We start from the raw sequence: 922,746 nt of genomic DNA on the forward strand, positions 1-922,746 counted from the left end.
TTAGCTCTGGCTTGTCTGGTGATTGCCCTGGTTAATCCTAAGGTAGGTACAAAACTTGAAACCGTAAAACGAGAAGGAGTAGATGTCGTTTTTGCAATAGACGTATCTAAAAGTATGCTAGCAGAAGATATTGCACCCAATAGATTAGAAAAATCAAAGCAATTGGTTACCCAGATTATCAATAATCTGGCAAGCGATCGTATTGGGATCATTGCATATGCAGGTAGTGCTTTTCCTCAATTACCAATTACTACAGATTACGCATCGGGAAAGATGTTTCTACAATCTATGAATACAGAAATGCTATCTTCTCAAGGAACTGCAATTTATGAAGCTATAGAATTAGCAAAAACATACTATAATGATGAAGAGCAAACCAATAGAGTTTTATTTATTGTAAGTGATGGTGAAGATCATGAAGGTAATGTAAAAGCCATTGCAGAAGAAGCCGCCAAAGAAGGAATTAAGATTTTTACAATAGGCGTAGGATTAGAAAAAGGAGCACCCATACCTATAAAGCGAAATGGAATTGTACAAACGTATAAGAAAAATAGTCAGGGAAGTACGGTAATTACCAAATTAAACCCGACAACTTTACAGGAAATTGCGAATGAAGCAAATGGCACATACATTGATGGTAGAAATACAAGTAAAGTTGTAGAAGAAGTGACTACTATACTGCAAAATATGGATAAAAAAGAATTTGAAGCCAAGCAGTTTGCAGATTTTAAAGATCAATTTCAGTGGTTTCTGTTTGCCGGATTGTTATTATTATTTTTAGATATTTTCTTATTAGAAAGAAAAACATCTTGGGTAAAAAAATTAAACCTGTTTAACGAACAATAGTGAGGTATGAAAAAGATTTTATGTGTTATATTATGTTTTCAGATAGGGATCATATGTTCTCAGGAAGAGAATCGTGATCAAATTATTAATGAAGCAAATCAGTTTATAGCTACAGGTAATAAGGTTCTGGTTAAAGATGGTAATTTTCCTAAGGCAGAAGGAGAATACAGAAAAGCAATTGCCAAAAATCCTGTAAATCCTACAGCAAAGTATAATTTGGCTAATGCATACTATAATTCTGAAAAATATGATGAAGCTACCCATCGTTATACAGAAGCAGCTAAGGTAGCTTCGGCTAAGTCAGAAAAACATAAGGCATTTCATAATCAGGGAAATACCTATATGGAGCAAAAAAAATATAAAGAAGCTGTTGAAGCTTATAAAAATGCGCTTAGAAATAATCCCAAAGATGATGAAACGCGTTATAATCTTGCATTGGCAAAGAAAATGCTAGAGCAACAACAACAGCAAAACGATCAGAATAAGGATAAAGATAAAGACAAAGATCAGAAGGAAGATAATAAGGATAAGAAAGAGGGTGACGATAAAGAAGATAAAAAGGGAGATGATGGAGATAAGGAAAAAGAAAAGGGAGAAGATCAAAAGGATAAAGAAGGAGATAAAGGAGAGGATAAAAAAGATGAGGGAGATAAAGAAAAGGATGACAAGGGTGAGCCTAAAGATGAGAAAAAGGATAAAGGAAAAGACCAAAAAGAACAGGAAGGTGAACCTAAAGATCAGCAACAACAGCAGCAACAAGTTCAGGGTAAATTATCACCAGAACAAGTTAAAAGCTTACTCGAAGCTATGAATAATCAAGAAAAGAAAGTTCAGGATAAGATTAACGCCAAAAAAGCTCAGGGATCAAAAGTTAAAACAGATAAAGACTGGTAATTTGATAAATAGACATGTTAGGTTTTAAGAATCTAATGGTCTAAATAGCATAAAAAATGAAACTAAAACTAATTTTTCTAACACTATTTCTGGCCACAACGCAGTTTGCATTGGCGCAGGTGAGGTTCGAGGCTAAAGTAAGCAAGAAAAAGTTAGGTGTAAATGAAAGATTACGAGTGGATTTTGAAATGAATAAGGATGGAGACAATTTTACACCTCCTTCCTTTTCGGGGTTTACCGTTGTAGGTGGACCTAATCAATCTATTAGTAATTCTTGGGTTAATGGAAAACGATCATACGCCAAAACATTTAGTTATTTTCTTGAGCCTACTCGTAGAGGACAATTTACTATAAAACAAGCAACTATAGAGATTGATGGGCAAACATATAAAACATTACCCATTAGAATTGAAGTTACAGGTGCAGTAGATAAACCAAAGGATGGTAATAATACAGATTTTGTTGCAAGTGAAAATCTTCATCTTATAGCAGAGGTTTCTAAATCAAACCCTTATTTGAATGAAGCAATTACAGTAGTCTATAAACTGTATGTTAGTCCGAGAATTAGTGTAAGTAACTGGCGAGAGCTAGACAGTCCAAAATATAGCGACTTTTGGAGTCAGGCGATCGATATGAAACAGCTCAAAATTGAAAATGGAGAATATAAAGGAGAACCATATCGTTATGTAGTACTTCGTAAAACAGTACTATACCCACAAAAGACAGGTAAATTAAATATAGAACCTCTTACCCTAACCGTTTCTGTAGATGTTCCCACAAAAAGAAGAGATATTTTTGGTGGTAGACTGTATACTACAGTTAATAAGACTGTAGCTGCAGGTAATAGAGTAATAGAAGCAAAGCCTTTACCAATACAAGGAAAACCAGATGATTTTTCGGGTGCAGTAGGAGATTTTGATTTTAAAGTAACCACTAATAAAACAGAGCTGGATGCCACAGAATCCCTCGATGCTAAGGTTTTGGTTACAGGTAATGGTAATTTAAAACTGTTTGATTTACCAAAGCTTAATGTGCCAAATGGTTTAGAACAATACGAACCTCAGCATAATGAAAGAGTGCGAACAAATCTAACAGGTATGGGTGGAAGCATATCTGATACCTATACCTTAGTACCACAATATAAAGGTAAATATCCTATACCATCAATTTCGTTTTCTTATTTTGATTTGAAAACAAAAACGTATAAAAGAATTACATCGGATGAGATTGTAATTAATGTAAAAAATGGACCTGATGGAGGGGATACTGTAGTGACATCAGAATCGGGAGGAACAAATAAAAAACTGGTGACTCAAGCAGGAAATCAATTTAGATTCTTAAAACTAAATGCGGGACTTCAGACTATTCAAAAAGAACACTTTTTTAAGTCTACTGCATATTGGTTATCATTAACGGCACCGTTATTAGCAATTCCTCTATTCCTTTTCTTTGGTAAAAAAAGGCAAGAACGATTAAGTGATATTAGTGGTAACCGAGTTCGTAAAGCAGATAAACTAGCTCGTAAATACCTTTCTGAAGCTAAAAAAAATCTAGGAAACCAAAAGGAATTCTATATTGCTATGGAACGAGCATTGCACAATTATTTAAAAGCTAAGCTACATATCCAGACAAGCGATATGAGTAAAGAACGTATCCAAAGATTATTAAAAGAGCGTGATGTTGAAGATGCGATATCTATAGAATTTATTGCATTGCTAGAGAGTTGTGAGTTTGCAAGATATACTCCATCTTCTACTTCAGCAATGCAGCAGGATTATGATAAAGCCTCTAGAGTAATTGCCTCAATAGATAAACAACTATAATGTATGAAAAGAATAGTTGAAACACTTATTTTTTTAAGTATAGCACTGGGTTTTTCTCAGAATCAAGAAGCATTTCAGAGAGGAAACTCATTATATAATCAAGAAAAGTATCAGGAAGCTATAGATGCATATAAATCGATTTTGGATACAGGTCAGGAATCAGCTTCGCTATACTATAATCTAGGCAATGCAAACTATAAATTAACTAACATAGGTCCTAGTATTTTTTATTATGAAAAAGCGTTAGCATTATCGCCTAATGATGAAGATATCAAAAACAACCTGGCTTTTGCCCAGAAAGCAACAATAGATGCAATAGATGTAATCCCAGAAGGTTTTATTTCAAGAACATTTAAGAAATTTACTAATATGATGGATTTTGATAGCTGGGCATGGTTTTCGGTGATCTGTATTATTGCATTTGTTATCCTGTTTATTTTGTATTATACAGCACATAACTCTACAAAAAAGAGAATATTCTTTGTAGGATCATGGGCGATATTAATTTTGGGATTATTTGGAGTATTCTTTGCTTTTTCACAATACAATTATATTAAAAACAACCAGTTTGCAATCATTTTTGCCCAGGAGACAACCATAAAAAGTGAACCAAACCTTAGAAGCGAAGAAGTTTTCGAACTTCATGAAGGAACCAAAGTACAGGTGACAGAAACCGTAAATGATTGGAAAAAAATTAAACTTGCCGATGGCAAAATTGGTTGGATTCCTAAAACAGATTTAAGAGAGTTATAATTGATCAATAAAATTTGCAATACATTAACAACATTTGAAAGCAATACTGTTATTTTTGCTTTCTAAAATTGCCCTATAGTGATTATCAAACTTCAAATAGCAAAATTTCTAATCCTTTTTGGCTTCATTATAAGTATGGCCAATTATGGTATAGAGTTATTTGACCTGTATAATAAAGAAAATACTTCCATGATTTTGGGTATAGATGACTCTGAAGAAAAATCTGAATCCAAAGAAAATGATAACTCAGAAAAAGAGGATAAAAAAGAAAAAGATAAAATTTATCAGGAAAACATGGTAAACCAAGCAGGGTTGGCTGAGTTATATATTAGTTTGTACTCTTATTTTTATGCGCATAATACTTCGGTTTATCTAGAACAGAAAACCCCTCCTCCAGAAATTTCATAAGGTATATATCGACACCAATTTTGAATATTGATGCTTTACATGAGTAAAGGGTCTTTTCATTCTTTTGGTAATTTTTTTATTACACTAACACTTATGTTAAATACAAATTGAATTATTATTGCTATGAGTTTTTTTAAAACATTAAAAAATGATTTACCGGCAAGTATTGTCGTATTTTTTGTGGCATTACCGTTATGTTTAGGTATTGCCTTAGCCAGTGGAGCTCCCTTGTTCTCTGGATTGATTGCAGGAATCATTGGAGGTATTGTGGTAGGAGCCTTAAGTGGTTCTCAAATTGGAGTGAGTGGACCAGCTGCTGGATTAGCTGCTATTGTATTGACCTCGATCGGATCGTTAGGAGGTTTCGAAAACTTTCTGGTTGCCGTTGTTCTGGGAGGAGTTATTCAAATAGTATTGGGATTATTAAAAGCAGGAATAATAGGATATTATTTTCCTTCTTCTGTAATTAAAGGAATGCTTACAGGTATAGGAATTATTATTATCCTGAAACAAATCCCATATTTCTTTGGATATATTCCAGGAAAGGGAGAAGGTGCTTTTGAGCAGATTTTTAATTCTTTATTAGATTTAAGCATAGGGAGCACCCTTATTGCCTTGATAGGTTTGGGAATACTAATTCTTTGGAGTAATGTACTTACTAAAAAGGCAAAAATATTCCAATTAATACAAGGACCTTTAGTTGCTGTTGTTGTAGGAATTGTATTTTACAAAATACTTGGTTCATCAGGAACTTTTGGGATTAACCCCAAAAGCTTGGTAAATGTGCCAATCCCATCAGATATATCTAGTTTCTTAGGGCAATTTAGTTTTCCTAATTTCGAAGTAATTACGCAAGGAGATGTGTGGTTAATCGCTTTTACTATTGCTCTGGTAGCAAGCTTAGAAACGTTACTTTGTGTAGAAGCTACAGATAAAATTGATCCCGAAAAAAGAGTTACTCCAACAAATAGAGAGTTATTGGCCCAAGGAACAGGAAATATCATTTCGGGACTTATAGGTGGGTTACCTATTACACAGGTAATTGTTCGTAGTTCTGCAAATATCCAATCTGGAGGTAAGTCAAAGTTTTCTGCAATTGTTCACGGGTTCTTTCTGTTAATTTCGGTAATTGCTATTCCAAAGCTACTTAACTTTATTCCTCTTTCTGTATTAGCAGCTATATTATTAATTGTAGGATATAAGCTGGCTAAACCTGCTACTTTTGCCACTATGTGGAAATCTGGTTGGAAACAATTCGTACCTTTTATTGTTACTGTTTTAGGTATAGTTTTTATCGATTTGTTATGGGGAATCGGACTAGGATTGATGGTAGGAGTTGTAGTAATTTTGTTTAAGAGCTATCAAAACTCACATTTCTTACATATAGAAGATGAAAGTAATGGAAAACATAAGATAAAAATGACTCTTGCCGAAGAGGTGACATTTTTCAATAAAGGAGCCATTTTAAAAGAACTTGATAGTTTGCCAGAAGATACTTATCTTACCTTGGATGTTAGAAAAACACGTTTTCTGGATTATGATATCGTAGAAATTCTGGAAGATTTTTCTGAAAAAGCAAGAAACAAAAATATTGATATCAATCTGATTTCAGAAAGAGGAATCGTAGAAAACCCAGAGAGTTACATAAAGTTTTTTAAGCTTAGATCTAAAACTGCATAATTTTTTAAACAAAGAAATGAGCCATCTATAAACAGGTTTAAGTTAACTAAAATATGAGATGGTAAATTTTATCACACAATAGTAAATAATAAAAATATAATACATGAAAGCACATACTAAAGAAACACAGGCCGCAATTACTCCGCAAACTGCATTACAGATGCTTAAAGAAGGAAATCAAAGGTTTCAGCATAAGCATATGGCAGATAGAAATCTTTTAGATCAGGTAAGTGATACTAAAGGGGGACAATATCCTTTTGCTACGATCCTTAGTTGTATAGATTCAAGAGTTTCTTCAGAATTAATTTTTGATCAGGGAATAGGAGATATTTTCAGCGCTCGTGTGGCTGGTAATTTTGTTAATGAAGATATTCTGGGTAGTATGGAGTTTGCCTGTAAGCTTGCAGGAACAAAACTAGTTGTAGTATTAGGACATACCGCATGTGGAGCCGTAAAGGGAGCATGTGATGATGCCAAACTAGGAAATCTTACTGCTTTATTAAGTAAAATTAAGCCTGCAGTTGCCGCGGTTTCAGAACCAGCTGCTCCTGCTGAAAGAACTTCTAAAAATATTGATTTTGTTAATGAAGTAGCTGTAAAAAATGTAGAGATGACCATCGATAATATAAGAAGCCAAAGTGAAGTACTTCGTGAGATGGAAGCGAATAATGAAATTAAGATTATTGGCGGTATGTACAATATTAGTGACGGAAGTGTCAAGTTTTTTGAAGGATAGTACTCCTAAAATTTTATTAAAATAATACCGATGCTACTAAGTGTCGGTATTTTTTTAGTATTTTTTAGAAAGTTTTAACAAAAACCAGAATATATCGATGAAAGGATTTTTCAGTAACTTGAAAGGAGATGCCTTTGGCGGATTAACCGCAGGTATTGTTGCATTACCTTTGGCTTTGGCCTTTGGAGTGTCATCAGGATTAGGGCCAACAGCTGGATTGTATGGTGCTATTTTTATTAGTTTTTTTGCAGCTTTTTTTGGTGGTACAAACACACAAATTTCAGGTCCGACTGCTCCAATGACTGCGGTAAGTATGGTAGTTATCGCTGGAATTATTGCTGCCAATGATGGTAGTGTTGAAAAAGCCCTTCCGGCAATCTTAACAGTTTTTTTGTTGAGTGGATTGATGCAAATAGGATTAGGAGCTATTGGTTTAGGAAAATATATTAGATATATTCCATATCCTGTAGTCTCTGGATTTATGACAGCAATTGGTGTCATCATTCTGCTTACTCAGATATTACCATCATTTGGATATTATCCTAAAGAAGATGCAGAATTTGTAACTCAATTCAAACCAGAGGCAGAAGAAGTAATCCTCGAAAATATTCTTAAAGAAGAAGCTGCAGAAGATATTTTGGTACTCGAAGACTTTAAAGAAACCATCTCAAGAGCAGAAAAAATTACGCAGAATGATATTCTACAAGAATCTCAAACCCTGGCAGCAAAAGAAGCTTCAGGTGCTTTAGGAGCTATTAAAGTTCTTCCAAGAGTTATGAGAAACATCAATTGGTTAGAGCTATTGCTGGCTATTGGTACTATTATTATTATCTACGGTTTTAAACGTATTACCAAAGCAGTACCAAGCACTCTGGTTTCACTGGTAGTGATGTCTGGTATTGCTTATGGTTTTGGATTAGACTATAGACCGATAGAAGAAATTCCAAGCGGATTACCTATTCCTAAATGGGAAATATTTACCGGATTTAGTCTTGCTAGTATTACTCCCTATATTTTTACAGCACTTACATTGGCGCTATTAGGAGCGATAGATTCGTTATTGACTAGTGTAGTGGCAGATAATATGACCAAAACCAAACATAAACCTAATAAAGAATTAATAGGACAAGGAATAGGAAACAGTATTGCAGCATTGTTTGGAGGTATTCCTGGTGCTGGTGCCACTATTAGAACAGTGGTAAATATTAATTCTGGAGGTAAAACTAAATTGTCAGGAATGATTGCCGGGTTAGTATTGTTTATTGTGATGATGGGACTTGCCCCGGTAGCTTCAAAAATACCCGCAGCAGTACTTGCAGGAATATTGATTACTGTAGGGATTGGTGTAATGGATTATAAAGGATTAAAAGCAATACCAAGTTTACCAAGAGATATCAAAGTAGGACCGATTAAACTAAGTTCTGAAGTATTGGTTATGTTAATCGTGTTGGTACTATCTACCTTCTGGAATCTGGTTTATGCAGTTGGAATCGGATTGGTGATAGCATCGCTTATGTTTATGAAAAAAATTGGAGATCTTACCGCAGAGCGTTCTGATGTAAAACCACTTAAAGAAGAAGAAGCGTGGAAAGATGAAAAAGGCTTCCCTGTTAAATTAAAAGAGGAAGTTTTTATCAAACACCTTAAGGGACCATTATTCTTTGGTTCTACGAGTGATTTTCAGCAATTGGCCGCTCAGATCCCTGACACCTCTTCTGTTGTAATTATGCGTTTAGATCGTATGCAATATATGGATCAATCTGGTCTATATGCAATGGAAGAAATGATTATGGATTTACAGCAAAAGGACATCAAAGTTCTTTTTGTAGGATTACTGAGTCAACCAAGATATATGATGGAACGAATTGATATCATTCCAGATTTGGTTCCTTCAACCTGCATATTTGAAGATTTTGATTCCTGTATCGCCTATTTAGGAAATATCGTAGAAGATACAGTATCGAGCATTTCATTTGATGAAGATTAAAAACATTAAGACATAGTACAGGAAGATCCAGCTTTTTTTGGATCTTCTTGTACTATTAAACCTCTTGTTCTTTCTTGTCAGCATTTTTCAGGATATTAGGTAATATCATTGGCGCCAATTTGCGAACAGGAGTGTATAATACAGAAGAATTAAGCGTTTCTTCTTCGATGATTGTAATATTTCTATTTAAGGCATCGACAAAAATAATAATAACACTAGCTATAAATGCCATTTTAAGCACTCCAAAAGCACCGCCTAAGAGCTTATTTAAAATACCTAATGCAGCATAATCTGCTATTTTGGTAAGAATCTTACCAGCCAAAGAAACAAGAATAACTACTACAATAAAAGTTATAGCAAAAGCTACTAATTTCATAGCTCCTTCTTGCCAATTTACATATTGTTGAAAATATCCTCCAACAATATGGGAGAAGTGAACAGCAATATAGATACCCACTATAAGAGCAACAAGAGATGCTAATGAGGAAAACAATCCTTTACTAAATCCTTTTATTAAACCCCATAACAAAAGAATTCCTAAAATAATATCGATGTAATTCATTAATAAATGATTATTGAATCTCAAATATAATTCTTTCTGTGTATAAGTGCACATTCAATTTTGCTTTGTAAGATCTACTCCTACCAGAATTTGTTTTGATAAATGATATTCTTAAAAAGATGATATTTAAATTTTTTATATATTTAGCATATTATATATATAATATATACAATGAGAAAAATAATTGATATTGATGAGCAAATAATCCCTAAACTTAAGATTATAGCAGCAATAGAGGGATCTAGCGTAAAAAAAATTATGGAAAAGGCCATCATCCATTATATAGAACAAAAACAAAAGGAACAAATGGATTCACTGTCTCTGGATCAAAAGGAAGACTTGGGATTATTGCTTTTAATGCAAAAGGCAAATGCAGAATCTACAGTAAGTGAAGAAGAATTATTTAATTCCTAGCAGATATGGTACTAAAAACCTCTTCACAATTTGCAAAAGATTTTAAAAGCGTTAAAGATGTTTCGTTACGACATAAGGTGAAACATGTTCTGGAATCATTAAAAACTGCCAAAAGGGTAAATGATGTACCTCATTTCAAAAAAATAAATGGTAATGATAAGGCATACAAGATGGGTATAGGGTTTTACTATTTGGTAGGAATTATAACATCAGAACAGGAAATAATATTGATGCGATTATTACATCGGGATGAGGTTCTGCAAGTCATTAAAAACACTTAAAAATAGATTCTTAAAACTACATTAGGAGTAATTCCTAAGGATTCTTGCTGCAATCTATCTAATTCTATTTCTCCGGTAGTTGCATTATCATCTACCCTATAACTTATAGAGATAGGCACTTGTCTATTATATACATTTTGTATTGAAACTCCTATTTGCCCTCTCCAGTTACTAGTTTTGTTGAAATCAAATCGATAAATGGCAGAGATGTCTAACCTATGATATTCTGGTAAACGCTTTGCATTGGCAGCTCCATATTCAATCTCATCGTTTACAAGATCAGCATTGGTAAAAGGAGTTCCAGATCGCCATAACCAACCCAAAGAAAATTCCCAATCATTGATTTCATATGTATTAGAAATTCTAAAATTATGAGTGATGTCGTTATTCCCAGAAAAAGAGATTTCCTGTATTTCAGGAAAAGTATATTTGATATCGTTAAAAGTATATCCTATCCAGGTTCGAAAATTTTCGAACTTCTTTTTTAGTAATACATCGATTCCATAAATTATACTTTCTCCTGTAGATAAATCACTATTAATAGTATTAAATCCGTTGGTGACCGATGTTAGACCATCAATATTTTTATAATAACCATCAACCTCAAAATTCCAACCTTTTTTAGAAAATAATAGCCCTGTAGAAAACTGAGTACTTTTTAATACAGGAACTTCTTGATTGGCATGTATCCATAAATTATTTTCCAGGCGAAGCTGGGTGTCTTCAAACTCGATTAATTGACTTATTGGTTGATATCTAAGTTCTCCCGTTGCTTTTATTCTTAAAAGATTAGTAATAGGATACTCAATATTTACTCTGGGCTCAATATAGAATTGATCGATTATTGAATAATGGGATGTTCTTATTCCAAGATTGATAAAACTCTTGTTTTTTGGTAAAAACTTATAGCTTGCATATATAGTATTTGCATTGTTTTTTACTCTGTCTGACTCGTTTATCGGTGTTTCAAATTCAGCTTCTCTTGTGATTGCATAAGACACTTCACTATTAGAAAATTGGTATCCCAGCATGAGTGAGTTTTTGGTGTTAAGATCATATGTGATATTAAAATCTAATCCAACATCTTCTACGGTATTCTTTCTAACCGATTGTCTTTCTATTTGTAATTCTTGCCTTTCGGTAAACAAGTAATCAGAATCATACTTAGAATAATATGCTTTTAAACTATGATGAAAATGCACTAGTTTAGTACCTTCCCAGGAAAGACTAGCTCCTTTATTTTGAATTTCAAGATCATCGGTAATCAAATCTTCTTCATCGTTAATTTCGAAAGCAAGATCATTGTTGGTATAAATGGTACTCGCTAGAATTTTGTCATTTTCTGAAGCGTCAATAATTAGTTTGGCACTGGCATCATAAAAGAAAAAATTATTTTCGGCAATTGCTTCTTCCCGTTCTTCTTCATCGTCATCCTCTTCTTCACCTGTAACAGGTGTTTGATTGGGGTTCTCAACTATTTTTGTATTCTGAAATACTTTTTCAGAAAGCGCATTATAGGTTGGAGTTTCAAAAATATCGGTATAAGATCGTCTAGCAGAAAGTACCAAACCTACAGGTTTTGCCACAGGAACTTTCATAAAAACATCTGCATGAGTACCATTGACTCCTGCACCACCATTAAATTTTTTCGGCACTTTTTTATCACTAGAAATATCAATAACGCCCGATACTCTATCACCATATTTTGGATCTGCACCTCCTTTAAAGATTTTGGCACTTTTAACTACATTAGGATTAAAAGCAGAAAACATTCCGAAGAAATGACCAGTGTTATACATTTTTATATCATCCCAAAGTACCAGATTCTGATCTGGTGACCCTCCTCGAATTTGTATTCCTGTTGCGGTTTCGTCGGGACTGTTTATTCCGGGAATAAGTTGGATACTTTGAAAAATATCAGGTTCGCTTTGACCAGGAAGAATGCCAATTTCTTCATTCGAAATTCTAAATGAGCCGTCAATGTTTTTGTCAATTCCGGTAGTAATGTATTCTACAATAAGCACTTCTGCCAAAGAGGTACTTTGGATAAAAAGTGGAATTCTGGGACAACTTGAAGCTTTAAAAGAAGAAGCTTTCATCACTTTGTCTTTATAACCAACATACTGTATGGTGATCGATGCGTTCTGGTCGATAGTTCCTAACTGAAAAAAACCATCATCATTAGCAATTGTACCTGTTTTTGTACTTTCAATACTTATAGAGGCATAGGAGAGAGGTTCGTTGGTAGTTTCGTCGAAGAGATATCCACAAACTTCAACTTTATTGCCGGGAGAACTAACAACCACCTGCCTATCTGATATTTTTTTAAAATTAAGATGAGTTAGTGTTTTTAAAGTAGTCAAAACCTCGTCCAGCGGAGTATTGTTAATAGCCAATGTAATGATCTTGTTTTTTACGGTTTCATTACTGAATGAAAAAATGAGATCATACGATTCTGATAACTCGTTAAGTACCTGTTGTAAAGGTGCCTCATTGTAGTTTTTGGTGATTTGTGCTTGTAAAGAACAGGTGCATAAAAGTAAGAGTAGCAGAGTTTTTTTCATTGTATAGTTGGGTTTTAGAGAATTCTAAAACGTTAAGATTCTTAAATAATTAATGTGCGAATTGATTAATTTCTGAAACTAGGGTGCCGATAGTAAAACAGTAGTTCCGTTAACTACATATTCTATCCCCATAGGAACTAGTACTGATTCTAGGGCAATACTTAGATCATTATAATTAAACCCACCTGTAAACAACTGATTCTGATTAATTTTATCACGGCTAAAAGTTATATCATATTGTCTCTCTAATTCATCCAATACATGTATTAATGGAACACTATTAAAAATGCTCTCTCCTTTTTTCCACAAGGGTTCCTGATTTGTTACGGTTTCATCTATAAGTTTTTTGTTTTTTAACGAAACACCATTTCCTTTTTGTAATACCTTTTGTTGGTTATCTTGTGTCGACACTCGAACTTTTCCTTCATAGCAAGCTACACTAAATTCGGTAGTTCTACTCTTTACATTAAACTGAGTTCCTAAAACTTCGATTTTCCCTAATTTGGTGGCCACTGTAAAATTAGTACCAGAAGCTACTTTAAAATACGCTTCTCCGTCTAATGTGATTTTTCGATTTTGAGACCAGAAAAAGCGTCGATGAGTAAGCGTTGATGCAGCATTAAGATCAACAGAGCTTCCATCGGGTAAAACAACAGCCAATTGTTGTGCGGGATCTGCTGTATAACTCACCGTATTAAAGAAAAGCCCAATAATTAATACTATAGAGGCTGCTGCTGTAAAAGTATATACGATTGGCTTTAGGTTAATCACCTTTGCCTTTTTGGGCCGATAAATTTTGCCTAAAGTTTTTGCTAATGAGGGTTGTAGATCAAAAGAAGGGGCTTTAAAATAGGTTAGCCCTTCTACGATTTTTTTATAATCGTCATATTCGGGAAGCTTTTTTAACTCTTCCAATTCTTCGGGGCTAAGATCGTTATTTAACCACTTTGCCAGATATGTATTTTCCTTTTCGTCGAGCATAATTTCTACCTTGTATCAGGAGAATAACAGCTAAGGTGTAAAATACCCTACCGTCTTTTATATATTTTTAACCAATTTTCTTAATTGTTTTAATGCATTATGCATTCTTTTTTCTACTGCTTTTACCGAAATGTCTAGCATTTCGGCAATTTCATTATATGTTTTTTTATCAATTCTATTCAGTAGAAAAACCTCTCTTTGGCCATCAGAAAGTTCGGAAATGGCATTCTGAAGCTTATCCATGAATTCCTTTTCTTCCATTACATAATCCGGAGACTCGATATTTTTGGTGCTACGAGGTATTTTCGCATATTCTAGTCTTACCTTCTTATGAGCAACTTGATTTAAAAATAAGTTATTAGCAACGGTACACAAAAAGCCTTTAGTTCTCTCAAAGATTACCTTTTTACAGTTATCCCAGAGTTTTATAAATGCCTCTTGCATTACATCTTCTGCTTGTTCCTTATCCCCACATTTGTAGTAAATAAAATTTCTTATATCCTCAGCATGTGTCTCGAATAGCTTGGTGAATACAAGTTGTTCACAAACAGATTTTGAGGATTGGGTCATAAAAAAAGAATTTTTTTCGATTCGAGGTAGGGTGAAACGGTTCCTACCTGTTATTAATCCAAAAATAGCTGATTATGAATTCGAAAACAAATCTTAAAATCGCATTAACTATAATTTCAATAATTGCCATAATCGCAATAGGGTTTAAAATAAAACCAATTCTCAATAATTATGACAATTTTAATCCTGAAAAAGTGTATAAAGTAAACTACAGCTTCTTTTTTAAATCAGCAGATAAAAACATTTCATTAAAAACATATATCCCCAGTAGCAACTCGAGACAAAGAATTTCTAATGAAAATATCAAAAATGACAGTACTCTGTCTTTTGTTAAGAAAGAAGAAATTGGCGAAAATATAAGAGCAATTTGGAACACCAGTGAGAGAAATACATATCATTCTGTAGATTATGAATTTGTTTTCGAAGGAAAAGATAGAAATTTTAGAATCCCAAAAGCCTTTAATGTTGCATCGGGCAAGTATAGAAAATATCTTAAACCTACAGAAAATATCCAATCTGATAATGAAGTTATTAATGAATTAGCAACTCAACTAAGACAAAACACTAAAAATGACAGAGAAGTAATCAAAAATATTTTTGAGTATGTATATGCTATTCCTTCGGCGCCAATCATTACACTCACAGATGCTGTAACTACAATCGAACAGAATAGAGCCTCTTGCAATGGAAAAAGTAGATTATTTGTAGCACTAAGTAGAAACTTGGGATATCCTGCAAGAATAAAAGGAGGGATTATTGTAGAAAATACAGATAAAAGAACGTCGCATGCCTGGGTAGAAGTATTGATTAATGAAACATGGGTTCCTTTTGATGCATTAAATAATCATTTTGGGTTTTTACCTGCCAATTACTTAGAGCTTTATCGAGGAGATAAATCTTTAATTACGCATACTGCGGGCATTCAGTTTGATTATACCTATAAGATGGAACAGGTACATCATATTTCTTTTTTAAAAATGAATTCTGAAGAAATTCATAATCTACCAGGTTTTTCTCTTTGGCATTTGATCGATAAAAATATAATACCAACAGGAGCTTTACATCTTTTATTATTACTGCCTATTGGGGGATTTTTGGTTGCTTTTTTAAGAAATATTGTTGGATTAAAAACTTTTGGAGTATTCCTACCTGTATTGATAGCCTTTTCTTTATTGCATACAGGTTTTATCTCTGGGATTGCAATTTTTGTGGGACTTATTATGTTTATTGGATTAATATCATATCCTTTTGATAAACTAGGATTGTTATACACTCCAAAAGTGGTGATCTCACTTACTACAATGGTATCTGTGATCCTTTTGGCAACACATTTTGGGGTTAAGAATAACATAGAGTGGCTTACCAAATTAACATTCTTCCCTATCATTATCCTTACCATTTCGGCAGAACGCTTCTCACGCTCTACTCTTGAAGATGGATATCTAAAAGCTATCGATAAATTGTTCCAAACATTAATAGCTACATCAATTTCTTATCTCATACTCTCCTGGTCATGGTTACCATCTGTTTTGGTTTTATTTCCAGAAATAGCTCTTTTAATAATAGCATTGTCCACATTATTAGGGAGATATATTGGGATACGATGGGTAGAATTATTTAGGTTCAAGCCTCTTTTGAAAGCAGAAAAATAAAAAACCATCTTTTTTTGGTAGGGTATATAAACATTCACCTGTTTCTATAGCAAACAAAAAAGATAATACTAAAAAATATAAATATGTTCTCAATAATTTTCAATAAGAAATCGACCGCAGCATCTGGCGTAATTGGTTTGAATGAAAGAAACATAAAGCTTATTTATCCCAATAACCCGAAGAGGCATTATCCCTTAGCCGATGATAAAGTACTTACCAAAGAAATATTACATCAATACAATATCCCTTGTGCAGAAACCTATGCAGTAATCGAATATAATAGTGATATTAAAGAAGCATGGAAATCCTGCAAACATTATCCTTCTGTAGCAATAAAACCAGCAAATGGTTGTGGCGGTGGCGGTATTAAAATTCTTAAAAAGAATAAGAAAGATAATTGGATATGCAACGGTGAAATGATTACCGATCGAGAAGTATTTCAACATATGGCATCTATAATTATGGGATTCTTTTCGTTAGGTTCTCACGACAGGGTACTTATCGAAGAATGTATAGAGCCACATCCTTTTTTTCATGAGATATATCCACAGGGAGTACCCGACTTCAGAATCATAACACTTAATAAAACACCATTAATGGGAATGTTAAGAATGCCCACAGATAGGTCTGATGGTAAAGCGAATCTTCATCAAAATGGAGTAGGTATAGGTATCGACATGAAAGGAGGAAGATTATTAGAAGTATATGATGGCAAACAATATAGCAATCATCACCCGGATAGTACATTTTTGGTTAATGGTACCCCCATACCATACTGGAAAGAAATTTTGGAAATATCTATAGCAACGGCTAAGGCATTTCCACTAAACTATCTGGGGATTGATATTGTGATCGATAAAAATAAGGGTCCGCAAATTATGGAAATCAATGTTCGACCTGGCCTTGGGATTCAACTAGTAAATAAAACCGGATTAAAAGAAGTGATAAAACAGGCTATTTAAATAACGCATTAAACAAAAGAAGAAAAATTGTAATGGAAAACAGAAATATAATACTTGCTGTACTCATCGTATTTATATACGCTATAGGCTTTTCGCAAAGTAAAAACACTTTTGATATCGAAACGCAGGGAGGGTATGAATACAACTATTTTAAAAGCCCTAAAGAAGTAAGAGTGAATGATAGTGTACTTTCAAAAGAGGATTTGATATCAAGTGGCATTTATCAAGATATCTCAATCAATTATAAGTACCGTTATAAATGGAAAAAAAACAGAATAAGGTTGTCTTTAAATCCTTTTTCAAGACTATTCTATGAGAATTTTGATGATAGTTATTGGAGCTTGGATACAAGAGCAAAATATGATCACAGATTTACTAAAAAAACTACTTTTTTGGCCGAAGTTAGATTTAGGCGAATGAATAGAGAAGGTTTGGGCGGAGATCAGGATGTATTGATTAACCCATTGGGATATACAAACTATGGAGCTACCACAGGAATAAAGCTTATGCCTTTTAATGCTAATGAAATGACATTAGAAGGGTTTTATAACTTTAAAAATTTTGATGCTTTTGGAGTAAGGGATCTACAATTTGATGAGTTCGGAATTCAATTCTCCAGTGTTCAATCCTTTACCGTAAATCGATTAGAGCACAAGATAAAGGTAAATACATATTTCAAAAAAAGAAAGTATGATACTTTTAATGCTAGCGAAATAGATACAGATGGTGAAAGAGATTGGGACTATATAAAAGGAGGTTTGTTTTATGAATTACCGTTTAGCGAAAAGTTTAAAATAAAGCCCAATTTTGTGTACTACGCAAGGATCGATAACTCTACTGGGCGTTCTGGATTTAATCAGTTTGGACCGGGAATCAATATGAGGTATAAAAACAAAATAACCAAAGTACGAGCCTCTCTATCATTTATTACCAGAAAATACAAAGAAATTGAAGCCAGAAATACCGAGATAGCAATAGGAGAAAATTTGAAATATCAATATGCAAATTTTCATCTTAATGCTTCACATCAAATAGGAAACGGGTTTTCATTAACCGCAACACTATATTCTAGAGTAAGGAGTACAAATTATACAGATATAGACGCCCGTTCTTTCAGAAATTATAGAAATCAATATGCAGGAATAGGCGTTCTATGGGAATTATAACATTATTCCCTTTTATTTATTGTTAGTTTTTTTCGGTTAAGCGTTACTTTTGTAGCGCTTAACTTTTTAATAAGATCAAGCTAGTAAAATTAGGATAGGCAGTATTCGAACTATTAATCTAACTTATCCAGTTTAAAAGTGAACTCTTATTAAAAATATCTAAAAGTAGATTTGACAACTATAATTGAGTAAGGACAATGGCAAGAGACGAAAAACTAAAAGAACGCTGGGAGACCCTGGTAAAAAAACTGTCGGATCAGTTTGCAGACGGAGAAGATTTAGATCTCGACGGGATTATATATCTAATAGGAGTACAAGAATTGGGTCAATTACACCGGAAGTTTAAAAAAGACGAAAAATTAGATTTAATGCATATTGCAATATGTCGACTTTTAGAGCCCTATGGTTATTATGAATTTGATTATTATGATGATGATGGTTGGCCGCATTATAAGATTAAAGAGCAATTACCTAGTCTTAAAGCAGGTGAACAATCTGTTTTGATGAAAGAAGCTATTGTAAGTTATTTTTTGGTAAGTAGGTATATCGTATAAGTACAGCATCGAGAACAAAACAAAATATCAACATCGCGTTTTGGGAAAATAAATTTCTCTCAAAGTAATATGCCAACAATTTACAATGGTAAAACAACAGGTATTGCTTTAAAATATGTGATAGAAGGAAAAGAACATTATAAAACGAATATAAATCGATTAAATGTGCATAAGGGTCAATTTATTATCCTGAGAGAAAATATTGACTACGAAGTGTATTCTAAAAATATAAATACCCAAGGTTTCTGTCTAGATATTAATCCAGAATTATTAGATGTAGAGATATCAGATTTTTTGAAAAATGATTTATTATTTAATCAACCATTTTCAGGAATTTTATCTACCTCATTAGGTAAATCTTTATACAATTTTACTAACACTACTACAACGGCTAAATTTGCTCAAAAACCTATAGAGGTTATTACTAAGTTTAAAGACGATTTACTCTGCTTTCAAAATGATCTGACCATGCTCGGAAATGCTTTGCAAAACATAACCAAAAGAGTTAATACACAAAAACTTCTGGTTTCAAAACTTTTTGAAGCAAGAGAATATATTCATTTATATTATGCACATAAAATTTCGTTAAGTACTCTTGCAGGTATATCAGGCATCTCTAAGTATCATTTTGCCAGAGTTTTTAAAATTTGTTTTAAAATGACTCCGTTACAAATGCAGGAACAGTTGCGAATGGAAAAAGCCAGAGAACTATTACATAGTGGTAAGATTTCTTTAACCTCGATAGCGTATCAATTAGGGTATACAGATTTAGCTTCGTTTTCTAAAAGGTTTAAAAAATATTACAAAATATCGCCTTCACAATATGAAGTGATTTAAACTTTTTTGATTCTGGCGAAAAAGAACATTTTTGTAGCGAATAGAGAAAAGTTTAAATCACTTCTCTATAAAATAGCAAGATTGCACAAACTATAGTGAGATTTCCATAGTATCATTGTATTAAAACAGATTTTAAAAATCAAATTAATATGGTAAGTAGAGATATTAGAATTATAGTACAGATATTTATGTTCGTTCTATTTAGTTGCCAAAACAAAACCGAAAGCCAATCTATTGAATGGGAAACTATAACCAAAGAATTTATAAAGGACTATAAAAAACTAGATCTTCAGGGATTAGAGCTTTCTTTTGTAGAAAACCTCAAGAACATTAGAGACAAGAAATCTGTTCAAAACCAGGAAGAAGTATTTATCTCTTTAGAAAATGCATTACAAAAAATAAACAAAAATCAATTGTCTGATCGTGATAAATTGGATTATGAAATATTGCTTTATGAATGTGAACTTAATCGAGAGAGAATAATAATCGAAAAAAAATGGTTAAATACAATTAGAGATAGTATCCCAACCACTAAAATATTTGATGTACCCAATGGAAAAGATTGGTATGCGTATTTCTTAAAAAAGTGGGTAGATAAAGACGCAACACCAGACCAGATATATGATTTGGGAGTAAAAGAAATAGAAAAGGTAACTTCTAAAATCAAAGAAATACAGACCAAATCCGGGATGGATAGTTTGGATTTTAATAGACATATTAAGGATTCGGTGTTTTTTTATTCCAATGTTGAAATGGTTCAAAAGCGTTTTTTACAAATCAGAGAAACTGTAGCCAACAAATTACCAGAAATATTTCCGTTTACAGATAGAATCCCAGAGGTAAGAATTAAACGAGGAATCAATAAAAATTTGTCTCAAGTTCCTGGATTTTATACAAATGGCATCTTTTATTATAATTATTTCAATACATCTTTTAATAAGCGACAAGTAGGTTGGTTATACATTCATGAAGGAATGCCAGGACATCATTATCAGGCAATGGTTGAAACGTTATTGCATCGTTCTGATATTCAAAAGATGTTTAGATATAGAGGAGTTGCAGAAGGATGGGCTGCATATGTAGAAGAAATAGGAAAGGAAATAGGAGCATACCAAAACATATATGATGAATTAGGAAAATGGGAATGGGATATTATTCGTTCTGTACGGGTAGCATTAGATGTAGGTCTTAATTATTATGGCTGGAGTGACCAAAAAGCTTTAAAATTTTGGCAACAATACATCAAAGGGCAAGATGATATTGCTTTTCGCGAAATAGCCAGAATGAAAAGGTGGCCGGTACAAGTTATCACGTATAAATATGGATCAAATAAAATACTTCAATGGAAATCGCAACTCGAAAAAAATCAAAACTTTAACCTTAAAGAATTTCACAATAACATTTTAAAAAACGGATTGTTACCTTATTCAATTTTAGAATCACAACTAGGGCTGTAATTACTTTATATTTATGAAAGCATTATCATATGATAATTACGAAGTTCATTATATTTAGATCGCTTATTTAATAACGATATAATACAGACAGACTTATAGTATGATGGTTAGAACTTTAGAAAAAGTTGCATTTAAATCGATAATAGATTGCTTTCTAATTTCATTTAAAAACTACTTTGTAGAAATGCCAACAGATTTAGAGTATTACAAAGAAAGATGGGATAACGCAAAAGTTCGATTTGATCTATCCTATGGGATGTTTGATGATGAAAAACTTGTAGGGTTTATTATAAATGGAATTGACAAACGAAACGGAGATCTAATCGCATTTAACACAGGAACAGGTGTGATTCCCGAATATCGGGGAAAGAAGATAGTACAATCTATCTATGAGTATGCTCTTAAAGATTTAAAACAAAATGGTATTACTCTATGTTCTTTAGAAGTAATTAAAGAGAATACGATTGCTATTAAATCCTATGAAAATGTTGGCTTTGAGAAATGTAAAAATTATAAGTGCTTTAAAGGTAAAATACAGATTGAGAATGAGAAGGTTGTTGAGTTAAATGAAATTGATTTTAACCAATTTGATATGATAAACTTACCTAATCAGGAATACTATTCTTGGGACAATCACAAAAACTCAATCAAAGATGGAAATTACAGATATTTTCAAGTTTTAAGAGATCAAACTCCAGAATCTTATTTTGTTATCAATCCGGTAAATGGATATTTAGCGCAATTTGATCTTTTGAATAAAGATGAATTAGGATGGGATCGTCTGTTTTTAGGAATTAAAAGTATTTGTGAAACCGTAAAAATTAATAATATTGATACGAGACTTATCAAGAAAATAAACTATTTGAATTCGATACATGTCGAAAACATAATTGATCAGTACGAAATGGAATTAAGAATATAAATGTACTATTCTATTAACCTAAATTGCGTAAATTTGCCGTTCTATTAAGAAAATAGTGATGATTGATAAGATTAAAGAGTATATAGAAGAAGTTGATAGTTTTAAAGCTAAAACTAAAGAAGATGTTGAGGCATTTCGAATTAAGTTTTCGGGTAAAAAAGGATTGATTAATGAATTCTTTGCAGAGTTCAGAAATGTAGCTAATGACCAGAAAAAAGAATTTGGACAAGCTATTAATGCTCTTAAAGTAGCGGCAGAAGGAAAGGTAAAATCTTTAAAAGACGAATTAGAATCCAAAGACGAAGATAAAGGACTTTATGGTGACCTTACAAGACCGGCAGAACCTATTGGTTTAGGATCCAGGCATCCTATTTCTTTGGTAAAAAATCAAATCATTGATATTTTTTCTCGTATAGGATTTAATGTAAGCGAAGGTCCTGAGATAGAAGATGACTGGCATAACTTTACAGCACTTAATTTACCAGAATATCACCCGGCACGAGATATGCAGGATACGTTTTTTATTCAAACAGACCCAGATATTCTGTTACGTACGCATACCTCGTCGGTTCAAGTACGATATATGGAAAATAATAAACCGCCAATTCGTACAATTTCTCCAGGAAGAGTATATCGTAATGAAGCTATTTCTGCACGATCACATTGCTTTTTTCACCAGGTAGAAGGATTGTATATTGACAAAGATGTGTCGTTTGCCGATTTAAAACAGACACTTCAATACTTTACTACAGAGATGTTTGGTAAATCAAGAATTAGATTACGCCCATCGTATTTTCCGTTTACCGAGCCTAGTGCAGAAGTAGATGTATACTGGGGATTAGAAACAGAGACCGATTATAAAATGACCAAAGGAACAGGTTGGTTAGAAATTATGGGCTGCGGAATGGTGGATCCTAATGTGCTTAAAAATTGTAATATAGACCCTCAGGAATATAGTGGTTTTGCATTTGGGATGGGAATCGATCGTATTGCTCTTTTATTATATGGCGTGTCTGATATTCGAATGCTTAGCGAAAATGATGTACGTTTCCTAGAGCAATTTAAATCTTCACTATAGGGTAGAACATGAAGAAAGATATTGAAATACCTATTGTAGAAGGTGTTTATATTGCAGTGATCAAAGAATGGGACGAAGAATTTCTTGCGCAGCATTGGAACTCCTATATTATTAATGATCGTGATACCGCAATAGAAATGGTTCTGGTGGTGACCAAAGGATATGATGGGGATAGAAAAACCTCATTGCTACGTCATGGTATAGGAACGATGGAAGCAAAATCTTCTGCCAAAATCGAAATGCTTCAGGAAGAATTACTGGGAATGAATAATGAATTTGTTGTCACTTTCTTTGCAGAAAGTAAAATGTATGATAAAAAGTATGTGTTTAGAAAACATACTATAAATGAAAACGCTTTTCAGAATTTACCAGTAATGGATCAATTAGGAGTATTGGTAAAATAAATTACTAATTATAACCACCTTCAATATATCAGAAATGTAAATTAGGATGATTTCCTACTGCAGAATAATCTTCTCTTTTTGCAAAGTAATAGTGTCTTAATACCCTAAGGTTTTCCAAGTATCTTAAAATTTATTAGTTACCGTAATTACATTGAACATTGATGCTATTGTCAAGTTCTTCCCAAGAGAGATCTGTATTGTACCAGATCTATACTGCCCAATTTTTAGCGATCGTTCTTTTTTAATATGGTTTCTTATAAATATCGATTTAATTTAAACTTCAGTTGTAAGTTATGATTAGTTAAAGAGACTAATAGACATCGATAAAATGCTATTATAATCGATAAAATACACATTTTAACGTTAATTATTTGTTAATAAGAAGTATTTTTCTGATTTTTGTAGCTGTAATTGGAAATACAACATATGAAGAGACTTTTACCGGCTTATGCTACGTTTTTGGTCTTGACACTTTTTGGAATATATTCTTGCGGAAAAGGTGATTCTAATGCTTCTAATATTATGATAGTTGGCATATGGCAATTGAAGCAAGAGTTTAGTAATGAAGAAGAGAATGCGCCATTAGAAGAATTCCCGCTTTCCTCTTGTGAAAAAATGACAACTCTGGAAGTGTTAAAGAATGGTAGATTTATTGAGAAAAATTATTATGATAATTTTGGAACAGGAGGAGAATGTATAAAGGATACTGAAGATACCCATGGGAGTTGGGAAAAAGAATCAGACGGTATTTTTTATTTTATGTATGATAAGAGCGAAATCTTACTATTTAATAAATCTTATGTGACTGTCAAAAATGGAGATCTGGTAGTTACCATTGAATATGATGACCCTGATTTAGGATATGAAACTACCCTTAAATTTATTTATTCAAAAAAATACCAGGAAACTAGTTACTTACCAAAGTAAAAGAGCCCGTGTATTAAATACGGGCTCTTTGTAGGCTAAAATTTCTGATGAGATTCTCGGGCGGCATTGGTTTTTTGTAAAGTTTCTAATGCCCATAAATAATGTTGTTGTGTTTCCTGAGTGACACCATGCTTACTTTTGTGAAGCATAAGGCGTTCATAAAGTTTTTTCTCTGTCATACATATTGATTTTGGTTAAAAACTATATTGATATTAGTATCTTTTATAGATCCATAGAAATGCACAGGCTTACGAACTTGAAAGCTCTGATGATGTTGTATCGGTGTTGTCAGGCTTAAGTGCTTCTAGCATAGCAATAAAATAGCTTTGTTCTTTTTTACAAAACTGATGCTCCTCTTGATAGGCTAACATATATTGATATAACTCTTCTTGGGTCATACATAATCATCTGATGTAACAAATGTAATAAAAAATTACCGAACGGTAATTGAATTTGTGTTTTATTAAGCTGAATTTTCCACTGTGGAAGAATATGACAAAAAAGAGCTACTTAATCTATTAGCTAAACGTGTAAAAGAATTGAGGTCAAGAAAAGATGTGACCCAAGAAGACGCGCTTAATGATACCGGAATTCACTTTGGAAGAATTGAACAAGGTAAGCGAGATATTTCTTTTTCAACACTTTTTAAAATCTGTCAGTATTTTGAAATATCTCCAAAAGATTTCTTCACAAAAGACTTTGACTAAGTTTTTATGATTTAAATTTTCTTAAGTTTTATAAACAAAACTCGTATTTATTTTTTAAAGTACTAGTATATATCCTTGTATCACTACTTTATATGATTTTAAAAATAAGTAGTTCGCATTCTTGCAAGAATTTTGCTCTTATAGAAAGCCTAAAACCAATTTAGCCTACCTTATTTTCTTTAATTAATTGTGAAGTGTGAAATTTTTATTAAACGATATCGTCTAATAAAAATTTTGTTATATATTTGTTTTTCTAAACGAAACCGTCTAATAATGCCAAAGGTAATAGCACAAAAGAATGATTGGATAAAATTGGGATACAAACTCTTTTCTGAACAGGGAATTTCTGGTATTGTCATAGAAAAGATTGCCAAAAAGTTAGAATGTAACAAATCAAGCTTTTATTGGCATTTTAAATCCAAGAAGAAATTTATCGGTGAGCTTATAAATTTTTGGATCACTTCAGAAACAGACCAAATTATACAGCAGATCGAAAAAGCAAAATCTTCGGAAGAAAAAATTGAACAGTTTTTGAAAATCACTTTTAAGAATGACCCTTATTTAGAATTCATTTTTTTCTTAAAACGCTATGCCATAAAGAATAAAGAAGTTCAAGCTATCATAGATGAAATTGATACTAGAAGATTAGAATTTACAACTCAGTTGTTCCAGGAAATCGGATATTCTAAGAAAGATGCTGCTATAAAAGCGAGTATTTTTTATAAATACTTAATTGGATATCATGAAATGATAAAAAACAAAAAACAATCCAAAAATTACCTTATAGAAGTAAAAAAGGAATTAAAACACTTTATAGCAATATGAAAATAATACACGGGAAAATATTAATATTCTTTGGGATTATTCACTCACTATTAGGAGTTTCACCATGGGCGTTTTGGAAACAGTTTGCAGGATTTACAGGCAAATTCTTTTTCAAAATAAGTGAGGGGCTTTTTGAATTTCCTTTACTTGATGGACAAATGAATTATGAAAATTTCGCAGCGTTTTGGTTTTTCTATTTTGGGCTTTCACTTATCCCTATTGGGATTCTAGTAAACCATGTAGAGAAAACGAATGGGAAAATTCCTAAAAACTTCATGTGGATATATCTAATAATCGTGGGTATTGGGGTGTACATGATTCCTTTTTCTGGCATGACTTTCTTAATGTTACCACATGCAATTTATATGCTCTACGATAGTAATAAAATACATAATACATCAAATATACAACCAAATGAAGAAAAATAAATACTGGATAATTGCAGGAGTAATTAACATTTTTACTGCAATCCTGCATTTAATTGGAGGTCAATTAGATTTAATTAATCCTTTGATGGAAAGTAGCATTGCTCTTCAAATAAAAACTGAATTATTAGGGGTTTGGCATATGGTTACTATCATGTTATTTGTTTCTTCAATATTTTATTTCAAATATGGCTTTAACACAAGAAAAAAAGCAGACATAGCATTAGTTTCTTTCATAAGCTATTTATACATCGCTTTCTCATTCGCTTTTATCTTTTCAAGTGTATATAAATCAATACTAGCGCCTCAATGGATTTTACTTCTTCCTATTGGGATATTAGGAATCATTGGCGTTAAAAAATCGAAGACTAATGCTTAAAATCGGTGGATACATAAATATATTAATTGGCATAGGCCATTTAATCGGACTCATTTGGCCAGAACAAATGTTTGAAAAAACTGGTGTGCTAGAAGAAATGAAAACACTGGCACAAATCCATTTTACTCTTCCATACCTGTTAACTGTTTTTGTTGCGTTAATCTTTTTAATTTTTGGATTTTATGGACTTTCGGCAAGCGAAAAAATTAAAAAGCTTCCTTTCTTAAAATTTGGGATCTATACAATTGCTTTTATATATCTTTTTCGTGGGATTGCAGAACAATTGTATACTATAAATCAACAGACCACTACAACATCAGAAACTATTCAATCTGTAGTAGCAGTAATTATTGGTTTACTATTCCTAATAGGTGGTTTAAGAAAATGGAAATTTAAAATAAAATAGAGAACGACTTATCATACACAGCGTTCGTATTTATTGCTTAGCATCTTTAGGTTTTAATGATTTTGCATAGGTATAACTATCATTAAGATAGGAGGAAAGTGACTCAAAATCTTCCATCAGTTTTTTGGGAACTAATACATATCCTTTCATCACTGCGCCATAGGATTTGAAAACCGTGGTTTGATGTTCTTGCATAAATAGTGTTCCCTGTTCTTTAGGAAGCCGAAGACCTATTTCACCTGCTTTATTTAATTGCGAAAACATGTGGCCATTAACAGATGTATAAGGCATTGTTTTTCCTTTTCTATCGAAATTTGGATTGGAAGCTATAAGCTTGTCATAAAATGCTAATCGTTCTTCCCACATATCACTTCATTTTAAGAATTGCAAAATGTTACCCTATGTAAAAATACTAAAGAAAATTCTATTTAATTGATAAGTTCAAAATCGTATTTTTCAAACTCATTTCCATTAATAATAATAGATAATTGATGTAATCCGGTATGAAATTTTCTAGTGGTAATTATTTTAAAAGACTGCTTTCTGTTAATAATCGTTATGGATTTCTCGGGATATATTTTTTCACTTATTTTAAACACTTTTTTAGACAAGCTTCCGTTGGCTTTCTGATAATAAAGCCCGTATTCTAAACGTAATTTAGAGGCAGAATTACTGGTGTTATTAAGTTGAAAAGCGAATTCTAATACATCTCCAATCTTAACTTTTGGTGTAAGTATCTGTAGCGTATCAATTTTGATATGTTGAATATTACCAAAACCAAACAACTTCATGATTTCTGTATTTCCCTGTTTTAAAAGGGTTCTACACCCATGTTTTACTAACCAATCGGTTTCTTTTGTTTTTTTGTACCATTCTTTTGCGAGGCCAATAACAATATCGGGATTGTCCTTTGCAATATCGTTTAGATTATTGGCGACACTTCGTCGTACAGATTCTGAGGTGTCATTTTTTAAATGTTCGAGAATAGGAAGAATCGATGTTGGGTCGGTTTTTAAGAAAGGAAGCGCCATAGCCCAGGGTAAACGAGGTCTGCAACCTTCAGATGATAATCTTCTTACCATGGGGTGTTTATGTTTTGACCATTTCTTCATTTGTAACACTCCTTTTTTTGGGTTTTTTATGAGAAAAGGGCGAATAGCAAATTCACAACTTGTGAATTGAGTAATTTTTTCGATTGCGAGCATAGAAGTATCATAATGATCCATCCCATAACACTCTACAAAATCCGGCAGAAACATATACTCTAAACTGTTCTCTTTAATTCCTTCTTTTTGAAGCTGTTTGATAACTTGTAATAGAACATCTATGTTTTTGGTATAATCATGTGATAAATGATGTTGCAATGTGATGGTAATATGACGCATTCGCTGCTTCAATTCTCTATTAGACCATTCGTCATCAAAAATTTGCTTAAAAAAAGATGAGGTATCAAAATCAGGGACAATTTTTTGAAAAGCCCCTGTGAATTTTTCAAAAAACTCCTGTGTATAAATATGTTTCAATAATTCTGCCATTGTAAATAGTGGATTAATTTGAAACAAAATTAAAACAGGGTAGTGACAACTGTATGTCAGCTATGTTGAGTTATTGGTGTTAGTAATATAGGTAGAGTATATTATCAATACCGGAAAACAGGGTAGTGCATAGTGTAAAAATGCAAAATCTTTGCATCATATTTTTTTGAATGATATGTTATTTTATAAAAAAGATGAAAAATTTAAAACTACTTGTTGTACTACTTATGGGGATTATTGTTATTTCATGCTCTAGTGATGATGACACTACAGAAACTACCATTGTTATAAAAGATTTTAAAGTCTCTATAGACGAGAATCCTGTTGCAGGGCTAGAATTGGGAGTTATAGAAGCTACAACCAACCAGGGGACTTTAATGTATACAATCAAAACAGAAGAACCATCAGGTGCTTTTGTTATAGATGCTAAATCCGGAAAACTTACCGTAAAAGACGCTACATTATTTGATTTTGAAACCAGGACAAGCCTTACCGCAATAGTACAGGTAAAAAACGGGGGTCTAAGTAAAGAAGCTAAGGTAACCATAGCGTTGAATGATGTGAATGATGCTGCTATTACAATAAAAGGTTTTGAAGCTACTATAGATGAAAACCCTACTGCCAATCAGGATCTTGGCACTATAGAAGCCACTACCGATCAGGGAGAATTAACATATAGTCTTATAGCCGAAGAACCATCCGGAGCTTTTACTATAGATACTACAGGCAAACTTACGGTAAAAGATGCCACATTATTTGATTATGAAACCAGAACAACACTTACTGCAAGAGTACAGATCAAAAATGGAGAGCAGAGTAAAGAAGCTAAGGTAACAGTAATGTTAAACGATGTTATAGAAAGTGAGAATATTATATTTCCTGATATTAACTTTAAGAATGCATTACTAGCACATATCGATCCTATAATAGACACCAATACAGATGGAGAAATATCTATAGAAGAAGCTCTAGTTGTTGAAAAAATAGATGTTAGTAAGAAAAAAATATCAAACCTTTCAGGGATTGAATATTTTGGTGTATTGACTTATCTGGATTGTAGTATAAATCAACTTACTAGTTTAGATATAAGTAAAAATACAGAGTTGACCTATCTGGATTGTAGTGGTGATGGCCTAACTAGCTTAGACATGAGTAAAACTCCTAAGTTGACCCATCTGGATTGTGCTGGAAATCAACTTACTAGTTTAGATGTGAGTAAAAATACTAAGTTGATCAATCTACTAAGTGCTTTTAATCAACTTACTAGCTTAGACGTAAGTAAAAATCCTGCATTGACCAGGTTAGACTGTTATGGAAATAAACTTACTAGCTTAGATGTAAGTAAGAGTCCTGCATTGACCAGATTAAGCTGTTATGAAAATAAACTTACTAGTTTAAATGTAAGTAAAAATCCTGCATTGACCAGATTAAGTTGTTTTAGAAATCAGCTTACTAGCTTAGATGTAAGTAAGAGTCCTGCATTGACCAAATTAAGCTGTTTTGAAAATCAACTTACTAGCTTAGATATAAGTAAAAATATTGCGTTAGTCAATTTGAAGTGTTATTATAATCAACTCACTAGCTTAGACGTAAGTAAAAATCCTGCATTGACCATATTAAATTGTTATAAAAATCAACTTACTAGTTTAGATATAAGTAAAAACCCTGCATTAACCGAATTTTATTGTTATTATAATCAACTCACTTTTCTAAATATGAAGAATGGAAAGAATGATATTCTTACACAGGTAATTACACACGATAATCCTTTTCTTACTTGTATACAAGTAGACGATCCCGATGCAGAATATCTATGGAAGTGGAATATAGATGATACAGCTAGTTATGCTAGTGATTGTACACGCTAGAATTACATTTGGAATTAAATAATGTACTTGATTTTTTATAAAAATCAAGTACTATTAAATTCTCTTTTTGATGAGGTATTTAACATCTTTCGTGAAAATGATTTATGAAAGATGTTAAACTCCTTCTTCTGGGTTATTACCATTAACTGTAAGTTGCCTTTGCTTAAGTAATTCTACAGCCCACTTATAATGTTGTAACATTTCCTGGGTTACACCATATTTTTTTTTGTAACGCATTAACCGCTCGTATAATTTTTTCTCTGTCATGACTATTGATTTTTAATTTATATTTTCATATTTCTTCTTCTTTTGAATTGCTATCTGGTTTTAAGGTTTTTAATATTTTAATAAAATTGCTTTGGTCTTTTTCGCTAAACAAATGTTCTTTTTGATATGCTAACATATAGTGATATAATTCTTCTTTTAGATTGCTATCTGGTTTTAAAGTTTTTAATAATGCAATAAAATTGCTTTGGTCTTTTTCACTAAATAGATGTTCTTTTTGGTACGCCAACATATAGTGATATAACTCTTCTTTGGTCATAACTTGAGGTATCTTTTTATTTTATAATATGCAATATAATGCATATTTATAACAGATAATCAAGTGTTTGTAAAAATAGGGATGCCTGCTGTATTTTTGCTAACAGGAAATTAGTCATTTTTGAGGATGGCTAAAGATGATAAATTCAAAGAAGCATTAGGCAATCGACTGCGAAGTTTACGGCTAGACGCTGGGTTAACATTGGTAGAATTAGCCGAAAAATCCGGAGTAAGTTACCGAACTATTATTGATATCGAAAAAGCAGACACCAGACCTTCTGTCGAAGTAATCAGGTTGCTCTGCAATGCATTAGAGTATCCTCTCTCTGACTTTTTTAAATTCAAATACTAACAATAGGATATACGAATAACTATATCTGTGTTTGTAGTACTAAAAATTGTTAAAAACCTAACCTATAGGTATATACTTTATTATAGGTTTAGGTATTGATCCCGCTTAAGAAACTGTTTAAAAGTGTATTTTCTGAAAACTACCAATTTTTGATATACATGATTTCTAAACATGTTCTTAAGATTTTTCCCTGATCTTAAATTACGACGAAAATTCTTACACACCTTACGGGAACCCGTATGAGATGTATTAATTTTTTTTATATGAGCTATGCATTTTAACTATTATTTATCCAAAATAATGGCTAAAACTAATTGTAACCCCTTCGAAAATAGGGGGTAAATGCCCCTTTATTTCGATGTTACATATTTTTTAGGATTCGTTACATCTATGATACTATCCCGATATAATGCTTTATACCTTTATTGTATTCAATCAATTGATCATAAAACGTTTGGCCAAAACAAAGTAATAACTCTTAAAAACCGTATTAATCATGAAAAAAGTAGTATTAAATATTGTGGCTGTATTGCTTATCACTCTATGTGCTTGTGAACAAGAAAATAGTATAGAAGAACAAACCACAGAAGATGTAAAAGAAATTGATAGTAACATTTCTAAAAAAGCCGGAGCCTCCCAAAGAGCACTTTGTATATATAGTTTAACACTTGATAAACAAATTTGCGATGATAGAGATATGACATGTAGATGTGATCCAAGAGGGTCTGTAATTGGGGTATGTGCGCAGATACAATGTTTACCAAATGTCTTTAATCCGATTACGCCAGAACCTGTTTATTCTAATCTTTGTAAAATAATTAGATGTGACTGGGTGTACAATGATCCGTGGAGGATATATGATAAGGTAGATCCGAGAGTATTTAATTCTATTAAAGATGTATTGAAATTGACGATCAAATCAGATACAAAAGCAATACCATTTGCTATGAACAAAAATATTTTAGGGCTACAGTTTTATAAGCCTAATAACATGATGTATAGAGATTCTAAAACTCTAGAAGCAGGGCCTAGTATGTTTCATCTTAAAAACACAGTGATTTTAGACAAAGTATATTTAAAAAGATTAGGGCTTAAGGGCAATGTCATCAAACCAGGAAAATACCCTGTTATTTTTAATAAAAGAAACAAGACATATAATGTAATCCTAAAGGTAAAATGATGAACTTATTTTAACCCATTACAAAATCCCTATTATACGATTGTCAAGCCAGGTTTGTCGAAGTTAGTACTCCCAACGCTTCTTCGATAGGCCTGGATTGATTTTTTATCATATGAAATGATAAGATAAAAGTGATTATCTTTTTTTGAAATATGCATTTCTAATGAGTAAACCGTAGATTAACGTTGGAATAAATAAACAAATTACAACAGAAGAAATCTTGTAATTGCTGCCGATAGTATTGAAAAGATTTAGAAAATCAACAGAACTATTAAACGCCCAATTGGCAAAATTCTCAAAATCTGGAATCGCTATTAGTATAATGAGAACAACTAAAACAAATACAATTTTAAAATAACTTTTTTTTACGATCTTATCTAATAAAAACATCCAGGTAAAAGGAATTAAGAAAAACCAAATAATGATATTGATCTCCTGGTAAGAAAAACCAGTAAGCTTTTCAAGAAATTTTAAAAAGTCATACGTAATTTCGAATAGAAATTCCATAAAAACCACTTATCTCTAATACCCAACCTTTTCTCTAACTCTTGCTAATACAGTATCGGCAATAGCAGTAGCTTTTTGTGCTCCGATAGCCAGGGCTTCGTCTATTTCATTAAGGTTATCCATATAATAGGCATAGCGTTCGCGTTCAGAAGTAAATTTTTCAATCAATACTTCATAAAAAGCTTGTTTTGCATGTCCATATCCGTAGTTTCCTCCCTGATAATTCTTACGCATCTCTTCTTGTTGTTCTACAGTAGCGATAAGCTTATATAGCGTAAATAAGTTACAGGTATCCGGATCTTTTGGTTCTTCTAGCGGAGTGCTATCGGTCTCGATAGACATAATCTGTTTACGTAGTTTCTTATCTGGTAAAAACAGGTTAATGATATTTCCTTTTGATTTACTCATCTTGCCACCGTCTGTTCCTGGTACATACATAGTTTCTTTTTGCACCTGGGCTTCGGGTATTACAAACATTTCACCCATTTGGTTGTGCATTCGCGAAGCTACGTCACGAGTCATTTCGAGATGTTGCAGTTGATCTTTTCCTACAGGTATAATTTCTGCATCGTAGAGCAGGATATCGGCAGCCATTAGCATAGGGTATGTAAATAATCCAGCATTTACATCCTCTAGACGATCTGCTTTATCCTTAAACGAATGTGCAAGCGTTAGTCGCTGATAAGGAAAAAAACAGCTTAGGTACCAGGATAATTCTGTTACCTGTGGGATATCACTCTGTCGATAAAAAACAGTTTTTTCTATATCCAGCCCACAAGCCAACCAGGCAGCTGCAGTAGAGTAGGTGTTCTCTCGTAATGTATTGGCATCCTTGATTTGTGTAAGCGAGTGCATATTGGCAATAAATAAAAACGAATCGTTTTCTGGCTCATTGGCCATTTGGATTGCCGGTATGATAGCTCCTAATAGGTTTCCTAAATGCGGAGTGCCTGTACTCTGTATTCCTGTTAGAATTCTGGACATGGTGATGTATTATCTTTTATTACGGTTTTAAGTTTTAAACCCTGGTTAAGTATTTTTTTAATTTCTAAAATTTAGTAAAGTATTTAGTTCGCAGATTTTGGTATCATAAACGACCTTCTGCCTACTTATACTTCGAGTATATAACTATACTAATTTCAGCAAAGGTAATTTTTTTGTTCACATAGCTCAAACCAATTGTGTATTTTTGGGGAGATGCATATACTAAGAAACATACTTATCCTACTATGGCGTATCTGGTTTTATATCGTTATGGGTATTCCTATACTTATTATGTTTCCTGTGTTATTAGTGCTTTCGTCGAGAGAAGAATGGTATCCGCAGTTTTTTGTAGTCGCCAGATTATGGGCAAAAATTGTACTGTATGGATCAGGATTTTTACCCAAGATAACCAAAGAAGCAGAACCAGATCGTAAAAAAAGTTACATGTTTGTTGCTAATCATACCTCGATGACAGACATTATGCTAATGTTGTATTCGGTAAAAAACCCTTTTGTATTTGTAGGAAAAAAAGAATTGGCAAAAATCCCGATTTTTGGATTTTTCTATAAACGTACTTGTATATTGGTAGATCGTAATAGCCAACGAAGTAGGAAAGAAGTATTTGATCGTGCACAAGCAAGGTTACATGACGGTACAAGTATTTGTATTTTTCCAGAAGGAGGGGTTCCCGATGATGAATCTGTGATTTTAGATGAATTTAAAGATGGAGCCTTCAGATTAGCTATAGATCACCAAATTCCTATAGTACCATTAGCGTTTCTAGATAATAAAAAGCGATTTTCGTATACTTTTTTTAGCGGAAGCCCAGGAATTATGAGGGGTCGCGTTCTTAAAGAAATCCCTACAGAAGGATTAACACAAGATCATAAAAAAGAGTTGAAAGAAAACACAAGAGATCTTATTTTAAAGACATTAGAAGCCGATCTACATTATAAAAAATAAGAAAGCCGCTTCTCCCCAGAAACGGCTTTGTTCATCATTGCTTTTTAAAGCAATAATTACCTAACCAACTAAAAAATCTTTATAGTTCTTAAAATTTGATGCTTACTCCAGTGTATACCCCAAAATAGTAGGGTTTAAAATTATTGGCATTGTCATTAAATGCATTAAACTGATATTTAAAAATAGGCTCAAGATTGATTTCGAATTGATCGGATATTTTATAATCGACACCCAGCCCTATATTACCACTAAAACTTACATCATTGAGATTGCTGGCTTCACCTATCGGAGTTTCAAAATCACCAGCTTCTATAGAGATTTTGTTATCCTGTAAGAATAATGTACTTATACCTCCAATCATATTTACTCCAATTTTTTTATCAACCAAAGCATATTTCATTTCAACCGGGACTTCTAAGTAGGCAATACTTTGATTAAGTAATCCAACATTTTGCTTTTGTTCTATCGCATTTCTGTCAAGGTCCGAAAATTCAGACCCGATATCAGTGCTTCTTACGTTTCCGATATCAGAAATCAAAATTGCTCCGGCATTAGAGTTATAGTTCACATTTTCTAGATTTTGACCAACTGCCGATGGAGAAAAACCAACACCTTCTGTATTATAACTAAGATCTACCTTGTTTACTCCAGAACGCACACTAAATCTTTTATTTATAGCATAAGAAACATGCACACCATAACTCATATTTACTTGTCCGTTTTTATTATTGTCTGCAAATTGAGTATCGATTGAAGATCCGCTTCCGATAGAACTATAATATACAGGGGCGACATTAGGCGAAACATTCCATTTTTTGGTTGATGTGGATTCTTCTGCTATTTCTTCTTCCTCGTCTTTATGTATAACATCAAAGATAGATTTCTTACCATTGTCATTTGTGTTCTCAACATCTTCTTCAGGAGTTTTGTTCTTTATATCATTATCAACACTCTTTTCTGTTAAACCTTGAGTATTTGTGTTACTTTTCTCGTTAGGTGTTGCAAAAAGAGGATGTTCTCTTTCCGAAATAGGCTTTTTATTCTGTTGATTAGCAATGGTAGTTTTCTCGATTGTGTTCTCTTGCGTAACAATAGGATCTTCTTTTTGCTTAGAGGAAATTTGTGCTGTGTTATTATTATTTGTTACGGTATGATCTACGATTCGATTTTTAGTTTCAGGATGGGAGACAGGATCTAATTTATTAGTGCTTTTGGGTTGCGAAGGTACTTGCTCCAGAGTTTTAGCAACTGCATTTTCTTTTGTGACAGATGGCTCAAAATAATTATGTTGACCAGCATCATTATCTTGATCAAGATTAGTATTTTTTGTTTTTTGATTAGTGGGGTTGGTTTCTTTTTCTTCTGAAGTGACTATAACATCTTCTATAGGAGGGTTAACCTGTTCGTTAGGTGTCGTTTTTGTATGTTCAATTATATTTTTAGTATCAGAATCGGTGATGGTATCATTTTCTTGTAGATCATTAGTATTAAACGGTAAAGAGCTTATGCCAAATATAAGCGCAATTAATGCTGCAACACCTGCAGCTCTGTACCAAAATGGTATCAGAAAAATTCTTTTTTTGTTTTTATTTTGACGTGCCTTAATTTTTTCCCATACTATTTCATCGGGAATGACTTCAAAATCCTTGAATTTTTCCTGAAATAAACGATCTATATTTTTTTTATCACTCATCTTCGTTCTTCAATTGGTCGAACATAAAGCTCTTGGTTGGTTTGTAATTTTTCTTTTAAAATATTTCTTGCTCTCGCCAGATTAGATTTAGAAGTTCCTACAGATATCTCCAACACCTCTGCAACTTCTTTATGAGAATAACCGTCTAACACATAAAGATTAAATACTAATCGATATCGATCGGGTAGTTGCTGTATAATCTCTAAAAGATAATCCAGCGAAATCTCTTCTTCATCTACTTCAACTTCAACTTCTTCAATCTGTTCCTCATTAATGATATCAAAAACTTTTTGTTTTCGATATTTTTGTAATGCTGTATTAATAGTTACTCGTTTTATCCACCCTTCAAAAGAACCTTGGTTTTTATATTGACCGATTTTATCAAAAATGGTTATAAAAGCATCTTGCAAGGTATCTTCTGCACTCGAAACATCACTAGAATATTTTAAGCAAATCGAAAACAACTTACTACTGTATAATCTATACAATTGTTCTTGCGCCTGAGCATTTTTTTTCTTACACCTTTTTATGAGTTGGTCTAAACCCACTAACAACTATTTTTAGTTTACCCATTTCTAATGCATAAAAACGGGTTTAATTTATAATACAGGTACTTCTACGGTTAAAAATTGATTATCTCCATTTTCGTCTCTTCCTTGCCAGAATCTAAAGATGTAAGAATCTTCATTTCCTACTAAAAAATCAAAAGAAACTTCGACTAAATCTGTCGTTTCTAAATCTTTACAATTACCTTCATTAACTACCAAATTAACCACAGATACCGTTCGTTCATTTCCTAGCCTATCATAATCAAATCCTGCAAAAGAATGGCAATTAGTTGGTCTGTAGTAAGATACAGTAATTGTATATATTTCTTTTCGATTAAACTGGTCGGGCAGTGAAGCTTCCTGTACAGTAGCTAATTCATAAAAGAAACTTGTTCCATTGTCGTCATCAGAACATCCAGTTAAGATAACTACAATAAAAAATGTTAAAACTATTTTTATCCTTCTCATTTTCTTGGGGTTTTGAGAGATCGTATAACCTATCCATTAGGTAGATGCTCTAATGTAGATAAGGTTGCTTTTAAGGTATAAAAAAATCCCGAAGCTTCGGGATTTTAGTGTTTTTATTAAGAAAGTTTTATTCTTTTGCAATTTTTATGGCTTCCTTGATTTTTTGTTCAAGTTCTTCCATAAGTTCTGGATTATCATTAAGTAAAGATTTCACTGCATCTCGTCCTTGTCCTAATTTGGTGTCTTGATAGCTAAACCAGGAACCACTTTTCTTGACAATTTCGTAGTCTACACCAATATCTATAATTTCTCCATTTTTAGAAATACCCTCTCCATACATGATATCAAATTCTGCAGTTCTAAAAGGCGGAGCTACTTTGTTTTTTACTACTTTAACTCGTGTTTTGTTTCCTTGTACTTCACTATTACTATTTTTGATCTGTGTAGAACGACGAATATCTAAACGTACCGAAGCATAAAATTTTAAGGCGTTACCACCAGTAGTCGTTTCAGGATTTCCAAACATTACCCCGATTTTTTCACGAAGCTGATTAATAAAAATTACAGTACAATTGGTTTTGCTAATTGAACTGGTTAATTTTCGAAGCGCCTGAGACATTAATCGTGCATGAAGTCCCATTTTAGAATCCCCCATTTCACCTTCAATTTCACTTTTAGGAGTAAGTGCTGCCACAGAATCAATAACGATAATATCGATAGCTCCAGACCTGATCAGGTTATCAGTAATTTCTAAAGCCTGTTCCCCATGATCTGGTTGAGAAATAATTAAATTATCTATATCTACACCTAATTTTTCTGCATAAAAACGATCAAAAGCATGCTCCGCATCAATAAATGCTGCAATACCCCCGGCTTTTTGTGCCTGTGCAATAGCATGCAAAGTAAGTGTTGTTTTACCAGAAGATTCTGGTCCGTAGATTTCAACGACTCTTCCTCTAGGATACCCACCAACACCTAATGCAAGGTCTAAACCAAGAGAACCTGTAGGAATTACATCTACTTCTTGTACAGAACTGTCACTCATCTTCATTACAGTTCCTTTTCCGTAGGCTTTATCTAATTTATCAAGGGTAAGTTTTAATGCTTTTAATTTTGCGTCTTTCTCTGTACTCATTTGTTGTTCAAATATATCGGGATTTGACATTGATAATAAACTTTTTGCTAAAGTACTATTTCTTTTTGTAGTTGGGATATGGATTCTAAAATCGTTATTAACAACAAATACCTGTATTTTATCTTAAGGTTTGGAGTTTTTAAACCTGTATTAGACATCGATTACATTTTTTTCAAGAATATAGCGCAACCCTTTTGTTTTTATAGCATCTATATAAAAAGCAAACATGAACAAAAGCAGAAGGAAAGAGAGATGAAATTTCTTAAAAAGGTCGTAAGACATAATCTTGATGGCTGCACAATTACTAAAATTAGTAATTGTATAGTAGAAGGTGGCTAGCTTCGTTATTATATTTTTTAATCGTTAAATTATTTAATAACGAATTAGCCCAAAAAAATGCCTTGGAATAAGTTTCAAGGCATTTTTTAAATTCAGAAATTAGAATTTATTGATTTGCATTATCCGAATTATCTGTGTCTCTAGGTTTGCATAATGGAATTGCAGAATAATCGTCACAATTACCGCTTCCGGTAATATACCCACCATTAATGATCTGTTGTTGTCTTTTGTTAAGCACTTTTGCGCCTATTAGGTTTTTAAAACTTTTCATTATAATTTCTTTTAAAGAATTTATATTCCCTGAACATTTAATGACACTCAAGGTTTGTGTCAATCTTTCGCGAAAAGATGAATTACTTCAGATAAAAGTATAGGTTGCGAGTTCCATTTTTCAGGACTGAGATTTTTTTAACAAAAAAATAATATTTTGATAGTAGTGAATATGGAAAAATCCTTTTTTTGTTAAAAACACAAATAAGAGTTTTTGAATATTACTTTATGATTTGTATTTTTGCCGAAATTTATTTCTTTTAACTTAAAACGTAAGTATAGCATGCAACTGTACAACAAATTAAGCGCAAAAGAAAGAGCAGCTCTTATCGATGAAGCCGGTACAGACCGACTTACGCTATCTTTCTACGCATATGCACATATTGGTAATTCACAAATTTTTAGAAATCACCTTTTTATTCATTGGAACGAACTCGAGGTTTTGGGTCGTATTTATGTAGCCAAAGAAGGTATAAATGGGCAATTATCTGTCCCGGCACCTAATTTTGAAGCCTTTAAAAAACACCTGGATAGTATTTCTTTTCTAGAAAACGTGCGCCTCAATATCGCAAGAGAGCAAGACGCAAAATCCTTTTTGAAGCTAAAAGTAAAAATTCGTAAAAAGATTGTAGCCGATGGATTAGATGATAATACATTTGATGTCACCAACAAAGGAGTACATGTTGATGCTTCTGCATTTAATGAACTTATCGAAGATCCTGATACGGTACTGGTCGATATGCGTAATCATTATGAAAGTGAAATAGGCCATTTTAAAGGAGCCGTTACACCCGATGTAGATACGTTTAGAGACTCTTTGGATATTATCGAAGAAGATCTTAAAGATCATAAAGAAGATAAAAAACTTGTAATGTATTGCACCGGGGGTATACGCTGTGAGAAAGCCAGTGCATATTATAAGCATAAAGGATTTAAAAATGTATTTCAATTAGAAGGAGGTATTATAGAATATGCAAGACAAGTCGAAGCTCAGGGTTTAGAAAATAAATTTCTGGGTAAAAACTTTGTATTTGATCATAGAAGAGCAGAGCGTATTTCTGGTGATATAATAGCTAATTGTCATCAATGTGGTACCCCGTGTGATACCCATGTGAATTGCGAAAATGAAGCATGCCACCTATTGTTTATACAATGTGAAAATTGTGCAGCAGAGCTAGAAAGCTGTTGCTCGACAGAATGTATGGAAGTTAATAGATTATCGTTTGAAGAACAAAAAGCACTGCGAAAAGGGAAAGGAAATAGTAATAAGATCTTTAAAAAAGGTCGTTCTGAAGCATTAAAATATAAAAAGTAACACCTAAAAAGGTGAAGATACTATAGCAGATAGTTTTTTTTATCCTCATTTCATAGTATCTTTAACGATTGATACGTTAGAAATGGTAGATTTCTAACTTTAGTAAGAACCATATTTGTTGCGATTATGATCGCAGACAAATTTCAATATAGATAAAAAATATGGGGTGTAACAGTTGTTCCTCCGCAAAAGACGGGCAACCCAAGGGTTGTAAGAATAATGGTACCTGTGGTACAGATGGTTGCAATAAATTAACGGTTTTCGATTGGTTATCCAATATGTCACTTCCTGGTGGATCATTGCCTTTTTCTTATGTTGAAATACGATTTAAGAATGGTAGAAAAAACTTCTTTAAAAATACAGAAAATCTTTCTTTAAGCATTGGAGATGTTGTTGCAACAGAGTCTTCTCCTGGTCATGATGTAGGAATTGTTACTCTTACTGGAGAGTTAGTTCGTATCCAGATGAAAAAAAAGAAAGTAGAACTTGATAATGAAGACATAAAAAAAATATATCGAAAAGCATCTCAAAAAGATATTGATATATGGCAGAAAGCTCGTGACAGAGAAGAAACTATGAAGGTGCGTGCTCGTGAAATCGCAATTAGATTAGAGCTGCAAATGAAAATTTCTGATATCGAATTTCAGGGAGATGGATCTAAAGCTACTTTTTATTACACAGCAGAAGAGCGGGTGGATTTTAGGCAGTTAATAAAAGAGTTTGCACACGAGTTTAATACTCGTATAGAAATGAGACAAGTAGGTTTTAGGCAGGAAGCCGCACGATTAGGGGGTATTGGGTCCTGTGGGCGGGAACTATGTTGTTCTACCTGGCTTACCGATTTTAGATCTGTAAATACTAGTGCAGCTAGGTATCAACAATTATCTTTAAATCCACAAAAACTAGCCGGTCAATGCGGAAAACTAAAATGCTGTCTTAATTATGAATTAGATGCATATATTGATGCACTTAATAATTTTCCTAAAACAGATATAAAGCTTCGAACAGATAAAGGGACTGCTGTATGTCAAAAAATAGATATTTTTAAAGGGTTGTTGTGGTATGCCTATGAAGGCGAATGGATGAATTGGCACAGAATATCTACCGAAGATGTTAATGAAATTATTGCGGCAAACAAGAACAATGAACAAGTAGCAAGCTTAGAAGATTTTGCTTCAGAATTAATAGAAGATACTAAAACAGATTTTGAGAACGTTGTAGGACAAGATAGCTTAACGCGATTTGATCAGCCTAAACGTAGTAAAAGAAGAAATCGTAACAAAAGAAAAAATAAAAACAAGAGATCTTCAGATAAACAAGCGGCAGTTTCAAACAAATCAAAAGAAGGGAATTCTGACAAAACAAATAAATCAAATAATCGAGGTAATAAAAAACGTAGGTCTCGTAATAGGAATAATGATAAAACTTAGGTTTTTTTTAACAGTATGTATTGTAATTGGTATGATTTCCTGCGATGATAAACAGGTTTTCGATACTTATCATACAGTAGCTAATGCATGGGAAATGGATGAGAAAGCGAGTTTTACACTTCCAGAACTCGACACAACACAATCCTATAATTTATTTATAAATATTCGTAACAATAATGAATACAAATACAGCAATTTGTTTTTAATTAGTGAAATGAAATTTCCAAATGGCAAAATACTTACTGATACATTAGAGTATCGTCTTGCAGCTCCTGATGGGAACTGGTTAGGGACTGGTTTTTCTGATCTTAAAGAAAATAAATTGTGGTATAAAGAAAATGTAAGTTTTAAAGAAAAAGGAAATTATACGATAACTATAGAGCATGCCATGAGAAAGAATGGTGAGGTAAATGGGATATCGTCATTAGAAGGAATTACAGATATAGGATTTAGGATAGAAAATGTTCAAAATCCTTAATTAATTATAAAAGATAGAATCTATCTTCCATCATAGATAGACAAAAATATATCATTAAAATACTTTTAGAGAAAGACCAGATAAGGAGGACATCGACAAAAAGGGAAAAAAACCTCTTCTGATCTTTTAAAAAATAGATTTAAATAGCTGAGATATGGCAAAGGCAAAACCCAAATCAACAAAAAAAAGAGCAAAAACTCCTGTGAGTAATACCATAAAATACATAAAAGCATTTTGGATACTATTTGGATCAGGATTGTTTTTAATAGCCTTACTCTTTCTCCTGGCTAGTTGGGGAGTTTATGGAGAAATGCCTAAATTCGAAGAATTAGAAAACCCACAAAATGACTTGGCAACCCAGATTATCTCTTCAGATGGGGTGCAAATAGGAACCTTTTTTAAAGAGAACCGGACTCCTGTAAATTATGAAGATCTACCACAACATTTGGTTGATGCCTTGGTAGCAACAGAAGATGCAAGATATTATGATCACTCTGGGATAGATGCCAGAGGAACATTAAGAGCATTTGTTTTTTTAGGAACCAGAGGTGGGGCAAGTACAATATCACAACAGCTGGCAAAGCAATTATTTACTGGAGGATCAAAGAATAAGATCGAGCGATATTTGCAAAAAATACAAGAATGGGTAATTGCAACTCGTTTAGAAAGACAATATACCAAGAAAGAAATTGTAACGATGTATCTTAATAAATATGATTTTCTTAATCAGGCAATTGGTATAAGTTCTGCATCGAGAATTTATTTCGGAAAGAATCCTAAAGACCTTAATGTAGAAGAAGCAGCTGTATTGGTAGGGATGTTAAAAAATTCATCACTATATAATCCACTTCGTAGACCAGAAATGGTAAAAACAAGAAGAGATGTGGTTCTTAATCAGATGGAGAAATATGAGTACATTACAGAAAAACAAAGAGATAGTTTAAAACAATTACCACTTAAACTGGATTACTCTCCAGAAGGTCATAATGATGGGACTGCGACTTATTTTAGAGAATATGTAAGAAGTTGGATGTCAAAATGGGTAAAAGAAAATCCTAAAGGGGAAAATGCAGAGGGTGATCCCGAATATTTTGATATCTATAGAGATGGGTTACGAATTAATGTAACTATAGATTCTCGTATGCAAAAATATGCCGAGGAAGCGGTGCAAGAACATATGGCTAATCTTCAGAAAGAATTTGATAAACAAGAAAAAGATAATAAAACTACCCCTTTTAGAGATTTAACAGAAACTGAAGTAGAAAGAATACTGAATCGAAGTATTAAATCGTCTGCCAGATGGGACAAGATGCTTAGCCAGGGCAAAAGTGAAAAAGAAATAAGAAAATCTTTTGATGAAAAGGCAGAGATGAGCATATTTAGTTGGAAAGGAGCAATAGATACAATAATGACTCCTAAAGATTCTATCTTATATTATAAAAAGTTTTTACGCTCGGGATTAATGTCTATGGAACCACAAACCGGGCATGTCAAAGCTTGGGTGGGAGGAGTTAATTATAAGCATTTTCAATATGATCATGTATATCAGGGAGCACGACAAGTAGGATCTACGTTTAAACCTTTTGTGTATGCAACTGCAATCGACCAACTTAAACTCTCACCTTGTGATACCATACCAAAATCGCAAATAACAATTCCTCCAGGTTCTCATGGTGTCATTGATAAAGGATGGACACCAAAAAATAGTGATGCAGACTATACAGGGTATATGAGTCTTAAAGAAGCGTTAGCCAAATCTGTGAATACAATTTCTGCACGTTTAATGGATAGAATTGGGCCAGAGCCTATTGTTCGTCTTGCAAAGAAAATGGGAGTAGAATCAGATATTCTTGAAGTAGCTTCTATAGCATTAGGATCTGTAGATTTGAAATTGTCAGAAATGGTAGGAGCATATAGTACATTTGCTAACCAGGGGATATATACCAAACCGGTAACCATTACTAGTATTGAAGATAAAAATGGAACTGTTTTATACCAATTTGTTCCCGAAACACGTGATGTGATTAGTAAAGAAGCCGCTTATGTTACTATTAATCTAATGGAAGGTGTTACCCAATCTGGTTCTGGAGTGCGTTTACGTACAGGACCTTCATCTAGATATGATATAAAAAATGTAGTCACTGGTCACCCATATAAATTTACAAACCCTATAGCGGGTAAAACAGGAACAACACAAAATCAAAGTGATGGTTGGTTTATGGGTATCGTTCCTAACCTTTGTACAGGAGTTTGGGTTGGAGGAGATGATAGAGCTACACATTTTAGAACAACTACCTTTGGGCAGGGAGCTACAATGGCATTGCCAGTTTGGGCATTATTTATGAAAAAATGCTATGGAGATAAAACATTAAAAATTTCTACAAAAGCTTTTCCTAAGCCAGAAAACTTAACGATTGAAGTAGATTGTAAAGCTTTTAAGAGAAATAGTGTGCAGGGCGAGAACATAGAAGAATTTAGCCTTTAAAAGAGCTTTGTCTGTTAATTAGAAAAATCTTAAAACTATCTAATTTCAAAAGATGAGATACTGTTTTTTTTAGTACTTTTAGTCTGCTAAAATTAGAACACTATGATTCGTAAAACGGTACCCAATGTTACCGAAGCTTTGGTTGGTATCAAAGATGATATGACCTTTATGCTTGGAGGGTTTGGCCTATGTGGCATTCCCGAAAATACTATTACAGAGCTTGTAAAATCAAATATCAAAGGTCTTACCTGTATATCCAATAACGCAGGAGTTGATGATTTTGGATTAGGGCTTCTACTTCAAAAGAAACAAATCAAAAAAATGATCTCTTCTTATGTGGGAGAAAATGATGAATTCGAGCGTCAAATGCTTAGTGGCGAATTGGATGTAGAACTTATCCCACAAGGAACGTTGGCAGAAAGATGTCGTGCGGCACAGGGAGGTTTTCCTGCAATTTATACTCCGGCAGGTTACGGTACCGAAGTAGCCGAAGGAAAAGAAACTCGAGAATTTAATGGCAAAATGTATGTGTTAGAACACGCATTTAAAGCCGATTTTGCATTTGTAAAAGCCTGGAAAGGGGATGAAGCTGGGAATTTGATCTTTAAAGGAACGGCAAGAAACTTTAACCCTTGTATGTGTGGTGCTGCAAAAATAACAGTGGCCGAGGTAGAAGAATTAGTTCCCGCAGGAACCCTAAACCCTGATCATATACATATTCCGGGTATATTTGTTCAACGAATTTTTCAAGGACAAGATTATGAAAAAAGAATCGAACAACGCACTGTTCGTAAAAAAGAAGAAGTTTAATGTTTTTTGATAGACGTAATTTTTTTATAGTCTATTGAAAAAAGAGTATACCACTTCAAATAATAGTATTTGTTTTTAAAACCTTAAACACACACAAATCATGGCTGCATTAAGATTAGGAGATGAAGCACCAAACTTCATTGCACAAACTACAGAAGGAGAAATAGATTTTCATAATTGGTTGGGAGAAGACTGGGGAATTTTATTTTCACATCCGGCAGATTATACCCCTGTTTGTACTACAGAATTAGGTACAGTATCAAAATACACAAATGAATTTAATAAACGCAATGTAAAAGTTGCTGCATTGAGTGTAGATGGCTTAGAATCTCATCACGGGTGGATTAAAGATATTAATGAAACACAAGACACAACAGTTAATTTTCCTATCATCGCCGATGAGGATAGAAAGGTATCAGAATTATATGATATGATTCATCCCAATGCAGATAGTCAACTAACAGTACGTTCTGTTTTTGTAATAGCACCAGATAAAAAGATCAAACTTACAATAACATATCCAGCTTCTACAGGAAGAAATTTTGATGAGTTATTACGCGTTATTGATTCGCTTCAGTTAACGGCATACCATAAAGTAGCTACACCAGCAAATTGGAACCCTGGAGAAGATTGCGTTATTGTACCCTCTGTAGCTAATGAAGAAATAGCCGAATTATTCCCAAAAGGGTATAAAGAGATAAAACCATATTTAAGGATGACACCTCAGCCTAATTTAAATTAGTAAGTATGAAATTAGAGTTTACATGCTCTCAATGTAAGATTCAAAATAAATTTAAACCAGTAACAGCAACCAGAGGCGAATTACAAATGAAAATTGGTGATGAAGTACAGGTTACATGCAAGTATTGTAATAAAGAAGATAAAAAACATATCAATAGAATAGATGCGGTTGTTGATAATAGAAAAATACTCTTTGCACTTATGATAAGTGGAGTAGTTGCTATTGTTCTTTTAAGTTTTTATGGTCTTATAGCTTTGGCTGTGATCTCTATACCATTATTAATATGGATTCAGGAAAGTAAGTCAACCAATCATTTTAATTCATATAAGATTAGAAGAAAATAATTATGTTAGATAAAAACGGAATTGCAAAGCGTATTGCTAAAGAACTACAGGACGGGTATTTTGTAAACTTGGGAATAGGTATACCTACATTGGTTGCCAATTATATCCCGCAAGGTATAGAAGTAGAGTTTCAAAGCGAAAACGGAGTCCTAGGAATGGGACCTTTTCCTTTTGAAGGAGAAGAAGATGCAGATATTATAAATGCAGGAAAACAAACTATTACCACAATGCCGGGAGCATCGTTTTTTGATTCTGCAATGAGTTTTGGGATGATTCGAGGACAACACGTTGATTTAACAATTTTAGGAGCAATGGAAGTTTCTGAAGAAGGAGATATAGCAAACTGGAAGATCCCAGGTAAAATGGTAAAAGGAATGGGAGGAGCAATGGATCTGGTAGCAAGTGCAGAGAATATTATTGTGGCCATGATGCATACCAATAAAGCAGGAGCGTCTAAATTGCTGAAAAAATGTTCACTTCCGCTTACAGGAGTTAGTTGTGTAAAAAAAATAGTTACAAATCTGGCTTTTCTGGAAATCACCGATAAAGGTTTTAAACTTTTAGAAAGGGCACCTGGAGTATCTGTAGAAGAAATTAAGAATGCCACAGAAGGAAACCTCATAATTGAAGGTGATATTCCTGAAATGATATTAGATTGATCTAAATCTAATTCTAGGAATATGGTAACGAATAATAATTAGGTCTCTACGAATAATAAATCAATAAAAGAGTCGTTTAGGTATAACAGGATCCAATTATCTTGTTTTTGAAAGAAAAATACTACACTTTCAAGTGGATTCCTATACCCTTAAACCTTTGCTTTACCCTTTAAAAACCAATAATATGCATTTAAATGTTAAAATTTTGCGTATTTAGTCGATTTTTTTGTGTATTTAAACGTTATTGTTGAAAATATTTTGCATATTAGTGTCCCGATAAAAAATAGTGTCCCCTATATATATTATTTTTTATAAGGATTAAAAAAATTATTAACCCACACAAGTTTCCCCTATTATGAAAAAACGTATAAATCGTCTACAGAAATCGATCAAACCTACAATAGAATTGATTTCAAACTGTGTTTATGTAGCGAAAAAAGTATTTTTGTTGATGTGATTTTTTGTTGTTAATTAATCGCAACCTCCCCAAGTCGCGATGAATGAAACCTGTTAGCCTGTATAAGTTTAACAGGTTTTTTTTATGTCCTTTTCAGACCTCACAGGTCTCCAAGACCTGTGAGGTCTATTTTTTTAATTAGGGTTAGGGTCGATGTTTAATGCAACTTTTAGAGTAGCTTTCTTTTTGAAACCTATTTTCCCTGCGGAATCGCATGTATTAGTTTTTTGGTATAATCTCTTTTTGGGTTTTCATAAATCAAATCTGCATCCCCTTGCTCTTCTATTTTACCTTTATTCATAACCAATAGCTGATCAGACATATATTTTACGACAGCCAGATCATGTGATATGAAGATGTAGGTAAAACCAAAATTGCTTTTTAACTCATTTAATAAATTAAGCACTTGTGCTTGTACAGAAATATCTAATGCACTTACAGATTCATCACAGATAATAAGTTTTGGTTGTAATGCTATAGTACGCGCAATCCCGATACGTTGTCGTTGTCCACCACTAAACTCGTGCGGGTAACGGTTAAAATGTTCCTCAGTTAGGCTTACTCGCTCTAGTAATTCTATGACCTTTTGCTTTCGTTCTTTGTCATTGTTATATAAATTATGCGCCTGCATAGGTTCCATAATTGCTTTCCCTACAGTTAATCTTGGATTGAGTGATGCAAAAGGATCCTGAAATATCAACTGAATTTCTTTTCGAAGACTTCGTATCTCAGAAGAAGATAATTGTGTGATATCTTGTCCTTTATATATAACCTTACCTCTATTGGCTTTATCTAATTGTAAAATGGTATTTCCTAAAGTAGATTTACCACAACCCGATTCTCCTACGAGCCCCAAAGTCTCACCTTCATAGAGCTTAAAACTCACATCATCTACAGCTTTAAATTCTGCTTTTCCAAATAAACCAACCTTAGAAAAATAACTTTTTTCTACGTTTATAACTTCTAGTAGGGGTGATTGACTATACAAATTTTGATGATGCTGTTGTCGCTGTTCTTTGGTAATGATTTCCTTTTTTTGATCCGTATCCTCGAAAAAATCCGCAATAGTTGGTAGTTTTTGATATCTAACATTCATTGGGGGTCTTGCATTAATTAATGCTTTGGTGTATTCTTTTTGAGGATTGTGAAAAATGGTATCTGTTGTTCCGTATTCTATCATCTTTCCTTGATACATAACCAAAACATGATCTGCAACTTCTGAAACCAGTGAGAGGTCATGAGAAATAAATAAAATACTCATTTTATATTCTTCCTGCAGGCTTTTTAGCAAACCAATAATTTCTTTTTGTACTGTTACATCAAGTGCCGTCGTAGGTTCATCTGCAATAAGAAGCTTTGGTTTACAAGCAATAGCCATAGCAATCACGATACGTTGTTTTTGGCCTCCGCTTAATTGATGAGGATATGATTTGTATGCCCGATCAGGTTCAGGAAGTTTTACTTTTTCGAATAAAGAAAGTACTTCTACTTTTATTTCTGCTTTAGACAGTGATGTGTGCTGAAATAAGATTTCTTCAACTTGTTTCCCACATTTCATAGAAGGATTTAAAGAACTCATAGGTTCCTGAAAAATCATAGCGATCTCATTACCACGAATCGCCCTATATTCTTTTTCATTACAACTTAATAAAGAAATACCATCATAGATAATATTTCCTTTAGTGATTTTAGAAATTTTATTAGGCAGTAGTCCCAGGATAGCTAATGAAGCTACAGATTTACCACTCCCTGATTCTCCTACAACTCCTAATATTTCATTTTTATGAATGTCGAAAGAGATGTCGTAGAGTACTTGATTTTCTTTTTCTTCTGATAAAAAAGAGACACAAAGATTTTGTACAGAAAGCAGTGTAGTAGTATTCATAACTTAAGCGTTAGGTAAATTTAGGGAATTCAACGCGTTCACAGATTTTTTTTTACAACTATTTTGGTGTGATATTTGTTATCTTTATCCGTCAAAGTATATTATGAGGCTACTAAAACTTTCTCTTCGTACACGAATTTTTATCTCTATGACTATATTGGTATTGTTGGCCTCTATTTTGATTGCAGCCGTTACGATCTATCAATATAAGGAGGAAGCAGAAGAATATCATCAAGGCCGATTAGAACGAAAAGAAGAACGAATTCAAATCACAATTAATAATGTATTAAAAAGGACAACTTATCCTGTAAGTAAGGAAAATATAGCATTAATTTTTAGAGAAAAAGATCGCATTTATCAAATTTCTGAAGAACATTCTATGCCTATTAATATTTATGGGCTTACGGGAAAATTATTAGTTAAATCAGAAGGTGGATTTGCAAAAGATACTACCGATATCCAAATTAATCCTATTATTTTAGATACATTGGCTTCGCTTTATAATAAGAAGTATTTGGTAAAATCTGAAAAAAATGGAGAACGATTTTTAACATCCTATACCTATATTACAGATGTTAAATCAAAACCTTTAGGGATTCTACATTTACCATATCTTGAAGATGATGATTTAATCACAAGAGAATTATTAGAGTTTTTGAAACGTCTGGGGCAGGTGTATTTACTAATGCTTTTAGTGGCAATTGTTTTGGCTTACTTTTTGTCAAAGTATATTACCAGATCCTTAAAGACAATTTCTGAAACGATAGACCAGACCCGATTAGATAAGCGAAATAAACGAATAGATATTGGTGATGCCAGTGAAGAAATTTATTCATTGGTAAATGCCTATAATAGTATGATCGATGAACTTGAACAAAGTGCTGCAATGCTTGCCAAAAGCGAGCGAGAGGCAGCATGGAGGGAAATGGCAAAACAGGTAGCGCACGAAATTAAAAACCCATTAACACCAATGCGATTAACAGTGCAGAGTTTTCAACGTAAATTTGATCCCAATGACCCTAAAATTCATCAAAAAGTTCAGGAATATAGCGATACTTTGATCCAGCAAATCGATACGATGAGTTCTATCGCTTCGGCATTTTCAAACTTTGCACAGATGCCTGCACAAAAAAGTGAGACCCTGGATGTGGTAAAGATCATAGGGCTGGCATTGGATATTTTTAACGAGGACTATATTATTTTTCCTTCAGAAAAAGAAAAAATCATTGCTAAGTTTGATAGAACACAATTGATACGAGTAGTCACCAATTTAGTGAAAAACGGTATACAGGCAATTCCCGAAGATCGTATCCCTAAAATTATTGTAGATGTATTCTCAGAGAATGGAGAAGTTCTTATTACAGTTGCTGATAATGGAATTGGGATAACCGAAGAAAATACTAAGAAGGTTTTCGAACCTAAATTCACAACCAAAACCAGTGGTATGGGACTTGGATTAGGAATGGTAAAAAATATTGTGGAAACCTATAATGGAAGTATTACCTTTACATCAAAAGAAGGAAAAGGCACTGTTTTTAAAGTTAAATTCCCAAAAGAATAGTAAACCTTACTTCGATGATTATTCAATATTATATATCGCTATGAAAGAGTATAAATTAGAGTCTTTGATCTATTATTCGAAATTGACTTTAGACAAAGAACATATTTTAAAATCTTCTTCCCAAGATATACAGATGAAGTTAGATGAGTATGGAAAGAACGGATGGAGATTAGTATCTACCGATGTAGAGGATTTTGGAATGGGAATGTATTTTTATCTGTATTTTGAAAGAGATTTAAAACAATAAAGAAGACATAAACAAACAACATAAATTACAATGTATAATAATATTCTAACATCTCAGGATAACGGGGTTACTACGATTACGATCAATCGTCCATCAAAATTAAATGCTCTTAATAAAGAAACTATTCAGGAATTACATGCGGCTTTTAGAGTTGCTAATCTCGATACAGATACTAAAGTTATTATCATTACCGGAAGTGGCGAAAAAGCATTTGTTGCAGGTGCAGATATTAGTGAATTTGCAGATTTTTCGGTATCAGAAGGAGGGAACCTGGCTACAAAAGGACAAGAGCTGCTTTTTGATTTTGTTGCTAATCTTTCTACACCAGTAATTGCTGCCGTAAATGGATTTGCTTTGGGTGGTGGTTTAGAATTAGCTATGGCGGCGCATTTTAGAATTGCTAGTGATAATGCAAAAATGGGATTACCAGAAGTTTCTTTAGGAGTAATACCTGGTTATGGTGGTACACAGCGTTTACCACAGTTAGTTGGTAAAGGCAGAGCTATGGAAATGATAATGACCGCAGGAATGATCGATGCTAATCATGCATTGCAATACGGGCTGGTAAATTATGTAACCGCTCAGGACGAATTAATACCATTAGCAGAAAAGTTAGCGGGAAAAATTATGAGAAACTCATCTGTAGCGATTGGTGCAGCCATCAAAGCTATAAATTCTGGGTATGAAGATGGTGTAAATGGATATAAAACAGAGATTCAACAATTCGGAAACTGTTTTGGTACCGAAGATTTTAAAGAAGGAACTACAGCATTTTTAGAGAAACGTAGAGCTGATTTCCCGGGAAAGTAAATTAGATATTAATAAAAAGGATAAAGACTTCATGGGTATATCCCATGAAGTCTTTTTTTTACCTAATATAATACATTTTTCTACCTGTAGAAATTCATCTCATCAATATATTCCCATACAGTATGTGGAAGTAAAGGTCTTACATTTTTATTTGTCGCAATAGCTTTTCGAATAAACGTCGAGGAGATTTCCATAATAGGAGCATCAATTCGATGTATTTTGGGATGATCTTTAAATTGAGATGCTACAATTCCTTCAGCAATTCTTGGATACACATAGATGTTATGGTTTTCGAGAATAACCTCATGGTTTTTCCATTTATGAAAATTCTTCAAATTATCCTCTCCCATAATAAGATGAAATTGATCCTTCGGGTATTTTTCCTGTACGTATGCAAGTGTATGCACAGTATAATTGGGTTGTGGTAGTTTAAATTCTACATCACTAGGTTTTAATTTAGGATACGATTGTGTAGCGCGATATACCATCTCATAGCGATGATGGTTATCTAGTAGCGAACTTTTCTTCTTATGAGGATTATGAGGAGTTACTACCATCCATAACTCATCAAGATCAGAGAACTCAGCCATATGATTGGCGATTGCTAAATGACCGATGTGAATGGGATTAAACGTCCCAAAATACAATCCGATTTTTTTCATGGAAAATTTATTTTTCCATTTCCACGAAGGTGGAAATCTTATTTTAATTCTTTTAAAAGAAACTTTTTAACCAATTGATATACTTCGTTTTTAGCTTTTTCTAGATCATCATTCGTTATGATAGCGTCAAACTGAGGAGCAGTAGCCATTTCGGTAGAGGCTTTGGCAACTCTCATATTGATTTTATCTTCGGATTCGGTTTTACGTTTCTTCAAACGAATTTTGAGTTCTTCAATACTAGGTGGTTTTACAAAAATTGCCAATGTACGATCTGGATATATGCTTTTAATATCCAAGCCACCCACAACATCGATATCAAAAATCACATGTTTACCGTTATCCCAAAGTCGTTGTATTTCGGTTTTTAATGTTCCATAAAAATTATCCCGATATACCTCTTCCCATTCTAGAAATTCTTCGGCTTTAATCTTGTCTTTAAACTCTCTTAATGATAAAAAATAATAATCTTTTCCATGAACTTCTCCTCCTCGAGGCTGTCGAGAAGCTGCAGAAATAGAAAATCCGAGATTTAATTCTTCTTGATTAAGCAAGTATTTAACTAAAGTAGTTTTTCCACTTCCAGAAGGTGCCGAAAGTACAATAAGTTTACCTTGGTTCATTTACAACACGTTTAGTAATTGTTCTTTAATTTTTTCGAGCTCATCTTTCATCTGAACTACTAGTTGTTGCATAGGGGCATAATTAGATTTACTGCCAATGGTATTAATTTCACGACCTATTTCCTGAGTAATAAAACCAAGTTTCTTTCCATTAGAATCCGAAGAATTTAATGTAGTAGTAAAATACTCTAAATGATTTGCCAATCGAACTTTTTCTTCTGTAATATCAAATTTCTCAAGATAATAAATCAACTCCTGTTCAAAACGATTTTGATCGACCTCTTCTTTTAAATCAGATACAGCTTTATGTAGTCGTTCTCTAACCGCTTCCATACGTTCAGGATCCATTTGTATAACTTTATCAAGGAGTTCGCTTATATTTTTAACACGAATATTGAAGTCTTTTTCTAATGCTTTTCCTTCATCGATTCTATAATTTTCTATCGCTGTTAACGCTTTGGTAAGTTCATCTTTTATAGCATTAAATTCTTGCTCATCGATTTGTTCACGTTCTGTTTTTAAAGCATCAGGCATACGAACGGCCATTTTTAATAACTCTATAGTATCACCTTCGTGCACATTTGATAATTGTCTGATGTATTCTTTTACAATAGCTTCATTAACCTTGTTTGAAGTTTCTTCTCCTGTTGCTTCAACATATAATCCAAAATCAACCTTACCTCTTGCTAGTTTTTTTGCAATAGTATTTCGCATTTGAAGCTCCTTTTCACGGTATTGTGAAGGGATCCTTGCATTAAGGTCTAAGTTTTTACTATTAAGTGATTTAACCTCAATCGTTATTTTTTTTGTAGGTAGCTGCAGGATAGACTTCCCGAAGCCTGTCATAGATTTGATCATAGAATTATGCTAAAAGTTGCACGAAGATAATGAAAACTGTCGAAGTAACGTATGGAACTGTGATTTACAAGGTATAAACTATCTTTTTAAATTAGTCAACTTTAGTAGTCATGGTAATTTTATCTATATATTTTTCCTTTTCTAGAAAAAAATTCTCAATACTTCCGGATTCCTTGAATCCCATTTTTCTATATAAAGCAATACCGGGAAGATTTGTGGCATAAACTTCTAGCCATAGTACTTTTAATATTTCATTTTCTTTTGACCATTCTAATACATTTTGAATCAAAAGAGTACCGATGCTTTGGTTTTGCCATTGGGTATGAATTCCCATTCCTATCATGGCAGTGTGTTGCATCTTTTTACGCCAACTACCAGTAAGATCTATGTTTCCAATAATATTACCGTCACTTTCGGCTACCAATAATAAACTATTGGATTGTTGATGAAGATTTTGAATAAGCTCACTTTCTTCTTTTATTGTATTAGAATATTCGTAATCAAACAAAGGAATAGTACTGGTGTCTTTAAGATACTCTAGTTTTAATGCTAATAATTGCTTAGCATCTGCCGGTGTAGCTTCTCTAATTAAAAGAGGTTTTCCTAATTTGGTATGATATGTTTTCGAGATAAAGTTCAATCGATATTATGCGTTAGGGTTCTTATCCCGAATTCTTTTATAAAGTTTAATTCCCATCATAAGTATAATTGCGAGTGATAGTATCCCTACAACTCCATATATCCAGTTTACTGCATCTCGAACGATAACAAGAAAAATGACCGAAAAGAGAATGATTGTTGAACCTTCATTCCACATTCGCATATGTCCAGATGACCATTTTATAATATCAAGCTGCAGTTGTTTATAGATATGATGGCACTTAAGGTGATACATAATAAGTAACACTACAAACCCAAGTTTAACATGCATCCAAGGTTGTTGTAGCCAAGCTGGCATTAAAATGAGTAACCAAATTGCAAATAAAGTTGCTAATATAGCAGAAGGCCAGGTGATAATAAACCAAAGACGTTTAGCCATTAATTTAAGTTGTTTACCTAATATGTCTCTATCGGGTAGAGGCTTTTGAGAAGCTTCTATTTGATAGATAAACAACCTGGGAATATAAAATAGCCCGGCAAACCATGTGATCACAAAGATCAGGTGCAAAGATTTTATGTAATTATAATATTCGAGCATTTATTTCTAGTATGATAGCATTCTTTTTATCAACTCAGGATATGATAGTAGTCTAAATCTAATTTCAAAAGTATTAAATAATTATGTACTGTCAACTTGGTTCTAGTCGAGAAATATGTAATTTTTTAAATGACTATGATTTTTACGTTCTGACAAAATATTAACGGGACATGATTTAAACTTCTTTCGAATTACTCACATTTTGTAGAGAAAATGGTATTTGATTAGTTTTGATATCAAAAAACTAGCAAATCAGCTTATATTTACCCTAAAACAAAAACGTGATTTATGGATAAATTTACGTTAATAACAATTTTGAACATAATTAATTTCAACAAAGATTGAATACTATACTATTAGGTTTTGCAATTATTGTCAGTGGAAGTATAGGATATTTTATAAGTATCGCATTAGTCACTACTTCTTTTTATAAGAATAGGGCAAATAACTATCTCTCCCTATCATTATTTTTGCTAACAAGTTTGACTTTATTTGGGTGGTTTGATATAGAAGATACGGTTTTAGAATTTTTAAACAACCCTGTATTAGAGTACCTATTTGGAGTTACTCTATTTACCTATTTTCTAATTCAAATTCAACATAAGTACCTTAAAGAAAGTTGGTATAAATGGCTTTATCTTCCTTTCATTTGCTCTTTGATTATAGAAACTATTCTTTATTTAGATACTATTTTTAACTTCTATAATTCGGATTTTGTTGATCTGCAATTTCATATTATGGATAATGCATCATTTGTCTATAATGTGTTTTTAATCTTTTGGGGAAGGAAATTAATAAAAGGTTCTCATACTATTTCAGAAGATAAAAAGAGTTGGCTATTAAGATTAAACCTTTTTATAATATGCATTATAATATGCTGGCTTTTATCTACAATAGAGTTCTATGTATTCAATTCAGAATATGCTACAAGTTTTCTATGGATACTGCTTTCCTTTTTATTGTGGTGGGTATTATATTACGGAGTGTTCAAACTACAGATAATAGTTCAAAAAGACGAAATACACCAATATTTAGTTTCAAAAAACACACATAATACTCAGGCAAAAAAGAAAATAAGAAAGACTACTGTTTCTAAAATTATTACCTCACTTTATATATTAATGGAGGAGGAAGAGTTATATAAAAACCCTCTTTTAAGCAGGTTAGATCTGGCAAATCGGTTAGAAACTAGCGAAGGGTATTTATCTCAAATCATAAATCAGGAAATCAATAAAAGCGTTATTCAGTTTGTAAACGAATATCGAATTGAAGCGGCTAAAAACTTATTGCATGATCCGGTATTTAATAAATATTCTATCGAAGCTATAGGCATGGAAGCTGGTTTTAAATCTAAGAGTGCTTTCTATAACGCTTTTAATACCAGTTTAGGGATGTCTCCGGGAGCCTATAGAAAACTTCAAAAAAAGTCCTGATTTGTATTGATCTACCGTTTCAGTACTTCTTCAATCCCAAAATTACTTTTTTATTTTTTTGATACAGATACTTTTACTTCAGTTAATCAAAAAATATAAAAATGACTAAAATATTTTTTACTTCCCTTTTAGTAATGAGTTCTTATTTTGGGTTTTCTCAAAATGAAAAAGACATATCAGTAGAAAAATCAGTTTTTGGGATTCAAACTGGCTTATTAGGTATATGGGCTCACAATGAATTAAAATTATCAAATCAAGTTGCTTTACGAAGTGAAGTTGGTTTAGGAGGTCTTAATACAGCAAACATTAGACCTGTGTTAGCATTAGAACCTCGTTGGTACTACAATCTAAAAAGGCGTGCTGATAAGAATAAAAGAATAGATGGTAATAGTGGTAATTACATATCTCTCAGAGCCCGTTATCATTTTCATAGTACCGAAGATGCTAAAAAATCTAATCTATATCATCTATTGACTGTTGTTACTTGGGGTATTAGAAGAAACATTGGCAAGCATTTTAATTACGAAGCTGGAGTTGGTACAGGGCTTGGTTTTGAGAAAGGGAATGACAGAGAGGTTAATTTCTTGGTGCCTTATGCTACCTTCACTATTGGATATCGTTTTTAGCAATTTTCGTAATCTTTAAATAGTACAGAATACCGTTTTCTTTTGATCAAGTGTTTTTTTGAATAGATCATCAAACTTTACAATTTTCAACTATAATAATTTCAAAAATAAAACTATGATGAATTCATATATTAAGATAAAAACAGAAATAATAAAGTATGTTAAAGCGTGTTTGCTAATACTCGTTTTATTAATTTTTACCACCTGTCAATCTGATGATGATACACCTTCTCCTATAGTAGATCCAATTAATGGTTTTTGGGTATCAGCCGAAAAAGGGTGGATTTTTGAATTTACTGACGGTAAAGATATATTTTATAATATAAATACTGCGGGATGTTCAATTCAGGATGATGATTTTGTTCCTGAAGAATTTTTTGGATTAAAATTAGATCTGGTGAGCGAAAATGAGCTAATAGCATCTACCGACTTATCCGATTCAGATGTGAAATTTACCCGGTTACCAAATCAAAATCCAAACTGTTTGCCAGATCAGATTTCTGCTACAGAAGATCCACAGGTTAATTTTGATCATTTCTGGAATATTTTTAATGACCACTATGCTTTTTTCGAAACTAGAAATGTAGACTGGTCTCAATATGAGAATTTAAGAGATCAGGTTACAGCTGAGAACCTATATGATATTGTAGAAGAGCTAGTCCTTTTGTTAGAGGATGAACATGTAGGTGTCACAGATGAAGATAAAGATATTCAAATTGAACCAGGAGAGCCAAAATTATTAGAAAGACTAAATGCTAACCTAAGTGGAGATCTCATTATAGAGAATATAGACGATTATGATGCTCTTGCAAGTCAAAAAGTGACAACAATAGTAACAAAATATTTAGGGGGGAATTATGAAATAGATGACAATGGGAATATTCTATGGGGATTGATCAATGATGATATTGGATACATTAATATTGTAAAGATGGAAGGATACGGAACAAATTTTAGTGATGAGTTGACCGCATTAAATGCTGTATTAGATATGATGATGAACGATCTTAAAGCATCAGGAGTTTCTAAACTAATTATTGACATACGTTTTAATGATGGAGGTCATGATACTGCAGCCTTAAATATGGTATCCCGTTTTATGGATCAGGAGCGAATTTCATATTTTAAAAAAGCTAGATTAGGTAACGGTTTTACCGAAAATAAATCCTTTTCTGTAGTACCTCGTGGAGATTTTCAATTTACAGGAGATATCATATTGCTCACAAGTCCCTATAGTATAAGTGCAGCAGATCTTTTTGCTTTATGTATGAAAGATTTACCGTATGTGACCATTGTAGGAGAAAATACTGCTGGTGCTTTTTCTACTATTCTTACGCATGTATTGCCTAATGGAGCAGAAGTGGGATTATCTAATGAAATATATACTGATGCGCAAGGAGAAGTTTTTGAAGTTATTGGTATTGGTCCTGAAAATGAAGAAAATCGAGTACCGTTTTTGTCAACTATAGATTTTCAAGAAGAAAAAGATAGTGGTATAGAACGTGCTTTGGAATTACTTAGTAATTAGACAGTTTATTCAGCGCGCTTCAAGAAGAGAATCCAATTTAAAATAAATTACGCTTGTCGTTAAGTTTAGGTATAACAAAAGTGTTATAGAATATAAACCCGTTGCGCATTTTGATATATCAAAATGCGCAACGGATAATATAAATGCAATAGTATTATCTCATAGCTATTGGTGTTTCCAATGTTCTAGTAATAGCAAAAGAATTTTTTGAATTTATTTTTCTACAAAAAGATAATTAAGCTGCAAGGTGTTGAATTCAGTATTAAAACGTTTAATTTCTTCGGTAATTAATTTGTCAAAATTAGCTAATTGATCATCGATCTTTTTAGTGAGTTCATTTTTTACAGCAATATCTTGTTCTGTAGGACCAAAATCCCCCATACCTACCAGAGAATTTAGGTGCCCTAGTTTGTTGGTAAGTTTAATAGGAAAGTTTAAAGGATCCTGATTACTTTTGTTTTTGGTTTGGTATAATGCTTTTTCGATTTCGCCAAATTGTTTTTGTAAGTCTGAAGCCTTTTTTACCAGATCTTTAGTTGCCGAATTGTCTTTATACTGTGTCGAAAATGCTTTAAGCTGGGCGTTAATTTTTCTGATTTTCTTTATAGATTTATGCGCCTTGTCTACTGTTTTATTTATACTGGTAATAAAATCAAATTGCGATTGCATTTGTTGTGACGATGCTTCTGTTCTGGGATCGGCCACTATGGTAAAAGGTTGTTTAGATACTTCTTTCCCATTTACTGCAAGACTTACATTATAATTACCAGGTATAGCTTTTGGACCATTAAGATTTGCCCACCAAAGAATCATACCATCTAATTTTTCTGCTCCCTCTCCTCTCATATTCCAGGCAAATAGTTGTGCTCCTTTTTTCTCTATTTTTAATTGATCTTTTTTATCTTTTGCTTTTGTACTAAATGATTTTAGTGTATCATTTTTAGTATTAAAATAGGTTAAAGAAACTGTATCTTTTGCTGCGTCATAATTTTTGAGATAGAAATACGTCATAACACCAGCGGGATGATTAGTTCCTGCTGTTTTAGAATCTTTAACACTTCCTCCACCCATGCGATAAGAATTCTTGGGTTTATATAAAATATGATTTTGAGTTTTCATCGCATTACTTAACTGATGTAAGACCGTTAAATCATCAATTATCCAAAGACTTCTCCCTTGCGTAGCAACAATCAAATTATTATCCTTAATTGTTAGATCTGTAATGGGCACAATAGGTAAATTCAATTGAAAAGACTCCCAGTTTACTCCATCATTAAAAGAGATATACATACCTGTTTCTGTACCCGCATATAATACTCCTTTTTGGTTGGGATCCTCACGAAGAACACGTGTAAAATGTTCGTTTTTGATTCCATTTGTAATTTTTGTCCATGATTTACCATAATCGGTAGTCTTATATAGATAAGGAGCAAAGTCTCCTGATTTATATTTAGTACCGGCAATATAGCAAGTACCCTCCGCAAAAACACTGGGCTCGATACTATTGATCATCATCCACTCTGGCATTCCTTTCGGTGTTACATTGTTCCAGGATTTTCCTCCATCCTGACTTACATGTACAAGACCATCATCACTTCCTACCCAAAGTAACCCTTCTTTAACCGGGCTTTCTGCAGCAGCAAAAATGGTACAATAATATTCTACAGATGTGTTGTCTTGTGTGATAGGGCCTCCAGAAGATTTTTGTTTATCAGGGTCGTTTCTGGTTAAATCGGGACTAATCACTTTCCAGCTTTGTCCTTCATTTTCGGTAACATGAACATGATTAGAAAATGTATATAGTCTGTTTGGATTATGTTTAGAGAATAGTATTGGGAAATTCCATTGAAAACGATATTTCATGTCTTCTGCACCATGCCCCATAGGATTATCTGGCCATACACTAATAGAGCGTACTGTTTCTGTTTTATGATTTACCCGGGTAAGAAAGCCATCATAACTGCCTCCGTAAACAACATCATTATCTTTAGGATCGACAGCAATATGGGCCGATTCCCCTCCGGCTGTACTTTCCCAATCATCTTCAGAAATACTCCATCCTGTACTTCTATGATTGATACGTATAGTAGAATTATCCTGTTGAGCAGCATAGATTCTATATGGAAAACTATTATCGGTAGTCACTCGGTAAAACTGCGAAGTGGGTTGATTGTGATATGTACTCCAGGTCTCACCCCCATCATAGGTGACTTGTGCACCACCATCATCACCAATTACCATACGTTTTGGGTTTTCTGGAGCAATCCATAGATCATGGTGATCTCCATGCGGAGCGCGATAACTGCTAAAATTTTTACCTCCGTCTTTACTTTTATGATACGATACATTAACGACATAGACAACATCTATATCTTGTGGATCAGCATAAATACGACTATAATACCATGCACGTTGACGTAGGCTTCTGCTACTGTTTAATTGGCTCCAGGTGTCACCGCCATCATCACTGCGATATACCCCGCCTTTTTCTTTATTTTCTACAATAGCCCACACTCGTTCACTATTTACGGGAGAAACAGTTACTCCCATAATTCCTAAAGTATCTTTGGCAAATCCTTTGTGTTGCGAAATTTCATTCCATGTTTGTCCACTATCTGTACTTTTCCAAAGGGCAGAACCTTTTCCTCCAGAGCTAAGGCTATAAGGTGTTCTTCTTGCATTCCACGTTGAAGCATACAAAATTCGAGGATTATTTGGATCTAAAGTTAGATCTACCGCTCCGGCATCTTGATTTGCAAACAGTACTTTATTCCATGTTGTTCCTCCATCAATACTTTTATATACCCCACGATTTTGAGTAGGTTTATATATATTGCCTAATACTGCAGCATATACAATATCAGGATTAGTAGGATGAATAGTTATTCTTGGGATATGCCTGCTTTTAGGAAGACCAGCTTGCACCCACGTTTTACCAGCATCAACACTTTTCCAGATACCATAACCCGAAGATACATTTCCTCGTAATGTTTTTTCTCCACCACCTACATAGATTACATTAGGATCACTTTTAGATATGGCAATTGCACCAATTGACCCTCCAAAGAAACCATCAGAGATATTTTTCCAGGTACGTCCACCGTCTGTAGTTTTCCAAACTCCACCACCAGTGGCTCCAAAATAAAATAGATTAGGCTTTCCTGGTACTCCAGTTACAGCTGCACTTCGCCCACCACGAAATGGTCCAATAAGTCTATATTCTAGAGCGTCATAAAGTTCCTGATTATACGTTTGAGAGTTGGATGTAAAAATACTTGAGAAAGTAAAAAAGAGTAAAAGAATTAGGTTACCGAATTGTGAATGCATAGTTAGTTGATATTTAATTTAAAAGCTTTGCATTTTCAGATAAATTATAGATAAAATAGATTTGATGGGATACTAAAGTCTGGAATTAAAAATTATTCCAAAAGATTTTCACGTAATTTTAACCTTAGCTATTGAGATCATTTCTAATTTTGAAGCATGGTTATAGAAGGTTTTATACTTGTCTTAAGTTGTTTGGGCGTTATTCAGGCTCTTTTCTTATGTTTTTATCTTTTTACGCTTAAAAAAGGAAATAGAAAAGCGAATATATTTTTGGCTTTAGTATTGTTAGGATTAACAATACGAATAGGGAAATCTGTTTTTCATAATTATATAGAAGTTGATCCCAGATTAAGGAATTTGGCTATTTCGACAATATTGGCAGTAGGTCCTTTTCTTTGGTTTTATGGAAAAACTCTTTTTGAGAAACAGCAAACCTTTTCAAACCGATACTATATTCATTTAGCCCCTTTTGGATTATTTGTTTTGTGTAGCCCTTTTATTCCTAATAATGGAGATGTGCTCTCGTATGTTGCATATTCTTTGGTTCTCCTTCATTTTGGTATCTATTTATCCATTTGCTGGAAAACTATTTTAAAAATCACAAACGATGCAAATCCTCAACTTTTAAAATGGTATAGAAATATTGTAGTTGGAGTTAGCGTGATTTGGGCACTGTATCTTGGTATTTTTCTAAGGTTGATTCCATTTTATATTTTGGGTGCTATTTCTTTTTCATTTTTAATATATATGTTTTCTTACCTGCTTTTAAAAAGACATGTTTTTGCTTTAGAAAAATATAGCAACTCTAAAATTGATCGAGAAACCTCTAAAGAATTACTTCATCGTGTAAAAGAACTATTTGAAAATGAGAAAATTTATTTAGATAGTAGCATTTCATTAAAGACTATAGCAGAAAAATTATCAGTTCCCTCTAGAGAGCTATCTCAGGTGATTAATGAGAATGAGCAAAAGAATTTCTCTGAGTTTGTAAATCATTTTCGAATAACAAAAGCCAAAAAATTGCTGGTAAATTCTGAGTATGCATTAGAAAAAATTGCAACCATAGCTTATGATTGCGGTTTTGGTAATGTTACATCTTTTAATCTTGCTTTTAAGGCTGAAACTAAGCTTACACCTTCACAATATAGGACTCAATATAGTGCTGCTTGATTGATTTTTCGTTTTAAAGATCGTGTTTTTTAAAGGGTTTTGATCTAGTCTTTTGGATTTTGCACTCAGAAAAATTCAAAATGATGTCAATGAATAAATCAATATTCGCACTGTTTTTGATTGTGACAGCTTGCACTAAAATTGAAAAGCCTTCAGAAGTTTTACAAACAAAAACACGTCCAACAAAAGAAATCATAATAGATAGTCTTAAGCATCCCTGGAGCATGGTTTTTTTTATCAGAAGATGAAGTTCTGATATCTGAAAAGGATGGAGATCTGGTTAAAGTAAACCTTATTTCAAAAGAAAAAAGAGTTATTAAAGGGTTTCCACGTGATCTTACTGATAGTATTAGAGTCGTTACAGGAGGCGATAATTCTGGTATTTTTGAAGTATTGTTGGATCCTGATTTCAGCAACAATAAATACGTATATCTTTCGTATGCTGCAAAAAGGAAAGGAGAAGGAAGTGCCACAAAAGTAGTGCGTGCAGTACTAAAAAATGATTCCTTAGTTACTACAAAAACATTGCTCGAAGCCGGGCCTTTTACAAGAGAATATTTTCATTACGGAGGAGGGATGACTTTTGGGCTTGATGGTAAATTATACATTACCATGGGGGAACGATTGTTTAAAGAAATTGATGAACCCGAAATACCGATTGCTCAGGATATAACCGATAAACGAGGGAAAATCTATCGAATAAACCCCGATGGAAGTATACCTGATGATAATCCTGATTTTGGTACAACAGCGGTTCCTGGAGTTTATGCAATCGGAATTAGAGCTGCACAGGGGATAACAACACATCCAGAAACAGGTGAGATATGGTTTAGCGAGCACGGCACCCGACAAGGAGATGAGGTTAATATGCTAAAATCTGGAGCTAATTATGGCTGGCCCATTATAACTACAGGAGGTTATCGAAGTAAAGAGTATTATCCTCCTAAAATTGAAGGAGCTGTATTTACGGATCCCATTTGGTATTGGCAGCACACTGTTGCACCTACCGGACTCATATTTTATACAGGTGATGAATTTCCCGAATGGAAAAATGATTTACTGGTTCCTGGTTTGAGTAGAGGAAGTCTGTGGAGATTTAGAATTGAAAATAAAACCATAAAAAGTACCGAGGAATTATTTACTGACGATAGAATACGATCCAGAAAAATAACGCAAAGCCCAGAAGGAAAACTCTATTTACTAACCGATGAACCTAATGGGAAAATTTTAAGAATAAAAAATAATCAATAACCTTAATATGAAGTGATTTAAACCACTTCTTTAATAAAACAAAACACATGAAAACCTATTTTTGGATAACCCTATTTTTAGTTAGCTGTAACATCACCATTGCACAATCAGAAGATGATAATATACGCTCTTCGATTAATAAATATCTGAAGGGAACCTCATACAGCCAACCAGAAGTGATTAAAGAAGCTTTTTATGATGAAGCGAATTTGTTTCTTACTCATAAAGAGAAAAAACTATGGATTGTACCCATCAAAGAATATGCTTCATGGTTTGAAAAAAGGGAGCAAGGAAAATTTAATGGTAGAACAGGTAAAATATTATCTGTAGACAGAGAAAATGATATTGCTATGGCAAAAGCCGAAATCTTGATAGAAGGTAAAAATGTACGATATATCGATATTTTTCTTCTGAAAAAGATTGATGGAGAGTGGAAAATTATTAGCAAAGCAGCTACAACCAAAAAGTAAAAACAACTAGTTACTTTTTGTAATAAGCTTAGTTCTCACTTCCCGGTTCAGAAAATACCCGGTAACCAGAGTTGCCAGAATATCTGCTATCGGGAAAGAAATCCAAACCCCTAATTCACCATAAAACTTAGGAAGAATTAAAATAAGTGGAATAAAAAAGAAACCTTGTCTTGATAATGTAAGTAATAAAGCGGGAATGGCTTTCCCTACGGCCTGAAAATAGGCAGCTCCTATAAGCTGAAGTGCAATAATAGGTGTCGCAGCAAACACCCATCGCATAGGTTCTGCAGTATGAGATAACACATATTGATTTAGAGCTAATTCTTTAGGAGCTAGATTAGGGTTGTTACTCAGAAATAAAGTTGTTATTTCTGCCGGAAAAATCATTAGCCCAATAAAAACTAATGATGCCAAGATCGCAGCATATTTGATTGCGGTATTAATAGATTCTCTAACACGAGGGTAATGTTGCGCGCCGTAATTATATCCAGCAATGGGTAAAAACCCTTGTGTAACACCAAATACAGGAAACAGAGCAAACATTAACATTCGACCAATAATAGCATATACTGCTACCAGGCCTTCTTGTCCTAGATCGAATAAAATATTGTTCATTAATAAATAGGTAATGCTTACTACAGCTTGCCTGGCCAGGGTTACTCCACCAAGTGAAGCAATTTCTGAAACGATCTCTTTTTGTAAGCCAAGATGACGAAAACTAATCTTTAATTCAGAGTTTTTAGAACTGAAAAACCAAAATATATATAAAAAACAAGCAAGATACGAGCCTGTTGTCGCCCATGCAGCACCGTGCATTCCCATATCCATTACGTTAATAAAAAGATAATCCATAAACAGATTACCAACTGTGGGGATAATCATAGCCGTCATAGCAAATTTGGGCTTTCCTTCTGCTCTGATCACCGTATTACCCATCATAGCAAAACCGAGGATGGGTACACCATATAAAATAATAGTGTAGTAGATTTTGGCTGGTTCAAAAATATCTCCTTTTCCACCAAATTTTGGAATAATATCATCAACAAAAACCAAACCTAAAACAACCAAAGAAACCATAAAAATCAAAGAAAGAGTAATCTGATTTCCAAAAGTCTTGAGTGCTTTTTCCTTATTATTAGCACCTAATGCTCTAGAAATTATGCTAGAACCTCCTACGCCAATAGACATTCCTAATGCAGCAATAAAAAAGGATACGGGAAGTACTACATTAATAGCTGCAATGGCAATAGAACCGATCCAGTTACCAACAAAGATCGAATCTATTAGAATATTAAGTGACATCACCAATATCCCTATAGAGGCCGGAACTGCTTGCTTTATTAGCAATTTCCCAATAGGCTCTGTCCCCAGAGCTTCAGAAGTTATTTTTGCCATTATACCGCTTGGGTTTTGACAATAACCCATTCATTCACCCAGTTAGCAAGTAGATCTGCCCAATCATCACGATCATTAAGACAAGGAATGGTTGTGAATTCTTTACCACCAACTTCGTGAAAGATTTCTTTCCCTTCCATGGCTATTTCTTCTAAAGTTTCTAAACAATCTGATACAAATGCCGGAGTTACAATAGCCATTTTTTTGATTCCACCTTTCCCCATTCGTTCTATAGTACGATCGGTATAGGGTTGTAACCATGGATCAAAACCTAGGCGGGATTGAAAAGAAGTAGAGTAAGTACTATTTTTAAGGCCTAATTTTTTTGCTACTTGTACGGTTGTCATTTCACATTGATGACGATAGCAGTACTTATGTTGCTCTGATCCTTTTTTAAAGCAACACTTACCGTCCATTTTACAGTTTCCATTACTAATATCACTTTTCCGAATATGTCTTTCTGGTACTCCGTGATATGAAAATAAAAGATGTTCATATTCAATACCTTCTAGTTTTTCTGCAATACTTTTGGATAAGATTTCAATATACTCAGGTTTGTTGTAAAAAGCAGGAACATCAATAAGTTTCATATTGGGGAAATACTCTTTTTGCAATTTTTCGGCAAGAACTAAAATAGTTTCGGTAGTTGCCATAGCAAATTGAGGATAAAGAGGAACAATCATGACTTCATTTACACCTTTGTCCTGTAATTCCTGCAATCCCTTTTTGATATTCATCGAACCATAGCGCATTGCCAAACCAACAGGGATTGAAGTACGATCTGCTACTTTTTTCTGTAATCTTTCTGATAGTACAATTAGGGGAGAACCTTCATCCCACCAGATTTTTTTATAAGCTGCTGCTGATTTTTTTGGTCGGGTATTTAAGATAATCCCTTTTACCAGTAAAGTTCGCGCCCATAACGGAACATCGATTACTCTGGGATCCATCAAAAATTCACCAAGATATTTTTTTACATCCTTTGGATCAGTACTATCTGGTGATCCAAGATTAACAAGGAGAACTCCTTTACTCATAATTTTCTTTTTGCACACACAAAAATACAAACTATAAAGAGTAATGATACTAAAAGTGATAAGACTTTTTGATAGTGGTATTGTAGAATTAGTGCATAATCCTATTAAAACCAAAACAGAACTTAAAATACGTTAAATTCTGGCAAACCGAAAGTTGGGTAGTTTTATTTTAGTATTTTTAGGTGATTAAAAAAAGCAAAGATGAAACGTATAATTGTAGATGTCGAAAAAGATAAACTACCCTTTATTCTGGAGTTGTTAGAACAGTTTGATTTTGTATCTGTTTTGGCAGATGCTTCTGATGAGGATCAAGGAATGTATGATTCGATAGTATCCTTACAAAAAGGAGTAGGTATTCCCAGAGGGGAATCATTCGACTAAATGAGTTTTAGTTTAAGCTCATCACATATTTTTTTGGAGTAGTGCCAAATTTCTTTTTAAATGCAGCTATAAAATGGCTAGCAGTGCTATATCCAACTTTTAAGCCTACTTCATTTACATTATGACTTCCCGAGGCTAATAATTGTCGGGCTACCTCCATTTTGTAATCAAACAAGAATGTATATACCGGTTCACCATAAATTTGTTTAAATCCGTCTTTAAGTTTTTTAAGAGGCAATCCAATCTCATTAGATAATTCCTGAAGTGTAGGAGGTTCTGCCATACGAGCAATAATAATTTCTTTAGCTTTCCGAATTTTTAGTACATTTTCTTCATCTACCAAAAATGGACATTGCTCTACATCTGCATCCCCTGGTCTATTAAAATAGAGACTTAATAATTCATATGCTTTCCCTTTAAAGTATAACAGTTTAATCGATTGATGTAAGTTATAATTCATAATTTGATTTAATACCACAGCCATTGAAGGAGAAATTTTGGCATCAGTATAGTATTTTTTATCACGGTTTCCTTCCCCAAGAAAAGGAATATAATCTGCTTCTTTAGAAAATAAAGAGTGAAACTTTTTTATTGAAATAAGGATAGTGATCAACCAGGAATCCTTTTCCATTTCGAGATTCATAGGAAGATCGCGTTGTGGGTTATAGAGAAGAAGCGAATTTTCTTCAGAAAGGTTTATGGCGTAGCTTCCGTTATTAAAGTTAAATTTAATCCCCCCCTTAATACAGAAATGAAATTGGATAAAACTACTATCGATGTCCCTTACAACTCGTTGATTTTCATTGGTTTCATTTTGAAATTTTAGAATATGAAAACCATCTTCTATTTGGGTTTCTTCTAGAATCCCTGGAGCGTTATTTTTTAGTTCAATTTCCATAATTGTAAAATTTTATTTATTTAGAATGAGTCTAAACTATCGACACAAGAATCTCTGGTAACTATACAAAAATAAGGGTTTTTAGTCATTTTTTTACAAAAAATATCTTAAACAACGTTTTCCGACACTTAAAATTCTTCTGGCGTTATTTTTTCTGATATATCTAAAATACTTTTGTTATGGAATATTATAGAATTGACTGCATGGAGTCTCACTCAAGAGCGAAAGGAACAAATTTTTACACTATTGGACTTAGTTATAAAAAAGCTGATGCAGAGATCAGAGGTCATTTTAGTGTAAACGAAGAAGCCAAAGAAGGAATACTACAACAAGCAAAAAAAGAAGGCATTGAAGCCTTGCTTGTTACCTCTACCTGTAATCGAACCGAATTACATGGTTTTGCTCAACATCCATTTCAATTAATCAAATTACTTTGCGAACATACTCATGGAACCGTAGAAGAGTTCGAAAAAGTAGCATACGTACATAAAAATAGTAAAGCAGTATCACATTTATTTAAAGTAGGTACAGGTCTGGATAGCCAGATATTAGGTGATTTTGAAATCATAAGTCAGCTAAAAAAAAGTTTTAAAGCTTCTAAAAAAGTAGAAGTTACTAATCCTTTTCTTGAAAGACTTGTCAATGCTGTAATTCAGGCAAGCAAACGCATCAAGAATGAGACTGAGATTTCATCAGGAGCAACCTCAGTTTCTTTTGCCTCAGTTCAATATATTCTTAAGAATGTAGAAAACATTTCAGACAAAAAAATAGTGCTTTTCGGGACTGGTAAAATAGGTAGAAATACCTGTGAAAATTTGGTAAAACATACCAAGAATGACCATATCACATTAATTAACCGAACAAAGGATAAAGCAGAAAAAATAGCAGGAAAATTTAATCTTGTCGTAAAGGATTACGCTAATATTCAGTCAGAAATAACAAATACAGATGTTCTTATTGTGGCTACGGGAGCGCAGAATCCTACCATTTCTAAACAGCTAATTCATTCGCAAAAGCCATTATTGATTTTAGATCTGTCTATTCCAAAAAATGTATCAGATGATGTGGTTGAGTTACCCAATGTAACTTTGGTACACTTGGATCATTTGTCAAAAATGACAGATGACACATTACAAAAAAGAAGACAATATATCCCACAAGCTGAGGGTATTATAGAAGAAGTAAAAACAGAATTTGATAGTTGGTTAGAAACCAGAAAATTTGCCCCGACTATTAAGGCACTTAAAAATAAATTATCGACATTAAAAGATGCAGAAATTAATCTACAACGAAAAAAATATGCAGATTTTGATGAAGAACAGGCAGATATTATTAGTAGCCGAATCATTCAGAAAATCACGAATCATTTTGCCAATCATCTTAAAGATGATAATACTTCGGCAGATGAAAGCATAGAATTGATTCAAAAAGTATTTCAATTACAAAACAAATAACTTTGGCAAAAACGATTCGCATAGGTACTAGAGATAGTGAATTAGCACTTTGGCAAGCAAATACCGTACAAAAAAATTTAGAAGAACTTGGGTATAAAACTCACTTGATCCCTGTTAAATCAACCGGGGATATTATATTGGATAAACCATTATATGAACTTGGGATTACTGGGATTTTTACCAAAACATTGGATATAGCCATGTTACAAGGCGATATTGATATTGCAGTGCATTCTATGAAGGATGTTCCGACGATTCTACCAAAAGGAATTATAGAAGCAGCCGTTTTAAAACGCGCTAATGTAAATGATATTCTGGTCCATAAAGGGGTGGATTTTTTAGAAAATGAAGGCACAATTGCTACCGGAAGTCTTCGAAGAAAAGCACAATGGTTACATAAATACCCAACACATACAGTAGTTGATCTGCGTGGAAATGTAAATACGCGAATGCAAAAACTAACCGATAATGATTGGAATGGTGCCATATTTGCCGCTGCTGGATTAGAACGTATTGATCTAAAGCCAGATAATTATATTGATCTGGATTGGATGATTCCTGCACCAGCACAAGGAGCAATGTTAGTTGTAGCAAAAGAAGAAGATGAGTATTGTAGAGAGGCATTATCAAATTTAAATGATAACCCATCTGAAATATGTGTACGTATTGAACGCGAATTTTTACGAGAATTAGAAGGAGGCTGTACAGCACCAATAGGAGCACTAGCAGAAATTAAAGGGAATATTATCTACTTTAAAGGAGCTTTGTTTAGTCTAGACGGAAATGATAAGATCGAAGTGAATAAAGAAGTAAAAATAAGTGATGTAGATAATCTGGGAAAGATATGCGCCCAGGAGATATTGAATAACGGAGGACATGAATTGATGAAAGAGATAAAAGCAGAAATAGGATAGATTGGATACTTCACCAACAATACTCTCGACCAAAAAACTTTCTGCAACGCAGAAAGAGTTATTGCTAAATACGGGTCTTGGATTTGTCGAATATGAAGCCATTACTATTGAGATTTTAGAAATTACAATTAAGCATACAATCCAGAATGCAATTTTTACAAGCAAGAACGCCGTAAAAGCAATTAAAAACTCTGGAATGATCATTTCAAACTGTTTTTGTGTTGGAGATAACACTAAAAAGCTTTTAGAAGAAAATGGCTTAAATGTGGTAGAAATGGCTCAAAATGCATCTGATTTGGCTAAAATTATTATAAAAAAATACAAAAACGACTCTTTTTTGTTTTTCTGCGGAAACTTGAGAAGGGATGAATTGCCAGATCTTTTGAAACAAAATAATGTTGAGATAAAAGAGCGGATTGTATATAAAACACATTTAAAATCGAATAAATTCATCCGTTCGTTTGATGGAATATTGTTTTTTAGTCCTTCCGGAATTCAAAGCTATACTTCAGAAAATAAAATAGGAGAAAGTATTTCGTTTTGTATAGGAAACACAACTGCTTCTGAAGCTAAAAAGCATACAGATAATATTATTGTTGCAAATAAACCTACGGTAGAAAACGTCATTGTTCAAGCCGTAAAACATTTTACTAAAAAATAAATAATAAAGCAATTTTTGCAAAGTCGAAAATTCACGATAGCTATGACACAACTTAAAAACGACTTATTTCTTAGAGCACTAAAAGGAGAAACTGTAGAACGCCCACCAGTATGGATGATGCGTCAGGCAGGGCGATATTTACCAGAATTTCGTGCACTAAAAGCAAAATATGATTTTTTTACACGTTGTAGAACACCAGAATTGGCAGCAGAGATAACCGTACAACCTATAGATATCATTGGTCCAGATGCGGCAATCTTGTTTAGTGATATTTTGGTGATCCCACAAGCTATGAATATCGAGGTCGAAATGAAAGATGGAATTGGTCCCTGGCTTCCTAATCCAATTCGATCTTTGGCAGATGTAGAACAGGTAATTGTTCCCGATGTCTACGAAGAATTAGGATATGTAATGGATGCGATAAAACTAACCAAAGAACGTTTGGATAGTCGTGTTCCTTTAATTGGTTTTGCCGGTTCACCATGGACAATTCTATGTTATGCCGTACAGGGACAAGGGTCTAAAAACTTTGATAAAGCCAAAGAATTGTGTTTTGCACAACCAGAAGCAGCACATCAATTGTTGCAAAAAATTACAGATACTACTATTGCATATCTTAAAGCAAAAGTAGCAACAGGAGTTAATGCAGTTCAGGTATTTGATAGCTGGGGAGGGATGTTATCACCAGTAGATTACCAGGAATTCTCATGGAAATATATCCAGCAAATTGTAGATGCATTAAAAGCAGAAACCGAAGTAATCGTTTTCGGAAAAGGATGTTGGTTTGCATTACAAGAAATGGCGCAATCAGGAGCTGCTGCTCTTGGAGTAGACTGGACATGTTCTGCACGTAATGCTCGTTATCTTACAGGAGGAAATATAACACTACAAGGTAATTTTGATCCTTCTAGATTATTATCTCCGCCTGCAGAAATCAAAAAAATGGTTAAACAAATGATAGATGCTTTTGGTAAAGATCGTTATATCGCTAATTTAGGACATGGGATTTTACCTAATATTCCTGTAGAGAATGCTCAAGCCTTTGTAGATGCAGTAAAAGAATACCAAGCATAAGAATGAGTATAAGGAGTCTGTTAAAACGATTAAGTTTTAGGCAAATCCTTAGGTTAACAGGGATAATGTTTCAGAATCCTTTACTGGTCTATCCAACATTAAAAGCTACAAGGAGAACCATGATTATTTGTGATTTGCATTATGGAAAAGCACATCATAAAAACGGAAAAGCTAATGCTTTTCGACATGCGTTATGGAATATATTGATTTGTCATACTACTTTTAGAATAACCAAAAACAAAGAAAAATCTGTAAACTGGGCACAAAAAATAACTGATTTACATGAAAAACTAGCTCCAAATAAGCCAATAGAAACTGCAATGGATTTGCATAACAACGAAGTGGGTAGAAAATATTTTTTGGACCTAACTACTTATTTTGAAGAAGAAATAATCACTTTTTTAAAGGAAAACACTCAAAAAGCTAAGAAAGTAACAGATATTAAAGAAATACTGAATCATAAAGATAAATTGGTTTATCTTTTGGAGATCGATACTAGATCATGAAATATTTCCAAAATTGAAACAAAAATGATAAAAAGACTACTTATAGAAGGAGTTAATCAATCAAAAAAACAGTGACCAATGCTTAAAAATATCATTAACGGGATCAAAGCTTATTTCGGAACGTTTAAACTTATTTCAAAACTAGGATTATGGAAATTTTTTGCTGTACCTATTTTGATAAGTGTAATCACAGGATTATCTTTTATGGCATTAGTGTATTTCTTTTCAGATAATTTGGGCGCTTTAATTGCTCGGATTTGGGTTTGGGAATGGGGATCAGAAACATTTGCTACCATTAGCACATATATTGGAGGTTTATTGATCCTGGTGATAGGATTAATATTATATAAGCATATTGTAATGGCATTATCCGCACCATTTATGAGTCCGGTTTCAGAAAAAGTAGAAACGCATCTTCTGGGAGAAACAAATCATTCTCACCGTAATACATCTTTTAGTCAACAATTATCCAGAGGTATCCGTATTAACGTACGAAATCTATTTAGAGAATTATTATTTATGATTCCGTTAATTATTTTAAGTTTTATTCCGGTTATTGGTATTGTAGCAACAATATTAATTTTTCTGATACAAGCATATTATGTAGGTTTTGGTAATATGGACTATACTATGGAACGTCATTTTAATTATAAAGAAAGTGTCCAGTTTGTAAGAAAAAATAGAGGAACTGCCATTGGTAACGGAATTGTGTTTGTACTCATGTTATTTATCCCAATTATAGGATTTATTATCACCTTACCTATATCTGTGGTTGCAGCTTCTACCGAAACTGTAAAAATTTTGAAAGAAAAAGGATTAATCGAACTAAAGAACGCTTCTGAGGAGATTTCCAAAATTGAAGCATAATATCATAGCTAAATTCAATTGGCTTTTTAAGATCTGATAAAAAAATTATATAATTATAATGAAAGATAAGTTTTATCAATACATACAAGACTTACAAGATACTATAACCTCAAAATTAGAAGAAATAGATGGTAAAGCTAAATTTCAGGAAGATCTATGGGAGCGTTCTGAAGGAGGCGGAGGAAGAACCCGTGTGATCGAAAATGGAAATGTATTTGAAAAAGGAGGTGTGAATATTTCTGGAGTTCATGGGGCACTTCCCAAAGCCATGCAAAGCTATTTTAAAGTAGGTGAGGTTGACTTTTTTGCCTGTGGTTTATCATTAGTACTACATCCCAAAAATCCAATGGTACCGACAGTACATGCCAATTGGCGTTATTTTGAAATGTATGATAAAAACGGAACAATTGTAGATAGCTGGTTTGGAGGAGGACAGGATTTAACACCATACTATTTGTTTGATGAGGATGCAAGGCATTTTCACCAGGTATGTAAAAATTCTTGTGATAAACACGACCCAGATTTTTATACTGTATATAAAAAGAAATGTGATGAGTATTTCTATAATACACATCGCGGAGAAGGCCGTGGAGTAGGAGGTTTATTTTTTGATTATTGTAAGGCCAATGATGAGATGTCGATGCAAAACTGGTATGATTTTGTAACCGAAGTAGGAAATAGTTTTTTAGAAGCGTATACTCCAATTGTAGAAAAAAGAAAAGAGCTGCCATATACAGAAACGCAAAGAGATTGGCAGGAAATTCGACGTGGACGTTATGTAGAATTTAATCTGGTACATGATAAAGGAACTCTATTTGGGCTAAAAACTAATGGAAGAATAGAAAGTATTTTAATGAGTCTTCCTCCTCATGTACAATGGCGATATGATTACCACCCAGAAATGGGTAGCGAAGAAGCGCGATTAGTAGAAGTACTAACAAACCCTGTAGATTGGGTATAATACCTTTACAACTTGAATTTACTGTAGTAAAAAACATTTTTTCTTGATCAATTAGAGAAAGAGGATGTTAATTTTAACGTAAAAAAGTTTATTTCCAATTTAGACCATAGAGTATGATAATTGGCCGTTTTATCACATGGTGTAATGCCATATAATACTTACTTAAAACTTAAAATAGAAAGAAAAAATCAGTTAAAGTGCTTAAAAATTCGGCTGAATGACAATTATGTGGTTTTTTTTTATTAACTTGCAAGACAATCATTTAGGGCTTATCTATATAATGTTATAATAATTAACACAAATGCCTTATGAAAAAAATTCTACTATTGCTAATCGTAATCCTTATTGTAGGATGCGAATTTTTACCCAAAGAATCTAAGTTTTCTAAGTTTTCGAAAAACACAATCGAATTTAGAAATAATACTATTGTGCTTACCAGTGCCTATTCTAAAACATCTCCCGAAGAATTTAAAAGCAGATTAGATTCATTAGAAAATAAACCAAAGTTTAAAAAGGTTGCTTTACATGAATTGAAAAAAATAGAAGATAAAAAAGTAGATTTCGAACTATTTGTTGATGAAAATAATGTAGAAAACTACGTATTTATCTATACTTGTGATTTCTATCAGTTTGATGAACATAGAGCCGCTAGAGTCGTTGCTGCACTTAATGATCAATTGCAAGATGAATCTAATATTCAGGAAGTAAAATACAAAAGAATTCATGGTCGTTTTTTCTTTACTCCAACATCAAAAGTAGTTAAGCTTAAATATTTAAAAGCTTATAAAAAAGATAGAAAATTCCAGACAGAATATATTGTTGCTTCAAAATCCGGAGGAATCGGATTGTTGATTAGTAACCTAGAGGATATTGATTTTGAAAGTTCTATAAAGCGATTTGCTTCAAAATAAGATAAGGAGATAGTAATTTATCTTTTATCTTGCTTCTTTTCTAAAGATGATGCATAGAATAAAGATAGTTTTTGTTATTATTTTCATTGTGAGTTGTGCTCGTAGTGTAGAGCCAACGGTAGAAAATATTAATAAAATATTTACGTCTAAAGATTTTACTTTTGAGTTTAACAGCCATACCGGGGATAAAAAATCTCTTAGTTTTAGGAATGATTATCTAGTTTATAAAAGTGATAAACCTACATATCGCAGAGAAATAAGTTACGACGAGGTACTTTTGATTAATGACTTTATTCAAAAGATCGTTAATCGTCATTCTAAAATATTAGACCTCGAGACCTCCTCACATTATATTATAAAAAATACAGCGTATAAAGTAGTAATCATACCAGATCAGGAAGATTACTACTTTGATGCTTTACTTAAAACATTAAAACTTGATACGGTAAAATAAATAGTATTACTCAAAAAGTAATGAAAAAGAAGTCTCCTTATTAGGTATAGAATGAACCGTTAGACTACCTCCATGCATATGCATAATTTGTTTAGAAAGACTTAAGCCTATACCTGTACCATCGTTTTTTGTGGTATAAAAAGGTATAAATATCTGGCTCATGATATCAGGATGTATGCCCGGACCATTGTCTTTAACTGTTATATATTTTTTTCCTTCAGTAGTAATTCCAACAATAAACATAAGAGTTGCTTTTTCGGTATCTTTTAAAGCTTGAATTGCATTTTTACAAAGATTTAGCAATATCTGAGTAATTAGCTTTTCGTCTGCATAAATTTCGAGATCTTCTGTAGTAGTAAGCATGTCAAAAGAAATGATATTAAAATCAATCTCCTGGCTCATCAAAACTTTTACCTTCTCTAATAATTCATCTACTTTAATTATTTTCTTATCGGGTACAGGTACATTTAAGAAACTACGATATGACTGTACAAAACTCATTAAATCATTTCCCTGATTTTTGATTACTTCTAATCCTTTTGCAGTATTGTGGATTTTATTTTCATCAATTGCTGTAACTGGTATGATCCCACTTTTATCCTTATAATAACCCAAAATAGATTCTGATATTGAGGTGATGGGAGTAACAGAATTCATAATTTCATGAGTCAAAACTCTAATGAGTTTTATCCACGAATCTGTTTCTTTTTCGTCTAATTCGTTATGGATATCTTGTATGGTTATTAATCTTAAAACTTCGTTATTTAATACTATTTCTGAAGATTTAATAGCCAGTTGTATTGTCTCTCGCTCGTTGGTGAGTTGAAAAAGTTTTCGTTCGAATGGTTTAATATTATTAAATAAGTTATACAATTTTTTATCAACCTGTATTAGTTGTTTTATATGATTTAGAGGAGTATAATTTAGTAATTTTTCGACCTTAGGGTTGTTAAAAAGAATATGCCCTTTATGATTAAAAGTCAAAATACCAATTTCTGCTTGTTTTAGTATTTCCTGGTAATACTGTTCCTGTGTCTGGTTTTTTAAGTGTACTTTTCGAATTACATCATTAAGACTATTAAGACTCTGATTTAATTCGTTAAACGATTTTGGGCCTCCTTTTTCTGGAAATCGAAGTGTGAAATCTTCATTTTTAATTGAATTAAAAAAGTAGGCAATCTTTCTATTAGTATGGTTTAGATATTGGATTAAAAAAATCGTTTGTAATGAAAGTAATAATAGAACAAAAAAAGACAAAATATACAATTCTTTAAAAAACGCAAAGGCTAATATTAGTGCAGTTAAGGAAAGCATTACTACTCTTAGGATTAGTTTTGTATAGAGATTTTGGCTTACCATTAGTTTTCTGATTTTTTTATTTTGTTATATAAAGTCTGTCTAGAAATACCAAGTTGATTTGCAGCAGCACTATAGTTTCCATTATGTTTGTCAAGTGCTTTGGCAATCATGAGTCGTTCCATTTCATCAAGAGTCTCAGGACCTTTATCCAAAGAAACCCCGGGGCTATTACTCAATAAAAAATCTGTTGGTTTCAATACATTTCCTTCACATAAAATTACTGCTCTTTCTATTGTGTGTTGTAACTCTCTTACATTCCCTGGCCAGCGATATCCCATTAATTTTTCTTCGGCAGCAGTATTTATTCGAAGCGACGGTTTGCCATATTTTGTTGCGAATTTTTTTAAATAAAAATCTGCAAGTATCAGGATATCATTATCTCGTTCCCGCAATGGAGGTACTTCAATATGAATCGTATTTATCCTATATAATAAATCTTCGCGAAAAATACCTTCATCTACCATTTGATTAAGGTTGCAATTAGTGGCACAAACCAGGCGTATGTTTACGGAGATAGGTTTATTAGAACCAACCCTTACAACTGTTCTGTTTTGTATTGCAGATAATAGTTTGGCTTGTGTTTGTAGTGATAAGTTTCCGATTTCGTCAAGAAACAAAGAACCGTTGTTTGCTGCTTCAAACTTTCCTGCACGATCTTCTTTGGCGTCTGTAAAAGCTCCTTTGGTATGACCAAAAAGTTCACTTTCAAATAATGTTTCTGATATTGAGCCCATATCTACTCCAATAAAAATCTCGTTTTTTCGGGGAGACATCCTATGTAATTCTCTGGCTATTAGTTCTTTTCCTGTTCCATTTTCACCTGTGATTAAAACGTTAACATCTGTTTTTGCCACTTTTCTAACTAGGTTTAAGACAGCAGTTAGTGCTTTAGAATTACCAATAATATAGTTGCTGTCTTGATTGATAACCTGTTTTAGGTGGTTTTCTTTCTGTTTTAGTTCTTGTACTTCTTTTCTGGATTTACGAAGTAAAAAAGCAGACTTTATTGTAGCCAGTAGTTTTTCATTATTCCAGGGTTTTAATATAAAATCGGTAGCTCCTTCTTTTAACGCTTTTACAGCAAGATCGACAGCACCATAAGCCGTCATCATAATTACCGAAGTATGAGGAGCTTTTTTCTTTATTTCCCTAAGCCAGAATAAACCTTCATTTCCTGTATTGACACCAGCAGAAAAATTCATATCCAATGCCACAATATCATAATCACTTAGGTTGTGCAACGAAGAAATTTGATTGGGATTAGAAATTGTTTTAATGTGTTTGTACTCAAACTGCAATAAAATTTCTAATGCGCTTAAAACACTCTTATTATCATCAATGATTAAAATTTTTCCATCCTGCATCATTTATTATTTAAGTTACCATAGTAAAACTACAAATTTGAGACAGTACTCCTATAGAGGTGTAAAATTATTTGACACTATTTGTATAATAATTTTACATTTTAAAAATTCAATATAAATGCTTTTTAGGTTAACGTATTGATATGTAATGTTTTGTGTTTTTGGCACGGCATTAGGTTATGGTTTGGCATCAAAACGTTATTTAAGTGTTTATAAATGATAAAATCTAAAAACAAAATCTTATATTTTCTCTTGATCTTGATATCAAATACGATGTATTCTCAAGAATCATGGTCATTAGATGACTGTGTAGCCTATGCTGTAGATCATAATTTACAACTCAAGGATTTTAAATACAATCAGGATGCTAACAAAGAAACATATCGGCAATCGGTAAGAAATTTATTGCCAAGTATCAATGCATTTTCAGATTATAATATTCGATATGGAAGATCGGTAGATCCCAATAATAACAATATTGTAAACACTGATTTTTTCTCTAATAATTATAGGTTGAATGCAGAAATTGATTTGTTTAGAGGTTTTCAAAAAATAAACACAATCAAAGCTTCAAAATTTTTGAATAAAGCAGCGAATGAAGAAGCACTACATCAAAAATATCTATTGGCATTTAGAGTAATGTCTGCTTTTTATGATATTCAGTTTATGGAAGGGCTTTTAACCATTTCTAAAGAACAGGAAGAAGTATCCACTACTAATTATACACTTGTAAAAAGACAAGTAGAACTTGGTCAAAAAGCAAAAGCAGATTTGTACGAAGCAGAATCAGCTTTATTAGCCGATCAATTATTGGTTACTCAAAATGAGAATAATGTAGCAGCAGCAAAACTTAAACTTATACAAGAAATGAACTTAGAAGATGTTACTACTATTTCTATTCAATCTTCTCTTATAGAAGCCGATGATAATGTAGATATTTTTAAAGCAAATAGAGATTCTATTTACAGTAAAGCTGCAACTTTTGTTCCTATCATAAAAGCACAAGAGTTAAAAGCAAAAGCAGCCAAAAAGCAATTAGCCATAGCCAGAGGAGGCTTGTACCCCTCTCTGTCTTTTTTTGCAGGATATCAAACAGGATATTTTGAAACTAATGTTAATGACAATACAGGAAGAGTTATCTCTTTTAAAAATCAGATTAAAGATAATGTCTCAAAATATGTTGGAGTTTCGCTTAACATTCCTATCAGTAATGGGTGGTCAAATCGGTCACGTGTAAAACAGCAAAAGGTAGAAATGATGAGAGCAGACAATAATTTTGATATTCAAAAACAAGAACTGTTTAAGCTAATACAACAACTTGTTCAGGAAGGAGATGCACTACGTTCAGAATATCGACAGAGTTCGCAAAAAATGAACGCACAGGTATTAACTTTTAAGATAGCACAAAAGAGATATGAAAAAGGATTGATAAGTGCTATAGAACTTAACCAATCTAAAAACTTATTAGCCAACTCACAAAACGAAAACCTACAGGTACAATTACGTTTAAAAGTAAACGAAAGCACATTGGATTTTTATAATGGATTACCTGTTTTTAATATAAATAGAGCACAATAAAATGGATATAAAAATTGAAAAGAAAAAAGGGTTAAGACCTAAACATTATGGATACATTGCTATAGGTATAGTATTGTTTTTTGTAGGTTGGAAAATGGTATTCGGAAACTCGGCAGCTACATTTAGAACAGAAAAAGAAAAATTGTCGATAGCAGAAGTTTCTTTTGGGAAATTTGATGATTATATTACCATTAATGGTGCAGTAGCCCCAATAAGTACAATTTATATGGATGCTTATGAAGGAGGTAGAGTAACAGAAAAGCTTATCGAAGAAGGAGCGATGGTAAAAAAAGGAGATATTATATTAAGGTTAGAAAATAGTGCTCTTTATGAACAGATTTTGGCTAGTGAAAGTAATTTAGCATTGAAACAGAATGACCTTCGTTCTACAAAGTTGACTTTTGATTCTAGACAAGTAGAAGGCCAAAAAGATCTGGTAAGCTCAGAATATGAATTACAAAAACTAAAGCGAAATTATGAACAGAGTAAGGCTTTGTTCGATGATGAATTGATTTCTCGGGAAGAATATCTAATTTCAAAAGAAAACTATGAGTTATCCAAAAAACGACATGAAATAATTAAGCTTCAAACAGAACAAGATAAATCTCTTCGAGCTACTTCTTTATCAGGATTAGATACCGATCTTGAGCGTATGCAAAAAACACTTTCTATGGTGTATGAACGTTTGGATCATCTAAATGTAAGAGCTCCTGCCGATGGTCAATTAGGATTTTTAGATGCAGAAATAGGTCAAAACATAAGACAGGGACAACGCATAGGGCAGATAAATGTATTAACAGATTATAAAATAGAGGCAACGATAGACGAGCATTATATAGATAGAGTAAAAAGAGATTTAACCGGGGTGTTAGATCGTAATGGTAAAGAATATCAACTTCGTCTTCGTAAAGTATATCCCGAGGTACGCAACGGGAAATTTAAAGTAGACCTGGTTTTTGCAGATCAAAAACCCGAAACTATACGAACAGGGCAGAGCTATAATATAAAACTGCAACTAGGAGCATCAAATGATGCACTTTTACTACCTCGAGGAAGTTTTTTCCAGAGTACCGGAGGGCAATGGATTTTTGTTGTAGATGCTTCGGGCGAAGTAGCATGGAAAAGAGCCATACGTATAGGAAAACAAAACTCGAGATATTATGAATTACTCGAAGGACTGGAAGCAGGAGAAAAAGTAATTACTTCAAACTATGATAGTTTTGGAGACGCCGAAAAAATAATTTTAAAATAAATAGCATTTAGAAAATAAAATCAATCAAAAAATGATACAGATAGAGAACATAAAAAAGAGTTTTAGAACCGAGGAAGTCGAAACTCTGGCATTGAATAATGTAAATCTAAAAGTTGAAGCAGGAGAATTTGTAGCCATAATGGGACCATCGGGTTGTGGGAAATCTACTTTACTCAATATCATTGGTATGTTGGATAACCCTAATGAAGGGTATTATCACTTTAATGGTGAGGAAGTAGGTGGATTGAAAGAAAATCAACGTACCAAAATTAGAAAAGGAAACCTTGGATTTGTATTTCAGAGCTTTAATTTGATTGATGAACTTACCGTTTTTGAAAACGTAGAGCTCCCTTTGATTTATCTTAATATGAAAAAGAGCGAGCGAGAGCAAAAAGTAAAACAGGTATTAGAACGAATGAAAATTGCTCATCGCGAAAAACATTTCCCACAGCAACTATCAGGAGGGCAGCAGCAGCGAGTTGCTATTGCCAGAGCCGTAGTAACTAATGCCAAGCTTATCCTGGCCGATGAACCTACGGGAAATCTTGATTCTAAAAATGGTATCGAGGTTATGAACTTGCTTACCGAACTTAATCAGGAAGGAACTACCATTGTTATGGTAACACACTCAGACAGAGATTCGCATTATGCGCATAGAGTTATTAATCTGTTTGACGGACAAATTGTAACCGAAAGCCAAAACAAACCTTTTAAGGTTAATGGATAATACTCATTAAATAAACCATTAAAACCAAAGTCATGATAAAATATTTATACCACATAGCAATCGCAATATTACTTTTTTGTATCAATCTATGCCAGGCTCAATCAGAAACAATAGCTGTACAACATTTTGATAAAGTAATTATAAGTCCACATATCCAGGTGATTTTTATTGAAGGTGAAAAAGAAAGTGTTATGATCGAAAACACACGTGTACCACAGGAAAAAATTAATATCGAGGTAGCAGGAAATACACTTCGTATGTATTTGGATGGAGCCAAAACAACAACCAAAACAGTAAAAGCAAACGAAAATGGGTGGGAGAGAAAGAAACCTATCTATAAAGGAACCATGGTAACTGCTGTTATAACATATACTCAACTCAGAGAACTTTCAATACGAGGAGAAGAAATAATTGAATGTAAAAGTCCAATAAAAAGAGATGACTTCAGATTAAAAATCTATGGAGAATCTAAAATAACGATGAATTCATTAAAAGTAAACTCATTACGTGTTTCTATTTATGGAGAAAGTTACCTGGAAATTAAAGAAGGTAGTGTAAATGATCAAAAATATACAGTGTATGGTGAAGGAAAAGTGAACACTTTAGGGATGATTAACGAAAATACTAAGATCACAGCATATGGCGAAAGTAATTTTAGAGTAAAAGTCTCAGATCATTTAAAAGTTACGGCTTACGGAGAGGCAACTGTGGCTTATAATGGGAACCCTTCGATAAATAAAGGAATAATTTTAGGCGAAGCAACTATTCATAAAATAAATTAAACATCAGACCAATCAAAACCTAACATCAAAAAACGACAGTTATGTTAAAAAATCATTTGAAAATTGCTTGGAGAACTCTTCGTAAACGAAAAGTATTTGCTGCTATCAATATTTTGGGGTTAACCCTTGGTTTTGGATGTGCAATCTTAATTTTTCTATTTGTAAGCCACCATCTTCAATATGATAATTTTCATAACAATTCTGATCGTATTTATAGAGTTGTAACCGAGGAACATCGGGATGATGTCGATTATGAAGCAAGTGTACCGCCAGGTTTTGCTCAGAGCTTTAAAACAGATTATGATTATGCAGAAAAAGTTGCCAAAATATCAGTAAGACAGCATTGGCAGGTTAATGGTACAGATTATAGGTCTAATAGGCGTTTTCATGAAGATATAGTTTTTGCTGAACCTGATTTCTTCGAGATATTAAATTTTCCATTAATTGAAAAACTAGGAGATCATAGCCTGGAAGAACCAAACACAGCTTATATTACTGAAAGCTTTTCTAAAAAAATGTTTGGAGAAGAAAGTGCTTTAGGAAAAACATTCGTTTTAGAAAATGAAGAAACCATTCAAGTAATAGGAGTATTAAAAGAATTGCCAAAAACAACAGTAATTCAGGGAACAGTCTTTCCTTCGTATAAGACTTTAAAGAGTTATGATCAATTTTTATCCAGTAATTCATGGGGAGGGATTAGTAATGCATTGCAATGTTTTGTGTTACTTCGCCCTAATCAGGATATTGCCAAAATTGAAAACACATTAATATCACTGGTATCAAAAAACCGCCCTAAAAATAAAAATGTACACCGTTATAAACTACAACGATTAGATAATATTCATTTCAATAATAAGTATGGAGGAATCAATGTAAACCTACTTTGGGTTTTTGGGTTAATAGGCCTTTTTATCATTATAGTTGCTTGTATTAATTTTATTAATATTTCTACCGCACAAGCTTATACTCGTTCTAAAGAAATAGGAATTAGAAAAGTATTAGGAAGCTTCAGACAACATCTTTTTTGGCAATTTATTTCAGAAACATTTATCATTAGTCTTTTTGCAATAATATTAGGTTTGGTATTTGCCATATTGGTATTGCCGGCTTTTAACGAACTTTTTGATTTAGATCTCTCTATAACCTCTTTGCTTAATGTTAAAGTAGTAGGGTTTGTATTGATGTTGTTGATAGGTGTTTCACTTTTTGCAGGTAGTTATCCAGGAATTATACTGGCACGTATTCTCCCAACCTTGGCATTAAAAGGAAAACTTACGCAGAAAGATACAGGCGGAAAATTAACTCGAAAAGTATTGGTCACCTCTCAGTTTGCAATTTCTATCATATTTATTGTCGCAACTATTATTATCAGAAAACAAATTAGCTATGCCGTAAATGCAGATCTAGGATTCGATACAGAATCTATTGTGATTGTAGAAATTCCTGAAGATATAGAAACCGTAAAGTTAGAAGGTTTACAAGAACGAATCAATACTCTTTCTGGGGTGAAGAATAATACGGCTTGTTTAGCGAGCCCTGGAGCCTCAAGTAATAATTGGGGTACAGGGGTACGATATAATAATAGACCTGAAGTTGAAGAATTTTCAATTTCAGCAAAATTAGCGGATAAAGATTACCTTAATACATTTAATCTTAAACTGGTTGCTGGGCGTAATTTTTATCGTACAGACTCGATCTCAGAAGTCGTTGTGAACGAAAAACTTGCTCAGAAATTAGGCCTTGTAAATTCCCAAGAATTAATAGGCAAACAAGTAGAGTTCAACGGTGCTACAATTAAAGCATCCATTGTAGGAGTAGTTGCCGATTTTCATGATAGGAATTTTCATGAAACAAAGAGTCCTGTATTTATTGCTCCTCAATCTAATGCATATAACGAATTAGCTATTAAAGTTTATAGCCAAAATGCTAAAGCCACTTTAGAAGGAATAGAAAGACTTTGGAAAGAGACTTTTCCAAAATATATCTATGAATTTGATTTTCTGGATGAGCGTGTAGCCCAACAGTATCAGGAAGAACAAAGATTTTTACTGATGTCAAAGTTGTTTTCGGGATTAGCTATTTTTATTAGTTGTCTGGGGCTTTATGGATTGATTTCTTTTTTCGTAGCTCAAAGAAGGAAAGAAATTGGAATTAGAAAAGTCCTGGGAGGTAAAGTTGGAGACATTTTATTATTGTTCACACAGGACTTCTTAAAACTAATTTTTGTTGCAGGCATAGTAGCATCACCGCTAGCTTGGTATGTTATGAATAATTGGCTTGAAAATTATAAATATAGAATAACAATTGATTGGTGGGTTTTTGCACTGGCCATAGGAGCAACTGCTATAATTACTATGGTTACTATTAGCTATCAAGCTATAAAAGCGGCTACTGTTAACCCTATAAAAAGTTTACGAATAGAATAAACAATTAATAACCTGTTTGGTTTTTTGTACCTGACAGTTTTTGAAAATAGATGATATATTATGTTTAAGAATTATTTAAAAATTGCTTGGAGAAACCTATTAAAAAACAAGGGATATTCTGTTATAAATATAGGAGGTCTCGCTATAGGAATGACTTGCTTTTTGCTTATAACGTTGTTTATAAGGAACGAACTTTCTTATGATAGTTATCATGAAAATGCTGATAATATATATAGAGTAGTTCACCATAGTAATAAAGATGATATAGAAGGTGGTTGGATATGGGGGAATGCACCAGTAGGGCCAGCTTTAAAAAATGATTTTTCAGAAGTTGTTGAAAAAGTTCAATTTTCAGGAAGATCCGATGTTTTATTAAATTATAACGAACGTTCTTTTCAAGAAGCTAACTGTTTTTATGTAGATCCAACGGTATTTGATGTATTTAGTTGGCCTTTAGTTTCAGGAAACCCAAATACAGCTTTAAAAGCACCATATTCTATAGTATTAACCGAAAGTATAGCAAAAAAATATTTTGGTAATGAAGATCCTATGGGTAAAAGCATCAATGGCTTTGGAGGTAGAGCTAGTGATGGCCTCTACACAGTTACTGGTATAATGAAAGATGTGCCTTCTAATTCACATTTTTCTTTTGATATACTCATGTCTATGAGCTCTTTTCATCAAACTAGACCCGATATTTTTGATGCTTGGGGATATGTAGATTTTTATACCTATTTTTTGGTAGCAGATAATTTTGACCAAGCAGCGTTTCAAGCCAAGATACCTGGATTTTTGAAAAAAAACAGACCTTCTGAAGAAGGTGAATATTATTATAACATTTCATTCGAACCGTTAAAAGATACATATTTAAGTTCCAGCGCTGCTCGACAACCAGGGATAACAGGTAATTTATCTAATATTTACATTTTTGTGATTATTGGATTTTTCATACTTATAATTGCTTGTATTAATTTTATGAACCTTGCTACTGCCCGTTCGCTAGAAAGAGCAAAAGAAGTTGGAGTAAGAAAAGTAATTGGAGCAGATAAAAAAAGCTTGATTTATCAGTTTTTAGGAGAGTCATTGCTTATGGTTTTTTTATCCGCAATAATAGGTTTGGTATTGGTTATTATATGTCTTCCTTGGATGAACACTATAACAGGAAAGCAATTTTTAGTCAATGAGATTTTTAATGGCATTACACTTTCATTGTATTTCGGAACGGCATTAGTTACAGGAATATTAGCAGGAAGTTACCCCGCTTTTATATTGTCTAATTTTAAACCATCAAGTGTACTTAAAGGAGTTTTTAGAACTTCAAAAAAAGGAGTTAACCTAAGAAAAGGGCTTGTTGTATTTCAATTTAGTCTTTCTATCGCTTTAATAGCAAGTACTGTAATAGTATATTCTCAATTGGATTATATGCTAAATAAGAATCTGGGTTTTGATAGAGAGCAACAGTTGGTTATTGATTTCAATTGGGATGGTCAAGTACGTGATAACATAGAAACCATTAAAAGTGAATTTTTAAATCATCCAGATATTAGTTCAGTTTCAGCTTCAAGAACAGTCCCTGGAGGCCATTTCCCGGCAGCAGGAACCAATATAGAAACCAAAGAGGGTCCAATGAAATCTTTTAGTCCTTTTTTATATGAAGTTGATGTTGATTTTATACCTCATTATGATATTGAAGTAGTTGCTGGTAGAGCTTACTCAAGGGACTTTGCAACAGATACTATTTCTTCTATGGTTATTAATGAAGCAGCAGCTAAAAGTTTTGGATATGCAGATCCATTAGAAATTATAGGAAAACGTTTTGAACAATGGGGCAAAGAAGGTACAATTATAGGGGTAGTAAAAGATTTTAATTATTTATCCTTACACCAAGAAGTAGCCCCCTTAACATTACGATTAGAACCTGAGAGTAGTAGGTATTTTTCTTTACAAATAAAATCTCAAAATCTTCAGGCGACTATTAAAGATATAGAAGATAAATGGTCTGCTTTAGTTCCTCATCGTCCGTTTTTATATAGTTTTTTAGATGACTCTTTTAATACACAGTATGAAGCTGATTTTAAGTTTAAGAAACTATTTACCATATTTTCATTTCTAGCTATTCTAATAGCTTGTTTAGGTTTATTAGGCTTAGCCATTTATAGTGCTATGCAAAGAACTAAAGAAATAGGCGTTCGAAAAGTATTAGGTGCCGAGGTTACAAGTATAGTAACGCTTTTATCTAAAGACTTTATCAAGTTAGTAGGCATTGCAATTCTTATTGCTACACCGTTTTCTTGGTATGCGATGAATAAATGGCTTAATGTGTATGCGTATAGAGTGGAAGTAAATTGGTGGGTTTTTGCCTTAGCAGGATTCTTGGCCTTAACAATAGCATTAATGACAGTTAGTTTTCATGCCATTAAAGCGGCTAGAACAAACCCAATCAAAAGCTTGCGAACAGAATAAATCATCAAAAAACGATAGTTATGTTTAAAAATCACTTAAAAATAGCCTGGAGAAATCTAAAAAAACAACCCTTTTTTACTTTTCTAAATACGTTTGGTCTTGCAATTGGTATGGTAGGTGGACTACTGATTTCATTATACATCTACGATGAATTGAGTTTTGATAAGATGTTTGCAGATGCTGATCGGATCTATAGGATAAATGTAGATGTAAAATTTGGAGGAAACGCCGAAGAATATGCAGAAGTATCTGCTCCTATGGCCGAAGCTATGAAAAGAGATTACCCACAGATAGAAATGGCCACACGATTTAGGAATTTGAGGAGTGTGTTTATCAGAAAAAGTGATACCGAGTTAAATATAAAAGAAACAAGAGCTGCTTATGTAGATACCACTTTTTTCGAAATGTTTGGTTTTGATTTGTTGGTAGGAAACCCCAAGACAGCTCTAAAAGAACCTAATACTTTGATCCTAACCAAAACTGCAGCAGAAAAACACTTTGGGATAAACGAAGCTTTAGGACAAAATGTGATATTAGACAATAGGGATACATATACAGTAGTAGGTGTTATAGATGATATGCCAAAGAATTCTTTCATTAGAAACCACAATATTTTTATTGCGATGGCCGGATATGAAGATGCTACCTCTACCGAATGGGGGAACCATAATTATCCAACTTTTATTAAGTTAAAACCGGGTGCAGATATCAAAGATTTTGATACTTTTTTAGAATCTGCATTAAGAGATTATGTAATTCCTGGAGTACAAAAATATTCCCCAGGGATAACAGAAGAGCAATTTTTGGCTTCAGGAAATTATCTTAATTTTAGCACCATAGCCTTAACAGATATTCATCTACATTCTAGTAGGTATCCAGAATTAAGTGCAAATGGTGATATTCAAAACGTTTATATTCTTTCTTTTATCGCATTATTTTTGATTATTCTGGCAAGTGTTAATTTCATGAACCTATCTACTGCGCATTCTCTTAAGAGGGCAAAAGAAGTAGGAGTTCGTAAGACATTAGGTTCTAATAAATCAGAGCTCATCAGACAGTTTTTGATAGAATCTGGGTTGATTTCTTTTATGTCATTAGTACTAGCCATTATAGTAGCTTCAATTTCGGTTCCTTTTTTTAATGAACTTGCAGGGAAAGAAATTTCCATACCGTTTACCAATCCTTTTTTCTGGTTGATTTTGCTGGTTTCAGTAATAGTATTAAGTCTTTTTTCGGGGAGTTATCCTGCATTTTTTATGTCAAAATTTAAGCCTATACAGGCATTAAAGGGTATAACCGAAAATGGTATAGGAGGAGGAAAAATAAGAAATTCCTTGGTTGTTTTTCAGTTTGCTATTTCTGTGTTTTTGATTATAAGTACTCTGGTTGTTTTTCAACAATTAAAATTTATTCAAAACAAGGATTTGGGATTTACAAAAGATCAGGTTTTAATTATAAATGATGTGTATGCTACCGAAAACAAAATAGCATCGTTTAAAGAAGAAGTACAGCAATTAGCTCAGGTAAAAAATACATCGGTAAGTGGCTTTTTACCAACACCTTCATTTCGAGGTAATAGTACATTTTATAGAGAAGGGTTAAAAAATGATCATGAAAAAGCAATCAATATGAGTGATTGGAATGTTGATTTTGATTATGTGTCAACTCTAAATTTAGAAATCATTGCAGGACGTGATTTTAATCGACAATTTAGTACAGATTCTACGGCCATGATTCTTAATGAATCGGCTGTAGCTGTTTTAGGAGTAACACCAAAAGAAGCACTTGGGATACGATTATCATCGGATTATGATGGAGGTGAAGTTATATTTAGAACTGTAGTAGGAGTTGTTAAGGATTTTCATTACGAATCTTTAAGAAGAGATATTGATGCGTTGAGCCTTTCGCTGAACAATAGTCTTGGATCAATGGCAGTAAAACTTAATGCCGGAGATTTCTCTAATACTATAGCGCAAATTGAAACTATCTGGAACAGAATATCTCCAGATCAGCCTTTCGATTATTATTTCATGGATGAATCTTTCAATACGACTTATCAAGCAGAACAACGATTGGGTCGAATTTTTATCATATTTACCATTCTATCTATTCTAATTGCTTGTCTTGGACTATTTGGTCTGGCTGCATTTAATGCAGAAAAACGAACCAAAGAAATAGGAGTAAGAAAAGTACTAGGTGCTAGTGTAAGTCAAATAACATATAGACTTACCATTGATTTTCTTAAACTCGTTGGGATAGCAATATTGATATCTCTACCATTAGGATGGTTTGCAATGAGTAAGTGGCTAGAAGATTTTTCATACCGAATAGAAATTAGTTGGTGGGTATTGATTATCGCAGCTTTTCTTGCCGTCGGGATTTCGATATTGACTGTGAGCTATCAAAGTATTAAAGCAGCAATTGTCAATCCAGTAAAAAGCTTGCGAACAGAATAAATTATCATCAAAAAACGACAGTTATGCTAAAAAATCACTTAAAAATAGCTTGGAGAAATCTTACAAAAAATAAACTTCAGACATGTATAAACTTACTAGGTCTTACTGTAGGTACCGTTTGTTGTCTAAGTATCATAGTATTTGTATTTGCTCAATTGGGTTATGATACACATCATGAAGATGCAGAATCTCTTTATAGAATAAGAACTGTAATTACTGGTAATGGTAATGGTGGTGCTGATTTTAATGCAGCTACAAGTTCTCCTCCTATAGCTTTTGCTTTAAAAGAAGATTTTCCAGAAGTAATAGAAGCATGTCGAATTGTATACTTTGGTGAAGGTAATGATGCACTGTTGCGAGTTCAGGATAGTAAAGAAAGCTATTTCGAATCTCGCGGTTATTTGGCAGATCCAACGTTTTTTAAACTATTTAGCTATTCTTTTAAAGAAGGTAGCGCTACTGGTGCACTAGTAAACCCTAATACTGTTGTTCTTTCTGCTACATTAGCCAAAAAATTATTCGGATCAGAACAAGCTTTACACAAAAATCTAGTTCTAGGCAGTGGTGAGGATGAATTAATTTTGACCATTACAGGAGTTTTTGACGATAATGATGCAAAATCTCATCTTAATCCAAATTATATTTTAAGTATGAATTCTCCTGGGTTGGGAGAGTTTGTCAGAAATGAACAAAACTTTGCAACTCAGAATTTTGTACATAGCTATGTAAAATTACTTCCTGGGTCTAATGAGAAGCAACTGCAAGAAAAACTACCTGCATTTTTGCAAAATCGCGGAGCACAAAATTTGGCAGCGGTGGGCTTTGATAAAGCGTTATTGTTGCAAAAAGTTAAAGATATTCACCTTTACTCTAAAGGAATCTCTAATCAGATTGATACCGTCTCGAATATTCAATATTTATATCTACTACTTATTCTTGCTCTATTTATTCAGGTAGTGGCATGTATTAACTTCATTAATCTAAGTACGGCACGGGCAAATAAACGCGCCAAAGAAATTGGAGTAAGAAAAGCGGTAGGCGCAAATAGAGGATCCTTAATACGTCAATTTTTAGGAGAATCAATAGTACTATCTCTATTTGCTTTAGTGATAAGTATTCCTATAACAGCTTTAGTGTTACCTTTTGTGAATATACTTACTAAGGGAAATATACACTACACCGCTTTGTTTGATTTGAAAATTTTAATGCCTTTACTGGCATTAAGTATATTTAGTGGGTTATTTGCCGGAGCGTATCCAGCTTTGATCTTATCGGCTATCAAACCAGTTAAGGTACTTAAAGGCACCATTAATGTATCAACAGGTAGTGGAAACTTCCGCAAGGCATTGGTTGTCTTTCAGTTTATCGTATCAATCACCTTGATAGCTACGGTAATAATAGTGAATAAGCAAGTAGAATATTCACAAACCAAAGATATGGGGTTTGATAAAGAAAACCTTATTGCAATTCGCTTAGGAACCGATGAAGCGATAGGGAAGTTTGATGCATTACGATCTCAAGTATCAACAGTATCTGGAGTTACCGATGTTGCAGGTAGTAATCACTATCCATCAGAATATATAATGAATGATTTAGGACTATATCTCCCAGGAGAAAATCCTGCAAATCAGACATTGGTTAAATATAATGGTGTTAGTGATAATTATTTTAAAACCGTAGGAACACCGCTGCTTGTTGGTCGTGATTTACGTGCTAATGATAGTACTCAGGTTATCGTTAATAAAGCTACTATTGATGCTTTTAATATTGATATAGATAATGCATTAAGTTCTAAATTGATACAGACGTATGAAGGAGAAACTTCGGTATATGAGATCGTAGGGGTTGTAACCGATTACCATTTTGCCTCTCTAAAAGAATCAATAGCTCCTATCTTACTTTTTAATGATAATGAACCAGGATGGCTTATCGTTAAAACAGAAACTACAGATTTTAAAACCTTGTTAGCTAATCTTGATCGTAGCTGGACATCAATAAACCCTAGTACACCCTTTGTATACACTTTTGTTGATAAAGAAGTCGGAAAATTATTTGTTGAAGAAAAACGGCTAAGTCAAATATCAATTGTATTTACTTGCTTGGCTATTTTAATTAGCTGTTTAGGTTTATTTGGGCTGATTTCTTTTATGGCAGAGCAGAAGAAAAAAGAAATAGGAATTCGAAAAGTATTAGGAGCCAGTGTAGGAACTGTGATCAATATGCTTACCAAAGATTTTATAAAACTGGTGCTCATAGCACTAATCATAGCTACTCCTCTAGCGTATTACTATATGGAGGACTGGTTGCAAGGTTTTGCATATAGAATTTCAATTAGTTGGTGGATTTTTGCCTTAGCAGGCGCTATTACTATGGGTATTACAATATTAACTGTATGTGTACAGGCATTTAAAGCCGCAACCGCTAATCCGGTAAAAAGCTTGCGTACAGAATAAATCATCTAGTGCTAAAGGTGCTATCAATATCAAAAAAACAACAGTTATGTTTAAAAACTATATCAAAATCGCTTGGCGAAACCTAAAAAGAAACAAAGGGTATTCGGTGGTAAATATTGGTGGACTTACCATAGGCTTATCGGCGGTGATTTTTATGCTTTTTTATATAAATCATGAGAATAGTTACGATGTATTTCATACTGATTATGATAGACTTTTTAGAATAGAAAGAACATATGTAAGTAGTATCCAAAGTGATATTTGGGATAGTACACCTTATATATTATCAGATGAATTAAAAAGCTCTATTCCCGAAATTACTAATGCTACCAGTATAAGAACTACCGCAAACTACCTGGGCGTTAATGATGCAATGTATCATGAAAAGAATGGATTGTTTGCAGATAATGAATTTTTAAAACTATTTACTTTAAAGTTTGTAGAAGGTGATCAGAACAGCTCTTTAGAAAACCCAATGAGCATAGTACTTTCAGAATCATTAGCCAAAAAACTTTCTCCAGAAAGTAATATTATAGGAAAAACAATACATATCGATAAAAAATATGACTGTGTAGTTACTGGCGTATTTGCTGATTATCCCGATAATTCTCATTTAAAGATTGATTACCTACTTTCTTTTAGCTCATATAAAACTATTACAAGAAATACACTCGATGCGGGGTGGGGTGCAAATAATGCATCTACTTATGTTCAGCTAAGGAATAACGCAGAAATCGGCAAGGTATCAGAAAAAATAAAAGGGTTTTTAACAAATCATCTTAAGCTGGAAGATGGAATTCAGGAACTACTTAGCCTTAGACCCATTAGGGATATTTATATGAAAACGTCTAAGGTAAGAGGAGGAGGAGGAAACAGGAGCGAGATTACTACACTGTATCTTTTTCTTGCAGTTGTAATTTTTACTGCTTTAATCAGCTTGTTAAATTATATAAATTCATCCACTGCCCAGGTTATGAAGAGAGAATTAGAAATAGGAATCAAAAAGGTTATGGGTAGTACAAAGAGCCATTTAAGATACCAGTTTATTACCGAGTCATTGGTTATGGTATCCATCTCTTTTATCATTGCTATAGGTTTGGTACTATTGTTTCTTCCACTGTTTAATAAGATTGTCGGAAAGAATTTATCTATTGTTTTTAGTCAGGATTGGCCATTTTTTATATATGCTATGCTTGGTTCACTTCTGGCAGGTATTTTGGCAGGTTTATATCCTGTTTTCTTTCTTACATCCTTAAAAATTTCTTCTTTTCTTCAAGGTAATTCGTCTATTAAACGCCGTGCTGGTCTAAGAAAAGCTCTGGTTGTTTTTCAATTAGTATTAGTGATACCGTTGGTATTTACTTCAATACTTATTATAGAGCAGTTTAAATATATAGAGCAACGAGATATTGGATTTGTAAAAGAAGATTTATTAGTGTCATTTATAGATGTTACCAATAAAGAAGACAGAGAGGTACTTAAAACAATAGGAGAACGATTATTACAAAACCCTAATATTCTTAATTATTCTATATCAGATTCGGGTCCATTTGGTGGAGGAAGGCAACAAAGTATGGATTGGGAAGGTAATACAACTAATGAAAAAGCTGTGATTAGGTCACACAGGATAGATTACGATTTTTTGAAAACCTACCAAATGAAGCTAATAGAAGGAAGAGATTTTTCTGAAGATTATGCTACAGATATCCAAAGCGCATGCATCATAAACCAAACTGCTTTAGAATTGTTTGGCTGGGATAATGCCTTGGGTAAGAAAATCAATAATGGTCGTTTAAAAGTGATTGGTGTAGTAAAAGATTTTAATGATTATACGGCATTCAAGAAAATACCACCTATGATTCTTTTTATGGATCAAGGTTCGGGTAGCTCGTATGTAACCATAAAAGTAGCTTCAAATAAAAGAGCAGAAGCCCAAACATTGGTCAATACACTTTTTAACAATGATTTTCCAGAAAACCCCATTGAATTCAGCTTTTTGGATGACAATCTAGACAGCAGTTATTTGAACTCATTGAAAGGCACAATCAATATTTTCATTTTTTTCTCGGTATTAGCTATACTATTGGCAGTACTTGGATTATATAGTCTGGTATCCTTTTCGTTAAAAACACAACAAAAAATGATAGCAATACGAAAAGTACTGGGAGCCAATGCAAAAAGTATTTTTCTAATACTACTTAGAGAGTACATGATATTATTCTGTATTGCCGCAACATTAGGGCTTATTACGGTTTATTTCATAGCAAATAAAATAATACATGTTTTTGCATATCATGAAGGTGTCAAATTCATCTATCTAATTATGGCAGGATTACTAGCCTTATTTGTAGTGCTTTTTTCGGTGAGTAGCAAAATAGTTTCTGCGGTATTACAGAATCCCATAAAAAGCTTACGAAAAGAATAAATCATCATTTAAAAACAACAGTTATGCTAAAAAATCATTTAAAAATAGCCTGGAGAAGTATCTTAAAAGATAAGATGTTTACTTTCATCAAAATAGGAGGTTTTGCTGTTGGGATAATGGCGTGTGTATTGATCGCACTTTTTATTAAAGACGAATTAAGCTATGACAAGCATTATGTTTCTGAAAAACAAATTTTTAGGGTATATACAGAAGTAATACATAAGGGTGAACTTATTAAATGGACTCATTATCCTGCACCTTTTGCTAAAGCGCTAAAAAAGGACTTTCCCGAAATAGAAAAGTCAGGGAGGTTTCTTACAAGCGAACTTTTTGGTACCGGAAACAAAGAGCTTCGAATAGAAGGAGAAACAGAAAACATTTTTGAAAATGGATTCATTTTTGCCGATCAGGAGTTATTAGAAATCTTAGAAATACCACTTGCACAAGGAAGTACTAAGAGTGCTTTATCCCAACCAGGAACTATAGTAATCTCTCAAGCAAAAGCTGATAAATATTTCCCTAACGGAGATGCTATTGGCAAAACACTCATTTTAGATAATAATACAGAGAAACCTTATAAAATCACTGGTGTAATGAAAGATTCACCAGAAAACACCCATTTTAAGTATAACTTTCTGATGACAATGGTGGGCAGAGATTTTTATCCTTATGAAAAACATAATTGGGGTGCGCAGAATTATCACACTTATGTTTTGGTGAATAATAATACCAACATACGAGAATTAGAACAAAAAATGTTCTCTATTGTTGAGGACTATATGATCCCTACGGCTAGAGAATCTAATAGGCTTGATAAAGTGGATTTTTTAAAAAGCTATAAATTCAAACTACAGCCTGTAAGCGATATTCATTTAAAATCAACAGATATTAGCGATGGGTTAAAACATGGTGATATTCGTTTTGTATGGTTGTTTGGTGCCATCGCAATATTTATTCTGCTATTGGCATGTATTAACTTTATCAACCTATCTACAGCCAAATCAGCAAATCGTGCCAAAGAAGTAGGGTTGCGAAAAACCGTGGGAGCTTTTAGGAGAAATTTAATTTCTCAGTTCATCACAGAATCAGTCTTGTTTAGTATCATTTCATTTGTTTTGGGAGTAATACTGGCATGGGCATTACTGCCGTATTTTAATACGATTGCCTCAAAAACTTTGATTGTACCATGGAGCCAATGGTGGTTTTTATCCGTATTACTGTTTTCTGCATTATGTATTGGGATTTTTGCTGGATTATATCCTGCTTTTTACCTCTCTGCTTTTAGACCAGTAAATGTATTGAAAGGAAGTTTGAGTACAGGTAGTAAAAGTGGTAAACTAAGAAGCAGCCTGGTTATTTTTCAATTTACTACATCAATTGTTCTTATCATCGGTACATTAATCATATATCAACAGATGAACTATATTTTGAACAAAAAACTGGGCTATGATAAAGAGCAAGTTCTGGTTATTCAAGGTACAAAAAGTTTGGAAAATAAGACACAAAACTTTAAGGATCAACTCTTAAAATTACCGGAAGTAAAACAGGTTTCTGTTAGTGATTATTTACCTATCGAAGGAACCAAAAGAAACGGAAATACTTTTAAAGAAAAAGGGAAAGAAAATGAAGGGGTAGCTGTTCCTGCACAAAGATGGGAAGTAGATCATGACTACATTAATACCTTGGGTATACGTATAAAAAAAGGACGAGATTTTTCAAGAGAATTAGCTTCAGATTCTACCGACGCTATGGTCATTAATGAGGTCATGGCTAAGAGTTTTGGTTTTGAGAATCCTTTAGGAAAAAAAATAACTAATGGAAGACACTCCTGGACCATCATTGGTGTAGTAGAAGATTTTCATTTCGAAACCTTAAAAAATGATATTCAGCCATTGGCAATGGCCGTAAATAATAGTCCAGGGATGATTTCTGTACGTTTAAGAACAGATCATATAAATGAAGTATTAAAATCAATCGCAACGATTTGGAGTACAAGTGTTCCTAACCAATCCTTTAGGTATAGTTTTCTAAACCAGGATTTTTCTAAAATGCACGAAGATGTACAACGTATGGGTAAGATCTTTGTCAGTTTTGCTTTGTTTGCAATCCTTGTAGCATGCCTTGGTTTATTTGCTCTTTCTGCCTTCATGGTAGAGCAGCGTAAAAAGGAGATTAGCATCCGTTTAGTTTTGGGAGCCCCTTTTAAGAGTATATATAAGTTATTGACATTAGATTTTTTAAAACTGATTATCATTTCAATAGGTATTGCCATTCCTATTGGTTGGTATATGATGAGTAGATGGCTAGAAGATTTTGCATATCGTATTAACATTGGTTGGGGGATATTTTTAATAGCAGGAATCCTGGCAATAGCAGTAGCGATTTTAACCATAAGCTACCAATCTATCGGAGCAGTATTTATTAAACCTTTAAAAAGTTTACGAACAGAATAATAAAACATTGCAGAAATACCGAATCAACTTTGGTACCATAAGTCTAAAAATAATATATCATGCACACCTTATATTTTAAAATAGCAATTAGATATCTTTTAAAGAATAAGCTCTATTCTTTTATTAATATTTTAGGATTAGCCATAGGAGTTGCTTCTTTTATTTTGATCATGGTTTATGTGAATTACGAACGTAGCTATGATACTTTTGAAGGATCAGAAAATGTATACCGTGTATATATGGATGCTCTTGAAGGTGATGTTTTTGAAGCATCAGATGCACAAACCGCCAATCTTATCGGTCCTACATTAAAACAAGAATTTCCTGAAGTGATAGAGCATGTGCGTCTTCATCGTTTTGATAAAGTAACTTTTAAGTATGACGAAAAAATCATTGAAGAATCCAAAGGATCTCTGGCAGATGCAACCTATTTTGAAATATTTAAGTATCCACTTTTAAAAGGAGATAAACAAAATGCGCTAAAAGAGCCTAATACTATTGTACTCACAGAATCTTTTGCTAAAAAAATATTTGGAGCGCAAAACCCTATAAAAAAGACTTTGTCAGGGTTTTATTCAGGAGAAGAAGTGTTATTAACGGTAACCGGAATTTTAAAAGATATTCCCGAAAACACTCACATGAAAACCAATTTCCTGATTTCTTTTGATACCTACGGAAACTGGTTTGCATCAGAAGAACAAAAAAAATTAAACTGGGGACATTGTAATTTTTTCACCTACTTAAAAATTGATAAAAATGCTGATAAAGCCCTTCTGAAAAGTAAAGTAATTGCTAGTGATTTTGAAGATGATGAAGATGAAAGATATAATATAGAACCTCTAGAAGATATTCATCTGTATTCTAATAAACCCTATGAAGCCGAGACTAATGGTAGTATCAGTAGAATAAAGTTTCTAACAGCCATCGCTTTTATAGTACTGTTATTATCGTGGCTTAACTATATCAACTTATCTACAACCAAATCTCTAGAGCGTGCCAAAGAAGTAGGTGTTCGTAAGGTTGCAGGCGCACAACGTATGCAGCTTATTTTACAATCATTAACAGAATCGGTTGTTCTAAATGGTATTGCAATTCTTATAGCAATTATACTTACCATAAGTATGCTTTCGATGTATAACAATGTTACTGGAAAAGAATTGGTAATACAGACTTCTACTATTATACAGTTATTACCTATTATTGGTTTTATTGTAGTTGGTGTGATTCTGGCAGGATTATATCCTGCTATTTTATTAAGTGGATATTCACCATCAAAAGCATTAAAAGGAAAGATAAGAACTTCTGCCAGTGGATTAAACATTAGAAAAGGATTGATTGTTATGCAATTTCTAGCCACTATCGTTTTGCTTATTAGCACAATGGTCATTACCAAACAAATAGATTTTATGCAAAAGCAACCTATGGGTGCAGAATTAAATCAAACTATTTCTTTTCATGGCGAATTTTTAAGCAACATGTCGGATTCTCTAGCTAGAAATAAATGTAAAATCCTCGAAACAGAACTACAGAAACTTCCTTTTGTACAGGGTACAGCAAGAACTCAGACGTACCCTGGTGACGGTTATGATAATTTGTCATCATTCATAGGACTGAAATATCCCAACGGAACACAAGATAACAAAAAGCCATTTTACAATTATACAGCAGACAGTAATTATCTTGATATACTAGACATTCAATTTCTTGCTGGAAACAATTTTATAAATAATCCCAAAGGAAATAGCAATACAGTTATAATTAATGAGGCCTGCATGCGTGAAATTGAAATTTTTAACCCAAACGAAGCTATCAATAAAACCATAAAATTCTTTGGAAAAGACTGGACAATTTCTGGTGTTATTGAAAATTACCATCATTTTGGATTAAAAAAAAGGATACATCCTATGATTATTCTACATGGCAATAGCAGTAATAATTTATTAGTAAAATTTGATGAGACTGTTGCTTCTACTGTGGGATATAACAAAGCGATTACCCAGGTAGAAAAAAAATGGAAGCAAATACTACCACAACGTACTTTTGGGTATACATTTTTGGATAAAAAGTTTGAAGCCCAATATAATGATGATAAAGAATTTAGTGCTGCCTTTAGGATATTTACACTTCTGGCAATATGTATCGCAGCATTAGGTTTGTTTGGATTAACATCTTATACCTGTATACAACGTAAAAAAGAAATAGGAATTAGAAAAGTAAACGGAGCAAGTATTTTTAAAATCCTGAAATTATTAAACATTGATTTTATCAAATGGGTTGGGATTGCATTTATAATTGCGATTCCTATAGCCTGGTATGTTATGAATTCGTGGTTAGAAAATTTTGCATTAAAAACAAATCTTAGCTGGTGGATATTTGTACTTGCTGGTATAATGGCACTGGGTATTACATTGCTTACGGTAAGCTGGCAGAGTTTTATGGCAGCTAACGGAAACCCTGTTGATGTACTCAGAGACGAGTAACAGGAGGTTGTTAATCAATCAAGAAACAAACAATTATGTTAAAAAATCATATCAAAGTAGCCTGGAGAACCCTTTTAAAATACAAAGGCTTGTTTACCATTAATATTCTAGGCCTTGCCATTGGGATTGCTACTGCTATTATTATATTTCTTTTTGTGGTAGACGAATTAAGTTATGATCGCCACCATAAAAAAGCAGATCAGATTGTTAGAGTAGTGCTAAAAGGAAAGATGAATGATGAGCTAATAAAAGAAGCTGTTACGCCAGGCCCTGTTGCATATACATTACAAGGAGAGTTTCCAGAGGTTTTACAGGCAACTCGTATTAAATCAAACGGAACACCACAAATTACCTATAAAAACAACACATTTAGAGATCAAAAATTTGCATATGTTGACCCTAATTTTTTTCAGGTATTTACATTGCCACTCATTAAAGGAGATCCTGTCACAGCATTACAAGAACCTAATACTGTTGTTATTACTCAAAAATTAGCATCAAAGTATTTTGGGAATGAAAACCCTCTGGGAAAAGTTTTGGAGTTTAAAGAATGGAATCAACGCTATACGGTTACAGGAGTAATTAACGATGTGCCTGCAAATTCTCACTTTCATTTTGATGCTTTTGGATCTATGCAGGGATTTGCAGCTGCAAAAGAACACAAATGGATAGAATCTGGTTACCATAGTTATCTTGTTCTTGATGAGCGTGTAGATTATAAAAATGTAGAAGAAAAACTACCAAAAATTGTGCGTAAGTATATGGGGCCGCAGATAAAAAAATCTATGGGGATGACTTTTGAAGAGTTTAATGGAAAAGGAAATGACATTGGATTATTCCTACAACCTTTGACCGATATTCATCTTCACTCAGACTTTGCAGATGCTACCAATCTAGAGCCTGGTGGTGATATAAAAACTGTATACATTTTTGGAGCAATAGCCATATTTATCTTAATTATTGCCTGTATCAATTTTATGAACCTTTCTACAGCAGCAGCATCAAAAAGGGCTAAAGAAGTAGGAGTAAAAAAGGTATTGGGATCACCAAAAAGCCAATTAATTAAGCAGTTTTTGATAGAATCTTTTATTGCAACTATGGTAGCTATGGTTTTGGCTTTAATTCTGGTTATGATTTCATTACCATTGTTTAATGACCTGTCTGCAAAAGCATTAGATATAACGTATATTCTTCGCCCTCAGGTACTAATGTATTTATTAATATTAGGAATCATTATTAGTTTTTTGGCCGGAGGTTACCCTGCTTTTTTTCTTTCATCATTTGCCCCCATCACTGCACTTAAAAACAAATTTACCAACACAGGTAATAGTAAAGGATTAAGAAGTGGATTGGTAATTTTTCAATTTGCGATATCGGTAGGTCTTATTCTGGCAACTATAGTAGTAGATCAACAGATGTCTTTCATTCAAAATAAAGATATAGGTTATGAAAAAGATCAAATACTGGTATTAAGGGATTCATGGATGTTAAAGAACAATGAAGAAGTTTTTAAGGAACAGTTATTTAAAGACCCAAGAGTATCCAATATTACAATGTCTGGCCATATTCCCGCAGGGCCATCTTATAATCATATGTCAAGTATTTATCCAGGTCAGGATTCTGATGCTATTAGAAGAACTGTTGTATACAATATTGATGAACACTATATCCCAACGATGGGAATGGAATTGATTGCAGGAAGAAATTTTGCCATAGATGAAGGATCAGAGACCAGAAATTTAATTATTAACGAAACGTCTGCCAGGATTCTAGGATTTACCGATAATGCAATTGGTCAGGCAGTAACAATGTCTATAAATAATGAAGGAGGGACAAGACAATATTCTGTAATCGGAGTGGTAAAAGATTTTCATTTCAAATCATTACATCAAACTATAGATCCTCTAATAATGATTAATGAACCAAGTTCGGGGCTTATTGTAAGAGCAAAAACTTCTGACATGAAAGGATTAATTGCCACAGCAGAAAATATATGGAACGACTTTAAAGTAAATGAACCCTTTAACTATGCCTTGCTCGATGAATTATACAATCAAACCTATCTGAAAGAGCAAAAAATGGGAACCATCCTTAGAATATTTGCTTTGCTCACCATTTTTGTAGCATGCCTGGGATTATTTGGCCTGGTGACTTTTACAGCAGAACAACGATTTAAGGAAATAGGAATTCGTAAAGTGTTAGGATCTACCATACCTCAAATTATCAGGATGCTCTCATTTGATTTTATGAAACTGGTATGTATTTCTTTTTTGATAGCATTTCCTCTTGGGTTTTATCTCATGAATACATGGCTTCAAGATTTTGCTTACCGTATACAAATACAGTGGTGGGTATTTGTTCTGACTGGCTGTATAACTCTATTAATTGCATTTATGACTATAGGTTGGAAAAGCTTCAGAGCAGCATCGATGAATCCTATAAAAAGTTTAAGAACAGAATGATTTAAATCCTTATGGGTCTTTAAAAACTGGTAAGGATAATATAAAAAGTAAAATCATGATTAGAAACTATTTCAAAATTACGTGGAGAAACCTAAAAAGAAGCAGATGGTTTTCTTTCATAAATATTGGCGGACTAGCTTTGGGAATGACAGTCGTTATTATAATTGGTTTATGGGTATTGGATGATTTTACTTTTAATCAGTATCATAAAAATTATGATCGGATAGGACAGATTTACCATAACACGACGAATTTTGAAACTAATGAAATTAATACTGATCCTTCTGTGTTATATACCTTTGGGAGTGTCTTAAAAGAAAAATATCCAGAATATTTTAAACACATTTTAAGGTCAGATTGGGTCAAAGATCATACCCTTTCTAATGATGGGAAAATTTCTACGAAAACAGGAACATTTATTGAAAGTGGTGCGATAGAAATGTTTTCATTGCAAATGATAAAGGGAACGAATGCTAGCTTGGATGAATTGAATGCCATTGTTTTGTCAGAATCTGCTGCATTAGCCATTTTTGGTCAAGAAAACCCTATAGGAAAAAGTATAAAGATTAATAATGAGATGGATGCCGTTGTTAAAGGTGTCTTTGAAGATTTACCAAAAAATACAAGATTTCGTCATGTACAATTTTTTGCAAATTGGAATTTGTTTGAAGCAAATGATAAATTATTTGAATGGGTAAAAGATGTATGGGATGGTTGGTATTTTAATATGTATATAGAATTAAAGCCAGGTGTTGATATTGAGGAAGTAAATAAAAGCTTACAGAATTTTTATATCCAATATGGGCCACATGATCTAGTAGATAATTATAAAGAATCTAACCTTTATCCATTTGTATACCCTATGAATAAATGGCATTTGTATTCAGAGTTTGAGCAGGGCATACCTGCAAAAGGGCGTATTACTTTTGTCTGGCTTTTTATTTATATCGCAATATTTGTCTTATTACTTGCCTGTATTAACTTTATAAGTCTTAGTACAGCTCGTTCTGATAAGAGAGCTAAAGAAGTAGGCGTACGAAAAACAATGGGATCCAAGAAAAATCAGCTTGTCTATCAATTTTTGATTGAGTCCCTTATAGTATCTTTTATTGCACTATTATTTGCATTAATATTGATATCGGTTTCGTTACCATGGTTCAATGAGCTTTCTCAAAAAGACATGAGTATACCTTGGGGTAATGTGCTGTTTTGGAGTGTCGTATTGTTTTTTACAGTGCTTACAGGTCTTTTTTCTGGAATCTACCCAGCTTTTATCCTTTCTTCTTTTAATCCTATAAAAGTAATGAAGGGAACCTTTAGAATGGGTAAGTATGCAGAAACTCCAAGAAAAATCTTAGTAATATTCCAGTTCAGTATATCGATTATGCTTGCTGTAGGTACTTTTATTGTATTTGAACAGATCCAGTATACCAAAGACAGGCCTATTGGGTATGATGAGAATGATCTTATATACTTAAATATGAACAATCCTGATTATTTTGGAAAATATAATATACTTCGTGATGAATTAAAAAATGCTGGAGTGGTTGAGGAAATCGCTCAATCTTTTTCTCCTCAGGTTGCTATATATAATAGAGGCGGAGGATTTAATTGGCCGGGGAAAGATCCAGAAATGGAAGACGAGTTTGGTCTTATGGCCATAACCCATGATTATGGAAAAACTGTAGGATGGAAGTTAATAGAAGGAAGGGATTTCTCTAGAGAAATGCCTACAGATTCGTCAGCCCTTATTGTTAATGAAGCAGCTGTAAAATATATGAAATTGAAGAAACCTGTAGGAACCTATATTACCTATGGAAAAAGTGAACCTCTAAAAATCATAGCAGTTGCCGAAAATATGGTTATGGAATCACCTTATAAACCCACTAGTCCTGCTATTTATTACATTAGTTATAGCAATGTCAATTTTATGCATATAAAATTAAAATCTGATATTGATACAAATACTGCTATTACTGAGATTAAAAGAGTGTTTGCAAAAGTAGTCCCTTCTGCAAATTTTGATTACCGTTTTGTGAATCAAGATTATAAACTCAAATTTAGATCAGAACAACGCTTAGGAAACCTGGCTAGTGTTTTTACACTATTGGCTATTTTAATAAGTTGTCTTGGTTTATTTGGTTTAACTTCTTTTGCTGTAGAAAGACGTACTAAGCAAATAGGTATTCGTAGAGTATTAGGTGCTTCTAAATTTAATATTTGGAAAACCCTATCTAGCGGATCTATAGTACTTGTTTTACTTTCCTGTTTGATAGGAATCCCTATTATCCATCATTTTATGGAACAATGGTTACAAAATTATAACTATCGAATGGAAATTTCATGGTGGATTTATGGTGTTGCTATTATTGGAACATTATTATTAACATTATTAACAGTAAGTTTTCAAATTATTAAAGCAGCATCGATGAACCCAATAAAAAGTTTAAGAACAGAATAAATCAAAAGCTATTATGTTAAGACAGAACCTTATACTTTTTTTTAGAAATATCAAAAAACATAAAAGCACTTTTTTGATTAACATCATAGGGTTATCTTCAGGATTGGCCTGTGTATTTTTGATTGCACTTTGGGTATTAGATGAGATTCAAGTAGATAGATTTCATGAAAATGATGAATATCTGTATCAGGTTTGGAATAAGTTTGAAAGCCGAGAAGGCCCTAGAGTCCTTAATTGGACTCCAAACATTTTGGCAGAAACAATGACCAATAAATTACCCGAGGTAAAATATGCAGTATCTCAAACAGTGCCTGCACAATTTGCTAAGGTACCACTTCATGTAAATAACAAAGTTATAAAGACGGGTGGTGTATTTGCAGGCAAAGACTATTTTAACATGTTTTCTTATCCTTTGATACAAGGAGATAAAGATCAGGTACTTGAAGGAACTAATTCGATTGTGATTTCAGAATCTCTGGCGAATCAACTTTTTGGTTCTCTAGATAGAGTTATAGGAAAAGTAATCGAATGGGATGCAATGGGGATGTTAGAAAAACATCAAGTGAGTGGTGTTTTTAAAGATATTCCTTCTAATTCAACAACTCAATTCGATTTTATATTACCCTTAGCTACCTATAAAAAAGGAATTATACATAATGGCGAAAAAAATGATTGGGTCAATAATAACCCGATAACCTATATTTTACTAAATGAAGGAACAAATGTAGAAGAATTTGCTGCTAAAATTGAAAACTTCTCAAAGCTACAGAATAAGGATGTCACAGCAGACCTTATAATGACCAAATATTCATCTAATTATCTATACGGTAATTTTGAAAATGGAAAACAGGTCTCTGGGCGTATGAATTATATATACCTCTTTTCCTGTATTGCATTATTTATTTTGATCATAGCTTGTATTAATTTTATGAATCTTTCTACAGCAAATGCATCAAGGCGTTTAAAAGAAATAGGAGTTAAGAAAGCATTAGGATCCAAAAGAACTACACTTATCACACAGTATTTTGGAGAATCAGTGATGACTGCGTTTATTTCTTTATTGTTGGCACTTTTAGTAGTATTTCTTTTTATCCCACAGTTTAATATAATTACTGGTAAAGCACTATCCTTAAGTTTTGACCCTTTGATTTTTGGTTTACTCTTATTGATTGCTCTTTTTACAGGAATATTGGCAGGAAGTTATCCCGCATTACACCTTTCACGCTTTAAACCAGTAACCATTTTAAGAGGTCAATTAAAAAATTCATGGGGAGAAGTATGGGTTAGAAAAGGGTTAGTGATATTTCAATTTTCATTATCAATTATTTTGATTATAGCGGTCTTATTAGTTTCTCAACAAGTGGCTTATGTACAATCCAAAAACTTGGGAATGGATAAAGACAATGTTGTTTATTTTAGGCAAGAGGGCCACCTAAGACAAAATGCAGAGGCTTTTTTAGAAGAATTAAAAGGAGTCCCAAACGTGGTCAATGCTGCCATGACTAGTCAAAATATCATAGGTACAAACATTAATACCACCGGAGGATTAGTTTGGACAGGTAATGAAGAAGAACGTCAATCTCGTTTTAAAGAACTTCGTATCGGTCATGATTTTATAGAGACGATGGATATGAAACTTAAAGAAGGAAGATCATTTTCTAGACAGTTTCCTGCAGACAGTGCTGCAATAGTATTTAACGAAACTGCCATAAAGATGATGGGCATAGAAAATCCAATAGGAAAAACGATACGCTACGGATCAACACAGTATAGTATTATTGGAGTCTTAAATGATTTTCACTTTCAATCTTTTCGAGAAGTTGTACACCCTATGTTTTTTAGATTAAATAATAATAGATCCAATTTAGAATTTGTAGTTCGAATTGCTGGTGGAACAGAAAAAGAAACCTTAGCTAAACTTAAAGCTTCTTATGCTAAGTTTAATCCTGGATATGTATTTGAACATAGATTTTTGGATGCAGATTTTCAGGCACAATATGCATCAGAACAACAGGTGGTTTCACTATCTAAATATTTTGCTGGTTTAGCCATTTTAATCTCCTGTTTAGGTCTGTTTGGTTTGGCTAGGCACACGGCAGAGCGAAGACGAAAAGAGATTAGTATTAGAAAAGTATTAGGACAAAGCGCTTCTCAGATTACTATGATGTTATCTGGGGAGTTTACCAAGTTAGTTTTGATAGCAATAGGTATTGCAGTCCCAGTAGCATATGTACTGGGGAGTAATTGGCTTTCAGGTTTTGCATATAGAATCCCTTTAAAAGGATGGTACTTCATAGGTGCCGGTTGTATAGCCTTATTTGTTGCCTTGCTTACAGTCGGATCACAAGCAATAGGTGCGGCAAATAAAAACCCTGTAGATGGATTAAAAGAAGAATAAGGAGAGTCATAATATCAAAAAACAAAAGTTATGTTTAAAAACTATATCAAAATAGCCTGGAGAAATGCTATTAGGCAAAAACAATTTACTATTCTCAATATACTTGGACTTAGTATTGGGATAGGCACATGTTTTATTATTGGATTATATATTCATAGTGAAATGACCTATGATACTTTTCATGACAAAGCAGATCGCATTTATAGAGTTAATCAGCCCAATATTTGGGATGATTGGAATGAGATATCTTCGGCTACAGGCCCCAATGTAGCTATCGCATTAAGAGAAGATGCTCCAGAATTTGAAGAAGTAACCAGACTTTTAAGGACCGGTGCACAGATTGTAAGATCTAATCACAATGAAGAGGCAAATTTATATAGCGAAGAGCAATATTTTGCTGTCGAAGAAAACTTTTTTGATGTGTTTTCTTTTAAATTTTTACAAGGTGATTCTAATACAGCACTTAGTGAACCTATGAGTATGGTGATGACAAAAAAAACGGCAGAACGTTATTTTGGTACAGAAAATCCAATCGGAAAAACAGTAGAAGTAAAAGATTATGATAACTCATGGAAAACCTATACCGTAAAAGGAGTACTTGATAATGTTCCTTATAAATCACATATTCAATTTGATATGTTGGTTTCTTTAAAAAGTTATTCTGAAATGATGCAAAGAAACGGTTGGAAATGGATTTGGACAGCATTTTCGACCTATGGATTGGTAAAAGAAGGAACGGATATAGCAGCATTTACCAAAAAAATTCAGGCCATTCCACCAAAATGGGCGCCACCTACAACAGAACGTATTTTTAATCAAACGTTTAAAGAATTTACAGCAGGACATGACTGGACATTATACCTGCAACCTCTTAGAGAAATATACCTATCCGAAGCTCCTGCTACTCATTCCTTTGGACCAACTGGAAATCCAATGTTTGTTCAAATATTCGGAGCAATAGGTGTACTGGTACTTATATTATCCAGTATCAATTTCATGAACCTCTCGACAGCAAGATCATCAAAGAGAGCAAAAGAAATAGGAGTGAGGAAAGTTTTAGGTTCTAAACGAAAAGCATTAATCAAACAGTTCGTTATAGAATCTACACTCTTTGTGTTGATAGGTACTGTTTTTGCTTTGATATTCGTACAACTTTCTTTGGGTATATTTAGTACAATTGCAGATGTACAGCTCGAACTAATCCCATATTTAGGCAACCCAATATTTCTGGCAATTGTGTTATTATTTGTACTAGGGTTAGGTTTAATTTCTGGAAGCTACCCTGCGTTTTACCTTTCGATGTTTCAACCTATAGAAACCCTTAAAGGAAAAATAAGCACAAAATTTAAAGGGAAAGGAATTAGAAATGGATTAGTTGTCTTTCAGTTTACTATTTCTATTGCTCTGGTCATTTGTACCTTATTTGTACAAAAGCAATTGGTGTATACTTCCTCTTTAGACTTAGGGTTTGAGAAAGATAATATTCTACAAATTCATAATATCGAGCAAATCGGTTTTGATACTGAAGCACTTAAAACAAAACTTCTGTCAAATCCTGCTTTCTCAAAAGTTGGAAAATCATTTGGATTACCGCCAAATATATGGTCTGGGGATCGATACAAAACACTGGGAGCTAATGATCAGGTGGTTCAACTTAGAAATGTAAGAACAGAAGAAGATTATCTCGATGTATTAGGAGTAGAATTTGTTACCGGAAGAAATTTTGATTCGTCAAGACCCAATGATAAATATAAAGTGATATTAAATGAAAAAGCAGTTAAAGCCTTGGGGTGGGGTAATCAAGAATCTTATAATGCAGATTCTCCTATAGGAAAAATACTGGCTTTAGCCTCTGGAAGCGAAGATGAATTTGAAGTGATGGGCGTAGTTAAAGATTTTAATATTAATAGTGTACAACAAGAAATAGCACCATTGGTCATCATTCATCATCAAAATGATAAGGTTTGGGATTATGGTGCAGGCTTATCTTATTATTCGATGAAACTTAATCCTGCAGTGGTTAAAAATCCTGGTGAACTTCAAACATTGATTGATGGAGTTAAAAATGATATTGCACAAATAGACCCTTCGGTTCCATTTGAATATAGTTTTATGGATCAGGATTTTGAAAACACTTTTGTGTCAGAACAAAGAATGGGAGTAATACTTAGTATATTTACTGTTATGGCATTGCTTATAGCATGTCTTGGGTTGTTTGGTCTGGCTGCTTTTACGGCAGAGCAACGTATCAAAGAATTAAGTATTAGAAAAGTACTGGGTGCCAAGGTATCAGAATTAGCTTTTTTGTTCTCTTCAGAATTTACAAAACTGGTTCTTATTTCTATTATTCTTGCTTCACCTATTGCATACTTTTTGGTGGATGAGTGGCTCAAAGATTTTGCGTATAGGACTCCAATAGATAGTTGGGTGTTTATTGTGGCAGCGATAAGTGCACTTGTAATTACGTTGGTAACAGTAAGTTTTCAAACCATTAAAGCAGCATCAACAAATCCTGTGAAAAATTTAAGGACAGAATAGAATTATTTATGACCTCACAGGTCTCAAAGACCTGTGAGGTCTATTTTAAAAATTAAAAAATAAATCTAATTAAAACCTGGGTATCTAAAAAGAACAATAAAATGTCATGATAGACAGCGCAAAGTATTTCTAACGCCTGATTCTTAAAAAACATAGATTACTTTGTACTTTGTAGAAACGAAAAGCAAGACTTTTTAGATACCCTATTTTAAATCCAGATTAAAATATCATAAACAACTAAAAAAATAAAACATGTTATTACAACTAAAAAATATATCAAAGTGGGTACACTCAGGAGGACAGAAAGTGTTCTTACTAAAAGACATTAATTTTTGGGTGAACGAAGGAGATTTTATCTCAATTATGGGGCCCTCTGGTTCAGGAAAATCTACTTTGCTTAATATCATTGGGATGCTTGATGATTTTAATGAAGGCGAATATACATTTCTGGAAGAAAAAGTACATTCACTTAAAGAAAAACACCGTGCGAACCTATATAAGCAATATATAGGATTTGTATTTCAGGCATATCACCTGATTGATGAATTAACGGTAAAAGAAAACCTTGAGATGCCATTATTATATAAAAAACACAATGCATCAGAAAGGAAATCTTTGGTAGCAGATATGTTGGATCGCTTTAATATTGTGGGTAAAAAAGATCTTTTTCCTTCTCAGTTAAGTGGGGGACAACAACAATTAGTAGGTGTTGCCAGAGCACTTATTGCTAGTCCAAAACTGATCCTTGCAGATGAACCTACCGGGAATCTTAATTCTAAGCAAGGAGAAGAAATCATGGAAATTTTTACGCAATTAAATAAAGAAGGAGTAACCATTATACAAGTAACTCACTCAGAAAAAAATATGGAATATGGTTCTCGGGTCATCAATTTATTAGATGGTAAAATTGAGTAAGTATTTTGTTTTAATCAAACTTCGATGGTTTTTAAAACCAGCGAAGTCTGATTGATTCTTTAAGATTTCACTGGAAGTAGGGTATTTTCAAGAATACCTTCAGTCTATATTTGTTTTCAAATAAACCTGAATAATCAAAAACTATGACTGAACAAAAAGAAATGACATTATCATCGAACTGGACAACTCTTAGTATTTACATACAGCTTCTGGCGTGTTTAATAGGTGTCCCTTACATGTTTTTTTTATTTATGCAAAAAGAATTTGATATTGGAATGGTAATTTTTGGGGCATTTGTTTTAGGGATTACAGCACTAATTATTTGTCAATTTATATATGCATGTGATGCTCGGGTCATAAACGACAAACTGGTATTAAAAAAACAATTTAAACCCTCAAAAACGTATTCTTTTGAAAAAATTAGAAATCCACGCTCATTCAGAATAAAAAGGACAAGTTATGTAACAGTAAAAATGGAAAATGAGGATAAGGTCTTAGAAAAGTATTTGATCATCAATAATCATCACTTGTTATCATTTGAAAATAAAAATGCCAAGCAAGTGCTGATTTCTTTGAAAAACATGCATAAACAAATAAATAAGACTATGAACAATACTGATTCAAGTAAAGAGTACTCATCAGAAATGAATAAACAACTTTAAAAACTATTATTCAGAATCTACTTCGGGAGCAACTGTAAATTGTTTTATAGCAGAATTTGGTTCTATGATGTTGTATCCTTTCCAGAATTCTGGATTGTATCTGGATAAGTATTCTGGTTTAATATTCTTATTTTCGGTGCTGGCCTTGTAATCAGATTCAGATAATGGGCTAGAGTCAAAAACAACAATCTCGAACTTATTTACATTTGCCATAATCACATCGAGTGCCAGAGACAGCTCATTTTGCTTACGTCTTCCTTTTACATGTTTATTTTTCTCGATCACTTTTAGAGGACGGTCAAAACCAAATCGATTTCCTCTACGCATTTCAAGATATTTCAGGTCGTATTTGTTGTTTTGTCCTTTAGAAAAAATCACTTTATTACGATATAAATTATCCTGAAACATAACTCCCAGGAGTTTAAAGCTTCTAAGGTTTTTTACATTTTCATAATCGGCTCTAACAATAGCAAAATCCTCAGTATTAACATATAGTGTGCCTTTAAAATCTGCTCTCCATTTTGGCGAAAAATTAATGATATATACACTGTTATCATCCATATAGGTGTAATCGATAAGTTCGAAATTATATCTGCCTGATTTGTTCAAAAAATTAGACATCACATCTTCGTTAAAGAAAAGGCTCGACATCAAACTTTCTAATCCAGATTTTCGATGTTTTAAAAATTCACTCTTGTCGTCTTTTTTCTTTTGATTATCGATTTCATCTTTAACAACAGAAGCTTCTTCGGTATTTTCTAGCAGGGAATCGACCTGTACCTTGGTACCAAACAGGCCAGATTTTATTTTAAGGTAAGAATTGGGTTTTACATTTTTCTTAAATATAGTTTCCATACGTTCGGCTACAGCTTCCATAGATACCCTATTATTTTTGTCATAGAGTTCTGCGGCCTTTATAATATGAAGTTTCCTCTTATCGAAATTACCATACAGATCACATAAAATTTCGGTATAATATTCTGCTCTTTTGGGAAGAATAGAGGTTACACTATCGATCAGTTTTTTATTAAGCTCTTTGATCGTAGATTTTTTAAACTTAACATCAAATTTTTTTACGGTATTAAACTCAGATTCTCTAAAAAACAATCGTCTTTTGGATAACCCAAAATTATAATTTTGATCTACTCGTTCTTTAACATTATCAATAATTTCGTCTACGGTTAGATTTTTATTTGAAATAAAAACACCTTTTAACTCTATTGCTTTGGGTTGGATATAAATGATACTATCGGTTACATTCTTTACCGATACACCTACTTTTTCATACCCCATAGAGGAAATATAGATAGAGTCAATTTTGGCAAGATCACCATTTAGATTTAGGCTAAATCTTCCTTCTTCGTTAGTGATTACTCCTTGATTTTCTGATAATTGTATGGTAGCATAGGGAATAGGCTCGTTAGTTTTTTTATCCACTACCTTAGAAGTAATGGTTTGAGCAGTTACCATAGTACCTATGGATAAGAATAAAAATAAAGCCGATACTACCTGATTATAGTTCATAATTTGATATTTAGATCAATAAAGTTCCTATATATAAGACGCTATGTTGGAGTATAAAGTTGCCTGATACATCCAACAAAAGGAAGACTGAAACAAGAACCATTTGTTACAAAGGAATTTACAAATTAAAAAAATCACAATCAAGATACTAGTATCTTGATTGTGATTTTTTTAAGTATTGAAATATACTCTTAAGTGGAGATATTTGTTGCAATGCCTTAAAAGCCTGTATAGTATGGGTTATATCAATCATCTTTATATCCTGAATACTATAATTCTTAAAAAAATGACAAGCTTAATTTGCATAATTTACGGTTTTACCGTAAATTTATGGTGTCAAAATTGTAAAGTCAAAGGGAGGACTTGGAGTAAACACAAAAATGATGCAGTATATACTGCATCATTTTTTTATGTAAATATAAAGCAATAGGTGATCTCAAATAAAAAAATCACGATCAAGACAGCGCTTCCAGATCGTGATTTTAAATGGCATATAGATTAAGATTACTCTTCTTCTATAGGCCTTAAGTTATCTCCAGAATTTCTGTCGATTAATTTATTATAAGGATCAATACCTGCTTTTATCGGTTTTTTATCGGTAACAATAGTAAACGTGTTTTCACCGGGTTGTAACCATTTTCGTTCTAAATAATACGGAGTTTTAAGGGGTACTTCTTGTTCGTCAATACTATCTTCGCCAAATAATCCGACCTCGATGTAATTGGTAGTGTCATCCGTACGTTCTTCTTTGCCAGTATTATCATAGTAGATTTTTTTTGAATCTACTGTAAAAGTGGTTTCATATGTACCGTTATCCAGTGCTTTGGTCTTAGCACTAGTAACACGATTTTCATAAAGTACTATTTTTGTAAACCCATCTTCTACAGCGTATTTTAAAGAATCTGGAGCTATTTTATAAATGGCTTCATATAGATTTTCTGAAGTAGGATACACTCCTTTTTCATACTCTCTATACTCATTAAGAAAACCTTTAAGAGCTTTATTCACGTTGTCTTCACCCAGAAGATCCTGAAGTTCGTACATCACCATAGATCCTTTTTCATACCAGATATGTGGTCCTGTTTCTACATTTATTAAAGATCGTTCTGGCTTAAAACTAAACGCTCTGCTTTGTAAATACCGATCTAAAGAATATTTAAGAAAGTTTTTGATTCCGTTTTCACCATATTCATGCTTCATGGTCATAAGTGAGGAATATTCTGCCAAAGTCTCAGATATAATATTGGCACCAGATGTTTTACTAGGAGTAACTAGATGACCCCACCATTGGTGTGCTACCTCGTGAGTGGTCACTCTAAATGCATAATTAAAATCTTCGGATTTATCAAAATTAGCGGCAAACCCAAAATCTTCAGAATAGGGGATAGTCGTTACAAAAGACTGAGCAAATGTCGAATGCGCAGGAAATTCAACGATCCTGATTACCGAGTTGGGATACTCATAAAAATTGGTTGAGCAGTAGTCTAACGCTACTTTAACCCCTTTGATAAAATGCTCCAGGTTGCGCTTGTGTTTTGGAGAGTGGTAAATCTCGATATCCACTTTTTTTCCACTTGGTGCAGTCCAACTGGATTTTTCTACATCATATCTCGCCGATACTACATTAAAAAACAGATCGGTCTTTGATTCTAAGGCATAATGATAATAAGCTCTGTTATTTTCTTGCCATTGTTTTACCAATTTACCAGGAGCCAGAGCAGTTTGATCTACAGACGTACTAAGTATAGCTTCAAAATTAATGTAATTGGCATCTTCATTAAACAGATTTTTCTTTAGCGCCAGGCTGTCCGTTCGAGGTGGGTATAGATAATCGAGTTTTTCTAGCCCGTGTTTTACACGCACTCCATTTTCGACCAGGCTTCGCTCATAATGAAATCTCGGGAATATAGTATTATTAAGAAAGGATCCATTATGCAATATTTCGGTCTCCATACGATTGGTGAAACCTTTGGTTTCTGAAAATACTTCTATGGTAAGATTAGCTTTCTCATTAGGCTGCATTGCTTTAGGAAGCTTATAAAAATACATCCTGTATACAGAATCTGTAACCACAGGCGAGAGGGTAGTACCATTATAAATCACTTTTTTCAGGCTGGTATGAGAACCCGGGTATTGAACCTCTAGCAATAAGGTGTCTATAGGAGAATCATAATTGTTTATGATTTTGAAATCTCCTTTGGCCTTTATATTACGGTCTTCAGGAAAAATATCGATATATGCTTTTAGATCGGTTACTTGCGGATGAGCCTGGCCAATATACTTTTCATATTTTTTTTCGGCATCTGCATTGATTTTTTCCAAGTGGTTGCCGGCAACCATTGTGTTAAGTACATTAAGGTTATAGTAACTATACCCGGCAACTGCGATAAAAGCCATTACGGTAACTACAAATACTCCAATGGTTTTGGGGGTGAACCTTTGTTTGGCCAACGATAACCGCTCTTTGGCCGTAGCAAAAAAACCTCGAGTCCAGAATACTTTTCCTATGATCATCAAGATCGTAGTACATAGAATCCAATACATATTTAACCAGGTGATTCCTGTAAGATAATGGCCAAAACCATTAAGATCACTTAGAAAAATTGGTGTAGTACCAGTAAACATATACATAGGATTGGTACTTTTAAAAGCAAGCGCTACCAAAAGAGGTAATCCAAAATAGATGATAATAACTATAAAATGACCTAAAAACTTATTATTTACCAGTACATGTACAAAGAAAGAAAGTAAGATGGTCATTAAAAAACCAGGAAATACCAAAGCAAAATTATAGATAAAATACATCCCCAGATCATACTGAAAATACCCGTTAAAAGTTTGAAAGAAAATACCAATGATGATATTTACAATCGTAAGAACAAAAGCGATACCAATAAGCGATATTATTTTTGAAAAATATAAACTAGAATCACTAATAGGTAAGGCATCATAAAAAACAAAGGTCTTATTTTTTCTTGTTCTGTGAACAGCTTCTCCCGAATAGATAACCAGTATTATAATAGAAAAAAAAGAAATAACACCATTGATATACATTACAACATATCGGGTTAATGGTAAATTCGGAGTTCCGTAAGTTTCATTAAGATTGTAAATACTGAACACAGAAAAGATGACTCCTATAATCATTAGAATAATAAAAACAGGACTTTTAAAAATAGATAAAAATTCAATTTTACTAAGAGAAAAAAGATTGTTCCACTCTGTTTTTTTGGTAAAAACTTGGGTTATAGACGTGATTAGTGAAGGTGTATACTCACCGTTTTCTATTTTATTTCCTTTTTTACCAGAAAGTAAAAATTTCTTATAGTCGAATCTGAAAAGAGTAATGAGAAAGAATAGTAAGCCTATGGCTAACCAGAACATTCTATTTAATAAAAAGCTACCATATATTGGTAGTTGGTTTGTATTCAACTCATTAATTGACCAGTATTTCTTAACAAAAGTAAAAGCTCTGTTTCCAAAAGGATCTAGATAAGGTGTTAACCATTGGTTGTCGAGACTGGATACAAAATCTCCCGAAATACTATATAATAAAAACAAGCAAATTCCGCCTAGATAGATAATAGGCATTTTCTTAAAAAAGGCCATTAAGCAAAAAAACAAAGAGCCAATTACTAATGCATTAATTTGTAGTAAGAATATAAAAGGTAAAAGGTATGACGACAGGTTAAAATCGGTATAATTTCCGTAATCGGCACGTGCCAGATACTCACCAAAGCCAAACCCTATCATGGTACCTAATACAACAGATAGATTGAGTAAAGTAACCATAGCATAGCTACCCAAAAACCGACCTAAAACATAAGATTTTTGAGTAATCGGAAACGTAAAATACGTTTGTGCTGTTTTATGATCTTTATCTCTAAAAATGGGAACTCCCATAATCGCAGCATAAAAGAAAATACAGATAACCGATATAGGCCCCATGGTCTCTGCTATCGTATTGGGGCTATTGACAAATTGAGCAGTTACCGATTTTTCAAAAACAGACATTAAAATGGCTATCGTAAACCCTAGAGCAACATATATCCAGGTAGCAGGTCGTTTTAAACGGTACTTTAGTTCGAATAAGAATATTTCTATCATATTGTTGCCTCCTGTTCTTTTCTGTTAATACAGTAGAAATAGAAATCTTCTAAGTCATTATTTACCGCTTCAAATTCTTCTCCTGGATTAGCATCACTATATACATTTACATAAAATTGCCCGCCTCTTAGGTAATTCGATAGCACAGTAAATTCATTTTCAAAAGCCTCTAATTCAGATTTGTCGATATGTTTTCTGTATACTTTTCCATTTAGAGTATCAGACAATGTTTGCGGATTACCTTGTACCAATATTTTACCTTCATTAAATACAGCCATATTTTGACATAGGTTGGTTACATCGTCTACAATATGTGTGCTCAAAATAACAACAGCATTCTCACCTAACTCACTTAATAGATTATGAAAACGGTTACGCTCCAGGGGATCCAATCCCGCCGTAGGCTCATCAACAATAATTAGTTTAGGGTTCCCTAAAAGAGCTTGAGCAATACCAAAACGCTGTCTCATTCCTCCCGAAAAATCACCCAGATTGCGATTTCTAAACTTATATAGATTTACTTTATTTAGTAAATCTGCAACATAACCTTTACGTTCCTGGCTATTGGTAATACCTTTTACCTTTGCAATATGATTAAGCATCATTTCTGCAGAAACCTTTGGGTAAACGCCAAAATCCTGAGGCAGATATCCTAATACTTTTCTTAATTCCCCCGGTTGTTTAAACACATCAATTCCATCAAAATCAATAGTTCCCAAATCTGCTAGTTGTAATGTAGCGATAGTTCTCATTAATGTTGATTTCCCTGCACCATTGGGGCCTAACAGGCCAAACATTCCTTTCTCCAAAGTGAGATTAACATCATTTAATGCTTGTGTCCCATTGGGATACGTTTTATTAAGATTCTTTATGGTAAGCATATTTACAAGTTTGCCAGTTAAATTATTAAACTCTTTCTGTCCTGTTCTATTTATTGCAAATTTATCACTTTGCTACTTAATTATTTTATAACCTCTTTATTAGGAGATTATGGTTATTCTACTTAATAACAAAGAATAAAAGTCAGGACGAATTCATTTCAATATTAGTAATCTTTGTTAAGATTTTGTTACATGATTTGATATATTTTTAAGTAAAATTACCTTTAGGTACCAAATTATTAATGATCGGTTAGTAATAGATATATGAGTATCTTTACAGGATTAAATTTTTACAGTTAAGAATGCAACAAATACGTAGAAACAGAAGACTAAGGACAAATGATGCTATTCGTTCTTTGGTAAGAGAAAACATAATAACTCCCCATGATTTTTTGGTTCCCCTTTTTATTGTGGAAGGAAAAGGTGTAAAAGAAGAAATATCTTCTATGCCTGATTATTATAGATATAGCTTAGATTTGCTTGGTAACGAAGTTAAAGAGCTATGGTCATTGGGGTTAAAATCCGTACTACTTTTTGTAAAAGTCCCCGATCATCTTAAGGATAATAAGGGTACAGAGGCATTAAATTCTAATGGATTGATGCAACGCGCAATAAAAGTTGTTAAAGAAGCTGCTCCCGAAATGTTAGTGATGACCGATGTAGCGCTAGATCCATATTCTTCATATGGCCATGATGGTATTGTAGAAGGTGGGGAGATCATTAATGATGAAACCTGTAAAGTTTTGGCAGAAATGTCATTATCACATGCGCAGGCAGGGGCTGATTTTGTAGCACCAAGTGATATGATGGATGGGCGAATCTTAAGTATGCGGGAACTGCTCGAAAAAGAAAACTATAAAAACACTGGTATCATGAGCTATAGTGCCAAGTATGCTTCTGCTTTTTATGGACCCTTTAGAGATGCTTTGGATTCTGCTCCGGGATTTGGAGATAAAAAAACATACCAGATGGACTTTGCTAATCGTGACGAAGCAATCAAAGAAACGCTCATGGATATCGAAGAGGGAGCAGATATAGTAATGGTAAAACCTGGATTGTGTTATCTTGATATGGTAAGAGACATTAGAGATGCGGTAGATGTACCTGTTGCTGTATACCAGGTAAGTGGTGAGTATGCGATGTTAAAAGCAGCTGCAGAAAAAGGATGGCTAGATCATGATGCTGTAATGTTAGAACAAATAATGGCTTTCAAAAGAGCAGGAGCACAAATTATTGCCAGTTATTTTGCTAAAGATGTGGTTAAGCTTTTGAGTTAATTTTGTAACCCGGCTAAGATCTGCGATGATAAAAAGACAATAATTAAATCGATATAAATATCTTTTAGTTAAGAAAGTTTATGTATTAGTGTGATGCTAAAAATCTTAGTTTAACAATAGAATTTAATAAAATCATAAGTTTATGGTCAGCAGAGATAGGATATATCAGACGTTTGGAGAGTTACTCTATGTAATTGCAATGAGTGATGGGGTGATACAAAAAAAAGAAGTCGAAACGCTCGAAGATATTTTAAAAGGGCATCCAAAAGGAAAAGATATTAAGTGGTCTTTTGATTACGAAAATGAGAATCAAAATGATGTCGAAACGTTGTATAAAAAGATAATCGAAGTGTTTTCTGATAATGGTCCTGATGAAGAGTATGAATTTATGATGTATGCATTAGCCAAAATTGCAGATGCCAGTGAAGGGATGGATCCAAAAGAAGAAAAAGTGATTACCAATTTCTCGAGAGATTTGTTGGAACGTTTTAAAAAAGATATTGAGAAAATCAAAGAAAAATATAAGTAGTCTTTTCTAACCAGAGACTAGTAACACTATCCATTATTTATATGCAAAAAATAACCTTATTCCTCATGGTAGCAGTTTTGTTATGTGCAAGCTGCCAATCTGAAAAAAAGGAAAACTCTAACATTAATATAGGAACCAAGAAAGAAAAACTCTCTCCATATGATTTAGGGAAAAAGATATTTAACGGTAAAGGAAAATGTTATACTTGCCATAAGATTGACAAAAAGTCTATCGGCCCTGGAGTCATTGAGATTATGAAGATTTACAAAGATCAAAATAAAGACCTGATTTCATTTTTAAAACAAGAAGCAGATCCTATTGTAGATCCAGAGACCTTTACAGTAATGAAAACCAATTTTGCGATTATCAAAACATTTACAGAAGAAGAGCTTAAAGCTGTAGAAGTGTATATGACCGAAGTAAAGACCAATAAAGCAGAATGATATACAGACTATTAGTACTTGTTTTTTTGATTTCGGGTACAATTATGGCTCAGCAAGACACTCCAAAAAATGCTTTTCTCGAAAAGTGGAAAAACTCTAAAGATTATCTTTTAAAAATTGCAGAGCAGATGCCAGAAGATGATTTTGGATTTAAACCAACAGAACGAGAAATGAGTTTTAAAGAACAATTATTTCACATTCGTGGAAATATGCTCTGGTTAGGAACCACATATTTTTCTTCAGAAGAATTTGACAGAGAGAAATTAAAAGAAAACCTACCAGAAACCAAGACAGAAATCATTGCTTTACTCACTAAAGCATTTGATAAAGTATATACTCGCATCCAGGAAACCGATGAAGATGATCTGAAATTTGAGGTTGATTTTTTTGCAGGGCGAAAATCAAAACTTCAAATTCTTAACCTATTACAAGATCATGTTACTCATCATCGTGGGCAGCTCATTGTTTATCTTAATCTAAATGATATTGAACCACCACGTTATGTGGGGTGGTAGGCATTTGTCATTTTTGTGTAGGCCAGAATCTATATTGCATAAGTATATTTTTTAGATTACTGTTAATATTTTGGTGTATAAGCAATATTTATGTAGTAGTTTTAACCCGTTGTGCATTTAAGGTTTTTTAATTCGAAATTCGTCAATTCGAGTGCTTTGACCAAAGGAAGAAGTGTATCGAGAATAGAATTTTGAATCAAAAAAGCTATTCTCAATAGTCCTGCTGAGCTTGCCGAAGTACAATTTTTTTTATATCATCTCGAGCCCTTCGACTTATCTCAGGATAGGTTAAAGTCGAGAGGCTACTCTGAAAAACCACTCGAATTGACGTTTTTTTTATGCTATTAATTTCTAAATGCACAACAGATTAGTTTTAATTTAAAAATACATTTCAAATTCCGTACTTTAGTACCATACTTAAACCACAATGACTCTATTAATTATTTACGCCGTACTTTCTATTTTCTTTTCGTTTTTATGTTCGATACTAGAAGCGGTTTTGCTTAGTGTAACCCCAACCTTTATTAATGTCAAGAAAAAGGAAGGGAAAGTATATGCCAGTAGCCTTGAAACATTAAAAAAAGATGTTGATAAGCCACTAATCGCAATTCTTACAATCAATACCATTGCACATACCGTTGGAGCTATTTTGGTCGGAGTAGAGGCAAAAAAAGCTTTTGGAGATGAAGGTAATGGTGTTTTTATTGTTTCGAGTATAATGACGTTATTAATTTTGGTAGCTTCTGAGATTATTCCAAAAACAATAGGAGCAACCTATTGGAAACAACTGGCAAATTTTACATCCAAAATTCTTAAAATTTTGATATGGCCATTGAAATGGACAGGTATACTTTGGATATTACAATTAACGACCAAACTTATTGGTGGTAAAGGGCATCATGGATCTGTATTAAGCAGAGAAGATTTTACGGCTATGGCAGATATTGCCCATGAAGAAGGTGTTTTCGAAGAGTCAGAGTCTAAGGTAATTAAAAACCTATTATCTTTTAAAGAGGTTTTTACTAAAGATGTGATGACCCCCAGAACAGTAATGAAAATTGCTTCAGAAGATACAACACTTGAAGAGTTTTTTAATGAAAATCAAAATCTTCGTTTTTCTAGAATACCTGTCTATAAAGAAAATGCAGACAATATAACCGGTCAGGTATTAAAGGATGATATTTTTAAAGAAATGGCAAATCAGAATGGGCATAAAAAGATTGGAGAAATAAAAAGACCTATACTTTTTACGACAAGAAATTTGCCAATACCTGATTTGTTTAATGAACTGATTCAGTCCAAAAATCATTTAGCTTTGGTAGTTGATGAGTATGGTTCTGTAAATGGACTGGTAACCATGGAAGACGTTATAGAGACATTATTAGGTTTGGAGATAGTAGATGAAAGCGATACCGAAACTGATATGCAAATCCTAGCTCGAAAAAATTGGGAAAACCGCGCAAAACGACTAGGGATTTTGGATGACAAAAAAGAAGAATAATGGATGAGGTATATGTAGAAACCCCTTTAGGGATCGCCACTATATCAGGGGATGAAGATGGTATTGCAAGCGTTTCTGTTACCAAAGAGGCTACTAATACTCCTTCAAAAGTTATTCCTTCACATTTACAAAAGGCAGTCTTACAGCTCAAAGAATATTTTGATGGTCAACGTACCGATTTTGAGCTTACTTTGAATCCGTCAGGAACTGATTTTCAGAAAAAAGTTTGGGCCGAATTACTCAAAATTCCTTTTGGAAAAACCCTATCCTACCTTGATATTGCCAAGAAGCTTGGAGATCCAAAAACAATACGAGCTGCAGCAAGTGCCAATGGTAAAAATCCATTATGGATTATTGTACCTTGCCATCGGGTTATTGGTAGCGATGGGTCACTTACCGGATATGCAGGTGGGTTATGGCGAAAAAAATGGTTGCTCGATCATGAAAACCCCGTAAAACAACAATCGTTATTTTAATTTCATAAAAATTGCTTAGTTATTTATTTTAATATTTTCAGTTTCAAAAAATGAAACTGAGATATCGTATTATTGTTTTTTTGTCATTATAGTGATGATTAATATAGGAGTCATCAAATTTTGAAACCCTTTATTTATCTGCAATTAATTTTCATACATTAGCTAAACAAGTTATTTGTTTGTAATACTATCATATTAACTCAAAACTTACATAGAAATGGTAAAACGGATACTCAAATTTTTCTTTAAAAGCTTACTTACTATTATTTTACTCTGTGTAGCACTACTGTACATTTTTGATTATGATTATATTCTAAAAGGAGTTAGGGTGGTTTATATGACAGGCCATACCACTGCATATATCGATGATTATTCGTATTTTGATAATCGTACTATAGAAAAAGGAAATGCTACTCTCGCCTGGGCTACTCATCCAGAATATAATAAAACGCAAAGCACAGATAGACTTAATGCTATTAATAAAGAACTAGGCACTGTTGCCTTTATGATTATTAAGAATGATAGTATTTGGTATGAAAACTATGCCGAAGGATTTGGGATTGATTCTAAAACCAATTCTTTTTCTATGGCAAAAAGTGTGGTAACTGGTATGCTGGGAAAAGCAATTATGGATGGGTATATTAAAAACCTGGATCAGCCAGTTGGAGATTTTCTTCCCGAATTTTCGCAAGGTCTTGCGGCAAAAACTACTGTAGGAGATCTTTCTTCTATGTCTTCTGGCTTAAACTGGACCGAACATTATACCAGTCCGTTTTCTATTACAGCCAGAGCCTATTATGATCCCAATATCAGAGATGTAATGTTAGGACTGGATGTTGTCGAGGAGCCAGGACAAAGGTTTGAATACCTAAGCGGAAATACTCAATTATTAGGTATGGTTATTGAAAAAGCTACCGGTAAAAAGCTTGCAACCTATTTAAGTGAGAGTTTTTGGAAGCCTTTAGGGATGGAACATGAAGCCATATGGCAATTAGATAGTGAAGATAGTGGTATGGAAAAAGCATATTGCTGTATTGCAAGTAATGCCAGAGATTTTGCTCGTTTTGGAATGTTGTTTAAAAACAAAGGAATGTTTGCAGGCGAACAAATACTACCAGCAGAATTTACAGAATTGGCAACAAAACCAAGATTTGAAGATGGACAAATGTATGGATATGGTTTTTGGTTGTCTGATCATCTGGATAAGGAAATTTTTGCCATGCGAGGTATTTTAGGACAATATGTAATTTGTGTCCCAGAGGATAATATTATGATTGTACGATTAGGGCATAATCGCGGTCAGTTTGTACCCGGAGAATCATTTACAGAAGATTTCTTTGTCTTTATTGAAGAAGCTTATAAAATGCTTAATAATGCTTCATAAACTTAATCTAGAACATATCTTGTTTCTGGATATAGAAACTGTTCCCGAACACGAACATTTTGAAAACCTTAGTGAAGAAACAAAATACTTGTGGGCCGATAAAACCAAATATCAACGTAAAGAAGAATTCTCTCCAGAGGAGTTCTATGAAAGAGCAGGGATATGGGCCGAATTTGGTAAAATAGTATGTATATCTGTTGGGTATTTTGCATTCAAAGGTGAAACGAGATCTTTTAGGACCACATCCTTTTATGGAGAAGAAGAACAGCTACTGGTAGATTTTAAAAACTTAATCGAAACCCATTTTGGAAGACCACATCATTTGCTTTGTGCCCATAATGGAAAAGAGTTTGATTTTCCTTATATCGCTCGTAGAATGATTATTCATAATATAGGATTACCTTATAAATTGAATTTATTTGGTAAAAAACCCTGGGAAGTACCTCATTTAGATACTTTGGATTTATGGAAATTTGGAGACTATAAACACTATACGTCTCTAAAATTACTTACCAATATTTTAGGTATTCCATCACCAAAAGATGATATTGATGGAAGCCAGGTACGACAAGTTTTTTATGAAGAACAGGATATTGATCGTATCATCATTTATTGCGAGAAAGATACAATTGCCGTTGCTCAGATTTTACTTCGGTTGCGACAAGAAGAATTATTAGATGAAGGCGAGGTTATATCTGTATGATTTTGACAAAAACTTAACCTTTTAATCAATTTGTTTTCTGATATGGAAAAGAAAGGAAACGAGTCCTTTCTTATTCCATAATACTACTAATTTTGACGAAACGTTTACAAAGTCGAGCCGAAAACAGGAGTAACAACTCATTTATTTTAATCAGGGTTTGAATTTTTTAACCTTTCTGGGGCCTACAGAATTATTTTAAACATAAAAAAGTAACATATCTTTTATGTTATTGTTCTCTCTAATTATGACGTGGTGAAAAGAGTGTTTACGAAGTATATATCTAAGATACAGATTCTATTAATATGTGCAAACCTTTTTTGAGATAAAATTTTTCTTATGTTATTCTTAAGACATATAATTATGATATAGATGGTACTCCTAAATAGCAAACAAAAAACCACCTTGTAAAAGGTGGTTTTGTACAGTATATTTGATTTTATCTATTTTAAAATAAGCTTTTTGGTTATGGTTTTAGTATCTGATTTAACCGATACAAAATACATTCCAGATGGTAAATTGTTTAATTCTATTTTGTTTGCAGACATTTTACCGCGCCTTACTGTTTGACCTGCTTTATTAACGATTTTGTATGTAGACCCATTAAAATTATTCATTTTGATTATAATGAAATCTTTTGCAGGAATTGGGTGAATAACAATGTCAGAGTTTTCTAAATCTGTTTTCACATCTCTATTAAAGTTATGCATTGCAGCATTACCTACACAGAAGTTTTTAGTATCTTCAGAAGTAAATGATCCGCCAGAAGCTAGTACTGCACCAGACGCACTGTTGGTTAGTTCGTAAGAACCGTTACCAAAGCTACAGCAAATCCCATCACCATACGAATCTTTAAATACTAACGTATAACACCCTGCATCCAGTGTTTTGGTTATATTAAGAGTAGAACCATCAGGTTGAGACGGATATGTTCCTCCAGAATGTACTATCTGGTTGTTACTATCTTTAATCTCCCAGCTTGTTTCTTCGGGATAGTTATCAAAAGTAATACGCAGTTTTACATCATAAGTAGAAGATGCTCCTGCTGTGGTTACATTTAAAGTATTACTTGCTGCAGATTCGTTTCCTGCTGCATCTTTAGCTTTTACCGTAAATTGGTATGCTGTGTTAGCGGTTAATCCAGTGATATTTCTTGTAGTTGCAGTTACCGATCCAAGGTTAGTAGCCCCCTGATATACATCATATCCTGTTACACCTACATTATCAGTAGCAGCATTCCAGGATAGGGTAAGAGTTGTTTGAGCAACATTAGAAGCTGCTAATCCTGCTGGAGCAGAAGGAGCTTGAGTATCACCTGTTGATCCACCACCTATAGCCACGGTGTAATCTTCTACTTCACCATAAGAGAAAGATTCACAAGAAGTTGGTATTGCATTGTATTTCATAGATACTCTCATTCTGGTGTTTCCATCTTTTGCTGTTGCAGGTACAGTAAAGTTACCACTTACCGGAGTTGTTTGTGAAGCTGCATTGGTCCATACTTGTTCTCCTGTATCGGCAAAATCTCCATCTTGATTATAATCAATCCATACAGAGTATCCTTCATTATATTTAGTTCCGGTCCAGGTAGGAGTAATGGTAATGGTGTTAGCATTTCCTTTAGAAAGGTTAGTAGATTCAGCAGTAAAATCACTGTATCCACCACTTGCTCCTGTTGATGTTTTATCGATGGTTCCTAATTTTACATTACTTATATATTCATCAGAAGTACTTTGACCATTAGAGGCACAATAGTTTGTTGGATTACCACCATCAGTAGTTGTAAAGCTTACAGAAGCACTATAATTAGAAGTAGTTCCATCGGCACATTTACTTCTTACCTGTACTTCATAAGTAGTAGATGGGTTTAATCCAGAAATTACTTTAGAAGTTCCGTTTTCGGCAGAAGTTGTCCAGTTGGTTGTTCCTGTTTGTCTGTAGCGAAGGTCATAGGTTGCACTGGCTACAGCAGTCCATCCTATAGTAGCAGTATCTGATCCCACGGCCGAAGAAGATACTCCCGTAGGTACTGTTGCTGTACAAGAAGTAGAATCACCATTATACGTTATGGTAACATCTGTAGTGTACTCCCAGGTACCATTATTTATAGTAAGCGTAATAGGAATTTGAGTCCCTGTTGGAGTAGTTGATTTTAACTGAAAATCAATAGCACCATTATCGGTTCCTAAAAGTTCGATACTACCATATTGTTTTGGTTGTCCTAAAGAACTTATATGCGAAGAATTTGAAGATAAACTAACTGTCCAATTGGCTTGATTAAGGCTAAAACGTTTGATAGAATATGCTACTGTTCCCGATGTACTTGTAATTGTTTGATTTACATTATTAGGTGTTACTTTTGCATATTTGGTTGCCATTCTTAATATCTTGATATTAAAAGGGTACACCTCATTACATAAAGGAATAATTCTACTGGAAGCTGGCCAGAACCCATCGTTTGAAGATCCTACTTCGGGGGTCATAGCAAAAACCTTGGGTTTAGAACTTTGTTCTCCATACATCCAATCATCAGAACTTCCTCCCGCTGTGTATCCTACTGTTTGATTAGGAGTACCATATGTATATGAATTTTCTTCTGTCATGTATGTACATATTTTTACAAACGTACTTTGGTCAGGAGTAAATGTATTTGCCTTATATCCCCATGGATGAATCAACAGATTACTATAAGAGTGATAATTAAGCGCAGCTACAAAATTATGCTGATTTGTAAAATCTCTCATTGCCTGGGTTTCAGGTTCCGAAAATTTTGAAGGACCATGATACTGATCACTACTTGGATTTGAAGAAGACCCTCCTGGTGCAGCCCATTGATAACCATAGTTACGATTTAAATCTATACCATATGACCCTCCGTTGTTACGTCTGTTTTTTCTCCAATATCCTCCTCCGTTTGGATTGGTTTGCTGATTGTGTATGTATCCATCAGGATTAATAATAGGTATAAAATATAATTCGGTATTGTCTACCAATATTTTGATTTCAGGATCAGAATTATAATTCTCTAACAGGTACCACATATAAAAAAGATTTTGTGAAAGCCCTATTGGTTCTCTGGCATGGTGTATAGAAGTATATAACATTTCATCTTCGTTTTCATCGGTATCTGCATTGTCACTTATTTTGACCATATAAATTGACCTACCTTGTACTGTTGTACCTATAGATGATTTGGCCGTGATGAGTTGAGGGTAAAGTTGTCTCATTTTATCCAATGCAGCTATTGCTTCGTCATTAGTATGATACCCACCCATACTACCTAAAGAAAAATTACTGGGAGAGGGTACTTGTTGCTGAATACTATTTTTTGCCTTACGTGCATTTTTTCTATCTATTCGCTTATTTATTCTGGGAATCCTTTTCGAGAGATTACGAATTTTGATTTTATATTTAACGTTATTTTTTCGTAATAATTTAAGGTCGCTTTGAGAAATTTCAGCAATAACTTTTCCATTTTCATAATGAAAGTGATCGACCTCTAATCCTTTTACTTGTAGAGATTCTAATTGTTCTTTATCTGTATCAAAAATTACACGATAATATTTTTCTTGCGCTTGTAATATAAGCATATTACATAGAAAGAAAATAGTGCATATCCATGAGATATGGGATTTTAAAGAATTAGTGTTTGTTTTCATTGTTTGTGTGTTTAAGAGTTAGTTTTTAATATTTTCTATAAAAAATATAGAATGAATAATGAAGCATTCTTCATATGCATTTGTTAAGAGTGTAGAAAAAAGTGTAATTAATTCTTAGGAGCAGGTAGAAAAATTTTTGATACCCGAATATGTGTTACCTACATGTATAGCAAGATAGTCTTTAGAAATTCCCTTGATAATTTTTGATGATTAGAGAACTGTTAGATCTAAGAATTAGTTGTTTTCTTGATAGTTTCCCCTTTTTCTTTTTTCCTTGTAGTAATAGATGAAAAAAAGCAAAACGAAATGCCAGTTGAGGGAAAGCATTTTTGTTATAATCTTTCATTATGACAGAGTTTGAGTTTGTGTATGGTTAATATACTATAAATATAATTTTAATAAATCAGATATACCCAATAATTACTATATATTTTATGTTGTAAGTGTTTGTTTTTGAGAAGTTAAAAGTGATAAAGATGTGATTTTTGTGTTAGATTTATAATTTGGAAAACTACTTAAAAAGGGGTCGAAAATCAATCTTTATATGTCCAGAAATATGTTTAAGATGGCTCAAAACATGTTTCTGGATTTTTTTATAATTGATAATGAGGTAGTTATTTTTTGTTGAAAGGAAAACGGGAATTGTTTAGCGTTGTGTATTAAAGGATGAAATAAGTCTTGGGAGGTATTTTTAATAAAAAAACCCTCTCCGTAAAAGGAGAGGGAGTTCAGTAATTATACTTCTATTGTGTCCCCCAACACATTCGAATTATATCGGTACAAGACGGATCAATCCGACGATTTCCCTTAATATAATTACTAGTGAACAGATAAAAAAATCTCTGCTAAATTATATTTTAGAGTATAGCCTAAATATTAAAAATGATGTGTAAAAATGAGTGTGAAGTTATTTTGAGGGGCGAATATATAGATTAATCTTAATAAAACATGTTTTTTTATACTAAACTACTGTGTATGCATAGTATTAAGGTGTTTTTTTGTAAAAGAAAAGTGTATAATTAAGTATTCTTTATTTTGAATTCGTAATCTTAAAAGCTACTATGATATGATCAATTTTATGATTGCTACAAATAGAAGACCCCCGAAACATTATGTTTCGGGGGTCTTTAAAAAAATTAAATCTATATATTATTGCTTGATGATAAACTTCTTGGTTAGTGTTTCATCATTTGATATCACCGAAAAGAAATACATACCATCTGGTAAACCACTTAATTCTACCTTGTTTTCAGATACTTTACCATTTCTTACCATCTGACCAATGTGATTAATGATTCTATAGTTTGAATCCTTAGCATTGTTCATTCGAATCATAATAAAGTCTTTTGCAGGAACAGGAGAAATTACAAATTCAGAGTTTTTCAAATCTGTTGTTGCAATATCATTACTGTTGATATTATTTAATTGTGTATTACCTACACAGAAGTTTTTAGTATCTTCAGAAGTAAATGACCCACCAGAAGCTAGCACAGCACCAGAAGCACTGTTGGTTAGCTCGTAAGAACCATTACCAAAGCTACAGCAAATACCATCACCATAGGAATCTTTAAATACTAAGGTATAACATCCTGCATCCAGGGTTTTGGTTATATTAAGAGTAGAGCCATCAGGCTGAGAAGGATATGTTCCTCCAGAATGTACTACCTGGTTGTTACTATCTTTAATCTCCCAGCTTGTTTCTTCAGGGTAGTTATCAAAAGTAATACGCAGTTTTACATCATACGTAGCAGATGCTCCTGCAGTGGTTACATTTAAAGTATTACTTGCTGCAGATTCGTTTCCAGCAGCATCTTTAGCTTTTACCGTAAATTGGTATGCTGTATTAGCGGTTAATCCAGTAATATTTCTTGTAGTTGCAGTTACCGATCCAAGATTAGTAGATCCTTGATACACATCATATCCAGTTACACCAACATTATCGGTAGCAGCATTCCATGATAGGGTAAGCGTTGTTTGTGCCACATTAGAAGCTGCTAATCCAGTTGGAGCAGAAGGGGCTTGAGTATCGCCACCAGTAGATCCTCCGATCACTACTGTGTAATCTTCTACTTCACCATAAGAGAAAGATTCACAAGAAGTTGGTATTGCATTGTATTTCATAGATACTCTCATTCTTGTACTTCCGTCTTTTGCACTTGAAGGTACAGTAAAGTTACCACTTACTGGTGTTGTTTGTGACGCAGCATTGGTCCATACTTGTTCTCCTGTATCTGCAAAATCTCCATCTTGATTGTAATCAATCCATACACTATATCCTTCATTATATTTGGTTCCGGTCCATGTAGGAGTAATGGTAATGGTGTTAGAGTTTCCTTTAGAAAGGTTAGTAGATTCAGCAGTAAAATCACTATATCCACCACTTGCTCCAGTTGATGTTTTATCGATGGTTCCTAATTTTACATTACTAATATATTCGTCTGTTACACTTTGACCATTAGAGTCACAGTAGTTAAGTTGTACATCTGTAGTTGTAAAGTTTACAGAAGCACTATAATTAGAAGTAGTTCCATCGGCACATTTACTTCTTACCTGTACTTCATAAGTAGTAGATGGGGTTAATCCAGAAATTACTTTAGAAGTTCCGTTTTCAGCAGAAGTTGTCCAGTTTGTTGTTCCAGTTTGTCTGTATCTTACATCATAAGTTGCACTAGCTACAGCGGTCCACCCTATAGTAGCAGTATCTGATCCTACAGCCGAAGAAGATACTCCGGTAGGTACTGAAGCAGTACAAGGTGTAGTAGTTCCTGTTAACCCAGTAACAATAAGAGAGAAATTTTGGCTCCCTCCTGTTAATGTTCCTTTATGGGTAACTGTAATAGTATATGTTCCAGAAGCATTAGCTATATCTACTCTTTCAAATGGATCCACATTATTGTCTCCTGTGCTATTTGTAGTAATACTGGTAAGTTTGTATGGGCTAGATGTAGTAGAACCTTTTGTAACTCTAATATCTAAATCATTTACTAATACAGGTGTATTAGAATTTGTTGCAGTTACAGCTGTTCCTGCTCTATCTGTCCAGGAAATAGAAGCCATTAATGGGCTACTACCATCTGAGTCAACAGTTATAGTATACGTTTGGCCACTTGTAAGTGTTAGTTCTTCTATTTTTGAAGCAGTTCCTTTATTAGTAATAGCTTCGGCAGCAACTTTGGCATTCAATAATCCCCATCCATGTACCGCATCAGGACCAGATGGGCCTATGTCATCAGCAGTATGAAGTGCTAACCCTTTTAAGGTTGCAGCTTTCATAAAGTTTCCATTATTGCTATTGTAATGCTGTTGTAGTAGTAAAAGCGTACCGGTTACATTAGGTGCTGCCATTGAAGTACCAGAGATACTATTGTATGCAGTATCACTATTATCATAAGTAGAATAGACACCAGTACCGTTACCAGTAATGTCTGGTTTAATTCTATAATCATCGGTTGGACCTTCACTACTACCACTATTTATAGTAACACTATTTAATGTACCATCATTACTAACATTGGCATCCTGAGCATTAGCAACCACAAGATTGTTTTTTGAAGTAGAGTGTCCTGTTAATTTATCATAAGAAGAATTTCCATCTAATGGTTGCGCATTAGAACTACTATCGTTTCCGTCATTTCCTGCGGCAACTACCATAAGGTAGAATGGAGCATTAAACATGATCTCATCCCATGTTCTGGATTCATCTATATAGGCCCCAAAATATTGATCAGGAACTGCACTGGCTCTAAAGCCATAAGAATGATTAGATAATAACATTCCATTTGCAGCCGCTGTTGTTGCTTCTGCAGCGTCATTATTCCAATCATGTGTTTTAGCTTTTGCTTGAGAAGCCATTCCTTTTGCATTGGCCTGTACCCCAGAGGCAACTATTGTTCCGGTAACATGCTGGGCATGAAAACTATTGCCATTAAGTGTTGTAACACCATCATTAATAGCAACCCTGTTATTTCCTCCTGCACCATCAAATTCCTGGTGAGTCGGTCTTGTTGCTCCACCATCCCAGACATAAGCAGTCATATTTTGCCCGTCTAGATTTAGGCCTAAAGAACCTCCTGAGTTTAAATGATTTGCTCGCGTAGACTTTGCAGCATCTACATTAAATGTAGTGTAATAAATAGGAGTACCATCTTTTGCCAATCTTTGTAGTTCAGAAAAGCTTCCGTCGGCATTTGTCATTTTAACTTGCCATCCATTTCTTTTGGCAGCCGCTATAGCTTCTTTCTTTTGTAATGCAGCTTTACTTGCTGATTCGGTCTGTAATTGATTTAATTTTACCAGATTACTTTGTTGAACGATCTTAGCCTTTTGCGAAGGATTCTGAGCGAAAAGCCCACCAGATAAAAATAGCATTGCAGAAACAATACCTATATTTAATTTTGGTGAAACTTGCCCATTAAAGCCCCTCAACGAAATAAGGCTTTTGTAGCTTTTTTTCATTGTTATTGAGTTTGAGTTAGTTTTGTTTTTGTTTTTTTGAAGAATTCAAAGAAAACATTCGAATTTCTTAAATTATTCGCAATAAAAAAAAGTTTTTCGATGAAGAGAAAGAAAATTGCTATATAAAACATTAGGGCTATTGCAATGCAACATAGTTGCAAGAAAAATCTTTCTTTTATTATCTAGTTAACTTATCGTTTCAAAATGAAAAGCACAACGGGTTTATAAAACATATTTTTATATTAAATTGATATATGTGCATAGTAGTATCATGATGTTTTTTTTACAAAAGAAAAGTATAGGATTAAGCATTTTTAATTTGTCGCATTAAGACTACGATTGCTGTAAATAGAAGACCCCGAAACAAACTGTTTTGGGGTCTTTTAAAAAATATTGAATTTATATTATTGCTTGATAATAAACTTCTTAGTTAGTGTTTTATCATTTGATATTACCGAAAAGAAATACATCCCATCTGGTAAACCGCTTAATTCTACCTTGCTTTCAGACACTTTACCATTTCTTACCATCTGACCAATGTGATTAATGATTCTATAGTCTAAATCCTTAGCATTGTTCATTTGAATCGTAATAAAGCCTTTTGCAGGAACAGGAGAGATCACAAATTCAGAATTTTTCAAATCTGTTGTTGTAATGTCGTTACTGTTGATATTATTTAATTGCGTATTAAAAGGTGGAGTGGCAAAGAATGCACCACATGCTCCAAGATTATTCCATCCAGAGTTAGTAAGCTCATATAGATATCCTTGATACGTTACACGATCACCCACCTGATAATTTACTGAACTATCATATGCAGCCACACCTGTACAAGGGTCAGAACTTCCTCCTGTTGTAGTCACATTAACTGTATTGCTAGAACCAGAAACATTCCCGGCAGCATCTTTAGCTTTTACCGTAAACTGGTATGCTGTATTAGCAGTTAATCCAGTAATATTTCTTGTAGTTGCAGTTACTGATCCAAGATTAGTAGAACCTTGATATACATCATATCCTGTCACCCCTACATTATCGGTAGCAGCATTCCAGGATAGGGTAAGAGTTGTTTGTGCCACATTAGAAGCTGCTAAACCAGTTGGAGCAGAAGGAGCTTGAGTATCCCCACCTGTTGATCCACCACCTATAGCCACGGTGTAATCTTCTACTTCACCATAAGAGAAAGATTCACAAGAAGTTGGTATTGCATTGTATTTCATAGATACTCTCATTCTAGTGTTTCCATCTTTTGCTGTTGCAGGTACAGTAAAGTTACCACTTACCGGAGTTGTTTGTGAAGCTGCATTGGTCCATACTTGTTCTCCTGTATCTGCAAAATCTCCATCTTGATTATAATCAATCCATACAGAGTATCCTTCACTATATTTAGTTCCGGTCCATGTAGGAGTAATGGTAATGGTATTGGCATTACCTTTAGATAGGTTAGTAGATTCAGCAGTAAAATCACTATATCCACCACTTCCTGCGGCAGACGTTTTATTGATAGTTCCTAATTTTACATTACTTATATATTCATCAGAAGTACTTTGACCATTAGATGCACAATAGTTTGTTGGATTACCACCATCAGTAGTGGTAGCTGTTATGGTATTACTAAAATCGGATTGGTTTCCAGCAGCATCTTTAGCTTTTATTTTAAAAGAATATGCTGTATTTGCAGTTAACCCTGTAGCTTGATATGTAGTAGTGGTTACTGTACCAATAACAGTATTGCCTTGATATATATCATACCCGGAAACTCCAACATTATCCGTAGAAGCAACCCAAGAAAGATCAATTGTATTTTGTGTTACATTGGATGCTGTTAAATTTGAAGGAGTAGAAGGGGATTGTGTGTCTGCAGTTGATGATCCTACAAGAGGGACTTTCCAAACACCTCTTCCGTAAGTACCTGCTAATAATACTTTATCTGTATAATTAACTTCCAAATCTCGTACAGAAACATTAGGTAAATTTTCAGAATAATTTTCCCAATTGTTATTTCCTTGCTTATAATACACTCCTAAATAAGTACCTACATAAATAGTTTCGGTTCCTTTTTGGTGTCGGACAACATTTTTGGCCTCACTTGGCAAATTACCTGATATGTTAGAAAAATTTGATCCCTGATCAGTAGATTTAAAAACTCCGTTAGAGGCTCCTGATGAAGAATACCCACTGGTAGATATATAAATGATATTAGTGTTATCATTATGTACTTCTATAGAAGTAATATCTGTAGCAGAAGTATGGATTTTTGTCCAGTTTACTCCTTTATCCGTACTTTTATATAAATTATTTTTACGGGAAACATAAATATTATTTGTATTAGACGGGTCTACTTCGATATGATCCAGTTTACCACCAAAATTGAAGGTAGTAAGTTTTTGAAAAGAATTATTATTTAGTTTATAAAAGCTAGAATATCCTGCATAAATATTTCCATCTTTATCAGAAACCAAAGGGGTAACCCAATTTCCTGTTTCAGGTCCTCGGGTTACATGAGTTTGTGTTGTTCCCCTATTGGTAGTTTTATAAAGAGATCCTCCACCTTGTATAAATCCATAATATGTATTGGGGTTTGTACCACTTACTGCACAATCCATCCCATCGGCACCAAAATAATTGTTCCAAGTGTTTCCGTTACGTGCATATCCTCCATTATCCTGAAGTCCTCCTACAACATTATTAGAGCTACTATTTGCTGCTACCGATATTCTGTAAAACTGACCTATCTGTAGTCCTTTGGTTAAATCTGTAAAGCTCCCTCCATCATTTTCTGATAAGTATACTCCTCCATCACTACCACACATTAATTTTCCGTTATAATAACGTAAAAAGTGAATATCTGCATGAGTGTATGTGGCTTGTTGTGGGTTTGCCCAACCATTGATTGCCGAGAAGTTATTTCCCCCATCGGTAGATTTCCATACATTAAGACATCCTACAAAAATAGTATTGGCATTTGTATCCGAAACGGTTAGTGCTAAATCATACCAAGCTTGACCTGATTCTAGGATATTAGTAGTTTCTTGAGTTTTTGTAAAGCTATTTCCACTATCGGTTGAGCGATATAAACCTTGAAAAGCATAATTAGCATTTCTGGTTTTGGCACTTAAAACATAGACATAACTAGGATTGGCAGGGGTAACTTCGATAACAAATCTTCCCGAACTTGATGGTAGTCCACTTTGTATTTTTGTAAAGCTGGTTCCTCCATTTGTTGATTTATAAAAAGAATCTTTTGTAGCTGCATAAATTACATTAGAATCGCCTGGTTTGAGTTTAATATCCTTTACGTCTTCATTCAATGTTTTAGTCCACGCAGCTCCTGCGTTAGTAGTTTTGTAAACTCCCTGACTAGTTGCCACCCATAATGTATTCGAGTTATTTGGATCGATATAAATATCATTACTAGTAGTTTGTGAATTTGAAAATTCCAGGCCTGTTTTTGCCCAGGTATTTCCTCCGTCAGTAGATTTAAGAACTCCAATGCTATATGAATCATTGGCATCATCATCACCAGTAGAAATATAAACAATATTCGAATTATTAGGATCTATAGCTATACCAGAAACCCCAATTTGAGGGAGATTATCTGATAAAGAGGTCCAATTTGCACCTTTGTCTGTAGATTTCCATATTCCTCCTGCCGGAGCTCCAATATAAAATGTATTAGGATTATTAGGATCTATAATAGCAACATTTACACGCCCTTGTCCTGGAGACCATGAGCCAGTTACTTCATGATTAAATGGCCCCATAGGAATCCAGCTTGCAGCAGCATTTGTAGAAGAAGTCATACTGTTCTTTTCTTCCCAAGCTCTCCATAAGTGCTCAGGAGTTGGTACGGTACCATCTGGTAATAAAGAATTCTTCCAATACTCCTGCCATCTCTTAAAAGGCTTATATCCACTACCTTTTTTCTTATGATTTTTGTCTGTCCAATAGGTGTTAAATGCAGTAGTAATCTTTTGAAATTTTACGGGGGTGTTGACCCCTGAAGAACTCTTGCTTTGATTTAAATCCTGCATCCAGGGGGCACTTGAATTATATTGGGAATGCCCAATATAGCAAATTAGTGCGGCTAAAATGATAAGTGGTTTTTTCATTTTTTGTGTTGAGTTTATGTTAAAAAATTGATTTATTAAACTTGATGAACTAGAAGTTCATAGATTCATAAGGGTAATTATTCATTACCGCTCTATAAATATTATTATAGAATAATAGAAAGTTTTTTATAGGGTTAATTCGTTTCTCGGCATTCTTTGAAGTAGAGAAAAACTAGTAGTATACTAAGATTATAAATTTTAAAATCTTATTTGCTAATACTGGGAGGAGGTAGGTTTTTGATTTGGTTTCATGTTGAGTTGAGTTTAAGTTAGTTAAATTTCCTTCTAAAATCGAAGAATCATGATCAAAGCTCATCAAATCTTTTTGATAAAAAAAAGTTTTTCGATGAAGAGAATAAAATTACTGTACAAAACATTAAGAACTTCACAATGCAACTATGTTGCAAGAAAAATCTTTCTTTTATTCTATGTTAATTTAGTTGATCAAAAAAACTTAACGTTCGCAATTCATTATAATATACTTTATTAGGAAGATAAAAACCTACATGACCGCCATATTCTGGGGTTTCAAGAAATAAATTAGGGTTTTCTTCAGCTTCATCAAAAGGATAGCAAAGATCTCCCAGGAAAGAATCATTTTTGGCATTAAGAATTAATGTAGGTATTTGTATATTTTTCAGAAATTGTTTAGAACTACATTTAGAATAATAATCCATTGCATTTTCATACCCATGAGCTCTACTGGTATATAGTTCATCAATATCCATAAGAGATGTACAGGCTTTAATATCGGATATACTTAGGATATCAGAAAATTGTACTTGTCGATCATATAGTTTGGCTTTGAGGTGATTAATAAACCGTTGTTGATAGATGTAATTTTTTGGTTTATTTATTTCTGACAACGAATCATGAAGATCACAAGGAACCGAAATAGCTGCTGCGGTTTTTATTTCTGAAGCTAAAGAGCGACCTTCTCCCAGGTATTTTAGCATAATATTGCCTCCTAAACTAAATCCGCATATCGATATATTTGTATAAGTATGTGACATAAGAATATGCCTAATAATACGATCCAAATCTTCACTGGATCCGGCATTATAGGATCTATAAAGACGATTTACTTCTCCACTACAATTTCTAAGATTTATTGCTACAGAATCCCAGCCATTATGATTTAGGTGTCTTGCTAACCCCAGTATATATTGGCGTTGTCCATTACCCTCTAATCCATGAATAATGACTGTGAGTTTTTTTGAGTTTGGTATTGTACTGTAACTCCAGTCAAGATCGATAAAATCTCCATCATCAAGCTCTACACGTTCTCTTTTTTGTGATACTCCTTTTACTTTGCGTAGTAAATTAGGATATATAGTAGAGATATAATCATTTCTGAATAAAAAAGGAGGGGTATACTTAGATTCAAGTAACGGCATTAGTATAATATGTTATCCTTTGGTTGTTCTTTTTCTGGAAGATTTTTTTCATCAAGCATATCACGCAGGTCGATTTCAATAGTTTTACATAATGCAGTCATTGGCACATCATTAATTCTTCCTTCAAAAGGATCTTCACTATTACTTCCAATTTTTTCCATAGTAAAGAAAACCCAACTTATTAAAATAGAAAGCGGTATCATTAAAAAGACAAACCATTGCTCTATACCATTTGTCATTTCATTTAGTTTGTTTTCAAAAACATTAAGTAACCCAAAAGGTAGTAATAGAATAAATATCCAGGTAAACAACGTACTAAAATAGGCATATTGTCTCGGGAAGGGAGTATTTTTTATACGTTCACATTTACCTTGAAGATTGTATAGTTCTTCTAGGATATTATGCAAAAGCTGCTTGTCAAACTCTGTAATTTTACCTTGATCCAGGAGTTGTTTAATATGAAGTCCTTGATTTTTAACTAAATGAGTAGAGGGATTCTTCCTTTTTAGTAAATCCTGATATTCCTGATCAGATACAAAAATTTTTGAAGCGTCACATGCAGGCTTTTGTTCTCCGTGTTTTTTAAAAAGGCTTTCGACCGCTATGTTCTCTTTTAAACTAAAAGAAGTTGGTTGTCTGAGTTGAATTCTTAAAGCATTGATCCAGGCTATATGTCTGTAAATCAAAATTTCCTTAGTTTTTTGATCATCATCTACCAGGCATAATACCTGATTGGCCCAGGTTCGGGAATAGTTTACGATACCACCCCAAATCTTACGAGCCTCCCAAAACCGATCATAACTTTGGCTGTTTTTAAAACCGATATAGAATGCTACCGCTATACCAATTACAGTGAGAGGTTGAAAAGGAATATCAATAAATTTCCAATCTAAAAAATGATACAGTGAAAAAATAACTGTAGTGTATATAGTGAAGAAAATGATGTTTTTCCAAGCATAACGAAGGATAAGCCCCCAACCAATATTTCGTTTAATATACATGATGAGTTTTTTTTAAAGTAAAAAGGCCATATAGGTTTTCAAAACCTGTTTCATTAAAATCCTGAAAATAGTATACGGTCTGGATATTTTTTGTTTTATGTGTGTTATCAAATATACATATTTAATAACACTCTGTTATGCGTGCATAATAAGTTATTTTGTATTTTTGCAACTCAAAAAGAGCGATATGTATTTAAAAGATTTTGAAATTAGATGGAATGATATTGATGCAAATCGTCACTTGGCGAATAAAGCATATATAGAATTTGCAGCGCACACCCGAATGTCTTTTTTAACAGAGAAGGGTTTTGATCAACGTCTTTTAGGTAAGTTTAATATTGGCCCTGTCGTATTTTATGAGCATATTTATTACTTTAAAGAAGTATTTTATGGTAGACCAGTAAAAGTTTCTTTAGAAGTTTCAGGATTAAGTGAAGACGGAAAGTTTTTTGAATTTAGACATAAATATTATGATTATAAAGGGCGAAATTTTGCACAATGCGAAATGATGGGTGCCTGGATGGATTTAAATACTCGAAAGTTAATTGCACTTCCAGAAGAAATACATCAACTAATGGATACTGTAGAACGACCAAAAGATTTTAAAGTACTTACTAAAGAGGATACAAGAAAATTCGCTAAAACTCCGGTAGATTTAGAACAGGCTTAGGAGGTTACTTTTTTAGGAGGTTTGGTAACCAGATAGACGCCCAAAAAAACCAATAGTGCAGATATTATTTTAACTGTATTTAGCGTATCTGCACCCATTAGCATGGCAAAACTAATTGCTAATAGGGGTTGTAAATAAATGAATGCCGCAATTGTAGAAGCTCTTAAATGTCTTAGGGCAAATATATTTAACAAATAGGTGAGAAATGTAGTTGCTACGACAACGAAAATCATTTTCCAGATTACCTCATAAGGTAATGAACTCCATGTTACTTCACTAAATTCTGAAATAGTAAGCGGAAAATTAATAATAACGCCTAATAAGAAAAACCATTTCATTAAAGTAATAGAATGATACTTGGCTGTTAAAGGTTTTACCAGTATTAAATAAACCGCATATGAAGCTGCATTGATAATGAATAAAGCATTTCCTAATGGGATGTTTGGGGCATCCTGACGTATTTCGGAACCAAAAAGAATAAGACCCAGCGCTCCCGAAAAACCTAGAAGAATACCAATAGTTCTTAAAAGAGTAATTTTTTCTTTTATAAAAAAAGCAGATAAAATAAACACCAAAATAGGAGAAATGGTGATCATTACAGAACTGTTGATAGGTGTTGATAATTGCAATCCTTTAAAGAACATAAGCATGTTGATTGCCATTCCAAATACGGTACAAGCAACTACCCTTGGCCAGTCATTGCGTTCTATTTTTTGTTTTGGCGCCCATATAGATGCAAGCCAAAATAATAGTGCAGCACCAACTACACGTAATAAAATAAAGCCAAATGGTTTGATATAGGTAGGCATAACACCTTTGGCCAGAGTATGATTTATACCATATATCAAACTGGCACCAAATGCAGCCAATAATGCGGCAGTTCTTTTATCCATTAATGGCAATACTGGCCTGTTCTACCACTTTTTTGCTGTTTCCGACAAAGATGTTATCATCAATAATGATTACCGGTCGTTTTAAAAAAGTATAATGTTCTAAAATCAATTTTTTATAATCCTCTTCAGATAAATTCTGATTCTTAAGATCCCGTTCTTTGTATAATCGTGCTCTTTTACTAAATAAAGCCTCATAGTTTCCAGCTAAGTCATACATTTCTTCAATTTGCTCTGTGGTAATGGCTTCGTTTTTAATGTCTTGTAAAATGAAATCTGAAGATGGATTTAATTCATTTAAAATACGTTTACAAGTATCGCAAGTAGACAAATGATATATTTTTTTCACAGTTGATTATTTTAAGTGTCAAAATCATCACAAAGGAAATTCATTTCACAATTAAAACTCATATTTTTGGCTAAAAATTATGAAATGAATCATAATGATCATGTTGTTCCTAAACGATATGATCATTGGCAAATTCTATACTCGTGCTGAGCACAGTCGAGGTATGACCTTTTGAACAACAAAAAATAAAATAGATAAATACCATGCAAGATCCAATAACAATTACTCGTGTCAATCGAAAAATGTTAGAAAAAATGTTAGATAGTTATTCTTTAGACCAATTAAATGAAATACCCGAAGGATTTAAAAACAACTTGATCTGGAACATTGCACACGTAGTGGTAACCCAACAACTATTAGTGTATAAATTGAGTGGATTACCAATGATGATTGACGACGAAATGGTAGATTTGTATAGAAAAGGAACAAAGACAGAACGGCCAGCTACCGTAGAAGAAGTATCAGAAATAAAGAAGCTTTTATTTACAACATTAGATAAAACAGAAAAGGATCTAAATGATGATATCTTTAAAAATTACAATGATTACGAAACTAGTACCGGATTTGTATTAAAATCTGTTGAGGATGCTATGAATTTTAACAACTATCACGAAGGGATTCATTTAGGATATATCCTGGCACTTAGAAAAGCTATACAATCGTCTTAGACTTAAAAAAAAAGAGACTTTCAAAACAGTATTCTCACTTAAAAACAGAATTGCACATCTTATAAAATTTCTACGGCAAAAAACGAAGCAACTTCTTCCTTATTTAATTTTAATTCTATAGGTCCCTCTGCATAAGAGTTGATTTCATATTGATTGTAATAGAGTACCACCTCTTTATCTGTAAACCCTATAGTCGAAGGTAAGCTGTAAGTATCATTTTCAAAAAAGAACCCTGTGCTATTAATCGATTCATCTTCTGGGATTTTATATTGTGTTCTAAAGATTTTTTCTGCATAATCTTCAAACTCATCATAATTCTTAAATAATGCGCTATTCGAAAATTGCTTTCCTGTTTTTGTGTCAATGTTCAGATAAGAAACTGTACTATTTCCATGAGCACCACCCGTAAATATATAAGAATCCATTAGGACAGAGAGTAAACTTTGACATCTAAAACTAAGCTCACAATCAATAGTAGCTTCATAAGGGATAATTTCTTCAGGGAATTCTTCACTAATATTTTGATACGAACTATTAAATTGAGAGATCGCTTCTTTCAGAGTTGGTTCTGATGCGTCTTCACCAATATTCAAAATAGAACAAGCAGCATTTTCTATTTCTTTATTAATGGTGACGGCAATGGGATTGTCATCAACGATTTTTAGTAAGTTGATCTCTAAAGAAACGCAATCGACATTTTTGCAATCGAGAAGAGTATCTACAGTAAAATTTTGTTTTTCAAAAGTGAAAGATTCTGTATTGTCACAGCTATATAATCCCAAAAAAATTATGAGCAAAAGAATGAATTTTGACTTCGTGTTAGTTTTTGTGTTAATCATCTACTAAAGGTATTCGACGAAATATGATTAGAACGAATTAAATCATACATTTGTCCCGTTTTTCAACATAAAACGACCAAGTTAATTTATTCTTGTTAAAAACTAATAAATAGATGAAATTTAACACTAAAACAATTCACGGAGGACAGAAACACGATCCAGCTTATGGTGCCGTTATGCCTCCGATATATCAGACATCTACATACGCTCAAACCACTCCGGGAGGACATAAAGGTTTTGAATATAGCAGAACGCATAATCCAACAAGAAAAGCATTAGAAGATTCTTTTGCCAGTATCGAAAATGGAAAATTTGGACTTGCTTTTGGATCGGGGCTTGCTGCCATAGATGCAGTAATCAAATTATTGAAACCTGGTGATGAGGTTATTTCTACTAATGATTTATACGGAGGAACCTATCGTTTGTTTACTAAAATCTTTGAAGATTTTGGAATCAAGTTTCACTTTATAGGGATGGAAAATGCAGATAAAGTAGAAGATTATGTAAATGAAAATACCAAATTAATATGGGTTGAAACACCTACTAACCCTATGATGAATATTATTGATATTAAAGCCATAGCTGCAATATCAAAAAAACATAATCTTTTATTGGCTGTAGATAACACTTTTGCTACTCCATACTTGCAAAGGCCTTTGGATCTTGGAGCCGATATTGTAATGCATAGTGCTACCAAATATTTAGGAGGGCATAGTGATGTGGTTATGGGAGCATTAATCGTAAAAGACGAAAAACTGGCAGAGCGACTTTACTTTATTCAGAACGCAAGCGGTGCTGTTTGTGGCCCACAAGATAGTTTTTTGGTGTTAAGAGGAATCAAGACCCTACATATACGTATGCAACGACACTGTGAAAATGGTGAAGCCATTGCAAAATATTTGAAGAACCACCCTAAAATAGAAAAAGTATACTGGCCAGGTTTTGAAGATCACCCTAATCACGAGGTTGCCAAAACACAGATGGATGGTTTTGGAGGTATGATTTCTTTTGTTACCAAAGGAAGTGATTATGATAGTGCAATTAAGATCGTAGAGAATCTAAAATTTTTCACTTTAGCCGAATCTCTTGGTGGTGTAGAAAGCCTAGCAGGACATCCTGCAAGTATGACACATGCTTCGATACCAAAAGAAGAACGAGAGAAAACAGGGGTGGTCGATTCTTTGATTAGATTAAGTGTCGGAATAGAAGATGTTAATGATCTCATTGCGGATCTCGAACAAGCTATTGGATAGCCTAATTATTAAATTAAAAAAATAAACTTGTTTTTTTAGGAATATCATATATTTGGCGTGATATTTCAACCTATAGATAAGAATCTATTAATTCAATTAACATATGCAAGCAAAGATAGATGCATTCATGGAAGAGGTAAGGGCTCGTAACGCACACGAACCTGAGTTTTTACAAGCGGTACAAGAAGTTGCCGAAACTGTAATCCCTTACATCGCTACAAAAGAAATTTATAATGGGAAAAACATCCTGTTAAGAATGGTTGAGCCAGAGAGAGCGATCATGTTTCGTGTACCCTGGGTAGATGATAAAGGAGAAATTCATGTGAATAGAGGGTATCGCATTCAAATGAATTCTGCAATAGGACCATATAAAGGAGGATTACGTTTTCACCCTTCTGTAAATATAAGTATTCTGAAATTCTTGGCTTTTGAACAAGTTTTCAAAAATAGCTTAACTACACTTCCTATGGGAGGTGGTAAAGGAGGATCTGATTTTGATCCTAAAGGAAAATCTGATGATGAAATTATGCGTTTTTGCCATAGTTTTATGAGTGAGCTTTTTAGACATATTGGCCCTGATACAGATGTTCCTGCGGGAGATATAGGAGTAGGAGGTCGTGAAATAGGATTCCTATTCGGGATGTATCGTAAAATGCGTAATGAATTTACGGGTGTTCTTACCGGAAAAGGACTTACATGGGGAGGATCTCTAATTCGTCCTGAAGCTACTGGATATGGAACGGTTTATTTTGCAAAAAATATGCTTGAAACCCAAGGAGGTTCTTTTGAAGGAAAAATAGTAACAGTTTCTGGTTCTGGAAATGTTGCGCAATACGCTGCAGAAAAAGCAACGCAACTGGGAGCAAAAGTAGTGACGCTATCAGATTCTTCTGGATACATTTATGATAAAGACGGAATTGATGAAGAAAAACTAGCTTTTGTAATGGAGCTTAAGAATGTAAAAAGAGGACGTATCAACGAGTATGCCGATAAGTATCCTTCTGCAGAGTTCCATAAAGGACAAACCCCGTGGGGAGTAAAATGTGATATAGCTTTACCATGTGCTACCCAAAATGAATTAAATGGAGATGATGCACAAACGTTAATTGCTAATGGCTGTGTTTGTGTTAGTGAAGGTGCTAATATGCCAAGTACACCAGAGGCAATTACAGCTTTTCATAAAGCTAAAATTTTCTTTGCCCCAGGAAAAGCTTCTAACGCAGGAGGTGTAGCAACATCAGGATTAGAAATGACACAAAACTCATTGCGTTATAACTGGACTCGCGAAGAAGTAGATAATAAACTAAAACAAATTATGGAAGATATCCATTCTGCTTGTCTAGAATACGGTAATGATGGTAATGGATATGTAGATTATGTAAAAGGAGCTAATATTGCCGGTTTTGTAAAAGTAGCCGATGCTATGATAGCGCAAGGGGTTATATAAATAAGATTTATTTTATAAGCAAAAGCCGTTTAGAGAAACCTCTAAACGGCTTTGTTGTTGATTAAAAGAATATTTAATCCCGATTATGCATTTCGTTTCCCAAAATTATGTTATCCATGAATCAAGTGTAAGGATGATATCATTTTGTTATGTATTTTTATAGTTAAATTGGTTCTTATGAAGCATGCAGGTCTTTTCTTTTTTTTAGTGCTATTAATCTCATGTGGAGTCACACATACGATTTATGATTATGATGAACAACAGGATTTTTCAATATATAAGACCTATGCTTTTTATCCTGAGATGAATTCTGAGCTTAATGATTTGGATCAAAAACGATTATTGATGGTAACAGAAACCATTATGCAAAGTAAAGGGTTTACCAAATCTGAAACTCCGGATATTTATATGAATTTTAAAACAATTATGAATAAAACGCCTTCACGTAATAGTATTGGTGTAGGGGTTGGTAGTGGTAGCGGTGGTGTTAGTATCGGTGTAGGAGGATCTATTCCTATTGGCGGACCAGAAACTTTTCTTGAACTTACTATTGATTTTGTCGATGTAAAAAAAGATGAATTGGTATGGCAAGCGATTGCCGAGAGAAGGTTTTACCCTAATGCCTCTCCAGACGCACGTACCAATTTCTTTCAAAAAATTATTGAAAAATCCCTGGTTAAATACCCACCTAAGCATAAAGAATAAGATTACTTTTTTATTTATTTTCGATTTATAATGATAATCAACTCACCAGCAATAGTAATACATTCCTTACGATATAGTGAAGCAGACTTGATTGTTTCATTGTTTACAAAAACTAGTGGGTTACGCTCTTATTTACTAAAAGGAGTTTTAAAATCTAAACGAGGAAAAATCAAAGCATCTTTATTTCAACCACTCACCTTGTTAGAAATACAAGCTTTTCATAGAGATAAAGGCTCTTTAGAGAGAATTAAAGAGGCCAAAATAAAAACAATTTATAAATCGTTACATACAGATTTTGTAAAAGGGACATTAGTGTTTTTTATTTCTGAAGTACTTAAGAACTCTATACAAGAAGAAGAAACGAATACAGATCTATTCGAATATATTGAAACCGCTTTAATGTGGCTAGATACACATGATACTATTGGTAATTTTCATATTACATTTTTAACCAAGCTTACCCAATATCTTGGCTTTTATCCAGATACCCCTCATGCAGAATCAGACTATTTTAATATGCAGGAAGGCGTTTTTCAATCTATCAGTAGTAATATATATTGTGTAAGCGGGGATCAGGTAAAATTATTTAAACAATTTTTAGGCACAACATTTGAGGCAAGTATGGATATTAAACTATCGAAGAACACACGAAGTGATATTCTGGCTATGCTATTAGTATATTTTGAACTACATTTGCACGGTTTTAAGAAGCCGAAATCACTTTCAGTTTTAAACGAAATTTTTAATTAAGATAATGCGGTTATTTATATTTCTTTTATTGACTATGTTTTTTGCATTGCCTGGTAATGCTCAAAAAATTACAATATTTAGTACGGCAAATAACCAGCCTATTCCTAATGTAGCTATTTACAATAAGATTAAATCTAAGAGTGCGATAACTGATTTTGATGGAGTGGCTGATATTTCTGCATTTTCTGATACCGAAATCCTATATTTTACTCATATCTCGCATTTAGGGATAAGTATAATTAAATCTAAAATACCAAAATCACGTTCTGTATATTTAAAACCAGATGAAAACCAACTTTCTGAAGTCGTTATTTCGGTATCAAAATGGGAGCAGGAACAAAAAGAAGTTACACAAAAAATTGTAAGTATTTCTTCTAATGATATTGAATTGTCTATGCCACAAACATCTGCAGATCTTTTACAAAGTAGTGGTCAGGTCTTTATTCAAAAAAGCCAGTTAGGAGGAGGAAGCCCCATTATTAGAGGTTTTTCTACCAATCGATTACTGCTCACGGTAGATGGAGTGAGAATGAATACCGCAATCTTTAGAGGAGGAAATGTGCAAAATGTAATATCGGTTGACCCTTTTACTGTTGATAGAACAGAGGTGATATTAGGACCAGGTTCTGTTGTGTATGGAAGTGATGCAGTAGGAGGAGTAATGAATTTTTATACAGCACAACCTAAGTTTGCTGTAAACAGTAAGAATAAACTAAGTGGTAATGCACTTATTCGATATGCCAGCGCCAGTAATGAAAAAACGGGACATGTTGATTTTAATATCGGATTAGAGAAGTGGGCATTTTTAACCAGTGCAAGCTACACAGATTTTGATGATTTAAAAATGGGAAGTCATGGTCCCGATGATTATTTGAGAAATGAATATGTAGAAACCATAAACGGAGAAGATGTTGTTATACAAAATGCTGATCCTGAAAAACAAGTGTTTACTGGGTATGATCAGATTAATTTGTTGCAGAAAATTCGTTTTATGCCTAACGAAAAATGGGATTTTAATGCCAATCTTCTCTATACAGAGACATCTGATTATCCGCGTTATGATCGCTTGATTAGAAAGAGAGATGGAAATTTAAGATCTGCCGAGTGGTTTTATGGACCACAACTCTGGTTTATGGGTAACCTACAAGTATCACATAAATCAAAAAGCAAGCTGTATGATAAAATGAAAATCACTGCAGCATATCAATATTTTGAAGAAAGTAGAAACGATCGCAATTTTGGTAGTGATATTTTAGAAAGTACCCAAGAACAGGTAGATGCTTACTCATTAAACTGGGATTTTGAAAGAAAATTTAACGATAAGACTACTCTGTATTATGGGTTAGAGTATGTATTAAATCAAGTGTATTCTGATGGGTCTGAACGTAATATTACTACTAATGTTATAGAAGACGCACCCTCTAGATACCCCGATGGATCTACCTGGCAATCGATAGCAGCATATCTAAGTATAAAGCATAAGTTAAGCGAAAAACTGAGGTTTCAAGGTGGATTACGATATAATAGAATCATCCTATATTCTGAATTTGATGACAAATTTTTTGATTTTCCATTTACAGAAGCAAATATCGATACCGAAGCCTTGACAGGTACTGCGGGATTAAGTTGGTTTCCTAATAATATGATACAATGGAAATTGAATTTCTCTACAGCCTTTAGAGCACCTAATATTGATGATGTTGGTAAGATTTTTGATTCAGAACCAGGTTCTGTTGTAGTGCCGAATCCAGACATAAAATCTGAATATGCATATAATGGTGAAATAGGAGTAAAATTAAATTTTGATAAAAATTTATCAATAGATCTGTCGACGTATTATACATATCTTGAAGATGCATTAATACGAAGAGACTATAATTTAAATGGGCAAACAGAAATCGATTTTGGTGGAGAACTAAGTAACGTACAAGCTATTCAGAATGCAGCAAACGCCAGAGTATACGGCTTTGAAGCTGGATTAGAATATAGGTTTTTTGAAAATTTTAAACTAATATCTAAGTATACTTTTGTTGGAGGAGAAGAAGAATCTGATGATGGTACTACTGCATCTTCAAGACACGTTTCTCCTCAGTTTGGAACTACTCAAGTAAGTTATATGTTGCCTAAATTTAAAATTGACGCTTTTGCAGTGTATAATGGAGAATTTAGTTATGAAGACCTGGCTCCTTCTCAGCAAAACAATGATTTCTTATATGCCAAAGATCAAGATGGTAATCCATATTCTCCATCTTGGTATACATTTAATCTTAGAACACAATACCAAGTAACAAAAAATATAAAAGGGATATTATCGATAGAAAATATTACCGATCAACGATACCGTCCTTACTCTTCTGGTATAGCTGGTGCAGGAAGAAATTTTATTCTATCGGTAAAATATACGCTTTAACATCATAGAATAGAAATCTGAAGAATACGTTATTCATATTTGATATCGATGGAACACTTACAGATAGTGTGCCTATGTATTTGATTTCGGTTACTAACTCGTTATTGGCATTAGGGATTTCTAATATAGATACCGATTATGACAGGTATAAACATCATACCGATAGTTATGCATTGAGATATAACTACGAGCGCAATTTTAAGAAAGCCTTTCCCAAAGAACTATTAGATGATTTTGAAATCGATTTGGTTGATCAAATGGGAATGTTTGATCCCGTAAAAGAAATTGATGGTGCCAAATCATTAATTCGGTTTTTTAAAGATAGTAACATTCCTTTTTGTTTTGCAACAGGCGCATTACCAAAACCTGCAATGATCAAATTAGATCAATGTGATATCTGGTATGATGAAAAACTATTGGCAACTTCAAAAACGCACGAGTCGAGAGAAGGTTTTGTTTTAGAAGCTATAGAAAGATCAAAGATGTATTATGGTAAAGAAAATTTTGACCGTATCGTATCAATAGGGGATGGTGTTTGGGATTTAAAAACAGCCCAAAACTTATCTCTTGATTTTGTGGGTATAGGAGATAAAAACAGGGCAAAACTTCTGGAAAACGGAGCTAAACATTGCTTTTCTACCCTGTCAGCATTCAAAAAATCACTGATCTAATTTTTAGAAGCTCTTAGTTTTTGCATTAATGCAGTATCAAATCCTTCTTTAAGCTTAGTGATTTCGGCTACATTTTCGTTAGGGATAGCAATAGATAATACATAATGCTTTATTTTCCAGCCATTAGCTGTTTTTTGAATGACACCGCTACCACGACAAATCCCCATTTGAGTATCTAATAGCTCATCAAACCAGGCAATATCGCTTTCCTTTTGCACAAAAATATTTCTTTCAAGAGTAGAAAAACTCCAGGCTTTTCCTTTATCAAAATAGGGTTTAGCAAAGGCTTTAAATTCGCTGCTATTCCAATTTTCTGTAGCGTCGGTTCCTATAAAAATAGCATCTTCGGTCATAAGGCCAAAATAAGCTTCAAAATTGGCATCGGCTGCAGCTTTGTGCCATTGCTCAAGAGCAGTATTAATTTCAGTGTTTTGTTGTGCAAAACAAAAACTATAGACGAATAGTAGTAAAAATAGGATTGACTTTTGCATACGTTTAATGTTTAATTAGTTCTCTTAAAAGCTCTTTTTCAATATTTTCTGGAATAGCTAATGACAATTCATTTAATTGTATGATCAAACTATTATAAGCTTTAATTAACCTTGTATTAGCTTCCATAACCATATCCGAATCTTTATTTTTCTTTTCAGAAAGTAATTTTAGTAAACCTGTTTCAGTAGATAGAACACTAATTCGAGAGTTAATAGTGTTTATCTTTAAGTCTTCAGAAAGGTTTTCTTTAAATGTACTTACTAGAAAATCTATACTATCAACATGTTTGTTTACGTAGAAAGCATTCTCATTGCGTAGTACAGTTATAAAACTTCTGAGGTTTTGAAAATCTTCAAAAATTTCAAGACTTCTTTCAGCTTCCGGAGAAAGTTTCAGAAGGTTTAATTTAATTTTTTCTTTAGAAAGACTATCAAGTTTAGCAACGGGGGCTTTTCCTTGTATATTGGTAGTTTTTTCACTTTGACATCCAAAACAAAGTAATGTAATCCCTAAAAAGAAAAATAGCCGCATTATATATTTTTTAATAAGAACTCAAAAATAGGGTATTTATGTCAAAATGATAGTAAAGTGATCACCAAATAGAATAGATATTAAAATTTGTACACTTGTTTATACCTCTTATGTATTTTATTTCTTGAGTATCTTAAAACGTACTGGATTAGTGTTTTTTTAATCCTTTTTTCACATCAGAATATCCATATATAAAAGGAATATTAAAATTTTTATTATCAATTATTTTCAATAGTCTAACGAATTCTAATTAGATCCTTATGAATTCTAAATAGAGCTACATTTTAGAAGGTACATAAGTTACTTTTGCGATGATTTTTTTTATTTAAACTAACACAAACACAAATCACTTATCTAAACCTCATGATCATGAAAAATTTAAACTTTAATGAGAGGATGTTTTCTGGCATATTTAAAAAGACATATATAATAGTCTTTTTATTGATTCTTTCTTTTTCTTCTTTTGCACAAAATAAGAAAGAAGTTGTTATAGGAACTGTAAACAGCTTCTCAGAATCAGTATTTTCGAATAAGTCAAGAAATACCAATTTTATTATTAAACTATCCGATAAAGAATCATACAATCTTAAGATTAATGTTAAAAAAAATATTGTAGATGGGTATTTTGTAACCGGTAATGTTTTGATTAACAATACTAAATCTACTGCTACAACAGAGCCTGTTTTTAGTTTTACTAAAAACGATGGAAAAATATCTGGAGAGATTATCTTTTATGATCAGAAAAAAGCATTTAAGATTTCTACCAATGATCATGGAGAAGTACTAGCGAGTAATCAAAATATTCATAGTATACTATGCGTAGATTTCGAACAAGAAAAAGCTGCTGTTAATGATGATTCTGGTGTAATTATCCCACAGAAAGCACAAATACAATTAGAGAGTCTTCCCGGAGCATCTCATGTTATCTATCTTGATTTTGATGGAGAAGTAGTGTCTGGAACTCGTTGGGCTGGGGGTAGAACTATTAATGCTCAACCAGCAGGATTTAGTGATGAAAAAATTCTTGCAGTATGGAGGATTATGGTAGATGATTTTAATCCTTTTAACATAAACGTGACGACCAGAAGAGATGTATTTGATGCTACTCCAAAAAACCAAAGAATGATGGCGATATTTACGCCTACAAATGATGCAGCTCCCGGGTCTGGAGGAGTAGCGTATCTAAATTCTTTTAGTTGGAATTCTGACGATCCATGTTGGGTGTTTAACCTGGGAACAAGAACAGCCGGAGAAACAGGGTCTCACGAGGTAGGACATACTTTGGGATTAGGACACGATGGAACAAGATCTGGAACCACATATTATTCAGGACATGGGCAGTGGAGCCCAATTATGGGTTGGAGTGCTAATAAAACATTAGGGCATTGGAGTAAAGGAGAATATAATAATGCCAATAATACTGAGAATGATTTAGCAATTATTTCAAATTCTAGAAATGGTTTCGGGTATAAAAAAGATGATCATGGAAATACTATAAATAATGCTACAGAATTAGTATCCGATACTAATGGAAATGTATCTAAAGCAGATAACGAAGGAATCATTGAAAAAACATCGGATAAAGATGTATTCTCTTTTCAAACTTCTGGAGGAGAGGTGAATTTTTCTTTTGACCCAAATCCATACCATCCAAATTTAAATATTAAAGCAAGGTTATTAAATAGTAATGGAGAAGAAGTTACATTCTCTGATCCGCAAGGTTTAAAAGCATCAATAAGTACTACTTTGCAAAGTGGTAAATATTATATCGAAATAGATGGAGTAGGAGAAGGAAACCTATCTACAGGTTATTCTGATTATTCTTCTTTAGGATTGTTTTCAATTTCAGGGAAGTACCCTAAAGGAAATAGTACAGATACTGAAGCTCCAAGTGTTCCAACAAATTTATCGGCTTCAAATGTTGAGCAGACATCACTGTCTTTATCATGGAGAGCCTCTACGGATAATGTTGGAGTAACAGGGTATGATGTATATCAGGGAGATGTAAAAATTACCAGTGTTAGTGGTACCTCTTATAATGTTACCGGGTTGACCGCAAATACTACATATGAGTTTAGAGTAAAGGCCAAAGATGCTGCGGGAAATACTTCTGGGTTTAGCAATACAGTATCGGTTACTACCAAAGAAGCTACAGATACTGAAGCTCCAAGTGTTCCAACAAATTTATCGGCTTCAAATGTTGAGCAGACATCACTGTCTTTATCATGGAGAGCCTCTACAGATAATGTTGGAGTAACAGGGTATGATGTATATCAGGGAGATGTGAAAATTACCAGTGTTAGTGGTACCTCTTATAATGTTACCGGGTTGACCGCAAATACTACATATGAGTTTAGAGTAAAGGCCAAAGATGCTGCGGGAAATACTTCTGGGTTTAGCAATACAGTATCGGTTACTACCAAAGAAGCTACAGATACTGAAGCTCCAAGTGTTCCAACAAATTTATCGGCTTCAAATGTTGAGCAGACATCACTGTCTTTATCATGGAGAGCCTCTACAGATAATGTTGGAGTAACAGGGTATGATGTATATCAGGGAGATGTGAAAATTACCAGTGTTAGTGGTACCTCTTATAATGTTACCGGGTTGACCGCAAATACTACATATGAGTTTAGAGTAAAGGCCAAAGATGCTGCGGGAAATACTTCTGGGTTTAGCAATACAGTATCGGTTACTACCAAAGAAGCTACAGATACTGAAGCTCCAAGTGTTCCAACAAATTTATCGGCTTCAAATGTTGAGCAGACATCACTGTCTTTATCATGGGGAGCTTCTACAGATAATGTTGGAGTAACAGTATATGATGTTTACCAGGGAAATGTTAAGATTACCAGTGTTAGTAGTACCTCTTACAATGTTACCGGGTTGACCGCAAATACTACATATGAGTTTAAAGTAAAGGCTAGAGATGCTGCAGGAAATACTTCTGGATTTAGTAACACGGTATCGGTTACTACAAAAGAAGGAAGTACAACAGATATCTGCGAAGGAGTACAGACATGGGTATCTGGAGTAAGTTATGCTATTGGAGATCGAGTAATTTACAGGGGTTATGTTTATGAAAGAACTGCTAACGGATGGATAAAACTAGGGAAATGTAATGCTAGTCTTTGTGAAGGAGTAGATACTTGGATATCGGGAGTACGTTATAATATAGGAGATCAAGTGGTATATAGAGGTAATCTATGGGAACGTGGTGCAAGAAGATGGATACTTGTTTCATCTTGTAGTGAACAAGCGAATAAATTTGATTCAGTTGCTCCGCCACAAAAGATGAGTGTGTATCCTAATCCAATAAGTGGAAGTGTACTAAATATTGTTTTTAATCCTTCTCAAGAAGCAACCTATAGTATTTATAATCTATTAGGAAAAATAGTGTCTAGTGGTTATTTTAAGTCTTCTGTACAGATAGATCATTTGCAAGCAGGAACATATATCTTGAAAGTTACTTCTGATAAAACACAGCATGTTACTCGATTTGTAAAAGAATAGAGAAAGATGAAAAACTAAAAAATAGACTTTTATACTTAGATTAGTCTACAGAATTTAAAAACAGCTATAGTTAAATGGTCGCTATAGCTGTTTTTTTTGAATTCATTTTTTAACCTTTGTATTGTGTAATATATTATATAAGATTATGATTAATTTATTTTCTGTAATAAAGGGTTAAATGCTTTTGAAGCAACAATTACTTTGTCTCCCACAGTTATTGTTTTTATATCGTCTTCTTCAGCAACTATTTTTACAAAATTTGACCCTATCAAAATGGTAACAATATAAATTATATCTTCTTTTTCAATTTGAATTATTTCTCCCGAAAATTGAAATTTCCCACTTATTTGTTTTGTCGTAAATACTTCAATAGGTTTTCCTTGTCTAATTATTTTTCCATTTTTAATACTAAATACGGTATCAGACATTTTTATGACCTCGCCTATCTCATGGCTTATAAGTATAGTAGTTAAATTAAATTGTTTATGTACTTTAAGGATATAGTCTTGTAGTTTTGTGCGCATTTTTATATCCAATGCAGAAAGAGGCTCATCCAACATCAAAATTTCTGGTTTTCTTACCAATGCCCTTGCTAAGGCTACTCTTTGTTTTTGTCCCCCTGAAAGATTTAAGGGTTTACGATCTTGTAAATCGCCCAATTCAATAATATCTATGAGTTCATTAACAATTTCTTTGTTTTGTCTTTTTTCTACTGCAAAAAGAAGGTTTTCTTTTACAGTCATATTAGGAAACAAGGCATAATCCTGAAACACAAATCCAATTTTTCGTTGTTGGGGTTTTAGGCAGATCCCATTTTTGGTATCAAGCCATATGTTTTGGTTTACTATAATTCGTCCTTCATTTGCTTGTAATAATCCTGCAATCATTCTAAGGATAGAAGTTTTACCGGCTCCAGAATCTCCATATAACGTAACTAATTGGCCTTGCTCTATACTGATGCTAACATCAAGTTGCATTGCTCCATTTGCTGCCGTTAATTCTTTTTGCAAAGCTATATGTATCATTTCCAGAATCGTTTTAAATATCCACCATTAACCAGATATACCAGTAATAAGATGCTAAATGTAATTGCAAATAAAATGAGCGAATACCAATTTGCTACATCATAATTAAGAGCCTCTACCTCATCATAGATAGCAATAGAGGCCACTTTTGTTTTTCCTGGCATATTGCCACCGATCATTAATACTACACCAAATTCACCAATGGTATGAGCAAAAGCCAATACAATTCCCGTGAGTAATGATGGTTTTATATTGGGAAGTAATACTTTGAAAAGAGTGGTGATTTTAGATTTTCCTAATACATAGGATGCTTCTGTTATTGATGAGGGTAAATTCGAAAATCCAGCTTGGATGGGATGCACCATGAACGGTAAACTATAAATAATTGATGCAAGAACAAGTCCATGGAACGAAAAAATAAGTTGTATACCCAGATACTCGTTTAGCCAACTTCCAAAAGCGTTTGCAGGACTAAAAGCAACTAACATATAAAATCCTAAGACGGTTGGAGGTAAAACCAAGGGCATACTTACCAGAGTTTCTAAGAATGGTTTTACTTTAGATTTTGTATGAGCAAGCCAATAGGATAGAGGGACAGAAATAACCAATAACAAAAGCGTGGTAACTAATGCCAGTTTAAACGTTAATACTAAAGGTTGCCAATCCATCATTCTGATAACATTATTTCGGTGGTTTTAATCATGGCTGTGATTTTTTCGCCAATTTCTAATTGCAATTGATCAGCAGCATCAGAAGTAATGATCGCTGTTAGATGACCAACAGTAGAATCAATAGTCAACGTATTTAATAATGTTCCTTTTTTTATATTAATAATCTCTCCGATTGCTTTGTTTTGTATACTTATAGAATGTTCTGTTCCTTTTCCAACAATTACTTCTGTTTCTTTGAAAATCATTTTAATATGATTTCCTTGTTTTAAATAGGGAGCTGTATCGGGTGTTTCTATTATAATAGTATTAAAAAAAACAGCTCCAACATCAACAGTAACCAATGATAAACTACCATTAGTTTTTATAGATGTTATTTCTCCCTTTAGAACATTCATAGATCAATTTTCTTTTGTTGAATAACCAAAATTTTCGAGAATTTTTCTCGCGTCTGCAGAAGATAAAAAATTATAAAACTTTTCTGCATCCTCTTGATTCTTTTGATTAAGAGTAACAACTCCTTGAGCGATTGCAGAGTAATCTGTATCTTTTAGATCAATCCAATTGCCTTTATTGCTCATTTCTGGAGATAAAACTACGGATTTTGAAGTAAAACCAATTTCTGCAGATTTTGAAATAATAAACTGATTAGTTTGTAAAACACTTTCTCCGTATACCAATTTATCTTTTATGTCTTCATAAAGGTTATGTCTTTTTAAAATTTCTATTGTAGCTAGGCCATAGGGAGCCATTTTAGGGTTTGCAATTGCAATATGATGTATCTTCGAACTTTTAAGGGTTTCTAGAGACGGGTCAATAGTATCAATCATAGACCACATAACTAATTTTCCGTAGCCATATATTTTAGGTGTTTTGATAGTAAAACCTGTATCAAATAATTCTTTTGGATATTTCATATCTGCAGAAACAAATACATCAAAAGGAGCACCTTCTTTAATTTGCGCAGTTAATTTTCCCGATGAGCTTATAATAAGATCACAAGCAATACCGGTTTGGTCTGTAAAAGTCCTGGATAACTCTTTCATTGCAAATTGCATATTTGCAGCTACAGCAATAGTTAATTTTCTCTCTGATTTTTGCTGGCATGCTGTTATCAAAAATATAAGAAGTATGAATATTGTTTTTTTCATTTTTTGTAACTGTTCTCCTGTATTACTTTTCTGTAAAGATAACAACTCAAAGAGCAACCACATGTAGAGATCGAATACTATCTAAGTAACTTTTTTATCTAAAGCAATTTTTATAGTATTAACCGTTGCTGTTTATTTTGTATACACATTAGGATCAAATTTCTCCATATAAATTTCTGGTTTTGGAAGTTTTGTAAATCCATACTTTTCATATAGCCATTCGGCAGTACTTGTTAACAAAATCCAACGTCTTAAATTTTGTAAATTAGGATGCCCCATGATGGTTTCCATGAGCCATTTACTTAATCCTAATTTTCTATACTCTTTGAGGATAAAAATATCTCCTAAATAAGCAATTGTTGAATAATCCGAAATCACTCTTGCATACCCAATCTGTTTGTCCTCAGAATAAAGCCCAAAATTAAGAGAATTCTCTATTGATACTTTTACTGCATCATATGAAATACCATCACTCCATCCTGATTCATTTGTTAGAAAATTATATATCAATAAAACATCCAACTTGTTCTTATCTGTTGAGATGCTATAGTTTTCCTTAGATACTTCCATATTTTTAGTTGATCGAATCCATTACTTTTGAGGATACAAAGTACCAAAATTAAACAGAAAATAGCGATTTAAGTGTTAGTTTAAACCGCTATTGTTAGTGTATTATTATCAAAATGAATTTACCATTTCATTTCACCTTTTACCACTTTGGCACCCAATTGAAGTGCAATATCTAAGCCTGCATTGGGATACAGTTTTTGCATGGCAGCAATAAGCTCTTCAGAGTTTTTTGATTTTACTTCTTCTTTCTGATAAGCAATCAAATAATTTTTAGAATAGGTAATCGCACTACGATTTAGATTACTGTTGTCTAAGGCATGAGCAGAAACAACAATTTCTGGGTTAAGGCGTTCCATTTCTTCTAAAACCGATAACCAGGCAACACGTTTTTCTGTAGTACTTGCATCTGCTATCCATAGATGTAAATTGTCATATACATTTACACCTCCTACAATTGCTTTTAGAGATGGAATCCAGACAAATGCCCTTTCTGGAGTAGAGCCATTAAGACCTTTTACTTCAATAGAATGCCCTTCGAGATCTATCGTATTCCCTTTTAATATTTCTGGAAAAACAACTTTTTTTGTCCCATTATTCCCTAGTTTTGGGCCCCAAATCTGTAACTTTTTCTCATACGTTTTTTTGATGTGTGATAGCGTATGTTTGCTGGTATAAATGGTTACATCTGGGAAAGAATTTTTAAATACTTCTAACCCAAAATAATAATCAGGATCTCCATGACTTATATAAATGGTTGTAAGGTTTTTACCACTTTTTAGGATTTCTGCAACTACATTATGTGCATCAGAAAGTGTGAATTGGGCATCAATAAGAATTGCGTCTTTTTCTCCATAAATTAAAACAGAAGCGATGTGAAAACTGTTTTCGTCTGCCCGATACACTTTGTATTCTAGGTTTTGTGCTGTACTACTCATTGTTATTGAAATTAATAGTATTGTTATTAAAAAATTGATTTTATTCATTTTAATGTTCTTTTAAATGATGGTACAAAGTTGCATACATCAGTTTTCAAAAACATTGAACTAGTTCAATAACTGTGAGTATCTTGATTATTTTTTTGAAGCGATCTTTTTTCGAATTTTACTTACAAATTCATGTGAGATTCCTAAGTAAGCTGCAATCTGTAAATTGGTGAGTTTTTGTGCTATTTTTGGATAGGTCTTCATGAAATGCAGATAACGTTCATCTGCTGTATAACAATGATTTCGTATCAACCTTCTTTGTAAAGAAACCAAAGTTTTTTGTGACATAATACGAAATAGCTTTTCTACTTTAGGCATTTGCTGATACAGTAGTTCTTTGTCTTTTTTATTGATCAATAAAACTTCACTGTCTTCAAGGGCTTGAATTGATAATAGAGCAGGGGCTTGATTTGTAAAACTATCTATGTCGGTCACCCACCAATCTTCGACAGCAAAATATAAAACATTTTCATTTCCATCATTATCTATCGTGTACACACGAAAACAACCTTTGGTTACAAAACCTTCAAATCGACATACATCACCCTGTCTAAGTAAAAAATCTTTTTTAGAAATAGTCTTTGGATAAAAGAAATGACTATAGGTCTCAAATTCTGAGTCAGAAAATTGAATGTGTTTATCTATATTTTCCTTAAGAAGAGTATATGGCATTTTCTATTTCTGGTTTACAGGTAATATCTTAAACAAATTATTTTTTAAACCCTGTGGTAAACAGATTTCTGGCTCCTTTTATACCACATTTTTGATACGCATGATATGTTTGAGCCGCTCTTTCTTCAATTTGTTTCCCAGTTTCATTTTTAATCCAACCATCGATTGCAGACTTCAATGTATATGCTTCAGGAGCCATTAAATGTGTAGTCCACAAAATTGGATTTGCTTTTGCGCGTTTTATTTCTTTTGAAAAATAATTTTGACTATAACATGCCAAAACTATTACATCCCTTTTTTTAATAACCTCTTTCTTGTATGTAATATCTACATTAAATTCCATTAAGCCATCGTGACCGATATATGAAAGTAAATCAGAATCACCACCAAATTTTAATGTTTCTGAGTTTACTTCAATCGAAATAGGGTTTTGAGAATTAGAGGCCAGTAGAAAATCTTCAATGCAGGTTTGGATTTTTGCACCATCATAGGCATCAGCTAATAGATAGATTTTTTTGGTACTATGTTTAAATAAAACTCTATCTAGTAATACGGGATCATCTATTTCAAAATTTTTTACTAACTTCCAGTCTTTTGCTTTAAACTTAAAGAAAGATTTTACCCCATAACCAGCACCCCAATATAAATTATGCTTTGGATCTTTTCCGTTCCCTAATTTTGCCGGAACAGGAACAATTCCTTGATTTTCATTATCACATAAAGCCACATATACATGAATGGTTTTTGCCTGGCTATATACTTTAGAGCATAGAAACAAGATCAATATCAAGAAGAATACTTTTTTCATGATTGTTAACACTTTTTTTATTTACTGAATTTACAAACAAATTTTTTGTGAGTATTTATGAAATCTTGATTTTCGTAAAAGCTATGGGCATTTTCTCTTTTAATGTTTGAGGTAACTTCAAGTTGAATTATTTCCTTTTCTTTGGCTATACTTTTGAGGTGATCTATTAGTTTTTGTCCGATTCCTAAACCACGACAACTTTCTGTTACAAACATTTCCTGAATTTCGCCAATCAACCCATTATGATGAAGTAAATTTTGAACGTGACAACTTAAAAATCCAGCAATTTCATTTTCAACCTCAGCAATAAGATATATGTTATTTTGGTTATTTAAATTTTCGATAAAAATATTTTCTTGCTTTTCTTTTTTGAAGGTTTGATTTTCTAATATTTCAATAAAACGATGAATAGACAAGAAATCAAAATCTTTGGCTCTTCTTATTTGTATTTTGCTTTTATGCATATGTTGTATAATGATCAATGGTTTTTTTATCCATGCTCTGTTTTTGTTATTAAGGTATTTTATTTTAAATGTAAAATATAAATTCTACTTTTTAAAACGTGCGATTATTTTCAATTCATTATAAGTTTATTACTATGATTGATATTTATTTAGAGTTTTTAATGAGGACATTATTAATCATAAAATCATTAAATTTTTTTGGTTCTTCAAAAGGAGGGAAATGTGCAGATTTATAAAAAGTAATGAATATTTTTTTTGGAGCTTTTAAAACATCAAAATACTCTTTTGCTATATCATAATTGGTAAGATAATCATGCTTGCCTTGTAAAAAATAAACAGGAACCTTTAATTCTTCTATAGTTTTTGTTAGATCGGTTTTGAAAACTGTTTCAAATAAATTAAAAACGGGAGATTGTATGATTGCTTCAATATCGGTTCCGTTAGTTATAGCATTATATTTATCACTTATGGTATATTCTTTATTATACAATATAGGTGTAACGAATACATCTAAAATGCTATTTTCTTTATAGAGACTACCGTATTTTGATACATACATTCGGCTTTTTAATAGATCTTTATCAATAGGTCTGTTGGTAAACCCACCAATTTTTTTTAAACGATTAATAGCAATTGTATCTTGGTCTTCTGTTACTTTTTTTAGAGCGAATCGATATGCTACTTGTTCGTTTTTATCTACATTCCCGATTTGACCCGTTCCTATGTATGCATGGTAATCGTTAGGATATTTATAAACTGTACTTATACCTAATAATGATCCCCAGGAATGCCCCAATAAGAATATCTTATCTTTTTTAAATCGTTTTTTTAAATATTTTGTAACCTCATTAGTATCTTCAATAAATCTGTCGAGAGTAAAAGTACTTGTAGGGATATTAGAGATTGTGGATTTGCCCGAGCCTCTTTGATCCCAATATACAACGGTGTAATGTTCCTCTAGGTCGCTATTATGTTTTCTAAACATTGGTGTTTCTGTAGCACCAGGTCCCCCATGAAGAACTAATAATATTGGATTGGCTATGTTTTTGCCTCTAATTAATACAAATTGTTCTATACCACCAATGGGAATATGTTTCATTTCGGCAATACTGCTTTTAATACTATCACCTTGTTCATCTTTAAATATGGGAGTTGATCCAGGACTTATTATTAATAAGAATATAAATAATCCTATTAGTAATACTACTAATATAATGCCCGTTACTTTTAGTGTTTTTTTAAATAGGTTCATATTCGGTTTAAATTTCTAATAATATTTGTTCTATGTTTTGTTCTGGAAATACGGATTGCCAAAATAGCAAACCTTCATACTTTGAAATTAGAATTATGGCATCGTTTTCGGGATTTTTTGATTTATTTTTTTTAAACCCTGTTTCCAGCACTTTTCTAAGTTCGGCGTAAAAGTTTCGTACATATTCTTTAAATGTTGGATGAATTTCGAAAGCTTCAAAAAACAGAATAAAATGTCGAGAGACTCCTTTTGGAGTTATTTTAATAGTTTTGGGAATAAATGAACTAAAGAAATCTTTTAAAATAATATTCATCTCTGTTAAATTCATGTCTTTCATAGCATCCAGATCTACTTGTTTAAAATAAAACAGGAAATATTTGTCAATTACCTCTATGTATAATTTTTCTTTATTTTCAAAATGATGATAAACAGCGCCTTTAGAAAGTTTAGAAGACTCTACTAAGTTTGCCATTGATGTACTGCTATATCCTTTATCTAAGAATAATTTAAAAGCAGTTTCTATAAGATGAGATCTAGTATCCATGAAATTAATTTTACACACAGACCAACCGGTCGGTTTGTAAATATATAAAAAATAATACTACATAACAATTTTCATAAATCAATTTAGCTTTGTTCGCTACAATACGTATTGTTTGATGTATCTTTTTATTAGCTATACATCATTCTTATGGATGTCAAGGTTTTTTGAAAAAGGGAGAGATCTGATGTGGCTTTGGATACAATTAAGCTCCCTTGTATTAAAATTAAGGTTTGCTCTGCTTTATTTTTTGCGTCACTTTCTGATAAACCAAATGCAATTCCTAAAGTACTAAAACCTGTAATCCATTGAGTCATAATTTGATTTAATTGTTTTCCAAATAATTCGAGATTCGAATCCATGGTTAATGCTCTTAAAATACATGTCTTTTCGCCTCTACCATAAAGAAGGTCTATGTTTATGAGTGCTTTTTCAAGTCTCTCAACTGGTTTTATCTTGGTGTCAGACAGAAGAGAAAGAATGTTGTCAGCGGCCCATTTTTCTACATAATCCAGAACAACAGAAGTAATTTCCTTTTTCCCATTAGGGAAACGATGATATAAACTTGCTTTCTGTAGTCCCGATGAGCCAGCCAGATCATTAAGACTCGAACCGTCATAGCCTTTAGAACGAATAACAGACATTAATCCTTCTAATAAATCCTGATCGTTTACTTTTTGTGGTCTCATAGAGCAAATGTACAAATAAATAATATTTTACCAAACGTTCGGTAACGCTTCATGGATTACAATATAAAACTATATGATTTTACTTTATGACCTTCTACCACATATTTATGGGTTTTAATGATTGATTCATTTTTTAGTTTCTAATTTATTTTTTGCATGTTGTAAATTTTCTTTAAATAGTTTTACGCTATGGTGATTTGTTTTTTCCCCTAATTCAATTGCTTTTGAATAACAAGTAATTGCTTCTTTATAACTTTCACACACTAAAAAACCTTCGCCTAAGCTATCCCATACATTTGATGAATTAGGATATCGTTTTGTGTTTTCTTTAAAAAATTTAATTGCTAATTCACAATTATCATCAAGGAATTTATAGCCTAATCTATTTATAGAATTCTCGGTAGGGTTATAATTTTTTAAAAAAGACTGTTTTAAACTATCTGCAATTCTCTGGTTCCCATTTTGATAATAGAGATACATAATATGTCCAACAGAAGTTTCTGATGGTAACACTTTATAGCCACATAACTCTGATAGTTTTTCAAAATAGCTATTCAATGCTTTAATACCCCCATGTTTTTTAAATTCGTCTAAAGAACTTCTGTCTGGATACCCTTTCATTTTATAAATATCTTCAAGGCCATGTGCTGATAAGTATAATTGATGTATTATTTCTCTGTCTTTAATTGGATTTACATTAGAGAGAAATATAATTGTTGTGTCATCATCATACATATTTATTGATGAGCGATGGCCATGAAGGGCGCCACCATGAGTATACATTTTTATCTTGGTGTTTCTTTCGATCAGATCGTCCCAATTGCGAATCCAACCATAACAATAACCATGCTTATTTGGGGTTAGCATTTTTTTGGTATAAGTGGCTGATAATAATTTGTTTGTTTTAATGGCTTCACTCCAAATAAATAGATCATCAACTGTAGAGTGTATCCCTCCGGTAGCATATATATTAGACTGATCTCTAAACGGTACATTATTAAAATTTCCTCCATATTTCATAAAAATCATACGAAAGGTTTCATCTTCAATAAAAGAATAGCCTTTTGCAGTTTCATTTTTTATAAATTCATTAGTTTCATATCCGGTGTTTTTTAGCCCTAAAGGTTTTGTTATTTTTGTTTCAAGTAATTCTGAAAAGGGTTTTTTTGAAACTTCTTCCAAAATAGCTCCTAAGAGCATATACCCTAAGCTACTATAATAAAATGTTGTCCCTGGTGTATAGGCTAGTTTTACTTTCCCTACTAGTATTGCCAATTCTCTGGGAGTATAAGCAGTAGATATAAAAGCGTCTTGAGTTATTCCAGTTTTTAAAATACCTTCATAATGTGGTAATCCAGAAGTATGTGATAACAATTGATGAATTGTTATTTTATTACCTAATTCTTTTGGGAAATAAGGCAAATGTGTTGATACAGAATCTTCTAATTTTAAAACACCTTCTTCAACCAGTTGCATTATTAACATTGCTGTAAACTGTTTGGTTACAGATCCGATTGGAAATTTGGTATCTACAATGTTTGGTATATTTTGTTCTCGGTCTTTTAGTCCATAAGCTTTTTTAAAAGTTATTTTTCCTTTTTTCGCAACCAGAATAACTCCATTAAAAGGACTACTGATTTTTTTTCTTCCATTTTCAGAATACTCTTGCATTAGTGCATCTAGTGATTTTGGAGAATCACTGCATGAATTAAAAAAGAGGGTTATAATTACTATAAATAATAGTATTCGAATTGTTTTTTGTGATGATAGATGAATCATATTTGTTTCATTTTGATTATTTGAAACAAATGTATGTGAGTGCTAAGAGATGTATTATGTCAGAGCTATGACATTCTTATGTCATTCATTGAAATTTTTGTGCTTAACTACAAGAAATTAGGTATAAATGACATGGTAAGAATATTTTTATTATTTAACTGAATGGTATTTTTAGAGATGATAAAAATGTTAATTGCTAAACAGAATAAGTAAACGATTAGAGCGATATAGAGTCCATCTCCAGCATTTCCTGTGATAAGATTATTAAGGAAAACGACCAGAAAGAAGGAGAATATGGTAGCTACTGTCCAAATGATTTGAAAACTAATTATTTTACCTCCTAAGTGTTTTAAATCTTTTAATGTTCCGTTTAGTTTCCAAATCATAAGCGGAATAATGATATTACCTAAAGGGATAATTAATGTCGCTAGAATAGATAAATTCATTTTTTTAAGAATAGATATTTCATTTGCTAAATTCTGTATGTTGGGTTTTTTAACGGTCAAATTAGAAATATCTATATCTAGTTTTTTTGCTAGCGTTTGTAGCGTAAAAAGACGTGGTGTAACCGTACCTTTTTCAATTCGCTGTATGGTTCTAAGAGAAATATTTGACATTTCGGCTAATGCTTCTTGAGATAAACCTTTGGCCAAACGAGCTTCTTTAACTTTTTCTTTTACCGTTATTGTATCCATGGTGTTGTTTTAAGTCTCCTTATGTTCTTATGTCAAAAACATAGGTTTTGAAGTGACTTTTTTTAATTCTAAGCAGTTTAATTTAAGGTTTATCTGGTGTTCGTTCAAATATTTTTTGTTCTTTTTTCTCGATATAATTCTGATTTAAATAAAACTGATGAGCAGATTCTCTTTTCACATTACATCTTACCCTAACGGTTTTATAATCATTAGCGTGACTTTCTAGATACTCGATCAAAGTACTGGCAACTCCATTCCTTCTATACTCTTTTCTAACGATAAGTCCTCCGATTTCCAAAAAAGGAGAAGATGTTAATCTAATCGAAATAAACCCATGTATATATCCAATAACTATTGTATTTAAAACAGCTACAAATGCAAAATGATCTTTATTAGAATTTATTAAAGTGATCTGTTTTGTAATTAAAGATTCATCAATTTGATAGCCAAGTTGTACAGAAAGTTCAGCTATTGAAAATGCATCAGATTTTCGTAATTCTCTTATTTTAATTTCTTCAGGCATATTGTTTATAAAAACGATTATTTTTTTTCAAGAAACTCTCCAAGTCTATCAAAAACAGATCCCCAACCATTCATGATACCCATTTTTGTTTGTTGCTCGCAATATTCTTCTGTTGGATGTATGACATTAAAAGTAAAATTAGTTTTGTCTCCGTTTTTTTCAAATAGAGCTTGTATTTCTACACCTTCTGTCATGGGTTTGAAGTTTGCAGATGAGCATATTTTTTCGAGCTCAACAATTTCCAAATACACACCATCAGAAATGAATTCGTTCCCATCTGGCATTTGCATGGTATATTTCCACTTGCCACCAACTCTAAAATCATGTTCAATTACTTTTGTGTTCATTCCTTTTGGCCCCCACCATTGAGCGATATGTTCAGGATGAGTCCAGGCTTCCCAAACTAATTTTATAGGTGCATTAAAAGTTCTTTTTAGAGTTACAGTTCGATTGTTTGCTTCACTTTGATTACTCATTTTCTTTATTTTTTGTTTGTAATTTGGTTAAATAATTTTCGAAAGAATCCAGTCTGTCCTCCCATAGATTTCGATATTGTTCTATCCATAAGAAAGCGGGGATAAGGTTTCTGGGTTGGATTTGGCATAACCGTTCTCTCCCTTGTTTATTAATAGTTATTATTCCACACTCTTTTAATATTTTTAAGTGTTTTGAAATTGCAGGACGGCTAACATCAAATTTTTGGGCTACCGTATTTATGGTTAATGTTTCGTCTGCCAGTAACTCTATAATTTCTCTTCTAACCGGGTCGGCTATTGCTTGAAAGACATCTCTTCTCATAATTTTAGGTAACTGATTGGTTACAAATATAAATGTAATCATTCGGTTACGCAATTTTTTTATAAGAAATTGTAGTTAACGAATAGAATTAGTTATGAGAGAGTAGTAGTTAAAGCAGAGAGCGGGTATTATTTTTTCTTTGCGATTAACAAAAGAGAATCATTATCCTCAAACTCATTATAATCACTGATAGATAGAATGTCAAAATACTTTAGATAGGCTTTTCTAAGTGTTGATCCGTTATGATAATTTACAAAAAGACCTTTAAAAACTTCAGAACCTTCTCCTTTCCAAAAAGAATGGCATAGTATTCCATTGGAATTTAAAATTTCATATTGCCTTTTAACAGTGTCGATCAATTCATTATCATTTAAGTGATGTAATACCTTATTTGAATAAATCCCATCAAATTTTTTATCTGTTTTTAAAGTAATAGCGTCCAACTCAAGGAATTTTCCATTAGGATTTTTGGAGATCAGATGATTCAGAAATTCGGTTGAGTTATCAGAACCAGTAATATCATATGATTTGTTTAGGATTTTCCAATCTGTACCAGGGCCCGAACCAATCTCGAGTACCGTTGAATTGGAAGGCAAAACTTGTTTAAGTTTTTCAATTAAGAATTCTCCATTAACATCTTTTGCTAACCTGATATACTCTTCGACAGATTCTTTTGTTTTATAATACTTTCCTGTCATGATTAATTGTAAGTTCTAATATACTACAGATGTTATTGGTACTAGTTTTTATTTTTTATAGACTCCACTCTGAAGGATGATTTTTTCTTCTTTAAGCCCTCTTAATAAATTAGTGATTTTATCTTTTGTAGATGCTCCCATTAAGACATTCAGTCCTAATTTTGGTGGTCCAAATTGCATTATCTTTTTTAATAAATTCTCAAAGAATATAATTCCGTTAGCAGTTTGGTCAGAAGATCGTTCTTTTTGTAATCCTAATGTATGAAGAATAGATTCCATTTTAGAAATTTGTTCAAGAAAACTTATTTTTGATTCATTTGCCCAGGGCATTGGGTAGTCTACTTCGTTATCTCCTTTTTTAAAAATATCATAATAAATAAAGGTTCCTTTGTTAGTTAATACTCTATCTATTTCAGAGTAGAACTTTAATTTGTCGTTAATGTTCATTTGTACGTGTTGTGTCCAAACTACATCAAACGATTTGTTTTCAAAAGGTAAATTAGTTGCATCTCCCTGAATAAACTCTGTACTATTATTTAGACCAACAAGTTTAGATAAATTAGTTGCGGTTTTTATAAACTCTTCAGATAAATCAAGACCAATTGTTTTGCAGTTAAATTCATCAGCCAACATCCTGCACGGTCCCCCAATACCACATCCAACATCTAATAGTTTAGCGTTATTTACACTAACTGTTTTTGCTAATTCGCGAGAGACTTCTGCTCCTCTTACATGAAACTCATCGACACTGGCTATATCTTTTCGGGTAACATTTTCTATGTCGACTCCCATTTCTTTGAGGCGATTTAAAATATCATCATATAAATCAGGTCGATAATAATGGTTTTCAATTTGTGAAGTTAAAGCCCCCATATTTCTTGTTTCAAATTAGCGCAAGTGGTTTATCCACTGTTTTGCTGTGTGAGAACTAAGATAGTAAAAAGGAGTGATGTAATAGAAAACCATAAAATTGTAAATGCATTACTTTTTGATTTTTCTCGAGAAGTTAACAATTTCTGTTCATCCATTCTTTAAAATCAACATACCCTAGTATATGATCAGGAATTGGATGTTCCTCGAGCTGTTCTTTAAGTATTGCAAAAGCTTTTCTTTTCTCTATAACATCATATTCAACAGTTTTTGATAAAAACTTTAGCACGATTTTTTCATAGAAAACTATGTTTTTCTGTTTTTTAAGATGCTTTTTCATAGAGTTTATCAAATATCTTAGCGTAAACCCATTGCCAAGCTCATAGTGAACCAATAGGTTTAACCAATAAGTATAAGTGATTAGGTCTTTTCGATCTTTTTTAGTTTGATGATTAAGGATGTCGTTGATCCATTGTAATGCTTTTTTATTATCCTTTTTTAAGAAGTAAATATTTGCAAACTGAAAACGAAAAGATAGCCAATAATTATTGGGGACAAGAGTTTTATTTAGCTCAATAAAATTTTGAATTTCATCAATAATTTCGTGAGTAGTGTGTAGTTCTTTTAGGTTCCTGTGAATTTCAAGTTCTATGTTATAGAGTCTTAGTTTTTCTTTAATCAAAGCTGCAGAGATAGTCCCAATAGCAAGTGCTTTTTGTTTTAACAGTAAGATTCTTACAAAAGCCTCTTTATATTGTTTTTTAAACACAAGAAAACCAAGAAGGTTATTGTTTACAGAAAAATACATGGCAAAGTATTCTTTTAGCAATTCAGGGTTTTGTTCCCATTCTTTAATGAGGTCTTCTAGAGTTTGTTTTGCTTTGTCTGTATGCTTGGCAAGGAGTTGTTTTCTGTATTTATGCAGTGTTTTAAGGGTTTTGTTTTGTAACGAAACACTTTTTTTATGTGATAATGAGAATTGTGTAGGGTCTATATTGGCTAGTAGAAGGCTGATATATTCATTGGTGGATTCGAGTGTTTCTTTTTGTTTTTGAATAATAGTTTTAAATGTCTCAAAATCCTGAGGATATAATGCTTGGTGTACTTTTCTTTTCCAGTCTTGGATATGAAAAAGTAAAACATCCTGCTGAAAGTTTTTTGCTTTTTTTTCGGCCCGCCTTAATTCACTTAAACAGATGGTATACTGACCTTTGTGAAATAGGATTTCGACATTGCGAATAATGTCCATAAGCTCTGCGTTTTTTGAAATTCTAGAGTGATAATTCCTTAACGATTGAAGAATACGTTGTTTTAGATAGTTTTTTATTGTCGTTAATTGTGTTACAAATGCTTTGTCTTTAAAAAGAGCTTTAATTTGAGCTTCATCATATTCTTTTTGAACTTCTATTGCATCAAAAAGATTTAAGTATTCTGAAGATTCATTTCCTTGTGTGCTTAATTTAAAATATCGCTTTTCACTTTTAGACAACGATTGGATAAGGTAAAATAATTCTTCGTTTTTCTTCATTTTAGAAACCTATGTTTTTGTAAAAGTATAATTTTTTTGAGACATAGGATCACTTACCTTTGAGATATTAGAAACCAATAAATTATAATATCATGTCAAATGCGATTAGCTGGTTTGAGATACCAAGCACTAATTTTGAAAGAGCAATACAATTTTATAATGCACTTTTAGAAGCCGAACTGCAACCTATGGAGATGGATTTTAAAATGGCTTTTTTTCCATATAAAGATGGAGGCGTGGGAGGTTGTATTACTCATGGTAATGGCAATAAACCCTCACAAGAAGGTACGTTTGCTTATCTTAATGGTGGTGATGATCTATCTATTCCTTTGGCTAGGGTAGAAAAAGCAGGAGGCAAGATTTTAATGCCGAAAACTTCACTGGGAGAAAATGGATATATGGCGATTTTCCTGGATTCCGAAGGGAATAGAGTGGCTTTCCATTCTATGAAGTAGTATTTTGTATGTTTTGTCACATTGAACAAAGTCAAAAGGTTCAATGTGGCAAGAGATACTTATTTGTTCTTTTTACTAATTTTAATTACCGTATTGATGCACTATTTTACAGAAGATTTTGTAGCTTTTTTTAAAGAGCTGGCAAAGAATAATCACAGGGAATGGTTTCATGAAAATAAAAAAAGATATGAAACCAGTATAAAAAAACCTTTTGAGATATTTGTTGGTTCAATGATTAGAGAGATACAACAACTGGAGCCGAATTTGCAAGTTGAACCTAAGGATTGTGTACTTAGAATCAATAGAGACATTCGTTTTTCTAAAGATAAGTCTCCTTATAATTTATATTACACGGCTTTTATTTCTAGCAAAGGGCGTAAAGACAAAAGTATCCCTGGTATATTTTTACGTTTTTCGCCAGAAATGGTGGGTATCATGGGTGGGTGTTTTAGCCCGTCAAAAGAACAATTACATAATATAAGAGCAACAATTAATAAATCGCCTAAGACATTTAGGAATTTATTAGAGGATAAGGATTTTGTGCAGAAATTTGGAGAAATTAGAGGAGAAACAATGAAACGAATCCCCAAAGAATGGCAAGATGCGTGTAAAAAAGAACCTTTAATTGCTAATAAACAGTTCTATTTTGTTGGAGAAGAAGCCCCTGGCCTGATTAGTAGTGCTACTTTGATCGAAGAAATGATGATGTATTGGCAAACGATGCGCCCTATTAATGAATATTTATCAAAAGCAATTCAGTAACTATGGCATACAATGAATTTATAGCAGATCGTATTCGGCAGATTTTTAGAGAACAAAAGGCAGATTTCTATGAAAAGAAAATGATGGGAGGACTATGCTTTATGGTTGATAATAAAATGTGTTGCGGAATCCATTTTAGTAAGAAAAAGGGAATGGATTTACTAATGGCACGAATAGGAATAGATGCAACCGAAGAAGCTATGAAAAAAGAAGGGTGTCAACCCATGGATTTTACCGGTAGACCTATGAAAGGTTTTGTTTTTGTTACACCCGATGGTTTTGATCTGGATAAAGATCTCGAGTATTGGGTGCAATTGTGTTTGGATTTTAACCCTTTTGCAAAAAGTAGCAAAAAGAAATAAAACCAACCCGAATCATTTAAAATAATTGTATTCTAGCTATTTTTACCAGGGTATAATATCTTAAAATCGGCTTAAAAAAGTAATTATTACATTTGGATAGTTGTACCATATCCAGAATAATGATTTTTTTTAAAAGACTTTTATCAATACCCTTATTTTTTTCTATTGGATTATCTATTTTTTTGACAACGGCAATGTTTGCTCAGAAAAATAATGTACCAGTATTTGATAGCCTTGTTGGTAAATCCTCTAAAGAATTAGGGGAATTTATAAAGAAATCTACACCAGAAGATGCGAAAATTTACGAAATAGCACTTTCTAATCTCAAAAATCAGGATAGCGCCAAGACCAATGAATATTATTATGTAGCACTTTCTTTTTACAAAACGGGAAACTACGAAAGAAGTGCATATTACTTTAGTCATGCAGCAAAGGCAGCAAAACAAGCAAACTACGAGCTGTTTTTATGTGCTATTTACTTAAAACTGGGGAATTCATATCTCAAGGATTGGAAAAATCAAAAAGCGCTAGACTCCTATTACAAGGCTTTGGAAATTGCACAAAAGAATAGAAATATTAAATATGAGATTGTTGCAAATTCAGGGATTACCATGATTCGTAGAAGAATGAAGCAATTAGATAAGGCTTTAGAAGTCTGTAAACATTCCTTAAAACTTGCAGAGAACTCTTCTTTTAAAAATGGTAAAAACCATGTTAATCTTATCACTATTATTAGCGAAATATACATGGATCAAAAGAAATATGATTCTGTACTTTATTACGCAGAAATGGGAATTAAACTTAGTGAACCTATAAGTTATCATATTGGAACTATTGATTTATACACTAAAAAAGGAGCAGTGTTTTTTTATAGAAACGATTTACCTAAGGCATTCGAGTATTTACATCTGGTAGAAGATATTGCACATACTCATAAGATTAAGCAAAAAAAACCTATACTGAATCTTCATTATTTTCTTGCCCGTTGTTATTATAAACAAGAAGCATACAGAAAGGCAATTGGATCTTTGGATCGTATATTAAACTTGTTAGAAAAAAAAGATTCAAGAAATGATAGAGTTTTGGAAACGTATCGACTATTGGCTGACTGTAATGAGGCTATAGGAAATGAGAGAAAATCTAAATACTGGCTTAATAAATATACGATACTTCAGGCTCAATTTCAGGACGAAAAGGATAAAACTGTTAATAAAATATACAATAAGGATACTCAAGAGCTAGGAGAAACTATAAAGGAGCTCGAGAATAGACAACAAAAAGAAGTAAGGTATGGTATAATAGTAGTATTGATATTATTAATATCGTTGATAGCAGTTGGAGGATTGTTTTACAGGAAACAAAAAATGAATAAAACTATTTTTAACGATTTGATAAATAAAATATCCAATCTGGAGTCTGAACGCAGAACAGAAACAATGGAGTCAAAAGATAGTGCTAAGGAGATTATAATCGATGATGAGAAAATCAATAATGTGCTAAAAAGGTTAAACAAATTGGAGGATCAAGAATATTTTTTGAAATCTGATTGTAGCCTAAGTACAATGGCTAAAAAAGTAAAAACAAATACCACATATCTTTCAAAAATTATCAAAATACACAAAGAAAAAAGCTTTAATGACTATATCAATGATTTAAGAATAGAATACGCATTAAAAAGGTTGAAAAATGACAAGAAGTTTAGATCTTTTTCGATTAAATCAATTGCTTCCGAAATAGGGTATAAAAGCGATAATTCTTTTACAAAACATTTTAAATCCAAAACAGGTTTAAACCCTTCTTATTATATTAAAAAAATCGAAAACTTAGGATAGTATTTTCATAGATAAGTAACTTCTGAATCGTACCGCAATTTATTTAAAATGCGGTTAACAAATTATGATTCACGTTATATAGAAAGTATATTATTTTATAAATATTAAACTAATATAATTATGAAAAAACATCAAAACAAAAGGATCAGCCTTAAAAAAATTACCATTACCAGAATTAATCTTAGCACAATGAGAATGGTAAAAGGTGGAGAGTGTTATGTTACAGATGAAGATACAGGAACTCATGAGAGTCTTTGCAATTGTCAAAGCGGGCGTGACGTATTTTAGATTTACTTTTTTAACTAGTCCAAATTTTTTAGGTTTTATAGGTTGTTGCGAGTGTTTTATTGCTCCTCATTTTATCTAATATACGGGAGTTATGTTTTTTTCTCTCTTTGTTAGAGTATACCTTAGAGTAAAAGTCAAAGTATTGTTAATAATAAGATTTTGACAAAGGGGATACCGAAAACCTTTTGATAGAGTAGGTAAGTTTTATAATTCAATTTAAATCTAATAAATTATGTTATCAAAAATTCTAAATTTAAAAGATGTTCAGCAATTAAACAAAAAACAACAAGAAACTATTAATGGAGGGATACAACATCCTGTTGGATGTAGAACCAGAAGGGATTGCTTCCAAGCAATTGGGGAATGGGATTGGTATTGCTCTATATCTCCATATGGTGGTTATGGGACTTGTATGCCGTACTAAAGATTATGTTGTACTAAGTATGATTCTTTGAAATTTATAAGACTGTCTTTTCGGGCAGTCTTTTTTGTTGAATGTTTTTTAGAGTGTTTGCAAATCTGTTAAGAGTTCTTTTGGGGATTGGGTAGGTAAAATAGTAGTTCTGTAAAGAAGAAAATAGGTGAGATAATATTAACTTTGTGAATGAAAATAGAACTTTCTTCTTTTCTTGTTAATGCACCAAAAATGACACCTTTTGAAGAACGTATAATGTAGAAAACTATGATTACTAATCTGGCTGAGTATACCAGGAATTATATTGATATTTCTGATGAAGAAATGGAACTATTTTATCATTATCTTAAAATGAAGAAATTCAAAAAGAAAGAGTATGTGTTAGAAGAAGGGAAAGTCTGTAAAGCAAGATATTTTATTGTAAAAGGATGTGTACGATCATATTATATTGATGAAAAAGGAGTCGAGCGAATTCTTGATTTTGGTATTGATGAATGGTGGTTTACAAATTATAATAGTTTAATTAATCAAAGGCCTTCAGAAAATTTTATTCAAACTATTGAAGATTCAGTAATATTAGAGCTACATCAAGATTGTTTTGAAGAACTATCTGCTAAACTTCCTAAAATTGATAGATTGTTTAGGATAATCACCGAAAAAACCCATATTGCCCATATCAATAAAACCAAGTATACTCGTAGTCTTTCTGGAGAGCATCTATATAAACAATTTGTGTTAAGCAATCCGAAGTTTTCACAAAGAGTTCCCCAGTATATGATCGCTTCTTATTTAGGTTTATCACCAGAGTTTGTGAGTAAGGTAAAAGCAAAATATCGTTAAAAAGATTCACTTAAACCCTATTTATGGTCATTATGTATCTATAAGAATCATCTCTTTTTATCTCGTAACATTTGTCTAATACTACGTATAGCATTATCTGCGTCTGATGTACTAAATTCTCCTCCTACCTCTTCGATCATAACATTTTCAGAAAGCCTGACCTCTATCCTAGAACTACCCGAGGTTGTTAATATGAATTTTTCAGAAACATTATATTGATGAATTGTACCATTATTGATTAGTTTTCCTATAAGTGGGATTTCATTTACAACTTTCTCACCAAAAGTAAATTTTTCGTGAGTTATTGATTCTGATTTGGTTTCTATAGAAACCACATCTGTATAAAAATAAGATGAGGTAGATTCATTTAAGGGATTTTCTGTTATAGGATCAAATACACATTGATAAAATACGATTTCGTGTTGTGTAAAGTTGATGATTGTCACTCCTATAGGGATATATCTGATAAAATTGTCTTTACCTTTTTTTAATTTAAATTCGGCTCCGCCAATATCATACATTTTTGGTCCTGTAATGCGACGCGGAGTTCTTAAACAATCATTTTTATCTAAAAGTGTTTTGGTCAACGCTCTGTCGAATAATTTACTGATTGATTGGTTGAGAAGAGTATCAAACTCATTATCCGAGATCTTAGAGGTTAAAATAGATTTTGAGAAATATTGTTTAATTTTTTTTCCGTTTGAAGTCATGTGAAGATTATTTATGTTGGTTTTTTAATTTTTAAAATAATTGTCTTTTGATAGCCCTCCTAGTGTAGAAAATAAGCGCTCCAGCTCATAAGGTTCTTCTTTTGTTATCATTGGTAAATTATTAGAAGAATTGTCTGGATCATCAAGTCCGCTTCGTCTAAAATAATCTTGAGTAATAAGGTGTTTTAGACAATGATATTTTTCTTTCTTATTATTTATGCGTATTGCCGTTTTTAGAGAAGTTTGTATTTCTTTGATTTCATTCATTTTTAGTCTAAAAGGCCTCTTGCCTTTAAACATTGCCAAGGCCAAATTATAATGATATTCGTCATCGATTGGATTGATCTTAATAGACTCTTTTATATACATTATAGATTCTTCATATTGATTTTGGGAAAGTAACAGAACTCCTAACCAGAAAAGAGTTTTGTCATTAGAAGATTCTGATTTTGTTTGTGCTAAAAAGGATTGGGTATACTTGACAATTTCTTTTGGTGTTAAATTAGATAGTTTTTTATATGATAGCTTTTTATAATGTCTCTTTTCATCTGTACTGGATTGGTGTTTCTTTTTGTTTCCTTTACTAAGTATAAGCTCTTCTGCTCGATATTTCTCAAGGCCCCAGAATGCTTTATTTTCTTTAATGAAGTTTTCGTAAGAAGAATAATCAATATACTGTGCCAAAATATCTAGATAAGATTTTAAGTAGGTGAATTTTTCTCCTTCTTTTTTATTATATCGATCTCTATAATTAACTATAGTAGTTCGGCCAATTTTTTCTTTTGTTTTTTCTTGCAGTCGCTCTATAAGTCTATTAATATCACGTTCTATATAATCTTTAAAAGACTTATTTGGAGTATGTTTTTTTGCAATAGTATCAAAAAAATATACAAATACATCAAACTGTGATTCTGATAAGGATTTAGCCATTTTAATGAGTTAAAAATATTTCTTAAAGAATACTCTGTATAAAGTGAAGTGAAAGTATTAAAAGTTAGGAAATCGCTTTTGCGGAAAACCGCAATGATCAAAAATAAGTGGCTGTTAGAATGATACAATAGACATGATGTGTGATTTTCTCCATCTGATGATGTAAATCAATATTTTTTATAGAAAAGTTAAAAATTAAAAGAGTTTACTGTAGCCTAATAACAGGTCAATTAAGAATATTTTTCAATAATTTTTTAAATAGTCGTCGGCCGATAATCGACCAATGTTATCGACCGATTATGTTTTTCACCTTTGTATCGTAGTTGATTCTAGAAAACTACTTGTGAAGTTTAATAGGTTGAAAATAACTTAAGAGAAGAAGATATTTCCACCCTTATCAAAACTTCATTCTTCTCAAAAACTATCAAAGCGCTTTGATTTTATCAGACTGCCCGAATCCTCATAAAGATTCGGTAAGGAGAACCATAATGTTTAATCAAAAAAATTAATAAAATGAAAAATATAAAGAATATAATAAAATGTATAACGATTTGCTTGTTTTTAGGGTTAATCTTTATTTCTTGTGAAGAAAAAAATGACTTTACAGATGATATTTGTGATTATGAAACAGCTACCACTGAAGAAGGAATTGTAGAAGAGCAACCTGATGACGATGAATAAGTCGTCCTAAAAGATTGACAGATTTTAAATACTAAAATCACACCTGTGAAGCTAGCTTCACAGGTTTTTTGTTGTATATAGAGTTAGGTGTTTTCTTAACTAATGTTTAGAATTTGTTGTTTTAGTGTAATTGTTTCTAGGCTTGATCAAAACAGACTCCGAACGTAAATAGTCAAATAGGTTGTATCGCCTTTTCTACCTGATCTATAACTGCTAATTTAAAGCCCAAATTATAATCCCGTTGAGTACATTTCTTCTTCAAGGTTTCTGGATGTTTCATAAATAAGTCGATTTTGTGTCAACTTATTTTAGGACGGGACAAAATGATAAATCAAAAAGGAACAGGAAAGTGTGGCTTTTTTTTTAATTTTAATTCTTAAACTATTGAAAATATGCATACTAAAACTTTAGTAGTTGTGTTAATCATTCTATTTTGTGCTTGTAATAAAGAACATCTTATTACTTTTTCTGAAAAAGAGAAACCTTTGGATAGTATAGCATATTATTATGACCTTTCGAAAGACAAAACCAAAGACCTAAACATTAGATATCAGGCTATAAACAGCGCATATAAGCGCTTTGGTATAGATGATGAAGATGCTGTTTATCACAAGGTTTTATATCAAAAAAGTGTTATTCATTATTCCCTAAAACAGATAGATAGTTTAAAGCATTACAATGCCTTATTATTAGATAAGACTAATGCAACTAAAGATATTTATTACGAAGGTAAAGGGTATTATTTAAAAGCATATTATTTTGATAAAATTAAATTTTATTCTGATAGCGCGTACTATTATTATAACAAATCAAAAAATAATTTTCTGGCAATAAAAGATAGTAGCCAGATAGGTAGGCGTTTATTGAATATGGCTTATGTACAACAAAGCAATAGTGATTTTTTTGGAAGTAAAGAAACAATTACAGATGCATTGCGGTATTTGTTACCAGATAAAGATGCAAAATATATTGCTTCGGCATATAATGTTTTGGCCATAAGTAATAAGAACCTGTTGAATAATGAAGATGCAATAAAATATTATGAAAAAGCTATTGCAAATACAAAATCTAATATGGATAGATTAGTATATAAAAACAATCTTTCAATAGTATATATTAAGAATAAAAAGTATAAAAAAGCAATTGAATTATTTAAAAATATTTTGAGTGATTCTTTATTGCATATTTCACCAAAACAAAAAGCCAGGTTGATAGATAATTATGCTTATGCCAGATGGCTTAAGGATACCTTAGATATCGAAAAAGAATTTTTAAGCGCATTACGTATAAGAACTCAAGAAAATGATAAACGAGGATTAATTGCAAGTTATAAGCATTTGGGAGAATATTTTTCTCAAAAAGACAGAGAAAAATCTTTAAAATGGTTCGATAAAATGATGAAAATTTCTAAAAGCATTAAAAACCCAAAAGGAGAATTAGAAGCTTTAAATTTTTTAATGAAAATGCAATCTGAGAACCTCAATATTAAAACAAGATATATCCAACTTACTGATAGTCTTCAGAAACAAGAATTACAGGTCAAGACTCAATTTGCTAAGATCAGGTACGATGATCAGCTAAAGGTAGAAGAGATTCATAGATTAAAAGATCTTACTGCTAAACAGGAATTAGAAGTTTCTTTTCATAGGACTCAAAAGATAATTTATCTTTTAATAGGAGTTGTACTTGTATTGATTATTGTTTTTGTGTTGTATTATTTGATGCAGAAACACAGAAAAGATACAGAAACAAAAGTTTATAATACTGAAAGAAGGATTTCAAAAAAGGTTCATGATGAATTGGCAAATGATATATCTAGTATTACCAATTTTATAGAAAATACTCAAGATATTTCTACTTTTTCAATACGAAAAAGTATAGGAGATAGATTGCAAAATATCTATCTAAGAGCAAGAGATATATCAACAGAGATGACAAGTATTGATGTTGTTAATTTTCAAAAAGAATTAAAAAATTTAATACAGCAATACAATAACCAAAATATGATTGTTATTACTAATGTGTCAGAGACAGATTGGTCCACTGTTCCTGATTATAAAAAAATAGCAGTGTTTAGAGTGATTCAGGAACTTTTTATTAATACAATAAAACATAGCAAAGCTAACAAAACAACATTAATGGTAAAAGATACAGGAAAGCATAGAATTGTTACCTACAAAGACAATGGTATAGGAGCCATTAAAAAGAGCCTAAATGTTAATGGATTAGCTAATGCGGAAAATCGCATTGAAAATATAAAAGGGGAGTTTATCTTTGAGACTAGCCCAGACGAGGGGTTTATAGCGACCATTATGTTTCAAAGATAATTTTTATTGTATGTTTAAAAAAGTCCTTATCTCCGAAGATCAACAAAGTATTAGTATAGGATTGCAAAACACATTAAAAGAGTTTTATATTCAGGAAATAGAAATTGTTAATTATTGTGATAATGCTTTGCTTAAACTAAGGTCTTCCAGACAGAAAAACATTCCATTTGATCTCTTAATTACCGATCTCTCTTTTAAAGAAGATCATAAATTGAGAAAAATTAGCTCTGGAGATGAACTTATTAAACAGGTTAAAAAAATTCAACCAGATCTTAAGGTTGTCGTTTTTTCTGTAGAAAATCGTATTGGGAAAATAAGAGAACTTGTCGATAATCAAAAAATTAATGCTTACGTTTCAAAGGGTAGGCAGGGTACAGAAGATATGGTTAAGGCTATCAAGGCCATTCTCCAGGGTAAAAATTATTATTCTGATGATATTATGAAATTACTTCGAAGATCTGACAACATTTCAGAAATAAAAAAAACAGATACTTTAATCTTGAAATTAATAGCCAAAGGTTTGACACAACAACAAATATCGGATTATTTTAATAAACATAATTTGTCTTCTGGTAGTAAAAGAAATATTGAGTTTCGTTTACAAAAACTGAAAGAACTTTTTGATGCAAAAACACTTCCTCAACTTATAGGAATTGCCAAAGATGTTGGCTTGATTTAATTGTAGTTTCTTAAAACTTCTTTCTGAAACTCTAACGTGATGAAAACGCAATTTGAGTTTTAAACTAAAACAGCAACTTCTAATTTACAAACCCTAATGGGTATCTATCTGAATTAAATGTACCATAAAAATGATGGATTGCGGTTTGTCGCAAGCTATTGATTTTTAATCACTTTACTTTTGAGTTATAGATAATAATTCATACGGGAAGCATTCATCGAATTCAAAAGTGGACATCATGAAATACATTAAAATTCTGTTTTTAGCACTTTTATTACCATTAACACTTCAAGGTCAGGAAGTCTTTGAGGTCAAGTTTACTGCTGGTTTAACTCAATATCGATGTGCTCTGGTGATTTTTGATAATGGAACAGGTAAAATGCGTGTTAGGTATTATGATAAAAGAACTACAATGATTGAGCAAACTATGGCAATAGAAAACACACAGTATGGTATAAGGTTAAAGGGGTATAATCCGGTATATGCAGGGACAAAAATTAAACATCCAAGCTACAATGCAGATAACTTCTATATTTCAATGGATGAGTACGGAAAATATACAATCATTAATGTAGATGATGCTGGTACACGAGCAAAATCGTATATCAAGAAAATAAAAGGGAAGTATACTATAAATAATTTTCTAAGGGATTTTAATTGGAAATTATAATCATGTACTTATAAAATATGTAAAAACATACAGATAAGTTTTTAAATAATTATTGGAATTATCCCCAAATCAAAATCGAATATACACAGGTTATTTATTAATTTTTTAAATTATTTTAAAGATGAATACAGAAAATTCAGGCGGGGAGTCTTTAGTTCAAATTTTTGCGGTTGTAGGAGGTATTTTAGGATTTGGAATCGGAATTAGTGGTGAGGAATCAAGTTTTATTATGGCTATAATTCTAGCGATAATTGGGATAGCAATAGGGAGGTTTGTTGGAAATGTAGTATGGAGAATGTTAATCTTTTTAATTGGATTATTAATTTTTCTTGTTAGAACGGGGCTACTTCGTGAGATTATGAGAGGATTATTTGATTGATGAAAAAGTAGATTGACTATTTTTTTAAGGATAGTAATAATGAGTGTATACAGTTAAAGTATATAGCACTAATAATTTGATTCCTTTTGGAGAATTAGGAATTAATTTTAATCTATTTATTGGAAAACATAAAAGAAAAAGTAGAATAAGGGAGTATGTAATTCATGAAAGTAGTTCGTTCTAAGATAAATAAACCCTACCTTAAAAAAGTTAAAAACCTTTCGGTCAACGAAAGGTTTTTAATAAAATGTGTTTTGAGGATACTTTTTCTAACAATTTATTATCGACGTACAATCTTTTTTATAGTTCTTCCTTTGCTCGTTTCAACTTCCATAAAATATACTCCAGGTTGAAGAGATGATATATCGAAGCTAGAATCTGATGTTTCGAACACTTTTCTTCCATAGTAATTATATACAGAAACTTTTTTTACGGTAATGGTGAGATTTACAACTCCATCTGTTGGATTAGGGTATAATTTAAAGGTGGATATTGTTTCTTCTTGTTGAATAGTGTCTAATACAATACAAGAGGATCTGGTTGTACAGCCATTAAGTGTAATATCAACAGCATATGAGCCATTTTCAGATGCAGTAAATGATTGATTTATTTCTCCAGAGATAGGTTGGTTTATTTCACAATTAATCCACTGATATGTTGCATCTGTTTGAATGGCTGTATAGGTTAGTGAATTATTTGTTATTGTTACATCTGGTAATACGTTTATGGTTATGTCTACCATGTTAGAGGTAGCACATGTGCCTAATGTGGTATAGGTTACGGTATGGGTTCCAGGGATAGATTTCTGGATATCAATTTCTCCGGAAATTTCATTAATACTTAATCCCGATGTTGAACTAAATGTTCCTCCTGTTACCCCTGTTATTGTTGGTGTGGGATTATTTGCATCAGGACAATAGGTCAAATCATCAAAACTGAAACCAGAATCATCTAATTGAGTAATATCTACGACTATATCACTAGAATTGGGACAGGTTCCCGTAGTTGTATACGTTATGGTGTATGATCCTGTTGTGCTGGTAGCAATGTCGATTGTCCCGGTGTTAGGATCAATGCTTAATCCTGCTGTACTGGAAAATACTCCTCCAGCCAATCCTGAAATCGAGGGGGTAGGGTTGGCGTCTTCTTTGCAATAATTACTTGAGCTATAGTTAAAACTTGGGTCGTCCAATTCGATAATACCTACAACAACATCATTAGAATTGGGACAGACTCCCGTAGTTGTATAGGTTATAGTGTGAGATCCTGTTGTGCTGGCGGCAATATTGATTGTCCCGGTATTGGGATCAATGCTTAATCCTGATGTGCTAGAGAATACTCCACCCACTAATCCTGTAATTGTTGGTGTTGGATTAACGTCATCTTTACAATAGTTGGTCATGTCATAGTTAAAACTTGGGTCATCTATTGCGTTAACCGTAATTGTAATAGTCATACCGGTTGCGGTTGTTTCATCAATACAAGATATGTCTCCATCTTCTCCTCGTATATAATAGGTAGTGCTTGGTGCAGTAGGTGTAACTTCAAAGGTCGATGTATTAGTTTTTGTTGTGCCTACTAAGGTGCCTCCATAAGAATCAGTATATATCGACCATGTCGAAGCAATATTTAGATTGCCAGTAATAGTTATGGTAGAGGTTTCTCCTTCACAAAGCACAGGTGTGGCTGTTACGGTTGATATGGTGGGAGCAATACAAACAGGAACTTGTCTAAACCAGGCAAATCTAGGAGCATTAAAATTTGCTAAAATAGCATCTTTTAAACCATCTCCATTTACATCGCCAAAATCGACAGTAGGAAAATCCCCTATATCGGCATTAGTTAATTCTCCATCCATGTCAAGTTGAGGAGCTGCAAAATGAGGGCTTGTTACTGTTCCAATATTTTCGATCCATCTCACAAAACCAGTGTCAATCATAAAATACATATCATAATCCCCATCTTTGTCAAAATCTTCAAATACAGGTATGGGTACATCCATATTGGTATATGCACTTTCATCATCCCAAGGACTATCCGCTTCAGATTGTAATTCAAAATTAGGATTTTCTTTGGTGCCTATATTTTTATAGTATGTTAGCTTATCACCTCCCAATGCTACTAAGTCGAGATCTGTGTCATTATCAAGATCTACAAACCCTAAACCTGGAAATTCTGCGATATCTTGATCCAGAAGCCCAGGTAAACAATCTGGAGCATATTCAAATACCGGTACTTCTGGAGTGCCAATATTCCTATAAAATCGAATATCATCATTTGTTAAGCCTTCATAATTATATTGAGATCCAATAAATAGATCCAGATCTCCATCATCATCAATATCTGCCAATTGCGGTCTATTTTGATTTCTCGCAGAGCTACTGGCATGTATTTTTATAGTATCTAAGGTAGGTATTGATGCCAGAACCCAATAGGGAGCTGTAGCTGTACCCGTATTTTCGAAGTAATGAATAGATCCTCTTTGACTTCCAGAAATAAAATCAAGATCATTGTCATTGTCAAGATCTACCAGTATAGCCGAAGGAAGACGCCCATCTGAAGTAGGTATTTCTGTAGCTCCTCCCGGGCCATATAATCCAGCAGGTTCGGGTCCAGGACGTGTAGAACCACTACCATCAGGATTAGAGAGAATTCTTCCTCCTCTAAACTCCCAGCTTATATAATCAGCTTGCGCAAGCATTAATTGATTCCCCAAATGAAAAAGTAAACAAATAAGTAATAGTTTTTTCATAACTATAGTTTTAAAATAGTTGATCTCTAAATCTTATAATACACATCATTATGATATATACTTTTTGTATATATCATAGTCAATTAATAATTTTAAATGGCAGCACATCACTGCAAACCAATTATGGAGATAATAGGGGCAATTTAATTTAGAGACATTTTATGTTCTCTCGGTCTGTGGTTTTAAGAAGTACTGTATTACCATTACCAAGAGGGGGGAAAGTAAGTAATTTTATATGTATAATACAATTGAGTGCAAAATTAGTAATTTAGTTTTTCTTTAACAAGATAATATTTTGTTAATACTCTGTTTTATGTTTTTACGCTCATCAAAATAGTAGGAATTAATTGTTTCTAAGGGCTTCGAAAGGGATTTTTGAAATGATAAATTGAATCCTGCAAAGATCACTTTTTTTAATAGTACTCTAGCTTATATTCATGAGTACTTTTTAATCAAACGCCCATACCTGATTCGTCTGATCATTAACAACTCTGGATCTAGCACCTCCTACAATATATAGTTTATCCAGATGACTTATTGCTTGAGTATTAAGTATATGTTTAAAAGGAGTATTATTTGTTGCATTTTTCCAAAATACTCCATCTCTTGAGAACCACATATCATACAACCTTTCAGTATTTGTAGACTCACCACCAATAATCCACATTTTGTAATCATAAATAACGGTTGCATGTTTCCATCGAGGTTTATAACCAGGATTTTTGGTAACTAATTCCCACTTGATACCATCAGTACTGTTCCATACTTCATTATCATTTGTTAAGCCTTTCCACCCTCCTATTAACCAAATTTTATCTTTATACACCAGGAAATTGGAATCATTAAAATCCGTACTAAAATCAGGAGAATCTTGTTTTAAAATCCAATTTTTTGCATCCGAACTATTCCAAATTTTTACTTTTTGATATCCATTATGAATAACCCATAATTTATCTTGAAATACAAGAGGGGTAATATCATCTCCATAAAGACCAATATTCGGAGTAATTAACTTCCAGTTAACCCCATCTTTAGTCGACCAAAATTGAATTACGTTTCTCATACCATTAACTTCAAATTCTCCTATTACAATCAACTTATTTCGAAAAACTATAGCTTGTATGCTTATAGAATTATTAAAAGGAATATGAGTCGTTACCTTATTCCAGTATTCACCATCTGTCGAAGTCCATATATCACAAGGTTGTTCAAGAAATTTTTCTTCACGATGAATTATGTCTCCACCGATGATCCATAGTTTATTATCAAATTTAATTAGCTTATGCCTATGTCTTGCAGGAAATTCACTTGGAGAATTAATGTAATTAATGTTGGTTTTAAGGTTTCGAGTTGTAAAAAAATAAATATTGCTATCGGTTATTCCTCCTTTTTTATCTTTTGCTGTAACTTTCCAAAATACTTTTGTGTATATAGGTAGTAAAGGTAGTTTTACTTCATTTTTTGTTAATTCGAAAGCAATTGGTATTGTTGGGAAATTATTAGAATCTTCACTAAGGTATACATCATAATATATTTTATCTCCATCGGGATCAATCGCTTGTTCCCAAACTAGTACAGGAGTTCTTTCTACGTTCAATGATTTGTTTTTTACACTAACTAATTTAAAAGGATTTGGGGCTTTGTTATTAGGATCATTATTTTGATTATTTTTTATGCAGGAACTACTACTAAATAAAATACTAAGAATTGCTATTTTAATATAATAGAACTTTGATTTTAATATAATGGCTTTCATTGTTACGTGTAATTTGAAATATACTCTGTAAAAATTAACTGAAAACAATTTTGAGAACTCAATTAACCAGAAAATAAAATAAGACTTGTGAGGTATTGTAAAATTGAGGAATAAATTTTCTTAAATCAAGAGGGGTTTGCCCCTTTTTAGGAAATACTATATTTTACTTTAAACTATACAAAAATAATTAGGACAAACTCGTTTTACGCTTTGTAAGACAGGGAAAAGTAAGCATAGCGTATTTGTAATTATATAAACGCAAAAAAGTCCAACATTTCTGCTGGACTTTTGCTCCCCCTCTTGGACTCGAACCAAGGACCCTCTGATTAACAGTCAGATGCTCTAACCAACTGAGCTAAGGAGGAATTTATTTTTGCAAATATAGAGCGTTTTTCTCTTTTTGCGAGTGCAAATATATACTATTTTTTATATCTCAAAAAGATTTTTTTGATTTTTTCAGGTTATTTATTCAGTATTTGGTAAATATTATTTCGTTTATTAATGCTTGTTTTACTAAAAACCTCAACTATATGTTTGTAGTTGAGGTTTTTAGCGCAATTTTTGTTAAATAAGAAGCTTACTTCTTATTTTTTAACCCAGATAAGAATCGTTTAAAATAAAATAGGCTCTCCTTCTGGAAATGGTTTAGGAAATTGAGGGAAAAATGGAGGAATACATCCACCCCCAGTTCCATCATCATATACATTTGTAGAATGTGGCTCAGTACCACCATTAATACGTTTAGCTTCTAAACTTGTTAATTCGATTAGGTTTTTCATTTTTTAATTGATTTAATGATACATTATTTTTAAGCTATCTCTTTTGATTGATAACTGATGTAAAACTAATAAGCATTGGTCTCAAATTGTGAGACGTTATCTAAAAAATGAAAGAAACTGTTTACTTAGGGGGTAAAAAAATTAAGTCAATAAACCAGATCCAAATGGTTTATTGACTTAATTTTATCTCTTAATAGAAGGGTTTAAAACCTCTATTTATCTTAAGGTTTCGCTATTTATCAAAAATTGCCCGGTAAATATCATTACCGTTGGCAAATAACAATAGAGCGATAAGAAGAATAAAGCCTGCAAGTTGTGCATACTCCATAAACTTATCGTTGGGTTTTCTACCTGCAATAATTTCGTATAATAAAAACATTACATGACCACCATCTAATGCCGGGATAGGAAGGATATTCATAAATGCCAAAATAATTGAAATAAAGGCTGTGGTTCCCCAAAAAGCTCTCCAGTTCCAGGCATCGGGAAAAAGATTTCCGATCGCACCAAATCCACCTACCTGACTAGCTCCTTTTTTGGTAAATACATATTTAAACTGTGCTATATAATCATGTAAAGTCCAATATCCAAAATCAAAACCTTTGGTAATACTTTCTCCAAAAGAATATTTTTTTTCTTGAACCTTATAGCCATTTTTAACTACAACACCAATTAGCCCATCTTCGTTTGGAGTTATAGAAGTAGAATTGGTCTCATTGTTTCTCACATAATTTATAGCAATAGCAGTGCCTTTACTTTCTTGAATTGTTTTTCTAAACTCATGCCAATATCGTATAGGTTTTCCGTTTACTTCAGTTATTTTATCTCCTTTTTTAAGTCCGGCTTTCTCAGCTATTTCAAGATATGTACTATCTATAATTGGTTTGTTTATAGGAGAAAAAGGTCGTAAAACCCCAGATTCAAACATGGTTGTTCCTATGTTTTCAGGAACTTGGATTGTTTCCTTATTTCCACTTTGATGTAAAACGCTAATGTTTTTAACATCACGCATAAACAAATAGTGATTGATTTGGGTTACATCTTCTAACGTCTTACCATTTATTTCAAGAATTCGATCTCCGTCTTCAAATCCTAACTTTTTAAAAGAATCTTCTACCGCAAAACCGTTTGGCATATCATCAAAACCAACATAATTGGTTCCCCAGGTAAATATAATTGCCATATAGATTAAGAATCCAAGGATAATGTTTACCGTAACACCACCTAGCATGATGATCAATCTTTGCCAGGCTGGTTTAGATCGAAACTCCCATGGTTGTGGCGGGCCAGCCATTTGCTCTTTATCCATACTCTCATCTATCATACCAGCGATTTTAACATATCCTCCTAGAGGTAGCCAACCAATACCATAAACGGTTTCACCTATTTTTTTCTTAAATAGCGAGAATTTTATGTCAAAAAACAAATAGAATTTCTCTACTCTTGTTTTAAATAATTTGGCAGGAATAAAGTGTCCTAATTCGTGTAATACGATCAGAATAGATAAACTTAATAGTAACTGTATTGCTTTTATAAAAAATGGACTCATAGTCATTGTTCAAAATTAAATCACGCAAAAGTAACCTTTTAGAAGAGTATATGAAAAAAAACTACCATACAGTTCGGTAGATTTAGGATTTTTTTAATGAAAACGACCTTTTTATAAGTGATAATCCTCGTAATTTTGTAAGCACAATAAATCAATATGCTTCAGTTTTTTTCTAAATACAAATTTTTCGCAATCGTACTTTTTGTATTATCTGCTATTATTATTTCTATAATATATTCAATTCTTAAACCCAATCGAGTTTTACCTGTGTATGAACCCGATATGGTGAATACAGAATTGGTAGATAGTACAGTGCAGTATATTCGCAAATATCATAAAATTCCAGATTTTAAATTAACCAATCAAAATGGAGAAGAAGTAACCCAGCAAAATTATAAGGATAAGATTTATGTCGCAGATTTTTTCTTTACTACTTGCCAAACAATTTGTCCTATCATGACAGGACATATGAAGGAGGTGCAGGAGCAGTTAATAGATGATGGTGATGTGCTTTTGCTATCACATTCTGTGACTCCAAAAATAGATAGTGTTGCCAGGTTAAAAAAATATGCGCTTGAAAAAGGGGTAGATGATACTAAATGGAATTTGGTTACGGGAGATAAAAAGCAGATCTACGACCTGGCTCGTAAATCATATTTGGCAGCAAAATCTGACGGAGATGGTGGAGCATATGATATGGTACATACAGAGAATTTTGTGTTAGTAGACAAAAAGAAACGAATAAGGGGCTTTTATGATGGAACCAATCCTGAAGAAATTGATCGCTTACTTGATGATATTAAAATCCTGAAAAAAGAAAATAAGAAGTAGCATAACTGATAATCATAAAAAAAACAGCCGATAAATTATTCGGCTGTTTTTAATTAGAAGAGATATATCAACTATTTTTTGATAAATCGTTTGTGTTCCAGGATAGATGTACCGTTTATAAGCTGTATAATATATGTACCTGGTGGCAGATGTTCTACCTTAATCAGATGTTTTGTTTTTTCAGCGTTGTTATCGATCACTTTTTGCCCGTAAATGTTATACACCCTTATGGCCGTTGGGGGTAATTCTAAAGTAGTGATAGTAAGTACATCATTTACCGGGTTTTGGAGTATGGATATGTTTTGTTTTGAAGTTTGACGAGATACAACGTTTTTTGAGGACAATCTACCGATGGTAAGCCCATCGTGGTCAGGACACTCTTTATTCTGGTTTGTTAATCGAACTTCAAACTCTGTGTTTTCGGTTACCTCAAACCCGATACCCAGATTAACTTTCTTCCCTACATAATTCATTTCATCCACAAATACAGGAATGATAGAGCTTTTGGTAAAACGCTCCCCAAAGAAATTATTAGCTACTCCGTTAAAGAAAGAGCTGGAAGCTGGAACAAAAGGATCTTCAGGGACAAAACCGGGATCAAAAACTGAGGCAGTTATAGACATATTATCTATTTGATCAAGAATATCTAATGCTACTGATTCATATGTTCCGGTGGTGTTACTTAAAATTACAATACCATCTTTGTGCTCAAAGGTATTACTGCCTTTAGTGTATTTAGGAACAAAATACATGGTACCTCCCCCTCCTGAGATGCTACCTCTATGACCATATACCGAGCTGAAATCATAATTCGGAAAATTAACTCTTAATCTTTCCACTCCATATCCATATCTTCTGTTTCCTTTATTGGTAAGACTAGAGTGAAAATCAGACATAAGGTCAAAAGTTCCGTTTTGATCAAATACATGGTCTTTCATTATGGCCTGTGCTAGTAAGGCAAGATCAATAACAGATGCCTTAAATGCTCCACTGGGCAAATGATGTAGGTATTGGCCATTGGGTGTTGTTAATCCTTGTAAAAAACCATTCACAGAACGGTATTTGTGTGTGTAAAAAGGCTCATCCCATTTAAGTTCAGGGCCTAAAAATGGTAAATGTAAAGGAGCTGATATTTTTTCATATACCAATTGAGAAAAAGGAGCTTCGCCCGCTCGTTCCAATACAGCACCTAATAGATTATATCCGTAATTGCTATAAAAACCATCAAACTCATTGTCAGACGGGTAAGATCCGGGATCAATCAGGGCTTGGTTTTTGAATAGATTTATGGCTGCTATGGGGTTAAAAAAATCATTGTTGTTAAAGTAAGTGCTGTTAGTCGAAGAATTGTCAGGAATACCACTTAGATGAGCCAATAAATGTTTGATTTTTATCTGTTTTTCGGGATATTCAGGAACATACTTGGTGATTTTGTCTTCGATATTTAGTTTTCCTTCTTCAACAAGCTTAAAAGCCACGGTAGCGGTTATAAACTTTGAAATGGAACCAATCCTATAGTTGGTACAGGCTGTGGCTAGTACAGATCTCCCGTTGATAAGGTCATGACCATATCCTTTGAGGTACACAATTTTACCCTTTTTTATAATGGCTACGGATGCGGTTTTGATCTTGTTTTGATGCAAAAGCTGAGTGAAACGTCCATCCACCCATGTTTCATCAGCATCAGAAAGTATGCTGAATTTTGTCTGTTGTGCCTGTAAGCCATATAAACAAAGTGACAGGACAATAATAACTATTATTTTTGAACTACTCATAAGTTTCTTTTTTTTAAAATTATAATAACATTATATAGAGAAAAAGAAGGGATTCTATATGAATCATAAGATGATTGCCTCTCCTTTTCTGATAGGTATATTTGGCTATTATGATTTTTGTAAAGCTGCTTGTTTCAAGGCATTAATTTCTTTTTGCTGTTGAATAACATATAAAGTAAGTTCTTCTATTTTTTGTAATAGTTTTTGGTTCATTTGTTGTAACTCAATTCCATCTTTCAATACTTCTTTTTCTGAAGGTATATCAGGAAGATGTCCGTTTTTTGTAATGAACTTTTCTACCTCTTCAAGTGATCTAAGTTGGTAGTTTTCGTCAAAAACAAAATCTGCCCATCCTGAAACACTACATAGAACTCCTTTGGATTTTATACGTCCGTTTACGGCTAGTAAGAATCCACTAGGAGGATTAGTTGTTCCAATACCAACACGATTTCCAGATCTGGAAATAGTCATTGCTGGTGTATCTTGATTACTGAATTTGGTTCCAATAAATAATTTATTAGAACTACCATTCCAAAGAAAATAAGCTCCTCCATTGAAAGTCCCGGAAGCATTTTCTAATAGTTCTAACTTGGCTGCCTGAGATGAGTTGTTTCCTGACCCGTCTCGGATTTGTATAATTGGATTATTAAGATTATTGCTGGGAAATATTCTGGAACCACTTTTGATCCATTGTGCCTGCAGACTGCTAAAGGTGGAAAGAAAAGAAATAGTGATTAGGCATAAGATTTTTGTTGAAATAAGCTTTGATTTCATAAGATGTAATATTTTGAAGGTTAAATGTTATGCCACAAAGGTATTTCTGAGGATGGCATTATATAAGGACAATTGATTGATGATGCTTATGAATTAATCATGGTAGGTTTTGAATTGATAATAGAAGTTTTTGATCTATATAAAAAGTATAATAATAATTTATCCGTTAGATGAGTAGAGGTCAGCACCGATGATGATTTATTTTGTGCTAGAGAGGTTTAAGGATATTTTAAGGGTAATACAGTTTTTTGTTTGGTGTTTTTCTATTACTTTTGTTTAGTTTAAAATTAATCTAAATAAACTTTGAAGACTACAATTGCTACACTTAAGAGAGGTCAGCGTGCTTTGATTAAGGAGATTACTTCAGATATTATTCCTCTAAAATTATTAGAAATGGGATGTTTACCAGGAAATGAGGTCGAATTACTTCAGACAGCTCCTTTTCAATGTCCAATGTATCTTAATATAAATGGTAGCCATCTTGCCATCCGTAAAGAAATTGCAGCCCAAATTGAAGTTCAAATTATTTAAATAGCAATTCTTTTTATGGCTAAGCAAATTAAAGTTTCACTTATAGGAAACCCAAATACCGGAAAAACATCAGTTTTTAATTTGCTTACTGGCCTTAATCAACAGGTTGGTAATTATCCAGGTATTACTGTCGAGAAAAAAGAAGGAGTATGTAAATTATCTCGTGGAGTTAAGGCTCACATTATGGATTTACCTGGCACTTATAGCCTTAATGCTTCTTCATTAGATGAAAATGTAGTGATCGAATTACTACTTAATAAAAAAGGGAAAGATTATCCCGATGTAGCAGTCGTAGTAAGCGATGTAGAAAACCTTAAACGGAACTTACTTCTTTTTACACAAATTAAAGATCTGGATATTCCTACTATTTTGGTCATTAACATGGCAGATCGTATGCGTAGAAAGGGGATTTCATTAGATATTCCTCTATTAGAAAAAGAGCTAAATACCAAGATAGCTTTGATTAGCGCTCGTAAAGGAGAAGGGATTGATGAACTTAAAAAAATAATAGAATCATATACGTCATTATCAAAAACACCCTGTTTTGATGCCTTGTCTTTTGCACCAGATTATTTTGGCAGATTACAAAAAGCATTTCCTGATCAATCTTTATATAAACTTTGGCTGGTAATAACCCAAGATGTTAATTTTAGGAAATTTGATAAGCAGGACATATCTATTTCCCCTGATTTTAAAATTAAATCGGAGAGTGAACTAAAAAGGTTACAACAAAAAGAGACTATTAAGCGATATCAATTTATTAATAATGTGCTTAAGAAAGGTCTTACTGTAGATGAAAAAGCAGCTACAGGAATGCGAGCAAAGCTGGATAGAGTACTTACTCATAAATTTTGGGGATATGTTATTTTTTTAGCAATACTCTTATTGATATTTCAGGCAATTTATGATTGGTCATCTTACCCAATGGATTTAATTGATGAAGCTTTTGCCTGGTTAAGTGAAGTAACAAAAGCATCACTACCATCCGGACCTTTTGTCGACTTGATTACAGAAGGTATTATTCCTGGGTTAGGAGGGATTGTTATTTTTATTCCTCAAATCGCATTTTTATTTCTCTTTATTTCCATATTAGAAGAAAGTGGCTATATGAGTCGCGTAGTTTTTCTTATGGATAGAGTGATGCGTAGGTTTGGATTAAGTGGTAAAAGTGTAGTTCCTTTAGTTTCTGGTACGGCCTGTGCTATTCCGGCAGTAATGGCTACAAGAAATATCGAAAACTGGAAAGAAAGATTAATCACGATTCTTGTTGTTCCTTTTACTACATGTGCAGCAAGACTACCAGTATATCTTATTATTATCTCATTGGTTATTCCAGATAAAAAAATAGGCTGGATATTTGGTTACCAGAGCCTTACCTTAATGTTGTTGTACTTTCTGGGCTTTGGCACTGCAGTAGGATCGGCATGGTTACTTAACAAGATATTAAAAATCAAAAGTAAATCTTATTTTGTAATCGAAATGCCGGGATATAAAATCCCGCTCTTTAAAAATGTAGCAATAAATGTAATCGAAAAAACAAAAGCCTTTGTTTTTGGAGCTGGAAAAATCATTTTAGCAATCTCTATTATCTTATGGGTTTTAGCAAGTTTTGGGCCTAATGAAAATTTTAGCAATGCCGAAGAAATTATAACAGAACTTCATCCTAATCTTTTGCAAGAAGAATTAGATAATAAAATAGCATCTTATAAACTAGAATATTCTTTTATCGGATATGCAGGTAAAGCAATAGAACCTGTAGTGGCTCCTTTGGGTTATGACTGGAAAATAGGAATAGGAATTATTAGTTCTTTTGCTGCCAGAGAAGTTTTTGTAGGAACGTTAGCAACGATATATAGTGTGGGGAGCGATGAAGAAGAAACGATAAAAAATAGAATGGCTGCAGAGGTTAACCAGGTAACAGGAGGCCCATTGTTTAATTTAGCTAGTGGTATCTCATTACTATTGTTTTATGCCTTTGCCATGCAATGTATGAGTACCTTGGCTATAGTAAAACGAGAAACTAATAGCTGGAAATGGCCGATGGTTCAGCTTGTTTTTATGAGTATCTTTGCTTACAGTGTAGCCTTAATTGTATATCAAATTTTAAAATAAAAACATTAGTTTTAGTATCTTTATACGACTTTATATACTATGAGTATCCTTATCCAAAATATAATCGTGCTTTTAATTTTTGCTGGAGCAATAGGATTTTTGATTAAAAAATTCTTTTGGAAACCTTCGGTATCTTCTGCAAAGAAAAAATCATCAAAATCTTGCGGTAGTACAGGTTGCGGATGTCATTAGGAATTTGATTTTTTAAACCACTTTAGTGGGGCACTACTAATAAGATACACTCCACAAAAAATCAAAATACAACATAATAATTTTGGTGTAGTGATATCGCCCTTGTATTGACTATTTATAACAAAATATGAGATAACACCCACAAGAATCATCGCAACTGCAGGTTGTACATAAATATAACTACTAGAAACGGTAGGTTTTACAAATTGTAAAGCAAACATATTAAGCAAGTAAGCCAAAAAAGTTGGACCTACCACAACATAAAATAAAGAAACCCAATTTGAAGCAACAAACGCGCTAAAATCGGTATGAATTAGTTTTTCGATGCAAAACGGAAACATAAATATAAAACCAAATAAAAATGTCCAAACAATTACAGTAACAGGTTTATACTTAGACATTAGTGGTTTTACAATTACCAAATAGAATGCAAATGCCAAAGCATTAATACACACAAAAATATTTCCTTGTAAGGAGCCAGTTCCTAACCCAGAATTTCCTAAATAAATTAATAAAACGGCACCAGCACCTCCTATCGATATCCCAAGAATACGCTGTAATGTTAGCGGCTCTTTAAGTAAGAAATAACTAATAATTACTGTAAAAATAGGCATTGCGGTAATAATGATTGCAGCGTCAACTGGAGAAGTAAGACTTAATCCATTCATAGAGAAGAACTGATTGGTAGCGACTCCCAAAAAACCACATAATGCTAAGCGAGGAATATCTTTTCTTTCTACTTGTTCTTTAATAAAGAGTTTAAGAATTAAGAATAATAGACCCGCACCACTGATTCGAAGAAATACCAATGCAGAAGCTTCAATTTTATCAGGCATCAACCCTTTTGCGACAAGATAATTTGCTCCATATACAATATTAACGCTCAATAGAGCCAAATGAGCTTTTACCTTGTTAGAAATCATTTGGCAAAGAAAAGGAAAGTTAACCAAACTCTATTTTAAAAAGTTTAAAAAACTGTTATCAAAGGAGTATTTCTATACATTTAATGTCTTCTCTACTATTTAAGTATTTGGCACCAGTTCGTACTGCAGCAGCTTTACCAGAATTCTTTTTAACATCAATAACACTAGTTTGAAGAGGATTATAGGATTGAATATCTTTTAATATATCTATAGTATTGTCATCACTTCCATCATTTATAAAGCATAAATGGATATTGTTCTTTTTCTGTATAAAATTAAGAAAAGCAGTTACATCTAATCTCTTTTCTTCATTGTGGCAAGGAATAATAATTCCGGTTTTCATAATAGGTGTTTTTTGGGTTTATACCCTAAAAGTAATTATGATTTGTGTTATAGAAGGCACTATGTTGATGAGAAGAAAATTACTATCGATCAATGGTTTTTATCTATCGATATGTAGTTACTCTAAGGGAGTATCCAGAAACGATCACTATAACTCAATTATTTTTGCAGAGGAATAAAGGGAGTCACAAATAGAATGGTTTTTTTCATGATTAAAGATGATTGATAAGAAAGGTATAAAAGAAATAAATCTAAATACTTTATGATATAGGCATATTGCTGAATTTTCATTTTATATTTGACTATCAAATATATGCAAAAGTACGATTACATAATTTCTGGTTTAGGAGCCTCGGGTTTGATGCTGGCTTATCATATGGTTTTAGACCCTTTTTTTGATGAAAAGCAAATTTTGCTAATTGATAAAGAGCTAAAAAATCAGAATGATCGTACCTGGTGCTTTTGGGAAAAAGGTATAGGTATTTGGGATGAAGTTGTAAGTAAAAAATGGGATACTATCTATTTTGGAAGTACTCATTTTTCAAAACAAATAAAGATCTTGCCTTATCAGTATAAGCTTGTGAGAAGTAAAGATTTTTATGATTTCATTTTTGGAATTTTAAAAGAAAAATCTAACATCACCATCTTGCAAGAGAAAATCATTTCTTTAACCGATGAAGGAAGCATAGTTAGAGTTGAAACCAACACCCGAATGCATCTTGCAGATAAAGTTTTTAATAGTGTCGTGTTATCCAGAGCGTATAAAAATCAAAGTCTATACCCCGTTTTAAATCAGCATTTTGTAGGATGGTTTGTGAAAACCCAAAAGCCTTTATTTGATAAGAAAACAGCTACTTTTATGGATTTTACGGTAGCTCAGAAAAACAATACCCGATTTATGTATGTGTTGCCTATTTCTGAAACCGAAGCATTGTTTGAATACACATTATTTTCTAAGGATCTTTTAGAAGAGAAAGAATATGAAGATGAAATAGCAAGATACCTAAGAGAAAAAGGAGTTAAAGAATATAAGATTATCGAAAAAGAAAAAGGATGTATCCCAATGACATGCTATGAATTTAGAAAGCATAATTCTAAAAACATATTGCATATTGGTACAGCCGGAGGGTGGACAAAACCTAGTACAGGATATACATTTAATATGTCTTTAAAAAAAATAAACACACTTACCTTTTACCTTAAAAGTAATACAGATCTTTCAAAATTTAGTAAAAGAACGAAGTTCTGGTACTATGATTTACTATTTCTGGATGTATTATATACGGAAAACAGAATAGGTTCTAGTTTGTTTTCCAGATTATTTCAAAAAAATAAGAGTACAAAGATTCTAAAATTTTTAGACGAAGAAACTACACTATTAGAAGACATTAAAATTACTACAAGTCTACCAGCTGTAAATTTTCTAAAAGCGCTGTGCAGGCGAGTTTTTACGCTAAATTAATATCATTTGGTTTTTTGAAAACAAGTACATAGATAAAATCATATTTTAGGTTTGTAAACCCCTGAAAACAGTGAAGTATATTTTTACTGTAAAAACTATTTTTGGAAGGTTAATTAATTATAAGTATTGATATGGTAAATGAATTACCATAATTTATATGATACTTTATGCAAATAAAGATGAGGATGTACTATTGTTTATGTAACCCGGGAGCGATGACCACTTATGTCGAATCCATAAATGAAACACAGGATAGTTTGATTAGGGGTCGTAAGATTGATGAAGATTATGAAGATTTACCGTATGTGTATACATATGATGAGCCAGATGATCACCCTCTTCTTAATATTATGGGAAATGATACTATAGAAAAAATAGGGTTGAGTGGTTTATTAGAAGAATGTGGAGAGGATCATCTTTGGGAATTTTTTGAAACAGAGTGTATCATGAGCAAGAAAATGTATACTGTTCTTCGGGATTGTGGTGTAGATAATATTCAGGTATTACCACTTCAATTTATCAATAAAAACACAAATGAGGTACGAAAAGACTATATTGTTTTTAATATTCTAGGATTAGTTTCTTGTACAAGAAAAAGTGAATCAGATACATTACCATCAGGAGAAGATTTTTATGAATTTGCGGGCTCATTAATTGATCCCAAAAAGACAAATGGAGCCTTGATTTTTCGTAAAGAGATCTCGCAAGGAGGAGGAATTTTTATTCATGAAAAAGTAGCCGATGCATTAAAAGAACATAATATAAAAGGGATTAATGTAATCCCAACAAGAAAATGGCAAAGAGAACCTTAAACAAAAAGAATTATCTATCTAAAATCTAAGAGGGTTTATGTGCTAGATAATAAGATAGTATTCGGTAAAGATAAAGCATGGCATATTATAGAATTATTTCGCCCGATGGTGGCATGAATATTATGATGAAACGTGATTCACATCGAGAAATATATCATACCAGTGGTGTTTCTATTCATGAAAAGAAAATAGAACTCCCTTTTAAAATTAAAATGTTTGCAGGAGAAGAATCGGGTTATGATCAATATGACCCTGATTTTGAAGGAGAATATATACAACCTTCTATAGAAGAAAGACTAGTAGATTATTATAGTGAATCTTCCTTAATGACTTCGGCATTAATTAATGCGTTGAGAGATGCAGGAGTTGATAATTTACAAATCTTTCCTATAGAAATAGAAGATGCATTTACAGGAGAAGTGCTAAACTTTAAATATGCTCTTGTAAATATAATAGGACTTGTTTCTTGTGCCGATCTAGAATCATCAGAACATTTACCTTTTGGTAGTGGGTATTACTTTCATAAAATAAAAATTGATGAAGAAAAGGTAAAAGGGTTATCTATGTTCAGACTTGCCGAATCACATCTTGAAATCATAGTTAATGAGAAAGTAGCCAAAGTAATTAATAGTGGAAAATTTACCGGTATTACAGCAGAACCCTGTAATTAGATAACTATTTGTAATCGGTAAAATAATACGCAATCATTAAAAAATAATTCAGCAATCATGACAACACTCAATATAACAAAACATATAGCTACAGAGCTCAAAACAATAATTGATAACGCTATTGAACAAGAGCAGATTAATGCTAAGGAAATTAGAATGATCATTATTCATCCTAACTCATCTTTTGATGCGTTAGAAATTTATCATTCAAAAGAGTGGGAAACCTTTTTCTCATTAACGACCAATGATAGTCCTATTGGGTCAATTGATATCAGCATGTGGTTGGATTTGGCAGATGAGGGACTTGGTAAGAATCTAGACAAATATAGTGCACCGGCAAGTAAGTATATCCAAAAATACAGTGATGTAAAACAGAAACTTACGTTTGATCACATTTCAGATCCTGCGTATAAAAGTTATTTGATTTGCTTACGACAAGCACTATTCTCTCAAACAATTAAAGCTGCCAGGACTGTAGCTACTCAATACTTTGCAGATAAGTTTAAACATGTAGTAGGAATTGTACTCAACAATATGATGCATGATTATGAAGAGTATAATTATGTTGCTGCTTTTACACATGCAAACGGCGCAGGGCCTTTTCATAATGTCAAGTTAAGCCTTCCAGATATAAAGTTAACCTATCCATATTTAAAATTCAATGAAAATGGGTGTACACTTTTTTATCCCAAGGGGAATAAAATAGATGATAGTCTGAAAAAAGAGAGCAATGTGTACACCATTGACATGGAGCATGTTAAATACATTTATTCGACACCTAAGGATAATCCAGATGAAATTGTCTTTCGAATGGATGATGAGTTTGAAGATTGGGAATTGAGTGCAGGGCATACCAAGGAAGATAGGGGAGATTTACCTTACGAGTTATTGTTTAGTGAATTTAAAAAACTTATTGAGCAATTTCCCGAGAAAATAATAGACAAAGACTTCGTTCCTAATCCACTCGAAAAAAAACCTGAAGTCGAAAATTGGATTAAGGTATTCATAGAAAATAATCAGAAGCTGTCTTCTAAGCAAAAACGACACTTATTTGCTTATGGTACAGAGGCTGTAGAGTTTTTGCTAAAACAGCTCCCTCCCGATCATAACGAGTACAGCAAACTTAAATTAGGATTGGCGTCGACCTATTTTGAAAAAGCGGATTTCAAGAAAGTAATTACGATTTTATCACAGGTCAAAAACCTCTCAAAATATCATATGCACTATATTCTTGAATCGTGCTATTTCCTTGATGATAAAAGAGAATTTGATTTTTACTATAATACTATCGAAGATGATTCAGGTCGAAAAGAAGTAGAATTATCCAACTGGTTGTATGATATTAAAACACATGATGGAAATCCAGGTAAATTAGAGGTTATCGAAAAAGATTGTTTGAATCTGTTCGAAGAAAGGAAAAATAAAACCTCTAAGTACAATCCGGCGTTTGCTTTAACAAAACTGTATTTACAAAAAGGACATGAAGATAAGGCGATTCATTTTTTCAGAGAAATCAATCTGGACTATGGTAATTTATTAACGCTTGTAAATTTTGAATTTGAAGGCAGTACCAGTATTAAAAATGAAGTAGCTCGTTGGGATAAAAAGGAGGAAGAAAAAAAGCAATTTAAAACCGAATTGAAAACTAAGGAATTTCGTAGTCCGGATAGTGAAATTCGTACCGCTCAACTAAATGAATTTGATGAACACTACATTAAAACGAATGAAATAAGTATTGATGAAATCTACTGGATTCAACCCCTATCCGAATCTGTTTTTATCGTATACACCGATCTGGAAATTTTTATTGCAGAGTTAACCAAAACCTATGAGTGGAATAAATTAGATTCATATACTTTTGATGAATCTGCAGAGATTAAGGACGTGTTTGTAGAAAACAATACACTTTATGTTCCTATTGAAGAAGAAGGTATTTTATGTTTTGATATTAGTGATCATAAATTTGAATTGACTCAAACTATTAAAAATCAAAATAGTAATTCTCGCTATTCTTGTGCGGCTGTTGATCAAGGCATGCTTTATGCCGTAAATCAGCAACATCTCGAAATTTATGACCTGAAACAAACACCGGCTAAGTTGCTGTTGTCAGAATATTATGTTGGTAGTCAGGCTGGAGCAACGGCAAAGGATGGTTTGTTGTTTTTAGACTGGGGTTCACTTCTGATATTGGATGTTAGCAAGCCGAGCCAACCAAAAATTGCTTCCGAAATAGTGAGTTTTAAGACAGGTGAAAACCACTACTTCAAGATCATTGATCAACATTTGGTAGGTGGAGATGTTATCAATATAAAAGACCCCAAAGACCCTGTTTTTGTTCATGTAAATCAAGATGATTCTTCTAGTAAAGATGCGATTGCTCCGGTTTATGATTTTACAGATAAGATTCCGGATAATGTAATTGTTGGAGATGGAAATGTTCTACTGAAACAGTTGGTAAATGTTGATGGTAAATTGGTTTCTGCAAAATGGATGGATTGCTTATCAGAAACAAAAGAATATCCAGAAATGGTTTATTCTAATATATGTAATGTTTTTATAGGTAATACATTAATGTCATTTAGCCAAAATGAGATCTATGTATTTGAAAAACAAAAGAAAATAGTACAGAAAAAAGAAACCTATTCTATTCAAGACGAATTGGCAGAAATGATGCTTAATACTGTAGCATATTACTGTGAGAAAAAAGCAGAAATAAATATAGGAAAATTAATTGTGGGCTGGAATCCATATTCCTATGCTGTCCAATTTGAAATTCATCCTTGTAGCAGTTTTGCAGTAAACGAAAACCCTTATGGGGTCGATACGGTTACAACTACCTCATTTTCGGTATCCGGTTTTTTGTCTGAGACTCAAAACATTACTTATGATCCAAAATTACATGACATCACTTACGATCTGCAAGCCATCATTAATTCTATTGTAGAAAAAGAGAATTTTAAAAAGAAAGCCTCCAAAACAGTGATGATTTCTATTGACAATGCAACTTCATTTTTATCATTTCCTAATAATCCCTGGACACCAGTTAGATCTGTTGTAAAAGACAAGCAAAAGAAAAAGGAATCAAAGAAAAATCAAGAGACAGAAACAAATGTCGCCGAGATTCTTTCGGTTTATAATATTGACTTATTTAGGAAGCTAGCAGCAAAAATTGCAGAACCGGCCATTCAAGAGCAGTTTATTGAAATTTTTAATGATGATATTACACAAGGGAAAGATGTAGAAAAAAGAAAGCAAATTAAAGATTATGCACTTTGGATATTTAGCGCAAAGGCAGACAAAGGTTTGGTGAAAAAAGTTCTTTTGAATGGTGTTAAATATGGCAAGCCGACTCTTGAAGATTTAGAAGGTTCGGTTATTATAAATGATCTCGAATATTTAAGCATTTTTGCTGATAATGATTATAAGATTTTTGAAGATTTTGAGAATGATAAAGAAGTAAGATCTGTCCTTGAAACTGCCTTATTAAATGATATTGAATCCAAATTAGCAACAAAAATTGCAATTCGATTAAAAAAATATGATCATCCAAGTATTCATGCTCATATTGATTATTTGTTAACAACCGAATTAAATTTTAATCATTACATGTATCTTGGTGGAACCAACAGTGATGATATAAATTTATCTGCATTGCCCCCTTCTTGCTTTCTCCCTTTCAAAGAAAAACTTACTAAAGCCTATGCCACTTATAATGAAAGTGATGAGGTAGAATATCAATTAAGGGAAAGTATCATTAGCATTGTTGCCATATTGGCAAAACTAGGACAGGATGAGTTTTCTGAAAAAATTTATGATGAGGCAGAGCGCTATAAGTACACTTATGAACAAAACGGAGATTTCAAAAAAGAGGATAAAGAGGACTCTCACTTGTTGAGAGAGGAGTTCTTAGCTACACTTCTTCGTAGGTTAACTATACAGAAGATCTTGAAAAATCTGGATAATAAAAAAGGAACCGTATGGCCCGAAAATGAAAAACCTGAATTATATAGAAATTCTTGGTATCATTTTTTTGTAATACTATTCCAGGAAGATAAAAATCTGTTTGTTGATAAGTTGATCTCACGTTTACGTGAGACCGTTATACAAGCTAACGAATCGTATGATGCAGATCGAAAAATGGCCGTTTATCTCATTCATTATGCTATGTTTCAACTTATGGAAGATCACCCTGAAATCGCTTCTGCCATTTTACCATTGATTGATGTTATTGAAAAACATCCGGATCTTTTTGATGATAAGGATATTTCCTTTCTGAAGAGAAATGGCAAACAAGCTATATTACAAGAAGCTTGGAATGCATTACAGAATAAGGATTTTGAAGCTGCGAAAACCAAAGGAGATCTTGTGTTGTCTATTGATCCTAATTATGGTCAGGCACATTATTTTAAAGCTCGCTTATTATGGTTAACAGAAGGGATCGATATCTATTTAGAACAGCGCAAAGATTTTGAAGAAAAAGCAGTGCATGATAAGGTAGCAATTGCAAGTTTATACAATTTGAGCGGCTGTGCGCTCGATGAAAAAAATAAACTTGAAGAGTCCCTGACTTATTTTAAAAAAGCAGCACTTGCTAATCCTTCTGATGCCATGTACTATGCAAATATTGGTGAAATGTATTATAAAATGAAGCAGCCAGAAGAAGCACTAAACTATGTACAAAAAGCTAAAGAAAAAGGTAATTCGGCAGCAATATTAGATGAAATACTAAAAAATAAAGGAGTTATGCCAGCATGACTAATAAAACCTTAGGAACGTATATAAGATCCGAAGAAAAATGTACTATAGTCGATACATTTATAGAACAGATGATGACCCAAAAAAGTATCGCACTACATTAACTATTAACAATAAAAACATCAACAAATGTCAAAACCTTTAAGTGAAGTGTTTAATACCTCTACATTATTTTCAGAAGAAGAAAAGATCTACTATTTAAAACAAAGGTCATTAATTCAGGAACTTTATGAGAGTGTTGATATAGAAGAAATTAAAATTGAATTTGAGTCTTATATTTTTGATAATCTAAATAATATTATGCGATTATTTTGCAATGAGGAAAGTATTCACAATACATTTAGTACCCTTTTAAATACGCTTAATCTTAATGCAGAATTCAAAGAAGTAACTATAAATGTGTTTGATTTCAGAATAAGTGAACCCCATGGGATGATTACATTATTTGCTTATCAAAATGAAAATGGAGAACCCTCGAACTATGACCCAGCTGAAGAGGTAATGACAATAGATGAGTTTGAGGAAATATTTAATTTTACAGGAGAAGGAGGCATGAGTTTTGAAGATGAAGGCATAATTGAAAACTATGACTATGATTCGAACTATCATCAATTACTCGAAACAACATACTATTTCATATCTCGTCTTACAGAAGATTTTATGAAAAGAGCTGTACAGAAATATTTTACGAAAGAAAATTTAGCAGAACTAAATATTAATTATCCTGTTTCGTTCTATTACAATGAAGATTATGACGGAAAAGAGGTTACAGGAGGTACTTTATTATTAGCATTAGAAGCTTAAATTAGATCTGCCAACTTAGATAGAAATAATACAGCATGCTTAAAAATTAGCTAGACAATCCCTCGTTCTTTTTTAATCTGATCATATGCCTTTTGTACCTCTCTAAATTTGGCTTCGGCACCTTTGATATGAATCTCATCCATATGCTGTACTTTATCGGGATGATATTTTTTTGCCATAGTTCTAAATGCTTTTTTTACTTCGGCATCAGTAGCAGTTTTATCAATTTCTAAGATTTTATAAGCATGATCTCCAGTTTTGAAAAACATAGCTTTAATACTCTCGAAATCTTTAAAATTTATTCGTAAAAACCCTGCTATTTTCTGAATCTCTTCAGCTTCAGAGATACTTACTCTTCCATCAGCATTTGCAATTCCAAATAAAAAGTGTAGAATCTGTAATCTCGATGGGTATCGGGTATGTTGATTGATATACAAACAAACACGTTGTGCAGAAACATGTCTGTTTTTGATAATTTCATTAAATGTTCTAAATGTAGCATTAGCTCGCTCTTTGCCATAAGCACTTACAAAATAACGTCTTACATAATCAAGTTCTGTTTGGTTTATTCTTCCATCTGCTTTAATAACAATAGAAGACAACGAGAGTAAATTGAGCTCAAAATCGGCAGGAGTTACTTTTGGTTCTTGAGAAAATACTGTTTTAAACCCACCACTGGTTTTGATTTTTGTCGCATCGAGTAGACTACCTAATATAAAACCTAGAACTGCTCCCGGTAATCTAAAAAACATATAGCCTAGTATAGCAGCAAACCATTTAATCATTCAAAACATTTTTTGGGTTGTAAAGATAAACTAATTATTAAAAGATAATTTTTTAGTTCTCTATTATATTAGTAAGTGATATTCTTTATTTGTTACGAAATAGATTATGATATTAGATCTTATTGATTAATTCTCTATATGGGTTAAGAGGAGCTTCAGGCTTCTAAAGAATATATAAACAGATAAAATAATACCATCAACAATTTGATTGTATTCATAAATCATAACTGTATTTTCCGACTACTTGTCAGTTGTTCTTATGTGGTACATAATTTGTAACTTTGCATAAAATTGAAACACGAAAATAAAAGATAAAAATATGTATCCAGCAGATTTAGTAAAACCAATGAGAGAAGATCTTACAAGTATTGGTTTTGAAGAATTACAGACAGAAGAGGCAGTAGAAACGGCAATAGCTAAAGAAGGAACTACATTGGTAGTTGTAAATTCGGTGTGCGGTTGTGCTGCTGCAAATGCTCGTCCGGGAGCAAGAGCGTCATTAGAGAATGATAAAAAGCCCGATAATTTGGTTACCGTTTTTGCAGGAGTAGATAGAGAAGCGACTGATAAAGCACGTAGTTATATGATCCCGTTTCCTCCATCATCACCTTCTATGGCATTGTTTAGAAATGGGGAATTAGTTCATATGCTAGAGCGTCATCATATCGAAGGGCGCCCTGCAGAAATGATAGCAGAAAACCTTAAAGATGCTTATAACGAACATTGCTAAAATGATTTTAAAAAGAAAGTATAAAAATTCGGTTATACAAACCGGATTTTTATACTTTAATTCTAAATTTTAGCATTCATGGCATTGACCACCCTCACCATTTCCAGATTCATTACCTCCTGGAGTCTGATGGCTTCCACCACCACATTGACAACCATTACCTCCATTAACTTGTTTTAATACTTTTTGATTAAGTACTTGTACTCCTTCTACTTTTAAAATGTTTGCTAACATAATTTAAGTTATTTAATGATTTGCATGTTTCCTGAGCATTTATAGACATTCAGGAGTTATGTCTATAGTTTATGTCTCCTCGATGGTAAATGTTACCAAATAATCACAGGCTATTTTTTAAATTTTATAATTTGATATACAAAAATATTGGTCAACTAAAAATAATATAAGACCTTGCGATACCTTTTACACAAATTAAATTTTATTAAATTATACAGAGAAAATGGAGGCAATAAAAAAGATATTAAGTTATCCGCTTTCTATAGTTTTCTATTTGTTTTTTGGTTTTACCTTGGTGATTTTTCATGGGCTACAATGGTTAGGCATAAAATTAGGAGGATCCAGAGGACATAGAGGAGTTGTAAACATTATGAATCTATGTTTATTACGATGTTTACACGTTTTAGGAGTAACATTTAGTTTTAAAAACCAATATTCATTACCTCAGAATCAACCTTTAATAGTGGTGTCTAATCATCAAAGCATGTTTGATATACCTTTGATATCTTGGTATTTACGAAAACACAAACCAAAATTTATTTCTAAGATTGAGCTAGGCAAGGGCATACCAAGTATATCTTTTAATTTGCGGCATGGAGGTAATGTTTTAATTGATAGGAAAAACCCAAAACAATCAATTCCGGCATTATCAAAATTTGGAAAATTTGTTGCAAAAAATAATTTTTCGGCGGTTATTTTCCCCGAAGGGACGCGTAGCAGAGATGGAAAACCTAAATCGTTTGCTCCAACAGGGCTAAAAATCTTATTTAAGAATGCTCCAGAAGCTTTGATAGTACCAGTAACTATAAATAATAGCTGGAAGCTGGTTCGATTTGGTAACTTTCCTATGGGAGTAGGAATACATATGACATTAGAAGTACAAGAACCAATAACAATTAACAAAGAACCCGAAATATTATTAGATAAAATAGAAGAAAGGGTTATTTTAGCAATCAGAACGTAACACCAACCATAATGGCTTTAGATAATATTAGATTAGAGGTAATGCAACTACTAGAAAAGAAAGTAGATGGTTTTATAGATAAATTCTTGATTCCGGTAGATAAGATATGGCAACCAACTGATTTTTTACCAGATTCACAAAATGAAGATACTTTTTTTGAAGAAGTAAAAGAATTGAGAGAATTGGCTAAAGAACTCCCTTATGATTTTTGGGTAGTATTGGTTGGAGATACTATTACTGAAGAAGCTTTACCTACTTACGAATCCTGGTTAATGGATGTAGAGGGAATCAATCAACATGAAAATGGGAAAGATAATGGTTGGGCCAAATGGGTACGTTATTGGACAGGTGAAGAGAATAGACATGGAGATGTATTGAATAAATATCTCTATTTGTCTGGTCGAGTGAATATGATTGAAGTAGAAAGAACTACGCAACACTTAATTAACGATGGTTTTGATATAGGTACAGATAGAGATCCTTATAAAAACTTTGTATATACTAGTTTTCAAGAATTGGCAACCTATATTTCTCATAACAGAGTTGCAAAATTAGCTAGGCAATACTCTAATAAATCATTATCTAAAATGTGCAAAATTATTGCAGGAGATGAGATGCGTCATCATAATGCATATAGTGAATTTGTAAGAAGTATTTTTGAGGTAGATCCAAGTCAGATGATGATTGCATTTAGCGATATGATGAAGAAAAAAATTGTTATGCCAGCACATTTACTTAGAGAATCTGGCCAATCTATAGGAACTGCTTTCGAAGATTTTTCGTGGTCTGCACAACGTATCGGAGTATATACCTCACAAGATTATATCGATATCATGCAACGTCTTATCGAACGATGGGAAATTGATAAAATCATTGATCTTACCGATGAAGCAGAAAGAGCACGTGACTTTTTAATGAAATTGCCTGCCAGAATGCAACGTATTAGTGAACGATTGGTTATCCCAGAAGAAATTTTTGAATTTAAGTGGGTACAACCAGCAATGGCAAAATAAATAATATTGGGTATGATTGAAGATAAGATTATATCTAAAACTATTGATTTTGTAAAGGATACACTTAGTGGAGCAGAGGGAGGACATGACTGGTTTCATATCCAAAGGGTTTTTAGGAATGCTCAATTAATTTCTAAAGAAGAAGAAGTTGATTTTTTTGTAGTCTCTCTGGGTGCATTACTTCATGATATTGCAGATTCAAAATTTTATGATGGTGATGAAACTATAGGCCCCAAAATAGCTGCGGATTTTTTAGAAAACCTTCAAGTAGAACCAACAGTTATCAATCATGTCGTTAAGATCATCAAAAATATTTCTTTCAAAGGAGGAAATATAGATCAAAAATTTAGATCTCCCGAACTAGACGTTATACAAGATGCAGACCGTTTAGATGCTATTGGAGCTATAGGAGTAGCAAGATGTTTTAACTATGGAGGGTTTAAAAACAGAATACTTTATGATCCAGAAATTGCTCCAAACCTAAAGATGAATAAAGAAGAATATAAATCTTCAGTATCACCTACCATTAATCATTTCTACGAAAAATTATTACTGCTTAAAGATAGAATGAATACTAAAACAGGAAGAAAATTGGCAGTAGAACGACATCAATTTATGGAACAGTTTCTAGAACAGTTCTATCAAGAATGGGAAGGGAAGTCTTGATTAGAAAAGTCGTAACTGCTCATCTTTATAAAATTGATGTAGATCGCAGTTTAAATGTATACTTTGCTCCTCAGAGAAGTATTTTTGTCTGGCTATAGTAAATAACTGATGAATTTGATCCGCCATATTACCCGAACCTCTCATTCTTCTCCCAAAGGAACTATCATTTAAATTGCCTTCATGACACTGCATGATCTGATGTAGGATTTTATCTTTACGATCTGGTAATGTGTTTTCTAACCATTTAATGAATATTTTCCCGATTGCTCCATTTAATCTTACGATTGTATACCCTATGCTTTTTGCACCATGCTTTGAAATTTCTTTGGCTAACGGTAATATTTCGTGACTATTAATTGAAGGAATTATCGGTGCCATCATTACATTCGTAGGAATTCCTGAAGTATTCAGTTTTTCTAGAGTTTCTAATCGTTTTTTTATGCTTGCAGTTCTAGGTTCAAGAATTCTTCGTGTATCTTCTCTTAATGTAGTTATAGAGAGGTATACTGCAACAAGATTATGCCTGGATAATTCAGAGAGAAGATCCAAATCTCTAAGGATTAAAGCATTCTTGGTGATGATACCAACAGGGTGTCTGTATTTTAGAAAAATTTCAAGAAGTTTACGAGTGATTTCAAGTTTTTTTTCAATAGGTTGGTAGCAATCAGTATTTCCAGAAAGTGAAATAGGATATGCTTTCCATTTTTTGTTTCGCAACTTCTTCTCTAGTAATTCAGGAGCATTCTTTTTGACCAAAATTTTAGTTTCAAAATCTAATCCAGCACCATAGCCCCAATATTCATGAGAATTTCTGGCATAACAATATACACAACCGTGCTCACAACCCTGATACGGATTGAGAGAATATAACATACCAACATCAGGACTGGTTACTTTGTTTACAATCGTTTTTGGAAACGTTTCTATATACCTAGTTTGATGTTTATCGATTGACTCTCCCTGGTCAAGGCAATAATTAAGAAAATCATCTCTTGTTTCATGATGTAGTTCAAAAAATCTATTATGAACCTTTTCTTGAGCCCCCCTGCCTTTTATATGCTTTTGTGTTTTCATTACAATTGATGATTTGAGGTATAAAGGTAAAATTTATATATGGAATAATTCCTTTTTTACTTGGAATAATTCCATGCTCAGCATTGCTTTATTCGTTCGAAGCGTTACGAGTAAACGTTTTTCTGTAGATGATCTATTTAACCTTAAGAAAATTAATAAAAATAATGAAATTTAAAATGTTGTAATACAGGTTTTTACCCCTTTACATCAAAGTTGTTTAACTATAAAAAAAACAGTGTAATGACTCTGCGATTTTTTTAAAATGTGATTTATATTTATAGTATTCCTAATCAAAATATAATTTCAATTTCTAAATTGATTTAGGTGTTTTACCCCCTAATAAAAAGCATACCCCAATAGATTAACAATGAAATAACGTATAGCTTCTATCTCTTTGATAAAGCTATAGAGGAATGATACATTATTAATAAGAATGATATGATTTTTGAAGTATTGCAAATAATTACTGAAGAGGTTAATAATTTCTTTGATATAGAATTGGAAGAAAAGCCAGTCTCATTAGATAATATAGCCTTTATAGAATCTGAAGATGACGAACCTTCAGATAGCAATAATATAGTGCTTTCACTACTACATACAGAAGAAGAAACCACCATGAAGAATATGCTCAATCATGAGATAGAAGGAACAAAGGTGGTCTATAAAAACAACAAAGTTCATTTGAACCTTTATATCATGTTTTCTGCGAATAGAAATGATTATAAAGAGTCATTAAAAAGTGTCTCCAAAGTAGTAGAGTTTTTTCAATCCAAGAGAATTTTTACACAGTCTAATACAAATTTTGATAGAGATCTGGATGGAATGGATCAGATAGGGAACTTTAAGTTTACCGTAGATCTATTTACTCCTTCATTTGAAGAAATGAACTTTATCTGGGGTACGCTGGGAGGCAAACAATATCCTTCAATCATCTATAAAATAAGTTTACTCGAGGTAGAAAGAGATGTAACACAATCTGAAGGTAGTTTGATAACTGAGATTAATGGAAATTTAAAACGTAATTAATTGGCTTTTAGAATCTTATACAAAACGATGTTTCAGGTGCAATTGCATCATTCATATTTCCTGGATAATGGATCCACTTCATTTATTTCAATGAGTACCGATGAAAAGATAGTACAACTAAAAGAATATCTTTTTAAGGATTTTATAAACGTGGTTCCAACGACTGCAACTCAAAAGATATTTAGAGATCATAAAATTGTTATGAAAGAAGGTACTGACGGCTTTACAGTGCTTAACAAGGTGGTAGAAGAAAATGATAATTATAAATCAACCATTTTTCTTGATGATGGCATAGGACTTACATTCTTATTATATAGCAACGATTACTTGTTTGATAACTATACGGTCTTACCTAAAGAAAAAAATAGGCTGTATTATTTTTCAAATACAAAACCGAGTACAGAAGCTGATCCATATACGTATATACCATTAAGTTCTTCTAATGATCTAATAGATCAAGATTATTTATTATCAGAGGAAGGCTCACAATCAATTTGGTATAGCATACTCCAAGAGAATGGTAATGCAGATACAAATCCTTATTTAGAGCTATTGGCAGAAGTAGAGGAAAGTGATTTAACAACCGATGAAGGGAAGCATCTATTAAACCAAGCTATACAAGCAGAAAAGAGTAAAGGATTGCTTGGCATCATTCGACTTCATACGATAGGGGATAATAATATGGATCTCATAGAGATAGATAATTCGAACCCTAATGACGTGAAAAATTATTTATTAGATCCTACTCCTTATTATAAACTTCATTTTGATAATAGGAAGACAGTTTGGAAATATATTAAGAAATCTGATGATGAAGAGTTAGAAACTTCTTCTGTTCAACCTTTAACCAAAAATGGATTTATTGAGATTGATCCTGATGCTGATATTGTACCTCCGCTTCCGTTAGATATCGAAAAATATACTTTTCCAAATCCAACAGCAGATTTGATAAAGCAAACAACAGATGTAAACACAAATATTACAACAACATATTCTGAAATTTTTATTTAAAAACAATTAAAATTATGGCAACGTACAAAACACCAGGGGTTTATATAGAGGAGATTGTTAAATTTCCTCCATCCGTAGCCCAAGTAGAAACAGCAATTCCAGCTTTTATAGGATACACTGAGAAGGCAACAAAAAAGGTAGCAGATGATTTGTTACTAAAGCCAACCAGAATTACTTCTATGTTAGAATATGAAACATATTTTGGATTTGCATTACCAGAGGTAAATATTGAAGTTACAATATTTGATGCCTTAGTAAATGGAGATATAGAAAGAAATATTACAATTGATAAGGATCAGGTTGAGGCTAATAGACAACCCTATTTAATGTATTATGCTTTGCAGATGTATTTTGCAAATGGAGGAGGACCTTGTTACATTGTATCTGTAGCTGATTATACAGGAGGAAATGTATTATTTAGTGATTTGAATGATGGTCTTGACCTTCTTAAAAAAGAAGATGAGCCAACATTGTTATTGTTTCCTGATGCTACTGCAATTGCAGATCCAAACGAGTTTTTTGCACTATATAATAATGCCTTGACTCAATGTAATGAACTTCAAGATCGATTTGCAATCATAGATACATATAGTTATGATGATACTAGTGATGCACCAATTGATGCATTACGATCAGGAGTAAATTTGGAAAAGGATTACCTTAAATACGGAGCTGCTTACTATCCATATTTAGAAACCATTTTGGATTATAGTTATGATGAAGCTAATGTTGCTATTAGTCATACCAGTGAAGATGAAACTCCAGAGAGTATCACAGCAATGGCAACAGCTACGCAGACTACTTCAGACATACAAGCCGTTTTGAATGGGATTCCAGCCTTAGTTACTGCTCTAACCGATGCAGATACAACTTTGCAAGCAGGAACCAATGGTGAAGCTAATACAAATAGAGCTACCATTACCGATACAATCCAACCTATTGTTGATGCTCTTAATAGTGTGGTTACCTCTGGAGCAACTGCCGTGACCGATGGTAATGCTGTTGGAGAGGCTGGAGTGACTGCAGCCGCGGGAGCATTAAATACAGCGATAACAGGAGTGGGAGCTATTCCGACATTAATTACAGCTTTAGATGCACATATTACAGATATCAATGGAGCGGCCAATAGCGCACCTGGTGGTGGAGTAGTAAAAACAGAATCTGCGGCGGCAGTTGTAGCCGTTGCTACTATAGAAGCAGATATTCAGGCAGTTATTGCGTTGATAACACCTGCATTAACTGATGCAATTACTGCAGCACAAGCAGCTGATGGCGTTATAACTGGTTCTCTTGATGGTCAAAACCTGGAAGCTATTGAGAATATAGATAGTGCAACTTATAACTTAATTAAAGTAGAATTAGGAATCCTTCCTCTGGAGCTTCCACCAAGTAGTGCTATGGCAGGAGTATATGCACGAGTAGATAGTGATAGAGGAGTTTGGAAAGCACCAGCAAATGTTGGAGTAAATTATGTAATCAAACCCTCTATAAAAATCACCAATGAGCAGCAGGATCGTTTAAATGTAGATACTATAGCAGGAAAATCTGTAAATGCAATACGAACTTTTACCGGAAAAGGAACTTTGGTTTGGGGCTCTAGAACCTTAGCAGGTAATGACAAAGAGTGGAGATATGTGCCAGTAAGAAGATTCTTTAATATGGCCGAAGAATCTATCAAGAAAGCTACAGAACAGTTTGTTTTTGAGCCTAATGATATGAACACTTGGGTTAGAGTAAAAGCAATGATCAATAATTTCTTAACACTACAATGGAGAGCTGGAGCATTGGCAGGTCCAACACCTGATAAAGCATTCTATGTAAAAGTTGGATTGGGAGAAACTATGACGGCCGATGATATCCTTGATGGTAATATGATTATCGAAATCGGAATGGCGGTTGTTCGACCAGCAGAATTTATCATTCTTAAGTTCTCTCATAAAATGCAAGAAGCTTAATCATTTATAATAATTTAAATCAACAACATAAAACATAGAAATCATGGCAGAATATCCACTACCAAAGTTCCATTTTAAGGTAACAATTGGAGGCGACACCGAATTAAATTGTACAGAGGTATCAGGTTTAGACTTTGAAACTGAAGTAATAGAATATAGAGGAGGAGCCGATAATGACTACTTCAAGAAAAAGCAACCTGGAATGACCAAGTTTGCAAATATTGCAATCAAAAGAGGAACTTTTGTTTCTACAAAAGGACAATTCTATGATATGTGGAAGAAAAATGTATTCTTTCAAGAAGGTGAAGAGAAGTTTAGAAGTGACCTTACCATTAGCTTGTTAGATGAAAAGCATGAGCCTGTTGTAACCTGGGAAGCACAGGATGCTTGGTTGCTTAAGATACAATCTACAGATCTTAAAGCAGATGGAAATGAGATCGCTATTGAATCTGCAGAATTTGCAATTAACAGTCTTAAAATAGCATCTTAATGGCGACCTATTATCCACCCGTTGGTTTTCATTTTAGTGTTGAATTTACTGGTTTGTCAACCAGTGAGGTAGACCATCAGTTTCAATCCATAGCTGGATTGTCAGTAGATGTAGAAACAGAAGATGTCACCGAAGGTGGAGAAAATAGATTTAAGCATAAAATTCCGGTAAGGACAAAATATCCAAACCTGGTTCTAAAAAGAGGATTGTTGGTAGATTCTAAGGTAATCGATTGGTGTAAAGATGCTGTCGAAAACTTCGAATTCGAACCTATAGATCTTATTGTTAAGCTTTTAAATGAAAAGCATGAACCGCTAGTATCCTGGAATATAGTGCATGCCTATCCAATTAAATGGTCCATATCTGACTTTAATGCTCAAGAAAGTAAAGTGGTCATTGAGACCATAGAGCTGGTGTATAACTACTATAATACAATTTGATAATCATGGGAGCGATCGAAATTAAAGAATTACACATCAAAATAAATGTAGATAATGATCAGAAAAATACTGATTCCCCCAAAGGAAAAAAATCAGGAATGAATAAAGAAGTGATTATCGCAGAATGTGTAGAACAAATCATGGAGATCATTTCAAAACAGTCTGAACGATAAGCAATGAGTACCGGAGAATTAAAAAAATTAAAGGTTGTAGCCTATAGTGACCCACAGTTTAATGATAAAGTGGGAGACGGAGAATTTACCACCTTGGTGAATCCGGAAAAATACACCTTTAATTATAAAATCGAGCAAAACGAGGATCAGGCTTCAGGTACCAGTGATGTATCTCCTAAGTTTAATAAAAAACTTCCTGAGGATCTTGAATTAGAATTTTTATTTGATAGATCAGGTGTCATTGTACACTATGGCAGTGATCCAGGTAGTAGTTCGGGCAATAAAGTTTTTAAAGACGAGGGTGATGGTATCATTGATGATATCGAAAAGTTTAAAAAAGTAATCCTCGATTACAACGGGGACGAACATAAGCCAAACTATCTAATGATTTCGTGGGGAACTCTTCTTTTCAAAGGGAGTCTTACCGAAATGAGCATAGAATTTAAACTTTTTAAATCAGACGGTACGCCGATCCGTGCGGTTGCGAAGGCAAAGTTTCAAGGTTTTGTAGAAGATGATCTTAGAGTAGCAAAAGAGAATAATCAATCTCCTGATTTAACACATGTACGTGTGGTAAAAGAAGGAGATACGTTGCCTTTAATGTCGCATCGTATTTATGGGGATTCTAAGTATTATTTAGAAGTAGCGAGGGTGAATGAGATTACTTCATTTAGAAAATTAGAAGTAGGAAAAGAAATTTTCTTTCCTCCAATAGAAAAAACATCATAAAAATGGCTGAAGGCAGTGTAATACAAACATCAAAAAACGCAGATCTTGTTACAAACAAAGTACTGGTCAACGGAGAAGAGTTGTCTAAGGCCTATCAGGTTAAAACAATTTCTATCGAAAAGGAGGTCAATAGAATCTCTACTGCCAAGTTGATTATAACAGATGGAGAGCCCTCTAAGCAAGATTTTGAATTAAGTAATCAAGAACTAGTTGTACCAGGAGCAGAAATCGAAATTACTGCTGGATACCATTCTGATGAAGAAACGATTTTTAAAGGAATTGTCATTAAACATAATATAAAAATAAGAACTAATGGTTCTTATCTTATTGTGGAGTGCAAGGACGAAACTGTTAAGCTTACAATAGGCAGAAAAAGCAAATATTTCTATGATAAAAAAGACAGTGATATTATCGAAGAAATTGTCGGCGATTATGGTATTGATAACGATGTAGAAGCTACTAAATATGAACATAAGGAATTGGTGCAATACAACGTGTCAGATTGGGATTATATAGTTTCACGAGCTCAGGCTAATGGTAAACTTTGCTTTGTAGATAATGGAGAATTAACTGTAGCCAAACCTGATTTTAGCACAGACCCTGTAGAAACAGTAACCTTTGGATCAACTATTTTAGATTTGGATGCAGAGATAGATGCAAGACATCAGATCGATAAAGTTACTTCTTATGGATGGAACTATTCTGATCAGGAAATTGTAGAGGTAGAAGCTAATGACCCATCAGTTTCGTTAAATGGTAACTTATCTGCTTCGGATCTCTCCTCTGTAATCGCTTTAGAAAACTTAGAATTACGTCACGGAGGATCGCTTACTACAGAAGAATTACAGGATTGGAGTGACGCTAAATGGATGTTTCAACAATTATCAAAAGTCAGAGGCCGAGTTAAATTTCAAGGAGTGCCAGCGGTAAAACCAGGAACGTTATTAGAGCTACAAGGAGTGGGAGATAGATTTAATGGCAAAATCTATATCACAGGAGTAAGTCATCATATTGCAGAAGGAAATTGGACCGTAGATGCACAATTTGGGATCAACCCCCAATGGTTTTCTGAAACATATGATATCAGTGCATTACCAGCTTCAGGATTACTATCAGGAATTTGTGGACTACAAGTAGGAATCGTAAGTCAGCTTGAAGAAGACCCTGATGGAGAAGAAAGAATTTTAGTGCAAATACCAATCATCAATAACGAAGAGCAAGGTATATGGTGTAGAGTAGCTTCATTAGATGCAGGTGAAAATCGAGGAGCATTCTTTAGACCTGAAATAGAAGATGAGGTTATCGTTGGTTTTATAAATGATGATCCAAACGATGCAATAGTATTAGGAATGTTACATAGCAGTGCCAAACCTTCTCCTATTACCGCAAGTGATGATAATCATGAAAAAGGATTTGTTACCAGAAGCGAAATGAAAGTACTTTTTGATGATGATAAAAAGTCTATAACAATTGAAACACCTGCAGGAAAAAAAATAGTATTAGATGAAGATGCAGGTTCTATTATTGTCGAGGATGATAATTCGAATGTAATTACTATTGATAGTTCGGGCATAGCAGTAGAAAGTGCTGGAGATATTAGTTTAACAGCATCTGGAGATGTTAACATCGAAGGAACCAATGTAAATATAAAAGCAAGTGCAGAATGCAAAGCAGAAGGAGGAGCTGGTATAGAAGTTTCTTCCAGCGCAATTGCAACCCTTAAAGGGTCACTAGTACAGATTAATTGATAAAATTTAAAAAGAACCAAAAACTATAAACAAATAAACAATGCCACCAGCAGCAAGAATTACAGATATGCATACCTGTCCATTAGTAACAGGAGTAGTACCTCACGTAGGAGGGCCCATATTACCAGCAGGAGAGCCAACCGTACTTATTGGTGGATTGCCAGCAGCACGAGTTGGGGATATGGCAGTATGTGTAGGACCGCCAGATACAATAATTATGGGATCTGGAACAGTAATGATAGGAGGAATGCCAGCGGCAAGAATGGGTGATAGTACCGCTCACGGAGGAGTAATTGTACTAGGAAGCCCTACAGTAATAATAGGAGGTTAGTTATGGAAAATAAAGATTCTTTTTTAGGTACAGGGTGGGGATTTCCACCAGAGTTTAATAAAACGGCAAAACATGTATTGATGACCTCTAATGAGGAAGATATCAAGAAGAGTTTAGAGATTTTATTGACAACCAGGTTAGGAGAAAGAATTATGGTGCCTAATTACGGATGTAACCTGGATGAGCTTCTTTTTAAACCTTTGGATAGAACCTTAAAAACTTTTGTAATCGAACTGATTAAAACAGCAATACTCTATCATGAACCCAGAATAGATGTAATTAAAATAGACATCTCTGAAACAGATGAGTTAGAAGGGAAATTGCTAGTGAAAATTGATTATTTAATTAGAAGTACCAACTCAAGAAGAAATGTAGTTTTTCCTTTCTATAAAGAAGAAGGAACCAACATATAATGCGCTAATAAAACTATGTGTAACGACGGTAAACATACAGACAATATAATTTTCCAAAGAAATGGAACCGATCAGGAGGAACGCTTTAACAGTGTCTTGGATCCAGCTAATTTAGAACTTCATGATTTTGATCTTGAAGATTGGTTGTTGTTTGCGTATAATTTTGCCAAACACATAAATTTCTTTGAAACAAATGATAATCAGATCCCGTCAGGTGATTGGCAAGAACTTTTTAATCATTTCGATTTTACTAATCAAGATATTCCTAAAAGAACAGATAGCGATTATCAATTGCTGAAAAATAAGATTTCCAAAACGATTGAAGATCTTGAAGCTAAAAGTAGTATCACTCCTCATATGACATTGTTTATATGCTTTTTAAGGTTATTAGAATTTTCTAAGCAACGATTTAATAGCATTACCAAAAGACATCTGGATTTTTTCTATAAGGAAATATTACAGATAGAAAAACTACCAGCGACAGAGGATAAAGCCCATATAATTTTCGAACTAGCTAAAAAAAGTGTAGAAGAGAGAGTTGTAAAAGAAACTGCATTAGACGGTGGTAAAGATATAAATGGCAATAAACTCATTTATAAAACCACTGAAGAACTTATTGCCAATAAGGCCAAGGTTGCACAACTAAAGAGTTTATATAATGATATCAATCTGGGTGAGATCAAATATAGTTCGATAGCTAATTCGTTAGATGGACTAGAAGAGGCTTTACCAGATGATGCAAATTATTGGCTTCCGTTCGGGTATACATCAGGAGAGAAAAGATATACAGAGTTGCCAGACGCCAGATTAGGCTTTGCAATAGCATCTCCGATGTTTCAATTGTCAGAAGGAACAAGAACTATAAGAATTGAAGTTAACTTCAAGGAAGATTTTGTGCTGACTAGGTTTAGAAAATTTACTGAAGAACAATTAGCAGAAAAAGAAGAAGAAGAAAATTTAGCTCCTGATAAGGTTAAGGAGTACTTATTAAATACGATTAGTGTACTCTATAGCTCAGAAGAGCAGTGGATAGATCTTTCATCATTTTTGCAAGAAACAGATGAAAACATTTTAAAACCAGAGTCTACAATAGACGGAAATACACTTACATTAGTTTTTGAGATTCCTAAAGAAGCACCTGCCATTGTTCCTTATAACCAGGAAGTTTTGGGTGAAAAATTCACTTCTGATTTTCCGATAATTCGTTTTTTAATTGATACAAAAGTTCAGGATACAGATCCCGTAAATGATCAACCGTTACCATCAGAAGAAGTGTTTAATCAAGGCCATATTCTTTTTAGAAATTTAGTAAAGAAAAAAATTCAAAATATAACTACCAAAGTAGATGTTACGGGTGTGAAATCTTTGATTTTAGAAAATGATACGGGTACACTCAATGCAAAGAAGCCTTTTTACCCATTTACAACCCAACCTATTACAGGATCCTCTTTTACAATTGATTATCCAGAAATATTTTTAAAGAAGTGGGGTGATCTAAGTATAAATATTAAGTGGAAAAATACACCTCCCAATTGTTTCAAACAACATTATCTGGCCTATAAAGAAGATTACCTTAACGGAATAAGTAAAGAGATCTTTATAGATGGTATGTTCACTAATCCTAATGTGGGTGACATTTCTGCAAATCAACCTGAAGATTTTGTTGATGCACCATCAGATATCACATCAGATAATGGAGCATTAGTATTGAATACCAATGATGAAGATCTGATCGTTAAAAACGACGGGTATTTTACAGCTACTTCCGCGGTTTTACTCAATGAAGTTTGGAAAGATAGCGAAAACTCTGTGCCGTTATTTAAAAATAAAAACAACAATTATGATTGTGATAACCAACAAGATAATGAAGAGGGCGAAATGCCTACTTATGAAACTAATTTTTCAATTGATTTAGATAGTGATCGATTGACAAAAAGTGGACCTATTCGCTTGACATTAGATCAATCCTTTTTACACTCATTATTTCCTAGGATTTATACTTTGGCATTATCCAGTGATAATGATGAAACTCTGATACCTAATGACCCATATACACCTTTTGCAGATACCATAAGCCTTAGTTATAGCGCAGAAGAAGATACAGATTTTGCAGTAGATAGTGAAAACGAATATATCAACAATAGAATACAACTATTTCATGAAGATCCATTTGGACAATATGAAGAACATTCTTATTTAAAAATACAAGCGCAGAAGAAAAGCATCCTAACTAAAAATGCAGATACTGATAGTTGGATTGTACCTGATTATTGTCACGGAGGTGAATTATATATCGGATTAGAAGAAGCAGAAGTTTCGCAGCAGATTTCATTATTGTTTCAAATTTTAGAAGGTAGTGAAAACCCAGATGTAGATTCATTTGTTGGAAAACAAAAAGTAGAGTGGGCAGTACTCTGCAATAATCAATGGATGGACCTTGAAGAAAGCTTGCTGAACAATGGTATTGATAATTTCTTAAAATCGGGCATTGTTAAATTTAGTATTCCAAAACAAGCCACCAAAATCAACACTCGACTTCCAAAAGATTTTATTTGGATAAGAGCCAAAATGCACAAGGATTATGATGCGGTTTGTAAAGTGATTGACATTATGGCGCAGGCAGTATTGGCTCAATTTGAAAACAACAATAATGAGCTAACGCATCTCTATAATGGACTTCCTGCAGAATCTATCTCAAAACTAATTAGTAGGGTGCCGCAGATAAAAGGTGCTTCACAACCCTACAACTCTTTTGATGGAAAACCACTAGAGTCTGATGCCGAATATTACAGAAGAATCAGCGAAAGGTTAAGACATAAAAATAGAGCCATTACACTTTGGGATTACGAACATTTAATTATGCAAGAGTTTCCAGAAGTGTTTAGAGTAAAATGCTTGAATCATACCTCGAATGACTCTTTTTTATCACCAGGAGATGTAACGTTGGTTGCTATTCCAGATATCGTAGACAAAAATGTTTTTGACATATTCGAACCCAGACTGAGTACAGCCACTCTTAATAAAATTCAAAACTTCATTAATCAATTAAACACCATGCATGTAGAAGCCTTGGTGATGAATCCTCAATATGAGCAAGTACTAATTAAATTGAATGTAAAGTTTTATCAGCAATACGATGAGAACTTTTACCAAAAACAATTAAACGAAGATCTTGTCAAGTTCCTATCTCCATGGGCATTTGATACTTCACAAGAAATTGTTTTTGGAATAGAATTAAATCGTAGCACGCTTATTGACTATGTTGAGAAGCTATTCTATGTCGATTACTTATCCGAATTAGAAATGGCTAAACATCCTGATGGGGTAGAAGTCCCAGAAAATCCAAAGGATGAAGACTATCTAGAACAATTAGAATTTGTTCAGGTACTTTCTCCAACCAGTCCAAAACATATTTTGGTATCAGCAAAAAATCATCTGATATCAACCGATATTAAAATTTGTGATCCTATTATAATTGAAGAAGCAGAAACATGTCAGTATTAAACGAACATATTAGCATACCCAAAAAAGTCGCTACACAAGACGATTTAGACTTTTTCTATTTAAAAGAAAAAGGCATAGAATATATAGAGCAATTAGGCGGCAAGTTATGGACAGACTTTAACTCGCATGATCCGGGGATTACGATGCTAGAAATGCTTTGTTATGCTATTTCTGATTTAGGAATGAGAATTGAGCTCCCTATAGAAAATGTACTAGCTTCTAATGATATTACCAAAAATGTAAAAACACAGTTTTTCAAAGCTTCAGAAGTGTTGCCTACCAGCCCGGTAACTGCATTGGATTATCGCAAACTTTTTATAGATATAGAAGGGGTTAAGAATTGCTGGTTAGCAAAGCATAAAAAGAAAGTATATGCTAACTGTAAAGATGATCTGTTGTCCTATAATCCAGAAGATTTTAGTTTGATTCCGAGTGGGCAAAAAAAAGAATTTGTACTCAAAGGCTTATATGATTTATATGTTGATTTTGAAGAGCTAGACCAATCGGGTATAGATCAGGTAACCGAAAAAATTAGAGAACGCTATCATGCATATCGAAATCTTTGCGAAGATTTAGTTACGATAGAAAAAATACAGGAATTCCCGGTAAAAATTTGTGCAGATATAGAGGTAAGTACAGATGCAGATGAAGAAAAAGTACATGCGTTGATGCTAAGAGCAATCGATGCATATTTCTCAACCACCGTAAATTTTTATTCATTGACTCAAATGCTTGATAATGGATATTCAACTTTAGAGATTTTCGATGGTCCAGTTTTACAAAATGGTTTTATAGATACGAATGAACTTATCGAAGCAGATTTACGCAGCGAAGTAAGGTTGTCGGATATCATGAAAATCATTATGGGTATTCCCGGAGTCGCTAATATAAAAGATATCTCGCTGGGCTATTGTGGGGATCAAACTACTGATACCAATGAATGGGTGATATGTCTGGAAGAATATGAAAAACCAATTGTGTGTGATGAAAGCGTTTTTAACTACAACAAAGGATTATTACCACTCAATATTAATAAAAAACAGGTCGATATTTATCTCGAAGAATTAGAGAAAGAAGAACAAGACGCTATTGCTGAAGCAGGAGCAGATAAAGAACTCGAAATTCCAAAAGGGAAATATCTTAAAACTGATAGTTATACAACCGTTCAAAATGATTTCCCTGACACCTATGGGATTAATGAGGTAGGATTACCTGCTAGATCAACTACTGCAAGAAAGTCGCAAGCCAAGCAACTTAAAGGATATCTATTATTTTTTGATCAGATTTTGGCTAGTTATTTTAAGCATTTAGGTCAAGTTAAAGAATTACTCTCTGTAAGCGGAAACTTAACGCAAACTTTCTTTACTCAGGCCATACAGGATGTACAGAATCTAGACGAATTGGTTTCAAATTATCCTATGGATAACGATGAATATCTAACCAATGTGCTATATGAGGATCTGGATAACAATATTGAAAGGAGAAACGAGATTTTAGATCATTTGTTAGCGCGATTTGCAGAACGATTTACTGAGTATTCTTTTATTATGAAGTCTATTTATGCTAACACTACAGATGAAGTAGTACTAAGAAATAAAGAAGATTTTTTAAAAGATTATAAGGTTGTTAGCAAAGATCGAGGTAATGCGTTTAACTATTATAATCAGCCTACAGAAAATCTTTGGAATACTTCTAATGTTTCAGGTGTACAAAAAAGGATCGCTCGTCTTTTAGGGATTAAAGATTATAATAGAAGACACCTCACAGATTCTTTTGTAGAAATATATGATCTGATCAATAGTGATAATCAAAAAGTGTATAGATGGAGAATTAAAGATCTGAATAATTCCATCGTATTATCTGGTACAGAAGAATATTTTGATGCCGCTGCCGCAAATAGGGAGTTGTTTTTTGCTGTTCTTCAAATTATTCAAACCAGAGAATTTAAAGTTGAAGAAGTTTTTAAAGAAGGATTCTCTGATCATGCAGAGATTGATAATATACAGATTCATCAAGCTGATTCTGGTAAATATTCTTATGACATTATTAATCCTGCCATAGAGGATGAAAATGACCCAGATAGAATCATAGCAAAGCGATTCACCTATTATCAAACAAAAGGAGAAATAAAACAATCCATTCTGGATCTTATAAAATTTATGAAGGAAGATTTTACAGAAGAAGGGTTATTTATTGTGGAGCATATGATGCTTCGTCCGGATATTAATCAAACAGATGTAAATGAAAGTGTTTTTATGCCAATTTGTACAGATGAATGTACCAATTGTGAGCCGATAGATCCCTATTCTTATCGTGTGAGTATCGTACTGCCTGGATATACACTTAGGTTTTCTAATACAGATTTTAGAAACTACATGGAACGAATTATCAAAGAAGAATTACCCGCCCATGTCCTAGCCAAAATATGTTGGGTTGGGTATAGAGAAAATGAAGTAGAAGACCCCAACGATAACGAATTATTGCAGTTTGAAAATGCATACAAAGCATATCTTCTGGCTAACACATCACTTGACCAAGAACAGCCAGAACCAGAACTAATTGAACTTATTGAAGCATTATCTAGTCTTAACAATGTATATCCAACAGGAAGACTATTTGATTGCGACAATGAGAATGAAGAATTATACGGAAGAATAATTTTAGGAAAAACGAATTTAGGATCATTATAAAAATCATTAAAATGTCAACCAAGCTTTCAACTATAACAACACAGTATCGAAGATTTACAAAAAATCAGGTGCTTACAGAAGGACACCTTAATGAGATCGTAGACTTTTTTGATGATCAAGATCGCTTGAGCAGAATTTGCCTTAGCGGTGTTGGAATTGTCTGTGGATTTAAGGTGTCGTGCGATGAGGTAAACAGCACAATTTCTATTTCTCAAGGAGCAGGAGTTACTACCGATGGAGATCTTTTTCATCTGTATCAAATTGATCAGGTAGAAGGGACAAAAATCATGAACATAGAGGTTAAAGAATATACTCATTATAAAGTCTATAATAATGAAAAGGCAAATTACACACCTTTTTTCTATGATGGAGATAATCAGCTAGAGATTTTTGAATTGCTTACCACAGAACAAGCCGAGATAGAAAACGATGATCATTTTGTACTTAGTGCGCTTCAAGGTAATACTGGCTTGGCAGTAAAAGAGGGAGTGGTATTACTATATCTTGAACAATACGAAAAAGAACTTGATCTATGTGTTAGTCTGTCCTGTGATAATCAAGGACAAGAAATGATAGGTAACTATAAAGCACTATTAGTGAGCAAAACCGTTGCAGAACAGATCAATGATGATGACCCTATTATAAGTAAAACGAATTTCTCGAATTTGTTTCATCAGTTGCCAGATGTAAGAGCTAATCGGGTAGTATGTCAACCAGAGGATTTTATACATTACAGAGAGCTTCAAAGAAGCTTTACTAACAGATTGTATCGAAATAATGTAGTTGGTGATCTTAGATTTGGTTTTCAGACCTTATTAACTGCAATGCAAATGCCAATATTATTAGGAGCTATAGAAGATAATCTAGAGGCCTTATATTCATTTCCTGAAAATGATGTTCCACCTGATTTTCAATATAGGCATGACTTGTTTAAAGATGTTGTGGATACCTACAATGAAATTAAGGAACTTCTATTTAATATGGATTGCACTTCTTGCTGTCCGGATATTATGTCGTTCCCTAAACATCTTATGCTTGGTGAGGTTGAGAAAACAGGACCGTGTTATGAATATAGACATGGTTTTTACAAATCGCCATTGCTAACTGATCAAAATGTAAGTACTTGTTCAGATTGTCTTACGGCAGATGGACTAGTACAACCAGGAAATGATACTACATTAGAAGAATTTATTATCGATCTTGAAGGTAATGAGATTGACATGTGTTATGGTGAAAACTCAGATGAGCAACGATTACATAGTCTTATAAAAAGAGCAGTTCAATTGCTAGCAAATTACAATGCCAATTATACATTTATAAAGATTACACCTTCTTTTGATCTTGGTAAACTTAGTAAGAAAGCGATACCTTTTTACAACAATGTTGGTGAACACCTTATTCAATTATGGGATTATGATAAAACTGTTCTAGGTAAACATAGAAATAATCTAGGTTATCACAGAGATTTATTAAATACAAAACGCCCATTAGAAATCTGCATAGATCATGATTTTTATAGAATCGAAGGACATCAAGGACGAAACTATATAGATGCATTACAGGTAATACAGGATATCAGACGTGAACATGGTTTGGGGTTTAATGTTGTAGTATTAAAAATTAATGAATCCGACGCCCAGGAGTTTGTAGAGAATTATACTACGTTTTATTTGAATAAGAATCACGGATTCGAACATAAAGGAGGTGTTGCACCTGGAGGTACATTTATAATGGTCTATATAGAAGGTGAATTTACATCTTATCCGTATCCTTATGGATATGGCTATCCGTATCCATATCCTGGGCCATCGTTAGCAGGTGATTTTGAAGGTGACGGAGAGGGAGAAGGAATTGAGGTTCTTAATCCTGTAATAGCTGATTTTACATTGCCGTATATGTGTTGCGATGAAAACTTTATCACACTCAGCTTACCCACTCAAGAACTTTGTTTTGACGAAACTACAGTACCATTACCTTTCCATATAACACCAACAGGAGGATATGTAGAAGCGCAAGTTCCGATTGGGCTTAATGGAGGAGTTACTATAAATCAGTTTGGTGAGTTTGTTTTTGACCCTAATTTGGTTAGCGAAGAGTTGATTGGAGAGACAATCACATTTACCGTAAACAATTTTGCCACAGAATGCGAGATTGTTATTACCAGAAGACCAGAGTTTGGAATTGCCGTAGCTAATATCTCGGAACCAACCGAAGACAATCAGGTAACAGTAACCTTCAATATTACGGGAGACAATCTTGAAGAAAATTTAGAATACACTTGGGATTTTGGAGATGGATCGAATCAGGCTCAATCAACTGAAACAACTGTGGAACATACCTATCAATTCGCAATTTCAGGGGTGTTTACATTTACAGTTGTTGTGCAAGGAGGATTAAATGATTGTGCGAACCGCGAAGAGTTAGAAGTCATTATCGAAGTTCCAGAAGAAATCTTAGTAACCATTGAGTCTAGTACAATTTGTAGGGGAGATGATGTATTTTATCCTTTTACGGTTCAACCAGAGGAAGCACAAGTAGCAATTACAGGGCAAGGAGTATCTTTTAGAAATGATCGTTTCGTATTTAGAGCTACTGATGTACCAGCTTCAGTGAGCTCTGTTCCTATTCTGGTTAATGGAGAATCTTCTGGAATAATAATTACTATACAAGAACAACCATCAGCTCAGTTCACTCATTTGATTGAAGAGAATACCCTAGTATTAACTAATAACTCTCAAAATGCAGCTCGATATCTCTGGAGTGTTGCAGGAGAAGAAATCGAACGTACAAGCCGATCACAAGTAAGACGATCACTTGATCTTTACGAAGGAACTTCAATTCAGGTATCTCTTAACGCCATAAGTGAATTTTGTGGAGAACGAGAGGATGGACCAAGAACGATTAACATAAGAGAAGAGGAACAAGCTGAATTTTCTATTGCAGAAGAGGTTTGTTTTGATGGCCAGGAAGCAATAGAGGTTCCTTATGAGGTAATACCAAGAGGAGCTAGTGTTGAGTTACAAGAATCATTTAGAGGAATAGAGATAATTGAGAATGCTATAAGAATGCTACCGGAGTTTAATTCTTTTGATCAACCTATTACGTTTTTAGTAGAAGGTAATGAAGTAAGGACACAAACTGTTATTAGAAAAGCTCCTTTAGTTGAAATAGTAATTCCGCCTAGACGAGAGTTGGTTATTCCATTTGGAGAGAATAGAATTGAGGTTCAATTTCGTTTAAATAATCTTAACGAATTTAATGAAGATACATACAGGTATCAATGGAGTTTTGGTGATCAAACAACTTCTAATGACAAAGAGCCTGTCCATACATATGTAATTGAGGAGTTACTGACAAATCCAGTCATCTTTGGTGTCAGACTAAATATAGAAAATACTGTCTGTAGCACAACTAGTTTTACAATTGAAGTCCCTATCGAAGTAATAATATTAGGTTAATATAAATCATTTATGATTGATAACTATAAACATATCATCAATAAAGTTTTTATTGAAGTAAATACTGATTCTAAGGAAAAAGCATATTACTTTAAAGACAATATTGATATGTTTATTAAAGAACATGTATTACCTCGTTTAATGACATCTTTTGATGATTTGGGGGATGAAAACCCAGCTCATTTTATGCAGTTAGAACGATTAGATATTGAACTTGCTATACAACCAAAACAAGACCTCAAAGGTTTAGAGGAAGATATTTCTAATCAGATTAGAAAAAAAATACAAAAAATTAAAGAAGAAAAACCATATAAAACTAATAAAGAAGATGCCTTAAAATTGGTTAAAAGTGATGAAAGACAATTTGAAAAATTCATTCATTTTTTAGAAAATGGCGTAAATAGTTGGTTTGATGGTTCGGAGAAGCTATTAAACTTTAATGAAAACATATCCATACTTCAGGATAAAAAAATGATTCAAAAACTCATAGCTGTTCTTCAAAATCCTCTTTCACGAAGAAGGCTCATTTTACAGTTTACTGACGAAGAAATTCAAAAGATTTTTAATCATCTTATAACAGATAATCAATCTGAAAAAGAAACATCACTGAGGCCAGAGATGATGGTCAAAGAAGTGATTTTAAAAGGAAATATTGATGGCAAAAAGTTCACGCTAAAAGAAAGGTTTCTTATTTGGGATATTGTATTTGATGTACTCATAGAAGTGGTAGATATGTCAAAAATTCCCAATAAATTCACCCAGTTAGTATTAGAAACTACAAGATGGGAAATAAGTAAAAATAGAAGATATATAAAAACCTATTTTCTTGAATTACTTAAGGTAACACCAGCGCTAACAATAATCCAGAATTTACCAAAAGAAATTAAGAAAATATCCCAAGTATTAGATTCTTATCAAGATAATATAGCTCAATCTAGTGAGAAACATATGGATCAGGAAACTTCAGTAGCTTTCAAAAACACACAAAAAGGAAACGAGGACAAACTAGATGCTACTCATTTTAATCTTATGAAATCAGAAGAAATGGACTACAATACGGATAACAGTCTTGATATACCCGAAGATTTTGAAGATGTATATGTAAATCATGCTGGTCTTGTCCTTGCACATCCGTTTCTGAGCCAGCTTTTTAAGCATTGTGGAGTAATTAATGAACAAAATGAGTTTTTAGATAAAGAAAAAGCAGTGCATATACTGCACTATCTTGCTACAGGAAAGGAACAACAGCTTGAAAATAATATGGTGTTCGAAAAATTTCTATGTAACCTTCCTTCAAAATATCCAATCAATCGTTTTGTACCACTCGAGAATAAAGTGAAAAATCACGCAGATCAAATGCTAACAGCACTGATAGGGCATTGGGAAGTAATAAAAAACTCTTCTAATGATTTGTTAAGAAACGAATTCCTGCAACGTTCCGGAAAGTTGATGCATACAGAAAGTCGTCCCAGAATTATTTTAGAAAGAAAAACTCAAGATATACTGTTAGACAAAATCCCGTGGAATATATCTATGATAAAACTCCCATGGAAAAATAAAATCATTTTTGTGGATTGGTAAAATAAAAACCTATGCAATTAGAGGTAGAAGACATAACATACGAAGAAAAAGATAGAGCCAATATTTTTTTAGAACAACAAGAAGTGTTCAAACAGATTTTTGAATTACTAGATTGTTCTAAGATAGCTTTTGTTGGTGGTGTAGCGGATTATATAAACCTGCGGTCTTATTATGATATGCCAGTCCATGATTTGGATATTATATATCAGGATGAAGAAGACCTAGTTTCTGTTATAGAGAAATATAACTTAATAAGACATGGAATTAATTTTTATAACATAAATGAATCTAAGGAGGTACTGGTTTCTGAGATATTTATAAATAATAAGAGAGTCCATATTGATTATTTTAAACGAAACTTTGCCATGATAGAATTAAAGGAGTCGTATCTCCTGGGGCGTAAGGTTCTACATTGTTCTTTTAGTGAAATGATGAAATTTCATAATGATCATATCCCTCTTTTGACTTCTCAAGCGATGGGATCAAATTATGAATGGAGAAGACTCTACAAGCACAGCAAAAAAGCATCACTATATAATAATGTTTGCTACCTAAAGGAAAAAGAACTTCAGCTGTTAAGAAAGTAAATTATGAATCAAGAACCTAGAATAATATTTAGTTTAAATACAGCTCCTATCGCAAATAATCGATGGAATATGGGAAATAGATTTATAGAAACCATTTATATGACTGCTTTGAGCATATTGTATTGTCATTTATGGTATGAAGATATAGAATTATATGTAGATGATATGGCATATAAGTTTTTGTATATGTTGCCTTGTAGAGTAACAAAAATGCCTTTTACACATGATAAAGAATTATGGTCTGCATCAAAAATAAAAGCGATTCAACTGCAGACCAAACCTTTTGTTCATCTGGATACGGATGTTTTTATTAAAAATAAAATAGACTTTAATTTTGATAAAGTATTATTAGAAAGGAAAGAAGGAGGGTATATGATTCATTATAAAAAGCAAATAGAGTTTTTTAATCAATTTACCGATAACCTACCTTTTTGGAATAAAGATTTAGGACACTCTTTTAGTTGTGGAGTATTGGGTTTTAAAGATCTTTCTCTACGCAATAGATTTATCCAAGCATATTTTGAGTTAGAAGATATTTATATCAAGGTTAAACATCAATTTAGTCCTTTGAAAAAGAAAGGATACGAACCAGTTATTTTGATAGAACAATATACACTTGCCTGTATGCTGGACTATGAGAACATTAAACCATCATTGTTGCTTAGTGGAAGAGGTATTAAAGAACATTCTAAGCAAGCTGAAGAAATCGGTTATAGTCATCTTTTTGGAGTAACAAAGTATAAGAAAAACATTATACAAGAAATAGAGTACAGATTGTTTAAAATCTTTCCATACTGGTATGATCAGGTTAAAACAGCCTTAGAAAAACAAAAAATAGTTCAAAAAAAATACCTCAATAATCAAGTAGTTTAAAGACTATTTGATAATGTCTGAACTTAAAATAATAGAATCATGAGATTACAAAGGAGAAGAAAATCGAGCCCCAAACTACAGCAGGAAAAACCCTTTATTCAACCAAAACTTAAGGTTGGGAAACCAGGAGATAAGCATGAGGTAGAAGCCGATCAAATGGCCGATCAAGTGGTTAACAATGCTAATGATTCTGGAAGTGCCGTTCAGAAAAAAGGAGCCTTGGAAGAGGACAAGGTACAAGCCAGTATGTTTAAAGATAGAGGAGAAGGGAAAGTAAGAAAAAAAGAAGAAGAGGAACCAGTACAGGCTATGGAAGAGGAAGAACCTGTTCAGAAACAGGAAGAAGAGGAACCAGTACAAGCTATGGAAGAGGAAGAACCTGTTCAGAAACAAGAAGAAGAGGAACCAGTACAAGCTATGGAAGAGGAAGAACCTGTTCAGAAACAAGAAGAAGAGGAACCAGTACAAGCTATGGAAGAGGAAGAACCTGTTCAGAAACAGGAAGAAGAGGAACCAGTACAAGCTATGGAAGAGGAAGAACCTGTTCAGAAACAGGAAGAAGAGGAACCAGTACAGGCTATGGAAGAGGAAGAACCTGTTCAGAAACAAGAAGAAGAGGAACCAGTACAAGCTATGGAAGAGGAAGAACCTGTTCAGAAACAAGAAGAAGAGGAACCAGTACAAGCTATGGAAGAGGAAGAACCTGTTCAGGCCAAAGAAGAGGAAAAGGTGCAAAAAAAAGCAAATAACCAAAATGGCAACATAGAGTCAAAGTTAAAGAGTAGAAAAGGTAAAGGAACAAAGCTTTCTGGAGACATAAAAAATGAAATGGAGACAGGTTTCGGAGCTAGTTTTAACGCTGTAAATATCCATACTGATACTGAGGCGGTACAAATGAGTGAAGCTATGGGAGCGCAAGCATTTACGAATGGAAATGATATATACTTTAATAAAGGGAAATATAATCCAAATTCTAAAAGTGGCAAGCACTTACTGGCTCACGAGCTTACACATACTATTCAGCAAAAAGGAAAGGTAAAAAAGAACATACAAAAACAACAAGGGCACCAGCCAGCACAGCAACAAACAGCACCCATTAATGTGACATTAAATATGGCATTACCCAATAATCCTACTCCAAATTATTCAAGAACTGCTGATCAACTGGGTGCTTGGGAAAAGGCGGATTTTCATTTTCATCCTCAGATTACTCATCGTTGTGCTGGAGGAAATCAACAAAGCTATGTGCAAGAGGCTGGTATTACTTTGGCAAATCCTACTTTATTATTGTTTGTGGCCAGACATATACATGAAAATGCTTCCGGATATGCATTACCAAGAGCCCAACGTATACCTTGGATTCAGATTAAGAGAAGAATATTAGCACATGCAACACATCACTTTACCATATACAGGGATGTGGTTGCACAAATGAGAGCATTAATACTAGCAGATTTATCGGCATTACCATCTTCTGCTAACCCTGCTAATGTTTCGCAATCTCAATTAGATACTTTTTTAGTTTCTAGATTACAATATTGGATGGCAAAATTGAGACATAAACTTTGGGAAGAAACTTGTAATTGGGAACATACAGATTATCCAAGATTGTTTAGAGACATACCTTCGGTTAGTGGTTCGGTCATACCTGATTGTGGAAGTGAACCACCAGTACCTCCATATCCTATAGTGCCTACACGAGTGAATGGGACAACTCCTTAATCATAATAAAAAAATGGAATTATGAGAGATTTGATAAATGATTTGCATCTGTATGAATTAGTATTGTTAGGCTTGGGAATACTACTGTTTTTTATACTTAGTGTTGGACTTGTGTATTATATAATTAAGAAAGAAGAAATCAAAAAATTATTATTCTTTTTTCCAATTTCAATTATAATGATTGGATATCCAAGTATCCAGGAATTTACCATTTCTAAGGATAAAATAGCCTTTACTAAACATCAGGATGAGGTGATGAAAAACCCTAAAGATTCGGTAGCAAGACAAAAGTTTTCAGAGGTTACAGAAAAACTAGAAAAACGTGCAAAAACTGCAGAAGATATAGTTCGAATAAGTGAAGCTAAACTATTATTAGGAAACTCAGAAGAAGCAATTAAATATGCAGATAAAGCTATTCAAGAAGAAGAAATAACAAGTTCAGAGGTTCTTGATCGTACGCAAATAAGTACAACTACAAAAGCAATTCAATTGAAGAATTTAGCAAAAATTCAGAACATAAATGTAAAAGAAGTAGATAAAAATGCTCTTCAAAATCAAATAAGAAATATAGAAGTTTCCAAGGATCTGGAGGCTGTAAAGAAAGTAGTCGCAAAAAAAACATTACAAAAATATCATAGGAATAATAATTAAAATTTAGACAAAACATTTTTATAATATATGTTTCGATCTGCATCGGTAAATACAACAAATGCTAAGTCAGGTAATTCTTCCTTATTTCAAAAAGATAAGAGTGAAGAAGGGTTTGTGCAACCTAAACTTACCGTTGGTAAACCCAATGATAAGTATGAAGTTGAGGCAGATAGAGTTGCAGATCAAGTGGTGGCAAAAACGTCAGAATCGACTACTCCTTTCTTTAGTCCGGCTCCTTTTGTACAACGCCAAACAGATGAAAAAGAAGGTGATGTTCAACAAAAACCGATTGCAGAAAGCATTACCCCAGTAGTTTTAAGACAACCTGAAGAAGAAACAGCACAAAAGAGCACAGAAGTCCAAAATAAGGCAGAAGTAAGTGATGGAGTATCTATGAAACCATCAGATCATTCGTCAACTAATTTTGATACCCAGAAACAGGAAGAAGAGGTTCAGGAAAAAGAAGAAGAAGAGGTTTCAGAAGTACAACAAAAAAGTAAAACACTCCAAAGAAAAGAAATAGGTGTACCTACTGTAACGAATACAATTGAATCGAGGATTCAAAGAGCTTCAGACAATGGTAAACCCATGAGCAAATCGGTTAAAGGTTCTATGGAATCTGGTTTTGGAACAGATTTTTCTGGAGTAAAAGTTCATACAGATAGTGAATCTTCTAGCCTTAATAAGCAGATGAGTTCCAAAGCTTTCACCTATAAAAACAATGTCTTCTTTGGCGAGAATCAATATCAACCTGAGACTAAAGAAGGTAAACATTTGATCGCTCATGAGCTTACTCATGTGGTACAACAAGGACATGCTCAGAAAGGGGAAAATGCAGTTGCTACAGAAACGGTTCAACCTAAGGTACAACGATTAGGGATTAGTGATGCGCTTGATTATTTTGCAGATGCAGCACATAATATCCCTGGTTTTAGAATGTTCACTATTATTTTAGGGATCAACCCTATTAATATGAGTAGTGTTGATCGAAGTGCCGCTAATATTATGCGAGCTATTGTCGAGTTCTTACCTGGAGGAAACCTGATCACCAGAGTATTGGATAAATACAATGTGTTTACCGATGCTGCAGAATTAATGAATCAAAAAATAGAAGCGTTAAATCTATCTGGAGCATCTATAAAGAAGGACATTGACGATTTTCTGGATGGCCTTGGTTGGAGCGATATTTTTAATCTTGGCGGTGTCTGGCGTGACGCCATGGGGATCATCTCCAGACCTATAAATGCAGTAATTGAAATTGGTAAAAGTGCACTGTCATTTATATGGGATATTGTTAGAAAAGCTATCCTAACTCCATTAGCTGTCCTAGCACAAAATACTGACGGATATGACCTATTAAAAGCTTTGATAGGTGAAGATCCGATTACTAAAGAAGCTTATCCACCAACTGCCGAAAATCTAATAGGCGGATTTATGAAATTTATTGGTCAGGAAGAAATCTGGACCAATATACAACAAGGAAATGCTGTTGGTCGAGCATGGGTTTGGTTTCAGCAAACAATGTCAGGAATCAAAGCAATTATGTCTGCAATTCCTGGTACCATTATTACTACAATTAAGTCTCTTACCTGGGAAGACATCATTATACTTCCGAATGCCTTTATCAAAGTAGGAAAGGCCTTTGCCAGTATCGCCGGTAGTTTTTTAAGTTTTGGGCTTTCAACGGTTATAGAACTTCTAAAAATACTATTTAGTGTAGTAGCACCAGGAGTATTAGTATATATAGAAAAAGCACAAGGAGCGTTTAATCAAATACTAGAAAATCCAATTGGGTTTGTAGGTAATCTGATCAACGCAGCTAAACTTGGATTTAACAAATTTGCACGAAACATTGGTAAACATCTTAAGAATAGTCTATTGGATTGGTTGTTGGGATCTTTGGCTGGAGCCGGTATTTATATTCCTCAAGCCCTCAGCTTTCAGGAGATTATCAAGTTTGTATTATCTGTATTAGGACTTACTTGGGAGAATCTGAGAGCCAAATTAGTGGAGCAATTAGGTGAACCTGCTGTGGTAGCTTTAGAAACCGGATTCGAATTAGTGAAAATTCTCGTTACAGAAGGACCTGCTGCTGCTTGGGAGAAGATCATGGAGCATCTTAGCAATTTACAAGAGATGATTATTTCGGAGATCAGTCAGTTTGTAATTGTAAAAGTTGTGCAAAAAGCAGTAACCAAGCTTGTCACTATGCTAAACCCAGCAGGAGCAGTCATTCAAGCAATTATAGCTATTTATGATACGGTTACATTCCTGATCGAAAAACTGCAAAAGATCGCTCGTGTAGCAGCAGCTATTATAGACTCACTAGCAGCGATTGCCAATGGAGTTATTACTCAGGCAGCTGCCAAAGTAGAAAGTACATTGGCTGGAATGCTAACATTAGCGATCAACTTCTTAGCTAAGTTCACAGGATTAGATAAGGTCTCTGAAAAGATTATAGAAATCGTAGAAAAAATCAGAGAACCGATCGATACTGCCATGACCAATGTCGTTACTTGGGTTGTGACTACAGCTAAAAACTTCCTTAAGAAAATATTAGGTGGAGGAGATGAAGGAGAAAACCCTGAGGATAATGACGGGGTTGTTGGTGATGGAGAAATAGGAGAGCAAGTAACATTTAGCGATGGTGAAGAAGGGCATAAATTATGGGTAGAGGATTCTGGATCTCCTGTTTTAAAGGTTGCTAGCGCGAATCCTAAAGCGGTTGGTGATAAGCTTACTGAATGGCAGAATAACATTGATAAAATTTCTGAAGGCAAGAGAGGAGAAGTAAGCCAATCGATTAGCAGTGCTCAAGGTCTGGTTACGGCAATTAATCAGTTAATTACTACATACCAGCAACAAGAGGCAACGGCTACACCTGAGAATGATGCTCCAGTAGAAACAACCGATACTTCCATCGAAAATAAACAGAAAGAGCTAAAAGTATTGCTTCAGAAGTTATTTAGTGATTTTAAGGAAAAAAATACCTTAACAGTAGAAGTTGCGGAGAATGATAAAATTAAAGCTCCTTATAAAGGAGATAAAAAGTTTAGAGCGGTTGTTAAAAAAGTTGATGATAGTAATGAAGATCCAGAAAAAAATAAGGTAGAACATCAATTTAATTGGGAACGTTTAAAACAAAGAAATCAAGAGAATACTTTTACTGCCTTTAATGAAAAATGGGGCTCTGAAATTGAAACTGATTCTGGAGGTAGTAGCGAACATAGTGATTATAAACCTCAAAATATTGAGCGATCAGTAGAAGGCGATTCCTTTGTGCTGAAGTATGATTATGGACCTGAAGGTTTAGGCAAAGATGAATTGGAGACCATAGAAGTCAAAATGAAAATCGATGATATTTCAGGAAGAAAAGTAAACCATGCGGTAACTGGTATGAACTTAGGAATTAAAGCTTCAGGATCCAGAGGTAGAACAGATAGTGCAGGTAAATTAATGAGAGAAGGTGTAGATACAACCGATTTACCGCAAATGAATTCTGCACATATTATTGCAGACTGGTTTCAAGGAAGTGGTTATAAACAAGGGTTAAATTTAATTTTAACTAGTGATACCTATAATCAGACCACAATGGCAGGAGCAGAAGGGAAACTTGTCGGGAAAATTCAAAAACTTCAGTCACAACATGAGCCATTATTAATTACTTTTGATCTACAAGTAACAGCAATTTATGAAGTGACAAATGATGATAAAGTTGTGGAAACACTTAAGAATTTAAAATCTGATATAACACCGGAAGGATTGGCTAAGGTGCATCAAAAATTAGCAGGAGATCAAGATCCAAGAAGATGTGAAAAAGTTACCTATGATGTATTGGCCGTTAAAGCGGGAGGTGTTGGAGTAGAGCATTCTATTAGACAAATAGAAATAGGACCAGACGTAAATCTAAAAATATAACAATAAGAAATAATTTATGGAAGAGGTGATTAATTTTTTAAATGATTTTTTTCAATCAGAGGTTAATGCTATTAAAGCTAGTGATCAAGCTGATCTAGATAATTTTAATGACAAACTTGAAATAATGAATCAATTTCTTGTGGATGATTTAAAAAATAATCTAGGAATGATTCCTTTAAAGGAATTAAAAGATCCTAATTATTATGAAAGGGTAAAAAATTATCCACCACCAGATCCTAGGTTTCTTTTTAGGATTGATACTTACAAGAGTAATGATAAAGATTATTATAGATATCATTGTTTTGTTTCTGATAGTAATCCTGATGATTGGAGGAGTTATCTGAATTCTTTTGTTGTAGATAAGGAGGGTGGGGAATTTAAAATTTTTTCCATGTTTTTCTTTTCTGATAAAGGTATGGGTGGAGATAAAAAATGGCATTTCAATGCAGGAGAAGATAGATTTATGAATAAAGAGAATGGACAATATTTGTTGAATATAGAATCATTAGGTGATCGAATCGAAATCAATAGAATTACAGAACCTTCTGATGACGCAGATAGCATGAAAGAATATAATAAAGATTAAGTATTCATCCAGAAAACACCCCATAAAAGAACCGTTGTATACCCCCGAAAAAAGTCGGGATATAGCATTAGATTTATATACAAATCCATAGTAAGATGAAAAAAACGGCATATAAAAAGGAGCTAGTAATTAGAAATACACAGCAAAGAAATGGCTCTTCAAACAGTAGAAAAGAGGTAAGGAAGATTCAATCCTGGCTAACCTTATTTAGTATTCAGCATCCTAGTAGTGGTACAGCAACCAGTATTGATGGCGATTTTGGTCCCGCAACCGAAAGAGCCGTTAAGAATTTTCAACGTATAAAAGGATTGTCAGAAAATGGCATAGTAGATCAAGGTTTGTTTAGTGAATTGTCTGCTAACTTAAAAGATGCTTTTGAAAGACCATTACAGAGTACTGATGTTAGAAGTTTGATTGCTGAAGTGGCAGAGAATCACCTACAAAATCATCCTTTTGAATTGGTTATTAATAGACAATCTAATAGTGGTCCTTGGGTGCGAAGTTATATGGATGGAGGTGATGGAGAAGATTTTTTTTGGTGTATGGGATTTGCACAAACTATTCTTGATCAGGCTGTAAGTCATGTGGGTAAAAGATTTACTTCGTTAATGCCTTCCACATTTAGTTGTGACTCGGTAGGTAATGCCGGAATTGCAAGAGGATTACTTTCTAAAAATAAAAAAATTAGAAGGAATTCTGACTTAGTAAAACCTGGAGACTTGTTTTTGATTGAAAGTAGCCCGCTGGATTGGACACATACAGGAATTATAACATCGATCCAAGGTGATGTAATTGAAACCATTGAAGGGAATACTAATTTTCAGGGCTCTAGAAATGGTGTTACTGTGCGTAAACGAATGCGTAATTATATGAGATCCAGGATAGATGTATTCTCAATCGAACCTTTAACTTAAAATACCTGTCGATGGAACCTGTTTTTACAAAAAATACTACTCATTTTAATGGCAAATTTTCCTTCTTACAAGAGGTGATAGAATATCGTTTGCGATACGAGTACACCAGTGAAGAAGCTGTTTTTCCTGTTTTTGATACAATGGTGGCAGATGATTCATCGTTTTCTCAATTTGTCAACAAACTTGATTTGTCTCAAGAAGAGATCATTATTTTATTAACAGCATTAATTCCACATGTTTCGCCCTATTTTTTTATAGATATTATTACTGATTTTTTTCCAAATGGAGGTGAACTTCCAGAATTTGGTGGTGTAAAAGGAAAAAATCATAGGGGTATTATCCCTACCGGAGAAACTATTCAATTTATGTTAGCTGGCAAGGATCTGCAAAAACGGATAGAGGTTACATCTTATTTTGAACCTACCCATCCATTCGTAAAAAAAGGCGTTCTAAGATTAGATGCTGTACCTACAGGAGAGCCTATTATGAGTGGGCGATTGATTCTGGATCAGGAATATGTAGAGCTGTTTACTACAGGGAGAATGGTAAAACCTACTCTTAGTAAAGATTTCCCTGCCGAAAGGATTGAAACGTTACTTTCCTGGGATGATCTTGTGCTTAATACAAAAACCCTTAACCAGATAAAAGAAATTGAAACCTGGCTTCAGTATAATCATGTGGTTTTGGATGATTGGAAGATGGGAACCAGAATTAAACCTGGATATCGTGTCTTGTTTTCTGGCCCTCCGGGAACCGGAAAAACCTTAACTGCTACATTATTAGGTAAATATACCGGTGAAGATGTATATCGTATTGATCTTTCTATGGTCGTTTCAAAATATATAGGAGAAACAGAAAAAAACCTTTCTAGACTTTTTGATAAAGCTAAAAATAAATCCTGGATACTGTTTTTTGATGAAGCAGATGCCATTTTTGGTAAAAGAACGAATGTAAGAGATGCACATGATAAGTATGCTAATCAAGAAGTATCGTACTTACTACAACGTATAGAATCCCATCCTGGATTAGTGATTCTGGCTTCAAATTTTAAAAACAACATAGATGTAGCCTTTACTCGTCGATTTCAAACAATTATAGAGTTTGAAAATCCATCTTATCAAGAACGACAGTTATTATGGCAAAAAAAACCTTCCTGCCGCTATAGCTTTAGGAGAAACGGTTTCGTTAGAAGAGATTTCCAAAAAATATGCGCTTACTGGGGCGAATATCATCAATGTGATACAATACACCTGTCTTAAGACCATAGCTCAAAATCATAAAGTTATCCAATTAGAAACTATTCTCGAAGGGATTAAAAAAGAATATTTGAAAGAAGGAAAAATGATTACGATCTAATATCAAATGAATTTTAAAATGAGCTATTAATAATTTAAATTATATGGGTTGTTTTAAAATTCATTTGGCATAAGGTGCTGGTTTAAATTAAAACGAATACCTATCTCTTCATAAAGTATCATCATATTTCAAAACACTATAGCTACAGCTTTTTATCCTTTATTATCAGTGACTTCATAGTTTTAAACACACCTCTTTTTACGGTTTAAAAGTAAAATTTTTGTTGGAATGTTTCCTATTAAAATTGGAAATATTCCAAATAAACAAAGTAATTTTGTAGTAGCGGTTTTTTAGTAAGAATTAGTCAGTTTTAGGTTAAAAAGAAAAAGAAGTCAGTGATGAAAAACAAGAATTATGAATATGATGTTGCGCTTTCTTTTGCTGGAGAGAATAGAGCATATGTAGAAGAGGTTGCGAACAGCCTTAGGGTAAGAGGGATCAAGGTGTTTTATGACCTGTTTGAAGAAACAAACTTATGGGGTAAAAACTTATATGAGTATTTATCCGAGATTTATCAAAACAGGGCAAGATATACAGTACTATTTATATCAGGGTTTTATAATCAAAAATTATGGACAAACCATGAGAGGGCCTCTATGCAAGCAAGAGCATTTCAGGAAAGTAGAGAATATATTTTGCCTGCTAGATTTGACGATACAGAGATTCCCGGGATATTGAAAACTGTAGGATATATTAACTTGAAAGATAGAAGTCCAGACGAGTTTGCAGGGCTGATCGAAAAAAAATTAAAAAAAGATCAAACTTTTTTGAAAAGTAGATGGTCAAAAATTTCTACCCTGATCAATCCAAAGCCGTTCATTTTTACTATTAAAGTGGTAAATGAAAAAGAAGAATCAATTAAAAATGCCAAAGTAGTTTTGGTCGCTAATAATTCTACATACCTTGAAGGGTTTTCTGATGAAAAAGGATTAGCACATTTTATTATTCGAACGCGTAAATTATATACTGTGCTTATTGCGCACCCAGAATATCCGGCCGTATTATTTAAAGATATTAACCCAAAGGAGGATATAGAAGTAACTGTAGAAAAATTAAAAGGATCAGGTTCTGTGATCCTTAATAAATCTGGAGAAACACCAGGGATTATGGGGAGGATAAAACCTGTGTTGAAATCAAACAATAGGATATCATTATATGCTGATAATATAGCGATTGAAGGGGGACAACATCAACCTTATGATATTGAGTTAAATAAATCAATAATTTTAGAAGATAATGGAGGAAATAGTATACATTTAACCTTCAGATTCTTTCAAGGGAGAATCGCTTTAATCGATTATTGTAAACACAAATTATCTTAATTATGAAAAGAGTAATCATCTTTTTTAGTTTTATTTTGTTTTTGGCTTGTAAAGAACAGCCAAAGGAAACGGCAGAAACACCTATTATCGAAACTGCCAAGGAGGAAATTAAAAAGCCAGAGGATAGTTTTGGAATTGTAATTCATGGTGGAGCAGGAACTATCTTGAAAAAGAATATGACTCCAGAAAAAGAAGCGGCGTACAAAGCTAAACTTGAAGAAGCAATAAAAGTAGGACATACCATTCTTAAAAATGGAGGTACTAGCCTTGAAGCTGTCGAAAAAACGATAAATGTTCTTGAGAATTCTCCATTATTTAATGCAGGTAAAGGAGCAGTATTTACTAATGAAGGAACTAATGAATTAGATGCTTCTATTATGGATGGTAGTAACCTTAATGCCGGGGCAGTAGCAGGAGTTAAAACCGTTAAAAACCCGATCAATCTGGCTAGAGAAGTAATGCTTAATTCTCCTCACGTGTTATTATCAGGTAGTGGTGCCGAATTATTTGCTAAAGAAAGAGACCTTGAGATTGTTGATCCGGCTTATTTCTTTACAGAAGATCGTATGAAATCGCTAGAGAGAGTAAAAGAAAAACTAAAAAACAAGGAAGCAAATAAAACAACTGCTTTTTATGATCCGTTTATAAAAGACTCTAAGTTTGGAACGGTTGGCTGTGCAGCATTAGATAAAAATGGAAATTTGGCCGCAGGAACCTCTACAGGAGGGATGACCAATAAAAAATGGAATCGTATAGGAGATTCACCAATTATTGGAGCAGGAACATATGCCAATAATGCAACTTGTGCAGTATCAAGTACAGGATGGGGTGAGTATTTTATACGAGCGATGGTGGCACATGATATTTCGGCATTAATGGAGTATAAAGGGCTTTCTCTTCAAGAAGCTGCCAAAGAAGTAATACAGAAAAAACTTACCGACCTCGGCGGTACAGGAGGAATTGTAGCGATAGATAATAAGGGTAATGTAACGATGGAATTTAATACAGCGGGAATGTATCGTGCAACAATGAATGCTACTGGAGAACTTACTATAGGAATTTATAAAGAGTAATATTCTTCTTAAAATTTTAATACAACCCTCCTACTAAGGAGGGTTTTTTATTTTGAAGATATTGTAGGGCAAAAATTCACTATTTTCTGGGGGAAATAGAACCAGAAATCTCATTACTTTTACCCAATAATTACAATAATATAAATGGTAGACTGATGAAAAGAATATTGATTTTTGTAATAATCTGTATGATGAATAAAAGTATGGCTCAGAATAAGGAAAATATAGTTGGTTTATACGCATTAGGCTCTCATTCTCCAGAAGGGGGAAGTCATCTATTCGTTTTAGAAAATGGCAAATTTGTGATTACTTACTTTGGAGGAGTACAGGTAGGTAGTTGGCGTATAGATAGAGATCATACTTTTTTGTTTACTCCAAATACAAAAAAAAATGAATTCGAACTTTATGGGAGATATAATAAAAAGATAAAAGACAGTTTAAAAATCTCTTTTATGGGATTTGAAGAATCACGAAGTTTTGTGAGTTTAAAAAAATCAAAAGATGATCACTATATTATGAAACAGGTATTTAATGATGACGCTAACTGTTTTGGTTATCCTTATGTAGAAACTTTTAAAAAGAATTCAGATGTGATTTCTTTTATGGCCATAAATGAAGGAATGAATACAGCAGTAATTGATTTTAATATAAAAGGATCTAATGATTTTATAGCTTGTTTTTTTACTAGAGAAAATGAGGCATATCCTTTTTATGTTATGTTAAAAGACAACAAACTATATATAGATGAAAACGAATATTCAGAAAAACGCCCTTTGCCAACAGAAGGAGAAGATATAGAATTTATTAGAGCAATAGCCAATAAGAATACTTCTGAAACTGTACTCCTTTATAACCCTTCATATAACCACTTTAAAGAGGATATTAATGCAAACCATATTTTTGATAAAGAAAAACAAGCATATATTGATCTAGAATTTTATAAAGAAGGAAATGAAAATAGAATAGATGATGAAGCATTTTTTGATATGTCCATCATCTATAAATATGAATTGTGTACAGGTACCTTTGCCAGATCAGTTGATTATAAAATTGAAGATAAACCTATTTTTCAGGTTAATTGTAAATAAATGAATGTAGAAACGTTGGATGAGGATCAAAAAAATAGACTAAAAAACAGATTAAATAATAGAATTGAAATTTACAATACTAAGCAGGTTAAGATAGTGTAGAATACAGTTAAATAATTACTACCTTTAATCCGCTAAACATCGACTACTATGAAATTATCGCGAATTCTCTATCTGTTACTTTTTGTAACACTTGTATTTTCTTGTAAGAAAAAAGATGATCAATCTATAGCTGAGGCAAATGCTTCAGAATTAAATAAGTATCAAGAATATATCTCAGATGTATCTTCAGGGGTAATTTCGGTTTTGGATAATGTATATGTTGTATTACAAACACCAGTAGAAGGTTGGGATGATAATCAAGAACTACCAAAAGATATACTTACTGTATCACCAAAAGTAAAAGGTAAAATTATTGCCGTAAATAATCGAACTATTTCTTTTCAACCAGAAGAAGGGTTTGATGAGGACACAGCTTACACTTTTACGCTAGATTTAGAAGAATTAGTTAAAGATTTTAAAGACGATCTTGATGAAGAATTTGTCTTTACAGTGAAAACGTTAAAACAACAGTTTTCTATTATTACAGATAACCTTCAGTCCTATAGTAAAGATTGGCAATATATAGATGGAACGATAACATCTAGTGATCAAATGAAATTTGATGTTGCCAAGCAACTTATTACTGCTTCGCAAAAAGGAAAGAAAGTAGCTGTAAAATTTAGTGAGTCAATCGATAAAAGCCGTCAGTTTAGTTTTAGAATAGATAGTATTCAACGGTTTGAAGAAGATTCAGAAGTTACTATTAAATGGTCTGGTAAATCTTTCGATATAGACACAGAAGGAGAAGACGTATTATCCATTCCCGGGAAGAATAATTTTTCTATAATTAGTGTTTCGGTTGCCAATGTGGATAACCAATATGTCGAAATCAATTTCTCTGATCCACTTAGGAAAAATCAAAACTTTAATGGTCTGGTTACTATTTCTGGAGCCAAAAATTTAAAATATACTGTACAGGGCAATGTCCTTAAGGTATATCCAAAACAAGAACTTAAAGGAACATTAGAGGTAACCGTTTTTGAAGGGATTAAAAGTACAGATAACTATAAATTAAAGAATACATATACCGAAAAAGTATCTTTTCAACAACCAAATCCAGAGATTCGCTTACTGCAAAGCGGAGTGATTTTACCCACTTCAGATAATCTGAAATTTAATTTTGAAGCGATCAACCTTCGTGCTGTCGAAGTACAGGTAGTTAAAGTCTTTGAAAATAACGTCCTTCAGTTTTTACAAAACAATAACCTTAACGGCTCTGGTGATTTAAGAAGTGTAGCAAGACCAATTGCCAAAAAACTAATTAACCTTCAGGAAAATCCATCTTTAAATCTTAGTAAATGGAATGCTTTTGCAATTGATTTAAAAAAGCTGATTACACCTGATCCTGGAGCAATCTATAGAGTAGAACTAAATTATCGAAAAACCTATTCGCTGTACAAATGTGATGGTGTGGCTGCAGATGATACTCCGATTAATGAATTAACAGATAATTATGACGAAGAAGAGGAATCTAGTTTTTGGGATAGCTCTCAATATTACTATGATGATTATTACGATTACAATTGGGAAGAAAGAGAGAACCCATGTAGCACTTCTTACTTTAGAGATAAAAAGATCAGTGCAAATGTATTAGCTTCTAATCTGGGAGTAGTCGTTAAAAAAGGGCTTAACAATGCATATATGGTTACGGTTAATGATATTATTACCACCAGCCCTGTATCAAATGCAAAAGTAACTTTTTACAATTATCAGCAGCAAGAGATGGGAGTGGCGACTACCGATGCAGAGGGAATAACTGGTTTTGATGCAGATCGCCCGGCATATTTTGCCATTGCCCAATCCGGAAAACAACAAACCTATGTGAAATTAAATGATGGGAACGCATTATCGGTAAGCAAATTTGATGTTTCTGGAGTGAGATTACAAAAAGGAATCAAAGGATATATTTACGGAGAACGCGGTGTTTGGCGTCCTGGAGACACCTTATTTTTATCTTTTATACTTAATGATAATGCAAATAAATTACCCAAAGGACACCCGGTAAAATTTGAATTACGTGACCCATATGGTAAAGTGACTTACCAGGAAACAAAGACTAACGGTACCAACAATTTCTACAAATTTGTTGTACATACTTCTGATGAAGCGCCTACCGGTAATTGGCAAGCCAAAGTTAATGTTGGGGGAGCTAATTTTAGCAAAACACTTAAAATTGAAACCATAAAACCTAATCGTCTTAAAATCAAAACGACTTTTGACGATGAAGTTTTGGGAGTTAATAAGAATATACAAGGTAATCTAGAAGTATTATGGTTACATGGTGCAATAGCAAAAAACCTGAAAACAGATATCAATGTTCGATTCAATCCAAAAACAACCCGTTTTAAAACCTTCCCGGGATATGTTTTTGATGATCCAACCCGTAGGTTTGGAACCGAGGAACAAGAAGTATTTCAAGGGCAAATTTCTAACGAAGGAAAAGCGAGTTTTAACCTTAGACCAAAACTAGAAAATAAAGCTGCCGGAATGCTAAAAGCTTCTTTTATTACGAAGGTATATGAAAATGGAGGAGATTTTAGCACCGATGTGATTAGTAAAGAATTTTCTCCATATAGTACCTATATTGGAGTAAATGTTCCTAAAGGTGATAAAGCACGAGGAATGTTGTTAACCGATACAAAACATAATTTTGAAGTTGTCTCTGTAGATGACAAAGGAAATCCTAAATCGGTCAAAGACCTTGAAGTCTTTATCTATAAAGTCGATTGGAGATGGTGGTGGGATACATCAGAAGATAATCTGTCTTCTTATAATAGAGGATCATATCATAACGAAGTATTTAAGACCAAAGTAACAACGGGTAGTAATGGTAAAGCAAACTTCAATTTTGAATTAAAATACCCAGAGTGGGGAAGATACCTGGTAAGAGTAGTAGATCCAAATGGAGGGCATGCTACCGGAAAAATAATGTATATCGATTGGCCAGGTTGGGCTGGGAAATCACGTAAAAATGATCCTTCGGCGGCAACAATGTTGTTATTCTCTACAGATAAAAACACCTATACTGTTGGAGAAAAAGCTATTGTAACCTTTCCGTCTAGTGAAGGAGGAAGAGCATTAGTAACAGTAGAAAACGGTACCGAAGTACTATCTTCACAATGGATAACTCCGCAAAAAGGAGAAACGAAGTTCGAATTACCCATCGAAGAATTATACACTCCCAATGTGTATATTCATATTACATTATTACAACCACATGCAGATACAGCAAACGATTTACCGATACGTTTGTACGGGATCGTTCCAATTTCTGTTGAAGACCCAAATACTAAGGTGCAACCTAAGTTAACAATGCCAGATGTATTGCGACCAGAAGAAACAATCACACTGAAAGTTGGGGAAAATAATGGTAAACCTATGACCTATTCTATTGCTATTGTAGATGAAGGATTGTTAGATTTAACACGATTTAAAACACCAAATCCCTGGAATAGTTTTTACGCACGTGAAGCACTTGGAGTAAAGACCTGGGATGTATACGATGATGTAATTGGAGCCTATGGCGGAAGCATTAATCAGGTATTTAGTATTGGTGGTGATGCAGAAGCAGGGGGTAGTAAATCAAAAAAAGCGAACCGATTTAAACCTATGGTTGTCTTTGAAGGACCATTTGAACTTAAAAAAGGGGAGACACGTGCACATAAAATTAAAATTCCGAAATATGTAGGATCTGTACGTACAATGATTGTGGCATCAGATGCAGAAAAGGCAGCCTATGGTAGTGCAGATAAGACAACGCCAGTACGTAAACCTTTAATGGTTCTTACTTCAATTCCTCGTAAAATTACTCCGGGAGAAAAGGTAACCATACCAGTTACCGTTTTTGCGATGGAAAATAAAGTGAAAAACGTAACTGTTACTTTAAAACCTAACAAAGGATTTACAGTAATTGGTGAGGCACAACAAAAGCTATCGTTTCCTCAACCTGATGAGAAAATGGCCTATTTTGATATCGAAGTGTTAGAAGGAGCTTCTCTTACAGATATCGAAGTAGTGGCCAGTGGTGGTGGAGAAAAAGCATCATACAAGGTTCCTATTAATATAGTGAACCCAAATCCAATGACAACAGAAGTTACTTCGATTGTTCTAGAACCCAATAGTGAACAGGAAGTAGACTTTGCAGCATTTGGAATTGATGGAAGTAATAGCGCAACGATTGAGTTTTCATCATTACCACCGATGAATTTTGAAAGTAGATTGAGCTACCTGATTCGTTATCCACATGGTTGTGTTGAACAAACAACTTCGGCCGCATTCCCACAATTGTATCTTGGCGAAGTCTTCAATTTATCATCTGATAAAAAGCAGAAAATACAGAAAAATATAGAAGCTGCAATGTATAGACTAAAACGTTTTATACAACCTAATGGAGGAATGTCATATTGGCCAGGATACAGTAACCCAAATGATTGGGGGACTACCTATGCGGGTCATTTCTTGCTTGAAGCAAACAAACAAGGGTATGTATTACCCATAGGTTTTAAAAGTAGCTGGATTAATTATCAACAACAACAGGCTAAACGATGGAGAAGTGGCAATAATGACCTGGCGCAAGCCTATCGATTATATACATTAGCACTTGCAGGTAGTCCTGATCTATCCTCGATGAACAGATTAAGAGAGACTTCGGGATTATCTAATGATGCCAAATTGAGATTAGCAGCAGCATATGGGTTAATTACTCAGACAAAAGCAGCAAACCAATTGCTTAATTCGGCAAATATTGATTTTCAACCAAGAAATAATAATCATTATACCTATGGATCTACTAGTCGAAATCGGGCAATGGCACTAGAAACACTTGTAGCTTTAGACCAAAAAGCGAAAGCACAGAAAGTAGCAGTAGATCTGGCAAAAGAATTATCTTCCAAAAATTGGATGAGTACGCAAACTACATCCTACGCATTAATGGCAATGGCAAAATACGCAGCCTATGTAGGTGGGAAAGGAGTAAACATAAACTATATTCTTAACGGAAAATCAACAAATGCCAATACAGATAAAACATTGGCAACTTCTGGTGATGTATCTATTTTAAAAGACAATAAACTGGTGCTTAAAAACAATAAGGATAACACCATTTTTGTACAAATTGCAACAAGTGGAATTCTACCTGTTGGTCAGGAAAAAGTAATTCAAAACAAGTTTAAGGCAATTGTAGATTATAAGACCAAGGATGGTAATATAATTAACCCGATTCTATTAACCCAAGGAACAGATTTTGTGGCAGAAGTAACGATTACTAATGCTACAGGTTCTAAAGTAAAAGATGTTGCATTGACCGAAATTTTCCCTTCAGGGTGGGAAGTAGTCAATACACGATTTACAGATTTTGGATCGTTTAAAGCTAATGCTGTTACTCATACTGATATTCGTGATGATAGAGTGAATTTCTATTTTGACCTAAAACCAAATGAAAGTAAAACGATGACCATTTTATTAAATGCATCCTATCTAGGTAAATACTATCTGCCAGGTATCCAATGCGAAGCCATGTATGATAATGATTATTTAGTAAGAAGTAAAGGAAAATGGGTCGAAGTAGTGAAGTAGATTAATTGATTTGGTTACAGAATGATCTCTTTAATCCGAATTAAAATAGTACAAATATTATGAAAAAACACCTGCTTAAATACATAGCTCTCTTTGTCATAGGATTATATTCTTCTCAAGTCATTGCATGTGATTGCGATTGTGAAGGAGATTGCTCATTTTCCTCAGTTTCGACAGGAGGGTTTGTTGCTCTGGTAAAAGTAATTGAGTATTCTGAATTTTTGGAGTTTGAAGATGATGGAAAATTGAAGAAAATGCCTTTGGCGATGAAAGTAGAAGTTATTAAAAAATATAAAGGTGAAGATACCCGTAAAATCATACAAATTTGGGGAGATAACGGAATGCTATGTCGGCCATATACCGATTATTTTAAAATTGGAAACCATTATTTAATTGCCCCAAACAAAATCTGGAAGGATTCTGAAAATGGAAAAGTAGATGATTATGATTTCTTTGCATGTGAGACTGGTTTTTTGGATGTTGATCTTAAAAAAAAGATGGTCTATGGAGCATATTCCAAAAGCATAAATAAAATTTCATTAGATAAAATAGAAACCACTTTAAGTAAGTAAAAATTGTTCCCGCAATAGTTGATAAAATAATGATTTTAGAGCAAGCAATTTTATATATAAAACCTGGAGAATCAGAAGCTTTTGAGAAAGCTTTTAAAGAAGCTCAAAAAATCATTTCTACTATGAAAGGATATATTAGGCATGATGTATTGAAATGCATAGAAGAAGATGATAAATATATATTGTTGGTAGAGTGGAAAACGATTGAGGATCATGAAACAGGTTTCAGAACATCTGAAGAGTACCAACAATGGAAAAAATTATTACATCATTTTTATGACCCTTTTCCTGTAGTGCAACATTATGAATCTATATTGTCCTGATATAGCAAAGCGGTTATTTTAACTTAACCATAAAACAACATATTGTTTTTTTTATTACCATTGTCGAAAAGTCGAAAATATATGAATACTAAGTTTTATAAGCTCTTATTAGGCCTTTTTGGTTTGATAAGTATTTATTCCTGTAAGCAACAATCGGTTTCTGTAAATAAGATCTCAGCAATTCAACAAAAAATTGATTCCACAATTGTCACAGATAAAGCTATAGATTCATTTATTGCACCTTTCCGAGATCATTTAAATAAAACTTTGGATGCTACACTGTGTATTGCTGCAGTAGATTTTACTAAACACGATAAAAAATTAGAAAGCAAATTAGGTAACCTTATAGCAGATATTTCTTTACATCAGGTAGAACCGATTTTTAAAAAGAGATATAATAAAGAAATTGATTTTGTATTATTAAATCATGGGGGTCTGCGGGCACCAATTCTTAAAGGGCCAGTAACTGCCAGAACAGCCTTTGAAGTGATGCCTTTTGAAAATGAATTGGTAGTAACAGAATTATCCTATAAAAAAGTACAGGAACTAGTTTCTTATTTGACCGAAAAACAACGAGCACACCCTGTTTCTAATTTACAACTCAGTATTGTAAAACAATCAAGAGAAGTACAAAAATTAGTTATTAATGGAGAACCATTACAAAAAGGTAAAACCTATTTAGTACTTACTACAGATTATTTGCAACAAGGAGGAGATAGTATGAATTTCTTTAAAGACCCTATACAATTATATAAAACAGATTATAAATTCAGAAATGCACTAATCGATTATTTTAAATCAATAGACACCTTAAAAGTACAACTCGATAAAAGAATGAGATATGCAGAATAGGAGAAGATTTATACAGCAAATAGCATCGGCAACAGCTTTAGCGAGTTTAGGAGGAGGAAGCTTAGTGTCCTGTGTTAAACCAAAATCAAAAAAGATAACAGTGCTACATACCAACGATGTACATAGCCAGATTGACCCTCTACCAAATAATCATTATAAATACCCGGGATTAGGAGGATTTGCCAGAAGAGCATCGATTATAGAAAAAGTACGAAAAGAAAATCCGAATACTATTTTGTTAGATGCAGGGGATATCTTTCAGGGTACTCCATATTTTAATTATTATGGTGGGGAAATTGAATTTAAACTAATGTCAAAACTAAACTATGACCTTGCTACTATTGGAAATCATGATTTTGATAACGGAATAAATGGATTATTGAACCAATTGCCTAATGCAACTTTTGATTTTGTATCTGCCAACTATGATTTTAAAAATACGGTGCTAGATGGTTTAGTAAAACCATATAAAATATTAATTAGAGATGGGATTAAAATTGGAGTCTTTGGTTTAGGAGTGGAACTGGAAGGTTTAGTGAATAAAAGTTTATATAAAGAAACGCAATATCTCGACCCTATTGAGATTGCTCAAGATATCACCAGAATATTAAAAGAAGAGAAACAATGTGATCTTGTTATTTGTCTTTCTCATATTGGGTATGAGTATAAAAATGCTCAAGATAAAGTTTCTGATCTTCACCTAGCCAAAAAAACAAAAGATATCGACCTGGTTATAGGTGGTCATACACATACATTATTACCGAAACCAGTAATTGTAGATAATGTAATAGGAGAAAAAGTACTCATTAACCAATGTGGTAAAAGTGGGGTATATATGGGGCAAATTGATTTTTATTTTGACACCAACGGGAATAAAACAGCAGAAGGAAGATCAATAGAGGTTTAAAATACTTTTTTGAATAATATATATTCATCCATCATACACATTGAACTCATCTTGACTTTTTGTTTTTAACCGAAAATGAAGTGAAATTTGACCAGATGAGATGCTTTTTGAAAGTCATAGCAGGGCCTACGGCTAAAAAAAATAACGAAATATGGGTGAAATTCAACCATTTTTTAGGAAATAGAAAAAGTCAAGATGAGTTCATTGCTTAAAAACATAAAAAACTATATAAACACCCATCCAAAACGCTTCTTAATTCTTGGAGTAGCGTTGATTGTATATTATTTTTTATTACCAAGACCATTATTTGATGATCCCACTGCAACAGTAATTGAGACCAGAAGCGGTGAATTATTAGGTGCTAAAATTGCATCTGATGGACAATGGCGTTTTCCTGAGACCGATAGTGTACCCAAAAAATTTGAACGATGTATCATTGCATTTGAAGATCAGCAATTTTATAGACATTTTGGATTTAACCCTGTTGCGATGGGAGAAGCAATTATCGAAAATAGTAATGCAGGTAAAGTGGTTAGAGGAGGAAGTACAATCACTCAACAGGTTATTCGTTTGGCGCGAAAAGGTAAAAAACGCACCTATTTTGAAAAACTAAAAGAATTAATACTGGCCACACGACTGGAGTTTGGAGCTTCTAAAAAAAAGATTTTGAAACTATACGCATCTCATGCTCCTTTTGGTGGTAACGTAGTAGGGATCGATATGGCAGCCTGGCGTTATTTTGGATTACCAGCGCATCAATTATCCTGGGCAGAGACTGCAACACTTGCAGTACTACCTAATGCACCTTCTTTAATCTACCCCGGAAAAAATCAAATTAAATTATTAAAGAAAAGAAACCGATTGCTTCTTACGCTTTTAGAAGAAGAAACCATTGATTCATTGACATACGAACTATCAATAAGCGAAACACTACCTAAGAAGCCTTATTTTTTACCGCAAACAACTCCGCATTTATTAGAAAGATTAGCAAAAAAACACGAAGGTAAGAGAGTGCAAACTACAATCGATCCAATACTACAAAAACAGGTTAACCGAGTGGTTAAAAAGCATTATGAGGTATTAAAACAAAATGAAGTACACAATATGGCAGTTTTGGTTTTAGATGTTGATACCAGAGAAGTACTAAGTTATGTGGGGAATTCACCAACAGATAAAGCGCATCAAAAGGATGTAGATATTATCGAGGCAGGCCGCAGTACAGGAAGTACATTAAAACCATTATTATATGCCGCAATGATGGATAAAGGCGAATTGTTACCAGAACAATTGGTTTCAGATATTCCTACAGTAATTTCGGGGTATAATCCCAAGAATTTTGATGAAAGCTATAGTGGTGCTGTTGCAGCAAATCGAGCTTTGGCACGTTCTTTAAATATACCAGCAGTTCGATTATTGCAAAAATATGGTTTACAGAGATTTAGAGATGAAATGAATGCATTTCAAATTAGAGATTTGAGATATGGTGCTGACCATTATGGATTGTCATTGATTGTTGGAGGAGCAGAAGGAAACCTTTGGGATCTTAGTAAAACGTATGCAGGTTTTGCGAGTACGTTAAATCACTATCAAAGTACCTCTAGTGAATATTTTACCAAAGAATTTACCGAACCAATCGTTTTGGCTGAAAGGGAAGTAGATTTTGGTAAAAGAACACAACAAAAACCAATATATGGCGCTGGGAGCATTTGGTTAACCTTTGAGGCTATGAAAAAAGTAAACCGACCAGAAGGTGATGAAGCCTGGGAATTCTATGATTCTTCTAGAGAGATTGCCTGGAAAACAGGAACCAGCTTTGGTAATAGGGATGCCTGGGCAATTGGCGCTAGCCAAAAGTATGTGGTAGGAATTTGGATTGGCAATGCCGATGGAGAAGGACGACCAGAACTCACAGGATTAAATTCGGCTGCACCTGTTTTATTTGATGTATATAACCTATTGCCAAAATCTAAGTGGTTCACTGCTCCATATGATGATCTAATTACTGTTACGGTCTGTACTAAAAGTGGTTTTTTAGCAGGTAGTAATTGCCCAACCAAACTAATGGATGTTCCCGTTTCGGAAACCAGAACCAAACCTTGTCCATACCATCAATTAGTACACTTGGATAGGACAAGGCAATACAGAGTAAATTCTTCTTGTGAACCTGTTGGTAATATGATTCATGAATCTTGGTTTGTTCTACCACCGTTACAAGAGTATTTTTTTAAAACAGGTAATTCTGATTATCGTTCCTTACCACCATATCGACCCAATTGTATAAAAGAATCTCAGGAACGAATGGATTTTATTTTTCCAAAACCTAATAGTAGTGTATATTTACCCAAAGGATTTGATGGTAAAACTAATGAGGTAATTCTTAAAATTGCACATACAAATCCCGAAACTCGTGTATTTTGGTATATAGATCATCAATTTGTTGGCACAACTAAGCAGTTTCATGAAATGCCTGTTGCCCCTAAACCAGGGATGCATATTATTACCGTTTTAGACGAAAAAGGAAATGAATTAAAACGGAAAATAGAAATCAAAGATTGATTTTGATTTAATCCCGTAATTACTCTGTTTTTTCCACGTAAGCAATCTAAAACAAGTTGTTAACAAAATTGTAAAACATTGCAATTTTGTGTTAAAACAACTTATTTGTTAAATTTTGAACAATTCTCTTGTTATCTTAGAATCAACATTTTACAAACTAGCTAGCGTTAATTATTAACGTATAACTCAAACTTAACTCTTAAAACCAATGAAAAATGCAATTTTATTGCTTGTCATATTGTTATGTTCAAGCATTACCGCCTATTCCCAAATAGGCCAAGGAGGAGAACCTTTGTTCTCGAATGAACGTGTTTCAAAATCAAGCCAAATTCCTAATGTCACATTACCTAAACTGGATGTAGCTAAACTACTAAAAGAAGATGCATTAGAATCAAGTAAAGACGTACCAATGCGTTTTGCGTATGCTCATAAAACGAATCTTAATCCAAAAAATTCCGGAAAATGGTATACCAATTCGAAAGGTGACCGGTATTGGCTGATTGAGATTGAATCGAAAGGAGCATTGTCACTTAACCTTACTTTTTCGAATTTCAAAATTCCTGAAGGAGGTAAATTATTTGTCTATAACAGAGACAAATCTGATGTTCGTGGCGCATTTACTTCTGCTAATAATAAAAACTCAAAACGATTGGGTTTAGCTCCTGTAAAAGGAGACAAAATCATAGTAGAATATTTTCAACCGGCTCAGGTAAAACAACAACCAGGTTTAAATATTTCTGCAGTTGCCCATGATTACAGAGGTATAATGACAATGGCAAAAAACTTTGGAGATTCTGGATCTTGTAATAACAATGTAGTTTGTGCAGAAGGAGATCCATGGAGAGATCAAATTAGATCAGTAGCATTAGCAATTTTAGGAAATGGAACCAGATGGTGCTCTGGATCTTTAATGAATAATACTGCAAATAATGGAACACCATATTTTTTAACAGCAAATCACTGTACATCTGGTCGTGACGTGACCAACTGGGTATTTGTTTTTAACTATGAATCTCCTGGGTGTAGCAATAACTCTGACGGGTCAACTAGTCAGTCTATTTCTGGTTCTCAAATGATGGATAGCGGCTCAGGGTCAGATTATGCATTATTAAAGCTTTCTTCTACACCACCTTCTGCATATAATGTGTATTATTCTGGATGGGATGCCACGGGAAGTATTCCTACCAAAACTACAGGTATTCATCACCCTGCTGGTGATGTGAAAAAGATATCATTTGATAGTGATCCATCTTCAATCACATCGTATTATGGAGGATCAGGATCAGGAACTACCCACTGGAGAGTAAGTGATTGGGATGATGGAACAACAGAAGGAGGGTCTTCTGGATCTCCTCTCTATGATCAAAATAAAAGGGTTGTAGGTCAATTGCATGGTGGAGATGCTGCTTGTGGTAATAACTCACCAGATTGGTATGGTCGCCTCTCGGTGACATATCCAAATATTTGCCAATGGCTGGCTCCTGGCTGTACTACCAAAATAGTGGACGGATATAACCCTGGGAGTGGCGGAGATACACAGGCACCTTCTGCTCCTGCTGGATTAAGTGCCTCTAATGTTGCAGCAACTTCGGTATCACTTTCATGGAATGCCGCTACCGATAATGTTGGTGTGACTGGATATGATGTGTATCAAGGGAATTCAATTGCTACATCAGTAACAGGTACTTCAGCAAATATTACCGGACTAACCGCTAATACAGCATACCAATTTAGAGTAAAAGCCAAAGATGCAGCTGGAAACATTTCTGGATTCAGTAATACAGTTAATGCAACTACTACAGGAGGAGGAGCTACCTATTGTTCTGCAAATGGAAATAATGCTTCTGAAGAATATATTAGCCGGGTTCAACTAGGGTCTATCGATAAAACTTCTACTGCAGGAAGCGGAGGATATAGTGATTTTACGTCAGAATCTACAAATTTATCCAAAGGAAGTTCAAATACGATTACGGTAACACCTACCTGGGCTGGCACAACATATAGTGAAGCATATAGAGTCTGGATAGATTATAATCAAGATGGTGATTTTACAGATGCCGGAGAACAAGTCTGGACACAATCTGCAACTCAAAACGCAACCGTAAGCGGAAGCTTTACAGTACCTTCGTCTGCTACCAATGGAACGACTAGAATGCGAGTTACTATGAGATATAATACATCTCCTTCTCCTTGTGGATCATTTAATTATGGAGAGGTCGAAGATTATACTGTTGTGATTGGTGGATCAGTAGTTGCTAAACAAAATAATAATGTAACACTTTATCCCAATCCGGCTAGAGATATACTAAATATATCTTTCAAGACGCAATCAAAAGAAATCTCATATTCGGTAATAGATATTTTAGGAAAAACAATTATCTCGGTATCAGGTAAAAATCAATCTACCATAGATGTTGGACATCTGAAACAGGGAATTTACTTTCTGAAATTTACCGATGGGAAAAATCAATATACTAAACGTTTTGTGAAGCGATAAAGTCAAACTAGCTAGCTTAGTATGTAAAATATGAAAAAGAGAGTGGGATTCTTGAGTTTTATCAGGAACTCACTCTTTTTTATTTACTACCTCAATGGAAACCCTTTTGCTGCCCACCACGGATGTATTTCGATAATTAGACGGCCGGATTTTACCATGGGATCCATATTAGCCAAGCTATCTGCTATTTTTTGTGTAGGTGTATTATAAATTGTGATTCCGCGAATATCACCATCATCCCCAAAAGGTCCCGAAATATCAGCGTATCCTTCTTTATACATTCTACCAAGATGTCCAAGATGTAATTTTTGTAAACTATCTGCTTCTTCCTTATTTTGAGAACGATTGGGTCCTTTTTTTAAGAAAGCAATAAAATACTGTTGCATAATCACGGTATCTCCGGTTTCTTCATCTATATAATCAAAGATCTTAAAGCCATTTTTTTGCAACTTTTCCTTGATTGATTTTACCGAAGGTTTTATTTCTTCAGTAACCTCTTTTGTAGTCTCCGATTGTGGGATGCTTTCTTCTTTAGGTTGTTGTTTACAAGAGAAAAGGAATAGTAATGCAAAAAATATGAGTAGTTTTTTCATCTTAATGAAGCTTTTAGTCATTTCTGGTGTTAAAATAATGAATTTTACTCGAATAGGATAGTGTCTCAATTTTGTAATCAAAATATAATCAGATAGTGATTTTAAATGTAGTCCCCTTACCAAGAGTACTTTCTACATGAACCTTAGCATTGTTCATGTCTAAAAAATCTTTAGTAATCAATAAACCTATACCTGTACTACTTTCTCCTCCTGTACCTTCTTTTTTATGAGTCTTATTGTATTCAAAAAGCCTATTTAATTCATCAGGGTTCATACCGATTCCTGTATCTTCGATTTCAATGAGGTGTTTGGTTTTGGATTGATGTAGTCGTACTTGAATTTCTCCCTCTTTTTGAGTATATTTTATAGCATTAGAGATGATATTTCTTAAGCTGGCCAAAATCATATTCTTATCTGCATGAATATAGGTGTCATTGGTAAAATAATGTGTAGAAAACTTTAGGTTTTTTAGATTTATAATAGGCTGAAAATATTCAGTAATATTTTCAAATAACTCGATAATACTGAATAGAGATTTTTCTGGTTTTAACGATAACAAATCATTTTTAGACCAACTAATAAGGTTTTCTAAGGTAAAATGAATAGAGGTGGTATTTTGCTCAATAGATTTTATAATTTCTTTTAATTGAGTTTTGTCATAGCTTTCAAAATCTTCTAATACTAGTTTCAGAAGTACATCCATAGTTCCTATTCCTCCTCTTACATCATGGGATATTAGAGACAGAAATTTTGACTTCATGATATTAAGTTGTGTTAGTTGAGTGTTTCTTTTAGAGAAAGAATAAAAAAGTAATACAAGTAAAGAGGTGAATACTACTCCAGCTATTAGAATGATTAAAGGATAAGATGTTCTTTCGTTTTTTATATATGTAATTGTAGGATCGGCGACTAACACCCATTTTTTCCCCCATAAGATTGGTAAATCAAATTGATAAGTGAAATTTATCTGGGTATCGACTTGTTTAGATTGATAGGTAAATAAGGTATCTTTAGAAATTCCGTTTTTTTGATTTAGTAACGACATCTGAATTTCTTTAGATATATTGGTGTTATTAGCAGCTTCAAAGATTTTCGAAAATTTGAAGACCCCAAGTACAAATCCTTTAAGGTTTTTTGGATCGTAGTTTTTTTGAGATTCATTTTCAATAAAAATAGGTAGAAAAGCTAAGCATCCTTCTGGATTTGTTTTTTCTTGTACTAATTTCACATTTCCGCTAATAAGGGGTTTACCCGATAATTGTGAGGATTTAAGAGTGTTATACCGCTGTTTTTCTGAAGCTAAGTCATATCCAAAAGCATTTTTGTTTTTTGTAAAAGGATCAACATAATAGACAGGAAAATATTCTTTTCTGATTTTTGCATTTACCAATTGATTAAAACTGTCTTTTTCTGAAAAGCTAAAATCAGAAAATTCTTGTTGATGCTTTTTCTCATAGAAGGACCTCATTTCATGTTTTACCCGGGGAACCCATTCTAAAGCTAAAAAACTACTATTTCTTTTACGTATAGATTGAGATTCTGTAATGAACATCTGATAACTAGGGATCTCGTTTGATTTGAATAATGTGGCTAGCGTATGTAAAGACTCTAGGTTTAACTCAAATTCTCTGTGCAGAGATGCTGCAAATTGATCAACTTCATTCTTGAATTTGATTTCAATTTTTTTTTGCTCGAGGATATAATAGGATCTTGCCAGAAGTATTGAGAGTGATAACCCTATAGCCCAAATAACAGGAATACAATATTTAGAATCAATAAGGGATTTTAAATAATACCGTTTTCTTTTCATAATTTTTTAGAAGCTCAATAGATCTTTTATATTAATGGGGTTGTAGTAGTAAAAAGAAGAACTCTTCAGATATTTTGAAAAGGGATATAAGCTTCAGAATTCTTAATAGGGGTAACTTTCTTAATAGGGATAATTTAAAGATAGTAATTATTATGTTGATTATGATGAATAGAAGATGTAAATTTTATTTTTTTTATTATTGATTTACAGTTGTTTATGTTGTGTTATTGTAGTAACTTTAATACAAACATTATATCCCTATTATTCTGATGTTTTACCTTACCCTGAGACCGGTTTTTTAATATCAAAGTATTAAAAACAAATAACTACAATGATAGTTGTATTAGGCTACCTCATTAATAAATTTCAATGTCAAAATTTCATATAATGCTGTAATGACAATACGATGAAAACAAGTTCTGTATATATAAAAAAAAATGTACTTAATAATGATCTTATCACAATAGTAAATGATAATGGATATTTTGTTGAGTCAAACCCTCAATGGTCTGTTTTATTGGGATATAGTAAAAAGGAATTGTTAAGTATTCCTTATTTAACTTTGGTACACTATGAAGATAGGAGTAAGGTCAAACAAGCAATCGAGAACCAACTACAAACTCCTAACTCTAAACCATTCATAGTTAGACTTATCAGTAAAATGGGAGATATCATATGGTTAGAATCTATTATAACCAAGATAGGATATGAAGAAGGCTTTTTACTAATTGCAAAAGATATAACTCAAAAAAAAACAGAAAAATCTTCAATAGAAGCAGATTTAATTGCTCTAAAACTTAAAAATAGACAATTAGAAGATCTATTCAATTTAAGCCAGGATTTAATAACCATTTCAAATCCTGAAGGGTATTTTACCAAATTAAACCCGCAATGGAGTAAAACTATGGGATATACCGAAACAGAATTAATGGATAAACCTTACTTAACATTTGTGCATCCAGAGGATCAACAAAATACTGTTGCAGAAGCAGCAAAACAATTTGATGGGACTACCATATTTAACTTTAGGAATAGATACCTTACTAAAGCAGGAGAAATTGTTTGGTTAGATTGGAACGCCACTGCATTAGATCATACCGGAGAAGTATTTGGAATTGCCAGAAATATTACAAAAGCAATTAGACAAGAACAAAAAATAGAAGCAACATTACAAGAATTGATAGCAAAAAATAAGCAATTAGAGGACTATGCCTATATTACCTCTCATAACTTAAGATCACCTGTAGCTAATATCTTTATGCTTACCAAATTTTTGGAAGAAAGTACGCTTACCGAAGAGCAAATGAATTATACAGATATGATCAAAAATTCTGCAGAGGTGCTTAATAAAACAATGAAAGATTTGATAAACGTGGTGCAGATTAACGAATCTACAGATATGTCTATTCAAAATATTTCTCTTCAAGAAACGTGCATAGAAGTAAAAAGGCAATTAAGTGCAAAAATCATGGAGACTCAGGCAAAAATCATTACTGATTTTAAAGTTGAAGAAATTTCCTATTCGATTGCTTATTTAAGAAGCATATTTCTTAACCTTATTTCAAACTCGCTAAAATATTGCTCTTCCAAAAGAAAGCCTATCATTCATATTTCTTCTGAAAAAGTAAATAATAGAATTCAACTAATATTTAAAGATAATGGATTGGGAATTGACTTAGATAAATATGGAGATAAAGTATTCGGGTTTAGAAAAACGTTTCATAAAAATGCTGGTGCCAAAGGATTAGGGCTTTTCATAATTAAATCTCAAATTGAAGCCTTAAAAGGTACAATAGCTATTGATAGCGAACTTAATAAAGGAACTAAATTTACTATAAATATTGTGTTATGATTAAGGAGAACCATATTTTATGTCTTATAGATGATGATAATATTCACCAGTTTATCATAAAAAAAATCGTACATAAGCTTAGCCCTAATCAAAAGCTACTTGTATTCTCTAATGGAGAAGAGGGTATTAATTTCATAAGATCAACAATTGGGAAAATAGAGAAGTTACCAGATTTAATTTTACTAGACATAAATATGCCTGTTATGGATGGCTGGGGATTTCTGGAAGAATTTGTTACAATCACTCCAGAAATTAAAAAAGATATTATTATTTACATTTTATCATCGTCAGACAATCCAACAGATACAGAAAAAGCTAAAGAATTTGAATTGGTTTCTGGATATCTTATTAAACCTATTAATGAAGATCAATTAGAGTCACTATTAGAAAGTGTCTGACTTATACATTAAGTCTCTATTGTCATCAAACTCATATCTATGTTAGATAACCCCACCAAGTATATTTGTATTTGATGGGAGTTATTCTTTATCATGTATACTATCTAGAGGTATATACCAATCCAAATGAAAAAACAGATTCTTTATTATAATTTCTACCATCTAGAGTAGTACCGTAGCCAGCAGAAATACCTAAAGCGTTTTTGTAAACGGGAACATAAAAATCGAAAGAAAGATTAGTGAAATCTACTTCGGTTTCTGGTAAGATAGCAGGCCCTCCTGCATTACCAAATTCTGGGGTGCCAATATCATATCCCGACATAGAGTTTTGTATGTCGAGTTTAGCATGTACATAAAGAAATTTATTATAGTACCCTATTTTGGCACTGTACAACATAGCATTAGGAATATCAAAATCATTACTGTTACGTATACTATATCCTAATTGTAGTTCACTAAATATTTTAAACGGAGTGGTATATTGAAATATAGCAGAGCCATTAACAGTGGTAGCTTCATTACCTAGAGAAAGTACGCCTCCTCCTTTATAATTCCCTACAGGAAATGTTACTCCAGAAGCACCTCCTAAGGTTATCTGGGAAGAGTTGTCAAATTTTTTCTCCAAAACTCTGGCTTTTAGAAAAATCCCTAAATCCTGAATACCATCTATCTGTGCTACATTTTGAACGGGATCAAGTGCTCCATCTTCACTTTCGACACTAATATATGGTAGAGTAACGGTTGTAGATAACCAATTTGTGATTGCATATTGGCTATAAAAGGAAATAATAGATGAAGAAATTTCTCCTAAACCAGCAGGGTTTCCTTCAGATAATGTAGACCCTCTATAGAACTGATCGTAACTCTTGTATCCATAACTGGGTGCCAATGTAAAAGAATTCTTTTTAGGGTAAAATCCGTTTACAGGAACTTGTCCTATCACATTTAAAAATGGGAAAATACATAATGTGATCCCTATTAGGGATCTTTTAGATTTGTGCAACATAACTGTAATTTTGGTTAATAAATTAGTTGGCTTAGCCGTGCTTATTCAGTTCACCTTACCAATATTACATGTTACTCTTTTGTTAAGATTTATTAAAGCAATGTTAATAGAAGTCAAAAACTTATTGATCTTACTTTTTTACCATAATAAGTGTAGTTTTTACTTGATTGAGAAAGAATATTAAGATGTATACTTGTTTAACAAAATGAGAATCAATTTATAATACTTTTATTTTTATATATTGATAACAATGTTCTTTGAATCCTTCATTTTCGGCATGTTGTAATGACATTATTTTCATGCAAAACTCATCTTTGTTGATCCAAAAAATACTATTCTCTTCTTGTGAATGGAACCATCCTTGAAAATTAACCATCAATCTCAATATATAATTGTTTTTTTCTATATCAAATAACTGTAGATCTATCGGTTCTATAGTTTGCCCATCTATAGAAGCGGTGATCATTTTTTTCCAATTTGGTGAAATAATTGGTTTTTCGGCAAGAGTATCTTTTCTGGTGGTAGCCTTATTAATTAATAAATGTTCACTATATCCTATATAATCTCCACGAATCACATAGGTATTTAAACTATCAATAGCTCCTAAATAATCATACGATACGTCACCCATATCTTTTTCTCTTATATCTAGCAGTGTAATAATTCCCTGATCCGTAGGTAAATCTATTTTCCCATTATCTTTTTTAATCTCTAAGGTATCTTCTCTTATTGTTATGAAGTTGTTTTGTCTTTGTTTTAACTCTTTATACGTTTTTTTTGAGATTAACTCTAAAATAAGGTATTTATCTATATCACTATCCTTATTGTATGAACGAGTAGAGTTTAAATCAGTATTGGATAATCGATATGGCATTGGGTTTTTTGTGGTTAAGAACCCATCAAAAACATAGCCTTTTATCCTAGTAGTTTCTTTTGAATCTATTAGTACCCATTTACCATCAATTGTTTTTGTGCCTTCTTTAACCTGAAAAGCTTGACGAGTCTCTTCGATAATTTGAACAGGAGTCCCGTAATCCAAAGTACTTATCTTTTCGGCATTAATATCAGGCTGTTTCCGTACACTAAGTCCGTTAATAGCTGTTACATAATGAAATATAGTATTGTCAATTTTTTCTGAAGTTGCTTCTATATTATTTTGACGATCATTTTTATGCTCATCCTGTTTATTTTTTATACTACTATCTTTACAATTCAAGAAAAACATAACAATAAGTAGTAACATGATCAGATTTAAAAGCGTCCTCATTCTATTAGTTTTTAAAATATTTTAAAGTAAAAAAGATTTACCAGGTTTTGTATGGCTTTTTACTTAATTGAGAATTATAATATCTTCTATCTCCTGTAACTTCTTTTCCTAACCAATCTGGCTTTAGGAAGGTTTCATTTTCGTCATCTAACTCAATTTCGGCTATGATGAGATCTTTGTTCTCTCCATAGAATTCATCGACTTCGTAGATATGATTTCCCAAAGGGATTTCATATCGTATTTTTTCTATAATTCCTTTTTCGCATAAAGGCATCAATTGTTCTGCTTCTGATACATCAATTTCTTTTTCCCATTCAAATCGTGAAGTCCCCGAAGTGTTACCAATTCCTTTTACAGTGATAAAGGCATATTCTCCTCTGATTCGTATACGAACTGTTCGTGCTGGGTCAGTATTTAGAAATCCCTGTATGATGCGAGTATTTTTTTGCGCCTCATTTTTAAACGTTTGAGAGGTTACCAGGAATTTACGTTCTATTTCAATCATGATTAATTATTGGGTTATTTCAGACGATGTAGAAATGTTTTATAATCAGAGATAAAGATATTATAATTTGGATCATCAATATCTATTATTTTTGTAAAGTGGAAGAGTTGGATACATATAGAAAAATCATACATGTAGATATGGATGCATTCTATGCTTCGGTAGAACAATTGGATAATCCCGAACTTAGAGGAAAGCCGTTAGCCGTTGGCGGCGGTGGAAAACGAGGAGTGGTTAGTGCAGCCAGTTATGAGGCCCGTGTATTTGGTGTGCGATCTGCTATGCCTGGTTTTAAAGCAAGAAAACTTTGTCCTGAGCTGATTTTTGTTCGACCTCGATTTGATCGGTATCAAGAAATTTCTTCTAAAATCAGAAAAATATTTTTTGAGTATACAGATCTGGTAGAACCTTTATCCTTGGATGAGGCTTATCTGGATGTTACCGAGAATAAAAAAGGCAACCCCAGTGCAACGCTTATTGCTCAGGAAATTAGAAAACAGATTTTTGATGAGCTTGGATTAACCGCTTCTGCGGGAATATCGATCAATAAATTTATTGCCAAAGTAGCAAGTGACTATAATAAACCTAATGGGCAAAAAACAGTAAACCCTGAAGAAGTAATCGAATTTCTGGAAGGTCTGGATGTTAAAAAATTCTATGGAGTTGGTAAAGTTACCCAGGCTAAAATGTATCAAATGGGGATTTATACAGGAAAAGATTTAAAATTAAAATCAGAAGAGTTTCTTACTCAGCATTTTGGTAAATCAGGAGGGCATTACTATCGCATTGTAAGAGGAATTCATTTAAGCGAGGTAAAACCCAACCGTGAGCGCAAATCCCTGGCAGCAGAACGAACTTTTAGCGAAAATATAGCTTCAGAAATCTATATGCTAGAGCGATTAGAAAGTATCGCAGAAGAACTTCAAAAACGTCTTAAACGAAGCAAAGTTTCGGGTAGAACAGTGACTTTAAAAATAAGGTATAGCGATTTTACACTACAGACCCGAAGTAAAACATTACCTTATTTTGTAAGTGATACCGATATCTTATTAGAAACCGCAAAAGAGTTATTGTACCAAGACAAAATGAAAAACTCTGTGAGATTATTAGGGATTTCACTCTCTAATCTCAATACGGGGAAGGAGAAGAAAAAAGAAAAGGAAAAAGAAGAAGTAGAGATTATTCAGTTACGATTTGATTTTTAGAACTATATTGAGAATAACTTTTTTAGCATAAAAATCACTATTCTCGTTAGTCCTACTGAGGTTGCGGAAGTACAATTCTTCTTTCAGTCGAATCATTCGAATGGATGTGATTTTAGATCAAATCTCACACAAAATCTCTGCGGCTCGTTTTAACGTTTCTTCGGTTTTAGCAAAGCAAAAACGTAGTACTTTATCGTCTTTCTGATTTAAGTTAAAAACGGATACCGGGATGGATGCAATTTTATATTCTTTGGTTAACCTTTCAGCGAAAGCTACATCATTTTCATCAGTAATAGCAGAATAATCTAATACCTGAAAATAAGTTCCGGATGCAGGAATAAACTTAAAACGAGAATCGGTAATCATAGATAGGAAAAAATCCCGTTTTTGCTGATAAAAATCCGGAAGGGAAAGATAATGCTCCGGAACTTTTAAATATTCGGCCAAGGCATATTGCATAGGATGACTACTAGAAAAGACATTAAATTGATGTACTTTTCTAAATTCTGTCATTAATTCTTTTGGAGCCAGGCAATACCCCATTTTCCAACCGGTAGTATGAAATGTTTTCCCGAAAGAAGCAGTAATAAAAGCACGTTCGGCTAGTCCGGGAAATAATGCAGCACTTTGATGTTTCTGATCATCAAAAATGATGTGCTCATAAACTTCATCACTCAATAAAATGATATCTGTGTTCTTAATTAGTTTTTCTAACTGAAGCATATCTTCTTTAGATAAAACACTACCACTTGGATTATGAGGTGTGTTTATAATAACCATTTTGGTTTTAGAAGTGATTTTAGATGCCACTTCTTGCCAATCAACGCTAAAATTAGGAGCTGTTAATTGAACTGGAACGATTGTTCCTCCATATAATTTGATTGATGGTTCATATGAATCATAGGCAGGTTTAAATATAATTACCTCATCCCCAGGATGTATAAAAGCCGAAATAATAGTAAAAATTGCCTGTGTAGCACCAGAGGTTATAGTAATATCGGTTTCGGGATGATAATGACTGCCGTATAGCGTGTTGGTTTTTTTAGTGATAACTTCTCTTAAAGAAAGCGATCCAGGCATTGGTGCATATTGATTATACCCATTTTGCATGGCCCGAGTTACCAAATTAATTAGTTCTGGGCTTGCTTCAAAATTAGGAAAACCCTGAGACAGGTTTAACGCTTCATGTTTATGAGCTAATTGACTCATTACGGTAAATATGGTAGTTGAAACCTCTGGAAGTTTGGAATTGATATTTTGCATAGGGTAAAATTAGCATAATTGTAAAAAAAAGCGTTGTTTTTTGTTTAAAGTTAATGCTGTATTTCAAACGTTTTAGTGCTTAGCGATAAACAAAGCCTCTTTCTTTTTTATATTCATTATAAATAGCGAAATAAACCCAAGGTAAAGCTTGGCTAAAAAAGCATTGAACCCTATTTTTGCTTCACAACTAATTAAACATTTTAAATAATGGGTGGATTGATAAAATCTTCAATAGCTAGAAAAGTAGCCATGGCACTTTCGGGACTTTTCTTAGTTTTCTTCTTATTACAACACTTTACCATCAATTTTACTTCAATTTTCAGCGCAGATACATTTAATGAGTTATCTCATTTTATGGGTACAAATCCGCTAGTTCAATTCGCATTGCAGCCTGTACTTATTTTTGGAGTGGTTTTTCATTTTGTGATGGGTTTTGTATTAGAAATCAAAAACAAGAATGCCAGAGCGGTTAAATATGCGAAATATAGTGGAGGAGCTAACGCTTCTTGGATGTCTAGAAATATGATTTATTCTGGATTAGTGATTCTTGCATTTTTAGGGTTGCATTTCTATGACTTTTGGGTTCCAGAAATAGTGCATAAATATGTAGAATTTGCACCAGAAGATCCAACACGATATTATACAGAATTACTACATAAATTTGAGAGCCCGATTCGCACTGGGTTATATGCACTTTCATTTGTGTTTTTAGCATTGCATTTGTGGCATGGGTTTGCATCTTCGTTTCAATCTGTAGGATTTAATAATAAATATTCTATAGCAGCAACCAAGTTTGCTAAAGCTTTTGCAATAGTAATTCCTGTAGGGTTTATTGTTATCGCCTTAGTGCTTCATTTTACTCATTAAAAACACCACTAGTATGTCAATTTTAGATTCTAAAATACCTGAAGGTCCACTGGCAGATAAGTGGACAAATTATAAAAATAAAATTAACCTGGTTAATCCGGCGAATAAACGAAACATAGATGTTATCGTTGTTGGTACAGGATTAGCAGGAGGAAGTGCGGCTGCTACATTGGCCGAGCTTGGATATAATGTGAAAACATTCTGCTATCAAGATTCTCCTCGTCGTGCCCATTCGATTGCAGCACAAGGTGGAATTAATGCAGCAAAAAACTATCAGGGCGACGGTGATTCTGATTACCGACTGTTTTATGATACTGTAAAAGGAGGAGATTATCGTTCTCGTGAAGCTAATGTATATCGATTGGCAGAAGTTTCAGGAAATATTATCGATCAGTGCGTAGCACAAGGAGTTCCTTTTGCACGTGAATATGGTGGGTTATTAGATAATCGTTCCTTTGGAGGAGTATTAGTATCCAGAACATTTTATGCCAAAGGACAAACAGGGCAGCAATTGCTTCTTGGTGCATATTCTGCAATGAATCGTCAAATCAATAGAGGAAAAATACAAGCTTTTAACCGTCACGAAATGTTAGATTTAGTGAAGATTGATGGAAAAGCTCGTGGAATTATAGCTCGTGACTTGGTTACCGGAGAAATAGAACGCCATTCGGCTCATGCCGTAGTATTGGCGAGTGGAGGGTACGGAAATGTATTCTTCTTAAGTACCAATGCAATGGGAAGTAATGTTATGGCAGCATGGAGAGCACACCGTAGAGGAGCTTTCTTTGCAAACCCTTGTTATACTCAGATTCATCCAACTTGTATACCTGTATCGGGAGATCATCAATCTAAATTAACGTTGATGTCTGAGTCACTACGTAATGATGGACGTATATGGGTACCAAAAAGAAAGGAAGATGTAGAAGCAATACGTGAAGGTAAATTAAAACCAACACAGTTATCAGAAGAAGAAAGAGATTACTATCTCGAACGTCGTTATCCAGCTTTTGGTAACCTGGTGCCACGTGATGTAGCTTCGAGAGCAGCAAAAGAACGTTGTGATGCCGGTTTTGGAGTAAATAAAACAGGAGAAGCTGTATATCTGGATTTCGCATCAGCGATCCAACGATACGGAAAAGAAAAAGCAATGACTTCGGGTATGCATAACCCTTCTAAGGAAGAAATTACGAAGATGGGAGAAGAGGTTATCGAAAGCAAATATGGGAATCTATTTCAGATGTATGAAAAGATTGTAGATGAGAACCCTTATAAGTCTCCAATGATGATCTATCCAGCTGTACATTATACAATGGGAGGTCTTTGGGTAGATTATAACTTGCAAACTACTATACCAGGATGTTACGCCGCAGGAGAAGCAAATTTCTCTGATCACGGTGCGAACCGTCTTGGAGCATCAGCATTGATGCAAGGACTGGCAGACGGGTATTTTGTATTGCCATATACAATAGGAGATTATTTATCTAGCGATATTCGAACAGGAAAAATCCCAACAGATACGCCAGAGTTTGATCAAGCCGAAAAAGAAGTGAAAGATCGTATCGAGAAGTTAATGGGTGGATCAGGAGAACATTCTGTAGATTATTACCATAAGAAATTAGGTAAAATCATGTGGAACAAATGTGGAATGTCTCGTAATGAGAAAGAGCTAAAAGAAGCTATCGAAGAAATCGCAGTACTACGTGAGGATTTTTGGAAAAATGTAAAAGTTCCGGGAACGGTTAATAGTATGAACCCAGAATTAGAAAAAGCAGGAAGAGTAGCTGATTTCTTAGAATTGGGAGAGTTATTTGCCAAAGATGCATTAAATCGCAATGAATCTTGTGGAGGACATTTTAGAGAAGAATCTGTAGAACAGTCTGGGGAACAAAAAGGAGAAGCACTTAGAGATGATAAAAACTTTAAGTATGTAGCAGCGTGGGAGTACAAAGGAGAGCCTAAAGATGCCGAACTGCATAAAGAAGATCTGGTCTTCGAAAACATTGAATTAAAAACACGTTCTTATAAATAAAAAGCTATGAATCTTACATTAAAAATATGGCGTCAAAGTGATGCTGATTCCAAAGGAAAGTTAGTAGACTATAAAATTTCTGGAATAGAAGGAGACATGTCTTTTTTAGAAATGTTAGACGTGTTAAATGAAGACTTGATCAATAAAGGAGAAGAACCTGTAGTTTTTGATCACGATTGTAGAGAAGGGATCTGCGGAGCCTGTTCGTTACAAATCAATGGAGAACCTCATGGGCCAGATCGTTTAGTAACTACCTGTCAATTGCATATGCGTAAGTTTAACGATGGAGATACTATTTATATAGAGCCGTTTAGAGCAAAAGCATTTCCTGTAGTAAAGGATTTAATGGTAGACCGCTCTTCTTTTGAGCGTATACAGCATGCAGGAGGGTATATTTCTGTTAATACTTCGGGAAACACACAAGACGCAAATGCTATCCCTATTCGTAAAGAAGATGCAGACGAGGCTATGGATGCAGCAACTTGTATTGGTTGTGGTGCTTGTGTGGCAGCTTGTAAAAATGCGTCGGCTATGTTATTTACTTCGGCTAAAGTTTCGCAATTTGCGTTGCTACCACAAGGTCAGGTAGAAGCTACAGAACGTGTACTGGCAATGGTAAACCAAATGGATGAAGAAGGATTTGGGAACTGTACCAATACTGGTGCTTGTGAAATCGAATGTCCTAAAGGGATATCATTAGAAAATATAGCACGTATGAACCGTGAATATTTAAAAGCAAGCATGAAAGGATAGTTATTTTCTTTACGATTATAAAATAGAAACCGAAGTATATACTACTTCGGTTTTTTTATTGCATAATTTTTTTAAAATATTGATAATAAGCTGTTTCGTAGTGATTATTGATTTCAATTGGCTGTTTTTAAGCATTTAAAGTTAGATTTAAGCTAGTTTCTTCATGAAACAGGGGAGTAATCTTTTAAATCGTCAAAAAATAGACATATGCTCACAAGAATCATATTTTTGAGAATTGTGTTTATTCATTTATTTCTTGGGTTTGGATTGGTGTATTATCGAATGCGAGTGTTGTATCAATTTTCTTCTCCTGATACTCTTCTATTGCAAACCCTTTTTTAATAACTACAGCATCATTTATTACAAATGGTTTAGGCATCATATTTTTATTTCTCGACGGGATTGAGAAATGTTCATTGGTAAGCAAATCATATGAAGATTCATATAAAACAAATTTTGGTAGTGAATCCTTATGAAACTGCATTTGTAATTCTAGAGGTTGGTTTTTACTTACATGATAAGTAAGCAGGTTTTGACTCCACCTTTTTGTAAACGCATTGTAGGTTTTGCCATTAGAGTAATCAAAATCTATTGCGGTTTCACCATTAACTCGTAAAGCGTTAAAATTAAACAAGGTTTCGGTATATAAATCAACCCTTTGGATATCTCGCTGAGGTGCAATACATAACTCCAGATGCCTCAGGTTTCCGATTATAGTATCTTTACTAATGTCTAATTTTGGTTGTCTTATATTTTTAATAGGAGCTTGATTGGCATAAGCAAAAGATCTTCTGTATTTGCTTTGTAGTGTATTTGCATTATAAGTCTCGGCAATGTTTTCTTCTGGGTTGATGTAATTTTGCGTCCAGGCATCAAGAATATTATCATAAGAAGCCCAAACGGCCTTATTTTGATCGGTATCCAAGATATAGACAAGACTATTAGGTTTTTGTCGTTTTTCGGTAAAATCTGATTTTATATGTGCAGCAATAAAGAAAACTAAACTTAGGAGAAGACATAAATTGCCAAATAGTTTTTTTCTTTTGTAGAATCCAAATACTGGGATTAATACACCAAACAACAGTACTGATAATACGGCAGAGACAAAAAGAATCTTTAAGCCTAAAGCCACGGGAAAAGATGCAATAAAAGGAGATACGATAAAGATAGCTGGTAGTGCCAAAACAACCATTAATATTGGATTAGGTCTTTTTTGCCGAATAAGAACAACTAATGATATCAATCCAAATAATACAATGATTATAAAATAACTTGCACCTTTAAGATATAAAGCTGCCAGGGTACAAATAATTAACCAAATAAACAATGGACCTATGAGTAAACTAGCTTGATTTTTACTTTTACTAAATCGGGCATATACCTTAAAACAAATGGCTATAGATAATAAAACAAAGACGGCAATGTACTGATACCCGTTATACGTAAATCCATGTTGAATTTCATTATAATGAGGATAGATAATCTTAATCAACTGCCACCCTCCAAAAGTTAAACCTCCTGCAATTATCAGGCATAAAAGGAAACCTCCTAATCCTACTAAAACTTCTCTGAAATCTATTCGATATGCAAATTTTCCATAAAAAATTAATCCTATAAATAAGATAATCGCAATGATTAATAAAATATATATCCAACTAAAAGGATATTTAACAAGGTTAAAAATTGGAGCATTAAAATAAATATAATCCCGATCAGATTTAAGGATGTCTAGATCGACTTCAGAAAAGTAGGAGAGTAGAGGCATGAGGTAACTCCCTTGATGCTGTAATGTGTTTAGATCTAGGTTTTGCCATATGTCATTGGCTGTATGATAATCAAAATGATCATCGATAAAAGCAAAGTTGAATCCTTCGATATTTCCTTGTTCTCTTAAAACTGTAAGATCGGTATCATTAGGTAGCATTTTGTAAATGCTATAAGCAAGAGAATTAGTAACAGGATATTTTACACCAGCTTTAGAGAATTCATCGATCATTTTTCCATTCTTACCATTGGTCTCTATAAGCATATAAGAATTACCGCCACTTCCTCTAGCTTCAAAATTAAGAGCAAGCCCAACATTTTTGGCCGACGGATATTTTTTTATAAAAAGATCTGCCCCATTAAGTCCAAGTTCCTCTCCGTCAGTAATACAAATGATAATATCATTTTTAGGAACCTTATTTGTAGCCAAATATGCTCTGATTCCCTCAAGGATAGTTGCAACACCACTACCTGCATCACTAGCACCATATGAAGAATGTGGAGAACTGTCATAATGAGACATGAGTACCAGAGACTTTGTAGAATTGCTCCCCTTAATCTTTGCAATGATATTTTCGGGTTTGCTTATTGTCCCTCCATCAGAAATAGAAATACCTTCTTGAATTTCGGGCTGCAGCCCCAGTTTTTTTAATTCATCCAGGATATATGTTTTCGTTTCTTCATGTGCAGAGCTACCCAGGTAATGGCATTCTTTAGAGATGTTTTTTACATGTTCTAAAGCACGAAGTGTAGAAAATTCCTGTTTAGAGGTCTTGAGATCTGTTATTTTTTGTGGTTTACTGCTGTAAAATGTGTAAGCTAATGAAATAAAAATGAGGAGTAACGTAAGTAAAGAGGGAAACTTTCGCATGTGTGAGTATTGATTTAGGCTAAAGGTAAGAAATAAGCTACAATTATTAAAAATATACCTTCCGAAATGATAATTGATGATTTCATTCAATAGTTAAAAAATGTTACTGATAAAGGTATAAAAATTAGATTTTAATTACATTAAAATTAAAGTCTAACTTGAATAAGTTGTTGTAAATCACTATATTTAAGATTCACTAAATCATTAGATATTATGGGAATAATCAGTTTTCAAGGAGCTCGCTCTAAGACGAAGAAGCAGGATGAGACACTTATAAAAGTCTCGGATTATATGACAAGAGATTTGATTACATTTAGTCCTGATCAACCAGTTATGGAAGTTATCGAGGCATTAGTAAAGCATAAAATATCAGGAGGACCTGTGGTTGACGATAATAATCAATTATTAGGTGTCATTTCTGAAGGTGATTGTATTAAACAATTAAATGAAAGCCGTTATTATAATATGCCTATTGAAGATGCTAGAGTAGAAAAGTTTATGGCTAAAAATGTAGAAACAATAGATGGTAATCTCAATATTTTTGATGCAGCAAATAAATTTTTACAAACCAAAAGAAGACGCTTTCCTATTCTGGAAGATGGTAAACTAGTTGGGCAAATTAGTCAAAAAGATGTAATGAAAGCAGCATTAAAAATGAATAGCCAAAATTGGAGAAACCGGTAACCAAACAACAATAGAAGCTAAGAATAGCGGATTTAATAATTCTTATTTTTTATCAGAACCCGTTATTCTAGTTTCGAAACCATCAATACTAAGAGCATTCTTTTCTTTTCGATAATTTTCTAATCGCTCTTCTCCTTGTTTTTCAGACCAGGATTTTAATTGTGTTCTTTCTTCTTTAAAATCCATAAACGGAACAGCATATCCGCAAGAGGTTTGTACCATATCTACATGCATTTCAATGATTTGACGGGAACCAATAATCTCGGGAAATAAATGAATATAATTATGATATGTTTCATCTTGTTTATGAAATATGCTGGCAGTTCCGTATAGTCTCAAGATTAAAGGTTTTCCTTCAAAAGCACAGAATAGAATAGTCATTCTATTATTTTTTATGACATGAGCAGCAGTTTCATTTCCACTCCCTGTAAGATTAAGCCATACAATTTTGTTTGGTCCAATAACCCGAAATGTATCCATTCCTTTAGGAGAAATATTAACCCGCCCTTCATTGGCTGCGGTTCCTACAAAGAAAACTTTTTGTTTTGCTATAAAATCTTTTAATTCTGAACTTATCTCGGTTAGTATTTTTGCCATTTTCTTAAGGTTATAATCTATTTATCATGAGTAGGCGATTCCCAGAAATAGGATTATTTTAATTTCTTTTTACAATTGCATAGAAATCATTCTCTAACGGGAGATATCCCTGATCATATACAAAATAATAGGTGTTTCCGGTTTTGGTAATATAAATACTGGTAAAATGCTGAAAATCAAATCCCTTGGTTATCAGTTTTGTCTTAGTAGTTTTAGTTTTATCCTTTGGATTTAATTCTTCAAGAATTCGGTAGTTTTTGCGTAATAAGTTATTGATATTGCGTATCAAGTTTTTGCTATCCTTGTTGAGCTGATTGTTATATGCATTACGACAGTAATCACTGCAGAATTTTTTATCTGCCCTACCAATAATTTTGTCGCCACATACCGGACATTCTTTTTGCATTTAAAAAAGTATTTGATGTTGAAGATACAATAAATATCCGTTTACAAATGATTAATATAAGGTATTAAAAGAAAATATCTTGTGCTAATCTGTAGGTATTGGCGTGTGCTTCTATAATGGTCTTGATATCTGGAGAATAGCCACCTCCCATAGAACACATTACTGGGATGTCAAGATCTTTGCATGTCTGAAGTACAAATCTGTCACGTTCTGCACAACCAGACAGAGTACATCCTAATTTCCCTAATTTATCGGTAGATAAGATGTCTACACCACTTAAATAATACATGAAATCAGGTTTCTGGTCATTGATAAGTTGAGGAAGAGTTTCTTTTAGGATTCTTAAGTATTCGTGATCTTCGGTTTGATTGGGAAGTTCGATATCCAGATCAGATTTTTCTTTTTTAAATGGATAATTGTTTGCTCCATGCATCGAGAACGTGAATACAGTATCATCACTTTCGAATATTTCTACGGTTCCGTTACCTTGGTGTACATCAAGATCTACGATTAGTATTTTTTTTGCTAAACCATGTTGCAAAAGGTATCGTGCTCCAATAGCTTGATCATTTAGTAGACAAAATGCTTCACCACGATCTGTATACGCATGATGAGTACCACCAGCAATATTCATGGCGACACCATATTGTATGGCATATTCAGAAGCCTGAATCGTGCCATCGGCGATAATCATTTCACGATCAATGAGTTCTTTTGATAGCGGAAAACCAATTTTTCTGGCTGCTTTTGGGTTTAATGATAATTCGATAAGACTTGTATAATAGTCTTTTGTATGAACCGCCAGAATAAGTTGTGGATCCGGAATTTTGGGTTCAAAGAAATTCTCTTCTTTGCAGGTTCCTTCATAAAGCAATTGTTTAGGCAATAGCTCATATTTAACCATCGGGAATCGATGCTTTTCTGGCAAAGGATGTGTATAGATCGGGTGATATGCTATTTTGAGCATATAACTTAACTAATAACCGCCCCGGGATTTACTCCATCCTCGTCAGGATTTAAGAATACAAGTTTTCCTTCAGGTGTTTCGGTCATTAAGATCATTCCTTCACTTTCTACCCCACGTAATTTTCTTGGAGCAAGATTAACCAATACAGTTACTTTTTTGCCTACGATTTCTTCTGGAGAAAAGTGTTCGGCAATACCTGAAACGATCGTTCTGGTATTAATTCCTGTGTCTACTTTAAGTACTAAAAGCTTTTTGGCTTTAGGCATCTTCTCGGCTTCGATGATAGTCCCAACACGGATATCCAATTTGGTGAAATCATCAAAAGTCGCTGTATCTTTTTGTGGTTCTACCACTTTATTTTCAGCTTCGTTAGCTTTTTTAGTTGCTTCCAATTTGTCTAGTTGTTTTTGGATTTCGGCATCTTCGATTTTAGAGAATAACAATTCTCCTTTCTCGATTTGATGTCCTGCCGGAAGAAGTACCTCTTTTGTTGCAACTTCATTCCATGTAGATTCTTGATCAAGTCTCGAAGAGCCAAGAATTGTTTTTAATTTTCTTGAAGTGAATGGTAGAAATGGCTCTGATAGTGTAGCTAATGCAGATGCAATTTGCAAGGCAACATACATAATAGTTTTGGTACGCTCTTCGTCTGTTTTAATCAATTTCCAAGGTTCTTCGTCTGCCAGATATTTGTTCCCTAATCGAGCAACATTTAGTAATTCCTGACTGGCTTCTCTAAATCGATATCGTTCTATAGAACTCGAGATAACCGCAGGATAGGCTTTAAGTTCTGCTAAGGTTTGCTCATCAACTTCAGAAAAAGCGCCCGGTAATGGTATTACACCATCATAATATTTATTAGTCAATACAACTACTCGATTGATAAAGTTTCCGAATATGGCAACCAATTCGTTGTTATTTCGAGCCTGAAAATCTTTCCAGGTAAAGTCATTGTCTTTAGTTTCAGGAGCATTGGCAGTTAATGCATATCGTAATACATCCTGTTGATCAGGAAACTCTTCTAGATATTCATGTAGCCATACCGCCCAGTTCTTTGAAGTAGACAGTTTATTACCTTCGAGATTTAAAAACTCATTAGCAGGTACGTTTTCGGGGAGTATATAACTTCCTTCCGCTTTGAGCATACTCGGAAAAATAATACAGTGAAAAACTATATTATCTTTTCCTATAAAATGAACTAATTTTGTGCTTTTATCTTTCCAATAAGGTTCCCAGTCTTTTCCTTCTCGTGCTGCCCATTCTTTGGTAGAAGAGATATATCCTATAGGAGCATCAAACCATACATATAATACTTTTCCCTCTGCACCAGCTACCGGAACCGGAATTCCCCAATCCAAATCACGTGTTACTGCACGAGGGCGTAATCCATCATCTACCCAGGATTTGATTTGGCCATATACATTGGTTTTCCAATCTTTTTTATGCCCGTCTAGAACCCATTCTCTTAGAAAATTCTCATACTGATCTAATGGTAAAAACCAGTGTTTGGTTTGTTTTAGGATAGGCTCTGCACCAGAAATTGTTGATTTTGGATTGATAAGATCTGTTGCATTAAGAGAGCTACCACAATTTTCGCATTGATCACCATATGCTTCTTCATGACCACACTTAGGGCAAGTACCTACTACAAATCGATCTGCCAGAAATTGATCGGCCTCTGGATCGTATAGTTGTTCTGATGTTTCTTCTATAAATTTACCATCATCGTATAGTTTCTTAAAAAATTCTGAAGCGGTTTCGTGATGAATAGGAGCAGAGGTTCTTGAGTAATTATCAAATGAAATTCCAAAATCATTAAAAGACTTTTTAATGATTGTATGGTACTTATCTATAATTACTTGTGGTGAAACTCCTTCTTTTCTTGCTCGCATAGGAATAGCAGCGCCATGCTCATCACTACCACAAATAAAAGCAACATCATTGCCGGTCATTCTAAGGAAACGTGAGTAAATATCTGCTGGGATATAAACCCCTGCCAGATGGCCTATGTGAATAGGGCCATTGGTATATGGTAAAGCTGCTGTAATTGTATATCTTCCCGTCGTGCTCATAATGCTAAAAAATAAGGCACAAAGGTAATAAAAACACTTGCAAAATATAACCCCTGCATCATCCAATTATTTTGAATGAATGCAAGGGGTACAGTAATCTATTTTATGAAATCAAAATTGATTTACTATAATTACCATTATTGGTCTGAATCTGATATACATAAGGACCAGTACTTAGCCTTGTATTTGCAGATAGTTTTACATCGATAACATGTTCTCCTTCTGTTAATACCTCATTTCTTAAGGTAGCTACTTTTTGTCCTATCACGTTATAAAGTGCAATATCTACATGAGTGGTTTCGGGATTTGCAATATTTATATAGGTTTGACTGTCACTATAGGTAACGATGTGAGTAATTCCTTCTCCATCGATAGGGATATTAGGATTAATACCAGAGCAATTGAATCCTAAATCTAAGGATTCAAAAGAACTACCTAAAAGGACTCTTCCTACAGTATTTTCATCAATACATAACCAATCTTTCATTACCGTGGCATACACTTGTCTAAAATCGGTAGTATTAAATACATTACCTCCACGAGTTAAGTTCGATAAATCAGGATGTTCTCCTGCAAAACCATTTCCGTTAAGGGCAGAACCAAAAAACATGGTTGGTGCTGCAGTACCATGATCTGTTCCCAGAGATCCATTTTCTCTAAATCGTCTACCAAACTCAGACATAGTCATGGTAAGTACTTTGTCGTCCCATCCTGCTGCGGTAAGATCTTTATAGAAGTTACTTACGGCTTCAGAAAATGAATTAAGAAGCTCCTGGTGTCTTTGTATTTGATTGTTATGAGTGTCGAACCCGCCTAAAGTCACTAAGTATACTTTGGTTCCCAGATTTCCTTTGATTAACCTGGAAATAATACTTAATTGTCTACCCAGGCTATCATCAAGGTATCCTCCAAAATCGGTAGATCGTTCGTATGCTGAACTAATTACATCGGCATAGGTAAATGTAGTGTTTGTAACTTCTCTAAGATGCCTTACTCTGTCATCATAAGTACATTCTCCAAGACCATCTGTACTATACGAAGTCCCGTTCTCTGCAATCTGTAGTAATCTTCTGGGATCAGAAACGGCAAAAGAGAAATCATTCTCTGGTCCTTTAAAAATTAAGTTCCCAATACTTCCTATTTGTATAGAAGGAGGGCTGGCTGGTGGGTTAAAAATATAATCGGGATAAATTTCCTGAAAATATCTTCCCATAAAACCGGTTCTGTCTTCTTCTTCTAAGTTAGTATTGGCATAGATATCAGAACCTCTAAAATGAGATAAAGATGAATCTTCGTATCCTACACCATGAACGACTCTCATTTGACCATCACCCCAAACACTTTCTAATTTGTTCATTGGTTTTGGCATGGCATAATCATCATCAAGCGTAATAAATTCACTTGGAGGGATTTTTATAAGAGGCCTGGCATTGGCATAAATATCATAATCATAAACAGGTATAATGGTATTAAATCCATCATTACCTCCTTGTAATCTAACAAGAATTAAAATATTGTCATTTGGTGCCTGGCTAAGGGCTATTGATAAAGGGGAAGGTCGAGAAACCGAAAGAGGTGTATTACCCAACATCATTGATCCACCACCAACAAGGCCTAATGCCTGAAGGAAAGATCTTCTGTTCCATTTTATATGGTCTTCTGTATTACAAGACCCGTCTTTTTTTATATTTTGGGAGTGATTAGTTTCGCACATAAGATTTTATTTAAGTTGGAATTCTGGGATTTCTGCAATGTAATCTAGTAAAGCAGCAAATTGCTGGGGTACTTGAGGAAAACCTAAAGTCCACGTGCCATCTTCATAGTAATTGTCTGGGATACCATCAATTTTGAAAGCTCCTAAGGCTTCAGCAAAAGTAATGAGATCATTAATCCCTCTTGGAAAGAAATAATTTAGAATAGTTCTTACCACAAGATCTACATCTGCGGTAGATACTAGCAGATTTCCATCGCTTTGTTCACCGATTGGCATTCCTACTAAAAAATCTCTAAATTGTTCCTGATTTTGGCTCCATGTGCGACTTACAATATATCGAATACTTTCCCAGCGACCGATCAATAAATCGGGGCTAATCCAGTCGTCATCGCCTTGCCAGCCTTCAACATCTATTGGGTTTAATACGTCTTGTCCCAATGTGCGTACTGTATTTCGGTAAAAATCGATATGATCTACATCTGCAGGTAGCGCAAATCCTAATTCATTAAAAAAACTTATGTTTAAATCACAAGGGCTTTTGATAATTGCCCCTATAGCTTCTATATTAAAAAAATGTTCACTTTTAAATAATTGGCGAAGTACTGCTGCTATTTGATAACCGCTTGTAATAAAAGTTTGCACCATTTGGGCAACAATAGCATCATTACAAGTAGGGCTTACAAAATAGGTGTACAGTTTTGCGCAAATAAAGGTTGCAACTTGATTACTTCTTTGTTGAAATAAAATATTAACAACATCGTCATAGGTCCAGTTTCCGGTTTGACCGAAAATAGTTTTGGAGTCATTGCTAAACTGTGCTGGATCAAAAAGAACATCTCCCCATGGGATATCATTTGTATTGACATACCCGGTTAGTGCTTTTGCTGTTTCCTGAATATCATCTTCTGTATATGCATTGTCTACACCAAGGGTAAAAAGCTCATATAGCTCTCGGGCATAATTTTCATTAGGCCTATCCCTTATATTTTCATCACCATTAAGATATACCAACATGGCATTCGATATACCTATATCGTATACAAAATCTCTAAAATTCCCCAAAGCGTGTATTTGAAGAAGATTGTAATACTGAGATTGATATGCGGGGCTACGATAGGTATCATCTTCGGTGACAAAATGATTACTCCAAAATAAGGTAAGACGCTCTCTTACTTTGTTTTGAATCAAATCATTTATCATTTGATTTTTTCCTTGGGTTCGATAAAAACCTATATCATTATTGGGGTTAGCTGTCTCTGCAGCTTCAAATTGATCTCTATTCCATAAGCCCCATGCTGGAGGGGGAGTGGCATTTAGAGCAATAGCATCATCAATAAGCTGATCAACCAATGCAGAAGGATTGTTTTGAGCCAAAGCAGCAAGAACCTCTGCTTTTGATGCTCCAAAAGCAATTCTACGATACAAATGATTTATTTTGCTTACGTTCCAGGGGTTTCCTGGAGAAGGCACATATTCTGCTAGGGAAGCAAGATTACATGAAGTATCCGACATCATAGGCAATAGGGTTTAAAAGTAGAGTAACGGGGACAAAATTCCTTACAATATAATAGATTATAACGAAAGTATTTGTTAATTAGTATCTCAAAATTGAAAAAAAACAAGAAATGAACCTTATAAGAAGTCGTTGCTGTCTATAAGATGAATGTTTTTTTATCATAATAAATCTATTGCACTACTATTAAAAAAATAAACTCAAGAGTGAAAATACTAGAACCAGATTTTGTTAAAAAAGGAGATAAAATTGCTATTGTTTCTACAGCAAGGAAGATTAATTTAAAGGAAATAAGAGAAGCAGTAGCACTATTAGAAAAATGGGGATTAGTCCCTGTGATTGGTTCAACGATTGGAAAGGAACAAAATCAATTTGCGGGATCAGATCAGGAACGAGCATCTGATTTTCAAAAGATGTTAGATGATAAGGAAATCAAAGGGATTTGGTGCGCAAGAGGAGGGTATGGAACTGTAAGAATCATCGATAAAATTGATTTTTCAAATATGTTGAAATACCCAAAATGGATTATAGGGTATTCTGATGTTACTGTACTTCACTCTCATCTACATAAACTAGGTATATGCTCGTTACATGCGCCTATGCCAATAGATATCCATAAAGGAACAGAAGCGTCGATAGCCTCGTTAAAAGATACTGTTTTTGGTAAAAAAGTTAAGTATAACATTCTTTCTTCTAAAAAAAATATTGTAGGAAGCTGTAGAGGTCGGTTAGTGGGAGGTAACTTATCTATTTTATATTCTCTATGTGGTTCTGCTTCTTCTTTGGACACTTCGGGTAAAATTTTATGTATAGAGGATCTTGATGAGTATCTTTATCATATCGATCGTATGTTGCAAAACCTTAAACGTAATGGGTATTTCGACAATTTATCTGGATTGATTGTCGGAGGAATGACCAAAATGCATGATAATAATGTTTCCTTTGGTAAAAAAGCTAAAAGGATTATTCTCGATATTGTGCAGGAGTATGATTTTACAGTAGTGTTTAATTTTCCAATGGGGCATGTTGAGGATAATAGAACTTTGATTATGGGAGCAGAAGCTTTTTTACGAGTCGATAAGGATCAAGTAACATTAGAATATATATAAGTATGGCAGAACATAATACTCTTGGTAAAAAAGGAGAAAAGATGGCAACTGATTTTCTTATCGAGAAAGGATATGAAATTCTAGAACGAAATTATAGGTATCTGAAACATGAGGTTGATATCATTGCCAGAAAAGAAAATATTGTCGTAGCAGTAGAGGTAAAAACCCGAAGTACTCCCGAATTTGGGAATCCTCAGGATTTTGTAAAACCTAAACAAATACAATCTCTGGTCAAGGTCATTGATCATTATGTTACTGACCAAGATTTGGATGTAGAAGTACGTTTTGATATCATCGCTATTATAAAAAATAAATTGGGCACCAGAATAGAGCATCTGGAGGATGCATTTTATCATTTTTGAGAATGTTATGTCTTTATAAAATTTGTAATCCTTGAATATGAAATAAAGAGGAAAAACTCAGTAATTTAAAAAAATAAGGGGCTTATAAAGTGGCCCCTTAAATTATTTTATAATTTTGGATTGGGGTTTGTCTATTTAACAACAAACTTTTTTATTAAACTTCTTCCTGACTTAATAATATATATGCCTTTTGCTAAATTGGAAATGTTAATTTCAGAAATACTTTGTGTAGAGATTTCTTTATGAATAACTCTTGTTCCCTGAATGGTATACACATCTATATCGGTTTTTTCTTGTATGGGATCATTTATCCGAATATTTAAAATACCTAACTCATGATTTGTATACAGAGATAAATTTGTCCGAATATCGTTTTTATTTTTTACTGTTGAAATAGAAGTAAATTTAAGCCTTTGGTTATTACCACCATGATACTCATAAATGCCAACATTTGCGTTATTGTTTACTCCAAAGGCATCTATGGACTTCTGACTTCTAGAATCTATAACCTTATAAATATTTGAGCCAAGCGAATTTATTTTCCATTTTTGATTTGGCCCTCCGTGATATGTATATAACCCTATATTGTCACCATTGTTTTGTCCAAAAACATCCAAAGATTTCCCGCTATTTACATTTATAATTTTGTATGTATTATTACCTAAATTGGTTATTTTCCATTTTTGTAAACCGCCTCCATTATAGTTGTTGATTTGAACATTAGAACCATTAGAATCTCCTTGAGCAGTCAAAGCTTCTCCATTGTGCTCAAAAGTGATTTTGTAAGTGCCACTTGTAAGAGTACTATTATCGACAGTTATAGAGTGTTTACTTATTCTTCCTAGGATGTCTTCTAGTATAATTTCTACAACACTTCCTGAAGAAGCCGATATCGACGAAGATCTAGTTTCTGGGGCAATTACGGATTTTACGATGCTACCATCTACTTTGATTGTATACTTAAATTGAGGAGTTGAAGATACAGGTACATTCCATGAAATATTTGTGGAAGATGCGGATTGTATTGAAAATGAAATAGCAGGATTTGAAGGTGTAGAATTTGTGTCGGTATTAAAGGTAATAGGAGGATTACCAGAAAAACTTGGAGATGTATTTCCTCCACTTTGCATAAAATAGATTCCATCATCGACTCCTGCATCTACGGCGTTGGTGTAATTGGATGATCTAGGTTCTACATTTCGATTATAAGTACCTTGGTTCATAGGCACCCAGGTTCCATCTGTTTTTCTTTTAAAACCATCTTTCATTTCAAATCGTCTTTTATGCATTCCGGTACTAAGCCAGTCTTCCAAAAAGGCATTTGTAGTGCCATTAAATGTCACATCGCTAACTGGATAATTCATTGTGATCATATGATACCATTTGTTTTGAGAATCTCTACGAATCCAAAAACCAAAATATGTGTGAGAACCTACATTCCAACGACGAGTTACTACGGTATTCCATTCATTAAGATTCCATCCAATAGTAGGATTCATAGATTTTAATCCCGTTCCTTCACCTCCAAAATTTTCAACAATTGTACCGGGGCCAACATAGTCGGCAGTAATAGTCTGTCCATTACTAGGATCCCAAATCGAATAAATAAAGACATGTCCTTTATCTGGGGAATCCTGAAAACCACAGTATGCCCCTCCTTCACTACCGGCATTCCATTGCATTGTACAATAATAAGTAGCGTTGGTAGTGATGGTAGACCTTACGGTTTTCATAAGGATATCACCTGAGCCATTATCGTTGGCTCTAAAATGAGAAGACGGAGCAGAGTTTTGCGCAGAAGAAAAATTAATTATCGAAATTAAAACTAAAAAGAATATTGTGTTTTTCATAATATAAAGATTGTTAAGTGTTAGTTGGTTTTATGAAGACATTTTTCATGTTCTGATGTTGTTCAAATATCCTTATAATGATTTAGTAACATGTGGATATTTTGGTCATATACCTCTAGATTTTCGGAATTTTGTGATTAGAATCTTAATACTATGGTTTGAAAAAAGACATATACTAGCTTAAGTAGATTGTATTAAGCGCTTGTCTTGATTGAATATATCATTGTAGAGTAGAAGGAGATAGGTTTCTATGAGTTAGAATAGAGTACAGCAAAAATCTTTACTAAATTAGTGTCCTAATATATTTATAAAATGATTTTTTGAGGTGCGAATATGTACATTCGGTCGAAAAACATTTGATAATACGATAGTTTTGTGTGAAACTAAATTACTTCTGTATGCAGTCTTTTGAATTAATCGACCTAATTGTATTTTTAGGTATTAGTCAGGGAATATTTTTGGCGATAGTGATTCAGGTGATACAGAATAAGAATAGATACGCTAATAGAACATTATCTCTGATTTTAATCATAGCTTCGATAATGTTAACAGGTCGATTTTTCTTTACTATAGAGACCAATATCGAAATCTTTTTTAGACTGGCACTTTTCGTAGATATACTAGTGTTTGTATTTGGTCCCTTGTTATATCTTTATCATCGAAGATTAATATTTAATGAAAAATCAAAATACATATTACACTATACATATTTTATTCCTGCAGCAGGAATGTTAGTATATCATTTGTGGACATATCAATTTTCTTATGATGAATTTGTTTTACTGTTTCAGAATGGTAGTCTTACATTATCTTTTTTAATTATAGAAGCTGTTGGAATTCTCTTCAATCTATATTTTGGAGGTCGATGTTTTCAATTATTAAGAATATACCAAAAAGAAGAAAAAAACAATTTATCGTATTCTCAACATCTGGTAAGATATCTTAATGTGATTCTGATTACAGGGAGCTTGTTTTTATTGTCATGGATAATAAGCTTTATACTGGGTTATGGCTTTAACATATATTCCTCGTTTTTAAGCTACAACTCTATATGGATAGTGGTTTCTATTTTTGTATATATCATAGGTTTTTATAGTTTAAAACAACCTGATATTTTTAGAATGCCTTTATCTATAAAAAAGCATTTTAAAAACAAAGAACGACTTGATGATGAAATGATTAAAAAATTAGAGGCTAGACTAGAAAAACTTATGATAAATGAGAAAATTTATTTGAATCATAAACTTACTCTGGTTGATCTGGCAAAAGGATTAAATACATCAACTAATAATGTCTCCTGGTTACTCAATAACATTCATAAATGTACTTTTTATGATTATATCAATACATATAGAGTGAAAGCATTTGTAGAAAAGATTGAGAATGGTGAACATCATCATCATACACTCCTCGCATTATCAATGGACTCTGGATTTAACTCTAAGTCAACTTTCAATAAAGCATTTAAAACAGCTATAAAGGATACACCAAGTAATTATATCAAGAAACTAAATACAATCTAATGTTACTAGATTGGGTAGGTTGTGCCCAAAAGATCGATCAACATTAATCTATATCAAAGAACTAGTAAATCTCTTATATTTATCCTAAAACAAAAACGAGGGTTGTAGATAAGCTAACGTTAACAGCAATTTAAGTATAATTAATCTCTATAAAGATTGAATAAAACAATATTAGATTTTGCAATTGTTGCCAGTGGTATTATAGGATATTTTATAAGTATCTCATTAATCACTACTTCTTTTTATAAGAGTCGTGCAAATAACTATCTCTCCCTCTCTTTATTCTTGCTAACAAGTTTGACCTTATTAGGTAGATATGGTGCAGGAAATGCCGTTTTGGCATTCTTAAACTATATCATGTTGGATTTTCTAGTTGCTGTTACTTTATTTACCTATTTTCTAATTCAAATTGAACATAGGTACCTTAAAAAGAAATGGTATAAATGGCTATACTTTCCTTTCTTTAGCTCTTTGATTATTGAAATTATTCTTCATTTGGATTCTATTTTCAATCTTTATAATTCAGATTTTGCTGTTCTTGTATTTTATATTAAGGATAATACATCGTTTGCCTACAATCTATTTTTAATATTTTGGGGGAGAAATTTAATAAAGAATTCCAATACTATTTCAGAAGAGAAAAGACGGTGGTTGTTAAGATTAAACTTTTTGATTGTATGCATTATTGCAAGTTGGCTTTTGTTTATACTATTCAATTCAGAATATGTTGCAAATTTTCTATGGATAATCATTTCTTTTTTCTCGTGGTGGATATTGTATTATGGAGTGTTCAAACTCCAGATAGTAGCACAAAAAGACGAAATACATGAATACTTAGCTTCAAAAAGGACAAATGGCACTCAAACAAAAAAGAAAATAAACAAAACGACTGTTTCTAAAATTATTACCCAGTTACATATATTAATGGATGAGGAAGAGTTATACAAAAATCCACTTTTAAGTAGATTAGATCTAGCCACTCGATTAGGAACAAACGAAGGGTATTTGTCACAGATTATAAATCAGGAACTCAATAAAAGTGTCATTCAGTTTGTAAATGAATATCGAATTGAAGCTGCTAAAAATCTATTGCAGGATCCTGTATTTAATAAATACTCTGTTGAAGCTATTGGTATGGAAGCTGGTTTCAAATCTAACAGTGCTTTCTATAATACTTTCAAAACCAGTCTGGCGATGTCTCCGGGAGCCTTTAGAAAGCTTCAAAAAACCTCCTAATTCGTGTAATTCCATTGTTTTAGGAATTCTTCAATCCCAAAATTACTTTTTTATTTTTTTGAAAAACATACTTTCACATCAGAAAATCAAAAACATAATTTTAATGAAAAACACAATCAACATATCATTTATTATTCTTTTTATTTTATCTGCGACGATAACAATTCATAGCCAAACTAATAATGGCTGGACGATCATGTATTATGGTGCTGGATCCAATTCTTCGGAACTAGATCTTTTTAATGATATCAAAGGGATGATTAAAGGAAAGCAATCCAGAGGTTATGAAGTAATTACGTTAATCGATAGAATTGAAGGGTTTTCTGAAGATGCAAAGACATTAGGCGAAAATTTTACAGATACTAAACTTTACAAATTTGATGCTAATAACTACCATGAGTTATCAGGAAAAGAAATACTTCCAGAATTAAAAAAAGAAACATCCTATGAAGCTAATATGGGGGATGCTGATCTATTAAAGCGGTTTATTAAATATTGTAAGAAATATTACCCTGCCAAACATTATATGCTGGTTCTGCGGTCACATGGAAATGGCTGGCGTATGTGTCCAGACAAAGAAGCAGGAGTTGATGATGCTCTACATTCTACTGAACTCGGTGAAGTCTTGTCTAATGATGAATCGGTAGATGTATTAGGATTAGATGTATGCTCGATGGCAGGATTGGAAAATTTTTATGAATGGAGGCCCAACGAGACTTCATTTTCTGCAGATTACATCCTAGCATCAGCCACTGTATCACAAGCTTTGGATTACAATAGTATATTTAATCGCTTAAGCACAGATACTAAAAACAGTTTTAGTAGGCAGAATAATTATTTTGAATCGGGAAAAGAAAAAATCCTTAATCCTTTTACAATGACCCCTAAAGAATTCTCAAAACTCCTTATAGAAGAGGCTTATGATAGCCAAAAATGGTCCTCTTGGGGGTTGTTTGATAATTCTGAGATTGCTAATGTTAAATTAAAAATAGACGAATTAGCAAAACTACTTTCTGTAGAAAAGAAGGCTATTATATACTCCATTATAGAACAAGCCTCTGGATATTACCATGAAAAAGGGATTGAAAAAATAAAACAAGAAATAATCTTTCCATATGTAGATATTTATGATTTTGCACAGAAGATTAGTAATACTCAAGAGTTACATCAAAATATCAGAACAAAAGCAAAAGAAGTTTGTAACATCGTAGATCGATTGATCATGTATTCATATTTTGGAGGTAAAGACCCTTTGCCAAAAAAAGATAATTTTGAAGAAGGGAGAAATGGAGTTTACATAATTGTTCCCCTGGGTAAGAAGACAGATTCCTTAATCGAAGGGACTTTTTGGGAATATGCAAAACAGTGGTATAGCCCATATGATCAAAAACATATAAAAGAATTGAATACTGCTTACGGTTTATATGACTGGTGTAGTGATGGTATGAAACCAGAAAATGAAAAAGTAGATAACTTTTATGAGTATTTAGATTTTCTTTTTACAAAATAAGGATGACTTTATTTTTATGGATAGTAAGTTTAAGCTATACTTTCCTTTTTAAAAGTACGATATGATCCATTCGGTCGAAAAGTATAAGATAATATGATAGTTTTGTAGTAACCAGTAATCATTTGTTAATGCAATCTTTCGAATTCATTGATCTTATACTTTTTTTTGGAATAAGCCAGGGTGTTTTTTTAGCAGTTACTCTTCAGATTATTAAAAACAAAAACAAAGCAGCAAACAGAGTTCTTTCGATTATGTTAATGCTTTCTGTTTTTATGCTTTTGGGCAGAATGATTTTTTTTAAATTTTTGACTGCAAGATTATTTCAATGGGCAATTCTTATTGATTCGGTGATTTTCTTATTTGGACCACTATGTTATATATACAGTAGACGATTAATATTTTCTAAAAATGAAACATATAGACTTTCCTGGTCTCATTATATACCTGTAAGTTTTCATCTTTTATTTTCGTTTTATATTTTTTCCTTTAATGGAGATGAGTTTTTGGATCATTTATCGGCTGGATTCTTCAAAATACCTTTTTTAATTATTGAGGGAGCAGGAATTGTTTCTAATATATACTATTGGATTCTTAATGTGAAAATTTTAAAGACATATATTCAGAATGAGAAAAATCATGTTTCTTATACTCAAAGTTTGGTGTCGTTTTTGAAATTTTTTCAAATCTCAATCTTTATTGTCATAACGGTTTGGATGATCAGTTTTATCTCGATGAACTTTTTTAATTATTCTATAAAATTTATTAGTTATAACTCGGTTTGGGGCACAATCTCAATATTTATATTTGTAATCGGATACTATAGTCTTAAAGAACCAGAGTTGTTTAGGATATCGTTTCAAAAAGAAAAAACAAAATCACAGCAACGTTTACCGCAAGATCAGATTATTTCTATAGGAAAAGAACTAAATGCCCTAATCGAGAAAGAAAAGATTTTTCTAAAATCTGATTTAACGCTTCGCGACCTCTCTCTAAGATTACATACGTCTACTCATAATGTTTCATGGTATCTTAATCATGTGTCAAAAAGTAATTTTTATGATTACATTAATCATTTTAGGATACAGGAATTTTTATCAAAGATAGATAATAACGAACATCTTCATCATACCATACTTGCCATTGCTATGGAAGTTGGTTTTAATTCGAAATCTACTTTTAATAAGGCCTTTAAATTAGAGGTTAAGGATACACCAAGAAATTACATTAAAGGATTAAAGGCAGCTTAAATAAGTGTGAATTGATCCAAACCGTCGATTTTTGTGAAGTGCCTAAATACTTTAGAGCAAACTTAAAAATCATTCAACATGAAAACATGTATTAAACACGTTAGTATAAAAGCATTAATGCTTTTTGTTTTATCCTCGATATCAATCACACTAATTTCTTGTTATGGAGATGGGATCGATCCAGACCTCGAGGTAGAAACTGTAGTTTCTCCTTTTTTTGGTAATGATGCTGTTAGTGTAGATAAATACGGCAATATTTATGTTTCTGAGTTTGGTCAGTTTGCAGGAGCAAATGGCAATGGAACGAGAGTTTTTAAAATATCCAAAAGTGGTGATGTTACAGAATTTGCATCGAACTTAACAGGTCCATTAGGGAATGCAATTGACCTACAAGGTAATCTGTATGTTGTTAACAGTAGTGGTGGTGGATCAGGAGATATTCTTAAAATTACACCAGAGGGAACACAAACAGTATTGGCGGCCATTAGTGGTTTCCCATCTGGGCTAACTTTGGATCATGATAATAATCTATATGTGTCAAATTTTGGAACCCCGACGGTTCATAAAATCACTACAGAAGGAGAAGTAACCGTGTATGCATCAGACCCTAAATTAACAGGTGGTGTAGGGATTGATTTTGATCGTAAAGGAAATTTAATTGTTGGCAATTTTGGTACGGCAGATATTTTATCTATAGATCCAGAAGGAAATGTATCTCTTATTACGACTATTACCGATGCCGTGGTTAATGGTTTTGGAATTGGGTATATAACTGTTATTAGAAATACGATTTTTGCTACTGGTATTGGAGTTAATAAAATATTTAAAATTTCTATGGATGGTACAGTAGAGGAGTTTGCGGGTACCGGAGATGCTGCTCAAACCGATGGATTGCTTAAAGAAGCATCGTTTAATGGTCCTAACGGGATTACTTCTGACCCATTGGGTACGGCAATTTATATATCAGAATTTGGAGGAACAGGAGGAGTGAGGAAAATTAAATTTTATTAAAATTATTACAAAATAGATGTCAATAGGTTTGATTGTATACAAAAGGTCGATTCATAATATAGATAGATCTTAAATTTGGGATAAACCAAAAATACTACTTAAAAATAGGTTATGTAGTTCATATTAGGTTGATCTATATCATTAATTATTCATCTTAAAACTATATCATTATGTTACAATCAATTTTAAATCAAGAAGGTGTACACGCACTAAACAAGTATCAGCAAAAATCAGTTAACGGAAAAGGAGGAAGAAATTCTCCCTGTCATTCTGGTAATGATTGTGATTTTGGTTTGGAGTGTGCGGGGTGCTATTGCAGGCCAATTGGTGGTACAATTTGATAGAAAAAAGCAGTGAGATTAATTCAATTTTAAGTAATAGTGAGTATTTAAAATTAGTAAGGCGGGAATCAATGGATTCTCGCCTTTTTCACTTTATTATACATTGTAATTAGTGCTTACATCATTGCTTTTATGATGCTTAAGATGAGTAATAAAGCTAATAAGATTAGACTTTTCATGATATTAAGGTTTATGGATAAAAAGATGTATTAAATCGTATGCGTATTTAAAAAGGTTAGATGGTGATTCGGTTTTGTTTATTAATAGAGAGATTGATGCATTATATTCTGGAAATAATACAAAGATTGATGTTGCTCCTGTTGCCATACCGGCATGATGAAAAACCTGAACGGGATAATTGTTCTTAAAAACTGATTTTGATATATGACTTCGCCAACCAATAGCATAACTCTGCTCATTTATTTGCCCATTGGTTAAGGTTACAGGTTGTGTAAGAGATTGTACAGTTCTTTTGTTTAGGAGTTTATGATTTAGAAATGCATTTCCTAAGGTTACAAGATCTGTTGGAGTTGCAATAAAACCACCACCAGCCCATTTATTACTATTGTTTACCTTGTATACTTCTTTGTATTGATTGTTTTCGACTTCATAAAATTTAGATAAGTTCTCTATTACAGCGGTTTGTTGTTCAGTAGGGATATCTATGTCTAGAGGTTCGAATATTGAAGTTTTCATAAAATGAGGAAAATCCATTTCTGAAGCCCCTTCAATCATTGCACTAAGTAGCGTATAGTTGTAAGTGCTATAGCTAAAATCTGTACCCGGAGAAAATAATAAGTCATCATCGTTAAATACAGAAACACCTTTCTTTGGTAGTAGCATACTCATCATTGTTGTAATATTCCCAAATAGGAAAACAAAAACAGATTCCGTAATTACGTATTCCCGAGGTATGAGAAGCAAGTTGTTTTAATGTTATTTCTGAAAGCGTTTTACTGGCATACGGGACAAATTCTTTGACTTTAGAATCAAGACTAAGTTTCTTGTTTTGAAGAAGAACTCCTAATCCAATTGAAGTCACCGCTTTTGATGTGCTTCCAATCCTGAATTTTGTTTTTAAGCTCACTTTTTTGTTTTTTTCTATATCCTCATAGCCAATGGCATTAGCCCAAACTATTTTGCCGTTTTTACCAACTGCAACAGAAATTGCAGGTGTTTTTATTCGAGAAAATATATCTCTTAGAAGACTGTCTGCTTTTTTTGAAATCGAATCTTGATGCTGTACAACTGGTTGTGATTTGGTGATTTTAGGAAAGACAGACCACCCAGAAGTTTGAACAAAAATAGGCTCTAATAGATAAAATAATAATGGGATAACGATTACCAAAATAGATATAACGCAGATTTTTTTCATGATGATATTTATTTAAAATAAGATATAAGAGATACTATCAAAGAATAACAATTCAATGATTTTATAAAATGTTTAGAACATATTTTTAATGGTTAACCAAGAGCAATTTCCTTTTGCTTTGCTTTTAGGATTTGAGAAACTTTATATAGTAGGATGATTTCCAGAATTATTGTAGGGGTAAGTAAAACCAATCCAATAAGAGATAAAATGATGGTCACCATAAAACCATAAGTAATGATTTCAAAAATGCCCGTTACAGTGGCAAGTGTTCCTAGGCCATTTTTCAGACGTAATACCGATATTCCAAATAGTATTCCAACAACGCCATAGGTTACTGCTTCGGCTCCAAGAACGAACTGATAATCAAAATCAACAATGTATAGTGATAGAATATCATAGATATAAAATAATACTCCAATAAAAATAAAAATGAATGCAGTAATCCGTAATAGGTAATTTTTAAAAATTTTCCCGGTGAGGATGAATCCTCTTGTAAATAGAATAACCGAAGCCAGCATGCCTATTTTTAATATGATATAGGCAATGTTATTTGTAACCATTAGATCTTCAGTGTATCTGTAATAGTCTACAATAATTTCTGCAAATCCAAGAATAAAATATACAATCCCACTGATCCACGAGATAGAAAGTTGTTTGATTAGAAAACCAACTTCTTTACTATCATCTATATCGAGAAGAAATAATTTTTTAAACTCTTTAGCTACTCGAGATTCTTCTGTTTGTATTCTTTCGAGGTCATAATCCAGTGCTGATAAAATAGTTTTTATAGTATAACTTCTTGGAGTTACTTCTCCTGCTTCAATACGCTGGATCGTACGAACACTAATATTACATTGTTCTACCAGCTCTTCTTGGGTAAATCCTTTAGATTTTCTGAGTTCAGAAATTTTTTGACCTAATTCTGGCTGTTTCATGATTTGATTAATTTTCATTTTGTTCAGCAATATTAGTTCTCAGAAATAGGTTCTCAAATTTTTTAGCTTGTATTTCACCCGACATTCACCCGACAATCCAGGTATAGTAATACTTCTCAAGGATTTGTAAAAGAATCTCTAGAATCCGAAATATAGGAATTATTCTATTGAATGTGTTATGATTTTTTTTAGAAATTACTTTTTATGAATAACATACTTGTATTTTTAGGCACTTTTGAGGTTGGAGATAGTGGCTAGGTATTGATAGTAATTCCTGTATGTTTTGGGAAAGTGAATTTAGATGTATTGATTATTGGTGATGTAAGGCATTGGCGGTTATGCAAATTATGGATTGATTTTGAATACAGATTAAGAACATTTAAGAAGTACTATGCTGTTCTAATTTTTAGTGCCCTTAGATAACTTTTAACTTCAATGTACATTGCTTCTTTACTGTATACATCATCAATATTATTATAGCAATGATATCCAAAAGAATAATTCATAGAAAATTCTTCTATATCGATTAATTCTGGATTGTTTTTATAGTTTTCTATTTCTTCTGTAAATCTCTTCTTTAGGTTTGAATAATTTATTGCATATAGTTTATTAGCATTAAGACCATCTATCAATTGACTAACTCGATTATTTATCTTTTGTAATTGTTTCCAGGAATCTTTTAAAAAACTAAATTCTTCTCTTGTGTTCATAACCAATGTTGGATTATTATTATAACTATGATAAAATTAAAAAATATATACCTCGTTTAAAGGTGTTTGTCGGTAAAACACATTAAAACTATCGTTAAAGTGTTATTTTTTATCGACGGATGGTTTTTGTGATATGACTTTTGAGAATTACTCCCTCGGCTTCAATATACTGTATGGTACAAACACTAATATTACATTGTTCTACCAGTTCTTCTTGGGTAAGTCCTTTGATTTTATGACCTAGGTTTTAACTGTTTCATGATTTGATCTATTTCCTTTATCCCCAGTTCCCTAAGATTCATATCATATAAAAAGTATTGAGTGAATTTGGATAGTAGAATCTTTTAACAATAGCAAATACAAGGAGTTTGGTAGTTCACTAATACAATATAATGATTACAGAAATCCTATTTTTCAATAAAAACTTAATATAAGTTTTTTTAAAACAGGTTTTCTTTATTTTTACACTTTAAAGTGGTTTATGCTTTTTTGGTTCTAGCAAAAAAGTATAAACCACTCCTTTTAATAATTGTGTTTTCAGGACTTTAATTTTTTAAAATTAAAATAGTATCATAAAATGAACTACAAATCAAAAACCTTAATTATTGTCATAATTATTTTTACCTCAGCACTTGGGGTTTCTCAGGTAAGAGTTGGGAATTTTTCACATTCTAAAAATAAATTTAAGAAATTAAACAATAAGGAGCTAAAAAGGTTTACGAATACCCAAACAACATTTGTTTTTCCTAATGTTTTTCCTAAATCATCTTATGAAAATATCCTTAATCAGGTTTGGGATATAACTCCTTATAAAGTAGTCTATGAAGATGATTTTACAGGGGATGACTTAGAAATTGACAATGCTTTGGCTAGATTTGAAACTATGGAGCTTGAAGTGACTACGCAATCAGGGATGATGAAATCATATAGTTTTACCTGTATAGATTTTGGTGTTATTGACAAAATAAAAAAGAAAAAAAACAACAATGCTTGGAGCATATCACGAGTAGGTGCAATTTATTTTACACCAGATATCAAAATAAGGCAGCAAATAGCAGCACCATTTAGCGCAGAAGAAGTTGTTGGTGATTTTATCAATTTTAGATTAGGATATTTAAAAAATTATCTACAATTAGTAAATAAAAATTTAAAAAATGAAAGGCCTGTTGATATTTATGATGACTATGTCCTCCCCGAGTTAAAAGATCTTAAAAATCATACTTTGTATATAGATTCTAATCTATTATACGGGTATGATGGCTTTTTTGGATTAGAAAAAAAGAACCCAGAAATAGAAAAGTTAATGCAAGATTATCCTTTTAAATATGAAGTAGTTAAATACGGTACACTAGAAGAAAAAATCTTTAACGAAAAGAAAGATTTCTATTACTTAATGTATAATCAGATAAATTATAATAAAATAATAAACATTGTAAATGGAAAAACCGGAAATGCAATTTATCAAGAACACACTAAAATGTCTTTTAATATAAAACCTAAAGATTTTAAAAAAATTAGTTCTAAAATAAGTAAACTGAACTAATCCTTATAACATGAGTTCGATGTAATTTTCTATCGAACTCATGTTATTTATTATCATTACGCTTCAATATCAACCTTAGGTTGTAACGGTTGCAATACTTGCAGTGCCTTATCAACAGAATTAACATTTTCAAAAGTTAATAATAAGCGTAACCCGTTCCTGGTGTTCTTTTCTTTCATCTTACAAACTCCAGGATTCTGTTGTACAAATTGCAATACATGTGTAAATGCCGGACTTTGATAAAAACCAGATTGTTGATCACTAATGAAATAGCCAATCAATTTACCTTGTTTCATAATAATTTTTTCTAACCCAATAGATGTGGCTATCCATTTTATTCTAACCGAATTTAATAAATCTATCGCCTGATCCGGTAATTCACCAAAACGGTCAATCAATCGTTTTTCGTACTCCTGCAAGTCAGATTCTTCTTTGATAGCATTAAGCTCGGTATACAAGCTAAGACGTTCGGTAATATTATTGATGTAATCATCTGGGAATAACAATTCGAAATCGGTATCGATCTGTGTGTCTTTTAAATATACCTTATCTGTTGCCTCTTCTTTATATAATTCTGCAAACTCATTTTCTTTGAGTTCTTCGATGGCTTCATTTAGGATTTTTTGGTACGTTTCGAAACCAATTTCATTAATAAATCCACTCTGCTCTCCTCCTAATAGGTCTCCTGCTCCTCGAATTTCGAGATCTTTCATCGCAATATTAAAACCACTTCCCAGTTCAGAGAATTGTTCTAGTGCTGTGATACGTTTACGGGCATCTTCGGTCATAGCAGAATAGGGGGGAGTGATAAAGTAACAAAATGCTTTTTTATTACTTCGACCTACACGACCTCGCATCTGATGTAGATCAGAAAGGCCAAAATTATTGGCATTATTGATAAAAATGGTATTTGCATTCGGGACATCTAACCCGCTTTCTACAATAGTGGTAGAAATCAATACATCAAACTCTCCATTCATAAAAGAAAGCATGAGGCTTTCTAGTTTTTTTCCTTCCATTTGCCCATGACCAACACCTACTTTGGCATCGGGAACTAAGCGTTGTACCATCCCCGCAACTTCTTTAATGTTTTCGATTCTGTTATGAATAAAAAACACCTGACCACCACGTTGGATTTCATAACTTACAGCATCTCGTATTGTTTCTTCGCTAAATCGTATTACATTGGTCTCAATGGGATAACGATTGGGAGGCGGAGTAGTAATGGTAGATAAATCCCGTGCTGCCATAAGGCTAAACTGTAATGTTCTTGGGATTGGTGTAGCGGTTAAAGTTAGCGTATCTACATTTTCTTTTATGGTCTTGAGTTTATCTTTTACCGATACTCCAAATTTTTGTTCTTCGTCAATAACCAATAATCCGAGATCTTTAAACTTCACATTTTTGTTAACTAGTTGGTGAGTCCCGATAATGATATCTACTTTACCTACGGCTAGATCTTCGAGAGTCTCTCTTTTTTGTTTTGCTGTGCGAAAACGATTTATATATTCTACGGTTACCGGAAAATCTTTAAGACGTTCTCTAAACGTTTTTGCATGCTGAAAGGCAAGAATTGTAGTGGGTACCAAAATAGCTACTTGTTTCCCATTATCAACAGCTTTAAATGCTGCCCGAATAGCGACTTCGGTTTTACCAAAACCAACATCTCCACAAATAAGCCGATCCATTGGGCGCTCACTTTCCATATCAGCTTTTACTGCTTCTGTAGCAGTACTTTGATCGGGGGTATCTTCATATATAAAAGAAGCTTCCAGCTCATGTTGTAAATAACTATCTGGATTATACTGAAATCCTTTTTGCAGTTTCCGTTTTGCATATAACTGAATCAAATTGAAAGCTATATGTTTTACCCGAGCTTTGGTCTTTTGTTTAAGTGTTTTCCAGGCTTTAGAACCTAATTTGTATAGCTGCGGAGGTTTACCATCTTTACCATTAAACTTTGAAATTTTATGAAGCGAATGTATACTTAAGTATAGTACATCTCTTTCTCCATAAATTAGTTTGATAGCTTCTTGTTTTTTGCCTTCTACATCTATCTTTTGTAATCCACCAAATTTACCAATCCCATGATCAATATGAGTTACATAATCACCTACATCCAGATTGGTGAGTTCTTTTAGTGTGATTGCCTGTTTTTTGGCATATCCATTTTTGAGATTAAACTTGTGGTAGCGTTCGAATATCTGGTGATCTGTATAGCAGGCAATTTTACGATTGTGATCAATAAATCCCTGAAAGGCAGAAAAAACAATGGTTTCATATTGTTTTACATCAAGATCTGCATCGTCAAAAATATCATGAAAGCGTTTTGCCTGTTGTTCACTTACACAGAAGATATAGTTCTTATAACCCGTTTCATGATTTTCATTCAGATTTTTGATCAGTAAATCGAATTGTTTATTGAAAGAAGGTTGAGGTTTGGTGTCAAATTTTATTGCATAATCTGCTTTGGTAATAGGGCGGTTACCGATTTCGATTAATGTAAAATCTAATAATTGCTTTTTGATTAGTTCTGATGTAGCAAAAAGCTCTGTTGGGGTACCATGTTTGATATCCTTTGAAAGCGTTTTGAAGGCCTCTTCGGCTTTTTCGAAATTTTTATCAATTCTGGCAGAAAGAAGGTCAATGTCTTTTGTGACAATTACTGTTTTTGAGGCAATATATTTTAAGAAACTTTCTCTGGTTTCTTGTAATGCTTTGTTCTCAACATTGGGGATGATAGAGATTTTTTTAATTTGATCTGTAGATAGTTGAGTTTCTACATCAAAAGTTCTAATACTATCAACTTCATCGCCAAAAAATTCGATTCTATAAGGTTCGTCATTACTAAAAGAAAACACATCTACAATTCCTCCACGAACCGAAAATTCTCCAGGCTCGGTAACAAAATCTACTCTTTGAAACTGATATTCGAATAATACTTCATTTACAAAATCGAGTGAAAGCGTATCATTGATATTAATTTTTAAGGTATTTTTTTCGAGTTCTTTTCGAGTTACTACTTTTTCGAACAATGCATCGGGATAGGTGATAATTAATGCTGGTTTTTTCCTAGAATTGATGCGATTAAGCACTTCGGCTCTTAGGAGTACATTTGCATTGTCGGTTTCTTCAATTTGGTAGGGTCTACGATAACTCCCGGGGTAAAAAAGTACATTTTTATCCCCAAGTAGTTGTTCGAGATCATTGAGATAATACGCCGCCTCTTCTTTGTCATTAAAAATGCAGAGAAATGGTTTTTCGGCTTGGATAAAGCTGTTTTGAATAATAAATGATAATGATGATCCAATGCTTCCTTGCAGATGTATTTTTGTTTCGGGCTGGGCAATAGCTTCTCCCAGTTTCTGCATTTGCCGAGACTGTGCAACAATTTGCGAGATTAAATTTACACTCACTTAATAATGTTTTGTAGCAAATATAAGAGCTATATAAATTTCTGGCAAAGGGATTTTAAATTTCTATGTTAGAATGTATTGCGCGAGGGATAGTAGCGGCATCCTTTTGTTTGCTATATTTTGCAATTCAAGCTGTTGTATTCTAATGCATAATTCGGGTTTAAAACTGTTCGGGGATTTTTTATAAACAAAAGATATAGCAGATAGCCCGACCCGAAGGGCACGCCAAAAAAAGTATATTTAATCTGTTTTAACTTATATTAATCAAATTGTGCCAGTAATCGATTAAAATCTGTTTCAGAATTATATACATTAGAAGAAACTCGAATGGCATTACCACGAAAAGAAATAAAGATATTTTCTTCTTTTAGTTTCCTTTTTAATTTTTCCAAATCAATATGATCTGGTAAATAAATACCAAAAAGATGATGTGCTCTATGATGGTCTTCTTCGATAAAACAGCCTAAATCTCTAAGCTGTTGTATGGCAGTTGTAGAGATCGTTTTACAGTATTCCTGGATGGCTTCTGGTGACCATTCGATCAATTGTTCTATAGCGCGAATCAACATCGGGGTTAATACAAAATTACTAGACTCTCCAACCGAATATCTGGCGGCTTTTTCCTTGTAACGATCTTCATATTGGGTTAACCTGGTAAAATCCTCACTGTTATAACGGTTCATCCAGTTGTGTTCTATAGGTGTTCCTTCATTAAAAGCATCACTATAATATGCTACTCCGGTAGAATAAGGGCCAAGTAACCATTTATACCCTGCACAAATTAAAGCATCGGGTTTAATTTCTGAAACAGAGAAAGGGAGTGCTCCTACACTTTGAGTCCCATCAATGATTAAAAAAGCATGTACAGCTTTAGTCTTTGCTCGTATTGCTTTTAGGTCAAATAATGTGCCATCTGCCCAGTGCACATGAGACATTGCTACAACAGCAGTTTTTTTGGTAATAGCATTCAGGATATTCTCATTCCATAGTGCACCTCGATCTTTAAAATCTTTTGGAGGCTTGATTACTGTTATAGAAGCACCATGTCTATTTGCTACCTCTTGCCAGACATATACATTACTGGGAAACTGCTCATCAACTACTATAATTTCGTCTCCAGGATTGATAGGGATGTTATTAGCAGCGTTAGCAATACCGTAGGATACCGAGGGAATAATAGCAATGTTTCTATAATCAGGTGCGTTGACCAAAGTGGCAAAACGTTGTTTTAAAATCTCTCTTTGAGTAAAAAAATCTTGGGGTGTGATTTCATTAGGTCTGGCTTTTTGGATAACAGAGGCAAGACCAACTTCTGTTACAGATTTTAATTGAGGAGCCATATAAGCCCCATTTAGATAAGTGATATTGTCTGATAGATCAAAGAGGTGTTTTTGATGTTGCATATGTATCTTTTGTTGAATGTAAAAAGCGCAATGACTATTACCTTCTGTAAAAATATGCATTAGGAATATGAGACGATATTGATCAAAGTTAAAACTATCCTAATTATACGAGAATTTAGTTTTGTTAATCAGAAAATAGCATAAAAATATAAAATTGAATCTTTTCGGATGATCAATAAAATAAGGATATAGAGGCCTTTTTTTAAACAAGAAGAAAAAATATCAAAAAAAAGCAACTTTTTTCTGCCAGTCCCGAAAAACGAAACTGGCATGCTTTATTATTGCACTATAAAACAATTGCAATAATGACAAATCCAATTTTAAATCCTGATCAGGGTAGGACTAAGTCGGGATGAAATTTTGGACTATGTAGGGTAGGGTTACCCCTTTTATTATTCAGCTATTAGCTGATTTTTTGCAATTCTTAAAATTCTCCTGTGCCTTGGCATGGGAGGGTTTTATTAGAAGTGATTTGAACTTTTTGTCTGGGAGCGAAAAAATAGGCTTTTGTGACATAATAATATCTTTTTTAAGTAGCATAGCCTTAGCTACGGTGCGAAAGAAAGATGAAATTAGGGTGCAAAATGTATTTTTGCAGCCCAGAATTAAAAGCTCAAATGACTTCTTGTTGTAATGTACAAAGAAAATAGAATATTGATAAGAAATAGTAACAATTTTATAAAAACAATGAATATGAAAAACTTTTTATTTAGTGCCATTTTGGTGCTTATATCAACGCTTGGGATTGCACAGACTGTAAACGATGCTCTAATAGGATATTGGCCTTTTAACGGTAATGCGAATGATGTAAAGGGAAACAATAATGGTGTTGTTTTTGGAAATATTACATCTGCTATAGGAAAAGATGGACAAGAAAATACGGCGTATTATTTTGATGGTGTAGATGATTATATTCAAATTCTTACTCCACAACTTTCGCAAATGACCATTGCATTTTGGGTAAAACCAGATGGGATTGTCGATGATACGAGATTTTTAACTGATCTAACTGGTGATTCACCTGATGTTATGGGAGTAGGATATTATAATCAAACCATACGAATGTGGGCACGGCCTGATTGGAAAACTGTTATAGGAGGATATGATCAAACAAATCAAGCGAAATGGTCTTTGGTTTGTTTCACAATTGATGCCAATAAAAATATTACAGGTTATTTGAATGGTGTTCGAGGGGCGACCCAAAGTTTTAATCAAATGATCACTAATTTGGGCATAGGAAAAAAATATTCTCTTAATGGAAATTCTTATGGTAGCGATTTCAAAGGAAGTATGGATGAGTTTATGATATTTAATAGAGTATTAACTGAATCAGAAATTCAATCATTGGCAGGAGGTGATTCAAATACAATTTCGAATGGTTGGAAAACCGATAATTCAAAAGTATATGTCACTACAGAATCGGTAGGTATTGGTACTGCTAATCCAGACTCCAGACTCACTGTAAAAGGAAAAATTCATGCAGAGGAAGTAAAAATAGATCTTAGCGTTCCTGCTCCGGATTATGTGTTTACCAAAGAGTATGATTTGTTAACTATAGAAGAAATACAACAGCACATTAAAGAAAAAGGACATTTACCTAATATTCCTTCTGCAATCGAAATGGAGAAAAATGGTGTAGAACTTGGGATTATGAATATGAAGCTTCTTGAAAAAATAGAAGAACTCACATTGTATACCATTGCACAGGAAAAACAATTAAAAGAACAGCAAAAAATAAATGAAGTTCTGGAGGCGCGATTGAAAAAAATAGAAGGTTTATTATTAAAGTAAATTTCTTGCGCTAAAATTTTGGATACTAGAAAAATGTAAACAAAAACAAAAAGCGAGATCAAAATTACCTCGCTTTTTTACATTTTATGTACCAGTCCCGATAAGAGTGGTACGATCCTATATCTTCTCATGGCTTATCGGTGTATAGCATAACTAGAAGAAGCAGGTAGTTGTTTTATAAAATTAATGAATGGCTTAAAGTTTAATCCGAATTTAATGTATAAAGTTTTCATGTTTTATGATTTTTAAATTAGTAATACATCTTTGGATATAGTATAAACAATTGCCGTGCCAAAAAAATAAAAATACTGTAAAGTGAAGAATAACAAGAGATTGCAGATGTTGCTGTTTTAAGAATGAATCAATAATACGATTGAAGCACTGATTTTTTTCTAAAGAATTAAGAATAATCCCAATACAACTAAATTTAAAATCGCTGTCAGAATGTTTAGGTTCTGTTATATGTTCTTTTAATGTTTAGGATAGGTTGTGAAATAGGGTAGAGTAGTGATTATTTTTTTGTCAAATTCACTATAGTTTCAGGGTGTAATAGATTTTCTATTGCATAATGAGGGTTTAAACTAAAAAATGGCAATTATTAATTTTAAAAGGTATATAGTTTAGTTATATTTGCGGCAAATTAAACAAAAGTATACAATGTCAATATCTGATTTATTTGATAGCGGATTTCAGAAAAGAAACCAGGACCATTTTGCAGCAATTGTAAAAATAGCAATGAGTGATGGAGTGATTACTGACGAGGAGAAGGCTTTTTTAGATAGATTAGCCACCAGACTGGGTATTTCTGAGAATGATTACAAAGAAATTTTAAAAGATTATAGTACACATCCTATTAATCCTCCTACGAGTTATGAGAGGAGACTTGAGCGATTGTATGATTTATCTAGAATGGTTTATGCAGATCATGTAAAGGGTGAAGGCCAGGTAGTTTTATTAGAGAAACTGAGTATTGGGTTAGGGTTTAATCCAGAAAATGCAAAATACATTGTCGATAAAGCCTTAAACCTGGTTGATCAGGGAGTAGATAGTGATACTTTTGAAGAAGAGGTTAAAAATATGAATAGATAATAAGAATCTATTTTTAAACCATAAAAAAAGGCAGCTTAATCGGCTGCCTTTTTTGCTATTTGTTTTGTGATTTTATAAATCAATTCTTCTTGCTCGAAGGGTTTGGCTATAAAGTCATCCATTCCGGATCGTATACATTTATCTCTGGCTACATCATTAGCTTTACCAGAAAAACCAATAATAGGTACTTCAGAAATAAATTTATCTCCATAATTGTTTCGGATCATATGCGTGGCCTGATATCCATCGATTTTAGAAACGGTAAGATCCATTAAAATCAAATCATATTTGCGTCGTTCGATATAGTTAATAGCTTCTTCGCCATTAATAGCAATATCGACAAAAAAGTTACCTTGTGAGATCAATACCTTCATAATTAGATATTGTGTTATTTCTTCATCTTCTACGACCAGGATTCTATATTTGGTTGCACTTTTTGGCAATTTATATTTTTTCTTTTTTCGTGCTGGAGTCGTTTTTATGATCTCAAATTTAAATGGGAGTTTTATATTAAATGTGGTTCCTTTTTCTGGCTCACTGGTTACTTTTATTTCTCCATTTAAAAGATCTACCAGGTTTTTTACTATTGCTAGCCCAAGACCAGTCCCAGAAATTCGTTTGTCGAGATCAAAACGAGTAAATCGTTCAAAAAGATAGGGGATGTTTTCTTCCATAATCCCAATCCCGGTATCTTCAATTTTAAAATTAAGACTTAGCTTATTGGTACGTTGATAATTTTTGGTTACCGAAAGGATAACCTTTCCTTCTTCGGTAAATTTAAAAGCATTGGTTAGGATATTATTTAAAATCTGATATATCCTGGTTCTGTCTCCGATGAGATATTCCTGAATGCTGGGATCTATATTAGTCTCAAAAGTAATTTGTTTTTCTTCGGCGACCTTAGCATAAGATTCACGAAACCCATCTATTAAAGTATGAAAAGCAAAACGTTCTTCTACAATTTTTAGTTTTCCTGATTCTATTTTAGACAGATCAATCATATCGTCTATAAGAGCGTTAAGATGAAGACTTTCTCTTTTTATAATTCTGGCAAGTTCCTCTTGTTCGAAAGTTAGTTTGGTTTTTTCCAGGACTTCTACAAACCCTAATATACTTGTGAGAGGTGTTCTTATCTCATGATTGATATTAGCAATAAAACTATTCTTAAATTCTTCTTTTTCCAGAAGATATTTGTTCTTAAGTTCGAGTTCTTTGGCTAATAAAATGGATTCATTTTTTTGCTGTGCTATTTGATTAAGGTCTTTATATTTCCCTGTATAATCAAAAAGAATAATTATGATTTCTTCTTTTTCAAGAGTAAATGTGATGTCGCAAATCTTTTCTATTTCACCATCTTCTAAGTGAATACAGGGAAAGTTTAATGCTTTTTTACCAGAAGAGGTGTTTTTTTCAAATTCTCGCAGGATTTCAAAAAATGGATGAGCATCAAAAATTAATGTACCTTCTTTCCAATTAAAAAAAGTATGATCACTTTCTGTAATGATATTATCATAAGTAACATGAATGATTTGTACTTGTGGATTAAATTGCGAATGGTCGTTTTGATGTTTCGTCATGCTCACTTGGTTATTTCTTCTGCCAAATCTAAAAAGAAACTCTCGACATTTTTATTTGTTTTAGCACTGGTTAGACCATCAAAAGGAATATTTTTTTCGGTAAGTTGACGTCTGATTTCTTTTTCATTAACCAGGTCGAGCTTATTACCTAATACTCTGGCGGGTACTTTGATGTAGTTTTCTTTAAGGTATTCTAGATCTTTGGTAAGTGTTGCATATGTTTCTTCTCTGGTAAGATCAAAGACATAAATAAAGGCATGCGAACCAAGGAGATATGATTTTCGGGTATCTTCTATGCTAATAGAATGCCCTTCTGTATCCCAGATGATCATAGATAATTCTCTACCATCGGGTAGTTGTATCAATTTCTTTTTTATTTGGACTCCAAGGGTTACCTTGTATTCTTTAGAAAATTCGTTGTCCATAAAACGTCTGAATAGAGACGTTTTTCCGACACCAAAGTGTCCTAAAAGGACTACTTTTTTAGACAATTTCATCTGCAAAATGTTTTTTTAATTTTTTAGTAAAAAGGGTACTGTTTTCTAAGTCTTTGCTAGAAATATTATTTTTGGCAAAATCTATAATCTGATCTTCGAGAACTTCTTTAAACATCATAGTATATGCTCCAGAAATTACTGCAGCTACATAATAAGAATAAAAATTTTGTATATGTATAGTATACAATTCATATTCTATGAGTTCTAAATTTTGATTTCCTCCTTCAAAAGCATCTTCAACAAAACTTTTTATTGCCGTAAGCATTCCGGCAACCATTTCTTTATCTATGGTACCTTCTGATAACGGACTATAATCTGCAATTAATATACCAGAGTTTTTTTCGATAACAAACAATTGGATTAGCCTTGGTTTTGCGTAATCCGTTATAGCAAGATCTCCTTCGCTAACTCCCTGAACCTTGGCTTTAGTTCTACGAAACCAGTTTCTAAAGGAAAATGCTTTTTTCGTTTTTCTGCTGATGTTTTCGCTCAATAATTTCATTTCATGAGCGATATATTTCTTGATCATTTTACCGATAATAGGAAATAAAGCTTCTACCACGGCATCTTGAGAGTTTTTAATTTCTTCTCGTAACGTTTCTGTAATAGTTGGCCCCAGAGTTTTAGGGATTTCCTGTACGAATTCTTCTAGTTTATCATCAATAATAGGATCAACTTTATAGGAGAGTTCTTTTTTTTGGTGAACAATTTTGGTTAAATCATCAACTTTTTGAGCAATGGAGTCAGCAAATTCGTGTTCTTCTGCAAAAAGAAGTTCTTTAAGAATTTTAAGTTTATCCTGCTCTTCCATAATTTTGGATAGATTGGATTATTTTTGGTTGATTTTTTCACCAAGATTGATAAGAAGGTCTCCCAACGTTTTTTTATCAACTTTTTTGGTATCCAGCATATCAGTTTTATCAGCTAGATTATCTTCTAATTCGGTGATTCTGATATTTATATCTGTACTTAGGTTGTCAATTGCTTGATTTAGCTCTTTACGCGTATCATCGATAAAGTCTTCAAGTTCTTTCTTTTTTGAAGTAATTTCTTTTTTTACTTTCTCAAACTCTGAATTATAAGCAGCAATATTTTCCCCAAAGATCAAATTCTTTATTGCTTCTATTTTTGAAGAAGGGTCATCAGCAACTTTTTCTTCAACAGCTTTATTTTCTTTAGCCATTTTAATCGGTTTATTAGATTCTTAATTTTGAACTTACGTAAAATTAACATAAAAACGTTAAAAAAGTCGCTATAATGGCGATAATGTTAATCTCATCAATTCAAAATCCTATTCTTTTAAAAAGATTGTGTTGTACGTTTTACTTTTAAATTTGGGGTGAGGGTATACGAAGTTTTATAAAAATACAAATATTCGATATACAAGGATAGTAAAAAATAAGGTTATTTTGATCTATTTAGACTTATTTCATAAATGACTCTACTTTTTTGACCATATTTTTACTACCACAAATAAAAGGAGTACGCTCGTGTAGTTGAGTTGGTTTGATGTCCATAATTCGTCTGTATCCATCACTAGCTTTACCGCCTGCTTGCTCGGTTATAAAAGCCATAGGATTACATTCATATAATAAACGAAGTTTTCCATTAGGAGATTTTGAAGTATTTGGATACATATAGATACCTCCTTTTATCATATTACGGTGAATATCACTCACCAGAGAACCAATATATCGAGAAGTGTATGGGCGATCCTCTTTTTCTTCCTGACAATATTTAATATAATCTTTAATCCCTTGTGGAAAATGAATATAGTTTCCTTCATTTACCGAATATATACTTCCGTTATCCGGAAATTTCATATTTGGATGTGATAAGTAATATGTTCCTAACGCAGGGTTTAATGTAAAACCATTCACACCATGACCTGTAGTATACACAAGCATAGTAGAGGTTCCATAAATGATATATCCTGCTGCCACTTGTAAATTACCGGGTTGTAAAAAATCATCCAGAGTTACGGGAGTTCCCGTAGGGGTTATCCTGCGATAAATCGAGAAAATGGTTCCTACAGAAACATTAACGTCTATATTAGAACTTCCATCCAAAGGGTCCATAAGAACCACATAATTATTGCGATGGTCGTTTTTTTGCCCTTTTATAGTAATGAATTCATCATTTTCTTCAGAAGCAATTCCACATACAATTTCTCTATTTGTAAGCGTATTAATAAAGGTTTCATTAGCCAAAACATCCAGTTTTTGCTGGTCTTCACCTTGTATATTGGTTTCTCCGGCAGCTCCTGTAATATCTACTAACCCTGCTTTATTTACCTCATGATTCACCATTTTTGCAGCTAATCGAATAGAGTTGATCAAACGAGAAAGTTCTCCACTAGCATATGGGAAATCTTTTTGGTTTTCTATTATAAATTCTCCTAGGGTTTGATTTCTTCTTGTCATTTATGGTGAATTTTAGTTGCTGCAAAAGTATTATTTTTTAGGTAACTATAACGTTTTCGGAGGTTTTAATTATTAAACTTCATTAAGAATTGTAAAAACATATTATGTGACTACATAACATTAGAAAATTGTCTGATTTCTGGTTCATATTTTATAGTTTTGATAAACTTTTTTTATGAATTATGTGATTAGAGATGCCAGAGAGGAAGATATGACCCAAGTACTGGGTTTGATTCAGGAATTGGCAATTTTTGAAAAAGAACCTGATGCAGTAGAAATAACTGTTGAAGAGCTTATACGTGAAGGTTTTGGAGACCATCCACTTTTTCATTGTTTTGTGGCCGAGGTAAAGGATGAAATAGTAGGAATAGCTCTGGTGTATTATCGATTTTCTACCTGGCAAGGGCGCTCTGTTCATTTAGAAGACCTTATTGTTAAAGAATCTATGAGAGGAACTGGTTTGGGTAGTGCATTATACAAAGAAGTATTAAAATACGCTAAATCAAAAGGAGTGCGAAGAGTAGAATGGGTTGTTTTGGATTGGAATACTCCTGCTATTGATTTTTATGAAAAAAGTGGAGCAAAGCTTTTAAAAGATTGGTACTTGGTTCAAATGGATCAGGATGGAGTTAATAAATTCGTATCAAAATCATAATGCTTTCAATTTAACATTACCTAATTTAATAGTAAAGAAACACTTGGTTAATGAGAGTTTTTAAATTCGGAGGGGCATCTGTAAAAGATGCTAATGGAGTGAAAAATGTACTTAATGTACTTGAGAAAACAGGGTTTTCTAATCTTGTTATTGTTATTTCTGCAATGGGTAAGACCACTAATGCTTTAGAACATATTGTCGAATTGTATACTAACAATAGCAAGGAGCTTAAAATATCACTTCGGGATCTAGAGATATATCATAACGAAATTCTGGAAGCACTTTTTGAAAACAAACAACACCCAGTTTTTAAAAAAATTGAAGGCCTTTTATTAGATATGCAAACTACACTAGATAGAAATAAATCAACTCAATATGATTATATCTATGATCAAATAGTACCTTATGGAGAGTTAATTTCTACTACTATTGTAAGCGAATATCTAAATCATAAAGGATATCAAAATACGTGGTTAGATGCACGAGATTTTATTAAAACAGATACTGCCTATAGAGACGCTGAAGTAGATTGGCAAACTACTCAACACCTGATACTCGAGAAGGTCAATAAAAATAGCCTTAGTGTTACCCAGGGATTTATCGGATCTGATGAGAATAATTTTACTACGACTTTGGGCAGAGAGGGGAGTGATTATACTGCCGGGATTTTGGCGTATTGTTTAAATGCAGATAGCGTAAGTATCTGGAAAGATGTGCCTGGTGTTCTTAATGCAGATCCCAGGGTGTTTGATACAACTCAATTACTTTCTCATATCTCTTATGAAGAGGCTATAGAACTAGCGTTTTATGGAGCATCTGTAATTCATCCAAAAACGATTCAACCTCTACAGCGTAAAGAAATACCGCTATATGTTAAGTCATTTCTTAATCCTGTCGATCAAGGGACTTCTGTAAAGAAAGGTCAACCATTAGACCCTCATTTACCTTGTTATATTGTAAAGAAAAATCAGGTTTTAGTCTCGCTTTCTTCTTTAGATTTTTCATTTATTGTCGAAAATAATATTAGTGAGATCTTTAGTCTTTTTCATCAATATCATATAAAAGTAGATCTGATTCAGAATTCTGCAATTAGTTTTTCGGTATGCCTTGACGATAAGTTTGATCATTTTGAAAAACTTTTAGGTAAACTTAAAGCAAAATTTAGAGTTACTTATAATACAAATGTGTCTTTATTTACGATTAGACACTTTACAAATGAAGCTATTACCTCTTTAGAAAAAAATAAAGATATTTTGCTAAAACAAATAACCAGAGAGACTTATCAAATGGTATCCCGAGATTAGTGATATCAATTCAAGGATTTTGCTATATTTGCAGTTAGCGCAAATTGTATTTAATGCCCATAGTCACAGCAAGAGAAGTAGCCGCGGGGCTCAAAATGGATAAATTTGGTTTTATAGGCACCTTTATTGGTTGGGTGATTCTTAAGGCTACCCGAATATCAAAAATAAATCGACAGTATGATAAACTTAGCCATTTAAAAGGGTTGGAATATATAAATACAACACTTGATTTATATGGTGTTACTTTTGAAATTCCCGAAGAAGATTTAAAACGATTACCAAAAGAAGGACCGTTTATTACATTGTCAAATCATCCACTTGGCGGAATTGATGGAGGAGTATTACTTAAATTAATGCTTGAACATCGTTCTGATTATAAGATTATCGCAAATTTTTTATTACATAGTTTTAAGCCTTTAGAGCCTTATGTTATGCCTGTCAATCCTTTTGAGGATAGAAAAGAAGCAAAGTCTAGTCATAAAGGAATTAAGGAAGCTATTTTACATCTTCGAGAAGGGAAGCCGTTAGGTATTTTTCCGGCGGGAGAGGTATCTACTTTTAAAGAAGGAAAGAATTATGTAGATAGACCATGGGAACCTAGTGCGATGAGACTAGTTCAAAAAGCAAAAGTTCCTGTAATTCCTATATATTTTCATGCTCGTAATAGCAGGCTTTTTTATCGCCTGGCCTCGATAAGTGATATTTTACGAACAGCCAAATTGCCGAGTGAACTTTTTTCTCAGGAAAATAAAGTTATCAAAGTGCGAATTGGTAATCCGGTTTCGGTAAAAGATCAGGAAGAGCATACTAATCTTGAGGATTTTACGAATTTCTTACGTAAGAAAACGTATATGCTAGCCAATCCTTTTGAGAAAAAGACATTAAGAGAATCAATTCCTCAAAATTTGAAATTACCAAAATCACCTAAAGAAATAGCTGTCGAAGGTAATATCAATGCCATAGAATCAGAGTTGCAATACTGTAGAGATCATGATAAACGATTATTGATCAGTAAGAATTATGAAGTTTTTCTGGCAAAGAAAAAGCATATTCCAAATGTAGTTCGTGAAATAGGGAGACTTAGAGAAATTACGTTTAGAGCAATTGGCGAAGGAACTAATAATTCGTTGGATCTGGATCCTTTTGATGAATATTATCACCATATGTTTCTATGGGATAATGAGGCCAAAAGAATGGTTGGAGCATATCGTATGGGAATGGGTTCACAGATTTATGCTAACCGTGGTATTGATGGATTTTACCTTCAGGATTTATTTAGGTTTGAACCAGAGTTACATAAAATGATGAATGAATCTATCGAAATGGGTAGGGCTTTTATTATTAAAGAGTATCAACAACGTCCTATGCCATTATTTTTACTTTGGAAAGGTATAGTACATTGTACACTTCGTTTCCCAGAGCATAAATATCTTATAGGAGGAGTTAGTATTAGCAATAAGTTTAGTAATTTTTCTAAATCTCTGATGATAGAGTTTATGAAATCTCATTATTATGATCCTTATGTAGCACAATATGTTAGGCCTAAAAAAGAGTTTAAGGTAAAGCTAAAAGATGCAGATAAAGACTTTGTCTTTGATGAAAGTAAAAGTGATCTCAATAAATTTGATAAAATTATCGATGAAGTAGAACCAGGAAGTCTTCGTATCCCGGTTTTAATTAAAAAATATATTAAGCAAAATGCTAAAGTAGTAGCATTTAATGTTGATCCATTATTTAATAATGCGGTTGATGGTTTGATGTATATTCGTATCGCCGATCTCCCCGATAGTACTGTAAAACCTGTTATGGAAGAATTTCAGGCAGAATTAGAGCAGAAGTATTTTAAAAACGGTGATAAATAAGATTCTCGACATACATTGTTTTTAAGATTAGATTTTTTTGATAATTTTTTCTCGTTTAGTCTTTAAAAAAGCAAAAATTAAAGTAACTTCAGTAGTGTTTCGAATTGACTTAATTAACTAGGTTATGGTTATTGAATACATATATTTTGCTATTGCCCTTGTTGGGGTTTTATTCTTCTTCTATGTAATGCGTAGGATTTTTAGATGGTTGCAAAAAAAGGCTAGTGCATTAGAGACTAATATTTTTTTTAGTAGTAATAAGGCTGTTCAATTTTTTAAGTTTATTACTCCAAGAAGAGAACGCCATATTCTCAAGATTGTAATTAGATTATTTAGAATAACCATAAGTGTTACCTTTTTGATTTTATATCTTCCTTTTATGTTTAGTTTGGTTCCGCAAACCAAGGTATATGCAGATACTGTTTTGGGATATATAAAAAAGCCATTGTTATTTCTGTATGACGGTATTATCGGGTTTATTCCTAATTTATTTTTTATAGTTGTTATTTTCTTTATTACTAAATACTTACTTAGGTTTTTAAAATATGTTACGAATGAGCTAGAACAAGAAGCCGTTCGATTAGAAGGGTTTCACGCAGATTGGGCACGCCCGACATTTAATTTGCTAAGAGTTATTATTATTGCATTTGCGGTAATTATAATTTTCCCATATATACCAGGTTCAGATTCTCCGGCATTTAAAGGAGTATCTATCTTCTTTGGGGTATTATTTTCTTTGGGATCTACTTCTGCTATTTCTAATATCGTAGCAGGTATTGTAATTACGTATATGCGCCCCTTTAAAGTAGGAGATCGCGTACAAATAGGAGAGACTATAGGAGATATTACAGATCGAAGTCTATTAGTGACACGAGTAAAAACTATTAAAAATTTAGATATTACTATTCCCAATTCTTCTATTCTGGGAAATCACATTGTTAATTTTAGTAAAAATGCTATTGATGATGTTGGAATTATATTACATACTTCGGTTACTATAGGATACGATGTTCCTAGTAATAATGTATTGAAAGCTTTAATAGATGGAGCAAAAAAAACAGATTTGATTTTACCAGATCCTTCACCATTTGTATTGATTAAAAGCCTTGATGATTTTTATGTAAACTATGAAATCAATGCGTATACCAAAACCCCTGAAAAAGCAGCATTGATTTATTCGATGCTACATGAGAATTTAAAGAATGCACTTCATGATGCCGAAATCGAAATATTGTCTCCTCATTATCAAGCAATAAGAGATGGAAATGTATTAACTGTACCACCAGAGAATATTCCCGAAAATTATGCAAAACCTGGGTTTAGAGTAGAAAAATAATCGATTTTATTTTTTCAAAATGTATATAGAGTATTAAAAAACAACTCTTTATGTGTAATTGATATTAGTTAAGAAAGTTTTAAAAAAGGGCAGCATAAAAGTTAACTTTTGTGCTGCCCTTCTTTATTTATCCAGAGGAATATAACCTACAAGGTTTTATAGATGTAACGACTTAGAAACGCTATCAGAGAGTTCAAATCAGTACTGTTACGATACCGTTTTCAATATATTTTTCTCTACAAAATCTTTGCAATATTCTTTAATCTGATTTCTGGTTTTTGTAAATGCGATATGAATTTCTTCTTCTGTACCTTCTACCTTTGATGGATCAAAGAAATTATAATGCAATCGTTCTGCCTTACCGGGGAAGAAAGGGCATCTTTCTTTGGCATTATCACACACGGTAATAATAAAATCAAATTGTATATCCAGATATTCATCTAGATTATTAGAAGTATGAGTAGAGATATCAATACCATCTTCTTTCATAATAGCTATTGCTCTGGGATTTACTCCATGGGTTTCTACTCCCGCACTATAAATAGTTGCATTGTCTTTGGCAAAATGCTTTAAATATCCTTCTGCCATTTGACTCCTACAAGAATTACCTGTGCATAATACTAAAATATTCATAAGTGTTTTTGTTTTTAGTTACTCTCTTTTTATAAGAGAATTTGTGGTGTTTATTGTGGTTATATAATTATTTTACTTCTCCGTTCCAAGAGGATATTATCGTGCCAGATATCATCTAATTTTGCCACTTTTTCTCGATATCCTATTTCTCTAAATCCTAAAGATTTATGTAAATCAACACTCGCTTTGTTATTTCTAAATATCCCTGCTTGTAGAGTCCAGAATCCAGCTTTTTCGCTTTCTTCAATTAATTTGGATAAAAGTAGTTTACCTATACCCAAACCTCTATATTTTTGTGTTATATAAATACTAACTTCTGCTACTCCTTTATACACTTCTCTTTTCGAGGTTGGGGACAGCGCTGCCCAGCCTGCAATAGTATTTTTACGAATAGCCTTGATTCTACAAGGTTTTGAATGCGAAACATCCCATGCTTTCCAAGTAGGTAACTGGGTTTCAAAGGTGGCAACTCCTGTATCAATTCCTTCTTTATAGATCGCAGAGATCGCGGGCCAATCCTCTTCGGTAAAATATGCTATTTTTATTGTAGAATCCATCTAACAACAACCGCTACCTGGGGCGCAAGAAGCTGCTTCTTCAGCATTAGTTTCTGTAATTCCACATACTTCTTTTGCTTTGCAGTCTGTAGGGTTTACAGTAAGTTTCAGTATTAATTGATCTTTTTTAATTTCAAAATCTGCAATGTGCAATTGTGCAGTATGAAACATAGTATTTCCATATTCTATTTTTACTACAGCATCCATTTCATAAGATTTCATCTTTCCTACCTTTCTTAATATTGCCAGAGCTTTATAGGTACTCATATAGTCTGATTTACCTAATTCACCTGGGCTTTCCCATAGTTGAATAATAGTTTCTTTCCAGAAATCGGTACCAGCGCCGCAATCTACGGCATCTACGGTAATATGTTTTACTTCGGTAATATGGTAATTAGTCCCTACCAACATTCCCGGAGCATATTCGAATAGTAATGATTTATCTTGATGTTCTGCTAATAGCGTTATAAAGTCTGATGTATTCATGATTTTTAATGATTAATAAAGTTTAACAACAATTTTTTTTGGTGGTATTAAAAAATGAGTTTAGATTTTTTTGCAAAGCAGTCCATCGATCGATATCGATACAGTAACACATGCTTTTGCCTTCGATTTCTCCTTTGAGTAATCCTATGCTTTTTAATTCTTTAAGGTGCTGAGATATCGTAGCCTGCGCCAATCCTATTTCTTCAACCAAATCATTACATATGCATGTATTTTGTTTACTAATATATTGAAGAATAGCAATACGTGCAGGGTGGCCTAATATTTTGAAAAACTGTGCTAATTCATTTTGTTGTTGATCGAATATTTGCGTCTTGGTAATTCCCATAATTAATATTATAATATCGCAATATTACGATAACAAAATGAAATAAAAAAGCTAGAAGTTAAAATTTCCAGCTTTTTATTATTAGAACCAAGGCTTTCTACCAACCTGATAGGTTTGATAAAATTCTTCGTCAGATTTTGTTAAATACATAATACCTTCTACAAGACCAATAATCGATGGAACGTATATAGTTAATATTCCTATACCTAAACACATTAGAGGAAATGAGATTAAAGTTATTCCCAGTAGAATAAAACCTTCTTTTTGGTACCCCAAAATGAATTTATGAACTCCAAGCCATCCTAAAAAAATTGCTAAAATACCGGCAAGAACTTTTTTGTTATCCGCAGAATTAACAAGTTCTTTAGCCTCTTCAGCAAAATCACTGGCTGCTTCTTTGGCATCACTAGCAAACTCTTTTGCTGCTTCTGCCGCTTCTTCTGCTCCTTTTTTTATATCGTCCCCTAGGTTGTTGTTTTCTTCACTCATGTTGTTAAAAAGATTTATTAGTTTGGAGAAAATTACAAAAAAATATCAATTAAAAATCAGAAGATTAGTAAGAATATTTATAAGTATAAATTATTAGTATATAGGATAACTATAGTAGGGTAAATTTTGATAAGTCATATTTATTGTTATATTTGGTATAACAACTTTGAATAAAAAAACAAACACTAACCTTTTAAATTTGAAAACTATGATATGGGGAATCTCATTAATCGTTTTAAGTATTCTTGCAGTACCATCATTACTATTATCTAAAAAACCAAATGCAAAAGAGCTTTTAGAGAAAATTGAACCTTACCAGGGTTGGATTGGATTTATATTTTGTATTTGGGGTATTTGGGGTATTATTTCTGCAATTTTAAACCTGGGGTGGCTTACAACATATCCTATTTGGTGGATAACCTTGTTAGCAGGAAATATTGTTTCTGCAGCATTAGGATTTATGCTTGGATTTGGTCTCATCAGTAAATATTTTTTATCCAAAAGTGAAGAGGCAAAAGAAAAAGCAAATCGCCTTAGAGAAAAACTAGCTCCTAAACAAGGTAAGCTAGGTATCGTAGGAATAATCGTTGGCTGCTGGATGATAGTAGCATCTCTTTTATTCTTTATGTAATATTCTAAATGAAATTATATATAAAAAAGGTTGGCTACATAGCCAACCTTTTTTTGTTAGGGTTTTATAAGAATGCTTTATCGACTGGTTCCCAAAGCTCAATTTTATTACCTTCTGGATCTATAATCCACCCAAATTTACCATATTCATATTCTTCTACTTTATCAATAACAGTTACTCCTTCGTTTTTAAGAACTTCGAGAAGTTTGGTTAGGTTTTCTACTCTGAAATTCATCATAAATTCTTTCTTACTTGGGGCAAAATAAGTGGTGTCGTCTTTAAAAGGACTCCATTGTGTAGAACAATCGTTACCTTCTTTGTCTTTCCACCAGAATGTACAACCATAGTCATCTGTATTAAAACCCAGATGATCCCTGTACCAATCTTTTGTTTTTTTTGGATCAACTGTTTTAAAAAATATACCCCCTATTCCTGTTACTCGTTTCATAGTTATATTGTTATTTGTTTTTTACTTTAGATTCATACATTGCAATCCATTCTTGCGGAGTCATTTTGCTAGATAATTCTGCGATCAATTTCATCGGAATCTGATCTATTTTTTTGAAACGGATACAACTTTTACCCATATCTAATTTTGTTTTTACATACTTAGGATATTCACCAACAAACCAGTTCATTAATTCGGGATTTGCATAAATACCACTATGATAGACTGCTATAAAATTCTTCTGCGAAGCAATATTCATAAAGGGTAAAGGTAATTTGGGATCACAGTGGTACCCATCTGGATATAAGCTGTGCGGTACAACATATCCTATCATACCATAGCTAATCTCTTCAGAAAATCCTTTGGGAAGATTGTCTTTTATTACTTTTCTAAGCATACTCATGACTTCCTTTCTTTCTTCAGGAATAGCCTCTATATACTCATCAGGTGTTTTGGCTTTGTATTGCATACTATTTTTTATTGTTAATTACCTGGTATTGGTTTACGTTGTAGTATTAGTGCTGAAATTAATGAAATTATAAATCCAATCATAAATACCGTTGCAAACATTAAAAAGAAGCTCATAAACCTGTTAGAAAATAACTCTTTTTGGGCTTCTAACTCGGCCAATTTAATTTTAAGTTCGGCTTCTGGGAGAGAATTTTTCATTTGTTCAACGTAATGCGAATAGTATTCTGTCATAAAATCCGGATTTATATATTTGATATAAATTACATCTAATATCCCAAACGCCAAAGCGGCAATAAGAGTGATAAGTATACCGATCAATAATGCTTTTCCAAAGGAAACAATACCATTATTTTCTTTATCCCGATAATGTTTAATGCCAAGGAACACAAAAAGTAACGATACTATTATACCGGCATATCCAATTACCTCCTGAATAGAATAATCCAGGTTTTTCCCTAAAAACCATCCTGCAAGTGCTAATAGACATATAGAAATGGCACTTCGTAACCCATAACGTATAATTGTATTTTTCATTGATTTATATGTATTTATTGTTAGACCCAAATGTAAATTTAGGCTAGTAAATAGCATTCATACTAAAGTATGAAATTTAGAATATATGAGGTCGAAATACTTTAAAGAGGTATAATTTGTAGCTCTTTTGCAATTTGTATAGCTTGAGTACGTCGTTTTGCATCAAGTTTTACCAGCATATTAGAAACATGAGTTTTTATAGTACTTTCTGAAACAAAGAGTTTTTCGGCTATCTCCTTATTTGATAATCCCATAGCAATCTGGCATAATACTTCATATTCTCGTTTACTTAACCCCAGTTCTTCAATCTTTTGATAATCTATTTCCTGTGCAGGATTTTTCTTTTTGTGTAAGACTCTTTTATTTATAACTATGCCAATTACAAAAAAAATAACAGCAATTATGGCAATTACAGTTTCTATTGATGTATCACCTGCAATAACAGTATATTTACTTAACTGAAAAAGAGCTAGTATTGCTAAGACTAAAGCGGCAAAAGTAAAAATTGTTTTCCTCACTCTATAAATGTAGTAAAACTGAAATTTAATTTGAAAGCAAATCAATTTCTTGTTGAAGGTTTTGTTTTGCATTAGCTTCAAACCTTTTATAGAAGTGTTCAGATTTAAAGATAGCTGGCATATTTATAAAATGATTTAAAACTTTGATTCTTCCTTTGTTATACATAAAATCAGGATAGTATTTATATTCTTTCCTTACGTTTTTGTAATAAGTCTCATAGTTTTTCGAATCACTTCCTAATATAGAGAGATCTGCATCAGTAAAATAGTTGATATCACTACTTTCAGAATTGTTGTGCCCTTTGGTGGCCAATATCATATCATAGCAAAGAGTGATACGATTTTTGTTTATCGATAATGAATTTAGCACTTCTATTGCTTTCTTTGCACTTTGTTCTTCATTATCCTGTTTTAGTATGTTGTAAATATAATCATGATAAAACAAAGCAAATAAAACCATATCCCAATCTTTGATTTCGTTTTTGACTTCAACCAAATTATGATAAAGATGGTCTAGATGTGACAGATTATGGTAGTATCTGGTCTTTTTACTATGTTGTTTAACAATATGACCCCACAAGGACTCAATATATTTTGAATCCTGAGTGTAGTTTGATAATAATTTAGTAAATACTTGTTTTAACAAAACTCTGCTTTAATTTTATCAACGATTGTCTGGGCTAATTTTTCTTTAGACTCTACAGTCCAACCAGCAACATGCGGACTTAAGATCACATTATTCATTTTAAGGAGTTTCTTAAATTCTTTTGGCATGTCATTTTCTGAAGTAAATAAATTTTCAAAAGATGATTTTTCATATTCTAAAACGTCCAAACCTGCTCCTACTATTTTTCCTTCTTCTATACCTTTAACCAAATCTTCGGTAACTACACTTTTTCCGCGAGCTGTGTTGATCAACCAAAACGGTTTTTTAAATCTATTAATAAATGTTGTATCGATCATGCCAATAGTTTTAGAGGTTTCAGGAGTGTGCAGGCTTAAAACGTCGGTTTTTTCAAAAAGCTCATCAAGTTCTACTTGTGTTGCATCGCTGTTTTCTACATCATCTTTAATGTCATAGCAAATAACTTCGACTGCAAAACCACGTAGTTTTTTTGCAAAGGCTCTACCCATATTTCCATACCCGATAATACCCACCGTTTTTCCATCTAGTTCTACACCACGATGCTCTTCGCGAAGCCATTGTCCGTTTCGTACACTATGATCTCCATTATTTAATTTATTAAATAACGATAATATCATTCCTAATGTATGTTCGCCCACAGCATTGCGATTCCCCTCTGGTGCGTTAAATAGTTTGATCCCTAGTTTCTCGGCATGTTGGATATCAATATTTTCTAATCCGGCACCTATTCGACCTATAAATTTTAGGTTTTTTGCCTTGTCTAAAAATATTTTGTCAATTTTAAATCTACTACGAATGATAATCCCACTATAATTATGAATTTTGGATTCGATTTCTTCTTTTGTAGAAGTATAATCTTCATCATTTTGAAAACCAACTACTACAAGTTGACTTAAAAGTAGAGGGTGATTTGTATCGAGGTGAAGTATTTTCATATATTTTGTATAGGTTTTCAAAATTAAGTATTAAACCCGTATTATATACTAAAATTATCTCAAATTGAGAGGTTATAATTACGTAGAGATACGAATATTATTATAAAAATGGGATTCATAAATTTGTCCGCATATCTTTCAGTTGATAGTGAAGAAGATATTTGTCTTTTACTTTTTAGATATACGACAAATTTCCCTTACATAATAAACCTCAGAATATGAAAAAACTATTACCCTTCGCAGTCGTAGCATTTTTAGGATTTTTCAATACCATAATTGCACAGGTTGGAAACCAATCTACAGGATCTGCTATTACTCCAACACAATCAATATCTAATCGTACACCTCTTCCTTATGACGGTACGGTAACGTATACTACTGGCGGTACTATTACCAATGGTGATTGGAATCTTTCTATAGGGCCTGGTGCTGGTGCTTCTTTAACCTCTGCCTACAGTAATGTGTTAATAGGGGGGATGGCCGGGGCATTATTTGAAGATACTGGTGTTAATGATAACATTGTTATTGGAAATTTTGCAGCGGATCAAACGTCAGGTACTTTTGATAATGTATTTATCGGTAATTATGTAGCTAGAAATGCTACAGGTAGTGATAATGTTGTAATTGGTTCTGAGGCAGGTAAAGCAATGACAACCGCAGGAGATAATGTGATTATTGGAGAACAAGCCGGAGAGTTTTTAACAGAAGGAGATGATAATATAATGATAGGTAATTTTGCAGGTAACGAAACCACAACTTCAAGTGATAATATTTTTATAGGAAGTAATGTTGGGATGCGTAATACAACGGGGTATAGCAATACTTTTGTTGGAGGAGACACCGGAGAATCCTTTCTTAATGCCTCTGGAGAAGATAACACTACAGGGTATTTCAATGCTTTTTTTGGCTCTGGTGCTGGCCATGATAATGGTGCGGGTGCCGAAAATACATTTATAGGTACAAAAGCAGGTGCGCGTAATGAACATGCTAATGGAAATACTTTTATAGGATATGAATCGGGTGTAAGAAATAATGTAAGTAATGGTACAGGTAATGCAAACCATAATACATTTGTAGGATGGAAATCGGGAGCTTCAAATGAAGAAGGAGCAAATAATGTAGTAATGGGCTATGATGCAGGTTTTGATAGTGATGGTAGTAATGATAATGTAGTAATAGGGTATTTAGCCAAAATTGATGGTACTACAGATAGGTCTAACAATGTGTTACTTGGTGCAAATGCTTTTACCAACAATAATAATTCGATGGCGATTGGTGCTAATGCCAGAGCAACAGGAGATTATGCTATGGCGATAGGAACTGGAGCTTCTGTAACCCGTGCAAATAGTATGGTTTTTGGTGGGGTTACTATTGCTGATAGGGTAAGTGTTGGGATCGCAACCGCCACACCCAATCAAAATGCATCCCTTGAACTAGCCGATATTGATAAAGGTTTTTTGGTTAATCGAGTGACAACAGCGCAAAGAACAGCTATGGAAACTACCGCGGCAAGTGGAAATCCTTTGGCAGCTACCGAAGCCGGAATGATGGTGTACGATACTGATTTATCTGCATTATTTGTTTGGGATGGGACACAATGGGTAAATTCTACGGTAGACACAGATACCGATACTGACAATCAAACCATTGATGTGTTTCAATTAACAGATAATGATCTAGAGCTATCCTTATTAGACGATGCCGAAGTTACCAAAACAGTAGATTTATCAAAATATTTAGATAATACCGATAGTCAGGAACTTTCAATAGCAACAAATACGCTTAGTCTTTCTGGTGGAACCAATACAATTGATCTTTCTAATTACCTGGATAATACAGATCAACAGGACCTGGATTTATCCGGGAATACTTTGAGTCTAACTAATGATGGAAGTACAGTAGATTTATCAGTATATTTAGATAATACTGATGCACAAACATTAAGTTTTAGTGCAGGAAGCCTAAGTATTACTGGTGGGAATAGTATCGATCTTTCAATATTGCAGGATGGAACTGGAACTGATAGTCAAAGCCTTACTTCAGCTACACTCACAAATAATGAGTTAACGATTGCCATCCAAAACGGAAGTTCGGTTACCGTAGACCTTTCGGCTATATTAACGCCACTTCAGGATGAAAATCAAACACAACAAACCGAAATTGAAAATCAACAATCTCAGATCACCGCACAGCAAACGCAAATAGATGATTTGATCAATCGTATAGAAGCTTTAGAGAATAATACTGTTGGTAGTCTTAATAAAGGAAATCTTCCTATACTGTATCAAAATATTCCAAATCCATTTAACGAGACGTCATCTATCAAATATTATCTGCCAGATGGAATCAACAATGCTTCTGTTATATTTAGTAATTCGATTGGACAGTTGGTCTCTACAGTTGCTATTAAACAAAGCGGAGATGGAGAGTTAAATATCAACAGCGATGGATTAGCTTCTGGTACGTATTTTTATACTTTATATGTTGGAAGTCGAAAAATCGATACTAAAAAAATGGTGATAGAATAAATCTTTTTGTTTCAATATGCTTTCAAAACGCGTTTGTTAATTAAGTAGATTTTTACTTTTTGACTAAAAATGATAATGAATTTATTGTCGTATTTTTGAGAACAACCTGTCTACAAATGAAGTTAAGATCTCTTGTTTTTCAATTGTTCTCTAAAAGCAAAGTTATATTATGTATTGTATTAATACAGAGTATACTGTGTTATACCAAAACCTTTTCTCAGTCAAATAAAGTACAAGAAGATAGTCTTCAGGTCGAAAAATTACATATCAAAGCATTAGAAATAATTAATACTGACCCCATATCGGCAAGGAAATATTTAGAAGATGCATTAGATATATTAGACTCACGGCTTTTACAAAAGGACAAAGAAAATAAAAGCTTTTTATTGAAAAAGTCACTTATTTTGGAGCGTTTAGCCTATTTTTTAAGAAGAGAAAATAAGTATGGTGCAGCATTAGAATATCTTCAAGAGAGCCTGAAATTAAAAGAAATAGCGGGAGAAACCTTTACATTATCATATACGTATTCCCAAATCGCCTGGCTTTGGATATATCAATCAGAATTTGAAAAAACTAAGGTTAATTTGGATTCGGCATATGCATTAAGTAAAAGATATAATAACATAAAAGAAAAAATAAGAACCTTAAGTCGATATGGTACCTTGTTTCTCAATCTAAAAGAGTATGCAAAAGCAGAAGATCATCATCTTAGGGCTGTAGAACTTGCTGATTCTGTTAGTGATAGTGGGGCAATAGCAACGACCAATGCGAACTATGCAGATTTTTTAAGACGTCGAAAAAGGTATAAAGAAAGTATACCTTATCTTGAGAAATCCATGATAATGCACGAAAAAAATGATAATCAAATAGGATTAGAATCGGGGTATTATGCTTTAGGGCTCACCTATAGAAACTTGAAAAAACCATATGAGGCTATAAAAGCATACAAGCGGTCTATTGAAATGTCTGAAAAGCAAAAAAATGAAGCAATTATACATATGCGCTACTTGGGACTTAGTAAAAGCTATGAAGATGTTCGGGATTATAAAAATGCATTTTTATCCTATAAACAGTTTAATGTTTTTCAAGAAAAAGGTAAAAATGAGATAAACTATCGAAAGATGGCTGATCTGGAATCCAGGTATAAGTATCAGCAACAACTCGCTTTAGATAGTCTTAAATTTGCACAAGAAAAACGAGAAGTAACTTTATTAGCTGAAACCGAAGCTTCAAAGAAATGGTTGTATATGGTGTTGTTTCTTATAACTGCCATAGGTGCTATAATAATAGGGGTATTGGTTCGTAGAAATTATCAAAATCGAGCTAGAATATTAAATGAAAAGCTTGAAAAAGAAAAGGCTCAAAAGGCATTGCTAGATGCCAAAGTGAAAGCCAGTGAGGAAGAGACCAAGCGATTAATTGCAGATAATAGTATGCGCCTGGAATTCAAACAAGAATTACTGGATCGATTAAAAAATGAAATAGCCCCAGAAGCTTCTGAAAAAAATCAAAAAGCTATTAACATCATGACTTCAGAGTTACAAGTTCAGATCACAACAGAAAGTAAATTATCGGGATTGCAATCTAAAATTGATGAGGTAAACCAGAGATTTGATACCAAACTCATAAAATTATATCCATCTCTAACCAAAACTGAGCGTGATATGTGTGCATTACTTCGATTAAATTTGTCTATCAAAGAAATTATGACTGTTCGTAATGCTTCAATAGATTCAGTAAAATCTACAAGGTATCGTATTCGTAAAAAAATGGGGCTTTCTTCGGGAGAAGAATTAGAGAAATTTATTCAGAATATTGTCTAGATAATTTTCTACGTACCCCTACGTATATTTGCTTAAAAACCAGAGATTGCCACTTTTTGCCACCGTTAAAATTATCTTAAAACCAGCGAATTATAGTATCATTGCACAAGAATAATGAATGCTCATAGTCTGAACAATCTATGGCAACTTTTTAAAGCCCCTTGTATGATTAAAAAACTACTCCTTGTTTTTTTAGTATGCCTTAATGGTTTCCTGTATGGTCAAGAAACCAACGTGCCTGATGATAATTTTGAGAGCTATCTAGAGACTCACGATGCAAATGGTAATACCGTTTTTGTTGGAGATGCTTCAAGTATGGGTAATGGAATTGCTGGTGATAATCAAGTAACGACTTCAAGAATTGTTACGGTTACTTCTTTAGATATCTCTTCTAAAATGATTTCAGATATTACAGGGATTGAGGACTTTACGGCTTTAGAAATACTAAACTTTTCTACTAATGGTGTTGGTAATTTCGACCTTTCCAACAATATCAATTTAAAAGAACTGTATTGTGCATCTAATGGAATGAGTGGTATAAATGTTACTGCCAATATAAATTTAGAAGTGCTGGATGCTTCAGGCAATTTTTATACTGCAGTAGATGTAAGTAGTAATATCAAGTTGAAAACCTTAAACCTAGCGAGTTCTGGAGCAACTTCTTTAAACCTTGGAAACATCAGTACTTTAGAGGAAATAGATGTGTCGAATAATAATTTAACGAACTTAGATATAAGTAATTTGTCTAGTTTAACAGATTTAAATTGTGATACTAATTACAATTTGAGAATTACAGATTTTAGTGCATCAACCGATTTAGTACACCTAAATTGTAATAACACCGATTTAAGAAGTTTAGATGTATCCAGTAATACATTATTAGAAACTCTAAAGATTGATTTTGTATCTGGTTTTGACATAGATCTTTCTAATAATATAGTACTAACTAGTTTATCAGCTCAAAGTAGCGATTTAACCAGCCTAAATATAAAAAATGGAAACAATTCCAATATTACTTCATTTGATGTGAGATTCAATCAATTTAGTTGTATTCAGGTAGATGATCCTACGGCTAGTTATTTAAGCACTTGGCAAAAGGATAGTACAACGACTTTTAATCTAGATTGTAGTGTAACTAGCGTACCGGATATTAATTTTGAGTACTATTTAGAAAATCATGATGCCAATGGAAATGTAGTGGCAGTGGGTAACCCTTCTAGTTTAGGAAATGGTAAAGTAGATGATGGCTATGTGCTTACTTCAAGAATTGCAACAGTTACATCGTTAAATATTTCTTTTTTCTCTGTTGGGGATTTAACTGGGATTGAAGATTTTACAGCGTTAGAAATATTTAATTGTTCTAATAACGATTTCAATGACTTAGATCTTTCTAATCAACCAAACCTAAAAGAGTTGTATTGTCATAACGTATTTGTTTCAATTATAGACGTTTCGGCTAATCTTAACTTAGAAAAGTTAATTGTAAATGATGCAAATTGTATAACCTTAACGATAGGAGAAAACACTGTAATTACAGAACTTAATGCAAGTAATAATAAACTAACGGTACTTGATATTACAGATTTTACTACGCTAGAAATATTAGATTTTTCTAAGAATTATAATTTAGACATTACAGATTTTAGTGCTTTAACCAATTTAGAGATTTTAAATTGTAGTGATACAGGTTTAAGAAGTATCGATTTATCAGCTAATACATTGCTAGAAGTATTAACAATGAATAATATGTCTGGTTTTGATGTAGATCTTTCTAGTAATGCAGCTTTAACAAGTTTTTCAGCTAGGGAGAGTGATTTAAGCAGCATAAATATCCAAAATGGAAATAATGCTAACATCACTAACTTTGATGCTAGATTAAATGATATAACCCTAAACTGTATTCAAGTTGATGACCCAATTGCTAGTTATTTAAGTAGTTGGGATAAAGATGCTACTACAGTTTTTAGTCTCGATTGTAGCGAAACCAATGTGCCCGATGATAATTTTGAAAATTACCTCGAAACCCATGATGCCACCGGAAATACAGTTCTCCTAGGCGATGCTAATAGCATGGGGAACGGAATTGCTAACGATAATACGATATATACTTCAAGAATTGCTAACATTACCTCTTTGAATATTACTGATCTGGGTATTGCCGACTTAACTGGTATTGAAGATTTTGTGGCTTTACAAGATTTAAATTGTTACAATAATGGGCTCTCAAGTATCGATGTTTCAGAAAATCTCGCATTACTAACATTAAATATAAGTAGAAATAGCCTTACAGATCTTGATGTATCTAAAAACACGCTTTTAACAGAATTGCATGTAGCGCGAAATAGTCTTACAAGCCTAGATGTTTCTCAGAATATTGTTTTAATAACATTAGGTTGTAGTCAAAATCAGCTTAATGGATTGGATGTTACTAAAAACACGGTATTAAAAAACTTATATTGTTATACGAACCCTTTAGGCAGTTTAGATGTCACACAAAATACTGTTTTAGAAAGCTTAGATTGTGTAGAAAGCCAACTCACAAGCCTGGATGTTTCTCAAAATCCAGAACTACAATATTTACAAGTTTATGACAATCTACTAACAAGTTTAGATGTAAGCAACAATGTAAAATTAATCGAACTCTATGTAGAATATAATCAAATTGCAAGTTTAGATGTATCAAAAAACACGGTCTTAGAAGACCTATCTTGTTTTTCAAATCAGTTAACCTATCTAAATATTAGAAATGGAAATAATACAAATTTAGACCATCGAGATTTTGATATCACCAATAATCCAGGACTTACCTGTGTTGCTGTAGATGACCCAGCCTATGCTACTACCACTTTTACGAAAAAAGATGTACAAACTAGTTTCAGTACTTTTTGTAATACGACCTATGTGCCCGATGATAATTTTGAAACTTACCTGGAAACACATAATTCAATAGGAGGAGTAGTAACACTTGGAGACCCAACCAGTATGGGTAATGGGATTGCGAATGATGATTATGTAGGTACAGAGAAAATTCTAAACATAAAGAACCTAAATATCTCTAATCAAGGGATTACAGATCTTACAGGATTAGAAGCATTTATTGGTTTAGAAGAACTAAGAGCTTTCGGAAATACAGTTTCCAACCTAGATTTAACCGCTAATATAAATTTAATTGTAGCTGCTTGTTCAAATATGGGACTTACCAGTATTAATGTTTCAGGATTAACCGCTCTTAATACACTGGAACTAAATACGAATCAACTTTCAAGTATAGATGTTAGTTCTAATGTATCATTAGAAAACTTACGTATAATCAATAACCAACTTTCTTCTATTGATGTAAGTGCAAACAAGGGCTTACGAGATTTACGTATTCAAGGTAATAATTTGATATCACTAGATATCAGTGCTAATACTGTACTAAGATATTTAAGTTGTGTAGATAATGACTTAACTAATCTAGATGTTCAAAATAATGTGTTATTAGAAAACCTTAGTTGTGGAAAAAATCAATTTACCACTATCGATGTTGGTATGCTTACCAATCTAATTGATTTGTTTATTGAAGATACCCCCACACTTACTTCTTTAGACGTATCTAGCAATGTAAATCTTGAGGATATTGGAGTGGATAATAACACCTCATTAACTTCTTTAAACCTAAGTAATAACACAAAACTTATCGAGGTTTATATTAATAATACTTCGATAACTGCATTAGATTTTAGCAACAGCCCAGATCTGTATTATGTAGAATGTCAGAACAACGCATTAACTTCTTTAAATTTTAAGAACGGAAATACAGTTGATATTGATGATGTGTATAGTACAGGAAATCCAAACTTAAGCTGTATAACGGTAGATGATCCTACTGCTAGCTATTTAGCTAGTTGGAATAAAGACGCCACTGCAAACTTTGCAGAGTATTGTCGCCTTACCTATGTTCCTAATGATAATTTTGAAGCGCTATTAGAGGCCAGAGGATTTGGTAACGGTATTGCGAATGATGATTATGTCTATACAGCATTAATTGAAAATGAAACCACATTAATCATTCAAGATAATGATATTACAGACCTTACCGGGATTGAAGATTTCGAATCGTTAGAAATATTTCTTTGTCGTAGATCAAATGTCGAAACTGTTGATATAAGTAATAACACGAAGTTAACACATGTAAACTTAGTAGATAATTCATTAACAGCACTTGATGTAAGTACTAATGTATTGTTACAAGAAGTGTATATCAATGGTAATTCTGCGTTAGGAACTGTAGATATTTCTACACTGGTAGAATTAACCACCTTCAATGTTTCAGATACAGGGATTAATACCATTGATGTATCTAACAACCCTTTAATAAGAGTACTTGTACTAAATGATAATGAGTTTACTACATTAGATGTATCATCGTATCCAAATTTAGTTCAGGTATTAATTGCAAATAACAAATTAACTTCTTTAAATGTTGCTAATGGAAATAATACCAATTTTACCTGGTTTGATGCTTCTGGAAATCCAGATTTAACCTGTATTCAAGTAGATGATGTAAACGGAAATTTTAATCTCTGGACTAAAGATGCTACAGCCAATTATGCACATTATTGTGAGTTAACCAATGTACCCGATGATAATTTCGAAAACTATCTAGAAACCCATGATGCCAACGGTAATGCAGTTACTATTGGAGACGCTTTAAGTATGGGTAATGGAATAGCTAATGACAACCAGGTAGCAACCTCAAAAATAGAAACAGTCACTACATTAAATATTGAACATCAAGATATCGCTGACCTTACAGGAATAGAAGCTTTTGTGTCTTTAGAATCTTTTAATTGTGATTATAATGATTTAACTACATTAAATTTAAGTAGTAATGTTAATTTGAAAGTTCTTAATGCAGCAGAAAATGATTTTACATTATTAGATTTTACAGGCTATCTAGCTTTAGAAGAAATAAACTTACGCTCTAATTTTATAACTAATTTATTACTTGATAATAATCCAAATTTAAAAAAGCTTAATGCTGGTAAAAATGCGTTAACAACATTAGATGTAACATCATGTATACAACTCGAAGAGCTTGCTGTTCACCAGAATTTATTAGAATCTTTAGATGTTAGAAATGGAAATAATAACTTAATCACTAATTTCTTTGTTCTATACAATCCTAACTTAACCTGTATTGAAGTTGATAATCCTACCGCTACGTATTTAAGCAGTTGGAAAAAAGATGATATTGCTAGTTTTAGTGAAGATTGTGTTCCACCCGTAATTACCTTACTAGGAGACAATCCTCAAGTAATAGAATTAGGATCAGGGTACACCGAGTTAGGAGCTACAGTTGATGATGGAGTAACTAATTTGGTAATTGATATTTCTGATTTTGTAGATGCAGTTGGCATATACACCATTCGATACAATGCCACAGATAATGCCGGTAATATAGCAGAAGAAGTAATCAGAACTGTCGAAGTGGTTGATAATTGCCCATTAAACAATGTATCAGCCAATAATTTTACGATTACAACTACCAGTGAAACATGTGCTGATAAAAATAATGGTACCATTGCTATTAGCGTAGAAACAGTACTGGATTATAGAACTACAATTAATGGAGTAGAGTATAGTTTTACTTCTACATTAGCAGTAGATAACCTGCCACCAGGTATTTATCCTGTATGTATTGCCATAGAAGGATTTGCTAGTTGTGAGCAATGTTTTGAAATGGTTATTGAAGAAGCAGAGAGCTTAACAGGAAAAACAGAGCTACTTGTAGAAGCAGGAACTGCAAAAGTAAATGTTGAAGTAACCACAGGCACTGCACCCTATATTGCAAAAGTCAATAACAAAATAGTAGGAGAGTATACAACGAAGAATTTCACTCTAGACGTACAACATGGAGATGAGTTAGAAGTGTCTTCAAACGTAGATTGTGAAGGCAAACTATCTACCAAAGTTAGCTTGTTTGATCAGGTAAGTATTGCACCCAACCCAACGAAGGGAGATATTACGCTTACTCTTCCCGACACCCAATTACAAACCATAAATGTGTCGATGTATAATGCATTAGGGGCTCAGGTTTCTTCTGGAGTGTATAGCATTACTTCGAGACAAGTAACATTACCTATGGAGCAATTACCACAAGGTATTTACTTTGTATCAATTGATCATGGAGCTACGTTTAAAATTGTGAAACAATAAAGAGAAAACCTTCATTTTTATCATTTCAATTTAACTGATTCTAAACTTATTCACAAGGCTCAATGTGCCCCTAAAGAATAAAGAAATAAGAAGTGAAAAGTATGATGATATGTATGGCCATAGTAAGATACTGCTTAAAGAATATTTGGTAGTAAAATAAAGCTTCAGATTTTTTTAAAGGATTCAAATGTGACTTTTTAAAAAAACGGTGTCCTAATTATAAAGACACTTAAACACATAATAAATGGACCTTAGAATAAAAAAATCAATACTTATAGTTGCTTTGTTATCCCTTAGTATATCCATTTTTGCACAAAAAAAGCCAAAGATTAAAGGAAACAGGATTATAAAAGAACTTACCAAAGATATTCCTGAAACATTTAATACTATCGAAATTGATGACGAATTAGAAATAATTTTAAATCAAAACGATCAAAATGGATATTACCTAAAAACTGATGAAAACCTAATTGATATCGTTCAGTTTAAAGTAACAGATAGTGTATTAAAAATATATACGACCAATAGAATTGTGAGAAGTAGAAAACTAGAAATTAGTTTAAATGTAAAAGAGATAGAGCATATTATACTTAAAAATGATGCTAAAATAAAAAGTGATAAAAAATTATTTTCTGAAAAATTATTTATCACTGGCTATGATTCTAGTTATTTGGATTTGGATGTAAAAGCAGATGATGTTAGAGTTACGTTATATGACAAAGTGAAGGGGAAAATTAAAATCAAATCAAAAAATGTAGCAATTACTATGAATGGCAAAACAGATTTTAAAGCATATGTCATTACAGATAAAATAAAAGTTGCCATGACCAAAGCTGCCGAATTAAATATGGATGGAGATACAGATTATGCTTCTTTTGATGTTAAAGATTCATCGAAACTTAAGGCAAAAAAAATGAAAACTTCTTCTACAGACCTAAATACTTATAATTCTGCAGATGTATATGTATATGCTAAAAGAAATTTAGAGCTTTATGCACAAGGAAAAAGTATAGTGTATGTATATGGTAATCCCGAATTAGATGTTAAAACCCTTACTGATCGGACTAAAATCATAAAAAAGTAATTAACACTACATTAAATTATTTTTTATTACCAACTATAACTTGACTTGGCGTGGGAGGGTGTTTGATTTATCAGACATCCTCTTTTGCTTATAACCTGAGCTCGATGTAAGTGCAATTTTCTATCGAAAATCACTCTGACTGATGTAAATTTTGTTACATCGAACTCACGCCCTATTTCTGCTGTATTATTGTTGTTTTTCTTTTCAAGAAGCAATACACAATGTATCTCTTTATTATTTAAAGAAACAGAGAAGTGATTTCATCTGGGATCCTTGCCGGCCTTAGTGTTTCTTTGTGTAAAAAACACCAACTTGTCTTAGCAGAAACTAATACCTTTTGAGTGATTGTATTTATAATTTTAGTATGACGCTCACTCCTAACACCTCTGTAATTATCGATCCAGGTTTGTAGCGTGACTTCATCATTTTCAAAAGCAGGGCTATGATATTCTATATAATGATTAAGAACTACCCAAACATAAGTATTCCTAATATCTTCATTGGTTCTGGATTCCCAATGCTTTTTAGCAACATCTTGTACCCATTGTAGATATACTACATTATTTACATGATCCATCTCATCTATTGCTGATTTTGGAACCGTAAAATGCAATTCAAAAATTTCGGATTTCATGAACAGGAGAGTTGAGTAGATTAAAAATACAACTATTTTAAAATTTGAAAGAAGATTTGTGATCTAAAATCCTAAAATAAGTTTTGCTATATAAAAGAATAAGAAGATCCCAAAAATATCATTACTTGTTGTGATAAAGGGACCTGTAGCAATTGCAGGATCAATACCTCTTTTATCCAGAATAATAGGAACAAAAGTACCGATAAGCGCTGCTACGATAATAACACTCATAAGTGCTGCTGCTATTGTTAAACTAAACGAGAGTTCATACTTCATAATAAAACCAAAAACAATAATAAGTAGTGCTAATGCAGAACCATTAATTAAACTAAGGCTCACTTCTTTTAATAATCGACTTAATAAACTTCCTTTTACTACATTATTTGCCAACCCTTGTACTATAATTGCAGAGGATTGAACACCAACATTTCCTGCCATGGCAGCAATTAGTGGTGTATAAAAAAATAAATCTCTAATTCTTGGATTGGTCATTACACCTTCAAAGCCCTGCATGATGAATACACTTCCTAATCCTCCAAAAAGGCCTAAAATCAACCAGGGTAATCGTGCTCTGGTAAGTTCCCATACATTATCATCTGCTTCTACATCTTGAGAAATACCCGCAGCTAATTGATAATCTTTCTCAGCCTCATCCTTAATAAAATCTACAATATCATCTATAGTCACTCGACCAACCAATACATTTTCTTTGTCTACTACAGGGATTGCTTCAAGATCATATTTTTGCATAATACGAGCTACTTCTTCTCCTTCGGTATCTACATCTACAGAATCTACTTTAGGGATATATACTTCGCTAATATGAGTTTTTGCAGAGGCAGTAAGTAAATCCTTAAGAGATAGTCTGCCTTTTAACTTTTCATCTTTATCTACAACGTAAATAGAATGTACCCGAGTAACATTTTCTGCCTGTCGCCGCATTTCTCTTACACAACCAGCTACGGTCCAGGTCTCTTTTACCATTACAAGCTCTTTTGCCATTAGTCCACCTGCAGTATCTTCATCATAGGTGAGAAGCTCTTTAATATCTTCTGCACGTTTTTCATCCTCTATCTCTGCAATTACTTTTTCTGCACGATCATCAGGAAGCTCGGCAACAATATCAGCAGCATCATCAGTATCCATTTCTTCTAACTCTTCTGCAATTTCTTTTGCAGAAAGATTCTCCAGAATACGTTCACGAAAATCTTCTTCGAGCTCCATAAGAGCTTCAGATGTTTTTTCGCTATCTAATAATTTAATAAGGTAGGTAGCTTCAGATAAGCCAAGTTCACTAATGATTTCTGCAACATCTGCAAAATGAATTTCACTAAGCATTTCGCGCAGACGAGTATCACCTTCTTCACGGATAAGGCGTCGTACCTGTTCGATTAACTCATTAGAAACTTCAAATTGCATATACTCAGTATTTAGTGATCCCCTTCACAAACGCCCACAAAGATAACCAAAGAATTTAATTGGGCTTTATGAGTGTGTTAAATCACTTAACCTGTTGTTTTTCAATTAATAACGTTAATTCTATAAATTGTTCAACAGACAATTGTTCGGGACGTTTAGTCAGGATTTCTAATGTTTTGATCTCATCATTCAATTCAAAAGTTTTAAGACTATTTCTTAGGGTTTTACGACGTTGTCCAAAAGCAGTTTTGACCACTCTGAAAAATAATTTTTCATCACAAGGTAGAGAATATTCATTTTTTCTAATCAATCGCAATACCCCACTATCTACCTTAGGAGGAGGATTAAAAACATCGGGAGGAACAGTAAATAGATATTCGGCATCATAAAAAGCTTGTGTAAGCACCGAAAGAATACCGTAGGCTTTACTACCCGCTTTTTCGCAAATACGTTGGGCAACTTCTTTTTGAAACATCCCCGTAAATTCAGGAATTCGATCTTTGTTTTCTAATGTTTTAAAAACAATTTGTGTAGAAATATTGTATGGAAAATTACCCGTTATTGCAAATTGCTCTTTGGTAAATAACAGATTTAGGTCATATTTCAGAAAATCTGCCTCTATTACCCGAAATGTAGTATTTCCTCTTAATGCTTCTGTATGCTCGAGATGAAAATTAGTGTTAAGATATTCGATAGACTCCCTGTCTAGATCCATAGCGATAACATCGATATCTTTTTGAAGAATATATTTGGTAAGAACTCCCATTCCCGGGCCAATTTCAACAACATTTTTATAGCCTTGCAAAGTAAGAGTGTCACCAATCTTTTTGGCAATATTCTCATCCTTTAGAAAATGTTGCCCTAGGTGTTTTTTTGCCTTTACTGCAGTTTTTTCGAAAGAAGATTTAGGATTAGAATTATATTTTTTATTTTTTTTTGGTTTACCCATTCCGTTCACTTACAATTTCTAACTCTGTTCTAAACGCTACAAATTTACCAGTAAAACGATTAGATTTTGACCTAAGACGATCCGCATCCTCATCATAGTATTTTTGTAAAGTTTCTTTATTACTTGTCGTATATTGTACAGAATAGGTGATACCTCCCATTTCTTCTTCTACCAATACTTTGGTCATTAATGCTTTACTAAATTTTCCTGTAGAAAGCATATCAGGTATATGCTCTTCTCTCATCCACTCTAACCATTCATCATGGATAGTTTCTTCTATATTTATGGTAACGTTATATATGTACATGTTTATTATTAATGTTTTTGGAAGTCGTATTTAGTATAATGACCAAGGCGCAAAGTTACAAAGAAGTAAAGAGCTACAGGTGATTTAATTTATAGCATCTCCTCTTAGGGTTCTGTATTTTTTTCGTGCTTCTACAAAATAAATACTATCAGCATGATTAAAAATTATCTTTTCGTATAATTCTTTAGCTTTTTCAGGCTCTCCCAACTCATTTACATAGAGTTCGGCTAGCCAATAATAAGCATCATCAACAAGAATATCATCGTTATAAAATTCGATAATTTTTAGATAGTTGATTTTAGCTTTTTCGAATTGCTTTTCTTTTTCAAATAGCTTTGCCTGGCGTAAAAAAGCTTCATCCTCAATTTTTTCACCTTTATGTTGAGTTAAAATAATTTCATACATCGTAATTGCATCCTGATTTTTATTCTGAAAAGCTAATAGATCGGCTTTTGCAAAAATCTTTAAAGCAGTTTGAGTAGAGTCTTCAAGAGAATTATCACTGATAATTAGACTTAACTCCATGGCATCATTTGCAATCAATTGAGAGGTAGAAGATTTTAGTACATCGAGCTGTGTTTGTGCCCATGCAAAATCCCCTTTGTAATAGCTGGTTTTTGCGACTTTAAACCTGGCATCTTGTGCTAGGAAATTATTTTTTAAAGCATTTTGCACCTGGGTATAGTAAATTAACGCCTGATTAAATTTTTGATCCAATACCAGGATGTCTGCAATTTTCATTTTTATTCTGGAAGACTGAAACCTTGATAAGGGTTCTCTATCCAGTATATCTTTTAAAAACAGAATAGCTTCCTGCTTTTTATCCTGATTAAATGCTAGAAAATGTGAATAATCAATTTGTAACCCTATAGTTTCTCTGCCTTTTCCATATTCCTCAAATACAGTATTATACTGTGTTATAATAGTTTTATGTTCTTTTTTGGAAGCATTATCTACTTTTGCTTTCAGGATAATTTTATGAGCAGTAAGCTTCATATCTTTTGAAGCAGGCGTTTCTAGAATATAATTTAGAATTTCTACCGCAGATTTAATGTCTTTTTCCGAAATAGCAATTCTGGCCAGATCTATAATTCCTTCTGGGCTTTCCTGTTTACGTTTGTATATTGCTTTTTCCTGTATAAATGCTTTTTTAAATTCCTTTTGTTGTACAAAAAGCCAGCTTAGCATTTCGTTGTATAAGATATCAGGATTCTGCTGAAGTTTTTTAATCAATAATTTTCTAAATATAACATTTGCCTCACTTGTTGGGGTATCTGTTATGTAGTCACTAAAATTTCGTTGTACAATATTTATATAATTAGGTTGTAATCGCAATAGTGCCAAGTAACTATCGAACATTTTTTCGAGTTTTCCCTGTTCTCCATAAATTTTGGCTAATTGTACATTAAAGTTTGCCCTGGGATTATTTTTCATCCCTTTTTCATAAATTAAAGCTGCTTCATCTAACAGGCTATATTTTTCAAAAGTTTGAGCAAGAGAATAGGCATGATTCGCATTATTGTTATCATAAGTTTCTATGGCCTTATTGTAGTATGTGCGAGCTAGCTCTGTTTTACCTTGTAGATCATAATGATGTCCTAATTCGACTAGAATTTGGGCATTATTTGGAACTTTCTCAATTCTCTTTTTTAGAATACCCTCAGCTTTATCAAAATGTTCTAATTGTTGGTGAGATTCTACTAACCCTAATAAATAATTAATTCGGTTTGGGTTTTTGGTATATAATTTTTGATAGATAGAAAGTGCTTTTTCGTATTGTCCCTGTTGGATATAGTTTTTTGCCAACTGTTCCGACTGCGCAATTGTCGAAAAAGTAAAGAACAGGGCAATATAGAAAAAGATAAAGCGCATTTTGCAAGTTTTTTTGTAAAGATAACAAAATGCGCTTTAGTAATATGTTATGGATCCTTTAATCTATATATTCAAATCCGCAGTAAGGAACCAGTACTTCGGGGATTTTGATACCATTTGGAGTTTGGTAATTTTCTAATATACCTGCAAGTACCCTCGGTAATGCCAATGAACTTCCGTTAAGTGTATGTACCAATTGATTTTTTCCATTTGCATCTTTATATCTTAATTTTAAGCGATTAGCTTGATAAGATTCAAAATTAGATACAGAACTAATCTCTAACCAACGATCCTGTGCTGTCGAGAAAACTTCAAAATCATATGTTAGTGCAGAAGTAAATCCAATATCTCCACCGCAAAGACGTAGTATACGATACGGTAATTGTAAATCGTTAAGAATCCCTTTTATATGATCTACCATTCCATCAAGTGCCTTGTATGAATTTTCAGGGGTCTCGATACGTACAATTTCTACTTTGTCAAATTGATGCAATCGATTTAATCCACGTACATGTGCACCATAAGAACCTGCCTCACGTCTAAAACACGGGGTATATCCTGTACAGCAAATAGGAAGATCACTTTCCTGTAATAGCTCATCTCTAAACATATTGGTTACAGGAACCTCTGCAGTAGGAATAAGATATAAATCATCACCGGTTACATGATACATTTGTCCTTCTTTATCCGGTAATTGTCCCGTACCATATCCCGATGCTTCATTAACAAGATGAGGTACCTGAAACTCTTTATATCCAGCATCAGTATTTTTATCCAAAAAATAACTAATCAAAGCACGTTGTAATCGAGCACCTTTTCCTTTATACACAGGAAAACCAGCCCCCGTTATTTTTACACCCAATTCAAAATCAATAATGTCATATTTTTTGGCAAGCTCCCAATGTGGTAATGCACCTTCTTCTAAGACAGGAATATCACCTTCACGAAAAACCTCTTCATTATCTTCATCACTTTGACCATTAGGAACAGTATCATGAGGAACATTTGGGATTGTATATAATAATTGTATTAATTTCTCCTGGATATCGGTGAGCTCTGTTGATAGTTGCTTAGAACTTTCTTTAAGTTGTGCAGTTTTCTCTTTTAGCAAGTTTGCTTTTTGCTGTTCACCGTTTTTAAACAGTAGCCCTATTTCTTTAGAGAATTTATTAGAATCTGCTAGAGTATTGTCTAATTTGGTCTGTGTGGCACGTCGACTTTCATCCAAGCCAATAATTTCTTCTAAAACAACAGCCGCGTCAAAATTCCTTTTTGTCAAAGCTTTTATATACGCTTCTTTGTTTGCTATGATGTTTTGTACTACTAACATGATATCTTTTTTGGGCGATTTCCGGGCTATTCGTTATATCTTTTTCTTGGCCACCCTAAGCTTATCTAAGGGTATTAATGATCAAGAAAAAGGATGCCACTACTATCCCTATCGCAATGAAGGAGCAAATTTAAAGAAAAGTGAGGTTTTAGATTGTAGTTCTATAGTGAATTTTAAGAAATTTATTCAAACCTATTTAAGAATATAAAAATTTATGCAATTGGGACTTCTATATTAATGACCGTACCTCTTTGAATTACAGAGTCTATGAACATATCTCCGGATAAAGTACTCAAACGAGTTTTTATGTTTTTAAACCCAATTCCATCAACTGCTTTTCCACTCTCAAAACCTACACCATCATCTTCAAAAAGCAGTTGTATCGAATCATCATGGTGATTGAGATAGATATCGATATTTTTGGCTTTAGCATGTTTAAGACAATTAGTTAATAGTTCTTGTATGATCTTAAATAATTCTTCTGTAAGAGTCGGACTAATTTGGTTAATCTGATTTTTGGGATATGGGTGAAATGATATTTGTTGCCCGCTACCATTGATCACATTGTTTATATATTCCTTTATTAAGGAAGTAATCGGATTTTTTTGAAACTTTTTGGGAATGAGGTTGTGAGAAAAATCTCTTACTTGATTATAGGTCTCATCAACTTGTTTAATAATACTAGCTTCTTGATCATCGGTTTTATCCGAGTTAGAAAGTTGCAATTTTATACTCGCCAGATTGCCACCAACACTATCATGTAACTCTCGTGCCAGACGTTGCCTTTCTTTATCTTGCCCTTCCATTGTAGCTTTGATCAGATTTAATTCCTGATCCTTCATCAACCCATATACTTTTTGAGTATTTACCTCTTCTTGCGATTTGTTGAGTGCTATTTGAGTCTTTAGTTTCTGGAAATACATAAACAGTAGGCCAACTACTGGCAGGAGTACAGCGAGAAAACCGATTAAAAATGCTTTTTTGATAGTTCGTTGTCTTTCAAGCTCACTTTCTTTTAATAGTCGCTCTTCTTTAAGCGATAAGATCTCTTTTTCCTTTTGTAGCGTTTGATATTTAACCTCTAGTTCTTTTACAATTTTTTTATTTTGTTTTGTTGTAATTCGATTAGAAACATCTACATATTGAGTCATTAATGCATATGCATTTTTATAATTTCCACGAGTAGCATAAAGACTTTTTAACATCTCGATTACTCTTTTTTGTAACTCTAGCCTATTCCATTGTACAGCATTTACATATGCAGAGTTTAATATCATCTCTGCCGAATCATAATCTTCTAATTTATAATATACTCGACCTATTTGATATACTGCTTCTATATATAAGTCATAGAAATGGTTTTCTTGAGCTTGCTCTTTTGCAGGCATAAAGTACTCCATTGCTTTGATGGTTCGATCACTAAAAAGCTCGATTCTCCCAAGTTTTAATCGAACTTCTATTGATGTTTTATTTGGAGTATCTGGAAGATCTTCTAGTACAGAAAAATAATATGACTTTGCCTTTTCACTATTGTTTTTATAATAATAAATATCTCCTAAAAACTTTCCAGCCAGTATTATGGTTTCTTTATTCCTGGATTCTGCAATGCAAGATTCGAAAATGGGGAGTGCTAGTTCATATTTTTTTTGCTTTAGATATACAATACCCAATCCAAGTTGATGTTTGTAATGCATAGTTTGCATTTCGGGAATAGGAGAATTAGTAATACCTTCAATAAAGTGTTTCATCGCACCATCATAGAGCCCGTTTTTAAGTTTTCCGTGTCCGATAATATGGTTTGCTATAGAAAGATATAATGGTTTGTTGGTGATATTTTCTTTTAGCACTGTTGTTTTTAAAAGATCACCATAATACGTTATAGAATCGGTATTGCCCGCCTGTAGGTGTATTTGAGCTATTTTTTCGATAAGCTGTAGACGCGTGGTAATATCAGGGCTGTTTTTAAGCTGACTATATAACTGTGTATCTACGGTATTAGGTATAATACCAAAAAAAGTATAACCAGTATCTTTCTTGTTTTTTTGACTATTCGCAGAAAAGAAAAACAACAGAAGGATGCTACAAATTCCCTTTATTAGATATGAATGCATTGTAATGATTTTTGTGAGTCCGAAATGAGCTACACAAATTAGAGTGTATAATTTCGGGTTAAAACCGTATTTCCTTGATTTTAAACTATGCAAAACTACATAAGGTTTTGCAATGAAGTGCTATTGGGGTCAAAAAATAACTTAATTTTAGCTTGTTTTATTTAAAAAAAGAGCATTTTAGTTCTTTTTTCTGCTGTAAATGATAAGACTATTTTATTCTTTTTTTTCATATTTGAGAATCCACGGATTTGTAGTAAAATAATTCCACGAAGCACTGGCTAAATCAACTTTTGGATCGATAAGTGTTTGGTATTTTTTACCATTAATAGATACTTTACTACGTACATAGATCGCAATATCTTTTTCTTTTGTGGCATATTCTGCCTTGAGTCTTTGTGCAAACTGCCACATAGCATCTGGTTTTGATGATACTAATCGCAATTGTTTTTTGGAGAGATAATCATTTTTACTAATTAGTTTCTGTAGTGCCTTAGGGTCATTTTTGTCTACAACATAGAAATTAGTAGTGCCATAGCGACCTCTTAACATCATACGCCAACTCATTCTATGACCTTCTTCTGTCCATAATACATCTCCCGGGATAATCCAGTGACGAATAGGGAGCAGGATTTGTATAACAAACCAGACTGTTAATACAGGAAGCAAAAATTTACGGTATGAAGGGATAATTACTTCTCCGACATTATAAAATTCCTTCTTTCTCATAAACAAATGATGTACCCTTTCTTTAGAAAAGAAAAAGACGGTAAATGCCAATGATAAATACGGAAATATCCCTATTTGAAAAACAATAGAATTAAAAAGATGAAAAAAGACACTAAAACAAAAAGCAGCAAGTCGAGTTCTCTTCCATAATAGTAAAGGGATAATTAATAAATCGAATAAAATACCATAATAGGCAATAAAAACATGTGTCCAATGTTTTTGAAGAATATTTCCTACAATAGGATAATTTGCTTTGCCAGCCATCAGATTTTTGGCAACAGTAAAGTCTAACCAATCTGGATATAGTTTAGCAACAGATGCATAGGTATATACAATCCATAGTTGAGCAATAATTACTAATATACACCATCTGGGCATGGCAATTTTTTTAAGTAATGGGTTCTGTTTTACATCTACCGAGAAATAATTTCCTGCGGGTAAAGTGCACATTATTATACAAAGAAGTAATAGGAGATAGTAGTGATTGTTATAGGATGCTTTTTGCATAAAATAGACCCCTGCCCATAATATGGTATACCCAATCATACTCCATCGATATCTAAAACCAATCATTACTAAAAGGCCAAAAATCCCCATTATGGCAAAATAATAATACATGCCATTACCAGGTAAGGGTTGTAAAAAATCTAAACCAATAAAATTAAAGGTAAATCTGGGTTCGACTAAGGTACGGGTAACCCAGCCCGTAAAAATAGCGCCAATAGCCTCTGAAGCAATCAGGAATCCAAAAAAAACTCGAAATATAATAAGAGAACTATTATCTACTTGAGTGAATAGCCAACGATTGATCATACTAAAGAATTTATAAAATCACGAGAGAAATCTTCATCTTCCTGCATAGCATCTTGTAATTGCTCTAGAGAATCAAATTTTTTCTCATCCCGAATACGTTTTATCATTTCGATCTGAATCTTTTTGTCATATAAATTAAAAGAAGTGTCAAAGAAATGCGTTTCTATCGTTTGTTTGGTGCCATTTACCGTAGGGTTTGTACCGATATTCATCATCCCAAAATAGGTTTTGCTATCAATAAATGATTTTACAATATAAACTCCGTTTTTTGGGATTAATTTGTAATCTTCTTCGATATGTAAATTAGCGGTCGGATAGTTAAGTTTACGCCCTAATCTTTTTCCTTTTACTACCTTACCAGTTAGCATAAAGCAATATCCCAGATATGCATTTGCTTTGGTAATATTCCCATCGAATAATGCTTTTCTGATTTTGGTAGAACTTACGGCAACATCATCAAGATCTTGCTTAGAAATTTCTTCTACAGTAAAATCATTTTGTACACCATAAGAAGCAAGATCTGTAATATTAGAATTACGATTGCGTCCAAATCGATGATCATATCCTATAATAACATGTTTTGCTTTAAGGCAGTCGATAAGCATCTGTTGTACATATTCTCCTGCGCTTAGACGAGAGAATTCTTTGGTAAATGGATGAATAACCAGATTGTCTAGTCCGGTCTTTTCTAAAATCTGTATACGCTCATCAATAGTATTGATAAGCTTGATATCAGAATCTTGTTGTAACACCATTCTGGGGTGAGGAAAAAATGTAAGAATAACCGACTCCAAATTATTTTTTCTGGCACTTTCTATCAGGCGTTCTATTATTTTTTTGTGGCCAATATGTACACCATCAAAAGTACCTATAGTAACTACAGATTGAATCTGGCTATCGTATGTTTTTGCATTTATATAACGTTTCATCTGTTCATTTTTGATTTGATTTCAACCATCAGATAGAATTCGTTAATGAATAATATAACCTGTCTATTGCTAGGTAGATAAGCATTGATATGATTGTTATAGCTCATTTCGAGAAGTAAGATTTTAAGCAATTGTAAAAATAAAAAATAGTTCTGAGACATTTCTTTATTTTCCGTTAAAGGTATTCATTGTATTTGATGTTCCCGCAGTGGCAAAAGATTTGATCAAAGCGATTCCTTTTTCTAATCGTTCTGGTATAGAAGATTCTTCTTCAGGGCTCCACTCTCCCAGCACATAATCTACTTGCCTGCCTTTTCCAAATTCATTGCCAACTCCAAATCTAAATCTACAATATTTAGAAGTTTGTAATTGTGCTTCGATATCTTTAAGTCCATTATGACCACCGGCACTACCTTTGGATTTGAGTCGGATAGTACCAAAAGAGAGATTGATGTCATCGGTTACAACCAAAAGATTTTCTAAAGGTATTTTTTCTTTCTCTAGCCAATATCGAACTGCTTTTCCGCTAAGGTTCATATAGGTATTAGGTTTAAGAAGTATAATGGTTCTCCCTTTGTGTTTGTATGTAGTAAGGTCACCTAGTTTTTTGGTTTCAAAAACGAGATTTTCTTCTTTGACCAAAGCATCCAGAATTTTAAAACCGATATTATGACGAGTATTGTGGTATTTTGGACCAATATTACCGAGACCCGCAACAAGAAATTTTTTCATGAGATCTTCTTGAGTTTCATGGGGTTGTTTAGAAAATAATTTTTTAATTATCGAAAACATGTTGTTTTTGTTTGCGTAAGGGATAGGAGCGGCATCCTTTTTTTATTCTCCAGAGACTAGTCGAAGGATTGCAAAAAAAGATACAGCATATAGCCCGGCCTCCACGCCGAAGTGGGGGTATGCCCCAAAAATTTCCATAAAAATAAAAAAAGCATTCTGAATTCAATTCAGAATGCTTTTATATTATATAATACTATAAAGATTATGCTTCTGCTGCAGGAGCTTCTGCGCCTTCGGTTGCACCTTCAGCTGCACCTTCAGTTTCTTCTTCTTCTTCTTCGTCTTCAACTGCTGTACGAGATGTTCTAACCATACAAACAACAGTATTGTCGGGATGTAGGATAGTAAAGTTATCATTTGCTATATCGGTAACAGTTAATTTATTTCCGATTTTTAGATTAGTGATGTCTCCTTCTATAACATCTGGAAGATTAGATGAAAGACCTTTTACTTTAATACGTCTTAAGTTAAAACGTAGCACACCTCCATTACGAACACCACGAGAATTTCCTGTTGTTCTGAAAGGAATCTGCATCGTAATTGGTCTATCGTCAAAAATTTCAATAAAATCGATGTGTAAAATTTTATCGGTTACAGGATGAAATTGGATATCCTGTAGGATAGCATTTATTTTTGTACCATTATCCAACGCTATTACCACGGTATGAACGTCTGGAGTATACACTAAGTTTTTGAAAGCAATTTCTGGCGCTGCAAAGTGTACAATAGTGTCTCCACCATAAATAACACAAGGTACCTGTCCAGCATTACGTAAGGCTTTTGTTGCTTTCTTGCCTACGCTTTCTCTTTGAGATGCATTGATTGTTAATGATTTCATTTTAAAAAAATTTATTAATTATTATTTACATTATAAAGTTAGAACTGATCGACTGATTGTTATGAACTCGGTTCATCACATCTGCAAATAGATTTGCACAGCTTACAACTCTGATTTTACTACTTTTTTGTTTTAGAGGAATAGAATCGGTTACAATTAATTCTTCTAGTTTCGAGTTTTCTAATCGCTCATAAGCATTACCCGAAAGGATAGGGTGAGTACAGATTGCTCTAACACTTTTTGCACCTCTCTCTATCATTAGATCTGCCGCTTTGGTTAATGTTCCGGCAGTATCTACCATGTCATCTACTAATACTACATTTTTTCCGGTAACATCTCCTATGAGTTCCATATGTGAAATTACATTGGCTTTAGCTCTTTGCTTATAGCATATTACTACATCACTCATTAATGCTTTAGAATAAGCATAAGCTCTTTTTGATCCTCCCATATCTGGTGAAGCAATCGTAAGATCATCCAGCTTTAATGACTGTAAGTAAGGTAAGAAGATAGTAGATGCAAAAAGGTGATCTACTGGCTTTTCAAAGAATCCCTGAATTTGATCTGCATGTAGATCCATTGTGATGATTCTTGTAGCTCCTGCTGTTTCCAGCATTTTTGCAATTAACTTTGCAGCGATAGGAACTCTTGGTTTGTCTTTTCTGTCCTGGCGAGCCCATCCATAATATGGCATTACTGCTGTAATATGTCTTGCAGAGGCTCTTTTGGCAGCATCAAGCATTAATAACATTTCCATAAGATGATCAGAATTTGGATGTGTTGATCCAATAATAAAAACTCTGGACCCTCTTACAGATTCTTCAAAAGAAGGTTGAAACTCACCATCACTATAGGTAGATGTAATAACATTACCTAATTTAGCACCATAGGCAGTTACTATTTTTTCTGCAAGTTCGGTACTTTGACTACATGTAAAAAATTTTGCTTCTGTAACTGCGGTTGGCATAGGGTAAAATGTTGTATTGTAATGAGTTAAAACTTTTTTCTAAAAACAAGGTGCAAATTTAAAAATTTATTTTCACTCTAACCTTTATTTTGTTACTTATTTAATGGCTGGAAAAAAATATTTTGCTAATTTTGCCATCCGAATATGCTCGAGTGGCGGAACTGGTAGACGCGCTGGATTCAAAATCCAGTTCTTTCGGGAGTGTGGGTTCGATTCCCACCTCGAGTACTAGAAACCCTAATAAACAAAAGTTTATTAGGGTTTTGTTGTTTTTATGAATAACCTAAGGCAACTTTTAAAATAAAATAGGGTACTGCTAAAAATGTTTTTTCGAGCATATCATACAATATATGAAGTAGTTTATACTATTGATACTTTTAAATAACTTTCAAACGCTCAAAGAATTTGACAACTATATTCATTGTCGATAAAATACCTATAGAAACCTGTGATTATATATAATAATGAGACGATCTTGTATTTGCAAAAAACGTCATTTTGGTTATCCAAATTGAGTATTGCGCTTGTCAACAAAATAGCATTAGGAATATAAATTCTTGTTAAATAAGTCTTTTTTCCGCTTTTTGTTGAGTATCCATTAAAAATACACAAGATGTAATTATTTGAGTCATAATGTGTTGTGATTGTTTAAATCTACTAGAAAAATGTAATGTGTTCAAATTGTTATTTATACTAGCATCCACAATAAAATTAACATAAAATTAAGAAGATATGTGGGAAAGTCATTATAATTTTACTGGTGAAATAATCTTTGTTAAAGAAACAAGGTGAAATTTCATTATCATTTCTTGTTCTTTTATTAGAAATAAGAAATGCTTAAAAGGAGAGCACAGGTCAAGCAAGTTTTGCTAATTGACCAACCCCCGGTGTGATTTTCGAATCTTATCGAATTTTAATAATACCAATACCCCACTAATTACTTTTTAAAACAAATAAAAATCAGTTGATTGGAAAATACTAATTGACCAGCTTAAAGTATGCCCAATCGTAAAAATAAATGTTCACAACCACACGTCTAATTAAGGTTATTTCTTAATGAGATTAAAGATTATTATCAACTCTTAAAACAAACCAACTTAAATAATGACTACACCTAAACCACACCAGATTTTTTAAAACAAATAAAAATCAGTTGATTGGAAAATGCTAATTGACCAGCTTAAAGTATGCCCAATCGTAAAAATAAATGTTCACAACCACACGTCTAATTAAGGTTATTTCTTAATGAGATTAAAGATTATTATCAACTCTTAAAACAAACCAACTTAAATAATGACTACACCTAAACCACACCAGATTTTTTAAAACAAATAAAATCAGTTGATTGGAAAATGCTAATTGACCAGCTTATAGTATGTCCAATTGTAAAATTTATATCCACAACCACACGTCTAATTAAGGTTATTTCTTAATGAGATTAAAGATTATTATCAACTCTTAAAACAAACCAACTTAAATAATGACTACACCTAAACCACACCAGATTTTTTAAACGAATAAGAATCAGTTGATTGGAAAATGCTAATTGACCAGCTTGAAGTATGCCCAATTGTAAAATATACCCACAACCACACACCTAAACAAGGCTATAGCTTTTTTAGTAGATCTTAAATAAAATTAAAGATCATTTCAACTCTTAATAAACCGACTTAAATAATGAATACAGCTAAACCTAATCAGACCATATACCCTAGAGTGGTATTGGAAAGAAGAAGAAAAAGAAATGAAAAAAACTGGTATATTTTTTATACCTCTCCACGCGCCGAAAAAATAGTATACAGTGATCTTTTGGCAAGAGAATATGATGCGTTTCTTCCATTAACAAGAACATTGAAAGTATGGAAAAATAGACAGAAGAAACTTATAGAATCTCCACTTTTTCCAGGTTATATTTTTGTAAACACTAAAATGAGTGAGATTTATGATATCTCAAGACTTCCCAAAATAGCTACATATATTAAATGTGGACAAAATCCTTCAGTCATTTCACCAAATGATATAAATACTATCAAAAAAATGCTATTACTTGAAGAAGATGTTTCTGTTGAAACTACTTTTTATGAAGGAGAACAAGTAAAAATTATTCATGGACCATTAACTGGTCACGAAGGCATTTTGGTAGAACAAAAAGGTAAAACAAGATTTGGGATTCGTCTCAAAGAAATAAACCATACCGTGTTTATTAATGTTTGTACCAATATTTTACAAAAAATAAATAGTTCCAATCCGGTTAAAGAAAGGTAACCAAACCCTCTTCCTGTATTTTCAAAATATCCTTTTGGTGTTAATCTGGATTATTATCACTATCCATATCCCACGTCTTTAAAATTAAGTTTATAAAACACGAAAAAGCAATTTTGTGCTTAGGAAAGGGAACGAGCAGATCTTAATAAATTTTTATAAGAAGTATCAGAGATATTTATCGATTTTATGTAGTTACTACACTACAAAAACTCAGAAAAATATTAACTATTCAGATACCTTTTCATAGTTACTATACAAGAAAATGATAGATAAAGAAATACTATTAGAATCAACAGAGTGTTATCTAAAATCTCTTATATCCGAATTTACTCAAATATCAATCGGAGATAATTGTATATCTACTCCATTTCAGGAGTTAGGAATCGATTCGTTTCGTATTCTACAGATTATCAAGAAATTAGAAGAAGAGTTCGGAACTTTACCAAAGACCTTACTTTTCGAAAATTTCAATATTGGTGATTTAAGCTATTATTTCGTTGATAAATATGAAGAAGTACTAAGAGAGAAATTTAAGAAAGAAAAGAAAGATAGTGATCGAGCTGTACACTCTAATGAAGAATCATTAAATTCTATCGAAAAAACTGCAAAAACAATTGATAATCAGTCTGATATATCTACGAGAAAAACTTCTATTCTTATATTAGAAAAAGAAACTAATAAACATCCAGAATTACTAAAGCTGGTAGAAAAACTATTTAACCAATATAAGAATGAAGGCTCTGCATCAAGAGGCACAAGAAATATAGCTCCTAATCTTTTTATTGGGGCAGAAAAAAAAGGATATTTTAATTATAGTCGTTATAAGGATATCATACTAGTCTATAGTTATACAGGAGCCAAAGATTACCTATCTGTTATTACAGAAGAAATATATCAATACTGTATTAACAATAATTTCGAACTCAATCTTTTCACGGTCGATCAAGTAGAATCGATAGGAGGAGTTTTATTTACAACCACACCTTTTGGCGTTTTGTCAAGGGTAAATATAAAAGATTTCACGCTTCAAGGAAGCAAGATGCGTCGTTTACGATATCAGGTATCAAAGTTTGAAAGAGCAGGAAAATGTAGAACTGAGGAATATCAAAATGGTTCTGACAAAAAGGTAGACAAAAATATTACCAGGATTATAGACGAATGGTGTGCGCCAAGAACAATGGTTAACCCACTCATTCATATAGTTAAAGAAGAAATTCTATCTGGTAACTTAAGTGCAGAACACAGGCTTTTTCTAACCTATCTCGACGATGCCCTGCAGAATGTAATTCTTATCTCAAAATTGTCATCAGAAGAGAATGGATATTTAATGGATTTAGAATTCTACCCAAAGGGGATGCCTCTGGGAGGATTAGAATTTGCAATTGTAGAGATTATCAAAATTTTAAAAACCGAAGAGCATTCTACTTTAAGTTTAGGAGGTACATATGGTTGTAAACTAAACTCTTCATCAAATGCAGATCCAGAATTAGATAAAACACTGGATTATCTACGTGGGCAGAATATTTTTAATGATGAAGGAAATTTGCAATTCAAAAATAAATTCAGACCAGAACATAATACTGTATTTCTCTCCAGACCCGTAGGAAGCAATCCTGATAATGTAACCGATATTATTATGATGATTGCAGATCCGATGAAAATGCAAACTTCAGACGAAGAAAATCATACATTCACCAAATTATATAAGCAAACCGCTACGATAGAACCAAAAACAGGAAAACAGGATACATCAAATGCAAATGGAGAGTTTAATCAGGTAAAAGAAAACCAACAAGAGGAGAAACATACAGTGGTGATTGAAGGAGAAGAGAGATCTGTTATGCTATCAGATTATGGTTATAACCCTTTAAATATTCCAGATGATCAGGTTACATTTGATCTAAAAACCGATTCGTGGGCCCAATTAGAGTTACCAGCTATTCAAAATCAGTTAGGCTTTTTATACACACAGTTGCAACAACCAGTTGATCTGGTCGAGAGTTTAAGAAGTATATTTCCTTTTTCTTATTTTACGTTAACCACTGCGGGCCGTACTGCAGAACGTGCTTTTTGTAAATCATGGCCTAAAAAAGGGAAAGTACTTCAGAACCTGCTTTTTCCTACCATGATTTTTAATCAGATTGAAAATGGATTCAAACCAATAGAGTTACCACATCCAGAGGTATACAAGCTAGATTCTGAAGATCAATATAAAGGAAACCTAAATTGGGAAGCTCTTAAAAAACAAGTAAAAGAAGACACAGAGTCGATAGCTTTTGTTTTTATCGAAATGAATGATAATGCTGCCGGTGGAGCTCCAGTATCCTTACAACATCTCAAACAAGTCAAAGCCTTCCTTTCAGAATACGCTATTCCTCTTGTTTTTGATACTACAAGAATTGTAGAAAATGCGTTATTTATCTTAGAACATGAAAACGAATTTACTGGGAAGAATGTCTGGGATGTAGTACGGGAAATGATCTCTTATGCAGATGCAATAATTGCAAGTCTGGCTAAGAATTTTTGCGTAGATAAAGGAGGATTGATAGGTACCAATGATGTTGAACTTTACAATAAAATTCAAAACTTTATTCAGGAAGAAAGCATTGGGCTAGATGTAATCGATAAAAAAGTTATTGCGTTATCATTTCATAACAGAAATAAGATTGAGACTAAGGTTCGTAATAGATTACAATCTGTACGCACAATCTGGAGGATTTTAAAACAACAAGAAATTCCTGTTGTACAACCCGCATTGGGGCACTGTATATTGATTGATGTTAAACAAATTCCTGAATTTAAATTATTTGAGTACCCAGTGGCATCATTTGTATCCTGGTTATATTTAAATACAGGGATTCGTGCGGGAGCTCATAATGTAGGAATGCAAAAAGATACAGAAATTAATAATCTGGTACGCTTAGCAATACCTGTAGGCTTAAAACAGGAAAAAATAGAGGAAATCGGTAATAGGTTGATTAAAGCCTTTAAGAAAAAAATTAATATTTCTGAGATCTTACCAAAGGATAATCAATCAGAAATATTTGGTAATATACATACCAATTTCAAACTCAAAAAGTATCATAATACTTCTGGAGAAGTAGTTTCAAAAACACTCAATTCTGAAACCTCTTCAATAAATAACGATACTAATACTTCTGTTGCAGAAAGTAAAAGAAAATCTACCCAGATTGATTCAGATATTAAGGCAAAAGAAACAGGGGCGAATCAGAATATACATAGTGATAAGCCATACCAAACCGGTGATATAGCTATCGTTGGGATAGCCGGCCGTTATCCTAAGGCCAAAAACATGAACGAATTCTGGAATAACCTAACTCAAGGAAAAGATTGTGTCGAGGATATACCTGATGTTCGTTTTGGGCAACGCCTTCATAATAAGTTTTCAGAAAAATATCGAGGAGGTTTTATCGATGATATTGATAAATTTGATTCACTTTTTTTTAATATCTCTCCCAGAGAAGCTGAATATCTGGATCCTCAAGAAAGACTTTTTCTTGAAGTGGCCTGGGAAGCAATCGAAGACGCTGGTTATTACCCAGAAACATTAGTAGATGACAATGCTTCCCGAAATATAGGGGTTTATGTAGGAGCTGTGTGGACACTTTATCAGGTAATCGGTACAGAAGAAAAGCTGCAAGGGAATTTTGTTAGCCCCAGTTCACATTTATGGGGTATTGCTAATCGGGTATCGTACGCTTTTAACCTTTCTGGCCCGAGTTTACCTATAGACACAGCTTGTTCCTCAAGTTTAAGTGCATTATATCTAGCTTGTGAAGCAATCTATAAAGGAGAATGCTCTGGTGCCATTGTAGGAGGAGTTAATCTTGACGTGCATCAAAGTAAAATAGACATTAATAAAAGTGGGGGAGCACTTTCGGCAGATGGCGTATGTCGTACCTTTGGTAAAGGTGCTAATGGCTATGTAGCTGGCGAGGGCGTAGGTGCAGTTTATATTAAACCTCTTGATAAAGCAGTAAAAGACGGAGATCATGTGTATGGAGTGATTAAAGGTATTGCCGTTAATCACGGAGGAAAAACAAGTGGATTTATGGTACCTAGCCCTAAATCACAGGCAAAAGTAGTTACTACCGCATTAGAAAATGCTAAGATCGACGCACGAAGCATTGGTTATATCGAAGCACACGGAACAGGAACCGAACTTGGTGATCCTATCGAGATTTCTGGTTTAACTACAGCTTTTCAGGAATATAATGTAGATAAACAAGAATGCTCTATAGGTTCGGTAAAAACCAATATCGGACACCTTGAAGCCGCAGCTGGTATTGTAGGATTACACAAGGTACTCTTGCAAATGAAATATAGAAAACTAGTACCTTCTTTGCATTCTTCTGAGTTAAACCCTTTTATCGATTTTGAAAATTCTCCATTTTATGTCGAGCAAAAGATTAAAGAATGGAAACCTAAGACAATTGAAGGTGTTCAGTACCCGCTTCGAGCTGGTATTAGTTCTTTTGGAGCTGGTGGAGCGAATGCACATGTTATCATTGAAGAATATGTAACTCCGATTGAAGAAGAAAAAACACCATCTTCAAAGTATAAGGAATATATCTTTCCGCTTTCGGCTAGAAATGAAGATCAACTTCAGAAAACAGCAACTCGTTTGTGTGCATTCCTTCAGGATGATTTGTCTGCAGAAAAACTACTTGCTTGTAAAGATATTGCGCATACTTTACAAATAGGAAGAAAATCTTTTGATCATCGCCTGGTTATAATTGCAAAAACGAAGAAAGAACTGGTTCAAAAACTTACTTTATTTATTGATGGTAAGCAAGATAATGCGATGCTTGTCGGAGAGGTAAAAAGTAGCCAAAATATTACACGTTTATTAAACCGTAAAGAAAAAGAAGAATTTATTAAATTCCTGTCACAGAGTGGAGATCTAAGTAAGCTAGCACAACTCTGGAGTGTTGGATTTCTTGCAGATTGGCAAGGAGTACAAAACCTAGAAGCAGGAGCGAAGATTTCTTTACCAACGTATCCTTTTGCAGATAAAAGACACTGGATTTCTGATATTTCAAAATCATCCAACCTTAGCTTGCATTCAACTACTGCTCTTCATCCATTAATCGATTCTAATGAATCAACATTCGAAAGACAGGTTTTCAAAAAAACCTTTCACGATAAGGATTTCTTTATATACGATCACTTGGTATCTGAAATTCCTACTCTACCCGGTGTTGCTTATCTGGATTTTGCACGTAAAGCAGGAGAGTTGGCAACCGGAAGAAAGGTTCAAATAATTAAAAATATTCTCTGGTTAAGTCCACTCACTGTAGTTGATTCGGCCCCCAGAGAGGTGTGTATAGAATTAAAACCTAACGGAGGGTTAGTACATTTTGAAGTATTTAGTGAAGAAGAGAATAATACAAAACAAATATATTCGCAAGGAAAACTTATATATGCAACTCATCAGGAATTAACTGCAGAACCCGAATATATTGATTTAGAAGAGATTCGTACAAGATGTGCAAAAGTTACCCATGGAAAGGAAGCGTATCCACTTTTTAAATCATTAGGACTAGATTTAGGACCTAGTTTTCAAGTGCTTCAGGATATTTTCAAAAACGATGATGAAATATTGGGTGAGCTTCTTATTCCGGAAATCCGAAACAATGATTTTAATGATTACTTGCTCCATCCTTCGCTTGTAGATGGTTCTTTTCAGGCAGGTATGGCAGCACAACTAGGAGCGCAAACAGGTGAAATGTTCGTACCCTATTCAATCGGTGAAGTCGAAGTTTTACAACCGCTGAAACCAAAATGTTTTAGTTATGTCAAAAAAGTAGATGATCCAGGATCAAAGGTTTCCAAAGTGAATGTTTTTATTGTGGATGAGGACGGAATGATACTTGTAAAAATCAGAGAATCTATAGGAGTTCCACTGGTTAGTGTTCACGAAAAACCAGATCAAATTAAAGAAGAAGAGGAATATTCAAAATTATATTACTCTCATGAATGGGAGAAATCTCCTTTAGAACAAGAAAAAGTATTAGCTAATGAATCAGGGTCTATTTTACTTTTTAGCCCAGATGAAAAACTCCAAAAAGTTTATAAGGATCGTTATAAAAAGGATGCAGATATTATACTGATCGAACCTGGAGATAGGTATAAGAAATTTGGAAACCATAGATATAAGGTCAATCCGAAAAATCCAGCAGATTTTAAGAAGCTTTTTGAAGCTTTGAATACAAATATCATCAAAAAAATATGCTTTGCCTGGCCGATAGGTGATGAGTTAAAAGACGATGACGAATATAACGAAGGTTTTATCGAGAAATCTTTTGATAATGGAATTTATTCATTCCTTATTCTCTGCCAATCTTTGATAGAGCAAAAACTAGACAATGTTCAATTATTATATCTGTATTTGGGGCAAATAGATGCTACCCAACCACATCATGAAGCGATAAATGGCTTTGCTAAAACCCTTCAGATGGAGCATCCAAAATTGTATTGCAGGATTCTAGAAATCCAGCAATCAAAGAATTCTTATGATAAAATTCTGGATATAGCTTTAACCGAATTACATTCTGATAATTCTAACGAAATGACTATTCGTTATCGGGAAGAAGAACGTTATATCAGAAAAGTAAAAGAGTTTTCTTTACTTCAGGATAAAGATTCTGACACGATTGATAGTTTTGGGCTAAAAGAAAACGGAGTATATATTATTACTGGTGGTGCAGGAGGATTGGGACTTATATTTGCAGAATATTTAGCAGCTCAATGTAAAGCACGGTTAGTACTTACCGGAAGATCGAAACTCTCAGGTGAACGTAAAACCAAACTAGATAAATTAAGTGAAGCTGGTGCAGAAGTAATGTATATACCAGCAGATGTTTCGATATCTAAAGATGTAGAGAACCTGATTAAGGAGACCAAATCGAAGTTCGGAGAAATTAACGGAATTATTCATAGCGCTGGTGTTATAAGAGATTCATACATAAGGAATAAAACACGTGAAGAAATGGAAGCGGTTTTTGCTCCCAAAGTGTACGGAACGTTTTATTTGGATAGCGTAACCAAAGATGAAGATCTGGACTTTTTTGTAACGTTTTCATCTCTTGCAGCTGTCGGAGGAAATGCAGGGCAGTGTGATTATTCGTTCGCAAATCACTTTATGGATTCCTTTGCAGAGAAACGTAAATTCTTACAGGAAAAAGGAGAAAGATCAGGAGTGTCATTAAGCCTTAATTGGTCTTTATGGGCAGATGGTGGAATGAAGTTGGATGAACAAACTGAAATTTTCTTTAAAAAGAATCTGGGGATAAAACCTTTAAGTATCGAAACTGGCCTGGAAGCATTTGAAAAAGGCCTTCATACCAAAAAAGCACAATTTGTTGTATTAGAAGGAGTACAGGAAAAAATAGAACGAGCCTGGGGTATTAAGGAGAAGGAAGCTCCAGAAGCTGGAACAACAGACACCGAAACTTCAACAGACTCCGAAGTACAGGTAGATCAACAAGCAGATAAAGAATTATTTACAATGGTTCGTAATGCATTATCCGAAATTGTTATGGAGATGTTGAAACTGGATCCGGAAGATATTTCGTATGATAAGATATTATTGGATTTAGGGTTTGATTCTATAGGTTTGACAACTTATGCAAACAGGATCAACGAACTTTATGAATTGGATATCACTCCGGTACTCTTTTTTGAATATCCATCAATTAAAGAAATAGCAACATTCCTCTCCAGAGAACATAAGAATGAAGTACAGAAAACTCATAAAGTTTCAGGAGGTGCTTCTTCCTCTGATACCAGGAAAGAAGTTAGTCAATCGACAAAAGGAAAAGAGCAACAACCAGATACGGAAAAAGGCATATATAGTATCAATAAAGGGTGGAATGCAAGTGCATTGGATCCACAATCTCAATCTTCAGGAGTAGAACTATCTACAGAAAGCCGTTTTATAGATCAACCGATTGCTATAGTGGGTATGAGTGGAGTTATGCCAGGGTCGGAAAACCTGGAAGAATTCTGGGAAAACCTAGAGAATGAAAAAAACTTAATCACTGTGATTCCTGAAGATCGATGGAATTGGGAGGATTACGATGGAGACCCCTTTAGAGAGAAAAATAAAACCAATTCTAAATGGGGAGGTTTTATGAGTGACGTAGATAAATTCGATCCTTCATTTTTCGGTATTTCTCTTAGAGAAGCCGAAATGATGGATCCGCAACAGCGAATATTTTTAGAAACAGTATGGAAAGCTATTGAGGATTCGGGACATAAAGTTTCTGATCTATCGGGTACCAAAACTGGACTATTTGTTGGAGTAGCAACAAGAGATTATGCCGATTCACTAGTAGATAATCAAATTCCGCTTGACGGATATACTGCCTCAGGAAACTCGCATTCTGTATTGGTTAACCGGGTTTCCTTCCTGTTAAATCTTCGAGGACCAAGTGCTCCGCTGGATACAGCGTGTTCCAGTTCTTTGATTGCAGTTCATAGAGCAATAGAATCAATACATACTGGGAGTTCTGATATGGCTATAGTTGGGGGAGTACAGTTAATGCTTACACCCGCAGCTTATATATCATTTGGAATGGCAGGTATGTTAAGCGGCGATGGTAAGTGCAAAACCTTTGACAAGAGTGCAAATGGATATGTAAGAGGAGAAGGCTCAGGAGCTATATTTCTTAAGCCTCTGGATAAGGCAGAAGCCGATAGAGATCATATTTATGCCGTTATTAAAGCAACTACCGAAAATCACGGAGGGAAGGTTACCATGCTTACAGCACCTAATCCTGTAGCCCAAACTGATTTGCTTGTCGAAGCTTATGAAAAGGCTCATATTGACCCCTCGACAGTTGGATATATCGAATGCCACGGTACAGGTACCAGTTTGGGAGACCCTATTGAAATTCAGGCGTTGAATAAAACATTTTCAGAATTATATAAAAAACATGATAAAGTTCCTGCAAAAACTCCCCACTGTGGTTTGTCTTCGGTAAAAACTAATATCGGCCACCTGGAGACGGCAGCCGGAATAGCAGGAGTACTGAAAGTACTACTATCTCTTAAACATAAAAAAATACCAGCAACGCTTCACTTTGAAGAACTTAATCCATATATCAATCTTAAAGATAGCCCACTCTACATTGTAGATAAAACACAAAATTGGGAGGTTATAAAGGATGATCAGAATAACACTCTACCAAGAAGAGCGGGAGTAAGCTCGTTTGGTTTTGGAGGCGCAAATTCACATATCGTTTTAGAAGAATATATTCAGGAAGAAGACCATTCACAAGTTCAATCTGATGAACCACATATCATTGTACTTTCAGCAAAAACTGAAGATCGACTTAAAACATATGCTCAATTATTATATAACCACGTAAAAAAACATAATATTAATCTTACTGATCTTGCTTTTACACTTCAGGTAGGAAGAGATGAGATGGATGAACGATTGGCACTGGTAGTACTTTCGATTGAAGAACTGAAAGAAAAACTTTCAGACTACCTAAGTCAAAAAGAAAATCTAGAAGATATTTTCTATGATAGAATTAAACAAAATAGTGCAGCTGTAATAGACTCCACAGAAAATAATGACTTCTCAGAGAACCAGATAAATAAGTATATTAATGATAAGAATTATTCTAAGCTAGCCAAAGCTTGGGTAATGGGTATTGAGATAGACTGGGTACAATTTTATGAACAAGTAAAGCCAAGACGTATTAGTTTGCCAACATATCCTTTTGCTCGTGAAAGATACTGGTTTAATTTGGCCGATAGTGAAAAATTGAAATCTGAAGGAGAATTTGAAAAACTTCATCCGTTGTTACATTATAACTCCTCTACACTAAGTCAGCAATGTTATACTTCTATTTTTAGTGGTAAAGAATTTTTTGCAAAAGATTATAAGATACAACAGCAAGATGTAATGCCTTTTACTGCTTGTTTAGAAATGGCATATGTAGCAGTAAAAAATGCAATGCCAGATCTTAATGAATCTACATCTCTGGAATTACGAAATACTTCTTGGGTAGACCTGCTTGTACTTAAAGAAAGTAAAGAAGTCAATATATCTCTTTTTGAAAATGATTATAAAGGAGTTGACTATGAAATTTATAGTACAGAAGGAGAAAAAGAAATAATTCATTGCCAGGGAGAAGTTGCCATGGGAGCAAATCAAACTTCAACAAAGATTGACATAGTACAACTTAAAACTCATTTTGCAACAGAACCATTGGATGCAGAAAAACTTTATCACATTTTAAAGCAAATGGATATGAGTTATGGTCCTTCTTTTAAAGGAATAAAAAACTTTTATAAAGGAGAAGATCAGATCCTTGCTCTATTAAGGTTACCAGAAACTATAGTAGACGATTATGAAAACTATACTCTTCATCCGAGTATGCTAGAGAGTTCGTTGCAATTGGCAATCGGTTTATTAACCGATCTGGATCCGAAATTAAAGCAACCCATATTACCTGTTGAAATAGGATCTATGAAGTTATTTTCTCCTTGCCAAAAAGAATTATATGCCTGGGTGCGATACTCAAAAGGAAGTAAACCAGAAGATGATATAGTGAATATAGATATTGACCTCACGGATGTATCAGGAGAGATATGTATTAAAATAAAGTCTTTGTCATTCGATAACTCCTTACATAAGCAGTCTAGTAAAAATTCACATAAGGATTTTGAAATATTAATAAATGCCATACAGAATTATGATTTAAACCAAACAGAATATACTGATACAGAAGATCACACTGTAAGTTTTGATAAATTATTAAAGGATGTATACTAAAGGAAAGATAAGGTCATGATAGCAATCGACGATATATTGGAAAAAATTGTTTCAAAGGAAATAGAGAAGAAAGAAGCTTTAAGATTCTTTGAAGAATTACCCGAAAAAGAGAAAAGTTATTTGGTTTCTAAACTAAAAACGCATTTATCAAATAATGCTAACTCGGTTGAGAATAACTTTTCTGAAAAAAAAGATAATACACTTAAAGCAGTGACCGAGCTTCAGTTAAATGAAGAACATAAGGGATTCATTGATCAAATGGCTCAGAAACTGGAAAAAGTTGCATCAAAATCCAAAGAAAATGCATCTAAGTGCCAGGAGTATTTTGTAGATCAAAGAAGAACCGGAGGATTAAAAAAAGCGTTAAAACGCTTACAATTTCATCTAACGTATAGCAAAGGTGATGGGGCATATCTTTATGATATTGATGGTAATAAATATATTGATATCGCTAGTGATAATGGAGTTAACTTATTTGGTCATCAACCAGACTTTATAAAAGAAGCTATCTCAAAGCGGTTGGATAAAGGGTATCCTTTGGTAGGGTATACAGAAGAGCTTTCTCAGGCAACCAAACTTTTTAGTGAACTCACGGGCCATGAAAGAGTGCTCTTTACACAATCTGGTACAGAGGCAGTTATGTGGGCAGTAAGAATTGCTCGCGCAGCTACTCAAAAGAAAAAAATAGTAATTTTTGAAGGAGCGTATCATGGATTATCTGATACAGTACTTGCAGCCAAAGATCAGTTTGGTAATAGCATAGCAATGGGACTGGGAATGATCCAGGAATTTGCCGATGAGCTTATTGTACTGGATTATGGAAATATGGATGACCTGAGTATCATTGAAGATAGAGCAGATGAGATTGCTGGGATTTTGGTAGAACCAGTACAATCTAGAAACCCGAATAATCAACCTGTTGAATTCTTGAAAGAAGTGCGTAAGCTAACACTCGAAAAGAATATCCTGTTGATTATGGATGAAATGATCACCGGATTTAGGGCTTCTAGTAGTGGAGTACAGGGGCTTTGGAAGATTAAAGGAGACCTTGCTACCTATGGAAAAATCCCTGCAGGAGGAATGCCTTCGGGAATGATTGCCGGGCTTACCAAATACATGAATTATGTAGACGGAGGAACATTTGACTATGATGATGAATCGATGCCCAGTGTTAAAAAAGCACTTATGGCTGGAACACATACTCGAAACCCAATTAAACTCGCTGCAACACTAGCAATACTTACCGAAATTAAAAAAAGGTGTTCAACTTCAGAAAACAAGACCGATGAGTCAAATTCTTGCTTCTTACAGGAATTAAATGAAAAGACCAGACTCATGTGCGAAGAACTGAATTCTTTTTTTAAGACTAAAAATGTACCATTGATAATCGAGTATTTCAGTTCATTATTCAGATTTAAATTTCTGGATGATCCCAATGGAGTGGTAAAAGAGTTAGTTTTTGTTTTGATGAGAATAAATGGAGTTGAAACCAGCCCTTCAGGCAACTGCTTTTTAACATTGGCACACTCTGATAAGGATATTAAATCTATTATAAGAGTTGTAAAGAAAAGCATTGATACGCTATTGAAGCAAAACTTCTTTTATATATCTGATAGTATTGAAGAAGATGAAATTAAAGAAGATATCCGGTCGACAAGATCTACCATTCCTGATATGAGAAACGATCCCGAGGAAGGGACCAAAAAGAATGATCAAATGGAAAAATTAAGAAAATTAATTATATCCGATTTGAATAATTTTCAAGAAAAAGGAGTAACAATATGACAGTAGCAACAACTCAAAATGTTTTACAAGAGATCATAACGATCTTTGAAACCACATTACGACTCCCTGCAGGGAAATTGGATCCTAATGCTAATTTCGAGGATTTTGGTATTGACTCCATTATTTCTATGGAATTGATCAATAAAATATCCCGTAAGCTTAACATTACACTATCCCCTTCAAAATTTGTAAATGTAAATACAACTAAAGAACTTGCTGATTTACTTGAAGAGGAAATAATCAGTGTCAAAACAGATAATATAGACAATGTACCTGAGACAAATAATTCATCAGAAATACAGATAAAATCAGCAGCCAAAAATCCGGCAATCGAAAAAAATATCAACTCAAATTCTACAAGAGATCGAACATCTCGAGGTAGAAGATCTGTTAAAGAATCTTATCATAAATTATTACATTTTATAGATCAAAAATATAAGATAGATCTGTCACACCGTTCGTTTAGATCGATTGATGAAATAGTTGATGTTTTGTTATCTCATCATAGTGATGATTTGATGCAGTATTACAACAATTTTGATCAAAGTAATGAGAACGATTTCAATGGAAAGGAAAAACAGATGCCTATTGCAAATGTGACAGCTAAACCATCATCCCAAAACTGCGATATAGCTATTGTTGGTCTTAGTTGTAATTTTCCCGATGCACCTAATATTCAGACATTTTGGGAAAACCTGGTTGATGGTAAAAATAGCATCAACGAAATTTCGAAATCAAGATGGAATTGGGAAGATTATTATCAAGAATCAGTCTCCTCAGGAAAGACTATCTCTAAATGGGGGGCAATGATCAATGACATTGATTGTTTTGATCCTAAATTTTTTGACCTTGACCCAGAAGAAGCAATACTGATGGATCCTCAGGAGAGGTTACTGATACAAGAAGTCTATAAAGCATTTCAAGATGCAGGAGTAGCACCTAAAAAATTAGCCGGGTCCGATACAGCTATATATGTTGCTTATGAGTATTCAGAATATGAAAATTATCTAAGAAAAAACATAGATAAAATACCAGTAGGTAAATACGGACCTGTTTTCAGCTCTTCAAGCCCTACATATTATCTAGCAAACAGACTTTCGTTTTTATTTGATTTTTATGGACCTAGTGAGTCTATAAATGTTAACTGTGCAGGATCTGCAGTAGCAATTAATAGAGCCTATTACTCATTACTAAATAATGAATGTAGTACTGCAGTTGTAGGAGGTGTATCTTTAAATTTATTTGAAGATGATTACATCTCATTATCACAATATGGTATGTTATCACCTACAGGAACATGTGGAGTCTTTGATGATGAAGCTAATGGTTTTACCAGAGGAGAAGGAGTAGCAGCCGTTGTTCTAAAAAGATTGGATGACGCCAAAAAAGATAATAACAGAATTTATGGTGTTATCAAAACCAGTCATCAGAATAATAGAGGTAATGCCAGGTTTTTGTCGGAAGTAAAACATGAAGCGATTACCAATGTTATAACTAATTGCTATCAAAAGGCTTCAATAACTCCAGAATCAATAAACTACATCGAAGTTGATGGGTATGCGACAAAATGGGGAGATTCTTTTGAATATGAGGGAATTAAAAATGTATTTAGAGAACATAAGTCAAAAGAAAAAGAATGCGCTTTAGGTAGTGTAAAAGGAAATATAGGAAATCTGGAGGCTGTTAGTGGATTGGCTAGTTTTATTAAACTGGCACTTTCACTATATCACAAAAAGTTTCCGATGACCATATCAGGAAAAAAGATAAACACCTTTCTAGATATTGATAACCCCTCTCATCCTTTATACATAGCTAATAAAGAGCTACCTTTTGATATATTACGTGAGCATAATGATACTCCAATTAGGGCAGGGCTTAATTCTTTTGCAGATAGTGGAGTTAATTTGCATATTGTTTTAGAGGAATATCCTATTAAAGCGCCGGTATCCAAAATAGAAACTACAACGGCATCTCAGTTATTTGTTCTTTCTGCAAAAGATGATGAACGTTTGGATGAGTACGTTGATAACTATATTGATTATTTATCTAATAGTAAGATTGATTCATCTTTCGAAGATTTGATTTATACGCTACAGGTAGGTCGTGATGCCATGAATGAAAGATTGTCTATAGTTGTCTCCTCTCACACAGATTTACTCGAAAAATTGATCATGATCAAAAATTCTGGTAAGGAAGCATTATTGGAAAAGAAAGGAATCTTTTACGGAAATATTAATCGCAATAAAGAAAACGGGATTATCAAAATCTTAACAAAAGATATGATAAGTACTATGGTTGAGCAAAGTCTAGAGGCTGCAAAGTGGGAGCAGCTTGCACAACTTTGGACCAGCGGTCTTCATATCGATTGGACCATGGTTTGGAAAAACAAAAAAGTACACCCAGTATCTTTACCAGATTATCCTTTTGCAAAAGAAAGGTATTGGGTTGACATAGATGATATAGAAAAATCAGGTTCTAAAGAAAAACAGCCAGTATCAAAAAGTATAAAAAACAATGAGATTCAGGTAATTAACGAAAATCCTGTACAGGCAGAGTGGTTCTTTTTCAGGTCTGATAACGGTGTGGAAAGTAATCTTATGAAACCCACCGAAAAAATAGAGCTTTTCCTGAAACATGAAATAGCCTTGCAAATAAAAAAACCAATAGAAAAAATATCTGAAGATAAGAACTTCCTAGACTTAGGAATGAACTCTATTGGGCTAATAACCATGATTGCACAAATCAATGATTTATTAGAAATTAATATATCACCCGCTATTCTATTTAATAATTCAGAAATCAAAACCCTTACTCAGTATGTAGTAGAGAACCACTTGGAAAAAGTTGAAAAGATACAAGCCACAAATGATAGGGAGTATAGAGATAAAAGTATAAATGAAAAAGAATCAAAATCTAACGGGGTAGCACCTAGTCTTATACGTAAAACATTGGTACCTATGCAAGTAAAAGGTAAGAAACGACCTGTTTTTGCAGTTCCGGGTGCGGATGGAAATATAATAACCTTACAACACCTTATTTCAGCATTAGGAATAAAACAACCATTTTATGGCTTAGAACCGATAGGGATTACAAAAGAAAATACTACTCTTGATAGTATAGAAGCTATAGCTAAAGCCAATATAGAAGCAATTAAAGAAGTACAGCCTACTGGTCCATACCGTTTACTGGGCTTTTCTAATGGTGGTACAATTGCCTACGAAATGGCTAGGGTTTTACTGGATCAAAAAGAAACGGTAGAAGCTTTAATACTTGTAGATTGTATGTCTCCTACAATAGAAAGTGGTCATATGATTGATGATTTAGTAGAAGGGATTAAATCTATTTTCATTAACGCATCTGGCCAGAATGTGATCTTGGATGCAGAGCAATTAAAGCAGATTCCTGAAAACGAAATTGTTGATTATATATATGACAACGTTAAGAATCTAGGGTTTAATTTTCCGAAAGAACAATTGGCGACAAGTATCTACACCACAATCGCGAATGATAAATATTGTCGTGCTTATACGCCTTTAAAATTACCAGAAGAAATAGAAATATTGCTTTTTAAAGCCACAGAAAGTTATATGGATGCATATCAAAATGCTCCCGAAGATTACGGTTGGAATGCATTAGTACATAAGCCAATCCTTATCAACCCTATTGAAGCTAATCACTTTTCAATTATCGATAAGAATAATAGCAAAAAGATTGCTAGAAAAATAAATGCTTTTTTCAATAAGACTACATCAAAAAAATCTACCGTAAAACAGAAAGTACTTCAAAAACACTAATAAATCAAAAACAGATAGTGTACGATTAACAGCCTATACCAGTAGAAATTAAGCTCTATTGGATTACTGTTTAAACATGTAATAAACCTTATTATGAGCAAGAACCCAAAATCCAAAACAAATTTTTTCGAAAATGTTACGCAAATGGTTCGGAAAAAAAGACTGATTATCTGGTTAGCTTTTGTAGCTATTACAATATTTACATTTTTGGGAATACCAAAGACCAAATTTGACATGACTATTGAAGGGTGGTTTCCAGAAAATGATGAGGTTTTGGTAGCCATGGATAAGTTTAAAGCAGAATTTGGAAGCAATGAAGGAGTATACATAGCGTATAAGCCTTTAGATGGAGATGTTTTTTCTACTAAATCTTTAGAGGTAGTAAAGAAAATTCGTGAGGATATTCTCAATACAAAATATAATGACGATTCAACAGCACTAAAACATATTGTTAAAGTCAATACACTCGTTAATGCTTCTCTTTTAACGGCAGAAGGAGATGTATTGGTTTCTAGAAAATTGGTAGGGGATAATGTTCCGACCAAACAGGAAGATATCGAAGAGATTCGTAAGCTAGCGCAATCTCAAAAGTCTTTTCCATTACTTTTCTTTTCAAAAGATATGAAATATGGAGGAATACTTATCGAAACCGATTTTGGGACTGAGTTACTAGAAGAGGAATTACCTATTGTTACAGATGAAGAACTTGTTGAAGACGCCCTGGAAATGGATGAAATGGTCGTTGCCGATATGAGTGAAATTAAAAAAAGTGAAGAAAGAATCCGTTTCAAACGTGCAGACTTAAGTGAACTGGTTCCCTTAATGGAGGAAATCAATACTATTTTAGATAAACCGGAGTATAAAAGTCATCTGGAATATTATGCAGTGGGAAACGCTCCTCTGGCCTATGAGCAGCAAGCTATAGCTATTAAAGAAGCAGGCCCGATTTATTTAGGACTTTTATTGATAATATCTATCCTGTTATGGTTTTTTATCCGTTCATTTAGTGCGGTGGCCTGGTCGCTTTTAATAGTTATAATAAGTGCTGTCTGGACTGTTGGTTTGGCAGGTTGGTTAGGGGTAGAAGTAACAGTTTTTCTAATGCTAACGATCATGTTGATCCTAACCGTTGGAGTATGTGATGCTGCACATATATTTTCGGGCTACGTATATTTCCGAAATCAGGGAAATGATCGAAAAACAGCAATACAAAAAGTATTTGCATCAACTAATAAAGCAATTGTATTGACTGCATTTACTAATATAATAGGTATGTTGGCCTGTTTTCTGATTCCAATTCCCCGTATTCAGGTTTTTGGTATTATGTCTGCGGCAGGTGTAGCTTTTGCCTGTATCCTTACCATCTTCTTTTTGCCCCTATTATTAGATGTATGGGCTCCTGGAAGGGAAAATACGCAACGAAAAAAGAAATTTAGACTATCGACAGGTAAGTATCTACCTAATTTTTCCAGGTTTTTACAAAAAAGATTAAATAGTGTACCATCGATAGTGCAAAAGAATCCCATTAGTATTATTGTGTTATTTCTACTAGTGTTAGGAATAAATATTTATGGTGTAACTGTACTTAAAATAGATACTAATATTGCTAATCAATTTGTCGAAGGTAGTCCTTATAGGGAATCTGCAGATATTATCGACGAGAAAATGATGGGAAGTCTAAATATGGAAATTTATCTGGACTTATCTAAAGCAAACGCATTTGAAAATCCATTTGTCCTGAATACAATTGATAAACTGCAACGCAAGTTAGAAACCAAATACAATGATGTAGTTGTTAGGACATCATCTTTGGTAGAAGTTGTAAAAAAGGCTAATAAAACATTGAATGAAGAAAAAGAAGAGATGTATACCATTCCTGACAATCAAAACGCTTTATCCCAAACCCTTTTTCTTTTTAACCTGGCAAACCCAGAAGATCGTAGAAAACAAGTTTCTGATAATTATAGTAAATCTCATATTTCTGTGCAATTATACAACGTTGGTTCTCTTAAATATTTAAAAGTATACGAGGGCATGCAAAAGGATATTGATGAAGCAGTAACCATGCTCAAACAACAATATCCCGATACAAAAGTATCTATAACAGGCGCACTTCCTATGAATATGAGATTTGTACAGGTTATTGCCAGCAATGGATTGCAGGACATTATTATGGTTTTGATTGCGGTAACCATAGTTTTGATTTTTGTTTTTGGATCTATACAGGGAGGCTTGATAGCAATTATTCCAAACCTTATCCCATCAATGTTAACTTTAGGATTGCTGGGATTAACAGGACGTTCTGTAGATATAGATATCCTGTTGTTACTTCCTGTAGTAGTTGGTATTTCTGTAGATGACACCGTTCATTTTATCAGTCATTATCGTGATAAGCTAATGATAGAAGGAGATGTTAAAAAAGCTTTGTATCATACTATAAAAGAAGTTGGTCAAGCAGTTACTTTTACAAGTTTAATTTTAGGATTAGGCTTTGGGATACTATCTTTTTCGGCGATGGAGGGAACTGCAAATGTTGGAAAATTTGGTTCAATCGCGATTTTTTCAGCTTTGATGTGCGATCTTTTCCTATTACCTGCTTTGATCTTGGTTTTCAAACCAAAATTTCAAAAGAAAGGAAAGCCAAAATTTCAGAGAAAAATGGTAGTACAAAAATAATTCTAAGCAAAGTTATAAAAGGTAAAACATCCTCCTCTAATACTTTCGGCAACTATATCGATTTTCCTTTTTCTTATGGTTTTTGCTTAAAGAGGCAAGTGATCAACCACGTCTCACTCGTATAGTTGTGGTTTAATTATCAGGAACAAAGGTTGTTTGACCATATAAATTAGTATTAAATTTTTTTCAACTTAAATAAATAAATAATGAAAAAAAAACAGATTGTTTTATTGGTTGTTATGGCCGTTTTGATATCGTCATTTTCAAAAAAGATACTGCCAACTCAGTCAGCAAAAGATATCATGACAAAGGTGCAAAAGGTAGCTAAAGAATCCTTTAATACATCAGTTCAGAGAATAAAATTGGCTACCTGTAAATACACTGTATCTAATAAAAGGATTGTGTGCACTGAAGAAGCAAGAAATAAATTGCTGGAAAGTGTTGCAAAAAATTATGGAGAAAACCATCGGGATAGCCGATCAGTTTCTATTATAATTGAACCTAAAAAAGAACAAGGAGTAGGTATGTTAACCTATGAGTATGGTGAGCTTGGTAAGGATAATGATAGCTGGATTTACTTGCCAGAATTGAGTAAAGTTAAACGTCTGGCATCAAGCAGTGATAGTAATGATAGTAGCGGAAGTTTTTTCGGATCAGAATTCTCACTTGAAGATATGGAAGACCTGAAAATTGATGAATATAACTACAAGATTTTGAAGGAAGAAAACTATAAAGGGCGCGAAGTCTGGGTTATTGAGTATACTCCCACAACAGAAAGGGCAAAAAAATCAAAGTATAGTAAAACAATATCATGGATAGATAAAGAAAGATATATTAGTTTAAAAAAGAACCTATACGTTCGGGGAGATCATTACAAACAGTTGACGATGTCAAAGATTGAAAAAATAGATGACGTATGGATCGCAAGGCGATTAACGATGAATAATCTTGCCACTCGTACAATAAGTATTATGAACATGATTTCGGTAGCCTTTGATCAAGAAATTTCGGATGATTTTTTAACTACAAGGACTTTGGAGGATTTTACTTTTAGAGAACGGAATTTAATCAGACTTCGTAATAATTTGAAATAGGATACAATTATTTAATACACAAAAAAGCTTCACAAAAGAAACGATCGTAAACTTTAGAATGTAGGATGAGATCGCCAAACCATTTGGTGTAAAAGTTTGATAATCATAAGTGAAATGGGTATCAATAATAGATAATTATCATTGTGCAGAATCATGATTTATCAACATTTTATAGTTATCAATTCACTACAAACTCATAGAAAATTTATAAGGAATAGTACATATGAAATATTCAAACAATGAGGAGCATTTTGATGCTATTGTCGTAGGTTCAGGAACTTGCGGTGCTACAATTGCAAAAGAGTTAAGCAAACAAAATAAAAAAGTCTTAATCTTGGAACGAGGAGGTAATGCACCTCTTAAAGAATCCATTATGGGATATGCCAAAATTTCTAACGAAGTACGTGTTGCAGATAAACTGAAAGATTTAAGAGCTTTTACTACCGGTGGTACAACAGCTATGTATCTTGCTGTAGCAGACCTGCCACCCATAGAAACTTTCAAGAATTTAGGAATTGATCTTACAGAAGATCTCGAACAAGTACGTAAAGAATTACCAGTTGCCGAAATTTCTGATGGATTTATTGGTAGCCAGGCAAAAAGATTGGGCGAGAGTGCTATAGAATTAGGTTACGACTGGAAAAAGAAATTGATGTTGGTAGATCAGTCAAAATTCAATCATAAAAACTATTATGAAGTAAAATGGAAAGCCAGAACCTATGTAGAAGATGCGATTAGAAATGGTGCAGTTTTGGTTAATCAGGCTACTGTTTCTAAGGCAATTCTTGATCATAAAAAGGCTATTGGTGTTGAGTACCAAATTGGCCGAAAAAAGAAGGTGTTTAAAGCATATGGAGACAAAATAATTCTCGCTGCGGGTTCACTGGCTTCTCCTATCATTCTTAAAAATAGTGGAGTTAAAAATGTAGTGAATCAAGGTTTTTACATCAATCCAAGTATTGGTCTTATAGGAAAGGTTCCAGATCTTTCGTCAGCAGAAAACTTCTGTGGTTGTATGGGAGCAAAGTTAGATGATGATATTGAATTGATAGATGCTAATTTTCATCGCTTCCTGTTCAATGTAGGGATGCTCGTCTCTGGCAAACCATTACGTATAGCATCATACCCAAAACATATTGGGATCACCGTTAAGGTTAAAGAACCTGTTGGAGGTAAACTTACTGAAAATGGAAAGTATCATAAAGAGTTGACAAGTAATGATCACCAGAAATTAGAGAAAGGAATGGAAGCGGCTAATGAAATATTAAAAAATGCTGGAGCCAGAAAAATCTTTAAAACCGACCTTATATCTGGAGGAGCTCTGGGAACCATAAAAATTAAAGAGCATGTCGATGAGAAACTTCAGACAGAGTATAGCAATTTGTACGTCTGTGATGGCTCTGTGCTACCCGAAAACGAAAGGATAACGCCAACTCTTACGCTTGTTTGTCTGGCGAAACATCTAGCCAGAAATTTGATAGCTTCTTAAAAATAAGTATCCAACTAAACAATCTCAAAACTAGCAAAAGCTAACGGTTTTGAATTATAACACAAAAACAATAAATAATATGGAACATTCTGAGAAAAATAAGACCAATGGTTTTTTATTGATCTTAACACTTTTAAGTATCGCGGTAGGAGCTGCTGCTCCTTTTGTATGGAATAGATTTATAGATGGACAATTAGGAATTATAACCTTAGTTCTGGTTGAAGTGCTATTGCTAATATTTACTTTGACCTTAGTACATTCCTTATGGAAAAAATCAGGCTCTGGCCAATGGAAAATGAAATCAGATAAGAAAGGAATGGTAGTGTATACCTTAAAAGTTCCGGGAGAAACTTGGTTGAAAATTAAAATAGTAGGAAGGCTTAGAGCCAGATTAGCTAGCATTTTAACGCTTATGCGAAACCCTGATGCTGCAAAAGATGTTGGTATGTTTGATTCATACTATATAAACGGATCAGACCCAAACTTGGTTGGATCTGATCCAAAACTAGTGTATTATACCTTTAAACAGAAGCTTTTTCCTCCTTTCAAACATAGAGAATTTGTGGTTAAATCAGAGTTTTCACAAGACCCTGTTAGTAAAGAAATGAAGTTTAATTTTGTAGCTGCTCCAGATAAACTACCTGTTAATAAGCGCTGTCATCGGGTGACAAAAATGCATAATAGATGGCGATACACTCCTTTAAAGAATGGAGAAGTAGAATATGAATTTGTATACGATGCAGTTGATCCAGGAGGATACTTTCCCTATGCACTGGCAAACTGGTTAATCCCTAGTATGCTGCCTTATGCATTTGCAAAAATGCCCAAAATATTAGATAAAGAAAAATATCGTAATGCTGAAGTAGATTATGTTCGGGAAGTTGACCAACCCGAAGAAATGATGATATAAAAATCGGATATAACCTCTTTGCTTAATTTCTTGCTACATAAGATCATACGCTAGAGAAAATTTTTAAAAGAGAGGTGCATTATATCTACACTCACCCATTTAGATTTCAAATTATATTCAATTAACCAAAGCTGTAAAAAATTTGGCATAGGAGTTTATTTCCCAATTTTTAATGATTATAAATGCAATGAATAAAGTGTCTGAAAATCGAACATATAGTTTAAACATACCACAAATGTTATGGGATGGACTGTCTGAAAACTGGTTAATGAAAGAACTAGGTGATATACATTGGAAAATGATATCAGAAGGACTGGAAACAGAATCAGACAAGTTGATTGATAGTAATGGAAATAGGCTGTATGCTAGCTTTGTTCGAATAAAATGGGAATCTAATAATTGCCTGGGTGAATTTAGTGAAAACGAAGAAATAAAGATTAAAAGCCATCTATCGAAGTATGGTAAAAAGATGTTTTTTAGTAATGGTCAGGTAAGCGGACATAATAAAGACATAAAAACAGAATTGATGTCCGTTTTTTCTTCTCGAAATTCGGGAAATAACCAGAAACTCGTAAAAGGAACACCTTTAAACGTAGAGCACAAAAATATTCCGGTTCACAATAAACTTCCTGAAGTCGCAAAAAACTTTTTTAAAGCGAAATCTTGTTTTTTTCAATCCGAAAAAAATGAAGAAGATAACGATATAAAAGAAATAATTCTTAATGATAGCTCTTTTAATATCTCTACCGATATAGAACCTTTGTTTCAAAAAAAATATCAAATTGATTCTTATGATGATATCAATGGTGTTGGGCTTTTATATTTTGCTTCGTATCCCAAAATAAGTGATAAATGCGAATTGAGTTTTTTTCAGAAAAAATACATTGGAGGGATTGATAATTATAATTGGGCCAAAAATAGCTCTACCATTGCAAGAGATATACACTATTATGGAAATGCTAATGCAAATGAAGAATTAGTATATAATCTGGAACATTTTTCTTTCTTAGATGAAAAGACAATCAAACTAAGTTCTTCTTTGGTAAGGGAAAAGGATGGGATGTTGATAGCAAAGATATTTACGATCAAAAAATTATCAGAACCATTAAACATTGCAAGCATTTGGATTAAAGGAGAAAAGGAAGATGAGAAAGAGTCTTTTTCAATACCAAATACATCTAATCTGGAAACTGCTAAATTTTCAGATAATCCCTCAATATTTAATCAAAATATTAAAAAGAATAGTGATCTAAGTGAAGAACAATTATGTGAAACTATGGTCAGCTTTTTTTCAGAAATTTTAGAAAATAAAGAGATTACTATCCATACAGACTTAAGAAGGTTTGGTGTTGAGTCTATTGTATATACCGAACTTTCAGAACACCTCAATATAGAGTATGGCTTGCAAAGTAATCCAAGTACATTTTATGGATTATTTACAGTGAAAGAAATTGCATCTTTTCTGCTTTCAGACCATAGTATTATATCTGATTTAAAAGAAGATAACGAAGTTGTAAATACTAAGAAAAATCATATAAATTCTGATGACATTGCCATTGTAGGGCTTTCGCTAAAGGTGCCTGGAGCAAATAATAAGGAAGAATTTTGGGAAAATTTGGTGAATGGAAATTCTTGTATCACTAATACACCAAAAGAGAGATGGGATTGGCCAGAAAATATAGATATAGATGGTATTCATAAAGGTATCAACTATGGAGGATATATAAAAGATGTGGATAAATTTGATGCATCTTTTTTCGAAATATCACCAAGAGAAGCAAAATTAATAGACCCGCAACAAAGAATTCTTCTCGAATTAACCTGGGAACTAATTGAAAATTCTGGGTACAAACCTTCATTACTAAAAAATAGTAAAACTGGTGTATTTATAGGAGCTAGTGGGAGTGATTATGAGACTTTATTACATAAAAACCCTGAAATTAAAGAGTTTTCGGCTACGGGAACGGCGATGGCAATGCTCTCAAACAGGATTTCATATTTTTATGACTTTGATGGCCCAAGCTTAACCATTGATACGGCTTGTTCCTCGTCTTTGGTTGCCATAAATAATGCGGTTGCAGCAATCCAACAGAACCAATGTGAACAAGCCATAGTTGGAGGCATACACCTCATGTGTGAGCCAACAAAGAGTATTGCTTACAAAGAATCCAATATGTTAAGTGTTGATGGTAAATGCTACACTTTTGATGACAGGGCTAATGGATATGTACGTGGTGAAGGAGCAGTACTACTTCTTTTAAAACCAATGTCAAAAGCGATAGCCGATAATGATAATGTGCTAGCTTTAATTAAAAGTACAGCGGTAAATCATGGAGGCTATTCTGGAGGAGTAACTGTACCTAATCCAAACAAACAAAAACAGCTCATTGAAGAAGCATATACAAAGGCTAATATTGATATACAAAATGTATCATATATAGAAACACATGGCACTGGAACCAGCTTAGGGGACCCTATAGAAATTTTAGGTTTGACTAAAGCTTTTCAATCATTGCAAGGTCAAAAAAATAAAAAACACGCACCTTGGTGTGGAATAGGATCAGTAAAAACCAATATAGGTCATTTGGAAGCAGCATCTGGAATTGCCGGACTGCTCAAAGTAATTATGGCTATGAAGCATAATTATTTACCTCCTACTCAAAATTTCAAAAACATAAACAACAAAATTGAAATAGAAAATAAACCTTTTCATATTCTGGAAAATGGAACTGAATGGTTAACAGGTAAGGATCAAAAGAGAGTTATTGCAGGAGTAAGTAGTTTTGGAATTGGTGGAGCAAATGCCCATGTAGTTATTGAATCCTATGAAAACGATGAGGTAGAGAATTCTAAAGCAATCGAGGGACCACATTTATTTATATTATCAGCAAGACGAGAAGAAATACTGAAGAGTTATGCAAAAAGCATGCTGAATTATGTGAGTCAAAACACATCTATAACTCCCTATCAATTGTCATATACCTTGCAAAGTACCAAAGAGGAGATGCAGCATAGGTTAGCTTTTGCATATAATACTATTGAGGATCTCAAAACATATTTGGCAAACTTTCTGGAAGGAACTTTTCAATCTAACATTTATGTAGGTAGTATAAAAAAATCAAAACTAAACCAACTAGATAACAATGAGGTTATTATAGATAGCTTGGATTTGGAGTACGTAGCCGAACAATGGTGCCTGGGGAAGAATATAAACTGGAGAAAATTATATCCGATTGGCACTAAAACCCTGGAAGTTCCAACATATCCTTTTGATCACAAAAGAGGATTTTGGGCTTCTTATAAAAAACAACAGGATATTGTTGAAAAACATCCTGAATTAACTCCGTTAAAACTACAAGAAAAGGATAATACTTTTGGAACTTTAGAAGAACTTCCGATTCCTATACGAGTTTTACACACTACAGATGATACTATTATTTCTTCGGGTGAAGGTTTTGATAAAGTATCAGTTTCCAAACCTGCAAATATCTCACTCAAGGCACTTAATGCTAATGAGTCTGAAGATATACACCCGGGAATAACCCCCAAAGCACAGTTTACCCTTGATCATACAGCAGGGCTTGCATTAGAAAGATCTAATTCTTCAAAGACGATTTCTTCTATAAAATTGTATGATAGGAGTCAGGGTGTTTACAGTTTGGAGATCAATACAAAAACAGGCAATACACTTTCTAAAGAATTAATAGGAGATTTAGTACATAGTCTTGATTATGTAAAAACTCTTCCGCTGTTAAAAGTATTGATAGTAAGAGGCACGAGTGAAACCTTTCTTCAAGGTGATCGGGAGGCTTATAATGAATCTATAACTCAAGGGCTTTACCAATCTATAGCATCTTTTCCTTATCCAATAATAGCAGAGATGCAGGGAGATGCCATGGGATCATGTTTCTTACTGGGAGCTTTATGTGATTTTATGGTTTGTAGTGAGGAATCCCGATATAGTTATACAGATGTAACAGGTGGATTGTTTCCTGCTAGGAAAGAGGAATCTTTGTTTGGTGAGCGTTTTGGAGATGTGCTTTCCAGAGATTTTTTATATCGTTTTGGAGTATCGACAGGGGCTGCTTTAAAGAAAAGAGGTTGGAGTGTTCCGATTGTTGCTTCTAATGAAGTGCACCAATATGTAGAAGATCTAGCCTTATCATTAAGTGAAAAACCTGTAACTTCTCTTGGATTATTAAAGCAGCATCTTGGTCGTGATTTAGAGAAGCAAGTAGCAGGATTATTAAAGGTAAATACCTTAAAGATAGAAGATGAATTTACAGGATCTGATAATGTGGTAACCACCCGATCCAAGTACATAAAACTGGAGTCTCCTATAGAGGGAGTGCTCACAATCAGGATAGCTACAGGAGATAAAAACTATAAACTAAAAACGCTTATTTCAGGATTAGAAGATATTCTAAAACAAGTAGGTGAGCTGGATTCTCATAAGGTTCTTGTACTTAGCAGCACAGCTAAAGACTTTTTAAGTGTATCTAAATTGTCAAGCTCAGTAGAGGAAATCAAACAATTTCAAAATCTATTGATTAATGCTCCTGTTCCAGTGATAGCTGCTTTTGAAGGAAATGCTAGGGATATAGGTTGGCTGCTAGGTCAATGTTGTGATATGTGTATCTACCATATAGAAGGTATATATTCAGCTTCGGGACTAGTTGGAGTTCCAGAATTAGGTAGTTTATCACTTCCGTTTTTTGTTCGTGGGTTAGGAGATTATCTGGCTCAGGAGGTATTGCTTACCAGTAGGGAGTATAGTGGTTTAGAGCTACAACAGCAGATCGGTTCTGTACTGATTTCTGCAGACCCGATTACAGAGGCCTTAGATCAGGCTGGATATTGGTCATCGCTACCTATTGAAGTTATAAGAGATTGGAAAAAAGATCAGGGGGCAGCGACAAGATTGGTATTAGATAAGCTACCAACCTGGTTAGATAAAGAGAACAAAGATGCTGCAAAAAAGCTACCAGAGGTAGCAACAGCAATAGGGTTAACATCAGAAGTTATAAAGACTACTGTTCATCCAGAAGGAATAGTAGAGATAAAGATGGAAGACCGAGAGGCCAGGAATATGTTTTCAGATGCCTTTATGGAAGGAATGATAGAAATCTTTGATCATATAGCAGCGTCTTCATTATACAAGGTGGTGATCTTAACGGGATATGACAGCTATTTCATCTCAGGAGGAACTAAAGAAATGTTACTCGATATACAGGAAGGTAAAATTAAATTTACGGATACTACAATATATCACTTAGCCATGGATTGCAATATTCCTGTAATTGCATCAATGCAGGGCCATGGTATTGGAGCAGGATGGTCTATGGGTATGTTTAGTGATTTCCCAATATTGAGTACAGAGAGTCATTATGTGAGTCCTTATATGAATTACGGATTTACTCCCGGGGCAGGCTCGACGTTGATTTTTCCTGAGCGTATAGGTTATGATCTTGCTCGTGGTACGTTGCTAACGGGAATAGAATATCCGGGTCAGGCATTAAAGAAAAAAGGAGTATCCTTACCGGTTGTTTCTCGTAAGGAGATTGGAGAGTTTGCATTTGCATTGGCCAGAGAATTAACACGTAATACACGCAGTAGTTTAATTGCTTTCAAAGATCAGATGACCCGCGATATCAAGGATCGTTTAGAAGATACATATACTCGGGAGTTGTCTATGCACGAAGAGACTTTTGTAGGACGTTCGGATACCCTGGAGCGTATAGAAGGTAATTTCAATACTACCTCAGAAGATACCCTTGAACAAGTACCTCTTACAGAGAAAGCTATTTTATCGAAGCCTGAAAAAATACCACAGTATGCAGGTGCATTACCGATGATTAAAACTAATCTCAAAACCTTACTGGCTCAGGAACTACACATGGAAGAAGACGAAATTGATGAGGATAGTCAGTTTGTAGATCTAGGTTTGGATTCAATCATAGGAGTAACCTGGATAAGAAAGATCAATGAAAAATATAAGATTTCAATTAACGCAACCAAAATTTACAGTTATCCAAACCTTATAGAATTTAGTCGTTATGTTAAAGAGGAAATGCAGAAACTCGGAGTGTTGCCTATTCAGAAAGAAGCAATACCTGTAGAGATTAATACACCAATAATATCTCAGAGTACAGATACTTTGTTATCAAATCAAAGAGAATCTACCTCAAAACCTAAAGAATCAATAACAACATCGGATCTAAGATTAAAAGATAATCCCCAATCCATAGCCATCATTGGTATGGCAGGTCAGTTTCCTATGGCAAATAATGTGGAAACTTTCTGGGACAATATTGTAGACGGGAAGAACTGTATAAGTGAAATTTCTCAAAAACGATGGGATATAGGTAAATACTATCAAGATGGAGAAGCTACTCCGGGAAAAACGTATAGTAAATGGATGGGAGCACTTGAAGAATATGATCTTTTTGATCCTTTATTTTTTAATATATCACCATCTGAAGCAGAATGTATGGATCCACAGCAAAGGTTGTTTCTGCAAACCTGTTGGCATGCCATAGAAAATGCAGGCTATAATGCTCAATTACTAGAGAAAAGTAAATGCGGTGTATTTGTAGGTTGTGGTCAGGGAGATTATCATTTGTTATCTGATAATATGCGAACAAGTGCTTACGGTTTTACAGGAGGAGATAACTCAATACTGGCTGCACGGATATCTTATTTTCTGAACTTACAAGGCCCTTGTTTGACTATCGATACAGCTTGTTCTTCCTCATTAGTAGCGATTGCTAATGCTTGTGATTCATTGATTCTGGGTCAGAGTGATCTTATGCTGGCTGGAGGAGTATATGTTGGAGCAGGGGCAGATATGCATATCAAGACTTCACAAATGGGAATGTTATCATCAGATGGCAAATGTCATACCTTCGACCAAAATGCTAATGGTTTTGTGCCAGGTGAAGGGGTTGGAGTAGTGATGCTAAAAAGGCTTGAAGATGCAGAAAATGATGGAGATAATATCTTGGGAGTGATCCGGGGTTGGGGCATTAATCAGGATGGTAAGACCAACGGGATTACAGCCCCGAATACCGAAGCTCAATCTAAGCTACAACAAGAAGTTTATGATAATTACGGAATAGATCCATCTTCTATTCAGTTGGTTGAAGCACACGGAACAGGAACTAAACTTGGAGATCCGATTGAGGTTGAGGCTTTGGTAGAATCCTTTACAAGGTATACTTCAGAAAAAGCATATTGCGCACTGGGTTCTGTTAAAAGTAATATTGGCCATTGTTTAATGGCTGCAGGAGTCGCAGGGGTGATTAAACTCTTGATGTCATTGAAATATAAAAAACTGCCCCCAACTATTAATTTCGAAAACCTGAATGAACATATCGGTATAGAAAACAGTCCATTTTATGTTAATACTCAACTCAAAGATTGGCAAGTAGAGGAAGATCAACAGCGACAGGCAGCAATCAGCTCTTTTGGGTTTAGTGGTACTAATGCTCATATGGTTCTAACCGAATATCCTGATAAGGAAACCAATACACCAGAATCAAAAAATAATCAAAATACGGGTTGGGTTTTCCCTTTATCGGCAAAAACAGAAGAACAATTAAAGCGAAAAGCTGTTGATATACTGGAGTATTTGAGTAAACAGAAGCAACACTGTGATCTGGATCAGATAGCATATACTATGCAGATTGGAAGAATGGAAATGGAATATCGTTTGGGGGTGGTAGCAAGTACTCAAGATCAATTGGTAGAAAAACTAAATGGATATATTGATGGAAAAAAACAGGTTCAAGATACATTTGTAGGAAAAGCAAAAAATAATGAAACTACAATTTCATTATTTTCAAATGATACAGATTTACAAGAAACGATAGATAAATGGATACAGCAGAAAAAGCTTTCCAATCTAATCAAATTATGGGTTCAGGGGTATGATCTGGATTGGAATGAACTGTATGGAAAAGTTAAACCCCAACGTATTCAATTACCACTTTATCCTTTCGCCAAAGAACGATATTGGATTGAAGAAAATAAAGATAGAAGCAGTGTCGGATCAGTTTCTGAACAAGAAGTAACCCAAACACTCTTTTTTAGAGAATATTGGAAAAAAGAACAACATACAATTACTCCGGTAAAGAACGAAAATCACTCAATTATTGTTTTTGCAGACAAGGAGTTCAGTGAAATGTTGACAAAAGAAACACCAGATAGCTTGTCTCAGGCTATAGTTGTGGAGCAATCAGACAATTATCAAAGAGTTACATCTCAGTTGTATAAGTGTAGTCCGAATAATACAGATGATATAGAAAAAATACTTGCTATTGTGCACAATCGAGAGCGTAAACCTATACATCTTCTTTACCTGTGGGCAAAAGGTCAGGGTGAAGAAGGGGTCTACAGGTTGTTTGATGTGTTTAAAACAATCAGATTATCAGCTTTACCAGTAGAGCATATAGCACTTGTTGGGCATTATAATACAGCAGAGGTGAGTACTTGTTGGGACTATTCCTGGATAGGTTTTGAACGATCTTTAAAACTACTGTTACCTAACACAGAATTATCATTGTTTTATATTGATTCACCCATATATTCATTGCAATTAATAACAGAAGCATTGAAGTGCAATGGAGTATTGTGGTATAAAAATGATCAACGATATAGATTGTCTTTACAGTCTTCGATACTTAATAAAGTAACCAACGAATCTGTTCTTAAACAAAAAGGAAACTATTTAATTACCGGGGGATGTGGAAAATTAGGCTTACAATTTGCCCGTTTTTTGGCTGAGAATTATCAGGCAAATTTATTGCTGATAGGCAGAACACCAATATCTCCGGTGATTGAAGAGCAATTAGCAATAGTAAAAAATGCTGGAGCAGGACAAGTACATTATCGATCTGTCGATGTTAGTGATAAAGAAGCGATGTTGGCATTACGATCACAACTACCTTTTGAGATTTCAGGGATTATTCATGCAGCAGGGATAGCATCTTCACAACCTTTTTACCAGCGCTCAACAGATGATATCAAAACTATACTTTACCCCAAAACCTTTGGAACCATTGTGCTCGATGAGGTGTTAAATCAACCTTCGTTAGATTTTATCTGCTATTTTTCATCTGTCTCGGCTTTCTTAGGAGATTTTGGATCCTGTGATTATGCCATAGCAAGCCGTTTTCAAATGGCGTACAGTTTTTATAGAGAACAAAAACCTGAGTTGAAAAGCAAAACTATGGTCATCAACTGGCCATTATGGGAAGAAGGAGGTATGGGAACCAGTGATGCCGAGCAAGCTTCTTTTTATTTAAAAAGTAGTGGGCAGGAACCATTAAAAACATCTCAAGGAATAGGATTATGGCATGACCTTATAAAAACAGATAAACTGCAAACCTTGGTTATGTTAGGGGAACCATCAAGGATAGAACAAGTTTTAAATCGTTTGTATGTTACAGAGCAGTCAAAAAGTATAGAAAATGTATTAGTCAATACAAACAATATTAAAAAAATAGAAAGGAAACTTCGGGGTCAAGAGATTTCGGTAAAAGATTGTGTAACTCATGATCTAAAACAACAGATAGCAAGCCTGACCAAAATCAATCAGAGTCAACTAAAAACAGATAAAAATCTTACCGAGTATGGTTTTGACTCTATTAGCTTAGGTAAACTTGCCTCTAAACTAACAGCTTATTTTGAAGTAGAAATAACCCCGGCAATATTCTTTAGCGCAACCACAATTCAAAAATTGGTAGATTATATGCTGGAGGAGTATCCGGATCAGATAGATAAATTTTATATCACTGAAGCAACCAATGAAAAAGGAAATAATGAAAAAATAACAATAGCTAAGCTAAAAAGTATTAATCCAATACTTGATAATTCATTTTCCTCACACCTTTATCCAAAACAGATAGGTTTATCAAATATTGAACCTATTGCAGTAGTGGGGATGTCGGGACGTTTTCCACAGGCGCAGACAGTAGATCAACTATGGTCGTTACTTTCAGAAGGCAAAGATGCTATTACCCAAATACCAACAAATAGATGGGATTGGAGTGATTATTACATAGCTCCAGGGAATACTAATAATAAGATAACCACAAATAAAGGAGGTTTTATTCATGGAGTCGATGAGTTTGATCCTTTGTTTTTTGGAATTTCACCGCGTGAAGCCGAGTTTATGGATCCGGCAGAACGCTTATTACTGATAGAAACCTATAAAGCTATTGAAGATGCCAGGATATCTCCAAAGGAGATCAAAGGCGAAAATGTAGGTGTTTTTGTAGGAATGGAAGAAGGACAATACGATCAGATTACCGGAAAACCAGGAATTACTACTACCGGAAATGCAATGATAAGCTCCAGACTATCTTACTTTTTGGATCTTCAAGGGCCGGCTATTGCAACAAATACTGCTTGCTCTTCAGGATTGGTAGCACTTCATCAGGCAGTTTCCAGTCTACGTCAGGGAGAATGTAAAGCAGCTATTGTAGCAGGAGTTTCATTGTTGCTTTCACCAGAAAGTTACATAATGATGAGTGAGGCAGGCATGCTTTCAGAGGATGGACATTGTCATACATTTTCAAAAAATGCCAAAGGTATTGGAGTAGGAGAGTCTGTCGTAGTTCTAATGCTAAAACCATTATCGACAGCTATAGCAGATGATGATATTATCTACGGTACAATTAAAGCTAGCGGAATTAACTTTGATGGAAAGACTAATGGAGTTACTGCTCCAAATGGAGATAGGCAGGCTACATTAATTGAAAAAGTCTATAGGGATCACCAAATCAATACAAATGATCTATCTTATATCGTAACACATGGAACGGGTACCAAATTAGGAGATCCCGTTGAAATAAATGCATTGGCTAAGGCCTTTAAAAAATTGAAAGGAGATCAAAATTCTTTAGCAAAACAGGAATACTGTGCCTTGACTAGTTGTAAGAGTAATATAGGACATACGCTGGCAGCATCAGGTCTGGTGAGTGTTGTTAACTTATTGAAAGCGATGCAACATCGTCAAATACCCGCAAGTCTCAACTGTGTTGAAGAAAACGATTATATAACTTGGAAAGATAGCCCCTTCTATATCAACAAAAAGACAAGAGAATGGAACAAGGATCAAGGTAAACCTTATCTGGGAGCTGTGAGTTCTTTTGGAAGAAGCGGTACCAATGCACATGTTGTAATAGAAGAATTTGAAGTTCCTGTAAAAAGTAAACAGCTCGCTCCAGCCGAGATTCGGGAAGAAAAAGTGATGATTTTACTCTCAGCAAGAACTGAAGAGCAGTTGTATCAAAAAGCACGTGATGTATTCGATTTGATCTCAGAACCTAAAGAAACTTTTAATGTACAGGATTTGGCATATAGCCTTCAGGTATGTAAAGAAGAGTTTGAGGTACGCCTTGGGTTCTTAGTAAATACCATCGATCAATTGATTGAAAAACTGGAAGCATACCTGGAAGGTTCAGAAACAATAGAGGGAACCTTTTTCGGTAAAATAAAACATGGTCAGGAAGATATGAATATCATCAATGGAGATGATGATATGAAAGAGGCAATTGAAAAGTGGATTGCAAGAAGGAAACTATACAAACTAATGGAATTATGGGTTAAAGGATTGAGTATAGATTGGAAAAAATTCTATGGAGAAAACCTGCCCAAGCGTATTGCATTACCAGCTTATCCTTTTGCACAAGATTGTTATTGGATAGACTCTACTCAAAAATATTCGAAAACTATAGGAAGTACCTTACATCCATTAGTACATTATAATACCTCAAATCTCATTGAGCAAAGCTATAGCTCAACTTTTAATGCAGAACAACCTCTTATAGCGGGATATCGATATCAGGATAATACAATAATAGCTACAGGAATATACATAGAAATGGCAAGAGCTGCAGTTCAAATGGCTATACCTTCCATAGAAAACTCCACAGGTATTGAATTAAATCATTTGAAGTGGGGAGTGCCCTGTATAGTCGACAAAGATAAAAACATCAGGATTTCATTATCGGTAACGAACGATAATAAAGTTCTATATGAAATAAAGAATCAAGAGGAAGAAAATCAAGAGACTTATTTTTTCGGAAATGCAATACTCAGAACAAAACCCGAAATCACAAAATTGGATATTTCGGAACTTAAAAAACAAATTAAAACCGAAAAGATAGAAATATCTGGCTTGTATGATACTTTACAAAATGAAGGAGTAAGTTATGACAAACCTTTTCAGGTTCTTGATGAAATATACGTTGGAAACGAGCAAGTATTAACAAAACTAGCAATACCGGTAACGGAACATAAAAAATATGTATTGCATCCAGCGATAATAGAGGGCGTTCTGCAAGCGAGTACGATATTATCTACAGAGACAAAAGCATTGACCCCGGTATCCATAGAAACTTTAACGGTAATTTCTGCTTATACCGAAGAAATGTTTGCCTGGATAAGAATAGCACCAGAAGAGCAATCCCAAAGCAATTCTATAAAACTTGATATTGATCTATGTGATAAGAACGGTAATAGTATAATCATCATTCGAGGTTTAGAACTGGTAAAAGCTTGTGAATTTTTACCCCTTTATAAGGAGACATCCATTATAGAAAGTGACCTTAATTGGGATAAAGTTAGCTACCAGCCCCAATGGGAAGAACAATCCAGTAAACCATCAAAAATTGAGGTGGTTCATAAGAATGTATTGATTGTATGTAGCAGAAATACTTCTGGGTTTGAAGAAGAGATACAAAAATATCACAATCAGAATAAGGGAGGCAAAACTTTTGTTATTAAGATTTCGGATAAAACAATACAGGTGTCAGATAATGAATGGCAATGCGGAATAAACGATCCTAAAGGTTTTCAAGTTTGCTTACAAAGTATGGATACAATAGATATCTTATACTTCCTTTCTATGGAAAAGAAATTTTCCCAACCAGTTGATCAAACAGAATTAAGACAGAATTACGAAACGCAAGAGATTCAGTTTTTACGTCTGGTTAAATCCCTTAAACAAGAAAATAGCATTAAAGAAAAAATTGAAACCTATGTGTTGACATTAGATACGCATACGATTCATAAAGGATCCAATCAATTTGTCGGGGCAGGAATTACAGGTTTAGCCTATTCTCTTGCACAGGGAAGTTATCAATTCCGTATTAGAAACCTGGATATATCTGAAAAAGATATAGAGACGTCAAAGGAGCGTGCTCAACTACTGGAAATGATCCTACAAGAACCTCCTTCAGATAGAGGAGAAGTATTTAAGATCAGATCAGGAAAACGATACCACCAGAAGCTGTACAAACTAAACTGGAGTAAGCAGAACATGACTGCAATTCGTCAGAATGGTGTATACGTAATTGTTGGCGGAAGCGGTACTGTAGGAAAGATTATTACTCATCAATTGATAGAAAAATATGAAGCAACAGTAGTGTGGATTGGAAGAAGTGAAGTAACTTCAGAAAAGGTGAAAATAGCTATGCAATCGTTTGATGGATGTAAGGGCAATTTAGAATATATGCAAGCAGATGTAACCGATCTGGAAGCCATTCAGAAAACTATAACGTTCATAAAACAGAATTACACTACTATAAATGGAGCAGTTTTTTCTGGAATGGTCTTCAACTTTGAAAATTCACTAGATCAAACTACAGAAGAAGAGTTTAGATCTATTTTTGATTTGAAAGCTCAAGGGAGTTGGGTTTTCTATACAGCTCTGAAAAATGAATCCCTTGACTTTATGTGTTATTTTTCATCAGGACAAGCCTATTCTTTTTCAGGCGCATCTAAGCTTTCTGCTTATGCCAGTGGTATTACATATGCTGATAGTTTGGTACACTCGATAAGGAAAGAATCAAAATTTCCGATTGGGATTATCAACTGGGGATTCTGGAAATCTTCATTAGATACCATTGAAGGTGGTAATGAAGAAATTTTGACAGATAATTTTGAAGCTCTTGAAAATGATGAAGGCTACCAGTGCTTCGAACAATTTGTTGGGGAGCTTTGTAATGAAAGAATTCATCAAGTCCTATGTATGAAAGCATCACAACCTATTAAGACATTAATGAATTGTGATCAGGAAGAGCTTATTTCCTATATGGAAAAACCAGTATTATCTTCAATAGAACTATCTGTTGAAAACATTGAAATTCCGCGAGAAAAAATCAATAAATTAAAAGAGCAAGAAGAAAAAAGTGAACTTGAAGATTGGCTTCTTCAATTGTTATATTGCCAAATAGAACAATTGATAAAGGCAAATTATCAGGAAAAAACACTGAAAATTTCTGACTTACAAAAACAATGTGGAGTTCTAGATAAATATACTTCCTGGTGGGATAATTGCCTTCAAAGGTTTAATCAAAATGGATATGTTCAGTTTAAAAATGGAACTGTCAGTTCTCTGAAAAAGACAAATGTCAAAGAAGTATGGAACAAATGGAAAGTTGAAAAAGAAAAGCATTTACAAAACCCTGATCGAAGAGCTTGGGTAACCCTTGTGGATAATTGCCTGGAAAAATTACCAGAAATTTTAACCGGCAAAGTTTTAGCGACAGATATTATATTCCCTAATGCTTCGATGGAAAAAGTCGAAGGAGTATATAAAAATAACTTACGATCAGATACCTTCAATGAAATAATAGCCAATGCTGTTGCTACTTACGTACAACAAAAACTGCAATCTAATCCGGAAGCAAAATTGAGAATCCTGGAGATTGGTGCGGGGACAGGAGGAACATCGGCTATTGTTTTTTCAAAATTACAACCCTTTAAAGCGTCTATAGATCAATATTGCTATACAGATCTTTCAAAAGTGTTCTTTTTTCATGCAGAAGAAAAATATTTGCAAGACAATCCATACATACATTGTCAGCGATTGGATATAGAACAACCAATAGAAGATCAGGGCATTGAAGCAGGTTCATATGATTTGGTAATTGCAACCAATGTGTTACATGCAACAAGTGATATACGGCAAACCTTACGTAATGCTAAAGCTATACTGAATCCAAATGGATATTTGTTTATTAATGAATTAAGTACTCCAGCACTTTTTAACCATCTTACTTTTGGATTACTGGATGGATGGTGGCTTTTTAAAGATGCTGATCTTAGGATGCCCGGAAGCCCTGGTGTAACACCTGCGGGATGGCAGAAGGTTTTAGAAGAAGAAGGTTTCCCTATGGTATTGTTTCCTGCTGAGGAAACACATCATCTTGGACAGCAGATTGTTTTGGCTCAAACTGATGGCGTAATAAGACGTAAAATATCGGCAAAAAAGAAACAGAAAGGACCTTCTACTCCTCCTATTCTTGAAAAAAGCAAACCAGAACAACCTAAAAAGAAGATATCAGCCTCATTACAAAAACCAGGTTTCACCTCAAAACCATCACAAGATGTTCCAGAATATACTCGAACAGTAATTTTAGATAGTTTATCAAAAACTTTGAAAATTCCTCTTGCGAGTATTGATCCGAATATAGCTTTTTCAGATTATGGAATAGATTCAATTCTAGGGGTAAGCTTTATCAATCAAATTAATGAAGCTCTTTCTATTTCATTAAATACAGCAATCATATTTGAGCATTCTTCGGTAAATCGTTTAGAGAAACATATTGTAAATACGTATCAGGAACAAATAAAATTCTCTATACCCGAGCAACAAGATATTGCACTTCTAGAAAATAAAGAGGAAGTGTCAAAGATCCATGAAAATAAAACTATTGTACCTGTTAACTTAACAGGAAATAGGTTCAATATCAGTGAAAAAGATTTTTTGGGACTATCTTCAGAACAAAGAGAACCAATACTATCTGAGATTGCAGTGGTAGGAATATCCGGAATGTTCCCTAAAGCGGATAATATTGAAGAATTTTGGCACAATTTGGAGAATGGAATTGATGGTGTGAGCGAGCTTCCTGATTCTTATCTGGATCAAAGAAATTACTATAGTACCACAAAACAATCTGGTAAAACCCGATGTAAATGGGGTGGAATATTAGAAGAAAGAGATTGTTTTGATCCTTTGTTCTTTAATATTTCTCCAAAAGAAGCAGAATCTATGAATCCGCATCAGAGATTGGTTCTTCAGGAAAGCTGGAAAGCAATTGAAAATGCTGGATACAACCCTAAGGATTTTTCTGAAACTCAGACAGGGATTTACATTGGTGCCGAACCTACAGGATATACAGGAGAAACTTTCACAGGATACTCTGATGCTATTATAGCTTCCCGATTATCCTATATTTTAAATTTGAATGGCCCTTCCTTTGTGGTTAATACTGGTTGTTCTTCTTCTGCAGTAGCCTTGCATTTAGCTTGTGAAAGTTTAAGAAATAAGGAAACGGATTTAGCACTTGCGGGAGGAGTAAACGCTTGCTTGGATCAAAATGTGTTAATCCGACTCGATAAAATTGAGATGTTATCACCAAAAGGTCGTTGTTTTACCTTTGATCAGACTGCCGATGGCACTATAATGTCAGAAGGAATAGGTATGGTAGTATTGAAACGCCTGGAAGATGCAGTAAAATCAGGAGATAAGATTTATGGGGTTATTTCAGGGTCCGGAATTAATCAAGACGGTGCGAGTAATGGTATAACAGCACCCAATGGGGCTGCACAGGAAAAACTTATAGTAGATATTTATAATAAGTTTAATATCGATCCAGAAAAGATCAATTATGTCGAAGCACATGGTACCGGAACAAAACTCGGTGACCCTGTAGAAACAAATGCTTTGGTAAGAGCTTTCCAAAACTTTACAGAGAAAAAAGAATTTTGCGTAGTTGGTAGCGCTAAGTCTTATGTAGGGCATGCTGCAGCTGCAGCAGGTGTTATTGGACTAATAAAGGTGTTATTGTCTTTGCAAGAGAATAAAATACCTAAGTTGTTAAACTTTAAAACCATCAATCCTCTTATTGAATTTACCGGCTCTCCTTTTTATATCAATACAGAAATTATAGATTGGAGTCCATCAGAAGGAATACCTCGAATGGCAGCAATAAACTCTTTTGGACATAGTGGAACCAATGCACATATAGTTGTAAAAGAATATTTGTACCCTGAAGAACAAAATACAACCAGGAAAAATAATCTAGCTATTATCCCGCTTTCTGCCAGAACACCTGAACAGTTATCACAAAAAGCTATTGACTTGTTGAGATTTATTAGTTATCAAAAAGAAAAAGGACAGATAACCAAAAGGGTAAACCTAACAGAGCTAGCATATACCCTTCAGGTGGGTAGAGAAGCTATGGAAGAACGTTTAGGGTTCGTGGTAAGTTCTATAGAAGAACTAGTCAAAAAACTTCAGGCTTACATTAAAGGAGAACGTTCTATTAAAAATACCTGGATAGGACAGGTTAAGCAAAATAATGAAATTCATGACTTGTTTAGCGTTGATACAGATCTACAGCAAATTATTGATAAATGGATTACCGAAAATAAGTTGTCCAGCTTAACAGATCTATGGGTAAAAGGGCTTAAGTTAAATTGGTATAAATTGTATGAAGGAGAAATAGTCAATCGAATTCCTTTACCTTCATACCCTTTTGCTAAAGAAAGGTATTGGCTAAATACGTCAAAAAATGAAGAAAGTATAAAGAAATCAGAAACTTTGGTTTCAATTATACATCCTTTATTACATCAAAATACTTCTGACCTAAGCCAACAATGCTATACAACTGCTTTTAACGGTAAGGAGTTCTTCTTAAGAGATCATAAAGTAAATGGACATAAAGTACTACCGGCAGTAGCCTATCTCGAAATGGCTCAGGCAGCAGTTAATCATGCATCAACCATTTATCAAGAAGGATATATAGTAGAATTACAAAATGTAGTTTGGCTAAAACCGCTATATGTTGATGCAAACAGACAAACTTCTATACGTCTATTTGACAGTGAGAATAAAAGTAGTACTGAAGAAAAAATTGATTTTGAAATTTATAGCAACGATACAAAAGCACAGTATAAGCAAGAGGAGATACATTGTCAGGGACAAGCAATTTTTATAAAGGGCGAAACCTCTATCAAAAAGGATATTGATCAGCTTAAAGCACAAATGCGTGAAGGTATTATTGAATCCCATACGGTTTATAGTTCCTTTAAACAGATAGGAATGGATTATGGCATTTCTCATCAAGGAGTATCGGTTATTTATATGGGAGCAGAACAACTTTTGGCAAAAATTAGTTTGCCTATAGAAGCAGAAACTGATCATAATCAATTCATCTTGCATCCTAGTGTAATGGATAGCGCACTTCAGGCATGTATAGGTTTAATGGTGGATATAGATAACCTGCCATCCAGACCATTATTACCTTTTGCACTGGAATCTGTTCGTATAATTTCCAAATGCACTTCCCTGATGTATGTATGGGTACGTTATTCTCAGGGTTGTAAACCCGGAGATAGAGTGATTAAACTAGATCTGGATCTGTGTGATCAAGAAGGAAATGTTTGTGTACAGATACTTGGATTTTCATCTCGAGTTTTGGAAGAAAAAATAGATAACACTTCTCAGGCTATTTTACATAATCAAAATTTCGATGATAGTTTTTATAGCGACGTAATTGAGAAAGTTTTGAATAATGAAATCTCAGTAGAGGAGGCAGCAAAGCTAAATTGATCTTAGAGATAATAAACAAACATTGAGGGATTTTTTAAGATTACTTCACCCCTAAAAGAATAGTTAACAACATGTAATGCGAGAACGAAGCGGTAGTAATGGTTTCTGTTTTGTAATGTTCTTATTTCTAATTAATTAATAAAATTTAAACGAGTGAAATTTGAATTGTTAAAAATATATCAGGATGTTTCCAGCGGGAAGCTTACGCAAAAAGAAGCGTTAGAAAAAATCAAAGTTGTAAAGCAGCAAAATGCAGAAGAAACCAGAAGTGTGCTGTTGGCAAAATCTGATTGGACACCAGTTGTATTGGATGTCTCTTCTAACGATGAAATAGAATATGAACAATATCATTTGATTTTATGTGAAATATCACATTTAAAAGAGAAGCATATTAATAGTTCACTTTCGCCAAGTAAGGTTTGGAATTTCCGGATAGACCAAGAACAACACATTTCCAAGAGATTTAGTGAGTATGCTCTTTCCTGTTTTGAATTGATTCAAAATATACTAATCAACAAACCAGAAGGAAAAGTACTGATCCAATTGGTTGTGCCTAATGAAGGAGAGCAAATAATTTTAGCGGGGCTTTCCGGGTTGTTGAAAACTGCTGCTTTGGAAAACCCATTAATAATTCCTCAACTTCTTCTTATTGATCCGAAAATTCAAGCAAATGACCTTGCATTACAACTGAAGGATAACCAATCCAATCCAGATGATCAATTGATAAAATATGAGCAAGGTATCCGATATGTTTTAAAGAGAGAGGAAATATATGCCACAGAAGTACATTCCAAAATAGCCTTTAAAGATCAGGGAGTTTATCTGATCACTGGTGGTATGGGAGGTTTAGGTCTTTTATTTACCAAAGAGATTCTTAAACAAACCACGCGATCCAGGATTATACTAACAGGACGCTCTGTATTGACTGCCGAAAAGAAAGTACTTTTAGAAGCACTTCCTTCTCGTGACAATAAAGTAGAATACTATCAACTAGAACTAGATAATGCAAAAGAAGTTAATAAAGTTATCTCCGGTATTGTTAAAGAAAAAGGAGGATTAAATGGTATTCTGCATTGTGCAGGTATGACTTCTGACAATTTTATAATAAAAAAGACTAGTGAAGAATTTATCAGGGTATTATCTCCCAAAGTAAGTGGGGCGTACAATTTAGATCAGTCCAGCAAGGATATAGATCTGGATTTTATCGTATTGTTTTCTTCGGTAGCTTCTCAATTGGGAAATGTTGGTCAGTCTGACTATGCAGCTGCGAATGGTTTTATGGATGAGTTTGCGATATATCGTAATCAAGAAGTTGCAAGGGGACATCGTATGGGGCATACCCTATCCATCAATTGGCCATTGTGGGAAGAAGGAGGAATGCAAATAAATAGAGAGAATCAAGAAGCATTACGTAAAAAATATGGAATGTATCCCATGCCTGCAACTACAGGAATAGATGCATTTTATAAAACTTTGGAGTTAGGTTATGGACAGGCTTTGGTAGTAGAAGGTAACTCAACCCAAATACGAAGAGCATTTCTTGAAAATCGTGAAGAGAAAGCAAAACCTGTGTTAGCATCATCACATAATGAACAACAAGCAGTTTCTACAGTAAATACTGAAAATCTTCAAGGAAAAACTGAAAAATATTTATGTGATCAATTTGCTATTTTATTAAAACTGGCTTCACATAAAATAGACTCTAACGCACCCCTGGAAAAATATGGTATTGACTCTATATTGGCAATGAGTTTGACAGATCAACTGGAAAAGACTTTTGGCTCTTTACCTAAGACGCTATTTTTTGAATATCAAACCATTCAGGAGTTAGCAGAATATTTTAGTAAATCACATACTTCACAGTTATCTAAACTTTTTATATCTGGAAAGAAAGTTCAGAAAAAAGAAATAGAAGAAACTTCTAAGAAAGAGACAGGAAGTATTAGTAAAATACAATTAAACCGTAGACGTAGAATTGTAACTCCAAAGGGAACAGATAAATTGATTCAATCTGATCCAATAGTGATTGTAGGTTTAAGTGGCCGTTATCCCGAGTCAGTAAATATCGCTTCATACTGGGAGAATTTACGAGAAGGTCGTGATTGTATTACAGAGGTTCCTAAAGATCGATGGGATTGGCGTGATTATTACAGTGATAACCGAACTAAGACGGGTCGTCATTACAGTAAATGGGGAGGTTTTATATCAGGAGTTGATGAATTTGATCCAAGGTTTTTTAATATATCGCCACGTGAAGCGACTTCGATAGATCCCCAGGAGCGTTTGTTTTTAGAACATGTTTGGATGGCAATAGAGGATGCCGGGTATACTCGTTCGAGTTTACAGATCCCGCATAAAGACGGACTACCCGGTCAGGTAGGGGTATATGTTGGGATGATGTACAGTGAGTATCAGTTGTTTGGAGCTGAAGCAAGTATGCAAGGCAATCCCACAGCAATATCAGGCAGTTATGCCAGTATTGCCAATCGGGTATCGTATTTTCTAAACTTACATGGTCCCAGTATGACCTTGGACACGATGTGTTCTTCTTCATTGACAGCGATCCATTTGGCGTGCCAGGATCTAAAGGAAGGACGTACAGATTTGGGTATTGCAGGAGGGGTTAATGTTAGCGTTCATCCTAATAAATACCTGATGCTAAGTACAGGTCAGTTTATTTCCAGTGACGGTCACTGCCAGAGTTTTGGAGAAGGTGGAGATGGCTACATTCCTGGAGAAGGAGTAGGGACTGTTATCTTAAAGCGACTTTCGGAAGCCAAAAGAGATGGCAACCATATTTATGGAGTAATCAAAGGTAGTTCCCTTAACCACGGAGGGAAAACCAATGGTTATAGTGTTCCCAATCCTAAGGCCCAGGCAAGTGCTATTCATCAGGCATTGGCAGCATCGGGTACAGATCCTCGACATATTAGTTATATCGAGGCTCATGGTACAGGTACTAAACTAGGGGATCCTATTGAGATATCGGCCCTTACCAAAGCATTTGAGGGAGATAATGATAGTATTAAGACGGGATATTGCCAGATTGGTTCTGCCAAGTCCAATATAGGACACTGCGAATCTGCCGCAGGTATTGCCGGTCTGACCAAGGTATTGCTACAGATGCGTTACCGCCAGATTGTTCCGTCGCTACATTCAAATCGTTTAAACCCTCATATAGATTTTGATAAAACTCCTTTTATAGTAAATCAAAAACTCCGCGACTGGGATGCTCCTGTACTAGATGGTAAGGAATTACCTCGAATAGCAGGTATTTCGTCGTTTGGAGCAGGAGGATCAAATGCTCATTTGATTATAGAAGAATATACAGATTCAGATGTATTTTCCTTCAATGGATCAGAATCAGATTTTATGATCCCTTTATCGGCCAAAAAGCCATTGCAATTAGAACAGAAGGTAAGAGATTTGCTGGATTTTATCCATTTTTCGATTGCATCAGGAGATTCTCTTGACCTGGGAGCTATGGCGTATACTTTTCAGGTAGGTCGGGAATCGATGGATGAACGTGTTGGTTTTATGGTTAGCTCTGTCGATGAGTTGACTCAAAAACTAGAATCTTACCTAAAAGATACAGATAATATAACAGGTATTTATCGCGGTCAGGTAAAACGTGACCGGGACTTGCTTTCGGGTTATACAACGGGAGGATTGGACATCGAACAAATGGTTCAACAATGGATAAAGGATAGAAATTATTCATTTGTGATAGAGGTATGGAGCAAAGGTCAGGATATTGACTGGCAGGAATTGTATCTAAATACTCATCCCAAACTGATTAGTCTACCTACCTATCCTTTTGCCAGAGAGCGATATTGGATAGATATAGTAGATACAAAAGCATCTGTACAAGGAAAAGTTACCTCAGTGCTTCACCCATTGCTGCATCGTAATATTTCTGATCTATCATATCAGATTTATAGTTCAACCTTTAGAGGGGACGAGTTTTATATCTCTGGTTCTCAGGACCGGGAACTTCCAGTATCGGTATATTTAGAAATGGCTCGGGCTGCGATAGCGGATTCCTTACCGAATAAGGAAAAATCTACTACCATTGAGTTTAGAGATATTGTTTGGATAGGCCCGTTATCCATCCAAGAGGATTTACGAGTAGATATCGCTTTGTTACCTCAAACCAAAGACATTATAAATTTTGAGATCTATGGCCAGGAAGGAGAAGAAGAATTGATCTATTGCCAGGGAAGTAGTATCGTATCTACTGAGTCATCTAAGGCTATTTTGGATATAGCTATGCTTAAGAAGCAAATAGGTAATGAAGGAATAAGAAGTGCTTATGGTCTTCCTTTATCAGAGGTTGTGAGTGTATATCACAATAGTACACAATTATTGATACAGTTAACTCTTCCAGAATCATTACCATCAAGTGAAGAAGCATATAGATTACACCCAATGATGCTAGAGAATGCACTTCAGTTGGGAAGTAGATTATTTTTTGGGGATGGCCAGTCTTTGACTCCTATGGGAATAGCTTCCTTAGAGGTAATTGATAGTTGTACCCGTGAGATGTTTGTTTGGCTTCGTCCTTCGAATCAAGCAGGTACCTTAGATATCGACTTGTGTAACAAACAAGGAGAAGTATGTGTTCAAGTTCGTGGAGTAGGCTATGAAGGAGAAGTTGAAATCCTGGAAGAAGCACCAGTTAGTGAGCACAAAGTATCCGAGGTATCATTACCTACTGAAGAAGTAATGATGCTACCAAAAGAACTCCCGATTCCTATACGAGTTTTACACACTACAGATGATACTATTATTTCTTCGGGTGAAGGTTTTGATAAAGTATCAGTTTCTAAACCTGCTAATATCTCACTCAAGTCACTTAATGCTATTAAGTCTGAAGATATACCTCCGAGAGTAACACCCAAAGCAAAGTTTACCCTTGACCATACTGCTGGGCATGCATTAGAAGCATCTAATGCTTCAAAGGCGATCTCTTCTATAAAATTATATGATAGGAGTCAGGGAGTTTACAGTCTTGATATTGATACAAAAACAGGCAATACACTTTCTAAAGAATTAATAGAAGAACTGGTGCATAGTCTTGATTATGTAAAAACCCTTCCGTTGTTAAAAGTATTGATAGTAAGAGGCACGGGTGAAACGTTCCTTCAAGGTGATCGGGAGGCTTATAATGAATCTATAACTCAAGGGCTTTACCAATCTATAGCATCTTTTCCTTATCCAATAATAGCAGAGATGCAGGGAGATGCCATGGGATCAGGTTTCTTACTGGGAGCTTTATGTGATTTTATGGTTTGTAGTGAGGAATCCCGATATAGTTATACAGATGTAACAGGTGGATTGTTTCCTGCTAGGAAAGAGGAATCTTTGTTTGGCGAACGTTTTGGAGATGTGCTTTCCAGAGATTTTTTATATCGTTTTGGAGTATCGACAGGGGCTACTTTAAAGAAAAGGGGTTGGAGTGTTCCGATTGTTGCTTCTAATAAAGTGAACCAATATACAGAGGATCTAGTCCGATCATTGAGTGAAAAGCCTGTAACTTCTCTTGGATTATTAAAGCAGCATCTTGGTCGTGATTTAGAGAAGCAAGTAGCAGGATTATTAAAGGTAAATACCTTTAAGATAGAAGATGAATTTACAGGATCTGATAATAGGATAACCACTCAATCCAAATATTTACAATTAGATGCTCCGGTATCTGGAGTGTTAAGTATTCGAATAGATACAGGAGATAAAAACTATAAACTAAAAACGCTTATTTCAGGATTAGAAGATATTCTAAAACAAGTAGGTGAGCTGGATTCTCATAAGATTCTTGTACTTAGCAGCACAGCTAAAGACTTTTTAAGTGTATCTAAATTGTCAAGCTCAGTAGAGGAAATCAAACAATTTCAAAATCTATTGATTAATGCTCCTGTTCCAGTGATAGCTGCTTTTGAAGGAAATGCTAGGGATATAGGTTGGCTGCTAGGTCAGTGTTGTGATGTTTGTATCTATCATACAGATGGGGTGTATTCAGCTTCGGGACTAGTTGGAGTTCCAGAATTAGGGAATTTATCACTTCCGTTTTTTGTTCGTGGGTTAGGAGATTATCTGGCTCAGGAGGTATTGCTTACCAGTAGGGAGTATAGTGGTTTAGAGCTACAACAGCAGATCGGTTCTGTACTGATTTCTGCAGACCCGATTACAGAGGCCTTAGATCAGGCTGGATATTGGTCATCGCTACCTATTGAAGTTATAAGAGATTGGAAAAAAGATCAGGGGGCAGCGACAAGATTAGTATTAGATAAGCTACCAACCTGGTTAGATAAAGAGAACAAAGATGCTGCAAAAAAGTTACCAGAGGTAGTAACAGCAATAGGGTTAACATCAGAAGTTATAAAGACTACTGTTCATCCAGAAGGAATAGTAGAGATAAAGATGCAAGACCGAGAGGCCAGGAATATGTTTTCAGATGCTTTTATAGAAGGAATGATAGAAGTCTTTGATCATATAGCAGCGTCTTCATTATACAAGGTGGTGATCTTAACGGGATATGATAGTTACTTTGCATCTGGTGGTACCAAAGAAAGTTTACTGGCAATCCAGAAAGGTAAGGCTAAATTTACAGATACGAAGATCTTTCAACTAGCTCTGGATTGCAATATTCCTGTAATTGCATCAATGCAGGGCCATGGTATTGGAGCAGGATGGTCTATGGGTATGTTTAGTGATTTCCCAATATTGAGTACAGAGAGTCATTATGTGAGTCCTTATATGAATTACGGATTTACTCCCGGGGCAGGCTCGACGTTGATTTTTCCTGAGCGTATAGGTTATGATCTTGCTCGTGGTACGTTGCTAACGGGAATAGAATATCCGGGTCAGGCATTAAAGAAAAAAGGAGTATCCTTACCGGTTGTTTCCCGTAAGGAGATTGGAGCGTTTGCATTTGCATTGGCCAGAGAATTAACACGTAATACACGCGGTAGTTTAATTGCTTTCAAACATCAGATGACCCGCGATATCAAAGATCATATAGAAGATATATGTGCACGAGAACTAACAATGCATGATGAGACTTTTGTAGGCCATTTAGATACTCTAGGCCTAATAGAAGATAACTTTAATACAACATCAAGTACAAAAAATCAACAACTCATTAAAGAGAAACCAGTTTTATCTTCAGTTGAAAACACACCACAAGGTAAGTACACTCTACCTATGGTTATTAATAAACTCAAGTTATTGTTGGCCGGGGAGTTACACCTGGAAGAAGACGAAATTGATGAGGATAGTCAGTTTGTAGATCTGGGATTAGATTCTATTGTAGGGGTTACTTTTATCCGTAAGATCAATGAGCTATATCATATTTCATTACAAGCTACTATCGTTTATAGTTATTCTACACTTTCAGCTTTGAGTACTTATGTATTGAAAGAAACTAGGCAACAGGAAAAAGAAGTTATTGTATCAATTGAGTCATCAGTTTCTACTATTACTTCAACCAAAACAGTACTTAGTAATGAAAAGCAACCAAACATACTATCAGATTTAAGACAATTATTAGCCAAGGAGTTACACCTGGAAGAAGAAGAGATTGATGAAGATAGCCAGTTTGTAGACCTGGGACTGGACTCCATTGTAGGCGTTACTTTTATCCGTAAGATTAATGAAATGTTCGGTATTTCATTACAGGCAACTATTGTTTATAGCTATGCTACATTATCCACATTAAGCGAGCATATACAACAAGAATTAGGAATTCAAATAGAGGAAGTGAGTAGTCCAACTGTTGATTTTCTACAGAAAGAAAAAAGAAGACAGGTAAAACAGGTCGTAAGAAAAGAACTTCGCTCGTGGCGAAAAGATACTTCATTGCATAATACTTTATTAAGAACAGATAAAGGTGTTTCAGGAGCTATAGCTATTATCGGTATGTCTGGTCAGTTTCCCAAGGCAGAAAATGTTGATGTATTCTGGCAGAATATAGCTGGAGGCAAGGATTGCATCAGTGAGATACCTGAGGGACGCTGGGATATTGATAAATACTATGAAGATGGGGATGCTGTCCCGGGAAAGACCTATAGCAAATGGATGGGAGCACTGGACGGGTATGATCTATTTGACCCTATGTTTTTTAATATCTCACCAGTAGAAGCCGAGAGTATGGATCCGCAACAGCGGTTGTTTTTACAATCTTGTTGGCATACTATAGAGCATTCAGGTTACAATCCACATGCATTTTCAGGTAGTAAATGCGGGGTATATGTCGGATGTGCTTATGGTGATTATCAAATGTTATCAAGAGAAGATCAATTAAGTGCTCAAGGTTTTACGGGAGGTTCTACTTCAATTCTGGCAGCTCGTATTTCTTACTTTTTAAATTTACAAGGTCCTTGTATATCAATGGATACAGCTTGTTCTTCTTCATTAGTAGCTATTGCCAATGCATGTGATGCTTTGGTGTCGGGTAGTATTGATGCTGCTTTGGCTGGAGGAGTTTATGTAATGGCTGGTCCGGATATGCATATTAAAGCAGCGCAATCCGGTATGCTTTCTCCAGATGGTAAATGCCATACTTTTGATCAGCAGGCCAATGGTTTTGTACCTGGCGAAGGAGTTGGAGCGGTTATGCTCAAAAGAGTAGAGGATGCCGAAAAAGATGGAGATAATATCCTCGGAGTGATCAGGGGTTGGGGTGTTAATCAGGATGGAAAGACCAATGGTATTACAGCTCCTAACACAGAATCACAGACCTTATTAGAGCAACAGGTATATGATCAGTTTCAAATAGACCCAAATAATATCCAGTTGATAGAGACTCATGGTACTGGTACCAAGTTAGGAGACCCTATCGAGATAGAAGGACTGCATAAGGCCTTTAAAAAATATACCCAGGAAAAAGAATATTGTGCCTTGGGTTCAATAAAGAGTAATATAGGACACTGTTTAACCGCAGCCGGAGTAGCAGGGGTTATTAAGGTACTACAATCCTTAAAACATCAGCAGTTACCACCCACTATAAATTTTGAACAGCTAAACGAACATATCAATCTGGATGATAGTCCGTTTTATGTAAACACTAAACTTAGAGACTGGAAGGTTGAAGAAGGTCAACAACGGCAAGCGGCGATCAGTTCTTTTGGATTTAGTGGCACTAATGCACATTTGGTATTAGAAGAATATGTTCCTGAGCCTAGGATAGCAGATCAAAAACCGGTTCAGGTTGTTAGACAAGATGAAGCACTTATGATCCCGTTATCAGCCCGATCAGAAGAACAGCTACAACAAAAGGCATCTGATCTGTTAAGTTTTGTTAAAGAAAAGAAAGGATCTCTGAGTTTGTTAGAAATGTCATTTACCCTTCAGGTAGGCAGGGAAGCTATGGAAGAACGTCTTGGATTTATGATAAGTGAGGTGAATCAACTGATAGAAAAACTTCAGGATTACATCCAGGGTAAGGAGAATATCAATGGTGTATATCGAGGGCAGGTAAAACGAAATAGAGAAGGTCTACGTATCATCAGCAATGATGACGATATGAAAGAAACCATTGTAGATAACTACATAGATCAAAGGAAATTATCGAAATTACTGGATTTATGGGTTAAAGGTCTGGATTTGGATTGGAACAAGCTTTACGGTGATCATAAACCTAATCGTATCAACTTACCATTGTATCCATTTGCCAGAGAACGATACTGGGTTGATAGTGTTGAAGAAAAGAATATTTATGCAAATGGAATCACAGTATCATCCATTTTACATCCATTATTACACACAAACACTTCAGATTTTAGTAAGCAGAGTTATAGCGCTACATTTAGTGGAGAAGAATTTTTTCTAAAAGACCACCGGGTTTTTAACCAGAAAGTCCTTCCAGGAGTGGCATATCTCGAAATGGCCCGCACTGCTATTGAAAAATCTATGCCTTCACCTATAAAATCTGCCATTTTGGAGTTGAACAATATCATTTGGATTCAACCTTTTGCTATAATAGATCAGAAGAAACAAATAAATATAGCCCTGTTTTTAGATGATTCGAATTCTGAACAGTACCCACAAATAGATTACGAAATCTATAGTCATAATAAGGAAGAAGACATCATACATCTTCAAGGGAAAGCGATCTTTAGTGATCAAACAATTCCAGAAAAAATTGATATTGATCAACTTAGAGATCAAATGACAGTTGGAAAGCTAGCGCAAAACAATATTTATAACGCTTTTGCCCAAATGGGACTTCATTACGGACTCGCACATCAAGGGATACAAGTAATCTACCAAGGAGAAAGGCAAGTGCTGGCCAACTTAAACTTGCCAGAAACAGTTAAAAATGAACAAAATAATTATCTATTACATCCTAGTTTAATGGATAGTGCTCTGCAGGCCACTATTGGCTTATTCCAGAATCTGAACCAAATTCCAGAAGAACCATTGCTCCCTTTTGCACTAGGGTCTTTATGTATAATCTCTGCTTGTACCCCAGAAATGGTAGTCTGGGCACGGTATGCTAAGGGTAGTAAATCTGGGGATAAACTTATTAAAGTAGATCTTGATCTATGTGATCAGGAAGGAAATATATGTGTACAAATTAGAGAGATGGCTTTTCGTGTTATGAAAAACGAGAAAGAGCCAATGAATACAACAACTGGTGATTTATTGAGCAGAACTGTTAATGGGACATCAACTTTTAATGATGCCTATTATCAAAGCCTTATCCAAAGTGTATTAAAAAAAGAGCTTTCTGATGAAGAGGCTGTGGAATTAGTTTAACACTGAATTTTCGAGAAAAATTTGAAAGAAAAGATGAAGGAAAACCTAAAAAAAATATTCCAAGATATTTCCAAAGGAAAACTTACACAAACTGAAGCATTAGAAAAAATTAAAACTATAAAGTTACAAGAACAAGGTAAAGTTATAGGAACAATGCTCTATACTCCGGTTTGGAGAAAAAATATGCCAGTATCTGAAAGTGAAATACAATATACTGAACATCATATCATTTTATGCGAAGTACCTAAGTTAAAGGAGAATGAAATAAAAAGGCTACTCCCAGGTTGCCATTTTATAAGTTTATCCTCAGGAGAAGATCAAAGTATTGCCGATCGATATGAGAGTCATGCTATGTCCTGTTTTGACTATCTCCAACAGATACTTTCAAATAAACCTTATGGCAACATACTGATTCAAATAGTCGTAGGTAATGATATAGAACAGGTTGTTTTTATGGGGCTTTCGGGCTTGTTACAAACAGCTACTCTTGAGAATCCAGTACTGAAAGGGCAAATCATACGTACTCATTTTGATATAGGGGCAAAAGAACTTTCTTTACAGCTTCAGGAAAATGTATCGAGTTTTGAGGATCATCAGATTAAATATGATCAGAATATCCGTTATGTTTTGAAAAGAGAAGAAATACAAGCGAGTGATGTAAATCCTAAAATAGCATTCAAAGACCGTGGCGTATATCTTATTACCGGAGGGATGGGAGGTTTAGGGATTTTATTCACCAAAGAAATCCTAAAACAAACCACTCATTCCAGAGTTATTGTAACTGGTCGTTCTGCATTAACAACAGAGAGAAAAGTAATCCTTGAAGCATTACCAGTACGTAACAATACAGTTGAATATCGACAATTGGATTTAAGTAATTTAGAACAGGTAAACCAACTTATAATTACTATATCCAAAGAGTATAAACAATTAAATGGTATTCTCCATTGTGCTGGTATGACCTCTGATAATTTCATTGTTAAAAAGACAAGAGATGAATTTGGTGGCGTACTCATTCCAAAAGTAACAGGTACTTTCAACCTGGATCAGGCTAGTAAGGATATTGACTTAGACTTTTTGGTATTGTTTTCTTCTGTAGCATCACAAATAGGTAATGTAGGTCAGGCAGATTATGCAGCAGCTAATGGATTCATGGATCAATTTGCTGTGTATCGAAATCAGTTGGTTCAAAAAGACCAACGACAGGGACAGACCTTATCTATCAACTGGCCACTATGGCAAGACGGCGGTATGCAAATAGATCAGGCAAGTCAAGAGATATTAAAACAAACCATGCAAATACAACCGATGGAAACCATCGTAGGAATGCATGCATTTTATTGTAGTCTGGAGTTAAACCAAGATCAGGCCCTGGTAATAAAGGGTGATTTATTTCAATTACATGACAATAAAAAAATAGATCAAGAGATTATAAATTCTCCAATGATTACCAACAAGGGGCATAGTGATCTTTTTGAAAAAACTGAAGATTATTTGTGTAAAGAATTCTCTTTACTGTTAAAGTTGACTTCTCGTAAGATTGACCCTCAGGAGCCATTAGAAAAATATGGTATCGACTCCATACTGGCAATGAAATTTACAAGTCTGTTAGAGGAAACCTTTGGTGCTTTACCAAAAACATTATTTTTTGAATACCAGACTATTAGAGAGCTTACAGAATACTTTTTGAAATCTTATCAGCATCAACTAACGGCACTTTTTAATACGACATCAGGTAATAATATTAGTATTGAAGAATCCGCCGATATTAAATCTGGAACCGATGAACGAAAAGAACATAAACTGATTTCTGGTAAACGTTTTAATCGTCCTCGTCCTTTTATTGATTTAACCAATTCTATACATTCAGCTTCTGTAGACCCTATAGCCATTGTGGGGTTAAGTGGCCGTTATCCTAATTCGGTTGATATAGCTGGATATTGGGATAATCTTAAAGAAGGTAGGGATTGTATTACAGAAATTCCTAAAAACCGCTGGGACTGGCGAGCGTATTATAGTGAGGACCGTAGCAAAAGCGGTTATCATTATAGTAAATGGGGTGGTTTTATAGAAGGAGTAGATGAATTTGACCCAAGATTTTTCAATATTTCTCCCAGAGAGGCCGCATCAATAGATCCCCAGGAGCGTTTATTTTTACAACATAGTTGGAAGGCAATTGAAGATGCAGGATATACTCGTTCTAGTCTACAGATACCTCGTAAAGAAGGACTGGCAGGTCAGGTGGGAGTTTATGCAGGTGTGATGTACGGAGAATATAATCTATCCGGAAGCTTGGCCAGTATTGCTAACCGTGTTTCTTATTTTTTAAACCTTCATGGTCCTAGTATGACGTTGGATACGATGTGTTCTTCTTCACTAACTTCAATTCATTTGGCCTGTCAGGATTTAAAAGAAGGCCGTACAGATTTAGGGATAGCAGGTGGAGTTAATGTAAGCATTCACCCGAATAAATATCAGATGCTTAGTTCTGGTCAGTTTATCTCGAGTGCAGGTCATTGCCAGAGTTTTGGAGAAGGCGGGGATGGTTATATTCCTGGTGAAGGAGTTGGAGTTGTAGTTTTAAAAAGATTATCAGAGGCCAAAAGAGATGGGAATCATATCTATGGAGTAATCAAGGGGAGTTCACTTAACCACGGGGGTAAGACCAATGGCTATAGTGTTCCTAATCCTAAAGCTCAGGCGAGTGCTATTACAGAGGCACTTAAAATATCAGATACTGATCCTCGTCATATTAGTTATATAGAAGCTCATGGTACGGGTACAAAGCTTGGGGACCCTATTGAGATAGCCGCATTATCTAAGGCATTTGAAGGAAATCAAACTGAAAAAGATAAAGGCTATTGTTTATTAGGATCAGCCAAGTCAAATATTGGGCATTGTGAATCAGCAGCAGGTATTGCAGGTTTGACCAAAATAGTATTACAAATGGCGCATGGTAAAATAGTTCCATCGTTACATTCTAAGCGTTTAAATCCTCATATTGATTTTGATAATACTCCTTTTATAGTCAATCAGGAGTTAAGGGATTGGGATCCTCCTGTAGTAAATGGTAAAGAATTACCTCGTATCGCAGGTATTTCCTCATTTGGAGCAGGAGGTTCTAATGCTCATATTATTCTAGAGGAATACATTAATGTAGATCGTCCTGTTTTAAATACTGATCAAGTTATTGATGTAGGAATTGTTTTATCGGCACGTACCTCTGATCAATTGAGACAAAAGACAGTTGACCTCTTGGGTTACCTTGGTATGCCTGATCAGGAGTGTACAGATATTGACTTAACTTCGATGTCTTATACCTTACAAGTAGGTCGGGAGGCAATGGATAAGCGTCTTGGCCTGGTGGTGAGTTCGATAGTTGAGTTGAAAGAAAAACTAGAATCCTATCTTGATGATACGAAAGAAATAGAAGAAATATATCAGGGTGAGGTCAAACGAGATGGAGATTTTTCTGGGTTAGCTACTGATACAGTGATTCAAGAGTGGATATCAGATAAAAAGATAGCTAAACTATTAGATGTTTGGGTAAAAGGTTATGCTGTGGATTGGCACCAATTGTATGGTGATGTACTTCCTGGATTGATGAGTCTTCCGACATATCCTTTTGCCAGAGAACGTTATTGGACAGCTGTTAGTGATACTGCATCACAGGTAGAAAATAATACAGCAGTCTCGGTATTGCATCCTTTAGTGCATAGTAACATTTCAGATCTTAAGAATCATAAATATAGCTCAACTTTTAGTGGTGATGCATTTTTTATTTCGAGTTTATCTAATGGTCATAAGGAAATTTCGGTAACTGTTTATTTAGAAATGGCTCGTGCAGCAATTGCAGAAGCATTACCCAAAGAAAAGGCTCCATATTTCTTGGAGTTTAGCAACACAGTTTGGTCAGGCCCTTTAATTTTTAGAGATGATATAGAAGTGCATATCGCCTTATTTAAGCAAACAGAAGAAGGCGTTTGTTTTGAGGTGTATAGTGGTATTGAAGAGAAAGAAGTAATTTATTGTCAGGGAGAGGCTATAGTACATGATGAGCTTCCTTTAACAACATTGGATATCAAGGCTCTTAGAGCCAAAATGGAGAGAAGTGTATTGTCTTCTTCGCATCAGAACATAACCTCCATTTTTCAGGGAGATAAGCAATTACTGGCAGAGTTAAATTTACCAGAAGAGTTACTTTCAGAAGAAGAAGTTTATGTTTTACACCCTGCTATTCTTAAGGAAGTATTACAATCTGGTTTATTGTTATTTTCTGGTACAGCTTTAGAACCTACAGGTATAGATTCTTTACAAATCAAGAGTAGTTGTACAGCTAATATGTGGGTATGGGTTCGTTATAGTTCAGGTAGAGCAGATGCTTTAGATATCGATTTATGTGATCAAGAAGGTAAGGTATGTGTACAACTATATGGGGTTGGTTACCAGGAAGTAGTTCACGATTTTATAGAAGAGACTTTTAATCAACAGGAAGTAGTAAAACCATCGTTAAATTTAGAGGAAATTCAGAGATCGCCACAGCAACTATCAATACCGATTTCTTCAAAGATAGTATTAGAAAATTCAGAAGTAGAAAAGTTTATAGAGAATACATTAGAAAAACCAACTCAAATTTTATTAGTTACTCCAGGTACTTCTGGTATAGAAGAAGTGGAAGATTCTGTGTTGGATAAAACAACTACTACTCTTTCTGATATAACACCTTATGATAGTCAAAGGGGAGAGCTTTCCAATGCTTCATTAATCAAGTTATTTGATCACGATAAAGGGTTGTATTCACTAGTTATATCTGCACCTGATAAAAATACGCTTTCTTCAGGTTTAATTTCAGAATTGGTAGAAGCATTAGCATATGTAAAGGAGATCTCTTCTTTAAAAGTGTTGTTATTGCGTGGTGGTAATGTGTTCTTACAAGGAGACAGAACATCTTATAATGAATCAGTAAGATCGGGATTATATCAAGCTATAGCATCTTTTCCTTTTCCGATAATTGCCGAGATGAAAGGATCTGCTATTGGAGCTGGATTTCTGATAGGTGGGTTGTGTGATTTTATGATGTGTAGTGAAGAGAGTAAGTATTCTTTTACAAATTATAAAGAAGGATTTTTTCCTGGTGTAGAAGAAGAGTTATGGTTTAAAGAACGATTTGGAAATGCTTTTGCTTATAACTTTCTATACCAATCCGAAGGATTAACAGGAAAGGGGTTACAAAAACAAGGATGTAGTTGTCCCATTCTTGCATTGGATCAAGTAAGTTCCTTTACAGAGAGTTTTGCATTAGATCTTTGTGAGAAATCAAGGGATGCTCTGCAACTATTAAAGCAACATTTGGGGCGTAAGCTGTTTACATTGACAGAGCAACTGGTTGTAGTACCTACAATACAGGTAGAGAGCACAGTAACTATAAAACCACGACTTACCTTTGATTCAAAGTATTTGAAGTTAGAAGCCGATACAGATCATGTATTAACAATTACATTACATACAGGAGGGAAGAACTGCTCACTAGAAAATATCATTTCAGGGTTAAAAACTATTTTTACTCAACTAGATAAAGACAATTACTATAAAGTGATTGTTCTAACCAGTGATATTGCTGATTTTGTTTCAGTGTCTGATTTGGCGGGTTCGCAGGAAGTCGTTTTAGAATTTCAGGATTTGATTCTGGAATCCCCCCTTCCCATAGTTGTTGTAATAAATTCTAATGCTAAAGATATCGGCTGGTTGATCAGTTCGTCTTGTGATGTTTGTATTTACCATGCACAAGGCGAGTATTCTGTATCAGGTCTTATAGAAGTTCCTGAGCTGGCAATGCGATCAGCTATGTTATTTAGTCATCGATTAGGATGTACTATGAGTAAAGAATTACTGTTGGCAGGTAAGACCTATACCGGTACTGAGTTACAAGATCAGGCAGGTTCATTGATTGTAACAGATGATGTTTTTTCAGAAGCATTAAATCAGGCATCAAGGTGGGTGAAGTTACCTTTGGAAACTGTACGGACATGGAAAAAGGCACAAACTTCATTACTGAAGAAAACGATAGAGGAGTTACCGGTTTGGTTAGAAGAACAAACAAAAACTTCAGAGTTATTACCGAAAACTATAACGGACATTACTCTTAGCACAAAAGTTATAAAAGCAAAGAGTTATCCAAAAGGTATTATTGAGGTTACGATGGAAGATCGGGAGGCAAAGAATATGTTTTCAGACGCTTTTATAGCAGGAATGATAGAGGTGTTTATGCATATTGAAGAACACCCTTCTTATAAGGTGGTGGTATTAACGGGTTATGACAATTATTTTGCATCAGGAGGTACCAAGGATAGTTTATTGGCGATCCAGGAAGGGAAAGCTAAGTTTACAGATACCAAGATTTTTGAATTGGCTCTAGACTGTAAGATTCCGGTGATCTCGGCGATGCAGGGTCATGGCATTGGAGCAGGTTGGTCTATGGGTATGTTTTCAGATTTTGTTTTGTTTAGTGAAGAGAGTCGTTACGTAAGCCCATATATGAAATATGGATTTACTCCTGGAGCAGGAGCTACTTTGATCTTTCCAGATAAAATAGGATATGACCTTTCTCGGGAGACCTTATTGAGAGGAGTTGAATATTCTGGAAAAGCATTACAAGATAAAAGAATGTCTTTTCCCGTTTTTCCTAGAAAGAAGACCCATTCAGCAGCACTTGTACTAGCTCGACAAATAACAAGGTATTCTCGCAAAAGTTTAGTTGGGATCAAAGATCAATTGACAGCGCATCTTAAAAAACGGTTAGAAACAACGTATAGTCATGAACTAGCGATGCATGAAACAACATTTGTAGGGAGACAAGATACTTTACAACAGATTGAGAGTCATTTCTATCAAGATAGTACAATTTCGAAAGAAGCCATCAATGCTACAGAGAAATCACCTGCTGTAAATATTGAAGATACCGTTTTACGTATAGATGAATTACCAGATATTATATCAGATCTCAAAAAACTGCTGGCAAAGGAATTACATTTATCAGAGGATGAGATTGATGAGAATAGCCAGTTTGTAGATTTGGGGCTGGATTCTATCGTAGGGGTAACCTTTATACGTACCATTAACGAAAAATATGATCTTTCTTTACAAGCTACTATTGTGTATAGTTATGCTACGCTGGCAGCATTGGGAACCCATATTAAGGAAGTGTCAGAAAAACAGGGTATATCTGTAAGTAGATCGGTGACATCAACAATCACAGATATACCCAAAAAAGAACCAGAGGCAAATACTCAAAGTATATTTCCTAATATTCTTTTAGACTTAAAGAAACTACTGGCCAAGGAGCTACATTTATCAGAAGATGAGATTGATGATAACAGTCAGTTTGTAGATTTAGGATTGGATTCGATTGTAGGAGTAACTTTTATACATACTATTAATGAAAAATACGGGCTTTCACTACAAGCTACCATTGTCTATAGTTATTCAACTCTGAGTGCTCTTAGTGATCATATTCAGGATAAAATAAAACAGAAGGGAGTACTTATAACAGACGCTACTGTTTCTGCTGATATCCCAGAAAAGGTTTTTCAAAGTACTATTCCAAAAGCAGTTAAAGGTAGGCGTCTTACATCTTTACGCAAAGGTTTACAAGAAAATGCTAATCAATTCACAAAATCATCCTCTCGATCACAATCTATTGCAGTTATAGGTATGGCGGGTCAGTTTCCAGAGGCAGGTGATGTAGAATCATTTTGGCAGAATATTGCTCAGGGAAAAAATTGTATTCGTGAGATTCCTAAGAAGCGTTGGGATATTGAAAAGTATTATCAAGCAGGAGAAACTGTTGAAGGCAAGACGTATAGCAAATGGATGGGAGCTTTAGAAGACTATGACCTTTTTGATCCAATGTTTTTTAATATCTCTCCTATTGAGGCAGAAAGTATGGATCCGCAACAGCGATTATTTTTAGAGACCTGTTGGCATACGATAGAACATGCAGGATACAATCCACATGTATTTTCGGGTAGTAAATGTGGGGTATATGTAGGATGCGCAGCCGGAGATTATCTTCAGCAATCAAAAAAACATCAATTAAGCGCTCAGGGATTTACTGGTGCTGCCGGTTCTATTTTGGCATCTCGAATTTCCTACTTTCTAAATTTACAAGGGCCTTGTGTCTCTATAGATACTGCTTGTTCCTCTTCATTAGTAGCTATTGCTAATGCGTGTGATGCTTTAGTATCTGGTAGTATTGATTCTGCTCTTGCAGGAGGCGTCTATATAATGGCGACACCTTCTATGCATATTATGAGTTCACAATCAGGGATGCTTTCTCCAGATGGTAGATGCCATACTTTTGATCAGCGAGCCAATGGTTTTGTCCCAGGCGAAGGAGTTGGAGTGGTGATGCTAAAAAGGTTAGAAGATGCAGAAAAAGACAACGACACTATTTTGGGAGTGGTACAGGGATGGGGTATTAATCAGGATGGAAAGACTAATGGGATTACAGCTCCTAATACAGAATCCCAAATACAATTAGAACAACAGGTGTATGATCAATTTGATGTAGACCCGAATAACATTCAGTTGATCGAGACGCATGGTACAGCTACCAAACTGGGAGACCCTATTGAGGTAGAAGGATTGCGTAGGTCTTTTCAAAAATATACCGAAGAAAGAGCATATTGCGCACTAGGATCAGTAAAAAGCAATATTGGTCACTGTTTAACAGCTGCCGGAGTAGCTGGTTTTATTAAAGTGCTACAAGCTATGAAGCACAAACAATTGCCACCTACTATAAATTTTGAACAACTAAACGAACATATTAATCTTGAGGGTAGTCCTTTTTATGTAAATACAGAATTAAGAGATTGGGAGGTTAGAGAATCACAACAACGTCAGGCCGCGATCAGTTCTTTTGGATTTAGTGGCACCAATGCGCATTTGGTGATGGGCGAATACGTTTCTCAGAACCAGGAAGTGGTTAAACGACCTGTTCAGGTGATTACACAAAACTCGGATTTTATAGTTCCTTTATCAGCCAAATCTGAAGAACAGTTAAAACAAAAGGCTTCAGATTTACTGAAGTTTATTAAAGAGGAGAAGGGAGAGTTAGATTTGGTCGATATGGCGTATACTTTACAGGTAGGTAGAGAAGCGATGGAGGAACGCCTTGGTTTTATGGTGAGGGATATCGATCAACTTACAGAAAAACTTCGAGCTTATAGTGAGGGAGAGGATTCTATTCGTGGTGTCTATTTGGGACAGGTGAAGCGCAATAAAGAAGGTTTACAAATTATCAGTAATGATGATGAGATGAAAGAAACCATTGTAGATAACTATATAAGTCAAAAGAAACTATCGAAATTACTGGATTTATGGGTTAAAGGTCTGGAGTTGGATTGGAACAAACTCTACGGAGATCATAAACCTAAGCGTATCAACTTGCCATTGTATCCATTTGCGAGAGAGCGGTATTGGATTGAAAAAACGGTTGATAGTTATAAAAAAGAGAATAAAAAAGCTCTAGAAGTACTTCATCCATTAGTACATAAGAATACTTCAGACCTTCGTCAGCAAAGCTATAACACCATATTTGATGGTGAAGAATTTTTTATCAAAGAAAATAAGATTCAAGGCAATAAAGCCTTACCAGGATTAGCTTGTTTAGAAATGGCTCGAGCTGCTATGATATTGGCAAATGCTGCCCAGGATGAATCTGCAGTAATTGAATTACACCATGTTTTCTTTACAAAACCAATTGTGGTTGAAGAAACAAAGGAAGTTAGAATAGCATTATTTGCAGGCGAGGAAGAAGGTCATGTGGGCGAGCAAATAAGTGTTGAAATTTATAGTACTGAAGAAGAACAAGAAATATATTTTCAGGGACAAGTTACGTATAGTCATCTAAAAGAACCTGCAACACTTGATATTTTGCAACTCAAAGATGAAATGAAAAAGATTGCTCTGAAACCTAAAGACATATACACAGATCTATCGAAAAGAGGACATGTGTACGGATCTACTCTTCGGGGAATCTCATGTATTTATCAAGGAGATAATCAATTATTAGCAGAAGTAAGCATACCACTTCTAGAAGAAAATGATCAAAAAGAATTTGTACTCTATCCTTCGATCATGGAAGGAGTGATGCAGGCATGTATCGGTTTAGTTACTGATATCGAATCCCTAAGTCAACCATTATTCCCAACCTCGTTAAACGCTATACGTATACTATCTTCCTGTACGAAGGAAATGAATATCTGGGTACGTATTAAAGATATAAAGACGACTAATCACATACTAGATATTGACCTTATCGACCAGCAAGGTAATATTTGTATAGAAATGAGAGGGCTATCCTTGCAGAGTCTTGGTGAAAAAACCAATGCTTCCGAAAATGTAGAAAAAGCGATTGAAGTATATCAAGACAAGTTTGATGATACTGTCTTACAGCGAGAAGAAGTATCTCAAGAATTATTTTTTAAGGAATATTGGCAAGATCAACCTCTTACTTTCGATACTTCATTACCTGATAGCAAACAGCTTATAATTTTTGCAGATAAAGAGTTTAAAGAGAGTATTATAAATAGCGATAATACTGGTCAGTTTACAAAAGCAATTTTTGTATTTCAAGAACAGAAATACGAAAAAGTATCTGAAAACTTTTATCACTGCCGCTCCAATAATGTATCAGATATTCAAAAAGTACTTAAAGGTGTAAATGATAAAAGTAATAAGTCTATTGGACTAATATATACTTGGGCAAAAAATAATAAAGAAAAAGGTATTCATGCATTGTTTAATGTATTTAACGCTATTAAAAGATTTGACAATCCTGTTGATATTACGCTAGTAGGTAATTATAACCCTTCATCTGTAGAAACATGTTGGGATTATTCCTGGATAGGCTTTGAGCGTTCCTTAAAATTAGTATTACCTAATTCAAAGATATCATTACTTTATACAGATTCATCTGGATGTACGCCTCAGCAATTATTAGATGCCGTACAACATCCCGGAGTAATTTGGTATAAAGACCAGCAAAGGTTTGAATTGTCGTATAGACCATTTGATCTTAGTGATACTACAAAAACACCAGTACTTAGAAAAAATGGCAGTTATTTAATTACCGGAGGTATTGGGAAATTAGGGTTTGAGTTGGCGCGTTATTTAGCTAAGGAGTATCAGGCAAAACTGTTACTACTTGGTAGAAGGCCATTAGTCTCTGAAATTCAGGAAAAGATTGATCAATTAAAACAGGAAGGAGCTAAAGAAGTTTACTATTATTCTGTTGATATTAGTAATAGAAAAGCAATAACGTCCTGGGCAAAAAATCTTCCTTTTAATCTATCAGGGATTATTCATACAGCGGGAGTTGAAGGTTCTGAGGTTTTCTATGAAAAAACAACAAAAAGCATCAATGAGGTACTTCAACCTAAATCTAAGGGAATAATGGTATTAGATGAAATACTAAATGAACAACCTTTGGATTTTGTGTGTTATTTTTCATCATCAGCAGCTATGTTGGGTGATTTTGGATCTTGTGATTATGCAATAGCAAATCGTTTTCTAATGGCTTATGCTTATTATCGTGAGCAGAAAAACCAAAATAATGGAAAATCCGTCGTTATTAATTGGCCTTTTTGGAAAGATGGTGGTATGGGCAAAGGCGATTTTGAGCAAGCTGCATTTTATCTTAAAAGCAGTGGCCAAGATGTACTCGAAACATCAGAAGGAATAACAATATGGAATGACATTATCCAATCTAATCAAACGCAAACACTAGTACTTAAAGGTAAACCTAACCGTGTTGAACAATTCTTAGATCGTACCTACGCAGCTGAGCCACTTGATCAATTACCATCAAATATTCAAAACCAACATGCTCACATGGGTAAAGGGTGGAAGGTGCAATATCAAGACCTTTTACTACAAGAATGCGTTTATGCTGATCTTATCAAGCTTGTCTCTACAAATTTGAAAATACCTTCAGAAAAACTGGACGGAGTGACTAATCTAGCAGATTATGGTTTTGATTCTATTAGTTTAACAACATTTGCCAAAGAACTAAGAACACATTTTTTTATTACAATAACTCCTGCAGTATTTTATAATTATTCGACTATTAAGAAGTTAAGCGATTACTTCGTTCAGGATTATCGTAATCACTTAGAAGAATTTTATAACAAACCGCAGAGTAAAATAATTGAAAGACAACAGGTAGACGCGAAAAAACCAGTATTAAAGAAAACTGCAATCCAAAAACGCTTCTTACAAACTAAGCCCAAAAATACTTCATACTTTTCGAACTTAGCCCAGGAACCTATTGCCATTATAGGTATGTCGGGACGCTTCCCAGGAGCCGATACAGCAGATCAATTATGGGAAATGTTAGAAAAGGGAGAGAGTGGTATTAGCGAGATTCCTTTGTCACGTTGGGATTGGCGTGATTATTTCTCAAGGTCTGGAGGTTCAGATAATAAAATCAGCACTAATAAAGGAGGTTTTATTAACAATGTAGATGAATTTGATCCTTTGTTTTTTGAAATAACACCCAGAGAAGCAGAAGCCATGGATCCCGGTCAAAGGATGCTTTTAATTGAAGCATACAAAGCGATTGAAGATGCTCAAATTGATCCTTCATCACTACGAGGAACCCCGGTTGGTGTTTTTGCAGGAATGGAAGAAAGTCAATATAACTCACTTATTTCTGATGAACAAGGAGTTGGTAATAGTGGCAATGCCATGATATCTTCCAGACTGTCATACTACCTCGACTTACAAGGGCCTACAATTGCGACCAATACAGCCTGTTCTTCAGGATTGGTAGCCATGCATCAGGCAATCATGAGTTTACGAAACAGAGAATGTGAATCAGCCTTAGTTGCCGGTATCTCTTCTTTGATTTTATCGCCAGAATTCTACGTTAAGATGAGTCAGGCAGGAATGCTTTCACAAGATGGTCAATGCTATAGCTTTGCTAAAAAAGCCAATGGTATTGGTGCTAGTGAAGCAATCGTAGTGCTTATGCTAAAACCACTATCAGCAGCCATTGAAGCAGGTAACCCTATTTACGGAACCATTAAAGCCAGCGGTATCAACTTTGACGGGAAAACTAATGGAGTTACCGCGCCTAGTGGTAAAAGCCAGGAAGCACTAATCAAAAATGTTTATACCAATTATAGTATCAACCCTCAGGACATTTCGCATATTATTGCACATGGTACCGGAACAAAATTGGGTGACCCTATTGAACTAAATGCTTTAAATGATGCCTTTAAAAAACTTATTGAGAAGCAACCAGATTCAAAACAAACGACTAATTGTGCTATAACCAGTTGTAAAAGTAACCTGGGGCATACAATGGCCGCTTCAGGATTGGTAAGTGTGGTTAGTCTGTTAAAAGGACTACAGCATAACAAAATACCTGCTACTATTAACTGTGAGGAAGAAAATGATTATATAAGCTGGGAGAACAGCCCGTTTTATATTAATAAGATCACCACGGAATGGAAAAAAGAACAAGATAAACCTCGCATGGGAGGTATAAGTTCCTTCGGACGCAGTGGTACTAATGCTCATGTAGTCATTGAAGAATATACAAGACCAATAACTCCTCAATTTTCTTCTGTTGTGCACCCCAGAGAAGATGCACAAATCATGATTGTTCTATCAGCTAAAACAGAGGAACAATTACTACAAAAAGTTAGTGATCTGCTAACTTTAATAAAAAATCCGGATCAAACTATTGACCTGCTTTCCATAGCTTATTCCTTACAGGTAACCCGGGAAGTTATGGAGATACGTTTAGGATGTATTGTAAACTCTGTTGAGGAGTTGGTAGATAAACTACAGGCATATCTTAATTCAGAAAAAAATATTGAAAGCTTTTACAGAGGAGAAGCAAAACACTATGATACCTCGATATCCATATTTAATTCAGATACCGATTTACAGGAAACTATTGATAAATGGATAGCGAATAAAAAACTTTTGAAAGTACTAGAATTATGGGTTAAAGGTCTTGAGTTGGATTGGAACAAACTCTATGGAGAAGTTAAGCCTAAATGCATCGGCCTACCCAAATACCCATTTGCCAAAGAGCGATATTGGATCAAAAAAACGACATCAAAGCATGTAATAGAAAATACACCTGTAGCGATTAATAAGAACTATGAAATTATAGAAAATCTTGTTGATCAGATTGAAAATGAATCCATTACAACAGATCAAGCTATTGGCTTACTAAAGAAATATAGCACATATTAATAAATACTTAAGATAAATTGATTATGCAAAGTATAAATGAAACCATCATACCCTTATTAAAAGAAGAATCATCTACCATAATAAAAGGTGAAAATGGAATAACCACAATAACTTTTTATAAAGGTGACCAAGCACACACATCTATTACTCTACGCGACCGATTAAAAGAAATTATCAATGGCAATCCTTGGTTGGCAGGACGATTGGTGAAAAACAAGAAACATAAAAATTTACAACTTGCATATCCTTCAGGGGTTATACCAGATGATGTAATAGAGCGAATTTTCTTTGATAATCCTTCTGATATTAAAATCGGATCTGAAATAAAATATGACGAATTATTTAACATATCTAAACCAGCAATAGTAAACAAAGGAGTAAAATTAATTAACAAATCAGATCCTGTAACCAAATTAACCATTGTTCCTGATCAACATTCTCAGGGGAAAGGATTTGCCCTTATTTTTTCAATTTCTCATGTGGTAGCTGATGGGTATACATATTATAAAATCTTTAATCAACTGTTTACCGATAAACCAGTAGAACAATTTGAAGCAAAACGAAATCAAGAAGCTGCTGATAGGGTAACCGAAGTTGTCGGTAAGAAATCATTTAAGTTTTTTCATTCTGCACCGTTTATTTTAAATTTAGTAAAAGGAGCCATATTTGGTAAAAAGACAAAATGTTATGGGTTTTATGTAGAGCCTGAAAAAATCAATATAGCCAAAAATCAAGCTAAGGAAAATTCATCATCAGTAGATTATGTTTCAACCAATGATATCCTTACTTCAAGCTTTGCAAAAGTGATTAATTCACGAATTTGTATTATGGCAGTTAATTTGAGAAGCTGGATTAAAGATATTGATATTGATGATACCGGAAACTATGCAGGAGGACTTCTGTTCGATGATGATACAAGTTACCATCCAGCTAATATTCGTAAGGCTTTTCAAGCAGGATTACCAGTTCCTACTAATGCAAAACCTCTTCCCAAATTTTGGGAAGCGTTACGATGCAAACTTGGTTTGATCAGTAGCTGGGCCGATTTTCAAGAAAGCCATGATTTAGAAAAATGTGAACAATTATTTCATATTCCTTTATATGAAGCTAAGAAGGCTTTTCCATTAGACTCTGCAGTAGTGTTTAAAGCCAAACCAGAACAATTGGCAGTTATATACTTTTCGAAAACAGTAGAGCGAAATAAATTTTTGTCGAATTGTGAAATTGATGATACCATCTCATCCAAAATTTTCGATTAAAAAACGCTTACGGGCCTTTTTTCAATAGCATCTTAAAACCTTTTAACCCACTTTATGTATAAAGAGGGTTTAATCAATAGCCAGTACTATAATGATTGATTTCATAGAATATATAGTTTTAGAATTGAAGAGCAAGAGACTTTCAAAAGCCAATGCTCTGGATCTTATTAAACAATTTAGTCACCATACAGTAAGTCATGCCAACAAAGATGTCATACATCCTTTGTTACATAAGAATACATCCGATTTAAGCCAGCAAAGCTTTAGTACAATATTTAACGGGAAAGAGCTTTTTCTGAAAGATCATGTGGTTAAAGATCAAAAGGTTTTACCTGGAGTTGCCTATTTAGAAATGGCTCGAATGGCCCTTAGAAAAGCTTTACCTTTTCAAGAAGAATCAATTGTTGAATTGCGCAATATTATATGGGCTCAACCAATTATAGTTCAAGACCCTAAAGAAGTCACTATTGCTTTATTTGCTGATGAAACCGAAATAGGTAATGGACAGATAAATTATGAAGTTTATAGTACAGAACCTGAAACAGGAGAAGGTGTCAAAGAAACGATTCATTGTCAAGGGCAGGCTGTCTATATCAATACTTCAAAACCTGTACGACTGGATATTAATAAGCTCAAGATGAGAATGCAACAAGGAGAGCTAAAATCAGCACCTATTTATGCTGTGTATTCAAAATTGGGATTGAATTACGGGCCGACTTATCGAGGTATAAAAACGATATTTCAAGACAATGGACAATTACTGGCACAACTAGAGTTAAATGAGATTGCCGAATCAAGTTTTAATGAGTATGTCTTGCATCCAGGTTTGATGGATAGCGCGTTGCAGTCTGCTATTGGCTTATTTGAAGGTTTAGATCAAATCCCTGATAAACCATCATTACCATTTGCTCTGGAGTCGCTAAAGGTTTTTTCTAGTTGTACCGAAGAAATGTTTGCATGGGTTCGATATGCAAAAGGAAATAAACCTACAGATAAAATTACCAAGCTCGATATAGACCTATGTAATCAAGAGGGGGAGGTTGCTATACAAATGAGAGGATTTTCTTCACGTATGCTTAATGAAGATTCGGTGACCAAAGAGGCCACGGTAACAGAAAAAGGAGTCTTATATGGAGCTCCTGTTTGGCAAGTGACAAAAGATATGAAGCCTTTCAGCCAAAATGGAACAGATGTAGTGAAGCACCGATATGTTTTTCTATGCGAAATTCCCCAGGTAGATACAAAACAACTGGAATCTCTTCTTACTTCCAGTAAAGTGATACATCTGCAAAATACTCAGCAAAAAAATATAGCAGAACGATTCAGCGAATATGCACGAATTTGTTTTGAACAGCTTCGTATTCTACTAAGTGATAAACTTCAGGAAAAAGTGTTCATTCAGATTGTAACCACTAATAAAAGTGAGCAATCTATATTTACTGGTCTTTCTGCCTTAATTAAGACTGCTACCCTTGAAAACCCTAAGTTAACGGGTCAGGTTATCGTTACTAATCCAAAAATAGCGGCAGAAGAACTGATACTACAATTAGAGGAAAACCAAAACAAGACGCAGGATACAATTATAAAATATGAACAAAAAATCCGACAGGTTCTGCGTTGGAAAGAAATACCGGTAGCGCATAATAAACCTAAGATCGTTTTTAAAGATAATGGTATATATCTCATTACAGGAGGGCTAGGAAATCTGGGAAAAATAATTGTTAGAGAAATTTTAAAACAAACTCAGAATGCCAAAATCATCGTAACAGGAAGGTCAGAATTTACAAAAGAAAAACAAACCTTGATAGATAAAATAGGAGGTAAGACTGGTCAACTGTCCTATAAACAATTAGATGTTGTAGATCTCAATAAGGTAAAACAAATCATTACTTCAATACAAAAAGAGTATAAAGGGATTCATGGTATCATTCATAGTGCAGGGATGATTTCGGATAACTTTATTCTAAAAAAGACATCAGAAGAGTTTAGCAAAGTTCTTGCACCTAAAGTTTTAGGGACCTATAATTTGGACGAAGCCAGTAAAAATATTGATCTTGATTTCTTAGTTTTATTTTCATCAATCTCTTCTATTACAGGTAATGGTGGTCAGGCAGATTATGCCACAGCCAATGATTTCATGAATCAGTTTACTATTTATCGTAACCAACTGGTTGAAGCCAAACAACGATCAGGGAAAACTATGACTATCAATTGGCCCTTATGGGAAGAAGGGGGAATGAAAATTGATCAGTCAAAACAAGAAATGTTAGAACAGAGTACCGGGATAGTGCCTATGTGTACTGAGACCGGAGTGCATGCATTTTATAGAAGTTTAGAGCTAAGACAAGATCAGTTCCTAGTTGTAGAAGGCAATATAGAAAAATTGCACCAGACATTATTTGATGATAATGCTTCTGAAACCTCTTTGTCTGGTAGTATTACTTCTGCGAAAAAAGAATCAGTTGTCAAAATAGATGAGGAAAATCTGGAAGAGAAAACCCAGAATTATATTAAAAAACAACTTTCCGAATTGTTCAAGCTTCCATCTCATAAGATTGACTCACTTGCCCCTTTAGAAAAATATGGTATTGACTCTATCTTGGCAATGAACCTCACCAATCAGTTAGAAAAAACTTTTGGTTCTCTGCCAAAAACACTCTTTTTCGAATATCAAACGATTCATGAGCTTACAGATTACTTTATAAATTCACATTCAGCAAAACTGTTAGCACTCTTTACTTCTGGGTCTAAAAAGAATAGTCTGGAAAAAAATAAGGACGTATCTATCGCTTCACCTATAGGGATACAATCAGAACAGGGAAAGTCAAGAGGCATTAAACGTTCACGAAAGATTGAAGTTTCTGTTGATAAAAAAAATAGTGTTGATACAGATCCCATTGCAATTATAGGTTTAAGTGGTCGCTATCCAAAGGCTACTAATATTGAAGCATATTGGAATAACTTACGCGATGGTAAAGATTGTATTACTGAGGTACCAAAGAATAGATGGGACTGGCAAGAGTATTACAGTTCGGATCGTAGTAAAAGTGGATATCATTATAGCAAATGGGGAGGATTTATTGATGGTGTTGACGAATTTGATCCTTTATTTTTTAATATTTCACCACTCGAAGCAGAGATACTGGATCCTCAGGAACGATTATTTTTGCAACATACCTGGATGGCCATAGAAGATGCGGGTTATACCAAAGCCGGTTTGCAAATACCGCACAAGTTTGGGCAGCCAGGACAAGTTGGTGTGTATGCCGGAGTTATGTATAGTGAATATCAACTCTATGGGATCGAAGCCAGTAAAAGAGGACATCGAATAGGAGTTCCCGGGAGCTATGCCAGTATTGCCAATAGAGTATCGTATGTGTTAAATCTTCATGGACCTAGTATGACAGTCGATTCTATGTGCTCCTCATCATTAACAGCAATTCATTTAGCATGTCAGGATCTAAAACAGGGGCGAACCAGTTTGGGAATTGCAGGAGGAGTCAATGTTAGTATCCACCCCAATAAATATACGGTGATTAGTGCGGGGCAATATATTTCAAGTGAAGGACATTGTCAAAGTTTTGGAGAAGGAGGTGAAGGCTACATCCCAGGTGAAGGTGTGGGTGTGGTAGTATTGAAAAGATTATCTGAAGCCGAAAAGGATGGAGATCATATCTACGGTATTATCAATGGTAGTACCCTTAATCATGGAGGTAAGACCAATGGGTATAGTGTACCTAATCCAAAGGCACAGTCTAATCTCATAAGTAATGTATTAAAAGAAACAGACACAGACCCTAGGCATATAAGCTATATAGAAGCACACGGAACAGGAACCAAACTAGGCGATCCTATTGAAATATCAGCCCTAAGTAAAGCATTTAAACAAAGTACATCTGATGTAGGATTTTGTTTACTTGGCTCTGCCAAATCCAATATAGGTCATTGTGAGTCAGCAGCTGGTATTGCCGGACTAACCAAAGTATTACTGCAATTAAAACACCAACAAATAGTTCCATCACTACATTCAAAAAGTTTAAACCCTAATATAGATTTTGAAAAGACACCATTTATTGTCAACCAAACATTAAAAGCGTGGGAACAACCCATAATTAATGGTACCCCACAACCTCGGATAGCTGGTGTTTCATCTTTTGGTGCCGGAGGAGCAAATGCACATATTATTGTTCAGGAATATGTAGCTCCCGCACAAGTAAGTCAACCTAAGATTTCTATTGATTTAGATTCAAAAGCAATCATTCCTTTATCAGCCAGAACGCCAGATCAACTTAAACAAAAAGCTATTGACCTTTACGATTTTCTTCAGAAATCAAAAATAAAAAAACAAGAAAAAACTATTACATTGATTGACCTTACCGAAATGGCATATACGCTACAAGTAGGAAGAGAAACTATGGATATGCGACTTGGTTTTATGGTAAACTCAGTTGAAGAGTTGATCCAAAAGCTTAAAGCATATATTGATGGTGAAAAGAATATTGAAGACACATACCAGGGGCATACAGACGAAGATAAAGACACTTTATTAGTATTTAATGCAGACGTAGATTTTGAGCAAACTGTGGATAAATGGATAGCTCGAAGAAAACTATCTAAACTTCTGGATTTATGGGTTAAAGGCTTAAATCTTGATTGGAATAAATTCTATGAAGACAATATACCCAAACGTATAAGCTTGCCAGTGTACCCTTTTTCTAAGGATAAGTATTGGATCGATGTAAAAATGAATAATCAAAGTACAGTTGATAGAAAAATCACATCGATACTGCATCCTTTACTACATAGTAATACCTCGGACCTTAGCAAGCAGAGTTATAGCTCTATCTTTAGTGGCGAAGAGTTTTTTCTTGCTGATCATCAGGTAAAAATAGAAGGTAAGGTAAGCAAGGTATTACCAGCAGTAGCTTACCTCGAAATGGCACGGGTGGCAATAGAGAAAGCCACTCCTGTTAAAACAAGATCAGGTATTCTGGAACTTCATAACACCGCATGGGCTCAACCACTCGTGGTAGAGAAAGATAAGCAGGTAGAAATAGCTTTATTTATCAAAGAGGAAAACCAGATAGATTATGAAGTTTATAGTATGGATAATGAGCAGGACATTATTCACTGCCAGGGAGTAGCTAAGTATAGCACTTATCTTTCACCCGAAAAACTGAGTATAGAACAACTCAAAGGGCAAATGAATAGAGGTAGTATAGAATCAGCTACCCTATATTCAATGTTTAAGTCTATGGGGCTGGTTTATGGTCCTGCATATCAGGGAATCACTAAGATTTATCAAGGAGAAAAACAACTCTTGGTACAGTTGAATTTACCGTCGGTTGTTAAAACAAATCAGAATGACTACTTGTTGCATCCGAGTATAATGGATAGTAGTTTACAAGCTGCTTTTGGTTTGATAGATGATTTGACTACGATTCCTTCACAACCTTCGGTACCTTTTGCCTTAGAGACTATTCGAATAATATCTGCTGTTACCGAACACATGTTTGCCTGGGTTCGTTACTCAGAAGAGAGTCTGGCTAACAATACAATTACCAAACTAGATATTGATATATGTGATAAAGAAGGAAATATATGTGTACAAATGGAAGGACTTTCTTCCAGACAATTAAGCGAAAATATTGATTTAAAAAATGAAGATATAGGAATTTTAATGGCTACACCTTTATGGAAGAGCTATAAAATACCTCATATATCAGAAACTACCGAAGCTAAATTTGATGAGAAACATGTTATTTTGTGTGAAATACCTGGTGCAGAAGCAAGTCAGCTTGAAACATTAATTCACAATAGCCATTGTATACAACTTGAAGCCTCACAAAAAAATATAGCAGAACGTTATAACAATTATGCCTTAACTTGTTTTGAGTATGTTCAAACAATAATAAAGAATAAACCCAAAGAAAAGGTCCTTGTTCAAATCGTAATTACCGATAACAAGGAACAAGCACTTTTTTCAGGGTTATCAGGGTTACTAAAAACTGCAGCTCAGGAAAACCCTATGCTAACAGGTCAAATGATCCTCACAAAATCAACTATACAGACAAAGGAGCTGGTAGAACAACTTCATAAAGCAGCAACAATACCAGAAGAATCTATTATAAAATATGAAAACGAAACATTATATATTTTACAATGGGATGAAGTAAAAGCAAATCAAGAGAACAGTAAACCTGTATTCAAAAATCAAGGTGTTTACTTGATTACCGGTGGCCTTGGTGCTTTAGGAGTATTGTTTGCCAAGGAAATTTTACAACAAACCAGAGAGACAAAAATCATAGTAACCGGGCGCTCTGAACTTACAGAGGAAAAGCAGATAATTTTAAATGAACTGCACTTAGGTACTGGTCAGGTTGAATATCAACAGCTAGACCTTAGTAGCCTGGAGCAAGTGGAAAAGCTCATAGCGACTATTGAAAAGGAAAACGGGAAACTTAATGGTATCATTCACAGTGCAGGGATGATATCGGATAACTTTATTCTGAAGAAAACTAGGACTGAATTTAGTAAAGTATTAGCTCCCAAAGTTACCGGGACTTATAATTTGGATCAAGCCAGTAAAAATATAAATCTTGACTTCTTAGTATTGTTTTCATCATTATCGGGTGCGATGGGTAATCTGGGGCAATCGGATTATGCAACAGCTAACGCTTTTATGGACCAGTTTGCCAGATATCGTAACCAATTGGTAGATCAAAAATTAAGACAAGGGCATACCCTTTCTATCAATTGGCCATTATGGGAAAGTGGAAATTTGAGTATTGCTCAGAAAAATATTGAAATGCTCTGGCAAGAAACAGGAATATCTCCTATGCAAACTTTATCAGGTATCCAGGCCTTATATAGTAGTATGACCTTACAAGGTAATCAGGTTTTGGTGATGGAAGGAAATGTTAAGAAAATGCGCTCCATCTTGCTTTCTAAGCAAATTCACAAGGTAGAACAGATATCAGACGTTACGGGCGATCAAAATGACGAATCTTCGAAGACCACTACGATAGATTCAAATACACTTTTGGATAAAACCATAAACTATCTTCGAAAACTGTTTGCAGAAGTTTTAAAAATTAAGACTCAGGAACTCGATCCAAAAGCCCCATTAGAGAATTATGGTATTGATTCTATACTCGCTATGAGATTAACCAACATACTTGAAAAAACTTTTGGCTCTCTTTCTAAAACGTTGTTTTTTGAGTATCAGACCATAAAAAGCTTAGCAGAATTCTTTGCCAAGACATATCCCCAAATTATTCAGGAACGTACAGGGATTCAACAAACCGTATCTTCATCAATACAGGATGCAATCAAGAAAGAATCACCGGTTTCTCCAACGTATTCAAGTAATCGTTTCTTTAATACCACAACCAACATTCAGAAAGAAGTTGCTATTGTAGGATTAGGAGGTAAATATCCACTGGCAGAGAATGTGGAAGAATTTTGGGAAAACCTCAAAAATGGTAGAGATTGTATTACAGAAATTCCAAAGGGACGTTGGGATACAGATCGTTTTTTCGATCCTAAACGCAATCAAGTAGGAAAAAGTTATAGTAAATGGGGAGGGTTTATTTCTGATGTTGATAAATTCGATCCGTTGTTTTTTAATATATCACCAAAAGAGGCTGAATTAATTGATCCTCAGGAACGACTTTTTATCCAAACTGCATGGCAGACTATTGAGGATGCCGGGTATAGTAAAGAAAGTATCTCTACACTAGGACGAGTCGGTGTATATGTTGGTGTTATGTATGGGCAATACCAACTCTACGGTGCAGAAGCTATGTTGACAGGTAATGCTGTGGTTCCGGGTTCGTCTTATGCATCAATTGCAAATAGAGTTTCTTACTTCTTAGATCTACATGGACCCAGTATTGCTTTAGATACTATGTGTTCGTCATCTTTAACAGCTATTCATCAGGCTTGTGAAGAAATACGGAAAGGAGAAATAGAAGCAGCCATTGCCGGAGGCGTTAATGTTTCTATACATCCCCATAAATATCTTATGCTAAGCCAAGGTAATTTTGCTGCCAGCGATGGCAGATGCAGAAGTTTTGGAGAAGGTGGAGATGGATATGTTGCAGGTGAAGGCGTTGGAGCTGTTTTACTCAAATCTTTGGATAAAGCTATTGAAGATGGTGATCATATATATGGTGTAGTGAAATCCAGTGTAATTAACCATGGAGGAAAAACCAACGGTTATTCTGTTCCAAACCCTAACGCACAGGGTGATTTGATTCGGGAATCACTTAAAAAAGCTAAAATTGATCCTTCGACATTGGGTTATATTGAAACTCACGGTACAGGTACAGCATTAGGAGATCCTATAGAAATTACCGGATTAAATAAAGCTTTTGGAGAATCAACACTACAAAAACAAGTTTGCCCGATAGGCTCTGTTAAATCAAACATTGGGCATCTGGAGTCTGCAGCAGGAATAGCTGCAGTTACTAAAGTATTACTTCAGTTAAAACATAAAAAACTAGTTCCTTCTTTACATGCAACTACGTTAAATCCAAATATTGATTTTAAAGAATCACCTTTTTATGTACAACAGGAATTAGCACCCTGGAAAGATTATGAAGGACATCCCAGACGTGCCAGTATAAGTTCTTTTGGTGCGGGAGGTTCGAATGCACACCTTATTATTGAAGAATATAATAACAGTAACGACAAGAAAACCGAGTCTTACTACAATAGACCACAATCGTTTGTTCTCTCTTCGAGAGATAAAAATACACTTTTGAAGTATAGTAAGAAGATGACAGACTTCCTTAGAAGAAACAAAAATATTGAACTAGAGGAGTTGATATACACTTCACAGATAGGAAGAACACCAATGAATGAACGTCTTGTGATCGTAACTACCAGTATAAATGAGCTTATCGAAAAACTGGATCAATGGTTATCCATACAGGAAACAGAAGATGATACATTATTAAAAAGAAATGCAGATGAGTTGGAAGGTGTATTTTATGGAAACATTAAGAATGCTTCTTCCGATACGATTACCTTATTGGAAGGAGAGGAAGGGAAAGCTTATCTGAAAGTGATTATGGAGGCCCGTAATCAGGAAAAATTAGCTAAATTATGGATATCAGGTGCAGATATTGATTGGTCTCTGCTCTATCAGAATGTTCGGCCAAAGCGTATTTCTCTTCCAACGTATCCTTTTGCTAAAGAGCGATATTGGATTACTAAACCTGTATTTTCTATGTCTGTCAATTCACTAGAAATACAAGAAAGCAATGTAGAGAACATATCTGAAGAAGAGAAAAAGAAATTACATTACTGTACCAAATGGATTGAACAGAATCTTGACGTGTCTGAAGAGAAACCTCCCGAAAATGGTGTTATACTAATCCTGGATACCTTAGATGAACTGTTCCTTGCTCTAAAAAAACAATCACATAAATATCCGGAAGGAAATTCATATATTTTGTTAAAACCCGGATCTGCTTTTGAGGAAATAGAGCCATCTGTTTTTACTATTGATCTTCAGAAGGGAGAACATTTTAAACAACTGGTAGAATACCTTAGTATAAAAGGACAGCTTCCTTATCGAATTATTCACAATGGATTAGAAACAGGAAGTTTAGATAAAAAAGAAAACATAACTCATCAACTCAACTATAGTATTTACACTCTATTTAACCTATGTAAGGCTTTAATAGAACAAAAACATCAGATTCCGCTTCAGATTTTATCAATCTTCCTGGGTGATACAAACTTAACTGTTCCATGCAATGCTGCGCTAGGGAGCTTTTTCAAAACCTTAACTCTTGAGAATCCTCACTATAAAGGAAAGATTGTTGAGGTTAAGGATAGTAAGAAAATCTCTATAGTAGAGAAGATTCATATGATTAAGAATGAATTCGGTGATGAAAACTGGAGTAAGAATGAAATTCGCTATGATCTCCAAAAAAATGAACAAACCTATGTTCGTTATGTCAAGGAACTAACTCAATTTTCTAATATTGAGAATACTATAGATCGTTTACCATTAAAGCAAAATGGTGTTTATATTGTATCTGGAGGCTTAGGTGGATTAGGTCTTATTTTTAGCGAGTATTTGGTTAAAAATTATCAGAGTAATTTAGTCCTTTTTGGTAGATCCCCCTTAAAAGCAGCACAAAAGAAAAAACTCGATAGACTTAAAGCTTATGGCTCTAAAATCCTATATCTGCAAGCTGATGCATCAAAATTAGAAGATGTAGAAACCATTGTGAAAACAGCAAAGACCAATTTTTCACAAATCAACGGAGTGATTCATAGTGCAGGAACTAACCAGGATTCATTTATTCTCAAAAAATCTAAAGAAGAAATAGATAGAGTATTAGCTCCCAAAATTTATGGGACAATTAATTTAGACATCGCTACGAGAGACGAAAACTTAGATGTCTTTATCATGTTTTCTTCAATTGCAGGTGTATTAGGTAATATAGGACAATCTGATTATGCTTATGGAAACCATTATCTCAACTCATTTGCAGAAAACAGGGAAGTCTTCGTAAGAGAACAAAAACGCTACGGAAAAACATTAGCTATTAACTGGCCATATTGGGAAGAAGGAGGGATGCATATTTCTAATGAAGAAGTAACTTTGATCCAAAAGAAAACGGGTCTTTGCCCTATACCTGCAACAGAAGGTATACAATTTCTTGAAGAGTTTCTGTTATCCGATATATCTCGGTGTATTCCATTATATGGTTTTCCTTCCAAAATCAAGACTTATATTAATCAGACCACTAAAAAAGCTGAGAAAAATAAGCAAACCCAAGCGAATACAATAGATACTGATACTCTTTTCGAAAATACAGTAGAGTATCTTAAAACACTGATCGGAAAAGAGATTAAACTTGATCCAAACCGAATTGATCCCGAAGAACATTTTGAGTCTTTTGGTATCGACTCTATAAGCATTAACCAGATAAATTTGAGCCTTGAAAGAGATTTGGGTGATTTGCCAAAAACGTTGTTTTATGAATATTCTACAATAGAAGAATTGGCTACATATTTAATCCGGGAAGAGCAGGAGATGTTAATCCAATTTCTGAATATCGAAGATTCGATAAACATATCAAGTAATCATGTTAAACCACTATATGAAGCGAAAATCCAGAGAGAACCCATAAAAGAAAGCAAACAGAGAAAGAAAAATGTAATTGATACACCAATTGCATATGAGGATTCAGAACCGATTGCCATTATTGGAGTGCATGGAAACTATCCTCAATCTGAAAATTTGGATTCATATTGGGAAAGCCTGAAACAAGGGAAAGATTTAACAGATCTAGTGCCTAAAAGTCGATGGGATTTTGAAGAATTTTATCATGAAGATCCAGAGAAAGCATCTGAAGGGAAAATTTATGGTAAGTGGGGAGGTTTTATAAGTGATGTCGATAAATTTGATCCTCATTTTTTCAATATCACTCCAGAAGAAGCAAGGATAATGGATCCACAAGAACGACTTTTTTTACAGTCTGTTTGGGCTACAATAGAAGATGCAGGGTACACAAAAGATAGCCTGAAAAAACGATATCCTAAAGCCAAAAGTGCTAATGTAGGAGTTTTTGTAGGCGTTACAACAAATACCTATAACCTGCTAGCATCTGAAGAATGGAGTAAAGGAAACGCAATTCCTAGTGCACACCCTTGGTCGATTGCTAATCGCATATCCTACTTATTCGATTTTAACGGACCTAGTATGCCTGTTGATACAGCTTGTTCATCTTCTTCAGTGGCGATACATCTTGCATGTGAAAGCTTGAAGAAAAAGGAGTGCCAGGTTGCTGTTGCTGGTGGTGTAAATTTATATTTACACCCTTCCAAATACCATTCATTATGCAAGAATCGAATGGTATCTCTAGGAGGAAAATGCCATAGTTATGGTAAAGGTGATGATGGTTTTGTTCCTGGTGAAGGAGTAGGATCAGTTTTATTAAAACCACTTAGCAAAGCCATCGAGGATGGAGATCACATATATGGTGTACTTGCAGGAAGTGCATTTGATCACAGTGGCAAGTCGAATGGATATTCTGCTCCAAATCCTAATGCCCAGGCAAACTTAATAGAACATACTCTTCAAAAGGCTCAAATCCATCCAGAAACTATTAGTTATATAGAAGGACATGGTACAGGCACACAACTGGGAGATAGTCTCGAAATTGTGGCTTTAACCAATGCATTTCAAAAACAGACCGTTCAAAAACAAGTTACTGCTATTGGATCGGTTAAATCTAATATTGGGCACCCCGAGTCTGCAGCAGGAATTGCAGGTGTAGCAAAAGTACTACTGCAAATGAAACATCAACAGTTGGTACCCACAATTAATTCTGATGAAGTAAATCCAAATATTAATTTCAAAGAATCACCATTCTATCTTCAACATGAGCTAACTCCATGGGAATCTCCCTCGGGTTATCCTCGTAGAGCACTTATAAATTCGTTCGGAGCAGGAGGAGTGAATGCGTGTTTAATACTAGAAGAATATAGAAAAGTAAAAGAGGTATATCCCAAACAAGGACCACACCTTGTCATATTTTCTGCAAAAAATGAAGAACGTCTTCAGGAATATGCCAATCGAGTACTTAATTATATAGAAAAAGAAGAGCAAGTAAATCTTGCAGATTTATCTTTTACTCTACAGATAGGCCGGGAAACGATGTCAGAGAGGTTGGCAATTGTTGCTTCAAATAGAGAAGAGCTTATAATTCGATTGAAAGATTGGAAGCAACAAAATGAGCCGAACTATATTTTTTGGGGTAAACTGAATCCTAACCAAAGAAGAAAGAAAACTCTTAATAGAGAAGAGGAGTTTCGTTCCCTATTTGAGAGGAGTGACCTGGATAAACTTGCACAATTATGGGTAGACGGCGTTGAAATAGATTGGGAAAGGTTATATACTCATGATAAACCCAATAGGATATCACTGCCTACTTATCCTTTTGCCAAAGAAAGGTATTGGGTATCAGATCGAGTAATTGAAGAAAAGAGAACGATAACCGAGCCTATAAGCGCTCAACTACATCCTTTAATTTCATATAATTCATCTACATTAAGAGAAGTTCGTTTTAGTTCCTGGTTATCCGATAAGGAGTTTTATGCATCAGATCATCAAGTTAATAAAGAGAAAATCTTTCCAGGTTCAGGGTTTATAGAAATTGCCAATATTTCAGGAAACCTAGCAGGAGAACAAAAGGTTAGTAAGATTAAAGATATTGTGTGGGCTCACCCATTAAGTTTTAAGAAAGGTTCGCAGTTTATTAATACATTATTAAAACCTAATGGTATTAGTACCGAATTTAAAATTACGTCACTTGATGATGAAAACGAACAAATAGTTCATTCCGAAGGGAAGTTATTTTTTCAAAACGGTAATAAACATTCAGTAGATATTGAAAATATTTCAATACAAAAACTTAAGGAACAATGTCCAGAACCTCAGGATGGTTCTTACTACTATACCATTTTTAACCAGATAGGTTTTAATTATGGCTTAGCATTTAAAACTATTCAGGAATTTTATATCAACGAATCCTTTGCTTTATCTAGGTTGAAATTAGCAGAACATTTATTAATCGATTCTGATCGATTTATTCTCCATCCTTGTATTGTAGACGGTGCTTTACAAACTGTTGCAGGATTGATTGGGCAGATGGAATCAGCAACTCCACATGTACCATTTGCTATCGATGAAGTAGAAATTTTTCGCTCATTACCTCATACCTGTTATGCTTATGTGGAACACGTAGAGGAAGAAGTTCGGTCTCCAGCAAGTATCAAAAAATTCAATATAAAAATTATCAATGAAGCAGGAGATGTTTTAGTTAGGATTAAAAACTTTTATGTAAGAGCATTTGGCAATCCTGATATTGATCAGGTTAAGGAGTCCAATAGTATGGCTTTTGCCGTAAGCTCATAATATGGATGGGTTGTGAATTCAACAAAATCATATTTCAAAATCATAAAACTGTTGTAATAAGAAACACACAAAAGGTACCCTAGTCACACAAAGGGTTTCTTTTAATAAACATAATTCAATCTTTCTAACAAGAGAAATGGATTATGAACTATATATAATTAAAAACTCACTAAAATTTCCATTATGAAGGCTATTAAAGAAGGTTTAAAAGTATTATCCAGAGGAACTTGTGGTACAGCATTTTGTTCTCTGTTAAATAGCGAGTATGGTGTTCCGAATGAAATAGCAGAGATTGCGGCATCTCCTTTTGCAGGAGGACTATTGAATAGAGGATACCAATGCGGAATGATCGGAGGAGCCGTTTTGGCTGCCGGAGCAGAATCATACCGAAGAAATGAAGACACAGGAGAAGCAATAGCAATGGCTATAACAGCTACACAACATCTGATGGAATCCTTTAAAAAAAGAACAAATACGATAAGTTGCCGTGATATTACAGATATGGATCTTACGGGTAAATTAGCACCTCTAAAAGTATTGTTTACGGGAAAAGCATTTGGTTGTATGAAGCTGGCAGGAAGATGGGCTCCCGAAGCAATTAAATCAGCAGATGAAGGCTTATCGGATGAATCTGTAAGTTTCTGTCCGGGGTCGGTAAGTTGTGCATCTGAGGTGGTCAGAAAAATGGGAGCTACAGAAGAAGAAATGCTTATGGTAGCTGGATACGCCGGAGGTCTTGGTTTAAGCGGAAAAGAATGTGGAGCGCTAAGTGCTGCGATTTGGTATAAAATGGTGGATTGGATAAAAAAGAATCCTGGTAAATCACCATCGTCATTTGATGATCTGGAGACCAAAAAGATGCTGAGAGCGTTTTATGTGCAAACAGACTCTGAAGTATTATGCAGTAAAATTACAAACAAAGAATTTAAGGATATAGATGATCACTCCGAATATATTAAGAATGGAGGTTGTAAGAAGATCATCGACGCACTTGCCGCACTATAATTTAAAATATGATTGCCATGCTAAAACAAATATTGAACAAGCGAAATATTTATTTCGATCATAACGCAACGACCCATATAGCACCATCCGTAAGAAGTGTAATGAACCGGGTACTGAAATCTTATTGGGGAAATCCCTCATCTGGATATTCAAAAGGAAAAATGTCTGCACAAATTATTGAAAAAGCTCGTGAACAAGTTGCTGCCGCGATCGGAGCTCATTCACATGAATTGTATTTTTCTAGTTGTGCAACCGAATCCAATAATGCGTTATTGAAAACAATAAGTACTCATTTCTATCCCGATAAAAACAAAATAATATCTACACCAATTGAGCATCCATCGGTGATTGAAACACTAGAGTATTTGAAGACCAAAAATATAGATGTTCAATATTGCCCAGTAGATAGCTCTGGCCGTGTATTGCTTAAAGAACTCGAAACTATGATAGATCATAAGACTTCTATGGTTTGTTGTATGTTGGCTAATAATGAAATAGGGACGATTCAGGATATTAAAAAAATATCTGAAATGGCCAAGGCTAAAGGCGCTTTGGTTTTTTCTGATTGTGTGCAGGCATTAGGCAAAATCCCTATAAACGTGAAGGAACTAGGAGTCGATTATGCTACATTTTCTGCTCATAAGCTCTATGGTCCTAAAGGGATAGGTGCCTGGTATGCCAAAATTAGTTGCCCCTTAGAACCTTATATTCATGGAGGACATCAAGAAGAAGGAATGCGAGCGGGTACAGAATCCATTCATAATATCGCAGGTTTTGGAGAAGCATGCAGGCATGTAGATAAACTTGTATCCCTTTCAATAAAAAATGAGCCTCTTAAAAAAATATTCATTAATGAATTGAAAGCAATAAAAAGCGATGTAATTATTAATTCTCCAATAGATAACTGTTTAACAAATACTATTAATTTAACTTTCCCAGGTATTGGCAGTGGCGACTTAATGAAATCACTGGATTATAAAGGAATTGCAGTTTCTTCTGGCTCTGCATGTAGTACATCATCTAACAAACCCTCTCATGTTTTAAAAGCAATTGGCTTAACAGATGATGCAGCACAGGAATCGATCAGGATAAGCTTTGGATCGAAGACAAAACACCAACATATCAGATACGCTTTGAAGGTGATAAAAGAATATATTGAAGAAATAAAAAGCGAAAAATTAAACTCATCTGTGAAGATCAATAGACCAGACCTGAATTATAATAGGTAAAGATATTCACTCGGATAAAAAATAAAATAATGCATTAAAAATTTTGAACGATTATTTAATGTAAAGAAATGATTAAATTTTTAATGTAATAAAGAAGTGTTTACACTTAGTCCCAATTTTATAACTAATTTGTAACTAAGTGATTATTAAAATTTAAATGTGTAAAAATGTATAAGTCTGAAAAATTTTGGGATAAAAGTGCTACTGGGTATGATAAGGAAGAAATGAAAGACAAGGAGGTGCGAATTAAAATTCTTCGAAAAATCAAAGGGTATCTCAAAAAAGAGGATAATGTTTTGGATTATGGATGTGCCACCGGAATATTAGCCAATGAAATTGCTAGTAATGTTGATAAGGTTTATGGCATTGATATATCATCTGAAATGATCCGAATTGCCCAAAACAAAGCCAATGAACTACATATTCAAAATGTGGATTATTTGCATACTACAATATTCGATAAAAACTATAAGTCAGGAGACTTTGATATGATATTGGCAGTGTATGTGCTTCATTTATTAGAAGATTTACCCAAGGTTTTGGAAAGGATCTATGAATTGTTAAAACCGGGAGGGATGTTTATTTCTGTAACACCTTGTTTGGGGAAAAGATCTCTTGCTGGTATTGGGCTATCACTTGTTAGTAAAACCGGATTAATCCCAAAACTGAAAACATATACTGTTTCAGAATTAGAAAATTCAATAAAGGATACAGGTTTTGAAATTTTTGAAACCGAATGTTTACACCGCAGAGGACGGCAACATTTTATTGCAGTAAGAAAGAATTAAAAAGTTTAGTGTTAAGAAAATTATTTAAAAATAAGAACAGATTAAAAATCAAATAAAACGAGGTTCAAATGGAAACAACTATGTACAACGAGTATGGATCATCAAACGTTAGCCAGCTCAAACAAGAAGAAAATGGTATGCAAAAGGGTAATGAATCAGAAACAGCATTTGCTGAGCTGGAACGCGGAGTGCATGCAGCACTAGAAACTTATTCCAACGTACATCGTGGGAGTGGACACAATTCAATGGTATCTTCTCACCTATATGAGCATGCCAGGGACATTGTTTTAGAATATATGGGGCTTAACAAAGAAAAATATATTGTCATTTTTTGCTCCTCCAAAAGAACAAATGACCTAACATCTCAACTTAAGTCAGGAAGCTATCAATTTTTGACAAGTAAAGAGGTAGGTTTACCGTTGGGTATAACCGCAGTTGTTGTCGGGAAAAAAGCGTTACCTAAAGGCAGACCATCAGAATGTGGTGGAGGAACAGCCAGACTTGTTGCTGCAGACTGGATAATCTGGAATAACGGCCCAGACAAATTTGAGGCAGGTACTCCAGCCATTGTTAATGTCATTGCATTTAGCAAGGCACTTCTCTTAATGAAGCAATATGGAAAAGATATCTTTAAGAGGTTATCTCAAAAAGATCTTAGTGTAAATGAATTGATATATAAGGATGAGTTGGAGAAATACTCTGGACTAGAACTTATGAAGGAACTTAAAAAAACTTTAATAGGACGAGGTATGATTGTACCGACTATGGAAGGGGAGAGACGATTCGTAAATCTGGATAATAGTGCCAGTACACCTACGTTTACCCCAATTTGGAATACGTTTCGTGAGGCATTACGTCTACCAGAGAAAAAAAGACAAGAAGTAGTGCAAGAAGTAAAAACTATTTGTAGCGAAATTCTGGGGGCGCCTCTCGAAAACTATGATATTATTTTTACCAAAAACACTACCGAATCTATAAACCTGGTATCTGAAAATCTGATCAATAATCCCGAAAATAATATTGATCCAGTAGTACTGATTTCCTTGCTAGAACATTCTTCTAATGATTTACCATGGCGTATGATTTCTCAAAACTCACTGATTAGGTTAGGAGTGAATGAAGAAGGTTTTATAGATTTAGTAGAGCTGGAAAAAAATCTACGAGAATATAATTTGGAGTATAAGTATGCAAAAAAGCGCATTAAAATTGTTGCTCTGAGTGGTGCTTCTAACGTTTTAGGGTCATGTCATAATATCAATGAAGTAAGCTCAATTGTCCACAAATATGGTGCAAAACTTCTGGTAGACGGTGCCCAGGTAGTCGCTCACCTTAAGGTTGATGTAGAAAAAGAAGGGATCGATTATATGGCTTTTTCTGCTCATAAAGTATATGCCCCATTTGGTACCGGAGTATTGGTAGTTAAAAAAGGATTACTTAATTATAACCTGAATGAGAAGAAACGTATCCAATTGTCTGGAGAAGAAAATATAGGAGGGATTGCTTCTTTAGGTAAAGCACTTGTGCTTTTACAACGTATTGGTATGGATGTAGTTCATAAAGAAGAACAAGTATTGACTAAACGAATATTAGATGGGATGTCAAAAATACCTGGACTTACCGTTTTTGGGGTAAATGACCCTAAATCCCCTCAGTTTAATGATAGGATAGGGGTTATTGTTTTTGAGACAAAAGGAATTTTGCATAACAAGCTGGCAGAAGAGATGTTCAGGAAAGGAGGTATCGGTGTACGATATGGTTGTCATTGTGCCCATTTACTGGTTAAGAAAATAACAGGTATTAGTCCTGTACTCGAGCAAGTACAACGTGTCGTTTTAACTGTAGCTCCAAAGACCCAATTACCGGGAGTTGTTAGGGTTAGTCTTGGAATAGAAAATACAGAAGAAGATGTAGATATCTTAATTGAGGTGTTACATAAACTAATTCAACAAATCAAAGAGAAACCTAGTGGGGCGCAAAAAAAGGCAAACTCCAAAGCAGAAGCCGATTTCCAGAAACAGTTGGATAATTTCTCTCAGGCAGCTGCTCAAAGAGTTTATGCTTAGTTGTTAAGATGAACATTAATATTCATGAATAGGAAATAATAACCTTATCCCAAAACATAATCTGGTTTTGGAGAATTCCTAGGATTCAAATTTTATTTACAAAAATTTCATTAGATATGTAGAGGCAGGATTTTGTTTACAGATCCCGATAGCCTTATTCATGTCAGATCATCGTGTTAGTAATTCAATGTTCAGGATAGATATCAAGAAAAATAAATGATCTTGAGTGACTATCTGGGAATTGATATTGATAATCAAGACTCAATGTTCTATTGATCAAATGATGGTCGATGACCTATCGTAAATCAAATATCATCAACATACATTATAATTAAAACTAAGATACAGGTAATGTAGCTTAATATGGTATACTCAAAAGATTCGTATGCCAATCACACAAAAACTTAATTTTTAACCATTTAATAATAGAAAAATATATGCGTATAGCAGGAATTGAAGCAATGAATGTCTTCGGAGGTACAACATTTTTGGACGTAGAAAAACTTGCAGAATATCGTAAATTAGATACATCTCGTTTTAAAAACCTTCTTATGAAGGAGAAAACGGTGGCATTACCCTATGAGGACCCAGTCACTTTTGGGGTAAATGCTGCTAAGCCTCTTATAGATGCGCTTAGCCCGGAAGAAAAAGATCGAATCGAACTGGTAATCTCATGTACAGAATCGTCCTTTGATTTTGGGAAATCAATGAGTACTTATTTTCATGAAATTTTGGGCTTGAACCGTAATTGTCGTTTGTTTGAATTAAAAAATGCATGCTATTCTGGGGTAGCTGGTTTTCAAATGGCAATCAATTTTATCTTGTCTCAAACTTCACCTGGGGCAAAAGCTCTGGTAATTGCTACAGATGTATCTCGTTTTATGATAGAAGAAGGTGGAGATGCACTCACTATGGAATGGTCATTTGCAGAACCTAGTGGAGGTGCTGGAGCAGTCGCTATGCTAGTTAGCGAGAAACCTCATGTGTTTCAAGTAGATATTGGTGCTAATGGCTATTATGGTTATCAGGTTATGGATACTTGTAGACCTACTTCAGATGGTGAAGCCGGAGATTCTGACCTGTCATTACTTTCTTATTTGGACTGTTGTGAGAATTCTTTTTATGAATACCAAAAACGTGTTCCCGAGGCAGATTATGCCAAGACTTTTAGCTACCTAGCCTTTCATACTCCTTTTGGAGGAATGGTCAAAGGAGCACATCGTAATTTAATGCGTAAAGCAGTGAAAGCAAAGCCTAAGGAAATAGAAATGGATTTTGAGAATCGAGTAGTTCCCGGGTTGATCTACTGTCAGCGTATTGGTAATATTATGGGAGCGACAGCGATGATGTCACTCGCTAGTACGATTGAGAATGGCAGTTTTGATGCACCACAAAGAGTAGGATGTTTTTCTTATGGGTCAGGCTGTTGTTCTGAGTTTTTTAGCGGTATTGTAGGCGAAAAAAGCAAGGAAAGTATACAGAAATTTAAGATCAAAGAGCAATTTGATAAAAGGTATGAACTGAAAATGGATGAATACGAAAATTTACTAGTAGGGAGCAATGCAGTAAAATTTGGTACGCGTAATGTAAAATTGGATACTGATTTTATTTCTCAAGCCAGAAAAACACTTGATAGAGAGACACTTTTTTTAAAAGAGATTAAAGAATTTAAAAGAGAATACGAATGGATATCATAAGTAATGCTGCATCATACGAGACTATAAAAACCAGATTTGAAGGAGATATTTGTTTTATTCAAATCGATCGTCCAGAAGTTAAAAATGCAATTAATAATAGACTGATCGAAGAGTTTACAAATGCACTTGATCATTGTGAAGAGTTGGCAAAAATAGTGGTTGTCGAAGGTTCTCCTGAAGTGTTTTGTTTTGGAGCAGATTTCAAAGGGATTCAACAAAGTCTTGAAAACGGAACTCTGCACCAGGAACAAAACCCAGAACTAATGTATAATCTATGGCTAAAACTATCCTCAGGCCCATATATTACTATTGCACATGTTAGAGGGAAAGCTAATGCCGGTGGAATGGGTTTTGTGTCTGCCTGCGATATAGTTCTCTGTGAAGAGAAAGCAGTATTCAGTTTGTCAGAACTTCTTTTTGGACTGATGCCTGCGTGTGTTTTGCCTTTTCTGATCCGTCGAATAGGATTCTCAAAAGCACATTACATGACATTAATGACTCAACCTATATCAGCAAAAGAAGCATATGACTGGGGATTGGTAGATGCATATGACGAGAATAGTAAAAATCTGTTGAGAAAACATTTATTACGACTACGTCTGCTTTCTAAGCAGGGAATAGCCAGTTATAAGAGTTACCTGAATAAATTGAATGATTTTCCAAATACTTCTAAATCACATGCTCTTGCAGCAAATATTGAAGTGTTTTCTGATGAAAGCAACTTGAATAAAATTGCAAGATTTGTAAAAACGGGGCAATTTCCCTGGGAAGAAAGGTAAATGTACATGGGGATATAATATCCGGTAAGGTTAGCTATAGAATCGGATTTACTCAAACTATTTAAACCTTTTAAAAACCAAACTCAATTAGCTTTCTGGGTGTGATTTTAAATGATTTTGATACATCGTTAACGCTATGAAGAAACCAAATTATTATTAATTTATTTTTTTAGAGAGAAGTATGAAGAATTGCTCCAACTTCACCAATAATATTGTAATTAGTATTATCATCTCATTTATAAGTATTACATATGTTTATGGCCAGATTCCCATAGAAAATGATAGCATAGTAGACAGTGAGGATTTTGATATCATTGATATGGAATCTACTATGATTGAAGAAAAAAAGGGCTCTCCCTCATGGGTTTCGGATATGTTTAGTGCAATGCGTTTGGGGATACAATATGGATTCACTTATAAAATTGAAAAACCGGATAAAATCATGAATAACCGGCTTTCATTTCGACTAGAATATTCTAAATCTTTCATGGATTACCTTTCACTTCATGTAGATACAAAAATGTTTGCCTTTCTTAAAAATGATCATAGAATTCGGGATGAAAAGGATATAGTATTTGAAGGAAGAACCAGAGAAGCTTATTTGCAAACTAGTTTTAATGAAACAAGTATCAAAGCAGGAATTCAGATAGTTGTATGGGGAGAATCAGATTATGCAATTGTTACTAATGAAATAGGCCGTTTGGATTACCGGGAACCATTAAGCCTTAATATGGATGACCTTAGGATTGGGCAACCCATGTTAACGGTAGATCAATATTCATCATTTGGATATTGGAGTGCATTTTTTGTGCCTTATCCCGAATTTAACGAACAACCTAGAAAAGGAACAGGGTATTATTATGATCCTTTTGACGGGAAAGTTGAGTATCTTAAGGAAAAACAAAAGGGGAATTTTTTTGAGTATGGTTTACGATGGAGAAAAACCTACGGGAAAAGTGATATTAGTATTATGGCAGCTAGTTTGATAGATAATCAATATGCCTTACGAATGGTAACTCCTGATCTTATTGCCAAAAGTAAGCATCGGTTTTTTATGACTGGTGTTACCCTAAATCGAGCAATCAATAATTTACTCGTTAAGGGCGAAGTAGCTTTAAAATCCCGAAAAGCATATAACGATGCATCGTTTCAGGTTATAAAGAAAAATGCTCTGGATGCCTCACTTGGTGTTGATTACTCCCCCAACAGTACTTTTACGTTAAGTATAGAAGCCGTGAATTACCATATCATGGATTGGTCTGATCAAATCCAGGGAATGCCTAGAAACAACTACATAATCCTGATGGCCTTGAGCAAACAACTAATGAAAAATGATTTGTCTTTTAGTTGGGCTTCTATGTATAACGGGCCTTATACTAATTTTTTTAATGTGTTATCAGCTTCTTACAATTGGAATGACCATATCACTCTAAATTTTGATGCACTCATTCCTATAGTAGACGATAATAGAAGTGGTTTTTACCCATATCGTGATCAAAAACAAGTTGCTTTTAGGATTTTATATCAGCTTTGATGGCTTATGATAAATATTACATGGTGCTTTCTTGGCTATAAATAAAAAGAAAAACTGAGGCACTGTAGAAATAAAATACCTAACCAGGTAATCAGAAGATTTTTCAGGTTTTCTATTAATACAAGCTGTACAGAAAATGCAATGGGTTAGGAAACCCTGTCATTAAAATAAAAAAATCAAATGAATAAACAGATTATATGTATGTTCTCTGGCCAGGGTTCTCAATACTACAAAATGGGTAAAGAACTCTATGAGCATAATGAACAATTTAGATATTGGATGAATCATTGTAATGAAATAGTTTTTCCATTAATAAGAACCTCTTTAATTGATGTTTTATATGGGGGAAAGAGAAAAAGTGAACCCTTTGACAACATTCTTTATACGAACCCTGCTATATTGACTATCCAGTATAGTATGTTCAAATTACTGAAAGAGATGGGTATCCAGCCAGATTTTCTTTTGGGGTATAGTATGGGGGAGCTTCATGCGGCTGTTGTTTCGGGTGCCATTTCTTTAGAGGACGGGATTAGAGTATCGGTTGACATCGCTAAGCTTACTCATGAAAGAACCCAACCTGCAGGTATGTTGGCCATTATGGAACCCAAATCAATAATGACCCGCTACCCAGATCTTTTTCATAACTGTTGGCTTACGGCAGGAAATTTTCAAGAGAACTTTGTTGTGAGCGGTTTACCTCATGCCATACAAAACCTTCATCAAAACTTAAATAAAGAAAATATTATATCACAAATATTACCGGTTAAATATGGGTTTCATACTAAGCTTATAGATCCAATTGAAGAAGCTTATACACACATTTTCAGTAATATTAAGGTAGTACCTCCAAAAATTCCGGTGATATCGTCCTTACAAGCAGGAACAGTTCGGGAACTGAATGGGGATTACGTATGGAAAGCAATCCGTTATCCTGTTAATTTTGAGCAAACCATAGAAAGAATACTAGAAACCGGAGATTATACTTTTATAGATATGGGACCTAGTGGAACTTTATCAACCTTTGTTAAATATATACTTCCTTCAGATTCAGATTCTATTTCACTACAAATGATAAATCAATTTGGAAGTGATCTCAATGTCATTCAAAAATTAAGAACCTGTTTATGTTAGTAATCTACTGTAATACACATTTTTCAGAAATATTGATAGAAAGTATTTTGTAAGGAACAATAAGAAAAGGTGCTGTACCCAAGCGGTCTAAGGGGAAGGTCTGCAAAACCTTTATTTCAGTGGTTCGAATCCACTCAGCACCTCTTAAGAATATTTTTATCTGTATGTTTTGAAGTTAAAAACTATGACTTACATAAATGGCGCTGTACCCAAGTGGTCTAAGGGGAAGGTTCGCAAAACCTTTATTTCAGTGGTTCGAATCCACTCGGCGCCTCTATATATACAAAGCAAAGCACAATAATTTACACATCAATGAAATTTGAAAATCTGATAATGAATGTTGGATATACGGATACTGGTTATAGCGGTATAGTACAGGTTGTCATATTGAGAATGACTCATATGTCTATGGTGAACTATAGTTATTTGGTAGTTGACCATATTAATAACCAGGCTGTTATTGTGGATCCGGCCTGGGATATGAGAAAGGTAGAGCAGGCTCTGGAGAATACCAAAACTGTCTTAAGTGGGATTTTACTAACCCATTCTCATCTTGATCATATTCATTTAGCCAAACCACTTGCAGAAAAATACGGTTGTCCCATATGGATGTCAAACGAAGAAATTGCTTATTCTGGTTATTATGCTCCACAATTAGAGGGCATTAATATAACACCATGGTCAGTTGGCCAAATACAGATCGAACCTTTATTTACTCCGGGTCATACACCTGGTGGTATGTGCTATCTAATAGGAAACAGTCTATTTTCTGGAGATACATTATTTGCCGAAGGTTGTGGTTTATGTTTTGATATGCAAGGAGCACATAATATGTTTGATAGTATCGAACATCTAAAAAAAAGGATAGCGCCAGATACGCTCATTTTTCCTGGTCATAGTTATGGAAGACCACCTGGTCAGGTATTTTCAGAAGTATTGAAGGAGAATATATATCTGCAATTTAAAAACAAAAATGATTTTACTGCATATCGTTTAAGAAAGGGACAGAATAAATTGAACTTTTTTGATTTTCAGTAAGATAAAATCTTAAGCTAAAAAGAAGTGTATAATATTTAAATAAATAATAGAAGTTATGTCAAAAGAACATGTTTTTGAAGTAGTAAAAAATGTTATTATAGAAGTGCTTCCGGATATAAAACCGGAGGAGGTTCATATCGAAAAAAATCTACGAGAATTAGGTGCTAACTCAATCGATAGGATGGAGGTAGTTACCATGTCTATGGAAGAATTAGATCTGAAAATACCTTTAATGAGCTTCGCTCAAGTAAGTAATATTCAAGGTATGGTAGACGTATTGGTAGAGAATTATGCAACATCTGTAGAAAGTAATTAAAATCGTTAATGGTATTGCTAATAAGAATATTTGTGACTAAAAAAATAGACAATGTTGACAACAAATAAAGTTGGAATTACTGGTATGGGAACAGTTTCTTCGATAGGTAATGATGTTTCTACATTTTGTAACTCCTTAAGGAGTGGAAAATCAGGTGTTAAAAAAACACCTATTATAGAAGAACCAAAAGTATCTGTTGATGTTGCTGCTAAGATAGAAGGCTTTTCCTTCTCTGATTTTGTAAATCGTTTTCAAAATGTATCAGAAGAGAAATGCCAACATGCCAAGCGGTTAGGTAGAAGAGCCCCTTTTGGTATCCAAACGTCTATTGTTTCTGCCTTAGAAGCGTGGTTTAGTGCCAGACTACATGATAATAAGCCTTTACCAGAACGAGTAGGGCTGATTGTTGCAGGACAAAACAGTACTCAGAATTATCAATATGACCTAATTTCAAAATTTAGAAAAAATCCAGAATATCTTTCTCCTCGATATGCTCTAGAATTTTTAGAGACCAATCAAGTTGGGATCTTGAGTGAGTTATTTGATATTAAAGGAGAAGGATTTACTGTGGGAGGAGCATCTGCTACCGGAAATGTAGGTATTATAAAAGGATATCAACTTGTTCATGCAGGTTTGGTTGATGCGTGTTTAGTGACCGGTGTTGTTGCCGACCTTTCGCCTATGGATATTCAAGGTTTTATTAACATTGGAGCTATGGGAGGTAAGAAATATCTGGATCAACCAGAAAAAGCTTGCCGTCCTTTTGATTCGAAACATGAAGGTTTTATTTACGGACAAGCCAGTGCCTGTGTAATTCTAGAATCTGAAATAAGTGCTGAAAAAAGAGGTGTCCCATTTCTGGCCGAAATCAAAGGTTATGGATTAAACCTTGATAGCAATAGTGCTGCCAATCCAAATGTAGATGGTGAAGCAAAGGCGATGCTTTCGGCATTAAATCAAGCCGGGTTATCAGTTTCAGATGTTGATTATATAAATACTCATGGAAGCTCTTCTCCCCTGGGAGATAAAACCGAAGCAGAAGCTATTAGCAAAGTTTTTAAAGATCATACTTCTGGTTTGTGGTTAAATTCTACTAAAGGGTTAACAGGGCACTGTTTGTATTCGGCAGGTATGGTAGAGACCATTGCAACAGTAGAACAAATGCGACAAGGGTTTTTGCATCCGAATAAAAATCTGGAAACCCCAGTTTGTAACAATTTACAGTTTTGTGGTGTCGAAGCTATGGATTATCAGCCCAATGTGGCAATGAGTAATTCTTTTGGCTTTGGCGGAATAAATACTTCGATCGTATTAAAAAGAGGAAAAAATTAAGATTTATAAACCTAATATAAAAAAACAAGATAAAAATGAAGAAAACATATATATTTCCCGGTCAAGGTTCGCAGAGAAAAGGAATGGGAGAGCAACTTTTTGATGAGTTTCCTGCGTTGATAAAGAAAGCAGATAAAATATTGGGATATTCTATTAAAGAACTTTGTTTAGAAGATGCTAATGATCAGTTAAATCAAACACAATATACTCAGCCGGCATTATATGTTGTAAACGCTTTGTCTTATCAGAAGAAAATTAAGGATGGAGAAAAACAACCAGATTTTTTAGCAGGCCATAGTCTTGGTGAGTATAATGCATTGCAAGCAGCAGGTGTGTTTAGTTTTGAAAGCGGCCTTAAACTGGTTAAAAAGAGAGGCGAACTCATGAGCCAGGCCAAAAATGGAGGAATGGCTGCTATTTTAAATTCTTCAGAAGAAAAAATTCAGGAAATACTAAAGGATGCAAATCTAACTACTATTGATATTGCAAACTTAAATGCTTCTTCTCAAATTGTCATTTCTGGTCTAAAAGAAGATATTGAAAAGGCGCATCCATTTTTTGAAAAAGCAGATATCATGTTCATACCTTTAAATACTAGCGGAGCATTTCACTCCCGCTATATGAAAGAAGCAGCTGCCGAATTCGAAAAATTTATAAAGAAAACAAGATTCTATAAGCCAAAAATTGAAGTAATTGCTAATGTTACCGGAAAACCTTATGCACATGGTAATGTAGGTAAACACTTAATAGATCAGTTATCCAACAGTGTAAGATGGTCCGAAAGCATGACATATTTGTTGCATCAGGGAGAGATGGAGTTTGAAGAACTGGGAGTAGGCGATGTACTGACCAAATTGATTGGATATATCAAAAGAGATTTTGCAAAAACTGCTAAGGAACAAATCAGTAAAAAGACAGAAGTTGGTCAAAAAAAGCACTCTAAAACAATATCCAGCGGTTCAAAGAAAACGACCAAACCAGTTAAAAAAAACAAATCGGTAACAAAAGTAGCAAAACAAAAGAAAATATCAGATCCTACTAAGCTTGTAGAGCAATGGAACGAAGTTTATCCGGTAGGAACACCAGTACTCTCAGGCTTTTATGAAAATGAACTGGAAACCAGGTCAGAAGCAGTAATATTGTTTGGTCACCGAGCGGCGGTATACATCAAAGGATATAATGGATATTTTGATCTAAGAGAGGTAAAACCTGTTCAAAGCAGTTAAATGAAAAATAAATTAATATTTATTTTTTTAGATGGAGTTGGCTTAGGGAAAAATGTAAAATCCAATCCATTTACCAAAGCTTTTATGCCTACACTGTTTAACTTGGTTGGAGAGAAATTAACCAATACCACAAATGTTGTTAAACAAAATTTCCTGATGAGAGGAATTGATGCTTGCCTGGGAATTGAAGGAATACCTCAAAGCGCGACGGGACAAACATCTTTATTTACCGGGTATAACGCTCAGGCATTTTTAGGACATCATTTGATGGCATATCCAAATGATCAATTGATTGCAATGATCAATAAAAGATCAATTTTTAAATACGCCAAAGAGAATTATATCAAAAGCATTTTTGCTAATTCCTATACCGATGGATTTTTCAAATCTTTTGATAAGGATTCTTCAAATTATAGTGTAACTACACGTTGCGTATTAGCTGCCAAAAATAATTTTAATACTATGAATGACCTTGTTGAAGGCAGAGCTGTACATTGGGATATTACCAACCTTACTTTACAAGATATGCCCAACAATAAGATCCCTTTGATAACTCCATTTATAGCCGGAGAAAATTTAAAGAACTTAACAAATGACTATGATTTGATTTTATATGAATGTTTTTTACCGGATTTAATAGGACATAGAAAGGATATGAATAAATCCATCATGTTTTTGGAGATGTTTGATGAATTTCTTCGTGGAGTAATTCATGGTAAACCAGAAAATATTCATGTTTTAATTACCAGTGATCATGGAAATATTGAAGATCTTTCCTTTGGCGGGCATAGTAAAAATGAGGTTCCTTTTATTTTTATGGGAAAAGAAACACATCATTTTTTAAAAGTGAAAGCTATTGATGAACTATTTGACACCATATTTTCAAAATTATTTGATACGGCCTCGATTACTAAGTTTGAAAAGATTTGAGAATGCATTCTATAGATATTTTTTTTACATCTTTTAAAGAACCACTGGAGCATAGTCTTTTTTCGGATTATCTATCCTTGCTACCACCAGATTTAAGGAAAAAAAACTCACAATACCTTCGTTGGCAAGATAGACACGCACATTTGTTTGGTCGATTGCTATTGATTAAAGCATTAAAGAATTGTGATATAGAAAACAACATTTGGGACCTTATTGCTTATAGTGCACACAAACGACCATATTTAACCATGAATGAATATGATTTTAATATATCCCATTCTGGAGATTATGTGATTTGTGCAATAGGAAAAAATATCAGGCTTGGTATTGATATTGAAGAACACCGAAAGAGAAACCTAAAAGATTTTAGGAATTTAATGACTGCAGATCAATGGGATGAGATTAACAATGCAAGTTGCCCGTTAAATGCGTTTTATAAATATTGGACCATTAAAGAAAGTGTGATTAAGGCAGATGGTCGAGGGTTTTATATCCCTCTTAATGAACTTGAAGTAAAGAACAACACTGTTCATTTTGACGATAAATTGTGGTTTGTTAACGATTTTGTATTTACTAAAGGATATAGTGTAGCATTAGCAACGAATCAATCATCAACATTTAATATGCATGATGTGAATTTTTATAAATCACATCTGGTTTAGCCCAATTAACAAATTAATTAAAAACTAATTCAAATTAAATTATAGATTATGGATAAGAACGAAAACGACATTTTTGATTTGATAGCTACTCATGTAGCTGATATCTCATTGGACATAGCGCATGGTCCTATCATACGCTCTTCAATGTTATCTCCTCTCGGAATGGATTCTATTGGTAGAGCTGAGCTAATTGCAAGGATGCTCGAAGAACTATCGTTAACAGCTTCAGCAAGAGAATTTTATAAAGCCAATAATCTTGGTGAACTTGCAGCGTTATTTGCAAATAAGCTGAAGGAGCAGTGAATCCTGGTAGTTGATCAAGGTTAATAATTGAATACTTTTCATCAGAAACCAGAATTGATATTTTTAACTAAAGGCTTTCAAAAGCTTTTAGATATATCTATATGTTTTTTGTTTTCGCTTTGTATTTTTGTACAAAATTAGAAAGACCAGTTAGTCGTGTTTTTTATTACTTATTGAATATTTTTACTTATTAAAAAAAGTTTTATAGCAAAAAAATAGCTCATGTATTTGATAAAAAGTAAAGTAAGATTGGCAGGTTTGTTATTTATAGCAGGTATGGTTGCAGGGGTTTTTAGTGTAGCACCATCCATTGATTCTACAAAATATTTAACAGAAGCCGCTGCAAATTCTAATAATGTAATCATAGATGCTTTCTTTCAGTTTATGATGTCGCTTGCATATTTAGGAATTGCAATTTTATTATACCCGGTAATCAGAAGGTTTGATGGGAGTTTAGCAATCGGCTTTTTTAGTTTTAGGATAATTTCGGCAACACTCGTAATTTTTGGAACCATATTATTATTGTCCATATTAGCATTAAGTCAGGAGTTTGTATATAATTCACCTCAAAGCTCTCCGGATTTAAAAGCATTAGGAAATGTATTCAAAATTATGCGGGATTATATAAACCATGTATTTATGGTTCTGGTTTTATGTATAGGAAATTTTATGTTGTATGTTTTATTAGTGAAATCGCGACTAGTGCCTCGTTGGCTTTCGGTTTGGGGGGTATTAGGTACATTATTGTCTGCAATAGCAAGTATTTTGATTTTATTTCAGGTTATTGAAATTATCACAGCCGAATACTTAATTTTAAATGTTCCGACGGCAATATTAGAATTGATTCTAGGGATATGGTTAATAGTAAATGGATTTGACAAAAGAGCATGTGCAGAAACGCACTAGTAAAGAAAATATTAGAAAGCATAAAAGACGTATAATTTTATAATATATCGCAAGTATATCTTTTTGAATTAGAGTTTTAGCTTTGTGTAAAAAGAATTCTATTTCCTTCGTACTACTAATCCGAAAGTTTTCTTAGAAATTTAAGGTATTGTTTTCTATACGGTATGTACTAAGTGGTAAGAGTCTCTGTTTGTGGAATTAGCTTTTTTTTATCTATCATTGCTACTGTAACCGTTCCTTTTGCAAAAAGTATATCACCATTATATGCCTTTATTTTTAGACAAGAAGCGGATCCCATCGTCCAGTCTAATTCTCCATGTAAATATACTAATGTGCCAGGGACAACAGGGGTAAAGAATTTAACCTTATATTCTCCAAAAACGCCAATTTTAGCAGAGTTTATCTTATAGTTAATAGGTTGTTGTTCTTCCCAATCCTGATTACTTAATTGCACCAATAAACCACAGGTTTGGCCCATAGCTTCGGTTAATAATACACCTGGAAAAATTGGTAACTCTGGAAAATGCCCTTGAAAAGCGGGTTCTCCAATACCCACAGCTTTTATGGCGATAATAGATTTCCCTTTTTCATACTCTATTACCTGATCGACTAACTGAAAAGGGTATCTATGGGGTAATAATTTTTGTATTTGATAATTCTGTAATACTGCCTTTTTCATTAGTTGTATTTTTTAATAAGTGTTACTACTGTGTACCCTGTTTTATCTATAGTCGCAACAATTGCATTTATAGGAGTTATTTCAATACCTTCTGTTTGAATGGTTCTTTTTGTAAAGTATCCTTTCGCTTCTTTTAGTTGCTTATTGAACAATCCTATAGCGTATAAAATACTCGTTAACCCACCAGCATTATCACCGTTTCCATATACCATTTCCGGGAAAAATAATTTAGGGATCTCTCCTAATGTTGTACTAATTTCTGAAGAGAATGTAACTCCATCTATATTGTGAGCTCCAGAGCCCACCATGATCATGTCTATATCCGAAATAGTAAGTCCGTTATTGGTGATTAATTCTTGAATTAAGAAAGCTAATAAGTTTTCGTGTGATTGTTCTTTGTAACTTTGCCCTGAAATAACTCCGACTATAATCCCAAAAATTGATTGTTCATTCTCTAAAGCAGTCTCTACTCTTTCTAAAGCTATAGAAACCCCATATTCGTTAGCAATAGGCAATTTGGTTTCTCTGTTTTCTCCTTCTCTAATTGCCTTATGATATTTAGATATTGTTTCTGTCGAACCCACTATGGCGCAATCAACGATACCTTCTTTTAAATGCATAGAAGCAATATCAATAGCTTGAATTGCACTACATGTACCTCCGTTAATAGAAAAATTTGGTCCGGTAATTTTAGTTTGAATTGCCATTTGCGAAGCTGCGGCATTAGCAATTGTATTTGGTGTGCTCATCGGACTTACTAATTCTGGTCCATCATGCTTAGCGACTAGATCAAAAACAAACCCATCTTCAATGTTGGATAATTCGGACCCATCATATAAGCCTACTCGATCTTTATTCAATTCAACGACATCATTTACTTTATTCTGATAGATACATTGAAATGCCAAGTTGCAATACATTTTAGTTGCTTTACTAAAATAACGAAACCCTCTTTTTCCTAAGAATCCATCTGGATCATAGGTGTCCATTTTGGTTGTCGGCAAATTTTGATCAATTTTATTGTAGAATGTTTCTATCCCACTTCCTAAAGAAGAAACATATCCTAGCCCTACTATTGCAATATCTTTATTACTCATTATTTATTCTAGTTTGTTTAATTGTATTGACTAAAGATTAAGCTACAGATGTTTCCTCCAAAAGCAAATGAGTTACTCATGATATTGGTAATTTTTGTTTGCTTTATATCTTTAGTATTTAAGTCTATTGAAATAGGGAAAGACTCATCTGTTTTTTCTGTATTCTTTGTACTTGGAATGATCTGTTCTTGTAATGACAATACTGCCGATATTCCTTCAAAAGCGCTTGCAGCTCCCATACAGTGGCCAATTACTGATTTTAAACAATGAATAGGTATGTCTGTCAATTTTTCTCCGAAGACTTTATACATAGCATTAACTTCATGAGAATCGTTGGCTTTTGTTCCTGTTCCGTGAGCACTGATATAGCTAATATCATCTATAGTTAATCCACTATATTCAAGAGCCTTCTTCATGGCTAAAGCTGCTCCATTTCCATCAGGGTCTGGAGCGGTTGGGTGATAAGCATCACAACTTAATCCGTATCCAGAGATCTCTCCATATATTTTTGCTCCTCTTTCTAATGCATGTTTTAATTCTTCTAAAACCATGATTCCAGCTCCTTCTCCAACTACCATTCCTGTTCTGTCTTCTGCAAAAGGTTTGATGTTTTCTTTGGTCATTGCTCCTAATCTGTAAAATATTGTGTAGCAGGATCTTGTAAACGGATCCGAACCTCCGGCCAGCATAACTTTAGAACGTCCTTCTTTAATCATTGAGAAAGCTGTTCCAAAAGCATAATTTCCTGCTGTACATGCTGTTGGAATTACCATATTTGTTCCTCCAAGATTACAAAGTTTAGCGACCATAGAACTCATTTCTATTGGCCTGAAATAAGATAACATTTTCTTTGCATCTGTCGATAATTCTTCTTTTTCATTTTGAATACCAAAAGTATCTATAGTACGCTCTACAATGTCTTCTGTTCCGTTAGTAGTTCCTAAGATTATTCCATACCTGTTTGGATAATCTATTTTTTCTGAAAGACCAGCATCTATTAGTGCCATTTTAGAAGCTTTATATGCATACTCTACAGATGTACTATATGAAGATATATCTTTTTTACATGTTAATACATCCTCACCAATAACCTCTGCAGATAATGAATTACCTTTAAATCTTGTACTATCCAATTTGGTTAAATGACGTATCCCTGTATTCTTCTCTTTTACATTTTTCCAGAATTCCTGAATGTTAGATCCGATTGGGCTCACAACACCTAAACCGGTAATTACTACTCTTTTCATAATGCTTTGTTTGAAATTGTAATGTTTTTATTAAGTTGTTATGCGGTCAATCCTCCGTCTATAACAAGAGTATGGCCTGTAATGTAATCGCTAGAAGGAGATGCTAAAAATTTAACAGCATCAGCAACTTCTTTTGATTCTCCCATACGTTTCATAGGAACTATGGTATTTATTTTCTTTTTAGCTAATTCTGGCATGGCATCAACCATTTCTGTTGCAATAAATCCAGGTGCTACAGCATTTATTTGTACGCCAAAAGAGGCAAACTCTCTGGCTAATGTTTTTGTTAATGAGATAATTGCAGCCTTAGAACTAGCATAATTAGCTTGTCCCTGACTTCCTTTTAACCCAGAAACCGATGAAATATTGATGATTTTTCCTCTCCCTCTTCTAATTGCTTTATTTCCAAAAGCTTTAGTCATATTAAAAACGCCATTTAAGTTAGTATTGATAACATCATTCCAATCTTGTGGTTGCATTCTTAAAAATGCTCTATCTTTTGTAATCCCCGCATTATTTACTAACCCATAAATCTCTCCCATATCTTCTTCAATCTCAGGAATTAATTGTTCTATGTCATCATAATTCCTAACATCTAGTTTATAGCATTTAATTCTTGAATCATTGTTTCCTAAAGTGTTTACTATTTTCTCTGCAGAAGTTTGATTATTATTATAAGTAAAGGCCACTTTTGCGCCCGATTTGTAGAACTTTTCAACTATTGCTTTACCAATTCCTTTACTGCCACCTGTTATTAGAAATAATTTGTCTGTTAAGTCGTTTTTCATGCTTTAATTTGAGTTTTAATAATGTTTGGTTAATTGGCGAAACAATAGGTTGATCCTAGGTCATTTCTTTATAAATTTATCTGCGCTTTCTAATTATACAAGTTCTTTTAACTTAGCTTGGCATGCATAAAACCTTGACACATTGCAGATTCATATCCAGCTCCTGAAGCCCATGTTCCAACGAACTTTAATCCTCTTACTGGGGATTTGGATAAGAACCGCATGTTGTCGTTTGGCGAAATTTTATACCCGAAAGCCGAACCTTCTGGAGAATTTGTATATTTTTTGTTCGTTTTTGGCGTAGAACTTTCCTTATAAAGAATATGTCCTTCTAATTTTGGGAAGTATTGGTAAGCACGTCGAATAATACGCTCCTGAATACGCTCTTTTTTTGACAAATATGCTTGTTCTTCTAGTTCGAACCAGTCACTCTTATAATCTAGGACAATGAGTTGGATGGTTCTTCCACACTCAGGATCCATCTTATGGTAATTGGTAACACTTAAACTTAATTTATCGTAACGTTCGTCTGATTCTTTTTCTTCTGGAGTTAATATGTCGCCTTTATCACTTACAAGAATGTACTCTTCCTTAGTAAAACCTAATTCTTCTGGGTCTAGATCTGTAATGATGTAAACGCAAAAATGCCCCCATCCAAATTTTAGATTCTGAAGCTTACTTTCGAAAGCTTCTTTTTCAGAAAATTCAGGTAACATTTTCATTACGTTATGTGGAGAACATGTTGCCGTAACGGTTTTGGTAACAAAATGATGTTTTCTGCTATTTACCTGAGTTATTTCACCTTCTTCATTAAGTTCAATTTGATGTACAGTATCTTTAAGAGATACATATCCACCTCTTTCTTTAAACTCTTTTAATAAAAAGTTTGAAAGTGATTGTGCTGTACCTAATACATATCCAGGTTTTGTACAAAAAGCAGCATATAAATAGTGTAAAAAGTAAACAGCGTTGGCCTCATTAGCATGTGTCCCTAAATACATTGATATAGCACTTAAAACTTCTATTAAATGTTCATTCTGAAAGTATGATTGGAAATATTGTTTAACTGTAAGATTTTGAAGCTGTCTGGTTTCTGGAAGTAAATTCCTGTTTAATTGATATTCACCTAGAAGCATTCTTACAAACATATAGTTTTGATAACCAATAGTATTGATGTCATGAAAAAAATGATCAAGACTCTCTTTTTCTTCAGGAAATTGTTCATTGAGATATATCTTAATGCCTTTGATGTTTCCAGGAATATGGTAATATTGCCCTTTTACATGAATAGAAAACAGCTCATCAAAATACTTGAAATCTAATTTATCCCAAAGATCTATTCTTTCAAATACATCTCTTAGATTAGCATTTTTACCAAGACCTGTTATTTTGTGTTGGCTACAATCGAATCTATATTTTCGCTTGTTACGCACAAAACTGGTAGCATATCCACCGGGATAAATATGCCCTTCTACAATAGCGACATTTTTCTTTTTTTCTAATAAGGTAATACCATATATCAACCCAGTTAAACCAGCACCAATAATAAGTTCGTTGACTTCTTTTGTTTTTACGACTAATTCTTTACTGATCATTCTAATTTCTAATTTATTGGTCTTAGTTTACAGACTATAATTGTTCTGTAATCATATTAGCAATCCTTTTTGGAGTAGTCATCTCTTGTAACCTCTCTTCAGATAATTTTACCTTGAACTTTCTCTCGATCATTACCATGATTTCTAATCCTCTTAATGAATCAACTCCTAATGTATTTGGTAAGTTAACATCCGGAGTAACGTCTGCTATGTCACATTCGGCAATAGGTGCAATAATTTCGGCGATTTCGTCTAATAAATTTTCCATGATTTCAATTTTATATTTAATTTTCATATCCTATCTTCTGATAATGAAGAAACACTTAAGTTTTGTTTCTTATACCTTAATAGGTAACTGATTAATAATTAGATGACATTATCAGAATCACAAGATGATAGAAGTAATAATGCTAAGAGTTTTTACTAAAAATCTCGTGATATATGTAGTATATGATTTGATTTAAGTTGTAAACTTATTTCTTTTTCAAAATACTTCTTCCCCCTGTTTACAGTGAAATGACGTTTGATGCATATTGATTAAAAGATTAATAATTGATTTCATCGGTGATTAATAGTAAATGGATTTGACAAAAGAGCATGTGCAGAAATGCACTAGTAAAGAAAATATTAGAAAGCACAAAAGATATAAGTAAGAGTTTTGTAATATATATTCTACGTTTTGAATTTGATTTAAGCTTAGAATTTATGCGAAAAAGTATAGAAAATGAACATTTAATAACACTATAGAATGTTGAAGTTGAGTATGATCTTCGGATAAAAAGCTCGATACTAGTCACGACTTTAATACTATTTTGTCTATAAACCTCTATACATACAATATGTATAGAGGTTTTCTTTGTTAGAGATTATAGTACCAGCTTTTTATACAAATTGAGTATAGTTTATTGATTTTCAGAATAATAAAATGCTATATGTAGATTCTGCTCTACTAGTTCTTCTAATTTGACAGTATATTTTTTACTTGATACCAGTAAAATTTTTAAAAAAACAGGATAGAATATTTTTATTTATAATCATTCTTAATAGATTTGCGGCGCATATATTATGTTTATTTAGAATAAATAAACATAATTTTCTAAATCTATCAATTATAATAAATGAAAAATAAATTACTTATCATTTTAGCATTGCTATTATCAACCTCTTTTTCTTTTTCACAAAATGGAAGTATAAAAGGTACAACTGTAGATAACACTCAAGCTGTGGTATCAGGAGTTAATATTATCATTAAAAACTCAACTCAAGGAGTACAATCTGATGAAAATGGAGCTTTTGAAATCACAAACGTTGCAGACGGGGATCATATTCTTGTTGTATCCTATTTAGGATTTAAGACAAAAGAAATTCCTTTTACTATATCTAATAATGAAACCAAACAATTTGATGCCATTATCCTATACGAAGGAAATGAAATTTTAGCCGAAGTTATAATAGAAGGAGAGCGAAGAAATAAATTTTCAAGAAAAAAAACAGCCTATGTAGCTAAACTACCTTTAAAAGACTTAGAAAATACTCAAGTTTATAGCACAGTCACCACAGATTTGTTGAAATCACAGGTGGTAACAAACTTTGAAGATGCATTAAAAAATGCAGTTGGTGTTGAAAAATTATGGTCTTCTACAGGACGAGGCGGAGACGGAGCCGGATATTATTCTTTACGAGGGTTTTCGGTACAACCTCAATTGGTTAATGGAATACCAGGTCTTACAAACGGAACTATTAATGCAGCGAACATTGAAAGAATTGAAGTGGTAAAAGGCCCTTCTGCGACACTATTTGGTAGTGCCGTAACTTCATACGGAGGACTTATAAATGTTGTTACAAAAAAACCATATATAGGTTTTGGAGGCGAACTTTCTTTTACATCTGGAACCTATGGTTTTAATCAAGTAAGTGGAGATATTAATACCCCATTGGATAAAAACAATAACATTTATTTTAGATTGAACACATCTTATGCTACAGAACAGAGTTTTCAAGATGCGGGTTTTAGAAAATCTTTTTTTGTAGCTCCATCACTATCGTATCGTGTTAATAATAAATTATCCTTTTCGTTTTATGGAGAAATTTCACAGGCAGAACAGACTAATCCTATGTTTTTGTTTTTGAATAGAAGTGCACCTACTCAAGCGAATAACTTAGATGAATTAGGATACAATTATAAATTGTCATTTACTAGTAATGAATTGACCTTAGAAAACCCTACGCAAAATTATCGTGTAGAAATGGATTATAAGCTTTCTGATACTTGGCAATCACAAACCGTATTGTCAAAAAGTTCAACATCTACAAAAGGATATTATTCTTATTTGTTTGATTTTGGAGTTTTGGGGAATGACACTTTTTCTCGTTTTATTAGTAAACAAAACTCTAATACTCAGACCACAGATATTCAACAAAACTTTATAGGAGATTTTAAATTGGGATCAATTAGAAATAGAGTTGTTTTGGGTATCGATTATTTTAACTCAACACAAACCAATAATAGTAGCGGCTTTGCTTTTTATGGAAATATAACTCCTGAGGGAGGTTCTAATGGAGATAATCCTTTTACACCAGATGTAGAGACTGATATATTTACACTATCAACGGCTAGTGTAGATGCTGCTCTAGAATCCCAAGGTATATCTAATGTAAAATCTAAATCACATATTTACAGTGCTTATATTTCTGATGTTGTTAATATTCTTCCATCTTTATCGGCAATGGTAGGTTTACGATTAGACGTATTCGATAATGAAGGCGATCTTGCAAACTTTGAAGATGATTATGACCAAACAGCTTTTTCTCCAAAATTTGGTGTTTTATATCAACCTATAATGGATAAATTATCTGTATTTGCTAATTATCAAAACGGATTCACTAATGTAGAACCTGCTTTAGTAGGAGATCCGAATGCTGGCCCACAGACGTTACGAACTTTTGATCCAGAGCAGGCTAATCAATTAGAATTTGGTGTTAAGACTAATTTATTTAATAATAGATTAAATGCTACAGTAAGTTATTATGATATTAAGGTAAAAGATCGTGTTATTACAGATCCAGCTTCACCTTTCAATAAAATACAAGGAGGAGAAGTAGAAAGCAGTGGTTTTGAAATTGAAGTAAACGCTAGCCCTATTGACGGTCTTAATATTAGAGCAGGCTTTAGCAATAATGATAGTGAAACCACAAAATCTGATAATGCAGAAATATTAAATCGTAGGCCATTAGAAGCTGGCCCTGAAACACTTTATAACTTTTGGACGAGTTATGAATTTCAAAATGGTAAACTAGATGGTTTTGGATTGGGATTAGGCTTCAATGGTGCGAGTGAACGTTTTGCAATCAACTATGTATCTACCGGAGAGTTTATTCTTCCGAGTTATACTGTTGCTAATGCTTCTATTTTTTATCAAGCTAAAAAATATAGAATTAGCCTAAAATTGAATAATGCATTTAATAAAGAATATTACAAAGGTTGGTCAACTATAACGCCCCAAACCCCAAGAGCTATATATGCGAATTTAATATATAAGTTTTAAAATAATCTAATAGAAAACCACTCTAAATAAAATATTTAGAGTGGTTTGGTTTATAAAAATAGAATGATAACAGTTAGTATATTATTAATTTTTTTTGGAAGTTTTTTATTATACCATACCTCAGAAAAGGTATTAATAAGCTATGATTTACCTGCTGAAAAATGGGTCCAATTAAACAGAGTCATTTCAAAGGTGATAGCGGTTGTATTTTTATTGGCTTCATTGATTATTATCGTTGTTTCTTTTGGAAGAACATCAGGGATTTTATTTTGGCTTTTTTTGATGATGATAATTTTAGGATTAATTATCATTATAGCTCCATTAAAAAAAGTAACGTACAAACAGATTTCAGTTTTATTTTTAGTGCTATTAATACTTGAATTAATATTATAAATTATGCCAGCAAACCCCAAATATTTAGATAAATCTCCCTGGCAACAATTTGCTAAAATTTCTGCAGGAATTTTAGGAGGTTATATCATTTCTGCATTATTACATATGTGTTTACCGCTTTGGTTGCCTAATCCACAAGAAATTTTAATTACCTCAATATTTACTTTGTTTATCGTATGGTGTGCGCTTTTAATTGTTCCTTTTTTATTTAAAAATGGATGGAAAGCCTGGTTGCTATATATATTAATAGCCATAGTATTGTTTGGGATATATTATTTAGGAAATCAAAATAACCCTTTTGTATAATGAGTAAGAGAAATCATAATATATTCTTTAATACACATACTGTAAGTGGTATAATAATTAGTGTCGCTTTATACATCATATTTTTTGCAGGAGCATTTGCTTTATTTAAAGAAGAAATTGCAATATGGGAAGAAGGAAAATCCATAGGTCATGTTGAAAGAAGTGATATTGATTATGATAGAATATTAAAAACGCTGGATGATCAATATGAATTAATCGGTAGAGATTTACAACTTAACTTAGGAGAAGATCGTGACCATATTTATGTTTTTATGGGAGCGAGTAAAGACTCATTGGCATCAGAAAAAGGAAAACAGTCTAATTATTTCTATGTTGATATTAATTCTATCGATACCAAAACGTATCCGGAGCAATACAGCTTAGGAGAGTTTTTATACCGATTACATTTTTTTGCACAACTACCCTCAATCGGTATATATCTAGCTGGTTTTGTAGCATTATTTTTCTTATTTGCTATCGTTACCGGGGTTATTGTTCATTGGAAAAAAATCATTCCTAATTTTTATACGTTCAATCCAAAATCAGTTTTAAAACGTGTTTGGGTAGACGCTCACACTGCTCTTGGAGTAATAGGATTACCCTTTCAATTCATTTTTGCTGTTACCGGTGCCTATTTTTGCTTAAGTATTTTGGTATTACTTCCCGCTAATACCTTATATAATAATCAGACCAAACTGATGGAGGATTTACGTCCCGAACGAAAAACGTACGAGTGGACTGCTAGAGCAGAAAAAGAAATCCCCAGTTTTAATGCCTTTTCGAAAAAAACGAGAAATGATCAGACCGATTTTCACCTAACAAGAGGTATTATAAAAAACTATGGTGGCACCAATATGAAATATGTTTTAATTGGTGAATATGAAGATAATAAACGTTTTATTGGTACGGGTCGCACTGTTCTTGATGTCTTCTCAGGAAAAATAGAAGAACAGAAAGACCCCGATAAAACAGTTTACTCTGAAGATGTTCAACGTACTATAAGTCGATTACATTTTGGAGATTATGGCGGAATCCCAATGAAAATTATTTATTTCATTTTAGCAATGATAACGTGTTTTGTTATCATTACGGGAGTTTTAATTTGGATCGAAGCTCGTAATAAAAAGAGCATGACAATTAGCCAAAGATTATATACTGCTAGAGTAGGTCATATTTACTTAGCTATTTGTTTGTCAATGCTTCCTGTGACTGCACTGGCATTTTTATTTGTCAAATTTTCGAATGGCTATTTCGAAGATAAACAAACCGCGATCTATTACTTTTATTTTATTCTATGGTTGATCACTATTTTCTTTTTTCGATTTAAGAGAGATAATTATGCAACCAATAAATATAGTTTATTACTTGGAGCTATTTTTGGGTTTCTAATCCCGATTAGTAACGGAATTATATCAGGAAATTGGATATGGAATACGTTTAATCAACATCAATTTGAAATTGTATTGGTTGATGTTCTGTGGATTATAATTGCTTCAATTTCACTTGTTTTTTACTTTAAGATACAACCACAAGTAAAGGCACAAAGTTCCTTTGATAAAAACCAGATAGATTATAAAAATGTTTCAGCTTTAAAAGCCGAAGAAATTAGAAAAGCTAAAGCAAAACAAAATAATAAGATAGAAGCTAGTAAATTAGAAATAAAAGACGAAAATCATAATTCGATAACCATGAGAACAAAAATTATCATATTGTGGATATTTATTATCCTTGGATTTATATTTCATCACATTTATGGATTAGCTAATGTGTTTTTTAAAGAATCAGTTTTTATTGAAGGTTCAACCGGAGAAACACCTTTTTGGGCACATCAGTGGCGTATTTTAATGGAAGGATTGGCCTTCTTATTTGCAGTAATGACTGTGCAAGTATCTAAAAAATGGTTTCGATGGATTTCATTTATTTGGGCAATTATTGTAGCCTTATTTAATGTATATCATGTTATTGAAGCGATCATGCATGAAGCAGCTAATTATTCTGAAATTTTTATATTACTCTTAATGGCAGTTGCGAGTATCTTTCTGGTTATAAATTTGAATAAGTGGAAAAATATTCAAATACCATAAAATGGTTTCTCAATTTGCAGAAATAGCAAATGTAGGTGATCAACAATAAAAAAACCTGGGATTTTTCCAGGTTTTTTTATTGCCGAATTCCTGAATGTAATATCGCCCAAACAGGAGTATACTCAGAGCTTGAAGAATTTGTAATTTGTTTTAAGTCATTCCCGCCAATTTTGATAGTAAATAAATCGAAATTATCGTTTGTTATATTAGTGAAAACTATAGTTGAACTGTCGGGAGACCAGGATGATTTAAATCTCCAATACATATTACGATCCTTATAATAGTTATAACTATTGTATTTACTTTGTAGTGTATTGGTTAGATTAATTTGATTTGCACCAGTAGTATCCATTCTGTAAAGGTCTAAATACCCATTTCTATCCGAAAAAAAAGCAATATACTTCCCGTCGGGAGATACCGAAGGCGCAAAATCATTTCCAGAAGTATTGTTAGTCAAATTTGTAACTTTTTTACTTTTTAAAGTAATACTGTAGATATCGTTCGATCCATTTTTATCACTATAGAAAATTATACACTCACCATTTACCGACCACACAGGAATTCTATTTTCTTTTCCCATATTGTTGGTAAGTATTGTTTCGTTTTTTCCGTTTTTATCGGCTATAAAAATATGAGTGTCTCTTCCTACGTTTTTTTCATAAACAATCATATCTCCTTTTGGAGAAAATACACCATTGGTGTAGTAGTTTGCCGAATGACTGATTTTTTTTGTAGAGGTAATAGTGAGATCATGGATGGCCAATTTCCAACCACCATAACGATAGGTGTTAAAAAGAATTGTTTTTCCATCTGGTGAAATATCGGGGTTATATTCTCCCATCCCAGATGAATAAGGAATAACTACTTTTTCACTAGAATCGTTTGGATCTATACTTAATATAGACCACCCTCTATCATTGTTTAGTTTTCTGGCAAAAAGAATTTTGGATTGCGAATATCCTCCAATCGCTATTAAACAGAAAAGAACGGTTGTTTTAAGTAAATTCATTGATTTTAATTCTCTATTCTTTAGTTAACAAGTTATCTAACTCTTCAATATAGGTATCAATTATTTTATACTGTACATCTATATTCAAACTCTTTAATTTCTTAACTATATTTTGTTTTATCTGCAGTGCATTTTTATCTTTTTTAGTGTAAAACAATCGTATCGGGATTTTTAGTTTAGTCAATAGATCGTACTCTTTGTTATTATAATGCTTCCAATAATTACTAGATAATAGAGTAAGAGAGGCTGGGGGAGATTCTAAGGCAGTGATATATGTTTGCGCAGGAATACAACCATCTTTATATCCAATAAAATGAATCTTTTGATGTTTTACTTTATAGTTTTTCTTTACGAATTTTAAAAAGTCGTTGAAACCATGATGAATTGGATGACTTATCCAATCTGGTTGGCCAATAGGAACTTTTGGTACAATAAGTATAAAATCATAATTTTTGTGATTTACCCATAGGTTATTCACCGACCAAATCGCTTGATCTTTTTTAGCATCAACAGCGGCAAATGCTACCGCTGTATTATATGCTTTGTTACTATCATAACCTTTGGGAAGTAACACTGTATATTCGAATGTAATACTGTTAAATGCTTTATATCTTTTAAATCCCTTGGTCTGTGCAGATAAAAAACTTGTATTTACAAAAAGTGCTACTATGAATATTAAAAATGCTTTCATTTTATGTTTTTAAGGGTGTCTAAATCTTACATCACAACAAAATTATAGAAGATGTACTTTTAAAAAAACCAATTTGTGACAGACGGTTGATGATGTGACGGTTGGTTAATTTAGATCATTTTTTTATGCTGTATAATGCAAGTTGTCACAAAGTTAACGGTCTGTCACAATCTTCTTTCTAAGGGTATACTTCTGTAATAATTTTACATCCATAAATAAATTATAAAATCATATTTAAAATGTTAAACGGTAAATCTATCAACATGAAAACATTAAAAATTAATCTATGGTTTGTCACTGTTTTACTATTGACAACTCATAGTTACGCGCAGGCTGTGGTAACTACTCCTAAGCGAAGTCCAAGAGCCGAGTTTAGTCAAACTTTTGGTATAACAAAAGTTACTATTGAGTATGGAGCACCAAAAGTAAAAGTAGCAAGAGGAGACAGAACGGGTAAAGTTTGGGGTCAACTAGTACCTTTTGGATTGCAAAAAATAAATTTTGCTGGTAAAGGAGAAATCCCATGGAGAGCGGGAGCTGATGAGAACACTACTATTACTTTTAGCACGGATGTTAAAGTAGAAGGTAAAGATTTAAAAACAGGAACGTATGGTTTGCATATGATCATTAAGGATGAGAAAAATGCTACAGTGATCTTTTCTAAAAACACGAGTTCATGGGGGAGTTTTTGGTATACTCCGAATGAAGATGTTTTACGAGTAGATGTAGTAATAAGGGACAATGCATTTCATGATGTACTAAATTATAGTGCAACCAAATTAGATACCAAACAAGCCGAATTTTCTCTAAGTTGGGAACATAAACAAATCCCCTTTAATGTTAGTGCGGATACACCAGTATTGGTAACCGACAATCTAAAAGATGAATTGAGAGGACAATTTGGTTTTGGGTGGAAAGGTAAGTTTCAGGGAGCTCAATACCTTACAAGAGTAAATCATGAGCCAGAATTGGCATTACAATGGATAAATGAATCTATTGGAGTGCAGAAAATGTTTCAAAACTTAAGCTTAAAAGCTAATATCCTATTTCAACAAGGAAAAATAAATGAAGCAATGCCTCTTTTGGATGAAGCTGCAGACATAGCAAATAATAATCAATTAAATGGACTAGGGTATTTACTTATGACCAATAAGCAGTTGGATAAAGCCATATCTTATTTTGAATTAAATGTAAAACGAAACCCTAAAGATGCAAATGTATATAACAGTTTAGGTGAGGCATATAAAACTAAAGGCCAAAATAAAGAAGCACTTAAAATGTTTAAAAAATCAAACACATTAAATCCTCCAAAATTTGTAAAAGATAGTAATGATCAATTTATTAAAGAATTACAAGGAAAATAATTAAATACTAAAGAACCTGATTCGTTAGAGGTTGATTGATAACAGGGCTATTTAGAGTAGCCGGCAGAAATAATGTCTTTTTTGATATCATATTCTTTATTAGCATAGCATAATTTAGAATATCCAATCGAGATCTTATCTGCTGGCTTTATAGTATAAGCCCTTACCATTTCATTTGTGGGATTACCAGGGAAATTAAATGTCGCTTTTACAGCTAAATCAATAGTTTGGTCAGCAGTATTTAATAGATATATAGCATCTCCACATTTATTTGCTTCCTTTTCAATTTTTAAAAAAGAAATTGCTTCTTGACCATACAAATCACCATGAGCATCAAAACCACCATTATTATTGTCGTATAATAAATGGTAAATTTCTATATAGGTTAATTCACTAATATTTTTTGAATTAGAATTTACTGAAGCATTTTTTTCATTCTTGCAGCTATGAAATAGTATTAAGAAAGAACATAAAAAAAAGAAAACTTTTAATTTCATAAAGCGGTAATTTCTATTAAACAAATTTTTATAATAATATATAACTACTTTTAAAAGGAATTTCTAATAACAAATGTATAATTTTTAATTTTGACGTTTCGTTTTTTAAATCATAAAAACCTTCCTATATCTATAAAAAAAATAGTTTTAGCCGCATTGGCCGTAAGCCTGTTTTTTATTTTAAAAGCGTATACAAATCATTTGATTAATCAATTCAATTATCCGTTTAGTTGGATATTAATTTCTTTAAAAATAAGTATCACTTACTTGCTTTGGGTAGTTTTGATTCCGCTTGTATATTCTCTGGTAAACATACTACAAGATACTAGTACAACTATTCTATATAAGATTTTAATGTTTACAACGGGTTGTATTGTATTAGCTGTTTTTCATCAAATTTTGAGTTCACGAATAGATGATTTTATAAATTACCTTAATAATGGTTATATGAAATCTTTTTTTGGCCGTAATAGTATAACAGTACTTGTTGTAGGAAGTTTCTCAAGTTTTATAGAATTACTTGTGATTATTGCTTCTTTTTTAGCTTTGGATTATCAAAAAAAATATATACGAAATCAAAAAGAATTAATTGCAGCACAGTTAAATGCATTACGAATGCAATTGCAACCACATTTTTTGTTTAATACCTTACATTCTATAGCTGCGATGATAGATATTGATACTAAAAATGCACAGAAAATGTTAAGTAAACTAGGTGGTTTATTACGTAATGTATTAGAGTATGATGCAGAACAAATGGTAACGGTTGCCGATGAATTAAACTTTATTAAAAATTATTTAGATTTAGAACAAGTTCGTTATCAAGACAGAGTAACCATAGATTATGATATCCCCGATGATGTTCTGGATATAAAAATTCCGAATATGATTTTTCAACCTTTAGTAGAAAATGCTGTAAAATATGGGATAATACCAACTATTGATGATGGAGAAATAATCATTACAATTAAACAAGAACGTTGTAAAACGTTACAAGAAAATGCTTTGGTTTTGCAAATTACAAATACATATAATTCTAAAAGTACTATAGAGAAGCCAATAGGCACGGGAGTAGGATTAGTGAATATTAGAAAAAGATTGCAGCAATTTTATCAAAATCGTTTTGTGTTTACGTCATATTTTCAAACTAAAGAATTATATGTGGCAAGGATCACAGTACCAATTATTACATAGTTATGAGACTACGATACATGATTATAGATGATGAATATCTAGCCAGGCAGCGTTTAATTAAGTTGCTAGAAAATTTTAAAGATATTTTACTGGTTGGAGAGTGTAGAAATGGAAATGAAGCGATAGAAAAAATTACATTAAAAGAACCCGATTTAATCTTTTTAGATATACAAATGCCAGATATGAATGGGTTCAATGTTATTTCTCGATTGCAACATAAGCCTTATGTGATATTTACTACAGCATATGATACTTATGCATTAAAGGCTTTCGAGATAAATGCCGTTGATTACCTTTTAAAACCGTTTGATGAAGAACGACTGCATATTACTTTAGACCGAGTTTTTGAGCTTAAAAAAAGAAAAAAAGCATCAAACTTAGAAGATAAGATTAAAAAACTAATCAGTAATTATGAGTCTAAACCTTCTGATTTTTTAAATGAGATTATAATCAATGAAAAAGGCAGAGATGTAGGTATTAGTATAGATGATATCATCTATTTTAAAAGTGATGGTAATTATGTGCAAATTATTACACAAGATAAAACGTATCTGTACAGAATAACGATGAATGCTTTGTTTGATAACCTGGATACATTTCAGTTTTTAAGAATTCATCGCTCTTTAATAGTAAATAAAGTATATATAAAGTCTTGTAGATATACTAGTAATAATGAATATCAATTAAGACTAAAAAACAATAAAGAACTTATTTCTTCAAGATCATACAAGTCTTCAATTTCTGATTACTTATCGACTTTAGAAACATAATTTTTTCTCTGTTAATAACATTTTTAATAACTCATTTTTATTAATTTAAAAGGAGGAGTTTCTATTCTTATTTTTATAAAAGATAAAAAGGTCTTTTAATAGTGTAATAATGAATTTTTATGATTTTCATATAGTCCTTCAGGAAGTACCAGGGGAAATAAGTATATGTTTTAGTATTTCTGGATGTCCGTTAAGATGTAAAGGATGTCATTCGCCTTTTTTATGGAAAAAGGGGAGTGGAGAAAAATTAACCAAAAAAAAATATGAAGGTATACTCGACCGGTATTCTGGATTTGCCACCTGTGTTGTTTTTATGGGAGGAGAATGGCACAAAAAGGAATTGATAAATTATCTGAAATATGCTAAAACCAAAGGATATGAAACCTGTCTTTATACAGGATTAGAAGAAGTAGATGATAAGATTTTAACTCAATTAACCTGGATTAAAACAGGAAGATGGAATCAATCTCTAGGAGGACTAAATAGCGAAACCACCAATCAAGAATTTATAGAAGTAAAAACCAATAAGCGACTTAATTACTTATTTATTAAAAATTAAAAACTCATGATACGACTTTCAGATGATCAAATAGCAAATAAAATTGATTTTATAACCCATTATTTAGATTCTACAAATGCGGCAGACGGTTCCAAAGTAGATGCTAATGCCAATGTGACTTCAAAAAACATTGCAACGATGGAGGCAGAGTTAAATAAAGACATTAATATACAAGTAAACAGAGCATTGGTAAAACAAAAAATAGCTGCTCTGTTTGGCAATGATCTGGCCGAAGAATACACCAGGCAGATAGAATCACATGAAATATATGTACACGATGAGACTTCATTAAAACCATATTGTGTCTCTATAAGTATGTACCCATTTTTATTAGACGGACTCACAAAATTAGGGGGCGAAAGTAAGGCTCCAAAACATCTTGAGAGTTATTGTGGTGAGTTTGTTAATCTTGTCTTTGCAGTAAGTTCGCAGTTTGCCGGAGCATTAGCTACCGTAGAGTTCTTGATGTATTTTGATTATTTTGCCGTTAAAGATCTTGGAGAAGATTATTTACAGACCCATGAAAAACGTATTGCAAATCATTTACAACATGTAGTTTATGCGGTTAATCAACCCGCTGCCGCAAGGGGTTATCAATCCGTATTCTGGAATATTTCTCTATACGATGAAGCCTATTTTAATAGTATGTTTGGAGATTTTGTATTTCCCGATATGACCAAACCAAAATGGGAAAGCGTAAAAAAATTACAAGAATTCTTCATGAAATGGTTTAATAAGGAACGAAAAAGAGCTGTACTTACTTTTCCTGTAGTTACTGCCGCAATGCTAGTAAAAAATGATGCTCCCGTCGATAGAGAATTTACCGAAATGTGTGCACAAGAATTAAGTGAAGGAAATTCTTTTTTTATTTACCAATCCGAAAATGCAGATAGCTTAGCATCTTGTTGTCGTTTACGAAATGAAATTAGTGATAATACGTTTAGTTATTCTTTAGGTGCTGGAGGAGTAGCGACAGGGTCTATAAATGTAATCACTCTTAATATGAATCGGTTGATTCAAAAAAAGGCTGATATTGTAGAAGAAGTACAAAAGATTCATAAATATCAGGTTGCCTACAGAAAACTTATAGACGAATATAATGAAGCAGGATTATTACCTGTTTATCAAGCAGGCTTTATAGCATTAGACAAACAATTTTTAACAGTAGGGATTAATGGTATGGTAGAAGCTGCCGAGAGCCAGGGAATCGAAGCAAGCAATAACACTACATATAAGAATTTTGTGAACACCTATTTAAAAGCAATTTATCAAGAAAATAGAGCAGCAAAAGAAAAATATGGATTCATGTTTAACACAGAATTTGTTCCTGCAGAAAATCTGGGGATAAAAAATGCAAAATGGGATAAGGAAGATGGATTATTTGTGCCCAGAGATTGCTATAACTCATATTTCTATGCAGTCGAAGATAATAAAGTAAATTCTCTGGATAAAATAATGTTACACGGTAAAGAGATTATACAATATTTGGATGGTGGTTCTGCACTTCATCTTAACCTCGAAGAGACTCCTAACAAAGACGGATTTATAAAACTAATTCATGCAACAGCAGCTGCAGGATGTAACTATTTCTGTTTTAATATAAGAATTACAATATGCAATGAATGCTCACATATAGATAAGCGCACTTTATTTGTATGCAATGACTGTGGTTCTCACAATGTAGATCATGCCACTCGGGTAATAGGATATTTAAAACGAGTATCTAATTTTAGTTCTGATCGACAGAGTGAACATCAATTAAGACATTATCATACGCAACATGCGAAACCTAATTTAGTAAATAAAAGAATTGAAGTTTTGACAGAAAAACAACCAGAATATGAAATTGATCGACATGCTTAAAACATAGAAGTTATTAAAACATGATAATTGTCATATTTAGTTCTGATTCCATTCGTGATTTTTGACAGATATATGTATTAGGTTTAATACTATTATTGGTAGCATGATGCTATAGTTCCAATACATATGAATTAACCAATACAAAACTTAATTCGTTATAATGAAACTACATTCATTTCACATTCCTGTAATGGGAATAGGCTTTACCATTGATACTCCATTAAAAGTTTCTCACCTGGGAATAGATTCTGTGATTTCATTGGTAGATGATATTCTTCTAGAAAAACTAAGAAAGATGTATTGTGATACGTTCGAAATGCCATATAATGAAATCACAGAAAGTATAGAAGATTTTAGAGCTAAGAGAATTACTTCTTATCTTAATTTGATGAATGATCTTGCAGAAAGAAAGTTTAATCAACTTAAAAATATTACAACAGAGTGTAGTAATGAATTGAAGCAATATTTCAATATTTTACCAGATACTTCAATACTAAAACAACGATTTAAAGGGCTAGCATCTAATGATTTCAATTTTAAAGGAATCAAGGATTTAATAGAAGCCAATTTATCGATGGGCAGTATTGATGTAAATATCATGACCAAAGTAGATAAAGAAAATTATCAAAAAAAAGAGAAACTATCTTCTAAATATAATGATGCTCATGCAGCACTTAGAGGATATGCTAATAGCGAATTATCTTCATCCGTAATACTTTCTGCTGGGATGAACCCCAGGCTATATAGTTATATGGAAGAGTTTGAGGATTTTTACCCAAACCAGAACGGAGAAATTAAAAAGAAGATAGTTTTAAAAGTAAGTGATTATAGATCCGCTCTGATACAAGGAAAATTTTTAGCCAAAAAAGGATTATGGGTTTCAGAATATAGAATTGAATCCGGACTTAATTGCGGAGGTCATGCATTTGCAACAGATGGATATCTTATGGGGCCAATATTAGCTCAGTTTAGAGATCAGAAAGAAGAATTGATCTCTGAAATACATAAAATTATAGCAGAAGTATTATCTCGTAAAAACCGACATGTTCCGCAATCTCCTCTACCTGTTAAAATCACTGCCCAGGGTGGGGTGGGTACAGCAGAAGAACATCAGTTTTTATTAGAACATTACAAGGTAGATTCAGTAGGTTGGGGAACCCCGTTTCTTTTAGTGCCAGAAGCAACAACAGTCGATAATAGTACATTAGATAAATTAGTAAAAGCCAAAGAAGATGATTTATATCTAAGTGATATCTCTCCTTTGGGAATACCATTTAATAGCCTAAAAGGAAATACAAAAGATCAGGAAAAGCTAACTTTAGTAGAAAAAAACAGGCCTGGTAGCTCATGTCCTAAAAAATTTGTTGCTCTAAATAAAGAATTTACAGAAAAAGGGATATGTACAGCATCACGACAATATCAGCATATAAAAATCAAAGAGCTGGATAAAAAAGGTCTTTCTCAGGAAGATTATCAAAGAGAATTTGATCAAATCACAGAAAAATCATGTACTTGTGTTGGCTTGGGAACTTCTGCATTACTGAAATATAATTTAGATACCAAAGTTGAGGGAGAAGGAGTTTCGATATGTCCTGGGCCAAATATGGCTTATTTCTCTAAGGTTATGAGTTTAAAAGAAATAACAAGTCATATTTATGGAGAATCTGATGAGGTTGTGCGAGCAGATCGACCTAACATGTTCATAAAAGAACTTAATATTTATATTGATTTTTTAAAGGATAAGCTTGAAGAAACGAAGCATTCTATAAATGATAAACAGAAAAAATATTTGTCGGTATTTGTCAAAAATCTAAAAGAAGGAGTTTCTTATTATGAAAATATTTTCGGAAATATAAAAATAGCTTTTGAAAATTCTAAATCTCAAATTTTAAATGATTTGGATAATAGCAAAACGACTTTAAACCAAATAAACTCAGAAATTGATGATTTGTAAATAAAATTCAAATAAAACTGTTATTTCAGGTCAAATCCTTTTAAAGAAATTACGGTTCCTTCTACTTCAATTTCTTCAACAAGTTTAGAAATCGTTTTATCTCTAAATTCATTTAATATTTTTTTCTTAAATGGAGATACAGTAGAATGTACAGGACATGGATTTTTATCGCTGCATTTTGATAGCCCTAAAAAACATTTATCAAATTTATGAGTACCATCGATGCAACAGATAACATCCCAAACTGATTTCTCTTTATTTTTTTTATCCAGAAAAAAACCACCCCCAGGACCTTTAGTAGAGGAAACCAGCTTATTAGAGGTTAATTGCCTTAATAATTTGGCTAAAAAAGGTTGAGGTGTCTCTAATTCTTCAGCAATTTTTTTTACTCCTATTTTATGAGTTTCATCAGAATGTATGGCTAGATAAAGTATTGCCCTTATAGCATATTTACAAGCGTTAGATAGCATAATAGCTTTTTTTTAGATCAAATATAATAAAAAAGATCGTTTTGTCTTTTTTGTGACTTTTATCATATTTTTCTTACTGTAATAGGGACTATATTTGCCACATGAAAAGTACGGTAATTCTATTCGTTGCTCTCCTGATGCTTATCAAGCCTCTTTGGCCTGTAGGAGAGTATATCATGAATTATGATTACATCGTAAAAAACCTCTGTATAAATAAAGACAGACCTAGATTAAAGTGTGATGGTAAATGCTATTTAAAAAAACAATTAGCCAAAGAATCCGACTCAGAGAATAATCCATTCAAAGACAAAAAATCTAAGAATGAGATTCAACATATTGTTTTTTTTCAACTATTACTTGATTTTGATTTAAAAAATGAACCAGAAAACACAGTTGAGAACAATTATAAAACTACACAAGAAATAATTTCCAAATTACTTATTACAGATATTTCTCCACCTCCAGAGTTTGGATAATTCAATATGAACTTATTTGAACTTTTTGTTTTTAAGCGAAAATTTAAGATTTTTTGCCATAATGAATCCTTTTTAGAGAAGCATAGACATAGCTACGTTACGAAAAAAAGTCAAAATTAGGGTAAATAAGAAAAATTTGCAGCAAAAAATAAAAGCTTAAATGAGTTCTATCAGTGTATTTGTTTTGAAGGTATGATATACCTCAAATACATGTGCATAAACTTATTTATATGTTGAATTATTTATAAAATATATTCTAATGAAAACTAGTATTGGTGTGACCTCTTTGTATAGGGTTTTGAGGGCACCGTTTAAAAGGGTAAATATGCTATGGTATATCCTGCTTTTTCAAATTACCCCCTGTTGGGTTAATGCCCAGGAAGAAATCCTAAACAAAGAGCCAGATACTATTATGCCGATCAATCTGGAAGAAGTGATTTTGATATCTGCCAGAAAAGAATTGGATTATCAAAAACAACCCAAACCATTATCGTCGTTAGATGAATACCTGGAGCTTTCACAAAAAGTGGGTATGATAAAACGAGGAGCCTATGCTTGGGAACCTGCGCTAAATAATATGACATCAGAAAGACTTTCTGTTACTATTGATGGGATGCGAATCTTTGGTGCGTGTACAGATAAAATGGACCCTATTACCTCTTATGTAGATGTCTCCAACCTTGCTAAAGCCCATGTTGCATCGGGACAACAAGGGTCAGAATACGGAAACTGTATAGGAGGCGCAATAGATCTGGAATTAGATAAAAGCAATTTTAGAGAAACAGGATTCAAAGCAAGTTTAGAAGATGGATTCGAAACCAATAACCAATTAGTGGTTCTGGGGGCAGAAGCCAATTATTCAAATTCTGATTTTTATGTAGATGGAGATATCATTTATCGCAAAGCGGAAAACTATACCGCAGGAAATGGAGAAGAAATCAATTTTTCTCAATATACAAAGTATAATGTTTCTGTAAACGGAGGATATAAGATTGATAAAAACAAGGCACTTACAGCAACTGCTATTTATGATGAAGCACGAGATGTAGGTTATCCTGCATTACCCATGGATGTTTCTTTGGCACGTGCAATTATTGCATCTATAGGTTTCGAACAAAATACTATAGGTGTATTTAGCGATTGGAAGTCGAAAGTGTACTTTAATAAAGTTACTCATGTGATGGATGATTCTCAAAGACCAGATGTACCTATTCGAATGGATATGCCGGGATGGAGTGATACATATGGGTTTTTCTCTGAAGTGAATTTGAAAACCAAAAAACAGCACTTTTTGATGAAATGGGACGGATTTTACAATAAATCTCTTGCAGAAATGACAATGTACCCCAATAATCCCAATGAGAACCCTATGTTTATGCTTACTTGGCCTGATGTACGAACTTGGAATACAGGTTTATATGCTGAAGATAAGATCAGTTTTAAAAAAAGTTCTTTGAAGCTATCTGCGAGATTAGCTGTGCAAAACAATAATGTAGCTGATGATTTTGGACTTAACAGTCTCAGAATCTTTTATCCAGAGATGGAAGAATCCAAAACACGTTTTCTTAAAAGTGCTTCGCTGCAATATCATAAACATTTAGAGCCTATTCATATCAATGCTGGACTGTCTTATGGAGAACGAGCACCATCAGTATCAGAAGGATATGGATTTTATCTTTTTAACAGTTTTGATAATCACGATTATATTGGTGACCCTAACTTAAAAAATGAACAATCTATAGAGGCTAATGCTAAAATTTCGTTAGAAAAATCCAAATTAAAAATTGCTCTGGAAGGAAATATTTTTCGAATGCCTAATTACATTATTGGTGAGGTAAATGAATCGCTTAGTACTATGACAATTGGTGCTGATGGAGTAAAAATATATGAAAATCTAGAGTATGCTGATTTGATTAATGTGTCTTTGAGTACAGAATACAAAATCATCCCAGAACTTACCTGGTCTGCTTCGGTATCCTACCATCAGGGGAAAGATGATACCAATCGTAATTTACCTTTTATAAGTCCTATATCGTATCGATCCGGGATTCAGTATAATAAAAGGAGTTTTTCAGGAGAAGTGACCATGAAAGGTGCTGGAGATCAAACAAATTTTAATCCTGAATTTGGCGAAGATAAAACATCGGCCTATATCATTTTTTCTCTAACTCTGGGAAAAACCTTTTACCTAAATAACGATGTGGTATATGCCAAGGCAGGTGTAGAAAATATTTTTGATGAATACTATTCAACGTATACAGATTGGAAAAATGTTCCTCGAATGGGGCGTAATTTCTTCATCACATTTTCATACAAAATCAATTAAAAAAACATAATTAAAAATAAACAAATGAAAACCATAAAATTAATTTTTACAGTAATCATACTTTCAACCATTTTTGTCTCATGTAGTTCTGATGATGACGAAATGATAGTAAATCCTATGGAAGGATTTAACCTGGTAACTTCTTTTGATGCTAACAATCATTCTATAGAATTGTATTCTAAGAAGAACGATTTTAGTATTGGATATAATGAGGTGTATATACGTATTAAAGATATGGCAACAAAAAACTATGTCTCTCAATCCGAAATTTCTTGGATGCCTATGATGCATATGACACAAATGGAGCACTCTTGCCCAAAATCTACCTTGACTGTTACCGAAGACAAGACGGTTTCTAAAGGGTTCTTGGTTTTTCAAATGCCAGGCAATGCAGATGAATACTGGGATCTTACCATTACCTATAAAATTAATGGAGAAGAATTCACGACAAAGAAAACCATAGATGTAATATCACCGGCAGATGGTAAACAAAAAGTAAATACATTCATGGGTAGTGATGGTACCCGCTATATTTTGACTATGACCGGGCCGGTAGATCCAAAAGTTGCAGTAAATGATTTTAGTGCGATGCTTTTTAAAATGGAAAATATGATGACTTTTCCTGTAGTAGAAAACTATAAAATTACGGTAGATCCTCGAATGCCTAGTATGGGTAATCATAGCTCGCCAAATAATGAAGATTTGAGCTATGATGGCACATCAAAAATGTACAATGGAAAATTATCACTAACCATGACAGGGTATTGGAAAATTAACTTGAAATTATTAAACGAATCTCAAGAAGTACTAAAAGGAGAAGACGTTACTACGGATAACCTTGAAAGCAGTTTATTTTTTGAAATTGAGTTTTAAACCTCTCTTTTTTTGATGAAAGGCCACTCGAAAGAGAGGCCTTTTTTATGATGTATAAATGAGCTGTAAGATGAAATAACACAAAAAAGACTTTTTTGTCTTTAATTATGACTTTTGTCATAGTATTCATATTCAAAGACCTCTATTTTTCGCGATGTAATGAATACTATAGTAAAAGTGGAGTTAAAAGAAAAAATAAGAAAAGTAAAGAAAGATAAAAATGCTGTAATCCTTGCGCATTATTACCAACGACCAGAAATACAGGAAGTTGCTGATTATGTTGGAGATAGTTTGGGATTATCTCAAAAAGCAGCAGAAATTGATGCAGATATTATTGTTTTTGCAGGTGTGCACTTTATGGCAGAAACTGCAAAAATTCTTAATCCAACAAAAAAAGTGGTTTTACCAGATTTAACTGCCGGGTGCTCTTTGGCTGATTCATGCCCCCCAGATGCATTTGGTTCTTTTGTAGCATCACACCCTGATCATATTGTGATTACCTATATCAATTGTTCGGCAGAAATTAAAGCAATGAGCGATTTGGTTTGTACCTCTTCTAATGCACTTAAAATTGTAGAATCGATACCAAAGGATACCCCTATTATTTTTGCCCCAGATAAGAATCTGGGTAAATACATCATAAAACAAACCAGTAGAGATATGTTGCTTTGGGACGGTAGTTGTATAGTACACGAAGCATTCTGTATTGATAAATTATTGGATTTGTATCAAGACAATCCGGGGTCGGTAATTATAGCTCATCCAGAATCTGAAGAGCATATTTTGAAAACCGCAAAGTATATAGGTTCTACTGCCGGAATGATAAACTATGTAAAAGAACATCCAAAAGAGAAATTTATAGTAGCTACAGAGGCAGGTATTTTACATGAAATGAAAAAGGAAGTACCAGATACAATCTTGATTCCTGCTCCTGCCGAAGAAGATAATACGTGTGCTTGTAGTGAGTGTAGTTATATGAAGGTAAACACACTTCAGAAATTATATGATTGCCTACTTAATGAAACCCCCGAAATAAATGTAGCCGAAAATGTAAGGCAAAAAGCATTAACTCCAATTGTTCGAATGTTAGAACTTTCCAAATAAAAGGATGATGATATCGGTAGATTATTTAGTAATTGGATCAGGTGCAGCTGGATTAACTTTTGCAGTTAAAATAGCAGAAAAATTTAAGAATAAAAAAGTTTGTATAGTCACAAAGGCAGATGATGACGAATCTAATACAAAATATGCTCAGGGAGGTGTAGCTGTTGTATTAGATACCGAAGAAGACTCTTTTCAAAAACATATACAAGATACTTTGGTTGCAGGTGACGGTTTGTGCGATCCGGAAATTGTTAAAATGGTCGTTAAAGAAGGTCCCAAAAGACTTAATGATTTAATTAAATGGGGAGCTAATTTTGATTTAGATTATAACGGGAACTTAGATCTAGGTAAAGAAGGAGGGCATTCAGAATACCGGATTGTTCATCATAAAGATATTACAGGTCGCGAAATAGAAACAGCATTACTAACTCGTATTCATCAATTGCCTAACGTTAGTATATTAAGTCATCATTTTGCGATCGATCTGATCACAGAACATCAATTACAAATACAAGGGCACGAAAATATTTCTTGCTATGGAGCCTATGTTCTGAATCAAAAAACAGGAGAAATAAAAACGATAAAAGCTACAGTAACATTATTAGCAACAGGAGGCATTGGCAAAATATATGGGCATACTACTAATCCGGTTATAGCAACAGGCGATGGTATTGCAATGGCATACAGAGCAAAGGCGAGAATTAAAGATATGGAATTTGTTCAGTTTCATCCAACGGCATTATACGAGGAGAAAGATGGGCAATCTTTCCTAATTTCTGAAGCAGTAAGAGGTTTTGGCGCATATCTACGAAATAAGAATGGACATAGATTTATGTTAGATTATGATGAAAGAGGAGAACTTGCTTCCCGGGATATTGTCTCAAAAAGCATAGATAGTGAACTTAAAAAATCCGGAGATTCCTGTGTGTATTTAGACTGTACTCATCTTGAGGTAGAGGGTTTTAAAAAACATTTCCCTACAATTTATAAAAAATGCATAGCCAATCATATTAACATAGAAAAAGATTGGATTCCAGTGGTTCCTGCATCTCATTATTTATGTGGTGGTATTGAAGTTGATAAAAATGGAATGACATCTATTCAAAATTTATTTGCCTGCGGAGAATGTTCGAGAACAGGTTTACATGGTGCAAATAGACTGGCTTCAAACTCTTTGTTAGAAGCTTTAGTGTATGCGCATAACAGCTATCAATACCTTTGTTTTAATCCTATGCAATCTGATTCACTAGCTATTCCTGATTGGAATGATCAGGGAACCCATGTTAATAAAGAACATATTATTATAAAACATAATACCAGGCAACTACAAGCTTTAATGAGAGATTATGTAGGTATTGTACGTAGTAACTACCGTTTGATGAAAGCTAAAGAACATTTAGATTTAGTGTATAGAGAAGTAGAAGAGCTTTATAGAGATTCGAAGGTAAATACAGCATTATGTGAATTACGAAACATGATTAATATTGCGCACTTGATTATAGGGCAATCTTTAGAAAGAAAAGAAAATAAGGGAGGGTATTTTAATATAGATAATAGTGCTTTTCCAGAAATTACAGAAATACAGAACCCCTCTAAAATAGTATGATATGACGAATGAATTAATTAAAGGAAGTATAGCCAAAGGGATTTCCTATACTGCATATGTTGAACTAATGAATCGTCTTGTTGCAGAAGAAAATACAACAGGAGCAGAACAAACCCAACAACGTATAGATTTTACCAAATTAAACGCAAGTAGAATGCGAAGACTTGATAAGACTCTTGTCATACCAGAGCAATCCAAACAAGTTTTTCGAGATATGAAGGAAAAACAAATCTGGTTTATTCTTATAGAAAGTTGGTGTGCAGATGGAGCACAAACCATTCCTGTTTTAAATAAAATAGCAGAAGCTTCACCCGCAATTGATTTGAAAATTTTATTACGGGATGATAATCCTGAGTTTATGGATCTTTTTTTAACAAATGGAACGCGCTCTATACCTAAACTAGTGATAGTAGATAATAATGGTAACGTCTTAAATACATGGGGTCCAAGATCACAAGTAGCTACTAATATGGTTCTGGCTTACAAAAAGGAAAACGGAAAAATAGATGACACTTTTAAAAAATCTCTACAAGTTTGGTATAATAAAAATAAAGGAGAAGCTATTATTAATGATCTTGTGAATATAGTCGAAGACTCACTTACGTTAGAAAAAGATTTTGATTAAATAGATCTTGCTTATTTATAAAAAACTTCCGGAAAATCGTTTTTCCGGAAGTTTTTTAAATGGTATTAATCTTCAACAGAAGACTTTGGTCCTTCTACAATCCTCTTTTCCATTTCTATTGCTTTTGGAAATAAAATATTATTCTCTAGATGGATATGTAAATGTAAATCCTTTTCAAATTCTTCTAACATTGAAAAAGTAACATTATAGGTATTACAAGCATCTTCGGGAGGAGTATAATTATTTGATAACCCTGAAATTTTACGAAACCGTACTCCTTCGTTATCGTGTTCCTGCATCATCATCGAAATAGGATTTTCTACAGTTCCAAAATGAGGAGGTTGCACGTTATGATTTTGTTCCAGATTTTTTACCATTTTTCTAACAAAAGGAAATAGTATAATTTCTTCTTTTTTCATATGTTGTGCAAGTTCACCAGAGGCTTCACTAAATAGAGTATGAATTTCTAACAACTCTGGATGACGCCCTCCATGTACTTTGCAGAGTTTTTCTAAATACTGACGTAGTATAGGGATCTTTTCCTCTACATAGCGGTGATGTTTCTTTTCTATATAATCTGCTAATAGATCAAGTGGCCAGGATTGATAATCAATAGCAATATCATCTTTTTGAGTTAAAACGTCGTTCAAATTCTCTAGAAGGGTTTCAACTTCAATTCCGTTTTTGTTGCAAACCTCTTCCAATGTTCTATCTCCTCTACAGCAAAAATCAATTCCATATTTTGAAAAAACGGTAGCAGTTCGATAATCTTTAGCAACGAATTGCCCTACCTTAGTTTTTATTAGTGTATCCATAATTTATTTATTTAAGATTTTTTTATTTTTTAATGTTAAATCAAATACAAACCAACAAATGGCGACCATACCAATTGCAAAAATGATATCCCCTATAGATCGTAACCATTTTAGGATGATCATTCCTGGATGTTGCATAAATTCGGCAGAACGAGCATACCACATTCCATGCTCTATACTTTCAAGTGCTTGCCATACACCCATAGGTAATAAGCTTAATAGTGCCATAGCTAATAACCCTATATTTAAAGACCAAAAAGAGATTTTTAGTAATTTTTCGTTCCAGGGTACATCTCTATAAAGGCTTCTTAGCACAAATAACATTAATCCGATTCCTAAGGTCCCGTATACTCCATATAAAGCAGTATGACTATGAAGAGGTGTAGTATTTAATCCCTGTACATAATATAATGCAATCGGCGGGTTGATGATAAAACCAAAAATACCTGCCCCAAGAAAATTCCAAAAGGCTACAGCAACCATAAAATATATGGGCCACTTATAATCTTTAAGCCAACGTGTTGCTTTAGACAATTTATAATTGTGATATGCTTCGTAACCAATAAGTGTAAGAGGTACAATTTCTAGTGCACTAAATGTAGCTCCCAAAGCCATTACAGCAGTAGGAGTTCCTGAAAAATAAATATGATGAAAAGTTCCTAAAATTCCACCAGATAAAAATATTATAGTGGCAAACAATACATTGTGTATTGCAGTTTTTGTTTTTAGAAGTCCTAATCGTACAAATAAAAAGGCGATAACCACAGTAGCAAAAACCTCAAAAAAGCCTTCTACCCATAGATGTACAACCCACCATCTCCAATATTCGGCTATTGCCAAATTGGTTTGCCTACCCCACATAAGTCCTGCTCCGTAGAACATAGCTATGGCAATACAGGATATCAAAAACATGATAATGAGATTTTTTTCTTCGGTTTTTTTCTTCAATACAGGCAATAGTGGTCTGGCCATTAAGGCTAACCATAAAAATAACCCTATAAGTAGAAAAATTTGCCAAAACCGACCCAGATCAACATATTCATACCCTTGATGACCAAACCAAAAGTTTTCTACGAGATTTAGTTTTTGCATTACCCCAAGCCATTGTCCAAACATCGAACCTGCTACAATAATTAAAAGAGCAATAAATAGAAAATTAACACCAAATACCTGAAATTTTGGATCTTTACCAGATATTGAGGGAGCAATATACAATCCTGTTGCTAACCATGCAGTAGCTATCCAAAAGATAGCTAATTGAGTATGCCAGCTACGAGTAACCGAGTAGGGGAGAATCTGATCCAAAGGAATACCATAAAAACCATCTCCTTCTACACCATAATGTGCAGTAACAATACCTAACAACATTTGTACAACCATAAGAAGGCTTACTACCCAAAAATATTTTTTTACCAGGTGCATAGAAGGAGTTATTCCTTGTCTTAATAAAGGATCTTCCACAGGAGCAGGAATATGTTCATCTTCTCCCGATTTCACATGATAGAATACCATTATTCCGATAGACATGATCAAAAGAACAATACTCACTCCCGACCAGGTAAATAAACTCTTGGTAGGCACATTACCCACTAATTCTTCTGCAGGCCAGTTATGAGTATAAGAAATATTCTCGTCTGGTCTTTGTGTAACTGTTGCCCAGGTCGCCCAAAAGAAAAATGCATTCATTTTTTGCATGCGTTCTTCATTTTTAATAGTATTTTTTGGAATAGCATAGTCTGATCGTAATTGATCAAATTTGGGATCATCGGTAAACAAACCTTTATAGTAATTGCTTAAATACTGTATTGCCCGAATCCTTTCTTCTGAAATGGTGATCGATTTATTTGTTTCATTATACGTATTAGCTCGTAGGTCTTTTTGTAATCGCACCTTTAAAGCAGCTTGTTGCTCTGCATTTATGAGCTTATAGCTTGTATTAAAATCTCTTTGTGCGTAAATATCTAAGATAAATAGTGCCTCTCGATGAAGCCAGTCTGCTGTCCAATCTGGAGCGACATAAGCACCATGTCCCCAAACTGATCCTATTTCCTGCCCGCCAATACTTTGCCAAATGTTTTGCCCATCTTTAATCTGAGAATTAGTAAAAATAATATTGCCACTGGGCGAAATAATTTTGTCGGGTATAGGTGGTGCTTTTTGATAAATCTCGTAACCATAATACCCTAATACACTAAAGGAGAGTATTAATACTGCTGCAAGTCCCAGCCATAATTTTTTTTCTTTTTTCATGAGATAGTAGTTAAAAATTTAATTCGGACAATTTTATCCTATTTAATAGTAAATTTTTTTAGGTTCTTAAATATGAAGCTCCAGATTTGATCCCAAGAGCTAATTCTTCGAGGTTGGTGGATTCCAACATTTTCTTTAATTCTTCTCTTACAGCAGCGAATTTATGATGAACAGGGCATGGATGATCTTCTGAGCATTTATTAAGACCCAAACCACAGCCAATATAAATACTATCCCCATCTATGGCATCAACAATTTCTGCAAGTTGTATAGATGCTATTTTATGTTTTTCTATTTCGAAACCGCCAGCGGCACCTTTTACAGAATTAACTATATTGTTTTTAGCTAGTTTTTGAAGAATCTTTGCAGTAAATGCTTCTGGCGAATTAATTTTGGCAGCGATATCTTTGAGACTTACCCGCTCTCCTTGATAAGATTTTAAGGCAATAAAAATGGCAGCTTTAATTCCGTATTCGCAGGCTTTCGAAAACATTCTATTCAAAAATTAGTTACACTGCAAAATTAGCAATTATTTAATTAGGATAAAAATATCCGAATTAAATAATTGTAAAACTTTTTTACTTAGATTTTAATAAAAGATTAATTAGTCCGAAAATATGATATTTATCATATTTCATGTGCTGTAGTAATTCTTATTTTTACAAAATAAAAGACAAAAAAGTCTTTTATTAAAAGTTAAATAGTAAGAATATGAAATCAAAAAAATCATTTGTATTGTTATCTAGTACAGGATTGTTTTTAGGCGTCCTATTAATGATCCTATCTGCCTGCTCACAAAATAAGGAAGCAGAGGTAAAGAATTACCTGGGGCCAGAAGGTATTCCTGTAAGTCAGGAAATGATTGCCGAATTAACTTCACCTCCTAATGTTCCTGGACCTACAGGAAGAAGAAAAGCGAAGAAACTTATCGTGAATATGGAGGTTCTAGAAGAAGAAGGAGAGATGACAGATGGAGTAAAATATGTGTATTGGACATTTGGAGGTTCGGTACCAGGAAGTTTTATAAGAACAAAAGTTGGGGATGAAGTAGAGTTTCACTTAAAAAATCACCCAGATAACAAACTACCCCATAATATAGATTTACACGCCGTAACCGGCCCAGGGGGTGGTGCAACTTCTTCTTTTGTAGCTCCCGGACACGAAGCTCAGTTTTCTTTTAAAGTGTTAAACCCGGGCTTATACGTATACCACTGTGCAACAGCTCCGGTAGGAATGCACATCGCTAATGGGATGTATGGATTAATACTTGTTGAGCCAGAAGAAGGTCTTCCTCCGGTAGATAAAGAATATTATGTAATGCAAGGAGATTTTTATACCAAAGGAGAAAACGGAGATAGAGGATTACAGCCTTTTGATATGAAAAAAGCTGTAGATGAAGATGCAGATTATGTGGTTTTTAATGGAAAAGTTGGTTCGTTAACAGGTGATAATGCTATTACAGCAAATGTTGGAGAAACCGTTAGATTATATGTTGGTAATGGAGGACCAAATCTTGTATCATCTTTTCATGTTATTGGTGAAATTTTTGATGTCGTTAGGGTAGAAGGCGGTGATCTTATTAATACCAATGTACAAACTACTCTTGTCCCCGCAGGAGGTGCAGCTATTGTAGAATTTAAAGTTGATGTTCCGGGAACCTTCATTTTAGTAGATCACTCTATTTTTAGAGCCTTTAATAAAGGTGCTTTAGGAATGCTCAAAGTGCAAGGCGAAGAGAACAAGAAAATCTATTCGGGTAAAGAGGAAGAAGGAGTGTACCAACCCGAAGGAAGTGGAATCCAGGAAATGCCGGCTGATAAGGATGTTGTACAAATCGAAGAAACGGCAAAATCACTTCAAGAAAAAATGGAGTTTGGTAAAGCCACCTATATGAGAACTTGTTTTGCATGTCATCAAGCCGAAGGGCAAGGAATTCCTAATGCTTTTCCGCCTCTGGCTAAATCAGATTATTTAAATGCTGATCTAAACCGTGCGATTGATATTATTTTACATGGAAAAACAGGTGAAATAACTGTAAATGGTGTAAAATATAATAGTGTGATGACTAAACAGGATTTAACCGATGAAGAAGTGGCCAATGTGCTTACTTATATATATAACAGTTGGGGAAATTCTAAAAAAGAAGTTACACCTTCAATAGTTGCTAGTAGAAGAAACGCACATTAAAAATTGAAATAAATGACAACCTCTCCTTTAAAAATAGTTTTCTTTTTTGCTATGTGTATAGTATGTACATTAAATAGTGTTATAGCACAAACAGAAAATATGGTTACTGTTAAAGGAGGGGTTTATATTCCTTTATATGGAGTTGATTCTACCGCTGTAAAAGTCAATGATTTTTTGATGGATGTTTACCCTGTATCAAATAGTGAGTTTTTAGCATTTGTTAAGAAATATCCACAATGGAAACGTAGTCACGTAAAGCGTTTGTTTGCAGATAAAAATTACCTGGTACTTTGGAAAGATGATAATACGCTAAGTGATCAATTGAAACCTAATTCTCCTATAACGGGAGTTTCTTGGTTTGCTGCCAAAAAATATTGTGAGTGTTTGGGAAAAAGACTACCAACTATTGATGAGTGGGAATATGCTGCAATGGCAGATGATAAGACCATAGATGCAAGAAAAAAAGAAACCTATAATCAATATATTTTAGAATGGTATGAAACCCCTAAATCTTTTAACAATAGTATAGGCTCTACTTTTAAAAATTACTGGGGTATATATGATTTACATGGATTGGTGTGGGAATGGACATTGGATTTTAATTCTGTACTAATATCGGGAGAATCTAGAAAAGATGTAGATAAAGATAGTAATCTGTTTTGCGGCAGTGCAGCAGTTGGAGCTTCAGATTTAATGAATTATGCAGCATTTATGCGTTATGCTTTTAGAGGTAGTATGAAAGCAAATTATGCAGTAAAGAATTTGGGATTTCGTTGCGTAAAAGATATTGATATAACTCCTTAGATTCATAAGATAAAACTCAAACATAATGTATGTTAAATCATCAAATATGATTAAAATGAATATCATAAAAATTTTACTATTAGGAGCAATTATTGTGTTGGGCTCTTGTAATAAAGAAAAAAAACAAGAAGAAGTAGCTGTGTCAGAACCCACATCCAAAGAACACAATACTTCTATTTCTGAACTTTCGATCTACAATTTACCCGCTATCTGGACCACCCAGGATAATAAAAAAATAGAACTCAAGGAACTAAAAGGAGATGTTCTTGTAATGGTAATGATTTATACCTCCTGTAAAGCAGCTTGCCCGAGATTGGTTGCCGATATGAGAGATATAGAGACTCAAATTCCAGAATCTAAAAAAGAGAATGTTAAACTCTTATTGGTAAGTATTGACCCAGAGACGGATACCCCCGAGAGGCTTAAAAAATTCTCGATTGAGAACGAAATGGAATCTGATCAATGGCTGTTTCTTAGAGGTACTAAATCAGATACCAGAGAATTTGCAGCAGTTCTGGCTGTTAATTACAAAAAAATATCACCAATGGATTTTTCACACTCTAATATCATAAGCGTTTTTGATCAGGGAGGAGAGCTAGTACATCAACAAGAAGGGTTGGGAGTAAACAATAAGGAAACTGTAGATAAAATTATTGAGCTGGCGCATTAATTAAAAAAGAATATGGTCTTTTACCCCCCCCTTACTATTTAAGAATTTTCTGAAAACAAAAAAATAAAAGACTAATTTGTCCGAAAATATGACTTTTATCATATTTATGTCCCCGTCCCATACCTAATTTTGTCTTATATAATCAAAATAATATTTCTCTTAAGAAATGAATTTTTGAACAATAATCTTAAATCTATTAAAATGATTAGACTAGACAAATTGATACTCTTATTTGCTGTTACTTTATTGATAAGTTGCGGAGGAAAAGAAGAAAAAAAGGAAGAACAAATTAAAATAGGAAAGAGTACAACAACTCAAAAAAAAGAAACCAAACCTGTTTCTACCGGCGTTCCTGCATCAAAAAAAGTTGATCTTACAAATAAGGGAGTAGGGCCAATCAAGAGTTTGGTGTTAGATGCCACCATCGATGAGAAAATGGCTGCTCAGGGAGCCGAGCTCTTTAAAACAAAATGTACTGCTTGTCATAAAACTCATAAGAAGTTTATAGGACCAGCTCCTGTTGACATTTTAAAAAGAAGAACTCCAGAATGGGTGATGAATATGATTCTAGATCCTGAAAAAATGATTAAAGAAGACCCATTGGCTCAAGAACTATTAAAAGAACATAATGGTTCTCCTATGGCTAATCAAAGCTTAAAAGAGGAAGAAGCCAGAGCTATTTTAGAGTACTTCAGGACACTGAAATAAAAATAATAAACCAAGTATAGATGATAGCTATACGATAAGAAAATGTCGTAGAGATATTTTAAAAGAAACTATTATTTAATAGGTAAAAATAACGAAACGAACTACTTGTCCCGATGAAAATCAGGAGCTATGTAACCCCATTGATCTATATCAGTACTCGTCTGACCATTTAACATAATCAATATAAACGCATGAAAACAATTAAAGTAACTTTTTTGATTTTACTATGCTTTACTTTCCTGCTAAGTTGTAAAACTGAAACAAAGAAAGAACAAGTAGATTCAGCTACTAAAAGCGCAGTTACAGAAGGAACCGAAGAGAAACAAGGACAAGCATTTATTCAGGATGATGAAGCGACGCCTAATGTACTTAATATTGCTATTGGTTCTAAAGATCATACTACATTGGTAGCAGCTGTTCAGGCTGCTGGTTTAGAAAATGCCTTAGTAAATGCAGGACCCTTAATGGTATTCGCTCCTACTAATGAAGCGTTTGATGCATTACCAGCCGGAACAGTAGAAAATCTTTTGAAACCAGAAAATAAAGATGCATTAGCGAATATTCTAAAATACCATGTAACTCCTGGTAATTATTCAAAAGATTTTTTGAAAAAATTTAAGAAACTAGGTCAATCCAATGGTGTCGATGTAAAAGTAACTAAAGACGATAGTGATGTTTTTATCGGAGAAGCCAAAATTATAGCAAGTATTCCTGCTGGTAACGGAATAGTACATGTTATTGATAAAGTATTACTTCCTCCATCTAATTAATAAATGAATAAAAACTGATCTGGATCAGCACAGATTTGACCTCTACAACAATAAATATAAACCAGATGAAACAAATATCTAAAATACTCTTTTTAACAGCAGTACTTAGTTTAATAATAAGTAGTTGTGCCAATGTTAATAAAGATAAAAAAATAACGGATGGAGCTTTGGGCTCTAATGCCGCAGAAAAAGTCTACGTCGCTCCCGGAGAGCATGATGAGTTTTATGCATTCGTCTCAGGAGGATTTAGCGGACAATTATCAGTATATGGACTTCCGTCAGGAAGACTATTTAAAGTAATTCCGGTTTTTTCACAAGATGCAGAAAAAGCCTGGGGATATAATGAAGAAACAAAACCAATGCTCAATACCTCTTATGGTTTTGTTCCTTGGGACGATGCTCACCACCCTGATATATCACAAACCAATGGAGAAGTCGATGGACGGTGGGTTTTTATTAACGGAAACAATACTCCAAGAATTGCAAAAATTGATCTAAGTACTTTTGAGACTACAGAAATAATTGAAGTACCTAATAGTGCCGGTAATCATAGTTCTTCTTTTGTAACAGAAAATACAGAGTATGTAGTAGCAGGAACTCGTTTTTCTGTGCCAGTACCACAGGAAGATATCGCTATCAAAGAATACAAAGGAAAATTTAAAGGAGCTGTATCTTTTATTAGTGTAGATCCTGATCATGGAAATATGGAAATGGCTTTTCAGATTTTACTGCCAGGTTTTAATTATGATCTAGCGCATCCAGGTAGAGGAGCTTCACATGGTTGGTTCTTTTTTACTACATATAATACAGAAGAAGCAAATTCTTTATTAGAAGTAAATGCATCTCAAAATGATAAAGACTTCATCGCTGCAATCAATTGGAAAAAAGCAGAAGAATATATTAAACAGGGAAAATTTAAGACGATGCCGGCTAATTATGCGCATAATGTATATGATGAGAAAACACATACGGCTACTTCTACAATGAAAAAAGAGGTAAAAGTATTAGATCCTGCAGAATGCCCAGGGTTGGTATACTTTTTACCAACACCAAAATCACCACATGGTTGTGATGTAGACCCGTCGGGAGAATATATCGTGGGTAATGGTAAACTTTCGGCCGACCTTACAGTGCACTCGTTTAGTAAGATGATTAAGGCTATCGAAAATAAACAGTTTGATGGTGATGCATACGGAATTCCGATTATTAAATTTGAAGATGCACTGGCAGGTGTTGTTTCTCAAGCTGGTCTAGGACCATTACATACCGAGTTTGATGGTAAAGGAAATGGATATACCACTTTCTTTATTTCTTCCGAAGTAGTAAAATGGAAACTAGGAAGTTGGGAAGTAGTAGATAGAAAACCTACGTACTATTCTGTAGGTCACTTGATGATTCCCGGAGGAAACTCTAGAAAACCATTTGGGAAATATGCACTGGCGATGAACAAGATAACCAAAGACCGTTATTTACCAACCGGACCAGAGGTTACGCAATCAGCACAGTTATATGATATCACAGGCGAAAAAATGGAATTACTATTAGATTTCCCAACTATTGGAGAGCCACATTATGCTGCCGGCATCACAGCAGATCTAATAAAACCTCGCTCTAAAAAGATCTATAAGTTAGAAGAAAACGAACATAAGTATGCTGTTAAAAATAATGAAAATGTAAGAGTAGAACGTGACGGAAAAGAAGTACACGTATATATGACTATGATTCGAAGCCATTTTACTCCAGATAATATAGAAGGGATTAAAGTAGGAGACAAGGTCTATTTTCATGTCACAAATTTAGAACAAGATTATGATGTGCCACATGGAGTGAGTATGATCGGAGCCAATACTTCTGAGCTGTTAATAATGCCTGGACAAACAGAAACTTTTGTTTGGGAACCTAAACAAGTAGGAGTATGGCCATTCTATTGTACCGATTTTTGTTCGGCATTACATCAAGAGATGCAAGGATATGTAAGGGTATCACCAGCATCATCTAATATAGAACTTTCTTGGTCTCTAGGAGAAGATTAATTTCTGATGCTACCAGGAAGGAGATAGATTAGTTATATTTCCAAAAAAGCGAGAGGACAAAACCCCTCTCGCTTTTAAATCAACTTAAAAAGATTGTTATCATGAAGAAGAAATCAAGATTATTAATGCTTGTAGGAGTATTGCTGCCTTTATTTCTGTTTGTATTTCCTCTTTGGAATATTACATTAGAAGCTCCTCAATATCCAACCCCATTAGGAATGGATATCTATATAAATGATTTCGCCGACATGCATCCTCATGATATTAAGAATATCAATTTGATGAATCATTATGTTGGGATGAAATATATTCCCGAATCGATTCCAGAATTCAGGATTTTTCCTGTCGTGATTATAGTAATGGCTGTTTTAGGCACTGTATTAGCTTTTAAAACAAACTATAAATGGTTTTTGGGCTGGTTTATTGTAATGGCTCTTTTAGCTTTGGCAGGAATCTATGATTTTTACCTTTGGGAACACGATTATGGCCATAATTTGGATCCAAAAGCAATAATGAAATTTACTAATCCTGACGGGACTGTTATGGGGTTTCAACCTCCTTTATTCGGAACTAAAGATATTTTAAATTTTAGAGCGCATTCATACCCTCAACTGGGAGCCTATTTTTTAGCTGTTGGAATGGCCTTGACCTTTATTTCTTATTTCGTAGGAAAACGTGAAAAAACTTTAAAAGCCCAATAAAAATGAAAAAACATAACGTTAACAATATCGTCTTTTTTATTTTGATGATCGTGTTTTTTGGCTCATGTAATGTTCAACCAGAAACAATACACTATGGAGAGGATAATTGTCATTATTGTCGAATGACCATTGTCGATAAAATTCATGGAGCAGAGATTGTAACAAAAAAAGGCAAGGTGTTCAAGTTTGATGCTGTAGAATGTATGGTAAATTATGCTGCTGAGATAGATAAAGAAGAGGTGTCACTTTACCTTTCTAATCACTACGATGCTCCAGAAGAATTAATTGATGCGACACAAGCTACTTTTTTGATAAGTAAAAATATATCAAGTCCCATGGGAGCATTTTTAACTTCATTTGAGAATGAGTCGAGTGCAAAAAAAGTGAAATCTGAAAAAGGGGGAGATGTATTTACCTGGGAAGAACTTTTAAAACACCTAAAACATTAAAAACAGGAATATATTTATTAGGTGACTACCAGATAAAAATACCTTATCCCGATGAAGATCGGAAACTGTTCTAATTCTATGTTGGTTAGTTTGTGCAGAAATCTAACCTACAGGGAAAACAAAAAAATAAATAGATGTTTCAAATCAGAAAAATACTATTTCTGGCAATCTTTCTTCTACCCGTATTACTTCTGGGCAAGACTATAAAGGTCTGTAATTCCTGTGAAATAAAAACAATTAAAGAAGGTATAGCTATAGCCACAGCACTTGATACAGTAGTGGTAAAAAAAGGAAAGTATAATGAATTTGATATTGTGATTGATAAACCTTTGACATTACTGGGTGAAAACTATCCCATAATTGATGGAGAGTTAAAAGGAGGAATTATAAAAGTGGTTTCTGATAATGTTACTGTAGATGGGTTATTCATTATTAATGTGGGTACTAGTTATACAGAAGATTATGCGGCTGTTCGAGTGGTGAAAAGCAAAAACTTTTTAATACAAAATTTAGTGTTAGAAAAGCTATTTTTTGGAATTTATATAGAAAAATCAAGAGACGGCAGAATTTTTCATAATAAGATTATAGGTGATGCAGTAGAAGAGTACAATTCGGGTAATGGTATACAACTATGGTATTCTCAAAATATAGATATAGAAAATAACATCATTACACATGTAAGAGACGGGATTTATCTTGAGTTTGCTAATGATTGTAGAATAAAAAATAATATAAGTTCTAATAACTTACGGTATGGGTTGCATTTTATGTTTTCTAATAATGATCTGTATGAAAACAATACGTTTGAGAATAATGGGGCAGGTGTTGCTGTAATGTTCTCTAAGAAGATAAAAATGTTGACTAATACGTTTAAAGAAAACTGGGGAACAGCATCCTATGGTCTTTTGTTGAAAGAGATCAATGATGCAGAAATAACAGGGAATATTTTTAAAGAAAATACAATAGGAATTAATATCGAAGGCTCTAATCGAATTAGGTATACCAAAAACAGTTTTATAAAAAACGGTTGGGCCATCAAAGTACGTGGCGCATGTTATACAAATATATTTAGCAACAATAATTTTATGTATAATTCATTTGATGTTTCTTATAACAGTAAACTTAATGATAACAAATTTGATAAGAATTATTGGAGTGGGTATACAGGATATGATTTGGATAAAGATGGTATTGGAGATGTACCCTACAGACCAGTAAAACTATTCTCATATATTGTAAACCGAACCCCAGAAACGATTATCTTAATGAGGAGTTTGTTTATTGATATGATTGATTTTTCTGAAAAAGTCTCCCCTGTATTTACGCCTGATAATTTACTTGATAATTATCCGCTAATGAAAAGCAAGAATGATTAAAATTGATAATTTACATAAGAGTTTTGGAAAGAATCAGGTCCTTAAAGGAGTCGATCTAGGTATTACTGAAGGCGGGATATTTGCAATACTAGGACCCAATGGTTCTGGTAAAACGACATTAATTAAATCTATTCTTGGGATGGTTATCCCAAATAAGGGTGATATTTTTATTGATGACACCCCAATTAAGAAAAGCTGGAAATATCGTCAGCAAATAGATTATTTACCACAGATAGCTAATTTTCCTGCAAACTTAACTGTGAAAGAGTTGATTAGGATGATCAAAGATTTGCGAAATAAACCGGGTGATGATGCTGCATTGATAACCTCTTTTCAATTAACCCCTTTTCTGGATAAGAAATTAAGTAACTTGTCTGGAGGGACAAAACAAAAAGTAAATTTAGTATTAACATTAATGTTTGATAGCCCATTAATCATTCTAGATGAACCTACCACAGGACTTGATCCTATTGCTTTGTTAGAGTTAAAAAAAATAATACAAAAAGAAAAAATAAAAGGAAAAACAGTTTTGATTACTTCTCACATCATGAGTTTTGTTGAAGAGGTTGCTGATGAAATTGTTTTTCTTCTTGAAGGTAAAGTGTATTTCAAAGGAAATATTAACACTTTAAAAGAAAAGACGAAGGAAACCGATTTCGAACATGCGATTGCTAATCTGCTAAAAGAAAACAATGCTTAAGATTTTAAAATATAGTTTTTACGACCTTATCCGTAGCCGATGGAGTTATGTATACTTGCTTTTTTATTTAGCATTGGGATTTGTATTATTATTCCTAAATAATGATTTGTCTAAAGCCGTAATCACTTTGATGAATGTGATTATCATTCTTGTTCCTCTTATCGGAACTATTTTTGGAGTAATGTATTATTATAATTCTAAAGAATTTACAGAATTGCTTTTGGCACAACCCATTAAAAGATCATCTATATTTCTTGGACAATACCTGGGAGTAGCACTTTCTCTTTCTATGAGTTTGATAATAGGATTAGGATTACCATTTGCTATGTATGGTCTCTTTCAATCGAATACGATTTGGGAATTTTTATTACTTCTCATTACAGGTACATTTTTGACATTAATTTTTACTGCACTGGCATTTAACATTGCACTGTATAATGAAAATAAGATAAAAGGGTTTAGTTATGCTATTTTACTTTGGTTATTTATGGCAGTAATCTACGACGGTCTTTTTTTAATGTCATTAATCATGTTTGAATCATATCCATTAGATAAATTTTCAATAGGAGTAACCTTATTTAACCCTATTGATTTATCCAGGATTTTGATCTTATTGAAACTTGATATTTCTGCTTTACTAGGATATACTGGTGCTGTTTTTCAGAAATTCTTTGGAACTAATTTAGGAGTGATTTTATCTTGTATTGCACTTTCTATTTGGGTATTTTTACCTACATTCAACATCTATAGAAAATCTAAGAAAAAAGATTTTTAACGCTAGATTTATTGTACTGAAGAGACTGTTGCATGATAAATTCAAAACGAGACACCATGATATCACTCGCCTTTTTTTTATTGGCAGCTGCACTTGGTGTTTTTTTAAGATTTTTGTATGTTTTTGATATATCTGTCGACTATAGATATATTGTACATACTCACTCTCATATTGCATTATTAGGATGGGTGTATATTGGTTTAACAACGTTGCTTTACAAATTGTATTTAAGGAAGAGCAATGTTGGTAAGGGATATAGAAATATTTTCTGGTTTACCCAATTTACTTTATTAGGAATGTTGTTTAGCTTTCCTTTTCAAGGATATGCATTATTCTCGATAACTTTTTCTACACTTTTTCTTTTCGCTTCGTATTGGTTTACCTGGTTTTTTATTAAAAATATACCCGAGAAGTTTAAGAATACAAAATCCTATAAATGTATAAAAATTTCTTTGTGGTATATGGTTATTTCTAGTATTGGCCCCTGGGCATTAGGGGCGATAATGAGTACATTAGGAGCAGATTCTATCTGGTATAGACTAGCTATTTATTTTTATTTGCATTTTCAGTATAACGGATGGATGATACTAGCTTTATTTGGGTTACTGATTTTTATTCTTGAAGATCAAAAAGTAAGTATCTCTAATAATGATTTTAATGGCTTCTTCTGGGCAATTAATCTTGGGATTATTTTAAGTTTTTTCCTTTCGGTATTATGGACTAAACCGGCAAGTATTTATTATATTTTAGGAGGAGTAGGTAGTCTACTTCAGTGTATAGCATTTTTGATATTTATTAAACTACTAATGAAATCAAGAATGGTATTGAGTACTGTGTTTTCTGGTTTTCAAAAAAAACTATTGAGAACAGTAGGTATTCTATTACTAATTAAGTTTTTGCTACAGATAGCTTCTGCTTTTCCATATGTTGCAAACCTGGCTACTACTATTGTGGATTTTACCATTGCTTATTTACACTGGACTTTTCTGGGAGTAGTAAGTATTGGTTTATTTGTATTCTTAGACTATTTTAAACTTATTAAGATTCCTAAAAAAGGATATTACATCTATCTTTTTGGGTTTGCTCTCACAGAAGTATTGATTTTTTATAAAGGGTTAGTTATTTGGCTTGATTTTATTTTTTTCGAACACTATTTCGTTGCACTTTCAATAGCGAGTATTGTGATTTTGATTGGTATTAGTTCTCTTTTTATCGCCAATTTAAGATTGGCGATAAAACATGATTTCAAAAATAGAGATATACTTTCTTAATATAAAAATTACAGTTTGCAGCTTACATTATTTTTATAAATCAGGAATCTGATTTGGTTCTAGTTCAATGATGTATGCATTACTGTCTTCATCTCTTCCGGCAAACCATGTGCTTGTAAATATTATTTTGGTAAAGTCTCTGTTTACAGATCCTTTTGTTTCTGCCCAGTAATTTTTACCTGGGAATTTTGTATGATCTCCGTAAGTGTTCGAGATATTTAATATTCTTCCACCTTGTTTTAATTCTATGGCTATGAGTTTATTTTGTGCCCAACCATTTAGTGGGTTCGCACTTGAATAGGTAGATAATAGTGCCCACCCTGGTTTATTGAAAGCTTTTAAAGAGTAATGATTGGCAGCACTAATTGGTTTGTCACCACCAGAATTATATTGGTACAAATGGTTAAACTCTGTTTTTTGATTCGCTTGTATGTCGTACATAAAGATTTGACCTTCATTGTCCTGGTAATCTGCAGCGATGTATACATCATGCCCATTAGGGAGAATTCCTAAATCAGAATGCTCAGAGGTTCTATGCAATTGCACATAAGAAGAAAAATCTCTTGTATAGGCACGTGTTCCTACACCATTTTGTGTGCTAGAAGGAACTATATAATCACCAGAGGGAGACATACTCACATGGTCTGGTTTATCTCCATAATCTGCTTTGTCCAAGTAGCCTACAATAGCATTCTCTTGTTGATCATAAACGATTAACCCCAAAAAATAAAGGTCATTACCGACTACTTTTTCTATCATCAAACCTCGATACCTTCCATCTTTAGAACTGGTTCCTTCGGCTTTTGTCCAGGCAGCATCAGCATCAGGCCATATCTGTTTTACCGAGGTTAAACTAGTATTACCATTAATAGAAGCAACATTTGTAAGATCTATTATTGTTTTAACTTCATCGGTTACTATATTATGTTCATAAAATTTAAGACCAATTCCGTTCAAATCTGTGTAAATAACTTTATTAGGGTCCGTAAGGTGCCAGTCTATTTCACAATCTGAAGCAGGACCTTGTAGTTTTTTGTAATGACTCCCATCTATATTATATACATGATAAAACCCATCTTCAGCATAAATTAAAATTTTTGTGTCATCAATATTAAAAGACTGCTTTCTAGAATATTCATTAACCATAAAGCTTGCGCCAGCCCCATCTTGTGATGGATTAGATAATCGTCTTACCGTTGTTTTATAGTGAGGGCTTGTATATGATTCACCGGGTAATAAAACAGTAGGAAAGTTAGGATCAGATTTCGGATCATAAAAATCATAGCCTTCGATTAGATCAAAACTAGTGCTTTCTGCTTCTTTTACAGTAATATTTATTTTGGCAGTTATAGGAGTATTTATACCATCTGTAGCAGTTACATTAAGAGTTTCGACACCTACTTGATCAGATGTATATTCAATACTATTTTTTTCTGATGTAAAAGTAATTTTAGAATCTGGAGTTACTGTATATGTTAGTGTGTTGCCAGATGAATTTTTAATATTTCCCAGAGTAATTTTTTTAGACTCATTTTGAATCGCTGTTATGGCTTGATCTTTAAGTCTGTATGAATCGGTATTTCCGTTAATAGGAGTATCATCATCTTTAGAACTACAGGATAAAAATAAAAGAACTAATAAGGAATACAATATAGTTTTCATGTATATGGGGGTTTATTTGAATGAATACGTAAATTATTGTTATAGTTATATGATTGATACCCTGTTTTCAGTGAAATTGATAAACTTCAATTTAATATAGTTAGTGAAGTCTGAAAAATGTAAGAGGTTTAATACAAATGGATGTTCTAGACTCACCTACAAAATAACTCTTAATGCTTTGCTAAAGTTTAGTTAAGTGAGAAAAAGTACATTAAGAAGAGCAAAAAAGTGCAATACTAATTCTTCTTTAGGGCCATACTTTTGCCCGGTAATTAATTACGATTTAATTAAATTTTTTAACCCTTAAAACCTTTCTAAAATGAAAAAATTAATGTATTGCTCAATCTTTGTTTTATCTCTATTTTCTTTTATTGCCTGCGACAAAGACGAAACCGAATCTGTAGAACCAGCAGCAAGTGTAATTGAAACCGAAAAGAGTATTCTAAACCAATTAGAAACAAACCATACTAAATCAGAGCGGTCGATTACTCGAGCTTCTTCAATTGATGGACGATATGAGATCAATGAGTGTGATGGCGGTTTTGGTTATGGTTTTTTTACTGTAAGTACAGCGAATGGAAGAGTACGAGCTCAAGGTCAATTTGATTACATTAGTTTTACTATCTACGGAAGATTAAATTCTGAAGGTAACTATGTATTTAACTGGCAGAATTCTAATGCTTTTAATGATCCAAGAACTGGTGTTAAAACGACTCAGGTAGGTATGTATATTAGTGCAGACAGATCAATAACTCGCGGATGGGTGAGAAATATTAGAACTAATGGAGAAATAGAGATCACAAGACGTTATTGTGAGTAACACTCGTAAATAATAGTTTATTTAATACCCGCAAAGGCACTCGTTAAAAAGGTGCCTTTGTACATTTTATGTTTTTTCTTTAAAAGAAATTTAATAATTAGATCTACACAATACTAGAGTAGTATCGCTATCAAAAACATTTTTGTGTTAGTTCCGAAAAATGAAACTGAGACCTAATAGATATATGAAAACTAAATATTGAAAATACTCTTCGAAAGAAAAAATTTGATAAATAAAAGAAAAACCCAGAAGTATGTTCCTGTTTTTTTTGATTGGGGTAGTTGGTTGTGTTTTAGAATTTCTTAAACTTTTGATAAGAATTTTTCATGTATTTCTTCGTTCTTGTATTTAGTTGTACATTAGTCCCACACCTCAAAACCTAAAATTATGTCAGAGTTTTGGCTTTATATAAAGCTGGGTTTTGGTCACGTGCTAGATTGGCATGCTTATGACCATATTTTATTTTTAATTGCGCTAACAGTAGGGTATACTTTTGATAACTGGAAACGTATTTTATTACTGGTTACCATATTTACAGTAGGACATACATTGTCTTTATTCCTGGCAGCATATGATGTAGTATCAGTAAATTCGAAATTGGTAGAATTCTTGATTCCTGTAACCATTTTGATTACAGGATTGTTTAATGTATTTACTGTAAAGAATACTTCAAAAAATAGTAAAATAGGAATCTTATACGGAGTAACTCTTTTTTTTGGATTAATTCACGGATTAGGGTTTTCGATATTCTTTAAATACTCTAGCGGTGGCACAAGAATTTTACCCTTAATTGAGTTTGCATTAGGGGTTGAAGCTGCACAGATTGTTATTGTTTTATTAGTTCTTATAGTTAGCTTTATATTTCAGACCTTTTTTCGATTTTCAAAACGAGATTGGATACTTGTTGTTTCTTCTATTGTAATAGGGATGGTAATCCCCATGCTTATTGCAAATAAAATTTGGTGAATAAGTAGTGATTAAGGTTGTATTTGCCACATCGTAATAATATATTCGTACTTTGATTGTTATCAATACACTAGTCATTCTATTTTATGTCAAAAAAAAAACAACTGAAGTACGATAAAGCCTATCTAAGGATTGCAAGAGAATGGGGGAAATTATCTCATTGTGAAAGAAAAAAAGTTGGTGCGGTTATTGTAAAGGATAGAATGATTATTTCAGATGGATTTAATGGAACCCCAACAGGTTTTGAGAATCCATGTGAAGACGAAGAAGGATATACAAAGTGGTATGTATTGCATGCAGAAGCAAATGCGATTTCTAAAGTAGCTTCTTCTACTCAATCATGTAGAGGAGCAACATTATATATTACATTATCACCATGTAAGGAGTGTAGTAAATTGATTCACCAGGCAGGAATAAAACGCATAGTGTATCAAATAGGTTATAAAGATGACTCTGGTTTGCAGTTTCTTGCTAAAGCTGGAGTAGAAATAGAACAGATTACGGATTTAGAAGAATAATGGGATATTCAAAAAAATACTTGCCTTTGTTTTTGGGTTTGGCTGTAGGGGCCGGAGTATTTTTGGGGAGTAAACTTGATTTTAGCAACCCTTCGGCAAAGCTATTTTCTTATAACCCCAAAAAAGAAAAACTAAATAGGCTTATTGATTATATAGATTATGAGTATGTAGATGAAATCAATACCGATAGTATTGTAGAAGTTACGGTAAACAGAATATTAGAAAATCTGGATCCTCATTCGATATATATCCCATCAGAAGAACTTGAGGGGATTACAGAAAATATGCAAGGAGATTTTATTGGTATAGGGGTGAGTTATTATCCCTATAGAGATACAATATCTGTAATTAATACTATAAAAGGAGGACCGAGTGAAAAATCGGGAATTAAGGCAGGAGATAGAATATTAATGGCAGATAGTGATACTTTGTATGGAGAACGTTTAATAAGAGATGGATTAGCAAATAGATTAAAAGGAGAGCTAAATAGCCAGGTACAACTTAGAGTATATAGAAAAGGCAAAGGAATATTTGATGTAGTTGTAAAAAGAGGGCGTGTGCCTATACAAAGTGTAGACGCAGTCTATATGTTGGATGATAAATTGGGATATGTAAAAGTAAATCGTTTTGCAGAAACAACGTACAAAGAATTTAAAACAGCATTAGATAAACTAATAGATGAAGGAGCCGAAAATATGGTGATTGATCTTCGTGATAACGGAGGAGGGTTTATCGCACCGGCGCTAAAAATGGCAGACGAATTTTTGAAGGATGATGTGCTGATTATGTTTACCAAAAATAAAAAAGGAGCTATCGAAAATAACTTTGCTACCAATAAAGGAAGTTTCGAACAAGGAAAAGTTTATGTGTTAATCAACGAAAACTCTGCCTCTGCCAGTGAAATTTTTGCAGGAGCAATTCAAGATAATGATAGAGGAGCTATCGTTGGTAGACGTTCTTACGGAAAAGGTCTCGTGCAAAGAGAAATGGCATTAGGAGATGGTAGTGCAATACGATTAACAATTTCAAGATATTATACACCTACCGGGCGGTCGATACAAAAACCATATACCAACGGAAATAAAGAATATTTTAATGAGTATATGGAGCGATATAAAAATGGAGAATTGCAGAATGCAGATAGTATTCAGGTTGCAGATTCTTTAAAATTTAAAACTCCTGGAGGCAAAATTGTTTATGGAGGTGGAGGTATTATACCAGATATATTTGTTAGTAAAGATACAACACGTGTTGGTGAAACATTAGATTATATGTTACGTTCTGGCCGTATGGGAGGATATGTATTTGAAGAACTAGATAAAAACAGGTTGTATTATAATGATTTATCTGAAAATGAGTTCGATGAAAAAATTAATATAGATGATACTTTTGCTGAAGATTTTTTAAAGTATTCTAGGCAAAGAGGGATAGAAATTGAGTTGAAGAATTATGAAGATCAATTAAAAAAATATTTGAAAGCAATAATGGCGCAACAATTATTTGGAACTGGGGCTTTTGAAAGAATTATAAATAAAGATGATGCAATGATTAATAAAGTATTATCACTTTCTAAAGAAGAATAACTTATATCTAATATATATATGTCAGAATTTGAAGAATATCTAGTAGCTATTGCAATATGCTCTCCACTTTTTTTCTTTATTATAGCAGTTGCTTTTAGGTTGTTAGATAATAGTGCTTCTATTTTTTTAAAGCACGATATATTAGTTGATACCTCTTATGTTTCTGGTGATATAATAAGAGAACATATCCATAGTTCTGAAGATTTAAAACTTAAGAAATCTTTAAAGAAAGCATTGTTGTTTAGAAAACTACATAACTTTTTTATGATCCTAATGGTAATTTCAATTCCACCAGTGATTATCGCCTGCTTCTTTGTATTTTAAATGTGAGTAGTGTTTTATTGCTATTAGAAACAAAGCTTAGCTCCCTCTTTTTTTCTTTTGAATATTTCTAGAAACCAATAAGATTGCCATTAACAAAACTACACAAGCAGAAGAAAAAACACCAATAAGAGCCGTTTTACTATCACCAATCAATAAATCATCAAAATCTAGATAGGTTATATTATAAATGATTAAACCTGTAGCAATAGTAATTAGTAGGTATATAAAATATTTCATTTGTTTTAAAACTAAATAGTGGTTAATAGCTCTTTAATATTTGCCGTAAATAATTTAACTGCAATAGCCAGCAAAATTACTCCAAATATTTTCCGTATCACATTAATTCCTTGCTTACCAAGTACTTTTTCTATTTTTCCAGAGGATTTTAGAACAATATATACAAAGATAATATTAATTAGTATCGCTATTATTATATTAACTGTATGATACTCTGCTCGTAAAGATAAAATCGATGTCATAGTACCTGCTCCTGCAATAAGAGGGAAAGCAAGTGGAACTACAGCAGCAGTTTCGGGAGCATCATCTTTATATAATTGAATACCTAATATCATTTCTATAGCTAAAAAGAAAATAATGAAAGAACCTGCAACAGCAAAAGAGTTAACATCTATACCAATTAGGCTCAGAATTTCTTTTCCTACAAATAAGAACAGAACCATTAAAATTGCTGCTACAATAGAAGCCTTTTCACTTTGTACATGGCCTACTTTTTTACGAAGATCTAAAATAATCGGAATACTTCCTATGATATCTATTACAGCAAATAGAACCATACTCGCAGTCAATATTTCTTTAAGGTCAAAGTTCATAGTAAAATAGTTTCAAAAATTTGAGCAAATATAAATAGACTTTATTAAATAAAGGTATTATAAAAAGGTGAATAAATTGTAAAAAATCTCTTGTATAAGAATTATCTTAGCGCCATGTTTCAATTAGGAAAAACCATAGTTTCTGAGGATATTATTGAAAAAGACTTTGTATGTAATCTCTCTGCATGCAAAGGAGTCTGCTGCATTGATGGTGAGGCAGGAGCACCTTTAGAAGAGTCAGAAACTCATAAACTTAAAGAGATATACCCTATCATTAAACCTTATTTGAGAAAAGAAGGTGTCGAGGCTATCGAGCATTACGGAACCCATGTTAAAACGGCTAATGGAGAATTAGAAACACCTCTAATTGATGGAGCGGATTGCGCATATGTGATTTTTGATGGAAAAGGGACAGCTATGTGTGCTATCGAAGAAGCCTATAACCAAGGTGAAGTTGATTGGAAAAAACCAGTATCTTGTCATTTATACCCAGTTAGAGTGCAAGAGTACACCGAGTTTTCTGCCGTAAATTATCACAAATGGGAAATCTGTGATGATGCCTGTACATTGGGTAAAGAATTTCAAGTACCAATCTATAAATTTGTTAAAGAAGCCTTAATTAGAAAATTTGGAGAAGACTGGTATATAGAACTCGAAAACGTGGCAGCAAAATTGAAAAAATAAACCCCTTCTTTATATTTTTAGATGTAAATAACACTCCTTTTTTGTTCTTTTTTTTGTTAAAAAAAGAGTTTTTTTGGCTTACGGGTTTACCGTAAACAGGTACGTTTTCTCTTCTTTGTTTTTCTGTTGAAAAACCTCGGTTAGCAAGTGAAAAATAAGAGATTTTTGAAGATGATGTTCACATTGCCCGTATTTTTTGAAAAACACTTAATATTTTGATTAACAAAGTGTTAAGTGTGTTTTTGTGAAAGATCATTTTTGTTGCAAATTCACTTCGTGTTGAAAACTTTGTTGAAAACGTTTGTTAACTTTCCGTAGAACTTTTAACCTATTTTTTGATCTTTGTAATACCCTTAGGAAATAAGAAATTCTCTAAAAAAAACAGCTAAAAAAAAAAGAATGAGCGCCGTAGAACCTATTTTGCAAGAAAACAAAGATCGATTCGTAATTTTTCCTATCCAACACCACGATATTTGGGAATGGTATAAGAAATCCGAGGCTAGTTTTTGGACAGCAGAAGAGATCGATTTGCATCAGGATATTACGGATTGGGCAACCAAACTTACTGAGGACGAACAATATTTTATCAAACATATTTTAGCATTTTTTGCTGCATCTGATGGTATTGTTAATGAAAATCTTGCAGAAAATTTTATAAACGAAGTACAGTATAGTGAGGCAAAATTTTTCTATGGTTTCCAGATCATGATGGAAAACATTCATTCAGAAACATACTCTTTATTGATCGATACTTATGTAAAGGATGAGAAAGAAAAGGATGTACTGTTTAATGCATTAGAGAATTTTCCTGCAATTAAGAAAAAAGCAGACTGGGCATTACAATGGATAGAATCTGATTCTTTTGCAGAACGTTTAATTGCCTTTGCTGCGGTAGAAGGGATCTTCTTTTCAGGAGCGTTCTGCTCTATATTCTGGTTAAAAAAGCGTGGATTAATGCCAGGACTTACATTTTCTAATGAACTAATTTCAAGAGATGAAGGAGTACATTGCGATTTTGCAGTTCATCTTCATAACAAACATTTGATAAATAAAGTGCCAAAAGATAGAATTAGAAAAATCCTGATAGACGCATTAGATATAGAGAGAGAATTTATAACAGAATCTCTTCCGGTAAGTTTGATAGGTATGAACTCTAAGTTAATGACTCAATATCTAGAATTTGTTACCGATAGATTATTGGTAGAATTAGGATGTGAAAAAGAATACGAAACAGCAAATCCATTTGATTTTATGGATATGATTTCTTTACAAGGAAAAACTAATTTCTTTGAGAAAAGAGTTTCAGAATATCAAAAAGCTGGAGTGCTTAATAAAGATACCGAAGACAATAAAATAAGTTTTGATGCAGATTTTTAATCGAAAAGAATATTAAATTTCTTACGATTATTATTCCAACAAGAGTTGGATCCAAAATGCTTAACAATAAAGATATATTCATTCTGAGCTAGTCAAAAACATTTCTTCTGTTTAATTCAGATTAGCTCAGTTTGATAAAGCTTTATCAAAAGCCACACAAAAAAACAAAAGGGACGAAAGTCATATTATTATTTTTTATCTATAGAATTACTCTGATTTTTGGATGTAGAGATTTCTTTTTAGTATCCAATTTCAAGGAGATGAAATATAATTTTTTGACCTTCAAAGTATAAAATTAGTAACACGAATTATCATCAACTTCTTCATTAAGAAGAAAATTTAAAAACCAAAAAAAAGTATGTATGTAGTAAAAAGAGATGGGCGTAAAGAACCAATTATGTTTGACAAGATTACCGCGAGGGTAAGAAAGTTATGTTATGGACTTAATCCACTAGTTGATCCTGTAAAGGTAGCAATGAGAGTGATAGAAGGGTTGTATGATGGAGTAACAACTAGTGAGTTGGATAATTTGGCTGCAGAAATAGCAGCAACAATGACTATAACACACCCTGATTATGCGAAGCTTGCCGCTCGTATCTCTGTTTCTAATCTACATAAAAATACAAAGAAAACTTTTTCTGAAGTAATTACAGATCTTTATGAGTATGTAAATCCAAGAACAGGAAAAGAAGCACCGCTGATAGCAGATGATGTATATGATGTAATTGTAGCTAATAAAGAGAAGTTAGATTCTACAATTATTTATAATCGTGATTTTGGTTATGATTATTTTGGTTTTAAAACACTAGAGCGTTCTTACTTATTAAAAATTAATGGTAAGATTGCAGAGCGACCACAACATATGCTTATGAGAGTTTCTATAGGAATCCACCTTAATGATTTAGATGCAGCCATAGAGACTTATGAATTAATGTCTAAAAAGTATTTTACACACGCTACACCTACATTATTTAATTCGGGAACTCCAAAACCACAGATGTCATCTTGTTTTTTGTTAACAATGAAAGATGATAGTATTGATGGGATTTATGATACACTAAAACAAACGGCTAAGATTTCACAGTCGGCTGGAGGAATAGGATTATCTATTCATAATGTACGTGCTACAGGATCTTATATTGCAGGAACCAATGGTACTTCTAATGGTATCGTACCCATGCTTAGAGTATATAACGATACTGCCCGCTATGTTGACCAAGGAGGAGGAAAACGAAAAGGATCGTTTGCAATATATGTAGAGCCATGGCATGCTGATATTTTTGATTTCCTGGATCTTAAAAAGAATCACGGTAAAGAAGAAATGCGTGCACGAGATTTGTTCTACGCTATGTGGGTGCCAGATTTGTTTATGAAACGAGTACAGGATGATGCAGAATGGACATTAATGTGCCCTAACGAATGCCCAGGTTTATTTGATATACATAGTGATGAGTTTGAAAAAGAATATTTAAAATTTGAAGCAGCAGGTAAAGGACGTAGAACGATTAAAGCACGTGAGCTTTGGGAAAAAATATTAGAATCTCAAATCGAAACCGGTACACCTTATATGTTGTATAAAGATGCTGCAAATCGCAAATCTAATCAGCAAAATCTGGGAACCATACGATCATCTAATTTGTGTACAGAGATATTAGAATATACTAGCCCAGACGAGGTAGCGGTATGTAACCTGGCATCTATTGCATTACCAATGTTTGTGAAAAACGGAGAGTTTGATCATAAAGAACTCTTTAAGATTACAAAACGGGTGACTAAGAATCTGAACAGAGTAATTGATCGTAATTACTACCCGGTAAAAGAAGCAGAAAATTCTAATATACGTCATCGTCCTATTGGACTAGGAGTACAAGGGTTAGCAGATGCATTTATCCAATTGCGCTTACCATTCACTAGTGATGAAGCTAAGAAATTAAATCAGGAGATTTTTGAAACACTGTATTTTGCCGCAGTAACAGCATCGATGGAAGAAGCAAAAGCAGATGGGCCATATCAAACTTATGAAGGTTCTCCAATATCTAAAGGAGATTTTCAATACAACCTATGGGGAATAAAAGATGAAGAATTAAGTGGTCGTTGGGACTGGGCAAAACTTCGTAAGCAAGTACTTAAAAACGGAGTACGTAACTCATTATTGGTTGCACCAATGCCTACAGCATCTACTTCTCAGATTTTAGGAAACAATGAAGCATTCGAACCCTACACAAGTAACATCTATACCAGACGTGTATTATCTGGAGAATTTATTGTCGTAAATAAACACTTATTAGAAGATCTGGTAAGATTAGGGTTATGGAATGACGAGCTTAAGGATGCTATCATGCGTGCAAATGGATCAATACAAAATATAGATATCATTCCGCAAGATCTAAAAGAGCTGTATAAAACTGTTTGGGAAATGAGTATGAAAGATATTATAGATATGTCTCGTCATAGAGGATATTTTATCGATCAGTCTCAATCTTTAAACTTGTTCTTAGAAGGAGCTACTATGGCCAAATTAACTTCAATGCATTTTTATGCATGGAAAAGCGGATTAAAAACAGGTATGTATTACCTAAGAACAAAATCTGCGGTAGATGCAATTAAGTTTACGCTTAAAAAGGAAACTAAAGAAGAGCCTAAACCAGAGCAAGTAGCCGTAGCTGCAGCACAAGTAATGGAAGCGCAAGCAACCAAAACAGAACCAAAACAAGAAGCTGTTGCACCAGAAGGAACAGCTCTTACTCCAGAAGAACTTCGTGCAATCATTGCACAATCTAAAGAAGGCGAAGGAGACGATTGTTTAATGTGTGGGTCATAGACCTAGATTTATATAGGGCAAAAGGGAAGTTTTCTTAGGATGCTTCCCTTTTTTGTATATTCGAATTTTCTTAGAAATATGATGAATTGGGAACAACTCCTGTCCTTAAAACGACAAGGAGATAGAAATAAAAGATTACGTAAAGAGCAAGACGAAACCCGATTAGGTTTTGAAGTCGATTATGATCGTATTATCTTCTCATCGGCCTTTAGAAGTTTACAGGATAAAACACAGGTTATTCCGTTATCCAAAACCAGCTTTGTGCATACACGATTAACACATAGTCTAGAAGTATCTGTAGTGGGACGTTCTTTAGGTAGAGTAGTAGGTAAGAAAATCTTAGAGAAACATCCGCATCTTGCTGCTGTTCATGGATATCAGTTTAATGATTTTGGTGCTATCGTTGCTGCTGCTGCATTAGCACATGATATTGGTAATCCACCCTTTGGGCATTCTGGAGAGAAGGCTATAGGAGAATACTTCAAAACAGGAAGCGGTAACCGATATAAAGATCAACTTACTCCCAAACAGTATCAGGATCTGATTGATTTTGAGGGGAATGCTAATGGGTTTAAAATTCTTACAGAATCCCGTGAAGGGATAGAAGGAGGTCTTAGATTATCCTATGCAACACTGGGAGCGTTTATGAAATACCCTAAAGAGTCGCTACCTAAAAAACCAACGACACATATTGCTCATAAAAAATTCGGATATTTTCAGAACGATACTTCTTTTTTTAAAGAGGTAGCAGAAGAAGTGGGGTTATTGCAATATAAGATAGGTGATGAGGTTACTTATAGTCGTCACCCATTAACTTTTTTGGTAGAGGCAGCAGATGATATTTGTTATACTATTATCGATTTTGAAGATGGTATTAACCTGGGATTGATAGAAGAAGAATATGCTTTAGAATACTTGATCAAATTGGTAAAAGATACTATCAATACTTCAAAATATAATAAACTCACTACTACAGCAGATCGATTAAGTTATCTTAGAGCACTAGCTATTAATACTTTGATAGGAGAAGCAGCAAGTGTTTTTATCGAACATGAAGAGGCTATATTATCAGGGACTTTTGATATGGCATTAATAGACAAAAGTAAATACGAAGCTCAAATCGATGACATTATAAAAATAAGCATTGCCAAGATTTATCAAAGTCAGGAAGTAACAGAAAAGGAGATTGCAGGATATGAGATTCTTGCTACGCTTTTAGATCGCTATTGTGTGGCGACAGATAACTTTAATAAAGGAGAGAGTTCTAATTATGATAAGTTAATCTTGAGAGCCGAAGGGATTCATTTTGACTATACAAATGCAGATCTCTATACTCGTCTTATTGGGATAAGTAACTATGTGGCGAGTCTCACCGATGGTAATGCGTTGTTGAAATTTCAGAAAATAAAAGGATTACAGATATAAAAAACCTATCTGTTTTTAATGTAGATAGGTTTTTTAAAGAGTATCAATAAAAAAATAACCTTTTATTTCTTTTTATAAATATAGGTCAGCAAAATTCCTTCGTCATTATAAATTAATGTAAGTTCGTTATTAGCGATACCAAATTTTGAAATATCTGTTATACTTTCTCCTTCATCAGTATATTGTAATGTCAATTGGTCACCAGATTCTGACCAGGATCCATTATATTCACCATCACTAACACAATTGCCGTTTGCTATAGCAAAAGTTTTTTCAATATATGTTTTGTTAGACTTAAACTCTATTGTTGATGTTTTTTCGCAGTCACTTAGTGTGTTTTCAGGTAAATTACTTTGCTGTTCATGAATTAATTCCCAAGTACCAATTAAATCAGACGTTTCTTCATTAGAAGTGTCATCATCTTTTGAGCAGGAAATAAAAGTTGTTACTATAAGTAGGATAAATAAAATTAGTTTTTTCATGATAATAATGGTGTTAAGGATAAAATTTCAAGAAAACATTTATATAAATACTATTTCATTCGAGTGAAAGTCCAGACTTCTTTAAAAGGATCAACCGTGCCATCATCAAGAATATCTTCGTCTTCAAATTCATATTTTAAAGTGGTTTCTGTAAGTTCTAAAATGGTATGATTAAAAGTAAGACGGATTGCATTACCTAGTTCGTCTAATGTTAGCGTTAGAATGTTTTCTGATAGTTCCCAGGTTCCCTTATCTAAATCGTCTGGCATACAACTTCCAACAAAACCTCCATAGATTTGTTCTTCATAGGTTCCATCTTCTTTTATGTGAATAGTACTGTTTAATTCGCAATCATCTGCGTCAAGAGTTATGCCGTCAACTATAATGCTGGTTACATCCCATTTTCCAACAATTAATTCTTTGTTTGAAGACGTTTCTTCATTAGATGCATCATCATCTTTATTGCAGGCTATAAAAATAGTGGCAAAGACAAGGATAAGCAGATTTAGTTTTTTCATTTCTATAATTTATAATTTTGGGCGCAAAAAAACTTAGAATTATAGAAATGATAAAATGAAAACGGGCTTTTGTGATGAATGCCCTAAAAATAGTGATGAATTCTAATTACTTAATTTACTATCATATGTAGTATAATCAAAAAATCAAATTAAAAATAAGTGATACTGATTAGATATATTCTTTTATCACGTTAAGAATCCCCAAGGTAGAAATACCACAAATTTCTTGTAATTCGTCTACAGTACCATGATGAATAAATTGATCAGGAATACCTAAAGTAATAATGTTGTTCTTAAAATGATGCTGATTGACAAAGTCGAGTATAGAACTCCCAAAACCACCCTTGATAACTCCGTCTTCAACAGTAATAATGGTGTTATAGTGCTGTACTATTTGTTTTAGTAGATCAATATCTAAAGGTTTTATAAAACCAAAATGGTAATGGCCAATTTTTTCCTCTATAGTCTTAATGGCTTCGGTAACATTATGCGTAATAGTACCTGTAGAAATCACTGCGATTTTAGAACCTTTTTTTAGGCTGGTTGCTTTACCAATTTCTAGTTTTTGCATAGGAACTTCCCAATCGATAATATGCCCTCTGCCTCTGGGGTAGCGTATCGCTATAGGATGATCCAATCCTAAAGAAGCGGTATAGAGCACATGTCTTAGCTCAATAGCATTCGCAGGAGCTGCAATGATCATATTTGGAATACAATTAAGATAAGCAATATCAAAAACACCATGGTGTGTTGCGCCATCTGCACCAACAATACCGGCACGATCAATACAAAAAATCACAGGTAAGTTTTGTAAGGCTACATCGTGGATTACCTGATCATAAGCACGCTGTAAAAAAGTAGAATATATGGTGCAAAAAGGTACTAATCCTTGTGTTGCCATTCCGGCAGCAAGGGTAACCGCATGTTGCTCTGCAATACCGACATCAAAAGCCCGATCTGGCATTTCTTCCATCATGTATTTTAAAGAACTCCCCGTGGGCATTGCAGGTGTTATACCTATAATCTTCTTATTTTTTCTAGCTAGTTCAAGAATAGTAAATCCAAAAACATCCTGATATTTAGGTGGTAATCCTGTATTATCCTTTGAAATTAAATCTCCGGTCGAAGCGTCAAATTTACCCGGAGCATGGTATTTTACCTGGTCTTCTTCAGCTTGTTTTAAACCTTTTCCTTTGGTGGTAATAATATGTAAAAGTTTTGGGCCTTTAGTAGTTTTTAGTTTTTCTAAAGTTTTGAGAAGCATAGGTAAGTCATGTCCGTCAATAGGGCCAAAGTAATTAAAATTCAATGCTTCGATAATATTATTTTTTCTGGGTCTAACTCCGATCTTGGCTTTAGTAAGGTATTCTTTCAAAGCACCTACACTGGGGTCAATTCCGATAGCATTATCATTAAGGATAACAAGCATATTGGTATCGGTTACTCCGGCATGATTAAGCCCTTCAAAGGCCATTCCGCTAGCAATAGAAGCATCACCAATGACTGCAACATGTTGCTTTGTGATATCTCCTTTTAATTTAGATGCAATTGCCATACCTAATACAGCCGAAATAGAAGTAGAAGAATGCCCAACTCCAAAAGTATCATAATCACTTTCACTACGTTTAGGAAACCCACTTATACCATCCAACTGCCGATTGGTATGAAATATATCTTTTCTTCCTGTAAGGATTTTATGAGGATAAGCCTGATGTCCCACATCCCAAACAAGGAGATCATTAGGGGTGTCAAAAATATAATGCAGAGCAATAGTAAGCTCTATCACTCCTAAACTTGCTCCGAGATGACCTTCTTTGGCAGCAACAATATTGATCACAAAATCCCGAAGTTCTCTGGCTAGCTTTGGTAACTGATCATGAGATAGTTTTCTTAGATCGGATGGATATTTGATATTAGATAAAAGTGATTGTTGCATAGCACAAAAGTACTATTTTGTAATGGTTCTTTATATACTTTTTATTAGCGATAGCATGTTTTAAAGCCCTATTTTCTATAAATAAATATTTTAAGAACCATGACCTTCCTTCGAATAATTCCAATATTTCGATATTGTTATGATTTTCTGTTCATATTTTTTAAACATGTCCAAAGATACAGGCAATAATTACACAAGGTTTTTAACATTATATTTATTTTTTTTAACAAAAAAAAGATTGGTTAATTAGTGCTTTTAAGGTTCTTTGTTCTAAATATATACTGAAGTGATTTATTTTTTTGCAATTCGCTATAAAAATTACTGTTCTTCATTAGGATTGAAAATTTTTAAACCACTTCAGTATTAATTTCTTAAAACCATAACCAAATTATGAAACCTATACTAAGATTATTATTCCTTTTTTGTATTGCCTTATTTATAAATTTAAAGGTGCATGCGCAGCACACCTTTTCGATCGTTGCTGTTGACCCTGTCACTGGAGAAATAGGAAGTGCTGGGGCAACTTGTATAAAAGCAGAAGATGGGGCTAGAGATGTAAGTGTCATTGTTTTGGGTGTTGGAGCTATCAACACACAAGCGTTTTGGCTTCCTGTGAATCAGAAACGTGCTACTGCGCGTATGGAAGCTGGCGATTCTCCAAAACAAATAACCAAATGGCTTTCTGAAAATGGAGATTACCCTGACTATACTCAATATGCCATCGTAGATTTAAACAATGGACAGTCTAGAAGTGCTGCTTTTTCAGGAAAAAAAATAGATGAAAAATGGATGCACATTACAGGGACTAATTATGCAATAGCAGGAAATACTCTAATCTCTCAAGATGTTATTAAAGACATGGAAAAAGCCTTTTTAAGAACTAGAGGTAGCCTAGCAGATAAACTAATGGCTGCTTTGCAAGGAGCAAAAAGACCGGGGGCTGATTCTCGTTGCTTAAGTGATGGAATCAGCTCTGGGTCTGCCTACCTGAGAGTTGCTGATCCTGCCGATACAGATAATTCTTATGGGAAACTATCCTTAGATCTTAATGTTTGGATCACAACTGATATTTTTGAGCCTATAGATGCATTACAAGAAGCTTATGATAATGGCAAAAATTGTAAAGAAGTGCAATTAGCCATAAAAACTGACCAATATCCAGAAGAAACTCGTTGGCAAATTAAGGATCAGGACAATAAGATTGTAGCTTCTGGAGGGCCCTATAATGGATCTGTAGAGATTACAGAATGTCTTAAAGAAGGAAGGTATACATTTACTATTAAAGATAGCCATGGTGATGGGATTTGTTGTCAGTATGGTAGAGGCCATTACAAACTAAGTTCTGGAGGTAAGATTTTAGCCTCTGGAGGTAGCTTTAATCATATAGAAGCTACTACCTTTATCTTAGAGAGCACCACAAAAAACAACAATTTATCCTTGCAAATGTCTGAGTTAAAACCCCAAGTCCCTATTGTTGAAATCTATCCTAATCCTGCAATAGATGTTGTAACGATTAAAACTCATAATACCACCATTACGTCTTATGAAATACAAGATATTTTTGGAAAAAGAATTACTAAAAGAGGGTCGTCATCTTTTTCTCCAAATAATATCATCTATCTAGATGTTATTGATTATGTATCTGGCGTCTATTTTATTACAACGTATAATGGTACGCAAAAGTTGGGCACACAAAGGTTGATTGTCAACTAACACTATTTGTTTTAGGTGAAATAGATTAAAAGAGGCTAAGTGTATTCAAAACTAATGTTTTTACAGATATTTCTTATTTGATAACCTTTAAGTTTTTAAATAGGAAATAAACTTTTTCAGTTAAATGCTTCGAGGATTATTTACTAGGAATCGGATTTCTTACCAATTTGTTTAAATTTGTGTATAATCTTAAATTATAGTAATGTTAGACCCATTAGATGATTCTTACTTTATGAAGAAAGCACTTCAGGAAGCAGAATTGGCGTATGAGAAGAATGAAGTTCCGGTAGGAGCGGTTATTGTAATTGAAGATCGAATTATAGCCAGAGCTCATAACCTTACAGAATTATTAAATGATGTTACGGCTCACGCCGAAATGCAGGCAATAACAGCAGCAGCAAATTTTTTAGGAGGCAAATATCTTAAAGAATGTACATTATATGTAACCCTAGAGCCTTGCCAGATGTGTGCTGGAGCTTTATATTGGAGTCAGATTAAAAAAATAGTTTATGGTGCAGTTGATGAACGAAGAGGGTGTGCTGCAATGGGAACAAAACTTCACCCAAAGACTGAAATTATAGGCGGTATTTTAGAAGAAGAATGTAGAGAATTGATGACTCGGTTTTTTATTGAAAAACGAAACCTTAACTAAATTAAATTTTTACATTAAGGATCAATTAAGAAATAAAAAAAACACTACGATCAGTAGTGCTTTTGAAACTTAGGAGTGTGCGTTCTATCCGTGAATGATACGCACATTAGCTGCAGTAAGCCCTTTTCTTCCTTCTTCTTCATTATACTCTACTTTGTCACCTTCATTTAATGCTTCGCCATCAATTCCTGAAGCATGAACAAAAATGTCTTTTCCTGTTTCGTCGTTGGTAATAAATCCGTAACCTTTTGATTCGTTAAAAAATTTTACTGTTCCTTCCATTGTAATAAGATAATAAGTATTTAAATAATAAAGGTAGTTTTAAATTTTTTATGAATTGTTATCAAAGTATGAATATTTTGAAAATTTATCGGTTGTTATTTTCTGTATTTGCCTCATACTCCCTCATTTTCTTTAGGTTTTCCTCGGTAAGCATGTAGTCTTTAACTTTTTTATTTTTCCATCTGTGATAGATAAAAATAGGCATTAAAATGAAAGAAGAAGCTAATATACCAATCCCAACTAATTTATCACCGGTACTATGATCTCCCGAGTTTTTGAAGTAATATCCAACACATATCAGGATGATAATAGCTATAAAAAGTATTCTAATAATATATTTCATGAGTATAAATGTTTTTATGGTATTGCAAAAATAAATTCATTAAAAATTAAGACCCTCTTGCAATAGTAACGTTAGTTTTTAATAGTGTTATGATGTATAGAAGACGGATTGAGGGTTTATCGTGTAAAATTAATCAACTTTCTACGATATGCAGTAAGAAGTTTTGATTTTGAAATAAAGCCAAAATACTTACCATTTTTAATCACAGGTAAATTCCAGGCTCCGGTATCCTGAAATTTTTTCATTACTGTTTTTGCATTGTCATGCTCATAAATTATTGCAACCGAGGTTTGAATCATCAAGGTATCAACTGTTATTTTGTGATATAAGGTAATATCAAACATAATATCTCTAATATCATCTAATGAAACCATTCCTATGAGATGATCAGATTCGTTAGTAACAGGAAATAGATTTCTGTTTGATTTTGCTACAGCTTCACTTAGAAGTTGTTTTAGGGTGTAATTTGGTTTTACGGGAATAAAATTAGTTTCTATACAGTCTTCGAGATTCATTAGAGTCAAAACGGTTTGATCCTTATCATGGGTCAATAAATGACCTTGTTTTGCAAGTTCTCGGGTGTAAATATTATGTTCTATTTTATTTTTTGAAATTATAAATGATATTGAAGTAGTAATCATTAAAGGAACAAATAACTCATAACTAGAGGTGATTTCTGCAATAAGAAATATAGAGGTAAGAGGAGCATGTAATACCCCGGCAATAAGCCCAGCCATTCCTAGTAATGTAAAATTGGCTTCAGAAACATGAAACCCCATTCCTAGATTATTAATTACTTTAGATACTACATTGCCCAATGCACTACCCATCACCATTGTTGGGATGAATATTCCTCCAGAACCTCCTGCAGCAAAAGTAGCGGTCATGGCAACCGCCTTAAAAATGGTAATACCTGTTAATAAAGCTATGACAATCCATATGTTACTAGTCATAGCGTCAAAAGGAGTTTTGCCAATAGCAGTTAGATGATCACCGTGTAATAAACCATTTATAAAGCCAAGACCTTCACCATAGAGTGGGGGGATAAAATATAACATGATTCCGATAGCAAGCCCACCAATTAATAACCTATGAATCTTTTTAGAAAACCGATCAAAAAAATGTAATATTCCAAAATACATCTTAGTAAAGTATATAGAAGCAAATGCGGTTCCGATTCCTAAAATAATGTAAAAGGGAGTGTCGTAGATATCAAATTTTTCTAAAACATTAAATCTAAATAAGACTTCGTCGCCTAAAAAAAAATAGGAGGTAATTATTGATGATACCGAAGCAAAAAGTAATGGTAGTAGAGACGTTAATGTGAGATCTAAACTAAATACTTCTACTGCAAAAACTAACCCTGCCAGAGGAGATTTAAATACAGCAGAAATAGCACCAGCAGATGCACAACCGATAAGTAATACTCTGGTTTTTCGATTAACATGAAATAAAGTACTAAAACTAGAACTTAATGCTGATCCAGAACTAATTGCCGGGCCCAAAAGTCCTACCGAACCACCAAAACCCACTGTGATTGGTGCTAAAATGAGAGGTAAATACCCATGAATAGGTCGTATAACCCCATTTTTTTTGGAAAGCGAATGTAAAATAAGTGGGATAGCTGATTTTACGTCTCTTTTAAATATATATTTTGTGAATATATAAACAATTAGTAGACCTATTATTGGGATAATAAAATAAAAAGAAGCTTGCCACGAAATGATATCACTTTCTAAAACAACCTGAATTAGATGGGTAATATTTTTTAGTAATAAAGAAACAAGACCTGCTGTAAACCCGACAAGAATGCTAAGAATAAGAATAAAGGTCTTATCAGAAATATGGCGATATCTCCATTTCAGTACCTTATAAAGTAGCGTCTTTTTCTTTTGGGGAGACATATGTACTTGACTTAACTAGTTTAAAGGTAATAAAAATCCCGCTCGTGGCGGGATTTTATATTATAAATCAAGTTTTATATTTAATTCCTTGAGCTGTTCGCTATCAATATTAGATGGTGCATCAATCATAATATCTCGCCCACTATTATTTTTCGGAAAAGCAATAAAATCTCGAATTGTTTCCTGACCTCCAAGAATAGCGACTAATCTATCAAACCCAAAAGCAATGCCACCATGAGGAGGAGCTCCATATTGGAAAGCATCCATTAAAAATCCGAACTGAGCCTTTGCTTCTTCTGGAGTGAATCCTAAATGATCAAACATTAATGCTTGCGTTGCTGCATCATGAATACGAATAGAACCACCTCCAATTTCATTTCCATTTAAAACAAGATCATATGCATTAGCACGAACATCTCCTGGTCTGGTATCCAATAAAGCAATATCTTCTGGTTTTGGAGAGGTAAAAGGGTGGTGCATAGCATGATAACGTTCTGTTTCCTCATCCCATTCTAATAATGGAAAATCAACTACCCATAAAGGAGCAAATTCTTCTGGGTTTCTTAATCCTAGTCGTTCGGCAAGTTCCATTCTAAGAGCGCTTAGTTGTGCTCTTACTTTGTTTGTAGGACCAGAAAGTACACAGATTAAATCTCCTGCTTTAGCTCCGGTTGCCTCTGCCCATTTAGCCAGATCATCCTGATCGTAAAACTTATCTACAGAGGATTTATATGTCCCATCTTCATTACATTTTACATATACCATTCCTAGTGCACCAACTTGAGGGCGTTTTACCCAATCGATAAGCTTATCAATCTCTTTTCTGGTATATGATGCTCCGCCAGGAACGGCAATACCAACAACCAATTCTGCGGTATTAAATACATTAAAATCTTTGTGTTGAGCAATATCATTAAGCTCACCAAACTTCATTTCAAACCTTATATCTGGTTTATCATTACCATAAGTTCGCATGGCCTCATCATAGGTCATTCTTGGGAAATCACCAATATTTACTCCTTTTATTTCTAATAGTAAATATCGGGTAAGTCCTTCGAATATGTTTAAAATATCTTCTTGCTCAATAAATGCCATTTCACAATCTATTTGTGTGAATTCGGGTTGTCTGTCTGCTCTTAAGTCTTCATCTCTAAAACATTTTACAATCTGAAAATATTTATCCATTCCACCAACCATAAGTAGTTGCTTAAAAGTTTGTGGTGATTGTGGTAATGCGTAGAATTGTCCTTCATTCATTCTGGATGGAACAACAAAGTCACGAGCTCCTTCGGGGGTGGATTTAATTAAATACGGAGTTTCAACTTCGATAAACCCTTCATTCGAAAGATAATTCCTTACTTGCATCCCTACTTGATGTCTAAACATCAAGCTATTTTTCACAGGATTACGACGTATATCAAGATACCTATATTTCATTCTAATATCTTCTCCTCCATCCGTTTGATCTTCTATAGTAAAGGGAGGGACGATAGATTCATTAAGAATGGTTAATTCATTTACCAGGATTTCAATTTCTCCTGTAGGGATTTTTTGATTTTTTGATTCACGCTCAATTACTGTTCCTTTTACTTGGATAACGAACTCTCGTCCTAAGGTCTTAGCTTTTTTGACCACCGGTGCTGGGGTACGTTCTTCATCAAATATTAATTGAGTGATTCCGTAACGATCTCTAAGATCAACCCATATCATAAATCCTTTATCACGAGTCTTTTGCACCCATCCAGATAAGGTGACTTCTTTTTTGATATCTGAGGCGCGTAGTTCACCACACGAATGACTTCTATACATATGTTATATATTAAGGCTGCAAAAATAAGAAGTTTAACTGTGAACAGGTAATAGATTTTGATTGTTTTGAGAATCTTTAGGTATATTATGAAAATTGTTAATTATAAAACAATTTTGTTAAGAGTTTGAAATATTTAAAATTGCCATGTATTTTATAATATTTTAATTGGTATAGGTGCTATTTTGGTCATTTTTATGCGAACAATTGTTAGTTTTAACATTGTTTTATCAATATCTTTTAATAGATTTAACCAAACATTTAAACAGATCATTATGAAAAAACACAATCATTTTTGCAAAATGAAGATTTTGCTATTACTAATTTTTGTTCCGACTTTGTTGTTGGCTCAGGAGACCATTACGGGAAAAGTGGTCGTTGAGGGCACTGGCGAAGGAGCTCCTTTTATGAATATTATTGAAGAAGGAACAGATAATGGTACCTCTAGTGACATTGATGGTAACTTTAGTATTACCGTAAGTAGTTTGCCAGTAAATTTAAAAGTATTTGCATTAGGATTTGCAGAAAAAACGGTGCCTGTAGCAACTGCAGGAAATATTACGATTCAAGTAGCCGAGTCTACAGAATCATTAGAAGAAGTGGTAGTAACAGGACTAGGTTCATCTATAAAAAGAGCGAACTTAGCTAATGCCGTTTCAACGGTTTCTTCAGAAGAATTAGTTGGAAATACAGGGCAAACTACTGTAGATGGAGCTTTATATGGTAAAGTTACAGGTGTAAATATTACTTCATCTTCAGGTGCACCTGGAGGAGGATTCGCATTGAGATTAAGAGGAGTTTCTTCTATAAACGGTAACAATCAGCCTTTGGTTATTGTAGATGGAGTATATATAAATAATGTAGAAATTCCATCTGGATTACGATTTGCCTCAGGAGGAAACAGAGGGAATGAAGAAAATTCTGGAAATAGACTAGCGGATTTGGATCCTAATGATATTGAAAACATTGAGGTTTTAAAAGGATCTTCTGCAGCTGCTATTTATGGACAACGTGGTAATGCCGGTGTTGTTATTATTACTACCAAAAGAGGAAAAGGTGGTAAAACAAAAATAAGCTTTAGCCAGGATACAGGAGTTAATGTTATTCAAAATAAATTGGGATTAAGACCCTGGACTGCAGCATCTGTAGAATCTACTTTTAATGCAGCAGAAAGAGATAAATATAATGCTACTATAGCTTCTAATGGAGGGCTTTATGATTATGAAGATGAAATTTATGGTAATACAGGTTTTATAACCGATACCAGAATAAATGCTACAGGAGGTAATGAGAAGACCAAGTTTTATGTAGGAGGATCCTATAGAGATGAAGAAGGGATTATCAAAAACACAGGATTTGATAGATTATCGTTAAGAACTAACATAGATCATCGTATTTCTGATGTATTTGATTTTACTTCTACTACAAACTATGTAAGAAGTAATTCTAGTAGAAGTTTTACAGGAAATGAAAACGAAGGAGGATTAAGTTATGGATATACATTAGCATTTACTCGTCCATGGAATAGTTTATATCCTGATGCTGATGGTAACTATCCAAATAACCCTAATTATCCTGGGAATCCAATTTTTGTAAGAGATCAGGCAAAAAATGAAGATTCAAATAACAGAATCATACAAGGATTCAAATTGAATACTAAACTGTTTACCAGAGAGAATAATAGAATTCGACTTATTCTTAATGGAGGGGTTGATTATTTGGCAAATGAAACCTATGTGTATGTGCCAGAAACACACCAAGCTCAAGTTGGAAATCAAGAAGGGTTTGTTGCACAAGGAAAAAACAATTTCACACAGTTCAATGCTCAGGCGATAGCCGTTTGGAACAATACCTCACTTAATGGTGATTTGGATTTGACTACACAATTTGGTATTACTTATTTAAATCAGAAATCTAATTTGGTAAATAGTCGGGGTTCTGATTTAACAGGAGGACAAACCAATGTAGATCAATCGGTAAACCAGGTAATAGACCAGTTCTTTTCAAGTGAAAAAGATTTTGGATATTTTGCTCAGGTAGAAGGAAATTATAAAGATCAATTTATAGCGACTTTAGGATATAGATTAGATAAATCTTCAAGAAATGGAGATCCTAATAAGTTATATGGATTTCCAAAAGCTTCTTTGGCAGTAAACATTGCAAATTTAGATTTTTGGACTGTAGAAGCGATTAATCAATTTAAAGTTAGAGCTGCGTATGGAGAAACTGGAAACCCAGCTGCTTTTGGAGCTACATTTACAAGTTTAGGATCTTCAAATACTGGAGGTAATGGAGGAACATCTGTTGCTGGTTTAAAAGGGGATCCAGATGTAGAGCCAGAAACTGCTTCAGAATTCGAGGTTGGTTTTGATCTTGGATTGCTGAATAGCAGAGTTTCTTTAGAGGCAACATATTATCATAAAAACGTGAAAGATCTGATTCTTTCTAGATCACTACCTGCTTCCTCTGGTTTTACTACAGAAACTACAAATTTGGCAGATCTTAAGAATGAAGGTGTAGAATTAGCTGTGAGAGGAGATGTATTTGATGGAGATAATTTCCGTTGGAATACAGGAGTGCAATTTTATCTAAACAGATCAGAGATTACCCGATTAGATGTTCCTGCATTTGCACAACCAGGAGCTGGTTTTGGTACAGGTTTAGGTACTTTTTATATTGAAGAAGGAAAACCAGTAACACAGTTAGTAGGAAATGTTAATGGGACGTTAACCCAAGTAGGGAATGTAGAGCCTGATTTTCAGATGGCTTTTAATAATCAATTAACGATACTTAAGCAATGGGATGTTTCATTTCTTTTGCAGTGGAAAAAGGGAGGTAATAACTTAAACTTATCGAGATTTTTAACAGATTTAGGAGGAACGTCTCCAGATTTAGAAACTGCAGAAGGACAGGCACGTTTGGCTTCAACTGCTGATGCTTTACGATTTGTTGAACCAGCTGGTTATTTAAGATTAAGAGAAGCTGCAATATACTATAGACTTCCTTCAAAAACAGTTAGTAATTGGTTAGGAGAGTCTGTTGAAGGTATAAAATTAGGAGTATCTGCTAGAAATCTGTTTACCATTACAGATTATAGTAGTTATGATCCAGAAGTTTCAGTAAATGGAGGAGCAGGATTATCAAGTGGAATTGAGGTAACTCCATTCCCTAGTTCACAGCAATTTTACTTTCATTTAAATGTTAATTTTTAATACAAGCACATGATGAAAAATATATTTAAAATTAAGATGAAGTATACTATTATCGGAGCACTTTTTGCTTTATTAATAACTTCATGTACTATAGACGAAGTTGTAGACCCAAATGGCCCAAGTGTTGTAGGAGTTACTAATGGTGCATCAAAAAAACAATTAAATGAACTTGCAACAGGAGTAGAATCTACTTCAAGAAATGGATTAGGTGTAGAAGTTACAGCGAGTGGTACTATGGCACGCGAACTTTATTTATTTGATGCTGATCCTAGAAATACAGGAAATTTATTAGGAAAAGATGGAGTGGCCTTAGATAATAATTCTTTTTATAGTACAACACAATGGAATGGAAGCTACAGATGTGTCAAAAATGCTAGTCTTTTGATAGAGGCTGTAGCCAATACTAATGCAGTTTCAGAAGAAGAAAAGTCTGGATATTTGGGATATGCAAAAACAGTGAAGGCTTATGAATTAATTCAGATCTTGAAATCTTATGGAACCGCTAGAGTAGATATTTCTGATCCAGATAATTTAGGTCCGGTTTTAGGATTTGATGCAGCATTAGCTGCAGTGAGAAGTTTATTAGATGAAGCGAATACAGATTTAAGTAACGCAGGAAGCACTTTTGCATTTACTTTAAGTAGTGGATTTGCTGATTTTGATACACCAAGTACATTTGCTTCATTTAATAGAGCGGTAGCAGCAATAGCAGCTGTTTATGCCGGAGATGGAGGCAGTTCTTTAACATTATTATCGAGTTCATTTTTTAGCCTTACCGCTGGTTTGACTACTGGACCAAAGTACGTCTTTGGATTAGGAGGAGGAAATGACCGTGCCAACCCTGTATTTAGAGTAGCGTCGGTATCTGCAACAGAACCAAACAATGGAGATCAAATTATAGTGCATGATAGTTGGATTAATGATGCAGAAGCAGGAGATACAAGAGTTACTACAAAAACTGCTGTTAGACCTGATCCTAGTGTTCAAGATGGTCTTACAGGGACTCATGAGACTAGGTTATATGCTACTAATGTTACGCCAATAGATATTATTAGAAATGAAGAGTTAATTTTGGTTTATGCAGAAGCAAGTATATTAGCTAATAATCTTGCAGATGCAGTAACTGCATTAGATGTTATTAGGAATGCAGCAGGTTTACCAAATTACTCGGGAGCAGTAACTGCAGATGCTTTAACTACTGAGATGTTAAATCAGAGAAGATATTCTTTATGGGCAGAAAACCATAGAATGTTTGATTTAAGAAGATATAGTTTATCTAATACATTACCTGTTGATAGAGCTGGAGATCAAGTATTTAATATACTTCCTATTCCATTATCAGAAAATGAATAACTAATCTTTTAAGATAGTAAACGCCGCAATTTTTGCGGCGTTTTTTTTGATAAGACTACACTTCTCACTAATTTGGAAAATAATCATTCAGTTATTGTTTGATATTTTCACTTTATTCTATTACTACTTTTCTAACATGAGTTTTTCCTGGAATTTCTAGTAATAGAAAATAGATTCCTGATGATAAATTACCTTCTAAATTGAAAGGGATATTGTATTCTGACGCACCATCATTTTGATATCTATACAGGACACTATTATTAGTTACATTAAACAGCTTTATGTCAATAGGAGTTCGTTCTTTAAAGGTTAGTTCGGCAATAAAGTTTCCACGAGTAGGATTAGGGAAAATTTTATATGTTTTTAGTTTTTCTTTTCCTTCTGTTTCCTCTTTAAAAGCACGTTCTCTTATTGTTATATTTTTGGTATATGATTCTTGACATCCAATTGCATTGGTAGTTAGTAGTGTGATATCAAAGCTTCCTTTTTCTGTGAATTTGATTTCTGCATATTCTCTGGTAGACTCTATTATCTCTGCATTATTAGGAATGATCCATTCTACTGTAATAGGAGAAGGGTTACTTACGTCGACAATTACAAAAGATTCATCTACAAAAATATCTGAGGGTACAACAAATTCTGGTGTAATAGGGGTTTGTGTAGTTGTAATTTGTATGCTGCTATTGATTTGGCACCCTAATCCTGTGGTTGCAGTAATGGTGTATAATCCTGTTTCTGATAAGGTGACCTTTGGTGTGGTTGCGCTAAATCCATTATCGGCTTCCCAGAGGTATGTTGCTAAGGGATCTGCTATGGTTGCATCTACAGTATGAGATTGTCCTTTGCATAACATTGTATTTGAACCCAGATAGATATTCCATAGTACTGATGGATCAGATATGGTTATAATTCTTTCTAATATTGGATTTATGATATCACATCCGTTTTGATCTTGTACAGTAAGGGTGTAGACTCCCTGACTAAGATCATTGATCACAAAATCCGTACTGTTATTTGGGATAGCATTGATTACTTTGTTGAATCCTGGATCTCCATCTTTTGCCATGTTAATCGTGTAAGCTCCTGTTCCTCCAATGATATCTAGAGAAATACTCCCAGAAGCTTGTCCTATACATAATGCTTCGGTAGTATCTATGTTTTGAATAAAAAAAGGATCAGGCTGTATAATCTCGATATCACCTGAGATTAATAATGGATTAGTGTTGCTAGCATCCTGCAGGTTATCTTTGACTTGCACACGATATATACCACCAGATAATCCAGAAGCTACGAATTCCTGAGCAGTCCCTAGTATTACAGGACTCCCAAAAGGTTCAAAAGTACCGGTATTATTTCTAAGCAATACCTGATATTGATAATCGGGTAGCCCACCCTGTACAGTAGCTTTGATTATACCATCATTATTAGTTTGATCATTATCTCCACAGCTAACATCATTTTTTTCGGTTGTTATAAATTCTAATATAGGAGGTTCATTAATTACAAAATCACTGGTTGTCGAGCATCCTTTATCATCGGTAATAGTTAAGGTATAGGTATCTGCTGATAGATTTGGAAGATTGATTTCATATCGATCAGGCCCTGATTGTGCCACTCCGGATCCACCCGTCACATTTGCTCCTGATGAATTTTCCCAGCTAAAAGTATAAGACCCATTACTAAGAGGAGTTCCTCCTGTTATGGTTGCATTGGCATACCCATTATTAGCTCCATTATAAGTAGTAGATGCCTCATCTGTTTTGGTAATAACAATAGCAGAAGCAGCAGGATCAATGATTTCGGTTATAACACTATTTCCTCCCGATGTGCCAGGACATTGATTTACATCCCGTACTTTGATATCATAATTTCCTGAGCTTTTGGGAATACTCACACTGGTTCCTGTAAAGGAAATCCAATTGCCATCACCATTGATTTCATAAAAGTAAGGAGGTGTTCCATTAGAAACATTGTTAATAATAATACTCCCATCATTAGTAGGTCCTTGACCTACGGTACAGGAAGGATTGGTGTGATCAGTATTGAAAGTAACCGCTGTTGATGCATTAATTGTAATAGGAATAGTTCCTCCGGTACCCCTTGGATCACCGTTTGCATTTCTATATTGATATTTTATCGTATAATCTCCAGGGGGTACAATGTTTCCAGGTTTCCAATCATAAAAGAATACTGAACCAGAGGCATTAAAAGAATACTGAAATTTCTGTGCTACAAAAACACCATTAGGATCTAAGGTGACATTAAATAATTGAAGATCCATATATCCACCTCCGGCAGGTACTTGTTCATTAAACCATAGTTTAAACCAACCATCGGTACTATCTGGGCAAGATGTGTTTTGTGGATCTACACTAGTTAGAACAGGGGTGCATGGAGAATATTTTGCAATATATGTTCCTGAAAAGGGAACATTAGTATTACGACCTAATCTAAAGTGAATATCTGTAGCAACACTCGGTGGTGGAGTAGGAGCCATTATTTGTTGTATAGTTGTCGTTAATTGGCGATTTTGTACCCCCGTATCTTTCCAAGTAATGCCATCTAGAGAATATTGCCAATTATAAGCTTCCTTAGGAAATCCTGGTGGAAACGCAAGCATATTAATGTTTTCTCCCATACACAACTCATCTCCAGAACCTTGTCTTTGTATGCTTGTGATGTTGGGGAGTATACCATTGACTCTTACAGATCCTCCACAACCACCAGCACTCAATATCTGACCCAATAATAGTTCGGAAGCTGTTTTGCTTTTAGAACCATTTCTGGAACAGTCAGGATCGGTTGGTCTGAGAGGCTCACAACCTGAGTCATAAGATACATAGAAACTATTATAGTTAGGAATAGTAGTATATGTTCTGGAACTATTACCACTAGTTATTCCACCAGAATCTATAGTTGTACTATCTCCTCCAAAACTCCAATCTAGTGATCCTGCATGGCATTGAGCTTTAGAATAATTTACTGTTGCAGTATATGTTTGCGATAATCCTGTAATGGATATTAATACTAGCAACAAAAAAAATATTTTCTTTTTCATAATCTTAGTACTTTACTTTGGTTGTACTATACTTAGAATAGGTGCCATCATTAAATATGGCTCTAATAATATAGGTATAATTAGAATTAATCGTAAGCCCAGTATCCACAAATCGTTTTATTCCCGCGGGCAATACTCTATAAAGTGACGAAGGATTTTCGTTATAAGCTCTGTATAATTCAAACTCGGCAATTTCTGCTCCTTTATAGTTCCAGGTTAATACGATGGTTTTGTCAATTTCATTTATGGTTGCATAAAACCCTTTTACAACAGACTTTAATGTTGTTTTTGGAACAATAACAGATACCGGCGGAGCAGGAGTAGACTCTAGACCACTTTGGTCTCTGGCAAGTATCGTATAACTATAGTATTTTCCTTGTTCTACTTTGATATCATTATAGGTTGTATTTTTAAATTTTGGACTTTGAAATATCAGACTCCAATCTAGATCCCCTTTTCCTTTTCTATAGATATAATGAGCTTCTACATCTTCACTAGAACTATTGGCCCACTCCAGAGTTACTACTCCATCTTTGATGTTATACGATTTAAAAACAGGTGAAGTAGGAGGGATCACATCTGGTTTTACCAATTCCAATGTTTCTGAAGGTTCAGACATGTTATACCGTTGATCTACAGCTATAATTTTATAATATACTTTAGTATTTAAACTTTTTACTTTTACAGTATCTATAAATGTGTAATTTTCATGAGGAGATTCTGTTAATTGAGAATATTCTTCGTGTTGTAGATTTCCCCGGTATACCCTATACCCCATAAGATCCTCTTCGGTATTAGGCTTCCATTGTAGTTGTACAACACCTGTACTATCTACTTTTCCTTCTAAGCCTATAGGTTTTTCTGGCGGGATAGAATCTATGGGTTGCACCAGCATAGAAAAGGAATCTCGTTGATTATTATTTTTACCATTTGCGGTTATTTTAAAATAATTGGTAGCTCTTAATTTAGTATACCTCACTTTTCTCGCAGTTGGAGGAATATTGGACACTACCGGTTTATATGCTCCACGATCTGTATCAGACCGTTTTAATGTAAATCCTGTAATGTCATGATTTCCCTCTTCTGGGAAAGTCCAAGTGAGTTCTACGTCACTTTCAGATGTGATATGTTTTGTTTTTAGGTGCGGAACAAATTTCAATACTTTTTTCCCTTCTCCAGAAACTACATTAGAAGCAGGGCCTATTTCACCAAAAGAAGAGACTCCTTTAATTCTATATGTATAATTCTTATTATTTGAAATAGAATCAATATAGAGAGTGCGATCATTTTCTGATTTTTCTTTATTGATTGCAGCATAAGGAATATCTCCTAACCTCTTAAAAGTACTTCCGTTTTCAGAGCGTTCGATGATATAACTATTATATGTGTTTTTCAACAATTTAGAATCCCAGCTTAATAAGGTATTTCCATTCTGAAAAACTCCAACAAAGTCTACAGGTTCTGGTAGAGGTTCATAATCAATAATTCCAATATATACTCCTCCTTCTTTGGTTTTTAATTCAAATTCGGGAATATTAGAAATTACTTTGTACAGGTATTTTTCATTAGGTTTTACATTGGTATCAATATATCCCAATCCTGCTTTTTTAGCGATTTCAAAGTCTTGGTCTGCGGCATATAATCCAAAAGCAAAACGTTGCTGTTGTTCTTCTGCACGGTTTATAATAGAAGCAAGGCCTGCTCCTCCCTCGACCACAAAACTTTCTCCCCATAATGCCTGTGCCATAATAGCACCATTATCACTGCTTTCTGCAATACCTTCCCATTCCATCATAGAGACAGGCATGAACTTTTGACCGATGATCAATTTTTCAGGAGTGGGTAATGTTTTTCGATCTCGAGAAATGGTATACCGCTCTAGTGTGTACCCATAGCGATTTCCTTTACGCCATGCTATAGGGGTGTTTAGGGTCCAGCGCAACAAGATTCTATCTTCTTGTGTTCTTGCTATAACTTTTACTTCAGGTAATTGTTCTTTGGATTGAGCAAAAGAGAACTTTTGTACGAAGAGAAGTATGATTATTACTATTCCTATTTTTTTGTTCATTTTTATGTTTTTCAACTTTCGGTTTTGATACGGGTTTCGAGATGCTCAAGCCTGATACTGTTTCTATTTTTATTCTATTTCAAAACTAATCTGGATTAATGTAATTAACATTACTACTTGTGCCTGTAATACCCCCAGGTAATACATATTGATATCTTGCAGGGTATTTCCCTTTTTTGATATGCGGAAATTTAGCATTTATAATATAATCGTATTTTGGATTTGGATTGGTCAAATTTGCATTAACGATATTATATACAATATCAATAAAATCTTCATGATAATAATACGGTAGATTATAACTATATGGCATTCGCTCTTTTAAGAAATGACTATCCGGAGCCGCTTCTAAATATGTTTGATACCAAGTCAATTCATCCATTCCTTTTGTTGGGGGCACTCCTAATATCGATTCATCCCTATCAACTGTAAATTCTGGTTTAAGAGGGTACCCTTTATAAATCAAAGGATAGATTTCATTTTTATAATAATTATCATCTAATACCGCTTCTGCCCGAATTAATGGTTTCTGCTCAGTATATTGATTTCCTGTAAGATCAATTTCATCAAAAGGTTCCGAATTTTTTACCACCATTCTCAGTTTATGAATCCTCATGGTAAGTGTTTCTCTAAAGGTATTCCTATATTTTTTCCCTTTGATTTTTTCACTAAAACTATTGAATTTACTAGTGTTAAACTCATAGGACAACATCTCTATAGTTTCAGGATTTGTGGTGAGCCCATCAATACTTACATTTTTTATTTCGACTGTATTTTCGCCATCCCCGGCAGTTGTATACTTTTCTTTTACCGTACTCGAAGTTGCACTAGGGGGTAGTGTAAGTAGTTTCAACGAATATTCTTTAGTATTTTCGATGTCTGGTAAAGGAATCATCACTTTTTTATCTCCTGCATTATAAGATACAGAACTCTCAATAGCCATATCATATTCATCTGTAAAATAGGAACGCTGAGACCATCCAGCATCCAAGTTAAATAAATAGGCTTGTCCTCTTTTTAGCTTTACATATCCTTTATTATATTCTTTTGGAAAGAAATATTTTTGTCCAATTACAGGATATGAATATGCAATATTAGTTTTTGGAATATAATCCGGGGCTGTTCCTGTCGTAAATGTGGTGTTTTCCTCTTCTTTTAGTATTTCACCATTATAAACAACGGGTATCCATTTTCCATTAACTTTCTCTTCGAAGGTTACTGATACATATAAACTCATAGTAGTTTTTGGAGGTAGAATTTCACTAGATGTAAAACTTAAAAGATCATTACTACTATTCAATGTTTGTTCACCCACCAGGATTGAACCTTTATCGTCTTTTATCCAAAAATCATCTAGCTTAAAACGATAATAGTGTACTTTATATTCTTCATCTTCAACTTTTATAGAACTACCTATTTTCATATTAAATGCGACCTGAGGTACTGCAAATACATCTACTTCTTTGATTTTATCACGAGGAGATATATCAGCAATGATTTTGATATCCCCGAGAGGAGATCCTCCACTAATAAGTTCACATTCTTTACCAAACTGCATCTCAAACCTGAAACTTCCTTTTACCAGTCCTCCCAATAGATTATAATACCCTCCAAGATATCCTCTAAACCAAACTGGATTAGGTAGTTTTGCTTGCATTAATGTAGCTGCTCCTGCTTCTATAATCGGAATTCTTCTTCGTTTACCGAAAAGCTTAAAACTAATTCCCATAGAACCTTGTAGATACACATAACTTTGCCCGTTGGCATACCAACCATTTACACCTATTTGACCACTACCTTTACACATAGCATCTCCATAATCTTTGACCATAATATCAAAACCGAAACCTGCATTAAATCGGGCATAAAACATTAAGAAGTTCATATCTCCAGTGTCAAACTCCAGACTTGCGCCAAAGGCTACTCCACGACCACCCGCTAGTGCATTTTCATCCCTCATATAATCGAGAGTACTTGCGTCTAATCCAAGTATCTTTGCTACCTGTGGAGGAGGAGGAGGGGATGGAGGCATATAATCCCCCATCATAAAATAACTTTTAGATGTTAATGCGACACTTCCTATTCCGATTTTAACTCCGATTGGATCCGTCGGAGTACCAATATGAATGTACCATTCTCCTGGTCCAAAATGTATTACCGCCCAGGCAGCACGTCCTCCTGGTCCTACTCCTTTAAATACACCACCGATTATATCAATGTATAGTTCAAAAGTGCCATGAAATGTTTTTGCTGTAAAATCAAATTCTATGGCCATATAGGCATTGAGGCCTTTTTGACCCGCCATTACTGCAGGATAAATAGCTTTGGATGCTCCGATAAGATCGGTTTCTTTGAGTTGATTCTCTACAGCATCTGGCATTCCTGATTCATTTTCTACGATCCCACCAAAATTTTCTGATATTTCATCTCCTGCATCATCAAAACCAGGGATTTGTAGTAAGTGAGCTTCTCCATAAAGGCTAACCCTATTGATTCCTCCATGCCTATTGAAAGCCATTTCGAAACCAAACCCACCGTTGACCAAACTTTCTCCTTTGGTTATAGAGAATAGCATCATGGCTTTTACTGTCAATCCAGAGTCTCTATCTGGTACATAATTGAGCCCAGAAGACCCTATCCCTATATTAGAACTAAATCCATCTTTTTTCATTCGATAGGAGGCACCACCGCCAAATCCGGTAATTGCAAATACTGGAGGAATAGGAATAGTTAATCCTTCGACCAATCCATCTATATACCAATATCTATAATCTGTTTTTCCAAAGGTAGCACTAATGGTCACAGCAATTCCTCCTGTAAAAGTGGCTTTGACCATTCCAGCAAATCCATCACCATATACAGGATCATCGTCTCTAAATTCTACAAAACCTTCTATTTTGAAGCCCATATCGGCTGCAATCTCCACGCGCCGAAGTTTTACTCGTTTAAATTTCCATTTTTCAAACCCATCACCTTGTTTTAGATCTCCCTCAATAGATAAGCTTGCATTACCACTAAAGCCGGCATTATCCATCAGGTTAATTGCAATAGTAAAATCTAATGCTGCAATATTATCTTTTGCTCTAATCCCAATTTCTGATATGGTTACAGGAAAATTGGCTACCTTAACTTCACCTGTATAGCCTGCATGACCAATTTTGATAATTGGGCTTATCGTCTGTAATTGGAAATCTTGAAAAGTAATCCCTTCAAAATCTGCAGTTGCTGTAGCAGAGGTAGAGCCATCATTAGATCCTTTAATCGCCATATTACCATGTAAAAGAGCTTTGGGTCTAAATTTTCCTTCACTAAGCCGGAGTTCTATATAACTGTTTTCGGTGAGCGTGGCTTTGGCTTTAAAAATATCAAATGCAATATTGTTTGCCGGACTGGCATTAAGCACATACTCTTCGTTAACAGGATCAATTAGCGCATTATATACTAATACGGTAGTACTGTTAGATTCGTAGTCGAGAGCTATTAATTCACTTTTTTCTTTTCCGTTTTCGTCTTTAGTTATTTTTGTATGTGTACCAGAAACAGTTTCTGTAGTAACGGGCAATACCATTGCACCACCAAAACCGGCTCCCGATAAATCTCCTGCGACGAAGCTTAACTGAATCCTATCTACCGAGAATTGCCATCCATCTGCATTTCCTGTATTAAGAGGAAGTATATTTTCGCCCTTAAAAGTTCCTGAAACTCCATTGTTGTCAATCAACATTTTTTCTGCCCCAAAGGAAATGCGTTTGTCACTTCCTTTTCTTTGAAATTGTGGAGGAAGGACTATTGTAACAGATTCTACATATACACCTCGCCATAAATCTTCTTCACCAGAAATCAAATAGGTTTGTTGATAATCATCAGTAGGCCATTGCATATTTGGTGAATTTCGAGTGTCACTAAAATCAAAGATGGCAGTATTTAACTCAAAAATGGTGTTTTTTAGTTTGGGCACCTGAAACCTAGGGAGCGTAACTTCTACCAAAATATCATTCCAATCAGTAGCAACAACTTCAAAACTAGTCGTTACCTTTTTCTTAATATTTGTTTTACCAATGGTAGAATTGTCAATTGTATTATCAGCTTTTACAGGGAGTATTTTTTTTCTGGAAAACTCTACATCTACAGCTAGTCCTAGTTCTTTAAATCCATCACAATCGATAGTGACATAGGTTTTTTTATCTAGACCCCCCGTTTTGAGATCAAAACCTCCTTTAAGAACCATTAATATATTCTTTCCTTGAAACGGAATGCCTACATCGCCGAGCAATACCAAATCTGCATCACCAAACAAACCACCTTTATGTGATAGTTTTACTCTACTGGCTCCAAAAAATAATTCCCGTTGTTTACCGGTTTTATCTATTTGTGGAAGTTTGATACGAACAAATATTTCCAACTCAGAATACTCTTTACCTATTTTAATCTGGCTAACTCCCATAATAAATTCTGAGCTACCTATCTCTTTCTTTATTCCTATGGGTAAGGTTACAGGAGTTTCACCAGTGATATAATCGGTAAGGCTTTCTAAAAATTTATTTCCTGCAACTAGCGTGTCAATTACACTTTTGGCTTTTGTTCTAAGGTTATTTGCTACTGTATCACTTTCAAAACGGGTATATAACTCATCTGGAGCAAATTCTTTTACAGTAGTTTTTTTGACTAACCGCTTTATATCTTTCTCGATTTTGGCGTCCAGATTCGCAAACGAACGGCGCATCATTACGGGAGGTAATGGTGCGGTAGTTGTTTCTTCTGAAACCGGTTTTTTGGTGTCTTTATCTCCTGTGTTCGCAACTATATGGAACGATAGGAGTAAGGTGAGTATAAGTAGGTAGTATGGTTTCATATTTGTTAAAATTACTGTGTCACTCTGAGCTTGTCGAAGAGTAAATTATAATCCCAGTTTTTAAAAGGACTTTGGCAAGCGCAGCCTGACATTTTTTTATATTTATGTTGTATTTATATGGTTTGTTACGGGTTTTTATTATTTTTCAATCTACTTCTTTTACTCTTGCTATCTTTTCTTTCTTACTCTTACCTTCACGAGCGGGACGCTTGCACTAGTGGAGGGCTTAAAAATTTCTTTTACTTGATCAACCTTATTACGAGGTTTTGTTGCTGGTCGATAGATTATTAAATAAATAGATAAAATTACTAGAGCAATCCCCATTAGTCCTAGTATGATGATTCCTGATACTCTATTTTTAATTGGATTAGCAATCTCTCCTTCATTACTTGTGTTATTTTTTTTATACGAAATATACTTTCGAAAAGTATAAAAACTAGCTATTAAAAAAAGGATTCCAAAAATGCCAGGAACGATAGCATCAGATACTTTTACATAGTCTTCGACTATCACAAATGTGAAGCTTGTAATTGCAAATTTTATATTATTTAGCCAATCCATGTAAATGTCTATTATTGTTCTTTTTTAATTTTGGTTGCTGCGCAAAGTCTCCCGACTTTGAGCGCGGTGTTTTACTTTATGTTTTTTTGTTAGTCACTTATTCGTCTTTTTTATTTCTATTTTGACTTTTTGTTTTTGTTTGTTCCGCGAAGTCAGGAGACTTTGCGGAGCGGGGAAAATTAAGATGGTGGAGTAAGCTTGCCTATCCTTTTTAAATACTCTTCTTTACTCCAATCTGCACCAGTACCCCAATATTTAGAAAATACTTCATCCATAATCTTATCAAAATCAGGCTCAAATTTCTTTGTAGATTGATACCACTCTGGAGTATAAATAGAATAAGGGTCTAAACCACTCTCTCCCTGCCAACGCATTTGTTGATGTAATCGACCAGACCAATAAATTACTCTATCAATAAACACTTTATTAATATAAGATTGCTTATTCAAATCAGGTCTTTTCTTTAAGTATTCTTCTAATCCTTTTTTTCTTATTAATTCTAGTTCTTCAACTACTACCCTAAATAAATCCTTTCTAGAGTCAAATTGTATTACAGATGATAATAAATCATTGAGTGAATTAATATAATTTTCTTCGTTGTTAAGATTTATATGCTTTAGCTGATTTAATAATTCTTTAAAGTCTTCAATTTTTATGTTTTTATCAATCATAATAACTAGTTATTGTATTTGAATTAACTCAATAACCCATTTTTTATCTTCATTTAAGTATGGAGGCTTAGTAACTTCAAATTGACTTCCTGATTTGATTAAAACTTCAGATCGAGGGTTTCCTCTAAATTTAATTCCATCCGCAAAATCCGATATATCTTTAGCATCTAAATGTTTTATATCAAATAAAACATTGATTTCTGGTCTATCTGCAAATGAAGCAGTCTTACTACTACCTGCTGAAGTAAAATCATTCCAAACTGGCTTGGACCCTTTTTTATATGAAATCAAAAAATCCGATAAGCCTTTAGAATCAATTTCTATTCCTCTATATACATTTGTTCCTTTAAATGTTGATAATTTAGATAACGTATTATTAAACAGGTTTTTGATTTCAGTTGTTTTAGAAACATTTTCTCCCCATCTAAGCCAACCATTCATCCTTCTATAGAATAAATTAGTAGTGTACCCCCAAAGTAAATTGACATCAGTTTTGTTAAGTTTGGGGTACTGTTTCATTAAATCTCCTATCTCATTAAAAAATCTAAGATCATGATCATTGTGATATTTCGCAAAATACTCCAATATTTCATCTTCTGTAAAATCCATTTTCTTTAATGCATTTACAAAATCAGTTGGAAGTTCTTGTTTTGCAATGGCTTTGGTCACTTGTTTAAAAACACCTCCAGCGTTATTGCTTCTAAATCCAACTTCATCCCCATTTTTCAGGATATCATCTCCATCATAGTTACCAACGACTTCTCCTTCATCCAGAGTTTTTTTCTTCTGTAGGATTCCGTCGACATATCGTGCTACTTCGTCACCACGACCAGATTTATCGACTACTTTAACACCTTCTTTAACAGTCACTCCTCCTTTTTTGATAGCGCTAAATTTTACAGGGATGTTAGCAGTGTTATCAAATATCTGATCTACTTCTTTAAGGCCATTGATCAATTTTTGTTTACTTTGTACCTGACTTCCTTCATTAAATAATTTACGAAGCCCATTAAAGGCATCTTCTCCTTGATAGGTAAATCGATTTGCAACTTTTGCTAAAATTTTAGAATTTTCTGGGATTTTGGCAATTTGAGAAGAACGGAATCTTAAAATATTCCAGGATTCTAATAGATCATCTAGTTTTTTAGGATCTAAGATTTCGGTAGCAATTTTATCAAAATCGTTGATAATTTTTGTAGCGTCCTTTGTGTCAAGTTGATCTAGTTTATTAAGTATGGATCGATCAAAATCAATATCTGGATTTAGTTGACTTATAGATTTTTTAAGATGAGAACCATCAGGTAATATGCTTAACAATTTATTTTTTAGTAGTGTTGAGAAATTACCAGTTATTTTTATTGTTTCATCTATTCGTTTTACAATTTCATCAGTAGCATTATCAAGATTGCTACTTGCTTGAGATGATTTTCTAATATCTTTTTCTGCCTCTTCAAACCCTTTGATTACTTTTTCTGCTAATTTTGGATCTTCGGCTATTAATTTTTTAGCTTTTGTTTTTCCTATTTTTTTCACTAATGCTTTGTATGTAGCAATAGCTTCTATGTGTTTGTTTGGGCTAGGGATTGATGATGCTGTGTTAATAGTTAAAGGAATAGAGCTAATAGTCCATGTTGTTTGCAACATTTTGGCCAATTTTTCGGCATTTTTCTCATCAGTGTCAAAGGTATTTGTTATGACACTTGTAGCATGCGCAATAAATAATTTGTCGTCAGAAAAATAAGGATTAACTATAGTGACAAATAAATCTGCGTAAGCAGTAAATGTTGCTGCACTAAAAGCCCCTCTTGCAGCAATAATGGATCCTCCAGAAAAATAGAAAGAAGCAACGGTTAGTGTATTAAATATACCATTTTGAATTCTTGTGTTATTTTTAGTTCTGTCTAAATAGTCTAGAAACATAGCGGGAACCAATGCAACTTTACCACAAATAAGAGCACCACTATTGTTGCAAGCACCAGATTGTTTCGTAAATGTGATATCTTCTATAATTTCTATAGCGACAAGTTCAAACGGATCGAACTCTTCGTTAGTATCCCATTTGATGCAAATTTGCTCTGAATAATGACTTCCATAATATTGAGTTGATGTTTCCTTACAATCTTGTCGTAGGTTGATTTTTCTCTGTTCTTGTGTAAAACGGAATTCTAGTTTTGATTGATCATTAACTACATTAAAAAGCCATAAGAAACGTTCGTTTTTAACATTCCAATAATAATTAGCCTTGCATTGTGCTCGATTTAATAATGATTGATATTCGTCACCATTTGTGATGGTTGTAGAGCTGTTTATATCTATATTTTTAGCAGCAAAAACAAGATCTTTAAGTTTAACAATCAGGTTTAATCTGTTTGTATCGTCTCCGATAAAACTATCATTAAGTTTATCTACTAATTGTTTGTATAATAAATCACCATTAACTCTGTATTGTTCTTCTACAAGACCTTTTAAAAATTGTTCTGCAGCTTTAGATTCTACAGAATTAAGAATATCAAATACTAGATCTTCGGTGCTATGTGTTGCTGACCAATTGTCTAAAACGGGTCCATTAAGAATAATTTTTAACATTTCTAGTCTTTCGTCAACTGTAAAAAGACCAAACTGTTCTATAGTTAATTCATAACCGATGTATAGTAATCTATCTCTGTCTCTAGAATCAGTGCCAATCTCTTTAACAAATTCTGGTAGATTTTCATTAGAAATACTTCCTAAAAGCTTTCGAATCAAGGACCTGTCGCTTTTATCTGTTCCAAAAAATGTACTTTCACTTATCCACCAAGCGTTATTGTCAAAAACCAGTTTAAGTAAATCTTTCTTTTCTTGTAGGGTTAGGGTTTTAAGAAACCCTTCGTTTAAATAGAATAAACCAGCATATAGTTCTTCTTTACTAATATTTTTATTACCAAGTTTTTCATGATGTTTGGATATTTCTTTAGAAACTAATTGTATTCCTTTTAAATAATTTTCAAATGCACTAGTATTCTTCGGGTTCCAATAAAACTCTAGTGCTCTATGATACGTTGCTTTTTGTGATAACCAAAATAGTTTATTAGTATAGTCAGCGTTATTCTTATAGATCTGCGAAACTAGAAGGTCATAGTCGATTTTGTCATCTCCTTCAGAACAAATTAGATTAGCTATGTATTGAATTGCTTCTTTTTCAGATTGACTGGATGCTCTACTAATATAATCTTCTATAAATTGTTTTCCGTTAGGACACTGAGCACATCTTATTCTTCCAGAATCTTTAATATTAGTGTTAGTATTATTGTAAACTATTGACTCTTTGTTTTGAATAGCATAAGTATAAGAAGCTTCGTATGCTTTATTACAACTTTCTTCTCCTCTAACAAATAAGTAAACTTTGTCTTTTATACCTTTTTCATTAATAGGAGTTATTTCATATTTTTTTCCAGTTGCTTTTCCATCTTCATAGTATCCTGAGAAACTTCCTGAAGTATCAAATAACGCTTTATATCTTCTGCCATCACTTTTGAAACCAGGTAATGTTCCTTTAACTTTTGCAGACTGAGAAGAAGATATAATTATTGAACTTTTTTTAATGCTAATAGGTTTCCATTTAGGAGTGAACCATATTTCTCCACCCAACTCCCCATCCTCATCTCCTTGAAACCAGTAGATCTGAATCCCGGGAGCATACATTTTTTCCCAATCCATATGGTTTAACTCGGTACCGGTACCGTAATCCATTAACAGATCTGTGCTGCCGGATTGAGTATCATATTCGGTAAAAGGGTGTTCTAATCCAAATACACCGTGTCCTAACTCGTGCGCAGCGACTCTACCTTTGTCATTTTGTGCAAATACAAACCCGAATTGGCTTTTTAGAGGCATAAAGCCATCGGTACTACTATCGGAAGGAGGTATATCTGTTACAAACAAGTAATATGTGTCTTTTTGGTAAGTACCTGTAGCTTTAAATGTACTGATCCAAGCTTTTTCTGCTTCGGTATAGTAGGTTAATAATTCACTGTCTCCAACATCTATAGTAGTATCTGCTATAGATATTGGTGTTGCAGAGCTCACGTTAAAACGAACTCCTGCCGGGTTATAGATTTCATTAATTCGATTTGCAATGCCAGTAGTACTGGCTCCATTTACCGAGATAAGTTTTATATTAATATTGGTTACTTCCTGGCTGGCTAAGTGCATTAAACTAAATGTTCCTGCAATAGTGTATTGTCCTCCCGAATCTTTAGGTTTTACTGTTGCCAGAATTTCTTCTTTCGTAAAATCAAACTTTTTCTTAAGAGAAAGTGTAGCTATAGTTCCATTGCTATTCCAGCTAGCATCTATTTTACCTCCTTGTGCGGTTTTAAAGACAATATCATCTTTGGTAATCTTGCTGTCAGAGAATGAGGCTTTTGCTGTTATAACATCAGATTGATGAGAACTTAAATCAAATATCGCTTTATATGGCACGGGGTATGTTCCACCGTTTGCTATAGGTAGTTCTTCGTATTTTCGTTTTAATTTATCTGTGGCTCCATTGGGTAAGAGATCAAAAGAATAATATCCGCTTCCTTTTTCAAAAATAATATTAACTCCTGTGGCAGTTATATTAGAAACTCCGTTACTGCTCATTCCTGCAGTGTTATCAGCAGTAGGCTCTCCTCCTTCTGCACCAGGAGTTTCGGTAACATCCCCATTACTACTCACTGTCCAGCTATTTTCGTTGCTGTCTATAAAGGTTACGTTTTCTCCTCCTTCTCTAATAACTTCTTGCCCGTCGGTTCCAATAATTGTAAAGGTGTCATCATCATTTACTATTATATTTTCGATTTCAAAATCTACATGAAATACATCCAGATCATCATTGTCACCAGTTACAACCTCAATAATTTCATCGGCATCAATAATACTACCCCAGTTTGGATCGTAAGTGGTAATAACAAAACCATCTACTAATTTCATATCAGTATTGATTTTGATGTTTTCAAATCTTACCGGGATACGTACTGTAGCTAACCAAGGGGTACTAATATATCCTTCACCGGTAAAACTACCAGAACCTGAAACTTTTTTTACATACACTGGGAAATCACCGGCGGTAAACACGGCATTTTCTAAAAGCTCGGTAAGCAACTCCTGATTAGAAAGATCTACAGGATCTGCTTCTATACCGCAAGCGGTATATTCTGCTAATTCATCACTTAGCGTTCTAAAGGTTTTGGTATTAGATTCTGCAAAATTATCAGTTGTACAGTTTCCTAGTATTTTATATTCATAAACGGTATCTGGTTTAAACTCATCTACAGTAACATACTCTCGAGGTGTTGTTTTTTTATACCATTTATTGCTTCCCGATTCCCGATACATAACGGTAAAATCCAAATGATCAGGATGCCCAATCCAGCTTATAGTTGCATTGGTTCTACTTACATCCTGAACCTCTATATTTGTAGGAACAGTACAGGGACTTAGATAGTCAAACCAAAAGATCTCGCTATTACCATTATTGGTAAATACAGAAACTTCTTCGCCGTTATTGGCAGCAATTGCCCGTATTCTCCATGCGTATCGTTTACCTGGTAACAATAAGGGATGAATTGGGCCATATAGTAAAGAAGTCGCTGTAGTGATTTCCTGGTATAGAGGTGGAGAAGATAAAAACACGGCTTGTGGATCAATATACCGATCCCACACTTCTACAATACTAAATTCGTAAGATACATTGGGAACATTAATATGTCTTGGTGTCCATTGAAAAATAACATTGGTGGGGTTATGTTCTGTTATTTTAGATTTGTTATCAGGTTTATTAAGAAAAGGCGGATAATTATTGACCAAAAATATATTGGCGCAACTTTTTGCAGATAATCGGTTTCCATTAAAGGCATCAAAGACTTCAAAACAAAATTGATACCTCCCATCTGGTAATGTACCATTGTATTGTACAGGTGATATACCTCGTAGATTTTGCTGCTCAAAATATGGGGCTAATTCAGCAATGGATAGTTGTAAAGGAATACCCGGATCCAGAATTAGAGTAGGTGCTCCAACTACTACAGATGTACTTGTGGCATTAAGGTCATCACCTTCTATAGAAATACCTAATCGGACCTCTCTACTTGTGGCGGTAATATCTGTAAATACAATTTGAACTCTTAATGGGCTATTGGCCAGTGTAGCATTAGTATATCCAGATAGGTTTGTTGGATATGGCGGAATAGCCTGAGCAGTAATACGTACAGGAAAGTTTTGTGCTGATACAAAAGCAAACTGCAGTATTAATAGAAATATTAGTGGTAGTTTTTTCATACGTCACTTTGGGGGTTACCAGAAATGATTACTCTGAGCTTTGATATAGCTTATCATAATATCTGATAATTTGCTCCTCTAAATATATGTTAATTTTTTCTAAATCTTTGTCTTTCAAGTACGCACTGAACGCTCCTTCTTTTGTCATGGCCTTAAACTGGTTCAGTTTTTTATCGTTTTTGACTACTGCATTATCTTTTAGTATCTTACCTATTTCAAACCTAAGATTAAGATAAGATTCCAGACGGTTTCCATCTACTCTATAAATGGTTTTAAGTTTCATATAATCAAATTGATCTTGTTCATCTGCTTGTTCCTTTTCAGCATCATTTAATGTATGTAAAGGATGCGATTCCATATCACTTTTTGCTGTAGCATACTTTACTTTCATTTCTTGGTATTTAGCTAAAAGCTCTTTTTGAAGATGAACTAAAACATACTGAAGCCTTTCTTGATATGTGGGGATAAAATCTTTACGTAGATATATACTATCCAGATAATTTAAAGCCGAATTTTTGAAATCCGTATCGGTTTTTGCTTTTTCTTTAAGTGTTGATAATTGATTTTGAATTTTATCTTTAGAAAAAGCTTCCTTTTCTTTAAAGTATTTTTGTTGAGAAATAGCTTCTATTTTATTGGAGACAGTAGAAGCATTACCTTCATAAATTTCGGTACGATATCTAAAACGATAGTAATTCTGTTTGCTTGCTTTTTCTTCCTGAAGTTTATTTTCTAATTTCTGTAGAGTATCTGTAGCTTTTTCTTGATTTTTTTCGTCATCAGTACCTTTAGAAGTTCTTTTTGCAAACCTAAGGTCTGGTTTCTTAACATCAAAAGAATAACTATATCCTAATGTAACCGTAAAATCATGGGCGCTAGTGTTGGTTGTATTTCTAAAAAGCGTTAAGGCATTAAGATTAATATTATGTTTCTCTTTATATATGTATCCTGCATTTGCTCTAAAATTCATCACATTACCTTGTGAATTGCCATCGACAAGACTTTCATTATACGATGCTGATATACCAGTTCGTAATTTCTTTTCAAAAAATTGTTTGCTTGCAGATAGAGTAGGACCATAGGTTAATGCATCTGCCAATTCAACGACATTGTATGCTGCATTAATTGCTGCATTAATAGTTAATGTACGTTCTGGGTATGTAATCGTATAGTTTGCTCCTGCATTATAAAAATTAGTTTCATTGTTAGTAGCATCGGCAGTACCTTGTTCATCTTTTGTAGTTTGAAAAGTAAGATTAAGGCCAAGGTTCTGTTGTTTTTGCGGGCTTTGAGATACTAGATAACCAAGATTTAGTGCAGCATTTTGGGAAACCTGTTTAAAATCCAAAGTATCTAAATTTTCAAATTGATTTACCTGATTAATCTCGTCAAAAGCTGTTCTTATATTGGTATATGACTGAAAATTGGAATACGAAGCACCAATATTCAATCGATCTGAAGCTTGTATAGATGCATTAATAGCAGAAACGATTCTATTCGATTGTGCTTCTTTTTCATTTTTTAAATCATCACGTTGTAAACCTGCATTGAGGGCCAAAGAAACCCTACCATTAAATAATTCTTGTGCAGCATTTAATGTAATATTTTCGAGATCATTATTAAAGAAATAGGCCCCAAATGTTCGGTATTGAGGATCAATACGTTCGTAACCCATACCTACACTTCCTTTACCAAAGGAATAAGTAAAATCAGTGTTTAAAGCAGTATAATAGTCAGTAGAAGCTTTTTCGTTTATTAAAAAACCAAGTGCATTAGAGCCCTTGTTGATTTCCTTATCTTCTATATTTTCTGTTACAGCACTTTGGGCGATTTCTATATTGAAACGCAATCCTTTTACAATTTCTACAGAAGATTCTAAACTAACGACTAAATTTTCTTTGGGGTCAATATGTAGCTCCTCTGGGATTATAATGTCTAGCGAAGAGGCTTCGTCTTTAGCCTTAAAAAAAATGAACCCAACAGAAAATTTGTTAAAATCATAGGATGTTTTTAATCCATATCCCATTCGCTTATATGCAGGAATAGCGTCAGGTACTTCTTCATTATATTCTGTGGCTTTTAATAATCGACCATAGAAAGCACTAATTTTATAAGGTTTGTTAGGTGTTAAATCCGTACCAAAACCTGTAAATTGATGACCACTCACAGTATATGGAGAAAAAGTCATAGCGACATCACCAATATGAGTTGCAACCCATTTATAAGAGGGATGAATACTTAAACGATTTATTTTGAAAGGAGTACTGTATCCAAAATCCTGATTGGTATACGAAAATGATAAAGGAATATTGTAAATACCGCTAATATTGAAATTGAGATTACCATTAATAAAGTATGTAAATGGATCTCTATTTGCTGATCCATCATAGTATACAGAGTTTGCAGAAACACCACCATTAACTTTCACTAATGGAGCTTTACCAATTTGTTCAAGATTTTGACTTGTGGTAATTAATGTACAGCCGAGAAAAATGATTAGTAGTTTTAGTTTCAAGATGTAATAGCAATTTGGGACAGCGAAATTAAGATAATTTTAACAGTTAGACAATATAAGATTTTAGTAATCAATATTTTAAAATTTGGTAGACAAAGGATTATGATATAATTTATGTCTATGGTGTTTTTATGCAAAAATACGGTAGTTTAGTTTCATTTTTCGGGACTGAAGTTTTTTTTTGAAAGAAAACATATTTTAGTCACTAGAATTATTGGGTGAATTAAATTATATACTGTGTAGATTTTGTAATGAATTTATGACGATTAATGTTAGAATACAAAGCAAATAATAAGGATGAAGCTTCGTTGTTGATTATAATCTATTCTTAAGTAAAATAAGGTCAGGACTTTTAGGAACTTGCTATAATAGAATTACTGTCAAAAAGTGACATAATTACTGTGAAAAAGTGAAACTAATTATGGGAGAAGAATCCCTAATTTCGTTGCATAATACAAACTCACTTATATTAAGGATAGTCAGCAAGTGAGAAACAAAATTATATTTCCCCAGACGGCTTTTATACAACAGTATAGAAGCCGTTTTTGTTTAATTTTTAAAGTTATAGATGCTGTTTCGTGATAATAGAAGTTTTCCTACCTTTTTTTAGATCCATTCACCACGAAAACGATACCATTTACCATATTGATTTTGTTGCTATCGATGTGTCAAATAAGTTTGTATATCTAAAACAACAAAAACGATGAATAGTATATTTAAAACAAGTGCGTTTTTATTGTCTGTAATCTGTTCTGCCAATCTTATAAAATATTAATACTTTTTTAATACTGACAGGTTGGTATTTAAATAGCTTTGTAGCCTACAGCAAAGAGAGTTATTTTTATGATAAAGAACAAAAAAGTACTAATCGTCGAAGATGAGTTTTCAATTGCATTAGATATTAAAATTAGCTTAGAGAAATTAGATTATGTTATAGTGGGTATTGCAAGTACTTATAAAGAAGCAATAAAATATAGCGAAGAAACTATGCCAGATATTGTTATCATGGATATTAATATTTCGGGAGATAAAAATGGTATCGAAGCAGCAGAAGATATTTATGCGAAATATAAAATTCCAATTGTTTTTCTTACTGCTAATGGAGATGATACTACATTTAAAGAAGCTTTACAATCCAAACCTTTTGGGTTTTTATTAAAACCCTTTAATATAAAAGAGTTGTCTTTTACGCTACAAATAGCCTTGCAAAAACAATTTGAGAATAAAAGTTCTGGAGGTATGCTTCCTAATAATAAAGTATCAGATACTCTATTTGTTAAGGATAAATCTCAGCTTATACGTGTTAAAATAGACGAAATTTTATGGGTAGAGGCTATGGATAATTATACTCAAATTATTACCAGAAATAAAAGAGTTGTGGTAAATATGTTTTTGAAAGAATTCTATGAAAAAGTACCACAGGATAAATTTTTGAGAATTCATAGGTCATATATGGTAGCATTAGATAAAATTGATAAAATAGAAAATAGATTTGTTTTTATTGGAGATAAAAATATTCCGGTAAGCAAGGCATATAAAAGTCAATTATTAGAACGATTAGATATTCTATAAATATGAAGGAAATAGTATGTTTTTTAGAGAGATATAGTTATCTCTTTTTTTTATTTTTTTATGCTTCGGTAAATGCACAAACTGATAGTTTGGAACAAAAACTGGTGACAGCATCTAAACAGGAAAAAATAGAAATCTATAAACAATTAGTTAATACATATAGCAAGATAGATATAGAAAAAGCCCTTGATTATGGAAGGCAAGGATTAGAATTAGTGAAGGATGAATATACTAAGGATACAGGTTTTTTTTATTTAAGAATGGGAAATTTCTATAATGCTAAATCAGAACATGAAAAGGCATTGTTTTATAATAAAAAAATGCTAAAGGTTGCAAAAAGATTACAATATGAATTGGGAGTTGCAAAGAGTTATCAAAATATTGGAGTAACCTATGTCAAAATGGGGAATTATAACCAGGCTCTGGATAATTATTTAAAAGCACTTAAAATCTATGAAGCTCTGGAGGAAGAGAATTTTATTGTTGGAATAACAGGTAACATAGGTTCTTTATATTCTTGTAGGCTGAAAGATGATGAGAATGGATTAATATACTACAATAGGGCATTAACATTATCTAAAAAAATTGGAAACGAAGAATTTAGAGCTCATATTTTGGGTGCTATTGGTGAAATGTATATACGTCAAAAAGAGTCTAAAAAGGCCAAAAAGATGTTAGAAGAATCTATTAGCATTGCTGAAAAAACAAATTATACTGAAGTTATTATATCGGGATATAATAATCTATCTCAAATAAATGTAGAAGAAAAAAGGTTTAATAAAGCTATAGGATATACTAAAAAAGCATTACAGATTGTATTAGAAAGAGGGTCTTCAGAAGATATTACATTATCATATTTAACATTGGGAGATATCTATGATAAACTCGAAAATATTAAAACAGCAACATTTTATTATGATAAAGCGTTGTTGACAGCTACAGAAACAAAAGCTTTACCGCAACTATCAAGAGTATACCAGGCACTTCATAAGTATTCTAACAAGAAAAAAGAATATAAAAAAAGTTATGAATATCTATTAAAATACAATACAGTTAAAGATTCATTATTTTCAGAGGAAAAACATAAACAGCTTCGAGAGATACAAGCAAAGTTTGATTTAGAAAACAAAGAAAAAGAAGTCGAAATACTAACCAAAGAAAATAAGATAAAGGTTTTAGAAAATGAAAGTCAGAGAACTACGCAAATTGTATTGATAACAGGATTAGTAGCACTAATACTAGTATTGGTAACACTATTGTATGCATACAAAGACAAGCAAAAAACCAATAGAATTCTCGCAGAAAAAAACAGTAAGATATCTCAAGCCCTTAAAGATCGAGAAATACTATTAAAAGAAGTGCACCATCGAGTGAAAAATAACTTGCAAATTGTGTCTAGTTTACTAAATCTACAGGATAAATTTAGTGAGCATAAAAGTGCTGCAGAGATTTTACAAGAGATTCAGAACAAAATACAGGCGATGGCAATTATTCATGAAAAACTGTACAAGTCTAGTGATTTATCCTTGATTAATTTACAGACGTATTTAGATGGTTTGCTAACTCATTTCAAGACCAGCTATCAGCTTTCTGAACGAAACATAACAATAAATAGAACGATAGAAGATATTAATTTAGATATGGATTATCTGGTTCCTTGTGGTTTAATTGTTAATGAGATTATTGCAAATAGTATTAAGCACGCTTTTCGAGATAATCAAGGAGGGCAAATTAGTATAGAAGCTTCTAGAAATAAAGACCAATATATCCTTACGGTAAAAGATACAGGAGTTGGTTTTCCAGAAGATTTTAAGATAGAAAATAGTCGATCTCTTGGGATGCAACTCATACAAGGGTTAACTCAACAAATTAACGGATCAATACATATTATTTCTAATCCAGGAGCTTACTATACCATTACATTTAATATTACCACGTAATCTAGAAAAACGAATCAGCTTTACCCTGTATTTTAATACATTCACCAAATAAAGAGTGTGATGTACCATATTAATTTAGAAACCATATAAAGGGAATATAGATTTGCTTGATAAATTTAAAAAACAAGCAATGAGACATATTATAAAATTATCAAATATTGGAAGTGTTATTTTCTCTGTATTTTTTATGATTAGCTGTAATTCTAGCGATGATGATTCTACAATTCTAACACCTGGGATTACGATAGAAGAAGGAAAACTTAAGGACTTTCCATTATTTGGAATACAATACAAAGAAATAAATATTGTTGATCCAGAGATTGTAGAAAATAAAGAAGTGAAATACGGAGATATTAAAATTACTGTATCTAGTACAACTTCTTTAGATAATATAAGTGCATCTATAACATCGGCAGAGCTCAACCTGAGTAAGTTTAGTATTTCTCCTGGTAATGAGATCGGATTATCTTATGAAGATCAAAAGATAAATGTATATACAATTAGAGCTGCCATTGGCGACAAAGAAGAGTTACTTCATTATAATGTTAGTATTGTAAAAGAAGTAGAGCCAGTACCAGAAACTCTAAAAATAACAAACTTCACTTTTGAAAAAAGTAAAAACCCAGGTTTGCCAAATGATATCACGATTTCAAGAACTATTGAAGATACAGGAAGAGATAAGATATATCTTTTTGTACCTCTGGGGACAGATTTTACAAAGCTAATACCTACTATTACCTATGATGGAACAAAGCTTTTTTATACCCAGGATTCTTCTGTAGCGCCTGTAGACATGGATGCAGAATATCCTGATGGAAACGCAAGTATTGATTTTAAATATCCTAAGAATTTTATATTAGCAGTTAAGGACAAGAATAATGATAAACTTAGAACTACTACAGTAATTGTTGATGTAATAAACCCTCTTGAAATAGAAACAGTATCTATTACAACCCCAGATGCAACAGAAGGAAATTCAGAAACATTTACAGTTACAAAATGGATTAATCAAGGAAATCATATACTCGAATATGAAAAAGCTACTACCTATGAAAATCAAGAGCCCATAACTCCTACCAGAGTGATTACAGCTCGTAGAACTTTACCTTCAGGAGGGTTAATACCAGGTGAAAGCAGAGATGTATCAGTAACAGTAAATTCTAGAGATTACCCACAGGGGACGTATAAAACGACAGCAGTATTTTACCCCAGCATAAAATATAATAAAGGAATTGATGATGTATTAGAATCCGTAAAACTAAGCATTACTTCAAAAATCGTTAAATAATTAGAATAATTTTTTAGGAGTATAAGAACTAAACAAAAAAAGTCACGGCTTATACCGTGACTTTTTTTGTGCTTATTTTATAAAATGTTATGCTGTTGTAGTTACTGCTGGTATTACTGCAACTTTCTTTTTACTAAACCTAATTTTAATACGGTGTACAATAAAGAATAGCACCGGAACAATAATTAAGGTCAGGAATGTGGCTATGATTAGTCCATAGATAACGGTCCAGGCTAGTGGCCCCCAGAAAATTACATTATCACCACCCATATATATTTTTGGATTAAACTCAGAAAATAAAGAGAAAAAATCTATGTTTAACCCTATTGCCAGAGGTATTAATCCTAATACTGTAGTAATTGCAGTTAATAATACTGGTCGTAAACGAGCCCTACCTCCTTTAATGATTACTTTCATTACTTCTTCATTGGGTAACAGATCTTTTTCAGGAACATTAAGTTCTACTTTTTTACGATCTATCAAAAGTTGAGTATAGTCTAGTAGAACTACTCCATTATTTACCACAATTCCGGCTAATGAAATAATCCCCATCATTGTCATCATGATTACAAATGAAGCTCCGGTAATTAATATTCCTCCAAAAACACCTATAAAACTTAGGAAAATGGCAATCATGATTATAGTAGGTTTCGAGATTGAGCTAAACTGAAAAATAAGAATTAACATAATAAGTCCAAGCCCAGAAAAGAAAGCACCCATTAAAAATTTCATTTGTTTGTCTTGTTCTTCTATCTGACCTGTGTAATCAATTTCAACATCTTTTGGAGGTTTCGAAAAACTAGCCATTTCGGTTTTGATCTGGGATACAATTGCTCCGGCATCTGTATAACCAGGTTGAAGACCGGAGTATACTGTAACTACTCTTTTGGCTTTTTTATGCTTAATAGCACTAAAAGAGGAAGTATTTTTTTGCGAAGCTACTGTAGAAACAGGTATCTCTTTTAGTTTTCCTGTAGCTTGATCTCTAAATGTAATATTTTGGTTAAACAGCGCGCTTGTATTATATCGATTAACTTCATTAAATCGCACATAGATATCATAATCTTCTCCTTCTTTTTTATAAACTCCGGCTTTTTCTCCAAAGATTGAACGACGTAATTGATTACCAACCTGGCCGGCAGCCACACCTAATTCACCTGCTTTTTCACGATCTACAACCACTTGCATAGCAGGTTTCCCTTTATTAACATCAATTTTTAATTCCTCAATACCAGGGATGTTTTTTTCATTAATAAAGTTACGCATTTGTTCTGCAATATTGATCAGTTCGTCATAATCGGGCCCCTCGATTTCAATATTAATAGGGTATCCTGCAGGAGGACCTACTGCATCTTTTTCTACAGAAATAGCAACCCCAGGATAAATTCCTTTTAAGGCATCCTGTACTTTTTGGCGAAGTACTTCAGAATCTTTTCCTTTTCTGAATTTGTATTCCCTCATCACCGCTATGATTTTAGCACGATGTGGCATTTCTGCACTGCTTCCTCCATCGGTTTGTGGATTAAATGCACCTTCTCCTACTTGAGAAACCGCAGTTTCTACCAAGAAATTATGATCTTTTCCTTCTATATATTCCTTACTGTTTAAGACAGCATATACCCTCTTTTCGATATCAATAGTAATTTCATTGGTTTTTTTGATATCAGTACCCTGCGGATATTCAATATAAACGATAATTTGGTTGGGTTTGTTATCAGGAAAGAATTCAATTTTAGTACGTTGATTCCCAACAGAAGCTCCAAACATTGCAAATACAATAAATAGGAGTAAAAATGTTCCAAAGGTAAATCCATAGACACGCCATCCTTTTAAAGCAAAGGCTAGAAATTTTTGATATTTATTTTCTAACCAGGCCAGAATTCTTTTTTGAAAGAAATTTGCCCCTTTTTTAAGCACATATTTGTATACCCAGAACATGATTGCAGTAAAGATCATAAGGCTTCCTAAGCCTCTTACAGCTCCTCCAAAGATGAGTATAAAAATACCAATACCTCCTAAAATAGCACTTAAGCGTATCAATTGTTTTACAGAGAGTTCTTTTTCTCCAATTTCCATAAATTGGGAAACCAACATAGAGTTAATAAATATCGCTACAAATAGAGAGGATCCAAGTACTACCGATAAAGTAATAGGGAAATATATCATAAACTGTCCCATTACACCAGGCCACATTCCTAAAGGAACGAATGCTGCTACTGTAGTCAAAGTCGAGATGATTATTGGAAATGCAATTTCACCAATACCTTTTTTTGCGGCTTGTATTCTCGACATGCCTTCTTCTTCCATCAAACGGTATACATTTTCTACTACTACAATACCATTATCTACCAACATTCCTAATCCCATGATTAATGCAAATAGGATCATAGTATTCATAGTATATCCCAAAGCAGATAGAATCATAAAGGACATAAACATAGACATAGGAATAGCAAACCCAACAAATAATGCGTTTCTAAATCCTAAGAAGAACATCAATACTCCAACCACCAATATGATCCCGAAAATAATATTGTTGACCAGATCATTTACCTGGTTAATAGTTTTCGAAGATTCATCGTTAGCAATATTTATATTTAAATCCTTAGGGAATACATTTTCTTCGGCATCTACTATGATTTTCCTTATTTTTTCGGCAGCTTCGACCATGTTTTTACCAGAGCGTTTTTTAACTTCGAGCATGACTACATTGTTCCCAAAATCTCTGGCATAAGTAGTTTTGTCTTCATCTCTAAAAGTTACTTTGGCAATATCACGCAAATACACTGCACCATCCTGAGATTTAACAACAAAATCATCTAATTGTAAAGGATTATTGATTTCACCTAATATTCTAATAGTACGTCTTTGTCCATTAGTAATCATATTTCCGGCAGACATAGTAATATTTCCATTACGGATTGCATTAATGATATCATCAAAACTTACTTTGGCAGCCATCATTTTATAGATATCCACAGCAACTTCTACTTCTTTTTCCTGAGCACCTCTGATGTCTACTTTTTTGATTTCGGATAGATCTTCAATTTTATCTTCAAGGTATTCTCCGAATTTTTTTAATTGATCAACTGGGTAATCTCCAGTGATGTTGATGGCCATAATCGGAGTTTCTTCAGAAATACTTAAATCAAAAACATTAGGTTCTACCTTAGCACCATTAAAAGTAGGCCAGTCTTCATTTGCTTTTTCAGAATCGACTTCATCTTTTACCTTTTGCTTAGCTGCCGGTACAGAAAGTTCTTCATCAAACTCTACGGTTATAATGGCATAATCTTCTTGAGAAGTTGAAACAACCTCTACTACATTACTTACATTTTTTAATTTATCCTCTAGTGGATCAACGATTAGGCGTTCTATATCTTCTGCGGTATTTCCTGGATAAGGAACACTAATGTATATTTTGGTTTCATTGATCTCAGGAAAATTTTCTCGTGGCATAGAAAAATATGCCGAAAGCCCTAAAATCAGAAATATCCCAATCATTACATAGATGGTAGTAGGGTTATCTATAGCCCAAGATGATAATTTAAATTCCTTATCTACCTTTTTCTTATTAACTTCTTCCATAGGAGTGTTAGTTTAAAATTTTAACTTTCTGACCATCTTTTACACTTCTTGCACCTTCACTAATTATAGCATCACCACTATTAAGACCTTTGGTAATCTCTATGAGGTCTCCTTGTGTTTTCCCTGTTTTAATAATTACTCTTTTGGCTTCCGCAATATTTTCAGAATTCTTATCCAGAGTAACATAAGTATATTGATCTCCTTCTGCATTTTCAGAAATGATACTTTGTGGGATTAGTATCGCTTTTTCATTAGTGTAATCATTAATTTTTACTTTGGCAGTAAGATTTGGTTTTATGGTTCCTCCATTCGAAGGAATACCAACTTCTACCATAAAAGAACGATTGTTTGGATTGATATAATTTCCTACTTGGCGAATCTTTGTGTTAATTGTCTTTCCAAGAATTGGGAAATATACTTCTACATCTTTTCCTTTAGTGATATTTGGGATATAACGCTCCGGGACTTCTGTTTCGATATACATATCATTTAAATTAACAATGCGTATTAATGCAGACTGTCCGGGAGAGACAACACTTCCCTGTTCTGTAATAACATCATCAATAATACCAGAAAATGGTGCGTTTACAGTTGTTTTTGCTAATTGGCGTTTGATCTGGTTTACCACATTTTGTTGAGCTTCAAAATTTGTTTTAGCTTCCAGGTATTGAATTTCTGAACCAATTTTTTGATCCCATAGTCTTTTTTGACGATCAAATGTTGTTTTTGCTAATTGTGCCTGTACTTCTACCTGAGACAATTGTTGGCTTAATCCACCATCATCAATTCTGGCTAATAATTGTCCTTTAGATACTTTTTGTCCTTCTTTAACATAAACTCGGGTTAAGATACCGCCCATTTCGGGATACAGAACTATATTCTTTTTGGTTTCAACATTTCCTTGTAACTCCAGAAAATGATTAAACAAAGTATCTTTGGCCATAATCGTAGTTACCAAAGGAAGTTTTTTTACAGAATCTAAAGAAGCGATTGCCTCGTCTAATTGTTTTAATTGATCAGCAACAGCTTGTTGCTCGGCTACTATCTCGGTTCTTTTTGCACGTAATGCTTGTAGATTACCGTCTTCTATAATTTTATCAATAGACTTTGTATTATTTTGTCCACATGAAATGATAAGAAGTGATATAGATAATATGGTAAGTATCTTTTTCATAATATGGTTAATTATTATTTGGTGTATTTAAAATCGTTTCTAGTTCAGCCTTTTTGTTGATAATATTAAGCATAGCATTCAATACTTCATTCTGAGAAGAGTATAGCTGTAATTGCGCTTGTCTTAATTCAAAACTAGAGGCAAGGCCTTCTGTGTATTTAATCTGATTTTTTTTCTCTATTCGCTCTGCTAGTGTGAGATTTTGCTTTGAAGTATCATAACTTTCTATCGAAAATTTATAATCACTTATTGCAGTATCATACTTAAGTTGTATTTCCCGTTGAATTCTCAAAAAATCGGTTCTCGATTGTTCGTCAGCTATTCTGGCCTGTTGTGTTCTGGCACTTCTTTTTAAAGAACTGAAAATCGGAATCTTCAGGCTCGCTCCCAAAATAGAAGATTGAAACCAGCGTTGATCACTATCCAAAAAAGTAAAAGAATTACTATTGGCTTGTGTACCATAATTAACAAAAGCAGACAAAGAAGGGAGTGCCCTACTTTTTTCTAGTTTTAACTCTAACCGCGTTTGTTCGGTAAGAAGGTGTGCTAATCTGTAATCTATATTATTTTCTATGTTAAATGGTTTGGCAGTAACAGATTGATCCATGTTTTTTAAAGCAAGACCATCTAAATTATCGGAAAACACAATATTCGAATCAACAGGAACTCCAAGAGTTAAATTAAACATTTGCATAGCGATTTTTTCTAACCGTTCTGCGTTATTAAACTGATTCTTAATCTGTAATAAAGTAATTTGTAGTTGTTCTACATCTTCTTCTTCGGCCAGACCATTCTCAAAAATCTTCTTTGTTTCCAGATAATTTTTCTCTAGAGTAGCGACATTATTTTTAAGAATCTTTACGCTTTCCTGAGCCACAAGTACACTTCCATATGCGTTAATGACACCTTTACGGACTTCGAGTTGGGTTTTTTCTTCAACATCATTGTTATATTGTAAAAAACTCTTTGCGGCTTGTAAACCAACTAAATAAGAACCATCAAAAATAAGCTGACTTAGAGTTGCTGTTGCCGATGCTTGTTGTTTTGTTCCAAAAACAACAGGAACAAAAGTCCCAGGCTCTCCGCCGGTAACTTCTCCTGGTAATAGCGAAACAGGTTGTTTTAATTGATTTTGATAATCGACCAATGCGCTAATTTGAGGAAGACCATCTGCTGTGGTTTCCCATTTTCTTTTAAGTGCTTTTGCTACATCACGTCTTGCATTAATAGATTGATAACTGTTTTCTAATGCGAATTCTATCGCTTCATCTAGTGTAAAGGAATATGAAGAATTTGCTGGTGGCTGTTGGGCTAATATTGTGGTTGTAAATAACCAACCCAGACAGATTAACCAAAGGTTGTTTCTCATAGATATTACTCTTTTATTAGTAGATTGTTTAAAATTTTTAATCCTTTTTCTGTTGCAATGCCCCTAACATGATATTCCAGATAATCTGCCATAAGCTGAGTTATAGGAAATTTTTGCATCGGAAACATTTCCTGATCCTTTATTCCGATCATTCCATTAAAATATATTCTTGAAATAAATTGGATGTCTATATTTTTTCTAAAAACCTCCTTTTTTATTCCTCTATCCAGGTTTTCAATAACACACTCTTGCATAACCTCAAATTGTTTTGCTTTAAGAGTTTTGTATATCTTCGGATAGTATTTTTGAAGTTGATATTGTGGTGCGGTCTTTTCATTTTTCAGATGATGCATCACAAAAGCTTTAATTGCATACAATTCTTCGATAGGCCCATTTTTTTGATCTACAATAGTGTCTATTCCATTAGAAATAGTACAAAAAAGATGATCTGTAGTTGCCTTTACCAGTGCTGTTTTATTTTGAAAATGTGTGTAAATTGTCTTTTTAGAAATTCCCATCTCTGTAGCAAGATCATCCATTGTGACACTCTTAAAACCCAGGTTCAAAAACATATCATTAGCTTTTTCTATTATTTTGTCTTTCATTAAAAGGGTTCTTTTTTTTGCCAAATGTACATCTGGAAACTTTAAAAACAATAAAAGTTTCCTGAGTTTCACAAATCTTTAACATTATGCCCAGATTTTGATCAATACAATGTTTTAAATACGAGATTATGATTAGCATTAGTTTTTTAAAAAGTTTCAATTACTTTAGCATAAAAAAATACTGTGCACACAATTTCTGATTATCAGAGGTATTTTTTAGAATATCTATCTAAAAAAACGATAACTAAAGAACCCAAGAATCTTTATGAACCAATATCTTATATTCTTAATCTTGGTGGTAAACGATTGCGGCCGATTTTGGTATTAATGGCTTCCGAAATTTTTGGAGGAGATTACAAAAAAGCTTTAGATGCAGCATTGGCTATAGAGGTTTTTCATAATTTTTCACTAATACATGATGATATAATGGATGATGCCCCTCTTAGGAGAGGAAAAGAAACTGTTCATGAAAAATGGGATATAAATACAGGAATTCTTTCTGGAGATGCAATGTTAATTAATGCTTATCAATTGTTTGAAAATTATGAAGGAAATACTTTTAGAGAGCTGGCTAAACTATTTACCAAGACAGCAATAGAAGTATGTGAAGGACAACAATATGATATTGATTTTGAAACCAGAGATGATGTAACTATTCCCGAATATATCCAAATGATAGAATATAAGACGGCGGTTTTAGTTGGCGCAGCGATGAGAATGGGAGCTACCGTTGCTAATGCTCCAGAAGATTGTAGGTCCTCAATTTATGATTTTGGAAGATTATTAGGATTAGCATTTCAACTTCAGGATGATTATTTGGATGCTTTTGGGGATCCTAAGACTTTTGGTAAACAAGTAGGAGGGGATATTATTGAGAATAAAAAAACTATTTTGTATCTAAAAGCTTTGGAATTTGCAAGTGAAGAGGAGCGCATGCAATTAAAAGAATTATTTTCTCTTACTCCTAATAACCCATCTCAAAAAATAGATATTATAAAACATCTTTTTGAGACTACCGGAGCAAAAGATAAAACACGATTAGAAATTGAAAAATATACCAATAAAGCATTTTCGGTTTTAGAAACCCTCTCTATTACAGAAGATAAAAAAGCGATATTGAAATCATTTGGAGAAAAATTAATGAATCGAAGTGTCTAACAGATATAATCTTATTACCGCAAAGCAATTAATAGATGAGGTGTCTAATTCTGATTTGTATCCTCAGTTTCTGGCGCAATTACAAAAAGATCTGAATCGTGCAGGGATTGATTATGATATCAAAAGTAAAACACCTCAGGATCTGTTTTCTGAAGTGGCGTACTTGCTTGTTGAAAAATTGCAGAATGCTTTTAATGAGTATCTTAATTTGTTGTATGCTGTAGATGTCTCTGAAACTAAGATAAGAAGCCTGGATTCTGAAGATAGTGTTGATATAGCAGAATATGCTGCGTATTTGATTCTAAAGCGAGAGTGGCAAAAGGTTTGGTATAGAAACAAAGGATGAGATTCTATTGATCAAAAATTTATCTTAGATGTAAAATAGGATGTAGAATAACTAGAAATTTTAAACGTATGAAGTTCTATAGTAGTATTTTCTTATTTTTTGTATTAACCATTAATTATGGTCAGGATATTTCTCAAGATAAGATAAACATTTCTTATGAAGAGTTTTTGAGAGAAGTTGGTAAAAAAGAAAGAGATACTTTGATTAAACAATTATCCAAAAGATATCACTGTTCAGAATATTTCTCGGGGAACATTTACTATTATTATAAAAATGATCAATTAAAATTGATAAAGCATATCTATAAGCAAAACTGGGATAATAGTTTAGAATATTACTATATCGAAAATGATACACTACAGTTATTTACAACATTTACCGAGATTATTCGATCTAATACTCGTTATACCAAGAGCGAAAGAGAAACGTCTTTTTCAATGGAGAAAGTGTTAGATGTTACCGAGAATCGAACATTTTTACAGCAAAATCGTATTGTAATGTGCCATGAAAGGAAGGATATGAAAAAACAATCAGAGTGGGATCAGGATTTTTTTAATACGCTTAGTTTTAAAAAAGCAGATTGTACTACAGATGTTGAAGATCTACGATATAAATATAGGACACTTCGCAAAGCTGAAAAAAAACTCGTGAAATATGGAGGAAAACCACATAATTGTATTTTTTATTTGTGGTAAGGCAATTTTTTAGAAAAACACACTAATAAATGGGGTGTAGGCGCTTCCGTAGATACTTTTATCACTGTCATAAAGGAGGTCATAACGAATACCAACACTTACATTACCTATACGGTAACCACCACCAATGAATAGCGACGGATACCAATAATTTTCTTTCAGGTCTTGTGCGTTTTCAATTTCAAGAGTTCTCGAAACTCCCATTTCCTGAAACTCAAGTGAGAGTCGGATTTCTCGTATTGGGCTATAAAAAGCAAGTACACTTCCTCCGTAATTGGTCGCTGTAAAATTGTTAGATTCGATATATCCAAAACTAACACCCATTCCGGCAGCAAATTGTTCATTAAAATTATATAGTACTGATGGTTCGATTACCCCACTAAAAGTATCATTACCAAAACCAATTCCCAGATTGCCTCCAAAACTAACATTGGACCAAAAACCATCGTTTTGAGAATAACTTTTTTGTAAGGAAAATAAAATTGAAAGAACTAAGACAAGGATTTTAATATTTTGATGAACATTTACTTTCATTGTTAATTTTATGAAAAATTATAATATAAATATAAATAATTCGATACCTAATATACCGTAATTATTGTATTTTTGTGGCGTTTTATTATTTAAAAGACAGTTGAATACTTACATATGGATAAATATTCATTTTTAAATGCGGCTAATACCGCATTTTTTGCAGATTTATATGATCAATATATACAGAATCCTGATAGTGTAGAACCTAGTTGGAGAGCATTTTTTCAAGGATTTGATTTTGGAGTAGAAAATGCTAATGGTTCAGAAGAAACTATGTATGTTGATCAAGCACCAGGAGAAACTGTTGCTATTCCCCAAAATGTTCAAAAAGAATTTCAGGTAGTTCGATTAATAGACGGATATAGAACTCGAGGGCATTTGTTTACCAAAACAAATCCTGTAAGAGAGCGAAGAAAATATATCCCAACATTGTCTTTAGAAAATTTTGGATTAAGTCAAGTTGATCTTAATACAGTTTTTAATGCAGGAGAAATTATTGGGATAGGTCCCAATACATTAAGTAATATTATTGTTCACCTAGAACAAATATATTGTGATTCTGTTGGTATCGAATATATGTATATTCGTGACCCAGAAGAACGAGAGTGGATACAGGCTCGGGTTAATTTTAATACCAATAGAACTAAGTTTTCTGTAGATCAAAAGAAACATATCCTTAGAAAATTAAATCAGGCAGTTTCATTCGAAAGCTTTTTACATACTAAGTATGTTGGCCAAAAACGATTCTCTCTCGAAGGAGGAGAATCTCTTATTCCTGCTTTAGATGCATTGGTAGAAAAGGCAGCTAATCTGGGAGTAAAAGAATTTGTAATGGGTATGGCTCACCGTGGTCGTTTAAGTACACTTACAAATATTTTTGGAAAAAGTCCAAAAGATATCTTTAGCGAATTTGATGGAAAAGACTACGAGGAGGCAATATTTGATGGGGATGTAAAATATCATTTGGGTTGGACCTCTAAACGAGAATCAGATTCTGGAAAAGCAATTAATATGAATATTGCTCCTAATCCATCACATCTTGAAACAGTAGGTGCCGTGGTAGAAGGAATAACCAGAGCAAAACAAGATACACATTATAAAGAAAATATTTCTCAGGTGTTACCTATAGTGGTTCATGGAGACGCAGCTGTAGCTGGACAAGGACTTGTCTATGAAATTGTTCAAATGGCTCAGCTAGATGGATATAAAACCGGAGGAACTATACATATAATAGTGAACAATCAAATTGGGTTTACGACTAACTATTTGGATGCACGTTCATCAACGTATTGTACCGATGTTGGTAAAGTTACCCTATCACCTGTTTTACATGTAAATGCAGATGATGCAGAAGCAGTTGTTCATGCAACTAATTTTGCATTAGATTTCAGAATGAATTTTGGTCGTGACGTATTTATAGATTTACTTGGATATCGTAAATATGGTCATAATGAAGGAGACGAACCACGCTTTACTCAGCCTAAGTTATATAAAGCTATTGCTAAGCACAAAAATCCAAGAGATATTTATGCAGAAAAATTGATTTCTGAAGGTATTATAGATAAGGATTATGTTGCTAAACTTGAAAAAGAATATAAAGCATCCCTCGAAGAAGAGTTAGAGGATTCTCGTAAGCTGGAAAAAACTGCGATAACTCCATTTATGCAGGATGAATGGGCTGGTTTTGAAAGAGTACAAGAAGATAAAATGATGGAAGTAGTTGATACTACTTATCCAAAAGATAAACTTACAGAAATAGCAGAAGTTATTACCAAGCTTCCTTCGGATAAAAAGTTTCTTCGTAAAATAGAAAAAATAGTAAATGACCGACATAAAAGATTCTTTGAAACAGACCAATTAGACTGGGCAATGGGAGAACTATTAGCTTATGGTTCTTTGTTAAAAGAAGGGTACGATGTGAGAATGAGTGGGCAAGATGTAGAAAGAGGAACATTCTCGCATAGACATGCTGTTATCAAAGTAGAAGACAGTGAAGAAGAGGTAGTGCTGCTAAATAATCTAAACGGTGATCAGTCAGATTTTTATATCTATAATTCATTATTGTCAGAATATGGAGTAGTAGGATTTGATTATGGATATGCCATGGCAAGTCCAAAGACTTTAACGATCTGGGAAGCGCAATTTGGAGATTTCAGTAATGGTGCACAGATTATGTTGGATCAATATATTTCTTCTGCAGAGGATAAGTGGAAATTACAAAACGGTTTGGTGATGTTATTACCACATGGTTACGAAGGGCAGGGGGCAGAACACTCTTCGGCTCGTATGGAACGATATCTTCAACTTTGTGCAAAAGACAATATGTTTGTTGCCGATGTAACAACACCTGCTAATTTGTTTCATTTACTACGTAGACAAATGAAAGCAAAATACCGTAAACCTTTAATTGTATTTACGCCAAAGAGTTTATTACGTCATCCTAAAGTACATTCTTCTGTAGATGAATTTGTCAATGGTAAGTTTCAAACACTATTAGATGACCCGGATGCAAAAGCTACAGCTGTAGAAACACTGGTTTTTTGTACTGGTAAATTCTATTATGACTTATTAGAAGAAAAAGAGAAACTAGAAAGAAAAGATATTGCTTTGGTACGAATAGAGCAATTATTTCCTTTGCCAGTGGCAGAGATGGATGCTATAATCAAAAAATATAAAGCAGATGAGGTGGTTTGGGCACAAGAAGAACCACGCAATATGGGTGCGTTAAGTCATATGTTAATGAATTATGATGAAGCAAAAACATTTAGATTTGCAAGTAGAAGATCATATGGAGCTCCTGCAGCAGGTAGTGCAACCAGATCTAAGAGAAGACATCAACAAGTAATTGATTACGTGTTTGATAAAACAAAAAATAATCAAAGAAGATAAAAATTTAGTAAATAAGTAAGTATAGTTAAAAGTTTCCGAAGGAAATTATACAAAGGATAAATTCAGAATTATGGCTTTAGAAATGAAAGTCCCATCACCGGGAGAATCTATTACAGAAGTAGAAATAGCTCAATGGCTTGTTGAGACTGGTGATTATGTCGAAAAAGATCAGGCAATTGCCGAAGTAGACAGTGATAAAGCAACTTTAGAATTACCCGCTGAGGTAAGTGGAGTTATCACACTTATGGCAGAAGAAGGTGATGCGGTAGCAGTAGGTCAAGTAGTATGTCTTATTGATACAGAAGCGGCCAAACCAGAAGGTAGTGCTGCTAAATCAGCTCCTGCTAAAGAAACTCCAAAAGTAGAGGAGAAAAAAGAAGAAACTCCGGCAACTCCTGCTAAGACAGAAACATATGCTACAGGAACCGCTTCTCCTGCAGCTAAAAAAGTACTTACGGAGAAAGGTATAGATGCTAGTCAGGTAAAAGGAACAGGCAGAGACGGGCGTATTACTAAAGCTGATGCATTAGATGCAAAACCAGCATTGGGAACTCCTGGACTAGGAAGTAGGGGAGAGTCGCGTCATAAATTATCAATGCTTCGTCGTAAAGTAGCAGAACGTTTGGTTTCAGTTAAAAATGAAACAGCTATGCTAACCACGTTTAACGAAGTGGATATGCAACCTATTTTTAACCTTCGTAGTCAGTATAAAGAAACATTTAAAAGTAAGCATGGAGTAAGCTTAGGATTCATGTCTTTCTTTACTCTTGCCTGTGTACGAGCGTTAAAGATGTACCCATCTGTAAACTCGATGATTGATGGTAAAGAGATGATCTCTTATGATTTTCAGGATATTAGTATTGCGGTTTCTGGCCCTAAAGGACTAATGGTACCTGTAATTCGTAATGCAGAAAACCTAAGTTTCAGAGGAGTAGAATCAGAAGTGAAACGATTAGCAATTCGAGCACGTGATGGTCAGATTACTGTTGATGAAATGACAGGAGGAACTTTTACTATTACTAATGGTGGAGTTTTTGGTAGTATGTTATCTACACCAATTATTAATCCTCCACAGAGTGCTATCTTAGGGATGCATAATATTGTAGAGCGTCCAATTGTAAGAGATGGACAAATTGTAGTAGCACCTATCATGTATGTGGCATTATCTTATGATCATAGAATTATCGATGGTAAAGAATCTGTAGGATTCCTTGTAGCGGTAAAAGAAGCATTAGAGAACCCAGAAGAATTACTAATGGATAATAATGTGACTAAAGCTTTAGAGTTATAATAAAGCATTTTTAGTATAAAACAAAAGCGCCTCAACTATATAGCTGAGGCGCTTTTGTTTTTGGAAATTAAAATAAGAATCTATGGCTTAATTTGTAGAGTATTGCTTTTTTTCTATATAGTTTGATGCTTTGTAAAAGCTTTAGAAAGAATATGTACTGCACGATCGATTTCTTGTTTGGTAGTGTTTTTACCTACCGAAAACCGAAATGTCCCTTTGGCGTATTCATAATCAGATAAAGTTGATTTGAGTATGTTAGATAGATTAGTTGCACCAGAATGACAGGCTGAACCCGCAGATAGAGCTATTTCATTTCTTATGCTGAATATAACCGCATTCGCATCAATATTTCTAAAACTAATATTGAGAGTATTGGGTAAAGTTTTTTGTAAATCTCCATTTATAATGGTATCCAGATTTAGGCTGTTTAATTGTTCTAGCAAATAATTTCTCATTATTTGCATTTGTGTTGTGTTTATTTCAAATTCTTGATAAGCAATTTCAGAAGCTTTTCCTAAACCTGCTATATACATCGTATTTTCGGTTCCTGGCCGTTTGTTAAATTCATGACTTGCGCCATGCATTAATTTTTGCAAAGAGGTTCCGTTTTTGATATATAATGCCCCAATACCTTTTGGAGCATAAAATTTGTGACCAGCAATGGTTAATAAATCGACATTTAGATCGGCAACGTTAGTTATCACTTTGCCTATAGATTGTGCAGCATCTGTATGAAAAATAACATTGTGTTTCTTTGCGATTTCACCTATTTCCTGTGTTGGTTGTATGCTGCCAATTTCATTATTGGCATGCATAATAGAAATTAAAATAGTTTCTGGTGATATTGCTTTTTCAATTTGATTAATATCAACAATTCCGTTTTTATCAACATCTACATAAGTAATTTTGAATCCTTGGTTTTCTAGGTGTTTGCAGACTTCTAGTACAGCAGGATGTTCTATTGATGATGTGATAATATGGTTTCCTTTTGTTTTATGGGCCAATGCTGCACCGATGATTGCATAGTTATTTGATTCTGTTCCACCACTGGTGAATATAATTTCTTGGGGAGCGGCTCCTATAAGATTTGCTACTTGTTTACGAGCTTTTTCGATAGCTTCTTTGGCTTTTATTCCTTGGGTATTAATACTAGAAGGGTTTCCATAATGATTAGTTAAAAAAGGAAACATTATATCTACCACTCTAGGATCGATTGGTGTAGAAGCGTTGTAGTCTAAATATATAAATGGTGTGTTCATATTAGGTCATCCTTGTTTTAATAATGATTGATGATATTATGGTTAATACTCCTATTGTAATTATTGTAATATCTACTTCAAAAAATTGAGCCATACTTATTGTTAATAATGCACCAAAAGCATACCCTAAATCTCTCCATAACCTAAAAACTCCAATACTTTGAGCTCTTTGTTTAGGGTGTGTAAAACTTGCAATAGCAGATAAAAAAGTTGGATATACAATGGCTGTTCCTGCTCCCAAGATCGATGAGAGTGTAAGGAATTGGATTAAAGATGTTGCCCAAAACATTAAAATTAATGCTATGCCTTGTAATGCCATTCCTATAAATAGCATCATTTTTTTATTGTAGTGATCAGATAGTTTTCCGGTTACTAGTTGTCCGATTCCCCATATAGCAGGATATACAGCAACAATGATTGCGATATTTTTTAAACCAAAACCTCTATTGGCCAGGATAATTGGAAGTACTCCCCAGATCATTCCATCGTTTAGGTTGTTAATAAACCCTGCTTGTGAGATAGATCCTAAATTATTGTCTTTCCATGTAGTGTCCCAAAAAATGTTTTTAAGAGGTTTTATGTCATTTATTTTTGTTTCTGCTGCAACGTGTTTTGCGGTATCTTTTATAAAAAAAATGCTAATCAATAAACCCAATACAACAAAACCAATACCCTGATAAAATGGATACGGGCGTAAACCATATTCAGAAGCGATCCATCCTGTAGTAAATGCAACAAGAGCAATAGAAAAATATCCAAAAGACTCATTAAGCCCCATGGCTAACCCACGGTGTTTTTCTCCTACTAAGTCGATTTTCATTACTACGGTACTAGACCAGGTTAATCCTTGATTAACTCCTAACAATACGTTGGCAAAAATAATCCAGTTCCAATGTTGAGCATGGATTAAGATAAACGGAATAGGAATAGCTATTAGCCATCCGATAATCAATAGATTTTTACGTCCTATACTATTTGCTAATACTCCTGTAAAATAATTGGTAAAGGCTTTTACGGCTCCAAAAACAATTATAAATGATAATACTGTAGAGGTGGCAATAATTGAGAATTCTTCTTCTGCTAATTTTGGAAGTATAGTACGTTCTAATCCTACCATTCCTCCAACAAAAGCATTTACAATCAACAAAAGTGTAAATTGCCTCCAGTTTTCTTTCAGCCCTAGTTGTATGTTTTTTTCTTCCATTTGGTTATAATTAACTTGTTGAAAAAGAAGATTAAGAAATGGCGCAACGATTTGCACCTGCTTCCAGTTCAATTAAATCTGTTCCTTTTGCACTTCCTTTTATATTTAGCTTTACGATTTCTTCATAATTTGGCGGAGTTTCAGGAATTTTTTGCAGTAGGCTATCAATAAAATCTTCTTCATTAAGTTGTAATACATTCACATTGTTATTTATGTCTTCGAGACTACTACATACCATGTTATTATCAAATGAAACAGGGTGACTAATATGACCAGGGTAAACAATAAGCGAGTTTTGAAGTGTAACTAATTTTTGTAATGATTGATATAGTAAACTGGCCTTTCGCTTTGCGATTTCTTTTGTAGCTTTTAAGTCTGGTCTTCCGACACCTGTTGTAAATAATGTGTCTCCAGAGAATAAGGATTCATTATTTACTAAGTAAGAATAACTTTCATGTGTATGTCCAGGGGTATGGATTGCTTCAAGCTTAGCATTGCCGAAGTTGAGAATAGTGCCATCTGTAATTGGCTCGAACTTATATGTTACTATATTTTGATCGGGAAGTAATAAAATAGCATTGGATTTCTCTGCTAGCTGTTTTCCTCTCGAGAAATGATCTGCGTGGATATGAGTATCTATAACATATTTTATTTTCCAATTATTTTGTTCAGCGATATTGGTATAAACCTTAGCATCTATAGAGGCATCAATGATAATTGCTTCTCCATTATTTTCTAGGATATAGGATAGGCAACCTTTTCCTGTTCTACGAATTTGAATGATTGTTGTTTCTCTACTGTCCTTTGTTTGTGCTGTATTCCATGCGGTTGTCCATTCGCGCATTCCACCTTCTAAAGAGTATGCTTTTATACCTCTTTCTTGAAGTTGTTTTGCAGCTATTAAACTAGTTTTACCTGCACCACAAACGGTTACAACTGGTGTGTCTTTTGAAAAATTAATTCCTGAAAATAGATTTTTTTCTCCTGCTTTTAGTTGCGTATAGACATCTACAAAATCACTCTCAGGAATTTTCCATTCTTCGCGTTCTTCTTTAGGTCTTACATCTAAAATTTGAATAGGAACCTTGTTTTCTAATAAAGTTCTGAGATCTGCTACTTTGATCGTTTTTGTATTTTTCAAATTCATAGTACTCTTTATTTTAATTAACTGGTAATCCTTTTTGTTTCCATTCTAGAACTTCTTCCTGAAGGCGAATTGCATCATAACCCTTTTCTTGAAGATATTGAACTGCTTCATCTGCAAAAACACATAAAGGACCTCTGCAATACACTATTATTTGCTGGTTTTTTGGGAGTTGAGCTATGTTGTCTTTGAGAGATTCTATCGGTATGGATTTTGCATTTGCAATTGCTTCTTTTTTAAATTCTTTTTCAGGTCGAACATCTAAAAAATATAAATCATCAAGATTGGTGCTGGCCAATATTTCATCGATGTTGATCGAAGATACCGATGCAAATTTCTCTTGTTTAAAGTTTTGTATAGTTGCCTGTATTTCTAGACTGTTTTGTAAGCTAAAACTTTGTAGAGAGTTCCAGAGTGTATATACATTTTTATTAGATAAGGAGTAAATTACATAATGCCCACTCTTTGTGGTTTTAAGAAGTTTTACTTTTTTAAGTACTTGTAGATGCTGTGAAGCATTGGCGATTGATATTCCTACCTCGTCTGCAATTTGTTCTACAGAATAATCGTCTTGAGATATAAGATTAAGGATTCGAAGTCTATAAGGATTTGCTAAGGCTTTTGCCACATTAGCAATTTCCTGATAAATACTGTTTTTAAATTCTTGTTTATTCATTATAAATTCAATTATTCAACAAATATATTGAATAATTGAATTAAAACAAATTTTTAATACATTTTTTGATGCTCATAAGATTATAACTCATTAAAAAAAAAGGTGTTAATGTGAGTTTTATACTAGTGTCTGCAAAACTGTTGAGAGATAATTGGATCGATCACTAAAGGGCAATTGACTTAATAAAATGATTTCATCGAGAGAACGTGTTAATGTATTTTGGGTACTCTATGATTCTCTATTTTAACTGTAATTATAAAATCATTTCGGCATAAGGAAGTATCGTATGGTATCCTTTTTTCTTAAAGTATTCCATTTCTGAAGAATTTCCGGTAACCAAAACAAAATCTCCTCCCCAGCCGCCGAGGCTTTTAATACTATCCGGATAATCAGGAAATAAGGTAGACTTTACAGTGGGAGCTTTAATAATTTTAGAAATAATTTCTTCATGTAAATCTAGTAGTGTATTAAACTCATCTAGAGTAGAACAATCCAATATTTTAGACGTAATTTCGTTTATTGCTACTTCGGCATTATCAAAATCTTTTAATGGTAATGCCTGATAATGTTTAATAGAAGCTTTACTATCCTGCTTTTGGTTTAAATAAATAAAAAAAATATTTTCCTTAAAAGGAGGGTCGAAACTAGCAGCTTTTACTGTAGGATTGCCTTCATTGCGTTTGTATAGAATAGGAGAATCATGCTGCGCACATGCAATATCATACCCACTGCCTCCAAAGCTTTTTTCAAGTAAAGTAAATGCATTTACTTTTGCCCATTGTGCAATGTTATTAATTAAAGTAGAAGAAGATCCAAGTCCCCATTCCTTATGAAACTCTAATCTGCTTTCTATACGATATCCTTTTCCAGAGGGAAGAAAATTAGGATTTAATTCTTTTGCGACGTTAAGAATATCAATGAGAGTAGTAGCAATGTTATTTTCTTCACTAGTATCCTGAGTTTGTTTAAAAGTATTGTCTTCTAGGATTAGATTAGTCTCAAACCAACAATGTCCTTCTTCATCAAAGCTTTTCCATAGCATTTGAGAAGAATCACTTTCTTCAATTAGTAACCATTGCCCTTTTTTGGTAGGTATCGCTAGAGCGCATGCTCCATCTAATACCAAATATTCGGCTGTAAGCAATAATTTACCATGACTATAAAAGGATTTTTTCATTTTAAGCCCTTAGTTTTTCAATCTGTGTTACTACTTCACTATGGGTAACAGCATTTGTTTCAAAATATTTTATAAGTTGTTTTTTTTCGTCTTCTGTGGCTTTAAATTGATTTAGGATATTCATCAAATGCATTTTCATATGCCCTTGTTGTATTCCTGTAGTGATTAGTGAATTTATGGCTGCAAAATTTTGGGCGAGCCCTGCCACAGCTGTTATTTCCATAAGTTTTTTGGCATTAGGTTTTTCGAGAAGCTGCAATGCTAATTTTACTAAAGGATGAAGAGAAGTTAAGCCGCCAACAGTACCTAGTGCAAGAGGTAATTTAATAGAGAAAGTTAAAATGTCATTTTGTATTTCGGCATGAGTAAGGCTTGTATATTTACCATTTCTCGATGCATAAGCGTGTGCTCCTGCTTCTATTGCTCTAAAATCATTTCCTGTTGCTAATACTACTGCATCGATACCATTCATAATCCCTTTGTTGTGTGTTACTGCACGGTAGGGTTCAACCTCGGCAATGCGCACTGCTCTTACAAATTTGTTGGCATATTGCAAAGAAGAAAGTGATGGTGTACTAGGTAAATCATTAATGTCGCAAGATACAGAAGCTTTTACCAAACACTGTGGGACATAATTAGAGAGAATACTCATAATAATCTCAATATCTTTTTCTGTATCAGAAAAACTATGGTATTCTTTCGCCTCTGTAATCATTGTTTTCGCAAACTGTTCCAGGCAGGAGTTAATAAAATTTGCTCCCATAGCATCTACAGTCTCAAAAGTACAATGCAATTGATAGTAGTTATCAATTTCTGTGGTTTTATCTCTAAGCTCTATGTCAATTACTCCACCACCTCGTTTTTCCATATTTTTAGTCATATGGGACACAGACGCTAATAACTTAGGTTTAATTATAGAAAAAAATTGCTGTAGTTTTTCAGATTTTCCGGCATATGTAAAATGTACCTGTCCAACTTTTATAGTTGATAGTACTTCGGCTTTAAAACCACCCCGTGTTTGCCAAAATTTAGCAGCTTTACTTGCTGCGGCAACCACAGAACTTTCTTCGATAGTCATGGGCAGGGTATAGCGCTTATTATTAATAAGAAAATTTGGCGCTACCGAAAAAGGTAGGTAATAATTAGAGATCGTGTTTTCGGTGAATTCATCATGAAGCTGTTGAAGCCCGTCATCAGAATTCCAATAGGTAACTAAAGTGTCTACTGCATTTTGATCGTCATTAAAATGGTGTTTTGCTAACCATTTGATTTTATCAGCTTTAGAGAGTTTAGAAAACCCAGAAACTACAGGTGCCATTATGTTTGTTATTATTGGTGGCTTCAAATATACTATTCTGTTTTATCATACACATAGCTAAATGATTTTAGATATATCTAAAACATTATTCTTGATATGTTGATTGAGGTATGAATTGAGAAATAGAATTTTTTTTAAGATTACTGTTTTAGGCAATAAACAGGTGTAAATGATTGTTTTATGAGTTTTGAGTTGATTGATAAAAATGTAAATATATGGTTTGTGAATAGTGAAATAAGCTGGCAAAACTTTAGGTGTTATTGATAATATGCTAAAAAAAACACCTATGATTTTATGATTTTATTGTATTTAACAGCAATTGTTGTATTTTTCACGGATTTTTTAGTATTCTTGGCGTCAACAATTTTTAAAAATTATATCATATGAAAATTACAAAATTGTTTTTTACAATTACGATTTTTATAGGTCTTGTAGCATCAGCACAAGACAAAGCTTTTACTCTACAGGAAATCTGGGGAGGGACTTTCAGAACAGAAGGGTTGCAATCATTACATTCTATGAAAAATGGAACTGAATATTCGGTCATAGAAAAGGATGCAGCTTCTGAAGCAATTAATATTGAAGTGTATTCATACGAAACTGGTGAGAAAGTAAGAACCTTAATAAGTACTGCTTCTATAGATGATCTATCTACGTTTCAAGGATATTCTTTTAGTAAAGATGAAAATAGAGTTTTACTTTCGAGTGAGCTAGAACAGATATATCGTCGTTCTTCAAAAGGGATTTATCATATTTATGATGTTCCTTCTAAAGGTATTTTTAAAGTTAGCGATAAAAAAATACAATCCCCTATGTTATCACCAGATGGAAATAAGATAGCATACGTTCTGGATAATAATATTTATATGCTAAATTTTGTAACCGGTAAGGAGGTACAATTAACCGATGATGGTAAGAAAAATGAAATTATTAACGGGATTACAGATTGGGTGTATGAAGAAGAATTTTCTTTTGTTAGAGCCTTTGATTGGAGTGCCGATAGTAACAAGATTGCTTTTTTACGATTTGATGAAAGAGAAGTGCCTGAGTTTTCTATGGATGTTTATGGTAAAGATTTATATCAAAAACAAGAAGTTTTTAAATACCCTAAAGCAGGAGAGAAGAATGCAAAAGTCTCCTTGTTTGTAGCAGATATTAGTGCAATGGCATTAGATCAAATTAAACTAGGCGATTATAAAGATTTTTATATCCCTAGAATAGAATGGACAGCAAATCCAGATATTTTGAGTGTACAGGTAATGAACAGACATCAAAATAATCTGGATTTAATTTTTGTAGATGCTAAGACCAAAGCTGCAAAAGTTGTACTTAATGAAAAAGATGATGCTTATATAGATATTACAGATAATCTTACATTCTTAGACGATAATAGCTTTATATGGACTAGCGAAAAAGATGGGTATAATCATATATATCATCATGCAGCAACTGGTGAATTGGTAAATCAGGTTACAAAAGGACCTTGGGAAGTAACTAGTTATTATGGTTATAATAAAAAGAATAAAACTATATACTATCAAAGTGTAGAGAACGGAAGTATCAATAGAGATATTTATAGTGTTACTTTGGATGGAAAAGATAAAAAGCGATTAAGTCAAAAAGATGGAACTAATGACGCAGACTTTAGTGCAGATTTTAGTTTATATATTAATTACTTTTCTAATGCGACTACTCCTTATGAATATTCATTAAATGATGGCAAGACAGGAAAAGTTGTTCGTGAAATCAAGAACAATAAAGGGCTGTTAGAGAAACTGGCAAAATACGATGTAAGACCAAAGGAGTTTTCTACAATAGAAGTTAATGGAGAACAATTAAATACCTGGATGATCAAGCCCAAAGATTTTGACCCAAAAAAGAAGTATCCATTGTTTATGTATCAATATTCTGGACCAGGATCTCAATCGGTAAAAAATTCATGGCATAGAGCAAATGATTATTGGTATATGATGTTGGCGCAACAGGGATATATTGTTGTTTGTGTTGATGGTAAAGGAACTGGCTTAAAAGGTGCTAAGTTTAAAAAAGCTACTCAAAATGATCTAGGAAATCTAGAGGTTCAGGATCAGATTGCTGCTGCTAAGTATTTTGGAGGATTAGAATATATTGATGCATCCCGAATTGGGATTTGGGGATGGAGTTACGGAGGCTTTATGTCTAGTAATTGTTTATTTAAAGCTCCGGATACCTTTAAAATGGCAATTGCTGTAGCGCCAGTTACAAGTTGGAGATTTTATGATACCATTTATACGGAACGATATTTGATGACTCCTCAGGAGAATGCGAAAGGATATGACGATAATTCGCCTATTAATTTTGTGAATGGATTAAAAGGAAAATTCTTATTAGTACATGGTAGTGCAGATGATAATGTGCATGTTCAAAATACAATGCAATTGGTTGAAGCATTGATTCAGGCAAATAAAGATTTTGATTGGGCAATTTATCCCGATAAAAACCATGGAATTTACGGTGGTAATACTAGATTACATTTATTCAATAAGATGACTAACTTCATTAAAAACAACTTATAATTAATTAAACAAACGTAATGGCAAATACAGTTAAAGCAGCTCATCAGAAAGAGCTTTTTGGGCATCCGGTGGGATTATACATTTTATTTTTTACAGAAATGTGGGAACGTTTTTCATACTATGGTATGAGAGCAATTTTTGTGTTATATCTAACAGCTAAAACCGTGGATGAAAATGCAGGTTTAGGCTGGTCATCTGGAGAAGCTTTGGCACTGTATGGATGGTATACGATGTTGGTTTATGTAGCATCAATTCCTGGTGGATGGATTGCAGATAAATTTTTGGGGCAAAAAAAATCAGTCTTAGTAGGAGGGATTTTACTGGTTGCAGGGCATAGTATTTTGGCTGTTGAAGAAATGTGGGCCTGGTATTCTGGTCTTGGATTAATTATAGCAGGAGTAGGAATGCTAAAACCTAATATTTCAACCATGGTTGGTGGTTTGTATAAACAAGGAGATATACGAAGAGATAAAGGATTTACTATTTTTTATATAGGAATTAATGTTGGTGCATTTTTGTCAAGTTTAATCGTAGGATATGTAGGAGAAGTACATGGATGGCATTACGGTTTTGGCCTTGCAGGAATAGGAATGGCATTGGGATTATTACAATACTTATTGGGACAAAAATACCTTGCAGACGTAGGTAACTTTTTAGGAGCTTCTGAAAAAGAAGAAGATAAAGAGGCTATGAAAAAACCATTAACTAAGATCGAAAAAGATAGAATTGTTGTCTTGTTTATTTCATTTCTTTTAGTGATCGTTTTTTGGGGAGCTTTTGAGCAGGCAGGAGGATTAATGAATATCTATGCCAAAGAAAAAACAAATAGAATGTTAATGGGATGGGAAGTTCCAGCTTCATGGTTTCAATCTCTAAATGCCATGTTTATAATTTTCTTAGGAACCACAATCGCTTGGTACTGGGCGAATAGAAAACTAAAAGGAAAAGTTTCGAGTTCTTTATTTAAGATGATTCTCGGGCTTATTATTATGGGTACAGGATTCTTTTTCATGACAGCTGCGTCTATGGAGTTTAACTCTGATGGATCTTCTGCAATGTATTGGTTAGTATTAGCATATTTGTTTCATACTATTGGAGAACTATGTATATCGCCTGTGGCATTGTCGTTTATTACAAAATTGGCTCCAGTTAAATATGGAGCATTAATGATGGGGGTATATTTTGCAATGACAGGCTTCGGAAATAAACTGGCTGGTTTATTAGGAGAATCTGCAGAAAACCTTGGAGAGTTTACCATCTTTACTGGAATAGCCGTTTTTTGTGTGATCTTTGGATTACTCGTTATGGTTTTTAGAAAAAAATTAGAAGTTCTAACACATGGTGTTGAAGATAAAGAAGGAACTTTACATGAAGAAGCTGAAGGTTTTGAATTAGCAGATAACTCATAAAATAATATTATGACGGTTCAAGACGATTCAAATGACTTTAGTCTATTAGGTCATAAACCCGCATTATATGTATTATTCTTCACAGAAATGTGGGAACGCTTTTCGTACTACGGAATGCGCGCAATTTTTGTGTTATTTTTAACCTCTACTTTTGCAGATGGAGGTTGGGAATGGTCTAATGAAAGAGCACTGGCTCTTTTAGGAACATACACTTCTTTAGTCTACGTAACTCCTGTTATAGGAGGGTGGATTGCTGATAAATTTACAGGATATCAAAAAGCAGTTGCGCTAGGTGCTCTGGTAATGACGCTGGGGCATGCTGCAATGGCATTAGAAACAGAGACTACACTGTATATAGGTGTAGGGCTTTTGATCATAGGTAGTGGCTTATTTAAGCCCAATATTACATCTATGGTTAGTGGCCTCTATGATAAGTTTCCCGAAAGGAAAGATGGGGCGTTTACCATTTTCTACATGGGTGTAAACTCTGGTGGATTTATTGGTGTTTTACTTTGTGGTTTCTTAGGTGAGAATTTGAGCTGGGCCTGGGGATTTGGTTTAGCGGGTATTTTTATGATGCTCGGGATGTTACAATTCTGGTTTGGTAGAAGTATTTTTGAGAATGTAGGAGTAGAGCCATCCAAAAAAATAGATTTATCAGATGCTATTGAAAACATGCCAGATGAAGTTGAAGAAAAAGTGCCTGCTCATGTACAAAGAGATCGCTACATTGTTGTAGGGGTCTTAGCATTTTTTGTAGTATTCTTCTGGGCATCTTTTGAACAAGCCAGTGGATCTATGACTATTTTTGCAAATAACTTTACGCAACGTGTATTAAGTGGAAGTTCTGCATCAATATTTAAAATAGTAGATACATTAATAACGATTGTGCCTTTAGGAGTTATCACCTGGGTTTTATTTAAACTGTTTGCCCAAACGTTTAAAAAAATATCATTATCCAATATTGTTTTGGGAGTAAGTTTTTTAAGTGTATGGGCAATTGCATTGTGGAAACTTTCTGTAATTCTTCCACAGGAAACAACTGAAATTCCTGCATCCTGGTTTTTAATTTTGAACTCATTATTTATTATTACTCTTGCACCTTTATTTTCTAAAGTATGGGAAAGTAAGTATAATCCTTCTGCCACTGTGAAGTTTGGATTAGGAATGATATTATTAGGTATAGGATTCGGAATGCTCGCATGGGGTTCTGCATCGATTCCTCAGGGAGCAAAGACGGCATCTGTTAGTTTGATATGGTTAGTTGTGGCTTATTTATTGCATACTATGGGAGAATTATGTTTATCTCCAGTTGGGTTATCCTATGTTTCAAAATTAGTACCAGCAAAAAAAATAGGATTAATGTTTGGTCTATGGTATCTGGCTATTGCTATTGGTAACAAATTAGCTGGTTTTGTAGGAGGTTATATTGATGTGATTGTCAATAAATATTCAATGTCAGCTTTCTTTTTGATCTTTACTATAGTTCCTATAGCTGTTGGAGTAATATTAATTTTAATTACTTCAAAAATGAAGAAAATGATGCATGGAGTGCATTAGTGTGCAATAAAATATATAACTTTACTTGCTTCCCAAAGGCAAATGAATTTTTAATAAGGAATGATTTTTGTTTCCGACTAGTTATAAAAATTTTGGATTTATGAAAAACCTACTTTTTATTTTTGGATTTCTGCTAAGCTTTTACACTCAAGCACAAGAAATCAAATGGATGTCTATGAATGATGCTTTAGAGGCTCAGAAAAAAGAACCTAAAAAGATCTTTATGGATGTATATACAGATTGGTGTGGGCCTTGTAAGCTTTTGGACAAAAAAACATTTCATAATAAGGATGTAGTTTCTTATGTAAATAAGAACTACTATGCAGTAAAGTTTAATGCAGAAGGAACAGAAGAAATAAAATACAATGATTTTACCTATACCAATCCAAATTATAATCCGGATAGGAAAGGAAGAAACAGTCAACATTTTTTTGCAAACGCACTCAAAATAACTGGATATCCTAGTATGGTATTTTTTGATGAAAAAGGAAACCTTATTGCTCCTGTGGTGGGTTATAAAACTCCACAACAGTTAGAGATATATCTTAAGATGATCCATAATAATGATTATAAAAGGTTAACCAGTACAGATGCATGGCAGAAATATGAGCGATCTTTTGTAAGTACTTTCGAGAATTAATACAGATTACTATATTTTTAAAAGTCTCCATTTTGATCATACGATCAAAATGGAGACTTTTTTATGAATACAATTAGCTACAAAAAACATCTTTATTTATAGATTTGTGTATTTTATCTTGTTTTTCTGTCTTTTTATCGTAAATTGGCCATAATAACATTCAAATAGGATGTTTTTTTGTTTTTACGAAAGATTTTCTTTCAAATTCAAAAATTGAGAATGATTTCGATATTAAGCTTGTGTATAACCAGCTTTTGTATTCATAGAATTAAGTCAATTCAAAATGCATTAGTCTTGATCCTAAATAAGGATAATACAATTAATTGAAGATCCATTCGTTAGTTAATAATAAACCTAAAATAATACCCAAATCTGATTCACGAAATGAAAATAAAACTAATCTAGCTTAATTCAATTTTAATACCTACTCTATAAATTGTAATTGCTTTTTTGATTTTATTTATACTTTTTTGAATTGTAAACCTACTTATGAAAAGAATACTAGTCATAGCTGTCCCGTCTATGTTGTTTATTGCGTTACTTTTTTCTTTTGTTTCAGCAGAACAACCAGAATTACCTCGAGAATCTCAAGCTATTCAAATATCCCAACCAGCAGAAATTTATTTTCCGAATTCAGATAAAGAACGATTGGCAGATTCTATCCAGGCGTATTTTAACAAGGCAATAGATCAACATCAAATTGTAGGAGCGGCTGTTGCCATTGTAAAATGTGATTCTATTATTTATGTAGATGGTTATGGTAAAAGGAATATCGCTTTAAAAGACAAGATTAATGAAGAAACCATCTTTAGAATTGGCTCGGTTTCTAAAGGTTTTGCAGGTATTCTTACCGGGATTCATGTAGAAGAAGGCTTAATAAATTGGGAAGATAAAATTGTAGATTATGTTCCAGAATTTCAATTGGCTAGTAAAGAACAAACAAAGAAAGTAACTTTATCCCATGTGTTGTCTCATACTGCAGGTTTACCATACCATAGCTTTACCAATCTTGTAGAAGATGGATTATCTATAACAAGAATTGCAAGCAAATTTAAAGAGGTACGTACTATCGAACAACCGGGTAATATATATAGCTATCAAAATGCTGTTTTTGCCTTAAGTGGTAAGGTAATAGAGCAAGTTACTGGTCAGTCGTTAAGAGAAGTTATTCAAAATAGAATTTTTGAACCTCTGCAAATGACTACTGCTTCGGCAAGTTATGAAGCTCTTAAGGAGTCTGATAATGTGGCACAACCACATCAGCGTATTCGGCATGGGTGGCGTTCTAAACGCATTAATAAAAAGTATTATAACAATGCCATAGCTGCAGGAGGGATTAATGCAAGTATAACAGATATGGGCAAGTGGATGAAATTTTTGCTTGGGAATAATCCAGAAGTAATGATGCCTAATACAATGCGTACTGTGTTTAGCCCAAAAATACAAGTAGGAGGAAGAAGACAGTATTATCAAAAGTGGCCAGGGTATTCAAAGTCTTCCTATGGTATGGGGTGGCGTGTACATTCTTTTGTAGATGCTGATACTAAAGAACCAAGTACTATTGTACATCATGGAGGAAGTGTTAATAACTATAGAAGTGAAATAGCAATTTACCCTAACGAAGATTTAGGAATCTGTGTGCTCTTTAATAGTCAAAATAAATTGGCCAAAGATTGTATACCGACAATCTATAAAATGATACAGGAGATAATGACTACTCAGAACGATCAATTACTAAAAGAATCTTTAGTATTGCTATAAAGTTTTTAAAAGTTTATTTTAATATAAAGGCTCCCTTTTTGTCTGTACGATGAAAAGGGATTTTTTGTTTTTCACAACTGATTTCCCACTGATCGATATAACTTTTGTAATTGCTCGCATCTACAACGATTTGTTTTGGATGTAAACTATCTATTACTCTATCCAGATGAATTTTTGGGGAATTCGACAAAATAATAATATCAGGATAAAAGCTTTTGATATGATAGATTGAAGTACTATCAATAACCATAATCGTTTGTTTTTTATATTGATAGATATTTTTTAATTGCATAACCGTATCTAAAGTAGCCTGATTCTTAGTAAGATAATTGCCAAATAAAAAATGCTGAGTTTTTACTGCAATAGAATCTTTACTGTATATCCTAAATTGTTGGTTTTCTAAGATCCCTAAAGTAGTATTACGTTGGTTATGAAATACAATTAATTCTTCTAGGTTCGAAATAGTATACTTTTCATATATCAAAACAGAGAACAGTGTAATTATTGATACTCCTAACGCGTACAATTTTTTCCTTTCAAATTTTTTGAACATCATGACCAAAAGAATAATAGTTAGGTATGAGATGATGCACATACTGGTCGAGAAAGGAATATTTTTAATAACAAAACTTTCTTGGTCAGCTATCCATCCAATAATAATATTCATGATGTCAATACAATTACCAAATAAAGCGGCTATAGGTCCAGGGAGAATATTTAGATAAGCGAGTAGAATGACCAAAATACCAAAGCCAAGAATACCTCCCAAAAAAGGAAGAATAATAAGATTAGAAATAAAAAACAAAAGAGGGAACTGATGAAAATATAATAATGTGAGTGGCAATAATCCAAGTTGAGCAGCCATAGTTACTGTAAATATTTCCCAAAGTTTTTTAGAAAGATAAAACTCAGGCTTATATATTTTAAATAATAGTGGTTGTATCCAGGCTATCGCAAAGACTGCTAAATAACTTAATTGAAACCCTACCGAAAACAATAGCAAAGGATTAAAACAAATGAGTATAAACAGAGAAATAAACAATGAATTGTAAATACTTGTTTTGGATCTAATTTTTATTCCTATAGCAAGAAAAGAAAACATAGTGACTGCCCTAAGTACTGATGGGGATAACCCCGCGATAATTGCAAAACACCAAAGTGATAAAATAGTGAGAATTAATTTGATTACTTTTCCGTTTTTATGATACCTATTTAGAGGTTTTAGGATTAAATTTAATAGGAGTAAAATGATTCCGACATGAAGTCCTGATACTGCCAAAATATGAATAGCTCCGGCATCTCTGTAATTGTCAAAAACATCTTGACTTATATCTTGTCTTTGCCCCAAAAGCAAAGCGTTAATAATAGATAACTGTGTGGAATTAAAATTGTATTTAGATAGTTTTAAATTACTGGTTTTTCTGATTTGATTTGCTACATAACCCAGAGAATATTCGATTTTATGGTTATCAATGAGCTGATGAGGTAATACAACGATCTTATGAGATATGTATTGAGCGTGTAAATATTTTGAATAATCAAATTGGTATGGATTTAAAGCACGAGGAATAGGTTTTAATGTGGTAAATGTGGTATATGTATTGCCTATATCCAAAACATTTTGTGTGCTATCTTTTGTGACCTGAAGTACTATTTTACCATGTACAACTTTGCCATCTACAAATTTGGTAGATACAATGTATTTATTATAGTAGGATGAAGGTTTTAATCGTTCTTTAATGTAAAATTGAATCCCTATATCATAGGGTTGCTCTTTTAGATTTATGTGATTGCTGTAGTGGTTTGAATAATTCTTTGGGTTGTGGATTTTGACTAAAGCGATTCCGAAAATGATGAAAACAATCGCCGTTATAATAACAAAAGAATGCCCTTTGCTAAACATCCTTTTTGATCGTTTCCATGAAACGCCAAGTATACATATAGAGATTGAGAAACTTAATACTACAATTTTAGGAACAATAGTCAAATGATACCCTATGAGTATGCCAAGTAAGGTCGAAATTGTGATGACTATAAAAGGAATATTAATGAGTTTCACATTAGAGACTTAATAAAGGATTATATTGAGTAATTATTAATTACTCAAAAACGTTCATAGTACAATGATAAGAGACCCTAGTTTCATTTTTCGGAACTGGGATTAATAAGAAGAAGTAGAAACAATGCTGTTCAGAAAGGAGAGAGAATCTATTAAGAGAATGATTTATTTACTAAGCAAATACCGTTGGCTATAAAACTCTTCTGGCGCCGGCAAAGCATTTGTTCCAATATTTCTCATCAAGACTAGATATAATAACCCCTCTTGATGTAGATGCATGAATGAACCTAATGACTCCTTTGGTTTCAACGACAAGCCCGACATGAGAAATAACATTTTTTCTTTTATTGGTTTTAAAAAAAAGTAAATCACCAACGATTACCTTTTTTAATGATATGGCTTTACCTTGGGTAGCCATTGTCCTAGAAGTTCTCGGAAGAATAATATTCTCTTTCTTAAATGAAGTATATACCAGACCAGAACAATCCATTCCTTTCCTTGTAGTACCTCCAAATTTGTACCGAGTACCACCAAAAGTTTTAGCATAACTCACAATACTTTTAATTTTTTTGGAGTTGGGACTTCTGGTTGTTTTGACTTTAACAGTAGTTCTATTTTTTGAAGATATAACTGCTTTGTTTTTAGAAGAACTTCCACAAGAAGTTAAAACTGTAATAATTAAAAGATAAAAGATTACTCTTTTCATTAGACTTGGGTTTATAACAAAAATACATGTTTTTGGTCAAACCTTTAATGAGTTTAAAATTGTTTAAGAGGCTTTTAATTTTTTTTATTGTTATAAATAAGCGTTTTATCCTAGTATAAATTATTGTTTATATGCTGTAATTACGGGTTTTGCGGTATTTATCTAAGGTTATAGAGTAAAAGACAATATAATTTAATATCTTATTAGTTAAATACTTATTAATATTCTTCAGATGAAATTGAAGGTACTCCCATATAGTATGTATTTTTTAATACATTTTGCTATTACTTCTTTAACAGCGCAAGTTACTGATAAAGAGGTGAGTTCTGATAGTATAAGGGAGGTTTTAGAAGAATCTTCAAAGTCATTTTCAACGCAAACAACAGAAGGAAAAGAAAAGGGAATCTATTTTTTAGAGCTTGCAGAAAAATTGATAAAAAAAGTTAATGACCCCTTGCTTGAGATTCATATTAATAGAAAGAAAATGGATTTTTTTCTGGATAAAAGAGATACCATTAGAGTTGAAGAATATTTGGCCAAAAATCTAAAAATCATTAAACAAATAGATAATAACAGGCAGCTTGGGCTGTATTATGAAGGGCTTGGAGTGCATAAATCTATGCAAGGAAAAAAGGAAGAGGGGTATCAAGCTTACCTTATTGCAGAACAATTATTAAGGAAGTATGGAAAACCTAAAGATGTGATTGATATCAATTACAATCTTTGTTCACGATATATGATGGTAAAAAGGTGGAACGAAGCCATTGAGCACGCATTAAAATCGTTAAATGCAATAAAAAAAACAAAGGTCAAAAAGGATAGAAGGAAAAATTTAAATCTTTTTTTGGCAGAAAGTTATATCAATTTAGAAGAATTTGAAAAAGCAGAACGTTATTTTGACACTATTGAAAGGGAAAAATCTGCTTATTCTGGAGATTTGAACTTTGAAGGAAGATTATATTCTGGTAAAGGGTTGTATTATGAAAAAATTGGAGACTATAAAAATGCAGCGCTTTTTTATAGTCAATCCTTCAATAATCTTTTAGAATACTATGCTCAAAGAACAAGAGAAGTAAGTACAGCACTTGCACTATCAAATCAATTAAACCTGAAAGAAGAAGAAAATAAAAGGATAAAACTAGAAAATGATTTAAAAGCAGAACAATTAAGAAATAGAGGCCATATCATTTTGTTAAGTGTAATAATTATTCTCGGATTAATTCTAATGAGTATAATTCAATACAGAGTCTCTTTATATAAAACGAAAATAAATAAATTACTCCAAAAGAATTATGAAGAATTGGTAGAAGCCAATCAAAAAGTAGACGAAGCACTAAAAGCGAAGTCAGAGTTTTTAGATTCGGTTACTCATGAGCTTCTCACTCCTTTAAATACAATAAAAGGCACAACATTTTTACTGCAAAAAGAAGAATTGACATCACATCAGGTAAATCAAATGAAGTTAATCAACTTGTCTAGTGATTATTTATTAAACCTGATTGCTGATGTAATCCACTTAAATGATCTTGAAAAAGGAAAGCTAGAACTAAAAAATGAGAAATTTGACCTAAGAACGTTATTGAATAGCTTAGTGGATTCTTCTGTGTTAATGAAGGATAATAATAATAAAATTCATAAAAAAATTGATAGTAATATTCCTGATAACCTAAAGGGAGATGTTCTTAGGGTTTCTCAAATCTTCTTAAATATATTGGATAATGCTTTAAAATTTACGAGAGACGGAGATGTATATGTTAAGGCCTTATTGGTTTCGAAAATAGATAATAAAGCAGAAATAGAGTTTTCTATCCGAGATACCGGCATAGGCATGTCAGAAAAGCAAATTAGTAAGGCTTTTGAAGCTTTTCATCAGGGATCAGTTAAAATCAATAGAAAATATGGAGGTACGGGACTAGGGTTGTCGATCGTAAAAAAAATACTGAAATTACAAGGAAGTGATGTCATTTTAAAATCTAAACCAGGAAAAGGGACTTTGGTTTTATTTACCATGAAATTTGATGTTCCTGAACAAGTAATAGAAAAAAATATGTTCTCGGGAAACGGTTATGACGAATCACCAGAAGGGATTAATGTTCTATTGGTAGAAGATAATAAGGTAAATCAATTAATTACAGAAAAGATAATTTCAAATTATGGCTTTTACTGTGATTCTGCTAATGATGGAAAGGAAGCAGTAGATATGGTTAAGAAAAATAAATATTCTATGATCTTGATGGATATTATGATGCCAAAAATGGATGGTTTTGAAGCTACAAAATATATAAAACAATTTGATCAAGGAATACCTATAGTTGCATTAACAGCAATATCCGAGAAATTGAACAGAGAAAAATTTAATGAAGTAGGAATATACACTGTTCTTAATAAACCAGTAGATCCAGAATTACTTTACGAAACTATTATGGTGTGTTGTGATAAATAGAAAATCAATTTTTTATAGACTCTACAATTAATTTTGCGGTCTTATCATTAGCCCCTCTACCGCCAAGCTTTTTTTCGAGATCATAATACTCCAAAAACATAACTGCTCTTTTATAATCATCAATTATTATGGTAAGCTCTTCTTTAAGCCTTTTAGGATTAAAATCACCTTGTATTAATTCGGTTACAACAGGTTTATCCATAATTAAGTTTACCAAAGAAATATAATCAAGGTTAATAATTCGTTTTGCAATTTGATAAGAAATAGAGTTCCCTTTGTAGCATACAACTTCTGGTACTTTAAATAAGGCAGTCTCCAGGGTTGCAGTACCCGAAGTTACTAAGGCAGCATTACTAAGGCTTAATAAATCATACGTTCGATTCATAATTAAGTGAACTCCTTGTTTTTTAATAAAGGGAGCATAGAAAGAAGCCTCCTGGCTTGGTGCTCCTGCAATGACGAATTGATAATTAGGGAAATCGTCTACAACAGTAAGCATAACCTCAAGCATTTTACGAATTTCTTGTTTTCTACTTCCCGGAAGTATAGCAATAATAGGTCGATCATCTAAATTGTATTCAGTTTTAAAGGCTTCGGGCATAATTTGCTTATGATCTGCAATAGCATCAATTAATGGATGTCCTACAAATTGAACCGGAAACTCATGTTTGTCTTCATAAAAAGATTTTTCGAAAGGTAAAATTACATACATCATATCTACACATCGTTTGATAGATTTTATTCTTCCTTCTTTCCAGGCCCATATCTGGGGAGAAATATAATAATGTGTTCTGAACCCTTTTTCTTTAGCCCATTCTGCAATACGCAAATTAAACCCCGGATAATCTATAAATACAATCACATCTGGCTGAAAACTTGTAATATCTCGTTTACAAAGTTTTAGGTTTTTAAGGATAGTAAACAAGTTTAATAAAACCTCTACAAACCCCATAAACGCCAAATCTTTATAGTGTTTTACCATCGATCCACCAACAGCCTGCATAAGATCCCCACCCCAGAATCTAAACTCTGCTTGAGGGTCTTCTTTAAGAATTGATTTCATAAGATTTGCACCGTGTAAATCCCCAGATGCTTCTCCTGCGATGAGGTAGTATTTCATGTGTTTATATTTACTATTTTTCAAAAGTCACATGCTGTTCACTATTAATCATTCCTTTGGAGTGATAAAGTTTTTAGCATGCTCGTTTCATGTTTTTTAATTTTTTTAAGGGCAGATAAAATATCGAACAACTACAAATTTAATGTTTCCGAAGTATCAAAAACTAACATTTTGGTTATCGATTTTATCTAAAAAATATGATATTATCTTTTTAAGATCACCCAAATTTACTAATTGCAATACAAATAGCCGCAATAAGCGTAGCAAGAAGCACGCCACGAGCTCGATATATATTATTTTTTCTTAAAAAAAGAAAGAAAATAAGTAAATTAGGCATCGCTCCTAGAGCAATTAAGCTTCCTAAAGAGTCATTCTCTGCAGAAGCCTTTATCATTTCAGTAAATGATAATTCTTGAGAGCTTAGTGCAGAAAAAATAAATACACATAAGATAAATCCTATAGTATTCATAAGTAAACCGATTGTAAAACCAATAATAATCTCTTTTTTAATCATGTAGTGACCAATTGTTTAGTTCTTGTATAAAGTGATGAGCAGTAAGATCAAATTGAGTAGGTACTATAGAGATGTAGCCATGATGTAGTGCCCATTCATCAGTATCTTCACCCTTATCCTCGTTAATAAATTCCCCAGAAAGCCAGTAATACTCTCTTCCCATAGGGTTTGTTCTCTTGTCAAACTCTTCTACCCAATGGGCATTCGCCTGGCGACATATTTTTACACCTTTTATGTCTTCTTTGGTTAATTTTGGAATATTCACATTAAGAACTACTCCTTTTGGCAATCCGTTTTTGAGGACATTTTCTACAATAATTTTCACATATTTCTTCGAAGGCTCAAAATTTGCATCCATACTATAATCAAGTAATGAAAATCCAATAGCAGGAATTCCTTCAATGCCTGCTTCGACAGCGGCACTCATTGTACCCGAATAGATTACATTAATTGCTGAGTTTGAGCCATGGTTAATACCACTTACACATAAATCAGGTTTCCTGTCAAGGATTTCGCGGGATGCCATTTTTACGCAATCTACGGGAGTGCCCGAACAACTATATTCTTTTTGTGGAGCATTTTTATTAATAACAACAGGATCACAATAGAGAGTACTATTAATTGTTATAGCGTGACCCATTCCGCTTTGCGGACTATCTGGGGCAACTACCACAACATCACCAATTTCATTCATAACATCTATAAGTGCACGTATTCCCGGGGCAGTAACCCCATCGTCATTAGTGACTAAAATCAATGGTCTTTTTTGCGGCATAGCTTAAAATTTTACGACTGTAAAAATACACTTTTTTTATACGAAATAAGAATTCCTAAAAAGTCAATATCTACTAAAATAGTAATGATAAATATTTCATTAAAAAATTATAAAACAATAAATATGAACAGATGGAATTTTATGAGAATAAAGAGTAAGAAATAATATTAGCTCATTTAAGAAAAATTTAGTATTATTACGTGTTATTGGCACGATTTTTAATGTATTTTGCCTTGAATCCCTAAATTAAATGAGCGTATGAAAAAGAGTTTTTTGATTTTGATGCTTACCGTGATCGTTTCGGCAGCTTCTTGCAGTTTTACCACAAAGGCTGAAAATGATCCTGATAAAGATAAATTGCTAATTGATTTAATAAGTTATGTCTTAGGTAAAGGACATTATGATGCAAAGGATATAAATGATGATTTTTCTAAGGAAGTTTTCTCTGATTATGTTGATGCCTTAGATCCTCTGAAACGATATTTTTATAAAAGTGATATTGAAGAATTTAGGAAGTTTGAAAAACTGATTGATGATGAAATCAGAAATAAAGAAATAACTTTCTTTAACCTAACTTATGATCGTTTACAACAACGAATGGCAGAGGCTAGAACGTTGCATAAAGAAATCCTGGAACAACCTTTTAACTTCGAGAAAGACGAAAACATCGATACAAATTATGAAAACTTACCTTATGTAGAGAGTAAAAGTCAAATGAAAGATCGTTGGAGATTGCAACTTAAATTTAATGCATTATCTAGCTATTATGATAAAGTTGAAGAGCAAATAGATTCTGTTACCAAAAACAGTAATTATAGTCGTAAAACTTCGATTGTCTTAGAAAAAGAATCTCGTGAAATCACAAAAACTTCACTAAAAGAGTATTTTGAATTTGCAGATGATTTAGAACGAAAAGATTGGTTTTCGATATATATTAATTCTATTGTAGAAGAATTTGATCCTCATACCTATTATTTTGCTCCCCAGGATAAAGATAGATTTGATATTGCAATGTCAGGAAAGTTAGAGGGAATCGGAGCCAGATTACAAAAGAAAAATGATAATGTAAAAATAATAGAGATTATTTCTGGAGGTCCTGCCTGGAGAGGTAATGAAGTTGAAGTAGGGGATCTTATCATGAAAGTAAAGCAGGAAGATGAAGAAGAGCCTGTAAGTATTGTTGGAATGCGCCTTGATGATGCTGTAAGTTTAATTAAGGGCCCAAAAGGCACAAAAGTAATACTAACAATAAAAAAGGTTGATGGCACTATCGAGATTATAGAGATTGTTAGGGATGTTGTAGAGCTCGAAGAGACATATGCAAAATCATCTATAGTTAAAAAGAATGATAAAACATTTGGTGTCGTTAATTTGCCAAAGTTTTATTTTAACATGCAAGATTATAATCAACGTAATGCTGCCAAAGATGTAAAACAAGAAATTATCCGTCTTAAAGAACAAGATATGGATGGTTTGGTAATCGACTTACGAGATAATGGAGGAGGTTCTTTGCAAACCGTAGTAGATATTGCAGGATTATTTATTGAAAAAGGTCCGATAGTACAAGTTAGAACAAAAGGAGAATCTCCAGAAGTTTTAAGTGATAAAGACAGAAATATACTTTGGGATGGTCCATTAGTTATTTTGGTAAATGAATTATCTGCTTCTGCTTCAGAAATTTTAGCTGCTGCTATGCAGGATTATAAAAGAGCAATCATTATAGGAAGCAAACAAACCTATGGTAAAGGAACTGTTCAAAATGTAATGGATCTTAATAGATGGATGCGTAGTAATGACTTTGGAGATCTGGGAGCTTTAAAACTGACTACTCAGAAGTTTTATAGAGTAAATGGAGGTTCGACACAATTAGAAGGTGTGAAAAGTGATGTTGTAGTTCCAGATCGTTATAGTTATATTGATATTGGCGAAAAAGACCAGGAAAATCCACTACCATGGGATAAAATAGCTGCTGCTGATTATGATCTTTGGGATGGTTATATCGATTTTGATCAAACCATCAATAACAGTAAAGAAAGAATGTCTAAAAATGATCAATTAAAATTAATTGAAGAAAATGCAAAGTGGGTTAGACAAAAAAGAGATATAAATAAATATTCTTTGCAGTTTAGTAAGTATAAGCTAAATATTGCACTTAACGAGAAACAAGCAGAGCGTTTTGATGCGATTAGTGATTATAAGACTAATTTAACTTTTCAATCTTTACCTTATGAAAAAGAATTGATGAAAAAGGATTCGATTCTAACTGAAAAAAGAAAAAGATGGCATGAAAGCCTTAGTAAAGATGTGTATGTAGAAGAGGCAATTAGTGTTCTTGAAGATTTGAAGATTAATAACATTCGAAGATCTAAAAATCCACTTACGGTAAAGAATTAATATATTAATGCCCAAAGCAAAATCAAACTCTTTAAGTATACTGGCGCTCCAAAAATTCAAGAAGAATTTTTGGGGCGTCTTGAGTTTTTATTTTATTGTTCTTTGTGCAATTATAGCGATTTTTGCTTATGTATTGGCTCCCGATGATTCTCAGAATGCAAATCAGATGCATTTATCTATTCATTCTAAACCTCCCGGGTTTGAAGTTAAAATGCTCACTATTCCTTCTCAGGACGTATCTGATCAATCCTTTTTAAATAAAATCTTTTTTGGAGAAAAAAATACAGATACAGAGATCCCTATTGACCGATATACCATACAAAATAATACAATAGAAATTTCCCCTTATAGTGAGGGAGAGGTTATAGAACTGTCAAAAGAAATCAAATTTGAACGTTTTCCTAAAGGATTAACAACGCAAGAAATTACAGATACCTATATAGAAACACAGACCTTTATTCTGGGTACCGATAAATACGGAAGAGACTTGTTAAGTAGAATGTTGGTCGGTATTAGGATTTCATTTTCTATTGGCTTTGTGGCTGTGCTAATTTCACTGATTCTTGGGATATCGTTAGGGGCTATCGCTGGATATTACGGAGGTAAAGTAGATGCTATGATCATGTGGTTAATAAATGTTACTTGGTCAATACCTACATTATTATTGGTTATTGCTATTACTTTGGCCCTGGGAAAAGGGTTTTGGCAGGTTTTTATTGCGGTTGGGTTAACCATGTGGGTAGAAGTGGCTCGTGTAGTTAGAGGACAGGTATTAAGCGTAAAACAAATGCAATATGTGACTGCTGCAAAAGCATTAGGATTTACCAATTTTAGAATTATCACAAAACATATACTACCCAATAGTTTAGCACCGGTAATTGTAATTTCTGCAGCGAACTTTGCAGGAGCTATTCTTATCGAAAGTGGTTTGAGTTTTCTGGGAATAGGAGCACAACCACCAATGCCAAGTTGGGGTGCGATGATCAAAGATCATTATTCTTATATCATCTTAGGTAAAGCATATCTTGCCATTATACCTGGATTAGGTATTATGAGTCTGGTAATGGCATTTATGCTAATAGGAAATGCACTAAGAGATGCATTAGATGTGAAAGGGTAAAAAAAATCAGGAGAACTGAATTCCAACGCTCCTGATTTATAACAAACTTGTTATATTTTATTATGCGAGGTGACAATAACCAATAAAACAAAGATAGTAATCATCATCAGGGCAATCTGATCTCCCTCTACACGGGATGCCACCACCGTTAATCGTTTGCTGTTGTTTTTTGTTTAATTCTTGTACTGTGTCAAGATTTAAAATACTTTGTAACATAATTAATGATTTTATAGAGTTAATATTCCCTCAATATATTTATAGACCTGTGAGGTTTTAGTGTCTGTATTTTTATAGTAAATCAAAATAGCAGTCAATTTTTTATATTATGAAACTCAAGTTTTATTGGTAATACTATGATATTAAAGATAATTACTATGCATAAACTAAACATTATTTAATGTATTGAATGATTACATGTTTTATGATAGATTCAAGCTTTTTTTTACTCATATACATTGAAATCAATCGAATGGATAAATAAAGAGTAAAAAGAATACTTTAGGAAGTCTTTTCTGTAAATTAGCTTAATTAGGATAATCTCAATTTTTAGCAAGAGATTTTAAATCAGAAATGGTATTAGACACTATGAGTCTGGTAATGGCATTTATGCTAATAGGAAATGCACTTCGAGATGCATTAGATGCGAAAGAATAGAAGATAAAAACCGTGTTGAGCATATAAGACTCAACACGATTTATTACTTTTAATTTTGATTCCCGTTTCTTATAGGAGTACTGCCATCTGGGCATAAGCTATTACATGGAGAAGGAATCATTACTGGGATTCCTCTATAATCTCTATAAATGCATCTGCAATCATCATTTAGACCACCACCATTAATTGTTCCTTGCTGGCTTTTGTCTAGTTGTTTAACATCGTTTAATTTTAGAATTTTTTTTATCATAATTTATTGATTTTTGGATAATTAAATTTTATTTGCCATTGATTAAAGCCGGTTAAATTTGAAATTAACGATCAATGGTATAATCGGATTTTTAGGATTAATCAATAGGGGCTATAGGTAAAAAAATCTCTTTTATATAAAAGAGAATGTAATTTATATCTGCCCAGAAATAAGAGCTTCTTGGGATATGTCTAAGTCAATTACGGGTTCACTTGTAAGTGGATCTATTTTTTCCTTTCCTCCTCCAACAACTATTTTTTGCTGGGTTTTGGTAAGTGCGATTTTGTTAGAATTTGAAATTTTGTTTAGCATTGTTTAACGTTTTAAAATTAAAATGATTTCTCTTATTGAATAGATAAAGAACTCTCTTATACGCGTCCAGAAATAAGAGCCTCTTGAGATATGTCTAAGTCAATTATAGGTTCATTTGTAAGCGGATCTACTTTATGCTTTTTTCCTCCAATAACTATTTTTTGTTGGGTTCTGGTAAGTACGATTTTGTTAGAATTTGAAATTTTGTTTAGCATCGTTTAAAGTTTTAAATTAAAATACTTTCTCTACAGTTTATAGACATCTGAGTGCTGGTCTGAGCATTCTTTACTTCATAATTTTATTAACTATAAAGTGAACTCAGTTTCAAAAGTAATGACGAGCCTTACAATTAAACACCCTGAAAACAGGGTTTTGAAAATTGACTAATCATGAAAAGTGGAAGTATGCTATTTTATACCGAATTTGTTTAAGACTATATAAAAAAATAAAGAGACCTCTTTGGGAGATCTCTTTATTTTAAAATTTGAATATAATTTTTTAGAAACAAGGTGGTCCTTGCACCCATGTGGTGCCGTTATGATAACAGCAACTTAAAGCAGGGTTACAACCTCTTCTCTTAAAAACAAGGGGAGGTATTCCTCCTACTATGTCTTTTTGTTGTTCTTTAGAAAGGCGTTTGGCATGTTTCAATTTTGTGATCTGATTCATATCAACAGGTTTTAAGGTTAAAACTTTTTATTAGGTTTCAAGAGGTTCTCGAACCTCAGAAACGGTATCTTCTTGATTTTCTGTCATCATACTCATAAAGTAGAAAAACTCATTGTAATTATATTTTTTAGGATATAATGTATTGTTAATAAGCGATGCAGGAGTATAATAGAGATTGTTTTTTTGAGCCCATTCGGATTGTTTTTTCAAAACTTCGAGATGATTTTGAACGTCTTGAGGGATGCCATATTCTTTTATCCATTTACTATGAGTTCTGTCTGCAAACCACTTGTTATAAGCAATAATAAACTCATCTGGCCCCTTACTATAATATATTTCTAAAAGGATAAGAGCTATTTGTGTAGCTTTATCATCGGGATCTTCTGTTTTAACATTTAAACGAATACTAATTTGAAGTTTATCTCCCATAGCTTTTAATACACGCGTGTAAGCCTCAAAAGCATCTTTACAATATCCACACATAGGATTGGTAAGACTAATAATTTTAAAGCTTGCATTGGGGTTACCTAAAATGATTTCATTTGGGATAGTCGCATTATCTTCGATTTTTTCTGAAATACTAAGTAAATGGTTATAAATCTGCCCATCTCTTTTGAAATGATTTAGCTTAAAGTTATCGGCTTTAAACTTTTTATTTTCTTTTACTTTTTCTTTAGTATACAAATAAGCTAAAGCAAATAATGATGATAACATTATAAAACTAACTACAGCCGAAATATCGATATTAAACGGAATATTAAGTATGGCTATGATAGCTAACCCAAGAGATATAGAACCCATAGCCAAACATACTGCACACCATTTTTTTACAATTAATGCTTGAGAATAAATAGAATATAAAATAAACGGAATTCCTATTAACGATGGGATAAGTAATATACTATTGAAACCATAAAATAATTGATATAGTGACATAGAACCAAAGAAAACAATTCCTGCATCAGCTAAAGAAAAATTCTTAAAAAGTTGACCACTATTATTGTTTATAACCTCCCCACAATTTGTATTTCCGACCGATGTACAAAATTGATGCATAGCTTGTGACTGTATGCCTAGACTTTCTCGTACAGCGAAAAAACTAAAAACAACTCCTGTAAATGATAATAGTAAAAAGAATGCTTGATTAATATCCCAGGACCTACCGTAAAAAGCAAAAATTAAACTAGCTGCTAGTCCGACAAGTAATACGTTTTGAATAAGAGATTGATTAGAAATAAGTTTTTGCTTGGCATTATACTCAACAGCAATTACCTTGGGAATCCAAATTTCTTTAAACTCATTAAAAGTAAATTTCTTTTTTTTAAGGCTGGAGTGTTTAAGTTCTATACTATCACTTTTTTTGATTACCGTAACGATTTCCTCTGCATTTTCTACCGTGATTAATGAAATAAAACTTTTGGGCAGTTGATCCAAAGCATCCATAGGAATCTCTACAGCGATATTATCAATATCAAAATAATCTAAAGTATCTGTAATAGATTGAAAACTTGGGTAACTGGGGTGTATTTGTAATTGTAGTTCCAGATCCTTTTTGGTATAATTTCCAATTCTGTTTTGGACCAAAACACTTTCTACAATTTTTTCAATAGTATTATTCATGTATATCTTGCTTAGGATTATTAGTATGATATTTTCATTCTTAACGAGAGAAATACCACAAATCGTTTAATTTTTAGAATAAAATTTTCTCTAAAGTAAAGATTTTATTAAGTAAAAAGAGGCGTTATAGACTCAAAAAATATATGGTTAAACCATATTTGTGTTGGTTTTGTTTGTGATGTCTAGAACTTAAAACACTAATAATAAGTATTTTATGTTTTATTTTGAATTAACTAAATATGATGATGTAAATAGTGTTAATCTTTTATAAAGTTTTAAAAAATAGCTTTCTTAATAGCCGTAATAGCGTATTAGAATAGTATGAATCTATAATTTAGGGAATAGAATTTTAGAAGAAAAATTAAGTTTATATAAATAACCGGTGTGGTATAAGAGGATGAATTTCTATGAATTCACCCCCTTTTTTCCTAACTAAAAAATGGCAACTTTTATATATAGTCTACATTGTTTTTTTAGACAGGGTAGCCACATACATTGTCAATACATCTAGCACCTGTACAACAAGATACGCCATTTTTTCCCTTACTGCATGGAGCGCCATTACAACCACGTCTTCTTCCTCCGTTAATAGATTGTTGTTCTTTTTTGTTCAATGTTTTACCATTGGTAAGATTTAGAATGTTTAATAACATAATTAAAATTTAATAAATTAATGTATTCCCCCGAACTTTTATAGACACTCAGGTTATATGTCTCTATGTTTTCACTTATTTGTTTTAAAGTGATGTGAGTCTTGTTTAGAGTGATGTAACTACTAAAGGCCTATTATCGCGTTGGTGAAATTATAATGTTATAAACATTATGTTATCCCGATTCTTTGAATAGTCAAGAAATCAGGACAATCTTATAATTTTTATTTTTTTTGTTTGTGTACTATTTAAATTCATATTAAAGGATTTTTTGATCTTGTTATATATGTTGTTGGATCACAGATATTAATGAGAATCTTAACAAGACACCGATGTGTTGATATAGAGAATAGTAAAAGAGGGTGAATTCCTAAGAATCCATCCTCTTTTTATAAGCCAAAAACTAGAGGTTTATGACTCTCTTAGGCCCAATAACCACATAAGTTATTTTGGCAAGTAGTACCTCCACAACAAGGTACATTATTTTTACCACTGCTACATGGATTGCCATTACAGTTATTGGCTCTTCCTCCATTAATAGATTGTTGTTCTTTTTTGTTCAATGTCTTGCCATTAGTAAGGTTTAAAATGTTTGATAACATAATTAAAGTTTAATAAATTAATATAGTATTCCCCGAACTTTTATAGACACTCAGGTATATGTCTCTATGGTTTTACTATTTGTTTTGAAATAGCAGAATAGATTTTGAGTTATTTTTGTTTGATAAAAAATTACCTTTTGTAACGAATCATAAATAAATAGAAGGTTTTTAGTATTTTTACAAAAGAGACCTCCTTGATAGAGGTTTATAATTCTTAAGTCCAATAACCACATACATTATTACGACAGGTAGCACCTCCACAGCAATAGGGATCACCATTTCCATTAATTCTACATGCTCTACCAGCACAGTTATAATGCCCTCCGTTAATAGATTGTTGTTCTTTTTTGTTCAATGTTTTACCATTGGTGAGATTTAAAATGTTTGATAACATGATTAAATTTTAGAATTAAAATTCCCTGAACTTTTATAGACACTCAGGTATATGTCTCTATGATTTTACTATTTGTTTTAAGTAACATATAGCTTTCTAATAGTTTTGTAAAAACTAGTATGTTATAATTTTTTATGTTTTTGTTGGTGTACTATTTAAATTTATATAAAAGGATTTTTTAACCTTAGTCTATCTCTTGTTAGATCACAAATATTAACAAGGCACAGATGTGTTGACATAGAGAATAATGAAAGAGGATGAATTTATAAAAAATCACCCTCTCCTAAATTTCCTCTAACAAGGAAAACTTCATATATAGAGTTGACATATGTTTTGTTTGCACTTAAAAAGTCTACTACAACAAGCACCGTGGCCGTCTACCATGCATGGATCACCTTGGCAATTGACGTTTATTCTTCCTCCATTAATAGATTGTTGTTCTTTTTTGTTCAATGTTTTACCATTGGAGAGATTTAAAATGTTTGATAACATAATTAAAGTTTTAAGATTTAATTTTCCGAACTTTTATAGACACTCAGGTCTATGTCTCTATGATTTTACTATTTGTTTTAAGTAACATATAGCTTTCTAATAGTTTTATAAAACTAGTATGTTGTGGATGTATGTTATCCCGATTCTTTGAATAGTCAAGAAATCAGGACAATCTTATGAAGTTTTGTAGGATGTTAATTAGATGCTCTACTATTAAAATTCAATAGTATTGTTTTGTTATTTTTGCTTTTTCAAAATGATATGAGAATGAATAGAAAATATCTGTATCCAATGTTGATTATTATAGTCACTGTTGGGTTTTATTACTTTGAAGGGTATATTGAAAATAATGATTTTACAGAGAAGAAAACTAAAAACACGACTGATTTAGGCTTTTATTACCTTCCGACATCTACCACAGGAGCTATAATAGTTCATGATTTTTATTCATTATCATATTCTGAAAAACATGAACAGGCAGAATGGGTAGCTTATGAATTGAAAAAAGAACATTTATCTACAAATGAATTTAAGCGACCTTTTTTTGAAGAAGATAGAAAAGTAAAATCGTCTTCTGCAGATTGGCGCAATTACAAAAAATCTGGATATGATAGAGGGCATTTATGTCCGGCTGGTGATAGGAGATTTACATATCAGGCCTTTGAAGAGACATTTCTTACTTCGAACATTACACCTCAAAATCATGAGTTTAATAGCGGTATCTGGAATTATTTGGAACAAAAAATAAGATATTGGGCCAAAGCGTATGATGGAGTATATATAATAACAGGTGGTATATTATCAGAAGATCTTCCTACAATTGGGTATGAACATATCTCTGTGCCTAAACAATTTTATAAAATTGTATTTAATAATTCTTCCACTAATCCAAAAATGATTGCTTTTTTGATACCACATAAAGATACTAAAACACCTTTAAAAAACTTTGTTGTGCCTGTAGACGAAATCGAAAAATTAACAGGGATCGATTTTTTTACATCATTAGAGGATAAAGTAGAGAACCAATTAGAAGCTTCTTCTGCTACCCAAGGATGGAAGTTTTAATATTGATGTTTTTAGTGTTACCACTCATTTACTCGATTAGCGTCTAGTTTAATAAAAATAAAGAGTAAAATTGTAAATCCCCATAAGCTAGACCCTCCATAACTAAAAAAAGGAAGAGGAATCCCAATAGTCGGTATTAATCCTGTTACCATTCCTATGTTTATTGTAAAATGAATAAATAAGATACCAACTACACTGTAACCATATACGCGGCTAAATTGAGATTTTTGTCTTTCGGCTAGATGGATAAGTCGAATTAATAATAAAATAAATAGAATTATAATCATAGTGGCGCCCAGAAAACCCCACTCTTCACCAACGGTACTGAATATATAATCGGTACGTTGTTCTGGAACGAAACGTCCTTTAGTCTGTGTTCCTTCTTTCCATCCTTTGCCAGTCCAGCCACCGCTACCAATAGCGATCTGACTTTGATTGATATTATAGCCTTTATCTTTTGAATCTACTTCTTTGCCTAAAACAATATTGAATCGATCTCTGTGCCTTTGTTCGAATACGTGGTTAAAGATATAATTAACCGAAAAACAAAATCCGGCTACTACAATAATGGTAAGAAGATATCTTGAGTATTTCGGTTTTCGTTTTCTATTTCTAATAAGTATAAATAGCATAATAGCTGCAACCACAAGAACTACCCATATTGGATTAAAAAGCAATGTGAAGATAAATAATCCTGCAGCAGAAGCTCCAACAATTAGATATATAGTGGCCAGACCTTCTCTGTATAATGGAAAGAAAAAAGCAGCATATACCAATGCACTTCCCGGATCGGGCTGGGGTATAATAAATACGGCTGGTATTACAATAATTAAAAAAGCTCTAACCTGATAGCCAAGAATTTTTATATTAGTTTGCATATCACTTAAGAATTTAGCCAGGGCTAATGCTGTACATGCTTTGGCAAACTCTGAAGGTTGTAACCCGGCAGGCCCAATCTGATACCAGGATGTCGCACCATTTATATTTTTTCCAAATACAAAAAGACCTAATAATGATAGTAATGATATTACATAAATTAATCCAGCAAAGCGTTCATAAAATTTTGCCTCTATAGCCTGAGTGATAATAATCAATACTATGCTGAATAAAATCCAATAGGCTTGTCTAACATATGCATGTGAAAAATCAGCTAATGAGAAGGCTTCATTCTCAGAAGAAGCAGAGTAGATGTTTACCCACCCAAAACCAACAAGTAATAAAAATAATAAGACTGTTACCCAATCTATTGCAGCTACACTGGATCTTGCCATTATTGATTAATTTTAAATGGTTCGCCACTGTAGGGTTTGGCATATTCTTCTTCGAGACTGTGTGTGAGAATCCAATCTTCTAAATCTGTTCTAGAGATGACCCCGTTTGTATGTTGTTCTATCATTAGTGAAGCAATTTTTCCTGCATAACGAGCACCCCAATATCCGTTTTCGACAAATACAGCTATTGCTATTTTGGGATTATCTTTTGGAGCAAATGCTACAAAAACAGAATGATCGGTAAGTTGGGTTTTTTTACCATCAATTTTGGTAAAGTTTTCTGCTGTTCCTGTTTTTCCACATATCTCAATACCTTCGACTTGTAAGGATCGAGCAGTACCTTGGGTATATACCTGATACATTCCTTCTACCACAGGTTCAAAATGCTCTTTGTTAATTGTTGTAACTTTAGGAATAGTATAATTTTCGTTTTCTATGGGCTTGCCATCTATTGCTTTTATAATATGCGGAGTAAAATAATGTCCCCTGTTTGCAATCGCAGCAGTCATATTTGCTAACTGTATAGGAGTAGAAAGTACTTCTCCTTGTCCTATAGCATTAGACAATGTAGCAGATGCATACCATTTATAAGTTGGATATTGATAAATCTTATTGTAATATTTTGCGGTTGGCACTTTCCCTCTTTTTCCTGTTGGTAAATCATAACCCAAATAATTCCCTAAGCCAAAACTTTCAACATGTTTTCTCCAAGTTTCCATTCCTTCTTGCGGAGTGTCATACTTTTCAATAATTCTTCTGTATACTGTTGCAAAATATGCATTACAAGAATTAGCTATACCTGGAATCATATTTAAAGGGCTTCTGTGGGAATGACAACCAAGTTTTCTTCCATTTTTTCCATAATAATACCCCATTCTGCAAGAAATACTTTCCTGGGTATCAATTACCCCTTCCTGTAATGCTATCAATGCATTAACTGTTTTAAATGGTGATCCCGGAGGGTATTCGGCTTTTAGACCTCTATCAAAAAGTGGTATAGCAATAGTGTCATAAACTAATTTGGTGAAATTCGGAGACCGTTTTCTTCCTACTAATAATTCTGGTTTGTATGTTGGAGCTGTTACCAAAGCCAATATTTCTCCTGTAGAAGGTTCTAGAGCTACAATACCTCCTCGTTTGTTTTGCATAAGTTTTTGTCCATATGCCTGTAGTTTTGAATCCAGAGTTAAGGTAAGATCTTTTCCATTTACAGGAAGAGTGTCAAATTTTCCATTTTTATATGGCCCTATATCTCTATTAAACCGATCTTTTTGAATTCGTTTTACTCCTTTGATACCCCTAAGCTCATTCTCATATTGTTTTTCTACACCATCAATACCAATAAGATCTCCAGAGAGGTAATAAGGATCTTCTTTTATTAACCTTTCGTTTACTTCACCAATATACCCTAATACGTTTGCAGCATTAACAGTTTGATAATCCCTTAATGAACGTTTTTGAATATAAAAACCTTCAAATTTCCTCATTTTTTCCTGAAGATAGGCATACTCATCTTTGGTCAATTGTGGTATAACTATAGAAGGTACTCTTGGAGAATAGACTCTAGCTTTTTTAAGCCTTTTTATAAGTTTATCTTTACCGATATTAAGAATAGAACAAAACTCTAAAGTATCAAAAGGTTTTAATTCTCTGGGAATAACCATAACATCGTATGAAGGTTGGTTGGTGACCAGTAACCTTCCATTTCGATCATAAATAGCTCCTCTTTGAGGGTAATCATAAATTACTTTGATCGCATTATCTTCTGATAACGAGGCAAAAGAAGTATTGTATATCTGCAAATAAAATAACCTTGCAACAAAGACAATACCAGTAGTAATAATTATTAGGTAGAGTAGTAATTTTCTCATGAATCATTTCTTCTAAACAATACCAAAACCAGCATGGTAATCACTATTGTAAATAAACTAGAAAATAACGTTTTTTTAATGATTAATAGTATGTGAGAGAAGTTAAAAATTTCTAACGAGAAAAGTACAATATGATGTGTTAAAACCATTAAGATTACATAAGCAAAACGTTCACCAAATCCAACATTGCTTAGTTTTACGGTTTGAAACTCATAACTAAGCCCAAATACCGATCGCAATGCTACTGGACGAAAAAATGCAATAACTGTACATGCGGCGGCATGTACGCCTCCAGAATCACCAAACATATCTATGATCAATCCTAACATAAAACTTACTACAAGAAAAAGCCCTTTATTAATATTGATAGGGGCCATAAGAATAAAAATGATATAGATATATGGGTTTAGGTATCCTAAAAAATTAATATGGTTTAAGATAAATACCTGAATTAAAACCAAAACAATGAATCTAATGATATGTAGTAAAGTATCCCTGTTCATGATTTAATTCTCTAAGCTTTTAATTTCTTCAATATCCCTACTTTTTATTGCATAAACAAAACCAATATCACTCATGTCGTTAAATAATTTGACATCTATTAAATAATAGCTTTTGTTTTGATTTAATTTATAACTGGCAATTGTTCCTATTCCTATTCCCTTTGGAAAAATAGTCGAGCGACCATGTGTTATAATAGTGTCTCCTTCTCTAAGAATTGCTTGTCGAGGGATAGTCTCTAGCTGAACAATATTTGGATCTTTTCCATTCCAGATTAAAGAACCATACTGGTTAGACTTTTTTAATCCGGCATTAATTCTAGAATTACTGTTAAGAATAGAAATCACTCTACTGTAATTTTTTGAAGTATTCTCTATAATTCCTATAATCCCTTTATCTGTAATAATCCCCATATCGGGTACAATACTATCTTTTTCGCCTTTGTTAATCAGGATGTAGTTATCAATTTTGCTGTAATCATTTTTAATTACCCTGGCTTTGGTAAAAGTATAAGGTTTATCAAAAGATAGCGTGTCCAGATATTTTGTAGCAACAGAATCTACCCCTAGAGCACTTAGTTGATTACGAAGGTTTTCATTCTCTTCTAGTAATCGCTGATTTTCCTTCTTTAGACCAAAATAGTCACTTACCGAGTGTTGCCAACTATATAGCGCTCCACTTAAAAAATTGGTAGAACCAACAAATTTGCTTCTATGGTAAGAATGTGATTGTATAGTAAAAATCAGTGCTATACATAATAGTAGTAGAAATAGCAGAAAACGTTTATTCTTAATTAAAAAATTAATAATCTGCTGCATGATTTAGAGTATGATGACTTCTTTGGTTAAACGTTCTATGTTAAGCTAAGCCTTACTTAGCAAGTATTAAAGCAGGATAACGTAAAATCAGAAATTTAGGTATATTTCAGGAATGTTTTTTTACAACATTATTTTATCAAAACACTCTTATACCTATTTAGGTTTTTTAGTGTAATCCCTGTACCTCGTACAACTGCTCTTAACGGGTCTTCTGCAATATAGACTGGTAAATCTGTTTTTTGTGATAAACGCTTATCTAATCCACGTAACATAGAACCTCCTCCTGCAAGATATATACCGGTATTATAAATATCTGCAGCAAGTTCTGGAGGAGTTTGCGATAAGGTTTCCATTACAGCATCTTCGATACGTAGAATAGATTTATCAAGTGCTTTAGCCATTTCTCTATACGAAATCTGAACCTGTTTAGGTTTTCCTGTAAGTAGATCACGACCCTGAACATTCATTTCTTCAGGTGGTAACTCCAAATCTTCTGTAGCAGCACCAATTTGTATTTTTATTTTCTCAGCAGTACGCTCTCCAACATATAAGTTATGTTGTGTACGCATATAATATATAATATCATTGGTAAATACATCTCCTGCAATTTTTACCGATTTATCACACACAATTCCTCCTAATGCAATAACTGCAATTTCTGTAGTACCTCCACCTATATCCACTATCATATTTCCTTTAGGCTGCATAATATCTACACCAATACCAATTGCAGCTGCCATAGGTTCGTGGATAAGGTATACTTCTTTTCCATTTACACGTTCTGCACTTTCTTTTACAGCCCGCATTTCGACTTCGGTAATTCCTGAAGGAATACATATCACCATACGTAAAGCAGGGGCAAATATTTTTTTCTTCAATGCCGGGATATCTTTGATAAACATACTTATCATTTTTTCACTGGCATCAAAGTCTGCAATTACCCCATCCTTAAGTGGGCGAATAGTTTTTATATTCTCATGAGTTTTTCCCTGCATCATGGCAGCCTCTTTTCCAGCTGCAATAATTTTACCAGTCATAATATCTCTGGCCACAATAGAGGGACTATCCACTACTACTTTGTCATTGTGGATCACTAATGTGTTAGCGGTACCTAAATCTATTGCAATCTCTTCGGTAAAGAAGTCAAAAAATCCCATAAAAGTCAAAAAAAGGGGTTAAAATTCAGTAAATGTAATAAAATTAATGTTTAAAATGACGTGTTCCGGTCATAACCATTGCAATTCCGTTTTGATCGCAGTAATCAATGCTCAATTGATCCTTGATAGAACCTCCTGGTTGGATCACAGCTTTAATACCTGCGTTGTCTGCAATTTCTACACAATCTGGAAAAGGAAAAAAAGCATCACTAGCCATAACCGCTCCATTAAGATCAAAATTAAATGCCTTTGCTTTCTCTACAGATTGCTTTAATGCATCTACTCTAGAGGTTTGTCCTGTTCCACTTGCTAATAATTGTTTTTCTTTAGTAAATACTATCGTATTTGATTTGGTGTGTTTACAGATTTTTGATGCAAATAAAAGATCTTCTATTTGCTCTGATGTAGGCGCTACCTTAGTTACGGTCTCCAAATCTGTTTTGGCATCCGTTTTAAGATCTTTGTCCTGAACCAGTGCACCATTTAAACAAGTACGTACTTGTGTTTTTGGCAAATCGATATCCTTTTGTACTAAAATAATTCTGTTTTTCTTTCCTTTTAGGATCTCTATAGCTTCAGTACTAAAAGAAGGAGCAATAACAACTTCGCAAAATAGTTTATGAATTTCATTGGCAGTTGCCGAATCAATTTCGCTATTACTAATTAAGATACCTCCAAATGCCGAAACAGGATCACCAGCCAATGCATCAATATACGACTGAAGAACAGTTTCTCTTTGTGCTAAACCACAAGCATTATTATGTTTTAAAATTGCAAATGTTGGCGACTCTCCTTTAAATTCACTCATCAGGTTTACTGCGGCATCAACATCAAGCAAGTTGTTATATGATAGTTCTTTACCGTGTAGTTTGTCAAACATAGTATCAAAATCCCCAAAGAAAAAACCTTTTTGATGCGGATTTTCGCCATAACGTAATACCTTACCTTTGGTTTCGCTTATTTTAAGAGAAGCAATTTCATGATCACTATTAAAATAATTAAAAATTGCCGAGTCGTAGTGAGAAGATACATTAAAAGCTTTGGCAGCAAAACGTTTACGATCTGCCAAAGAAATAACTCCGTTTCCTTCAGAAATCACTTGTAAAAATTCTGCATAATCATCAACCGAAGCTACACAGGTTACATCAGAAAAGTTTTTGGCAGCTGCTCTAATTAATGAAATTCCACCGATGTCTATTTTCTCAATAATATCTTGCTCAGGTGCACCAGAAGCTACCGTTTTTTCAAAAGGATAAAGGTCTACAATAACAATATCAATTTGAGGGATCTCATATTGCTCAAGTTCTGCAACATCACTATCGTTATTTTGACGATTCAGGATTCCTCCAAAAACTTTTGGGTGCAATGTTTTAACTCTTCCACCTAAGATTGAAGGATAAGACGTAACATCTTCAACAGGGATAACATCAATACCTAAATCTTTAATAAATTTTTCGGTTCCACCCGTAGAATAAATTGTGATATCAAGTTCGTCTAATTTTTTTACGATAGGTGCTAATCCTTCTTTACTGAATACAGAAATTAGTGCAGATTTAGCAGTTTTTGCGTTGCTCATGAGAAAATTTAGTTAGTAAAATGCAAAAATAGCAATTTAGTACCCAATTAGACAATCAATTATGTGTAATTGTTTTCAATAAATTGTAACAAAAATATAAGGAAAACGTCCTATATTTAAATAATTTAAAATCCAGTTCAAAAAATAGAACATGCTAATCTATCTTAGAGTACTTAAGGAAAGCTTTAATTTTGCTATTAATGCACTTGTAAACAATAAGTTGCGTACATTTCTTTCGCTATTGGGTGTTACTATTGGGATTTTTTCGATTATAGGTGTTCTTGCTGCGGTAGACTCTTTAAAACAAGAAATCAAAGGAAGTATAAGCTCTCTAGATAATAGTACAATTTATCTCATGCGTTTTTCTTTTGGCCCTTCTGATATACCACAATGGAAACGAGAACAATTTCCTGATGTAACTTTTGAGGAATATCAATATATCAATAGATCAATGCCTGATCTTAAAGCAGCCAGTTTTATTTTGAACGTAGCTCCTGAAACAATTAAGTACGAAGATAATAGTATAAGTAATGTAGAGATTGCGCCAGTTACTAATGATTATTATGATATTGAAGAATTACAGGTCGTAAAAGGAAGGTTTTATAATGAGCAAGAATCTGTGGGAGGTGCTCCTGTAATCGTTATAGGGGATGAGATAGCTAATAGCCTGTTTGGTTCTAGTGAACCCATAGGGAAAAAGGTACGATTATACGGAAGAAAGCTTACTGTAATAGGAGTACTTCAAAAAGAAGGAGCGGGTCTTTTTGGAAATAGTAAAGATACAGCTGTTATTCTTCCTGTTAATCTGGTTAGAAGGATTTATGGAGATAATAATAAATCATCTTTTCCTGCCATAATTATTAAGCCAGAATCTAATATTGATATCCCAGAATTTATAGCAGCCTTAAAACAAAAAGTAAGAGCATATAGAGGGTTAAAGCCCGATGAAGGGGATAATTTTTTTGTAAATCAATTACAAGGGTTTACAGATTTTATAGATAACATTACTGGTACGATGTCTACTATTGGAGGTTTTATAGGTATGTTTTCACTTCTGGTAGGAGGTTTTGGAATTGCTAATATTATGTTTGTAAGTGTTAAAGAACGAACGAACTTAATAGGTATACAAAAGGCATTAGGTGCTAAAAAAAGATTTATATTATTTCAGTTTCTGTTTGAAGCAATTATTCTTGCTATTTTTGGTGGATTAATTGGACTCTTGTTGGTTTGGTTAATTTCGATATTTGCATCGCAGTTTACAGGTGATTTTAAGTTTATACTTTCTAGTTCTAATATGTTTTGGGGAATGTTTTCTTCTACGATAATAGGTCTGATTGCCGGGATTTTACCTGCATTGTCAGCTTCAAAATTAGATCCTGTAGAAGCAATCAGAACAGGGATGTAATTCTGTCCTAATCGTTTTGGCGGAAGATTAAAATTTCACATAATTTTTTGAATAAAGTTCGTTCGATATAAAATAAATACTTTTCCTTATTTTACTTCAGCTTAAATTTTAAAATCACTTCATGCGTTCCATTGGTATAGGTATTTATATCAGATGTAACATGCTCATATGCATAGCCAATGCTTAATAGGTTTTCTAAAAAACTAGCAGTAAAAAATGCCGTTATACTTTCGTCTAACCGATAATTAGCTCCTAGTTCTATTCGCTCTTTATATACAATTGAAGTGGTAAGGTCCAAAGATATAGGAGCATTGTTTACGACTTTACCAAGTGCAGAAGGGCGTAATTTAAAATCATTGCTAAGATCAAAATCATATCCAGCACCTAAAAACACCTGCAGATCATCGCTAGCTGATACAGGATTTAACCCTTCTTTTTCATACCTGTCATTAGATAGCAACCCGGGAGCAGAAAGTGATATATAGTACTTCTTGGCTTTTAGATAAAATCCTACACCCACATTTGGATTAAATGTATTTACATTTTGGGTGAATAATGGGTCATCTTCAATACCAACTTCATTAAGATTTATTTTTAAAAAAGACCCTCCGGCTTTAACCCCGGCATATAGGTTTAACTCTTCAGCAACTTTTATTTTATATGAAAAGTCAGCATAAAGATGTGTTTCATCTAACACAAAAACTTTGTCACTTACAGCGGTTAATCCAATACCGATATTTTTGCCTATCGGAGAGTTTATATTAAAGTTAAGAGCTTCTGGACCGTCTTTAACTCCAGCCCATTGACTCCTTACTGCAAATATTGCTTCAAGACTACCATTGGTACCTGCATATGCAGGAGTGATTACATTCATGTTATATCTATACATACTAAAATGAGGGTCTTGTTGGGCGTTACCAGTAAAAGACATGATGATCGTAAAAACTATATATTTTAAATACTTCATTTTACTTTTATTTTGTTGATTTTGATGGAAATAATAACAGTTAGATTCTTTCTTTTTGAAACTATACATGATTAATAGTTTATATAGATCCATCCGATAAGGGGAGGTACTGCTTGACTGCCTGTTTCGATAATGTAATAATATGCTCCGGCAGGTAATTTACCATTTCCAACTGCTAAACGGCCATTGGAGATTCCGTCCCAATTATTTTGATAATCTTTAGCTTCAAATACTTTAGTGCCTGATCTGCTAAATAGTTGAATCGTATGATTAGGAAAATCTTCAATTCCTTCTATTACCCAGGTATCATTTATCCCATCTCCATTAGGAGAAAACCCTTTATCAAACGTAAGCGTTGCTACTGGAATTTCTTGCAGCGTATTAATCGTGAAATTGGGAGAATCTGTAACTCCAACTCCTGGGTTGCCAGCAATATCGGTTACCCCGGTATTATCCAAAGTGATACTATTTTCTGTATCAGCTATTCCGGTTGTTGGAGTGTATGTAGCTGTAAAAGTGATATTGCCATCGGTAGAACTTACTGTTGTGAGCGTTCCATTAGGTATTGTTAGATCTGTATTAGTAAAACCAATTACGGCTTCAGAAAAAATAATGGTTATAGTAGCTGTATTGCCTGTTGTTAATTCGTCATCGCTAATTTCTACAATTGCTGTAGGTGGCATCATATCAATAATAAAATTAGAAGAGTTTGTTGTTCCCGTTCCTGTATTCCCAGCACTATCAGTGATTCCGGTATTATCAAGAATGATAATGTTAGTGTTATCTTCTACATCGATTGCTGGAGTATAGGTAGCTGTAAAAGTGATATTACCATCGGTAGAAGTAACAGCAGATAATGTTCCATTAGGAATTGTTAAATCTGTATTGTCGAACCCAGATGCTGCTTCAGAAAAAGTAACAGTTATTGTAGTAGTTTCACCTATTATTACTATAGAATCACTAATGGTTATAGTTGCAGTAGGAGGTATCGCCTTTTTATTTTCGGTATCCGTTGCTACACTTCCTGTATTTCCGTTTATATCGGTAAGTGTTACGCTTAATGTTATTGTACCGTCGGCTAATCCAGTCAGATCAATTCCTGAAATAATTGCTCCTGCAGAAGCTACGGTTCCTGATCCGGTTACATTGGTTCCTCCTCCAGAACTACTAAAGGTGTAATTATAGGTTGCGCCTACTTCTGCACTGCTAAATGTATAACTTACTGCATCATCATTCCCGGCATTAATAGGGCTTTGATCTATTGTAACCGAATATCCTGTTGGTACTCCAGTGTCTTTGGTTTCTGTATCGGTTGCTGCACTTCCTGTATTTCCGTTTACATCGGTAAGTGTTACGCTTAATGTAATGGTTCCGTCGACTAATCCACTAAGATCTATACCAGAGATAGTTGCTCCTACAGAAGCTACGGTTCCTGATCCAGTTACATTGGTTCCTCCTCCAGAACTACTAAAGGTATAATTATAGGTTGCGCCTACTTCTGCACTGCTAAATGTATAACTTACTGCATTGTCATTCCCGGCATTTATAGGGCTTTGATTTATTGTAACCGAATATCCTGTTGGTGCTCCGGTATCTTTGGTTTCTGTATCAGTTGCAGCACTTCCCGTATTTCCATTTACATCAGTAAGCGTAACGCTTAATGTAATGGTTCCATCTGCTAGACCACTAAGATCAATACTAGAAATAGTTGCTCCTGCAGAAGCTACAGTTCCTGATCCGGTTACTGTTCCTGCTCCTCCTGAAGTACTAAAGGTATAATTATAGGTTGCACCAACTTCTGCACTACTAAATGTGTAACTTACTGCATTGTCATTAAGATCACTGATAGGGCTTTGATTTATTGTAACCGAATATCCTGTTGGTGCCACAGTTTCTTTGGTTTCTGTATCTGTTGCAGCACTTCCTGTATTTCCGTTTACATCTGTGAGCGTTACGCTCAATGTAATGGTTCCGTCGGCTAGTCCGGTCAGGTCTATTCCTGAAATAGTTGCTCCTGCAGAAGCTACAGTTCCTGATCCGGTTACATTAGTTCCTCCTCCAGAACTGCTAAAGGTATAATTATAGGTTGCACCTACTTCTGCAGAAGAGAAAGTATAACTTACTGCATTATCATTCCCAGCATTGATAGGATTTTGATTTATTGTAACAGAATATCCTGTTGGTGCTCCGGTATCTTTTGTTTCTGTATCTGTTGCTGCACTTCCTGTATTTCCATTTAGATCGGTAAGTGTTACGCTTAATGTAATGGTTCCGTCGGCTAATCCACTAAGATCTATACCAGAGATAGTTGCTCCTGCAGAAGCCACGGTTCCGGTTCCGGTTACTGTTCCTGCTCCTCCAGAGCTACTAAAGGTATAATTATAGGTTGCACCTATTTCTGCAGAAGAGAAAGTATAACTTACCGCATCATCATTCCCGGCATTGATAGGACTCTGATTTATTACAACCGAATATCCTGTTGGCGCCACAGTTTCTTTGGTTTCTGTATCGGTTGCTGCACTTCCTGTATTTCCGTTTACATCGGTAAGTGTTACGCTTAATGTAATGGTTCCGTCGACTAATCCACTAAGATCTATACCAGAGATAGTTGCTCCTGCAGAAGCTACGGTTCCTGATCCGGTTACATTGGTTCCTCCTCCAGAACTACTAAAGGTATAATTATAGGTTGCGCCTACTTCTGCACTGCTAAATGTATAACTTACTGCATTGTCATTTCCGGCATTGATAGGGCTTTGATTTATTGTAACAGAATATCCTGTTGGAGCTCCGGTATCTTTTGTTTCTGTATCTGTTGCAGCACTTCCTGTATTTCCATTTAGATCGGTAAGTGTTACGCTAAGCGTAATGGTTCCGTCTCCCAGGCCACTAAGATCTATTCCAGAAATAGTTGCTCCTGCAGAAGCTACAGTTCCTGATCCGGTTACATTGGTTCCTCCTCCAGAACTACTAAAGGTATAATTATAGGTTGCACCTACTTCTGCAGAAGAGAAAGTATAACTTACCGCATCATCATTCCCGGCATTTATAGGACTCTGATCTATTGCGACAGAATATCCCGTTGGCGCAACGGTTTCTTTGGTTTCTGTATCTGTTGCAGCACTTCCTGTATTTCCAGATACATCAGTCAATGTTACGCTAAGCGTAATGGTTCCGTCGGCTAATCCACTAAGGTCTATGCTAGAAATAGTTGCTCCTGCAGAAGCTACGGTTCCTGATCCGGTTACATTGGTTCCTCCTCCAGAGCTACTAAAGGTGTAATTATAGGTTGCACCTACTTCTGCAGAAGAGAAAGTATAACTTACTGCGTTGTCATTCCCGGCATTTATAGGACTCTGGTCTATTGCAACCGAATATCCTGTTGGTGCTATATTATCAACTACAAAATTTTCAGGAGTATTTATTGATGAAGTATCGGTTAATGCATTACCTAAAGTATCGGTGATATTCTGCGAGACTACAAACCCTAAAGATACAGTTCCGTTAAGGGCTGCCAAATTACCTCCTGAAACGGTTACAAAAAAGGTGTTATTTCCCTGATCAGATACATTGGTAATAGTTCCTGTTGTTCCTGAAACAGAAAAATCATCTGTAGTTACATTAGTCACAGCTTCATTAAATAAAACTGAAAAAATAAGTGTATCAGCATTTGTTGGTGATGTTGTTGGTGTTTGTCTAGTGATAGATTGTATCCTTGGGGCTGTAGTATCTGAGCAGATTTCAAAATTATCAACAGCCAGATACACAAAACTAGATAAAATCTCTATTTCTATTTCATCTATATTAATAATACTAAAATCTGATGATCCATCTGTAGCAAAATCTACCTGAAAAAACCCATTGTTACCATTTGCTGTTGTAGTAGGAAAGCCTGTTGTTTTGGTAATGGTATAAACTGTTACTCCAGCTACTTTACCTCGTATTGCTAATGTGCCATCTGCCGTTGGAGTTGTCCCTGCTGTTATAGAAGATACATATAAGTATGTAGTATTAGCTGCAAATAAAGAATTATCTGTTGTTTTTATTGAATATGAACCTGCTCCAGTACCATTATTCTCTAAAAATTTATCTGAATTACCAACTCCTGCATTAACTTGATTTTTGACTACCAATCCATTGGTGGAAGAGAGCGGTACCCCATTGCTAGTAAAAGTAGATGCTCCATCTGCAAAAGATTCAAAATCTTCTACAAAACAAGCAGATACGGTATGATTTTCTCCACTAGTAAAAGCAGGAGGGCCACTGTTCCCCAATGCATCTTCAATATTTGTAGAAGCATTAAGGTCAATACTAATAGTACCCTCGCCAGAAATATTATTAACAGTAACTGTATAGATATTATTCGATCCAGTTACACCAGCAATATTTCCTGTTGTTCCTGTGGTGTCTACCGAAAAATCATCTGATGTAACATTGATTACATTTTCATTAAAAGTCACGATAAAATCTACAGAAGTATCTAATGTTGTTGGATTGCCTGATACTACAATGCTTTGTACTTCTGGAGCAAACGTATCTACAATGCCTTCTTCACAAAACTCGAAATGATCAACCGCAATATATACGAATGCTGATCCAATTACTATTTCTATTTCATCTACATTGGTAGTGCTATGATCAGCCGCCCCATCTGTAGCAAAATTAAGATTAAAAAACCCATTATCACCATTTGAAGTTGTAGTGGGAAAACCTGTTGTTTTGGTAATGGTGTAGACAATTGTATTGGCTACTTTGCCATTGATGGTCAATGTGCCATTATTAGTAGGAGTGGTGCCAGCTACTATAGAAGAGAGATATAAATCTATAGTTTTCATAGTAAATAATTCTCCTCCTGTAGTTTTTATTGAATATGAACCTGCACCACTACCATTATTATCTAAATATTGATCTGATCCACTAGCACCAGCATTGTTTAAGAAAAATACATCTAACCCGTTAGTAGAAGTAAAAGGAAGTCCATTACTACTAAAAGTGTTATTTGCAACACTGAAATTTTCAAAATCCTCTTCGAAACAGGCTGAAACGGTTTGTATTTCTCCTGCAGTAAATGCACTAGCATTACCATTAGTTCCATTTCCATTACCTAAATCATCAATAATATCAGTATTGCTTTTAAGATCAATGCTGATCGTACCTTCTCCAGAAAGCCCATTTACAGTTATCGTATATGAGGTTCCCGATCCACTAATTGCAGATATATTCCCTGTAGCACTGGCAGTAGCATCTATTGAAAAATCATCTGTAGTTACATTACTGGCATTTTCATTAAAAGTAACAATAAAATCAACCTGATTAGTTGTTGTAGGTGGTGTACCGCTTAGTACAATAGTTTGAATAAATGGAGGGTTGGTATCTGCGACTACTGCTTCTGGACCAAATGTGAATTCATCTACAGCAATATAAACGAAACTACCTGTTAGTTCAAATTCTAATTCATTAATATTCATTGAGGTGTTGTCTGTCCCTCCTTCTGTTGAGAAATCAATATTAAAAAAACCATTATCTGGTGAAAATGTAGTGGGTATTCCTGAGTTTTTTACCACAGTAAAAATAGTAGTACTACCTTGTTTACCTCTAATGATTACCCCTCCACTACCTCCAACAGTAGCACCACTATCTACAGAAAGAAAAATATCAGCATCTCTAGCAGTAAAGTTAGCACCATTTGTAGTTTTGATAGAGTATGTAGTTCCAACTCCAACATTAGAATCGTTATCCAAGTATACATTAGAATTGCTTGCACCTGATCCAGGAAAACTTGTTTGGGATCTAAATCCACCTGTTGTTTCAAAAGGTTGGCTGTTGCTGGTAAACGTAGTCTGGTTATTAGACAGAGACTCAAAAGTCTCTGTGAATTGAGCGTTAGTGTCATGTATTCCCCAAAGTAGGGTAGAGAATACGAAAAAGGTAAGGTATAATTGTTTCATAATTTTGATTTTAAAAGCACGTTATTTTAACTAACTGTGATTTCCCAATTAGGAATATTTTCTATACTATATTTTATTTTAAATTTGCTCTTGTTTTGCAAGTTATATAGAGAAGTCAAGCAATACGGATTTGTAATTAGCGAGTCTTCATATTGTAGTTGAAAGACATCAAACACTTTGATGTAGGTATAAATACAGATATCAGGGGTTTCTTCATAATTTTCCGGAATAGGATACCACTTACTTTCAAAATAATATGAATCTACCACACCTTTATTTTTACTTTTGGTAAGAGAAAATAAGGTTTCAACAAATTTTCTTTTTGCATTTTGATTGATAAGATTAGCTACATGGTATGTGTTATTGTATTGGTTAAGAAATGGTTCTTTGGAAAAAAAAGAATACCCTAATGTTATACTAATTTCTTCAGGGATTAATATACCTCCTTCGATGAGTTGCGGAGCTAAATTTTGTGTTATAGCTACTTGTGGTTCTTTGGTTAGCGCATGAAACATTGTTTCTGTGATAATCATATGTAATGATTCATTTTTGCGATATTGGTATTGTGTAGCATCGGCAACAATGCAATTAGAAATATAGGTTTCATAACCTAATTCGATAACGATCTGTTTTATTGAATCTATTGAAGCTTGGTTAATATCTAATAAAGTGATATTAATATTATCTGGCTCAAAGAGAGAGAGTAAGGGTAATAATAGAGGCGCATATGGTCCACAGCCAGCATAAAGGATATTTAACTCTTCATTTGGGAACTTTTTTTTGCATTCGATAATGGCATTATAAACCCCTCTTAAAAAAGAAGCGGTCCTTTTATAATCATGGATACAATCTGCAGCATTTTTTTTTGAAATAGCAATTCCATTTTTTAGAGAAATATCCCCCTGATTATCTTCCTTCAAAGGAAAACACGTATAAAAATTATAGAGATCCAGAATAGATTCTGCATCCTTTTTTTTGGACGAGAATAATAACTTTTGGGTTATGTTGTATATTTTTTTGACTCTTTTTGTCATTATAGTTTTTGTGATATGCACAAAGAGGAGGTGCGCTACCTCTTTGTGCTTATTTTTAATTTCGTGAAGGAAAAATTCCCTGTAAACATATGATGTAGTATATAGATAAAAAGGGCTGCATGTTGTTTACAGCTTGATTTCCTCCTGTATTTCCTGTTACTACAGAGTTTGCATTTAAAGTTACATCTGGAGATGCTGTATTAAATCCAGCTGTAGCGTTAAAAGATCTTCCTGATCCTGTTCCCGGAGTTGCAATTGAAGCTCCATTGGTCGCTTCATTTTGAGTAGAATTTCCTGAACTAACTTTTACAGCTCCATTATGATTATGAGAAGGTATTTGGGTAACGTTTAAAATATTAATGGTTGAACCACCTTTTTGCCCTTCTCTATATGTAGGAAGTCCAGCTCCCGTCCCTGGGTTAATAGGTACGCGTCCTCTTAGATCAGGTAGACCAAACGAGGTTCTGCCATCACCACCATATGTGGTTCCTAAAATTGAAAATAGAGCCTGGTTAGAATTAATAGCCAGTAGTTGCCCTTCACAAAATGCCCAAGTTCTTGGTGCAAAATTACCCGCAAACATGCGAACTTCTCCGATTGTTCCTTCCATAAAATATTAGTTTTAAATTTGATACTATTTGTGTTTGAGTGATACTGTTCTGTTTTTAGTTTCTTGATGGAAAAACCCCCTGTAAACATATGATATAGTATATAGACAAAAAGGGCTGCATGTTGTTTACAGCTTGATTTCCTCCTGTATTTCCTGTTACTACAGAGTTTGCATTTAAAGTGATGTCAGGAGATGCAGTATTAAATCCAGCTGTAGCGTTAAAAGATCTTCCTGATCCTGTTCCCGGAGTTGCAATTGAAGCTCCATTGGTCGCTTCATTTTGAGTGGCATTTCCTGAACTAACTTTTACAGCTCCGATATGATTATGAGAAGGTAATTGGGTTATATTTAAAACATTGATCGATGAGCCTCCTTTTTGTCCTTCTCTGTAAGAAGGTAAGCCAGGACCATTTCCCGGGCCAATAGGAACACGTCCTCTTAAATCTGGTAATGCAAAAGTAGTTCTTCCGTCTCCGCCATAAATAGTTCCAATAATTGAGAATAATGCAGTGTTTTGACTGATAGGTAATAATTGCCCTTCGCAAAGTGCCCAGGCTCTTGGTGCAAAATTACCCGCAAACATGCGAACTTCTCCGATCATTCCTTCCATAATATGTTGATTTTAAAATTTATAATTAGTTGTTTTGAATTTAGTTTTATATTGTGATATGTGTTTTAGGTGTTTGATGTAAGGTTGTCGTAAATAGATGCCCTTGTCGTATTCCTAGATGTACATATTTAGTTCCGGTTAGTGTACCTGCATCAGAGCTAATGATGTTTAATTTTATAAGTTTTCCATACTTACAGCATACATACAAGCCTTCTTGAGGATGTGCATGAATAATTTCTCCAGGTGTTTTTCCTAACAATGGTACTTGAGTGTCGACAGGAGAGACTTCTAGTATTTTTATGGGAGATCCTTGATAATAAGTAGTTGCTCCACCGTATTTGGGGTTACAGGCATTTACCAGGTTTTCAATCTCGACTGCTGTCTGTTTTTCCCAATTAATAGTGATTTGTAAGGAGGTTGGTCTTCTATTATAAAATGATAGTTCAGAAGGTTGAAGCTTGTAATTATTCGAATTTTGAACCAATTCAATAGCTTGCTCAGTTAAATTCTTCAATAAATAACTCATTTTAGAATTTACCATTCCTAACGTTTCTCCTGGGATAATAGAAACAGGGTGTTCTAAGAGAATTTTTCCGGTATCCCATTCTTCATCAATTTGATGTATGGTAATGGCGGTATTACTCTCTCCTTTTTTGATAGACCAGAATAGAGGATCTGGACCGCGGTTTTCGGGTAGTTTTCCGTAATGAATATTTAAAAAACCATGTTTGGGAATATGTATTACATTTTTTGGAATTTTTAATGAGAAACCACAAACTAATACTAAATCAGGAGATCTATCCAGTAGCCAATCTTTAAATTGGGTTGAAATGTTTTTATTATTAATAACAAAAGTCTCTATTCCTTCTTGTTTGATTAAATCTAAATAATTAGGATTTGATTGCTGAACAGTTGTTTCCTCTATACAAACCGCTTGCAAAGACTTATTTTGATATAAATGCTGATATAGCGCAATGCTAATCGGAAAACTTCCTATAAGTATAATTTTCATATTCATTAAATTCAACCAGTTTGATTATCTATCTATTTGTAAATGACGATAGTTGTTTTTTAATCTTCTATCTTCTCAAAGAAAACAGAAAGTTAAAAACCAGTCAATACGTATAATTACTTGATTTTGACAGATGTGTTAGCTTGAAATAGCTTAGAAATGCTTATTTGAAATTTGCAATAAATGGGGTAACTCATAACGTTTTTAGATACAAACTTTCTTACCATAAAAGTTTATTCAGGGGTAATTAGATAATTAATGAGCGTATTTTGCAATTTAGAATATCCGAGTATAAGTTTTGTATACTAAGATGTTGGATGTAACAATTACTGAAGGAAACATTTGTATGATGGTAGAATCCGTACCATTGATTAAAAAAATCGATTAATATTAATGTTTAGAACTTAAATTTAGTTAAAAAATAGTAACAAATCTTACTTTTAAACTGTTTTTTTTAGCTGCCGTATGATATACTATAGTAGATAATTAAGCTTATTTCAAATACATGCATTTTTTTTCGTAGTCAATAATTGCTTTACCTCTTTTAAGAATATCAGCTCCAATAATGCCATCTACAGGTTCTGCATGATGTGCTATTAGCGCTGCATTTACATGGTTAAGATCAAATAAAACAAGAGATATTCTTTTTCTTGACCAGCTTCCGATTTGTATGGTGTTTTTTTGTGAAAGTTGTGTTAGCATATCAGTAGCACCAGCTCCTGCAGCTTTTACATCACTATCCTGCGCAAAAAGAGAAAATTTATCTACAGCTTCAAACCCTACACAGGAGTTAGAAGCACCTGTATCGATTATAAAATTACCTTCTACATCATTTAATATTGCTTTAACTTCAAAATGATTTGTCTTTGTGAAAACTAATTTAATTCTGTGATATTCTTTTTGGTTTAAAAACTTTCGAAGTGTACTCATGCTTTATTTTGAAGAAACTTGGGTAAAAGTAGTATAATTAAAATAAATAAAACAATACCAATTTTATACCAAAAATAGCTTAAGGAATAAGGACGTTCAATCTCACCATAATATACAAATGCGGCCCAATAATAAGGTGATTTCTGAACATTAGAAATGCTTTCTGTATCCAGATAATCTAGCTTGGCAAGATGTATCGCTTTTGCCTTGGGAATAGAATGATTAAGATTTTGGTAAAAGTTTTTCATTACTGTAGCAGTAGTTTTGTCATTTACTTTCCATAATGAAAAAAGTATGTTTTCTACTCCGGCATAATGAAAACCTCTGCCAATACTAATAGGGCCTTCTCCTTTTGCTAATCTGCCAACACCAGTTTCGCAAGCACTTAGCACTACCAGATTTGCATTAAGCTGTGCTCCGTATAATTGATTAACCAGAATATCCCGATCCCAAAATTGTATAGAGGCTGGTCTAGAAAAACTTCCTGATTCGGCGTGTGTAGACAAATGAATGATATCATGTTCTTTTGCTAATTTAATAAACCGGTGATAAGTTGCTTGTTCGTTTTCTATAAAATCCCCGTTAAAATAGTATTGTATAGATTTGCTTTCGTTTTTTGAAAATGAGAGTTCTTTCTCTGTATTTTCAAAAACAGGGAATACACCCAGAACCGTTTTTTTCTGAAGGTTTTTGGGATTGGATCGCAAATACTTACCAGCCGAAATTTCATAACTTATTTCAGCAGACCTTACTAAAAAAGGCATTTTACTAAAATTTATTGAATTCGTCTTTTTTAATAATAGGGTCTCAAAAGGAATAAAACAAAGAAGACCATCGGGGACGATTAATAGTTTTTTTGGTTGCTTGGGGATTTTTAACACGTTAAAAAGCTCTGCAGCTTTTTTTGTGAATTCGGTTATGTCGCTGGTAATCATCGAAGCATTGTCGAAATAATGAACGTACTTTTTGATGATACTTTTAAAATATTCTGGATTTTCTATTTTTTTGATTTCAAAAGAATCTTGAGTGATTATAAATTGATATATGTTTTGGTTTCCATAAAAATATTCAATCAAAGTGATATGATTTTTTTTTAATTTTTTCTGAAGAGCCGGAATAGAAATATTGTTTTGATGTTGAAGTAGTTTGGGATAGGTATGACGAAGTTTTTTGAGTATTTCTTTAAGGGAAATAGATGTAGTGTCGTGAGCTGTAGTCCATTTTTGAATTTGATCAATACGAGCATCCTCGCCTTTTAATTTTTCTTTTAAAATTAGAGTCTCATAGGATGTTAATGCTGCATTAAGTCGATTTTTATTTGAGACCAAAGAATCGTTTTTGTATTGCGATAGTATTTTTTTGGATATCAAAGCTTCATTTACAAGAGGGGATTTAGAATGCTCGGCTGCCCGAAATGCTTGCATGCCATATTTTTCCTCTTTTTGAGTTTGGTGAATAGTAAAAAGAAGATCAATATAGGCTTCGGTTCTGTTTCTGTTTTGGCTGTGTTGAATGATCCGAGTGTCCTGAAGCGGATATACAATATTTAACTTTGAGTTTACATCAAAAGCTAAATCAAAGGCAGCTATCGCTAAAAGAGGTTTTTGGGTTTGTTGATAAATATAAGCATGAATATCTAAAGCTTTTAACAGAAGTCTATCTGCGATAAGATACTCTTTAGGTGGTAAATCGGTATTTGACGAATATCCCGGTAGGAGAGAGGTATATATTTCTTTCAGGTTTTTTTGAACTTCGCCAAATTCTGACTTGGATAATAAAATGTCGATATAAGCTAATTGCCATTTGACAGTAGTTCTAGCTGATGTATTTTTATTTTTGAGTAATTGAAATCTAGCCTGTTCAATGTGATTTTGAGCTTTTTTAAATTCTTTTTTCTCTAAAGCTGCTGCAGCAAGAATTTGATAAGCATTAATTTGGTTGGCATTTGTTGTAATTACTTTATTGGCAAAAGTTTTTGCTTTGTTATAGTCACCAGAATCCAGGTAATTTGTGGCTGTGTTTGTTAATAAATTGATGTTGTTAGGTTCAATGTTTAACCCTTTTTTGAGTATTTCGAGAGCTTTTGAATAATTCGCTTGATTATGATATACGATAGAAAGATTAGTGATCCCAGAAATAATTTTTGAGGTGTCCTTAGATTGCTCAGCCAGATATAAATAGCTCTTTATAGTGGTTTCGGCTTTGGGCAAATCCCCAACTTCTGTATAGATATTACCGAGTGGTTGTAAGCAATTTTCAATGATGTCATAATCGATTAATCCTTTTTCATAATATGTTTTCCAGGCAGTTTCATAATATAAAATAGCTGTTGGCTTGTCGTTAAATTGATTGTTGTAATACCCCAGATTACAGTTTACAATTACCCAAGCTAGCTGATCTGCTTTTGTATAAAGCTGATCTTTTTTGGGAGCGATCATTTTACTTAACCGTAGTGCTTCAGAATTCGACGGTTTTTGTATAAAGTGATCTAACTGATCATATAAAAACGTTGAGGTTTTTGTTTTTTGCTGTGCCTGTACGATTGGATTTCCTAACCACAGAGCAGCGATACATAGAAATGCTCTAAAACTTCCAAATACCATAGAATTGAATTTGAGAGTTTGGGCTATCAAAATTATAAACATATCTAACTCCCAGACTCGGTCCTATTCTTACAGCCCCCAAATTTATCCCAACAAAAACACCAGTCTGTATATTTGCAAAATCATCTTTGATTTCTTGTACTTCTGAAACATCAAGATCTTGATTTCGAATAATTTCTGGGGGAGTTGGGCCATTATTTCTAATAATCGTAAATCCTTCTCCTGTGGTTTCCTGATCATTTTTACTGGTAATATCCATTTTTAATTGGATTCCTGCTCCCATGGCAAAAAAGTTGTTGAAATTATAGCGAAATGACCCGGGAACCGCATAAATAGAAATGTTATTAAATGTATTCGCTTCTGAGAATTGAATTAGACTTTCGGTACCATTTGCATCTATAGAAGTAGTTTCAAAGTTTCGTAGTTCGTCATAAGAAGATGCAGATGCCATTAATTCTGCCTGATAATATCCTCTGTAGGATTTAAAAGGAGATAATGTTGCTCCAACAAAATACTCTTTTTGGTTATCTAGTTCGGGAACCATAATATATCCTGCTTTTGCACCTATAGAAATACCAGGCATAAACCGCGTAGTTGCATAGTTGGTGATAATAGGCTCGTTTTTGTCAAAATATATAGCAGTACGACTTTTGGTCTTTTTTTTATGAAAATCTTTGCCGAATTTCATAGAATATTTTACATATCCTTTGGTCGAATCTATTTCGGCTACATTCTTTTGTTGACTTCCGGGAAGATATATTCGATTAAACTGAAAAATGATCTTGTCTTTTTTTAGAATAGTATCAAGGCAACTGTAATTAACTTCTCTTTCTTTAGGGCAAATTGGGCATTCGGGATACATACCATCAATTTTTAATGTAGATTTGTCAAACATTTCCGGAGTGTCTACTGCTAGTTTTATAGTATTGGCAGGGCCTTCTCCGTTGTTTTGAAAACGTACTTTAAATTTGAGACGTTTAAAACGAACTAACCGATAGTTCATTAACCAACCATTAGAAGACATTTTATTGGGATCATGAGAAGTAACAATTTCCATTTCTGTATCCTTCACGGAGTGGTTGTCAAAATTTTCATCAGGGACATAAATACTTCTTAGTGTAACAATAGCACTGGTATCTTTGATCATTTCGGGTGTTGTTTTTAGAGTCCTGAAAATGTTTCGTTCTTCACCAGGTTGCATATCATTAAATGCAATTACCTGATAATTGCGATACAATGATTTGGACTCTTCTAATGTAAGTGGAAGGTTTTTTCTTTTTGTAGTATCCTGAACAAATAATGTTCTATTTTGTAGTGTGGTATGAGTTGAAGAAGCTAATAAAGTATGATCGTCATTTTGAGAGAGCCTTTCAGAAATAATTGGTAGCGGAATAATTTTTTCCCCATGATGTAATCTGGTATCTTCCAGAATAAAGTTGTCATTTTTAAATTGATTATCATTATAAAACAAGTATAATTTACCATTAGAAATGTAGTTATTGGTATTTTTGTAACTTGTTATAAATACCATTTCCTGATCAGGAATAGGTTCACGATTTCGTTTCAGAATTAAATCATCATCTTCAATAAAAGGGGAATTAGGGCCTATAGAAGCTTCATCTGATGCATCACTCACAGTTATTGATTTTGGCCTACTTGTAGGTGGTTTCCCATTATCATAATTATTAGTTGCCCAAAGTTTGGCTTCGTATGTTCCTGAAGAAGCATATCGATGTACAGGCTTTTCTTTAAAACTATAATTACCATCACCAAATTCCCAATAGTAGGTATAAAAAGCTTTGGGAGCACCAGCAATTTGATTTAAAGGTGGCATTTCTGCTCCATAAACTACTTGGTTTCCATTAATTTCATGAGATATAGGTGCGATTCTAGGTATGGTATCGTTGGTTAGTATTTGTCCAATACACAGAAATGGAAATAATACAGTACAGTATAAGATGATGTAGCCCCTCATGATTTGTTATTAGTAGTTACTAAAGATAAGTAAAAAGTTAAATTAGAAATATTAACAAAAATATTCCGAGAGATTACCTCCCGGAATATATACTGGAATTTGCCGTAACCCCCGCTAACTAATTTACATATTCCAGTATGATTTTTGATTTATGGTAACCCATTTATTAATGCTATTAATTCGGCTTCGGTACCTGTAGTGGTAGATCCAATTACTTCTACGTGATCTTCTGTTATCGTTGCACCCTGGATTGCATATGTATACTCACCATCCTGAACAGATACAAATATGAAATGTACTTCTAATCCGATAGGAATTTGCCCGTAATGCTCAGAGAATAATTCGGTTTCTTCAATATAGGTATCTAATAATGCTAATGCAGTTGGTTCACCATCATAAGACACATATATATTGCAATTTGTGTTGTCATATCCTTCAGGAGCGTCTACATAAATAACAGTTTTTGGTCTAGGGTCATTATACCAACGATCAATATTAGTCCACCCAAAATTATTAATGAAACCAGAATATCCCGTTACTCCTGTTCCATTAGGTCCTTCTCCTTGACCAAGATCAATATCTCCTTCCTCATTTTCTTCCCAAACAACATCGCAATCTATTACATCGCTGTCACAACCATTTTCATTAGCTTTAAACAACCTCATTTCAGGGTCAAAATCTTCATTTGGCGAAAAAATATCAAATCCACTTGCAAGTTGCAGTTGATTTCCATTCTGTTTTGCATTTATGAAAAATTCTCCAGCAGATTTTAAAGTTTCAATATTACCATTTGGACGTTTACCATTGGTTGGCATTTTGGTGAGTAGCATTTTTGCTTTATCATAGATTTCTATTAATTCAATAGTAACACTTCCGCTAACGGGATCGCCATTTTGATCTAAAAAACTATTGGGGAGAAAATGGAGCTGTGTACCTTCTTCTCCGTACATATACCCTCCCGATTCAGCATTCATTGCAAAAGTCTGCATTGCTCCTTCACGGTTGTCCTTAATTGCTTTTTGCAGCTCTATTCCATTTATGATTTTTTCGATACTAATATCATTATCATCATTTTTACAACTTCCTAATAAAAGAATAGCTAAGCTTAAAAGTAAAAAATTCATCATCGCTTTTTTTGCATTCCTACTATTCTTCGGTACTGCAATCGTTCTATTTGATGTTTTCATAATTTTCGAAATTTTATTGTTTACAACATCAGATCAATAGCTTTGATTTTTTGTTACCCTTATCTTGATAACTTTTTTTAAATTAGTCGCTTATATTCGCTATTTATGGGAAATACCAAATTTCATTCTGATCAGAAATACATTGAAGCTCTTTTGAAGAATGATACAGTAATCTTAACCGAGATTTATAATAAATTCGCTCCGAAAGTAGTTGGGTATATAAAAAATAATAGTGGAGATGAGTCCAGAGCTCAGGATATTATTCAGGAAACTTTAATCACTATTTATAAACAGGCAAAAGAGAAAGGACTACAACTTACCTGCCCATTTGATGCCTATTTCTTCCTGTTGTGTAAACGTAAATGGTTGAATGAATTAAAAAAGCATTCTAATAATCAGGTAACAATTAATGAAGAGATTGTATCTATAGACGACGAGAGTGTTCGTTTTGCAGAAGAAACCGAGATTTTTAATGCAAAACATGAACTTTTTAAAGAGATGTTTGACCAATTAGGTAAAGCTTGTAGAGAATTATTAAAGGTAACTTTTACTACAAAATCTATGGAAGAAGTGGCTTTAAAACTAGGGCAGTCCTATGGGTATGTTCGTAAGAAAAAGTCTTTATGTATTGGTCAGTTAACAAAACTTGTTCAAAACACTCCTAAGTTTAATAAAATAAAGAATTTGTTATGACCCCAGAAGAAAAATATGAGCTGTTTGATCGGTTCTGTAGCAACGAACTCTCTGCTACCGAAGAAAAAATGTTAACAAAACTGATTAGTGAAGATACATCTGTTGCAGAGGAGTTTAAACTATATCAAGAGTTAAATTCACATCTAGATACACGTTTTACTTCAGAAAAAGAGGAAGAAGCATTAGAAGGTAATTTGAAAACGATTGGAGATCTACACTTTAATAAGAAAGCAACTAGAAAAGAAACCAAAGTGATAAGAATGCCCGTTTGGGCATATGCTGCGGCTGCAAGTGTAGCTGTAATTTTTGGCGTATACTTTTTTGGGCAAAGTAGCCCTGTATATAGTGATTTTGCAAATATTCCCGAATTATCAATTACAGAAAGAGGAAGTGCAGAAAAGGATAGTAAGAATGCAGAACATGCCTTTAACTCAGAAGATTATGCTGGAGCAGAAAAGTACCTGTTGATATTGTTGTCAAAAGATGAAAATAATGTAGAATATCAATTCTATTATGGACTATCATTATTAGAACAGGATAAGTATGTAGAAACTACTCAGGTTTTAGAGAAACTGTATCAGGGAAACTCTGGATATAAATATAAGGCATTATGGTTTGAAGCACTAAACCAACTGAAACAAAAAAAATATGATCAATGTGCTACATTGTTAGAGAATATTCCCGAAGATGCAGAAGATTACACTAGGGCTCAGGAATTATTGAAAAAAATGTGATGTTTTGTAATCTATTAATTTGTTTTCTGTAAAGCGAATCTTAAAATAGTTTTAGCAAAGAACTTATATCTAGAAGTGAAAAGATACAGTTCTATAACTTAGAATTAAAAGCTGAAAAGAGCTCAATAATAAAAGCAATAGATTGCTGGCTGGTATTAACTCTAATTTAATACTTTTGCGGCATGATACTAACCGATACCCATACTCATATTTATAGTGAAGCCTTTGATGAGGATCAGGATGAAATGATGCAACGTGCTATAAAAAATGGGGTGACACGCTTTTTTGTTCCAGCTATTGATTCTACATATACCAAAGCTATGTATGCAATAGAAACCAAGTATCCAGAACATGTTTTTTTGATGATGGGATTGCACCCTACCCATGTAAAAGAGAATTACAAAGAGGAACTTGTGTTTGTAGAGAATGAACTTAAAAAACGTTCTAATAAGGAGGTCGACAAAAATTTTTATGCAATAGGGGAGATAGGTATAGATTTGTATTGGGATAAAACTTTTTTGAAGGCTCAACAAGAAGCTTTTAAATATCAAATCCAATTGGCAAAAAAGCACAAGTTACCTATAGTAATACATTGTCGCGAAGCTTTTGAAGAAGTTTTTGAAGTATTAGAATCAGAAAAAAGCGACGACCTATTTGGGATTTTTCATTGTTTTACAGGAACCATAGACGACGCCCATCGAGCTATAGGGTATAATATGAAATTAGGAATAGGAGGTGTCGTTACTTTTAAAAATGGTAAAATAGATAGATTTTTAGATCAGATTTCATTAGATCATATTGTACTGGAGACAGATGCACCTTATTTGGCACCAACCCCGTATCGAGGTAAACGTAACGAAAGTTCTTATTTACTTAATATTTTAGAAAAACTCTCAGATATATATCAAAAACCTATAGAAGAAATAGCTGCAATTACTACTAAAAACTCTAGCGATATATTCGGTATCTAGACCAATAAAATATAATTTAATTTTCGTTCATTTGCCATATGAATACTTCGCCAAACATATTACTTATTTATACCGGAGGAACCATTGGGATGGTAAAAGATTTCAAGACAGGTGCCCTGGTAGCTTTCGATTTCGATGAGTTGTTATTAAACATCCCAGAACTCAAACAATTAGATTGTAATATCAATACCATTAGTTTTGAGAAGCCTATTGATTCTTCTGATATGAATGTTGATCGATGGAAAGAATTGGGAGATATAATTAATGATAATTATAAAAAATATGATGGATTCGTTGTTTTACATGGAAGTGATACGATGTCCTATACAGCATCGGCGATTAGTTTTATGTTTGAAAACCTGGCTAAACCTATTATTTTTACAGGTTCTCAATTACCAATAGGCGATCTGCGAACCGATGCAAAAGAGAATTTGATTACTGCAATTCAGATTTCGGCATTACAAGAAAAAGGAAAGCCTGTAATTACAGAAGTAGGGCTCTATTTTGAATATAAATTGCTTAGAGCTAATAGGACTACTAAGATTAATGCAGAACATTTTGAAGCATTTCAATCCCTTAACTATCCATCTTTGGTAGAATCTGGAGTGCATCTTAAGATCAATACTTCTTTTTTACTAACGTGTAGTCGGCGAAAAAAGATGGTATATCATACTCATTTTGATAATAATGTTATTGTCGTTAAGATGTTTCCGGGGATTAATGAGAATATTTTGAAGAGTATTTTCTCTTTAGAAGCTATAAAAGGAGTGGTTTTAGAAACATATGGAGCAGGTAATACAACTACAAAAAAATGGTTTATCGAGATAATTTCTGATCTTATCCAAAAAGGAATACCAGTAATTAATGTTACACAATGTATAGGAGGAAGTGTAGAAATGGGTAAGTATGATACTAGTATTGCACTAAAAAAAGCAGGTGTTATTTCGGGAAAAGACATTACTACAGAGGCTGCAGTAGCAAAATTGATGTATTTGTTAGGGGAAAAATTACCCCTTAAAGTCCTCAAAACCATTTATGAAACCTCTCTTCGCGGCGAAATGTCAGAAAATTAACGCCTCAAATTTCAATAGTTAACATTTTTTTTGTTATTTGCCCATCCTTATTTTTTTGGGGGAAAACCAAGAGAGGTGGCCGAGTGGTCGAAGGCGCACGCCTGGAAAGTGTGTATACGTCAAAAGCGTATCGAGGGTTCGAATCCCTTCCTCTCTGCATTATTATCAATTTTTTAATAAATTTTATATTATTTTTATATCTTTAACCCTTTAACTAATTAAAATTAAGAATCAGCGCAATGAAAAGATTATTTTCTATTCTGGCAATCGCAGCAGTAATGACTTTTGGAAACTTACAAGCATCTACTGCACCTGCCCAGTTATTAACGGCAAATGTGCAATTATTAATTGCTCCTATAACTAATACGACAACAACTCAAGAAGAAGCAGTATCCGAGGCTACTACAGATGAACTATCTTTTCATCAAAACCTTAAAAGACGTTTTATCGAAGGAGGCCCTCAATTTATGGGTATCGTACTTTTATGTTTGATCTTAGGTCTTGCGATAGCAATTGAAAGAATTATCTTTTTAAATCTTTCTACAACAAATACTAAGAAACTACAACAAAATGTAGAAGATGCATTAAATAGTGGTGGTATTGAAGCAGCAAAAGAGGTGTGTAGAAATACAAAAGGACCTGTTGCATCAATTTATTATCAAGGTCTTGATAGAGCAGACGAAAGTATAGATGCAGCAGAGAAATCAGTTGTAGCATACGGAGGTGTTCAAATGGGACAATTAGAGAAAAATGTATCGTGGATATCATTATTTATCGCTCTTGCTCCAATGCTTGGATTTATGGGAACGGTAATTGGTATGATTACAGCATTTGATAAAATTGCGGCTGCAGATGATATGCAACCTTCTCTTGTAGCAGGTGGTATTAAAGTGGCACTTCTTACTACTGTATTTGGACTTATTGTTGCAATTATTCTTCAAATATTCTATAACTATATCGTTGCAAAAATTGATAGAATTGTAAATGATATGGAAGATGCTTCGATTACTTTAATCGATATTTTGGTAGATTACAAGAAAAAGAAATAATTGATGTTTCTAATAAAAATCTGATTTATAAGATTTTTAATTTACACTTTTATTTAATTACGGATTACGTGTTGTGATCCAAACAAAAAATTATTAGTAACATGAAAATTTCAAAAATATTATCATATATCGTACTGGCTATAGGCGCTATAGGAGCTATTTTACTGTTCTTAATGAGCAATAATTTTGATGGCCTTATGGAAAAATATGGTATTACAGAAACCAAAGACTTTGTTAGAGAAGGAGGGTCGATGGATGTTTTAAAAGAAGCAACATCTTTGGTGAATCCATTATATACTCTTACAGTTATTGTTATTATAGGTGTAATAGCCGTTACTTTGATAGCTGTTTTCTCTTCATTAGCTAAAAACCCTGGAGGTCTTAAAAATACTGCAATCGGTATTGTTGCTTTCCTTATTGTTGTAGGGATTGGTTTTGTTGTGGCAGAAGGAGTAGAAGCTCCTTTAAATGATGGAGGAGTACTTTCTGAAAGTGGCTCTAAATGGGTAGGAACAGGATTGTATACATTTTACTTTTTGGCTGCTATTGCGGTTGGGTTAATGTTCTTTTCTGGTATTAAGAAACTAATTAAGTAAACAATTATGGCAAGAAGAGCAGCACCAGAAGTTAATGCAGGGTCTATGGCAGATATTGCATTCTTACTTCTTATATTTTTCTTGGTTACTACCACGATCGAAACCGATACGGGTATTAGCCGTAAACTCCCTCCTCCTCAAGAGGAAGAAATAGAGCCGCCAGTTCTTAAACAAAAAAATATTTTTGTTGTAGAATTGAATAAGAATAATGATTTATTGGTAGAAGAAGCTCCTATGGAATTGAAAGATCTTAGGGAAGCTGCTATTAAATTCTTAGATAACGGTGGTGGAAGAGGAGAAGAGGCATGTAGTTACTGTCAAGGAGATAGAGATCCTTCTTCTTCAGATAACCCTACTAAAGCGGTAATCTCTTTAAATAATAATAGAGAGACAAATTACGGTGCATATATAGCAGTTCAAAATGAATTGGTGGCAGCGTATACTACATTGCGTAATAGAGAAGCACAGCGTCTTTTTGGTAAGACATTTGAACAAATGGAAGCCGATTTTAAAGATGTGAATTATTCTGGAAGTAAGACTAAACTTAAAGAAGATATCAAAAAGATACAATTTTTGTTTCCTGAAAAACTTTCAGAAGCCGAGCCTAAAAAATAGAAATAACATAAAACAGAATTCTTATGTCTAAATTTAAAAAGAAAAAGAGTGGTGAATTACCTCCCGTTTCTACGGCATCATTACCGGATATTGTATTTATGTTATTGTTCTTCTTTATGGTTGCAACGGTGATGCGTAAAAATACGCTAATGATAGAAAATAAATTACCTTCTGCAGACCAGATAGAAAAACTAGACAAAAAAAATCTAGTAATGTATATCTATGCAGGAAAACCTAGTTCAAGATATCGTGCAAGTGCAGGTAGCCAAGCTAGAATTCAGCTTAATGATAAATTTGCTGATGTAAGCGAAGTAAAAGCATTTGTATTGGCCGAGAGAGCAGCAAAAAGAGAGGAAGAAGTTCCTTTTTTAATTACAGCTCTTAAAATAGATGGAAATACCAATATGGGTCTTGTAGGCGATATCAAAAAAGAATTAAGAGAAGTTCAGGCGTTAAAGATTAATTATACAACCAAATCTGGTAAAGCTTCAGATAATTTTAAATAACATAATGTTATTTATTATTATCGGAGCATAAATGTCTAAATGATATTGTAAATCCTGCCTTCGGGCAGGATTTTTTAGTACTACTCTTTCCGCTATTTCCAAAAAATGGCATAACAATTGTTGCTAATTTTATAGTAGCTGTGATCTATCATTTTATAGCATCAATATCTAACCTTCCAAAGTGATATTGAATACATAAGTAAAATGGTTATAATATGAAATGAACTCTCAAGCCTTCTAAAATATACATAATTTGCTTTTATTTCTGCTAAGAGATAATATGAGTTATGGAGGTTTTTCTGATGTAGTTTCAACTTGTTTTTCTTCTGCATATTTCTTGTCACTTATGATCATAGTTTCTTGATTTTGTAAGTAATTATTAATTAAATATGTTTATTATGGCAAGAAGAGCAGCACCAGAAGTTAATGCAGGATCTATGGCAGATATTGCATTCTTACTTCTAATATTTTTCTTGGTTACTACCACGATCGAAACCGATACAGGTATTAGCCGTAAACTCCCAGCTCCTGAAAAGGAGAATGTAATTCCCCCAGTTCTTAGGCAAAAAAATATTTTTGTTGTAGAATTGAATAAGAATAATGATTTATTGGTAGAAGAGGCTCCTATGGAATTGAAAGATCTTAGGGAAGCTGCTATTAAATTCTTAGATAATGGTGGTGGAAGAGGAGAAGAGGCATGTAGTTACTGTCAAGGAGATAGAGATCCTTCTTCTTCAGATAATCCTACTATAGCAGTAATCTCTTTAAATAACAATAGAGAGACAAATTATAGTGCATATATAGCAGTTCAAAATGAATTGGTGGCAGCGTATACTACATTGCGTAATAGAGAAGCACAGCGTCTTTTTGGTAAGACATTTGAACAAATGGAAGCCGATTTTAAAGATGTGAATTATTCTGGAAGTAAGACTAAACTTAAAGAAGATATCAAAAAGATACAATTTTTGTTTCCTGAAAAACTTTCAGAAGCCGAGCCTAAAAAATAGAAATAATATAAAAACAGAATTCTTATGTCTAAATTTAAAAAGAAAAAGAGTAGTGAATTACCTCCCGTTTCTACGGCATCATTACCAGATATTGTATTTATGTTATTGTTCTTCTTTATGGTTGCAACGGTGATGCGTAAAAATACGCTAATGATAGAAAATAAATTACCTTCTGCAGACCAGATAGAAAAACTAGACAAAAAAAATCTAATAATGTATATCTATGCAGGAAAACCTAGTTCAAGATATCGTGCAAGCGCAGGTAGCCAAGCTAGAATTCAGCTTAATGATAAATTTGCTGATGTAAGCGAAGTAAAAGCATTTGTATTGGCCGAGAGAGCAGCAAAAAGAGAGGAAGAAGTTCCTTTTTTAATTACAGCTCTTAGAATAGATGGAAATACCAATATGGGTCTTGTAGGCGATATCAAAAAAGAATTAAGAGAAGTTCAGGCGTTAAAGATTAATTATACAACCAAATCTGGTAAAGCTTCGGATAATTTTAAGTAGCATAATGTTATTTATTATTATCGTAGCATAAATGTCTAAATGATATTGTAAATCCTGCCTTCGGGCAGGATTTTATATGATTTCGTTTTGTTTTTATAAACTTTCTCTTATTTCTAAAGAAATAGATTTATTTTAGTGATCTATATGAAAAAATTGTTTGTATTCATTGTATGTTATTTGTTTGTGTTTCTTTCTTCAGGACAGGAAACCAAGCAAGATTCTACTCAAGAAATAGAGATAGATTCTTTATATCGAGAAGATCAGTTTTATGTAGGCGTAACATTTAACCTACTGCTTAATAAACCAACAGGTGTGAGACAATCTGGTTTTTCTGGAGGACTACATTTAGGATTTATACGAGATATGCCAATCAATAAAAGGCGCAATATTGCTATAGGTCTGGGGCTAGGGTATTCATTAAACGTGTATAATCAGAATTTGTTTATAGGGGAGGAAGAAAATACCGAGCAGAGTATATTTAGTAGTTTAGAAGGTGTCGATTATAGTACTAATAGATTTACCACGCATTTGGTAGAAGCTCCTTTTGAGTTTAGATGGCGTACATCTACTCCTGAAACCCATAAATTTTATAGAATTTATACAGGTGTTAGAATGGGGTACCTGTATTCTTTTAATTCTAATTTTAAACAACCAGGAAATCGGGTGAGACAAACGAAATTAGATGAATTAAACCGATGGAGGATAGGGGCAACATTTACTTTTGGATGGAACACTTTTAACTTTCATTTCTACTATAGTTTGAATACCTTATTCAATAGCGATGCTACAATTCAGGGAGAGGCTGTAGGATTGAATACTGCAAAAATTGGATTGATGTTTTATATTTTATAACCAGAAATTTGCTAAAGTAAGCTGCGGAATTATCCCTATTAGAAACCCTAGGATCAATTCTAGATTGCTATGTGCTTTGCAATGTAATCGGGATGTGGCGACCAGTCCGTTAAAAATCATCAGCATAGCTATTAGAATAGTTAAATTAAGCCCAAAATGAATACTTAGTGCCACAGTAAACATCGTGATTCCGCTAATCCCAATCATATGTAAGCTTGCTTTTATGTTAAATAATACCATAAAAATTGCACTTAACGAGGAAAACAGAATTCCTAAAAAGAAAAAATATAACTCTGGATAATGATATACATCAATAACCATTTTGATGACCACTATAAGTAAAATAGATTGCAGTAATAGTGGGATTTTACGTTGTTTTACGTTTTCGAGGTGTATCGAGGTAATGGTTCCGGTACTTTTCAATAAAAAGAATAATACAATAGGTATTAGGATGGTAAGAATAATTAGCCCAAAAACTTTGGCTCTAATAATTTCGATAGGAATAAATCTTGGAGCTGTACTAAAATAAATTATGGCACCTAAAAGAGGCATCAATAATGGATGTAAAATATAAGAAACACTTCTAAGAAAAAAATTCATTAAATTTTCTTTCGTAGTCTGGCAACAGGAATATCTAATTGTTCCCTGTATTTGGCTACAGTTCTTCTGGCTATAGGGTACCCTTTTTCTTTAAGGATTTTAGCAAGCTTTTCATCCGTAAGGGGTTTTTTCTTGTCTTCTTCACCTATAGTTATTTCCAGTATTTTTTTAATTTCTCTGGTAGAGACTTCTTCACCTTGATCATTGGTCATGGACTCAGAAAAGAACTCTTTAATAAGTTTTGTCCCATAAGGAGTATCTACATATTTACTATTTGCTACTCTTGAAACGGTACTTACATCCATAGAAATCTCATCAGCAATGTCTTTTAAAATCATTGGTTTAAGATTTCTTTCATCTCCACTAAGGAAATAACTTTTTTGATAGTGCATTATTGCACTCATAGTAATAAAAAGTGTCTGCTGTCTTTGTTTTACAGCTTCGATAAACCATTTTGCAGCATCTAATTTTTGTTTAATAAATAAAACAGCATCCTTTTGAGATTTAGATTTTTCTTTACTGGCTTTATATCCCTGAAGCATATTGTTGTATTCTCTGGATACATGAAGCTCTGGGGCATTACGACCATTTAGCGTTAACTCAAGTTCTCCATCTACAATTCTGATTGTAAAGTCAGGAACCACATGTTCGATCAAACGATTGTTTCCTGCATAAGCGCCTCCTGGCTTAGGGTTAAGGTTTTCAATTTCATCAATAGCTTCTTTTAACTGTTCCTCGGTAATGTCAAATTTTAATAAAAGTTTGTCATAGTGCTTTTTGCTAAAATGATCAAAAGCTTTTTTGAGGATTTCTGAAGCTAATTTTATAGGGATAGTAGTTTCTTTCCTGTCTAATTGAATCCAGAGACATTCTTGCAAATTACGAGCACCAACACCCGCTGGATCCAGCTGGTGAACAATTTGTAAGATGTTTTCTATTTTTTCTTCGGTAGTATATACATTTTGAGTAAAGGCTAAATCATCTAAAATATCTGACAAAGATCGTCTTATATAACCGCTTTCATCAACGCTACCAACAAGAAATTCGGCTATTTCTCTTTCTTCATCATTAAATCGATACGTATTTAGCTGGTTAACCAAATGTTGATGAAATGATGTTCCAGAGGCGTAGGGAACACTTTTTTCTTCATCATCAGCACTATAATTATTAGAGCTTAGTCTATAACTAGGAATCTCATCATCACTAAGATATTCATCAACATTGATGTCTGCTTCTATCTTTTCGGTCCCATAATCCTCTTCTGCAGAGTTTTCATTACTAAACGCATCTTCAAATTCATCTGCTTTATCTTTTCCACTATCAAGAGCAGGGTTTTCTTCCATCTCTTGTTTCAAACGTTGTTCGAATGCTTGCGTAGGAAGTTGAATCAACTTCATGAGTTGAATCTGCTGTGGAGAGAGTTTTTGAGAAAGCTTAAAATTTAATTGTTGTTTTAGCATAAAAATTATCAATGTTCTTCTACTCACAAAAATAAACAAAAAACACTGTTTTTAAATAAGTATAAGACGGTTAGTTTATTTACAAAAATGCTATAAAACCATAATTGTAATGATTTTATTTTTGGCTGTAATCAATAAACGGGCCAAAAGTAGTTATAATATGTAATAAACGAGTTTTTTTTAAGACATAAACCAAACAATGTTGTTTGTTTAATGGTAAGATATAAAATGGTTTTGTCTCATTGAGATAGAATCGGGGGATAAAATAAAATATGTACGTCTCTTTTAAATGTTTTTTATTCTGGTGTATACAGAAATCCAAGAAAGGACGTACATAGAGCAAACACTAAGGAACGAATAACTTGCTTTTAATAGCATAAATAACCAAACCTGTTCTGTTTTTAAGGCTTAGTTTTTCAAAAATAGAATCTCGATATCCTTCGATCGTTTTTGGACTTAAGCACATGTCGTTTGCAATTTCTTTATATGTTTTCTCGGTACAGGCATGTTTAATAAACTCTACTTCCCGATCTTTGAGCACAACATTGTTTTCTTCTTTAGGATTTAGGGAGCCCAGAAGTAAATTGGTAACATCTTTTGTGTGGTAAAAACCTGTTTCCTGTACCTGGATAAGCGCGTTTTCCAGGATGCTTTTTTCGGTGTCTTTTAAAAGATATCCTTTTGCACCTGCTCTAAGCATTTTAAGGATCGTATTTTCATCTTCTTCTACAGACAGTGCTAATACCTTAACTTGTGGGTATTGTTCTTTTAATGCTGCCGTAGTTTCAATCCCATTCATAATAGGCATGTTGATATCCATAAGTACGATATCAGGGATGTTTTTAGGATCTTTAAATCGGGTAAGTAATTCTTTACCGTTTTTACAGATGTATAAAATTTTAAATTTGGCAAACCCATTAACCAGTCCAGATAATGCCTGGGATAGTAAAATATGGTCTTCTACAATTACTACTGAGTATTTCATGATTGATAATACTTATTATTTGTGTGAATAGTTTTCTATGCAAAGTTAGTTAACTTCATTGTCTAATGCCATCGAACTTTCTTTTTTATATGGATAGGTTAGTGTTATTGCTGTTCCTTCCCCTTTTTGCGATGTTATTTGTACAATGGCATCGATTAATTTTCCTCTGTTTTGCATATTACTTAATCCTATCCCTCTTTTGGTAGGACATTCTATCTGATCAAAACCAACGCCATTATCTTTTGCATGGATCACCAATTTTTCGGTGTCGTAATGTACATCAACATCTAGATTTGAAGCTTTAGAATGTTTGATAGTATTGGTAAAGAATTCTTGCAATATTCTAAAGATGATGATCTCTGCTTTGTCATCTAGCACTTCAACCTCTTCATTACTGGTGATCGCAGCTTTAATAAACTGCATACGATTAAATCGTTCTATTTCTAATGTTATAGCTTCTGTAAGACTTAAGCTTTTTATAGTATCTGGGTTTATCAATTTTGATAATGATCGCAGTTCTGTAAGACTTTTGGTTATAGTCTCGGTAACCTCTTCTAGTTTTTTTGGGTCATCTTGTGCTATATTTACTTGTATTTTGGCCAGCGTGAGTAGCTGGCCAATATTATCATGTAATTCCCAGCTAATGTTACGTAATGTCTCTTCTCTGATCTCGATCTGGGTCTCTGCAATAGCTTTTTCAAACTTTTTCTCAGATTCCTTTTGTTGTAACAAAAGACTGTTCTTCCTTTTTTGAAAAATCAAAAAGAGAGAAATCATTAAAATGATAATTACAACAAGTACTACACTTGCAATTAGTATTGCTGTTTCTTTTTGCTCCATATAAAACCGATAATAAAACAAATATTCATTATCACTGTTAAAGTAAAATTTACTAAAAACAATATAGTGGCATCTGTTAATTCATTATAATAGTTTCTTAATATTCTAAAAGGTATATTCCCTACAAAATATATCAATAGACCAACACTAATCCAGAATAGTAAGTTTCTCTTGGCATTTAATACTTTTTCAGAATTTAATATTTCTCTAAAATATAATGAAATAGTAATAATCACAGCAAAAGCAGCTATTATATATGGTATACTTTGGAATTTAATAAAATAATTTTCGTAAAAACCATTAATAATAAATATGATTAGATATGTTATACAAAGTATTAATGCAATTTTTTTACTCTTTTTTTCATTTAGGTAACTTCTATATAAAATTAAGATATAAGTAAAATTAATTACATTATAAATATTAATGAGCAATACGTTATCCCAATTTTCACTTCTAATGTAGAGTCCAATAATTTCATTGATGGCAACATACCACAAAAGAAAAATAAAATATTTGAGGACATGAGTGTTTTTATATTTGTAATAATATATTGTTGCAACTATTGCAGTCAAAGCTTCTAGTCCAACACCAATTTCCATTAAAAGAGTTAAAAAATCGTTACTTAAATTCATCTAATTATTGTTCATTTCCTCTTGGAGGTGACCCCGTTAATTCATTAGCAATTGTACTATTTTCACCAAACATATTTGTACTTATGCTAAAATTAAAAAGACTTGCCTTTTGCATAGAGCTACCATTTGCTGATTGCCCTCTAGAATCTGTCCCAATTTTATCTTTTAGAAGTTCGACTTTAAGGTCATTGCTAAGAGTATATCCTAGATGCATCGTTTCTTTACCCACCTGTTTTGCGATCGTTGGAGTAATAAAGATGGTTTGTCTATGCGCATATGCTGTATCACCATCGTCGCGCTTATAATCATTAGCATATGCGCCAAAATAAAATCGTAAACCAGAGGGCTTAACATTAGCTTCTTTAGAAATTCGTTTGATATATGCCAAGTAATTGTATAAGTCGTCTAGGTTATAATATAATGATCGGGTGGCCTTAAATTTTTCTTGACCCGAATGTTTTTGAATATAATCATTTGTCCATTTTATACGAGTAGTATCATAATTGTGATACAATTGTGAAGCAAATTCCAAATCAATAATGTTACTTGGTTTTCTGTCATTGATTGTACCTAATTGCTCTTTTAGCTCTGCTATTTCTTGTTTTAATTCTTTAATCTGTTTTAAATACTTGTCATTATCGTGTTTCTTGTCACAAGAACTTAAACTCACTAGAAACAATGCTGTTATTGCTACTGTTTTAGTTAGATTGATTAGTTTGTCCATTTTTTTGGTTTATTAAGATGTTTGTTAATGTCTCGGCCCCCTGCCGAAAATAGATTAGTTAAATCTTTTGATTTGCATTAATGTGTTTCCCAGAATTAAAAATACTATTATTCTGTAGTTTTAAAAAAGTAATGGCATATTTTGTTAAAATAAAAACACGTCAAACCATTGGTAATAAGTGTTTTTGAGGTTGTTGTTGGGGTTTTGGAGTATATGCGAATTTTGAAAAAAGGGGGGTTTACCCCTTTTTAAAAAAGGGATTCGACTCTTTTGTAACTTTAAAATTCTTCTTGTAAATACCTGCAAAAAGGATGCATTCTGTATAATACACAAGCGCGATTTTTATAAAAAGAATTATAGAATGATTTTTTTAACAGAAATTCTATTTAGTACTCTCTATTTTTTTTAAACGTTGTTTTTATCAAGAATACCTATTGGAAACTGTTTTTCTATGAATTAAAAATCCGGTTATAAAACAGCTATTCATAATAATAGTAAAAATACTATTTAGGATAAACAGCGTTGAGGAATCGTTATGATTTGCATAATAATCTCTTACAATACGAAAAGGCATTTTTCCTACATAATAAATCAATAAACCAACACTAATCCAAAACAAAAAATCTTTAGTGCTTTCCTGAATTTGCTCTGATTTTAATAATTCTGCATAGTAAAAAATAATAGAAGTCATTAATAGAAATGCGCCTAAAAGAAATGGTATGCTTTGTAATTGAACTAGATAATTTTCATAGAATCCACTTATAAAAAGAGTGAGTACATAAAGTATTATAAAATACATGATAAAGCGTTTACTGATTTTTTCTTTGATATGCTGGTGGTACATAAAAAACAAAAATAAGAAAGTAAGCGTGGTAGATATATTATATAATATTAGATTATTAGAATTAGGAAACCAATGCCTTGTGTTATACCCAATAATATCATTGATAAAAATATAAATCAGAAAAATCGAAAACCATTTTAATAAACCTTTGACCTTATAATTAAACAAAAAAAACAGCCCGGTGAGCGCAGCAATGCATTCGCTACCAAAAGCAATCTTTCTCAATACTATTAGGAGTTCGATTTTAGTGACCATATTCTGGAGGAGTTGCTCCTAGTTCATTGGCAATAAGACTAAATTTATCATTGTCATTTCTTCGCCCTAAAAAGGATACATCATCTGCCTCACTACGATTTCGTCTAAAATGACTAAACCCATTGTTTTTATCTAATAATTCTACTTTACCATCATTGTTAAGTGTGTATCCTATATGTAAAATATGATTGTCGTATTTTTTTTCTAAGGTAGGAGCAATGAAGATGGTTTGATGTCTTGCGTTTCTGTCATTCCCCGTAGAGGAAACATATGTATCGGGATATAATGCGAAGTAAAAACGTAACCCGGTTGTTTTTACATCTGCTTTTTGTGATAACTCATCGACATATGATAAATAGTTACGTAACTCAGAGATTTCATAAAACATCGACCTTGTGGGGTTAAAAGAGCCATCGTTTGTTACCGAATTAACAACTTCGCTAATTAGATCAGCTCTATCATCATAGGCTTTATATATTCTTTGTGCTTGCTCAAAACTGATGATATTTTTTGGCCTACTTCGATTGGATTTTTCTTGACCTAGTTTTCCTTCTAAATCCTTAACTTTTGTTTCTAAGGTTTCAATTTTTCTTAGATATTCTTCTTCTTCAAGAATTTCTATAGTTGAGTCCTGTTGGCAGGAATGTAAAAAGAATAAGCTAGTAGTTAATGTTAGAAATAAGGCATACCATGTACTGCCTTTCGTTGGTTTTTTCATGACGATTACTTTTGGTTAAAAATTATTATTTTCCAATGTAAGAGTCTTCGTGTTTGGTTTTAAGAATACTCATGATATTGAAAGTCTATTTTAGGTATTGTGTTGATATATAGGGAAATACCTAAAATAGACTTTCAAAAATACAACTATTATCTGATTATAAAATTATTCCTTGTAATGTGTAGAAAAATAAATTACCCTGTTTGGAGAAGAGAAGAAAATAACAAGTTTTATTTTTGCAATATAAGTTCCATTTTGATATTACTACGTTGATAGGGAGGGTGATCTTCCATAGGAATTTCTTTAAAACCATATTTGCCATAAATGTAGATTGCGTTTTCTAAAATTCTATTGGAGTATAGACGTAATTTTTTCCAACCTTGAGTTGTAGAAAATTCAATACAAAATTCTAGTAATTGCTGCCCGATTTTTTGACCTTGAAATTTTGGAGAAACAGCCATTTTCCCTAATTCATAAATACCATCTTCGATCTTGATTAGTGAAAAAGTGCCGGCTATGGCATTGTCTGTTTTTGCGAAAAAAATAAATCCACCTTCATTGATAATGGTGTCCTCACATTGTTCTAATAACGCTGCGTCATGTGGTTCTACTACAAAATATTTTTCTAGCCATTCTATATTAAGAGCTGCGAAGTCTTTTGCGTATTTTGAGTCAAAAGGAATGATAGAAGTGTTCATTGCGATATTAATACTTTAAAATTTATGATTTGCCTTACGATTTAAATATTAATGAGTAAGGTCATTATTATATTCTGGGTTAAACCAAGCCATGTGAATAGGAGTTTCTATACTATGATCAAGATTTTTGATTTTTTGATGGTGTTTTCCTTCATTTATGAATCCTAGTTTTTCATAAAATTGAATAGTATTTGTGTTATTCTCCCGCACAAATAATTCAACACGAAGGATATGAGGATATGACGTTTTGATTTTGGTTAAAAAACTGGTAAAAAGCAATTTTCCGAGACCTTGCCCCTGAAATTCTGGATTAACGACAATGGTAAGATCTGTTAATATATGTCTGAATGCAGAAATAGGAATACGATATGCATGAATTTCTGCGATGACTTGATGTTCATATTCTAGATGAGGAATTGCCAATATCAAACCATCAGATATGCTTTTATGTACAAAATCTTGTATGTAATCTAGAGTGATTTCACTTGATACTCGTATGATCCCACCAGATTGTTTGCCAATTTTTTTGTAAAGCTGATAAATATTCTGAATATCTGATACCTGTACTGGTCTTACTATATGCATTATGAGGTGTATTTTTCTAGTATTTGTTGATGTAATGGTTTCTCTCTTAGTTTGCTTTCGAAATGAGTAATATGATCTGCAAGATTTGCAGATGAGAAGGTTGTTAATGTTGTTACTTGCTGATCAATTACTTCCCATAGCGGAATCATAATTTGATGTGTTTCATTACCCTTTTTGGTTAATTGAAATAGTTTTTTTCTTTTATCAGATGTATCGATTTTATACTCAACTAAGCCTTTTTCCATTAGTTTTTTTAGTGCTTGGGTGATTGCAGGTTGTGTGTAATGTAGTTTTTCCTGTATATCTGTAGTTGTAGTATGACTTTGATCTATGATGATTTTAAAAATGGGAAATAGATAAGGGTCAAAATTAATATTACAAGAAGTATATACAATTTGAATTTCTTTCATCACAAATTCGCTTAGGCGTTTTAGTCTGGACCCTAAACCCAGTTCTGCGTATTCTTGTAATTTATCTTGCATAAGTATTTATATAAGTACTTATACAAATATATAAAACGTTTTTTAATTATTGAAATAGTAGGAGGTAGTACAACATTTATAGACCCCGAAAAATTATATTTTGATCTATAATTTCTTTAACTTTTAAACATTTCACCAGATGGTAATGGAGATTCGGGGGTGTCTAACTTTTGTATTATGGTAGTGCCATTTAACCCTTCTTTGCGTAATAACCAGTAGTCATTAAAAACCGATTTATAACAGATTTCAATTGTTATTTTTTCTTTTCTTTCATAAATCCAGTGTCTTAATCTTGGATCATGTGCAAGCTGCATCCAATAGAAACTTTCGTTAGCAGAGATTACAGAGTTGTAAATTCCTCTATTAGAAATCCCAGTACTTATGGAGTCAGGAACTTTGGCTTTGCCAAAAAGATCCCACCAGTCTTTTACGACCTTCCCATTGTATGTAATTCTAACTCCCTCGATTATAGCAGGTCCTGTGCCTTTATTGTGTAAAGGAATTTTTAAATATTGTAGTGTTTTATCAGACCAACTTTGATCAAAACCAACGGATAACCTAGGCCAGGCATTTGATTTGCTCTAATAAAATATCGGTTTGTTTATTCATGATTGAGGCTTGTCGCATAGAAACGATAAGAGCAGCACCACTTATGATTAATACGGCAATTGCCAGAAGCATTTGCGAATCAAACTTTTTTTTCATTTTCAATAAGACTTATTATATACCTGGAGCAATATAAGAAATTCACAATACTTCATTAACTCCAGGGTGTAATATATCTTTATGGTTAAGGAACTCTACAAATGTGTAGTAGGGTATTTAATACTTAGAGAAATTGATAATTTGTTCAGAATACTCGCCTAATAACAGCCCGATAGAATTTAATGATCCTTCGAGTTCATTAAGATCTAGATTCGCTATCTGTAGCGTATCTCTAAAAATTACTTTATCACCAGTTTCGTCTAGTACAAAAGCGCCATGTATAATATCTCTATTTTTTTGTAATAGACTACGGTATACGACTTCATTTTTATTTTTGATAGTGCAGATGTGCTGTTCCATTATTAAAATGGGTGGTGCAATCCCAAGAATCATATTTTTAATTCCTTCGGCTTCTTTGCTGATCATAATAATACCTTCCCTATTGTTTTCATGGGTAATATCATATTTAAGTTGTAGTAAATACTTTTTTACTACCTGATAATGATCTTGCATTAGATGGTTTTTTGATAAATGAATAATTATGTATGACTGATTTTCTTTAGTATATCAATATTACAAAAAGTAGCACAAATTTTCTGCAATATCTTTGGCTAAATTAACGAGATAAAAAATAAGAGTGATCATGGGTATGAATGATTTAAGTTAATAATTAGATGTTGTGCTAAAATTTTTAGTATAATCCTCAGTATTTCTTAGGAAAAGAATAAAATCGTGAAGTATTTCTACTAAAATTAGCTTTTTAATAGAATATTAGCTAATATTGTTAGTGTAAATGTACAATTATTTTTTATAATTGCAAATAAAATTAGCAAAAATGTCTTTTTTCGGAAAAAACATAAAAAAAATACGTGGAGTAAAAGGTTTAAGTCAACAAGCCTTTGCTGAGCTTTTTGATCTAAAACGTGGTACATTAGGCGCATATGAAGAGGGTAGAAGCGAACCAAAAATAGAAACAATTATTAAGATTGCTAATCATTTTAGCATTGCAATAGATGATTTATTAACGAATGAACTTACCGTAAATCAACTTCTAAAGTTTAAAGGGGATCTTACCACTTATGCAGAAGATGTGAAACGAGAGAAATTTGCAATCGTCCCTTGTATAACAGAAAGTACAGCTAATGATTATATTACTTTATATAATGCAGAGGGTTTTATTAAAGAATTACCAACCATGCAATTACCGGTAAACCCAACTAAAGAGTTTAGAGGATATACCGTAAGTAATCTCGAGATGACATCACATGATAAAGGTTTTTATCCAAAGGATGTTGTAATAGGAGAAAAAGTTCCTCCTACAGTGATTAAAAAATTGAATAATGGGACATTGGTTTTTGTAGTTGTCGAGAATAAACTAATCTTTAGAAGGCTATATGTTTTAAAAGGTAATGCAGTACTAAGGGCCGATCATAAAAATATTGAAGACTCATCATTTCCTATATCAGATATTAAAGAACTATGGAGAGTGCGGTATGCATTTTTTAGACGTATACCAGAATTTGGTGACCTGGTTGAAGACAAATTGTTGTTGATAGAAAAGGAGCTCTTGCGAATGAAAGAGAAGCTTAGGTAGTTAGTCATATAATTTGTTTGAATTCGAAAAATCTTTTAAATATTCTTTTATTTTTTTTAAATGAACATCCACTGTATGTTTTAATTCATAAGAAGAATATTTTAATTTACTTTGAAATTTACCAAACATGATCTATTAATTCATTGGATATCAATTAGATTATGTATTGTATTTGATATTTAAATTTGGTATCTTGATCTATCCCATGTTATGATGAGTGATAAATAATCTCTTATCTTAATATCTATCCTAGAACAAATAGCTAACAATGTTAGTGTTGTCTGTTAATTTATGCTCTGCATTATATTGGCAAAAACAATGTTTTTTATATCTAAATTAATCCAATACTATTATCTCTATTGATGATACTATTTAAGCAGTACCTAATAATATAATAAAGGTTGAGAGGTGTAGGTGAGTTATTTTTCCAACATAAAATTAAGAATTAGCTAGCTACGACATACCACGATGAGACAAGAGTTTAGAATGTATTTTATGAAGAAGTATGGTATTTCTTGAATAAATTCAACAAACCCATTTAGTAGTTTTATAGGAGGAGGTAATAGTTTAATAGATTTTATATATCGAATGTTTAAAATCAATAATATTTTTTTATCATAAATTTGAAAGAACATAAGAACAAATAATCATCTAATAAAATCTACAGCAAATGGAAAATAAAAACCTCAAGAGTACAGAGTCTCACGGTTCAAATCATCATGGTAATGGTATGGGTGAGTGTCCTTTTATGAATGGTACACTTAAGCAAGGTGCGGGCACAGGAACTTCTAATCGCGATTGGTGGCCGAATCAATTAAACTTAAATATTCTTCGTCAACATTCTTTATTATCCAACCCTATGGATGAAGAATTTGATTACAGTAAAGAGTTTAAAACTCTTGACCTTAAAACAGTAAAGAAAGATCTTTTTAAACTTATGACCGATTCTCAGGATTGGTGGCCAGCTGATTATGGTCATTATGGACCTCTTTTTATTCGTATGGCATGGCACAGTGCTGGGACTTATCGAATTGCTGATGGTCGGGGAGGTGCCAGTTCAGGAACTCAACGTTTTGCACCATTAAACAGTTGGCCAGATAATGCCAATCTAGATAAAGCCCGTTTGTTATTATGGCCGATTAAACAGAAATATGGTAAGAAAATTTCATGGGCAGATCTTATGATTCTTGCTGGGAATTGTGCTTTAGAATCTATGGGTTTTAAAACTTTTGGTTTTGGAGGAGGACGTGAAGATGTTTGGGAACCTGAACAAGATATTTATTGGGGTGCCGAGACCGAATGGTTAGGTGATAAACGTTATACAGGTGACCGAGAGTTAGAGAATCCTCTGGGAGCAGTTCAGATGGGATTGATCTATGTAAACCCCGAAGGACCTAATGGAAATCCTGATCCAATTGCTTCGGCTCATGACATTCGTGAAACTTTTGGCCGTATGGCGATGAACGATGAAGAAACAGTTGCCCTTATTGCTGGTGGGCATACGTTTGGTAAAACACATGGTGCTGCTGATCCAGATAAATATGTAGAGAGAGAACCGGCCGCTGCAGGTATCGAGGAGCAAAACTTGGGTTGGAAAAATAACTTTGGAAGTGGTAATGCAGGAGATACTATTACTAGTGGGTTAGAAGGAGCATGGACCAGTACTCCTACAAAATGGAGTAATAATTTTTTCTGGAATTTATTTGGCTACGAATGGGAACTAACCAAGAGCCCCGCAGGGGCACACCAATGGATACCAAAACACGGAGCTGGTGGCGATAGCGTACCCGATGCACATGACCCCTCTAAACGTCATGCACCAATTATGCTTACCACAGACCTTGCTCTACGAATGGATCCTGCTTACGAGAAAATTTCAAGACGTTTTTATGAAAACCCCGATGAATTTGCAGATGCGTTTGCTCGCGCATGGTATAAACTAACACATCGTGATATGGGACCTATTGCAAGATATCTTGGCCCAGAAGTACCTAAAGAAGAATTAATTTGGCAAGACCCGATCCCAAAAGTTACAGATGCATTAATAGATGATCAGGATATTGCCAGTTTAAAAAACAAAATACTTTCTTCGGGGCTATCTGTTTCTCAATTAGTATCTACTGCCTGGGCTTCAGCATCCACATTCCGCGGTTCTGATAAACGTGGTGGTGCAAATGGTGCACGTATTCGTCTTACACCACAAAAGAATTGGGAAGTGAATAATCCGACTCAGTTAACCAATGTATTAGAAACTTTAGAAAGTATTCAACAAGAATTTAATAGTTCAGCATCTGGAGATAAGAAAGTTTCATTAGCAGATTTAATAGTCCTGGGCGGCGCTGCAGGAGTAGAGGAGGCAGCAAAGAATGCAGGACATAAGATTGCAGTACCTTTTTCACCAGGGAGAGCAGATGCATCACAGGAACAAACCGATGTAGAATCGTTTTCTGTTCTGGAGCCTGTTGCCGATGGATTTCGTAACTATAAGAAAACAAAGTCTTCTATCTCTGCAGAAGAAATGTTGATAGACAGAGCTCAATTATTAACACTAACTGTACCCGAGATGACAATACTTGTTGGTGGTCTTCGAGTGTTGAATACGAATTTTGATCGATCTCAACATGGAGTTTTTACTCAGCGTCCCGAAGTGCTTACAAATGATTTCTTTGTCAACTTACTCGATTTAAGCACTACCTGGAAAGCAACTTCTGATGCTCAAGAAGTATTTGAAGGATGTGATCGTGCTACAGGAGAAATAAAATGGACAGGTACCCGAGCCGACCTTATATTTGGTTCTAACTCTGAACTAAGAGCTCTTGCCGAGGTTTATGCTAGCAAAGATTCTGAAAAGAAATTTGTAGATCAATTTGTTGCAGCATGGTGTAAAGTCATGAACCTTGATCGATTCGATTAAACAGACTAAACTATAAAAAGAGTAAAACAACAGGTGGTTTGTTGTCAAGCCACCTGTTTGATTCACTAGTTAGGTGACAAAAAATATAGAATCGTACTAGTCACTAATATTTTTGAAATTTTTTTGATGCTGTAAAGAGGGATTCCGATGCTATATTTTAATCATGATTAATAGATATGTAATACATTATGAAAGATATTTTTAATTTCATTCGATCAGAAGAATTAGGAGAGGTAAAAGCACTTTTAAATAGTAACCCTGAGGTTGTGAACTCAAAAGACTCCAGAGGTTCTACCCCATTGCTACTAGCATCTTATTATGGTCTCGAAGATATAACTAAAGAAATTTTAAAATACTCTCCAGATATTGATATAAAAGATGGTGCTGGAAATACAGCACTAATGGGAGTTTGTTTTAAAGGACATTACAATATTGCAAAATTACTTATAGCATCTGGAGCAGATGTAAATCAAAAAAATGTAAATGAGGCTACTGCATTAATTTATGCAGCGACTTTTGGTCAAAAAGAAATTATTAAATTATTAGTAGAAAACGAAGCAGATATTTCTACTAGAGATAACCGTGGATGTACCGCAGAAATGCATGCAAAAAATCAGGGTTTAGAGGTTACCGGATTATTTAAGCTTACGCAGTGAAGAAGAACAACGACATAAAAAGTATAAAATCGGTAAATATTAGATCTATTGATTTTAAAAGACAATTGTTAATGTCCTCTGCTATGGTGGCTGTTTTTGAGTCTTTCTTAAAAGAGAGTATCGGAAATGAGGTATTAGTAATAAACACTAATATAGGAATGGAGGTATATTATTTTTCTAATAATGACTATAGTACATTTATTAGAGAAAGTATCCTATTATATACACTTACTCAGATAGATCATAAAAGACTTAAATTTAAAAATAATCAAAACAGGGAAGAAGTATATCAAAGTTTTTGTCAGGCATTAATTACATTTTCTCAATACCCTCAAATCTTTTTGGCATACACCAAAAAGTTCATTCATCTTAAAGCAAAAAACAAATCAAGTAGATTTGTGATTCCTATTTTAAACAGTTTTTTTGAAGAAGTACTTAAGGTACTTTCAAAGACGGGCAAAATACCACATTACGAAAAGATAAAAAAAGCAAAAAACAAATCTCATAAATCCGATCTGGATAAAAGTATTATTGAAAATTTAATTTCTGAAATTTTATTAAAGAAGCATTCTAATTAGTTTTGTTTTAGAATTGAAGTTATTTTGATAGCATATTTAGAAGTATCAATACTATAAATATGCGCACAATTGATAAAAACCATTAGCCTTTTACTTTCTTATTTCTGTAGCTAAATCGATAGTAGTTATCCTATTTTGAGATTTAGCTGTAGGAAAATGCTATTTTATTGAGATAATGTTTTAAATATTAGATCATGAACAGGGGAAAAACCCCCTTAAAACTACCTGCTTAACGTTAACATTTGTAGTATTAAACTTTCATTTTTAGGTGGAAAAATGTTAAAATTTCAATGAAAACACCTATTTATCGCCGAAATACATAGTATTTTGGTGATTACGTAAATATATTACGTTTTTCCCGTATTCGAATATTGAGAATCTGTACTACCTTTATAATGAATTGATTACGAAATGTTATATCGGTTCAAGAGTAAAAGTAAATTCGTCAAAATGTAAAATAATCTTCTATTGCCCCAGAAGAATGTTTAACACGGTTTAAAAAGATTAAAGATCAAAGAAAAGATCTCTCTTTTAAAATACCAATACTTCTATTACCCCAGAAGTATCCCAAATCTTAAAAATGATGACGAAAACTACTAAGCCTACACCAAACAGTACTATATTTAATAGTATACTTCAGATTAATAATCTTTTTAATAATTTCTTCTCTAAGACTTTAGTTAATGAAAATGATATTAAGTGTATTTTTAAAACAATATATCAGCGATTACTTTTTATCGTATCGATCCTGCTTTTATTATCTTGTACTACCGGTGATGACCTAGACGCTGTGGATATAGAGTCAGAGTTTTCGGCACCAGAGAAGATTGTAAAAGTTAATATTATTTATGTAGAGTCTTCAGAGACTTTGGATAAATCATCATATACTCTTAACGAAGCCGAGTTTATAAATTATTTGAATGGAGAATATTTTCACAGATTTGGAATAGGATTAGAATTAGGTGAATCTAAGAGCTTAGTTAATGAAGAACTTTATGATCTTAGAGATAATGAAGGTTCAGAACCTAGCACATTTTTGATGCAATCTCGAGAATCTTATGATAAAAGTAAAGTAAACATATATATAGTTAAAAGATGTAATATCCGTGCTATTGCCGGGATTGGAAGAGATCAAAGAGTATTGATAACAGATGAAAACTTATTTACTTCGACCACCCCACATGAAATAGGTCATGCGTTAGGTTTATTTCATAGTCACGAAGCAGAAAATATTATGAATACTGTAAATAAAGATTCTAGACATAACTTTAATGAAACTCAAGAAAAGAAAATAAAGAAACGAATCGATGAAATTAACTTGAATAATTAATCTAAGCAATTCATAGTTTGATTATGATGAATTATAAAATATACTGTCGATGATAATAAATTCAAATACCGACCATACATAAATAAACCTATAATTTTTACTGGCAACTTCTTCTTGATCATATATAAAAAGGATTTTCATCCTTAAATAATAGCTGTTTTTAAATAGTGGTATAGCGCTAATGATGAAATTAAGTTAAGAAAAAACAAAATTTTTAAAGATAAAAAAACGATAATGTACAGTTCAATACATTAGCAGTACAGTTCAATTCATTTAGTTTTTTATATAAGACATAGTGTTCCACCTTTGCATTAATAAAATCAATCAATTAATCAAAAAACGAACAGTTATGAATCTAATATCAAGAATTATTGTCGCAAACCTGTTTAAGGTAATATTGTTAATTCTTTCTCTACTCTTTATATCAAATATTAATGCCCAGTCTTATGCTGTAAATTATAATAAAGGCAAAACGACTATTAAGGTTCAGAATGGCATGTTTGATAATTTCTCGATAAATTATGAAGGAGAGATCACACTATCGAATGATGATAGAGATGTTATTGGTATTTCTGATGGTGGTTATCTCGAAATAAAAAAATCTGCTTTTGGTAGTAAACGCCGGATTGTAATCGAATCCGAAGGTAATGGTAAGCTTAATAAAAAGTATTTTGTTGGTTCTTCTAAAAAAGATTTTAATTCTGAAGGTAGAAAATGGCTTGGTGAGATTTTGCCAGAAATTGTAAAAACAACCACTTTAGGAGCAAAAGGTAGAGTAGATCGATTCTATAATCAGGGTGGTGCCAATATGGTATTTAATGAAATAAGAACGTTTGAAAGCGATCATGTAAAATCTACATATTTAAAGTTAATATTAGAAAAAAAACTAACTCCTAAAGAGATGGAGTCATTATTAAGGTTAGCGGGAGAAGAAATAAAATCTGATCATTACCTCGCCGAATTGTTAAGATACAAACAGCAAAACTTTTTTGCTTCAAACGCTTTAATATCTGCATATATAGAAGCAACAAAAAGTATTGGATCTGATCACTATGCTACAGTGGTATTAAATACGGCTATCGAAGATGGTAACCTTTCTGATGACCAGATAGGTAAACTATTTAAGATAACAGCAGAAATTGATTCTGATCATTATATGTCTCAAGTGCTTATCAATGTAATGAAGAAACGAGAACTAAATGAAACTAATCTTAATCTTTTAATCGAAAACTCTAAGCAAATTGGATCTGATCATTACAAAGCACAGGTACTAAATAAAGCGTTAGAGCTTCCGGGGATTTCTAGAGGAAATTACAATTCTTTTTTGGCCACGTTAGAAGATATTCAATCTGATCATTATATCACTACAGTGCTTTCTAGACTATTGGATAAGAAATTAAATAGTAGTGAATTAAGTGAATTACTTTCACTTGCAGGAAAATCAGTTGGATCTGATCACTATTTGGTAGAAGTTCTGACTAAGACCATTAATAAACAAGGTCTGGATGGTGAGAATATGGATGTCTTCATCCAGGCGTTATCCAGTGTTAGTTCGGATCATTATGCTTCTGTAGCTCTAATAAAGTTATCAAGGAAAAACCTGAGCAGCAGACAACTTCTAGAAATCCTTAACAATGCAACGTCTCAAATAAGTTCGGATCATTATTTGTCAGAAATTTTAGTAGCTTTTGCTCCATCAGTTAATAAATCTGGAGATAATGTAAAAGAAGCGTATCGTAATGCTTGTAAAAATATTTCATCAGAAACGTATTTCGGAAGAGCCCTTCGTGCACTAAAATAACAATACATATTTCATCCTGCCATTAGTCTTTTATATCTCTGTATTATTGACTATTTTGGTAGGATGAAGTCTAGTGTAGATCATTATATATACCAACCATCATCAATCGTGAAAAAGTATTTTACTATCATTTTAGTAGGGTTCATTCTGGGATTGCTTACGTATAGTTTTTTGGGATTTACCCAAGAAGAAGATAATACGAAACTACTATGGCTATCAGGATTTCTAGGAGTTATTATTATCTATACCAATACGATCTTCAATGAAATATTTAACAGGTTTATTTCCTGGAAAAAATATACGGGACTTCGTCTTTTAACAGGAGTGTTATCCAATACGATCATTTCCTTTCTATTCATAAGTCTTGTTTTATATGGATATGCTTTTATAAAAGAGGCACAAGTTTCTTTTATTGAAGATTATAGTGAAATATTGCTAAAATTGATTATTCTGATATTTTTTGCTTCTCTGGTGTATACTATTATTTATTTTGCAATACACTCTTATTATCAATATGCAAAAGGTCAAATAGTAGCATTACAATTAGAACGAAAACAAACCGAATTACAGTTAACAGCATTAAAATCACAATTAAGCCCTCACTTTTTATTTAATAGTGTAAACACAATATCTTCTTTGTTGTATAGTGATGTAAAAAAAGCAGAATTATTTATTCGAGAACTAGCCAAATCCTACCAGTATATTTTAAACAAATACGAAAACAAATGGTTAATTGTCGAAGAAGAGTTACAATTTGTGAATTCTTACCACTTCTTGCTGCGTACACGATTTAATGATCGTATTAATTTAGAAATTACATTGCCAGATTGGGTGTTAAAAAGTAAAATTCCGCCGCTAGCACTTCAAATGTTGATAGAAAATGCGGTAAAACATAATCAAATGACTTCTTCTGAAGTGTTAAAAATAGTTATCACCTGCGATGATCATAATATTAACGTATCAAATAATAAGACCATAAAACCTAAAGGAGTAGATTCCTTTAAAATAGGATTAGGCAATATTAGATTAAGGTATGATCTCATTTTTAATAAAACTATCGAGGTAATAGATGAGGAACAGTTTACTGTAAAACTTCCTATTATTTTATAAAGTAAGTTTACCTAAAAACGTTAATGTGAATTCAAATAAATACTAAAGTGCAAACAAGTGAATAAGTTATTTATACATCATCCAATATTTAGAATCATTAGCCCTCTTTGTAGTGGTGCTCTGGTGTATCTGCTTATTTTACTGGTTAATAATAATGTGACCCAGTTACAAGAAGAATTTCTTGGACAGGAATTATATGTGTGTATTGGGTTAGCATACCTTATCCAGGAATATTCTAGAATTTCTTTATTCTTTTTTGAAAAGCTAAAATTTCCAAATTCATTGGTAGGTAAGATTATGCTGCAAATCATTATTTCGGTAATTACTTCTATACTTTTGGTTTCTGGATCTATGTTTCTGTATTTTGATTTAGTGCTAGGGTTTACACCTAATAGTTCTGAGCTTATTATTTTCAATAGTATCTTTTCGGTGATTACAATAATATATCTTTCATTATACCTAAGTCATCAGTTTTTACATAAAATAAATACAGAAATAATGACAGAAGAACTATCTCTGAAAGAAGGGGTAGAACAGGATTTTATTCAATTTAAAAAAGGAATAAACCCTACATTAATGTTTGAAACTTTAGAGTCGTTAATACTGGTCATGAAAAAGGATACCGATAAAGCAGAATTTTTGGTAGATCATTTTTCGGCAGTATACCGATATATCCTTTCCAAAACAATAAAAGAGTTAGTACTTATTAATGAAGAACTCGATGCCTTGGATCAATTATTACTTTTATTTGAGTACTTACCATACAGAAAAACGAAATTTATTAAAGAAGAATCAATACATACATTAGTTGTTCCTGGTAGTCTTTTATCCTGTGCAGAACAAATTATAAGAAGTACAATAGTTTCAAGAGAAACAGAACTTGTCGTGACAATGACCCAGGATCCGAAATATGTATTATTAAAATATCCACATCAGGAAAAGATTAGCTATACTATGAATTGCAATAGTATCAAAGATATTCTGGATATGTATCGATTCTATACAGATATACCAATTACTGTTACCAAAGATGATATTTATACTATAATTTACATACCAAAACTTACTATTGATGAAAGTAGCAATAATTGAAGACGAACCTTTAGCCGCAGAAAAATTAGAACGTTACTTGTTAAAATATGATTCTGATATTCAGGTAATAAGTAAATTGGTTTCAATAGAAGAAGCGGCACTTTGGATAGACTCACATCAAGAAGAAGTAGATCTCTTTTTTATGGATGTTCAGCTTATAGATGGACTTAGTTTTGAGATTTTTAATAAAGTTAAAGTGAGTAAACCTGTAATTTTTACTACGGCCTTTGATGAGTTTGCAATTGATGCTTTTAAAGTAAATAGTATAGACTATCTTCTAAAACCAATATTGTTTACAGATCTTTCAAAAGCATTAAAAAAACTGGAAACATTACGATCTCAGTTTTTGGGAGAGATTAATGTTAGCCATGCGGTTAAGAATATGACTAGTACTGTGTATAAGAATAGATTTTTGGTTCGCCTGGGAAATCATATTCACTCAGTTAAGAGCGAGGATATTTCCTTTTTCTTTGCAGAAGGACGAGATGCTTACCTTGTTGCAGAAAACCGAAAAAAATACATGATAGAATATAAACTAGAAACTCTCGAAGAATTACTAGAACCCAAAAGCTTTTTTAGAGTAAATCGAACTTTTATTGTCAACATTAATGCTATCGAAGATGTATTGGTATATTCTAACAGGCGTTTAAAACTTACGCTAAACCAGAATATAGATAAAGAAATTGTTGTTAGCCGTGAGAAAGTTGCAGATTTTAAACAATGGTTTGAGGGAAATTAATGCATAATATTATTTTGAAACAAAAAATAGACACTCTGTACTAGAATAAATTTTTCTTCGAGTTGTAGATTTCAGTAAATGTAGATTGTACTCTTTTAGAGACTAGAAAATAAGGAATCCAGATTGCAGCCTTCAAGAAGGATTTACCTATATCCTTAAAAGCTTGAACCTTGTCTGCATCTGTATAAGATAATTCATTAAGATTAAAAGCAATGATAGTGTCTAGTGCGGGTACAACAAATGAGAATGCATAGAATATGATAATCATTTTAGGTAAAATTGTTCTACGGTTAAAAAAAAGGAAAATTATAAATATTGAAAAAACAACAAATACCGAATTGTATATCAGCTCAAAAACGATCAACAATGAGGTAAATAAAGCAGTAAATGATTCATGATCTTGGGTGATATAATTCCAAGTGGAAGCCGAAAAAAAATTGTCAAAATTAGTAAAGACTTCGATAGTTGTAATAATAGGAGTGAATATAAGTCCAATAGCAATAAGGATTAACCAACCTCCAATCTGAAGTTTTTTCTCGTTTTGTATTATCCGACCTATAATATCATAGTTTATATAGATTTTGAAAGCAAAAAATGAACTTAACGCAACCGAAATTAGGGATAGAAGAATTAAAACCCAACTAACTTTAGAGCTTTGTGTTACCAGATTTTTGTTATAAGTTAGCATATAAGATAACCCATCAAGTATCTTTTTGTGTTTTGAAATAAATGTATTGACTTCTGTAGGCTCTACATAGTTTTTCAAGGTTTTGTATGTATGTGTAAGTGTGATTTTCTTATTAGAATAATCAACATTATACCTGTAGTTAAATGAGTCGTTTTGTATAATAGTATCTGAATTTTGTGCATTCCAATCTTCAGGTAAATTTATTACAATTTTTTGTTCAAAATCTATTGGATATTGAACATAATAGGGCATAGTTCTTTCTGGGGATTTACTCAGATTAGCATATGATTCGATATTAAGTGGGTAGAATTCGCTTACAAGTATTTCACTATTTTGAGGAGATTTAACCCATAAAGAATCAATAAAATAACTCTCTTTTACAATTATTTCATTGGTGTTTTTTCGATTGTCAATTAATTCGATTTTGGAAAATTCTCTAATGCTGGGATATACTGCACTATAGAAGTTTAAATATTCCTTTTGTATTTTTTCTATATCTTTTTTTGCAAAATTCACTCTTTGGTCATCTGCATTTGAACCGCTGTACGTTGTCGTTACAAATAGATATCCTGTCCCACCAATTTTTTCTAAATCAAATTCTTCTACTACTCTAATTGTGTTTTTAGATTCTGATTCTATTTTTGATAATTGATTTTCTTTTTTATTTAGTAAAAGCCCAGTCTCATAGTCAGGAACATATAAGTTATCAATATTTCCTCCTTGATTACTTATAGTAGGATCAATGTAATAGTTTCGATTATTTTGTTTGACCTGAACGATACAATGATTAAATACATTTGGTGATGGCAATTCATCCCAAATGTTTTTTCCATTATAGGAGTTTACCAGAATTGGGGCTGCATCGAACTTAAAACTTTTTAAAATCTCACTCAATAAGAAAGATTTTGCCTTACAATCCCCATATCTTTGCTCAAGAACTTCAATAGGATTATTGGGTTTATGTGAATTTAATCCACCTTCGAACCCAAGATATCTAATATCATCCTGAACAAACCTTCTGATCTTATTTAATAAGGAATCTTTTGGAGTATTTAAAAATAATTTAGCAACTATTTTTTTGAGTTTCTTTTGATCCGAATTGTTGATTGTATAGTGTTTAGAGTATTGGTTAACGACTTCATTCCAAGAATTATATTCAGATATAGATACATTTGGCATAGGATCATACCAAGATGGTGTATTAGTGTCATAAATTAAAGGTTCGATATTTTTATTTTCCCAGATGTATTCTCTAACTCCGTCGTTTAGATTTGCGATAGACTCCTTTGCATTATTAAAATATTTAAAATTTAGCTGTCTACTTTCGGATATTATAACTCTATTATATAAGTGTCCTATTGGAATTGAGTATTGAAAGTATATTTTATTATGATATTTGTTTTCATAAATGGGATTTAAACCTATAATAGTAAACGAATAGTCAATGAAATCACCTTTTCTGACATCAGTTAAATTTATAAATGCTGTAAGAGTGCCATCATATAGAAAACGTTCCATATTAGTTTCTCTTTGAACAGTTTTTATTTGATCAGAAGACAGTTTATTGATTATAATACCATCTCGAATAATGCTGATATTATGAATAAATAATTTTTGGTAGGAAGGATCAAAATCTATATTTATATCAGAAACTTGCTGAATCCCTTCATTATTAATTACTTCAATTGTATAATGTGAAAAAAAACTATTGTTATCAAGGTTTTTTTGATAATCAATTATATGGTAATAATATCCAGATGTAATTTCTTTCTCTTTGTCCTCTAGATTTGATTTTTCTATTTTTTTGACCCAATTAGGTACTTTGACAATAGAAATTTTGTTTTTCTGCCCAAATCCATTTAAACATAGAATGGTAAATAAAATTAGAAGTATAAGTCTTTGCATATAAATGAATTAATACACCTCTTGAACAAATTTGGGGCTTTTTCAAAAGAAATAAATTAATAATGTCTACAATGCTTAAAACTCTGCATTAAGAGGTGTTCTTGGATAAGGAATCACATCACGAATATTACCCATCCCTGTTACAAAAAGAACAAGACGCTCAAAACCAAGTCCGAAACCACTATGTGTACACGTACCAAAACGACGAGTATCTAAATACCACCATAATTCCTCTTCTGGAATATTAAGAGCAGCCATCTTTTCTTTAAGCACATCCAAACGCTCTTCACGTTGAGAACCACCTACTATTTCTCCAATACCAGGAAATAAAATATCCATTGCTCTTACCGTTTTTCCATCTTCATTAAGTCGCATATAGAACGATTTAATATCTGCAGGGTAATCAAATAAAATCACTGGGCATTTAAAATGTTTTTCGACAAGAAACCTTTCATGTTCACTTTGTAAGTCAGCACCCCATCCATCAATAGGAAATTTGAATTTCTTCTTCTTATTGGGTTTAGAATTTTTAAGAATGTCAATGGCTTCAGTATAGCTTACTCGTTTAAAATTGTTCTCTAATATAAACTTTAATTTATCTCGTAATAACATTTCGGCACGTTCTGCCTGAGGTTTTTGTTTATCCTCCTGTACCAGGCGATTTTCTAAAAACTCAAGATCATCCGGGCAGTTATCTAAAATAAACTGGATTACGTATTTAATAAAGTCTTCTGCCAAATCCATATTGCCATCCAGATCACAGAAAGCTACTTCTGGTTCTACCATCCAGAATTCTGCAAGATGCCTCGATGTATTTGAGTTTTCTGCCCTAAAAGTAGGTCCAAAGGTGTATACCTGACCTAATCCCATAGCATAAGTCTCTGCTTCTAATTGACCAGAAACAGTTAAGTTTGTTTCGCCACCAAAAAAATCTTCTTTATAATCAACCTCACCATTCTCATTTTTCGGAATGTTATTAAGATCCATATTGGTTACTTTAAATGCTTCTCCAGCACCCTCGGCATCACTTTTTGTAATTACTGGTGTATGCACATAGTAAAAATCATTCTTTTGAAAATATTCATGTATTGCAAAAGATAATTTTGAGCGCACTCTCATGATAGCCCCAAAGGTATTGGTGCGAACTCTTAAATGAGCTTGCTCACGTAATTTTTCTAGCGAATGCCGTTTTGGAGATAAAATAGTAAGTTTTAACTCTTCGGGATCAGCATCTCCTTCGACTTCTACATTAGATATCTGGATCTCTACACGCTGTCCTTTTCCCTGGCTTTCTATAAGAATACCTTCTATTGCAACTGCCGCACCAACATTTATTCTGCTTTGTACAGTAGCATCGATTGTATTATCTTCTAAAACACACTGAATATTATTAATAGTTGATCCATCATTAACCGCTATAAAACGATCATTTCTAAAAGAACGAACCCAACCTTTAACAAGTACAGGCTGTAATAATTTATCACTTTGTAGTACCTCTATTATTTTAGTATGTTTCATCTGTTTTTTAATATTATTTGTTTTTGGTTTTATAGCCTTCAATACAATTTAATGAGCATAAAAACCAAGGATGTTTGAATTTTGAGGTAGCAAAGATAATTTTTTAATCCGATTGAAGCATAATCTTATGAATTCAAAAAGGGTATAGTAATTAAAATATATTTTGATACTCTTTTGGATACTGGTGAGTGTATACAATCAAAATACCAAAATCTGACGTTTTTTCGAATTATGATTCTACGTAAAAACCGTAATTAGATGTGTTTTTGATTGAAAAACAGACGTATTTGAGAGTTTTTTTGATAAATTATTGCAAAAAAAATAAGTTTCTGTTGATATTTAAAATACTGAAAATCAGTAATTTGAACACTGTTTTGTTGAATTTTACTTGTTTAAATAGTGTTAAAGTTTAAGCTATTTCGGTAAAAAGGGGATTTTTCCCCCCTATTAGGTATTTCAAAATATAAAAAGGGGCAGTATCTTGCATATGCAATTATGACGATTGTGTTTACGTTAAGTTTAGTTCGATAGGTTTTGGGGTAATCTATCTTACAGAAGTCCCGCTAGTTTCTAGCGGGGCTTTTTTTGTGAAGATATTATGTGTTCTTTATGTCTTATTTTCTTTATTCTTCCTCGCCTTGAGTTTCTTCAAGTTCTTCATCATTAGGAATGATTTTCAAGGTAGGTTCTTTAAGAGTTTTCTTATTTGCAATACTTCGTTCTAACGAAAGTAATAAGGAAGGAAGGAGCAAAAGATTTGCCAGCATAGCAAATAATAAAGTTGTTGATACCAAGCCTCCAAGTGCCTTGGTTCCCCCAAAACTAGATATCATGAATACCGAAAAACCAAAAAATAAAACAGTTGAGGTATAAAACATACTCACTCCTGTTTCTCGTAATGAAGCAAGAACAGATTTTCTAATCCTCCAATGATTTGATTTTAATTCTTGTCTGTATTTTGCAAGGAAATGTATAGTATCATCTACAGAAATACCAAATGCAATACTAAAAACTAATATTGTAGAAGGTTTTATTGGTACACCAAGATATCCCATAAGGCCTGCAGTCATAAGCAATGGTAATAAATTTGGTATAAGTGATATGACAATCATTTTCCAGGATCGAAACATCCAAGCCATAAAAAGAGCAATCAAGATCACCGCAAGGCCTAGAGAAAAAGATAAATTCCATACCAAATATTTAGTTCCTTTCTGAAAAATAAGGGCTTTACCAGTAAAAGAAACGTCATATCTGTCTTTTGGGAAAATTTTCTCTAATTGTGGTTTTAGGGTGGCTTCTATACGCTCCATTTCTTCTGTGCCTACATCTTTCATGAAAGTAGTGATTCTTGCGTATTGTCCGGTAGAATCCACATAACTATTCATTACTCCTACTTTAGATTCAAAACTTTTGGCATACGGTAAAATAAAATTTCGCTCCTGGCTGGTAGGTATTTGATAATATTTAGGATTTCCATTATAAAAAGCTTGCTTAGAGTATTTGACCAGATTAACAATAGAAATAGGCTTTGACAATTCAGGAGTTTCTTCGAGAAGCTCCTGTAGTTTTTCCATACGTTTCAATGTAGGTAATTTTAATACTCCTTGTTTTCTCTTGGTATCTACTAATATTTCTAATGGCATAACACCATCAAATTCTTCTTCAAAAAACTCTATATCCTTATAAAACCCGGCAGATTTGGGCATGTCTTCTAATAGGCTTCCAGAGACTTTTATAGTATAAATACCAATAATGCTAACGATTAGAATAATGACAGAAGAAAAGTAGATTGTTACTCGTCTGGTTTTTACCATCTTTTCCATCCAATCCATTAGCTTCTCAATCCACCCTTTACCCAGGTGTTTTAAGTGTCTTTCTTTGGGTTGGGGCATATAACTATAAATTATAGTAATGACCAGGAGACAAAGTATAAATAGAGCGATTATATTTAAAGAGGCAACAATACCAAATTCTTTAAGTAATTTACTTTCGGTTAGGGCAAAGGTTGCAAATCCTGAAGCAGTAGTTACATTAGTCATTAATGTAGCATTACCCACTTTGGTAATTACCCGTTGAAGAGATTTTGCTTTATTACCATGTTTTTTTATTTCTTGTTGGTATTTATTTATTAAGAAAATACAATTAGGAATACCAATTACAATTACTAACGGAGGGATAATAGCTGTAAGTACAGTTATTTCATATTCTAAAAGTCCTAAAATTCCAAAAGCCCACATTACTCCAATAATTACAGCAGTCATGGATATAAAAGTGGCTCTTAAGGATCTAAAAAAGAAAAAGAAAATTAATGAAGTAACCAGTAGTGCTGCAAGAATGAAAACTTCTATTTCATCCATTATGTTTTGAGAATTCAAAGTTCTGATATATGGCATACCAGATACTTTTACATCCATCTTGTACTCATTTTCAAAAGCTAAAACAGAAGGAAGTAAAACTTCTTCAATAAACTTTTTTCGCTTCTTGGTGTTTACGATATCCTTTTTGAGATACAGTGCGCTTTGGATGGTTTTTGATTTCGTGCTGTATACAAGCCCTTCATAAAATGGTAACTTATTAAATAACTCGTCTTCGTATTTGGATACTTGTTTTTCAGTATAAATAGAATCTTTAATAAAAGGAACTAACTCAAATCGTGCAGGATTATCTTCTTTTTTTAAAGTTTTAAGATCGGCTATAGAAACAACCAGGTCGATCTCTTCATATTTTTTAAACGAATTATTAAAATCATTCCATGCTTTTAGCTTTTTAGGAGTAAAAAGTGTGCTGTCTTTAACAGCCATTACGATTAGATTGCCTTCTTCACCAAATTTTTGAAGGAATTTTTGATATAATATATTTACCTCATGATCATCGGGGAGTAGATTCGCCTCTGAGTGAGAAAACTTCATGTTTTTCCACTGAAAACCTAAAAAAATCGTAATTCCTATTATTGCCAGAAATATTACCGCCCTATTGCGAAGTATAATTCCAGCCAGTGCATTCCAAAACCCGAAACTGAATAATTTTGCCATCCTTTATTTTCCTGCTGCAAATGTAAGGATTGGGGAATTATTATTCAGGTATTTCTGAAAAGAAAATGATTTATTGTGTAAAGACTATAGTTTTAAGTAAAAAGTAAACTTACCCGAAATATTATCCTCAAAACGAGGGAGATGATAGGCACCATAGCGATAGGCAAAACTAAGCCCAAAACCGGCAAATAATTTGTTGATTTCAAATCCTGATTCTTGATATCCATGTTGCAAAGACGAAAAATTTACCCCTTGATGGTTTTCAAGATTGCTAACATCTCCGATGGCATAGCGCGTTATAAAAACGAGTTCTGGTTTAAACCAATTTGTGATTTTTACAGGTTTAATTCTATGTTTGACCTGTAATGTTGCCAGCCTGTCATTAAAAAATTCACCAAAATACATAGTTTCAAAAGTCCTTCTACCGGCTACAGAAAATCGTTGAAGTACTGTTTCTTTGGTCGGAGCATTAGGATAAGCGTGATACAAATGTGTGAGTGGGATATCTCCAGAAGCGATATCTGCTTCAAATAAAACACTCGTTTTAGATTGATTAATACGGTTAATGATATATTCTGCCTTTAAACCTATTTTGCTATAAGAGAAATTACTATCAAATACACCCTTGAAACCTTGCGTATATTGTGCTGTAATTTTGGGATATCCATCATGAATTTCTTTATATCGATTAGGTGTTTTTAGAAATTTACTAAATGGACTCCATCTTAATGCTATTGTAGCTTCTGCTGTTTTATATCCCGAAAATAGATTTCCATCATTTAGATATTGATACCCTCCTGTTTGATTTATATTACTCATAGAAAGTTGAGTTTCTGAAAGTAGTTTAGGAAATATCTGCTGCTGCAAACTAGCACTCCAGGTTCTGTGCTTGTAATAGAAATCTATATTTACCAAACGAGGCTCGAATAAAGAATATACTCTTCTGTCTGTAAGGTAAAGGAAACTGCCTACTTCTCTAATATCATCGGTATAATTAAAATTAAACCATGAGTTTGATTTTTTATTTACTAATAAACCTCCTCCTATACCATATTTGGATTTTGAATCTCTAAATCCGTAAACAAAATATCCTTCTAATCTAAATTGATTAGAGAATTTTGTGTTTGTTAAGCCACCTATTCCTAGCCGCAACCCTTCATAATTATTGTATTTTATAGGGTAAGTGAGATCAAAATTGAAAAATCCTACAGGATAATATCCAATATTAAAACTTTGGATAACATCAATTCTGCGTTCTATGTTTTGTGCTTTTACAATGCTATCTATGACTTGAAACGAGTTTAGATCTTTTTCTGTAATCGCACTAGTACGATATTGATTCCAATAAGATTCAGATCTATTATTAGCTTCGGGATCTATGCTTATTGTAGCTTGGTTTTGTTTAATGTCTTGACTAGTATCTAATTTGATATCAAATAAGTCTGTTGTAGAAACTAAAAAATCATTATTTCCAGAAGAATTTTTTTTATCGTTTCCTAATCTTCCTACAGAGATTCTCCCTCCAAATAAGCTTACTTTTTGTCTTCCATTTCCTGGTCTTATTGTGATTTCTTGTTTGGTTGGGAACCAGCTTTTTTGTTCAGAGAAATATTTAAAACTATGAGTTGCCATCACATTAAGTTCGCCTCGTAATTCTATAATAGCTTTTTGAATTCCTAATGATTTTGTATCTATATATAATACGCCTTCTAAACTTGCATAATTTTTAGATTTACGAGGTTGAAAAAGAATGACGTAAGCTGGGTTTTTACCCTGTACAGTATCGAGAACCTTATAATAATAATTTCTAAGAGCCCTGTTTGATAATGGTCCTATGTATTTATTGTTAAAAATCGTGTAATCTTCATCATAAAGAGAATTAGATTGTATTTTGATTCCCAGTACATTATAAATAGGCTCTTTAAAACCACTCATTCGAGTTGCTAAAACGGTCTCTTTTTCGCCGGCATTTTTTCTAAATTGGTGTAAACTTATTTTTTCTGAAAGAAAGGAATGAGCTTTGTTAAATAGATGCTCCATATCGACACTAGTAGTGTCTAGAGTGTTTAATTGAGCTTGATTATCTTCTGTGATTTTTAGTTTGTTATAACTTTTATAACTAAAATTACGTAAAATCTTTTTTGGATTATTTTTGTTTTTCCTACGTATGGCTTCAATAATAAGTTGAGCTGCAACGTTTTCGGGAGTATCTAATTTTACTGTCTCGAGATTTTCCTCTTTAGTACTGAGTCGGACTTCTATTTTTTCTGAATTTTTTGATGTAATTAAAATGGTCTTTGTTTGATATCCTAGATAGCTTATAGTAAGATTAACAGGGTAGGTATTACATCGTATAACAAACTCGCCCTTAACAGAAGTTAAGGCGTATGAAGAATTACTGGTTTTTATAGTGGCAAATGGCAAAGGTTGATTAGAACTTTCATCAATGACAATACCGTTAATACTAACTTGAGAAATTAAGACAAAGTGTACAAAAAATAATAAACAAAAAAATTTGTTCTGCATTATACCAAATAGGTTCAAAAAAGGCGAAGATACAAAAAAAGCGTTTCTAATAAGAAAACGCTTTAGTTATAATTTCTATACATTAAGAATTAAACTGTCATAATTTCTTTTTCTTTATGACTAAGCATTTCATCAACTTTTTTAATGTATGTATCTGTTAATGTTTGAATATCTACTTCAGTGTTTTTCGCCAAATCTTCTGATAGACCTTCTTTTTCTAATTTTTTAATCTCATTATTGGCGTTTTTACGATCATTACGTATACCAACTTTAGAATCTTCTGCTTCAGCTTTTGCTTGTTTCGCAAGATCTTTACGGCGTTCTTCTGTGAGAGGAGGAACACTAATGATAACGCTTTCGCCATTATTCATTGGGTTAAACCCTAAATTAGCTACCTGAATACCTTTCTCAATCTCAGGAATTACAGATTTATCAAAAGGCTGAATTGTAATGGTTCTTGCATCAGGAGTAGTTACATTTCCTACCTGGTTTAACGGAGTAGGAGAGCCATAGTACTCTACCATTACACTGCCTAACATAGCAGGAGATGCTTTACCAGCTCTGATATTGAGTAATTTTTTTTCTAAATGAGTAATTGCTGCTTGCATTGACTCTTTGGTCGAATCTATAATAAAATCTATTTCTTCGTTCATGTTTTAGTTCTTTTCTTCTGACAAATCAAAAAATAAGCCAATATGATTAAAGGTTTACTTGAGTACCTATAGATTCACCAGAAACTACTTTTAGTAAATTCCCGGCTTTATTCATGTCAAAGACTATTATAGGTAATTCATTTTCCTGACTTAATGTAAATGCTGTTGTATCCATCACTTTCAGACCTTTTCGTAAAACATCGTCAAATGATATGAAATCAAATTTTGTGGCATCAGCATTTTTTTCTGGATCAGAGGTGTATATTCCATCAACTCTTGTGCCTTTTAGAATAACGTCTGCATTAATTTCTATAGCTCTTAGCACTGCGGCAGAATCAGTAGTGAAATATGGATTTCCTGTTCCTCCACCAAATATTACAACTCTTCCTTTTTCGAGATGACGCATTGCTCTTCGACGTATAAAAGGTTCTGCAACTTCATTAATCTTTACTGCAGATTGTAATCGAGTAGGTATTTCGGCATCTTCAAGAGCACTCTGTAGGGCTAGTCCATTAATAACGGTTGCAAGCATACCCATATGATCTGCTTGAACTCTATCCATTCCTTTACTGGCACCTGCAACACCTCTAAAAATATTACCTCCACCTATCACAATAGCAACTTGTACGCCTTTTTCTGTAATTTGTTTGATTTCATGGGCATACTCTGCCAATCTTTTAGGATCAATTCCATATTGACGATCACCCATTAGAGCTTCGCCAGATAATTTAAGTAATATTCTTTTATATTCCATTATGAGATTTAACTGTGGTGCAAATATAGCGATATTCTTAATTTAGAAAATAGTTTGGATTATAAAGGTGGATTTTTAAGTTAAATAGTCAAATGTTAAAGTTTAAAAACTATTAAAAAAAGGGTGGTTTTCCCCTATAAGGGGTATTGATTCGTGTTGAATTATGTTATAGGTTTGCATCAAGGAAAACAAAAAAGGTGTTGGGGATGATAAATGTTTTTAGAAAGGAAATTGAACGTTTTTAATAAATAAATACGATGTAAGTGTTTATATAGGCTAATTGGGGAGTTAGTTTGTATTGGGGGTAAGTTTTGGAAGAAATTCTAAACTTATAAACGTTGGAAACCAGAAAGAAAATATTTTGAAAATGATGAATAAAAAACCGCTTCTATAATAGAAGCGGTTTTTATTTTTTTCAGATACGTCTGAATACTATATGATTTTTAGATTAACCCAAAGCTACTCTTTCAAAAGCAACTACAGATACATCGCCAAGTGTTTTTACATAATCAGCAACACTTTTCTTTTCATCTTTAATGAAATTTTGGTCAAGAAGACATTGTTCCTGATCTAAAGTAGTATTATCAGAAATAAATCTTTCTAATTTTCCTGGAAGAATTCTATCCCAGATTTGCTCAGGTTTACCTTCTGCTTTAAGCTCTTCTTTCAGCTTTTCTTCTGCTTGCGAAATTACATCATCAGTCAATTGAGATCTTGAAATAAATAGAGGAACATTTTTCAATGTTTTTCCTAATCTGCCAAGTTCAATATTCTCTTTTTCGATTGCTGCAATTCTTGCTTGAGTTTCTGAAGCAACATATTCTGGATCAAAATCTTTGTAAGACAATGTTGTCGCTCCCATAGATGCTACTTGCATAGAGATATCTTTGGCAAGTGTTTCTGCATTATCTATCTCGGTTGATAAGCCAGTTAGAGCACCGATTTTATTTCCGTGTATATAGGATCCTACAAAAGGAGCTTCTAGTACTTTAAAATCTCCGATTTCGATTTTTTCTCCAATAACACCAGTTTGTTCAGTAAGTTTTTCCTGAACGGTCATACCATTAAAATCTGAAGCTAAAAATTCTTCTTTAGAAGAAGTGTTAAGAGCTACTTCTGCTAGTTGTTTTGCTAAAGAAACAAAAGAGTCGTTTTTTCCTACGAAATCAGTTTCACAATTAAGAGAAACGATTACTCCTTTGTTTTTTGAATCATTAACTTTTGCAATAACTGCACCTTCAGAAGATTCTCTATCTGCTCTTTTATCAGCAATTTTTTGTCCTTTTTCTCTAAGGATCTTGATTGCTTTGTCAAAATCTCCTTCAGCCTCAACAAGGGCTTTTTTGCAGTCCATCATTCCGGCACCTGTAGCTTTACGCAATTTACTTACTTCGGCTGCTGTAATATTTGCCATATCTTTAAATATTTAATGTGTAAAATGTATTGTTTGTATAAAAAACAAGTCGTTTAGTTAGTACTGCAAAAGTAAAGAACCAAACGACTTATCAATTTTATATTAAAGTTAAGTTTTATCGCAGAGATATAAACTTAACTTCGAATTTTAATAGATATACAATCTATTTGTTTATTCTTCCTCTTGCTTTGCAGCTTCGGTTGCCGGAGCTTCTACTGTAGCTTCAACCTTTGCAGGTGTTTCAACTTTTGCAGGTGTTTCAGCTTTTACTGGAGCTTCAGCTTTTGCTTCCTTTTTAGGAGCCTCTTTTTTAGGGGCTTCTTTTTTAGGAGCTTCTTTTTTAGGAGCTTCTTTTGTTGCTTTTCTTTCGCTTAGTCCTTCTATAACAGCATCACTAACATAAGTCATAACTTTGTCTATAGATTTAGAAGCATCATCATTTGCAGGGATTACATACTGCACCTGACGTGGATCAGAGTTAGTATCAACCATTGCAAAAATAGGAATGTTTAATTTTTGAGCTTCTTTTACCGCGATATGTTCGCGAGTAATATCTACAACAAATAATGCCCCAGGTAGACGAGTCATATCAGAAATAGAACCTAAGTTCTTTTCTAATTTTGCTCTTAAACGATCTACTTGTAAACGTTCTTTTTTAGATAGTGTATTAAAGGTACCGTCTTTCTTCATTCTATCGATAGAAGCCATTTTTTTGACTGCTTTACGAATAGTAACAAAGTTAGTAAGCATACCACCAGGCCATCTTTCTGTAATGTATGGCTGATTAGCTTTACTTGCTTTTTCGGCTACGATTTCTTTAGCTTGTTTTTTAGTCGCAACAAAAAGGATTTTTCTGCCGGACGCTGCTATCTTTTTTAAAGCTTCACCAGCTTCATCAATTTTTGCAGCAGTCTTATATAAGTTAATGATGTGAATGCCATTACGCTCCATATAAATATATGGTGCCATATTTGGATCCCATCTTCTTGTAAGGTGACCAAAGTGTACACCTGCATCAAGTAATTCTTTTACTTCGATATTGTTTGCCATTTTTGTAATAGTTTACGTTCTGTTGAATTAGCAATGCCCAAGTGGCTACTTTTTGTATGGCCTTGTGCATTTAGATGCTAAACTAACCCCTCACGAATTGAGGTAACAACAAATACTGTTTTAATAAATTAACGTTTAGAGAACTGGAATTTCTTACGAGCTTTCTTCTGACCGAATTTTTTACGCTCTACCATTCTTGGATCTCTGGTTAACAAACCTTCTGGTTTTAGGATTGATCTGTTTTCTTCGTCTAATTCACATACCGCTCTTGATATTGCTAAACGAACAGCTTCTGCCTGTCCAGTAACTCCTCCACCATATACATTTACATTTACATCGTATTTGTCCTCATTACTTGTTAAAGTTAAAGGCTGATTTACTTTGTATTGTAAAGTAGCAGTAGTGAAATACTCATTAAGGTCTTTCTTGTTAACCGTAATTTTTCCAGAACCATCCTTAAGATATACTCTGGCTACAGCCGTTTTTCTACGACCAATTTTGTGAATAACTTCCATTACTTAAATTCGTTTAAGTTAACAGTTTTAGGTTGCTGAGCTTCCTGATTGTGATCTGCTCCTGCATATACCTTTAAATTACGAAATAAAGCTGCACCTAGTTTGTTCTTAGGTAACATTCCTTTTACCGCTTTTTCGATTAAACGCTCTGGATTTTTGTCATACAATTCCTGAGCAGTAAGACTTCTTTGCCCTCCAGGGTATCCAGTGTGACGGATATACGATTTATCAGTCCACTTTTTTCCTGTTAAGTTGATTTTCTCGGCATTGGTAATGATAACATTATCACCGCAATCAACGTGTGGGGTAAAGTTAGGCTTGTGTTTTCCTCTTAGTAGTAATGCAACTACAGAAGAAAGACGCCCTAAAGTCTGTCCTTCAGCATCTACATGCAACCATTCTTTTGTAACGGTAGCTTTGTTGGCAGATACTGTTTTGTAACTTAATGTGTCCACACTAATTATTTTTACTTAATTAAACATTCCTTTTCCTATATAAAATAGGGGTGCAAATGTACAATTATATATTTATATAGCAAACAGGTAATAGATATTATTTTTAAAGTATGATGCATTGGTTTTCAGTGATATTGATGTAATAAGGAGTTGTCTTGTTTGTTTTATGTTCAATAATCACCTTCTCCTGTTAATTTTTTACTAAAAAATGGCATAAAGTGTGACAAACTAAAATAATTTCTGTCATCTTAGTTATATCAATCATCAAACTTCTAATCATCATGAAATGTTATACCTATTTATTGGTACTCTTTTTGGTTCCTATTATTTCTACTGCGCAAGATTCTACTAGTACAGTTAAAAAACGAATTTATACTACAAAATTACTTAATAATGCCGAAGGATTAACAATTAATGGTTTAATTGATGAACCCGGTTGGGATGTGGTAGAATGGGCTGGTGATTTTATTGAAAATCAACCTGATGAAAATACGCCACCAAGTCAAAAGACCAAATTCAAAATTGCATATGATCAGAAATATCTATACGTAGCTTATCGATGTTATGATACCGAACCAGATAAAATAGAAAAAAGACTATCGAGAAGAGATGGTTTTGCGGGAGATCGTATTACACTTATCTTAGATACATATCATGATAAAAGAACAGCGTTTTCTTTTACTATAACAGCTGCAGGAGTGAAAGGAGATGAGTTCGTTTCACGAAATGGAGATAATTGGGATAGCAGCTGGAACCCAATATGGTATGCAGCAAGCAATATAGATAATGAAGGGTGGACCGCAGAAATAAAAATACCTTTAAGCCAGGTAAAATTTGGTAAAAGCAAAGAACAGGTATGGGGGCTTCAGGTAAACAGACTGTTTTTTCGAAAAGATGAGCGATCAGTTTGGCAACGAATCCCTAGAGATGCTCCTGGATTTATAAGTGAATTTGGAGAGTTGCATGGTTTGATTAATATCGAAGCACAAAAACAATTAGAAATCCAGCCATTTGCAGTAACACAATTTGATACGTATCCCGAGGAAAAAGGAAATCCATTTAGAGATGGTCAAGATTTTAAATTGAATGGAGGGTTAGATGCAAAAATCGGAATCACAAATGATCTAACTTTGGATCTAACTGTAAATCCTGATTTTGGCCAGGTCGAAGCTGATCCTGCCGCTATTGCATTAGATGGGTTTCAGATTTTCTTTAGAGAACAACGACCTTTTTTCGTAGAAAATAAAAATATTTTTGATTACCGTTTTGCCAATAACCAGGATAATTTGTTTTATTCTCGTAGAATAGGAAGAAGCCCACAAGGATCAATTTCGGGAATTGATAATGAATTTATCGATAAGCCTACCAATACTACAATTCTTGGAGCTGCAAAATTTAGCGGAAAAACCAAAGATGGATGGTCTATTGGTGTTTTAGAAAGTGTAACTTCTAGAGAGATCGCCAAAATTGAAGACGAAAATGGTAATAAGAGAGAGGCCATTGTAGAGCCTCTAACAAACTATATGGTCGGTAGGGTGCAAAAGGATTTTAATCAACGCAACTCATTTATTGGAGGAATTATAACGGCTACCAACCGAAATCTTGGGGACACCTTTGATATTGATGAAGATGACCCAAATACAGACGAGACATCAGAAGTAGCAGGAACAAGAGAAAATAATCTTAATCTTCTTCGTAAATCAGCATATACAGCAGGGTTGGATTTTAGACATAATTGGAGAGATAGAAAGTATTTTATCGAAGGTAATATTGTAGCTAGTCACGTAGAAGGTTCTAAAGAATCTATCGAAAAAACCCAGAATTCACTTACACATCTTTTTCAGAGGGTAGATGCAGGTCATGTAGAATTAGATCCCAATAGAACTTCATTAACCGGAACTGGTGGTAAACTTAGAGGAGGGAAATCCGGAGGAGGAAATTGGAGGTATGGAGCAGGAGTGTTCTGGCGTTCTCCCGAATTAGAATTAAATGATATTGGTTTTTTACGTCAGGCAGATGATATCAGACAATTTGCAAATCTTCGTTATCTTTTCTTAAAACCTACCAAATTTTATAGAAGAGCTAATGTTAGATTTAGTCAATCATCGGCATTTGATTTTGAAGGTAACTATAATCGTATTCAATATGTGTTGGGCGGTAATATAGATTATCAAAATAATTGGTGGACAGAAGTTGAGATGATTCATAAACCTCGTATTTTTACAAATACCGTTCTACGAGGAGGTCCTAGGTGGAGATTTTCTCAAGAAAATATAGGAGTGTTATTTTTTGGATCTGATCAAAGAAAGAAATTTAATTTTACTGTCGGTCATGTGAATTCATGGACAACAGATAATAATTTCTCTTTTAGAAGATATGTATTGAGACTTAGGTATCAGCCATTTAACTCGTTTAGTATGTCTTTAAATCCAGAGTTTGTAGAGAACCCTAATAAAACACAGTATGTTACAGATGTTGATTTTAATGGTACTCCAAGATATATAACTGCTAAAATAGATCAGAAAACTTTAAGTGCGAGTATACGGTTAAATTATAGTATTAATCCTAATCTTACTATTCAGTATTATGGGCAACCGTTTATATCACGAGGAAGATATACCGATTTTAACTATGTTAATAATGCAGTTGCCAAAAACCTAGATGAGAGAGTAACATTATATGATCAGGATCAGATTTCGTTTGCAGATGATGAGTACTCTGTAGATGAGGATAGAGATGGTACTGTGGATTATACTATTAGTAATCCAGATTTTGCATTTGTTCAGTTTCGTTCTAACCTGGTGCTACGCTGGGAATATATTCCGGGTTCTGAAATATTTTTGGTTTGGTCACAAGGTATTACCGGGGATGGAAACCCTTCTGATGATCTCTTTAGAAGTTTAGATAATCAGATTCTGAATCAGCAGCCAGAGAACACATTTTTAATCAAAGCAACATATCGATTTGTATTATAAAGTTTCTGAAAAAGTTTTTATACAATAAATAATATTAAACGTATTTTGCGACCCTATAGAATGTCGTAATATGAAATATTTTTATGCTGTGTTTACTTTAGTTTTTTTGGTGGCATGCACTACATCAAAACCTAAAGAAAGAGTTGTTGTAACAAATGAGAAACCAGAAATATCAAAAAAGGACTCGGTATCTTTCTTCTTAGAGCATTACGAGAAGTTTTTTGCTACTAATTTTAATGTTTCAGAATGTCCTGGAGCAGCTGTTGTTGTGGTTAAAGGTGATACTGTTATTTATGAAAAAGGTTTTGGAGTAAAAGAAATTCATACACAAGATTCTGTAGATGTAAATACAGTTTTTAGAATTGCAAGCTTATCAAAAGGTGTAACAGCAGTTTTGGCGGGGAATTTAGTAGATCGTGATGAACTACAATGGGATCAAAATGTTAGAGAATCGGTAAAAACATTTAGTTTAAGAAATAGTGAACAGGCAGATCGGCTTAAAGTAAATCATTTATTATCGCATACAACAGGACTTTACCCTTATACATATACTAAGCTTATACAAAAAGGATGGTCTTTAGAGCAAATTATCAGAAGTTTTAAAAGAAAAGGAGTTGTATCTAAGGAAGGAGTAGATTACGAATATCAAAATGCAATATTTTCGGTTATTGAAAAAATAATGGAAAACCAAACCGAAAAATCGTTTGAAACCCTTCTTAAAGAGCGAGTGTTTGCTCCGGCAGGGATGCATACAGCATCAAGTACATATGCTGCAATAAGAAAGAATGATAATGTAGCTCTTCCTCATAAATATAATCATTATTCAAAAAAATATGGGGTTACAGAGATTCATAAAAACTATTATAATGTAGCTGCTGCAGGAGGAATTAATGCATCAATCTCTGATATGGGGGAGTATTTAAAAGTATTACTTGGATATCGCCCTGATATTATTTCAAAAGAAAGCCTTAGTGATATTTTTAACCCTATTATTTGTACTAGTGATGAAGATACATATGTTAATTTGTGGGACGGGGTAACAGATTCTTATTATGCAATGGGGTGGCGAGTTTTGGATTACAGAGGTAGAAGAATACTATATCATGGGGGTAATGTAAATCAATATAAAACCCAATTGTTGATTGATCCTGATAATGATATAGGTGTTTGTGTATTATTTAACGGCCCCAATCCATTTAATGGGCCGGTGATTCCTACTTTTTTAAATTATTATGATTTTTATAAAGAAATAAGCCAAAATCAACAAGTGAAATGATTTTGGCTTTTGAGCTTTCTTAACTGTTCGATTAATATTTTTAGTGAGCCTCTAGCCAGTCTTTACCCAATCCAAGATCTACATCTAATGGAACTTCTAAAGTGTACGCATTTTCCATTTCGGTTTTGATTAAGACTTTGATCTCTTCCAATTCGGGTTTAAAAACATCAAATACCAATTCATCATGCACCTGTAGTAGCATTTTGGTTTTATAGTTTCCTTCTTTTAGTTTTTTATGAATATTGATCATTGCAATCTTGATAATGTCAGCAGCACTTCCTTGAATAGGGGCATTTACTGCATTTCGTTCTGCTGCACCACGAACAATTGCATTTGCAGAGTTAATGTTTTTTAAATATCGGCGTCTTCCTAAAACCGTTTGTACATAACCATTTTCTCTCGCAAAATCTACCTGTTCACTCATGTAGTTGCGTAGCTTTGGGTATGTTTTATAATACGTATCGATTAATTCTTTAGCTTCACTTCGTGAAAGACTGGTTTGGTTACTTAATCCAAAAGCCGAAACTCCATAAATAATTCCAAAGTTTACTGTTTTGGCATTGCTACGTTGCTCTCTGCTAACCTCTTCTATGGGAACATTAAATACCTTTGCAGCAGTAGAAGCGTGGATATCTTCACCATTTTTAAAAGCCTCAATCATAGTTTCTTCTTTGCTTAAAGCTGCAATGATCCTTAATTCTATTTGAGAATAATCTGCCGCAAGTAGTGTGTGTTCTTCATTTCTGGGAACAAATGCTTTTCTTACTTGTCGTCCTCTTTCTGTACGAATAGGAATGTTTTGTAAATTAGGATTGTTAGAACTTAAACGTCCGGTGGCAGCTACCGTTTGCATATAATCTGTATGAACACGCCCGGTATTTTCGTCAACCTGTGTTGGTAATGCATCAACATAAGTGCTTTTTAATTTAGACAAACCACGAAAATCCAATATGTTTTGAATAATATCATGATCTTTTGCTAGATAGGATAATACGTCTTCGGCAGTAGAATATTGACCTGTCTTTGTCTTTTTGGGTTTGTCTACCAATTTCATTTTTTCAAATAATATAACACCCAATTGCTTTGGTGAAGCGATGTTAAATTCTTCACCAGCTTCTGTGTAGATCTTTTGCTCTAATGTTTTAATATCGCTATCTAGTTCTTCAGAAAGAGATTGTAAAAAACCTTTATCCAGGTTAATTCCTTCGATTTCCATATCGGCCAGAACTCTTAGTAATGGAATTTCAATATCCTTGAATAAAGAGACCGTTTTTGCTTCGGTAAGCTCGGGTGCAAAATGTTCTTTTAGCTGAAAAGTAATATCTGCATCCTCTACCGCGTATTCGGTTTGCTTATCTATTGGTACTTGTCTGAAGGATAGTTGGTTTTTACCTTTTTTGCCAATTAATTCAGTAATAGAAACCGGAGTGTAATTAAGGTAAGTTTCAGCAAGCACATCCATATTGTGTCTCATGTCTGGATTGATGAGATAATGAGCTAACATCGTATCAAACAGTGTTCCTTTAACTTCGATATTATATTTTGCAAGAACTTTGATGTCATATTTTAGATTTTGACCAATTTTTGTGATATGTTCAGCTTCAAAGAAAGGTCGTAGTTGTTCGATCAATTCTTGTGCTTCGTTACGATCTTCCGGAAAAGGAATGTAAAAACCTTTTCCTGCTTCCCAGGAAAAAGCAATCCCTACCAATTCTGCAATTAGTGGATTAAGACCAGTAGTTTCGGTGTCAAAACAAACATGCTCTTGCTTTAATAAATTTTGAAGAAATAATTTCATTGCCATTCCCGGAGCAATGCTCTGATAGAAATGTTCGGTATTAGCAATAGTTTTTCTGCTGGAAAAAGAAACAGCTTCACCAGATTCCTCGGTTTCACCAAATAATGAAAATTGACCTGCTCCAGCTTGTGTTGTTTTCTTTTTTGAAGTAGAACTACCTGAAGTCTGAGCAGATGTATTAGTTTCTTCTCCCGAAAAAATCTTAATAAACTGATCTGTAAGCCTTCTAAACTCTAATTCTTCAAAAATGGTATGTACTTTTTGCGCATCAGGCTTAGTAAATTCGTAATCATCGGCATTAAAGGTTACATCACAATCTAAAATAATGGTTGCCAGTTTTTTAGAAAGAAGACCTAATTCTGCATTTGCTTCTACTTTTTCTTTCATTTTACCTTTTAGCTTATCGGTGTTAGCTAATAAGCCTTCCATAGAACCGTATTCTGCAAGAAATTTTTTGGCAGTTTTGTCACCAACCCCCGGCAATCCAGGGATATTATCCACAGCATCACCCATCATACCTAGATAATCAATAACCTGCTCTGGTCGCTCTATCTCAAATCTTTTTTGAACCTCTGGTATTCCCCAGATTTCGATTCCATTTCCCATTCTGGCAGGGCGATACATAAAAATGTTTTCAGAAACTAATTGCGCATAATCCTTATCAGGAGTAACCATATAAGTTTGATATCCTTCTTTTTCGGCTTGTTTGGCGATGGTGCCAATTAAATCATCTGCTTCTACACCTGCTTTTTCTATGATAGGAATGTGCATGGCTTTTAATATTTCCTGAATTATAGGTACAGCAATTTTAATGGCCTCGGGGGTTTCATCTCGATTAGCCTTGTACTCAGGAAAAATTTCTAATCGATCTTTACTCCCTTGCTTGTCAAATGCAACAGCTAAATGATCAGGTTTTTCTCTTTTAATAACATCGAATAAAGAATTTACAAAACCTAAAATTGCAGATGTATCCTGCCCTTTTGAGTTAATTCTCGGGTTTTTAATAAGTGCATAGTACCCTCGAAAAATAAGAGCGAAAGCATCCAGAAGAAAAAGACGTTTTTGTGACATGATGTGAGTTAAATTTTTAGAAATGCAATATAAAAAGAAGATTAATCAAATTAGCGTCAAAAACTATAATAAATATAAAAAGAAATGCCGCCAAAAACTGACGGCATTTCGCCCCAAAATAAAATTGATAACAATGTATCAACTGCTATAAATACGATAGTAATTCTTATATATAGTATATGATTTTTTTAAATTGTAATTAAGCCCTAAAAAGGAATATGAAACGAAGTTACAAATAAAAATCTTAGTTCTAAAAGAAATTGTTAAGATTTATGCCGGGTAAAGGCATGATTTTAACGCTTTTTGGTTGTAAAATTTATTTATCGTTAATTTTTACTTAAAAAATAGCCGCAAATTAAAAAGGAGGGATAGCTTTGTTTAATAATTAAAATCTTACAACAAATTATGCGTTGGTTAGTCCCTATAATTCTATACATACTTATTGAAACTTATGCATATCAAGCCATTCGTACTATTACCAAAAATCAATGGGTGCAAATAGGATATTTAGTATTGTCATTGCTTATTTTGAGTTATGTGATTTATATTTTTGCTAACTATGATCGCAGTGTCGGTCCAACCAAATACACATTAAGAGCTAGTGCTCTTTTGTTACTCACTTTGGTGCCTAAATTAATTATGATTTTGTTTTTATTTGGTGAAGACATTATTAGAGTTTGTGTGGCTGGGTATAATTATCTTACAAACACTTTTTTTGAAGGTACAGCTACTCAATATTTTCCAGACCGTAGAAAATTTATAAGCCAACTGGCACTTGGTGTTGCTGCAATACCTCTTGGGGGATTGTTACACGGGATTTTTAGAGGGAAATATAATTTTAAAGTGATACGCCATGTGTTGCATTTTGAAGACCTCCCTGCTGCATTTGATGGATTTAGAATTACACAAATTTCAGATATACATTCTGGAAGTTTTGATGATGCTGCCAAGATCGAATATGCAGTGGATTTAATTAATGAACAAGAAACAGATTTATTGTTATTTACCGGAGATATCGTGAATACTGTAGCAGAAGAAATGGATGATTGGATAGATACTTTTAAACGTATTAAAACACCCAAATATGGCAAATACTCTGTTTTAGGAAATCACGATTATGGAGAGTATGTTACCTGGAACAGTCAGGAAGAAAAAGATGCAAATTTTGAAGCAATAAAGGAAGTTCATACTAAAATTGATTTTAATCTGTTACTTAATGATAGTACTTTTGTAGAAAAGGATGGTGAGCGTATTGCCGTGATAGGAGTAGAGAATTGGGGGCATAACTTTAAGAAAGCTGGTGATTTAAAAAAGGCTTCTGAAAAAGTGACCAAAGAAGATTTTAAAGTCTTGTTAAGTCACGATCCCTCACATTGGGAATATGAAGTAAAGAAACATTCGGATCATTACCATCTTACATTAAGCGGGCATACCCATGGATTTCAATTTGGGATTGAAATTCCCGGATTTGTACGATGGAGTCCAGTGCAATATGTATATAAACAATGGGCAGGGATGTATGATGAAATGGGAAGATATCTGAATGTAAATCGAGGTTTTGGATTTCATGCTTTCCCGGGACGGGTTGGTATATGGCCCGAGATTACGGTTATTGAATTGAGAAAAGGATCTAAAGGTAAAGGCGCATAATTCAGAAAGTGTTATATTTACAACTGTTTAATGGCCAATTATTAAAGGCCCAAACATAAAAGTTTTTGAACATGTCAAAGTTTGGAGATATAATAGGTATTGAAGTTCCTGTCTTATTAGACTTTTTTACCGAATGGAACGAACCCTCTCTGGCAATGCATCCTGTGTTAAGGGATGTAGCTGCGGCACTTGGAGATAAAGGGAAAGTTATAAAGATTGATGTAGATAAGAATGAAGAGTTGGCTACTGCTTTACGTATTAAAGGACTTCCTACATTAATGATTTATAAAGAAGGTGAGATGGTTTGGAGACAAAGTGGCGAGCAAGATGCTAATACACTTATCGGTCTCATGAAAGAGTATGTTTAAACCTAGATGGTATCAAAAACATATCCTCTTTTAGAAAAATGATCTAAAACCTCAGGTAGCACGGCTGTAAGATTTTTTGAGGCTTTTATGCTATCATGAAAAACAATAATGCTTCCCTGTTGTGTGTTTTGGAGCACATTTTGTAAACATTCTTCTGGTGATATTGTTTGTTCCCAATCTTTTGATAATACATCCCAAAGTATAATGTTATATCCTAACTTTTCTAGTGCTTTAAATTTGGTACGGCTTATTTGTCCATATGGCGGTCTAAATATTTGCTGTATATCTTTCTTAGGTGAATATTCCTGAATTAGATTTTGACAATCTATAATGTTTTCAAGGTACATTTCTAGACTAGTTTTCCAGGCTTTTAAGTGATTCATAGTATGATTACCTATAGCATGACCTTCTGCCAGAATCTGTCGAAAAACTTCGGGATGTTTTCTAATATTATCACCTATACAAAAAAAAGTTGCTTTGGCATTATATTGATTTAACTGGGTCAAAACAAATTCTGTAACACCCGGTATGGGGCCATCATCAAAAGTTAAATATAGCTTCTTTTCATTATTCGCATAAAGATCCCAGATATAATTCGGGAGAAGCTGTTTAATAACCTTAGGGGTTTTATTTGGAATTATTTGCACTATGAATGTACTAAAAAAGTGAGCCTTATAAAGACTCACTTTTAATAATTAGTTTGCTATACTATCTAAAGAATCTAACGATTTTTCCTGGTTTTGAAACTCTTTAATAAGATCTTCTTCTTGTTGTTTACGTATGGCTTCATCATCATCATATTCTTCATCTTCAGAATAGAGTCGAGTAAACAATCTTAGGTATTTGTTAAACTCATCTGCTTTTTCTTCTATCATTTCCCGATCCTGATTGATTAGTAATAAATCAACTACACTACGATAACGTTCTACATTAGTTACGATCTCTTCGGCATAACGATATTGATCTTTAAGTTCTAAGCTACCAAAATAGGTGAGTTGCTCCTGGTATTTTTTTGCTAGTTTTATCCATAAGTCTCGAGCTTTTTGTTTTTCTCCTATCTCGTAATATCCAGAAATATAAGGCTCTACCAGAGTGTAATACTCATAGTATTCGATTGGCATTTTATCCATTGCCAGATCCAAAATTTCTTTGGCTTTATCTTTTTTATCCTCTTGAATTAAAGCCTCTACAAGTCTTGCTAGATTACTACGATATGTAATTGCATTTTTCCTGGTTTCTGGATCATGATATATATTCGGATCATTACTATTACCCCAATCCCAACTAGTTACGTTTTTATACATAAGATCAGTATCTAATCTACCCATTTCAAAAGGATTTCGAGGATTTACCTTAGTACGAATAGGGACTAATTTAAAAGTAACCCCATCTAATTGCAGGTAATCTTTCATCCATAAGAAATCATCATCCCCATAACTTCCACCAGTAAAATAAATAGGCCTTTCCCAATTGTTATTAGCGATAATATCCAGCATCAAAAGACGATTTTTGAATAATAAATCCCCATTAAGGTGAATATCAATATAAGGTACAATAAGATCAGCATCTTTTTGAGCTACAATACCATTTCTAAGCACCGCTTCTTTGTCTACAGGAATTCGTATGTGCTTAGTAGGAAATGTATTTACTTTTTTACCACTTTGCAAATCTCCTTTAGTTCGAGGGTCATCTGTTTCTATCCATCTCATCCAGTTTTTGATAAGCATGGTGTCAGAAGTTACAGGTTTGTGATAAATAGCATCGTTATTTCCGAATCGATAGAATTCATGAGTTAATTGAGAGGGGATAGGTTTTCCTTCGTATGCAGCTTTTTTCATTTGGTCTATATACCAATCTGTTGCAAAAAGGCTTGTGTTTACGGTTCTAACGTCTGTACGGTAACCTTCAATTTCTTGTGCATACCATAGCGCAAATGTGTCATTATCTCCTATCGTAAATAGTATGGCATCTTTTTGACAAGATTGCAAGTACATTTTTGCCATAGATTGTGCAGTATATCGATTTGAACGATCGTGATCATCCCAGTTTTGTGCTGCTAATAATACTGGTACAGCCAATAGGCAAGCCACAGTAACTATAGGAGCAAGTATTTTGGGTTTTAAGTATTTTTTAAGTAAATCAAACAAGGCATATACACCAAACCCTATCCAGATAGCAAATACATAAAATGACCCTACCAGTGCATAATCTCGCTCTCTTGGTTCAAAAGGTCTTTCATTAAGGTAAATTTTTAGTGCTAAGCCTGTAAATAAGAAAAAAATGAGCAAAACCCAGAATTTTTTCTTATCTCTTTGTAGCATAAATACAAAACCAATTAACCCTAGTAGTAATGGTAAGAAGTAGTAGGTATTGCGAGCCTTATTTTTAAGAGCATCACTAGGTAAATTATCTTGAGATCCTAATCGAATTTCATCAATAAATTTAATGCCACTAAGCCAATTTCCTTCTAAATCGGTAAGTTTACCCTGGTTGTCATCTTGTCGTCCAACAAAATTCCACATAAAATAACGCCAGTACATATATCCCATTTGGTAATCAAATAAATATACTACGTTATCCCCAAAAGAGGGTTTTTCTACATTGATATAATTACCAAACGATTGTAAAAATTTATTATAATCATCATTATCTAATTTCCCTGTAGCATATTCTCTTCTAAATTGAGTAACGGCATTAAGTAATTCTTCTTCACCTTGATACTCGGGCTTGATTGTGAATTTAATTGGCCCGGTAAACTCCATATAATTGGCAATATGCTCTGTGCTCCACATTCTTGGTAAAATGGCTTTATGTGCATCATCAAGATTTTGTTTTGCATTTTTCCAATCGTTAACTATAATATACTTTCCGGTTTTAAGATCTTTTTCATATTTCGGTTTACCATCTTCGTATGGATTGTTCTCATCCAGACCGGCATAGATTTCTGTAAATTGAGGCCCATAAAAAAGATGGGTTTCTGGGTATTGTTCTAAGTTATAATATGCCAGAAGCTCTCTTGCGTTATTAGGATTATTCTCATTAATTACAGTTCCGGCATTTGCTCGTATAGGTAACATAACCCAGCTAGAAAATCCTATTAGGATAAACATAACACATAATAACAATGTGTTTAATTGTGGGTAACTTTTTTTACGAGTGTATTTTATGCCAAAATAAAAAGCTGCAGCGATTATTAATCCGGCAATAATGGTTCCTGAATTAAAAGGCATACCTATAGAATTAACAAAAAAGACTTCGGCTGCACCAAAGAATTTAAGTGTAGAAGGTAATAGAAGTTTAAAAATAAACAATAATATAGCTACAACAGCGATATTGGCAACAATGAAATTTCTGATAGTAATTTCTTTGTAATTTTTGAAATAATATAATAACCCTATTGCAGGGATAGACAGTAGTCCCATAAAGTGAACACCGAAAGATAGTCCAACGATAAAAGAGATTAATAGTAGCCATTTATTACCTCTAGAAGTATGCATGTCTCGTTCCCATAATAATCCAAGATAGAAAAGAACAGATAAAATACAGGTGGCCATTGCATATACTTCGGCTTCTACAGCATTAAACCAAAAGCTATCTGTAAAGGAAAAGGCGAGAGCCCCTACCATACCACTACCTAGAATAGCCATTGCCTTACCTTGTGTTAATTCTTCATCTTTAACGATTACTTTTTTGACAAGAATGGTGATCGACCAAAACATAAAAAGGATCGTAAATGCACTAGCAAACGCAGAAGTCATATTTACCATAAATGCAATTTGTGTGGGATCTGATGCAAACGCAGAAGCAAAAGCTCCAATCATTTGAAAAAGGGGTGCCCCTGGTGGATGGCCAACTTGTAGTTTTGAAGAGGTAGCAATGTATTCTCCTGCATCCCAAAAACTAGCAGTGGGTTCTACCGTCATTGCGTAAACGCATAAAGCGATGGTAAAAACAATCCATCCTAATATTTTATTCCACTTGGTAAAGTTGAATGTGCTCATAAGATTTATTCAGTTATATAACGTGTGGCGAATTTAATAATAAAAATACTTTAACCTTAGTTTTTTTAGGAAACGCTTAACAGAAGTTTATATTTTAGACATATAACAACTGTTTTGTGGATAGATTATTGATTTAGTAGAATAAATTTTAAAAAATGTTTGCAGAGCCAAAAGAAAATTTTAAATTTGCACCCGCAAACACGTATTGGCCTATGGTGTAACTGGCAACACGTCTGGTTTTGGTCCAGAAGAGTCTAGGTTCGAGCCCTAGTAGGCCAACAAAAAAGGAGCAAATTTATTTGCTCCTTTTTTTATTTTATGTTGTGAAGACATTAAATTTTAAAAGTCAACACCGGTCTTTTTGCGTGATTTACAACATCTTCACCTAAGCTTCCGTTAATAAAATGTGATATTCCTTTTCTGCCATGAGTACTAATGCCGATCATGCCCGCATTGATAGAATCGGCAAAATTAAGTATTCCTTTTTCTACCGTATTATCGTTATAGATGTTTAAACTATACCCCTCTATTGCCAGGTTAGAGATCATATTATTCATTTTCTCTTCGGTTTCATAAGTAGTTTTAAATCCATTAGCTGTATTTACCCATACTAAATGAAGCTTTGCTTGAATTGATTTAGAAAAATCGTGCGCTGCTAAAAGGCATGGTTTATCTTCATCATCAAAATTTGTAGCATATACAAAGTCATTAATTCCAAAAATATCACAATCTTCTTTGATGACTAATACCGGTTTTTTTGATGTTCGAACCACTTTTTCTGCATTAGAGCCTATAAATAATTCTTCAAAACCGGAAGAACCATGAGATCCCATGATAATAATATCTATATTATTTTTGGTACTCGAATTGATAATCCCATGTAGTACATCTTCAAAATTTACAGTCTCAATGACGTCAATATCTTTTAAATAATCCTGGTTTAATACTTCTTCAAACTTTTTATGGGTTTGCTTCATGAAAAAAATGGCTTCGGGCGCAGGTCCTGGTGCTCCAGAAGACATTAGATCTGTAAGATGCATAGGGAGCTCTAAAATATGTAACAGATAGATTTTAGCGTTATTTTTTTTTGCTATTTGAGCCGCCACTTTTAGTGCATTTTCGGCTTGTTTAGAAAAATCTGTAGGGACTAGTATGCTTTTGATCATAATACTGCTTTTTTGAAATGTGTTATTTGTTTATCACTCTGGATTTAGAACGTATTGGTAATTATATGCTTAAAGTAAGAAGCTACTTATATAGTATATCTTAAATTTACGAATAAATTCATTCTTAGCGATATTTTGTATATAAGATATTATTACTATCTTTGCACCGTTGAAATTAAAAAACCAGGATGAGGGGACGAAAAGTCCCCTCTTTTTATCTATTTATGTCATTAAAAGACAAAGTTCAGAGTTTATTAGAGGGGGCACTTCGAGAAAATCCGTCCCTATTTCTAATTGAAAGTAAAATTCATCCCGATAATAGTATTGAAATTATTATTGATGGAGATGATGGTGTGAAAGTAGAAGATTGCATTGCGGTAAGCAGAGCAATTGAACACAATTTAGATAGAGAAGAAGAAGACTTCTCTCTTCAGGTAATGTCTTCAGGTGTTTCTGAAGGTCTGAAACATATTCGACAGTATAAAAAGAATGTGGGCAGAAAACTTAAGGTAAAAACAACCGAAGAAACAATCGAAGGAGAGTTAATCTCAGTGACCGAAGATGCAATTGTCTTAACGTGGAAAACACGAGAGCCTAAGCCAGTAGGTAAAGGTAAAGTAACCGTTACTAAAGAAGCTAATATAGCTTATGAAAATATTGTAGAAGCAAAAGTTATGATAACATTTTAATTATAATATATTGATATGGAAAATATCGCATTAATAGAATCATTTTCAGAATTCAAGGATGATAAGTTTATAGATCGTGTTACTTTAATGTCGATCTTAGAAGATGTATTTAGGAATGCTCTAAAGAAGAAGTTTGGTAGTGATGACAATTTCGATATCATTATAAATCCTGATAAGGGAGATTTAGAAATTTGGAGAAACCGTATTGTAGTAGGAGATGGAGAAGTTGAAGATGGTAATCAAGAAATATCACTAACTGAAGCACAAAAAATAGAGCCTGATTTCGAGGTAGGAGAAGATGTATCAGAAGAAGTTAAGCTTATAGATTTAGGAAGACGTTCTATATTAGCATTACGCCAGAATTTGATTTCTAAAATCCATGAACACGACAATACTAATATTTATAAACAGTTTAAAGAATTAGAAGGAGAGATTTATACTGCAGAAGTTCATCATATTCGTCATAGAGCGATTATAATGTTGGATGACGAAGGTAATGAGATTATATTGCCTAAGGATAGACAAATACCTTCTGATTTTTTCAGAAAAGGAGAAAATGTACGAGGAGTAATCGAATCTGTAGAGCTTAAAGGTAATAAGCCATCTATTGTTATGTCTAGAACATCGCCTCTGTTTTTAGAGAAATTGTTCGAATCAGAAATACCAGAAGTATTTGATGGATTAATTACAGTTAAAAAAGTAGTTAGAATTCCTGGAGAAAAAGCAAAAGTTGCTGTAGATTCGTATGATGATAGAATTGATCCTGTAGGAGCATGTGTTGGTATGAAAGGTTCTCGTATACATGGTATCGTAAGAGAATTAGGTAATGAAAATATTGATGTTATTAATTATACAAATAATTTGCAATTATTTATTACCAGAGCGTTAAGTCCTGCAAAAGTAACTTCTATAAAGATTAACGAAGAGACCAGTCGAGCAGAAGTAATGCTAAGACCAGAAGAAGTTTCTAAAGCTATTGGTCGAGGAGGTCATAATATTAGATTGGCAGGGCAGCTAACAGGTTATGAGATAGATGTATTTAGAGAAGGAGTAGAAGAAGATGTAGAGCTTACAGAGTTTTCTGATGAAATCGACTCGTGGATTATTGAAGAATTTTCTAAAATTGGTTTGGATACAGCAAAGAGTATTTTAGAACAGGATATTAGTGATTTAGTAAAGCGAACTGACCTTGAAGAAGAGACAGTAAGCGAAGTGATTAGAATATTAAAATCTGAATTTGAAGATTAATAATCACAATTAATTATATTTGAGCATTAAATAAAAGGCATTTATGGCTGAAGCAGGAACAATGAGACTAAATAAAGTATTACGCGAATTCAATATCTCGCTAGATCGGGCTGTTGACTTTTTGAACTCAAAAGGTCATGAGATAGATGCGCGTCCTACTACGAAAATTTCTTCGGAGATTTATCAGCTCTTGTTTGATGAATTTCAAACGGATAAGAGTAAAAAAGTAGCTTCAAAGGAAGTCGGAGAAGAAAAGAAGAAAGAGAAAGAAGCGTTGCGAGTGCAGATCGAAAATGAACAGGAAGAAAAGCGTAAGCGTGCAGAAGCTCGAGAAGTTGTAAAAGCCAAAGCTCAATTAAGTGGACCTAAACAAGTGGGTAAGATTGAACTGGAAGGAGAAAAGCAAGAAGATAATACTGCAAAACCCGAGGAAAAAGCAGTTGAAGCTCCTAAGGTAGAGAAGGTAAAAGAAGAGGTAAAAGAAAAGGAAGAGGCAAAAAGCAAAACTCCAGAGGTAGTTTCAAATAGGCCTCAGAAAAAAGGAATTAAAATAACGCGACAAGCGCCAAAAGAAATAAAAGAAGATAAACCTGTAGAGCCTGTTGTGAGTAAAGACAAACCTGAAGCCCAGAAGTCAGAAGTAGAATCTGAGGTTTCTGTAGAACCAGAAAAGGTTAAAACTCAATATAAGAAATTAGATGGCCCTAATTTTACAGGTCAGAAAATTGATTTAACTCAATTTAAAAAACCAGCTAAAAAGAAAGAAGATAAATCTGATAAGAAATCTTCGAATGCAGGTGATGCAGCAAAAAAACGCCGACGAAGAATTAGTAAAGAAGGAGGTGGTTCTCAAGGATCTGGCGGTGGTAGACCAGGAGGTCAGTCTGGCGGTGGTAACCGAGGTGGAAATAGAGGAAGAGGACCGGCAAAAGGTAAACGACCTGCTATTGTAAAAGAAGAGCCAAGTGAAGAAGAAGTACAAAAACAAGTACGAGAAACTCTTGAAAAATTACAAGGAAAATCTAATAAGTCAAAAGCGGCTAAGTATCGTAGAGATAAGAGGGATCAGCACCGTCAGAAAGCAGAAGATGATGTAGCACAACAAGAACAAGAAAGTAAAGTACTTAAGGTAACAGAATTTGTTACGGCTTCTGAGGTTGCTACGATGATGAATGTGCCAACCACAGATATTATTTCAGCTTGTATGTCATTAGGAATAATGGTGACAATGAATCAGCGTTTAGATGCAGAGACTCTTTCTATTGTAGCAGATGAATTTGGTTATGAGGTTAATTTTGTAACCGCAGATATCGAGGAGTCTATAGAAGAAATTGTAGATGCTCCCGAGGATTTAGAAGAAAGAGCACCAATTGTAACTGTGATGGGGCATGTTGATCATGGTAAAACATCTCTACTTGATTATATTCGAGAAGAAAATGTAATAGCTGGCGAGAGTGGTGGGATTACCCAGCATATCGGAGCTTATGGAGTGCAGTTAGAAAATGGGCAGAAAATAGCATTTTTAGATACACCTGGTCACGAAGCATTTACAGCAATGCGTGCACGTGGTGCGCAAGTAACAGATTTAGCTATTATTGTAATTGCAGCAGATGATGATGTGATGCCACAGACCAAAGAAGCGATTAGTCATGCTCAGGCAGCAGGAGTTCCTATTGTGTTTGCTATTAATAAGGTAGATAGACAAGAAGCAAATCCTGAAAAGATAAAAGAAAAACTAGCTTCTATGAATTTATTAGTAGAAGATTGGGGAGGAAAAATCCAATCCCATGATATTTCTGCTAAAACTGGATTAGGAGTTAAAGAATTACTTGAAAAAGTACTTCTTGAAGCAGAGATACTAGAACTTAAAGCAAATCCAGATCGATTAGCGTCGGGTACAGTTGTCGAAGCATTTTTAGATAAAGGGCGTGGTTATGTGTCTACTATTTTAGTACAAACAGGTACGCTTAAAATAGGAGATTATGTTCTTGCAGGTAAAAATAGCGGTAAGATTAAGGCGATGCAGGATGAACGAGGAAATAGCGTAAAAGAAGCAGGACCTTCTACACCGGTTTCAATTCTTGGATTAGATGGTGCTCCACAAGCAGGGGATAAGTTTAGTGTGTTAGAAGATGAGCGAGAGGCTAAGGATATTGCTTCAAAACGAGCACAATTACATAGAGAGCAATCTGTACGTACACAACGACATATTACACTAGATGAGATCGGGCGTCGAATTGCATTAGGAGACTTTAAAGAACTTAATATTATTCTTAAAGGAGATGTTGATGGTTCTGTAGAGGCATTAACAGATTCGTTCCAGAAATTATCTACAGAAGAAATTCATGTAAATATCATTCATAAAGCAGTAGGAGCAATTACCGAAAGTGATGTATTGCTTGCATCTGCATCTGATGCTATTATTATTGGATTTAATGTTAGACCAGCTGGTAATGCCAGACAGGTTGCAGATAAAGAAGAAATTGATATCAGAACATATTCGATTATCTATGATGCGATTAATGATCTTAAAGATGCGATGGAAGGAATGCTTTCTCCGGTAATGAAGGAAGAAGTTACAGGAACTGCAGAAATTAGAGAAACATTTAAGATCTCTAAAGTTGGCACAATTGCTGGATGTATGGTTCTTACAGGTAAACTTTTTAGAAATTCTGGTGTACGCCTGATTCGAGAAGGTGTTGTAGTATATACTGGTGAGTTTGCTTCTTTAAAAAGATTTAAAGATGATGTAAAAGAAGTAGCAAAAGGATATGACTGTGGTCTGCAAATTAAAAACTATAATGATATTAAAGAAGGTGATATAGTAGAGGCTTATCAAGAAGTAGCTGTAAAGAAGAAACTATAATATCTAGAATAAAATTTAGTGAATAATAAAACCCGATGTGAAAACATCGGGTTTTATTATTTATGAATAAGAAAGAAGAGTCTTTATTTTTTTTCTGGTCTAAATATAAATGCATTAGGGAATTTGGTGTGTACCTCTTTTAATGCTCTGTCAGCTTCAAGCCTTGTGCGATAGTTTCCCATCCATACTTTATAATTAGGTGTTTCCCATTGGATCGATGAACTCCATTTCGGAAAAGCTTCTTTTGAAGCTCTTATTATTTCATTTGCCTTATTTAAATTACCATAGTATAACTGAATCTTGTAGCGATCACTAAATTCTCCATCTTTTTCCATTTTAGATTTTATATCAAGAAGCATTTTTATTCGTGGATCTTGATTGATAGTTACAGACGCTTCTGGTTGAGGTAATATGTTTACAGGCACAAAATCGGGCTGATTTGGAGCTCCAGGAGTGATATTTGTGGTCTCCTGAGCGGTTAAAGTGCTGGTAATTATAAGGTAAAAACCAAACAGAAAAATATGGTTTGTGGTGTTTAACATTCTCATTACAAATTGATTTGATGCAAAGGTAAAGTTTAATAACTCAAAATCATTAAAAAATATTATTTAGAATTGTTATAAATTAACAGTTAACGGTTCTCTAACATTTCCAAAATCGACTAATTATAGTACTTTTGTCGTCGAATTAAAAGTGCCGGTTTTATATCTTTTTTAAGATATTAATGAAAAAACCATACCAAAATTAAGACGATAATTCTACTTGATAATATGAAACAGGTGAAACACCGAAATTCAGCCTCTAAAATCCTAATCCTAGGAACTGTTTTTTTATTTACTTTTTTTAACCCTGTCTTTGGGCAGGATGAAGCGGCTGTTGATAACGCTGCTGTAACTGAAGCTTCGTCTGGAGGAGATGTAGCTAAGGGAGAAGAGTTGTTTAAATCACTTTGTGCGGCTTGTCATAAGCGTTATAAAAAATCAGTTGGTCCTGCTCTTTTTGGAGCAACTGATAAGTATGACAGAGCATGGTTGTATTCATGGGTAAAAAATAGTGCAGCTATGGTCGCTTCTGGTGATGCTCAAGCTGTTGCTGTTTTTGAAGAATATAATAAGACTGCAATGAATGCTTTTCCGCAGTTAACAGATGGTGATATTGATAATATTTTGGCCTATGTAATGGTGCCTAAGGCTGATCCGCCTGCACTTGCTCCGGGCAACGATACTGCTTCTGGAGGTGGTGGAAACTCTGGAGTTTCTTCTAATGTAATTTTAGCAATATTAGCATTGGTGTTTTTGATGCTGGTTGTGGTTTTATTCCTTGTTAATAAAACATTAAGAAGCTTTGCAGAAGCTAATAATGTAGAGTTGCCACAAGCAGAAGAAAGAACTCCAATCTGGAAAGCATTTATTCAAAACCAATTCTTGGTTATGGTTACTGCTATTTTCTTGTTGCTTGCGAGTGGTTACTTTGTATATGGATACTTTATGCAAATTGGGGTTGACCAAGGGTATCAACCTGTTCAACCAATACACTATTCTCATAAAATTCATGCCGGTGATAATAAGATAGAATGTAAATATTGTCACTCTTCTGCAAGAGTTAGTAAAACATCGGGAATTCCTTCGCTTAATGTTTGTATGAACTGTCATAAGTCTATTAGTGAGGTAGCTGATGCTACTGCAACAGAAGAATACTCTAAAGAATTCTATGATGGTGAGATTCAAAAATTATACAAAGCAGTAGGTTGGGATACAGATACACAAGCGTATACTGGTGATACTAAGCCAGTAAAATGGGTTCGTATTCATAATCTTCCTGATTTTGCATACTTTAATCACTCTCAGCACGTAAGTGTTGCAGGAGTAGAATGCCAGACATGTCACGGTCCGGTAGAGGAAATGGAAATTATGTATCAGCATGCTCCACTTACTATGGGGTGGTGTATTAATTGTCATAGAGAGACCAATGTAAAAGTTGCTGATAATAAGTATTATGAGAAAATTCATAAAGAACTTTCTAAAAAATATGGTGTTGATCAATTGACAGCTGCTCAAATGGGTGGTCTGGAATGTGGTAAATGTCATTATTAATAATAAAACAATTGTTTTTCGTAAACGGAAGAATAGTAAGAAGCTAATATCAATTATATATGTCATCAAACAAGAAATACTGGAAAAGTGTTGAAGAGCTAAACGAAAATAGCTCTATTGTTGAGACGCTACAACAAAACGAATTCGTTAAGGAGATTCCTACGGATGAGTTTTTAGGTGATAAGTCATCATTAGAAAATTCATCGACTTCTCGTCGTGATTTTCTTAAATATGTAGGTTTTAGTACAGCTGCTGCTTCATTAGCAGCATGTGAAGGTCCTGTTAAAAAATCAATACCTTATATAGTTCAGCCAGATAGAATAGTGCCTGGAGTTGCTAACTATTATGCTACTACAATAGCAGATGGGTATGATTTTGCTAGTGTTTTAATAAAAACCAGAGAAGGTCGACCTATTAAAGTAGAAAATAATAATCTTGCAACATCTAATGGTGATGCAAATGCTAGAGTTCACGCTTCAGTATTATCATTATATGATAGTTCTCGTCTTCAAGGACCTAAAAAAGGGACAGAAAATATTAGTTGGGATGAGCTTGATAAAGAAGTAGGCGCTAAGTTAAATAGTCTTGGAAGTAAGCAAATTGTTTTATTAACTCAAACATATGCCAGTCCATCTACTTCAAAATTGATTTCAGAATTTAAAGCAAAATATCAAAACGTTAAACACGTAGTATACGATGCTATTTCTAATAGTGAGGCTTTGGATGCATATCAAATGATGTATGGAGAAAGAGCTCTTGCAGATTATGATTTTTCTAAGGCAAATACGGTAGTAAGTATTGGTGCTGACTTTTTAGGAGATTGGCAAGGAGGAGGATATGATAGCGGTTATGCTAAAGGACGTATTCCGAAAAATGGAAAAATGTCTAAGCATACCCACTTTGAGGCAAATATGTCTTTAACAGGAGCTAATGCAGATAGAAGAATACAAGCTACTCCTTCACAACAAAAACAAGTGCTTGCTGCACTATACAAATATGTAACGGGATCTGGTTCTAAAGGAGCTTTAGATTCTAAACTGGATGCAGAAGTAGTTAAAGCTGCTAAGCAGATTCAAAAAGCAGGAAGCAATGCTGTAGTAGTTACAGGGATTCAGGATGTTGATGCACAATTGGTAGTTTTAGAAATTAATAAAGCAATCCAAAGTAAAGCTTTTAGTAAAAATACTCCACGTACAATACGTCAAGGAGATGCTAAAGCAGTTGCTCAATTGGTAAAAGATATGAATGCAGGACGCGTTGGTGGTTTATTAATTGCCGGTGTTAATCCAATGTATTCATTGCCAAACGCAAATGAATTTAAAAGTGGTCTTGAAAAAGTAGATATATCTGTAGCATTTAGTATGCATGATGATGCTACGGCTGAGTTATGTAACTATATTGCAACAACACCTCATTATTTAGAATCTTGGGGAGACGTTGAGTTGAAAAAAGGAAGTTACAGCTTAATACAACCAACTATTCGACCATTATTTGATACAAGACAGCTTCAGGAAACATTATTAAAATGGACTGGTAATTCATCTACCTACCATGATTATATAAAAAGTGCGTGGACGGGTATTCTTGGAGGTACTTCCTGGAATCAAGCTCTTCATGATGGTGTATTGGTAAAACCAGCACTTCCAAAACAAGAATTAGTAGATGCACTTGAAGCACCAGAAGGAGATGTGGCTGATATAGAAGCTGCTCCAGTGCCAACTTCGGCAGGACCAGATGTTGGTGCTGCATCGAGAAGACTTTCTGTTTCGAAATCAAATGGAATAGAACTTACATTATATACAAAAATAGCATTAGGAGATGGCCAACAGGCTAATAACCCTTGGCTACAAGAAATGCCTGATCCTATTACCAGAGCATCTTGGGATAATTACTTAACAGTTTCTAGAGCAGATGCTGCCGAGCTAGGATTAACCAACGAAAATGTTGCAAATGGAGCCTTAAATGGGAGCTATGCAAAAGTAACGGTAGGAGAAGCTGAAGTTGTTGTTCCGGTAATTATTCAACCAGGACAAGCCAAAGGTTCTGTTGGATTGGCTTTAGGGTATGGTAAGTCTAAAGGACTTAAAAAAGATATGATAGTAGGAATAAATGCCTACCCTTTATATCAAAATCTTAATACAGTACAAAACGTTTCAATTACGGCTGCAGAAGGAGTACATGAGTTTGCTTGTGTGCAATTACATAATACATTAATGGGTCGTGGCGATATTGTAAAAGAAACGACTCTCGAAATATTCAATACAAAAGATAAACACGATTGGAACGCAATTCCTGAAGTGAGTAAAAATCATATAGAATATGAAGTTACTTCTCCAGAAGTTGATCTTTGGGATGAATTTGATCGTTCTGTAGGACATCATTTTAATCTTTCAATAGATTTAAATGCTTGTACAGGATGTGGTGCCTGTGTGATTGCATGTCATGCAGAGAATAATGTACCTGTTGTAGGTAAGTCAGAAATACGTAGATCTCGTGATATGCACTGGTTACGTATTGATCGTTACTATTCTTCTCAAGATAGTTTTGAAGGAGATAACAATAAGAAAGATGCAATAGCAGGTTTAGGAAGTTCCTTATCAGAGTTTGGTGAAATGGAAAGTCCATCAGATAATCCTCAGGTAGTGTTCCAACCAGTAATGTGTCAGCACTGTAACCATGCTCCATGTGAGACTGTGTGTCCTGTTGCTGCTACATCACATGGTAGACAAGGACAAAACCATATGGCATATAACCGTTGTGTGGGTACAAGATACTGTGCTAACAACTGTCCGTATAAAGTACGTAGGTTTAACTGGTTCTTGTATAACAACAATGATGAGTTTGATTATCACATGAATAATGATTTAGGTAGAATGGTACTTAATCCTGATGTTACTGTACGTTCTAGAGGGGTTATGGAAAAATGTTCTATGTGTATTCAAATGACGCAAAAAACTATTTTGGATGCAAAACGAGATGGTAGAGAAGTTAAGGATGGAGAATTCCAAACAGCTTGTTCTGCTGCTTGTTCATCAGGTGCTATGGTATTTGGTGATGTCAATGATAAAGATAGTGAAGTAGCTAAACTTAAAGAGGATGATCGTATGTATCACTTACTAGAGCATGTTGGGACTAAGCCTAACGTTATGTACCATACCAAAGTAAGAAATACTACGGAAGCTTAATTAACTAATTAAAGAATCAATTCAATTATAAAGGATTATGTCTCATTACGAAGCACCTATAAGAAAACCTTTAGTAACCGGTGATAAAACATACCATGATGTAACTTTGGATGTAGCAGCAGCGGTAGAAGGAAAAGCAAATAAATCTTGGTGGATTGTCTTTTCTATTTCACTTATTGCTTTCCTTTGGGGGATAGGGTGTATTATTTACACAATATCTACAGGGATAGGAACCTGGGGATTAAACAAAACAGTAGGATGGGCCTGGGATATCACCAACTTTGTTTGGTGGGTAGGTATTGGTCACGCCGGAACCTTGATTTCAGCAGTACTACTGTTATTTCGTCAGAAATGGAGAATGGCAATTAACCGTTCTGCAGAAGCGATGACGATTTTTGCCGTTATTCAAGCAGGATTATTCCCGATTATTCACATGGGACGTCCTTGGTTGGCATATTGGGTATTACCAATACCAAACCAGTTTGGATCACTATGGGTGAATTTTAACTCGCCATTACTATGGGATGTATTTGCAATCTCTACATATCTTTCTGTATCACTGGTATTTTGGTGGACCGGATTGCTACCAGATTTTGCAATGATTAGAGACCGAGCGATAACTCCGTTTACAAAAAAAATATATGGACTTCTATCTTTTGGATGGAGTGGAAGAGCAAAAGACTGGCAACGTTTTGAAGAGGTATCTTTAGTACTTGCAGGTTTAGCTACACCATTAGTACTTTCTGTACATACCATTGTATCATTTGATTTTGCTACTTCGGTAATCCCAGGATGGCATACCACGATATTTCCACCATATTTTGTGGCTGGAGCGGTTTTCTCTGGATTCGCTATGGTGAATACACTGCTTATTATAATGAGAAAAGTATCAAACCTAGAAAACTATATCACCATTTTACATATAGAATTGATGAATATTGTCATCATGATTACTGGTTCTATTGTTGGTGTTGCCTATATAACAGAGCTATTTGTAGCTTGGTATTCTGGAGTTGAATACGAACAATATGCGTTCCTTAACAGAGCAACAGGGCCGTATTGGTGGGCATATTGGGCGATGATGACATGTAACGTGTTCTCACCTCAGTTTATGTGGTTCCCAAAATTAAGAAGAAGTATAATGTTCTCTTTCTTTATCTCTATTGTAGTAAACATAGGGATGTGGTTTGAACGTTTTGTGATCATTGTAACATCACTTCATAGAGATTATTTACCATCATCATGGACAATGTTCTCTCCTACCTTTGTAGATATAGGAATATTTATAGGAACAATTGGATTCTTCTTTGTCTTATTCTTATTATACTCTCGTACGTTCCCTGTAATAGCACAGGCAGAAGTAAAATCAATTCTGAAATCTTCTGGAGAAAAATATAAAAAACTAAGAGAAGCCGGAAAAGATCACAGAGATGAGTTGCCTAAAGGTAAAGCAGAAGTGGTGAAAGAAAAATCCGCAAAGAAAAAGACTGAAACCAAAGTAGAAGTAAGTGAAGAAGATATCAATAGTCTATTGGGGAACCTGGGGACATTTGATCCATCAACACAAACTGCTGATGATCTTAAAAAAGTTAACGGTATCGGGCCAGTAATGGAAAAGAAACTTAATGAGATCGGAATATTTACTTTTGATCAAGTAAGTAAAATGACTGAAACTGAATACGATTTATTAGATAATATCACTGGATCTTTCCCTGGTAGAGCACAACGCGATGATTGGGCTGGTCAGGCAGAAAAACTTAAAAATAACTAGAAGTATGGCATCAAAAGTTATACATGCATTATATATAGACGACGATATCCTGATGGATGCTGTCAAGAAAGTTCGTGCAGAGCATTATCATATCGAAGAGGTATATACGCCTTTTCCGGTTCATGGACTAGATAAAGCGATGGGGTTACCTCATACACGATTAGCAATTACATCCTTTATGTATGGTTGTGTTGGACTAACAGTTGCAATTTTGATGATGAATTATATCATGATCGAAGATTGGCCTCAAGATATAGGCGGTAAGCCTAGTTTTAGCTATATCGAAAATATGCCAGCATTTGTTCCGATCATGTTTGAGCTTACCGTGTTCTTTGCAGCCCATTTAATGGTGATTACTTTTTATATGAGAAGTAAGCTATGGCCATTTAAAAAAGCCGAAAATCCTGATGTAAGAACTACAGATGATCATTTCTTAATGGAAGTAGATGCAGGAAATCACGATGTTGATCAACTTGCTAGCTTTTTGGGTGATACCGGAGCAGTAGAAATTAAAGTAATAGATAAGGAAGAAGATAACCATTAGTAATAATGAAGAATACTATAAAAATATTAGCAGCGGCAGTAGTGATGATTTGCGTTGTTTCTTGTAAAAAAGATTCAAAGCCTAATTATCAATTTATGCCTAATATGTATGAACCTATAAGTTATGAAACTTATGGTGACTACGGTATTTTTCCTGACGGTCAGGAAGCCATGTTACCTGCCGAAGGCTCAATACCAAGAGGATGGATGCCATATGATTTTGAGAATTCACAAGAAGGTTATTTACTTGCTAAAGACACTTTAAAGAATCCAATCCGATATACAAAAGAAAATGAAGATGCCGGAAAAGAATTGTATGATATCTATTGTGCAATTTGTCATGGAGGAAAAGGAGATGGAAAAGGACCTTTGGTACAAAGAGAAAAGATTTTAGGAGTTCCAAGTTATGATGATATCGGTAGAGCAATTACAGAAGGAAGTATTTATCATGTAATGTATTACGGAATCAACTCTATGGGATCGTATGCATCACAAACTAATGAGCATGAACGTTGGCAGATTGTTCAATATGTACAAAAATTAAAGGCTGACCTCGAAGGGAAAACCCCTCGAATAGATACAGATGCTATTCCTGCTGTTGTAGAGACAAAAGTAGAAGAACAGCATGAATCAACAGAAGATCATAGTAACGCACACTAGTGCACTAGTAAAAAAGTTAAGAATAACGATATTATAAAGATATGTATACGCTATCAAATAGATTAAGATTATTTTCTATCATCCTTATGGTTGTAGGTCTTGTAGGTCTTATTATTGGATTTGGACAAAGACCTGGATCTGTAGAAGAGGTAAAAGAAATGATGGCAGCGCACGACGCTCATGGAGGTGGTCATGGTGAATCACAAGTAGCAGAGAGCAGTCATGGTAATCAAGGACACGGAGAAGAAGATGCTCATGGAGGAGATGCACACTATGAACATGTATTACACCAATTACAAAATAAGCCTTGGGCTTCATTATATGTAGCAGCATTCTTCTTTTTTATGATAGCACTAGGAGTATTAGCATTTTATGCAATACAATTTGCATCACAAGCAGGGTGGTCTCCAGTACTTTTTAGAGTAATGGAAGCGATAACAGCATATTTGGTGCCAGGAGGAATTATCCTTTTGGTAATTTTGGCATTATCAGGATTCCATGTTAATCACTTATTTGTATGGGCAGATCCAGAAGTTGTAGCTCATGATGCATTAATCCAAGGAAAATCTGGCTGGTTAAATAGTTGGGGGTTCATTATCAGAGCTGTTATCTTTTTAGGAGGATGGTTACTATATCGTCATTTCGCTGTTAAATATTCGAGAAAACAGGATGAAGATACAGAAGGGAATAAGTGGTATAAAAAGAGCTTTAAGATATCTGCAGGATTCTTAGTATTTTTTATCTATACAGAATCTATGGCATCTTGGGATTGGATTATGAGTTTTGATCCACACTGGTTCAGTACCTTATTTGGATGGTATGTATTTGCAAGTTTATTTGTTTCTGGTATTACTACGATCGCTTTAATAAGTATTTACTTAAAATCTAAAGGATATTTAGAATTTGTAAATAATAGTCATATTCATGACCTGGCTAAGTTTATGTTTGGTATCAGTATCTTCTGGACATATCTTTGGTTCTCTCAGTTTATGTTGATATGGTATTCTAATATACCAGAAGAGGTGACTTATTTTATTACTCGTATAGAGGATTATAAACTTCCATTTTTTGGAATGTTAGTAATGAATTTTATTTTCCCAATACTAGTATTAATGAATAGTGATTTTAAACGTGTAAACTGGTTTGTTGTAATGGCAGGTATTGTTATTCTTTGTGGTCATTATATCGATGTTTATAACATGGTAATGCCTGCAACAGTTGGCGAATCATGGTTTATAGGTATTAGTGAAATAAGTGCTGTGTCATTGTTTTTAGGACTATTTTTATTCGTAGTCTTTAGAGCATTAACAAAAGCTCCATTATTACCTAAAGGAAACCCTTATATAGAGGAAAGTAAACATTTCCATTATTAAAATTTGAATTGTAAAAAAAGAAGATAGATAAAAATGACTGTATTCTTAACCTTAGTAGTTATAGCACTTTTTGGAATCACGTTGTGGCAAATGTCAAAGATATTGAAATTGTCTCAAGCTAAAACAGATAACTCTCAAGTAGCAAACGACAAAGACAATAATTTGCAAGGTAAGCTTATGCTTGCATTTGTAATATTTCTTTATCTGCTTACCATATATTGTTTTGTACAATATGACTCATATTTCCTTCCAGAATCAGCTTCTGAACACGGTGTTGATTATGATAGATTAATGTTGATCTCGATGGTATTGATTATGATTGTACAGATCCTTACACAGGGATTGTTACATTTCTTTTCATATAAGTATCGAGGTAAAAAAGAAAATAAAGCATTATTCTTTGCTGATAATGATAAATTAGAATTTATCTGGACCATTATACCGGTTATTGTACTTGCTGGATTAATTATATATGGATTGTTTACATGGACCGATATCATGAATATTGATGAAGAAGATGGAGATCCATTAATTGTTGAGTTATACGCGTATCAATTCGACTGGCGTGCTCGATATTCTGGTGAGGATAATGAATTAGGTAAAGCAAATGTTCGTTATATAGAAGGAATCAACACCTTGGGTCTAGATGTTTCTGATACCTACGGAAAGGATGATAAAATTACTAACGAATTACATTTACCTGTAAATAGAAAGGTTATTTTTAAAATGCGCTCTCAGGATGTATTACATTCTGCATACATGCCATTTTTTAGAGCGCAGATGAATGTTGTACCAGGTATGATTACGGAGTTTGCTTATACACCAACTGTTACTTCTGAAGAAATGAGAAACAGTGAGTTTATGGTAGAGAAAGTAACTACGATTAATAAAATCAGAAGAGAAAAAAGTAAGAAACTGGTAGCTGCAGGAGATGAAGCTTTAGAAGAATATACATTCGAATACTATTTGTTGTGTAATAAGATATGTGGAGTATCGCATTATAATATGCAAATGAAGATTATAGTAGAATCTGAAGAAGATTATAAGGCATGGTTAAAAACACAGCCTACTTTTGGAGAGCAATTATCAGCCCAAGCAAGCAACTAAGAAAGAAGAAAATTAATATATTATATTAAAAAGAAATAGCGTTATGTCAGTAACTCAAGGAGATAACCACGATCACGATCACGACGATCACGGACATCATAAAGAAACATTTATTACCAAATATATTTTTAGTCAAGATCACAAGATGATCTCTAAGCAGTACTTGATTACTGGTTTGATTATGGGTATTATTGGTATTGCAATGTCTTTATTATTTAGAATGCAATTGGCATGGCCAGACCACCAGTTTACCATTTATGAAATTTTATTAGGTAAATTTGGTGAGGATGGAGTTATGGATCCGGGGATATACCTGGCTTTGGTAACAATACACGGTACTATAATGGTATTTTTTGTATTAACAGCAGGATTGAGTGGTACCTTTAGTAACCTTCTTATTCCATTACAGATTGGAGCTCGTGATATGGCCTCTGGATTCTTAAATATGATATCATACTGGTTATTCTTTTTAAGTAGTGTTATCATGGTATTGTCGTTATTTGCAGAAGCAGGACCAGCATCAGCAGGATGGACAATTTACCCTCCATTAAGTGCATTACCACAAGCTATAGGAGGTTCTGGAACCGGGATGACATTATGGTTAGTTTCTATGGCGATATTTATTGCTTCTTCTTTACTTGGTTCTTTGAATTATGTAGTAACAGTAATCAACTTACGAACCAAAGGAATGTCGATGACACGTTTACCTTTAACAATCTGGGCATTCTTCGTAACGGCTATAATTGGTATTGTTTCGTTTCCGGTATTATTATCAGCGGCATTATTGTTAATTATGGATAGAAGTTTTGGTACTTCTTTCTATTTAAGTGATATTTATATACAAGGAGAAGTATTGCATAACCAAGGTGGTTCACCAGTTCTTTTTGAACATTTATTCTGGTTCTTAGGACACCCAGAAGTATATATTGTATTACTACCTGCTTTAGGTATTACCTCAGAGATTATAGCTACAAATGCCCGTAAGCCTATATTTGGATATCGTGCGATGGTAGCTTCTATTTTAGCAATTGCATTCTTATCTACAATTGTTTGGGGTCACCATATGTTTGTATCTGGTATGAATCCTTTCTTAGGTTCTGTATTTACATTTACAACCTTATTGATTGCTATCCCTTCAGCAGTAAAAGCATTTAATTATATTACCACCCTATGGAAAGGTAACCTGCAATTTAATCCCGCAATGTTATTCTCAATAGGATTAGTATCAACATTTATTACAGGAGGTCTTACAGGAATTATTCTTGGAGATAGCACATTAGATATTAATGTTCATGATACTTATTTTGTAGTAGCGCATTTTCACCTGGTGATGGGTATTTCGGCACTATATGGATTATTCGCAGGGGTATACCATTGGTTCCCTAAGATGTATGGTAAGATGATGAATAAGAACTTAGGATATGTACATTTTTGGATTACCGCTATCGGAGCATATGGGGTATTCTTCCCAATGCACTTTGTAGGGATGGCTGGATTACCAAGACGTTATTATACAAACTCTAATTTCCCATATTTTGATGATTTAACAGATACTAATGTGTTGATTACAATTTTTGCTCTTTTTGCAGCGGTTGGGCAATTAGTATTCTTGTATAATTTTATTAGCTCTATTTTCTACGGAAAGAAAGCAATTCAGAATCCATGGAAATCTAATACTTTAGAATGGACTACTCCAGTAGAACATATGCATGGTAACTGGCCGGGAGAAATTCCTCATGTACACAGATGGCCTTATGACTATAGTAAGACAAATGAAAATGGAGAATATGTAATTGCAGGGCAGGATTTTGTCTCTCAGATTATTCCATTACAAGAAGGAGAAGAAGAAATGCATCATTAATCTGATGTTTATAAGATATAAAAAAAGCCTTTTCATTTTAATGAAAAGGCTTTTTCTTTTCTGATTAATTAACTGGTATTCGAAGTTGATCGGGAACTCTTTTTATTATATTTGTTAATGACACTCTGGTGTTATATCAATTAAACCAAGATTTAGATAGTAGTAATAAACTTAATACCGATATAAAGCTATCGGATCGATGATAATGAGATTTTATAAATGAACGAAAACCTTGATCCAACAAACGAAAATTTTTCTAGCGAAGACCTGGATATCGAAAGAGCATTACGGCCTCTTGCCTTTGATGATTTTGCTGGCCAGGATCAGGTTCTTGAGAATTTAGAGATTTTTGTTCAGGCGGCAAATTTGAGAGATGAAGCTCTTGATCATACCCTTTTTCATGGCCCTCCCGGGTTAGGGAAAACCACATTAGCCCATATTCTTGCCAACGAATTAGGAGTAGGAATTAAGGTTACTTCGGGACCGGTTTTGGATAAACCCGGAGATCTGGCGGGGTTATTAACGAATCTGGATGATAGAGATGTATTGTTTATAGACGAAATTCACAGATTAAGCCCTATAGTAGAAGAATATTTGTATTCTGCAATGGAAGACTATAAGATCGATATTATGATCGAGAGCGGTCCTAATGCACGTACAGTTCAAATTAATTTGAACCCATTTACATTGGTAGGAGCGACAACACGTTCTGGATTGCTAACGGCACCTATGAGAGCTCGTTTTGGGATTCAGTCGCGATTACAATATTATACGACAGAATTGTTATCTACCATAGTGCAGCGTAGTGCTCATATACTTAATGTTCCAATTTCTATGGAAGCCGCTATAGAAATAGCAGGTAGGAGTAGAGGAACACCTAGGATTGCTAATGCTTTATTGCGTAGAGTGCGTGATTTTGCACAAATTAAAGGAAATGGTAAGATAGATATCGAAATCTCAAAATTTGCCTTAAAAGCACTTAATGTAGATGCTCACGGTTTGGATGAGATGGATAATAAAATTTTATTGACTTTGATTGATAAATTTAAAGGAGGCCCGGTAGGATTAACTACAATAGCAACTGCGGTTAGTGAAAGTCCAGAGACTATAGAAGAAGTATACGAGCCTTTCCTGATTCAGCAAGGATTTATTATGCGTACACCACGAGGTAGAGAAGTAACAGAAGCTGCCTATAAACACTTGGGAAGAGTAAAAGGAGGAATTCAGGGAGGATTATTTTAATAATTTTTTATCGAACATAAACGCTTCAGTAATGAACACTTCATTAAAATTTGTAATAGTTGTTTTATCGATGACCATAATTTCGTGTCAAAAAGAAACAAAAAAAGCTGTAAAAGTATATGAGAGCTTAGAATATAATATCTACATGGGTGATAAACTTGCGGGATATCAAAAAAGTTTTCAAGGAAAAGATGGAGTGTACCATTATGTATATGAATTTAATGACAGGGGAAGAGGACCTCATATTAATGAAAAAGTTATTCTTAATGATAATGATGTAATAATAAGTCATGAGATTTATGGACATAATTATCTAAAAGATACTGTTTCAGAGATTTTTGAAGTTAAAGAAGGAACTGCAAAATGGAAAAGTAGTTCAGAGCAAGGTGAAGCCAAGTTTGATAATAATTCGTTCTTTTCAGCAATAAATGGTTCTTTCGGAATAACAGATTTACTTATCAAAAAGTTACTTTCTTCAGAAAATAAAGAAGTAAATCTATTGCCAAGTGGTTCAATAAAAATAACCAATATTGATAACCATAAAATAAATGATTCGACAGAACTTAGGTTGGTAGAATTTACAGGACAATCTTTTACACCTTCATACACCTGGATTGATAAAAATGACAGATTTTTTGGATATGTTTCACCTTGGTTTACGTGTATTCAAAAAGGATATGACAGTATTGCAAAGCAGTTACAACCAATTCAAAAACAAAAAGAAGAAGAATATTTAAAAAACTTATCTCCATCATTATTTGAAACTCCTTCCAAAAAAATATTGATCAAAAATGTAGGGGTGTTTAATTCTAAAACCGGAAAAATAGAACCTAATCGATTTATTGTGGTTAACGGAAACAAAATCGAACAAGTTTCAACTGACGTAATTACAGAAGGCGATGATACAATGGTTATTGATGGAACTAATAAAACGTTATTACCGGGATTGTTTGATATGCATACACATATTAGTGAGACCGATGGGGTGATGCAATTGGCAGCAGGAGTAACTTCTGTTAGGGATTTAGGGAATTCTTCGGATTTACCAGAGTTAAAGGAAAATTTTGATGTAAATAAATTGGTTGGCCCAAGAATATTAGTGATGAGCGGGTTTATTGATAAAGCAGGCCCATATGCAGGACCTACAGGCTCAATTATAAATACTCTTGAAGAAGGAATACAAGCAATTTCAGACTACCATGACAAAGGGTATACACAAATTAAATTATATAGCTCTATCCCTCCAGAATGGGTAAAACCATTGGCTGATAAAGCACATGAACTGGGGATGAGAGTGAGTGGACATATTCCGGCTTTTATGATTGCAGAGCAGGCTATAAAGAGTGGGTATGATGAAATTCAACATGTTAATATGTTGGCTTTGAATTTTCTTTCAGATACTATTGATACTAGACAGCCGCTTCGATTTTCAATGGTAGCAGAACATAACCATAAATTAGATTTTGAATCAAAGAAGTTTAAGGATTTTATAAGATTACTTAAAGAAAAAAATATAGTGATAGATCCAACAGTTTCTATTTTTGATGGTATGTTTACTGTGAAAGCAGGAGAAGCAGATCCTTCTTTTGCTAAAATTTTGGATAGATTACCACTAAGTGTTCAAAGAGGATATTATTCTGGAGGGCTTCCTATTCCTGATGGAAAAAAAGATCAATATAAAGCCTCTTATGATAAATTACTGGGCATTGTAAAACAACTTTATGATAATGGAGTTACGATTGTGCCAGGAACAGATTCAATGGCTGGATTTGGACTTCATGCCGAAATGGAAAATTATGTAAAAGCAGGAATTCCAACCTCTGAAGTTTTAAAAATAGCAACTTTGAATTCTGCAAAAATTGCTGGAGTAAATGATAACTTAGGATCGATTGAAGAAGGTAAATTAGCTGATCTAATATTGGTCGATGGCAACCCAGTTAATGATATTAATGATATCAGAAAGGTAGAGCTTACCATAAAAAATGGAAATATTTATAATCCAGAAAAATTATATAAAGCTATTGGAGTGAAACATTTTAAATAAATAAGAGATAAAAAATTCACATGCTAGATAGACGAATTCCCATAGTCTCTTTTTTTAGAGTTCTTAATAATGCAAGTCGTATTCTTAAAAATCCACTTCCTTTTCATCATGAAAATTTTGAAAAGCATGGAGACACTTTTAAAGTTCAATTAGGATTTGGTAAAACCGCTATTTTTACTCGTGATGCAGGTTTTGCAAAACATATGTTGCAAAAACAACATAGACGATATAGTAAATCCGAATTACAAACGAAAGATCTGGCAAAGTATGTAGGAGAAGGATTATTAACTTCTACAGGAGAAAAATGGCTAAAACAAAGACGTTTAATTCAACCCGCTTTTCATAAAAAAAAGCTGGAATCCTTGATAAATACGATTAAAGAGGTAATTCAGGAAGAATTCCTGAGGATACCCTCTAACAAAGAGATCGATCTTTTTCCTGTAATGAGTGATTTGGCCTTTAAGGTAGTTGCAAAATCATTATTTGGTTATACAGATACCCAAGGAGATACCATTTCACGATTGCAATATATAACAGAAGCAGCCCAGAAATCATTAGTACAGGAAATAAGACAGCCTTATAAACGATGGTGGTTTTATTTGAGTGGGAAAATCAAAAATACACTCAAGCTAACTCAGGAAGCAAGAGATATTCTTAATACAATTATAGAAGAAAGAAGGAACTCTAATAAAGTGTATAATGATCTGTTAGATATGTTGCTAACATCAAAATATGATGACGGTAGTGTGATGGATAATGAGCAACTGATAGATGAAATCCTAATTCTTTTTGTGGCGGGTCATGAAACTACATCTAATGCTTTAACCTTTACTGCTGTATTGCTGGCACTTCATCCCGAGATTCAGGAACAAGTATATCAAGAAGTTTCTGAAACTTCAGATGATTTACCGCCAATGGAACAGATAGCAAAATTTCGATATACAAGACAGTGTATTGAAGAAGCAATGCGGTTATATCCACCTGCTTATTTTTCTGATCGCGTGGCTATAGAAGATGATAATTATCAGGATTTAAAACTAAAAAAAGGAACGACCATTCTGGTTTCGTTTTTTGAAATCCACAGACATAAAAGTTTTTGGAAAAACCCTTCTGCATTTGATCCCGATCGATTTCATCCTGATATAGATAAAAAACAGTATTCTGATTGGTATTTCCCTTTTGGATCAGGACCCAGAATGTGTATAGGTAATAATTTTGCGATGTATGAAATGATTCTGGCAATAAGCGCTTTGGTAAGGAAGTATAAAATAGGTACAGATCTTGATAAAGTTAATATTAAGCCATTAATCACTTTGAAACCCGAAAACGCAATACTTACATTCGTCAACAGATAAGTATATTGTAGTTTACATCTTTAGTTTTATATTTAAGCTAAACTTTTACCTTATACCAATTTGATTATTTAATGACGTATTAAATGAAGAAATTACTGATCTTTCATTTATGTTTTTTGATAAGCTCATCCGTCTTTTCGCTACAAGAAGATGAAGCATATCAAAAAGGAGTTGCGGCTTATACTCATTATAATTATAAAGAAGCAATACTTCATTTTAAGCTTGCTTCAAGCTATTTTTTAGAGAAAGATGATATTAGAAGCTATCTAAAATCACAATTGTATATTTCTAATATCGAAATTTATAAAAACAATTTTTCTTCAGCATTAAAAACAATTGATGTTTCTATTCAAAACTATACATCTTCAAGAATAAAAAACGACAGTCTATGGGGTGAGTTAATGAACACAAAGGCTGTCGTTTATAGAAAGGATGGTTTGACTACAAAAGCATTACAGATAAGCGATGAGATTTTAAAAGAACAATTAGAGAAATCAACTTTACCTAAATATAATCTTGTAAGAACATATACTGTACGAAGTAACATTTTATGGACTATTGGTCGATTTGATGAAGCAGTACAATTGATAAAGAAAACATTAAATCTTTCTGAGTATTCGATTTCAGATCTAAATAGAGCAGAATTATTAAATAATTTGGGAAGCGCCTATTTATTGAAAGGAGATTTTAATAAAGCACATAACTATTATAATAAAGCATATCAGCTTAAGTTAGAAAACAAGGCTAATTTATATGACCTGGCAATAACAACGTTTAATATAGGAGTTGTAAATGAGGCCTTGGGAGATTATGGTAAAGCTATAGAATTTTATCAAAAATCAGCAGAGTACGATCTTAGAAACCAAGGCGAAGAAGTAGGTTTTATTACGGATATTTATACCGCTATTAGTGGTATTTATGCTAAGAAAAATGATTTAGAAAAAGCAGAAGAGTATATCGATAAGGCTTTAAAAAAAGCGATGATTATTTATGGGGAGAATCATCTTAATACTGCAAATATACAAGCTTGGTATGTTAGATGTCTAAAGTTAAAAGGAGAGTATGCAATATCTTTAGATTTTGATAAGAAAGCATTACAAATTAGAGAAAAGTCTTATGGAGTTTATAATTGGTTTCCGATACAGAATCTAACATCAATTGCTGATACTTATGTGAAGCTTGGGGAGTATCGGGAAGCAGAAAAATACTATAAAGAAGCATTACGAAGAAGTGAAAAAATGGATTCTAAGTTTCAGGAAGCAGAGTGTTATCAAGGTATGGGCGATATGCATATGAAGCAAAAGAAGTATAGAGAAGCAATAGATTTCTACACTAAGGCATTCATTAATTTTTCGAATCACTTTTATAAAAATCATAGGTATGTCTTAAAAAGTGAGCTATTATTGGCAGAAGCTTTGTTTAAACAAGGAAATCATAAAAAAGCTTTTACAATAATTCAAAAACATCTTGCCTTGTATACTAAAGGAGAGCATGATTTTCCTTTACTGGTAGTAGAAGCGATACATCTTAATAATTGTATTGCTTTAACCCAATATACGAATTCAAAAACAATAAAATCAGTTGAGAAATCATATAAAAACATGGATTTGATGATCCAAAATATTCGTGAAATCAAAAAGCAATATACTACTGATCGATCCTTGATAAATGTTGGGCGTAAAAACCCAGATTATTTTGATAAGGCAATCGAGATTTGCTATGTTTTGTTTCAAAATACTCAACAAAAGAAGTATTTGGAAAAAGCATTCCAATTTTCAGAAATTAATAGAAATAGTGCATTGGTAACAGGGATAAAAGATAAACAGTTTAAAAAAATTGCTGGAGTCCCTGATTCACTATTACAACGGGAGAATATGTTGAAAAGAAAATTGTCCTCTATTAGAACAGCACTACATACTCAAACACATTCATTCAAGATAGATTCTACGATGAGTCTACGATTGAAGTATAGTTTGAAACTAGAGGATTTATTACATAAAATTGAAAGGGACTATCCTAGATATTATCAACTAAAATATGCCGATCACACGATCAAAGTCTCGCAATTACAAAAGGAATATTTGGATACAAATACAACTTTGATTGAGTATTTTGCTGGAGAGGAAAACCTATACATTTTTGTTATAAATAATGATACTATTGACTTTAAGAAGTTTCCAATAATAAAGGGTTTGACTAAATCAATTAAGGAATTTAGGAAGCAAATACTTAACCAACAAAACATCAAAGAAAATTCTGAACGAATATTTACAGCTTTGCTGAAAAATTTGAACCTGAAAGAAACTTTGATACTGGTAACAGATAACATACTTAATTATGTTCCATTTGAGGTTTTGTATAATGGAAAAGGATATATGCTTGAAGAGTATGCTATAAGTTATGCAGGTTCTGCAACAGTATTGAAAGCATTAACCGAGAGGTCATTAAAAACTACAAAAGAAATGAAATGGAGTGGTTTTGCACCGAAATATAAAAATAATAATTCCTTTGCTTCTAGCGATATCGAAGTTAGGAGTATTTCGAAAATCATGAAAGGTAAAGCATTTTTGGGTGAAGAGGCTTCTGTTAAAAATTTTGTTGCTAGTGCTACTAATTCTTCAATACTACATTTGGCCGCTCATGCAGAGATTGATAGAAAAAATGCAATGTTGAATAAGCTCGTATTTTCTGAAAATGGTAATAAGAATATTTTAATGGCATCTGATATTTATGGATTATCAATTCCTTCAGAAATGATTGTACTTAGTGCTTGTAACACTGGATTCGGAAAATTAGAAAAAGGTGAAGGCGTGATGAGTATGTCAAGAGCTTTTCATTATGCGGGAGCAAAAAGCACAGTAATGACCTTATGGAAAGTGCCAGATAAAGAAACCGCGGTGATAATGAACTATTTTTATAAAAATTTGAAAAAAGGATATGCTAAAGATAAAGCATTGCAACAAGCAAAACTTCAGTATCTCGGTAGTGTAAAAGATAACGCATTAAAACACCCTTTTTATTGGGCAGGATTTGTGATTTCGGGTAATACAGAATCTTTGGAGCAAGGTTTTTTATACTGGTGGGTAGTAATATTGGTTTTGGTTCCGGTTTTTATTTTTAGAAAAAAACTAATTAAGTTTTTTGAGTAGTTCTTTAGCTTCTTCCTTTTTATATTCACTATCAGGAATCTTTATTAATAACTCTAATTGTTCTTTGGCTTTGTTAAGTTGACCAACTTTTAGATAAGCCATAGTCAGATACCAATGATTTTTTTCACTAAACGAGTTTTCAATTTTATCTCGCTCTTCCAAAATCACAATTGCTTTTTCAGCTTCATTTAGTTTTAACAAGGCATTTGCTTTATAAAATTGAAGAGTGTCGTTTTCTTCAGTTTCTAATACTGTATTGAATGCGTCAAGAGCCTTTTTAAAATTACCGTTTTCGTAAGCATTAAAGGCTACTGATATTTTGTTTTTATGATCATTTCCTCTTACTACAGGTTGAAGAATATTTCTATACGGCTCAAAGTAAGTAGCGAATAACTCTTCATTTGACACTGGTTTTTTGGTATCCCAAAAATAGATGGTTCCTAATAGCACAAGAATGGAAGCTGCTATAGACCACCATTTTAATTTATTTTTTTTCTTAACATTATACTCAAGGTCAGAAAGCAAATGTCTAAAATCATCATCATCCTTATGTTCTACTACTTTTTTAAGATTAGTATGAAATAGTACTTCGTCTCTAAAATTTTGATCAACACTTAATAATGTGTCAAATTCCTGTTGTTCCTCAATTGTTAAGGTACCTTGAATGTATTTTGATATGAGATCCTGGGGTTTCATTGTTTAGGGGGATTAATCATTGCTCTTAATTGCTTAATACATCGGGATTTTTGACTACTCACCACATTAGTATTATCATATCCTTCTTTTTCGGCAATCTCCTCTACTGTTAGTCCTCGATAATAGAATAATATTAACATCTCTTTGCATCGTTTTCCTAATTTATTAAAAAAAGTCTGTAAAAGCCTTTGCTCTAACGAAAGCTCGACAGATTCATCAAATGCAATTTCTTCAATGTTTTCGCTTGCAATATGAAGTTTTGGTTCTAGTGAAACGGTATTTTTATGTTGCTTGTAATGATTAAAAATCATTCGTTTGCCGATACCAAATAAGTACGTTTTTAAAGAGCTGTTTACAGCATCCAATTTTCCTTGTATTGCTTGCTTTCTAAGTACTACAAATGCATCTTGATAGATATCAGCCATAGTGTCTTGACCTACACCATGTTTTTTTCCAAAATTAAAAAAAGCGCTCCTGTGTAAATAATATAATTTACTTATTTCCTTAGGATTACTATGAATTAAAATGTCAATAAGGGATTGATCCACCGAGTATGATTTCTATTCCTCTAAGGTATAAAAAAACATTTTTCCTCCTATAGATGTTAAGATTCGGTTTTTTTCTTCCATAAAGAGTATAAAACATATAAAAGTTAAGAATTATGAATCGCATTTTAAAAAAATTAACGCTTAAGGAAATTACTCTAGAATTCATTCCCTCACTAGGGATATCACTATTAATAGCAGAATCTTTTTACAAACTGGGAAGCTTTGCTTTTGAGTGTATTGCATTTTTGGCAACCTGGTATTTTATTGGTTACGCAATCGATAAATTAAAAATGATTAGTAACGCAATAACCAAAAACAATTAGCATTATGGCAAAAGTGACAAAACCAGAGATAAAAATCAATCCGGTAGTAGTAGGTCAAGTATTTCAGCCAATTCAACAACAGGCAGATATAGTTTTAACGAATAGTAAGGTAAAATTACAAGGAGCAAAAATAGAAATCTTTGGATCGGCAAATAATCTGCTCGCCACTTTCGATTCTAAAACATCAAATTTTATAGTACACAAAAGACTCATGGTTGGAAATCTTGACGTGTTGAATAAATTAAAAGATCTGGAAACGAGAGTGAAAAATCTAGAACCTTAAAAGATACATTATGACATTAAGTATAAGAAATATTTACCAGCAACAAGGTATTTCGTTTCCGGTAATTAGTATAAAACAAAATCATGAAATGCATTTTGGCTTACCAACATCTATAAAAAAAGCACATTCGGTATTTTCTTCAAAGAATGATGGAAATGGGTTTGATTGCGGGTGTAGGAAGAGTAATTCGTTAAAACTTGTGATATTACCGAAGATCTTAACAAAAGAATTTGGAGAGGTTGTTCCCTCCTGGGTTTCTGCAGCAAAAAGAGACTCGAGAACCGGTGCCCAAATACGAACGATAAAAGGTGTTTTAACACAGAGCAGAATATCAGGTACAGATTTTCCTCTTAAACCATGGCATCATAGTTATGACTGGAACTATTTTGTAAAAACTGATAAGCAGTTTTTTTATCTGAATAGCCCGGCAAATGGGAAATATGATGCTAAAAATCAGATTGCCGTAATGGAATGTGAATGGGATTCTAAATTTGTCCCATTATGGTCACTGCCCATGCCCGGCGATCGTATACAAGTTACAGGAAGATGGATCTATGACTGTGGGCATCCTAAAAACGGAAAACACAGATCCGAAATTCACCCTCCAAAAGCAGTAGTTTCTTTTCGGGAAGAGACCGATCTTTTTTCTGGAAATAAAGGACTGTCCAGAGCTAATCAAGCAATCGTTTATATAAATAAAAAAGGGGGATACATCAACCAAAAGATCAACGATCAAAATTATACTTTTGATCTCTACTTGCCACCAAAACCATCAGATTCTTCAATCCCAAAATTCAAAGTAAAGAAAATGATTGCTAGTGCTATTAATCCAATAATTACTCCTTTTCCTAGTGATGATCCAAAATTGTTACGAGTGACGATTCCACTGAAGGGGAAAAATATTCCATCAGAAAATTATGGAGTAATGATTAGTGGGGGATGGTCGGATCCCAAAGGAATAGATGCTAAGCATATTAAAAAAGTAACTGTTGCAGTACGAGAAGCTGTTTTTAAGAAGGATAAAGATCCCGATGGAATAATTTTTAAAAAGCAGGATGAATGGTATCTGTATGTTGGTATTAATGGCCGATGGAGATTGTTTGAAAGTATGGATAAAGGAAAACGCACATTAAATCACAAGGTAGTTCTTCATTTACACAAAACACAACACGTTAAAATATCAACTAATGGATATGAAGCTGATCCTATTCATGATATTCTTGGTAAATCTGTAGGATTGTCCTCAAAAGTAGCAAGTTCGTCCAGCTTAAATTCTCAGGAAAGAAAAACAGCAGGAGAGGGGATTAGAAAAGGGTTTTTAAAGCTAGGAACAGATTTGTTAGAAGGAGGTGATATTGAGAATGATAAAATTGGGATTGTAAATGCTACATTTCCTTCAGGTAAAAGAAGTACTAATAGTGTTGTCACTTCGAATCTAGGAGATTATCAAATTACCGTGAATATTACATAACCTAACCTTCTCATATAAAATTTAACGTAATCAATGATCCCATATTCTTATGGATATGGAGACATATGCCCTTATGTAATATAAAAATAGAACTATTAATAGCTCAGAATTAAAGCTTAAAAATAATTGGTATTAGATAACACGTAAGCTGAAAAGTGTATAGAGTAAGCAAGAAAATAAAATATATAATACGTTATGGCCACGATTAGGGAAAAATTTGTAAAAAAGGGGAAATGGAAAACTATGGAAAGCTTTTTTAATGCCAATGGGGTTGCTTTTTTTAAAGCCCCAAACGATGCTTCAATTAAAGTTAGATATGGTGTTGGCTGGTTTGGGAAAGATAGACAGAAACAAAAGTTAGACGGAAGAACCTACAAAAAACTTCAAGTTGGTAAATGGTCATTGACCAGAGCAAGAATGCAAATAAAAGTAAAAAAGGATACTAATGTGACCTATTATGTTGATGGAGGAGGAGTGGCTCAAAACTCTCCTGAAATTAGATTCTGAATACAACTGAAGTATACTTTCTAAAACCATTTTTTGAGTAGCATAATCTGGATTTAAGTAAACACGGTAGCCGAAAAGTGAATAGAGTAGGCAAAAAAACTAATTATTAAATAAAATGAAAAAACTAACAAATCTAAAAATGTATGTAGTAGGGGTATTTTGCATAGTAGCAATTGCTTCTTGTGAGAAGGAACAAGAGGTTATTCCCGAAATTTCAAATAATACCGAAGGTTTTATGAGCAAAACAGGTAAAAGTGATATCAGGATTGAAGAAAATGCGGAAGTTGTAATTCCAATATTGCATCGAAGTTATAGCGCCGATATAAGTAAAGAAGATGCTGATGCAAGATTTGAAGAAGAAGTTGCAGAATATATGAATAAGAATTCGGTAAATACCAATTATGAGAAAGGTTATAGTACAAGGTGGTATTATAGAATCCGTACAAAGACAGGAGCTCAAAAAAATAATGAAACTGATGGAGATGCTAAGGCTAGTGTGAGGTTTCGAACTAGTAGAGGAATCTATACACATTCGGTATCTAGTTTAAATAATGCTGGGGATGATCGAGAAAGAGGGCAAACAGACTATTATTATTTAAGTGCAAGATACCCGGGACAAGCTATAAGTTGGGTAGAAATTCAATCCGCCAAAATTTCATTAAAAGGAACAGATGGATGGTTTATAACAAATTATGATGTCTATGCGTACCCATCATATCAAACAGTTTCTGCTACAGGAAGTACTTATTTAAGATCCAACCCAAATCGATGGTTGGATAACACATTTTTCTGGGGATGGGATACGTATTCTACAGGAGAAAGAGGAACTGGTAGATTAAACTTTTAAAATAACGATATGAAAAATTTAAAAATAGAAGGAATTAAAATCCTAAGCAAAACTGCACAAAAATCGATAGGAGGCGGAGATATAAACCTTCCTGACCCCATACTTACGTGTTGGCAATGGAAATGGTTATGTGATACAGTTGGCTTTCCGCCATTAACCGGAAGATATTGTAGATGGGTTAAAGTACGAGTACCCTGTAGATAGAGATAATCTTGAATGTCTTTAAATGTTCATAGAATACTAATTTTAAAATAATAAAAATCATGAAAATTCTTAAATTAAACGAGGTTAAGATTCTAAGTAAAATTGCTCAAAAATCAATCATTGCAGGAAGGATCAATAACTGTAAACAAATACTCTGTGCTGGTTTGTCGGCAAGAGAATGCGCAGAGATTTGTAGAAACCCATACTAGACTATGTTTAATTATAAATGTGGTTAGGTCATAGACTAAGGAAAACCAGATTATCAAAATAGGTGTTCTGGTTTTTTGAGATAAATAATAATAAACGTGCTAACTAATACTTTTTTTAGTATTAAAATGTTAGTAGACATAGGATAACTATTTAATATATAACTAATTATGAAAAAACAGATTTTTGTACTTGCCATATTGGCAATTATGATATCATCGTGCTCAGGCGATGATGATACAAATACAAACACAGATAATAATACTATTATTGGTACGTGGATTTTAGAAAGTACAACAGAGCAAGACTACAATCAAAACAAAGAGAGTACTCCGATAGGTTGTGATACAAATGCAACAAAGCTAATATTTGACAAAGAGACTATAGTGACTGTAAATTCGATGGTAGTTATCCGAGACGGAAGTAAATTATGTGTAAGTGGCAGCAGCGAAGAAATAACCAAAGATTCAATAGTACTTTCTAAAGAAGATGCAGATGGAAATTTTGGAACCTTTCCTCCTCCAAAGGATATATTTTCATATAAATTACAAGGTGATATACTTACACTTACTGATCAAAATAACGATGATTTTGTATTTAAAAGAGCTAATTAATTTATGTTTTAGTACTACCTTATGATTTGTGAAAAGAATGGTAGAGATCTAAATAAATAATAAGTTATTGATAGTTGTTTTGATTAACAATCATTAAACAAGAAGAAGTAGTTCTAACACTTTTCCCTACATTTTATATTTACGTATTTTTGCAGGAACAAATACGGAATACGTTAATAAACTAAATAATGATTGCTTATAGAAATGAAATTTTACTGACTATTATAGTATTGATATTATTATTTTTTGTGTTACTGATAACAAAAAGTGTAATTAGGAAATTCTCAATATTAAAATCTATAAATGCTAATCGAAGAAAATTGATACGCAATCTAACCAATCTGGTTCATTACCTTATTGCAGGAACAGCTTTGGTGATTATCTGGGGGGTAGAACTTAAACAGTTTAGTGTCTTTATTTCTTCGGTTTTAGCAGTATTGGGGATTGCTTTTTTTGCGCAATGGTCTATCTTATCGAACCTTACTGCAAGTATTATTTTATTTTTTAGTCATCCGGTAAGGATAGGGGATAGGATACGAGTTTTGGATAAAGATTTTGACTGGACCGGAGAAGTGAAAGATATTACAGGATTTTATCTTTTTATGATTACTGATCATGGCGAAAACATAACTTTACCTACATCTATGGTGATACAAAAAGGAATCCAAATCATGAATAAACGCATAGAAGAACAAATTGACCATAAAGAAGAAGTGTAGTTGAATCCTAAAACCAGATACACTCAACGTATTAAATCCGAGGCAAAACGCCTGGGTTTTCTGTCGTGCGGAATTTCTAAAGCAGAATTCCTAGAACAGGAGGCTCCACGTTTAGAAAAATGGCTCAACCAGAATATGCACGGTGAGATGCAGTATATGGAAAATCATTTTGATAAACGCCTGGATCCTACCAAATTGGTAGATGATTCAAAAAGTGTAATATCCCTACTACTCAATTATTTCCCTTCAGAAAAACAAAAAGATCCCGAAGCTCCCAAACTGTCTAAGTATGCATATGGTACCGATTATCATTTTGTGATTAAAGATAAACTGAAGCAGTTATTGCATTTTATTGAAGAAGAAATTGGTGAGGTCCATGGGCGAGCCTTTGTAGATTCTGCACCTGTATTAGATAAAGCCTGGGCAGCAAAAAGTGGATTGGGTTGGATTGGTAAAAATAGCAACCTGTTAACACAACAGGTAGGTTCTTTTTATTTTATTGCAGAGCTTATCATAGATCTTGATTTAGAATATGATACTCCCGTTACAGACCATTGCGGTACGTGTACAGCATGTATTGATGCTTGTCCTACGCAAGCAATTGTAGAACCTTATGTGGTAGATGGCAGTAAGTGCATATCGTATTTTACGATAGAGCTTAAAGAAGAGATTCCTAATAGCTATAAAAACCAATTTGATGATTGGATGTTTGGTTGCGATGTGTGTCAGGATGTATGCCCATGGAATCGCTTTTCTAAACCACATAATGAACCACTTTTTAATCCAAAACCAGAATTACTAGAGATGTCAAAAAAAGACTGGGAAGAGATCACACAAGAAGTATTTTCAAAGGTGTTTCAGAAATCTGCAGTAAAAAGAACTAAATTCTCGGGGTTGCAAAGGAATATCGATTTTTTATTTAGAGATTAAAAAACGATTAACATGATTCTCTAAAAATAAGCTTGGTAGGCAGAATGATCTCTTTATGAAGACAAGGTTTATTTTCTTTATTTAATTCTATTTCATCTAGTAAAATCTCTGTGGCAATAACTCCCATTTGATGTGCAGGTTGATGTACAGTTGTTAATGTAGGAGAGACAACAGAAGACATAAACCAGTTGCTAAATCCAAAAACAGCTACATCATCGGGGATTTTGATGTTGTTTTCATTAAAATATTTTATCGCACCAATTGCCACAAGATCAGTTATTGTGAAAATAGAATCAACCTCGGGATTTTCTTGTATTAGCTTCTTCGCATTGTTATATCCATCTTCAAAATCTGTATTGTTATTACACAGATATACCAAAGAAGCATCGTATGTGATTCCATGATCTTCTAATGCTTCTTTGTATCCTTCAAAACGATCGTTAGAAATTTTGGGGTTAAGATCCCCTCTGAAATGTGAAATCTTTTTGTATCCTTTGGAAATAAGATATGAAACAGCCTCGTATGCAGCTTTTTTATCGTCGATCCGTACTTTAGAACAAGGTATAGAAGGTTCTATTTTATCAAAAAGTACCAAAGGAATATTTCGACTCAGTACTTTTTTTAAATGAACGAATTCGTTAGTTTTATTAGATAAAGACATTAAAATACCATCTACTCGTTTATCAATTAATAAATTTATTTGTAATTTTTCAAGAAATAGTTTCTCACTAGATTGGAGGATGATAACCAGATACCCTTTTTTTTCTGCTTCTTCAATGATACCATCTATTACTTTAGAAAAAAAATGATGTACTGTAGTCGGGATGATAACACCAATTGTTTTTGTTTGCTTAGTTCTTAGGTTTACAGCTAATTGATTAGGTGAGTAATTCAATTTTCTGGCAGTCCGAAGAACCTTTTTCTTAGTGTCTTTATTTACATCTGGATAGTCTTTTAGAGCCTTAGATACAGTTGCTACAGAAATTCCTAATTCATTAGCAATATCTTTTAAAGTAGTAACTTTCATAGACTAAATGTTATATTTATTAAATATACAATTTAAGCTAAAATACAATTAGATTAATAAAATATAAAAATTTGAAAAGCCTCTCTTGTTAGTGAAAAAGGACAAAATGAATGAGAAAAGTACTTTTAGATGGGCTTTTTACCCTAAATGAATAGTTCTTTCGAAATCGTTTTCGATCGTATCGAAAACGATTTCGAAGCCCATGAACCTTAAAGAAAAAGTAAATTATCATTAAGGTTTTATGAAATTGCAGAGAACTAAATACTTAAAAAATTATGAGAACAAGACTGTGTATTATTCTCTTCTTAGTTTTCGGGATAGGGGATTCCATTGCTCAAGGAGGAAAAAGCGTATCAGGAACAATTAAAGATAATAAGGGCGTTCCGGTAATTGGAGTTAATATACTACTAGAAGGAACCAACAGAGGAGCAACATCAGATTTTGATGGAGAATATATTATTAATAATCTAGAAGCCAATGCTACTTATGTTTTGATAATTTCTTCGGTGGGATTTAAGACCGTAAGAGAGGAGATTGTTATGGCAGATAACATTGTTAAAGATATTGTTTTAGAAGAAGACCTGCTTTCATTAGATGAGATTGTAGTAACCGGATCTTCTAATCCACGAACAAAATTAGAATCCAGTGTAGCAATAACCACAATGGGAGTCAAAGAAATAGAACAAAAAGCTCCGCAGAGTACTGCCGATCTGCTACAATCAGTCCCTGGATTTGTTGTCGAAACTTCAGGAGGAGAGGTAGGAAATAATCTTTTTGCCAGAGGAATTCCATCCGCTGGAGCATATGAATTTGTTCAAATTCAGGAAGATGGACTTCCCGTTTTTGAAGATGGAGCTTTACAATTTGCCAATGCAGATAACTGGTATAGGTTAGATGAAACTGTTAAAAGAATGGAAGCTATTCGAGGAGGATCTGCCTCTGTTTTTGCTACAAATTCACCTGGTGGAATTATCAATTTTATCTCTAAAACAGGTCAAAATGAACTAATAGGAAGAGCCAAAATGACTGTAGGAGATTATGGGCTTTTTAGAACTGATCTCAATATTGGAGGAGCAATTATCGAGGATAAATTGCTTTTTAATATAGGAGGATTTTATAGAGTAGATCAGGGAATTAGGGACCCGGGATTTGAAGCGAACAAAGGAGGGCAGATGAAATTTAACCTTACCTATAAATTTGATGGAGGCTATGCCAGAATCAACTATAAAAAACTAGATGACAGAAACCTCTTCCTACTTCCTATTCCATTACGAGGAGATAGTGATGGGAACCCAGAAGAATTCGAAGGATTCGATGCGAATTACGGAACATTAGCCTCTAGAAATTTTAGTAGATTAAGAGTGCCACAAATAGGAGGAGGGTTTTTTGAAAGAGATTTAGAAGATGGTGTGAACCCCAATGTAGATGCCATAGGAGGAGAGCTTAAATATCAGATCTCTGATGTGGTATCAGTAAAGAACACATTCAGAAATACAAGCATTGATCTAAATTATAATGCAATTTTTAGTACTGGAGGGCCAAATACACAAGCCGATTTTGCTACAGGAACAACTCAGTTTCCACTAACCGATGCAGCAAATGCCGAGTACACATATGTAGATACAGGCGCAGCTTTGAACCCAAATACATTGGTAATGCGTGCAGATCACTGGGCAATCGATAAAGACATGTCTAATTTTGCAAACAACCTGGCATTTTCATTTAATTTCGAAAAAATAAATGTCACCCTGGGATATTATTATTCTAATTGGAAATCAAACCAATATTGGAATTGGAGTAATTACCTGGTTGATGTATCTGATAATCCAAGATTGGTAAATCTGGTAGATACCAGTACAGGAATTTCCAGGACCTATAACGGAATAGAAAGAATTACCTGGTTAGAAAGAGATGCACAAACCAAAGGAAGATTAAATGCTCTTTACATAGATGCAGAAGTTAATTTTACCGATAATTTAACTGCTAATTTTGGACTTCGCTACGACGATGATAAATATTCTGGATATCGCGATAATGCACGCTTTTTTTCGACAGATTTAGGCTTGCTGCCTGATAATACTGCCGATGATGCCCTTACTGTTGTAGACGGTAATCCATATACATATTGGAATTATGATGTAGACGAATTATCATATACTACTGCATTAAATTATAAGTTTAGTGATAACATGGCAATCTACGCAAGACATAGTCATGGATTTAGATCACCAATAGAAGAATCTTACTATGACAATGCATCTGATCTTAGTGCTATCGAAGTTACCGAAGTTGATCAGTCAGAATTAGGATTTAAGTATTCTTCATCTAACATAGGTATTTATGCTAACCTTTTCTATATGAATATGGATAACATTGCCTTTACAGATATTTTGGCAGATGGTACTTCAGAAAACAAATTTGCCGATGTAAATAATATAGGAGTAGAGCTTGAAGCTAATGCTAAATACAAAGCTTTTGCAGTAGAGGCCAATATAACAGTTCAAAAACCAGAGTATGATAATTTTTCTGGAGCTAATGCAGATGGTACAACTTTTAATTATGAAGGAAATAGTGCCAGAAGAATCCCTAATGTATATTTTACATTAAGACCACAGGTAGAAATTATTAAAGGTTTGGGATTATATACACAATGGTCTCATTTCGGAAAAAAATATCAGGACGAAGCTAATACCACAGAACTCCCAGCTTTTAATGTTTTTAATGCAGGAGCATATTACAAGGTAAAAAAATTACGATTTGGATTTGATGCTTCTAATCTATTTAATGAAATAGGGTTAACAGAAGGTAACCCAAGAGGAACAACTAATGCTAATGATGATGTCTTTCTGGCAAGACCAATTTTGGGTAGGGCCTATAGACTATCTGTAGCAATAGATTTTTAATTGTTTGGAGCCATAAACTGCTCGTATTGCTCGGGCAGTTTTAAATTAATAACCAGTCATCACCATTTTTAATGAAGAATGTATCCATAAAAATATCCTTGTTTATTAACTATTTTATTTTTGCTATCCTTCTTAATAGCGTAGGAATAGTAATCTTAAAATCTTTAGAGAATTACCATGTTGATGAGATCGAGGCAAGTACTTTAGAATGGTTTAAAGATTTACCGATAGCATTGGTTTCATTCTTAATTGCTTCTTTTTTACCAAGAATAGGATATAAGAAAGCAATATTATCAGGGTTACTGATTTCTTTTATTGGATGCTTAGGGATGTACTATGGTAATTCTTTCTGGTCGGCAAAACTTCTTTTTGCTGCAATAGGAGTATCCTTTGCCTTAGTAAAAGTTTCGGTATATACATTAATTGGGATAATTACAGAAACCAGACGAGATCACAATAGTTTAATGAGTATTGTAGAAGGAGTTTTTATGATAGGAATCGCTGCGGCCTATTTTCTGTTTCCTGCATTTAATTATGATAATGATCCAGATGCATGGTTACGTGTATATTTGCTTTTGGCGGGATTCATTTTTGTGTCTTTTCTATTATTGTTCTTCACCAGATTTGAAGAAGGAAACGAAATTCCAGGCGTAAATTTATTAGATGATGTTAAGCAGATGATGCTTTTGTGCACCAAAATGTTAGTGATTGTATTTGTTGGTAGTGCTTTTTTATTTGTAATGGTAGAGCAGGGAGTGATGACTTGGCTACCCACATTTTATAAAAGAGTGCTGCAGCTTCCTCCTAATGTAAGCATTATGATGTCTAGCGTTTTTGCAATATCATTGGCTATCGGGAGAATAGGTGCAGGAATTCTATCAAAGCGAATATCTTGGGTTTATATTCTTACAGTATGTATTGGATTAGCAATACTTATGGTGATTTTTATTTTACCAAAAACCCTTGATATTGAGGTACAAGAGATTCAAAAAATTACAGATATACCATGGATAGGATATGCGTTTCCACTTATCGGATTATGTCTCGCTCCAATATATCCTCTAATAAATTCTGCGGTACTAAGTGCTTTACCCAAAAAATTACATAGCCCTATGACTGGTCTTATTGTGGTTTTCTCTGCTTTAGGAGGAACTACAGGGTCTACAATAGTAGGCTGGTTATTTAAAAATGTTGGTGCCCAACAAGCATTTTATTATACGATAATACCAATGATCTTATTGCTATTGACATTACTGGTATTACACAAATTAACAAGAAATAATGTTGATTAAAATATATAGAAAAGATGTCTTGCATAGTTTGCTTCAACAAGAAGATACTGATCAAGACAAAAGGATTACCATTGATGACCAGGGTCCAAAAGAATTTAAAATACATACTATTAATAACGAAGTTCATACCGTTAAAGGGACCTATCACTTGTCTAATCTGCTTCAGGAATTAAAATTGGGAAAAGAAGACAAAAAAGGGATCATAGAAATTTCCTTAACAGAGGTTAAACAACAACCAAGCTTAAGAATTTCTAAAATGATAAAAGAGCACTATTGGGATCGATTAACTAGAAAATTAGATCGAAATGGTATTGAAAAAATTCTATCCGATGATAAACGGGATATAAAAGAAAAACGATTATACGTTCCTTTTCATGATAAAGAAGCCTATTCTTTTTATCAGGAAGTAACAAAAGGAATAGATCATATTATATTAGAGACGTTACCCCAAAAAATAACACCAGAATTTGTGAGATCCATTAATGATAAGCCTGGGATTTTAGGATTAGCATTAACCACTGATGAGCATAAGAAAAAAGCGGTCCCGTTTTTGGTGCCAGGAGGAAGATTTAATGAGATGTATGGATGGGATAGCTATTTTATAAATATAGGACTTTTACTAGATGGCAAAAAAGAGCTTGCCAAAGGGATGATTGATAATTTTACATATCAAATCAAGAATTATGGTAAAATTCTAAATGCCAATAGAAGCTATTATCTAACAAGAACTCAACCTCCTTTTTATACATCTATGGTTGTAGAGTATTATGAAAAATATAAAGATCAAACACCTATTTCGTGGCTAAAAGAATGTATAAAAACGGCCATTTATGAATATGAAACTGTTTGGATGCAATCTGGAAAAAGATTAGCACCGAATGGATTAAATAGGTTTTATGCAGAAGGAATAGGTATAACAGCAGAAGTTGAAGAAGGACATTATGATTATATATTACAAAAATATAAGAACGATGACTCGCAATCTGTCGAAGAATTTAGAAAACTATACCTGCACAGAGAGGTTGATAGAGTAGAGCTAGATCAATATTTTTTGCATGATCGAAGCGTAAGAGAAAGTGGGCATGATACAACCTACAGGTTAGAAGGTATATGTGCTGATCTTACTACTGTAGATCTTAACACACTATTGTATAAGTATGAAAAAGATTTGGCATATATCATAAAAAGTTTTTTTAATGATGAATTTATATATAAAGAGAGAAAATTAAATTCTGAGTATTGGAATGATATCGCATCTCAACGGGTAGCGCTGATAAATCAATATCTGTGGGATGAAAAAACAGGTAGTTATTTTGATTATAATCTATTAGAAAAAAAGAAAACTCATTTTGAGTCGGCAACCGGGTTTTATCCATTATGGGCAAAATTATGTACAGCAGATCAGGCAAAAAGTGTTGTCGAATATTTGATACCTCGGTTAAAATGTAAATTTGGGATTACCGGAAGCTCTAAATTTTCTCTTCGGGATGTTCCTAAAGATGCTCCAAAACGGCAGTGGGACTACCCATTTGGATGGGCTCCACATCAAATGATTATTTGGAAAGGATTGCTTAATTATGGGTACCAGGATTTGGCAGAAGAACTTGTGTATAGATGGCTATGGATGATTACTAAAAATGCGGCAGATTATAATGGTGTAATTCCAGAAAAATTCGATGTCGTTTGTGGGACATTTAAAGTAGATGTAGAGTATGGTAATGTCGGATCCGATTTTAAATATGTTCCCGACGGTGGCTTTGGATGGATGAACGCTTCTTATCAATTGGGATTAAGTCTTCTACCTGTAGCATATAAGTATAAGTTGAATCAACTTATAGATCCTGATAAAATATTCAATAAAACCAATAATTAATTGATAAATCTTTAATAAGATTGTTAAATGATGGGTGTTTTTTCTCAATTCTGATTTTTCGCAAAGATTCCTTTATATTAATTTCCGCATCTCAAACAGACTTGTACCTTTGTATATATATTAGTATCAAAATACCATAACCGCAAATCACGTAGTTATGGTATTTTGATCTTTATTTTTATTAGCACATTTATCTTGATTTAGTATGAGTATCGAAAGTAAAAGAAGAGAGGCATTAGTATATCATGCCAAGCCTACCCCGGGTAAAATTAAAGTCGTTCCTACTAAAAAATATGCAACTCAAAGAGATTTGTCTTTAGCATATTCTCCTGGTGTTGCAGAGCCTTGTTTGGAAATCGAAAAGGAAAAGGCAGACGTTTATAAATATACGGCAAAAGGAAATCTGGTTGCTGTAATATCGAATGGTACAGCGGTATTAGGATTAGGAGATATTGGCCCCGAAGCGTCGAAACCTGTAATGGAAGGAAAAGGGTTATTGTTTAAGATATTTGCCGATATTGATGTGTTTGATATCGAAGTAGATACTAAAGATGTAGATGCTTTTATCGAAACAGTTAAAAATATTGCCCCAACATTTGGAGGAATAAACCTTGAAGATATTAAAGCTCCAGAAGCCTTCGAGATCGAAAGACGACTAAAAGAGGAACTAGATATTCCGGTAATGCATGATGATCAGCATGGTACAGCTATAATTTCTGCCGCTGCGTTATTAAATGCATTAGAAATTGCAAATAAAAACATTGAAGAAGTAAGAATTGTGGTTAGTGGTGCTGGTGCAGCAGCAGTATCTTGTACAAGATTGTATAAAGCTTTTGGTGCCAAATCCGAAAATATCGTCATGACCGATAGTAAAGGTGTAATTCGTAAAGACAGGGAGAGTCTTACTCCCGAAAAAGCAGAATTTGCCACAGACCGTGATCTAAATGACTTAGAAGATGCGATGCGAGATGCAGATGTATTTATTGGTTTATCGATGGCTAATCTGGTAAGCCCAGAGATGCTGGTGACGATGGCAGATAATCCAGTTGTTTTTGCAATGGCAAATCCTGATCCCGAAATAAAATATGACCTGGCAATTAAAGCTCGTAAAGATGTGATCATGGCTACAGGAAGAAGTGATCATCCTAACCAGGTAAATAATGTATTGGGATTCCCTTTTATTTTTAGAGGAGCGCTGGATGTTAGAGCTACTGCAATTAATGAAGAAATGAAAATGGCGGCCGTAAAAGCATTAGCCGAGCTAGCCAAAGAACCTGTTCCAGAGCAAGTAAATATAGCATATGGAGAAACACGTCTTAATTTTGGTAAAGACTATATCATCCCAAAACCGTTTGACCCAAGACTTATTGCCAAAGTACCTCCTGCAGTGGCTAAAGCAGCTATCGAAAGTGGTGTAGCAACAGCACCTATTGCCGATTGGGAGAAGTATGAAGATGAATTGCTTGAGCGAATGGGTAATGATAATAAAATAGTACGATTGTTACTAGATAGAGCAAAAACAAATCCTAAACGCGTTGTTTTTGCAGAAGCAGACCATTTGGATGTGTTAAAAGCAGCTCAGACAGTTAAAGAAGAACGTATTGCTTTTCCGGTTTTATTAGGTCGTAAAGATATCATACTCGAACTGATGAAAGAGATTGATTTTGATCCGACAGGTATTGATATCATTGATCCTAAAGCAGACGAAGAATGTGAGCGTAAAAATAGATATGCCAAACAATATTGGAAAACCAATAAACGTAAAGGAATTACCCTCTATGACGCAGAAAAATTAATGCGTGAACGTAACTATTTTGCTGCTATGATGGTAAATGAAGGAGATGCCGATGCATTACTTTCTGGGTATTCTAGAAGTTATCCAACTGTGGTTAAACCCATGATGGACTTAATAGGGCTTGCCAAAGGGGCAACTCGTATTGCAACGATGAATGTAATGATGACCGATAAAGGCCCATTGTTTATAAGTGATACCTCTATAAATATCGAGCCTTCTTCAAAAGAATTGGCAAAAATAGCGCAAATGACGGCAAGAACAGTAGAGATGTTTGGGGTAAAACCTGTGATTGCTATGGTTTCATATTCTAATTTTGGATCATCAAAACATCCTACTGCTTCAAAAGTACAGGATGCAGTAGCATATTTACATAGGTATTACCCTAACCTGGTTGTAGATGGTGGATTGCAAATGAATTTTGCATTAAACAGAAAAATGAGAAAGGATAAATTTCCATTTTCTAAGCTTAATGGGCAAAAGGTGAATACATTGGTATTTCCTAATTTAGATTCGGCCAATAGTAATTATAAATTATTAAGTGAAATTAATAATGCAGAATCAATAGGACCTATTATGATGGGGATGAATAAACCAGCTCATATCCTTCAATTGGGAGCAAGTGTAGAAGAAATGATCAATATGGCAGCAGTTGCTGTTATTGATGCTCAGCAGAAGGAAAAAAGAGATTTACAATTGTCATTAATGCCAGATGTTGTTTAATCGATTGATTGGTAATTCCAGCTCTTGTGAGAGACTCATTAGTTTTGTTTGTAACAAAAAATCAATTCTATAAGATGTTTAAAAGCTATACTACGATAGTAGTATAGCTTTTTGTATTTTGATAAGATAAGTAGACTACAAGTTTTATAATACATCGATCAGGTTTATGCTTTGTTAGCGTGTATTGGTGTATTTACACAAGAACAATATTTAATCCGATCGCTTAAATATGATAATGCAGAAATATTTTCTGTATTGGATATTAAGGAAGAGGCGAGCGTAATAAAAAAAGAACACCATTTTTAAAGGGTGTTTTTTTATCCCCTGTATGTAGTAGAATTTTATTACATTTGGTTGCTTAACACTCAACTCTTCTTGAATTTTAATATTCAAGCAAAAATAATTATGATTTTATGCTCTGGTGAAGTACTTTTTTGGTAGTACCAACGATATCACTAAAAAAAGATAAGATTAGAGAAAAAACTAACCCCTGATGAAGATCAGGATTTATTTTGCAGTATAGAAACTCAAAAAGAGTACATTAACTTAACAAATGATCACACATATCAAGGGGAGGCTTGTAGAAAAAAATCCTACTGATGTAGTAATAGATTGTGGCGGAGTAGGATATTTATTACATATCTCATTACATACTTTTTCTTTGATTCCCGAGGGAGAAGTGCTACAATTATATACACATCTGCAGGTAAAAGAAGATTCTCATACCTTATTTGGTTTTGCAGAAAAATCAGAAAGAGAAATTTTCAGGCTTTTAATCTCGGTTTCGGGAATAGGAGCAAGTACAGCCAGAACCATGTTATCCTCATTACACCCGGATCAAATTAAAGAAGCAATAGCTTCTAATGACGTAGCTACAATTCAATCTATTAAAGGAATCGGAGCCAAAACTGCCCAACGTGTTATTATAGATCTAAAAGATAAAATACTCAAAGTATATAATATCGACGAAGTTTCAGTGTCACAAAGCAATACTAATAAAGATGAAGCGTTATCTGCTTTAGAAACCCTAGGATTTAATCGAAAAATTGCAGAAAAAGCTATTGATAAAGTTCTAAAACAAAGCCCCAAAGAAACAGTTGAAAATATTATTAAACAGGCACTAAAAAATTTATAAAACATTGAGTTTTTCGAATTACTTACGCGTTGATTTTTTTAGGATATTAGTATGTTTGATAGCACTTTATAGTGGGGTGTTACAGGGTCAGGACAATCAAACTGTTCGAGATTCTACAAGTACTACATTTTCTTTGGGAGCATTGTCTTTACCAGATCCAAATAGTATTGTAACCAAGTATGAATACGATCCGATTACGAATCGATATATCTATCGGGAGAAACTTGGGGATTTTAATGTGAGATATCCTATTTTCTTAACACCATCAGAATACGAAGCATTAGTAGAACAAGAACAACGAAGAGCTTATTTTAAAGAGAAAATTGAAGCTTTTAGTGGTAAAAAAGATGGTAGTGAAGAGAAAAGAAAGAATTTGCTTCCTATTTTTTATGTTAACTCTAATTTCTTCGAATCTATTTTTGGAGGAAATGAAATTGAAATTATTCCTCAGGGATCTGTAGAAATAGATTTAGGACTGCTGTATACAAAACAAGATAATCCTGCTTTTTCACCTCGTAACCGAAGTAATTTTACATTCGACTTTGATCAAAGAATCAGTTTAAGTTTGCTGGGTAAAATAGGAACTAGGCTACAGGTAACAGCTAATTATGACACAGAATCTACTTTCGATTTTCAGAATCAATTAAAATTAGAATATACGCCTACAGAAGATGATATTATCCAAAGTATTGAGGTAGGTAATGTAAGTATGCCATTGAATAGTACATTGATCCAGGGAGCGCAAAGTCTTTTTGGAGTTAAAATGGGACTTCAATTTGGACGAACCACTATTACCGGGGTGTATTCTGAACAGCGCTCTGAAACAAGGTCTGTAAATGTAGAAGGAGGAGGGACCGTAGAAGATTTTGAACTTTTTGCTTTAGATTATGACGAAAATCGACATTTCTTTTTATCACATTATTTTAGAGATACATATAATACTTCTTTGGCAAGTTATCCTTTTATTAATAATAATATACAGATAACCAGGATCGAAGTATGGGTGACCAATAGAGCAACAAGTGCACAGACCTTGACTAATGCACGTAATATTGTAGCGCTTCAGGATATAGGAGAATCACCAGATACGGGTAATTTTACAATACCCGCTTCTTTGTTTAATACAGGAGCAGGAGCTTTTCCTGATAATAGTAACAATGATCTGGATCCAACAACTATTGGTCCTGCAGGGCCTGTTACCGATGCAGTACGGCAAGTACCTACTGTGCAACAAGGATTTATTGGAGCAATAGCTAATTTTAATGAAGGATTTGATTATGCAATTTTAGAAAATGCAAGAAAATTAAATCAAAGTGAGTATACGCTAAATACCCAATTAGGATATATCTCTTTAAATCAGAAATTGAATAATGATGAGGTTTTGGCAGTAGCATATCAGTATACCAGAAATGGAGAGGTTTTTCAGGTTGGTGAATTTGCAAATGATGGAGTAGATGCAACTATAGGAGATAATACAGGAGGGGCTGTAGATGCAGGTTCGAGTCAAAGTTTGGTAGTTAAGATGCTTAAAAGCCCGATTGTTAATGTGACATTGCCAATATGGGATTTGATGATGAAGAACATTTATAGTACAGGAGCATTTAGACTAGAGCAAAATGATTTTAGATTAAATATTTTATATTCAAACCCTTCTCCAATTAATTATATTACGGCAGCAGAAGGATCATCGGTAGCACTACCAGATGATGTAGAGCAGACGACATTACTTAAAGTTTTTAATCTGGATCGCCTTAATCCTAATAATGATCCAGTACAAGGAGGAGATGGTTTTTTTGATTATGTGCCAGGGGTTACTATTGATTCACAAAATGGTCGCATTATTTTTACTACGACAGAACCATTTGGAGAGCACTTATTTGATAAACTTGATAATGGACCTGTTGGGGCAGATTATACCAATCCTAATTCGTATAATCCTAATCAGGCAAAATATGTTTTTCGCGATTTATATACACAAACAAAGATTGTAGCAGAACAGAAATCTGCCGATAAAAACTATTTTCAACTAAAAGGAAGGTACAAATCTTCTGGTCAGGATGGAATCCCTTTGGGAGCATTTAATGTTCCTCAAGGTTCTGTAACTGTTACTGCAGGAGGAAGAACTTTGCAGGAAGGGGTAGATTATACAGTGAATTATCAATTGGGAAGAGTAAATATTTTGGATGAAGCATTACTATCTTCTAATACTCCTATCCAGGTTTCTACCGAGAATAACGCTGTTTTTGGTCAGCAAACAAAACGTTTTACAGGATTAAATATAGAGCATAAATTTAGTGACGACTTTATTATAGGAGGAACCTATTTAAATCTGAATGAAAGACCAATTACTCAAAAATCTAATTATGACTTTGAGCCTATTAATAATACAATACTAGGGTTTAATGTAGCGTATTCTACAGAAGTTCCTTTCTTAACCAGGATGGTGAATAAACTCCCTAATATCGATACAGATGTACCTTCTAGTGTTTCGGTTAGAGCAGAAGGAGCTTACCTGATTGCCGGGGCACCAAGAGGAGCTAATTTTGATGGTAAGGTAACTACGTATATAGATGATTTTGAAGGAGCACAAACCAGAATAGATGTAAGTTCACCATTGTCATGGGAGCTCTCTAGTATACCTATTGGTTTTGGTGATCCTAGTAATCCTAATAGTGATGTTGTTGTTGATGGTATAGAATCAGGATATCAAAGAGCAAAATTGTCCTGGTATTCTATTGATCCGATCTTTTATAGTAATGGAAGACCAAGTGGAGTATCTGAACAGGATTTAGCTTCTAACGCTACCAGAAGAGTATTTATTAATGAGATTTTCCCACAAACCGATATAGCGCAAGGGCAAACCTTGGCATTATTTACATTGGATCTTAATTACAGACCTGGGCAAAGAGGACAATATAATTTTAATCCTGCATATGCCCCTGGGAGTTCATTACCACAACCCGATTCAAGAAATAATTTTGGGGGAATTACCAGGCAATTAACATCTACTAATTTTGAGCAAGCTAATGTAGAGTTTATTGAGTTTTGGTTGATGGATCCTTTCGAATATGATGATGTAGATAATCCTGGAGGTACCATTGTATTTAATTTAGGTAATATTAGTGAAGATGTACTTAAAGACGGTAGAAAACAATATGAAAATGGATTGCCTAAAGGAGGTGTTGGTAGTACAATAGATACTGATTATGGTCGTGTTCCTGTAAACCAATCCTTGATCTATGCTTTTGATTCTGATGGTCAGGATAGAGTAGATCAGGATGCTGGATTTGACGGTTTGGGAGATCAGGATGAAAAACAAAAACCAGAATATGCCGCATTCCAATCTTTAGATGACCCTTCGGGAGATAATTATACCTATTTTCTTCAGGCAGGAGGAAGTATCTTAGAACGATATGACAAGTATAATGGTACAGAAGGTAACTCACCGACCAATGTGTCTAATGATGATCGAGGAAATACTACGTTCCCTACTGCAGAAGATGTAAATAGGGATAATACCATGAATACGATTAATAGTTATTACGAGTATGAGATTCCGATTTTTAGAGGAATGGGAGTAGGTAATGATAATGGGACCGGTTATATATCTGATGTTAGAGATATTCCTGTTACTGTGCAGGGAGGCCAAATAAATACAAAATGGGTTCGCTTTAAGATTCCTATATATAACCCAGATAGAGCTATAAATATTAGTGATTTTAGATCCATTCGATTTATGAGGATGTATCTTACTGGTTTTGCAGAACCCACATTGTTACGATTTGGTAGTCTTGATTTGGTAAGGGGTGATTATAGAAGATATGTTGTAGAAGGTAATACTGTAAATGATCCAACAAGTGGTATTAATATAACGGGTAATAGTGATGTAATTGTGACCTCGGTAAGTTCTGAAGAGACCGCGAATTATGTGACACCACCCGGAGTTGTGCGAGAACAGTTAAATAACAATAATAATATTATAAGAGATGATGAGCGGTCATTGGCACTTACGGTAAATAATCTACAATCTGGTGATGCTCGTGGGGTGTATAAGAATTTCAATGTTGATATGCGTCAGTATGAAAATCTTGAAATGTTTTTGCATGCAGAATCGCTTCCTGAACCTGCAATTCCAATTCAGGATGGAGATCTAAAAGCTTTTATAAGAATGGGTAATGATTTTACTAATAATTTCTATCAGATAGAATTGCCCTTAACTGTTTCTGATCGAGATGATAGTAGTCAGAATGGAGCATGGCCAGAAAATAATCGATTAAGCCTTCCTTTAGAATTTCTTCAGCAAATAAAATCTAATGTATTAGGGAGTGAAACTCTTAATGCGAATGATCTTAATTTCTTTACAGGTCCTAATAACCTTAGAGTGGGGATTAAGGGTAACCCTAATTTCGGAAATGTGCGAGTGATGATGGTGGGGGTCAAAAATGATAGTGGTAGTGATCAGTCTGGAACAGTTTGGTTTAATGAAATGCGTCTAAGCGACCTTAAAAACAGAGGTGGTTGGGCCGCTGTAGGTAGCCTGGATGCTAATGTTGCGGATTTTGCAAATGTTAGCGCGTCTGGAAGAATTAGTACTATTGGATTCGGAGGGATTGAACAAGGACCGAATGAGCGAAGTAGAGAGGATGTTAAGCAATATGATGTAACTACTAATGTTAATTTGGGACAATTATTACCTAAAAAATGGGGAATGCAAATACCATTTAATTATAGTCGAGGAGAGGAAATAGTTACTCCTCAGTTTGATAGATTTTATGAAGATTTGGAGCTCGAAGGTATTTTGGATAATACACCATCACAACAGAAAAAAGATTCTATTCTAAATGTTAATACTAATTATACCAAAAGGCAAAGTTTTAATGTTATTGGACTGCGTAAAGAGAGAACAGGAGATGGTAAGCCAATGCCTTATGATGTAGAAAATTTTGCGTTTTCAGGAACTTACAATCAAACAGATCATCGTGATTTTGAGATAGAAAAATCATTAGATCAAAATGTAAGATTGGGAGGAACCTATGATTTTAGTTTTCAGCCAAAAGAAGTAGAACCTTTTAAGAAAGTTAAGTTTTTAGGCAAGAGTAAATATTTTGACCTTATCAAAGATTTTAATGTAAACCTGCTTCCTACGAGTATCTCGGTAAACTCTAATATCAATAGGCAATATAATGAGCAGGTTTTTAGAGATATTACACTGCCTGAAGGAGCTATTAGACAAACATTATATCAACGTAATTTCCTTTTTGATTGGCAATATGGGGTCAACTATAATTTGACCAAGTCTTTAAATTTTAATTTTACTTCTGCTAATAATCGAATTGTTAAAAACTTTATTAATGAAAATAACGAAGTTGATAATACCATAGATGTATGGAGTGGCTTTTTTGATATAGGAGATCCTAATACCCATAGTCAACAGCTTCAGGTTAATTATGAAGTTCCTTTTAAGAAAATACCAGTGTTAAAATTTATACGTGCAACATATGCGTATAATGCAGATTTCCAATGGGTAAAAGGAAGTGAAGCTTTAAAGACTTTGGAGAATATTCCAGATCTGGGAAATACGGTTCAGAATGCTAATGTACATACGTTAAATGGTTCATTAGATATGAATACATTGTATAAATATGCAGGGTTAACCAAAATAAAACCCGGAAGAAAAAGCGCAAAAAAGAAGAATAAAGATTCGAAAGATAAAAAAGAAGGAGATCGAGTGCCTGGGAGCCCGCAAAAAAATAAACCTAAAAGAGGTAAAAGTAAGCTAAGTGTTGGTGATAAAGCATATAATACACTCATTGGGTTAGTTACCGCAGTGAAAAAGGTAAATGTAAATTACCAACAAGATAGTGGTATTTTCCTTCCCGGATATACCAGATCCCCAGGGTTTGTGGGGACGCTTAAGCCTACAGTTGGATTTACTTTTGGTAGTCAATCTGATATTCGATACCTGGCTGCACGTAATGGGTGGCTTACTTTATACGACCAATTTAATCAACAATATCGAGAGGTTGAGGGAAAACAGCTTAATATACAGGCTTCTCTAGGGTTGTTAAAAGGGCTTAAAATTGATATTAGTGCTAGTAGAAATTCTTCTGAAACATTTACCGAGAATTATAATGCAGAGAACTTGGTGTATCAACCATTAAGCCCTAGTGTTTTTGGTAATTTTACCATATCGACGGTAATGATTAAGACCGCGTTTAAAAAGAGTGATGAATTTTCATCAGAAGCGTTTGATAAATTTAGAGAAAACAGATTAATTATTGCCAGAAGATTAGCAATAGAGAGAGGGAATAATCCAAATGTAGATAGTGATGGAGATGGTTTTCCTGATGGTTATGGAAGAACGAATCAAGCAGTTTTGCTGCCAGCATTCTTGGCAGCTTATACAGGAGGAAACCCAGAAAAAGTTAAAAAAGGAGCTTTTAGAGATATTCCACTACCTAACTGGGATGTAAAGTATACAGGTTTAATGAATTTAAAATGGTTTAAGAAACGTTTTAAAAGGTTTTCTGTAGCCCATGGGTATCGAGCTAATTATACTATTAATCAATTTCAAACCAACCTTGAATTTGGTAAGAGTGAATTTGATGAAGCAAATAACTACAGAAACCCAGAGTTGTATTCTAATATTAATTTAACAGAGCAGTTTAGTCCGCTAGTTCGATTGGATATGGAAATGAAAAACTCGATCAAAATCCTTGCAGAATGGAAAAAAGATAGAGCATTATCATTAAGTTTTGATAATAATCTACTTACCGAAATTCAAGGAAATGAATATATCATTGGACTAGGATATAGATTAAAAGACCTTACGTTTGCAACTAAAATAGCAGGAAGAAAAAAAGTGATAAAAAGTGATCTTAACTTAAGAGCTGATTTATCACTACGTCAAAATGAAACGCTGATTAGATATCTTGACCTTGATAATACTCAGGTAACCGCAGGACAAGATATTTATGGAATAAAGTTTACAACAGATTATTCATTAAGTAAAAACTTAACTGCGTTATTGTTTTATGACCATACCTTTTCTAAATATTCTATTTCTACCGCATTTCCTCAGACCACAATTAGAGGAGGGTTTACGTTAAGGTATAATTTTGGGAATTAAGATTTTTGCAATTACCTTTTGTTTAAGGTAGTGCAATGTTGTTTTTTCATAATTTTTTATCCGGTTTTCTCAAAATTTAATAAAATAGATTTATTTTCGTCATCATAATATTAACAACATATAAATTTTTTTGAAATGAATACTCCTGGAGATTTAAAATATACCAAAGATCACGAATGGATCAAAGTTGAAGGCGATATTGCAACTATAGGTATTACTGATTTTGCACAAAGTGAATTAGGTGATATTGTTTATGTAGAAGTAGAAACAGTTGGCGAAGAATTAGAAGAACAAGAGGTTTTTGGTACTGTAGAAGCGGTAAAAACGGTATCAGATCTATTCTTACCGTTAACAGGTGAGATTATCGAATTTAATGAAGCTTTGGAGAATGAGCCAGAATTGGTAAATAGTGATCCTTATGGAGCTGGTTGGATGGTAAAAGTTAAAATATCTGATGTTTCGCAAGTTGACGATTTATTACTATCTGCAGATGAATATAAAGAGGTTGTTGGGGCATAACACCCTTTTTACTTTGGTCGTAGTGTTAACCTCTTTGGTAACCTGGGCGTCACTGGCAAAATTTATAAACCCGGTTACATTTAAAATAGAAGGGAGTGATAAAATAGGACATTTTATTGCATACTTTACTTTGACTATAGCATGGGCTTTGTTTTTCTTTTTTTCAGAAAAAATGAATAAAAATTTGAAACAGAGTTTGATTATTACTTCGATTATATGCATCCTATATGGTGTCTTGATGGAAGTATTACAAGCACTTTTAACAACATATCGTAGTTCTGATTGGTATGATGTAGTTGCAAATACAAGTGGTACAATTTTTGCAGTACTTGTTTTTGTAGCGTTTAAAAATAGAATATTAAAATTTAAACAAAATAAGCAGGAAGTCAGGTAGATACAGCCTTATTTTTACTAAAAAGTAGATAACATAAAAGTTAAAAAACTTATTTTTTGTTTTACATTTTAATCTTTAGTTGGAAATTACAAAAGAAATTAGCTATTTTAGCAATCCTATAACGATTATATAATATGGAACCAAAGAAAAATCCAAAAGCAGATTTAACTAAGAAAAGCATCTTATTCCTTCAATTAGGACTTATTTTAGTTCTTTTTATAACATGGCAAGGAATAGAGTGGAAAACCTATGATAGAACCAATATAGATATAGGTCAGGTTAATCTTGATGAGTTGGAAGAAGAAGATGTGCCAATTACACAAAATCTTAATACACCTCCACCTCCACCACCTCCACCACCTGCACCAGAAATTATTGATGTAGTAGAGGATGAAGAAGAAGTAGAGGAAACTATTATCGAATCTACAGAGACAAATCAAGAAGAAGAGATTGTTGAGGTAGAAGAAATCGAAGATACAGATGAAGAAGAAGTAATTGCTGATGTACCATTTGCAGTTATCGAGAATGTGCCAATCTTCCCTGGTTGTGAGAATGCAGGAAACAATGCAGCTAAAAAGAAATGTATGAGTGATAAGGTTAAGAAGTTTGTTAACCGTAAATTTAATACAGAAATAGGAAGCGAATTAGGTCTTTCTGGTGTTAATAGAATCTATGTGAGATTTAAAATTGATAGAGGTGGTAATATTGTTGGTGTTCAGGCAAGAGCTCCGCACCCAAGATTACAAAAAGAAGCACAAAGAGTAGTTAAGTTATTACCTAAAATGACTCCAGGGAAACAAAGAGGAAAAGCAGTAGGTGTACTGTATTCTTTACCAATAGTTTTTCAGGTACAGGACTAGAAAGGAAATACCTTCATATAAAATATTCGAATCCCGTTTACATTACGTAGACGGGATTCTTTTTTTGGTATGCTTGTTGATTTAGATTAATTGTAACGTTAAAACTAAATATTATGAGTAACAAGCACGATGCTAATGTACAAAAAAGTACATTGGTGAATTTTCAGATTGGACTTATAGCAAGTCTTTTATTTACCTATGTAATGTTTGAGGTGTATACCGCTACACCAATAGTTAATGATAGCGATATTGATCTTACAATTGAAGAACCCGATGTAGATTGGGATGGGGTTTACAAAATTTATGAAGAACCCAAGCCAAAAGAAGTTGCAAGAAAGTCTACTAAACCTGTAGTGACCCCAGAGCAATTTAAAGTTATTGATAATGATACTAAAATAACTGATCCGGATAAGGTGTTTAAAAATGAACCTATCGAATCTACACCTATCGATCCCAGTTCTATTATCGATGCTGATCCTGTTGATGAAGATCCACCTTTTTTTGATTTTGTAAAAGTAGAGTCAGTTCCTGTTTTTCCTGGTTGTGAAACATTAGGAACTAATAAAGAAAAAGCAGCTTGTTTTTCTGAGAAAATTAGAGAAATTGTTTCCAGAAAATTTAATACAGGATTAGGAGAAAAGTATGGTTTAGCAGGAGTACAAAGAATCTACACTCAGTTTGATGTTGATGCCGATGGAATGATTAAAAATATTCAGGTTAGAGCAACACACCCGAAATTAAAAAAAGAAGCACAAAGAGTAATTAATTTGTTTCCGCAGATGACTCCGGGTAAACAACGAGGCAGAGCCGTAACTGTAAAATATCAGTTGCCAATTGTTTTTAAAATACATAACTAAAAATAAAAGCCTGCTGATGATACCAGCAGGCTTTTTCTAATCGATTTTTTATTTTGTGAGACTGGTGTAAATTGTTTTTCGCATACGTTCTGAGTTAATAAACCCATCTCCATATCCTTTTGCATCATAAGTTGCCGTAAGCGAAGTGTCTTTTGTAATATCTTCTTCAGATTTTCCGGCTTCAATTTCTTTTTGAATATCGTTTGTGATTTCTTTTAGCATTTTCAAAAACATAGCCAAATCTTTTTTTGTTGCCAATTTTCCGTGTCCAGGAATAATTTTGGTGTCATCATTTGCAATAAGTAATGCTTTTTCTGATGCTTTTATATATCCTTTAATACTTCCGCCAGATTTTAAATCTATATAAGGATACCGTCCATTAAAAAAAGTATCTCCCATATGTAATACGTTTCCATTTACAAAATAGATAAGAGCATCTCCGTCGGTATGAGCATTGTGTACATGAAACGCTTTTACGTTTTCATCTTTGAAGTATAATTGCAACCCTTCGTTAAATGTAATTACGGGTAACGATAGCAGAACAATACTTCCTTTTTCCTTTTGCCCTTTTTCCATTCTGGATCTTACATTTTTTTGAGCAAAGATCGTAGCGCCTTGATTGGCCATATTTTCATTTCCGCCAGTATGATCACCATGATAATGTGTGTTGATTACCATAGTAACAGGTTGGTCGCTTATTGTCTTTAGATTAGTGAGAATTTTATCAGATAATCTTGCAAATTGGTCATCAATGATAAACAATCCTTTTTCATTTTTGAAAACACCAATATTACCTCCTCGACCGGTTAACATATAAATGTGATCAGACAATGGGTCTATGGTGATTTTGACTTCTTTATCTTGTGCATTGGCAGCAAAGAAAAGTGTAAAGACTGCGAGAGTCAGTAATTTTTTCATTAGAGATGATTTTATGTGGTTTTTATAATGATTTGTCGTGAATAAAGCACGAAAATTACTCTTGGCTATTAAGGTGATTATCAAAATGTTCTGTGAAAAGAAATTTTGATCAACTCCTGTAATCATTTATTTGTTGTAATAGTAAGTTTGTTAAAAGGTGAATTATAAGTAGTTATAAGTTGTCTAAAATGCTTTTAAGATATATCTTTGCACCACTTTTAAAAAAGCTATTTAGAAAACGTGCAAGATTTGAGCGTGACCCAAACGAATACTATAAAAATCTCGATTGTTCAGGATTTTAAAGAAATTACAAAAATGCGTCTGGCATTAAGTGTGGTTTTTTCTTCTGTTGCAGGATATTTGCTAGGTGTAGAAACAGTTTCCTGGAGTACTCTGATTCTTCTCGCTGTAGGAGGTTATTTTATGGTAGGGGCCTCAAACGCGTATAATCAGATTATAGAAAGAAATTTAGATAAGCTGATGGATCGTACTAAGAATAGGCCGATTCCGTCAGGAAGAATGTCTGTTAATACGGCTTTTGCAATTGCTACATTTTTTACAATTGCAGGGATCTCTGTGTTGTATACGATTAATCCTCAGACAGCAATGTTTGGTGCGATATCTATATTTATATATGTAAGCATATATACACCTTTAAAAACAAAAACACCATTATCTGTTTTTGTTGGGGCTATTCCCGGAGCAATTCCTTTTATGTTAGGCTGGGTAGCGGCAACAAATAATTTTGGGATAGAACCAGGAACATTGTTTATGATTCAATTCTTTTGGCAGTTTCCACATTTTTGGGCTATAGGATGGTTTTTGTTTGATGACTATAAAAAAGGAGGGTTTTTTATGCTTCCAACAGGTAAAAGAGACCAAGGTACTGCTGTGCAGGTTATTATTTATACATTATGGACTGTGGTAACCTCTTTAATACCTGTTTTTGGAGTTACTGGTAAACTTTATCTTACTCCGGTATCAGGGGTAATTATTCTACTGTTAGGAATAATTTTGATTAGATCTGCAGTTCGATTATATAAGGTTAGAGATGCTAAAACAGCAAAACAATTAATGCTAATGAGTGTCTTATATATTACATTATTACAAGTCATTTATGTAGTTGATAAATTTGTTAGAATATGGATTTAACACAAGGAACAACACAAGAAAAAGTTAATAGATCCAAAAAAACCATGATGTGGTTTGCTATGATCAGTATGGCAATGGTATTTGCAGGACTTACTAGTGCTTATGTTGTGAGTAAAAGTAGGAAAGACTGGGAGATAGATCTTGTTTTTCCAAATGCATTTATATACAGTATACTAATAATAGTAGCAAGTAGCGTTACATTTTACTTTGTAAAAATTGCAATTGAGAAAAATAATAGAGGCCAGGCTACATTATTACTGCTCTCTACACTTGCATTAGGAATCATATTTATACTCTTGCAGTTTGAAGGATTTAACGATATTATTAGACAAGGATATCATTTTACAGGTCCGACATCTAATATCGTTACTACATTTATGTTTATCATTGTAGTAACACACCTTGCACATATCATTGGAGGGATATTAGTGCTTTTAGTTGTAATTTATAATCATTTTAAACAAAAATATAAAACAGGTCAAACTCTTGGTTTAGAACTAGGTGCTATGTACTGGCATTTTGTTGATTTTCTGTGGGTTTATCTCTTTTTGTTTTTGTATTTCGTTAAATGATCTTTGATCATTGATTTAATACTATAAAAGAGATTGTTTTAAAGAAAAGCATCTGTGGCAATTAAAAAATAAATTTGAGCAGGTGAAATGATAAAATTGATTATTTTTGTGGAAAATTTAACAATACCAAATTCTTTATATGGAAACAACTGTTACTAAAACAGGTACTGAAGATAAAACCTGGGGAGGTGGCAATCAACCACTCAAGGTAAGTTATGGTAAGATGATGATGTGGTTTTTTATCCTTTCGGATGCACTTACATTCTCTGGTTTTTTAGCCTCTTATGGTTTTTCAAGATTTAAGTTTATAGATTCTTGGCCAATAGCCGATGAAGTATTTAATCACTTTCCATTCTTACATGGGGTAGATGCTCCAATGTATTATGTGGCTTTGATGACTTTTATTCTGATTTTTTCTTCAGTAACTATGGTGTTAGCTGTAGATGCCGGACACCATATGAAAAAGAAAAAGGTAATTTTTTATATGTTTCTAACTATAATTGGTGGAGCTATATTCGTAGGGTCACAAGCCTGGGAGTGGAAAAATTTTATCAAAGGAGAATACGGTGCAGTAGAAACCAAAGGAGGACAAATTTTGCAATTTGTAGATGGAGAAGGGCATAGAGTAGGTCTAAAGGATATCGCAATTATCGATCCCCATAAAGATAGGACTCAGCACGAGCGAAAAAATGGAATTTGGTATAAAAAAGAAGGAACTCTTCCTACATATACTATCGAAGAAATAAGAACAGGTTTTGCAAAAAGAAAAGATCTTTTGATAAGAACTCAAGTCTTAACAGAAAAAGGAGAGAAAACAATCTTGTCAAGAACAGAGTCTTTAAAAAGAATACAGGCAGATGCTATTGGTATTGTTGAAGGGGCAAATCTTGTGCATAACGAATATGGTACTCCGTTATTTGCTAACTTCTTCTTCTTTATCACTGGTTTTCACGGTTTTCACGTGTTTTCTGGAGTCGTTATTAATATCATTATTTTTATCAATGTAATTCTTGGTACTTATGAAAGGAGAAAGAATTATGAAATGGTAGAAAAGGTCGGTTTATACTGGCACTTTGTAGATTTGGTATGGGTATTTGTATTTACATTCTTTTACCTGGTTTAATAAAAATTTAGTAGTTATACAGCATGGCACACGATACAGCACATCACGAATCGAATATAGGAAGAATCTGGAAAGTATTTATTCTATTATCTGTTGTTACAATAGTAGAAGTAATATTAGGGATTATAAAACCTGCGTTTTTAGTAGAAACCACTTTAATTAGTATGAAACTATTAAACTGGATTTTTATTATTCTTACAATTTACAAAGCATATTATATCACCTGGTCATTTATGCATATGGAAGGTGAGACTAAAGGCTTAAGAAGATCGGTTGTTTGGACAGGTATTTTCCTAATTTGTTATTTAATATTTATTCTGCTTACCGAAGGAGATTATATATTTGAAATCTATAAAAATGGATATGTAGCTTGGGATTTTTAATCCTTTAAATATATAAGTTAAAAGCATTGTAAAAAGACGGTTTATTAAGCCGTCTTTTTTTATTTTTGCACAATTGTTTTAAGCTTATTTCAAAACTTTATACCATTTGTTGTTTGAATTTTCTCTTCCAGTAAATTGAAATGATAAACGGTATTAGATATCGATTTTATAACTATTTGATACTTGTCAAATGAAAAAATTTCTTGTTTTAGGAATCTTATTTGTATTACCATTAGTGGCTTATTTATTTTTTGCTTCTGGAGTACATAATTTCGCCAAACTTCCTGTACTAAATGAGTCTATAGAGGATCTTAAAAATTTTGAGCCCTTAACCAAAAAAGAAGTTAGTTTTTCTGATAAGATTACCGTATTGGGTTTCTTAGGTAAAGATATTCATAACAAACAAGGGAATGCCTTCAACCTAAATCAAAAGATCTATAAAAAAAATTATGGATTTCGGGACTTTCAATTTGTGATGGTTTTACCTTACGGTAGCGAGAATGCTGCAAAGAAACTGTTGGATGAATTAGATAATATTACCGATGTTTCTGAGTGGAACTTTATTTTTGGCACCCCAGAAAGCATAAAAACTTTGTTTAAGAGTTTAAAGGCACCACATCAATTAGATGATAATTTAGCTACGCAGTATGTATATATAATCGATAAAAATGGAGGGCTAAGAGGTAGAGATGGTAATTTAAAAGAGAATGAATCAAAAGTATATGGTTATGATGCAAGTTCTGTTGCTGATTTATCAAATGTCATGAGTGATGATGTAAAAGTGATTCTTGCAGAATACCGTTTAGCTTTAAAAAAATATAAAGCAGATCGTAAAGAGAAATAAAGAGTAAGCACATGAAAAAAAATTCATATATCGGGATATCGTTTATCATATTGGTTTTTGGAATCATTTTTATACCAAAGATTATGAATAGAATCAAAAGCACTTCGATTGTTAAAAATGATAGGATGAGTGCTAGTAACCCTGTTGTTAATGAAAAACTTAGTTATATAAAACTTAATGGGGAGCCAAAAAAAGTTCCTGAGTTTGCATTCTTAGATCAGGATAGTATCCTAATTACGAATCATGACTATAAAGGTAAAGTATATATTGCAGAATTTTTCTTTACCAGTTGCCCAACCATTTGTCCTAAGATGAATAAAAATTTGGTGTATCTGCAAAATAAATTAAAAGACAATGAGGATTTTGGAGTAGCTTCTTTTACGATCAACCCTAAGTTTGATACCCCAAAAAGGCTTAAGAAGTATGCAGAGAAGTATAAAGTAACAGATCCTGACTGGCATTTTATGACAGGAGATAGAGAAGATATCTATGAGCTGGCTAATGCTGGATTCAATATTTATGCGGCAGAGAATCCCGATGTACCAGGAGGATTCGAACATAACGGTTACTTTGCTTTAATTGATCAGGAAGGATATATAAGATCGAGATATGATGCGTCGGGCAATCCAATTATTTATTATAGAGGAACAATTGGTGTGAAAGAAAAAGTAGATGAAAATGGTGAAGAAGAGCAAATAACTATTTTATTAGAAGATATAAAGAAACTATTAGATAAGAATGAGTAACAACAACCAATCAGATGTAGAAAAAAAATACAATAAATGGATTGTAGTTTTATCGGTTTTTATTCCTCTCGCAGTAGCTGCATTATTTGGAGTTAATTTGAGAAAACTTGGATTTGATGTAAAACCTCTTACTTTTTTGCCACCAATATATGCTACGATTAATGGTTTAACCGCTGTGATTTTACTAGCTGCTTTGTGGGCAATAAAAAATAAGAATATTACATTGCATGAGAAACTCATGAAAACAGCTATTTTATGTTCGGTATTGTTTTTATTGATGTATATCGCGTATCATATGACTAGTGATTCTACTCGATTTGGAGGAGAAGGGATGATACGATACATATACTATTTTATTTTAATCACTCATATAATCCTGTCTGTTGTTGTTATTCCTTTTGTATTGATTACTTATGTAAGAGCACTGGCAAAACGATTTGATAGACATAAAAAAATTGCGAGAATTACATTTCCGATTTGGTTATATGTAGCCGTTACAGGAGTGATTGTGTATTTTATGATATCACCGTATTATGTTTAGTTTGAGTATATGCGAATAAAAACCTTTTACATATTAATTCTTTTTTTTGTATTTACTATCCCGGTAGAAGCACAATGCGCAATGTGTAGAGCAGTTCTGGAGAATGAAGAAGGACAGGAAGCAGCAAAAGGAATTAATAATGGGATTGTATATCTAATGATTATACCATATGTTTTAATAGGAGTTGTAGGGTATATTATATATAGAAATAAAAGAAAATCGGCAACTACAAAAAGCCATAATTAAAGAGTTCTTAATTTTTTAACATTTTCATAACAAGAAAAGATGTAACAAAAATACCATTTAGTTAGTCTTATGTAACAAGACGACGCTAACCAATCAATAAGTCTTCAGGGGAAAACTGTAAGATTGATCTAAATGCTGTACAGTATTTTTAGGCTAGTGGGTCTCAGTTTTATCAAGGTATTTTGCCTTACAAATCTTAATCCAGTATTATGATTGAAATAAAAGACTTACATAAATCTTACCAAATGGGAAGCAATTCGCTTCATGTACTTAAAGGAATAGATTTTAGTGTGAAAGAAGGCGAGTTGGTCGCTATAATGGGATCTTCGGGTTCTGGAAAATCTACACTGTTAAATATCTTAGGAATGCTGGATGAGGCAGATAGCGGAAGTTATTTTCTAGATGAAGTTCCTATCAAAGGGTTAAACGAAACCAAAGCAGCACAGTATCGCAACAAATTTTTAGGATTTGTTTTTCAATCTTTTAATTTGATTAATTACAAGACAGCTCTAGAAAATGTAGCCCTTCCATTATATTATCAACGTAAAAAACGAAAAGAAAGAATTGATAAAGCAATGGACTACCTTGGTAAAGTTGGATTGGCAGAATGGGCGACACACTTACCAAGTGAACTTTCTGGAGGACAAAAACAACGTGTGGCAATTGCCAGAGCATTAGCTGCAGATCCTAAAGTATTATTAGCCGATGAACCCACAGGAGCTTTGGATAGTAAAACTTCTTATGAAGTAATGGATATCATCCAAAATATTAATGATGAAGGTAAAACCATATTAGTAGTAACCCACGAACCAGATATTGCCGATATGTGTAAACGTATAGTACACCTTAAAGATGGTGTTATTGTAGAAGATAAAGAAGTAGAACAAGTTAGAGCATCTCAATATGTTTGATAGAGATAGATGGGGTGAAATATTTGAAGCTATAGGAAAAAATAAGCTACGTACATTCCTTTCGGGATTTACTGTAGCTTTAGGAATCCTGATCTTTACAATTCTATTAGGGCTGGGTAATGGCCTTCTCAATAGTTTTTTAAGCAGTTTTGTGGATGATGCTCAAAACATTATATTCATTCGTGGCGGAAACACATCAAAAGCATACAAAGGCTTTCAGGAAAATAGAAGAATTCAGTTTAAAAATGAAGATTTCGAATTTATAAAAAGTAATTATATAGGCAAAGTTGAGTTTGCTACCCCAAGAATATATAGAAATGGTTCTGCAAAATATAAGAAAGAATCTGGTAGCTATAGTATAAGAGCTGTACATCCCGATCATCAATATCTTGAGAAAACCATAATGATGAACGGACGATATCTTAATGAGTCAGATATTAACGAACGTACCAAGAACATTGTTATTGGTAGATTAGTAGAGAAGGATCTTTTTAAAAATGAAAAGGCCTTAGGTAAAATGCTAAATGTAGATGGGATTGCTTATAAAATAATTGGAGTTTTTCAAGATAGTGGCGGTGATAATGAAGAGCGAATAATCTATATGCCATATAAAACTGTTCAATTACTCTATGGAAATAATGATCATATTAATCAGATAAACTTATCTTATAATATGGCTATGAGTACCGAACAGGCTATTGCATTTTCTAAAAAAATTGAAGAAGATTTTAAAGAAAAATTTAAAGTAGCCCCAGATGATCAAAGTGCAATCAGGGTACGAAGTTTTGCAGAAGATATTAAAGAAACGATGGTTATTCTTGGAGGTATTTATATGATCATATTTGTTGTAGGCATAGGTACTCTAATCTCTGGAGTTATTGGTATTGGTAATATCATGACGTTTAGTGTTAAAGAACGTACCAAAGAATTAGGAATCAGAAAAGCACTGGGAGCATCACCAAAATCAATCATAGCTATGGTGCTTCAAGAATCAGTTCTGATAACATCTGTCGCAGGATATCTTGGATTAATTTTAGGAATTCTTGCATTAAAACTTATAGGTAATAATCTAGAGGAGTTTTTTATTCTTAACCCTAAGGTTGATACAGGTATTATTATGACTGCCACAATGGTATTGATATTTTTCGGACTTTTGGCAGGGTATATCCCAGCAAGAAGAGCAGCAAGAATAAAGCCTATAATTGCGTTAAGAGATGAATAATTAAAATCGAATTGGCATGAAATTTATATTTGAAAGAGATACCTGGCAAGAAATTTATGGAGCTATTCGTAAGAATAAAGTAAGAACCATAATTACAGTTATCGGGGTAACCTGGGGAGTGTTTTTATTTGTGTTCCTTTTAGGAATGGCTAAGGGGTTGGATAATAGTTTTAGAAGTCAATTTAATGATTTTGCAACCAATACAATGTTTGTTTGGGGGCAACAAACCAGTATGCCTAACGAAGGCTTTAAGAGAGGGAGACGAATGCAACTCACATTGAATGATGTCGAAACATTAGAATCTCAGGTTGATGATATAGAGTATATCGCTCCTCGTAATGTTACTGGTCAATGGGGAACCCCACCAGGGCAATTTGTAAAAGGCTCTAAGTCGGGGGCATTTAAAGTATTTGGGGATTATCCAACGATAGATAAAGTATCGAAGAAAAAAATATTTAAGGGAGGAAGATTTATTAATGAAGAAGATATAAAATATGAACGTAAAGTCTGTGTTATTGGTGAAGATATTTATAAGCAATTCTATGATAAAGATGAAGAAGCAGTAGGAGATTTTGTGAGAATAAATGGAATTTATTTCAAAGTAATAGGAGTATATAAACCTACTCAATCTGGATTCGAAGGAGATGATTCTATTTTTTTACCATTTACAACATTTCAAACCATTTTTAATCAGGGTGAAAATATATCCTGGATGGTGATCACTGCCAAACCAGATAAGAATATTGTAAACACAGAAACTACAATAAAGACTACGCTTAAAAGAATGCATAATGTACATCCAGATGATACGCAGGCTTTTGGAAGTTTTAATCTAGGTGAAGAAGTAGCAAAAATTAATGGATTTCTGGCGGGTATGCGTTTGATCACTTATATTGTAGGAATAGCTACTCTTATTGCAGGAGTAATAGCAATAGGTAATGTTCTTTTAATTACTGTTAAAGAACGTACCAGAGAGATTGGAGTACGTAGAGCATTGGGAGCAACACCAGCAGAGGTGAGAGGCCAAATCATGCTAGAATCTGTATTGCTTACCTTTTTAGCAGGATTATTAGGTTTTATTTTTGGTACACTGTTACTTTGGGGTATCAATACCGCAATCGGTAATAATGATGATGTGCCCATTTTAAACCCTACAGTCGATTTCTTTGCGGTAACCGGAGCATTATTATCTATAGTCTTATTAGGAACAATAATAGGGCTTATCCCAGCACAAAAAGCCGTAAGCATAAAACCAATTGAAGCATTAAGAGAAGAATAAAATAAATAACCAGAATAATCATCAATCCAAATGAAAAAGTTTTTTAAAATTTTATTAGTTGTAATTTTTGTGGCCTTACTAGGGTTTTCAGGTAAGTACCTTATAGATTCTAACAGTAAATCCCCGATTGTATTTACTACAGAAAAAGCGTTTAAAACCTCTATTGAAGAAAAAACAGTAGCTACAGGAAAAGTAGTTCCAGAGGATGAAGTAGCAATCAAACCTCAGATTTCAGGAATTATAGAAAAGATTTATGTTGAAGAAGGAGCAGCAATAAAAACAGGAGATTTAATAGCTAAAGTAAAAGTAGTACCTAATGAGCAATCCTTGAACAGTGCCAGAGGACGTGTTAAAAATGTGCAAATTGTTTTAAATAACTCTAAGGTAGAATATGACAGAAATAAAGCACTTTTTGATAAAGGAGTAATCTCTAGTCAGGATTTTAATAATATAGATCTAAGATATAATCAGGCAAGACAAGATCTTTCGAATGCACAGAGTGATCTTCAGATCATACGTTTAGGTTCTGCAGGTGGTTCTTCTACAGCTAATACTAATATACGAGCAACCGTATCAGGAACAATTCTTGAAATTCCGGTTAAAGAAGGAGACCAGGTGATCGAAAGTAATAACTTTAACGACGGAACCACAATTGCTACAATTGCAGATTTGAACAAAATGATTTTTGAAGGAAAAGTAGATGAAGCAGAGGTGAATAAACTAAAAATCGATATGCCTTTAAAAGTTAGCCTTGGAGCTATACGAGATAAAGAATTTGATGCAAAACTAAAATTTATTGCGCCAAAAGGAGATGAAGAACAAGGTGCAGTTCAGTTTAAAATTGAAGGTGAAGTTTTTCTTGATAAATCATATTTTATAAGAGCAGGATATAGTGCAAATGCTTCAATTGTTTTAGAAACAAAGAATGATATTCTTGCTGTAAAAGAAGCACTTTTACAATTTGATAAAGAAACAGAAGACCCTTATGTAGAAGTACAAACAGGAGATCAGAAATTTGAAAGAAAAGATGTTGAAATTGGTATTTCTGATGGTATTAATGTTGAAATTCTATCAGGAATAACAGAAGAAGATGATATTAAAGTTTGGAATAAAACAGAGCCCATTAAAAAAGAAGATGAAAAAGATTAAAGCCAGCATGTTTTAAAACAATATTTTTGATAGTGGTTAGATAATTAAAAATATTTTTTAAATAATCTGTAACAACATCAATCAAATATATACCTATACCATAGTATGAAAATAATAGTAAAAGATTTAGGCAAGTTCTCATCACAAAAGGACACTATAGATTTTAAACTTATGAGAATTAGAATTTTAATTTTATGTATTACTTTCTTTGGAGTGCTAGAAATTCAGGCGCAAGAAAAGAAATGGACATTACGCGAGTGTGTAGAATATGCTTTAGAAAATAATATTGCAATAAAACAATCGGCATTAGATGTAGAGGCAACAGAAATTGATAGGATTGATGCCATAGGAAATTTTCTGCCATCATTAAATGCATCTGCTTCTAATTTTTGGAGATCTGGTTTATCAACAGATCCTATTACCAATGAAAATAAAACACAGACATTTAGAAGTTCTAATTATGGCGTTAGTGCAGGAGTAACCATATTTAGTGGTTTAAGAAATATAAAAAGATTTCAAAGAGCTAAACTTAATAAACTACTTAGTCAATATAACCTGGGTAAGTCTAAAGATGATATTGCATTGTTTGTTGCAAATAGTTATCTGCAAGTACTTTTAAACAAGGAATCTTTAAAAGTAGTAGAGAAACAACATGAGATCACATTAGAACAATTACAACGTACCAAAGATCTGGTAGAAGCAGGGGTATTACCTCAAGGTGACCTTCTCGAAATCGAAGCAACTTCTGCAGACGAATTAACAAGAATTGTACAGGCAGAAAATGCAGTACAGATTGCATTAATTGGATTAGCGCAGCGATTACTGATTAAAAATTATGAAGATTTTGACATTGCAGAACAAGAGTATTTAGTTCCTGGATCAGAGATGTTAGAAAAACCTATTGATCAAGTAATTGCACAGGCCAGAGAATCAAGATATGAAGTACAGATTGCAGAGCAAAATAAACTTATAGCAGAAAAAGATCTTGAAATTGCCAGGGGAGCATATTACCCTACACTAAGCGGTTCTTTTAGATATGATACCAGAGAATCAGGAGCTAAATCTTTTGCGCGTGTTTTGGATGCGAATAATCCTGTATCAACTCAGAGTATCGGTGTTGTAGAAGCAACAGGGCAGAATGTTATTTCTCAAACTCCTAATCTACTTCTTGTAGAACAGGATGCTACACCATTTATCGATCAGTTATATACCAATGATGGTATTTCTTATGGATTATCTCTTCAGGTACCGATTTTTAATGGGTTTTCTGCAAGGAATGCTGTAAAAAGAAATAAGGTTAATGTAAAGCGTACAGAATTTCAATTAGAGCAAGCAGAATTGGATTTGGATAGTAATGTATACCAGGCATATCTCGATGCAAAAGGAGCTGCAGAGGCGTATGAAGCTGCTCAAGTTTCTGTAAAAGCTCAAGAAAGAGCGTATGAATACGCAAAAGATCGATATGATGTAGGACTAACTAATGCGTTTGATTTTAGTCAATCAAAATTTAGATTAGAAAATGCGCAGAGCCAGGAAGTACAAAATAAGTTTGATTTCATTTTTAAATTAAAAGTGCTAGAACTGTATTTCGGAATAAAGATCGCTGATATAAAATTATAGAATAGTAGCATTCGATTTTTTGGCTACTATATAGAAAAAGATTGTATTTTCATAGAATAGAATTAACGTTAAAGTAGGTCATGAATAAAAAAAAATTACTCTTCATTTTAGGTATAGTTGTCATTGTAATTGTACTACTTGTTTATGGTAAGAAAGCTGGATGGTTTGGTGAAAGTGGAAACTTTAGAGAAGTATCGGTTACCAAAATTGACAAAATTGATATTGTAGAAACTGTTTCGGCTACGGGTAAAATACAACCCGAAGTAGAGGTTAAACTTTCTTCAGAAGTATCAGGAGAGATTATCGACTTACCCATCAAAGAAGGCCAACAGGTTCAAAAAGGAGATCTTTTGGTTCGTATAAACCCCGATATTATTCAATCTGGATTAAACAGGTCCCAGGCGGCATTAGAAAATGTAAGAGCTGGATTGCGGCAAGCCGAAGCTAGTTTAAAAGAATCAAAATTAAGCTATGATCGTAATAAGGCGTTATTTGATAAAGGAGTAATTTCTAAAGCAGAGTGGGATAGAGCAACCTCTGCATATGAAGGAGCAGAAGCAGCTAAGCAATCAGCGTATTATAATGTAAGAAGTGCTCAGGCAACTGTTAACGAAGCCAAAGATAATCTAAGCAGAACTACGATTTATGCTCCTATGACAGGTACAATTTCTAAGTTATCTGTAGAATTGGGAGAAAGAGTAGTAGGTACCCAACAAATGGCGGGTACAGAGATCGTACGTGTTGCTAATCTTAGTAATATGGAAGTAGAAGTAGATGTGAATGAAAATGATATCGTTAAAGTTTCAATTGCAGATTCTACAATTGTTGAAGTAGATGCTTATCTAAAGAAACAATTTAAAGGAATAGTTACAGAAATCGCTAATTCTGCAGAAAATGCTGTAAGCGCAGATCAAGTAACTAATTTTAGAGTGAAAGTTAGAATTTTGGAGGAGTCATATGCCGATTTACTAGAAGGGAAGTCAGAAAACTATTCTCCGTTTAGACCAGGTATGACTGCTACGGTTGATGTTATTACAGATAAAAGAAAGGATATAATAGGCGTTCCTATAAGTTCTATAGTAATTAAAAATGATACTTCTGATGTGAAAAAAATCTCTTCTAAGGATGAGATATCATCGGAAACCAATAAAAAATTCGAATGTGTATTCGTTAAGAATGGCGAAACTGCCAAATTAAGAGTGATAAAAACGGGTATTCAGGATGATAGTAATATTGAGATAACTAGTGGATTGAAGGAAGGAGATGAGGTTATAACAGGACCTTATAATGTGGTTACCAAAATACTTAAGACAGGAGATAAAGTAACTACCGAGAAAGAGAAAAAATCTACCAAATAAAAACTAGCAGCAGTTTTAGGGACTCACCAAAATTCTATTAGTTAAGACTTCTAAAACTTCGGTAAAACATTTAGTGATGGACATATCTAATTAGATCATTTTTTTTGCCTAATTAGATTATCTTTGCCTAAATTTTTGATAGATGGCTTATATCCTTTGTATAGAAACTTCAACAACCAATTGTTCTGTAGCTTTAGCTAATGACAAAGAGGTAATTGGATTAAAAGAGGATTATGATAGCACATATTCTCATGCAGAACGGTTACATAATTTTATTGATAAAGTTATAAAAGAAGCAGGGTTAACCCCAAAAGATCTTTCTGCGGTTTCGGTTAGTAAAGGTCCCGGTTCATATACAGGATTAAGAATAGGTGTATCGGCAGCAAAAGGGTTATGCTATGCATTAGATATCCCATTAATAGCTGTGCCTACTCTGCACTCATTAGCATTGCAGGTATCACCAGAAAAAGATAGCTATATTGTTCCTATGCTAGATGCTCGAAGAATGGAAGTGTATTCTGCCGTTTTTACTAATACGTATAAAGAAATAAGAAAAACAGAGGCAGAAATTCTTACCGAGACTTCTTTTAAAGCGCATTTACAGGAGAGAAAAGTATATTTCATAGGAAATGGTGTAGAAAAATTTTCGGCGATTTGTAACGATGCTAATGCTGTATTTGTACAAAACAAATTGCCATCTGCAAATGAGATGGCAATGTTAAGTTATCCTAAATTTTTGAAAAAAGATTTTGAAGATGTTAGTTACCTCGACCCGTATTACTTAAAAGACTTCGTGACGGGCTAGAATCAGAGCTTTTTAATGCATTATATCTAGCTACAAGTCGAATTAAATCTTCTTCTTTTCTCAAACGAATTCTTTCCTTTTTTAAATAATCTTTCAATTCGTTTTCTTTATCATTAAATGCTGCAAGCATTTCTTTTTTGTTCATTGGTAATTCCATGATAACACCAGATTCTTCAAGGTAATATGAGGTAATCATTCTAAGTGTTCCTGGATCAGAAGGGCCGCTAATTATCGGACCTGTTTTTTCGGGATCTTTTATTTTGAGTGTAAATTTTTTATAAATACGATATCTGTCGGTTAATTCTACTAATACATAATAGCCATCTCTATTGCTTCCTCGTTGATTTTTGAATTCACAGTAATAGAAATAGTCACCATCGATTCGAGCATGAATAGTTGGGCTTTTAACCACTTCGTATAATTTGGATTGCGAACTATATTCTAGAGCATCAGAATAAATGTTATACTTAAGTTTAGCATCAAAAGTTCCTGATTTCTCATCAATAACACTAGATTCTTTATAACGACTCTTCATATAGATACTACCATCATAATCATCATATAAAGAAACTCTGGTAGTAGATGTAAGTAAATTTCGGGGTAATTGTGCAAATAATGCAGACGATGCTATCAAGCATAAAAAAAGTAATATTCTTCTCATAGTTTTTCGATTTAGGTGTGATAAACTTAAAGAAATAACATTTTAAATACAATTAATATGCTTTTTTGATCAAATTTTTACGAATTTCATAATTCAAACATGTGTAGCGTTAAATTATTAGGAATAAAATTGCGATTTTAACAAATAATTCACATAGGCATTTTGCGGTAAAACCGTAATTAATGTAGGATTAAGACTACAATTGAATTGATTGTTAATGGTTTAAAGGTGTTAAAAAATCCACAAAAAACATTTTTTTAACACTTTTAGCATAGCTCAAAATAAAAAGTGGTTAAGCGTTTTTTTGCTACATTACTTAAAATAGTATTACAATGTGTTGTAGAAATTTACTAATTTAATTAGATCCTTTTCTTTCTTTAAACTTAAATTTTCTTTACCAATAAAATCTTTTACTTCTTTTTGATTGTTAGGAAAGATACTTACCGTTTTCTTTTTACTTGAACTAACAGGAAATAGTTTTTCGTCTATTTCTAAATAATAGGCATGTTGATCTGTGAATTTTGCTGGAATATCTTTGTTCATTGGAGTTTTTGCGATTTTGGTATCAATATATTTTTTTTTCAATAGTTTGTATAAACTGATTTTGGTATTACTTGTTAGCTTTATTAAATACCCATTTTTAGTTTTATTATTGCGATATTTGTATTCCTTATAATGATACTCTCTATTCTTAATTCGCACATAGACACTTTTGTTTTTGGTGAGTCCTAGAATTTCAGAAGATTTTAAGGTTTTGCTTACTTCTATTTGATCGTTAAACACATTGTATCTTAAAAACAGTTTTCTGATCTTTTGTTTAGAATTGTTATGAATAATCTCTCCTAATTCAAACTTCGCATTTTCATAAGGAGTCCCTAGCGTCTTGTTTTTATTATCTTTAAAATATTTATGTGCATATAATAAAGGAGTAAAAGAATTTGTTTGGTTCTTGCCATTTGATACGACCTGGGCATTAATCGCAAATGCAAACATGAAAGCTATAAAAAATAAAAATATTCTTTTCATAATAAGTGAATTTTGGATTAGTATTGAAATATTATGTTATACTAATTTGAGTCAAAAACTAAGTCAGGTTAAATTAAAATTTAATATAGGTTTCCCCAGAAGTATTTATTCTAAAGGTAAAATGTCTTTAAATTCTTCAACCGGATATTTACATGAATTATTTACACATAAATAAAACAAAGTTTTGTCTTTAACAAATCTGTTTTTTAATAAGGCAGTATCAGAATCTGATGTACCTCCCGCTATTAGTTTATTTGGAATATAAGTTTGACTTACTTCTTTTAATTTAATTTTAGCTTCTTTACCTATAATAACCAATTCATAAAAGTTAAAAGAAAAATTGAGCATAAGATCTAACCAATTAGAGTACCCCGATGCATAAGACTTGATTTGCGGTTTAATATTATGTAACATTTGTTCACTTATTTCTTTGTAATGAGAACGATCAAGATAATGAGATAGTAGAAATAAGTTCTTAGCCATTATTGAATTAGATGCTGGGATTACATTATCACTGTATTCTATAGTACGTGTAATAAGTTTTGGGTCTTGATCAGAAGTAAAATAGAATATATTCTTGCTTTCATTAAAAAAGTGGTTTAAAGTGTATTGTGTAAGTTGTTCGGATACCTCTAGCCATTCTGGGTCAAATGTGTTTTGATATAAGGTTATAAAAGCTTCAATAACCAGTGCATAATCTTCTAAATACCCATTAATGGTACTTTTGCCGTTTTTGTAGTTATGAAATAAAGATGTATCATTTTTTAACTGAGTAGTTTTGATAAAATTTGCATTTTTTATAGCAGCATCCAAAAACTTTTTCTCTCCAAAAGCTCTATATGCATCTAGATAACTTTTTAGCATTAAAGCGTTCCACGAAGTTAGAGTTTTGTCATCTAATCGTGGTCGAGAGCGTTTTTCACGCTCATGAAGTAAAACTTGTTTCCATTTAGAGATTTTTTTAATCAAGACTTCACTATCAATATTATTTTCACTACAGAACTTTTGATGAGTATCCTTTCTAATTAAAACATAGTTTCCTTTTTCCCAGAAACCATATGAATTTATATTATAATAATCAGCAAAGAGGGTGTAGTCATTATCAGGGACTATTTTTTTTAATTCTTCTTTGGTCCATACATAAAAAGCACCTTCTTCTAGTTCTCCGTCCAAAGTTTTACTATCTGCATCTAAAGACGAATAAAAGGCTCCTTCTTTATTAGTAAGCTCTCTTGCTACAAAATCTAAAGTTTCATAAACCACATCTTTAAACCAGGGATCTTTGGTAACTAAAAAAGCATCAGAATACAGACTTACTAATTGTGCATTATCATATAACATTTTCTCGAAGTGGGGAACATGCCATTTTCCATCTGTAGAATATCGTGCAAACCCTCCTCCAACATGATCATACACTCCACCATATGATATTTTTGTCAAGGTATTTTTTACAAAATTTAATAGTGTTTCGTCTTTGATTTGATGAGCATATCGAAGAAGGAAATGATAATTATTGGGCATCATAAATTTAGGAACTCGTTTTGTACCTCCTTTTTGATGGTCAAAATGAGAACTCCATTCTTTTACAGAAGTCGCTATAAATTCTTTATCAAAATTAATAGCATTAGTGTTTACTTCGATAAGATCTACAGCCTTAATCCCTTGTTCTAGTTTTTCAGCATATTCTATTAGCTTATCGGGTTGTTTTTCATATAAATTTGCAATTTGTTTTAAGGCATCAACCCAATTTCCTTTAGGAAAATAGGTGCCTCCCCAAACAGGCCTTCCGTCGGGTAATACAACCATATTAAGAGGCCAACCACCACTGCCGGTCATTAATTGTACTGCACTCATATATACCTGATCTATATCGGGGCGTTCTTCACGATCTACTTTAATATTTACATAATTCGCATTCATGATTTCTGCTACCTTAGGATCTTCAAAGCTTTCATGTTCCATCACATGGCACCAATGGCAAGCTGCGTATCCTATACTTACAATAATAAGCTTGTTTTCTTTTTTAGCTTGTTGTAGTGCTTCTTCTCCCCAAGGTTTCCAATTTACAGGATTTTGAGCATGTTGCAGGAGATATGGACTGGTTTCATGAATAAGATCATTAGTATAAGCGTGTTGTTCCATAGGTGGTTTATTTTGACTTGTGCACGTTGTAAATAATAGCGATGATATAATAATGCATAAATATTTCACCAGAGTCGATTTTAGTAATGTATAAAAATATAAAAAGCATCCCGAATACATCAGAATGCTTTTTATAAAGAAGTAATAAAACTTTTTATTTTACTTCAAAAGAGATTTTTAGGCTTACTCTGAATTCTGTTACATCATTGTCTTTAACCACAACACTTTGATCTGCAACATAAGCAGATCTAATGTTTTTTACAGATTTACTAGCTTGTTTTACAGCATTTCTAGTAGCATCTTCCCAGCTTTTTTCAGAATTTGCTAATACTTCGATAACTTTAATAATCGCCATGTTGTGAGTTTTTTAAATTAAAAAATATAAGAATATCTAAGATACAACAAACTGTTGCTTTTTAGAAAAAATAGCATGTATTCTTTTCCTGGATTTTTCGATATAATTATAAATTTATCGTTAAAAAGCATATGGGCATAAAATCACCTTGTTTTTTGATGAGTAACCGTTATTCTGCTCCTATTAATTTTTTATATGCATTAGCATCTAATAGATCATTAATCTCTTCTGAGTTAGAGATTTCTATTTTAGCAAGCCAACCATCAGTATAGGGATCAGAATTTACCATTTCCGGATTTGACTCCAGCTCTTCATTAATTTCAATAACAGTACCCGAAATTGGCATAAAAATATCAGAAACGGTTTTAACTGCTTCAATAGACCCCATTACTTCTCCTTCATTAAGTTCTTCATCCAAAGATTCGAGTTCTACATAAACAATATCTCCTAACTCACTTTGTGCAAAATCTGTAATGCCTATATGAGCAATATTGTTCTCGATTCTGATCCATTCGTGATCTTTGCTATACTTTAATTCTTCTGGGATATTCATAGTTTTATTTTTTTATGAAAGGTGTTTTTTTAACTATTGCTTTGATGCGCTTATTTCGAATTTCGATAAAAATGGTACTATCTGCTTTAGCGTGGGGAATAGTTACATAACCAAGCCCTATTCCTTTTTCTAATATTGGTGATTGACTTCCTGAAGTTACTTTTCCGATACACTCATCATTTTCATTATATATTGTATACCCAGCTCTAGGAATACCTTTTTCTATCATTTCAAAACCAACTAATCTTCGAGTGACTCCCTCTGCTTTTTGTTTTTGTAAAGCTTCAGAATTAATAAAAGGTTTAGTGAATTTTGTAATCCAACCTAATCCTGCTTCTAATGGAGAGGTGGTGTCATCAATATCATTTCCATACAAGCAGAATCCCATTTCTAATCGTAATGTATCTCTTGCTCCAAGTCCGATAGGCTGAATGTTATCTTCTTTTCCAATTTCGAGAATTGCATCCCAAAGTTGTTCTGCTCCAGAATTAGGAACATAAAGTTCAAAACCTCCTGCACCTGTATATCCTGTAGCAGAAATAATTACATCTTGTATCCCTCCTATTTCACCCATAACAAAAGTGTAATATGGGATATTAGCAAGCGTTACTTTTGTGAGTTTTTGTAATACCTGGCTTGCAAGTGGTCCTTGTACGGCAAAAAGTGATATTTTATTAGAACGATCAATCATTTCTACATTGTCTGTATTATGACTTTTTATCCAGTTCCAGTCCTTATCGATATTAGAGGCGTTAACTACCAAAAGATATTCTTCATCACCTAGTTTATAGATAATAAGATCATCTACCACACCGCCTTTGTCATTGGGCATACAAGAATACTGAGCACTCCCAATATTTAATTTAGTGGCATCATTACTACTTATTTTCTGAATTAAATCTAACGCTTTAGGTCCTTTAAGGATAAATTCGCCCATATGTGATACGTCAAATATACCAACACCTTCTCTTACAGTTTTATGCTCCTGTACTACAGAGGTATATTGAAGTGGCATTAAATATCCTGCAAATGGGACCATTTTTGCTCCCAATTCCTGGTGCTTAGCTTCGAGAGCTATACTCATTAGTTCTGTTTCCATATTAGTTTATAGTTATTTCTGTATTTTTTATATCTTCTTCAAAAGCCGAAACAGGTAGGCAACTACACATTAAATTTCGATCTCCATGGGCATCATTTACACGACCTACACTAGGCCAGAATTTATTGCTTTTTATATGAGGTAGCGGAAAAGCTGCTTTGGTTCGGGAATAGGGCATATCCCAATTATCTCGAGCGATAAACTCCATAGTGTGAGGAGCATTTTTTAATACATTTTGCTCCCTAGAGGCAGTTCCATTTGCTATTTCTTTTATTTCATTTCTTATACTTATCATAGCATCAATAAAACGGTCGAGTTCTTCTACAGTTTCACTTTCTGTAGGTTCTATCATAATAGTTCCTGCAACAGGAAATGATACAGTTGGTGCATGAAATCCGTAATCCATAAGTCTTTTTGCAATATCGGTTACGGTAATATCTTCTTCTTTAAATGCTCTACAATCGATAATAAGCTCATGGGCATTGCGACCTTTTTCTCCTGTAAATAGGATAGGATAATGATCGACGAGTTTTTCTTTTATGTAGTTAGCGTTTAGAATTGCCATTTTTGTAGCAGAGGTTAATCCTTCGCCACCCATTAATGCGATATATGCATAAGAAATAGAAAGAATACTAGCACTACCCCAAGGAGCTGCAGAGATAGCTGCGATAGCCTTTTCTCCTCCTGCATTTTTTACTACTGCATTACCCGGTATAAATGGAGCAAGTTCTTTACTTACGGCAATAGGACCCATCCCTGGTCCACCACCACCATGAGGGATACAAAAGGTTTTATGAAGGTTAAGGTGACATACGTCTCCACCGATAATTCCAGGGCTAGTTAACCCTAATTGAGCGTTTAGATTTGCTCCATCCAAGTACACTTTTCCTCCATTGTCATGAATAATCTCACAGGCTTCTTTAATATTTTCTTCAAAAACACCATGAGTAGATGGATAGGTAACCATTAAAGCCATTAAATTATCCTTATGTTTTTCGGCTTTAGCACGCAAGTCATCGATATCTATATCTCCATTTTCTCTACAGGATACAATAACTACTTGTTGCCCCGCCATAGTTGCAGTTGCAGGATTGGTACCATGTGCAGACGATGGGATAAGAGTTATATTTCTATGAGTTTGGTTTTTATCTGCATAATATGCTTTTATAACCATTAAGCCTGCAAGTTCTCCCTGCGCTCCACTGTTTGGTTGTAAGGAGGTAGTATATAAACCAGTGATTTCTGCCAGCCATGAGGCTAAATGCTCAAACATTTGATGGTATCCTTTTGCTTGATTTGTGGGTACAAAAGGATGAATATTGGCAAGCTCACCCCACGATAAAGGCATCATCTCTGTAGTTGCATTAAGTTTCATGGTGCATGAACCTAAGGCAATCATAGAATGCACTAATGAAAGATCTTTATTTTCTAATCTTTTTAGATATCTAAGCATTTCATGCTCTGCCTGGTAAGAATTAAATACAGGGTGTTCTAGATAAGAAGATTTTCTTTGTAAAGAAGCAGGGATTGCAGTTGCATCAATTTTCCAATCTGTTATCTTTACCGTTTTACCCTTTGCATTAGCAAAGATTTCGATGATATCTTGTAGATCGGCCAATGTAGTTTTTTCGTGCAGTGATATCCCTACATGATTATCCTCAAAATATCTGAAATTGATTTCTTTATCAAGAGCTATTTTTTTAATACGTTCTTTATCTTCTACTTCTATTTTTAAAGTATCAAAAAAATGAGTATTCGTTTGTGTATATCCGAGTTTCTCTAATTCTTGATTAAGTTTAGCCGTTGATAAATGGATTTTATTGGCGATCTGAGATAGTCCATCTTTTCCGTGATACACAGCATACATACCAGCCATTACAGCAAGTAATACCTGTGCGGTACAGATATTTGAGGTAGCTTTTTCTCGTTTAATGTGTTGCTCTCTGGTTTGTAGTGCCATTCGATATGCAGGACGACCATGGCTATCTTCTGTTACTCCAATAATTCTACCAGGAATATGACGTTTATACACTTCTTTTGTAGCAAAATATGCAGCATGTGGCCCACCATATCCTAGGGGTACTCCAAATCTTTGTGAAGTACCTACAACTACATCTACTCCCATTTCGCCTGGTGCAGTAATATGTGTTAATGCCATTAGATCAGATGCTACAGCAATTTTTACTTCATGTTTTTGTGCTTCAGTAATATATGGTGTTGGATCAGTAATTGTTCCATTGCTATCAGGATATTGGATAAGAAGTCCGAAAAGGTCAGGGTTTGACATATCAAGTTCGGCGATATCTCCAACAACTACATTAATACCAATAGGTTCTGCACGACCTATGATAAGCTCTATGGTATGCGGAAATGTTTTTTGATCAATAAAAAATGTACTGGCTTGTTTTTTTGCTCTGCTTTTTACACGATATAGAAGTGTCATGGCTTCTGCTGCAGCCGTAGCTTCATCCAAAAGAGAAGCATTAGCTAGTTCCATTCCTGTAAGATCTGTAATCATGGTTTGATAATTGATCAAGGCTTCTAGCCGACCTTGTGCTATCTCTGCCTGATACGGTGTGTAAGCAGTATACCAAGCTGGATTCTCAAGAATATTTCGCTGAATAACTGGCGGTACAATACAGTCGTGATATCCCATTCCTATAAATGAACGGAATACTTTATTGTTTTCCATCATAGATTTGAAGTTGGTAAGGAACTCCAATTCTGTTTGAGCTTTTGGTAATGCTAATGGTTTTGTAGAACGAATGTTTTTTGGAACTGTCTCATCAATTAACTGTGTTAATGATGAAACACCAATCACGTTTAGCATTTGACCAATTTCTTTTTTACCTGGGCCTATATGCCTTGGTAGGAATTCTTGTTTAAGTGTACTTAGATCTTTCATAATATAACTATCCGCTAGATTGTTTTTATTTATACAATGGAAAATTTTTCATCCAGTTATTTACTTCTGTTTTGATAGATGAAATCTTAGAATCATTATCATGGTTTGATAATACTTCATCTATAAAACCAACCATGGTATACATGTCATTTTCTTTCATTCCTCTGGTAGTAATGGCAGATGTTCCTAGTCTCATACCAGATGTTACAAATGGTGATTTATCATCAAAGGGCACCATGTTTTTGTTAATTGTAATATCTGCTTTTATCAATGTGTTTTCTGCTAATTTTCCTGTGATGTCTTTTGATCGCAGATCAATAAGAGCCATATGGTTATCGGTTCCGTTAGAGATAATATCATATCCTCTTTCTATTAAGGCAGCACACATTGCTTTGGCATTTTTTGCTACTTGCTCTACATATACTTTATAGTCATCAGTAAGCGCTTCACCAAATGCAACCGCTTTTGCTGCGATTACATGTTCTAATGGTCCTCCTTGAGTTCCAGGGAAAACAGCCATATCTAAAACATTAGACATCATTTTGATTACTCCTTTTTTGGTAGCGTGGCCCCATGGATTTTCAAAATCTTGCCCCATCATAATCATTCCTCCTCTTGGGCCTCTCAATGTTTTATGTGTTGTAGTCGTTACAATATGACAATGTTTTATAGGATCATTTAATAGACCTTTAGCAATTAATCCTGCCGGATGAGAGATATCTGCCAATAATAAAGCTCCTGTCTGATCTGCTATAGCTCTTAATCTTTCATAATCCCAATCACGACTATAGGCAGATGCTCCGCAAACAATTAATTTAGGCTTTTCTCTTTCTGCTGTTTCTGCAACGGTATCCCAATTGATAAGACCTGTTTCTTGTTCTACTCCATAGAAACTCGGTTGATAAATTTTACCAGAAAAGTTAACCGGTGATCCATGAGTAAGATGACCTCCGTGTGATAGGTCAAAACCTAGTATTTTATCACCTGGATTAAGACAACCTAGCATTACAGCTGCGTTAGCTTGCGCTCCAGAATGCGGTTGTACATTTACCCATTCTGCTCCAAAGAGTTTTGCAGCTCTATCTATGGCAAGTGTTTCTACCTTATCGACTACTTCACAACCGCCATAATATCTTTTTCCAGGAAGTCCTTCTGCATATTTGTTGGTTAGAGAAGAACCCATGGCAGACATAACTTGCTTAGATGTAAAGTTTTCTGAGGCAATTAGCTCTATTCCATGTTCTTGACGTTCTGTTTCTTCTACGATAAGGTTTTTTATCTCATTGTCCTGAATATCTTGTACCATATTTTCTTTTTTTTAGCATATTACACCCAATATTGAGCATCGGATTTTGGTTACTATATTTTTTGATGCATCGGATTTTGACGCATCAAAAATTAATGGATGCAAATTGTGAAGAATAAAATTGAAAAAATAGTACAAAATTGCAATCGAATATTTGTATCGATTTAATAAAATGAAAACGGGATAGAATGCTGTTTTGTAGTTTGTAAGAAAATGTTTTAGGTAATTACTTTATTGGCAAATTGTTTAGGGGTAATACCTATTATTTTTTTGAAATGACGGGTAAAATGACTTTGGTCAAAAAAACCAGACTGGTAGGCAACTTCTGTTGCAGATAATCTTTCTGTTAGTAGTTTTTTAGCTTTTTCTATTCTAAGATTTACTAAATATTGATGTGGAGGTAGTTGATATTGTTTTTTAAAAGATTTGATCAAGCCGTATTCTGAAATACCTGTTAAGTTAGAAAGATCATGTGTCGAAACTTCTTCAAGATAATGGTCGTGTAAATATTCTTTGATTTGCCGTGCAACAATAAGTTTTTCTGAAATTGGTTCATTATTTATTTCAGTATACGCATACTTTTGGATAAGCTCTTTAAGAAATTCCATAAGTAAACATTCGTACTTTGGATTATGTTGATTGTAAATCAAATTCGGAAATACGGCTTTACCTTTTTTGAATAATACCTTATTGTTTATAATATTTTCTTTAAAAATAGGTAACTCTATAGGCAGATTTAGAGTATCCATAGCCTTTTTCATGATCCCAATAGGAATATACATAGTAAGAAAATTCCATGGTGAATTTTTTACAGGCTTTCCTGTATGTACTTCATAGGGATTGAAAACAAGAATTGAACCAGTAGATAAAATAAAATTAGAAGAATCGTTAGAATAGTCACCAATACCATAATCCATAAAAATTATAGTGTAACTTTCATGAAAATGAGGCTTAAATTGATGTGATGTAAATGACCCCTTAAACAACTCTAAATTATCGAGAGCGTTATTTATAAAATGCTGGACATTATTATGTTTGTTTTTGTCATACATTATCTCAATAATTTACTTTTGAGCGATTTTTTAATCATTCAAAACTCAAAAAAATCCTTGGTATAATTCTTAACTTACGATACTAACAAAAAGTATTTCTATACTTTTTTAAGTAGCTAATATATGTCGGTTTTATAAATTATCTATAATCAATAGTTTGAAATGTATTAAAAAATGTATGTTTTGATGTTTTAGTACTATTATATGGATAATTTAGTATGATATTGAATAGATAAAAACTATGTTTTTTGGTTCTTTATATATAAATATTAACCATTTATAGCTTCTACGTATTCTACTTTGTCTTTTAACATCTCTTTTAGCATATTTTCGATTCCATTTTTTAATGTAAAAGTAGAAGACGGACATCCACTGCAAGCTCCTTGTAAAATTACTTTTACACCTTTGCTCTTCGGATCATAAGAATCAAATAATATGTTACCCCCATCACTAGCTACAGCAGGTTTAATATATTCATCAATAATATTTACAATATCTTTTGAGACATCATCCAGATTTTCAAAATCTAAATCAGACTGTTTTTTTACTTCTTCTTTTGTCACAGCAGCATTTGCGGTTAAAACTTCTTTACCTTGCTCTAGATAACTGCGTATAAAATCTCTGATCTCTGTGGTAATATCGTTCCAATCTGCCAAGTCGTATTTCCCTATAGAAATATAATTTTCATCAATGTATACTTCCTTAACAAACGGAAAATGAAATAACTCTTGTGCCAAGGGTGCTTCGCTGGCATCATCAATATTTTTAAATTCATGCCCTGCGGTGACTAATTTTTTATTAGCAACAAACTTTAATACAGCAGGGTTAGGTGTACTCTCTGCATAAATAGTAATAGGAACTTTTTTTGTGGTTTCGGTCTCGGTTTCAGTAATAATAGGTTGACCACTATTTAGGTAATTTTTGATTTGTTGTGCAACTTCTTCCTGCACATCTTGCCATTCTACAATATCATACTTATCTATTGCAACAAAATTTTGTGCAATAAATACCCTTTTTACAAATGGGAGATAAAACAATTGTTGTGCAAGAGGAGCATTTTTGGCCTGATCTATATTCTCAAATTCATAACTAGTATGCTGGGTTAGAAAATAATTGGCTTCAAACTTAACAATACCCGGATTTGAAGTAGGTTCTATTTTTATTTCAAAACTCTTTTCCATGTGCTATTTTTTTGCAAATCTACTAAAAAGCAACACGATATTAGTAATGTATGCGTAATGCTAACAGTTTTTAACTAATCTTAAATACATGTAGATAAATAAAGTGCATCATTTTGACTTTTGTTGTTGAATTTGATAATAATTATATAGACACAAAGAAGAATAAGATTATCGATCAAAAATTTCATCACTAATAATAAGTGATTCATCACAAAATCTTTATTAAACGTTGATTTATAATGGGAATGCAGCTATGTTTGCACAAAAAATATAATGATCAAGGACAGATTTCTAATGCCTATAATTGGTTAAAAATTATAACCAGAAGAAGGAGTACATCCTTTGACTTGTTTTGACTTCAAAAAGTATAGATCTTGTATTCTGACAAAAATTTATATCTTTGGAGCGATTGAAATACAATGATTTATTTAAAAAAATAAGGTGAAGCCTCACAATATAAACTGTTTTTAATAGTTTAGATTGAATTCACAAATTCTATTTAGCCCCTAAATAATAGTGCTCAAATGAACTTAAAAACATTCTATGTAGTAGTATTAGTACTGGTATCTCCATTTGTCTTCTCGCAAGAAGGTATTCCTGTATACTCTGATTATCTCTCTGATAATTTGTACTTAATACATCCTGCAATGGCTGGCGCATCAAATGCTAATAAAATTAGGCTTACTGCCAGAAAGCAATGGTTTGATGTGAATAATGCACCTAATCTGCAGACATTAAATATTAATTTTAGAACTGGTGAGAAATCTGGTTTAGGAGGAATTGTATATAGAGATGAAAATGGTAGGTTTTCTCAGACAGGACTGTATGTAACATATGCTTATCACCTTTTGTTTTCTAGAGATAGAACAGATTTAAATATGTTATCTTTTGGTCTTAGTGCTGGTTTGATACAATCTAATGTGGATTTAAGAGGGCTTGATGATCCTTTTGACCCAGATCCTGTAATTCTGGATAGAGTGCAAAAAGATGTATATTATAATGTTGATGTAGGATTATCTTATAATTATTTAGAATGGTATGCCCATATTACTGTTAAAAATATATTGCCAACTGTTCGTGATGTTTTTGATAATGATACTCCGATACGAGAATCTAATAATCAACGTAGATATATCTTTTCTTTAGGGTATTTGTTTGGTATTGGTGCTACTCCGTGGAGTTTAGAACCATCTATTATGTATCAAGCCACAGATGAAACTCAGGAAAGTACCATTGATGCTAATTTAAAAGTATATCGAGATTTTAGTTCCAGTACTTTATGGGGAGGAATATCTTACAGACGTAGCCTGGATGGAGCAGAATTTTCTCAGGATGGGACTTCTATAGAAAGCCAGCAATTGCAATACATAACCCCATTTTTGGGAGTTAATTATAAAAAATGGATGGTTGGGTATACTTACAGTTATCAATTAAATTCGGTAGTGCTTAGTAATGGAGGTTTTCACCAAATTACTCTAGGGTACGATTTTGGGAAACGTAAGGAAAGATGGAATTGTAATTGTCCGGCGGTTAATTCTAAAAACTGATCACAGTATAAAAATATTACGTAAAAGATAAAATAAATGCCTGCAAATATGCAGGCATTTATTTTATTTGGTAAAAGTACCATCAAATTGTAATCTTTGATCTTTTATAGGAACCAAAGAGGACAATTCATATACATTTTTATAACCATATCCATAGAGATTTATAAATGTTGGGATATTTAATGCTAGAGGAGCCATTTTGGAAGCAAAATTAATAGAATCTCCATCGATATTGTTATTACAATAAATTAAAATACGAGTCTTTTTAGAAGGTATTTTTTTTGCCAGTTTTCCTTCTGTAAAATCAGAAAAATTGATATGAGTTGCTCCCTTAAGGTGTTTTTGTTTGTAAGCACTTTCAGAACGAGTATCTAATAAAATAGTATTCTCATCTGCCATATACTTTAGAAAAGTCTCCAGAGGGATTAATCGTTCTTTTCTATATTCTAAAATTTCTTCAGATATTTCCAGAAAAGAATCATAATCAACATTTGATTTTGATAACTTCTTTTGTTGCTGTGCCTGCATGGACATAGGTATTAGAATTAGTATAATTACTTTAATAACTGTTTTCATCTTGAATGTTTATTTTCTTAGAACACACTATTTTTTATGATTTATTCTTCCCAGGAGAAAGATTTTTTTCTTCCTTGCTTTTTGATAGCATTTAGTAAAGCAGCTTCCAGGTTTGTATCATCTTTTTTACTGTTTTCTTTGATATACGATACACGCTTTTTATTTAACTCTTTAATTTTTTGTTGTATCTCTTTACGCGTTTTACTTTTTTCTGCGATATATTGCTTTAACTCAGCTTTGGATTTTCCTTTAAGCTCTTTTGGTAATTCGTCTTTTGCTACTTTTTCTACTTCAAAAGCTTCGTCCTCAGCAGCATCGATTAGATCCCAGCTTTTGTTTTTATAGAAACCAGAACTCTTGCTAACGGTTCGACTTACGGCATTAGCAGAACTGTAGGATCTTGCATTACTATCCTGTTCAGCTTGTAATTGTCTTTTTTGAGCACCTTGGTGACCATAATAGATATATGTACCATTTAGTTTATGATTGAGCTTAAGAATAATATCATCGTATGGTGTTGCAATATGTACAGTTTCGCGATTATGATCAATTGCACTATATTCTCCAGTTGTAATATCGGCTCCGTGTTTCCACATCGTTTCAATCCCTTGTCTATAATTTCCACAAAAAATGGTGTTAATAGTAATATCTTTTTCTAATGCATCTGTTGCTGCATCTTTATAATCAACCGGTCCCTGGGTAAAAGGTTCGTTACCCGCTATGAAGATTAATTTTAAGTGATCATTATTTTTTTTCCAACCTAATTGATTAATCGAAGTATTGATCACTTTACCACAATATTCGTTTCCTCCGTTAGTTGTAAGTGCAAAAAGTTCTTTAGATATTTCATCTAAATCATCAGAGAACGGTAAGACCTGTCTAATAAACCCTTCTTGAGATGGTAAACCATCATTACCATATTCGTATAATGCTATTTCCAGCTTTATTTTGTTATGACCACATTTTGCATAAGAAAGCTCATTTACGATTTCCCATAGTTGAGCCTTGGCCTGGTCAATAAGCCCATCCATACTATTACTGGTGTCTAATAGTAAAGCTACTTGTATGTTGCGTGTATTTGGATCCGTTTTGGTAGTTTGTATTAAGTGGTTTTTTTCTTTTTGAAATGCGAGATCGGAGTTCGGTTTATTATTTGCGTTACAAGAAATAGTAGCAAGTAAACATAACATGCTCCATGTAAAAAATGTCTTCATAGTTTCCTTTTTTTATTTTGGATAAAACTATAGTTAACTTTTTTGATTAAAAATCTATAATGAGGGATTAGTTAATATAAATGAGGGAACTTACTCTTTTGATTAGGGAAGTTTCTTTTTTATCCTAAAAAGCTACCGTAAAACTGTGTAATCACGAGATTCGAATTTTATTATCCCATTTAAATGGATTAAGTTTACCTTGATTTAATAGTGTATAATGAAGAAGATTGGCTTGATAATAGTATTTCTTTGGTTCCTTCCTGTATTGGTTTTGGGGCAAGAAAATGCTAGAATGAAACGACCAGAATCAATGAGTATTAAAGGTTCTGTGAAGGAAAAGAGCACCCGAAAGGCAATTAGAGATGTTGATGTGACCGTTCTGGGAAAAGGAACCGTTACAACTGATGTTTTTGGTGATTTTAGGATTGAAGCTCGTGTTGGAGATGAGCTTGTAATTACTCATGATAGTTTTAATACTATACGATATACGATTAAGGATGGCCAAAGAATTGATATTGAAGTACAGGATAATCCACAAGAGGCTAAATCACCTTCGATTTCAAAACAAAAAAGAGAGTCAAGATATCAGGAAAACCTTAGAGCAGCAAAAAACTCCTTAAAAAAGGATGCTGCTACGAGTATAGAATATATCACCAATGCTTTAGAAACAATACGAGATGATGATCCTTCATCAGACGATAAAAAAGCCGAATTATTTGAGTCGTTAGCTGATATTTATGAGTACTGGAAACAGCCAGATCTTGCAGAGAGTAACTACCTTCTAAGTCTTAAAAATAAATATAACACAGATGTAAAAATTAAATTGGCTAATGCTCAACTGGAAGGAAAAAATTACCAGGCAGCTCTAAATACTTTTGATGAATTACGGCGATCCAGATTGAGTAATACTCAAAAGGCTATTGTTTATGAAGGTCTGGGAGATAGCTATAAAGGTTTGCAAAATTATCCTGATGCTATTACTAATTATAATAAAGCTCTTTCTATAAGCCAAAGAAAAAAGCTGGATGGTAAGGTGATTCTGTTAAATTCTAAGCTAGCCGAAGTGTTACAACAAGAGGGGAATATTAGAGATGCCGAGGAGTATTTGGATAATTCGGTGCAACTGGCACAACAAAAAGATAAAAAAACATCAGCGAGGCAACGATCTGTTGCAGCAGACTTTTATAATAAGAGTAATAGCTATGGTAAAGAGATACAATTAAGAAAAGAAGCACTCGAGGATATCGAAGAGATTGAGGAAAGCAATGAGAATGAAGGTCCACAGGCAGAGAAAGACAATTCTTTAACTACTCAAGTGCAAAATTATAAAATTGCCAGTGCTTTTGCAGCGCAAGAAGCATATGATGAAGCCATACCATATTTAGAAGAAAGTATTAAAGAGGCAGAATCAAAAAATGATCTTATTGTTCAAAAAGATGCTACCCGAAAACTAGGAGAAGTCTATCGAGAAAAAGGAGAGTTAGAAAAAGCATCAGATGCCTTCAAAGAATATGAGGTAATCATAGATAAGTTATATATTCAAAAAGATCAGGAGATATCACAGGCAACTCGTTTTAGCAGAGAACTAGCACAGAGAGCAAATAGAATTACTACATTAGAGAAAGATAGGGAGTTAAATGAAGCAAGATATGAATTGGCATTTGCTTCGCAAGAAATAGCAAATCAACAAAGTATACGACAACAAATTGTAATCTATTTTTTAATTGGGTTAATGATTCTGTTACTTCTTGCTGGATATTTGATGTATCGTAATATGAAGCAACAACGGTATGCAAATAATATTTTGGCTTTAAAATCACTACGTTCCCAAATGAATCCACATTTTATTTTTAATGCTTTAAATTCTGTGAATACATTTATAGCAACAAGTGATGAAAGAACAGCAAATCGATATCTTACCGATTTTTCATTATTGATGAGAGCTGTTTTAGAGAATAGTGAAGAAGATTTTATTCCTCTAGAAAAAGAGATAGAACTCTTAAGATTATATGTACAATTAGAGCATTTTAGGTTTCAGGATAAATTTGAATATACAGTTGAGGTTGATCCAGAAATCGATATTAATGAATATATGATTCCTCCTATGTTATTGCAACCATATGTAGAAAATGCGGTATGGCACGGGCTACGATATAAAACTGAAAAGGGGTTGTTATCCATACGTTTTCAAAAAGAAACATCAGAGAGTATAGAAATTACAATTACTGATGATGGAATTGGACGTAAAAAGTCTAAAGAACTGAAAACGCAAAATCAAAAACTTCAAAAATCCAGAGGGATGGGTAATATCAAAAAGAGAATTGCCATCCTTAATAAAATGTATAAAGATAAGGTTGATGTGTTTATATCTGATCTTGAAGATAACTCAGAAGGAACACAGGTAAAATTAATTCTTAAGAAAGACAAGTAGATGAACTTAACTGCAATTATAGTAGATGATGAAGCTAATAGCCGAGCTATACTTAGAAATTATTTAGGTAAGTATTGCCCATCGGTTACCATTTTGGGAGAGGCAGCCAGTGTAAAAGAAACATTAGTATTGCTAGAATCTTACACCCCCGATATGTTGTTTTTGGATGTAGAAATGCCTTATGGCAATGCATTTGATTTATTAGAGCAAGTGCCCGATCGCACATTCGAAATTGTCTTTGTAACTGCCTATGATCATTATGCGGTAGATGCTCTAAATGCTCAGGCAACCTATTACTTGTTAAAACCTATTGCAATTGATAATCTTATCAAAGCTGTTGATCATGTAAGCTATATCAAACAGCGGGAAACCGCTCTATTGGATACTGTTTTAGTTCCCAAGGTGACAACTGCTGAAGGTAAAATCACTATTCCGCAGCAAGATGGTTTTGAGGTTCTACAGATTTCTGATATTATGTATTGCGAAGCTGATGATAACTATACGAAAATTTACCTGGATAAAGGCCAAAAGTTAGTGAGTAAAACGCTGAAATATTTTGAAGAATCTTTAAATCCACATGGGTTTGTGAGAACTCATAAAAGTTATTTGGTGAATGTGAGCAAAATAACACGATACCGGAAGGGGAAGGGAGGGAGTATTGTACTTTCTTCAGGAAAAGAGTTAGCGGTGTCCTCTTCTAAAAAAGGAGCATTATTGAATTATTTTAAATAATTCGAGCTGATAATTATGAGGTTTTGATTTTTTTTGTTAAAACATACTGAAAAAACAAGCGTTAGTTGTTGTAATTTGTAATATCCACTATTATTAACTACAAAAACTTAAAATAATGAAAAAAAGAGAATCGTTAAAAAAACTATCTCTAGAAAAAATCAAAATTTCTAATCTTGCCTCTAAAGCTATTAAAGGAGGAACAGGTAATCCATCATTACACAGTTGTGCCGGACAAGGTAATAACCCTGGTCAAACTTGTTATACTAATAATTGTGGAGGCACTGGCGGAGGTACTGGTGGTGGAATTAGCGGACCTATTTACTGCTAATCCTCTTTTAAGTTAAAGAAATTAAGATTGTCTAGAACTAATCTGTTTATTGTCTTTTTGAGAACTAATTTGTTGTTTTATCTTGTAAAAACAAAGAACATGATTTTTTAGACAATCTTTTTTAAGTTTATATATTTAAAAACTAAAAATCTAAAGCTTTTACAGTATGTGTAAGAGTATTTTTATGCAAAATGTTCTTTAGTATGTCTGCATTACCATTAGTGTATAAAGTATGTTTGCCTATTTTAGAATCTAGGTTTAATAGATGATTTGCGATCAATACAGCTTTGGTTTGTCGTGCAACAGCTTTTCCCGAATCGATAATTATAATCTGATCAGAAAGCATTTTTTTTAGAAGGGGAATTAGATAAGGGTAATGCGTACACCCAAGAACCAGATGGTCTATATTTTTGTCAAGCATAGGGATAATATAGGAATGAAGTAATGTATACATTTCATCTGTGTTTATCTTGCCTTTTTCTATAAGTTCTACCAGTCCGGTACCAACAACTTCAATGACTTCAATATTCTGAGTATACAGATCCGACGTTTTGACAAATAATTCACTAGATAAAGTGCCTTTTGTAGCGAGTATACCTACTTTTTTTGTTTTGGTATGAATAGCAGCAGGTTTTATAGCAGGCTCAATACCAATAATGGGTATGTCATACTTAGATCGTAGTGTTTTTATGGCATTTGTAGTTGCGGTATTACATGCAACCACAATGATCTTACAATTTAGCTCAAGGAGTTTTTCTGTATTTTTAATACTTAATGTAGTAATCTCTTCTTTACTACGCTTACCATAAGGAGCATATTTGCTATCAGCCAGAAAAATAGTGTCCTCATGTGGCAATAGAGAAGTGATTTCTTTCCAGATTGTTGTTCCACCAATACCTGAGTCAAATATACCAATAGGTTGATTTTGCATACTTACATGATAGTTTATCCCAAAAATAAAAAAACAGCGAGATGTCATCTCACTGTTTTTTTATTTTTATTAAAAGTTTAAAGTAAAACTGTTAGATACCTAGATCTTTTTTTACATCTGCCATTAGGTTTTTACCATCAGCCATAATTACTCCTGTACCTGTAGTAGAATCTAATACATATTGAAAACCTTGCGCTCTTGCCACTTTTTGGATAGATGTACGTGCTTGCTCATAGATAGGCTTCATTAATTCGATCTCTTTTTTCTGAAGATCCTGAAGTGCATTTGTTCTATAATCGTTAATGCTTTTCTCTGTAGCCTGTACTTCTTGTTGTCTTTTTAAATTCTCTTCATCCGTCTTAGTTTCAGCTTCCTGAGAATATTTTTTAATAGTGTTTTGTAACTCTAACACCATATTTCTGATTTCTGCATCATAAGTCTTATTTAATTTTTCGATCTCACTTTTTGCAGCTTTAAAAGCAGGCATTGCTTCTACAAGCTCCTGTGATGCTATATGCGCTACTTTAGATTGAGCATTCACAAAACTTGAGCTTCCTATGGTAATTGCAATAGCTACTAATAATGTTCTAAATTGTTTCATTTGTAAGTATTATTAAAGGGTGTTATAAATTTATAAAATTAATTATTTAATCATTGTCTTTTCTACTATCAGCATCAGACGATGAGTCATTATTTTTTAGGTTTTCTCTTTGAGTTTTTAAAGCTTTAATAGAATCTTTCTTTCTTTTTTGTAATTCTAACAATCGGGCTCTTCTTTCTTCAAACTCTTTCTTTTTTGCAGCTCTTATAGAATCTCTTTGTGCTTTACGCTCTGCAAGAAGTTGTTCTCTTTCTGATAATCTTTTTTGAGCCTCACGTTCTCTGTCAGATACTTCAGTTTCTTGTTCTGCATTTCTTTTTTCAGCTCTTTCCAGAGCTTTCTTATCTTTCTTACTATTGAGTTGTTTTCTTTTTGAAGCCCTATTTATTCTAAGTAATACCTGATCACTTATATCAAATCGATCTGCAGAATATAGCATTACCAAATCTGCTGATTTATCAAAAACGAAATCATATTTTTTGTTTTTAGCAATTTCTTGAACTGCTACAAAAACTTGATCCTGTACTGGTTGAACCAATCTCTTTTTTTGAATAAAAAGATCTCCATTAGGGCCAAATCGTTTTTGTTGATATTCTAATATTTCTTTTTCTTTAAAAAAGATATCTTCTTCTCTTTCTTCGATTAGCTCTTTGGTTAGTAAGACTCTTTCATTATTAAGGTCTTTACGCATTTCTTCAACTTCTTTAAGTTCTGCTTCTATTTCAACTTTCCATTTTTGAACTTTGGTTTCGAGTTCAGAAGAAGCTTCATTGTATTCTGGAACGTTTTCCAGAATATAGCTCATATCAATATAGCCAATCCTAATACCTTTCTGTGCATGTACTGCGTTTGTGAAAAATAGCCAACTGACTGCTGCAACTAGTAAAAGACCCTTTGTTTTCATAACTTTGTGTGTATATAGAAATAATCGTGCCAAAACTAAAATTGTTGTCCTATAATAAAATGGGTTTCCCATCCATTAGCCTGATTTGTTCCCGGAATAGGATCAAAACCATACCCAAAATCTATACCTAATAACCCAAATGCTGGCATAAAGATACGTAAACCTGCTCCAGCAGAACGACTTAATTGGAAAGGGTTAAAACTTTTAAAGCTATCATAAGAGGCTCCACCTTCCAAAAATCCTAGCATATATATTGATGCTGCGGGTTTTAGTGTTATAGGATAACGAAGCTCTAACGAATATTTGTTATAAATTGTTGCCCCATCGGCATCAAAATCTTGATTATTAGTTCTACTTTGAGGTGTAATAGATTGATTTGGGTATCCTCTTAACGAAACAACCTCGCGACCATCAAGACTTGTAGCCCCTAATCCATCTCCTCCCAGGAAAAAACGTTCAAAAGGAATATTACCTCTATTGTTATTATATGCACCTAAAAACCCGTACTCGGCTTTTGTTTTTAGAACCAAAGGCTTTTTTCCAATATTAACTAAACTTGTGTACCAGGTACCATCAAATTTTAGCTTATAATATTCTAGCCATTTAAAACGCTCCTGATCGATTTCTCCAATCTCTGTAGCGATTTCAGAGCCTCTTACAAGATCTCTCGAATTACTGCTGTCTAGATTACTTCTTTCTTCTTCTAAAGTATCTCTACGGTCTTTTAATTCACTGTAGTCAACGCCATCAAAAAGAGAGTAAGGTACAGAAAGTTTGGCAACAAGATTAAATTCTGATCCACCTGTTGGGAAAATGGGGTTTACCGTAGTGTTGTTTCTATTGATTCCGATAGTATAGGATAAATCATTAGAAGATCCATTACCAAAAGTAAATAGTCTGGTGTTGTAGTTTTTAAGGTTATAATGTCTTACACTAATGGCTTGAGATAATGTAAAGTAGTTATCTGGCCAATTTAATCTTTTGGCTATTCCTATTGATCCTCCAGTAATAAGAAATTTACTATCTCTATCTACTTTACGTGTTCTGTTATTAAGTAAGAACTGGATTGTATGAGAGAATGATGTAGAGAGTTGATATGGTCTTTTTCCTCCTAGCCATGGTTCTACAAAAGAAAGACTATAGGTTTGAAAGAATCTACTGGCCTGGGCTCTAACTCTAAGCGTTTGACCATCTCCCATGGGTAGAGGACTGTAAGATTCTTTGTTAAAAATGTTACGTATTGAAAAATTGCTAAAAGCTAATCCCAGAGTTCCTACAAAACCACCTCCGCCAAAACCTCCCTGAAGCTCAATTTGACTAGATCCTTTTTCTACTACAGGGAAATTAATATCAATGGTTCCTGCCTGAGGATTTGCATTTTTAAATTGTGGTTCTAATTGTTCAGGATCAAAAAATCCTAACTGTCCTAATTCACGAACAGTTCGTACCACAAGATCTTTACTGTAACGTTGGCCTGGTCTGGTTCTAAGTGTTCTATAAATTACATGATCATTTGTTTTGTCATTTCCGGTAACGGTAATGTGGTCAAAATAGGTCAGTTTTCCTTCACGTATTCTGATTTCAAAATCAAGAGTATCATTATATACTTTTGTTTCTACAGCATCAATAGAAGAAAATAGATATCCGTTATTTTGATATAAGTTGGTAAGATCATTTGCATCAGGCTTAGTATTATCAGCAATTTGTTTTTCTAAAAGAACGCCATTATACACATCCCCTTTTTTGATAACAAGTTGTCGGGCCAATTCTCGATCGGTATATACGCTATTACCTAGAAATGTGATATTACCAAAATAATACCTATTCCCTTCTTCAAGATTAAGATTAAGCGATACACTATTGTCATCTTCTATAATCAAACTATCAGAGGTGATACGAGCGTCTCGATATCCTTTTTCTTTATATTTTGTAATGATATTATCTTTATCTTCCTCATAATCTGCTCGGATATATTTTGATCGTTTCCAGAATCTTAGAAATTTCTTACGCTTGGTATTTTTCATAGCCCTGCGCACCTTTGCATCAGAAAGTTGCTCGTTTCCTTCTATGTTGATTTTATCAACTTTAACCCGATCTCCTTTGTCGATCAGAACTACCATATTTACCTTGTTGCTTACAACGGTATCTTTAATAGGAATGGTGTTGATAACAACTTTTGTGTTTAGAAATCCGTCTTTTTTATACTTATTAGTAATAAAATTACGAGTTGTGGTTATCAGGTTTTCTGTAACCTTTGCACCTTTGGTTAGCCCATTATCTTTAATTAAATCTTCGGATTTACGCTTTTTAATTCCTTGAATACGGGCTTCGTTTAACTCAGGTACTTCCTGTATGTTAATTTCGAGATCAGCAACGTCTCCTTCTACATTACTAATGTAGAAGTTAATATCACTAAATAATTCGAGATCCCATAATTTCTTAATGACTTTACTTATTCGATCTCCCGGAAGAAAAATACGTTCTCCTTTTCTAAGACCGGTAAAAGTAATTACTGTATTTTCATTGTAACTGGTAATCCCGGTAACTTTAATATCGCCAATAATATATTCTTTCCCGTTAGCACCAGGTAAATTTTGTGCAGAAAGTGATGTTGATATTAATAAGGCGAGTAACGTAAAATACGTAATAGGTAGTTTTTTTGTCATTTCTTTAACTGAGCTGCTCACTAGTTTTTCCAAATCTTCTTTCTCTTTTTTGATAATTGTATATGGCCTCAAATAAATCGGATTTTTTAAAGTCCGGCCATAAAATTTCTGTAAAATATAATTCTGCATACGCAATTTGCCATAGTAAAAAATTACTGATACGTTGTTCCCCACTGGTACGTATCAATAAGTCCACATCGGGCAGGTCTTTTGTATACAAATGCTCATTAATGACTGATTCATTTATAAGATGTGGCGAAATTACACCATTTTTAACTTTAATACTTATTTCTTTGATAGTTTTTATGAGCTCTTCTCTACTTCCGTAGCTTAGAGCCAGAGTAAGTGTCATATGTGTATTGGATTTGGTCTTTTCAATAACTTCTAAAAGTTCTACTCTTGCTTTTTTGGGAAGCGACTGCAAATTTCCAATAGCATTAAGTTTAATATTGTTATCCTGAAGTGTTTTGATTTCCTTTTTTAAGGAATTCACCAAAAGTTTCATTAAGGTATCTACTTCAAGTTTTGGTCTATTCCAGTTTTCTGTAGAAAAAGCATATAATGTAAGATATTTAACGCCTATCTCTGCACTACTTTCTACAGCTTCTTTAACTGCTTTAGTTCCGTTTTCGTGGCCAACGGCTCTAAATAGACCTTTCTTTTTGGCCCATCGCCCATTACCATCCATAATAATGGCAACGTGCTGTGGGATATTAGAGTTTAATTGTTTTTTATCAATCATTTTTAGAAAGCACAAAAACATGGTATTCTACCCCAGGTATACGATATTGTTATACCTGTAAATACATACCAGTCATTGTTATTTAAATTACCAAATCCTGTTCCATACCTATCATCAGGATTACTGCCGTCAAGGTTATCAGTAAATGTGTATCTGGCACCTATTTCTGCACCAAACACAAAATTTCTGCCTAATGTTTTTTTAATCCCTAAAACCATAGGGATTGCGAAACTCCATTTATCTGCATATGCGTCGATTTGATTATTCGCATCAACAGCTAATGCACCATAATTAAATGTAGTAATTCCTGTATATAGATAAGGGGTGAATTGGGATTCTCCGTCGTAAAGATACCAATCCCAGAAATTAAATTCCATTCCTAGCGATATTTCTTTTACAGAATTGCTAAAACTTAGTCCTCTTTGTTTTCTTCTATCATCTCCTTTATCGTCATTAGCATTGAGTTTGGCATATAGAAATGAAGCTCTAAAAGCATGTCGTTTACTTCGATTCCATTTTCCGATAGCTCCAAAAGCGACATTATTAGGTGAAATGTAGTATGTAGATCCTACATCTCCTATATAGTTAGCTCCTCCAGCCATCAAACCTACTTCGTAAGTTTGTGATGCGATTGGTTGTACAAAAAATACAACAATTATAAGTGATGCTAAGTATCTCATAGATTTTCAAAAGTTTGCAAATATAACAATTAACTTTAGTACACAAGAATTTGAGTAAAATAGTATGAATAAAAAACACTTTTTAGTACATTTTATTGTTCAATTGCGTTTATCTTCCCCCCAAAGCATCTTTTTACGCAATGTTTTTAGAAAGCTTTCATCTTGCAGAACTACCATATTAATTTTGAATGGAGCTTTTTTAATAACTACTGTAGCTTCATTTGGTAGTGTGTGTATTCTTGAGTCTAAAGAAATTAAGTAGGTATCTTCTCTTCCTGTAACCTGTAATTTGATTTCTTGATTATCGGGTATAACAAGGGGTCTTACATTAAGATTATGTGGAGCAATAGGAGTTAATACCATACTTTCTGCATCAGGCATCATTACCGGGCCACCACAACTTAATGAGTATCCTGTAGAACCGGTAGGAGTAGAAACAATTAAACCATCTGCCCAATATGAAGTAAGAAATTCATTGTTAAGAGTGGTATGTACAGTAATCATAGAAGTTGTATTTCTTCGACTTACTGCGATTTCATTCATTGCAAAGTTTAATACGCCAAACTCTTCTGTTGCAGGTAAAGTTTCTACCGTTACGAGGCTTCTTGAAGAAATATAAAACTTTTTGTCAAGGATGAGTGCTATAGTATCTTTAATTTCTTCTTTTTGAATGGTAGCCAAAAAACCTAATCTTCCGGTGTTGATCCCTGCAATTGGGATTCCTAAATCTCGAACATAGGTGATCGTTTTGAGAATAGTGCCGTCTCCTCCAATACTAAAAAAAAGATCATACGATGTATCCAGTTCTTCAAAAGTGCTAAAATGAGAATATGTTTTATCTATTTCATCATGAAGATTTATCAATTCAAGAAAATTTTTCTCAATTACAACTTCTACACCGTTTTTGTCAAGAGTTTCTAATAACTGTTGAATGTAGATTCCCGAGTTTTTATGATAGAACTGCCCGTATATACCGATCTTCATTATAATTGGATTTGTGTTAGTATTAGATTAGGTAACCTGTTCTATATATTAAGGTATTTTGCTAAATATTGGGATCTTTCTTTAAGATTTGACAAAAATGTATCTTCTTGATGCTTTGAAACAATATTATAGCTGTATCTTCTAAATGTTTGTACGATATTATTAATGTCGGTATCGCTAATCTTTAGTGTTATCTGGGCGACATCATTTTTCATATTCGATATAAATAAACCCAATACTTTGGCATTATTTGATTCTACAATTTGCGAAATTTCACTAAAAGAATAATCCAGAACTCCTTTTTCTACTATTAAAATATTACCAGGCTCACTAAGAAACGGGGTTTCGTTAAAAAGGTTCATAATATCACCAAGTTCAAAAAAGCCTAAATAACTGTTGTTGTCATCTAATACTGGCATAATGTTAGAATTGCTCTGTGCGAAAGATTCTAGAATATCTAACCAGTTATCACCTTCTCTTACATAAAACCCTTCAAGGGCATATTGATAAGCATCCAAAGTTTTATCGGTTTCAAAACATCGGATATCTGCTTCAGAAATGCACCCTAAATATATATTCTGTTTTATAACAGGGAAATGGGTATAGGTAAGTTCATTAAATAGCAGTTGCGCCTCTGTTACTTTGACAGCTACGTCAAGAGGTTCTATTTCATTAACTATGTACAAATTCGTCTTCATAACTTTTTTGGGGCTATATTATGCAAAATAATCAAAAAATATACAATCAAGGCGTTCTCAACTTTGTATTTTTGCTTTTTTAGTAAAAGACATCAAAAACCATGACAAAGTTAAGTGTTAACGTTAATAAAATTGCAACTTTACGTAATTCAAGAGGAGGGAATACTCCTAATTTAATACAGGTAGCCACCGATATTCAGCATTTTGGAGGAGAAGGAATTACAATTCATCCAAGACCAGATGAGAGGCATATACGATATCAAGATGCATATGATCTAAAGCCAATTGTACATACAGAGTATAATATAGAGGGAAATCCTATTCCTAAGTTTGTAGAGTTGGTATTAGCTGTTAAGCCAACTCAGGTTACTTTGGTTCCTGATGCAGAGGATGCTATAACGAGTAATGCAGGTTGGAATACAAAAAAACATGAAAGTTTTTTGAAAGAAGTAATATCTGAGTTTAAGCGTAATGATATTAGAACCTCAATATTTGTAGATCCCATTTCCGAGATGATAGAAGGTGCTGTAAGTACAGGAGCAGATAGGATTGAATTGTATACCGAAGAATTTGCTTCAGAATACGCAAAAGGAAATTTGAAAGCAATACAGCCCTATTCGGATTGTGCTCAACAAGCAATTGATCTTGGGATCGGAGTAAATGCAGGTCATGATCTCTCTTTGGATAATATTAAGTTTTTTAAAGAAAATATCCCTGGACTTCTTGAGGTTTCTATTGGGCATGCTTTGATAAGCGAATCTATATATCTGGGATTAGAGAATGTAGTTAATATGTATTTACATCGTTTAAAGTAAAGCTGTAGATATGAAGTTACATGCAAATGTTTTTGGCGAAGGGCAACCTTTTATAATCCTTCATGGGTTTTTAGGAACGGGAGATAACTGGAAGACACTTGGGAAGAAAATCTCTGAACAAGGATTTCAGGTTCATTTGATAGATCAACGAAATCATGGTAGAAGCCCTCATAGTAATGAGTTTAATTATGATATACTTGCAGATGATTTAGCGACGTACTGCGAAGAACACCATTTGCAGAACTGTAATATTTTGGGACACTCTATGGGGGGAAAGACAGTAATGCTTTTCGCATCAAAATACCCTGATTTGATTGATCGTTTAATTGTGGCCGATATAGGACCGAAATATTATCCATTACATCACCAGGATATTTTAGACGGGTTAAGTGCTTTGGATTTTGAAATTTTAAAATCCAGAGGAGAGGTGGATCACGAGTTAAGTATGTATGTGCCTGATACAGGAGTACGAATGTTTCTTCTTAAAAATCTGTACTGGAAAGATAAGGGAGTTCTCGGGCTGCGAATGAATTTGGAAGCATTGATAAAAAATGCTCACGAAATCGGAGTAGAACTACCAGAACAATATAGTTATTCTGGATATACTCTCTTTCTAAAAGGAGAGCGATCTAATTATATTTTGGAAGAAGATGAACCCAGAATAAAAAAGCAATTCCCTAATTCTAAAATCGGGGAAATTTCAAACGCAGGTCATTGGTTACATGCCGAAAACCCAACTAATTTTTTGGAAGAAGTGTTAGAATTCATCAAAAAATAGAGAAAAAATGCTATGTATGCATAATATTTTGATGATTTCGTTGGATAATTAGTATTTTCTATTAAATTTGGAAAATCAAATTTTAATATAGAACTTATATAAACTTTTTGTTTACCTACGAATTTTACATTTTGGCCTCTAAATTTTTGTGTCTTTCCCATAATATGGCATGGTGATGCACTCATGAAACTTTTTATTCTAGATTAACCGCCAAAATTTTTTACTTACAAACAAAAAAGTAGACAAGTTCATTCTAAACATAACAAACAATACTAATTAATTATGAGAAAACTTTTATTATTTATTCTGTTCGTCTCGGTAACCTTGGTTACGTATGCAGGCGGATATAGAGTTAGTGTGCAAGGACAAAGAGCTGTTGCAATGGGGCATACTGGAGTAGCGGTGGTGAATAGTGCAGAATTGGTATTCTTTAATCCTGCGGGTCTTGTGTACTTAGAAAATAAATTAAACGTAAGTGTTGGTGCAAGTGGTATCTTTACAAATGTAATATATCAAAACCAAGGATTAGGTACTTCTTCAGAAACTGATAGTTCTGTAGGTACTCCTCTTAATTTATATGGTTCTTATAAGGTAAATGATTGGATGTCTATTGGTTTGGGAGTATATACTCCTTTTGGTAGCGAAGTAGAATGGCCGACTGATTGGGCAGGTTCTCATTTGGTTAATAATATTGAATTAGCGGCAATCTATATACAGCCAGTAGTATCGTTTAAGATTTCTGATTATTTTAGTATTGGTGGTGGACCTATTTATGTTACCGGTTCTGTGAATTTTAATCGTAATGCCAGTAGAACAACAACCGATTTAGAAGGTAACCGTTCTAATATTACGGTCGACGATTCTGGAGTTACCAATTGGGGATGGAGTATAGGTGCAATGTTTAATCCTACCGAAGATTTGCATATAGGATTTAGTTATCGTAGTGAGATTATTATGGAAGTCGAAGGGGGAGAAGCTACGTTTTCGAATTTCCCAAATTCTCCTGCAGCACCCGCTAATGGAACTACAACCTTTAATGCAGAGTTGCCATTGCCAGCAGAACTTACTCTAGGGCTTTCATACGAATATGAGAAATGGGTATTTGCATTTGACTATAACAGACAATTCTGGGATGTATATGAGTCGTTGGATCTTACTTTTGGTAATGGTTCTAATTCGGTAAACCCGCGTAATTATAAGAATTCTTCGGTCTACCGACTTGGATTGCAGTATCAGGCAACCGATAAGATCACCCTAAGAGCTGGATATTACCGTGATGAAACTCCGGTGCAACCAGGCTATTTTGCTCCAGAAACTCCTCGTAATGACTCTGATGGATTTACTGGTGGTTTAAGTTTTGCCGTAACATCTAAGTTAGCTATTGATGCTTCATTCTTTTACTTGAGATTTGAAGAGGTAGATGCTTCTTATGATTTTGGTACAAACTCGACTGGTGGTAGAGAATCTTTTGGAGGAACATATAAATCCAGCGCATTTGCTCCTGGACTTGGTTTAACTTATAAAATGTAATAAAGATGATGAGGAAAAATATAAAATATTTAGCGATTCTTGCATTAGGAATAATAGCATGTGAACCAGAATTTGATAATCCGATTGATGAGGCAGGAACGTATACAAGTGGAGAAGCCGATTTTAGTAACTATGTAGCATTAGGGAACTCGCTTACAGCAGGTTTTGCTGACGGAGCATTATATATAACAGGACAAGAAAATTCATATCCTAATATACTATCTAAGCAATTTGCATTTGCGGGTGGCGGTGATTTTACACAACCATTAATGTCGGATAATGCAGGAGGAGCATTGCTAGGAGGAACTCAAATTTTGGATAATAGATTTGTTTTAGTTTTTGATGCAGATGGTAAACCTGTTGGTCCTTCTGTATATACAGGAGCGGCACCAACTACAGAGATATCTAGTACTTTAGCAGGGCCTTTTAATAATATGGGAGTTCCTGGTGCAAAAAGTTTTCATTTAAGTCCAACTGCAATAGGATATGGTAATGTAGCAGGAGTAGCAAGTGGTTCGGCAAATCCATATTTTGCAAGATTTGCTTCTTCTGCAACAGCAACGGTTGTAGGAGATGCTGTAGCTCAAAACCCTACGTTTTTTAGTTTATGGATTGGAAATAATGATATACTTAGTTATGCTACTTCTGGAGGTGTAGGCGCAGATAATAATGAAGTGCCTAACACTGATCCGTCTACTTATGGTCCAAATGATATTACAAATACTACTGTGTTTGCAGGTGTTTATAGTCAATTAATTGATGCACTTACTGCAAAAGGAGCTAAGGGAGTGTTGCTAAACTTACCAAGTGTAACTTCTATACCATTTTTTACAACGGTTCCTTATGCGCCATTAAGTCCTTTGAATCCTGATTTCGGGCCACAAATACCAACACTTAATGCAACCTATGCAGGATTAAACCTTGCATTTGCAGGTATTGGTGTTCCAGAAAGAGCAATAGAATTTTCTACTACTGGAGCAAGTGCTGTGGTAATTAAAGATAAATCACTCGATGATAAAACAGCACAATTGACTGCTGCTTTAACTCCTACATTTGGAGCATTAAAAGCAGCCCTTTTTGGTGCGCAATACGGTCAGGCAAGACAAGCTACAGCAGAAGATTTATTAGTGCTGACCAGTTCAAGTATTATCGGAAAACTTAACGAAGCTAGGTTTACAGAATTAGTTGGTTTAGGTTTGTCTCAGGAAGAAGCAGGTCAATTAGCGGTTAATGGCGTTAGTTTTCCTTTAGAGGATAAGTATGTGTTAATACCTACAGAACAAACGGCTATAGAAAATGCTCGTACAGGGTTTAATGCTACTATTGCAGGTCTTGCTACAGCTAAAGGATTAGCGTTTTATGACGCTGCAGCCGATTTGGCACAAGCTGCAAACGGAGGTATTCCTATTGATGGAGGAGTGATTACATCAGAATTTGTTATAGGTGGTGGATTCTCATTAGATGGGGTGCACCCAACACCAAGAGCTCATGCTTTGATAACTAATGGAGTATTAGATGCGATTAAAGCTACTTATGGAGCTAACCTGCCAAGAGTTAATCCTGCAGATTATGGTACAGTTACCTTAAGTAATGATGTTAATTAAGAAAAAATATACTAAACAATGTTTAGGTAAAAGCCTGCTGTTTTTTTCAGCAGGCTTTTTTTATTGAATGAGATAAAGTTTATATTTGAGGTATGAATTTTATACTTAAACTTATTTTAAATGCATTAGCAGTGCTTCTTCTAGCCAAGATCCTACCAGGAGTAGGAGTCGATAATTATGTTAGCGCATTAATAGTTGCGGCTGTTTTGGCAATTTTGAATACAATTGTAAAGCCTTTACTGATTATTTTAACACTGCCAGCTACAATACTTACTTTGGGATTGTTTCTTTTAGTTATTAATGCAGCAATTATTTTATTGGCAGATTATTTTATAGCTGGTTTTAGTGTAAATGGATGGTTGTGGGCGCTGATCTTTAGTGTCTTGTTATCTGTGTTTCAATCGATACTACATTCTATTTTGAAGAAAGACAAAAATTAATGTAACGCTTACTGTTTTTCAAGGAGTTAAAAGTTTGTTGTGATCTAAAAAAGTATTACTTTTGCAAGCCAATTTTTAGAGTAAACGTAGAGATAATGAATATTTCAAAAGAGCAATTAGACGAATTAAATGCAGTGGTAACCGTAGATATCGCTAAAGAAGACTATAGTGATAAGGTCGAAAAAATCCTTGGTGATTATCGTAAAAATGCTAACATTCCTGGTTTTAGAAAAGGTCACGTTCCTATGGGACTTGTTAAAAAACAATACGGAAAAGCAGTTTTGGTAGATGAAGTAAATAAACTGTTACAAGATGCATTAAATAAATACCTTACAGAAGAAAAACTTGATGTATTAGGAAACCCATTACCAAAGGAACAGGAAAACTTTGACTGGGATACCGATGATTACTCTTTCGAATTCGAACTTGGATTAGCTCCAAAATTTGAAGTAAAACTTAATGGTAAAAAAGCGATCACTCACTACAAAATTGTAGCAAATGATGAGATGATCGATAATCAGATCAAAACCATCCAGAAACAATATGGAAAGCTTATATCTAAAGATGTTGTAGAGAAAGATGATTTGGTAGCTGGTTCTTTTGTTAATGAAGAAAAAGAAATTGACAATGCATTTACTGTTTCTTTAGATAAAATTAAAGGTAAAAAGAATCTTGATAAATTTATAGGAGCAAAAGTAGGTGATGTTATCAAGTTAAAAACAAAAGGATTGTTTGCCGATGATCACGATTTGATAAGTGCTTTAAAAATAAATCATGATGAGGCACACGACCTTAATGTAGAAGTAACTTTTACAGTTTCAGAAATAAATACCCAGGAACTTGCAGATTTAGATCAGGAGTTATTCGATAAACTATATGGTGCAGGTGTTATAAAGTCGGTTACCGATCTGAAAGAAAAAATAAAAGAAGATGCCGAACGTCAATTCGAGCAACAGTCAGAGCAACAACTACTTAATGATATCACTGAAAATGTTTTAGAGAATACTAAATTTGATCTCCCTAATGAGTTTTTGAAGAAATGGATTAGAGCGACTGGTGAGAAGCCTTTGACAGAAGATGAAGCAAAGGACGAATTTGAAAAAAGCGAAAAAGGATTACGTTATCAATTGATCGAAGGTAAAATAATTAATGATAATAACCTTCAGGTAACTTTTGAAGAATTGAAAGATTTTGCAAAAGAATTGATTAAAGGTCAGATGGCTCAATTTGGGCAAAATTCTCCAGAAGATAAAGAGTTAGAGGATATTGCAGCAAGAATATTATCCAATCAAGAAGAGGTTAAAAGAATCTCTGAACAATTGATGAGTAAAAAGCTACTTAATTATTATAAAGAAAATGCAAAGCTAAAGGTAAAAGAGGTTAGCTTTGATGAATTCATAAAAGAAGTTTACAAATAATTAATGTTGTAATTTACTAAGGAATTATACTTATATTTAGGGCGTTAAACTATCTTTAGGTTAACGCCCTTTTTATCAATAAAAATTTCAGAAAAAGAAATATGGATTACGGAAAAGAATTCGAAAAATACGCTACTAAGCATCATGGTATTAATAGTAACTATTATAACCAGATCGTTAGTAGTATGTATCCAACCGGGATGACTCCTAATATCATAGAAGAACGTCAAATGAACATTGCTATTTTTGATGTTTTCTCGAGGTTAATGATGGATCGTATTATATTTTTAGGAACCGGGATTAATGATCAGGTTGCTAATATTGTTCAGGCCCAATTGTTATTTCTCGAAAGTGTAGATTCTTCTAAAGATATTCAGATTTATATCAATTCTCCAGGAGGAAGTGTCTATGCAGGCCTTGGTATTTATGATACAATGCAATTTATCAAACCAGATGTGGCTACTATATGTACAGGTATGGCTGCATCTATGGGAGCTGTATTATTATGTGCAGGACAAAAAGGAAAACGTTCTGGATTGCCTCATAGTCGCGTTATGATTCATCAGCCATTAGGAGGTGCCCAGGGACAAGCAAGTGACATAGAAATTACTGCACGTGAGATTTTGATATTAAAAGAAGAATTATATAAAATTATTGCCAAACACTCCGGACAAACCTACGATAAAGTTTATGAGGATAGTGATAGAGATTATTGGATGAAAGCAGATAAAGCTCTAGAGTATGGGATGATTGATGAGATTTTGACTAGAGAATGATGTGATTTTTCTTGTTAATTAGGGGATTTTTCCCTTATACTTGTATGTATATACGAAAACAAGAGAAGTTTTTATGAAAATGAAAATAAATAACTATGGCTAAGGAAGATTTAGAATGCTCTTTTTGTGGAAGAAAGAAGCCTGAAACCAATTTGCTTATTGCAGGGTTAGATGCCCATATTTGTGATCGATGTATTGTTCAGGCACATGGAATTGTGGTGGAAGAAGCTAAAGATGAAGAAACAGGCGAGCTTAGTAGCGAATTAATGTTACGAAAGCCTATGGCTATCAAGAAGTTTTTGGATGAGTATGTAATAGGGCAGGAGTTTACAAAAAAAGTAATGTCTGTAGCAGTATATAATCATTATAAACGTTTATTGCAACCACAAACAGATGATGATATTGAGATTCAAAAGAGTAATATCATTATGGTAGGGCAAACGGGTACGGGAAAAACATTAATGGCTAAAACCATTGCCAAAATGCTTAACGTTCCATTAGCTATTGTAGATGCAACTGTACTTACCGAAGCAGGTTATGTAGGTGAAGATGTAGAAAGTATTCTTACACGACTACTTCAGGCTGCAGATTATAATCTTGAGAAAGCACAACGTGGTATTGTATTTATTGATGAGATAGATAAAATAGCTCGTAAAAGTGATAATCCTAGTATTACCAGAGATGTTTCTGGAGAAGGAGTGCAACAAGCTTTACTTAAGTTGTTAGAAGGCACTGTAGTAAATGTTCCGCCAAAAGGTGGGCGTAAGCATCCAGATCAAAAGTTTATTGAAGTAAATACCGAAAATATTCTTTTTATTGCTGGCGGTGCTTTTGATGGGATCGAAAAAATGATCCAGAAACGATTAAATATGCAGGCTGTTGGATATAGTGCTTCTAAAAGTGAAGACGCTATAGAGAAAGATAATCTGTTACAATATATCATTCCTAGAGATTTGAAAGATTTTGGATTAATTCCTGAGATTATTGGTAGACTTCCTGTACTTTCTTATATGAATCCTTTGGATGAGGAAACCCTTAGGTCTATTTTAACAGTTCCTAAAAATGCTATAATAAAGCAATATAAGAAGTTGTTTGAAATGGATAATATTGGTTTCTCAATTACCGATGGTGCATTAGAATATATTGTAGAAAAAGCTCTTGAGTATAGATTGGGAGCAAGGGGTCTTAGATCACTTTGCGAAGCAATTTTAACAGATGCAATGTACGAACTGCCAGAAAGCGAAGAAACAGAGTTTAGAGTAACTAAGGATTATGCCGAAAAGAAGCTGAATAAATCTACGATTAAAAAGCTTAAAGCAGTCTCTTAAAGTAAAAGAAAAAAGCTTTACATAAAAAAACACCTTTATAAATTTATAAAGGTGTTTTTTGTTGGTTGATTAGTTGATAATATATTTATTCTGTATATGATATTCGATCCTTATTGTTGGTAATGATATCTTCTGTGTTTTTTAATACAAGATCACTGTTGTTAAGGTGTGTTTCTAAACCATTTTGACGAATTAAAGCTTCATAAAATGTTGCTTTAGAAATTTCACTATAACAAGTGTCTTCTTCTAGTGTGTTTTCTGTTTTTAAAGCCCTTGTAGAAGAAGAAACATCAGTAGTAGTCTCTTTTGAAGTTATATTAGCCGTTTCATCGGCATTAGTAATATGGTTTTCGGTTTTGATTTCTTGTGCGTTAATTCCTATGGTTAGCAGTAATAAAGTAATGCAAGATATCGTAGTTTTCATATTTTGGGGCTTTAATATATTTAATAACTATCTGAGGACAAATTTAATATGAAAATGAGAGCCTAAAAAATGATTTGATATTTTTTAGATCAAACGCTTTTTTTGAACGATGAAATACTAATTTTTTTGTTAAAAACGACAATTCTTACATAGTTTTTTTACGGTTAAACCGTAATTATATATGTTTTTGTTTATGGTTTTTATGGAAAAAAGATCGATTTTGGAAGACTTAACTATTTCTTAATCAAGGAGAATAGGAACTCACATTATTTAGGGCAATTAGCTCGTCAATATACGTTCGTTTATTAGAAAGTCTTGGAACTTTATGTTGCCCACCCAGCTTATTATTCTTTTTCAACCAATCATAGAATAGATTTTGTCTTGCAATACGTATATGAAGAATGTTAAGAGTTGTGTTGTTATATCTTTTGGCCTCATAATCACTATTTACCTGTTGCAGATTTTGATCGAGAATATGAGTAAATTCTTTAATGTCTTCGGGATGCTTTTTAAACTCAATGATCCACTCATGTGCACCTTTTTCTCGTTCTTTCATAAAAATTGGCGCTACGGTATAATCTACAATTTCACTATTAGTGATTTTGGTTGTTTTTCTAAGCGCTTCTTCTGCATTTTCGATAATAAGCTCTTCTCCAAAGACATTAATATGATGCTTGGTTCTTCCTGATACCTTGATCCTATATGGATCTATAGAGGTAAATCGAATAGTATCTCCAATTTTATAGCGCCATAATCCAGCATTAGTTGTAATGATAATGGCATAATTTTTTCCAACCTCTACTTCGCTTAACGGAATCACTTTTTCTGTTTTGGTACCATAAGTATCCATAGGTATAAACTCATAAAAAATCCCATAGTCTAGCATCAATAGTAACTCAGAAGAATTGTTATGATCCTGGATAGCAAAGAAACCTTCAGAAGCATTATATATTTCGTAATATTTAAAAGAGTTTCTAGGTAAAATTTTGCTGTATTGATCTTTATAGGGTTCAAAACTTACTCCACCGTGAAAATATACTTCGAGATTATTCCAGATGTCGAAGATATTCTCATTTCCTGTCATTTCCAGCACTTGATTAAGTAAAACTAACATCCAGGAAGGAACACCTGCTAAACTAGTTACATTTTCCTGAATGGTCTCATTAACAATAGCCTTCATTTTATGCTCCCAATCACTCATTAATGATACTTCGTTACTAGGAGTAGAGCTAAATTCTGCCCAAAAAGGCATGTTGTCTATAATTATTGCAGATAAATCTCCAAAAGAAGTTCCGTTTTCTTTATATAATTCTTTACTACCACCTAGCCTAAGGCTTTTTCCCGTAAAAAGTTTTGATTCCTCATTATTGTTAAGGTACATGCATAAGAGGTCTTTACCAGCAGCAAAATGACAATCTTCTAGTGATTCTTCACTAACAGGGATGAATTTGCTTTTAGAACTGGTAGTACCACTAGATTTTGCAAACCACTTGATAGGAGTGGGCCAAAAAATATTGTGTTCGCCTAAACGACTTCTTTCGATTATCGATTCATAATCTTCATAAGACCGTATAGGTACTCGTTCTTTAAAAGTTTCATAATTACTTATAGTCGCAAAATCATAGCTTTTCCCAAATTCTGTATTCTTAGCTGTTTCTAATAGCACATGCAGCAATTCGAGCTGAACTTCATTAGGATACTTAAGAAAAAGCTCCATTTGATGAAAGCGTTTTTTTAAGAACCAGCTGGCTATAGAATTAACTAATGGGATTGGCATTTTTTAATGTATATTTAGGCAGAAATAATGTACACCAATTCTTAATATAAAACCGGGAAACATTATTTTTGTTGTTGTCAATTAGAAACTAAAATAATAAAAATAATCACATTCTTCTTATTAGATTATTATATAACGAAATTTTATGCAATATCAGGGGGTACTAACAAAAATGCAAACAGAAATTAATGATCCTATTCAGTATTATCTGGTTTTCGAATCCGATTTTATTCACATGAATCAGTTATTGGATAAAAAAGTACGAATAGAATTTGTAGGATATCAGTGTCTTGCTTGTGGTGAAAATAAAAAAATATTTAGACAAGGGTATTGTTATGATGATTTTTACAACCAACCTCAAGTCGGAGATTGGGTAATGCGTCCAGAGTTAAGTACTGCCCATTTAGATATTGAGGATAGGGATTTAGAATTTGAGAAAAAGGCACAGCTTCAGCCACATATAGTATATCTGGCTAATTCTAGTAATGTTAAGGTAGGGGTAACCAGAAAATCTCAGGTACCCACAAGATGGATAGATCAAGGAGCTCATGAAGCTATAGAAATTGTTGAAGTTCCTAATCGATATTTGGCAGGTATTACCGAAGTAGCTTTAAAAGAAAAGGTTGCCGATAAAACAAATTGGCGTACCATGCTTAAAAATGAAATAACAGATGAAGATCTGACCTCTTTTAAAAACAAACTAAAAGATTTTATACCCGATGAGGTAAAAGAGTATTTTGTCGAAAATGGAAAAGAGACTCAGCTTTGTTTTCCTGTACTTCAATATCCTAATACTGTAAAAAGTCTTAACCTGGAGAAAACACCAGAATATTCTGGCGTGCTAAAAGGAATTAAGGGACAATATCTCATTTTTGAAGATAATACAGTCTTTAATGTGAGAAATAACGAAGGATATGTGGTTAGTTTAACAATAACCTAACATGATTCTTTTGTAATTATAGCCAATTCTTCTTCTCCGTAGATTTCACATTGTTGTAATGTACTTTTAATGTCTTCAATGGATGTTCTTGGATTTATAAGGCACATCCTAAGTACGACCTGACCTTGCAAAACTGTAGTTACCAGTATTGCTTCTCTAGAATCGACTATTTTTTTAGAAATATTCTGATTGATACGATCTAATTGTTCTTCAGAAAGTTGATGACCAATAGGGTGATATCTAAAGTTAATTATGGCCAATGTAGCTGGTGATGTAATTTCCCAATATGTACTTTTTCGTAAGATATTTTCAGTTTGTTCGGCAAGATCTATATTGTATTGTATGGCTTTTCTAAAAGATTCTAGGCCAAACGTTTTTAACGACATATAAAACTTTAAAGCACGAAAACGTCGGGTTAACTGAATACCATGATCATAAAAATTAATTTCAGATTCATTGCCTTCTATATCTCTTAGGTATTCTGGTTTCTCACTAAATGTACCACTTAACCAATTATGATCTTTAACTAATAAGCAACCTATTTCGTATGGCTGAAAAAACCACTTGTGTGGATCTACAGTTAGCGAATCTGCTCGTTCGATACCTTTTAAAAGCTTTTTTCCTTTACTTGCCAAAATTGCAGCACCTCCGTATGCTCCATCAACATGCATCCACAAATTTTCTTCCTGGCAGATATTCGCAATTTCATCCATAGGATCTACAGTTCCTGTATTGGTAGTTCCTGCAGATGCTATTATGCAAAACGGTTGAAACCCTTCAAGACGATCTTTGGCAATTACATTTTTTAATTTATTTAAAGAAACTTTAAATTCTAGATCCGTAGGAATAAGCCTGATCTGCTCTTTTTTAAAGCCAATTACTTTGATTGCTTTTATGTTTGAAGAGTGAGCTTGATCTGATAAATAGATTATTGCTTTAGAAAAATCTTCTCCGCACTTTACTCTTCTGGCTGTTACCAATGCAGTAAGATTTGCCATCGAACCACCACTGGTAAATATTCCTCCTCCCATTTTTGTTGGAAACCCAAAAATCTTGAGTAACCAGTTCATAACTACTATTTCTAATTCTGCTGCTGCCGGAGATGCGGCCCAGCCACCAGAAAATATATTAAAACCTGTGGCAATAGTATCAGCCATTGCACTTATGTAGTTACTTGGACCAGGCACAAAAGAATATGATTTTGGATGAGATACAATACTACTGTTCGGAATGACTTGATCCATTACAAAATCCAGAACTTCGTTTGCAGGAGTAGGGTGATCAGGAAGTTCCTCTGTTAGTAAAGAATCCATTTCCTCTCTTGAAGCAATGGTTACAGGCTTTTTTGAGTTCTGGGTCTCAAAATGGTCCACAATATGATCTATAATCTTATATCCATAGTGTTGCATTTCTTCTTTTGGCAACCTTAACTTAGAGTTGAAATCGTCTTTATTCACGGCAATATAATTTTATCAGAATTGCTGACAAATATAAAAACACTTAACAGATAATTACTTGTATAAATGGCTTAAAAAATGGTATTTTGGTATAGCTTACTTCATTCGGTTAAAAAATTGATACCTTGAAAAATAGAAATAACAACCAAGACTATTCCTATAATCCTAGAAAGCTTAGCTTTTGAATCTCCTGGTTGTTGTGCAATTTTGTTTCCCCATCGACCATAAAAATATAATGTTCCTATTTTTCCTAAGTAAATTCCAATAAAGAAAAGGAAAAGAGAAATAAGTGGATTTTGAACTGTGAGTTTAAAAATATATTTATTTACCAGTGAAATGGCTAAAACCCAGTAAATAATTACAGGAGGGTTTAATATCGCTAAAGAAAAACCGGTAAGGAATTTAGATTTGGATAGTTTTAATTTTTTGGATTTATGTTTAGTATTTATTTTATTCTTAAAAAGTAAGAAATACACGCCAATAGAGAAGAAGAGTATAATGAACACAATTTGAATCCATTGATTTTCTCGAAAAAAGTTGGATAACTCCATACTACAATGCAACGCAAAAAGGGCCAGCAAAACTTCACCAATCCCTGCTGCCAGTGCTATACGTGATGCGGTTTTAATATTTTCTTTTACAGAAGTATGAATAACAGCCAGATTGACTGCCCCCAGAGGAAGTGCACCTATTACAGCTGTAACAATTCCTAATAAGAGATATAGTACAGATAGTGTCATAAATTCTTAGTAGTTATAAATAAAGTAATCTTACAATTAAATAAAACAATAGAAGCGGCAACTGCCGCTTCTAACCCTAAGTAAATATGATAATTTAAACACATTACTAATTTAATTTTTAAAAATTTCCGTTAACTCCTATCCTCATTTTTTTAATGACTTCTTCATAGTAGAGGATTGTCCAGATAATTTTTTCTGTATCGGCATACGGAACTAATTCTTCGATAGTTTCTTTAGTAACTTCTAAATTTTTTTGCGTAGACTCTTTGTTATTTCTAAGAATTTTTAGATGTCGTGAATCTTCTTTGATGCCAATATCACTTAATCTTACACCAGGTTCATTAGTAAGTGATAGAAATGGGAGTATGGTCATGATCTCCTCGACCCGATCTTGATATAGTTTTACGAGTTGACCTTTCTTTAAGGCTTGTAGATCACTAATTGTGTGAAATTTATTGGTCTGACTCCTTTGTGTAAAGAATATGGCTTCACTTGCTTGTTGTGCATAAATTGTACTTATTGCAAGAAAGAAGATTAAGCTTGTTAATAATTTTGACATAATGTTTGTAATATACATTTGATTTTGATTGATTTTGTACAGTAAAATCAGAGCAAACTATTTTATTATTGCATCACCATATAATTATTTAATGATTTTTTTAACTGAAACTTAGGTACAATAGAGCTTTTGGGGTCATTAAATAAATCATTTACACCAACAAAGCTTTCGGTAAATCTATTGTATTTTAAAATATCTAAGGCTCCGTTAATTGCTGCATTACTTGTGGTTATACCTTTACCATGAATATTAAAAAAACTATTATCCATCATAAATGCTTTTTGTATTACTGCCAAAGATGTATATGATTTATCAAACTTAACAACATCAGAGAAACCAGATATTTTAGAGTTGTGTATGTATGTTATTGCCGAATTAGATGTAGAAATAGCTGCAGTGGTATGCTGGTAATTGGTTTTATCAGACAAGTTAACAAGAGTTGCGTTAGCAATAGTAACATCTGTTATAGCATCTGGTTTGATGTAACCAAGTTCTGTATTGTATCCATCTATTTCGATAGCATATGATCCCTGGGGACTGTTAATGTATGGATGTCTTATAGCAAGAACATTCTTAATTGTCCCTCTAAAACCTTCAGAAATGTGGTAATCATCATCTTGTGCTTTAAGAGAAACCAGATTCTGAATGTTATTTTTTCCTCCGTGAATATTATAAGAATCCTGACCCGAATAACTTACCATGATATCTTTTACAATAGAAGAAGTTCCTAAGCCATATAGAGATAATCCATTAGATCCATTGTTTCCAGAAAATTCGATTCTTACAAATCGTAGTATTGTCGTTTCTTCATTTATGTTATTTCCTCCATAAACAGAATACTGAGGGTTGAAATCACCTTCAAGTATACCGCTACCCGAAACTGTATTTACTTTTCCAGACCCGGCAATAATTATACCTCCCCAATCTCCACTGTTTCGAGATTTAGGAGCTTTGCTGGATGTAAAAACGATAGGATAAGCTTTGGATCCTGCTGCAATCAATTTTGCACCTTTTGAAATTATAAGGTTTGCAGGATTTTCATGATCACATCGTATAATTGTTCCTTCTTGAATAGTTAAAGATGCACCATTCGTTACATATACATCACCAGACATCGAATACACAATATCATTTCTTAAATAAGTATGATCCATTATAATATTAGGCAGTTTCTCTTCAGCTTCTGGATAGTCAGTTTTATTTGGTGTAAAATTTGTCCATCCCTTGACCCATCTGTCATTATTTTCATTAAAATCTTGTGCAATAGCTAGATTAGAAATTAGTAGTAGGATAAAAGCTGTTAATAGAGAACATCTTTTTTTCATAATAGTTTATTTTGGGGTTAAACTTTATTTGGAAGAAATTTCTCTCTCCCAATTTTGGGACTACTAAGATATAAGAGTTTTAACAAAAGTGGTTACGTGTTTACCGTAGACTTTGTACGTTAGTCGTTATTTTAACTTAAATTAATAAAATATTATGAGTAAAATTCCTACATAATTATTTTATACTTTCTTGATAATCAAAAAATTAACGAATGTTTACTGGATTTTTGTAAACATTAAACAACTTTATTTAGTGAATTCATTTTTTGTTAAAAAAGGGGCGTTTCCCCCTGTTTTAGAGTGCTATTTGTAAGTGATTTTTCTATTAAAATTTTATTTAAAAACAAAAAAAGACGATATATTACATACAATGAATATGGTTTGTAAGTAAAAAGTATTTTGAAAACCTATTTATAAAAAAAATCAGCTTATTAATTGATTATAAGCTGATTTGGTTTATGTGGAGAGAAATATCTACTAATATACTGGACTAAAAATTTCCATTAGCGCCTATTCTAACTTTTTTAATTACTTCTTCAAAATATAAAATACCCCAAATAATCTTTTCTGTATCTGCATAAGGAATAAATTCTGAAATTAAGTTTTTATTACTTTCAGTCATGTCTGTAGTCATCGTATGGTGTTTGTTCAGCGATTTTAAATGATCAGAACTTTCTTTAATACCAATGTCAGACAATTTAACACCAGCTTCATTGGTAAGAGCTAAATAAGGTAGAACAGTTATTATCTCATTAATACGATCTGTGTACAATTTAACAAGTTCACCTTTTTTAAGGTCTTCCAATTCATCTATAGTGTGAAACTTTTTGGTTAATGCCTTTTGCTCAAAAAAAACATTCTTTCTTGTTTGAGCATAATTAAGGTTGATGATAAAAAATACAAAGAAAGCGATACTAAATAATTTCATTATTGTGATGATTTTAAGTGCATATATTCAAATTTACTGCATTACAGTATAATTTTTCGAATCCTTTAGTGTAAATATTGGTTTTTTTTCATCAAATGGATCAGTAAATAGATCGGCAGCACTTTTAAAATGATTTGTATACATATTATACTTCAACAATTGATCAGTATTTATGGTAGAGCTATATTGTGTCACGACTGATTTACTGTGTACGTTAAAAACACTATTTTCTAAGGAGAAATACTTTTGAAGATCAGAATATGATTTGTAGGTTTTATCAAATTTTACAACATTAGCAAAACCAGATATACGCATGTTGGTAAGATTGAGTTTAGCTAAATTCTTAGACGAAATTGCAGCAGTAGTATGTTGGTAATTGTTTTGATCGGATAGGTTTACTAAAGTTGCATTTTTGATACGTATGTTTGATAATGCTTCTAGATCGATAAATCCTTCTTTTTTGTCATACCCATCTGCTTCGATAACATAAGAACCACTAATATCACTAATATAAGGATGTCTAATTGCAAGAATATTACTTAATTCTCCATTATATCCTAATGTAAAATCATAATCATCATCTTTTGCTTTGTAAGAGATTAGGTTAGACATGTTCACGTTACCTCCAAAACATTCGAAAGAATCATCTGCCGAATAACTGATCATAACATTGTTTATGATCGAATTACTTCCTAGTGCATAAAGGGATAATCCATTTAACTCTTTGGATTGATTGATTTTTTTTCCTGCATATTCAATTCGAACATACGACATCATGGTTGTTAATTCATTTTCTTGTGTTCCTCCGTACGAAGAATATTGAGGTAGAAAATTCCCTTCTATAGTTTTAGATCCGGCAGGCGAATTAATTATACCGGATCCGGCAATTATGATACCACCCCAATCTCCGGCTTTTCTGGATTTTTGGGCATTATTTGACGTAAATACAATTGGAAACCCTTTTGTACCTCTTGCAATTAATTTAGAACCTTTGGTTATTACCAGGCTTGCTTCATTTTCGACATCACATCTAATTATGGTTCCTTCTTGTATTGTTAGAGTAGCATTATTAATTACATAAACATTTCCAGACATTAGATACGTCACATCATTTTTTAAATAAGAGTTACTATCAATAATATTAGGAAGTACCTCTTCGGGATCTGGGTACTCTCTTTGATTAGGGTCAAAATTTGTCCATCCTTTAATCCATTGCATTTGATTGTCATTAATTTCTGTTTGTGAGAATGATAAAAAGGAAAGGGAATAAAAAAGAATTATGGAAATACTCTTCAATTTCATAGCTAGGGGGATTTAGTTTTGTAGTAAAATTATAACTATATACATACTTATATTGTAGGTATAAGATTACTAAATTGTTAACGTATCTTTAACAGGTGTATTGCATCCAAGATTATGTTTTTATCAGTGAAACTCTATTTTGAAAAGTTGCATAGCAATGTATTCAAAATAAATAGTTGAACTAATCCTGTTGTTTCAGCTGGACCTTAGGTTTAATACCTTGTTTTAAGATAATAATTTAATCTTTGAGAATATCCGGATCTTGTTTTTCTGGTAAATCCAATTCATATTGATGCTCGTATACGGTATTGCTTCTAATTGTGGATTGCAAATATATTTTCTGCACCAATACGCTGGGCCGTTAGATCAAAATCAAAATAAGCCCTGTATTTAACAACACTAGTATCTTTTGGAAAGACTAGTTGTTGTAAATCATAGTGATTATGCCCTTTGGAAAGAGGTTATCGAATCCATAGTAGTAGACAAAGAGTTTATAGGGGAACAATGACTAGAGTATCTTAATCGTAATAAGATCAGGTATTATATTCGTATCAAAAACAACTTCAAAGTATTCATTCCTCATAAGAACAAAGAGATAAAGTCCAGTCATCTGTTCAATCAACATAAAACTAATGAGTTTATTTATTACCTCAAGATCGCCTATATCAACAGACAACTTTGCTATCTCTCGGAATGTAAACTTGGTAATAACACAGGAGGACTTGTCGTAAACCCGTTACAAGGTTGTCCTGTTTTTTTGATTATTCAAAGAATCAGGATAATATAGTGTCAATAGTATTATAGTTTTACACAAATGCTAGAAAGGGGGTGTACGACAAATTTCCTTTTTAAAGGAAAATTTACAATGTTGCGCATACAATTGTTTATCTATCCTACCTCAATCCTCCCAAAGGGAGGAGGATAAGCTTTCCTTCGGGTCTGGGAGATAGATAAATAAGGTAGGTTTTTTGTTCACTCTAGTATTTGTACTTGCTTTATAATAGAAAATCTATTACATCTTTGAAATACTGCAAATATTACCGTTTCCCTATATTTTTCAATTTCACCATAATGATGCTATACAAAAATTAAAAAAACATCAGCATTTATGGTATTTCAACTTGTTTGATGCAATAGGAAACTATTTAAAAATCAACGAATTGTATTAATGAATTGAATCCTATTGAATAATCCGGGGTATAAATAATTTTTTAAAACAAACTTAATTTCACACAATCATGAACACAAAAAGAATCAGGTCATTTAAAACTCTCGTACTGGGCACAGTTTTACTTTTCGCTTCTTGCCAAAAAGAGAGCGTAGAAGAAGATGTAACTGATGAGGTAACAACATCTAACGGAAAATTGATTGAAAAATATTTTGATGGAGATTTAGTTACTGTCAAAGACATGGGTAACGGAGAATACCTTTACCATGATGACATCATTCTTTCTGAAGAACATGTGTCGGACACTCCTCAAATTGCTAATCAAAAATTAACATTACTAGATCCTGTTAGAAAATGGCCAAACAACACTGTTGTTTTTGCCCTAAGTAGTAACTTAAGTCTTAAGTTACGTACTAATATACTATTGGCGATGAAAAGATGGAGTAGAAAAACGAATATAAAGTTTAAAAAAAGAACCAATGAGTTGTTCGGTTATGTAACTTTTACACAATCTTCGGATGTATGCTCAACTTGTGGCGAGGCATCTATTGGGTTCAATTTAGGTGGAGGAATTATTAAATTAGGTCATAATGTAGGTGCCAACCTTGTTACTCATGAAATAGGTCATACGCTTGGTTTTCTTCATGAACAAGCAAGGCCAGAAAGAGACAACTATATTGTTATTAAATGGGAAAATATACAGAGTGGTAAAGAAGATCAATTCGAGATTAAGAATTCAAGAAGATTAACTAGGGCATTTGACATTAATAGTATAATGATGTATCATCAATATGCTTTTTCTAAAAATGGTAAACCAACAATTACGTTACTTAATGGTGAAGGCTATACCGGAGCTCAGAGAACTATATCTCCGTTAGACATTATAGGCACTAATTTAGAATATCCTAAAAGATAATTCTATATTTTGATGGAAAATCTCTATACACATATAAATCTGTGATGTAAAAACCAATTGGATCATCGTATCCAATAAAATATTATTTTTGAGTATAAGAGGGTACTTGAGAAATCAGGTACACTCTTTTCTATTACATTTATTAATTCTTTGTTTTTGTAGAGTCTTTTTTCTTTTTCTTACCTAAAAATCCTCCTAAGATATTTTTTGCAGTATTTTTTAGTGTTTCTTCAGTATTGTTATTCGTTTTAGAAGAATCAGTTTGTTTTTTAGAATTTCCTAATAGGTCTGTTAATACTTTTCCACCTTTACCGATAAGTTCTCCTTTCACTTTTTCTTTCTGTTTGTCTACTATTTGTTGCGTAAGTTGCTTTATGGCTAGATCAGTATTTAGGCTAACCTTTGGGTTTTTAAAATTACCAGAAAGCCCAATTGGTAGTCCAACAGTCATAGTATTTGCTTCCTTTTGATCAAGTTGCGAGATCAGGTTTCCAACCTCACTGCCTAGATATTTGGCAGGTACATCTAGTTTGATATTATAATTCATATTTTGCTCAAAACTATGACTTCCACCAGCAGTAACCTTTATCCCCTGAACATCAAACTCAAAAGGTTTTACATTAATTTTTCCATCATCAAAACTCAGATTAGTTTTAATGTCTTTTAGATTTAATTGATCAATTTCTACAAAATTAAGCTGGTTATCTAAGGTAGATAAAAATGGAGTCTTAGTTGTAGATACTTGGGCATTAAGAATTTCGGCAAGTGCTTTCCCTTTTAATGAAGTTAAAACAGGAATAAGATTTTCGTTAAGTTTACCATTTAGGTTAATTTTGGTAGTCAGGTCACCTGTGAGCGCTTTCGCTATAGGAGCTAAACCTTTTATTAATTCTAAATTATTAAAAGATTTTACGATATCTATTTTACTTAAGTCGAGAGCCATATCAAAAGTAGGAACTTTAGACTTAGTAGATACGTTACCATTAAGAGCCATTCCTCCATCAAAAATATTAGAAGTTACGTTTTCTAAGTATGCAGTTTCATCTTTTATCTTTACTGTTCCTTTTGTATTCTGTAATTCTAAGTTATCGTAGAAAACTTTTTTGGTATCAAAGTTTAGTGTAGCATCCAGAAAAGAGGGAATTCTCATAGTTTCATCTTCTGTTGTACTAGCGACCTCTTCTTCGGTTTCTTGTTCACTTACCATAAAATCATCTACAGCAAACACATTAGAGTTTACATTAAAATCTCCTTTTAGGTCTTGTTTTGCAAATAAGAATCCCATTAGGTTTTGTATGGTACCTGTGGCAGCAAGATCTGATCTTCCGGTGGTGGCCTGCATCTTATCTAATGAAATGATTTCTGGTGTAAAACTTACATTGGCGTTTTCAATTTTTATTTCATTAGGCGTATCAGAAGAAGCATAAGTAAATTGAGAAATACTGGCAGTACCAGAGCTTTTTACATTCTGATATTGTTCCTTTTCTAAAGATTGCATGTCAAAATTAGTTTTGACATCTGCATTAACAATTCCATTTATTTTTTCTTCCAATTGTAACGGATATGCCTGATTTAGATTAGCCAGGTTTAATGTGCCTTTCAGCATCATATCTACGATCATGTTTTTAGTAAGATTTCGTAAACTACCTTTGGCGGCAAAAGAATCCTGATCTATTTTGAAAGTTAGATTATCGATATTTATGTATGTATCATCCACCAACCCGGTTTCATTCTTGATCTGAGTATCGATATTTATGTTTTTAACGCCTTTAGGCAAGTCAGGGTATTTAAAAGAAGCATTACTTGAGGCGATCTTGATATCCATTTTAGGGATATAAGTATCATCAGATTTACCTTTAATAATTCCGTTAATAGAAAAGTCTCCACTAGTTTGTATTCCATCCAGGTTTTTGACATAAGTTTCGGGAATAACGGCAAGGAAATTCTTAAAATCAGACGAAGGAGTTTTAAAACTGAGATCTATATCTGTATATTTTTCGAATAACTGAACATACCCTGCAAATTCGAGAGGTAATCGATTAACCTGAGCCTTATTTTCTTTGAAAGAATAACGCTGATTCTCAAGATCTAATTCTATTTGGGCATCAAGTTGTAATTTGTTTTTGTTTAGATATTTGGTACCATCGAGATTTAATGAGGCTTCAGTATTCGTTTTAGTATCTAAGATTATTTTTTCTCCAGAGATCGATCCATCACCACTATGATTAAGATCTGTCATCGCCAATATGGTTTTACTTATATCATCTTTAAATAGAATTTTACTATCGTTTATTTCATAATGATCTAAAGCAAAGGTAAAAGCACCACTTTCTTCTTCCGGTTGAGTTTCTACAACATCTTCCTGTTTTTTAACGATATCAACATTAGAATTTCCTAATGAATCAGTTTTGATTGCAATATTGGCTTCATCGATTACTATTTTTTGAACACTAATAGGTTCTGAAGCATTTTTAAATAACTCTTTAATAGACATATCCAGGGCTATTTTTTTAGAATATGCCAGGGTATCTCCTTCAAAAGGAGCATAATTAATAATCGAAAATTCATCAATAACCACAGATGCTTGTGGGAAACTTCTGATAAGACTAATGTCCAAATTTGCAAAGTCTACTTTTGCATGCACATGCTCATTCACCAGGTAACGCACTTTATCCTGGATAGTTCCCTTAAACAAAAAAGGAATTGAGATAATACCTATGATAAATAGTAATAAAAAAATACCAAGAATTTTGAGGACTTTTTTCATGATAAAATAGCTTTGAGATAAAGAAACGATTTACAAAGATACAATGTTACTTTTTTTAAGTTAACTATTTGTTAGATTTTAAATTTCCAGAGCTAATTCACCACCTTGTTTTAGTTTAAATCGTTTTCTTATAACATACACACATAGGTATAAAATAGGAGTGTCTAGTGCAGCGACCAATATTTTAAACAAAAAACCATTAAGTAATAATATTCCAAAGCGATCCCAATCTATAATACCAGCAGAACATAATAACAAAAGAACTGTTAGGGTGTCTATAAATTGAGAAGAAAAAGTAGAAAAATTATTTCGTAACCAAAGATGTTTCCCTTTTGTAACACGTTTCCAGAAATGAAAAACCTGGATATCAATATATTGTGCAAAAAGATAAGCCATCATTGATGCAAATACGGCGATTACTGTAGCACCAAAAACCTGATTAAATATATCGTCATCTATAGGAGACCAAACTGTTGCAGGTACCGAAGCTGATGCATATACAATGAGTAATGAAAAAAAGGATGCAAAAATACCGGCCGTAACAATTTGATTCGCTTTTCTCTTGCCAAATATTTCACTAATAATATCGGTTATCAAAAAAGTGATAGGATATGGTAGGATTCCTACAGAAATTTCAAAAGTATATATTCCGAAAAAATCCCAATAAAAGAATTTTTGAAAAATAAGATTAGATACTACTAATGATGATATGAAAAGTGCGCCAAGTATCAGGTATATTCGATAGGCTACGCGTTTGTTTTTTAAATTCAGAGGAGTTTCTGTCAAAATAAAATAATAGTTTACTTAAAAATAAGGCGAAGTGATTTTGTTTTGTTTAATTTGTTCTAAAAATAAGGAGTTCTGATCAGAATATAAAAAATCCAATCTTGAAAACATCCCGTCTGTTACATATTTCGTTAGGAAGTAATATAGGAAATCGTATGGATTTTCTACAAAATGCTGTTAATGATATATATGAATCGATAGGGGATTTGGTTTCGATTTCTGGGGTGTATCAAACTCCAGCCTGGGGATTTAGTAGTGATGATTTTTATAATGCTTGTATTGCGGTACGTACTTTTCTTTCTGAAAATGAGGTGTTAACAATGCTATTAGAAATTGAAAATTCTCTGGGTAGAAATAGAACAGATGGTAAAGGGTATGAGGCAAGAACGATTGATCTGGATATTATTTTTTCTTCTGAAGGAGATATAGAAACCAAAGACTTGATAGTTCCTCATCCTGCAATGCAGGATCGAAAATTTGTATTAGAGCCGCTAGCAGAGATTGCAGGAGGTATGGTGCATCCAAAATTGAAGCAAACCGTAAAGCAATTGTTAGATAGTACTTCAGATGATTCAAAAGTTACTTTGCTTGGTGAGAAAATAGTTAACCCAAAAGAAAAGTATGCCTTGTCCCGCTTTCAATTCCTAACTGTCGAAGGAAATATTGGAGCTGGTAAGACAAGTTTGGCACAGCTTATAGCTCAAGAGTTTAATGCAAAACTTATTTTGGAACGTTTTGCAGATAATCCTTTTTTACCAAAATTTTATGAGGATATGGAGCGTTATGCTTTTCCTCTCGAAATGTCTTTTCTGGCAGATCGTTATCAGCGTTTGCAGGATGATATTGCTCAATTTGATTTGTTTAAAGATTTTGTAGTTAGTGATTATGATGTATTTAAATCATTGATTTTTGCTAAGGTTACCTTACAATCAGAAGAATTTATGCTGTACAAAAAAGTATTTGACTTGATGTATAGAAATTTGACTAAACCCGGACTATATGTGTATTTATATCAAGATACAGAACGTCTTTTAGAAAATATCAAAAAAAGAGGAAGGGATTATGAGCAAAAAATCCCTGCAGATTATCTGGATAAGATCAATAAGGGGTATTTGCAATTTATAAAATCACAACCAGAATTTAATGTAAGGATAATAGATGTATCTAAACGGGATTTTATAGCAAACCGATCTGATTACATTTCGATTATCGAAGAGATCTCAAAATAATATTATCCTGCTTGATTTAGCTCTTTTGCTACTTTCTGCACTTCATCAAGAACACGTAACAGATTCCCACTCCATAACTTTTCGATTTGTTCTTCGGTATATCCCCGTTTTACCAATTCTAGAGTTACATTAAATGTTTCTGAAGCATCGCTCCAACCTTCAATTCCACCGCCTCCATCAAAATCAGAGCTAATCCCTACATGATCAATGCCAATTTTATTAACCATATAATCAATATGATTTACAAAATCTACTACATCCACAGCAGGAGGAAGATCATCCATTTTCTTTACTTTTTCCCTTCGAATCGTTAGCATTTTCATGTAAAAATCATAGTACTTTTCTTTTTCTTCGGTGCCGAGCTTAGTTATTTCTTTACGATCTATCCAGGTTACTCCCATAGAATCGGCAATCTGCTTGGCTATTTCTACTTCTTTTTCATTTCGTTTTTCAAACTTCTCTGTATTTAGGTAGGAGGTAAAAGCTACGGTTTGAACCACCCCACCATTTTCTTTTAACCATTGCAATTGTTCATCATCAAGATTCCTACTATGATCACATAATGCTCTTGCAGAAGAGTGAGAAGCAATGATCGGAGCTTTGGTAAGTTTGATCATTTGTCGCATAGATTCTTTAGAAGGGTGAGAAACATCTATCATAATCCCTGTTTTATTCATTTCTGCAATAACTTCTTTCCCTAGATCGCTTAAGCCATTATGCAACCAAATACCATCTGCTTCGCCAGTATTAGAATCACAAAGCTGACTATGCCCATTATGAGAAAGTGACATATATCTGGCACCAAGGTCATGAAACTTCTTTACATTACTAATATCCGTTCCTACGGGATATCCATTTTCGATACCAATCATAGCTACTTTCTTTCCTTTTTTATGAATACGACGAACATCATCAGATGTTAAGGCTAATTCAATTTGATCCGGTGCAATTTCTTCTGCTAGTTTATGAATAGCCTTAAATTTTGACATTGCAATTTCATATGCTTTTTCATAACCTTTGGTGGTTAGAGAGTCTTGTCCTGTATAAACAATAAACCAGGCAACATCTAATCCGCCCTTTTTCATTTTTGGCAAAGTGATTTGTGAACTAAGATCTTGAGTGTAATTGATAGAGTCTGTAAAGTTTTTTACATTAATATCACAGTGAGTATCCAGAGTAATGACTTTATTATGAATTTCTTTTGCTTTGGCGATAAGTTGATCCTCTGTAACGGTTGGTTGATCTTCTGTAGAAGTATCTTTTTTCATATTTTCTTGTTTGCATGAAATAAGTAAGAGTACAATAGCAGCAAAAATTGAAAAGTTTTTCATAATTAGATGTGATTATGTGTTTTATAGTGTCATAAACTTACAAAACAAATTCCAGATGATATTTTTAGTAATAAAAACTGCCCGAAAAAAATTCTCAGGCAGTTGGGTTAAATTCAAAAAAAAACTAAACAAATCTTATCTTTTGATAAATTTTCGAGTTACTTGTCCTTCTTTATTCTTAATGATTATAAAATAAACGCCGTTACTTAGATTACTAACATCGTAAGCTGTAGTTTCGTTGTTAGAATCTACTATATCAATTGTTTTTCCTAGAAAATCTGTAATGGTGATTTGTGTTTTTCCTCCATTTTTCGAGAATCCAGGATGTTGGATCGATAAAGAACCAGATGTAATAGGGTTGGGGTAGATCGTTATCTTTTGATTTGCTGTATAGATTTCATTGTCAATGAGATCACTATCCGTAGAACCAGAAGTAATTTTTAAATTATCGATAGCCATATCACTTCTGTAACTAGATCCTGTAGTTCCTTTAAGTTGCAATTTTATTGTAGATCCACTATAAGCAGATAAGCTTACGGTTTGAGAACTCCAACTATTTCCCTGGTTTCCATTTTTACTCCAGGCAGTGGTCCAGTTTACACCATCATTGGTAGATACACGCACCTCTAAAGTACCCATATTTGATCCATACATGTGATAATCAAAGCTAAGTTGTACATTTGATTCATTGGTTAAATCTACACAAGGGCTTGTTAATAAAGCTACTTTATTAGGATATCCATTTCCGCTACCAGAGGCTTCAGTAAAGATATAATTACTACCGTTAGTTGCAGAAGATGGCCCTGTACTAGATGATGGCGTACCATTGCTATCAACTGTCCAGTTTATATTATCACCGGTTTCTTGTGTCCATTCACCAATTCCAGATTCAAAACTTTCGTTATACGGAAAACTGGTAATCCCGTTACAAGAAGAAGGATTGGTTGTGGTTGTTTTGATTTTGATATTATCAATTGCTATATCACTTCTCCAGCTCGCTCCTGTTGTTCCTTTAAACTGCAATCTAATCACAGAACCAGAATATCCAGAAAGATTAACAATTGCTTGATTCCAGATGTCTCCTTTAGCTCCGTTTTGGGACCAAATAGAGGTGTAAGATGTTCCATCATTAGTACTTACCAAAACTTCTATAGTACCTATATCACTTCCTAACATATGGTATCCAAATTCTAAAGACATATTGCTAGCCTGACTTAAATCTATACATGGGCTGTTTAATATTGCTGTTTTGTTAGGGCTTCCGGCTGGTGTTACATTTGTAGATGCTTCTGTGTAAAGGTAGAAAGAACCGTTTTGCGCTGTAGAAGGCCCTGTTCCCGATGAAGGAGTTCCGTTAGAGTCTCTTGTCCATTCGATATCATCCCCTGTGGCATTGGTCCAATCTCCTAATCCAGATTCAAAACTTTCGCTATACGGAAAATTACTAATAGAGGTACATGCAGGTGGATTTGTTGAGCTGGTTAAATAAGCTCTGTCTGATTCTAATGACGCCACAATAGCATTTTGTTGTTGACTTGAGAATCCTCCGGTGCGACAACTTTTACGAGTGTAAGACATCACGTTGTTTACATCGGGTTGATATTGATCTCCATTAGCATCTGTTGCTGTTCCGGTATAATTACAACCAGAATTAACAAGGCCACTAAGTCTTGGATCTGCTGGGGTATCGCAGAAAAAATCTCCTGCAGAAGAGCAATTTGTTCGTCGCACAAGTTCTCTTCCATTAGATGTAGAATGTGTGTGCAGGATAGAAAAATAATGTCCTAATTCATGGGAAGAAGTAGAGCCGTTTTGTGAGCAAGAAGCATCTAATATTGCTCGGTTTCCGGTTCCCGGAAATTTAGCAAATCCACAGATGGTAGAACTCCCCGAAGTAACTTCAGAAAAGTAAAAAATATTGATAGCCTCTGCAACTTCATATTGTACTAGTTGACTATCATTATTTTTGTTAAAAGAATTATTCCAGCTAGTCTTGTCAATGTATTTGGTAGGTGCATATTCGTGAAATGAAATATTCATCGGAGCATACGTTGCATTTAGTTCATTCATTACATTTTGAATCTGTGCGCTGGATACTGCAGGAGAGCCTCCGCTCGAGTTACGCGAGACATGATGTTGTATTGGTAATGATACAGGTGTTGCTAAAGCCTTACTACCGTTATCAGTAATAGATTTAAGGCGTTTAAGCATAAAAGTATCGTAGTTTTTAGGCGGTTCTGCACCACAATCTTTTTCTTGAGCAAATCCGAATCGTATTGTTGTTAGCATGGCGAGCGCGAGAAAAACAACTGCTTGTTTTCTTGATTTCATAAGTTTGAGTTTGGTTATTTGTTAATGTTTTTTAATAGTTCTTATTAATAAAGACGTAAAAAAGCTAAATAACCCTTATAAAATCATTATTTGTGTTAAAAAGACAAGGATGAAGTGCTGAGGTTTTGTTTCCAAAAAGAAAATGAAACGTATCGTTGTTTTTATCTAAAATCTTCTAAAGCTTATTAAAAATATCCCAGATTACAACTCCTGCACTAACCGAAATATTAAGAGAATGCTTACTACCATATTGAGGAATCTCGATAACAGTATCACTTTCTGACACAACTTGCTGTTGGACACCCTTAACTTCATTACCAAAAATGATTGCGTATTTTTGATTACGTTCTGGAATAAAGTCATTTAACATAGTTGCATTTTCTGCCTGCTCGATAGATAAAATATTTACATGCTGTGATTTAAGACCCTGTATAAGTTCTAAAGTGTCTTTTTGATATTCCCAATCTACAGTATCGGTAGCTCCTAGTGCAGTTTTTTGAATATCTTTATGAGGAGGAGTAGCTGTTATACCGCAGAGGTATATTTTTTCTATCAAAAATGCATCTGCAGTTCTAAATACAGATCCAATATTGTTTAAACTTCGAATGTTATCCAGAATGATAATTAAAGGAGTCTTTTCTGATGCCTTAAATTCTTGTACAGTTTTGCGATCGAGTTCGTTATTTTTGAGTTTTCTGCTTCCTTCCATTATCGCAAAAATAGTATTTATCACAAATTCTACGATTGATACTCGATAAAACTTTGAGAATTCTTTGTGTTTTTTGAAACGAACTTTATGGTTAGACAATCATATATTTAAAACAAATTATGAAGTTCTTTATTCAATGTAGTGTAGGCCTCTTTTTATGTTGAGGAAAAATTGTGAATAAAATTGAATAACTCCTAACAGCTATATTTCAAAAAAAATAGAAGAATAGCTACTTTAGCATGATTCATAAAATTATACTTCATTGGCAGCAAAAAACGGAAAAAAAGTAACTCCATTAATGAAACAATACAATGCTATTAAGGCTAAGTATCCTGATGCATTATTGTTATTTAGAGTAGGGGATTTTTATGAAACTTTCGGAGCAGATGCAATTAAAGCTGCGGCTATTTTGAATATTGTTTTAACCAAAAGAGGTAATGGAAGTGAGCAGGAAACAGCATTGGCTGGGTTTCCGCATCATTCTTTAAATACGTATTTACCAAAATTGGTTAAAGCAGGTGAGCGAGTTGCTATCTGTGACCAGTTAGAAGACCCTAAACAGACCAAAACTATTGTTAAGCGAGGGGTGACAGAGCTTGTAACTCCAGGAGTTGCTCTTAATGACGAGGTATTACAGAGCAAAACCAATAACTTTTTATGTGCGTTGCACTATGGAAAAAAAGAATTAGGAGTAGCATTTCTGGATGTTTCTACAGGAGAATTTCTTACCGCTCAGGGTGATGTAGCGCATATGGATAAGTTGATGCAAAACTTTAACCCTAGTGAGGTTCTGATTAGCAAGCCAAAAAAGAAAGATTTTGAACAAGATTTTGGCCATGATTTTCATACATTCTTTATGGAAGATTGGGTATTTAAACCTGATTATGCAGATGAGACTGTAAACAAACATTTTGGTACAAAGACATTAAAAGGATTTGGAGTAGATCATTTGCAGGAAGGTGTTATAGCGGCTGGTGTAATTCTTCATTACCTTGGCGAAACCCAACATCATAAATTAAAACATATTACAGGGATCCAACGTATTGCAGAAGATCAGTATATCTGGATGGATCGTTTTACGATACGTAATCTTGAGCTATATCATGCCAATGCAGCAAATGCGGTAACTTTACTTGATGTTATAGATAAAACGATCTCACCTATGGGTGGTCGTACATTAAAACGTTGGTTGGCATTACCACTTAAGAATATTACTGCCATTCAAAAACGTCATGAAGTAGTGCAGTTTTTTTTGAATAACACATCATTGCATCAAAAAATTCAGCATCAGATTAAGCAGATAGGAGATATTGAACGATTGATTTCTAAAGTAGCTACCGGAAAAGTAAACCCTCGTGAGGTTATTCAGCTTAAAAACTCTTTGGAAGCAATTGTACCTATAAAATCACAAGCATCAAATAGTGATAACGAAGCGCTAAAAGTAATAGGAGAAACTCTTAGTGACTGTGAGCTATTACGCAATAAGATCAAAGAGACTTTAAATGAAGAAGCCCCCGTAAATGTGTTGAAAGGAAACACAATTGCTAATGGATATTTAGAAGAATTAGATGAGTTAAGGTCTATTGCTTTTTCAGGAAAAGATTATTTGGATAAAATGCTGGAGCGGGAAACTGAAACTACTGGCATTACTTCTTTAAAAATAGCTTCGAATAATGTATTTGGGTATTATATCGAGGTTCGAAATACCCATAAAGATAAAGTTCCTGATACCTGGATTCGTAAACAAACTCTGGTAAATGCAGAACGTTATATCACAGAAGAACTTAAGGAATATGAGGCCAAAATTCTTGGAGCAGAAGAAAAAATTCTGGCGCTAGAACAACAATTATTTGGCGACCTTGTACTCTGGATGAGTGAGTATATCAAACCTGTACAGCTAAATGCTACTTTAATAGGGCAACTAGATTGTTTATGTTCTTTTGCTCAGCTTGCTACAGAAAATCAATATGTACGCCCTCTAATCGATGAGTCGCATGATTTAGAAATTAAAAATGGTCGACATCCTGTGATCGAGAAACAATTGCCGCCAGGTGAGCAGTATATCGCTAATGATGTTCTGTTGGATAGAGATAATCAACAGATCATTATGATCACGGGCCCTAATATGAGTGGTAAATCTGCAATATTAAGACAGACTGCATTAATTGTGTTATTGGCGCAAATGGGATGTTTTGTTCCTGCGGAAGAAGCAAAGATAGGAGTGATCGATAAAATATTTACCAGAGTAGGAGCGAGTGATAATATCTCTATGGGAGAATCTACATTTATGGTAGAGATGAATGAAACTGCAAGTATCTTAAATAATATATCTGATCGTAGTTTAGTATTATTAGATGAGATTGGCCGAGGAACCAGCACCTATGATGGAATATCTATTGCCTGGGCAATTAGTGAATTTTTACACGAGTATCCGGCAAGGCCTAAGACCTTATTTGCTACACATTATCACGAGTTAAATGAGATGTGTGAGACCTTTGGTCGCATTAAAAATTATAATGTATCGGTAAAAGAATTAAAAGACACTGTTCTTTTTTTACGTAAACTAGTTCCTGGTGGTAGTGAGCATAGCTTTGGGATTCATGTAGCTAAAATGGCAGGAATGCCTCAGCAAGTTTTGCATAGAGCAAATAAGATGCTTAAGAAGCTTGAAAAATCGCATAGTAGCGAAGAACTTACCGATAAGATTAAAGGGATGCAGGAAGAAGACAAGGTGCAATTGAGCTTCTTTAATTTGGATGATCCTTTATTAGAAGAAATCAAAGAAGAAATTCTGGATATCGATATTGATACGCTTACTCCGGTAGAAGCATTAATGAAGCTTAATGAGATTAAACGTATGTTAACCAGGAAGAAAGCATCGCAGGTGTAAAAAAAAATATTCTTTTTTGTAAAAAGACTTTGGTATTACTAGAATTGTTTTAAATTTGCATCCGCAATAACGAGTTGCGAAGTTCTTAAAACATACTGCGAAAGTAGCTCAGGGGTAGAGCATCACCTTGCCAAGGTGAGGGTCGCGGGTTCAAATCCCGTCTTTCGCTCTGAGATAAAATATATACCAAGCTGAAGTGGTGGAATTGGTAGACACGTTGGACTTAAAATCCAATGGCCTGTAAGGCCGTGCGGGTTCAAGTCCCGCCTTCAGTACTTAAGACAACCCTTTGAAAAATCAAAGGGTTTCTTTGTTTTTAGACATCTCTTGCTTTTTTCTTCTTTTAGATTTAAAATCAATAATCTTAAAGAATGAGCTTTTCTTATACATTGGTTAGGAAAATTTTGTCCCACCCTGTTGAATTATTTATTAAGTAATTATTACTAAATTGATATTCAAGTAACACTAGAGCAGTTCCTGAAACTCCACTAAATAAAGTTGGATCAATCTCTTTCGTAATTAAAAAATAATTTTCATCAAATCCATAAGAAACATAGCCGTAAATTCCCCTACGTTTATCCTTTAAGGAGCCGTGTAATGTTTTTGTAATCCAATAATCAGTTTTTTTCAAATATTCTTTATTTTTTGTTAACTGAAATAACCTTCCATATAAATGAGCGACTCCAGAAGTTCCATTGCAAAATGATGTGTCTATTGCAGAAATTATTTTTTTTTGATAAATATCAGAGCCTTTAAGTGATCTATCTATAGTTTTGTTAAGTATCTGTAATCCATAATCAATAATGCTTTTTTCATTAAGAGTATAACCCGCTTTTACCAAAGAAAATCCCATAGTAATATCTCCATATGTCCAAGCAAGTTTTGAATGATCATAACCGTTAATAGGATTAAGATTTTCATCATATAAATGTGAAAACAATTTATTGCCTCCTACAACAGTTAATTCTTTGATTACATTAATGAGACTAAGAACAATTTCTCTTAAATCAAAAGTAGGATTGAAACGATAAGCAGATGATAAATATGAGATTATACTAGGGATTCCATGTGCTAAACCAATATTAATTACTCTATTTGAGGATTTTGAATTAGCATTAATATCGTACTCCGAAAGAGTATCGAACCAAATTTTTCCATACTTTGTTTTATTAGATAACTTTATCACTTTTTCAACTATTTTTTTTGTCATCTCTTTATTTCCAGATTCCAAAAAATATACCCCATAGCCAATTAAACCATACATTAAATCATAATGATCACACTGTAGAGTTAATTCTTTTAGTCTTGAATCAATAGGATATAGCAGTTCGTTTTGCTCCTCGAGGATGCCACAGTTTTCAAGCCATTTTAGCGACCATGCTAATCCACAAAGACCATTACTGAAATAATTAGATTGTACAGAGTTTTCTGTTTGTAATATTAACTCTTCGATTAGCCTCCATAATTCTGTTTGAATCTTTTCTTCATCAGAATATTGTAGATAGTTAGAAAGAAACATTATTTTACCTATCGATCCAAAGTATAATTGGGAATGTTTTTTAAGAATATTTTTTCGGATCAGTAATTCGTTTTTGATACCATCAATAACTGTCTTTAATTCATTCATATTAAAGTTTGTAACATGATTCTTGAAAATGAATATTCTTCTCATTAACAGAAATAGAAGAAAATTCTGTTGTATGTAATGAAAAAAATAATAATAAACCTTTTGGTACAATTTTGATATAGGCTATACATCCAAAAAATAAGATATATAGCCTATATTTTTGATAGTTAGAATTTAATTAGGAGGACAACAGGTGTTGCATTTAGAATTACAAGTTTTTTTCTTCCCACATTTATCACCAAATGAGGTGAAATCTCCCTCTATCGCATCGCCTCCTGCTCGGATATTAAGTAGATGTTTGTCATTTAGTGCAGAAATTGTCTTCTTGTTTAAAACTAGCTTTTTATTCATGATTTAAAAAATTTTGAATTAAGAGTGTTGCTAAAGTAATGATAATTAGGTAGATATGAACTTCTCCGATCAAAAAAATAAAACTGAAGACAGCTTTTTGTTTCAGAAACTTATGGTTTGTTCTTCTTTTAGCATAAAACAAGGGGTGATAGGTGGTGATATAAGGAGTTTTTTCTTCATATAATTTTGAGTACATCGCTCTTTATATGCTCATATCTTTACTTTATTTTTTCGAAGCATTAACCATATTCAGACTTAGAACCGTTCTAAACCCTAGATGCTCAAGCGAAGAATCCATACTAGTGGCCATTCGTGCGCTATTACGATAACTGGCACAATAAGAATCATTACATAAAAAAGAACCACCTTTTATGACTTTTTCTCGCAAAGCAGGATTATTAGGATTATATGGTTTTGCAGCACCCTTGGGATTATGAGTTAACCCTTGTTGTTTTAATTGATTGTAATACGTTGTATTGTACCAATCTTGTGTCCATTCCCAAACGTTTCCGGCCATATCATATAGGTTGTATGAATTAGGCGGATAGGAACGAACAGGAGCCTTATTTTCATAACCATCTACTTTGGTGTTTTGTAGTGGAAACTCTCCTTCCCATGTATTGGCATGACTACTTAAATCCTTGATGTCATTTCCCCAGAAAAAAATAGTGTTTTTTTCTTTACCTCGGGAGGCATATTCCCATTCGGCTTCAGTAGGTAATCTTCTACCTGCCCATTTGCAATATGCCACAGCATCTTCATAAGCAATATGTACAACAGGATATTCGTCTTTTCCTTCAATAGAACTTTCTGGACCTAAAGGGTGTTTCCAGTTGGCTCCAATCTTCCATAACCACCATTGAGAATAGTCGAAAAGGTTAGGAACACTCTTTTTTGTTTTTTTGAAAATAAGCGAACCGGGTTGCAATATAGAATCATGAGGTTTAGGAGCGTTGGGAGGTAATTGCTTTTTCATTTCTTCCCAAACAATCTCTCGCTCTGCGACTGTTATATAGTTTGTAGCATCAACAAATTTTTTAAATTGTGCATTTGTAACTTCTGTTATATCCATAAAAAAACCATCTACAGAAACAGGATGAGCAGGGGCTTCATGTTTCATGATCATAGGATCATTTTTTATAGCTCCTTGATTGAAACTTCCTCCAGGAATCCAAACCATTCCTTCTGGGATTGCCATTCCTTTTGGTAGATCTTTAATGATTTGTGTCTGTTGTTTAGTTGAGGTTTTTTCAACTTTTTTGAGCTCTTGTTCTTTTTTACAACTTGTAATTATTGCAAAAAAGATAAGTAGTAGTAGCTCTTTTCTATATCTTTTGCAGTATGTATCCCTATTCATGTAGTATTTGTGTTTTTATATCGAAGTTGTTTTAAGCTGGTGATTCAAATGTAATCTTTTTTAGATCATAAAAAGATAAAGTTTTTGGGATACTCTACAAAACGATAAAAGCTGCTTTTAATCGAAGATCAGTCTTTTAATTAGGCTGTTTTTCTATTTTTTGAAGTGCATAATTATATTTTAGTATCTAATTCTTAGGGAGTTACTTAAAATATTTCTAATGAAAAAGGAGCTAGATATTTCAGAGATCCAATTGATTATACGCAATTTAATCGCATTTATAGTGGTAGAAGGCAAAGAGTATGTGAGCGATAAAAAAAAGAAAGCATATGTAGCGGGATATGTACAGCTTTTGATAAAAACTATTCATCTTATCGATGATCAGGAAGAACTCTCTATAATAGAAGATATTGCAGAAGATATCTCGACTTATCTCGAATGAAAAAACACCACTACTGATTTTACTATGATCAAAGAGGGCTTTTTTACTGCGTTAAGAAAGCTCTCTTTTTTTTAAAGTAGTAATAACTTTTATATCTTATGCGTTTTAATATCCAAATCTATAGCGCTGTGAACGAACAAGATTATATTGAACGGTTAAAAAACGAAAATAAGTTACTTCAGGATAAGCTGGATAAAATTAATAAAGGGAAACAGAAAAAAAGAAGATTTAGATGGTGGCTCTTAAAAAAATCCAGTACTCCAATTTTTGGCAATCGACTTAAGAGAAGTATTAGTGCTGCTATTAATGAGTATAAAGAATATAAAACAGTTTCTGTAGATACAGTTTCTGATGTATCTTCTAGTGTAATCTGGCGAGTGACAAGAATTGGATTGTTTGCATTTTTATTTGCCATAGTTCCTTCATTGGTATTGATTTTTCAAACAAAGCTATTGCTAAATCAAAATAAATTAATTACCAGCCAGAATAACCTTGTAGAAGCAGACCGAAGATCATCATTGGTATTTGTAATGGGTGATGTTCTTACCGATTTAAATGAGGAATTAAAATATAAAGGTTCTGGTAGTCGTAATATAAGTAAAACATTAGAAGCTAGAATAGTTGGTTTGTGTATGGCGATGAAACCATATCGCTATATTGATGATGGAGTGTTGATTGATAAACCAATTAGTCCAGAACGGGGACAACTACTATTTACGCTTTTAAAAAGTGATTTGGGGCTAGAATCTTCACAGGATATTTTAAATTCTGCAGAGTTTAGATATACAAATCTTAGAAAGGTTAACCTGGGAAGAGGAGTTAATCTTAAATATGCACGATTAGATTACTCTGATCTAACAGAAGCTCAGATGCCTGCTGCAAATATGGAAAGCTGTGACCTTAAAGAAGTACGAATGAGTAAAATTAATTTATCAGACGGTAACTTAAAAAGAGTGCGATTGCATAATGCTAATCTACAACGGGCAGAATTGTTAAGTGTTGATTTTACAAATGCTAATTTGTATGGAGCAGACCTTAGTGGAGCCGATCTCTCTGAAGCGATATTGTGGGGAACCAAATTAGAAAATGCAAATTTAACAGATGCCATTTTGGATAATGTTATTGTAGATAGACAAGATTGGATAGCATATATTTCGGATACTTTGGACCTGGAAGGTGCTGGAGATATCGCAAAAAAATATAGGATTAAAAAACAAGGAAAGAAACAGTTTGTTCTCGTTCCCAAAAAATAATACTATTTATCGCTTGTAAAAATTAGGTCATGTACTTTTTTAACGAGCCAATTTCCTGCCGGAAAATATAATGCAAAGAATAAAGCCATCCCTAAACTGAAGTTTTGAGGGTTAAATATCTTATCTAGGATATTATCGGGATATGCATAGGATGATTGAAGCCAATACCCTAAAAATTCTAATATTCCCATTGCAACCAATCCATATGCATATTGCTCAAAAGAAGAGTATTGCTTTAAGATAATCGAAATAGGTACCATATATAAAATGTAACATGTAATTACTTGCCACCAGTATGTAAATCTGGCAATTTCTACTTCTGCTCCAAAACGATTCATTCCCATTCCCCATAGGAAATAAATAACAATATACGTTAGGATTAAAGTTTTTGGCACTTCTTTTAGAGTATCTATATGTTTAGATAATATTCTTTTCATCATGAAAATATATTTGAGCAATCATACGGAAAAACGGCTTTTTGGTAATACGATGTTTTTCTATTGCACTCTTGCGAATAATTGTTTCTAATTCTTTATTAGTAAAAGCTCGTTGTATAGCAATCAACCCATCCTTTTTTGCCATATCCGAAACAGGAAGTATAAAACGTATTGTTTTAAATATATGATACGCCATTTTACTTCTGTATAATTCACTAAAAATAATATGTTTTACGGTATTAGATTGTAACTTCTTTAAAAAATCGATTAGATTTTCGTTATTAAAATGATACATAAAATGGCTGCTGATCAACAAATCACAATCTGGTAACGCAAAATCCTTATCTAGAATATTAGCGGTATTAAAACTAATATGAGTAGGGTCAGGGTTATTTTGCCGCGCATAAGAAATGCTTTTAGGATTGCCATCAATTCCTGTAAATGTGGTTTTTATTCTATGCTTCTTTAGTATGTTAGAGATATGCATAATACAATCTCCACCACCACAACCAATATCAACAATATGAATTCTTTCTATCACAGGTTGCGTTTTACAATAATGCAGTATCGCTTTACTTAATTGTCTGTGATTGCCAAAATAAGTATTTATAAATTTTAAGCTGTCTAATGTAGAATTAAGTATTCCTCCTGATAGGGATAAATTGTCTAGTTGCTCAGGTTTATGTAGTCGAACTCTAAGGTTCACAATATTATATTAATTAATGATACAGGTGTTTTTAGTCCTTAGAATAATAATAACTTTACAAAAAAAGATGAAAATACGATGTTTAAAGCCGATATTAATGAAATAATTAGGAGGAGACGATCTGTTTTTCCTGCGCAATACAATGGTAAAACTGTATCTAAGGATCTGATTAAGATGTTGTTAGAGAATGCAAATTGGGCTCCAACGCATAAACTCACGCAACCCTGGCGTTTTAAGGTGGTAGAAGGAGAAGCCAAAGATCGATTGGGTGCATTTTTATCAGATACATATACCGATATCACTTCTGATGAAGATTTTTCTCCATTTAAGTATAATAAAATAATCAATAACTGTAAATCTGCCAGTGCGATAGTTGCGATCTGTATGCAACGAGATCCCAAGGAACGTGTTCCCGAGTGGGAAGAAGTTGCCTCGACTGCAATGGCAGTACAGAATATGTGGCTGACTTGCACGGCAAACGATATTGGTTGCTATTGGAGCAGCCCCAAATTAATCAACTATATGGGTGATTTTTTTGATTTTGAAGAAGGAGAACGATGTCTAGGTTTCTTTTATCTAGGGTATTATGATGAAGACGAGAAGAATACATCAAAACGAGAACCGGTAGAGAGTAAAGTACAATGGATGGAATAAAAAAACCATCCACATTGTGGATGGTTTTTATAAGTCATACGACTTATTGTATTTTAAAATATGACTACTGCTGAGTCATTTTTTTAGCAAGTGCTTGCATCTTTTCAGAACTAGCAGTCATATAGTCAGTCCATTTTTTAACATCATCACCAGATAATTTTCCAGCAATACCAGCAGCTTCTTCTCCAAGTTTTGATCCTTTTGTAGCAAGTCCAGCAAAAGCAGTCATATCTTTGCTTTCTACGATTTTTGCATATTCAGCCATATAAGCTTCATATTTTTCAACGTATGCTTTTACTTCCTCGTTGTCAAAATTAGGAACACCGTCAACGGCTTCTTCTACTTTTTCTGCAACTTCTTCGGCAGCTTCTTCTACTTTTTCTGCAACTTCTTCAACAGCTTCTTCTGCTGTATCAGCTGCTTCTTCAGCTTTATTAGCAGCATCTTTACAAGAGATTACTGTTAAAAATACTAGAGCTAAAGCTCCTAAAAAAAATTTTTTCATAATAAATAGATATAGTTAATTTTGGTTACTTAACGCCAAATCTAATACTTTATTTTATCTATTCGAAATTTAAGATGGGTAAAAAATACACACTGGTTTTTATTATTTGACAATTACATAGGCCTAAGTGCCTGTTATACTTGTAAATTAGGTGTTTATATAGGTGAAGATTTCTTAACAATATATTATTATAGGCTACTATTTTTCTCGGTTAAGTATTTCCAGTAGCGTTTTGGAAGGTGTTGTTTATGTAATTTGTTGTTTTTACGGGATTTTATGTTCACATTATTGTAGTATGTTCCCCATAGTTTTTGAAACTCGGTTTCGTTTTGAGCAAGTAGTCCTTCTGAAATACGAGTGTTTTTTCTAGAAAGCCCTTCGATAGTTACTGTTTCTACAGTGTTTAGATCATAGTAGATACCATAATTTCTTTTAACATCATAGATAACCCATTGCTGATCGGCATAGCGATCCTTAAAATGATGAATGATTAGAGGTAAAACATTAAAATCTGGTTCTACAGTCGCAGTGTATATATTATCACTGGTTAATTGAAAACGTACAAAAGCTTCCATTCTGTGCTTTTCCCGACCTACCATTCTCGCAACCTGGCTAATTTTTAAAATATCTTTATTGCCAAAATCAATATTCCTATTCTCTTTTTTGGTAAAAATATTTTGCATATAGCTCAATAATGTATTTTCTACACCTTTGATTTCACTTAAAAATACTTTAAAGAAATCCTGTTGTTCATTTCGGGTTGTTTTAGATTTAAACCCTTTCCATACTCTGGATGCTTTATGTTTCTCGGTAATAACCTCTTCTGTTATTGTAAATAGTTGAGTGTTGGTTTCTGATTCTTTTCTAATAACGGCATCAGATATTTTTTGATCATATACCATAAAAACACAACTTAAAAATCCTTCAAAACTTCCATCATATAGTAATATCGTTTGCGGATTCATAAGTATTAATATTAAGAGAAAAGACTCAACTGTTGATTAAAGTATTTTTTATACTTGCTATTAGAGCTTTTTAGGATTTTAGCTTTTAATGTATGGGGGTCATGATCTTTGTTATAAAAATCCTTAGAATTACAAGTGATAAAATATTGGGCTCTGTTTAGAGCTATACCAATGGCTTTAAGATGAGACCAATCTAAATTTCTAAATTTTCTGGCCTGCAGTATTTTAAATACCGATTGCATACCGATACCAGGAACCCGGGCCAATATCCTTTTATCTGCTTTGTTGATATCAATAGGAAAGAAATGTAGATTACGTAATGCCCAACTTAGCTTTGGATCTATATCCAAGTCCAGATTTTTGTATTTGTCATTCAATATTTCGTTAACAGAAAATCCATAAAATCTCAATAACCAATCGGTTTGGTAAAGACGGTTTTCTCTAAGGATAGGAACCTCAGTTCCTAAGGATGGTAACCGAGAGTCTGTCATAACAGGAATATATCCAGAGTAATATACTCGTCGCATATCAAATTTTTTATAGTAATAGGTTGCAGAATACATGATATCTCGATCACTCTCACCAGTTGCTCCAATGATCATTTGAGTACTTTGCCCTGCCGGAGCATATTTGGGAGTGTTCTTTATCGTTTTACGCTCTGCTTTATATTGAATGATTTCATTTTTAACCTTTTGCATAGGTTTTATAAAATCCTCATGTTTTTTATCTGGTGCTAAAAGTTTTAAGCCCGATTTGGTAGGGATTTCAATATTCACACTTAATCGATCTGCATATAATCCTGCCTCTCGCATCAATTCATCACTGGCGCCGGGAATAGATTTAAGATGGATATAACCATTAAAATTCTCTTCTAACCTGAGTTTTTTTGCCACAGCAACTAATCGCTCCATGGTGAAATCAGAGTTTTTAAATATCCCAGAGCTTAGAAATAGCCCTTCGATATAATTCCTTCTATAAAAATTAATAGTTAGATCAACTACTTCCTGAATTTTAAAAGCAGCTCTTTTAATATCATTACTTTTTCTGGTAATACAATATGCGCAATCATAAATGCAATGATTGGTAAGCAAAATTTTTAATAAGGAAACACAGCGTCCATCTTCTGTATAACTATGACAAATTCCGAAACCTGTATTATTCCCTAATCCTTTTTTGGTATTGGCTCTTTTACCTCCACTACTGGCACATGAAACATCATATTTTGCGGCATCTGCCAAAATGGAGAGTTTTTGACGTATTCGTTCAAACGACATAGATGCATTCTGTAGCGGTTTTTATTTGATTTTTTACAGTTCTTATGATTTCTTCTATATCAGTTAATATTTGATAATCTGTGAATCTAAGAACCGTAATTCCTAGCGAAGAAATAAATAACTTTTTTGGCGCATCTAAGTTGTGGATATCCGAGAACTCGTGTGCATAGCTATCAATTTCAATAGCAATTTTTGATGTGCCACAGTAAAAGTCAAAATTGTAATTTTTTACTGTCTTATTTCTAAGAAAATGAAACCCTTTTTCTATGAGTTTTTGATGAAGCTGGTCGATAGATGTAATAGAACTATCGAGTGAATGTCTAATGATTTTCTCTGATACTTTTTGGTATAAAGGAATGGTTTGTGAAGACATGGTAGATGTATTTAGTTGTAATTTTTCCAAATTTATGGAATTTTTCCAATAATATTAAAATAAAATTATGTTAAAATTGGAAATATTCCAAAATCTTGTATCTTTGCTACTAATTATCCCAGGTCACAGCACCATTTTTATATGATAATACTATTAAAATTTCGATTTTATGGATAATTCAACCAACCAAACCATAAAGCGTTTTAAACAAATTCGCGAGGAAAACCATTATACCCAATCTGATTTTGCCAAGGTTTTACAGATTAAAAATTCTACAGCAGATATAGAAAGGGGTAAGACTAAGATTTCAGGAAAAGTTGTAGCCAGATTATTACAGGAGTTTAATGTTAACCCCTTGTGGTTGTTTGGCGAGAGTACTCAAAAGAAAATACAATTACACCTGGGAGACGTATCTCCAAAAGTAGTGACTATAGATTCTCAGAATAATGAGAATATAGTTTTGGTAAATGTAAAAGCTGCAGCTGGATATCCTCATAATGTTCAGGATTTAGACTGGTATCAACAATTACCTGCATTTGATATTCCTTTACCAGAGTATCGAAATGCTACATACCGGGGCTTTCAGGTAGAAGGGGATAGTATGTTACCATTGCTTGAACCCAAAGAATGGGTGATTGGTAAAGCTGTAAATAACCTTTCTGAAGTAAGTAATAATACAATTTGTGTAATTGTTTTGGAAGATAGTGTAGTGGTAAAGAAAATTAGAAAAAATGCTGATGCTTCTATAATAACGCTAATCTCTTTAAATTCTGAATACTTACCTTATACGATTCAAACACATCAAATAGTTGAGCTTTGGGAGATAAATAGCAAATTAAGTTTTAATATTGATGCTAATACTGATGCCGCCAGTATGAAACAGCTACAAGAAGCGATGCAGGTATTAACCTCTGAGGTGAGAAGTTTGAAACACTAGTTTATGAATCCAGATTCTTGTGCATGTTTGATAGCTTCATCATAAGAGTGAACAAGTAGAATAGGAGAGACTGTAAAGGAATGTATAATCTTTTTAATTCGCTTTTCTTTTCGACGATGTTTTACGTTTCTTAAATAAATAGCCAAAATACGACCGGGATATTGCTCTGCTATTTTGGTATAAATATCAGCATCTTTTTCTCCACTATCTCCTATAAGAATAAATTTAAAATGTGGATACATCGTTAAAAGGTTTACAATTTCGGATTGCTTATGCGGAACTTTAGGTTTTGGTGTTTTATCAAATGGAGTTCTGAAATCTCTAAGTAAAATTGGGCCTTTTGGAAAATGATGCTTATTAAAAAATGCACTTAAATAATCATATAAATTCCATGGGCTATTACTCACATAAAAGAAAGGGTTAACAGGTGATCCTTTTGTGCCCAGGTGTAATTTTTTACAAAATTTTACGGTGCCTTCTATTGCAGTTCTTTTGTCAAAGTTTTTGAAAAGTGTATTCGCAATAACCCTCCATTTAAATAGTGAAGCGACACCTGTATGTATGATAGTGTCATCGATATCACTTATAATTGCAAATTCTGCTTGATCTGATGGTACAAGCATTTGGCTTTTAAATATGTTTTTGTTGCTTATTTCTTTATGCGTATTTTCCTTTTTGTAGGATACGCTATATGTAATCCAACCATTTTCATCTATATGGTTAGAAAGCGTAGGAATATCTAGTTCTAGATTATAATACCCTTCGAGATCCGTACGTGTTTCTATGACTTGTCCATTGGGTAATTTTAATGCTATCGAGATATCCCTAATTTCATCACTTTCAAGCTGCCTGTAGATATTCCTTAACGTTTTAAAAATGCTTTGATTTGTGCTAAAATCGATATTTTCATCTTCAAGAGCTCTTCCTGTTGCACGAAAAATAGAATTTGTGCCATAACCAAGATAAGTATTGATACGTAAAGCTTTTTTCTTAAACATGAAAAATATAAATTTTAATAATTTGTATAGTTACGTTTGATGCAATTTTATGTATTAGTCGTATTATTTTATTTTTTTTACTGAGAGATATCATAAAAATAAACAACCTCGCCCAAAGAGCGAGGTTGTCTTATACATTAATTTTAGGATTCTTATTTTATAGAAGCTTTAATTGCTTCAATTTCTGCTTTTACTTCAGCTTCTGATCCTTTTAATTCTTTTATATCACGTTTTACTTTTCCTTTTTCAGAAGTTTCTATGGTAACCGTAGCAGTTGCTAATTCACCTTCCATTTTCATACGAACTTCAATTTTCTTTTCAGAATCGTTATTTGCCGATTGTATCACTTCAATATTGTTAAATGCAACAGCAGTTTCAGAAGTATGTCCCCCTAAAATAGGAGCAATTACTAATCCTATAAGGCATGTTAATTTGATTAAAATGTTCATCGATGGGCCAGAGGTATCTTTAAATGGATCTCCAACAGTATCACCTGTTACTGCAGCTTTATGAGCATCAGAACCTTTATATGTCATTTCTCCATTAATCTCTACACCTGCTTCAAATGATTTTTTAGCATTATCCCAAGCACCACCTGCATTGTTTTGGAAAATAGCCCATAACACACCACTCACTGTAACTCCTGCCATATATCCTCCTAACATTTCTGCAATGGCTTTAGTGTCCATTCCAAAAAGCATTGGAATGAAAGCTATTACTAGTGGGAATCCAATAGTCAATAAACCAGGTAACATCATTTCTCTTAAAGATGCTTTAGTAGAAATAGCTACACATTTATCATATTCAGGTTTTCCTGTTCCTTCCATAATTCCAGCAATATCTTTAAACTGGCGACGTACTTCTTGTACCATTTCCATAGCAGCTTTTCCTACAGCATTCATTGCTAAAGCAGAGAATACTACTGGCACCATACCTCCAACAAATAACATTGCTAATACAGGTGCTTTGAAAATATTAATTCCGTCAATTCCTGTGAAGGTAACATAAGCGGCAAATAAAGCTAAAGATGTTAGTGCAGCAGAAGCAATAGCAAATCCTTTTCCTGTTGCTGCTGTTGTGTTTCCTACAGAATCTAGTATATCTGTTCGTTCTCTTACTATTGGTTCCTGTTCGCTCATTTCTGCGATCCCACCAGCATTATCAGATATTGGTCCAAAAGCATCAATAGCTAATTGCATAGCTGTGGTAGCCATCATCGCAGAGGCTGCTAGTGCAACTCCATAAAATCCTGCAAAGGCATAAGATGCCCAAATAGCTCCTGCAAATAATAACACAGAAGGGAATGTAGAAATCATTCCGGTTGCTAAACCAGCAATAATGTTTGTTCCAGCACCTGTACTTGATTGTTGTACAATTTTAAGAATAGGTGATTTACCTAGTCCAGTATAATATTCGGTTACAGAAGAGATTACTGCTCCAACTAACAAGCCAATTAAAGTTGCATAAAAAACTCTCATTGAAGAAATCTCTACAAGACCTTCTCCAAAGAATTCCATTTTCATTGTTTCAGGAAGCATCCATTTACATAATGCAAAACAGGCTACTGCTACTAAAATGATTGATGTCCAGTTACCAATATTAAGTGCTCCCATTACTTGAGCTTCTTTGGCATCATTACTTTTAATTTTGACAAGCATCGTACCTATTACAGAGATGATAATTCCAACACCAGCAATTGCCATAGGCAATAAGATTGGTCCAATACCTCCAAAAAGATCTGTAATAGAACCTCCCATATCTTTGATTACATAGTTACCTAATACCATAGCAGCAAGGACAGTTGCCACATAAGATCCAAATAAATCTGCACCCATACCAGCAACATCGCCAACATTATCACCAACATTATCAGCAATGGTAGCAGGGTTACGAGGATCATCTTCTGGGATACCTGCTTCTACTTTACCAACCAAATCTGCTCCTACATCTGCTGCTTTGGTATAAATACCTCCACCAACACGAGCAAATAGTGCAATAGACTCTGCTCCTAAAGAAAACCCGGCTAAGGTTTCTAAAACTACAGTCATTTTATCGGCAGAAGTCCATTCACCTCCCATAAAGACGTTATAAAATATAATAAAGAAAGTTGTTAATCCTAATACCGCTAATCCTGCAACACCAAGTCCCATTACTGTACCACCACCAAAAGAAATTTTAAGCGCATTTGGTAAACTAGTACGGGCTGCTTGAGTAGTTCTAACATTTGTCTTGGTAGCGATTTTCATCCCTATGTTTCCTGCAAAGGCAGAGAATACTGCTCCAAAAATAAAAGCGATCACAATCAGCCAGTGTGTTGTATCTACTACTATAGAAACTATAAATAATAAAACACTTACTATTACAACGAATATTGCAAGTAATTTGTATTCTGCATTTAAGAAAGCTAAAGCACCTTCATAAATATGATCCGAAATTTCTTTCATTTTACCATCACCTGCATCTTGTTTCATTACCCAAGATTTTTTGATAAGCATATAAACTAGCCCTAGTAATGCCAAAACAATGGGCATATAAATCATATTCGATTCCATTAAGTATATTTTAAGTTAATTAGTCGCTAAAAGTAGTAAAAATACCCTAAATACGAAAGATAGTTAGAGGGCAATAATTTTAAATAATCGATTGTACGAAAAATGGAAAAAACTACTGTTTTCGGGGAGTAAATTATGATAATACTGCCTTATATTGTATAAGTTTTAAAAAAACAGGAAAATATATGTTTTTATATTTTTACAGAACTGCCTTTCTGATAGTGTTTTATAGTTTGTTTTTTATAGGTTATACAAATGCTCAATATGCATTCGAGGACTATTCTGCTCCGTCCTATAAAACATATAATAAGTGGGAAGAGTATGATAGAATAGACACTAAAGGAACCTATGATTGTACCTTGTCGATAGACGAGTTTTTTGATAATAAAGATGACTTAACTATTCAATTAACTTGGTTTGTTGCCCAAATCGATTTTGGTTTGATTCGTATTTTTCGAAATAAGAGAGAGATTCAAAAAATAAAACAACCAGGTTCATTTTCTCCCTTAACTATGAAAGGAGGACTTGTTTTGGTGTCAGATATAAATGGCGATGGATATAAAGATATAAAGCTAATACAGCAAGGCACAGGAAATGGAGTGATGGGTATGCTGGTTAAGGTTTTGTATTTATTTCAAAAAAGTGATGTATTATTTCAAAAAATATCTTTTGATGATATGACATTTGAAAAACACAGATCAGAAAGAGATGTTGATAATGATGGGAACTACGAAATCATAACAATGAATCTGGAACAATCCAATGGACATAGTTATTGGGCTTTTAATGTTTTTGAATATGCCGATGGAAATTTAAGAAATGTAAATGATAAAGTAGGGTATCCAATGGTTGTCCAATATACATACAAAAGGAATTATGAAATTACTCAGCATATGAGTACGCTTCAAATGAAAAAGTATAAAAGAGAGTTTCCTTCTGGGTATGATGTAAAATAAAAAGCATGATGTTTTCTTTACATAGACATCATGCTTTTTTAGCCCTTAGGATTGATGTTTAGTAAATACTAAATAATCCTTTTGGTTTATTTTCAAGTTCGTCAAAACGTTTAATACAGGCCTTGATAATATCTTTAGCTTCATCAATATTACCCCATCCACCTACATCAACTTTTTTTCGTTCTAAATCTTTATATACCTGAAAAAAGTGTTCTATTTCTTTTATTAAATGAGGGTTCATTTCTTTTAAATCTGCCAGTCGACTAGCTATAGGATCAGAAACGGGGACACAGATGATTTTTTCGTCAGGTCCTTTTTCGTCTGCCATATGAAAAACACCAATAGGTTTAACTTCCATTACACAACCAGGAAATGTTGGTTCTGTAACTAACACTAAAACATCCAGAGGGTCTCCGTCTAAGGCTAGAGTTTCGGGGATAAATCCATAATCTGCAGGATACATCATAGAGGAAAAGATCATACGATCGTATCTGATTTTTTTTATATCAAAATCATACTCGTATTTGTTTCTACTTCCTTTTGGTATTTCAATTAGTACGTCAAAGCTTTCTTTAGTAGCTGCGCTCATAATTACATTCTCTTTTTAATGGGCGGCAAATATAGGTATTACAAGGGGTTAGTTAAAATTTATAAAGAAAAATTATTGCTTTTTTAGTTAAATCTTAAAATTGTGATAACCTAAAAGGTTTTTAGATAAAAATACACGGTAACAATACAGAAAAATATAATGATTGTAAGGTGCAAACAATGTTTTGAAAAACCGTGATATAGTAATCTTTTTTAGAAATAAAACCCAAAAGATCCGGTAACTCCAAATTTACGAGCATCAGGATTGTCAAAATAATTTCCTCTAAAATGAAAATCTATTCTGAAAATTTTAAAAATATTCCCTACACCCAAACTATACTCCCAATATACTTTATCGTTAGGAGCTCCTACAGATTGTAAAAAGCCTGAAGCATCGAGTGCTATATTTTCATCAGATAATTCTCCCCAAACACCTCTTATACCGACTAGCTCCCTAAGGTTAAGTTTTCTTAGTAGCGGAATTCTTGAAAATATTCTACCATTAAAATTATGTTCTAAGTGAAGAGAAGTATAAGTATCTGTAACAAATTCATAATAGTTTAATAATGGAAAAGTATTATATATAGAAAGATAAGTTTGATTTCCTGGGATAACACTTAATAAACCAAGTGGGACTTCGCCAAATGTTTTTCCTATTTCTAATGAGCTGTTTAATACACCAAAACCTCCAATGTTCCATGGTTGTTGATAGAAAAATTGTAGTTTTTGATACTCAAAATCACTTTCGATCAAGCCCTTTACACCAACACTATAGTTTAAGAATAAAGTTGAAAAATCACCATCATTTACAACAATTCTATCTACACCATAACCAGTAGTTTTTCTACCAGGTGTATATGTAATTTGAGTTGCTATTTCGGTTTGTTTGATTTGAGTTCGCAATTCATTGGTTTCGGGATCAAGAAAATCTAAGCTGAATAAAGAAGGGTCTGCTGGTTTTAAAGTTCTGTATGATCCTGTTATTCCTACTGTTAAGTTTTTCTTGGGTTCTATTTGCATAGAAAATGCAGACAGATTGATAGATGTAAGCCTATCATTATCTCCGGTAGCGATAACAGAAGAGGAGGCCAGACTTCTTCCTTCAACATTATTAGTATTGGTTAGACTGGCGCCAAGTTGCTCTACATCTCGTCGGTTTCCGGCAGCTACGATAAGTCTTGATTTCCGATCCACAAGATATTTACCCGAAATTCCATATTTAAACTTATTGTCTTTAAAACCGTAAGCGCCATAACCTTCTATACGCCATCTATCATTAGCAGTAAAATATGTTCTACCACCTGCTCTAAGCCTAAACCCTTCAATATCATTAAATCCTATAGTATTAAAAAGAGGGCCAAAATCAAAACCATTAAACTCTACATATCCCGAAGCTAATATGGTCCCTATATTATAGAGTCGTTTAAAAGCTTTTACCGTCTTAAGGGTATCGAGTAGTTTGTATACTTTTTGTTCATCCTTATTCAGTTTTTCCATTCTGGCATTAGCCCAGAAAGAATCCTCTCTGTTATAGATATCCTGGTCATATGGATCTACCTGACTTTGATAGAATTTTTTATCTTTTTTTATGTCAAATTTATAATTGTCATATAAAGTTGTTCTTTTACCATATACTCCACGTGATTTTTCTTTCTTACTAAAAGCAAAGTCAGACTGAAAATAATCTTTGGTAATTAGAAAAATAGAATCATTTAAGACATCGAACTCTTGTTCGATATATAAATCTTTTACCCAGTTAATATTGGCACTTTTTGTAACTTCCAGATTTATTTCTTTAATGGCCCAGGTAGTATCATTAACCCAAAAATCTCCTTTAAAAGTCAACTCATTTTTTCTTCTGGGGTAATATATAATGTTATAACACCATTTATTATCTATATATGCACTATCTGTTAAGACATAGTTATATACACTAATCCCAGTTCGAGATAATGGACTGGTAAAGCTTTTATCAAAGAATTTTAGATAGTTTTCATAAACGTCATAGTCAGAGTACAAGTCTTTAACAAATGCAATTAAAGTTTGATTATCACTAAATCCAGCATTTTTATTTCCTGCCAATACTTCTTTCTCTTCATTAATTAAATTATCACCATATACTTTAGAAAGAGCTTCATTAAGAAAAATGGGTAAATAGGTTTTTCCGGTTATTCTCGATGTATCTACATCATCAAAAATAAATTCCATACCATTAAAAATCCTACTATTGACCAAAGCACTATCAATAGTATTAAGGTCAAATTCTAATTTTTCATATTTATCATAGGTGTATTGTTTAAACTTCTTAACTCCGTTTTCCCGTCGGTTTTTCCAGATTTTTCTTAGAATATCAATCGCGGGATTATTTTTTTTAGAAGTTTTTCCTTTGTAGATAACAACTTCATCCAATGCAGCGGCCTCCTCTTCGAGGATGATTTCCATCTTATAGGTAACCCGCTTGGTTAGCTTTATAGTTTTGGTTTTAAAACCAATAAAAGAAACTTTAACATTAGAATAATTGTTGTCAGATTCCATATAAAACCTACCGTTTTCATCGGTTATAGTTCCTATTGTAGAATTTGCAAATACAATATTAGCAAAAGGAACAGGTTGCTTATTACTATCATAAACCTGGCCACCAATTTTAGTTTGTGAATAAAGAAATGTACAACTCAATAAAGTAAAAAGTATTCCTAAAATCAAATGTCTCATCTAATACTATATAAGATTAATACTTGCAATAATTAGTGGATCACCTCAATTTTTGGGCCATTTTTATATTTGATGATGTTCCGAAAACTGATGAAACGCAAAATAAAGGAGTTCATTTTATTTATACATTACTTTTTTAACAGCTTTAACAACATCTTTACTATTAGGCAACCATTCTTCTAATAGTTGTGGAGAATATGGAGTTGGTGTATCTGCGGTGTTGATTTTTAAGATAGGTGCATCCAAGTAGTCGAAAATATTAGATTGTACCTGATATGTGATTTCTGAAGAGATATTAGCTAAAGGCCAAGCTTCCTCAAGAATAATTAGTCGATTTGTTTTTTTAACAGAAGTAAATATAGCGTCAAGATCTAGAGGGCGAACAGTTCTTAGGTCTATAATCTCACAAGAGATATTTTCTTTAGCGAGTTCATCTGCTGCTTTATACGCTTCTTTAATAATTTTTCCAAATGAAACAATAGTAACATCGTTACCTTCTCTCTTTGTTTCCGCTACTCCAAGAGGAATGGTAAACTCACCTTCTGGTACCTCGCCTTTATCGCCATACATTTGTTCACTTTCCATGAAGATAACAGGATCGTTATCTCTGATGGCAGATTTTAATAATCCTTTTGCATCTTTTGGATTTGAAGGAACCACTACTTTTAATCCTGGTGTGTTGGCAAACCAATTTTCAAAAGCTTGTGAGTGTGTAGCACCCAATTGACCTGCAGAAGCAGTAGGGCCTCTAAAAACAATAGGAATATTAAATTGACCACCACTCATTTGGCGCATTTTTGCAGCGTTGTTAATGATTTGATCTATTCCTACTAATGAAAAATTAAACGTCATGAATTCGATAATGGGTCTATTACCATTCATAGCACTACCAACACCAATACCTGAAAAACCTAACTCAGAGATAGGAGTGTCAAGAACCCGATCCGGACCAAACTCGTCCAGCATGCCTTTACTTGCTTTATACGCTCCGTTATATTCTGCAACCTCTTCACCCATTAAATATATGGATTCATCTCGTCGCATTTCTTCAGTCATTGCTTCGCAAATCGCTTCTCTGAATTGTATGGTCTTCATGTGCTTGTTTTTATTATTTTTAGTCGACACCGTTTATTTTTAGAATTAAAATGATTAATAAATGTAATCGTAATAATCATTTTAATTATTCAGATTTTATTTGAAAAAAATATTTTGTGCCATAACGAAGGCAAAAGTAGCAATTAAAACCCTTTGATAGGGGGAGAATATTGAAAAAATTTATTATGCACGCATAGTAAATTATACTTTTTATTTGTACCTTCGCTTTTATTATTAAATTCTCAAAAAATACATATATAAAATGAAGATATTAGTTTGTATTAGCCATGTGCCAGACACAACTTCCAAAATTAATTTTACGGATGGAGATACTAAGTTTGATACCAATGGAGTGCAATTTGTGATTAATCCTAATGATGAGTTTGGGTTAACTCGTGCAATGTGGTTTAAAGAAAAGCAGGGAGCATCTGTAGATGTTGCAAACGTTGGTGGTCCCGAGACAGAACCTACTTTACGTAAGGCCTTGGCGATTGGTGCAGATAATGCAATTAGAGTAAATACCGAAGCTACAGATGGTTTTTATGTTGCTCGACAATTGGCAAAAGTTATACAGGACGGTGGTTATGATCTTGTTATTGCCGGTAGAGAGTCTATTGACTATAATGGTGGTATGGTGCCAGGAATGATTTCTGCTCTTACAGGTGCTAATTTTGTAAATACTTGCATCGGTTTAGAAGTCGAAGGAGATACAGCAACAGTAATACGCGAAATTGATGGAGGGAAAGAAACTTCTACGACTAAATTACCTTTAATTGTTGGAGGACAAAAAGGATTGGTAGAAGAAAGTGATTTACGTATTCCGAATATGAGAGGAATTATGATGGCTCGTAAAAAACCACTTACTGTAGTAGAGCCAATTGAAGCAAATCAAGAAACAAAAGCTGTTCAGTTTCAAAAACCAACTCCAAAAGGAGAAGTAACATTGGTAGATCCGGATAATGTGGATCAATTGGTTGCATTATTGCATAACGAGGCTAAGGTGATTTAATTGAAAACGAAGTCATTCTGAACTCTTTTAAAAAATTAACAAAACAATCAAACAGTTCCTGAAAACATGCTCAGGAAAAATTAAACAAAATTTTTATGTCAATTTTAGTATATACAGAAAGTGAAGGCCAAAAATTTAAAAAAGCCGCTTTCGAAGTGGCATCTTATGCAAAAGAAGTTGCTGCTATGCTTGGTACAACTGTAACCGCTGTAAGTATTAATGGAGGGGATAGTAGCGAATTAGGAGCGTATGGAGTAGATAAAGTTTTAGAGATAAAAAATGATAAACTATCTACATTTAATGCAAAAGCATATGCAGATGCAATAAAACAAGCAGCAGTACAAGAAGATGCAAAGGTTGTTGTGGTGAGTTCTACAGCAGATAGCAAATTTTTGGCACCTTTACTAGCGGTACACCTTAATGCCGGATATGCTTCTAATGTTGTAGGATTGCCAGAGCGCGCTTCTCCTTTTAAAGTGAAACGTACCGCATTTACCAATAAAGCATTTAATGTTACAGAAATACCAACAGATGTTAAAGTAATTGGTTTGTCTAATAATGCTTTTGGTCTTAAAGAAAATGCTGGATCTGCAGCTTCTGAGACTTTTGAACCATCACTTTCTGATGGTGATTTTGGAGTACAGGTAACCGCTGTAGATAAAGCTACAGATAAAGTTTCTATTGCAGATGCAGAAATTGTAGTATCAGGAGGACGTGGGTTAAAAGGTCCCGAAAATTGGGGAATGATAGAAGAGCTTGCAGATGTGCTTGGCGCAGCTACAGCATGTTCAAAACCAGTAAGTGATATGGGATGGAGACCTCATAGTGAACATGTAGGACAAACCGGAAAACCAGTTGCGTCTAATCTGTATATTGCTATTGGAGTTTCTGGAGCCATTCAACACTTGGCAGGAATTAATGCCAGTAAAGTAAAAGTGGTAATTAATAATGATCCTGAGGCCCCTTTCTTTAAAGCTGCGGACTACGGAATAGTGGGAGATGCTTTTGAAGTAGTACCAAAACTTATTGAAAAATTAAAAGAATTTAAGTCGAATAACGCATAATTTTCATAAATTGTGCCCAATTAGGGGTTGTTTGAACCTACGTAGAAGTCCGCATGTTCAAACAACCTTTTTTTATTGAGAGCAATATGAGTTTAGTTCGACTGAACATAAAAGGAATATCATACAGTCAAACCCAAAATGGTGCTTATGCGCTAATTTTAAGTGAGGTGGATGGAGAAAGAAAGTTACCAATTGTTATAGGTGCTTTTGAGGCACAATCTATAGCTATTGCTTTAGAAAAGGAAATCAAACCACCTAGACCACTTACCCATGATCTTTTTAAGAATTTTGCAGATCGGTTTGATATTATAGTAAAGCAAGTAATTATTCATAAACTGGTAGACGGTGTCTTTTATTCCAGTGTTATTTGTGAACGCGATAAAATTGAAGAAATTATAGATGCCAGAACAAGCGATGCAATTGCATTAGCACTACGATTTCAAGCTCCTATATTTACCTATAAAAATATTTTGGATCAGGCTGGTATATATCTTAAAGTAAATCCTAAAAAGGATGATGAGACCGATCCCGAAAACCTCTTAGTAGATGAATTGGTTTCTGATGATGTTGAAATGGTAGGTAAAGAAACAAGTTATAAAGACTTATCTATTGAAGAACTCAATCGAATGCTTGATCAGGCAGTTACTAATGAAGACTATGAATTAGCAGCAAGGATTCGCGATGAAATTTCTAAACGAGGCTAATTTATATGTTAGGGTAAAAGATCTAATCTATTTTAAATGAGTTCAATTTATATGAAGAAAGGAGTACTTACTTTTCTATTATCTCTATTTGTTTTCACTATATTATCAGCACAATCCATAGAGAAAAAATGGGCTTTAGAAGAAGTTAATGGAGATACAGAAGAAACTTTTACCGTTAAAAAGGGAGATTATCTTTCATTAAAACAAGGCCAGTTTTCATATGCTTTTAATGGTGCTTCAGAAACACTACAAGGAGATTACTTACAACAAAATAATATTCTTTTACTTTTTCCTGAGACAGCTCAGGATTCTCTAATACGTTATAAGGTAACTACTTTAACGGATTCTACATTAGTGGTTACAAAAAAAGGAATTACATATGCTCTTACTGCTCAAAAAGGAACAGAACAAGTAACTCCTGTAACAGAAGTTAATCAACTTATACCTAATCAAGGATTTTCATTTAATAGTTTATGGAGAGGTGTTTTAGGAATGATAGTACTTCTGGTTATTGCCTACTTGTTTAGTAATAATAAAAAAGCAATCAATTGGAAAACTGTAGGAATAGGCCTCGGTGCTCAATTATTATTAGCTTTTGGAGTGTTGAAAGTAAGTTTTGTACAGAAAACCTTTGAGTTTGTAGGAAAGTTATTTGTTCTAATACTTGATTTTACCAGGGCAGGGAGTGAGTTTTTACTTGGGGATATGATGAATGTAGATAGTTTTGGATTTATCTTTTTGTTTCAGGTATTACCAACTATTATCTTCTTTTCGGCCTTAACATCTGTATTGTTTTATCTGGGAGTTATTCAGATTGTTGTAAAAGGTATGGCATGGATTTTAACAAAATTAATGGGTATTTCTGGAGCAGAAAGTCTAAGCGTTGCTGGTAATATCTTTTTAGGCCAAACAGAAGCTCCTTTGATGATCAAAGCATATTTAGAACGTATGACACGTTCAGAAATTCTTTTGGTGATGATTGGAGGAATGGCCACTGTAGCCGGTGGCGTTTTGGCTGCATATATAGGTTTTTTGGGAGGAGATGATCCTGTGTTAAGATTAGAATTTGCTAAGCACTTATTAGCTGCATCTGTAATGGCTGCTCCTGGAGCTATAGTGATTTCTAAATTACTATACCCTCAACAAGAACCTATTGATACCGATGTAAAAGTATCAACAGATAAAATAGGATCTAATATCCTTGATGCAATTGCTAACGGTACTACCGAAGGTCTTAAATTAGCAGCAAATGTAGGAGCAATGCTCCTTGTGTTTATTGCATTTATAGCAATGATAAATTATGGGTTTGGAAAATTTGGAGAGTTAACAGGTCTTGATCAATTCTTGGCTAATAACACTCCTTATGATAAGCTTTCATTAGAAGCGATTTTGGGAACCGTATTCGCACCTTTAATGTGGTTGATTGGAGTTGCCAAAGAGGATATGATGCTAATGGGACAATTATTAGGAATTAAATTGGCAGCAAGCGAGTTTGTAGGGTATATACAATTAGCAGATTTAAAAAACCCAGCCAGTGCTCTACATTTTACCTATAATAAATCTGTGATCATGGCGACTTATATGCTATGTGGTTTTGCAAATTTTGCTTCAATCGGAATACAAATCGGAGGTATAGGTTCGTTGGCACCTGGTCAACGAAAAACATTATCTGAATTCGGTATGAAAGCACTGATCGGAGGCACCATAGCATCCCTATTATCTGCTACAATTGCAGGAATGATAATAGGATAATAGTTTATTCATAATGTATTGTTAAAAACTATTGTACAACAATCCTTAAATCAATAAATTAAAGAGTACCTCGTATGCTATTTTTTGTATATTTGGAAAGCACTTTTAACTTTAAAGATTAACATAAACTGTAAGAGAGAATATGAGGCAATATCTTGATCTTGTGAATCATGTAATTGAAAATGGAAATGCAAAAGAAGATCGAACTGGCACAGGTACAAAAAGCGTTTTTGGTTACCAAATGCGTTTTGATCTTAGTGAAGGATTCCCTATGGTCACTACCAAAAAACTACATCTAAAATCTATAGTCCACGAATTATTATGGTTTTTGAAAGGAGATACCAATATAGGGTATCTTCAGGAGAATGGCGTTCGTATCTGGAACGAATGGGCTGATGATAATGGAGATTTAGGCCCTGTATATGGTCATCAATGGCGTAATTGGGATAATAATGAAATCGACCAGATCAAAGAAATAGTAGAGACGCTTAAAAGCAATCCCGATAGTAGGCGTATGTTGGTATCTGCTTGGAACCCAAGTGTTCTTCCAGATACATCAAAGTCTTTTTCAGAAAATGTGGCTAACGGTAAGGCGGCATTACCTCCCTGTCATGCTTTTTTTCAATTTTATGTTGCTAATGGTAAACTGTCGTGTCAACTGTATCAACGTAGTGCAGATGTTTTTTTAGGGGTGCCATTTAATATAGCTTCTTATGCTTTGTTTACCATGATGATGGCACAGGTTTGTGGCTATGAAGCAGGTGAGTTTATACATACTTTTGGAGATGCACATATCTATAACAATCATAAAGAACAACTAGAGCTTCAGCTATCTAGAACACCTCGAAAATTACCCAAAATGATACTTAATCCAGAGGTGAAAGATATTTTTGGCTTCGTTTTTGATGATTTCAAGTTAGTAGACTATGATCCGCACTCGCATATAAAGGGAAGGGTTGCAGTTTAAGCCCAAATTTTAAATGAACTACGATGAAAAAAACATTACTTATTTTAACACTTTTGCTTTCGGGAATTTCCTTTTCCCAGGATGCAATAATTTTATCGCAGGAAAATGCGAATGAAAAAGGAATCACACCACTGTGGCCAAAATGTGATCGGTCAAGACAAACCCCCGCACAATGTTTTGATCAAAAATTGAGAAATCATATTATTCAAAATTTTGAGTACCCAGAGATTGCTATGAACGAAGGATTAAGTGGTACAGTAACAGTAGAGTTTATTATAAATAAAAAAGGAAAAGTAGAAGTCCTTGAAGTTACAGGAGCACATAGATATTTACAAAGAGAAGCTATTAGAATTATTAGAGCTATCCCTAAGATGAAACCAGGTAAATGGGGAGAGAAACCAATAGCTGTAGCTTATACTGTTCCAATTACGTTTAGAAAACCACAGTAATATAGAGGTTGACATTCTAATTTTAACATTGGATTAACCTTGTTATAGGATAAAAAATAATAAAAATCAGTAAATTTGAGTGTATACGTAAGTCGTATACACTCTTTTTTATGATCATTATAGATAATTTAATAACTTCCTTTTTAAGAACCCGATCAGATACCGAAGAAATTTGTGCACCTCTCCAGATTGAAGATTATGTGATCCAACCTATTGTAGATGTTTCACCTCCAAAATGGCATTTAGGGCATACTACCTGGTTTTTTGAAGAATTCATTCTGTCAAAATATGTATCAGGTTTTAAACGATTTCATCCAGAGTATGCCTATGTTTTTAATAGTTATTATGAAAGCGTAGGAAAACGAGTAATCCGTACCGATAGAGGAAATCTTTCTAGACCAACCGTAAGTGAGGTATACGAATATAGAGATTATATTACCTCGCACTTACAGACTTTTTTAGAAGAAAATGATGACCCAAAAATCAGAGAGTTGGTAGAGATTGGGATTCATCATGAAAAACAACATCAGGAATTATTGATTACTGACATAAAATTTATATTAGGAAATAACCCGTTGTTTCCTAAGTACAATGATACGTTTTCTGAAAACACTAGTTTTGATGATGATCAAACTTCTGGATATAGTACGGTAAAAGAAGGTATATATGAAATTGGGTATGAGGGAAATGAGTTTTGTTATGACAATGAACTTGGCAGACATAAGGTATTTCTAAGAGAATACACCATTGCAAATACACTTGTAACTAATAAAGAATATCTTGAGTTTATAGAGGATAAAGGATATAAAAACAGTCTGTTATGGCATGCAGAAGCTTGGGATTGGATACATAAAGATAATATCAAAGCTCCATTATATTGGCATAAAATAGATGAACAATACCATCAGTATACCTTACAGGGATTAAAAACAGTGGATTACACAGCTCCAGTCACTCATATTTCATTCTATGAAGCATTTGCTTTTGCTCAATGGAAAGGAGAGCGCTTACCAACCGAATTTGAATGGGAAACTGCTCAGTCTCTTTTCAAATGGGGAATACGATGGGAATGGACAGAAAGTGCATACTCACCTTATCCAAACTACAAAAAAGCTCCCGGGGCATTAGGGGAGTACAACGGAAAATTTATGGTAAATCAAAAGGTGCTACGAGGAGGATCTGTAGCTACACCACGAAACCATACAAGACCAACATATCGTAATTTTTTTCACCCAAACCTTAGATGGCAATTTACAGGATTGCGATTAGTGAAGGATAAATAACTCTATTTTTTTTACATGAATTCTAAAGATCAAAAAGTACTGGTTTCTACTTTCGAGAAAGAAGTATGCGAAGGTTTAACTGCGTTTCCCAAATACCTGTCATCCAAATTTTTTTATGACGAAATTGGAGACGAACTCTTTCAGCAGATAATGGCATTGCCAGAATATTATCTTACACGAGCAGAGTATGAAATTTTTGCAACTCACAAATCCGATATTATTCAAAAATTCGATACCAATAAAGAAGGTTTTGACTTAATAGAATTGGGAGCAGGAGATGGGAAAAAAACAAAAGTGTTATTACAAGAATTACTAAATCAAAACTACGATTTTACATATAGCCCTATTGATATTAGCGAAAATGCTATTGATGGATTGGTGAAAAACTTAAACCAGGAAATGCCAGAAGTTATGGTTCAAGGGCAAATAGGTGAGTATTTTGAAGTCTTAGATCGATTAAAACATATAAGCGATCGTAAAAAAGTAATCATGGTTCTAGGGTCTAATATTGGGAATCTATTGCACGCCAGAGCTATTCAGTTTTTGAAAAAATTATATAATGCAATGCATACTGGTGATTTGCTTTTTATAGGATTTGACCAAAAAAAACATCCTCAGAAAGTTTTAGATGCATATAACGACAAATCTGGAGTAACAGCAGCTTTTAATAAGAATGTTTTAGCAAGAATTAATAAAGAACTTAATGGGAATTTTGATCTGGATAAGTTTATGCATTGGGAGACATATGATCCCGAAAATGGAACCGCTAAAAGTTATTTGGTGAGCAAAGAAAAACAAACTGTCGATATCGATAGTTTGTCGTTGCAAGTTCACTTCGAAGCCTGGGAGAGTATTCATACCGAGATTTCTCAGAAATATGATGATGATATTGTAAAGTGGCTGGCAAAAGAATCTGGTTTGAAAATTGTGAAATCTTTTTCGGATCAGAATAACGATTACAAAGATTATCTAATTACAAAAGAAGAATAAAAAACAAAAAACACCCAGAATATGAAAGCAATTTGGAATGGACAGGTATTAGCAGAAAGTAATGATACTAAAGTGATAGAGAATAATCACTATTTCCCCCCCGAAGCAATAAAAAAAGAATTTTTTAAATCCAGTGATACACATACTAATTGCCCTTGGAAAGGAGTAGCATCGTATTATACGATCGAGGTAGATGGAAAAGAAAATAAAGATGCGGCATGGTATTACCCAAATACTAGTGATCTGGCAAAGCAAATCAAAGGATATGTTGCTTTTTGGAAAGGTGTTGAAGTTGTGGATTAACACTTTTCAACACCTTGTATAAATTTATAGAGTTATAAATCAATTATACGACAAGTAAACTATTGTCTGCAGCTGCAAAATCGTTCCACTGATATCCGTCAGCTTCGATCTCGTTTGTCCATTCACCATCTACAACATATTTAAATTCAAATTTGTTGTCTTTAGGAAGATCAATGGTTCCTTTAAAGTTTCCGTTTTTTAACTTTTTCAAAATGGTAGCTTCTGTATTCCATTCATTAAATTCTCCGGCTACGCTTACATTATTTGCTTCTTTCGCAGGAACGATAAAAGTAACTTTACAAATAGGTTTAGATTTTAAGTATTGCTTAGTAATCGCCATAATTTATATACTATTAAATATTGGTTAATAAATTTATAACTAAGTTACTATAAAACAATAAAAACGAAAAGAGGGAAACGTCAGATTATCAGTAATTTAATCAACACTTAACAATAAGATATTAACGATAACGATGTAGTACATCAATTAATTTTTCTATATCCTCTTTGGTATTATAAAAATGAAGACTAATTCGAATCCCTGGTCCTCGAAGAGAAGTAATTATATGATGTTTTTTTAAATGTGCATGTAATTTCTGATCCCCCTTTATATTAAAAATTGTACTATGTCTTTGGCGTTTTACCACATTTTCTTCTAATACATTTAGTTTGGCAAATTCTGATTTTGCATAATCACTTAATGTGTTCATATGTTCTTCAATAGTTGCAATGCTTATTTTGTTTAAAAAATTTAGAGAGTATTGTAGGCTTCCAAAATTGAAGGTGTCTAGATGACCACATTCAAATCTTGCTTGCAAACTTGTGTATGATGGATCATAATTGGTTTTAGCAGCAGCATCGATATATGAAGAAGGTGTAATCTGATCTAATACTTTATGGTTAAACAACATAAATCCATTACCATACCCGCCCAGTAACCATTTATAACCACTACATCCCAAAATATCAATCCCCGAAGCATTAAAATCGAAAGCCCTGGTGCCACAAAACTGTGTAGCATCAGCAATAAAAAGTATATCAGGATGTTTGGCTTTTAATTGGGTAAGGAAATCAAGATCTATTGCAATACCATTAATGTATTGTACCAGGCTAAATGCAAAAATATCAGGCTTATGTTTTTGTATGGCATTTTCAATATTTTGTTCTACTGTAGCATCTATTGTTGCGTAACAAACATTAAATCCTTTACTGGTGACAGCAAAGTTAATAGAAGGATAGTCTTCATCCAGCATTAAGACCTTTTTATTTTTATCTAACCCGCTCAATATTGTATTGAAGCCTAGAGAAAAATTAGGAGTTAATACTACATTGTCATCAGAGCTTCCAAAAAATGTTGCAATAGTTTTGCGCACACTATTTAAAAAATTCTGTTGATGATCTCTAAACAGACTTCCGCCAATAAGAAAATCTAAATCATGTTCCTGTCTAAAATCTAAAAGCGAATCATAAAGTAATCCAGAAGATGCTGTGTTGAGATAGGTATTGTTAGATAAAACAGGAAATTCTTTTCTTAAATTCTTCATAAGTAATTTTAGTGCTTTTTGGTAAAAACTATATCTTTACTTGCCGGTACTAAGTTAGCATTAATATGTTTTCAAAAAAGAAAGAAACAATACAAATTGACCCACAGCAGCGTGAGTTATATGAGCATGCACGTAAGCGCGTTATTCAGAAAAAAAGATTATTTCAACATTTCATCATTTTTTTAGTTGGTTCTGTGTTTTTTGCGATTCTTAACCTGGCATTTGGTTACGGAAAAGAAGTTACATTATTTGGGATAGACTGGTATATTATAGCAATACTATGCTGGGCATTCCTTTTGGTAGTACATTTTTGTAATGTATGGTTGTTTAGTACATTTATGGGGCAAGAGTGGGCAGATCGCCAGATGGAGCGTTTAATTACCAAACAAAAAGAAGAAATTGCTTTACTTCAGAAAGATGTAGATTTAATGTACCCCAAAGAAGAATTGGTTAAAAAGAAAGAAGGATTTATAAAAGGAAAAACATCAGAGATTGTGGGAGAGTTAAAAGAAACAAAGAGTGTGATTACAATGATTGCTGCGGCTGGAGAAAATAATGCCTTAGGTAAAGATAATGACCTGGTTTGGCATTTACCAGATGATTTTAAGCGGTTTAAAAAACTAACGACTGGTCATCATATTATCATGGGGCGTAAAACTTTTGAAACTTTTCCTAAATTACTCCCTAATCGTGTGCATATTGTAATCACCAGAAATACAAACTATCAGGCAGAAGGTGTAATAGTAGTACATAATATACAAGATGCTTTAGAGATAGCCAAAGGAGATACACAACCTTTTATTATAGGAGGTGGTGAGATTTATACTATGGGGATGGATCATGCAGATTGTATTGAATTAACCAGAGTACATGAATCTTTTGAAGCAGATGCTTTTTTTCCTGAAATTGATACCAAAATCTGGAAATTAGAGAAAGAAGAATTTCATGATATAGACGAAAAGCATAAGTATCCATTTACGTATTTGACGTATATCAAAAAATAATGCGCTCTTTAAAGCTTACATCTCATTTTGAAGAATTACTTTCAGAAAATATAATAGCGATACAGCCATTATCAGGAGGAGATATTAATGACGTCTGTCTTATACACACAAATCAACAAAAATTTGTTGCCAAAGTTAATAGTGCTTCAGAATTTCCTGGGATGTTTGAGGCAGAAGTCAAAGGTCTTGAAAAACTTAAAGATTCAAACACATTTACCATACCAGATATTATTCATTTTGGTGAATCTGATGATGTTGCTTTTTTGATATTAGAATATATTGATTCTGGAAAACAAGCAGATACTTTTTGGGAAATATTTGGAGAACAACTAGCGGGCCTACACCAACAAAATGATTCTTATTTTGGTTTCGAAAATGACAATTATATCGGGAGTTTACCACAGTATAATACTGTATGTGATTCTACATACCAATTCTATGTGACCCAGCGACTACAACCACAATTTGAATTGGCGCGACAAAATGGTTTCTTATTCTCAGATGTAGATACATTTTATAATATGCTTAAAGATGAAATACCAGACGAAAAACCAAGCCTGATTCATGGTGATTTATGGAGTGGTAATTTTATGATTGACATGCAAGGATATCCTTGTCTTATCGATCCGGCAGTTGCATACGCACCCAGAGAAATGGATATAGGTATGATGCATCTTTTTGGAGGTTTTAATTCTAGCGTATTTGATATCTACAATGAAGTTTTTCCGCTTGTAGAGAATTGGAAAGATCGATTATCGATTTGGCAATTATATTACCTTTTGGTTCACCTTAATCTATTTGGGAGTTCATATTACAATAAGGTAAAAAGTATTGTAAAGCGGTATTCGTAATAAACTCACCTTACTTTTTTTTAGACGGTTATATAAATTAGGTATAAACAATTTGAATTATTTTTTTCAGTTCCGAAAAATGAAACTGAGATGTTCTATTATTGCATATAATATTACATTTTGATCTATATAGTCTCTTACGATTAAAAAAAACGTAAACCATTACCTAACTTATAATTAACTAGTTTAAAATGAAAAAACAACTATTATTTCTTTTAACCATTATTGTTAATATCAATTGCTATTCACAAATTTCTTTTCAAAAAGGATATTATATCGATAATTCTGGCCAAAAAATTGATTGCCAAATTAAAAATATTGATTGGAAAAATAACCCAACCGAATTCGAATATAGATTATCAGAAGATACAGAACACAAGAAAATCACTATCAAATCTGTTAAAGAGTTTGGGGTTTATGATATATTAAAATATCGTAGACATGTAGTTATGATTGAGAGATCAAGCAATGCAATGAACAAGTTGAGTACTAGTGGAAATTTTACATTTAAGGAGGAAGAACTTTTTTTAAAGGTAGTAATAGAAGGAAAAGCTAGTTTGTACTCATTTGAAGATAAAAACTTGTCAAAGTTTTTTTATAGCGTAGATAATTCTGAAGTTAAGCAATTAATATTTAAAAAATACTTGACCCCAGAAAACAAAATAAATATAAACAATAGATACAGACAGCAGTTATGGAGTGATTTAAAATGCAAAGGCATTTCAATGAACACTTTTAAAAATGTGGATTATTATAAAAATGAACTAAAAGTTCTTTTTGAGAAATACAATAAATGTAACAATTCAGAATCTATCAATTTTGAAAACAAACAGAAAAGAGATTTGTTTAATTTAACCGTTAGACTTGGTTTAAATAGTTCTTCTCTATCCATACGCAATGATGCTTTGTTTTCATCATATAATATGGATTTTGACAATAAATTGGGATTTAGGCTTGGAGTTGAAGCTGAATTCATTTTACCATTTAACAAAAACAAATGGGCCGTACTGGTTGAACCAAAATATCAATATTATAAATCAGAAAACGAAAGAATTTTAAACCCGAATACTGTTATTGAGCGAACAGAACAGATTAAGGTGGATTACAAGTCTCTAGAAATACCTGTTGGAATTAGACATTATATGTTTTTAAGCGAAAACTCAAAATTATTTATCAATAGCTCTTTTGCATTTGTTTTGAATCTAAACTCAAATATTACTTTTGAACACAGCGAAGATTTAGATATTCAGGCAGGAAGCAATTTAACTTTTGGTTTAGGGTACAAATATAATGATAAATATAGTTTGGAATGTAGATATGGATTAAGTCATGATATCTTAAATGATTATGCAGATTGGAGCTCTGATTATAAAACACTGTCTATAATCTTTGGGTATTCTATATTTTAAATAAGACAACTTGTTGCGTTAGGGATAGTAGTAGAAATCCCGAGTATTGTCTTTTTAAGCTATGATACTGAGCTTGGCGAAGTGTTGTCTAGGGGTAGATCATGCGAGGAATTGTAGCGAATAGCCCGCCCGAACGCCCAAAACAAAAATTCTAGTTACTCGTACCAACTTTATCCTTACTTTTGTCAAAATTTTAAATATACAGTATCATATGAACGCATATGTATTTCCTGGTCAAGGAGCTCAATTTTCAGGAATGGGTCTTGATCTATATGAAAACTCAGACATCGCTAAAGAACTTTTTGATAAAGCAAATGATATCTTAGGGTTTGAGATTACCAAAATTATGTTTGAAGGTACGGCAGATGAGTTAAAACAAACTAAAGTAACACAACCTGCTATCTTTTTACATTCTGTTATCTTAAGCAAAGTATTAGGAGATAGTTTTAAACCAGATATGGTTGCAGGACATTCTTTAGGTGAATTTTCTGCTTTAGTTGCTAACGGAACTCTTAATTTTGAAGATGCATTGCGATTGGTATCTAAACGAGCGATGGCTATGCAAAAAGCGTGTGAGTTGAAACCATCTACAATGGCAGCTGTTTTAGGATTAGAAGATGAGGTAGTAGAGCAGGGGTGCGAAGAAATAGATGGGATTGTAGTAGCAGCAAATTATAATTGCCCTGGGCAATTAGTAATCTCTGGCGAAGTAGAAGCTATCGAAAAAGCATGTGAATTGATGAAAGAAAAAGGAGCCCGAAGAGCATTGGTATTACCAGTAGGAGGAGCATTTCATTCGCCATTAATGGAACCTGCCAGAGAAGAATTGGCAGCAGCGATTGAAGCGACTACTTTTAATACCCCCAATTGCCCTGTGTATCAAAATGTGACGACAGAAGCGGTTACAGATCCAGAAGAAATTAAAAAGAACTTGATCGCACAGCTTACGGCACCTGTAAAATGGACGCAAAGTGTGCAAAATATGATCAAAGATGGCGCAACATCATTTACAGAAGTTGGGCCAGGAAAAGTATTATCAGGATTGGTGAAAAAAGTAGATCGATCTATGGAAACTATTTCTGCTTCGATTTAAGAAATATCAATAATTATAGTATAAACCTCGCAGGAGATGCTACACTAAGTTCGGCATTAGTCTGTGAGGTTTTTTTTATGATCGATATGTGCTGTTTACTACTTTTCGTTTTTAAGATCTAATAGGTCTTTTTCATATTCTTCTAACCTCCAGTCAGCATTTTTTTTGCCGAGTCGAATAGCACGTTGGTAATACATTATAGCTTCTTTTTTGTTTTTTAAAGCACGATAAACATCGCCTAATCCATTAACCGGGCGTGCCGCATTAGGGGATTTATTAGTGAAAAAAGTATACAACTCTTTTGCTTTCTCTGGCTGGTTGTGTTTCATATAAAATGCTGCAAAGACACATCCCCAGTTTGTTCTTAGGTTTTCAAGAAAACCGTTAGGTTTAAACTGATTTATAAAAGTGTCAAATGCAGTATAATTGTCTTCATCAGAAGCTTTTTTGACGAGATTCCACATAGTACCCTGAGCGACTTTTTCGGGAAAACCAAACTGTACGGCTCTCTTTTTATAATAGGTAATCACATTATCCATTCCGCCTAATTTTTTGTATTCTTCTAAGGAGTTGAACCGAAGTTCTGGATAATTATGAAAATATTGCTTTATACCATGATAAAGGGTGTGGTATGAGGTAGAGCGATGTTCTTCGTTCTGCAGATAGGTATACTCCCATCTCAATGTATTTGGAGCTTCTGATTCTAGTTTGTTTTTAAGGTATTCGGCGCCTTTTGTTACGACACCTTCATGGGTACTGGAAGTAAAAAACAGGAAAGTTTCGAGCTTTTTCTTTGCGCTAAGGATACTATCCAGAGATTTCATTCTGTTTGCAGATATCGGTAAGCTGGTATCATAAATGGGAAAAGGACTTGCGGCCAGGTATCCGTTAAATAACTCAGGGTTTTTGGCCATCGTTTCAATAACAAAGCCCCCGGCATATTCCCACCCGAATAGTAATCGCTCTCCAGATGTTTTAAATTCCTGATCTACATAAGGAATAAGTTCTTGAGCTATAAAACTTAAAAAGGTTTTTGCTCCAGAACTAAAATGACCAAATCGCTTGGGGTACGTATTTGTGATACCTACTATAATATGTTCTGGAGTGAGTTTAAATTTTTTAAAGGATTGTGATACACTTATAGCATGAAGAAAAAGCCGTTGCCCGTCTAATACATAAATTACAGGGTATTTTTTTGAAGAATCATTATAATCTTCGGGTAGGAAAATTTGAATTTTTCTTTCTTCATCTAATATTTTAGAAGGAATCACAATGTTCTTCCCTATAGTATTTTCTGTTATTTGGATTTGTGCAAATGAAAAACAGAAGATAAAACTAAATAGAATACATAATAAAAATAGATGTTTAATATTCATAGCAATACAATGTATAAAATGATAGAAATTAACCTGTTGCGCATTTTGATATTTTTGAATCCCAAATTCGTCAATTCGAGTGCTTCGACCATAGGAAGAAGTGTATCGAGAATAGGATTTGGGATCAAAAAAGCTATTCTAGATAGTCCTGCTGAGCTAGGTCGAAGTGCAATTTTTCTTCGTTTCACTATGAAAAACCACTCGAATTGACGCTTTTTTTATAGTATTAATCTTAAAATGCACAACGGGTATAAATTATCGTTTACCTTGTTTCTCAAGTTTGGTTTTGATTTTAGCTAATTGCTCTTCATACTCAGATAAATATTCGTTATCATATTCCTGAGCAAGTTGTATCGCCTTTTGCTGTGCTTCAAGAGCAGCATTAAGTTGATTATCTTTTTCTAACGCTTCAGATAGACTGCTATATGCCCAGGGAGATTGGGGACGATACTGTATTCGTCGTTTAAAAACCTCTATAGATTCTTTAACTCTTCCATCATCTAGTAATTTTTTACCGATAAATCGTAAAGAATTTACACTATTCCATCGTTCAGCTTTTGGTAAAATAGAAAAGCCATATGTTGTTGATAGCTTTTGGTGATAAACATCAATATTCTTTAAAGCATTACCTGGTTGTTTTATGATATCTCTAAATTTTGGAGACCATTTTTCTTTCGGAAAAATCATTTCTATCGAAGAAAGCAGTGCTTTTGTGATACATGCGTAATGATCTTCATTAGGAATCACTTCAACTTTTAGGTTTAAGTTTTTTGAAGTAAATGGAGATAATCGTTTTTTCAACTCCTCCATGTTTTTGATATAGGATTTGTTTTTACTAATATCATTTTCAGAGGCACCCAAATAGAATTGTGCTTTACGATTGGGGTTTTTAACAAAACTTTCTTCAAAAGCGTCTATGAAGGTGGTGTTGGACTGATAGCCCATACCAATCATATCTGCTGTGGCAACAGTAATATGTGCCTGAAACAGATCTGGTTCCTTTGCAAATGTGTGTAGTGGATATACACTACTTCCTGATACTCCAATGATCATTCTGTAATCAGCAGCGCGATATTGTTCTTTTAAATACGGAAATAGTTCTTCTTTAAGGTGTTTTGTGAATTTATCTGGATCGGCATTAAATTCAAGTTTCTCTCTGTTTCCCCACATGCCATTATTATATACATTAGGAGCATAATGTGTTTCTTCTTCAAAACTAATAACAATAGCTTCGGGCATTCGAGTAACAGAACTTAGATGTCGTATAACTCCAGATATCATTTGAAAAAATTTAACACCATGAGAACCGCTTATCATCACTACAGGATACGTATGATCTTTTGATGCTACATGAAAGCTTTCTGGAACGTAAATATTCATTACTCTATTTTCATCCAATATCTTAGAATGAAAAGTAATCTTTTCTGCATAAGTGATAGGGGAAGAGGAGATTTTGGATAACGAAGATTCATGAGATTGTTGCGCTTTCCCGGTAAAAATAAATGTAAATAAAAGAATTGTAATTATAGAGAAACGGTTCGTTTTCATAATGTGCTTGATGAGGATTTTTATTAATAATTGATTTGTTTTTCATGCCATACCATAATGGTCGATTTATGATTACCAATATTCTTCGATATAGTAGATTTTATCTTTTCTAAATTTTATAAGTGTCATTGTACTCTTGGTTTCATTCTCTTGTAATTCTTCTATAACAATAGCATTCAATCCAATAATCATATTTACGATTTTGCTTTTTGGAAAATCATTATATCTACCTTTTTTTAAGAATTTTACGGTATTGTTATAAAGCAATTCTCTTGAATATATACCGCCATAACCTGGGTGGTTATATTCAAAATCTGAGGTGTAAAAACGATATAAAAAGTCTACATCTGCTACTGTAGATCCTTTTTTAAAGACTTTTTGATGAGCATCTTTATATTTTTTGAAAACTGATTTTAATTCTTTTTTAGATAAAGGTTTAATTTTTTCGTATTCGGCTGCTACAATATCTGTGACTTCTTTCCACCTTGGGTCGGTATATAGAGATTTTAAATCACTATCATTTGTTAGTTGCTTATAGTTAGAAAACTTTCCTTCTTTTGCTATTTTAAGTAATTGTAGAAATGCAGCATCTGATTCTTTTGCCAATGCCCAGGCGCATGCTGCATTAAATCGATTAGAAATTTCTTTGTCAGACATATTTGGTTGATTGCCTAATACAGCGAATGCTTCTGTGTATTTTTGTCCCGATGTATGAAATTCTTTAGATTGGTATAACCTCCAGGCTTCTTTTAATAATTTAGAATACGATTCGTTTTCTTGCCCAAATCCCTGGGACATTAAAAAACTCATCAACATAACTACAATTTTACTTCTCATGTTTTTAGTAATAACCTGAGTTAAATATAGTGTGTAGTTAAAAAACTAATCTTAAAATAGTGATGAATTAGGGTAAAAAAACAGTAAAGCGTTTCTTTTTATCGTTGAAGAATTAAAGTAAGTACTTGCTTAAAATTGCACCCATTTTCTGAATGCAGAAGTAGTACTCGAACTAGTGATTACACTTTGCTCAACTCCATCAAGAATAATTAACAATCTGTTTTTACTATGACTGTCCATTGCTTTGATGTGATTGATATTCACCATTTGACTTCTGTTAATTCTGAAGAAAACTTTTGAGTCTAGCTGATCGGTTAGAGTACCTATTTTTTGCGTTGCTCTATGTATATTGCCTTTTGTATCTGTAATCTTACAAAAATCTCCATACGCTTCAATTAGGGATATTGTATTGGTATCGATTAACTTGATCCCATTTCCTTTTTTAATCACAAAACGTTTTAGGAACTGTCTTTTTTCGGGAGTCATTAATTCTTTAAGTTCTTTAAAAACATTTTTGTCTACCGAAGGCGTATTTTTTGGTAATGCAATAAGTGTTTCATATTTGCGAAGTGCTTCAGAAAGCTCTTCTTTCGAATAGGGTTTTAGAATATATGCAATGCCATTAGTTTTAAAAGCATCTAATAGAAACGTATCATAAGCAGTACAAAAGATAATAGGAGAAGATATTGGCATTTGATCAAAGAGATCAAATGCATTACCGTCTAATAATTGAATATCTGAAAGGATTAAATCATACTGGTGTTTAGATAACAAAGCTGTGGCCTCATTTACTGATCTGGACCAATCCAAAGTAAGATCTGACTCAAAATACTCAGTAAGATATAGTTCAAGTTTTTCATAAGCCGGAATTTCATCTTCTAAAATCAGAATATGCATGGGATCAACGATGTGGTTTTAGTCTTTTAATGTTAAAAGTGGTAGCGAAACAGTAAAATACGCTTTATTTTCTTCAATAGCTACTTCTCTATCAGAAAGCAAAACATACCGTTTTTTTATGTTCTGTAGACCACTTCCCGAAGAAAGGTTCGTTTCTATGGTGTTCGAAGTATTGTTTTTTACCAGAATATTATCTTCGGTAATTGTGATTTGTGTAGTAATGATTTGATCATTCGTCGGTTTATTGTGTTTCACAACATTTTCAATAACGGTCTGTAATGCACCAGTAGGTAAATACTTGTCTTTTGGTAAGTTGGTTTCTGGTATTTTAAATTCATAAGAATGTCCAAATCGTGTTTTGATAAGAAAGAAGTAGTTTTCGGCTAATTTTATTTCCTCTTTCAAAGAGACAACCTCCTGATCCTTGGTTTGGATTAGGTAGCGATATAATGCAGCTAATCGGGCAGTATACACTTTTGCTTTTTGAGGAGAAGAATCAATAAGCGCATCCATAGTATTTAGGCTATTAAACAAAAAATGAGGATCAAACTGTGATCGTAATAATTTAAGCTCTGTTTCTCGTTGTTCTTTTTCAATCTGATTAACTTTTATAAAGTTTTCATAGTACTTTTTGCCTAATAATAGTCCTAATGGTATGGCAATATCTACCGCAGAATTATAGTAACTTTTAAATAATAAAAGAGGATGCATATTAGAAAAAGTAAGTGGATTACCTGAGGACCAAAACTCAAGAAGAAGAGACCCAAATCCAACTAAAATAACACTTGCAAGTGCCAGCATAAAAAACAGAAGATATTTTTTGTTTTTAACCAGTAATTCTGTGATAAGATACTTAAAAAGAAATAGTAGAATACTAGTTTTTACCCAAAACAGAGGCATGTTTACCAGATATTGTAATAATGCCATGTCCAAAATATAGTATCGAGCCATATCCCAGAGGGTAGCCAGAACAAAATAAAAAACCAGAAGTTTATAATCTGATGTATTAAGCTTTAAATATGTCATAGATTACAAAGATAGTATTCAAACCAAATAGGAGATTTTTACTTTTTGATTTTACATTTGTTATTTCGCTTTTGCGAAAGCAATTTTTACAGCTAATCCTGTTAGTACAGAAGCCATAAACCATTTTTGAACCCTTACCCATACTGGATTTTTTGCAAACCAACCCGCCATTTTTGCTGCCGAAATAACAATAAGAAAATTGATTGAAAAACTAATAATAATCTGCATCATCCCTAATTGAAAACTTTGTCCCAAAATTGATCCGTATTCTGGTTTGATGAATTGAGGGAAAAAGGATAAATAAAACAATGCCATTTTAGGATTGAGTACATTGGTAAGAAGCCCAATATTAAATAATTTAAAAGGCTTGTCTTTTGTTAAAGAACGATCGGCATCAAAGATTTTAGTGCCACCAGATCTAATCGTATTATAGGCTAAGTATAATAAATAACCAACTCCGAGGAATTTAACAATCACAAAAGCATAGGGTACTGCAAAAAAGATGGCAGTTAACCCAAAGGATACCATAAGAATGTGAAACAAAAATCCGCAGATAACTCCAAAAAGCGAAATGATTCCCGCCTGTCTCCCCTGGGATAAGGATCTAGAAATAAGATAGATCATATTAGGTCCGGGAGATAGTACCATTATTAGTGAGGCGAGAGCAAATACAAGAAATTCGTGGATAGGAATCATATATTTTAATTACGGGTTTATAGGGTAAAAGTATTGTTTTTTTCTAAGTTAAGAATCCTATTATGTTGTATTGACACTTAATTTGTATTTGTCGAATGTAAAATCCTTATGGTATTATAATTTATTAAATGTAACTGGTTTACAGATATCTGTATTTCTCCCTTACGGAAAAACCATAATTTCGCTTTGATTACGATATTAAAACCGTAAAGAATACTATTTAGAAAACCAACTTTTCATGTTTCGTAGTACAGTGTACATTTTTAATCTATAGTTATGAATTTGATGGTAAAGCAAATACGATTGATAGAGCGAGTTGATCAACTTATTCGTCTGCAAGCTACGGGCTCACCAGAAGAACTGATCTCTAAATTAGGCATCTCAAAAACCAAATTATACCGCATTATTAATACGATGAAAACTTTAAATGCTCCTATCGAGTATGATATCACGCTACAAAGTTTTGTGTATGCCGAACCGGTAGGATTTACTTTTGGATTCTATACAAAAAATCAAAAAGCAAAAATCCTTAATGGTTTTGGGAGATAACCAGAAGTATAGATTATATAAAACTAAATACTACATATGAGGCCCAAAATCATAAATCTACCCCCTCATTTCTTAAAAAAAAACATTTTTCCAGTTCCGTTTTTCAGAACTGGGATGTCTTATCATTATACACAATTTGTTTATTAACTAGGATGTATTGTAAAATTTTATAGCATGCAATAGATCACAAAATCATTAATATACTATGTCTAAAGAAAATTATGATGTAAAATTAGCTGTATTAGAAACACTACCACAAGAAGAAATAAAGGCACCTACACTTCCCGTTGATGTATTTATTCAAGAAGCCGAAAACTTGTACGTATGGACAGAGGAAGACAAAGAAATATTACTAGCCAAAGGGTTGGATTGGAAGATGTTTGTAGAGGATTTACCTATTAGAACTGGAGCCTGTCGATATGCACAGGCCATGTGGATGAAAGAACGATATAGCCAGGAAGAAGCCTCCAAAGTTTGGAAAGAAAAATCTCCTAAAGCATACGAGTTTAGAAATGATTTGCTTGCCGATTTGCGCTTTACGTTTCGCAAGAGACCAGACCTTATCACTCGTGTACGAGCTATTGCAGATGGAGAAGGGGATGCAGATATGATCCAGGATTTGATGGATATTAGTGTACTGGGTAAAGCCAATGTGCCAGAACTCGAAAAAAAGAAATACGATCTTCGAAACTTAGAACTGGCCGCACAGAAATCAGATACTCTGGCCGAATTACTGGCCAAAGCTAACGGAACTACTTTAGATAATTCTAAAGCCAAAGAAATCAGGGATAGAGCCTTTACTCATCTTAAAGAGGCTGTAGATGAAGTTCGGGATACTGGGAAATATGCTTTTAGAAAAGACCCCGAGCGTTATAAAGGATATATTAGTCAATATAAACGTAGATAATCGAGAGCTATAACTAGCCCGCGCCTAAGCTTAAGGTTTCTGTGCAATCATGGAGCCTGATCATACTGCGCGGGTTGGTTTTATAGCTCTGGGGAGAGCAGTCGGTATACCGATGGTCGATATAATTAGTGCGAGGAAAAACACAATGATGTGACGAAGATATATAATGTGCCGATGATCGATAAAAATGTTGTGAGGATGATGTTACTTATACCGATGGTTAATACATACCAATTGTGGATACTGTTTTTATTGTAATAAAAGGAAATGTATTCATTTACATATGAGTATGACATCACGGTACAAAGTTTTGTATACGCTGAGCTCGTTGATTTTACTTTTGGATTCTATACAAAAGATCGAAAAACAAATATTCTTAACCCTTTTATAGGCTGGCTAAGAGAACGGTTAATCCAAACCAAATATCAGATACCTAAAACCTCTTCGAATTTATTTTTAAAAAAACTTTCATTTTTTTTTTTCTCAGTCCCGAAAAACGAAACTGGGATGCTTTAATATTGCATTGGGAATACGATTAAAAACACAAAAAACAAGTTCATTTATAATGCTTTACCTATGTTTTTAGATGCTTGCTAAAGATGACTTCACCAGTATAGAGTTTCTGGTTTGTTTTCATAGTTGGTTAGGAGTTTACTAAGGGGTAAGCAATTGAACAATTCAATCCTTACAAAAATTACTTTTATGAAAAAACAACTTTTATTCTTTGTTTTTATGCTGAGTGCTGTGATGGTGGGTCAGGAGTTACCAGATCTGGCTCCTCCTACTCCAGAGGTAGCCGCTATGGGTAAATATCTTGATGTGCCAGTGAGTCTTTTTACAGGCACTCCTAATATTTCGATTCCACTGGCCAGTATCTCCGAGGGCATGCTGAGTGCTTCGGTCTCTGTGAGTTATCATGCTTCAGGGATTAGAGTAGGTGAGATGGCCTCCCGAGTGGGATTAGGCTGGTCACTTCATGGCGGAGGTATGATCTCCCGCCAGGTTCGCGGTATTGCCGATGACCACACCGAAGGCTTTATTAATACCAGTAACACAATTGATCATTATTTTGCCCAGGATGCCAATGGGCGAGCACAATTATTTCAATCCGCCTTATCAGACAACCAGGATTTTGAATCAGATGTCTACCATATCAATGTCGCCGGGTTGTCAGGCAAGTTCTTTTTTAATCAGAACGGTACTATCGTTATGCATCAAAAGAGTGATTTAAAGATTGTGGCGCTTCGTGATGGGATTACCATTTCAGGATGGCAGGTGACCACCCCAGAAGGAGTGCTCTATAGTTTTGGAGTCATTCCGGGAACTACTCAACAGGTAGCTGAAATCAAGGAGACCCGTTTTTTTTCGCAAGCAACTAATTTACCTTCAAGAATTATAGAACATACTACGGGATGGTACTTAACTCAGATTTCTGATTATCGTGGGAATCAAATCAATTTTAACTATACCAAGGGGACTCAACAGATTACCTATTGGAATATAACGGGGCAAAGTAAAAATTTAATAGGAGTTGGATCATCGTGTAGTAGCAGTACTGCAGAGCCTGTTTCTTTGACAGAAGATAAGTATACCCCTACCTATTTATCATCTATCACGACTACTCAAGGTAGTATTGTTTTAGAATATAATGATACCCGTATAGATCTTAAAAATGACAAAGCGCTTACCGGGGTCAAACTGTTAGATAGCAACAATGCTACTATTGATCGATATGTGTTGGAACAAGGATATTTTACTTCTGCTGGGGGTATGGAGCATTTATTGAATTATGGCGATACAGATCAGCGTACCAAGCGTCTTTATCTTAAAACCATCACCCAACAAAAAGGTAGTACAGACAATAAAGTTCATCGTTTTACCTATAACCAGGCCCATCAATTGCCAGAGCGTTTTTCGTTTTCACAGGATTTATGGGGGTATTATAACGGAGTCAATAATGCTAAACTATATCCTGGTATTGTGTATGTTCCTTATACTTCTGCTGTAGAGGTAGCAGGAGCAGATAGAACCGTAAGCGAATTGCATACCAAGGCCTTATTGTTAGAAGAGATTGTTTATCCAACAGGAGGAAAAAGCAAGTTTATTTTTGAATCCAATACCTTATCAGGGAATCAAGATTTTTTTATAGGAACCAAAATGGTAGACCAACAAATCCCAGGAGCCCAGTTGCATAACGATGCTTCACAACCCGGGGCTACTTTTTCTACCACCTTTACCCTTAGTGAATCTACTGATGCCTATTATAGTGTAGAGGCAGAAACCTCTTGTCAATACAGTAACAACGATTGTCCGGCGATACGTTTATATAAAGACGATGCTATTATCACGACTTTTAATACCGCCAATGAGACTGGTATTGAGGGTTTATCTGCTGGTAGCTATACTATAAAAATTGAAAATGGTCCATTTCAAACGGGGAATACTGTGAGTATTGCTTTTACTCAAAAAATAGCCATTAATGCAAGCCAGGCTAATGAAGCAATAGTTGGAGGCTTACGGATAAAAGAAATCCAGTTTATGGATTATGATGATACCATGATCAATAGTAAGCAATATAACTATCAAAAGTTTGATGATGCTACAGTATCTAGTGGAAGGTCTTTAAACCCTCCAGTTTTTGTATCGCGTAGGATCCCTTTTAGTGACTGTAGCCAGGATGTTTTACGATCAAATTCAATTTTTCCACTCAATGGTCAAGGTGGTTCTCATGTAAATTATACAAATGTTACCGAATATAATCAGGGTCAAGAAAATGGAAAAACCCAGTACATCTATAGCTACAGTGCAGATGGGAGTATTAATGCTACTAATGTATTTGATGGTATTGGTAATTTGATGGTTCCTGCAACAGATTATTCACATCGTAGAGGGCAGTTATTAGAAGAGAAACAGTATCGATATGAGAAATCAACAGATAAGTTTACCATAGTTGAAGCCACAAAAACGATCTATACTCCTACCGATGATTTACGAACACAAAACCTGATGATGGGTAAGGTTGGAGATCTTAATGAACATGCAAGATATGATAACATCAGTGAACGCTATTTACCCTCTGGTAGAGAACAAACAACATATTATCCATCGGGAGCTGTAAAAACGACGACTCAGTATACTTATGATATAGGGTATCAGGGGAGAACCATCCCTATAGCAACTACCACTACCAATAGCTTTGGAGAGATGATAACCTCTAAACGTTTTTTTGCAGATGATGTAACCTCTGCTACCGCTCTTGGAGCACCTCTTACTACCGAGGAGTACACCGCAATAGGTACTCTTAAAAAGAGTAGTGGTCATCGTATAGGAGAGCCTATCCAGCAAGAAACCTGGGTAGGGGATCAACAAGTAAGTGTACAACGTACGACATATAAGGTTTGGAATGGTATGACCTTACCCAAGGCGATTCAAGCCTCTAAATCAGGAGGGGCCCTGGAAGATCGTATCGAATACCTGTCTTATGATGCCAAAGGGAATCCCTTAGAGGTAAAACAATCAGAGGGGAGTCACCTTATTTATATCTGGGGGTATCAGGATAGTTTCCCTATTGCCAAGGTTGTAAAATCCAGTTATACGGGTATGCCAGCAGCAGTAACGAGTTTGATTGATCAGTTAAAAACGGTTTCAAACAGTGAAGATAGTACCGCAAAAGAGCAAAACATGCGAGATCTGGTGGTTCAGCTTCGGGCACATTCTTATTTTGCTGGTGCACAAATCACTTCCTATACCTATGATCCACTGATAGGGGTAACCTCTGTTACCGATCCCAAAGGATATACTATGCATTATAGCTATGATACCTTTAATAGATTGGAATATGTAAAGGATGATGCCGGGAAGCTGATTTCAGAGAACAAATACGGGTATAAAAAATAAGGAAAACAATGAGAAATACTAAGATACAACAGTATATAATTTTGCTTGTCCTAATGATGAGCAGTACAATGATGTTCTCTCAATTAGGAGATTGTGGTATTACTTCTTACCGTGATGCCGATGGTGATGGTTGGGGAGATTATAACAACAAAACCTGTCAGCTTACTATTCCCAGTGGATATGTTTCTAAATACGGAGATATTAATGACAATAATCAATGGATTACCAATATCCCACCTAAGAACTTTTATAGAGATGCCGATGGAGATGGTTGGGGTAATCCCAATATAGTAACCTATCGTAGTGTACAGCCTTCAGGTTATGTGACCAATAATAGTGATCGTGATGACAGTACCAGTTTGATTACCAATATTGCACCTCGACATTTTTATAGAGATGGCGATGGCGATGGATATGGTCATCCTGGTATAAGCACCTATCGCAGTGTACAACCCTCTGGATATGTAACCAATAGTAGTGATTGTAATGATGGCAGCAGTGCCATACATCCTAATACAGTATGGTATAAGGATAGTGATGGTGATGGTTTTGCGATTGCAACAAAAAAGCAATGTAGCAACCCCGGAGCAGGATATACCCTTAGTGTGCTTCCGGTTACCGATTGTCATGATGGCGATAGTAGTTTAAACCCCAATACGATTTGGTATCCTGATGGTGATAGTGATGGCTGGGGAACGGCCTCTGATTTGGGAGCGGTAAAGAGACAATGTAGCCAACCAACCGGTTATACACAAAAGGTAGGAGATTGTAATGATAATAACATTAATATCCACCCCGAAACCGTTTGGTATAAGAATAGTGATGGTGATGGCTTTGCCAGTACCTCTAAGGTGCAATGTACCAATCCGGGAGCAGAGTATACTTATGAAGAATTACCTCTGGGGGATTGTGATGATAGTGATGCTGCTATCCATCCTAATACAGTTTGGTATAAGAATAGTGATGGGGATGGTTTTGCCAGTACCTCTAAGGTACAATGTAGTAATCCTGGAGCTGGTTATAGCTTAACGGTAAAACCATTGGGGGATTGTGATGATAGTAATGCAGCGATTCATCCTAATACAGTTTGGTATAAGAATAGTGATGGCGATGGTTTTGCCAGTACGACCAAAACCCAATGTGCTCACCCAGGTAGCGGCTATAGTTTAACGGTAAAACCACTGGGAGATTGTGATGATGGTAGTGCTGCCATCCACCCTAATACGGTTTGGTATGCAGATACCGATGGTGATGGTTTTGGAGACCCTAATGTTTTAAAACAACAGTGTATCCAACCTGCGGGGTATGTATTGAATAATAATGATCAATGTCCAGAAAAATCAGGACCCCAACAAGGCTGTATTTTTATTCCTCATCAGCTTCATCTCTCTAATGAGAATTATGTGTTTACCCGGGTGTATCAAAAGCCAATGACCTCACCAGACCAGATACATTATAATAAAGATGTGATAGAGAGTGTCACCTATTTTGATGGATTGGGTAGAACAAAACAACAAATAGCGATCAAAGCTTCACCCGATGGTAAGGATATTGTAACTCACATCGGGTATGATGAGTATGGCAGGCAAGACAAACAATACCTGCCTTTTGAGTCGAATACTAGCTGTGGGTAGTTATAAAGATGTTGATATTGTTAACGATATTAACCAGTATTATGAAACTAAGTACGCCTGATGATTTTATCGGAGTAGCAAAAGGATCATGAAGGATTTTAATGCCTATTCAGAAAGTGTGTTTGAAGCTTCTCCTCTTAACAGAGTAGTAGAACAGGGAGCTCCGGGTAAGGATTGGAAAGGCTAATAAAGATAGTGACTACAGATCATACGATTAAATTTAATTGGGATACCAATATCGGCTAATGAAGTGGTTACTTTTAAGGTAAATTTTGCCAACCCATGGTGATACAGAAACCCCAGCCTTAGTACAAGATGGTTTTTACCCTGCCAATCAGTTGTATGTTACCATCACCAAAGATGAGAACTGGACTGCGACAGATGGTCAATAATCCATACGACCAAAGAGTACAAGGATAAACAAGGTAGAGTGATCTTAAAAAGAACCGTATGCTGTTGGGGCGCCGAGCGTAGTCGAGGCGCATGACACCTATTATGTGTATGATAGATTTGGGAATTTAACCTATGTAATCCCTCCTAAAGTAACTACAAATGACGGTGTATCAGAGAGTGAGTTATCTGAATTGTGTTATCAATACAAATATGATAATCGTAATAGGCTTATCGAAAAGAAGATCCCTGGTAAGGATTGGGAGTATATTGTGTATAATAAACTAGACCAACCTATTCTTACTCAAGATGCCAGTTTAAGAAAAGCAATGACAGGTAAGGCGTGGGATCAATGGTTGTTTACTAAATACGATGGCTTTGGTAGAGTGGTGTATACAGGAACCGTTATAAACGGAGCTAATAGAAAGGTTATTCAGAATAACGTGAATAATGCTACAACTCCACAGTATGAGTCTAAACTAGATTCTCCTATTACTATTGGTGGTACAACTGTTTATTATTCTAAAGATGCATATCCAACAAGTATCTATAAGGTGTTTACCATCAATTATTACGATGATTATACTTTTGATCTTGCAGGACTAACCAATCCCGGTACCGTATATGGTGAGACTGTTCTTAACCATACAAAATCTCTACCCACAGGAAGTAAAGTACGGGTACTAGACACCAATGACTGGATTACTACGGTTACCAGGTATGACAATAAAGCAAGGCCTATATATATCGCTAGTAAAAATGAATATTTAAACACTACAGACGTTATAGAAACCAAGTTGGATTTTATAGGTAAGGTAGAAGAAACTACTACTAGACACAAGAAAGGTAATAATGCTGAAATTGTTACCATAGATACATTTACCTATGATGATATGGGTAGGCTGTTGATACAAACCCAAAAGATCAATACTCAAGCAGTTGAAACTATTGTTGAAAATACCTATGATGCCTTAGGGCAATTAGAACGTAAGAAAACAGGAGGAGGATTACAAGAGGTGGATTATACCTATAATGTACGAGGTTGGCTTACCAAAATCAATGATCCTAATACTACTCTTGGCAACAAGCTTTTTGCTTTTAAAATTAATTATAATACACCGCAACATGGAGCTACGGCATTGTTTAATGGTAATATCTCTGAAACTACATGGAAAACTGCCAATGATAACGTAGAGCGACATTACAAATACAGTTATGATGCTTTAAATCGAATTACCGATGCAAATTATAATAGTCAGGATAATAGCGAGCAGGATTGGTTTAGGGTTTTTGGGATTACCTATGATAAGAACGGTAACCTAAAATCACTAAAAAGACATAAAAAAGGAAGCCTTAATCAAAGTGTAGCCTTAGATTACCTATCCTATACTTATGATTCTGGAAATAAACTCTTAACTGTAGAAGAACAAATTGATGGGGCCAGTGGGTTTGAAGATGGTACCAATACCAATGATGATTATACTTATGATCCCAATGGCAACATGACTATAGATCAAAACAAGGGGATTACAGGGATCACCTATAATCATTTAAATCTCCCCAAAACAGTAACTGTAAATAATGCTTCTCATACCGGAAATATTACCTATATTTACGATGCCACTGGGGTAAAACTAAAAAAGATTACCACAGAGGGAAGTTCATCAACAACAGAGTATGCTGGTAATTATGTGTATAAGAATGGTACGTTAGAATTTTTTAATCATGCAGAAGGTATTGTAGAACATGAAGCAGATGGATATAAATATGTATATCAGTTTAAGGATCATTTAGGTAACATTAGGCTATCCTATAAAGATGCTGATAAGAATGGTACTATAACGCAAAGTGAGATTATTGAAGAGAAAAATTATTATCCCTTTGGACTACAACATAAAGGGTATAACAACACCATTACTGGTAGGGAACATCCATATAAATTTAATGGTATTGAGCACGAGCAAAGTTTAGGTCTTGATCTTTACGAAATGCCACTGCGTCAATACGATCCTGCAATAGCTCGTTGGACTTCGATTGACCCTATTACGCATCATTGGCAGTCTACTTATAGTGCTTTTGATGGAAATCCAGTTTTTTGGGCTGATCCTTCTGGCGCAAGTGTTGAACAAACTGAGAATGGAACAACATATACTGGTGAAAATGCTAAAGTTGAATTTCTTAATTTAAGGAATCAATATGGTGATTCTGGAGGAACTGATCCCAAGAAGAAGAAGAAAAAGAAAAGCCAAAAGAAGGATGTAAAGGACATGAATGCTGGAGAGTTTTATGGGATGGCATACAATGGTGCATCTAGAACAGCGTTTTTAAATGGAAACGACCCATATAACCCTACAGAGGCTGATATTGCTCAAAATGAAAGAGAAAAAGCTGATGCTGCGGGAGAACTAATTTTATTTGTTGTTGGAGAATGGGCTGTTGTTAAAGTATTGCAGGGAAGTGCTTGGATTTATCGAGCAATTAGAGTAAAAAACGCTGTAAATATAACAAGAGCAGTTGGAGCTGCTCCTAGAGGTTTTTCAAAAGTTGTATCTACTGTGTACTCTTCCAAGGCATTAGGTGGCTTAAGAAGTACTGAATTGGGAGCACAGGCTTTTGATAAAGTGAATGATATAATGAGAGCAATGCAAAATGGAGATCCGTGGCTTTATAATGAACCTATCTTTACATATTTATATAGGGGACAAAAATATATTTTAGATGGACATCACAGAGTGTCAGCTGCTAAAAAATTAAATTCATCATTAGAGGTTATAGAGTTGCCTTATGATAAAGCATATCAATTATTTAAAAGTAAGGTAGATGATATTCATAGAGGGTTATTTGATTAAATTATGGTAGAAGAATTAAAAAAGTATGTAGATTTTATAAGAGAGTTTGAAAATTCACTTACTAGTGAGTTCGATATTAATGGTAATATTTGGAATAGATCTGGTAAAGATTTTCCTAAATCTGGAAAAGTTAAGGATTATCAATATAAATTTCATGGAGCAGGATGTGAGGTAATAAAGAATGATATTATTTGTGAATATGATATAGCACCGTTAAATGGTCGTGATATTAAATTCTCACCATGGAAATTTTCAAAATTTATAGAAAGCCACCCAGATTTAAATATTATAAATAGACATGATCTAGAATTAGGTTTGTTATTTCTTGTAAATGAAAAGAAAATATCTAAGTTAATTATAGATGGGATTGAGACGGGAGTTTATGAAGTTATACCGAGCTCGGTAATAGGCCCCGATAGCGCAGATTTGTAATCCGTGGTAATGGGTCAAACTGGTGCTTTTGAGAAAAAGCATTCTAAAATTTGATTACCAAATTATAAGTAAAAAAGAGTTGTATTTCTACAACTCTTTTTTTTATGCATAAAAGTGAGCTAAGAAAACAGTTTTCTAGTCTGCCAGAAGGGAGAAAAAGAACAATACAACCCCTATTAAAACCAAATCTATGCGAACAAACAACATTTCTGAGATACAGATTAGCTACTCATCTCATATTGCTAAAAAACACAGAATAAAAATTAAGAGTTCTACAGATGCTTACAATGTATTTATTAATTCTTGGGATCAGAAAACTATAGGACTACAAGAAGAATTTAAGATTCTACTCTTAAATAACACAAACGAAGTATTAGGAGTACAAAATCTATCAAAAGGAGGGATTAGTGGTACTTATGTAGATGTAAAGCTATTATTTGCTACAGCTTTAAAAGTATGTGCTAGTGATGTTATTATAGCTCATAATCATCCCTCTGGCACTCTAATACCAAGTGATTCAGATATTAGACTAACTAAGAAAATTAAAGAATCAGGTAACCTATTAGATATTAATTTACTAGATCATTTGATTATCACAAAAGATGGATTTTATAGTTTGGTAGATCATTGCAAGTTTTAATCGTTATCAAAATCAAACAACTCAGTAATATGAATTTTCAGGGCTTTAGATAGAGCTCTCATTGTAGATAGAGTAGTATTTACTTCTCCTCTTTCTATTCTTCCTACCTGACTAATGGGAATATCAGCATCATTAGCTAGGCGTTCTTGAGAAAGCTTATTCTTCTTTCTCAAACTTCGTAAATGCTTTCCAAAAGCAATGATATAATTATGATCTTTAACCTTCACAGGCTAAAATTGCGTAAACCTTCAAAATAAAAACAACGCATATATGCGCTATTTTATAAATTTAAAATTTATATTTGAAGAAATTTAAACGAAAATGAAAAATGAAGACGCTAATATTAATACATTCTATTGGGAGGGGAGAGTATATAGGTATAAGCTGGTAAAAGCAATACTGCTGGATGAAATTTCATTTCAGGATGGATATAAAAAACTAAATTCTACTACAGTAGATGAGTATACAGAGGATCATCCGGTATTTAAGAGGTGTAAAGATCTAATTGAGAAAGAACAGATCTACAGAAAACAAAAACTAACCCTGGATATATTAGCCAAAAAACTAAAAACAAACAGAACTACACTTTCTGCGGTAATAAACCAGGTGTCACAACAAAGGTTTACAGATTTTATTAATACATACCGGGTAAAAGAAGCCAAAACATTACTAGGCAATCCAGATTTTGATAAATATAAAATCTCTGCGATTGGGTATGAGGTAGGATTTAGTCATGTAAGTACATTTTATAACGTTTTTAAAAAACATACAGGGGTTACACCAACGACATATAGGCAAAGTTTACGGTAATATTTGCATGTAGAGCCACCAGTAATCATTTTTAATAGGTTAAAAATTTATCAGTTCCGAAAAATGAAACTGGCGGGACGTATTATTGTAGCATCAAACAATAATTAGATACCGTTATGACCAGACAAGAATATTTACAATTTTGTAAAATCTGTACAAATCAAAAATTTGACTCAAAACAAGGGATAGTTTGCAGATTAACCGATGCAATTGCAAATTTTGAAGATACCTGCACTACATTTGAAGAAGACCCGATACTGGCAGAAAAAGAAAAGCAACTTACGATAACAAGAACAGTAGTGGGTAAAGAAGCGAGCCAGGGAAAAAGATTTACCAACTATATCCTGGATTCTATATGTATTTTGGTATTTGGTTTTGTGTTTGGTATTGTCGTAGCCTTTATTTTTCCGTCTATGTTATCGATTTTAGAAACAGATAGCCGAATTATAGACTACGGGTTAGGTTTTATATTAGGAATGATTTATTATTCTTTTTTTGAAATAACCACAGGTAGAACGATTGGTAAGTTGATTACAGGAACAAAAGTAGTTGATGAGTATGGAAATAACCCTGACATGCAAACTATATTAGTACGTAGTCTATGCAGGCATATTCCTTTTAATGCGTTTTCGTTTTTGGGTGACGGTTCGGGCTGGCATGATACACTGTCTAAAACAAAAGTAATAGAAGTATAAATAAACGACTTTGATTATTTAAATAGGGTTAGATAAAAATAGGTGAAATGATACTAATAAATTATTCGTTGTTATGATTAAAAAAATAGGTTTTGGGATCGTTTTTTCTTTACTAGGTATGGTGATTGCTCTTTTTTTGACTTCATTTTTTAGAAACCAGATTCAGTTATTGTTTCAACTAACAACTAATGATAGGATTCAATATTTTGGAAAAGGTTTTTATCTTTTTTTGAGTACTATATATTACATAAGTTTTACAATTGCAATAGTAGTGTTAGGTATGGCTAATCTAACATTGAATTTTAAGTTGATACTAAAAAATGTGTTGATATGGATAGGAATATTTACCATCACATTGGTCATCATTTGTGCAATTAATGCCAATTTCAAAATAATAGCATGCACGACTTGTGATGATGGAATACTTAGTATGCATCATAATGCAATTAATTACGGAATAATTCTGAGTATAAGTGCAGTTTTTGCATCAATCCCGAGTATATTAAAAATCTCAAAACAAAAAAAGAGTAATTAAAATGCGGAAATATAATTTTTTTGTAATGATTATAATTATTTCTATGACGATTATAAGTTGTAATAATTGTAATGAAATTCAAGGAATAGAGATTCCAGAACTTTTAAATAGACAAATAGATGATTCATATTGTGATACACTAGATAAAGCAATTAAATTAGATAAAGAAGCAATAATTAAAATTTCAACTTATAAAATTTCGGATGCAGGAGGATATGAGCATGGTTATGTTTTAATTCGTTTAATCGAAAAGATTGGAGAGCAGGAATATTTAAGAGCAATTGAAAACCTATCGTTAGAAGAAAAAAAATCTATTGAATCATATTTGTGGGCAGGTTTAGGTTATGGAGTAAATAAAATATATAAAACTAAAAAACTAAATGAAGTTTTACCTCTATTAGCAGAATTATTAAAACGATAATAAGTCAAATCCGCGCCATCGGGTGAAGAACCTAAGAATAGTGTTTTAGGTTATGATTTAAAAGGAGATAAATTGAGAAAGGTACTATAAAGAACATTATGATAAAAGATCCGGAAAAGAAAAAGAAAGAATTCAAGCATTTAACAGATTCATTGAAAAAATGAAACGTCAATTTGAAAACGCACCAAAAAAGACAAATTAATTATGAAAAAAATAGTTATAATAATTATAATTCTACCCTTTCTTAGGTATTTTCCATTAAATTTTAATGAATCATTAAACGATTTTTTTGTTAATAACTCTTTCTATTTATCAATTATAGCAATATTCGCACTAACAATTTTTGCTTTTAAGATCAGAAAAAGAATTACTTATATTAGCTTAGGAGTAGTTTTATTTCAAATAGTATTAGGTAATCAAATTCAAAACATTTGCAATTATACAGTTATCGAAATCAATAAAGGGAAACAAGTAAAGGATTTTAACAATCCATTTTTAGGAATGAAAATGAAACTAGGAGAAAATAACGCTGTTTTCTATTATGAAAATTATTTCTCCTCATACAAATCGTTGTTATTTGAAAAATCGCACGGCATAAAAGATGAAGACTTAAAAAATGATGAATTAAATTTTGAACTAACCGATGTTATTAAGGTATATAATAATGATTGGTATTTAATAAGAGTAGATTGAAGGTAGTGTCGGTAATAAGTCAAACTGGTAATGGGTCAAACTGATGCCTTTGAGAAAAAGTATTATAAAGTTTGATTACCAAAAAAATTAATAGGAAGTTTTAGACCATATGAATAAGAAATCCTTTTTAAGAGAGAAAAAATGGAGAACAATTTTATTTCTTCTTATTTTGTTTATAAATTATTTTTTTTTCAAACCTAAAAATATAGAATGTGATGTTTTACCATCTTTTATAAAAAGTAATTTAGGTTCATTGTTATTGTTTTTAGCAGCTTTTATTTTAACACCAATACTTTTAGGAAAAAGAACAATATGGGTGCTTTTTATTGTAATTGTTAGCTATGACATACTCTTTATACTTTGCTCAACAATGAACTAGTAATAGTAGCTTAGTAGACTTGCGCTCATAGAAGAGTGATGCTCTGCGATAGTTTGCAATTTCGCAAGGTTCTGAGTAAGAAATAAATATTGATAAATCCACAGCATTGACCTCGATGGCGCGGATTTAAGATACAAACCCAGACCATCGGGTATATGTTAAAATATTAAGTCTATAAAAATATATAATTGTCTGTAATATTGTTTGTTAAATTTTTATTTTTGGATTATTAACCAAATTTAAATATAGAAAAATGAAAAAAATCCTAGATATTTCTAAAGCAATTATCCTTAAAAAAAAAGAACAAAAACTAATTAATGGAGGAAAAGCAGATTTGTGTTCACCAAATAAATGTCTTGTTAGTCTACATCTTATGATTAAATGCTGTTCAGGAAAAAAATGTACCAGGCTTATACCTGTTATTGGTGTCCCTAATATGGCCTCAGGTGTTTGTGTTTAATGAACTCGATGATGCGGATTTGTAATCCGTGAAACATAACAAAATATAAAACAGTTACAGTAATGTAACTGTTTTTTGATGTATAAAAGTGAACTACCTAATTAGCATACAAAAAAACGATCATTGTAAGCCAATATCCCGATGGCGCGGATTTAAGGTTGCAATCCGTGAAGTATAAGTAATATCAAAACGGTTACTTATAATGTGGCTGTTTTTTTTGTTATAGTAAATTACTAATAAACCTGATGGCTCGGATTTACGATAGAAATCACATTAAATTCATTAAAGATTTAGAAAAAGATGCAACCTATTGTTTTTTCGGTTGTCATTAGATGAACAACATACATTCATATCATTACATCATAACAAATTAAAACTAACGCCTAAATGATAAGAAAAAATAGAATTGTCATTATGCTGTTACTGTTTATATCGGTAGCAGGTATTTCGCAAACAGAAAACCCAGAGCTTTCTAAGAAAGAAAAAAGAAAAAACAGACCTGCTTATATAGGGTTTACAGTAGGACTAGGGAAATCATCTTTTAGAGATTTTGCAACCTCTCCACTTTTTTATAAAGGCACACCAAAAAACATAGCGCTATCATATATCAAAGCTGATATAGAAAGAGAATCCGAAATTGGAGCATCCTATTTTTTTGGGCAGTTCCACAATAACTTTAACAGGCATTTCCAAAGTAGTAAGCTTCATAGTGTATCCTTGTACTATTCTAGGTTATACCGGTTAAACATGCTTAGTTCTCCTAAGTTAAATGTAAAAGTCGGTGGATTATTTAATACCACTACTAATTTTAGAACCAATGAAGGATTTGGTAATAACGGAGTAGGAGTAGAAATTATTCCAACTCTTTTTGGCTCTGTTAAAATCGAAAAAGATATAAGCCGTAAAGAAGAAAAGAGTAAAAAGTTCTTATTTATTAAATATAAACTAAAGAAAAGAACAAGAAATTTAGCATTTAGACTAAATGTTGGATTGGTCAATAGCTCGTTTAGAAATGGATATGTGTATAATGGGCAATCAGGTTTGTTAAACGAAGCAAATATATTTGATGAGTATGAGTTCGATATGTTTTCTGGGTTTAGGGTAAATAGTTCTTTAGACTATACAATTTCCCTTAAGAACAAAAATGCATTACGATTTTCGTATGTATGGGATGCCTATAAAACCGGAGGGGATTTTGATAAATTCGAAATGTCTGCCCATCTTTTAAAACTCACTTTTCTATTTAATACCAATAATAAGTAATGAGAAAGTTATATAGTATAGTAATAATAAGTCTATCTCTTATCTCTTGTGAGAAAGCACTTTTTGAAAACGACCTGGCCTCTACAAATCCAAAAGATAATTTTGAATATCTATGGAACGAATGCAATGAGAAATATTCCTATTTTGATGTGAAAAATATTGATTGGGATGTTGTAAAATCCGAATATTCTGCCAAAATTTATGATGGAATGAGTCAAGATTCCCTATTTAAAGTATTGGGAGGAATGTTAACAGAACTAAGAGATGATCATACCAATCTAATATCCAATTTTAATATCTCTACGTTTAGAGTAGATTACTTGGGACAGGATAATTTTGATTGGCGTATCATCGAAGATCACTATTTAAATCGGGACTATTACATTACAGGACCATTTTTGCATAATTTTCTTGATAATAAAGAAATAGGATATGTACGTTTTCCTTCTTTTCCAGGTACTGTAGATGGCGATAACCTGAATTTTGTTCTAAACAGATATAAAAATACAAAAGGATTAATCTTAGATTTACGAGAAAACGGAGGCGGAGCTGTAACCGATATTTTTGCAATTTTAAGCCGTTTTGTAGAGCGTAAAACGCTGGTTAACTATTCTAGAATAAAAAGTGGCCCGGGGCGAAATGATTTTTCTGAAGCAGAACCGGTATATGTCTCTCCGTATAGTGGAATACGTTATAAAAATAAAATTGTTGTATTAGTAGATCGGGGAACATATAGTGCAGGTTCATTTTTCTCACTTGCGACCAAAGCGCTTCCAAATATTACACTTATTGGGGATACTACAGGCGGGGGGCTTGGCCTACCTAATGGCGGACAATTACCTAATGGTTGGACCTACAGGTTCTCTATTACACAAGCATTAACATTAGATAAGAGCCCTGATTACGAAAATGGAGTTCCACCAGATATTGAAGCCTTGGTAGATTGGAGTGATTTGACAAAAGATGAAGTCCTGGAGCGTGCAATTTTAGAACTGCAATAAGGCATTATTTTAATACTATTTCAGTTCGTATTCGTAATCCATGAAACATAGTAAAAGAAAAAAACAGTCACATTGTAGTGACTGTTTTTACTTTTATATGTGGTTTATTGCTCGGTTACTTTTTGTACTCTTTCTACAGAATCATTCTTAGAGAGCGAAAGTCGAACTATACTATCTTCTACTGCGATTAAATTATGAATGATGCTAGGCTCCAGAGAAATAAGATCTCCTTTTTTAAGAATATGATCGGTAGTGTCGACTCCAAAATTAATCTCACCTTCAAAAATAGACACAGTAATTGGGAATGGGGTCTTATGACTTTTCATTTCCTGTCCTTTTTTAAAAACGATTCTAATTTCTTTGGTAGCATCATTTTCTATTAATTTGGTGATGACTGGTTTTGTATCTCCGTAGGTAAGATCCTTGAGTAATGAGGTTAATTGCATAGTAATTGTTTTTATACAGCAAAACTAACTATATTCTTCTGCTTGTTTTATGAGTTAAATCATAAGGTAAAGTAAACTCCTAATCGTAATTTGCAGGCATAATTAGATGTAATGTATACGATAAATGTCATAGATACTATTGGATATGCTCATGTTTTAGAGTTTAAAAAATTTGAGTATCGCAACCTTATGGAATTATTAGTCAACAGGCTACATGATGAAATAGGAGATTGTAAAGGCAGAGGGCTATGTGGTACCTGTCATATTCGGGTACATTCATCTAATACTTCAATGCAATTTTTTGAAGGACTAGAAGAGAATATACTAAAAAATCAATTAGACTATTATCCCAACAGCAGATTGGCCTGTCAAATTCTTTTGGACGAACATATCGATACGATGCAAATCGAGATTATAGGAGGAGATTGATTGCTAACAAAGCTTGTTGAAGTATTATACGATTAATCGCCAAAAAAACCACAACAAGCTTCGAACTAACAATACCGCTATAGATTACTTTACAGCAATTACAGAGATTTCTACATTCACAGATTTTGGTAGCGTTAATACCGCTACAGTTTCTCTTGCAGGTGCAGTGGCTTCATTAAAATAACTGCCATATACAGCATTTACTTCAGCAAAATTATTCATGTCACTTAAAAAAATAGTGGTTTTAATCACATTTTCGAATGTCATTCCTGCTTCATCCAACACAGCTTTTAGATTTTGCATAACCAGTTTGGCTTCAGTAGTGATATCATCCAAAACTAATGCTCCTGTTTCTGGATTAATTGCAATCTGACCTGATGTATATAATGTATTTCCGGTTAAAATAGCCTGACTATAAGGACCAATAGGAGCAGGGGCTTTGGTCGTAGTTATGATTTTTTTCATGTGATAGGATATAATATTAGTTTATAATTTTATTGCTAATCTGAAAATTTGAAAACCAGAAACTTGACTCCAAACCAAGAACTTATAGTTGTCTGTCTGGCTCACGTCTTTTGTCCCATTTAATATCGCTAAGCATCGATGATTTGATACCTATAAAGAAGTTCCATGATGTTCTTTCACTAAAAGGAATCCAATTAAAATTCATCACCCAACTTTCCAGGTCCCGTTGAAACCTTAAATTAGTATAGGTAAATCCGGGATTCTTTAGATCATATCCCGAAGATACTCCAACCGACCATCGCGGTGCAAGTTCTACATCACCAGAAAACATGATAGAGTGCGATGATATTTCATTTTGCCGGGCGCTATTACTATAATTAACATTATATGACAATCGCAATGTCCAGGGGATTTTATAATTATAATTTTTTATGTCTTTATCGGTATCTTTACTTTTGTTTTTATCAAAAGAACGAGTCTCTCCAAAGTCGGTAACTCCCCCAAACAGATTGTCAGGCCGACCTTCATTTCTAAAGTTTTGATTATCTAATGGGTCTTCATTAACTTTTCCTTTTTCAAAGTCTTTACTCGAAAATGAATACCCAAAATTAGCACTAGCTCTGGTTAAACGAAAAAGGCTACCTCCATTATTGATATTCCACACATCGATTTTACGATTATTATTATCTAATGCATAAGGGTCTAATTGTGCATTAAAGTTAATATCCAGCTTATTTTGGATTATCGGGATATTACCGGTAATAGATAGCGGACTTAACTTTAAAGAATCTCCTGCAACATTATAAGATGTACTAAAATTAAGGTTGTTTAATAAAGTCACTTTTTTAGCTTCTGTAGCTGTGCTGTCCTTACTTTTTACCTTCATTTCTACATTGTTACTAAGAGAAAAACCAATACTGCTAGAAAATGTATTACTAGGTGCTCCAAAATAACCTCCTTCGAACCTGGAGTATTCTACAACTTCTGTTTCATCAATAGTAGTCGTATTAGGATCATCGGTAACCGTATAGCTATCATAAAACTCACTAAATGCGGGATTTATACTATAGCTAATAGATGGTCTCATAGTGTGGCGAATCGCTTCTATTTTTTTGCCTTTCTTAAACTTGAAAGTACCATAAATAGTGGTACCCAGGCTTGTCGAAAAATTATACGTACGAAAAGCATCAAAACCTTTTATAGTATCCCGTACTACTTCGCCAGCACCATCATTAGCACTAGAGTCATAACTTTGCTTTATCGTTTCAAATACCCAGTTTTCCTGAAAATTTGTTCCCGCAGTAGCACTAAGATATTTAAACAGCTTAAAATTTGTTGATAAAGGAATGGTATGTTGCATTCCTAATTTAGCACCTTTAAACATATCAGATGAGAATAAATCATCATCGGTCGTTTGTATTCTGTTTTCTCCTTTAAAATTATATTGTGTATTTATATTCTGTATGATTCCTTTTTTTGCACCTACTTTTGGAGCAAAAGGAAATACCCTTGATACACTTACATTCATATTAGGAAGTGATAAATTTACAGTCCCAGTGTTGGTATTAGAGTTATGAGTAGCTGCAAGGTTAACATTAACCTGTGGGTCTCCCTGAAATGTCTTTGAATAGGATATATTAGAACTAATTTGATTGTTCAGGAAATTACCCGTATTAAGCTGGTTGGTGGATTGCTGAAAAAAGTCACTACTTCCAAAATTTACAGAGGCCGAGAACCTGGAGTTTGGATTGGCTTTTGCATCCTGGCTATGTGTCCATTGGATATTGTATGTAGTGGTTTTGGCAAAATCGGGAAACCCTCTTTCGCTTTGCAGAATATTTTCATACCTAAACCTAAGACTTCCCCTGTATTTATAGCGTAAGGCATAGGCCGATTCTGCAGCAAAACTATAACTACCATTAGTATAATAATCCCCCATAAGAGTTAGATCTACATAATCGCTAATGGCAAAATAATACCCACCATTTTGAAGAAAATACCCACGATTATTCTCTTCTCCCGGACTGGGAATAATAAATCCTGAAGTCCTATCCTCTGTTAAAGGAAAATACCCAAAGGGTAATCCTAACGGTGTAGGAACATCGGCAATAAACATATTCACAAGTCCCGTTACGATTTTCTTTTTAGGAACAAACTTAATTCTACGAGCATAGAAATAGTATTCGGGGTCTTCGATATTTTCTGAAGTAGTGAATTTTACATTTTTCATGTAAATCACAGAGTCATTCTCCCGTTTTGAAATCTCATTTTTAATTCTAAACCCATTCTGTTCTGTTCTAGAATTGTATATCAGTGCTTTTTCGGTATCAAAATTAAAACGAATAGAATCTGGTTCTACTACATTTTGTGCTTGTTTAAAAACAGGAGTTTGTACATATTCGCCCAGAGAATCTTTAATTCCATAAGCATATACTTCATTTTTGCTGTTGTCTACTACAATAAACCCCGCATTAATCTGCATCTCTCCATATACGATTTCGGCATTATCATAAAGATACATTTTATTCTCTTTACGACTCAATCTCATATAATCAGTAGCTTTATAGACCACTTTGTCTGTTAATAGCTGTGGTTCTGCGAGTGTGTCTTTTTTAACCGTATCCTGAGCTTTTTCATTAAGTAATTCCTCTGGATTGATTTCAAGAGGTTTTATAGTGTCCTGATTAGCAGGAATAGGCACCTCCTTAGTTTCGTTTATTTCCTGTGCTGTAATTTGACAAATACAAAGCAGTGAAAAACTTAGTGAATAAAGTATGTAACGTACCGTTGTTTGCAATGGTTTAAATCCTATTTTTGTATAACTATGGCTCAGTTTTTGAAGTGCCAAAATTACATATATTTTTTATGCTTAGATTGTAATTCAGAAAAAAATAAAAAATTATGTCAAAAGCATACCTTCTAAGCTGTATAAACATAGAAGATATAGGTTTATTATATAAATCACAATCTTTAGATTTTTAACTTGTTATATTAAATACTGAAACATAACAGAAATGTTTCAAAATTAGTAGTAAAATTATTTGTAGTTGATGAGACGAAGTATAGTATGTAGTGTTTTTTTATTGGTCTTTATGTTTGTTATATCTGTTTTTAACACAGATGTGGTTGCCCAGGAAAAAGAAAAGTTTATTGTTGTTTTGGATGCTGGACATGGTGGTCATGATCCCGGCAACCGAGGAAATGGCTATAAAGAAAAAGAAATTGCACTAGATGTAGTTTTGGCCGTAGGCGCGGCTTTAGAAGATGATGGTAGGTTTAAAGTAGTGTATACCCGAAAAACAGATACCTTTATAGAATTACATGAGAGAGGAAGTATTGCCAATAAGGCGGGAGCAAATCTTTTTGTATCTGTACATTGCAATTCGCACCGCTCTCAGGCTTTTGGTACAGAAACCTTTGTTTTAGGACTACATGCTAACAATGAAAATTTTAATGTAGCAAAAAAGGAAAACTCGGTAATCCTTCTGGAAGATAATTACGAAGCTAATTATGATGGGTTTGATCCTAATTCTCCAGAATCAATTATCGGACTTACTTTAATGCAGGAAGAATATCTGGATCAGAGCCTTACACTGGCTAGTTTTGTGCAGAATAGATTTAAAAAAGCATTAGACAGAAAGAGTAGAGGAGTAAAACAAGCTGGTTTTGTCGTTTTACATCAAACCTATATGCCTAGTGTTCTTATCGAATTAGGTTTTCTAACTAACAATAGTGAAGGAAAATATCTTAACTCTAAAAAAGGACAGGGAGAGATGGCAAAATCTATCACTACCTCGATTGTAGATTATAAAGAGAGCCTTGATGCTATCTATAAAGTAGATCCTCCTAAAACTCCCGAAGTAACCAAAGTAACTGCCAAAATGGATGGTGATCGCGTGTTTGATGATATTACATTTAAGGTGCAAATAGCAGCCGGATCCAGTGATATAGAGTTACAATCGTTTAATTTTAATGGCTTGGATCAACTGTCTAAAAATAAAACAGGAGACCTCTATAAGTATTACTTCGGAAGTACGTCTAATTATACTTTAATACAGGAATTAAGAGAAATTGCAGTGGGTAAAGGATTTGATTCTAGCTTTATCGTTGCTTTTCGTAATAGTGAATCGATTCCTTTAACCGAAGCTTTAAAAGCTGATACATCTTCGAATTAATCTAAATAAATACTGATAATTCCTTAGGAAATTACCAGTAGAAATGTATTTTTATTCTAAATTTGTGTCCTAAAATGTAATCTATTTTGAAATTTACTCGAGAAGTCAAAACAGGAATATTAGCAATCTGCGCAATAGCACTTTTAATCTTTGGCTATAGTTTCCTGAAGGGAAAAAATCTCTTAGAAAATGATAGAACCTTTTATGCTGTTTATGATAATGTAGAAGGGTTAATACCTTCTTCTCCCGTAACCATAAATGGTATGGTTGTAGGGCAAGTGGTTTCTATCGGTTTTGCAGATGCCAAAGGTAACCTTGTTGTAGAGTTTAATGTAGATAGTGATTTTTCGTTTTCAAAGAATAGCCTGGCCAAAGTATATGGAGGTGGCTTGATAGGTGGTAAATCCCTAGCAATAATGCCTAAATATGAACAAGGCCTTGAAGCAAAAGATAAAGACACACTACCCGGTAGAATAGAAGCAGGTCTTCTAGAGTTGGTAAATGATAAACTCGCTCCTTTACAAGAAAAACTTGAAGCTGCAATTACAGATGCAGATACACTTCTAAACTCGGTTAATGGGATTCTTAATGTAGATAATAAAAATAATCTGAATTCTATTTTTAAAGATTTAAGCATAACAGTTAAGAATTTTAAAGGAGCTTCAAACTCTTTAAATACGATTCTTTCGGGTAATGAAGAAAAGCTAAACAATACATTTACAAACCTGGATAAAATGTCTACTAATCTTAATAAGGTTTCAGATTCCCTGGCTCAGATAAATGTAGCCAAATTAGGAAAAGACCTGGAAAAGGTACTAGCTAATTTTGAGAAAATTTCAAAAGACATTAACTCAGGAAGAGGAACTGTTGGAAAATTACTGAAAGATGATAAATTATATGATAATTTAGAAAAAACCAGTAAACAACTAGAATTACTGATACAGGATTTACGATTAAATCCAAAACGATATGTTCATATTTCGGTTTTTGGAAAGAAAAATGCTCCTTACGAAAAACCAACAGATTCAATAAATTAAAACATTATGCAATACATACCTAATATCCTATTTATACTTGTTTTGGTAGCGGGTATTGGATATTTCACAAAAAATGTCCGTAAAGTCATTCGTAATATCCGATTAGGAAAAGACGTAGATCGTTCTGATAATAAAGGAGAACGATTTAAAAATATGGCTAGGATAGCATTAGGACAGTCCAAAATGGTACGACGACCTGTAGCTGGGATATTGCATATTGTTGTATATCTAGGGTTTATTATCATCAATATAGAAGTATTAGAAATTATCATCGATGGTATTTTTGGTACGCATAGAATCTTTGCGTTTTTAGGAGGATTGTATGATTTCTTAATTGGTTCATTCGAGATTTTGGCATTCCTTGTATTTGTAGGGGTGGTTTTATTTTGGATTCGTCGTAATGTGATTAAATTAAAACGTTTCTGGAATCCAGAGATGAAAGGATGGCCAAAAAATGATGGGAACTTAATCTTGTATTTCGAGATGGTTTTGATGACTCTGTTTTTGGTAATGAATGCATCAGATCTTCAACTACAAGCGTTAGGAGCAGAGCATTATATCAAGGCTGGAGCGTACCCAATAAGTCAGTATATATCTCCACTTTTTAATGGGATGTCAGAAACAGCTCTAATCGTATTAGAAAGAGCATGCTGGTGGGTGCATATTATAGGAATATTAGTGTTCTTAAATTATTTATATTTTTCAAAACATTTACATATCCTGTTGGCATTTCCGAATACATATTATGGAGACTTAAACCCTAAAGGAGAACTTGATAATCTCGAAGCTGTTACCAAAGAAGTGCAATTAATGATGGATCCGAGTGCAGATCCTTTTGCTGCTCCTGCAGATGATCAACAAGAGGGAGAGCCCGAGAAATTTGGAGCATCAGATGTTGCAGATTTAAACTGGGTGCAATTGCTAAATGCATATACGTGTACCGAGTGTGGCCGTTGCACAAGCGAATGCCCTGCAAATCAAACAGGAAAAAAACTATCTCCGCGTAAAATCATGATGGATACCAGAGATCGTTTAAAAGAAGTAGGAGACAATATTGATAAGAATGGTAGTTTTGTAGATGATGGAAAACAATTGCTGAATGACTACATTACTCCTGAAGAATTGTGGGCTTGTACCAGTTGTAATGCCTGTGTAGAGACTTGCCCGGTTAGTATTAGCCCATTGTCTATTATTATTGATATGAGACGCTATCTGGTAATGGAGCAAAGTGCAGCACCATCTGACCTAAATAATATGATGACCAATATAGAAAATAATGGAGCTCCATGGCCGTTTAACCAAATGGACAGATTAAACTGGAGCAATGAATAATTTTTATTAAATAACCAATCAGAATACATTAAATTTTAACCAAAACTTTTAACCAATTAAACCACAAATTAATAGAAATTATGAAAAAGGAAGAAGTAGAAAAATTATTGCATGATAAAATAGAAGAAGGAGAGCATGTAAGTCCGGTCCTGCCAGAAGGTGTCAAGAATTACCTTATTGATATTGATGGGACTATAACCGAAGATGTACCTAATGAAGAACCAGGGCGAATGGTTACTTGTGAGCCTTTTCCTGATGCATTAGTTACATTAAATAAATGGTATGATCAAGGACATGTTATATGCTTCTTTACTTCAAGAACCGAAGAACACAGAGATGTGACCGAAACATGGTTAAGAAAATGTGGCTTTAAGTATCACAGTCTTTTGATGGGAAAACCAAGAGGAGGAAACTATCATTGGATTGATAATCACCTGGTAAAAGCAACACGATATACGGGTAAATTTACAGAACTGGTAGAAAGAGTTGTGACGATCGAAGTTTTTGATGATGGAAAACATGATTAAAATATGAGTTTTGGGAGTGTATTCCTAGACTTTAAATAGTATAATATGAGTGAGACAGTAAAGGTGCCAACAATGGCAGAATATATGGCAGAAGGCAAAAAACCAGAAGTTTTATTTTGGGTGGGTTGCGCTGGTAGTTTTGATGACAGAGCTAAAAAAATTACAAAAGCTTTTGTGAAATTACTTCATAATGCAAATGTGGATTTTGCTGTATTAGGTACCGAAGAAAGCTGTACGGGAGATCCGGCAAAAAGAGCAGGTAATGAATTCTTGTTTCAAATGCAGGCCGTTACAAATATAGAGGTAATGAATGCTTACGAAATTAAAAAAGTAGTTACTGCATGTCCTCACTGTTTTAATACTTTAAAAAATGAATATCCTGTACTAGGAGGAGATTATGAAGTAATGCACCATACTCAATTCTTAAAATCCCTTCTTGATGAAGGTAGATTAAAAGTTGAAGGAGGAAAATTTAAAGGTAAACGAATTACATTTCACGATCCCTGCTATCTCGGTAGAGCAAATAATGTATACGAGGCACCAAGAGATTTACTTAGAAAATTAGAAGTAGAACTTGTAGAAATGAAACGCTGTAAGCGAAATGGCTTATGTTGTGGAGCTGGTGGTGCACAGATGTTTAAAGAACCAGAACCTGGAAATAAGGATGTTAATGTCGAAAGAACAGAAGATGCCTTAGAAACCAAACCAGATATTATTGCCGCCGGATGTCCTTTTTGTAATACAATGATGACAGATGGGGTAAAAAGTAAAGAAAAAGAAGAAAGTATACAAGTGATGGATGTGGCCGAACTTATTGCCAACGCTCAGGATTTGTAGATTTTTTCTTAATTATACACAATTTTATTAGAGTTAATATGTTTTTTCATATTAACTCTTTTCTATAATCGTAAATAGCAATAGTTTTTGTTACTTTAGTAAAAAATAGCTCATGTTGGTAGATTTTAATGACCTTCCGGAAACATCTCGAGTGTGGATTTATCAGGCAAATCGGTCATTCACTTTGGATGAACTGGAAGAGATCGAGAAAAAAATAAAAGAATTTATAACTCAGTGGACAGCCCACGGTGCTGATCTAAAAGCGGGTTATGAAATAAAGTATAAACGATTTATAACCATTGGACTAGATCAAGGAGTGAATCAGGCAACTGGATGCTCTATAGATGCTTCTGTTCGTTTTATTCAGGAACTAGAACAAGTATATAATGTAGACTTGATGGACAAGATGAACGTGTCTTTTAAACAAGGAGAATTTGTAGCCTATAAACCTCTTGCAGATTTTAGGAAAATGGCTAAAAATAGATCAGTATCCCCAAATACTATCGTTTTCAATAACCTGGTTACTAATATTGCCGAATATCGAATCAATTGGGAAATCCCTGCAAAAGATAGTTGGCATAACCGTTTTTTAAATTAAAATTTACGTGCGGCAGATCATAAAAAAGTATTTTTATTTTATATTTTTTCTAATAACTTTTGGCGTTGATGCTCAATCAGAAAATCCTTTATTAGTAGAAGATGTTGAGACTCAAAGAAGATGGGTAGATAGTATTTATAATAGAATGACCCTTAAGGAAAAAGTAGGGCAGTTATTTATGGTAAATGTATCTTCTTCTGATCCCCAAAAAGAAACAGATAAAATAAAACGACTCATCGAAGAGTTTATGATCGGAGGCGTTATTTTTTCTAAAGGAGGACCTAAGCGACAGGTTAAACTAAATAATGAATATCAGAAGTTATCCAAAATACCATTGTTAATAGGTATTGATGCAGAGTGGGGACTTGGTATGCGATTAGATTCGACACAAGCTTTCCCCTGGAATATGACTCTTGGAGCAATACAAGATGATCATTTAATAGAAGAAACCGGAAGACAGGTAGCACGGCATTGTAAACGAATGGGAGTCCATATTAATTTTGCACCCGTAGTAGATATTAATACAAACCCCAAAAACCCGATAATTGGTAACCGTTCTTTTGGAGAAGATAAAGAAAAGGTAGCTCAAAAAGCACTGGCTTTTATGAAAGGAATGCAAAGAGAAGGGATTCTGGCCGCTGCTAAGCATTTTCCTGGTCATGGTGATACCGATACCGATTCGCATAATACATTGCCGACTATTAATTTTGATGCCAAAAGAATTGATAGTATCGAATTATACCCATATAAAAAACTTATTAATGAAGGGTTATCTAGTATTATGGTAGCTCATCTTAATATTCCTAGTTTAGAATATAGATCAGACTATCCATCTTCTATTTCTAAAAAAGTAGTTTCTGGAGTATTAAAAGATAGCTTAAAGTTTGAAGGTTTAATTTTTACAGATGCTCTTAATATGAAAGGAGCTTCTGATTTTAAAGCGCCTGGAGATATTGATTTGGCAGCTTTTTTAGCAGGAAATGATATTCTTTTAATGTCTGAAGATGTACCGTTGGCATCTCAGAAAATAGTATCTGCATATTACTCTGGAGCTTTAACAGAAGAGCGTTTGTCTTATTCTGTTAGAAAGATCTTATTTGCCAAATATAAAGCAGGCCTTAACACCTATCAACCTGTAGAAACAGGTTTTCTTTATGAGGAACTAAATAGTGTTAAAAATAAAGTGCTGTTTCATGATTTGGTCGAAAATTCTTTGACCGTTATAAAGAATGAAAGAGCAACACTGCCAATTAAGAACCTTGACCTGAAAAAAATTGCTTATGTTTCTCTTGGTGATGACTCTGGAGAAGCTTTTTATGAAGAATTAAGTAAATATACTCAGGTCGAATGGGTGAAAGCCAATCAATTGGGTGAAATGGTAGAACAATTGAAAAACTATAATTATGTTATTGTAGGTTTTCATAAATCAAACGATTCACCCTGGGCAGAATATAAGTTTAAGGATAAAGAATTAGTTTGGTTATACGAAATTGCCAGATTAAATACTACGGTTCTTAGTGTATTTGCAAGACCTTATGCAATGTTAGATATGTTAACCACTACGAATTTTGAAGGGATAGTGATGTCTTATCAAAATAGTAAAGTGGCTCAGGAAAAAACAGCACAATTACTTTTTGGAGCGTTAGAAGCCAAAGGAAAACTTCCTGTAAGCATCGGAGAAGAGTTTCCTGCTGGTACAGGACTGCATACGAGGGCCTTAAATAGATTATCTTATGGGTTACCCGAAAGTGTTGGGATGAATTCTTATAAACTTAATAGAATTGATTCTATAGTAGATTTTGCACTAAAAGAAAAAATGGCACCTGGTGTGCAACTCATTGTTGCAAGAAAAGGAAAAGTAGTATTTAATAAAAATTATGGGTACCATACCTATAGTAAATTTAGAAAAGTTAAAGGATCTGATGTTTATGATTTGGCATCTTTAACCAAAATATTAGCTACTTTACCACTTACTATAGAGTTAAAGGATAAGGGAATAATTTCCTTAAATACAAAGGTAGGAAAGATGTTACCTTCCTTTAAAGGTTCTAATAAAGAGAATATTACCATAAGATCAATGCTGTCACATTATGCAAAATTAAAGGCCTGGATTCCTTTTTATTTGCAAACAATGGATTCTATTACCCGAAAACCGGATAAGAAATATTATCGAAATAGTCGCTCTAAAGATTTTAATATAGAAGTTACTAATAACCTTTATTTCAGAAGTGATATGAAGGATTCTTTACTGCTAAGAATTAGAGATAGTGAATTGAGAGATAGATTAAAATATAAGTATAGTGATTTACCGTACTATCTTTTAAAAGCATATATAGAAAGTCATTATAGTAATACATTGCATAAGCTAACCCAACAACATTTTTATAAGCCATTGGGGGCTAATAATACCTCATATTTACCTTTAACACGTTTCAGAAAAAAAAGAATAGTTCCTACAGAGTATGATAAGATCTTTAGAGACGAAGTTGTTCATGGGTATGTTCATGATCAGGGAGCTGCTATGTTAGGAGGAATTGCTGGGCATGCAGGACTATTTGCTAATGCAAATGATATTGCCAAGATCATGCAAATGTATCTCAATAAGGGGTATTATGGAGGTAAGCAATATTTTAGAGAAGAAACGTTGGATGAGTTTAATACATGTCATTATTGTCATCGAAATGTACGACGGGGAATAGGTTTTGATAAACCACAACTAGGAGATGTAGGCCCGACTTGCGGGTGTATATCAATGACTAGTTTTGGGCATAGTGGATTTACAGGAACCTTTACCTGGGCAGATCCAGAACAGGAAATGATATATGTCTTTTTAAGTAACCGTACTTTTCCTAATGCCGCAAATAGAAAACTCATATCACATGATATTCGCTCAGAGATACAAAGGTTGATCTATGAAGCAATAGATTATTGATTGTATCAACAGAAAAACAATAATTTTCAAAAGTTAAAAAATATGAGTGTCAGGGTTTCAAATCAAGATGCAATATGCTCGCGTATAATAGCTGGGTGTATGAATTGGGGAGAATGGGGAGCTAATTTAACCGTAAATCAGGCTCAGGAATTGATAGAAGATTGTCTTGCAATAAATGTTACCACTTTTGATCATGCAGATATCTATGGGTATTATACGACAGAAATATTATTTGGTAATGCGCTTAAAAAACGACCTTCTCTTCGAGAAAAAATGCAACTTGTTACCAAATGTGGTATTAAACTAGTAACACCTAACCGTCCTGATACTACTATTAAATCATATAATACTAGTAAAGAATACATTATAAGTTCTGCAGAACAATCTTTGCAGAATCTAAATACAGATTATATAGACCTTTTTTTGATTCATAGACCAAGCCCGTTAATGAATCCAGAAGAGATTGCAGAGGCTTTTACCCAACTTAAAAATGATGGTAAGGTGTTGCATTTTGGAGTATCAAACTTTACGATACATCAATTTGAAATGTTACATAAGTTTATACCTCTGGTAGCAAATCAGATAGAAGTATCTTCTCTTCACCTGGATCCTTTTGTAGATGGTACTTTAGATCAATGTATTACCAAGCATATTATGCCCATGGGATATTCTACATTAGCAGGAGGGAAATTCTTTGCCAAACACCCAAAAGATAGAGTTATTAGGATTAATAAGGTGGTAAATGCATTGGCAGAAAAATATAATGTTACCCCTGACCAGATTCTAACATCCTGGATCATAAAACACCCTTCTGGTATTCTTCCAATTATTGGTTCAACCAAAATCAATCGTATTAAATCTGCAATAGATGCTTTAGCTATTAATATTACAGACGAAGAATGGTTTATGGTTTGGGAAGCTTCTACAGGGAAAGAAGTAGCTTAGAAGAAGACTGTGTTGGTTATAAAATATGCCTCAATGTATATATAATTGGTTGCCAGTTTCTTTGCTTTACAAGCATGGGAGAGCACGTTAATTGGATCTATACATAATGTTAAAATACTTGTAAATTACTGTATGTTGCTGTTTTTTACTATATATTTAATATTGAAAATCGAACGTTTATTTACAATTTCATGTAAAATTTGTAAACCGTAACATTTAAATTCTTCACAAATCGTTATTCCCCTAACCCCCTAACCTTAAACTAATGAGTAAGTATAAACTAACATGTATCGGATTAGTGTTGTCTGTTTTTATTTATGTAACAACTATTGTTTTAGAATTAGAATTGTTTGAAAAAGCTATCGCATTATTGGAGAGTATAGAACAATTTGAGTTTGACGAAATGATAATTCCATTAATAGTATTTTTTGTATTTCTATTTATAGATACACAACAAAATGCTAAAAAAGTAAAGATGGAAAATGCTAAACTAAATATTTATAAAGCTATGCTTTCTTCTAGTCATCATATCCTAAATAATTTTATTTATCAAATGGATATATTTAAAATCACAGCAGAAGATACCCCTGGTTTTGATGTAAAAGTTTTGGCTTTTTATGAAGATATTATTAATAATGCTGCTCATCAAATTCATTCTTTGAGCAACCTTACTACTATTGATGAATTTTCAATACGAACTTCGGTAATGAATGAGACTTAATGTGTAGTATACAGGTTTTTACGTAGATTTATATTTCAAAAAAGCTAAAAACAGATCCTCCATATTTTCTCGAATTACTAAAATGTGGTGATTCCTCGAGAGAGGTATGTTTAGAGTGCTCAATAATCAAGACCCCGTGTTCATTTAGTAATTCATTTTCAAAAACTAATGTTGCAATTTTGTGAAATTGATCTGTTGTAAAATCATATGGGGGATCAGCAAAAATAATATCTACTTTTCGTTTTACTTTTTCGAGGTAACTGTACACATCACTTTTTATAGTCTCAATAGGAGCATCTAGTTCTTTTGCTACGCTTTTGATATACCCAAGACAGGCATAGTGAGCATCTACTGCGGTTATATCCTCTGTTCCTCTGGATAAGAATTCATAGCTTATGTTTCCTGTACCTGCAAAAAGATCTAGAATTGATATCTGAGAGAAGTTATATTGATTTCTTAGGATATTGAACAATGCTTCTTTTGCCATATCGGTAGTAGGACGTACAGGCAGTTTTTTAGGTGCTGTAAGTCTTTTTCCTTTATATTTTCCTGAAATAATACGCATATCTAAAAATGGCTAAGTAATACAAAATGTTTATGAGGCTCAAAAGATGTTATATCTTCTGTTACTTGTGGTTTCTTAAGAAGGTTTCCGAAACGTATATGACGAATATAAGTATATGCAATATTGAAAAACTCACTATCCCTGGAAATATCTCCCAAAAACACTAAACTAAATTCTTCTGGATTTAGTTGTAGTTGTTCTGTAGTGTACAATAGATAATACAAAAAATCTTCTTTAGTTTGATATTTATAGGTATTACTTAATATCAGATTCCCTTTATTGATTACTATAATATCGAAAGAAGCATCATTTATATTCGCAAAAACGGTGATAGATTCACTGTTTTTTTCTTGAGTAAGTAAAGAATTTATTAAAATGGTACTAGAATGCTTATAAGTAAAAGAACCAAATGTATCAAAAAAGAAATTATTGATGTTGGTATAAGGAATGTAGACTGTTGTTATATTATGAGGGTGTAATTCATCATAAGCAATAAAATCATTTTGAAGCACTTTGGTATTAAATTTAAGGTACTCCTTTAATGAATCTTCGTTAAATAAAGCTTTAGGAACAACAGTATATAAGTCATTTTGATGAATTACTTCGATAGTATCAAAAGTTCCTTTTAGATTATGATTGTGATCAAAAGTATATTTGATTTTATCAAGTACTTGTGTGGGAGTTAATTGTATACCAAAGGATTCATGCGCTATTGATGTTATTTGATTATTAGTATTTACGGTACAAAAAGAAAGTCCATTCAAGCTTACCTGAATGGACAATGTTTTTGATGTATTATCAATTGTATTATTGATCGTTTGCACCATAAGTTCTTGGCCAGTTACCAGAAGTCATTACTTCTGTCATTGATCCTACCGAAAGGAATCCTCCATTAACTTCATCAACAGAACGTACTTCTTTCTCTTGAGCTAATAAATCTTTATCCTGATCGTGTAGTAGTATATCTTTAGCTACTTTAGCTTCAAAAACCGGAATTCGTAGATCATTTTTGTTAATATAACCTGCATCCATTTCAAAATTAGATTCAACACCTTCGATCGGTATTTTAATCATATTTTTATGATTTCCTGTTTTAAATAAAGAATCTTTTACCGATGCATATCCAAGGGTATCAACAATAACTGTATCTCTTGGCTCATCAATTTTAAGTATCTTATTAAATGCAATATAACTAGAATCTCTTCTTTGGGTTAGTGTAAATTTAGCAGTATCTATAAAAGCAACTAATTTAACAGGATCTTTAGTAAATTTTCCAGTTACTGATCTGTATGCCAATTGAGCTGTACGAATATCTCTTAAATTTTCAACAGCTTTTGCATATCTAGCTTGCTTTATTTTATTGAACTTTACAGGACCATTAACAGAATTGAATACCAAGTATCCTAAAACTCCTATAATAACCCACAGAACTAATTGAACAACAATTTTCATTTTATGATTTAGCTTTAAACATTAGTGTATACGCAAATCTACAATTTTTTTTTAATCGTAAAAGTTTATTGCCAAAAAATCATCCCTATCTTTGATTTATTAATAGTAATATGAATCATATAGATAAGTTTTTTTAATGAAGGAAAAAGAATTTTATGAATTATTAAAAGAAGATTTTCCTTTTGAACCTACTATAAAACAAGATATTGTCCTACAAAAACTATCTTATTTTGTGTTATCAGGGGCAAAAGAATCACTTTTTCTACTAAAAGGATATGCAGGTACAGGAAAAACTACTTTAATAGGATCTTTGGTGAAAAACCTTTGGAAAGCTAAATTAAATGCTGTTTTACTTGCTCCCACGGGTCGTGCGGCTAAAGTGATTAGTAATTTTTCGGGAAAGCAGGCTCAAACCATACATAGGAATATTTATTATCCCAAAAAGGATAAAAGTGGGGGATTAGCTTTTCAATTAAAACAAAATAAAAATCGTAATACTATTTTTATTGTAGATGAAGCTTCTATGATACCAGACACACCCAGTGATAGTAAATTGTTCGAAAACGGATCTTTACTAGATGATCTAATGATGTATGTGTATTCTGGATTTAATTGTAAAATCCTTTTTATTGGGGATACTGCGCAATTACCGCCAGTAAAACTAGAAGTAAGCCCGGCACTCGATCCTAATAACCTTGCAATGGGATTTAATAAAGAGGTTACCCAGATAGAGTTAGACGAAGTAGTACGACAAGCAGAGAATAGTGGCATTTTAATGAATGCTACCCAGCTAAGAGAAACAATTAATGATGGTTTTTATGACTCTTTTCGGTTTCAGGTGTCAGGATATCCAGATGTAGTTCGGTTTTTTGACGGCCATGAGATTATGGATGCATTAAATGAAGCATATGCTAGTGTAGGACACGAAGAATCAGTGATTATACTTCGTTCTAATAAAAGAGCTAATATTTATAATCAGCAGATTCGCTCAAGGATACTTTTTCAGGAAGAAGAACTGTCACCCGGTGATTATTTAATGGTGGTTAAGAATAATTATTTTTGGCTGGATAACAAAAGTGAAGCTGGTTTCATTGCTAATGGAGATATAATTAAAATTTTAGAGATTTTTTCTATAAAAGAATTGTATGGATTTCGGTTTGCTATAGTTAATGTTAGTATGGTTGATTATCCAAATCAAAAACCTTTTGAAACGGTTTTGTTATTAGATACATTAACATCAGAAACTCCATCTTTATCTTATGAAGAATCAAATAAATTGTATCAGGAAGTCCTAAAAGATTTTGAAGATGAGAAATCGAAGTACAAACGGTTTATGGGAGTAAAGAATAATAAGTTTTTTAATAGTTTGCAAGTCAAATTCTCTTATGCCATTACGTGTCATAAGTCACAAGGAGGGCAATGGGATAATGTTTTTATAGAGCAGCCTTATCTTCCCGATGGGATCAATAAAGATTATTTGAGATGGTTGTATACTGCTGTTACCAGAGCTAAGAAAAAGTTATATTTAATAGGATTTAAAGATGATTTTTTTATTGAAAACTAAAATTTGCATAACATATGTATAGTGTAGTTTAGTTTTTTTTAAATAAATTATGAAACTAAATATAATGGTTGGCCCGAAAATTGATTTAAAAAAGTTATTTTTGCAACTCTAGAAAAGCAACAAATTTTGAACAAAAATACTCTAAAAACTATCGCAATGATACCTGCGAGGTATGCTGCCACGCGTTTTCCTGGCAAGCTAATGCAGGACCTAGAAGGGAAAAGCGTTATAAGAAGAACGTATGAAGCGACCCTAAATTCAGGACTTTTTGATGCCGTATATGTAGTTACCGACAGCGATGTTATATATAAAGAAATTACTTCTCATGGTGGTATAGCTATTATGAGTAAGAAGGAACATAGCTGTGGTAGTGATCGAATAGCCGAGGCAGTCGAAGACATGGATGTTGATATTGTAGTAAATGTCCAGGGAGATGAACCTTTTACCGATAGAGAAAGTTTAGAAAAAGTGCTAAGCGTATTTTATCAGGAAGATTCTGATCGTATAGACTTAGCTAGTCTAATGACTCCTATGGATGACTGGGATGATATCATGAATCCTAATAGTGTAAAGGTCATTGTGGATGAAAATAATTATGCATTATATTTTTCTCGTGCACCTATACCATACCCAAGAGATAAAGAAATAAACCACGTTTACCATAAACATAAAGGTGTTTATGCGTTTAAGAAACAAGCTATTTTAGATTTTTACCGTTTACCAATGCGTTCTTTGGAAGCTTCAGAGAAAATAGAATGTATTCGATATCTCGAATATGGTAAAAATATTAAAATGGTTGAAACGCACCACGAAGGTGTAGAAATTGATACCCCGGAAGATTTAGAAAGAGCAAAAAGAATAATAAATAAAGAAAATCTATTGAATCCAAAATCTATAATTACTCCAGAAGAATCTACTTCTACGCATAAAAATTTCCCAATGGTACCAAAAGTAGTATTTGGGAAAGGAGCTTTTAATCAGATTTGTGATATTATTTCACCCGAACGAAATGGTGTTGCTCCTTTTATCTTTTTGGTAGATGACGTTTTTAAGAACAATACCTCGTTTATAGAGGATAGAATACCATTATCTTATACCGATGAGATAGTTTATGTGTCAACTGTTGAAGAACCTAAAACATCACAGGTAGATGAGATAGTTACTAAAATAAGAAATGATTATCAGTATGTTCCCAGTGGAATTATTGGAATAGGTGGGGGCTCTATATTGGATTTGTCCAAGGCGGTAGCGATCATGCTAACCAACCCGGGAAGTGCTGCAGATTACCAGGGATGGGATCTGGTAAAGAATAAAGCTGTATTCCATGTTGGGATTCCAACAATCTCAGGAACAGGAGCAGAAGTATCTCGTACCACTGTACTTACAGGACCCGAACGTAAATTAGGAATCAATTCTGATTTTACACCTTTTGATCAGGTGGTATTAGATCCAGAATTAATAAAAGATGTTCCTAAAGATCAATGGTTCTATACGGGTATGGATTGTTATATTCACTGTATTGAATCACTAGACGGAACGTATTTAAATGCATTTAGCCAGAGCTATGGCGAAAAAGCCTTAGACTTATGCAAAGAGATTTTTCTCGAAAATAACCTAAACAAAGAAGAGGTAGATGCAAAATTAATGATGGCTTCCTGGCATGGCGGGATGAGTATTGCATATTCTCAGGTTGGTGTTGCTCATGCGATGAGTTATGGGCTGGCATATGTATTAGGTACAAAGCATGGGATAGGTAACTGTATCGTATTTGATAAATTAGAAAAATACTATCCTGAAGGTGTAGCTGTGTTCAAAAAAATGAAAGAATTTCATAATATCAATTTACCCACAGGAGTTTGCGCTAATGTAACCGAAGAGCAATTAGATGTAATGACTAAGGTCGCACTAAGTTTAGAACCGCTCTGGGAAAATGCCCTGGGATGCGATTGGAAATCTAAAATAAATACAGATATGTTGAAAGAACTTTATCGTTCTTTGTAAATCGTTTTTCAATCTTTTATTTTCATGCGATACTTTTCTTCCTTCATATATCATAAAATTATAGGGTGGAAGTTTATTGGTGATTTCAGTGCTGATACTGTAAAAAAATGTATTGTTATTGTAGTACCTCATACGAGCTGGCACGATTTTTATATTGGCCTTTTGGTACGACAAGTAGCCGGTATTAAGATAAGTTTTTTGGCCAAAAAAGAACTTTTTAAATGGCCATTAGGTTGGTACCTTAAAAGAGTAGGAGGGATTTCTCTGGATAGAACTCCTGGTCAGAATAAGGTTGAAGCTATTGCAGAGTTATTTGAAAAAAAGGATGAATTGCGTTTAACCATTGCCCCCGAAGGAACAAGGAAAAAAGTTAAAGAATGGAAAACAGGGTTTTACCATATTGCCAAAGCTGCAAATATCCCTATTATTATGGTCGCTTTTGATTTTGGAAAAAAACAATGTATGGTTTCTAATCCTTATTATCCTACAGAGGATATTAAAAAGGATTTCGAATATATGTATCGTTTCTTTAAAGATGTTAAAGGCAAAGTCCCCGAAAACAGCTTTGACGGGACTTAAAATTTATGAATTTTTTCTTCTGGGGTAGCATCTTTAGGTTTTTCCTTTACGCTTCCTGCTCCAAAAATAAGCTCTGTACTAGAAAAAGTGGTACCAAAAGTTTTTGCGGCATAATATACTTGTGATATAGCACTATTTACCTGTTCATTCGTAAGTTCTTTTAAAGGGTGGATATAAACCGACCATAAAATTTTATTGGTGATAGCATATTTTACATCAAGAGCAGAATGAAAATTGGCAGTCATTGCGTCGAGGAGTAAATCTTTATCAAGACGATCTGATGCTATAATAGGAGAAATAATTCTCATTCGATTATTGGTTTTATCGGTAACACAAAGCATAGGAATCTCTTTGTATATAAATTTCCAGTTACCGGGAATGCCATCTAGAGTATCTGCATTTTTTTTAATAATTAACTCTAGTTTGGTATTATCCATATGTTGGGCATGTACTATGCCTGCAAAAGAAAATAGAAGAAGTATGGCTAATCTTTTCATAGCTTATATTTTATCTATAGTCGGGGTATTATAGTAAACATAACAAAAAACGAACTCAGAAACCATAAAACAAACTTATTCGGTATATATCTTAGGGCCAAGGTATTTGTTGTGTCAAGCTGCTTCTAGATAGTTTGTTTATAGAACAGTAACCCTCTTAACATAAAGATTGAATTAGAATTAAAACATATTTGTTTCTGTAAATAAATAGATTATTTTTAAAACTACTTTTAAAACCTGTATACAATGAAAGATATTATAACTGCTTTTTTTCAAACAAGTAGAGAAAGGTTGAAAAATCCGTTTTTGGGCGCCTTTTTGTTTTCCATAATTACAGTAAACTGGAAACCAATATCAATATTATTTTTTTCCACAGACATTATAGAGTTGAGAATAAAAAAGATTGAAGATTATTATACCTTAACCTGGACTAAATTCTGGATTGTCTTAGGAATAACCTTGTGTTATATAGTAGTATTGCCTTATTTAATGTGGGTATTAGAAAAGATAACCTATTTTGCAGCTGAATGGAGAAAGAATATTTTGAATAAACAAAAGATTAAATCAGTTAAGAGGAGTATTGAGCTAGCTGGAGTAGAAATTGATCTAGAGGATACCAAAGCTAAATTAAAGGATAAGTCAGAGCTAAATGATAAAATAGAATCGTTAAAAGCGGAAATTTTAGGAAAAGATGAGGTTATTCATGAAATGAAAGTAGAACGTGATAAATTAAATGAAGCAATAAATACGCACAATGAGAGCTTGAGTATATTAAAAGAAAAAGATTCTAAATCGGATTTTTCTTATGACGATATTTTTTCCTCTAATTATAGAAAAAGTATCGTTATAAGAGAAGGATATAGTATTGATGATTTTGAAAAAATTAATAACCATTCAAATAATAAAGGGTTTAGGAAAATATATTTGGAATTGAAAGATTCTCCTTCCAAGTTAAAAGGATTTCATAAAACTGTAAAAGAATTCTATGAATCTCAAGGTATTATAGAACTTTACAATGATGAAAAAATGAAACTTGACCTTTACCGTTTTACGAATAAAGGAGATATATTTAAACAATTTTATCTGTTAAGTGTGGCAGCAGATGCTATTCTCAAATAAAATAGGAACAATTAGTATTTTTATAGTTAATCAATATTCCTTATTCTAGCCTTTATACTTTTTATAAACTATTGTTTCTCTATAATGAGTGAAAAATACTAGCTATTCCTGAGTTAACTCTTCCATGGTATGATAAACGTTCTGCACGTCATCATCTTCTTCTATTTTTTCCAGTAATTTTTCTACATCTGCAGCTTGCTCTGGAGTTATTTTTTTAGTAACCTGTGGGATACGTTCAAATCCAGAGGATAGAATTTCGATTTCACGACTTTCTAATTCCTTTTGTATCGTTCCAAAACTTCCAAAAGGAGCATAGATCAATATCCCATCGTCATCCTGAAAAACTTCTTCTGCTCCAAAATCAATAAATTCAAGTTCGAGTTCTTCTGGATCTAATCCTTCACTATTAATTCTAAAATTACAGGTATGATCAAACATAAACTCTACAGAACCTGATGTTCCCAGGTTACCCTCGCATTTATTAAAATAGGATCGAATATTGGCAACTGTTCTATTATTGTTATCTGTTGCAGTTTCTACCAAAATAGCTATTCCGTGAGGAGCGTATCCTTCAAAAAGAACTTCTTTATAGTCGCCTTGATCTTTATCAGATGCCTTTTTAATTGCCCTTTCGATATTATCTTTTGGCATGTTCACAGATTTGGCATTCTGGATCACTGCTCTTAAACGAGAGTTAGAAGCTGGGTCAGGTCCACCTTCTTTTACTGCCATTACAATATCTTTACCAATTCGAGTAAACGCTTTTGCCATTGCCGACCAGCGTTTCATCTTACGTGCTTTTCTAAATTCAAAAGCTCTTCCCATATGCTAATTTTAAAATCTAAATACAAACATAAGTAGAAACCAAGTTTTTGACAAATGTTTGTGTACGATCAATTTTGATTACGCCTAAAGTACCAAAATTCAAAAAGTAAAACAAGAAGTTTTGACCTTAGAATTTGATACTTGTTTTTTGATTTAAAATGAGTTCAATAACTATTCTCCTTCGATAATGTTATCTATAGTTTTTGCAAGATTAAAATCATTTTCGGTTATACCACCAGCATCATGAGTAGAAAGGCTAATATGTAATTTATTATAAACATTAGACCAGTCGGGATGATGTTGTTGTAGTTCGGCTTCAAAAGCGATACGAGTCATGACAGAGAACGCATCTTTAAAATCGTTAAATTCAAAAGTGGTATGAAGAGCATTATCATGGTATTCCCAACCATCTATGTCGTTTAGTTTTTCTTTTATCTCAGATTCTGATAATTTTACCATTAGTATTGTATTAGTTAGTTGTAAGTTACTTAATGTTTATTTTTGATTTGTAAGCCCTAATTCATCACGCAAGACTTCATCTTTATTACTGTTTTTACCCCAATAGGCAGATTTAATACTTTTGATTTTAGTTGCTTTTGTAGTAAGCTTCTTTGCATTTGGCCCAAACCCACTTTTATAGGTTTCTGTCCAATGCTCAATTTCATAAGGAAAAGAGGCGTTAAAAGTAATACTGATACTCCTATCGAGTTCGGGATATTCTATCGTATATGTATTAGTATCAGTGTCTTTTTGTATAGATGCTTTAGCCGAGTATGCTTTGATTTCTTTATGCCTTAATCTAGAATACTCAAAAGAAGGAATAATTTGTAGATCTCCTTGTGGCAATGCATCAGGATTAATTCTGATTTTTGTCCAAAGTTCATTTTCTAAAATAGCTTTGTCTAATTTAAAATCCTGATCTGATTCATTTTCAAAATAGGAATGCGAAGTAATCTCGAATTGTTTTCTGTTATTTAATTGCGCATATACATGACCACACCATTCCTGCATCGAATTAGATACTTTAATAGCATGTCGGTTATCTGCCACAGGATAAAATGTGCTCTGCATCACAGAATATGGGTAGATTCCTGTATTAAATTTTTTGGTAGCATTAAGTTTTAGAACGGGTATGTTATTTGTATTTTGGCGATCTGCTTTCACCTGTTTTTTTGGTAAAAAATCTTCAGTAACATAAATAAGAACCGCGGTTCCTTTTCTTATTTCACCATATCGAGCTTGTTCTAGTTGATATGATGATATTTCTGCTTCACCAGCATACCAGTATTTCTTAAAATCTTCGGAGAGCGTTTTTGCAGGTGGTACCTTTTCTTTAATGACCTCTTCAGTTGTAGAGGCTTTGCTCACTTCGTCTGCCTTAATATTGCTACAAGCAATAAAGACTAATACGCCTAATAAAGCGAACAGTAGTATTGACTTTTTCATGATAACGTTTTTATATAGCAAATTACAATAAACCTTGGATTTGGCAAGTACTGTTAACGTTTCAGTAACTATCTAACCTTTATAATTGACAAATGAATGAGAAATTATCTAATGTAATGAGTAGTTAAGAATGTTTTTTGGTATAGAGAGAAATCTACTTATAAGAATGAGAGAGAGAACAGGCAAAAATTAATAAAGACAGTTTAGAAAATACTTCACAATTTAAAAGTGAAAAACGGGATACTTAAATCCCGTTTTTAATTTTTTATATGGTATTAGTTAGGCCCACAAAAAACCTGATTCATACACACGTATCCTGGTGGTAAATATTGATCACAAGAGTGACACATAACATAGGTCCAACCTCCTTTTAGAGATTTTTGTTCTGTTTTGTTAAGTGTTTTGATACCATCCAGGTTTAAGAGATTCTTTAGCATAATATTAAGTTTTAAAAATAATTAAAGAAATATAAACAAAATAAAAACCAGGTAATTACGGAAAAACCTCATTTAACATTTTGTTACGATAAGAAATATTAATTAAAAAATTAATATATTCTATGTGCTAAATTTATTGAGATGGTACTTTTAGGCTAGCTGTCTTAATGTTTCGTAGACAAGATGTGTGGGGAGCCCCATTACATTAAAATGACTCCCTTCTATATTGGATATACCAATAAAACCTATCCATTCTTGTATCCCATAAGCTCCGGCTTTATCCAGAGGCTTATAAGTTTGTACATAATATTCGATTTCTTCTGGAGATAACTCCTTAAAAGTAACCTTGGTGGTTTGATGCACTACAATGATCTGATTGATTGTCTTAAAACACACCGAAGTAATAACCTCATGCGTATCTCCGGATAGAGAATTAATCATTTCTGAAGCTTCTATCAGGTTTTTTGGCTTACCTAAGGCATTGTTTTTATGCCAAACAATGGTATCACTAGTGATTAAAATATCTTTGGGGTGTAAATCTGTAAAAGCATTTGCTTTAAGCTTAGCAAGGTAATCCGAAATTTCTTCGGCTTTAAGATGATCAGGATAAACCTCTTCAATCTCTTTTAATTGTATTGAAAAATCCAGGTCCAGATCCTTAAAAAATTGTTGCCTTCTAGGAGAACCAGACGCAAGAATTATATTTTTACCTTTTAATATATCTTTTAACATATGTTATACTAAAACAAATTGATAAAATAACAAAGAAATAGATGCACCAAATAAAATTATCTTTAAAAGCAATGCTAATCTTTTAAACTGCTGATCTGATTCGGCACTAAAGCTTTTGATCATAAAATAGAGTAAAGGAGCAACAATAAGTATCAGTACAAAAATAACAGCTTTACTGTTAGAAAAAAGATAATTATATATGTAATAAATTACAGATATAATTGGAAGCAATGTTAATACTCCGATTAATTTTGTTGTTCGATTTTTACCTAGAACTATTGGGATGGTTCTAATTCCTAAATTATGATCTCTATCTATGTGCAGACAATCTTTTATAATTTCTCTTAAGAGTATAATCATAAATGCAAATATTGAATAATCTAAAATAATAGAAAAAATAACGGTTTGTGATGCTCTATTCTTTTCGGTGATAGCAGGAAGAAGATCAAAAATCCCAACGACAATCAAACTTAATCCTATAAGTAGTGCGAGAATACAATTTTTAAGAACAATGATTTCTTTTAAATAAGAAGCGTAGATGTAAAATACTCCAGAAATTACTATAAATAATGCAGCAAAACCTGGCCTGTTAATAAGGTTAGCTAAGTAAAATCCAATAAGAACACCAATTACATTAAGAATAATAAATAATCGATTGGCCGATTTTTCGGTTATAGAATCATATAATACACCTTTTACACCGGTATCTTCTTGATTGTAAATTTCGATAATTATGTTTCCTGCAGCAGCAATACAAAATGTTGCCGCCATCAAAATAGCAATACCCAAGCCATTTAAGGTAATAGCAATATTAAAGGGTTCAAAAAGGCCATATTTAAGACATAATTGTGCAAAAGCAATTATAAGTAAGTTATCAAATTTTATAAGCTTCAGATAAGATAGCATAGAGGTGATTGGTTAATTAGTCAGCAAATGTAATAATTAATACCAATTTTAGCCCTATTAACATAGATACTTGAAAGCCTTGTTTTTATAGTAGTGAAGAGGTGTATTAACGTTAATAGAGGGTTAATGAAGGCTGATTTTATTGAATAAAAGGATGTTTGCTATACTTTTGGAATCATCATCAATCAAAAAACGAATAGGTATTAAAAAATAAATAAGCTGTATATCACTAATGAAGAAAAAGATAAACATACTCATTATTACATCTATTTTAACCTTATTGGCATTGTCTGGTATTCAGGGGTATTTGATTTATAACACGTACCAGCTTAAAAAGGATGTGTTTATTAAAGAAACCAAGAAGGCTGTTTCGAGTATAGATAATACTAAAGAAATGGATTCTATAGCAGAACTTTGGTATAATCAGCTAACAAAGAACCTGATAGAATATAGAAAGAATAATCTTCTTAAAAATGAAACTATAGAACGTTTCAAGCCTTTTACAGATTCGTTAAATAATATATTTAATGAATATTATAAAAAAGAAATTGGTAAGGTTAATCTGAGATATGAGTTAAAATATAAGAAAACAATAAAGAGTATTATTATTCATGATAATAACCTTTTAGATACCGTTTTTAAAGCAAAAGAAGAGAGTAATTACTTTCTGTTCGGAGAAGATTTTCCTGATGAAGAAGGTAATGTGATAAGTAGTGGTAGATGGTTTACAGAACAAGATATAGAGGATGATAGTGGTGTTGAAATTATAAAAACTCAACTTAATCTCGAAATTCGAACAGTAGATTCGATTAGTATTATTGGATGGAAAAGAATAGTTTTTGGGCAAATGGCAAGCCTGTTTTTATTCTCTGTTATATTGTTACTATTTGTAGTTGTCTTACTTTTTTATTCGATTAAAACTGTAATTAGACAAAAGAAAATAGCTGATGTGCGCAATGATTTTATAAATAACATTACTCATGAGCTTAAAACTCCTTTGGCAACTTTGGGTATTGCTTCGAAAAGTTTAAGGAGCAAAGAGACCCAAAATTCACCAAAAATATTCTCTAGTGCATTAGATATATTAGATCGACAGAATAACCGATTGCAGAAACTAATTGATCAGGTAATGAATAATACTTTGGGATCGGAAGAAATCATTTTGAGTAAAGAACAGGTTTTGGATGCTAAGTATTTTAAAGAAGTTGTAGAGGATTTTAAGGTATCGGTTAAAGATAAGCAAGTCGACGTAAGTATGAAGATAGAATTTAGAGATGTAAATCTTTATATCGATAAATTTCTATTTACCACAGCATTATTTAATGTACTGGAAAATGCTGTGAAATACGGGAAAGAAAAAGTCGAAATTAGAATACGAACAGAACGTAAAAACGATACATATACAATTTCGATTCGTGATAATGGGATCGGGATTTCTGAAAAAGAACATCATAAGATTTTTGAAAAATTTTATAGAGTAACAACAGGAAACATACATGATGTAAAGGGATTAGGTCTGGGATTGTTCTATACCAATCAAATTATTAAAGCACACCAGGGAGAAATTAATATTGAAAGTAAACCCGAAGAAGGAACAGATTTTAAAATAACCATACCAATAATTTAATAATTATGAAGCATATACTACTCGCAGAAGATGATTTTGATTTTGGAAGTATATTAAAGCAATATCTCGAAATACATAATTATAAGGTGATCTGGGCAAAAGACGGTAAAGAAGCACTATCGATATTTTCTGAAGGAAAATTTGATATATGTGTCTTTGATGTGATGATGCCAAAAATGGATGGGTTTACATTGGCAGAGCAAGTAGTAGAAATAGATCCCGAAATTCCATTCGTTTTCCTTACTGCTAAGAAAATGAAAGAAGATAAAATAAGAGGATTAAAATTAGGAGCAGATGACTACATCGTGAAACCATTTGAAGCAGATATTCTAGTCCTTAAACTTCAGAATATTTTAAAGCGAACACAGAAAATAGAATCCTTAAAAGATGATGTGGTAAAAATCGGAAATTATGAGTTCGATATTGTTAACCATCAATTAAAATTGAATGGAGAATCACAACGATTAACCGAAAAAGAAACATTGCTTATTCAATATTTATGGGAACATAGAAATAGAATGATTAAAAGAGAAGATGTGTTAAAAGATATTTGGGGTAATGATGATTTCTTCTCTGGTCGAAGTATGGATGTATTCATAAGTCGATTAAGAAAATATTTTAAAGAAGACAATACTATAAATATAGAAAGTGTACGTGGGGTTGGCCTCACATTTAGTATAGCTTAAATCTTCAATTAAAAAACGAATAGTATGAAAACATTAATCACCGTTTTGGTAAACCTACTAATAGGGTTACTAACCATGAATGCGCAAACAAGTGCTACAAGTTCTTCTAAATCATCATCACAAGTAACCATAAGTATTAGTGATGATTCTGGAGAGAAAAGTTATTCTAGATCCTTTGCGATCATTGATATGGAAGAGAGTTTTAGGATCAAAATTAGATTCATGAAATATATGAAGGGCGATGTAAAGTCTTATCTGATCGATCAATTTGGAAAAGAAAATATGATCATCGACGATGAAGCCTATCTGTGGAGAAAAGAAATAGAAGATGATGAGTTATATGAAGTGCGACTCAAAGACAATAAATTAAGAATCAATGTAGATAAAGAACTGGCCTCGAATAAATTGATTAAGAAATTTGAACGAATCGGCAAAGAATTAAAATCAATTACATCAAAAAACGAAAATTAAATCAATCATCAATCAAAAAACAGAAATTATGAAAACAATCATTTGTACATTAAGCCTTGTATTTGCTCTTTCTTTGAGCAATGCTCAAACAGCTTCAACTTCAAACTCTAAAGTATCTATTAGTTATTCTAGTGATGAACCAGGAGAAGGTAACTATAGAGTTAACATTTCTATCTCTAATACAGAAGATATGTATATCTTAAAAGCTAGCTTTCCATCATCTAAAACAGGAAAATTAAAACAATTCTTAAAAGATCATTTAACTCCAGAAATGACCAAAAACGGAACGACATCTACCTGGAAATATAATACCAAAGGAGAAACAGGGTATGTTGTAAAGCTGAAAAGAGGAAAACTAAACGTTTTTATGGATAAAGAATTCGTACCTGCAGACGTAGTAGAAGATCTTATAGACATGTTTAGCGATCTTAAAGATATTGTAAAAGAATAACTAGATCTTTTATAATAATTTAGATATGAGAAAACTTATAGTATTTTCAATTGTTTTATTAGGACTATTTAGTTGTAAAAAAAACGATTCTGATTTAATCTGTGAAAGAATTAATTACCTGGTAGATACAAAAAGTAATGTCGCAAAAAAATATTGGAAAGATTTTGATAAGCAGTTACTTTTTGGTCCTATGTTATATTATACAAAAGATGGTCTTTTTACAATAGATGCTAATGAAGCATTAAAAGAAAAAATAAACCTAGTAGCATATAATTGTAATGATTCTAATATATCTGTGGGGTTTACTCCCATAATTGACACTACAAATTTTTATATGAATGTGTCTTATGAAGACAAAAACATATCGGCATTAGAGTATAAAAATACATTAGGAATGTTTAGTGATGTAGAATTAACAGAAAAATTCATCACCGATGTTAAAGATACAGAAGAATGGATGACAATGGTTATTCATGAAATATTTCATCAATATCAAAAAAAATTCAAAAAGTTTCGAGAAAAACAGATGTCGAGCCAAAGAGATTTTGATAGAGATACATTAAATTATTTCTTTAAAAACGAGAATTGGTTTAATACAACAGTTAAGAGCGAAAATCAACTTCTTCTTAAGATAATACAAGAAGATAATAATGATAGTGTTAAGAATTACATTTCAGAATATTTAGAAAGTAAAGAGCAAAGATATGCTAAGATAAAGAATGAATTCAGAATAGATATATCTGCATTAGAAGCTAGCTTGTCTAAATCAGAAGGCACGGCCAGGTATATTGAATACTGTACCAAATTAGCGTTATCGACGAGTTCTAATAATCATACCTTATCCGAAATAGACAGCAAATATGTTGCTAATCGATTTAAAGATTATAATTTAAAACAAGACGAGTGGATGTATAACTTAGGAGGAGGATATTATTATTCTTTAGGATTTAATTTAACTCGAGTTCTGGAAAAATTAAAAATAAAGTATCAAGAAGATATTTTTTTAGAAAACAAATCATTTGATCAATATCTAAAAGAATACCTTGAGTAATATTATAATGAACCTTATCTGTGATGGTAAGGTTCATTTCTTAATATGGTAAATCCACGATATAACTGTTCTACAAAAAATAAACGTATCATTTGATGCGAAAATGTCATTTTGGATAACGATAGTTTACTATTAGCCCGGCTGTAAACTTCGGGGCTAAACCCATAGGGTCCTCCTATTGCAAAAATCAACTGTTTGATTCCGCTATTCATATGTTTTTGTAATACTTCAGAAAATAGTACAGAATCATATTGCTTTCCATTTTCATCGAGCAATATCAATACATCAGAATTTTCTACGTGATTAAGGATTAATTTTCCTTCTTTTTCCTTTTGTTGAGCTTCGCTTAAGTTTTTGGCATTTTTAATATCCGGAATAATTTCAAAACTAAATTTAATATAAAACTGTAACCTTTTGATATAGTTGTTGATAAGGTCATTGAGCTGCTTGTCATCTGTTTTGCCAACAGCAAGTAATTTGATATTCATGTGTATTTAATATTATAATAGTTTTTACTCAAAAACCAGATGAAACATAGATTTGTGATGTAAAGTAAATAAAAATACGATGTGCTTCTCACTTCGTACTTCCGACTTCTTTTTTTACATTAGCAAAAATAACCATTCAATATGATTAGCGAAACCCAATTCAATAAAGAAATTGATTTGATAATTACCAATGCCATACGCGAAGATGTAGGAGATGGCGATCATAGTTCATTAGCTTGTATTCCCGAATCAATCACAGGAAAAGCAAAACTTTTAGTTAAGGATGAAGGGATTCTGGCTGGAGTAGAGTTTGCAAAAAAAGTATTTAATTATGTAGACCCAAATATAAAAATCGAGACTTTACTAGAAGACGGGTCTCGTGTTAAATACGGAGATGTAGCTTTTTATGTTTCAGGAAGCTCACAATCTATTCTTAAAGCAGAACGATTAGTGCTTAATGCTATGCAAAGAATGAGTGCAATTGCTACCAAAACAAACCATTTTGTAACCCTTTTAGAAGGAACAGGAACTAAGATTTTAGATACCCGTAAAACAACTCCAGGAATACGAGCATTAGAAAAATGGGCGGTAAAGATTGGAGGAGGAGAGAACCATAGATTTGCATTATATGATATGGTAATGCTAAAAGATAACCATATCGATTTTGCCGGGGGAATTACTAAAGCTATAGAAAAAACCAAACAATACCTTTCTAATCAAAACCTTGATCTTAAAATTATTGTTGAAGCTCGAGACCTTAATGAGATCAAAGAAATACTTCAAACACCGGGAGTATATCGAATATTAATTGATAATTTTAATTATGAAGATACTCGGGAAGCTGTAAAATTAATTGGTGATTCGTGTCTTACTGAATCTAGCGGAGGAATTAATGAAGAAACCGTACGTAACTATGCAGAATGTGGTGTAGATTATATTAGTAGTGGTGCGCTAACACATTCTGTATATAATCTGGATTTGAGCTTGAAAGCTGTTTAATATATGTCGAAACCCGTAGAAGATAGGCTTAATAAGATTCCTGTGATCAATATATTGGTCAAAATAGGGAAGAAACTTATTCTTCCTGGTTTTGAAGGACTGTCGATATACGACCTAATAGAGATTTATGTAATCGGAATTATAAAAGGCACTTTTTCGGCTAGAGCCAGTGCGATATCATGGAGTTTTTTTCTTTCTCTATTTCCATTCTTATTATTTCTTCTTAATTTGATTCCTTACGTGCCGATAGATGGGTTTGAGGAGAATTTTTTTGAATTTGTTAACGGAGCATTACCGAATCAATCGTCAGATTTTTTCTCCGGGATATTCGAAGATATTGCATCTAATCCTCGAGGAGGATTATTATCAACTGTTTTTGTGCTATCTATACTTTTTATGACTAATGGGATTAATGCAGTTTTCTCTGGTTTTGAATATTCGTATCATGTAACACTTAATAGAAATTTTGTACGACAGTATGTAGTAGCATTAGGGGTGTCTATTATCGTGGCATCGTTATTGTTAATTACAGTTATAGGAACTTTATACTTTTCGTATTTGGTAGATGATTTAAATAAAATGGGAGTTGTTGACGATACTGTTTTTTGGTTAACATTAGGTAAATATGCGCTATTTGTCTTTATGATATTTGTAATTATTGCTACCTTATTTTATTTCGGTACCTCAGAAGGAAAACAAAATAAATTCTTTTCACCCGGTGCGTTTATGACCACTTTTTTGATTATTATTACAACATATCTATTTGGAGTATATATAGATAACTTCTCTAATTATAATCAATTGTATGGTTCTATTGGAGCAATGTTGATATTAATGTTATATATATGGCTTAATGCTAATTTGTTATTGCTGGGTTTTGAACTTAATGCATCATTAAATCAATTAAGAAAGAATTTTAATACATAATTTTACTAACATAGATTTCTAATAATTTTTTAAAATGAAAAAACTAAGTATATTATTTATAGCGCTTTTAACTATTGTATCTGTTCAGGCTCAAACCAAAATTGGTGATGCTACATTACCTAATATGGTAAAATTTAATGAAGAAGATTTGACCATTAATGGAGGAGGCCTAAGAGAAAAATTCTTTTTTGATATTTATGCAGGAGCATTATATCTTAAGAAAAAAAGTAGTAATGCCAGTGCAATAGCCAAAGCAGATGAAACTATGGCAATTAAATTACATATTCTATCAGGTATGATGTCTAGAAGTAAAATGGCTAATGCATTACGTGAAGGATTTAAAAAATCAACTAACGGAAATATGAAGCCTTATAACGAAAGAATAGAAAAATTTATAGGCTTTATTAATAATGAAATAGAGGTTGATCAAATCTATGATATGGTGTATGAAAAAGGAAAAGGAAGTGTAATCTATAAAGATGGTAAAGAAAAAGGATATGTGACTGGACTAGATTTTAAGGAAGCACTTTTTAATATCTGGTTAGGAAGTAAACCAGCAGACAAAGGGCTTAAAAAAGAGATGCTTGGGCGTTAAATCAATAAGATATAATTGTATTTTTGTTAAAAATTTAAGTAAATGTATTTCAAGATGTTGTGCATGCATAATATTTTTTATATTTGTGCGCTTTAAAAATTAAGTTTAAACAAATATTAATACCCCAAATACCTTTAGTTATAATGAAAAAAATTACTTTAGTACTGGTAGCACTAATTTCCCTGTCTACTGCTACTGCGCAAATTAGAGTTGGTAAAGCTATTTTGCCTTATGAAGAAAATTTTGGTGATACCGATTTAAAATTAAATGGTGCCGGAATGAGAAAAGTGCTTTGGATCGACATGTATGCAGGAGGGCTTTATTTAACAAAAAAGAGCAAAGACCCTAAAGAAATTCTTGATGCAGATGAAACTATGGCTATAAAACTAAATATTGTTTCCGGTTTTGTTACCCAAAAGAAAATGATAAAAGCGGTAAAAGATGGATTTGATAGAGCTACTTTTGGTAATACCAAAGCATTAGATGAGAGAATAAATAAATTTATTAAATTTTTCTCAGAGCCTATAGTAAAGAATGACATCTTTGATATTGTATATATTAAAGGTAAAGGGGTGACTGCTTTTAAAAATGAAAAAGAACTTGGTGTAATCAAGGGGCGTGATTTTAAATATGCATTATTCAAAATTTGGCTTGGAGATGAACCAGCAAGTGAAGAAATTAAAAATGGAATGTTAGGTATACAATGACCTAAAATCATTAATATAATACGCAAAAAGCTATCGGTTTTAATCGGTAGCTTTTTGTTTTTACCATATTTTTTTATCTTAGAATGTATAAACACAAATTATGATGAAAGTTATGAATTTTCGCAACATCCATTTTGTAGCAATAGTATTAATATCTGTAACAATAAGTGCGCAACAACAAATAGTAGGACAATGGAAAACTATTGATGATACTACTGGCGAACCACGATCTATTGTAGAAATTTATAAGAAAGGAAACAAACTGTTTGGGAAGATTTTACAGGTATTAGATGAAGCAGAGAGAAATAAGTTATGCATCGAATGTAAAGGCAATGACCATAATAAGCCCATAGAGGGAATGGTAATTATTAAAGAACTTGAAAAAGATGGGAGTCAATATGAGGATGGTACTATTATGGATCCCGAGAATGGCAAAGTATATCGATGCAAAATCTGGATTGATGAAGATAACCCAAATGTGCTTAATGTAAGAGGATATATAGCTTTTTTATATAGAACACAAAAATGGATTCGAGTATAATAATCACAACATATTTCTTTCTTGAAATTTAAAGAATTATAAATTTTAACAATTCTTTTGGTTAGGTTTTAAAAGATTTAGGACTAACTCCTTGAAATTTTAATAATCTAAACCATGAAAAAAATAATTACATTAATAGTTGTAGTCCTTATATCTACCTTCGCTATGGCTCAGGTAAGAGTAGGGGATATCGTATTACCTTATAAGGTTAGTTTTGAAGGAGAAGAACTATCATTAAATGGAGCCGGGATGAGAAGCATTCTTGGATTTGATACCTATTCGGGAGGTCTATATACCAAGAAAAAATATAATGATCCGGGAGTAGTCTTGGATTCTGATGAGAGCATGTCTATTCGTTTAAATATAGTATCTAAGAAAGTAACAAATAAACGAATGATTAAAGTTTTTAGAAAAGGCTTTGATGATGCAATGTTTGGTAATACCCAAACCTTAGATGTGAGAATAGAAAAGTTTTTAAAATTATTTTCTTCGCCAATGCAGATCAATGATTACTTTGATTTGGTATACATCAAAGGAAAGGGAGTTAAAACCTATAAAAATGGTGAAGAGCTTGGTTTTATAAAAGGTCGAGATTTTAAGTATGCCCTGTTTAAAATTTGGTTAGGAAATGAACCTGCTTGCAAACTTATTAAAGGAGGAATGTTAGGGTTGAGTAAGTAAGGAATATAAGTTAATATAAGTAAGTCTGATTTATTATTTAAATCAGACTTTTTTTATTCTTAAAAATTAAACTTTATTCTATGGGTTAAACTCGTATTTTTGTTGTTTTACACTAAACTATTCCGAATTTTGTTATAATTGGTAATGTCATACTTTATAAATGTAATTCTTCCTATACCTCTTGATAAAGAGTTTACCTATAGTATTAATAAAACTGAAGCTGCATTTTTGCAACCAGGAATGCGGGTGGCTGTTCAATTTGGAAAAAGTAAGGTATATGCTGCTTTGGTAACGAAGGTGCATCAAAATCCACCTTTGGTATATGAAGCCAAAGAGATAGAACATATTCTTGATGAATCACCAATAGTTACCCAACATCAATTAGAACTATGGTCCTGGATTTCTAACTATTATATGTGTACAAAAGGAGAAGTAATGCGAGCAGCACTTCCCGGAGCCTTCTTACTAGAAAGTGAAACTATAATTCTGAAAAATGAAAAATCTCTTTTTGACGAATCCTTGTTAAAAGATGATGAGTTTTTGATTTATGAAGCATTACAATATCAGAGCTTACTTCGTATACAAGAAGTGATGAATATTGTAGGTAAGAAAAATGTATTACCCGTCATAAAACGACTAATAGAAAAAGAAGTTATTACGGTTCAGGAAGAAATTTATGAGCAGTATAAACCCAAAATAGTTCGGTATATTCGATTAAATACAACATACACTAAAGAAGAAGCACTGCGGGATCTACTAGATACAATGACCAGAGCACCTAAACAGCGAGAGGTGTTGATGCATTTATTTACGTTACAGGCTCAAGCCACTAAGCCAATTAAAGTAAGTGAACTTGTGAAAACTTCTAATAGCTCTGCAGCTGTAATACGAGCATTAGTAGATAAGAATATCTTAGATGAATACCATTTGCAAACAGATCGTGTTCAATATACAGGAGAGACGACAGGAAATACCAAACAGCTTAATGAGTATCAACATAAGGCTTATGAAGAAATAAAAAGTTCTTTTGAAAATAAAGATGTATGCCTTTTTCATGGGGTTACTTCATCTGGCAAGACAGAAGTATATGTAAAACTTATAGAGCAAGCTATCCAGAAAGAAGAGCAGGTATTGTATTTACTTCCAGAAATTGCTCTAACAACACAACTTATTACTCGATTACAGGAATATTTCGGAGAAAAACTCACCGTATATCACTCAAAGTATTCTGTTAATGAAAGAGTAGAGGCGTGGAACAATGTAAAAGCCAAAAAATCAAAAGCGCAGGTAGTTATTGGTGCGAGGTCGGCCATATTTTTGCCATTTGCCAATTTGGGATTAATTATTGTAGATGAAGAACATGAGAATACCTTTAAGCAATATGACCCTGCACCCAGGTATCATGCTAGAGATACAGCAATTGTCTTAGCAAAAATGTTTTGCGCCAAAGTGGTGCTAGGATCTGCGACTCCGGCTCTTGAAACGTACTATAATGCCCGACAAAAAAAATATGGATTTGTGCAATTGACCAGAAGATATGGTGATGTACTAATGCCAGATATTAGTTTAGTAGATATAAAGACAAAATATCGAAAAAAAGAAATGACAGGTCATTTTAGTGATACCTTGTTAACAGGTATTCATAATGCTTTAAAAGAAGGAGAGCAAGTTATTCTTTTTCAAAACAGAAGGGGATATTCTCCTGTGGTAGAATGTAACACTTGTGGACACTCCCCCCAATGTCCAAATTGTGATGTTAGTCTTACCTTTCATAGCTTTAGAAATCAATTACGATGCCATTACTGTGGGTATCATATAGCAATGCCCCAAAAGTGTATGGCTTGTGATAGTGTTGATTTAACGACAAAAGGTTTCGGAACAGAGCAAATAGAGAAAGAGCTGCAAGAGCTTTTTCCTGATCATAATATTGGCAGAATGGATCAGGATACAACCAGAGGAAAACATGGCTATGAAAAGATTATAAGCCGTTTTGAAGAAGGAGATATTGATATTATGGTGGGTACACAAATGCTCTCTAAGGGATTAGATTTTAGAAATGTGAGTCTTGTTGGTATAATGAATGCTGATAACTTACTTAATTTTCCGGATTTTAGAGCACATGAACGTAGTTTTCAATTAATGCAACAGGTAGCAGGTAGGGCAGGTAGAACCAAAAAAAGAGGTAAAGTTCTGATTCAAACTTACAATCCTTTTCATCAGATTTTACAACAGGTATCTGTTAATGATTATATGGGAATGTTTACCGATCAAATTGAGGAAAGACATCAATATAAATATCCTCCTTTTTATAAAATAATAAAGATTACTGGTAAACATAAAGATTACAATAGAGTAAATGAAGCTACAAATTGGTTAGCAAAATCATTTAGAAACGTATTTAATGAAAATGTTTTAGGACCAGAGTTCCCTCCAGTTTCAAGAATACGAAATCAATATCATAAAAATATAGTAATAAAAATACCGCAAGGTCAATCTTTAAATAAAACAAAAGAGGTGATAAAAAAAATCAACACTTCTTTTAAGAGTATTAAAGAATTTTCAGGGGTAAGAGTTATAATTAATGTAGATAACTACTAATTATTTAAAGCTTCTATCAGAGAATGTTTTTTATGCCTGCTAAGAGGTATTTTTTCATCCGCTATTTCTATATTACGACTATTGTAACGCTCTACTTTATCCAGATTCACAATATAAGATTTGTGAATTCTTAAAAAGCGATCACTAGGTAATTGGGCTTCAAAAGATTTCATTGTAGCTAATACAACAATGGGATCACCTTCTTCCATTATAAGTTTTACATAATCTCCTAAAGCTTCTACATACTTTAATTGATTAAGGAAAATTTTTCTTTTTTTCAGATTACTCTTTACAAAAATATAATCGTCATCTTCTACAGTAGTATTTTCTCCTCCTATACGGGACATGCTCAAAGCTTTATCAACAGCAGCATTAAAACGATCTTTTTTTAATGGTTTTCTTAAATAATCTATTGCATCATAGTCGAAAGCTTTAAATGCATATTTCGTTTTTCCTGTGACAAAAATAATATGAGGTTTATTCTCTAAATCATCCAAAAGATCAAAGCCAGTAAGAATTGGCATTTCAATATCTAAGAATAATAAGTCCACTTGAGTGTCGAGTAAACCATTTTTTGTCTCAATAGCATTATTCCACTCAGCCACTAATTCTAGTGAAGAATGTTCGTCTATTAGCTTTACAATAGCTAGTCTTTGGAGGCGGGAATCATCTACTACCGCACATTTTAATTGAGATTGCTCCACTTGTTTAGTGTTATATATTCCAATACAATATTAATGAATATATCTTATTTGCACAAACAATTTCGGCTTTTTATCGATAAAAATAGTGTTTCGTCGAAATGACATTAGGGTTTGAAAATCCAAAAAATAGTCTTACTTTTGCACCCAATTTTAATTTAAATATAGATTTTTATGAATCAATACGAAACTGTTTTCATCTTGAATCCCGTTTTATCTGAAGATCAGATAAAGGAAACAGTTAAGAAATACGAAGACATTCTTGTTTCTAATGGTGCCAAGATGATATCAAAAGAGGATTGGGGGCTTAAAAAGCTTGCTTATGCAATCCAACACAAAAAAAGTGGATTTTACCACTTATTCGAATACCAGGTACCTGGTGAAGCTATCAATGCTTTAGAAGTTGAGTACAGAAGAGATGAACGAGTAATGCGTTACCTTACTGTACGCCTTGATAAGCATGCAATTGCTTGGGCAGAGAAGAGAAGAAATAGAAACAAACAAAAAGCTTAATTATGTCATCTATAGAACAACAAGCGAAAGGAAAAAAAGACGGAGAGATCAGATATCTTACTCCTCTTAATATAGATACATCAAAAACGAAGAAATATTGTCGTTTCAAAAAATCTGGTATTAAGTATATTGATTATAAAGATCCAGATTTCTTAATGGCATTTGTAAATGAACAAGGTAAGTTATTGCCTCGTCGTCTTACAGGAACTTCATTAAAATATCAACGTAAAGTAAGTGTTGCTGTAAAAAGAGCAAGACATCTAGCTTTAATGCCATACGTTGGTGATTTATTAAAATAAAACTCGTCATAACATATTATGGAACTTATATTAAAGAAAGACGTTGAGAATCTAGGATTCGCAGACGATGTAGTAGAAGTTAAGAATGGTTATGGTCGTAACTATTTAATTCCTAATGGACTTGCATTATTAGCAACTCCTTCTGCAAAAAAAGTACTTGCCGAAACATTAAAGCAACGTGCTTTTAAAGAAAAGAAAGAGATCGAAGATGCAGAAAAAGTAGGAAAGAAACTTAGTGGATTAGAGATCAAAATTTTAGCAAAATCTGGAGCCGGAGACAAGTTATTTGGTTCTGTATCTAATGCTGATGTTGCAGAAGCATTTGCTAAAGAAGGAGTTGAATTAGAAAAGAAATTTATTACTGTACCAGGTGGAACCATTAAACGTCTAGGTCAGTACGAAGCTTCTGTTCGCCTTCATAGAGAAGTGATTGTTCCTATTGCTTTTGAAGTAATCACTCAAGCTAAATAGATAAATAACAGTTGATAACTGTTTTATAATATTATAAAAAATCGCTCTTATGAGCGATTTTTTTATTTTATTTTTATTCTTAATCAATTAATTAAAAGTTATTATTACATGAAAAAAATTATTCTATTAATTTTGGTATTGATAGGGGGTACGATCAATGCTCAGGTCACTACTTCTAATATTTCGGGGATAGTACGTGATAGCGAAAATCAATTACTACCAGGGGCTAATGTTACCGCAGTGCATGGGCCTACAGGCACTTCGTATGGTGGAGTGACTGATTTCGACGGGCGTTTTAATCTAAACAATTTACGAGTAGGAGGACCATATAGAATAACAATAAGTTATGTAGGTTTTAAAAAACAACTTATTGATGAAGTGTTTTTGCAGTTAGGGCAAACCTTCAATCTTAATATAACATTGGTCGAGGATAGTAATCAATTAGAAGAAGTTGTAATTACGACAAATAAGAACTCTACATTTAGTAGTGATCGCACTGGTGCAGAAACTAGTGTAGGCAGAAGAGAATTGCGAACATTACCTACAATATCACGTTCTGCAGCCGATTTTACAAGGCTGGAACCTACCGCAAGCGGAAACTCTTTTGGAGGAAGAAATGATCAGTTTAATAATTTCAGCTTAGATGGTGCTGTATTTAATAATCCTTTTGGATTAGATGCTGCAACTCCCGGAGGCCAGACCGATGCGCAACCAATCTCATTAGATGCTATCGATCAGATTCAGGTGTCTACAGCTCCTTATGATGTAACATTATCGGGGTTTACAGGAGCATCTGTTAATGCGGTTACAAAAAGTGGAACTAATACTTTTAAAGGAACTGCTTATGGATTCTTTAGAAATGAAAGTCTTACCGGAGGAAAAGTAAAGGGAGAAGATGTGTTTAAGTCTGATCTCGAGCAAACACAATATGGATTTAGTATTGGCGGACCTATCATAGAAAATAAACTATTCTTTTTTGCGAATGCAGAGAGAGATCAACGTACCGATTTAGGTTCATCCTGGTTACCTAATACAGGTAGTGGTGCAATAAATGAATCTCGTGTATTAGAATCCGATATGATTGCAGTTAGTAATGCACTCGCAAATTTAGGATATACCACTGGCGCATACCAAGGGTTTACGTATGATTCTGAATCGACCAAAGGGATTCTTAAATTGGATTGGAATATTAATGATAAACATAGAGCAGCTATTATTTATAATTTTTTAAGAGCTTCTAAAGAAAAACCTGCACACCCAACAGCATTAGGAATTCGAGGGCCTAGTGCTTCTACATTACAGTTTGAAAATTCTGGCTATGAGATTAATAATAATATAAATTCTTTCCAGTTAGAAGTCAATTCTACGTTCTCTAGTAAGTTTGCTAATAAATTTCAGGCAGGGTACACCCATTTTGATGATTTTAGAAATCCATTATCAACACCGGCACCTGTAATTACAATTCAGGATGGTGCTGGATCAAATTATATCATTGCTGGTCACGAACCATTTTCTATCAATAATAAATTAGATCAAAAAGTAATTCAGGCAACTAATAATCTTAATATCTTCTTAGGAGATCATACAGTTACGGTTGGAGCATCTTTCGAGATGTTTAGATTTAAGAATTCGTTTAATTTAACGGCATATGAAGACTTTGCTAATTTTGGATCAACATATCGAGGATTATTTTCACCCTATGGTTCGGTAAGTTCTTTTTTAGATGATGCAAATAATGGTGTAGTTGCTGCTAACCTGCAATTTGCACAAGATCGTTTTGCTGCGCTAAATGCTGCAGGAGATGGTAATGATGGAGGATGGAAATTGGCAGAATTAAACGTTGGGCAATTGGCTTTTTATATTCAGGAAGAATGGAATATTACAGAGCGATTTAAGTTTAGTTATGGGCTTAGACTTGATAAACCACTATATTTTGATACCGATGAACGTATACAAGAGTATATAGATACAGATAATGGAGCTAGTAGAGATGAGAGTGTCGTATATTTTAATCCTAATGAAGGACCAGTATCTTTAAACTCTACTACTTTACCAACAGATAGACTTTTAATATCACCAAGATTAGGGTTTAATTATGATGTAAGAGGAGATAAAACTTTTCAACTACGTGGGGGGACCGGTATATTTACAGGTAGATTGCCATTTGTATGGATAGGGAATCAGGTGAGTGGGGCAGATGATGGTTTCTTTCAAATTGTAGATCCGGATTTTCAGTTTCCACAGGTATGGAGATCTAGCTTAGGAGTTGATTATAGATTAAGTAATGGTATAATCCTAACAGGTGATTTTGCGTATACAGAAGATGTTAATGGAATTCATGTTCAGAATTGGGGATTACGCGAACCAACACAAACACTGTCGGGAGTTGATAATAGACAAATATATGGAGCTACAGATAGAGGTGCTAATAATGCTTTTGTGCTAACTAATTCTAACAAAGGAAGAATTGTAAATGCCTCTTTTAAGGCAGCTAAGAATTTTGACAATAACCTGTATGCTAGTATAGCCTATAGTTATTTGGATGCTAAAGATGTAAATTCTATTGAAGCAGAAATTACCGGAGATGCATTCGCGGGTAATCCTGCTTTAGGGAATGCAAATAATGATGTCCTATCATACTCTAAATATGGAGATCGACACAGAATTATTGCTATTGCTTCTAAAAAATGGACATATGGTAACGAGAAATTTGCTACTACTATTTCTGCTTTTGCAGAGTTTGCACAAGGAGGCAGGTTTAATTATACATATGCAGGTGATATTAATGGAGACGGATCTTCTTTGAATGATTTAATTTATATCCCTACACAGACCGAATTGGCAACATATGCATTTAGTGGTGCTTCATTTAATGAAAGAGAAGCGCAAAGAGCTGCTTTTGAGGCGTATGTTCGGCAAGATGATTACCTTAGGGATAACAGAGGAAGTTATGCAAAACGATATGGAGCTATTGCTCCTTGGAGAAATAAGGTTGATTTTAAATTACTTCAGGATTTTAATATTAATGTTGGAGAAAGAACAAATACGATACAGTTGAGCTTAGATGTTTTAAACCTAGGTAATTTAATAAATTCGGATTGGGGATTAGTGCAACAACCAAATAATGTGCAAGTGTTGGGAGTTAATGTAGATACAGCTACAAATACACCTACCTATTCTTTTGATCCTAATTTGGTTGATACTTTTGGATATGACTCTAGCCTTCAATCAAGATGGCAGGCTCAGGTAGGACTACGATATATATTCTAAAAAAAGAATTTATTCTTCTTTTAAAGCATAAAAAAGCCTTCATTTAGAAGGCTTTTTTATATTTTGGAAACTATTGATTGATTAATCGATAGATAAGTATTGCAGTACGCTTGGTCAACGCTTCAAAAGTCGTTAGATCTAATGTTTCTTTTGGAGTATGTGCTCCGGTACCCATAGTTCCTAATCCATCCAGACAATCTACATGCTCTGCTACAAAAGAAGTATCTGCAGCTCCACGTTTACCAGGATCATAAGCTTCGACTACTCCTTGTTCTAGATCTTTACTTATTTCATTTAGTAATGTTAATAATTTGTGGTTGCCTTCAGTTGGTTGCATTGCCGGATAGCTATCGGTAAAAGTGATAGTCGCACTGGTATGAGGTAAGTTTTCTTCAGTAATTTTTTTCATTTTTGAACGGGCTCTTTCTTTTTGTTCTTCAGAGATAAAACGCAATCCTCCTTTTACCATAACGGTTTGTGGCACAACATTACTTTTTCCGAAGGCTTCTCCTTTGCTTATTGAGCTATCAAACTTAACTTCTGTTCCTCCCAGAATTACTCCAGGATTAAAGGTTAAAAATTCTTCTCCTTTAACATCGGTATAGAAGGCGTTTAAAATTCTGGAAGCTTCAAAAATAGCACCTGCACCTACACGTTCATTAAAAACACCAGATGAATGTGCTCTTTTTCCCTTAACTTCTAGTTTCCATCCAGAAGACCCTCTACGGGCAACAGTAGCATAATTAAATCCTGTAGATGTTTCAAAACCCAGAGCAACTTCGCTTTTTTTTGCTGCATCAATTAAATCTTTTCTACTAATATCTAATGGTTGACCTGTGCTTTCTTCATCTCCGGTAAAAGCAACTATGATTTGTGCATTATTAAGTAATTTATTTTCGTGTAAGGCTTTTAAAGCATATAATACAACAACATTTCCGCCTTTCATATCATTGGTCCCGGGACCATATGCAATATCACCATCCTTCTTAAATTTCTGAAAAGGACTATCTTTTTCAAATACTGTGTCCAGGTGTCCAATGAGTAGTATTTTTTTCCCTTTACTTCCAGAAGTTTCGGCAAACAAATGTCCTGCTCGATTTACTTCTGCAGGCATATCAATCCATCGAGTATTAAAATCAATTGCATCAAATTGCTCTTTAAACACCATTCCTACCTCTTTTACACCTTCATGATGCATTGTTCCGCTATTAATATTTACGACCTTCTCTAAAAATTGAATAGCCGATTCATGATTGGCTTCTATCGAATTAATAATTTTTTTTTCTGTTTTAGAAAGTTTTTGAGCGTTCATAGTTAGTGTTATGAAAAGAAATAAAAAGAGATGTGGTATACGTGTAGTGAAAAAAGTATTCATGTTGTGTGATGTTATTTGTTGAATGATAAATATAAGGACTTTAGGAGTTATAGGTTTTATATTTTTGAGTGAAGGGAAAAATAGAGATTAGAAGACAGTATTTATTGTTTTAAAATCATCTTTTTATAATTACTTTTGCAGTCAATTTTTTTACAATGAAATATCAAAGATTAAGTAAGGAACAATTAGAAGAATTACATGTAGAATTCATCAACTTTTTGGCAACACAATCTATTACTGCAGAGGAGTGGAATGAAATTAAAGAAAATAAACCTCAGGTTGCCGAAGAAGAGATTGATATTTTTAGTGATTTGGTCTGGGAAAAAGTACTTACTAATGCACAATATCTAGAACATTTTTCGAAAGATCAGATACATTTGTTCGAATTACAGGATAATGAGATGTGTCTTATAGCGGTAAAGGTAAATAATGACGCTATTGATATCACTACACAAGAAGGATATCAATGGTTGCAAGGGAATTTGCTAAATGACGAAGTGGTATTTTATAATGCGTCTAAGCACTATAGTGATGATAAAAACCTGGATAAATTTACATTAATCCAAAAAGGAGCAAATATTACTAAAGGAGAGTTATATCACTATTTTGCTAATATGATCGAAAACAGAGAATAATAGCAACTGTTTTAAAACAATAATTAGTGATCACAGGATTATAAGAAATGTCTTATATAGGATGTGAAAGGTAATATGTAAGTTAATACTATTCGTATCTCAAAGATTCTATAGGATCTTGTTTTGCTGCTTTTACGGCAGGATACAATCCGGAAACAACTGCAATAACAAAAGAAATAGTAGTGGCTGCAAATATGGCGAGCCAGGGAGTGCTAAAGGAAAAATTAGCAGCAGCCGAAATCCCTCCACCAATCAGGATTCCTAGAATAATCCCTACAAGGCCACCAATTTGACCAATAATAATGGTTTCCATAAAAAATTGTCCTGCAATGGTATGTTTTTTAGCTCCCAACGCTTTTCTTACCCCAATTTCCCGAGTTCGTTCGGTTACAGAAACCAGCATAATATTCATTAAGGCAATTGAAGAACCAAATATGGTAATAATACTAATAATCCAGGCAGCGTAATACAGATAAACAGTAATACTAGCTATTCGGTTTAATAAGTCATCACTACGTTCAAGTCCAAAATTATTTTCTTCAATTGGATTTAATTTTCTTATGTTTCTAAAAGTGAGAATGGCTTCATCTTGAGCGCCTTCTAGAAATTGTTTATCATCTACTTTTACACTAATACCATAATTAATATTAGGGAGTGTAAAAATAGATCTCGCTATCTGCAAAGGAATAAGGACTCGTAAATCCTGATTATTTCTAAATGTGGCTCCTTTACTCTCCAGAAGCCCAATTACTTTAAATTTCACTCCTCGAATACTTATCGTTTTTCCCAAAGGATTCGTATCCTTAAATAAATTCTTTTTGAAATCAGATCCGATGAGACACACATGATTATTGTTTTCTACATCAAAAAAAGTAAAATTTCTACCATTGTCTATCTCAGTTCCTGTGTTTTCAAGATAATTTTCATTAATCCCTACTACAGATACTTCGGGATCGGTTTTTTTACTTTCATATTTTACTTCGGCATTACGTGTACCAGTGAAGTGAATAGAGGTTTTAGAGAAAGGATAACTAAACTTATCTTTAAATTCTTTTACATTACGATAACTAATAATAGGATTGATTTTGTCTCGATCCCGACTATTTCTTGTGTTAAATTCGTAACGTTGAATATTAAAAGTATTCGCACCCATTGAAGCAAAATCTCCAGAAATTGTATTTTCTAAAGCGCCAACCAAAGTAAGTATTCCAACCAATGATGTAATACCAATTGCAATGATTAATATAGTAAGAACAGTTCGTAGAACTTGCCCTTTTATAGAGTCCATTGCGATTCTGATATTTTCTCTAAAAAGTGAAAACATAATAGTTTTTAATAGTGAGTTCTTTATATAGGACTACAAAACGTGTTTAAAGTTACTCAAAAAACCAGATTTTTTATAAGTATTGATCCACGTCTTTATACTTTTTTTAGATATTTGCAGCTCGAAATAACAGGTAGATATTAGGGAGTAGTTAATGGTTTGTAGCTATGGTGCTGATCCTTAACTATCTAATCGCTGCTTGTATACAGATTAAAATGACATATGAGTACTGTATAGAATAGTATATTTGCATGCTTTATAAATTTGATAAACATGGTGATATATCTTCTATTGGCTCTTAATAAAAACTAGATAATGGCACAAAAACCATCAATACCAAAAGGAACACGTGACTTTTCGCCTATAGAAGTGGCTAAGAGAAGTTATATTATGAATGTTATCAAATCACAGTTTCAATTATTTGGTTTTCATCCTATCGAAACTCCTAGTTTTGAGAATAGTGATACCTTGATGGGCAAATATGGAGAAGAAGGAGATCGATTGATTTTTAAAATATTAAATAGTGGTGATTATCTAAATAAAGTGGATGAAGCTTTATATTCATCTAAGAATAGTACTAAAATGACTACCAAGATCAGCGAAAAAGCACTTCGTTATGATCTTACAGTACCATTTGCACGTTATGTTGTGCAACACCAGAATGAAATTGATTTTCCGTTTAAAAGATATCAAATGCAGCCCGTATGGAGGGCAGATAGGCCACAAAAAGGACGTTTTAGAGAATTTTATCAATGTGATGCAGATGTGGTAGGAAGTACTTCTTTATGGCAAGAAGTCGACTTTGTTAAACTTTATGATTCGGTTTTTACCAAGCTAAAACTTGAAGGAGTAACCATTAAAATTAATAATCGTAAAATCCTTTCAGGTATTGCAGAAGTAATAGGAGCGAGCGATAAACTAATTGATTTTACAGTTGCCCTGGATAAATTAGATAAAATTGGTGAAGATGGAGTAAAAAAAGAGATGTTAAATAAAGGGATTTCTGAAGCTGCTATAGAAAGTGTAAAACCACTTTTCAACTTTACAGGAACAACTTCAGAAAAGCTTGATAAATTGCGAAATATGTTAGCTTCTTCTGAAGAAGGAATGCAGGGAGTAGAAGAATTACAATTTATAATTAATGCTTTTAAGGAGATTCCTTTGGAGACTGCAACTTTGGACCTTGATGTTACACTAGCGAGAGGATTAAACTATTATACAGGGGCTATTTTTGAAGTATCTGCACCAGATACTGTAAAAATGGGATCTATTGGCGGTGGAGGTCGATACGATGATCTAACGGGAATTTTTGGATTAAAAAACATTAGTGGTGTGGGAATTTCTTTTGGTTTGGATAGAATTTATCTTGTTCTTGAAGAATTAGGATTGTTTCCAGAAACTGTTGCACCTTCGACCAAAGTACTATTCATAAATTTTGGAGAAGAAGAAGCATTTTATTGCTTAAAAACAGTTAATATACTTAGAAATGATAACATAATTGCTGAGCTATATCCAGATAATGCCAAAATGAAAAAACAAATGGGGTATGCGAATAAAAGAGCAATACCTTATGTTGTACTTGCAGGGTCTTCTGAAATGAATAATAATACATTTACGATCAAGGATATGCAATCCGGAACTCAAAAAGAAATGGATTTAAAGGAATTAAAAGAGCTTTTGCGATAATTTTTTTCTTATTTTTAAGAAATAAAATACTAAATTAACGTTACTACTTATAACATTAATTTAACTATATATTGTCTTAAAACTAGAATTATGAAAACCCCTATTTTATCCATTTTCCTTTGCCTGATATTATTATCTGTAGTTTCTTGTAAAAAAGATCCTAAAACAGATACCGTAGATCCTGTAGAAATCCCTAGAGGTGATACCTCTAATTTTATCGAAGAAACTGAAAAAGAAAAGAAACCTGTAGTTAAAAAGAAGAAAAAAACAACTAAAGAAAAAAAGGCTACAAAAGATGATAATACACTACACATACCAGGAATTTTTGATACTACAGATAACTCTTATTCTAAAAAGTATATAAAAGATTATGAACGCTATGTGGAAAACTATAAGAAAGCTGTAGAAGCAAATGATATGGATTCTTTTCTTAAATTAAGTGATGCAAGTAGTGATCTTAGTAAGCAATATAACCGTCTCATGAATATACTTCCAGGAGAGGAAATACAAAAACTCAGTGAATATATGCAAGTTAAATCAGAACAACTTGCAGAATTATCTTCTAAAATGTAACTTCTTAGATTCAGTGTTTTCAAAAGGGGATAAGTAATCGTCCATTTCTCTTTTGATTCATAATACCAACCTATTTAAAACACCAAAAATGCTAGGTGTATTGAGTTTTTTTAATTCTTTACACCTGCTTTTGTACTCGGTTTTTATATTCAATTTTAACAATATTGTTTATGTCGTGTGCTTTTAGTTTTAATTCCTAAAAAACAACTAATACACTAAATAATGTGCTTTTTTTCACTGAATTCAGTGAATTTTTTTCTTATTGAGATGTATATATTTGCACCGAATGTTAACTCTTTAAAACTTTTAAATGCCAATATAGATAGCAATACTATAGTGGTTTTAGAGATTTTAAGTATATAATTATTGTATCACCACTTTTTATTATTCTTATGAAAATAAAAGTACTTCTAATCTTATCTTTGATAGTCCCTACAGTACTATATCCTTTTAGTAATGGAAAAGATTCACTTACCGTTAAAACAGATAAAAGAGAAAAAGTAGTAACAGAAAATACAGCAATTTCTAAGTTTGTTAAATTCCCCGAACTGGATAAAAAATTCCCTCTAAAAAATACGATAGACATCTCCTATGCTCCAGAATTTACATTTAGTAATATCAAGAAAGAATATAATGCTCCAGGAGAATTAGTTAATCAAGGGAAAGAAGATGCTAAAGTTGGTTTTGAAGAAATAGATAAAGAAGGGAAATGGGTAACATCATTTAGTAATGAAGATATACAAACATTACCTGTTGGAGTAAAATACATAGCAAACGAAGTCGAATACCAGCTTGGTTTTACTAAAGCCAGATTTAATAAGGAATATACAGAACTCACTGTTTTTGTTAGGGTTATTCTTCCTCAGACAGACGAAAAAGGAGATCCTTTAGAGATTTTTTTTGGAGCTAATAATGTAAAACTTTCACACCAGGGTGGATTAATGGGTGATGCTAATTTGGTATTACTTGGAGATGTGTTTATACCTTTTAATGGTGGTAATTGGCTACTGTCTTTAAAAGGAGGGTTTGATTTTAAAACCGGAGATACCCAAAACAAAACATTTGTAACGATTAATTGCGACGGAGTAAAAGAAATGAGATTGGATGGAGAAGTTCAATTTTCTCGTAATATGTTACTTCCGGTTGATGAGAAAGGAAAACTTTTAGAAGAAACGAGATCATATACTGGTGCAGATAATAAAATTAGGCAGATACCGAATAGAGTACACGGAAATTTTAAAGCAGTAGCGTCAAATTGGAATGATCTGATCGTAGAGATCGGAATTACACCATTTGTTCTGACCAATCAGAAAGACAAATTTATGTTTTCGCTAAACAAAGCAGTATTTGATTTTAGTGACCTAAGAACAGAAAATGTTACTTTTCCAAATCACTATTACGAAAAAGGACTTTTATTACCCAGTGAAGAAGCATGGCGAGGAGTATTTGTTGAGTCACTAGAAGTAGTACTTCCAAAAGAATTTAAAACAAAGGAAAGTATTTCTAAAAACGAGAGAGTACGTTTTGAAGCTGCTAATTTACTCATTGATAGTTACGGGGTTTCTGGTCAATTTGCTGCAGAAAATATTATCCCTTTAGAATCAGGAAGAACATCAGAATCTAAGGCATGGGCTTTCTCTGTTGATAAGATTGGTATTGAGCTGGCTTCGAATAGATTAATAGGAGCAGATTTTAGTGGCCGTATCTTACTCCCTATTTCTGATAAAGGACAAGAACAGAATAGTAATGAGAAAATGGGATTGGGATATAAAGGAATTATATCAGAAGAAGAATATGGTCTTGTTGTTTCTACTTTAGATACATTACAATTTGATGTATTTCAGGCCAAAGCAGAATTATTACCTAATTCTGCTGTAGAATTAAAGGTTGAAGATGGCTCTTTTTTGCCCAAAGCTATTCTTAATGGAAGAATGGCTATTTCTGCAAGCCAAAAAGAATCATTGGCTAATGAAGGAAATAAAATCGATGAAGACAATACCGTTCAATTTAAAGGAATCGAATTTCAAAATTTAGTACTTCAGACAACATCACCAATTATAAAAGTAGATTATTTTGGATATAAAGATGAAGTGAAGCTAAGCAGTTTTCCTGTATCGATAGCTGATATTGCTTTTACTTCAAATGAGTATGAAGCAGGAATTGAATTTGACCTGAAGGTAAATCTGATGGGAAAAGGGTTTGCTGCCGATGCTCGTTTAGGAATTTTCGGAAAGTTTGAAGAAGAAGAGTATAAGCAACGATGGAAATACGACAGGTTAGACATTTCAGAAATTCATCTTGTAGCAGATATGGGGGCTATACAATTAGAAGGCTCTTTACTGTTAATGGATAATGATCCGGTGTATGGAGATGGTTTTTCTGCAGAAATCACTGGTACGTTTGGTAGTTTTGGGCCACTGAGCTGTAAAGCGATTTTTGGAAAAAATGAATTTAGATATTGGTATGTTGATGCTGCGATAAAAGGTTTAAAAATACAAGCTGGACCGTTTCAAATAAATGGGTTTGCCGGTGGTGCATTCTATAGAATGAGTAGAAGACCTAATGCAGGCCCTGATTTCTCACCTTCTGGGCTTTCTTATATTCCTGATGAATCTACACGATTGGGGGTAAAAGCAGCTGTTTTTGCAGCAATCGGAGATGAAAGCGCAATTGCAGTAAGTGCCGGTTTTGAAATAGAGTTTAATAAAAGCGGAGGTGTAAATCGACTTGGGTTTTATGGAGAAGCACAAGCCATGAAAGCATTTAGTTTTGAAAACCCTGTAGCAAAACTTTCAGAAAAGCTTAGTGGAATGGTAGATAATGAAATGGTAAATGGCATTATGGACACCAAAGCAGGCAAAACATTCATGGATAAAGCAACAGAAGAATATCCTGAAGAAATTGTAGGAGAAGTAGCAATTAGTGCAAAATTAGCCATGGAACTTGATTTTGTGAACAAGTCATTTCATGCTACACTAGATCTATATGTTAATGTAGGTAGTGTTATTGTAGGAAGAGCATCCAGAGGTCGTGCCGGATGGGGGGTTGTACATATATCACCAGATGAATGGTATGTTCATATGGGGACACCAACGGATAGATTAGGTCTAAAAATGGGAATAGGTCCTCTTTCTATGGAAACGGGAGGGTATTTTATGACTGGAGATCGAATACCAGGTAGCCCACCACCACCACCCGAGGTAGCCCAGATACTTGGAGTAGAAGCAGAAGTTTTAGACTATATGCGAGACGAAAATGCATTGGGAGATGGTAGAGGTTTTGCCTTTGGAAGTGATTTTAAACTAGATACCGGAGATCTACGATTCCTTATTTTTTATGCACGTTTTCAGGCTGGTTTAGGATTCGATATCATGCTTAAGGATTATGGAGACGCTCGCTGTGTAAATACAGGTGATGAAGTTGGGATTAATGGATGGTATGCTAACGGACAAGCATATGCATATTTGCAAGGAGAACTCGGAATTCGAATCAAATTATTTTTTATAAAGAAAAAGATTCCGATTATAAAAGGAGGAACAGCAATACTAATGCAAGCCAAAGGTCCAAATCCGTTTTGGATGCGAGGGTATGCAGGAGGGTATTTTGATTTACTCGGAGGTTTGGTAAAAGGAAGCTATCGATTTAAAATTACATTAGGTAAAGAATGTGAGTTTGAAGATGCCGCACCATTAGGAGGTATAAAAATGATTACAGATCTTACTCCCAAAGATGGGGATAATGATGTCGATGTTTTTGCAGCTCCACAAGCAACATTTGCAATGAAAGTAAATCAACCTATTGTAATTCCTGAGGATGATGGCGATAAAACATATAAAGTTATTCTAGAAAGGTTTACCGTTGTAGATGAAACCGAAAAAGAGATTATAGGTGGATTAGAGTGGGGGTACATGAATGATAGAGCAACATTTATCTCTGATGATATTTTGCCTCCGGCAACTAAATTAAAAGCTACTGTAGAAGTAAGCTTTCAGGAAAAAATAGATGGAGTCTTTCAAACTATTTTAGAAGATGGTCAGAAAGTGATTGAGATCGAAGAGAGAAATTTTACAACAGGTACAGCCCCAGACCATATTCCTTTACATAATATACAATATTCCTATCCCGTAGTAGATCAACAATTATTCTATTCTGGAGAATATAATACCGGATATATACAATTACAACGAGGACAAGATTATCTCTTTGATAACACGCAATGGCAAAGTATAGTAAAATATATAGATGATAACGGAAGAATAGAAGAGTCTGCTTTTAACTATAATAATTCTGGAAATAAGGTAAGCTATACTATACCAAAAACCAGTAAAGAGACTAAGTATTTAATGACTATAGTAAGTACTACCAAATCTTCAAAAGATTCGAACCAAGATGAAACCACTACAGAGACCAAAGATTTAGGCGAAAATAATACTCTCGAAATTCGAAAAAACAATGCTCAAAATGTCATAAAAGAAGGAGAAATAGAAAGACTGAGTTATGAATTTAAATCAAGTGAGTATAAAACCTTTGCTGCAAAAGTGAAAGATATAAGTGTTACAGATAATGATTGGGGAAAAATTACTTCTGATGTAGTATACTTAACGTCTAAGATAAAAAATCATGAAGGTTTTGATATCGTAGAACTTAGAGGAAATAAATATTCAGAAAAGAAATCTTTGGTAGTAGTAGAATCGACATTAAAAGATGAGTATTTGATAGAAGATATAGACCCTATATTATATCGATATTATGGAATAAGTAAAAAGTATACGATTAGCAGAGACCCATCGATCTTAGGATTTATACCCAAAAGAGCCCTCCCCATTAGTTCAAATTATCTTACTAGCCTAGAACACGGGGTAGATCTAAATTGGAGAGCGATTAATTTCCCATATCGATATAATTTACCAGAAGTATATAAAGTTGATTATTTAGATGTAAGAAATAAAGTGATGAATGATTATGTAGATGGAGTTATTCCTGCTAATGATCCTGCACTACAAATATTGGATAGCGAATATCTATTTATGAGATATGGAAATTATAATGTAAAACTTACCTATAAGCTTCCTGGCGGAATAACAGGAAGTAGTGCATATTACAAATTTAAAAACCCAATGAAAATACGTTAATGAAAAGGCTTTTATACATAATAGTATTTTTTGGAATAACTAGTTTGGGTTATAGCCAGGGAAATGAAGATACTTCTCAAAATGAAGTTCAGATCATTGCCAGGTTTCAAAATAGTAAAGTTCTATTGCGATGGGCACCAACTGCTGCTGGAGTATGGTTAAAAGGGAATAAATATGGATATCTTTTAGAGAGATTTACAGTCAAAAAACAAGGAAAACTCTTAACACCACCATATGAAAGAGTTGTTTTGCAAGATTCTATTCGCCCCAGACCTGTAGAAGAATGGGAAGATATAGTTCATAAAAATGATTACGCAGCTATTATTGCTCAAGCTATATACGGTGAAGGTTTTCAGGTAGAAGACATGCAGGAGGGAGGAGTAGCTCAGATCATTAATAAATCTGCAGAGATAGAACAGCGATATTCATTTTCGTTATATGCTGCGGATATGAATTTTGAAGGTGCTCAAATGGCAGCTTTAGGATATGTTGATGAGACAATAACCGCAGGAGAAGAGTATTTATATCGTATAAAAAGTAGAATTCCGAAAACAAAAAATAGTAAAGAGATATCAAGCTCGGTTATTGTTAATACAGTACACTCAGAACCTTTACCATCTCCAATAGACCTTATTGCTGTTCCCGATGATAAAAGTATTTTATTAACCTGGGAATATGAGATGTTTAAGAGTGTTTTTACTTCTTATTTTGTAGAACGCTCAGAAAATGGTTCAGATTTTAATAGGCTTGGAGATATACCTTTGGTTAACCTTAATGATAAACCTGATCATCCTGCAAAACGAATGTTTTATGTGGATACCATATCACAAAATAATAAAAGATATCACTATCGGGTAATTGGGATTTCACCATTTGGAGAAGAAAGTCCGGCATCCAAAATTGTTTCGGCTAAAGGAGTTAAAAAATTAGCTGCAACTCCACATATTTTAAGACATGAGTTTGATGCAGAGGGAAATATAGTTTTAACATGGGATTTTTTAAAAGAAGCTGAACATGAGATTACAAGTTTTGAATTGAATTGGGCAGCTCAGGAAGCTGGTCCGTATAAAGCGGTACTATCCAACATTAGTCCAAGTGCCCGTAAAACTACATTCAGACAACCAGAACCTTCAAATTATTTTAAGATTACAGCTCATGGTCAGAATAACCAAAAAAGCACGTCATTAAGTGCATTTGTTCAAACTATAGATAGTATTCCTCCATCAACACCTATTGGATTAGTAGGTACGGTAGATAGTTTGGGAGTAGTGCAAATAAAGTGGCAGGCAAATACAGAAAAGGACATGTTGGGGTATCGTATATTTAGAGGAAACTTGAAAAATGAAGAAGTAACCCAAATAACAATTTCTCCTATAGAAAGCACATCGTTTCAGGATACAGTTCAGGTAAAGTCGCTAAATAAAAAAGTGTATTATCAGGTTGTTGCTGTAGATCAACGTTTTAATATGTCTGAGTATTCAGAAAAACTTACCCTAAAAAAACCAGATGTTGTCCCTCCATCTTCCCCGGTATTCGAAGAATATAAAGTAATCGATAAAGGAGTATTTGTAAAATGGATCAATAGTTCTAGTGATGATGTTAGCTATCATCAATTGTATCGCCAAAATACAAAGGAAGCTGATAAAGGATGGCAATTATTATTTGAAACAGATACCATAAACTCATATACCGATACAAAGTTAAAATCTAATCAAAAATACCGGTACGCTATTTTCGCTCAAGATGATAGCGGATTAGTATCGGCACCTTCTGTACCGATTACTGTTATTGTTAAGAATGTTGATTTAGATAAAGTAATTAAAGGATTTTCGGGAACAGTAGATAGGGTAAGTAAAAAAATTAGTTTGTCATGGCGCGTAACTACCAAAGAAGTACAGGAAGTATTGATTTATAAATCAAAAGAGAATGAAACACCAGTATTGTGGAAGCAACTTTTGTCATCAAAAACAAATTTGATAGACACTAATATTTCTCCTAACAATACCTATGTATATCACATAAAACCTTTCCTAAAAGCAGGAGGCTATGCTTCTATGGAAACAATTAAAATAAAATATTAAGAGATGAAAAAGATAGCTTATTTATTTTTTATGACCTTTTTCTTATTATTAGGAACCTCGGGTATAGCTCAAAGTTATGAACTTACAATAGGTGGATATGTAGGAGATGGTAGCCCCGGAACAAGTTGTGGTTCTGGTTCTAAAGGATTACAATATATAGAAGCAACATACCAAAACGGAACGAAAACAAGAATTTTTGAGCCGGGAGTGTATGAGAATAAACCTCTTGTAATGACTCCGGTTATATTTAATGAGAGTAATAAAATTGTACACCTACGTTTTCATACCAATAAAAGAAGAAGAAACTCGATAGGTAACTGTAAATCTAAACGAAGAAATGGAGATATAAATATTACAGGGTGTTATTATAGAGATTATAATTTTAGCGAGTTTTTACCAACTCCATCTGCTGTACCAGGAAATGCTATCATAAATGTAAGACCAATTATTACATTAAATACTTCTGCAGTTTCTGATATTATTGGATATGAAGACTCGTTTGAAGTAACTTCAACTGCCGGATTTAATACCGGAGTTTATAAATGGCAATACCAATTATCCCCTGGAGCTGTTAATCCTAATGGTTCATGGCAAAATATTCCATTACCCGCAACACCTAATGTATTTAGAGCAATACCGCAGGATTTTTTACCAAAATCAGCAATAGGACAGAATATTTATTTTAGGATTTTACCTTGTGTAGATAAACCATCAGAGAATATTATTAGTTTTAGATTACGAAGATCTGCACCTCATATTGTTTCTCCTCCAACAATAACAGATGTTAGTTGTTATGATAGTATTGATGGTGAAGTAAGAGTAACTTTTGACAGAGCATTAGAACCAGGAGATAATTTGGGAATAGCTGTAAGCGATATGTCAAGACCAATAGGAACTGATCCAGATGGTAATACAATTTATGCTGCTGTAGAATCATATTCTAATATTTCGTTTGATGGATCTAACAGCTATACTTTAACCGGGCTTCCACCTAGTACTGCCGGTTTTAAATTAGATATGATAGGAGGGTATAACGGATTTGTGTATTACACAGGAGATGCAAGCCATACGGCTGTTGTAAATATAGGTAAACCTACCCCGGTTTCTTTTGAAGTTACAGAAATCGTAGATGTATGGTGTAATGATGGTGATACAGACATTAATAATAATACCGATGGAGAAATACATCTAAGTGCAGCAGGAGGTGGTACCGGTAATTATGAATTTGCTATAAAAGAAGCAGGAACGTCCTCTTTTACATGGCTTCCTTTTGCAAATACTAGTACTCATGACATAACAGGTTTAAAATCGGTTACTTATGAAGTGCAGGTGCGTAAAAGGGTTAGAGGAGGAAGTGTATATTGTGTTGCTCGAGAACAAATAAATGTAGCAGGAGAAATAAGACTGGGAGACGATATAGTAGAGTCTGAAATCATAGAAGAACCAGATGAACCATTACAGGTAGAATTATTAGAATATAAAGAGCCAACCGCCTACGGTTTTTTAGATGGGTTTTTTAAAGTTCGCATTTTTGGAGGAACCGCCTTAAATGATGATAGCTATACTTTTGAATGGAAAGATGATACCGGAAATGTATTAACTACTACCACAACAAGTGTATTACCGGGAAATCAGGGATATCAAGTGATATTACATTCGATAGGCGAAGGAGTCTATAATTTAAGTGCAAGAGATGCCAACTATAATGATGCCACTTACAAAGATGGATGTTTCTTTACCAATATTGAATATAATCTGGAACAACCCGAACCACTTGAAGTAACCATAGAAATATATAATCCTATCTCGTGTAATATTGATAACGAATATAGTGATGGCATCGATTTTAATACCCCTCTGGGAATTCCAGATCAATTTCAGGATGGAGCATTAGTGGTACATGCAAAGGGAGGCGTGAAATTTGATAATACTATTGCCAATCCCGGGGAATGTAGGGCTAATTTTATGCCGTATTGTTATCGTTGGAAAAAGAATGTAGGAGGAGTTTGGCAAAATATTGCTGTGAATGATAGTATTATAGAGAATCAGAGTGTAGGTATGTATGCACTAAATGTAGAAGATAAAAATGGTATTGTATTAGGGACTTATGAAGCCTATACAGATGTAGATGGTACCCGACAATATAGGTTAGTTCAGGCAATTGATAGCACAAAATATTTAACACAGCCGGATAAACTAGGAATTTCTTTTACCAATACTGTTGTCACATGTGCTAATGGAGACGATGCAGAGGCAACGACTTTTGTTGTTGGAGGAACACCACCATATACATATGAGTGGAGTAATGGAGAAACTACTCCAACCATAACCAATCTTATAGCAGGAACATATTTGATTTTTGTTACAGACGCTAAAGGCTGTCAAATAGAAGGAAGTGTAAAAATCGATCAGCCTGGCGGACTTGAAATAAACCCTATATCAGTAATATCTCCAACATGTTTTGAAGGTAATGATGGGCAAATCGAGGTAGAGATTAAGGGGGGGAATCCACCATATAATTATACATGGAGTACAGGTAGTACCTCTACACTTATTAATGGATTGCCTTCTGGAACGTATAGAATAGAAGTAACAGATAATAAAGGATGTAAAGCATTTTATGAAGAAAAGCTAGTTGACCCCGATCCTATTATAGTGAATATGGAGGAAAAACGTTCGCTTTGTAATGACCAATCACTTATCCTTGATATTGCGATCGATGACCTGGGAGCAACCTACTCATGGTTTAGTGAAAATGGATTTACAAGTTCAGAAAGTACTGTAGAGCTTACCAAAGCAGGAAGATATGTTGCTACAATTACCAGTAGTCTGGGATGTGTGGGAATAGGAGCTATAGAAGTAGAGGTTTTTGATACTCCAATAGATTCTGATTTCTTAATTACAACACAAGCATATACCGATGAAGAAGTGATATTAGTTAATGTAAGTGAACCTATAGGCGAAACTGTAGAATGGACAATTCCTGAAGGAGTAGAAGTTGTTTTAGAAAGCAAGGAAAAATTAATACTCAAGTTTGAGAAAGAAGGTCCTTACGATATTAATTTAAGATCGTATCAAATGGATTGCTATCAGGATTTTACAAAAACTATCTTGGTTCAGCCGGCTATAGAAGCTCCAGAACAATTTACTTCTCAAGGAGAATTTATAGAAGAATTTATTGTGTACCCTAACCCTAACGGAGGCTCTTTTAAAACAAAGATCAGTTTGGCAGAAGAATCTAATATCACTTTAAAAATAGTAAACCTGATGTCGGGTGCTACAATGCACGAACGTGTAGAAAAAAATAATCTTGATTTCCTACTAGACTATTCTCTTACACTACCAACAGGTGTGTATTTGATGTTATTAGAAACTCCTAAGGGATCAGAAACCCGTAAACTAGTGTTTGAGTAAGTCTTTTTTAGTATAAAGAGTCTTTTGATATGTTTTTATAATATGAATAGAATAATATACATACTATCTATACTTTGCCTTTTTGGTTGCGCCAAAGAAGAGGCAATACCTGTCATTGCTGATTTCGAATTTGAAGTTTTTAATGATGATTTTTCAATTCCAGTTCAGGTTGTTTTTTTTAATAGAACAAAAGGCGGGGAAGATTATGAGTGGACTTTTGAAGGAGGAGTGCCTTCCAGGTCGGTAAATCGAAATCCGGGAGTTATACAGTATGATGCAAAAGGAGTGTATACTATTGAGCTTACCGCAACGAATCAGGATGGATCTCAAGGTACAAAAACTTTAGAAATACAAATTGATGATCCGGTGGTTGTAGATTTTGAAATCACAAATCTGATAGATAATTTCTCTCCGGCTAGTTATACAATACAAAATAACTCTTCTGGAGCAGATAGTTTTTCCTGGACTTTTGAAGGAGGAATTCCGGCAAGCTCTACCGACCGTGATCCGGGAGAAATAGTATTCACAGAGCCCGGAGATCATGTGATTAAATTAGAAATTGGTAACGGGCGAGAAACATATGATTTACAAAAAACGATTACTGTTGCTCCGTTTTTGGTATCAGATTTCGAGTATCAGATAGCTTTTGATGACGATGATTATCAAATACCCGCTCGTGTACAATTTCAGAATAATTCAATTAGCGCTACCTCATATCAATGGACCTTTGAAGGAACCGTTTCTTCTTCTTCCGCAGAAGAAAATCCAGAGATAACATTTACTCAAGAAGGGATTCAAACTATTAGTTTAACAGCCTTTAACGGAAAAGAAACAAAGACTATCAGTAAACAGGTTGAATTTTTTAAAAACACAAATCTTAGAGAATTAAATGATATTAGGTTTGGGATTAATACAGCACATACGGCCAATACAAGAGGGAGTTTTTATACCATAGCAAAGCGTACACTATTTACTGCTAATGAGATAACACCAGGCGTTGAACAAGATGTTGATTTGGTTTTCTTTGGTTTAAGCAACACTTTTAATCGTAATCGATTTGTAAGCCCTGATCAATTATCAGGAACTACTTTTGATGAATTACAAGGCCCTAAAAACACCATTTTTATTAATTCTCAAGAACTGTGCAATTGTTCTGCTTCATTAACACCATCACAGTTTGATGCTATGCAGGATGATACATTGTTAAAAAACCTGGTGATAACTGAAACTCCGGGAGGGTTACAAGATTTTGATAATACAACAGTACCAAGAATTGTTCTTTTTCAAACTGAGGAAGGAAAGAAAGGAGCTATTAAGATTAAGAGCTTTGTAGAGGATGGACAGAATTCTTACATACTGGTGGATATTAAGGTTCAAAAAGAGTAATTAAAATGAGTATAAGTATAATAAATAGGATAAAGGATTCAGCTATGCTTAAAACACGCACATATTATATTTTACTAGTAATGTTTCTGTTTTCTTGTGCATTACAAGCACAGGTTTTTCCGGTAAATGTTACTCCTCAAATAATACCCCCATATAGTTTAAAACTATCAGAGTATAATACAGCTTCATCAGATAAATTAATACTTAATTTACTACTAACCGATATAACAGAATCGAATAGACAAGTGCGTTTAAAATTCTTTGTAGAGAATAATGCAGGTTTGTCTATCCAAAGTAATGATGTAGTGATCGGTGCTAATCCGATTTTCCTGGACGGTGGAGTACCGTTGCGATTAACCAATATAGATCTACAGCCTTATTTTGCACTTCAGAATTTAATAGGAATTAACCCTCAACAATATAGTGTGCCTTTATCAGAAGGCTTGTATCGCTTTTGTTTTGAAGTATATGATGCACAATCTGGGCAACAGATTTCTCGTAAAAGCTGTGCTACGGTTTATTTAGTTCTTAATGATCCTCCATTTTTAAATCTACCTAATCGAGGAGAACAAGTATTAATGAGAGAACCTCAAAATGTCATTTTTCAGTGGACTCCGCGCCACCTTAATGCAACAAATGTAGAATATGAGTTTACATTAGCAGAGATATGGGATAATCAAATGGATCCGCAAGCTGCATTTTTGGCAAGTCGTCCATTGTATCAAACCAATACTTTTGCTACTACTTTGTTATATGGTCCTGCAGAAACTTCTTTACTACCCGATAAAACTTATGGGTGGAGAGTACGGGCCATGGTAAGCGACGGGATTAGTGAAACATCGGTGTTTAAAAATGATGGGTATAGTGAAATTTATTACTTTACCTATACCGGTAAATGTGCAGAGCCAGAATATATATTGGCAGAAGCAAAAAATACAACTAGCGAAAAGATTTTATGGCAAGGTGTAGATCACTTGAGATATAATGTGCAATATCGTAAGAAGGATACAGAAAATGCGATTTGGTTTGAAGGAGGCACTATTAATGAGTATACAACTATTTATAATCTGGAACCGGGAACAACCTATGAGTTTAGAGTTGGAGGACAATGCCTGGATAATGGACCGTTTACCTATTCTCAAATCTATGAGTTTACTACCATACTGGCAGATGATAAAGAATCAACTTATAACTGTGGTATTACGCCCGAGATTGTTATTACCAATCAGGATCCTTTAGAAAGATTAGTTACAAACGAAGTATTTACAGCAGGAGATTTTCCGG

724 protein-coding genes, 8 tRNA genes and 2 pseudogenes (2 of these 734 cut by a window edge) are annotated in these 922,746 nt (G+C 33.4%); 432 read left to right on the forward strand and 302 right to left on the reverse strand.

Going from position 1 to position 922,746, the window contains the following annotated elements; translation table 11 throughout:
• The 8 genes from NNH57_RS18050 to NNH57_RS18085 all read left to right on the forward strand — a co-directional run.
• Positions 1–846, forward strand: the 3' portion of a protein-coding gene (locus tag NNH57_RS18050; protein ID WP_074405728.1) for a vWA domain-containing protein. Its footprint begins 189 nt before the window's first position; only the last 846 of its 1,035 coding nucleotides appear in the window; its start codon lies off the left edge, out of view; its stop codon occupies positions 844–846.
• Between the two features lie 6 nt (positions 847–852).
• The gene (locus NNH57_RS18055; RefSeq protein WP_074405727.1) at positions 853–1,740 is read left to right on the forward strand and encodes a tetratricopeptide repeat protein; all 888 of its coding nucleotides are present in this window, start codon (positions 853–855) and stop codon (positions 1,738–1,740) included.
• A 56-nt stretch (positions 1,741–1,796) separates the two neighbouring features.
• The gene (locus tag NNH57_RS18060; protein WP_074405726.1) at positions 1,797–3,563 is read left to right on the forward strand and encodes a BatD family protein; all 1,767 of its coding nucleotides are present in this window, start codon (positions 1,797–1,799) and stop codon (positions 3,561–3,563) included.
• Positions 3,564–3,566: 3 nt separating this feature from the next.
• Positions 3,567–4,316 carry a tetratricopeptide repeat protein gene (locus NNH57_RS18065; protein ID WP_108808136.1) on the forward strand — a complete coding sequence of 250 codons (750 nt, stop codon included), beginning with the start codon at positions 3,567–3,569 and terminating at the stop codon, positions 4,314–4,316.
• Between the two features lie 78 nt (positions 4,317–4,394).
• Complete coding sequence (locus tag NNH57_RS18070) at positions 4,395–4,724, forward strand: hypothetical protein (protein WP_132065956.1); 330 nt, start codon at positions 4,395–4,397, stop codon at positions 4,722–4,724.
• A gap of 123 nt (positions 4,725–4,847) precedes the next feature.
• Positions 4,848–6,404 carry a SulP family inorganic anion transporter gene (locus NNH57_RS18075; RefSeq protein ID WP_074405723.1) on the forward strand — a complete coding sequence of 519 codons (1,557 nt, stop codon included), beginning with the start codon at positions 4,848–4,850 and terminating at the stop codon, positions 6,402–6,404.
• Positions 6,405–6,507: 103 nt separating this feature from the next.
• Positions 6,508–7,140 carry a carbonic anhydrase family protein gene (locus tag NNH57_RS18080; RefSeq protein ID WP_074405722.1) on the forward strand — a complete coding sequence of 211 codons (633 nt, stop codon included), beginning with the start codon at positions 6,508–6,510 and terminating at the stop codon, positions 7,138–7,140.
• Positions 7,141–7,237: 97 nt separating this feature from the next.
• The gene (locus tag NNH57_RS18085) at positions 7,238–9,127 is read left to right on the forward strand and encodes a SulP family inorganic anion transporter (RefSeq protein ID WP_074405721.1); all 1,890 of its coding nucleotides are present in this window, start codon (positions 7,238–7,240) and stop codon (positions 9,125–9,127) included.
• A gap of 55 nt (positions 9,128–9,182) precedes the next feature.
• Here the strand turns inward: NNH57_RS18085 and NNH57_RS18090 are convergent, their stop codons facing one another.
• The gene (locus NNH57_RS18090) at positions 9,183–9,689 is read right to left on the reverse strand and encodes a CvpA family protein (protein WP_074405720.1); all 507 of its coding nucleotides are present in this window, start codon (positions 9,687–9,689) and stop codon (positions 9,183–9,185) included.
• Positions 9,690–9,860: 171 nt separating this feature from the next.
• On the opposite strand from NNH57_RS18090, the gene NNH57_RS18095 reads away from it, so the two are divergent.
• Both NNH57_RS18095 and NNH57_RS18100 read left to right on the forward strand, forming a co-directional pair.
• Positions 9,861–10,103, forward strand: coding sequence for a hypothetical protein (locus NNH57_RS18095; RefSeq protein WP_074405719.1), 243 nt, complete (start codon positions 9,861–9,863; stop codon positions 10,101–10,103).
• A gap of 5 nt (positions 10,104–10,108) precedes the next feature.
• Positions 10,109–10,384 carry a hypothetical protein gene (locus tag NNH57_RS18100; protein WP_074405718.1) on the forward strand — a complete coding sequence of 92 codons (276 nt, stop codon included), beginning with the start codon at positions 10,109–10,111 and terminating at the stop codon, positions 10,382–10,384.
• Here NNH57_RS18100 and NNH57_RS18105 read toward each other — a convergent pair.
• The 3 genes from NNH57_RS18105 to NNH57_RS18115 all read right to left on the reverse strand — a co-directional run bounded on the left by NNH57_RS18105 (position 10,381) and on the right by NNH57_RS18115 (position 14,499).
• Positions 10,381–12,948, reverse strand: coding sequence for a TonB-dependent receptor (locus tag NNH57_RS18105; protein WP_108808135.1), 2,568 nt, complete (start codon positions 12,946–12,948; stop codon positions 10,381–10,383). The two genes, NNH57_RS18100 and NNH57_RS18105, sit on opposite strands and share 4 nt — an antisense overlap.
• Before the next feature lie 78 nt (positions 12,949–13,026).
• Positions 13,027–13,929 (reverse strand): FecR family protein, encoded by a 903-nt coding sequence (locus tag NNH57_RS18110; protein WP_074405716.1) that lies wholly within the window; start codon positions 13,927–13,929, stop codon positions 13,027–13,029.
• Positions 13,930–13,986: 57 nt separating this feature from the next.
• Positions 13,987–14,499, reverse strand: coding sequence for an RNA polymerase sigma factor (locus NNH57_RS18115; RefSeq protein WP_108808134.1), 513 nt, complete (start codon positions 14,497–14,499; stop codon positions 13,987–13,989).
• Positions 14,500–14,573: 74 nt separating this feature from the next.
• Here NNH57_RS18115 and NNH57_RS18120 point away from each other — a divergent pair, with 74 nt between their 5' ends.
• The 10 genes from NNH57_RS18120 (at position 14,574) to NNH57_RS18165 (ending at position 24,458) form a co-directional block, all read left to right on the forward strand.
• Positions 14,574–16,151 (forward strand): 7TM domain-containing protein, encoded by a 1,578-nt coding sequence (locus NNH57_RS18120; RefSeq protein ID WP_108808133.1) that lies wholly within the window; start codon positions 14,574–14,576, stop codon positions 16,149–16,151.
• 83 nt (positions 16,152–16,234) lie between these two features.
• Entirely contained in the window at positions 16,235–17,113 is an 879-nt protein-coding gene (locus NNH57_RS18125) for a sugar-transfer associated ATP-grasp domain-containing protein (RefSeq protein ID WP_108808132.1), read from the forward strand.
• 32 nt (positions 17,114–17,145) lie between these two features.
• Positions 17,146–18,279 carry a hypothetical protein gene (locus NNH57_RS18130; RefSeq protein ID WP_108808131.1) on the forward strand — a complete coding sequence of 378 codons (1,134 nt, stop codon included), beginning with the start codon at positions 17,146–17,148 and terminating at the stop codon, positions 18,277–18,279.
• Between the two features lie 197 nt (positions 18,280–18,476).
• Positions 18,477–18,833 carry a hypothetical protein gene (locus tag NNH57_RS18135; protein ID WP_074405711.1) on the forward strand — a complete coding sequence of 119 codons (357 nt, stop codon included), beginning with the start codon at positions 18,477–18,479 and terminating at the stop codon, positions 18,831–18,833.
• Positions 18,834–18,902: 69 nt separating this feature from the next.
• Positions 18,903–19,670: a helix-turn-helix domain-containing protein gene (locus tag NNH57_RS18140; protein WP_108808130.1), complete on the forward strand. Its 768-nt coding sequence runs from the start codon at positions 18,903–18,905 to the stop codon at positions 19,668–19,670.
• Between the two features lie 149 nt (positions 19,671–19,819).
• The gene (locus NNH57_RS18145; protein WP_108808129.1) at positions 19,820–21,127 is read left to right on the forward strand and encodes a DUF885 domain-containing protein; all 1,308 of its coding nucleotides are present in this window, start codon (positions 19,820–19,822) and stop codon (positions 21,125–21,127) included.
• A 100-nt stretch (positions 21,128–21,227) separates the two neighbouring features.
• Positions 21,228–22,049 carry a GNAT family N-acetyltransferase gene (locus tag NNH57_RS18150; RefSeq protein ID WP_108808128.1) on the forward strand — a complete coding sequence of 274 codons (822 nt, stop codon included), beginning with the start codon at positions 21,228–21,230 and terminating at the stop codon, positions 22,047–22,049.
• 58 nt (positions 22,050–22,107) lie between these two features.
• The gene (locus NNH57_RS18155; RefSeq protein ID WP_074405707.1) at positions 22,108–23,127 is read left to right on the forward strand and encodes a phenylalanine--tRNA ligase subunit alpha; all 1,020 of its coding nucleotides are present in this window, start codon (positions 22,108–22,110) and stop codon (positions 23,125–23,127) included.
• 8 nt (positions 23,128–23,135) lie between these two features.
• Positions 23,136–23,531 carry a hypothetical protein gene (locus NNH57_RS18160; protein ID WP_034244957.1) on the forward strand — a complete coding sequence of 132 codons (396 nt, stop codon included), beginning with the start codon at positions 23,136–23,138 and terminating at the stop codon, positions 23,529–23,531.
• Positions 23,532–23,957: 426 nt separating this feature from the next.
• On the forward strand, positions 23,958–24,458 hold the full coding sequence (locus tag NNH57_RS18165; protein ID WP_108808127.1) for a hypothetical protein: 501 nt from the start codon (positions 23,958–23,960) through the stop codon (positions 24,456–24,458).
• 35 nt (positions 24,459–24,493) lie between these two features.
• Here NNH57_RS18165 and NNH57_RS18170 read toward each other — a convergent pair whose 3' ends face one another.
• Entirely contained in the window at positions 24,494–24,637 is a 144-nt protein-coding gene (locus tag NNH57_RS18170) for a hypothetical protein (protein ID WP_159099244.1), read from the reverse strand.
• A gap of 69 nt (positions 24,638–24,706) precedes the next feature.
• Positions 24,707–24,856 carry a hypothetical protein gene (locus NNH57_RS18175; protein ID WP_159099243.1) on the reverse strand — a complete coding sequence of 50 codons (150 nt, stop codon included), beginning with the start codon at positions 24,854–24,856 and terminating at the stop codon, positions 24,707–24,709.
• An 84-nt stretch (positions 24,857–24,940) separates the two neighbouring features.
• Between NNH57_RS18175 and NNH57_RS18180 the strand changes: the two genes are divergently transcribed.
• The 5 genes from NNH57_RS18180 to NNH57_RS18200 all read left to right on the forward strand — a co-directional run bounded on the left by NNH57_RS18180 (position 24,941) and on the right by NNH57_RS18200 (position 27,200).
• Positions 24,941–25,165: a helix-turn-helix domain-containing protein gene (locus tag NNH57_RS18180; RefSeq protein ID WP_034244961.1), complete on the forward strand. Its 225-nt coding sequence runs from the start codon at positions 24,941–24,943 to the stop codon at positions 25,163–25,165.
• Between the two features lie 273 nt (positions 25,166–25,438).
• On the forward strand, positions 25,439–25,990 hold the full coding sequence (locus NNH57_RS18185) for a TetR/AcrR family transcriptional regulator (RefSeq protein WP_108808126.1): 552 nt from the start codon (positions 25,439–25,441) through the stop codon (positions 25,988–25,990).
• A complete protein-coding gene (locus NNH57_RS18190) occupies positions 25,987–26,418 on the forward strand; it encodes a DUF6463 family protein (RefSeq protein WP_108808125.1) in 432 nt (143 codons plus the stop codon). Before NNH57_RS18185 ends, NNH57_RS18190 begins: the two co-directional genes overlap by 4 nt.
• Complete coding sequence (locus NNH57_RS18195; RefSeq protein WP_108808124.1) at positions 26,405–26,794, forward strand: hypothetical protein; 390 nt, start codon at positions 26,405–26,407, stop codon at positions 26,792–26,794. The genes NNH57_RS18190 and NNH57_RS18195 overlap by 14 nt, the downstream gene beginning before the upstream one ends.
• Positions 26,787–27,200 (forward strand): hypothetical protein, encoded by a 414-nt coding sequence (locus NNH57_RS18200; protein WP_108808123.1) that lies wholly within the window; start codon positions 26,787–26,789, stop codon positions 27,198–27,200. The genes NNH57_RS18195 and NNH57_RS18200 overlap by 8 nt, the downstream gene beginning before the upstream one ends.
• 30 nt (positions 27,201–27,230) lie before the next feature.
• On the opposite strand, the gene NNH57_RS18205 is transcribed toward NNH57_RS18200, so the two are convergent.
• Together NNH57_RS18205 and NNH57_RS18210 are read right to left on the reverse strand one after the other, a co-directional pair.
• Positions 27,231–27,566: a hypothetical protein gene (locus NNH57_RS18205; protein ID WP_108808122.1), complete on the reverse strand. Its 336-nt coding sequence runs from the start codon at positions 27,564–27,566 to the stop codon at positions 27,231–27,233.
• 62 nt (positions 27,567–27,628) lie between these two features.
• On the reverse strand, positions 27,629–28,735 hold the full coding sequence (locus tag NNH57_RS18210; RefSeq protein ID WP_108808121.1) for a DNA alkylation repair protein: 1,107 nt from the start codon (positions 28,733–28,735) through the stop codon (positions 27,629–27,631).
• A 194-nt stretch (positions 28,736–28,929) separates the two neighbouring features.
• Here NNH57_RS18210 and NNH57_RS18215 point away from each other — a divergent pair, with 194 nt between their 5' ends.
• The gene (locus NNH57_RS18215) at positions 28,930–30,603 is read left to right on the forward strand and encodes a hypothetical protein (protein ID WP_108808120.1); all 1,674 of its coding nucleotides are present in this window, start codon (positions 28,930–28,932) and stop codon (positions 30,601–30,603) included.
• A gap of 114 nt (positions 30,604–30,717) precedes the next feature.
• Here NNH57_RS18215 and NNH57_RS18220 read toward each other — a convergent pair whose 3' ends face one another.
• Both NNH57_RS18220 and NNH57_RS18225 read right to left on the reverse strand, forming a co-directional pair.
• Positions 30,718–30,870, reverse strand: a complete 153-nt coding sequence (locus NNH57_RS18220) for a hypothetical protein (RefSeq protein WP_159099242.1) — start codon at positions 30,868–30,870, stop codon at positions 30,718–30,720.
• Positions 30,871–30,895: 25 nt separating this feature from the next.
• Positions 30,896–31,147: a hypothetical protein gene (locus NNH57_RS18225; RefSeq protein WP_074405698.1), complete on the reverse strand. Its 252-nt coding sequence runs from the start codon at positions 31,145–31,147 to the stop codon at positions 30,896–30,898.
• Positions 31,148–31,273: 126 nt separating this feature from the next.
• Here NNH57_RS18225 and NNH57_RS18230 point away from each other — a divergent pair, with 126 nt between their 5' ends.
• A complete protein-coding gene (locus NNH57_RS18230) occupies positions 31,274–31,498 on the forward strand; it encodes a helix-turn-helix transcriptional regulator (protein ID WP_108808119.1) in 225 nt (74 codons plus the stop codon).
• A 496-nt stretch (positions 31,499–31,994) separates the two neighbouring features.
• Positions 31,995–32,678: a hypothetical protein gene (locus tag NNH57_RS18235; RefSeq protein WP_108808118.1), complete on the forward strand. Its 684-nt coding sequence runs from the start codon at positions 31,995–31,997 to the stop codon at positions 32,676–32,678.
• A 135-nt stretch (positions 32,679–32,813) separates the two neighbouring features.
• Here NNH57_RS18235 and NNH57_RS18240 read toward each other — a convergent pair whose 3' ends face one another.
• Together NNH57_RS18240 and trpS are read right to left on the reverse strand one after the other, a co-directional pair.
• A complete protein-coding gene (locus NNH57_RS18240; protein ID WP_108808117.1) occupies positions 32,814–33,185 on the reverse strand; it encodes a hypothetical protein in 372 nt (123 codons plus the stop codon).
• A 15-nt stretch (positions 33,186–33,200) separates the two neighbouring features.
• On the reverse strand, positions 33,201–34,169 hold the full coding sequence (gene trpS / locus NNH57_RS18245) for a tryptophan--tRNA ligase (RefSeq protein ID WP_108808116.1): 969 nt from the start codon (positions 34,167–34,169) through the stop codon (positions 33,201–33,203).
• A gap of 213 nt (positions 34,170–34,382) precedes the next feature.
• On the opposite strand from trpS, the gene NNH57_RS18250 reads away from it, so the two are divergent.
• Complete coding sequence (locus NNH57_RS18250) at positions 34,383–35,132, forward strand: lysophospholipid acyltransferase family protein (protein ID WP_108808115.1); 750 nt, start codon at positions 34,383–34,385, stop codon at positions 35,130–35,132.
• Between the two features lie 88 nt (positions 35,133–35,220).
• Here the strand turns inward: NNH57_RS18250 and NNH57_RS18255 are convergent, their stop codons facing one another.
• The 5 genes from NNH57_RS18255 to NNH57_RS18275 all read right to left on the reverse strand — a co-directional run bounded on the left by NNH57_RS18255 (position 35,221) and on the right by NNH57_RS18275 (position 39,586).
• Positions 35,221–36,825 carry an outer membrane beta-barrel protein gene (locus NNH57_RS18255; RefSeq protein WP_108808114.1) on the reverse strand — a complete coding sequence of 535 codons (1,605 nt, stop codon included), beginning with the start codon at positions 36,823–36,825 and terminating at the stop codon, positions 35,221–35,223.
• The gene (locus NNH57_RS18260) at positions 36,822–37,373 is read right to left on the reverse strand and encodes an RNA polymerase sigma factor (RefSeq protein WP_108808237.1); all 552 of its coding nucleotides are present in this window, start codon (positions 37,371–37,373) and stop codon (positions 36,822–36,824) included. Before NNH57_RS18260 ends, NNH57_RS18255 begins: the two co-directional genes overlap by 4 nt.
• 51 nt (positions 37,374–37,424) lie before the next feature.
• The gene (locus NNH57_RS18265; RefSeq protein WP_108808113.1) at positions 37,425–37,841 is read right to left on the reverse strand and encodes a lipoprotein; all 417 of its coding nucleotides are present in this window, start codon (positions 37,839–37,841) and stop codon (positions 37,425–37,427) included.
• Between the two features lie 127 nt (positions 37,842–37,968).
• Positions 37,969–38,976: a recombinase RecA gene (gene recA / locus NNH57_RS18270; RefSeq protein ID WP_101450835.1), complete on the reverse strand. Its 1,008-nt coding sequence runs from the start codon at positions 38,974–38,976 to the stop codon at positions 37,969–37,971.
• 445 nt (positions 38,977–39,421) lie between these two features.
• Entirely contained in the window at positions 39,422–39,586 is a 165-nt protein-coding gene (locus NNH57_RS18275) for a hypothetical protein (protein ID WP_159099241.1), read from the reverse strand.
• 282 nt (positions 39,587–39,868) lie between these two features.
• Between NNH57_RS18275 and trhO the strand changes: the two genes are divergently transcribed.
• From trhO to NNH57_RS18315, 8 genes are all read left to right on the forward strand, one after another.
• Positions 39,869–40,900: an oxygen-dependent tRNA uridine(34) hydroxylase TrhO gene (gene trhO, locus NNH57_RS18280; protein ID WP_108808111.1), complete on the forward strand. Its 1,032-nt coding sequence runs from the start codon at positions 39,869–39,871 to the stop codon at positions 40,898–40,900.
• A 161-nt stretch (positions 40,901–41,061) separates the two neighbouring features.
• Entirely contained in the window at positions 41,062–42,330 is a 1,269-nt protein-coding gene (locus NNH57_RS18285) for a PSP1 domain-containing protein (RefSeq protein ID WP_074405689.1), read from the forward strand.
• Complete coding sequence (locus NNH57_RS18290; protein ID WP_074405688.1) at positions 42,317–42,808, forward strand: gliding motility lipoprotein GldH; 492 nt, start codon at positions 42,317–42,319, stop codon at positions 42,806–42,808. The genes NNH57_RS18285 and NNH57_RS18290 overlap by 14 nt, the downstream gene beginning before the upstream one ends.
• 154 nt (positions 42,809–42,962) lie before the next feature.
• Positions 42,963–45,293 carry a penicillin-binding protein 1A gene (locus tag NNH57_RS18295; RefSeq protein ID WP_108808110.1) on the forward strand — a complete coding sequence of 777 codons (2,331 nt, stop codon included), beginning with the start codon at positions 42,963–42,965 and terminating at the stop codon, positions 45,291–45,293.
• A 102-nt stretch (positions 45,294–45,395) separates the two neighbouring features.
• Positions 45,396–46,103 carry a CoA transferase subunit A gene (locus NNH57_RS18300; protein WP_074405686.1) on the forward strand — a complete coding sequence of 236 codons (708 nt, stop codon included), beginning with the start codon at positions 45,396–45,398 and terminating at the stop codon, positions 46,101–46,103.
• 100 nt (positions 46,104–46,203) lie between these two features.
• The gene (locus NNH57_RS18305; protein WP_074405685.1) at positions 46,204–46,845 is read left to right on the forward strand and encodes a peroxiredoxin; all 642 of its coding nucleotides are present in this window, start codon (positions 46,204–46,206) and stop codon (positions 46,843–46,845) included.
• A 5-nt stretch (positions 46,846–46,850) separates the two neighbouring features.
• Complete coding sequence (locus NNH57_RS18310; RefSeq protein WP_108808109.1) at positions 46,851–47,189, forward strand: hypothetical protein; 339 nt, start codon at positions 46,851–46,853, stop codon at positions 47,187–47,189.
• Positions 47,190–47,191: 2 nt separating this feature from the next.
• Positions 47,192–47,848 (forward strand): CoA transferase subunit B, encoded by a 657-nt coding sequence (locus NNH57_RS18315; protein ID WP_025665255.1) that lies wholly within the window; start codon positions 47,192–47,194, stop codon positions 47,846–47,848.
• A 650-nt stretch (positions 47,849–48,498) separates the two neighbouring features.
• Here NNH57_RS18315 and NNH57_RS18320 read toward each other — a convergent pair.
• Positions 48,499–50,190, reverse strand: a complete 1,692-nt coding sequence (locus tag NNH57_RS18320) for an ABC transporter ATP-binding protein (protein WP_108808108.1) — start codon at positions 50,188–50,190, stop codon at positions 48,499–48,501.
• A gap of 103 nt (positions 50,191–50,293) precedes the next feature.
• Here NNH57_RS18320 and NNH57_RS18325 point away from each other — a divergent pair, with 103 nt between their 5' ends.
• The 3 genes from NNH57_RS18325 to NNH57_RS18335 are packed head-to-tail and all read left to right on the forward strand — an operon-like array spanning position 50,294 to position 52,808.
• The gene (locus tag NNH57_RS18325; RefSeq protein WP_074405682.1) at positions 50,294–51,751 is read left to right on the forward strand and encodes a sensor histidine kinase; all 1,458 of its coding nucleotides are present in this window, start codon (positions 50,294–50,296) and stop codon (positions 51,749–51,751) included.
• Positions 51,752–51,791: 40 nt separating this feature from the next.
• Positions 51,792–51,998 (forward strand): DUF4177 domain-containing protein, encoded by a 207-nt coding sequence (locus NNH57_RS18330; RefSeq protein ID WP_108808107.1) that lies wholly within the window; start codon positions 51,792–51,794, stop codon positions 51,996–51,998.
• 30 nt (positions 51,999–52,028) lie between these two features.
• Complete coding sequence (locus NNH57_RS18335) at positions 52,029–52,808, forward strand: enoyl-CoA hydratase/isomerase family protein (RefSeq protein ID WP_074405680.1); 780 nt, start codon at positions 52,029–52,031, stop codon at positions 52,806–52,808.
• An 80-nt stretch (positions 52,809–52,888) separates the two neighbouring features.
• Here NNH57_RS18335 and nadD read toward each other — a convergent pair whose 3' ends face one another.
• The 5 genes from nadD to NNH57_RS18360 form a co-directional block, all read right to left on the reverse strand.
• Positions 52,889–53,470, reverse strand: coding sequence for a nicotinate (nicotinamide) nucleotide adenylyltransferase (gene nadD / locus NNH57_RS18340; protein WP_074405679.1), 582 nt, complete (start codon positions 53,468–53,470; stop codon positions 52,889–52,891).
• A gap of 38 nt (positions 53,471–53,508) precedes the next feature.
• The gene (gene gmk, locus NNH57_RS18345) at positions 53,509–54,090 is read right to left on the reverse strand and encodes a guanylate kinase (protein WP_074405678.1); all 582 of its coding nucleotides are present in this window, start codon (positions 54,088–54,090) and stop codon (positions 53,509–53,511) included.
• Entirely contained in the window at positions 54,091–54,948 is an 858-nt protein-coding gene (locus tag NNH57_RS18350) for a YicC/YloC family endoribonuclease (RefSeq protein WP_074405677.1), read from the reverse strand.
• Between the two features lie 91 nt (positions 54,949–55,039).
• The gene (locus NNH57_RS18355) at positions 55,040–55,588 is read right to left on the reverse strand and encodes a GNAT family N-acetyltransferase (RefSeq protein ID WP_074405676.1); all 549 of its coding nucleotides are present in this window, start codon (positions 55,586–55,588) and stop codon (positions 55,040–55,042) included.
• Positions 55,589–55,594: 6 nt separating this feature from the next.
• On the reverse strand, positions 55,595–56,146 hold the full coding sequence (locus NNH57_RS18360; RefSeq protein WP_108808106.1) for a CopD family protein: 552 nt from the start codon (positions 56,144–56,146) through the stop codon (positions 55,595–55,597).
• Positions 56,147–56,487: 341 nt separating this feature from the next.
• Between NNH57_RS18360 and NNH57_RS18365 the strand changes: the two genes are divergently transcribed.
• The 3 genes from NNH57_RS18365 (at position 56,488) to NNH57_RS18375 (ending at position 59,733) form a co-directional block, all read left to right on the forward strand.
• Positions 56,488–57,579: a helix-turn-helix domain-containing protein gene (locus tag NNH57_RS18365; RefSeq protein WP_074405674.1), complete on the forward strand. Its 1,092-nt coding sequence runs from the start codon at positions 56,488–56,490 to the stop codon at positions 57,577–57,579.
• 101 nt (positions 57,580–57,680) lie between these two features.
• Entirely contained in the window at positions 57,681–58,205 is a 525-nt protein-coding gene (locus tag NNH57_RS18370; RefSeq protein ID WP_074405673.1) for a hypothetical protein, read from the forward strand.
• Between the two features lie 115 nt (positions 58,206–58,320).
• Entirely contained in the window at positions 58,321–59,733 is a 1,413-nt protein-coding gene (locus NNH57_RS18375) for a S41 family peptidase (RefSeq protein ID WP_074405672.1), read from the forward strand.
• Between the two features lie 213 nt (positions 59,734–59,946).
• On the opposite strand, the gene NNH57_RS18380 is transcribed toward NNH57_RS18375, so the two are convergent.
• Positions 59,947–63,060: a WD40/YVTN/BNR-like repeat-containing protein gene (locus NNH57_RS18380; RefSeq protein WP_108808104.1), complete on the reverse strand. Its 3,114-nt coding sequence runs from the start codon at positions 63,058–63,060 to the stop codon at positions 59,947–59,949.
• A 156-nt stretch (positions 63,061–63,216) separates the two neighbouring features.
• On the opposite strand from NNH57_RS18380, the gene NNH57_RS18385 reads away from it, so the two are divergent.
• The 3 genes from NNH57_RS18385 to NNH57_RS18395 all read left to right on the forward strand — a co-directional run bounded on the left by NNH57_RS18385 (position 63,217) and on the right by NNH57_RS18395 (position 65,951).
• On the forward strand, positions 63,217–64,230 hold the full coding sequence (locus NNH57_RS18385; protein WP_108808103.1) for a helix-turn-helix domain-containing protein: 1,014 nt from the start codon (positions 63,217–63,219) through the stop codon (positions 64,228–64,230).
• Between the two features lie 213 nt (positions 64,231–64,443).
• On the forward strand, positions 64,444–65,481 hold the full coding sequence (locus NNH57_RS18390; RefSeq protein ID WP_256527545.1) for a PQQ-dependent sugar dehydrogenase: 1,038 nt from the start codon (positions 64,444–64,446) through the stop codon (positions 65,479–65,481).
• Between the two features lie 47 nt (positions 65,482–65,528).
• Positions 65,529–65,951, forward strand: a complete 423-nt coding sequence (locus tag NNH57_RS18395) for a nuclear transport factor 2 family protein (RefSeq protein WP_074405668.1) — start codon at positions 65,529–65,531, stop codon at positions 65,949–65,951.
• Positions 65,952–65,957: 6 nt separating this feature from the next.
• Here NNH57_RS18395 and NNH57_RS18400 read toward each other — a convergent pair whose 3' ends face one another.
• Both NNH57_RS18400 and hemH read right to left on the reverse strand, forming a co-directional pair.
• Positions 65,958–67,346: an MATE family efflux transporter gene (locus tag NNH57_RS18400; protein ID WP_108808101.1), complete on the reverse strand. Its 1,389-nt coding sequence runs from the start codon at positions 67,344–67,346 to the stop codon at positions 65,958–65,960.
• Positions 67,346–68,383: a ferrochelatase gene (gene hemH, locus NNH57_RS18405; RefSeq protein WP_074405666.1), complete on the reverse strand. Its 1,038-nt coding sequence runs from the start codon at positions 68,381–68,383 to the stop codon at positions 67,346–67,348. Before hemH ends, NNH57_RS18400 begins: the two co-directional genes overlap by 1 nt.
• 201 nt (positions 68,384–68,584) lie before the next feature.
• Here hemH and NNH57_RS18410 point away from each other — a divergent pair, with 201 nt between their 5' ends.
• Positions 68,585–68,764 carry a hypothetical protein gene (locus NNH57_RS18410; RefSeq protein WP_025665239.1) on the forward strand — a complete coding sequence of 60 codons (180 nt, stop codon included), beginning with the start codon at positions 68,585–68,587 and terminating at the stop codon, positions 68,762–68,764.
• 7 nt (positions 68,765–68,771) lie between these two features.
• On the opposite strand, the gene NNH57_RS18415 is transcribed toward NNH57_RS18410, so the two are convergent.
• Positions 68,772–69,662 carry an AraC family transcriptional regulator gene (locus tag NNH57_RS18415; protein WP_074405665.1) on the reverse strand — a complete coding sequence of 297 codons (891 nt, stop codon included), beginning with the start codon at positions 69,660–69,662 and terminating at the stop codon, positions 68,772–68,774.
• 203 nt (positions 69,663–69,865) lie between these two features.
• Here NNH57_RS18415 and hemA point away from each other — a divergent pair, with 203 nt between their 5' ends.
• From hemA to NNH57_RS18460, 9 genes are all read left to right on the forward strand, one after another.
• Positions 69,866–71,116 carry a glutamyl-tRNA reductase gene (gene hemA, locus NNH57_RS18420; protein ID WP_108808100.1) on the forward strand — a complete coding sequence of 417 codons (1,251 nt, stop codon included), beginning with the start codon at positions 69,866–69,868 and terminating at the stop codon, positions 71,114–71,116.
• 2 nt (positions 71,117–71,118) lie between these two features.
• Positions 71,119–72,030 (forward strand): hydroxymethylbilane synthase, encoded by a 912-nt coding sequence (hemC, locus tag NNH57_RS18425; RefSeq protein WP_074405663.1) that lies wholly within the window; start codon positions 71,119–71,121, stop codon positions 72,028–72,030.
• A 1-nt stretch (position 72,031) separates the two neighbouring features.
• Entirely contained in the window at positions 72,032–72,691 is a 660-nt protein-coding gene (locus NNH57_RS18430) for a uroporphyrinogen-III synthase (protein ID WP_108808099.1), read from the forward strand.
• 42 nt (positions 72,692–72,733) lie between these two features.
• Entirely contained in the window at positions 72,734–73,765 is a 1,032-nt protein-coding gene (gene hemE, locus NNH57_RS18435) for a uroporphyrinogen decarboxylase (RefSeq protein WP_074405662.1), read from the forward strand.
• Positions 73,766–73,767: 2 nt separating this feature from the next.
• On the forward strand, positions 73,768–74,271 hold the full coding sequence (locus tag NNH57_RS18440; RefSeq protein WP_132065958.1) for a DUF6973 domain-containing protein: 504 nt from the start codon (positions 73,768–73,770) through the stop codon (positions 74,269–74,271).
• A gap of 78 nt (positions 74,272–74,349) precedes the next feature.
• A complete protein-coding gene (locus NNH57_RS18445) occupies positions 74,350–75,138 on the forward strand; it encodes an EI24 domain-containing protein (protein WP_074405660.1) in 789 nt (262 codons plus the stop codon).
• A gap of 58 nt (positions 75,139–75,196) precedes the next feature.
• The gene (hemF, locus tag NNH57_RS18450) at positions 75,197–76,099 is read left to right on the forward strand and encodes an oxygen-dependent coproporphyrinogen oxidase (protein ID WP_108808097.1); all 903 of its coding nucleotides are present in this window, start codon (positions 75,197–75,199) and stop codon (positions 76,097–76,099) included.
• 308 nt (positions 76,100–76,407) lie between these two features.
• Positions 76,408–77,010, forward strand: coding sequence for a hypothetical protein (locus tag NNH57_RS18455; protein ID WP_025665230.1), 603 nt, complete (start codon positions 76,408–76,410; stop codon positions 77,008–77,010).
• 46 nt (positions 77,011–77,056) lie between these two features.
• A complete protein-coding gene (locus NNH57_RS18460) occupies positions 77,057–77,464 on the forward strand; it encodes a hypothetical protein (protein WP_074405658.1) in 408 nt (135 codons plus the stop codon).
• Between the two features lie 6 nt (positions 77,465–77,470).
• On the opposite strand, the gene NNH57_RS18465 is transcribed toward NNH57_RS18460, so the two are convergent.
• Together NNH57_RS18465 and NNH57_RS18470 are read right to left on the reverse strand one after the other, a co-directional pair.
• On the reverse strand, positions 77,471–78,823 hold the full coding sequence (locus NNH57_RS18465) for a sensor histidine kinase (RefSeq protein WP_074405657.1): 1,353 nt from the start codon (positions 78,821–78,823) through the stop codon (positions 77,471–77,473).
• Positions 78,823–80,187, reverse strand: a complete 1,365-nt coding sequence (locus NNH57_RS18470) for a sigma-54-dependent transcriptional regulator (protein WP_074406746.1) — start codon at positions 80,185–80,187, stop codon at positions 78,823–78,825. Before NNH57_RS18470 ends, NNH57_RS18465 begins: the two co-directional genes overlap by 1 nt.
• 273 nt (positions 80,188–80,460) lie before the next feature.
• Between NNH57_RS18470 and NNH57_RS18475 the strand changes: the two genes are divergently transcribed.
• From NNH57_RS18475 to NNH57_RS18555, 17 genes are all read left to right on the forward strand, one after another.
• Positions 80,461–81,765 carry a TolC family protein gene (locus NNH57_RS18475; RefSeq protein ID WP_074405656.1) on the forward strand — a complete coding sequence of 435 codons (1,305 nt, stop codon included), beginning with the start codon at positions 80,461–80,463 and terminating at the stop codon, positions 81,763–81,765.
• 1 nt (position 81,766) lies between these two features.
• Positions 81,767–83,017 (forward strand): efflux RND transporter periplasmic adaptor subunit, encoded by a 1,251-nt coding sequence (locus tag NNH57_RS18480; RefSeq protein WP_074405655.1) that lies wholly within the window; start codon positions 81,767–81,769, stop codon positions 83,015–83,017.
• Between the two features lie 31 nt (positions 83,018–83,048).
• Entirely contained in the window at positions 83,049–83,744 is a 696-nt protein-coding gene (locus tag NNH57_RS18485; protein WP_025665224.1) for an ABC transporter ATP-binding protein, read from the forward strand.
• 32 nt (positions 83,745–83,776) lie between these two features.
• Positions 83,777–84,526 (forward strand): head GIN domain-containing protein, encoded by a 750-nt coding sequence (locus NNH57_RS18490; RefSeq protein ID WP_108808096.1) that lies wholly within the window; start codon positions 83,777–83,779, stop codon positions 84,524–84,526.
• Positions 84,527–84,567: 41 nt separating this feature from the next.
• Complete coding sequence (locus NNH57_RS18495) at positions 84,568–86,952, forward strand: ABC transporter permease (RefSeq protein WP_108808095.1); 2,385 nt, start codon at positions 84,568–84,570, stop codon at positions 86,950–86,952.
• A gap of 60 nt (positions 86,953–87,012) precedes the next feature.
• On the forward strand, positions 87,013–89,415 hold the full coding sequence (locus tag NNH57_RS18500) for an ABC transporter permease (RefSeq protein ID WP_108808094.1): 2,403 nt from the start codon (positions 87,013–87,015) through the stop codon (positions 89,413–89,415).
• A gap of 20 nt (positions 89,416–89,435) precedes the next feature.
• Positions 89,436–91,871 (forward strand): ABC transporter permease, encoded by a 2,436-nt coding sequence (locus tag NNH57_RS18505; RefSeq protein WP_074405651.1) that lies wholly within the window; start codon positions 89,436–89,438, stop codon positions 91,869–91,871.
• A gap of 23 nt (positions 91,872–91,894) precedes the next feature.
• A complete protein-coding gene (locus NNH57_RS18510; RefSeq protein WP_108808093.1) occupies positions 91,895–94,324 on the forward strand; it encodes an ABC transporter permease in 2,430 nt (809 codons plus the stop codon).
• A gap of 46 nt (positions 94,325–94,370) precedes the next feature.
• Positions 94,371–96,749 (forward strand): ABC transporter permease, encoded by a 2,379-nt coding sequence (locus NNH57_RS18515; protein WP_108808092.1) that lies wholly within the window; start codon positions 94,371–94,373, stop codon positions 96,747–96,749.
• Between the two features lie 23 nt (positions 96,750–96,772).
• A complete protein-coding gene (locus NNH57_RS18520) occupies positions 96,773–99,202 on the forward strand; it encodes an ABC transporter permease (protein WP_108808091.1) in 2,430 nt (809 codons plus the stop codon).
• A 59-nt stretch (positions 99,203–99,261) separates the two neighbouring features.
• The gene (locus NNH57_RS18525) at positions 99,262–101,682 is read left to right on the forward strand and encodes an ABC transporter permease (RefSeq protein ID WP_074405647.1); all 2,421 of its coding nucleotides are present in this window, start codon (positions 99,262–99,264) and stop codon (positions 101,680–101,682) included.
• Positions 101,683–101,717: 35 nt separating this feature from the next.
• The gene (locus tag NNH57_RS18530) at positions 101,718–104,144 is read left to right on the forward strand and encodes an ABC transporter permease (RefSeq protein WP_108808090.1); all 2,427 of its coding nucleotides are present in this window, start codon (positions 101,718–101,720) and stop codon (positions 104,142–104,144) included.
• 55 nt (positions 104,145–104,199) lie between these two features.
• Positions 104,200–106,605, forward strand: a complete 2,406-nt coding sequence (locus NNH57_RS18535) for an ABC transporter permease (protein WP_108808089.1) — start codon at positions 104,200–104,202, stop codon at positions 106,603–106,605.
• 73 nt (positions 106,606–106,678) lie between these two features.
• Complete coding sequence (locus tag NNH57_RS18540; protein ID WP_199915421.1) at positions 106,679–109,003, forward strand: ABC transporter permease; 2,325 nt, start codon at positions 106,679–106,681, stop codon at positions 109,001–109,003.
• 30 nt (positions 109,004–109,033) lie between these two features.
• Entirely contained in the window at positions 109,034–111,541 is a 2,508-nt protein-coding gene (locus NNH57_RS18545; protein WP_108808087.1) for an ABC transporter permease, read from the forward strand.
• Positions 111,542–111,793: 252 nt separating this feature from the next.
• Positions 111,794–112,456: an ABC transporter ATP-binding protein gene (locus tag NNH57_RS18550; protein WP_074405642.1), complete on the forward strand. Its 663-nt coding sequence runs from the start codon at positions 111,794–111,796 to the stop codon at positions 112,454–112,456.
• A 143-nt stretch (positions 112,457–112,599) separates the two neighbouring features.
• A complete protein-coding gene (locus NNH57_RS18555; RefSeq protein ID WP_108808086.1) occupies positions 112,600–113,118 on the forward strand; it encodes a hypothetical protein in 519 nt (172 codons plus the stop codon).
• A 6-nt stretch (positions 113,119–113,124) separates the two neighbouring features.
• Here NNH57_RS18555 and NNH57_RS18560 read toward each other — a convergent pair whose 3' ends face one another.
• The 3 genes from NNH57_RS18560 to NNH57_RS18570 all read right to left on the reverse strand — a co-directional run bounded on the left by NNH57_RS18560 (position 113,125) and on the right by NNH57_RS18570 (position 119,630).
• Positions 113,125–114,642, reverse strand: a complete 1,518-nt coding sequence (locus NNH57_RS18560; RefSeq protein ID WP_108808085.1) for a carboxypeptidase-like regulatory domain-containing protein — start codon at positions 114,640–114,642, stop codon at positions 113,125–113,127.
• A gap of 504 nt (positions 114,643–115,146) precedes the next feature.
• On the reverse strand, positions 115,147–118,749 hold the full coding sequence (locus tag NNH57_RS18565) for a M1 family aminopeptidase (RefSeq protein ID WP_108808084.1): 3,603 nt from the start codon (positions 118,747–118,749) through the stop codon (positions 115,147–115,149).
• Positions 118,746–119,630, reverse strand: a complete 885-nt coding sequence (locus NNH57_RS18570) for an ABC transporter ATP-binding protein (protein WP_074405638.1) — start codon at positions 119,628–119,630, stop codon at positions 118,746–118,748. Before NNH57_RS18570 ends, NNH57_RS18565 begins: the two co-directional genes overlap by 4 nt.
• A 302-nt stretch (positions 119,631–119,932) precedes the next feature.
• Between NNH57_RS18570 and hemB the strand changes: the two genes are divergently transcribed.
• The 8 genes from hemB to NNH57_RS18610 all read left to right on the forward strand — a co-directional run bounded on the left by hemB (position 119,933) and on the right by NNH57_RS18610 (position 126,458).
• A complete protein-coding gene (hemB, locus tag NNH57_RS18575; RefSeq protein WP_074405637.1) occupies positions 119,933–120,907 on the forward strand; it encodes a porphobilinogen synthase in 975 nt (324 codons plus the stop codon).
• 142 nt (positions 120,908–121,049) lie between these two features.
• Positions 121,050–121,436, forward strand: coding sequence for a tellurite resistance TerB family protein (locus NNH57_RS18580; RefSeq protein WP_024769622.1), 387 nt, complete (start codon positions 121,050–121,052; stop codon positions 121,434–121,436).
• Positions 121,437–121,477: 41 nt separating this feature from the next.
• Positions 121,478–121,879 (forward strand): c-type cytochrome, encoded by a 402-nt coding sequence (locus NNH57_RS18585; RefSeq protein ID WP_074405636.1) that lies wholly within the window; start codon positions 121,478–121,480, stop codon positions 121,877–121,879.
• Positions 121,876–122,394 (forward strand): DinB family protein, encoded by a 519-nt coding sequence (locus NNH57_RS18590; RefSeq protein ID WP_234423380.1) that lies wholly within the window; start codon positions 121,876–121,878, stop codon positions 122,392–122,394. Before NNH57_RS18585 ends, NNH57_RS18590 begins: the two co-directional genes overlap by 4 nt.
• Before the next feature lie 427 nt (positions 122,395–122,821).
• Positions 122,822–123,895, forward strand: a complete 1,074-nt coding sequence (locus tag NNH57_RS18595; RefSeq protein ID WP_108808083.1) for a CNNM domain-containing protein — start codon at positions 122,822–122,824, stop codon at positions 123,893–123,895.
• On the forward strand, positions 123,895–124,371 hold the full coding sequence (locus NNH57_RS18600) for a methylated-DNA--[protein]-cysteine S-methyltransferase (protein WP_074405634.1): 477 nt from the start codon (positions 123,895–123,897) through the stop codon (positions 124,369–124,371). The genes NNH57_RS18595 and NNH57_RS18600 overlap by 1 nt, the downstream gene beginning before the upstream one ends.
• A 217-nt stretch (positions 124,372–124,588) precedes the next feature.
• Positions 124,589–125,755: a serine hydrolase domain-containing protein gene (locus NNH57_RS18605; RefSeq protein ID WP_074405633.1), complete on the forward strand. Its 1,167-nt coding sequence runs from the start codon at positions 124,589–124,591 to the stop codon at positions 125,753–125,755.
• Positions 125,745–126,458, forward strand: a complete 714-nt coding sequence (locus tag NNH57_RS18610; RefSeq protein WP_074405632.1) for a 3'-5' exonuclease — start codon at positions 125,745–125,747, stop codon at positions 126,456–126,458. The genes NNH57_RS18605 and NNH57_RS18610 overlap by 11 nt, the downstream gene beginning before the upstream one ends.
• A 440-nt stretch (positions 126,459–126,898) precedes the next feature.
• Here the strand turns inward: NNH57_RS18610 and NNH57_RS18615 are convergent, their stop codons facing one another.
• From NNH57_RS18615 to NNH57_RS18640, 6 genes are all read right to left on the reverse strand, one after another.
• Positions 126,899–130,114 carry a M14 family zinc carboxypeptidase gene (locus tag NNH57_RS18615; RefSeq protein WP_108808082.1) on the reverse strand — a complete coding sequence of 1,072 codons (3,216 nt, stop codon included), beginning with the start codon at positions 130,112–130,114 and terminating at the stop codon, positions 126,899–126,901.
• 181 nt (positions 130,115–130,295) lie between these two features.
• A complete protein-coding gene (locus NNH57_RS18620; RefSeq protein ID WP_159099240.1) occupies positions 130,296–130,460 on the reverse strand; it encodes a hypothetical protein in 165 nt (54 codons plus the stop codon).
• An 803-nt stretch (positions 130,461–131,263) separates the two neighbouring features.
• Positions 131,264–134,569, reverse strand: a complete 3,306-nt coding sequence (locus NNH57_RS18625) for a GEVED domain-containing protein (protein WP_234423379.1) — start codon at positions 134,567–134,569, stop codon at positions 131,264–131,266.
• Positions 134,570–134,973: 404 nt separating this feature from the next.
• A complete protein-coding gene (locus NNH57_RS18630) occupies positions 134,974–138,678 on the reverse strand; it encodes a VPS10 domain-containing protein (protein WP_108808081.1) in 3,705 nt (1,234 codons plus the stop codon).
• 431 nt (positions 138,679–139,109) lie between these two features.
• Positions 139,110–140,075, reverse strand: coding sequence for a YheT family hydrolase (locus NNH57_RS18635; protein WP_074405629.1), 966 nt, complete (start codon positions 140,073–140,075; stop codon positions 139,110–139,112).
• A complete protein-coding gene (locus tag NNH57_RS18640) occupies positions 140,075–141,076 on the reverse strand; it encodes a bestrophin family protein (protein WP_108808080.1) in 1,002 nt (333 codons plus the stop codon). The genes NNH57_RS18635 and NNH57_RS18640 overlap by 1 nt, the downstream gene beginning before the upstream one ends.
• A gap of 187 nt (positions 141,077–141,263) precedes the next feature.
• Here NNH57_RS18640 and NNH57_RS18645 point away from each other — a divergent pair, with 187 nt between their 5' ends.
• The gene (locus NNH57_RS18645) at positions 141,264–141,746 is read left to right on the forward strand and encodes an acyl-CoA thioesterase (protein ID WP_034245147.1); all 483 of its coding nucleotides are present in this window, start codon (positions 141,264–141,266) and stop codon (positions 141,744–141,746) included.
• Here the strand turns inward: NNH57_RS18645 and NNH57_RS18650 are convergent.
• Positions 141,743–142,639 carry a DMT family transporter gene (locus tag NNH57_RS18650; protein ID WP_108808079.1) on the reverse strand — a complete coding sequence of 299 codons (897 nt, stop codon included), beginning with the start codon at positions 142,637–142,639 and terminating at the stop codon, positions 141,743–141,745. The two genes, NNH57_RS18645 and NNH57_RS18650, sit on opposite strands and share 4 nt — an antisense overlap.
• Positions 142,632–142,985, reverse strand: coding sequence for an arsenate reductase family protein (locus tag NNH57_RS18655; RefSeq protein ID WP_108808078.1), 354 nt, complete (start codon positions 142,983–142,985; stop codon positions 142,632–142,634). Before NNH57_RS18655 ends, NNH57_RS18650 begins: the two co-directional genes overlap by 8 nt.
• 203 nt (positions 142,986–143,188) lie before the next feature.
• On the opposite strand from NNH57_RS18655, the gene NNH57_RS18660 reads away from it, so the two are divergent.
• Complete coding sequence (locus tag NNH57_RS18660; RefSeq protein ID WP_108808077.1) at positions 143,189–143,653, forward strand: DinB family protein; 465 nt, start codon at positions 143,189–143,191, stop codon at positions 143,651–143,653.
• Positions 143,654–143,712: 59 nt separating this feature from the next.
• Here the strand turns inward: NNH57_RS18660 and NNH57_RS18665 are convergent, their stop codons facing one another.
• Positions 143,713–144,450, reverse strand: coding sequence for a DUF3298 and DUF4163 domain-containing protein (locus tag NNH57_RS18665; protein WP_159099239.1), 738 nt, complete (start codon positions 144,448–144,450; stop codon positions 143,713–143,715).
• A gap of 155 nt (positions 144,451–144,605) precedes the next feature.
• On the opposite strand from NNH57_RS18665, the gene NNH57_RS18670 reads away from it, so the two are divergent.
• The 6 genes from NNH57_RS18670 to NNH57_RS18695 all read left to right on the forward strand — a co-directional run bounded on the left by NNH57_RS18670 (position 144,606) and on the right by NNH57_RS18695 (position 151,728).
• Complete coding sequence (locus NNH57_RS18670) at positions 144,606–145,745, forward strand: cystathionine gamma-synthase (protein WP_025665899.1); 1,140 nt, start codon at positions 144,606–144,608, stop codon at positions 145,743–145,745.
• 103 nt (positions 145,746–145,848) lie between these two features.
• On the forward strand, positions 145,849–147,192 hold the full coding sequence (gdhA, locus tag NNH57_RS18675) for an NADP-specific glutamate dehydrogenase (RefSeq protein ID WP_108808075.1): 1,344 nt from the start codon (positions 145,849–145,851) through the stop codon (positions 147,190–147,192).
• Positions 147,193–147,369: 177 nt separating this feature from the next.
• Complete coding sequence (locus NNH57_RS18680) at positions 147,370–147,897, forward strand: DUF4136 domain-containing protein (RefSeq protein WP_074405619.1); 528 nt, start codon at positions 147,370–147,372, stop codon at positions 147,895–147,897.
• A 30-nt stretch (positions 147,898–147,927) separates the two neighbouring features.
• The gene (gene recO / locus NNH57_RS18685) at positions 147,928–148,647 is read left to right on the forward strand and encodes a DNA repair protein RecO (protein WP_108808074.1); all 720 of its coding nucleotides are present in this window, start codon (positions 147,928–147,930) and stop codon (positions 148,645–148,647) included.
• A 4-nt stretch (positions 148,648–148,651) separates the two neighbouring features.
• Positions 148,652–151,057: a TonB-dependent receptor gene (locus tag NNH57_RS18690; RefSeq protein WP_074405617.1), complete on the forward strand. Its 2,406-nt coding sequence runs from the start codon at positions 148,652–148,654 to the stop codon at positions 151,055–151,057.
• A 35-nt stretch (positions 151,058–151,092) separates the two neighbouring features.
• Entirely contained in the window at positions 151,093–151,728 is a 636-nt protein-coding gene (locus tag NNH57_RS18695) for an HAD family hydrolase (protein WP_255412063.1), read from the forward strand.
• On the opposite strand, the gene NNH57_RS18700 is transcribed toward NNH57_RS18695, so the two are convergent.
• Both NNH57_RS18700 and NNH57_RS18705 read right to left on the reverse strand, forming a co-directional pair.
• Complete coding sequence (locus NNH57_RS18700) at positions 151,725–152,219, reverse strand: nuclear transport factor 2 family protein (RefSeq protein ID WP_074405615.1); 495 nt, start codon at positions 152,217–152,219, stop codon at positions 151,725–151,727. The two genes, NNH57_RS18695 and NNH57_RS18700, sit on opposite strands and share 4 nt — an antisense overlap.
• Before the next feature lie 4 nt (positions 152,220–152,223).
• On the reverse strand, positions 152,224–152,751 hold the full coding sequence (locus NNH57_RS18705) for a hypothetical protein (RefSeq protein ID WP_108808072.1): 528 nt from the start codon (positions 152,749–152,751) through the stop codon (positions 152,224–152,226).
• Between the two features lie 369 nt (positions 152,752–153,120).
• Between NNH57_RS18705 and NNH57_RS18710 the strand changes: the two genes are divergently transcribed.
• The gene (locus NNH57_RS18710) at positions 153,121–156,264 is read left to right on the forward strand and encodes a fibronectin type III domain-containing protein (protein WP_254504212.1); all 3,144 of its coding nucleotides are present in this window, start codon (positions 153,121–153,123) and stop codon (positions 156,262–156,264) included.
• 149 nt (positions 156,265–156,413) lie between these two features.
• Here the strand turns inward: NNH57_RS18710 and NNH57_RS18715 are convergent, their stop codons facing one another.
• The 20 genes from NNH57_RS18715 to NNH57_RS18810 form a co-directional block, all read right to left on the reverse strand.
• On the reverse strand, positions 156,414–157,289 hold the full coding sequence (locus NNH57_RS18715) for an ATP-binding cassette domain-containing protein (protein ID WP_074405612.1): 876 nt from the start codon (positions 157,287–157,289) through the stop codon (positions 156,414–156,416).
• Positions 157,286–157,957 carry a molybdate ABC transporter permease subunit gene (gene modB / locus NNH57_RS18720; RefSeq protein WP_074406743.1) on the reverse strand — a complete coding sequence of 224 codons (672 nt, stop codon included), beginning with the start codon at positions 157,955–157,957 and terminating at the stop codon, positions 157,286–157,288. The genes NNH57_RS18715 and modB overlap by 4 nt, the downstream gene beginning before the upstream one ends.
• Entirely contained in the window at positions 157,957–158,355 is a 399-nt protein-coding gene (locus tag NNH57_RS18725; RefSeq protein ID WP_074405611.1) for a TOBE domain-containing protein, read from the reverse strand. Before NNH57_RS18725 ends, modB begins: the two co-directional genes overlap by 1 nt.
• Positions 158,356–158,358: 3 nt before the next feature.
• Entirely contained in the window at positions 158,359–159,108 is a 750-nt protein-coding gene (modA, locus tag NNH57_RS18730) for a molybdate ABC transporter substrate-binding protein (RefSeq protein ID WP_074406742.1), read from the reverse strand.
• Between the two features lie 132 nt (positions 159,109–159,240).
• On the reverse strand, positions 159,241–159,678 hold the full coding sequence (locus NNH57_RS18735) for a GNAT family N-acetyltransferase (RefSeq protein WP_082994775.1): 438 nt from the start codon (positions 159,676–159,678) through the stop codon (positions 159,241–159,243).
• 119 nt (positions 159,679–159,797) lie between these two features.
• Positions 159,798–160,661, reverse strand: coding sequence for an MBL fold metallo-hydrolase (locus NNH57_RS18740; RefSeq protein WP_108808070.1), 864 nt, complete (start codon positions 160,659–160,661; stop codon positions 159,798–159,800).
• 87 nt (positions 160,662–160,748) lie between these two features.
• Positions 160,749–161,333, reverse strand: coding sequence for a Crp/Fnr family transcriptional regulator (locus NNH57_RS18745; RefSeq protein WP_074405608.1), 585 nt, complete (start codon positions 161,331–161,333; stop codon positions 160,749–160,751).
• A gap of 37 nt (positions 161,334–161,370) precedes the next feature.
• Positions 161,371–162,141 (reverse strand): hypothetical protein, encoded by a 771-nt coding sequence (locus NNH57_RS18750; protein ID WP_108808069.1) that lies wholly within the window; start codon positions 162,139–162,141, stop codon positions 161,371–161,373.
• 17 nt (positions 162,142–162,158) lie between these two features.
• Positions 162,159–162,605, reverse strand: coding sequence for a GNAT family N-acetyltransferase (locus NNH57_RS18755; RefSeq protein WP_108808068.1), 447 nt, complete (start codon positions 162,603–162,605; stop codon positions 162,159–162,161).
• 145 nt (positions 162,606–162,750) lie between these two features.
• The gene (locus NNH57_RS18760; protein ID WP_108808067.1) at positions 162,751–163,857 is read right to left on the reverse strand and encodes an alpha/beta fold hydrolase; all 1,107 of its coding nucleotides are present in this window, start codon (positions 163,855–163,857) and stop codon (positions 162,751–162,753) included.
• A 7-nt stretch (positions 163,858–163,864) separates the two neighbouring features.
• A complete protein-coding gene (locus NNH57_RS18765; protein ID WP_108808066.1) occupies positions 163,865–164,401 on the reverse strand; it encodes a TetR/AcrR family transcriptional regulator in 537 nt (178 codons plus the stop codon).
• Between the two features lie 128 nt (positions 164,402–164,529).
• Positions 164,530–165,087, reverse strand: coding sequence for a TetR/AcrR family transcriptional regulator (locus NNH57_RS18770; RefSeq protein ID WP_108808065.1), 558 nt, complete (start codon positions 165,085–165,087; stop codon positions 164,530–164,532).
• Positions 165,088–165,213: 126 nt separating this feature from the next.
• Positions 165,214–166,866 carry a serine hydrolase domain-containing protein gene (locus NNH57_RS18775; RefSeq protein ID WP_108808064.1) on the reverse strand — a complete coding sequence of 551 codons (1,653 nt, stop codon included), beginning with the start codon at positions 166,864–166,866 and terminating at the stop codon, positions 165,214–165,216.
• A gap of 107 nt (positions 166,867–166,973) precedes the next feature.
• The gene (locus NNH57_RS18780; protein ID WP_074405604.1) at positions 166,974–167,561 is read right to left on the reverse strand and encodes a helix-turn-helix domain-containing protein; all 588 of its coding nucleotides are present in this window, start codon (positions 167,559–167,561) and stop codon (positions 166,974–166,976) included.
• A gap of 82 nt (positions 167,562–167,643) precedes the next feature.
• Entirely contained in the window at positions 167,644–168,084 is a 441-nt protein-coding gene (locus NNH57_RS18785; protein ID WP_074405603.1) for a GNAT family N-acetyltransferase, read from the reverse strand.
• A 17-nt stretch (positions 168,085–168,101) separates the two neighbouring features.
• Complete coding sequence (locus NNH57_RS18790) at positions 168,102–168,560, reverse strand: SRPBCC family protein (RefSeq protein WP_074405602.1); 459 nt, start codon at positions 168,558–168,560, stop codon at positions 168,102–168,104.
• Complete coding sequence (locus tag NNH57_RS18795; RefSeq protein WP_234423378.1) at positions 168,553–168,924, reverse strand: ArsR/SmtB family transcription factor; 372 nt, start codon at positions 168,922–168,924, stop codon at positions 168,553–168,555. The genes NNH57_RS18790 and NNH57_RS18795 overlap by 8 nt, the downstream gene beginning before the upstream one ends.
• 86 nt (positions 168,925–169,010) lie before the next feature.
• On the reverse strand, positions 169,011–169,580 hold the full coding sequence (locus NNH57_RS18800) for a class I SAM-dependent methyltransferase (RefSeq protein ID WP_108808063.1): 570 nt from the start codon (positions 169,578–169,580) through the stop codon (positions 169,011–169,013).
• Positions 169,581–169,628: 48 nt separating this feature from the next.
• Positions 169,629–170,453, reverse strand: a complete 825-nt coding sequence (locus NNH57_RS18805; RefSeq protein WP_108808062.1) for a class I SAM-dependent methyltransferase — start codon at positions 170,451–170,453, stop codon at positions 169,629–169,631.
• A 133-nt stretch (positions 170,454–170,586) separates the two neighbouring features.
• Positions 170,587–171,978, reverse strand: a complete 1,392-nt coding sequence (locus tag NNH57_RS18810; RefSeq protein WP_074405599.1) for a hypothetical protein — start codon at positions 171,976–171,978, stop codon at positions 170,587–170,589.
• Positions 171,979–172,070: 92 nt separating this feature from the next.
• Between NNH57_RS18810 and NNH57_RS18815 the strand changes: the two genes are divergently transcribed.
• The 7 genes from NNH57_RS18815 to NNH57_RS18845 all read left to right on the forward strand — a co-directional run bounded on the left by NNH57_RS18815 (position 172,071) and on the right by NNH57_RS18845 (position 176,932).
• The gene (locus NNH57_RS18815; protein WP_108808061.1) at positions 172,071–172,433 is read left to right on the forward strand and encodes a VOC family protein; all 363 of its coding nucleotides are present in this window, start codon (positions 172,071–172,073) and stop codon (positions 172,431–172,433) included.
• A 45-nt stretch (positions 172,434–172,478) separates the two neighbouring features.
• Positions 172,479–173,195: a DUF2461 domain-containing protein gene (locus NNH57_RS18820; protein ID WP_132066012.1), complete on the forward strand. Its 717-nt coding sequence runs from the start codon at positions 172,479–172,481 to the stop codon at positions 173,193–173,195.
• 2 nt (positions 173,196–173,197) lie between these two features.
• Complete coding sequence (locus NNH57_RS18825; protein WP_074405596.1) at positions 173,198–173,557, forward strand: TfoX/Sxy family protein; 360 nt, start codon at positions 173,198–173,200, stop codon at positions 173,555–173,557.
• 119 nt (positions 173,558–173,676) lie between these two features.
• Positions 173,677–175,389, forward strand: a complete 1,713-nt coding sequence (locus NNH57_RS18830; protein WP_108808060.1) for a helix-turn-helix domain-containing protein — start codon at positions 173,677–173,679, stop codon at positions 175,387–175,389.
• A gap of 120 nt (positions 175,390–175,509) precedes the next feature.
• On the forward strand, positions 175,510–175,677 hold the full coding sequence (locus NNH57_RS18835) for a class I lanthipeptide (RefSeq protein WP_159099237.1): 168 nt from the start codon (positions 175,510–175,512) through the stop codon (positions 175,675–175,677).
• Positions 175,678–175,909: 232 nt separating this feature from the next.
• Positions 175,910–176,101, forward strand: coding sequence for a hypothetical protein (locus NNH57_RS18840; RefSeq protein ID WP_074405594.1), 192 nt, complete (start codon positions 175,910–175,912; stop codon positions 176,099–176,101).
• 258 nt (positions 176,102–176,359) lie between these two features.
• On the forward strand, positions 176,360–176,932 hold the full coding sequence (locus NNH57_RS18845) for a Crp/Fnr family transcriptional regulator (protein ID WP_108808059.1): 573 nt from the start codon (positions 176,360–176,362) through the stop codon (positions 176,930–176,932).
• A gap of 47 nt (positions 176,933–176,979) precedes the next feature.
• Here NNH57_RS18845 and NNH57_RS18850 read toward each other — a convergent pair whose 3' ends face one another.
• The gene (locus NNH57_RS18850; protein ID WP_108808058.1) at positions 176,980–177,642 is read right to left on the reverse strand and encodes a hypothetical protein; all 663 of its coding nucleotides are present in this window, start codon (positions 177,640–177,642) and stop codon (positions 176,980–176,982) included.
• Positions 177,643–177,666: 24 nt separating this feature from the next.
• The gene (locus NNH57_RS18855) at positions 177,667–178,572 is read right to left on the reverse strand and encodes a tetratricopeptide repeat protein (RefSeq protein WP_108808057.1); all 906 of its coding nucleotides are present in this window, start codon (positions 178,570–178,572) and stop codon (positions 177,667–177,669) included.
• Between the two features lie 513 nt (positions 178,573–179,085).
• Between NNH57_RS18855 and NNH57_RS18860 the strand changes: the two genes are divergently transcribed.
• From NNH57_RS18860 to NNH57_RS18880, 5 genes are all read left to right on the forward strand, one after another.
• Entirely contained in the window at positions 179,086–179,253 is a 168-nt protein-coding gene (locus NNH57_RS18860; RefSeq protein ID WP_159099236.1) for a hypothetical protein, read from the forward strand.
• Positions 179,254–179,645: 392 nt separating this feature from the next.
• On the forward strand, positions 179,646–181,580 hold the full coding sequence (locus NNH57_RS18865; RefSeq protein WP_108808056.1) for an ATP-binding protein: 1,935 nt from the start codon (positions 179,646–179,648) through the stop codon (positions 181,578–181,580).
• A gap of 10 nt (positions 181,581–181,590) precedes the next feature.
• Positions 181,591–182,259, forward strand: coding sequence for a response regulator transcription factor (locus NNH57_RS18870; protein WP_108808055.1), 669 nt, complete (start codon positions 181,591–181,593; stop codon positions 182,257–182,259).
• Between the two features lie 238 nt (positions 182,260–182,497).
• On the forward strand, positions 182,498–182,929 hold the full coding sequence (locus NNH57_RS18875; protein ID WP_108808054.1) for a hypothetical protein: 432 nt from the start codon (positions 182,498–182,500) through the stop codon (positions 182,927–182,929).
• A gap of 121 nt (positions 182,930–183,050) precedes the next feature.
• Entirely contained in the window at positions 183,051–183,308 is a 258-nt protein-coding gene (locus tag NNH57_RS18880) for a hypothetical protein (protein WP_108808053.1), read from the forward strand.
• A gap of 280 nt (positions 183,309–183,588) precedes the next feature.
• On the opposite strand, the gene NNH57_RS18885 is transcribed toward NNH57_RS18880, so the two are convergent.
• From NNH57_RS18885 to rseP, 5 genes are all read right to left on the reverse strand, one after another.
• Entirely contained in the window at positions 183,589–186,060 is a 2,472-nt protein-coding gene (locus NNH57_RS18885) for a T9SS type A sorting domain-containing protein (protein WP_108808052.1), read from the reverse strand.
• Positions 186,061–186,508: 448 nt separating this feature from the next.
• Complete coding sequence (locus NNH57_RS18890) at positions 186,509–187,816, reverse strand: Kelch repeat-containing protein (RefSeq protein ID WP_108808051.1); 1,308 nt, start codon at positions 187,814–187,816, stop codon at positions 186,509–186,511.
• 291 nt (positions 187,817–188,107) lie between these two features.
• Positions 188,108–188,181, reverse strand: a tRNA-Asn gene (locus tag NNH57_RS18895).
• Between the two features lie 246 nt (positions 188,182–188,427).
• Positions 188,428–188,595 (reverse strand): hypothetical protein, encoded by a 168-nt coding sequence (locus NNH57_RS18900; RefSeq protein WP_159099235.1) that lies wholly within the window; start codon positions 188,593–188,595, stop codon positions 188,428–188,430.
• A 232-nt stretch (positions 188,596–188,827) separates the two neighbouring features.
• Positions 188,828–190,144, reverse strand: coding sequence for an RIP metalloprotease RseP (rseP, locus tag NNH57_RS18905; RefSeq protein WP_074405590.1), 1,317 nt, complete (start codon positions 190,142–190,144; stop codon positions 188,828–188,830).
• A gap of 156 nt (positions 190,145–190,300) precedes the next feature.
• On the opposite strand from rseP, the gene NNH57_RS18910 reads away from it, so the two are divergent.
• Positions 190,301–190,975 carry an SCO family protein gene (locus tag NNH57_RS18910; RefSeq protein WP_108808050.1) on the forward strand — a complete coding sequence of 225 codons (675 nt, stop codon included), beginning with the start codon at positions 190,301–190,303 and terminating at the stop codon, positions 190,973–190,975.
• 71 nt (positions 190,976–191,046) lie between these two features.
• Here the strand turns inward: NNH57_RS18910 and NNH57_RS18915 are convergent, their stop codons facing one another.
• Both NNH57_RS18915 and NNH57_RS18920 read right to left on the reverse strand, forming a co-directional pair.
• Positions 191,047–192,750 carry a serine hydrolase gene (locus tag NNH57_RS18915; RefSeq protein ID WP_074405588.1) on the reverse strand — a complete coding sequence of 568 codons (1,704 nt, stop codon included), beginning with the start codon at positions 192,748–192,750 and terminating at the stop codon, positions 191,047–191,049.
• A 108-nt stretch (positions 192,751–192,858) separates the two neighbouring features.
• Positions 192,859–193,524, reverse strand: a complete 666-nt coding sequence (locus NNH57_RS18920; protein WP_074405587.1) for a hypothetical protein — start codon at positions 193,522–193,524, stop codon at positions 192,859–192,861.
• Between the two features lie 303 nt (positions 193,525–193,827).
• On the opposite strand from NNH57_RS18920, the gene NNH57_RS18925 reads away from it, so the two are divergent.
• The 3 genes from NNH57_RS18925 (at position 193,828) to NNH57_RS26470 (ending at position 196,359) form a co-directional block, all read left to right on the forward strand.
• A complete protein-coding gene (locus NNH57_RS18925) occupies positions 193,828–194,055 on the forward strand; it encodes a FeoA family protein (protein ID WP_034246606.1) in 228 nt (75 codons plus the stop codon).
• Positions 194,056–194,070: 15 nt separating this feature from the next.
• On the forward strand, positions 194,071–196,167 hold the full coding sequence (gene feoB, locus NNH57_RS18930; RefSeq protein ID WP_074405586.1) for a ferrous iron transport protein B: 2,097 nt from the start codon (positions 194,071–194,073) through the stop codon (positions 196,165–196,167).
• 66 nt (positions 196,168–196,233) lie between these two features.
• The gene (locus tag NNH57_RS26470; RefSeq protein WP_255412064.1) at positions 196,234–196,359 is read left to right on the forward strand and encodes a hypothetical protein; all 126 of its coding nucleotides are present in this window, start codon (positions 196,234–196,236) and stop codon (positions 196,357–196,359) included.
• On the opposite strand, the gene NNH57_RS18935 is transcribed toward NNH57_RS26470, so the two are convergent.
• Both NNH57_RS18935 and NNH57_RS18940 read right to left on the reverse strand, forming a co-directional pair.
• On the reverse strand, positions 196,356–197,282 hold the full coding sequence (locus tag NNH57_RS18935; protein ID WP_108808049.1) for a DMT family transporter: 927 nt from the start codon (positions 197,280–197,282) through the stop codon (positions 196,356–196,358). The genes NNH57_RS26470 and NNH57_RS18935 overlap by 4 nt on opposite strands.
• A gap of 58 nt (positions 197,283–197,340) precedes the next feature.
• Positions 197,341–197,625 carry a glycosyltransferase gene (locus NNH57_RS18940; RefSeq protein ID WP_074405584.1) on the reverse strand — a complete coding sequence of 95 codons (285 nt, stop codon included), beginning with the start codon at positions 197,623–197,625 and terminating at the stop codon, positions 197,341–197,343.
• Between the two features lie 312 nt (positions 197,626–197,937).
• Here NNH57_RS18940 and NNH57_RS18945 point away from each other — a divergent pair, with 312 nt between their 5' ends.
• The 5 genes from NNH57_RS18945 to NNH57_RS18965 all read left to right on the forward strand — a co-directional run bounded on the left by NNH57_RS18945 (position 197,938) and on the right by NNH57_RS18965 (position 206,128).
• A complete protein-coding gene (locus tag NNH57_RS18945) occupies positions 197,938–199,086 on the forward strand; it encodes a lycopene cyclase family protein (RefSeq protein WP_108808048.1) in 1,149 nt (382 codons plus the stop codon).
• Positions 199,087–199,271: 185 nt separating this feature from the next.
• Positions 199,272–199,898: an imm11 family protein gene (locus NNH57_RS18950; RefSeq protein ID WP_132066014.1), complete on the forward strand. Its 627-nt coding sequence runs from the start codon at positions 199,272–199,274 to the stop codon at positions 199,896–199,898.
• A gap of 77 nt (positions 199,899–199,975) precedes the next feature.
• Positions 199,976–200,569, forward strand: coding sequence for an imm11 family protein (locus NNH57_RS18955; protein WP_108808046.1), 594 nt, complete (start codon positions 199,976–199,978; stop codon positions 200,567–200,569).
• A 57-nt stretch (positions 200,570–200,626) separates the two neighbouring features.
• Positions 200,627–205,324 carry a tetratricopeptide repeat protein gene (locus NNH57_RS18960; protein ID WP_108808045.1) on the forward strand — a complete coding sequence of 1,566 codons (4,698 nt, stop codon included), beginning with the start codon at positions 200,627–200,629 and terminating at the stop codon, positions 205,322–205,324.
• A 129-nt stretch (positions 205,325–205,453) separates the two neighbouring features.
• Positions 205,454–206,128, forward strand: a complete 675-nt coding sequence (locus NNH57_RS18965; RefSeq protein ID WP_074405579.1) for a hypothetical protein — start codon at positions 205,454–205,456, stop codon at positions 206,126–206,128.
• Positions 206,129–206,178: 50 nt separating this feature from the next.
• Here NNH57_RS18965 and NNH57_RS18970 read toward each other — a convergent pair whose 3' ends face one another.
• Positions 206,179–206,913: a TerB family tellurite resistance protein gene (locus NNH57_RS18970; protein WP_074405578.1), complete on the reverse strand. Its 735-nt coding sequence runs from the start codon at positions 206,911–206,913 to the stop codon at positions 206,179–206,181.
• Between the two features lie 319 nt (positions 206,914–207,232).
• On the opposite strand from NNH57_RS18970, the gene NNH57_RS18975 reads away from it, so the two are divergent.
• Complete coding sequence (locus NNH57_RS18975) at positions 207,233–207,643, forward strand: BrxA/BrxB family bacilliredoxin (protein ID WP_074405577.1); 411 nt, start codon at positions 207,233–207,235, stop codon at positions 207,641–207,643.
• A gap of 69 nt (positions 207,644–207,712) precedes the next feature.
• On the opposite strand, the gene NNH57_RS18980 is transcribed toward NNH57_RS18975, so the two are convergent.
• The gene (locus NNH57_RS18980) at positions 207,713–207,877 is read right to left on the reverse strand and encodes a hypothetical protein (RefSeq protein WP_159099234.1); all 165 of its coding nucleotides are present in this window, start codon (positions 207,875–207,877) and stop codon (positions 207,713–207,715) included.
• A gap of 223 nt (positions 207,878–208,100) precedes the next feature.
• On the opposite strand from NNH57_RS18980, the gene NNH57_RS18985 reads away from it, so the two are divergent.
• Genes NNH57_RS18985 through NNH57_RS18995 form a run of 3 tightly spaced genes read left to right on the forward strand, consistent with a single transcriptional unit; the run spans position 208,101 to position 210,520 of the window.
• Positions 208,101–208,841 carry a lysophospholipid acyltransferase family protein gene (locus NNH57_RS18985; protein WP_306345546.1) on the forward strand — a complete coding sequence of 247 codons (741 nt, stop codon included), beginning with the start codon at positions 208,101–208,103 and terminating at the stop codon, positions 208,839–208,841.
• An 11-nt stretch (positions 208,842–208,852) separates the two neighbouring features.
• Entirely contained in the window at positions 208,853–209,854 is a 1,002-nt protein-coding gene (locus NNH57_RS18990) for an acyl-ACP desaturase (RefSeq protein WP_074405576.1), read from the forward strand.
• Positions 209,855–209,866: 12 nt separating this feature from the next.
• Positions 209,867–210,520 carry an HD domain-containing protein gene (locus NNH57_RS18995; RefSeq protein ID WP_074405575.1) on the forward strand — a complete coding sequence of 218 codons (654 nt, stop codon included), beginning with the start codon at positions 209,867–209,869 and terminating at the stop codon, positions 210,518–210,520.
• Here NNH57_RS18995 and NNH57_RS19000 read toward each other — a convergent pair whose 3' ends face one another.
• Positions 210,521–211,594: a PA0069 family radical SAM protein gene (locus tag NNH57_RS19000; RefSeq protein ID WP_074405574.1), complete on the reverse strand. Its 1,074-nt coding sequence runs from the start codon at positions 211,592–211,594 to the stop codon at positions 210,521–210,523.
• Positions 211,595–212,032: 438 nt separating this feature from the next.
• On the opposite strand from NNH57_RS19000, the gene NNH57_RS19005 reads away from it, so the two are divergent.
• The 32 genes from NNH57_RS19005 (at position 212,033) to NNH57_RS19160 (ending at position 258,616) form a co-directional block, all read left to right on the forward strand.
• A complete protein-coding gene (locus NNH57_RS19005) occupies positions 212,033–212,620 on the forward strand; it encodes a Pvc16 family protein (protein ID WP_108808044.1) in 588 nt (195 codons plus the stop codon).
• Positions 212,621–213,631 carry a hypothetical protein gene (locus tag NNH57_RS19010; protein WP_132066016.1) on the forward strand — a complete coding sequence of 337 codons (1,011 nt, stop codon included), beginning with the start codon at positions 212,621–212,623 and terminating at the stop codon, positions 213,629–213,631.
• Between the two features lie 14 nt (positions 213,632–213,645).
• Positions 213,646–215,586 carry a phage tail sheath C-terminal domain-containing protein gene (locus NNH57_RS19015; RefSeq protein WP_199915419.1) on the forward strand — a complete coding sequence of 647 codons (1,941 nt, stop codon included), beginning with the start codon at positions 213,646–213,648 and terminating at the stop codon, positions 215,584–215,586.
• Between the two features lie 43 nt (positions 215,587–215,629).
• Entirely contained in the window at positions 215,630–216,076 is a 447-nt protein-coding gene (locus NNH57_RS19020) for a phage tail protein (RefSeq protein ID WP_024769977.1), read from the forward strand.
• Entirely contained in the window at positions 216,076–216,516 is a 441-nt protein-coding gene (locus NNH57_RS19025) for a phage tail protein (RefSeq protein WP_074405570.1), read from the forward strand. Before NNH57_RS19020 ends, NNH57_RS19025 begins: the two co-directional genes overlap by 1 nt.
• A gap of 5 nt (positions 216,517–216,521) precedes the next feature.
• On the forward strand, positions 216,522–216,689 hold the full coding sequence (locus NNH57_RS19030) for a DUF5908 family protein (protein WP_165944057.1): 168 nt from the start codon (positions 216,522–216,524) through the stop codon (positions 216,687–216,689).
• 3 nt (positions 216,690–216,692) lie between these two features.
• On the forward strand, positions 216,693–217,418 hold the full coding sequence (locus NNH57_RS19035; RefSeq protein WP_074405569.1) for a CIS tube protein: 726 nt from the start codon (positions 216,693–216,695) through the stop codon (positions 217,416–217,418).
• A 2-nt stretch (positions 217,419–217,420) separates the two neighbouring features.
• On the forward strand, positions 217,421–219,166 hold the full coding sequence (vgrG, locus tag NNH57_RS19040; RefSeq protein WP_108808041.1) for a type VI secretion system tip protein VgrG: 1,746 nt from the start codon (positions 217,421–217,423) through the stop codon (positions 219,164–219,166).
• 40 nt (positions 219,167–219,206) lie between these two features.
• Positions 219,207–219,497, forward strand: coding sequence for a PAAR domain-containing protein (locus NNH57_RS19045; RefSeq protein WP_074405567.1), 291 nt, complete (start codon positions 219,207–219,209; stop codon positions 219,495–219,497).
• 2 nt (positions 219,498–219,499) lie between these two features.
• On the forward strand, positions 219,500–219,910 hold the full coding sequence (locus NNH57_RS19050; protein WP_074405566.1) for a GPW/gp25 family protein: 411 nt from the start codon (positions 219,500–219,502) through the stop codon (positions 219,908–219,910).
• A 15-nt stretch (positions 219,911–219,925) separates the two neighbouring features.
• Positions 219,926–223,414 carry a baseplate J/gp47 family protein gene (locus NNH57_RS19055; protein ID WP_108808040.1) on the forward strand — a complete coding sequence of 1,163 codons (3,489 nt, stop codon included), beginning with the start codon at positions 219,926–219,928 and terminating at the stop codon, positions 223,412–223,414.
• Positions 223,402–226,104, forward strand: coding sequence for a hypothetical protein (locus NNH57_RS19060; RefSeq protein WP_108808039.1), 2,703 nt, complete (start codon positions 223,402–223,404; stop codon positions 226,102–226,104). Before NNH57_RS19055 ends, NNH57_RS19060 begins: the two co-directional genes overlap by 13 nt.
• An 11-nt stretch (positions 226,105–226,115) precedes the next feature.
• On the forward strand, positions 226,116–229,562 hold the full coding sequence (locus tag NNH57_RS19065) for a PKD domain-containing protein (RefSeq protein WP_108808038.1): 3,447 nt from the start codon (positions 226,116–226,118) through the stop codon (positions 229,560–229,562).
• Between the two features lie 12 nt (positions 229,563–229,574).
• On the forward strand, positions 229,575–231,143 hold the full coding sequence (locus tag NNH57_RS19070; protein ID WP_108808037.1) for a contractile injection system tape measure protein: 1,569 nt from the start codon (positions 229,575–229,577) through the stop codon (positions 231,141–231,143).
• An 11-nt stretch (positions 231,144–231,154) separates the two neighbouring features.
• Positions 231,155–231,730, forward strand: coding sequence for a hypothetical protein (locus tag NNH57_RS19075; RefSeq protein WP_035091343.1), 576 nt, complete (start codon positions 231,155–231,157; stop codon positions 231,728–231,730).
• A 3-nt stretch (positions 231,731–231,733) separates the two neighbouring features.
• Positions 231,734–232,603 carry a DUF6734 family protein gene (locus NNH57_RS19080; protein ID WP_108808036.1) on the forward strand — a complete coding sequence of 290 codons (870 nt, stop codon included), beginning with the start codon at positions 231,734–231,736 and terminating at the stop codon, positions 232,601–232,603.
• A 39-nt stretch (positions 232,604–232,642) separates the two neighbouring features.
• Positions 232,643–234,325, forward strand: a complete 1,683-nt coding sequence (locus NNH57_RS19085; protein ID WP_254504214.1) for an eCIS core domain-containing protein — start codon at positions 232,643–232,645, stop codon at positions 234,323–234,325.
• 21 nt (positions 234,326–234,346) lie between these two features.
• On the forward strand, positions 234,347–234,976 hold the full coding sequence (locus NNH57_RS19090) for a hypothetical protein (RefSeq protein ID WP_074405559.1): 630 nt from the start codon (positions 234,347–234,349) through the stop codon (positions 234,974–234,976).
• 27 nt (positions 234,977–235,003) lie between these two features.
• Positions 235,004–238,894: an eCIS core domain-containing protein gene (locus tag NNH57_RS19095; protein ID WP_108808034.1), complete on the forward strand. Its 3,891-nt coding sequence runs from the start codon at positions 235,004–235,006 to the stop codon at positions 238,892–238,894.
• Positions 238,895–238,910: 16 nt separating this feature from the next.
• Positions 238,911–239,480 (forward strand): hypothetical protein, encoded by a 570-nt coding sequence (locus NNH57_RS19100; RefSeq protein ID WP_108808033.1) that lies wholly within the window; start codon positions 238,911–238,913, stop codon positions 239,478–239,480.
• Positions 239,481–239,575: 95 nt separating this feature from the next.
• Entirely contained in the window at positions 239,576–240,394 is an 819-nt protein-coding gene (locus NNH57_RS19105; protein ID WP_108808032.1) for a peptidoglycan-binding domain-containing protein, read from the forward strand.
• Positions 240,395–240,405: 11 nt separating this feature from the next.
• A complete protein-coding gene (locus NNH57_RS19110) occupies positions 240,406–241,653 on the forward strand; it encodes an ATP-binding protein (RefSeq protein WP_254504216.1) in 1,248 nt (415 codons plus the stop codon).
• Positions 241,654–242,088: 435 nt separating this feature from the next.
• The gene (locus NNH57_RS19115) at positions 242,089–243,072 is read left to right on the forward strand and encodes a toll/interleukin-1 receptor domain-containing protein (RefSeq protein WP_074405554.1); all 984 of its coding nucleotides are present in this window, start codon (positions 242,089–242,091) and stop codon (positions 243,070–243,072) included.
• A gap of 2 nt (positions 243,073–243,074) precedes the next feature.
• Positions 243,075–244,145 (forward strand): isoaspartyl peptidase/L-asparaginase family protein, encoded by a 1,071-nt coding sequence (locus tag NNH57_RS19120; RefSeq protein WP_108808031.1) that lies wholly within the window; start codon positions 243,075–243,077, stop codon positions 244,143–244,145.
• A 155-nt stretch (positions 244,146–244,300) separates the two neighbouring features.
• On the forward strand, positions 244,301–245,233 hold the full coding sequence (locus NNH57_RS19125) for a hypothetical protein (RefSeq protein ID WP_132065962.1): 933 nt from the start codon (positions 244,301–244,303) through the stop codon (positions 245,231–245,233).
• A 150-nt stretch (positions 245,234–245,383) separates the two neighbouring features.
• Positions 245,384–250,909 carry an alpha-2-macroglobulin family protein gene (locus NNH57_RS19130; protein WP_108808030.1) on the forward strand — a complete coding sequence of 1,842 codons (5,526 nt, stop codon included), beginning with the start codon at positions 245,384–245,386 and terminating at the stop codon, positions 250,907–250,909.
• A gap of 59 nt (positions 250,910–250,968) precedes the next feature.
• A complete protein-coding gene (locus tag NNH57_RS19135; protein ID WP_074405550.1) occupies positions 250,969–251,481 on the forward strand; it encodes a hypothetical protein in 513 nt (170 codons plus the stop codon).
• 29 nt (positions 251,482–251,510) lie between these two features.
• Complete coding sequence (locus NNH57_RS19140) at positions 251,511–251,804, forward strand: antibiotic biosynthesis monooxygenase family protein (protein WP_074405549.1); 294 nt, start codon at positions 251,511–251,513, stop codon at positions 251,802–251,804.
• 81 nt (positions 251,805–251,885) lie between these two features.
• The gene (locus NNH57_RS19145) at positions 251,886–252,656 is read left to right on the forward strand and encodes a 5'-nucleotidase C-terminal domain-containing protein (RefSeq protein WP_074405548.1); all 771 of its coding nucleotides are present in this window, start codon (positions 251,886–251,888) and stop codon (positions 252,654–252,656) included.
• Positions 252,646–253,563, forward strand: coding sequence for a bifunctional metallophosphatase/5'-nucleotidase (locus NNH57_RS19150; protein WP_108808029.1), 918 nt, complete (start codon positions 252,646–252,648; stop codon positions 253,561–253,563). Before NNH57_RS19145 ends, NNH57_RS19150 begins: the two co-directional genes overlap by 11 nt.
• A 195-nt stretch (positions 253,564–253,758) precedes the next feature.
• Positions 253,759–256,119, forward strand: coding sequence for a penicillin-binding protein 1C (gene pbpC, locus NNH57_RS19155; RefSeq protein ID WP_108808028.1), 2,361 nt, complete (start codon positions 253,759–253,761; stop codon positions 256,117–256,119).
• A 208-nt stretch (positions 256,120–256,327) separates the two neighbouring features.
• Positions 256,328–258,616 (forward strand): GEVED domain-containing protein, encoded by a 2,289-nt coding sequence (locus NNH57_RS19160; protein ID WP_074405545.1) that lies wholly within the window; start codon positions 256,328–256,330, stop codon positions 258,614–258,616.
• Positions 258,617–258,702: 86 nt separating this feature from the next.
• Here NNH57_RS19160 and NNH57_RS19165 read toward each other — a convergent pair whose 3' ends face one another.
• Together NNH57_RS19165 and NNH57_RS19170 are read right to left on the reverse strand one after the other, a co-directional pair.
• Positions 258,703–259,209: a YciI family protein gene (locus NNH57_RS19165; protein WP_108808027.1), complete on the reverse strand. Its 507-nt coding sequence runs from the start codon at positions 259,207–259,209 to the stop codon at positions 258,703–258,705.
• Between the two features lie 88 nt (positions 259,210–259,297).
• Positions 259,298–261,019, reverse strand: a complete 1,722-nt coding sequence (locus NNH57_RS19170) for a CHASE domain-containing sensor histidine kinase (RefSeq protein ID WP_074405543.1) — start codon at positions 261,017–261,019, stop codon at positions 259,298–259,300.
• A gap of 406 nt (positions 261,020–261,425) precedes the next feature.
• On the opposite strand from NNH57_RS19170, the gene NNH57_RS19175 reads away from it, so the two are divergent.
• Together NNH57_RS19175 and NNH57_RS19180 are read left to right on the forward strand one after the other, a co-directional pair.
• Entirely contained in the window at positions 261,426–262,871 is a 1,446-nt protein-coding gene (locus NNH57_RS19175; protein WP_074405542.1) for a sensor histidine kinase, read from the forward strand.
• The gene (locus NNH57_RS19180) at positions 262,868–263,269 is read left to right on the forward strand and encodes a response regulator (protein WP_074405541.1); all 402 of its coding nucleotides are present in this window, start codon (positions 262,868–262,870) and stop codon (positions 263,267–263,269) included. The genes NNH57_RS19175 and NNH57_RS19180 overlap by 4 nt, the downstream gene beginning before the upstream one ends.
• A gap of 100 nt (positions 263,270–263,369) precedes the next feature.
• Here NNH57_RS19180 and NNH57_RS19185 read toward each other — a convergent pair whose 3' ends face one another.
• From NNH57_RS19185 to NNH57_RS19195, 3 genes are all read right to left on the reverse strand, one after another.
• A complete protein-coding gene (locus tag NNH57_RS19185) occupies positions 263,370–264,275 on the reverse strand; it encodes a hypothetical protein (RefSeq protein WP_132065964.1) in 906 nt (301 codons plus the stop codon).
• 217 nt (positions 264,276–264,492) lie between these two features.
• A complete protein-coding gene (locus NNH57_RS19190; protein WP_108808025.1) occupies positions 264,493–265,542 on the reverse strand; it encodes an SH3 domain-containing protein in 1,050 nt (349 codons plus the stop codon).
• A 37-nt stretch (positions 265,543–265,579) separates the two neighbouring features.
• Positions 265,580–266,047: a CYTH domain-containing protein gene (locus NNH57_RS19195; protein WP_074405538.1), complete on the reverse strand. Its 468-nt coding sequence runs from the start codon at positions 266,045–266,047 to the stop codon at positions 265,580–265,582.
• A gap of 107 nt (positions 266,048–266,154) precedes the next feature.
• Between NNH57_RS19195 and dinB the strand changes: the two genes are divergently transcribed.
• Positions 266,155–267,252, forward strand: coding sequence for a DNA polymerase IV (dinB, locus tag NNH57_RS19200; RefSeq protein ID WP_108808234.1), 1,098 nt, complete (start codon positions 266,155–266,157; stop codon positions 267,250–267,252).
• 117 nt (positions 267,253–267,369) lie between these two features.
• Here dinB and NNH57_RS19205 read toward each other — a convergent pair whose 3' ends face one another.
• On the reverse strand, positions 267,370–268,515 hold the full coding sequence (locus NNH57_RS19205) for a methionine aminotransferase (RefSeq protein WP_108808024.1): 1,146 nt from the start codon (positions 268,513–268,515) through the stop codon (positions 267,370–267,372).
• Between the two features lie 207 nt (positions 268,516–268,722).
• On the opposite strand from NNH57_RS19205, the gene NNH57_RS19210 reads away from it, so the two are divergent.
• The 3 genes from NNH57_RS19210 to NNH57_RS19220 are packed head-to-tail and all read left to right on the forward strand — an operon-like array spanning position 268,723 to position 272,164.
• On the forward strand, positions 268,723–269,382 hold the full coding sequence (locus NNH57_RS19210) for a succinate dehydrogenase cytochrome b subunit (RefSeq protein WP_074405535.1): 660 nt from the start codon (positions 268,723–268,725) through the stop codon (positions 269,380–269,382).
• 13 nt (positions 269,383–269,395) lie between these two features.
• Complete coding sequence (locus tag NNH57_RS19215) at positions 269,396–271,411, forward strand: fumarate reductase/succinate dehydrogenase flavoprotein subunit (protein ID WP_074405534.1); 2,016 nt, start codon at positions 269,396–269,398, stop codon at positions 271,409–271,411.
• A 6-nt stretch (positions 271,412–271,417) separates the two neighbouring features.
• Positions 271,418–272,164 carry a succinate dehydrogenase/fumarate reductase iron-sulfur subunit gene (locus NNH57_RS19220; RefSeq protein ID WP_108808023.1) on the forward strand — a complete coding sequence of 249 codons (747 nt, stop codon included), beginning with the start codon at positions 271,418–271,420 and terminating at the stop codon, positions 272,162–272,164.
• A 241-nt stretch (positions 272,165–272,405) separates the two neighbouring features.
• On the opposite strand, the gene NNH57_RS19225 is transcribed toward NNH57_RS19220, so the two are convergent.
• Complete coding sequence (locus NNH57_RS19225; protein ID WP_108808022.1) at positions 272,406–274,799, reverse strand: M28 family peptidase; 2,394 nt, start codon at positions 274,797–274,799, stop codon at positions 272,406–272,408.
• Between the two features lie 213 nt (positions 274,800–275,012).
• On the opposite strand from NNH57_RS19225, the gene NNH57_RS19230 reads away from it, so the two are divergent.
• Positions 275,013–275,483 (forward strand): CBS domain-containing protein, encoded by a 471-nt coding sequence (locus NNH57_RS19230; RefSeq protein ID WP_074405531.1) that lies wholly within the window; start codon positions 275,013–275,015, stop codon positions 275,481–275,483.
• A gap of 42 nt (positions 275,484–275,525) precedes the next feature.
• Here NNH57_RS19230 and NNH57_RS19235 read toward each other — a convergent pair whose 3' ends face one another.
• The 6 genes from NNH57_RS19235 to NNH57_RS19260 form a co-directional block, all read right to left on the reverse strand.
• Entirely contained in the window at positions 275,526–276,080 is a 555-nt protein-coding gene (locus NNH57_RS19235) for a pyridoxamine 5'-phosphate oxidase family protein (protein WP_108808021.1), read from the reverse strand.
• Positions 276,081–276,138: 58 nt separating this feature from the next.
• Positions 276,139–276,486 carry a DUF2116 family Zn-ribbon domain-containing protein gene (locus NNH57_RS19240; RefSeq protein WP_074405529.1) on the reverse strand — a complete coding sequence of 116 codons (348 nt, stop codon included), beginning with the start codon at positions 276,484–276,486 and terminating at the stop codon, positions 276,139–276,141.
• Positions 276,487–276,550: 64 nt separating this feature from the next.
• Positions 276,551–277,453, reverse strand: a complete 903-nt coding sequence (locus NNH57_RS19245; RefSeq protein WP_108808020.1) for a histone deacetylase family protein — start codon at positions 277,451–277,453, stop codon at positions 276,551–276,553.
• A gap of 5 nt (positions 277,454–277,458) precedes the next feature.
• Complete coding sequence (gene metG, locus NNH57_RS19250; protein WP_074405527.1) at positions 277,459–279,525, reverse strand: methionine--tRNA ligase; 2,067 nt, start codon at positions 279,523–279,525, stop codon at positions 277,459–277,461.
• A gap of 103 nt (positions 279,526–279,628) precedes the next feature.
• The gene (locus tag NNH57_RS19255; protein ID WP_074405526.1) at positions 279,629–281,239 is read right to left on the reverse strand and encodes a DUF1501 domain-containing protein; all 1,611 of its coding nucleotides are present in this window, start codon (positions 281,237–281,239) and stop codon (positions 279,629–279,631) included.
• A gap of 6 nt (positions 281,240–281,245) precedes the next feature.
• Complete coding sequence (locus NNH57_RS19260; protein ID WP_074405525.1) at positions 281,246–282,754, reverse strand: DUF1800 domain-containing protein; 1,509 nt, start codon at positions 282,752–282,754, stop codon at positions 281,246–281,248.
• 210 nt (positions 282,755–282,964) lie between these two features.
• On the opposite strand from NNH57_RS19260, the gene NNH57_RS19265 reads away from it, so the two are divergent.
• Positions 282,965–283,861, forward strand: coding sequence for a S66 peptidase family protein (locus NNH57_RS19265; protein WP_108808233.1), 897 nt, complete (start codon positions 282,965–282,967; stop codon positions 283,859–283,861).
• A gap of 2 nt (positions 283,862–283,863) precedes the next feature.
• Positions 283,864–284,223: a YraN family protein gene (locus NNH57_RS19270; RefSeq protein WP_108808019.1), complete on the forward strand. Its 360-nt coding sequence runs from the start codon at positions 283,864–283,866 to the stop codon at positions 284,221–284,223.
• Positions 284,224–284,354: 131 nt separating this feature from the next.
• On the opposite strand, the gene NNH57_RS19275 is transcribed toward NNH57_RS19270, so the two are convergent.
• Positions 284,355–286,073, reverse strand: coding sequence for a DUF3472 domain-containing protein (locus tag NNH57_RS19275; protein WP_108808018.1), 1,719 nt, complete (start codon positions 286,071–286,073; stop codon positions 284,355–284,357).
• Between the two features lie 398 nt (positions 286,074–286,471).
• Here NNH57_RS19275 and NNH57_RS19280 point away from each other — a divergent pair, with 398 nt between their 5' ends.
• The 6 genes from NNH57_RS19280 to NNH57_RS19305 all read left to right on the forward strand — a co-directional run bounded on the left by NNH57_RS19280 (position 286,472) and on the right by NNH57_RS19305 (position 292,941).
• The gene (locus NNH57_RS19280; RefSeq protein WP_108808017.1) at positions 286,472–287,596 is read left to right on the forward strand and encodes a helix-turn-helix domain-containing protein; all 1,125 of its coding nucleotides are present in this window, start codon (positions 286,472–286,474) and stop codon (positions 287,594–287,596) included.
• A 156-nt stretch (positions 287,597–287,752) separates the two neighbouring features.
• On the forward strand, positions 287,753–288,832 hold the full coding sequence (locus NNH57_RS19285) for a helix-turn-helix domain-containing protein (RefSeq protein WP_108808016.1): 1,080 nt from the start codon (positions 287,753–287,755) through the stop codon (positions 288,830–288,832).
• A 103-nt stretch (positions 288,833–288,935) separates the two neighbouring features.
• A complete protein-coding gene (locus tag NNH57_RS19290; RefSeq protein WP_108808015.1) occupies positions 288,936–290,342 on the forward strand; it encodes a clostripain-related cysteine peptidase in 1,407 nt (468 codons plus the stop codon).
• A gap of 128 nt (positions 290,343–290,470) precedes the next feature.
• Entirely contained in the window at positions 290,471–291,589 is a 1,119-nt protein-coding gene (locus NNH57_RS19295; protein WP_108808014.1) for a helix-turn-helix domain-containing protein, read from the forward strand.
• Positions 291,590–291,667: 78 nt separating this feature from the next.
• The gene (locus NNH57_RS19300; RefSeq protein WP_074405519.1) at positions 291,668–292,600 is read left to right on the forward strand and encodes a virginiamycin B lyase family protein; all 933 of its coding nucleotides are present in this window, start codon (positions 291,668–291,670) and stop codon (positions 292,598–292,600) included.
• A gap of 170 nt (positions 292,601–292,770) precedes the next feature.
• Positions 292,771–292,941, forward strand: a complete 171-nt coding sequence (locus tag NNH57_RS19305; RefSeq protein ID WP_159099233.1) for a hypothetical protein — start codon at positions 292,771–292,773, stop codon at positions 292,939–292,941.
• A 183-nt stretch (positions 292,942–293,124) separates the two neighbouring features.
• Here NNH57_RS19305 and NNH57_RS19310 read toward each other — a convergent pair whose 3' ends face one another.
• From NNH57_RS19310 to NNH57_RS19325, 4 genes are all read right to left on the reverse strand, one after another.
• Positions 293,125–293,784 carry a serine hydrolase domain-containing protein gene (locus tag NNH57_RS19310; protein ID WP_254504217.1) on the reverse strand — a complete coding sequence of 220 codons (660 nt, stop codon included), beginning with the start codon at positions 293,782–293,784 and terminating at the stop codon, positions 293,125–293,127.
• Complete coding sequence (locus NNH57_RS19315) at positions 293,750–294,316, reverse strand: serine hydrolase domain-containing protein (protein ID WP_254504219.1); 567 nt, start codon at positions 294,314–294,316, stop codon at positions 293,750–293,752. Before NNH57_RS19315 ends, NNH57_RS19310 begins: the two co-directional genes overlap by 35 nt.
• 92 nt (positions 294,317–294,408) lie before the next feature.
• On the reverse strand, positions 294,409–295,251 hold the full coding sequence (locus NNH57_RS19320) for a helix-turn-helix domain-containing protein (RefSeq protein WP_074405517.1): 843 nt from the start codon (positions 295,249–295,251) through the stop codon (positions 294,409–294,411).
• 389 nt (positions 295,252–295,640) lie between these two features.
• Positions 295,641–295,961: a hypothetical protein gene (locus tag NNH57_RS19325; protein WP_108808013.1), complete on the reverse strand. Its 321-nt coding sequence runs from the start codon at positions 295,959–295,961 to the stop codon at positions 295,641–295,643.
• Between the two features lie 577 nt (positions 295,962–296,538).
• Between NNH57_RS19325 and NNH57_RS19330 the strand changes: the two genes are divergently transcribed.
• On the forward strand, positions 296,539–297,504 hold the full coding sequence (locus tag NNH57_RS19330) for a hypothetical protein (RefSeq protein ID WP_074405515.1): 966 nt from the start codon (positions 296,539–296,541) through the stop codon (positions 297,502–297,504).
• A gap of 56 nt (positions 297,505–297,560) precedes the next feature.
• Here NNH57_RS19330 and mfd read toward each other — a convergent pair whose 3' ends face one another.
• Together mfd and NNH57_RS19340 are read right to left on the reverse strand one after the other, a co-directional pair.
• Positions 297,561–300,875, reverse strand: a complete 3,315-nt coding sequence (gene mfd, locus NNH57_RS19335) for a transcription-repair coupling factor (protein WP_408608258.1) — start codon at positions 300,873–300,875, stop codon at positions 297,561–297,563.
• A gap of 305 nt (positions 300,876–301,180) precedes the next feature.
• Positions 301,181–302,323: an aminotransferase class V-fold PLP-dependent enzyme gene (locus NNH57_RS19340; protein ID WP_108808232.1), complete on the reverse strand. Its 1,143-nt coding sequence runs from the start codon at positions 302,321–302,323 to the stop codon at positions 301,181–301,183.
• A 693-nt stretch (positions 302,324–303,016) separates the two neighbouring features.
• On the opposite strand from NNH57_RS19340, the gene NNH57_RS19345 reads away from it, so the two are divergent.
• Together NNH57_RS19345 and NNH57_RS19350 are read left to right on the forward strand one after the other, a co-directional pair.
• Positions 303,017–304,114 carry a LamG domain-containing protein gene (locus tag NNH57_RS19345; protein ID WP_159099232.1) on the forward strand — a complete coding sequence of 366 codons (1,098 nt, stop codon included), beginning with the start codon at positions 303,017–303,019 and terminating at the stop codon, positions 304,112–304,114.
• 657 nt (positions 304,115–304,771) lie between these two features.
• The gene (locus tag NNH57_RS19350; protein WP_074405512.1) at positions 304,772–305,203 is read left to right on the forward strand and encodes a TerB family tellurite resistance protein; all 432 of its coding nucleotides are present in this window, start codon (positions 304,772–304,774) and stop codon (positions 305,201–305,203) included.
• 35 nt (positions 305,204–305,238) lie between these two features.
• On the opposite strand, the gene NNH57_RS19355 is transcribed toward NNH57_RS19350, so the two are convergent.
• The 5 genes from NNH57_RS19355 to fbp all read right to left on the reverse strand — a co-directional run bounded on the left by NNH57_RS19355 (position 305,239) and on the right by fbp (position 309,700).
• Positions 305,239–306,780, reverse strand: a complete 1,542-nt coding sequence (locus tag NNH57_RS19355; RefSeq protein ID WP_074405511.1) for an ATP-binding response regulator — start codon at positions 306,778–306,780, stop codon at positions 305,239–305,241.
• A gap of 2 nt (positions 306,781–306,782) precedes the next feature.
• On the reverse strand, positions 306,783–307,277 hold the full coding sequence (locus NNH57_RS19360) for a Rab family GTPase (RefSeq protein ID WP_108808010.1): 495 nt from the start codon (positions 307,275–307,277) through the stop codon (positions 306,783–306,785).
• The gene (locus NNH57_RS19365) at positions 307,264–308,088 is read right to left on the reverse strand and encodes a cell envelope biogenesis protein OmpA (RefSeq protein WP_108808009.1); all 825 of its coding nucleotides are present in this window, start codon (positions 308,086–308,088) and stop codon (positions 307,264–307,266) included. Before NNH57_RS19365 ends, NNH57_RS19360 begins: the two co-directional genes overlap by 14 nt.
• An 18-nt stretch (positions 308,089–308,106) precedes the next feature.
• Positions 308,107–308,460, reverse strand: a complete 354-nt coding sequence (locus NNH57_RS19370; protein WP_024769913.1) for a fructose 1,6-bisphosphatase — start codon at positions 308,458–308,460, stop codon at positions 308,107–308,109.
• Positions 308,461–308,701: 241 nt separating this feature from the next.
• Positions 308,702–309,700, reverse strand: coding sequence for a class 1 fructose-bisphosphatase (fbp, locus tag NNH57_RS19375; RefSeq protein ID WP_074405508.1), 999 nt, complete (start codon positions 309,698–309,700; stop codon positions 308,702–308,704).
• Between the two features lie 175 nt (positions 309,701–309,875).
• Between fbp and NNH57_RS19380 the strand changes: the two genes are divergently transcribed.
• The 4 genes from NNH57_RS19380 to NNH57_RS19395 all read left to right on the forward strand — a co-directional run bounded on the left by NNH57_RS19380 (position 309,876) and on the right by NNH57_RS19395 (position 314,857).
• Positions 309,876–310,355, forward strand: coding sequence for a GNAT family N-acetyltransferase (locus NNH57_RS19380; RefSeq protein WP_074405507.1), 480 nt, complete (start codon positions 309,876–309,878; stop codon positions 310,353–310,355).
• A gap of 50 nt (positions 310,356–310,405) precedes the next feature.
• Positions 310,406–311,659, forward strand: a complete 1,254-nt coding sequence (locus NNH57_RS19385) for an aspartate kinase (protein WP_108808008.1) — start codon at positions 310,406–310,408, stop codon at positions 311,657–311,659.
• Positions 311,660–311,712: 53 nt separating this feature from the next.
• Positions 311,713–313,521 (forward strand): GNAT family N-acyltransferase, encoded by a 1,809-nt coding sequence (locus NNH57_RS19390; protein WP_074405505.1) that lies wholly within the window; start codon positions 311,713–311,715, stop codon positions 313,519–313,521.
• Positions 313,522–313,645: 124 nt separating this feature from the next.
• Positions 313,646–314,857 (forward strand): mechanosensitive ion channel family protein, encoded by a 1,212-nt coding sequence (locus NNH57_RS19395; protein ID WP_074405504.1) that lies wholly within the window; start codon positions 313,646–313,648, stop codon positions 314,855–314,857.
• A gap of 207 nt (positions 314,858–315,064) precedes the next feature.
• Here NNH57_RS19395 and NNH57_RS19400 read toward each other — a convergent pair whose 3' ends face one another.
• The 5 genes from NNH57_RS19400 to NNH57_RS19420 all read right to left on the reverse strand — a co-directional run bounded on the left by NNH57_RS19400 (position 315,065) and on the right by NNH57_RS19420 (position 317,368).
• Complete coding sequence (locus tag NNH57_RS19400) at positions 315,065–315,490, reverse strand: arsenate reductase ArsC (protein ID WP_074405503.1); 426 nt, start codon at positions 315,488–315,490, stop codon at positions 315,065–315,067.
• Positions 315,491–315,549: 59 nt separating this feature from the next.
• Complete coding sequence (locus NNH57_RS19405) at positions 315,550–316,047, reverse strand: GNAT family N-acetyltransferase (RefSeq protein WP_108808007.1); 498 nt, start codon at positions 316,045–316,047, stop codon at positions 315,550–315,552.
• Positions 316,048–316,533 (reverse strand): DUF6428 family protein, encoded by a 486-nt coding sequence (locus tag NNH57_RS19410; RefSeq protein WP_074405501.1) that lies wholly within the window; start codon positions 316,531–316,533, stop codon positions 316,048–316,050.
• A gap of 22 nt (positions 316,534–316,555) precedes the next feature.
• Positions 316,556–316,879: an ArsR/SmtB family transcription factor gene (locus tag NNH57_RS19415; protein ID WP_025665769.1), complete on the reverse strand. Its 324-nt coding sequence runs from the start codon at positions 316,877–316,879 to the stop codon at positions 316,556–316,558.
• An 81-nt stretch (positions 316,880–316,960) separates the two neighbouring features.
• A complete protein-coding gene (locus NNH57_RS19420; protein WP_074405500.1) occupies positions 316,961–317,368 on the reverse strand; it encodes a TM2 domain-containing protein in 408 nt (135 codons plus the stop codon).
• A 208-nt stretch (positions 317,369–317,576) separates the two neighbouring features.
• On the opposite strand from NNH57_RS19420, the gene NNH57_RS19425 reads away from it, so the two are divergent.
• A complete protein-coding gene (locus tag NNH57_RS19425; RefSeq protein ID WP_074405499.1) occupies positions 317,577–317,999 on the forward strand; it encodes a hypothetical protein in 423 nt (140 codons plus the stop codon).
• Between the two features lie 64 nt (positions 318,000–318,063).
• On the opposite strand, the gene NNH57_RS19430 is transcribed toward NNH57_RS19425, so the two are convergent.
• The 6 genes from NNH57_RS19430 to NNH57_RS19455 all read right to left on the reverse strand — a co-directional run bounded on the left by NNH57_RS19430 (position 318,064) and on the right by NNH57_RS19455 (position 321,551).
• Positions 318,064–318,447: a VOC family protein gene (locus NNH57_RS19430; RefSeq protein ID WP_074405498.1), complete on the reverse strand. Its 384-nt coding sequence runs from the start codon at positions 318,445–318,447 to the stop codon at positions 318,064–318,066.
• Positions 318,448–318,457: 10 nt separating this feature from the next.
• Positions 318,458–318,916 carry a DUF1801 domain-containing protein gene (locus tag NNH57_RS19435; protein WP_074405497.1) on the reverse strand — a complete coding sequence of 153 codons (459 nt, stop codon included), beginning with the start codon at positions 318,914–318,916 and terminating at the stop codon, positions 318,458–318,460.
• A gap of 14 nt (positions 318,917–318,930) precedes the next feature.
• Entirely contained in the window at positions 318,931–319,452 is a 522-nt protein-coding gene (locus NNH57_RS19440; protein WP_074405496.1) for a DUF4199 domain-containing protein, read from the reverse strand.
• A 101-nt stretch (positions 319,453–319,553) separates the two neighbouring features.
• Positions 319,554–319,970, reverse strand: coding sequence for a response regulator transcription factor (locus tag NNH57_RS26495; protein WP_106794815.1), 417 nt, complete (start codon positions 319,968–319,970; stop codon positions 319,554–319,556).
• A 25-nt stretch (positions 319,971–319,995) separates the two neighbouring features.
• Positions 319,996–320,616 carry an HD domain-containing protein gene (locus tag NNH57_RS19450; protein WP_132066177.1) on the reverse strand — a complete coding sequence of 207 codons (621 nt, stop codon included), beginning with the start codon at positions 320,614–320,616 and terminating at the stop codon, positions 319,996–319,998.
• Positions 320,610–321,551, reverse strand: a complete 942-nt coding sequence (locus NNH57_RS19455) for a 2-hydroxyacid dehydrogenase (RefSeq protein ID WP_074405494.1) — start codon at positions 321,549–321,551, stop codon at positions 320,610–320,612. The genes NNH57_RS19450 and NNH57_RS19455 overlap by 7 nt, the downstream gene beginning before the upstream one ends.
• Before the next feature lie 218 nt (positions 321,552–321,769).
• Here NNH57_RS19455 and NNH57_RS19460 point away from each other — a divergent pair, with 218 nt between their 5' ends.
• The 4 genes from NNH57_RS19460 to NNH57_RS19475 all read left to right on the forward strand — a co-directional run bounded on the left by NNH57_RS19460 (position 321,770) and on the right by NNH57_RS19475 (position 333,187).
• A complete protein-coding gene (locus NNH57_RS19460; RefSeq protein WP_108808004.1) occupies positions 321,770–324,079 on the forward strand; it encodes a beta strand repeat-containing protein in 2,310 nt (769 codons plus the stop codon).
• 116 nt (positions 324,080–324,195) lie between these two features.
• Positions 324,196–325,902 (forward strand): tetratricopeptide repeat protein, encoded by a 1,707-nt coding sequence (locus tag NNH57_RS19465; protein WP_108808003.1) that lies wholly within the window; start codon positions 324,196–324,198, stop codon positions 325,900–325,902.
• Positions 325,903–326,067: 165 nt separating this feature from the next.
• Positions 326,068–332,103 (forward strand): immunoglobulin-like domain-containing protein, encoded by a 6,036-nt coding sequence (locus tag NNH57_RS19470; protein WP_159099231.1) that lies wholly within the window; start codon positions 326,068–326,070, stop codon positions 332,101–332,103.
• A gap of 244 nt (positions 332,104–332,347) precedes the next feature.
• Positions 332,348–333,187, forward strand: coding sequence for a GIN domain-containing protein (locus NNH57_RS19475; protein ID WP_074405490.1), 840 nt, complete (start codon positions 332,348–332,350; stop codon positions 333,185–333,187).
• A gap of 238 nt (positions 333,188–333,425) precedes the next feature.
• On the opposite strand, the gene NNH57_RS19480 is transcribed toward NNH57_RS19475, so the two are convergent.
• The 12 genes from NNH57_RS19480 to NNH57_RS19535 all read right to left on the reverse strand — a co-directional run bounded on the left by NNH57_RS19480 (position 333,426) and on the right by NNH57_RS19535 (position 346,874).
• Positions 333,426–333,821, reverse strand: a complete 396-nt coding sequence (locus NNH57_RS19480) for an acyl-CoA thioesterase (RefSeq protein WP_074405489.1) — start codon at positions 333,819–333,821, stop codon at positions 333,426–333,428.
• Between the two features lie 63 nt (positions 333,822–333,884).
• Entirely contained in the window at positions 333,885–335,240 is a 1,356-nt protein-coding gene (gene mgtE, locus NNH57_RS19485) for a magnesium transporter (RefSeq protein ID WP_074405488.1), read from the reverse strand.
• 82 nt (positions 335,241–335,322) lie between these two features.
• A complete protein-coding gene (gene rsmA / locus NNH57_RS19490) occupies positions 335,323–336,189 on the reverse strand; it encodes a 16S rRNA (adenine(1518)-N(6)/adenine(1519)-N(6))-dimethyltransferase RsmA (protein ID WP_074405487.1) in 867 nt (288 codons plus the stop codon).
• Positions 336,182–336,496 (reverse strand): DUF4286 family protein, encoded by a 315-nt coding sequence (locus NNH57_RS19495; protein ID WP_074405486.1) that lies wholly within the window; start codon positions 336,494–336,496, stop codon positions 336,182–336,184. The genes rsmA and NNH57_RS19495 overlap by 8 nt, the downstream gene beginning before the upstream one ends.
• A gap of 84 nt (positions 336,497–336,580) precedes the next feature.
• Positions 336,581–338,368: a tetratricopeptide repeat protein gene (locus NNH57_RS19500; RefSeq protein WP_074405485.1), complete on the reverse strand. Its 1,788-nt coding sequence runs from the start codon at positions 338,366–338,368 to the stop codon at positions 336,581–336,583.
• A gap of 58 nt (positions 338,369–338,426) precedes the next feature.
• Complete coding sequence (serS, locus tag NNH57_RS19505; RefSeq protein ID WP_074405484.1) at positions 338,427–339,698, reverse strand: serine--tRNA ligase; 1,272 nt, start codon at positions 339,696–339,698, stop codon at positions 338,427–338,429.
• Between the two features lie 212 nt (positions 339,699–339,910).
• Entirely contained in the window at positions 339,911–341,809 is a 1,899-nt protein-coding gene (locus NNH57_RS19510; protein WP_074405483.1) for a histidine kinase, read from the reverse strand.
• A gap of 213 nt (positions 341,810–342,022) precedes the next feature.
• A complete protein-coding gene (locus NNH57_RS19515; RefSeq protein ID WP_108808000.1) occupies positions 342,023–343,348 on the reverse strand; it encodes an HTTM domain-containing protein in 1,326 nt (441 codons plus the stop codon).
• Positions 343,345–344,277: a bifunctional riboflavin kinase/FAD synthetase gene (locus NNH57_RS19520; RefSeq protein WP_074405481.1), complete on the reverse strand. Its 933-nt coding sequence runs from the start codon at positions 344,275–344,277 to the stop codon at positions 343,345–343,347. The genes NNH57_RS19515 and NNH57_RS19520 overlap by 4 nt, the downstream gene beginning before the upstream one ends.
• 165 nt (positions 344,278–344,442) lie before the next feature.
• Entirely contained in the window at positions 344,443–345,069 is a 627-nt protein-coding gene (pth, locus tag NNH57_RS19525) for an aminoacyl-tRNA hydrolase (protein WP_165944072.1), read from the reverse strand.
• 202 nt (positions 345,070–345,271) lie between these two features.
• On the reverse strand, positions 345,272–345,907 hold the full coding sequence (locus NNH57_RS19530) for a 50S ribosomal protein L25/general stress protein Ctc (RefSeq protein WP_074405479.1): 636 nt from the start codon (positions 345,905–345,907) through the stop codon (positions 345,272–345,274).
• Between the two features lie 25 nt (positions 345,908–345,932).
• On the reverse strand, positions 345,933–346,874 hold the full coding sequence (locus tag NNH57_RS19535) for a ribose-phosphate pyrophosphokinase (RefSeq protein WP_074405478.1): 942 nt from the start codon (positions 346,872–346,874) through the stop codon (positions 345,933–345,935).
• A gap of 146 nt (positions 346,875–347,020) precedes the next feature.
• Here NNH57_RS19535 and NNH57_RS19540 point away from each other — a divergent pair.
• The 32 genes from NNH57_RS19540 to NNH57_RS19695 all read left to right on the forward strand — a co-directional run bounded on the left by NNH57_RS19540 (position 347,021) and on the right by NNH57_RS19695 (position 447,497).
• Positions 347,021–347,102, forward strand: a tRNA-Leu gene (locus NNH57_RS19540).
• Positions 347,103–348,551: 1,449 nt separating this feature from the next.
• On the forward strand, positions 348,552–349,139 hold the full coding sequence (locus tag NNH57_RS19545; RefSeq protein WP_074405477.1) for a UpxY family transcription antiterminator: 588 nt from the start codon (positions 348,552–348,554) through the stop codon (positions 349,137–349,139).
• 262 nt (positions 349,140–349,401) lie between these two features.
• Positions 349,402–359,952, forward strand: coding sequence for an SDR family NAD(P)-dependent oxidoreductase (locus NNH57_RS19550; protein WP_108807999.1), 10,551 nt, complete (start codon positions 349,402–349,404; stop codon positions 359,950–359,952).
• Positions 359,953–359,967: 15 nt separating this feature from the next.
• Positions 359,968–361,737 (forward strand): aminotransferase class III-fold pyridoxal phosphate-dependent enzyme, encoded by a 1,770-nt coding sequence (locus NNH57_RS19555; protein WP_074405475.1) that lies wholly within the window; start codon positions 359,968–359,970, stop codon positions 361,735–361,737.
• Positions 361,734–365,531, forward strand: a complete 3,798-nt coding sequence (locus NNH57_RS19560; protein WP_108807998.1) for a beta-ketoacyl synthase N-terminal-like domain-containing protein — start codon at positions 361,734–361,736, stop codon at positions 365,529–365,531. The genes NNH57_RS19555 and NNH57_RS19560 overlap by 4 nt, the downstream gene beginning before the upstream one ends.
• 93 nt (positions 365,532–365,624) lie before the next feature.
• A complete protein-coding gene (locus NNH57_RS19565; RefSeq protein WP_074405473.1) occupies positions 365,625–368,207 on the forward strand; it encodes an efflux RND transporter permease subunit in 2,583 nt (860 codons plus the stop codon).
• Positions 368,208–368,413: 206 nt separating this feature from the next.
• Positions 368,414–369,301 (forward strand): outer membrane lipoprotein-sorting protein, encoded by an 888-nt coding sequence (locus tag NNH57_RS19570; RefSeq protein ID WP_074405472.1) that lies wholly within the window; start codon positions 368,414–368,416, stop codon positions 369,299–369,301.
• A 223-nt stretch (positions 369,302–369,524) separates the two neighbouring features.
• Complete coding sequence (locus NNH57_RS19575) at positions 369,525–370,790, forward strand: GMC family oxidoreductase N-terminal domain-containing protein (protein ID WP_108807997.1); 1,266 nt, start codon at positions 369,525–369,527, stop codon at positions 370,788–370,790.
• Between the two features lie 79 nt (positions 370,791–370,869).
• Positions 370,870–371,700: an SRPBCC family protein gene (locus NNH57_RS19580; RefSeq protein WP_074405470.1), complete on the forward strand. Its 831-nt coding sequence runs from the start codon at positions 370,870–370,872 to the stop codon at positions 371,698–371,700.
• Positions 371,701–371,887: 187 nt separating this feature from the next.
• Positions 371,888–390,328, forward strand: a complete 18,441-nt coding sequence (locus tag NNH57_RS19585; RefSeq protein WP_256527546.1) for an SDR family NAD(P)-dependent oxidoreductase — start codon at positions 371,888–371,890, stop codon at positions 390,326–390,328.
• A 153-nt stretch (positions 390,329–390,481) separates the two neighbouring features.
• Positions 390,482–401,083: an SDR family NAD(P)-dependent oxidoreductase gene (locus tag NNH57_RS19590; protein ID WP_254504224.1), complete on the forward strand. Its 10,602-nt coding sequence runs from the start codon at positions 390,482–390,484 to the stop codon at positions 401,081–401,083.
• Between the two features lie 33 nt (positions 401,084–401,116).
• Positions 401,117–415,354, forward strand: a complete 14,238-nt coding sequence (locus NNH57_RS19595) for an SDR family NAD(P)-dependent oxidoreductase (protein ID WP_108807996.1) — start codon at positions 401,117–401,119, stop codon at positions 415,352–415,354.
• Between the two features lie 23 nt (positions 415,355–415,377).
• Positions 415,378–416,613: a hypothetical protein gene (locus NNH57_RS19600; protein ID WP_108807995.1), complete on the forward strand. Its 1,236-nt coding sequence runs from the start codon at positions 415,378–415,380 to the stop codon at positions 416,611–416,613.
• A 91-nt stretch (positions 416,614–416,704) separates the two neighbouring features.
• Positions 416,705–430,558, forward strand: coding sequence for an SDR family NAD(P)-dependent oxidoreductase (locus NNH57_RS19605; RefSeq protein WP_108807994.1), 13,854 nt, complete (start codon positions 416,705–416,707; stop codon positions 430,556–430,558).
• A gap of 183 nt (positions 430,559–430,741) precedes the next feature.
• Positions 430,742–431,563: a C-GCAxxG-C-C family (seleno)protein gene (locus NNH57_RS19610; protein ID WP_074409439.1), complete on the forward strand. Its 822-nt coding sequence runs from the start codon at positions 430,742–430,744 to the stop codon at positions 431,561–431,563.
• A 17-nt stretch (positions 431,564–431,580) separates the two neighbouring features.
• Entirely contained in the window at positions 431,581–432,792 is a 1,212-nt protein-coding gene (locus NNH57_RS19615) for a cysteine desulfurase family protein (RefSeq protein ID WP_074409568.1), read from the forward strand.
• Between the two features lie 167 nt (positions 432,793–432,959).
• Complete coding sequence (locus tag NNH57_RS19620; protein WP_074409440.1) at positions 432,960–433,580, forward strand: class I SAM-dependent methyltransferase; 621 nt, start codon at positions 432,960–432,962, stop codon at positions 433,578–433,580.
• A gap of 68 nt (positions 433,581–433,648) precedes the next feature.
• Positions 433,649–435,643, forward strand: a complete 1,995-nt coding sequence (locus NNH57_RS19625; protein ID WP_108807993.1) for an aminotransferase class V-fold PLP-dependent enzyme — start codon at positions 433,649–433,651, stop codon at positions 435,641–435,643.
• A gap of 437 nt (positions 435,644–436,080) precedes the next feature.
• Positions 436,081–437,340, forward strand: coding sequence for a hydroxymethylglutaryl-CoA synthase family protein (locus NNH57_RS19630; RefSeq protein WP_074409442.1), 1,260 nt, complete (start codon positions 436,081–436,083; stop codon positions 437,338–437,340).
• Positions 437,328–438,119, forward strand: coding sequence for an enoyl-CoA hydratase/isomerase (locus NNH57_RS19635; protein ID WP_074409443.1), 792 nt, complete (start codon positions 437,328–437,330; stop codon positions 438,117–438,119). The genes NNH57_RS19630 and NNH57_RS19635 overlap by 13 nt, the downstream gene beginning before the upstream one ends.
• Before the next feature lie 181 nt (positions 438,120–438,300).
• Positions 438,301–439,653 carry a DUF1302 family protein gene (locus tag NNH57_RS19640; RefSeq protein ID WP_074409444.1) on the forward strand — a complete coding sequence of 451 codons (1,353 nt, stop codon included), beginning with the start codon at positions 438,301–438,303 and terminating at the stop codon, positions 439,651–439,653.
• Positions 439,654–439,833: 180 nt separating this feature from the next.
• Complete coding sequence (locus NNH57_RS19645; RefSeq protein WP_074409445.1) at positions 439,834–440,784, forward strand: acyltransferase domain-containing protein; 951 nt, start codon at positions 439,834–439,836, stop codon at positions 440,782–440,784.
• Positions 440,785–440,852: 68 nt separating this feature from the next.
• Positions 440,853–440,927, forward strand: a tRNA-Cys gene (locus tag NNH57_RS19650).
• Between the two features lie 56 nt (positions 440,928–440,983).
• Positions 440,984–441,058: transfer RNA gene (locus NNH57_RS19655), tRNA-Cys, on the forward strand.
• Positions 441,059–441,096: 38 nt separating this feature from the next.
• Positions 441,097–441,822 carry an MBL fold metallo-hydrolase gene (locus NNH57_RS19660; RefSeq protein ID WP_082994980.1) on the forward strand — a complete coding sequence of 242 codons (726 nt, stop codon included), beginning with the start codon at positions 441,097–441,099 and terminating at the stop codon, positions 441,820–441,822.
• 55 nt (positions 441,823–441,877) lie between these two features.
• Positions 441,878–442,138 (forward strand): acyl carrier protein, encoded by a 261-nt coding sequence (locus tag NNH57_RS19665; RefSeq protein WP_074409446.1) that lies wholly within the window; start codon positions 441,878–441,880, stop codon positions 442,136–442,138.
• Positions 442,139–442,189: 51 nt separating this feature from the next.
• Positions 442,190–443,470 (forward strand): beta-ketoacyl synthase N-terminal-like domain-containing protein, encoded by a 1,281-nt coding sequence (locus NNH57_RS19670; protein WP_199915417.1) that lies wholly within the window; start codon positions 442,190–442,192, stop codon positions 443,468–443,470.
• Between the two features lie 35 nt (positions 443,471–443,505).
• The gene (gene fabD / locus NNH57_RS19675; RefSeq protein ID WP_108807992.1) at positions 443,506–444,696 is read left to right on the forward strand and encodes an ACP S-malonyltransferase; all 1,191 of its coding nucleotides are present in this window, start codon (positions 443,506–443,508) and stop codon (positions 444,694–444,696) included.
• On the forward strand, positions 444,697–445,626 hold the full coding sequence (locus NNH57_RS19680) for an alkaline phosphatase family protein (RefSeq protein WP_108807991.1): 930 nt from the start codon (positions 444,697–444,699) through the stop codon (positions 445,624–445,626).
• Between the two features lie 2 nt (positions 445,627–445,628).
• Positions 445,629–446,288 (forward strand): 4'-phosphopantetheinyl transferase family protein, encoded by a 660-nt coding sequence (locus NNH57_RS19685; RefSeq protein WP_108807990.1) that lies wholly within the window; start codon positions 445,629–445,631, stop codon positions 446,286–446,288.
• A 144-nt stretch (positions 446,289–446,432) separates the two neighbouring features.
• The gene (locus tag NNH57_RS19690; RefSeq protein WP_159099230.1) at positions 446,433–446,591 is read left to right on the forward strand and encodes a phosphopantetheine-binding protein; all 159 of its coding nucleotides are present in this window, start codon (positions 446,433–446,435) and stop codon (positions 446,589–446,591) included.
• A 222-nt stretch (positions 446,592–446,813) separates the two neighbouring features.
• On the forward strand, positions 446,814–447,497 hold the full coding sequence (locus NNH57_RS19695) for a DUF4386 domain-containing protein (RefSeq protein ID WP_074409452.1): 684 nt from the start codon (positions 446,814–446,816) through the stop codon (positions 447,495–447,497).
• Positions 447,498–447,666: 169 nt separating this feature from the next.
• On the opposite strand, the gene fabZ is transcribed toward NNH57_RS19695, so the two are convergent.
• The 6 genes from fabZ to NNH57_RS19725 form a co-directional block, all read right to left on the reverse strand.
• Positions 447,667–448,176, reverse strand: a complete 510-nt coding sequence (fabZ, locus tag NNH57_RS19700; protein WP_108807989.1) for a 3-hydroxyacyl-ACP dehydratase FabZ — start codon at positions 448,174–448,176, stop codon at positions 447,667–447,669.
• The gene (locus NNH57_RS19705) at positions 448,176–449,273 is read right to left on the reverse strand and encodes a beta-ketoacyl synthase N-terminal-like domain-containing protein (RefSeq protein WP_074409454.1); all 1,098 of its coding nucleotides are present in this window, start codon (positions 449,271–449,273) and stop codon (positions 448,176–448,178) included. The genes fabZ and NNH57_RS19705 overlap by 1 nt, the downstream gene beginning before the upstream one ends.
• Positions 449,274–449,290: 17 nt before the next feature.
• Positions 449,291–450,520 carry a beta-ketoacyl-[acyl-carrier-protein] synthase family protein gene (locus tag NNH57_RS19710; RefSeq protein ID WP_108807988.1) on the reverse strand — a complete coding sequence of 410 codons (1,230 nt, stop codon included), beginning with the start codon at positions 450,518–450,520 and terminating at the stop codon, positions 449,291–449,293.
• 38 nt (positions 450,521–450,558) lie between these two features.
• Positions 450,559–451,308, reverse strand: a complete 750-nt coding sequence (gene fabG, locus NNH57_RS19715) for a 3-oxoacyl-ACP reductase FabG (RefSeq protein WP_108807987.1) — start codon at positions 451,306–451,308, stop codon at positions 450,559–450,561.
• 107 nt (positions 451,309–451,415) lie between these two features.
• Positions 451,416–452,903 (reverse strand): phytoene desaturase family protein, encoded by a 1,488-nt coding sequence (locus NNH57_RS19720; RefSeq protein ID WP_108807986.1) that lies wholly within the window; start codon positions 452,901–452,903, stop codon positions 451,416–451,418.
• Positions 452,904–452,937: 34 nt separating this feature from the next.
• Entirely contained in the window at positions 452,938–453,171 is a 234-nt protein-coding gene (locus tag NNH57_RS19725) for an acyl carrier protein (protein ID WP_159099229.1), read from the reverse strand.
• 850 nt (positions 453,172–454,021) lie between these two features.
• Between NNH57_RS19725 and NNH57_RS19730 the strand changes: the two genes are divergently transcribed.
• The 4 genes from NNH57_RS19730 (at position 454,022) to NNH57_RS19745 (ending at position 459,231) form a co-directional block, all read left to right on the forward strand.
• Positions 454,022–456,448 (forward strand): TonB-dependent receptor, encoded by a 2,427-nt coding sequence (locus NNH57_RS19730; RefSeq protein ID WP_108807985.1) that lies wholly within the window; start codon positions 454,022–454,024, stop codon positions 456,446–456,448.
• 63 nt (positions 456,449–456,511) lie between these two features.
• Positions 456,512–456,841, forward strand: coding sequence for a hypothetical protein (locus NNH57_RS19735; protein ID WP_132065773.1), 330 nt, complete (start codon positions 456,512–456,514; stop codon positions 456,839–456,841).
• A gap of 3 nt (positions 456,842–456,844) precedes the next feature.
• Entirely contained in the window at positions 456,845–457,147 is a 303-nt protein-coding gene (locus NNH57_RS19740) for a hypothetical protein (RefSeq protein WP_024772239.1), read from the forward strand.
• The gene (locus NNH57_RS19745; RefSeq protein ID WP_108807984.1) at positions 457,147–459,231 is read left to right on the forward strand and encodes a PepSY-associated TM helix domain-containing protein; all 2,085 of its coding nucleotides are present in this window, start codon (positions 457,147–457,149) and stop codon (positions 459,229–459,231) included. The genes NNH57_RS19740 and NNH57_RS19745 overlap by 1 nt, the downstream gene beginning before the upstream one ends.
• A gap of 76 nt (positions 459,232–459,307) precedes the next feature.
• Here the strand turns inward: NNH57_RS19745 and NNH57_RS19750 are convergent, their stop codons facing one another.
• On the reverse strand, positions 459,308–460,240 hold the full coding sequence (locus NNH57_RS19750; RefSeq protein ID WP_074409460.1) for a TolB family protein: 933 nt from the start codon (positions 460,238–460,240) through the stop codon (positions 459,308–459,310).
• Positions 460,241–460,253: 13 nt separating this feature from the next.
• Positions 460,254–460,931 carry a hypothetical protein gene (locus NNH57_RS19755; RefSeq protein ID WP_074409461.1) on the reverse strand — a complete coding sequence of 226 codons (678 nt, stop codon included), beginning with the start codon at positions 460,929–460,931 and terminating at the stop codon, positions 460,254–460,256.
• 263 nt (positions 460,932–461,194) lie between these two features.
• Between NNH57_RS19755 and NNH57_RS19760 the strand changes: the two genes are divergently transcribed.
• On the forward strand, positions 461,195–462,295 hold the full coding sequence (locus tag NNH57_RS19760; protein ID WP_159099228.1) for a DUF2911 domain-containing protein: 1,101 nt from the start codon (positions 461,195–461,197) through the stop codon (positions 462,293–462,295).
• 47 nt (positions 462,296–462,342) lie between these two features.
• On the opposite strand, the gene NNH57_RS19765 is transcribed toward NNH57_RS19760, so the two are convergent.
• Complete coding sequence (locus NNH57_RS19765; protein ID WP_108807983.1) at positions 462,343–462,792, reverse strand: hypothetical protein; 450 nt, start codon at positions 462,790–462,792, stop codon at positions 462,343–462,345.
• Positions 462,793–462,882: 90 nt separating this feature from the next.
• Between NNH57_RS19765 and NNH57_RS19770 the strand changes: the two genes are divergently transcribed.
• From NNH57_RS19770 to NNH57_RS19790, 5 genes are all read left to right on the forward strand, one after another.
• Positions 462,883–463,986, forward strand: a complete 1,104-nt coding sequence (locus NNH57_RS19770; RefSeq protein WP_108807982.1) for a sensor histidine kinase — start codon at positions 462,883–462,885, stop codon at positions 463,984–463,986.
• A 2-nt stretch (positions 463,987–463,988) separates the two neighbouring features.
• Complete coding sequence (locus NNH57_RS19775) at positions 463,989–464,756, forward strand: LytR/AlgR family response regulator transcription factor (RefSeq protein ID WP_074409465.1); 768 nt, start codon at positions 463,989–463,991, stop codon at positions 464,754–464,756.
• Positions 464,757–464,865: 109 nt separating this feature from the next.
• Positions 464,866–465,315 (forward strand): anaerobic ribonucleoside-triphosphate reductase activating protein, encoded by a 450-nt coding sequence (nrdG, locus tag NNH57_RS19780; RefSeq protein WP_108807981.1) that lies wholly within the window; start codon positions 464,866–464,868, stop codon positions 465,313–465,315.
• 6 nt (positions 465,316–465,321) lie between these two features.
• On the forward strand, positions 465,322–467,178 hold the full coding sequence (gene nrdD, locus NNH57_RS19785) for an anaerobic ribonucleoside-triphosphate reductase (protein WP_074409467.1): 1,857 nt from the start codon (positions 465,322–465,324) through the stop codon (positions 467,176–467,178).
• Between the two features lie 160 nt (positions 467,179–467,338).
• Positions 467,339–469,132 carry a hypothetical protein gene (locus NNH57_RS19790; RefSeq protein WP_074409468.1) on the forward strand — a complete coding sequence of 598 codons (1,794 nt, stop codon included), beginning with the start codon at positions 467,339–467,341 and terminating at the stop codon, positions 469,130–469,132.
• A gap of 20 nt (positions 469,133–469,152) precedes the next feature.
• On the opposite strand, the gene NNH57_RS19795 is transcribed toward NNH57_RS19790, so the two are convergent.
• A complete protein-coding gene (locus NNH57_RS19795) occupies positions 469,153–469,602 on the reverse strand; it encodes an RrF2 family transcriptional regulator (protein ID WP_024772234.1) in 450 nt (149 codons plus the stop codon).
• Positions 469,603–469,703: 101 nt separating this feature from the next.
• Here NNH57_RS19795 and NNH57_RS19800 point away from each other — a divergent pair, with 101 nt between their 5' ends.
• From NNH57_RS19800 to NNH57_RS19825, 6 genes are all read left to right on the forward strand, one after another.
• Positions 469,704–470,078, forward strand: coding sequence for a hypothetical protein (locus tag NNH57_RS19800; protein WP_082994981.1), 375 nt, complete (start codon positions 469,704–469,706; stop codon positions 470,076–470,078).
• A gap of 259 nt (positions 470,079–470,337) precedes the next feature.
• Complete coding sequence (locus NNH57_RS19805) at positions 470,338–472,404, forward strand: TonB-copper family protein (protein ID WP_132065771.1); 2,067 nt, start codon at positions 470,338–470,340, stop codon at positions 472,402–472,404.
• A 24-nt stretch (positions 472,405–472,428) separates the two neighbouring features.
• Complete coding sequence (locus NNH57_RS19810; protein ID WP_108807980.1) at positions 472,429–473,277, forward strand: hypothetical protein; 849 nt, start codon at positions 472,429–472,431, stop codon at positions 473,275–473,277.
• Between the two features lie 159 nt (positions 473,278–473,436).
• Positions 473,437–474,381 (forward strand): quinolinate synthase NadA, encoded by a 945-nt coding sequence (gene nadA, locus NNH57_RS19815; RefSeq protein ID WP_074409471.1) that lies wholly within the window; start codon positions 473,437–473,439, stop codon positions 474,379–474,381.
• Positions 474,382–474,388: 7 nt separating this feature from the next.
• Positions 474,389–475,987 (forward strand): L-aspartate oxidase, encoded by a 1,599-nt coding sequence (gene nadB, locus NNH57_RS19820; RefSeq protein WP_108808229.1) that lies wholly within the window; start codon positions 474,389–474,391, stop codon positions 475,985–475,987.
• Position 475,988: 1 nt separating this feature from the next.
• Positions 475,989–476,612 (forward strand): thioredoxin family protein, encoded by a 624-nt coding sequence (locus NNH57_RS19825; protein WP_108807979.1) that lies wholly within the window; start codon positions 475,989–475,991, stop codon positions 476,610–476,612.
• Positions 476,613–476,677: 65 nt separating this feature from the next.
• Here NNH57_RS19825 and ric read toward each other — a convergent pair whose 3' ends face one another.
• Genes ric through NNH57_RS19840 form a run of 3 tightly spaced genes read right to left on the reverse strand, consistent with a single transcriptional unit; the run spans position 476,678 to position 480,170 of the window.
• A complete protein-coding gene (gene ric, locus NNH57_RS19830) occupies positions 476,678–477,427 on the reverse strand; it encodes an iron-sulfur cluster repair di-iron protein (RefSeq protein ID WP_074409474.1) in 750 nt (249 codons plus the stop codon).
• A 3-nt stretch (positions 477,428–477,430) separates the two neighbouring features.
• Positions 477,431–479,677 (reverse strand): nitric-oxide reductase large subunit, encoded by a 2,247-nt coding sequence (locus NNH57_RS19835; protein ID WP_108807978.1) that lies wholly within the window; start codon positions 479,675–479,677, stop codon positions 477,431–477,433.
• A 58-nt stretch (positions 479,678–479,735) separates the two neighbouring features.
• On the reverse strand, positions 479,736–480,170 hold the full coding sequence (locus NNH57_RS19840; protein WP_025666801.1) for an RrF2 family transcriptional regulator: 435 nt from the start codon (positions 480,168–480,170) through the stop codon (positions 479,736–479,738).
• Positions 480,171–480,388: 218 nt separating this feature from the next.
• Between NNH57_RS19840 and nirK the strand changes: the two genes are divergently transcribed.
• From nirK to NNH57_RS19900, 12 genes are all read left to right on the forward strand, one after another.
• Positions 480,389–481,864 carry a copper-containing nitrite reductase gene (nirK, locus tag NNH57_RS19845; RefSeq protein ID WP_074409476.1) on the forward strand — a complete coding sequence of 492 codons (1,476 nt, stop codon included), beginning with the start codon at positions 480,389–480,391 and terminating at the stop codon, positions 481,862–481,864.
• Between the two features lie 12 nt (positions 481,865–481,876).
• On the forward strand, positions 481,877–482,668 hold the full coding sequence (locus tag NNH57_RS19850; protein ID WP_074409477.1) for a formylglycine-generating enzyme family protein: 792 nt from the start codon (positions 481,877–481,879) through the stop codon (positions 482,666–482,668).
• Positions 482,669–482,723: 55 nt separating this feature from the next.
• Positions 482,724–483,338, forward strand: a complete 615-nt coding sequence (locus NNH57_RS19855) for an SCO family protein (RefSeq protein WP_108808228.1) — start codon at positions 482,724–482,726, stop codon at positions 483,336–483,338.
• A gap of 201 nt (positions 483,339–483,539) precedes the next feature.
• Positions 483,540–484,046, forward strand: a complete 507-nt coding sequence (locus tag NNH57_RS19860) for a c-type cytochrome (RefSeq protein WP_025666805.1) — start codon at positions 483,540–483,542, stop codon at positions 484,044–484,046.
• Positions 484,047–484,237: 191 nt separating this feature from the next.
• Complete coding sequence (locus NNH57_RS19865) at positions 484,238–484,816, forward strand: fasciclin domain-containing protein (protein ID WP_074409478.1); 579 nt, start codon at positions 484,238–484,240, stop codon at positions 484,814–484,816.
• Positions 484,817–484,881: 65 nt separating this feature from the next.
• Complete coding sequence (gene nosZ / locus NNH57_RS19870; protein WP_108807977.1) at positions 484,882–486,849, forward strand: Sec-dependent nitrous-oxide reductase; 1,968 nt, start codon at positions 484,882–484,884, stop codon at positions 486,847–486,849.
• A gap of 101 nt (positions 486,850–486,950) precedes the next feature.
• The gene (locus tag NNH57_RS19875) at positions 486,951–487,550 is read left to right on the forward strand and encodes a hypothetical protein (protein WP_074409480.1); all 600 of its coding nucleotides are present in this window, start codon (positions 486,951–486,953) and stop codon (positions 487,548–487,550) included.
• A gap of 2 nt (positions 487,551–487,552) precedes the next feature.
• The gene (locus tag NNH57_RS19880; RefSeq protein ID WP_074409481.1) at positions 487,553–487,999 is read left to right on the forward strand and encodes a nitrous oxide reductase accessory protein NosL; all 447 of its coding nucleotides are present in this window, start codon (positions 487,553–487,555) and stop codon (positions 487,997–487,999) included.
• A 134-nt stretch (positions 488,000–488,133) separates the two neighbouring features.
• Positions 488,134–489,375, forward strand: coding sequence for a nitrous oxide reductase family maturation protein NosD (locus NNH57_RS19885; RefSeq protein WP_074409482.1), 1,242 nt, complete (start codon positions 488,134–488,136; stop codon positions 489,373–489,375).
• Positions 489,368–490,075 (forward strand): ABC transporter ATP-binding protein, encoded by a 708-nt coding sequence (locus NNH57_RS19890; protein WP_074409483.1) that lies wholly within the window; start codon positions 489,368–489,370, stop codon positions 490,073–490,075. Before NNH57_RS19885 ends, NNH57_RS19890 begins: the two co-directional genes overlap by 8 nt.
• Positions 490,068–490,850, forward strand: coding sequence for an ABC transporter permease (locus NNH57_RS19895; protein WP_074409484.1), 783 nt, complete (start codon positions 490,068–490,070; stop codon positions 490,848–490,850). Before NNH57_RS19890 ends, NNH57_RS19895 begins: the two co-directional genes overlap by 8 nt.
• A 56-nt stretch (positions 490,851–490,906) precedes the next feature.
• Positions 490,907–492,121: a hypothetical protein gene (locus NNH57_RS19900; protein ID WP_234423375.1), complete on the forward strand. Its 1,215-nt coding sequence runs from the start codon at positions 490,907–490,909 to the stop codon at positions 492,119–492,121.
• Between the two features lie 33 nt (positions 492,122–492,154).
• Here NNH57_RS19900 and NNH57_RS19905 read toward each other — a convergent pair whose 3' ends face one another.
• Positions 492,155–493,783, reverse strand: a complete 1,629-nt coding sequence (locus NNH57_RS19905; RefSeq protein WP_108807976.1) for a hypothetical protein — start codon at positions 493,781–493,783, stop codon at positions 492,155–492,157.
• A gap of 319 nt (positions 493,784–494,102) precedes the next feature.
• On the opposite strand from NNH57_RS19905, the gene NNH57_RS19910 reads away from it, so the two are divergent.
• The 5 genes from NNH57_RS19910 (at position 494,103) to NNH57_RS19930 (ending at position 497,994) form a co-directional block, all read left to right on the forward strand.
• Positions 494,103–494,603: a hypothetical protein gene (locus NNH57_RS19910; RefSeq protein ID WP_074409487.1), complete on the forward strand. Its 501-nt coding sequence runs from the start codon at positions 494,103–494,105 to the stop codon at positions 494,601–494,603.
• Positions 494,604–494,990: 387 nt separating this feature from the next.
• Positions 494,991–495,569 (forward strand): HupE/UreJ family protein, encoded by a 579-nt coding sequence (locus NNH57_RS19915; protein WP_074409488.1) that lies wholly within the window; start codon positions 494,991–494,993, stop codon positions 495,567–495,569.
• Positions 495,570–495,655: 86 nt separating this feature from the next.
• Positions 495,656–496,087, forward strand: a complete 432-nt coding sequence (locus NNH57_RS19920) for a deoxycytidylate deaminase (RefSeq protein ID WP_025666817.1) — start codon at positions 495,656–495,658, stop codon at positions 496,085–496,087.
• Positions 496,087–497,670 (forward strand): S41 family peptidase, encoded by a 1,584-nt coding sequence (locus NNH57_RS19925; RefSeq protein ID WP_074409489.1) that lies wholly within the window; start codon positions 496,087–496,089, stop codon positions 497,668–497,670. Before NNH57_RS19920 ends, NNH57_RS19925 begins: the two co-directional genes overlap by 1 nt.
• 18 nt (positions 497,671–497,688) lie before the next feature.
• The gene (locus tag NNH57_RS19930) at positions 497,689–497,994 is read left to right on the forward strand and encodes a hypothetical protein (RefSeq protein ID WP_025666819.1); all 306 of its coding nucleotides are present in this window, start codon (positions 497,689–497,691) and stop codon (positions 497,992–497,994) included.
• Between the two features lie 36 nt (positions 497,995–498,030).
• On the opposite strand, the gene NNH57_RS19935 is transcribed toward NNH57_RS19930, so the two are convergent.
• Positions 498,031–498,231 (reverse strand): hypothetical protein, encoded by a 201-nt coding sequence (locus tag NNH57_RS19935; protein ID WP_108807975.1) that lies wholly within the window; start codon positions 498,229–498,231, stop codon positions 498,031–498,033.
• 11 nt (positions 498,232–498,242) lie between these two features.
• A complete protein-coding gene (locus NNH57_RS19940; protein WP_074409491.1) occupies positions 498,243–498,824 on the reverse strand; it encodes a MarC family protein in 582 nt (193 codons plus the stop codon).
• A 114-nt stretch (positions 498,825–498,938) separates the two neighbouring features.
• On the opposite strand from NNH57_RS19940, the gene NNH57_RS19945 reads away from it, so the two are divergent.
• From NNH57_RS19945 to dgt, 4 genes are all read left to right on the forward strand, one after another.
• A complete protein-coding gene (locus NNH57_RS19945; protein WP_074409492.1) occupies positions 498,939–499,508 on the forward strand; it encodes a DUF3109 family protein in 570 nt (189 codons plus the stop codon).
• Positions 499,509–499,907: 399 nt separating this feature from the next.
• Positions 499,908–500,885, forward strand: coding sequence for a ribonucleotide-diphosphate reductase subunit beta (locus NNH57_RS19950; protein ID WP_074409493.1), 978 nt, complete (start codon positions 499,908–499,910; stop codon positions 500,883–500,885).
• A 358-nt stretch (positions 500,886–501,243) separates the two neighbouring features.
• The gene (locus tag NNH57_RS19955; protein WP_074409494.1) at positions 501,244–503,706 is read left to right on the forward strand and encodes a ribonucleoside-diphosphate reductase subunit alpha; all 2,463 of its coding nucleotides are present in this window, start codon (positions 501,244–501,246) and stop codon (positions 503,704–503,706) included.
• Between the two features lie 81 nt (positions 503,707–503,787).
• Positions 503,788–505,131 (forward strand): dGTP triphosphohydrolase, encoded by a 1,344-nt coding sequence (dgt, locus tag NNH57_RS19960; protein ID WP_074409495.1) that lies wholly within the window; start codon positions 503,788–503,790, stop codon positions 505,129–505,131.
• A 62-nt stretch (positions 505,132–505,193) separates the two neighbouring features.
• Here dgt and NNH57_RS19965 read toward each other — a convergent pair whose 3' ends face one another.
• The 3 genes from NNH57_RS19965 to NNH57_RS19975 all read right to left on the reverse strand — a co-directional run bounded on the left by NNH57_RS19965 (position 505,194) and on the right by NNH57_RS19975 (position 508,067).
• The gene (locus NNH57_RS19965) at positions 505,194–505,613 is read right to left on the reverse strand and encodes a lipocalin-like domain-containing protein (protein ID WP_074409496.1); all 420 of its coding nucleotides are present in this window, start codon (positions 505,611–505,613) and stop codon (positions 505,194–505,196) included.
• Between the two features lie 50 nt (positions 505,614–505,663).
• On the reverse strand, positions 505,664–506,131 hold the full coding sequence (locus NNH57_RS19970; RefSeq protein WP_074409497.1) for a lipocalin-like domain-containing protein: 468 nt from the start codon (positions 506,129–506,131) through the stop codon (positions 505,664–505,666).
• A 169-nt stretch (positions 506,132–506,300) separates the two neighbouring features.
• A complete protein-coding gene (locus NNH57_RS19975) occupies positions 506,301–508,067 on the reverse strand; it encodes a 1-deoxy-D-xylulose-5-phosphate synthase (protein WP_074409498.1) in 1,767 nt (588 codons plus the stop codon).
• Between the two features lie 390 nt (positions 508,068–508,457).
• Between NNH57_RS19975 and NNH57_RS19980 the strand changes: the two genes are divergently transcribed.
• The gene (locus NNH57_RS19980) at positions 508,458–509,780 is read left to right on the forward strand and encodes a DUF1028 domain-containing protein (RefSeq protein ID WP_108807974.1); all 1,323 of its coding nucleotides are present in this window, start codon (positions 508,458–508,460) and stop codon (positions 509,778–509,780) included.
• Between the two features lie 202 nt (positions 509,781–509,982).
• Positions 509,983–510,432 carry a nucleoside deaminase gene (locus tag NNH57_RS19985; protein ID WP_108807973.1) on the forward strand — a complete coding sequence of 150 codons (450 nt, stop codon included), beginning with the start codon at positions 509,983–509,985 and terminating at the stop codon, positions 510,430–510,432.
• Between the two features lie 84 nt (positions 510,433–510,516).
• Here NNH57_RS19985 and NNH57_RS19990 read toward each other — a convergent pair whose 3' ends face one another.
• The 4 genes from NNH57_RS19990 to aspS form a co-directional block, all read right to left on the reverse strand.
• Entirely contained in the window at positions 510,517–510,714 is a 198-nt protein-coding gene (locus tag NNH57_RS19990; protein WP_074409501.1) for a cold-shock protein, read from the reverse strand.
• An 85-nt stretch (positions 510,715–510,799) separates the two neighbouring features.
• A complete protein-coding gene (locus NNH57_RS19995; protein ID WP_074409502.1) occupies positions 510,800–511,057 on the reverse strand; it encodes a hypothetical protein in 258 nt (85 codons plus the stop codon).
• A 116-nt stretch (positions 511,058–511,173) separates the two neighbouring features.
• Positions 511,174–512,961, reverse strand: coding sequence for a chloride channel protein (locus tag NNH57_RS20000; RefSeq protein ID WP_108807972.1), 1,788 nt, complete (start codon positions 512,959–512,961; stop codon positions 511,174–511,176).
• 60 nt (positions 512,962–513,021) lie between these two features.
• Positions 513,022–514,770 (reverse strand): aspartate--tRNA ligase, encoded by a 1,749-nt coding sequence (aspS, locus tag NNH57_RS20005; protein ID WP_108807971.1) that lies wholly within the window; start codon positions 514,768–514,770, stop codon positions 513,022–513,024.
• Positions 514,771–515,043: 273 nt separating this feature from the next.
• Here aspS and NNH57_RS20010 point away from each other — a divergent pair, with 273 nt between their 5' ends.
• Together NNH57_RS20010 and NNH57_RS20015 are read left to right on the forward strand one after the other, a co-directional pair.
• A complete protein-coding gene (locus NNH57_RS20010) occupies positions 515,044–517,980 on the forward strand; it encodes a SusC/RagA family TonB-linked outer membrane protein (RefSeq protein ID WP_074409505.1) in 2,937 nt (978 codons plus the stop codon).
• 12 nt (positions 517,981–517,992) lie between these two features.
• Positions 517,993–519,333: a RagB/SusD family nutrient uptake outer membrane protein gene (locus tag NNH57_RS20015; protein WP_074409506.1), complete on the forward strand. Its 1,341-nt coding sequence runs from the start codon at positions 517,993–517,995 to the stop codon at positions 519,331–519,333.
• 112 nt (positions 519,334–519,445) lie between these two features.
• On the opposite strand, the gene NNH57_RS20020 is transcribed toward NNH57_RS20015, so the two are convergent.
• The 7 genes from NNH57_RS20020 to NNH57_RS20050 all read right to left on the reverse strand — a co-directional run bounded on the left by NNH57_RS20020 (position 519,446) and on the right by NNH57_RS20050 (position 539,358).
• Positions 519,446–522,391 (reverse strand): T9SS type A sorting domain-containing protein, encoded by a 2,946-nt coding sequence (locus NNH57_RS20020; RefSeq protein ID WP_108807970.1) that lies wholly within the window; start codon positions 522,389–522,391, stop codon positions 519,446–519,448.
• Positions 522,392–522,395: 4 nt separating this feature from the next.
• The gene (locus NNH57_RS20025) at positions 522,396–524,459 is read right to left on the reverse strand and encodes a fibronectin type III domain-containing protein (protein ID WP_108807969.1); all 2,064 of its coding nucleotides are present in this window, start codon (positions 524,457–524,459) and stop codon (positions 522,396–522,398) included.
• Positions 524,460–524,544: 85 nt separating this feature from the next.
• Complete coding sequence (locus NNH57_RS20030; RefSeq protein ID WP_074409509.1) at positions 524,545–529,311, reverse strand: hypothetical protein; 4,767 nt, start codon at positions 529,309–529,311, stop codon at positions 524,545–524,547.
• Between the two features lie 168 nt (positions 529,312–529,479).
• Positions 529,480–529,872 carry a hypothetical protein gene (locus NNH57_RS20035; RefSeq protein ID WP_074409510.1) on the reverse strand — a complete coding sequence of 131 codons (393 nt, stop codon included), beginning with the start codon at positions 529,870–529,872 and terminating at the stop codon, positions 529,480–529,482.
• 179 nt (positions 529,873–530,051) lie between these two features.
• Positions 530,052–530,543, reverse strand: coding sequence for a hypothetical protein (locus tag NNH57_RS20040; RefSeq protein WP_074409511.1), 492 nt, complete (start codon positions 530,541–530,543; stop codon positions 530,052–530,054).
• Between the two features lie 9 nt (positions 530,544–530,552).
• The gene (locus tag NNH57_RS20045; RefSeq protein WP_108807968.1) at positions 530,553–536,843 is read right to left on the reverse strand and encodes a hypothetical protein; all 6,291 of its coding nucleotides are present in this window, start codon (positions 536,841–536,843) and stop codon (positions 530,553–530,555) included.
• A 28-nt stretch (positions 536,844–536,871) separates the two neighbouring features.
• On the reverse strand, positions 536,872–539,358 hold the full coding sequence (locus NNH57_RS20050; RefSeq protein ID WP_108807967.1) for a TonB-dependent receptor: 2,487 nt from the start codon (positions 539,356–539,358) through the stop codon (positions 536,872–536,874).
• An 843-nt stretch (positions 539,359–540,201) separates the two neighbouring features.
• On the opposite strand from NNH57_RS20050, the gene NNH57_RS20055 reads away from it, so the two are divergent.
• From NNH57_RS20055 to NNH57_RS20065, 3 genes are all read left to right on the forward strand, one after another.
• Positions 540,202–540,930: a LytR/AlgR family response regulator transcription factor gene (locus NNH57_RS20055; RefSeq protein ID WP_108807966.1), complete on the forward strand. Its 729-nt coding sequence runs from the start codon at positions 540,202–540,204 to the stop codon at positions 540,928–540,930.
• Positions 540,931–540,932: 2 nt separating this feature from the next.
• Positions 540,933–542,870, forward strand: a complete 1,938-nt coding sequence (locus NNH57_RS20060; RefSeq protein ID WP_108807965.1) for a tetratricopeptide repeat-containing sensor histidine kinase — start codon at positions 540,933–540,935, stop codon at positions 542,868–542,870.
• 130 nt (positions 542,871–543,000) lie between these two features.
• Positions 543,001–544,158, forward strand: a complete 1,158-nt coding sequence (locus NNH57_RS20065) for a hypothetical protein (protein ID WP_074409516.1) — start codon at positions 543,001–543,003, stop codon at positions 544,156–544,158.
• An 87-nt stretch (positions 544,159–544,245) separates the two neighbouring features.
• On the opposite strand, the gene NNH57_RS20070 is transcribed toward NNH57_RS20065, so the two are convergent.
• The 4 genes from NNH57_RS20070 to NNH57_RS20085 are packed head-to-tail and all read right to left on the reverse strand — an operon-like array spanning position 544,246 to position 550,894.
• Complete coding sequence (locus NNH57_RS20070) at positions 544,246–547,746, reverse strand: efflux RND transporter permease subunit (RefSeq protein WP_108807964.1); 3,501 nt, start codon at positions 547,744–547,746, stop codon at positions 544,246–544,248.
• A gap of 7 nt (positions 547,747–547,753) precedes the next feature.
• Positions 547,754–548,920 (reverse strand): efflux RND transporter periplasmic adaptor subunit, encoded by a 1,167-nt coding sequence (locus NNH57_RS20075; protein ID WP_074409518.1) that lies wholly within the window; start codon positions 548,918–548,920, stop codon positions 547,754–547,756.
• A 7-nt stretch (positions 548,921–548,927) separates the two neighbouring features.
• On the reverse strand, positions 548,928–550,289 hold the full coding sequence (locus NNH57_RS20080; RefSeq protein ID WP_074409519.1) for a TolC family protein: 1,362 nt from the start codon (positions 550,287–550,289) through the stop codon (positions 548,928–548,930).
• A gap of 5 nt (positions 550,290–550,294) precedes the next feature.
• Entirely contained in the window at positions 550,295–550,894 is a 600-nt protein-coding gene (locus tag NNH57_RS20085; protein ID WP_074409571.1) for a TetR/AcrR family transcriptional regulator, read from the reverse strand.
• 183 nt (positions 550,895–551,077) lie between these two features.
• Here NNH57_RS20085 and NNH57_RS20090 point away from each other — a divergent pair, with 183 nt between their 5' ends.
• From NNH57_RS20090 to NNH57_RS20100, 3 genes are all read left to right on the forward strand, one after another.
• Entirely contained in the window at positions 551,078–552,052 is a 975-nt protein-coding gene (locus NNH57_RS20090; protein WP_108807963.1) for a polyprenyl synthetase family protein, read from the forward strand.
• Positions 552,045–552,398 carry a hypothetical protein gene (locus tag NNH57_RS20095; protein ID WP_074409521.1) on the forward strand — a complete coding sequence of 118 codons (354 nt, stop codon included), beginning with the start codon at positions 552,045–552,047 and terminating at the stop codon, positions 552,396–552,398. Before NNH57_RS20090 ends, NNH57_RS20095 begins: the two co-directional genes overlap by 8 nt.
• Positions 552,399–552,466: 68 nt before the next feature.
• Positions 552,467–553,093, forward strand: coding sequence for a hypothetical protein (locus NNH57_RS20100; RefSeq protein ID WP_074409522.1), 627 nt, complete (start codon positions 552,467–552,469; stop codon positions 553,091–553,093).
• A gap of 9 nt (positions 553,094–553,102) precedes the next feature.
• Here NNH57_RS20100 and NNH57_RS20105 read toward each other — a convergent pair whose 3' ends face one another.
• Complete coding sequence (locus NNH57_RS20105) at positions 553,103–553,627, reverse strand: hypothetical protein (RefSeq protein WP_074409523.1); 525 nt, start codon at positions 553,625–553,627, stop codon at positions 553,103–553,105.
• 114 nt (positions 553,628–553,741) lie between these two features.
• Between NNH57_RS20105 and NNH57_RS20110 the strand changes: the two genes are divergently transcribed.
• Together NNH57_RS20110 and odhB are read left to right on the forward strand one after the other, a co-directional pair.
• On the forward strand, positions 553,742–556,516 hold the full coding sequence (locus NNH57_RS20110) for a 2-oxoglutarate dehydrogenase E1 component (protein WP_074409524.1): 2,775 nt from the start codon (positions 553,742–553,744) through the stop codon (positions 556,514–556,516).
• A 70-nt stretch (positions 556,517–556,586) separates the two neighbouring features.
• The gene (odhB, locus tag NNH57_RS20115) at positions 556,587–557,807 is read left to right on the forward strand and encodes a 2-oxoglutarate dehydrogenase complex dihydrolipoyllysine-residue succinyltransferase (protein WP_108807962.1); all 1,221 of its coding nucleotides are present in this window, start codon (positions 556,587–556,589) and stop codon (positions 557,805–557,807) included.
• 113 nt (positions 557,808–557,920) lie between these two features.
• Here odhB and NNH57_RS20120 read toward each other — a convergent pair whose 3' ends face one another.
• From NNH57_RS20120 to NNH57_RS20145, 6 genes are all read right to left on the reverse strand, one after another.
• Positions 557,921–559,066, reverse strand: coding sequence for a cysteine desulfurase family protein (locus NNH57_RS20120; protein ID WP_108807961.1), 1,146 nt, complete (start codon positions 559,064–559,066; stop codon positions 557,921–557,923).
• Between the two features lies 1 nt (position 559,067).
• Complete coding sequence (locus NNH57_RS20125) at positions 559,068–560,342, reverse strand: MFS transporter (protein WP_243721240.1); 1,275 nt, start codon at positions 560,340–560,342, stop codon at positions 559,068–559,070.
• Positions 560,302–561,417 carry an MBL fold metallo-hydrolase gene (locus NNH57_RS20130; RefSeq protein ID WP_108807960.1) on the reverse strand — a complete coding sequence of 372 codons (1,116 nt, stop codon included), beginning with the start codon at positions 561,415–561,417 and terminating at the stop codon, positions 560,302–560,304. The genes NNH57_RS20125 and NNH57_RS20130 overlap by 41 nt, the downstream gene beginning before the upstream one ends.
• 13 nt (positions 561,418–561,430) lie before the next feature.
• Complete coding sequence (locus NNH57_RS20135; protein WP_074409529.1) at positions 561,431–562,090, reverse strand: ArsR/SmtB family transcription factor; 660 nt, start codon at positions 562,088–562,090, stop codon at positions 561,431–561,433.
• 253 nt (positions 562,091–562,343) lie between these two features.
• A complete protein-coding gene (locus tag NNH57_RS20140) occupies positions 562,344–563,267 on the reverse strand; it encodes a GYDIA family GHMP kinase (RefSeq protein WP_108807959.1) in 924 nt (307 codons plus the stop codon).
• Position 563,268: 1 nt separating this feature from the next.
• A complete protein-coding gene (locus NNH57_RS20145) occupies positions 563,269–564,585 on the reverse strand; it encodes a hydroxymethylglutaryl-CoA reductase, degradative (RefSeq protein WP_108807958.1) in 1,317 nt (438 codons plus the stop codon).
• 383 nt (positions 564,586–564,968) lie between these two features.
• Here NNH57_RS20145 and NNH57_RS20150 point away from each other — a divergent pair, with 383 nt between their 5' ends.
• From NNH57_RS20150 to NNH57_RS20170, 5 genes are all read left to right on the forward strand, one after another.
• Complete coding sequence (locus tag NNH57_RS20150; RefSeq protein ID WP_074409531.1) at positions 564,969–567,140, forward strand: S9 family peptidase; 2,172 nt, start codon at positions 564,969–564,971, stop codon at positions 567,138–567,140.
• 17 nt (positions 567,141–567,157) lie between these two features.
• On the forward strand, positions 567,158–568,549 hold the full coding sequence (locus NNH57_RS20155; RefSeq protein WP_074409532.1) for a peptide MFS transporter: 1,392 nt from the start codon (positions 567,158–567,160) through the stop codon (positions 568,547–568,549).
• Positions 568,550–568,558: 9 nt separating this feature from the next.
• On the forward strand, positions 568,559–570,109 hold the full coding sequence (locus NNH57_RS20160) for a peptide MFS transporter (RefSeq protein WP_074409533.1): 1,551 nt from the start codon (positions 568,559–568,561) through the stop codon (positions 570,107–570,109).
• A gap of 100 nt (positions 570,110–570,209) precedes the next feature.
• Entirely contained in the window at positions 570,210–570,749 is a 540-nt protein-coding gene (locus NNH57_RS20165; protein ID WP_074409534.1) for a thioredoxin family protein, read from the forward strand.
• Between the two features lie 489 nt (positions 570,750–571,238).
• Complete coding sequence (locus NNH57_RS20170) at positions 571,239–572,510, forward strand: serine hydrolase domain-containing protein (RefSeq protein ID WP_082994983.1); 1,272 nt, start codon at positions 571,239–571,241, stop codon at positions 572,508–572,510.
• Positions 572,511–572,523: 13 nt separating this feature from the next.
• On the opposite strand, the gene NNH57_RS20175 is transcribed toward NNH57_RS20170, so the two are convergent.
• The gene (locus tag NNH57_RS20175) at positions 572,524–574,569 is read right to left on the reverse strand and encodes a ComEC/Rec2 family competence protein (protein ID WP_074409536.1); all 2,046 of its coding nucleotides are present in this window, start codon (positions 574,567–574,569) and stop codon (positions 572,524–572,526) included.
• A gap of 190 nt (positions 574,570–574,759) precedes the next feature.
• On the reverse strand, positions 574,760–575,275 hold the full coding sequence (locus tag NNH57_RS20180; protein ID WP_074409537.1) for a C40 family peptidase: 516 nt from the start codon (positions 575,273–575,275) through the stop codon (positions 574,760–574,762).
• Between the two features lie 232 nt (positions 575,276–575,507).
• Here NNH57_RS20180 and NNH57_RS20185 point away from each other — a divergent pair, with 232 nt between their 5' ends.
• A complete protein-coding gene (locus tag NNH57_RS20185) occupies positions 575,508–577,718 on the forward strand; it encodes a response regulator (protein WP_108807957.1) in 2,211 nt (736 codons plus the stop codon).
• A 4-nt stretch (positions 577,719–577,722) separates the two neighbouring features.
• On the opposite strand, the gene lpxB is transcribed toward NNH57_RS20185, so the two are convergent.
• The 3 genes from lpxB to surE all read right to left on the reverse strand — a co-directional run bounded on the left by lpxB (position 577,723) and on the right by surE (position 580,127).
• Positions 577,723–578,838, reverse strand: a complete 1,116-nt coding sequence (gene lpxB, locus NNH57_RS20190) for a lipid-A-disaccharide synthase (protein WP_074409539.1) — start codon at positions 578,836–578,838, stop codon at positions 577,723–577,725.
• 217 nt (positions 578,839–579,055) lie between these two features.
• Positions 579,056–579,352 (reverse strand): hypothetical protein, encoded by a 297-nt coding sequence (locus tag NNH57_RS20195; protein WP_074409540.1) that lies wholly within the window; start codon positions 579,350–579,352, stop codon positions 579,056–579,058.
• Positions 579,345–580,127 (reverse strand): 5'/3'-nucleotidase SurE, encoded by a 783-nt coding sequence (gene surE, locus NNH57_RS20200; protein ID WP_074409541.1) that lies wholly within the window; start codon positions 580,125–580,127, stop codon positions 579,345–579,347. The genes NNH57_RS20195 and surE overlap by 8 nt, the downstream gene beginning before the upstream one ends.
• 258 nt (positions 580,128–580,385) lie before the next feature.
• On the opposite strand from surE, the gene NNH57_RS20205 reads away from it, so the two are divergent.
• Both NNH57_RS20205 and NNH57_RS20210 read left to right on the forward strand, forming a co-directional pair.
• On the forward strand, positions 580,386–582,521 hold the full coding sequence (locus NNH57_RS20205) for a carboxy terminal-processing peptidase (RefSeq protein ID WP_074409542.1): 2,136 nt from the start codon (positions 580,386–580,388) through the stop codon (positions 582,519–582,521).
• A 7-nt stretch (positions 582,522–582,528) separates the two neighbouring features.
• Positions 582,529–583,641, forward strand: coding sequence for an ABC transporter permease (locus NNH57_RS20210; RefSeq protein ID WP_108807956.1), 1,113 nt, complete (start codon positions 582,529–582,531; stop codon positions 583,639–583,641).
• Between the two features lie 60 nt (positions 583,642–583,701).
• Here the strand turns inward: NNH57_RS20210 and NNH57_RS20215 are convergent, their stop codons facing one another.
• The 9 genes from NNH57_RS20215 to NNH57_RS20255 all read right to left on the reverse strand — a co-directional run bounded on the left by NNH57_RS20215 (position 583,702) and on the right by NNH57_RS20255 (position 588,792).
• A complete protein-coding gene (locus NNH57_RS20215) occupies positions 583,702–583,857 on the reverse strand; it encodes a hypothetical protein (protein WP_159099227.1) in 156 nt (51 codons plus the stop codon).
• Between the two features lie 487 nt (positions 583,858–584,344).
• On the reverse strand, positions 584,345–584,545 hold the full coding sequence (locus tag NNH57_RS20220; RefSeq protein WP_108807955.1) for a hypothetical protein: 201 nt from the start codon (positions 584,543–584,545) through the stop codon (positions 584,345–584,347).
• Between the two features lie 153 nt (positions 584,546–584,698).
• Positions 584,699–584,857, reverse strand: coding sequence for a hypothetical protein (locus NNH57_RS20225; protein WP_159099226.1), 159 nt, complete (start codon positions 584,855–584,857; stop codon positions 584,699–584,701).
• Between the two features lie 56 nt (positions 584,858–584,913).
• Positions 584,914–585,072 carry a hypothetical protein gene (locus NNH57_RS20230; protein ID WP_159099225.1) on the reverse strand — a complete coding sequence of 53 codons (159 nt, stop codon included), beginning with the start codon at positions 585,070–585,072 and terminating at the stop codon, positions 584,914–584,916.
• A gap of 283 nt (positions 585,073–585,355) precedes the next feature.
• Entirely contained in the window at positions 585,356–585,526 is a 171-nt protein-coding gene (locus NNH57_RS20235; protein WP_159099224.1) for a hypothetical protein, read from the reverse strand.
• 30 nt (positions 585,527–585,556) lie between these two features.
• The gene (locus NNH57_RS20240) at positions 585,557–587,146 is read right to left on the reverse strand and encodes a vitamin K epoxide reductase family protein (protein ID WP_108807954.1); all 1,590 of its coding nucleotides are present in this window, start codon (positions 587,144–587,146) and stop codon (positions 585,557–585,559) included.
• Between the two features lie 473 nt (positions 587,147–587,619).
• Complete coding sequence (locus tag NNH57_RS20245) at positions 587,620–587,799, reverse strand: hypothetical protein (RefSeq protein WP_132066209.1); 180 nt, start codon at positions 587,797–587,799, stop codon at positions 587,620–587,622.
• Between the two features lie 419 nt (positions 587,800–588,218).
• Complete coding sequence (locus NNH57_RS20250) at positions 588,219–588,398, reverse strand: hypothetical protein (protein ID WP_132066207.1); 180 nt, start codon at positions 588,396–588,398, stop codon at positions 588,219–588,221.
• A gap of 214 nt (positions 588,399–588,612) precedes the next feature.
• Complete coding sequence (locus NNH57_RS20255; RefSeq protein ID WP_074409549.1) at positions 588,613–588,792, reverse strand: hypothetical protein; 180 nt, start codon at positions 588,790–588,792, stop codon at positions 588,613–588,615.
• 759 nt (positions 588,793–589,551) lie between these two features.
• Between NNH57_RS20255 and NNH57_RS20260 the strand changes: the two genes are divergently transcribed.
• Positions 589,552–590,349: a DNA/RNA non-specific endonuclease gene (locus NNH57_RS20260; protein WP_074409550.1), complete on the forward strand. Its 798-nt coding sequence runs from the start codon at positions 589,552–589,554 to the stop codon at positions 590,347–590,349.
• A gap of 17 nt (positions 590,350–590,366) precedes the next feature.
• On the opposite strand, the gene rodA is transcribed toward NNH57_RS20260, so the two are convergent.
• The 6 genes from rodA to purH form a co-directional block, all read right to left on the reverse strand.
• A complete protein-coding gene (rodA, locus tag NNH57_RS20265) occupies positions 590,367–591,620 on the reverse strand; it encodes a rod shape-determining protein RodA (RefSeq protein ID WP_074409551.1) in 1,254 nt (417 codons plus the stop codon).
• Positions 591,620–593,491 carry a penicillin-binding protein 2 gene (mrdA, locus tag NNH57_RS20270; RefSeq protein WP_074409552.1) on the reverse strand — a complete coding sequence of 624 codons (1,872 nt, stop codon included), beginning with the start codon at positions 593,489–593,491 and terminating at the stop codon, positions 591,620–591,622. The genes rodA and mrdA overlap by 1 nt, the downstream gene beginning before the upstream one ends.
• Entirely contained in the window at positions 593,488–593,994 is a 507-nt protein-coding gene (mreD, locus tag NNH57_RS20275; RefSeq protein ID WP_025668040.1) for a rod shape-determining protein MreD, read from the reverse strand. Before mreD ends, mrdA begins: the two co-directional genes overlap by 4 nt.
• Positions 593,995–593,997: 3 nt before the next feature.
• Positions 593,998–594,810, reverse strand: coding sequence for a rod shape-determining protein MreC (gene mreC / locus NNH57_RS20280; protein ID WP_074409553.1), 813 nt, complete (start codon positions 594,808–594,810; stop codon positions 593,998–594,000).
• Between the two features lie 128 nt (positions 594,811–594,938).
• Complete coding sequence (locus NNH57_RS20285; RefSeq protein WP_024772404.1) at positions 594,939–595,967, reverse strand: rod shape-determining protein; 1,029 nt, start codon at positions 595,965–595,967, stop codon at positions 594,939–594,941.
• Between the two features lie 43 nt (positions 595,968–596,010).
• Positions 596,011–597,543: a bifunctional phosphoribosylaminoimidazolecarboxamide formyltransferase/IMP cyclohydrolase gene (gene purH, locus NNH57_RS20290; protein ID WP_108807953.1), complete on the reverse strand. Its 1,533-nt coding sequence runs from the start codon at positions 597,541–597,543 to the stop codon at positions 596,011–596,013.
• 151 nt (positions 597,544–597,694) lie between these two features.
• On the opposite strand from purH, the gene NNH57_RS20295 reads away from it, so the two are divergent.
• Positions 597,695–598,948, forward strand: coding sequence for an ABC transporter permease (locus NNH57_RS20295; RefSeq protein WP_074409555.1), 1,254 nt, complete (start codon positions 597,695–597,697; stop codon positions 598,946–598,948).
• 91 nt (positions 598,949–599,039) lie between these two features.
• Here NNH57_RS20295 and NNH57_RS20300 read toward each other — a convergent pair whose 3' ends face one another.
• The 10 genes from NNH57_RS20300 to NNH57_RS20345 form a co-directional block, all read right to left on the reverse strand.
• Entirely contained in the window at positions 599,040–599,915 is an 876-nt protein-coding gene (locus tag NNH57_RS20300; RefSeq protein ID WP_074409573.1) for a PorP/SprF family type IX secretion system membrane protein, read from the reverse strand.
• Positions 599,916–599,986: 71 nt separating this feature from the next.
• Positions 599,987–605,860 carry an Ig-like domain-containing protein gene (locus NNH57_RS20305; RefSeq protein ID WP_254504226.1) on the reverse strand — a complete coding sequence of 1,958 codons (5,874 nt, stop codon included), beginning with the start codon at positions 605,858–605,860 and terminating at the stop codon, positions 599,987–599,989.
• Between the two features lie 26 nt (positions 605,861–605,886).
• Positions 605,887–606,894 carry an SAM-dependent methyltransferase gene (locus NNH57_RS20310; protein WP_108807951.1) on the reverse strand — a complete coding sequence of 336 codons (1,008 nt, stop codon included), beginning with the start codon at positions 606,892–606,894 and terminating at the stop codon, positions 605,887–605,889.
• A gap of 55 nt (positions 606,895–606,949) precedes the next feature.
• Positions 606,950–607,504 carry a phage tail protein gene (locus tag NNH57_RS20315; protein ID WP_108807950.1) on the reverse strand — a complete coding sequence of 185 codons (555 nt, stop codon included), beginning with the start codon at positions 607,502–607,504 and terminating at the stop codon, positions 606,950–606,952.
• A 55-nt stretch (positions 607,505–607,559) separates the two neighbouring features.
• Positions 607,560–608,114 carry a phage tail protein gene (locus NNH57_RS20320; RefSeq protein ID WP_108807949.1) on the reverse strand — a complete coding sequence of 185 codons (555 nt, stop codon included), beginning with the start codon at positions 608,112–608,114 and terminating at the stop codon, positions 607,560–607,562.
• A 46-nt stretch (positions 608,115–608,160) separates the two neighbouring features.
• Positions 608,161–609,126 (reverse strand): methionyl-tRNA formyltransferase, encoded by a 966-nt coding sequence (locus tag NNH57_RS20325; protein ID WP_159099223.1) that lies wholly within the window; start codon positions 609,124–609,126, stop codon positions 608,161–608,163.
• 492 nt (positions 609,127–609,618) lie between these two features.
• Complete coding sequence (locus NNH57_RS20330) at positions 609,619–610,056, reverse strand: retropepsin-like aspartic protease (RefSeq protein ID WP_074409559.1); 438 nt, start codon at positions 610,054–610,056, stop codon at positions 609,619–609,621.
• On the reverse strand, positions 610,053–612,659 hold the full coding sequence (locus NNH57_RS20335) for a CHAT domain-containing protein (RefSeq protein ID WP_159099222.1): 2,607 nt from the start codon (positions 612,657–612,659) through the stop codon (positions 610,053–610,055). The genes NNH57_RS20330 and NNH57_RS20335 overlap by 4 nt, the downstream gene beginning before the upstream one ends.
• Positions 612,640–614,634, reverse strand: coding sequence for a PKD domain-containing protein (locus tag NNH57_RS20340; protein ID WP_108807946.1), 1,995 nt, complete (start codon positions 614,632–614,634; stop codon positions 612,640–612,642). Before NNH57_RS20340 ends, NNH57_RS20335 begins: the two co-directional genes overlap by 20 nt.
• Before the next feature lie 149 nt (positions 614,635–614,783).
• A complete protein-coding gene (locus NNH57_RS20345; RefSeq protein WP_108807945.1) occupies positions 614,784–615,821 on the reverse strand; it encodes a hypothetical protein in 1,038 nt (345 codons plus the stop codon).
• Positions 615,822–615,926: 105 nt separating this feature from the next.
• On the opposite strand from NNH57_RS20345, the gene NNH57_RS20350 reads away from it, so the two are divergent.
• The 12 genes from NNH57_RS20350 (at position 615,927) to NNH57_RS20405 (ending at position 624,424) form a co-directional block, all read left to right on the forward strand.
• On the forward strand, positions 615,927–616,514 hold the full coding sequence (locus NNH57_RS20350; protein ID WP_074409562.1) for an RNA polymerase sigma factor: 588 nt from the start codon (positions 615,927–615,929) through the stop codon (positions 616,512–616,514).
• Positions 616,511–617,248, forward strand: coding sequence for a tetratricopeptide repeat protein (locus tag NNH57_RS20355; protein ID WP_074409563.1), 738 nt, complete (start codon positions 616,511–616,513; stop codon positions 617,246–617,248). The genes NNH57_RS20350 and NNH57_RS20355 overlap by 4 nt, the downstream gene beginning before the upstream one ends.
• A 182-nt stretch (positions 617,249–617,430) precedes the next feature.
• Positions 617,431–618,219 carry a TatD family hydrolase gene (locus NNH57_RS20360; RefSeq protein WP_074409564.1) on the forward strand — a complete coding sequence of 263 codons (789 nt, stop codon included), beginning with the start codon at positions 617,431–617,433 and terminating at the stop codon, positions 618,217–618,219.
• A gap of 38 nt (positions 618,220–618,257) precedes the next feature.
• Positions 618,258–619,292 carry an asparaginase gene (locus NNH57_RS20365; RefSeq protein ID WP_074409565.1) on the forward strand — a complete coding sequence of 345 codons (1,035 nt, stop codon included), beginning with the start codon at positions 618,258–618,260 and terminating at the stop codon, positions 619,290–619,292.
• 69 nt (positions 619,293–619,361) lie between these two features.
• Positions 619,362–619,449 (forward strand) — tRNA-Ser (locus NNH57_RS20370).
• A gap of 82 nt (positions 619,450–619,531) precedes the next feature.
• On the forward strand, positions 619,532–620,341 hold the full coding sequence (locus tag NNH57_RS20375) for a MotA/TolQ/ExbB proton channel family protein (RefSeq protein WP_025668049.1): 810 nt from the start codon (positions 619,532–619,534) through the stop codon (positions 620,339–620,341).
• A 101-nt stretch (positions 620,342–620,442) separates the two neighbouring features.
• On the forward strand, positions 620,443–620,937 hold the full coding sequence (locus NNH57_RS20380) for a hypothetical protein (protein ID WP_074409566.1): 495 nt from the start codon (positions 620,443–620,445) through the stop codon (positions 620,935–620,937).
• Between the two features lie 6 nt (positions 620,938–620,943).
• Positions 620,944–621,552, forward strand: coding sequence for an ExbD/TolR family protein (locus tag NNH57_RS20385; RefSeq protein WP_074409567.1), 609 nt, complete (start codon positions 620,944–620,946; stop codon positions 621,550–621,552).
• Positions 621,553–621,575: 23 nt separating this feature from the next.
• Positions 621,576–622,058, forward strand: a complete 483-nt coding sequence (locus NNH57_RS20390) for an ExbD/TolR family protein (protein ID WP_034240623.1) — start codon at positions 621,576–621,578, stop codon at positions 622,056–622,058.
• A 398-nt stretch (positions 622,059–622,456) separates the two neighbouring features.
• Positions 622,457–623,065 (forward strand): ExbD/TolR family protein, encoded by a 609-nt coding sequence (locus NNH57_RS20395; protein ID WP_108808226.1) that lies wholly within the window; start codon positions 622,457–622,459, stop codon positions 623,063–623,065.
• Between the two features lie 24 nt (positions 623,066–623,089).
• Positions 623,090–623,572, forward strand: a complete 483-nt coding sequence (locus NNH57_RS20400; RefSeq protein ID WP_254504228.1) for an ExbD/TolR family protein — start codon at positions 623,090–623,092, stop codon at positions 623,570–623,572.
• A gap of 144 nt (positions 623,573–623,716) precedes the next feature.
• The gene (locus NNH57_RS20405; protein ID WP_074409740.1) at positions 623,717–624,424 is read left to right on the forward strand and encodes a porin family protein; all 708 of its coding nucleotides are present in this window, start codon (positions 623,717–623,719) and stop codon (positions 624,422–624,424) included.
• Here the strand turns inward: NNH57_RS20405 and NNH57_RS20410 are convergent.
• From NNH57_RS20410 to NNH57_RS20475, 14 genes are all read right to left on the reverse strand, one after another.
• Positions 624,419–625,024, reverse strand: coding sequence for a hypothetical protein (locus tag NNH57_RS20410; RefSeq protein ID WP_024772278.1), 606 nt, complete (start codon positions 625,022–625,024; stop codon positions 624,419–624,421). The two genes, NNH57_RS20405 and NNH57_RS20410, sit on opposite strands and share 6 nt — an antisense overlap.
• Positions 625,024–626,484 carry an RNA polymerase factor sigma-54 gene (rpoN, locus tag NNH57_RS20415; protein WP_074409739.1) on the reverse strand — a complete coding sequence of 487 codons (1,461 nt, stop codon included), beginning with the start codon at positions 626,482–626,484 and terminating at the stop codon, positions 625,024–625,026. The genes NNH57_RS20410 and rpoN overlap by 1 nt, the downstream gene beginning before the upstream one ends.
• 346 nt (positions 626,485–626,830) lie before the next feature.
• Positions 626,831–627,472 (reverse strand): response regulator transcription factor, encoded by a 642-nt coding sequence (locus NNH57_RS20420; protein ID WP_108807944.1) that lies wholly within the window; start codon positions 627,470–627,472, stop codon positions 626,831–626,833.
• A gap of 42 nt (positions 627,473–627,514) precedes the next feature.
• Positions 627,515–628,309: a sensor histidine kinase gene (locus tag NNH57_RS20425; protein WP_108807943.1), complete on the reverse strand. Its 795-nt coding sequence runs from the start codon at positions 628,307–628,309 to the stop codon at positions 627,515–627,517.
• Complete coding sequence (locus NNH57_RS20430; protein WP_132065776.1) at positions 628,282–628,944, reverse strand: hypothetical protein; 663 nt, start codon at positions 628,942–628,944, stop codon at positions 628,282–628,284. Before NNH57_RS20430 ends, NNH57_RS20425 begins: the two co-directional genes overlap by 28 nt.
• Positions 628,945–628,948: 4 nt before the next feature.
• A complete protein-coding gene (locus tag NNH57_RS20435) occupies positions 628,949–629,668 on the reverse strand; it encodes a hypothetical protein (protein WP_108807941.1) in 720 nt (239 codons plus the stop codon).
• Positions 629,669–630,089: 421 nt separating this feature from the next.
• Positions 630,090–630,767 carry a hypothetical protein gene (locus NNH57_RS20440; RefSeq protein WP_108807940.1) on the reverse strand — a complete coding sequence of 226 codons (678 nt, stop codon included), beginning with the start codon at positions 630,765–630,767 and terminating at the stop codon, positions 630,090–630,092.
• Positions 630,757–631,485: a hypothetical protein gene (locus NNH57_RS20445; RefSeq protein WP_108807939.1), complete on the reverse strand. Its 729-nt coding sequence runs from the start codon at positions 631,483–631,485 to the stop codon at positions 630,757–630,759. Before NNH57_RS20445 ends, NNH57_RS20440 begins: the two co-directional genes overlap by 11 nt.
• A 230-nt stretch (positions 631,486–631,715) precedes the next feature.
• Positions 631,716–632,183 carry a GNAT family N-acetyltransferase gene (locus NNH57_RS20450; RefSeq protein WP_108807938.1) on the reverse strand — a complete coding sequence of 156 codons (468 nt, stop codon included), beginning with the start codon at positions 632,181–632,183 and terminating at the stop codon, positions 631,716–631,718.
• A 48-nt stretch (positions 632,184–632,231) separates the two neighbouring features.
• On the reverse strand, positions 632,232–632,768 hold the full coding sequence (locus tag NNH57_RS20455; RefSeq protein WP_082995004.1) for a GNAT family N-acetyltransferase: 537 nt from the start codon (positions 632,766–632,768) through the stop codon (positions 632,232–632,234).
• A complete protein-coding gene (locus tag NNH57_RS20460) occupies positions 632,768–633,250 on the reverse strand; it encodes a MarR family winged helix-turn-helix transcriptional regulator (RefSeq protein WP_108807937.1) in 483 nt (160 codons plus the stop codon). The genes NNH57_RS20455 and NNH57_RS20460 overlap by 1 nt, the downstream gene beginning before the upstream one ends.
• Positions 633,251–633,366: 116 nt before the next feature.
• Positions 633,367–633,564: a hypothetical protein gene (locus NNH57_RS20465; protein ID WP_108807936.1), complete on the reverse strand. Its 198-nt coding sequence runs from the start codon at positions 633,562–633,564 to the stop codon at positions 633,367–633,369.
• 244 nt (positions 633,565–633,808) lie between these two features.
• On the reverse strand, positions 633,809–633,955 hold the full coding sequence (locus tag NNH57_RS20470; protein WP_159099221.1) for a hypothetical protein: 147 nt from the start codon (positions 633,953–633,955) through the stop codon (positions 633,809–633,811).
• Positions 633,956–634,072: 117 nt separating this feature from the next.
• Complete coding sequence (locus tag NNH57_RS20475; RefSeq protein WP_074409727.1) at positions 634,073–634,468, reverse strand: type III secretion system chaperone family protein; 396 nt, start codon at positions 634,466–634,468, stop codon at positions 634,073–634,075.
• 322 nt (positions 634,469–634,790) lie between these two features.
• Between NNH57_RS20475 and NNH57_RS20480 the strand changes: the two genes are divergently transcribed.
• The 9 genes from NNH57_RS20480 to NNH57_RS20520 all read left to right on the forward strand — a co-directional run bounded on the left by NNH57_RS20480 (position 634,791) and on the right by NNH57_RS20520 (position 645,769).
• Positions 634,791–635,549 (forward strand): helix-turn-helix domain-containing protein, encoded by a 759-nt coding sequence (locus NNH57_RS20480; protein ID WP_074409726.1) that lies wholly within the window; start codon positions 634,791–634,793, stop codon positions 635,547–635,549.
• A gap of 670 nt (positions 635,550–636,219) precedes the next feature.
• Positions 636,220–638,463, forward strand: a complete 2,244-nt coding sequence (gene katG, locus NNH57_RS20485) for a catalase/peroxidase HPI (RefSeq protein WP_074409725.1) — start codon at positions 636,220–636,222, stop codon at positions 638,461–638,463.
• 188 nt (positions 638,464–638,651) lie between these two features.
• Complete coding sequence (locus tag NNH57_RS20490) at positions 638,652–639,119, forward strand: ankyrin repeat domain-containing protein (RefSeq protein ID WP_108807935.1); 468 nt, start codon at positions 638,652–638,654, stop codon at positions 639,117–639,119.
• Positions 639,116–639,697 (forward strand): hypothetical protein, encoded by a 582-nt coding sequence (locus NNH57_RS20495; protein ID WP_074409723.1) that lies wholly within the window; start codon positions 639,116–639,118, stop codon positions 639,695–639,697. The genes NNH57_RS20490 and NNH57_RS20495 overlap by 4 nt, the downstream gene beginning before the upstream one ends.
• Positions 639,698–640,277: 580 nt before the next feature.
• Entirely contained in the window at positions 640,278–641,027 is a 750-nt protein-coding gene (locus tag NNH57_RS20500) for a matrixin family metalloprotease (protein ID WP_108807934.1), read from the forward strand.
• Between the two features lie 349 nt (positions 641,028–641,376).
• Positions 641,377–642,828, forward strand: coding sequence for a hypothetical protein (locus NNH57_RS20505; RefSeq protein ID WP_082995001.1), 1,452 nt, complete (start codon positions 641,377–641,379; stop codon positions 642,826–642,828).
• 108 nt (positions 642,829–642,936) lie between these two features.
• Complete coding sequence (locus NNH57_RS20510) at positions 642,937–643,938, forward strand: sensor histidine kinase (RefSeq protein ID WP_159099220.1); 1,002 nt, start codon at positions 642,937–642,939, stop codon at positions 643,936–643,938.
• Positions 643,939–643,995: 57 nt separating this feature from the next.
• The gene (locus NNH57_RS20515) at positions 643,996–645,030 is read left to right on the forward strand and encodes a histidine kinase (protein WP_132065778.1); all 1,035 of its coding nucleotides are present in this window, start codon (positions 643,996–643,998) and stop codon (positions 645,028–645,030) included.
• Positions 645,011–645,769 (forward strand): LytR/AlgR family response regulator transcription factor, encoded by a 759-nt coding sequence (locus tag NNH57_RS20520; RefSeq protein WP_082994999.1) that lies wholly within the window; start codon positions 645,011–645,013, stop codon positions 645,767–645,769. Before NNH57_RS20515 ends, NNH57_RS20520 begins: the two co-directional genes overlap by 20 nt.
• A gap of 40 nt (positions 645,770–645,809) precedes the next feature.
• Here the strand turns inward: NNH57_RS20520 and NNH57_RS20525 are convergent, their stop codons facing one another.
• The 10 genes from NNH57_RS20525 to rplM all read right to left on the reverse strand — a co-directional run bounded on the left by NNH57_RS20525 (position 645,810) and on the right by rplM (position 660,279).
• Entirely contained in the window at positions 645,810–648,362 is a 2,553-nt protein-coding gene (locus NNH57_RS20525; RefSeq protein ID WP_108807931.1) for a DUF3857 domain-containing protein, read from the reverse strand.
• Positions 648,363–648,437: 75 nt separating this feature from the next.
• Entirely contained in the window at positions 648,438–649,880 is a 1,443-nt protein-coding gene (gene asnS / locus NNH57_RS20530; protein WP_074409753.1) for an asparagine--tRNA ligase, read from the reverse strand.
• Between the two features lie 623 nt (positions 649,881–650,503).
• Positions 650,504–652,912 (reverse strand): efflux RND transporter permease subunit, encoded by a 2,409-nt coding sequence (locus NNH57_RS20535; protein WP_074409718.1) that lies wholly within the window; start codon positions 652,910–652,912, stop codon positions 650,504–650,506.
• A gap of 84 nt (positions 652,913–652,996) precedes the next feature.
• Positions 652,997–655,438: a DUF5686 family protein gene (locus NNH57_RS20540; RefSeq protein WP_108807930.1), complete on the reverse strand. Its 2,442-nt coding sequence runs from the start codon at positions 655,436–655,438 to the stop codon at positions 652,997–652,999.
• Positions 655,439–655,527: 89 nt separating this feature from the next.
• Complete coding sequence (gene frr / locus NNH57_RS20545; protein WP_074409716.1) at positions 655,528–656,091, reverse strand: ribosome recycling factor; 564 nt, start codon at positions 656,089–656,091, stop codon at positions 655,528–655,530.
• 46 nt (positions 656,092–656,137) lie between these two features.
• Complete coding sequence (gene pyrH, locus NNH57_RS20550; RefSeq protein WP_025666892.1) at positions 656,138–656,845, reverse strand: UMP kinase; 708 nt, start codon at positions 656,843–656,845, stop codon at positions 656,138–656,140.
• A gap of 448 nt (positions 656,846–657,293) precedes the next feature.
• The gene (gene tsf, locus NNH57_RS20555; protein WP_074409715.1) at positions 657,294–658,259 is read right to left on the reverse strand and encodes a translation elongation factor Ts; all 966 of its coding nucleotides are present in this window, start codon (positions 658,257–658,259) and stop codon (positions 657,294–657,296) included.
• A 171-nt stretch (positions 658,260–658,430) separates the two neighbouring features.
• Positions 658,431–659,309 carry a 30S ribosomal protein S2 gene (gene rpsB / locus NNH57_RS20560; RefSeq protein ID WP_108807929.1) on the reverse strand — a complete coding sequence of 293 codons (879 nt, stop codon included), beginning with the start codon at positions 659,307–659,309 and terminating at the stop codon, positions 658,431–658,433.
• Positions 659,310–659,437: 128 nt separating this feature from the next.
• On the reverse strand, positions 659,438–659,824 hold the full coding sequence (gene rpsI, locus NNH57_RS20565) for a 30S ribosomal protein S9 (protein WP_074409713.1): 387 nt from the start codon (positions 659,822–659,824) through the stop codon (positions 659,438–659,440).
• The gene (rplM, locus tag NNH57_RS20570; RefSeq protein WP_025666888.1) at positions 659,824–660,279 is read right to left on the reverse strand and encodes a 50S ribosomal protein L13; all 456 of its coding nucleotides are present in this window, start codon (positions 660,277–660,279) and stop codon (positions 659,824–659,826) included. The genes rpsI and rplM overlap by 1 nt, the downstream gene beginning before the upstream one ends.
• A gap of 281 nt (positions 660,280–660,560) precedes the next feature.
• Between rplM and NNH57_RS20575 the strand changes: the two genes are divergently transcribed.
• A complete protein-coding gene (locus NNH57_RS20575; protein ID WP_108807928.1) occupies positions 660,561–663,254 on the forward strand; it encodes a DUF5916 domain-containing protein in 2,694 nt (897 codons plus the stop codon).
• A gap of 70 nt (positions 663,255–663,324) precedes the next feature.
• Positions 663,325–664,530, forward strand: coding sequence for a serine hydrolase domain-containing protein (locus NNH57_RS20580; protein WP_108807927.1), 1,206 nt, complete (start codon positions 663,325–663,327; stop codon positions 664,528–664,530).
• Positions 664,531–664,570: 40 nt separating this feature from the next.
• Here NNH57_RS20580 and polA read toward each other — a convergent pair whose 3' ends face one another.
• Positions 664,571–667,402, reverse strand: coding sequence for a DNA polymerase I (polA, locus tag NNH57_RS20585; protein ID WP_108807926.1), 2,832 nt, complete (start codon positions 667,400–667,402; stop codon positions 664,571–664,573).
• 402 nt (positions 667,403–667,804) lie between these two features.
• Here polA and NNH57_RS20590 point away from each other — a divergent pair, with 402 nt between their 5' ends.
• On the forward strand, positions 667,805–669,049 hold the full coding sequence (locus tag NNH57_RS20590) for a metallophosphoesterase (protein WP_074409709.1): 1,245 nt from the start codon (positions 667,805–667,807) through the stop codon (positions 669,047–669,049).
• A 71-nt stretch (positions 669,050–669,120) separates the two neighbouring features.
• Positions 669,121–669,417, forward strand: a complete 297-nt coding sequence (locus tag NNH57_RS20595; protein ID WP_024772315.1) for a thioredoxin family protein — start codon at positions 669,121–669,123, stop codon at positions 669,415–669,417.
• A 2-nt stretch (positions 669,418–669,419) separates the two neighbouring features.
• On the opposite strand, the gene NNH57_RS20600 is transcribed toward NNH57_RS20595, so the two are convergent.
• Together NNH57_RS20600 and NNH57_RS20605 are read right to left on the reverse strand one after the other, a co-directional pair.
• Positions 669,420–670,064, reverse strand: coding sequence for a polysaccharide deacetylase family protein (locus NNH57_RS20600; RefSeq protein WP_074409708.1), 645 nt, complete (start codon positions 670,062–670,064; stop codon positions 669,420–669,422).
• Positions 670,065–670,112: 48 nt separating this feature from the next.
• On the reverse strand, positions 670,113–673,418 hold the full coding sequence (locus NNH57_RS20605; protein WP_074409707.1) for a glycosyltransferase family 117 protein: 3,306 nt from the start codon (positions 673,416–673,418) through the stop codon (positions 670,113–670,115).
• Positions 673,419–673,624: 206 nt separating this feature from the next.
• Here NNH57_RS20605 and NNH57_RS20610 point away from each other — a divergent pair.
• A tRNA-Gln gene (locus tag NNH57_RS20610) sits at positions 673,625–673,697 on the forward strand.
• A 53-nt stretch (positions 673,698–673,750) separates the two neighbouring features.
• Here the strand turns inward: NNH57_RS20610 and NNH57_RS20615 are convergent.
• Complete coding sequence (locus tag NNH57_RS20615; RefSeq protein ID WP_306345574.1) at positions 673,751–674,584, reverse strand: universal stress protein; 834 nt, start codon at positions 674,582–674,584, stop codon at positions 673,751–673,753.
• A gap of 188 nt (positions 674,585–674,772) precedes the next feature.
• Between NNH57_RS20615 and rimP the strand changes: the two genes are divergently transcribed.
• The 3 genes from rimP to infB are packed head-to-tail and all read left to right on the forward strand — an operon-like array spanning position 674,773 to position 679,387.
• Entirely contained in the window at positions 674,773–675,273 is a 501-nt protein-coding gene (gene rimP / locus NNH57_RS20620) for a ribosome assembly cofactor RimP (protein ID WP_234423374.1), read from the forward strand.
• Between the two features lie 15 nt (positions 675,274–675,288).
• Positions 675,289–676,521 (forward strand): transcription termination factor NusA, encoded by a 1,233-nt coding sequence (gene nusA, locus NNH57_RS20625; RefSeq protein WP_074409706.1) that lies wholly within the window; start codon positions 675,289–675,291, stop codon positions 676,519–676,521.
• Positions 676,522–676,564: 43 nt separating this feature from the next.
• Complete coding sequence (gene infB, locus NNH57_RS20630) at positions 676,565–679,387, forward strand: translation initiation factor IF-2 (RefSeq protein ID WP_074409705.1); 2,823 nt, start codon at positions 676,565–676,567, stop codon at positions 679,385–679,387.
• An 83-nt stretch (positions 679,388–679,470) separates the two neighbouring features.
• Here infB and NNH57_RS20635 read toward each other — a convergent pair whose 3' ends face one another.
• Positions 679,471–679,935: an SPOR domain-containing protein gene (locus NNH57_RS20635; protein ID WP_132065779.1), complete on the reverse strand. Its 465-nt coding sequence runs from the start codon at positions 679,933–679,935 to the stop codon at positions 679,471–679,473.
• Positions 679,936–680,157: 222 nt separating this feature from the next.
• On the opposite strand from NNH57_RS20635, the gene NNH57_RS20640 reads away from it, so the two are divergent.
• The 12 genes from NNH57_RS20640 to NNH57_RS20695 all read left to right on the forward strand — a co-directional run bounded on the left by NNH57_RS20640 (position 680,158) and on the right by NNH57_RS20695 (position 699,770).
• A complete protein-coding gene (locus NNH57_RS20640; RefSeq protein WP_108807925.1) occupies positions 680,158–681,480 on the forward strand; it encodes a c-type cytochrome in 1,323 nt (440 codons plus the stop codon).
• Between the two features lie 59 nt (positions 681,481–681,539).
• Positions 681,540–684,665 (forward strand): TAT-variant-translocated molybdopterin oxidoreductase, encoded by a 3,126-nt coding sequence (locus NNH57_RS20645; protein WP_108807924.1) that lies wholly within the window; start codon positions 681,540–681,542, stop codon positions 684,663–684,665.
• Between the two features lie 34 nt (positions 684,666–684,699).
• Positions 684,700–686,436: an NrfD/PsrC family molybdoenzyme membrane anchor subunit gene (gene nrfD / locus NNH57_RS20650; RefSeq protein WP_074409702.1), complete on the forward strand. Its 1,737-nt coding sequence runs from the start codon at positions 684,700–684,702 to the stop codon at positions 686,434–686,436.
• Positions 686,437–686,440: 4 nt separating this feature from the next.
• The gene (locus NNH57_RS20655; protein WP_074409749.1) at positions 686,441–686,980 is read left to right on the forward strand and encodes a DUF3341 domain-containing protein; all 540 of its coding nucleotides are present in this window, start codon (positions 686,441–686,443) and stop codon (positions 686,978–686,980) included.
• A gap of 5 nt (positions 686,981–686,985) precedes the next feature.
• Entirely contained in the window at positions 686,986–687,639 is a 654-nt protein-coding gene (locus tag NNH57_RS20660; RefSeq protein ID WP_074409701.1) for a c-type cytochrome, read from the forward strand.
• A gap of 41 nt (positions 687,640–687,680) precedes the next feature.
• The gene (locus tag NNH57_RS20665) at positions 687,681–689,012 is read left to right on the forward strand and encodes a quinol:cytochrome C oxidoreductase (protein WP_074409700.1); all 1,332 of its coding nucleotides are present in this window, start codon (positions 687,681–687,683) and stop codon (positions 689,010–689,012) included.
• Positions 689,013–689,045: 33 nt separating this feature from the next.
• On the forward strand, positions 689,046–690,119 hold the full coding sequence (locus NNH57_RS20670) for a cytochrome c oxidase subunit II (protein ID WP_074409699.1): 1,074 nt from the start codon (positions 689,046–689,048) through the stop codon (positions 690,117–690,119).
• A 43-nt stretch (positions 690,120–690,162) separates the two neighbouring features.
• Positions 690,163–691,980 carry a cytochrome c oxidase subunit I gene (locus NNH57_RS20675; RefSeq protein ID WP_108807923.1) on the forward strand — a complete coding sequence of 606 codons (1,818 nt, stop codon included), beginning with the start codon at positions 690,163–690,165 and terminating at the stop codon, positions 691,978–691,980.
• A gap of 219 nt (positions 691,981–692,199) precedes the next feature.
• A complete protein-coding gene (ruvB, locus tag NNH57_RS20680) occupies positions 692,200–693,222 on the forward strand; it encodes a Holliday junction branch migration DNA helicase RuvB (RefSeq protein ID WP_108807922.1) in 1,023 nt (340 codons plus the stop codon).
• A gap of 31 nt (positions 693,223–693,253) precedes the next feature.
• The gene (locus NNH57_RS20685; protein WP_108807921.1) at positions 693,254–695,266 is read left to right on the forward strand and encodes an amidohydrolase family protein; all 2,013 of its coding nucleotides are present in this window, start codon (positions 693,254–693,256) and stop codon (positions 695,264–695,266) included.
• 20 nt (positions 695,267–695,286) lie between these two features.
• Positions 695,287–696,621 (forward strand): cytochrome P450, encoded by a 1,335-nt coding sequence (locus NNH57_RS20690; protein ID WP_108807920.1) that lies wholly within the window; start codon positions 695,287–695,289, stop codon positions 696,619–696,621.
• A gap of 83 nt (positions 696,622–696,704) precedes the next feature.
• A complete protein-coding gene (locus tag NNH57_RS20695) occupies positions 696,705–699,770 on the forward strand; it encodes a CHAT domain-containing protein (RefSeq protein WP_108807919.1) in 3,066 nt (1,021 codons plus the stop codon).
• Here the strand turns inward: NNH57_RS20695 and NNH57_RS20700 are convergent.
• The gene (locus tag NNH57_RS20700; RefSeq protein ID WP_108807918.1) at positions 699,750–700,466 is read right to left on the reverse strand and encodes a tetratricopeptide repeat protein; all 717 of its coding nucleotides are present in this window, start codon (positions 700,464–700,466) and stop codon (positions 699,750–699,752) included. The two genes, NNH57_RS20695 and NNH57_RS20700, sit on opposite strands and share 21 nt — an antisense overlap.
• The gene (locus NNH57_RS20705) at positions 700,463–701,014 is read right to left on the reverse strand and encodes an RNA polymerase sigma factor (RefSeq protein WP_108807917.1); all 552 of its coding nucleotides are present in this window, start codon (positions 701,012–701,014) and stop codon (positions 700,463–700,465) included. Before NNH57_RS20705 ends, NNH57_RS20700 begins: the two co-directional genes overlap by 4 nt.
• 113 nt (positions 701,015–701,127) lie before the next feature.
• Between NNH57_RS20705 and NNH57_RS20710 the strand changes: the two genes are divergently transcribed.
• From NNH57_RS20710 to queG, 10 genes are all read left to right on the forward strand, one after another.
• Positions 701,128–701,337: a hypothetical protein gene (locus tag NNH57_RS20710; protein WP_108807916.1), complete on the forward strand. Its 210-nt coding sequence runs from the start codon at positions 701,128–701,130 to the stop codon at positions 701,335–701,337.
• A 4-nt stretch (positions 701,338–701,341) separates the two neighbouring features.
• Positions 701,342–701,620 (forward strand): hypothetical protein, encoded by a 279-nt coding sequence (locus NNH57_RS20715; protein WP_108807915.1) that lies wholly within the window; start codon positions 701,342–701,344, stop codon positions 701,618–701,620.
• Positions 701,621–701,630: 10 nt separating this feature from the next.
• Positions 701,631–703,091, forward strand: coding sequence for a hypothetical protein (locus tag NNH57_RS20720; RefSeq protein WP_108807914.1), 1,461 nt, complete (start codon positions 701,631–701,633; stop codon positions 703,089–703,091).
• A gap of 195 nt (positions 703,092–703,286) precedes the next feature.
• Positions 703,287–703,598 carry a hypothetical protein gene (locus NNH57_RS20725; RefSeq protein WP_024771625.1) on the forward strand — a complete coding sequence of 104 codons (312 nt, stop codon included), beginning with the start codon at positions 703,287–703,289 and terminating at the stop codon, positions 703,596–703,598.
• A 115-nt stretch (positions 703,599–703,713) separates the two neighbouring features.
• On the forward strand, positions 703,714–704,445 hold the full coding sequence (locus tag NNH57_RS20730; RefSeq protein WP_108807913.1) for a hypothetical protein: 732 nt from the start codon (positions 703,714–703,716) through the stop codon (positions 704,443–704,445).
• 9 nt (positions 704,446–704,454) lie between these two features.
• Positions 704,455–704,649 carry a hypothetical protein gene (locus NNH57_RS20735; RefSeq protein ID WP_108807912.1) on the forward strand — a complete coding sequence of 65 codons (195 nt, stop codon included), beginning with the start codon at positions 704,455–704,457 and terminating at the stop codon, positions 704,647–704,649.
• Between the two features lie 59 nt (positions 704,650–704,708).
• A complete protein-coding gene (locus NNH57_RS20740) occupies positions 704,709–704,858 on the forward strand; it encodes a hypothetical protein (RefSeq protein ID WP_159099219.1) in 150 nt (49 codons plus the stop codon).
• A 168-nt stretch (positions 704,859–705,026) separates the two neighbouring features.
• Positions 705,027–705,470 carry a hypothetical protein gene (locus tag NNH57_RS20745; RefSeq protein WP_108807911.1) on the forward strand — a complete coding sequence of 148 codons (444 nt, stop codon included), beginning with the start codon at positions 705,027–705,029 and terminating at the stop codon, positions 705,468–705,470.
• A 320-nt stretch (positions 705,471–705,790) separates the two neighbouring features.
• Positions 705,791–706,189 (forward strand): mechanosensitive ion channel domain-containing protein, encoded by a 399-nt coding sequence (locus NNH57_RS20750; protein WP_234423373.1) that lies wholly within the window; start codon positions 705,791–705,793, stop codon positions 706,187–706,189.
• Complete coding sequence (gene queG, locus NNH57_RS20755) at positions 706,190–707,119, forward strand: tRNA epoxyqueuosine(34) reductase QueG (RefSeq protein WP_108807910.1); 930 nt, start codon at positions 706,190–706,192, stop codon at positions 707,117–707,119. It begins immediately after the preceding gene.
• Between the two features lie 7 nt (positions 707,120–707,126).
• On the opposite strand, the gene NNH57_RS20760 is transcribed toward queG, so the two are convergent.
• Positions 707,127–708,146 (reverse strand): LacI family DNA-binding transcriptional regulator, encoded by a 1,020-nt coding sequence (locus NNH57_RS20760; RefSeq protein WP_108807909.1) that lies wholly within the window; start codon positions 708,144–708,146, stop codon positions 707,127–707,129.
• Between the two features lie 275 nt (positions 708,147–708,421).
• Between NNH57_RS20760 and NNH57_RS20765 the strand changes: the two genes are divergently transcribed.
• From NNH57_RS20765 to NNH57_RS20810, 10 genes are all read left to right on the forward strand, one after another.
• On the forward strand, positions 708,422–711,049 hold the full coding sequence (locus NNH57_RS20765; RefSeq protein ID WP_108807908.1) for a TonB-dependent receptor: 2,628 nt from the start codon (positions 708,422–708,424) through the stop codon (positions 711,047–711,049).
• Between the two features lie 71 nt (positions 711,050–711,120).
• A complete protein-coding gene (locus tag NNH57_RS20770) occupies positions 711,121–712,341 on the forward strand; it encodes an MFS transporter (protein WP_074409680.1) in 1,221 nt (406 codons plus the stop codon).
• Positions 712,331–714,214 (forward strand): trehalase family glycosidase, encoded by a 1,884-nt coding sequence (locus NNH57_RS20775; protein WP_074409679.1) that lies wholly within the window; start codon positions 712,331–712,333, stop codon positions 714,212–714,214. Before NNH57_RS20770 ends, NNH57_RS20775 begins: the two co-directional genes overlap by 11 nt.
• Positions 714,215–714,419: 205 nt before the next feature.
• On the forward strand, positions 714,420–716,729 hold the full coding sequence (locus NNH57_RS20780) for an NADP-dependent malic enzyme (RefSeq protein WP_074409678.1): 2,310 nt from the start codon (positions 714,420–714,422) through the stop codon (positions 716,727–716,729).
• A gap of 553 nt (positions 716,730–717,282) precedes the next feature.
• Positions 717,283–717,864, forward strand: a complete 582-nt coding sequence (gene ruvA / locus NNH57_RS20785; protein WP_024771611.1) for a Holliday junction branch migration protein RuvA — start codon at positions 717,283–717,285, stop codon at positions 717,862–717,864.
• A gap of 4 nt (positions 717,865–717,868) precedes the next feature.
• The gene (gene sov, locus NNH57_RS20790; RefSeq protein ID WP_456297921.1) at positions 717,869–724,993 is read left to right on the forward strand and encodes a T9SS outer membrane translocon Sov/SprA; all 7,125 of its coding nucleotides are present in this window, start codon (positions 717,869–717,871) and stop codon (positions 724,991–724,993) included.
• A 135-nt stretch (positions 724,994–725,128) separates the two neighbouring features.
• Positions 725,129–725,512 carry a glycine cleavage system protein GcvH gene (gene gcvH / locus NNH57_RS20795; protein ID WP_074409676.1) on the forward strand — a complete coding sequence of 128 codons (384 nt, stop codon included), beginning with the start codon at positions 725,129–725,131 and terminating at the stop codon, positions 725,510–725,512.
• Positions 725,484–725,906, forward strand: coding sequence for a VanZ family protein (locus tag NNH57_RS20800; protein WP_159099218.1), 423 nt, complete (start codon positions 725,484–725,486; stop codon positions 725,904–725,906). Before gcvH (NNH57_RS20795) ends, NNH57_RS20800 begins: the two co-directional genes overlap by 29 nt.
• Before the next feature lie 134 nt (positions 725,907–726,040).
• On the forward strand, positions 726,041–726,766 hold the full coding sequence (locus NNH57_RS20805; RefSeq protein ID WP_074409675.1) for an energy transducer TonB: 726 nt from the start codon (positions 726,041–726,043) through the stop codon (positions 726,764–726,766).
• Positions 726,767–726,879: 113 nt separating this feature from the next.
• Entirely contained in the window at positions 726,880–727,623 is a 744-nt protein-coding gene (locus tag NNH57_RS20810) for an energy transducer TonB (RefSeq protein ID WP_108807906.1), read from the forward strand.
• A 48-nt stretch (positions 727,624–727,671) separates the two neighbouring features.
• Here the strand turns inward: NNH57_RS20810 and NNH57_RS20815 are convergent, their stop codons facing one another.
• Positions 727,672–728,541 (reverse strand): MBL fold metallo-hydrolase, encoded by an 870-nt coding sequence (locus NNH57_RS20815; protein WP_074409747.1) that lies wholly within the window; start codon positions 728,539–728,541, stop codon positions 727,672–727,674.
• Positions 728,542–728,790: 249 nt separating this feature from the next.
• Between NNH57_RS20815 and cyoE the strand changes: the two genes are divergently transcribed.
• The 15 genes from cyoE (at position 728,791) to tsaB (ending at position 742,492) form a co-directional block, all read left to right on the forward strand.
• Positions 728,791–729,693 (forward strand): heme o synthase, encoded by a 903-nt coding sequence (gene cyoE, locus NNH57_RS20820; RefSeq protein ID WP_074409746.1) that lies wholly within the window; start codon positions 728,791–728,793, stop codon positions 729,691–729,693.
• The gene (locus tag NNH57_RS20825; protein WP_074409673.1) at positions 729,684–730,265 is read left to right on the forward strand and encodes a cytochrome c oxidase subunit 3; all 582 of its coding nucleotides are present in this window, start codon (positions 729,684–729,686) and stop codon (positions 730,263–730,265) included. The genes cyoE and NNH57_RS20825 overlap by 10 nt, the downstream gene beginning before the upstream one ends.
• A 139-nt stretch (positions 730,266–730,404) precedes the next feature.
• Positions 730,405–731,388: a cytochrome c oxidase subunit 3 gene (locus tag NNH57_RS20830; protein ID WP_108807905.1), complete on the forward strand. Its 984-nt coding sequence runs from the start codon at positions 730,405–730,407 to the stop codon at positions 731,386–731,388.
• Between the two features lie 23 nt (positions 731,389–731,411).
• Positions 731,412–731,771, forward strand: a complete 360-nt coding sequence (locus NNH57_RS20835) for a cytochrome C oxidase subunit IV family protein (protein WP_074409671.1) — start codon at positions 731,412–731,414, stop codon at positions 731,769–731,771.
• 190 nt (positions 731,772–731,961) lie between these two features.
• Positions 731,962–732,615, forward strand: a complete 654-nt coding sequence (locus NNH57_RS20840) for a hypothetical protein (RefSeq protein WP_074409670.1) — start codon at positions 731,962–731,964, stop codon at positions 732,613–732,615.
• Positions 732,616–732,626: 11 nt separating this feature from the next.
• Positions 732,627–733,361, forward strand: coding sequence for an SCO family protein (locus NNH57_RS20845; RefSeq protein WP_074409669.1), 735 nt, complete (start codon positions 732,627–732,629; stop codon positions 733,359–733,361).
• Positions 733,354–733,902 (forward strand): DUF420 domain-containing protein, encoded by a 549-nt coding sequence (locus NNH57_RS20850; protein ID WP_074409668.1) that lies wholly within the window; start codon positions 733,354–733,356, stop codon positions 733,900–733,902. The genes NNH57_RS20845 and NNH57_RS20850 overlap by 8 nt, the downstream gene beginning before the upstream one ends.
• Positions 733,903–733,911: 9 nt before the next feature.
• Complete coding sequence (locus tag NNH57_RS20855; protein WP_074409667.1) at positions 733,912–734,148, forward strand: hypothetical protein; 237 nt, start codon at positions 733,912–733,914, stop codon at positions 734,146–734,148.
• A gap of 209 nt (positions 734,149–734,357) precedes the next feature.
• Positions 734,358–735,059 (forward strand): ABC transporter ATP-binding protein, encoded by a 702-nt coding sequence (locus NNH57_RS20860; RefSeq protein WP_074409666.1) that lies wholly within the window; start codon positions 734,358–734,360, stop codon positions 735,057–735,059.
• Positions 735,052–736,281: an ABC transporter permease gene (locus NNH57_RS20865; protein WP_074409665.1), complete on the forward strand. Its 1,230-nt coding sequence runs from the start codon at positions 735,052–735,054 to the stop codon at positions 736,279–736,281. Before NNH57_RS20860 ends, NNH57_RS20865 begins: the two co-directional genes overlap by 8 nt.
• Positions 736,282–736,297: 16 nt before the next feature.
• A complete protein-coding gene (locus NNH57_RS20870; protein WP_074409664.1) occupies positions 736,298–737,560 on the forward strand; it encodes an ABC transporter permease in 1,263 nt (420 codons plus the stop codon).
• Between the two features lie 30 nt (positions 737,561–737,590).
• Positions 737,591–738,709 (forward strand): efflux RND transporter periplasmic adaptor subunit, encoded by a 1,119-nt coding sequence (locus NNH57_RS20875; protein ID WP_108807904.1) that lies wholly within the window; start codon positions 737,591–737,593, stop codon positions 738,707–738,709.
• 105 nt (positions 738,710–738,814) lie between these two features.
• Complete coding sequence (locus tag NNH57_RS20880) at positions 738,815–740,329, forward strand: TolC family protein (protein WP_234423371.1); 1,515 nt, start codon at positions 738,815–738,817, stop codon at positions 740,327–740,329.
• Positions 740,330–740,409: 80 nt separating this feature from the next.
• On the forward strand, positions 740,410–741,687 hold the full coding sequence (locus NNH57_RS20885) for an efflux RND transporter periplasmic adaptor subunit (protein ID WP_074409661.1): 1,278 nt from the start codon (positions 740,410–740,412) through the stop codon (positions 741,685–741,687).
• A 142-nt stretch (positions 741,688–741,829) separates the two neighbouring features.
• Positions 741,830–742,492: a tRNA (adenosine(37)-N6)-threonylcarbamoyltransferase complex dimerization subunit type 1 TsaB gene (gene tsaB / locus NNH57_RS20890; RefSeq protein WP_108807903.1), complete on the forward strand. Its 663-nt coding sequence runs from the start codon at positions 741,830–741,832 to the stop codon at positions 742,490–742,492.
• Here tsaB and NNH57_RS20895 read toward each other — a convergent pair.
• From NNH57_RS20895 to NNH57_RS20940, 10 genes are all read right to left on the reverse strand, one after another.
• Positions 742,446–743,153 carry a hypothetical protein gene (locus NNH57_RS20895; protein WP_074409659.1) on the reverse strand — a complete coding sequence of 236 codons (708 nt, stop codon included), beginning with the start codon at positions 743,151–743,153 and terminating at the stop codon, positions 742,446–742,448. The two genes, tsaB and NNH57_RS20895, sit on opposite strands and share 47 nt — an antisense overlap.
• A gap of 327 nt (positions 743,154–743,480) precedes the next feature.
• A complete protein-coding gene (locus NNH57_RS20900; protein WP_132065781.1) occupies positions 743,481–744,179 on the reverse strand; it encodes a hypothetical protein in 699 nt (232 codons plus the stop codon).
• Positions 744,180–744,284: 105 nt separating this feature from the next.
• Positions 744,285–746,321: a thioredoxin domain-containing protein gene (locus NNH57_RS20905; protein ID WP_074409657.1), complete on the reverse strand. Its 2,037-nt coding sequence runs from the start codon at positions 746,319–746,321 to the stop codon at positions 744,285–744,287.
• 154 nt (positions 746,322–746,475) lie between these two features.
• Complete coding sequence (locus NNH57_RS20910) at positions 746,476–746,676, reverse strand: dodecin family protein (RefSeq protein WP_074409656.1); 201 nt, start codon at positions 746,674–746,676, stop codon at positions 746,476–746,478.
• A gap of 169 nt (positions 746,677–746,845) precedes the next feature.
• Positions 746,846–747,229, reverse strand: a complete 384-nt coding sequence (gene gcvH, locus NNH57_RS20915) for a glycine cleavage system protein GcvH (RefSeq protein ID WP_074409655.1) — start codon at positions 747,227–747,229, stop codon at positions 746,846–746,848.
• Between the two features lie 4 nt (positions 747,230–747,233).
• A complete protein-coding gene (gene gcvT / locus NNH57_RS20920; protein ID WP_074409654.1) occupies positions 747,234–748,328 on the reverse strand; it encodes a glycine cleavage system aminomethyltransferase GcvT in 1,095 nt (364 codons plus the stop codon).
• Position 748,329: 1 nt separating this feature from the next.
• Positions 748,330–751,233, reverse strand: a complete 2,904-nt coding sequence (gene gcvP, locus NNH57_RS20925; protein ID WP_108807901.1) for an aminomethyl-transferring glycine dehydrogenase — start codon at positions 751,231–751,233, stop codon at positions 748,330–748,332.
• A gap of 25 nt (positions 751,234–751,258) precedes the next feature.
• Positions 751,259–752,539, reverse strand: a complete 1,281-nt coding sequence (locus NNH57_RS20930; RefSeq protein WP_074409652.1) for a serine hydroxymethyltransferase — start codon at positions 752,537–752,539, stop codon at positions 751,259–751,261.
• A gap of 218 nt (positions 752,540–752,757) precedes the next feature.
• Entirely contained in the window at positions 752,758–753,591 is an 834-nt protein-coding gene (locus NNH57_RS20935; protein ID WP_108807900.1) for an AraC family transcriptional regulator, read from the reverse strand.
• 269 nt (positions 753,592–753,860) lie between these two features.
• The gene (locus NNH57_RS20940; protein ID WP_074409650.1) at positions 753,861–754,772 is read right to left on the reverse strand and encodes a NifU family protein; all 912 of its coding nucleotides are present in this window, start codon (positions 754,770–754,772) and stop codon (positions 753,861–753,863) included.
• 524 nt (positions 754,773–755,296) lie between these two features.
• Here NNH57_RS20940 and NNH57_RS20945 point away from each other — a divergent pair.
• Positions 755,297–756,319 (forward strand): PorP/SprF family type IX secretion system membrane protein, encoded by a 1,023-nt coding sequence (locus NNH57_RS20945; RefSeq protein WP_074409649.1) that lies wholly within the window; start codon positions 755,297–755,299, stop codon positions 756,317–756,319.
• A 63-nt stretch (positions 756,320–756,382) separates the two neighbouring features.
• Here NNH57_RS20945 and NNH57_RS20950 read toward each other — a convergent pair whose 3' ends face one another.
• Positions 756,383–756,895: a rhodanese-like domain-containing protein gene (locus NNH57_RS20950; protein WP_074409648.1), complete on the reverse strand. Its 513-nt coding sequence runs from the start codon at positions 756,893–756,895 to the stop codon at positions 756,383–756,385.
• A gap of 41 nt (positions 756,896–756,936) precedes the next feature.
• On the reverse strand, positions 756,937–758,109 hold the full coding sequence (locus NNH57_RS20955; protein ID WP_108807899.1) for a vWA domain-containing protein: 1,173 nt from the start codon (positions 758,107–758,109) through the stop codon (positions 756,937–756,939).
• Between the two features lie 217 nt (positions 758,110–758,326).
• On the opposite strand from NNH57_RS20955, the gene NNH57_RS20960 reads away from it, so the two are divergent.
• The 3 genes from NNH57_RS20960 (at position 758,327) to NNH57_RS20970 (ending at position 761,600) form a co-directional block, all read left to right on the forward strand.
• Positions 758,327–760,540, forward strand: coding sequence for a histidine kinase (locus NNH57_RS20960; RefSeq protein WP_108807898.1), 2,214 nt, complete (start codon positions 758,327–758,329; stop codon positions 760,538–760,540).
• A complete protein-coding gene (locus NNH57_RS20965) occupies positions 760,541–761,272 on the forward strand; it encodes a LytR/AlgR family response regulator transcription factor (protein WP_108807897.1) in 732 nt (243 codons plus the stop codon).
• Positions 761,273–761,387: 115 nt separating this feature from the next.
• Positions 761,388–761,600: a hypothetical protein gene (locus tag NNH57_RS20970; RefSeq protein ID WP_108807896.1), complete on the forward strand. Its 213-nt coding sequence runs from the start codon at positions 761,388–761,390 to the stop codon at positions 761,598–761,600.
• Positions 761,601–761,742: 142 nt separating this feature from the next.
• Here the strand turns inward: NNH57_RS20970 and murI are convergent, their stop codons facing one another.
• The 8 genes from murI to NNH57_RS21010 all read right to left on the reverse strand — a co-directional run bounded on the left by murI (position 761,743) and on the right by NNH57_RS21010 (position 769,806).
• Positions 761,743–762,579 carry a glutamate racemase gene (gene murI / locus NNH57_RS20975; protein WP_234423370.1) on the reverse strand — a complete coding sequence of 279 codons (837 nt, stop codon included), beginning with the start codon at positions 762,577–762,579 and terminating at the stop codon, positions 761,743–761,745.
• Between the two features lie 43 nt (positions 762,580–762,622).
• Positions 762,623–763,132 (reverse strand): OmpH/Skp family outer membrane protein, encoded by a 510-nt coding sequence (locus NNH57_RS20980; protein WP_025667203.1) that lies wholly within the window; start codon positions 763,130–763,132, stop codon positions 762,623–762,625.
• A gap of 46 nt (positions 763,133–763,178) precedes the next feature.
• Entirely contained in the window at positions 763,179–764,036 is an 858-nt protein-coding gene (locus NNH57_RS20985; protein WP_074409745.1) for an OmpH/Skp family outer membrane protein, read from the reverse strand.
• Positions 764,037–764,071: 35 nt separating this feature from the next.
• Positions 764,072–766,702, reverse strand: a complete 2,631-nt coding sequence (locus NNH57_RS20990) for a BamA/OMP85 family outer membrane protein (RefSeq protein ID WP_175392739.1) — start codon at positions 766,700–766,702, stop codon at positions 764,072–764,074.
• Positions 766,703–766,706: 4 nt separating this feature from the next.
• Positions 766,707–767,444, reverse strand: coding sequence for an isoprenyl transferase (locus tag NNH57_RS20995; RefSeq protein ID WP_074409641.1), 738 nt, complete (start codon positions 767,442–767,444; stop codon positions 766,707–766,709).
• Between the two features lie 2 nt (positions 767,445–767,446).
• The gene (gene porG / locus NNH57_RS21000; RefSeq protein WP_108807894.1) at positions 767,447–768,124 is read right to left on the reverse strand and encodes a type IX secretion system protein PorG; all 678 of its coding nucleotides are present in this window, start codon (positions 768,122–768,124) and stop codon (positions 767,447–767,449) included.
• A gap of 99 nt (positions 768,125–768,223) precedes the next feature.
• Entirely contained in the window at positions 768,224–769,108 is an 885-nt protein-coding gene (locus NNH57_RS21005; protein WP_074409639.1) for an NAD kinase, read from the reverse strand.
• 41 nt (positions 769,109–769,149) lie between these two features.
• The gene (locus tag NNH57_RS21010) at positions 769,150–769,806 is read right to left on the reverse strand and encodes a CBS domain-containing protein (RefSeq protein ID WP_074409638.1); all 657 of its coding nucleotides are present in this window, start codon (positions 769,804–769,806) and stop codon (positions 769,150–769,152) included.
• A 101-nt stretch (positions 769,807–769,907) separates the two neighbouring features.
• Between NNH57_RS21010 and NNH57_RS21015 the strand changes: the two genes are divergently transcribed.
• The 8 genes from NNH57_RS21015 to clpX all read left to right on the forward strand — a co-directional run bounded on the left by NNH57_RS21015 (position 769,908) and on the right by clpX (position 778,495).
• Positions 769,908–770,621 (forward strand): pyridoxine 5'-phosphate synthase, encoded by a 714-nt coding sequence (locus tag NNH57_RS21015; RefSeq protein WP_074409637.1) that lies wholly within the window; start codon positions 769,908–769,910, stop codon positions 770,619–770,621.
• 10 nt (positions 770,622–770,631) lie between these two features.
• Positions 770,632–771,399 carry an alpha/beta fold hydrolase gene (locus NNH57_RS21020; RefSeq protein WP_074409636.1) on the forward strand — a complete coding sequence of 256 codons (768 nt, stop codon included), beginning with the start codon at positions 770,632–770,634 and terminating at the stop codon, positions 771,397–771,399.
• Positions 771,400–771,681: 282 nt separating this feature from the next.
• A complete protein-coding gene (locus NNH57_RS21025) occupies positions 771,682–772,929 on the forward strand; it encodes an OmpP1/FadL family transporter (protein WP_108807893.1) in 1,248 nt (415 codons plus the stop codon).
• A 5-nt stretch (positions 772,930–772,934) separates the two neighbouring features.
• Positions 772,935–774,533, forward strand: coding sequence for an SGNH/GDSL hydrolase family protein (locus tag NNH57_RS21030; protein WP_306345573.1), 1,599 nt, complete (start codon positions 772,935–772,937; stop codon positions 774,531–774,533).
• 92 nt (positions 774,534–774,625) lie between these two features.
• Positions 774,626–774,973, forward strand: a complete 348-nt coding sequence (locus NNH57_RS21035) for a phage holin family protein (protein WP_074409633.1) — start codon at positions 774,626–774,628, stop codon at positions 774,971–774,973.
• A gap of 95 nt (positions 774,974–775,068) precedes the next feature.
• Positions 775,069–776,391 carry a trigger factor gene (tig, locus tag NNH57_RS21040; RefSeq protein ID WP_074409632.1) on the forward strand — a complete coding sequence of 441 codons (1,323 nt, stop codon included), beginning with the start codon at positions 775,069–775,071 and terminating at the stop codon, positions 776,389–776,391.
• 101 nt (positions 776,392–776,492) lie between these two features.
• Positions 776,493–777,167 (forward strand): ATP-dependent Clp endopeptidase proteolytic subunit ClpP, encoded by a 675-nt coding sequence (clpP, locus tag NNH57_RS21045; protein ID WP_025667217.1) that lies wholly within the window; start codon positions 776,493–776,495, stop codon positions 777,165–777,167.
• 95 nt (positions 777,168–777,262) lie between these two features.
• Positions 777,263–778,495 (forward strand): ATP-dependent Clp protease ATP-binding subunit ClpX, encoded by a 1,233-nt coding sequence (gene clpX, locus NNH57_RS21050; RefSeq protein ID WP_074409631.1) that lies wholly within the window; start codon positions 777,263–777,265, stop codon positions 778,493–778,495.
• 85 nt (positions 778,496–778,580) lie between these two features.
• Here clpX and NNH57_RS21055 read toward each other — a convergent pair whose 3' ends face one another.
• Together NNH57_RS21055 and NNH57_RS21060 are read right to left on the reverse strand one after the other, a co-directional pair.
• Positions 778,581–778,919, reverse strand: a complete 339-nt coding sequence (locus NNH57_RS21055; RefSeq protein WP_074409630.1) for a hypothetical protein — start codon at positions 778,917–778,919, stop codon at positions 778,581–778,583.
• Positions 778,920–779,163: 244 nt separating this feature from the next.
• The gene (locus tag NNH57_RS21060) at positions 779,164–780,696 is read right to left on the reverse strand and encodes a GH3 auxin-responsive promoter family protein (RefSeq protein ID WP_074409629.1); all 1,533 of its coding nucleotides are present in this window, start codon (positions 780,694–780,696) and stop codon (positions 779,164–779,166) included.
• Between the two features lie 145 nt (positions 780,697–780,841).
• Here NNH57_RS21060 and NNH57_RS21065 point away from each other — a divergent pair, with 145 nt between their 5' ends.
• Positions 780,842–781,636, forward strand: coding sequence for a DUF2797 domain-containing protein (locus NNH57_RS21065; RefSeq protein WP_074409628.1), 795 nt, complete (start codon positions 780,842–780,844; stop codon positions 781,634–781,636).
• Here the strand turns inward: NNH57_RS21065 and NNH57_RS21070 are convergent.
• The 6 genes from NNH57_RS21070 to NNH57_RS21095 all read right to left on the reverse strand — a co-directional run bounded on the left by NNH57_RS21070 (position 781,633) and on the right by NNH57_RS21095 (position 787,947).
• A complete protein-coding gene (locus NNH57_RS21070; protein WP_074409744.1) occupies positions 781,633–783,045 on the reverse strand; it encodes a pyridoxal phosphate-dependent decarboxylase family protein in 1,413 nt (470 codons plus the stop codon). The genes NNH57_RS21065 and NNH57_RS21070 overlap by 4 nt on opposite strands.
• Before the next feature lie 149 nt (positions 783,046–783,194).
• Positions 783,195–783,833, reverse strand: a complete 639-nt coding sequence (locus NNH57_RS21075; RefSeq protein WP_074409627.1) for a LysE family transporter — start codon at positions 783,831–783,833, stop codon at positions 783,195–783,197.
• A gap of 118 nt (positions 783,834–783,951) precedes the next feature.
• Complete coding sequence (locus tag NNH57_RS21080; RefSeq protein WP_132065783.1) at positions 783,952–784,392, reverse strand: hypothetical protein; 441 nt, start codon at positions 784,390–784,392, stop codon at positions 783,952–783,954.
• A 65-nt stretch (positions 784,393–784,457) separates the two neighbouring features.
• Positions 784,458–785,717 carry a hypothetical protein gene (locus tag NNH57_RS21085; protein WP_074409625.1) on the reverse strand — a complete coding sequence of 420 codons (1,260 nt, stop codon included), beginning with the start codon at positions 785,715–785,717 and terminating at the stop codon, positions 784,458–784,460.
• Positions 785,718–786,207: 490 nt separating this feature from the next.
• A complete protein-coding gene (locus tag NNH57_RS21090; protein WP_074409624.1) occupies positions 786,208–786,645 on the reverse strand; it encodes a hypothetical protein in 438 nt (145 codons plus the stop codon).
• A gap of 33 nt (positions 786,646–786,678) precedes the next feature.
• Complete coding sequence (locus tag NNH57_RS21095) at positions 786,679–787,947, reverse strand: hypothetical protein (protein ID WP_132065785.1); 1,269 nt, start codon at positions 787,945–787,947, stop codon at positions 786,679–786,681.
• A gap of 1,238 nt (positions 787,948–789,185) precedes the next feature.
• Between NNH57_RS21095 and NNH57_RS21100 the strand changes: the two genes are divergently transcribed.
• The gene (locus NNH57_RS21100; protein ID WP_108807891.1) at positions 789,186–790,031 is read left to right on the forward strand and encodes a M12 family metallopeptidase; all 846 of its coding nucleotides are present in this window, start codon (positions 789,186–789,188) and stop codon (positions 790,029–790,031) included.
• Between the two features lie 142 nt (positions 790,032–790,173).
• On the opposite strand, the gene NNH57_RS21105 is transcribed toward NNH57_RS21100, so the two are convergent.
• Together NNH57_RS21105 and NNH57_RS21110 are read right to left on the reverse strand one after the other, a co-directional pair.
• Complete coding sequence (locus NNH57_RS21105; protein ID WP_108807890.1) at positions 790,174–792,798, reverse strand: AsmA-like C-terminal region-containing protein; 2,625 nt, start codon at positions 792,796–792,798, stop codon at positions 790,174–790,176.
• A gap of 78 nt (positions 792,799–792,876) precedes the next feature.
• Positions 792,877–793,584: a queuosine precursor transporter gene (locus tag NNH57_RS21110; protein ID WP_373419405.1), complete on the reverse strand. Its 708-nt coding sequence runs from the start codon at positions 793,582–793,584 to the stop codon at positions 792,877–792,879.
• Between the two features lie 101 nt (positions 793,585–793,685).
• Here NNH57_RS21110 and folK point away from each other — a divergent pair, with 101 nt between their 5' ends.
• Positions 793,686–794,813 (forward strand): 2-amino-4-hydroxy-6-hydroxymethyldihydropteridine diphosphokinase, encoded by a 1,128-nt coding sequence (gene folK, locus NNH57_RS21115; RefSeq protein ID WP_074409620.1) that lies wholly within the window; start codon positions 793,686–793,688, stop codon positions 794,811–794,813.
• 2 nt (positions 794,814–794,815) lie between these two features.
• Here the strand turns inward: folK and NNH57_RS21120 are convergent, their stop codons facing one another.
• From NNH57_RS21120 to NNH57_RS21130, 3 genes are all read right to left on the reverse strand, one after another.
• Entirely contained in the window at positions 794,816–796,144 is a 1,329-nt protein-coding gene (locus NNH57_RS21120) for a dipeptidase (protein WP_108807889.1), read from the reverse strand.
• A gap of 135 nt (positions 796,145–796,279) precedes the next feature.
• The gene (locus NNH57_RS21125; protein WP_108807888.1) at positions 796,280–798,475 is read right to left on the reverse strand and encodes a T9SS-dependent choice-of-anchor J family protein; all 2,196 of its coding nucleotides are present in this window, start codon (positions 798,473–798,475) and stop codon (positions 796,280–796,282) included.
• Positions 798,476–798,650: 175 nt separating this feature from the next.
• The gene (locus tag NNH57_RS21130) at positions 798,651–799,184 is read right to left on the reverse strand and encodes an RNA methyltransferase (RefSeq protein ID WP_074409617.1); all 534 of its coding nucleotides are present in this window, start codon (positions 799,182–799,184) and stop codon (positions 798,651–798,653) included.
• Between the two features lie 298 nt (positions 799,185–799,482).
• On the opposite strand from NNH57_RS21130, the gene mutS reads away from it, so the two are divergent.
• The 3 genes from mutS to NNH57_RS21145 all read left to right on the forward strand — a co-directional run bounded on the left by mutS (position 799,483) and on the right by NNH57_RS21145 (position 802,349).
• Complete coding sequence (gene mutS, locus NNH57_RS21135) at positions 799,483–802,074, forward strand: DNA mismatch repair protein MutS (protein WP_108808224.1); 2,592 nt, start codon at positions 799,483–799,485, stop codon at positions 802,072–802,074.
• Between the two features lie 97 nt (positions 802,075–802,171).
• Positions 802,172–802,243, forward strand: a tRNA-Gly gene (locus tag NNH57_RS21140).
• Positions 802,244–802,264: 21 nt separating this feature from the next.
• A tRNA-Leu gene (locus tag NNH57_RS21145) sits at positions 802,265–802,349 on the forward strand.
• A gap of 107 nt (positions 802,350–802,456) precedes the next feature.
• Here NNH57_RS21145 and NNH57_RS21150 read toward each other — a convergent pair.
• The 3 genes from NNH57_RS21150 to NNH57_RS21160 form a co-directional block, all read right to left on the reverse strand.
• Complete coding sequence (locus NNH57_RS21150) at positions 802,457–803,701, reverse strand: lanthionine synthetase LanC family protein (RefSeq protein ID WP_074409616.1); 1,245 nt, start codon at positions 803,699–803,701, stop codon at positions 802,457–802,459.
• A gap of 174 nt (positions 803,702–803,875) precedes the next feature.
• Positions 803,876–804,052 (reverse strand): class I lanthipeptide, encoded by a 177-nt coding sequence (locus tag NNH57_RS21155; protein ID WP_199915416.1) that lies wholly within the window; start codon positions 804,050–804,052, stop codon positions 803,876–803,878.
• 223 nt (positions 804,053–804,275) lie between these two features.
• The gene (locus NNH57_RS21160) at positions 804,276–805,409 is read right to left on the reverse strand and encodes a formylglycine-generating enzyme family protein (RefSeq protein WP_108807887.1); all 1,134 of its coding nucleotides are present in this window, start codon (positions 805,407–805,409) and stop codon (positions 804,276–804,278) included.
• 220 nt (positions 805,410–805,629) lie between these two features.
• On the opposite strand from NNH57_RS21160, the gene NNH57_RS21165 reads away from it, so the two are divergent.
• Both NNH57_RS21165 and NNH57_RS21170 read left to right on the forward strand, forming a co-directional pair.
• A complete protein-coding gene (locus NNH57_RS21165) occupies positions 805,630–805,851 on the forward strand; it encodes a hypothetical protein (RefSeq protein ID WP_074409613.1) in 222 nt (73 codons plus the stop codon).
• A gap of 128 nt (positions 805,852–805,979) precedes the next feature.
• On the forward strand, positions 805,980–807,104 hold the full coding sequence (locus NNH57_RS21170) for a pentapeptide repeat-containing protein (RefSeq protein ID WP_159099217.1): 1,125 nt from the start codon (positions 805,980–805,982) through the stop codon (positions 807,102–807,104).
• Between the two features lie 2 nt (positions 807,105–807,106).
• On the opposite strand, the gene NNH57_RS21175 is transcribed toward NNH57_RS21170, so the two are convergent.
• Together NNH57_RS21175 and NNH57_RS21180 are read right to left on the reverse strand one after the other, a co-directional pair.
• Positions 807,107–807,544, reverse strand: a complete 438-nt coding sequence (locus NNH57_RS21175) for a hypothetical protein (RefSeq protein ID WP_234423368.1) — start codon at positions 807,542–807,544, stop codon at positions 807,107–807,109.
• Complete coding sequence (locus tag NNH57_RS21180) at positions 807,522–808,247, reverse strand: methyltransferase domain-containing protein (RefSeq protein ID WP_108807884.1); 726 nt, start codon at positions 808,245–808,247, stop codon at positions 807,522–807,524. The genes NNH57_RS21175 and NNH57_RS21180 overlap by 23 nt, the downstream gene beginning before the upstream one ends.
• Before the next feature lie 78 nt (positions 808,248–808,325).
• On the opposite strand from NNH57_RS21180, the gene NNH57_RS21185 reads away from it, so the two are divergent.
• The gene (locus NNH57_RS21185) at positions 808,326–808,901 is read left to right on the forward strand and encodes a nitroreductase family protein (protein ID WP_108807883.1); all 576 of its coding nucleotides are present in this window, start codon (positions 808,326–808,328) and stop codon (positions 808,899–808,901) included.
• Between the two features lie 64 nt (positions 808,902–808,965).
• Here NNH57_RS21185 and NNH57_RS21190 read toward each other — a convergent pair whose 3' ends face one another.
• The 4 genes from NNH57_RS21190 to NNH57_RS21205 all read right to left on the reverse strand — a co-directional run bounded on the left by NNH57_RS21190 (position 808,966) and on the right by NNH57_RS21205 (position 812,048).
• Positions 808,966–809,406, reverse strand: a complete 441-nt coding sequence (locus NNH57_RS21190; protein WP_199915415.1) for a hypothetical protein — start codon at positions 809,404–809,406, stop codon at positions 808,966–808,968.
• 188 nt (positions 809,407–809,594) lie between these two features.
• Entirely contained in the window at positions 809,595–810,371 is a 777-nt protein-coding gene (locus NNH57_RS21195) for a TIGR03915 family putative DNA repair protein (protein ID WP_108807882.1), read from the reverse strand.
• Between the two features lie 11 nt (positions 810,372–810,382).
• Positions 810,383–811,645 (reverse strand): putative DNA modification/repair radical SAM protein, encoded by a 1,263-nt coding sequence (locus NNH57_RS21200; RefSeq protein ID WP_108807881.1) that lies wholly within the window; start codon positions 811,643–811,645, stop codon positions 810,383–810,385.
• Complete coding sequence (locus NNH57_RS21205; RefSeq protein ID WP_108807880.1) at positions 811,635–812,048, reverse strand: endonuclease domain-containing protein; 414 nt, start codon at positions 812,046–812,048, stop codon at positions 811,635–811,637. The genes NNH57_RS21200 and NNH57_RS21205 overlap by 11 nt, the downstream gene beginning before the upstream one ends.
• Before the next feature lie 139 nt (positions 812,049–812,187).
• On the opposite strand from NNH57_RS21205, the gene NNH57_RS21210 reads away from it, so the two are divergent.
• Entirely contained in the window at positions 812,188–812,955 is a 768-nt protein-coding gene (locus NNH57_RS21210; protein ID WP_108807879.1) for an XRE family transcriptional regulator, read from the forward strand.
• Here the strand turns inward: NNH57_RS21210 and NNH57_RS21215 are convergent.
• Both NNH57_RS21215 and NNH57_RS21220 read right to left on the reverse strand, forming a co-directional pair.
• Positions 812,952–813,953 carry an App1 family protein gene (locus NNH57_RS21215; protein ID WP_074409603.1) on the reverse strand — a complete coding sequence of 334 codons (1,002 nt, stop codon included), beginning with the start codon at positions 813,951–813,953 and terminating at the stop codon, positions 812,952–812,954. The genes NNH57_RS21210 and NNH57_RS21215 overlap by 4 nt on opposite strands.
• A gap of 152 nt (positions 813,954–814,105) precedes the next feature.
• Positions 814,106–816,505: a sodium-translocating pyrophosphatase gene (locus NNH57_RS21220; RefSeq protein WP_074409602.1), complete on the reverse strand. Its 2,400-nt coding sequence runs from the start codon at positions 816,503–816,505 to the stop codon at positions 814,106–814,108.
• Positions 816,506–816,690: 185 nt separating this feature from the next.
• Here NNH57_RS21220 and NNH57_RS21225 point away from each other — a divergent pair, with 185 nt between their 5' ends.
• Positions 816,691–817,461, forward strand: coding sequence for a hypothetical protein (locus NNH57_RS21225; RefSeq protein ID WP_074409601.1), 771 nt, complete (start codon positions 816,691–816,693; stop codon positions 817,459–817,461).
• 58 nt (positions 817,462–817,519) lie between these two features.
• Here NNH57_RS21225 and NNH57_RS21230 read toward each other — a convergent pair whose 3' ends face one another.
• The 3 genes from NNH57_RS21230 to NNH57_RS21240 form a co-directional block, all read right to left on the reverse strand.
• Positions 817,520–818,050 (reverse strand): inorganic diphosphatase, encoded by a 531-nt coding sequence (locus NNH57_RS21230; RefSeq protein ID WP_074409600.1) that lies wholly within the window; start codon positions 818,048–818,050, stop codon positions 817,520–817,522.
• A 212-nt stretch (positions 818,051–818,262) separates the two neighbouring features.
• Complete coding sequence (locus tag NNH57_RS21235) at positions 818,263–820,761, reverse strand: DUF5686 and carboxypeptidase-like regulatory domain-containing protein (protein WP_074409599.1); 2,499 nt, start codon at positions 820,759–820,761, stop codon at positions 818,263–818,265.
• Between the two features lie 117 nt (positions 820,762–820,878).
• Positions 820,879–821,886: a pyruvate dehydrogenase complex E1 component subunit beta gene (locus NNH57_RS21240; protein WP_255412038.1), complete on the reverse strand. Its 1,008-nt coding sequence runs from the start codon at positions 821,884–821,886 to the stop codon at positions 820,879–820,881.
• A 232-nt stretch (positions 821,887–822,118) separates the two neighbouring features.
• Between NNH57_RS21240 and NNH57_RS21245 the strand changes: the two genes are divergently transcribed.
• The 9 genes from NNH57_RS21245 to NNH57_RS21285 all read left to right on the forward strand — a co-directional run bounded on the left by NNH57_RS21245 (position 822,119) and on the right by NNH57_RS21285 (position 830,377).
• Positions 822,119–822,865: an electron transfer flavoprotein subunit beta/FixA family protein gene (locus tag NNH57_RS21245; RefSeq protein ID WP_074409598.1), complete on the forward strand. Its 747-nt coding sequence runs from the start codon at positions 822,119–822,121 to the stop codon at positions 822,863–822,865.
• Positions 822,866–822,960: 95 nt separating this feature from the next.
• Complete coding sequence (locus tag NNH57_RS21250) at positions 822,961–823,929, forward strand: electron transfer flavoprotein subunit alpha/FixB family protein (RefSeq protein ID WP_108807878.1); 969 nt, start codon at positions 822,961–822,963, stop codon at positions 823,927–823,929.
• 86 nt (positions 823,930–824,015) lie between these two features.
• Positions 824,016–824,633: a bifunctional nuclease family protein gene (locus tag NNH57_RS21255; RefSeq protein ID WP_074409596.1), complete on the forward strand. Its 618-nt coding sequence runs from the start codon at positions 824,016–824,018 to the stop codon at positions 824,631–824,633.
• Between the two features lie 36 nt (positions 824,634–824,669).
• Positions 824,670–826,385 carry a NupC/NupG family nucleoside CNT transporter gene (locus NNH57_RS21260; protein WP_373419404.1) on the forward strand — a complete coding sequence of 572 codons (1,716 nt, stop codon included), beginning with the start codon at positions 824,670–824,672 and terminating at the stop codon, positions 826,383–826,385.
• 142 nt (positions 826,386–826,527) lie between these two features.
• On the forward strand, positions 826,528–827,352 hold the full coding sequence (locus tag NNH57_RS21265; RefSeq protein WP_108807877.1) for a thymidylate synthase: 825 nt from the start codon (positions 826,528–826,530) through the stop codon (positions 827,350–827,352).
• Between the two features lie 23 nt (positions 827,353–827,375).
• Positions 827,376–827,801: an energy transducer TonB gene (locus NNH57_RS21270; RefSeq protein ID WP_074409593.1), complete on the forward strand. Its 426-nt coding sequence runs from the start codon at positions 827,376–827,378 to the stop codon at positions 827,799–827,801.
• Positions 827,802–827,911: 110 nt separating this feature from the next.
• Positions 827,912–829,084, forward strand: a complete 1,173-nt coding sequence (gene egtB / locus NNH57_RS21275; RefSeq protein WP_108807876.1) for an ergothioneine biosynthesis protein EgtB — start codon at positions 827,912–827,914, stop codon at positions 829,082–829,084.
• 15 nt (positions 829,085–829,099) lie between these two features.
• Positions 829,100–830,074, forward strand: coding sequence for an L-histidine N(alpha)-methyltransferase (gene egtD, locus NNH57_RS21280; RefSeq protein ID WP_108807875.1), 975 nt, complete (start codon positions 829,100–829,102; stop codon positions 830,072–830,074).
• Between the two features lie 21 nt (positions 830,075–830,095).
• Positions 830,096–830,377: a DUF427 domain-containing protein gene (locus NNH57_RS21285; protein ID WP_074409590.1), complete on the forward strand. Its 282-nt coding sequence runs from the start codon at positions 830,096–830,098 to the stop codon at positions 830,375–830,377.
• A gap of 43 nt (positions 830,378–830,420) precedes the next feature.
• Here NNH57_RS21285 and NNH57_RS21290 read toward each other — a convergent pair whose 3' ends face one another.
• Entirely contained in the window at positions 830,421–830,717 is a 297-nt protein-coding gene (locus tag NNH57_RS21290; RefSeq protein ID WP_074409589.1) for an isoamylase early set domain-containing protein, read from the reverse strand.
• 121 nt (positions 830,718–830,838) lie between these two features.
• A complete protein-coding gene (locus tag NNH57_RS21295) occupies positions 830,839–831,921 on the reverse strand; it encodes an aminotransferase class V-fold PLP-dependent enzyme (RefSeq protein ID WP_108807874.1) in 1,083 nt (360 codons plus the stop codon).
• A 65-nt stretch (positions 831,922–831,986) separates the two neighbouring features.
• Between NNH57_RS21295 and NNH57_RS21300 the strand changes: the two genes are divergently transcribed.
• The 4 genes from NNH57_RS21300 to fabD (NNH57_RS21315) all read left to right on the forward strand — a co-directional run bounded on the left by NNH57_RS21300 (position 831,987) and on the right by fabD (NNH57_RS21315) (position 836,278).
• Positions 831,987–832,925: a dihydrofolate reductase gene (locus NNH57_RS21300; protein ID WP_074409587.1), complete on the forward strand. Its 939-nt coding sequence runs from the start codon at positions 831,987–831,989 to the stop codon at positions 832,923–832,925.
• Entirely contained in the window at positions 832,925–833,776 is an 852-nt protein-coding gene (locus NNH57_RS21305) for a fructosamine kinase family protein (protein ID WP_074409586.1), read from the forward strand. Before NNH57_RS21300 ends, NNH57_RS21305 begins: the two co-directional genes overlap by 1 nt.
• Before the next feature lie 191 nt (positions 833,777–833,967).
• The gene (locus NNH57_RS21310; protein WP_108807873.1) at positions 833,968–835,185 is read left to right on the forward strand and encodes an outer membrane beta-barrel protein; all 1,218 of its coding nucleotides are present in this window, start codon (positions 833,968–833,970) and stop codon (positions 835,183–835,185) included.
• Positions 835,186–835,396: 211 nt separating this feature from the next.
• The gene (gene fabD / locus NNH57_RS21315) at positions 835,397–836,278 is read left to right on the forward strand and encodes an ACP S-malonyltransferase (RefSeq protein ID WP_108807872.1); all 882 of its coding nucleotides are present in this window, start codon (positions 835,397–835,399) and stop codon (positions 836,276–836,278) included.
• A gap of 98 nt (positions 836,279–836,376) precedes the next feature.
• Here fabD (NNH57_RS21315) and NNH57_RS21320 read toward each other — a convergent pair whose 3' ends face one another.
• The 6 genes from NNH57_RS21320 to NNH57_RS21345 all read right to left on the reverse strand — a co-directional run bounded on the left by NNH57_RS21320 (position 836,377) and on the right by NNH57_RS21345 (position 842,658).
• A complete protein-coding gene (locus NNH57_RS21320; protein WP_108807871.1) occupies positions 836,377–837,654 on the reverse strand; it encodes an alpha/beta hydrolase-fold protein in 1,278 nt (425 codons plus the stop codon).
• 255 nt (positions 837,655–837,909) lie between these two features.
• Complete coding sequence (locus NNH57_RS21325; RefSeq protein WP_108807870.1) at positions 837,910–839,202, reverse strand: alpha/beta hydrolase-fold protein; 1,293 nt, start codon at positions 839,200–839,202, stop codon at positions 837,910–837,912.
• A 72-nt stretch (positions 839,203–839,274) separates the two neighbouring features.
• Entirely contained in the window at positions 839,275–840,039 is a 765-nt protein-coding gene (locus NNH57_RS21330; RefSeq protein ID WP_132066062.1) for a hypothetical protein, read from the reverse strand.
• 129 nt (positions 840,040–840,168) lie between these two features.
• The gene (locus NNH57_RS21335; protein WP_108807868.1) at positions 840,169–840,936 is read right to left on the reverse strand and encodes a LytR/AlgR family response regulator transcription factor; all 768 of its coding nucleotides are present in this window, start codon (positions 840,934–840,936) and stop codon (positions 840,169–840,171) included.
• A gap of 18 nt (positions 840,937–840,954) precedes the next feature.
• Positions 840,955–841,962, reverse strand: coding sequence for a sensor histidine kinase (locus NNH57_RS21340; RefSeq protein ID WP_108807867.1), 1,008 nt, complete (start codon positions 841,960–841,962; stop codon positions 840,955–840,957).
• Positions 841,963–842,022: 60 nt separating this feature from the next.
• Positions 842,023–842,658, reverse strand: coding sequence for a LysE family translocator (locus tag NNH57_RS21345; RefSeq protein WP_108807866.1), 636 nt, complete (start codon positions 842,656–842,658; stop codon positions 842,023–842,025).
• A 276-nt stretch (positions 842,659–842,934) separates the two neighbouring features.
• Here NNH57_RS21345 and NNH57_RS21350 point away from each other — a divergent pair, with 276 nt between their 5' ends.
• The 8 genes and pseudogenes from NNH57_RS21350 to NNH57_RS21385 all read left to right on the forward strand — a co-directional run bounded on the left by NNH57_RS21350 (position 842,935) and on the right by NNH57_RS21385 (position 853,956).
• On the forward strand, positions 842,935–843,207 hold the full coding sequence (locus NNH57_RS21350) for a hypothetical protein (protein WP_074409577.1): 273 nt from the start codon (positions 842,935–842,937) through the stop codon (positions 843,205–843,207).
• Between the two features lie 205 nt (positions 843,208–843,412).
• Entirely contained in the window at positions 843,413–844,114 is a 702-nt protein-coding gene (locus NNH57_RS21355; RefSeq protein ID WP_108807864.1) for a hypothetical protein, read from the forward strand.
• A 702-nt stretch (positions 844,115–844,816) separates the two neighbouring features.
• Entirely contained in the window at positions 844,817–848,011 is a 3,195-nt protein-coding gene (locus NNH57_RS21360; protein ID WP_254504231.1) for an RHS repeat domain-containing protein, read from the forward strand.
• Positions 848,012–848,019: 8 nt separating this feature from the next.
• The gene (locus NNH57_RS21365; RefSeq protein ID WP_254504233.1) at positions 848,020–849,645 is read left to right on the forward strand and encodes a DUF6443 domain-containing protein; all 1,626 of its coding nucleotides are present in this window, start codon (positions 848,020–848,022) and stop codon (positions 849,643–849,645) included.
• 76 nt (positions 849,646–849,721) lie between these two features.
• Positions 849,722–849,832 (forward strand): annotated as a pseudogene (locus NNH57_RS21370) (DUF6443 domain-containing protein); the annotation flags it as partial.
• Between the two features lie 310 nt (positions 849,833–850,142).
• Positions 850,143–852,884, forward strand: a complete 2,742-nt coding sequence (locus NNH57_RS21375) for an RHS repeat-associated core domain-containing protein (RefSeq protein WP_254504237.1) — start codon at positions 850,143–850,145, stop codon at positions 852,882–852,884.
• A gap of 3 nt (positions 852,885–852,887) precedes the next feature.
• The gene (locus NNH57_RS21380) at positions 852,888–853,316 is read left to right on the forward strand and encodes a DUF6896 domain-containing protein (protein WP_108807665.1); all 429 of its coding nucleotides are present in this window, start codon (positions 852,888–852,890) and stop codon (positions 853,314–853,316) included.
• 190 nt (positions 853,317–853,506) lie between these two features.
• Positions 853,507–853,956 carry a JAB domain-containing protein gene (locus NNH57_RS21385; RefSeq protein WP_108807664.1) on the forward strand — a complete coding sequence of 150 codons (450 nt, stop codon included), beginning with the start codon at positions 853,507–853,509 and terminating at the stop codon, positions 853,954–853,956.
• On the opposite strand, the gene NNH57_RS21390 is transcribed toward NNH57_RS21385, so the two are convergent.
• Positions 853,953–854,183 carry a helix-turn-helix domain-containing protein gene (locus NNH57_RS21390; protein WP_199915409.1) on the reverse strand — a complete coding sequence of 77 codons (231 nt, stop codon included), beginning with the start codon at positions 854,181–854,183 and terminating at the stop codon, positions 853,953–853,955. The genes NNH57_RS21385 and NNH57_RS21390 overlap by 4 nt on opposite strands.
• A gap of 94 nt (positions 854,184–854,277) precedes the next feature.
• Between NNH57_RS21390 and NNH57_RS21395 the strand changes: the two genes are divergently transcribed.
• From NNH57_RS21395 to NNH57_RS21430, 8 genes are all read left to right on the forward strand, one after another.
• On the forward strand, positions 854,278–854,766 hold the full coding sequence (locus tag NNH57_RS21395; RefSeq protein ID WP_108807663.1) for a helix-turn-helix domain-containing protein: 489 nt from the start codon (positions 854,278–854,280) through the stop codon (positions 854,764–854,766).
• A gap of 116 nt (positions 854,767–854,882) precedes the next feature.
• Positions 854,883–855,461 (forward strand): RDD family protein, encoded by a 579-nt coding sequence (locus tag NNH57_RS21400; protein ID WP_108807662.1) that lies wholly within the window; start codon positions 854,883–854,885, stop codon positions 855,459–855,461.
• Positions 855,462–855,534: 73 nt separating this feature from the next.
• Positions 855,535–855,996: a hypothetical protein gene (locus NNH57_RS21405; RefSeq protein WP_074406727.1), complete on the forward strand. Its 462-nt coding sequence runs from the start codon at positions 855,535–855,537 to the stop codon at positions 855,994–855,996.
• 43 nt (positions 855,997–856,039) lie between these two features.
• Positions 856,040–856,417 (forward strand): hypothetical protein, encoded by a 378-nt coding sequence (locus NNH57_RS21410; RefSeq protein WP_074406726.1) that lies wholly within the window; start codon positions 856,040–856,042, stop codon positions 856,415–856,417.
• A gap of 204 nt (positions 856,418–856,621) precedes the next feature.
• Positions 856,622–857,110 carry a hypothetical protein gene (locus NNH57_RS21415; RefSeq protein WP_074406725.1) on the forward strand — a complete coding sequence of 163 codons (489 nt, stop codon included), beginning with the start codon at positions 856,622–856,624 and terminating at the stop codon, positions 857,108–857,110.
• Positions 857,111–857,742: 632 nt separating this feature from the next.
• The gene (locus tag NNH57_RS21420) at positions 857,743–857,949 is read left to right on the forward strand and encodes a hypothetical protein (protein WP_074406723.1); all 207 of its coding nucleotides are present in this window, start codon (positions 857,743–857,745) and stop codon (positions 857,947–857,949) included.
• Between the two features lie 387 nt (positions 857,950–858,336).
• Complete coding sequence (locus tag NNH57_RS21425) at positions 858,337–859,212, forward strand: hypothetical protein (protein WP_132065993.1); 876 nt, start codon at positions 858,337–858,339, stop codon at positions 859,210–859,212.
• Positions 859,212–860,213, forward strand: a complete 1,002-nt coding sequence (locus tag NNH57_RS21430) for a S41 family peptidase (protein ID WP_074406721.1) — start codon at positions 859,212–859,214, stop codon at positions 860,211–860,213. Before NNH57_RS21425 ends, NNH57_RS21430 begins: the two co-directional genes overlap by 1 nt.
• Before the next feature lie 104 nt (positions 860,214–860,317).
• Here the strand turns inward: NNH57_RS21430 and NNH57_RS21435 are convergent, their stop codons facing one another.
• Complete coding sequence (locus NNH57_RS21435; protein ID WP_074406720.1) at positions 860,318–860,659, reverse strand: cupin domain-containing protein; 342 nt, start codon at positions 860,657–860,659, stop codon at positions 860,318–860,320.
• Between the two features lie 111 nt (positions 860,660–860,770).
• Here NNH57_RS21435 and NNH57_RS21440 point away from each other — a divergent pair, with 111 nt between their 5' ends.
• Positions 860,771–861,088 (forward strand): 2Fe-2S iron-sulfur cluster-binding protein, encoded by a 318-nt coding sequence (locus tag NNH57_RS21440; RefSeq protein ID WP_108807659.1) that lies wholly within the window; start codon positions 860,771–860,773, stop codon positions 861,086–861,088.
• An 84-nt stretch (positions 861,089–861,172) separates the two neighbouring features.
• Here the strand turns inward: NNH57_RS21440 and NNH57_RS21445 are convergent, their stop codons facing one another.
• Together NNH57_RS21445 and NNH57_RS21450 are read right to left on the reverse strand one after the other, a co-directional pair.
• A complete protein-coding gene (locus NNH57_RS21445; protein WP_108807658.1) occupies positions 861,173–861,553 on the reverse strand; it encodes a RidA family protein in 381 nt (126 codons plus the stop codon).
• An 82-nt stretch (positions 861,554–861,635) separates the two neighbouring features.
• On the reverse strand, positions 861,636–864,350 hold the full coding sequence (locus NNH57_RS21450) for a putative LPS assembly protein LptD (protein WP_254504238.1): 2,715 nt from the start codon (positions 864,348–864,350) through the stop codon (positions 861,636–861,638).
• 253 nt (positions 864,351–864,603) lie between these two features.
• On the opposite strand from NNH57_RS21450, the gene NNH57_RS21455 reads away from it, so the two are divergent.
• The 9 genes from NNH57_RS21455 (at position 864,604) to NNH57_RS21495 (ending at position 874,657) form a co-directional block, all read left to right on the forward strand.
• Positions 864,604–865,728, forward strand: a complete 1,125-nt coding sequence (locus tag NNH57_RS21455; protein ID WP_074406717.1) for an N-acetylmuramoyl-L-alanine amidase family protein — start codon at positions 864,604–864,606, stop codon at positions 865,726–865,728.
• 86 nt (positions 865,729–865,814) lie between these two features.
• On the forward strand, positions 865,815–866,765 hold the full coding sequence (locus tag NNH57_RS21460) for an MlaD family protein (protein WP_074406716.1): 951 nt from the start codon (positions 865,815–865,817) through the stop codon (positions 866,763–866,765).
• Positions 866,766–866,771: 6 nt separating this feature from the next.
• A complete protein-coding gene (locus NNH57_RS21465; protein WP_074406715.1) occupies positions 866,772–868,097 on the forward strand; it encodes a 4Fe-4S dicluster domain-containing protein in 1,326 nt (441 codons plus the stop codon).
• An 80-nt stretch (positions 868,098–868,177) separates the two neighbouring features.
• Positions 868,178–868,624, forward strand: coding sequence for an HAD family hydrolase (locus NNH57_RS21470; RefSeq protein ID WP_074406714.1), 447 nt, complete (start codon positions 868,178–868,180; stop codon positions 868,622–868,624).
• A gap of 45 nt (positions 868,625–868,669) precedes the next feature.
• Positions 868,670–869,461 (forward strand): (Fe-S)-binding protein, encoded by a 792-nt coding sequence (locus NNH57_RS21475; protein ID WP_074406713.1) that lies wholly within the window; start codon positions 868,670–868,672, stop codon positions 869,459–869,461.
• 112 nt (positions 869,462–869,573) lie between these two features.
• Positions 869,574–870,059, forward strand: coding sequence for an ABC transporter ATPase (locus NNH57_RS21480; protein WP_074406712.1), 486 nt, complete (start codon positions 869,574–869,576; stop codon positions 870,057–870,059).
• Positions 870,060–870,066: 7 nt separating this feature from the next.
• Positions 870,067–872,991, forward strand: coding sequence for a glycoside hydrolase family 3 N-terminal domain-containing protein (locus NNH57_RS21485; RefSeq protein WP_373419373.1), 2,925 nt, complete (start codon positions 870,067–870,069; stop codon positions 872,989–872,991).
• Between the two features lie 42 nt (positions 872,992–873,033).
• Positions 873,034–873,936: an aldo/keto reductase gene (locus tag NNH57_RS21490; protein WP_074406800.1), complete on the forward strand. Its 903-nt coding sequence runs from the start codon at positions 873,034–873,036 to the stop codon at positions 873,934–873,936.
• Positions 873,937–874,201: 265 nt separating this feature from the next.
• Positions 874,202–874,657, forward strand: a complete 456-nt coding sequence (locus NNH57_RS21495) for a hypothetical protein (RefSeq protein WP_074406711.1) — start codon at positions 874,202–874,204, stop codon at positions 874,655–874,657.
• Positions 874,658–874,685: 28 nt separating this feature from the next.
• On the opposite strand, the gene rsmD is transcribed toward NNH57_RS21495, so the two are convergent.
• From rsmD to NNH57_RS21510, 3 genes are read right to left on the reverse strand one after another with little or no spacing between them, the layout of a single operon-like run.
• Positions 874,686–875,222 (reverse strand): 16S rRNA (guanine(966)-N(2))-methyltransferase RsmD, encoded by a 537-nt coding sequence (gene rsmD, locus NNH57_RS21500; protein WP_074406710.1) that lies wholly within the window; start codon positions 875,220–875,222, stop codon positions 874,686–874,688.
• Between the two features lie 2 nt (positions 875,223–875,224).
• Entirely contained in the window at positions 875,225–876,049 is an 825-nt protein-coding gene (locus tag NNH57_RS21505) for a DUF3822 family protein (RefSeq protein WP_074406709.1), read from the reverse strand.
• On the reverse strand, positions 876,030–876,674 hold the full coding sequence (locus NNH57_RS21510) for a type II secretion system protein (protein ID WP_074406708.1): 645 nt from the start codon (positions 876,672–876,674) through the stop codon (positions 876,030–876,032). Before NNH57_RS21510 ends, NNH57_RS21505 begins: the two co-directional genes overlap by 20 nt.
• Positions 876,675–876,810: 136 nt before the next feature.
• Between NNH57_RS21510 and NNH57_RS21515 the strand changes: the two genes are divergently transcribed.
• From NNH57_RS21515 to NNH57_RS21530, 4 genes and pseudogenes are all read left to right on the forward strand, one after another.
• Positions 876,811–878,238, forward strand: coding sequence for an ATP-dependent DNA helicase (locus NNH57_RS21515; RefSeq protein WP_108807657.1), 1,428 nt, complete (start codon positions 876,811–876,813; stop codon positions 878,236–878,238).
• A gap of 156 nt (positions 878,239–878,394) precedes the next feature.
• Positions 878,395–879,099 (forward strand): annotated as a pseudogene (gene kdsB / locus NNH57_RS21520) (3-deoxy-manno-octulosonate cytidylyltransferase); the annotation flags it as partial.
• A 78-nt stretch (positions 879,100–879,177) separates the two neighbouring features.
• Positions 879,178–880,239 carry an iron-containing alcohol dehydrogenase family protein gene (locus NNH57_RS21525; protein WP_234423352.1) on the forward strand — a complete coding sequence of 354 codons (1,062 nt, stop codon included), beginning with the start codon at positions 879,178–879,180 and terminating at the stop codon, positions 880,237–880,239.
• A gap of 24 nt (positions 880,240–880,263) precedes the next feature.
• Positions 880,264–880,818: a 1-acyl-sn-glycerol-3-phosphate acyltransferase gene (locus NNH57_RS21530; RefSeq protein ID WP_074406705.1), complete on the forward strand. Its 555-nt coding sequence runs from the start codon at positions 880,264–880,266 to the stop codon at positions 880,816–880,818.
• Here the strand turns inward: NNH57_RS21530 and NNH57_RS21535 are convergent.
• The gene (locus tag NNH57_RS21535) at positions 880,815–881,315 is read right to left on the reverse strand and encodes a hypothetical protein (protein WP_234423351.1); all 501 of its coding nucleotides are present in this window, start codon (positions 881,313–881,315) and stop codon (positions 880,815–880,817) included. The two genes, NNH57_RS21530 and NNH57_RS21535, sit on opposite strands and share 4 nt — an antisense overlap.
• 246 nt (positions 881,316–881,561) lie before the next feature.
• On the opposite strand from NNH57_RS21535, the gene NNH57_RS21540 reads away from it, so the two are divergent.
• Complete coding sequence (locus NNH57_RS21540) at positions 881,562–882,434, forward strand: hypothetical protein (protein ID WP_108807656.1); 873 nt, start codon at positions 881,562–881,564, stop codon at positions 882,432–882,434.
• A gap of 102 nt (positions 882,435–882,536) precedes the next feature.
• Here the strand turns inward: NNH57_RS21540 and NNH57_RS21545 are convergent, their stop codons facing one another.
• From NNH57_RS21545 to NNH57_RS21570, 6 genes are all read right to left on the reverse strand, one after another.
• Positions 882,537–883,259 (reverse strand): YebC/PmpR family DNA-binding transcriptional regulator, encoded by a 723-nt coding sequence (locus NNH57_RS21545; RefSeq protein WP_108807655.1) that lies wholly within the window; start codon positions 883,257–883,259, stop codon positions 882,537–882,539.
• Between the two features lie 171 nt (positions 883,260–883,430).
• Positions 883,431–883,718, reverse strand: a complete 288-nt coding sequence (locus NNH57_RS21550) for a 4a-hydroxytetrahydrobiopterin dehydratase (RefSeq protein ID WP_074406701.1) — start codon at positions 883,716–883,718, stop codon at positions 883,431–883,433.
• A 36-nt stretch (positions 883,719–883,754) separates the two neighbouring features.
• Positions 883,755–884,705, reverse strand: coding sequence for a septum formation inhibitor Maf (locus NNH57_RS21555; protein ID WP_074406700.1), 951 nt, complete (start codon positions 884,703–884,705; stop codon positions 883,755–883,757).
• A gap of 275 nt (positions 884,706–884,980) precedes the next feature.
• Entirely contained in the window at positions 884,981–885,142 is a 162-nt protein-coding gene (locus NNH57_RS21560) for a hypothetical protein (RefSeq protein WP_159099197.1), read from the reverse strand.
• A gap of 150 nt (positions 885,143–885,292) precedes the next feature.
• The gene (locus NNH57_RS21565; RefSeq protein ID WP_108807654.1) at positions 885,293–885,874 is read right to left on the reverse strand and encodes a Maf-like protein; all 582 of its coding nucleotides are present in this window, start codon (positions 885,872–885,874) and stop codon (positions 885,293–885,295) included.
• A gap of 3 nt (positions 885,875–885,877) precedes the next feature.
• Positions 885,878–886,780: a geranylgeranylglycerol-phosphate geranylgeranyltransferase gene (locus NNH57_RS21570; protein ID WP_074406698.1), complete on the reverse strand. Its 903-nt coding sequence runs from the start codon at positions 886,778–886,780 to the stop codon at positions 885,878–885,880.
• 232 nt (positions 886,781–887,012) lie between these two features.
• On the opposite strand from NNH57_RS21570, the gene NNH57_RS21575 reads away from it, so the two are divergent.
• The 5 genes from NNH57_RS21575 to NNH57_RS21595 are packed head-to-tail and all read left to right on the forward strand — an operon-like array spanning position 887,013 to position 891,066.
• Positions 887,013–888,407: a sensor histidine kinase gene (locus NNH57_RS21575; protein WP_074406697.1), complete on the forward strand. Its 1,395-nt coding sequence runs from the start codon at positions 887,013–887,015 to the stop codon at positions 888,405–888,407.
• A 5-nt stretch (positions 888,408–888,412) separates the two neighbouring features.
• Positions 888,413–889,093: a response regulator transcription factor gene (locus NNH57_RS21580; RefSeq protein ID WP_074406696.1), complete on the forward strand. Its 681-nt coding sequence runs from the start codon at positions 888,413–888,415 to the stop codon at positions 889,091–889,093.
• 24 nt (positions 889,094–889,117) lie between these two features.
• Positions 889,118–889,564, forward strand: coding sequence for a hypothetical protein (locus tag NNH57_RS21585; RefSeq protein ID WP_074406695.1), 447 nt, complete (start codon positions 889,118–889,120; stop codon positions 889,562–889,564).
• A gap of 28 nt (positions 889,565–889,592) precedes the next feature.
• A complete protein-coding gene (locus tag NNH57_RS21590) occupies positions 889,593–890,015 on the forward strand; it encodes a hypothetical protein (RefSeq protein WP_108807653.1) in 423 nt (140 codons plus the stop codon).
• 25 nt (positions 890,016–890,040) lie between these two features.
• Entirely contained in the window at positions 890,041–891,066 is a 1,026-nt protein-coding gene (locus NNH57_RS21595; RefSeq protein ID WP_108807652.1) for a hypothetical protein, read from the forward strand.
• Between the two features lie 14 nt (positions 891,067–891,080).
• Here NNH57_RS21595 and rlmH read toward each other — a convergent pair whose 3' ends face one another.
• The gene (gene rlmH, locus NNH57_RS21600) at positions 891,081–891,554 is read right to left on the reverse strand and encodes a 23S rRNA (pseudouridine(1915)-N(3))-methyltransferase RlmH (protein ID WP_074406692.1); all 474 of its coding nucleotides are present in this window, start codon (positions 891,552–891,554) and stop codon (positions 891,081–891,083) included.
• A gap of 141 nt (positions 891,555–891,695) precedes the next feature.
• On the opposite strand from rlmH, the gene nadC reads away from it, so the two are divergent.
• The 7 genes from nadC to priA all read left to right on the forward strand — a co-directional run bounded on the left by nadC (position 891,696) and on the right by priA (position 898,602).
• A complete protein-coding gene (gene nadC / locus NNH57_RS21605; protein WP_074406691.1) occupies positions 891,696–892,553 on the forward strand; it encodes a carboxylating nicotinate-nucleotide diphosphorylase in 858 nt (285 codons plus the stop codon).
• Positions 892,554–892,556: 3 nt separating this feature from the next.
• Positions 892,557–893,480: a YihY/virulence factor BrkB family protein gene (locus tag NNH57_RS21610; protein WP_074406690.1), complete on the forward strand. Its 924-nt coding sequence runs from the start codon at positions 892,557–892,559 to the stop codon at positions 893,478–893,480.
• Between the two features lie 34 nt (positions 893,481–893,514).
• Entirely contained in the window at positions 893,515–894,075 is a 561-nt protein-coding gene (locus NNH57_RS21615) for a chalcone isomerase family protein (RefSeq protein ID WP_108807651.1), read from the forward strand.
• 143 nt (positions 894,076–894,218) lie between these two features.
• Positions 894,219–894,782 carry a chalcone isomerase family protein gene (locus NNH57_RS21620; protein WP_074406688.1) on the forward strand — a complete coding sequence of 188 codons (564 nt, stop codon included), beginning with the start codon at positions 894,219–894,221 and terminating at the stop codon, positions 894,780–894,782.
• Positions 894,783–894,882: 100 nt separating this feature from the next.
• Positions 894,883–895,323, forward strand: a complete 441-nt coding sequence (locus NNH57_RS21625; protein WP_074406687.1) for a DUF2147 domain-containing protein — start codon at positions 894,883–894,885, stop codon at positions 895,321–895,323.
• Between the two features lie 114 nt (positions 895,324–895,437).
• Entirely contained in the window at positions 895,438–896,004 is a 567-nt protein-coding gene (locus NNH57_RS21630) for a chalcone isomerase family protein (protein WP_074406686.1), read from the forward strand.
• Positions 896,005–896,148: 144 nt separating this feature from the next.
• A complete protein-coding gene (priA, locus tag NNH57_RS21635; RefSeq protein WP_108807650.1) occupies positions 896,149–898,602 on the forward strand; it encodes a replication restart helicase PriA in 2,454 nt (817 codons plus the stop codon).
• On the opposite strand, the gene NNH57_RS21640 is transcribed toward priA, so the two are convergent.
• Positions 898,599–899,306: a LytR/AlgR family response regulator transcription factor gene (locus NNH57_RS21640; protein WP_025666968.1), complete on the reverse strand. Its 708-nt coding sequence runs from the start codon at positions 899,304–899,306 to the stop codon at positions 898,599–898,601. The two genes, priA and NNH57_RS21640, sit on opposite strands and share 4 nt — an antisense overlap.
• A gap of 171 nt (positions 899,307–899,477) precedes the next feature.
• Between NNH57_RS21640 and rpsF the strand changes: the two genes are divergently transcribed.
• The 4 genes from rpsF (at position 899,478) to NNH57_RS21660 (ending at position 903,856) form a co-directional block, all read left to right on the forward strand.
• Positions 899,478–899,816 carry a 30S ribosomal protein S6 gene (gene rpsF / locus NNH57_RS21645; protein WP_024769054.1) on the forward strand — a complete coding sequence of 113 codons (339 nt, stop codon included), beginning with the start codon at positions 899,478–899,480 and terminating at the stop codon, positions 899,814–899,816.
• Positions 899,816–900,115: a 30S ribosomal protein S18 gene (gene rpsR, locus NNH57_RS21650; protein ID WP_174412104.1), complete on the forward strand. Its 300-nt coding sequence runs from the start codon at positions 899,816–899,818 to the stop codon at positions 900,113–900,115. The genes rpsF and rpsR overlap by 1 nt, the downstream gene beginning before the upstream one ends.
• Positions 900,116–900,133: 18 nt before the next feature.
• A complete protein-coding gene (rplI, locus tag NNH57_RS21655) occupies positions 900,134–900,586 on the forward strand; it encodes a 50S ribosomal protein L9 (protein WP_074406684.1) in 453 nt (150 codons plus the stop codon).
• Positions 900,587–900,694: 108 nt separating this feature from the next.
• Positions 900,695–903,856 (forward strand): TonB-dependent receptor, encoded by a 3,162-nt coding sequence (locus tag NNH57_RS21660; RefSeq protein WP_108807649.1) that lies wholly within the window; start codon positions 900,695–900,697, stop codon positions 903,854–903,856.
• 70 nt (positions 903,857–903,926) lie between these two features.
• On the opposite strand, the gene NNH57_RS21665 is transcribed toward NNH57_RS21660, so the two are convergent.
• Positions 903,927–905,168, reverse strand: a complete 1,242-nt coding sequence (locus tag NNH57_RS21665; protein ID WP_234423350.1) for a M20/M25/M40 family metallo-hydrolase — start codon at positions 905,166–905,168, stop codon at positions 903,927–903,929.
• 218 nt (positions 905,169–905,386) lie between these two features.
• On the opposite strand from NNH57_RS21665, the gene NNH57_RS21670 reads away from it, so the two are divergent.
• Positions 905,387–905,866, forward strand: a complete 480-nt coding sequence (locus tag NNH57_RS21670; protein ID WP_074406681.1) for a DUF6495 family protein — start codon at positions 905,387–905,389, stop codon at positions 905,864–905,866.
• An 88-nt stretch (positions 905,867–905,954) separates the two neighbouring features.
• On the opposite strand, the gene NNH57_RS21675 is transcribed toward NNH57_RS21670, so the two are convergent.
• Complete coding sequence (locus NNH57_RS21675; protein WP_074406680.1) at positions 905,955–907,190, reverse strand: ABC transporter permease; 1,236 nt, start codon at positions 907,188–907,190, stop codon at positions 905,955–905,957.
• Positions 907,191–907,505: 315 nt separating this feature from the next.
• Here NNH57_RS21675 and hisS point away from each other — a divergent pair, with 315 nt between their 5' ends.
• The 7 genes from hisS to NNH57_RS21710 all read left to right on the forward strand — a co-directional run.
• Positions 907,506–908,876 carry a histidine--tRNA ligase gene (hisS, locus tag NNH57_RS21680; RefSeq protein ID WP_074406679.1) on the forward strand — a complete coding sequence of 457 codons (1,371 nt, stop codon included), beginning with the start codon at positions 907,506–907,508 and terminating at the stop codon, positions 908,874–908,876.
• Between the two features lie 90 nt (positions 908,877–908,966).
• Entirely contained in the window at positions 908,967–909,449 is a 483-nt protein-coding gene (locus NNH57_RS21685) for a hypothetical protein (protein ID WP_074406678.1), read from the forward strand.
• Positions 909,450–909,841: 392 nt separating this feature from the next.
• Positions 909,842–914,581 (forward strand): hypothetical protein, encoded by a 4,740-nt coding sequence (locus tag NNH57_RS21690; protein WP_108807647.1) that lies wholly within the window; start codon positions 909,842–909,844, stop codon positions 914,579–914,581.
• On the forward strand, positions 914,581–916,662 hold the full coding sequence (locus NNH57_RS21695; protein ID WP_074406676.1) for a fibronectin type III domain-containing protein: 2,082 nt from the start codon (positions 914,581–914,583) through the stop codon (positions 916,660–916,662). Before NNH57_RS21690 ends, NNH57_RS21695 begins: the two co-directional genes overlap by 1 nt.
• Positions 916,663–916,665: 3 nt before the next feature.
• Positions 916,666–920,076 carry a T9SS type A sorting domain-containing protein gene (locus NNH57_RS21700; RefSeq protein WP_108807646.1) on the forward strand — a complete coding sequence of 1,137 codons (3,411 nt, stop codon included), beginning with the start codon at positions 916,666–916,668 and terminating at the stop codon, positions 920,074–920,076.
• Positions 920,077–920,118: 42 nt separating this feature from the next.
• On the forward strand, positions 920,119–921,462 hold the full coding sequence (locus NNH57_RS21705; RefSeq protein ID WP_074406674.1) for a PKD domain-containing protein: 1,344 nt from the start codon (positions 920,119–920,121) through the stop codon (positions 921,460–921,462).
• Between the two features lie 44 nt (positions 921,463–921,506).
• A protein-coding gene (locus NNH57_RS21710; RefSeq protein WP_132065991.1) for a hypothetical protein crosses the window boundary here: on the forward strand, positions 921,507–922,746 show its 5' end (the start). It continues 4,766 nt past the right edge of the window; 1,240 of the gene's 6,006 nt are visible here — the first part of the coding sequence; its start codon is at positions 921,507–921,509; its stop codon lies off the right edge, out of view.

The organism is Aquimarina spinulae (assembly GCF_943373825.1).
Lineage (GTDB): Bacteria > Bacteroidota > Bacteroidia > Flavobacteriales > Flavobacteriaceae > Aquimarina > Aquimarina spinulae.

What these genes read in the sequence shown, in the direction of transcription:
- NNH57_RS19270 (WP_108808019.1), top strand. Translation starts at nt 283,864, where the DNA reads ATGGCAGAACATAATACTCTTGGTAAAAAAGGAGAAAAGATGGCAACT.
- NNH57_RS21385 (WP_108807664.1), top strand. Translation starts at nt 853,507, where the DNA reads ATGCGAACAAACAACATTTCTGAGATACAGATTAGCTACTCATCTCAT.
- NNH57_RS18615 (WP_108808082.1), bottom strand. Translation starts at nt 130,114, where the DNA reads ATGAAAACAAACACTAATTCTTTAAAATCCCATATCTCATGGATATGC.
- NNH57_RS18920 (WP_074405587.1), bottom strand. Translation starts at nt 193,524, where the DNA reads ATGAAATCAAAGCTTATTTCAACAAAAATCTTATGCCTAATCACTATT.
- NNH57_RS20905 (WP_074409657.1), bottom strand. Translation starts at nt 746,321, where the DNA reads ATGGAACAACACGCTTATACTAATGATCTTATTCATGAAACCAGTCCA.
- NNH57_RS20845 (WP_074409669.1), top strand. Translation starts at nt 732,627, where the DNA reads ATGAAAAAAAATTCATATATCGGGATATCGTTTATCATATTGGTTTTT.
- NNH57_RS20430 (WP_132065776.1), bottom strand. Translation starts at nt 628,944, where the DNA reads ATGAATTTAAGTAACGATTTTTTAACTCTTTTAATGGAAATTGGTGTT.
- NNH57_RS18735 (WP_082994775.1), bottom strand. Translation starts at nt 159,678, where the DNA reads ATGGAAGTATCTAAGGAAAACTATAGCATCTCAACAGATAAGAACAAG.
- NNH57_RS19480 (WP_074405489.1), bottom strand. Translation starts at nt 333,821, where the DNA reads ATGAAATCCGAAATTTTTGAATTGCATTTTACGGTTCCAAAATCAGCA.
- NNH57_RS20505 (WP_082995001.1), top strand. Translation starts at nt 641,377, where the DNA reads ATGAATCTAATATCAAGAATTATTGTCGCAAACCTGTTTAAGGTAATA.
- NNH57_RS18500 (WP_108808094.1), top strand. Translation starts at nt 87,013, where the DNA reads ATGTTTAAGAATTATTTAAAAATTGCTTGGAGAAACCTATTAAAAAAC.
- NNH57_RS18080 (WP_074405722.1), top strand. Translation starts at nt 6,508, where the DNA reads ATGAAAGCACATACTAAAGAAACACAGGCCGCAATTACTCCGCAAACT.
- NNH57_RS20910 (WP_074409656.1), bottom strand. Translation starts at nt 746,676, where the DNA reads ATGGCGATTATTAAAGTTATCGAAGTATTAGCAAATTCTGAAAAAAGC.
- fabD (WP_108807872.1), top strand. Translation starts at nt 835,397, where the DNA reads ATGAACGCATATGTATTTCCTGGTCAAGGAGCTCAATTTTCAGGAATG.
- nrdD (WP_074409467.1), top strand. Translation starts at nt 465,322, where the DNA reads ATGATACGACTTTCAGATGATCAAATAGCAAATAAAATTGATTTTATA.
- asnS (WP_074409753.1), bottom strand. Translation starts at nt 649,880, where the DNA reads ATGAAACATACTAAAATAATAGAGGTACTACAAAGTGATAAATTATTA.
- NNH57_RS19645 (WP_074409445.1), top strand. Translation starts at nt 439,834, where the DNA reads ATGAATAAACAGATTATATGTATGTTCTCTGGCCAGGGTTCTCAATAC.
- NNH57_RS20140 (WP_108807959.1), bottom strand. Translation starts at nt 563,267, where the DNA reads ATGAAAAAATCCTTTTATAGTCATGGTAAATTATTGCTTACAGCCGAA.
- NNH57_RS20330 (WP_074409559.1), bottom strand. Translation starts at nt 610,056, where the DNA reads ATGAGTACACTTCGAAAGTTTTTAAACCAAAAAGAATATCACAGAATT.
- NNH57_RS20445 (WP_108807939.1), bottom strand. Translation starts at nt 631,485, where the DNA reads ATGAAAAAACCAACGAAAGGCAGTACATGGTATGCCTTATTTCTAACA.
- NNH57_RS18125 (WP_108808132.1), top strand. Translation starts at nt 16,235, where the DNA reads ATGTTCTCAATAATTTTCAATAAGAAATCGACCGCAGCATCTGGCGTA.
- NNH57_RS20635 (WP_132065779.1), bottom strand. Translation starts at nt 679,935, where the DNA reads ATGAGAATGTTAAACACCACAAACCATATTTTTCTGTTTGGTTTTTAC.
- NNH57_RS21465 (WP_074406715.1), top strand. Translation starts at nt 866,772, where the DNA reads ATGCAATACATACCTAATATCCTATTTATACTTGTTTTGGTAGCGGGT.
- NNH57_RS21355 (WP_108807864.1), top strand. Translation starts at nt 843,413, where the DNA reads ATGTCTAAAGAAAATTATGATGTAAAATTAGCTGTATTAGAAACACTA.
- NNH57_RS21480 (WP_074406712.1), top strand. Translation starts at nt 869,574, where the DNA reads ATGTTGGTAGATTTTAATGACCTTCCGGAAACATCTCGAGTGTGGATT.
- NNH57_RS21695 (WP_074406676.1), top strand. Translation starts at nt 914,581, where the DNA reads ATGAAAAGGCTTTTATACATAATAGTATTTTTTGGAATAACTAGTTTG.
- NNH57_RS21310 (WP_108807873.1), top strand. Translation starts at nt 833,968, where the DNA reads ATGAAAAAACAACTATTATTTCTTTTAACCATTATTGTTAATATCAAT.
- NNH57_RS20285 (WP_024772404.1), bottom strand. Translation starts at nt 595,967, where the DNA reads ATGGGATTTTTTGACTTCTTTACCGAAGAGATTGCAATAGATTTAGGT.
- NNH57_RS20655 (WP_074409749.1), top strand. Translation starts at nt 686,441, where the DNA reads ATGGCATCAAAAGTTATACATGCATTATATATAGACGACGATATCCTG.
- NNH57_RS19720 (WP_108807986.1), bottom strand. Translation starts at nt 452,903, where the DNA reads ATGATCAGTAAAGAATTAGTCGTAAAAACAAAAGAAGTCAACGAACTT.
- NNH57_RS19880 (WP_074409481.1), top strand. Translation starts at nt 487,553, where the DNA reads ATGAAAAAACATAACGTTAACAATATCGTCTTTTTTATTTTGATGATC.
- NNH57_RS18320 (WP_108808108.1), bottom strand. Translation starts at nt 50,190, where the DNA reads ATGAATACTACTACACTGCTTTCTGTACAAAATCTTTGTGTCTCTTTT.
- NNH57_RS18870 (WP_108808055.1), top strand. Translation starts at nt 181,591, where the DNA reads ATGTTTAAAAAAGTCCTTATCTCCGAAGATCAACAAAGTATTAGTATA.
- NNH57_RS19620 (WP_074409440.1), top strand. Translation starts at nt 432,960, where the DNA reads ATGTATAAGTCTGAAAAATTTTGGGATAAAAGTGCTACTGGGTATGAT.
- NNH57_RS18315 (WP_025665255.1), top strand. Translation starts at nt 47,192, where the DNA reads ATGTTAGATAAAAACGGAATTGCAAAGCGTATTGCTAAAGAACTACAG.
- gcvT (WP_074409654.1), bottom strand. Translation starts at nt 748,328, where the DNA reads ATGGAAACAGAACTAATGAGTATAGCTCTCGAAGCTAAGCACCAGGAA.
- NNH57_RS19385 (WP_108808008.1), top strand. Translation starts at nt 310,406, where the DNA reads ATGAGAGTTTTTAAATTCGGAGGGGCATCTGTAAAAGATGCTAATGGA.
- NNH57_RS19350 (WP_074405512.1), top strand. Translation starts at nt 304,772, where the DNA reads ATGTCAATATCTGATTTATTTGATAGCGGATTTCAGAAAAGAAACCAG.
- NNH57_RS19570 (WP_074405472.1), top strand. Translation starts at nt 368,414, where the DNA reads ATGAAAAAAAAACAGATTGTTTTATTGGTTGTTATGGCCGTTTTGATA.
- clpX (WP_074409631.1), top strand. Translation starts at nt 777,263, where the DNA reads ATGGCTAAGGAAGATTTAGAATGCTCTTTTTGTGGAAGAAAGAAGCCT.
- NNH57_RS19065 (WP_108808038.1), top strand. Translation starts at nt 226,116, where the DNA reads ATGTCAACCAAGCTTTCAACTATAACAACACAGTATCGAAGATTTACA.
- NNH57_RS18845 (WP_108808059.1), top strand. Translation starts at nt 176,360, where the DNA reads ATGATTACTAATCTGGCTGAGTATACCAGGAATTATATTGATATTTCT.
- NNH57_RS21295 (WP_108807874.1), bottom strand. Translation starts at nt 831,921, where the DNA reads ATGAAGAATTTAAGAAAAGAATTTCCTGTTTTATCTAACAATACCTAT.
- NNH57_RS20900 (WP_132065781.1), bottom strand. Translation starts at nt 744,179, where the DNA reads ATGAAAAGAATATTTTTATTTTTTATAGCTTTCATGTTTGCATTTGCG.
- NNH57_RS20520 (WP_082994999.1), top strand. Translation starts at nt 645,011, where the DNA reads ATGAAAGTAGCAATAATTGAAGACGAACCTTTAGCCGCAGAAAAATTA.
- NNH57_RS20220 (WP_108807955.1), bottom strand. Translation starts at nt 584,545, where the DNA reads ATGATAAAAAAAATTCTAAAATTAAACGATGTTAAACAACTAGACAAA.
- NNH57_RS18975 (WP_074405577.1), top strand. Translation starts at nt 207,233, where the DNA reads ATGTATCCAGCAGATTTAGTAAAACCAATGAGAGAAGATCTTACAAGT.
- NNH57_RS20350 (WP_074409562.1), top strand. Translation starts at nt 615,927, where the DNA reads ATGGGAAATACCAAATTTCATTCTGATCAGAAATACATTGAAGCTCTT.
- NNH57_RS20120 (WP_108807961.1), bottom strand. Translation starts at nt 559,066, where the DNA reads ATGAACACACCATTTATATATTTAGACTACAACGCTTCTACACCAATC.
- NNH57_RS19185 (WP_132065964.1), bottom strand. Translation starts at nt 264,275, where the DNA reads ATGTTGCACAAATCTAAAAGATCCCTAATAGGGATCACATTATGTATT.
- NNH57_RS19455 (WP_074405494.1), bottom strand. Translation starts at nt 321,551, where the DNA reads ATGAAAATACTTCACCTCGATACAAATCACCCTCTACTTTTAAGTCAA.
- NNH57_RS19305 (WP_159099233.1), top strand. Translation starts at nt 292,771, where the DNA reads ATGTTACAATCAATTTTAAATCAAGAAGGTGTACACGCACTAAACAAG.
- NNH57_RS18790 (WP_074405602.1), bottom strand. Translation starts at nt 168,560, where the DNA reads ATGAGTAATCAAAGTGAAGCAAACAATCGAACTGTAACTCTAAAAAGA.
- NNH57_RS20385 (WP_074409567.1), top strand. Translation starts at nt 620,944, where the DNA reads ATGGCAAGAAGAGCAGCACCAGAAGTTAATGCAGGGTCTATGGCAGAT.
- NNH57_RS20770 (WP_074409680.1), top strand. Translation starts at nt 711,121, where the DNA reads ATGAAGAATGTATCCATAAAAATATCCTTGTTTATTAACTATTTTATT.
- ric (WP_074409474.1), bottom strand. Translation starts at nt 477,427, where the DNA reads ATGGATACACTAATAAAAACTAAGGTAGGGCAATTCGTTGCTAAAGAT.
- rpoN (WP_074409739.1), bottom strand. Translation starts at nt 626,484, where the DNA reads ATGCTAAAACAACAATTAAATTTTAAGCTTTCTCAAAAACTCTCTCCA.
- NNH57_RS19440 (WP_074405496.1), bottom strand. Translation starts at nt 319,452, where the DNA reads ATGAAAAATACAATTATACGTTATGGGTTACGAAGTGCCATTTCTATA.
- NNH57_RS20055 (WP_108807966.1), top strand. Translation starts at nt 540,202, where the DNA reads ATGATAAAGAACAAAAAAGTACTAATCGTCGAAGATGAGTTTTCAATT.
- NNH57_RS18775 (WP_108808064.1), bottom strand. Translation starts at nt 166,866, where the DNA reads ATGATTCATCTATCATCACAAAAAACAATTCGAATACTATTATTTATA.
- NNH57_RS19195 (WP_074405538.1), bottom strand. Translation starts at nt 266,047, where the DNA reads ATGATTGAAATAGAACGTAAATTCCTGGTAACCTCTCAAACGTTTAAA.
- NNH57_RS21620 (WP_074406688.1), top strand. Translation starts at nt 894,219, where the DNA reads ATGAAAAAAATTACTTTAGTACTGGTAGCACTAATTTCCCTGTCTACT.
- NNH57_RS20645 (WP_108807924.1), top strand. Translation starts at nt 681,540, where the DNA reads ATGTCATCAAACAAGAAATACTGGAAAAGTGTTGAAGAGCTAAACGAA.
- NNH57_RS20380 (WP_074409566.1), top strand. Translation starts at nt 620,443, where the DNA reads ATGAAAATTTCAAAAATATTATCATATATCGTACTGGCTATAGGCGCT.
- porG (WP_108807894.1), bottom strand. Translation starts at nt 768,124, where the DNA reads ATGAGATACTTAGCATCACTTATAATTGTTGTATTTTTTGTACAACCA.
- NNH57_RS18800 (WP_108808063.1), bottom strand. Translation starts at nt 169,580, where the DNA reads ATGACAGGAAAGTATTATAAAACAAAAGAATCTGTCGAAGAGTATATC.
- NNH57_RS19865 (WP_074409478.1), top strand. Translation starts at nt 484,238, where the DNA reads ATGAAAACAATTAAAGTAACTTTTTTGATTTTACTATGCTTTACTTTC.
- NNH57_RS19635 (WP_074409443.1), top strand. Translation starts at nt 437,328, where the DNA reads ATGGATATCATAAGTAATGCTGCATCATACGAGACTATAAAAACCAGA.
- NNH57_RS20080 (WP_074409519.1), bottom strand. Translation starts at nt 550,289, where the DNA reads ATGAGAAACAACCTTTGGTTAATCTGTCTGGGTTGGTTATTTACAACC.
- NNH57_RS20145 (WP_108807958.1), bottom strand. Translation starts at nt 564,585, where the DNA reads ATGGCACCTGTAGTTTCTGGGTTTTCTAAACTCTCTAAAGCTGATAAA.
- NNH57_RS21175 (WP_234423368.1), bottom strand. Translation starts at nt 807,544, where the DNA reads ATGATGAAAAGAATATTATCTAAACATATAGATACTCTAAAAGAAGTG.
- NNH57_RS21150 (WP_074409616.1), bottom strand. Translation starts at nt 803,701, where the DNA reads ATGAATGAATTAAAGACAGTTATTGATGGTATCAAAAACGAATTACTG.
- NNH57_RS19735 (WP_132065773.1), top strand. Translation starts at nt 456,512, where the DNA reads ATGATAACAGTTAGTATATTATTAATTTTTTTTGGAAGTTTTTTATTA.
- NNH57_RS19360 (WP_108808010.1), bottom strand. Translation starts at nt 307,277, where the DNA reads ATGAAATTGTCTAAAAAAGTAGTCCTTTTAGGACACTTTGGTGTCGGA.
- NNH57_RS20295 (WP_074409555.1), top strand. Translation starts at nt 597,695, where the DNA reads ATGCTAATCTATCTTAGAGTACTTAAGGAAAGCTTTAATTTTGCTATT.
- NNH57_RS20695 (WP_108807919.1), top strand. Translation starts at nt 696,705, where the DNA reads ATGAAGAAATTACTGATCTTTCATTTATGTTTTTTGATAAGCTCATCC.
- NNH57_RS19750 (WP_074409460.1), bottom strand. Translation starts at nt 460,240, where the DNA reads ATGAATTTACTTAAAACAACCGTTCTTTTCTGTTTAATAGCGATTGGA.
- NNH57_RS18880 (WP_108808053.1), top strand. Translation starts at nt 183,051, where the DNA reads ATGAATACAGAAAATTCAGGCGGGGAGTCTTTAGTTCAAATTTTTGCG.
- NNH57_RS18150 (WP_108808128.1), top strand. Translation starts at nt 21,228, where the DNA reads ATGATGGTTAGAACTTTAGAAAAAGTTGCATTTAAATCGATAATAGAT.
- NNH57_RS20865 (WP_074409665.1), top strand. Translation starts at nt 735,052, where the DNA reads ATGTTTGATAGAGATAGATGGGGTGAAATATTTGAAGCTATAGGAAAA.
- NNH57_RS21105 (WP_108807890.1), bottom strand. Translation starts at nt 792,798, where the DNA reads ATGAAAAAAGTCCTCAAAATTCTTGGTATTTTTTTATTACTATTTATC.
- NNH57_RS18095 (WP_074405719.1), top strand. Translation starts at nt 9,861, where the DNA reads ATGAGAAAAATAATTGATATTGATGAGCAAATAATCCCTAAACTTAAG.
- mgtE (WP_074405488.1), bottom strand. Translation starts at nt 335,240, where the DNA reads ATGCAATTTGAAGTTTCTAATGAGTTAATCGAACAGGTACGACGCCTT.
- NNH57_RS19240 (WP_074405529.1), bottom strand. Translation starts at nt 276,486, where the DNA reads ATGCAAAAAGAATGTCCGGTATGTGGCGACAAAATTATTGGTAGGGCA.
- NNH57_RS20105 (WP_074409523.1), bottom strand. Translation starts at nt 553,627, where the DNA reads ATGAAAGTAAATGTTCATCAAAATATTAAAATCCTTGTCTTAGTTCTT.
- NNH57_RS18765 (WP_108808066.1), bottom strand. Translation starts at nt 164,401, where the DNA reads ATGGATACTAGATCTCATCTTATAGAAACTGCTTTTAAATTATTCTTA.
- hisS (WP_074406679.1), top strand. Translation starts at nt 907,506, where the DNA reads ATGGCACAAAAACCATCAATACCAAAAGGAACACGTGACTTTTCGCCT.
- NNH57_RS18145 (WP_108808129.1), top strand. Translation starts at nt 19,820, where the DNA reads ATGGTAAGTAGAGATATTAGAATTATAGTACAGATATTTATGTTCGTT.
- NNH57_RS19940 (WP_074409491.1), bottom strand. Translation starts at nt 498,824, where the DNA reads ATGAACTTTGACCTTAAAGAAATATTGACTGCGAGTATGGTTCTATTT.
- NNH57_RS21070 (WP_074409744.1), bottom strand. Translation starts at nt 783,045, where the DNA reads ATGCAACACTATGGATATAAGATTATAGATCATATTGTGGACCATTTT.
- NNH57_RS18645 (WP_034245147.1), top strand. Translation starts at nt 141,264, where the DNA reads ATGTATTTAAAAGATTTTGAAATTAGATGGAATGATATTGATGCAAAT.
- NNH57_RS20670 (WP_074409699.1), top strand. Translation starts at nt 689,046, where the DNA reads ATGACTGTATTCTTAACCTTAGTAGTTATAGCACTTTTTGGAATCACG.
- NNH57_RS20725 (WP_024771625.1), top strand. Translation starts at nt 703,287, where the DNA reads ATGGCCACGATTAGGGAAAAATTTGTAAAAAAGGGGAAATGGAAAACT.
- NNH57_RS20165 (WP_074409534.1), top strand. Translation starts at nt 570,210, where the DNA reads ATGAAAAACCTACTTTTTATTTTTGGATTTCTGCTAAGCTTTTACACT.
- NNH57_RS19580 (WP_074405470.1), top strand. Translation starts at nt 370,870, where the DNA reads ATGGAACATTCTGAGAAAAATAAGACCAATGGTTTTTTATTGATCTTA.
- NNH57_RS18785 (WP_074405603.1), bottom strand. Translation starts at nt 168,084, where the DNA reads ATGCCTGAAGAAATTAAAATAAGAGAATTACGAAAATCTGATGCATTT.
- NNH57_RS18290 (WP_074405688.1), top strand. Translation starts at nt 42,317, where the DNA reads ATGATAAAACTTAGGTTTTTTTTAACAGTATGTATTGTAATTGGTATG.
- NNH57_RS20135 (WP_074409529.1), bottom strand. Translation starts at nt 562,090, where the DNA reads ATGAATAAACAAGAATTTAAAAACAGTATTTATCAGGAAATTGCTAAT.
- NNH57_RS18630 (WP_108808081.1), bottom strand. Translation starts at nt 138,678, where the DNA reads ATGAAAAAACCACTTATCATTTTAGCCGCACTAATTTGCTATATTGGG.
- nadB (WP_108808229.1), top strand. Translation starts at nt 474,389, where the DNA reads ATGATATCGGTAGATTATTTAGTAATTGGATCAGGTGCAGCTGGATTA.
- NNH57_RS19825 (WP_108807979.1), top strand. Translation starts at nt 475,989, where the DNA reads ATGACGAATGAATTAATTAAAGGAAGTATAGCCAAAGGGATTTCCTAT.
- NNH57_RS21130 (WP_074409617.1), bottom strand. Translation starts at nt 799,184, where the DNA reads ATGGAAGGAAGCAGAAAACTCAAAAATAACGAACTCGATCGCAAAACT.
- NNH57_RS18060 (WP_074405726.1), top strand. Translation starts at nt 1,797, where the DNA reads ATGAAACTAAAACTAATTTTTCTAACACTATTTCTGGCCACAACGCAG.
- NNH57_RS19835 (WP_108807978.1), bottom strand. Translation starts at nt 479,677, where the DNA reads ATGAAAAAAGAAAAAAAATTATGGCTGGGACTTGCAGCAGTATTAATA.
- NNH57_RS21210 (WP_108807879.1), top strand. Translation starts at nt 812,188, where the DNA reads ATGGATAATTCAACCAACCAAACCATAAAGCGTTTTAAACAAATTCGC.
- NNH57_RS19060 (WP_108808039.1), top strand. Translation starts at nt 223,402, where the DNA reads ATGTCAGTATTAAACGAACATATTAGCATACCCAAAAAAGTCGCTACA.
- NNH57_RS20720 (WP_108807914.1), top strand. Translation starts at nt 701,631, where the DNA reads ATGACATTAAGTATAAGAAATATTTACCAGCAACAAGGTATTTCGTTT.
- NNH57_RS20640 (WP_108807925.1), top strand. Translation starts at nt 680,158, where the DNA reads ATGAAACAGGTGAAACACCGAAATTCAGCCTCTAAAATCCTAATCCTA.
- NNH57_RS18470 (WP_074406746.1), bottom strand. Translation starts at nt 80,187, where the DNA reads ATGCAGGATGGAAAAATTTTAATCATTGATGATAATAAGAGTGTTTTA.
- NNH57_RS21560 (WP_159099197.1), bottom strand. Translation starts at nt 885,142, where the DNA reads ATGCTAAAGAATCTCTTAAACCTGGATGGTATCAAAACACTTAACAAA.
- NNH57_RS18480 (WP_074405655.1), top strand. Translation starts at nt 81,767, where the DNA reads ATGGATATAAAAATTGAAAAGAAAAAAGGGTTAAGACCTAAACATTAT.
- NNH57_RS21330 (WP_132066062.1), bottom strand. Translation starts at nt 840,039, where the DNA reads ATGAGAAGTAAAATTGTAGTTATGTTGATGAGTTTTTTAATGTCCCAG.
- NNH57_RS20730 (WP_108807913.1), top strand. Translation starts at nt 703,714, where the DNA reads ATGAAAAAACTAACAAATCTAAAAATGTATGTAGTAGGGGTATTTTGC.
- katG (WP_074409725.1), top strand. Translation starts at nt 636,220, where the DNA reads ATGGAAAATAAAAACCTCAAGAGTACAGAGTCTCACGGTTCAAATCAT.
- NNH57_RS21395 (WP_108807663.1), top strand. Translation starts at nt 854,278, where the DNA reads ATGAAAAATGAAGACGCTAATATTAATACATTCTATTGGGAGGGGAGA.
- NNH57_RS18330 (WP_108808107.1), top strand. Translation starts at nt 51,792, where the DNA reads ATGAAAGAGTATAAATTAGAGTCTTTGATCTATTATTCGAAATTGACT.
- NNH57_RS19885 (WP_074409482.1), top strand. Translation starts at nt 488,134, where the DNA reads ATGTTTCAAATCAGAAAAATACTATTTCTGGCAATCTTTCTTCTACCC.
- NNH57_RS21200 (WP_108807881.1), bottom strand. Translation starts at nt 811,645, where the DNA reads ATGTCGTTTGAACGAATACGTCAAAAACTCTCCATTTTGGCAGATGCC.
- NNH57_RS18835 (WP_159099237.1), top strand. Translation starts at nt 175,510, where the DNA reads ATGAAAAAACATCAAAACAAAAGGATCAGCCTTAAAAAAATTACCATT.
- NNH57_RS19950 (WP_074409493.1), top strand. Translation starts at nt 499,908, where the DNA reads ATGAGCGCCGTAGAACCTATTTTGCAAGAAAACAAAGATCGATTCGTA.
- NNH57_RS20735 (WP_108807912.1), top strand. Translation starts at nt 704,455, where the DNA reads ATGAAAAATTTAAAAATAGAAGGAATTAAAATCCTAAGCAAAACTGCA.
- NNH57_RS20010 (WP_074409505.1), top strand. Translation starts at nt 515,044, where the DNA reads ATGAAAAAACACAATCATTTTTGCAAAATGAAGATTTTGCTATTACTA.
- nosZ (WP_108807977.1), top strand. Translation starts at nt 484,882, where the DNA reads ATGAAACAAATATCTAAAATACTCTTTTTAACAGCAGTACTTAGTTTA.
- NNH57_RS19275 (WP_108808018.1), bottom strand. Translation starts at nt 286,073, where the DNA reads ATGAAAAACACAATATTCTTTTTAGTTTTAATTTCGATAATTAATTTT.
- NNH57_RS19615 (WP_074409568.1), top strand. Translation starts at nt 431,581, where the DNA reads ATGCTAAAACAAATATTGAACAAGCGAAATATTTATTTCGATCATAAC.
- ruvB (WP_108807922.1), top strand. Translation starts at nt 692,200, where the DNA reads ATGAACGAAAACCTTGATCCAACAAACGAAAATTTTTCTAGCGAAGAC.
- NNH57_RS21455 (WP_074406717.1), top strand. Translation starts at nt 864,604, where the DNA reads ATGAGACGAAGTATAGTATGTAGTGTTTTTTTATTGGTCTTTATGTTT.
- NNH57_RS19910 (WP_074409487.1), top strand. Translation starts at nt 494,103, where the DNA reads ATGAAAAAATTAATGTATTGCTCAATCTTTGTTTTATCTCTATTTTCT.
- NNH57_RS19140 (WP_074405549.1), top strand. Translation starts at nt 251,511, where the DNA reads ATGATTTTAGAGCAAGCAATTTTATATATAAAACCTGGAGAATCAGAA.
- NNH57_RS21190 (WP_199915415.1), bottom strand. Translation starts at nt 809,406, where the DNA reads ATGAAAAAATTTTTTTTAGGAGCTTTAGCTCTAGTATTTTTAACAGTA.
- NNH57_RS18565 (WP_108808084.1), bottom strand. Translation starts at nt 118,749, where the DNA reads ATGATAGAAATATTCTTATTCGAACTAAAGTACCGTTTAAAACGACCT.
- NNH57_RS18610 (WP_074405632.1), top strand. Translation starts at nt 125,745, where the DNA reads ATGCTTCATAAACTTAATCTAGAACATATCTTGTTTCTGGATATAGAA.
- NNH57_RS20885 (WP_074409661.1), top strand. Translation starts at nt 740,410, where the DNA reads ATGAATAAAAAAAAATTACTCTTCATTTTAGGTATAGTTGTCATTGTA.
- NNH57_RS19085 (WP_254504214.1), top strand. Translation starts at nt 232,643, where the DNA reads ATGAGATTACAAAGGAGAAGAAAATCGAGCCCCAAACTACAGCAGGAA.
- NNH57_RS18855 (WP_108808057.1), bottom strand. Translation starts at nt 178,572, where the DNA reads ATGGCTAAATCCTTATCAGAATCACAGTTTGATGTATTTGTATATTTT.
- NNH57_RS18550 (WP_074405642.1), top strand. Translation starts at nt 111,794, where the DNA reads ATGTTATTACAACTAAAAAATATATCAAAGTGGGTACACTCAGGAGGA.
- NNH57_RS20130 (WP_108807960.1), bottom strand. Translation starts at nt 561,417, where the DNA reads ATGAATTTGAAAAATACAAAAACGATCAAAGTAGCAGATCTCAGAACT.
- NNH57_RS19625 (WP_108807993.1), top strand. Translation starts at nt 433,649, where the DNA reads ATGGAAACAACTATGTACAACGAGTATGGATCATCAAACGTTAGCCAG.
- NNH57_RS21350 (WP_074409577.1), top strand. Translation starts at nt 842,935, where the DNA reads ATGAATTTGATGGTAAAGCAAATACGATTGATAGAGCGAGTTGATCAA.
- NNH57_RS21095 (WP_132065785.1), bottom strand. Translation starts at nt 787,947, where the DNA reads ATGAAATTGAAGAGTATTTCCATAATTCTTTTTTATTCCCTTTCCTTT.
- NNH57_RS18935 (WP_108808049.1), bottom strand. Translation starts at nt 197,282, where the DNA reads ATGATTTCTAACAAGGTAAAAGCTCATTTGGCTCTATTGAGCGTTAAT.
- NNH57_RS19555 (WP_074405475.1), top strand. Translation starts at nt 359,968, where the DNA reads ATGATAGCAATCGACGATATATTGGAAAAAATTGTTTCAAAGGAAATA.
- NNH57_RS19315 (WP_254504219.1), bottom strand. Translation starts at nt 294,316, where the DNA reads ATGAAAAAAATCTGCGTTATATCTATTTTGGTAATCGTTATCCCATTA.
- NNH57_RS18570 (WP_074405638.1), bottom strand. Translation starts at nt 119,630, where the DNA reads ATGCTTACCATAAAGAATCTTAATAAAACGTATCCCAATGGGACACAA.
- NNH57_RS18625 (WP_234423379.1), bottom strand. Translation starts at nt 134,569, where the DNA reads ATGAAAAAAAGCTACAAAAGCCTTATTTCGTTGAGGGGCTTTAATGGG.
- NNH57_RS18190 (WP_108808125.1), top strand. Translation starts at nt 25,987, where the DNA reads ATGAAAATAATACACGGGAAAATATTAATATTCTTTGGGATTATTCAC.
- NNH57_RS18990 (WP_074405576.1), top strand. Translation starts at nt 208,853, where the DNA reads ATGGCTTTAGATAATATTAGATTAGAGGTAATGCAACTACTAGAAAAG.
- NNH57_RS20395 (WP_108808226.1), top strand. Translation starts at nt 622,457, where the DNA reads ATGGCAAGAAGAGCAGCACCAGAAGTTAATGCAGGATCTATGGCAGAT.
- NNH57_RS18240 (WP_108808117.1), bottom strand. Translation starts at nt 33,185, where the DNA reads ATGGAATTTCTATTCGAAATTACGTATGACTTTTTAAAATTTCTTGAA.
- NNH57_RS19005 (WP_108808044.1), top strand. Translation starts at nt 212,033, where the DNA reads ATGATTTTTGAAGTATTGCAAATAATTACTGAAGAGGTTAATAATTTC.
- NNH57_RS21490 (WP_074406800.1), top strand. Translation starts at nt 873,034, where the DNA reads ATGAGTGTCAGGGTTTCAAATCAAGATGCAATATGCTCGCGTATAATA.
- NNH57_RS21660 (WP_108807649.1), top strand. Translation starts at nt 900,695, where the DNA reads ATGAAAAAAATTATTCTATTAATTTTGGTATTGATAGGGGGTACGATC.
- NNH57_RS18250 (WP_108808115.1), top strand. Translation starts at nt 34,383, where the DNA reads ATGCATATACTAAGAAACATACTTATCCTACTATGGCGTATCTGGTTT.
- NNH57_RS19150 (WP_108808029.1), top strand. Translation starts at nt 252,646, where the DNA reads ATGCAGAATAGGAGAAGATTTATACAGCAAATAGCATCGGCAACAGCT.
- NNH57_RS19610 (WP_074409439.1), top strand. Translation starts at nt 430,742, where the DNA reads ATGAAGGCTATTAAAGAAGGTTTAAAAGTATTATCCAGAGGAACTTGT.
- NNH57_RS21555 (WP_074406700.1), bottom strand. Translation starts at nt 884,705, where the DNA reads ATGAAAAAGTCAATACTACTGTTCGCTTTATTAGGCGTATTAGTCTTT.
- NNH57_RS21225 (WP_074409601.1), top strand. Translation starts at nt 816,691, where the DNA reads ATGTTTTTATATTTTTACAGAACTGCCTTTCTGATAGTGTTTTATAGT.
- NNH57_RS20340 (WP_108807946.1), bottom strand. Translation starts at nt 614,634, where the DNA reads ATGAGGGGCTACATCATCTTATACTGTACTGTATTATTTCCATTTCTG.
- NNH57_RS20040 (WP_074409511.1), bottom strand. Translation starts at nt 530,543, where the DNA reads ATGATTGATAAAAACATAAAAATTGAAGACTTTAAAGAATTATTAAAT.
- NNH57_RS19320 (WP_074405517.1), bottom strand. Translation starts at nt 295,251, where the DNA reads ATGAAACAGCCAGAATTAGGTCAAAAAATTTCTGAACTCAGAAAATCT.
- NNH57_RS20935 (WP_108807900.1), bottom strand. Translation starts at nt 753,591, where the DNA reads ATGTATGACAAAAACAAACATAATAATGTCCAGCATTTTATAAATAAC.
- NNH57_RS18215 (WP_108808120.1), top strand. Translation starts at nt 28,930, where the DNA reads ATGAAAAATTTAAAACTACTTGTTGTACTACTTATGGGGATTATTGTT.
- egtD (WP_108807875.1), top strand. Translation starts at nt 829,100, where the DNA reads ATGAATTCTAAAGATCAAAAAGTACTGGTTTCTACTTTCGAGAAAGAA.
- NNH57_RS20070 (WP_108807964.1), bottom strand. Translation starts at nt 547,746, where the DNA reads ATGGAAGAAGTTAATAAGAAAAAGGTAGATAAGGAATTTAAATTATCA.
- NNH57_RS20605 (WP_074409707.1), bottom strand. Translation starts at nt 673,418, where the DNA reads ATGAGCACATTCAACTTTACCAAGTGGAATAAAATATTAGGATGGATT.
- NNH57_RS19095 (WP_108808034.1), top strand. Translation starts at nt 235,004, where the DNA reads ATGTTTCGATCTGCATCGGTAAATACAACAAATGCTAAGTCAGGTAAT.
- NNH57_RS21365 (WP_254504233.1), top strand. Translation starts at nt 848,020, where the DNA reads ATGAGAAATACTAAGATACAACAGTATATAATTTTGCTTGTCCTAATG.
- NNH57_RS19345 (WP_159099232.1), top strand. Translation starts at nt 303,017, where the DNA reads ATGAAAAACTTTTTATTTAGTGCCATTTTGGTGCTTATATCAACGCTT.
- NNH57_RS18360 (WP_108808106.1), bottom strand. Translation starts at nt 56,146, where the DNA reads ATGCTCGAATATTATAATTACATAAAATCTTTGCACCTGATCTTTGTG.
- fabG (WP_108807987.1), bottom strand. Translation starts at nt 451,308, where the DNA reads ATGAAAAACGACTTAACAGACAAATTATTTCTAATAACAGGTGGCAGT.
- NNH57_RS18705 (WP_108808072.1), bottom strand. Translation starts at nt 152,751, where the DNA reads ATGCGGCTATTTTTCTTTTTAGGGATTACATTACTTTGTTTTGGATGT.
- NNH57_RS19520 (WP_074405481.1), bottom strand. Translation starts at nt 344,277, where the DNA reads ATGAAACGTTATATAAATGCAAAAACATACGATAGCCAGATTCAATCT.
- NNH57_RS18110 (WP_074405716.1), bottom strand. Translation starts at nt 13,929, where the DNA reads ATGCTCGACGAAAAGGAAAATACATATCTGGCAAAGTGGTTAAATAAC.
- NNH57_RS20980 (WP_025667203.1), bottom strand. Translation starts at nt 763,132, where the DNA reads ATGAAACAATTTAGAACATTATTAGTAGCTATTGCAATTACCATAGGA.
- NNH57_RS20225 (WP_159099226.1), bottom strand. Translation starts at nt 584,857, where the DNA reads ATGCTAAACAAAATTTCAAATTCTAACAAAATCGCACTTACCAAAACC.
- NNH57_RS19190 (WP_108808025.1), bottom strand. Translation starts at nt 265,542, where the DNA reads ATGAGGACGCTTTTAAATCTGATCATGTTACTACTTATTGTTATGTTT.
- NNH57_RS19530 (WP_074405479.1), bottom strand. Translation starts at nt 345,907, where the DNA reads ATGAAATCATTAACAATCAATGCATCTCAAAGAGAAAGCGTAGGCAAG.
- NNH57_RS18325 (WP_074405682.1), top strand. Translation starts at nt 50,294, where the DNA reads ATGAGGCTACTAAAACTTTCTCTTCGTACACGAATTTTTATCTCTATG.
- feoB (WP_074405586.1), top strand. Translation starts at nt 194,071, where the DNA reads ATGGCTAAGCAAATTAAAGTTTCACTTATAGGAAACCCAAATACCGGA.
- NNH57_RS18255 (WP_108808114.1), bottom strand. Translation starts at nt 36,825, where the DNA reads ATGAGTGATAAAAAAAATATAGATCGTTTATTTCAGGAAAAATTCAAG.
- gmk (WP_074405678.1), bottom strand. Translation starts at nt 54,090, where the DNA reads ATGAACCAAGGTAAACTTATTGTACTTTCGGCACCTTCTGGAAGTGGA.
- NNH57_RS20085 (WP_074409571.1), bottom strand. Translation starts at nt 550,894, where the DNA reads ATGAAAGACAAAATAATAGAAAAAGCTAATGATATGTTTTTGAACCTG.
- NNH57_RS18285 (WP_074405689.1), top strand. Translation starts at nt 41,062, where the DNA reads ATGGGGTGTAACAGTTGTTCCTCCGCAAAAGACGGGCAACCCAAGGGT.
- NNH57_RS20170 (WP_082994983.1), top strand. Translation starts at nt 571,239, where the DNA reads ATGAAAAGAATACTAGTCATAGCTGTCCCGTCTATGTTGTTTATTGCG.
- NNH57_RS21440 (WP_108807659.1), top strand. Translation starts at nt 860,771, where the DNA reads ATGTATACGATAAATGTCATAGATACTATTGGATATGCTCATGTTTTA.
- NNH57_RS20230 (WP_159099225.1), bottom strand. Translation starts at nt 585,072, where the DNA reads ATGCTAAACAAAATTTCAAATTCTAACAAAATCGTACTTACCAGAACC.
- NNH57_RS21165 (WP_074409613.1), top strand. Translation starts at nt 805,630, where the DNA reads ATGAAAAAGGAGCTAGATATTTCAGAGATCCAATTGATTATACGCAAT.
- metG (WP_074405527.1), bottom strand. Translation starts at nt 279,525, where the DNA reads ATGAGCACGACGGGAAGATATACAATTACAGCAGCTTTACCATATACC.
- rpsI (WP_074409713.1), bottom strand. Translation starts at nt 659,824, where the DNA reads ATGGAAGTTATTCACAAAATTGGTCGTAGAAAAACGGCTGTAGCCAGA.
- NNH57_RS19465 (WP_108808003.1), top strand. Translation starts at nt 324,196, where the DNA reads ATGAAGTTAAGATCTCTTGTTTTTCAATTGTTCTCTAAAAGCAAAGTT.
- trpS (WP_108808116.1), bottom strand. Translation starts at nt 34,169, where the DNA reads ATGTCCAGAATTCTAACAGGAATACAGAGTACAGGCACTCCGCATTTA.
- NNH57_RS19295 (WP_108808014.1), top strand. Translation starts at nt 290,471, where the DNA reads ATGCAATCTTTCGAATTCATTGATCTTATACTTTTTTTTGGAATAAGC.
- rpsB (WP_108807929.1), bottom strand. Translation starts at nt 659,309, where the DNA reads ATGGCAAACAATATCGAAGTAAAAGAATTACTTGATGCAGGTGTACAC.
- NNH57_RS19115 (WP_074405554.1), top strand. Translation starts at nt 242,089, where the DNA reads ATGAAAAACAAGAATTATGAATATGATGTTGCGCTTTCTTTTGCTGGA.
- NNH57_RS18985 (WP_306345546.1), top strand. Translation starts at nt 208,101, where the DNA reads ATGGAGGCAATAAAAAAGATATTAAGTTATCCGCTTTCTATAGTTTTC.
- NNH57_RS18160 (WP_034244957.1), top strand. Translation starts at nt 23,136, where the DNA reads ATGAAGAAAGATATTGAAATACCTATTGTAGAAGGTGTTTATATTGCA.
- NNH57_RS19705 (WP_074409454.1), bottom strand. Translation starts at nt 449,273, where the DNA reads ATGAGTAATAAAGATATTGCAATAGTAGGGCTAGGATATGTTTCTTCT.
- NNH57_RS18175 (WP_159099243.1), bottom strand. Translation starts at nt 24,856, where the DNA reads ATGACCCAAGAAGAGTTATATCAATATATGTTAGCCTATCAAGAGGAG.
- NNH57_RS19145 (WP_074405548.1), top strand. Translation starts at nt 251,886, where the DNA reads ATGAATACTAAGTTTTATAAGCTCTTATTAGGCCTTTTTGGTTTGATA.
- NNH57_RS20240 (WP_108807954.1), bottom strand. Translation starts at nt 587,146, where the DNA reads ATGAATAATACTATTGAAAAAATTGTAGAAAGTGTTTTGGTCCAAAAC.
- NNH57_RS20305 (WP_254504226.1), bottom strand. Translation starts at nt 605,860, where the DNA reads ATGAAACAATTATACCTTACCTTTTTCGTATTCTCTACCCTACTTTGG.
- NNH57_RS21250 (WP_108807878.1), top strand. Translation starts at nt 822,961, where the DNA reads ATGTCAATTTTAGTATATACAGAAAGTGAAGGCCAAAAATTTAAAAAA.
- NNH57_RS18970 (WP_074405578.1), bottom strand. Translation starts at nt 206,913, where the DNA reads ATGATTAAATGGTTTGCTGCTATACTAGGCTATATGTTTTTTAGATTA.
- surE (WP_074409541.1), bottom strand. Translation starts at nt 580,127, where the DNA reads ATGCCGCAAAAAAGACCATTGATTTTAGTCACTAATGACGATGGGGTT.
- NNH57_RS20805 (WP_074409675.1), top strand. Translation starts at nt 726,041, where the DNA reads ATGGAACCAAAGAAAAATCCAAAAGCAGATTTAACTAAGAAAAGCATC.
- NNH57_RS19165 (WP_108808027.1), bottom strand. Translation starts at nt 259,209, where the DNA reads ATGAAAAAACTACTCATATTTTTTGCATTACTATTCCTTTTCTCTTGT.
- NNH57_RS20245 (WP_132066209.1), bottom strand. Translation starts at nt 587,799, where the DNA reads ATGTTATTAAACATTCTAAATCTTACCAATGGTAAAACATTGAACAAA.
- NNH57_RS20615 (WP_306345574.1), bottom strand. Translation starts at nt 674,584, where the DNA reads ATGATCAAAAGCATACTAGTCCCTACAGATTTTTCTAAACAAGCCGAA.
- NNH57_RS18945 (WP_108808048.1), top strand. Translation starts at nt 197,938, where the DNA reads ATGCAAAAGTACGATTACATAATTTCTGGTTTAGGAGCCTCGGGTTTG.
- NNH57_RS18545 (WP_108808087.1), top strand. Translation starts at nt 109,034, where the DNA reads ATGTTTAAAAACTATATCAAAATAGCCTGGAGAAATGCTATTAGGCAA.
- NNH57_RS21425 (WP_132065993.1), top strand. Translation starts at nt 858,337, where the DNA reads ATGATAAGAAAAAATAGAATTGTCATTATGCTGTTACTGTTTATATCG.
- NNH57_RS19990 (WP_074409501.1), bottom strand. Translation starts at nt 510,714, where the DNA reads ATGGAAGGAACAGTAAAATTTTTTAACGAATCAAAAGGTTACGGATTT.
- NNH57_RS20950 (WP_074409648.1), bottom strand. Translation starts at nt 756,895, where the DNA reads ATGAAAACAGTTATTAAAGTAATTATACTAATTCTAATACCTATGTCC.
- NNH57_RS18350 (WP_074405677.1), bottom strand. Translation starts at nt 54,948, where the DNA reads ATGATCAAATCTATGACAGGCTTCGGGAAGTCTATCCTGCAGCTACCT.
- NNH57_RS19945 (WP_074409492.1), top strand. Translation starts at nt 498,939, where the DNA reads ATGTTTCAATTAGGAAAAACCATAGTTTCTGAGGATATTATTGAAAAA.
- NNH57_RS20335 (WP_159099222.1), bottom strand. Translation starts at nt 612,659, where the DNA reads ATGGTATTTGGAAGTTTTAGAGCATTTCTATGTATCGCTGCTCTGTGG.
- NNH57_RS19630 (WP_074409442.1), top strand. Translation starts at nt 436,081, where the DNA reads ATGCGTATAGCAGGAATTGAAGCAATGAATGTCTTCGGAGGTACAACA.
- NNH57_RS18170 (WP_159099244.1), bottom strand. Translation starts at nt 24,637, where the DNA reads ATGACAGAGAAAAAACTTTATGAACGCCTTATGCTTCACAAAAGTAAG.
- pbpC (WP_108808028.1), top strand. Translation starts at nt 253,759, where the DNA reads ATGAGTTCATTGCTTAAAAACATAAAAAACTATATAAACACCCATCCA.
- NNH57_RS19280 (WP_108808017.1), top strand. Translation starts at nt 286,472, where the DNA reads ATGCAGTCTTTTGAATTAATCGACCTAATTGTATTTTTAGGTATTAGT.
- NNH57_RS18195 (WP_108808124.1), top strand. Translation starts at nt 26,405, where the DNA reads ATGAAGAAAAATAAATACTGGATAATTGCAGGAGTAATTAACATTTTT.
- nrdG (WP_108807981.1), top strand. Translation starts at nt 464,866, where the DNA reads ATGAATTTTTATGATTTTCATATAGTCCTTCAGGAAGTACCAGGGGAA.
- mreC (WP_074409553.1), bottom strand. Translation starts at nt 594,810, where the DNA reads ATGCAGCAGATTATTAATTTTTTAATTAAGAATAAACGTTTTCTGCTA.
- NNH57_RS20535 (WP_074409718.1), bottom strand. Translation starts at nt 652,912, where the DNA reads ATGGCAAAATTATTCAGTTTCGGGTTTTGGAATGCACTGGCTGGAATT.
- NNH57_RS20355 (WP_074409563.1), top strand. Translation starts at nt 616,511, where the DNA reads ATGACCCCAGAAGAAAAATATGAGCTGTTTGATCGGTTCTGTAGCAAC.
- NNH57_RS21025 (WP_108807893.1), top strand. Translation starts at nt 771,682, where the DNA reads ATGAGAAAACTTTTATTATTTATTCTGTTCGTCTCGGTAACCTTGGTT.
- NNH57_RS18640 (WP_108808080.1), bottom strand. Translation starts at nt 141,076, where the DNA reads ATGTATATTAAACGAAATATTGGTTGGGGGCTTATCCTTCGTTATGCT.
- NNH57_RS18910 (WP_108808050.1), top strand. Translation starts at nt 190,301, where the DNA reads ATGCTTCAGTTTTTTTCTAAATACAAATTTTTCGCAATCGTACTTTTT.
- NNH57_RS19660 (WP_082994980.1), top strand. Translation starts at nt 441,097, where the DNA reads ATGAAATTTGAAAATCTGATAATGAATGTTGGATATACGGATACTGGT.
- NNH57_RS19670 (WP_199915417.1), top strand. Translation starts at nt 442,190, where the DNA reads ATGTTGACAACAAATAAAGTTGGAATTACTGGTATGGGAACAGTTTCT.
- NNH57_RS21570 (WP_074406698.1), bottom strand. Translation starts at nt 886,780, where the DNA reads ATGCTATCTTATCTGAAGCTTATAAAATTTGATAACTTACTTATAATT.
- NNH57_RS18825 (WP_074405596.1), top strand. Translation starts at nt 173,198, where the DNA reads ATGGCATACAATGAATTTATAGCAGATCGTATTCGGCAGATTTTTAGA.
- NNH57_RS18725 (WP_074405611.1), bottom strand. Translation starts at nt 158,355, where the DNA reads ATGAATGTTCTAAAGGGAGAAATAACATCTATAAAAACTAATGGTAGT.
- NNH57_RS19760 (WP_159099228.1), top strand. Translation starts at nt 461,195, where the DNA reads ATGAAAACATTAAAAATTAATCTATGGTTTGTCACTGTTTTACTATTG.
- NNH57_RS20715 (WP_108807915.1), top strand. Translation starts at nt 701,342, where the DNA reads ATGGCAAAAGTGACAAAACCAGAGATAAAAATCAATCCGGTAGTAGTA.
- NNH57_RS20425 (WP_108807943.1), bottom strand. Translation starts at nt 628,309, where the DNA reads ATGGAGCAAAAAGAAACAGCAATACTAATTGCAAGTGTAGTACTTGTT.
- NNH57_RS21430 (WP_074406721.1), top strand. Translation starts at nt 859,212, where the DNA reads ATGAGAAAGTTATATAGTATAGTAATAATAAGTCTATCTCTTATCTCT.
- NNH57_RS19745 (WP_108807984.1), top strand. Translation starts at nt 457,147, where the DNA reads ATGAGTAAGAGAAATCATAATATATTCTTTAATACACATACTGTAAGT.
- NNH57_RS19605 (WP_108807994.1), top strand. Translation starts at nt 416,705, where the DNA reads ATGATTGATTTCATAGAATATATAGTTTTAGAATTGAAGAGCAAGAGA.
- NNH57_RS19500 (WP_074405485.1), bottom strand. Translation starts at nt 338,368, where the DNA reads ATGCGCTTTATCTTTTTCTATATTGCCCTGTTCTTTACTTTTTCGACA.
- NNH57_RS19475 (WP_074405490.1), top strand. Translation starts at nt 332,348, where the DNA reads ATGGACCTTAGAATAAAAAAATCAATACTTATAGTTGCTTTGTTATCC.
- NNH57_RS20185 (WP_108807957.1), top strand. Translation starts at nt 575,508, where the DNA reads ATGAAATTGAAGGTACTCCCATATAGTATGTATTTTTTAATACATTTT.
- NNH57_RS18700 (WP_074405615.1), bottom strand. Translation starts at nt 152,219, where the DNA reads ATGCAAAAGTCAATCCTATTTTTACTACTATTCGTCTATAGTTTTTGT.
- odhB (WP_108807962.1), top strand. Translation starts at nt 556,587, where the DNA reads ATGGCTTTAGAAATGAAAGTCCCATCACCGGGAGAATCTATTACAGAA.
- NNH57_RS18375 (WP_074405672.1), top strand. Translation starts at nt 58,321, where the DNA reads ATGATGAATTCATATATTAAGATAAAAACAGAAATAATAAAGTATGTT.
- NNH57_RS19810 (WP_108807980.1), top strand. Translation starts at nt 472,429, where the DNA reads ATGAAAACCATAAAATTAATTTTTACAGTAATCATACTTTCAACCATT.
- NNH57_RS19180 (WP_074405541.1), top strand. Translation starts at nt 262,868, where the DNA reads ATGATTAAGGAGAACCATATTTTATGTCTTATAGATGATGATAATATT.
- NNH57_RS21675 (WP_074406680.1), bottom strand. Translation starts at nt 907,190, where the DNA reads ATGTTTTCACTTTTTAGAGAAAATATCAGAATCGCAATGGACTCTATA.
- NNH57_RS20850 (WP_074409668.1), top strand. Translation starts at nt 733,354, where the DNA reads ATGAGTAACAACAACCAATCAGATGTAGAAAAAAAATACAATAAATGG.
- NNH57_RS19725 (WP_159099229.1), bottom strand. Translation starts at nt 453,171, where the DNA reads ATGGAAAATTTATTAGACGAAATCGCCGAAATTATTGCACCTATTGCC.
- NNH57_RS20870 (WP_074409664.1), top strand. Translation starts at nt 736,298, where the DNA reads ATGAAATTTATATTTGAAAGAGATACCTGGCAAGAAATTTATGGAGCT.
- NNH57_RS21525 (WP_234423352.1), top strand. Translation starts at nt 879,178, where the DNA reads ATGGTACCAAAAGTAGTATTTGGGAAAGGAGCTTTTAATCAGATTTGT.
- NNH57_RS18210 (WP_108808121.1), bottom strand. Translation starts at nt 28,735, where the DNA reads ATGGCAGAATTATTGAAACATATTTATACACAGGAGTTTTTTGAAAAA.
- NNH57_RS18840 (WP_074405594.1), top strand. Translation starts at nt 175,910, where the DNA reads ATGTTATCAAAAATTCTAAATTTAAAAGATGTTCAGCAATTAAACAAA.
- NNH57_RS20490 (WP_108807935.1), top strand. Translation starts at nt 638,652, where the DNA reads ATGAAAGATATTTTTAATTTCATTCGATCAGAAGAATTAGGAGAGGTA.
- NNH57_RS21565 (WP_108807654.1), bottom strand. Translation starts at nt 885,874, where the DNA reads ATGTTAAAAGATATATTAAAAGGTAAAAATATAATTCTTGCGTCTGGT.
- NNH57_RS19020 (WP_024769977.1), top strand. Translation starts at nt 215,630, where the DNA reads ATGGCAGAATATCCACTACCAAAGTTCCATTTTAAGGTAACAATTGGA.
- NNH57_RS21155 (WP_199915416.1), bottom strand. Translation starts at nt 804,052, where the DNA reads ATGAATAAAAAGCTAGTTTTAAACAAGAAGACAATTTCTGCACTAAAT.
- NNH57_RS21030 (WP_306345573.1), top strand. Translation starts at nt 772,935, where the DNA reads ATGATGAGGAAAAATATAAAATATTTAGCGATTCTTGCATTAGGAATA.
- NNH57_RS18810 (WP_074405599.1), bottom strand. Translation starts at nt 171,978, where the DNA reads ATGAAGAAAAACGAAGAATTATTTTACCTTATCCAATCGTTGTCTAAA.
- NNH57_RS19245 (WP_108808020.1), bottom strand. Translation starts at nt 277,453, where the DNA reads ATGCTCAAAATAGCATATCACCCGATCTATACACATCCTTTGCCAGAA.
- NNH57_RS18715 (WP_074405612.1), bottom strand. Translation starts at nt 157,289, where the DNA reads ATGATACATATAGCTTTGCAAAAAGAATTAACGGCAGCAAATGGAGCA.
- NNH57_RS20740 (WP_159099219.1), top strand. Translation starts at nt 704,709, where the DNA reads ATGAAAATTCTTAAATTAAACGAGGTTAAGATTCTAAGTAAAATTGCT.
- NNH57_RS20360 (WP_074409564.1), top strand. Translation starts at nt 617,431, where the DNA reads ATGATACTAACCGATACCCATACTCATATTTATAGTGAAGCCTTTGAT.
- NNH57_RS21230 (WP_074409600.1), bottom strand. Translation starts at nt 818,050, where the DNA reads ATGAGCGCAGCTACTAAAGAAAGCTTTGACGTACTAATTGAAATACCA.
- NNH57_RS20320 (WP_108807949.1), bottom strand. Translation starts at nt 608,114, where the DNA reads ATGGAAGGAATGATCGGAGAAGTTCGCATGTTTGCGGGTAATTTTGCA.
- NNH57_RS18585 (WP_074405636.1), top strand. Translation starts at nt 121,478, where the DNA reads ATGCAAAAAATAACCTTATTCCTCATGGTAGCAGTTTTGTTATGTGCA.
- NNH57_RS20375 (WP_025668049.1), top strand. Translation starts at nt 619,532, where the DNA reads ATGAAAAGATTATTTTCTATTCTGGCAATCGCAGCAGTAATGACTTTT.
- NNH57_RS20775 (WP_074409679.1), top strand. Translation starts at nt 712,331, where the DNA reads ATGTTGATTAAAATATATAGAAAAGATGTCTTGCATAGTTTGCTTCAA.
- NNH57_RS21160 (WP_108807887.1), bottom strand. Translation starts at nt 805,409, where the DNA reads ATGAATAGGGATACATACTGCAAAAGATATAGAAAAGAGCTACTACTA.
- NNH57_RS18155 (WP_074405707.1), top strand. Translation starts at nt 22,108, where the DNA reads ATGATTGATAAGATTAAAGAGTATATAGAAGAAGTTGATAGTTTTAAA.
- NNH57_RS21535 (WP_234423351.1), bottom strand. Translation starts at nt 881,315, where the DNA reads ATGAAAAGATTAGCCATACTTCTTCTATTTTCTTTTGCAGGCATAGTA.
- NNH57_RS21325 (WP_108807870.1), bottom strand. Translation starts at nt 839,202, where the DNA reads ATGAAAACGAACCGTTTCTCTATAATTACAATTCTTTTATTTACATTT.
- NNH57_RS20990 (WP_175392739.1), bottom strand. Translation starts at nt 766,702, where the DNA reads ATGACAAAAAAACTACCTATTACGTATTTTACGTTACTCGCCTTATTA.
- frr (WP_074409716.1), bottom strand. Translation starts at nt 656,091, where the DNA reads ATGAACGAAGAAATAGATTTTATTATAGATTCGACCAAAGAGTCAATG.
- NNH57_RS21255 (WP_074409596.1), top strand. Translation starts at nt 824,016, where the DNA reads ATGAGTTTAGTTCGACTGAACATAAAAGGAATATCATACAGTCAAACC.
- NNH57_RS20110 (WP_074409524.1), top strand. Translation starts at nt 553,742, where the DNA reads ATGGATAAATATTCATTTTTAAATGCGGCTAATACCGCATTTTTTGCA.
- mrdA (WP_074409552.1), bottom strand. Translation starts at nt 593,491, where the DNA reads ATGAGAAAATTACTACTCTACCTAATAATTATTACTACTGGTATTGTC.
- murI (WP_234423370.1), bottom strand. Translation starts at nt 762,579, where the DNA reads ATGACATCTCGCTGTTTTTTTATTTTTGGGATAAACTATCATGTAAGT.
- NNH57_RS19930 (WP_025666819.1), top strand. Translation starts at nt 497,689, where the DNA reads ATGTCAGAATTTGAAGAATATCTAGTAGCTATTGCAATATGCTCTCCA.
- vgrG (WP_108808041.1), top strand. Translation starts at nt 217,421, where the DNA reads ATGGCTGAAGGCAGTGTAATACAAACATCAAAAAACGCAGATCTTGTT.
- gcvH (WP_074409676.1), top strand. Translation starts at nt 725,129, where the DNA reads ATGAATACTCCTGGAGATTTAAAATATACCAAAGATCACGAATGGATC.
- NNH57_RS21630 (WP_074406686.1), top strand. Translation starts at nt 895,438, where the DNA reads ATGAAAAAAATAATTACATTAATAGTTGTAGTCCTTATATCTACCTTC.
- NNH57_RS19970 (WP_074409497.1), bottom strand. Translation starts at nt 506,131, where the DNA reads ATGAAAAAACTAAATCTGCTTATCCTTGTCTTTGCCACTATTTTTATA.
- NNH57_RS18055 (WP_074405727.1), top strand. Translation starts at nt 853, where the DNA reads ATGAAAAAGATTTTATGTGTTATATTATGTTTTCAGATAGGGATCATA.
- NNH57_RS19965 (WP_074409496.1), bottom strand. Translation starts at nt 505,613, where the DNA reads ATGAAAAAACTAATTTTATTTATCCTACTTATAGTAACAACTTTTATT.
- NNH57_RS20045 (WP_108807968.1), bottom strand. Translation starts at nt 536,843, where the DNA reads ATGAAAAAACTACCACTAATATTTCTATTAATACTGCAGTTTGCTTTT.
- NNH57_RS19160 (WP_074405545.1), top strand. Translation starts at nt 256,328, where the DNA reads ATGAAAAATGCAATTTTATTGCTTGTCATATTGTTATGTTCAAGCATT.
- NNH57_RS21435 (WP_074406720.1), bottom strand. Translation starts at nt 860,659, where the DNA reads ATGCAATTAACCTCATTACTCAAGGATCTTACCTACGGAGATACAAAA.
- NNH57_RS18385 (WP_108808103.1), top strand. Translation starts at nt 63,217, where the DNA reads ATGGTTATAGAAGGTTTTATACTTGTCTTAAGTTGTTTGGGCGTTATT.
- NNH57_RS20030 (WP_074409509.1), bottom strand. Translation starts at nt 529,311, where the DNA reads ATGAAACCATACTACCTACTTATACTCACCTTACTCCTATCGTTCCAT.
- pth (WP_165944072.1), bottom strand. Translation starts at nt 345,069, where the DNA reads ATGTTTTCGATAATTAAAAAATTATTTTCTAAACAACCCCATGAAACT.
- NNH57_RS18445 (WP_074405660.1), top strand. Translation starts at nt 74,350, where the DNA reads ATGCTTAAAAATATCATTAACGGGATCAAAGCTTATTTCGGAACGTTT.
- NNH57_RS18965 (WP_074405579.1), top strand. Translation starts at nt 205,454, where the DNA reads ATGTCAAAACCTTTAAGTGAAGTGTTTAATACCTCTACATTATTTTCA.
- NNH57_RS18555 (WP_108808086.1), top strand. Translation starts at nt 112,600, where the DNA reads ATGACTGAACAAAAAGAAATGACATTATCATCGAACTGGACAACTCTT.
- NNH57_RS18495 (WP_108808095.1), top strand. Translation starts at nt 84,568, where the DNA reads ATGTTAAAAAATCATTTGAAAATTGCTTGGAGAACTCTTCGTAAACGA.
- NNH57_RS19860 (WP_025666805.1), top strand. Translation starts at nt 483,540, where the DNA reads ATGATTAGACTAGACAAATTGATACTCTTATTTGCTGTTACTTTATTG.
- NNH57_RS20685 (WP_108807921.1), top strand. Translation starts at nt 693,254, where the DNA reads ATGAACACTTCATTAAAATTTGTAATAGTTGTTTTATCGATGACCATA.
- NNH57_RS21340 (WP_108807867.1), bottom strand. Translation starts at nt 841,962, where the DNA reads ATGACATATTTAAAGCTTAATACATCAGATTATAAACTTCTGGTTTTT.
- NNH57_RS18710 (WP_254504212.1), top strand. Translation starts at nt 153,121, where the DNA reads ATGAAAAATTTAAACTTTAATGAGAGGATGTTTTCTGGCATATTTAAA.
- NNH57_RS18805 (WP_108808062.1), bottom strand. Translation starts at nt 170,453, where the DNA reads ATGGGGGCTTTAACTTCACAAATTGAAAACCATTATTATCGACCTGAT.
- NNH57_RS21345 (WP_108807866.1), bottom strand. Translation starts at nt 842,658, where the DNA reads ATGATTCCTATCCACGAATTTCTTGTATTTGCTCTCGCCTCACTAATA.
- NNH57_RS19430 (WP_074405498.1), bottom strand. Translation starts at nt 318,447, where the DNA reads ATGAAACGAGTAACAGGAATAGGGGGTATATTTTTTAAAACAGTTGAT.
- NNH57_RS19090 (WP_074405559.1), top strand. Translation starts at nt 234,347, where the DNA reads ATGAGAGATTTGATAAATGATTTGCATCTGTATGAATTAGTATTGTTA.
- NNH57_RS19510 (WP_074405483.1), bottom strand. Translation starts at nt 341,809, where the DNA reads ATGCATTCATATCTAATAAAGGGAATTTGTAGCATCCTTCTGTTGTTT.
- NNH57_RS19585 (WP_256527546.1), top strand. Translation starts at nt 371,888, where the DNA reads ATGAATAAAGTGTCTGAAAATCGAACATATAGTTTAAACATACCACAA.
- NNH57_RS20435 (WP_108807941.1), bottom strand. Translation starts at nt 629,668, where the DNA reads ATGGACAAACTAATCAATCTAACTAAAACAGTAGCAATAACAGCATTG.
- NNH57_RS18465 (WP_074405657.1), bottom strand. Translation starts at nt 78,823, where the DNA reads ATGGTAAGCCAAAATCTCTATACAAAACTAATCCTAAGAGTAGTAATG.
- NNH57_RS20345 (WP_108807945.1), bottom strand. Translation starts at nt 615,821, where the DNA reads ATGAAAACATCAAATAGAACGATTGCAGTACCGAAGAATAGTAGGAAT.
- nirK (WP_074409476.1), top strand. Translation starts at nt 480,389, where the DNA reads ATGAAATCAAAAAAATCATTTGTATTGTTATCTAGTACAGGATTGTTT.
- NNH57_RS19695 (WP_074409452.1), top strand. Translation starts at nt 446,814, where the DNA reads ATGTATTTGATAAAAAGTAAAGTAAGATTGGCAGGTTTGTTATTTATA.
- NNH57_RS20575 (WP_108807928.1), top strand. Translation starts at nt 660,561, where the DNA reads ATGAAATGTTATACCTATTTATTGGTACTCTTTTTGGTTCCTATTATT.
- NNH57_RS21055 (WP_074409630.1), bottom strand. Translation starts at nt 778,919, where the DNA reads ATGAAAACTACGATATCTTGCATTACTTTATTACTGCTAACCATAGGA.
- NNH57_RS19600 (WP_108807995.1), top strand. Translation starts at nt 415,378, where the DNA reads ATGCAAAGTATAAATGAAACCATCATACCCTTATTAAAAGAAGAATCA.
- NNH57_RS21665 (WP_234423350.1), bottom strand. Translation starts at nt 905,168, where the DNA reads ATGAACGCTCAAAAACTTTCTAAAACAGAAAAAAAAATTATTAATTCG.
- NNH57_RS19230 (WP_074405531.1), top strand. Translation starts at nt 275,013, where the DNA reads ATGGGAATAATCAGTTTTCAAGGAGCTCGCTCTAAGACGAAGAAGCAG.
- NNH57_RS19390 (WP_074405505.1), top strand. Translation starts at nt 311,713, where the DNA reads ATGCCCATAGTCACAGCAAGAGAAGTAGCCGCGGGGCTCAAAATGGAT.
- NNH57_RS20590 (WP_074409709.1), top strand. Translation starts at nt 667,805, where the DNA reads ATGCGTTGGTTAGTCCCTATAATTCTATACATACTTATTGAAACTTAT.
- NNH57_RS21020 (WP_074409636.1), top strand. Translation starts at nt 770,632, where the DNA reads ATGAAGTTACATGCAAATGTTTTTGGCGAAGGGCAACCTTTTATAATC.
- NNH57_RS19980 (WP_108807974.1), top strand. Translation starts at nt 508,458, where the DNA reads ATGAAACCTATACTAAGATTATTATTCCTTTTTTGTATTGCCTTATTT.
- NNH57_RS20580 (WP_108807927.1), top strand. Translation starts at nt 663,325, where the DNA reads ATGAAATATTTTTATGCTGTGTTTACTTTAGTTTTTTTGGTGGCATGC.
- NNH57_RS19460 (WP_108808004.1), top strand. Translation starts at nt 321,770, where the DNA reads ATGAAAAAACTATTACCCTTCGCAGTCGTAGCATTTTTAGGATTTTTC.
- NNH57_RS19875 (WP_074409480.1), top strand. Translation starts at nt 486,951, where the DNA reads ATGAAGAAGAAATCAAGATTATTAATGCTTGTAGGAGTATTGCTGCCT.
- NNH57_RS18105 (WP_108808135.1), bottom strand. Translation starts at nt 12,948, where the DNA reads ATGAAAAAAACTCTGCTACTCTTACTTTTATGCACCTGTTCTTTACAA.
- NNH57_RS20880 (WP_234423371.1), top strand. Translation starts at nt 738,815, where the DNA reads ATGAAAATAATAGTAAAAGATTTAGGCAAGTTCTCATCACAAAAGGAC.
- NNH57_RS19055 (WP_108808040.1), top strand. Translation starts at nt 219,926, where the DNA reads ATGTGTAACGACGGTAAACATACAGACAATATAATTTTCCAAAGAAAT.
- NNH57_RS18830 (WP_108808060.1), top strand. Translation starts at nt 173,677, where the DNA reads ATGATTTTTTTTAAAAGACTTTTATCAATACCCTTATTTTTTTCTATT.
- NNH57_RS20825 (WP_074409673.1), top strand. Translation starts at nt 729,684, where the DNA reads ATGGATTTAACACAAGGAACAACACAAGAAAAAGTTAATAGATCCAAA.
- NNH57_RS20260 (WP_074409550.1), top strand. Translation starts at nt 589,552, where the DNA reads ATGAATAGAAAATATCTGTATCCAATGTTGATTATTATAGTCACTGTT.
- NNH57_RS18875 (WP_108808054.1), top strand. Translation starts at nt 182,498, where the DNA reads ATGAAATACATTAAAATTCTGTTTTTAGCACTTTTATTACCATTAACA.
- NNH57_RS18065 (WP_108808136.1), top strand. Translation starts at nt 3,567, where the DNA reads ATGAAAAGAATAGTTGAAACACTTATTTTTTTAAGTATAGCACTGGGT.
- NNH57_RS18770 (WP_108808065.1), bottom strand. Translation starts at nt 165,087, where the DNA reads ATGAGACCACAAAAAGTAAACGATCAGGATTTATTAGAAGGATTAATG.
- NNH57_RS18505 (WP_074405651.1), top strand. Translation starts at nt 89,436, where the DNA reads ATGTTTAAAAATCACTTAAAAATAGCCTGGAGAAATCTAAAAAAACAA.
- NNH57_RS19595 (WP_108807996.1), top strand. Translation starts at nt 401,117, where the DNA reads ATGAAGGAAAACCTAAAAAAAATATTCCAAGATATTTCCAAAGGAAAA.
- NNH57_RS21530 (WP_074406705.1), top strand. Translation starts at nt 880,264, where the DNA reads ATGCGATACTTTTCTTCCTTCATATATCATAAAATTATAGGGTGGAAG.
- NNH57_RS19470 (WP_159099231.1), top strand. Translation starts at nt 326,068, where the DNA reads ATGATTAAAAAACTACTCCTTGTTTTTTTAGTATGCCTTAATGGTTTC.
- NNH57_RS20965 (WP_108807897.1), top strand. Translation starts at nt 760,541, where the DNA reads ATGAACTTAACTGCAATTATAGTAGATGATGAAGCTAATAGCCGAGCT.
- NNH57_RS19905 (WP_108807976.1), bottom strand. Translation starts at nt 493,783, where the DNA reads ATGAAAACTATATTGTATTCCTTATTAGTTCTTTTATTTTTATCCTGT.
- NNH57_RS20020 (WP_108807970.1), bottom strand. Translation starts at nt 522,391, where the DNA reads ATGAAAAAGAAAATATTTTTTTTGTTGCTAGTATTAATATCCATTACA.
- NNH57_RS19915 (WP_074409488.1), top strand. Translation starts at nt 494,991, where the DNA reads ATGTCAGAGTTTTGGCTTTATATAAAGCTGGGTTTTGGTCACGTGCTA.
- NNH57_RS20440 (WP_108807940.1), bottom strand. Translation starts at nt 630,767, where the DNA reads ATGGTCACTAAAATCGAACTCCTAATAGTATTGAGAAAGATTGCTTTT.
- NNH57_RS18600 (WP_074405634.1), top strand. Translation starts at nt 123,895, where the DNA reads ATGGATGAGGTATATGTAGAAACCCCTTTAGGGATCGCCACTATATCA.
- NNH57_RS20160 (WP_074409533.1), top strand. Translation starts at nt 568,559, where the DNA reads ATGACGGTTCAAGACGATTCAAATGACTTTAGTCTATTAGGTCATAAA.
- NNH57_RS19565 (WP_074405473.1), top strand. Translation starts at nt 365,625, where the DNA reads ATGAGCAAGAACCCAAAATCCAAAACAAATTTTTTCGAAAATGTTACG.
- NNH57_RS18940 (WP_074405584.1), bottom strand. Translation starts at nt 197,625, where the DNA reads ATGAAAACCGGAATTATTATTCCTTGCCACAATGAAGAAAAGAGATTA.
- NNH57_RS20250 (WP_132066207.1), bottom strand. Translation starts at nt 588,398, where the DNA reads ATGTTATCAAACATTTTAAACCTTACTAATGGCAAGACATTGAACAAA.
- NNH57_RS19805 (WP_132065771.1), top strand. Translation starts at nt 470,338, where the DNA reads ATGAAAACTAGTATTGGTGTGACCTCTTTGTATAGGGTTTTGAGGGCA.
- NNH57_RS20390 (WP_034240623.1), top strand. Translation starts at nt 621,576, where the DNA reads ATGTCTAAATTTAAAAAGAAAAAGAGTGGTGAATTACCTCCCGTTTCT.
- mreD (WP_025668040.1), bottom strand. Translation starts at nt 593,994, where the DNA reads ATGAACAGGGATACTTTACTACATATCATTAGATTCATTGTTTTGGTT.
- NNH57_RS18635 (WP_074405629.1), bottom strand. Translation starts at nt 140,075, where the DNA reads ATGCCGTTACTTGAATCTAAGTATACCCCTCCTTTTTTATTCAGAAAT.
- NNH57_RS21410 (WP_074406726.1), top strand. Translation starts at nt 856,040, where the DNA reads ATGACGATTATAAGTTGTAATAATTGTAATGAAATTCAAGGAATAGAG.
- NNH57_RS18955 (WP_108808046.1), top strand. Translation starts at nt 199,976, where the DNA reads ATGGCATATTATAGAATTATTTCGCCCGATGGTGGCATGAATATTATG.
- NNH57_RS18885 (WP_108808052.1), bottom strand. Translation starts at nt 186,060, where the DNA reads ATGAAAAAACTATTACTTATTTGTTTACTTTTTCATTTGGGGAATCAA.
- NNH57_RS18220 (WP_159099242.1), bottom strand. Translation starts at nt 30,870, where the DNA reads ATGACAGAGAAAAAATTATACGAGCGGTTAATGCGTTACAAAAAAAAA.
- NNH57_RS21335 (WP_108807868.1), bottom strand. Translation starts at nt 840,936, where the DNA reads ATGCATATTCTGATTTTAGAAGATGAAATTCCGGCTTATGAAAAACTT.
- NNH57_RS18890 (WP_108808051.1), bottom strand. Translation starts at nt 187,816, where the DNA reads ATGAAAGCCATTATATTAAAATCAAAGTTCTATTATATTAAAATAGCA.
- NNH57_RS20665 (WP_074409700.1), top strand. Translation starts at nt 687,681, where the DNA reads ATGTATACGCTATCAAATAGATTAAGATTATTTTCTATCATCCTTATG.
- NNH57_RS20060 (WP_108807965.1), top strand. Translation starts at nt 540,933, where the DNA reads ATGAAGGAAATAGTATGTTTTTTAGAGAGATATAGTTATCTCTTTTTT.
- NNH57_RS19170 (WP_074405543.1), bottom strand. Translation starts at nt 261,019, where the DNA reads ATGAAAAGAAAACGGTATTATTTAAAATCCCTTATTGATTCTAAATAT.
- NNH57_RS21380 (WP_108807665.1), top strand. Translation starts at nt 852,888, where the DNA reads ATGGTAGAAGAATTAAAAAAGTATGTAGATTTTATAAGAGAGTTTGAA.
- NNH57_RS20815 (WP_074409747.1), bottom strand. Translation starts at nt 728,541, where the DNA reads ATGAAAAAATTACTGACTCTCGCAGTCTTTACACTTTTCTTTGCTGCC.
- NNH57_RS20325 (WP_159099223.1), bottom strand. Translation starts at nt 609,126, where the DNA reads ATGAAAATTATACTTATAGGAAGTTTTCCGATTAGCATTGCGCTATAT.
- NNH57_RS19795 (WP_024772234.1), bottom strand. Translation starts at nt 469,602, where the DNA reads ATGCTATCTAACGCTTGTAAATATGCTATAAGGGCAATACTTTATCTA.
- NNH57_RS21360 (WP_254504231.1), top strand. Translation starts at nt 844,817, where the DNA reads ATGAAAAAACAACTTTTATTCTTTGTTTTTATGCTGAGTGCTGTGATG.
- NNH57_RS18490 (WP_108808096.1), top strand. Translation starts at nt 83,777, where the DNA reads ATGATAAAATATTTATACCACATAGCAATCGCAATATTACTTTTTTGT.
- NNH57_RS18595 (WP_108808083.1), top strand. Translation starts at nt 122,822, where the DNA reads ATGACTCTATTAATTATTTACGCCGTACTTTCTATTTTCTTTTCGTTT.
- NNH57_RS18475 (WP_074405656.1), top strand. Translation starts at nt 80,461, where the DNA reads ATGTATTCTCAAGAATCATGGTCATTAGATGACTGTGTAGCCTATGCT.
- NNH57_RS18515 (WP_108808092.1), top strand. Translation starts at nt 94,371, where the DNA reads ATGTTTAAAAACTATATCAAAATCGCTTGGCGAAACCTAAAAAGAAAC.
- NNH57_RS20075 (WP_074409518.1), bottom strand. Translation starts at nt 548,920, where the DNA reads ATGAAAAAGATACTTACCATATTATCTATATCACTTCTTATCATTTCA.
- NNH57_RS20015 (WP_074409506.1), top strand. Translation starts at nt 517,993, where the DNA reads ATGAAAAATATATTTAAAATTAAGATGAAGTATACTATTATCGGAGCA.
- NNH57_RS21305 (WP_074409586.1), top strand. Translation starts at nt 832,925, where the DNA reads ATGCGCTCTTTAAAGCTTACATCTCATTTTGAAGAATTACTTTCAGAA.
- NNH57_RS19890 (WP_074409483.1), top strand. Translation starts at nt 489,368, where the DNA reads ATGATTAAAATTGATAATTTACATAAGAGTTTTGGAAAGAATCAGGTC.
- NNH57_RS18660 (WP_108808077.1), top strand. Translation starts at nt 143,189, where the DNA reads ATGCAAGATCCAATAACAATTACTCGTGTCAATCGAAAAATGTTAGAA.
- NNH57_RS20940 (WP_074409650.1), bottom strand. Translation starts at nt 754,772, where the DNA reads ATGGAAAAGAGTTTTGAAATAAAAATAGAACCTACTTCAAATCCGGGT.
- NNH57_RS19560 (WP_108807998.1), top strand. Translation starts at nt 361,734, where the DNA reads ATGACAGTAGCAACAACTCAAAATGTTTTACAAGAGATCATAACGATC.
- NNH57_RS20855 (WP_074409667.1), top strand. Translation starts at nt 733,912, where the DNA reads ATGCGAATAAAAACCTTTTACATATTAATTCTTTTTTTTGTATTTACT.
- NNH57_RS21595 (WP_108807652.1), top strand. Translation starts at nt 890,041, where the DNA reads ATGAGAAAACTTATAGTATTTTCAATTGTTTTATTAGGACTATTTAGT.
- NNH57_RS19410 (WP_074405501.1), bottom strand. Translation starts at nt 316,533, where the DNA reads ATGAATACATCAGACTTTATAACGCTATTAGCAGAACATCAAGATAAA.
- NNH57_RS19515 (WP_108808000.1), bottom strand. Translation starts at nt 343,348, where the DNA reads ATGATCAATCGTTGGCTATTCACTCAAGTAGATAATAGTTCTCTTATT.
- NNH57_RS20365 (WP_074409565.1), top strand. Translation starts at nt 618,258, where the DNA reads ATGAATACTTCGCCAAACATATTACTTATTTATACCGGAGGAACCATT.
- purH (WP_108807953.1), bottom strand. Translation starts at nt 597,543, where the DNA reads ATGAGCAACGCAAAAACTGCTAAATCTGCACTAATTTCTGTATTCAGT.
- nadC (WP_074406691.1), top strand. Translation starts at nt 891,696, where the DNA reads ATGATTAGCGAAACCCAATTCAATAAAGAAATTGATTTGATAATTACC.
- NNH57_RS21320 (WP_108807871.1), bottom strand. Translation starts at nt 837,654, where the DNA reads ATGAATATTAAACATCTATTTTTATTATGTATTCTATTTAGTTTTATC.
- NNH57_RS21265 (WP_108807877.1), top strand. Translation starts at nt 826,528, where the DNA reads ATGAGGCAATATCTTGATCTTGTGAATCATGTAATTGAAAATGGAAAT.
- NNH57_RS21400 (WP_108807662.1), top strand. Translation starts at nt 854,883, where the DNA reads ATGACCAGACAAGAATATTTACAATTTTGTAAAATCTGTACAAATCAA.
- NNH57_RS18410 (WP_025665239.1), top strand. Translation starts at nt 68,585, where the DNA reads ATGAAACGTATAATTGTAGATGTCGAAAAAGATAAACTACCCTTTATT.
- NNH57_RS20450 (WP_108807938.1), bottom strand. Translation starts at nt 632,183, where the DNA reads ATGAACACTTCTATCATTCCTTTTGACTCAAAATACGCAAAAGACTTC.
- NNH57_RS18690 (WP_074405617.1), top strand. Translation starts at nt 148,652, where the DNA reads ATGCGGTTATTTATATTTCTTTTATTGACTATGTTTTTTGCATTGCCT.
- NNH57_RS19575 (WP_108807997.1), top strand. Translation starts at nt 369,525, where the DNA reads ATGAAATATTCAAACAATGAGGAGCATTTTGATGCTATTGTCGTAGGT.
- NNH57_RS19045 (WP_074405567.1), top strand. Translation starts at nt 219,207, where the DNA reads ATGCCACCAGCAGCAAGAATTACAGATATGCATACCTGTCCATTAGTA.
- NNH57_RS21690 (WP_108807647.1), top strand. Translation starts at nt 909,842, where the DNA reads ATGAAAATAAAAGTACTTCTAATCTTATCTTTGATAGTCCCTACAGTA.
- NNH57_RS19640 (WP_074409444.1), top strand. Translation starts at nt 438,301, where the DNA reads ATGAAGAATTGCTCCAACTTCACCAATAATATTGTAATTAGTATTATC.
- NNH57_RS19050 (WP_074405566.1), top strand. Translation starts at nt 219,500, where the DNA reads ATGGAAAATAAAGATTCTTTTTTAGGTACAGGGTGGGGATTTCCACCA.
- NNH57_RS19130 (WP_108808030.1), top strand. Translation starts at nt 245,384, where the DNA reads ATGAAATTATCGCGAATTCTCTATCTGTTACTTTTTGTAACACTTGTA.
- NNH57_RS21615 (WP_108807651.1), top strand. Translation starts at nt 893,515, where the DNA reads ATGAAAAAACTAAGTATATTATTTATAGCGCTTTTAACTATTGTATCT.
- NNH57_RS18525 (WP_074405647.1), top strand. Translation starts at nt 99,262, where the DNA reads ATGCACACCTTATATTTTAAAATAGCAATTAGATATCTTTTAAAGAAT.
- NNH57_RS19370 (WP_024769913.1), bottom strand. Translation starts at nt 308,460, where the DNA reads ATGGCTAAAGAAAATAAAGCTGTTGAAGAAAAAGTTGCTGATGACCCT.
- NNH57_RS21550 (WP_074406701.1), bottom strand. Translation starts at nt 883,718, where the DNA reads ATGGTAAAATTATCAGAATCTGAGATAAAAGAAAAACTAAACGACATA.
- NNH57_RS20315 (WP_108807950.1), bottom strand. Translation starts at nt 607,504, where the DNA reads ATGGAAGGAACAATCGGAGAAGTTCGCATGTTTGCGGGTAATTTTGCA.
- NNH57_RS19975 (WP_074409498.1), bottom strand. Translation starts at nt 508,067, where the DNA reads ATGCAACAATCACTTTTATCTAATATCAAATATCCATCCGATCTAAGA.
- NNH57_RS21700 (WP_108807646.1), top strand. Translation starts at nt 916,666, where the DNA reads ATGAAAAAGATAGCTTATTTATTTTTTATGACCTTTTTCTTATTATTA.
- hemH (WP_074405666.1), bottom strand. Translation starts at nt 68,383, where the DNA reads ATGAGTAAAGGAGTTCTCCTTGTTAATCTTGGATCACCAGATAGTACT.
- NNH57_RS18950 (WP_132066014.1), top strand. Translation starts at nt 199,272, where the DNA reads ATGTACTATTGTTTATGTAACCCGGGAGCGATGACCACTTATGTCGAA.
- NNH57_RS18295 (WP_108808110.1), top strand. Translation starts at nt 42,963, where the DNA reads ATGGCAAAGGCAAAACCCAAATCAACAAAAAAAAGAGCAAAAACTCCT.
- NNH57_RS18130 (WP_108808131.1), top strand. Translation starts at nt 17,146, where the DNA reads ATGGAAAACAGAAATATAATACTTGCTGTACTCATCGTATTTATATAC.
- mfd (WP_408608258.1), bottom strand. Translation starts at nt 300,875, where the DNA reads ATGCAGAAACTGGGAGAAGCTATTGCCCAGCCCGAAACAAAAATACAT.
- recO (WP_108808074.1), top strand. Translation starts at nt 147,928, where the DNA reads ATGATAATCAACTCACCAGCAATAGTAATACATTCCTTACGATATAGT.
- NNH57_RS19710 (WP_108807988.1), bottom strand. Translation starts at nt 450,520, where the DNA reads ATGAAAAGAGTAGTAATTACCGGTTTAGGTGTTGTGAGCCCAATCGGA.
- NNH57_RS19300 (WP_074405519.1), top strand. Translation starts at nt 291,668, where the DNA reads ATGAAAACATGTATTAAACACGTTAGTATAAAAGCATTAATGCTTTTT.
- NNH57_RS19775 (WP_074409465.1), top strand. Translation starts at nt 463,989, where the DNA reads ATGAGACTACGATACATGATTATAGATGATGAATATCTAGCCAGGCAG.
- NNH57_RS21705 (WP_074406674.1), top strand. Translation starts at nt 920,119, where the DNA reads ATGAATAGAATAATATACATACTATCTATACTTTGCCTTTTTGGTTGC.
- NNH57_RS19100 (WP_108808033.1), top strand. Translation starts at nt 238,911, where the DNA reads ATGGAAGAGGTGATTAATTTTTTAAATGATTTTTTTCAATCAGAGGTT.
- fabZ (WP_108807989.1), bottom strand. Translation starts at nt 448,176, where the DNA reads ATGAAAAAGGCAGTATTACAGAATTATCAAATACAAAAATTATTACCC.
- infB (WP_074409705.1), top strand. Translation starts at nt 676,565, where the DNA reads ATGGCTGAAGCAGGAACAATGAGACTAAATAAAGTATTACGCGAATTC.
- NNH57_RS21415 (WP_074406725.1), top strand. Translation starts at nt 856,622, where the DNA reads ATGAAAAAAATAGTTATAATAATTATAATTCTACCCTTTCTTAGGTAT.
- NNH57_RS21090 (WP_074409624.1), bottom strand. Translation starts at nt 786,645, where the DNA reads ATGAAATTATTTAGTATCGCTTTCTTTGTATTTTTTATCATCAACCTT.
- NNH57_RS20895 (WP_074409659.1), bottom strand. Translation starts at nt 743,153, where the DNA reads ATGAGAAGAATATTACTTTTTTTATGCTTGATAGCATCGTCTGCATTA.
- NNH57_RS19070 (WP_108808037.1), top strand. Translation starts at nt 229,575, where the DNA reads ATGATTGATAACTATAAACATATCATCAATAAAGTTTTTATTGAAGTA.
- NNH57_RS18535 (WP_108808089.1), top strand. Translation starts at nt 104,200, where the DNA reads ATGATTAGAAACTATTTCAAAATTACGTGGAGAAACCTAAAAAGAAGC.
- NNH57_RS18205 (WP_108808122.1), bottom strand. Translation starts at nt 27,566, where the DNA reads ATGTGGGAAGAACGATTAGCATTTTATGACAAGCTTATAGCTTCCAAT.
- NNH57_RS19850 (WP_074409477.1), top strand. Translation starts at nt 481,877, where the DNA reads ATGACAACCTCTCCTTTAAAAATAGTTTTCTTTTTTGCTATGTGTATA.
- lpxB (WP_074409539.1), bottom strand. Translation starts at nt 578,838, where the DNA reads ATGAAATACTACCTCATCGCAGGAGAAGCATCTGGGGATTTACACGGT.
- clpP (WP_025667217.1), top strand. Translation starts at nt 776,493, where the DNA reads ATGGATTACGGAAAAGAATTCGAAAAATACGCTACTAAGCATCATGGT.
- NNH57_RS19215 (WP_074405534.1), top strand. Translation starts at nt 269,396, where the DNA reads ATGTCAATTTTAGATTCTAAAATACCTGAAGGTCCACTGGCAGATAAG.
- NNH57_RS21235 (WP_074409599.1), bottom strand. Translation starts at nt 820,761, where the DNA reads ATGAGACATTTGATTTTAGGAATACTTTTTACTTTATTGAGTTGTACA.
- NNH57_RS18670 (WP_025665899.1), top strand. Translation starts at nt 144,606, where the DNA reads ATGAAATTTAACACTAAAACAATTCACGGAGGACAGAAACACGATCCA.
- NNH57_RS18115 (WP_108808134.1), bottom strand. Translation starts at nt 14,499, where the DNA reads ATGACCCAATCCTCAAAATCTGTTTGTGAACAACTTGTATTCACCAAG.
- NNH57_RS18200 (WP_108808123.1), top strand. Translation starts at nt 26,787, where the DNA reads ATGCTTAAAATCGGTGGATACATAAATATATTAATTGGCATAGGCCAT.
- NNH57_RS21060 (WP_074409629.1), bottom strand. Translation starts at nt 780,696, where the DNA reads ATGCCAATCCCATTAGTTAATTCTATAGCCAGCTGGTTCTTAAAAAAA.
- NNH57_RS20960 (WP_108807898.1), top strand. Translation starts at nt 758,327, where the DNA reads ATGAAGAAGATTGGCTTGATAATAGTATTTCTTTGGTTCCTTCCTGTA.
- egtB (WP_108807876.1), top strand. Translation starts at nt 827,912, where the DNA reads ATGATCATTATAGATAATTTAATAACTTCCTTTTTAAGAACCCGATCA.
- mutS (WP_108808224.1), top strand. Translation starts at nt 799,483, where the DNA reads ATGAAACAATACAATGCTATTAAGGCTAAGTATCCTGATGCATTATTG.
- tsaB (WP_108807903.1), top strand. Translation starts at nt 741,830, where the DNA reads ATGGCTTATATCCTTTGTATAGAAACTTCAACAACCAATTGTTCTGTA.
- nadA (WP_074409471.1), top strand. Translation starts at nt 473,437, where the DNA reads ATGAATACTATAGTAAAAGTGGAGTTAAAAGAAAAAATAAGAAAAGTA.
- NNH57_RS21685 (WP_074406678.1), top strand. Translation starts at nt 908,967, where the DNA reads ATGAAAACCCCTATTTTATCCATTTTCCTTTGCCTGATATTATTATCT.
- NNH57_RS20455 (WP_082995004.1), bottom strand. Translation starts at nt 632,768, where the DNA reads ATGCATATAGTAAGACCAGTACAGGTATCAGATATTCAGAATATTTAT.
- NNH57_RS19435 (WP_074405497.1), bottom strand. Translation starts at nt 318,916, where the DNA reads ATGCAATACAAAGCCAAAACACCTGATGAGTATATAGAGGCTATTCCT.
- NNH57_RS21670 (WP_074406681.1), top strand. Translation starts at nt 905,387, where the DNA reads ATGAAATATCAAAGATTAAGTAAGGAACAATTAGAAGAATTACATGTA.
- NNH57_RS18395 (WP_074405668.1), top strand. Translation starts at nt 65,529, where the DNA reads ATGAAAACCTATTTTTGGATAACCCTATTTTTAGTTAGCTGTAACATC.
- NNH57_RS18960 (WP_108808045.1), top strand. Translation starts at nt 200,627, where the DNA reads ATGACAACACTCAATATAACAAAACATATAGCTACAGAGCTCAAAACA.
- gdhA (WP_108808075.1), top strand. Translation starts at nt 145,849, where the DNA reads ATGCAAGCAAAGATAGATGCATTCATGGAAGAGGTAAGGGCTCGTAAC.
- NNH57_RS19405 (WP_108808007.1), bottom strand. Translation starts at nt 316,047, where the DNA reads ATGGATTCTACAATAAAAATAGCATATTTTACCGAAGAGGATTGGCCC.
- NNH57_RS18380 (WP_108808104.1), bottom strand. Translation starts at nt 63,060, where the DNA reads ATGCATTCACAATTCGGTAACCTAATTCTTTTACTCTTTTTTACTTTC.
- recA (WP_101450835.1), bottom strand. Translation starts at nt 38,976, where the DNA reads ATGAGTACAGAGAAAGACGCAAAATTAAAAGCATTAAAACTTACCCTT.
- NNH57_RS18850 (WP_108808058.1), bottom strand. Translation starts at nt 177,642, where the DNA reads ATGACTTCAAACGGAAAAAAAATTAAACAATATTTCTCAAAATCTATT.
- NNH57_RS19545 (WP_074405477.1), top strand. Translation starts at nt 348,552, where the DNA reads ATGAATACAGCTAAACCTAATCAGACCATATACCCTAGAGTGGTATTG.
- NNH57_RS20400 (WP_254504228.1), top strand. Translation starts at nt 623,090, where the DNA reads ATGTCTAAATTTAAAAAGAAAAAGAGTAGTGAATTACCTCCCGTTTCT.
- NNH57_RS19015 (WP_199915419.1), top strand. Translation starts at nt 213,646, where the DNA reads ATGGCAACGTACAAAACACCAGGGGTTTATATAGAGGAGATTGTTAAA.
- NNH57_RS18745 (WP_074405608.1), bottom strand. Translation starts at nt 161,333, where the DNA reads ATGCCATATACTCTTCTTAAGGAAAATATAGATAAACACATTCAATTT.
- NNH57_RS18980 (WP_159099234.1), bottom strand. Translation starts at nt 207,877, where the DNA reads ATGTTAGCAAACATTTTAAAAGTAGAAGGAGTACAAGTACTTAATCAA.
- NNH57_RS19995 (WP_074409502.1), bottom strand. Translation starts at nt 511,057, where the DNA reads ATGAAATATATTATTAGAATACTTTTTATAGCTATTATCATCCTGATA.
- NNH57_RS19105 (WP_108808032.1), top strand. Translation starts at nt 239,576, where the DNA reads ATGAAAAAAACGGCATATAAAAAGGAGCTAGTAATTAGAAATACACAG.
- NNH57_RS20830 (WP_108807905.1), top strand. Translation starts at nt 730,405, where the DNA reads ATGGAAACAACTGTTACTAAAACAGGTACTGAAGATAAAACCTGGGGA.
- NNH57_RS19690 (WP_159099230.1), top strand. Translation starts at nt 446,433, where the DNA reads ATGTTATCTCCTCTCGGAATGGATTCTATTGGTAGAGCTGAGCTAATT.
- NNH57_RS19205 (WP_108808024.1), bottom strand. Translation starts at nt 268,515, where the DNA reads ATGCAAAATATCAATTCCAAACTTCCAGAGGTTTCAACTACCATATTT.
- NNH57_RS19800 (WP_082994981.1), top strand. Translation starts at nt 469,704, where the DNA reads ATGAAAAGTACGGTAATTCTATTCGTTGCTCTCCTGATGCTTATCAAG.
- fbp (WP_074405508.1), bottom strand. Translation starts at nt 309,700, where the DNA reads ATGACAAGAAGAAATCAAACCCTAGGAGAATTTATAATAGAAAACCAA.
- NNH57_RS18485 (WP_025665224.1), top strand. Translation starts at nt 83,049, where the DNA reads ATGATACAGATAGAGAACATAAAAAAGAGTTTTAGAACCGAGGAAGTC.
- NNH57_RS19395 (WP_074405504.1), top strand. Translation starts at nt 313,646, where the DNA reads ATGGTTATTGAATACATATATTTTGCTATTGCCCTTGTTGGGGTTTTA.
- NNH57_RS21005 (WP_074409639.1), bottom strand. Translation starts at nt 769,108, where the DNA reads ATGAAGATCGGTATATACGGGCAGTTCTATCATAAAAACTCGGGAATC.
- NNH57_RS18185 (WP_108808126.1), top strand. Translation starts at nt 25,439, where the DNA reads ATGCCAAAGGTAATAGCACAAAAGAATGATTGGATAAAATTGGGATAC.
- NNH57_RS19365 (WP_108808009.1), bottom strand. Translation starts at nt 308,088, where the DNA reads ATGGAAGAGCAGGATAAACTTAAAATTCTTAAAGAACTTCTTTTTGCA.
- NNH57_RS20475 (WP_074409727.1), bottom strand. Translation starts at nt 634,468, where the DNA reads ATGCAAGATCATTATCAGGTAGTAAAAAAGTATTTACTACAACTTAAA.
- NNH57_RS20860 (WP_074409666.1), top strand. Translation starts at nt 734,358, where the DNA reads ATGATTGAAATAAAAGACTTACATAAATCTTACCAAATGGGAAGCAAT.
- rplI (WP_074406684.1), top strand. Translation starts at nt 900,134, where the DNA reads ATGGAACTTATATTAAAGAAAGACGTTGAGAATCTAGGATTCGCAGAC.
- NNH57_RS19255 (WP_074405526.1), bottom strand. Translation starts at nt 281,239, where the DNA reads ATGTGCGAAACTAATCACTCCCAAAATATAAAAAAAGACGGGTCTTGT.
- NNH57_RS19920 (WP_025666817.1), top strand. Translation starts at nt 495,656, where the DNA reads ATGTCAAAAAAAAAACAACTGAAGTACGATAAAGCCTATCTAAGGATT.
- NNH57_RS20065 (WP_074409516.1), top strand. Translation starts at nt 543,001, where the DNA reads ATGAGACATATTATAAAATTATCAAATATTGGAAGTGTTATTTTCTCT.
- NNH57_RS19680 (WP_108807991.1), top strand. Translation starts at nt 444,697, where the DNA reads ATGAAAAATAAATTAATATTTATTTTTTTAGATGGAGTTGGCTTAGGG.
- NNH57_RS18300 (WP_074405686.1), top strand. Translation starts at nt 45,396, where the DNA reads ATGATTCGTAAAACGGTACCCAATGTTACCGAAGCTTTGGTTGGTATC.
- hemA (WP_108808100.1), top strand. Translation starts at nt 69,866, where the DNA reads ATGGAGTCTCACTCAAGAGCGAAAGGAACAAATTTTTACACTATTGGA.
- nadD (WP_074405679.1), bottom strand. Translation starts at nt 53,470, where the DNA reads ATGAAAAAAATCGGATTGTATTTTGGGACGTTTAATCCCATTCACATC.
- NNH57_RS21590 (WP_108807653.1), top strand. Translation starts at nt 889,593, where the DNA reads ATGAAAACAATCATTTGTACATTAAGCCTTGTATTTGCTCTTTCTTTG.
- modB (WP_074406743.1), bottom strand. Translation starts at nt 157,957, where the DNA reads ATGGATTGGCAACCTTTAGTATTAACGTTTAAACTGGCATTAGTTACC.
- NNH57_RS21290 (WP_074409589.1), bottom strand. Translation starts at nt 830,717, where the DNA reads ATGGCGATTACTAAGCAATACTTAAAATCTAAACCTATTTGTAAAGTT.
- NNH57_RS20955 (WP_108807899.1), bottom strand. Translation starts at nt 758,109, where the DNA reads ATGAAGACATTTTTTACATGGAGCATGTTATGTTTACTTGCTACTATT.
- NNH57_RS18090 (WP_074405720.1), bottom strand. Translation starts at nt 9,689, where the DNA reads ATGAATTACATCGATATTATTTTAGGAATTCTTTTGTTATGGGGTTTA.
- NNH57_RS19955 (WP_074409494.1), top strand. Translation starts at nt 501,244, where the DNA reads ATGTATGTAGTAAAAAGAGATGGGCGTAAAGAACCAATTATGTTTGAC.
- NNH57_RS19840 (WP_025666801.1), bottom strand. Translation starts at nt 480,170, where the DNA reads ATGTTTTCGAAAGCCTGCGAATACGGAATTAAAGCTGCCATTTTTATT.
- NNH57_RS18400 (WP_108808101.1), bottom strand. Translation starts at nt 67,346, where the DNA reads ATGGCAAAAATAACTTCTGAAGCTCTGGGGACAGAGCCTATTGGGAAA.
- NNH57_RS18440 (WP_132065958.1), top strand. Translation starts at nt 73,768, where the DNA reads ATGAGTATAAGGAGTCTGTTAAAACGATTAAGTTTTAGGCAAATCCTT.
- NNH57_RS18995 (WP_074405575.1), top strand. Translation starts at nt 209,867, where the DNA reads ATGATTGAAGATAAGATTATATCTAAAACTATTGATTTTGTAAAGGAT.
- hemE (WP_074405662.1), top strand. Translation starts at nt 72,734, where the DNA reads ATGACACAACTTAAAAACGACTTATTTCTTAGAGCACTAAAAGGAGAA.
- NNH57_RS20025 (WP_108807969.1), bottom strand. Translation starts at nt 524,459, where the DNA reads ATGAACAAAAAAATAGGAATAGTAATAATCATACTTCTCTTCGTACAA.
- NNH57_RS21285 (WP_074409590.1), top strand. Translation starts at nt 830,096, where the DNA reads ATGAAAGCAATTTGGAATGGACAGGTATTAGCAGAAAGTAATGATACT.
- NNH57_RS21495 (WP_074406711.1), top strand. Translation starts at nt 874,202, where the DNA reads ATGAGTAAGTATAAACTAACATGTATCGGATTAGTGTTGTCTGTTTTT.
- NNH57_RS18860 (WP_159099236.1), top strand. Translation starts at nt 179,086, where the DNA reads ATGAAAAATATAAAGAATATAATAAAATGTATAACGATTTGCTTGTTT.
- NNH57_RS20255 (WP_074409549.1), bottom strand. Translation starts at nt 588,792, where the DNA reads ATGTTATCAAACATTTTAAATCTCACCAATGGTAAAACATTGAACAAA.
- NNH57_RS19895 (WP_074409484.1), top strand. Translation starts at nt 490,068, where the DNA reads ATGCTTAAGATTTTAAAATATAGTTTTTACGACCTTATCCGTAGCCGA.
- NNH57_RS19325 (WP_108808013.1), bottom strand. Translation starts at nt 295,961, where the DNA reads ATGAACACAAGAGAAGAATTTAGTTTTTTAAAAGATTCCTGGAAACAA.
- NNH57_RS18530 (WP_108808090.1), top strand. Translation starts at nt 101,718, where the DNA reads ATGTTAAAAAATCATATCAAAGTAGCCTGGAGAACCCTTTTAAAATAC.
- NNH57_RS19420 (WP_074405500.1), bottom strand. Translation starts at nt 317,368, where the DNA reads ATGAGTGAAGAAAACAACAACCTAGGGGACGATATAAAAAAAGGAGCA.
- NNH57_RS20690 (WP_108807920.1), top strand. Translation starts at nt 695,287, where the DNA reads ATGCTAGATAGACGAATTCCCATAGTCTCTTTTTTTAGAGTTCTTAAT.
- NNH57_RS18795 (WP_234423378.1), bottom strand. Translation starts at nt 168,924, where the DNA reads ATGATTACATTTATATTTGTAACCAATCAGTTACCTAAAATTATGAGA.
- NNH57_RS21100 (WP_108807891.1), top strand. Translation starts at nt 789,186, where the DNA reads ATGAACACAAAAAGAATCAGGTCATTTAAAACTCTCGTACTGGGCACA.
- NNH57_RS20995 (WP_074409641.1), bottom strand. Translation starts at nt 767,444, where the DNA reads ATGATTGATAAAAAACAATTAAACTCTAATATCCCACAGCACGTTGCC.
- NNH57_RS19925 (WP_074409489.1), top strand. Translation starts at nt 496,087, where the DNA reads ATGGGATATTCAAAAAAATACTTGCCTTTGTTTTTGGGTTTGGCTGTA.
- NNH57_RS19535 (WP_074405478.1), bottom strand. Translation starts at nt 346,874, where the DNA reads ATGCCAACCGCAGTTACAGAAGCAAAATTTTTTACATGTAGTCAAAGT.
- modA (WP_074406742.1), bottom strand. Translation starts at nt 159,108, where the DNA reads ATGAAAAAAACAATATTCATACTTCTTATATTTTTGATAACAGCATGC.
- NNH57_RS20235 (WP_159099224.1), bottom strand. Translation starts at nt 585,526, where the DNA reads ATGAATCAGATCACAAAATTGAAACATGCCAAACGCCTTTCTAAAGAA.
- NNH57_RS20835 (WP_074409671.1), top strand. Translation starts at nt 731,412, where the DNA reads ATGGCACACGATACAGCACATCACGAATCGAATATAGGAAGAATCTGG.
- NNH57_RS20595 (WP_024772315.1), top strand. Translation starts at nt 669,121, where the DNA reads ATGTCAAAGTTTGGAGATATAATAGGTATTGAAGTTCCTGTCTTATTA.
- NNH57_RS20660 (WP_074409701.1), top strand. Translation starts at nt 686,986, where the DNA reads ATGAAGAATACTATAAAAATATTAGCAGCGGCAGTAGTGATGATTTGC.
- NNH57_RS19290 (WP_108808015.1), top strand. Translation starts at nt 288,936, where the DNA reads ATGAAAAACACAATCAACATATCATTTATTATTCTTTTTATTTTATCT.
- rseP (WP_074405590.1), bottom strand. Translation starts at nt 190,144, where the DNA reads ATGAGTCCATTTTTTATAAAAGCAATACAGTTACTATTAAGTTTATCT.
- NNH57_RS20035 (WP_074409510.1), bottom strand. Translation starts at nt 529,872, where the DNA reads ATGGATTGGCTAAATAATATAAAATTTGCAATTACAAGCTTCACATTT.
- NNH57_RS18100 (WP_074405718.1), top strand. Translation starts at nt 10,109, where the DNA reads ATGGTACTAAAAACCTCTTCACAATTTGCAAAAGATTTTAAAAGCGTT.
- NNH57_RS21080 (WP_132065783.1), bottom strand. Translation starts at nt 784,392, where the DNA reads ATGTCAAAATTATTAACAAGCTTAATCTTCTTTCTTGCAATAAGTACA.
- NNH57_RS19330 (WP_074405515.1), top strand. Translation starts at nt 296,539, where the DNA reads ATGAACTACAAATCAAAAACCTTAATTATTGTCATAATTATTTTTACC.
- NNH57_RS21515 (WP_108807657.1), top strand. Translation starts at nt 876,811, where the DNA reads ATGAAGGAAAAAGAATTTTATGAATTATTAAAAGAAGATTTTCCTTTT.
- rpsF (WP_024769054.1), top strand. Translation starts at nt 899,478, where the DNA reads ATGAATCAATACGAAACTGTTTTCATCTTGAATCCCGTTTTATCTGAA.
- NNH57_RS21195 (WP_108807882.1), bottom strand. Translation starts at nt 810,371, where the DNA reads ATGAATCCGCAAACGATATTACTATATGATGGAAGTTTTGAAGGATTT.
- NNH57_RS18900 (WP_159099235.1), bottom strand. Translation starts at nt 188,595, where the DNA reads ATGAAAAACCTAATCGAATTAACAAGTTTAGAAGCTAAACGTATTAAT.
- NNH57_RS18085 (WP_074405721.1), top strand. Translation starts at nt 7,238, where the DNA reads ATGAAAGGATTTTTCAGTAACTTGAAAGGAGATGCCTTTGGCGGATTA.
- NNH57_RS20100 (WP_074409522.1), top strand. Translation starts at nt 552,467, where the DNA reads ATGAAGTTCTATAGTAGTATTTTCTTATTTTTTGTATTAACCATTAAT.
- NNH57_RS20780 (WP_074409678.1), top strand. Translation starts at nt 714,420, where the DNA reads ATGAGTATCGAAAGTAAAAGAAGAGAGGCATTAGTATATCATGCCAAG.
- NNH57_RS18605 (WP_074405633.1), top strand. Translation starts at nt 124,589, where the DNA reads ATGGTAAAACGGATACTCAAATTTTTCTTTAAAAGCTTACTTACTATT.
- NNH57_RS18580 (WP_024769622.1), top strand. Translation starts at nt 121,050, where the DNA reads ATGGTCAGCAGAGATAGGATATATCAGACGTTTGGAGAGTTACTCTAT.
- NNH57_RS18815 (WP_108808061.1), top strand. Translation starts at nt 172,071, where the DNA reads ATGTCAAATGCGATTAGCTGGTTTGAGATACCAAGCACTAATTTTGAA.
- NNH57_RS21120 (WP_108807889.1), bottom strand. Translation starts at nt 796,144, where the DNA reads ATGAAAAACTTTTCAATTTTTGCTGCTATTGTACTCTTACTTATTTCA.
- fabD (WP_108807992.1), top strand. Translation starts at nt 443,506, where the DNA reads ATGAAGAAAACATATATATTTCCCGGTCAAGGTTCGCAGAGAAAAGGA.
- NNH57_RS20205 (WP_074409542.1), top strand. Translation starts at nt 580,386, where the DNA reads ATGAAAAAGAGTTTTTTGATTTTGATGCTTACCGTGATCGTTTCGGCA.
- NNH57_RS19495 (WP_074405486.1), bottom strand. Translation starts at nt 336,496, where the DNA reads ATGTACATATATAACGTTACCATAAATATAGAAGAAACTATCCATGAT.
- NNH57_RS19665 (WP_074409446.1), top strand. Translation starts at nt 441,878, where the DNA reads ATGTCAAAAGAACATGTTTTTGAAGTAGTAAAAAATGTTATTATAGAA.
- rlmH (WP_074406692.1), bottom strand. Translation starts at nt 891,554, where the DNA reads ATGAATATCAAATTACTTGCTGTTGGCAAAACAGATGACAAGCAGCTC.
- NNH57_RS19855 (WP_108808228.1), top strand. Translation starts at nt 482,724, where the DNA reads ATGAATATCATAAAAATTTTACTATTAGGAGCAATTATTGTGTTGGGC.
- ruvA (WP_024771611.1), top strand. Translation starts at nt 717,283, where the DNA reads ATGATCACACATATCAAGGGGAGGCTTGTAGAAAAAAATCCTACTGAT.
- NNH57_RS18335 (WP_074405680.1), top strand. Translation starts at nt 52,029, where the DNA reads ATGTATAATAATATTCTAACATCTCAGGATAACGGGGTTACTACGATT.
- NNH57_RS21185 (WP_108807883.1), top strand. Translation starts at nt 808,326, where the DNA reads ATGTTTAAAGCCGATATTAATGAAATAATTAGGAGGAGACGATCTGTT.
- NNH57_RS20465 (WP_108807936.1), bottom strand. Translation starts at nt 633,564, where the DNA reads ATGCAGCTTGCACATGATCCAAGATTAAGACACTGGATTTATGAAAGA.
- NNH57_RS19120 (WP_108808031.1), top strand. Translation starts at nt 243,075, where the DNA reads ATGAAAAGAGTAATCATCTTTTTTAGTTTTATTTTGTTTTTGGCTTGT.
- NNH57_RS19340 (WP_108808232.1), bottom strand. Translation starts at nt 302,323, where the DNA reads ATGCAACATCAAAAACACCTCTTTGATCTATCAGACAATATCACTTAT.
- NNH57_RS21260 (WP_373419404.1), top strand. Translation starts at nt 824,670, where the DNA reads ATGAGTTCAATTTATATGAAGAAAGGAGTACTTACTTTTCTATTATCT.
- NNH57_RS20840 (WP_074409670.1), top strand. Translation starts at nt 731,962, where the DNA reads ATGAAAAAATTTCTTGTTTTAGGAATCTTATTTGTATTACCATTAGTG.
- NNH57_RS20405 (WP_074409740.1), top strand. Translation starts at nt 623,717, where the DNA reads ATGAAAAAATTGTTTGTATTCATTGTATGTTATTTGTTTGTGTTTCTT.
- NNH57_RS21610 (WP_074406690.1), top strand. Translation starts at nt 892,557, where the DNA reads ATGTCGAAACCCGTAGAAGATAGGCTTAATAAGATTCCTGTGATCAAT.
- NNH57_RS20675 (WP_108807923.1), top strand. Translation starts at nt 690,163, where the DNA reads ATGTCAGTAACTCAAGGAGATAACCACGATCACGATCACGACGATCAC.
- NNH57_RS20765 (WP_108807908.1), top strand. Translation starts at nt 708,422, where the DNA reads ATGAGAACAAGACTGTGTATTATTCTCTTCTTAGTTTTCGGGATAGGG.
- gcvH (WP_074409655.1), bottom strand. Translation starts at nt 747,229, where the DNA reads ATGAATATCCCAGAAGAATTAAAGTATAGCAAAGATCACGAATGGATC.
- NNH57_RS18755 (WP_108808068.1), bottom strand. Translation starts at nt 162,605, where the DNA reads ATGCATAAAAGCAAAATACAAATAAGAAGAGCCAAAGATTTTGATTTC.
- NNH57_RS18510 (WP_108808093.1), top strand. Translation starts at nt 91,895, where the DNA reads ATGCTAAAAAATCACTTAAAAATAGCTTGGAGAAATCTTACAAAAAAT.
- NNH57_RS21580 (WP_074406696.1), top strand. Translation starts at nt 888,413, where the DNA reads ATGAAGCATATACTACTCGCAGAAGATGATTTTGATTTTGGAAGTATA.
- NNH57_RS21220 (WP_074409602.1), bottom strand. Translation starts at nt 816,505, where the DNA reads ATGGAATCGAATATGATTTATATGCCCATTGTTTTGGCATTACTAGGG.
- NNH57_RS21585 (WP_074406695.1), top strand. Translation starts at nt 889,118, where the DNA reads ATGAAAACATTAATCACCGTTTTGGTAAACCTACTAATAGGGTTACTA.
- NNH57_RS18275 (WP_159099241.1), bottom strand. Translation starts at nt 39,586, where the DNA reads ATGAAAAGTTTTAAAAACCTAATAGGCGCAAAAGTGCTTAACAAAAGA.
- NNH57_RS19755 (WP_074409461.1), bottom strand. Translation starts at nt 460,931, where the DNA reads ATGAAAGCATTTTTAATATTCATAGTAGCACTTTTTGTAAATACAAGT.
- NNH57_RS19380 (WP_074405507.1), top strand. Translation starts at nt 309,876, where the DNA reads ATGAATTATGTGATTAGAGATGCCAGAGAGGAAGATATGACCCAAGTA.
- priA (WP_108807650.1), top strand. Translation starts at nt 896,149, where the DNA reads ATGTCATACTTTATAAATGTAATTCTTCCTATACCTCTTGATAAAGAG.
- NNH57_RS21420 (WP_074406723.1), top strand. Translation starts at nt 857,743, where the DNA reads ATGAAAAAAATCCTAGATATTTCTAAAGCAATTATCCTTAAAAAAAAA.
- NNH57_RS18460 (WP_074405658.1), top strand. Translation starts at nt 77,057, where the DNA reads ATGATGCATAGAATAAAGATAGTTTTTGTTATTATTTTCATTGTGAGT.
- NNH57_RS20180 (WP_074409537.1), bottom strand. Translation starts at nt 575,275, where the DNA reads ATGAAAAGAGTAATCTTTTATCTTTTAATTATTACAGTTTTAACTTCT.
- nusA (WP_074409706.1), top strand. Translation starts at nt 675,289, where the DNA reads ATGGAAAATATCGCATTAATAGAATCATTTTCAGAATTCAAGGATGAT.
- NNH57_RS19400 (WP_074405503.1), bottom strand. Translation starts at nt 315,490, where the DNA reads ATGAATATTTTAGTATTATGCACAGGTAATTCTTGTAGGAGTCAAATG.
- NNH57_RS20310 (WP_108807951.1), bottom strand. Translation starts at nt 606,894, where the DNA reads ATGACAAAAAGAGTCAAAAAAATATACAACATAACCCAAAAGTTATTA.
- NNH57_RS18265 (WP_108808113.1), bottom strand. Translation starts at nt 37,841, where the DNA reads ATGAGAAGGATAAAAATAGTTTTAACATTTTTTATTGTAGTTATCTTA.
- trhO (WP_108808111.1), top strand. Translation starts at nt 39,869, where the DNA reads ATGCAACTGTACAACAAATTAAGCGCAAAAGAAAGAGCAGCTCTTATC.
- NNH57_RS20985 (WP_074409745.1), bottom strand. Translation starts at nt 764,036, where the DNA reads ATGAAAACAAAGGGTCTTTTACTAGTTGCAGCAGTCAGTTGGCTATTT.
- NNH57_RS20480 (WP_074409726.1), top strand. Translation starts at nt 634,791, where the DNA reads ATGTCTTTTTTCGGAAAAAACATAAAAAAAATACGTGGAGTAAAAGGT.
- NNH57_RS18225 (WP_074405698.1), bottom strand. Translation starts at nt 31,147, where the DNA reads ATGACCAAAGAAGAGTTATATCACTATATGTTGGCGTACCAAAAAGAA.
- tig (WP_074409632.1), top strand. Translation starts at nt 775,069, where the DNA reads ATGAATATTTCAAAAGAGCAATTAGACGAATTAAATGCAGTGGTAACC.
- NNH57_RS20460 (WP_108807937.1), bottom strand. Translation starts at nt 633,250, where the DNA reads ATGCAAGATAAATTACAAGAATACGCAGAACTGGGTTTAGGGTCCAGA.
- NNH57_RS20470 (WP_159099221.1), bottom strand. Translation starts at nt 633,955, where the DNA reads ATGAAAAAAAAGTTTGATTCGCAAATGCTTCTGGCAATTGCCGTATTA.
- NNH57_RS21035 (WP_074409633.1), top strand. Translation starts at nt 774,626, where the DNA reads ATGAATTTTATACTTAAACTTATTTTAAATGCATTAGCAGTGCTTCTT.
- aspS (WP_108807971.1), bottom strand. Translation starts at nt 514,770, where the DNA reads ATGTATAGAAGTCATTCGTGTGGTGAACTACGCGCCTCAGATATCAAA.
- NNH57_RS18165 (WP_108808127.1), top strand. Translation starts at nt 23,958, where the DNA reads ATGAAGAGACTTTTACCGGCTTATGCTACGTTTTTGGTCTTGACACTT.
- NNH57_RS18650 (WP_108808079.1), bottom strand. Translation starts at nt 142,639, where the DNA reads ATGGATAAAAGAACTGCCGCATTATTGGCTGCATTTGGTGCCAGTTTG.
- NNH57_RS18760 (WP_108808067.1), bottom strand. Translation starts at nt 163,857, where the DNA reads ATGAACCTATTTAAAAAAACACTAAAAGTAACGGGCATTATATTAGTA.
- NNH57_RS19210 (WP_074405535.1), top strand. Translation starts at nt 268,723, where the DNA reads ATGGGTGGATTGATAAAATCTTCAATAGCTAGAAAAGTAGCCATGGCA.
- pyrH (WP_025666892.1), bottom strand. Translation starts at nt 656,845, where the DNA reads ATGGAATATAAAAGAATATTACTTAAATTATCTGGCGAAGCTCTAATG.
- NNH57_RS21545 (WP_108807655.1), bottom strand. Translation starts at nt 883,259, where the DNA reads ATGGGAAGAGCTTTTGAATTTAGAAAAGCACGTAAGATGAAACGCTGG.
- NNH57_RS18120 (WP_108808133.1), top strand. Translation starts at nt 14,574, where the DNA reads ATGAATTCGAAAACAAATCTTAAAATCGCATTAACTATAATTTCAATA.
- NNH57_RS20745 (WP_108807911.1), top strand. Translation starts at nt 705,027, where the DNA reads ATGAAAAAACAGATTTTTGTACTTGCCATATTGGCAATTATGATATCA.
- NNH57_RS20875 (WP_108807904.1), top strand. Translation starts at nt 737,591, where the DNA reads ATGAAAAAGTTTTTTAAAATTTTATTAGTTGTAATTTTTGTGGCCTTA.
- NNH57_RS19550 (WP_108807999.1), top strand. Translation starts at nt 349,402, where the DNA reads ATGATAGATAAAGAAATACTATTAGAATCAACAGAGTGTTATCTAAAA.
- NNH57_RS20155 (WP_074409532.1), top strand. Translation starts at nt 567,158, where the DNA reads ATGGCAAATACAGTTAAAGCAGCTCATCAGAAAGAGCTTTTTGGGCAT.
- NNH57_RS21505 (WP_074406709.1), bottom strand. Translation starts at nt 876,049, where the DNA reads ATGGTGCAAACGATCAATAATACAATTGATAATACATCAAAAACATTG.
- gcvP (WP_108807901.1), bottom strand. Translation starts at nt 751,233, where the DNA reads ATGAAAGATCTAAGTACACTTAAACAAGAATTCCTACCAAGGCATATA.
- NNH57_RS20700 (WP_108807918.1), bottom strand. Translation starts at nt 700,466, where the DNA reads ATGAAACCCCAGGATCTCATATCAAAATACATTCAAGGTACCTTAACA.
- NNH57_RS21215 (WP_074409603.1), bottom strand. Translation starts at nt 813,953, where the DNA reads ATGTTTAAGAAAAAAGCTTTACGTATCAATACTTATCTTGGTTATGGC.
- NNH57_RS20930 (WP_074409652.1), bottom strand. Translation starts at nt 752,539, where the DNA reads ATGGTACAAGATATTCAGGACAATGAGATAAAAAACCTTATCGTAGAA.
- NNH57_RS20215 (WP_159099227.1), bottom strand. Translation starts at nt 583,857, where the DNA reads ATGTTACAAAGTATTTTAAATCTTGACACAGTACAAGAATTAAACAAA.
- NNH57_RS18235 (WP_108808118.1), top strand. Translation starts at nt 31,995, where the DNA reads ATGAAAAAAGTAGTATTAAATATTGTGGCTGTATTGCTTATCACTCTA.
- NNH57_RS19985 (WP_108807973.1), top strand. Translation starts at nt 509,983, where the DNA reads ATGTTAGACCCATTAGATGATTCTTACTTTATGAAGAAAGCACTTCAG.
- NNH57_RS18075 (WP_074405723.1), top strand. Translation starts at nt 4,848, where the DNA reads ATGAGTTTTTTTAAAACATTAAAAAATGATTTACCGGCAAGTATTGTC.
- NNH57_RS20540 (WP_108807930.1), bottom strand. Translation starts at nt 655,438, where the DNA reads ATGCAGAACAAATTTTTTTGTTTATTATTTTTTGTACACTTTGTCTTA.
- NNH57_RS18230 (WP_108808119.1), top strand. Translation starts at nt 31,274, where the DNA reads ATGGCTAAAGATGATAAATTCAAAGAAGCATTAGGCAATCGACTGCGA.
- NNH57_RS20760 (WP_108807909.1), bottom strand. Translation starts at nt 708,146, where the DNA reads ATGAAAGTTACTACTTTAAAAGATATTGCTAATGAATTAGGAATTTCT.
- NNH57_RS21575 (WP_074406697.1), top strand. Translation starts at nt 887,013, where the DNA reads ATGAAGAAAAAGATAAACATACTCATTATTACATCTATTTTAACCTTA.
- NNH57_RS21300 (WP_074409587.1), top strand. Translation starts at nt 831,987, where the DNA reads ATGTTTTCAAAAAAGAAAGAAACAATACAAATTGACCCACAGCAGCGT.
- NNH57_RS19225 (WP_108808022.1), bottom strand. Translation starts at nt 274,799, where the DNA reads ATGCGAAAGTTTCCCTCTTTACTTACGTTACTCCTCATTTTTATTTCA.
- NNH57_RS19685 (WP_108807990.1), top strand. Translation starts at nt 445,629, where the DNA reads ATGCATTCTATAGATATTTTTTTTACATCTTTTAAAGAACCACTGGAG.
- NNH57_RS19125 (WP_132065962.1), top strand. Translation starts at nt 244,301, where the DNA reads ATGAAAAGAATATTGATTTTTGTAATAATCTGTATGATGAATAAAAGT.
- NNH57_RS21065 (WP_074409628.1), top strand. Translation starts at nt 780,842, where the DNA reads ATGCAATATCAGGGGGTACTAACAAAAATGCAAACAGAAATTAATGAT.
- NNH57_RS19765 (WP_108807983.1), bottom strand. Translation starts at nt 462,792, where the DNA reads ATGAAATTAAAAGTTTTCTTTTTTTTATGTTCTTTCTTAATACTATTT.
- NNH57_RS20525 (WP_108807931.1), bottom strand. Translation starts at nt 648,362, where the DNA reads ATGCAAAGACTTATACTTCTAATTTTATTTACCATTCTATGTTTAAAT.
- NNH57_RS18680 (WP_074405619.1), top strand. Translation starts at nt 147,370, where the DNA reads ATGAAGCATGCAGGTCTTTTCTTTTTTTTAGTGCTATTAATCTCATGT.
- NNH57_RS18520 (WP_108808091.1), top strand. Translation starts at nt 96,773, where the DNA reads ATGCTAAAAAATCATTTAAAAATAGCCTGGAGAAGTATCTTAAAAGAT.
- NNH57_RS21010 (WP_074409638.1), bottom strand. Translation starts at nt 769,806, where the DNA reads ATGAAGACGAATTTGTACATAGTTAATGAAATAGAACCTCTTGACGTA.
- rodA (WP_074409551.1), bottom strand. Translation starts at nt 591,620, where the DNA reads ATGGCAAGATCCAGTGTAGCTGCAATAGATTGGGTAACAGTCTTATTA.
- NNH57_RS20500 (WP_108807934.1), top strand. Translation starts at nt 640,278, where the DNA reads ATGATGACGAAAACTACTAAGCCTACACCAAACAGTACTATATTTAAT.
- NNH57_RS20945 (WP_074409649.1), top strand. Translation starts at nt 755,297, where the DNA reads ATGAACTTAAAAACATTCTATGTAGTAGTATTAGTACTGGTATCTCCA.
- NNH57_RS19310 (WP_254504217.1), bottom strand. Translation starts at nt 293,784, where the DNA reads ATGCTACTACCAAAGAAAGGTGTTTCTGTATTTAACGATGATGACTTA.
- NNH57_RS20970 (WP_108807896.1), top strand. Translation starts at nt 761,388, where the DNA reads ATGAAAAAAAGAGAATCGTTAAAAAAACTATCTCTAGAAAAAATCAAA.
- rsmD (WP_074406710.1), bottom strand. Translation starts at nt 875,222, where the DNA reads ATGCGTATTATTTCAGGAAAATATAAAGGAAAAAGACTTACAGCACCT.
- NNH57_RS19110 (WP_254504216.1), top strand. Translation starts at nt 240,406, where the DNA reads ATGGAACCTGTTTTTACAAAAAATACTACTCATTTTAATGGCAAATTT.
- NNH57_RS19000 (WP_074405574.1), bottom strand. Translation starts at nt 211,594, where the DNA reads ATGAAAACACAAAAGCATATAAAAGGCAGGGGGGCTCAAGAAAAGGTT.
- NNH57_RS18740 (WP_108808070.1), bottom strand. Translation starts at nt 160,661, where the DNA reads ATGAATAAAATCAATTTTTTAATAACAATACTATTAATTTCAATAACA.
- hemF (WP_108808097.1), top strand. Translation starts at nt 75,197, where the DNA reads ATGAAAGATAAGTTTTATCAATACATACAAGACTTACAAGATACTATA.
- NNH57_RS19415 (WP_025665769.1), bottom strand. Translation starts at nt 316,879, where the DNA reads ATGGGAATTACCAAGACGCAAATATTCGATCAACAACAAAATGAATTA.
- NNH57_RS20410 (WP_024772278.1), bottom strand. Translation starts at nt 625,024, where the DNA reads ATGAATTTTTTTCTTAGAAGTGTTTCTTATATTTTACATCCATTATTG.
- NNH57_RS21475 (WP_074406713.1), top strand. Translation starts at nt 868,670, where the DNA reads ATGAGTGAGACAGTAAAGGTGCCAACAATGGCAGAATATATGGCAGAA.
- NNH57_RS18455 (WP_025665230.1), top strand. Translation starts at nt 76,408, where the DNA reads ATGAAAAAAATTCTACTATTGCTAATCGTAATCCTTATTGTAGGATGC.
- NNH57_RS21540 (WP_108807656.1), top strand. Translation starts at nt 881,562, where the DNA reads ATGAAAGATATTATAACTGCTTTTTTTCAAACAAGTAGAGAAAGGTTG.
- NNH57_RS21445 (WP_108807658.1), bottom strand. Translation starts at nt 861,553, where the DNA reads ATGAAAAAAATCATAACTACGACCAAAGCCCCTGCTCCTATTGGTCCT.
- NNH57_RS21625 (WP_074406687.1), top strand. Translation starts at nt 894,883, where the DNA reads ATGATGAAAGTTATGAATTTTCGCAACATCCATTTTGTAGCAATAGTA.
- NNH57_RS21085 (WP_074409625.1), bottom strand. Translation starts at nt 785,717, where the DNA reads ATGAAAAAAAGATGTTCTCTATTAACAGCTTTTATCCTACTACTAATT.
- NNH57_RS19235 (WP_108808021.1), bottom strand. Translation starts at nt 276,080, where the DNA reads ATGGCAAAAATACTAACCGAGATAAGTTCAGAATTAAAAGATTTTATA.
- NNH57_RS19075 (WP_035091343.1), top strand. Translation starts at nt 231,155, where the DNA reads ATGCAATTAGAGGTAGAAGACATAACATACGAAGAAAAAGATAGAGCC.
- NNH57_RS20000 (WP_108807972.1), bottom strand. Translation starts at nt 512,961, where the DNA reads ATGTCTCCCCAAAAGAAAAAGACGCTACTTTATAAGGTACTGAAATGG.
- NNH57_RS21270 (WP_074409593.1), top strand. Translation starts at nt 827,376, where the DNA reads ATGAAAAAAACATTACTTATTTTAACACTTTTGCTTTCGGGAATTTCC.
- NNH57_RS18415 (WP_074405665.1), bottom strand. Translation starts at nt 69,662, where the DNA reads ATGGAAATTGAACTAAAAAATAACGCTCCAGGGATTCTAGAAGAAACC.
- NNH57_RS19030 (WP_165944057.1), top strand. Translation starts at nt 216,522, where the DNA reads ATGGGAGCGATCGAAATTAAAGAATTACACATCAAAATAAATGTAGAT.
- NNH57_RS18310 (WP_108808109.1), top strand. Translation starts at nt 46,851, where the DNA reads ATGAAATTAGAGTTTACATGCTCTCAATGTAAGATTCAAAATAAATTT.
- NNH57_RS18560 (WP_108808085.1), bottom strand. Translation starts at nt 114,642, where the DNA reads ATGAACTATAATCAGGTAGTATCGGCTTTATTTTTATTCTTATCCATA.
- NNH57_RS20195 (WP_074409540.1), bottom strand. Translation starts at nt 579,352, where the DNA reads ATGATTAAAAAAGAGATTATTATTGGTTTTACAATCGGTTTACTTATG.
- NNH57_RS19790 (WP_074409468.1), top strand. Translation starts at nt 467,339, where the DNA reads ATGAAACTACATTCATTTCACATTCCTGTAATGGGAATAGGCTTTACC.
- NNH57_RS21405 (WP_074406727.1), top strand. Translation starts at nt 855,535, where the DNA reads ATGATTAAAAAAATAGGTTTTGGGATCGTTTTTTCTTTACTAGGTATG.
- NNH57_RS18370 (WP_074405673.1), top strand. Translation starts at nt 57,681, where the DNA reads ATGACTAAAATATTTTTTACTTCCCTTTTAGTAATGAGTTCTTATTTT.
- dgt (WP_074409495.1), top strand. Translation starts at nt 503,788, where the DNA reads ATGAATTGGGAACAACTCCTGTCCTTAAAACGACAAGGAGATAGAAAT.
- NNH57_RS20300 (WP_074409573.1), bottom strand. Translation starts at nt 599,915, where the DNA reads ATGAAGTATTTAAAATATATAGTTTTTACGATCATCATGTCTTTTACT.
- NNH57_RS21510 (WP_074406708.1), bottom strand. Translation starts at nt 876,674, where the DNA reads ATGAAAATTGTTGTTCAATTAGTTCTGTGGGTTATTATAGGAGTTTTA.
- NNH57_RS18750 (WP_108808069.1), bottom strand. Translation starts at nt 162,141, where the DNA reads ATGAAAAAAGTATTCTTCTTGATATTGATCTTGTTTCTATGCTCTAAA.
- NNH57_RS19025 (WP_074405570.1), top strand. Translation starts at nt 216,076, where the DNA reads ATGGCGACCTATTATCCACCCGTTGGTTTTCATTTTAGTGTTGAATTT.
- NNH57_RS18620 (WP_159099240.1), bottom strand. Translation starts at nt 130,460, where the DNA reads ATGAAAGATTATAACAAAAATGCTTTCCCTCAACTGGCATTTCGTTTT.
- NNH57_RS18780 (WP_074405604.1), bottom strand. Translation starts at nt 167,561, where the DNA reads ATGGATACAATAACGGTAAAAGAAAAAGTTAAAGAAGCTCGTTTGGCC.
- NNH57_RS18305 (WP_074405685.1), top strand. Translation starts at nt 46,204, where the DNA reads ATGGCTGCATTAAGATTAGGAGATGAAGCACCAAACTTCATTGCACAA.
- rsmA (WP_074405487.1), bottom strand. Translation starts at nt 336,189, where the DNA reads ATGGGTAAACCAAAAAAAAATAAAAAATATAATTCTAATCCTAAATCT.
- NNH57_RS19135 (WP_074405550.1), top strand. Translation starts at nt 250,969, where the DNA reads ATGAAAAAACACCTGCTTAAATACATAGCTCTCTTTGTCATAGGATTA.
- NNH57_RS20810 (WP_108807906.1), top strand. Translation starts at nt 726,880, where the DNA reads ATGAGTAACAAGCACGATGCTAATGTACAAAAAAGTACATTGGTGAAT.
- NNH57_RS19740 (WP_024772239.1), top strand. Translation starts at nt 456,845, where the DNA reads ATGCCAGCAAACCCCAAATATTTAGATAAATCTCCCTGGCAACAATTT.
- NNH57_RS19035 (WP_074405569.1), top strand. Translation starts at nt 216,693, where the DNA reads ATGAGTACCGGAGAATTAAAAAAATTAAAGGTTGTAGCCTATAGTGAC.
- NNH57_RS19935 (WP_108807975.1), bottom strand. Translation starts at nt 498,231, where the DNA reads ATGAAATATTTTATATACCTACTAATTACTATTGCTACAGGTTTAATC.
- NNH57_RS21125 (WP_108807888.1), bottom strand. Translation starts at nt 798,475, where the DNA reads ATGAAATCAAGAAAACAAGCAGTTGTTTTTCTCGCGCTCGCCATGCTA.
- NNH57_RS19355 (WP_074405511.1), bottom strand. Translation starts at nt 306,780, where the DNA reads ATGACGAAACATCAAAACGACCATTCGCAATTTAATCCACAAGTACAA.
- NNH57_RS20710 (WP_108807916.1), top strand. Translation starts at nt 701,128, where the DNA reads ATGAATCGCATTTTAAAAAAATTAACGCTTAAGGAAATTACTCTAGAA.
- NNH57_RS18865 (WP_108808056.1), top strand. Translation starts at nt 179,646, where the DNA reads ATGCATACTAAAACTTTAGTAGTTGTGTTAATCATTCTATTTTGTGCT.
- tsf (WP_074409715.1), bottom strand. Translation starts at nt 658,259, where the DNA reads ATGGCAAATATTACAGCAGCCGAAGTAAGTAAATTGCGTAAAGCTACA.
- NNH57_RS20150 (WP_074409531.1), top strand. Translation starts at nt 564,969, where the DNA reads ATGAAAATTACAAAATTGTTTTTTACAATTACGATTTTTATAGGTCTT.
- NNH57_RS21015 (WP_074409637.1), top strand. Translation starts at nt 769,908, where the DNA reads ATGACAAAGTTAAGTGTTAACGTTAATAAAATTGCAACTTTACGTAAT.
- hemB (WP_074405637.1), top strand. Translation starts at nt 119,933, where the DNA reads ATGCAACAAATACGTAGAAACAGAAGACTAAGGACAAATGATGCTATT.
- rimP (WP_234423374.1), top strand. Translation starts at nt 674,773, where the DNA reads ATGAGGGGACGAAAAGTCCCCTCTTTTTATCTATTTATGTCATTAAAA.
- NNH57_RS20210 (WP_108807956.1), top strand. Translation starts at nt 582,529, where the DNA reads ATGCCCAAAGCAAAATCAAACTCTTTAAGTATACTGGCGCTCCAAAAA.
- NNH57_RS19080 (WP_108808036.1), top strand. Translation starts at nt 231,734, where the DNA reads ATGAATCAAGAACCTAGAATAATATTTAGTTTAAATACAGCTCCTATC.
- NNH57_RS19425 (WP_074405499.1), top strand. Translation starts at nt 317,577, where the DNA reads ATGATATGGGGAATCTCATTAATCGTTTTAAGTATTCTTGCAGTACCA.
- NNH57_RS18590 (WP_234423380.1), top strand. Translation starts at nt 121,876, where the DNA reads ATGATATACAGACTATTAGTACTTGTTTTTTTGATTTCGGGTACAATT.
- NNH57_RS19900 (WP_234423375.1), top strand. Translation starts at nt 490,907, where the DNA reads ATGATATCACTCGCCTTTTTTTTATTGGCAGCTGCACTTGGTGTTTTT.
- NNH57_RS21245 (WP_074409598.1), top strand. Translation starts at nt 822,119, where the DNA reads ATGAAGATATTAGTTTGTATTAGCCATGTGCCAGACACAACTTCCAAA.
- NNH57_RS18135 (WP_074405711.1), top strand. Translation starts at nt 18,477, where the DNA reads ATGGCAAGAGACGAAAAACTAAAAGAACGCTGGGAGACCCTGGTAAAA.
- NNH57_RS21075 (WP_074409627.1), bottom strand. Translation starts at nt 783,833, where the DNA reads ATGACACTATCTGTACTATATCTCTTATTAGGAATTGTTACAGCTGTA.
- NNH57_RS19220 (WP_108808023.1), top strand. Translation starts at nt 271,418, where the DNA reads ATGAATCTTACATTAAAAATATGGCGTCAAAGTGATGCTGATTCCAAA.
- NNH57_RS21470 (WP_074406714.1), top strand. Translation starts at nt 868,178, where the DNA reads ATGAAAAAGGAAGAAGTAGAAAAATTATTGCATGATAAAATAGAAGAA.
- serS (WP_074405484.1), bottom strand. Translation starts at nt 339,698, where the DNA reads ATGTTAGTAGTACAAAACATCATAGCAAACAAAGAAGCGTATATAAAA.
- NNH57_RS18140 (WP_108808130.1), top strand. Translation starts at nt 18,903, where the DNA reads ATGCCAACAATTTACAATGGTAAAACAACAGGTATTGCTTTAAAATAT.
- NNH57_RS19730 (WP_108807985.1), top strand. Translation starts at nt 454,022, where the DNA reads ATGAAAAATAAATTACTTATCATTTTAGCATTGCTATTATCAACCTCT.
- NNH57_RS19175 (WP_074405542.1), top strand. Translation starts at nt 261,426, where the DNA reads ATGAAAACAAGTTCTGTATATATAAAAAAAAATGTACTTAATAATGAT.
- NNH57_RS20800 (WP_159099218.1), top strand. Translation starts at nt 725,484, where the DNA reads ATGAATATAAAGAGGTTGTTGGGGCATAACACCCTTTTTACTTTGGTC.
- NNH57_RS18915 (WP_074405588.1), bottom strand. Translation starts at nt 192,750, where the DNA reads ATGAGTAGTTCAAAAATAATAGTTATTATTGTCCTGTCACTTTGTTTA.
- NNH57_RS19260 (WP_074405525.1), bottom strand. Translation starts at nt 282,754, where the DNA reads ATGATGTCGGATACTTCATGTAATCTTGCTTCCCTAGCAGAATATGTG.